Origin of the sequence: Chenggangzhangella methanolivorans, from assembly GCF_019797865.1 — a bacterium.
GTDB lineage: Bacteria > Pseudomonadota > Alphaproteobacteria > Rhizobiales > Methylopilaceae > Methylopila > Methylopila methanolivorans.
In genome coordinates this window covers 3,953,352-4,852,463 of sequence record NZ_CP081869.1, presented here as the reverse complement: position 1 = coordinate 4,852,463, position 899,112 = coordinate 3,953,352, and the positions used below count along the sequence as shown (strand labels likewise).

Sequence of the window (899,112 nt, the reverse complement as noted above, 5' to 3'; positions counted from 1 at the left end):
CGGCCGAAGGCTATCGCGATTTCGTCGCGACCACCACGCGGCTGAACAGGATCGGGGCGGAGTTCGCCAAGGACCCCGCCGTCCACGCCATGACCGACGTCACGGGGTTCGGCGTGCTCGGCCACGGGCTCGAAGTCGCGAGCGGCGCCGGCGTGTCGGTGGTCGTCGAGGCCGCCGCGCTGCCGCTGCTGCCGCTCGCCGAAAAACTCTCGCAGGACGGCTACGTCACCGGCGCCTCGCACCGCAACTGGCAGAGCTATGGCGAGGCGGTCTCCCTGCCGGACGGATTCCCGGACTGGCGCCGGCATCTTCTCACCGACCCACAGACATCCGGCGGCCTGCTGGTGAGCTGCGCGCCGAGAAGGCCGCAGAACTCGTCGCCCTCGCTCGCGGCGCGGGATTCGCGGACGCGGCGGTCATCGGGCGCGTCGAGGCCGGCGCGCCGCAGGTCCGCGTCGAGGGCTGAACGTCCTCGCTCAGGTGCCGCAAAAGGTGCGGTAGGGCCCGAAGTCGCCGGGCGGCGGGGAGGCGTAGGGGCTGTCATCGGCCGCGCGGTCGAAGGGTTTTTCGAGCGCCGCATGGAGGCGCTCGAAAGGAGCCATGTCGCCCTCCTCCACAGCCGCGGCGATAACCTCCTCGACCCGGTGGTTGCGCGGAATGATCGCCGGGTTCGCGGCGTCCATGGCCGCGCGACGGTCCGCGGGATCGCCGCCGTCCGTCGCAAGCCGCGCGCGATAGCGCTCGCCCCAGGCGGCGAATCCGGTCGGGTTCTCGAACAGCACGCCCATCGCGTCGGGCCGCGAGCCGTCGGCGTAGGCGCCGAGGCGGCGGAACGTCAGAGTGTTGTCCGCGCGGTTCTCGGCCATCAGCGCCAGCAGCTCCCCGATGAGGCGCACGTCGTCGTCCTGGCTCGTCGTCAGGCCGAGCTTGCGGCGATAGCCCTCGATGCTCGCCGCCTCGAAGGCCGGCGCAAAGCGCGACAGCGCGGCTTCGGCCGCCGCCACGGCTTTATCCTCCTCCTCAGACATCAGCGGGATCAGGCATTCGGCGAGGCGCGTCAGGTTCCAGAGCCCGATGCCGGGCTGCGCCCCATAGGCGTAGCGGCCGCGCTCGTCGATCGAGGAGAACACGGCTCCCGGATCGTAGCCGTCGATGAAGGCGCACGGGCCGTAGTCGATGGTCTCTCCGGCGACCGAGCAGTTGTCGGTGTTCATCACGCCATGGACGAAGCCGATGTGCAGCCATTGCGCGATGAGCGCGGCCTGACGCGCGATCACCGCTTCGAGCAGCGCCACGGCCTTGTCATCGCGCTGCTCGAGCTGCGGATAGTGCCGCGCGACCACATGGTCGAGCAGGCTCTTCAACGCCTCGTGGTTCCGGCGCGCGGCGAAGAACTGGAAGGTGCCGACGCGGATGTGGCTCGCTGCGACGCGGGTCAGCACGGCGCCCGGAAGCGCGGTCTGGCGATAGACGCGCTCGCCTGTCGTCACCGCCGCGAGCGCGCGGGTGGTGGGCACGCCGAGCGCCGCCATCGCCTCGCTGACGAGATATTCGCGCAAGACAGGCCCGAGCGCCGCGCGGCCGTCGCCGCGGCGGGAGAACGGCGTGATCCCCGCCCCCTTCAGCTGGATGTCCCGGCGGCGTCCGGCCCTGTCGACCACCTCGCCGAGCAGGATCGCCCGGCCGTCGCCGAGCTGCGGCACGAACTGGCCGAACTGGTGGCCGGCGTAAGCGGTCGCGATCGGGTCCGCGCCCGGAAGAATCGCGTTGCCCGCGAGCGCCGCCGCGCCCTCGGCCGTGTCGAGCGCGTCGGCGTCGAGGCCGAGCTCCGCGGCGAGCTTCCGGTTTAGCGCCACGAGCTTCGGCGCCTCGACCGGCGTCGGGGGCGTGCGCGCGAAGAAGGCTTCGGGCAAGCGGGCGTAGCTGTTGTCGAACGGGATGCTGAGGGTCACGGGGACCTTTTGCTTCGTGGGGCCATGGGGCTTCGATCCCATATGGGGCCGCCTGCCCCGTCGCGTCACCCCGTCAGTAGTTCGCGGCGTCGTCGGGCGCATGGCCGCGGCGATAGACCAGCATGGTGCGCTCGAAGCTCATCACTTCGACGCCGTCCTGGTTGAGGCCGCGGGTCGAGACTGTGACGATCCCCTGCCCCGGCCGGCTCTTGGACTCGCGCTTCGAGATGACCGTGCTCTCGGCGTAGAGCGTGTCGCCGGCGAACACCGGGGCGGTCGCCCTCACCTTGTCCCAGCCGAGATTTGCGACGACGCGGGCGCTCACCGTCCGTACGCTCATGCCGGTGAGGAGCGACAGCGTGAAGGTCGAGTCGACCAAGAGCTTCTTCCATTCGGTCTTGTCGGCGTAGGCCGCGTCGAAATGGACCTGCTGCGTATTCATCGTGAGCAGCGTGAACCAGACATTGTCGACGTCGAGCACGGTGCGGCCGGGGCGGTGCTCGTAGGTGTCTCCGGGCTCGAAATCCTCCCAGTGGAGGCCCGAGATCTCCCGGAAGCGGCGTTCGCCGACGATCTTGTAGGCGGGCAGGATGTCAGTCATGGCGGCGGTCCTCGAAATTTTGGCGAGCGCTGCGGTTTCTTTCCCCCTCCCCCTTGCGGGGAGGGGTTAGGGGTGGGGGTGGTTCCGGATGAAGCGCTGAGGGTGACATGGCTCTACGCCCAAGTGGGCGCTCGATCCTGAACCACCCCCACCCTCACCCTCCCCGCAAGGGGGAGGGATACTGAGAGGGCTCGCCCCTCATGAAGGAATGCGTCCGACCTCAGTCCGCGAACTCCCCCGCGGCCTTGATGATCGGGGCCCAGCGGTCGAGCTCGGAAAAATACTTCGCCTTGAGGTTCTCCGGCGTCGCCTCCTCGTCCGTCACCGGCGCGGTGCCGAGATCTGCGAAGCGCTGCTTCACCTCCGGATCGTGCAGCGCGGCCTTCAGCGCCGCCGAGAGCTTGTCGATCGTCGGCTTCGGCGTGCCCGCCGGGACGTACATGCCGTGCCAGACGCCGACCTCGAAGCCGTTGAGGCCCTGCTCAGCCGCGGTCGGCACGTCCGGCAGCACGGCGATGCGCTCCCTGGTGGCGGTCGCATACGCCTTGACCTTGTGGTTTTTCACCGGGCCGGTCGCGCCGGTGGTCTGGTCGCAGAGCAGGTCGACCTGCCCGCCCATCGTGTCGGTCATGGCCGGGCCGGTGCCCTTGTAAGGAACGGTCGTCAGCTTGATGCCGGTGAGCTGCATGAAATACATGCCGCAGACATGGCTCACTGCGCCGGGGCCGGCGTTGGCGAGCGTCACCTTGTCCTTGTTGTCCTTGAGATAAGCGAGCAGCGCCTTGAAGTCGGCCGGCGGGAAATCCGGGCGGCTGACGAGCAGCATCGGCACCGTGGTCACCTGCCCGACGAAGTCGAAGGCGGTCTTCGGGTCGTAGGCGAGCTTGCGGTAGAGCGTGGCGCTCGTGGTGATGCCCATGTGATGCAGCAACACGGTCTGGCCGTCGGGCGTGGAACGCGCCAGTCGCCCGGAGGCGAGCGTGCCGCCGGCGCCGGTGGCGTTCTCGACCAGCACCGGCTTGCCGAGCTCCCTCTCCATCACCTTGGCGACGAGGCGGGCCACGACGTCGGTCGGCCCGCCGGCCGCGAACGGCACCAGCAGCGTCACGGGACCGCTCGGGAACTCCGCCCTCGCCGGCCCCATGGCGAGCGCGAGGCCGAACACAGCTGCGGCCGCGGCCTTTCCAAATCTCATGCTGTCCTCCCGGTGCGGCCTTCGTGCGGGCCTTGAAGCGGCCTCCCTGCGGTATCGCGGGACGCTCGTCGCCCGAGACTAGCGAGCGCCGGAGCCTTCGAGAAATGTTATGTTCCGAAACCAGCTTTCGAATTCGTCGAAGGCACGGAAGGCGCTTTGCATGGACGTCCAGCAGCTCAAAACGCTGATCCACGTGGCCGAGCTCGGGAGTCTCTCGAAGGCCGCCGACCGGCTGCACATCGCCCAGCCCGCGCTCAGCCGCCAGATCCGGATGCTCGAGGAGGAGATCGGCCAGCCGCTGTTCGAGCGCCATGGACGCGGCATGCTGATCACCGAGATCGGCCGCGACGTGCTCGCCCACGCGACCAGGGTGATGGCCGAGCTCGACCAGATCCGCGCGGTGGCGTCGGAAGGGCGGCAGTCGTTCCGCGGAATGGTCGCGATCGGCATGACGTCCACCATCGCGGAGATCGCCACCGTGTCGCTCGCGGCGAAGATCCGGACCGAGCATCCGAACCTGCAGATGCGCTTTTCCTCTGCGTTTTCCGGCCATGTGATCGACTGGCTGCAGCGCGGCGAGATCGACATCGGCCTCACTTACGACCCGCAGCCGATGCGCTCGCTGCGGGTGCGGCCGCTGCTGACCGAGAGCCTGCTGCTGGTCGGCTCGGCCTCCGACCGCCTCAGCCGCGACGAGGCCCTGCCCTTCGCGCGCCTCGCCGACCGGCCGCTGGTGCTGCCGAGCCCGCGCCACGGCCTCCGCGCCATCATGGAGGACTGCGCCCGGCGGGCCGACATCCAGCTCATCGCCAGCGTCGAGGCCGACACCTATGGAGGCATGATCGCGCTGGTGCGCGCGGGGTTTGGCCCCACCATCCTGCCGCTCGCGCCGATCTTCGCGCAGGTGGAGCGCGGCGAGCTGACGGCGGCGCCGCTGGTCGATCCGACGCCGACGCGGCGGGTGGTGATCGCCTATCCGGCCGACCGCCCGGTCAGCCCCGCGGCGCGCTTCGTGGGCGACGCCTTCGCCGAAATGGCCGCGGAGTTGGTGGGGCGTGGGGTGTGGCTTGGGCACAAACTCGCCGCCTGAACCACAGCGGTCATGCCCGGTGCGCGTTCAGCGAGTTCGTTGCGGGCATCCACGACTTTCTGGGATCGTCGAGCGCTACGCCGAAGTCGTGGATACCCGCGCGAAGGCGCGAGCATGACGGCGGAGATGGAGTGCGTGCTTCGAGACGCCCGCTGACGCGGGCTCCTCAGCATGAGGGAGGTTTGGGCTTTCAGGAGCCTCAACGGTCCTCATGCTGAGGAGCGGCCCTCAGGCCGCGTCTCGAAGCACGCAGCTCCTCTCCTCAGCCAAAACCTCAAAACGACCGCGGCATCCCCAGAATGTGCTCGGCCACATGCGCCAGGATCAGGTTCGTGGAGATCGGCGCCACCTGGTAGAGCCGCGTCTCGCGGAACTTGCGCTCGACGTCGTACTCCGCCGCGAAGCCGAAGCCGCCGTGGAACTGGAGGCAGGCGTTGGCCGCCTCCCAGGAGGCCTTGGCGGCCAGATACTTCGCCATGTTGGCCTGCGCGCCGCAGGGCTCGCCGGCGTCGTAAAGCCGGCAGGCCTCGAAGCGCATGAGATTGGCCGCCTCGACCTCGATGAAGCTTTCGGCGATCGGGAACTGCACGCCCTGGTTCTGGGCGATCGGCCGGCCGAACACGGTGCGCTCCTTGGTGTAGGCCGAGACCTTGTCGATGAACCAGTAGCCGTCGCCGATGCACTCCGCCGCGATCAAGGTGCGCTCGGCGTTGAGGCCTGTGAGGATGTATTTGAACCCCTGCCCCTCCTCGCCGATCAGGTTTTCGGCCGGGATCTCGAGATCGTCGAAGAACAGTTCATTCGTCTCGTGATTGACCATGTTGGCGATGGGCCGCACCGTCATGCCGGTCTTCACCGCCTCATGGAGGTCGACGAGGAAGATCGACATGCCTTCGGACTTCTTCTTCACCTCCGAGAGCGGCGTGGTGCGCGCGAGCAGGATCATGAGGTCGGAGTGCTGGACCCGCGAGATCCAGACCTTCTGGCCGTTGATGACGTAGCGGTCGCCCTTCCTCACCGCCGTGGTCTTGATCTTGGTGGTGTCGGTGCCGGCCGTCGGCTCGGTCACGCCCATGGACTGAAGGCGCAGCTCCCCGGCGGCGATCCTCGGCAGGTACGTCTGGCGCTGCGCCTCCGAGCCGTGCCGGATCAGCGTGTTCATGTTGTACATCTGGCCGTGGCAGGCGCCGGAATTGCCGCCCGAGCGGTTGATCTCCTCCATGATCACCGAGGCCTCGGTGAGCCCAAGGCCCGAGCCGCCATACGCTTCGGGGATCAGCGCCGCCATCCAGCCGGCCTTGGTCAGCGCGTCGACGAACTCTTCCGGATAGCCGCGCGCCTCATCGACCTTGCGGTGATACTCGGCCGGAAAATCGGCGCAGAGCGCGCGCACCGCCTCGCGGATCTCGACATGCTGGTCGCCATAGGTGGTCTGCATCGGGGCTTCCTCCGGCGCTGTCGTTTGTTTGGGCGCACGCTAGGAAGACGGCCGCGATACATCGAATAGCAAATCGTTCGATGCGATATGCCGGATCGGTATATGTCTCGCGCGACCTATGCGCGGATACTCGCGCCGCCCCGAACCGCGGACAGAAGGACAGCCATGACCCGCCCGCTTGAAGGACTTCTCGTGGTCGCGCTCGAACAGGCGGTCGCCGCGCCGATGTGCACCATGCGGCTCGCCGACGCCGGGGCCCGCGTCATCAAGCTCGAGCGGCTCGACGGCGACACCGCCCGCCACTACGACCGCAGCGTGAAGGGGATCAGCGCCTATTTCGCCTGGCTGAACCGCGGCAAGGAAAGCGCGGCGCTCGACCTGAAGTCCGGGGAGGATCTCGCCCTCGCCCATGCGCTGGTCGCGAAGGCCGACGTCTTCGTCCAGAACCTCGCGCCCGGCGCGAGCGTCCGTCTCGGGCTCGGGGCCAAGGAGCTGACGGAGAAATATCCGAGGCTGATCGCGGTCGACATCGTGGGCTACCGGCAGTCGACCGAGGCGCGCTCCTTGCGCGCCTACGACATGTTGGTGCAGGCCGAGAGCGGCGTTTGCAGCGTCACCGGAACGCCGGACGAGGCGGTCAAGGTCGGCGTCTCGATCGCCGACATCGGCACCGGCATGAACGCCCATGCGGCCGTGATGCAGGCGCTTTACGAGCGCGAGCGGACGGGACGCGGCAAGGCGATCGAGATCGCGATGTTCGACTCGATGGCCGAGTGGATGGCGGTGCCGTTCCTGCACTATGAGCATCAGGGCAGGGTGACGCCGCGCACGGGCCTGAGCCATGCGTCGATCTTCCCCTATCACGTCGCCAGCTGCCGGGACGGCGGAGTGGTGATCGTCGTCCAGAGCCCGCCCGAATGGCGCCGCTTCTGCGACAAGGTGCTGGAGCGCCCCGAGGTCGCGACCGACCCGCGCTTCGCCGACAATCCGGGCCGCGTCGAGAATCGCGAGCCGCTGATCGCGCTCATCGACGAGGTGTTCGGCCGGTTCACCCGCGCCGAGATGATCGCAAGGCTCGAGGCCAACCAGCTCGCCTGGGCCAAAGTGTCGGACGTCGCCGACATGGCGGGCCACCCCGCGCTCACCCGCATGACCGCGACGCTGCCGTCGGGCGAGACCTTCGACCTGCCCACCTCCCCGCTCACCGCCGCCACCGCCTGCGCCGCCCCGCCGGCGCTCGGAGAGCACACCGCGGCGATCCGCGCCGAGGCGCTCGAGTCCGCCGCGTGAGCGCGCGGCCGGTCGCCGACACGCTGACCGTGATTTTCGAGGCGCTCGGCGAGGTTTCGGGCCGCAGCGTGCTCGACGCCGGATGCGGACACGGACGGCTCGCCGCAGCCCTGCTCGGGCGCGGCGCCGGCGTGGCGGCGGTCGATCCGGACGCCGCCGCGGTCTCCGCCGCGCGAACCGCCGCGCCGGCGGCCCGCGTCGAGCAGGCGAGCGCCGAGGCTTTGCCGTTCCCCGATGCAAGCTTCGACGGCGTCGTCATGCTGAACAGCCTCCACCACGTGCCGGTCGCGTCCCAGGCGGGCGCGCTGGCCGAGATGGGGCGGGTGGCCAAGCCCGGCGCGCCGGTCGTGATCGTGGAGCCGCTCGCCGAAGGCTCGTTCTTCGCCGCCATGCGGCCGGTGGAGGACGAGACGGAAGCGCGCGCCGAAGCCCAGGCAGCGATCGCGACGGCCTGCGCCGAGGGCGGGCCGCTCCGACTGATGGAAACGCTGGAATATGAGCGTCTCAACGCCTTTCCGGACGTCGAGGCGTTCCTCAGAGCGCTCGTGTCCGCAGATCCCGCCCGCGAAATCGCGCTTGCGGGCGCCCGGGCCGACGTCGAGAGGCTCGTCGCCGAGCATGGCGAGCCCGTCGCGAACGGCTTTGCGCTGCGCCAGCCGCACCGAATGCATCAGTTGGTGAAGCGGAGCTGAGAACCACTTCTGCTTTGCGGATCCCAAACGCTTTGCAGACCCCGGACCTCCTCATGCTGAGGCGCGCCGCAGGCGGGTCTCGAAGCACGCAGTTCGCCTCCGCCATGCCTCCGACCCTTGACCTCCCGCTTTCGGACGCAAAACCCATCGGCGATGAAAGCCCTTCCTTTCGGCCCCCTCCTCCCCGTCTGCCGCATCGGCCAGGGCACCTGGCGGCTCGACGACGACGCCCGCCCCGGGGCGCTTGCGGCGCTGAGAGCCGGCCTCGACGCCGGCATGACCCATGTCGACACGGCCGAGATGTATGGCGAGGCTGAACCGCTGGTCGCCGAGGCCGTCGCGGGGCGACGCGACCAAATCTTTCTGGTCTCGAAAGTTTTGCCGTCGAACGCCTCTAAGGCCGGCACGCTCGCGGCCTGCGAGCGCAGCCTGAAGCGCCTGAAGACAGACCGCCTCGACTGCTACCTGCTGCATTGGCGCGGCTCGGCGCCGCTCGCCGAGACCATCGAGGCGTTCGAGCGCCTCGTGTCCGACGGCAAGATCCTCTCGTGGGGCGTCAGCAATTTCGACGTCCGCGACCTCGACGAGGCGCTCGCGATCGCAGGCGCGGGACGGATCGCCTGCAATCAGGTGCTCTACCATCTCGAGGAGCGCGCCATCGAGCACGCCGTCATCCCGTGGTGTGAGCGGAACGGCGTCGCGGTCGTCGGCTACAGCCCGTTCGGCAGCGGCGATTTCCCCTCGCCATCCTCCCCTTCCGGCAAGGCGCTTGCCGCGGTCGCGGCCGATGTCGACGCCAGCCCGCGCGCGGTCGCCCTCGCCTTTCTGGCGCGGCGTCCGTCCGTGTTTCCGATCCCGAAGGCGGGCTCCGCCGCGCATGCGCTCGACAATGCGACGGCGGGCGACCTCGTTCTGTCCGAGGCCCAGATCGTAGCGCTCGACGCCGCGTTCCCGCGCGGTCCGAAGCCGCGCCACTTGCCGATGATCTGAGGCCGAGGACCGCCCGATGAAGAGCTTCATGAACGGCCGCGACGCCGTCGTCACCGACGCGATCGACGGGTTCCTGGCTGGCGCCGGCGGCCTGAAGCTCGCCCGTCTCGACGCCTATCCGGACATCAAGGTGGTGCTGCGTTCGGACTGGGACCGCGCCCGCGTCGCGCTGGTCTCGGGCGGCGGCTCCGGCCACGAGCCGGCCCATGCCGGCTTCGTCGGCGAAGGCCTGTTGACCGCGGCCGTCTGCGGCGAGGTATTCGCATCGCCGAGCGTCGACGCCGTTCTGTCCGCCATCCTTGCGGTCACGGGCGAGCCCGGCTGCCTGCTGATCGTGAAGAACTACACCGGCGACCGGCTGAACTTCGGCCTTGCGGCCGAACGCGCCCGCGTCCTCGGCCTTGCCGTCGAGATGGTGGTCGTCGGCGACGACGTCGCGATACCCGACGCCGCCCAGCCGCGCGGGATCGCCGGCACGCTGCTCGTGCACAAGCTGGCGGGCGCCGCCGCCGCCTCCGGCGCCTCGCTCTCCGAGGTGAAGGCCCGCGCCGAGGACGCCGCCGCGAACCTGCGCTCGCTCGGTCTGTCGCTGACGACCTGCGCGGTCCCGGGCGCCGAGCGCGAGGAGCGCATCCCCGCCGACAAGGCGGAGCTTGGCCTCGGCATCCACGGCGAGCCCGGGCGCGAGACGATCGCGTTCGAGGAGGCCGACCGGCTGGTCGCGCGCGTCGCGGAGCAGATCGAGGCGCGCCTCTCCGCGGAAGACCGCATCGCCCTCATGGTGAACTCGCTCGGCGGCGTCTCGCCGCTCGAAATGGCGATCGTGATGGGCGCGGTCGCGCGCGCGCCGATCGCCGGGCGGATCGATCTCGTGGTCGGTCCCGAGCCGCTGATGACCTCGCTCGACATGCGAGGGTTTTCGCTCACCGCGCTGACCCTCGACGAAGCGCGCCGCACGGCCCTATCGGCTCCGGCGACCAGCGCCGCGTGGCGTCCCGCCAGGCCGTTCGAGGCGACGCGGCTCGTCGATGCGCCCGCGATCGACGACGGGCCGGACTCAGCGCCCTCGGACGATCCGGTCGTCCGGAAGGCGCTGACGGTCGGGACCGCGCGGCTGAAGGAGATCGCGGACGAGATCGACGCGCTCGACGCCAAGGTCGGAGACGGCGACGCCGGCGGCACGTTCGCGGCGGCGGCCTCAGCCGTCGAATCGCGGATCGACCGGCTGCCGATGGCCGACGGTTCCGCGTTGCTCGGCGCGATCGGCCACATGCTGTCGCGCGTCGCCGGCGGCAGCAGCGGCGTGCTGCTCGCGACGTTCTTCACCGCGGCGGGCGCCGCCTTCAAGAACGATCCGTCATGGGCCGGCGCGTTCCGCGAGGGCCTTGCGCGCATGACGCGCTATGGCGGCGCGACGGTCGGCGACCGCACGATGATCGACGCGCTCGACCCGGCGATCGAGGCCTTCGCGCGGACGGGCTCGCTCCGCGACGCGGCCGTCGCCGCGCGGAAGGGCGCCGACTCGACCAAGGCCATGGCGACCGCCAAGGCCGGACGGTCGGCCTATGTGCCGTCCGCAGCATTGTCGGGCGTGCCCGATCCGGGGGCGGAGGCGGTGGCCCGGCTCATCGAACGCCTTGCGGAAGCCTTCGCCGACTGACGCCTCACCTGCGCCAACGACAGGTCCAGCGGGCGAGGTACCAACCCGGCTCGATCCGGAGGCTGTCGTCCTCGACGACGGCGCACCCGTTGAAGGCCGACGCCTGTCGATGATGAAAAATCCGGCAGGCGCTGGGCTCCGCCTGCAGACAGATCGCAACCACGAGTTCCGCCATTCCCATTTTCACTCTCCATTGATGCTGCGACTTTCGTCGCATGGAGAGCGAAGCAAGCGCGGCGCCGGGAGACGTGCGACAGGCGCATGGCCGCTTAACGAAAACGGCCCATCTTTAAGCGCAGCTTATTCCGCCGCGGCGTTGTCGGGCTGAGCTTTCGGCTGCGGCTCCGGCGCGTGCCTCTCGACGGTCTTCCCGAGCGCCGCAAGGTCCGGCGGCTGGATGATGCCCATCGACATGATGAGCTTGAACGCCTCGTCCGACGTCACGCCGATCTCGATCACCTTCGAGGCTTCGATCATCACCAGGTAGCCGGTCGTGGGGTTGGGCGTGCAGGGCACGAAAAGACAAACGTGGTCCGGCCCCGGCAGACCTGCGGCGAGCGCGCCCTTGGCCTGCTCCGTGATGAAGCAGATCGACCACAGCCCCGGTCCCGGCCATTCGATGAGGCCGACGCGGCGGAAGCTCGTCCCGTCCTGCTTGAACACGGTCTCGAAGATCTGCTTCACGCCCTTGTACAGCGAGCGCACGATCGGCATCCGGTCCAGCACGTTTTCGCCCGACTGCACGACCGTTCGGCCGACGAGATTGGCGGTCAGGAAGCCGAGGATGGTGAGGCCGATCATCGCGGCCAGCACGCCGACGCCCGGCACCGCCACGGGCAGGTAGCTGTTCGGGTTCCAGGCCGGCGGAATGAGCGGCTTCACCCAATTGTCGATCAGGTTGATGAGCCAGAGCGTCAGCCAGATGGTGATGGCGACGGGCCCGCCACCACGAGGCCGGTGAGGAAATAATTGCGCAGCCGCGCAAGCCCCCGGGGTTTTGGGGGCGGGACCGGTTCGCCCAGCGGGCCCAGCGGGCTGGAGCCGATCGGACCTGCGGAGGTCTGCGTCATGCGATCCTCGAAACGTGGCCCGCCAAAGCGGCGCCGCGACGCACAATAGCGCATAATTATGGAGCGTCGCGCCGCCGATGCGATAGAACGCCGTCGGATCATGACCCCCGCGCCCCTGCGAGACTCCCGGCCTCACTCCGAAGCGGCGGCCACTAAGCAGGCGCCCAGGAGGTCGGCGCGCCTGCTGTGGATCGCCGCGGGCGTCGTGCTGACGGGCGTCGGCGTCGTGGGCGTGATTCTGCCGGTGATGCCCGGCACCGTGTTCCTCATTCTCGCCGCCGCATGTTTCGCGCGCGGGTCGCCCCGCCTCGAAGCCTTGCTGCTGAACCATCCGAAGCTCGGGCCCTCGGTGATCGCCTGGCGGCGCGACGGCGCGATCCCGGTCAAGGCCAAGGCGATGGCGTTCGCCGGCATGGCGCTGTCGATCGCGCTCGTGTCTGTCTCCGGCGCGCCGCCGATCGCGGTCTGGGCGACCATCGCCTTCGTGGCGGCCGGCGCGCTCTATGTCGGCACGCGGCCGTCGCGGCCCAAAACGCTTGAGGACTGACGCATGGCTCGCCCATCTCTTGAGACGCCCGCCGACGGCCTCGCAGACCGGCTCGACGCGCTCGAGGCGCGCTACGCCCATCAGGAGCTGACGATCGAGCAGCTCAACGAGACCGTCGCAGAGCAATGGGCGGTCATCGACCGGCTGAAGCGGGAGATCTCCCATCTGGCCGAGCGGCTGGAGGACGCCGCAGCGGGCGTCGCGCCCGTCGATCGCCCGCCGCCGCATTACTGACCGCGCAAACTTCTTCGCGCGCCGCGGGCTCGCCGGGCCGAGGGCGCTTGACGGATCGCCGCCCGGAACGGCCTCTATGCCAGCGGCGGCGCCGGGCTCGGGAATCGAGGTCGGCGACCGCCGGCGGGTCGACGATCGGAAAGCCGGGCGCGGCTCTCACGCCGTTTGGAGAACAGCTTGCGTTATTTCGTGACGGGCACCGCCGGCTTCATCGGCTTTCATGTCGCCGAACGGCTGCTCGCCGCGGGTCACGAGGTCGTCGGCGTCGACGGCATGACGCCCTATTACGACGTCACGCTGAAACAGCGCCGCAGCGAGCTTTTGGCTCGCTCGCACGCCTTCACGGCCCATGAGATCATGCTGGAGGACATGCCGGCGCTCACGGCCGCCTATGAGGCGGCCAAGCCCGACGTGGTGATCCATCTCGCGGCGCAGGCCGGCGTGCGCTACAGCCTCGAGAACCCCCGCGCCTATATCGACGCGAACGTGGTCGGCACCTTCAACATCCTCGAGCTCGCCCGGGCGCATCGGCCGCGCCACCTGCTGTTCGCCTCGACGAGTTCGGTCTATGGCGCGAACCCAAAAATGCCGTTCCATGAGACCGACCGCGCCGACTGCCCGCTGACGCTCTACGCGGCGACCAAGAAGGCCACCGAGGCGATGGCGCACGCCTACGCCCATCTGTGGGCGATCCCGAGCACGGCGCTGCGGTTCTTCACCGTCTACGGCCCCTGGGGCCGGCCCGACATGGCGCTGTTCAAGTTCACCAAGGGCGTGCTCGCCGGCGAACCGATCGACATCTACAACAACGGCGAGATGCTCCGCGACTTCACCTATGTGGACGACATCGCCGAGGCGATCATCCGTCTGGCCGACGTCGCGCCGTCCGAACCGGGAGACGGCGCGGCGACCGACGACCCCGACGCCTTCACCGCCTCGGCTCCGTTCAGGGTGGTGAACATCGGCAACGGCGATCCGGTGCGGCTGCTCGATTTCGTGGAGGCGATCGAGGCCTCGACCGGCCGCAAGGCGATCCGCAATCTGATGCCGATGCAGCCGGGCGACGTCCCCGCCACCTATGCGAGCGCCGACCTGCTGTTCCGGCTGACGGGCTTTCGTCCCGAGACCCCGGTCGCGGTCGGGGTCGAGCGCTTCGTGCGCTGGTACGCGGACTATTACGGGCCTCCGGCCGGCGAAAGCGCTTGATGACGACGAACGGCGGCAAGCGGCCTGGATCGGAGCCCAGTTAAATAAGCCGGCTCAAGACACCAGGAGAAAGCTTACGACGCCGCCGACGCAGTCGGACGCGTTCAGATCGCTCGCGAACGCAGACTTTTATGGCAACCTTGACGGAAAGCCCGCCCGATCTTCTCTACCTCAAGTAGGACCGGAATTTTGTCTCTTTTCCTGAGCTTTTCTTCTTGGACAGCGCGGAGACGCCGCATGGCGAAGCGCCACACTTTGTCTTTCAGCGCTTCTCAGGCGTGAAAACTGCTGTTAAGAGACTAACCGCGTTGCGTAGGGCGGTCGCGATGCGTCATCGGGAGGCCTGAAGCCAGATGAAGTTCGGTGGTTGGCTTAAGTTTGATCAGCGCGGCTTCTTGAGCGGTTGGTTGCGCGATCGTAGCGATCCCGACCGACGACATGCAGTTACCATCCAGATCGACGACACGACTTTTTCGGTCATGTCGGACAAACTTGATCGAACGATCAAGGGCGACGAAGTCCAGGATGGCAGCTACACGTTCCGAATGGAGATCCCCCAAGCGTTTCGCGATGGGCAGACCCACACATTCTCGGCTCGAGCCGAAGCCGGCGAATTCGCGCTGAAGCAGCGCGTCGAAACCTTCGTCATCGAAGAAGGCGTCGGCGCTCCACAGATCCATGTCGCCTCGATCCATGAAAAAACGCTGATCGGCCGGACGAGCGTCTTCGACGACAAGAACGTCACCCTCGAAATCTGGAACGAGCAGGGGCGCGTCGCGGATTTCTACTGCACGCAACCGGGCGGCGAGGCGGACGGCGCATTCCGGATCACGCTCGACGACGAGGTGTTCGAAATCGTCGAGCGCGGCGGATGTTCGCTGGTCGCCATCGGCATGCCCGAGGGCGGATATCCCGGGTTCGAAATCCTGCCCGAGATGCTGACCAGCGCGTTCCCGCTGGTCGAGCCGACCGAAACCAATCCGCAGTGGTCCGCAAGCGCAGCGACGATCTACGACATCGTGTTCGTCCTCAACATCAACTCGAAGGGCTGGATCCTCGAAAAGATCTGCCGAGTGATTGCGGAGAACACCGGGCTTTCCTATCGCATCGTCTTCACGGAGCGGAACAGCTCGTTCACCAACTGGCTGCCCAACGCGCCGCGATACTTCTTCGGCCACTACAAACTTTATCTCATGGCCAGAGATCAGGATCCGGAATTCTTCGCCGACAAGCAGTGCTTCGTCTGGTTCACGCATCCGGTGTTCGACAGCGTGAAGCGCGACGGCTTCGTCGCGAAGATGAACATGGCGACCAAGATCGTGACCGCCAACCTGTTCCATCGCCGCGCGCTCGAATTCATGGGCGTCGAGAGCGAGCGGATCGCGACCGTTCTGGGGGGCGCCGACCCCGACGTCTTCACGACGGCGCCGCGCACCGGCCGGACCGTCGGCGTGGTGGGAGCCTACTACGAGCGCAAGAACCCGGCCCTGCTGCTCGAACTCGTGCGGGCGATGCCGGGAACCAATTTTCTGTTGATCGGACCGGCGCGCGAGGACATCGAGAACCAGAACCTGATCTGGGAGGCGTGGCCGCGGTTCGACGAACTCCTGTCGTTGCCGAACTTCGATTACGTGACGCCGCCGTATCATGCCTATGGCGAATACTATCACAAGTTCGACGTCTACTTGTCGCTCTCGAGCCTCGAGGGCGGTCCGATCCCGCTGATCGAGGCGATGTTCTGCAACCGCATGCCGGTGATCACGCGCACGGGGTTCGCGGAGGACATCGTCGAACATCGGCGCAACGGGTATCTGATCGACATCGAACCCAGCCTCGTCGACGTGGTGAAGGCCGTCGAATGGGCCCAGGATCATACGACGGAGGACGTCTCCACGACGGTTCGAAACTACTCCTGGAAGCAGTTCGGCCTCGAGTTCCGGCGGCTGCTGTCCTCGTCCGTCCCGAACGGCGAGACGGTCGACTTCGGAGGAGAAACGAAAGGCGTCGTCGTCCGGGAGGGTTGGCGCGTGGTCCCGGACTCCGGCCTCGTGCTCGAAAGCCGGCGCGGCGGCGTCACGATCTACGCTGAGGCCCCGTTCTCCCAGATCGACATCGCGTTCGACATCAATCCGAGCTTCGCGGCGTCCATCGAGGGCTTGCGGATCTTCGCAAACGACGAGATCTCCGAAGTTCAGATTTCGTCCGCGGCCCGGAAGTCCGCGACCATCTCGTTCGGGTCGACCGACGAGGGCTTGAATGAAATCAATCTGGACATCGAAGCGATCGCTCAGGACTGGCGCCCGAATTGCGTGTTGTTCCGATCGGTCACCGTTTCTTGAAGCCGCCGTCAGAACGAGCTGAGGTCGACGTGATGCTGCAGGCCAGCCCGGTCAGTTACTCGAACTATATTTCGGCCGGAAAATACGTCGTGACCGCGAAGATCGACGATCCGGTCGTGCGGACGGCGCGCGCGCGTCTGATCTGGGCCGCCAACACGGCCTCCGCCACCGCCGAGCTCGGCGTCAGCACCCTGATGGCGGGAACTCCCGAGGGGCTGCCCTACCGCGTGAGCACGCTCGGCGCGTCCTTCGCGGTGAAGCGGCTCCTGCAGGAGACCTATTCGGTCAAGCCGAACTACGACCTGTTCTTTCTCCGTCACAAGGAGCTGAGCAAGAACGAGGACTCCGCCTATCCGCTTCCCACCGACTTTCTGATGCACGTGCTGCCGCAGGCCGCGATCGTCCACACGCGGGATCCGGCGGTGATGTTGAGCTGCTCGAAGCGCAGGATCAATTTCGTCTACGAGCACCATCACGAAGACTATCAGCGCGGCTTCTCGAAATACGACGCCGTCGACTTCAAGGCGCCGTTCTGCCGCGCGGTCGTGGCGATCACCTCGGCGGTCGCCGACGAGCTCGCGTCGCTCGGCGTGCCCGAGCACAAGATCATCGTCCTCGACAGCGGGGTCAGCTCCGCCTCGTTCATCCGGCGCGACGCCGCGGCGGCGATGTGGCGGCGGCGGCTGCTGAGGTTCGCCGACCAGAAGCTCGTCGTCTACGCCGGCGGCATGCAGGAGGAGCGCGGCATCGCCCACATGTTCGACGCCGCCCTTCAGATGCCCGACGTGGTGTTCGTGATGTGCGGCGGGCACGAGCAGAACCTGAAGCAGTGGCGCGCCCGGATGCGGGACGACGGCCTCTCGAACGTCAAGATCCTCGGTTACATCCCGCACGACGTCGTCTGCGAACTGCAGCAGGCGGCCGACGCCGTCGTCCTGACGCGCAGCAGCGGGCTTCGCACTGCGATCACGTCCCCGCTCAAGTTCTACGAGTACCTCTCGTCCGGGGCTCCGATCGTCGCCGCGAAGGTCGAGTCCATCACGGATCGGGACGCCGACAAGCTGACCGTCCACTGGTACGATCAGGAAAATCCGGAGACGTTCTCGTCCACCTTGCGGGCTGCGCTCGACGCAGGCTCCCGCTCGAAAGGTCCGATCGAGGCCAATGTCGACTATGCGAGTCGGTTCACATGGCTCCAGCGGCAGAAGCGGCTGTTCGAGTTCATGGGCGAGATCCCGGTGTCGGTCACGATATGACGTTCTCCGCGCGACGCGGCCGTGGCGGGGCCTGCGGCGCGGAGGCGACCTTAGGTCGCTGTCCTCGCTGAGGCCGCGCCTAGCAGAGTCCCGAGAACTCGCGTTTGATCGCAACGGCTGGCGACGATCCATGATCGGGCGCGGCCGCCCCACCGACGGCTGCTGCGGCGCGTGATCCCCTCGCCCGCCGCAGTCTCAAGCGTCTCGTCGCCCGATGGGCGTCAGAACTACCGCCATTAAGGATTGGTCATGCGCGTCGCCGTGGTTGGTGCTGGATATGTCGGCCTCGTTTCGGGGGCCTGCTTCGCTGATTTCGGACATGACGTCTGCTGCATCGATCTCGACCAGTCGAAGATCGACGCCCTGATGGCCGGCCGGATCCCGATCTTCGAGCCGGGCCTTCAGGAGATCGTCGCCAACAACGTCCGCCTCGGGCGGCTGACCTTCGCCACCGAGATCGCGCCGGCCGTGCGCGCGGCCGACGCCGTGTTCATCGCCGTGGGCACGCCCTCGCGCCGCGGCGACGGCTTCGCCGACCTCACTTATGTGCGCGACGCGGCGCGCGATATCGCCGGGGCGATCGAGGGCTATACGGTGGTCGTGACCAAGTCGACGGTCCCGGTCGGCACCGGCGACGAGGTCGAGCGGATCATCCGCGACCTTCGGCCCGACGCGGAGTTTTCGGTCGTGTCGAACCCGGAGTTCCTGCGCGAGGGCGCCGCGATCTCCGACTTCAAGCGGCCCGACCGCATCATCGTCGGCCGCGAGGACGAGCGAGCCGAGGCGGTCATGCGCGAGATCTACCGCCCGCTCTACCTCAACCAGGCCCCGCTGCTGTTCACCTCGCGCCGCACGGCAGAGCTGACCAAATACGCGGCCAACGCGTTCCTGGCGGTCAAGATCACCTTCATCAACGAGATCGCGGACCTGTGCGAGCAGGTCGGCGCGAACGTGCAGGAGATCGCCCGCGGCATCGGCCTGGACAACCGCATCGGCTCGAAGTTCCTGCACGCCGGTCCGGGCTATGGCGGGTCGTGCTTCCCCAAGGACACGCTCGCGCTCACCAAGACCGCGCAGGACAACGGCATCTCCCTGCGCATCGTCGAGGCCGCATCGCAGGTCAATGAGCAGCGCAAGCGCACCATCGCCCGCAAGGTCATCAAGGCCTGCGGCGGGTCGGTTCGCGGCATGACGATCGCGCTGCTCGGCCTCACCTTCAAGCCGAACACCGACGACATGCGCGACGCGCCGTCGCTCTCCATCATCGCCGCGCTTCAGGACGCCGGCGCGAAGGTGCGCGCCTACGATCCGGAAGGAACCGATCAGGCCCGTCCCCTCGTCGACGACGTCCACTTCGCGCAGGACCCTTACGACTGCGCGGAGGGCGCGGACGCGCTCGTGATCGTGACCGAGTGGGACGCCTTCCGCGCGCTCGATCTCGAGCGCCTGAAGCAGACCATGCGGACGCCGGTTCTCGTCGACCTCCGCAACATCTACGACGGCGCCGAGGTCGCCCAGCAGGGCTTCGCTTATGAAAGCATCCGGCCCGTCGCTCCGACCGGCGCGTGACCAGATAGGACCGGCGACCGGTCAGCCAGGACCTACCGGCTGACCGGCGCCTCGGGAAGCGCTGGGCGGACCGCGCCGCCGTGGCGCGGTCCGCCCAGCAGAACCGCCCTGCTTCAGATCGTCTGGTTGTAGGCCCCGACTTCGGGATGGGTTCTCAACAGCGCGTCGAGGGCGACGAAGATGTCGCGCATGCGCTGCTCCGAGACCGGGCTCTCGACCACGACGACGAGCTCCGGCTTGTTCGACGAGGCGCGCACCAGGCCCCAGGTGCCGTCCTGCAGCGTGACTCGCACGCCGTTGGTCGTCACCACGTCCCGGATCCCCTCGCCCGCCAGCCGCTCGCCGCCGCTCGCCATCGCCTCGATCGCGGAGGTGACCGCCGCCACGACGCCGTATTTCGCCTCGTCGGCGCAGTGCGGCGACATGGTCGGCGAGCTCCAGGTTTTGGGAAGGGCGCGGCGGAGATCCGACAGCCGCTTGCCCGGATTGCGGTCCAGCATGTCGCAGACCGCGAAGGCCGCGACCAGCCCGTCGTCGTAGCCGAGCCCGATCGGTCGGTTGAAGAAGAAATGGCCGGACTTCTCGAAACCGACCAGCGCGCCGAGTTCGTTGACCCGCCGCTTGATGTAGGAGTGACCGGTCTTCCAGTAATCCGTGCGCGCGCCGTTCGCCACGAGCACGGGATCGGTCATGTAGAGGCCGGTCGACTTCACGTCGACGACGAACTGCGCGTCCGCATGGATCGACGAGAGGTCGCGGGCCAGCATCACCCCGACCTTGTCGGCGAAGATCTCCTCGCCCTCGTCGTCGACGACGCCGCAACGGTCGCCGTCGCCGTCGAAGCCCAGCGCGACGTCGGCGCCGTGCTCGAGAACGGCGTCCCGCATGGCGTGAAGCATCTTGAGGTCTTCGGGATTCGGATTGTAGCGCGGGAACGTATGGTCGAGCTCGGCGTCGAGCGGAACCACCTCACAGCCGAGGGCCTCGAGCGCGCGCGGCGCGAAGGCGCCGGCGGTCCCGTTTCCGCACGCCGCGACCACCTTGATGCGGCGCGACAGCTTCGGACGGTCGAGCAGCGAGGCGAGATAGCGCTCGGGGAAATTCGCGACGAACTCGTAAGCGCCGCCGCCGCGAAGATCGAAGGCGCCCGCCAGGGTGATCTCCTTCAGTCGCGACATCTCCTTCGGGCCGAACGTCATAGGCCGTTCGCATCCCATCTTTACGCCGGTCCAGCCGTTTTCGTTGTGCGACGCGGTGACCATCGCGACGCACGCGCAGTCGAGCTCGAACTGGGCGAAATAGGCCATCGGCGAGACCGCGAGGCCGATGTCGCGCACGCGCACGCCCGCCGCCATCAGACCCTGGACGAGCGCGATCTTGATCGAGGCCGAATAGGAGCGGAAATCATGACCCGTCACGAGATCCGGCGCGACGCCGAGCTCGTGGATCAGCGTCCCGAGCCCCATGCCGAGCGCCTGCGCGCCCATCAGGTTGAGCTCTTCTCCGAAGAGCCAGCGGGCGTCGTATTCTCGAAACCCCGCCGGCTTCACCAGCGGCGTCGTCTCATAGGCGTAGGTGTTTGAGACGAGGCGCGGCAGAGGACTTGGGAAGGTCATGGATGAGTCCGAAGGATGCGCCAGCAGCGCAGACTGAAAAGCGTCACTCAATCACCACTAAAACTCGACCACGTCAATGATTTTATAAAATCTAATGCCCTTTTAATTTATAAACCTAGCGCATACCGGCAAATCGCCAGAGCTGAGGCGATCATGTAAGCTGATTAATACTCGTTAACAGGCCAAGAACCGACTTTACAGCAAGGTTTCATTCCAACCGTCGCGACAGGTCGCAACGGACCCGGTGCGAGACGAAGACATGGTCCAACCGAGCAAGATGATCTTGTGCAGTGCAGAATCTGTCGCCGCCAATCAAATTCAACAAAATTTATCGATAAAAGTTCTCTACAGAATGTTGCGATCGCGTGACATCCGCCCGTAAGCTACCGACGTAATAGATCAAAGCTACTGTCGCAGACTTCTTCAACCTTCAATTCGAAACTGCACGAAGGGTAGCATGATGGGTATGCTAACACTCTTTCGAATCGTGGAAATCTTTGGTGGTATCGTGCGATAACGGAATTCACGTTTAGATTCCGGCTTTCGTTCGCAACCTAATGCGGATGACGACGAGGCGTGGCGTCACGCTTCGCTTTACGAAGAGCGTCGACCCGAAGCGCTCCCGAACGATGAAAGACATGCGCGATGGACCAGGGGCCGGAAAAGTCGGTTTTGCTGTTTGGAGCCTACAAGAACGGCAACATCGGCGATCAATTTCAGGCGTCCTCGGTCGCGTCCCACATTCGTGCGGTCCGGTCCGATCTCGGCGTCGACGCGACGTCGAACAGCCGGGCGGAGCGCGACTACGAGTTTGAGTTCGGCCAGAGGATCGAGCCGGCTTCGGCGATCGGGCGATCCCGAAGTCGTCAATCGCTATTCGGCTCTCGTGATCGGCGGAGGCGGCCTCCTGGCGTCCGTCCACCGTCCGATGGACAGCCAGAGCTGGGTCGAGAGCGTCAAGATCCCGATCATCCTGCTGAGCCTCGGCGTCTCCGAAGACGCGCTGGAAAAATGCCGCCCGCTGGTGGAGCGGGCCGAAGTGGTCTCCGGACGCGACGATTTTTCGTGCGAGATGATCTCGCGCATCCGCAGCGACGTCCGATACCTGAACGATCCGATCCTCACCGATCCGCGCCTGGACGCCGCGCCGGCGCCGACGCGGCCGGGCCGGCTGACCGTCATTCCGCGCAAGCAGACCGACCGCTACCGTCAGGTCTACACGCTCTTGGAGGCGGAGCTGGCGCCCGACGACCTCGTGGTCAGCATGTTCCCGGCGACCGACGAAGCGTCAGGCGTCTTCGACACCTTCCCCGCCTCGCCGACAGCCAGGCTGACGACGATGTCTGAGCTGTGCGAGCAGATCGACGGGTCTGGCGTCGTCGTCAGCTCCCGCTATCACGGGTGCATCATCGCGCTGAAACGCGGGCGCCGTGCATCGGCACGGTGAACTCCACGTCCGATCGGGCGTCCAAGATCGGCGAGTTGTTCAAGCAGATCGGGCACGAGCATTTGCTCGTGAGCTTCACCCAGACGCCCAGGAATCGGGCCGCGATCATGGAGGCGGCGGCGGAGTTCGACGCCGCGGCGGTCGGCGCGCGTATCGCGGAGATGCGCGACAGCTTCAGGACGTCGCTCAAGGAGATCCTGGACTCGGTCGTCTGAGGAGAGGATCGGTCCCGACGGACATAAGAAAACCCCGGCCGCGCGAGGCGGCCGGGGTTCTTTTTTTGCATGGCTGAAGAGCTCGCCCGGCCTCAGCGGCCGATCTTCTTGCCCTTGGAGTTCTTGACCGCGATCACCGCCGGACGGGCGTAAGGCTTGTCGTCGGGCCAGCGGCTGATCGTGTTCGGGAAGCCGCCGCCCTCGCCCGGATGCTGGATCGCGGCGAAGAGCGTCTTGAAGTCGTCCGAGAATTCCGGACCGCAGACCTCGCAGCCCTTCGGGCCGGAGAGGAACTGGCGCAGATAGCCGCGGTCCGGACCCTGGGTCGGGACGACGTGGAGCGCGTCGTTCGGATTGCCGATGTCGGCGTTCGAAGGCTGGCCGTCCGTCGCGATCCAGAGATTGCCCTCGCCGTCGAAGGCGATGTTGTCGGGCGAGCCGACCTTGCCAAGCGCGGCCGGATCAGCGTAGCCGGCGAAGAACGTCGCCTTGGAGTCGAGGCCCGGCTTCAGCTGCTTCTGCTTGGTCTTGAGGTCGATCTCGGGATTGCCGCAGAGCAGGAAGATGCGCCACTCGAAGGGTAGAGGCGTGGTCGCCCTCGGCCTCGTCGACCTCGATGATGTGGCCGCTCGGGTTGGGAACGCGCGGGTTGGCCTTGACCTCGCCGGCGTCCTCGCGAAGCGTGGTGCGGGCCGAGTTGTTGGTCATGGTCAGGTAGACGCGGCCCGTGACCGGGTTCGGCTGGCAGTCTTCCGGACGGTCCATCGCGGTCGCGCCGACGGCGTCGGCCGCAAGGCGCGTCTTCACCAGGATCTCGCCGTCGTTCTTGAACTGGCCGGCGAGCACCGGGTTGTTCATGGACAGCTCGAGCCATTCGCCCGTGCCGTCGTCATGGAACTTGGCGACGTAGAGGACGCCCTCGTCGAGCAGATCGAAGTTCGCCTTGCGGTTCGTCTCGTCGAATTTGCCCTTCGAGACGAACTTGTAGACGTAGTCGAACTGCTGGTCGTCGCCGGTGTAGACGACGACGCGGCCGTCCTTGGCGAGGATGCAGGTCGCGGCTTCATGCTTGGCGCGGCCGAGCGAGGTGCGCTTCTTCGGAACGAAGGTCGGGTCGTAGGGGTCGATCTCGACCACCCAGCCGAAGCGGTTGGCTTCGTTGGGCTCCTTCACGGTGTCGAAGCGGTCGTAGAACTTCTCCCACTGGCGGCCCGTCGCGCCGGTCGAGACGCCGTAGCGGGCGTGGAGAGCCTTGAGCTCCTCGTTTTCGACGAGGGCGGCGTTGGCGAAGTACTGGTTGAAGTTCTCTTCGCAGGTGAGCCCACGTGCCCCAGGGGGTCTTGCCGCCCGAGCAGTTGTTCAGCATGCCGTAGACGGTCTTGCCCTTGGGGTCGGCGCTAGTGCGCATCAGCTTGTGGCCGGCCGCCGGCCCCGTGATCTTCATCTCGGTCTCGGCGGTGATGCGGCGGTTGTACTTCTCGCTCTTCACGACCGACCAGCGGCCGCCCGACTTCTTGATCTCGATCACCGAGCCGCCATGCGCGGCCATCTCGACGTCGGCCTGGAATTTCTTCACGCCCGGCGCGTAGTCGCGGAACATGTCCGTGCCGGTGGTGTATTCGTGGTTGACCGCGAGCAGCCCGCTCTTGTCGTCCTCGAGCGGGAAGTAGCCGACGAAGTCGCAGTTGAAGCCGAACTGCTGCGCCTGGAACTCGGCCGACTGCTTTCCGGCGGCGAACTCCGGCCCGCCTTCGAACAGCGGGTCGCCCCAGCTGATCAGCACCTGGCTCTCATAGCCTTCCGGCACGACGATCGCGTCGGCCTGGGTCGGCTGGATGGGGGTGAAGGAGAGCTTGTCGGCCTTCTTGCCGGCCGCGGCCTCGATCGCGTCTTCGGCGGTCTCGGCCGCCTGCGCCTCGTTCGAGAGGCCCGGCAGCTTGGCGGTCATCAGCACCGGCACGGTGGCGGCGGCGCCGAGCAGGAAGGATCGGCGCTCGATGTTGCGCGCGATGATTTCGCCGAAGTGCTCGTTCTTCGGACGCTCGCCGGCGGCGGCGTGCAGGCCCGGACGGTCGATGCCGGTCGCCTCTTCGTCGAGGATCGGCTCCTCAGCGCGCGGCGCGTTGTGGTCGGTCATTTAGGCAGTCCCCGATGACTTTGGAATTGGAACGGCTCCAATTGCATCGGGGGCCATGTCAGTCGGACGACAACCTGATCACGCTTTCGTAATCGGCGCTCGCGGCGACCCGTCCTCTTGCAGCGCAGCGCGGTCGGCTGCACAAGAACGCCGCCATGATCCACGTGAACGACCTCACCGCCCGCATCGCCGGCCGGACCCTCATCGACGGCGCGACCGTCGCCGTGCCGGAAGGCGCGCGCGTCGGCATCGTGGGCCGGAACGGCACCGGCAAGACGACGCTGTTCAAGCTGATCGCCGGCGACATGCAGCCCGACGACGGCGCGATCACCTATCCGAAATCCGCGCGCCTCGGCCGCGTGGCGCAGGAGGCGCCTTCCGGACCCGAAGCACTCATCGACGTGGTGCTGGCCGCCGACAAGGAGCGCGCGGCGCTGCTCGCCGAGCAGGACACCGCGACCGACCCGCACCGCATCTCCGACATCGTCACCCGCCTCATCGACATCGACGCCTATGAGGCGCCCTCGCGCGCGGCCAAGATCCTGTCCGGCCTCGGCTTCGACGAGGCGGCGCAGCAGCGGCCCTGCTCGGACTTCTCCGGCGGCTGGCGGATGCGCGTCGCGCTCGCCGCGGTTCTGTTCTCCGAGCCCGATCTTCTCCTGCTCGACGAGCCCACCAACCATCTCGACCTCGAAGGCACGCTCTGGCTGCAGGATTATCTCGCCAAATATCCGCGCACCGTCCTCGTCATCAGCCATGACCGCGACCTGCTGAAAGCCTCGGTCGACCACATCCTGCATTTCGAGAACGGCAAGCTGAACCTCTGGAAGGGCGACTACGACCGCTTCGACGCCGCCCGCCGCGAGAAGCTGCTGCTCGACCAGAAGGCCGCCAAGGCCCAGTCGGAAGAGCGGGCGCGGCTCGAGGCCTTCATCGCACGCTTCAAGGCCAAGGCCTCCAAGGCCACGCAGGCCCAGTCGCGCGTCAAGCGCCTCGCCAAGATGCAGCCGATCAACGCGATCGTGGAGCGCTCGGTGGTGCCGTTCCGCATCCCCGAGCCCGAGAAGGAGCTCGCCCCGCCGCTGCTCGCGCTCGACGGCGTCTCGGCCGGCTATGGCGATCTGACGATCCTCAAGAAGCTTGATCTCCGCATCGACCCGGACGACCGCATCGCGTTGCTCGGCTCGAACGGCAACGGCAAGTCAACCTTCGCCAAGCTGCTCGCCGATCGACTGAAGCCGCAGGGCGGGCGGCTGTCGAAGTCCGAGCGGATGCAGGTCGGCTTCTTCGCCCAGCATCAGGTCGAGGACCTCAATCTCGACGGCTCGGCCTACGACCACATCCGCCAGCGGATGCCGGGCGCGAGCGACGCGCAGGTTCGGTCCAAGGTGGCGCAGATCGGGTTCTCGGGCCTCAAGGCCGACACCAAGGTCGAGAAGATGTCGGGCGGCGAGAAGGCGCGGCTCGCCTTCGGACTGGCGGTGTTCCACGGCCCGCACCTGCTGATCCTCGACGAGCCCACGAACCATCTCGACATCGACAGCCGCGAGAGCCTCGCGCAGGCGCTGAACGAGTTTTCGGGCGCGGTCATCCTGATCAGCCATGACCGCCACCTGCTCGACGCCACCGCCGACCGGCTGTGGCTCGTGGCCGACGGCGGCGTGCGCGCCTTCGAGGGCGATCTCGACGACTATCGCAAATACATCCTCTCCGCCGACGGCTCCGGCCGCGCCTCGAAGAACGCCGGCGGCGGCACGGGCAAGTCGTCCGAGCCGGCGCGAAGCGGGTCGACGTCGGTGCGCTCAAGAAGAAGATCGCCTCGCTCGAGGAGCTGATGGGCCAGTGCCAGGCCGAGATCGCCAAGATCGACGGCGAGCTCGAGGCGGCCGGCGGCTTCCCGAACGAGCCCAAAAAGGCCGCGACCCTCGGCAGGCGGCGCGACGAGTTCACCAAGGCGCTCGCCGAGGCCGAGGAGACCTGGCTCGGCGCGAGCGCCGAGCTTGAGGAGGCCGCCGCCGCGTGACGACGCGGCCGCTCTTCTGGAAGCGGCTTTCCGAGCCGCGGCCGGGGCTCGGCCTTCTCGTCTTCGCGTTCTCCCTGTCGGTCGCCGGCCTCTTCGCGATTCTTGACGGCGGCTTCGGCGATCGCAGCTGGGCGCTGGTCGCGGGCGTCGCCTTCGGGGTCGCGCTCCAGCGCGGAGAATTGTCGCTGGTGCGCGCCTGGCGCGACCTCCTCCAGCTGAAGGACGCCGGCCAGCTCCTCGGCTTTCTCGCCGCGCTCGCCATGGCCGCCACGCTGACGCTCGGGACGCTCGGCGCGCTGGGGCTCGAGGCGCCCGAACACGCCCGGATCGGACCCGTTCACTGGCTGCTGCCGGTCGCGGGCTTCCTTTTCGGCGTCGCGTCGGTGATCGCGCGCGGCGGCGTGATGGTGCACATGCGCCGCCTCGCCGAAGGCTCGCTGATCGCCCTCCCCGCCATGCTCGCGACCTTCGCGGGCTTCACCGCCGGCGTCGCGCTGTGGCCGTGGACCTGGGATCTCGCGGTCTCGGGCGCGCCGGGGTTCTGGCTGCCTGAAGTCACCGGATATTTCGGCGCCCTCGCCTTCCAGATCGCCGCGATCGTCCTGATGGCCGCCGCGCTGTGGCGGTTTCGGCCGAAGGGCGAAACCGCCGGTTCCTTTCGCGATCGCCTCCTCGTCTCGCCATGGCCTGCATGGGCCGCGGGGGCGCTGCTCGGCGCGCTGGTCGCGGTCAGCTATGCGGCCGGCGAGCCGCTCGGCCTGATCGCCGAATGCGCGACGCTCGCGCGCGTCCTCGCCACCGCGATCGGCCTCGCGCCCGCCGAGCTTCCCGGCCTCAGCGAGGGCGTCGGCGGGATCGCGGTTCCGCTCGAGGCCTTCGGACTCAACCAGCATGTGGTGATCCTCGCCGGCTTCATCGCCGGGGCGTTCGCCGCCGCGCTGTCCTCGGGGCGCTTCGCGATCGCCGGCTTCACGCTTCGCGAGGGCGCCGCGATGCTCGTCGGCGGCTTCCTGCTCGGGCTCTCGGCCATGACGGCGCTCGGCGCGATCACCGGCGAGGCGATCGCGGGCGTCGCTATCGGCGCGGCCTCCGGCTGGATCTTTCTCGCCACGGCGTCGCTCGGAATCGTCGTCGGGCTGACGTTCGAACCACGGATCGAAATGACCGCGCCCTGAGCACCAGACACGCCCGGAGAGCCGACAATGGCGAAGAACTGGAAGCCACTCGACGAGGCGCGCAGGAAAGCGTGGCCGCACGGCCGGATGGGCGGCGGCCTACTCGCGCTGACGATCGTCGCCGGATGGATCGCCATCCCGTTCGTGCTCGGCGTTCTCGCGCTTCTCGCCTGGGTCGGCGTCAGCGGGCTCGAACCGCTCGCCGACGCGCTCTTCTCGCCGTCGGAGTCGATGAGGATCGCGTCGCTGATCTTCCTGATCCCGAGCCTCACCTTCTCGATCCTGTGCGTGGTTTTCTTCGTGATGACGCTCGCCCGCGCCCGCGCGACGCCGGCCGTGACGGTGGCGGGCTTCGGGATCCAGTTTCTGGTCGGGCTCGTGTCCCCAATCGCAGGTCAGGCGGCGATGTTCGCGAAGAACGGGATGGATCTTTCCGGGCTCTGGGTGCTGATTCCGTCCTACGCGCCCGGATGGTTCATCGCGCTGTTCATGACCTTCGGCCTGTGGAGCTATCTTCTCGGCGGCGTGCGGCCGAACGCCTATTATCGCAACCGCGTCGCGGTCCCGTCCGCGCCGCCAGCCGCTCAGGCCGCAGAGGCGGCCTGACGACACGCTGAGGATCCGAGGTCATGCGCGCAGCCTTCGCCGCCTCCACCCTCATCTTCGCCGCCGCCGTCGTCCCGGCGATCGCCTGGGACGACCCGCCGCCGGCCGCGATCCCGACGCTGCCTGCGGCCGCGTCGTCGGTCGAGGGCTTCGCGCCGCAGGGCTGGACGGTCGAGGCCAAGGCGGCAGGCGACCTCGACGGCGACGGCAAGCCGGACGCCGCCTTCGTGCTGCACGGCGCGGACCCGAAGCTCGTCATCGACAACAAGGACGGGATCGGCGGCGACGAGATCGACACCAATCCGCGCATCCTCGGCGTCGCGCTCGCGACCGACGGCGGCTACCGCCTCGCCGTCCAGAACGCGACGCTCATACCCAGGCGAGACCAGCCCAACATCGACGACGCCTTTTCGGCCGACGGCGGCCTCTCGATCGCGCGCGGGGCGGTGAAGGTCGCGATCTCCCTGTTCGCCAACGCCGGCGGCTGGGGCATGTCGAACATCTCCTACACGTTCCGCCTGAAGGGCGGGACGCTCGAACTGGTCGGCTACGACCGCGACGACACCCAGCGGAACTCGGGCGAGGTCGAGGTCGTCAGCATCAACTATCTGTCGGGCAAGATGAGCGACGCCAAGGGGCGCATCGACCAGGACGCGAAGGACTACAAGACAGTCTGGCGGCGCGCGCCGGCCAAGATCGGCCCCGCCATCGAGGCGATCGGCGACGGCGTCGAGTTCGACCCGACGAAGTGACGCCCGCCGCCTATTTCGACGCCGCCTCGTAGAGCGCCTTCACGTCGCGCATGAGCGCGGCGCGGGAGGCGTCGCGGGTGTAGAACATGTGGCCGCCCGGATAGACCTTCAGCGCCGCGCGGGTCGGGTCGCCGAAGGCGGGCAGCTGATCGAGCGCCATCTTCGATTCCATGTAGGGCGTCACGAGATCCGTCGCGCCGTGCGTCACCAGCACGCGCAGCTTCGGGTCGGAGGCGAGCGCCTCGCGCAGCGCCGTCATGGACTCGGGCGCGTCGACGCCCGACCCCCATTTCCAGGAGCGGTTGACGTCGGCGGCGATCAGCTCGTAGCGGCGATCCACCCGGTAGCCCATCTCGCGGAAATAGAAGTCGACCGCCGCGCGGGTCAGCGGCGCCCGGGCGCCGTCGAGGATCGGGTCGTCGAACGAGCCGCGCTGCGAGAACGGATCGGGGTCGAAGGCCGTGACATTGGCGTCGTAGAGCGAGCCCTGAAGGTCTCCGCCCCTGTGGAGCTCGCGCGCGAAGCTGCGCATCGAGAGCCGCCCGCCCTGCCTGCGCACCTGCTCGCGGTCGATCCCGGTGAGGTCGGAGACCCGCGCGACCAGCCGCTCTACCGCCTCCTTGTCGCGCGGGCCCTTCATCAGGTCCGCCATGAACGCGCCTGTCGCATAGGCCTCGACGTCGGCGAGACGCTCGCGCGAAATCTCCCGGTCGCCGTCCCGCTCGCGCTTGGCGGCCGCGTACGAGGGCAGCACGTTGACGTAAGGCAGCGGCGAGGTCGGCTCGCCCTGCCGGATCCGGAAATCGAGCACCGGCGAGATGGCGACGAGGCCGCGCACGCCGACGCCGTCGCGGCCCTGGAGTTCGCGGGCGATGCGGGGAATGCGGAAACCGCCATAGCTTTCGCCTGCGAGGAACACGGGCGACATTAGCCGGTTCTTGGCTGCGAGGTGTTTGGCGACGATCCGCGACAGCGTCTCGGCGTCCCCGTCGACCGACCAGAACCGCTCGCTCGAGCCGCCGCCGGCGGTTCGGCTGTAGCCCGTCCCGACCGGATCGACGAAGACGAGGTCTGTGAAAGCGAGCCAGGTCTCGGCGTTGTCGATCAGCGCCGGCGGGTCGGAGGGCGTGTTCCCGGCGTTGCCGAAGGGCAGCCGCTTCGGGCCGAGCCCGCCGAAATTGAGCCAGGCCGAAGAGGCGCCGGGGCCGCCGTTGAACGCGTAGGTGATGGGCCGCGTCGCGGCGTCGGTGCGATCGAGCGTGTAGGTCGTCACCACGATCTCGGCGACCTTCTCGCCCTTGGGATCGTGCAGCGGCACCTGCTCGACGCCGACTCTGTAAGCGAGCGTGTCGTCGGCCGTCGCGACGGTGGCCTTGGCGGAAACGTCCGCCGGCAGCGCGGCCGGATTGCCGCCCTTCGGCGGCGCGCCCTCCTGCGCGATCGCAGACGAGGCCAGCACGGCGAGGACGAGGGCGGAACGACAGGCGGCGCGGTACGACATGCGCGCGTAACTAGGCGGCGGCCGCGCGGCTGCGAGGGCGCCCACACGCAGATGGGAACGCGGCTTCAGGCCGCTCGGGCGGTCGCCGCCTGCGCCTCGGCGAGCGCCGCCTTCAGCGCGGGAAGGTCTGCGGCCCCGCGCTGGCCGGGGCCTCGCGCCTCATATTCGGCGAGGCCGCGCGCCACCATGTCGAGGAAGGCGTCGCGGCGCATGCGCGTCACGGGATGCGCCAGCGCGAAATCGTCCGGATCGACCTCGGCGAGCACGACGGCGTCGGGCCGGTCGCGCTCCCCGCGCGGCGTTCCCCAGGAGATCGTCCAGCCGGGCTCGCCGCCGAGGCCCGACGTCGTGGTCGCGGGGTCGAGCATGTCGCGGAGGTCGCGCAGCCGGTGGCTCATCAGAACCGCGTTGAAGGCGAGCTTCATCGCGGCGTCCTGATCGGCCTGCGGCGCGAAGCCGCCGAAGACGGCCGCGTGGTAGCTGGCGTCGAGCGTCATGGCCATGGTTATGGGGCGCCGCTCCGCCTTATGGAACCGGATGGACGTTGCCGACATAGGCCGCGCCGGTCGTCGGGTCGGTGTTGATGTGGACGTTGAAGTTCACGCCGTCCTGCGTGACGGGGAACGGCCCCTGCTCGCCGTCGAGATGTCTCGCCCAGCCCTGCTCGCCCGCGCCCTGCGCCATGTCGAGCATCGTCTGGTCGTCATAGACCTTGGGGTCGTAGGTGGTCTTCGATCGCGTGATCGTCTCGCCGGGGTTGTTCGGATCCGGCACCTTCCATTCGACCTCGTTGACGCCCTTCGTCCCGGTCGGGCGAACGGTGGGCTGGAAGTTCTTCGCCGTGACCTCGGCGATCGCGACGTCCTGGTTGTGGGTTCCGTTGAGCCGCGTGCCCTTGAAGCCGTCCGGTCCCCTCAGATGCTGCGGCAGGTCGCTGCGATAGGAGATGCCGTTGAGATCCGGTCCGTTCGGTCCGCCGCCAGGCGCCCCCGGGCCGTTCGGCCCGCCCGGCCCTCCGCCTCCGCCCGCCGGCGGCGGCGCGGCCCTGCCGCCGTCGACCGCCCGCTCGGTCGTTCTCGTGGCGTCCGCGACGTGATCGACGGTCCTCGCGCCGTCGGAGACATGATCGGCGACCTCGACCCCGCGCTTCACCCATTTGGCGCCGGTCGCGAGGTTTCCGGCGAACGGGATGGCGGCGGCGCCCGATAGCGCGGCGTTGGCGAAGTCGCCCTCGGCCGCATACCAGCCGGCGTTTGCGAGGTCGGCCGCCTCGCCGACCACCGGAACCATGCCGGCCACGTCGAGGACCGTATGCCCGATGTCGGAGATCGAGGCCCTTCGCGCCGTGTCGACGGCGCTCTCGAACGCCCGCGCGCCGCCTTCGGCGACGTCGCCGATGCCGGACGCGACGTTCTTCACCGCATCGATCGGATTGAAGTTGAAGCCCATCTGGCTCGTCCCCCGTCCTTCGCGCCTCAGCCGAGCCCGTCGGCAATCGATGATGATCAAATGACAACAATGGGCGACCGCGGTCAACGCTTGCGCGCGCTCGCGACGGGATCACAATGGCCGAGGCCGAAGGCCGACACGGGAGGGCGCATCCGATGACGCGGTTCCAGGCTCTGTTTGCGCTCGGCCTCGCGCTGGCGAGCGCTCCCGCCGCCGCCGATCCTCGGTACGGGTCGATGGAGGGCGCGGCCCTCGGCGTCGGCGCGAGCCTCAACGGCGCGATCCCGTTCCCCGCCGACAACGCCTGGAATCGCGACGTCTCCGGAGACCCCGTCGATCCGAACTCCGACCGCATCATCGCCTCGATCGGCCTTGATCGCGGGCTCCATCCCGATTTCGGCCGCGGAACCTACGCCGGCGCGATCATCGGCATTCCTTATGTGGTCGTCTCGGGCGACCGGCCGAAGGTCAGGATCAAATACAAGGCCTACGGCGACGAGAGCGACAAAGGCCCCTTCCCCATTCCGCCCAAAGCGCGGATCGAGGGTTGGAAACCGAACGGCAAGCCGTTCGGCGGCGACCGCCATGTGATCGTGATCGACCGCGACAACGACCGGCTCTACGAGCTCTACCGCGCGTTCAAGCGCGACGACGGCGGCTGGAACGCCGACTCCGGCGCCGTCTTCCACCTCGACTCCAACGACGTCCGGCCAACCGCCAAGCCCGGATGGACCAGCGCCGACGCCGCGGGACTGCCGATCTTTCCCGGCCTCGTGCGCTACGACGAGGCCCCGGCCGGCGCGATCCGTCACGCGTTGCGCTTCACCGTCTCACGCTCGCGCCGCGCCTATGCGCCGCCCGCCACCCACTGGGCGTCGTCCGACACGGACCCGGACCTCGCCCCATGGGCATGCGGGTGCGGCTGAAGGCGTCCTACGCCGTCCCAGACGGCTTCAGCCGGGAGACGAAAGCGATCCTGAAGGCGCTCAGGACCTACGGGATGTTCGTCGCCGACAACGGCAGCGACTGGTTCCTGTCCGGCTCGCCCGACGATCGCTGGAAGAGCGGACGGCTTCTGGACGAGCTTCGTCAGGTCGCCGGACGCAACTTCGAGGTGGTGCGGATGGACGGGCTGGTGACGCCATAACAGGCGCGCCGCTCAGGCCTCGCGCTTCCAGCGGCCGTCGTCGGTCTGCTTCCAGTAGGTGACGGCGTGACCCTGCGCCTTCAGGGTCTTCCACTGCGCGCGGGCGGCGTCGAGCGCCTCGCCGTCATGGCCGTCGAACATCACGAGCGCGCGCTCGTAGCCCGACAGGTCCGGCGGCGCGGCGCCGTCGACCAGCACGCGCACCGCAGCCTTGTTGGGGTTCTGGTCCGTGACGGTCAGCCAGATCGGCTCGTCAGCGCCGTCCGGGCCGGCGCCGTGCGGCAGGAAGCTTTCGTCCGAGACCGTCCAGAGCGCGTCGTCGAGCGCCGAAACACGTTCTGGCGCAGAGGCCTGCACCACGACGTTCCAGTTCCGCTCGAGGCACTTTTCGAGCAGGGACGGCAGCGCCTTGTCGAGCGGCTGCCGGGTGAGGTGATAGAACAGGACTTCGGTCATCGTGGACCGACCATGCGCCATCGGCGCGTCCGCGTCAGCAACAGTTGAGCCGCCGCGCTTGTGATATTTTGTGATAAAATCACAAGCGCGATGTCAGGAGGATCTCGATGGCCACGATGACGCTCTCGATGCCCGACGCGATGAAGGAATGGATCGAGGCCGAGACGGCCAAAGGCGACTACGCCAGCACCAGCGACTTCATGCGCGACCTCGTCCGCCGCGAGCGCGAGCGGCGGGAGCCGCGCATGACGCTGGAGGAGCTGCAGCAGAGACTCGCCGAGGCGAGCGCTTCGGGGCCGGGCGATCGGACCATCGAGGAGATCATCGCGGAAGGCGACCGCATTCTGAAGCAGCGCGGAACCTACCGTGACTGATTGGACTCTGGCCCCGCAAGCCGAGCGTGATCTTCGGGATCTTTACGTTTACGGGGCCGAGGCCTTCGGCCGAACCGCCGCGCTGACCTATGTGGATCAGCTCTTGGCGTGTTGCGCGACGCTCGCGGAACAACCACGGATGGGTCGCGCCGCCGACGCAGCCCGCCGCGGCGCGCGCCGGTTCGAGCATGGCCGTCACGTGATCTATTATGAGGAGCGCCCGCCCGGTGTTCTCATCCTGGCCATCATCCACGAACGCAGCATCCGCGGAACCGGTCCCTGAACGTCCCGGACCGGCGACGCACGGCCGCCGGTCCGGAACAGCGCTTCACTTCTCGTAGGCGTCCGCAACCATACGGTCGAGCAGGCGCACGCCCCAGCCCGAGCCCCAGCTGCGGTTGATGTCGCTCGCGGGCGACCCCATGCCGGTGCCGGCGATGTCGAGATGGGCCCAGGGCGTCCCGTTGGTGTGGCGCTTCAGGAACTGCGCCGCGGTGATCGATCCGCCGTGGCGCCCGCCGGTCTGCTTCATGTCGGCGAACTTCGAGTCGATCAGCTTGTCGTATTCCGGGCCGAGCGGCATGCGCCACACCGGCTCGCCCACCGCCTTGCCGGCCTTGAAGATGTTTTCGGCGAGCTCGTCGTCGCTCGAGAACAGGCCGGCGTTGTCGACGCCGAGCGCGACCAGGATCGCGCCGGTGAGCGTCGCGAGATCGACCATGAACTTCGGCTTGTAGATCTCCTGCACGTGCCACAGCACGTCGGCGAGCACGAGGCGGCCTTCGGCGTCGGTGTTGATCACCTCGATGGTCTGGCCCGACAGCGAGGTGAGGATGTCGCCCGGGCGATAGGCCTTTCCGTCCGGCATGTTCTCCACGCAGCCGATCGCGCCGATGACGTTGGCCTTGGCCTTGCGTGAGGCGAGCGCGTGCATGAGGCCGACCACGCAGGCCGCGCCCGCCATGTCGCCCTTCATGTCCTCCATGCTGGCGCCCGGCTTGATCGAGATGCCGCCGGTGTCGAAGATCACGCCCTTGCCGATGAAGGCGATCGGCTGCTCGTCCTTGTCCTTGGCGCCCATCCACTTCATGACGACGACGCGGCTCTCCTGCTGGGAGCCCTGGCCGACGGCGAGCAGCGCGCCGAAGCCCGCTTTCTTGAGGTCCTTCTCGCCCATCACCTCGACCGCGACGCCGAGCTTGGAGAGCTCTCCGGCGCGCATGGCGAATTCGGTCGGCGTCAGGACGTTCGGCGGCTCGTTGACGAGGGTACGGGCGATCTCGACGCCCTCGGCGAGACCCTCCTTCGACTTCCAGGCCTTCTTGGCCGCGCTCTCGTCCGCGACCGCGATCGTGACCTTCGCGAGCTGCCCGGCGTCGTCGTCCTTCTTCTTGGTCTTGTAGGTGTCGAACGAATAGCTGCGGAGCCTCAAGCCCAGAGCGAGGTCTGCGGCGGCGTCCGCGTCCGCCGCCTGACCGCTCGCGGCCTCCAGAAGCACGACGACGTTTTCGGCCGAGGCCGGCAGCTTGCCGCGGATCTGGCCGCCGAGCTTCACCCAGTCGGTCGGCTCCTTGCCGTCGCCGATGCCGACGACGATCAGCCGGTCGACGCCGGGCAGCGCGGGCGCCAGCAGCTCGAACGACGCTCCGGCCTTGGCCTTGAAGCGGTCGCTGGCGGCGGCGCGCAGCAGCGTGTCGTGGACCGGCTCGGTCCAGGCCGCGGTCGCGGAGCCGAAGGCGAGATCGGGTCCGGTCAGCGCCACCACCACCCCGCTCGCGGACGCGGTCAGCTTCTGGAAGGCGATCTTCAGCGGCGCGGGCTGGGCCGCCGCCGGCTCCTGGGACTTCGACATCGGTTGCAAGATCCTCGCAGGTTGCGGCCGGGCGCGGCGTGTTCGCGGCTTGCGGGCCGCGCCGGGAAATGGGCGTGCGGTGTCTCATCTATACGACAGGCCGCTCATCTTCCAGCGCAAGGGCGCGCCCGAAGCCTCGCCGCCGCTTGCAACAGGCGACGGCCGCGTCTCATGTGGCGCAGAGCGCGTCGCCGGTCGGACTGCAACCCGAGTCGAGACGCCGCGACGGGGACGAATCGGGCGGCGGATGACGGCAGGCTGGGCGGCGATCAGGGGAGGCAAGCGCGTTTCAGCAGCGCCGGTCCGCATGGTCACGCCTCGTAAACGCGCCTCTGAGACACTCTTCCCCCGGACCCGCGATCGGGCCCCTGTTGCCGCGATGCGTCGGCGCGCCGGTTTCGCGCCGGCCGCGGCGGAGCGCGATGCGAAGGAAAGGTCTCGAACTGCAAGCTCCGATGCGTTTTTTCAACGTTCGCCGCGTTGCGGCGACGGAAACCCGCCACGCGTTTTTGGCGATGGCGCAGCCGCGGGCTTCGTGCTTTATCTCTGCCCGGTTGCCGCCGATGGTTCGGGGGCGACGGGTGCTCTGCGCGCTCGTGAATGGGCGCCGTCCGTCGCTGCCTTCGGCAGGCTCGTAAGCGTGAGGTTTCGGTGGGATCGGGAAGGCGGTTGACGCTCGGTTTGCGCCCCGTCCGGCTGATCCGGCCGGTCGCGCTCGGCGTCGCCGCGGCGCTGATGGCGACGGCTGCGCCCGTGAGCGCGGCCGAGGTCGGCATTCCCGTCATCGACCAGCTGCTGCCGACCCGCCCGAAGTCCTTCAGCGGGCCGCACGCTCCCAATCCGCTTGCGCCGGGACCTGGCCTCAAGGGCAAGGCGGCCAAGCAGAACGACCCCAACGCCAAGATGCTGATGGAGGCCAAGCAGCTCGTCTACGATTACGACCGTGAGGTCGTGACGGCGGTGGGCGGCGTCGACATCTATTACGACGGCCGCGCGCTGCAGGCCGACAAGGTGATCTACGACCAGAAGGCGAACCGCGTGAAGGCGGTCGGCCGGGTCAAGATGACCGAGCGCACCGGCGACGTCGTCTACGCCGAGTCGATGGACGTCACGGACAACTTCAAGGACGGCTTCGTCGAGCCGCTCCGCCTCGAGACCGTGGACCGCACCCATTTCGCCGCCGCCAAGGGCCGGCGCGAGAACGGCAACGTCATGGTGTTCGACCGCGGCGTCTACACGGCCTGCGAGCCCTGCCGCGAGAACCCGTCCAAGCCGCCGCTGTGGCAGATCAAGTCCAAGCGCATCATCTGGCGCCAGGACGAGAAGACGATCTATTACGAGGACGCCACCTTCGAGCTGTTCGGCCTGCCGATCGCCTGGCTGCCGTTCTTCTCGAGCCCCGACCCGACCGTGAAGCGCCGCACCGGCGTGCTCGCGCCGACCGCGCGCTATTCCGGCGACGTCGGCGTCGCGGTCGAGACGCCCTATTACTGGATCCTGTCGCCGACCTCGGACCTCACCCTCGCGCCGGTCTTCAGCTCGAAGCAGGGCGTGATGCTGAAGGGCGAGTACCGCGAACAGCTGATGGACGGCGCCTATTCGATCCGCGGCGCCGGCATCCACCAGCTGAAGACCAGCGAATTCGCCGACAAGGTGCCGCTGACGAAGCCCGACGGCTCGCCCGCGCCCGACGGCGGCCTCACGGTCGGCCCCGGCGACAAGAAGGACCGCTGGGCGGTCTCGACCAAGGGCGACTTCTGGATCAACGACAAGTGGTCCTGGGGCTGGGACATCAACGCCGTTTCGGACAAGTGGGTCCGCGGCGACTACAACCTCTGGGGCTCGCGCTACGACGCGACCTCGACGGTCTATCTCGCCGGCCAGGGCGACCGCAGCTGGTTCGAGATGCGCGCCTACTCGTTCTACGGCATGACGCGCTACGACCAGCAGGACAAGCTGCCCTGGGTCGGCCCGGTCATCGACTACAACTACGTGTTCGAGGACCCGGTCGCGGGCGGCGAGCTGGCGTTCAACCTGAACGCCACCAGCGTCTATCGCGAGGACGCCGACTTCGCGCGCTACCGCATGCGTCCGCGTCAGGACAACGCGCTCGTGGGCGCGGCCGGCACCTACAGCCGCATCTCCGGCGACATGCATTGGCGCCGCCAGTTCATCGACCCGATCGGCCAGGTCTGGACGCCCTTCGCCTTCATGCGCGGCGACCTGATCTACACCGATCCGAAGACCGACCCGCGCATGGGCCCGTTCCTCGACGCCCGGCAGGACGCGCTGTTCCGCGGCATGGCGGGCGTCGGCCTCGAATACCGCTTCCCGTTCATCGCCGAGAGCGCCAATGGCGCGCATCAGATCGAGCCGGTCGCCCAGATCATCCTGCGGCCGAACGAGGGCCAGATCGGCAAGCTGCCGAACGAAGACGCGCAGAGCCTGATCTACGACGACAGCACGCTGTTCTCGTGGAACAAGTTCTCGGGCTACGACCGCATTGAGGGCGGCAGCCGCGCGAATGTCGGCGCGCGCTACACCTTCACGTCCGACACGGGCGCCACCTTCTCGGCGATCGTCGGCCAGTCCTATCACCTGTGGGGCCGCAACTCGTACGACGCCATCGACGCGACACGGACCGGCCTCGACTCGGGCCTCGACACCGACCGCTCGGACTACGTCGCGGGCGCGACCTTCGCGCCCAACCAGCACCTCTCGTTCGGCAGCCACTTCCGCTTCGACGAGGACAATTTCAAGCTGCGCTCGGCCGAGATCGCCGCCCGCGCCAACTTCGACCGGTTCCAGGCCAACGTGATCTACGGCCGCTACGATCAGCAGCCGCTGCAGGGCTATGATTCGATCCGCGAGGGCGTGCTGACCGGCGGGCGCGTGTATGTGACGCCGGACGTCTATGTCGAAGGCGGCGCGCGCTACAATTTCGACTTCAAGGTGTTCGACCGCACCGAGGTCGGCTTCGGCATCGACGACATCATGCAGTGCCTCGCGCTCGGCTTCACCTACATCCGCGAAGTCGACAACTCGAGCGACTCGATCAAGCTCAACGACGTCGATCACAAGTTCTTGCTGCGGGTCGACCTGCGCACGCTCGGCAGCGCGAGCGCCTCGACGCAGAACCGCAGCACCCGCGACAACTACGATCAGAGCGGCTTCTGATCCGAAGGATCCATCTCCGCAAAAAGGCGGCTTCGGCTCAAATCGGCCCCGTTCTCCCGTGATCGTGGCGGCGCGCATGTTGACGGGGCGCGGCTGAGGCCGGAAAAACGGCGCGTCTCGTCTTCCGCGCCGCCCGAGCGCCGTTCATACAAGGGTCGCGATGTCATCGAAGTTGCGTGTTGCGGGGCGGTCCCGCGCCCTCTCCCTTCTCGCGCCGGCGGCTGCGGCTTTCGTCGTCGCCTTCTCGGCCCCCGCCTCGGCGCAGTCGATCGCCGTCGTGGTGAACGGCCAGCCGATCCTGTCGAGCGAGGTCGCGGCGCGCAACGCGCTCGCGAAGCTCGGCGGCGGCAAGCCCGAGAAGAGCGCGGTCGACGAACTCATCGACGAGAAGCTGAAGCTCGCCGAGGTTAAGCGCTACAACATGGTGGCGAGCGACTCCCAGGTCGACCAGGCCTACGCCTCGATCGCCTCCCGCACCAAGCTCTCGGTCGACCAGTTCACCAAGGCCATCGGCCAGCGCGGAGTCACCGCTCAGACGCTGAAGGACCGGCTGAAGGCCGAGATCAGTTGGGCGCAGTTCATCCGCCGCAAATACGCCGCCCAATACGCCAACCGCGACGTGACGGCGGCGCTCAGCAGCCGCGGCGCGACGGCGAGCAACAAGTCCACGCAGTACACGCTGCGCCAGATCATCTTCGTGGTGCCCAAGGGCGCGAGCGACGCGCAGACCAACCAGCGCCGCAGCGAGGCCGTCGGCGCGCGCGGCCGCTTCCCCGGCTGCGACGGCGCCGTCCAGTTCGCCGGCCAGCTGCGCGACGTCGCCGTCAAGGATCCGGTGATCCGGTCGAGCGGCCAGCTCGGCAAGGAGATGACCGACATCCTCGACAAGACCAAGCTCGGCGCGCTCACCGATCCGCAGCGCGGCGACCAGGGCTGGGAGATGATCGCGGTCTGCGAGAAGAAGGACATCGCCGACGATTCGTCGCTGCGCGCGCAGGTGATGGAGGAGGTCGGCGCGAAGGAGGCGCAGGCCCAGGCCGACAAGTACCTCGCCCAGCTTCGGACCCGCGCGGTCATCGAGCGTCGCTGACGCCATGAGCCGCGAGGGAGCCCTGACTCGCCCCCTCGCGCTCTCGATGGGCGAGCCGGCCGGCGTCGGCCCCGAACTCGCCCTCGCGCTCTGGCGCGACCGCGACCGCCTCTCTACGCCGCCCTTCACCGTCCTCGGCTGCCCCGCGACCTTCGCGGCCCGCGCCAGGCTCGTCGGCATCGACGCGCCGATCGCCGAGGTCGAGCCCGAAGGCGCGCCGGCGGTCTTCGCCGACCGCTTTCCCGTCACGCCCGTCGGACGCTGCGTCGCCGAGCCAGGCAAGCCGAATTCGGCCGACGCGAAGACGGTGATCGAGGCGATCCGCCTCGGCGTCGAACTTGTCCATGGCGGGCGCTGCTCGGCGCTCGTGACGCTGCCGATCGCCAAGGCGCCGCTGGTCGAGGCCGGCTTTCCGCATCCCGGCCACACCGAATATCTCGGCGCGCTTTCCGAAACGCTCTGGGGCCGGCCGTTCCGGGCTGTGATGCTGCTCTGGGCCGAAGAAATCGCGGTCGTGCCGGTGACGGTCCATATGCCGCTTCGCGAGGCCTGCGAGCGCCTCACCGAAGATGACATCGTCGCGACCGGCGAGATCGTGGCGCGCGACCTCTGCCGGCGCTTCCGCATCGAGCGGCCGCGGCGCCTCGCGGTCGCCGGCCTCAATCCTCACGCCGGAGAAAACGGCGTGCTGGGCCATGAGGACGACGCCATCGTCGCGCCGGCGGTCGAGCGGCTGAAGGCCGAAGGCATCATCGCCACCGGCCCTCATCCCGCCGACACCATGTTCCACGCCGCCGCGCGCGCCCGCTACGACGCCGCGCTCGCGATGTATCACGACCAGGCGCTGATCCCGGTGAAGACGCTCGCCTTCGACAGGGCGGTGAACGTGACGCTCGGCCTGCCCTTCGTGCGCACCTCGCCTGACCACGGCACGGCGTTCGACATCGCCGGCACGGGCGCGGGCGACCCGTCGAGCCTCCTCGCCGCGCTGAGGCTCGCGGCGCGCATGGCGCGGGAGCCCGCCCTCGCGTGAGCCAGATCGACGACCTGCCGCCCCTGCGCGACGTCATCCAGCGCCACGGGCTCGCGCCGAAGAAGTCGCTCGGCCAGAATTTTCTATTGGACCTCAACCTCACGAGCCGCATCGCGCGCACTGGCGGACGGCTCGAGGGCGTGACGGTGATCGAGGTCGGCCCCGGCCCCGGGGGGCTGACGCGGGCGCTTCTCGCCGAGGGCGCGGCCAAGGTGGTGGCGATCGAAAAGGATTCGCGCGCGATCGCCGCGCTGACCGAGATCGCCGAGCGCTATCCGGGCCGGCTCGAGATCGTCGAGGCCGACGCGCTCGAAGTCGACATGGCCGCGCTTGCGGGCGAGGGCCCCTCGCGGGTCATCGCGAACCTGCCCTACAACGTCGCGACGCCGCTGCTCACCGGCTGGGTCGCGACCGAGAGCTGGCCGCCGTTCTGGGACGGGCTGACGCTGATGTTTCAGCGCGAGGTCGCCGAGCGGATCGTGGCTGAGCCCGGCGACGAGGCCTATGGGCGGCTCGGCGTACTGTGCGGATGGCGCTGCGAGGCGAGAATCGCCTTCGACGTGCGCCGCGAGGCCTTTACGCCCCCGCCCAATGTCACGTCCTCGATCGTTCGCCTGACCCCGCGCGAAAATCCCCTGCCCTGCCCGGTGCGCGATCTCGAGGCCGTCACGCAGGCCGCGTTCGGCCAGCGCCGGAAGATGCTGCGGCAGAGCCTGAAAAGCCTCGGCGACGCGACCGCGCTGCTGGAGGCCGCGGGGCTGGAGCCCACGCGGCGCGCCGAGGAGATTCCGGTGGAAGGCTTCGTGGCGCTCGCCCGCGCGCGGCGGGCGGCGCTCTAAACCGCGACTTCACCGGTCGGAGACGTATCCGAGTAGGTAGTTCTCCGAATAGCGGCAACATCCGCGCTGGGCGACCGTCCATGCCTTCAGGCGGAGGTCGACATGCGCAAGCGATCGGTTTTTTGGCCCACTGTGGCGGCCATTCTCACGGCCTGCGCGCCGGCGGCGGCGGAAACGCTGGTTTTCAAGTCTGGCAGCTGCCCCCCGGGCGACGGCAGCTGCGTCTACAGCTTCGGCCCCAGCGAAACCATGCCGCTCTACATTCAGAATGTGGTGGTCAAAGCGCCGAGGAGCGGCGTCGCGACCGTCCTGCTGAACGGTTCGATGCAGTGCGCTTATCCCAGCTACACGCAGGGCGATGTCGGCGTCATCGACCTGACCGCGGTCGTCTCAAAGGGTAAGAGCGCGCCGCCTGTCGGCGGTGGAGGATCGGTGCGGCTCGCGATGCGGGTCCCTCCGATCGTCGGGACCCCGGGGCCGGCGCTGAGCTATGCGGTGAATCTCGCTTCGACACGCGTGTTCGAGGTCGAAAAGGGCAAGACCGAATTTCGCTACTGGTTCAATAAGAACCGAATGGACCCGGACACCACCTGTTCGATCTTCGACATCACGATGACGGCGACCTTCAGCGATTGAGGCGATCGGCCTGAGAGCCGGACGGCTTCCGACCGAACCGCCGCCTCGCCCCCGCGCGAGACGCAGCGAGCTCAAGCGATCGTGTCACGCTCTGGAATGGTCGCGGTCCACGTCGAAGTCGTGGATACACGCACGAAGGCGCGGGCATGACCAAGCGGGACGGATCAGCGCAAGTTAGGAAACGCTTTAGCGCCGGATGTCCCGGCGGCGCGAGACGACGCGGACGGGCTTGAGCTCCTGCTGGCGCGCGTCCATCGCCGACAGCACGGCGTACATGGCCGCGCCGAATCCGAGCAGCATCAGGGGCGCGACATAAAGCAGGTAGGTCTCAGCCGTCATGTGCGATGGCTCCAAGCAAGCGTCTTGCGAAGAAATGTAGTGCCGCACCGCTGAAAAGCCAAATCCCCGCGCTCAAGATAAGGCGACCGCCCGACACATGCGCCCCGTTCGGCGCGAGACCGACCAGGATCGAGGCCGCAGGGATCACAATCCCGGCCAGCACGCAGCCCGAGGCGAGCGTGTTGAAGAAGGTCGCGGAGAGCTTGATCCGCTCGACATGGACGAGCCTCAGATCCTCTTCCCGCGCGTCGTCGGCGCCGTCGCCGGCCGCGCTCACAGCAGAGTCTGGCCGAGCGTCTCGACGAGGCCCTTGGCGAAGACGCCGATCGCAGGCCGGCGCAGGCGCTTCAAGCGCTCGGCGTCGAGAATGGCGCGAATCTCCTTGAAGCAGCGGTCGAGGTCGTCGTTGACGACCACGTAGTCGTACTCCTCCCAATGCGCGATCTCGACCGCGGCGTTGCGCAGGCGCCGGGCGATGACCTCGGGCGTGTCCTCTGCGCGGCGCTCCAGGCGCGCCCGCAGCTCCTCGGCGGAGGGCGGCAGCACGAACACCGTGGCGACGTCGGCCGCCATCTTCTCGCGGACCTGCTCGGTGCCCTGCCAGTCGATGTCGAACAGCACGTCGCGGCCGGTGGCGAGCGCGGTCTCGATCGGCTCGCGCGGCGTGCCGTAGCAGTTGCCGTGGACCTCGGCCCATTCCAGCAGGTCGCCGGCGTCGCGCATCTCGTCGAAGCGCTTGCGGGTGATGAAATGGTAGTGCCGGCCGTTGATCTCGCTGCCGCGCTTCTCCCGCGTCGTGACCGAGATCGACAGCTCGACCAGCGGATCCGACTCGATGAGGTTCCGGGTCAGCGTCGACTTTCCCGCGCCCGAGGGCGAGGAGAGAATCAGCATCACGCCCCGTCGGGCGAAGGCGGGGGTGGTCGCGGGATCCGCCATGCCGGTCACTCCACGTTCTGCACTTGCTCGCGGAACTGCTCGACCACGGCCTTCAGCTCCAGTCCGATCGCGGTGAGGCCGCGGTCGTTCGACTTGGCGCAGAGCGTGTTCGATTCGCGGCCGAACTCCTGCGCCAGAAAATCGAGCCGCCGTCCCACCGCCCCGCCCTCGGCGATGAGCGCCCGGGCCGCCTCGACATGGGCGGCGAGCCGGTCGATCTCCTCGCGCACGTCGGCGCGGGTCGCAAGCAGCGCCGCCTCCTGGTGCAGCCGGTCTGGATCGAGCCCGACGCCGGTCCCGACGAGCGCCTCGACCTGTTCGGCGAGCCGTTTGCGCACCGCCTCCGGCGTGCGGGCGGGACAGGCGTCGGCCCTGGCGGTCAGATCCTCGATGGCGGCGAGGCGTTCGGCGAGCACCGCCTCGAGCGCCGCGCCCTCGCGCGCGCGGGCGGCGGCCAGATCCTCGAGCGCGCCTGAGAAATCAGCGATCACGGCGCCGGCGACCGCGGCGCGCTCGTCGGCCGTCTCCTCCGCCTCGACGAACTCCACCACGCCGCGCTGCGCAAGGATCGCGTCGACGCTCGGGCTGCCGGCTCCCGGCACGCGGGCCGCGATGGCCTCGGCGGCCGCCAGAACGGCCGCGAGCGCCGCCTCGTTGACCCGCACCTCGGTCTCGCTCTGCGGGCGCTCCAGCGTCAGCGTCGCCTGCACCGAGCCGCGCTTCAGCCGCGCCTGCGCGGCGGCGCGCGCCGCCTGCTCCACCTCGTCGCAATGCGGCGGAACCCGCAGGCGCACGTCCAGCCCCTTGGCGTTGACGCTGCGCAACTCCCAGACCCAGCGCGCCCGGCCAAGCGCGCCGGACGCGCGGGCGAATCCCGTCATGCTCGCTAGCGGCATACTGCTCATCCCCGACCAGGCGCCCGGCGGCCCCCGCCGTCGCCCGCATGTCTCGATATCGACGCTGACCGCGTCCCTACCTTCGCGGCCGCCGCGTCAGCGCTCACCGCTGCTGACGGCGCGGATCGGCGGGCTTGGGACGCTGCGCGGCCGGCGTCGAGGTCGCGGCCGCCGCCGAGCCCGCGGCGCCCGTCCCGGAGGCGTCGGCCTCGTCGTTGGAGGCCTCCGGCGTCTGCTCGTCGGGATCGAGGCGGTCTGCGGGCACGCCCCTCTGCTTCTCGATCTTGCGCCAGTTCGCGACGTTTCGGTTGTGCTCGGCGAGCGTCTTGCCGAAGGCGTGGCCGCCGGAGCCGTCGGCGACGAAATAGAGGTCGCTGGTCTTGGCCGGCCGCGCCGCGGCTTCGAGCGAGTCGCGGCCGGGATTGGCGATCGGCCCCGCGGGCAGGCCGCGCACCACATAGGTGTTGTACGGGGTCTTGGACTGGATGTCGGCGCGCGTCAGCGAGCGGCCGAGCGTGCCTCGCCCGCCGACGAGCCCGTAGACGATCGTCGGATCGGACTGGAGGCGCATGCCCTTGGCGAGGCGGTTCGCGAACACGGCGGCGACCTGCGGCCGCTCTTCGGGAACGCCGGTCTCCTTCTCGATCAGCGACGCCATGATCACGAGCTCGTCCGGGCTCTTGAGCTTCGTCGCCGGATCGCGGCCCTTCCAGATCTCCTCGACCACGGCCTCGCGATGCTGGCGCATGCGCGCGACCATCTGCTCGCGGGAGGCGCCGCGGGTGAACTTGTAGGTCTCGGGGAGCAGCGAGCCCTCCGGCGGGACTTCCTTGACGTCGCCGGTGAGCAGCGGCTGGTCGCGCAGACGCTGGACGATCTGCAGGCTGGTGAGGCCCTCGGGCGCCGTGAAGGCGTGCTCGATCGACTTGCCCGAGACGATGATCTCCATCACCTCGCGCATGCTGGCGCCCGGCGGGAAGGCGTATTCGCCGAAGCGCATCCTGTCCTTGGCGCCATAGGCCGCGACGCCCGCCTTGAAGACGTTGGCGTCCGAGATCACGCCGGCGCGCTCGAGACTGTCGGCGATCTCGCCGACGCCCTGGTTCCGGTTGATCATGACGGTGGCGTCCTGGGCGAGCGGCCCGCGCTCGTCGAACGAGGCCTTGCCCCAGTAGACGACGCCGCCGATCGCCAGAACGCCGAGCGTGGCGAGCGTGAACAGCCCGCTCATGTAGCCGACGAGGGCGCTGTCGCGGCGGCGCTTGCGCGGGCGGCCCGCAGGCTTTTCCTGAAGCGCGGCCTCGTGCGGCGCGTTCGCCGAAGAGCCTTCAGCTTCGACAGCCTGCTGGTTCGGCTCCGTCGTCAACCGCTGGGCGCTCCCTTGAGAATCGTCGGCAAGCGCCGAAGCCGGCGCCTGCGCGAAGGTCCGCGCACTCTAACCGCGAATGTGGCGAAAGGCGCGTCGGTTCACGGTCCGGAGCGCAGCGGCGCCGGACCTCGCGTTCACGACGCCGTCAGGCTGCGTGCCGCTTGAAGACGAGCGACGCGTTGGTGCCGCCGAAGCCGAAGGAGTTCGACAGCGCGACGTCGATCTGCATCTGCTTGGCCTTGAGCGGCACGAGGTCGAGAGCGGTCTCGACCGACGGGTCCTCGAGGTTCAGCGTCGGCGGAGCGACGTTGTCGCGCATCGCGAGCAGCGAGAAGATCGTCTCGACCGCGCCGGCGGCGCCGAGCAGATGCCCGATCGCGGACTTGGTCGACGACATCGTGATCTTGGCCGCCGCGTTGCCGACGAGGCGCGTCACGGCTCCGAGCTCGATCTCGTCGCCGAGCGGCGTCGAGGTGCCATGGGCGTTGATGTAGTCGATCTCGCTCGGCTGTAGCCCGGCGCGCTTCAACGCCATCTGCATGCAGCGGAACGCCCCGTCGCCGTCCATGGACGGGGCGGTGATGTGATAGGCGTCGCCCGACAGGCCGTAGCCGACGACCTCGCCGTAGATCTTCGCGCCGCGCGCCACTGCGTGATCGTATTCCTCGAGCACCACCACGCCCGCGCCCTCGCCCATCACGAAGCCGTCGCGCTGCTTGTCGTAAGGGCGCGAGGCCCGGGTGGGCTCGTCGTTGAAGTTCGTGGAGAGGGCCCGGCAGGCCACGAAGCCCGCGACGCCGAGGCGGCTGATCGGGCTTTCGGTGCCGCCGGCCACCATCACGTCGGCGTCGCCGAGCGCGATGAGCCGCGCCGCGTCGCCGATGGCGTGGGCGCCGGTCGAGCAGGCGGTGACGACGGCGTGGTTGGGACCTTTGAGCCCGTGCCGGATCGACACATGGCCGGAAGCCAGATTGATGAGCGGCCGGGGATGAAGAACGGCGAGATGCGTCGCGGGCCCTTCTCCGCGAGCACGATCGCCGCGTCCTCGATGCCCTTGAGCCCGCCGATGCCCGAGCCGATCAGAACGCCGGTCGCCCAGCGCTCCTCGTCGGTCTGGGGCTTCCAGCCGGAATCGGCGAGGGCCTCGTCGGCCGCCGCCACCGCATAGGTGATGAAATCATCGACCTTGCGCTGCTCCTTCGGCTCCATGACGGCGTCGGGATTGAACGTTCCGTTCGATCCGTCGCCGCGCGGGACCAGGCCCGCGACTCGCGCGGGCAGGTCGTCGACCGGGAACAGGTCAATGTTCCGGAGCCCGCTTTCGCCGGCCACGAGCCGACTCCAGACGGTCTCCACGCCGGAGCCGAGCGGACAGACGATTCCGAGGCCGGTGACGACGACCCGCCTCATGAAGTCGTCCCTGACATCATCAAGTCCATCAGCGCCATGCGTAGTTATGCCAGCGACAGGCCCTCAGGCCTGGGCGGCGTTCTTCTCGAGAAACTTGGTGGCGTCGCCGACCGTCAGAATGGTCTCGGCGGCGTCGTCCGGGATCTCGCAGCCGAACTCTTCCTCGAACGCCATCACGAGCTCGACGGTGTCGAGGCTGTCGGCGCCGAGATCGTCGATGAAGCTCGCGTTTTCGGTGACCTTCTCGGCGTCGACGCCGAGGTGCTCGACCACGATCTTCTTCACCCGTTCGGCAATGTCGCTCATCGTTGTCTTTCCCTGATCCTAAGGTGTTCGGAAGATCGCCCCGTCAAACCGGTCCGGCCGACGAGACGTCCGGGATCCGCGATTCCTCCGAGCGGCTATTTGGAGGCGGACGGCGTCCCGGGCAAACGTTTTTCGACGAAGCCGCCGCGACCCTTTGGACGGCGACCTTGCCGAGGACCGCCGCTCCTTCGAGACGGCGGGTTCGTAACATGTAAAAACGCCTGCGCCAGACGAAGAGCGCAGGCGCGGACAAGTCCTCAGATCATAGCCATTCCGCCGTTCACGTGAAGCGTCTGCCCCGTGACGTAAGAGCTTTCGCCGCTTGCGAGATAGACAGCCGCCGCGGCGATGTCCGCGCCTTGGCCGAAACGCGCGGACGGGATTCGGCTGAGCGAAAGTTCGCGCTGCTTCTCGTTCAGCTCGTCCGTCATCGGCTCTCGATGAAGCCCGGCGCGATGCAGTTCACGGTGACGTTGCGGCTGGCGACTTCATAGGCGAGCGATTTCGACATGCCGATGAGCCCGGCTTTCGAGGCCGCATAGTTGCCCTGCCCCGGATTGCCGGTGACGCCGACCACCGAGGTCACGCCGATGAGGCGTCCATAGCGGCGCTTCATCATGCCGCGCAGGGCGGCCCGGTAGAGCCGGAAGCCGGCCGCGAGATTGACCTCGAGGACGTCCGCCCACTCCTCGTCCTTCATCCGGACGAAGATGTTGTCGCGCGTGATTCCGGCGTTGTGGACGAGGATGTCGAGCCCGCCCATCGCCGCCTCCGCCGCGCCGGGGAGCGCGTCGACGGCGGCGGCGTCCTTGAGGTTGGCCGGCGTGACGTGGACGCGTTCGCCCAGATCGCCGGCGAGCGACTCGAGCGCTTCGGCGCGCGTGCCGGAGATCGCCACGGTCGCGCCCTGCGCATGAAGCGCCCGGGCGATCGCGCCGCCGATGCCGCCGGTCGCGCCGGTGACGAGGGCGTAGCGCCCCGTGAGGTCGAACATCTGTCTCGCCTTCCCTTGGAGAGCTTGCGTCAGGCCGCGTCGAACGCGGCTTCGCCCTTGAGGCGCGCGACGTCGTCGGGCGTGCCGACGGATTCGGCCGAAGCCTCCGGCGCGATGCGCTTCACGAGGCCGGCCAGAACCTTGCCGGCGCCGATCTCGACGAAGCGGGTCACGCCGGCCCCGGCCATGAAGACCACCGATTCGCGCCAGCGCACCGCGCCGGTCACCTGCTCGACGAGCCGGGCGCGGATCGCCTCGGGGTCGGTCAGCGGGCCGGCGGTCACGTTGGCGACCAGCGGAGCCTTCGGCGCGGCGATCTTCACGCCCGCGAGCGCCTCGCGCATCACGTCGGCGGCGGGCTGCATCATGGCGCAGTGGAACGGCGCGGAGACCGGCAGGAGCATGGCGCGCTTGGCGCCCTTGCCCTTGGCGATCGCGATCGCGCGCTCGACCGCGGCCTTGGCGCCGGAGACCACGACCTGGCCCGGAGCGTTGTCGTTGGCGGCGGCGACCACCTCGCCCTCCGCCGCCTCGTCCGCCACCTGGCGCGCCGCCTCGAGGTCGAGCCCGAGCAGCGCCGCCATGGCGCCCTCGCCGACCGGCACGGCCTTCTGCATGGCGTCGCCGCGCGTCCTGAGAAGCTTGGCGGCGTCGCCGATGGTGAGCGAGCCCGCCGCCGCCAGCGCCGAATACTCGCCGAGCGAATGGCCGGCGACGAAGGCCGCGTGGCGGCCGACCTCGAGCCCCGCCTCCGCCTGCAGCACCCGCAGCGCGGCGAGGCTCACCGCCATCAGCGCCGGCTGGGCGTTGGCGGTCAGGACGAGCCTGTCGTCCGGCCCCTCGAAGATGGTGGTCGAGAGGCTCTCGCCGAGCGCGGCGTCCACCTCCTCGAAGACGGCGCGGGCGACCGCGAAATTGTCGGACAGCGCCCGGCCCATGCCGACCTGCTGGCTGCCCTGTCCCGGAAAGATGAGCGCGATGGTCACGGCGTTACGCCTCCCTCGACGCGGCGCGGAGGCCGCTTGTCGTGGTTTTGTTGGCCCGGCGATCCGGGCGGGGGCTGCAAAGCAGGCGAGCGCGGGCGATGTCAAGCGCCGCGCCCCGGCCAGCGCCCGCCGGCCTCCCGCCGATCCGCCCCCCAAGGAGGTTTAGTCGACCACCTCGTCGCACCACACCTTGAAGCTTTTCAGCTGGTTCGGGCCGAAGGCGTTGGTGAGCGCGACGTCCGAGGCGTCGCGGCCGCGGCCCATGACGATGCGCCCGATTCGCGGGTGGTTGTGACGCGCGTCGAAAGTGTGCCAGCGCCCGCCGAGATAAACCTCCATCCAGGCGGAGAAATCCATCGGCGCCGGGTCCACGGGGACGCCGATGTCGCCCAGATAGCCGGTGGCGTAGCGGGCAGGAATGTTCATGCAGCGGCACAAGGTTATGGCGAGATGCGCGAAATCCCGGCAGACGCCCTGCCGCTCCTGATACGCCTCGAAGGCCGATTTGGTGGCGCGGGCGTGCTCGTAGCCGAACGCGATTCTGCCGTGGACGAAGTCCACGATGGCCTGGACCCGCCCCCAGCCCAGCGGCCCCTCGCCGAACAACTTCCAGGCGTCGTCCACCAGCCGGTCGGTCTCGCAATAGCGGCTTCCGAGCAGGAAGATCAGCACGTCGTCGGGCAGGTCCTCGATGGCGTGCTGGATCGCCCCTGGCGTCGCGACGTCCGGCTCTCCGCTGTCGGCGACGATCGCGTCTGCGGTGAGCAGGAAATCTCCCGCCGGGGCGGTCATTCTGCTGCAGAGATTGCCGAAATCGTCGGAATAGACCGAGATCGGCACGTAGGGCTCGCATGTGATGGTGTCTGGCGTCAGCAGGTCCCGATCCCGGCTCGGATGCACGTTCAGCATCGCGAGCATCGGCGTCGGATGGGGAAACGTCTGGACGATCTCGAAGCCTATGCGGATCTTCATCGCGCGAGACCCGAGGGCGGCGACGGAAGCGGCTTCATGGGCATGGCGGGCCTTTGTCGGCGACGACCCGGCTGGGCGGCGCTTGCTTCAAGAAACGCGCCGCCGCCGTGATGGTTGCCGGACGGCGCGGGCTCGATCCGCTCCTGCAAGTCCTGCGCCTATATAACCGCCCGAACCCAGGAGACGACGAGATGCCCCAATCCGACGACCGCCGCGCTCGGGGAAACGAGACGCTCGACCAGATCCACGGGCCGCTCGGCCGGGAGGTGGCCGCCCGGCTCGCCAAGGTGGCGCCGGACTTCGCCGACCATCTCGTCGACTACGCCTTCGGCGACGTCTATTCGCGCCCGGGCCTCGATCTCCGCGCGCGCCAGATCGCGACCATCGCCGCGCTCGCGGCGCTCGGAAACGCGGAGCAGCAGCTCAAATGGCACATCCGGGGCGGACTGAACGTCGGCCTGAGCCGTGACGAGATCGTCGAGATTCTGATGCAGATGGCGATCTATGGCGGCTTCCCGGCGGCCGTTCGGGCGCTGACGGCGGCGGGCGAGGTGTTCGACGAGATCGAGACCGCGGCCGCCGAGGAGAGCCTTCAGGACGACGCCTGAACGCCGCCTCGTTCCGGTCGCTTCACTCGCAACGCGCGAGCCTGTTGACCCAACAGGTGACGTCGAAGAACCGGTCGAAGCTTTCGCCGAGCGTGTCGTAAGGCGTCGCGAAACCGCTCGGATCGGTCGCGACAAGATCGTCGGTCGTCACGAACCACCAGCCGCCGTTTTGCCCCGTCGGTTTCTGAAATCGAATCTCGCGCGCGACTCGGCAGAGCCGCGTCCGGTCGCTGGGGGCCGCGAGCGACCCGCTCGTGTGAACGAGACAGGCGAACCGCTTCGCCTTCTGCTTGCGCAGCGCCTTGGGCAAGACGACGTCGCTGAAGTTCGCGCCGACGTCTTCGAAGACCACGAGAACGTCGAACAGGTCGCGGTAGCGCTTGTGCGGAGCGCGGCCGGGATTGCCGATCAGCAGCGCGTCCTCGCCGAAGGTCTCGCGCGCCCGGGCGAGGAGCTGATCGTAATACGCCTTCTTCTCGCCCGCGTCGTCGTTCGGCACCTGGTCGAAAAAGAAGCCGCGGATCTTGGGATAAAACCGCTTCCACGCCGCTATGTCGTCGAGGACGTCGGCGACCGGCCGCTCGATCCCGGCAGGATCGAGACGCGACAGATAGCCGACCAGCGTCGCGCCGGCCGCGTCCATGCGATCGACGACGGCGACATAGTTCGGATCCGCGGCGCGGAAGCTGCCGTTCGACGGATTCACGATCGTCACGAAATCGATCCCGGCGGCCGCGCTGCGCCGGGCGTATCCCTCGAGCCGCGTCCACGACTCCGCGCCGTAATCAGTCGTCGGGTAGAAATAAGCGGGCACGATCACGCCAAGCGAGCGCGCCTGCGTCACCGACGGGCATACCTCCTCGGCGCGGACCTGCCCCGCCGCAGCGACGCCGATCAGCGCCGCAGCGATCAGACCTCGAAACCACCCCAGCAGAGCCGCTCCCGGAGCCGAACGCCACAACTCGAGATGGTATGGACACGCTATGGTCGGGGCAACGTATCCTTGGTCGTGGGTCAAATCCGCCAAGCGCCTCGGTCGCGATTCCGTCGCTGGCCGCGGTTGGCGGACCCGGTCAGACCGGCTCCGGACTGCTGGCTCGGCGGCGCTCCGACAGCCTCCGCCCAAGCCCGCGGCCGATCTGCTGCGAGGGCAGCTCGACGCAGATCCGGAAGAGAAGAGCGACCGGCGGAAGGCTCGCGAGCCCAAACACGATCGCAGGCCCCACTCCGATGACGCCGCCCAGAATCAGCACGGCCCCGTAAAGCCACGGCAGATGGACAAGATAGAGGCTGTAGGAGATGCGTCCGAAAAACAGCGGAGCGGCGCGGTTGAGCGCCGAACGCGCGGGGACCGCGCGGGCGGCGAGCGCCACGAGCGTCGCCGCGCCGACCGCGACCAGCGCGTCGTTCGGAAACCACATCAGGCCCCAGGCGAGCGCGAAAACGCAAAGCGCGCCTCGAGGCCCGAGCCGTTCGATCCCGAGCTCCGACCGCCTGAGAGATTCGGACGTCGCGGCGCCCAGCAAAAACATCGGCAGGCAGTAGACCGTGCCGAGCAGGCTCAGTCCGATGTCGCCGAACGCCTGGTAGTTGCGCTCCGCCAGGCTCTCCTGGGCTGACGCCGACAGGGCGACGTCGGCGAGGATCGCCAGGCCCACGCCGACGGCGAGCGTCGCCCCGCGGGCCCGCACGATGAGAATCGACAGAACGGGAAGCAGAAGCGCCACCCGCAGTTCGTATACCAGCGACCACGACACCGAGTTGAGCGCGAGGTGGCGCTCGATCCCGTCGAGCGTCAGGTGCCGGCGAGCGCCGCAAGGCCGTATCCGTCCTCGGGCCAGCCGCGCATCGGCGCGGGCAGGAGTTGGGCCGGAAGCGTGGCGAAGACAGACGCCGCGGCCGCGACCGCGGCCGCCAGCAGGCCGGCCGCCGCGAAAGGCGGCCAGATCCGGCAGAATCGCTTGAGCGCGAAGGCGCCTATGTCGACGCGCCCCGTCGCCCGGCGTTCCGCCGAAAGCGCTCCGTGGAGCACGAAGCCGCTCAACACGAAGAACAGGATGACGGCCGGCCGCCCGGTCGCGAGCGGATAGAGCGGCGAGCAGAACAGCGCCCACATCGCTTCGCGGGACGGCGGATGAAGCGCGAGCGCGTGATAGGCGACGACGCAGACCGCCGCGACGCCCCGCAGCGCGTCGAGCTCCCCTCGCCGTTCCGGCCGAATGTTCAGGGCCTCGCTCATGGTCCGGCAGTAAACCGCCGCCCCGCTTAAGCCCGACTGAACGAAAAGGGCCCCCGCGGTCGCCCGCGGAGGCCCGAAACGACGTGGAAGCCGAGAGCTTACCAGCCGAACTTGTAGGCGACGCCGACCATCACGCGATGCTCGTCCTGGCTCGCCTTGCCGAAGTTGTACTTGTCGCTGCCGTAGTCGGTGTAGCGATATTCGGCGCGGGTCGAGACGTTGTCGGTGACCGCGTATTCGGCGCCGGCGCCGACGGTCCAGCCGAAGTTGGTCTTGCTGTCCTTGGCGCCGCCGACGCGAACGCGGGTGTCGGCGTAGGCCACGCCGCCCGCGCCGTAGACGAGGAAGCGGTCGAAGGCGTAGCCGACGCGAGCGCGGGTCGCGCCGTTCCAGCGCTGGTCGAACTTCACGCGGCCGGCCTTGTCGTCAGCGTCGGACCAGTTGAAGTCGGTCTCGATGCCGACCACGACCGGCGAGCCGTCCATCTGGTAGTTGTAGCCGAGGTAGCCGCCGATGGTGAAGCCTTCCGGCTTGATCCGGCCGACGTTGCTGTCGCCCCAGATGTAGCCGGCCTGAACGCCGAGATAGGGGCCGGTCCAGGTGAAGGACGGCACCGGAGCGGCGACCGCCGGAGCCGGCTCGTAAGCCGGGAGGTCGGCGGCCAGAGCGGGAACCGCGGAGAGGGTCACGACCGCGAGGGCGGCCGCCGAAACGTAACGATACATGCGATGCAACCTTTTATGCGTACCTAACTAGCGGATGACGGTATCGACCCGGAATGTGGCGTCGAATGGTGATCACGTGGCCATTTCGTGACCGCGGCGCCGCCGTCCTGCAGCGCAGCATTTTGGCAACACTCGCCTTTCCCGCCGCACGTCCCTTGCGCGTGCGCCCCTGTTCCTCTATAGGCCGCGCCTTCGCCGTCGTTCGGCTGGGGGCTGAACGGAGGGATCGGGCTCGCCCGATCAGGATTTTCGGAAGCTTGCTCCCGAGACTCCGGCCTCCCGTGTCTCCGCCTTCGAGAATTCGTTCGGGCCTTCGCGGGCTCGGAGGGCTTCGCGCCGAACGGCACGTTTGGAACCGATAGAAGGCCATATCTCATGCCGCTCTACGAACACGTCTTCCTGGCGCGCCAGGACGTGACGTCGCAGCAGGTCGAGGACATGACCGCCCAGTACAAGACCCTCCTGGAAAGCCAGGGCGGTTCGGTCGCGAAGATCGAGCACTGGGGCGTCAAGCCGCTCGCCTACCGCATCAACAAGAACCGCAAGGCGCATTACACGCTCCTCAACATCGACGCGCCGGCCCCGGCCCTCGCCGAGATGGAGCGCCAGATGGGCATCTCCGAGGACGTCCTCCGCTTCATGACCATCAAGGTCGAGGAGCTCGAGGACGGTCCGTCCGCGATGCTTCAGCGCCGTGACCGCGACGATCGCGACGACCGTCCGCGCGGCGGCGGCCGCGGCTTCGGCGGCGGCGACCGCGGCGATCGCGGCCCGCGCCGCGACCGCGAAGACCGTCCCCGTCGTGACGAGGAGGCCAACTGATGGCTGCCGCAGCTTCCGGCGGCCAGCGCCGCCCGTTCTTCCGCCGTCGCAAGACCTGCCCGTTCTCCGGCGCCAACGCCCCGAAGATCGACTTCAAGGACGTGCGTCTCCTGCAGCGCTACATCTCCGAGCGCGGCAAGATCGTGCCGTCGCGCATCACGGCGGTCTCCGCCAAGAAGCAGCGCGAGCTGGCTAAGGCCATCAAGCGCGCCCGCTTCCTCGGCCTGCTTCCTTACGTGATCAAGTGAGTTCCGCGGCCTGAGGGCCGCCGGACGAAGGCGTCGTCCCGGACGGCCGAAAGGCCGCTCCGGGATCGTTTTCAGAAGTGCACGCATCCCGTGGACCAGCCTGGGATGACGACGTTGTTTCTGGCGCACGCGCCGAAACTGGTTCCCTTTCGCCGGCCTCGGCCGGCGTCGCTGGGCGGATCACCCGCCCTAACCGCGGCCGAACAATCGGCCTCGGGACAGCAGGACGGACGATGCAAGCTGGCGTTTTCCCTATCGGCCTTGGCGCCGGCGCGGTTTCGGCGCTGCTCTATGCGGCCGCCGCCTCCGGGTCGCCGCTCGCGCTCGTCCTGCTCTACGTCGCGCCCCTCCCGGTCCTGCTCGCCGGCATCGGCTGGCGCCATCACGCCGGCATCGTCGGCGCGACCTTCGGCGCGCTCGCCCTGACGCTGCTGGTCGGTCCGAAGACCGGCGTCTATTTCGCGATCGCGGTCGGGTTCCCGGCCTGGTGGCTGGCCTATCTCGCGCTGCTCGCGCGCGACGGAGCCGACGGCGCCCCGGCCGAATGGTATCCGGTCGGCCGTCTCGTCGCCTGGTGCGCGGCGATCGGCGCGCTCCTCGTCGCCGCCACCATTCCGCTCGTCGCGACCTCCCTCGAGGAGTATCGGGCGGCGCTGCGCGACGTGTTCTCGAAGGCGCTTCAGGCCGCAGGCCCCACGCCGCAGCTTCCCGGCGGACAGGATCCGAAGGCGCTGATCGACTTCATGGCGCTGCTCGCTCCTGGCCTCGCCGCCACCTTCTGGACGCTCTCGTCGCTGTTCAATCTCTGGCTCGCCGGGCGCATCGTGCGCGCCTCCGGCAAACTCGTGCGGCCGTGGCCGGACATCGCGCGCTTCGAACTCCCGCGCGGCGCGAGCCTCGCGCTGCTCGGCGGCTTCGCGGGATCGTTCCTGCCGGGCCTTCCGAGCCTCGTGGCCGAGCTCGTCAGCGCGACGTTCCTCATGGCCTTCATGCTGCTCGGCCTCGCCGTGATGCACGTGACCACCCGCGCGCTTCCCGCCCGCGGGCTGCTGCTGTTCGCCCTCTACGCTCTGCTCGTGTTCATGCCCTGGATCGCGATCTTCCTCGCGGGCCTCGGCCTCGCCGAACAGTTCCTCGGAATCCGGAGGCGCTTCGGCCCTCCCCCCGGCGGCCCGCCCACGGCCGTCGCCAACCTGCCCTGATCAAAACCCAAACGAACGGAGACTGACCCATGCAAGTGATCCTGCTCGAACGCATCGCCAAGCTCGGCCAGATGGGCGACGAAGTCCGCGTCAAGGACGGCTACGCCCGCAACTTCCTGCTGCCGAAGCAGAAGGCGCTTCGCGCCAATGAGGCGAACCGCAAGAAGTTCGAGGGCCAGCGCGCCCAGCTCGAGGCCCGCAACCTCGAGCTCAAGACCGAGGCCGAGCGCGTCGGCGAGACCATCGAGGGCAAGGTCCTCGTGCTCGTCCGCCAGGCCGGCGAGACCGGCCAGCTCTACGGCTCGGTGTCGCCCCGCGACGTCGCCGAGGCGCTGACCAAGGACGGCGCGAGCATCAACCGCAACCAGGTCGTGCTGCACACGCCGATCAAGACCATCGGCCTGCACGTGCTGCCGATCCAGCTCCACCCGGAGGTCGAGGTCTCGATCACCGTCAACGTCGCGCGCTCCGAGGCCGAGGCCGAGCGCCAGGCGCAAGGCGAGGATCTCACCCAGCGCGAGGAAGGCCCGGCCTTCGAGACCTTCTCCGAGGACGACGAGGACGACGACCGCCGCGGCCGCCGTCGCGACCGCGACGACCAGCCGGAGGCCTTCGAAGAGACCGAGGAGCAGGAGGGCTGAGGCCCTTCGCCGATCCGATCTCGCTTCAGCGGCCGCCCCCTCCCGGGGCGGCCGTTTCGTTTCGCAGGCGCGTCATCACCGCCTGTTGACCCAGCGCGCTGTTGAGGCCGCGAACCTCTCGCGATTTAGCTGCGCGCCCCGGGGGCCGAGATCGCCCCCTTCGGAGGCGCTCCCCATGGGTCTGATCGAACGCCGTCGCGTCCTCGCCGTCGCAGGCGCCGCCACGCTCGCATCCTTGCCGGGGACCCGCGCCTTTGCGCAGGCGGACAAGACCGCGGCCGAAAAGGCGCTCGCAGAAAGCGGGCCCTTGCCCGAGAACGTCTTCGGCTCGGCGAGCGCGCCCGTCACGGTCGTCGAATACGCCTCGCTCACCTGCCACCGCTGCCGCGATTTTCACATTCAGACCTGGCCGCAGGTGAAGGCCAAATATGTCGACACCGGACGGATCCAGTTCGTGTTCCGCGAATTTCCGCTGAATGCGCTCGACACCGGCGGTTTCATGCTCGCGCGCTGCGCGGGCGAGAAGCGGTGGAGCCAGATCGTCGACTGCTCTACCGCGCCGACGACGCGTGGGCGCATGCGCCCGACCCGCTCGAGGGCCTTCGAGGCGTCATGAAGCAGGTCGGCATGGGCCGGGAGGCGGTCGACGCGTGTCTCGGCGACCAGAAGATGCTGGACGGGATCAACGCCGTCGCGCGCCGCGGGACGATCGCAGGCGTAACCGGCACGCCGACCTTCTTCGTCAACGGCCGCAAGGCCTCCGGCATGATGACGATCGAGCAGTTTTCGGCGCTGATCGAGCCGCATCTCGCCGGGAAGTAGGGCGCGCGCTCAAACCGCCGCAGGCGTCTCCCGGACTTGAGCCGGGCGCCGTGGACGCTACGTCGGTCAGACGCCGCAGCCCTGGGAGCTCCATTCACCGAAGCGTCACGGTCATGGGTTCGGGTTTCAAAAGCCGGGACGCGGTGGCGGAGGTTCCTGCGGCTTCGCGGTCAAGCGATTCCGCCGCCAAAAAAGTTCTCGCCGAGTCGCCTGTGGGAATCGGGACCAACCCCTCCCCGCGCTGGTCCGCCCAACTGACGCCAAGCCGTCCGTGTTAACGTCTCGCTAACCCCGACGCCGCGAAGTCCCGTCCCATGGCCCTTGTCGAATCCCTCCGCCGTCTGCCCGAACCGGACGCCCAGTACCGGCAGGCGCCTCACAACGTCGAGGCCGAACAGGCGCTGCTCGGCGCGGTGCTGGTCAACAACGACGCCTTCTGGCGCGTCTCGGACTTCCTGACGCCCGAGCATTTCTACGAAGGGCTGCACGGGCGGATCTTCGAAATCGCCGCCTCGCTGGTGCGCGCCGGCAAGGCCGCGACGCCGGTCACGATCAAGACCTTCCTGCCGACCGACCTCGACCTCGGCGGCATGACCGTGCCGCAATATCTCGCGCGCCTTGCGGCCGAAGCCACGACGGTGCTCAACGCCGAGGACTATGGCCGCACGATCTATGATCTGGCGCTCCGCCGGTCGCTGATCGGCATCGGCGAGGACGTCGTGAACGTCGCCTATGACGCGCCGGTCGACGCCACGCCCCGCGACCAGATCGAGGACGCCGAACGCAAGCTGTTCGCGCTCGCCGAGACCGGCGCCTATGGCGGCGGGTTCCAGAACTTCTCCACCGCGCTGAAAAACGCGGTGGACATGGCGGCCGCCGCCTACAAGCGCGACGGCGGCCTCTCGGGCATCTCCACCGGGCTCGACGATCTCGACCGCCTGATGGGCGGGCTGCAGTCCTCGGACCTGATCGTGCTCGCCGGACGTCCCGGCATGGGCAAGACCTCGCTCGCCACCAACATCGCGTACAACATCGCCAAGGCCTATCGCGGCGAGGTGCAGCCGGACGGGCGCACCAAGACGGTGAACGGCGGGGTCGTGGGCTTCTTCTCGCTCGAAATGTCGGCCGAACAGCTCGCCACCCGTATTCTGGCCGAGCAGGCGGAGATCTCGTCCTCGTCGATCCGCCGCGGCTCGATCACCGAGGCTGAGTTCTTCAAGCTGACCGAGGCGGTCGTCGAGATGCAGCGCTCGCCGCTCTTCATCGACGAGACCGGCGGCATCTCGATCGCCCAGCTCGCCGCCCGCGCAAGACGGCTCAAGCGATCCAAGGGCCTCGACCTTCTCGTTGTGGACTATCTCCAGCTGCTCTCCGGCTCGTCCAAGAAGGGCGACAACCGCGTCCAGGAGATGACCGAGATCACCACCGGCATGAAGGCGCTGGCCAAGGAGCTCGCGGTGCCGATCATCGCGCTCTCCCAGCTCTCGCGTCAGGTGGAAAGCCGTGAGGACAAGCGCCCGCAGCTCTCGGACCTGCGCGAATCGGGCTCGATCGAGCAGGACGCCGACGTGGTGATCTTCGTGTTCCGCGAGGAGTACTACGTGAAGAACAAGAAGCCCCGCGAGGGCACGCCCGAGTTCGACCAGTGGATGACCGAGATGGAGAACGTCTCGGGCAAGGCCGAGGTGATCGTCGGCAAACAGCGCCACGGGCCGACCGGAACGGTGGAGCTCTCCTTCGAGGCGCAGTACACCCGCTTCGGCAATCTCGCCCAGTCGAGCAACCTGCCGGAGATGCATTGACGACCGATTTTCCGGGCGGCCGGCTGACGATCGATCTCGGGGCGCTGGCGGACAACTGGCGGACGCTGCGCTCGATCTCTCCGCAGAGCGAATGCGCCGCCGTGGTGAAGGCCGACGCATATGGGATCGGCTTGCGGCGCGCCGCGCCGGCGCTCGCCGACGCGGGCGCCGGGACCTTCTTCGTCGCCCAGCTTTCCGAGGCCGTCACCGCGCGCGCCGCGGCCCCCGGATCCGCGGTGTACGTCCTCAACGGCCTGCCGCCGGGCGCCGCGGCGGCTTATGCCGCGGCGGGCGCGCGTCCAGTGCTCGGATCGCGGGAGGAGATCGGAGAATGGGCGGCCTTCGTCGCCTCGACCGACGCCGATCCTTCCGCCGCGATCCATGTCGACACCGGCATGAACCGGCTCGGCCTCAGCCCCGACGAGTTCCGCGCGATGCGGGCGGCCGGCGGCCCGGGTTTCGCGCCCGCGCTCCTGATGAGCCACCTCGCCTGCGCGGACGAGCCGGAACGGCCTGAGACCGCGCGGCAGCGGAAACTGTTCGCCGAGCTTCGCGCTCTGGCTCCGGAAACGCCCGCAAGTCTCGCCAACTCCGCCGGAACCCTGCGGCCGGAGACAAGCGAAGGCGACCTCGCCTTCGACCTCCGCCGTCCCGGGGTCTCGCTCTATGGCGCGAACCCGATCGCGGGTTTCGCCTCCCCGCTCAAGCCTGTCGTGCGGCTCGAAGCCCGCATCATACAGGTGCGCGACGTCGCGGCGGGCGAAACGGTGGGCTATGGCGGCGTGGAGCGCATGCGCCGTCCCTCGCGCGTCGCCGTCTTGTCGCTCGGCTACGCCGACGGGATCCTTCGGGCAGGCGGCGGCGCGGACGGCGTTCCGGGCGCGGCTGCGTTCGTCGGCGAGACGCCCTGCCCCTATGTCGGCCGCATCTCCATGGACCTCATCGCGATCGACGTCACCGACACGCCGCATGCCCAGCGCGGCGACTGGGCGGAAATTCTCGGCGACCATGTCGGCGTCGACGACCTCGGCCGCGCCTGCGGCACGATCGGCTACGAGATCCTGACGAGCCTCGGGCGGCGCTACGAGCGGACTTACGTCTGATGGCCCGCGGCAAGTCCAGCTTCGTCTGTCAGGCCTGCGGCGCGATCTCGTCGCGCTGGCAGGGCAAGTGCGAGGCCTGCGGGGCCTGGAACGCGATCGTCGAGGAGGCGGCCTCCGCCCCCCTGCCCGGCTCCGCGGCGCGGGCGCTGGGGCGCGGGCGCGTGGTCGCGCTCGAGACTTTTGAAGGCGAGGCCGACGAGGCGCCGCGCATCCGCTCAGGCATCGACGAACTCGACCGCGTCACCGGCGGCGGCTTCGTGTTCGGCTCGGTGCTGCTGCTCGGCGGCGAGCCCGGCATCGGCAAGTCGACGCTGCTCGTGCAGGCGAGCGCGGCGCTCGCCCGCGCTGGACACCGCGTCGTCTACGTCTCTGGTGAGGAGGCGTCCGCGCAGGTGCGGTTGCGCGCCCAGCGCCTCGGCCTCGCCGACGCCCCGGTCGCGCTCGCGGCCGAGACGTCGGTCGAGGACATTCTCACGACGCTCAAGGACGGAGCGCCGCCGAAGCTCCTCGTGATCGACTCGATCCAGACGCTCTGGACCAATCAGGTCGAGTCCGCCCCCGGAACCGTCACCCAGGTCCGCGCCTCGGCGCAGGCGCTGATCCGCTACGCCAAGACCACGGGCGCCTGCGTCATCCTCGTCGGGCATGTGACCAAGGACGGGCAGATCGCCGGCCCCCGCGTCGTGGAGCACATGGTCGACGCGGTGCTGTCCTTCGAAGGCGATTCGGGCCGCGACTTCCGCATCCTGCGCGCCCAGAAGAACCGCTTCGGGCCGACCGACGAGATCGGCGTGTTCGCCATGACGGGCCTCGGGCTCGAAGAGGTGCGCAACCCCTCGGCGCTCTTCCTCGGCGACCGCGAGCCCGACGCGCCGGGCACATCGGTGCTCGCGGGCCTCGAAGGCTCCCGCCCGATCCTCGTCGAGATCCAGGCGCTGGTGGTGCCCTCCACCCTCGGCACGCCCCGGCGCGCGGTGGTCGGCTGGGAAGGCTCGCGCCTCGCGATGGTGCTCGCCGTTCTCGAGGCGCGCTGCGGGGTGCGCCTTGGCAGCCACGACGTCCATCTCGCCGTCGCAGGCGGCCTGCGCGTGCAGGAGCCGGCCGCGGACCTTGCGGTGGCGGCCGCCCTCGTCTCCTCGCTCCTCAACGCGCCGCTGCCTGTCGACGCCGTGTTCTTCGGCGAGATCGGCCTCACGGGCGCGGTGCGGGCCGTCGCGCATCCCGGGCCGCGGCTCAGAGAGGCGGCGCGCCTCGGCTTCAAGCGCGCGGCGCTCCCTGCTCCGGCCGAGGAGGCGGCCAAGGACGCCGGCCTCGTCGCTTTGCCGGTCGCGACTCTGGACGCGCTGGTGGCCCGCCTTGCGGCGCGCGCAGGGAGCGATCCGCGACAAGGCGCGTGACGAAGGTTGTCACGCGGGTTATAGAGACCGCGCCCGAGGGGGGCGCCGCCTCGAGGCGCGGCCCGACGATCACGAGCCAGGGTTCCGGCGCGTCAATGACCATCACGCTTCTCGACGTCATCCTGCTCGCCGTGATGGCCATCTCGGCGCTGCTCGCCATGGTGCGCGGCTTCACGCGGGAAGTGCTGTCGATCGCGTCCTGGGTCGCGGCGGCGGCCGCCACCTTCTATTTCTTCGAGCCCGCCCGCACGATCGCGCGCGAGCACATCAAGTTCAATCCGCCGCAGCTCGTCGACGTGATCGCCGCCGGCTCGATCTTCATCGTCGTGCTCCTGGTGGTCTCGTTCATCACCATGAAGATCTCCGACGTGATCCTCGACAGCCGCGTCGGCCCGGTCGACCGCATCCTCGGCTTCGGCTTCGGGGCCGCGCGCGGGCTGCTGCTGGTGGTCGTGGCCTTCCTGTTCTTCACCTGGCTGGTGCCCGAAAAGGGCCAGCCCGAGTGGTTCCGGACCGCCCAGTCCAAGGTCATTCTGCAGGATGCCGGGGACAAGCTTCTCGCCATGTTGCCGGAAGACCCCGAAAGCACCATCTTGCAGAAGCTTAAGCGGCGCGACGGCGCCGGCGAGGCCGCTGGCCCCGCGGCCCCAGGCGGCCCGGACTCTCCTCCGGCGCCCGACGAGGCGCCGGACGCTAACCCTGCGGACAGACAGGGGATCGACAAACTCCTCGAGCGGGACGACAAGCCCCGGCAGTAACGGCCTCCGTCCGAATCCGGGCGGAGTTCACCAGTTTCCGACTTTGCGGGAGTTGGACGAGATGATCGATTCCGACGACGACGCCCTCACCACCCTCGACCTCGACGCAGATCGCCTGCACGAGGAGTGCGGGGTGTTCGGCGTTTACGGACACCCGGACGCCGCGGCGCTCACCGCGCTCGGCCTCCACGCGCTCCAGCACCGCGGCCAGGAGGCTGCGGGCATCGTCTCCCGCGACAAGCATCGCTTCCACGCCGAGCGCCGGCTCGGGCTCGTCGGCGACCACTTCTCCGACGCCCGCGTCATCGCGCGCCTGCCCGGACGATCCGCGATCGGGCACAATCGTTATTCGACGACCGGCGAGACGATCCTCCGCAACGTTCAGCCGCTGTTCGCCGAGCTCGACGCCGGCGGCATGGCTGTCGCGCACAACGGCAACCTCACCAACGCGCTGACGCTGCGCCGAGAGCTCGTCCGCGCCGGCGCGATCTGCCAGTCGACCTCGGACACCGAGGTGATCCTCCACCTCGTGGCGCAGTCGCGCCGTCCGCGCATCATCGACCGTTTCGTCAACGCGCTGCGCGAGATCGAGGGCGCATATGCGCTCGTCGCCCTGACGCCGAAAAAGCTGATCGGCGCCCGCGACCCGCTCGGCATCCGCCCTCTGATCCTGGGCGAGCTCGACGGCTGCCACATCCTCACCTCCGAGACCTGCGCGCTCGACATCATCGGCGCGAAATACGTTCGCGACATCGAAAACGGCGAGGTGGTGATCATCTCGGAGGACGGCATCCAGTCGCTGAAGCCGTTCCCGCCGCAGCGGATGCGGCCCTGCATCTTCGAGTTCGTGTATTTCGCACGGCCCGACTCGGTCGTTCAGGGCCAGTCGGTCTACGAGGTTCGCAAGAACATGGGCGTCGAACTCGCCCGCGAAAGCGCGCCCGAAGCCGACGTCATCGTGCCGATCCCGGATTCGGGCGTGCCGGCGGCCATCGGCTTCAGCCGCGAGAGCGGCATCCCGTTCGAGCTCGGCATCATCCGCAACCACTATGTCGGCCGCACCTTCATTCAGCCGACCCAGGGCGTGCGCGAGCTCGGCGTGCGCATGAAGCATTCGGCGAACCGCAGCCAGATCGCGGGCAAGCGCATCGTGCTCGTCGACGACAGCCTGGTGCGCGGGACGACCTCGCTCAAGATCGTCAAGATGATGCGCGACGCCGGCGCGAAAGAGGTGCACTTCCGCCTCGCCTGCCCGCCGATCACCCATTCGGACTTTTACGGCATCGACACGCCCGAGCGCGAAAAGCTGCTCGCCGCGACCCACACGCTCGAGGAAATGCGCCAGTTCATCGGCGCCGACAGCCTCGCCTTCCTCTCGGTCGACGGGCTCTACCGCGCGATGGGCTATGAGGGCCGCGACAAGAACTTGCCCGAGTTCACCGACCACTGCTTCACGGGCGACTATCCGACCCCGCTCACCGATCTCGCGGGCGAGACGCCGCGCCAGCTCTCGCTGATCGCCGAAGCGAGCTGATCACGTTTTTGAACGCGACGTCTGTCACTCCCCTCTCCCCTTGTAGGGGAGGGTAAGGGTGAGGGGTGACGGCGGCGCCTTTTCCAGATATGGCGCCGCCGTCACCCCTCACCCGACCGCCGCCTCGGGCGCCGGTCACCTTCTCCCGCAAAAGGAGAAGGGAAGAACAGCCGAGCGCCTCTTGACCACTCCCCCCTCCCTCACCGGCCGGATCGCGGTCGTCACCGGCGCCACGCGCGGGATCGGCTATGCGACGGCGCTCGCGCTCGCGAGCGCCGGCGCTCATGTGGTCGCGATCGGCCGGACGCAAGGAGGGCTCGAGGATCTCGACGACGACATCCGCAAGGCCGGCGGCTCGGCGACGCTCGTCCCGCTCGACCTGACCGACTTCGGCGCGATCGATCGTCTGGGGGCCGCGCTCCATGAGCGCCACGGCAAGCTCGACATCCTGGTGGGCAACGCCGGGCTGCTGGGCGGGATCTCGCCGCTCGGCCATATCGAGCCGAAGGACTGGGACAAGACGCTCGCGGTCAACCTCACGGCCAACTGGCGGCTGATCCGCTCGCTCGACCCGCTGCTGCGGGCCTCCGACGCCGGCCGGGCGGTCTTTCTGACCTCCGGAGCCTCCCACAAGGCGCGCGCCTATTGGGGCCTCTACGCCGCCACGAAGGCGGGCCTCGAGGCGCTCGTCCGCGCCTATGCGGCCGAAACGATGAACCACACGCCCGTGCGCGTGACGCTCGTCAATCCGGGGCCGCTCGCCACCGCCATGCGCAAGAAGGCGATGCCGGGCGAGGACCAGTCGACCCTGAAGACGCCGGCCGACATCGCGCCGAAAATCGTCGCGCTCTGCGGTCCGGACTGGACCGAGACCGGACGGTTCTATGATTTCCCGTCCGATCGCATGATGGATTTCCGCGCGCCGGACTGAGCGCGCGGCGTACCGGCCCGGGGGGGTCACTTCACCTTGTATTTGAAGATCTTGAGGACGTCGTAGGTGAAGTTGAAGTTCCCGCCGAAGTCCCGGCCGAACTGCTTCACCCTCAGCCGGAAGCCCTGATAGGGCCCCTCGGCCGCGAACCACTCGATCTCCGTGCGCGTCGAGACGACCTGGGACGAGCCCTTGGGCGTGACGACCGACTTTTCCGTCAGCTTGCAGGCCTTGTAGCTTCCGAACGGCGTGCGGACGGTTTCGACGCCGTCGAACGTCAGCGTCCGCTTCGAGACGCCCGTCTGCGACCTTCCGCCCTGAGTGACGGTGACGTCGGAGGTCTGAGCATAAGTCGCGTCGGACTTCAGGTCTCCGGGAAACCTCTCGCCGGGGTCATAGCTAAGGGTCTGCGACCCGCTCTTCCCCCCATACCGGGTGAGATCGCTTTTCGTCGCGACGTAATATTCGAAGCCCGTCTCCGAACCGATCTGGAGCTTGATCTCGACGGCGTCGACCCCTGCGAACCTCTTCGCTTTCCCCGCCTCCCAAACGAACCGCCTCTCACCGGCGCCGTCGCCGGAACGCCGCACCTGATAGTCGATGAACGCGCTCGTCTTGTAGACGCCGTCGTTCAGGCAGGACCCGAAGGTCTTCACCGCCGCGCTCTCGACCTCGCCCGCAAAGGCCGTCGTGGCGCACAGACACGCTGCGCCGAACGCGCCCAGAATTGCGATGCTCTTCACTGTCTCCGACCCCTACAGTCGACGCGCGGCCCCCGCCGGCGCAAAGCTTCGTCATTTCACGTCGAATTCTCGGATCTTGACGACCTCGTAGGTCGTCGCCGGTTTTCCGGACACGGACTTGAGCCCGAACCCTCGATAAGGTCCCTCGGCTGCGACCCAGCTCGTTTCGACGGACGCGTCGGCCGCGGACACGTCGGTGATCTTGGAGGACGACTTCGTCTCGAATTTGCAGGCGGCGAACTTTCCGAGCGGGGTCTTGATCGTTTCGATCCCAAGGAAGGTGATCGCGCTCTTCCACTTGCTGCCGGCCGTGCTGCCGTTTCCAAAGAAGGTCTTGTAAGTGACCGTCTGCTTGAACGTCTCTCCTTCTTCAAGGTTCGTCGGAGTCTTGGAAGGAGGCGTAACCACCGTCCGGCTACTCCCGTTCGCGTATCCGTAGAACACGAGCGCAGACTTCGTGACCCTCACATATGTGTTCGAGACGAATTTCCCGAACTCGTCTTCAAAGGTGTTCTTGATGAGCGTGGTCGCGACGCCTTCGAAGTCTTCGACGCCTTTCACTTCGACGCGCTCGCGCTGCTCGCTCTTGCGCCCGAGCGCAGAAATGGTGGAGTCGAAGTCGAGAAACGCGCCCTTCTTATAGAGCCCGGGATTGAAGCACGCCGCGGAGTCCGCGGCCTGCGCCTGACCAACGGTCGCCGCTCCGATCGCGACGGCGCCCGCGACGATCGATCGTCAATGCCCTGCCATGACGTGCCCCCCCAGCGCGCGACGGAAGCCGCCCGCGCGAGCCGCCGGGCGACTGCTACCCAAGATAGCGTCGAGAGCTTCCGCCAGCGCGTGGCGGGCGGCAACAAGAGAAGACGCCGTCCCGCATGCGACGGCAAGAAAATCAGAAGGTGAGCGAGCGAATGTCACGTCGGCGCACAGAGCCGGCCCGTTGCCACGCGTTCACCAGCAGGGCGTCACTTCAGCTTGAAGGTCCACACTTTGGTGACCTCGAGCGCCTGATTGATCGAGAAGCCGGCCGAATAGGTCGCGGAGATCTTGCTGCGCAGCGTGAGGCCGCGATACGGGCCCTCGGCCGCGATCCAGTCGGTCCGGTTCGTGAGATAGGTTCCGACCGCGTTCTTCGCCGTCGCGCGGATCGACATCACGCAGGCCTTGTAGCGGCCGACCGCGAATTTCTTCTCTTCAAACCCGTTGAATGTGTACTTCTCGTTCGTCTTGGTGACCTCTTCACGCCCATCGCCGTAGACGTTGCGGTTCTGGAAGGTCTGCTTGAAGGATTTGCCTTTCTTCAGATTGATCGGAAGGCGCTGGGCGGGCTCGACGAACTGCGTCACGCCCTCGCTTTCGAGGCCGTAGGTCACCAGATAGTTCTTGGCTTTGGCCGCGTAGGTGCGGTTGACGCCTGCGGGCTTGCCCGCGTCGTCGAAGAACTTAGCCCTGGTCTCGACAGCCTCGTTCCCGTTGAACGTCTTCACGCCGCCAACTTCGATCGAGATGCGCCTCGGCGGCGTCGCGCCGTCGCCCGACACCTTCATGTCGTAGTCCATCCTGGACCCCTTTTTCAGGATCCCCTCGTCGAAGCAGACGTCGGAGCGCTCGGCGGCGGCCGCGCCTGCGGTCCCCGGCAAGAGGGCCGCTTCAAAAACCAGCGCCCCGACGGCTCCCGCGATGAGACACTTCGACGTCATCGACCTGAACGGACCTTTCACGGGACACGCTTCAGCTGTCGCAGGCCTCGCCCCCGACCGGCGCGACCGTGCGACTCTCCGCGGCTGCGCCTCGGATTTGGTCGCTCGATCATCGCTTGCCGAAGCGAGCCGGTCGACGGCCCGCCGCGTGCATGGCGCGTCAGCTTTTCGCGTAAGGGTTTTCTGCCGAGCGGAAGCTCAGACGGATGGGGGCGCCTGGAAGGTCGAAGGCTTCCCTCAGCCCGTTGATGAGGTAGCGCGTGTAGGAGGTCGGCAGTTCGCTCGTGCGCGTGCCGAACAGCACGAAGCTCGGCGGCCGCGCCTTCGCCTGGGTCATGTAGCGCAGCTTGATGCGCTTGCCCGAGACCGCGGGCGGCGGATGGCGCTGCAGCGTCTCCTCGAGCCAGCGATTGAGCGCGGCGGGGGATGCGGCGGTTCCAGACCTCGTGGGCCTTCACGACTGAGGCCACAGCTTGTCGACGCCTTCGCCGGTCTCGCCCGACAGCGGCGCGAGCTCCGCCCTTGATCTGCGGCAGCAGGCGGTCGAGCCGCTCGCGCGCATGCTCGAAGCCCACCTTGCGGTCGTCGATCAGATCCCATTTGTTGAGACCGATGACGAGCGCCCTGCCCTCGCGCTCGACGAGGTCTGCGATCGACAGATCCTGCTTCTCGAACGGCACGGTGGCGTCGAGGAGAAGCACCACCTCGGCGAACTTCATCGCCCGGATGGAGTCGGCGACCGACAGCTTTTCGAGCTTGTCGACCACCTTGGCCTTGCGGCGCATGCCGGCGGTGTCGACGAGGCGGACCTTGCGGCCCCGCCACTCCCAGTCGACCGAGACCGAGTCGCGGGTGATGCCGGCCTCGGGGCCGGTCAGCATGCGGTCGGAGCCGACGAGGCGGTTGACCAGCGTCGACTTGCCGGCGTTCGGCCGGCCGACGATCGCGATCCGGAGCGCGCGCGTCGTCGCCCTCGGCCTCCTCCTCGTCCTCGACGGGTTCGGGAAAAAACGGCTGGAGGGCGTCGTAAAGGTCGCCCAATCCCTCGCCATGCTCGGACGAGATCGGCAGCGGATCGCCGAGACCGAGCCGATAGGCGTCGTAGGCGCCGTCGAGGCCCTTTCGGCCCTCCGCCTTGTTGGCGAGCAAGATGATCGGGCGGGTGGAGCGCCTCACCACCTCGGCGAAGCGCTCGTCGTCGGCGGTCACGCCGGCGCGGCCGTCGATCATGAACAGCACGACGTCGGCCTCGGCGATCGCGGCCTCGGTCTGCTCGCGCATGCGGGCCTCGAGCGAGCCGCCGACGGCGTTCTCGAGGCCGGCGGTGTCGACGATGCGGAACACGAGGTCGCCGAGCCGCCCCTCGCCTTCGCGACGGTCGCGGGTGACGCCCGGCCGGTCGGTCGACCAGCGCCAGGCGTTTGCCCACGAGGCGGTTGAACAGCGTCGACTTGCCGACGTTCGGCCGGCCGACGATCGCGATCTGGACTTGTGGTTCGCTCACGGGCTCAAGGCCTCCCGGCGACGTCGCCGCCGGGGCCGAAATGGCCTCGGGCGATCGATCAGGCGAGGTTGGCGACGCCCGGCGCCGGCAGCGCCGAGAGCGGCTGCGGCACGGAGTCGGGCGGCGGCGGGGCGACGCGCGGGACAGGGCGGCGATCGCCTGCAGCGGCGTCTCCTTCTCGTTGAAGGGGTTCATGTTGGAAAGCGTGTCGCAGCCCGCAAGCGAGCCCACGACGGCGAGCGCAAGCGCGGCTCGGGCGCTGTGGCGAGGCGGCTGGTCACGGCTTGGCGAACTCCGGTCGATGCGGCGCGCAAGCGCCGAAACACTCAGTTGACGGCTTGGAAGCGTCCTTGCCGGCCGCTTCCGGCGCCGGCAGGACGGCGAGCATCAGGTCCGCGCTGGCGGCTCGCGCCGGGCGCCTCGGGATCGGCCACCACGGCCTCGAACTGTCGGCGGGCGTCGGCCCATGTCGCCGGCCTTGTAGGCCGCAAGGCCCATCGCCTCGCGGCGAGCGTCGACCAGGCGCCGTTGGTCGCGGCGAGCGGCTCGGCCAGCGCCTTGACGTCGTCGCGCGAGCCGGCGTCGACGGCCAAAGGCGCCGCGAACCCGCGCCGCGTCGCGCAGCTGGCCATCGGCCGCGGCGTCGTTCGCGATCGCCTGATAAAGCTTCAGCGCGCCGGCCTTGTCGTCCTTCGCGGCCTCGTCGGCCTCGCGGAGCTTGGCGATGGCGCTGTAGCCGGCGGGGCCATCGGCCGCGATCGCCGCGAAGGCGGCGCGCGCCTCGGCGGTCTTGCCGTCCTTGGCGAGGGCTGCGGCCGCCTCGTAGCGGTCGCCTGCGGTCTCAGCCTGCTGATTCTCGTAGTATTGCCAGCCGCGCCAGCCGCCGACGCCCGCCACGACGACGACCATCACCACGACGATCGCGGTTCCGTAGCGGTCCCAGAACGCCTTGAGGCGGTCGCGTCGGAGGTCTTCTTGGACCTCTTGGAAGATGTCGGCCATTGAACTCGGTCGTCAGAACAGCAGTCAAACCCCGGAGCCGGACGGTCCCGCGGCGCGCGGCACCATATCGACGCGGCCCCGGAGCCGCAATGCTCTGAGAGACTAGATCGCGAAGGCCGGCCTGCCGATCAACAGCGGGTGCAGGAACGTGCCGAACAGCAGGTAGATCGCCGTGCCGATGACGAGCGCGATGACGTCGTTTCTGCCACGAGGCCGGCCGCGGCGGCGCGCCCGTCGCCCGCTCCTGCCGCTTCAGCCCGATGCGCGCGACGACGCCCCAGGCCAGGAACGAGCCGAACAGCAGCATGCTGGCGAGATCGCCGTTGGCGATGAGATGGGCGGTCGCCCAGAGCTTCACCGCGGCGAGCATGGGATGCTTGGCCCGGGCGCGGATATGGCCCGGCAAGCGATAGGCCGCGAGCAGCACGAAGACCGGCCACATCAGCAGAATGACGACGTGCCGCGTCCAGGCCGGGGCGACCAGATCTCGATGTAAGGCGCAGCCTGCCAGCCGATGACGATCAGGACGAGACCCGCGAGCGAGACGAGCGAATAGGCGGCCTTGTAGCCGCCCTCCCCGAAGCGCGCGATCAACCCGGCGCGGACGCCGCGCGCGCGGGTTACGAGATGCGCGCCAAGAAACAGCGCCAGTCCGAGAATGAGGAGAGCCATGAGGCGGATCCGCTGCCTGGCCGATGTTGGAACGGCTCGAAACTAGCCGAGCGGCTCTCCCGACGCCATCGCCTGCGCTCACGAGACACGTGATTCGACACCTCGCCACATATGCGGCACAACTGTGGCGCGGCCGTGCGGGAGCGGACCGCATGGGGCTCCAGCAATGAAAAGCGTCGCGTTCGCATTGGCTTGCCTGCTCGGGCTCGCCCTGTCGCCGTCGCTCGCGCAGGCGAGCGTGGTGGCCAAGATCAGCCTGTCGGCCCAGCGCGCCGACATCATGGTCGACGGCTCGACGGCCTATTCCTGGCCGGTCTCGACCGCCCGCCGCGGCTACGTCACGCCGACCGGGATCTTCCGCCCGTACCGCACTGAAAAGATGTGGCATTCGCGGAAATACGACATGTCGCCGATGCCGCATTCGGTGTTCTTCCGCGGCGGCTACGCCATCCACGGCACCGGCTATGTGCGCTCGCTCGGACGGCCTGCGAGTCATGGCTGCGTGCGCCTCGCGCCGGGCAACGCCGCCACATTCTACAATCTCGTGAGGAAGCGCGGCATGCAGAACGCGCGGATCATCATCACGCAGTGACCAAACAGGCGAAGGCGACGACCCGACCGATCCCCTCTCGCCTTGCGGGAGAGGGTCGGGATGAACCTCCGCGTCATCCCCGAATGGCGCCGCCCGCTCTCTTCATCCGCCCGACGCTTCGCGCCGGACACCTTCTCCCATGAGCGGAGAAGGGAGAAGCGCCCTCCCTCCCGCTTGACCTTCGGGCCCGCCGGGGGTCTTTGGCCGCGCGATGGCGTATGCGGTCAAAGAACTCTTCAAGACGCTGCAGGGCGAAGGCGCGCAGACCGGGCGCGCGGCCGTTTTCTGCCGTTTCGCGGGCTGCAATCTGTGGTCGGGCCGCGAGCAGGATCGCGAGACCGCGGTCTGCCGCTTCTGCGACACGGACTTTGTCGGAACCGACGGTCCGGGCGGGGCAAAATTTACGACGGCCGACGATCTCGCGGCGGCGATCGAGCGGACCTGGGGCGGCGCGCCGGGCCGCGCCTACGTGGTCTTCACCGGCGGCGAGCCGCTGCTCCAGCTCGACGATGCGCTGATTAAGGCGGTCCACGCGAAAAACTTCGAGATCGCGATCGAGACCAACGGCACGCAGGAGCCGCCCGCGGGCGTCGACTGGATCTGCGTCAGCCCCAAGGCAGGAGCCGAGCTGAGGCTCGCTCGCGGCGACGAGATCAAGCTCGTCTATCCGCAGGACGGCCTGGCCCAGAAATCTTCGCGGGGCTCGACTTCCGGCACTTCTTCCTGCAGCCGATGGACGGCGCGGCGCGCGAGCAGAACACCGCCGCGGCCGCCGCCTATTGCCTCGACAATCCGCCCTGGCGGCTCAGCCTCCAGACCCACAAGCTCATCGGCCTGCCCTGATAGACGCCCGTGCATGAACTTTCCAAACAGTTCCGCTTCGAGGCGGCCCACACGCTCACCCGTTCGATCGACGTGGAGCCGAGCCGCCGCATCCACGGCCATTCCTATCGGGCCGAGGTGAGCTTGCGCGGCCGTCCCGATCCGGAAACCGGAATGCTGGTCGATCTCGGCCTGTTTTCCCGCGCGCTCGCGGAAGCGCGGGACGGGCTCGACCACCGCTTCCTCGACGAGGTCGCGGATCTCGGCCCCGCGACGCTGGAGAACCTCTCTGTCTGGATCTGGCGCAAGGTCGAGGGCGTCTGTCCGGGCTCCACAAGGTCACGGTCTATCGCGACAGCGAGGGCGACGCCTGCAGCTACTTCGGCCCGGGAGCGAAATCCGCGTGAGCGCGCAGGAAAGCGCCCTCGTTCTCTTTTCCGGCGGGCAGGACTCGACCACCTGCCTCGCCTGGGCGCTCGACCGCTTCTCCCGCGTCGAGACGCTTGGCTTCGACTACGGCCAGCGCCACCGGGTGGAGCTCGAGCGCCGGGAGACGCTCCGCGAGGGGCTCTGCGAACTGAAGCCCGAATGGCGCGACCGTCTGGGCGAGGACCACACGATCGACCTTTCGGTTCTGGGCGAGATCTCCGACACCGCGCTCACCCCGCGACGCCGAGATCGCGATGACGGAGGCCGGGCTGCCCAACACCTTCGTGCCCGGCCGCAACATCGTCTTTCTGACCTTCGCCGCCGCGCTCGCCTATCGCCGCGGCCTGACGCGCCTCGTCGGCGGCATGTGCGAGACCGACTATTCGGGCTATCCGGACTGCCGCGACGAAACCATCCAGACGCTGGCGAAGGCGCTCACCCTCGGCATGGACCGGGCGGTCGAGATCGACACGCCGCTGATGCGGATCGACAAGGCCGAGACCTGGGCGCTCGCCGAGCGACTTGGCGGCGGGCCGCTCGTCGAACTGATCGTCGAAGACACCCACACCTGCTATCTCGGCGACCGCGGCGAGCGCCACGCCTGGGGTTTTGGATGCGGCGAGTGTCCCGCTTGCGAGCTTCGCGCGCGCGGCTTCGAGCGCTACGCGGCGACGCGAGCGGGCTGAGCGGCCTCAGCCCCACCCGCTTTCCGCAGCCACACGCGCCGCATAGGTCCGGAAATCCGTCCCCTTGCGGCCGAGCGCCTGCTCGACGCCGTCGGCCGTCATGGCGTTGCGGCCGTCCAGAACCGTGCCGAACAGATAGACGACGAGGTCGATCATCTCGGCCGGCACGTCGTGGGCGCGCATCTCGGCCGCATAGGCGTCCAACGGAACCTCCACGTAATCGAGCGCCACGCCCCGCGCTTCGGCGATGGCGGCGGCCGCCTCGCGGAAGGTGAGCGCGCGCGGGCCCGTCAGCTCGTAGAGCATTCCCACGTGCCCCTTTCGGTCAGCGAAGCGAAGGCGACGTCTGCGATGTCGTCGCAATCGACGAAGGGTTCAGGAACCGCGCCCGCCGGCAGCACGAGCGCCCCGGCGGCGACGCCCTCGCCCATGAAGCTTTCGGAGAAATTCTGGGCGAACCAGCTGCAGCGCAGGATCGTCCAATCGGCCCCCGAGCCGATCAAAACCTGCTCCGCCGCCTGCGCCTCCTCCTCGCCGCGGCCCGAGAGCAGCACGATGCGGCGCACCCCCGCCGAAAGGGCCGCGTTCGTGAAGGCGCGGATCTTCTCCACCGCGCCGGGCGCGGCGAGGTCGGGATAGTAGGCGACATAAGCCGCCCGGTCCCCTCGAGCGCCGCCGCCCAGCCGGCCTCATGCTCCCAGTCGAAGCCCGGCGCCGCGCCGCGCGAGCCCTGCCGCACGGGCAGACCCGCCCGCTCCAACCGTTCGACCACGCGCCTGCCGGTCTTTCCCGTCGCGCCCACCACCAGCGTCGGCTTGGCCTCACGCGCCTTGAACTCGATCCCGGTCATCACCTTCTCCCTAATATGAGTATCTCTCATATTTTGAGAATGTGACGAGTACTCATATTATGTGTCAAGCAAAATGTGAGTAACCCTCATGTCTGATGTCGAAACCGGCCCGAGCCTGCGCCGCGCGCCCAGCCAGAAGCGGGCGCTGGAGCGCGTCGAAAAGCTGCTGGACGCCGCCAGAGGGCTGATTTCGGAGAAGGGCAGCGACGCCATGCGCATGGCGGAGGTCGCCGAGCGCGCAGGCGTTTCGATCGGCTCGCTCTACCAGTATTTTCCGGACAAGACGGCGATCATCCGCGTGCTGGCGGAGCGCATCAGCGCGGAGGGGCGCGCCTGCATCGCGGGAGCTTTCAGGCGTCTCGACCACGGACGAGCTGCGCGAGGCGTTCCGGCGGCTGGTCGAGATCTATTACGGCCTGTTCCTCGCCGAGCCCGTCATGCGCGACGTCTGGTCTGCGACGCAGGCCGACAAGGCGCTGCGCGCCTTCGAGCAAGAGAACAGCCGGGCTGACGGAGCGCTGGTCGCCGCAGCGATGGCGCGCGTGCGGCCAGACGCCGATCGCGAGGCGCTTGAACGCTCCGCCTTCCTCGTGATGCAGCTCGGGGAAGCGGCGATGCGGATCGCGATCTCGGTTCCGCGCGAGGAAGGCGACGCGCTGGTCGAGACCTATGTGCGCATGGCGTTGAAGGAGATCGCCCCTTGAGCCTCGACAGCGTCCGAGCCTTCCTCTCGAGCATGCGCCCGACCTCATGGTCGTCGAGCATGAAGTGAGCACCGCCACTGTGCCGGAAGCCGCGACGGCGCACGACTGCGCGCCGGGGCAGATCGCCAAAACGCTGTCGTTGCGGGTCGGAGATCGCGTCATGCTGTTCGTGACGCGGGGCGACGCGCGGCTCCACAATCGCAAGGCCAGGGAAGCGCTTGGCGGCAAGCCGCGGATGCTTGGCGTGGATGAGGTCGCGCAGCTGACGGGCCATCCGGTCGGCGGCGTGTCGCCCTTCGGGCTCGCAGCGCCGCTTCCGGTCTATTGCGACGTGTCGCTGAAGGATTTCGACGTCGTCATACCCGCAGCGGGCTCGCCGCGGAGCTCCGTGCGGGTCTCGCCGCACCGCATGGCGGAGCTGGTCGGCGCGGAATGGATCGACGTCTGCGATATTCCCGGCTGATCTCGGTCAGCCGAACGCCTTGGCGTAAAGGTCCGGCTTGAAGCCGACCATCAGTTTTTGCCGCCCGTCTCGAGCACCGGCCGCTTGATCATCGAGGGCTGGGCCTGCATCAGCGCAAGCGCCCTGCCCTCGTCGATCCCGGCCTTCTCGTCGTCGGGCAGCTTCTTGAAGGTGGTTCCGGCGCGGTTGAGCAGCGTCTCCCAGCCCACCTCGCCGGCCCAGCGCTTCAGCGTCGCGGCGTCGATCCCGGCGACCTTGTAGTCGTGGAAGGAATACGCGACGCCGTGCTCGTCGAGCCAGGCGCGCGCCTTCTTCATCGTGTCGCAGTTCTTGATGCCGTGGATCGTGACGCTCGCCATGAAGCCGGGTCTAGACGGCCGGCTGGCCTCTGACCAGACGCAAAATCACCACCGCGACGGCGACGATCAGCAGCAGATGGATGAGCCACGAGGCGACGTGGAACACCACGAAGCCGAGCGCCCAGGCGATGACGAGAAACAGTGCGATGGCCCAGAGCATGAGAACCTCCCAGTCATGGGCCGATACGCAATTGCGGCCCGTGCTCTCAAACGCGTGAACCGGAACGAACGTTCCGGCTCAGCCTCGGCCGGACGGGCGATTTGAAGCGGTGTGCGCGAGGATCTGCGCGGCGATCACGTCGAGGTCGTCGCCATGGAGCTCATGGCCCGCGTCCGGCAGGACATGAAGTCGGGCGCCCGGAATCCGCCGCCCGATCGCCTCTCCGTTGGCGAGCGGCAGCACCGGGTCATGGGCCCCGTGGATGACGAGCGTCGGCGCGGCGATCTCCCGGAGATCCCAATGGTCGAAGTCGCCGCCGACGGTCGCATGATTGAACGCCGACCTGAGATTTCGGGACCGCGCGAATTCGCGCGCGATGCGCTCGTCCGTGACGGCGCGGTCGACGCCGCGCGCCGGCGAGGAACTCAGTTCCGCGATGCGTCCCAGAAAGGCGCCGACGGCGCTTTCGTCCCTCCAGTCGACGTCGTCCAGCGTCGCGAAATGAGCAAGGAACGCCTCGCTCATCGACGGCCCGGGCGCATCTTCGCCGCCGAGCGGCTCGGCGGCGATCAATGTGAGGCTGGACACCCTGTCCGGATCGCGCAGCGCGACCAGCTGCGAAACGAAGGCGCCGAGCGACATCCCGACGAGATGCGCGCGCGTCAGCCCATAGGCGTCAAGGATGGCCAGGACGTCGTCTGCGAGATCCTCGACGGCGTAGGCCGCGGGTCCCGGCGGGTTCGTCGTGCTCGCGCCGGTGTCGCGGTGATCGAAGCGGATGACGCGGCGTCCCCCTTCGGCGAGCGCCTCGCAGAAGCGATCGGGCCACCACATCATCGACGCGGCGGCGCCCATGACGAGCAGGACCGGCGGGGCGTCCGGATCGCCGAAGGCCTGCGTGCACAGCTCCACGGGACCGTTTCGTGCGATCAGGACGGCGGCGGTCATTCAGCGTCTCCTGCGTGGGCGTCGACGGACGCCGGACATCCCACGAGGGATCCAGCGCGACAACCCGAGCCAAAACACTTAAGCGCACACTTGACTATCGACCCCGGCGCTGTAACTTAAGCTCGTGCTTAAGCATCAAGACGTCGACGCCCTGCTTCGCGCGCTGGCCGACCCGACGCGTCGGGCGATCGTCGAGCGATTGGGCCGCTCTCCCGCTCCGGCGGGCGAGCTCGCCAAGCCTTTCGACATGTCGCTCGCCGCGATCATGCAGCATCTGCAGGTGCTGGAGGCTTCAGGGGTCATTGCGAGCGAGAAGGTCGGACGCGTCCGCATCTGCCGGCTGGAGCCCGGCGGCATGGACGCGCTCGCCCTCTGGCTCGAAGAGCGTCGCCATCCGGCCGAGCGAAAGCTCGACCGGCTGGCCGCTTTCCTCACCGAAACCGACGCCACGGGAGACGACGGCGATGACTGACGCAAGCACAGAACTGAAGCCCGCGGTGCACAGCACCTTTCGGATCGAGCGCCTTTACAAGGCGGGCCCTGCGCGTGTGTTCCGCGCCTTCGCCGACACGGACGCCAAGCGCCGCTGGCTCGTCGAGGGCGAAGGGTTCGAGGTGTTCGAGCACGCGGCGGACTTCCGCATCGGGGGCCGAGAATTCTCCCGCTTCCGGTTCGGACAGTCGCCCGAGATCACCAACGAGACGATCTATCAGGACATCGTTCCCGACGCCCGCATCGTGTTCTGCTACCGCATGACGCTCGGCGGCGCGCCGATGTCGGCTTCGCTCACCACCATCGAGCTGACGGCCGCGGGCCAAAGCACCCTGCTCGTCCATACCGAGCAGGGCGCCTATCTCGATGGCTCCGACGACGGCGCCGGCCGCGAAGAAGGCACGCGCCTGCTCCTCGAGGCCCTGGCCAAAGAAGTCGAGGGCTGAGACGCCGAACGCGACGGCGACGCGGCCGCTCAAGACGCGTCGCCGTCGCCGATGAGATCGGAGAGTTCGTAGAACGGGCGGATCTCGATCTCGCTCGGGCCCGGCATCGGATTGGGGCAGCGCTTCACCCAGGCGACCGCCTCGTCCATGTCGGCGACGTTCCAGATCCAGAAGCCGGCGACCAGCTCCTTGGTCTCGGCGAACGGCCCGTCGATCACCATCCGGCCGGCGCCGTCGAAGGCGACGCGCTTTCCTTCCGAAGACGGCTTCAGGCCGTCGCCCGTCACCAGGACGCCGGCGGCCTCAAGCTCGTCGTTGAACCGGCCCATCGCCTCCATCATCGCCATGGTCTCGGGCGTCTGGAAGAAGCCCTTCTCGCTGTCGGCGGTCGCCTTCACCAGAACCATCACGCGCATCGTCCCGTCTCCATCTCCTGCATGGCGGCAAAAAACGCCGCCTGTCGTCGAGAAGACGAACCGGGAGCGCGGGATCCGACATCGGTCCATGGATTTTTCGCGATCAGGACGAATACGCGGTGGACCGCGAGACGCCGTCCCATGCGGCCATCTCTGCGCGGAGCTGCTCCAGCTTGCCCGCCACGAGCGCGAGAGCGTCTTCGCCGAGGAACAGCCGCGTCGGCGGGTTCTCGGCCTCCACCAGCCTGAGCAGCGCCTGCGCGGCCTTTTCCGGATCGCCCGGCTGATTTCCGCTCTTGGCCTGCCGCGCGGCGCGGAGCGGATCCATGACGGCGTCGTAGTCGGCGAGACTGCGCGGCGCGCGGTCCATCGAGCGGCCGGCCCAATCGGTGCGGAACTGGCCCGGAGCGAGCGCCGTAACGTGGATCCCGAAGCCCGCCACCTCCTTGCCGAGCGACTCGGAGACGCCTTCGAGGGCGAACTTGCTGCCGCAGTAGTAGGCGACGCCCGGAACGCCCACGAAACCGCCCATGGAGGTGACGTTGACGATGTGGCCGCGCCTGCGCGCGCGCATGCCGGGCAGCACGGCCTTGATCATCGCCACCGGCCCGAAGACGTTGGCGGCGAACTGGCGCTGGAGATCCTCGAGCGAGGATTCCTCCAGAGCGCCCTCCTGTCCGTAGCCGGCGTTGTTGACCAGCACGTCCACCGGTCCCGCGACGCGCTCGGCTTCCGAGACTTTTTCCGGAACGGCGGCGTAGTCCGTCACGTCGAGCTGAAGCGCGAACGCGCCGTCGGCCGCGCCGAACGCTTTGGCGTCCTCCGCGCGGCGCACCGTTCCGATGACGCGATGGCCCGCCGCGAGCGCGCCGGCCGCAAATGCGCGGCCGAGCCCGGAGCTGACCCCGGTGATGAGAAAGGTTTTGGAGCCTGCGGTCTGTCGTTCGGTCATGAGACTTCGCCTGGGTGATTGAAACCAACTTATATCATGATATAAAAAATGGATGTCAGACGACAACCCCCTCCGCCCGCCGAAGCTTCCGACGAGAGAACGCGTGCTGGACGCAGCCGAGCGGCTGCTGGCGCAAGGCGACGCGTCGTTTTCGATGCGGGAGCTGGCGCAGGAAGCCGGGGTGAGCTTCGCGACGCCGTTCAATCAGTTCGGGTCCAAGGGCGCGATCATGCTCGCGCTCTCGGAGCGCCGGATCGCAGCGATGCGGCTGCGGCTTTCAGAGACGGCGTCGCCTGACGCGGCCGCAGCGCGCGTCCTTGCGGCGGTCGAAATCGCGACGGCCGTGATGCTGGAGCGGCCGGCCGTGAACCGCGCCGTCATGGGCGCGATCGGCGCGCCCGCGGAGACGCCCGGCGACGTGTTCTCCCAGTCCGCTTTGCTGTGGAGGGAGGCGCTCGGGTCCGGCGAGGGCCTCGCCCCGGATATGCGCGCCACGGCGCTCAAGACCCTGCCGGTTCTGCTCGCCGTCGCGTTCCGCGGCGCGCTGTCGTTTTGGACCGTGGGCGAGACGTCGAACGACGCGCTGGAGCCGCGGGCTCGGGCCGCCGCCGCGGGCGCGCTGCTGGGCTTTGTGCACGAAGACGATCGCGCCAAGATGATCCTGCGGATCGAGGCCGACCTGATCTGAGCGCGCAAGGAGCGCGGCGCCCTGATGAGCCCATCGGTGAAGCGAGCGCTCAAGCTGACGGGAGCTCTCGCGGCCGGCTCCGCCGTTCTCTGGTTCGCCATGGAGCTGTGGGTGACCCGCTCGGCCACCATCCTCGTGGTCTCGAAACAGACGCACGGCTCCCCCGACCTTGTCTTGCGGGGCGTGGTCGACGCGGACGGCATGGCCTTCGGAGTCGGCATCGACACCATCGCGAACGAGGACCGCGACGCGCTCTGGGAGAAGCTGCGGCCGGGCTGCCGATACCGCGTCCGTTTCGTCGACCAGGGCCGCTATCCTTCCGGCCGAAGGCGGAAAATGAGCGGCTCCGTCATCGCCGCCGCGACGCCGCTCAACTGCCCCGGCCTGCCGAATGAGCCGGACCGGCCGGCCCTCTCCGGCGCCGAGCTTCTTGAGCGGCTGACGTCGCCGCAGACGTCTCCAGAGCGCTGAAGCGCGCGTTCAGTCGCGCCCGAGATAGTCGAGCTTGCCGATCGGGACGCCCTTGTGGCGGAGAATGTCGTAGGCGGTCGTGACGTGGAAGAAGAAGTTCGGCAGCAAGAAGCCGAGCGCGTAGTCGACGCCCCGGAAACGCCGCTCGCTCGACGGCGTCTTCAGCACGACCTCTGCGTCTTCCTTGCCTTCGAAGGCGGCGCGCGGCGCAGCTTCAAGGAAAGCGCGCGTCTTCGCGATGCGGGCGAAGAGATCGGCGAAGTCGGTTTCGGCGTCCTCGAACGGGACGTTCTCGACCCGCCGAGCCGAACCGCGGCGAACTTGGCGGTGTCGCTCGCCCGCTGGATCTGTCCGACGAGCGGATACATGTCCGGCGCGAGCCGAGCCTCCAGCAAGGCCGAGGGCGCAATCCCCTGCTCGCTTGCGAAGGCCTCGCCCTTCCCGAGCACCGCCTCGAGATTGCCCAAGCCCCGCAAAAGCACAGGGACAGTTATGTCGTAGAGCGATGTCGTCATGACCAAGTCTCCGGCGGCGCGTCCCAGTAGCAAGATAGAGAGCCTCGCTCGACCTCGCTCGCACGGGGCGGCTTGCGCCGGCGCCCGCACGTTTCAGCCACGCCGGACGTCCGGAAAGCCTGGGCGGATGGGCTCGATCGCTCGAGCTTTCATGCGACGCCCGTCGCGAGCTCCCGCATAGGTTGATTGAGGCGACATCTGGACACGTAACAGACCCAGGTATAGATACTTTGGTATGAGCCGCTTGTAGGTGGCTGTAATGATTATAGAAATCTGACCGACGACTTCGTTTACGAGCGCGCGTCGGCCATCGAAAGCCTTCGCGGAGCTCCATGACTGAAAACGAAACCTCGCGCGCCAAGGCGGCGTCGAAGCCGCTCGCCATCACGCGCCGTCGCCTCCTCGGCACAGCGCTCGGCGCCGGCGCGGCGTTCTTCGCCTACCGATGGCTGACCGAAGAGCAGCATCGCGCCGAAACCGCCGACCGCAGCGTGGACGTGCTTCTCATCGGCGGCGGCATCATGAGCGCGACGCTCGGCGTGATGCTCGCCGAGCTCGAGCCGACCTGGCGGATCGAAACCTTCGAACGGCTGTCGAACGTCGCCGACGAGAGCTCGAACGGCTGGAACAACGCCGGCACCGGCCACTCGGCGCTCTGCGAGTTGAACTACACGCCCGAGGACGACAAGGGGAACGTGCAGATCGCCCGCGCGATCGACATCAACGAGCAGTTCCAGATCTCGCGCCAGTTCTGGGCGCATCAGGCGCGGACCGGCGTTCTGGAGAACCCGCGAAGCTTCATCAATTCGACGCCGCACATGAACCTGTGCTGGGGCGAGGAGAATGTCGAGTTCATCACAAAGCGCGTCGAGGCGCTCAAGGCCAGCCCGCTGTTCGCCGGCATGGAGATCACCACCGATCCCGCCAAGATCGCCGAATGGATCCCGCTCGCGATGGAGGGCCGGGAGGACACCTCGAACCTCGTCGCGACGCGCTCGCCGCTCGGCACCGACGTCAATCTCGGCGAGATCACGCGGCAGTTCTTCGCGCGCCTTTCCAAGAACCCGACATTCACGCTGAAAACCGGCGTTGAGGTGCGCTCGATCACCCGCAATCCGAGCGGAACCTGGCGGGTGTCGGCCTTCGGCACGGAGGACGGCTCCAAGATCGAGACGGTCGACGCGCGCTTCGTGTTCATCGGCGCCGGCGGCGCCGCGCTCCCGCTTCTGCAGCTTTCGGGCATCGAGGAGGCCAAGGCCTATGCGGGCTTCCCCGTGGGCGGCTCGTTCCTCGTGACCGAGAACCAGGAGGTCGCCGCCAGGCATCTCGCCAAGGTCTACGGCAAGGCCGACGTCGGATCGCCGCCCATGTCGGTGCCCCATCTCGACACCCGCGTGCTCGACGGCAAGCGCGTGCTGCTGTTCGGCCCGTTCGCCACCTGGTCGAGCAAGTTCCTCAAGAACGGCTCCTATTTCGACCTGCCGGACTCGGTGACGATCGAGAACCTGTCGTCGATGCTGCAGGTGAGCTGGAACGAGATCGCGCTCGTCAATTATCTCGCCGGCCAGCTGGTGCAGTCCCACGACGCCCAGCTCACCGAACTTCGCCGCTACTATCCGGAGGCCAAGGACGAAGACTGGCGCCTGTGGCAGGCCGGCCAGCGCGTCCAGATCATCTACAACGACCCGAAGAAGGGCGGCGTCCTGAAACTCGGCACCGAGGTGGTGATGGCCAAGGACCGCTCGATCGCCGCGCTGCTCGGCGCCTCGCCCGGCGGCTCCACCTCGCCCGCGATCATGCTCGGCCTGCTGGAGAAGGCTTTCCCCGACCAGGTGAAGGGCGCATGGAGCGGAAAGCTGCGGACGATCGTTCCGAGCTACGGCAAGAAGCTCAACGGCGATCCCGTCCTGATCGCCTCGGTCTGGAAGGAGACCGCGGACGCCCTGCAGCTGTCGATCCCCTCGCCCGATCTCACGGGCGTGGCCGGCGGCGTCGCGGCGCCGAGCGGAGCGCCGATGCCGGTCGACAACGAGGTGAAGCTCTAAGGAGCCTCAAGGTCGCGGCGCCCGTCCGGACAGGGCGGGCGCCGAACCGGTCCGCGCGCGCGCGGCGCCGTCGGCCTTTGGTCATCGCGCTGGCCCCCGCCCGTCGCAGACCACATCCGTTATGAACGCATGACTGGCGTAAGTATTTCTGCACACCTCACCGGTTTGGCTCGTCAGAACATATACCCGTTGCGGCTCGACGATACTGAATAACACCAATAGCATCCCCTGCGTCGCGCCAACTCAAGAATATACAACTTACGGTTTAAAGTGTAATCTGTACTAATATTTCTAGATTTAATCTTTTCTAAGAGCCTATTCGTCATCTACGCAGAGTTCAGCGGCAACAGCCTCGAACTCCTATTGCGTATCCCGCCTCGCGGACGACTTGCCTCGCTGGAGGCGCGGGTCGGACGCGGTTGGCTTGAGTGAGCAGGCAGAATGTCGTCGTGGTGGAGGTTAGGCCGGGACAACCGCGGATCGATTCCGGTTCTGTTCGCCTTGACCCTCGTGCCGCTGATAGGCCTCGCCGGAGGCGCCATCGACTACAGCAAGGCGATCGCCGACCGGGCCCGACTGAACAACGCGCTCGACGCGGCCGTCATCGTCGGAGCGAAACAGGCGCAGTCGGACGACGCGAAGAATCTGACCAACAAGGCCATCCGCGCCAACGCCAAGGCTGCGGCGACCGACTACTTCAACACGGCTCCGAATCTCCCCGTCGGGGCGAAGCCGACCTTTACGGTCAAGCTGAACAACCGCACGGTCACGGTCGAAGGCAGCTACACGTCGACGACGCCCGCGTCTCTTCTGAAGATCATCGGGTTCGACAAGTTCGCGATCGGCGGCACGGCGGCCTCGGCGATCGACCTGTCGCCCATGGTCGACATCCATCTGCTGATCGACGTCTCCGGCTCGATGGCGCTCGGCGCCACCACGGCCGACATCAACAAGCTGACCTCCAACCTCGGCTGCGCCTTCGCCTGTCATGACGGCGTCAAGGTGAAGAACACCCAGCTCGATGCGTTCGAATGGGCGCTCGCGAACGGCGTGACTCTCCGCATCAACGAGATCAACGCCGGCATTCTCGACTTCATCGCCTGGCTGAAGACGCAGACGTCCTCGACGAAGCGCATCAGGATCGCGGTCCACAGCTTCAGCACCACGCTCGAGACGATCGTTCCGATCACGGCCACGCTCAACGCCGCGGCCACCAATCTGCCGAAGGCCCCTGACGCCTCCGGCGAATTCGACGGCGCGACGCATTTCAACGAGATCATGGCCCAGTTCTCCGACGAGGTCGGCGCATCCGGCGACGGCGCTCAAGACGCTCGAAAGCTCGTCATCATCGCAACTGACGGCGTGCAGGATCCCAATCGGACGTGGTCTTGGAACATCCCGCTCCGCAAGAAGGTGGTCCCGTTCTCGCCGGACGACTGCCGCAAGATCGACCCGAGCGTCTCGATCGGCGTGCTCTACGCGCCTTATCTGAAGATGCCCTGGGACTGGGGCTACAACGCCACCCTCGGAAGCCCGAGCCTGATCGGCGGCCCCGGCACGCGATGGGACGACATCGTTCCCCAGTTGAAGGCCTGCACGACCTCCGCCGACCTGTTCGTGGACCTGTCGACCACGGCTTCGGTGGGCGCGGCGTTCACCAGCATCTTCCAGCGGTTCACGCAGGTGAGGCTGACGAAGTGATCGGGCGTCTCCGGCCGACGGTGGCGCTGCGATCATTCGCGCGATCCCGGGACGGAAGCTACGCCGTCGAATTCGCGATCATCAGCAGCCTGCTGGTGGTCTTGGTGATCGGCCTCGTCCAGTTCGCCATGATCTTTCTGGCCCGCAACAGCCTCGAGGCCTCGCTCCAGACGGCCTCGCGCTCGGTTCTCACCGGCTCGTTCCAGACCGACAACGCCGACGCCAAGGACGCGGCGACGATCCTCGCCAATCTTCGCTCGTCGATGTGCGGCTCAGGCGCCAAGGCGTCGGTCCTCTCGCTGAGCTGCGCGAACATGAAAGTCGACGTCTCGGTCGTCAGCGCGTTCGCGGGCGCGCAAAGCGGCTCGGCGCTCGACGCCTCGGGCGGCTGGGCGAAGAATTTCGGCACGTCCTACGCCTGCCCCGGCCCCAGAAGCATCGCGGTCATCCGGGCGGCGCTGAAATATCCGCTGTTCGTCCGGGCGCTGTCCTTCGGGCTCTCGAGCTTTTCGGACGGGGCCGCCCTCATCCAGTCGAGCGTCGTGTTCCGCGTCGAACAGTACCAGTCGGGCGCGTCATGCTGAGGCGCGCCTCGGCCCGATCAAGGCGGTCGTTCGCCCGGGAAGACGGCGGCGTCGCGGCGATCGAATTCGCTTTGTTCGCGCCGCTTCTGATCGCGCTGTTTCTCGGCTGCGTCGAATTCGTCAACGCGATCGACCATCGCCGCAAGGTCAATCAGGTCGCGCGCACGATCGCCGATCTCACGGCGCAGGGCGACGTCCAGAACCCGATGTCGGCCTCTCTCCTGCGCGACATCTTCGCTTCCGCCGTCCCGATCATGGCTCCCTACGCGTCCGCGCTGGAGGAGGTCCGGGTCTTGGCCGTCGGCGTCTATGCGGGAAAGCTCGGACTTCCCTATGTCTGCTCGAGCTGGACGACTGGCTCCAAACCCCGTTCGGTCGGTTTCGCCGCGGACATCGACGTCCCGGACAACTTCAAGCGGTTCGGGGCGAGATACGTCGTCGCCGAGATCAGGACGCCCTACCGGCCGGTGCTGGGAAGCCTGACGTCGAAGTTCGTCAAGGGCCTGAACCTCGACTTCACATGGTCCGAGGTCGCCTCGTGGCCCGTGCGCGGCGGCGGCGCCTACACGATCCTGACCGACGCTGAGGTCGTGCTGCCGAACGGGAAACCGTGCCCGTGACGGTCGTCCGGATCGTCGGCGACGCTCGGCGTCACGTCTGAACGAGCGCCCGCGCGGGCGTCACTCCCACTCGATCGTCCCGGGGGGCTTGGAGGTCACGTCGTAGACCACGCGGTTGACGCCCCTCACCTCGTTGATGATCCGGGTCGCCGCGCGGCCGAGGAAATTCATGTCGAAGGGGTAGAAGTCGGCGGTCATGCCGTCGACCGAGGTCACGGCGCGCAAGGCCAGCACATATTCGTAGGTGCGGCCGTCGCCCATGACGCCCACGGTCTTCACCGGCAGCAGAACCGCGAAGGCCTGCCAGATCTCGTCATAGAGCCCCGCCTTGCGGATCTCGTCGAGATAGATCGCGTCGGCCTGGCGCAGGATCTCGAGCTTCTCGCGGGTGATGTCGCCCGGGCAGCGGATCGCCAGACCCGGCCCCGGGAAGGGATGGCGGCCGACGAAGCTCTCGGGCAGGCCGAGCTCACGGCCGAGCGCCCTCACCTCGTCCTTGAAGAGCTCGCGCAAGGGCTCCACGAGCTTCATGTTCATGCGTTCGGGCAGCCCGCCGACGTTGTGGTGCGACTTGATCGTGACCGAGGGGCCGCCCGAGAACGAGACGCTCTCGATGACGTCGGGGTAGAGCGTTCCCTGCGCGAGGAAGTCCGCGCCGCCGATCTTGCGGGCCTCGTCCTCGAACACGTCGATGAACAGGCGCCCGATGGTCTTGCGCTTGACCTCTGGATCCTCGACGCCCGAGAGCGCGTTGAGGAACATGTCGCTCGCGTCCACATGGACGAGCGGGATGTTGTAGTGGCCGCGGAACAGGCCGACGACCTCCTCGGCCTCGGCCTTGCGCATCAGCCCCTGGTCGACGAACACGCAGGTGAGCTGGTCGCCGATCGCCTCATGCAGCAGCACCGCGGCGACGGACGAGTCCACGCCGCCCGACAGGCCGCAGATCACCCGGCCCTTGCCGACCTGTTTGCGGATCTTCTCGATCGCCTCGTCGCGATAGGCGGCCATCGACCAGTCGCCCGAGCAGCCGCAGATGTCGCGCACGAAGTTCTGCAGCAGCTTGCCGCCCTGGGGCGTGTGAACGACCTCGGGGTGGAACATCAGGCCGTAATAGTGCCTCGACTCGTCGGCGATCGCGGCGAAGGGCGCGTTCTCCGAGACGCCGACGATGCGGAAGCCCGGCGGCATGCGGACGATGCGGTCGCCGTGGCTCATCCAGACGATGTTCTTGCTCTTGTCTTCCCAGACGCCGGTGAAGAGCCGCGAGGGCGCCACGACGTTGAGGTCGGCGCGGCCGAACTCGCGGTGATGGCCGCTCTCGACCGAGCCGCCGAGCTGTTCGGCCATGGTCATCTGGCCGTAGCAGATGCCGAGCACCGGAATGCCGGCGTCAAAGACCGCCTGCGGGGCCCGCGGGGTGCCGATGTCCGCCACCGACGCCGGACCGCCCGAAAGGATGACGCCCTTGGCCCCGAAGGTCGCGAAGGTCTCCTCCGCGAGATTGAACGGCGTGATCTCGCAATAGACGCCGGCCTCGCGCACCCGTCGCGCGATCAGCTGCGTGACCTGCGAGCCGAAGTCGATGATGAGGATGCGGTCGTGATTTTGGGCGGCGCTCATGCGCAGTCAGTACGCCGAACCCTTGGGCCGCCGCAACGGCGCCTGCGCAGAGCTAACCGTCGTTTTTTGCCGCGGACTCGTGTCAGAGCCGTCCGCCGCCCGGCGACGCCGGCTCTCCGGGCGCGGCGTTCGGCGTCGCGGGCGGGCTCGTCGGCGACGCGGCCGGGCTGCAGACCGACGGCGCCTCGGCGGCGAAGCGCGCCGAAAGCTTGCCGCAGCCCCAGTTCTTGAACGCGGGCGGCAGGACCTCCGCCACCGTGGTCCCGATCCGGTCGTTCGGGTTCGGACCCCAGTTCGCGTACCAGATCCAGTACCCGGCGACGAGCACGACCAGAACGCCGATCAGCTCCAGAAACCCTCTGATGGTGCGCATGAATTCCCTCGGCTCGCCCGTCCTGTGGGAGATGTCGCCGAGGGCGGCCGCGTCAAGAGCGCGTGAGGATCGCGACGAAGAAGCCGTCGGTGCCGGAACGCCGCGGGGTGAAGAGGAACGCCGCGCCGTCCTCCGTCGCATGGGCCGCAAGCGACGGCGCGCCGACAGCCGCGGCGGCCTCCGCCGCCGGCCTCGGCGCGAAATCGGGCCGCCGCTCGCGGAAGGCCGCGACCCGCGCGCCGTTCTCATGCGGCAGCAGCGAACAGGTGACGTAGACGAGCCGCCCGCCGGGGCGCACCAGAAGCGCGGCGGCGTCGAGGGCGGCGTCCTGCTCGATCATGCGCTGCTCGAGCGCGCCTGGGCGCATGCGCCACTTGGCGTCCGGATTGCGCCGCCAGGTGCCCGTCCCCGTGCAGGGCGCGTCGACGAGCACGAGATCGGCCCGCTCGTCGAGATCGGCCAGCACGTCCTTCGCCCCGCGGGGCGAGCGGATCTGGAGATTGCGCAGCCCCGCGCGCTCGGCCCGCTCGTGCATCGGCGCCAGCCGGCGGATGTCGCTGTCATGGGCGTAGAGCTGGCCGCGATTGTCCATCTGCGCGCCGAGCGCCAGGGTCTTTCCGCCGGCGCCGGCGCAGAAATCCACCACCTGCTCGCCGACGCCCGCGCCCGCCAGCAGCGCGGCGAGCTGCGAGCCTTCGTCCTGCACTTCGACGAGGCCCTTGAGGAAGGCGGGCTCGGCCTGCACGGGCGGGCCGCGGCCGTCGGAGGTGAGCGCGACCCGGAGCCCGAAGGGGGAGAGCGGCGTGGCTTCGGCGTTGAGGTGAGCCAACGCCGCCAACGCCTTGTCACGGTCGCCTTTCAGCACGTTGACCCGAAGATCGAGCGGCGCGCGCTGCGCGAGCGCGGCTCCCTCGGCCGCGCGATCGTCGCCGAACGCCTCGGCGAGCCCCGCGTCGAGCCACTCCGGATAGTCGCCGGCGACATGGGCCGGCGCGCCGTCGAGCGAGCAGCCGGCGATCGCCGCGCGCTCGGCCTCGTCGGGAGCCGCCGGAGCGTGGCGGTCGCCCGAAAAGCTCGCGGCGAGCCCGTCGGCCGTGACCCCGCGCACGAAGGCGAGCGTCCCGAGCGCAAGCGCCCGCGGGGCGTCGGAGCCCATCCGCCAGGCGATCGAGGCGCGCTGGCGAAGCGCGTCATAAGTCAGGCTCGCGATGCGCGCGCGGTCGCCGGAGCCCGCGAAACGATGCGCCGCGCCCCAGTCCTTGAGCGCCTTGGCGGCGGGAGAGCGTCGCTCCTCGATCTCGGTCAAAACCTCGATCGCGGCTTGCGCATGGGCGGCGGGGGTCATCGGCGGGGCTCCGGAGCGAGCCCCGCGAGGTGCACGAGGGCCGCGCCGATTGCAAGCCCCGACGGCGCGACGGCGATTATTGGATGACGTTGGCGGAGGTGAAGTTCTCGAGCTTGTACTTCTTCAACCGGACGGTCGCGCTCGCGCCCTTCGGATCGGTCTGGTCGACGAGGGTGATCACCACGTCCTTTCCGACCTGCTTGGCCGCCGCCACGACGTCCTCGCGGCCGTTGTAATGAAACGCGGAGGCGTCGACGCGGTCGATCGACTGGAAGTCGAGGATCGTGTCCTTGCCGCCCTTCGGCGCGAAGATGAAGACGTCCGCGCCCGGCCCGCCCGTGATCGTGTCGTTCCCGCCGCCGGGCGCGATCTGGTCGGCGCCCGCGCCGGCGACGATGACGTCGTCGTCCTCGCCCCCGTCGATCAGGTCGTCGCCGTCGCCGCCCTTCACCTCGTCGGAGCCTTCGCGCGCGAGCAGCGTGGCGGCCGCAGCCTTTGCGGCCAGCTTGTCGCCTTCGGCGTTCCGACGGCCAGCGCGGCGATCCGGTCGCCCCAGATGCCGCCATTGGCTGCGAACAGCTTCAGGAAGTCGCCATTGGGCAGGACCGCGTGTTCGGTGTTGTTGTTGGGGATGGCGATCTCGCTCGGACCGTCGATCCCGAAGCGTTCCGTCACGAGATCCTCGGACAGCGGCTTGCCGGCGGGGTCGAAGAACCGCATCCGCTGCGTGGCGAAGCCGCCGACCACCTGGACGTTGTGCCAGCCGATCCCGAAGCCCTTGTCGAACGCCACGATCTCAGGCTCCGCCTGATCGCCGGACACGTCGCGGTGGACGACGAAGTCCTTTCCGACCGCCTTACCCTTGCTGTCGAAGACGCGGGCGTAGACGTCGAACCGCAACTGCTGGCCGGCGTCGTAGGCCACCCAGGTCACCACATATCCGCCATTGGATATGGGCTGGGCCTTCACGGTGAAGCGCGCGAAAGCGAAGAAGTCGAGCGCGGGCATCGTCGTGCTGTTGATCTGGAACTGCTTTCCGGGCTTGCCCGCGCCGTCGAACGGCACGCCCTTGAGCTGGCTGTCCGAGGCGCGGAAGATCGCGACGCCGCCCGAGCCGTTTGCCACCACGGTCTGCTCGTAGCTCGCGGCGCCGAACGGTCCGGAGACGTCGTCCTCCACCACGCGCGACGCGCCGACGGGCTTCATCGCGCCGTCGAGCTTGATCAGCGTGGTGTCCTCGCCGCCGGTCGCGAAACTGCGGGTGACGACCGCGACCTTGCCGTTCTTCAGCAGCGCGAGATCGTGGATGTAGCTCGCGGCGCCAGACGCAAGCACGGGAGTGATCGCCCCGATCTTGCCGGTCGCCACATCGTAGACCGCGCCCTTCAGCGAGGGGCTGAAGGAGGCGTTCGGCCCCTTCCAGACGACGCCCACCTTGCCGCGGCCGAGGTCGACCAGCGTCGGCAGACCTTCGACGAAGCCCGGACCGTCAAGCTGCAGCGGTTGGCCGACCGCCGAACCGTCGTCCTTGAAACGCTGGATCAGGATGGTGGCGGAGGTTCCCGAAGACCGGTTCCACGCGACCACAAGCCCGCTCGAGGTTCCGACCGCGCTGATCTTGCTGTCGGAGGTTCCGGCCGCCGGCGCCGTCAGGGCCTTGGGCGTGGTCGGAAAGTCCGCCGCCGCCGCGCCCCCTGCGCAGCACAGCGCCAGCATCGCAGCCGTTCCGACGGTCGACAGCAGGAAAGTGGTCGCAGCCTTGGGCACTCGCATATCCGTTCCCCCGATTTACGGGGGCGGACAATGCTGAAGAGATTTTCGAGCGGCAAGCATCGAGGCCGCCGAAAATCCTCTCCTAAGGGTTCTTACTTACCCGAGATCAGACGTCCGAAATATTGTCGGACGACAACAAATATCTACTAACGCGTTGCAGCGCCTGAGTCCGGCCTTGGACAGACGGGATCCGCACGACGTCTTAGAGCCCGATGAACACTTTGAGAGCGAACCAGATCCAGAGCGCCATAAGCGCGATGGCGCCTGCGAGAAACAGGCTGAACCGGCGGCGGACCCGATTCGTCCCGACGTGCTCGAAAGCGTGCAGGTAGCGAAGCGCGACGAACACCCAGCACAAGCCGACGAAAACGAGATCCGCGGTTTTCGTGACCAGCGCGAGCGTGACCACGGCGTAGAACAGCGGCGGCAGCTCGAGCTGGTTGTGAAAGCAATCCGAGACCTTCGCGGCCTTTTCGGGCCAGGCGAAGCCGCGGGGCGAGCCGCGGCCGACCTTCACATCGCCGGCGCGCGCCGCCGCGATGCGCGCGCGCCCCATGGCGACCAGCAGCACGAAGGTCAGCAGAACCTGCGCGAAGAGCGGAGCGAGGACCGCCTGGACGGTCATCGCCGCGCCTCAGGCCACGCTCGGATAATTCGGGCTCTCGCGCGTGATGGTCACGTCGTGGACGTGGCTTTCGCGCAGCGACGCGCCCGAGATGCGGACGAACTGCGCGCGGCTGTGAAGCTCGGAGATGGTCGGCGCGCCCACATAGCCCATGGCGGCGCGCAGGCCGCCGGCGAGCTGGTGGAGGACCGCCGCGACCGGGCCCTTGTAGGGCACCTGCCCCTCGATGCCTTCCGGCACAAGCTTCAGGCGGTCGTTGACCTCGGCCTGGAAGTAGCGGTCGGCGGACCCCTGCGCCATCGCGCCCACCGACCCCATGCCGCGATACGACTTATAGGAGCGGCCCTGGTAGAGGTAGACCTCGCCGGGGCTCTCGTCGGTGCCGGCGAGCAGCGAGCCCACCATGGCGGCGTCCGCGCCGGCGGCGATGGCTTTCGCAAGGTCGCCCGAGAACTTGATGCCGCCGTCGGCGATGACCGGCACGTCCTCGCGCCTGGCGACGTCGACCGCCTCCATGATGGCGGTGAGCTGCGGCACGCCGACGCCCGCGACGATGCGGGTGGTGCAGATCGAGCCCGGGCCGATGCCGACCTTCACGGCGTCCGCGCCGGAATCGATCAGCGCGCGGGTGGCGTCGCCGGTCGCGACGTTGCCGGCGACGATCTGGACCTCGTTCGAGAGCCGCTTGATGCGGGCGACGACGTCGAGCACGTGCTGGGAATGGCCATGGGCGGTGTCGACCACGACGAGGTCGCAGCCGGCGTCGATCAGCGCCTCGGCGCGTCCGAAACCCTTGTCGCCGACGGTGGTGGCGGCGGCGACGCGAAGGCGGCCCTGAGCGTCCTTGTTGGCGTTCGGATTGGCGACCGCCTTCTCGATGTCCTTCACCGTGATCAGGCCGACGCAGTGGTAGTCGCCGTCCACCACCAGCAGCTTCTCGATGCGGTGGGTGTGGAGCAGGCGCTTGGCCTCCTCCTGGGTCACGCCCTCATGCACCGTCACGAGGTTCTCATGCGTCATGAGCTCGGAGATCGGCTGGCGCGGATTGGTGGCGAAGCGCACATCGCGGTTGGTCAGGATGCCCACGAGCTTGCCCGGACGGCCGTTCGCCGTGCGCTCGGTCACGGGAATTCCCGAGATGTTGTTGCGCTTCATCAGGTCGAAGGCTTCGGCGAGCGTGGCGTCCGGCGCGATGGTGACCGGGTTCACCACCATGCCGCTCTCGAACTTCTTCACCTGCCGCACTTCCGCGGCCTGCTGCTCGGGATCGAGGTTGCGGTGGATCACCCCGATGCCGCCGGCCTGCGCCATGGCGATGGCGAGGCGGGCTTCCGTCACCGTGTCCATCGCGGACGAAATGATCGGGATGTTGAGCGAGATCGTGCGCGTGACCCGCGAGCGCAGATCCGCCTCGCCGGGCATCACTTCCGACAGACCAGGCCTAAGCAGCACGTCGTCGAAGGTGAGAGCTTCCCTGGCGAAGACCTCTTCGAAGCGAGACATGGCCGACCTCCTCGGATGGGTGCGCGCGCACGAGATGTGCGTGATGCGCCCGGCGCCGCCCGTCGGCGTCCGGCCCCTGATGCGCGAAAAGCGCCGCTGGGGGAAGTTGGCGCGGACCTTTAGCACGGCGATGACGCGGCGCAAATGACGCGATGGCGCAGGGGGCGGACGGAGCAGCGCCGTCCTTGCGCCATTCAACCGTCAGGCATGCGCGGCGGCGGGTCGTTGGCGCCGCGCGCAACCCTATATCGCGCTCAGTCCGATGCCCACCTTCCCCAACACACGCGTGCCTGCGCGCATCCTCGTTCCCCTGATCGTCGCCTGCGCGCTGTTCATGGAGAACCTCGACTCGACCGTGCTCGCGACCTCGCTGCCGGAGATCGCGCGCGAGCTCGGGGAAAACCCGATCGATCTCAAGCTCGCGCTGACCTCCTACCTGCTCAGCCTCGCGATCTTCATTCCCGTGTCCGGCTGGCTTGCGGACCGGCTCGGCGCGCGGCTCGTCTTCCGCGCCGCCATCGCCGTGTTCGCGCTCGGGTCGGCGCTTGCGGGCTTCTCCTCCTCGATGCCCGAGATCATCGCGGCCCGCATCGTCCAGGGCATGGGCGGCGCCATGATGGTGCCGGTCGGACGCCTCGTGATCCTTCGCACCGTGCCGAAGTCGGAGCTCGTCGGCTCGCTCGCCTGGCTCACCATCCCGGCGCTGATCGGCCCGGTGCTCGGCCCCCCGGTCGGCGGCTTCATCACCACCTATTTCTCCTGGCGCTGGATCTTTTGGATCAACCTGCCGATCGCAGCGCTTGGCCTCGTGCTCGCGACGCTGTTCATCCCGGACGTGCGCGCCGAGGAACGGACCCCCTTCGACACGAAAGGCTTTCTGCTGTCCGGCTTCGGCCTCGCCACGGTGGTGTCGGGCTCGACCGCGCTCGGCCTCGACGCCCTGCCCCATTGGGCGGCCGTCGCGATGCTTGGCGTGGGGGCCGGCGCGATCTGGCTCTACGTGCGCCACGCGGAGACGGCGGAGCACCCGATCCTCGACCTGAAACTGTTCCGCATCCCGACGTTCCGAGCCGCGATCGTCGGCGGTTCGCTGTTCCGCGTCGGCATCGGGGCCGCGCCCTTCCTGCTGCCGCTGATGCTCCAGCTCGGCTTCGGCATGACGCCGTTCCAGTCCGGCATGCTGACCTTCGCCTCGGCGCTCGGCGCGCTGGTGATGAAGTTTCACCGCCAAGCCCATCCTCAAGCGCTTCGGCTTCCGCGCCGTCATGGTGTCGAACGCGCTCGTCGCCGCATCGATGATCTCGGTCCCGGCGCTGTTCACCCCGGCGACGCCCGCGTTCCTGATGCTGGTCGCGCTGCTGGTGGGCGGCTTCTTCCGTTCGCTCCAGTTCACCGCCGTGAACGCGCTCGGCTACGCCGACGTCGACCAGGCGCGGATGAGCGGCGCCACGAGCCTCGCAAGCGTCGCCCAGCAATTGTCGCTGTCGGTCGGCGTCAGCGTGGCGGCGCTCGCGCTCGAATCGATTCTCGCCGCGCGCGGCGGCGCGACGCTTCAGGCGGGCGACTTCCCGATCGCCTTCGCGATCATCGGACTGATTTCGGCGGCGTCGGTGTTCATCTTCGCCCGCATGGCCCCGGACGCCGGCGAGGAGGTTTCGGGCCATGTGGGTCCGCGCCCCGACCCGGTGACGGCGGCGCGCGAGCGCGGCTGAAGCGGAGTGCGCGCTTCGAGACGCCTCAGTCCTTCGCCTTCTTCCGGGTCCCGTCGGCCCTGTAGGTCACGACCTCCCAGGCGTTCGGCGTCGTCATGAGGGTCTTCAGCAGCCCGAAATTCGCATCGTGGCCCGGACGGATGGCGATGATCCGCCCCACGATCGGGAGCCCCGCGAGGGGCGAGGTCGCCAACCACGTCGAGCGCGCGGTGGCGCACCGGCTCGTCGGGAAAGCGCAGGCCGCCGATCGCGCTCTTGCCGACCAGCGCCGCGATGGTGTTCTGGCTCGCCCCGCGCAGCATCGGCTCGCGGCGGAACAGCCCGGCGATCCTGCCGACGATCGCCCAGCGCATGCGCCCGAACGAGCGCGAGACCGCGAGCTCCCGGTCGAAGGTCTCGGCGTCGATCCGCCCTTCCCACCGCATCTGCCCGAAGTTCGACAGGGTGATGCCCGAGCGCAGCTCGAAGGCGGGCGCGGGTTCTGCGGTCTGCTTCTTGTCCGCAGCCTGGTGGCGCACGCGCTTGACGACCCGCAGATAGCGGCGATCCCGCGCCTGCTCGACGCGGCCTGCGTCCCGGATGCGCGCGCACCACGGCTCGGCGCTGCCGTCGAAGATCGGCAGCTCCTCGCCCTCGATCTCGATCAGCGCATTGTCGATCTGATGGGCCGACAGCGCGGCGAGCAGGTGCTCGACGGTGCGAACCAGCGGTCCGTCGCCAAGCTGGAGCGCGGTGCAGAGCGGCCGCGAGCGCCGGTTGGTCCAGACCGCCGGCACGTCATGAGCCACGCCATTCAGGACGCGGCGGAAGACGCGGCCATGGCCCTCCGGCGCCGGCAGCACGCGCACTTCGAGACGCGGCCCGTGTGGAGGCCGATCCCTTCGCCCTCGAAGACCGCTCGAAGCGTCGCCTCCTTCAGGGGCCCGGGCGGAGGCGGCGGCTCGTCGCTCATGCCCGCCTCACGCCATCGCGAAGCGCGAGACGAACAGGCCGCGGAACCTCGGCGCGCTCCGATGCCTTCCCCATGGCGGGCGCGTCGCGTCCGGCCGCTTCACGACACGGGAAGATCGACATGACACGCACCATCGCCGCCGCGCTCCTCGTCGCCGCCCTGAGCCCGGCGGCCGCGCTCGCCGCAGATGCCTACGAGATCATGGGCAAGGACGGCAAGGCGATCGGCAGCCTCTCGCTCACCGAAGCGCCGTCCGGCGTGCTGATGGAGCTCGAGCTCCAGCCCAGCTCGATGGAGCCCGGCAAGCACGGCCTCCACTTCCACGAGACCGCCGACTGCTCCGACGTCGGCCAGTACAAGAAATCCGGCAGCCACGCCGGCCACGCCGAAGGCAAGCACGGCCTGCTTAACCCGAACGGCCCGGAGCCCGGCGACCTGCCGAACCTCGTCGTCGGCGCCGACGGCTCGGCCAAGGTCGAGCTCTTCACCGGCCTCATCAAGCTCGACGGGTTGAAGGACGCCAACGGCAGCGCGCTGATCATCCACGCCAAGGCCGACGACCACAAATCGCAGCCGATCGGCGGCGCCGGCGACCGCGTCGCCTGCGCGGCGATCAAGTGAGGCCTAGCCCTCGCGGATGAGCCGCGCCTCCTCCTCGCCCGCCTTGCAGCGGCGGGCGAGCGCCTGGCCGGACGCAGGATCGTCCAGCAGGCGCGTGAACTCCGCGTCCGAAATCTCGTAATGCGAGGGGCAGATCGAGTCGCCGTCGATCACGTCGACTGAGATGTAGCGCTTGCCCGTGACGCGCTCGATGCCGAGCGCGTAGTTCTCCTCCTCGGAGATCATCAGGTCGTCGAACTGGTAGGCCGCGCCCATGGCTGAACGTTCCGGTGACGAGGGCATTCTAGCGCGTCCAACGCGGGACGAAACTGCGCGCTTCGAGACGCCCGCTTTGCGGGCGCTTTGGCATGAGGAGCGTCGTGCATGTTCTAACAGCCCTCATGCTGAGGAGCTTGGCGTCCAGCCAAGCGTCTCGAAGCACGCAGTCCGCCTCAGCTCTCAGACCCGGAGCCCCGAAATCCCGTCGCCAGCACATAAAGCTCGGCGGAGTCCGCGCGGCTCGCGGGCGGCTTCACATGCTCGACCTTGGCGAAGTCGCGCTTGAGCGCGGCGAGCAGCTCGCCCTCGGTGCCGCCCTGGAACACCTTGGCCAGGAACGCTCCGCCCGGCGCCAGCACTTCGCTCGCAAACAGCGCCGCGGCCTCGACGAGGCCGATGATGCGCAGATGGTCGGTCTTGCGATGGCCGGTGGTGTTGGCGGCCATGTCCGACAGCACGAGGTCGGCCTGCCCGCCAAGCTTCTCCTTCAGGATGTCCGGCGCATTGTCGTCGAGAAAGTCGAGCTGCATGAAGTCGACGCCGGGGATCGGCTCGATCTCGAGAAGGTCGATCGCGATCACCTTGCCGCGCCCTTCCGTCGAACCGACGCGGTCTGCGGCGATCTGGCTCCAGCCGCCGGGGGCCGCGCCAAGGTCGACGACCCGCTGGTTGGGCTTCAACAGCCGCTTCTTGCCGTCGATCTCCAGCAGCTTGTAGGCCGCGCGCGAGCGGAACCCGTCGCGCTTGGCCGCCTGCACGTAGGGATCGTTGAGCTGGCGGTTGAGCCACTGGGTCGAGGCGTGGCTGCGCTTCTTGGCGGTGCGCACCCGCACCTCCAGTCCGCGCGACGCTCCGCCGCCCGCGCCCGGCCGCGCGCTTCCCGTTCCGGCGCCCTTGCCGCCGCCTTTTCCGCCCTGCCCGCTCACCCGCGCCGCCCGCGCCTGCGCGGCCCGCGGCGGCGCCAGACGCCGTCGGCGCGCATCAGCTCGACCAAAATTCCCTCGCGCAGGCCGCGATCGGCGACCCGCAGCCGCGCGACCGGAAAGGCGCGCCGGATCGCCTCGAGGATGGCGCAGCCGGCGAGCACGAGATCGGCGCGGTCCGGCCCGATGCAGGGGTTCTGGCAGCGCTGGTCGTAGGACATCTCGCGGAGGCTCTCGACGACGCGGGTGACGTCGGCGGTGGCCATCCACTGGCCGTCGACGAGACGCCGCTCGTAGCGCGGCAGGCCGAGATGGACGCCGGCGATCGTCGTCACCGTGCCCGACGTGCCGAGGAAATGGATGTCGCTGAGCGAGGCCGCGAGCGTCTCGCGCTCCGGGAAGGCGTCGAGCATCCGCTCGACCTCCGCCACCATGTTCTCGAAGACTTGCGTGGTGACCTTCACGCCGCCGTGCCGTTCGGCCAGCGTCACGACGCCGACCGGGAGCGAGGCCCAGGAGCGCATCGAGAGCGCGCCCGACCCGCCGCCGCGCTTGCGCTCGAGCCAGACCACTTCCGAAGATCCGCCGCCGATGTCGAACAGGATGACGCCGCCGGCCGACGGATCGGCGAGCGAGGCGCAGCCGGCCGCCGCGAGCCGCGCCTCGGTCGCGCGGTCGATGATCTCGAGCTCGAGCCCTGTCTCCTCGCGCACGCGCTCGAGGAAGGCTTCGCCGTTGTCGGCCTGCCGGCACGCCTCCGTGGCGATCAGCCGGGCGCGCGAGACGCTGCGCGCCGCCATCTTGTCGCGGCAGATGGCGAGCGCCGACACCGCGCGGCCGATGGCGTCGTCGGACAGGCGTCCCGAATGCGCGAGCCCCTCGCCGAGCCGCACGATGCGCGAGAACGAATCGACCACGCGAAACCCGCGCTCGCGATCGGGCCGCGCGACCAGCAGGCGGCAATTGTTGGTGCCGAGGTCGAGCGCGGCGTAGGTGCGCGCAGGAGCCCTCTGATCCGGCTCGGCCCCCGCCGCGGATCGCCCCGGCGGGGGCGGCGCGGCCGCTGGGCCTGCGTCGCGAAGCGACGCGGTGGTTTCAGTCACGTGCGACCGTTCCTTCGACCGCCGCTCGGAACGCGCGCGCTAAGGGCGCAGATTCGGGGCGGTCCATGTGCTGTCTTCCCCATGACTGTAGCAGCGGCCGTCCCTGCCGCAAGCACGCGATGGCGGAGGCTTTGAGGCCGCGCGCCCGGAACGCCCTGAGATTTCCACCGAAAACCTACACGGAGGCGTGATCGTGCGGGGCGCTTGGGATACCATCGGGCCTTCGACAGCGCGCGCGGGGAGACGCCGCGCTGCCGGCGTTGAAAAAAGCGCGCCCATCCGAAGCGCGCAGGAGACACAAGCCCATGGTCTGGCAACAGGTCTACGACCCATTCGGGAATGCGGTGATATCGACGCTCGTCGCCGCCATTCCCATCGTCGTGCTGCTCGGCGGCATCGGCGTCCTGCACATGAAAGCGCACACGGCCGCCATCGCCGGCCTGATCGCGGCGCTCGCCATCGCGATCTTCGCCCACGCATGCCGGTCGACAAAGCGGGCATGACCGCGCTCTACGGCGCCGCCTTCGGCCTGCTGCCGATCGGCTGGATCATCCTCAACATCATCTTTCTCTACCAGCTGACGCAGGAGAAAGGCCTTTTCGTCGTCCTGCAGGACTCGATCGCCGGCATCACCGACGACCGCCGCCTGCAGCTGCTGCTGATCGCCTTCTGCTTCGGCGCCTTCTTCGAGGGCGCGGCGGGCTTCGGCACGCCGGTGGCGGTGACGGGCGCAATCCTCATCGGCCTCGGCTTCTCGCCGCTCGCGGCTTCCGGCCTGTCGCTCATCGCCAACACGGCCCCGGTCGCCTTCGGCGCGCTCGGCACGCCGGTGATCGCGCTGCAGTCGGTGACCGGACTTCCGCTCGAGGATCTCTCGGCGATGATCGGCCGCCAGCTGCCGTTCTTCTCGGTCATCGTGCCGTTCTGGCTTGTGGCCGCCTTCGCGGGCTTCCGCGGCATGTGGCAGGTGTGGCCGGCGATCCTCGTCGCGGGCGTCAGCTTCGCGGTGCCGCAGTTCCTGGTCTCGAACTATCACGGCCCCTGGCTCGTCGACGTCGTGGCCGCGGTGGTCTCGATCGGCGCGCTGACCTTCTTCCTGAAGTCCTGGAAGCCGCGCGAGGTCTGGGTCTCGGCCGACGGCTCGGCTCCGACCTCGGGCGCGGGCGCCGGCGGCGGCCATGTGGGCAAGACCCACGACCGCGCGCTCGTGATCCGCGCCTGGATCCCGTGGCTGATCCTCTCGGTGGTCGTGTTCCTCTGGGGCATCCAGAGCGTGAAGGCTCTGCTCGACAGCATCTCGCTGGTGCAGTTCGAGGTCGCCCATGTCCACAAGCTGATCGAGCGCGTGCCGCCGGTCGTCGCCAAGGCCTCGGCCGAGGGCGCGATCTACAAGCTCAACTGGCTGTCGGCCACCGGCTCCCGGCATCCTGCTGTCGGCGATCATCGCGGGCTTCGTGATGGGCTTCTCGCCGCTCCAGATGCTGAAGGTCTACTGGAAGACGCTGGTGCTGGTGCGCTACTCGCTCATCACCATCGCGGCGATGCTCGCGCTCGGCTTCGTCACCCGCTACTCGGGCGTCGACGCCACTCTGGGCCTGGCCTTCGCCAAGACCGGCTGGCTCTACCCGTTCTTCGGCGCGATGCTCGGCTGGCTGGGCGTGGCGCTGACGGGCTCCGACACCTCGTCCAACGTGCTGTTCGGCTCGCTCCAGAAGATCTCGGCCGAGCAGCTCGGCGTCTCCTCGACGCTGATGGCGGCCGCGAACTCCTCGGGCGGCGTGATGGGCAAGATGATCGACGCCCAGTCGATCGTCGTCGCCTCCACGGCGACGCGCTGGTACGGGCACGAGGGCGACATCCTGCGCTACGTGTTCTTCCACTCGATCGCGCTGGCGAGCCTCATGGGGCTTCTGGTGATGGCGCAGGCCTATATGTGGCCCTTCACCGAGATGGTGATCCATCCGCCCGCCGTGACGGCGCCCGCCGGCCACTAAGGGCCGCCGGAACGCCCCGAAAGACCGCGACGCCGCCTGGACCCCTCCGGGCGGCGTTTGCGTTTGTCCACGCAACTGTGAATTTGCGACGCCTGCCCTGCGCCGTCGCCCTTGCCCATCGCCCGCGAACCCGCTAGACGATGCGCCGCGACGCGAAGAACGCTTCGGCGGCCTTCGCCGGCGACTATCGCCGACCGCGCCCCTGCTGGGGGATAGTTTAACGGTAGAACCGCGGACTCTGACTCCGCTAGTCCTGGTTCGAATCCAGGTCCCCCAGCCACTTCCTTCCTAATCAACACCACTAAAAATCGTTCATAAATGAGGGATTTTGGCCTAGCGGCTAAAGATCCCGCAGGGCCGAGCCGTGCGCTCCTCGACCCCGGAAACCCCTCGACCCCACAGAGTGGCCTTGTTAGAGGCTTGTTAGAGACCCCGATCTCTAACGAGGCCGAAATGACCGAAAGCGCCGTGGTCACGCTCTCCCCCGCCTTGGTGAAGGAAGCCTTGGCCCTCGCGGCCTCGGGCTACGAGACGGGCGTGTGGATTCGGACCGACACCGGACGCACCGGACTGCAGGTCCGTGTCGAGGGCCGGAACGCCGTCTACATTCTGCGCTGCTCCAACAAGGGCAAGTCGCTCACTCGCACCCTCGGCCCCGTCCTCGCCGACCAGTCGAAGCTCCCTCCCGAGCAGCGCACGCCGGGCCTGCGCAATGTCTCGGAAGCGCGGCTCATGGCCCGCGAGGTCCGCGAGCGGTTCGTCGCCGGGCTGGACGTGAGCGACGCCTGGATCTCGGCGCGTCGGCTCGGTCAGGACGCGGCGACCGCCGACCGCACCGCGGCGACCGTCGAGCATGTCGCCGCCGGCTCGTGGACATACGAAGACCTCGTCGAGCGCTACGTCGCCCTCAAGACCCGCGAGCGCGTGACGAAGTCGGGCGAGGTCCGGCCACCCAAGAAGAAGTCCGAGTCCGACGTGCGCCGCTACATGACGTATCCGTCGACTGCTCATCTGCGCGGCCGCCTCGTGCGTGACCTGACCGTCGCCGACCTCGAGCGCGCTCGAGACGAGGCTTGGGCGACGGGAGCGACCGGGCCGCAGCGAAAGATCGTGGTCTACGTGCGCGGGGCTCTCACGTGGGCCATGAGGAAGCATGCCGCGGCATCAGGCCTGCATGGGGTCGCGCCGTGGTGGCTTGCGGTCGAGCATCTCGACGCTCCCACCAAAGCGCAGCGTGCGTCGGTGACCCGCTCAAAGGGTCCGCGACCTCTCGGCGCCCGCGACGCGGCCCGGCTGCTGTTCGTTGCCGAGAAACACAGGGTTGTCCCGGGCCGCGAGCAGTCGCACCCGACCGATGAGGTCGTGCTGGCCGCGCTGTGGTGGCTGGTCCTCGGCGTTCAGTGGAGCCATGCGTCGGCTGGTGTGGAGCGGGAGCATGTCTACCCGCCGGAGCCTGAGAGCCTGACGACGTGGTGGAACGTGGAGTTCGACCCGCTACTGACCAAGTCCGGGCGCTGGCACACGTTGAGCATCAGCCAGCGCGTCTACGACAAGACGATCGGCCGAGCGCTTGCCGCGCCCGACAGGCGGAAGGGTTCGCGCTACGTGTTCCCATCGACCACCAGCAAGGACCGCGGGCGGGACAGCCACACCGACCGTCCCCTCGGCGACAGCGCGCTCAACATCCTCATTGATCGCTTGCGGGGCAAGCGGGCTCTCGTCCGCGGTGGGATCAAGCTCCCCCCGTCGGGGATCGACCTGCTCGAGGGCATGCCCCCCGTCAGCCCGCACAAGCTGCGTTCGGCGCTCACGACCGAGCTTGCCGACCTCGCGCTTCCCGCGGGCGGAGCCACAGCGGTCCTCGATCACAAGGTCCCGGGCGACAAGGCCGACGAGGCGCATGTCGAGTCCGAGGTGACGAGGCGGCACTACAACAAGTCCGCGAAGGCTCGATTGAAGTATCTCACGCTAGAGGCGTGGGCCGACCGGGTGTTCGAGGAATACGAGGCGCTGCGCGCTGCCCAAGCCGAAAAGGATGCGATCGTTCAGGCGGGCATTAGGCGCCGGATGCTCCGCGACGGCCTGATCCAGAAAGGGACCGCGAAGGTCATGGCGGAGTCCAAGCCCATCCCCGTCGTCGAGTTGCCGGGTGATGTGACCATCGACATGCCTGTCGGCTGGCAAGAGGAGCAAGACCGCCATCGCGAGCAGCAGGAGGCCGAAGAGGCCCGCCGCGCCGAGGAAGAGAACGCGCGCGCCGCGGCGGAGCGAAAGCCGCTGTCGGAAGGGCTGAAGGCGTTACTGAAGACGCGGCCCGACGACCTGTCGGAGGACTAGGCGGCCCGCCACTCGTCCGATTCTTTGCAGGGGACGCACACCCGCTGCCCGGGGCCGGCCGACCACATGCCCCTGCCGCACATCAGGCACGGCCTCCGGCGCCCGGACGCCAAGGATTCACTCGCCGACGATCTCCCGCGAGTCCTCTGGGGCAGTCCCCGGGCCGTGGCGGCTCTCGCCACGCTGCTCTCCGTGCGGTCCATCTCCAAGCCGATCTCGACGGCGCTCGCGCCGTCGCCCCAGCGCCTGATCAGCGCCTCGATCTCCTCCGCCGTCTACGGCCGCCTGCTGGTCATCATCGTCTCCCCCGCCGAGGGGAGCATTGGTCCAAGACCTCGCCGGCGCGAGGCCGCCGGGCGGGATTCTGGCGATGACGCGCGCGACCGCGTCGCCCAGCGCAATGAACGTCGGCGGCAGCGGCCTCATTCGTCGTCCGCCTGGCTGCCCGACCACGGCGGCAGCCCACGGGCCGTGACCGCGTCGAAGAACTCGCCCAGCTCCATCCCGAGCGCATAGCGAGCGGTGCGGTCGCCGACCTCGCCCGCGGCGTATCGAGCCACGACCTCGTCGACTGGCGGGACGCGTGGGGCGGCCCGAAGCTCTGCCGCGACGTGGTCGTAGCGGCGAGCGAGGTCCTCGAGCGCGGGATCCCCTGCTGACCTCAGGTCAGCGGCCCAGCCGTCCACGTGGTGGAGGTCCTCGTGCCAGGGCCAGTAGTGCGGCGACCTCTTGAGCGCGTGCCCCTTCGGAAGCGCGAACGACGACTCCCAGTTGAGCTCCCTGAGATCGTCGATGACGTGCAGCATGTCGCGCTCGATGCCCGACATCATCCGACCTCGACCACGAGCGCCGGATCGAACTCCGCATTCTCCCTGCCGAAGCCCCGGGGGTTGGCAATGATCCGAGTGTCTCCGACGACGTAGTCGACGCTCGCGTGCATGTGGCCGTGGATCCAGAGGTCCGGCCTACCGGCCTCGATGAGGTCCGTCAGGTCGGAGGCGTAGGTCTCCGACGACACCGCGCCAGCGAAAGGCGCCGAGACGCTCCGCGGGTGCGGCGCGTGATGGGTGACGACGACCGTCGGGCCGTCGAAGGGAACAGCCAGCTCGCCCTCTAGGAAGGTCCTCGAGCGCTGGTGCCGCCGCCGCAGGACTTCGGCCTTCAGGCCGTGCCGGGCGTCGGCGCTGGTCCCGTCGGCCCAGCGCATGGCCCACGCCACGCTCTCGTCTCGCTCGCGCCCGGCTGCGGGTGCGTAGAGCGAGTAGTCGGTCCACAGGGTGCAGCCGAGGATTCGGACCCCGGCGACGACGCGGACCTCGTCCTCGAGCAGGTGGACAGGGCGGCCTCGGGCGGCGCGGAGACCGCCGAGCAGCGCCCAGTCGGTGCGATCACCCCACAGCTCGTGGTTCCCCATGACGTAGACGACGGGCATGTGCCTGCCGATGTGACGGGACAGCCAGCGAACTGCCGAGCGCGGCCGGCTGGCCACGTCCCCGGCGACGACGCACACGTCGGCGGCCGGAATCTCGGGGATGTCGTGCGGCTCGAGGGAGTAATGCTCGAGGTGCAGATCGGAGAGGACCCAGAGCCGCGCCATCAGCCCGTCCAGCCGTCATGATCGTCGCAGCGGGTCGCATACCAGCCGCCGGAGTTGCGCAGGCTCCCCGGCCGGCCGCACACGTCGCACGTCCGCTCCGAGGCTTCTTCGGCCCAGTCGACGATCTCGTCCACGCGCGGTCCGCCCGCGTGGTAGGCCCTCAAGGTCCCAAATTTCTCTTTGACCTGGCTGAACATCGTCCACTCCCGGTCCTCGGGAGCCAACAGCATGATCCGCTTGCACATTTCGCGGAGCAGGAACCGCCATCCCCCGAGGCATTCAAACCCGAAACCCGGGGCGAAAAGCTCAGGGAAGTCGGCCACCATCCGCTGGTGCCAGTCGTGGGAAAGCGCCAGCGAGCGCGCCACCTTCCTGTCGTCGGTTGTCATCACGGTCGCCTCCATCAGTTCGGGTTCGTCGTCGCGCGGCGGGCCGCAAGCAGCGCTTCGACGAAGCGGCGCAAGGTCCGCACGCTGCCGCTGTCGCCCCACGCCGCGGCGAGGGCCGAAAGCTCTTCGCCATCGAGGGGCGGAAGGAAGCGCTCGTCCTCGCCGCGCTCGTGCGCGATGTCCCTGAGGACCGACGCGGTCAGCACCGGGAGATGCTCGGCGGCCGGCCGGGGCAGCCGCAGGATCCTCAAGCGGTTCCTCAGCGGAGCCGGGATGCCGTCGAGGGTGTTGGCGGTGCAGATCCAGCTCACGCCGGAGAGGTCGACTTCCGCGTCGAGATACTGGTCCCTCCACGCCCGCGCCGTCAGCGGCTCGAGCAGGCTCAGCAGGCTGTCGTGCAGGGACCCGGCCGAGGACCTGCCTGCTTTCTCGATCTCGTCGACGACGAGCGCCGGGTTCGGAACGCGGTGCGCCGCGATCGTCGCGAGGGGCAGCGAGGGATAGGCGCTATACCAGCGCCGCGGGGACCCGGTGACCGCCTGGTCGTTGCACGTCCCCGCGTCGAGGGTGGCGACGGGCAGGTGCAGACGCTCGGCCACCCGGCGCGCCAGACGCGACTTGCCGCCTCCGGGGTCGCCCACGATGACGGCCGGCCGGATGCGGATGACCCGATCCTCCGCGAGGCCGTCCAGCAGGGCGTCGACGACCTCAACGGCGTGCGGGAACTCCTCGAGCAGGGAGGCGCGGACGTGGTCGAGGGCGTGGCCCCGGCGCGGCGCGAGATGCGCCCGAGGACCTGCTTGATGGAGGTCGGAAGGTCCTTCTTGACCAGCTCCGACACGGCGGTCTCGGCGACCACCACGACCGACCTCTCGGCCATCCGCTTGCGGATCTTGTCGACGGCGGAGGGTCCTGAAGGGCCTCGAGTTCGGACATGAGACCCTCGCCGAGGACGGGCTCCGGCTTCGAAGCGGCCTCGGCCTTCGCCTCGCGGGCCTCCTTCCGCGCAACGTCGTTGACGCCCTCCGCGTAGCCATCGGCCCACTGCTGCTGCCCGAGGCCGTGAAAGACGTTGACCGCGAAGCTCGTGGCCCGACGCTCGACCTCGGCTCGCCGATCGGTGAGGTCCTGGGGGACCTCGCGACCGATGACGGGATCGACTAGGCTCCCCCATGCGATCGCCCGGGAGGAGGCGTTGAAGAGGCGGATCTCGACCCGCTCGCGCTCGCTAAGCGCCGCCCCCTCGAGCGGGCGCTTCAACATGTCAACCAGCAGCCGCTCCAGTCCGCGCGCGATCCCGGCCCAGCCGGCCGCGACCTCGAGGACGGCGAGACGTTCGCCCGCGGCGGCGCAGGCGACGGCGAGGTTCCAGCGGTGACGGTGGGGCAGCCCGGCGATCGCGGCCTCGGCCCGCAGGCCCGGCATCGCAGCGAGGTCCGGCGGCTCGGCCTCGAAGATCGCGCTCTTGAGACCCTTGAGCGCCGGGATCACGTCGCCGCCGAGGTCGGAGGACCCCACCCACGAGTTCGGGTGCTTGAGCGAGGCGCCCGCGACGCCGCGGTTCCCCTCGCGGTAGGCGTTCTCGTCCACGCAGAAGTCGTGCAGGGCCTCGAGCGGATGGCGCTCGGCGGCGCGCTCGGCGAGGTCCTTCGGCAGTTCCGTAAGCGGCTCGGTCATGGGGTCCCCCTCGGCTCGGCGGTTCACGCCGGGCGCGGGGACCCGGCGGTCAGTCAGCGATGGTCGCTATGGCGGTCACGGGCGCGTCTCCGGGGACAGCGGCAACGGCGCCGGGCGCAAGAGCCGAACGAGGGTCCCGTTGGTGCAACGCGCCCAAGCGGGTCGCCCGGGCGCGCCCTCGCTCCAGCAGTCGACTTCCACGACGGTCACCAGGCCGAGGTCGCACAGCCCCACGATCGTCGGCGGGCCGCCCGCGGCCGCGAGCGACCACAGGTCGAGGCTGGGGGCGTCGGCCGGGACCTTGGGACGGTCGTCGTCCTCGGCGCGCGCGTCGGCGACGGCCATGGCCGCCTTGAGGGCGGCGAAGCCGGGAAGGCCCTTGTGGGCCGGATTCGGTCGTTCGGTGGGATATGCCATGTCGTCCCTCGATGCCCGCGGCCGCGTCAGCACGGCTCGCGTTTAAGCGCTTAAAATCAGCGGCTCTGGCTTATCGAGATAAGGGTCATGGCGGGTTGTCTCCGACGGGCGGCCGCAACGTAGCCGGCGGCCCGGTGGGGCGTCAATCGGGGGATTCTCGTGTCGGCCGGCGGGGTTAACGCCGGGCTCTCACGCGTCGAGGACCATCTCCGTCTCCTCGCCCGGGGCGTGGCTCACCGTCGTGGGCTTCGGCAAACGGACCGGACCGAAGGCCTTGCAAGGGCGAGCCTTGGTCTCGTGGACCGACTTCACCACCGCCCACGAGATCGAAGAGAACTTCTTGAGGTCGCCCTCGAAGTAGGCCTCGCTCCACTTCGTCAGCGTGGCCTTGGCCTTCTCCGACAGGCCGATGACCTTCATTCCCCAGCCGCGGCCCTCGACGATCCGGCGCGGGTCCTCCGCCATGGCGTCGTCGATGGCGTAGCTGAGCGGCCGACGGAGGCGGACGAAGGCCTTGCGCAGCGCCTCCGCGTCTCTCTCTGGAAGCTCCCGGAGGGCGAGCGAGAACACGGACTGCTCGGGATCGATGAGGTCGGGGACCATGTCCGGCGTGCAGTGCTTCGAAGCCACGTATTCCAGCATCGCGGAAGAGTGGGTACGGCGACGGTGGATCGCCTTGGCCTCCGGTGAGTCGTCGCTCTCGGCGGTCGCTGCGGCCGGCCGCACAGACATCAACTCCACCGAGGCCACGCCGGGATGCGCCCTCAACTCGGTCACCGCGGCCTTCGGTAGGGACTTCGTCGACAGGTCGTAGTGCAGGTCCTCGCCCTCGCCCGGCACGACGACGGTGACATGGACCGGGCGGCCTTCGGACCACGGCCAGGCGATGACGCGCTGCGCTGCCGCCGCGACATGCTCGTTGTCGTCGCCCTTCCGAGCCAGACGGATCGTGACGGCCTCGGCGATCTCCCATTCCCGGTCGAGCCTGACGATCGCCTCGCGGACGGCCTCTTCCCGGGCGACGCGGTTGGCCTGGGCGCCGTCGAGGTGCCTGCCCGTGTGCGCCGCGCCGCCGGCCCAGATCTCGAACGCCGCGTCCAGGCCGTCCTCCTCGATCGCGTCGAGCAGCTCCTGCCCGGCGAGGTCGGCCGGGGTCGCCTCCGGCAGGTCCTCGCGGAAGACGCCGAGGCGGGCCTCGTCGAGCGCGGCCCGCCAGCCGTGCGCGAGGTCGGCCGGCCGAACGTCGAGCGCCTTGGCGACGCGCAGGACCCAGCCGTCTTCCGGGATGAGGTCGCCGACGTGCGCCGGGTCGGCCCCGCCGAGGGCGTCGAGCGCGCGGGCGTTCTCGAAGATCGTGACCTGCTGCTCGTCGGCCCGGCGCTCGCGCTCGAAAGTCTCGAAGACGATGGCCGTGACCTTGCCGCGGGCGGCGGTCTCCTCGCGAAGCGTCACGCCGAAGCGGCGAACGTGCTGGTTGATCTCCGCGACCGACTTGTCGAGGACGCGCAGCTTGAAGGGGCCGTAGCCCTTGTAGTTCCATCCGAGGTCCTCGGCGAGGCGTTCCGGCGCGATGGACCAGGGGCGGCGCTTGTCCGCAGAGAACCCGGCGCGGCGGGCGAGCCGGGCGTAGAGCCGGGCGGTGAACTTGGACTTGAAGCGCGGCAGGGCCGCCAGCGAGGTAGGTCACCAACTCGGACTCGAAGAGGCGGCGGAGCTGAGACGGGAACGAGTAGACGACCTCCCGGCCGGCCGCGCCTTCGCGGGAAGACGGCAGGACCAGCGGGAGGACGCCCCACTCGCGGTAGGCGCGGCGGCGCACGTCGAATCGGACGCGAACCTCGAGCAGCCGCTCGAGCGTCGCCTCGATGTCGCGCCAGTCGTTCACGCCGAGGTAGGTCTGCAGGACGCGGCCGGACAGCACGTATTCGTCGTCGGCGAAGCGGCGCTCCCGGGCGACCGCCATCATGGCTTCGAACGCGGCGTGGTCGCGGGCCGTCAGGTCGCCGCCCTCGATCCTCATCCGCTCGACCATCACCGACGGCGACGGCGACGCGGGGTCCTGGCGGGCCAACTCGGCCGGGTCGGAGAGAGCCGCGGCGAGGTCGTCCGCACGGACCTCGGGCAGGTAGCGCCCGCCCGTCAGAGCCATCTCGAAGCCACGCTGCATGCTATCCCCCGGTCACCGATTACGTCCTCCCCGAGGACGTAATCGGATGGTGTGCGGCCGGCGGGAACGGATCAATTACGCCGACCCGTAAAAATGTGATCGGTCGCCGGAAAGGCTGGCCCTCTAGGGATTGGCGCGACCGATTACATTTTCACGGACCGATGCGATCGCGCGCCGCCGTGGATCCGTAATCGGTCGCCGACACAGGCCGTTGACCGACCGAGCGCGGTTGCCGGGCCGTCAACCGATGCCGTCCCGCCCTCGCATGGGCCTGGCGCGTCTCCATGGGCGGGCGCTGTCCGTGAAAGTGTAATCGGTCAGAGGCCTGATTCCGGCTCTTCCGGCTAAGAGACTCAAGGCCCCGTCAACAGAACTGAACTGTGGGTATTCTATCTAAGTAAGAAACTGGCGCACGCGACGCCTACGCGCGCCCGCGAGGGGCCGGGAGCGCGTCGGTGACCGAGCCTCCGGCTGCGCGGTCTCCGGTCGCCTCCGGCGCGATGGATCCTGGCTCCGCCCCATGCCGCGGCTGAGGTCCTGCGACGGCCCCGGGACAGGGAAGGGAAGGAAGAGCCGTGGGGGGATTTTTTTGGGTAAGGCCAGCGTCCCCGCATCGCGAGACAGTCCTGCCCGACCAGAGCCAGTCCTGACGATCGACCCCGACTGACCGAACAGGCGCCTCCGGCGCAAGGATTCGACAGAACCTGCAACGACTCGGAGAGACCGTGCGCCGGAGGCGGACAGGATCCGCCCCCGCCGTCCGCCGCCGACCCCGCGCCGCCGGCCCCGTCCCCTGAACCCGCTTCACGGCGTGCCGCTCGTTTCAGTTTTAAGCGCTTAAAACTTGCACCGTTCTCGCCAACGCCTCAGGCTCGTCTCAGCGGGCCGGCGGGGGCTGGCCGTGACTGGGGGATCCAAGATGACCGAGACCGACATGAAGGCGCTCGACCCCGCCGCGCTTTACTCGGCCTACCTCGAGCGCGCTCGGGAGCGCGGCGAGTATCACGCCCTGACCGACGAGCAGCGGGCCGCATATCACGACCGCAAGGCGCGGGAGTCCGGGAGCGCCGGAAGGCCTCCAAGGCGGCCGGCTCTCCGGAGCTGGTCACCTCCGAGATCATGGCGGCGCTGGCCAACGCCTCGGCTCGAATCCTGGCCGAGGGCGGCCCGGGGGCGGACATCGTTCGCGAGGTCGTCGCCGCACACTTCCCCGGCCGCGCCGCGGCGGCCTCTCATGTCGAGGCGCTGGCCCGGCTCGGCAAGCTGCGTCGTCGGCGACGCAAGACGACCTGACGCAAGTTGCGGAAAAGCGTTGCGGCCGCCGGGATCACTCGGCGGCCGTCGTCGCTTGCGAGGCCCGGCCGCATCCTCGCTCGTGTCTGGAGTGACAGGGGCAAGACCATGAGATCTGAGGGGAGGACGAGGAAGCGGACCGCGCCGAAGCCCGCCGGCCGAGGTCAAGGACGCCGAAGGACCCCGGCCATTCGGAGCGCCAGCGGGCCTACAGGGCGGCGCTCGAGGCGCTGTCCGAGCCGGAGGCCGACGACGTTGACAACGCGCTGCTGGCGGTCGTGCGCCGCCGGCTGGCGAAGATCGTCGAGGCCATGAAGGCCGAGGCCAAGGCGAACGCCGAGGCCGGCCGCGACAAGCGCCAGATGTCGGCGTCTACGGAACGCGACGTGACCTGGTCGAACCGCCTGATTCAGGACGTGGCCGACGAACTGGTGGTCCGCGGCTACGGCGAGGAGCCGTCGAAACGCCGGGCCGAGAACCGTCTGTTGGCGGGTGTTCGGAAGCCTCGCAGGAGGCCGTCTACAAGGGTCGTTTCCCCGCCGGCGTGAGGTCGCGTCGGGAGGCCGTGCCACGGTCTCCCGAGACCGCAAGAGCCTCTCGGCTCCCCCGACGACGATCGCGTCACGGGGTGACGTTCTACGTCCAGCGAATTCCCCCCGTTACTTCCTCGCTTCGCGACAGAGATCTTGAAATTTGAATCGAAGTTATTGGAAACTCTCAGTTTTTCACTGGAGTGACAGCCTCCGTCGCAAGACATTCTTGGCCGAGCGGTCTAATACAACACGCGTTTTTCTATGCATTCGTTAGACCGCTCGACCCCGGGGCGGCCGCTGCAGATCGATTATCGGCGCTGCATTTCGATTACCGGACCCCTCCCGGCTGCGGATCGATTACGGCGCGGCCGTTGCCCCAGCCCCCGCCGGCGCCGACCTTGCCCTTGGGGACGTTCGCCTTCCTGCGCCGCGCCACGGCAAATCTCAGGCCCCGTCCTCGCGGGGGCCCTTTTTGTCGGCGACCCTGGACTGGAGCGCGAGCCTCAGCCGCCGGGCTTCCTCGACCGCCGCCGCCCACGCTCCGCTATCCGGCCCCGCGGCCCCGTCGAGGTCGTCGGACCAAGGGTCGGCGGCGTAGGGACCCCAGCCGTGCGCCGGGTGTTTTGGGACGTCTGCCATGCCCGGCACCGTAGCCGGCCGCGCGCCGGCCGTCGCCCCGCGCTTGGTGCTTTCCTCCGGCCGGCGAACCCTTGGTCTCAGGACAACCGGGGGGCTCAGCCGCCCCGGCAGGTGTCGTCGACCGACGACAAGATGACGATCTACCTGCTGGCGAACGGGACGCTCCGCATCGTCGAGGGCAAGTGGCAGCACCGAACATCGACGCACGCCTCGTTCGACGCGTGGGCGGCGCTCTACGCGCAGCTTGCCGGGACAGTCGAGTGGTGGGATTTCGCCGAGGCCGCCGCCGCGGTGCGCGCGCACCTCGATGTCCTCCGCGTCCGAAAGACCCGGCCGGCTCCGCCGCAGTGCCCCCGGTGACCTACCCCAAGCGCGAGCCGCTGCCGGAAGGCGCCAGCCTCGCCGAGCGCTGGGCCTGGTGCGACGCGCACCGCGGCGACCCCGACTACGTCATCTGACCTCGGCCGGCCGCTTTCCTGTCCCCAGGGCGGCCGCCACCGAATCCTTAGGTCACGAACTCGTGATCTTAAGGACTCGTAAGGCTCCAGCGTCAGTTCGCGCTTGTCAACAATAGTTGCCGCGCCCAAATCCTTGTGACGAATCCTTACACACAAGGATCCGAAAGGACCTGTAAACTGATTTGTCGCCCCTCTCGACTTCAAGGATACAAATCTCGCGCCGGCCGGCGCTTGATTCATACTATCCAAAACCGGATAGTTCTCTTTCCGGCGCGTCGGGGGATGCGTCGGCCAACCAGGGAGAACTACCGTGACCATCCAGAACGCCGTCGCCGCCGACATCCGCCCGATCGCCAAGATACTCCTCGCCCATCCGGCCTCCGCCCGCGCGTCGGTGGTCCTGCGCGACCGCGAAGTCCGCGACGCCCGCGCCATCGAGATCCTCGTCAACGGCCAGATCGTCGACCGCGTGTTCGAGGTCGACGGCGATTTCTTCCGGGCCACCACGGACGCACAGGGATGGCAGTGGACCGCCCGCTGCAGCGCCAAGCTCCGCCGCCGCAACCTCGGGCAGGCGCAGTCGCGGTCCCTGCGCTCGCTGTCGCGGATGGGCATCGAAACCCGCCGCACGCCCCTCGCGGCCTTCGGCGGCGCGGACGAGATCGCTTGGCGTCTCGAGCAGAGCTTCGCCGCAGACGAGGTCGCCTGAGACCTGAGGCGGGGCTTCTGCCCCGCCCCTCCTCCGGCCGCCTCGAGGGACGGCCAGACGAGGGGCGCAGCCACTCGAGACCCGGCGGGGGCCGGGCATCCACCAACCAGGGAGAACTACCGATGCCGTCCGCAGCCACGCACACCGTCGACTTCCTCAGCTACAAGAGCTTCGGCCATGCCGACTACACCTTAGTGTTCGCGGAGACCAGCCTCGGCATGGCTTTGGACGCCGTCGGCGATGACGCCGCGAACAGCGTCATCGCGCCTGAGCTGGCGCCGGCGAGTGAACCCGTGGGCCTCGGCGGACCAGAATTCGTAGCCACCCCGCTTCCGGGTCGCGCCGGAGACCTCGTAGGAGCCCGAGAGGCCCTCAAGCGTCCATGAGACGTGAGCCGTGGACCTGCGCACCGCCGAGGCCGCAATACAGCAGGTCGTCGCCCTCGACCTCGCCCCCGCAGCCGAAGTCTTGAAGAAGGCCGGCTACGTGCGGGTCGCCGCCGCCGAGCAGCAGGTGGCCGTCACTGACGCCATCGAGCGCGGCATCCACTACAGCGAGGCCAGTGGCAACGTTATGCAGGGCGACGAGGCGCAGGAGCTGCTGACCCGCAAGAAGACGCTCCGCTACTGGTCCTTGCTTGAGGGCGTCGTGCCGACCCCAGAGGAGGTCGTCGAGCAAGCCGTCCACACGGCCTCCTACGAGGAAACTATCGTCGTCGGCGAGGCGGGCATGTGGGTCCGCGTCGAGGACGCGGAATGGTTCCTCGCTGCGCTCTGGCCCGCGCTTCACGACTGCATCGGCAAGCACGCGAAGCAGTGGGCGATCGACAAGGCCAACCGGACCGTTCTGTCCACGCGAGGCGCGGATAGCAGCCTCTGGGCCGTGGCGTTCAAGGCGGCTCATAGCGAGTTCACAGCCTCGACGCCCGTTCTCGAAGCCGCGTCCGAGCGTGCCGCGGTCGTGGTGAGGAAAGCGGTCGCCGAACGCCGGAAGGCCATGAGGCTCGACCAAGAGGACAGCACGGGCGACTTCGAGAAGATCTTTCTCGGCGGGGCCGCGTGATGGCCGTCGATCTCACCGACCCGAAGGAGCGTTTTGGCTCGCTCCGACGGGCCATCGGCCAGCCGCTCGAGGTCATCGCCGTCGAGACCAACGTCCCGCTCGGCACCCTCAAGTGGTTCGCCAAGCGCAAGGACGGCGGCATGCCCTCCGAGGCCTGCCTGTCCGCGATGGCCGCGCTGCTCGGCCGGCTGAACCAGCAGCGCCTCGCGCTGTCTTTGACCGAGGCGGCCCGCAAGGCCTCCTAAGAACACAGCAGCCCGTCGGGGACGGGCGCCACCAACCAGGAAGAACGACGTGAGTAACTTCGATTCCGCGATCTCGATCGCGGCGACCCTCGACCTCGCCGAGGTCGAGGCGATGATCGAAATGTCCGGCGCCAGCCGCAGGGAGGCCTGGGACCTCGCCGCGGCACGGGTCAGCGTCGAACCCGACCACCGTGCCGACGTTATCGCGGCGCTCCAGCTCCGGAAGCTGCGCCTCGTCGCCGACCAGAGGCCGACGAGATGCGGCGGGAGTGGGAGCTGTGAGCGCGGTCGCATACATCCTGCCGGAGCCGGACTGCGAGCCCGGCTTCACCCTCACCGCCGACCAGTTCGGCGAACTCCTGAGGATCCGCTATCTCGAGGGTCGGCTCACGCTGCGCGACAGGGCCGAGGACGTGGTCCGCAAGATCCGCGAGGACGGGTTCACCGTCACCGACGAGGTCGCGGCCGGAGCCGAGCGGACCTTCGTCTGGGCCGTGCGGAGCGTCATCGAGCCCGTGGGTATCGTGTACGCCGTCCAAACCAGCTCGGGGGTCGTGGCCGGCTGCACAGACGTCCCCAGCTCCGACATGGACGACGAGCGTTCGAAAACGCACGTCGCCAGCATGCTGTCGTGGCCGCTCAAGAAGCTCGGGAGCCTAAGGCGGGCGCGGCCGGCCGACCGCGACTGGGGCCTGCACTTCAGGCTCTGGCGCTTCTCTCCCGGCGAGGGCGACCGAGCGCTGCTCGAGCGCTTCGGCGTCGACCAAGGCCTCTGGCTGTTCGTCCCAAAGAAGACCCGCAGCCGGAGGCGAGTTTGACCCGCGAGGCCCACGACTACCCGGCTTCGGTTCGTCGGGCGGTCCGAGCGCTGCGGCGCTGGGACGGCGAGAGCGTCGCCGACCTCAAGCGGCTGCTGCTCGAGACCGTCGCCGCGGCCCGCGCCGCCGGCCTCCAGGGCTACGGCCTCCGGGCACGCTGCCCGCACGACGTGCGCTGGGCGCTCGGGCAAGCGCAGGACAACCGGAGGATCTCGGCAGGCTGCTCCGGGGTATGGAACGCCAACGACTGCCGCCCGGCGACCGTCGAGTCGAGGACGCGCGCGGCGGCGCCCTTACGCTGCGCGGCGACCGCATCGTCTTCTGGCGCATGGTCGACGAAGACCCGTCTACGGCCCGAGCAGATCAAGGTCTTGTCGCTCGCGTCATGAGCCCGGTGATGTTGTCCGCCTTCGCGAAGTGCGCGGCCGTCATGCTTGGGGGCGGCCTCGTCTCCGAGCCGGCCGATGCCGACAGGCTGCGCGACGCTGTCCTCGCCGTCGACCTGCCGGAGGGGCTATGCGCGGTGGTCCTCGCGGGCGACTGGTGGCGTGTGCAAGTGACGGGCCGCGGCGTGTCCGTTGCCTCGGAATGGACGGGCTGGGAGGCAGCGGCCGCATACGTCGACCGCCTCGGCCGCGACCTCGAAGCGGGGTCACATCACCCCACCCTCGCCATCGACGGGCGTCAGTGGGCTTCCTAGCGAGCCCGCTGGCGGGCGTAACGGTCTCGGGTGGCGGGCAAGCCCCTCCCCTGACGTCGGCCCGTTGCTTAAAGCTGGTCAGCAAGCAGCATTTGCCGACACGCTCGATCAGTCCCTAGCCAGCGCTTGAGCCACGGCGAGGATCTCGCTCGGTAGATGGGCGCGATCTCGAGCCCAGAACCTCCGCAGCAACGCCTCGGGCACGAACTCGTCGTACTTCGCCGCCCGGAGGTTCTCGACGAACTCGGCTAGGTCCCCGGCCGGGATCGGCGGCATTCCTGCCAGATTGGCGACCACGGCCCGGACCTCCTCGACGGTGGCGTTCGCCACGGTGATCCCAAGGTCGTTCACCTCCACCTCGAGGCCGGCCGACTGCAGCGCGATCGAGAAGACCGTGCAGAACTCGGTCCCGCGCCAGAGCAGCACGTGCACGTCACGCCCGGAGGCTACGAAGCGGGTCTCGGCGAGCCCGTGCTCGTCGAAGGCCTCGCGGCCCTCGGTCAGCATCGCCTTGGCTGCCGGATCGAGGAAGGCGGGCACGTCGCCGGATCGGTAGACCTCGAACATCTCTGCAAGCAGGCGGTCGTGCAGCGGCTCGTTCGCCTTGCCGTCGAACTTCGGGACCTTGGCCGAGCGGTGGATCTCGACCTCGAGGACGTTGCTGCGGTCGTCGACCGCGGTGACCCGCCATCGCTGGCCCGCGAAGGCGACAAGGCTACCGACGCCGACCGCGTTCGCGATCGGGATCGTGCCGAGCGTCCGTCCGCCGGCGACCAGCCGCCATTCCTCATCGCTTGGAAAGATCGCGTAGAAGTCGCGTCCGGTCGTGAGCTGCTCGCCCTTCTCCCCGAGCATGATCGTCCCGTCGGGCGACTGCTCGAGCAGCTTGGCTTCCGGCGAGGCCATGGAGCGCAGCAGCTCGACGAAGTCCGCCTTGCCGAAGCTGGACAGCGGGCCGGCCCCGCAGACGGCGGCGTAGAGGTCGGGCGCCCTCGCGCCGCCGCGCTCGGCGATGATCGACAGCACCTGGTGCAGCACGACGGTCGCGACGGCGGGATCGGTCGTCGGCGGCTCGACGAAGCGGGCGAGCAACAGCCGGACCGCGGCGACGGACATCGCTACGTCGACGCGAAGCCGCTCGAGCGGGTCGGAATCGGCCGTCACGACAAGCTCGCGGACATAGATGCGCAGAACGGCGGCCGCGCCCTTTCGCCGACCGCTTCGACCCAGCCGCTGGCGGAGCGAGGCGAGCGAGCGCGGCGCGCCGACCTGCGCGACCGACTTCACCGAGCCGATGTCGATGCCGAGCTCCAGCGTGGTCGTGGCGACGCCCGTGGTCGGCAGGTCGCCCTTCTTCAGGCGCGCCTCGAGTTCCTCGCGCAGCCCCTTCGCCAGGCTGCCGTGGTGAGGGAAAAACTCGTTTGGGACGCCCGCGGCCTCGCAGCGGCGGCGCAGGCGGTCGGCGACAGCTTCGACGCGGCGCCGCGAGCCGCCGAACACCAGGTTGTTGGCGCCGCGCAGCGTCGCGAACATGTGGTCGGCGATGCGGTCGAGCGCGATCGGCTCGGCTTCCCCTTCGTCCGCTTCCATGTCGTCGGGGTCGTCTACCTCCGGGCGCTCGAGATAGCCGCGGACTTGCAGAAGCAGCTCCGGGGCGCCGCCGGAGGACTCGACCATCACCACGCTCTCGGGGCGCTCCGGGGCGAGCCACGCTGCGGCCACCATCGGGTCGCCGATCGTCGCCGAGAGGCCGATCCGGCGCGCGCGCTTTTTCGACAACGCGTCGATCCGGCGGAGCAGGCTCGAGAGGTGGAGGCCGCGGGGTCCCTTCAGGAACGCGTGGAGCTCGTCGATGACGATGAAGTCGAGCGCCCCGAGCAGCTTCCGGGCCTCGGCCGGCCGTCGCACGAACAGAGCCTCGATGGACTCGGGCGTGATCAGCGCGACGCCTCGCGGGTTGCGCCGGGCGCGGTCCTTGGCCGATTGGGGCGCGTCGCCGTGCCAGCGCACGACGTCGACCTCGAGGCGCTCGCAGAGCTGGTCGAGCCTGCCGAACTGGTCGTTGATCAGCGCCTTGAGCGGGCTGACGTAGAGCACCGAGAGGCCAGGCTCCTCGCGGTTGGCGACCGCCGTGAGCACGGGCAGGAAGGCGGCCTCAGTCTTGCCCGCGGCGGTCGCGGCCGAGACCAGCACGTCGCCGTCGCCGCCGAGCACGGCGCCGATGGTGCGGTCCTGGACGTCGCGCAGCTCCTCCCACTTCTGCTCCCAGATCCAGCGTCGGATCTCGGGATGAAGGCGGTCGAAGCTCGCGACGGTCTCAGAGGCGGAGGGAGGCGAGCTCGTCGTCACCTGCGCTCGATCCCTCGCCATCGGGCCCCTCGGTCGGCGCCTCGACGTCGGAGAACACCTCCACGCCGCCCAGCAGCCCCTTCCAGTCGGTCCCCGGGTTCTGCTCGAGCACCGCGAGAAACTGCACGAAGGCCTTGATCGTGTTGCGGGGCGTTCGGAAGTAGGCCTCGCCGATCCTCTGGTTGCAGTGGGTCATGAAGGCCGGGAAGGCCTCCTCGGGAACGAGGTAGGCCGACTGGTCGCCGCCCGCGAACACCGCCCGGATGTTCGACAGCAGGATCAGCAGGTCCTCGGGGGTCAGGCTCTGGAGCCGCAGCACGGGGCCGGAGAGGTCGACCAGACCCTTCGTGGCGAAGGCGTTCTCGGCGAGCCGAGACTGGAGGGCCTGGTAGCTGTAGAGGCCGCGCCGTGTGTCCATGAGGAACTCGGGCGTTCCGCCGAGCACGAAGCCGAGACCCGAGACGTTGCCCTGCAGCACGTCGTTCAGCATGCGCAGGATCTGTTCGTAGTTCTGGTTCCGCGCCTGGGCGCTCTGGAGCTTGTAGAGGTTCACCATCTCGTCGAACACGACGAGCATCCCGGCGTAGCCGGCGAGCCGAACGAAGGCGGCCAGGAGCTTCAGGCTGTCGTAGACGTCGCCGTCGTCGATGATGTTGCGGACGTTCAGCGCCTGGCGCGCCTCGGTCTTGGTCGAGTACTCGCCGCGGAGCCACCGCAGCGCCGCCGCCTTCAGGGCCTCGTCGCCCTCCTCGCTGCCGCGCCAATACGCCTTGAGGACCGCGGCGTAATCGTAGCCGCCGACGTGCTCCTGCAACTGCGCCAGTCGGTCGTCGATCGCCTTCTCGACAGGTACGCCGCGCGCCTCGCCATCCTTCACGCACTCGGTGACGAAGCGCTCGACGACGCTGGCAAGCGCTCCGCCCTCGGGCTTCGTGCGGGTCGCCATGTTGCGGACGGCCTCGGAGTAAAGGCCGCGGGCCTGGCCCGAGGTCGCGTGCACGCGACGGTCCGGGGCGAGGTCGGCGTGGAGCGTCACGCACTTCCGCTCGAGCGCGATCAGCCGAATGAGGTTCAGGAAGAACGTCTTGCCCGCGCCGTACTCGCCGATCACGAACCGCATCGCCGATCCGCCGTCCGCGATGCGGTCGATGTCGCGGACCAGCGCCCCGACCTCGGCGGCGCGCCCGACCTGGATGTGCCGAAGTCCGGTCCGCGGAACCACGCCCGCGGCGAGGGCCTGCAGGATGGTGTCGCGGTCGCGTGCCTTGATGGTCTGCGTCATGCCGCCTTTTCCAGTTGCTCGAGCTGGGAGCGCAGGTGCCCTGCGACGGTCACGTCATCGTCGCCCTCGATGACAGGCTCATCGAAGGTCTCGAAGCCCCATTCGTTGATCGTCTCGATCGCGCCGTCGGGCAACAGCCGAAGGGCGCGTGCGCGCTCGTCGAAGTCTCCCCGCGCGATGCTGCCGGCCGACAGGATCGCCGCGAGCAGCTCGCCGTGGGCCGCGTCGAGACCCTTGAACGCGGCCGGCCCGCTCGTTGGGGATGCGACGGGAACAGGTGGCGGAGGAGTGTCCTCGACGAAGATGTCTGCGAGCAGGCTCGACACCGCCGACGTCTCGGCCTTGATGCGCTCCAGCCGGGCGGCGTCGATCTCGACCACGTTGGACTTCGGGGCCGCGGGCGCGGGGCGCTCCGGTATCGGCACTCCGCGGGACGGTTCCGCCTTCGACACGGCGACGGGCGCATCCACCTCGACCCCGCCCCGATGCAGCGAGGCGTAGACGTCGTCGACCGGGAATCCGAGCGTCTTGTAGAGCTTCTCGAGGAACTTGACCTCGGTCGGCGAGGCGTGGCCGTCGGCGAGCACCGCCGCGACCGCGGACTTGGCCGCCTGCCGCTTCTCTGCGTCCGGCAGCTTGGCAAGACGGCCGAGCGCCGACTGCTGGCGAGGCCCGTCCTTCAGCAGGATCGAGGCGTGCGCGAGGAGCCTCGCCCGCTCGATCTCGGAAAGGCCCGTCGCGTTCCTGAGGTCCGTCCTGATGGCCGTGAACTCGGCCTCGGCGACCTCTCCGTCCGCATGGGCCGCCATGGCCGAGATCTCGAGCATCGTGCGTGCGGCCTTGTAGGCCCCCGCCTCACCGTCGACGGGGGCGCCACCCGCGGCCTTGAACAGAAGGACCCGCCCTCCCGTGGCCGGCCCGCCCGGCCCGTACCTGCGGTCGGGCTCGTGGCCGACGTCGATGCGGTCGAGGAAGGCTCCGACCTGGTTCGCCATCGCCGTGTTCACCTTGGCGCCCGCGGGAAGCTCGATGCCGAGCGTCTCGAGGAGCAGCTCCGTCCTGACCGTCGCGAGCGACCTACCCTCGAACAGGGCCTCGATGGTCTGGCGCGCCTCCGCGACCTGTCCACCGACCGACGCGAACAGCTCCTTCGGCAGGAGGTGGGCGGCCTCGACGGTGCCGCGGCCCTCCGGGTTCTTGCCCAGGAAACGGCTGTAGGCGCCGAGCTCGTCGGTGCAGCCGTCGAGGATCTGGTGGAGGTTCGCCAGCGGAGCCGACAGCGCGGCCACGTCCGGAAGCTCCCGTCCTCCCAGCCGCACGTCGACGTCGATCTCGAAGTTCCCGCTGGCCGGGCGGTACTGCATCTTCAGCCGCGATTTGGGCGCCCGGACCTTCAGCCCATTCGGGTAGCGCTCGGCGAACCGAAGTCTCCAGAGCGGCACCAGCTCGTCGAAGCAGCGCGTCGCCGGGGTCCGCAGTCCGGTTTCGGGGGAGCCGAGGAGCCAGACGAGGGCGTCGTCGGCCCCGAACGCGGCGCCGCCGTCGAGCAGGCGGCCGAGGTAGATCCTCGCCGCCATCGGCATCTCGTAGCCGACGCGCATGTCCGGCGAGAGCGCCGGTCGGACGTCGTGCTGCGTGGACATCACCTCGAGGGTGTCGAGGAGCCTGTTGGCGTAGCCGTGGAAGGACCCGTTGCCTCCGTAGATCGACACGAGGCGGCGGACCTCCTCGGCGATCGCGGGGAAGTCCTCGCGGACGCGCTCCACGAACAGCCTCCGCTCGAGGCCGTAGAAGAACAGGAAGACGTAGCCGATGCCGACTTCCGGATCCTTCCGGCCGCCAGCGAGCCACTCGAGATAGGCCCGGCGCGCCTGCGGCTGGATCTGGGAATAGGACGGCCAGTAGTACATCGAGTGGCCGGCCCGGTCGGGCGATCCCGGCGAGACCTTCAGCGACGGGTCGATAAGACTGTTGTCGACGCCTCCGCCCCTTGGAGCCTCGAGCACCTTGCCGAAGTAGACCATGCCGCCCGCGTAGCGGAACCCGGCGACCTCGATGGTCTCGCCGGGAGCGATCCACCGTCCCCGGGAGGGCGTGGCGACGGAGCGCTCGGGTTGGGCCGATCGCTCCCAGGCAGGCTTCGGCGAAGGGTTAGGAGGGGCAGGACGCTCCTCCCGTTTTGGAGGTTCCGACCGAAGGCCCCGGAACTGCGCGGCGGTCCTGTCCGGTCTTGGCTGCCGCTTGAGCGTGTAGACTGGATCCTGGTTCTTCCGTGACATTCCGCCGACGTCGCGCGGCTGGCCTCGCTCATATTCCGGCAGGCCGACGGGACGGCCGGGGTTCGACTTCTTCATCGCCTTCCAAACGATGAACGCCGCGATGGCGAGGGCAATCAAAAACCAGGTCACGCGAGGCCGCCGAACCCATGGGTTGAATGCGGCGACAATGACACGCGGATGCGGCGCCCCGCTACCCGCTGTTCACGCGCGGGAAGACGTCAACGGGACAACGTGCTGCAAGCCGGATCCCACAGTGCAAGAAGCCTGCTCCCGCCGAGCGAGCCAGACCACGGGCTCGTCTCAGACTCGGAGGGTGAAGCTGTCCAGATTACCGGATCGATCACCTCGAAAGCTCGTTCGGCCGCCTCAGCCGTCCCGGCACCCTGAAGATGACAAGGTGGCGCGCCTCGGTGTCGCCCTCCGGGACGAGACTGTCGTACCAGAGGCAGCTCTCCAGCCCTGGCGGCGGCCCAGTCCGATCGACGAGCTCAAGAATTCCGAGCATGCCAAGCTTCACGTTTGTGCCCTGGTAGCTCGCCGCCTGCCCGACGTACTTCCTGGCCTCCTCCGGCGTGACGAGATCCTCGTGCCGCTTGAGCTCGACCAAGAACCGCCAGCCGCCGTGACCTACGTACACGTCGCATCGACCCTTCGCGATGCCCTCGATCTCCGTGAGCACCGTGGCTTCGGGCATGTTTCCCTTGAGCCAATCGCGAAGGTCCTTTTGGAGGTCGCCCTCGACGGCGTTTTTCTCGAACAGATAGGCTCCGCGCGGTCCTAACTCTCGCTTGGCCGCGTCCTGTCGGTCCATGCAGAAGAGGATCACCTGCAGGAGGAGGCGGTCAAACGTGACTCGTATCCTGCCCTCGTAATGCGTGGCGCCTTCGAGCCTTGAGCGGATGTCGTTGAAGAGCCGCTGCACGACCGGGTTGGCGATCTCCAAGTCGACCAGGAGCTTGCTGTCGACGAGGTCCGTCACCCGCTCAATGAAGCGTTCCGTTGCTCCGATTTCCTCGAGGGCGCCACGGAGCTTCTCGAAGGCGCCCTCTCCGAATTTTCCCGGCGGGTTTGGCTCCGCCGCGATCTCCTCGATCCGCCTCCGCAGGGCGACGGCGGCATTACGGTCCGCGCCCACGAAAGCCTCGTCACCCAGGCGATCGTCGAGATGGGCGAGCAGCCCCCGCTCTCGCACGAAGCTCGCCTCGATACGCGGCCTGAGCACGGCGCCGAACCCGGCCGCGCCCGGGATGGTGCGGTCCGCGTCGTAGACCTTGAGAAGGCCGTCGAGCACGGCGCAGGCGCGTAGCCAGCTCGGTCGGCCGAGGTCGCAGGCGATGCGCGGGACGCTGTCGACCAGCTCGAGCCACTGAACGTCCCGGTCCCACCGCGGGGCCAGCCAATCGGGAAGTCGGCCCGCCGACAGCAGGAACGCACGATCGGCTGCGGCTTCCCCGACGGCTTTCACCGCGGCGTCCAGGTCGGCTTCCCCGGCGCCTTGCGCGAAGCCCCGGACCACGCCGATGACAGCGGCGTAGAGGTGGGCGTCGGATCGGTCCGCGTCGATGCGCCCGGCCTCCGCGAACAGGACCTGCGCGGTCTCGAGGCCGCCCATCACCTCGTGCTGGTCGTCGCCGTCGAGGGCGACCGAGAGCAGGGCGTTGGCGTACTCGAACGTCGCCTCGCCGCTGGCCTCGGGGTTTCTGCGCAGGCGATCGAGCACGGGCAGCAGGTCGTTCTCCCGCCAGGCGTGGAATGCGGTGCCCACGATCTTCGCGGCATGCTCGGCGAACAGGCCGTTCTCGTCGGTCTCGATGTCGACGAGGATCGAGACGAGGCGGTGCCGCTGGACGACCTCGGCCAGAGCCAGACGGAGCCATGTCTCGAGGGCGTAGGCGGCGACGAGGCCGTTCCGCTCGTCGCCGCGGATCTCCGACCTCTTTTCGAGCGCCCTTCCGATGCGTGGAGCGAGCCGGGTCCGGACGGGCGCCGAGGCGATCAGGGCGTGCGACGCGGCCCGGAGCGTGACGGCGAAGCCGGCATTCTGGAACCCCTTGATGACGAGGTCGTCGGTGAAGGACTCGTCGCCGGGAGCGGCGTCGACGGCCCATCCGACCATGACGTCCACGTGCGGCGAGGCGAGGAGCGCGCCGAGGTCAGCCTCGACCGCGGCGCGCCCGCCAACGGCGCCGAGCGTCACAGGCGCCCCGCGCTCCAGCAGGTCGTCTATGGCTATGACGGTCGACATGCAGGCTTCCCATCTCCTTCACCAAAGGTACTCGCCCTTGGCCGCGACGCGACAGTTCGCGGGAGCGAGCAGCGTGAGGACCTCGCTCGCCTTCGCGCTCGACACGAACACCTGAAGGCTTACCTCCTCCGCGACGGAACGGAGCTCCTTCAGGAGCGCTTCGAGGTTGCTGTCGTCCGTCTCCTCCGCTCCGGGGGAGTCGACGACCAGCAGCCCCGGATGGCGCCCGACCCCAAGTACCTTGCCCACCCTCAAGAGTGCGACGGCGGTGGCAATTCTCAACCGGAGCCGCTCGCCCTTGGTCACCTCGCCGAACGGCATCGAGGCCCCGCCCTTTCGGAGCTGCATGCGGGCCTGAGCATCGATCTCGACCGCTTCCAGCGTCACGACGCCGAAGCGCTGCGCCAGCTTGAGGACTTCGGCGTTCAGCGTGGTCAGAAGCTCATTCGCCGCAGCGTCCATGGCGCTCTTGGCGAGGTCATGCGCCGCCGCCACGACCGGGCGGTCGGGCGCGGCTTCCGGCTCCTCCGCGCTTTCGGAATGCGCCTCGAGCTTCCCCTCGAGCCCGGCAATCTCAAGCTCGATGTCGCGGCGCTTTCGCAGGTCGCTCGACGCGGGAGCCGCGGCGAGGGCGTCGCGCGCGGCAGCCATCCCATCCCGGGCAATCTTCACATGACCTTTCAGCTCGCGGACGGAAGCTGCGGCGCGATCGAACGCGGCCTTCGTCGCCGCGGCGCGTTCGTCGGCCTCCGCAAGGCGCTCGTTGACGTCTTCCATCTTCTCGGCCGGGATCGATTCGGTGCAGACGGAACAACTGAAGTCGGTCTGCTCCCGCTTGATCCTGTCCTTCGTGACCACCGCTTCGCAGCGAGGGCAGCAGGTCGGTTGAAGGCCATTGAAGAAGCTCGAGGCGACGAACGTCTCGCGGATGTCGCGGGCCTCGCGCTCGTCGGCATCCTTCGCGGCCCGAAGCTTCCTTTCCTCATCCTCGGCGTCTGCGAGCCTTCGCTCGATCTCGTTGTACGCGTTGGTCGCCTCAACGACCGCTTCGGCGAGTCCGTCGACCAGCCGTGCGAAATCGGCGTTGTCAGAGAGCTTCGACAATCGTTCACGGGCGTCCGAAAGGTCTTTCTCAACCTGCTCGACCGCCTTTGCGCTGAGCTCGGAAGCCGTTTTCTGGACCGCTCTTGCCCGGGCGTCCTCGGTGCCGAGGTCCTTCAGCGCCGTCGACGTCTGCATGACCGTGGAGGCCCATGGCAGGCCCACGTAGATCTGAAGGATTCGCGCGGGCAGTCCGCCGAAGTCCGTGTCGCCGAGCAGGCGCGTGTGCGCGCCCCATAGGTAAAGCCCGCCGGCTAGCGCCTTCCAGCCGTGCTCGGCCACCTGCGCCGCCTCGTCCTTCCCTAGCTGGTACGGGATCGGATCGAGATCCAGCGCCTCCATCATGAAGTCCGACATCGTCGCCGCGAAGGCAGCGTGGGTCTCGAAGCCGTCCTTCGCGTCTTCGCTTCCGTCCGGGCGGAGGCGCACCAGCCTGCCCTTCGGCACGCCCTTCGTCACGGCGAAGTCGATGGCGAACGGCTGGTCGTCGAGCGCGAAGTCGACCCTGACGTGCTCAAGCCATTTCCTCACGTCGCCTTGCAGGCTCTTCACCTCGCCGCGCAGCGACCAGAGGATGATCTCGAGGACGGTCGACTTCCCGACGAGGTTCGTGCCGTCGCTCGCGACCGCCCAGACCCCATCGCCGAGCCCGTCCCACGAGAAGTCGATGCGGCCGCTGGCCTTGCCCTTCTTCTCTCCGGAAAACCTGACTGCCGTGATCCTGAGCTTGCGCGCGGGCCTGGCCCCGAGGCGGGTGCGAATGTTCCTCTTCCTGAGGATGGTCTCGACCCGCGACGTCTCGACGCCCGCCTTCTCGGCGACCTGCTCGTGCCAACGATCGCTCATCCGTCCGCCTTCTCCGCCAGCGCTTCCAGGCGCTCGCGCACACGAGGGGCGATCGACGGGATCATCCCCTTGAGCGGCGTCGCCGCGTATTCGTCCTGCAGGTACTGGCGACCCTTCAGGGCTGCGCCCCCGGCTCCGCCGGCGACCCGCGACGCGACGGCCGCGCGGTCCCGATACCAAGCCAGTTCAGGCGCCGCGGCGGCCAGGTCGTCCATCGCCGCGCGGCCCGACTTGGTCAGCAGGTACCATGTCTCTGTCACGTGTCCCGGCTGGCCGTGACGGTGCTGCCTCACGAGGTCGCGCGACCGCAGGATCGAGAGCGGGTTGTGGAGTGGCTCGAAGGCGCCGAAGTGGTACCGGATCATCGGCACGCGCCGAAGGTCCGGCTCGCGATCGTCGAAGATCCGGCGCGCCAGCTCGAGTTCGTCCTTCGAACCCGTTTTCTCGAACCCGTTCAGCAGCTCGTTGGCCAGGTAGTCCGGGTAGCGGATCCAGAAGTCGAGCGCCTGCAGGCGCGACTGGGCCCTGAGGACACCCACGACGTCCGCCCCGACCTTGTCGTCGGCGGGAGGCTGGGCAGCCGCGCAGATGGCCGCGAGCAGCCTCACGGCCGATTGCTGGTCGGTGTGGGATTCGACAGGGGGCGGCATCACGAGTCCTGAACGCTGGTCCGGCCTCGCTTCGCCTCCGGATACCTCGCGCGAAAATATGCACGCGGGATTCGTTGGCGCAACCCGGGGTTAGCCACGATTGCCGGAGCCTCAAGGCCGCCCGGGCTGCCAGCATTCAACACCAACCTAGCAGCTTACGCTGGGTTGTGGACGTGGACGGGGTCACGAGATCCCGATGCCGTAGACCGTGGGCTGCCTCACTGTCGTTCCCGCACGGAACACCCTGACCCAGATGAGGATCTCCAAACGGTTGCCGTGAGGGCGACTGTTCAGAAGTTCGGCTCCCAAGTCTCGCCGCGGGCCTCGATGCGATCGGCCTCCCGTCGCAGCCGGTCCGCGCGCTCATGGTCCTCGTTCCACTCGGCTTCCGCAGCTTCCTTCCGAAGCTGCTTCACGACTTCGGCGGCGAGTTCGACCCTAGGACCCGTCATCGCACCGTAGCCCGCCTGACACGACCGCGGGCGTAGCCATTCGACACGCGAGACGACAGCCGGGCTACCTCCTCCTCGAGGGCGGCGTTGGCGATCAGAAGCGCCCGCACCGCGGCCCATGCGTCGCCATCGCACGCCTCGACCGCCTCGTCGGTGGCGCGCTCTAGCGCGAGTGCCGCCTCGTCCGGTCCCATCGGCTTCGCGGCCTCCGCCATGGCAATCTCTCCTTTGTTGACAGCACGGAGAGTGCCCGAGTCGCCTTGACGGGTCGAGCAAATGTTCTCTCTATGTTCACGTCATGGAGACCGCGCACAAACGCAGGCGCCCGAGCCTCGACACCATTGCGCGGCGTCTCGAGGCTGCCTTCAGGGCGGACCGAACCGTGACGCTCAAGCCCGAGACGGCGCTGGTTGTGGCAGCCGCGGTCAGGGCCTTCGCGACCCAGCCCACTCGGGACGACATCGTGAAGCTTGTCTGTGACCGCAAGGAGCCGTGCGAGAGCTTCTGCTATCCGTGCGTCAGCCTGGCGAACAGGATCTCGATGCTCTTCGGCGGCGAGCAGAGGTAGCTCGCCGCTCCTAGGGCCCGAAGCGCGCTGACTCGATGGATCGGAAGAAACGCAGGATCGCGGAAATCGAGTCGAAGAGGAACCTAGCCTCGCGAGGATCGAGCAGCTCGTTGTCGTGCGCCAGCGTCTTGTTGTTGCGAACCGAGTTGAACCGGTCGAATACCGTGATCGAGCTCTTCACGATCTGCTTGGTCATCTCCTGGAGCGGGTGCCTACGCTCCAGCTCCTTCACGTACTTGCCCACCCGGCTGTTGAGCGGCTCCTCGGCGTTCCAAGCCACACCGTTCTGATCGAGCAGGTGCGTGAACTTCTTCATGCAGTAGGTGTGCAGCCTGTCCAAGGCGACCTGGGGCTTGTCCGCGCTGATGTCGCGACTGATTCCCTCGATCAACTCGTCCAGCGTGAGGTCGGGCTTGAAACGGTCAAGCGCATCCATCAGCGGCAGGTCGGATCCGCGCTCGAGCCTGTCCGCGAGATCGAGCACGGCTGCCTTGAGGCGTTCGTGGTCAGGTTTCTGGGCGTACACGGGGAGCGTCTCGCGATGGGCCCACAGGGCGCGCAGGCAGCGGGCCACGACCCTTTCGTCCTCGACCTCGAGAAAGGCGCGCAGACGCTTCGCCTTGGACTGGCCGTTGAACGCGTATCTCTCGTCGTAAAGATCAACGCCGACCTCGTCCTGGAAGAACTCGGCGATGGTGCGGTCCGAGAAATGCAGAACGTAGCCGCCGCCCATGTCGAAGGCGTCCTCGACCGCACGGCGATCCCCGTAGCGTAGCTTCACCATTCCGAACCCCAAGCGGCAGCTTGCCTTAATAGACGGCCGGGCCGGCCACAGGACAACGGTCGCTTCAAGGCAGCGGTAGGAACGCGTCAAACGCGTGAATGCAATGAAAGAATTTCAATGGTGGGGAGGCGCAAGAGCACAGAGGCGTAGCGCTCGTTGTCATCACGGCAGCGCGATCTCTAGCTTCCCGCTAGAACGCCACCCGATCCGCGGAGCCCTGGCTGGTCGACGCGCTTTGCTGGCGTTCCTTCCGCATGCTGGGTGCTCCGCTCCCGCTTTTCGGTGCGGAGCAGAGCAGGTCGATCAGGTCCGGAACCGCACGTGGCGGGAGGACGGTCTGACCTCTGGCTCACGAACGTAAGGCTGGCCTGCGCCAGACAGCAGACATCGCATCGTCGCCGAGAAGCGGACTAAATTTACGCCTCCCGACGAAGCACTAAAGCGCGACGCCTCCGTGGAACCGCATTATGGCCCGAGGCTCGCCGTCGCCGAAAGCCATCACGTCGTAGGATTCTCGATCACGGCCCTCGACCTCCATGCCGGGCGACCCGATCGGCATCCCGGGCACGGCGAGGCCGCGAACCTTCGGGCGCTCGGCGAGCAGCCTGCCGATCGCCGCCGCGGGCACGTGCCCCTCGAGCACGTAGCCGTCGATCTCGGCCGTGTGGCAGGACCTCAGGCCCGGGGGCACGCCGAGCTTCGCCTTGACGGCGTTGATGGCCGCGGTCTCAACGACCCGCGTCTCGTAGCCGGCCGCGCGGACGTGATCGACCCAGGCGCCGCAGCAGCCGCAGCTTGGATCCTTGTGGACGGTCATCGCCGGAGCGGCGCGGACCCCGCCCGGGAGAAGCAGCGCGGCACCGGCCGCCGCCAGCGTGAACGTCCTGCGGTCCATCGTCATAGCCTTCGCCCTCCTTCTCTTCCCAGCCACCTTCGCACACGTCCGGCTCACGTCCACTTGTCGACAGGCCTCGTCGACGCAAACCGTCGCGATCCCTCCTTCAAACGACAATGGCCCGACGTCTGCCTGGAGCTGCCGACGGCAGCGGCTCCTCCGTCGTCTCCGCGTGGCGACGGCGGACACGCTTCGGCTTCTGCGGTTCAAGTCTGGGAGCTGAGGCGCCGTAGACGGACTTCAGCTTCGGGGAGGTCGGGCCGGGGGTTCGGAGACCGGGCCTGCCCTGGCGGGGTCGTCACCGGGAAAGACGGCGGACAGCACCAAGATCCGATGTGACCTGGTCATGACCGCCATCGGCGCGGCGGGGGCGCATTTCGTCATGCAGGTCGCGAGCAGCGGACAGCTCTTCTGGCAGTCCGGCATGACCGGCGCGTCATCCGGGGAGCAAGGCATGCCGTCCGCCATGGTCTCCATCGAGTCCATGGCGACAGGCGTCGCGGCCATGACCGCCGCGGCGTTCGCCGCGACCGGGATCGCGCCGACGCCGAGCATCAGCACGAAGATCAGAACATGCCGCACGCGGGCGCCGAGGTTCATGCAAGCGACCATGCGCCTAAACACAGCGCTCGTGAAGACGTCAGTCGGTCGGTCTTCGCAAGCATCGGTCACTGCTTCGCCTGATCCAGCATGCGGTCGTAGAGGTCGTGACGGATCTCATGCTGGGCCAGGATCCCCTGCACCAAGGGCTTCGCCGTCGCCTTGCACCAGGCGGCCAAGCGCTCCGATTGCTCGTCCGCCGGCCCGTCTCCCATGACGTGGATGAAGCCGATCGAGACCGCCCGCGACGCGTTCGCGGCGCGGATCACCACGATCCCCGACTCCGTCTGCGAAAGGCGATCGAGCACCTCACGCTGGACGTGGTCGGCGAATCCGACGCCGTCGAGGTCTCGGATCCTGGTGTCCTCGGCGAACCACCTGTCCTGCTGCGAACAGACGAGGGTGAGGTTCTTCGCGAGGAACGCCGTCGACAGCACGTTCGCCAGCATGTCCGTGTCAACCGAGGGGGGACTTTGGCCCTCAGGGGCGGCGACCGCCATCGAAGCGCTGAGCGCGAGGCAGATGAGGATCACGCGCATCGTCGTCCTCCCGGCAACGGCGGCGACCGAGGCCTCCGCCCGCCGCCGGACCTTCACTTCGCCTTGTCGGACTTGGCCGCCCACGCCTCGAACTCGGCGATCTCGCGCTCCTGGTCCGCGATGATCTTCTTCGCCCATGACTTCGCCTGCTCGTCCTTGCCGGACTGCAGCTCGATACGGCTCATGGCGACGGCGCCGCGGTGATGGGCGATCATCCCGCAGATGAAGGCGAGGTCCGGGTCCTTGATCCCGTGGGTCGCGCGCATGGCCTTGCCCATGTCCTGCATGGCCTTCATCGAGGCCATCCGGGCCTCGCCCATGTCGGACATCGAATGGGCCGCCATGTCGCCCATCTCCATCGCCTTGCCCGTTGCGCCCTGTCCGGGGGAGGCGTCCTGGCAAGCCTTGGGAAGGCTCTCTGTGCCCGACGGCGGTGACTTGGCTTCCTGCGCGATGGCCGTCGAGACGGTCAGGGCAAGCGCGGCCGCAAGTGCGATCCGGTTCATTTTGAGTTTCCTCGTTCAATGGGAGCTGAGCGGCCACGTCCCGCGGCCGCCCAGCGGGACGTCACTTCTTCTGGATCTTGGTGAGGGTGATCTGTCCGTTCACCCGGTCGGCCTCGAACAGCACCTTGTCCCCGGGCTTCACGCCCTTGAGCATGGCGGGGTCGGCGGCTTTGAAGACCATCGACATCGGCTCGTCCATGCCGAGGTTCTTGATCGGGCCATGGTCGAGCGTGATCTTGCCCGCGCTCTCGTCGACCTTCTTGACGGTGCCGTCTGCGGCCGACGCTGCGGTGGAGATGATGGCGACCGCGAGGGCCCCGAGGAGCGTTGCTGTCTTCTTCATGTTCGTATGCCTCCGTAGGGTCACTTGACGGCGACCGTGCCGTCCATCCCGGCCTCGCGATGGCCGGGGATCAGGCAGGCGAAGTTGAACTCGCCCGACTTCGAGAACTTCCAGGTGATCTCGTCGGACTTGCCCGGCGCCACGCGGCGGCCGTTCGGCTCGTCGTGCTCCATGTCCGGGTTCTTCCGCATCGCGACCGCGTGCCGGTCGTTCTCGACGCGCGTCGCAAGCATGAACTCGTGGTCGATCTGGCCCTCGTTCCTGAGGACGAATCGGACCTGCTCGCCCATTTTCGCGGCGATCGAGATCGGCTCGAACAGCATCTTGCCGTCGTCGGTCTCCTTCATGACCACATCGATAGTGCGTGAGGGCTTCTTGGGGTCGCCGGGCTCGCCGAAGGCCGTGGCCTCGCCATGCGAATGGCCGGGGTCCGCGGACGCCGCGGCCGGAGCGAGCGCCGCGACGAGCACGGCAAGCGTAAGGAACTTCTTCATCTCATTGGTCCTGTTGGGCGTCGGGTTCAGTGGTTCGCGTGCCCGCCGGAGCCTGCCTTCGGCTTCACGACGTTCATCTGCATGTCGCCGGGCTTGGCGGCCGCGGGCGCAGCCTTGCGCGCCGCGGGCGCCTCGCCCTTCCATTCGAAGGCGACCTGTCCCTCCGGGTGCTTGAACCAGCCGGGATCGCTGTAGTCGCCGGACGCGATTCCCTCGCGGACCTTCACGACCGAGAACATCCCGCCCATCTCGATCGGGCCGAACTGGCCGAAGCCCGTCATCATGGGCAGCGTGTTGTCGGGGAGCGGCATCTCCATCTCGCCCATGTCGGCCATGCCCGCCTGACCCATCGGCATGTAGCCGGGGACCAGCTTTTTGATGGTCTTGGCCACGTCCTTCTTGTTCACGCCGATGAAGTTTTGGACCTCGTGGCCCATGGCGTTCATGGTGTGGTGCGACTTGTGGCAGTGGATCGCCCAGTCGCCGGGAGCGTCCGCGACGAAGTCGAAGGCGCGCATCTGCCCGACCGCGCAGTCGATCGTGACCTCGGGCCAGGCGGCAGCTTCCGGCACCCAGCCGCCGTCCGTGCACGACACCTTGAAGTCGTAGCCGTGCATGTGGATCGGGTGGTTGGTCATGGTGAGGTTGCCGAACCGCACCCGCACCCTGTCGCCCTTGGCGGCCACCAGATGGTCGATCCCCGGGAACACGCGCGTGTTCCAGGTCCAGAGATTGAAGTCGGTCATCTCCGCGACGCGGGGCACGTAGGTTCCCGGGTCGATGTCGTAGGCCGACATCAGGAAGACGAAGTCGCGGTCGACCCGCCGGAACGCCGGATCCTTCGGGTGCACGACGAAGAAGCCCATCATGCCCATGGCCATCTGAACCATCTCGTCGGCGTGCGGGTGGTACATGAAGGTCCCGCTCTTACGGAGCTGGAACTCGTAGACGAAGGTCTGTCCGGGCTTGATGTGCGGCTGGGTCAGTCCGCCGACGCCGTCCATCCCCGAGGGCAGGAGCATGCCGTGCCAGTGCACGGTCGTGTGCTCCGGCAGCTTGTTGGTGACAAAGATGCGGACCTTGTCGCCCTCGACCGCCTCGATGGTCGGGCCGGGCGACTGGCCGTTGTAGCCCCAGAGGTGGGCCACCATGCCGGGGGCGAGCTCGCGGATCACGGGCTCGGCGACGAGGTGGAACTCCTTCCAGTTGCCGTTCATGCGCCAGGGCGCGGTCCAGCCGTTGAGCGTGACGACGGGGTTGTAGTCGGGGCCGGTCGTCGGAACGAGCGGCGGCCGCATGGTCGCGTCCTTCATGGTTGCGGCCTCGGGTATCGATGCGGCCTGGACGCGGCCGGACACCGCGGACGCCGCGACCAACGACGTCGCCCCGGCGGCGGACGCGGACAGGAACGATCTGCGCGAGACGGTCATGGGTGCCTCCGGTTTCATTGGGGGGACGCCGCCGAGGCGGATGTGGCCGAAGCGAGCTTCGGCTCGGGAGCCGACTCGGCCGGGGAGCCGCCGCCGATCAGGGCGGCTTGGAAGTCGACGTCGGCGATGAAGAAGTCGCGCTTGGCCCGGATCGCCGCGACGTTCGACGCGACGTTCTCGCGGGCGTTGGTCAGGAGCTCAAAGGCGTCGACCAGCATGCCGTTGTACTGGAGCTGCGATTCCTCGGTGATGACCTTGCGCAGCGGCAGCACGCGGCTCTGGTAGGCGCGCGCGATCTCGTGGCGGCCGCGATAGGTCGCGTAGGCCTCTCGGGCTTCCGAGCGGGCGTTTACCGCCTTCTCGAGCAGCCGGTTCACCGCGCCCATGTAGGTTTCACGGGCCTTCGCCAAACGCGCCTTGCCGAAGTCGAAGATCGGGATTTGGACGGCGAGCTCGAATCCCTTCGGGTTCGCCTTCTCGCCCTCGGCCGACTTCGCGTGGTTCGCGAGCCCTGTGACCTCGAGCATGGAGATCGCACGGGTCTGCTCGGTGAGGCCGTAAGATTGCGCAAGCGCGTCGAGCTCGAGGCGGTCGCCGATGATGTCGACCCGGCGCCGGATCGCCGTCGCCTCTACATCGCCTTGGGTCTTGAGCCGCGGGAACGACGGCAGCCGCGCGGGCAGCCTGTAGTCGAGATCACGCCCCCACAGGCCGAGCTGGCGGGTCAACGCCTCGCGCTCCTTGGCGGCCTCCAGACGCGCCTCGGCAAGCTCGGTCGCGACCTCGGCGTAAAGCGCGCCGGACCGAGCTTGGTTGAGCTTGGTGGCGGCTCCCGTTTCACCGAGCTTCTTGGTGAGTTCGGCTGCGGCGCCCGCCGAACCCCGCGCCGTCTCGAGGAAAGCGGTGGTCTCCCGGGCTGCGACCGCGCGGAAGAACGCCCGGCGCGCCTCGGCGGCCGTCCGGAAGGTCGCCGCGATCGCCTTGTACTGGGCCGCGCGGAACTCGCTCTCGGCGATCTTCGTGCGGCGCGGCAGCGTCAGGAGCTGGAGCAAATCGGCGATAAGACGCCGCTCGACGTCGAGGTCGCCGGAGCCGGCGACCCGCTCGATCGAGATCGTGGGCGATGGCGGCAGGCTGGCTTCGACGAACTCCGCCTCGGACACGCCAAGCGCGTTGTACTCGGCTTGGAGACCGCGGTTGTTGAGCAGCGCGATCTGGACGGCGGCGTCGGCGGTCAGCGGCCTCGCGAGCAGGCGGTCGACGCGCGCCTTCACCGCTCCGGCGTCCGACGCCGTGACGATCTTCGCCGTGTCCTTGCCGAGGTCGAGCGAAACCCGTGAGACGACCGGGATCATGCCGTCCGCCGAGACCGACGCGCAAGCGCCGAGCGAGGCCGACAGCGCGACGACCGCAGCCGCCCTCGGGAGGCGTGAAAGGAGCGCCGCCATCACATGCCCTCCGCAGGCTTCGGCGCGACGCCCTTGTTCTGGTCAAGCCAAGGCTTCGGCTCGACCGGGCGGTAGTCCGCCGTGCCCGCCGTGACGGAGCTGTATCGGACGGTCGGAACCGACGCGGACGGATTGCTTGGGTCGTCACGCCCCGCGATGGGCGATGGCAATTGCGTTGAGCAACCGCCCAAGAATAGAGCGGCGGCGGCCGAGACGAGCGGCTTCATGAAAAACCCCGGAATCTGAACGAGCAAGCGCAAGGGCGCCGTGGCGCCGGCGAGGCGCGTGGTCGGTCAGATGTCTCGGAGTGTGTCGACGGAGCCCTGGATAAGGGCGTGCGTCAGGCGTTTGAGACCATCAGCCGACCAGCGCGGCGGACGTTCTCGGGGGGCGCTTGATGTGGACGGTCGGCCCGGACAGGGCGGCCTTCGCCGGAACCGCGGGTAGGACGGTCACCTTGAGAGTCACGGCCTGGAGCGGCTCCATCTCGGTCGAGATGGCGGCATGGCAGGTGTTGCTGCAGCAGGTGGTCTTGCCCGAGCCGGACTGACCCATGTGACCTGTGCAGTCGGAGGAGGTTGCCTCCATGCCCTGATCGGGCGTCGAAGCGACGACGTCCGAGGTCGCGGCATAGTCTTCGGCCTGCTGGGTGGCCGCGGCGGGCGCGCCGTGGGCCTCGCTGGGCGTAGCCCAGCTCATCGCCACGAACAGCGCGAGCGCGAGGCCGGCGGCGATCCTGAGCAGCGAGCGGACGGTCATCCGCGCACCCTCCCGAGGACGTCGACGAGCTCCGCCACCTTCTGGCGCTGCTCGTCCTTGTTCCCCGACTGGATCGCATTCTCGACGCAGTGGCCGACATGGTCCTTGAGGATCTCCTCCTCGACCCGCTTCAAGGCGGCCCGGACGGCGGAAATCTGGGTGACCACGTCGATGCAGTAGCGGTCCTCCTCGAGCATGCGCGCGATGCCCCGGACCGACCTTCGATCCGGTTGAGTCGCTTCCCGCAAGAGGCCTTGGTGCAGCACTGCATGATTGACCATGTACCCTATTGGGGTATATCACGCAACTGCTGAACGATACCCTTGGTGGGTATATCGGAAAGCGACGGGAGGTGACCATGGACCCGCACGGACACGCGCACGGCGCGATGCCGAAGGCTTCGTGCTGTGGCGGGCACGGCCACGGACGCGACGTCAGGGGCTCGATGGCGATCGACCCCGTCTGCGGCATGACAGTTCGATCCGCGACAGCCAAGCATCGGCTCGAGCTTGGGCCCAAGACCGAGTTCTTCTGCTCGGCCGGCTGCAAGGCGAAGTTCGAGGCGGATCGGAAAGGTACCCGTCGCCGTCCTCCGCCGAACCGGAGCCGATGCCCGAGGGCACGGTCTACACCTGCCCGATGCATCCCGAGATCCGGCAGGAGGGTCCGGGCTCGTGCCCGATCTGCGGCATGGCGCTCGAGCCCGACCTCGTCACGGCGGAGGCCCCAGCCCAACCACGAACTCGCCGACATGACGCGGCGCTTCTGGATCGGGCTGGCGCTCGCCGTTTCCGGTCTTCCTGCTGGAGATGGGCTCGCACCTCGTCCCGCGATCCATCACCTTGTTCCGATGTCGGTCTCGGTCTGGATTCAGTTCGCGCTCGCGACGCCAGTCGTGCTTTGGGCCGGGTGGCCGTTCTTTCAGCGCGGATGGGCGTCCATCGTGTCGCGAAACCTCAACATGTTCACGTTGATCGCAATGGGGAACGGGGGTCGCTTACGCCTACAGCGTCGTGGCGACGCTCGCTCCGGGCGTCTTCCCTCCGGCCTTCCGCGGCCCGGATGGGACGGTCGCGGTCTACTTCGAGGCGGCCGCCGTGATCACGGTTCTGGTGCTGCTCGGCCAGGTGCTGGAGCTGCGCGCCCGCGACCCAGACATCCGGCGCGATCCGCGCGCTGATCAACCTCACGCCAAAGACCGCAAGGCGGCTCAAGACGGACGGATCGGATGAGGAGGTCGCGGTCGAGGAGATCGCGTGGGCGACCGCATCCGCGTCCGCCCGGGCGAAAAAGTCCCCGTCGACGGCGAGGTCGGGACGGACGCTCCGTCGTCGACGAGGCGCTGGTCACGGGCGAGTCGATGCCGATCGCGAAAGCCGTCGGCGACGCGGTTACGGGCGGAACGCTGAACCAGTCTGGAGCCCTGACCGTCCGGGCCGTAAAAATCGGACGCGACACCATGCTGGCGCGCATCGTCCAGATGGTCGCCCAGGCCGCAGCGCTCGCGCGCGCCGATCCAACGTCTTGCCGACACCGTGTCGGGATGGTTCGTGCCCGCCGTCATCCTGATCGCCGCGGTCGCTTTCGTCGCCTGGGCCGCGTTCGGGCCGGAGCCGTCCTACGCCTATGGGCTGGTGGCGGCCGTCGCGGTGCTGATCATCGCCTGCCCTTGCGCGCTCGGCCTCGCGACCCCGATGTCGATCATGGTCGGCGTCGGCAAGGGCGCGGGCCTCGGGATCCTGGTCCGAAACGCCGAGGCGCTGGAACGGCTGGAGAAGGTCGACACCCTGGTGGTCGACAAGACGGGCACGCTCACCGAAGGCAAGCCATCGGTCACGGCGGTCGTGGCTGCCGAAGGATTCGCGGAGGACGACCTCCTGAGGTTGGCGGCGGCGGTCGAGCGCGCCTCCGAGCATCCGCTTGGGGCCGCCGTGGTCGCGGCCGCCGAGGCCCGCAGCTTCGCCATCCCGGGGGTCGATGACTTCGACGCCCCGAGCGGCAAAGGCGTGTCCGGCAACGTTGGTGGGCGGCTGGTGGTGATCGGAAACGCCGACTTCCTGAAGGCTCGCGGCGTCGAGGTGTCCTCGTTGACCGCCCGGGCCGACCAGCTTCGGCGTGACGGAGCGACCGCCATCTATGTCGGGGTGGACGGGAAGCCCGCGGGCGTGCTCGCGATCGCCGACCCGATCAAGCCGACGACCGCCGAGGCGATCCGCGCCCTGAAGGCCGAGGGGCTGCGAGTCGTCATGCTGACGGGCGACAACCGCACCACCGCTGAGGCTGTGGCGCGCACCCTTGGCATCGACGAGGTCGAGGCCGACGTGCTGCCGCAGGCCAAGCACGAGGTCGTAGAGCGGCTGAAGCGCGAGGGCCGGGTCGTCGCCATGGCCGGCGACGGCGTGAACGACGCTCCCGCCCTTGCGGCCGCCGACGTCGGCATCGCCATGGGGGGCGGGCACGGACGTCGCCATCGAGAGCGCGGGGGTGACGCTGGTGCACGGCGACCTCAACGGCATCGTGCGGGCTCGGCGGCTGTCGGAGGCGACGATGTCAAACATCCGGCAGAACCTGGTGCTCGCCTTCGTCTACAACGCCGCCGGGGTCCCTATCGCCGCGGGCGTGCTCTACCCCGCTTTCGGGCTGCTGCTCTCGCCCGTCGTGGCGGCCGCAGCCATGGCGCTGTCGTCGGTCAGCGTAATCGGCAACGCGTTGAGGCTGAGGACGAAGCCGCTCTGATTGTCGTCCTGTGGCTCCGGACGTTCCGGCGATGCCGGCTGATCCGTTCTCTCCAAATGTGGAACTGTAAGGAGAACCATATCGACAGTCGTCGATTTATTGATATAGAGGTCTCCTGATGCAGGAGGAGACATGTCCGCGCCCGCTCATTCCATCGAACGCGACCATGAGGCCTCGGCCCTCGACGCCCTGTCGGCGCTCGGACAGTCGACGCGGCTCCGCATCTTTCGGCATCTCGTCACGACGGCTCCCGATCCACAGCCCGCGGGCGGGATCGCAGACGCGCTCGGATGCCTTCAGAACACGCTCTCGACCCATCTCGCGATCCTCGTGCGGGCCGGGCTGATCACCGGGGTCCGTGACGGGCGGTCGATCCTCTACGCTGCGAACTTCGACGGCATGCGCGGCCTCGTGAACTACCTGCTCGAGGACTGCTGCAAGGGCCATCCCGACGTCTGCGCGCCCGTCTTCGAGCAGCTTGAGAAGGGCTGCTGCGGCCCGGCCGCGAGGGCCTGACCATGTCCCTGTTCGAACGCTACCTGACCGTCTGGGTCTTCCTCTGCATCGTCGTCGGCGTCGCGCTCGGCTACGCGGCGCCCGGCTTCTTTCGGGCGATCGGCGCGCTCGAGGTCGCGAGCGTGAACCTGCCCGTCGCCGTGCTGATCTGGCTGATGATCGTCCCCATGCTGGTGAAGGTCGACTTCGCGGCGCTCCGCGAGGTCGGCTCGCACTGGCGGGGCATCTCGGTGACGCTGTTCATCAACTGGGCGGTGAAGCCGTTCTCGATGGCGCTGCTCGGGTGGCTGTTCGTCGGCTGGCTGTTCCGGCCCTACCTGCCCGCAGACCAGATCGACAGCTACGTCGCGGGGCTGATCCTTCTGGCCGCGGCTCCTTGCACCGCAATGGTGTTCGTATGGTCGAACCTCACCAAGGGCGAACCGCTGTTCACGCTGAGCCAGGTCGCGGTCAACGACGCGATCATGATCGTGGCCTTCGCGCCGCTTGTCGGCCTGCTGCTCGGCCTGTCGTCGATCACCGTGCCGTGGAGCACGCTGGTCCTGTCGGTCGGGCTCTACATCGTCGTGCCGGTAATCGCGGCGCAGGTTCTGCGGCGACAGGTTCTGGCCTCCGGCGGACAGGCGGCGCTCGACCGCGTCCTCGCCGGCATCCAGCCGCTCTCGCTCGCCGCCCTGCTCGCGACGTTGATCCTGCTCTTCGCCTTCCAAGGCGAGCAGATCGTCGCCCAGCCGATGGTCATCGCGCTGCTCGCGGTCCCGATCCTGATCCAGGTCTACTTCAACTCCGGCCTCGCCTACCTGCTGAACCGCGCGACCGGGGAGGCCCATTGCGTGGCCGGCCCCTCGGCTCTGATCGGGGCGTCGAACTTCTTCGAGCTCGCGGTCGCCGCGGCGATCAGCCTGTTCGGCTTCAAGTCCGGGGCGGCGCTCGCCACCGTGGTCGGCGTGCTGATCGAGGTCCCCGTGATGCTGTCGGTGGTCTGGATCGTGAACCGCACAAAGCCCTGGTACGAGGCCCGCGGCGTTCGCGCGGCCGCCCCCGAACCCCGTTCCTGAGGAGGCCGTCATGACCGAGGCCGTCACCATCTGGCACAACCCCGACTGCGGCACGTCCCGCAACACGCTGGCGATGATCCGGGCCGCGGGCGTCGAGCCGACTGTCGTCGAGTACCTGAAGGCGCCGCCGACGCGCGAGGAGCTGGCGAAGGCGTTCGCCGCCGCCGGGCTGACCCCGCGTGAGGCCGCCAGGGAGAAGGGAACGCCCTTCGCGGAGTTCGGCCTCGGCGATCCGTCCGTCACCGGCGACGCGATCCTCGACGCCATGCTGGCGCACCCGATCCTGGTCAACCGCCCGTTCGTGTTCACCGAGCGCGGCGTTCGGCTTTGCCGCCCCTCCGAGATCGTGCTGGAGATCCTGCCAGCGCCGCTCGCTGGCCACTTCACCAAAGAGGACGGCGAGGTCGTGAAGGCCGGGATGGCGGTGAAGGAGTGAGGACTGTCGAAGGCGTTCCAGTGTCCGTCGGCTCGGTTCGGGAGGTCTTTGGGGCGTTCCTGAAGCTCGGCCTCACCTCATTTGGCGGGCCGATTGCGCATCTCGGCTACTTCCGCGACGAGTTCGTGGGCAAGCGTAGATGGATCGACGACGCCAGCTACGCCGACCTCGTGGCCCTCTGCCAGTTCCTGCCGGGACCAGCCTCGAGCCAGGTGGGATTCGCGCTGGGCTTGATGCGGGCCGGACCAATGGGCGCGATGGCGGCCTGGTCGGCGTTCACGCTTCCCTCGGCCGCCATCATGATCGCGATCGCTTACGGGGCAGACCTGTTCTCGGGGCCGCATGGTTCCTCGCTCGCACATGGTCTCAAGCTCGTCGCGGTGGCGATCGTTGCGCATGCTGTCCTCGGCATGGCGCGCGCGCTGTTGCCCGACCGCGCGACGGGGACCATCGCGGTCGTGGCGATCGCCGCGGTAGTGCTGGGCGGGCCTCATGGCCAGTTGGCCGCGATCGCGCTGGGAACGGTAGTGGGATTCGCGGCGTTCGGCCGCGCCGACGCCGCGCCACAGCGGACAGGGATCGCCGCTCGCCTGAGCCGCGCGACCGCCATTGCGTGCCTGCTCGCCTTCTTCGCGCTCCTTCTGGGGCTACCGCTCCTGAGGGCCATGACCGGATCCCAGTCGGTCGCACTCGCCGACGCGTTCTACCGCTCAGGCGCCCTTGTCTTCGGGGGCGGCCATGTCGTGCTGCCGCTCCTGCAGGCCGAGGTCGTCTCGACGGGTTGGATCGATGCCGGGCGGTTTCTGACGGGCTACGGCGCGGCCCAGGCCATGCCCGGTCCGCTGTTCACCTTCGCGGCCTTCATCGGCGCCGCGGTCGGGCCGGAACCGAACGGCGTGGCCGGGGCGGCCATCGCCTTGGTGTCGGTGTTCCTCCCGGGCATCCTCGTCCTGCTCGCGGCGTTGCCGTTCTGGAACTCGATCCGCGCCAAGCCTTCGGCTCGCGCCGCGTTGCGTGGGGCCAACGCCGCGGTGGTCGGCGTCCTCGCCGCGGCGCTCTACGATCCGATCTGGACCTCGGCGGTGCTGTCGCCTCGTGACTTCCTCGTGGCGGCCGCGGGGTTCGCCGCGCTTACGGCCTGGAACGCTCCGCCCTGGACAGTGGTGGCAGGCGTCTGCATGGCCGCAATGGCGTTTGGCGCAACATGAACGTCGAGCGGCCCGGCCACTCCCCAAGCGACCGGACCATGCTTTCGTCGTCCGAACGCAGAGGGGCGGGTATGCGTCCGGCGCCATTTCCGGGCGGGGGCCGACATCAGCACGGCAGACGCTACATGGCCCAGTCTGAATTTATTCTAATAAGAAAGTTCATCTCGCATTCATGGGAAAGGAGCGGTTTCCGATGACAGACTTGCCGAACGTCGACGAAAGCTCTTTTCGCCCTGTCGATCTGTCCAGGCTCCACGGTCCGCGCTCGACCCATCCTCCGCGGGTTCTGCTGCTGTACGGCTCCTTGCGGGCCGTCTCGTACAGCCGCCTGCTGACGCTGGAGGCGGAGCGCCTGCTCAAGCGGCTCGGCTGCGAGACGCGTGTCTATGACCCTGCAGACCTCCCGCTGCCGGACGGCGGCCCGGTGGACCATCCGAAGGTTCAGGAGCTGCGCGAGCTGTCGCTCTGGTCCGAGGCGCAGGTCTGGACGAGCCCTGAGCGGCACGGCGCAATGACGGGCGTGATGAAGTCGCTGATCGACTGGATCCCGCTTTCGGTCGGCTCGGTCCGCCCGACCCAGGGGCGCACGCTCGCGGTGATGCAGGTCTCGGGCGGCTCGCAGTCGTTCAACGCCGTGAACCAGATGCGCGTGCTCGGCCGCTGGATGCGGATGGTCACCATCCCGAACCAGTCGTCGGTGGCGAAGGCCTTCCAGGAGTTCGGCGAGGACGGCCGGATGAAGCCATCGGCCTACTACGACCGCGTGGTCGACCTGATGGAGGAGCTGGTGAAGTTCACGTTCCTCACCCGCGACGTCTCCGACCACCTCACCGACCGCTACAGCGAGCGGAAGGAGAGCGCAGCGACGCTGGAGGCCAGGGTCGACCTCAAACGGGCCGTCTGAGGCGTGGAGACGACGTCGGCGCCGCCGGGCGGGAGGCTCGCGGTCCCGCTGTCGGGATCGCCCAGATCGTCTCCTGGGGGTCGAGCTTCTACCTGCTCGCGGTGCTCGCGACGCCGATCTCCGCCGACACCGGATGGCCGCTCGCCTGGGTGGTCGGCGGCGGATCGATCGGGCTGCTCTGCTCAGGCATCGCCGCGCCGTTCGTCGGCCGCATGATCGACGGCTTCGGCGGTCGGCAGACCATGGCGGCCGGCTCGCTGCTGATGGGCGCGGCCTCGCCGCGGTCGGGTCGTCGACCGGGATCGCGACCTACTTGCTCGGCTGGGCGGTGATCGGCTTCGGAATGGGTGCCGGGCTTTACGACGCGGCCTTCTCGACGCTCGGCAGGATTTTCGGGGCGTCGGCGCGGCGCGCGATTACCCACCTCACCCTGTTCGGGGGCTTCGCCAGCACGGTCTGCTGGCCGCTGTCGGCGCTCGCGGTCGAGCACATCGGCTGGCGTGGCGCCTGCTTCGCCTACGCCGCCGTCCAGGCGCTCGTCATGGCGCCGACGCTGTTCCTCCTGCTGCCGCGCGAGGCGCGCAAGGCCCCGAGCGCTCTCGACCGTGCCGGTGCCGGCACGACGACCTCGCGTGAGCGACGGACCTTCTGGCTGCTGGCCGTAATCCTGATGGCGAACGGCGCGGTCCAGACGACGGTGTCGGTGCACCTGCTGACGATCCTGCAGGCCCAGGGCATGCAGCTCGTCGCAGCGGTAGCGGTCGGCGCGCTGATCGGTCCGTCGCAGGTGGGCGCCCGCGTAATTGAGATGCTGGTCGGAGACCGTCTCGACCCGACCGCAACCCTCGCATGGGCCGGGGCGCTGGTGGCCGTCGGAGTGTTGTTGCTCGCGCTCGGCGCGGGCCCCGCGGCAGTCGCCGTGGTGCTTTACGCTGCCGGAAACGGCGTGTGGTCGATCGCCCGCGGCACGGTCCCGCTCGCGCTGTTCGGTGCCGAGCGCTACGCGGTCGTCATAGGGCGGCTCGCGGCGCCAAACCTGATGGTGCAAGCAGCCGCGCCGTTCGCGGCTGGGCTCGTGATTGCGCAAGTTGGGACGGAAACGACGATGGCAGCGCTGGCGACGGTGGCTGCAACGAACCTCGTCGCGACGATCATACTCGTGTGGCGAAGTTAGGCGGAGCGTTGAGCCCCAGCGTCAGCGTCGTTTGATCGCCGCGAAGCGGACCTCACCGACGTCTGTGATGGGTCAGAGGCTGTCTTACCTAGGTCGAGCAGAGTGCAGGGCTGCCTGGCGCAAGAGCGCCTCAACACGGTCGGAAGTGTACGCCAACTCGGCAAGCAGCAAATCAACGAGCGCTCTTGGTTCGTCGATCGGTTCGAACCCTCTCGCGTCGATCCACGTCAACTGCCCGGCTGGCGCCAGCCTCTGCACAGTACGCTCCAAGAGAGGGAGATCGGCATGCCGTGCGATCGGAACCTCGATCACAGTTGCTCGGCAGAAGCGTCGGACGAAAGCGGTTCTCAGGCCTTTAGATAGCTTCGCGTCCGGTCGGGAATCCCGAGCCGCCCGCCACATTCGGCCCGTGTTGTAAGCGTGAGAGAACTTGTGGCTGCGACTTTCCGATCCTGCGACATGGCGCTGGTAGATCCGGCCGTAGAAGCCACTTTGGTCGTTCATAGTGATCCCGACGTACCGCATCACTCCCTCGTGGTCGTAGAGGGCGTACATGCCGTGCGTCCGAGGCAACGCCGCCAGGGGCGTCGGTTCCTGGGTTGCCAAAGATTGATAGAGCGCTTCGGGATCGATGTTCACTGCTGCCTTTCCGGCTTATCGAGCGGTTGGAGGGAGCGTCTGCTGGCGCGCTCCCGTCTCGGCGACTTAACGGACGCCTCCTTCAGCCCCTGCATTCCCACTCGCGCGACGACATAGACGCCCTTGTTGATCACGCCGCCACGCGGCGAGACCAAGTCGCCCCTGAGGTAGCTGCCCGTGTCGCTCCTGACGGAGCTGCCCGTCACGCGAAGGCTCCATGACAGGCCGACGTAAGCCTCGCCCTTCCAGTCGGGATGGAGGTCGTTCGGGTTGGGCGAGCGAAGGATCCGCGCTGAGTTGTCGACGGGGGTGCAGGACCGCGCGGCCACAGTGCGAGGGCCGTGCTTGCGAAGCAGTTCATCCGCAGCGCGCTGGTGACGCTTGAGCTCCCCAGTTTCCGGGCCGATCCCGAGTAGGTCGCGCTGGAAGCCGTCGAGGCACTCAGCCGGCCCCGTGATCAGCGGCTTGCCGTCGTAGCCGACCGGGCAGTTCCGCCTGCTTCGCCCGGCTGCCTCAGCTCCGGACGGGAACGACACGCAGACGACCAGCGCAAGCGCGCAGAGCATGTCGACGCGGACCAAGGTCATGATGGCCGGCCTCACAGCGAGAACGCCGAGGCGGCGTACCATCCCCTGTGGAATTTCTGGTGGTCCTCCATCTGCTTGCCCAGGACCCCGAGCATGCCGCCCGTCCACGTCCCGAACGCGGGAGCCGTCGGGCGTCCTCAGGTACTCCTGCATCGTGCGCACGGCGTAGACGGGGTTCTGGTAGGCGTACTCGCGACCGATCGTGTTGAAGTAGTCGCCGTCCATCACGTAGCGGGCGCCGCCGCGCCACGCGAGCACCACCTTGCCGTACTTCCGGTCCTTGAGCGCCTCGGCCGCGGTGAACAGCGCGCGGTCGACGTCCGCCATGCTCACCGAAGTCGGCAGGCCCCAGAGGTCGACCACCAGCGTCCCGGGATCGACGCCCCAGCGGTGGTAGGCCCGCATCGAGATCCCGGCGTTGCGGGAGTCCTTGGACAGGGCAGACGATACGGGCAGGTCGGCCATCGCCCAGTTGGCGCCGGCCATGAGCATGACGACGGCGACCGCGCCTAGCAGGAGGTTCCAGGCGCGCATCAGTACTTGAACTCGGTGCCCGCGTTCCGGCGGGCGGAGGACTGCTCCATCTGGATGCAGCCCTGCAGGGTCGAGTAGCTGCCGTGCCCGCCGAAGCTCGCGACCTCGTCACAGTGCTTGCGCATGCTCGCGGAGAGGTCGGGGAAGGTTCTCTTGAGCTGGTCGTAGGCTGACTGTTCCATCTGCATGCAGCCGTCCATCGTGCTCTCGGAGAAGGCCCCGCCGAAAGCCGCGACCTCGCGGCAGTGCGCCTTCACGTCGTAGCGCGGGAGCGACTGGGCAGTGACCGCATGAGACTGGAGCGACGCGAGCAAGGCGCCCGCGAGCAGAACGGTCTTCTTCATGCTGGTTCCCCGGGCCGACAGGCGGCTCGGCTGCAATGATACATTGCAAGAGTATCGCGCTACAACGCGTCGTTTCTGGCAATCCACCGACGCGGTTATCGGCTGGTGACCGCCGCCCGGAGTCGCTATCGCCTCCCGCATCCAGAAGCTAGGTACGATACTCGTCTTAGCCGCCCCTACTGTTCATCCTCTCTCGCTGATCCTTATGGATCCTTATCGGCAGTTCGTGGACGGGCATGATCTGGTGGAAGCCTTCCATGAGGTTTGCGGCTATCTTGTCCACAATCCCGGTCAGCCGCATCACGTCCCCCATGGACTCCGTGACGTGCTCGCCTAGCCGGACCGATGTGTCGCCGCTGTCCTCGAGATACTTCGCGTCGATGATGCCGTCGTTATGCTCATGGACGTGTCGGCGGTGGAACATCAGGCGGGCGTGCGCCTGGTCTCCACCGTCGACCTTTCTGAAAATTTCGATGCCGAAGTGACGCTTCAGGTCTTCGGAGACCAACGCGAGCTGGGAAAAGTTCGCGTCCTTCCAGCGAGAGCGACGCACGTGGACCATCCTTACGTGAAGTAGGAGCTGCTGCGCGATTCGCCTTCCCAAACTGTCGAACTTCGAGACCAGATCTTTCAGCCCGGAGATCGGCGACCCGCCCTCCGACAGCCGCTTGCGGATGCCCGTAATGTCCGCGCGAAGCATGGCCATGTCGTTGCGCGTGCCGCACGTCGAGCAATAGCCGAAACGACCAAGGATGTTGTTCGTCATCCCGCACTCGTCGCACTTGAACTTCGACTGCTGCTCGGTCTCCACGAAGAATTCGGGGGGCGCGGGCGTCTGTCCATCGTCTGAAGAGTAATACTGCTCCAACAGGTCCTTGACGTAGACGCTGTATTTTCCTGACTTCCGCTGGTTCGTCACCTGAGCATGGACCGCGCACACCGCTTCGACGTAAGCCTCCTGGGCCTCGCTCAGGCATCCCATGCCTCGGAGTGCTTCCCGCAGTAGGGACACACGGCGGCGGCGACGAGTCCGGGGGCTTCAGTTCGCCAATACCAGGTGCAGTGAGGGCAGCGCCTCGCCCACATCGAGAGCTGGTCGCTCCCCAGCACCACGGTCATCGCGCTGGGATGCGGCCGCACGTTGTCGGCCCTGCCGAAGTGGTAGGAGCCGACGGGGATTCCGGGAGGGATCGCCCAGATGCCGAACATGGAAAAGGGGGTCGGAGCCGAATGCGTCGCTCCGCTTGATACGAAGACCTGTTCGCCCTCGACATGCACGTCGAAGGTTACCGAGAAGTCGGTGAACGGAAGGCTCCGATGCTTCTCGTCCACCGAACTTCTCCGGGGTGGTGATGCTGCCCGTTGCGGCTATACACATTTCGCGAAATGTGGACAGCGGCGCGGCGTTGTAGGGGGATTGCGATCTACCTACAACGGTTCTCAAGCTGCCCTGCGCCGGGAGCCCCGTTTGGGCATCTTCGCGACGTAGGCGGCCCACACCGCATCGAGGTCCAAGCCGCCGTCGATTGCCTCCCGAACCCGTCGGACCGCCTTGTCGGAGAAGCGCCGGGGCTTCTGCTTGTCCGACAGGACGAATTCCCGGGAGCAGTCATCGTCGGCATCGAGCGCGAGGTGGGCCCGGACTGCGAAGCTCCGGTTCGGGGTCAGCCGCACCCGTCGCGCGAGCTGCGTCGCCGTGTAGGGATAGCGGTTCAACATATCGACCTCGCGGATCGCGCCGGCCTCGGACGGGTCGTCACCCGCGGCGATGCGGACGGGCGCGCCCTCCTTTTTCATGAAGCGCACCTTCACCGTCGGCCCCTCGCCGGACTTGTTCATCTGGACGGTCGCCAGCCTCGGGAAGACGACGCCGATGTTTTTGCCCTCCCGCACGGCTTTCTCGACCCGGTCCACGTCACGCTTCGTGACGCTCCCCCTCCTTCACGAGGCCCTCCATCGAGAGCAGCGCACGGATGCGCCCGCGGGCCTCGTCCCTGCGGCGGTTGCCGGGCTTCAGGAGCTTGCCGATTAGCCTGTATTCACGGTCGATCAGGAAATCGAAGTCGTTCACGGGCAGGGTCGAAACCGGAAGGACTCGGCCGGGGATGTGCGTTCAGGTCGTCGTCCAGCGTGCGCTTCAGGTAGGCGTCGAACGCGGTGATCAGGGCCCTAGTGTGGAGGTAGAGTAGCTCCTCCTCGACGACGACGAACCAATGTTGCGCCTCGTCCCGTAAGGCGTCGACGGCCCTCATGACCCCTGCCTCGCTCTCGGTGAGCTCGTGCTGCGCTACGCACAAGTTCAGGCATCGTTTAAAGCCGATCGACGTGCTGCTCTTCTTGTCGAACACCTGATATTGGGCCTGCCGGAGGACCGCCTTCAGCAGCATTTCGGTAGCGTGTTGCAGGTGCAGCAGCACGGAGTCCACGCGACCGGAGTCGTCGTAGGAATTGAAGGTCGCCATCGCCGTCCGCAACGAGCAGATGGCTTTCATCTTCAGGATCTTCGCGTCGCGCCGTAAGGCCATCCCAGCACCGCCCGATTCATTCGGGCTGCATTGTAGTTGTACGCGGCCGCGGATGCGCGCGACCGCGACCGCTCTCCCCAGCTTCACCCGCTCCGCGATTTCCGCCAGCCGGCATTGGCTGGCTCGACCTGAGGACGGCCCTCGGTCGGAGCTTCGGCAAGATCATCGCGGGCTATATCGGGGACCGCCGCAAGCGCGAAGGGGACGCCTCATGACCGCCGCTCTCGCCTTGCGCAGAGACTGGCGAATCCTTGCAACCCTCACCGCGGTCGCGGCCCTCGGGGCCGGCTGGCTCTAGGTTGGTCACCTCCAGTTGCAGATCGCCGACCACACCGCGCTCGTGACCGAGGCCCACGCGCATGTCGCCGCCCTCGAGCGACGCGGCTGCTGCCTGCTCCACCGGGTCTGCTGCAGCGCTCGAGACGGCGTTCATTGAGCAGGCGGCCAACGAGGCCGCGTAGAAGGTCACTGACTATGAGACGTAACTACGAACACGTCCGGCTCAGGATTGCGCTTTGAGCGGGGCTGATGTTGAGCGGCTGGGCCGCATCGACTGTGCCAGCCCGGCTGCTCCCAACATCTCGCGCGGCGGGAGACCTCGTGCGCCCAGTGCCGCAGCCGACCCTGCGCGTGGGCGACGGCGCGTTCGCTGCCTTCGCGAGGTCCCGCGCCGCCCTCAGGAAGGCCAATGGCCAGATCGTCAGCGCGTGCTGCTGCTAGGAGGGCGTGCGGCGGTCCTACGACCCCGCCACGGCCTCCGCGGCGTGCGCGTCCTTGACCGTCGATTGAATCCTTACCAGTGGCGCGGCCACGTCACGCCGCCGGCCGGCCGAGCGTAAACCTCCGAGGGTCAAAGGGCTGCTCGGGCTCCGGGCGTTCGCCGACCTCGAAGCACTCCCGATCCTCTTCCCAGCGCGCAAGCCGCCGCACATCCTCGGACCTTCGGGAGCCGCGCCATGCCTCTACAAGAGCTGCCTCGATCCGTCGGCCGAGCCACCGGAAGACCGGAACCTGCATCGAGTTCCCGACCAGCTTGCTCCTGCTGCTCTCGGAAGTGCGTGTGCGCCTGCCGTTGCGGTGGACGATCGGAACGTCGGTCCAGCCGTCAGGCAGGCCGTGGAGACGCTCCTCCTCCTTCGCCAGCGTCTTCCGGCAGATCATCGCTCCGTCGCCCCGGCGGTACAGAACGAAATTTTCCTGTCCCCCTGCCGTCTTCTTCGCCATGAGGGTGGGCATCAGGTTCAGCCCCACGTCTGCGAGTCGGAGATCCCGTAGACGTCGCCGTCGACGAGTTCCCTCAGCGGCATCGGGAGTGCCGCGCAGATTATGCTTCCGTGTCGGCGGGATCGGGACCAAGGAATGCTATCAGCGCGCTCGGCAGCGGTTTTCCCCGGCTTCGGCTCCGTCGGTAGACCCTGGCGACCGCCACTGGCGACATCTCGCGCTCCGGCAAGGATCCGATAAGGGTCAACGTCGGGTCGAGAACTTGACCTCGACGAAATCTCGCGCGGCGGACTCGGGCCGCGCGGCCGAAAAAGCGGCCGTCGAGTATCCGCCACGCGAGATTTCGTCGAGGTCCATGCACCCAACCGAAGTCTGTCCACCCGGACCCTGTTGGAGGCTGTAGAGGACCCCCGTGGCCGGAGAGCGCGCCCAGGAGGGCTCCAAATCCTCTTCCACCTTCAGTCGAGAGCGCGCCTTCGACGTTCTCCCAGACGCAGACGGCAGGGTCGGTGGCATCGATTATCTCCGTGTATCTCAGGGCAAGCATGCCCCTTGGGTCCTGAAGTCCAGAGCGGTCGCCCGCAAACGAGAAGCTCTGGCAAGGCGATCCACCGATGACGACATCGACGGAGCCGGCCGCGACCGCGCGGAAGTCGAAGTCGATGGCGGTGACGTCGCCCAAGTTCGGCACGTGGGGCAGCCTCTCTTCGAGGACGGCGCAGGCGGTCGCATCGACTTCGGAGACGAAGCGGGTCGACCAGCCGAGCGGGTGCCAAGCGACCGCCGCAGTCTCAAGTCCGCTGAACAGACTGCCGTAGTCGAGCACGCGAATCCTCCCCCGAGTCCTTGCCCGCGCAGCCCTACCCGAAGACCCCCAAAGGGCCCGTGCATGAGGTCCGTAAAATTTGAGGCAGTGCCAATCCAAACACGGAAGCCGACATCGTGGATGGATTGGCACATTCGGCGATTCTCCCACGTGGGAGCGTCTCCGTGGTGAGATCGCCGAATTCACGGGCCCAGCCGACACTGTTCGTCCAGCCCATGCGGCGGCGCGGCGCTCAAACGATCAGACAGCCCCGGAGGACAGCGCCTCCCAATCGGTGACCACTCCCGGCCGACCCGCCGGACAGCCACATGGTCACCCCCGGTGTGTTGGCCATCCCCCAACGGCTTCAGAAAGGATGTGCTGACGGCGCGCTCGGCGCGAAACCTGGATCCATTCCGGCCGGCGGCGCAGATCTCGGGGGTCAACTGGGGGAGACATCATGCTTCGCGCCATCCTGAACGCCATCAAGAACGCTGCGCTCGTGGGCCTTGAGTCCCTCTATGGTTTCGTCGTTTGGGCTGTGAACCTCCCCGTCAGATTCTTCGCCGACGTAGCGGGTATCGGTCAGGGCGTGCCACCGCTCCCGGCTGCCCCCCGCGGCGAAGACGCTGACGCTGCCGTCGACCGCGTGACCGAAGCGCTCGACCGCATCGGGCGCGGGCGCATCACCGCTGCTTCGATGGCGGCGACGCTGGATCCCGAGCTTCCGGCCGGCCGGGCCGTCCACGCCTACGCGGCCGCTGACACCTTTGTCCGCGACGGCATCGACCTCTCGAGCCTTTCGCCCGCCCAGGTGGGTTGGCTGGTCACCCGCACCGAGGCCGAGCTTTTCAACCTCGCAGTTGCCGGGCCGGAAACTTGCGAGCTCCACCTCGCGGGCGAACGCTCGGGCCTGACGGTTCCATTCGTAGATGACAAGGATCGTCAGTTCGCCGACGCCCCGGCTCGCGACGAGGACGAGATTCCGGAGGACATCCCGTTCGCGGAGCGCCTCCGCCGCTTTAAGGCCGACAGCAGCGCGACGCCGCGCTGGGCGTGAGCCCTCGGCAACCACGCTGCTTGAACGCGGGCTCCTCGGGGGTCCGCGCGCGATGCCCCTCCCTCGTCGACCTGACCGAGGTCGTAGCGGCTCACGCCTCGACTGTATAACAGCGCGTCCACGCCTCCTGGCCCGCCGCGAGCTACCGCCCTCCGGCCTGATCAGGCATTGTGCGCCCTTGTCGGAGGGGCGCATGAAGCTGTTCAAGAGGAGGTCGACAAAGGCCGAGCCGCCGTGGTCCGAGCGTGTCGTCAAATCGATCCGCGGAGACAAGCAGGAGGGCTGGCTGCGCGTCGAGGTCGTGGGCTACATCCGGAATCTGACGGCGAGGGACAACGGCGACCCCGAAGACGGCATCGAGTTCTTCGGTCGGGTCGGGTGGGCGATGACCATCAACGACAAGTCTCCCCCGGGGGCCATCGTCAAATTCAGGCAGACCGACAGCATGATCGAGGGCCGCGGGGCCATCTACGGTGGCTACAAGAGCAACCCCGACAGCTACACACGGCCTCTGGTCAATATATCCATCGTTGGCGACGAGATGGCCGAACGGGCCTTGAAGGAAATGTGCGACCTCGCGGCGGTGACGGGCATTAAGCACGTGCCGCTGACGCTGAAGTGGACCATCCCCGAGAGATACGCGACGAGCAACGACGCAATGAACCTCCAGATGGCGGTCGAGCGCTACTCGTTCGGGCAAAACCTGTTGCTGTTCAACAAGTCGTTCTCGCAGGACGCGGACATGGAGGAGGCGTTTTTCACGCCGCGGCGCTGACGCTCCGAGATCGCCTCCCCAGTCCCGGCACCTCGTGGATCGCGTCCCCGAACCGCTCGACCAGTTCGCCCCACTCCTCGTCGGTCACGAGGCCCTCCGGCGGCTGAGCGCGCCAAGTGCCGCGTCACGCTGCGCGACCGCGCGGCGGAGACGGGCAACCTCGGCCTCGAGTCGTCGTTGCGGTTGAGAGCCTTGCCGTAGGCCGCGATGGTGCGCTCCGCGATGTCCGCGAGGTGGACGGCCGAGCCGCGGGCCGCATCAAGCTCCGACTGCCACGCGCCGTAGGCCTGCTTCGACAGGCGGTCATTGGCCTGCGCGACTATATTCTGCACCGCCGATGCCATGCCCTGGCCCAGCACCATGCCCGTGACGGCACCGAGGCCGATGGCCTGACCGCTGACCTTCGACGGGTTCGTGAAAGCGACTGACATGGGAGCCTCCGAGCTGGGTGAGGTCGGCAACATAGTCTGGTCGCCGAGCTCCCGGAGCCCCGAACCCAGGGACAGCGTTTATGAAGGCTCATGCGGCGGTTCTCCATCTCTCCGTCCATCCTCTCCAGAACCGCCGCATCGATCTCAGACGCGACAGCCTCGAAGGGGCGACCGAAGCGTTCCTCGAATGCGGCATTGGCCGAGGCCTTGAACGCCTCAACATCACCGCGGGACCGCTTGATACCGTTTCGAAGAGCTAGCCGGACATTGGCCAGCGCGAGGTCATAGTCCCTCTCCGTCCGATCCCGGCCCTCCACGAACCAGAGGTAGTTGCCGAGGGCGACCAAGATCGACTGCTGAAAAGCGAATGGAGGCCGCCCGGTGTCGAAGCCCCGGAACACTTCCGGCATGCCGCTGTAGGAATACGAAAACCGGGCCTGGTCGCACAGATAGTAGAGGACGAAGCGCTCCGAAGATGCCGCTTCCTCGGTGGTTGGCACTGGTCCCTTGGGAACCACAAGCCTCGCTTGCCACAAACGATAGCCGAGATACAGCACGCCAGCGACGATGAGATATTCCAAGACGACGACGCCCCCGTTGTTGCGGCAACCGTAGCCACGCGGTGGGCGCGCCGCCATCCAAAACGAACTCCGGTCGGAGCCTTGTGAGGAAACGGAGACCCGGGACAGGATGCGGGCGATGAGCGAGGATCCCTACGCCAGCCGCCGAACTCCAAGCGGTCGCATCGCGGTCATGAACCGGGCCGAGCGCTTCGACCTCGACGGCCAGCCGCGTGCTCCGATCAACGACCGCTTGGTGGCGAACAACCTTCGGAAGTCCGGCCACACCGTTGAGCAGGTCGTACACGTCGTCGGCTACCTGCCTGACCTCACACTCGACTACGGCGTCCCGCACCCCGGCCGGATCACGTTCGACGCTTGGGGCTACCGCCTCAGTGACACGCACCGCCCCGGGCTGGTAACCGCATCGTCCATCGGCCGGCGCCAAAGCGGCGCCAAAGCAAAGGCCCGGAGTTGGCGCTCCGGGCCTTGTTGTCTCTACGAACGAGACGTCTCAGCGGCGATAGGCTTCGCGGCCGCGAGGCATCGGACGCGAACTGCGGCCCATGAACCGTTTTCGCCAGCCAACCCATCAAGATCGTTTTGAGGATGCTCTTGAGCATGAGGGGCTCCTGCGTGCGTGGGGTCACAAATGCAACAGCGCGATGACGCCCTTGGTTCCTGCACGGAGTGGTGAAGCCGCGTGGAAGCCTGTTCGTTTCCGCCTGCGGGCATAAGGTCTGGAGTTCGTCGGACTTGCCAAGAGGTTGAAGGTTGACTGCTGGCCAAAGCGGAGCGCGGGCCGGACACTCAACGCGCTGCTGACCACAGGTTTGGATCCCACCGTCAGACGACCATCCACAGATTACGCTGATGGAGCCCCCTTGTTAGCAGCTTGTTAGAAACCGACCGCACCCGCTCTCCCCGACAAGCGGACGGCCAGCAAGATCGCTGATAAACGCAAGGTTTTCGCGAGGCAATCTGAATCGGACATGCGGACTCTGACTCCGCTAGTCCTGGTTCGAATCCAGGTCCCCCAGCCAATCCTCCCTTCCTTCGCACGCCGATCCGATCCGCCCCCAAGCGGCTCGCCTTTCTGCGCGCCGCTTGCGCGCTAGATGGCGGCCGAGCGCGCGGGAGCGGCCCGCGCCAGACGGGAGACCCGAGGATGAAGCACGGCGCGCGCAACGACATTCCCGCCGAGGTCGTCGAGATCAAGAAAGGCGGCGTGATGGCGCAAGTGACCGTGAACCTCGCGGGCACGGACTACCGCATGACGTCGGTGATGACGCTCGATTCGCTCGCCGAGCTCGGGATCTCGGAAGGCTCGACCGTCCATGTGGTGGCGAAGGCCGTGAACGTCCTGCTGGTCAAGCCGTAGCGCCCGGTCGCAGACCGAAGCGTCAGGCCGGCTCGCTCTCGGACGACGCCTCTCGCCGGGTCGCGCCGCCCCGCGCGGCCTCGACCACGCGCAAGAGCTCCGCGGCGTCGTAGGGCTTCGACAGGATGTTGGCCCCCGCCTCGTCGCGCACCGCTGTCGCGTCGCCGGTCGCATAGACCACGGCGGCCTCGGGGCGCAGCGCGCGCGCCTCGGCGGCGAGCGCCGCCCCGGAGGCGCCGGGCAGGTTGAGGTCGGTCACCAGCACGTCGACCGGCGCGGTGCGAAGCGCCGCCATCGCCTCCTCGGCGCTGCGGGCCTCGACCACGAGGTAGCCGGCCTGCTGCAGCATCTCGGCGGTGTTCATCAGGATCAGCGCATCGTCCTCGACGAGCAGGACGGTCGGCGCGGAGGCGTCGACAGGCGGTTTCGCAGCGGGCTCCGACGAAGGGGATTTGACGTCGGGCTGCGGCGCCGGAGCGATGGCGCGCTGGCGGCGGTTCGCCAGCACATGCCGGAACTTTCCGCGCCAGCGCCTCGCGCGTGTAGGGCTTGGACAGGAGCTCCACGCCCGCGTCGAGCTTTCCGCCATGGACGATCGAATTCTCGGTGTAGCCCGAGGTGAACAGCACCGCGAGATCCGGCAGCCGCGCGCGCGCCTTGCGGGCGAGCTCCGGGCTCTTCAGCGCGCCCGGCATCACGACGTCGGTGAACAGCAGGTCGATCGGAACGCCGCTTTCGATGACGTGGAGGGCGCTCGTGGCGTCCACGGCCCGCAACACGCGGTAGCCGAGATCCGACACCATCGCGATCACCGTCTCGCGCACCTCGGGATCGTCCTCGACGACCAGAACGGTCTCGGTGCCGCCCTGGAGCGGGCCGGCGGCGGGCGCGACCTCGACGTCCTCGTCCTCCACCGCGCGCGGAAGATAGAGGCGGATGGTCGTGCCATGGCCGGGCTCGGAATAGATCTTCACATGGCCGCCGGACTGCTTGACGAAGCCGTAGACCATCGAGAGGCCGAGGCCTGAACCCTTGCCTTCCGCCTTGGTGGAGAAGAACGGCTCGAACACCTTCTCGACGAGCTCCGGCGTCATGCCGCAGCCCGTGTCGGTGACGGCGAGCATCACGTACTGGCCCGGCGTCACCTCGTCATGGTCGCGCGCATAGGCGTCGTCGAGATGGGCGTTGGCGAGCTCGATCGTGAGCCTGCCGCGGCCCTCCATGGCGTCGCGGGCGTTGATCGCCATGTTGAGCAGCGCGGTCTCGACCTGCACCGGGTCGATGAAGGTGTTCCACAGCGCGCCCGAGAAGATCGTCTCGATCTCCACCGCCTCGCCGATCGCGCGGCGCAGCATGTCGTCGAGGCCCTGCACCAGGCGGCTGACATTGACGACCTTCGGCTCGAGCGCCTGGCGACGGCCGAAGGCGAGAAGCTGGGCGGCGAGCTTGGCGCCGCGCGAGACGCCGGCCATGGCGTTCGCGACGCGCCGCTCCGCGCGCTCGTTGCCGACGATGTCCCTGGCGAGCAGCTGGAGGTTTCCCGAGACGACCTGCAGCAGATTGTTGAAATCGTGCGCGACGCCGCCCGTCAGCTTGCCGATGGTCTCCATCTTCTGGGACTGGGCGAGCTTGGTCTCGGCGCGCCGGCGCTCCTCGACCTCGGCCGCGACGCGGGCCTCGAGCCCCTCGTTCAGGCGGCGGAGCTGCTCCTCGGCGCGCTCGCGATGCGCGATCTGGCGCGCAAGCGCCTCGGAATGCTCGCGCAGCGCCCTCTCGGCCGCGCGCTGATGGGTGATGTCGGTGTGGACCCCGACCCACTCGGCGATCTCGCCGTTCGCCTCGATGATCGGAAGCGCGCGGATCGCGAAGCTCCGCCACTCGCCGTCGGCGCGGCGCACCCTGTGCTCGTGGACGAACATGCCCTTGGCGGCGAGCGCCGCCTCCCAGGCCGACACCGTTCCGGCCGCGTCTTCAGGGTGGACGGCGTCGGCCCAGCCATAGCCCTGATACGCCTCGTAGGATTGCCCCGTCAGAGCCGCCCAGCCGGGCTGCTCGCCCGCCATCCGGCCGGAGGCGTCGTTGGTCCACAAGATCCCGTGGACCGCGTCCATCGCGGTGCGGAACCGCCTGTGGCTTTCGACGAGCTTGCGGTCGATCGCGACGCGGACGCTGTTGTCGACGACCGTGCACATCACGCCGCCGATCGAGCCGTCGGCCTCGTAGACGGGCGTGTAGAACAGGTCGAAGACGAAGGTGTCTTCGCGCCCGCCGCGCAGGAGCGTCATCGGCTGGTCGCGGAACGACATCAGCTCGCCGCGGAAGCCCGCCTCGAGCATTCGGCTGTTCCAGTCCCAGATCTCCGGCCAGATCTCGGGCGCCGAGCCGCCGAGCGCGCGGGGATGGTTGGAGCCGGCGATCTCGCTGTAGGCGTCGTTGTAGATCATCGTGTGGGACGGCCCCCACATCAGCACTTTGGCGACCGGCGAATTGACGATGTTGGCGACGGTCGCGCGAAGCTCGAGCGACCAGCCGTCGATCGGCCCGAGCGGCGTCCGGCTCCAGTCGCGCGAGCGGATCAGCGCGCCGCAGTCGCCGCCGGCGTAAGGCCATCCGTCCATGGGTCGGGGCGACGGCCCTTCGGCGCCCTCATGGAACGCCTGGAGCGCCGCGCGGACGACGTCGCTGACGTCGGCATAGCCGCCGGAGGCGAGGCGTCGAGAAATCAGGGCCTCGAGCTCGGGCGTCAGCGAGACGTTCAGGGGCTGGCGGCTGCTCATGAATCTTGGTGCGCCAGACGCCCGCCCGGTGTCAACGCGCCTCGTCGGCACGGCGGCGGTTTGGTCTTTGCGCGTTGCCGATCAGCCGCTTCGGCGTGACGCTGCGGCATCAAGACCGCGTGCGGCCCCCTCCCCTCCGATCAAGCCGGCGCCCATGTCAGGCGAGCGCGGCGGAGGCCGCGCAAACTCATGGAATCCGACCCGCCAGTGTCCGTGCTCCGCCTGCTCGCAATCGCCTTCGTGCTGCTGTTCCTCGCCCCGCTCGCCGTCTCGGCGGCGCTCTACGCGCTCGACGGCGAGGCCGCCGGCTGGCGCACGGCGGACCGCTCCAGCGCGGGCCTGCTGAAACCGGCGTCCGAGCAGCAGGAGGCGGTCGTGCGCGTCTTCGCGGCCCGGACCGTGCGCTGGAAGGGCATCTTCGCGACCCATTGCTGGATCGTGGTGAAGCCGAAGGGCGCGTCGAGCTACACCCGCTACGACTACACGGCCTGGGGAGAGCCCATCCGCGTCAACGGCTTCGTGGCGGACGGGCGCTGGTTCGGCAGGGTTCCGGACGTCGTGTTCGCCGCCGACGGCGAGCGCGCCGAACGCGCGATCCCGCAGATCCGGGCGGCGATCGAGAGCTACAAGTTCCGCGAACAGAGCGACTACCGCGCCTGGCCGGGGCCGAACTCCAACACCTTCGTGGCCGCGGTGATGGCGGCGGCGCCCGAGCTCGACGCCAAGCTTCCGACGACCGCGGTCGGGAAAGACTATCCCTATGGCGGCGACTGGGTCGCGCTCACGCCGTCGAAGACCGGCGTCCGCTTCACGCTCGGCGGCTATGGCGGGCTCACCGTCGGCTGGCGTGAGGGTCTGGAGCTCAATGTCCTCGGCGCCGTATTCGGCGTCGAGCTGCGCCGCCCTGCGCTCAACCTGCCGGGTCTCGGCCGGTTCGGGGTCTGACGCGAAGAAGCGGAGCGCCCGACAGGACGCCCCGCCTCGGGGACAGAGATCATCCGGCTCGCGTCAGTCGCAGACCTTAACCGGCTTGAAGTAGCGGTTGCCGTAGGCGTCGTAGCGCTTCTGGCGCTCGATCCAGCAGTCGCGGGCATAACCGTAGGCCGGGCGGCTGTTCGAGGCGATGAGGGCGCCGAGCAGCAGGCCGCCGCCGAGAGCGGCCGCGCCGTAGCCGTAGCCGTGATGGCGGTGATGTCCGTGCCAGCCGCCGGCCTGGGCCGCGGGGGCGGCGGCGAGCGCGAGGGTGGAGACGGCGACGAGGGCGGCGACGGTCTTGGCGACCTTGGACGAGAAGGCGGTCATGGCGGCGGTCCTTTCGGGATCCTTGTTGAAGCCGCCCATCGCGGCCCCGATGACCATTGGTCGTGGCGGCCGCCGGAGAGGTTCATGACCTCGGAAAGATTTTTTCGATTTTCTCCGCGCAAAGAAAAAGCGGCCCGGAGGCCGCTTTTCCAGTCCAGCCGAAAGGCGTCTGCGATCAGTCGCAGACCTTGACCTTGCGGATCACGATCTTGCCCGAGGCCGTCTCGAAACGGCGCTTCTCGTACCAGCACTCGCGGTCGGCGTTCGCCGCGGCGGTCGCGGCCAGAACGCCCAGCACGCCGATGCCGACGGCCGCAGCCGCGGCCCCGCCGCCGCCGTGATGATGATGGCCGCGCCAGTTGCGACGGCCGGCCTCGGCCGAGGTCGGAACCAGCATGGCGAGGCCCATGGCGCCGGCGAGCGCGATGGCGACCGCTTTGCGCGGCTTGTCGATGGTCATGACGTCCCCCGATAGAAACCCAGGATCCCCCCGACGGGGATCTCGCTGACGTGATCTAGCAAGATGTCGCGAGAAGGCTCAAGTCGCCAAGCCGGCGAACCTCGTCGTTCGGCGAACGAAATCTGAACCGGGTGAGCCGAAAGTGGCCGTTCTCGCTTAAGATTTCGCAAGAGGACTGCTTTTCCGCCGCAAGCCCGTAAGCAATTCTACGGAGGAGCGCTCACGAGATCGTGTGCGTCTGCGGAGACCCGCGCGTCTCTTCGTCAGTCGCAGACTCGGACGCGGCGCAGATGGATGTCGCCGTACTCGTCCTCGACTTCCTGGCGCTCGGTCCAGCAGCGCGGCTCCCGCGCCTCGTCTTCGTAGCCGACCTCGCGGTCCTGCGCGTTGGCGGCCGCGGCCCCGATCGCGAGGCCCATGACGCCGGCCGCGACGCCGACGCCGACCGCCGTGCGCGTCCTCCTGCCGGCTTCGGCCGCGCTCGGGGCGGCGACGGCCGCGATGGTGAGCGCGACAAGCGACGCGCGGACGGCCCGGCCGCCGATGAGATTGGAAAACATCGCAGAGCTCCCGTGAAGCGAAAGCGGCCCGAAGACCTTTCGCCATGAGAAAAAGACCTGTCGCCATGAGAACACTTCGGCGGTGAACGGCGCCGGTCTCGCGCCGTTCATCGCCGGTTCACCCCGCCCGACGCGTCGACGTCCCGATCCGCCGCTTGAATTTCCCTGCCGTCCCGGCCATCTGAGCCGCCGAAAAGACGCTGAGGGACAACGCCCCAATGACCGAGACGACCGCCGCCCCGCAGTCGCGCGCCTTCGAGGCCGACGTCGCGAAGCTCCTGCACATGATGGTGCATTCGGTCTATTCCGACCGCGACGTCTTCCTGCGCGAGCTGATCTCGAACGCCGCCGACGCCTGCGAGAAGCTGCGCTTCGAGGCGATCCAGAACCCGGCTCTGCTGGGCGAGGATCCAAAACCCCGCATCCTGATCACCGCCGACAAGGACGCCGGCCGCCTCGTGATCGAGGACAACGGCGTCGGCATGAGCGCCGAGGAGATGATCGAGGCGCTCGGCACCATCGCGCGGTCGGGCACCAAGGCCTTCATGGAGCGCATCGAAGCGGCCCAAGGCTCCAAGGACGGCGCGCAGCTCATCGGCCAGTTCGGCGTCGGCTTCTACTCCGCCTTCATGGTCGCGGACCGGGTCGATGTCGCCTCGCGCCGGGCGGGGGCCGAGGAGGCCTCGCTCTGGTCGTCGGACGGCAAGGGCGAATACACGATCGCGGCCCTCGATCTCGCCGAGGCGCCGGCGCGCGGCACCCGCGTGACGCTGCATCTCACAGAAGAGGCCAAGTCCTACGCCGACAAGTGGACGCTGGAGCGCATCGTGAAAGCGCAGTCCGGCCATGTCCCGGTGCCGATCGCGCTCGTCGAGAAGCCGGGCGACGAGCCGCAGCAGATCGCCGACGGCGCCGCGCTCTGGACGCGCCCGAAGGCCGAGGTGACCAAGGAGGAGTACGCCGACTTCTACCGCAGCGTCGCGGGCCAGTTCGACGAGCCCGCGGTGACGATCCATTACCGGGCGGAAGGCCGCCACGAATACACCGCGCTCGCCTTCGTGCCCTCGACCGCGCCCTTCGACCTGTTCGACGCCGAGCGGCGCGGCCGCATGAAGCTCTATGTGCGACGCGTCTTCATCACCGACGACGCCGAGCTGCTGCCGCGCTACCTGCGCTTCACGCGCGGCCTCGTGGATTCCCACGACCTGCCGCTCAACGTCTCGCGCGAGATGATCCAGCAGAGCCCGGTGCTCGCCGCGATCCGCAAAGGCCTGACGAACCGCGTGCTCGGCGACCTCGAAAAGCTCGCCCAGAACGAGGCCGAGACCTTCGCGACGGTCTGGGAGGCGTTCGGCCCCGTGATCAAGGAAGGGCTCTACGAGGACTTCGAGCGTCAGGAGCAGCTCCTGAAGCTCTCGCGCTTCCGCTCGACCGCCTCGGGCGACGGCTGGCGTTCGCTCAAGGACTATGTCGAGGGCCTCAAGGAGAACCAGACCGCGATCTACTATCTCGCGGGCGGCAATCTCGACCAGCTCAAGGCCTCTCCGCATCTCGAGGGCTTCCGCGCCCGCGGGATCGAGGTGCTGCTGCTGTCCGACCCCGTCGACAGCTTCTGGGTGACCAATGCGCAAGGCTTCGAAGGAAAGCCGTTCAAGTCCGCGAGCCAGGGCGCGGCCGACCTCTCGGCCTTCCCGAAGTCCGAGAGCGAGACCGCCGAGACGCCGGAAGCGAGCGAAGCCGTCGCGGGCTGATCGCCTACGCCAAGGAGACGCTCGGCGACACGGTCTCGGACGTGCGCGCCTCCGACCGCCTGACCTCGAGCGCCGTCTGCCTCGTCGCGCCCGACCACGGCCTCGACCGTCAGCTCGAAAAGATCCTTGCGGCGTCGGGCCAGGGATCGGCCTCCAAGCCCGTGCTCGAGATCAACCCGACCCACGCGCTGGTGACGGCGCTTGCGGCCAAGGGCGAGGCCGAAGCGGGGCTGCGCGAGGACGCCGTGCATCTCCTCTTCGACGAGGCCAAGATCCTGGACGGCGAACGGCCCGCCGATCCGCGCGCGTTCTCGGAACGGCTCGCCCGCGTGCTCGGCCGCGCGCTCGGCTGAAGAGGCGCTTGTCCCGGCCTTTGAGCCGGGACCCAGAACCGACGCGGCATCGGGTCATAGGCGGCTCGGTCGAGTTTTTCCTCGAACGTCTCGGCTTTGGGTCCCGGCTCAAGGCCGGGACAAGAGGGCGGCGCGCTCTATCATGAGTCCGCGATGAGCCTCCTCCGCGTCCCCTCCCCGCATCCCGCATGACGCTTCCCCAAGCGCTCTCCTTCGGGATCATCGCGCTGATGATGGCGGCCTTCGTCTGGGGCCGCGTCCGCTACGACCTCGTCGCGTGCGGAGCGCTACTCGCGGCCGTCGTCGTCGGGGTCGTGAAGCCCGCAGACGCGTTTTCCGGCTTCGCCGACGACATCGTCGTCATCGTCGCCTCCGCGCTCGTGGTCAGCGGCGCGATCGCGCGGTCGGGCGTCATGGAGGCCGCGATCCAGCGCTTCGCGCCGAACCTGTCGGAGCCGCGCCTCCAGCTGCTCACGCTCGTGCTCATCGTCACCGTGCTGTCGGCCTTCGTGAAGAACGTCGGCGCGCTCGCGATCATGATGCCGATCGCGATCCAGATGGCGCGGCGCTCCTCGGTGTCGCCCTCTCTCTTCCTGATGCCGATGTCGTTCGGTTCGCTGCTCGGCGGGCTGATGACGCAGGTCGGCACATCGCCCAACGTCATCGTCAGTCGCGTGCGCGGCGAGATGACGGGCCAGCCCTTCACGATGTTCGACTTCACGCCTGTCGGCGCGGCGCTCGCGCTCGTCGGCGTCGTGTTCCTCGTCTTCTGCTATCGCCTGCTGCCCGAACGCCAGAGCGGCGAGGCCGATCTCGAAGAGGCGATCGAGATCAAGAACTACACAACCGAGGCGCGTCACGAAGGACAGCCCCTTCGTGGACAAGACCGTGAAGGAGCTCGAGGCGCTGGCCGAGGGCGAGGCCATGGTGACGGCGATCGTCGGCGCCTCGGGCCGGCGGCGCACCCCCTTCCCGGCCGCGACGCTCGCGGTCTCCGACGTGCTGATGCTGGAAGGAGACCCGCAGGCGCTCGACCGCATCGTGAGCCAAGGCAAGCTCAGGCTCACCAGCGACAAGGGCGACAGCGACGCCAAGATCGAGCTCGGCGCCGTCGAGGCGATCGTAGGGCCGAACTCCGGCCTGGCCGGCATGACGGCGCAGCGGCTTTCGCTCGCCCGCCGCACCGGCATGACGCTGCTCGCGGTCTCGCGCCGCGGCAAGCGGTTCAGGGAGCGGCTGCACGAAATCACCATCGCGGAAGGCGACGTCAGCCTGCTGCAGGGCGACCGCAACCGCCTGCCGGAGCTGCTGCGCGACTGGGACTGCCTGCCGCTCGCCGAGCGCGCGCTCAATCTCGGCGTCACCCGCCAGCGCCTCGCGCCCGTCGCGATCCTCGCCGCGGCGATGATCGCCACCGCCACGGGTCTCGCGCCGGTGCCGGTCGCGTTCTTCTCCGCAGCCGTCCTGATGGCGCTCTCCGGCGCGCTGCCGGCGCGCGACGTCTACCACCAGCTCGACGCGCCGATCCTCGTGATGCTGGCCGCGCTCATCCCGGTCGCCGACAGCGTGCAGCAGACCGGCGGCGCCGACCTCATCGCCCATGGCCTGTCGCAGCTCGCCCAGCAGCTGCCGCCCTGGGCGCGCTCGCGCTCATCATGGCGGCCGCGATCGCGGTGACGCCCTTCCTCAACAACGCCGCGACCGTGCTCGTCATGGCCCCGATCGCCGCGAGCTTCGCCGCCTCGCTGAATTACAAGCCCGACGCCTTCCTGATGGCGGTCGCGATCGGGGCGGGCTGCGACTTCCTCACCCCGATCGGCCACCAGTGCAACACGCTGGTGATGGGCCCGGGCGGCTATCGCTACGGCGACTACGCCCGCCTCGGCGCGCCGCTTTCGATTATCGTACTGCTTGTCGCGACCCCGCTTCTGCTGTTGGTTTGGCCGCTGACGTGAGCCTACACACCCCGGAGACCCGCCGGTGACCGAAGCCCCTCTCCTCATGGAACGCCGCGGCGGCGTCGCGCTGATGACGCTGAACCGGCCGGACCGGATCAACGCCTTCACGCCCGAGCTGCTCGACGCCATCGGAGCCGCGCTCGACGAGGCCGTGGCCGACGCGAAGGTCCGCGCCGTCGTGTTCACAGGCGCCGGCCGCGGCTTCTGCTCGGGCCAGAACCTCGTCGCCTTCGCGAGCCTTCCGCCGGAAGAGCGCGACGTCGGCCGGATGCTCGAGCGCCATTACGAGCCGGTGATCGCCAAGATCCGCGCCTGTCCGCTGCCGATCGTCGCCGCGGTCAACGGGGTCGCGGCGGGGGCCGGCGCCAACTTCGCGCTGCTCGCCGACATCGTGGTGGCGGGGCGCTCGGCGGCCTTCGTCGAGGCGTTCGGCAAGATCGGCCTGATCCCGGACGTCGGCGGCGCCTGGACGCTGCCGCGCCTGGTCGGGACCGCGCGCGCCAAGGCGCTCTGCCTGCTCGGCGAGCCGCTGCCGGCCGAAACAGCGCGCGACTGGGGACTGATCTGGGCGGTTTTCGACGACGATCGGCTGGTCGAGGACGCGGTCGCGCTCGCCCAAAAGCTCGCGGCGGGCTCGGCGAGCGCGATCGCGCTGACCAAGCGCGCCTTCGCGGCCTCGGCCGAAAACACGTTTGAGGAACAGATCGCGCTGGAGCGTCGCCTTCAGGCGCAGGCCGGCGCGAGCCCCGATTGCGCCGAGGGCGTCGCGGCCTTCCGGGAGAAGCGCGCCCCCGTCTGGAGCGAGCGCTGACGGCGCCGCCGGAGGAACCCCAAGCGGTCCCCCGGCGCGCGTCTCAGTCCAACGTCAGTCGATGACGTAGAGCGCCAGGTCGTCGATCCGCACCGAAGTCACGGATCCAAGCGGCCGAGCGATGACTTTGACCGTGTGGTTTCCGACCGGCATCACCGCGCCGCCCGCCGTGGACGCGCTCACCCAGTAGGACCCGGTGTTCGTTCCCGGCGCGCAGAACGAATTGTCGCCGCTCGTCGGCGGCAGGGGCACGAAGGTCGACGTGCCTTCGTATCGAACGGCGATGTCGATATCGACATAGCTGTTGTTGCTGCCCGTCACGAGGCACTCGGCCGAGAAGTTGATGACGACCCAATTCTCCTTCTTGACCTTGAAGTTGGTCGAGAACGCGCCGTTCTGCTCGTTGATCGTCAGGTCCCGCGCGGTGGTGAACGTCTGGGCCACTGTGTTCGCGACGAACTTCAGGATGTCGGCCTGCGCAGGAACGACTGTGGCGAGCGCCAAACCAGAAACACAGACTACTGATAACAACCTCATGCTACCCTCCCGATCTTTGGTCGAATTAGAGTATTCACTTGATCATTAACTCAGACATGCTTTAACTATTCTCCTAGATCCGACTACCGTCAAGCTTTCATCATATATTGACTTGGTCACCGATGCTGACCTTCTGCACATGCATCTGATTGAGCGAGCGCTTTTCAGACGCGGCCAGCTCTGGCCGGCGGCCATGTTACGGACGTCATTGCGCCGCTCGACGTCGATCGTTCGCAGCACGTCGACAGGCGCCGCCTTGCTCCCGCCCGCTCCGGAGGCCTAAACGGTTCGGCCCGTCCGTCCCACGAGTGGAGCCGCCGTCATGCGCGCCGAGGATCCCCGCCCCGTCCGTCTGTCCGAGTATCGCCCCTCGGACTTCCTGATCGACGAGGTCCATCTCGACTTCCGCCTCGAGCCGTCGGCGACGCGCGTCACGGCGACGCTCAAGATGCGCCCGAACCCGCTCGGCGACGCCGGGGCGGCGCTCAAGCTCGACGGCGACGAGCTGAAGCTGGTGTCGGCGTCGATCGACGGAATGGCTCGGCGAAGGCGACCTCGACGTCTCGCCGGAGCGGCTCGTGATCGCCAATCCGCCCCGCGGGGCGTTCGAGCTCGAGATCGTCACCGAGATCGATCCTGCGGCCAACACCAAGCTGATGGGGCTCTACCGCTCCAACGCTTCCTATACGACGCAGTGCGAGGCCGAGGGCTTCCGGCGCATCACCTACTTCCCGACCGCCCGGACGTGCTCGCGGTCTACACCACCCGCGTCGAGGGCCCGAAGGACGAGTGCCCCGTCCTGCTCTCGAACGGCGACCTCGTGGAGACGGGCGAGGCCGGCGAGGGCCGCCATTACGCGGTCTGGCATGACCCCTGGAAGAAGCCCTCCTACCTGTTCGCGCTCGTCGCGGGCGACCTCGGCGTGGTCGAGGATTCTTTCGTCACCATGGGCGGACGCGACGTCGCGCTGAAGGTGTTTGTCGAGCACGGCCGCGAGGATCAGGCGCTTCACGCCATGGAGGCGATCAAGGCCTCGATGAAATGGGACGAGGAGGCGTTCGGCCGCGAATACGACCTCGACGTCTTCATGGTCGTGGCCGTCTCGCACTTCAACATGGGCGCGATGGAGAACAAGGGTCTCAACGTCTTCAACGACAAATACGTGCTCGCCTCGCCCGAGACCGCCACCGACGGCGACTACGCCAACATCGAGGCGATCATCGCGCACGAATACTTCCACAACTGGACGGGCGACCGCATCACCTGCCGCGACTGGTTCCAGCTGTGCCTGAAGGAAGGGCTGACGGTCTTCCGCGACCAGGAGTTCACCTCCGACCGCCGCTCGCGGCCGGTGAAGCGCATCCAGGACGTCCGCAACCTGCGCGCGCTGCAGTTCGCCGAGGACGCCGGACCGCTCAGCCATCCGGTGCGGCCGCAAATCTACCACGAGATCAACAACTTCTACACGCCGACCGTCTACGAGAAGGGCGCGGAGGTCATCCGCATGCTCAAGACCTGGATCGGCGACGAGCATTTCAGGTCCGGCATGGACCTCTATTTCGAGCGCCATGACGGCGAGGCCTGCACCATCGAGCAGTTCGTCGCCTGCTTCGGCGAGGTCTCGGGCCGCGACATGAGCGCGTGGATGCGCTGGTACGACCAGGCGGGCACGCCCGAAGTCGCCGCCACCTCGGCCTATGACGCCACCGCCAGAACGCTGACGCTGGAGCTGTCGCAAAAGACGCGCCCCACCCCGGGCCAGCCCACGAAGCTTCCCGTGGTGCTGCCGGTGACGATCGGCCTCGTCGGGCAGGACGGGCGCGACCTGCCGCTCAAGGTCGGCGGCAGGGAGGCCGGGCCTGTCTTCACCTTCGAGACCGACAGCAAAGCCATCGTGTTCGAAGATCTCGCGGAGCGGCCCGCGCTCTCGTTGTTCAGGAACTTCTCCGCGCCCGTCAAACTTTCAAGCGACATCTCGAACGACGACCTGCTGTTCCTCGCCGGCCACGACTCCGATCCGTTCAACCGCTGGCAATCGCTGCAGACTGTGGCGCTGCGTCACCTGGTGGAGGCGACGGCGGCGGCGCGGGACGGTCGCGCGCTCACTCCCGATCCCCGGATCGTCGAGGCCGTCGGCCGCGCATTCGATCCGCACGAGACCGACTACGCCTATGCGGCGCAGGTCGCGAGCCTTCCGAGCGAGGGCGACGTCGCGCGCGAGATCGGCGAGAACGTCGATCCGGACGCGATCCACGCCGCGCGCCTCGGCCTGAAGCGCGCGCTCCACGACGGGCTCTCGGGCGCGCTCGCCGGGGCGATCGAACGGCTCGCCGAGACCGGCCCCTACGCGCCCGACCCGGTCTCCGCCGGCCGTCGCGCGCTCAAGGTCGCGGCGCTCGATCTCCTGGCCGCCGACGGCGCGCGCGCAGGCGTCGAGGCCGCCCGCAATCTGTACTCTTCCGCCGGCAACATGACCGACCGCGTGATGGCCATGCAGGTGCTGTCGCTCTCCGCGACCCCCGAACGCGACGAGACGCTGGCCGAGTTCGCCGCGACCTACGGGACCAACCCGCTGCTCGTCGACAAGTGGTTCCTGATCCAGGCGTCCGCGCCGCTTCCCGACACGCTGTCGCGGGTCGAGGCGCTGATGGCCTCGCCCGCCTTCGACATCAAGAACCCGAACCGCGTGCGCTCGCTCATCGGCGCCTTTGGAGCCGGCAACCCGACCCAGTTCAACCGCGCCGACGGACGAGGCTACGACTTCGTCGCGGGCGTGGCCGCCGAGCTCAACTCGACCAACCCGCAGGTCGCCGCGCGGCTCCTCGGCGCGTTCCGCACCTGGCGCGCGCTCGAGCCCGAACGCCGGGCCAAGGCGGAGGCCGCGTTGCGCCGCCTCGCAGAGCTGCCGAGGCTCTCGCCGGACGTCGCCGACATCGTGCGCCGGGCGCTCGCCGCGGCCTGATACGGGTTCTTCCGTACAAGGCCGCCAAGTGATTCATCCGACTCGTCTTTTTGGCGACACCACGAGAAGTAATTAACGGACGTTTAATTCCCGCTGGACAGAGACCCTGCGTATTGATTCTAATACTGAAGTCGATTCGACGAGCGGGGTTCGCGAATCGACTTAAGGTCTCTTTCGGGTCGGAAGGAACTGCGATGGCGCGCGCCACCGTGGCGGGACTATTCGTGCGTCGTCGCGAAATGCGAGACCAGACGACGGCGTGGTTCGCCCCCGCCCATCGCCGCATCCTCGCCGCCGAGCCCGTGCTGAGGCGCCTCGTCCCGGCGCTCATCGTGCTGTTCCTCATCACCCTCGCAGGCGTCGTCGCGATCCAGACGATAGACGCCCGCAACCAGACGCTCGAGGCCGCGGCCGACGATCTCGGCGCGCTCGCGGCGATCGCGGCCTACGAGGCCCCCCGCGTCAGCAAGCATCAGGACGCCCGCGACTTCGGCGAGGCGCTCGTCGCCGCCCTGCCACGCAACGCCGCCGAACGCGGCCGCAAGCTCTACCTCGCCGACGAGACCGGCCGCGTCGTCGCGGTCGCCGGCGCCCCCGAAGGCCAGCCGCCCGCCGACCTCGTCACCCTGCTCGGACCCGCGCAGCCGCTCACCACCTTCGGCGAGCGCGCCGGCGTCATGAAGCTCACCCTGCCCGACGGCGCGGCGGCGCTCGCCACCGTGCGGAACCTGACCGGCCGGCCCGGCCAGATCGCCGTGGTGCAGGGCGTCGACGACGCGCTGGCGGCCTGGCGGGCGCAGACGCGCTCGACCGTCACGGTCTACGCCTCCACCGGCTTCGTGCTGGCTCTGCTCGGCTTCGCGTTCCACTGGCAATCGAGCCGCACGCGCCGCGTCGACGACGTCTACGAGCGCGTTCAGGTCCGCAACGAAACGGCGCTCTCGCGCGGCCATTGCGGCCTGTTCGACTGGGACGTGGCGCGCGGGCGCATCTTCTGGTCGCGCTCGCTGTTCGAGATGCTGGGTTATCCGCCACGCGACGAGCTGGTGTCGTTCGGCGAGTTCAACGCCATCGCCCACGCCGACGACATCGACCTCTACGGCCTCGCCGACGAGATCGTCTGCGGGCGCGCCGTCAACATCGACCGCGTGTTCCGCGCCCGCAACGCCGACGGCGAATGGAAGTGGCTGCGCGCCCGCGCCGAGGTGGTTCGCGACCGTCAGGACGACGGGCTGCGCCTCATCGGCATCTGCGTCGACGTCACCGAGCACCGCACGCTCGCCGAACGCACCGCGACCGCCGACATGCGCCTGCGCGACGCCATCGAGACCATCTCCGAGGCCTTCGTGCTGTGGGACGCCGGCAACCGGCTCGTGACCTGCAATTCGAAGTTCCAGCAGCTCTACGAGCTCGGCGACGAGTCCGTGACGCCCGGCGCGGCGCGGGCCGACATCATCGCGGCGGGCCGCCAGCCGGTCATCGTCAACTCCGTGCGCCCCGACGGGCGCGTCGAGGACGGCGCCCGGTCGTTCGAGGCCCAGATCGAGGACGGCCGCTGGCTGCGCATCAACGAGCGCCGCACCAAGGACGGCGGCTTCGTGTCGGTCGGCACCGACATCACCTCGCTGAAGCGTCAGGAAGAACGCCTGATGGACAGCGAGAAGGCCCTGATGGCCAATGTCGCGGACCTGCGGAAGTCGCGCCAGACGCTCGAGGTCCAGGCCCAGCAGCTCGCCGACCTCGCCGAGAAATACGCCGAGCAGAAGAGCGAGGCCGAGCTCGCCTCGAAGGCGAAGTCCGACTTCCTCGCCAACATCTCCCACGAGCTCCGCACGCCGCTGAACGCGATCCTGGGCTTCTCCGAGATCATGGTGTCGGGCCTGTTCGGCCCGCTCGGCTCTGAGAAATACGCCGAATACGCCGGCGACATTCGCGAGAGCGGCCAGTATCTGCTCGACGTCATCTCCGACATTCTCGACATGTCGAAGATCGAGGCCGGCCGCTTCATGATCGCCCGCGAGACGGTCGACATCGACAAGGTGGTGATGGACGCCATGCGCGTCATCACGCCGAAGGCCGAGGAGAAGTCGATCGCGCTGCGCGCCGAGGCCGCCTGCGGCGTGACCGTGGAGGTCGACCGTCGCGCGCTGAAGCAGATCCTGCTGAACCTTCTCTCCAACGCCGTGAAGTTCACGCCGGCGGGCGGGCGCGTGACGATCCGCACCCGCTCGGTCGGCGACGCCATGAACCTCTATATCGAGGACACCGGGATCGGCATCTCGAAGGACGCCATCGAGAAGCTTGGACGACCCTTCGAGCAGGTCGAGAACCAGTTCTCGAAGAGCCACAAGGGGTCGGGCCTCGGCCTCGCCATCGCGCGCTCGCTCGCAGAACTGCATGGCGGATCGATGCGCATCCGCTCGACCGTCGGGGTCGGCACCGTGGTGCTGATCCGCCTTCCGGCGCGGGCCGACGTCACGCTCGGCGCGGAAGAGAAGATCGCGTAAGGCGGCCTCAGCTCTCCTGCGGAAAATCGGCGGCCCAATCCATGCCTGCGCGATGGACGCGCAAGATGGTGACGCGGTCGGGCTCCACGCGAAACAGCACCGTCGCCTGCCGTCGAAACCCCACCGCCCGAATGTGACGGTCGCCATAGATGCGAAGCCGTCTGCCGCGCTCAGGCGCCGTCGCCAGGTTGAGGCAGAAGCGCTCGATCTTGCTTATGAAGCTCGACGCGTTCTGGCGTGATCCTGCATCCGCGATCCATCTATGGATGCTGTAGAGATCGCTGGCTGCTTCTGGCGAGATCTCGACTCGCCGCGGCGTCATGCGTCTTGATCGAACCGCGCGGCGTGACGCGCACGAAGCTCGGCGAAGACGTCTTCGGCAGGAATCGCGCGGGACGGATCGGCTTCGAGCGCTTCGATCACCGGCGTCACTTCGCGCGCCAGCCACTCTGCGAGCTCGCCCTCGCGCGTCCGCAATGCGTCGAGACCGGCGCGAATGACCTCGCCCTCGTTCTGGTAAACGCCGGAAGCGACAAGGCCGTCGACGAACGCGGCCTGATCTTCCGACAGCGCGACCGTGCGAGGATCGTCCATCACTTGCTCCTCAGTCCAGCTGGAACAGTATGGGTCTTCGGGGACGACGCCGCCACCGTCAATCAACCGAGCGCCTTCGTCACCCGCTCGAACGCCTTCCTCGCCGCCTTCTGCTCGTCGACGAGCCGGGCCGTCAGCGTCTTGAAGTCCGGCGCCGCGCCGACGCGCGCCAGGAACTGCTTCAGGCCCTCGCCCGCCTCGTCGGGATCGAACGGCCCCTCGAGCGCGAGCCGCAGCGCCTGGGTGAGGTCGAGCTGGAGCCGCGCGGCGCTTTTCAACGCGTCCCAGTCGGCTTCCTCGAGCACCTTCTGCTCGCGCGAGCGATCGAGCGCCGGCGCGGTCACGGTGTAGAGGACGCCGGGCTTGTCGTGCGCATAAGCGAGCTGCAGCGCCTGCGCCACGAATTCGATGTCCACCAGCCCGCCCGGCGCATGCTTCAGGTTCCAGGGGCCGCCGCCGCCCTTCTCCTTGTCGAGCAGCGCGCGCATCGCGCGCACGTCCTTGGAGACCTGCTTGCGGTCGCGCTTGATGGTCAGCGCCTTGCCGATCGCCCGGCCGACCGTGCGGCGGAAGGCGAGCGGCCCGGCCACCACGCGGGCGCGCGAGAGCGCCATGTGCTCCCAGGTCTCCGCCTCGTCCTTCTGGTAGCTCTCGAACGCCTTCAGGCGCGTCGCCAGCGGGCCGGCGCGGCCAGAGGGGCGCAGCCGGAAGTCGACCTCGTAGAGCACGCCCTCGGCGGTCGGCGCGGACAGGGCCGCGACCAGCCGCTGGGTGAGCCGGGCGAAGAACTGCGCGGGCGCGATCGGGCGGTCGCCGCCGGTCTCGAGCGCGCCGTCCGGATGCTCGTAGAGAAGGATCAGGTCGAGATCGGAGGCGGCCGTCATCTCCTCGCCGCCGAGCTTGCCGAGCGCCACCACCGCGGCGGCCCCGCCCTTCACCCTCCCGTGGACGCGGGCGAGCTCGGCCTCCACGCGGTCGAACAGGGCGCCGACCAGGACGTCGGCGACGCGCGCATAGGCGAAGCCGGCCTGATCGGCCGCGACTGTGCCGGACGCCACGCGCAGGCCGATGAGCGTGTTGAGCTCCTGGCCCACGATGCGGGCGCGGTCGAGCATGTCCTCATAGGAAATCGCCTCGCCGAGCGCCTGCTCCACCCTCGTGGCGACCTCCTCGCGGCTCGGCAGGTGGCCGAAGAAGGCCGGGTCGAGCAGCGCGTCGAGCACCCGCGGGCGTCGGGCGAGCGTTTCGGCGAGGCGCGGCGCGGCGCCCAGCACGACGGCGAGAAGGTTCAGGATCTCGGGATGGGCGCGCATCAGCGCGAGCAGCGCCACGCCGCCGGTCGTGCGTTCCAGCACCTTGTCGAGGCCGTTGATCGCCGCGTCCGGCCGGCCGGACCGCCCGAACGTCTCGAGCAGCGTCGGGGTGAGCTCCGTCAGGAGCTCGCGCGCACGGCCGCTGTGCATCGAGGGGTAGCGGCCATGATGCCAGCCGCGCACGGTAGCTGCGACCGAGGCCGGCTCGGCGTAGCCGAGGCCCGCGATCGTCTTCAGCGTGTCGGGATCGTCCTCCTTGCCGGTGAAGACGAGGCTGCCGATCTCGGAGGCGAGCCCCGGCGCATCCTCGAACAAGCGCGCATAGTGCCGCTGCACCGTCTTCAGCCGCCGCGTCAGCGCCTTGGCGAAGGCGTCGCGACTTTCATAGCCGGCGAAATGAGCGAAGCGCAGCAGGGCCTCGTCTGCGTCCGGAAGCGTATGGGTCTGGGCGTCCTCCACCATCTGGAGGCGATGCTCGAGCCCGCGCAGGAACCAGTAGGCCTCGGTCAGCTCGTCGCGGGCCTTGGCGTCGATCCATCCGGCGTCGGCGAGATCCGCGAGGGTCTCCACAGTGGCGCGCGATCTTAAGGCCGGATTTCGGCCGCCGGCCACAAGCTGCTGGGTCTGCACGAAGAACTCGATCTCGCGAATGCCCCCGCGGCCGAGCTTGAGATTGTGGCCCTCGACCGCGATCGCGCCGTGGCCCTTGTGGGCGTGGATCTGGCGCTTCATCGCGTGGATGTCGGCGATGGCCGCATGGTCGAGCGAGCGCCGCCAGACGAAGGGGCGGAGCTCGGCGAGAAACGCCTCGCCCGCCGCCGCGTCGCCCGCCACCACGCGCGCCTTGATCATGGCCGCGCGCTCCCAGTTCTGGCCGACGCTCTCGTAATAGGACAGCGCGGCGTCCCGCGAGATCGCGACGGGAGTGGAGCCCGGATCCGGCCGCAGTCTAAGGTCGACGCGCGCCACATAGCCGTCGGCGGTGCGCTCCTGCAGGAGCTTGGCCATGGTCTGGGCGACGCGCACGAAGAGGGTGGTGGGCTCCTCGCCCTCCGCCGCCTGGATCACCTCGGCGTCGTAGAACACGATGAGGTCGACGTCGGAGGAATAATTGAGCTCCGCCGCGCCGAGCTTGCCCATGCCGAGCACGAACAGGCCCGAGCCCGTCTCGGGATTTTCCGGATCGCGCAACCTCAGCCGCCCGGCCTCATGCGCGTCGGCGAGCGCCGATCGGGTCGCCGCGCGGATCGCGGCTTCCGCGACTTGCGAGATCGCCGCCACCACGCGGGCCGCCTCCCACACGCCGCCGATCCGCGAGCGCGATCAGAAGCGCCGCCTCGGCGCGGCCCCGGCGCAACATGGCCCCGAGCTCGGAACGGTCCTCGGCCGCCGCCGCCTCGGCCATGCCGGCGACGATCTCGTCGAGCCGCTCCTCGGGCGGGCGCGAAAGCAGATGGGCGGCGCGCGCGGGATCGCGGTTGATCAGCCCCCAGAGGAACGGCGAGCCGTCCGCGACGCCCTCGAGCAGGGCCCGCACGGGCTCAAGCGCGACAAGGGGCGCGAGCTCCCCGCCCTCGTCCTCGTCGAGCAGCCCATCCAGCCTTTCGCGCGCGTCTCGGCGATGCTCGACCACCGGGGCCGCGACCAACCGCGAGGCGAGCGCATCCTCGTCCAGCCGGGCCTGGGTCTTTTTTCGCGCCGACGATCTCGCCGCCATCGTTCGCTCCTCCCTGGCCGGAAGGGTTGTGCGATGGATGTGGCGCGCGCAAGACGGCGTTCGGAGGGGTTCAACTGGAAGCGAACCGCGACATGAGTCGCCTCCCTTCCCTGGGACAGGGGAGGGTAAGGGCGGGGTGGGCTTCAGGATTGAGCTTTACGCTCCAAGTCCCTACCCGACCCTTCGCTACCGCTCAGGGCCACCCTCCCCGCCGCCGCGGCGCAGGGAGATCAGCGGCCTCTTCGGCTCACGCAGCCAATTGGAAACCGTCAAATCCCAGCGTCGTAGAACACCTGGTCCATCGACTGGGCGGGCTCCGCGCAGGGGCTCGCGCCGACGATGCGCGCGGGGATGCCCGCTACGGTGACGTTCGGCGGCACGTCGCGCAGCACCACGGAGTTCGCGGCGACGCGCGAGCAATGGCCGATCTCGATGTTGCCGAGGATCGACGCGCCCGCGCCGATCAGCACGCCGTTGCGGATCTTCGGATGGCGGTCCTGGTCGGACTTGCCGGTGCCGCCGAGCGTCACGCCATGGAGCAGCGAGACGTTGTCGCCGACGACCGCGGTCTCGCCGATCACGACGCCGGTGGCGTGGTCGAAGAACACGCCCTTGCCGAATGGCGCGGCCGGATGGACGTCGACCTGGAACACGTTGGAGGCGCGGCTCTGGATGTAGAGCGCGAAGTCGCGCCGGCCCTGCTTCCAGAGCCAATGGGCGAGGCGATGGGCCTGGATGGCGTGAAAGCCCTTGAAGTGCAGCAGCGGCTCGATCGCCCGGTGCGCGGCGGCGTCGCGTTCGACGACCGCGTTGAGATCGGCGCGGATCGCCTGCCCGATCTCGGGATCGCTCTCGGTCGCCTCCTCGAAGGCCTGCCAGATCAAGGCGCGCGGCACGTCGACGTGGTCGAGCCGCGCGGCGAAACGCGAACCGACGGCGCGCTCGAGCCGATCGTGGTTCAGCACCGTGGAGGTGATGAAGCCGCCGAGCTCCGGCTCGCGCCGGATGACGTCCTCGGCCTCGGCGCGGATGCGCGCCCAGACCGGGTCCAGCGTCTTCAGGTTCTGATTGTCGATGCGCGCAAGCTTCGCCATGGCGCCCGCTCTTTCATTCGAGAGGATGGCCTCCAGAGAGGACGGGAGACCCATAGCATATGCCGCTCGCTTCCCCAGAGAGAAGATCAAGCCGGCCTGAAGGGAGGATTAAGGTCGCGCCGCGAGGAACGACAAGACCCCGTCCTTGTAAACCTTGTCGCCCACTGCGCGATTGTGGTCGCGCCGCGGGATCGGCAAGGCCTCGGCGTTGGGGATAAGCGCCACAAGCGCGTCGAGATCGCCCGACACTTCGTCCTCGGTCCCCACCGCGACGAGCGTCGGAACGGCGATCTTCTGGAGCATCTTCTCGTCGACCAGCGAGCGCTGCATGCGCATGCAGGCCGAGAGCGCCTTGCGGTCCGAGCCCGTCGCCTCGGCGAAGCGGCGGAACATCTTGGCCATCGGGTTCACGACGTCGTCGACCGAGGGCGCGATGAGACCCTCGGCGATCGCGTCGGCGTTGGGCGCGCCGCGCAGGAGCCCCTCGCCCATGCCGCCGAGGATCGCCGAGCGCAGGCGCTCGCCGTTGTTGATCGCCATCAGCGCGGTGATGCGCGCGCCCATCGAGTAGCCCATGACGTCCGCGCGCCCGATCTCGAGATGGTCGAGCAGCGCGAGCGCGTCGCCGGCCATGAGATCCGCGCCGTAGAACGCCGGATCATAGAGCTTTTCGCTCGCGCCGTGACCGCGGTTGTCGATCGCGATGACTCGGCGGCCGTCCTTCTTCAGCGCGTCGAACCAGCCGGGACCGACCCAGTTGACGTCGATCGAGGAGGCGAAGCCGTGGATCAGCAGGATCGGGTCGCCGGCGCCTTCGTCGCGGAACGCGATCTCGATTCCGTCATGGTGGAAACTCGGCATGGGCGCTCCCTCGAAGTCGCGAAGGTCTATAGCGAGGGCGAGGCGGCTGCGGAAGGTTTGGCATGCAAGGCAGGGCTGCGGAGACGAACGGCGTGCTTCGAGACGCGGCCTCCCGGCCGCTCCTCAGCATGAGGACCGATTGAGCTCTGGAAACCGCCAGCCTCCCTCATGCTGAGGAGCCGTCGAAGACGGCGTCTCGAAGCACGCAGTTCGTCTCCGCTTGCCGCCCTCCCCCAGTTTTCGTAAGCCTCGCGGAACGCATCGAAGGAGCCGCCATGGCCGATCACGCGATCCCGCATTTCGCCAACGACGCGGGCGTTTCCGTCATCCACATCGGGGCGCACGAGTTCATGTGCGTGGGCGCGAACCCGCCCTTCGACCACCCGCATGTCTTCCTCGACATGGGCGGCGACCACGAGATCGTCTGCCCCTACTGCTCGACGCTCTACAAGTTCGACGGCAAGCTGCACGCCGACCAGTCCGAGCCGGCCGGCTGCCTGATGCGCCCGCCCGCCGAGGCCTGAGGCCGATGCAAGGCCCCGCGCTGATCGCAGGCGGGGGAATCGCAGGGTTGACGCTCGCGCTTGCGCTCGCGCGCCGGGGCGTGACGTCAAGACTGTTCGAACGCGCGCCCGTCCTTGAAGAGGCCGGCGCCGGCGTTCAGCTTTCGCCCAACGCCGGCCGCGTGCTGGAGGGGCTTGGCCTAGGAGCGGCGCTCGACGCGGTCGCGACGCGGCCCGAGGGTGTCTCGATCTGCGACGCCCTCACAGGAAGCCGGCTGAAGCGCGTGACGCTCGGAGCGAGCGCCGAACGCCGCTGGGGAGCGCCTTACCGAGTCGTCCACCGCGCGGACCTCAGCGGCGCTCGCCGAAGCCGTCGCGGCCGCGGGCATGACCGAGATCTTGCTCGGGACCGAGATCCGCGCCGTCGAGGAGACGGCGAGCGGCGTCGCGATCGAGACCGTGACGGACAAGGGCTCGGAACCGGTCGAAGGCGCATGGCTCGCGGGTTGCGACGGGCTGCGCTCCGTCGTGCGCCGCGCGGTAAAACTGCCGACTGCGGTCGCAGGCGCCGGCCTCAAGGCCTGGCGCGCCGTGCTGCCCGCGAGCGCCGTCCCGAGCGCCTTCGACATGCGCGAGGTGACCGTGTGGCTCGGGCCCAAGGCGCATCTCGTTCTCTATCCGGTGCGCAAGGGTCGCGAGGCCAATGTCGTGATCATCGGCGACGACCGCGTGGCCGGCCCCGCAGACGTCGCCGAGCGCTGGGCGGCGCCCGCCCGCGAGCTGATCGCCGCGACCCCGACCTGGACGCCCTGGACGCTGCACGACCGCTCGCCCGACGCGCGCCTGAAGCGCGGCCGCATCGCGCTGCTCGGCGACGCCGCCCACGCCGCCCTGCCCTCGCTCGCGCAGGGCGCGGCCTTCGCGATCGAGGACGCCGTCGTTCTGGCGCGCCTGGTCGCCGAAGGCGGGCCGGCCCCGTTCGACGCCTATCAGGAGGCGCGCTCATGCGGGTGGCGAAACTCCAGATGAATTCCCGCCGCCAGATCCGCATCGACCATCTGTCGGGCGCTGCTGCGGCGGCGAGGAACGCGGCGCTCAGGCTCGCGCCCGAAGCCGCGCTCATCCGCGGGCTCGACTGGATCTATGGCTGGCGGGACGTCCCCTTGTCCCGGACTTGATCCGGGACCCAGAACCGACGCCAATTGGTGTCAGTTGCGGGACGCTTTCAATAGGTCCTGAACCGTCTCGGTTCTGGGTCCCGGATCAAGTCCGGGACAAGAGAAAGGCGTCATCCCGGCCGCAGCGAAGCAAGGAGTCGGGATCGTGTTCAGAATGGAGCTCTTTCCGGAGAACGATCCCGGATCGGCCCTCGGCCGTCCGGGATGACGCTCCAGCCCGTCAGCCGTGAAGCTTCTTGGCGATCTCGGCCACGTGCTTGCCCTGGAAGCGGGCGCCCGCGAGTTCGTTCTCGCTCGGCTGGCGGGAGCCGTCGCCCTTGGCGAGCGTGCTCGCGCCATAGGGCGAGCCGCCGGTGATCTCGTCCATGTTCATCTGGCCGGCGAAGGCGTAAGGCAGGCCCACCACCACCATGCCGTGATGCATCAGCGTCGGGATGAAGCCGAGGATCGTCGACTCCTGGCCGCCGTGCTGGGTCGCGGTCGAGGTGAAGACCGAGCCGACCTTGCCCACCAGCTTGCCGGCGAACCAAAGGCCGCCGGTCTGGTCGATGAAGGAGCGCATCTGCGAGGCGACCGTGCCGAAGCGGGTCGGCGCGCCGAAGATGATGGCGTCATAGTCGGGAAGTTCGTCCACGGTCGCGACCGGCGCGGCCTGGTCGAGCTTGAAATGGGCGTTGCGCGCGATCTCCTCGGATACGGTCTCCGGCACGCGCTTCACCACGACCTCGGCGCCCGCCTCCCTGACGCCTTCGGCGACGGCGTTCGCCATCGTCTCGATATGTCCGTAGGTCGAGTAGTAGAGCACCAGCACCTTGGCCATCGCATGCCTCCTGAAGCGTGAGGCCGGACGGCCCCGTGTTGCGCTGCGGCGAACCTGTGCGCATGTCCGCCGCGCGGCAAGTCGATGGCCGAGATCGTTCGATTGCGAAAATGCATGACCGTGATCGATCACAGCTGCAGCATCGCACTCGGCTGGCGATGACGCGGACGGTCGAAGGGGCGCCCGACGAGCTTCGAGGCGGCCTCGGGCGTCGCGACTTGACGGCGCGCCGCGGAGGCCGTCGTGGATATCGGGTCTTCGGCCGGGCGTCGCGTCAGGCGAACGGCGTCGCAGGGAGCCAGGGGCATGGAGACCTTCGAGTGGATCATCGCGCTGCTGTTCGGCGCGGCGCTGCTGTCGACCCTCGCGCGGCGGCTCAATGCGCCCTACCCGACGTTCCTGGCGATCGGCGGCGCGGCGCTCGCTTTCGTCCCGAACTCGCCCGAATGGACGCTCGACCCGCATCTGGCGCTCACATTGTTCGTCGCGCCGGTGCTGGTCGACGCCGCCTATGACGCCTCGCTGCGCGACCTCCGGGACAATTGGGCGCCGGTCGCAGGCCTCGTCATCGCCGCAGTCGTGGCGACCACGGCCGCCGTCGCGGTTCTGGTGAAGCTCATCCTTCCCGACATGCCCTGGCCGGTCGCGATCGCGCTCGGGGCCGTGGTCGCGCCGCCCGACGCTGCGGCCGCGAGCGCCATCATCCGGCAGATCGGGCTGCCCCATCGCATCGTGAAGATCCTCGAGGGCGAGAGCCTGCTGAACGACGCCAGCGCGCTGCTGATCTACCGGCTCGCGATTCTCGCGGCGGCCCAGGGCGACCTCACCGTCACCACGTTCGCGCCGATCTTCGCCCTGACCGTCTTCGGCAGCGTCGTGGCCGGATACGCCTTTGCGCGGCTCACGAGCCCTTGGCCGGACCGGCGACGCGCCGACCGCGATCATCATCCAGTTCGCCACGACGTTCGGGATCTGGATCCTGGCCGAGGCGGTCGGCCTGTCGGGCATCCTCACGCTGGTGGTCTACGCCATGACGGTCGCGCGCCTGCCGCGCTCGCCGCTGCCCGCGCGGATGCGCGTGCCCGTCTTCGCGGTCTGGGAGACCGCGGTGTTCGTGCTGAACGCCTTCGCCTTCGTGTTGATCGGCCTGCAGCTGCGGCCGATCTGGGAGCGCCTCGGCGATCTCGCCTACGACTATGCGCTGGTCGCCTTCGCGGTCCTCGTCGTGGTGATCTTCGCGCGCTTCGTCTGGGTGATGGCCTTCAACAAGGCGCTGCGCGTCAGGATCGACCGGCGCGGTTTCAATCCTCCCCGGCCGATGGCGCGCCCGACGCGCGCGGGCGCGGTGGTGATCTCCTGGGCCGGAATGCGCGGCATCGTCACGCTCGCGGCCGCCTTCGCGGTGCCGGAGACGCTCCAGGACGGATCGCCCTTCCCCTATCGCGACCTCATCCTGCTCACCGCCTTCGTGGTGACGCTCGGCACGCTCACGCTGCAGGGGCTGACGCTCAAGCCGTTGATCGTGAAGCTCGGCCTGTCGGACGACGATCCCGTTGGCCGGGAAACCAGGCTCGCGCGCGCGGAAGCCTATCGCGCGGCGCTTGCGGCGATCGAGGGCGACGACAGCCTCGCGGCGAAGCTCCTGCGCAAGGAGTACGGCGCGGCGATCGAGCTCAACGCCGGCTCCGAGCGCACCGAACTCGCCGACGCCCAGAACCATGCGCTCCGCCGCAAGGCGCTGAACGCCGCCCGCGAAAAAACGATCGAGCTCCGCCGCGCCTCAGTCATCGGCGACGACGCCTTCCACCTGATCGAGGAGGAGCTCGACTGGGCGGAGCTCGCCACGGGACGGTGATCAGGCCGGACGCATGTCTCATGCGGCGCCTGCGCATTTGACAGCGGCCTGCCGCGCCCCATGATTTCGCATCCGCAAAAAGTCCTATCCCGCGGATGTTTCCAAAGGAGCGCGCCCGCCGATGTCGAGCCGCATCGTCGCCGTCGAACCGTTCGATCTCGTGGTCTTCGGGGGGACGGGCGACCTCGCTCACCGCAAGCTCTTTCCATCGCTCTATCTGCGCGACCGGGACGGCCAGATCACCGATCCGAGCCGGATCATCGGCGTGTCGCGCTCGAAGCTCGACCGGAAGGCGTTCCGGGCCGAGGTGAAGACCGCGCTCGAGACCTTCGTGTCCGCGGACCTGCTCGAGAAGAAGAAGGTCTCGAAGTTCCTCGACCGGATCGACTTCGTGATGGTGGACGCCACCGGCGACGACGGCTGGGACGACCTCAAGAAGCTCATCGCCGACGGCCTCGACCGCGTGCGCGCCTTCTATCTCGCGACCTCGCCGAACCTCTTCGACGCCATCACCCACGGCCTCGCCAAGCACGAGTTGCTGACGCCCAAAACGCGCGTGGTGCTCGAGAAGCCGCTCGGCCGCGACCTCGCCTCGGCGGTCGAGATCAATTCGGCGGTCGCCGACGTGCTGCCCGAGAGCCAGATCTACCGGATCGACCACTATCTCGGGAAAGAGACCGTCCAGAACCTGATGGCGCTGCGCTTCGCCAACGTCTTGTTCGAGCCGGTGTGGGACTCCGCCCATGTCGACCACGTCCAGATCACGGTCGCGGAGAAAGTCGGCGTCGAGGGCCGCGGCGGCTATTACGACACGTCGGGCGCGCTGCGCGACATGATCCAGAACCACATGCTGCAGCTCCTCTGCCTCGTGGCCATGGAGCCGCCTTCGGCCATGGAGGCCGACGCGCTGCGCGACGAAAAGCTGAAGGTTCTTCGCGCGCTCAAGCCCATCGACGAGACCAACGTCCGTCAGTTCACGGTGCGCGGCCAGTACCGGGCGGGCGCGATCGACGGCAAGTCGGTGCCCGGCTACATCGACGAGCTTCCCGACCAGTCGTCGAGCCCGACCGAGACCTTCGTGGCGCTGAAGGCCGAGGTCGCGACATGGCGCTGGGCGGGCGTGCCGTTCTATCTGCGCACCGGCAAGCGCCTGCCCTCCCGCGTCTCCGAGATCGTCATCCAGTTCCGCGACGTGCCGCTGTCGATCTTCGGGGCGGCCGGCGGCTTCCTCGCGCCGAACCGCCTCGTCATCCGCCTTCAGCCGGACGAGGGCGTGAAGCTCTACCTGATGATCAAGGATCCGGGCCCCGGCGGAATGCGGTTCCGCGAGGTGCCGCTGAACCTCTCCTTCGCCGACACATTCAAGGGCCCGAACCCGGACGCCTATGAGCGCCTGCTGATGGACGTCATCCGCGGCAGCCAGGCGCTGTTCATGCGCCGCGACGAGGTCGAGGCGGCGTGGACCTGGGCCGACCCGATCCTCGAGGCGTGGTCGAGGCTCGGCCGCGTGCCCGACCCCTACACCGCCGGCACCTGGGGTCCCTCCACCGCGGTGGCGCTGATAGAGCGCGACGGCCGGACCTGGCATGAGGACGTCTCTTGAGCGCGCTCGCCGTCAATCTCCGAACGTTCCCCGACCGCGAGACGCTCGCGCAGGCGCTCGCCGACGAGGTCGCGGAGGCGCTTCGCGGCGCGATCGCCGACGGCGGCGGCGCGACGCTCGCGGTCTCGGGCGGCTCGACCCCGAAACTCTTCTTCCATGCGCTCTCGAAGGCCGAGCTCGACTGGGAGTCGGTGACGGTCACGCTCGTCGACGAGCGCTGGGTTCCGGATACGGAGGAGCGATCGAACGCGCGGCTCGTTCAGGAGCACCTGCTGCTCAACGAGGCGGCCCGCGCCGTTTTCGCGCCGCTCTACAACGGCGCTTCGGCGCCGGAAGGCGCGCTGCCGGAGGTCCAGGAGGCGATCTCGGGGCTCTCCGGCCCGCTCACCGTCGCGATCCTCGGCATGGGCGACGACGGCCACACCGCCTCGTTCTTCCCCAGCGGCGACCGGCTCGAAGATGCGATCGACCCCACGGGCAAGGCGCTTGTGATGTCGATGCGGGCGACCGCCGCCATCGAACCGCGCATCACTCTGACGCTTCCCGTGCTGCTCGCCGCCAAAAAGCTCGTGCTGCATGTCGAGGGCGAGAAGAAAAAGGACGTGCTCGACGAGGCGCTGTCGTCCGACGACGCGGCTAAGATGCCGATCCGGGCCGTGATCGCGAACGCCCGCGAGCCGCTCGAGACTGTGTGGGCGCCATGACGAAGGCTGCGGGCTGATGTCGCGCGAAGGCGGCTGCCTCTGCGGAGGCGTGACCTACCGGATCTCCGGCGACCTCAAGGCCCCGCTCGCCTGCCACTGCTCGCAATGCGCCCGCACGAGCGGCAATTACGCGGCGATGGCTGCCTGCCGGACCGACGAGCTGACGATCGCGGACGACGGGACGCTCTCCTGGTTCCAGTCCTCGCCGGAGGTCCGGCGCGGTTTCCGCGCGCGCTGCGGCGGCAACCTGTTCTGGCGGCAGGACCCAGGCGATGAGACCTATGTCACGGTCGGCACGCTGACGCCGCCGACTGGCCTGCGTCTTGCTGAGCACATATTCGTCGCGTCACGTTCCGACTTCTACGACATCGCCGACGGCCTTCCGCAAAAGCCGCAGTGGTGACCGACGACTGGCCGTCCTGACGGCCAGCTTTCCAGGAAAGGGCTTCATCATGAGCCTCGACGCCCGCATCGCAAACGTGACGAACGCGATCGTCGAGCGGTCGCGGAGCGGCCGCGCGCGCTATCTCGACGGCATCGCCAAGGCGGCCGCCGACGGCCCTTATCGCGCCGCGCTCTCCTGCGGCAACCTCGCCCACGGCTTCGCGGGCTGCGGCGGCCACGACAAGGCGCTGCTCAAGGGCCAGGCGGTCCCGAACATCGGCATCATCACCGCCTATAACGACATGCTCTCGGCTCATCAGCCCTATGAGGGTTATCCGGAGATCATCCGGCAGGCGGCGCGCGAGGCGGGCGCGGTGGCGCAGGTCGCGGGCGGCGTGCCGGCGATGTGCGACGGCGTCACGCAAGGCCGGCTCGGCATGGAGCTCAGCCTGTTCTCGCGCGACGTGATCGCGATGGCGGCGGCGATCGGGCTCAGCCACGACATGTTCGACGCCGCGCTTTACCTCGGCATCTGCGACAAGATCGTGCCCGGCCTCGTGATCGGCGCGCTAGCCTTCGGCCATCTGCCGGCGGTGTTCGTGCCGGCCGGCCCGATGCCGTCGGGCATCTCCAACGACGAGAAAGCGCGGGTGCGCGGCCTCTACGCCGAAGGCAAGGTCGGGCGCGCCGAGCTGCTGGAGTCCGAAAGCGCGAGCTACCATTCGCCCGGCACCTGCACGTTCTACGGCACCGCGAACTCCAACCAGATGCTGATGGAGATCATGGGCCTGCACCTGCCCGGCTCCAGCTTCGTGCCGCCCAACACGCCCCTGCGCGAGGCGCTCACGCGCGCGGCCGTCAGCCAGGCGCTCGCGATCACACGCTCGAGCAACGGCTACGCGCCGATCGGCCATGTGCTCGACGAGAAGGCCTTCGTGAACGGGATCGTGGGCCTCAACGCCACGGGCGGATCGACCAACCACGCCATCCATCTCGTCGCGATGGCTAAGGCGGCTGGAATCACCATCACCTGGGACGACTTCGATCAGCTCTCGGCCGCCACCCCCCTGCTCTGCCGCATCTATCCGAACGGCTCGGCGGACGTGAACCACTTCCACGCCGCCGGCGGGATGGCGTTCCTGATCCGCGAACTGCGCGGCCGCGGGCTGCTGCACGACGACGTGCTGACTGTGATGGGCTCCGGTCTCTCGGAGTACGAGAAGGAGCCGACGCTGGTCGGCGACGAGATCGTCTGGAGGCCGATCGAGGAGGCGTCCGGCGACGAAAGCGTGCTGCGGCCGATCGCGAGGCCCTTCCAGGAAGACGGCGGCCTCAGGCTGCTGGACGGCAATTTGGGCCGCGCGGTCATCAAGGTGTCGGCGGTCGACCGCGAGCGCTGGGTGATCGAGGCGCCGGCGCGGGTGTTCTCCAACCAGGACGACCTCGAGGCCGCCTTCCGCGCCGGAGAGCTGAACCGCGACGTGGTGGTGGTGGTGCGTTTCCAGGGCCCGAAAGCGAACGGCATGCCGGAGCTTCACCGGCTGACCCCCTCGCTCGCGGTGGTGCAGAAGCGCGGCCACAAGGTCGCGCTCGTCACCGACGGGCGCATGTCGGGCGCCTCCGGAAAGGTGCCGGCCGCGATCCATGTGACGCCCGAGGCCTGCGACGGCGGCCCGATCGGCCGCATACAGGACGGCGACGTCGTGCGCGTCGACGCCGAGGCCGGGACGCTTCAGGTGATGGTCGCGCCCGAGGAGCTCGCCTCGCGCGAACAGGCCGTGGAGGAGACCGAGCCGCAGTTCGGCATGGGCCGGAACCTCTTCGCAGGCTTCCGCGCGCTGGTCGGCTCCGCCGAGCACGGCGCGAGCGCGATCTGATCGTTCAACCGACCGAAGAGAGCGACGCGATCGCGTCGTTCCCCGGCTTGTCCGTAGACCCCGCCCCGGCTCACAGACCGCCGCGCCGCGGAGATCTGGATGCCCCGGACAAGCCGGGGCATGACGAAGCGCACTAAGATCCTATTTTGCCCGACGCCTGCTTTTCCGGAGACGTGAGCGATGCCCTCTCGCCGCGACGAGATCTTTGAGAGCCTCAGCGCGCATTGGCGCGAGATCGCCGATACGCCGGCCCGAAAGCTGTTCGCCGACGATCCGGAGCGGTTTCAGACGTTCTCGGTGACGCTCGACGACCTGCTGTTCGACTACTCGAAGACCCGCGTCACCAAGGAGACCGTCGCGCTGCTCTCGGAGCTCGCCCGCGCCTGCGGGGTGGAGGCGAGGCGCGACGCCATGTTCGCGGGCGAGAAGATCAACTCGACCGAAGAGCGCGCCGTCCTCCACACGGCGCTCCGCGCGCCTGCGGGCGCAAAGATCCTCGTCGACGGCAAGGACGTCATGCCGGAGGTTCTGGCCGAACGGGAGAAGGCGGCGGAGTTCGCGGAGGCCGTCCGCTCGGGCGAATTGAAAGGCGCGACCGGCGAACGCTTCACCGACGTCGTCAACATCGGCATCGGCGGCTCGGACCTTGGGCCGGCCATGGCCGCGATCGCGCTGAGCCCCTACGCGCAAAAGGGCCTCAAGGGGCACTTCGTCTCGAACGTCGACGGCGCGCACATCCACGACGTGCTCGCCGGCCTCGACCCGGCCCGCACGCTCGTTCTGGTGGCCTCAAAGACCTTCACGACGATGGAGACCATGGCGAACGCCCGCGCGGCCCGGAGCTGGCTGGTCGACGCGCTCGGCGAGGACGCCGTCGCGGCCCATTTCGCCGCCATCTCGACCAACGCCGAAGCCGTCGCCGCCTTCGGCATGGACAACCGCCGCATGTTCCAGTTCTGGGACTGGGTCGGCGGGCGCTATTCGCTCTGGTCGGTGATCGGGCTCTCGGTCGAGATCCTGATCGGCGCGGAAAACTTCCAGGCCTTCCTCGACGGCGCGCATGAGATCGACGCGCATTTTCGCGAGGCGCCGATCGACAGGAACATTCCCGTGCTGATGGGCCTCATCGGCGTGTGGCACCGCAACGTCTGCGGCTACGCCACCCACGCCGTGCCCTTACGACCAGCGCCTCGCGCGCTTCCCGGCCTATCTCCAGCAGCTCGACATGGAGTCGAACGGCAAGTCGGTGACGCTCGCCGGCGAGCCCGTGACGCTCGCGACCGGCCCGATGGTCTGGGGCGAGCCCGGCACTAACGGTCAGCACGCCTTCTACCAGCTGATGCATCAGGGCACGAACGTGATTCCGGCCGACATCCTCATGGCCGCGACGCCGCATGAGACGGTCGGCGACCAGCACGCGATGCTGCTCGCCAACGCCCTCGCCCAGGGCGAAGCCTTCATGCGCGGGCGCACCACGGCTGAGGCGGCCGAGATCCTGACCAAGGCCGGCAAATCCGCCGACGACGCCGCGACGCTCGCGCCCCACAAGACCTTTCCGGGCTCGCGCCCGACCTGCGCCATCGCCTATCGCATCCTCGATCCGAGGACGCTGGGGCGTCTCATCGCGCTCTACGAGCACAAGGTGTTCGTGCAAGGGACGATCTGGGCGATCAACTCATTCGACCAGTGGGGCGTCGAGCTCGGCAAGGAGCTCGCCAACCGCCTGATCCCGGTGGTGAAGGGCGAGGCCGGCGCGGACGGCCTCGACGGCTCGACCAAGGGGCTTGTGGAGCATCTGGCGAAGCTCCGGGCCGCCGAGTGAGTTCCGACCGCGCGGTCGAGCTCGCTTCGGGCCGCCTCGCCTTCCGGGCTGTCGAGGGCACGGGCATGCCCGTCCTCCTGCTCCACGGCAACTCGTCGTCCTCCGGAGCCTACGGGCGGCTCATCCCGCTGCTCGCCCAAGCGGGCCTCCCGGTCATCGCGCCGGACTTTCCGGGACATGGCGCGTCCGACGACGCGACCGAACCTGAGCGGACCTACAGCTTTCCGGGCTACGCCGCGGCGATCTGCGGGCTGCTCGACGCGATCGGGATCGAACGAGCGATCGCGATCGGCTGGTCTCTCGGGGGCCATGTCGCCATGGAGCTGCTCGCGACTGAGCCCCGCATCGCCGCGGCGCTCGTCACCGGCGCGCCGCCGATCCGACCATCGCTTGAGGCGCTCCAGAGCGCGTTCGCGGCCACGCCCGTCATGGGTCTGGCGGGCAAGGAGCAGTTTTCCGAGGCCGACGCCCGCGCCTATGCGGCCGCGATGCTCGACGGCGAAGAGCACCTTACGCCTCAGTCGGTCGAGACGGCGATTCGGACAGACGGCCGCGCCCGGCGGCTGATGATCGAAAACGGCGTCGCCGGACAGGGCGCGGACGAGACCGCCCTGCTCCGCTCCGGCCCGACGCGGCTCGCCATCGTCCAGGGCGACGCCGACGTGTTCCTGTCGATGGACTATCTCAAAGCCTTACCGGCCGACCACCTGTGGCGCGGCGCCATCCAGTGGCTAGGAGGGCTCGGGCACGCCCCGCACTGGAGTGCGCCCGAGCGTTTCGCGGCCCTCGCGCTCGCCTTCATCGACGAGATGCGGGCGGATTGAGCTTCAGCGCAAAGCGCCATCCTCGGCTTGAAGGGCGCGCGAACCCCAAGCCGTCGTCCCGGGCTTGTCCTGGGACCCAAGAACACAGACGCCGAAACATTCGCCTCGGCGGCGTTCATGGATCCCGGCGCTACGGCCGGGATGACGGCCGCCTAACCCGCGGCCCCCTCTGAGAGCGTGACCGTCAAGCCACCAGCCCGACCTCCTCGCCGGCCGTCAGCACGTCCGCGACCGCGGCCGCGATCCGGCCGAGGCCGTCGGCGAGCGTCGCCGGATCGATGGTGAGCGCCGGAAAGAGCTTCAGCACCTCGTCGTTCGGGCCCGCGGTCTCGATCATGACGCCGAGTTCGAAGGCCCGCCGCGCGACGGCGTCCGCCATGCCGGGCTCGGCGAAGGCGACGCCCGACATCATGCCGAGCCCGCGCGCCGAGAGGCCCCGTCCGGGCCAGCGCGCGAGCAGGCGCCGGGTCCAGTCCGCGATCTCCTCCGCGCGGCGCGCCGCGGCGTCCTCCACCAGCCCCTCCTCCCAGAGCGCGAGCGCCTCGGTCGCGGCCACAAAGGCGAGCGCGTTGCCGCGAAAGGTGCCGTTGTGCTCGCCCGGAGCCCAGAGATCGATGCCGGGACGGACAAGCGCGATCGCCATCGGCAGGCCGATTCCGCTGAGATTTGGCGAGACACACGATGTCCGGCTCGATCCCCGCCCGCTCGAAGCTGAAGAAGCGACCCGTGCGACCGCAACCCGCCTGCACGTCGTCGACGATCAGCAGCGCGCCGAGCCGCTTCGCGACCTCCGCCAGGGCGCGCAGCCAGCGCGTCGAGGCGACGTTGAGCCCGCCCTCGCCCTGAACCGTCTCGACGATGAAGGCCGCAGGCGGCTCGAGGCCGCCGGAGGGGTCCGCGACCTGTCGCTCGTAGCGCAGCAGATCTTCGGCGCTCGCGCCCTGATAGCCTTCGAACGGCAGCCGATGGACGCCATGCAGCAGCGCCCGGCTCGCCGCCCGCACGCCCCGTCCGCCGCTCATCGCAAGCGCGCCGAGCGTCACGCCGTGGAACGCGTTCGAGAACGCGACCACGGTCGTACGCCCGGTGACCTTGCGCGCGAGCTTCAGCGCCGCCTCGACCGCGTTGGTCCCCGTGGGCCCGGTGAACTGGATGCGGTGGTCGAGCCCGCGCGGCGCCAGCACGACGCGCTCGAAGGCGCGCATGAAATCGCGTGCGGGCGCGTACGAGGTCGAGCGCGGGCGAGCAGGCCGTCGCCCTCGAGATGATCCGCCACCGCCCGCTTCAGCCGCGGATGATTGTGCCCGTAGTTGAGCGCGCCGCAGGCCGAAAGGAAATCGATGATCCTGCGGCCGTCCTCGGCGACGATTTCGCTGCCGCGCGCGCTGGCGAAGCTCGCGGGAAAGCGAGGCCCGTAATAACGGACGCTCGACTCCAGTTCTTGGTCCGCCCTCACGCCGCGGACCTCTCGGCCATGTCTTCGTCGCCGAACAGATTCAGCACCCGGCCCGTCACGCCGAGCTTTTCGAGATGGGCCGTCGGCCGGATGAAGCGCGTCGGAACGAGGAACGCCCTCGACCTCGCCCTCGACCTCCGCCGCCGCGCCAAGCCAGCGGATGCCTTCCTGCGGGATGTAGTGCTCGACGAGATGGGCTCGCGCGACGCCGACCATCGCCGAAATCCCGTTGAGTTCGAAGAACTCCGCGACTCCGCAGAGCAGCTCCGGGAGAATGACGCGGCGCTCGCGCGGGATCGCGGCCTTGTCGACGCAGACGCGGGTGATCTCCCAGATCTTCGGCGAGACCGGCGGCGCGCCCTCCGCCACCATCTCGGGCCAGAACGTCTGCATCATGTAGGGGCGCGTCGTCGGCAGCAGCCGGATGAGCCCGCGGGCCTCGCCGCCGCCGTCGCGCCAGACGAGATAGACGGCGGCCGGCGTGTCGAACCGGTCGTACTCCATGCCGTCGAAAGTGGCGTGCGGCAGCGCCCTGCGCTCCACGAACACCCTGTGTCGCAAACGGGCCTGCGCGGCGAGCCCATCCTTCGCCAGATGCGCGGCGCGCCAGGAAAACGCTTCGATCATTCCATCACCTCATGGTTGTGAGGAGATGGTTAATGCAACTTTAAGATTTGCGCACAACTGGGAGCACGCCTAGGTGGCGGGCGCCCCGCGCCCGTTGGGAAACGATCCCGAAATCGCGGCGAAGCTTGACTTTCTCGGGGTTCGCCCGCACATCTTACGCATCGCTTGCGAGCGACCACCCGCGCTGCGGCCGCGTGACGCCTGACCTTCAGGACCTGCCGAGCGCCTACGAACCATCATCGACAGCCCAGATCACGCGGGGCGCGTCTTAACGCACCCGCTGTAGCCGCGCGCCCGCATGGACGCTTGCGCGGCCCTATGGCTGTATCCGGAAGACCTGAAACTTGACCAATTTCACCGATCTCGGCCTCTCGGCGCCCGTCCTCAAGGCGCTCTCCGAGCATGGCTACGAGACCCCCACTCCCATCCAGGCACAGGCGATCCCCGCCGTGCTCGCCGGCCGCGACCTGATGGGCATCGCCCAGACCGGCACCGGCAAGACGGCGGCCTTCGCGCTGCCGATCATCGAGCGCATGCTCAAGAACCCGCGCCAGCCCGTGCGCCGCGGCTGCCGCGCGCTGGTGCTGTCGCCGACCCGCGAGCTCGCGAGCCAGATCGCGGAGAGCTTCAAGGCGTACTCGGCGCATCTCAACTTCACGATCGCGGTCGTGTTCGGCGGCGTCGCCGCCGGCCCGCAGGTCCGCAAGCTCGCCAACGGCGTCGACATCCTCGTCGCGACCCGGGGCGCCTGCTCGACCATGTCGACGGCAAGATGCTGCGCCTCGACCAGGTCGAGCATTTCGTGCTCGACGAGGCCGACCAGATGCTCGACCTCGGCTTCATCCATTCGATCCGCCGTGTCGTGCCGATGCTGCCGCATCGCCGCCAGACCCTGTTCTTCTCGGCCACCATGCCGAAGACGATCAAGGACCTCGCCGACACCATGCTGACCGACCCGGCCATGGTGGCGGTGACGCCTGTGGCCAAGACCGCCGACCGCGTCGAGCAGTCGGTCGTGTTCGTCGAGCAGGCCGGCAAGCGCGTCGTGCTGGCCGAGATCCTCAAGGGCCCGGACATGGACCGCGCGCTCGTCTTCACCCGCACCAAGCACGGCGCCGACAAGGTCGTGCGCCAGCTCGAGCAGGACGGCGTCAACGCCGCCGCGATCCACGGCAACAAGAGCCAGCCGCAGCGCGAGCGCGCGCTCGGCTCGTTCCGCACCGGCCACATCAAGGTGCTGGTCGCGACCGACATCGCGGCGCGCGGCATCGACGTCGACGGCGTCAGCCACGTCGTGAACCACGACGTGCCGAACGTGCCGGAATCCTATGTCCACCGCATCGGCCGCACGGCCCGCGCGGGCGCGGCCGGCATCGCGGTGTCGCTGGTGGCGAACGATGAGCGCGCCTATCTCCGCGACATCGAGCGCCTCATCAAGCAGTCGATCCCGGCGACCGACCGCCGCTCCGAGGCCGGCAAGGCCGAGCCGGAGGGCGCAGGCGCGGCCTCGACCAAGAGCCAGCAGAACCGCGGCGGCAATCGCGGCGGCGGGCGCCCTCAGGGCCACGGCGGCGGCGAGCAGCGCCAGGGCGGCCGTCCGCAGCGCCACGGCGGCGGCGAACGCCGTCACGGCGGCCAGCCCCAGGGCGAGCAGGCCCAGGGCGAACGCCGGTCCCACGGCCATGGCGGCCGCCCGCAGCCGCAGGGCGGCGAGCGCCCCGCCGCGCGCGGCGACGGCGAGCTGAAGACCGCCTCCTTCATGCAGAAGCCCCGCCGCGGCGGCCGGCCGGGCGGAAACCGCCCGCGCCCGCAGGGGCAGCGTCGCGAAGGCGGCGAGCGCAGCTGAACCTGAGATCCGGATCAGGCGCGGCGGGGAGTTTCCCACGCCGCGCCGTCCGTCTCAGTCGATCAGCACCTTCACGCGGTCGCGGATCTGCACGCCTTGCAGATATGCGAAGGCCTGCGTGAACAGCATCTTCTGGTAGACGACGATCTGCCCGAAGCAGAGCGCCTTGTCCTTGAGGCCGCATTTCTCGGCGACGTCGCCGATCTCGTCGGTGACCGGATCGACGAGCGCGTTGAAGACGCGATTTCCGGCTTTGCGTTTCCTGAACGCCGCCGCGTCATACACGTAGCCGACCAGCTGACCGTTGTTCGCGTAGCCGAAGCTCATGGCCTCGTCGATCACCAGCACTTTGCCGGCGAGCCGGTCCTTCATGAGCATGTAGCGGCTCGCCGACATTCGAAACCGCGCGTCCACGAGGCGACCGCCGTCCGCCAAGTAAGGCTTCTGCGCTTCGATCGCGAGAACCGGCGCGTCCGCCGCCCCGAGCGCGCGGGCCGCAGGCGCCAGCACGCCGTTGAACGTCGTCATGACCCCCGACAGCAGCTCCTGGCCCGCGATCCTGGCCTGACAGTCGGTCTTGTCCTTCGGCCATGACGCCGACGGCTGCGCCGCCATGCGCGCCCGCCAGAAAGGAGTGACGGCGCCGTCGAAGAGATGGCCGCAGAACGCAGAAAGAGACAAGGCGCTCTCCGTCGCCTTGTCCGCGGCTTTCCCGAGTTCGGTCAATTGGCCTCTCGCCGCCGCGCCATTATGGAGCGCAGGTCGACGCCGCGCTACAGCCGACGCGGGTGATCAATCGCTGAAATCAAGGGCTTAGCGCCCGCCGCGGCGCGCCATGAAGGCGAGACGCTCGAACAGCTGGACGTCCTGCTCGTTCTTGAGCAACGCCCCGTGCATCGGTGGGATCGCCTTGCGGGAATCGCGCTCGCGCAGCGTCTCGGGCGAGATGTCCTCGACCAGCAGCAGCTTCAGCCAGTCGAGCAGTTCGCTGGTCGAGGGCTTCTTGCGGACGCCCGGAACCTCGCGAACCTCGTAGAACAGTTGCAGCGCCTCCTCGAGCAGGCGCTTCTTCAGTCCCGGGAAATGCGCCTCGACGATGCGCGCCATCGTGTCCGGGTCGGGGAAGCGGATGAAGTGGAAGAAGCACCGGCGCAGAAAGGCGTCCGGCAGCTCCTTCTCGTTGTTCGAGGTGATGATGACGACCGGACGCTCCCGCGCGCGGATCGTCTCGCCGGTCTCGTGCACGAAGAACTCCATCCGGTCGAGCTCGCGCAGGAGATCGTTGGGAAACTCGATGTCGGCCTTGTCGATCTCGTCGATCAGCAGCACCGGGCGCTGCGGCGCTTCGAACGCGGTCCAGAGCGGGCCCTTGCGGATATAATTTGAGATGTCCGACACGCGCGGATCGCCGAGCTGGCCGTCCCGGAGCCGCGCCACGGCGTCGTATTCGTAAAGCCCGTGAACCGCTTTGGTGGTCGACTTCACGTGCCATTCGAGCAGCGGCGCGCCCATGGAGGCCGCGACCTCGGCCGCAAGCGCCGTCTTGCCGGTTCCCGGCTCTCCCTTGACCAGCAAAGGCTTTTCGAGCGTCGACGCGGCGTCGACCGCGATCTTGAGGTCGTCGGTCGCGATGTAGCCGCTCGTTCCCTGAAACCGCATCCTGTCCCTTTCGGCTCGCCGTCCGATCTCGTCTATCGCGCGGGCGGCCCGATCGCCAAGCGGCGCGCCGCTTGCTCGCCGCGCGTCTTCCGATAGCCTGCCCGATCCGTCGAGCCTCCGAGCGTTCCATGTCCGATCAGCCCGCCCCCGTCACCGCCGCCATCGTCGTGATCGGGGATGAAATCCTCTCGGGCCGCACGCGGGACACCAACTCCAACCACATCGCTCTGGCGCTCGGCGCGATCGGCGTCGACCTCATGGAGGTGCGCGTGGTCTCGGACGACCAGCCCGCGATCGTCGAGGCGGTGAACGCGCTCCGGGCGCGCAACACCTACGTGTTCACCACCGGCGGAATCGGCCCGACGCATGACGACAAGACCGCCGACGCGATCGGAGCGGCGTTCGGCGTCGCCGTCGACCACGACCCGCGCGCCGTCGCGATGCTGCGCGAGCGATTCCCGAACCCGGCCGATCTCAACGAAGGCCGCCTGCGAATGGCCCGCATTCCCTTCGGCGCCGACCTCATCGCCAACAGCGTCTCGAAGGCGCCGGGCTTCCGGCTCGAGAACGTCTTCGTCATGGCGGGCGTGCCCTCGATCATGCGGGCGATGCTCGACGTGGTGATCCCTGAGCTCAAGACCGGCGTCCCCGTCGCGAGCGCGACGTTGCGCGCCGACGCCAAGGAAGGCGACATCGCGATGGCGCTGGGCGAGGTCCAGAAGGCCCATCCCTCTGTCTCGATCGGCAGCTATCCGTTCACCGACGGAGACCGCTTCAACACCAATCTCGTGTTGCGATCGCGAGACGAGCGGGCGCTGGCGAACGCCAAGGCCGCGGTCGAAGCCATGCTGTCAGATATGCGCTCCGGCGCCGCCGCCGGCTGAGCCGCGGAACGACTCCTTACAATTTTACGAATCTACGGTTGTGGAGACATGCGATGCACGCATGGCTCATCTTAGACTTTAGCACATTGTGCGCTGCGGCATCGGGATTACCTTCAGTCACACGAGGCGACCGCCTCACAACTGATTGGAGACTGAAAGTGGCACGCAATCTGTCCCTCGCCATCGGCCGGCCCGCTTCGCCGTCCCTTGGCGTCCGCGAGATGGTCGGCGGGGTCCTCGAGACCATCGCCCTGATCGCCGCCGCGGGCCGGGTCGGCGCGGCCGTCGAGGCGCGCCAGTCGCCCTCGCAGGACGACCTCAAGACGACCGGTCTGGAGAGTCTCAACGCTCTCCGCGGCCCCTTCCGGTTCTGACGACCGGCCCGGCGGCTCCGCTTTCGAGCCGCCGCTCCGGCTGAGGCCGGGCGCGCTCGGCTGACCTCGCCGGACAATTTATCCGCCGCGCCGCCCCCGCGCGGCATACTGGAAAAGGCGCGTCCCAAGGGCGCGCCTTTTCTTTTTGTGCGCCGCACAATGGAAAGGCCCCGGCGCGCGAGTCGTGGTCAGGCGCCGCCGGAAAAATCGACCGCGCCCGGCACCGGACGCTTGGTCGCATTTATATGTCTATCGATTTTGTAGAATTTAGCGCCCATCGGAACCGCTGGTCGGGTCCGTCGCCTGTCTTCGTTCAATCACCGGCGCGAGGCACTCCATGATTGCGACCGGGCGCGCCGTTCTGCGCGCCGCTTTGCTCGGCATTGTCGCCTGTGCGACGACGCCGTCTATCGCCGCCGAAACGCGGCTGTTCGTGATCGCGGGACAGTCGAACGCCGTAGCGGCCGGCGGCGTCCTCGACATGGCTCCCGACCTCGACGCCGGCGCGACCCTACCCAATGTCAAAATCTGGAAGAACGACGCCGCCGAACCGTCGTTCGTCATCATGAGACTTGGGCAGAACACCGTCCAATATCCGGCGCTGCAGCACCAGCACGTCAATTTCGGACCGGAATGGGGAATGGCCGAGCGCTACGTCGAGACCTTCGAGGGCGACGGCGCCAGGTTCTTCAAATTCGCCCGCGGCAAGACCAGCCTCCTGAACCCGGATCATTGGTCTCCCGACGGCCCGTCGACCAATCTCTACGGCCAGATGCGCGCCCATCTCCGGACCATCGCGGCCGAAGGCCATGTCGCGAGTTGTTTCGTGTGGGTACAGGGCGAAGCCGACCGCGCGAAGGACGGGGATCTCTACGAAGCCGCCTTCCGCCGCCTGATCGCGGGCGTCGAGACTGCGCTCGGACAAACCGAGATGACGATCGTTTGGCCGCGCCTGTCGCAGAGGCGCGACAATACGGAGACCGCGCGCGTCGCGACCGAGAACTTCCGCGCGATGCAGACCCGCATCGCTGGCGATCCGGCGCTCCGCGTGCGTCTCGTCGACGTCGACGATCTTGCGAAGCGCGACAACGTGCATTTCGACGCGACGAGCGTGCGCACGCTCGGGCGTCGCGTGATGAAGCGCTGTCTGGAATGAGCGTGCCAGTGCGCGGGCCTGCGCCGTCTTGCGGCGCGCCGCGTTTTCGGCGATGCCCGGTGCTGCGCGGACGTGGCGAAACCGGTAGACGCACGAGACTTAAAATCTTTGTCGGCATCTAGAAAATCAACGTTTTCGCCGTCTCACCGACTTCGGTTTCGGGCTGGTTTTGGGAAAAGTCTCACGCTCGCCGCCGCGCTCCTCGCCTCCCCCGCTTTCGCCGCCGACCTCTATGTCGTCGACGGCGACACGATCTATCTCGGCCGCGAGAAAATCCGCGTGACGTCCGAGACCGGGCCGATCGACGCGCCCGAGATTCACGCAGACGGCTTCGCTCCGGCCAAATGCGCGCGCGAGATCGAGCGCGCCAAGGCGGCGCGCCGGCGGGTCGTGGAGTTGATGGCGTCGGGAGATTGGTCGATCGACCGGCTCGGCGGCCGCGACAGCCACAACCGCTCGCTCGCGGTCGTCTATGTCGAGGGCGAGGATCTCGCGGCGATCCTCGTGCGCGAGGGCCACGCGCGGCCATGGCCGCGGCCGTTCAAGAAGAACAAGCCGGATTGGTGCGCGCCTTAGCCGGCCGGGTCTGCCCGTCTTGACCGATCCCGATGCCTCAGCCACGATTCGTTGGCGGCGGGGCGACGAGAAGGGAAGAAAATGCCAATAACCGTAGAATGCCAACGCTTAAGCGTGAGCCGCCATACCCTCGCCGGCTTCGCGTTCGAGGAGGCGGCTCTGCCCGGGACCTTCGAGCTTCCGGATTATATCTCAACTGAGCGCGGAGATCGGTGGATCTGGCGCGGAGACGCTTTTTACGTCGACTTCGTCGGTCCATCGATCGCCGGCCATCAGCGTGTCAGATTCTCCGAAAAAGTGCCGTCCGGGTTCGGTCCGCTGGACTACTAGCGCTCTGGGGAGCGGAAAGCACGGGAGGCAATGATGTGCCGACCTGAAGTTCTTGTTATACGATGTTATCGCACTGAATATGGTGACTGCGACGTCCTGGATGTCGTCGCTACTCCCGAATCTCTCCATCTAGCGAAAGAAAATGCGAAAGCGCGGTTGCTTTCTTTTGCTCAAGACAGGAGCAGGGTTAACAGAAAAAATAAACCGCATACGGCAGATTTGGTTGGCGAAGACGAGCGTATTGTTGCAAGATTTCAAGCACGCTTCTCCTCATCTGAACAAATTGCGGTTGTGGAGGTGACCGATGCCGATCGGACCTAAAGGCGAGAAGCGCCCCACCAACGTGATCGGCAACGCCATCAAGATCATTCGGATCGCCACTGGCGAGGAAGACGAGACGGTTCTCTATCCCCGACGCGACCGGCTGTGGGAACGACGCTAACGACCGACAGCCCGGTCTCCAGCGATTAGATTTTGACGCGGTGAGCGCTATCGGCCCGTCCCGGCCATCGACGGCGTGACCGACAGTTGGCGCTCCAGGAGGCCGCTTCCAACGAGCCTCTATAAGCTGCCGGGAGGCCGCGTCGATCACCTTCTAGAATCCCCCGCTACCCCGTAAACGACGGCCCATGGAAACGCCCCAGCCTACCCCGCCCGCTGAAACGGCCGTTCACGTCGATCATCGCTGCGAGCATCCAGGCTGCACCGCATGGGGCTCGTTCGGACGGCCGGGCCAGACCGGACAGACCGTCTGGAAATGTCGGGCGCACGATCCCGTCTATGGGGTCCTGGAAGTCGCCGCGTCCCAAATCAGGACGACAAGTTACTGACCAATCGATCATTTTAAGCAAATTTTGTTGACAAACCGGCGCCCGGATACCGGCCGTCATCACGGATGGAACGCTCCTCGACCCGCAATAAAGCGGGCAGGAGAAAGTTATGGAAGAAGAAGCCCGAAGGTGGTCGCTTGCTGTCGTGGATGGCGAGATCGTGCTCGAAATCTACGATCCCGGCCTGGTTCAGGTGAAGATCCTGCTGAAGCCCGACGAGGCGAGCGCAATGGGCGCGTCGCTCGTCTACATGAGCCAGCCTGACTAGTCTGCGCGCCCGGCCGCGACCCGGTCGGGCGATGCATCCGGCAGGCATCCCGGGCTATGCCGCTTGTTCGACGCCGTCCTTCTTCACACCTCGAGCCACGATCACCAGCGCATCATTTGCCAGCGGCCGCTGAAGCGCCCTCGCCTCCTCCCAGGGCGCTCGCATCCAGAGGTCGATCTCCTCCTCAGTGGTCAGGATGACCGGCATCGCCTTCGGGTGGATCGGCGCGACAACCGCGTTCGGTTCGGTCGTCAGGAACCCATAGAGCTCCATTTCAGCTTCCCAGCCGTTCTTGATCTTCCTGACGCTAGACCAGGTCGTCCAAAGCCCGGCGAAGACGCAGAGGGGCCGCTCCTCCGACAGGGCGAACCAGACGTCGCCGCCGGCGTCGCGGTTGAACTCGCTGAAGCTCGTCATGGCACGACGCAGCGGTGCTCGACGCCGAGCGCATCCAGTGCTTCGACGCGACGTTGCGGATGTTCGTGGTCCCGCTGTCCGGCTCCATTTTCAGCAGCTCGTCGAAGTCGACATCCTTGCCCTTGGCCCGGAGCTTGTCGGCGCGCTTCGACGCGGCGTCGAACAACGCCTTCTGGCTCGACGGCATGCCCCAGCGCGCGAGCGCGAGCTCGCGACCATCGGCGCCGTTCCGAACGATCGGAGCGGCGTAGTCCGGAAAGATGCCCGGCATCGGCGGCAGGTTGCCGGTTCGGTCGACCATCGCGCGGGTGAGCTCGCGGATTGCGGCCTGACCCTTGGTGAGCGAGTAGAGGTTGCACATGCGCCCTACTCTGCCCTGCCGCCGATTGGCTGTCTCGCTACTTCCACCGGCGCGTCCGGCCCTTCGGAAGCCCCTCTCGGAGCTTCGCATATTCGGCGTTAACGGCTGCTGCGTCGTGCGGCGCTCGCGTGAGCTCTGGGTAGGCCTTGATCAAGCTAGAGCCCTGCCGAAGAATAATCTGCTCGCCTTCGTCCAGCTCGACCTCTCGGATGGCGACCTCGAAGGCCCCTCGAGCAATCTCCGTATGAACCGCAGCAGCGAGCCGGCGCCTGATGCTGCCGTTCGCGCCGAAATGGTCGACGGTCGCCTTGAGCCCCGCATTGCGATCCATCGACGGTGCGGCCGCGACCTGTACCGCGAGCCCTCCCCCCGCCGGCGGGTCGAACATCACGGTGACCTTCAGCGAGCCGCAGGCCGGACACATCATGCGTTCGCCGAGGCGCGCCAGCGGGAAGTTGCGGCCGCGCGTCCAAACCAGAGACGGCAGGTCGAGTTCCTTCGCCTCCTGGCATTCGCGGATCGACTTCAGGCCTGCACGGTTGCCGAACGCGCAGCGCACGCGGACGCGCCAGCCAGATCGCAGAGCGTCGCCGAGGGTCTCGATCGTCACCGCACCGGCCGGGCCGGCTGCCGCCCTCGCTCAAAGCCGAGCGAGACGCGCGACCTTAAGGCGACGAGGGCCACTTCACGCTCGCCGATCTCGACGAGCAGTGCCCGCACCGCCTGGCGCTCGCCGCCGGCCCTGAGAATCGCCTCGTCGACGGCCGCCTCGTCGGCCGCTAGTCTCTCATCTTCGAAGGGGTTCTCGGCCGCTTCACCCATGTTCGCCGCTCCGTTTGAGCCCCATCGATTCCATGAGAACGAAAATGGAACAAGCGGGAAATCGGGGCGCCTCGCCGCCGCCTTACGAGCCGAAGGACTGGCTGCTGCGCGGAGCCGAGAAGATCGACGCAGCGCTCTCCCGCCCAGCCTGGCGCGCAGTTCTTGGCGCAGCTGTGATCGCGCTCTGCGCGCTCTACTGGCTCGCTCCGGTCGCGCTGCTGGCCTCATGGCTGAGGTAAGCGCCATGGAACCGGGCGAGCTCGTTGCCCCTCGAACATCTGGAGCCCGGCGATGAGACCGTTCGGCATTACGCCGGAAAGGTGCGCGAGATGCTCACCGGCGCGCGGCCGGTGCCGTTTCTCGTGTCGGCCCGGTCGACCCTCATGGTCGCATTGATCGAGCGGCACGAGATGACGCTTTAGGCAAAAATTCTGTTAGAGCCGGCGTGAGATAGCGATTTTCTGCAACTCTTACGCTATTCAGCGTGCGGTATTCCTGTCGGGGCAATCGCATGCGCATTCGCAGTCTCATGAGCGTTCGGAATTTGATGTCAGCGCTCGCTGTCGCCGTGCTTGGCGCAGCCGCCATCCCCCAACCAGTAGCGGCGAAGAAGAGCGTTGCCCTCACCGCCTTTATTGCGCAATCGCCGAAGAGCGGTTGGGGCGTCTACGTCAGCGACGGCACGTCGGCCGGCACCAGTGAGCTGATCGCTGGCTCTAAGGAAATGCTGAGGCTTAGCGCCTATCCGGTCGGTGACAAATCTCTTTTGCTTGTGACAAACGACGCTCTCCGCGTCAGCGATCAAACAGGCCTTTACGTTCTGACGCGATCCGGAAAACTTCAGAAGCTGAATCATCCTCTTATTGAAAATCTTACAGAAGCAAGGGCTTTCGCGCCGGTACGCGGACGTCTTTACGTCGTGAACAACGGAAAGCTTATTTCGACCGACGGGACGCAAAAGGGCACGCGAGAAATTTCGGCTGCGCCATTTTACAGTGTTACGAGTGTCTTCGAGTTCAACGGCCGCACGTCTTTCATCAGCAGCCTGATGAACACGACGGAAGCCTTTCAAATCATCGACGAGGCCACGGCGTCGTCGAGCGTTTTGTTCTTAATGCCGCGACAGGGCGGCAGGGGCTCCTACTCCGAACCGCCGACGCTTTTTGGCGACAAGCTCATTCTTACCCGGCGCACAGACGCGTCAGGTTACGAGCCTTGGGTGTCGGACGGCACCGCTGAAGGGACAGATCCTCAAAGATATTGGCTTTCGTGAAGAAGGCGGCAACCCCGGTGGCTACGTGGTGTTTGGCGATAAGGTCGGCTTTCGGGCCACAAGAGGCCAGGTTGCTCAGCTTTGGATCTCCGACGGCGCATCAAACGGAACTCGACAGCTGATTGATGCCTCTGGCGCGCTCGTCAATGTTCAAGGGGCATTGGCCGCCTATGGCGGTCGCCTCTATTCCGCCGAGACTTTGTCCACTATTCCGACATCTGGTCGACGGACGGCACCCCGAGCGGGACCCAGGCCTTGGTCGCCCCGTCTACCCGGTTGACCTATCACTACATTCCCGGCAACCCAGATCTTGCGATCGTCGGCGACCGCCTGATTTTTCAGAGCGAAACCGCCCCTTATGACGAGCGCGGCAAGAAATACGTCAAGGTCACGCTGAACGCCACCAATCTGAAGAATGGTAAGACAACGACGGCCTCGTTCGATCTTAAGGACGGTTGTTTTGATAATTACCAGGGCGCTCCGACCTATATCGGTATCTACGCATCCGAGATGCTCCCAATCGGCGACGGCCTCATTCTTCGGATGAGCGACCGTTGGGGCCAGTACAAGACGGCCGAGCCCTGCGAGGTCTCAGGCTCCATCATTCCGAACTATGAGCCTTGGTTCTTCACGCCCAAGGACCAGACGCTAACGCAGCTTTTAGACATTGCCCCAGGCGCCACCAGGGGATCATTTCCGAACAGCTTTCAGCGCATTCGCTGAGACCCACCAAAGACCGTGACAAGCACAACCCGGCGGCGTGCGCTTCGCCGCCGGCGCGCGAGCCTGAAACGCAAAGCGCCCCGACCGGCCGAGGCCGAGGCGGAGCGCTTTGCGGTCGTCTTCTATTCTGAAATTTCCTTCGCCGCCTTCTTCATCAGGCGGGTGACGAGCTTACAGGCCAGCTTCCGTCCGTCTTTCGAAAGCGTTTGTATTGCGCTCGGGTGGCGGCGATGATGTCTGCGTCGGCTTCGCTTGGCTTGTCGAAGTTGAGGCCGACAGAGAGCGCTACCACCCGAATGACGTCCGTATAGATCTTATCGGGATCGCATTGATCCGCGATCGCGAGCGCCCGCACGGCGCTGTCATGAGGGATGTCGATGTTGGTGGTGGTCGCTTGCGCGTGGATAAGGCCGGCCGCGACGACGAGCTTTGCTACGATCATGAGATGCCCCTACGGTTGCAGAGGTAAATTCATCTCACTCGCACTGGTGACGTCGAGTTCGTGAAACTACGGACAGGAGCGCGCAGCCCCTGCGATTGAACGCAGCGCGATATCGCCGGCAGCGCCTCGGCGGCAACCATCAGCTTGAAAGTCAGTGGTAAGCGTTTGATACTTGGGCCGTCCGTTCAACGGTCGGCCCACTTCATTTCATCTTGGAGGCATTTTCAGCAAGGACGTGCATCGCACACTTCGGCCCGGTCGCTTGGGGATGCGCTCAAGGTCGAACGCGCTTGTGCTTAACGGTCATGATCTAGGTTTGCGATCCCGTACGCGCCTACACCGGATTATGCTTCGTACAACCGATTAATTCTCGTTAGGCGGGCGGCGGAGCATCTAGTGGTTTCCAAAGCGATAGTTATAAACGGCGCTAAAACGTCCGAATTACAGATGCAAGAATATCCGGGTACGATGTGGGAATACACGCACGAGACGCCGGCGTATCAATCAGTAATGCAACATTTGATAACGTTTATAAGCCGTTCGATATTCGAACTTCTGATGAGGTGAATATTGAAGGCACGCGAATAAATCAGGATCCGAACGCCCTAGTGGAAGGGGCGGCTTCAAGTCGCACTCAAGTTTGGTTGGACTGGCCGCAAGGGACCCCGAGTCCAGGCCCAATGTCCGATGCGGATCAATTTTCCCCTCTCGTAATTACGACGTTTCAAGTCCCCGGTTCTGGAACCGAGATAACGAGGAAACCTGCCAAAACCCGCGGTGTAGGTATCCGCACGCAAAAGTGGCTGACGGCCTCTATGATACTTCACTCGAAATTGTCAGAGAGCTATCTAGGGAAACGACAACAAGAGCCAATCTGCGTGAGATTAATGCGGAAAGCTTGGCCTTTTTAAGGGGCGAAACAACTCCGCAGAGTTACATAGAAAATGTATCTAAGACAAACTCCAAAATTGGCAGCTTGCTTCGTAATGGCTTCAAGATAGCGCTGACTTCGCTTACCGCCTTAGCCTCAGTCGCCCGCAATCGGGTCGTATAAACTTGATCTCGAAATGGCGGAAATTCAGCGACGGCAAGACCAATTTACGATGCAGCAAGCCCAACAAAATCCCAACCAAAAATCAGAAAACTATTAGAAGATATTCTCAAAGGCTTGAGCAAAGCCGCTTTGAGAGTGAATTTGTCAAAAAGTCCAAAGTACATAGAGATAAAAACGCAGACGGTAATCCACAAGAAGTTGGTGGCGACAAAAAAGCGACTGTTAAAAACAAGGCTGAACGCAAGCCTAAGGCGAGAGACATTCGACGCAAAGAAGCGAAGAAGCGCCGCCAAGCTCTTAACCCGGTTCCACGGTAAAACAGCCACCGACCTATCGAACTCGCTATTTTTGAGCAGGGCCCGCTCGTTGTAGAGCACGAGCACGCTTTCGCCGATAGGCTGCGTTGCGACCCCGGCTGGTTCACAGCACTCTAAGAGCCCCTTGCTCCAATCGGTTCCAAACCAGATTGGCGGCGCCCTTGAACTCCCGGCTGCTCCGCATGGGGCTCGTTCGGACGCCCGGGCCAGGCGACCGGACAGACGGTCTGGAAATGCCGGGCGCATGATCCGGTCTATGGCGGGCTGGTCGCGGGGTAGCTGGCGAGCCTGCCTCGAGGCGCTATCCTCGCGCCATGCCGACGCGCTTTGTCTGGACCCGCACCTGGCCGAACGACAAGAACCGGGTCGAGGACGGCCACGTCCCGGCGCGCCTTCTCGACACCGAATGCGACGTCCTTCGCGTATTCCAGATTATCGGCGGCCCGCAGAACGGGCTCTGGTACTGGGTGAGCGCGCGGCTTAAGCCAGCCGGCGATGACGGCAAGCGCTGGCCGTCGAACCACGATGGGTTCTGCGCGACCAAGGAAGAGGCCCAGGCCGCCGCTGAGCATGCCTATTTGGATTGGCCGGGAAGCGAGGGGTAAGGTCCGGGGGGTCTTTCGGGATGCCCGGCGCCCTTCCCCGAAGCGTCGGGCTACTCGCAGTTGGAACTCTTCCGCTGCTCGTGCGTCTAGCTAATGCGGTGGCGCGGCCCAGTGAACACCGCTTAGTGGAGAACCCGGCGCGAAGCCCCAAAGCGCCGGGTTTTCTTTTGCCTGGCTGCACCGAATTAGAAGAGCTGCCATCGCATCATGCGTTTGTCGCCATGCCACAAGCTCACGGTGAAGCGTAACGAGCCTGCCTCGCGCGTCAGTCGTATCGAAGCCTCGGTAATCAAGCCTGTAAATCGTCTCCATTAGCGATGACATTGCGTCGAGCGTTATCGCGATCTTCTCGACCAGAAACTCAAGATGATCGACTGAACCGGACGCCATGAAAACGCTCCCGAATGCCGCTTCAGTTGCACGTAGTGCGAGTTACCTGACAGGCAATTGACGGCCTTAGGTTCGTGGTAAATGTTTTGTTCAGTTACATTGCGCGCAAAAGGTCTAGAACATTTCGGAATGTTCACGGACGTGCGATCCGATTGTGGATCTGCTTTTTGCGACCTATGTGCTTCGAAAAAGGGACAAGGCGGCTCATCGCAAATGCTCAGCGACCCGGATTTGAACCGCGCTTCGGGGTGAGGGGCTCGCTCTTAGGATGAACGGAGCCCGGGAAGCCGGGAAGCCTCTCCAAGTCTGATTTGGGGCGAAAGGGCCGCTCGGACCCCGATCCCTCGCCTCCAGCCAGTTGATGATGCGCTGGGACTGCTCGCGCAGCACCTTGATGTCGCCCGACATGTCGGCCTGTGCCGACTTCGCGTCGTCGAACCGCTTGTTGTAGATGTCGAATGCTCGGTCCATCCTGGCGTTGATGGCCGACTGGCCCTCCTCGAGCCGCGCAATGCGGTACTCGCTGCCGCCGCCCTTCGACTTCAGCTCGCCGATGTCGTCTTTCATGATCTGGAGCTGCCCGGCGATCCCCTCGCGATATTTGACCCGATCTTCCTTGTACTGAAAGTTCTGCGCCTCGAGCGCCGCCACGCGGTTCTTCAGGTCGTTACGCTCGCTCTCGCTCGCCCGCTTCGCCTCGTCGAAATCGCTGCGGAGCTTTTCGACCTTGGCGACCTTCGCCGTAACGTCCCAGACCCAAAAGCCGCCGGCAGACACAAGGCTCAGCAGCACGAGCGCCGTCGCCGGGGTGATGTTCCAGTCCTTGAACAGCGAGTAGCGCTGGCCGTTGCCATTGCCGTTTGCGGGCGTCTTGTCCGTCGACATGCGAAGCTTTGCAAGCTTCGCCGCGATGTCGTCGGTGAGCTTGTCGACGCCCTCGGGCGTGGTCAGGCGATCGGGCATGCGCGTGCGCCCTCAGTGGACCGCGGCCTTGGCCGCCCTGTCAGCCGTCACGACAGCAGCCTTCGCCTCTGGCGCTCGCGCGACCAGCTTTTCGACCAGCGTCGCGTCGGACTGACCGAGCTTGACGATCTCACGCGCGCCGTTCTCCTTCACGTAGTCGAGCGCCTGCTTGACCACGTCGCCGGGGGCCGGGTTCACCGGCAGCGGGACGCCGCTCGCCAGCTTGCGCGCGAAGGCGGCTTTCAGCCCGTTGTCCATCCCGCGATAGAGCGCGGCGAAGAGCTCGCGGCGCTGGATCGCCTTGAAGGCCGCGGCGCCCCACGCGCCCGCCGCCGTGACGGTGACGCCGGCCGCGCCGAGGATGGCGGCCGACAGGATCGGGATGAGCTGCGGGCGGGCGTCGGCCCAGACGTCGCCGACAAGGCGCGTGGCTTCGTTCGAAAGCGCAGCGCAGCCGGCGAGTGAGATGGCGGCGAGGCAGCACAGGGCCGTCCGCGTGAGCAGGTTCATGATCATCACCATGATGGATTGGATGTCCGGCGACCGGCCGAGCGCGGTTCGTTTGTCAGACGAATGGAGATCAGCCGCGGAACGCAGCTCATTGAGAGCGGTTAAGCCCAGAACCGAAGGAGATTGCGATGCAGAACGACAATGACCGCCCGTCAACCGAAACGGCTGCAACGCCAAAGCCGCCTGCAGGCGAGAACATGAAGGATCTCGTTACGCCGGGTGACGACTCCAAGAAGGAAGCCGACGCCGATGCTATCCCAAGCGGCGCCGACACGATCGAAGGCGACGTGGCGCGCCCAGAAGATGCTGAGGAGGCTCAGTCGCCGACCTAAAATAGGTCGTCGACGGCAAATCATGCCGCAAAGACGAATGTGCTCACAGCGTCGGAACGTTAGAGCGCAATTAGCGCTGTGATCGTGCAACAGCGAGGGTGCACGCATGGCGTTCGGTAGCGGAAATAAGCATTGCGCGCGGGATGGACGATGATCGCGGCGCTGTTGATCGGCGTTGCGATCGTCTACGTCGGCTTCAAGCTCAGCGGCCTTTAACTTCAACCGTTACGCCTCATTCGTGCTGGTCGGGCCGCCGCCCTTGACGACGACGGTCTGCGGGACTGGCAGCGCTACGGTCGACGGCCAGCGGATGGCGAGCAGCCGCTTTTTCTCGATCCACGTCTCAGTGACCGCGTTCGACTGATTGCCGCCAAGCACGCGATAGCGTGTCTTGTCCTCGCCGACGTAGAAGCCGACATGGCCAGCGTTCGGGCCGCGCTCGAACACCAGCACCGCGCCAGGCGACGGTTTGCTCAGCCCCCGACCGAACACCGCCCAGCCGCGAGCCCAGAGCGGGTTCGTCGGCAGCTTTTCGTCGGGCAGCACGGCGGCGAACTGGCCGAACACGAAGGCGCCGCACCACGGAATGTCGTCGTTCACGAACCAGTCGGCGGCCGCCTTGCCCCATTCGAGGATCTTCGGGTTCGAGGCCGCGCCGACGATCTCGCGCAAACCCATCCAGCGCCGCGCCTCGACCAGCCAGACGGGATCGACCTGACCCTGTTCGAGGATCGGCGGCACGGCCTTGCCGGGGCCGCCCTGAACCGCCGCTGCGTTGAGCGCGGCGGTCGTCGCCTGACCGACGATGCCGTCGACATGAAGACCATGGGCCGTCTGGAAGCGCTTGACCGCCGCCATGGTCTGGCGGCCCCAGATCCCGTCGAGCGCGCCGGGATCGAAGCCGAGCGCCTTCAACCGCTGCTGGATAGCCAGCACGTTCATAGGGGTTCTCCGAGCATGAAAAAGCCCGCAGCGTGAGCGGGCGGGAACGATCATTGGGGTTGGGCATTTATCGGCGGTCGGCGACTTGCACCTCGTCGCCGAACTCCAAGTCCATGACTGCCGGCGCGCGAATGCGCCGGCCCTTTTTGAGATCAGGATGTCAGCATCGAGACGAAACGGTCGCGCGGCGCGCGCAATGCGCGGCAGCGTGAATGCGACCTTCGCCGATCACGAATGGAAGGTGATCGACTTGTGGATCGCTACGTGTGCTCCGGGATTATCTCGGCCTGATGCGATCCGGAATCTCGCGTTGAGAGCAGCCCGCGAGGTAGAGCGGCCGCGAATGGCGGCTGTTCCAGTCGTCGATCGGCACGCAGAGAAGCCTCATCTCCCGAAGGCGAACGCCGACTGATCAGCCGATCGCTACGAGCGCACCAGTGTAAAATGTCTAGTGCGATATGCGGACTGGACGGGTGACTGCAGACATCGGTCGAATACTGCGTTTCGCGTGAGTCGGCAGTCATGATCCAAAGCACAGTCTATGTGGTGCTCATCTGGCGCATGGACGCAGGCGGCCGACTGAAGGCCCGGCGCCCCTGCGGATTCGCCACGGCGCAGCAAGCCGTCGCACGGGCGCGATCGGCTGTTCGACGCGGAAATGTGGCCGTAGCGTCAAAGCGCACGATCGATACTGAAACTGATGAGATCGTGGAGCACTTAGAGATCTTTCGAGGAGGACGTCTCCTCGAAAACTTCGTGGCGATCTGACGCTCGCCCGGCAGCTCAGCCGATCGCTGCGAGCGCGGCCTTCAGCGCGTCCTTCACGGCCGGGCGCGGGTCTCCGAACTGGTCGGGGTCGCCGATGTAGATCGTGATGGTGTTGCCCTCGTCCGTCGGCGCCTTAGTCGGGTCGCCGCCGTTGTCGTTGACGAGCGTCATGGTGAGCCGGCCGCTCTGGCGCGTGGTGGAGTTGTGCTGAAACTTCACGGGGTCGTCTCCTTCGTTGCGGCCACGGCCGCGGGGTCAGATCATCGGGGCGGCTTCTGCCGCCTCGAGCTCGGCGAGCGTCATGGCGCTCATGGCGGCGGCCTTCGCCTCGAGGCGGCGGCGCTCGATCATCGGGCTCACCTGCAGCCAGGCGTCGCGCATCCAGACGATGACGGTCGCCACCTGGTGCTTGGTCTCGGCGGTGACGCCGACCTCGGCGACGACGTGTGGAATGAGGTCTTCGGCGATCGTGTCGTCAGCCAAGAAGGCTTCGGCCTCGCGCAGCTTCTGCTCGTAGACGAGCATCTGACCGGCGCCCGGTGTGATGAAGGCGAGGCGCGCGACCTCAGCGGCCGCATCGATCCGCGCGCAGGCCTCCGCCCGGCGGGCGTCGGTGAGTTTGCGAGCCGAGAACGCGGTCACGACGCCACGACCTCGAAGGCGAGGGGCCGCCACGGGAACGGCGGGCGAAGCTCGATCGCGTAGGCGCCGGGCTCCTCGGACGTGAACGCGAAGGCGTCGTCGTCGATCACGCCGAACTCTTGCCCGTCGATCACGACGAGCGAGCCTGTCGGCGCGAAGCAGATCGCCTCGTCGACGCCGTCGGCCGCGACCGCGAGGGTCGCCGGCGGCTCGATCTCGGGTCGGGGCGCGAGCGTGAGCTCGTCCATGTAATGCGTCGCCGCCGAGAACGGCTGGTCGGAGGCGTAGCGCCGCAGGCCTTCGGCGCTCACCTGCGCCTCGAGCTGCTCGGCCGAGCATTCGCCCCAGGACAGGAACTCGCCCTTGGCGTCGTGGAAGCCGAAATAGATCGTCATTTCTTCACGTTCCCGACCACGATGTTGCTCTCGACGACGGTGAAGGAGGGCGTCGTGTCTCGCCGAAGCGAGATCGTGTAGGTGAGCGTCGCCGCCGGGCCGGGGTTGTGAAGGAACGAGAAGCCCCAAGCGGCGGCCTTGTCGAAGACGGGCAGCGTCCACGACTTCACAACCGCCGTCGCCACGCCGGGCGCCGAAGCCCGGATCTCGACCGAGCACTGGCCGGTGACGGTCCCGCTCGCGAGCGCCGAGAGGCTGATCATGCCCGAGACCTGAACGCGCGCCGTGCCGCCCGGATAGACGACGCCGGCGGCCGAACGGTCGACCCATGTCGTCTGCGCGAGCGCGTTCGCGCCGGTCGTCGCCTGGGCGTAGTCGCTGATCGCGTTGTCTTCGATCATGCGGGTAAGCACGCCGCGGTTGATGATTGTCTCGTCGCCCGGCCGCTTGAAGATCGCGTCGAAGACGTAGACGAGGCCGCTGTCGGTCCCGCCGTTCGCCGCCGCATCGCGCCGGAACTGGACGACGGCGGACACCGCGCCGGCCGGGGCCGTGACTGTGTCGGATCCGCCCGCATCGGCCGACGGCAGGACGCTGACGCCCTCGGTCGCAGCGCTCCAGATCCCGATCGTGTTGGCGCCGACGCCCGCGCCGTTGACGTCGTACCAGTAGACCATCATCCGAGCGGTGCCGGTGCCGGCCGCGTTGTCATAGCGGGCCGACCAGCTCCACTTGTATTTCTTACCGGCCTTCACGGGGAACGGCGTCGCATTGACGTAGCCGAGCAGCGTGTCGCCCGCGGGCGCAGCGACCGCGCCGCCGAAGGCCAGAGCCCGGCCGCCGTCCGCCTGCAGCGGGAGAGATGCGGCGACCGGCACGTTCGAGCCGCCCGCCGCCCACATCGCGCCAGAGGGCGCGACCGATCGGAAATAGTTGTCGGGGATGAGGTTGGCGAAGTCCTCGAGGATGATCTGCTTGCCGACGCGGAGCGTGTTCAGCTCGACCTTGTCGCCTGAAAGGCTTTCGACGAAGGCGCTCTTGATCCACGCGGCGCCGTTGAAGAGCGCTAGGCCGCTGACGATCAGGTCGTTGATGTTCGCCTTGGCGGCCGTGATTGTGTTGTCGGCGATCGAGACGCCGGTCAGCTGCTCGCGGACCTCAATCGCGTCGAAGAAGAGCTCGACCGCGCCCATGTTGGTCCAGCGATAGAACGAGAGGCTCGCCCATTGCGCGCCCGTCGGGGCCGTCCATGTCGTCGAGACATCAGTCCAGACGTCGCCGGCGAGCGCCTTCGATCCGTTCCACCCGTCGAGATCGTCCGACCCGCTCCGGGCGTCGACGCCCGTGACGCCGCTGCCGATCAACAGGCTCTCGTTGGTCGGACGGCTGTTGAGGTAGGACATGCGCACGAAGACGCCGTTCGCCACGCCGGACGAGGCCTGGAGGGCTGCACGAACCGAATAGACCTTGCCCGCCTGGACCGGGAAGGCGCGACAGCCGTAGGCCGTTGCTCCGGCCGAGCCAGTAATGCGAAACGAGGCCGACCCGCCGCGCCCAGCCGGGCCCGTGGTCGTCAGAACCCGGTTGTTGCCTTCAACGCGCCCCCATCCGTTCGTGGACCCGCTGTCGGCGCTTGGGTTCGCCACAAGGTTCGCGCCGAACTGCGCGCCGACGGCAAAGCGGTCGGCGGTCAGCGTCCCGACCGCGATCTGCGCGGCGACCAGCTGCCCGAGGATCAGCGTCGCGTCGTTCGTCGCCGTCCAGCCCGTACCGGCAGCATTCTGCTGATAGATCCTGTTTTCCGCGATCGCCCAGATGAATTTCGGCGTCCGCGCGCCGATCGCCGGCAGCGCCGCGGCGTTCGCCACGATGCCGGGGAACGTGAAGCCGCTCGCGGCTGACGTGTCGTCGATGACGCCCGTCAAATCGCTGTTCTGGACGCCCGTGGCGGTCGACTGACCGAGGTAGGTCCACGCCGAGACCCCGTCCGAGGTGTCCCGCCGGCGGGCCCAGAAGTGGCGGGCTTGGCCGTTGGCGAGCGCCGTGAGGTCGACGCGGGTGGTCGTGACGCCGAAGACGGTCGGCGTGCTCGCAGCCGTAGGCGCCGGCGTCTGCGTCGCCTGGTCTAAGAGCTCGAAGCTGTCGAAGTCGTCGTCGGTCGACTTCGCGAGCGTGACCTTGGCGCCCTTGAACGCGGCCTCGACCGAACCGCTTGGGGCCGCCGGCACGCCGCCCTTGCCGACGACCGTGTGGGTCGCGGTCGCCGACTTCGAGGACTCTGTCTGGACCTTGTTGCGGGCCCAGACGCGCGCCTGAACCTGATCGCCCGGCGAGGCTCTGAACTTGACCTTGAGGTCGGCGCTCTTGGTGCGCTGCGACGTCCATTCGCCCGACGCGCCGATCCGCCACTCGACCTCGTAGTCGGCCGCGCCTGCGCTCGCCGCGAAGGCGATCGTCACCTGTGAGCGCAGGCCACCCTTGGCCTTCTGCGCGAAGACCGAGGTGATGGTCGGCGCGGCAGGCGTCGCGAGCGCCGTGTCGTCGAGGTCGACATCCTTGATCTTCGTGCCGGCGGTCGCGGCCCCGAGCGAAACCCAGGCCGAGATGTATCCCGAGGTGTCGACCGAGCGGATCCAAAAGCTCCGGACGTCGCCCGTTTCGAAGCCGGTGAGATCGACGCGTGGCTTTCGGATGAAGGTCTCGGTCGCCACGGTCGCCAGCGTCGGCGCCGGGCTCGACGCCGCCTGGTAGAACAGCTCGAAATAGTCGAAGTCGTCGGCCGCCGGCTTGTCGCCCTTGAGCCTGAACCCTTTCAGTGTCCCGACTGCGTTCCAGCCACTCGGCGTGTCGGTGTTGCTCGACTTCGCGGCGGCCGTGTGCGTGGTCGTCGCCGACGGCGGGCTCTCGTTTCCGAGCCGGTTGCGCGAGATCAGCTGCGCCTGGACGACGTCGCCGGGCTGGCATCGGAAGAAGAAGGTTCGGTCCGCGCTCTTCGTGCGGGTCGAGCGCCAGGAGCCCGCATTGACCCGGTAGGAGAGCTCGTAGTCCGAGAACTTGTCGTTCGCCTTGTCGGTCCACGAGATCTGCACCAGCGTCCGGAGAGCGCCGCGCCCCTTCTGCTGGAAGCCCGACGTGATAACCGGCGCGTTCGGCTGGAGCGGCTTCTCGACGTCGTCGACGTCGTTGTCTTTGATCTTGGTCGCGACGGTCGCGGAGCCGAGCGACACCCACGTTGAGGCGAAGCCGCTCGTGTCGACGGTGCGGACCCAAAACGACCGTACGTCGCCGGTGTCGAACCCACTGAGGTCGAGCCGCGGTTTCCGGATCTCGGTCTCGGTCGCAACCGTGGCGGCGGTCGGCGCCGGCGTCGAGGCCGCCTGGTAGTAGACCTCGAAGAAGTCGTGGTCCTCGACCGTGACGCGGTCGCCCTTGAGGCGAAAGCCCTTCAGGACGCCGACGGCCGCCCAGCCGGTCGGGAGCGTCGTGTTCGCGCTCTTCGCCGCCGCGGTGTGGCTCGTGATCGTCGACTTGACGCTCTCGTTGCCGAGACGACTGCGCGCCATGATGCGCGCCTGGACCGCGTCCGCCGGCGCGCAGCGGAAGCGGAGCGTCCGCTCGTCGCTCTTGGTGCGCTTCGACTCCCAGGCGCCGCCGTTGATGCGCCAGAAGACCTCGTAATCCGAGAACTTGTCGCCCGGCTTGTCGACCCAGGAGACGGTGACGAGCGAGCGGAGCGCCCGCCGGCCCTTCTGCTGGAACGTCGAGGAGATCGTCGGCGGGTCGGGCTGCAGCGGAGCCGTGACGTCGTCTATGTCGTCGTCGGCGACCTTCTTGTCAGCTCGCGCCGAGCCAAAATAGAACCAGTTGGTCGGGTTGCCCGAGGTGTCGACGGCTCGAACCCAGAAGAACCGCAGATCGTTCGTGTTGAAGCCCGTCAGATCGACGCGAGGCTTGCGGATTTCCGTGACGGTCGCGGGCGTCGCGCCGACCGGCGCCGGGGTTGCGGCGTCCTGATAGAAGACCTCGAAGAAGTCGTGGTCGTCCGCGGTCGGCTTGTTGCCCGTGATCCGGAAACCGCGAAACGTGCCGACGACATCCCAGCCGCTCGGCGCGGAGGCGTTGGACGACTTCGACGCGGCGACATGGGTCGCGGTCGCAGAAGGCGCAGAGGCGTTGCAGAGCCGGTTGCGCGAGAGGATATAGGCTTCGACCGTGTCGCCCGGCTTGCAGCGGAAGCGCACGCGGCGGTCGCTGCTCGCCGTGCGCTTCGACTCCCATTGCCCCGCGTTCAGCCGCCAGAACACCTCGTAATCGACGAAGCGATCGTTCGGCTTGTCGATCCACGACACCGACACGAGCGTGCGAAGCGCGCCGCGGGCCTTCTGGTCGAAGCTCGAGGTGATGGTCGGCGCGTTCGGGGTGAGCGGCCGGGTGTCGTCGTCGAGATCGTCGTCGGAAAGACGGGCCTTCGGCGTCGTGACCGCGATCCAGTCGGACCACAGCGCTTCGCGCCGCCCCGTGCTCGGGTCGAACTTCGCGCGGACCTCGTAGGCCTGCTCTGAGACGAGCACCTGCGGGTGGATCTTGACGTCGCCGTCGAGGTCCTTGGTGTAGCCGTCGGCGATCCTGTCGTTCTGGCCCGGTATCCGCAGCTCCCAGAGGAGCCCGTCCATGTCCTCGACGAGGTTGCCGGCCGCGTAGGTGAGCCGGATCGCCGGCCGCTTCTTGCCGCCCTGCGTCACCGTCGCGGGCGATGCGACGAGGTTGGTGACGACCTTCTTGGGCGGGAGCTTGGGGACGAGCGGCCCGTCGACGAGCTTCGGATACTCGTTCCGCGCGGGCGGGTCGTAGTCCGAGAAGTTGCACTCGGTCACGTCGACCATGACGTTGCCGTTCGGCAAGCGCCGGCGACGGTCGACCGAGAAACGCTTGGCCGCATAGCCGTTGCGGTCCGACGACCACGAGATGACGTCGGCAGGTTCGAGCACCTGCGCGCGAGGCCCGAGCGTGAACGAATGCTGGCGCGTGTTGCGGTGGACCTTCAGCGCCTCGCGCTTCAGCCGGAACACCTGGCCCCTGTAGGGGACCATCGGCAGCTGCACGTCCTTCAGCAGCCGCCGCCCGCCGTCCTCCGCCTCATAGGCGGGCGTGGTCAGCGGGTTGCTGTCCTTCATGGCCCAGCCTTCCCGACGGTTCGGGAAGCGCGCCACGATGCCGTTGACGGTGTCGGCCAGCCCGAAGAACGGCGTGAAGGACTGCTCGGACGTGACGAGGATGTCCTCGTCGGTGATCGAGAACACCGGGTCGCCGGGCTTGCCGACGTGGAGCTTGTAGAGACCGCCCATCTCGGCCATCCGGCCGGTGCACGCGCTCATCAGATCCTTGATGGTGTCGGCGACCGGGTTCTCGAGCAGAACCTCGGCGCCCGAGCGATAGCGCGGCTCCGTCTCGGCTCCGGTGTCGGCCGCGTCGTCCTTGTCGTTCGAGTTGGAGACCGGCACGAGCTCGGCGCATTTCTGGATCTGGGCGATCCAGTGCTCAGCCGGCAACCGGCGCGCCGTCATCTTCTGCATGCCGTAGAAGTGCGACCCGTTCCACTTCAGGCCGCGCATGATGTTGTAGATCTGGACGGCGCTCAGCGTGTCGCCGGTGACGCCGCCCCAGGTCGACTGATTGTCGAAGCGCTGCGAGCCCGACCCGCCGACCGAGCCGTCATTCGCCGGGTTGTAGAGTTTGAGGCCCTGACACTCGAAGCCGAGCTGCGGAAAGCTCGAGAAGACGCTCGACTTCCAGCGGCTGATGACGACGACGTAGGCGCAGCCCTTGCCGATGTGCTTGTTGGTCCACCGCCGCGGGCCGGGCGCGCCGAACCAGTTGACCATCTTCGGGTCGGCGGTCGTCTGGGTGCCGTCGTAAAAGCGGACCCACATGCACTGCGTCGCGACCGTGCCGTCGTCGCGGATGTTGCCCATGTCCTTGACCGGCGCGCCGAAGGGCCAGCTGGTGTCGTTCCACTGGATGTCGTGCCAGTCCTCGGAAACGTAGATCCGGTCGAGCGAGCGGATCGGCAGGTCGCTGAGCTGAATGACCTGCGCGAGATAGAGATTGTCCTGATCGCCGTCGGTGCCGAAGGTCCCGGCATAGACCAGAGAGCCGGACGTGAACGACGTTCCGAGCAGGAAGGACCGCCCGACGCTGTCGCCGTCGGTCTGGATCTTTCCCTGGATGCCGGTTTGCGGCTTTTCGGGATCGGGCGCGAGCGCCTGGCGCAGCAGCTGCGAGCCGAGGCTCAAGCCCACCGCCAGCGCGACCTGCCCGATGGCGGTGGCGAAGGAGCCGGCCGTCAGCGCCGCGCCGAGAACGCTGAAAACCGCCATCAGCCGAACATCCGGACGTAGTGGGTTTCAGCGGGCCTGAAGCCGAGGCGCTCGAACAGGCGTCCGATCCGCGGGGTCTTCACCTGCGCAGCGAACACCGCCATGCGGACCTGACGGCGGCCGCACTCGGCCTCGAAGGCGCGCAGGATCTCGCGGAACGCCGACGTCTTGCGGATCTCGGGCTCAAGCCAGAGGCCCCAGACCATCGCGACCTTGCCGGTGAAGAACATGTGGTCGTTGAAGCTCGCGCCGAACATGCCGAGCGCCACGCCGTCGCGCTCGACCACGAGACAGAGCGTGTCGGGCGAGGCGATGAACTGGCGCAGGAAGGCGCGCGTCTTCTCGGTTTCGAAGCGCCATTCGACGCCCGACGCCTTGTGGAAATGGCGCGACATCAGGATCGCGGGCCCGAGGTCCGAGAGGGCGGCGGGGCGAACGATCATCGGCGGCCCCGGAACGGGTTCGGCTCGAAGTTGATGTCCTTGCCGTGGTGGCGGCCGCCTTCCTTGCCCCAGAAGATCTCCCATTTCCCGGCGACGTTTGCGTACTGGTAGAAGTCGTCGTCGGGGTCGCGGTTCTTCTTCTGGTCGGCGTCGGAGCGCTTGGCCGGTTCTTCGCGCGACATCTCCTGCGCGTCGCTCACGCAGGAGATCACCGCCGCGCCCTCGTCGTTTTCCGTCGGCGTGCGGATCTCGACATTGTCGATCAGGCCGTAGAAGTCGACCTCGGCGGCCTCGACGATCTGGCGGTTCTCGACCGAGAACAGCGCGCTCCAGACCGTGATGGGCCTGAACTTCACGTCGTAGGTGCGCAGCAGCTGGATCGCCGGCGAGTTCGGATCGAGGTGGATGCTGAGCTCCTCGACCGAGAGGTCGCAGGTCGCCGGGATCGCGCCGTATTCCGCGAGCCCGCCGGCGCCGATGCAGGCGAGCTGGACGGTCGCGCCCGTCAGCGGGTCGAGCACGGGCAGCGTCACGTCATGGTCGTCGGACCAGAAGGCGAGCGTCTCGACCGCGCCGGACGTGCGGTTGCGCGCCTCGACGCGAATGACGTCGCGCATGACGAGGGCGCCGCTCGCGAGCACCGCGAGACGGTCCGCCGAATACTGAAGCATCAGGGCTGGCCTACGAACTGCGTCGCGGAGAACGAATGGTTGCCGGACATCTTGGTCGCGAGCTGCGACTGCAAGGAGCCGGGGTCCATCCGGAAGAGCGCCGTCGCCTTGACGAGGTCGACATTGGCGTCGACCGCCGCGCCGGGCCGGATGAAGGGCATGACGTCGAAAAACGGGGTCGTGCCGTTGCTGTCGGCGACCACATCCTCGAGCGCCTGATGGAGCGCTCGCCTGCCGCCGCCGTAATTGAAGGCGAGGTAATCGCCGACGCTGACCTTGTAGCCCGAGATCGTGTTTTTGAGCCGGAGCGACTTGTTGTTGGCGTCGAGCGTGTGGATCTTGGCGACACCGCTGAAGCCTGCATAAGTCGGCAGGTACGAGATGCTATCGACGTAGAGGTAACGACAAGATGCCGATGCAGTGAGCGCGACGATAACTTGGGCAAGCGCTGCGTTCGGAGGCGTGGTCACGCGCCGAACCTTCTGCACATAATCTGGCGTGGCGGCTGTGGCTGAGTTGCCACTCTGGCTAATGTATGTCCGGAAACGTCGTAGAAGTTGACCGCGAGACGAATACCTGTCGTCGTCTCGACATTGCTTTTTATGTAGACTGAAAAATCGTAGGGTTCGTTAGCGGTGACGTTGACGTAGAACCCGGCATCATTCTGAACCCGGCGATCTGAACCGCCGCTCGCCAGCAGCTTGTCGAGCTGCACGCACTTGGATCCGCCGCGGCCGTCATTGGTGATCTGGCAATCGGCGGACACCACCCAACCGGTGAGCCCGTCCTCAAATTCAGGATTATAGATCGGGTTCGCGAGGTCGAAGCCGGATGGATAGGCGCCGGGAAACGGCCGCCGGACGTCATGTGCGTAGAACAGGTTCCCGACGCTCGCGAGGTGGTTCAGGATCGCCTGTTGGCGCACGACGTCACCGAAGTTGCGCTCGGACGTCGTGAAGGCGAGCTTCCAGAGCGGCCAGCCGAGCTCGGTCGTGATCGACTGGCCGTTCGGCGTGCGCGAGACCTCGTCGCGCCGCATGAGGTCAAAGGCGAACGGCGGCTGAAGCCCGATCTGCGAGAGCAGATCCGACCGGACGTTGGTGAGCGCCATGGGCGTTTACGTCCCCGAGACCCGGCGGGTCTTGTTGCGGCGCTGCGCGCGCTCGACCTTCGCCGTGAAGTCCGGCCCATCGCTGAACTGGCGGATCCCGCGCGCGGTGGTCTTCTTCGAGACCTCTTCGACCCGGGCATCGAACTCGCCCGAGGGATCGACCATCACGCGGACGACCATCTCCTGACGGCCGCCGCCGCCACGATCATTCGCGGCCGCAGGCGCGCCGCGGCGGGCGACCTCGCTGAGCCCCGCCATCGCGCGCGTCGCGCGGCGGTCCATCGCGCCGGTAAGGACGCGCTCGCTGCGCTCGAGCACGGCCGGGAACTCGTTCGAGCCGAAGCCGGTGTGATAGCGGGGCGCTCCGCGGAAAGCCGAGGCGGGATAGGCCCGGCCATAGAACGCGTCCGCGTGGGTGCCGCCCGAATGCAGGATGCCGGGGATGAGCAGACCGCCCAGCAGACCGCCCCCGCCGCCGCCGCCGAAGAGGCCGCCGAGGCTCGACCCGATCGAACCGAGGCCGGTCAAGATCGAACCGAACCCTTGCTGAAGCCCGCCGGCGAAGCCCGTCGAGGCCTGGCCGACCTGCGCGCTCGACGTCGTCAGGTTCGAGGCCGCCCGCAAGGCCGCCGCCGCCCGAGGTGAGGCTCGACTGCGTCTGGCCGATCGACTGCGTCAGCTGGCCGAGGTTGCCGCCGAGCGTGCTGACCTGCGGCGTCGCCTGGCCGACGCTCGCGCCGAACTGCTGGACGTTCTGGTTGGCGGCGTTGACGGCGCCGGGATCGATGCTCTGGGTCGGTGCCGGCGAGTTGTAGGCGTTGCGGAGCCAGCTCGGAGCGGTCGCGCCGCGGCCGCCCGCGCCCCAGACGCCGGGCGAGCCGTAGCCGACATGCATCGATCCCGGCTGCATGTAGCCCGGCCCGGCGCCGAAGCCGGTAACGCCGTTCGCGCGCGCCTGGCTGACGATGTCCTGAAAGATCGGCTGATCCTGCGGGTTCGCCCAGTCGAGCCGACGGCCGTTCTGTGAGAAGAAGACGTCGGCCGCCATGCCATGATCGTGGCGCGTCGACCCGACGCGCGGGAGGCCGGACCCGATCCCCGGCTGCCCGCCGGAAAAAACCTCCATCTGGATCCCGCGATCCTGCAGGAACGAGAAGGCGTTGACGAGCTTCGGGTCGAGCGGCTGGCTGCGCGTCGCGCCCTGGTTGGCGTAGGTGAGCCAGTCCATCGCGCCGAAAGCGCTGGACACGCGCGAGTTGGGCGTGATCGACGTCGCCATCGGGCCGGCCGTCAGGCCGGTGTAACGCGAGATGTAGTTGTTGTTGGCCGCAAGGCCGGCGAACGACGGGACGCCGCCGATCCCGAACGGCAGGCCGCCAGCGCCCGGAAGGCCGGGGATCGACCCCACCATCTGCACGAACAGCGCCCGAGCCGCCGACGAGCCGTCCGGCTTGCCCGCGAAGAGGCTTCCGATCGTCGTCGTGCTGCCGCCGAACATACTGCTGACCGACGACATCAGCATGTTGTCGAGCTGCTCGCCGGCGCGGTCGAGCATCAGGTTCTTGGTGCGGTCGAGGAAGCTCTGCGCGAGCCCGCCGAAGTCGCCGCTCGCGAGCGCTTCGATCGCCTCGCGGCCGATGCCGCGGTAGGCCTGCTGGACCTGCCCAAGCGTCTCGTTCAGCCGGATCTGGTCGGCGATCGCCTTGTTGGTCGCGCCGCTGATTTCGCCGTACTGGTCGAGCAGTCCCGCGCCGTTCATCCGGGCGTAGACCGCGCGCTCAGTCTCGGTGCGCTGAAGCTGCTGCGTCTCGAAGGTGAGCTCGCGGACAAGCTGCGTCTGCGCCGCATAGGTCTCGGTCGCGCGGATGCGGTCCGCCATCGCGCGCGCTTCGGGCGTCGCGATCTCGCCGGCGGTCAACATGCCGGCCCGATCGAGCTGGTCATAGACCGAACGCTCGCTGCGCGTCATGCCGGCGCGGCGGGCCTCGTTCGCGAGGTCGTAGGCGAGCTTGGTCTCGCGGATAATCTGCTGGAGACCCGACCAGACGTCGGCCTCGCGGCGGATACGCTCAAGCTCCGCCGCACCGATCTCGAACGAGCCGGTCTGGTCGTAGGCGCGGCGGCGCGCTTCGGCGACCGCGTCGAGCGTGAAGCGCAGATTGTCGCTCGCCGCGGCGCTCGCGCCGATCGAGGCGAGTTCAAGCTCGGCGCCGGCGGTTCGCTGGCGCGCGGCCTCGTTCCGACCCGCCGTAAAGTCGGCCTGCTCGCGGGCCGCCTGCGCATAGACAAGGCGGCTGGCGTCCGCCGCAGCGGCGTCGGCGCGGTGCGCCTGCGTCACGTCGCCGATCGCCTCCGCATAAGCGCGATCGGCCGCAAGCGCCGCACGCTGGGCCGTCGTCCGCGCCGTGATGGCGCGAAGATCGAAGGCCATCGCCGTCTGAGCGAGGTCGTCGGCGTTCTGTCGGTCGAGCGCTCGAGAGAAGTCAAGATCGCGCTGGCGATCCTGAAAGTTAAAGAAGTCGCGCTCGTCGACCGCGTCTTGTCCCCGCGTCGCGTCGAGCGCGGAGGGAAGGCGACGCGCCGTCGCTTCGAGGTCCTTGACGACGCCGAGCAGCGCCTCAGCGTCCTGCTTTTCGTCCTCGAACCGGCTCTGGTTTCGGCGGTCGGAGATCGCGGCCACGAACCCGAGAACATCGGGCGTTCCCTGCCGGAAGCTTTCGCGAAGCGTCTCGATTTCGGCGCGAAACCGACCGAACCGACCGTCGACCGAGAACACAGGCTGGTCGTTGAAACCCGTACCGAAGCCCATCGGGTCGAGGGCTGGCTGCTGGTCGGAGCCGGAACCCATCGCGCGCAGCGCGGCCGCGGTCTGCTCCTCGATCTGGGCCCGGAGCTTCGACAGATTGATCTGCGCGAGCGCGTCGAGAACGTTCGGGGCGCGGTCCGCGAGTTCGTCGAGCTTCGCGCCTGTGACGCCATAGAGATCGTTGACCTCGCGGATCGTGTCCGCATGGCGCTTGAAGCTGTCGTCGAGAGACTCGACGGCGCGGCCGCCGCTGAGGCTCCAAGCGGCGATCCCGGCCGTCGCGGCGACCATACCGACGCCGATCATGTTAACGGGCGTCAGCAGGCCAAGCGCCGCCGATCCGATCTCTTTCAGGCCACCGACAACCCCGCCCGGCGCATCCTGCAGGATCTGGAAGACTTGGCCACCCTGCGTCGCCAGGATTTGGAAAGCTCCCGAGCCCGACAGCGCCATCGTGGCCGCATCATTGATCTGATAGGAGAGGTTTCCCCACTGAAACGCCTGCCCGCCGGCCGCCTTGCCCATCCGATCAATGCGCTGCGCGGTCTCGTTAAAGCGGCCCTGCGCCATGGCGGTCGCGCCGTCGAGTTCGCGCGTGGTGATGACGCCCGCAGCTGCGAGCCCACGATACTCCGCGATCTCGGCGTTCAGGCGCGCTTGTGCGACCGAGAGGGGATCTAGCTGCGCGCGGAGCGCCGAAGCCGCTGCTTCCATGCGCTCAGTCTCTGCGAGCGCGTCCTCGAATACGCCGGCGGATGCGCGGGCGGACGGCGCAACGCGGCCGATCCCAAAGCTGTCCGCATATGACGCTTGGGCTGTCGCGGCAGCCTGCGCGCGTCGAGCCGCCTCGATCTCGGCCTCGCGCTGCGCGAGCTCGTCGAGCGCGCCGAAGGTTGCGCCGGCGCTCGTGGCCGAGGGGGCACCGATGCCGATCGATCTGTCGAAGCTGTCGCGGAAGGCGCGGCCTGCCTGTTCGGCGCGCATGCGAGCGATGTCGTCGAGCCGCGCGAACTCGGCCTCGAACGCCGAAGCGCTTTCACGGGCGGAGGCGCGCATGCTGTCCGGCAAGACGCCAAGGCTCGCGTTCAGGGCGCTCTGGTCGACGGCCGGCAGGTTGACGACGCCCGCGCTCTCGATCCCGCGCTTCATGCGCTCGACCGCGGCCCCATAGGCGTCGAGGCTGATGACGCCCTGGCCGAGCGCCCGGTCGGCGACACTGATGTCGCGCGTCAGCTGGCGATAGACCCGGGCGACGGGGTCCGTGCGCGCCTCCAGCCGGTCCCAGGCCTGGCTGGCGCTCAGCGAGCGGCGAGCGGACGTCTCTGTCGCGCCGCCGGCGGCGGCGGCTGCCGAGGCGACCTCGCCATAGCCGCGCTTGACGCGGTCCATGGCCGCGCCAAGGGTATCGAGGCCCTCCGGCCGACCGCGAACGGTCACCGTCCGGATGACGTTAATGTTGGCCATGGAGCGCCCGAATGTTTTTGGTCTGGATGGGTATTCTTGCCACTGGAGCCGGCTGGCTGTTCTTGGCCGCCGGCGTGACGGTTCGCGTCGGCTCTTACGGCGATTTCGGCGGCGTTCGCGAAGTCGCAAACGTCCATGCGATTGCCATGGCCAACAACGTTATTCTTGGCGGTTACGCCATGATCATCGGCGGCATCATCCAGAACGGGATTGATAATCTGAAGAGTTATCTTCGGGACAGCGCGTCATTGGGGATGACGCACGCCCCTAATCCCTATTCTTTGCCGGCCGATCCCTACCAGCCGAAGCGTAACCGGGAGAGGGTGCGCGAGATCGTCGTCGACGGCATTCCGGCGACGCTCTTTCGGACAATTCGGTCGACGTGCTGTCCTCGAACGGCGTCACGCATTATCGCGACGCCGACGACCTCAAGCGCGCCTATTCCGGTTCGAGCCCTGACGAGCCTCAGCTCGCCTCGACCTGACGGAGATCCGACCAGACCCTGTCCATCCGGCCGATCAGATCCTTCAGCCTATCGAAGGCGTCGCCCGAGACGTTGTAGCGCCGCGCCCAAGCGTCGATCGCCCCGAACGGGATCGCGCCCGCGCCGCCCATGCCGACGGCCCGGTCATTCGTCAGGTCGAAGAACGCCTCGAGGTAGAACAGCAGGGCGTCCGGCAGCCGCGGCTCTGCGATGAGAGCCGCGGGCATCGGATGGCGCACCGCCTCGTCGGGCGGCAGCTGGGCGCGCTCTTCCTCCCAGCTTTCAAGCAGCCAGCCGGCCCGGCTGCCCCAGGTCAGTCGCCAGCGGAGCGCTTCTTCGAGTTTCCCGCGGCTTCCTCGAGGTCGAGCTTGCCAGCGTCCCTCACCGAATTGGCGGCGGTCACGACGAGAAGGCGGAAGTCGCTGTCAGGCTCGCCGATCAGCTCCGCGGCGCGCTCGGACGAATAGGTGATCGGGCCTTCGTCATCCTCGAGGTTACGCCAGCCCGTCAGGATGGTCTCGACGAGCAGGATGTCTTCGTGGCGCTTCTGGATATCGGGGAGAAGCACGCCGCGCGGGCGGTTCTCGGCGGGCTCGGCCTCGTAAAGCGCGAGGCGGCGACGGGCATAGTCGCTGTTGCCAAAGGCGCGGACCTGCAGCGCGAGATCGCCGGCGCCGGGCAGGCCGTCGACCCATGCGCCCTTCTCAGCCTTCTTGCCGCTGCTGCGGATGGCGGACAGTTTCAAGCGTCGTCTCCTTCGGACGCCTCGCCGGGTTTGGCGGGCTTGGGTTCGGGGGTGTCGTTGGCCGGCGGCTTGGCGTCCGCAGGCTTGTCCTCGGCCGGCGGTTTCGCGCGGGTCGCCGAAGGCTTCTTCGCCGGCGCCTTCGCGGCATTGGGCCACCTGGCTTGACCGTTGCCGACGATGATGTCCGCGAACTCGTTCGGGACGCTGACGGGCTCGGGCGAAGGCGTGAAGACGCGCTCCGTCTGACCGTCCGGATAGCCGGTGAAGGCCGCGACGATGATGACGTCCTTGGGCATGGAGGTCTCCAGATTTGAGGGGGCAGGCGCGGTCGAAGCTGCGTCAGGTGACCGCGCGGGCGACCGACAGCGTCGCGCTCGTCGACGAGTCGAAGACGCCGGTGAACGGCATGCGCGCCATGATGTCGTCGGTGTTGCCGCCGGCGACGATCTCGCCGTCTCCGATCTGCGCCTGACCGACGTCGAATTTGTACTTCTTGTTCGCCGCGCTTCCTAGGATCAGCGAGACGAGGCCGGCGGTGTGCTGCAGGCTGGCGTTGTAAATCGCCTGGTCGGAGAAATAGACCTCCGCCTCGCCTGTGACCTTGACCTGCCCAAGGCCGAAGCCGTCCGAGTAGAGCGAGCCAATGTAGGGCTGGTCGCGCAGGCCGTTGGCGATGGAGAGCTTGAACGAGCGGATCTTGCCGCCGGCCGGAAGGCCGGGGAAGGTGATGGCGCCGACGCTCGCGCCCGCCGACATGATCGGTTCGGTCGAGGCCGAGCCATAGGTCGCTCCGGTGACGATCGCGGCCGCGAGCGTCTCACGCACGCCCATCAGCTGCAGAGTGCCGGTGATCTTCTGCTTGGCCGTCACCTCGAGGTCGAGCTGCGACGCCATCACGTTGGTGAAGCGCGAGAACGAATTTGTCCCGATGCGCCGGGTCTCCTCGACCGTGTAGGAGTTCACGACCCGCCCGTTGCGGAGCTGGTTTGTGCTCCACGTCCCGCACATCACGCTTTCGAGCCAGTCGTCGAGCAGACCGTAGGAAAGCTCGAACGGATAGGGGCCCGAAACAGCCTGACCGGTCTGGATAAGCGCCGCGAGGTTGCCGTCCTCGCGGATTTCCTCGCTCTCCGCCGTCTCCTTGTTGGTGCGGAGACCGCCGGCGCGCGTGGCGCGCAGGATCTTGAAGACGGGGGTCGCCGGCGTCACGCCGGGCGTCACCTCCTTAATGTAGGCGGTGCGGGTGCTGGAATGGTCGGCCATCGGGGTCTCCACGGCTGAAAACCGGCGCGGGCCGGCGAAACCTGTCTGACGCGCAGGCGTAACGGTCCGGCCTGACCCCGAAGGTCAGCCGAACGAAGAGAGGCCCGCGACTATGTCGAGAGCCTCTCTGTCGAGATGTTTGGAGGTCGATCCTCAGAGATCGCGATGGTCTGCCAGCAACTACCGCTTCGACCAGTTCGGCTGAGCAAAAGAGCCTATCGACCTATCCGAATTGGTCAAACCGATACGGGAGGGCGACGGTCAGCTGGAAATAAGCGCCGTTGTCGTTCCGATCGTCGATCGGGCCGCCGGCCGGGGCGAGGAACTCCAGATGGCCGTCAGTGTGGCCGCGAAAGAGCGCGATGATCTCATCCGACCAGTCGAGCGCCTGGTCGCGGCCCGATCCCGACGGCACGCTGATGACGACGCGCGCGCCGCCCTCGTCGCGGTAGAGGTTTTCGCCCGGTGCCCCGACGCTGATCGGCTCGGCGTTCGTGACCGGATACTGGACGAGAAGGAAGGCGCTCCCGTCGGCCGGCGCGCCGTCCTGAACGTTCTGGCCGACGACCGGCAGGCCGATGGCGGCGAGGCGGGTTTCGATCGCCTCGGCGACGACTTTCGCGACCATGTCCGAGCTCCGGGGGAAGCGATCGATCGACCCGCCATGGCACCGAAACCATACCTCTCCAGAATGCGAGGAGGTACGTAGAAACCCGGATGCGAGACGATCTTGCGTTGTGCGACATCCGCCTGAGTTCGACTCCAGCGGATCATGAAATTATGCGTCTCGTCCTCGTCGCCCTGGCCTGCGTCAGCCTCGCCGCCTGCGCCAAGTCCCCCGAAAGCATCGCCCCGGCCTATGTCAGCGAGGTCGGCTATCAGAGCTACACATGCGTCCAGCTGGGCGAAGAAGGCTCGCGCCTGAGCACCGCGCTGGCGCATGCGTCGGCTCAGCAGGAGAAGGCCCGCGCCAACGATACAGTCGGCGTGATCCTCATCGGCCTGCCGGTTTCGTCGATGTCCGGCGACAACATCGCCCCCGAGATCGCCCGTCTTAAGGGTGAGCAGGAGGCGGTCCGCAAGGCCGGGATGAAGAAGAACTGCGGCGCCGCTGCGCCGGCTCGTAAGGCGAAGGTGAGCTAAGGTCCGGGCCCCTTATCGCCCCGTGGTGATGACGATCGCGGGCTGGCGCGTCAGCCAGTCCGTGCGCTGAGCGCCGGGCCGGTTACGAGACGACGCCCTCGACTGAAGGTTCGTGCGCGCCGCCCATTCGCCGACCGCGCCAGCCGGGACGGAGCGGAAGCCGAAGCGGATGCGCGCGACGTTGCCGAAGCGGGCCGCCGCCATCGCGGCAAGCACCTCGAAGACGCCGTCGGGGGCCTGCGAGGACAGCCCGCGCTCGATCTTCCGGGCGTAGGGCTGCAGGTTCAGAAAGACGTATTCCGAAGCCTGGGGCGCAGGCGCGCCTTCGGACACCTCGACGCCATCGGCGAAGAAGGCGAAGGACCGCGAGAACTTGCCGGTGAGCACCGGGGCATGCGTGACGAGCTGATCGGCGATCCAAGCGAACAGCTCCTCGAGGAGCGTGAACTCGTAGGCGATGACGCCCTGCGGCGAGACGCTGTCCTCGATCGCGCCGCGGCGGCCGTCCACAAAGGTGTCGTGCGGCGGCGTGCGGCCGCCCATGGCGCGGGCGTTGACGTCCTGCGCGGCTCGAAGCTCGCCCCGGGCGACGTCGGCGAGCGCTGACGATCGCGCCTGCGGCGACAGATCTTCGGCGAGGATCGCGTCGATGTCCCGGTCGATCGGATCGAGGCGGCTGCGCAGGCTCATCAGCAGATGACCCGCACGGTCACGGCAACGCCGGCGGCGGCCGTCTGGAACGGCCCGGCGCTCAGCAAGAGCGTGCCGCGCGAGACCTTGGCCAGCACCGTCGCGCCGCCGAGGCTCTGCGCCGTGATCGAGCCGCCGATCTGCGCGTCTCCCGACCACGTCTCGAGGACCTGAACGTCCGGAGGGGCCGCGCAAGCCGTCCAGCTGAAGACGGCGACGCCGGCAGCGTTCGTGGTCGCCGTGTAGCGCTCGACGCGCTTCGGCGCGCCGGCAGCGCCCGCAGGTCCTGCCGGGCCCACGTCACCCTTCGGTCCGGACGAACCTGCATCGCCTTTCGCGCCCACTGCGCCAGCCGGACCAAGCAGTCCGCGCTCGCCCTGCGGACCAACGGGTCCGACGGGGCCTGAAACGCCAGCCGGGCCGGCCGGCCCGGTCTCGCCGACGCCTTGGGCACCGCGCGGACCAGCTGGGCCCACGGGACCAGTCGGACCAGAGGGGCCAACGTCACCACGCGGCCCTTGAGGGCCTGCGGGGCCAGCACCGGGCGGCGCGACGCTGATGACGCCGTCGGCGCACTCGACATTCGCGCCGCAGCGCAGCGCGCCGTAGCCCCACTGCGAGCCGTGCTGCATGGCGCCGGGCGTCGCGGGCGCTGACGGCGGGCCGGCGTCCTGCGCGGCCGCCGACGCGGCGACGAGAAGGGCGGCGAGGACTACAGCGCGGCGGATCATCCGCGCACCGCCCGGAAAGTCGCGCCGGCAGGGCCGTAGATCGTCACGGCCGAGGTGGTGGGCGGGATGCGCCAAGCGCCGGGCGCAGTGCCGGCCGCCGCCGCCGGATAAACCGGCATCGCGCCGTTGCCGAGCGTCGCGCCTGTCGCGCCCGTGATGTCGACCCAGATCGGCTCGTCGCCCGGGTCGCTCGTGTTGACGATATAGCCGCCGCGAAGCGCCTGGCCGGCGGCGAAGAGCTGCTGGTAGGTGTTTGCCGAGCTCACAGTATTCGTCGAGGCTGCGATCCACGTCGGCACGGCCGGGGCGCTGGTGATCGGCGCGGACGGAGTGCCACAAGGAGTTGCGAGGCGGCCTGCCCCCATCGCGCAGTTGAGGACAGAGCCCGACATGTTCGATCCGTCGGGCTGCTTCCACGGCGTGTATGACTGCGCCGTCGCTGCAGACGTGAGCGCGATCGCCGACAGGACGATCAAGATTGATCATCGCTGAACCCCTGCTTCTCAGGTGGAAGGCGGACTAGAGGCCGGTCGCCGCGACCTCGTAGGCGATCAGGACGCCGGCGACCCGCCGCGTGCTGTCGTCGGCGGTCTGCACGACCCAAGCGCGACCACGGACAACGATCCTGTCGTTCCTCAGCACGGCCACTGCGCCCGCGGCTGGAGCCGGCCAGTTTCCCGCCGCGACCGCGGCCTCGACGTCTTCGGCGAGCAAGATGATCTTGCGGCCGCCCTGGTTGAGGCCGCTGGCGATCTCCTCGGCGTCGAAGCCCATCACGCGGGCGCGAAGGCCCTCAGCCACTTTCAGGCCTCCGGGCACTTCGCGGCGCAGTGAGACGATTTCGCCGTGGGCCTTCAGCTGCCGGCGGTAAGCTGCACGCGCGGCGGCCGGCTTCATCGGATCCTCACGGTCCTATAGGGCTTCAGCAGGGCCTCGGCTTCCGGCGACGCGAGAGAGCTTTTCGTCCCGGGAACCCAGTAGGAGACCGAGCTCACGCCGTCGACGTCCTCGCTCTTGATCAGCTGGTCGCGGCTTGAAGCCGAGAAGATCGCGCCGACCAGGCGGATGGCCGCGAGCTCGACGTCCGCTGGCAAGTCCTGTGCTCCCGCGACCGGCTCATCGCCGGGGAGCACGAAGCCGGCGTCGTATTCGACGACCAACATCGAGCCGCGCCACGCGAAGCGTGAGCCGCTGGCGCTCAGCCGATAAAGCGAAACGCCGTCGAGCTCGTACTCCAGAGCGTCGACGGTTCCGCCGTTCAGCGCGACCGACCGGACGGCGAAGGCGGGAGCGCGCTCGAGCCGCATCACGTGATCGATTGCGCAGCCACGGATCGTCTCGCGCACCGTCTCAATCGCGAAGGCTCGGCGGCAGAACCGTTCAGCCACTGCGGTCGCCTGGTCGATCAGGCGCTCGACCTTTGTGTCGTCGGCGTCGCCCTCGGTCAGGCCGAGGTCGTTGCGAACGTGCTCGACCGTCGTCAGCCTTCGCAAGGCCGCGGGAGTGACGACGGTCAGCATGGGTCTGCCTTACTTGTCGGCGTCCGGGATCTTGGCGATGTCGCCCGACCCCTGCTCCGCCATCGCCTTCGCGACGGCCTCGCTCTCGCTCAGCGTCGGGTCGTTGAAGTCGATCCGGTTCTGGTCGAGCGTGGTGTCCTTCCGCGGGTTGTCGTCCACGGCCGGGTGCGACGGGTCGAAGTCGGTAACCTGTCGCGGCGCGCCCGAGGTCGAGAAGTCGGTTGCGGCGGGGATGTTCGCCGGCGCCTTGCCGGCGTCGTCCTTCTCGCCCGGCTTCGCCGTCGAGATTTTCGTCTGGGCCATCTCGGCCTCCATGGCGTGAGGGGCTGGCGGCGGGCCCAAGGGTCCGCCGCGGTTGTCTCGTCTGTTGGCTGGCCGCTAGTTCAGGCCGCGACCTTCAGCGCCCGCATGGGCTCGGGGTTGAACACGCCGCCGCCGACGCGCTTCGTCGTGTAGAAGTGGACGAAGGGCTTGTTGGTGAACGGGTCGCGCAGCACGAAGATGCCGATACGGTCGATCACCAGGTAGGTCTGGGCCATGTCGCCGTAGAGGGCGACGATGTTGTTCGCCGCCACGCCCGGCATGCCGGGGACCTCGACGATCGGCGCTCCGTTCAGCGTCGACGGCTCGCCAGCGACATAGGACGGCTGCCAGAGGTAGTTGCCCTGCCCGTCCTTGAGTTTGCGCGTCGCGCCGACCGAGAGACGGTTGATGTAGAGCTTGGCGTCCGCGGCGAACTCCGACGGCAGCGAGTACATCAGGTCGATGAAGCCGTCGCCGGTGAGAGCGGCCGCCTGACCCGAGTTGGTGACCTCGATCGCGCCCCAGGGGTGACGGGCGGCATTCGCGGCGCCGGTCACATAGGTCAGGATCCCGTGCGGCTTGTTGATGCCGTCGCCGGACAGGAAGGCGATGCCCTCCTGACGGGCGAACTCGACCTCGACCTCGTCGGAGAGCCACTGCTCGAGGTCGATCGCCGCGTCCTGCAGCAGCTGCATCGAGATTGCGGGGTTCGCGTAGAGCTCGCCCGGAGTGAATTCCAGCGCGCCGAGCTGCGGCGTGGTGGTGGCGGGACGCGAAGCGGTTTCGCCGACCCAGCCGGAACCGACGGCTCGGTCGTTGAAATACTTCTTGAAGCCGGCTCCGGTGATGGACACGACACGCGCGAACTCGCGGATCTTGGAGATCCGCTTGAGCTTGCTCGTGATCGTGCGGTCCCACTCGATCGGAGCGAGGTAGCCGCCCTCGGCGTCCGAGCTCTTGGTGAGCGCGGCGCTGACCTCGCCCTTGCGCATGTGCGCCTTGAAGGCGGAGACCGCCTCGGGAGAGGTGGGCGGCAGATCGCCGATGATCGAACCCGGCCCCGCCTTTTCGGCCGCGATCTTCAGCGCGAGGTCGTCGCACGCCTTCTGAAGGTCGGAGATCACCGCGTTGATGCGGTCGACCTTCTCGTTGATCACGACGTCGTCGACCTTCGCCTTCAGGCTCTTGTCGTGCTCCGACTTGAACTCCTCGAAGGCGACCTGCAGCTCGGCGATCACCTTCTTCGGATCGGACATGTCCGCCCGAACGATGGCGTGCGCCAGAGCACGAGGCGCCGCGGCGACCGAAGACAGGAGCAGAGGCGACGCCGCGTGCATCCTCGCCGCGCGGGCGAGAGCGCCCGAGGCGTCGGCGCGCACGAGGCCGCCGGCGATAGCGCGCGGCATCTGGAGGCCGGCGGAGGCCGGCAGGGCCAGCATCGCCATGTACGGCGACGCGGTGTGGACGGCGGCGTGAGCGTCAGGCGAGAGCGCGACGACACACGCGACCGCGATCGCGACGCCGAGCGCCGCGAGCCAGGAGGTTCGCATGGGGGTGTCCCTTCAGGACTTCAGGATGTCTCGAAGACCGGCGAGAGCGCCGATCAGGCTGAGGTCGTCGACAGCGCCTGGCGTGTCGTCTTCAGGGGCAGCGCCTGGCGTGCCCTTGATGCGGTTGATGCGGTCTCGCGCGTCAGAGCGCGTAAGCCCCGCGGAGACGAGCTGGAGCTCCATGGCGCGCAGATCGTTGGTCTGCTTCGCCTTCTCCTTGGCGTCGTCGTCCTTCGTCAGCTTGTCGGCCGGCAACAGCGCGTCGGCGAAACCTCGCTCGATCGCGACCGAACCAGACATGTACGTTTCGTCGTCCATCCACTTCGCGACCACAGCCGCGTCCGACCCGGAACGGGCCACGTAGACGTCGGCCATCGCCTTGTCGAAGGGTTCGAGGAACGCGGCTGTCTCGGCCATGTCGTGCCGGTTGCCGATCGCGACGACCCAGCAGTTGTGGATCATCAGGAACGATGCGGCGCCGATCTCGAGCCTGTCGGCCGCCATAGCGATGATTGAGGCGGCCGAAGCCGCCATCCCCATGACCTTTACGGTGATCTGCTGCGGGTGCTCGCGCAGCACGTTGTAGATCGCAATCCCCTCGAACATGTCGCCGCCGGGCGAATTGATCTGGACCTCGACCGGACGGTCGCCGATGGCGCGGAGCTGCGCGGTTACACGCTTGGCGGTGATGCCGCCGCCGCCCCAAAAGTCCTCGCCGATCACGTCGAACATGGTGATGACGTTGTCGTCGGCTTCGACTGCCCGGACGCCCGCCGCCTCGACGGTCCATTTGTCGAGCACGGGCTGAGGCGTCAAAGCGGCGACGTCGCGCCTGGCAGGCTCAGGCAGCGCGCCAGGGCGTTCTCGCGCCATGATCTTGCCCACCACGCCGCGCGGACGCTTCGCTTCGCCGGGCTTGCGCGCCGCGTCACCGCGTTCAACCGCCTCGGGCTTCGAGTCCTGAGCTTCTGGATTGATCGCAGGCGGCCGCGTGCGGTCCGCCTCGGCCGGGGCTTCCCGGTCGCGGTCGTCAGCCATTCCGGCCTCCTCAGTTGTCGTTCAGGGGCGGGCCGCCGTTGTGGCCCATCATTGCGTTCTCCGGCCGCTCGCGGACCGGAAGATCGAAGACGTCGCGCACCTCGTCCCAGTGCATCCACGGCTGATGCCCGCCGGCGCCGAGCGCTTTCGCGAAGAACTCACCCTGCTGCTGCATTGACCCGCGCAGCAGTCCGCCCGGATTGAACTTCGGCGAGAACAGATCCTTGTCCTCGTCGACGAGAAGCGTCCGGCTGATCGCCTGCTGCCAGGCCTCGAACCATGGATTGAGGCCGTAGCGGACGAAGAACTGGCCGAGCACGTCGATGCCCGAGCCCCAGGACGTGTCGTCCATCATCAGAAGCGGCCGGGGCGTCCCGAAGATTCGGGCGATTTCTTCAACCTGGCGGCCGCGGGTCTCGTTCGACTGCGCGTCCTTGGCGCTCGGCGCCATGGACTTCGGCTCGACGCCTTCCTCGAAGATCGGCGACCGGCCCGCGTTGTCCGCGCCCGAGTAGTAGCTGTCCCAGTCCGACCGAAGTCGATCGAACGCCTCGTCGCTCAGCCCCTCTGGAGCCGCGAGATAGATGTTCGAGAACGAGCCGTTCTTGAAAAGCCGGCCTACGGCAAGATCCGCCGAAATCGCGAGCGCGATCGCATCCGCGGCCTGCTTGACGAGCGAGACGCCGTTGATGCCGTCATCGGTCATCCCGCGGATGTGCAGGATCTCCGAGGCATCGTAATCGCGGGCGCCGCGATCGCTCGGCGTGTGTCGATAGATGACCGACCAGTCCTTCTGCTGGACCGGCTTCATGTGCTTCGGGTTGACCGGGATCAGCCGCAGGATCTTGCGCTTGTCCGTCGGCGATCGGACCACGATCGCGTAGCCGTTGCCTTCGGTGAGCGCCCAGCGCTGCAGCAGCGTGCGGAAATCGAAGGCCGACTGGTAATTGTTCGGCTCCCGGTGCAGCAGCTTGAACAGCGGGTGCGCTTTCGCCTTCTTCTTTGTGCTCTCCTCCATCAGGTGCAGAGGGAGCATGCCGACCGAGTAGGCGATCAGGCTGACCGACCGGAAGACCGCGGGTACTTTCATCGCCTTTTCAGTCGTGACCGAGACGCCCGATGGCGTCATCGTCCCGAGGCTCAAGAACTCCCGAAGGCGCTCGTCGTCGAGCGATATGAACTGGCCTGCATCCGCGCGCGGGCCGGCACGGCGGGGCCGGCTGGCCGGCGCTGAAGCTCGGCCAAGGAAGACGTCCAAAATGCCCACGCGGTCGGCCTCAAAGCATCCTGAGGCCACGACGCTCGTAGACGGACCCGATCTTGATCGGCTCTGGGTTGAGCGACATGGGCGGACGGCATCGAACAAAGCCATGGCGACGTCGATCTTGGCGTCGCCAGCGTTCACTTTCGTGGCGCGGATCATGGTCGCCAACGGCTCAATCTTCACGTTCTCGACGCACCATCGGAACAGTCCAGAACCACAGTGAAGTAGCTTTCCGCTCGCAAGCTTTCGCTCAGCGGTCTTGATGGCGTTCATCATGTCCGCACCCTGACGAATGCCGCCGAGAAGCTTGTTCTCCTGCGTGACCTCAATTTCAGCAAGCGCATCGACGAGCTCGCCAATACCTGCCGGATCGACGCCGACCTGGGCGAGGATCCCGGCGTCTTTCACGCGCTGAATGATCTCCACCGCGAAGGGAACGTCGTCGACCTCGTCGCTAAGGATCAATAGTTCCTTGGCGCTCTCAAAATCACGAAGCGTCGAAGCGATCGACTTGCGGCGCTCAAGGACGATCTCGTGACAGGTGGCGAACGACCAGGCCAGCCAGTTCTTTGTTTCACGCTCGCGCCCGAGAACGCAGATGCCGTAAAGGTCGTCGCGGCCTCCGCCGTCAATTCCGACCGTCGCCACCTCACAGCGTTCGAGCAGAGTTTCAAGCGTGATCGAAGGGTCTGCGCGCTTTAGCCAGAACTCTGCTCCGACCCAGCCGTCGGTGCGAAGCCCGAGCCCGATCTCAACGTTAAAATGCTGCGAGGCGAGCAAAGCGAGCGCTGAAGCGCCTTCGCGTTCGGCTTTCGTCAGTTCGTCTGTAAGAAAGGCTTCGTCGACCGAGCGCCCGAGGTTCGGGTTGACCATCGACCAGGTCGCTGGATCCTTCCAACCGTTCTCGACCGTGAGATCTCGAGGAAGCTCATAGAGGATTGGAAGGAGCGGCAGCTTCAACTTGCCGTCGCGCACGTCCCGAGCGTTGGCAAGCTCCGACTTGAACACGCCGGCGGGCGGCTCCTTCGACTGGGTCGTGATCTGGATCATGAACCCTTCCGAGCGCGCCGCCAGCGCGCCACGGATCTCCACGAAGACATCAGCGGCCTTCGGCTTCTTGGCGAAGACGTGCGTCTCGTCGACGAGGATGAACGTCGCCTTCGATCCCGTGATGACGTCGGTGTCCGCGGCCTTGATAATGAGCGCGGCGCCGGTGACCCGGTGCGTGATCGTCCGTTGATGCGTCTGAGGATGGAACAGCTTTCGCAGTTCGGTATCGAGCCGGATGATCCCCGCCGCCTGTTTGTAGGCGATGTCGGCGATCTTCTTGGTCGGCGCGATCAGCAGCAGTTCGGCTTCCGGCCGCCGGTTCATGATGGCGGCGGTCACCATCAAGGCGGCGGCGATCGAGCTCTTCCCGTTCTTCTTCGGGATCAGCAGGAAGAACTCGCGGATCATCCGCCGACGGATGCTGGGGTCGTATGAGCCGAACACGGCTCGAACGATGTCCAACACCCAAGCGTCGCAGAGTTCGCCGTAGGTCGGCGTGCCCTCGACGTCGGGCACCCGCAGTCGACAGAAGATGCGCAGCGCCCGGTCCGCTTCCGAGACGATCAACGGAAGCGAAGGAACGAGAGAGTCGCGCTCGCGGATCCGCCTTTCCCAATCAGGGCAAGACGTGTCCCAAGCCGTTGCCGTCATGTCAGTTGAGCTTCAATCCGCCAGGATGAAGGTCGTCGCCCCAGTCCGTTCCGACGCCGGCAGTGGTCGCCGCCTCGGCGGCGGCCTCCTTCTTGCCGATCTGCGTCTGCCGCGGCTGCGGCGGTTCCGCGCCGTCGAAGTACCGCGCGGCCTCGGTCACGTCCGCCTGGTCGAACTGGCGGAGGATCAGGTTCATCGCCGAGACGTTGCCCGCGCGCACCTGTTCCATCATTCGGAACAGAACCTCCGCACGGATCTGAGCCCGGCCATTGTGGAGCTCAGACTTGTAGGCCTTTCGCAGCGTCGGCTCTGAAATTCCGATCGCCTCAGCGATCTCCCCGTTCCGCTTGTTCACGGCCGACATGACTTGGACAACCATCCGACTCTGCTCGGTCGGCTTGTGCTTCGGACGACCGCGGCGCTCGCCAGCCTGCTCGATCGGATTGCCGAAGATGTCCCGATCTACTACTGACCCGCTCATCTGGTCGTCCCGAAAAATAATCGCTCTTCAGCCCTAATCTTAAGTCCGAGATCGTTCAATTCTGAGCATATTGAGTTGACCCAAAGGACCTACTCGCTCCCAAATTTCGGCGACCCCGAAAAAAATCTGCGAATGCGACCCGATGCGGTGCCGGCCCCTGTCGCCCCCAGACTTCACCCCCCCACCCCCACAATGGATCCTTTGTGCAGCGCGGGAAGTTTCGGAGGGACAGCGGAGGGCGGATACGATGTACGGCACCTGGTGGAAGAACAGCATGAGCGTCGCCATGCTTGCGTTTGAGGCCCAAGGCGTCATCGCTCAGCGAATGATGCTGGTCGGTCTCGGGGGCCCAAAGGTTCAGGCCGAAATGAACCGTATGGTGAGCGAGAAGCTGTTGGCTGCGGCGCACGCCGGCTTCCAGATCGCGACCGGGGCGAGCCAGGAAGCGGTGATCAGCGGCTATCGCCGTAAGGTGCGCGCGAACGCGCGGCGCCTGTCCAAGCCTTAAATCTTGCGGCTCTCGCCTTCGCCGTCTTGAGGCTGTGATCCGAGCCGCAGAGGCATTGTCCGTTTTTCGGGTCGAGCGGCTCGCCGCCGTCCCGGCGCTCTCGGATGTGGTCAGCGAACATCCGATGCGCGGGAGCAGCCTTGCCGCAGCGCCGGCCGTCGTGGATCGCCTCACAGCGATAGCCGGCGCGCCGCTTCACCTCTTCCGCCCACGCACGATGCTCGGGCGTCTGCAGTTCGGCCTCCGCGATTTTCGCAGGAGGCCTTACCCGCCGCGTGTCGATCGTGGCGATTCTTGGCTTCGCGACGCTGATCCGAGACGCCACGCGTACCCCTCGCCTGTCGCGCTCCGCGCAAAGAAAAACCCGCCTCGGGTCTCCCGGGCGGGTCTTCGGTTCGTCCATCTACTGGAACGCTTCGGAAGGTGGCCAAATTTATGTCGCGCGTCAAGAGCCTCTCGCGCGCCTTTTTCGACGCCCGCTCACGGGCTCCGGCTCCGGGCTCCGAATCGCGCGCAAAACCCTCGGGACCGCCGCCTCGCCCGTCTCCCATGGCCGCAGCGGCGCGCCGCTCTCGCACAGCTCCACGCTGTCGAGCCCGCCGCCCTCACGCACCGTCTCAAGAACCATGTCCAAGCCAGCTCGCCACAACTCATATTCTCCCCGCGCCGCCACCAGCCCTGCAGGGTCCGGATCGAGCCGCCATTTCTGATAGGCGCCCGGAAACGGCCGCCGGCGCTTCTCGTCCCAGCCGTCGGCCTCCACCTCCCACGCCGCCGCGCTCGGCACCGGCGAGGCGACCGCCACGCTCATGCGCCGGAACCAGAGCGCCCGGCCCTTCGGCCCGCTCACGAGCCGCGCCGCTGGCTTTTCGCCCCGCCAGTCCGGCGCGCCGCCGAGCGAGGCCCGCACCGCGACGAGCCGCGAGAGCCGCGTGCGCGGGACGAGCCGGACCTCGCCGGTCTCGGCGTCGGTCTCCTCCGCGCAGATCGCCGCGAGCCCCCGCCGCACGGCCTCGCGGCCGAGCTCGCCAAGGCCGTCGAGCCCGTCGCCGGTCCCGCCGAAGTCGCCGAGCGGATCCCAGCCGGCCGGCAGCGCCACCTCGAACGCGTCGAGCCGCTCCACCGCCTCCCCGATCCGCACGGCGTCGGGGTGGGGCGCGTCCCACGCCCTCATGTCGATCACGCAGCCGAACCCGTTCACCGGCGGCTGCGCGTCGACGCTCGCGAGCAGCGCCCCGAAGGCCGAGACCGCCCCCCAGCTGGAGGCGAGCGCCGCCTCGCCCCCGCCGATCGTGTGCGCCTTCGGCAGTTCCTGCCGATAGGCCCAGCCAAGCGCCTGCTCGATCGTCATCCGCTTCTTGGTCATCGCCGTCCCCGCTCACCCTGCCCGCGGTCTCGCCGCCGTCACGCCACCAGTTCGTCTTCGCCCTCGTCCGGCGGGTCGTGGTCCGGCAGGAACACGAACATCGCCTTGCCGCTGAGAAGCACGCCGAAATCGGCCCCTCGCTCCCGGAACCAGGCGAACCAGCGCCCCGCCCGCTCGCTGTCGCTCGGCGTCGGCCGCAGGGTGTCGGCCAGCGTCTCTGCCGCCTCGCGCGCTTCGGGGTTCGCCGGCCGCCAGCCCACGCGGCTCTGCGCCAGCGTGATGGTCTTGCGAAGCTCGAAGCCCGTCACGCCGGCCTTGGCGCGCATCAGCTGCCCGGCCCACCAGATCTTGGTCAGCGGGTCGAACACGGCCGCCGTCGCGCCGGGCCGCGCCGCGCCTCCCCCGGCCGCCTGCGCCTTCGCGGCCTCGACCGCCGGCTCCCAGCGCCGCCGCCGCAGGAAGGTCTCGCCGCTGATCGTGATCTTGCGGCGGTCGGCCTTCAGCGCGGCGAGAAACACCGGCGCGCCCGCCACCGCCGCGGCCCGGCTCTCGGCGTCGAGCGCCCGCATCGCCGCCTCGACCGACATCGCGTCGTCGGTCGGCGTCGTCGGCCAGATCGGCCGGAACGCGGCGAGCCGCGCCTCCACGTCCCGCTCGTCGGCCTCGGCCGCCTCGCGCCGCGCTTCGGCGTCGCCCTCGTCCTCTCGCCCAGCCCCTTGCCTGTCCTGCCGCCAGCCCGCGCTCTCTCTCCCATTCGTTTTTTTAGGGGACGTTCTTATGCCCGCCCGCCCATGGAACGGGCGGGCCCCCGCCCGCTCATAGGGCGGCGGGCCCGCCTCACCGGTGAGGCGGGGGGGTCGGCGTCCTCCACGTCGAGCACGACGCGATAGGCGTTGACCGAGGTCGCGCCGTCGTCGCGCAGCTGCGCCAGCCGCTCGATCCAGCCGAACTCCTCCAGCCGGTCGAGCGCGCGCTGCACCGTCGCGCGGCCGCATCCGAGCTGCTCGGCCATGGTGGCCTGGCTGCGATAACACCAGCCGCTGTTGTCGCTGTGCGTGCCGAGCAGCCCCAGCACCTTGAGATCATAACGGCCGTCCAGCCTCGGGTCGCAGATCGCGCCCGCCGGAATCACCGAATAACGCGGCCCGCTCATGCTCGTCCCCTGCGTCTGAAATCGTCCGGCGCGATCAGCACCGCCGGCAGTCCCGCGGCCTCGGCGTAGGCCGCCGCCGCGCGGCGCGCGCCCTCCCCGTCCACGAGGCCGAGCAGCTCGGCGACGCTTTCGGGCGTCATCCTGGTGAGGCCGAGCAGCCAATAGGCGCCGGCGTCGACGAAGCCTTGCGTGCCGGGCCGCGCGATCGCGCGCGCCACGACGGCCGTGACGTCGGAGGGCGCGTAAGGCCCGCCGCCCGCGGCCAGCACGGCGAAGTCCGGCAGCGCCGCTTCCGCGCCCGCGCGGGCCTCGGCCGGCGGCGCGATCGGCTTCGGCCGCCCCGCCGCCATGCGGGCGCGCGCAGCCTTGCGACGCGCCGCCATCTCGGCATGGGTCGTCGGCCCGTCGAGCGAATAGCCGGCGTAAGCTGGCGCGCTCATGCCGCGGCCCTCCGCTCGACGAAACACAACCGCCCGGCGATAGTCCGCCGATGAGCGACGTTCTGTTCTGGATTCTCTTGGTGGTGTCGGCCGTCAGCGGCGTGATCGCGCTCGTCCGGTCCGTCAGCAACCTCGCCAAGGGTTTCGAGGTGAGCGGCTCGCTCGGCGCTCTGGCCACGCTTGCGGCAGGCGGCGCGGCTGTGGTCGCTGCGATCTATGCAATCGAGCCAGCGCAGAAGTCGCTCGACCAACTCATTCGGCAAAACGCCAACGCTGCGCTCGACCGCGTCGACAAGCAGATCGCCGAATTGCAGGAAGAGATCAGCTTCGCGGCCGGACATGGCCCAATTGGTCAGTCCTACGAAGCGGCGGCCAATGCCCTGAGACGACGCGAATACTCCAATGGAGAGTATTTGCAGCTTTCGACTGATATCGAAATGCTCCGCGAATCCATACGAAAATTTCGCTTCCGTAAGCCGACTGAAGGCACTGTCTGGAATCTCCTCGAAGCAATAGATTTCGTAGCGCTTCCATCTCTCGTTGAGGCGTTGAAAACTGCTGAGTACGCCGACAGATTTGCAAAGGAACTTGATGAAGGGGCCAAACCTGACGATCCTCGCGTCAAACCGGCCATTCAAAGTCGGGAAGATGCGCGTCGTGCCCTTTTCGAGGCGATGAACATCTACAACCGTGACCGCGGCCTCTGGATTGCAGCTGTCGGCAGACGCCTCGTAAGTTTGTTTAAGCGTCGCGACGAGCTCTCGGCGCAGGTGATCGGCGAAGTCGACGACGCGCGTTAACGCGGCTGAGCGGCGGATCGCGCTCATGCCGCGCCCCCGAACATGTCGCTTTGCCCGATCGTCACGCGGTCGAGCATCAGCAGGCGCGTGTCTCCCTCGCGCGTCGGCCCGTCCCAGACGTACCAGGCGTGCAGCGCCGGCTGCGCGCCCTGCCCGGTGAAGTCGAGCCGCCAGCGCATCAGGTAGACGCGCGCGGGCGGCCGCCGCGACCAGGTCGGGCCGAGCCCGCCCGCGCCGCACCAGTTCAGCGGCATCAGCAGCGCCATGTAGTCGACGCCGAGCCCGTCGAGCGCATGGGCGATCCAGCGCGCCTTGCCGTGGCCCCACGAGCTTTCGTGAAACGGCGGATTGGTGACGATCGCGCCCGCCGGCGGCGCGGCGAAGTCGAAGAACGAGCGCACGGTCGCGCCGCAGCCGCGGTCGACGAGGTCGCTCGCCACCACGTCGAGGCCGAAAGCCGCGAACACGCGCAGCATCGCGCCGTCGCCCGCCGCCGGCTCCCAGATTGTCCGGCCACGCAACCGGTCGATCTCGGCCGCGCAAAAGGCTTCCGTGGCCTCGGCCGGCGTCGGCTCGAACCCGTCCTTTTTGCGCGGGCGCTCCGCCACCTTGGCATAGGCACCGGTCTCTTCGTCGCGCACTGCGACGGGCTTCGCCGTCTTGCCGGTCGCGCGGAACAGCCCGCGGGCGGAGGGGGCCTTCATTCCGCGGCCTCGAGCGATGGCGCGCAGATCAGCCCGCATTCGACGTCAAACTCGAGATCATCGTCGTCGCCCAGCAAGCCGGGCATAAAGGGCTGCGTCGTAACCTCACGCTCTAGATCGGCGTAGCTGTATTCGGTGACGAAGCGGCGGCCGGTCGCCGTCGCCTTAGCCGATCTGGCGGAGATCGAAGCCTCGCGGGCTTTCCACCAGTCCGCCATTCCGGGATTGTCGCGGATCAAGCGCTTCAAGGCGCCACGCGACTTCAGCATGCAGAGGTCGCAGTTGCCTTCGTAATCGCGCAGCCCAAGGTCAAAACCCTGCGGCAACGGCATCAAGGGCGCCAGCGGGTCGGTGTTCTCGCCAAGCCAGAACGGCATGACGTCCGCTCGCTTGGTGTGACGCGCCCGCGCCATCGGCATCAACGTCGTCCAGCGCTCCTTTCGGCGCTCATTGGCGACGTGCTGCTTGATGATCCGGTGGCCTTCGTCGTAGCGAAGCCCGATCACGTTCGCCCACCGCTCCCAACCGAGCGACATGGCGAAGTGCTTCATCGGACGAACCTTGAGCTCCGACGTGCAAAACCGCGTGACCGCGTTCGGCAGATAGCCCTTGGCTGCGATCAGAGCTTCGAAAGGCTCGCCGTTGCGGCTCGCGCTGTTGAAGCTAACCTTCTCGAACCCTGCTGGCCGATACTCCAGCCAGTGAATTCGAACGCTCCAACGAACGCCGCATTCATGGACAAAACGCAGCGTTTCGGCCCGCTCCCTGCCGGTGTTCGCGAACGCCACGACAACGTCTTCCGGCAGCTGCCCGTCATGCGCGCGCAAGATCTCGTGCAGCATGAAGGCCGACGTGCGCCCACCGCTGAAGCTGATGAGCGCCGGCCCCTTAATCCGGTAGGCGGGATGAGGCGCGCTCACTTGCCGTACCCCGCCGGCCAGACATAGGGCTTGCCCTTCGGCGCCGCCGTCGCGGGCTTCGCCGAACGGCTCTTAGACGACGCGCGCTTGGCCTTCGGCGCGGCCTCGACCTTCACCCCGCCAAGCCGCGCCAGCGCCTCGGCCGCGCGCGCGACGAGGTCCTGCGCCAGCCGGTCGACCGCAAGGTCGCGCTCGCGCCTCGCGTGATCGCGGTCGGCGATCGCCTCGCTCGCGCTCCGCCGCGCCGCCGCGAGCTCGGCCTCGAGCCGCGTCACCTCGCCCAGAACCTCGCTCTCGCGCCCGGGCGTGGACGCCGCCGCGGCGAGCCGGGTCTTGAGGTCGGAGATCGTCGCCTCGAGCGCCGCCACGCGCCGCTCGTGCCGGGCCTGCGCGTTGCGCTTGATCAGCGCCTCGGAGGTTTCGGCCTCGCTCGCCTGCCGGCGCAGCGCCAGAACCTCGCCGTTGAGCCGCGCGGTCTCGGTCTCGGCCGCCACCAGCGCCGCCTTGCTCTGGCCGAGCGCGGCTTCGAGATCGGCGATCCGCCTGCCCTGCGCCGGGTCGACCTTCGGGGCGCTTTTCAGCGCGAGCGCCGCCTCGAGCCGCGTGATTGTGGCCGAGAGATCGCGCAAGCGCTCCGCCGCCTTCGCCTCGGCCGTGGCAAGCCGCGCAGCCGGAACCATCTCGCCGCCGGCCGCCATCCGCGCCGCGCGGTCCTTGGCGCGAGCCTGCGTCTCCGAAAGCGATCCCGGCGCCGCCAGCCGGTCATAGGGCGTGCCGCTGAGTCGCGTCATGCGCACCGCCTGTGCACAAAGCGAGCGCCGCTCTCGACGGAACGCCGTCGCGGTCTCAGGCTTTGGCAATGGGCCCGAAAACCGCTTTCTGTTTCCTGACCGTCGGCTTCGCGCTGACCTTCGTGCTGCTCTATGTGTGCGTCGCCCACATCCTCGCGAATGACGAGTTCGCCGGCGAGGCGCTCGGCGCGATCGCGACTTTGCTCGGCGTCTACGCCGCTCTTGGCGCCGCGTGGTTCTCCCTGTCGGGCATCAAGGGCCAACTGTCGGAGATGCGCAGGCAGTCGGCCGCCACAGCTCTGCAGGCTCTTCAGCCGGTTTACAGACGTCGACTTGCTGAGGCGAAGGCGATTGCAGACGTAAAGCCAATATTTGACGAGATGCGCCAAGTTTTCGCAACAGGAATAACCGGCAGACTGCTGGCGGAAAGAGGCGCAAATTACGCAGATCGGCTCGACGACATTCGGAGCCGGCTTGCGGACGTGGCGCTCGAAGAGCCGCACGGCATTGGACTCAACATCACGCGCGTGGCTGCTGAAAAAGCAATCATGCAAGTGTCTCAATTTATTCGAGATGGCCTCGAAATTGTTGAAGACGAAGGCGAGTTCACGACCATTGTGACAAGAGCTAGCGCTGATAAGGTCAAATTTACCTTCGAAGCTGCATTCCAATATGTTGAAACGCACAAAATCGCTGCGCTTGATGATCTCGATGAGATTGTCATTCGCACTGATGCGCTCACGAAAATTGCAATTAAGGCGTAGATTTAAGATCGCGCTCAAAACGGCCCCCTCGAACAGCGGCCCGAGAGCCTGCGCCTGCGCGCGGCGGCGCTTCGGCCGGGCGCGCGCCACCAGCGCCCGCGCCCGGTCCTCGAACTCCCGCTTGAGCCGGGCCATCTCGGTCCGCAGGCTCGCGCGCCTGGCGTCCGCGGTTGCCGCCCGCGCCTCGGCTTCCGCCGCGCGCGCAGCCTCGAAATCCGCCCGCGCCCGCTCGAACACGAGTTCGGCGCGAAGGTCGCCGGGCCGCCGTTCATGGACCTTGCGGGCCTCGCCGAGCGCCCGCGCCGCCGCGTCGAGCGCCGCGCTCACGAGTCGACCTCTTCGATGTCGAAGCAGTCGGCCGGGTCGGGCTCGGCTTCGGCTGGTCGACGTTGCGCGCTGGACCGCGAAACCGTAGACCGCGACCCACGGTTCGCGTCCCAGGCGCCCGCGCCGTTGATGACGTTCCAAAGCTCGCGATAGCCCTCGCGGTAGGAGCCTTTGCGTTCCGGCTCGAACGCGCTCGCCAGCTTGGAGCTGCTGGCGTACTGGCCGCAGCCCTCCGCGATCGCGTCGTCTTCGCTGATGTCCTGCAGCCGCTCGACGCGGACGTCCGTCACCTCGAGCGTGAGCCGGCTCGCCCATCGCGGCATGTGGATCGCGGCGCGGTCCTTGATCCCCAGCCGCTCCTGCGTCGCCGCGTAGCGGATCCCGCACCACAGCGGAATGCGCTCGGGATTGAGGTCGCGCGGCCGGCAGCCGTCATAGATCGAGCCGATCGCCCAGGTCTCGCGCACCCAGAGCAGGTCGCCGGGCTGGACCTTGGGATAGATCCGCGCCCATGAGCCTTCCTCTTCGCCGGCCCACGGCGCTTTCAGATACGGGCCGGGATGACCGGAAGGCGACGGGCCGCCGTCCACCCACGCGCGATGCCGGTTGAGATCGTCGAAAGCCCGTCCGAATGGCCAGCTGCCGCCGTTCCACAGCGTGTTCGCGCGGCTGAGCGCCCGCCGCGTCTGCGTCTTGGTCCCGTCGAGCAGCGCGCGGACCATCGGGCCCTTGAATAGGATCGAGTGGACGCTCATCGCCGCCCCCAGATCGCCGCTACCAGCGTCGCTGCATTTTTTGAAAGATCAGCGATATCAACGTGTTTCACCGAATGTCTCCCGTGAAACAATCCGGCCCCGCAGCCGCTGCGGTCCGCACATGGCTGGTGACGGCGACGTTCGCGGCCGCGACCTCGTAGGGGTCGGCGCCCACGCGCGCGGTCGCGTCATGCGGGTGAAGGTCGAGAAAGCCGCAGAGCCGGAAGAACGCGTCGGTCGAGACCGCCCGCCCCTGCTCGGCGCGCACGAAGGTGGCGGGCGAGAGATGGACGCGGGCCGCCGCGTCCCGGATCGCGATGCGGTCGACCTCGCGCTTGATCACGAGGCCGACGGCGAGATGCCACCAGGCCACGGGCCCGGCGACCGCGCGCGGCGGCCGGGCGAGCTCGCGGAGCGGCGCGAGGCTGACGGGGTCGACCTTCAGCACGGCGCAGAGCGCGAGATGCGGGTCGGCCGAGAGCGCCCGCCGAGCGATCGCGCGGGCGAGGTGGCGCACGCCGATGCCGTCGACGAGGCACACCGCCCGCGCCGCCGCGTCGTTGGGCGCCAGCCTCTCGGTCAGCGCGCCGAGCTTGGCGCGCTGACCGGCGGAAAAGCCCTCGGCCGCCGACATGGTCAGAGACCCGTCGCGGCTTCCGGCAGGCCCTCGAAGGCCGGCAGACCGGTGTCCTTCGAAACCCGCTCAAGGTCGTGCTGCACGCGCTCGCGCAGCCAGTATTCCCAGCGATAGAGATGGAACGACCACTTGATCGCGCCCTCGAGACGGTACCGCAGCCGCGCCGGGATGCGCACCGGATCGCCGTCGAGGAACGCCGGCACCGACACCATGAAGATGCCCGGCACCACCACGGGCTTGCCGGTGCGGTCGTTGTGCTCCTCGACGAAGTTGAGCTCGGTCTCGCCGGTCTGGAGGCGGACCTTGTTTTTGACCTGGTAGCTCGCCGTCACCTCGAGCTCGCGCGAGAGCGTCAGGATCTCGTTCGGATTGCCGAAGGTCGCCTTGAAGATCCGCTCATATTCGGACTTCTCGCCGTCCTCCGGAGAGGCGAGCTCGGCGGCGTGCTCCTCAAGGAACGCCGCGAACGCCGCCTGCTCCATCGGCTTGCCGTTCTGCCCGTGCCAGGCCCGGAACTCCTCCGAGATCGGGAAGGCGTATTCGACGCGATGGCGGCCGTGTCGCGGCGCGCCGTCGACGTCGTGATAGTCGAGCACGGCGAGAAGCTTCGGGTTCGGCCAGCGCGTCTCGGCGAAGATCGCCGAGCCTTCGTCCTTGTGGCGGTTCACGAGGTCGACGAAGGACTGGGCGGTCAGGATCCGCGCCGTTCCCTCGCGGGCCCGCGGCGCCTGCCGATAGGCCTCGATCACATGGTCGATCGCCGAGGCCGTGTGCAGCTTCGGGTCGTAGAGCACCGGAACCTCGGCCGGCAGGCCGGGGCCAAGCCCGTCGGTTTTCACGCCGATGATCTGCGCATCGACCGCCGCCTGGGCGAGATGCGCGATGTCCTTCACGGCCGACGAGGTCGGCAGGTCGTTCGAAGAATGCTGCGCCATCGGGCGCTCCTTTCAGGCTGGCGGGGGAGAGAAGCGGCGGCCGGCCGAAACCGGCGGCAAGCGTCAGGCGCGCTCGTGCGCGGGCTCGTGGCGTGAGGCGCCGACCTCGCGCGGCTCGAGCATGTCCATCTGGTTCGGGTGCTGCGTGGTGATCTCGCCTTCCCAGAGGAAGAACGGCGTCCCGCGGAAAGCTTTGTCGTCGGGAAGCTTCACGACGATCTTCGGGACGACGTTGATCATCTCTTTCTGCACCGCGATCTCGACGGTGAGCGTGATCGTCGCCTTGCCCTTGCCTTCCGGCGCGACCTGCAGCGCCTCGATCGACTTGGCGAGCGCCTCGTCGCAGGCCTGCTCGAAGCGGTTGCGCTCGATCAGCCCGAGCAGCTGGAAGAACTTGCGGATCGTCTTGGCCATCTGCGTCAGGCTCCGGCGGTCTGGCGGGCGAGCGCCCGCGCGTTCTGGCGGGCCAAGGCCCGCGCTTGGGGAAGGGCGGCGAGCACGCCGAGCGGCGGCAGGCCGAGGCGGCGAGCGAGGACGAGCGCTGCGCCGTCGCAGGCGCGCGCCTCGCCGCGCAGCAGGGGCGCGAGCTCGGACGGCTGGACGGGAGAGAAGCCGGGAGCGCCCAACCCCTGCCCCGCCGCAGCCTCCGGCGCGGGCGCCTGCGCGCCGTTCAGAGGCGCAAGAGCCGCAGGGGCGACGGCGGCGAGGCTGGCGATCCCCATCCCCGTCCTCGCCGCCGTCTCCGGCGAACGCTCCAGCGCGCCGTTCGAATTTCTGGTCGTCATCGCGCCGCCTCCTCGGCCGCGCGGTCCTCGGCCTCCCGCGTCTCGGCGATCGACTTCGCTTCGGCGTCGTACCGGTCGGCGCGCTCCCGCAAGGCGCGGCCGCGCGCGAGCGCCTCGCGCACGATGCGGCGGCCGCGCTCGCGCAGGCGGTGCGCGCGCCAGAACAGCCAGATCTCTCGAAGGCCGCGGCGGGGGCTCACGCGAGCTCGTCCCGAAGCGCGACAAGCGCCGCGATCTCGTCGTCGAGGCCGCTGCGCTGCTGTTCGCGCGCGAGCGCCTCAAGTCCGTCGGGCGCGTGCGGCCCGAAGGTCGCCACCAGCAGCGCCGAGCCGTAGGCCTCGGACAGGTGGATGAAGTTGTCGAGCGAGGGCGCGCTCTCGCGCTCCAGCATCCGCTCGATCGTCTTCACGGCGATCCGTCCGCGCGTGTCGGCGTGGACGTTCTGCGCCGTGCGCGCCGGGTGAAGCGCGCGCAGGAACGCGCAGACCCGCTCGCCCGCCGACAGATGTTGGACGTTCGCCCACGAAAGTCGGCGAAATCCCAATGCATGTTGCATGTCGATCTCCGATGCTTTGCGCATCGGAGCCCTCGCGACGGCCCCCCGGGCCCGCGTCGGAGAGGAGGAACGCATGCTGGAGACAAGCGCGGTCATGGGCGGCAACCCGGAGCGCGCGGAAGTAAGATCGGTTGAGAAAAGCCCGGCGCATTCGCGCGCCGGCAGTCGAGGAAACGCCTGCCGCCGTCCAGGGAGAACGAGAGACGGCCGAGAGGCTCGAGGACGCGCGCGGCGAGCGCGCGAATGGGGTGCGGCCGACCCGGCAGGCGAAAACCGGACCGGCCGCGCGCGCGGAAATACGCCCGCGCGTCCGAGGCGGCGTCGGGGGACGCGCCGCCGCGAAGAATTGGTTTTGGACCGCCGCGCTCATGGCGTCGCCTGCCGAACGGCCGCGACGCGGCGGGCAAGCTCGTTCAGCTGATGCCGCTCGGTCACGCCGAGGCTGTTAAGTCCCTGACGCTCCAGCTTGGCGAGCGCGTCGGCCGCCTTCACCATCACGAGGACGTCGTCGACCCCCGCCACGGCGCCGGCGCCGCTCCGGCGCAGGACGTCGCCGCGCTTCAGCGGCGCGGCTGCGCGGGCGTAGTGGCGGGCGCGGTCCAGCATCGCGGCGAAGTCCGCGAGCGAGAACATCCGCGGGCTCAGGCCCGCGCGGTCATAGAGCACGACATTGAGATCAGCCCCGGGAGCAGCTTCTTGATCCTCGCCCGCGACCGCGCCGCCGCCGACTGGCGCTTCTTCGCCCGCCTCGCCGTCCGGCTCTGCCTGGCGCTCGCCGCGACGCTCATCGCCGCCGGCCGCGCGCGGGAGCTCCGCGAGGTCCTGCGCATCCACGGCCGCGTCGAGGCCGAGCGCCTCCAGACGGACGAGGTCCGCGGCGCGGCCAAGGATCTTCTTGGCGATCTCGTCGACATCGCCGAGCGGCCCGGCGACGCCGAGGCCGTCCTGGCTCGCCACAAGGCGCGTCACGCACAAGGCCGCGGCTGAGGCCGCATGACCGGCCTCGACCAGCGCGACGTTGGAGAGATGGGCGAGATAGGCCTCGAGCGTGATGGCGTAGGCCCGGCCGTCGATCGAGACCGGGATCTCGCGGGTCCCGATCGCGGCCGCGATCGCGTCGATCAATTCGGCGCGCTCATGCGGCGCGTCGCGGCGGGAGTTGGCGTTGCGGATCACGGCTGCGGCTCCCGCGGCCAGGCCACGACGAGCGCCACGGCGCAACAGCCGAGCGTCACGAGCGCCAGAGCGAGGCAGACATCCGCGACGCTCATCCGACCGGCTCCGGTTCGGGCGCTAGGGTCGCGTCCTCCGGCTTCGCCGCTTCGAGCCGCGCCCGATGAAACCCCTCCGGCGTGACCTTGCCGCCGCTCGCGGCGCGGGCCCGCTCCTTCAGCGCGGCCGGAGCCTCGGCGAGGCCGAGCGCGTAACGGCGCGCCTGCGTCGCGGTCGCGACGCAGAGGCGCTCGGCGAGCTGCTCATAGGTCAGCCCTTCCGAAATCCGCCACTGCTCGAGCGTGAGGTCCATGCGCGAAGCTCCTTCGCGCAAAACATGTCCAATTTCGACATAACCTGTCAAGCGTCATGTCGGGATCAGCAATGGCCGACGATGTCGAATTCCGACATATCATTGCTATGAAAGCGAAAACCCCTGGCGGGTCCGCCCCGATCCTCATGCCGAAGAAGCGCGGTCGCGCCGCCAAGCCTCGCGCCGCCGATCACGGCGACCTGCCGAACCGCATTCGCGAGTTGCGCGAGGCCGAGGGACTGTCGATGGCGCAACTCGGCGCGCGCATGGCGACGTCGAGGCCTCGACCATCAACAAGCTCGAAAAGGGCGACACGCTCGTCAACACGCGCTGGATGAAGCGGCTGGCCGACGCGCTCCGGGTCGACCCGATCGAGATCCTGTTCGCGCAGCCGAAGATGCGCCGCGTCAAGGTCGTGGGCGCGGTCCAGGCCGGCGTGTTCGTCGAGGCGATCCACTGGCCCCACCCCGACGACGTCTATGAGGTCGCTGTCCCGGACGCGCCGGAACTCGCCGACATCCGCCTCGAGGGCTACGAGATCCGCGGCCCGTCGATGAACAAGGTATATCCGGAAGGATCGGTCGTGGTCGTCGCCTCGATCTTCTCGAGCCGCGAGCAGCTGGTCTCGGGCGCGCGCTACGTCGTCGAGCGCATCCGGCCCGACGGCGAGCGCGAGGGCACCTGCAAGCTGTTCGAGATCGACGCCGCCGGCCGGCGCTGGCTCATCCCGGAGTCCTTCGACCGCTCGTTCCAGCCGATCCCGCTCGACGACGACGCCTTCGAGAACGGCGAGCTCGTCCAGGCGATAGGCCGCGTGATGTGGTCGGTGAAGCGGGAGACGCCCGACTACCAGGCGAATTTCGGCGCGGCCCGCCCGTAGACCTTTTTGTAGATCGTCGCGGCCTTCGCCACGGCGGCTTGCTTTTCGGTCCGGCTGAGCTTGGCGGCGCAGTTCACGTCGAGATTGAGCGTGTCGGACTGGTCGACCTCGCTCGCGCCGCTCTGCACGATGACGATGCGCCAGGCGCAGCCGGTGAGCCGATCGACCCGGATCGAGTCGTCGCAGCCCGTCAGCAGGCAGAACGCGACGTTGCGCTGCCCCTGATAGTCCCCCTTCCAGGCGCGCGCGATGTCGCCGGCAACGTCTCGCGGGTCTGCTCGCAGGAGCGATACGCGTCGGGCTGGGGACATTCCGAGGCCGGCGCCACCATCTCGGGCGTCTGCGCGACCGCCGGCGCAAGGGCGACCGCGAGCAGGAGCGCGGCGAGAAGCGCGCGCCTCATGCCGCCACCCCGTAAAGCGCTTCGATCGCGCGCCGCTCCTCGAACGAGAGCCGGTCGTCGGCCGCCACGAGATCCTCGATCGCAGGCCCAAGCAGCCGCAGGACCGCGGGGTCGGCGGCGAGCCGATCATAAGCGTGGGCCGCATGGCCGGCCGAGGGCCGCAGCGCGGTCAGCGCCACCCCGATGCGCGCGAAATCGGCGTCGCCCAGCATGACGCCGTCCAGCTCGGCGACACGGTCTACAAAGCGCAGCATGGACTCGATCTCGTCATGCACCACCCCGTCGGACGCGGCGATCGCGGCCAGCACCGCGAGCCCGTCCTTGGCCCTTCGCAAGGTGGCCCGCATCGGATCGTCTTTCCGCGAAAGGCCGAAGCCTTCGAAGAAGGTGACGGCGTCGGCGATGATCTCGCCGGTCCCAAGATCGATCAGCTCGACCATGCGGTCGGCGCGGAACAGCCGCGGCTCAAACCGCAGCGTGCAGAACGCGCTGACATAGCAGACCTCGCGATCGAACCAGCCGCGGCTGAAGCGGACGATCCGCTTCGTCACCTCGGATTCGCCCTCATAGATCAGCGCGCAGGCGAGCGGGCTGAGCCTGACCGCGGACGCCGGAGCGCCGCGCAGCATCATCGAAACAGGATCACCGATCCCTGCATTGCTGAAGAAGCCCGGCGGCGGCCCAAGATTTTCACCGCACCGCGCCGCCAGCCAGTCCCGCGCCTCGTCGTGATCCATCGCTCGCCCCGAAGACTTCGCGCGTCGCTAACCCCCGAGCCGCCCGCGCGCACGCGAGAGTGGCACAGCCATACCCGCCGGCCATGGCTGATTCGGACAGACTGAGCCGCCAAGCGCGATCCACCCCGCGACGATATGTCGAATTTAGACATTTTCTCTCTTGACGATTATGTCTGATATCGACATGCTTTCTCCATCAACCGCTGATGGAGCCGCCGATGTCTCTTTGCCTGTCGCCCGCGCCGCGCGCCAAGGAAGTCCGCGCGCCCGGCTCCCGCGCCGTCACCCTCGCCGACATGGTCGAGGCCGCCCGCAAAACGATCTTCCGGCGCGGCGAGCTGCACGAGTCCGACCTCGAGCTCGCCGGCTTCACCAAGGCCGAGATCGCCGAGCACCGCGAGACCGTGCTGGCGCGCCTGCGCCGCGAGGCCCGGAGGCTCGACGCGTGAGCGCGGCGCTTTTCCCCTCGGGCGTCGAGGCCTATGGGGCGCTCGCCCGCCTCCTCGACGTCGCCATCACCGACACCGGCCAGGGCCGCCGCTGCGCGAACTTCGTTCTGGCCTGGTGGAACGCCGGCCAGAACGGCGGCTTCGACCTCTCCGACCTCTGGAACGTCGACGACCGCCTCACCTCCGACATGACGACGGTGTTCGCCTATGTCGCCCGTACGCCCGGCGGGACCTATCCGGTCGATTACCGCGACGAGATCGAGCGCGTGATCGCGCTGCACCGGCCCGCCGCGGAGGCCGCGTGATGGCCGACACGCTGGAGCGACTGCGCCGCATCGCCGTCGACGAGCAGGGCGTCGACGCCGCCGCCTTCACGCTCGAAGCCGAGTTCGAAAGCTTCGGCCTCGACAGCCTCGACATGGTCGAGCTGCTGATCTCGATCGAGGGAGTTCGGGATCGAGGTCCCGGACGCGCAGTTCGAGGGCTGGCGCACCGTCGGCGCCGCGGTCGGCGGGATCGACGAGCTGACAGCCACAACCCGCGGAGCCGCCGCATGAGCGCCGCGGCCCTGCGTTCCGCCTCGCCCCGCCGCCCGGCATTTCGCCTCGCCGATCTCGAACCGAAGGTTCTGGGCGTCGCGCTCGAGGGCCTGCTGGACGCCCGCCGCGACCGGCCTCGCGCGCTCCGCGCCGTCATGGTGCTGGACCAGGTCGCGCGCCTGCCCTCGCCGGGCCTGGCGAAAACCGCGGCGCGCGCCGCCGACGAGATCCGCCGCGCCGTCGGCCACCTGCCGCCGGCCGCCCCGGCCGTCGCCCCTCGCCCGTGCTTTCCCCGCCCGCTCTCGCCCGCCCGCGCGCTGCAACAGGCCGTCGAGCGCGCGTTTTCCGGAGGTTCCGCGCATGCCCTCTGAGCGTTTCGTCTGCCGATCCTGCGACGGCCTCGGCGCCCGCCTCGTCCGCGAAGCCGGCGAAGTCACCTTTGCGCCCTGCGCCTGCCAGGCGCCCCGCGAGGCGCACGAGCCCGCCGCCCGGCCGCGGCTCGCGGCCTCCGCTCCGCATCCCTCCGTCTTTGCGCTTCGCCGCCCGGCGCCGCGCCTCACCCTCGTCAAGGGCTTTTGAGCCATGCTGCAGACCCTCGCCCGCCCCATCGTCGCCAAGCCCTCGAGCCTGGCGCCCGACCCCATCGACGTCCGCGTCGGCGCGCGCATCCGCCTCGGCCGCCGGCTCGCCGGCTTCAGCCAGACCAAGCTTGGCGAGGCCGTCGGCGTCTCGTTCCAGCAGATGCAGAAATACGAGAAGGGCGTGAACCGCGTCGCGGCATCGCGCATGGAGAAGATCGCCGCGGCGCTCGGCCGCCCGATCGCCTGGTTCTACGCAGAGGGCTCGGATTACGACGCCGCGGAGAACGACGAGGAGGCGCTCGCCTCGCTCGCCGAGCGCGACGTCGAGTTCCTGCGCGATCTCTCCCGCCTGGGCGACCGCCACTTTTTCATTGTCAAGCAGATGGCCGCCGCCCTCGCCTCTCAAGGCGCCGCCGGCCAGGAGCGCGCGGCGTGAGCTCGGCGGTCAACTCGCCCTCGCATTACCGCCGCGGCGGCTTCGAGCTCGCGCAGGTGATCGACGCCTTCGAGCTCGACCGCTGGGAGACGCAGGCCGCGCAATATCTCTTCCGCGCCAAGCACAAGGACGGCGGCGCCCATGAGGCGCAGGACCTCGCCAAGACGATCGCCTTCCTGATCCACGCGCTGACGCTGAAGTCGCCCGCGACGCTCGAGCGGTTCGAGGCCTTCGGGTTCCGGCTCACGCGCGGCGGCGAGGCGGATGTCGATTTTCAGCCCGCCAGAATTCCGCCGCTCACGCGCTCGACAGCGCTGTCCCTGGTGTCGCTGGAAGACACGCTTGAGGCGTTTCTTGGCGAGAGCCGCGAGGTCGTGCTGGAAGGGCTCACCGCCGCGCTCGCTCTGCAGGGGCGGCTGCGGCCGTCGCTCAAGGGCAGCGTCGGCGACCAGACCGCCGGACTTCCGGAAGACGATCCAGCCGTCTCGGCGATCTGCAACGCCGCCGAAGCGATCGCGCACGAGCGCGTGATCGTCGCCGCGCGAGGTCGAGCGTCATGAGCGCCGCCGCACAGCTTTACGAGGCCGGCTCGCGCGGGCCCGAACTCTTCATGCCGTGGGCCGACGGCGGAAAATGGGACCTGCTCGCGCCCGATCCCGCGACGCTGCGCTGGCGCGACCTCGCGCTGCGGCTCGCCCGCATGCCGCGCTTCGGCGGCGAGACCGACTGGTCGCTCGCCGAGCACATGATGCTGGCCGCCCGTCTCGCGCCGCCGGAGGCCCGCGGCCACGCGCTGCTGCACGACGCCCACGAAGGGATCTTGGGCGACTGGGTCACGCCCGTGAAGTCGGCGCTGAAGCGGCTCGGCGGGCCGCCGGTGCGCGTCGCCCTCGGCGAACTTGAGCGCCGCTCGGCCGCCGCCGTCCACGCCGCCGCGGGCCTGCCCTTCCCGCCGCCCGACGCGGTCGCCCGCGCGGTCGACGAGGCCGACCGCCGCGCGCTGTCGACCGAGCGCCGCGACCTGTTCTCGCCCGCCTACTGCGCCGGCTGGGGCGAGAATCTGCCCGACCCTGCCCCGCTCCGCGACGGCCGCCTGAAGCCCAAGCGTGCGCCCGAGGCGATCGCCGAGGCCTGGCTCACGGCGCTGGTGATCCACGCAGGCTTGAGCCCGGAGACAGCCCGATGACGCTCGAACATCAGCAGAAGCTCGCCCGCCGCAATCCGTGCTTCGCGCCGGAGGACTGCGCCAACACGGCGTTCGGCTGGCGGCTGCCTGCGCCCTTCGACGACGCCAGCGTCATGCTGACGCTCAACGTCGGCATGGAGTGAGCGGTGTTCTTCGGCGGCGCGCCCCTCTGGCACGCGAGCGTGGTCCTCTGGGACCGGCTCACCCGCCGCCCGAAGCCGGTGTCCAGTTGGACCCAAGCCGACCGCTCCCGCGCCGAGACCGTCGCGAGCAACGTCCTTGCGGGCGTCGGGATCCCCGATCGCACGCGATCCGAAACCTTCGACTTCGAGCTCGGCCTGCATGTGCGGCGGGAGACCACCGGCCAGGAACGGGACTCCGTCTTTAAGACGCCGCGCGGCCGCCGCGCCGCATGGGCCCACGAGAGAGGCTGAACATGCCCAATCGCAAATGGATGCCGAGCCACCTGCAGGACGAACAGGTGCCACCGCCGCGCGACAGTCCGTCCGACTGGATCATCGGTCCCGCCGGCGACTGCTGGCTGATCGCCGGTGACGAGAGCGCAGACGCCGAGGGCCGCGAAACTCACGCCGCGCGATCGCCCCGGGCGAGACGCTCGACTTCGACTGGAACGAGGCGGGCGAGGACTTCGAGGCGCTCATTCGCGCCGACGGAACCTTCGAGTTGCCCGCCGGCGGCGAGCCGCCCGAGGCGACGCATTACTGGATCCCCTACGACTCCGACACGATGGCTTTCAGCTGGAAGGACTTCGTCGCGGCGCAGGCCCAGGTCGCGAGCGCCGACGGCGACCTCGTGGAGGTCGAGGCCTACAGCTGGTCGGAAGCCCCGGTCCCGCACCGCCTCGTGGTCGAGAACGGCGCGGCGCGGTTCGAGCCGGTCGAGGCGGAGGCCGCCGCCCATGTCTGACGCGCCGACCGCCGACCCGCGCATGTCGCTTACCCTGAAGGACCGCACGCTTTACGGGTCGAACCCGGACCGCGAGGCCGAGCTCGCCCGCCGCGCGCTGCGCGCCGCCGAGGCCGACTATCTCGGCTGGCCCGCGCCGGCCGCCGCCCCCGGCCCGATCACCGACGACCAATGGGCCGACGAGATCGCCGCCGGCGTCGCGGCGGGCCTGAAAGCCCGCGCCGGAGGGCGGCGATGATGGCCGAGAGCGCGTGGTTCTACTTTGGCTGCGTCGACGTGATCGGCCACGGGTCGCACGACGAGAAGCTGCGCCGCGTCTATGACCGCCGGTTTGACAGGTACGACGCCCAGCTTTGCCCTGAGAGCCGCGCGGGATACGTCGCGCGCGTCACCCGACTGCCTGCCATTGGGTTCACCGCGCTCGCCTTCTGGGATTACACGGTGGACGCCCGCGGAGGCTCGAACAGCGCGTTCTTCGCGCCGACGCTGACGATCGAACCATTCGAGATGCTCGAAGAGGCTCGCAAGCGGTTCCCTTCGATCTTTCTGCGCTGCCCGCCGATCTCGCTGGAGCCGCGCCCATGACCCCGATCCAGCGCGATCTCGCCCGCCATGCGCTCGGCCTGCCGAACGCGCGGTGCCGCTCCTACCGAAACCACTTCGGCGGCCCGCGCGGCGAGGACCTCGAGGCGTGGTCCGCGCTTGTCGCCGACGGCCTCGCCCGGCGCTTCGGGGGATCGTCTCTCACCGGAGGCGACGACTGCTACGTGCTCACCCGCAAGGGAGCGCTGCAGGCGCTCGTGAAGAACGAGCAGCTCGACCCCGAGGACTTCCCGTCGCCCGAGATGGTCGCCGCTCTGCGCCGCCTCTCCGAAACCGGCACGGCGACCCACTGGATCGCCAAGGCCTGCAGCCTCGACACGGCCGCCGCGCGCCGCTTCTTGAAGCGCCTCGCAAAGGAGGGCTTCGTCGAAGGGATCGTCGGATCGAACGACTGGGCCGTGCGCACTTGGCGCATCACCCCGCGCGGCCAGTGCGCTCTCCGGACCTTCGACAAGCGCGCCGCAGTGGCGGAGTTCGGCCAGCCATGACGAACCTTCCCGCCCTCACCGTCTGGCAGCCTTGGGCGTCGCTGATCGCGATCGGCGCGAAGCCCTATGAATTCCGCGGCTGGCGCGCGCCCCGCGCCTATCAGGGCCGCCGCATCGCGATCCACGCCGCCGCCCGGCCGGTGAGGATCGCCGAGGTCGTCGAGATGATCGAGGACCTCACCTCGGACCGGGCCTGGACGACGTGCCTCGACGCCAAGCTCGCGCTGCCGGTCCTCGAGCGCGTTTATCGCGACCCAAAGATCCTGCCTCTCTCGGCGGTCGTGTGCACCGCCATGCTCGGCGTCCCGCGCCACGGCGACGACATCGCCGCCGAATTCGGCGGCCCGGTGAACGACAGCGATCGCCACGATCACGCCCACTGGGGCTGGCCGCTCACCGACGTCTTCGTGCTGGAGCCCCCGGCCCCGGCCCGCGGCGCCCAGGGGTTCTGGACATGGACCGACGTGAGGCTGGCGTGAGCGCCGCGGCCGTCGCGCTCGTCGAACTGTCCTGCAGCGTCCGGCACGTGTCGGACGCGACGGTCGTGATCGAGCATGACGGCCGCATCACATCTCTGCCGCGCCGCGCCGTTGAGGAGATCGGCCCGCGCTTCGTCCTGATCCCGCAGGCGATCGCTGCGTCCGTCTCCGAATCCGCCGTCGAGCCGCTCGACGAGGCGGCGCTCGCCCGCCGCTTCGGCCGCTCGCGCGACTGGGTCTATCGAAACATCGCCCGGCTCGTCGCCGAAGAGGAATTTCCGCCGCCGCTCTCCCGCTTCGGCCACCGCCGTTATGCGCGGGAGGCGGTCGACGCCTGGTTCATGGGCGAACGGCCGAAGCCCCGGTCGGCCACGCCCGAGCCACGGCCCGAGCCGCGGCCCCAGGCGCCCCCCGCCCCGGCGCTCGCCCTCGACGAGGCCGACGCGCAGGAGTGGCGGCGCGCGCTCGCGGCCGAGTATGGCGCTTGACCCTCGCCGTCGGCGGTCGTGAGATGCCGGCCTCCGCCGCCCGAGCGCCCGACGTGCCGAAGCTCAAGCTGAAAGTTCCCTACCTCGTCTGGCGCGACGGCCGGCCCCGATGGGTTCCGGGCCCGGCCTTGCGCGCCAAGGGCGCGAAGGGCGCAGACCTCAAGAGCGCCGAGGGCGCGTGGCTCGGGCTCGAGGCGGCGATCGAGGCGGCGCGCAAGCTGAACGCCGAGATGGCCGACGCCAGGCCGTTGACCCCAAAGCCCGCGGCGCGCGGCGCGAGCGTCGTCGACCTCGTCGAGGACTACATGCGGTCCGACGACTTTTCGCGCCTCGCCGCCACCACGCAGGACACCGCCCGTTCGAAGCTGCGCGCGATCAAGTTCCGCCCGGCCCGCCACGGCGAGCCCGAGACCCGCGAGCTCTTCGGGCTGTCGCCCGCGCGCGCCATCGGCAAGCCGGAGGCCAAGGCCTTCTTCGAACATTGCCGGAAGACCCGCGGCCTCGTCTCGGCCCGCCACATCATCATGCTGGTCTCGGCCGCATGGAAATGGGGCTCGACCTCGACCACGTGGCGGCTGACGGGAGAGAACCCGTGCCACAAGCTCAACCTTCCGACAGCCGACGCGCGCATCCGGGTCGCGATCGAGGCGGAGATCCGCGCGCTCGACGGCGCCGCCGAGGCGCTCGGCCTCTGGTCGGTGGTCGACGCCGTCTACCTCGCGCTCTTCAGCGGCCAGCGCCAGACCGACGTGCTGCTGCTCGCCGACCCGTTCGGGTCGAACCGATCGGCGGCGGACCGCGCCGCCGCCGGCGAGCCGATCCGCCTGCGCCAGAAGAAGACCGGCGCGGTGGTGGCTGTGTTCTGCGCGCCGCCGCTGGTCGCCCGCCTCGCCCAGATGGAGGAGCGCCGGCGCGCGCGGGCCGTCGTGCGCGACGAGCTGCTGGTCGACGAGCGCAGCGGGGCGCCCTTCGTCAGCCGCAGCCAGTTCGACAAGCGCTGGCGCGAGGTCCGCGATCTCGCGATCGCGGGCGACGCCGCGCGCGGCCTCGAGCCCTGCCCAAGCCTCAACACCCTCACCTTTCGCGACCTGCGCGACACGGCTGTGACCTGGCTTTTCCGCGCCGGCGCGAACTACCCCGAGATCGGCTCGATCACCGGCCATTCGCCGGCGACGATCATCACCATCCTCAAGCACTACCTGCTGATCGACGAGACCGACGCCAGGCGCGCGAACGACAAGCTGACGGCCTGGCTGGCGGCGCAAGGAATGAGGCTGTAGAACGCCGCCCGAACGGAAGTCTCACGTGAGACTTTTTCGAGGTCTCACGTTCCACCCCCGTTCCGCCTCGACCCCGAGGCCAAAGCGTTGATTATTGAACGATTTCCCCTGCATGCGGACGTGGCGAAACCGGTAGACGCACGAGACTTAAAATCTTGCGCCGCAAGGCGTGCGGGTTCGAGTCCCGCCGTCCGCACCAATCCTGACCAGCGACCCGGCCCAAACGAGATCGGCCGCTTCCGCCGCGCGCCCGGATGGGAGACGCGGCGAAGGCGGCCGACCAAATGGCGGCCTTCGGACATGGGGTCCTCCGGCCTGTTCCGCTTCGCGAGAGGGGCGGGTATCGCGAGGCGGCCTGACACGCCAGATAGGCGCCGCCTCTCGCCCGGCAATTGATCGGCCGATAACGCGTGGTTACAAACCGTTGCCGACGGGCTGCGCGACCAAGCGCCGGTCGTCGTCACGCGCGCTCCGCCGCGTCGCACAGTCGTGAGCAGGATTTGCGCCGCCGCAGCCCTATCTCCAACTTCGTCTTCGCCAGAACAGCCGCCTTCAAGCGCCGGAGCCAGAGTTGCGACTGAACCGCGTCATCCTGCTTCTCTGCAGCGTCTTCGGGGCCGTCTTCGCCGCCGCCTCGCCCGCCGCGGCGCAGGGGCTCGGCTTGGTCGAGCGCCACATGTCCTCGCCGACCCCGGCGCTCGACCATCCGCTGGTCTTCAGCGTCTACCGTCCGGCGCTCGCGCCGACCGACGGAACGCGCTGGCCGGTGGTCTATCTGCTCGAGGGTCGGCCCGGACTGTCGGACTGGATCGATCAGGGCTCGGTCTATGAGGTGATCGATCGGGCGATCGCCGAGGGCGCCATTCCGCCGACGCTTGTCGTCATGGCCGCCGCCCCCTTCAGCTGGTACGCCGACAATCCGCAGGGCCAAGGCCTCGTCGCGACCGCGCTGACGCGCGACCTCGTCGCCGCCGTCGACGCGCGCTATCCGACCGCCGCCTGCCGGGAGGGACGCGCGATCGGCGGGCTGTCCATGGGCGGCTACGGCGCCGTGCTCTACGGGCTCACGCGTGCGGACCTCTATGTCGGCGCCATGAGCTTCGCCGGCGCCATCGCGCCTCCGATCGGAGCGGACGAGACCGAGCGCCTCGCCCGCTCGGACGTGTTCTACGACGGCGCGTTCGGACGGCCGCTGGATCGCGCGCGCTTCAACGACATGACGCTGTTCGCCAAGCTGCGCGAGGCCTCGCGCGCCCATGGTCCGAAGGCGGCGCTTTTTCTTGCGGCCGGCGACGCCGATCGCGGCGGACTGCTGCTCTCGACGACCCGGCTCCACGTCGAGGCCAAGCGCGCCGGCTTCGACTCGACCCTGCGCATCGGCGCAGGCCTTCACGACTGGCCGACCTGGCGAAACCAGCTCGCCGAAGGGCTCGCCTGGCTCGGGCCGCGGCTCGACCCGTCCTGCGGAAAGGAGATCGCGCGCGCGGCTCCGCTTCCGGGCGGCGGCGAGCCTCCAAGCCACGGAACGCCGTGACAAAATTTCGCTTTGTGCAGCGCAAATGACGGGTCTAGATTTTCCGTGAGAGCAGTTCTCGACCAAGCTCCAGAGCGCGCACGATGCCGTTCTCCGTTCGCCGCCTCATCCCGCCAATCGCAGCCCTTGCGGCCGCGCTCTTCTGGCTGACGGACGCCCACGCAGGGGGCCTCGTCACGCGTGAGGCGATCGCGCCAAGCAAGGCGCTCGGCAAACCGATCCGCTTCTCGCTCTACAGGCCCGCCGAAGCCCCGCCGCCGGGCGCGCGCTGGCCGGTGCTCTACCTTCTGCACGGCGGCGGCCCAGGCGAGGCCGACTGGCTCGACGCCGGCCGCCTCGCCGACACGATGGACCGCGCGATCGCCGCGGGCGACATGCCGCCGACCGTCGTGGTCATGCCTCAGGCCGGCGACAGCTGGTACGTGGACAATCCGGACTCAGGAGGCGCGGGGCTGATGGAGACCGCGCTCACCCGCGACCTCGTGCGCGCGATCGACAAGGCGCTGCCGACCGCCGCGTGCCGGCAGGGGCGCGCGGTCGCAGGCCTTTCCACCGGCGGCTACGGCGCCCTGCTCTACGCCCTCGACAAACCGAAACAGTATGGCGCGGCCATCAGCCTGTCGGGCTCGATCTCGCCGCCCATCGGCCCGCAGATGAAGGACCGCATCCGCCGCGCCGCGCGCCTTTATGACGGGGCGTTCGGAAAGCCCTTCGTCGCGGCGCGGTTCAACAAGCTCAACCTGTTTCCGCGCGCCGTGCGGCTCGGGATCGGGGGGGCGCCCTCGCCCGCCTTCTACCTCAACGCCGGCGACCGCGACCCTGGCGGCATCGTCCAGGGCACGACCGAACTCCATCTCGCGCTGCTCCGGCGCAACGCGGACTCGACGCTCAGGATCGTGGACGGGCGGCACGAATGGGCGCTGTGGCGCCGTGAGCTCGGGCCGGCGCTCAAATGGCTCGGCGTCCGGCTCGATCCGACCTGCGGCGCGGTCGTCGCGAAGGCGGTCGCGGGCGTCGACGACGGCGAACCGACCGCCTCGACGCACTAACCGTCCGGCCGGCGCCTGCCGCGCGGCTTGGGTCCTACCGAGAAGCGGACGTCAAACCGCCCCGGTCCGGTCAGATCGCGATGCCGGGGCGCGCAGATCGACGTTCTGGCCGTGCTCAGAGCTCGAGCGTCTTCTCGAACACGGTGAGGCCGGTCAGGCAGTCCTCCATCGCCCGGCGGGCGCGGGGACGCGGGCAGTCGAGCGCCTTGGCGATGGTCTCGAGCCGATGGTTCGGCACGTCCTTTACCCGGCTCTGCGCGAAGCGCATGGCGCAGACCGTCGTCGGAGGCGCGCTCAGCCCCTCGCGCTCGGCCTCGGCGACCAGGAAGGCGTGGTCGAAGCCGATGTTGTAGGCCACGAGCGGATCGTCGCCGACGAAGGCGAAGAAGTCGGCGAGCGCGGCTTTGGCGTCGGGCGCGTCCGCGAAGGCGGCGTCGTCGAGGCCGGTCATGGCGCGCACGAAGGCCGGGATCGCGCGGTCAGGCTTCACCAGCGTCTGGAAGCTGTCGAGTTCTCCGCTCGCGCGGTCGAAGCGGAGCGCCGCGATCTCGATGATGCGGTCGCGCTTGGGCGTCAGTCCCGTCGTCTCGAGATCGAAGAAGACGTAAGGGGTTTCGCCGGCGGCGATGGCTTCGAGAGGCGTCGACATGGAGGTTCTTGGGGCCTTGGACTCGGAACATAAGGCGCGAGAGGGCGGCTACGCCCAATTTTCTACGCAATCACGCGCGCGGCGGCCAGCGCTCTTCCGCTAAAAACCGCCGCATGGCATAGGCTCGCGGCCATGTCCCACAACTCTTTCGGCCATCTGTTCCGTTTCACGACCTTCGGCGAGAGCCATGGACCCGCGATCGGGGCCGTGGTCGACGGCTGCCCGCCGCGACTCAGCTTCACCCGAGACGACGTGCAGGCCGCGCTCGACCGCCGCCGCCCGGGGCAGTCTCGTTTCACCACCCAGCGCAAGGAGCCGACCAGGTCGAGATCCTGTCGGGCGTGATCGAGGGCGCGGAAGGCGTGCTGACGACGACCGGCACGCCCATCGGCCTGCTGATCCGCAACGTCGACCAGCGCTCCAAGGACTACTCCAACATCGCCTCGAGCTACCGGCCGGGCCACGCCGACTACGCCTATGACGCCAAATACGGGATCCGCGACCACCGCGGCGGCGGCCGCTCCTCCGCGCGCGAGACCGCCTGCCGGGTCGCGGCCGGAGCGATCGCGCGGCTGGTGATCCCCGGGGTGAGGATCCGCGGAGCGCTGGTCGCCATGGGCCAGATCGAGATCGACCGCAGCCGCTGGGACTGGGCGGAAGTCGACCAGAACCCCTTCTTCTGCCCCGACCCGATCGCCGCCAAGGAGATGGAGGGCTACCTCGACGGGGTCCGCAAATCCGGCTCCTCGGTCGGCGCGGTGATCGAGGTGACGGCCGAGAACGTCCCCGCGGGGCTTGGCGCGCCGATCTACGGCAAGCTCGACGCCGACCTCGCCTCGGCGATGATGAGCATCAACGCGGTCAAGGGCGTCGAGATCGGCGAAGGCTTCGGAGCCGCGAGGCTTTCGGGCGAGGACAACGCCGACGAGATGCGCGCGGGCGAGAACGGGCGGCCGTCGTTCCTGTCGAACCATGCGGGCGGCGTGCTCGGCGGGATCTCGACCGGCCAGCCGGTCGTGGTGCGCTTCGCCGTAAAGCCCACCTCGTCGATCCTTACGCCGCGCCGTTCGATCGACGCCGACGGCCAGGAGGTCGACGTCTCGACCCGCGGCCGCCACGACCCGTGCGTCGGCATCCGCGCGGTTCCGGTGGGCGAGGCCATGATGGCGCTCGTGCTCGCCGACCATGCGCTGAGGCATCGCGGCCAGATCGGCTGACAGATCAGTCGGTTGACGCCGACGAAAGTCTCAGGCGCGCGGTTCGGCGGCGCGCAATCCAGATTGCGCGGCCGCTCGTATCTGCAACCACGATGTCGCCCTTGGGCGACGGACAACTTGAGACATGATGTCCACCGCCGGCGCGGATGCAGTCACGCGCCGGCGGTCTTTTTTTGTCGAGCCGATCGCGTGCTTCGAGACGATTGGCTGTCGCCAAGCTCCTCGGCATGAGGGAGGTTTCTGCCTCTCAACGGTCCTCATGCTGAGGAGCCGTCCGCAGGGCGGCGTCTCGAAGCACGCAGTCGCTCTCAGGCCCGCGGCTGACCCTCGAACAGATTGCCGGCGACCTCGCGCACCGTTGGCGCGCGGCGGGCGACGAAGGGCAGCGGGCGGCACACCGCCATGGCGGCGAGCCCGACGCGGGCGGTGAGCAGGCCGTTCAGCACGCCCTCGCCGAGCCGCGCCGAGAGCTTCGCCGCAAGGCCGTGGCCGAGCACCTGCTCCAGCAGGCCGTCGCCCACCCCCATGCCGCCGGTGACGGCGAGATGGGCGCCGACATGCTTTGCGAGCTTGAGGAAGCCGAGCGTTCCCGGCCTGCCGCCATAGATCGTCCCGATCCTGCGGATGAGCCGCATCGACTCCACCAGCACGAAGCCGAGATCGACGATCGCGCGCGGCGAGACGGCGGTGACGACCGAGACGCGTTTGGCGGCCGTGGCGATCGCGCGGGTCGCCTCGCGGTCCAGTTCGGCCAGCATTTCGCGCTCGACGATCTTGAGGCGGTCCGAGCCGTCCACGATCTCGCCGTCATGGGTCGCGACGGCGGCGCGGGCGCGGGCGGTCTCGGGCCGCTCGGCGTAGAGCGCCACCACCTCGGCCGCGACCTTCCGCGCCTTGCGGTCGTCGTCCGTCGCGTGCGCCTCGTCGGCGGACGCCCGCAGCGTCTCGATCTTGCCGAGCCGCATCAGCCCGGCGATCTCGCGGATGACCACGCCGAGCCCGGCGAGCGCCGCAAGCCCGGCGAGGCCGAGCGCCAGCCAGCCGAGCCAGTCTGCGCGCGCGAAGGTGTCCTCCACCACGCGCGTCGCCCAGAGGCCGACCGCAAGGCTGAGCAAGCCGCCGAGCGCGCTCCAGAACACGCCGCCGAGCGTGAGGCCGCGACGACGCGGCTTCACGGGCGCGGCCGCCGGTTCGGGCTGCTCGAAGACGTCGGGCTCGGGCGTCACCACCACGCCGCGCGCGGCGGAAACCTCCTCGCCCTTCGCTCCGAGCACGACCGCGGGATCGTTCAGGCGAAAGGTCGTCGGACGGCGGGGGGCTTCGGTCATCGGATCAAGATCTGCATCGAGGAACTGCGTGCTTCGCGACGCGCGCCAGAAGCGCGCTGCTCGGCATGAGGACCGCCGAGGCCGGCCCGGAGCCGAGAACCTCCCTCATGCCGAGGAGGCCCGCAGAGCCGTCTCGAAACACGAAGCCTGGTTTCCACCGCTCTCACGCCAGCGCGTCTCCGATCAGGAATTCGAGCGACCGGTCGAGCCGGATGTGCGGAAGTTGGGGAGCGCGGTCGGTCGTGACCAGCTTCGGAGGCCGGAACTTCACGAAACGAAGATCGCCGCCGTCTTCGCTCGCGGCGAGACCCTGATAGCCGCCGGAACGCAGCGCGACTTCAGGATCGGCCGGGAGGTCGCCCGGAAACACCGCGATCTCCTCCTCGCCGTCGAAGATCTGCCCGTTGGAGCGCTCGCCCTTCTCGGGCACGCCGACGATGACCGGAAGCTCCTGCCGACCCTGCCGCGCGGTCGCCTCGCGGGTGGCGCGCACGGCCGCAAGCGCCACCACGTCGACCGCCGCGCCGCCGAATTCGGCGCGCTCGATCGCCCGGCTGACGAGGCGGCGCAGGATCGCCTCCAGCCGGTCATGGCTGGTGTGGTGGAGGTGGTCGGCCTTGGTGGCGGCGAACAGCAGCCGGTCGACTTTCGGGCGGAACAGGCTCGACAGCCACGAATTGCGGCCATGGCGAAACGCCGAGAGCACGTCGGCGAGCGCGTTCTCGAGGTCCGCCACCGCCTCCGGGCCGGCGTTCAGCGCCGCGAGCGCGTCGACCAGCACCACCTGCCGGTCGAGCCGGGAGAAGTGGTCGCGGAAGAACGGCTTCACGACATGGGAGCGATAGGCCTCGTAGCGGCGCTCCATCATGGCCCAGAGCGAGCCCGAGGGCGCGCCCCCCTCCTCCGGCAGCGCCAGCGGCGCGAAGGTGAGCGCGGGGCTGCCCTCGAGATCGCCCGGCATCAGGAAGCGGCCGGGCGGCAGCGTCGAGAGGGCCACGCGGTCGTTGCGGCCGGCCTTCAGATAGGCGGCGAACAGCGCCGCGGCGGCGCGCGCGCGTCCTCGCTCTCGGGCTTCAGCGGATCCAGCGTGTCGAGATGGGTGCGCCAGTTCCGGGCGATCGGCGCGCGGGTCGGCCCGTCGCTCGAGGCGAGGGTGCGCTCGCTCCATTCGCGGAAATCCTGGCCGAGCAGCGCGAGGTCGAGCAGCCACTCCCCCGGATAGTCGACGATGTCGAGGGTGAGCCTGCGGCGGGTGCGCGAACCGGTCAGGAAGCCGTGCGCCTCGAAGTCCACCACGACGCGCAGTTCCGAAATGCGCCGCGTCGAGTCCGGCCAGCCGCGTTCGGCGCCGGTCAGCGCGCGAAAATGCTGCTCGACCTCGAAGCGCGGCACCGCGTCGTCGGGCTGCGGCGCGAGCCGCGCGCCGGCGATGCGGCCTTCCGCATAGGCGCGGAACGCAGGCAGCCGAGCGCCGTTCACGAGCGCCTGCACGAGCGCGGTGAGGAACACCGTCTTGCCGGCGCGCGACAGCCCCGTCACTCCGAGCCGGATGGTGGGATCGAGCGCGCCCGAGACCGCCTCGCCAAGGCTGCGCGCGACGATTCGGGCCTCGTCGAACAAGCCGCCGAAGCTGATGCCCGATGGGCTCATTCGTCCGCGATCCCGAGCGCCTTGGGCGTGACGAAGCGGTCGAGCCGGCCCGAGCCGGGCTCGACCGAGGCCCAATCGTCGAGGGGAAAATCCAGCACCGCGATCGCGGCCGTGGGGAACTTAGCCGAGAGCGCGCGCCGCGCCTCCGGGTCGCCTTTCGACGCAAGTAGTTCCACGAACTGTTCGAGACCCGGATTGTGGCCAACGATCATCAACGTCTGGATGCCGGCAGGCGCGCCCTTCACGACCTGAAGCAGCGCGCCGGGGGATGCGTGGTAGATGTCCGCGTCGAAGGTCGCTTTCGGAGACGGCGAGAACGCCCCTTTGGCGATGTCCCAAGTGGCGCGCGCGCGCCGGGCGGTCGAGCACAGCACCAAATCAGGCCGAAATCCCCTCCCCGCGAGCCATGCGCCCATGGGTCCGGCGGCGCGCCGTCCGCGCTCTGCGAGCGAGCGGTCGTGGTCCTCCTGCCCCTCCTGCGACCAGTCTGACTTGGCGTGGCGGAACAGGATGAGGCGACGCATGGGACTCCCGTCAGGTGTGGCCGGCGCGCAACCCCGTCGCGCCTCGGCGGAGGTGGGGGCGCGTTCAGGCTTTCTCAACCCTGTCCGTTCACGCGCCGGTAACGCTGTTGGCGACTTCTTCATTGTGCAGCGCAATGAACGCCTGATGAACGCGTCGTTCGGGTGGAGTTCAACGCGGCCAAGGCATTCTTGGGCCAAGCTGCCCCAGTGGCTCAAAAGCCACGGCGGGTCTACGAAAAGAAATGTAGCGATTGGTGAACCTGTTCCGCCCAGATTTAGACAACTGAGGCGCAGTATTTGGAGACACAGCCCGCCGCGTACCCCTGACGGGCTTCGGAGCGTGACCACAATGTCGAGCATGATGAGACAATTCGAACAACGAGCTGACACCGCCTTCGCGACTGCGATCGACGTCGGACACCTGAACCGCCAGACCATGGGCGACCGCAGCCTCGAGCGCGAAGTGCTGGAGCTGTTCCGCCGCCAGGCCCGCATCCTCCTCTTCCGTTTCGACGCGCTGACCAACCCGGCCGAGCGCGCGGACGTGGCCCATACGCTCAAGGGCTCGGCCCGCGGCGTCGGCGCCAATCGCGTCGCCTTCGCGGCCGACGAGCTGGAGCGCGCGGCGATGGCCGGCGAGCCGACCGGCAAGGCGCTGGCCGAACTCGCCGAGTCGGTGGCCGAGGTGACCTCGGCGATCGAGCTGCGTTACGGCCTCGACCGCTGAGCCTCACGGCTCCAGACCGCCTCGACGACCTGACGCGCCGCAGCTTGCTGGCGCGTCGTTCGGAAAGACTCTAAAGAGCCAGCTCGGACCGGCGGTGAGCGCCGCCGGCCGCCGCGGTCCCAAAGGGCCGCGACGAGGCTTCGAGCGGGGCGACCGATGGCGAGCATCACCTTCATCGATCAGGACGGCGGCAAGCGCACCGTCGAGGCCGAGCCCGGCTCGACCGTGATGGAGGCCGCCATCCGCAACGACGTCCCCGGCATCGAGGCCGAGTGCGGCGGGGCCTGCTCCTGCGCGACCTGCCACGTCTATGTGGACGAGGCCTGGACCGAGGCCGTCGGCGGACCTGAGCCGATGGAGGAGGACATGCTCGACTTCGCCTACGACGTGCGCCCGACGAGCCGCCTCTCCTGCCAGATCAAGGTCACTCCTGCGCTCGACGGGCTAGTGGTCACGACCCCCGAACGCCAGGGCTGACCGAGCGTCGACCTCCGTCGCCCTGTCGCTTTTGCTCCCGATGACCTAGATCGGCGTCCTGAAGGGGCGCGATCGCGCGCCCGCCATTCTCGCGCCGGGGCGCCATGACCGAGACCATCAAGACCGACGTCGTCATCGTCGGGGCCGGGCCCGTCGGGCTCTTCGCGGTGTTCGAGCTCGGCCTGCTCGACATCCGCGCCCATGTGGTCGACATCCTCGACCGCCCCGGCGGGCAATGCGCCGAGCTCTATCCGGAAAAGCCGATCTACGACATTCCCGGCCTGCCCGTGGTCACGGGTCAGGAGCTCACCAACAATCTCCTCGAGCAGATCAAGCCGTTCCAGCCGACGTTCCATTTCTCCGAAATGATCGCGGGGCTGGAGCCGCTGCCCGACGAGCGCTTCCTGCTCACCACCGACGCCGGGACGCGCTTCGACGCCAAGGTGGTGGTGATCGCCGCCGGCGGCGGTTCGTTCCAGCCCAAGAAGCCGCCGATCGACGGCGTCGAGGCGTTCGAGGCGAAGTCGGTCCATTACGCCGTGCGCAAGATGGACGTGTTCCGCGGCAAGCGCGTGCTGATCGTGGCGGCGGCGACTCGGCGCTCGACTGGACGCTGAACCTCGCCCCCGTCGCCCAGCGGGTCACCCTGCTCCACCGCCGCGACGCCTTCCGCGCCGCCCCCGACAGCGTCAACAAGATGCGCAAGCTCGTCGATGAGGGCGTCGTCGACCTCGCGCTTGGCCAAGTGACGGAGCTCCTCGGCGACGACGGCGTGCTCGAAGCCGCCCGCGTCAAACTCAACGACGGCTCGATCCACGAGATCGCGAGCGACGCCATGCTGCCCTTCTTCGGGCTGACCATGAAGCTCGGGCCGATCGCCGATTGGGGCCTCAATCTCGACGAGAACCTTGTGCCGGTCGACACCGAAAAGTTCGAGACGACCACGCCCGGGATTTTCGCCATCGGGGACATCAACGCCTATCCGGGCAAGCTGAAGCTCATTCTCTCGGGCTTCCACGAGGGCGCGCTGATGGCGCAGGCGGCCGCGCGCCGCATCAATCCGGACCGCCGGATCGTGTTCCAGTACACCACCTCCTCGACGAGCCTGCAGAAGAAGCTCGGGGTGGCGTGACGGCCGGGGCCGCGCTCCCGCCCCGAAAGGTCTCGCGCGGCTCGCTCGCGATCGCCTCCGTCTCGACGGTCGTCGAGTGGTACGACTTCACGCTCTACCTCTATCTCGCGCCGACGCTCGCCAGGGTGTTCTTCGGGACGGGCGAAGGCGCGCTCGCCGAGACGCTCGCGGGCTTCGCCGCCGCCTATCTGCTGCGGCCGCTCGGCGCGCTCGTCTTCGGCCAGATCGGCGACCGTTTCGGCCGCCGGCGCGCCATGCTGCTCTCGGTCGCGCTGATGACCGCCTCCATGCTCGCCACCGCGGCGCTCCCGACCGACGCGCAGGCCGGCGCCGCCGCCGGCTGGGCGCTGCTTGCGCTGCGCTGCGTCTCGAGCTTCGCGGTCGGCGGCGAATATGTCGGCGTGGTGGCCTATCTGCTCGAGGGCGCGAAGGCGGAGCGGCGCGGCCTCGTCACCTCCTCGGCCTCGGCCACGAGCGAGATCGGCGCCCTGCTCGCCGTCGGCGTCGCGGCGCTCGTCGTCGGTTCGCTTTCGGGACCCGACCTCGACGCCTGGGGCTGGCGCATTCCCTTCCTCGTCGGCGCGGCGCTTGCGGGCGGCGTCTGGATCGCGCGCTCGGCCATGGAGGAATCGCCCGAATTCGAGCGGCAGCGCGCGACCGACGCCACTCCCGCCAGGCCCTTGCGCGACATGCTGACCACGCACAGGAGCGCCGTCGCGCGGGGCTTCGCGATCTCGGCGCTCGGCTCGATCACCTACTACGTCGGCATCACCTACGTGCCGTCCTTCCTCGCCTCCGCGGGGGTCCGCACCGAAGGCGAAGCCCTGTCGCTCTCCACGGCGGCGGCCGTCGCGGTGATCCTCGCGACGCCGGTCGCAGGGGCTTTGTCGGACCGCTTCGGCCGGAAGCCCGTGCTGGTCGCGGTCGCGCTCTTGAGCGCCGCCCTGCCCGTCGCGATGTTCGCGCTTGTCGCGAACGGCTCCGCGGCCGCCGCCCTCGCCGGCGCGGTCACACTCGCGGCGATCGCCGGAGGGGTGAGCGCGGTCGGCGCCGTCGCGACCGCCGAACTGCTGCCCGGCGAGGGCCGGCTCACGGGCCTCGCGCTCGGCGCGACCGGCGCGACGGCGATCTTCGGAGGGCTCGCGCCCTATCTCGCCCATCGGCTGGTCGAGGCGACCGGCTGGCCCGGGACGCCCGGCTTGATGATCGCGGCGGTCGCGGCGCTCGTGCTTCCCGTGCTGGTCCTCATGCCCGAGACGGCCCCCGCGAAGGCGCCGGGCTGAAAATCGGGAAGACGCCGGCCATCGCCGCCGCGCAGCCCTGACGCGCGCGGTTGCATTGGCGCATCGGCGAAAAAACCTGTATGGGAGCCGCAATCCCTGATCCGAGCCGATCCCATTCGCGCCGCGTCGCGTGCGCCGGTTCGCTCATGTCCCGAAGGCGAACCGTGAACATCCTCCCCGAAACGTCGCCGCTGATGCGCGTTGACCGAGCGCGGCTATGCGCAGCTGACCCCCGTGCAGAGCGCCGTGCTGGAGCCCGAGGCCGCAGGCCGCGACCTCCTCGTCTCGGCCCAGACCGGGTCCGGCAAGACCGTCGCCTACGGCCTCACGCTGGGCGAGACCCTGCTCCAGGGCGCTGAGACGCTCGGTCAGGCCGCGAGGCCGCTCGCGCTCGTGGTCGCGCCGACGCGCGAGCTCGCGATGCAGGTCGAGCGCGAATTCGTCTGGCTCTACGCCGCGGCGGGCGCGCGCATCGCGGCTTGCGTCGGCGGCATGGATCCCCGCTCGGAGCGCCGTCGTCTGGAGCACGGCGCGCACATCGTCGTCGGCACGCCCGGGCGCCTGCGCGACCACATCACCCGCGGCGCGCTCGATTTGTCGGCGCTCAAGGCTGTCGTGCTCGACGAGGCCGACGAGATGCTCGACCTCGGCTTCCGCGAGGATCTCGAATTCATCCTCGAGGCCGCGCCGGCCGAACGCCGCACCCTGCTGTTCTCCGCGACGCTTCCCGACGCCATCGTCTCGATCGCGCGCCGCTTCCAGCGCGACGCGTTCCGGATCGCGACCGTCGGCGAGGCGCGCGCCCATGCCGACATCGAGCACCGCGCGATCCGCGTCGCCCCGCGCGAGAGCCACGCCGCGGTCGTCAACGTGCTGCGCCAGCAGGACGCCGCCGCCGCGATCGTGTTCTGCACCACCCGCGAGAGCGTGCGCCGGCTGCACCAGCATCTCGCCAAGCGCGGCTTCTCCGCGGTCCTGCTCTCCGGCGAGCTCGGCCAGGGCGAGCGCAACCGCGCGCTGGAGGAGATCCGCGACGGCCGCGCCCGGGTGTGCGTGGCGACCGACGTCGCCGCCCGCGGCATCGACCTCGCCAATGTCGAGCTCGTGGTCCACGCCGACCTGCCGCATGACGCCGAGACCTTCCAGCATCGCAGCGGCCGCACCGGCCGCGCGGGCCGCAAGGGCGTCAGCGTTCTGATCGCCCCGGCCTCGCGCCGCCGCAAGGCCGAGCTGCTGTTCAGCGACATCGGCGTCACGCCGATCTGGAGCGCCCCGCCGTCCGCCGCCGAGATCCGCGCCATGGACGAGGAGCGGCTCGCCGCCGACCTTGCGGGCTCGGCGCCTGCGAGCGACGACGAACTCGCCCGCGCCCGCGCGCTGCTGGAGCGCGGCGGCGCCGAGGCGGTCGCGGTCGCGCTGCTGCGGCTTCAGCGCGCGCAGTTGCCGGAGCCCGAGCGGGTCGAGGACGTCGGCGATTGGGCGGCGCCGCGCCAGCGCGCTCGGCCGGAGGGCGGCGCGCGCCCGGACGGCGGGACCCGGCCGGACGGCGGCGCCCGTCTCCATCGCCGCGAGGAGTTCGGCGACGCCGTTTGGTTCCGCCTCGGGGTCGGCCGCAAGCAGAACGCTGACCCGAAGTGGCTGTTGCCGATGCTGTGCCGCCGCGGCGGCGTGACCCGCGACGAGATCGGCGCGATCCGGATCTTCGACCGCGAGACCAAGGTGGGAATCGCCGCCGAGGCCGCCGAACGCTTCGCCGCCGCCGCGCTCGGCACCGAGAAGGGCGACGTCGTGATCTCGCGCCGACGACGCCGCGCCGGAGGCTCCGCCGCGTCCGAGCCGAAGCTGGGCGCCGAGCACCGACGTCATCGCAAACGCTCCGCGAGCTCCCCAAGGCCCGCGCAAGGACGCAGGCGACCACCGCGCCGGCGAGCGTCCGGGCAAGCACAAGCCGAAGTTCCGCGGCGGCGACCGGCCGCATGGGGACCGGCCCCATGGGGATCGGCCGGGGACGGCCGACCATGGCGTGGGCAAATCCTTCGCCAAGCCCCATCGCGCGCGGCCGACGCTTGGCGCGCCCGTGAAATCGGGACATCCGGCCAAGAAGCGCGCCGGCGGAAAGTGACGTGAGCGGCCGGCGCGCGCTTTGCCGCGCCAGCTCTTTCACCTGATCCCGAGCGCCGCGGCGGCGCGCGCGGCGACGCGGCGGACGACGGGCGGCAGGCCGTCGAGCGAGCGGCGAAGCGCTGGCCGCAGCGTCCCGTGCCAGGGGCCGGCGTAAAGCCGCCCCTTCCAGCTCATCGGCGCGACGAAGTCCCGGACCGCGACCGCGCCGGTCGACCATTCGCGCTTGTAGCGGTCGGCCGGAGCGAGCAGGTCGTAGGTCTCGAGCCCTTCGGCCTTGGCCCAGCCGAGCGCGTCCTCCATCACGACCTTGCCGGGGCTTGCGCCCGCGAAGTCGTGGACGACCGCGCCGAGATAGGCGTGGAAGCGTCGGCCGCGCACCAGCCCGACCTCATAGGCCGCGGGCGCTCCGCCGACCGACAGCCGCGCGACCACGAGCGACGCGCCCTCCACCGGGTCGCGCCCGGCCTCCTGCAGCAGCGCCAGCGCCGCGGGATCCTCGATGACGCGGCTGAAATGCCCGTTGCGCGCCAGCCAATCGCCCTTCACCCGGAACGCCTCGGCGAGCGGGCCGACCGCCGCCTCGCCGCGGAAGACCTCGAAGGCGAGGTCGCCGCGCTCGGCGAGCCGGCGCCGCGAGCGCGCGCGTTCGCGCCTGTGCTTGGCGCCCGCCACCTCGAGCAGCAGGGTCGAGACGTCCGCGGCGCGGGTGAGGTCTGCGTAAGGCGCTTCCGCGCGCACGGCGTCGGCGCGGGTCATGGCCGCAAGCGCAGGGGTGAGCGGAGACTCAGCCCTCACCCGCCGGAAATCGAAGAGATGGACGCCTTCGGCCTCGGCGATCGCGCGCAGCGCGAGGCCCACCAGCCGGCGCGGCGCGTCGGCGGCGAGCAGCGCGTCGGAATATTGCGTGACGGGATCGCCGAGCGCCGTGCCGATCGTGACGCCCGCGCGCCGCAGTAGGACGACGGCGACCGCGGCGGCCGGACGGCCGAGCCAATGCGCGACCGCGACCACCACCTTCTCGCCGCGCGCCTCGTGGAAGCGGGCGGCCGCGAGCGCGTAGCCGAAGCCGAGGAAGGCCGCCGTATCGCCTGCGCGTCCCGAGATCTCGCGCCAGTCCGCCTCGAGCCCGCCGAGGCCGGCCGCGCCGCGCGCGATCGCGACGCCGTCGCTGTCGCCCTGCTCGGCCGCGTGGACGCGCGTTCCGATCCGGGGTTCGGGCAGATCGATCGAGGCGAAGGCCATCGGCGCTCCGGCGGCGGAGGAAGGTTCGGCCGGACGGTCGGACCCCGTGCGGATCCGATGCGTCTCGGGCAGAGCCGCCGGATCCGCTCCATCATAGCGCCTGTCGCCTTCCCGTCGCCCCAATCCTTGATCTTTCGTTAACGCGCGAGCTGGCGCATCGCGGCCTCTAACCCCTCGAGAGTGAGCGGATGCATCCGCCCGCCCACGAGATCGCGCACCATTCCGACCGACGCGGTCCAGTCCCATTGCGCCTCGGGCAGAGGATTGATCCAGGCGAGCTTCGGAAACCGGTCGACGAGACGCGTGATCCAGACCTGCCCGGCCTCCTCGTTCATATGCTCGACCGAGCCGCCCGGGACCATGATCTCGTAGGGACTCATCGAAGCGTCGCCGACGATCACCACGCGCCAGTCCGGAGACAGGCCGCGCAGCACGTCGAAGGTCGGCGTCAGCTCGGCGCGTCGGCGGCGGTTGTCCTTCCACAGATGCTCATAGACGCAGTTGTGAAAATAAAAGTGCTCGAGCCGCCGAAACTCGACCCGCGCGGCGGAGAACAGCTCCTCGCAGACCCGGACGTGCCAATCCATCGAGCCGCCGACGTCGAGCAGCAGCAGCACCTTGGCGCCGTTGCGCCGCTCGGGCCGCATGTGGACGTCGAGCCAGCCCTGCCGGGCCGTGCCCTCGACGGTGGCGTCGAGGTCGAGCTCGTCCGGCGCGCCCGAGCGTGCGAATCGGCGAAGCCGGCGGAGCGCGATCTTGATCGCGCGCGTGCCGATCTCGGCGGTGTCGTCGAGATCCTTGAACTCGCGCTTGTCCCAGACCTTCACGGCGCGGAAATTTCGGTTTCCGTCCTGCCCGATGCGGATCCCCTCGGGATTGTAGCCATAGGCCCCGAAGGGCGAGGTCCCGCCCGTGCCGATCCACTTGTTTCCGCCTTCGTGCCGGCCCTTCTGCTCCTCGAGCCGATGCTTCAGCGTCTCCATCAGCTTGTCGAGCCCGCCCATGGCCTCGATGGCGTCGCGTTCGGCCTGGCTGAGGCTCCGCCCGAGGCCGCGCGCGAGCCATTCGGGCGGGATGTCGGCGGAGGACAGCGCGTCCTCGAGCCGCTCCACGCCCCTGAACACTTCGCCGAAGGCGCGGTCGAACCGATCGAAGAATCGCTCGTCCTTTACGAGGCATGTGCGGGCGAGCGCATGCAGCCCGTCGATGTCGGCGGCGCCCAGCCCGCGGCCGAGGGCGTCGAGGAAAGCGAGATGCTCGCGCAGCGAAACCGGCACGCCGGCGCTCCGCAGCGCGTCGAAAAACCTCAAGAACATGCGCGGCTCCGGGGCGCGAGGCTCCATATGGTTAACAAGACGTTAACGATGTTTGCCAAATGCCGGATTCCACTGTTCTCTAGAGTTAAGATCGCCGGTAGCATTCTCGGCGCAGGAGTATGCCCCGTCGGGCGAAGCGGCGCACGTCGGGGCAAGGAAGGGCTTAGGCCAAGACAAATTTCGTCAATGATCGTCGTATCTTGAGAGAGCTCCTCAAGGCGTTGCGCGATCTTTGGCGGTCTTGGCCCGGCCAGAGTTAGTGTGTGTGGCGTGCGGCGCGAGGCGACGATCATGGCGAATGCGACCCCGGCGAAAGATCCGGCCGAAGCGGCTCTGTCCGCGATCGAGGAGGCGCTGAACCTCGTCGCCCCGGACGCGAAGGCGACGGTGGAGGCCCCGAAAGCCGAGGAGCGCGCCGCTCCGGCGGTCGAGGCCAAACCCGCCGACGCCCCGCGGGCCGAGGCCGCAAAGCCGGCCGAACCCGCCAGGACGACCGCGGCCGAGCGCCGCGCCGCGCTCGAGCGCGGCCGCCGCGCCCCCGCCAATGACGACGCCCGCTCCTTCGCCCATCTCGTCTATGCGCTGCAGCGCAAGCCCTCGCGCGCGCCGTTCTTCGCCGCCACGCTGGTTTCGCTCGCCTGGGCGGCGCTCGCCGCGATCTACGCCGCGACCGTGATCGGCCTTGGAACGAGCGAGCTCGATTTCGCCGACCGCGGCGTGCAGGCCCACCTCGCGGTGACCATCCTCGCGACGCTCGCGCCGATCGTCGTCTTCTTCATGATCGCGATGATGTCCTGGCGCGCGCAGGAGATGCGCCTCGTCGCCCGCTCCATGACCGAGGTCGCGCTGCGCCTCGCCGAACCCGACACGGCGTCGTCGGAGGCCGTCTCCTCGCTCGGCCAGGCGGTCCGCCGCGAAGTCGCCGCCATGGGCGACGGCATCGAGCGCGCGGTCAGCCGCGCCGGCGACCTCGAACAGCTCGTACGCGGCGAGGTCTCGTCGCTCGAGCGCTCGTTCCACGAGAACGAGGTCCGGGTCCGCACCCTCATCGAGGAGATCCAGGCCCAGCGCGAGGCGATCGACGGCAACGCCGAGAAGCTGCGCGAGACGATCGCAGGCGCCCACGACCTGCTGGCTGCGCGCGACCTCAACGCCGCCGCGGGCCTCCTGTCCGACAACATCACGAGCTCCGGCCAGCGCGTCACCGGCGACCTCAGCGCCAAGACCGACGAGATCACGACCGCGATCCTGCGCGCGGGCGACGACATGCTCTCATCGATCGCGGGACGCGGCTCGGAGATGATCGAGCGGCTCGCGGCCAGCGGCTCCGAGATCGCGCGCGATCTCGACGAGGTCGGCCGCTCGCTCTCCACGACGATCGCCGAGCGCTCCGACGCCGCCCGCGTCGCGCTCGTCTCCTCCAGCGAGACGCTGGTGCGCTCGATCGACGACCGCTCGATGCTGGTGGTCGACCGCCTGACCGCCGCGAGCGCCGAGTTCGACGGCCGCGTCGAGCGCTTCTCGTCCGAGACCGCGAGCGCGATCGAGCTGCGCGGCAATTCCGTCGTCAGCGAGATCGAGCGCGCAGGCGCCGCGATCGCCGACCAGCTGGCCGAGCGCGGCGACGCCATCGTCGACCAGCTCGACCGCACGGGCCTTGGCGTCGGCGACCGCTTCGCCGGCCGCGCCGAAGAGCTCAACGCCGCGCTCGCCGCCGCCGGCGCCGCGTTCCACGAGCGCATCTCCGAACGCTCCGACGAGGTTCTGACCGCCCTCGACTCGCGCTCCCGCGACATCTCCGACGCCCTCGCGGGCGTGGGCGCCGAGTTCCACGAGCGCATGACCTCGAGTTCCGGCGACCTGATCGAGCGCCTCGACACGCGCTCGCGCGACATGACCGAAGCTTTGTCGACCGCCGGCGCCGATTTCGAGGCCCAGCTGTCGGCCCGTTCGGGCGAAGTCCTCGCGGCGCTGGGCTCCCGTTCGCGCGAAATGTCCGACGCCCTCGCCGGCGCCGGCGCCGCGTTCGACGAGCGCATGACCGTCAGCTCCGGCGAGCTGATCGATCGTCTCGACGCCCGCTCGCGCGACATGTCCATGGCGCTCTCGACCGCCGGCGCCGATTTCGACGCCCAGCTGTCGAACCGCTCGGGCGAAGTCCTCTCGGCGCTTAGCGCCCGCTCGCGCGAAATGTCGGACGCGCTGGCCGACGCCGGCGCCTCCTTCCACGAGGCCGTCGAGTTCCAGTCGCGCGGCGTGATCGACCAGCTCGGCGAACGCTCGCGCAACCTGATCGAAACGCTGAACGCGACCGCCGAGTCTGTCACCGCATCCTTCGCCGAGCGCGGCGAGCGCTCGATCGAGGCGCTGGCGACGACCGCCCAGCGGCTGTCCGACGACTTCGCGGCCCGCGGCGCAAGCTTCACGAGCGACCTCGACCGCACCGGCTCGGACGTCTCCCAGCGCTTCGCCGACAGGTCGGACGTGGTTCTGCGCGACCTCTCCGAGCGCGTCGCCGACGCGACCGCCGCTCTCGGCTCGCTCGCGGTCGAGGTGCGCGAGGCGCTCGCCCAGCGCGCCGCCGACGTCACCGAGGCGCTCAAGGCTGCGAGCGATCGCGTGGTCGACGACCTCACCCAGCGCGGCTCCGAGATCACCGGCCGTCTCGACGAGACCGGCTCGCGCCTGACCGACGAGATCGGCGTCCGCGGCTCCGACCTCGCCGACCGGCTCGCCGAGGCGAGCGCCCAGATGCACGAGGCGATCGTCGTCCATGGCGGCGAGCTCGAGCGCCGCTACGCCGACGGCGGCGAGCGCATGGCGACGCTGCTCGAGGCCCAGGGCCTCGACGTCGCGGCCCGCATCACCCGCGCGAGCGACCGTGTCTACGAGGCGGTGGTCGACCGCAGCGCCGCGATCGAGAGCGACTTCGGCGCCGCCGGCGCCCGCATCGTCTCGGCGATCGACGGCCGCGCGGCCGAGGTGCGCGACTCGATCGAGGCGGTCGGCGTGACGATCGCCGACGTGCTTTCCGAGCGCAGCCAGATCCTGCTCAACAATCTCGGCGACAGCGCCGAGCGCATCCACGAGATCGTGGTCACCCGCGGCGGCGAGCTCGAAAGCCGCCTCGCCGCGACGGGCGACAAGCTCGGCGAGACGATCGACGCGCGCGCCGTGGCGGCCGAGGCGGCGTTCGACGCCGCGACCGGCCGGATCGGCTCCAGCGTCGAGGACCGCCTGCGCGCCTTCGAGGAGCGTCTCTCGACGACCGGCGCCTCCGTCGCCGACATCATCGCCGACCGCGGCGGCCGCCTGACCATCACGCTCGGCGACACGGCCGAGCGCATCCACGACACGATCGTCACCAAGGGCGCCGATCTCCAGGCGCGGATGGCGGCGAGCGAACAGCGCCTCGTCGCTTCGATCGGCGACCGCTCCGACGCCGCCGAGGCCGCGTTCCGCGAGGCCGACGAACGCGCCGCCCGCGGCTTCGCCGAGCGCATCGCCGCGTTCGAAACCCGCTACGACGCCGCAGGCCAGACGCTGGGCGACCGCCTCGCGGGCGAAATCTCCAACGCCGAGCGCATGCTCGCCGACGCCGCCTCCCATGTCGCGACGAGGCTCGAGGACGGCGCGTCCTCGGCCCGCGCGACGCTTGAAGGCTCGGTCGAAGGCTTCGGCGGCCAGCTCGACCAGCGCGTCTCCGCGATCCGCGAGCAGCTCGATCGCGTGGCGACCGAGATCGGCGTGCTGATCGGCCAGCGCGGCGAGAAGGTCGGCGAGGCGCTCGCCATCGCGGCCCGCGAGCTCTCCGACGCCATTTCGGCGCGCGGCGGCGAGGTCGGGGCAAGCTTCGCGACCCAGATCGCCGCGCTTGACGAGATCGTCACCCAGCGCGGCGGCGCGCTCGCCGATCGGCTCGGCGTCGAAGGCCGGACGGTCGCCAAGCGGATGGACCAGCGCATCGCCGAGATGGACGGCAAGTTCGGCGAGTTCGACGGCGTCCTCGCCGGCCGCCTGTCGGGCTTCGACGAGCGCCTCGCCGCCTTCGACCAGTTCACCCAGGACCATGTCGCCGGCCTCGAGGCCAACGTCCAGCGCGCCGGCCGCGACATCGAAAGCCGGATCTCGGCCTTCAGCGACGTCAGCCGCGTCCATCTCGAGACCCTCGACGCCCAGGCCGCCAAGGCCGGCCGCGACCTCGCGAGCCGCATCGCGGCCTTCAGCGACGCCAGCCGCGCGCATTTCGAGACCCTCGAAGCCCACGCCGACAAGGCCGGCCAGGAGATCGAGACCCGCATCGGCTCTCGGCGAGGCGAACCGCGCCCACATCGAGAGCCTGGAGGCGCAGGCCGCCCAGGCCGGGCGCGACATCGAGACCCGCGTCGTCGCCTTCGGCGAGGCCAATCGCGCCCATGTCGAGATGATCGAGACGCAGGCGGCCAAGACCGGCCGCGAGATCGAAAGCCGGCTCGCCGCCTTCGGCGAGGCGGCCCGCGTCCAGCTCGACGGGCTCGACGCCCACGTCACGCGCGCCGGCGGCGAAATCGGCGCCCGCATCGCGGCCTTCGAGGACGCCTCTCGCGCCAGGGCGAAGCGCTCGACGCCCGCCTCCTGCGCACCGCGACCGAGATCGACCAGCGCGTCACGGCCTTCGACGGCAAGATCACCGAGCTTGACGGCCGTCTCGGCCAGATGGACGGGGCGATGGCCGACCGCGTGTCGGCGATCGACGCCAAGGTCGCGCTTGTCGACGAGACGATCGGCCAGCAGATCGGCCGGATCGACGCCAAGGTCGGCACGCTCGACCGCGTGATCGGCGAGCGGCTCGGCTCGTTCGACTCCCGCGTCGCGGCGCTCGACGCCGCGCTCGGCGAGCGGCTCGAGAGCTTCTCGGGCCGCGTCTCGGCGCTCGACGAATCGATCGGCAGCCGCGTCGGCGCGCTGAACGAGCGCGCAGGCGCCATGGGCGACGCCATCGCCGAGAGCTTCCAGAACCTCGACGAACGCGCCCAAAAGCTCACCCGCTCGGTCTCGCTCCATGTCGCGAGCTTCGACTCCAAGGCGTCCGAGCTCGAGCGCACCCTCGCCGAGCGCGCCGACGCCTTCGGCGAACGCGCCTCGGACCTCGACGGTCAGCTCGGGTGCGCTTCCAGGCCTTCGACCAGCAGATGTCGGCCCGCATGGGCGACCTCGCGCTGTCGCTCGAGAGCCGCATGACGCGCATCGACGACGGCCTGTCGTCGCGCACCCGCACGCTCAACGAGACGCTCGCGCAGCGCACGCTCGAACTCGCCCGCACGCTCGGCGAGGGCTCGAACGGCGTCGCGGCCCTGCTCTCGCAGCGCGCCGCCGAGTTCGCCGCGACGCTCTCGGCGCGCACCGACGATCTCGTCGCCTCGTTCGACGGCAAGGCGGAAGCGGTCAATCGCGCCCTCGGAGCCAAGGCGATCGAGGTCGGCGACACGCTCGACACCCGCATCGCGCGCTTCGAGATGACCGTGCTCGGCCGCCTCGACAGCGTCAGCACGGCGCTCGACGAGCGCGGCGCGGGGCGTCGCGGGCGAGCTCGCCGGCCGCGTCGACGAGGTCACCCGCGCGCTCGGCGAAGCATCGACCCGCGTCGAAGGCGGCCTCTCCCGCCTCGCCGAGGGCGTCGCGGCCGAGATCACCCGCCGCATCGGCGAGCTGTCCACGGCGCTCGACCAGAGCGGCTCGGGCCTGCTCGAACGCATCCAGACCCATGGCGGCGCGGTGACGCGCGAGCTGTCGGTCGTGGGCGAAGGCGTGGTGGGCCGTCTCGACGAGCGCGCCGCCACCCCTGATCGAGACGCTCGGCGTGCGCGGCGACGCGCTGCGCGAGACCGTCGAGGCGCTGAACAGCGACCTCATCGCGACCTTTGAGACCCGCGGCGCCTCGGCGATCGCCAATCTCAACCAGGTCGCCGACCGCCTGCGCCTCACCGCCCAGCGCCTCGGCGAGACGATGGGGGTCGAGACCACCAAGGCCGTCGAGCTGCTCGACGGGTCGTCCTCCAAGCTGCAGGACGCCGTCACCGAGGCGACCTCGACGCTCGCCCGCACGATCACGCGCGAAAGCAAGCGCGCGGTGTCCGAGCTCACCGAGACGCAGACGGCGCTCACCGGCGAGCTCGCCGAAACGCTCGCCCGTCTCGGCGAGGCCAACACCAGCCTGCAGTCCCTGCTCGACAACGCCGGCCGCAAGCTCGGCGCGGTCGAGACCGACCTTGCGAGCCGCGTGAACGCCTTCGAAGAGATCATGGCGGACATCGCCGAGACCACCACCCGCACGGGCGACCGCGTCGGCGGTCAGGTGGCCTCGCTCCGCGACGTCTCGGTCGGGGTGCTCGAGCGCGTCAGCGACGTCGCCCGCCAGCTCGAAAGCCAGACCGGCGCGATCACCCGCGTGATCGAGACGCTCGACGGCGCGCAGGGCCAGCTCGCCGGCCAGCTCGAGGAGCGCCGCGGCGCGCTCGACACGCTGTCCTCTTCGCTCGGCGAGAAGGCCAAGGAGCTCGGCACGGTGCTCGAGGGCTTCTCGACCACGATCGACGCCTCGCTCGCGCTCCGAAAAGCGCGCCCGTCAGGTGGCCGAAGGGCTGGCGGCGCAGGTCGGCGCCACCACCCAGTCGATCGCCGGCGAGTTCGAGAAGGTCCGCACCTTCTCGGAAGGCGAGCGGCAGAAGACCGCCGTCGCGTTCAAGGCGGCCAATGACGAGGCCGCGCGCGAGCTCGGCCGCATGCTCACCGACACCACCACGCGCTTCGGCGAGGTGTCGCGCGAGATGCGGACCATGACGGTCTCGATCCAGTCCGAGCTCGACAAGACCCGCGAGCAGCTGCGCCGCGGCGTGCTCGAAATGCCGAAGGAAGCCGAGGAGAACGCCGCCGAGCTGCGGCGCGTGGTGGCCGATCAGATCAAGGCGCTGAACGCGCTCGGCGAGATCGCCGCGCGCCACGGCGCTTCGTTCGACGTCGCCGAGCGCCCGGCCCGCGCGGCCGCTGCGGCGGCCGTCCCGGCGGCCCGCCCGGCCCCTGCGCCCGCCGCGCGTCCCGCGCCGCAGCCGCAGGCTCAGGCGGCCCCCGCCCCTGCCCAGCCTGCTCAGGCCCCGGCTCCGGCCGCTCCGAAGCCGCAAGCGCAGGCCGCAGCGCCTGCGCCCGCCCCTGCGCAGAAGCAGGCGGCCCCGGCCCGGCGAAAGCCCAGGCTCCGGCTGCTCCCGCGAAAGCCGCCCCACGCATGCCGCGCGGCGACGACAACGCCAGCTGGATCTCGGGCCTGCTCGCCCGCGCGTCCCAGGACGACGACGGCGAAGGCGAGGCGCAGCTGAAGCCGCAGTCGCAGACCCTGGAGGCGCTCGACAGCCTGTCGGTCGACATCGCCCGCATGATCGACCACCAGGCGGTGGCCGAGCTCTGGGACCGCTACCGCCGCGGCGAGCGGGGCGTCTTCACCCGCCGGCTCTACACGCTGCAGGGCCAGCAGACATACGAGGACATAAAGCGCAAATACGCCGCGGAGCCTGAGTTCCGCACGACGGTCGACCGTTACGTCGCCGAGTTCGAGAAGCTGCTCGAGGAGGTCGCGCCCAAGGGCTCCGACGACGCCCTCGCGCAGACCTACCTCACCTCGGAGACGGGCAAGGTCTACACCATGCTGGCCCACGCCGCGGGCAAGTTCGAGCAGCGCTGAAACCAACAGCTCGATTGAAAACAAGGCCCGCCGGACAGACCGTCCGGCGGGCTTTTCTTTTGCGCGCGGCGGCGCGAGCGAATGGAGCTGGACCAAGGAGCTGCGTGCTTCGAGACGCCCGCGAAAGGCGGGCTCCTCGAGCCATGAGGGGCAGGGCTGGACGCCAGAGACCAGAGCAGTCCTCATGGCTCGAGGATGGACGGCGTCTTAAAGCGCGCAGTCCGCCCGTGCAGCGTCATGCCCGCGTCTTCGCGGGGATCCACGACTTCGGCGTCGAGCTCGACGATCCCAGAAAGTCGTGGAGGCCCGGCCGCCGCCGGGCATGACGGCGGCGCTCACAGATAGGCGATCATCCGCCCGAGCCCTGCGACCGTGAACCAGATCACGATCGAGGCCGCGGCCTGGGCCCTCCCCCGCGCGGCGGGCGCTGAGTCCCAGCCGACGAGGCGGTCGCCATAGGCCCGGCGGAACGCGAGCGCGTTCAGGAGGCCGAGCGCCACGAGCGCGAGCTTGGCGATCATCGTCGGGCTGGTCGAAAGCGCCTTGGCGTCGGCGAGGAACAGCAGCGGGCCGGACGCGATCGCGAGGATCGCGCCGGCGACCGCGAAGGGCGTCACGAACTGCGAAAGCCCCTCGAGACCGACGAGCCGTCGGCCGACGCCCAGCACCCGAAGGTCGAACAGCAGGATCGGCCCGACCAGCAGCGTCAGCCCGAGCAGGTGGACGAGATTCGCGACCGGATAGGCGACGGCCGACTGCCGCATGAGGACGCCGGCCCAAGTCGCCTCGAGCGCCGCCGCCCATTCGGGCGCCTGGGCGGCCTGCTCCATCTCAGCGTCCCTGCCGATGGCGCGATGATGTCAGGACGAACCGCCACGTCATGCCCGCGTCTTCGCGGATATCCACGACTTCGGCGTCGAGCTCGACGATCCCGGAAAGTCGTGATGGCCCGGCTGTCGCCGGGCATGACGGCGTGAGCGAATGAGATCGCATCGCGCTCTAGCGCAGCTCGACCGTCTTGCCGCCGGCCGTGATGCGCTCGACCCGCATCTCGTTCTTGGTGCGGTTGGACGGGTAGCCCTCGACCTTCACCGTCTTGCCGACCGCGATGTCCTCCTCCTTGAGGCCGCGCGCGCTCATCCGCGAGGGCGGCGCGAGCACCGCCTCCCAGCGCTGGCCGCCATGCTGGAGGAACACCGAACCATGCGGGTTCGAATAGGACGACTCCACCACCGGCCCCTCGATGACGAAGGCCTTGGACGAATCGTAGGCCGACCAGCCGTGATGGGCGAGAGCCGGCGTCGCGATCACGGCGGAGAAGGCCGCGAGCTTCAGGGACGAGCGCATGGAAGACCTCCGTCGCGCGAATGGCGTCGGAGGGTGAGGTCGGTCGCCGGTCGCCCACGGCAACCCGCCGGCGATGACGCCTGCGTGAGAGGGCTCAGGAGGTCCGGCGCGTCCGCCAGCGAGATCGGTCAGAACCTCCGAAAGCGCCTGGTCGAGCGCCTGGCTCGCGGACGCGCCGGAAATCGCGCCGACCGGGCGCGCGGCCTGGAACACCGCCGCGGAGACGATGCGCCCCGTCTTGTCGTTGATGAACTTGGCCGAGATCTCGACACGCGCCTGCCCCGTCGCGGCGTCGATCTCGAAGGCGCGGATCTCGGTCACGAGCTGGTAGTCGACCGTGAGGCGGTCGCCGGGCCGGCCGACCGAGGTCATGCGGCCGGAGTTCTCGTAGGCTTCGATCATCTTGGACTGCACGAGCTTCGGCAGCCGGTCGGACCACTGCGCGTCGGGCAGGAACGTGACCTCGCCGGCGTTCGGCTTCACCACGATGCGCTGGCCGTCGATGGTCGCGACCGCGACGGGCTCGGCGACCACCAGGTTTCCGCGAACGCCGCCGGCGGCCGCGACCCGCGCCGGGGCGTTGAGGTCGAAGGTCTGGGGGGGCTTGGAGGACGAGCAGGCCGCGAGCGAAAGCGCCGCGCCGAGCACGGCCGCGAACCGGAGCGAAGACGTGATCATCGGCCGCGATACTCCGGAACGCCGCCCTTGGTCCCGAACAGGAACTGTTGCGGATTGCGCCTGATGTCCCCAAGGACGGAATCGAGATTGTTAAGGGTCCGCCGGCCGTCGGCGATGAAGCCCTGAAGGTCGCGCTGGCCCGAGCTCGAGAGCTTCGAGATGCCGGAGGCGATCTCGGCGGTGCGGCCGTCGAGCTTGAGCGCGAGTTCGCGGATCGCCTGGCTGGTCTTCTGGAAGTCGGCGATCGCGCCCTGCGCCTCGCCCGAGCCGACGAGTTTCTTGGCGTCGTCGAGCAGCGAGTCGAGCTTGTCGGCGGTGCCGGTGAGGCGGCCCGAAATGCCCCTGGCGTCCGCCATGATCTGGTCGACCGTCTGGCTGTTGCGGCCGAGCGCCTCGGCGAAGCGGTTGATGTTGTCGACCGTGGAGCGGACCTTGTCGCCGTCGACGGCCGAGACCGCCCGGTCGATGCTCGCGATGGTGCGGTTGATGGTCGGGCCGTCGATCGAGGTCATCAGGCCCGAGAAGCCGTCGACCGCACGGTTGATCTTCTCCGGGTCGATCGCCTGGATGGTGCGGTTGGCGCTGCGCGAGGCCTCCTCGATCGAGGCGATGGTGGAGTTCACCTTCGCCGGATCGACCGACTGAAGCACCTGGTTGAAGCGCTCGACGGCGGCGTTGACGGTCCTCGGCTCCACCGCCGCGACGATGCCCTGAACGCGGCTCAGCACCTCGTCGACCTTCTGGCCGGAGCCGCGGAGCTGCTCGGCGAGGCCGGCGACCTGCGCCATCGCCTTCTCGACGTCCGGCCCCGCCTTGCGCAGCGAGTCCGTGAACGCGACCGCATTGGTCATGGTCTGGTCGACCTTGTTGACGTCGACGGCGCGCACGAGGTTCTGCACGTCGGTGACGAGCGGCACCAGATTGTCGGCGAGGTTGCCGATCTGGCGCGCCGCCACGCCCGTGTTCTGCATGAAGCTCTTGAGGTCGTCGGAATTGGCCGCGAGCGCCGCGGTGAACTGCTCGACGTTCTGCAGCGAGCGCTCGATCGAGCCGCGCGAATTGCCGACCAGCCCCTGGATGTCGCCGAAGGTGGTCTGCGCCTGCTGCAGCACGTTGCGCGCGCCTTCCAGGATGTCCTGGAAGGCGGAAGCCTCCGCGACGAGGATCGGGGCGTTGTTGGGGTCGCCCGACTCGGTCGTCACCAGCGGGAAGCTTTCCGCCGTCTGCGAGCCGCCGGTGAGCTGGATGACGGCGCCGCCGGTCAGACCCGTCATTTCGAGGCGGGCGCGGGTGTCGGTGCGGATCGGGGTGTTCTTGAACACCTCGACGCGCGCCACGACCTTGGCCGGGTCCTGCGGATCGAAGTTCAGATTGGTGACGTCGCCGACCCGGATGCCGTTGAACAGCACGCCGGAGCCGGGCGTCAGCCCCGAAACCGCGCCCTCGAACTGCACGCGGTAGATCGCGCGCTCGCGGCTTTGGCCTGCGGCGGCGAACCACCAGACGAAGCCGAAGGCGCAGGCGACCACGAGCAGCGTGAAGGCTCCGACGACGACGTGGTTGGCGCGGGTTTCCATGGTCTTCTACTCTCCCACGCTCACGCCGCCGCGCCGATGCCGGCCGCGCGGGCCCGCTCGCCGCGGAAGTAGTCCTTCATCCACGGATCGTCGTTCTTCACCATCTCGGACATCGGCCCGACGGCGAGCAGCTTGCCGCCCTTGAGCGCCGCGATGCGGTCGCAGGCGGTGTTGAGGCTGTCGAGATCGTGCGTCACCATGTAGACGGTCAAGCCGAGCGTGTCCTTCAGCGTCATGATCAGGCGGTCGAAGGCGTTGGCGCCGATCGGGTCCAGGCCCGCGGTCGGCTCGTCGAGGAACACGATGTCGGGATCGAGCGACAGCGCTCTCGCGAGCGCCGCGCGCTTGATCATGCCGCCTGAAAGCTCGGAGGGGAAGCGGTCGGCCGCCTCCGGCTTCAGCCCCACGAGCTCGATCTTCAGCCGCGCGACGTCCTCGATCATCTTCGCGCCGAGGTCGGTGTGCTCGCGCAGGGGCATCGCGACGTTCTGGAGGACGGTGAGCGAGGAGAACAGCGCGCCCTGCTGGAACAGCACGCCCCAGCGCCGCTCGACCGAGAGCCGCTCCTTGGGCGTCGCCGCGTCCATGTCGACCCCGAACACCTCGACGGTCCCGGCCTTCTTCGGCAGCAGGCCGATGACGGCGCGCAGCGTCACCGACTTGCCCGCGCCCGAGGGGCCGACGACGCCGAGAATCTCGCCCTTGCGGACGTCGAGGTCGAAGCCGTCGATGACGTTGCGGTCGCCGAAGCCGACCACGAGGTCCTTCACCTTGATCACGAGCTCGGGCTCGTTTGCCGCGGCGGACGCCTCTTTGGGATCCATCATCGTCAGATCCCCATGCCGGCGAAGAACATGGCGAAGACGCCGTCGAGAACGATGACGACGAAGATCGCCTTCACGACCGAGGCCGTGGTGCGGGAGCCGAGCGATTCCGCCGAGCCCTCGACCTTCATGCCCTCGGTGCAGGCGATGAGGCCGATCACGATCGCCATGAACGGCGCCTTGATGAGCCCGACCATGAAGGTCTGCAGCGTCAGCGCGTCCTTGAGGCGCTGCAGGAAGGTGACCGGGGTGATGTCGCCATAGACCCAGGCCACCAGCCCGCCCCCGAGGAGCGCGGCCATCGAGGCGATGAAGGACAGCATCGGCAGCGCGATGACGAGCGCGACGAGGCGCGGAAGCGCCAGGATCTCGATCGAATCGAGCCCCATGGTCTTCAGCGCGTCGATCTCCTCGCGCATCTTCATCGAGCCGATCTCGGCGGTGAAGGCCGAGCCCGAGCGGCCCGCGATCATGATCGCGGTCAGCAGCACGCCGAGTTCGCGCAGCACCAGAATGCCGAGCAGGTCGACCACGAACAAAGTCGCGCCGAAGTTCTTGAGCTGGAAGATCGACTGCTGCGCGACGATTGCGCCGACCAGGAACGAGATCAGCGCGATGATCGGAACCGCGCCGACGCCGACCCGGTCGAGGTGGTGGATCGTCGAGGTGAAGCGGAATCGCCAGGGCGTGAGCGCGAGCCGGCCCGAGACCGCGACCACGGCGCCGAGGAAGCCAAGGCCGCGCGACACGTCGTCGCCGATCTCGCAGACGCTGCGGCCGATCCCCTCCACGAAGGCGACCGGCCAGATCGGCTTCTTGAGCGCGACCGGCGGCTCCTTGCCGTGCTCGCGCAGCGCCGTCATCAGGCGCTCGTGCTGCGGGCGGGCGTCGAAGAAATCCGACGAGGCTCCGGCGGCCTCGGCCGCGCCCCTCAGGCGTTCGAGCAGCAGGGCCCCGACGGTGTCGAGGCGTTCGATCTCGCCCATGTCGATCGCGACGCGCCGGCCCGACACGCCCGACAGGTCGAGTCGATCGATTCGGGTCTCCAGACCGTCGCCGGTCTGCGCCGTCCAGGGCCCGAGCGGCGTCAGCACGAGGCCTTCGTCGAAGGCCTCGACCTTCAGGTCGGCGACGTCTGTCTCAATGGCCACGCGGGATGAGGTCCGTGAACTCCGGTGCGAGCGAGCGGCTTGTCGGGGCAGATCGCGTCCTAATATTCAGTGCTTTAGAGGCCTGTCGAGGCGAAGCGGCATCGGAGACGCGCATTGGAGATCACGAAGCCCTACCTGTTGTTTCTGGGCGACGCCCCGGACCAGCTCGCGGCCAAGACGGCGTCGGGCGTTGTCGACTGGCGGCGCGACTGGTGCGTGGGCCAGATGCGGATGGAGGGTTGCGGGGCCGATGTCGGCCTCGAGGATCTCGACGTCGCCGGAGCGGTCGCGGCGGGAGCAAAGACCTTTGTGATCGGCGTCGTCAACGCCGGCGGCATGCTGCCCGACCATTGGGTCGACGTGATCGTCGAGGCGCTCGACTCGGGAATGGACGTCGCGAGCGGCCTCCACATGCGGCTCGGCGACATCCCGCGGGTGGCCGAGGCCGCGAAGGCCAACGGCCGGAGCCTGTTCGACGTCCGCCATTCGAGCGAGCGCTTCGCGACCGGCAAGGGCGCCAGGCGGCCGGGCAAGCGCATCCTCACGGTCGGCACAGATTGTTCGGTCGGCAAGAAATACGCAGCCCTCGCTCTCGAGGCCGAGATGCAGGCCCGCGGGCTCGACGCCGAATTCCGCGCGACGGGCCAGACCGGCGTGCTGATCGCCGGCCGGGGCGTGGCGATCGACGCGGTGGTGGCGGACTTCATCGCCGGCGCCGCCGAATGGCTGACGCCGGCGGCCGCCGAGGACCACTGGGACGTGGTGGAGGGCCAGGGCTCGTTGTTCCACCCCTCCTTCGCCGGCGTGACGCTCGGCCTGCTGCACGGCAGCCAGCCCGACGCCTTCGTGGTTTGCCACGAGCCGACCCGAACCAACATGCGCGGGGTCGCGACGCCCCTGCCCTCGATCGCGCAGGTGATCGAGGCGACGGTCTCGGCCGGGCGGCTCACCAATCCGGACATCCGCTGCGTCGGGATCGCGATCAACAGCTCCGCGCTCTCCGAAGACGAGGCCCGCGCGGTGATCGACAAGGCGGCGGCCGACCATGGCCTCCCGGCGACGGACCCGGTGCGCTTTGGCGCCGGGCCGATCGTGGACCGGCTGATCGCGGAGTTCGGCTGAGGTTTTGGAGCGGGCGGTCCGAACGACCACAGCCGTCATCCCGGCTTCATGCCGGGATCCAGAACCGAGACGGCGCGTGAGGTCGGCGACGTCGGCGCGTCTGGATCCCGGCTCTTCGGCCGGGATGACCGCCAACGTTCGGGGCGCCTTACCCTTACTCGTCGCTTCGTCAGCGTCCGCGCTCGAACGCGACGAGCGAGCGGAACACGCGGTCGAAATCGATCCCGATATGGTCGGCGCCTTCGAGGATCTCGAGGCGCTTCGGCTCGTTCGCGGCCGCAAGGAGCCGCCGCGCCTGCTCGGGCGCGATGAGCGTGTCCCGGTCGCCGTGAAGCATCAGGATCGGGGCCGAGACCTTGCGGATGTCAGCGAGCGAATCGAACCGCCCCCCAGCGAGAAGCCGCACCGGCAGGAACCAGTAGATCTCAGCCGCGACGTCGGTCACCGACGTGAAGGGCGAGATCAGCACAAGCGACCTGACGGAGTTGCGCGCCGCAAGATCCACCGCGACCCCGGAGCCGAGCGAGCGGCCCATCACCGTCACGCGCTCGGACGGAACGCGCTGCGTGAGGAAGGCGAGCGCGGCGTCGGCGTCCTTGTAGAGACCGGCCTCGGAGGGGGAGCCGGCGGAGCCGCCATAGCCGCGATAATTGACCCCGAGCACCGTGTAGCCGGCCTCCGCCAGAGCCCGGAAGAAGCCGGCATAAGGCGGCAGCGCGTCGGCGTTGCCGTAGAAATAGAGGATCGCCTTGTCGTTTTTCGCGGCCTCGTGCAGCCAGCCGACGAGATCGACGCCGTCGTCCGTGCGGAACGTCACGCGCTGGAAGTCGTCGAGCCCGAAGGCGGCCGGCGGCCCCATCTCGCCGCGCGGATGGAAGGTCAGGCGGTCCTGCGCCAGCACCATGAAGAGGCAGACGGCCGCGTAGATCGCGCCCAGTCCGATCAGGATCTTCCAGACGAGGGCGATGGCGAGACCTCCGGGTCGGACGGGTGGCGGCGACCATCGCCTCGCGGCGCGGAATTTTCCAGACCCGGAAGACGCCGCGATCGGGGTTCAGTCGCGCGGCCGCAGCCGGTAAGGCTTTCAGGCCGGGACGCGCCTGTCCCGAACCGAAGCGGACCCGGATCGCCATGCCCGTCGCCCTCTCCTGCCGCATCGAACGCTGGCCCGTCGCCGGAGCCTTCACGATCGCCCGCGGCGCCGTCACCGAAATCGTGACGGTGGTGGCGGAGCTTGCCGACGGCGCCCATCGCGGCCGCGGCGAGTGTCGGCCCTATCCGCGCTACGGCGAGACGCCGGAGGGCGTGAAGGCCGAGATCGACGCGCTCGCGGGCGAGATCGCCGCCGGGCTCGATCGCCCGGGCCTGCAGGCGCGACTTCACGCCGGCGCGGCGCGCAACGCGCTCGACTGCGCATTCTGGGATCTCGAGGCCAAGCGCGCCGGGACGAGCGTCGCGGCGCTCGCCGGCCTGCCGGAGCCGAAGCCGCTTGTCACCGCCTACACGCTCTCGCTCGGCGCTCCCGAAGCCATGGCGGAGGCCGCCGCCAAGGCGGCGTCGCGGCCGCTGCTCAAGGTGAAGCTCGGCGGAAGCGATGGCCGCGACCCCGAGCGGATCGCGGCGGTGCGAGCCGCCGCGCCCTCGGCCGAACTCATCGTCGACGCCAACGAAGGCTGGACGGGAGAAGCGCTCGCAACGAACCTTTCGGCCTGCGCAGCCGCGCGCGTGACGCTGGTCGAGCAGCCGCTTCCGGCCGACGACGACGAGATCCTCGCCCGGGTCGAACGCCCGATCGCGGTCTGCGCCGACGAGAGCGCGCATGACCGCGCGAGCCTCGCGCGCCTGATCGGGCGCTACGACGCCGTCAACCTCAAGCTCGACAAGACGGGCGGCCTCACCGAGGCGCTCGCCTTCGCGAAGGAGGCGCAGGACGCCGGTCTTTCGCTGATGGTCGGCTGCATGCTGGCCTCCTCGCTCGCCATGGCGCCCGCGGTCCTCGTCGCGCAGACAGCGAGCGTGGTCGACCTCGACGGCCCGCTTTTGCTCGCGCGCGATCGGGAGCACGGCCTCGTCTATGACGGCAGCCTGATGAGCCCGCCGGACCCAAAGCTCTGGGGATGACGGCCGCGCGCAGCCCGCAAGGCTTTTGCCGCGGCGGGGATGGGCCTTAGATGGGCGAGCGCCTTGCGGATGATTCCGCGGCCTGAGGTTCGTCCCATGTCTTCGCCGCCGGCGCTGTCTCTGGAGGACTACGACGAGATCGCCTCCGCGGTGATGGAGACCGAGCGCGGGCGCTGGTTCCTCGCCGAGTTCGCCCGCCGCAACCGCGCCGCCGACACGGCCGCGGTGCTGGAGGCGCTGGCGGCGGTCGAAGCGCGGCTCTCGGGCCGGACGGCGTCCGCCCCCGAAGCCGAGGAGGCCGCCCGCCGGGTCGCCTCCGCGCTCGAGACCGCCACGCAGGTCCGCGCATCGCTGAAAAACACCGATGCCGACGCAGTGGAGGGCCTGCGGGCCGTCGAAGACGACCTGACGAAGGCGCTGCGCGCGCTCGGCGCGCCGCAGGCGGCCGCGCTCGTCGCCCTCGCCGCGCCCGGGGTCGCCGAACCCGCGAAGACCGTCGAGCCTCCCGCCGAGCCTCGCATCGACCGCCCGGCCGAGCGACCGGCGCCGGCCGCGCCGCCCCGGGCCGCGAGCGCCTGGCGCGAACCGCCGCCTCCGGTCCGTCCCCGGCCCCTGCTCGATCGGCTTTCGGCCGCCGAAAAGGCGATCCTGTTCGCCTGAACCCTGCGCCTCAGGCCGATCGGCGGCGCGCGCGCAGCTCCATGGCGCTCGCGACGTTCTCCACGAAGACGCGGGCGGCGTCCGCCCAGCCGTGATGGAGCGCGAAGGCGCGCGCCTTGTCCTTCGGCAGGTCGAGGGCTGCGAGCGCGGCCGCGCGCAGATCCTCGTCGAGCGCGCCGACGCCGGAGCCCGCCAGGATGTCGACCGGCCCGGTGACGGGGAACGCGGCCACGGGCAGGCCGCTCGCCAGCGCCTCCAGGATCACGATGCCGAAGGTGTCGGTGCGGCTCGGGAACACGAAGACGTCGCAGGACGAATAGGCCTCGGCGAGCGCCTCGCCCTCGAGCGAGCCGGTGAAGTGCGCGTCCGGAAACGCCGCCTCGAGGTCGCGCCGGGCCGGCCCGTCGCCGACCACGACCTTCGATCCCGGCAGGTCGAGCGCGAGGAACCCCTCGATGTTCTTCTCGGTCGCGACGCGGCCAACATAGAGGAAGATCGGCCGCGGCAGCTTCAGCACGTCGACGCCCGGACGCGGCCGGAAGCGGTCGGCGTCGACGCCCCGCCCCCAGAACATCAGGCGCTGGAAGCCGCGCGCCGACAGTTCGTCGGAGAGCGAGCGCGTCGCCACCATCATGCCGTCGCCGGCGTTGTGGAACCGCCGCAGCCAGGCGTAGGTCCAGCGCTCCGGCACCGGCGCGCGCCGCCGCAGATATTCGGGAAAGCGCGTGTGGTAGCTCGTGGTGAAGCCGATCCCCGCCTTGAGGCAGGCGCGCCGCGCCGCGATGCCGAGCGGCCCCTCGGTCGAGATGTGGACGTTGTCGGGCCGCGCCTCGGCGATCATCCGCGACACCACCGAGGTGCGCGCGAGCGACAGGCGGATCTCCGGATAGGTCGGCATCGGCACGGTGCGGAAGCGCTGCGGGGTCAGCAGGTCGATCTGCGCCCCATAGGCCGGGGCGTGCTCCACGAGGTGCTCGATCGTGCGCACGACGCCGTTCACCTGCGGACGCCAGGCGTCGGTCACAACCAGCACCCGCATGGGATTTCTTCTGCTCCGGTCATCTGCGCGCCGGGATCCCCGGCGCGGGGCCGTCAGGCCGCGGCGTGGACGCCCTCGGCGCGCTTGGCCTCGAAATCGACGATCGGGGAGATCTGTCGCTCGCCCCAGCGGATGAGCTCCAGCCGCCCGTCGTCATGTTCGGCGATCGCGGTGCAACTTTCCACCCAGTCGCCGCAGTTCACATAGGCCACGCCGTTCATGTCGTGCATGGCGGCGTGGTGGATGTGGCCGCAGATCACGCCGTCGACCTCGTGCTTCTTGGCCTCCTGCGAGAGCGAGGCCTCGAACTGGCCGATGAAGTTCACGGCGTTCTTCACCTTGAGCTTCGCCCAGGCCGACAGCGACCAGTAGCTGAGGCCGAGCTTGCGCCGCACATAGCTCACATAGGTGTTGACGACGAGCGCGGTCTCGTAGGCCCAATCGCCGAGGAAGGCCAGCCAGCGCGCATGACGCACCACCATGTCGAAGATGTCGCCGTGGATGACGAGGTAGCGCTTGCCGTCGGCGGTCTCGTGGATCGCGGTCTCGGCCACTTCGACGCCGCCGAAATGCGTGCCGTAGTAGTTGCGCAGGAACTCGTCGTGGTTTCCGGGCACATAGACGATGCGCGCGCCCTTGCGGCCCTTGCGCAGCAGCTTCTGCACGACGTCGTTGTGGGCCTGCGGCCAGTACCCAGCCGTCCTTCAGCCGCCATCCGTCGATGATGTCGCCGACGAGATAGATCGTGTCGGCGTCGTTCTCTCAGGAAATCCAGCACATCTCGGCCTGGCACCCTTGGTGCCGAGATGGACGTCCGAGATGAACAGCGTGCGGTAGCGACGCGTCTCTGGCTCGTTCGTCAACAGCGCTCCCTCCGATCGCCCCCGTCAGCTCGCGGATAGTTGAGATTCGTCTCGCCCATATGACGCACCGCGTCATGGATCCCTGTGGACATGGGGCGTTGACGCTCTCGGGGCCAGCGCAAGCGCCTCGCTCTCTTGAAGCGCGGTCGCGCCGTCGCCAAATGGCAACAGACCCCGGGCTTTTCCCCCGACGCCCGCGGGCCTCGAAGGAGACCCAGACCCCAATGACCCAGAACCCTCCGATCGACGAAGGCTCGGCCATCCCGGGCGTGCCGCACCGCTGGACGGCGCTGACGATCGCGCTGACCGCGATCGGGTTCGTCGTGTTTTGGCCGCTTGGCCTCGCGATGCTCGTCTATGTGCTTTGGGGCGAGCGCATCCTCGCCGAGGCGCGCAGCGAAAGCGGGATCGCGGCCAAGGTGAAACGGGCGACCGAAGACCTCGGCCGAACCTTCCGCGAGGAGTTCCGTCCCCGCGGCGCGGCCGACGCCGCCGGCGGCGCGAGCCGCGGCTCCTGCGGCTTCGGCGCGTTCAAGCGCACCGGCAACGCCCAGTTCGACGCCTGGCGCGACGCCGAGCTTCGCCGCCTCGACGAGGAGCGCCGCAAGCTCGACGAGACGACGGCCGCCTTCGAGGCGCATCTGCGCGCCGAGCGCGGCGCCCATGACGACAGCCGCCAGCGGGAGGAGTTCGACCGCTTCATGTCCGGCCGCCATCAGGGCTGACGCGGAGCCGAACCGCGCTTAAGACCGGGCCGGTCCTTTTCGAGGGACCGGCCTTTTTTCGTGATCGACTGGGAAGGACTTGACCATGGACCTCGGCATCGCCGGCCGCACCGCGATCGTCTGCGCCTCCTCCAAGGGGCTCGGACGCGGCTGCGCCGAGGCGCTTGCGGCGGAAGGCGCCCGCGTCGTCATCAACGGCCGCGACGCCGCGCGGCTCGAAACGGTCGCCGAGGAGATCCGCCGCATGACTGGCGCCGAGGTGATCGCGGTCGCAGGCGACGTCGCGACGGCCGCGGGCCAGGACGCGCTTCTCGCCGCGGCTCCCTCCCCCGACATCCTCGTCAACAACAACGCCGGCCCGCCCCGCAAGGATTTTCGCGAGCTCTCGCGGGACGCCATGCTCGCCGGCGTGGTCGCCAACATGGTGACGCCCATCGAGCTCATTCAGCGTGTGATCGACGGCATGGCCGAACGCGGCTTCGGCCGCATCGTCAACATCACCTCGGCCTCGGTGAAGGCCCCGATCGTCGGGCTCGATCTCTCGAGCGGCGCGCGTGCGGGGCTGACCGCCTTCCTCGCCGGCGTCGCCCGCACGGTCGCGGACAAGAACGTGACCATCAACAACGTGCTGCCGGGCATGTTCGACACCGACCGGCTGCGCGGCGGCTTTCCGGCCGAGGCCAAGCTCAAGGGCGTCACGCCGGAGGAGGTCGCAAACGCGCGAATGGCGGGCGTTCCGGCCAAGCGCTTCGGCACGCCGGAGGAGTTCGGCCAGCTCTGCGCCTTCCTGTGCTCGGCGCAGGCCGGCTATCTCACCGGCCAGAACTTCCTGATCGACGGCGGCAATTTTCCGGGCGCGTTCTGACGCCGCGACAAGACCGAGCTCGCGCGTCGGCGTCATGCCCGGCGGAGCCGGGCGTCCACGACTTCCCAGGATCGTCAGGCGCCACGCCAAGTCGTGGATACCCGCGTGAAGACGCAGGCATAACGGCCTCGCCGCCTCGCCCCGAAACGAAAAGGTGCCGGCCTCCCCCAAGGCCGACCCCTTCGAACCGCGCGCGGCGCGGCGAGGCGTTCTTTCGAACGCCTCAGTGCGTGATTGCGCCTCAGTACTTGGTGACGAGCGCCGCCGGGGCTTCGCCGCCGAACTTGTAGCGGACCGCCGCCGAGACGATGTGCACGTCGGACTTCGCCTTGCCCTGGAGCCCCGGGGCACCCACGAGCGGGTCCGGCGCGATGTCGATCTTCGACTTGCCCGGCACGAACACGTAGGAGTAGCCAAGGTCGAAGGACAGCTTTTCGCTGTAATTGTAGCTGCCGCCGGCCGAGAGCCACCAGCGATTGTCGTCGGGCAGGCGCACGTCGCGGTTCTTGGTGCTGATCGGCGACCACTCGTAGCCGACGCCGCCGCGCACCGTCAGGTCCGGCGAATAGGCGTATTCGAGGCCGCCAGAGACGAAGTAGCCGTCGTCATAGTTGAACGGCAGAGTCTGGATCGTGCCGAGGCCGCCGGTCTTCACGTTGACGGTCTTGAGGCGGCTCCAGTTGGTCCATTCGAAGCCGCCGAGGGCGGTGAGCTCGTTTGTCAGCTTCTGGCGGATGCCGAAGGTCACGACTTCGGGCAGCTTCACCTTGGCCTTGACGTCGAAGTCCGCCGGCAGCGGCGGGTTCGGGCCGTAGAGCTTGCCGTCGAGCGTGTGCGAGACCGAGGAGCGGAAGCCGACGCCGATGCTGGTGCCTTCATCGGCTCGATGGTCATGCCGGCCGTGAAGCCGACGCCGATGTCGTCGCCCTTGAGCGTCGCGGAGCCCGCGCCCGGAAGCACGGCGTCACCGGGAACGCCGTTGCCCACGGCGCGCTTCAGGCGGATGTCGAACCACTGGATCTGGACGCCGCCGGCGATCGACAACCAGTCGGTCAGCTGGACGCCGACCGTCGGGGTCGCGTTGATCGAGCGGACGCGCGAGTTGCGCGCATAGATCTGGCCGCCCCAGTTGCTCTTCGGATCGGTGGCGAGGCCGAACGGCGTGTTGATCGAGAGGCCGAGCACCACCGTGTCGGACACGCGATAGGCGCTGTAGCCCGAGGTCAGCGCCGCGACCTTGCCGATGTTGCCGCTGTCGCCGAAGGCCCCGAGCGCGCTCGTGACGTCGATGGTGGAGTCCGGGACGATCACCGAAACGTGCTGCTCGCCCTGGAAATGCTCGACCTGGTTGATGACGGCCGGGTTCCAGAACATGCCGGAGATGGAGTCGCCGCCGCCGGCCGCCATGCCGGCGAACGACATGCCCTGCCCGACCGCGCTCTGCTCGCGCGGCGCGAAGGCGCCGGCGAAGGCCGTCGAGGAGGCGCACAGGGCGCAGAGCGCGACCGCGCCTGACGACAGAATGACGCGACGCTTCAGATTCACCGACATTGTGGTTTCCCGACCCCCGGCTCGGCGTCCCCGTCCCCCGACGCGCCATGCCTTGTTTGACGGCTCCGATTCGACGAAGCCTTGAGCCGAGGGTGCATGGGCGCCGCGGCCGCCGCAACAATGTCGACGCATTTCGTCGCAGTTTCGCCCAAAGCGTGGCGCTCGCGCACCAGTGGCGGGAGGCTCTAGATCGTTAGCCGCGCTCGTCAAAGGCGGCGCGCCGTCATATCGCTACGTCGCTGCCGCTCGGCCTCGACGCCAGGCGCGACAAGAAACGCAAAGGGATGACGATCATGAAGCTGGTGCGGTTCGGAGAGGCGGGCGCGGAGCGTCCCGGGTTGATCGACGCCGAGGGCAAGGTGCGCGCGACCTCAGCGGCGTCATTCCCGACGTCGCGGGCGCGGCGCTGACCTCGGCCGGTCTGAAGCGCATCCGCGACCACGACCCGGCCTCGCTGCCGCTCGCGCCCGAGGGCGCGCGGCTCGGCGCCTGCGTCGGGGGCGTACGCAACTTCATCGGCGTCGGCCTGAACTTCGCCGACCACGCGGCCGAGACCGGCCTGCGCGTGCCGCGCGAGCCCATCCTGTTCAACAAGGCTCCGAACTGCATCGTCGGGCCGGAAGACGACGTCATCCTCCCCAAGACCCACGAGAAGGTCGACTGGGAGGTCGAGATCGCCTTCGTGATCGGCGACCGGGCCCAGAACGTCGCCGAGGAGGACGCGCTCTCACACATCGCGGGCGTGTGCGTCTGCAACGACGTCACCGAGCGCCACTTCCAGACCGAACGCTCCGGTCAGTGGACCAAGGGCAAGGGCTGCCCGACCTTCGGCCCGCTCGGGCCGTGGCTCGTCACGCTCGACGAGGCCGGCGACCTCGACAATCTCGACATGTGGCTCGATCTCAACGGCCGCCGGATGCAGAACGGCTCGACCTCGACCATGATCTTCCGGATCCGTATCTGCTCAGCTACATCTCGAGCTTCATGACGCTCGATCCGGGCGACGTCGTCACCACCGGCACCCCGCCCGGCGTCGGCATGGCGATGGACCCTCCGGTGTTCCTGAAGCCCGGCGACGTGATGCGGCTCGGGGTCCAGGGCCTCGGCGAACAGTCGCAGACCGTGGTCGGCTACCGGCCCGACGACGGCCGCGCCTCGGCCTATCGGACAGGGTTCGACATCGCGCGCTGACCACAACCCTTGGTTTGTCGTTCAATCGTCACGCCGCCGGTCCATAGGCTCGCAACCCTCGCCCACCCTGCTTCCGACGCAGGCGGCGTCTGACAGGAGCGTCGCATGGCCCGTATCAAGATCGGCGAGAACCAGACCCGCACCGAGCGCCTGGACATGGAGGCCGACGACGCGCTGCGCGTGCGCGGCGTGTTCTCCGTATCCGACGAGGACGAGACGGTCCGGTTCGAACAGCCGACCGACGGCGCGACGATCGTGAACTACGGCGTCATGGAGAACCTCGCCGAGGAAGGCCGGGTGATCGTGTTCGACGAGGAGGTGGGCGACAGCCTCACCGCCGAGATCGTGAACTATGGCGAGATGTCCTCTGAGGACGACGCCGTGAAGATCGACAGCGGCGACCTCGTCTCCGGCGAGCTCGCGATCCGCAACGGCGAGGACGGGCTGATCCGGTCCGACATCGGCCAGGGCCTCGACCTCGCCGACGCCAGCGGCGACTTCCGCAGCCTCGTCCACAACCTCGGCGTCATCTCCTCGGGCGAGAACGACGGCGTGAAGATCGGCGGCGTCGGCCGCGTCGTGAACGAGGGTCGGATCTCCGGCGGCGACGACAAGGGCTATTCGGACGGCGCCGACGGCGTGTCGTTCGAGGACGACGCCAAGGGCGTGGTCGTCAACTCCGGCCGGATCGAGGGCGACCGTCACGGCGTCGACGCCGGCGAAGGCTCCATCATCAAGGTGACCAACAAGGCCGGCGGCGTCATCGTCGGCCACAACGGCTCCGGCGTCGGCTCGGACGGCTCCGGAACCGTGGTCAATTACGGCACGATCATCGGCGCGTTCTCCGACTCCGAAGGCTCCGACACGCATGGCAGCGAGGTCGGCGAGGAGGACGGCGGCGGGCCGGACGGGATCAATGACGGCGACGGCGACGGCGTCGACATCGATTTCGACGCCCACATCTTCAACTACGGCGTGATCAAGGGCACGGGCTCGGGCGGAACCGGCTCCGACGGCCTGCCCAACACCTCCGAGGGCATCGCGGCCGGCGGCGGCGAGATCTACAATTTCGACGGCGCGAAGATCACCGGCGCGGACGTCGGCATCCTGATCGACGACAGCTCGCAGGGCGGCGGCACCTTCGAGACGCGCATCGAGAACGACGGCCTGATCAAGGGCGGCACGGGCTTGGCGATCAAGATCGTGGGCGAACAGGACGACGTGATCGTCAACAGCGGCAAGATCGTCGGCGGCGACGGCGTCGCGATCGATCTCGGCGGCGGCGACGACCGGCTCAAGGTCCTCGACGGCTCGAAGATCGTCGGGACGCCGAGGGCGGCGACGGCGGCGACCGGCTCGACTACAGCGATTTTTCGAAGGGCGTGACGGTCAATCTCGACACCGGCAAGGCGACCGGGACCGGCGGCGTCGAGGGCTTCGAGACCGTGCGCGGCTCCGAGCATGACGACCGGCTCGTCGGCGACTCCGGCGCGAACAAGCTCGTGGGCGGCGCCGGCGACGACGTGCTGGTCAGCCGCGGCGGCGCCGACACGCTGATCGGCGGCGACGGCGACGACACGTTCCGCTTCCGCGACGGCGAAGGCGGCGACATCGTCATCATCGAGGACTTCACGGCCGGCCAGGACAAGATCGCGCTCGGCTCGAAGTTCGGCCTAGAGCAGGGCGACCTTTCCGAAAGCGCCTTCACGATCGGCACGGAGGCCAAGGACTCCTCCGACCGCCTGATCTACGACGCCAAGACCGGCAAGCTGTTCTTCGACGCCGACGGCGCGGGCGGCGAGGACGCGGTGCTGATCGCCAAGCTCAAGCCCGGCCTCGACTTCGACTACGACGACGTCGTCATCTCCTGACGCCGCCCCTGCGGCGGCCGGCTCAGTCGGCCGCCGCCAGCTCCGCGAGCCAGGCGCGCATCGCCGCCGGATCGGGCGCCGCATAGGCCGCGACCGATGGCCGGGCGACCTCGCCCACCAGGATCGCGGCGCCGCCGAGCGCGGCGGCCGCCTCGAAGGCGAACTCGTCCGTGAGGTCGTCGCCGCAGACGAGCGGCGTCCGGCCCGCGAAGGGCGGCTGCTCCATCAGCGCGCGCAACGCCGCGCCCTTGTCGATGCCGCGCGGACGCACCTCCACCACCATCTTGCCGGGCTGCAGCTCATGCTCGGGGCGAGCTTTTCGACGAGGTCGCCGACATGGTCGCGCACCTCGCCCTCGCGCTCGGGGCTGGCGCGGAAATGCACCGCGGCCGAAGCCCCCTTGTCTTCGAGCGTGAGGCCCGGGCGCTGGTCGACGAAAGCGCCGAGAGCCGCCGTGAGGCGCTGCGGAAGATCCCCGGCTCCCGCCGCCGCCCTGCCCCCGCCCCGGCGACGCAGCTCCGCGCCATGGAGCGCGGCCGCGGGCAGGCGCAGCGGCGCAAGGATGCGGTCGACGTCGGCGAGTTCGCGGCCCGTGATCACCGCGAGCGCCCCGCCGAGCCGCTCGGACAATACGGCGATGGCCGCGCGCGTCTCGGCCGGCAGCGACACCGCGCCCGGGGTCGCGGCGAGGTCGAGAACCGTGCCGTCGAGATCGAGGAACAGCGCGAGGCCATCGGGATATCCCGTCGGACGCGCGGGCGGCGAAGCGCGGACGGGCGTCTCGCTCGTCGCTGCGGATAGACGAGCCATGGCGACGCTCCCTCGCTACGAATGCTCTTTTGTTTGAGCGCGAGATAGGGGCGGGCCGCCCCCGCGGCAAGGCCGGAAGGCCCTCGTTCCGCAAGCGAAAACGAAAGGGCCCGGCGTCGCCGCCGGGCCCTTCGCGCGAAACGTGCGTCGCGGCGAAGATCAGCCGCGGCTCTGCATCTGCGCCATGAAGCTGTCGAACGGCAGCTCGGCCACGCGGAACCACATCACCTCCTCGTTGCGGAAGGCGGTCTGGCTCTCGTGGATCTTCTTGAAGTGCTCGTTCTTGGCGTAGAGCTCGGCGTAGATGTCCTGGCTCGCCTTGTAGGCCGCCTCCATGATGTCGCGGGAATACGGCCGCAGCTTCACCCCCGACGCCACGATCTCGCGCAGCGCCTTGGGGTTCTGGTTGTCGTATTTCGCGAGCATCGTCTCGTTGGCGATCGCGGCCGCGCCCTTGGCGATGTTCTTGTAGATCGGCGGCAGCTCCTCCCACTTCACCTTGTTGATGAAGAGGTGGATGCAGGGGCCGCCTCCCACCAGCCGGGATACATGTAGTTCTTCGCGACCTGGTTGAAGCCGAGCTTCAGGTCGTCATAGGGACCGATCCATTCGGCGGCGTCGATCACGCCCTTCTCGAGCGAGGGGTAGATGTCGCCGGCCACGATCTGCTGCGGCACCGCGCCGAGCCGCGCCATCGTCTGCCCCGCGAGGCCCGCGATGCGCATCTTCACGCCCTTGAGGTCGTCGAGCTTGGTGACCTCCTTGCGGAACCAGCCGCCCATCTGCGCGCCGGTGTTGCCGCAGGGCAGGTTGACGATGTTGTGGAGCGCATAGAACTCGTCGAGCAGTTCGCGCCCGCCGGAGCGCAGCCAGGCGTTCATCTGGCGCGCGTTCGGGCCGAACGGCACCGCGGTGCCGAGCGCGAAGGTCGGGTCCTTGCCGACATAGTAATACGAGCAGGTGTGGCAGGCCTCGACCGTGCCGTTGGTGACCGCGTTCGCGGCCTCGAGCCCGGGCACCAGCTCGCCCGCGGCGAACACCTGCGCGGTGAAATTGCCGTCGGTCATGTCGGAGATCGCCTTGGCGAAGGTCTCGCCGCCGCCGTAGATCGTGTCGAGCGACTTCGGGAAGCTCGAGGCGATGCGCCATTTCACCTTCGGCATCGACTGCGCGATCGCCGGGGCCGCGAGCCCGGCCGCGCCCGCGGCGCCGACAGCCGCGCTCGTCAGAAACTTGCGTCGTTCCATGGTGGTCTTCCCTCTTGGACACGGCTTGCGCCGGCGCGGACTTATGTCCGTTGTCGCCGCAGCGTTTTTCGCCGCGGCCTGTCTTGCGAGGGCATCGTAACCGGGGACCTGCGACCGGCAAGCACAACTCTTAGGCAGAGAAATCGAGCCGGGACACGCCTGCGGCGGGAGCCCTAAGGACCGCGCCACACACGAAAACGCCCGCGGACAAGCCGCGGGCGTGATCTCAATCAGCGTTCAGACGCCACGGTCAGCCGTCGTCATGCCCGGCGGAGCCGGGTATCCACGACTTGCTGGGAGCGTAGAGCGCTACGCCCAAGTCGTGGATGCCCGCGAATGCGGGCATGACGGCGTGTTTCCGACGCGAATCTCAGCCGCGGCTCTGCATCTGCGCCATGAACGAGTCGAACGGCAGCTCCGCCACGCGGAACCACAGGATCTCCTCGTTGCGGAACGCCTGCTGGTTCTCGTGGATCTTCTTGAAGGCCTCGTTCTTGGTGTAGAGGTCCGCGTAGATCTCCTGGCTCGCCTTGTAGGCCGCCTCCATCACGTCGCGCGGGAACGGCTTCAGCTTGACGCCCGAGGCCACGATCTCGCGCAGAGCCTTCGGGTTCTGGGCGTCGTACTTGGCGATCATCTGCTCGTTGGCGATCGAGGCCGCGCCCTTCACCATCGCCTTGTAGGCCGGCGACAGCTCGTTCCACTTGTTGTTGTTGATGAAGAGGTGGACCGCGAGGCTCCCCTCCCACCAGCCCGGATACATGTAGTTCTTGGCGATCTGGTAGAAGCCAAGCTTGTGGTCGTCATACGGCCCGATCCATTCGGCCGCGTCGATCACGCCCTTTTCGAGCGAGGGATAGATGTCGCCGCCGGCGATCTGCTGCGGCACGACGCCGAGCTTGGCCATGGTCTGGCCGGCGAGGCCCGCGATGCGCATCTTGACGCCCTTGAGGTCGTCGAGATTGTTGATCTCCTTGCGCCACCAGCCGCCCATCTGGGCCCGTGCCGCCGCAGGGCAGGCCGACGAAGTTATGCTTGGCGTAGAACTCGTCCATGAGTTCGTTGCCGCCGGTGCGCTGCCAGGCGTTGAGGTGGCGGCTGTTCAGGCCGAACGGCACCACGGAGCCGAGCGCGAAGGTCGGGTCCTTGCCGACGTAGTAGTACGAGCAGGTGTGGCAGGCCTCGACCGTGCCGTTGGTGACCGCGTTGGCGGCTTCCAGGCCCGGCACGATTTCGCCCGCGGCGAAGACCTGCGCGACGAAGTTGCCGTCGGACATCTCGCCCAGCGCCTTCGAGAACACCTCGGCGCCGCCGTAGATGGTGTCGAGCGACTTCGGGAAGCTCGAGGTGATGCGCCAGCGGATCTTGGGCTGGGACTGCGCGATCGCGGGGGCCGCGAGCGCGGTCGCGCCGGCGGCGCCGACTGCGGCGGTCGTGAGGAATTTGCGGCGTTCCATGAACTTGTCTCCCTGAGCGACGCCTTTGCCGGCGCGCTTCGCCGCTCTGACGACCTGCCGAATGGTCAAGTCCCCGCAAGGTGATGTTGCGGAAGGCGGCAAGGCGAAGAGGTAGAAGACTCCTGTCCCGCGAGCAAGCGCCGGATGCGACCGTCGCGGGTTCGTGTCAGACGAAATTCGCCCGGGACGCCAGATGGTTGTCCCAACGCAGGCGGCTCGCCCGGCGGGCCGTGATCGCGACGCCGCTCTCATGCGCTGCGATGCGCAGCGCCTCGCCGAGCCCGGTCGCGGCGACGAAGCCGCCGGTCGTCCCGTCGGCCGCCACCGCGCAGCAGTCCGGCGCGGGCACGAGGCCCAGACACTCGTCGGTCTCCAGGTCGAACACGCCGACGACGCCGCCGACCGGCCCGGAGGCCGCGAGATAGCGGCCCGAGGCGTCGAGCGAGAGCTGTCCCACATAGCCGCCGAAGCGCGCCGCGAGCCCGTAGTCGACCTCGAGGAAGCGCAGTCTTTCGCCCTCGACGCGCGCCACGAGCGGCAGGTCGCGCGCGCCTTTCGCCGTGTCCTGCGCGCCGACGATGACGCCGCCGCCGGGCGTCGCGACGAGATGGCGGAGCGAGAGCGTCTCCATGCCGTCCTCGAGCGCCGCGACGCTCTCCGCTGCGCCGGTCCCGGCATGGAGCAGCGCGACGTTGGAGCGGGCGGTCGTGCGACCGAGCGCGGCGACGCCGGGCTCGGACTTCGGCTCCTTCGCGCCGTTCGCGACCGCCACGAGGCCGCCGGCGCCGATCAGCTCATGCGGACCGACCCCGGCCGAGGCGAATTCGGCGCGCGGTTGGTAGCCGCCCGCGACGTCGCGCAGGACCACGACGCCCTCGCCCGTCTCGAAATCGATCTCGGCGGTCATGAACGTCACGCCGTCGCGCGAATAGTCGCCGTGGCCGGAAAAGCGGCGCCCCTCGGTGGCGTCGAACGACGCCCGGAGGGTTTCGCCCGCCCCGTCGAGCACGAAGGCGACGTCCTGCGGGCGTCGGCCGACCGCCACCGCCTCGCGCCCGTCCGGCCGCGGGGTGAGCGCATGGACTCGCAAGGCGAGCCCGGCGCCGGCGCGTTCGGAGAGTTCGCCGTCGAGAGCTGCCGCATGGAAGGCGCCGTCCGGGCCGATGGCGGAGCCGAGAACCGCCGGGGCGTCGGCTCTGGCGAGTCGCGACAGTCCGACAAGGGTCGCGGCGCCGAGCGTCGCAAGCGCCTGGCGGCGCGTCAGGGAGAGATGCGCGTGGCCGAAGCCGACTGCGTGCTTCGAGACGGCGCTGCGCGCCTCCTCAGCATGAGGGAGGTTTGGACGTCTCAGAGCCTTCCCGGCCTCAGTTCCATCACCGCCCCTCTCACCTTCCTCATGCTGAGGAGCCGTCCGCAAGGACGGCGTCTCGAAGCACGCAGTTCCTTTCCGCTCCACCGCCTCAATCCCCGTCGAGCGCGTTGAAGCCGAGCGGCACGCCGAGCGCGGGCGCGAGCTTCTGGACGACGTCGGTCTGCGCGGCCTTGAAGCTCGCGACCGCGGCCTCGATCGCCTTGCGGCGCTTCGGCTCGGTCGCCGCCTCGCCGAGGTCGTCCGGCAGCTTCGCGGCCGAAGCCTGGGCCGCCGCGAACGCCTTGGCGTCGGCAGCCGCGAGATCGACGGGCGCAGCGGCGGCGAAGACCCTGGCGAGGTCCGCGACGCTCGCCATCGTCACCCGGATCGCGCGCGCCGAGCGGCCCGAGCGCCAGCCCTCCGCGGCCTTGGCGCGCGCGGCGTCCGCGCTCGATCCCAGAACCGGCAGCAGCTTGACGTCGTTCACCCGCTGCACGCCGCCGGCGAGATCCGTCATCAGCCGGGCGGCGGCTTGCGCCGGATCGGCGAAGCTCAGCGGGTCGCCCTCCCCGCGCTTCAGCCGCGCGAGCGGGCCGGTCTCGGCCTTCCATTCGGTCACGACGTCGGCCGCGATCCCGGACAGGTTTTTGGCGATCGCGACGCCGACCCGGCAACGCGCCGCGGCCTCGCCCTCGGCCGGCTCGTAGAGCACGCGCTCGAGCGCAGGAAACCCCTGCGCCGCGACGCTCACCCCGCGCACCGTCTCGGGCGAGAGGTCGCCGTCCCTGGCCTTGGCGGTGAGTTCGGCGAGCGCCTTCGCCACCGTGTTGCGGCGGTCCGGCCCGAAGAACACCCGGTCGGGCCGCAGCGAGGTGGCGATCGGCCCGGTGGTGACGAACTCGACCGCCGCCCAGCCGTCGGCCGCCGTCTGATAGGCCTCGCGCAGCGCGCCAAGATCGGGCGCGAAGTCGCCGTCCGCGCAGGCCTTCGTCCAGGCGTCAGTCTGCGCGGCCGTCGCTTTGGCGAAAGCCTCGTAGCGCGGCACGATCACGGTCTCGATCGCCTTCACGGCGAGCGGTCCGGGCTCGGGCGTCTTGGCGAGAGCCGGTCCGGCGGGCGCGAGCAGCGCAAGCGTTGCGGCGAGACTGCGCGCCATCATCCGGCTCTCCATCGTCAAAGCCCGCTCACATAGGCGACGAGCGCGTCGCGCTCGCCTTTGGGCAGCGCGTCGAAGCGGCTTCGCGCGCCGGAAGCCTCGCCGCCATGCCAGCGCACGGCTTCCGCGACGTCGCCCGCCCGCGCGTCATGCATCAGCCCGGATCCTTGCGCCAGCGCGCGCGACAGGCCCCAGAGCGGCGCGGTGCGCCACTCCCGGCTCGTCGCCGCGCCCTCGCCGGCGCCGTCGTCGAGATCCTCGCCCATGTCGTGGAGCAGGAGATCGGTGAAGGCCCGCGCCTCGCCGCCGCCGTCGAGCGCAAGGCTCGGCGCATGGCAGGCGGCGCATCCCACGGCGGCGAACGTCTTGGCGCCTCGTCGTCGCCGGCGCGGGCGGCGCAGGGCGGCGCTCGAGAAAGGCGACGAGCCCCGCCATCAGCGCCGGCGCGACTTCGGGCTCGCCGTCCTGCGAGCCCTGCGGCGCGAAGCGGCAGGCGGTCTGCGCGTCCGTGCAGTCGCCAGCGGGATCGGGGCGGAGGTCGCTCGAGAGCCCGAGATCGAGCGCGAAGGCGGCGGCGGCCTGCGCATGGAGCGTCGGCTCCGAGGCCTTCCAGCCGAAGCGGCCGATTTCGCCCGAGGCGAGCCGCGCCACGCGGCCGGAGACGCCGTCGCCGTTGCGGTCGTCGGGATCCTCGCGCTTGAGGATCTCGGCCTCGCTCACCCTCGCCAGCAGCCCGATCCCGGCGAGCGACGGCGCGACGCGGGGCGAGGCGTGGGTTTCCGCAGAGAGCGCGCCGTAGCCGAGATCCTCGACGCTCCAGCGCGGCCGCGGCGGCATGCCGTGCGCCGCCGGATCGAAGCGGACCGCCGCCCGCCCCTCGCCGGCCGCGCCCGAAAGCCCCGCCGGCTGCAGCTGCGCGCCATAGGTCGGGTCGGGCGTTCCGGATGCGTCGCCGAAGCGGATCACGAGGCCCGGATGCCCTGCCGGATCGTCGCGGCCGAGCCGGAAGGTCGTCCGTCCGCCGCTCCCTGCATGGCACGAGGCGCAGGAGCGCGCGGCGTAGAGCGGGCCGAGCCCGTCGGCGCTTTTGGTCGAGGCGGGTGCCTGGACCCAGAGCCGGTCGAACGTCGCCTTGCCGATCGCGACGTCGAGGTCGCGGGCGGCCGCGGGGGCGGCGCACGTCATGGAAGCGATAAGGACGAGGATCGCCGCGCTGCTCCCCTCCCCCTTGCGGGGAGGGGTCGGGGGTCGCTCAGTATGAGGTGGAGCGACAGACGCAGCCTTAAGCGCGACGGCGGCGCTCGATCCTGAACCACCCCCACCCTCACCCTCCCCGCAAGCAGGAGGGAACAGAGAGGTCGCGCTTCGGCCCCGCTCCATCACGCGACCTTCACATAGCCCATCATGCCCGTCTCCTGATGCTCGATCAGGTGGCAGTGGACCATCCAATCGCCGGGCCGGTCGGCGACGAACGCGATGGTGATGCGGTCCTTCGGCGTCAGCAGAACCGTGTCGGCGAAATGCTCGGGCGTGTCCGCGCGCGTCGATTTCAGCACCTTGAACGTGAAGCCGTGCAGATGGATCGGGTGCACGTGCGGCGTCTCGTTGGTGAGCTCGGCGACGTAAGTCCGCCCTTCCCGCAGGGTGAAGAGCGGCGGCGGCACGCGGGAATGGTCGCCCGCAGGCCAGCTTTCGCGGTTGATGCTCCAGTTCACCGTCTCGGACGCGCAGAGGCTGTCGAGCAGCGCCTGGTCGAGCGCGTCGCCGCCCTCCGCCGCCGCCGCGAGCTTCGACTTGCCGCCCGTGGCGGTGGCGAAGGCGAAGGAGAGTCTTCCGGCGCCCTTCAGCTTCGGCTCGGGGATCGCGCCGCGCGACAGCGGCGCCGGGTCGAACGCGCGCGCGGACCTGCCCTCGCCTTCGCCCGCAAAGGTCGCCAGCGTCACGGGCTTGGCCGAGAAATAGTCGACGAGCCTCCCGGTCGCGCCCGGGGCGGGCGCGCGGACCACCACGTCGATCCGCATCGCGGGGCCGAGCCGCCAGTCGGTCAGCGGGAACGGCGCGACGGGCGCGCCGTCGATCGCGACGACCGCGGCCTCCATGCCTTCGAACGACAGGTCGCCGACCCGGGTGGAGTCGAGATTGAGCAGGCGCAGCCGGCAGTCGCCGCCGGCCGGCAGCTTGATCGTGGGCGCCTGCTCGCCGTTGACGCTCCGCACCGTGCCGAAGGTGCCGGCGCGCAGCATGCCGCGGGTCGTCGTGAAGGGCAGCCAGTCGCCGCTCGGCTCGTCGAGCCGCCAGTCCTTCAGCACCAGCACGAGGTCGGCGTCGTAAGGCCTGGTCTCGTCGCCATCGACGATCATCACGCCCGCAAGTCCCCGGCCGAGCTGGGAGACGGTGTCGCAATGGGGGTGGAACCAGAAGGTGCCGGCGTCCGGCGGCGTGAAGCGATAGGCGTGGCGCTCGCCGGGCTTCACCGGCGGCTGGGTGAGATAGGGCACGCCGTCCTGGTCGTTCGGGATCCGCAGCCCGTGCCAGTGGATGGAGGTGTGCTCGGGCAGGCGGTTCTCGAAGTCGACGGCGAGCGTCTCGCCCTGTCTCAGGCGAACGAGGCGAAACAGCTCGTCCCCATAGGTCCAGAGGCGGCTTTCGGGGCCGCCCCGCCCGAGCAGTCTTGCGGGACGTTCGGCGGCGACGAGCGAGACGGGCTTTTCGCCGGTGACGGGCTTGAGGGTCCGGGGCGGCAGCGGTTTGGGAGCCGGTCCCTTGGCGAAGCCCCGCGGCGAAAGCAGCGCGGCGCCCGCGACCGCAAGGCCGCCGCCGAGAAGAGTTCTGCGGGAAACGCCAAGACGCGACATCACAACCAGCCGCCACCACCTTGTCCCGGCCTTGAGCCGGGACCCAGAGCCGACACCATTTCACTCAAGTCCGCGTCCGCCTCTTCGAGAAGAGGTATCGGTTCTGGGTCCCGGCTCAAGGCCGGGACACAAGCGCGGCGTTTTTGGCGCCATGACCTGAAAACGGCCCCGGATCGCAGGCGCATGGCCCGCGATCCGGGACGACGGTTTCCGACGCGCTTACTGCGTGACCTTCTCCGGCGCGTCGAGGCTGTCGGAGCCCTCGACGGTGATCTTCACGCCGAGCTTGGCCACCACCGCCTCGACGCCGCGGGTCTGGGCCACGAGCGCGTCGATCACGTCCTGCACCGCCTTGTTGCCCTCGGCGTTGCCCTCGCCGATCATCTGGTCGTAGGCCATGCCGCTGTCGGCCTTGTCCTTCATGGCCTGCGCCTTGGAGAGCGTCTCGGAGAACAGGTCGGTGAGCTTCTCGGCCTGCTCGGGCGCCTTGGCCTCGGCGTAGGCCTTGATCGAGGGGCCCTCGACCACCGTTCCGACGAGGCGCTTGTAGCGGCCCCGCCAGATCTCCGACATGCCGACGATGTTGTAGTAGTGCGAGTTGTGCGTGTTGTCCGAGAAGCAGTCGTGCTCCTCTTCCGGATCATGCAGGATGAGGCCGAGCTTCATCCGCTCGCCGCCGAGCTCGCCATAGGAGAGGCTGCCGAGGCCGGTGAAGATCGGGGCGAGCGCCGACGGCCCCTTCTTCTTCATGAGCGCCGTCCGGGCCTTGCCCTTGGCCTCCCAGGCCTTCTCCATGTTTGCGAGATCGTCGACCAGCATGCCGGTGACGACGCGCAGATAGTCGGCGCGGCGGTCGCAATTGCCGTGGGTGCAGGCCGCCCCTTGCGCATAGTCGGTGGCCGGACGATTGCCGGCGCCGGGGCCCGTGCCGTTCAGGTCCTGCCCCCAGAGCAGGAACTCGACGGCGTGGTAGCCGATCGCGACATTGGCCTCGACCTCGCCCACTTCCTGAAGCGAGTTCAGGAGCTTGGCGGTGATCTTCGTGGCGTCGACCGTCTTGCGGCCGACCTTGAGCTTGGGGTTCGCGATGACGTTCGCGGCGTAATAGGGGTTCTCGTCGGAGCTGTCGCCGTATTTGGGGTCGACATAGTCGATCAGGCCCTCGTCGAGCGGCCAGGCGTTCACCCGGCCCTCGAGATCGTCCATCGCCTTGTTGCCGAAGCGGTAGGCCTCCGTCTGCTGATAGGCGGGGCGGGCGTCGATCCAGGCCTTGCGGGCGTCGGCGAGCGTGGCGTCGGTCGGATCCTTCAGCAGCGCGTCGACCTTGGCCTGCAGTGCCTTCGCGCCGATCACCGCGTCGCCATACATTGCCTGCGCGACGTCGGCGTAGGTCTTCAGCACGTCCTTGGGCGCAGGCGCCTTGGCCTCCTCCTCGGCGAAGGCGGGCGCGGCGAGCATCGCGCACAGGCCGGCCGCGCCGAGCGCGGCGATCCATCTGGCGGTCATGATCTTCTTGTCTCCTCCGGCGCCCGCGCGACGCCGCGCGGGACACGTCAGGCCGGACGGAACGCTTCGATCACGATCCTGTCAATTCACGCCTAAGAGCCTTTGACCGAACGGCTTTTTCGCCCTCGTCATCAAGTTAGAATAATTCGAGACTGGACGGGTCAGCGCTCGATGACGATCGCGCGCGCGACGCGGCCCGGCGCGCCTTCGGTCAGGCGCTTCCAGAGCAGCTCCGCAATGCCCCCATAGGCCTTGGCGTGCGCGCCCTCCGGATCCTGCGCCACGATCGGCGAGCCGGCGTCGGACTGCGCGCGGATCTCGACCGCGAGCGGGATCTCGCCGAGGAACGGCGTTCCCATCGCCTGCGCCTCCGCCCGCGCGCCGCCATGGCCGAAGAGATCGGCGCGATGGCCGCATTCCGGGCAGCAATAGTAGCTCATGTTCTCGACGAGCCCGAGGATCGGCACGTCGACCTTGCGGAACATCGCCACGCCGCGGCGGGCGTCGGCGAGCGCGAGGTCCTGCGGGGTCGAGACGATGACGGCGCCGGAGAGCTTCACGCGCTGCGCCATGGTGAGCTGCGCGTCGCCGGTGCCGGGCGGCATGTCCACGACCAGAATGTCGAGCTCGCCCCAGGCGACTTCGGTCAGCATCTGGGTCAACGCCGACATCACCATGGGCCCACGCCAGATCATCGCCGTGCCGGCGTCCACCAGGAAGCCGATCGACATGATCTTGAGGCCATGGGCCTCGAGCGGCTTCATCTGCTTGCCCTCGATCTCGGGCTTGGAGTGCAGGCCGAAGAGCGTCGGGACCGACGGGCCGTAGACGTCGGCGTCCATCAGGCCGACGCGCAGGCCCTGCTTCTTGAGCGCGAGCGCGAGGTTGGCGGCCGTGGTCGACTTGCCGACGCCGCCCTTGCCGGAGGCGACCGCGACGATGTGGCGGACGCCCGGGACGCCGGCGCCGCTGTGGCCCTGCGGACGCTGCGGGGTTCCGGCCCCCGGCGCGGCCTCGCGGGCGCCGCGGGCGGCCATCGGCGAGGCGGCGGGCCGCGGAGCAGGCGCGGAGCCCGGCTCGCGCTCGGCGGTGAGCGCCACCAGCACGTCGGAGACTCCGGGCACCGCCTTCACGGCGGCTTCGGCCGCGCGGCGGATCGGTTCGATCGCGCCGGCCTTCTCGGGCGTCGTCTCGATCGAGAAGATGACGCGCGAGCCCAGCACCGAAATCTTCGACAGCGAGGGGGAGTCGGCGAGGCTCGCCGCGCCGTCCGGAGCGGGAACAGCGCCGAGGGCGCGCCTGACGTCGTCTTCGGTTGGCATGCCAAAACTCCCTGTCGTCTCGGAACGCCCTATGGACCTTGGCCGCCCCTCGGGTCAAATGCGTTCGTGACGCTTCAAACCCAAGCCCCCCATTCGAATATCCGCGCGATCGCCGGCCTCGTCGTGATGGGCGGACGCGCGACCCGCATGGGCGGCGGAGACAAGGCCCTGATCGAGGTCGCCGGACGCGCGGCGATCGACCGGCTGCTCGACCGGTTCGCCTCGCAGGCGGAGCCGCTCGCGCTGTCGGCGAACGGCGATCCGGCGCGCTTCGCCCGCCTCCGCCTGCCGGTGCTCGCCGACCGGCCGGGCGATCCCGAGGGACCGCTCGCCGGCGTCCTCGCCGGCCTCGCCTGGGCCGCGGCGCTGCCGGGCGTTACGCATCTCGCGACCGTTCCGGGCGACGCCCCCTGCCCGCCCGCCGACCTCGTCGCACGCCTTGCCGCGGCGGCCGGCGACGGCGCCGCCGTCGCCCACGGGCCGCACGGCGTCGAGCCGCTCGACGCGCTCTGGCCTGTCTCGGCGCTCGGGCGGCTCGAGGCGCTCGCGCGCGAGGGCCTGCGTTCGCCCAAGCGCGCGCTCGAGGCGCTCGGCGCCGCCGCGGTCAGTTTCGACGGCCCGCTCGATTTTCTCGATCTCGACGAGCCCGCGGACGTCGCGCGCGCCGAACGGCTGCTGTCGGGGCGCTGAAGCCCCGGGGCGTTAGCAAAGCGACAAGACACGCGGGGACATCATCGCCGCCGCCGCGCTTCGCGGATCCCGAGCATGCGACCCGCGCCCTTGATCCTCGCCGCCCGCCTCTCCGCCCTTGCTCTCGCGCTCTTGGCCGCGCTCGCCCCCGCGTCGGGCGAGGCGACGGAGTGGCGGCGCATCCGCGTCGGGTCGGAGGGCGGCCATCCGCCGTTCAACTATCTCGACTCCATGGGCCAGCTTCAGGGCTTCGAGATCGACCTCGCAAAGGCGATCTGCGAGCGGCTGAGCGCCGAATGCGAGTTCGTGGTGCAGGACTTCGCCGGGCTGCTGCCGGCGCTGGTCGCCGGGCGCTACGACGTGGTGTTCTCCTCGCTCTCGATCACCGAGCAGCGTCGGCGCTTCGCGCTGTTCTCCAACAAATACTACGACACCCGCGCGATGTTCGTGGCCAACCGCGCCAAGCCCATCGCCGCCACCGATCCCAAGTCCATGAAGGGCCTCAAGATCGGCGCGAAGCTCGCGAGCACCAACGCGCGGCTGATCCAGGAGCTCTACGTGCCCGAAGGCGCCGAGGTCCGGCTCTACGTCACCCATGACGAGGCCCGGCTCGACCTCTCGCGCGGCCGTCTCGACGTCATCATTGGCGACAAGACCGCCCTGCTCGACTGGCTGGAGAAATCCCCGGTCGCGCAGTGCTGCCAGGTTGTGGGCGACGACATCGTCATGCCGCCCTTCCTCGGAGCCGGCATCGGAGCCGCGATGCGCAAGGAGGACGTCGAGCTCAAGGCGCTCATCGACGATGCGATCCTCCGGCTGCGCAGCGACGGCGGCTATCAGGCCATCGCCCGCAAGTACTTCTCCTTCGACCCCTATTGAGGTCGCTTGCGGAGGCGGAACGTCGCGTTGCCGTCCGGGCCGCGCGGTGAAATCATCCTCCCACGCCGCGAGCGGCGCGGCGGGCGATGGGGCGAGCGTGATGGCCGCAACCGGCGGGCTTCTCCCGAAGCGACATGCGCGCCGCCGGCTCGTTTCCGCGGCGCTCGTGATCGTCTTCGCGCTCGTCGGACAAGCCGAGGCGAGTGAGTGGAAGAAGGTGCGGATCGCGACCGAGGGCGCCTATCCGCCGTTCAACTTCATCGCCTCCGACGGCTCGCTCCAGGGTTTCGAGATCGATCTCGCCAAGGCGATCTGCGCAGTCCAGAACCTCGACTGCAGCTTCGTCGCGCAGGACTGGGAAGGCCTGATCCCGGGCCTGCTCGCCTCGAAGTTCGACGCGGTCTTCGCCTCGATGTCGATCACGCAGGAGCGGCTCAAGGTCGTGGCGTTTTCGCAGAAATACTATTCCTCGCCCGCGATGTTCGCGGTCGACAGCCTCAACGCCGGGATGGACGTCTCGCCGAACGCCATGGCGGGCAAGGTCGTGGGCGCGCAGGCCGCGACGGTGAGCGCCCGTTATCTCGAGGCGGTCTATGGGCCGGCGGGCGCCGAGGTGAAGCTCTATTCGGCGCAGGACGAGGCCAATCTCGATCTCGTCTCCGGGCGCCTCGACGCCATGCTCTGCGACAAGCTCGTGCTGCTGCCCTGGCTCGAGACGACCGACGAGGGCAAATGTTGCCGCGCGACCGGCGGCGACATTTCGGATCCGGAATATTTCGGCGACGGCGTGGGGGCCGCGATCCGCAAGGGCGACGTCGCGCTCAAGGGCCTGATCGACGACGGGGTGGCGAAGCTGCGCGCCAATGGCGACTACGCCCGCATCAACGCCCGCTACTTCCCCTTCAGCCTCTATTGAGCCCGGCCCGCGTGACGCCGCCCTCTCCCCTGGCCGCGCTTTCCTTCGGACCGGGCGGCTGGGGCGACGAGCTGCTCGCGGGCGTCGGCGTCACGGTCGGGCTCGCGCTGACCTCGCTCGTGATCGGGCTCGCGATCGGCCTCGGCGTCGCGGCCCTGAAGAACGCCCGCGGCGCGGCCCCGCGCGCGCTCGGCGAGGCCTACACCACCGTGTTCCGCGGGCTTCCCGAACTGCTGACGCTGTTTCTCGTCTATTACGGCGCGCCGCGGCTCGCCGGAGCCGCGCTTGGCCTCGCCGAAAGCCTCCTCGGCCTCGAGCCGTCGGGCCAGACGCCGGCCGTCAGCGCCTTCTGGGCCGGGACGACGGCGCTCGCGCTCGTCTTCGGGGCCTATGCGAGCGAGACGTTCTCCGGCGCGATCCGCGGCGTGCCGGACGGACAGCGGGAGGCCGCGGAGGCCCTCGGCTTCAGCCGCGCGCAGGGCTTCCGGCTCGTGATCCTGCCGCAGGTCTGGCGGCTCGCGCTGCCCGGCCTCAGCGCGAACTGGCTGACGCTGCTGAAGGACACCTCGCTCGTGTCGGTGATCGCGCTGCCGGACCTGATGCGGCAGAGCTATCTCGCCTCGCTCTCCACCAAGCAGCCGTTCCTGTTCTACCTGACCGCCTGCCTGATCTACCTCGCGCTCGCAGGTCTGTCCGCGCTCGTCGTCGCCCGGATCGAGGCGAGGACGTCGCGCGGCCTCGCGACGGCGGGCCGGTGAGCGCGATGGAGACGGCTCTCGCCGCAGCCTCCTGGATCGGCCTCGACGCCGACCTGCTCGGCCGCTACGGGCCGAACCTCCTGCAGGGGCTCGGCGTCACGCTGTCACTTGTGGCGATCGCCGTGCCGATCGGCTTCATGCTGGCCTGGCCGCTCGCGATCGCGCGCCTCGACGGCCCGGCGCCGGCGCGTGCGGCCGTCGCCGCCTTCACCGGCTTTTTCCGCGGCACGCCCGTGCTCTGCCAGCTGTTCCTCATCTATTACGGCACGGGCCAGTTCCGACACGCGCTGACCGATGTCGGGATCTGGTGGATCTTCCGCGAGGCGTTCTGGTGCGCGGCGGTGACGCTCACGCTCAACACCGCCGCCTATCAGGCCGAGATCATCCGCGGCGCGCTGAAATCGGTTCCGGCCGGTCAGGTCGAGGCGGCGCAGGCGCTCGGCCTCACGCGCCTCCAGACCTACCGGCTCGTGCTCGGTCCGCAGGCGCTCGTCCTCGCGCTGCGGCCGCTCGGCAACGAGCTCGTGCTGATGATCAAGGCGAGCTCGATCGCGAGCGTCATCACGGTGGTCGACCTCATGAGCGCCGCCAAGCGCGCCCTTCTCGGCCTCGCTCGACTTCGAGGTCTATGTCTGGGCCGCGACGCTCTATCTGATCGTCGTGGAGATCGTCCGGCGCGTCTGGAACGCGATGGAGCGGCGCCTGACGCGGCGCGCGGCCGCGTGAGGCCTCAGGACTCCGCCACGATCATCACGACGCAGAGCAGCGTCAGCGCGCAGCCCGCGACGAGCGTCGCCTCGCCGACGCCGTAGAGCCAGTCCATGTGGCGCCTTCCGATGTCGGCCGCGACCGGGGTCAGCCACACGCCGATGATCGACAGCAGGATGCCGATCCCGGCCCCCATCACGTAGAGCTTCGGCCGGTCGATCTCGACGAGCCGTTCGAGGCGCTCGCGCAGGTCCATGCGACCTCTCCATCACATCAGGCGACGACGGCTTCAAAAGCGTCGTCAGTCCGGATCGTCGTCCTTCTCGATCGCGTTGCGTTCGGATTCGGGCAAGTCCGGCAGCGCCTCGATGATGGCGCTCTGGATCAACTGCTGGAAAGCCACCGCCTTGTCGCGGGAGGCGGCGAACGCGGCCTCGATGCGGGCCTTGTCGAGCGGCTGCTGCTTGATCGCCTTGCGGGTCTCACGCCGGGCGAGCCGCATCTCGTCGAACGCGGTCGAAAGCTCGGGGCGCTTGGCCTCGAGCTTGGCCCGCACCTTCGCGGCGACCGGCGCAGGGTAGCGGCCGGCCACGTAGTCGATCGTGCTTTCCACCGTGCGGGGCGGCTTGCCGTGCCGGGCGCTGCGGTAGTCGGCGAAGCCCGCGCCGAGGAAATAGCCCGCCCCGATCAGGTTGACGGCGAGCGAGACCGCAAGAAGCGCATAGACGAGGCCATGCGGCCGCCTGCGCATGCTCACAGGTCGCCGTCCGTCAGCGTCAGCGAGAAGGCCGAGCCGAAGTCGAAGTCGCCGCCGTCGTCGGCCTGGGCGGGCTGCCCGATCGACCCGAGCGCGACGCCGATGGCGAGCGCCGCGACGCAGAAGCCGAGGCCGGCGAAGCCGAAGCGGCGCGGCGAGGCGAACAGCCAGCCGAGCTTGTCGCTGCGGCGCGACGCGACCTCCGCCACGATGCGGAACGCGAGGCCGTTCGGCATGTCGGCGGCGGCCGCCTCCCCCACCAGCGCATGCATCCGGCGCGCCTCGTCATGCAGCCTGCGGGCCTCCTCGGAACGCAGCGTGAGCGCGCGCGCGGCCGCGCCTTCCGCGGCCGGCCAGCGGGAAAAATCCGGACCCAGCGCGTCGAGCCGCTCGGCGAAGAGATCCATCCGCCTCTCGTCAGTCACGTCTCACATCTCCTCACGCGTCGCGAGCCGGGCGCGGAGCGTCCGGCGCGCCCGCACCAGCATCGATTCCACCGCCTTCTCGCTCGTCTCGAGGACGGTCGCGATCTCGGCGTTCGAACGCTCCCCGTCGGCCGAGAGCAGCAACGCCGCGCGCTGCCGTTCGGGAAGCGTCAAAATGTCGGCCCGCACCTTCTCCACCGCGTCGCGGTCGGCAAGCGAGCGCTCCGGGCCCGGCTCGTCGGAGGGCGGGTCGAAGGCGTCGGCGAAGGGCAGCCAGTTTTCTTATGCGTTGCCTGCGGGCGCGGTCGACGCAGAGATTGACCACAATCCGGTGAAGCCAGGTCGAGAACAGCGCGCCGCCGGGCTGCCAGCGCGCAGCCGAGCGCCACACCCGCCAGAACGCCTCCTGCACCACGTCCTCGGCCTCGGCGGACGAGCCGGTGAACCGGTGGGCGAGCGCCTGCGCGCGCGGGGCGTGCCGCGCGACGAGACGCGAGAACGCGCGCTGATCGCCGGCCGCGACCCGCGCCATCAGCTCGTCGTCCTCGCTCGCCTCGGCCCGCTCGGGCCGCGCGGCCTCACCCGAGGCCACGCGCCGTCCGTCGAACACGAGCACGGTCGCGCTTGAAGCCGTCATCAGCCGGCACCTCCGCCCCCCCACCTCGTCGGTCACATCTCGTCCCGGTTCCGTTTCCGCTTGCCGCCCTTCATCTTTCGATTCGCCATGTAGTCGTCGAACTCGGCCCGTGTCACGCGCTCGTCGCGATTGGCGTCGGCGCGGCGGAACCAGATGGGCGTCTTCGCGAGATACTCCTCTCGCGTCACGCGCCCGTCGCGGTCGGCGTCGGCCTTCTGGAACCGCTTCTCGATCCGGTCGCCGCCGCCGCGCTGGCGCCCGCCGCCCTTGTTTCCGCGCTTCTCGGTGAGCGCCTTGACCTCGTCGAGGTCGACGACGCCGTCATTGTTGCGGTCGGCGCGCTCGAAGCCGCGCTCGAGCCGCCGCTCGACCTCGCGCCGGTCGACCGCGCCGTCATTGTTGCGGTCGAGCTTCTCGAAGCGCTTGACCATGCGCTCGGCGCGCTGCTCGCGCGAGGCGCCGGCGTCCTGCGCCGCCGCAGGCGCGATCGCCGCGAGGCCGGAGGCCAGAAAAATCGCCACGGCGCTCGCCGCTGCGAAATGTCGGATCATGTGAACCGCTCCTGTGGGGGCGCGTCGCCCCTTTCGCCGCCTCTCACGCATCCCGGGGGAAAACCCTGCGCGGCGCTTCCCGGATCGGCTCACGCCGGCCGGTCGAGGATCGCGCGCGTCATCGCCTTGAGCCGCGGGATCGCCTCGGCCTCGAACCACGGATTGCGCTTCAGCCAGGCGTTGTTGCGCCACGACGGATGGGGCAGCGGAAACACCGCGGTCCGCCCCGGGAGGGCGACGATCCGCCGCCAGTCCGCCACCGCCTCGGTCAGGCTCGCGCCCGCCTCGCGGCGCCCGAGATGCCAGACCTGCGCCGGCCGCCCGACCGCGACGACGAGCTCGAGATTTTCGAGATGCGCGAACACCTCGCTTCGCCAGGCCGGGGCGCATTCGCGACGCGGCGGCAGGTCCGCGCCGGCCTCGCTGAGGCCCGGGAAGCAGAAGCCCATCGGCACGATCGCGACGCGGTCCTCGTCGTAGAACTCCGCCTCGTCGACGCCGAGCCAGGACCGGAGCCTGACGCCCGAAGGATCGGTGAACGGCACGCCGCTCGCGTGGACGCGCGTGCCCGGCGCCTGCCCGCAGATCGCGATCCGGGCCGAAGGGCGCCCGCGCAGCACCGGCCTCGGCTCGTGCGGAAGCGGCCGGCCGAGCGGCGCGTCGCGACAGATCCGGCACGCCCGGACCCGCGCAAGCAGGGCGTCGAACGCCGCCGGCGACCCGGAGGAAATCGAACGACTCACGATCGATACCTGCAAAATCGATCCATCGGGTCAGCGGGTCTTAAAGGTTTGGGCGCCATGGTTCGGGCCTGAGCGGAACGACAGACAGGCCCTTGCCACGTGGACATGTTCGAACTCCCGGCGGAGCGGACGACCGACCGCCGGACGAGCGAGACGTCCGAGCGAAGGCGGCTTGTGGGCCAGAAGGTTCGGGCCGCGCGCGAAACCCTGACGTCGAGCTCCGGACCGCGGCCTGAATTCGGCTTCGAGCTCGCACGAATCTACGCCCAGAATCGCATTTCGGCCGTGCCCGTGGCGCTCACCGTCGCGGCGGTGATCGCGGGCGTGTCGATGACGTGGCTCGTGCCGCCGATCGCGCTCGCCTGGCTCGTCTTCGCGCTCGCCGGACAGGTGCTGGTGGCCGCGCTCGCGCGGCGCTTCGTCGCGAGCGAGGTCGAGGCCACCCATCTCAAGCTCTGGATCACGCGCTTCGCCGGCGCGGAGGCGCTGAACGGCATCGCCTGGGCGTCGATCGTCATTCTTCTGGCGGGCGCCGGCGACACCGGCGACGCGGCCGAGATCGTCTCGCTGTTCGTGATGCTGGTCGGCGTCGCGGTCGCGACGATGCTCGCCTCCACCGTTCCGATCGCCGCCTGCGCGGCGACGCTGCCGATCGCCGCGATCGTGATCGGCACCTACGTGCTGAAAGGCGGCGCGGCCGCCACTGCGGTCGCGGCGCTGAGCGCCGGCGCCGAGATCTATTTCCTGCTCCTCGCCCAGCGCCTTCACGCCACGGCGCTCGAGACGCTCGAGTTCCGCGCCGAGAAGGACGCGCTGATCGGCGAGCTGGAGCAGGCCAAGTCCAACTCCGACGAGGCCCGCCGGCGCGCCGAGGAGGCCAACCTCGCCAAGTCCCGGTTCCTCGCCACCATGAGCCACGAGCTCAGAACCCCGCTCAACGCCATCCTCGGCTTCTCGGAGGTGATGAAGACCGAGGTGTTCGGGCCGCACGCGACCCCGACCTACAAGGAATACGCCGACGACATCCACCAGTCGGGCCAGCACCTGCTCAATCTCATCAACGAGATCCTCGATCTCTCGCGCATCGAGGCGGGGCGCTACGAGCTCAATGAGGAGAGCGTGCGGCTCGCCTACATCGTCGAGGACTGCCACCACCTGCTGAAGCTGCGCGCCAAGAAGCGCGGCATCCAGATCCGCGAGATCGCCGAGCCCGACCTGCCGCCCGTCTGGGCCGACGAGCGCGCCATGCGTCAGGTGGTGCTGAACCTCTTGTCGAACGCCATCAAGTTCACGCCCCAGGGCGGCGAGATCCGCCTGAAGCTCGGCTGGACGACGTCGGGCGGCCAGTACGTCTCGGTCTCCGACACCGGACCGGGAATCCCCGAGGACGAGATCCCGACCGTGCTCGCCTCGTTCGGCCAGGGCAGCCTCGCGATCAAGACCGCCGAGCAGGGCGCGGGCCTCGGCCTGCCGATCGTCAAGGGGCTGATCGACCTTCACGGCGGCGGCTTCTCGCTGAAGTCGAGGCTGCGCGAAGGCACCGAGGTCATCGTCACCCTTCCGGCCTCGCGCGTCATGAGCGCGCTTGCGCCCGTGCCCGACAAGGGCCAGCCGGCGCGCGACCGCGCCGAGGCGCCGGCCGCCGCGCTCCTGCGCCGCGCAGGCTGACCGCAGGCCGGAGCTCCGCGGCCGCGCGACGCCTCACGCGAGGTCCGGCAACCTTTCGATATCCCCGGCGAGCCGCTCGGCGACCGAGAGCTCGAGGCCGCCGTCGGCGAGGCGTTCGGCGATCAGGCGCTTCTCGAGCGCCGCCGCGGCCTTGCCGAGATCGGCGAGGCCGAGCGTCGGCGCGCCGCCTGCGAGATTGTGGAGCCCGAGCCTCAGATCGTCCGCGGCCTTGTCGGCCACGGACCTGTCGGCGCTCGCGGCGCCGCGGGCGAGCGCCGACAGCGCCTCCGCCCGCTGGCCGAGCCCTGATGCGAACCGGGCGCGCACTTCGGCGATCCGTTCGCTGGTGCGGCGCTTCACGCCGTCGGTGTCGTCATCCATCTCGCTTCACGCCGCGTCCGCCTGTCCGGGGTTCGGCCGGGAGAGCGGACGTTCAGTAGTCCCATTCGATCGCGACGCCCGCGGAGGTGTTGCCGGCGGCGCCGGCCATCCCCTGGGCCTTGATGTTCTTCGTGATGTCGATGTCGACCGTCACGCCGGTGGTCTCGGCGACGTGCCTTGCGTCACGCCGAGATAGATGTTGTCGGAAATGTACTTTCCGATGCCGAGGCCGAAGAGCCCTCCGCCGGAGCCGCCGCCGAGATCGAGGTTGTCGACCCCGAGACCCTTGCGCAGACTGTCGAGCGGCCCCGCGCCGCCGCCGCCGACGCCCGAATACTGGGCGACCGCCTGGGCGAGCGTGATGGCCTGGCTCGGGGACAATTCGCCCGAAGACTTGTCGAAAAGGAGGCGCGACAGAACCTCGTCCTGCGGCACCGCCGGATTTGAGGTGAACTCGATCTTGGGCGAGGACGCGTTTCCGGAGATCAGCACCTGCGCGGTGATGCCCTTGGCGGGCGTCTCGGCGAGGAAATCGAGCGTCGGGTCGAGATCGCCCGCAAAGCCCACCTGCCCGCGCGTGAAGTTCAGCCGCTTGCCGATGACCGTGATGGAGCTGCGGCCCTGACGCAGCTGGAACGCGCCGACCGGAACGGGCGCCGCCGAGGTGCCGGTGATCTTGATCTGGCCGCCGGCCTCCGCCGTCATGCCCATGCCGCGGATGAAGATGCGGTTTTCGGCCTGAACGTCGATGTCGAGCGTCGCGAGGAAGGCGTCGTCCTTGGAGCCGCCCTTGCCTCCGCCGGTGTTGAGCGCCGCGAGCTGGCGGGTGACTGCGGCCGGCGCGTTGCGGTGGCGCACGCCCGGCAGCGGCGTGTACTGGGCCGGGATGCGGTCCGGGATCTGGATCTCGACCGAGCGGGTGCGGATCGTCCCGTTGATCACCGGCCGGCGCGCGAGCGGGCCCTCAAGCTTGAGGTTGGCGTCCGTGATCGCGGTGACGATGTCGGTGCCCACCACCTCGGCGTTGTTGGCCTGGAAGTTGATCTCGCCCGGGAAGCCCGCCGCCGGGTCGACCGCGACGCGGCCCGAGCCCGAGATCGTGCCGCCGTTGCGCGTCGTGGCCCGCAGGCTCGCGACGTTGATGTTGGTCCCGTTCGCCACCACCGAGGCCGAGAGGCCGCGCAGCTGCAGGCCCGCGGCGCGGTTGGAGTAGGAGGCGTTCTGGAGCGCGCCCGAGCCGTTGATGCGCGGCGCCGAGGTCGGCCCGCCCACCTTGACGTCGAAGGTCGCGGTCCCGTCGATGCGGTCGCCCGAGACTGAGAGCGTGTCGTTGAGGAAGCCGAGCGGCGCGCGGCCGCCGACCTGGAGGTCGAGGTCGCCCGCGCCGAGCGGCGCCGAGCCGTTGGCCGTGACGCGCAGGCCGCTCGCGGCCGTCACCACCGTGTTGGTGAACACCCGCTGGCCGTCGAGCCGGCCTTTGGCGTCGATCGAGGCCGCAGGCACGCCCGCGCCGCGTGTCGCCTGGGTGGAGAGCCCCGTGACCCTCAGCGCATAGGTTCCGGCCGGCGCGGACGCCGTGCCCGCGACCTTGGCCTCGCCCTGAAGCGTGCCGTTCGCGCCGAGGCCCGGCGAAAAGCCGTTGGCGAGCGAGAGCGGCACGTTGCGGATCGCGATCGCGACGTCGAGCGGGCCTGTCGCCGACAGCGGCGCGGAGCCGTTCGCCGTGATGCGGACGCCCCCGCCGCCGGTGACGGCGGTGTCGGTCGTCACGCGGCCCGAGGCGAGCGCGCCCTTCGACGTGATCTGGAGCGCCGGCACGCCCTTGGCGGCCGCCGCCGTGAGGCCCGTGACGCGCAGGTCGTAGTCGCCCGTCGGCGCGGCGATGGGCCCTGCGACCTTCGCGCCGCCCGCGAGCTTTCCGCCGAGGCCGAGGCCCGGCGAGAAGCCGTTCGCGATCGAGAGCGGGAGTTCGGCGATGTCGACCGCCATGTCGAGGTCGCCCTGCCCGATCGGGGCCGCGCCCTTGGCGGTCAGGCGGATGCCGCCTCCGCCCGTCACCGCCGTGTCGGTGGTGACGCGCTGACCCTCGAGCGTGCCCCTTGACGTGATCTGGAGCGCCGGAACGCCCTTGGCCTGCGCCGACGTCAGGTTCTCGACCGAGAGGTCGTAAGTTCCTTGCGGCGCGGAGACTTGGCCCGCGACCCTGACGTCGCCCCGGAGCCGGCCGCCAAGGCCGAGCGACGGCGAGAACGCGTTGGCGAGCGCGAGCGGAACCTCGCGGATCGCGACGCTCATGTCGACGTCGCCGGTCCCGAGCGGGGCCGAGCCCTTGGCCGTGACGCTCACCCCGCCGCCGCCCGTGATCGCGGTGTCGGTCGTCACCCGGTCGCCCTCGAGCGCGCCCTTGGTGACGATCTCGAGCGGCGCGACGCCCTTGGCTTGCGCGGCGGTGAGGCCCGAGACGGCGAGATCATAGGTTCCGCGCGGCGCGGCGATCGGGCCCGAGACGTTGGCCGAGCCCCGCAGCGCGCCCGCAAGGCCGAGCTGGGGCTGGAACGCGTTGGCGAGCGCGAGCGGCAGTTCGCCGATCGCCACCGCCATGTCGAGGTCGCCGTCCCCGATCGGGGCCGAGCCCTTTGCCGAGGCCTGGACGCCGCCGCCGCCGGTGATCTGCGTGTCGGTGGTGACGCGGTTTCCTTCGAGCGCGCCTTTGGTCGCGATCTGGAGCGCCGGAACGCCCTTGGCCTGCGCCGAGACCAGATCCGCGATCGTGAGATCGTAGGCCCCGCGCGGGGCGGACACCGGGCCGAGCACGCGCGCGTCGCCGCGCAGCACGCCGGCGAGGCCGAGCTCGGGCCTGAAGCCGTTGGCGAGCGCGAGCGGCAGCTCGCGGATCGCCACCGCCATATCGAGATCGCCGTCGCCGATCGGTGCCGAGCCCTTGGCCGTGAGGCTGATCCCGCCCGCGCCGGTGATCGCGGCGTCGGTCGAGACGCGCTCGCCCGTCAGGTCGCCCCGTGCGGCGATCTGGAGCGGCGGCACGCCCTTGGCCTGCGCGGCGGTGAGGTCCTTCACCGTGAGATCGTAGGTCCCGATCGGGGCCGAGACCGGGCCCGTCAGGCGCGCATTTCCCATCGCCTGCCCGCCGAGGCCGAGCGTCGGCGCGAAGGCGTTGGCGAGCGCGAGCGGGAACGCCTTGAGGCCGACCGTCATGTCGAGGTCGCCCTGCCCGATCGGGGCGGAGCCGCGGGCCGAGGCCTCGATCCCGCCGCCGCCCGTCACCAGCGCGTCGGTCACGACGCGCTTCGGGTCGAAGTCGCCGCGGGCGTAGACGTTGAGCGCGGGCACGCCCTTGGCGCGCGCGGAGGTGAGATCCTTGACCGTGAGGTCATAGGTCCCGGCCGGCGCCTTGGCGGAGCCGCCGATCTTGGCGGTCCCCATCAGGGCGCCGCCCAGTCCGGAGTTCGGCAGGAAGCCGTCGGCGATCTTCAGCGGCAGCTCGCGGATCGCGACGTCCATGTCGATCGGGCCGTCGCCGAGCGGGGCGGACCCTTGAGCCGAGAGATCGATGCCGCCGCCCGTGACGGTGGTGACAGTCGTCGCCCGCTCGCCTTCGAGCGCGCCGCGGGTCTGGATCTCGAGCGCCGGGACGCCCTTGGCGGGCGCGGCCACGAGGTTCGAGACCTTGAGGTCGTAGGTCCCGCGCGGCGCGTCCACCGGGCCGCTGACCGTAGGTCGCCGCGCAGCACGCCGCCGAGGCCGAGATCCGGCGCGAAGGCGTTGGCGAGGCTGAGCGGCAACTCGGCGACATTGACCGCCATGTCGACGTCGCCCTTGCCGAGCGGCGCGAAGCCCCTGGCGGTCGCGCGCACGCCGCCTGCGCCGGCGATCGTGGCGTCGGTGGTGACGCGCGCGCCCTGAAGCTCGCCGGAGGCGTCGACCGAGATCGGCGCGACGCCGCGGGCGCGCACGGAGGTGAAGTCCACGACCTTGGCCCGATAGGTCCCGTTCGGCGCCGTCACCGGTCCGGCGACGCGCGCGTCGGCCTCGAGCCGCCCGCCGAAGCCGAGCTCGGGCTGGAAAGCGTTGGCGAGCGCGAGCGGCAGCGAGCGCACGCGCACGTTCATGTCGAGCTCGCCCTCGCCGATCGGCGCGGAGCCGGTCACGTCGGCCTCGAGCCCGCCTGCGCCCGAGACCTTCGTGTCGGTCGTCACCCGCTGGCCTTCGAGCCGGCCGCGGGTGGCGATCGACAGCGCCGGGACCTTGGCGTTGCGGAGCTTGGCGATCGAGAGGCCGGCGACGTTGAAGTCGTAGTCGACGACCGGCGCGGCGGCCGCGCCCGTGAGCCTGGCGGTTCCCTGCGCCATGCCGGCCATGTCGAGGCCGGGCGTGAAGGCGTTGCCAAGCGCGAGCGGCAGGTCGCGCAGCAGCATGTTGAGATCGAGCGTCTCGCCGGCCGTGCCGGAGACGTCGAGCACGCCCCCCTCGCCGGCCCGCAGCGAAAAGGCGTCGATCGCCACGGCCCCGGCGCCGACGCGCACCGTCGCGGGCTCGTTGAGCGCCGCGGTCTTGCCACCGCCTGCGAGATCAAGGCGCGAGAGATCGATGCGGGTCTCGTTCGGCGCATAGGCGACGCGCGCCGCGGCCTTCGCCGACGAGCCCCTGGCGGCCATGTCGAGCGCGACGTCCATGCCGTTCGGAGCGCCGCGGGCGACGACCGACAGCGTGTCGATCGCCTGGCCGCTCGCCACGATCCCGGAGCCCGAAACCGTCCCGTCGACCGTCACCTTGCCGGCCGGGTCGAGGATCGCGGCGTCGACCTTCAGCGCGCCGAGCTTCGCGCCGGGCGCGGCGACGTTCTGGCCGTCGAGCTTCACGACGAGGCGCTGCGCGCCGTTCTGCTCGGAGAGCGCGACGTCGCCCTTGAGCGCGCCGGCGAGTTCGGTGAGCGCGAGCGCGCCGATCTCGGAGAGGTCCGGCGAATCGATCGCGACCGAGCCCGTGGCGATCCCGCCCGGAAGCGCGGTGACCGCGCCCTTCACCGTCGTCGAGGCGACGGCGATGTCGAGGTTCTCGATGCGGCGCGCGCCCGAGGGCTCGGTGACGAGGCGGGCGCCGCCCGCGATGGGCTTGCGGTCGAGGCTGCCGGAGAGCGCCAGGGACCCCGTCACGTCGCCGGTGAGCTTGCCGGCGTCGACCCGGACCTCGAGCTTTTCGAGCGCGCGGCCCAGCACCTTGCCGTCCGGCACCGCGATCAGCGCCTTGAGGCCGAGATCGTCGAGGCGGCCGGTGAGGTCGGCGGTCGCGGTCGCGCGGCCGCTCGCATTGGCGTCGACCAGCGCGAGGTCGTCGATCTCGGCGCGGATCTTGGCGTCGGCGTTCGCGTCGGTGACCGAGCCGTCGGCGGTGACGAGCACGTGGTCGCCGCGCGCGTCGAGGCCGCGGAACGTCAGCGAACCGTCCTGTCCGCGCGAGACCCCGCCGCGCAGCCGCAGCGAGCCGCCGGTCAGCGCGTCGACCTGGGGCACGCCGGTCTTGAGGCCCGAGCCCGTCCCGTCCACCGAAACCTCGAGCTTCGACATGTCGAAGGCGACGTCGAGGTCGGACGACAGGTTCAGCGCGCCCGCGAGGTCGCGGCCGGCGAGGCCCGAAAGGGTCGAGAGGTCGCCGGCGTTCACCGTCGCGCGCCCCGTGACCGCGTCGGGCGAGGCCTTGCCGACATAGGTCGCGCGCACGTCCGCCAGCCACAGCTCGGCGCGCTCGACGTCGGTGACGCCCTTCGGCGTCGTGACGGCGGCGGCCGAGAGGCGAAGCTCGCGGCCGAGGCTGAAGAGGCGATCGTCGGCGAACTTCACGCCGTCGGCCTGCGCCTCCACGGTCGCGGCGATCTTGGTGGCTTCGTCGGCGAACGGCCCGTTGGGCGTCGCGGTCACGACGACCCGCGCCGTCTCGGCCGCGCCCTGGGGCGCCGCCAGCGCCCCGCCGTCGAGCGTGGCGTTCACGGTCGGATGGTCGAGCGGGCCCTTGGCGGTTCCGAGCACGGTGAGCGAGGACCAGCGCACGCCCGGCAGCAGGCTGGCGAAGCGGGCGGCGTCGCCGGCGCGAAGATCATAGGATAGGTCGACGGTCTCCTTGTCGAGATCGACCCGTCCGCGCGCCCCGAGGCGAACGGCCGGAATGTCGACAACCGTCTCGGAGATCTCGATCGGCCCCTCGTCCGGCACGAAGGCGCCGGCGGTGATGCGGCTCTGGCCGCGCACGAGCGCGCGATCTCGGGCTGACCATGCGGCCGACGTCGCCCGCGAGCTCCAGGCTCACGCGACGGCCCTTGCCCTCGCGGCGAAGCTCGCCCGCGCCGTCGATGCGGCCCTGGGTTCGGCGGTGACCACCGGGTGCGGAGCGCGTCGAGCGCGCCCTCCATGCCGATGTCGATCGGCGGCAGGCCCGGAATCTCGGCCATGCGGGCGATCAGCCCGCCGGCGGGCTCGGAGCGCGCAGCGAGATCTCGACGCCCTGCGTCGCGGGGATGAAGCGCGCCTTGCCGGAAAACTGGCCCTTGGTCCCGTCGGTGCGGCGCACGTCGAACTCGGCCGAGACGCCTTCCTTCGGCTTGCGCACCATCGCCGAGGCGGTGGCCGCGAGCCGCGCGGGCACGCCCATCACGGGCTGGGCGAGGTCGAGGTCGGCGAGCGAGAAGCGGTCGAGATGGATCTCGATCGGCAGCTCCGGGAACAGCGGCGCGTTCGGGTCCGGCGGCGGGAGGTTCTCCTCCTTCTCCGGATAGTCGGGCTCGCGCGCGACCGCGACGCGGCCAAGGTCGACGAGATCGATCTTGAGCTTGCCGGAGTAGAGCGAGAGCGGCGACCAGACCACGCGCGCCCGATCGACGGTCAGCCACTCGCCCTTGCGGTCGCCGAGCCGGACGTCCTTCAGCGTCAGGTCGTAGGGGAACGAGCCCTCGATGTCGCCGATCGCGATCTTGGTGTCGTCGGAGCTGGCGTAGGTCGAGGCGACCGAGGCGATCGTCGACAGGCCGTGCGCGGTCGTGACGTAGGCGAGCGCAGCCGCCAGCACCACCACCGGGATCAGAAGCAGGATCGCGAGAACGATCAGGGCGCGCTTCAGAACAGCCATCAGTGTGCGATCTTAACCCCTTGGTCTCGCATCAGAACGACTGCCCGATGCTGACGTAGAACGCGACCCGCGGATCGGCCTTGGTGCGGCCCACCACCGGCATCGCCACGTCGAAGCGGATCGGGCCGATCGCGGTGTAGTAGCGAAGCCCGAGGCCGGCGCCGATGCGGACGTCTTCCTTGAAGTCCGGGATCGCCTTGTCGAAGGCGGCGCCCGCGTCGACGAAAGGCACGACGCCGATCGTGTCCGTGACCTTGATGCGGGCTTCGAGCGAGGATTCGAGCAGGCTGCGGCCGCCGAGCGGCTGATCGTCCTTGAGCACGCAAGGCAGCGACTTGTTCGGGCGCGGGAGGATCTTCTCGCAGCGCGGGCTCGCGCTCTGATAGGCGAAGCCGCGGATCGAGCCGCCGCCGCCCGCGAAGAAGCGCCGATAGGCCGGAACGTCCTCGGTCGTGCTCGGCCCGATGATCGAGCCCGCGCCGATCTTGCCCGCGAGGATGTACTTGCCGTCCTCGTCGAACGACCAGTAGGCCGACACCTGGCCCTTGAAGATGTTGAGCGACTTCTGCTCGCCCTTGGCGTTGTAATAGGGCGCGGCCTGCAGCGTGACGCGCATGCCGCTCTTGGGGTCGAGCTTGTCGTCGGTGTTGTCGAAGGTCCCGACGATCGGCAGGCCGACGAGCAGAAAGCGCTTCTCGCCGAAGGTGTCGCGCACCTTCGAATAGTCGCCCTCGACGCCGATCTGCAGCGCGAGCTCGTCGGTGAGCTGGCGGCGGATCGCCACCACGCCGTTCACGCCGTCGCGCCAATAGGCGTCCGGCCGCTCGCGCTGGGCGATGACGTCGATCAGCAAGTCGTCATAGCCGGTGATGATCCCCGGCTTCTCGAAATGGACACCGAGCTTGTACTCGTATTCGGAGGGCGGGTTCGAGATCAGCTGGCCGACGCCGGCGTCGATGCGCAGCTTCTCGGCCCCGCCGAACAGGTTGCGGTGGCCCCAATAGGCGTTGACGCCCGCGCCGTCGACCGAGTCCCACTTGGCTGCCGCGCCGACGTAGCGGAACTTCTTTTCCTCGACCTCGATCGCGATCGGCACGCGGCCCGAGGCGTCCGGCTTGTCGGCCTCGCGCACGCGGATCGAGGAGAACACGTCGAGCTTGGCGAGATCGTCCTTGAGGCGCTTGATCTTCTTGGGGTCGTAGCGGTCGCCGGGCTGGAACGGCACTCGGCCGAGCGCGACGTTCGGATCGACCTCGCGCGTGCCCGAGATGGTGACGTCGCCGAAGGGCGAGCGCGGGCCGGCCGCGACGTTGATGGTGACGTCGACCTGCTTGCGGGCGTGGTCGGCGACCACCTCGCGGCCCTTGGTGGCGGCGAACGGATAGCCCTCGTCGCGAAGCTGGTCGACGATCCGCGATTCGGCCCCGAACACCGCGGTCGAGGGGGCCGGCAGGCCGGGCTCGAGGCCGGTCCTGCGCAGGGTCACGGGGGTGTCCATGGCGCCTCGGTCGAGAGGCTGGAGACGGACGGAGCCGAAGGTGAAGACCGGGCCGGGATTGATGCGGATGACGGCCGGTACGGGCTTGGCGGAGCGCTGCGCCGCGTCGGCTGCGCTCTGCGAGGAGACCGAGACCCCCGCGACGGTCACGCCGACCGTCGCCCCGTAGCGCCCCGTCGCCATCAGCGCGGCGGCGATGCGCTCGATGTCGGCCTTGCCGCGGCCGACGAGGCCCGGCGGCCCCGGCGGAGCTTCCTTCTCGAGAGTCTTCAGCGTCGAGGTGTCGGTCGCGATCTTCTCGACCTCGGCGTCGCCGCCGTCGACCTGGATCTGGAGCGTGTAGGGAACGCCCGGCACCGCGGTCGCGGCGGCAGGCGGAGGACCGTCGGGCGCAGGCTGGGCATGGGCGACCGCGACCATCGCGCACGCCGCCGACACGGCGAAGAGCCGCGGAAAAACTCCGCACGTCAGGCTCTTCAACGCCACTCTTCACCCCCGAAGTCCCACCCGGCTACCGTCTTAACCGGGATAGCGACCCATTGTAACGCCTTATATGCGGCGCCGCGACACCTCAGGTCCGCTCAGCGAGCAAACGGCGACAGGCCGCCAGCTCCTCGAGCGCGCCCCGGAGCCGCCCGATCTGCTCCGCGCTCAGAGCAGGCCGCGCCTCGACGACCGGCGCCAGGTGCGGCTGGACGACGCGAGCGCCGGCCGCAGCGACGGGAGCGTCCTCGAATTCCTCGTCGTCATACGCGAGAAGGTCGTCGGTCGGATCGGCCGGATCGGGCGTTTCTTCGATCGCGGCCCTGCGGCCCGACGCCCAGATCTCGGGGCCCGGCCCCGAGGGCGCGGACCCGGCCGGGGCGAAGGAGGGACCGGCGCGCTGGCCGGCTTCCTGCGTGTTCTTGCGCCCGCCCGTCTCGCGCAGGATCCGCTGCACGCCACGGATGGTGTAGCCCTGCCCGTAAAGGAGCTGCTTGACGCCGCGCAGAAGGTCGACGTCGCCCGGCCGGTAGTAGCGCCGGCCGCCGCCGCGCTTGATCGGGCGGATCTGCGGAAAGCGCGTCTCCCAGAATCGCAGCACGTGCTGGGGAAGGCCGAGCTCCTCGGCCACCTCGCTGATCGTGCGGAACGCGTCCGGGCCCTTGGCCGCGACGTCGCGATCGTCTTCCGGAAGATCCGTCACGCCGCCCCGTTCTCCGCCGGCGGCTCGCCCTCGCCGCCATTGATCCTGTGCTTGAGGATGTTGGAGGGCTTGAACACCATCACGCGCCGCGGCGGGATGGGAACCTCCTGCCCGCTCTTGGGGTTGCGCCCCACCCTCTGGCCCTTGTCGCGCACGACGAAGGACCCGAATGACGAGAGCTTCACCGTCTCGCCGCGCTCCAGACAGTCGCCGATCTCGCCGAGAACCATCTCGACCAGCGCGGCGGACTCCGTCCGCGACAGCCCCACCTTCTGGTAGACCGCCTCGCAAAGATCCGCCCGCGTAACGGTGCGCCCCGCCATGCCGAATTCCCCCCAAGCGCCGCGTCTTTCGCGCGGTCTTCGTGCCTGCGCCAATACCGACGCTCGCGAGGCTATGTGCCTGATCCCGCGCGGTCAATCATGCCTTATGAGGTCTTTTTATAAATCTGATCGCCTGATCACCAGCGCAGGAGCGCCGATCCCCAGGTGAAGCCGCCGCCCATCGCCTCGAGCAGGACGAGGTCGCCCTCCTTCACGCGGCCGTCCTTGCGCGCCTCGGCGATCGCAAGCGGAATCGAGGCCGCCGAGGTGTTGCCGTGCCGGTCGACCGTCACCACGACCTTCTCGGGCGCGATGCCGAGCTTGCTCGCGCTCGCGTCGATGATGCGGCGATTGGCCTGGTGGGGAATGAACCAGTCGATCGACTGCGCGCTCTCGCCGGTCGCCGCGAAGGCGTCCTCGATCACGTCGGTGATCATGCCGACCGCGTGGCGGAACACCTCGCGGCCCTCCATGCGCACATGGCCCACCGTGCCGGTCGAGGACGGGCCGCCGTCGACGAACAGCTTGCTCTTGTGGCGCCCGTCGGAGCGCAGATGGGTGGTGAGCACGCCGCGGTCGCTCGCCTCGCCCGGCTGCTCGACGCCTTCGAGCACGATCGCCCCCGCGCCGTCGCCGAACAGCACGCAGGTGGTGCGGTCGGTCCAGTCGAGCAGGCGCGAGAAGGTCTCGGCGCCGATGACGAGCGCGCGCTTGTGCTGGCCCGCGATCAGGAACTTGTCGGCGACCGCGACCGCGTAGACGAAGCCGGAGCACACCGCCTGCAGGTCGAAGGCGAAGCCGGTGGTGATGCCGAGGCCCGCCTGGACGCTCGCGGCGGTCGCCGGGAAGGTGTTGTCCGGCGTCGAGGTCGCGACGACGATCAGGTCGATCTCGTTCGGATCGACCTTGGCGTCGGCGAGCGCTTCCTTCGCCGCGGCGATGGCGAGGTCGGAGGTCATCTCGCCCGCCGCCGCGACATGGCGCTGGCGGATGCCGGTGCGCTGGACGATCCAGTCGTCGGAGGTGTCGACGGACTTCGCAAGGTCCTCGTTGGTGAGGATCTCGGCCGGGAGATAGGAGCCGCAGCCCCGGACGACGGACCGGATGCGGCTCACGACGCCGCTCCTGCGAGCGCGGGCTCGCTCGGCGCATCGGGCGCCGCCGCGCCGTCCTGCGCGAAGCCCTCGCGGATCTTCTCCTCGAGGTCGTAGCGGGCCATGTCGTAGCCGAGTTCGACCGCGGACGCGAAGCCCTCCGCGTCGGTGCCGCCATGGCTTTTGATGACGACGCCGTCGAGGCCGAGGAACACGCCGCCGTTCACCTTGCGGGGGTCCATCTTCTCGCGCAGCGTGTCGAAGGCGTGCTTGGCGAGCACGTATCCGACCTTGGACAGGAACGTGCGGGTGATGGCGGAGCGCAGATATTCGCCGATCTGCTTGGCGGTGCCTTCGGCGGTCTTGAGCGCGATGTTGCCCGAGAAGCCTTCGGTCACCACCACGTCGACCGTGCCCTTGCCGATGTCGTCGCCCTCGATGAAGCCGCGGAAGTCGAGCGCCGGGAAATGGCCCTCGCGCAGCAGCCGCGCGGCCTCCTTGACCTCCTCGACGCCCTTCACCTCCTCGACGCCGACATTGAGCAGGCCGACGGTTGGGCGTTCGATGTCGAACAGGATGCGGGCCATGGCCGCGCCCATCACCGCGAAGTCGACGAGCTGGCGGGCGTCGGCGCCGATGGTCGCGCCGACGTCGAGCACGATCGATTCGCCGCGGGTGGTCGGCCAGATGGCGGCGATCGCCGGCCGATCGACGTTCGGCATCATGCGCACGCAGAGCCGCGACATCGCCATCAGCGCGCCAGTGTTGCCGGCCGAAATGGCGGCGTCGGCCTTGCGGGTCTTGGCGGCCTCAAGCGCGAGCCACATCGACGACTTGTAGCGGCCCTTGCGCAGCGCGACCGAGGGCTTGTCGTCCATCGCCACGGTGACGGTGGTGTGGAGAATCTCCGAGACCGGCTTCAGCGTCGGGTCGGCGTCGACCAGCGGGCGGATCTGCGCCTCGTCGCCGACGAACAGGAAGCGCAGGTCAGGCTTGCGCGACAGCGCGATGGACGCGCCCGGAACGACGACCGACGGGCCGTGATCTCCGCCCATGGCGTCGAGTGCGATGCGAACCGTGTCTGTCATTCGTCCTGCGGCCGGGATGGCGCGATGCGCGGGTCTGCGGCGCCGATGCGGCCCCGCTTCTGGCGGCGGTTCGGGCGCGGCGGGACCATAACGTCTGCGGCCCGCGTGGCAACCCTCGCCCTCACTTGTCTTGAGCTCCGTCCTTCAGGGCCTTGAGCGCCGCGAAGGGCGACTCCGCCTCCGCCCCGTGCGCGGCGGCGTCGAAGGCCACGCCCGGCTTGCGGGGATGCGGGTCAAGCCCGAGCGTGAAGAATTCGCACGCGACCGCGCCGAGATCGACCTCGCCATTGACGATCTGGTCCGGCGGATCGGCGTCCTCGCCCTCGTGCAGCGCCGGCGCGCCCTCGGGCGAGAAGCGCACGTCCACGTCCTCGCGGATCGTCTCGACGAAGGGTTCGAGGCTCACGACGCAGGTCCGCTCGGCCTGCGCCTCGACCCGTCCCGTGACCCTCAGCCCGTCGCGCCCGACCGGCCGGGCCTCGAGCCGCGCCGTGAAGCGCCCGACCGACGGCAGGTCGTTCGCCGCGGCGAGCGATTCGCGCTCGGCCGCGTCGGCGATGATCTCGACCGTCAGCCCCTCGGGCGGAACCGTGGCCACCGAGAGCGGCCGGCTTATGGGGCTTGGCGTCACTTTCGCGTCTCCCTCACCTCGGGATAAGCCGGACCGGCGGCTTCGAGTTCCGCGACCGACTGCGCGGCGAGCGCCGCGTCGGCCTCGAACGCCCAGACCGCGAGCCGCGGGGGCCCGCGCGTCGGCCGGAGCGCCGCCGTAGACGATGCGCCCGAGCGCCGCCGCGAGCGCGTCCGGGTCGCGCGCGTCGAGCGCCGCGTCATAGGTCCGCGCCCGTCGTAGAACGCGCGCGCCATCGCCTTCATGCGCTTGGGCACCGTGACGTCGCCGACGCCGATCTCGCGGACGTTCGCCTCGAGCGCTGCGATCATCGCGTCGAAGATCTCCTGCGACAGCGGCCGCGCTCGCGGGTCGGGATCGCGGCCGAGCCGCGTCACGAGGGCTGCGTGCAGCACGAGCGTCTCGAAGCGTCCCGGCAGCGTGTCGGGCGCGCCGAGGTCGCGGTAAAGCGCGGGGCGCCGCGCCGCCGCGGCGATCGCCGCATAGACCGTCTCGCCCGCGGACGGGTCTTCGGGCGAGCGTTTCCTGAAGAGGCCGAAGATCATGTGATCGAGAGCAATCGGTGGCTTCGGCGCGTCGCCTGTTGAAACGGAACGGCCTGCGGGTTACGCCAAGGCCGGCGAAGGAACAAGCCTCGCGGGGAGAGGCCCCGTCGCCGCGGTATGGGCTGGGCGGCCCGGACCGCGCAAGAGTGGCGTTTCGGGAGGACGTTCGAGCATGTTTTCCAAGGGTTTTTCGACCGTCCGCGCGGCGGCGCTCGCGGTAGCGGCCGCCGGCGTCCTGACGCTCGGCGGCTGCGCGCGAGGAGCAGACCAAGGGCTATGTGATGGCCCCGAACGCGCTCCAGCAGGTGCCGGTCGGCTCCAGCCAGGAGCAGGTTCTGGTCGTGCTCGGCACGCCGTCCACGACCGCGACGCTCAAGGGCGAGGTCTATTACTACATCACCCAGCGCTCGAAGCGCGCGGTCGCCTTCCTGAACCCGACGATCACCGACCAGACGGTGGTGGCGGTCTATTTCAACAAGGACCGCCGGGTCGAGAAGGTGGCGCATTTCGGCGTGCAGGACGGCCGCATCATCGACTTCGTGGGCGAGACCACGCCGACCGCGGGCCAGGAGCGCAACTTCCTCGAGCACGTCTTCAAGGGACTGCTCTCGAACGAGGATTGATCCGCATGGCCCCCGCGCCGCGCCGCCTGAGCCTGCCGGCGGCGGCCGCGGCCGCCGCCTTGTCGCTCGCGCTCCCCACGCCTGCGGCGGCGGGGCCCGGCGACATGCAGTACGTCACGATCGTCGACCATTCCCCGCAGGGCTTCGTAAGAGCGCTGCGGGCCGGCGAGGATTTCGTGAAGGGCGGGCGCGGCCGGCGCTTCCGCATCATCCTTGCGGCCGCGGGCGTGATCGTGGCGATCCCCAGCACCTCGATCGCGCAGCTCGAATATATGAAGAAGCGGCGGCCCGCGGGTCTCGAGATCATCGCCTGCAAGGAGACGATCGACGCGCTCGCCAAGGCCAACAAGCGCCGCCTGCCGACCCTGCCGGGCATCTCGGTGAAGCCCTGCAAGTCGCTCAAGAATCAGATGACGCTCGCCGGCTGGCAGAACGCTCCCGGCATCTGAGGACAAGCCGCGGCATGCCGCTCAACCTCCAGAAGCTCTGCGTCGGCTGCGATTCGCCCGAGGAGCTGCGCGGCTGGATCGACGAGCGCATGGCCGAGCGCCGCCGCCGCGGCGCGCCCGAAGAACAGATCCACACCACCCGCATGGCCCCGAAGCGCCGCGACGAGCTGCTCGACGGCGGCTCGCTCTACTGGGTGATCAAGGGCGTGATTCTGGTCCGCCAGCCGCTGCTCGACCTGCGCGCCGTGACGGGCGCGGACGGGATCGAGCGCTGCGAGCTGGTGCTCAAGCCCGAACTGATCCCGGTGCGCCCCACGCCGCGCCGCGCGTTCCAGGGCTGGCGCTACCTGCCGTCCGGCGAAGCGCCGGCGGATCTCGCGGACGACGAGCGCAAGGCGCCGGGACTGCCCGCGCACCTCGTCGCAGAACTCAGGACGCTCGGGCTGCTGTAGCGCCGGTGCTCTCGGTGTCGAACGCAGACTTCAGCTTCGCGAAAACAGATCCGTCAGCTCGCCGGACAGAACACGATCAGACGAAATTTCACGTTTGTGGCCACAGTCGAGGTTCCTGACATCCGATGCGTGCCGACGAAAACTGCGTTGGGGTTGCCAAATCTTTCCTGAGTAAAAGCAAAATATCCGGGCCCGTTTGAAATCGACACCGAATAATAACAGTGCGAGACGTCTCGATCGAAACCGATCTCATAATTGCCGGTGATGCCCCCGATCAGAAAAGAGCTCGCGCCCGCCGTTCCGCGGTCGAGCGAGCCGTCCACATTGACGACCGCCCCCATCATGACGTCCGGGCCGGCCGGGCCTTGAGGACCGACCGGGCCCTGCGGGCCCGCTGCCCGCCGTCCGTCGGCTCCCTGAGGCCCCTTGAGGGGCGGCGGGCCCTTGAGGTCCCGCCGCTCCCTGGGGTCCGGCGGGACCGGCTGCGCCGTCCGAGCCCGGCTCGCCCTTGGCACCTTTCGGGCCCTTGGAACCTTCGTCGCCCTTCGCGGCGAGGAGGTCCCACTTCGCGGAGTTCGACGGCCGCGCCCTTGCTCTTCTCGACTGCGATGAAGCTCGAGCCCTTGTAGAAAACCGTGTCGCCGACCTTGTAGCTGCGGTCGACCTTCCAGTCGCCGAGCCAGCGGAGGCCGCTCGCGGCGAGCTCGATGCGCATCTCCTGCGGCGCGCAGGCGTCTTCCGGACCGACGATCAACCGGAGCGCACCTGAAGCCTGGCCGGTCTGGGTCACGCACCCGACGGCAGGCGCCGTCGCGGGCTCGTCGTCCGCCACGGCCGGAGCGATCATGAACGACACGGCGCACGCCGCCGTCACGGACCAGACCAAGCTGCGCATCGCCAAGCCCGCGGAAGCAATGCCGCCGATTAGATCGGCGGCCCGATACCACCGATATCCGTAGAACTACGTATCCGAGCAAAAAGCGTCCGTTGCGCCACTACGGGGCGACTCGCGCCCGGCGGACCGCCGCCGGGGCCTGGGGCCGGCTTCCGACCAACCAGTGTTCAGGGTCGCCTCCGCGTGGTACTCCCACGGCGCGACTTTGACACGGTCTCGGGAGACGCCGGCGGTGACCAGTTTCGGCCTCATCGACGCGGCGGCGATCCTCTATTTCCTTGTCGTCTGGTTCGGCCACTACGCCTTTTCGGAACGTTCGGCCAAGAGCCTCAACTCCGTGATGGCAGAGCGCCGGCGCGACTGGATGCGGCGGATGGCGGGGCGCGAGGCGCGCATGCCCGACACCATGACGATGACGGGCCTGCAGAACGGCTCGGCGTTCTTCGCCTCGACATCGCTGATCGCGATCGGCGGCGCCTTTGCGGCGCTCGGCGCGAGCGCGAACGCCATCGAGGTGTTCTCCGCGCTCCCCCTCGGCATCACGACGACGCGCGAGGCCTACGACATCAAGGTTCTGGGCGTCGCGGCGGTGCTCACCTACGCGTTCTTCAAGTTCGTCTGGTCCTACCGGCTGTTCAACTACGGCTCGATCCTGGTCGCCGCCGCGCCTCCGCGCGAGGAGCTCGGCACGCCGCAGATGGAGATCGCGATCGAGCGCGCGGCGCGGATGAACATCGAGGCCGGAAAGCACTTCAACCGCGGCCTGCGCTCGCTCTTCTTCGCGCTGGCGCTGATCGGCTGGTTCGTGAGCCCCTGGGTGCTGATCGCCACCACGACGCTCGTGACCATCATCCTGCACCGCCGCCAGTTCTCGTCGGAGCCGCTGAAGGCGGCCGGCTGGGACGGGTAAGGCGGCCGTTCGCCGCGTCATGCCCGGCGGAGCCGCGCATCTACGACTTTCCGAGAAGATCGAGCGCCGCGACGAAGTCGTGGATACCCGCGCGAAGGCGCGGGCATGACGGCGACCACCCTTGAGATCGTCAGGCTTCGACTAAGGCGCGGCGGCCCCCGCCTTCAGCAGCTTGTAGGTGAGGCTGTCGGTGAGCGCCTCGAAGGACGCGTCGACGACGTTGGGCGAGACGCCGACCGTGGTCCAGACCTCGCCGTCGCCGTCCGTCGACTCGATCAGCACGCGGGTGATGGCGTCGGTGCCGCCGTTGAGGATGCGGACCTTGTAATCGGTGAGTTTCAAATCCGCGATGTAGGGCTGGTAGCGGCCAAGATCCTTGCGCAGCGCGAGATCGAGCGCGTTGACCGGGCCGATGCCCTCGGCCGCCGTGATCAGCGGCTCGCCGTCGACCGTGACCTTCACCACCGCTTCCGAAACCGCGATCTGGCCGCCATGCCCGTCGCGGCGGCGCGCGACCATCACGCGAAAGCTCTCGACCGTGAAGAAGTCCGGCACGCGGCCCAGAGCGCGCTTGGCCAGCAGCGCGAAGGAGGCCTCGGCGCCCTCATAGGCGTAGCCTTGCGACTCCCGCTCCTTCACCCGCGCCAGAAGCGCGTCGAGCCGCGGGTCGGCCTTGTCGACATCGACGCCGACGCGGGCGAGTTCGGAAAGGAGGTTCGACTTGCCGCCCTGGTCCGACACCAGCAGGCGCCGGTGGTTGCCGACGGCGTCCGGCGCCACGTGCTCGTAGGTCGCCGGGTTCTTCAGGATCGCGGAGGCGTGGATCCCGGCTTTGGTCGCGAAGGCGTTGGCGCCGACATAAGGCGCGTAGCGGTTCGAGGGGCGGTTCACGAGCTCGTCGAAGGCGCGGGAGAGCTGCGACAGCCCCGCCAGCGCCTCGTCCGGCACGCCGACGTCGAAGGCGCGGTTGAACTCGCTCTTCAGCTTCAGGTTCGGGATCAGCGTCGTGAGGTTGGCGTTGCCGCAGCGCTCGCCGAGGCCGTTCAGCGTGCCCTGGATCTGGCGCGCGCCGGCGCGCACCGCCGACAGGGAATTGGCGACCGCGAGCCCCATGTCGTCATGGGCGTGGATCCCCAGACGCCCCGCCGGAACCACGGTCCCGGCCGCGCGCGCACGATCTCGGCGACCTCTTCGGGCGTCGTGCCCCCGTTGGTGTCGCAGAGCACCACCCAGCGGGCGCCGGCTTCGGCCGCGGTCCTGGCGCAGGCGAGCGCGTAGTCGGGATTGGCCTTGTAGCCGTCGAAGAAGTGCTCGCAGTCCACCATGGTCTCGCGGGCCCGCGACCGAGGCCTCGACCGTCTCGCGGATCGTCTCGAGGTTCTCCTCGAGCGTGATCCGGAGCGCCTCGCGGACGTGAAAGTCCCAGGTCTTGGCCACGAAGCAGCAGGCGCCGGCCTTGGCCTGCAGCACGCCCTGAAGGCCCGGATCGTTGGCCGCCGAGCGCCCTGCGCGCTTGGTCATTCCGAAGGCCACGAAGGTCGCCTTTTCGGTGCGGGGTGCCGAGAAGAACTCGGTGTCGGTCGGGTTCGCGCCTGGATAGCCGCCCTCGACATAGTCGACGCCGAGGTCGTCCAGCAGCCGCGCGACCGCGATCTTGTCGTCGAGCGTGAAGTCCACGCCCGCGGTCTGCGCGCCGTCGCGAAGCGTGGTGTCGAACAGATAGACCCGCTCGCGGGTCATCTCGCCGCCTCCCAGACCGTGCCGCCGGCGCCGTCCTTCAGCACGACGCCCTGCGCCAGAACTCGTCGCGGATGCGGTCGGCCTCGGCGAAGTTCTTCTCGCGCCGCGCCGCGAGGCGGGCGTCGATCAGGCGCTCGATCTCGGCCTCGGAGATCGCGAGCTCCGGCGCGTTGGCGGCGCGCCAGTCGGCGAAGACCTCCGGGCGGAAGCCCAGAAACTTCAGCGTGCCGGCGAGCGCCTTGCGGCCGCCTTCGGACTTCAGCCGGTGGATCTCGGCGATCATCTTGGGCGTGTTGAGGTCGTCGGCCAGCGCCTCGACGACGCCCGGCGCCGGACGCGCGTCGGCCTCGCTCGCCGCCGCCTCGAACCAGCCCGCCAGCGTCCGTTCGGCCTCCTGAAGGCTCTTCAGCGTCCAGTTGATCGGCTGGCGGTAATGCGCCGAATACATCGCGAGCCGCGCGACGTCGCCCGGCCAGTCGTTCAGGATCTCGCGGATCGTGACGAAGTTGCCGGCGGACTTCGCCATCTTCTCGCCCTCGACCTGCAGGAAGCCGTTGTGCATCCACACATTGGCCATGCGGTCGTGGCCGAAGCAGCAGGTCGACTGCGCGATCTCGTTCTCATGGTGCGGGAAGATCAGGTCGATGCCGCCGCCATGGATGTCGAACACTTCGCCGAGCAGCGCCGCCGACATCGCCGAACATTCGAGGTGCCAGCCGGGACGGCCCTGCCCCCAAGGGCTCTCCCACGCCGGCTCGCCCTCCTTCGAGGGTTTCCACAGCACGAAGTCCATCGGGCCCTTCTTGTAGGACGCGACCTCGACGCGGGCGCCGGCCTCCATCTCGTCGAGCGAACGGCGGGCGAGCTTGCCGTAGGCCGGCATCGAGGCGACGTCGAACAGCACATGGCCGTCGGCCGCATAGGCGTGGCCGCCGGCGATCAGGCGCTCCACCACCTTGATCATATCGAGTTCGTCCGCGCCACGGCAGATGTAGTCGGTGGCGCGCGGCTCGTGGGTGGGCGAGAGGCACCCCAAGTCCGCGACGTCCTGGTGGAAACCGGCGGCGGTCGCCTCGGTCAGTTCGCGGATCGTGATCCCTCGCTCGGCGGCGCGCGCGTTGATCTTGTCGTCGACGTCCGTGATGTTGCGGACGTAAGTCACCGCGTCCTCGCCATAGGTCTGGCGGAGCAGGCGGAACAGCAGGTCGAAGATGATGACGGGCCGGGCGTTGCCGATATGAGCGCGGTCATAGACCGTCGGCCCGCAGACATACATCCGGACGTCCGTGGGATCGATCGGCGCGAAGTCTTCCTTCGCGCGCGTCAGCGAATTGTAGAGCTTGAGCGTGGTCACGCCCCGTCCTCCTCGTCGGCCGGGGTGTCGCGCTTCTCTTAAACGTTCAAGAAAAACCGCCGCGGCCAGCCTTCAGCTCAGCCGCAGATAATGACGATCCGGCAGGTCGCGCGTCGGGCGGTGTTCATGGCGGCGGACAATGCTCGCGGGCCCCGGGCGCGTCAAGCGCGTCCAATTCCAATCCGCCACGACGAAGTTCATCGGCTGCCGGACCGGCCTGACGCGGGGCCGAGCAGATTCGCGACATGGAGGACGTCGACTTTCCCGCGCCCGAATGAAGCGCCGCGGCCCCGCCGCCGCTGGAAAGCGGGCGCGCAAGCCGTTGAAATCATGGCGACAAGGCGGCGGCATAGACCATAGGCGGAGGCCGGCATGACCACCCCAAGTCTAAGAGCTTCTTGAGATTTAGCGGCCTTGCATTACCAAGATTTAAGGCGGCGGCGGCTGGCGGCGGGACTGCCGCCGGGCTATCTTCCCGACGTGCCGCAGGGTGATTTATTGCGCTGCAGCATAGTCTAGGAACCCTTGAGGAGGCAACAATGGCCCTTTGGACCGCTCCGATCGTCGAAGAGACCCCGGTTGGTCTCGAAGTCACCTCGTACAGCCCGGCCGAGCTCTGAGCTATACGTCGTGATTGAACTTCAGCAGATCTGCGGATCGTAAGGCCCACGCCATGTCGTTCCGCATGATCGTGCTTGGTTCGGCCGCCGGCGGCGGCTTTCCCCAGTGGAATTGCCGCTGTCCGGTGTGCGCCCTCGCCTGGGACGGCGACCCCCGCGTCAAGGCGCGGACGCAGTCGTCGATCGCGGTCGAGACCGGCGACGGGCGCTGGACGCTGTTCAACGCCTCGCCCGACCTGCGCTCCCAGATCCTGGCCACCCGCGCCATCCAGCCGACCGGACTGCGCGAGACGCCGATCGCCGCCGTCGCGCTCACCAATGGCGACGTCGACCATGTCGACGGGCTGATCACGCTGCGCGAACGCTCGCCGCTCACCGTCTACGCCACGTCCCAGATCTCCAAGGTGCTCGACGCCAACCCGATCTTCGGCGTGCTAGCAAAGGACGTTGTCTCGCGGGAAGTGGTCGAGCTCAACAATCCCTTCCGCATCCACGACACCGAGATCGAGTTCTTCGGCGTCCCCGGAAAAGTGCCGCTCTATCTGGAGACGAAAGATCTCAAGATCGGCGACACCTCCGGCGACACGATCGGCGTGGCGATGGAGAAGGCCGGAAAGCGGCTCGTCTACATCCCGGGCTGCGCAGTAGTGGACGACGACGTCCGCGCCCGCGCTTCAGGAGCCGACCTGCTGCTGTTCGACGGCACGGTGTTCGAGGACGACGAGATGGAGAAGGCCGGCGTCGGCGTGAAGACGGGCCGGCGGATGGGACACGTGCCGATGTCGGGTCCGGGCGGCTCGCTGGAGGCGTTCCAGGGTGTAAACGTCGGCCGGAAAGTCTACATTCACATCAACAACACCAACCCGGTGCTGATCTCCGGTTCGGCCGAGCGCCGCGCCGTCGAGGCCAAGGGCTGGGACGTGTCGGAAGACGGGCTCGAGATCGCGATCGGCGAGCCCTCGGCGAACCGCGGATCAACCGCGGCCTGAAGCGACGCGACGTTCGCGGGAGACGAACCCATGGCCGGTTCTTCGGCTGAACTGCTGACCCCTGAAGATCTCGAGGCGCGGCTGCGCCAGGTCGGCGAAACGCGCTACCACCACCTCCACCCGTTCCAGCTTCGCCTGCAGTCGGGCGAGTGCACGCGCGGCGAGGTCGAGGCCTGGGCGCTCAACCGCTACCTCTACCAGGCCTGCATCCCGCAGAAGGACAGCCACATCCTCGCCCGGATGGAGGACGCCTCGATGCGCCGCGAATGGCGCCAGCGCATCATCGACCATGACGGCGAGCGCGAGGGCGAAGGCGGCATCGCCAAGTGGCTGAAGCTCACCGACGATCTCGGTCTCGACCGCGGCGACGTGATGTCGGGGCGGCTCGCGCTGCCCGCCACGAAGTTCGCGGTGAACGCCTATCTGTCCTTCGTGAAGGACCGCTCGCTCTTGGAGGCGATCGCCTCCTCGCTCACCGAGCTGTTCTCGCCGATGGTGATCAAGACGCGCGTCGCCGGCATGCTCTCGAATTACGACTACGTCACCCAAGAGACGCTCGCCTATTTCACCGCGCGTCCCGTCCAGGCCAAGCGCGACAGCGACTTCGCGCTCGCCTATGTGCTCGAGCACGCCAAGACGCCGGAGCAGCAGCAGGCCGCGATCGGCGCTCTCGAATTCAAGTGCTCGATGCTCTGGACCATGCTCGACGCGCTCGAGCACGCCTATGTCTACGCCAAGCCCTGGCCGGACGCCTTCGCTCCGGACGGAGCCGCGGAGATGCGCCGGGCGGCCGCGGAATGAGCGACGTCCCGAGCGAAGCGACGCCGAAACTGCCGCGCGGGGTGAGGCTTCGCCGCGACGAGGTGCGTCAGGAATGGCTGCTGCTCGCGCCCGAGCGCGTGCTGAAGCCCGACGCGATCGCGGTCGTGGTGCTGGAGCTTTGCGACGGCGCGCGCACGGTCGGGACCATCGTGGACGAGCTCGCGCAGAAATACGCCGCGCCGCGCGAGCAGATCGAGACGGACGTGAAGAAGATGCTCCGGGACCTCGCCGACAAGCGGGTGCTGGATCTGGCGTGAAGTTGAGATGAAGCCGATTGCGTGCTTCGAGACGCCTGCTGGCGCAGGCTCCTCAGCATGAGGGATGGTGAGAAGGCCAAAACTCAACATCCCTCATGCTGAGGAGCGGTCCGAGGGATCGCGTCTCGAAGCACGCAGTTCGTTGATGCAAGGCGCTCTGGAAGGAAGGAGGCAAAACATGAACGACATGACCCTTCCGAACCCCTCGGAGGCCGCCCGCGTGGCCCCGCCGGCGCCTCTCGGCATGCTGGCCGAGCTCACCCATCGCTGCCCCCTCTCCTGCCCCTACTGCTCGAACCCCGTGGAGCTCGACAAGCGTTCCGGCGAGCTCGACACCGAAACCTGGAAACGCGTGTTTTCGGAAGCCGCCGCCATGGGCGTGCTGCATCTCCACCTTTCCGGCGGCGAGCCGACGGCGCGCAAGGACATCGTGGAGCTGACGGCGCACGCGGTGAAGGTCGGGCTCTACACCAACCTCATCACGTCGGGCATCGGCGTGCAGCGCGAAAAGCTCGAGGAGCTGGCGAACGCCGGCCTCGATCACGTGCAGCTCTCGATCCAGGACGCCGAAGCCGAGAACGCCGACAAGATCGCGGGGCTTTCAGGCGCGCATGACAAGAAGCGGATCTTCGCCGGCTGGGTGCTCGAGCTCGGCATGCCGCTGACGATCAACGCCGTGATCCACCGCGGCAATGTCGAGAACATCGAGGCGCTGGTGAACATGGCGCTCGATTTCGGCGCCCGGCGCGTCGAGATCGCGCATTCGCAATATTACGGCTGGGCGCTCGAAAACCGCAAAATGCTGATGCCGACCCGCGAGCAGGTGATGAAGGCGGCCGAAACCGTCGAGCGCCTGCGCGCGGAGCTTCAGGGCAAGCTGGTGATCGACGCCGTGGTGCCGGACTATTACGCGCGGCGCCCAAAACCCTGCGTCGGCGGCTGGGGCAAGCAGTCGCTCAACGTCACGCCGCAGGGCAAGGTGCTGCCCTGCCACGCGGCCGAGACGATCCCGCATCTCGAATTCGACTACGTGACCGAGAAAAGCCTGTCGGAGATCTGGACCAACGGGTCGGCCTTCGAGGCCTATCGCGGCACGGACTGGATGAAGGAGCCCTGCACCAGCTGCCCGCGCAAGGAGATCGACTTCGGCGGCTGCCGCTGCCAGGCGCTCGCCATCACGGGCGATCCGCGCAACGCCGATCCCGCCTGCTCGCTGTCGCCGTTCCACGCCAAGATCACGTCGCTCGCGATCAAGGACGCGGCGGACGACGGGCGCGACTACATCTATCGCCGCTTCGGCGCGACGCCGGGAAACGCGGCGCGCGTGCAGATCACGCGCAACGGCGCGCCGGTCTGAGCCAGGCTTTGGATGCCCGCGAAGACGCGGGCATGACGGGGCTTCGCCTCACCGGATCTCGATCCCCCAGCCCGGCTGCAGCCCGTCCATGGGGCGATCAGGCGGCGCATGCGTGGCGAGGTGACTTTCTTGTCCCGGACTTGATCCGGGACCAGAACCGAAACGTTTCAAGTCCTTCCGCAGCGCCTCGGCTGCCCATCGACCGCAGTCGGTTCTGGGTCCCGGATCAAGTCCGGGACAAGAGGGCGGCGCGTCTTGACCGCCGCTGGGCATGACGCTGGCCAAGCGGAACCGGGCCCGCCAGGCCCCGGCCCGAGAACGCGTCAGCGCAGGTTGCTGTTGATCTTGGTGAAGGACGAGTTGAGGCTCGTGCCGATGCCGCGCACCACCGTGATGATGGCGATCGAGATCCCGACGGCGATCAGGCCATACTCGATGGCGGTCGCGCCGGACTGGTCATGCATGAACCGGCGAACGGCTTTCATCGCGGGCGCCCTTTTCTCTCAGCGGTTTGACCTGGTCTGGATACCCGGCCGGGGCTTTAGGAACCGTTGCGTCGAGCGCAGAAAGATTGCGCGCAGTTCACAGAGTCGAGAGCGTTCGCGGCCGCCGCCTTCTCACTTCCGTCCATTCGCGCGGCCCTGTGCGAGGCGGTCGAGGCTTGCTAGAACCCTTGCGGGGTGCGCGTGCGCCGGCATGCGAGAATCGCCTGAAGGAACGAGCATGAAGTCTGCCATCCTGACGATCGCCGCTGGCCGCGGGGTTGCTCGCGGCCGCGCCGGCGGACGCCCAGCAGGGATCGGAGGACTGCCTGCGTCTCGAGGCGCAGCTCGCCGGGCTCGATCGGTCCGGCCCCAAGCGCGCCGATCCGCGCCAGCTCGAGCAGTCGGTCGCGCGCCAGCAGAACGAGCTCGACCGCACCAACGCCTACGCCCGCGGCATCGGCTGCGGAAAGAAGTTCCTGTTCTTCGGCGACCCGCCCGCCGAATGCGGCCCGCTCGGCCAGCGCATCAAGCAGATGGAGGTCAATCTCGACCGGCTGCAGGCGCAGGCGGCTCAGGCGTCCCAGGGCGGCGGCATGGATCCGCGCCGCCGGGAGCTTCTGTTCGCGCTCGCCCGCGGCCAGTGCGGGCCGCAGTACCGGCTGGTCGAGCGCCGCGTCGCGCCGACCCAGCAGCAGGAGAAGCGCGGCTTCCTCGACATGCTGTTCGGCGGCGGCGGCCGCCAGTCGGAGGACGCCGTCGGCGGCGAGACCGTGCTCGAGCCCGAGATGGAGCCCGGCGCGACGCCGCATGTCTCGACCTTCCGCACCGTCTGCGTGCGCGCCTGCGACGGCTTCTTCTTCCCGATCTCCTACCAGACCACCAAGAACGCGTTTAACCGCGACGAGGCGATCTGCCACGCGACCTGCCCCGGGGCGGAGGCCAAGCTGTTCGCCTACCCCAATCCCGGCGGCAAGATGGAGATGGCGTTCGACGTCGACGGCCAGCCCTACACGAAGCTCGAAAACGCCTTCCGTTATCGCAAGGAGTTCGTCGCCGGCTGCTCGTGCAAGCCGGAGGGCATGAACTGGGCCGAGGCGCTGCAGGGCGTCGACGACAAGACGGTGAAGAAGGGCGACATCGTCATCGACGAGAAGACCGCGAACGACATGAACCGCGCCAAGAGCCCGGAGGAGGCCCAGGCCGCCGCCCAGGCGCTCGCGCGCCAGCGGCCCAAGGCGCCGGCGCAGCCCACGGTTCCCGCGCCCACGCTCGACGGCGGCACCGCGACCCCGGACCCGACCCAGACCGGCGCGAGCCCGCGCCGCGAAGCGCCGACCGACGACGTGATCATCCTGCGCCGCGATCCGGTCGACCGAGGCCAGGTCGAGCGTCGCCCCGTCCAGCGCCGGCCGCTCGACCAGGAATTCGAGTCGCCGCCGAACAACTGACCGGCTTGGCCGGGCGAGGCCCAGGCGAAGCGCGCTACGCCCCTGCCCGCGCGATCAGAGCTCCCGCCCTTGACGAGACGACCGCGCTTGCGCTTTGTCGGGCGCTTCGGAGCGTTGCGATGACCGCCGTCACCCTGATCGACAACTACGACAGCTTCACCTGGAACGTCGTCCACGCCATCGGCGCGCTCGGCGCGCAGGTGACAGTGCGCCGCAACGACAAGACCTCGGTCGCCGAAGTGCTGGCCGACGGCCCGGACGCGATCGTGATCTCGCCCGGCCCCTGCACGCCGCGCGAGGCGGGGATTTCCTGCGAGCTCATCCGCGCCGCCGCCGGCCAGACGCCGATCTTCGGCGTGTGCCTCGGCCATCAGGCGATCGGCGAAGTGTTCGGCGGAGTCGTGGAGCGCGCCCCGACCCCTGTGCACGGCAAGCTCGCGACCATCCGCCATCAGGGCCGCGGCTCGTTCCGGGGCATCAACGGCCCCTTGAGCGCCACGCGCTATCATTCGCTCGTCGTGCGGCGCGAGGGACTGCCCGACGCGCTCGAGGTCACGGCCGAGACCGAGGACGGGCTGATCATGGGCCTGTCGCATCGCGCATGGCCGATCTTCGGGGTGCAGTTCCATCCCGAGAGCATCGCCTCCGAGCATGGCGCGACCATCTTCGGCAACTTCCTCGCCGACGCCGCCGAGTGGAACGTCGAGCGCCGGCGGCTCGCCGCCGCGCGCGCGGGCTGACGGCGGCTCCGATGGACGCCTTCAAGCCTGTCATCGCCCGGATCGCGGAAGGCCGCGCTCGATCGCGCAGCCGCAGAAGCCGCGTTCGGCCAGATCATGTCGGGCGAGACCACGCCCGCGCAGATCGGCGCCTTTTCTGATGGGGCTTCGCCTGCGCGGCGAGACGGTGGACGAGATCGCGGGCGCGGTCGCGGCCATGCGGGCGCGCATGACGCCGGTCGCGGCGCCGGCCGAGGCCGTCGACGTCGTCGGGACCGGGGGCGACGGCGCCGGCTCGGTCAACGTCTCCACCTGCGCGGCCTTCGTGGTCGCGGGCTGCGGCGTGCCGGTCGCCAAGCACGGCAACCGGGCGCTCTCCTCCAAGTCAGGCTCGGCCGACGTGCTGAAGGCGCTCGGCGTCGACGTCGACCTCAGCCCCGAGCGCATCGCCGCCTGTATCTCGGAGGCCGGCGTCGGCTTCATGTTCGCGCCCAACCATCACTCGGCGATGCGCCATGTCGGCCCGGCGCGGACCGAGCTCGGCATGCGCACCATCTTCAACCTGCTCGGGCCGCTTTCGAACCCGGCCGGCGTCAAGCGGCAGATGGTGGGCGTGTTCGCCGCCAAATGGGTCGAGCCGATCGCCGAAGCGCTCTCCACGCTCGGCTCGGAGGCCGCCTGGGTGGTGCACGGCTCCGACGGGCTCGACGAGATCACGACCTCGGGCGAGACCTCGGTCGCCCAGCTGAAGGACGGCCGCGTCACGACCTTTTCGATCTCGCCCGAGGACGCTGGGCTCCCCCATCATCCGGCCGAAGCGCTGAAGGGCGGCGACGCCGCGCAAAACCGCCGCGCTGCGCCGTGTTTTGGATGGCCAGTCAGGGGCTTATCGCGACATTTCGATCCTCAACGCCTCCGCCGCGCTGATCGTGGCGGGCCGCGCCAAGAGTTTCTTGGAGGGCGCGGAGCTCGCCGCCGCCTCGATCGACAGCGGCGCCGCCGCCTCGCGCCTCGACGCCCTGATCCGCGTCTCGAACCCGGAGACGGCCGAATGACCGCAGACGTGCTGGAGCGCATCGGCGCCTACAAGCTCAAGGAGATCGAGGCCGCGAAAGCCGCCCGCCCCCTCGCCGAGGTGAGGCGCGCGGCGGAGGCCGCCTCCCCGCCGCGCGGCTTCGTCAAGGCGATCCGCGCCGCCCATGCGGACGGGCGCACCGCGCTCATCGCCGAGATCAAGAAAGCAAGCCCGTCCAAGGGCTTGATCCGCGCCGACTTCGACCCGCCGGCGCTCGCGCGCGCCTATGCGGCCGGCGGCGCCGCCTGCCTTTCGGTGCTGACCGACGGCCCCTCGTTCCAGGGCGCGCCCGAGTTCCTGGGCCAAGCCCGCGACGCCGTCCCGCTGCCCGCCATCCGCAAGGATTTCCTCTACGATCCCTACCAGGTGGCCGAGAGCCGGGCGCTCGGCGCCGACTGCATCCTCGTCATCATGGCGGCCGTGACCGACGCGCAGGCCCGCGACCTCGTCGCCGCCGCCGGCGACTTCGGCATGGACGTGCTGGTCGAGGTCCATGACGGCCAAGAGCTCGACCGGGCGCTGCCGCTCGGCACGGCCCTCGTGGGCGTCAACAACCGCAACCTGCGCACCTTCGACGTGCGCCTCGAAACGACCGAGGAGCTCTCGGCCCGCGTTCCGGCCGACCGGATCCTCGTCGGCGAGAGCGGGATCTTCACCTCCGCGGACGCCGCGCGCCTGGCCGCCGTCGGCTGCCGCACGCTGCTCGTCGGCGAGAGCCTCATGCGCCAGCCCGACGTCGCCGCCGCGACCGGTCGCTGCTCGCGGCCTGAAGGCTTCCGCCGGACAAGGAGGTCTTGCCATGACGAACGAGACCTCGCCAGAGCTGGACCAGGCCTCGCACCGCGTCTTCGGCCGCGCGCTCAACGCCCTCGACGACGCCGAGAAGCGCGTCCTCAAGCTCGCCCGCGGCCGCAAGCTCATCGCGCGGCCTCCCTCGCCCGACGACGACGCCGACAGCTTCGGAGACCGGCTCGCCGACGGCGTGGCGCAGTTCGGCGGATCCTGGACCTTCATCGTCATCTTCGGCGTCATTCTGGCGATCTGGGCGGTCGCCAACGTCTGGCTGCTGACGCGTCCGTTCGACGCCTACCCCTTCATTTTCCTCAACCTGATGCTGTCGATGCTGGCCGCGATCCAGGCGCCCATCATCATGATGAGCCAGAACCGCCAGTCGGCGAAGGACCGGCGGCAGGCCGAACTCGATTACGAGGTGAACCTGAAGGCCGAGATCGAGATCATGGCGCTGCACGACAAGCTCGACGCGCTGAGGAACGACCATCTCGTCGCGCTGGTCGCCAAGCAGGAGGAGCAGATCGCCCTGCTCACGCGCCTGCTCGAGCAGCGCCCGTTGCGTTGAGGCGCGCGACCCGCCATCACTCGCCGCTCCGAACGAAAACCGCCGCGCCAAGCGCCGCCGCCCGCGCCACGCCAGCCAGCGACCACGACCATGACGCCGGAAGACCCGCCCCCGCCGCCGCTCGACGCCACGTTCCGCAACGGCACGATCACGGCGTTCGGCGTCACGGTTTCCTTTTCTCTCGGCTTCCTGTCGCAATGGGCGTCGAGCCCGGGCGTCTGGCACAGCTACGACACGCCGCCCGCCCTCATGATCTTCGTCGGCGTCGCGCTGCAGATCCGCGCGCTGGCGCTCCTGCTGCCGATCGAGGGGCTCCGAAAGAAGATCTACGACAAGGCGACCAAGATCTATCTCGTCGGGCTGATCCTGACGGGCCTCGGCGTCTGCGCGGCGGTCTCGTTCGACGCCCTCGCCCCCCTGTTCTCGGGAGCCTGACGATGACCGACGTTTCCCCGCGTCTCACCCATCTGTCCGCCTCCGGCGAGGCCAACATGGTGGACGTCGGCGGCAAGCCCGCCACGACCCGCGAGGCGACGGCGGAGGGCCGCGTCGTCATGGCGCCCGAGACCCTGCGTCTCGTCGTCGAGGGCGAGGCCAAGAAGGGCGACGTGCTCGGCGTCGCCCGCATCGCCGGCATCATGGCGGCCAAGCGGACCCACGAGCTCATTCCGCTCTGCCATCCGCTGGCGCTCTCCAAGGTCTCGGTGGAGCTGACGCCCGACGACAGTCTGCCGGGCGTGCGCGTCTCCGCGACCGCCCGCGTCTCCGGCCCGACCGGCGTCGAGATGGAGGCGCTGACGGCGGTGACCGTCGCGTGCCTCACCGTCTACGACATGACCAAGGCGGTCGATCGCGGCATGCGGATCGAGGGCGTGCGGCTGCTGTCGAAGTCCGGCGGCCGCTCCGGCGACTTCCACGCCGGGGAGCCGGCGTGAGCGGCCTGCTTCCCGTCCCCGAGGCGCGCGCGCGCATCCTCGCGGGCCTCGCGCCGCTGCCGGCCGAGCGCGTCGTGCTCGCCGAGGCGCTTGGGCGCACGCTCGCCGCTCCGCTCCATGCGCTCCGCGACCAGCCGCCCTGCGACTGTTCGGCGATGGACGGCTACGCGGTCCGCGCCGCGGACGCAGCCGGGGGCGCGCGGCTGCGCGTCGTCGGCGAGTCGGCGGCCGGAAAGAGCTTCGGCGGCTTGATCGGTCCCGGCGAGGCGGCGCGCATCTTCACCGGCGCGCCCGTGCCGCAGGGCGCCGACGCGATCCTCATCCAGGAGGACGCCGACCGCGACGGCGACGTGATCACCGCGCGAGAGGCGGCCCAAGCCGGGCGCCACATCCGGCGGGCGGGGCTCGACTTCTCGAAGGGCGAGGCGCTGCTCGAGGCCGGCCGGCGCCTCGGCGCGCGCGACCTCGCGCTCGCGGCGGCGCTCGGCCATCCCGCGGTGGAGGCCGCGCGACGCCCGCGCGTCGCGATCCTCGCCACCGGCGACGAGCTCGTCGCGCCGGGCGACCCTGTCGGCCCGGACCAGATCGTCGCCTCGAACGCCTTCGCGATCTCAGCGATCGTGACCGCCGAGGGCGGCGTTCCGCTCGACCTCGGCATCGCGCCCGACCGGCCGCAGGCGATCCGCGCCGCGATCGCCCGCGCCTTCGCCGAAGAGGCCGACATTCTCGTCACGCTCGGCGGCGCCTCGGTCGGCGACCACGACCTCGTCCAGCCCGCGCTCGAGGCCGAGGGCGTGACGCTCGACTTCTGGAAGATCGCGATGCGGCCAGGCAAGCCCATGATGGCGGGCCGCCGCGGCGCGACGCTCGCGCTCGGCCTGCCGGGCAACCCGGTCTCGTCGATCGTCTGTTCGCTGCTGTTCCTCGCGCCCGCGCTCAGGCGGCTGTCGGGGCGCGCGGACCTCGATCCGGCTTTGCTGCCCGCCAGGCTCGGCCGCGACATGCCCGAGAACGACCAGCGCGAGGACTATATGCGCGCCGCGCTCGAAATCGGGCTTGACGGCGTTCCCGTCGCGACCGCGTTTCCGCGGCAGGATTCGTCGATGCTGCGCCGACTCTCGGACGCCGAATGCCTGCTGGTCCGCCCCGCGCACGCCCCGGCCGCGAAGGCCGGCGACGCATGCCGGATCCTCGCGCTGCCGCATCCTTACTAAGGCTCGCCGCAAGCGGCCGACCGAAGCGTCTACTTCCCGACGGGCGTCAAGACTTCCTTGCCGAGCTTCTGAGTGGACGTCTCTGCGAATTTGCCGATCAGTTTGCCCGATCCATCCGGCTCATAGATGCTGAACCCGACATAGCCGCCGCCGGACTTGGGAGCAAATCCGCAACTCAAGCGATCTTCCTCGGCAAAGCACATCGAAAGCTCTATGAAATCCCCGTACTTTGACTCAGATCGATAGATACTACCATCGACCTTGACGATCGTGACGTTCGCCTTAACGACGTCGCCGTTCGGCAGCGTGATCTTGCTCTTGTATTTTCCAGAATAGTCACGCGCGGCCGCCTCGCCCGCCATGGACCAAGACGCCGCAACACCGCACGCTACCGCGAAGGCCAGTCGACGCATCGTCGTCTCCTGATGTCGGTTGCTTAGAGATCGCGACGCGCGACCGCACTCCGACAAGTTTAGACGCCGGCAACCGTGGCGGGCATCCGCAAGACTACCTATCGCCGCGGGCGCCCGGCTTGTCGGAGATCGGTCCTACGCCCTCTCTGGTCGTGCTGCGCGGCGAGGCGCATCGGCGGCGCGTCGCTCGTTCGTCTGTCCGACACGCGGACGGAAACGGGATGTTAACGCTTGCGGAACATGTCTAGAACAGTTACGGTCGTGTTCATGATTTGTTTTGGCCTCGCGCGGAGCCGTCGATGCTGACCCGCAAGCAATATGATCTCCTGCGCTTCATTCACGAGCGGCTGAAGGAGACCGGCGTTCCCCCTCGTTCGAGGAGATGAAGGATGCGCTGGGGCTTCAGTCGAAGTCCGGCATCCACCGTCTCATCATGGCGCTGGAGGAGCGCGGCTTCATCCGCCGCCTGCCGAACCGGGCCAGGGCTCTCGAGGTGGTGAAGCTGCCGGAAGCCGCCGCTCCCGCCGTCACGCGGCCGACCGGCCGGTTCTCTCCGAACGTCATCGAGGGCAGCCTCGGCCGCCGTCCGCAGCCAGCGAACGAGGATGAGGATCCCCGCTCGGTCTCCGTCCCCGTCATGGGGCGCATCGCCGCCGGCGTGCCGATCGAGGCGATCCAGTCGCGCAGCCACACGATCTCGGTGTCGCCCGACATGTTGGGCGGCGGCGAGCATTTCGCGCTCGAAGTGCGCGGCGACTCGATGATCGAGGCCGGGATCCTCGACGGCGACCTGGTGCTGATCAAGAAGCAGACCACCGCCGACACCGGCGACATCGTCGTCGCGCTGGTCGACGACGAAGAGGCGACGCTGAAGCGTCTAAGGAAGCGCGGCGCCTCGATCGCTCTCGAGGCCGCCAACCCGGCCTACGAGACCCGCATCTTCGGCCCCGACCGCGTCGCGATCCAGGGCCGGCTCGTGGGGCTGATCCGCCGGTATTGAAGGCTTCGCCTTTCGACGCGACGGCGTCTCTCCTTATCCCGCTGTGGGAGAAGGTAGGCGACGCGAAGCGCTGGCCGCTTGAGGGGCGCGGGCGGCGCCTTTTTGTAAAGTTCGGAGGCTCCCCCTAACCCTCTCCCGCAAGGGAAGGGGGACGGATATGTCGGCGGCATCGAGCGGCCGCAGACGCTAGGGCTCTTCGCCGTCGCCTGTCATATCGTCCGGTTCCGTGGGATCGACGATCTTGTGATCCTGCGGCGGTCCGGCCGCCTTCGGCTGCGTGGCGAAGCTCAGCCGCAGCGCCTCCGCCGGCGGCGGATCGCGAAGCATAGGGCCCGTCCACGGACGCCGTCCGGCCGGATCGCGCGCCGCCTTGGCCGAGAACGCCACGCCTTGCCGCGTCAGCTCCAGCGCGCCGGTCGCGGCGAGCGTCCGCCGGTCGACGACCGCCGCGGTTTCGCTGCAGGCCTTCGGCGCGACGAGCGGCGTGACGACGAGCGTCGCAATCCGGCACTCCTCGGCGAAGGCCCGCGCGTCGGTCACGAGCGCGACCTCTCCACCGCCGGAAAGCGGCGCGACGCAGCCTTGCGAGTCGCAGCGCCCGCCGTCGGGACTCGGGCCCCCCGGCGCCTCGCCGTCAGCCCCGCGCCAGACCCTCGCCGAGAAGCTCGACGCCCGGCCTCCGAGGATCGCCAGGCGCCCGTCGGGCCCGCGCGCGGCGATCTGCCGTCCGGAGGCGTCGATCACGACGTCGGGCCGCGCCGGAAACGCCGCCAGCGCGAGCGCGAGGCCGATCGCGGGCGCGCCGAGATAGCGCAGCGCCGTTCGCCACAGGCAGAGCCAGGCGATCCCGACCGCGAACAGGATGAGCGCCGTTTCCCCGAAGGCGAACACGAAGCGTTCGGAGCCAGGCCACGAGGCGACGGTCTCGGCGATCGCCAATACGCCGCGCAGGCCAAAGCCCATGGCCTGCCACCAAGGTCCGTCGAGCCCGAGCGGCGCGAAGGCGAGGCCGCCGACGACGCTCGGCATCACGATGATCCCGAGCAGCGGGGTGGCGAGCGCGTTGCCGACCAGCGAATAGGGGGTGGTGCGGTGGAAGTGATAGGCGGCGAAGGGCGCGGTCGCGAGACCCGCGACGATCGTCGTCATCACGGCGACGGCCGCGGCGGCGGCGAACCAGCGCAGCGCCTTGCCCGCAAGGGTTTCGGGCGGCGGCGGCTTCGCCTTGCCCTTGCGCGCCTCGAACCAGGCGAGGAGGCCCGCGACCGCCGCGAACGACATCTGGAAGCTCGGCCCGAGCAGCGCGTCGGGCGTCAGCGCCATCACGGCGAGGCCGCGAGCGCGAAGTTTCGCAGCGACAGCGCCGGGCGGCCGACCAGCACCGCGACGAACGCCACCGCGATCATGACGTAGGAGCGCTGCGTCGCGACCTCCGCGCCCGAGAGCGCCAGGTAAAAGGTCGCCCCGGCGAGCGCGAGCGCCGCTGCGACGCCCTTCACCGGCCATCGCAGCGCAAGGCCCGGAATGAGCGCCAGCGCCGCGCGCACGAGAGCGAACAGCGTCCCGGCGATCAGCGCCATGTGAAGACCGGAGATCGACAGGATGTGGCTGAGGCCCGCGGCGCGCAGCGCGTCCTCGGTCGGCTGCGGGATCGGCCCCTGAACGCCGGTGACGAGCGCGGCCGCCACCGTTCCTTCAGGACCGCCCACTGCGGCGGTGATGCGCTTCGTCAGCCGTTCGCGCAATCGTTGAAGGGCCGCGTCCCAGCCTTGCGTTTCGGCAGGGCCCCAGGCCTTCACGTTCTTCGGCGCGAAGGCGCTCGCGCCGATCCCGTTGAAGAAGGCGACGCGCGCGAAGTCGTAGCCGCCGGGCCGCACCGGCCCCTCGGGCGGCCGCCAGAAAGCTTCGAGCGAGACGCGGTCTCCGGCCGTGAAGGCGGGCTCGGGCCCAAGCGTGAAGCGCACGCGGCGCGGCAGGTCCTCGTCCTCGAGCGGGCCGAAGCGTTCGACCTCGAGCGTCACCCGCCGCCTGGCGTTCTCGCGCGGCTCGATCAGCGCGACGCGGCCGACGACTTCCGCGGACATCGGGCGCGCCAGAACCGGCGCGTCGGCGCGGATCGTCGCGAGCTTTCCGGCCAAAAACCCCGCCGCTACGGCCGCAAGCCCGACAGCCAGGCCAAGGATAAGGAAGCGCTTTCGCGCCGCGACCACAAGGCCGGCGGAGATCCCGAAAGCGAGCGCCGCGGCCCAGAGCTCCGGCTCATGCGCGGCGGCGAAATAGACCGCGCAGCCGACGCCGAAAGCGACCGGCAGCCAGAGCGCGGGACGGCCGGCTTCCGCCTCCTCGGCGAGGCGGTCGAGCAGCCAGCCCTGCGCGGCGCGCCAAAGGCCCGGCAGCGCGCCGGCGCGCGTGCGGGTCCCGGGCAGCGCGATCGCGCGCGCCCTGCCCCGAACTCCGTCCGACTCACGCCCGCTCGGCGCGATGGCCATGGCCGTCTTTTCCCCGGTCCGCCGCCTGTGTTAGGAGGGCCGCAACGCGCGGCTCCATGAGCCTCGCACGCAACCTTTCCGAGAGCCAGACCGTCCGCCCGTGACCGAACCCGTCGTCACCCGCTTCGCGCCGTCGCCCACCGGCTTCCTCCACATTGGGGGGGCGCGCACCGCCTTGTTCAACTGGCTCTTCGCCAGAAGCCTCGGCGGCAAGATGCTGCTCCGGATCGAGGACACCGACCGCGCGCGCTCCACGCAAGGCGCGATCGACGCGATCCTCGACGGACTGAAATGGATCGGCCTCGACTGGGACGGCGAGCCGGTGTTCCAGTTCGCCCGCGCCGAGCGCCACCGGGAAGCCGTGGAGCAGATGCTCGCCGACGGCCGCGCCTATCGCTGCTACGCCTCGGCAGAAGCTCGAGGAGATGCGCTCGACCCGCTCAAGCCGAGGGCCGCGCGCCCCGCTATGACGGCCGCTGGCGCGATCGCCCGGCTTCTGACGCGCCGGAAGGCCGCGCGCCCGCCATTCGCCTGAAGGCCCCGACCGAGGGGGAGACAGTGGTGGACGACCTCGTGCAGGGCCGCGTCGTGATCCCCAACAAGGACCTCGACGACCTCGTCCTGCTGCGCTCGGACGGAACGCCCACCTACATGCTCGCCGTGGTCGTGGACGACCACGACATGGGCGTCACCCACGTCATCCGCGGCGTCGACCATCTGACCAACGCCGCCCGCCAGACGCAGATCTACCAGGCGCTCGGCTGGGACGTGCCGAAAATGGCCCACATCCCGCTGATCCACGGGCCGGACGGCGCGAAGCTGTCGAAGCGCCACGGCGCGCTGGGCGTCGAGGCCTATCGCGAGATGGGCTTCCTGCCAGCGGCGCTGCGCAACTATCTGGCGCGGCTCGGCTGGAGCCACGGCGACGACGAGATCTTCTCGACCGAACAGGCGGTCGAATGGTTCGACATCGGCTCGGTCGGCCGCTCCGCCGCGCGTTTCGACCAGGTCAAGCTGTCGAACCTCAACGGCCACTACATGCGCGAGACGCCGGACGCCGATCTCCTGGCGGCGTTCCGGACGGCCCTGCCCTTCCTGCCGGGCGGCGAGGCGGCGGCGGCCAAGCTCGACGCCACCGGCCGGTGGGACGCCTTCGCGCTCGCGCTGCCGGGGCTGAAGGAGCGCGCCAAGACGCTGGTCGAGCTGCTCGACGGCGCGCGCTTCCTAACCGACGAGCGCCCGCTCGCCATGGAGCCCGCCGCCGAACAGCTGCTTACGCCGGAGGCGCGCAGCCTGCTGGCCGCGACCCATCAGGGACTGGCGGCCCTTCCCGAATGGTCCGCCGCCGACGCCGAGGCCGTGGTGCGACGCGTCGCCGAGCACGCGGGCGTGAAACTCGGCGCGGTCGCCCAGCCGCTGCGCGCGGCGCTCACGGGACGCAAGACGTCGCCCGGCATTTTCGACGTGCTTGCGGCGCTCGGACGCGAAGAAAGCCTTGGGCGAATTGAGGATCAGGCCCGGCAGATTCAGAAGGTCTGAAACCGATCAAAAAAACTCGCCAAAGGCGCTCCGCGCCCTAGTTTGCGCTGCAACAATAGTCGTATAGGCTCGCAGCCGCCATGAGACCCGGCGGCCTCCGAGCGAGGCCTGAAAGCGCCGGTCAGAGCGGCGTGAGACCTCACTGTTTCAGCTAAGGGGTATGGCGCATGTCACCGACGGCCAGCACGGTCAAATTCAAGGAAGCCGAGATCAGTTCCGACGCTCCGGGCACGCTCTCGGTGGGCGGCGCCAGCATGGATCTGCCGATCCGCCACGGCTCGATCGGGCCGTCCGTGCTCGATGTCCAGACGCTCTACAAGAACACCGGGATGTTCACCTACGATCCCGGCTTCACCTCGACGGCGAGCTGCGAGTCGAAGATCACCTACATCGACGGCGACGAGGGCGTGCTGCTCTATCGCGGCTACCCGATCGACCAGCTGGCCGAGAACGGCGACTTCCTCGAAACCTGCTACCTGCTGCTCCATGGCGAGCTGCCGACCTCGGCCCAGAAGGCCGACTTCGACCGCCAGGTCACGCGCCACACCATGGTGCATGAGCAGATGTCGCGGTTCTATTCGGGCTTCCGCCGCGACGCCCACCCGATGGCCGTGATGTGCGGCGTCGTCGGCGCGCTCTCGGCCTTCTATCACGACTCGACCGACATCAACGATCCCGAGCAGCGCGAGATCGCGGCGATCCGCATGATCGCCAAGACGCCGACGCTCGCCGCCATGGCGTTCAAGTATTCGGTCGGCCAGCCCTTCGTCTATCCGCAGAACGCGCTCGATTTCTCGGCCAACTTCCTGAACATGTGCTTCGCGGTGCCGTGCGAAGAGTACAAGGTGAACCCGGTTCTGGCGCGCGCCATGGACCGCATCTTCATCCTGCATGCCGACCACGAGCAGAACGCCTCCACCTCGACGGTGCGTCTCGCAGGCTCGTCGGGCGCCAATCCCTTCGCCTGCATCGCGGCCGGCATCGCCTGCCTCTGGGGCCCGGCGCATGGCGGCGCGAACGAGGCCGCGCTCAAGATGCTGGGCGAGATCGGCAAGCCCGAGAACGTTTCGAAATACGTGGCCAAGGCCAAGGACAAGAACGACCCGTTCCGCCTGATGGGCTTCGGGCACCGCGTCTACAAGAACTACGATCCGCGCGCCAAGATCATGCAGAAGACCTGCCATGAGGTTCTGGGCGAACTCGGCATCAAGGACGACCCGCTGCTCGACGTCGCGATGGAGCTCGAGCAGATCGCGCTCAAGGATGAGTATTTCGTCGAGCGCAAGCTCTACCCGAACATCGATTTCTACTCGGGCATCACGCTGAAGGCGATGGGCATCCCGGTGTCGATGTTCACCGTGCTGTTCGCCGTCGCCCGCACCGTTGGCTGGATCGCGCAGTGGAAGGAGATGTTCGAGGATCCGTCCCAGCGCATCGGCCGCCCGCGCCAGCTCTACACCGGCGCGCCGTTGCGCGACTACATGCCGATCTCCCAGCGCCGCTGAGCGCAGGGGTTCCGACGCAAGTTTGGTTCGGCCCCGGCCTCCGGTCGGGGCCGAACTGCGTTTGGACCCGCCAACGCGACGATCGCAGGCGCAACGTCGCCGTCATGCCCGGCGGCAGCGGGGCATCCACGCCTTCTAGGATCGGAGAGCTCTCCGCCGAAGTCGTGGATACCAGCGCAAGAACGGGCATGACGGCGATGGTTCGCGCGCGAAATTCGGCCGGCTACGGCCCGAGCCAGGCCATCCCCGCGATGAGCGCGGCGGCGCTGACGCCAACGCCAAGCGCCATCGACCGCCGCCCAGCGGCGTAAGCCGCGACGCCGCAGCCGACCGCGGCGAGCCTCAGCCACAGCGGGGCCTGCCCGAAGGCGCCCGTCGGCGAGAGCACCAGCTTCGCCACCAGCCCCGCCACCAGCGCTGTCGCCACCATCCGCACCCAGGCGAACAGCGCGCTGTCCTCGCGCAGTCGCGCCGACAGAACGACGCCGAGCGAGCGCCAGACCTCGTTCGCGGCGAAGGCGGCCAGAAGCGCCAGCAGCATGAACCAGTCGTCGTGCTGGATCACGACGGCGTCCTTCGCCGGGCGATCGCGCGGTCTATCAAAAAGGCCGCGGTGCCGCCCGCGAGGCCGGTCAGCAACAGGTCGAGACTCGGGGACATCTGCGCGACGACCGGCGCCGTCACGAGGCCGATGACGATCGCCGTCTTCTCGCCGACGCCCCCTCGCGCCGCGCTCCAGCGACAGCAGGAAGTAGATCGGCGTCAGGCCGAGCAATCCGATGGCGAGCGCCGGCGGCAGCAGGCCGGCGGCCTGATGGCCCGCGATCGTGGCGAGCGTGCTGCCGAGCGCAAGTCCGCTCGCCAAGCCGAGGAAGAAGGGCATGCGCCCCGAGCGCGGCATCATCTGCGTGCGCCGGCCGCCCTCGAACCACGCCGTGACGGCGACGAAATGCGCCGCGAGCAGGCGCGTGCCGAGCCGCGTCTCCGTCGTGCGCAAGGCGGGAAGGATCGCGATGACCATCGGCAGGAGGCGCACGGCCGAGATCGTGACCGCAAGCGCGGAGGCGGCGAGGCCCGCCCCGTTGGCGAGCGAGCCGGCCAGCACCAGCTGTCCGGGCCCGGCCCAGATCAGCAAGGTCGAAAGGCCCGCGATCCACCACGACCAGCCGAAGTCGTGCGTCATCGCGCCGAAGCCGAAATAGCTGCAGAACAGCACGAGGCCCGGGACGCTCAGCGCCGACCGGGCCCCGTTCCAGAACCAGTACGAGGCGCCGGGATCGTCCGGCGCCTCGATGTTCGAACCGTCTTCGGCCAAAGGCTCAGCTCCGCGGCGCGGAGCGGAGCCGGCCGCCCGCCTCAGCCGTCACTGCGCACGAGCGGCGGCGTCTTGGTGACGGTGCGGCGCGGGCCGTCGCCGGACTTGCGCTTGGGCGAGGCCTTGCGGGCCGGCTCGGCCTTCTCGGCATCGCTCTTGTCCGCGCCCTTGGCGTCGCGCTCGATCTTCTCGGGCTTCGGCGTCACGGGGCCTTCCGGGAACTCGAAGCCGAGCTCCGACTTGCCGTCCTCGCCGTCCTTCACGATCACCTGGACCGCGCCGCCGCCCTTGAGATGCCCGAACAGCACCTCTTCGGCGAGCGGCGTCTTGATGGTCTGCTGGATGAGCCGCGCGAGCGGCCGCGCGCCCATCATCGGGTCGTAGCCGCGCTCGGCGAGCCAGTCGCGCGCCTCGTCCGAGAGCTCGATCGTGACGTTGCGGTCGGCGAGCTGCGCCTCGAGCTGAAGCACGAACTTCTCGACCACCTGGCGCACCACCTCGATGGGCAGGTTGCCGAAGGCGATGATCGAGTCGAGGCGGTTGCGGAACTCCGGCGCGAACAAGCGGTTGATCGCCTCGGTGTCCTCGCCCTGACGCTTGCCGCGCCCGAAGCCGATCGCCTCCTTGGCGAGATCGGCCGCGCCCGCATTCGTCGTCATGATCAGGATCACGTTGCGGAAGTCGACCTGCTTGCCGTTGTGGTCGGTCAGCTTCCCGTGGTCCATCACCTGCAGCAGGATGTTGAACAGGTCCGGGTGAGCCTTCTCGATCTCGTCGAGCAGGAGCACGCAATGCGGGTTCTGGTCGACGCCGTCGGTCAGCAGGCCGCCCTGGTCGAAGCCCACATAGCCGGGAGGCGCGCCGATGAGGCGGCTCACGGTGTGGCGCTCCATGTATTCGGACATGTCGAAGCGCAGCAGCTTCACGCCGAGGATCGACGACAGCTGCTTGGCGACCTCGGTCTTGCCGACGCCCGTCGGCCCCGAGAACAGGTAGCAGCCGATCGGCTTCTCCGGGTCGCGAAGTCCGGCGCGCGCGAGCTTGATCGTGGAGGACAGCGCGTCGATCGCCGCTTCCTGGCCGTAGACCACCGTCTTGAGGTTCGCGGTGAGCGAGCGCAGCACCTCGGCGTCGTCCTTGGAGACCGACTTCGGCGGGATGCGCGCCATCGTGGCGATCGTGGTCTCGATCTCCTTCACGCCGATGGTCTTCCGGCGCTTGTTCTCCGGCAGGATCATCTGGCTCGCGCCGGTCTCGTCGATCACGTCGATGGCTTTGTCCGGCAGCTTCCGGTCGCCGATGTAGCGATGCGACAGCTCGACCGCGGCCTTGATCGCCTCGTTGGTGTAGCGGACCTGGTGGAAGCTCTCGTAATAGGGCTTGAGGCCCTTGAGGATCTCCACCGCATCCTCGACCGAAGGCTCCGCCACGTCGATCTTCTGGAAGCGCCGGACGAGCGCCCGGTCCTTCTCAAAGTGCTGGCGATATTCCTTGTAGGTGGTCGAGCCGATGCAGCGCAGCTGGCCGGAGGCGAGCGCGGGCTTCAGGAGGTTCGAGGCGTCCATGGCCCCGCCCGAGGTCGCGCCCGCGCCGATCACCGTGTGGATCTCGTCGATGAACAGTATGGCTCCGGGCGTCGCCTCGAGCTCCTTCACGACCTGCTTCAGCCGCTCCTCGAAGTCGCCGCGATAACGGGTGCCGGCGAGCAGCGATCCCATGTCGAGCGAGAACACGGTCGCGTCGAGCAGCACCTCGGGCACCTCGTCGCGCACGATGCGCAGCGCGAGCCCTTCGGCGATCGCGGTCTTGCCGACGCCCGGGTCGCCGACGAACAGCGGATTGTTCTTGGTGCGGCGGCACAGGATCTGGATCGTGCGCGTGATCTCGGCGTCGCGGCCGATCAGCGGATCGATCTTGCCGTCCCTCGCCTTCTTGTTGAGGTTGACGCAATAAGCCTCGAGCGCGTCGGCCTTCTTTTTCGCGCCGGCCGGCTCGTCGGCGGTCGACCCCGCCTCGTCCTCGACGCCGCGCGAGGGCCGGCTCTCCGAGAGGCCGGGGCGCTTGGCGATGCCGTGGCTGATGTAGTTGACCGCGTCGTAGCGCGTCATGTCCTGCTCCTGCAGGAAGAACGCGGCGTGGCTTTCGCGCTCGGCGAAGATCGCCACGAGCACGTTGGCGCCCGTCACCTCCTCGCGGCCCGAGGACGTCACGTGGATCACCGCGCGCTGGATGACGCGCTGGAAGCCGGCGGTGGGTTTGGAGTCTTCCTGCGTGTCCCCGACGAGGTTGTCGAGTTCGCTGTCGACATACTCGATGAGGTTTCGGCGCAGGATCTCGAGATCGACGTTGCAGGCCCGCATGACGGCGGCGGCGTCCTGGTCGTCGACGAGCGACAGGAGCAGATGCTCGAGCGTCGCGTATTCGTGGCGGCGCTCATTGGCGAAAGCCAGAGCGCGATGCAGGGACTGCTCGAGACTGCGCGAAAATGACGGCAACTGGATTACCTCACTTCTTCTCCATGACGCATTGCAGCGGGTGCTGGTGCTTTCGGGCGAAATCCATCACCTGCGTCACTTTGGTTTCGGCGACTTCGTAAGTGTAGACGCCGCACTCTCCTGCGCCGTGATTGTGGACGTGGAGCATGATCCGCGTCGCAGCTTCACGGTCTTTGGAAAAGAACTGTTCGAGCACGTGGACGACGAACTCCATCGGCGTGTAGTCGTCGTTCAGGATCAGGACGCGATAGAGGCTCGGCCGCTTGACCTTGGGCCGCGTCTTGGTGACGACCGCCGCTCCCGGCCCGTCGTCGTCGCGACGGGGACCGGCAGCCCTCGGACCCGCCGCCGAAGCCGCGCCCGCTCTGCGGATCCGCTGGCCGTCGTCGGGATGTGTCGGTCGTTCATGCATCGATCGGTCGCGCCGTCCATTCGTGCTGGCGGCCCGCGTCTCGCCTCCCGCCGCGGCGCCGCATCGCATCGGTTCATGCGATCCTAGCACGCCGAAGCGCAGGCGCCAGAGCGGCGGGCCGTTCTCCTCAGCACACAGGTATGGGCTCGCCCGTCCGATAAAAAGGCCGCCCGGCGCGCGTCGAACCGGCGGCGGCGCACGCCCCGATTTGCGCGGCGCGGCCGGCGGACGACATCTGCGTGACGATCCCGCCGCGCCGACCGCTGGCGCCCGTATCGGCTTCGCCGGCTTCGGGGAGATCCGAACGATGACAATGTCGTCACGAACGGCCGCACGGTCGTCGGGGCGCGCCGACTGGACCGACGCGCAGCCGCAGCCGGGGGCGCAAAAAGAAAGCCCGGCCTGACGACCGGGCTTCAAATCTCTTGGTTCAGCCGCGGAGCGAACCGCGGCGAAACGTCACTTCGCCTTCGAGAGCGCCGTCTCGACCGGTTTGTAGCTCTCTTTCGCGATGTCCGCGTAGAGCTCGCCGAGCTTGGTCATGCGGGCGAGATAGGTCTCGTAGCTCGTCTTGACGAAGGCGGACTGAACTTCGATCGCCTTGTCGAGGGTCTTCGCGCCGGCCAGCTTCTCGACCAGGGCGGAATTGTCTTCGAAGCTCTTCTTCGAATAGTCCGCGACTTCGACGGCGATGGCCTGGAAACCCTTGCTCACCGAGCCGAAGCTCTTCAGCGCGAGATCCATGTTCTCGCGGCCGTACTTCTGGAAATCTTCAAAAGTCGTCGTCGTCATAGTTGTCTCCTCCTTCGACGAATGTCTGATCCGTCGCGCTCCATTCGTGGCCGCTGCGACAAACCCACCACTTTCGATCCAAACGGGATCCGCTTTGCGTCCCGTCAGGCGAGATATATGCAGTGCAACATTCGTGTCAAGGAAGTTTTTTGCAACGCACAACGCCGCGCTTAACCGGAGCGTAACCGCAAATTCCTACCGTCGTTGACAGCGCCATCGGGTTCGGCCCGCGCGGCGCTGCTGATCGGCGCCGCGGGGGCGGCGCCTCTCGGAAAAAGCATCGCGCCGGGGGACGGCGACGACGGAAATGGCGGAAGAAATGTCTCGTAGCGTAACCAAGTTCGGCGCCCGACTCGCGACCGGCCTCGCCATCACCGGCCTCGCGGGAGCGGCGCTCCTCACAACCTTCGACCATGCCGAGGCGCGCTCGAAGAAGCGTGCGCCGCGCATCGTCCACGCCGCGGCCGGCGCGACCTTCACGGGCGCGTCGAACTACGCGGCGCTCGTGGTCGACGCCAAGACCGGCCGCACGCTCTACGAGAAGAACGCCGACGCGATCCGCTTCCCGGCTTCCGTCACCAAGGTGATGACGCTCTATCTCGTGTTCGAGGATCTCGAGCGCGGCCGCGTCCGCCTCGACACCCGCATGACGATGTCGTCGGAATGCGCCTCCCGCGCGCCCTCCAAGCTCGGCCTGCGCCCCGGCCAGACGATCGACGTCGAGGACGGCATCAAGGCGCTCGTCACCAAATCCGCCAACGACGTCGCCTGCGCGTTCGGCGACAACCTGGAAGGTTCCGAGAGCGCCTTCGCCGAGCGGATGACCCGCAAGGCCCGCGCCATCGGCATGTCGAGCTCGGTGTTCCGCAACGCCTCGGGCCTGCCGAACGGCAGCCATGTCACCACCGCCCGCGACCTCGTCACGCTCGGCCGCGCGATCCAGGATCGGTTCCCGCGCTATTACGGCTATTTCGGCACCCGCGTGTTCAACTTCGCGGGCCGCTCGATCGGCAACCACAACAAGCTGCTCGGCCGCGTCGAGGGCGTGGACGGCATCAAGACCGGCTACACCAACGCTTCCGGCTTCAACCTGCTGAGCTCGGTGAAGAGCAACGGCCGGTCGATCGTCGCGGTGGTGATGGGCGGCCGCTCGGGCCCCTCGCGCGACAACCACATGCGCGAGCTCATCGCCCTCAACCTGCCGAAGGCGCAGCCCGGCGCGCGCACCGCGCCGCTCGTCGCCGACGCCAGCGCCCGCGAGCCCGCCGCCGTGCGCGGCGCGCGTCCCGCCGTCATGGCGAGCGTGCCGACGCCGATCGCCTCTCCGCTGCCCGGCGCCCAGCGCGTCGCGTCGCTCGAGACCGTTCCGACCCCGCCGCCTGCTCCGGTTCCGGCGCCGATCGCCTCTGGCGCGACGCCGAAGCCCGAGGCGCGGATCGTCGAGGCCCGCGTTCGCACCGTCTCGGCCGAATCCGAGCCGGTCGAGGCCGCCTCGCTCGCTCCGGCCCCGCAGCCGATGCGCTGGGTCGTGGGCGCGACCCCGACCACGACGGGCAGCGTCGCGGCCGAAGCAGAGCCGCGCACCCAGCTCGCCTCCGCGGCCGGTCCGGTTTCGGCGCGCTCGCCCCGTTCCGGCGCTCGCGACGTCGTCGAGGCGTCGGCCCCCGTGGTCGAGCAGCAGCCGGTCCGCAAGGGTTGGATGATCCAGATCGGCGCGACCACCGAGCCCTCGCAGGCCCAGGCGCTGCTGTCGGACGCCAAGACGAAGGGCGGCCGCGCGCTGAACGCCGCCGAGCCCTTCACCGAAACCTTCACGAAGGGCGCGACGACCTATTACCGCGCGCGCTTCGCCGGGCTCAACGAGCAGTCGGCCGACGCCGCCTGCAAGGCCCTGAAGCGCAGCTCCGTCAGCTGCTTCGCGATCAAAAACTGAGCATAGGAGGCGCGATCAGCCATGGCGCCGCTTCGCGAGAACGTCCTTGGCGGCGTTGACCCGCGCCGCGAGCTCCGTCGACCCCCCTTGGTCGGGATGGAGTTTCTTCATCAGCGCCCGATGCGCACGAGCGATCTCTTCCGAGGTCGCTCCAGGCTGCAGGCCAAGGATCTGATACGCCTGCTGCTCGGTCACTACGCCCGATCGCATGTCGGGCCCGACCTCTCCGGCCCCCGGGTCCGCGTGAGCCTGGAAGTCCGGTCGCCGTCCGGCCGGCCCGCCGCGACGCTGACCTTCGGAGACGCGTGACCGGCTCCGGCGCTTGGGGACGAAAAACGCCCCGAGCGCCCCGAGGGCCATCAGCGGCAGCCCGAACAGCGCCTTTCCGAACAGGCAGAGCGCAAGGCCCGCGACCCAGGTGAGCACCGAGGCTGTGCGGATCTGCTTGCGGGCCCGCTCGGGATCGGCCTCGACCAGGATCTGGCTGACGGCGAGAAACGTCGCCACCGCCATCGCGCCGAACACGATCCAGATCATTCCAATCCTCTACGCCGCCGACGCGCCGGCCGCGTGCAAACTGGCACGGCGAGCCGGGGCTTGACCACGGCGAAGCGCGCATGGCTTGTCGCGCCGCAGACCGACGCAAGGGCGGGCAAGGACACGGCGGAAGGACACCATGAAGCCGGAAGTCGTCTCGACCGTCACGGAGTTGCGGGCGCGCGTCGCCGGATGGCGGGCCGCTGGAGAGCGCGTGGCGCTGGTCCCCACCATGGGCGCGCTGCATGCTGGTCATCTCGCGCTTGTGACCGCGGCGGCGGCCGAAGCCGCGCGCGTGGTGGTCACGATCTTCGTCAATCCGACTCAGTTCGCGCCGCACGAGGACCTCGCGACCTATCCGCGCGATCTCGACAAGGACCTCGCCGCGCTCGCCGGCGGCCCAGCCGACCTCGTCTTCGCGCCGGACGCAGCGCAGATGTATCCCGCAGGCGCCGCGACCACCGTCGCCGTCGGCGGCCCGTCCGAAGGCCTCGAGAGCGTCGCGCGGCCGCATTTCTTCGGCGGGGTCGCGACCGTCGTGACCAAGTTTGCTGATCCAGGCCGGCGCCGACGTCGCCTGCTTCGGCGAGAAGGATTTCCACAGCTCGCCGTCGTGCGGCGTCTGGCGCGCGACCTCTGCATCGCGACCGAGATCCGCGGCGTGCCGACGGTGCGCGAGGCCGACGGCCTCGCGATGTCGTCGCGCAACGTCTATCTGGACGCCGACGCCCGCGCCAAGGCGCCGGCCATCCACCGGGCGATGCGCGCCGCCTCGGCCGCGATCGCGGACGGAGCGGCGGTCGAGACTGCGCTCGCCGACGCGCGCGCGGCGATCGAGGCCGAGGGCATGACGATCGATTATCTGGAGCTGCGCGACGAGGAGACGCTCGCCCCGTTGCCGGGCCGGCGCCGGCGAGCCGGCGGGGCCGCCTTCTCGCCGCCGTGCGCCTCTCAGGCGTTCGTCTCATCGACAATATATCGGTGGGCCGATGACGCTTTTGTGCTGACGCTCAGCAACCGAAGACATAAGTTGTGCGTTGGCCGGTTGGCTCAATCTATCGAAAGATCGTGGGCATGACGTCCACCACCGCCTCCCCCCGATTCGCGCCGATGACCTCGGCGTCGCGCGCAAAGGCGGCGCCGCGCCCCCGGCGTTCGATCGCCGTCGGCGCCCGCGAAGCGCTGACGATGTGGCGGCGCAAGCAGGCGGTGTTCGTCGACCTGCGCGACTGGGAGATTCTCGACCAGACCGGGTGGATCGAAGGCTCGCTGCACTGCCCGCCCGGCGAGTTCGCCAACATCGTCTCGCCGACGAGCCCGTTGCACGCGCGGCTGTTCGAGCCGGGCAAGGTCTTCATCTTCTATGGCGGGCCCGACTTTCCTCCGCTCGCCTCCGCCAAGCGCGCGCGCGAGCGGTCTTGAGTCGGCGCTCGCGCTGCGCGGCGGGCTGACGTCCTGGCGGGCGGCCGGCGGGCGCGTCGCGGGCCATCCCAACAGCCCCTTCCCCGCGCTCAAGGCCTCGTTCGGGCTTGCGGCCAAATACGCCAGGCGCCGGGCCCGGTCGTGGTGGCGGCGCATGGAACGCCGCCGCGCCGCGCGCCACGGCGTCGAAAAAGCCTGACCGGCGAAGCGCGCGAGCCTCCTTCGTCGCCCCGGACTTGATCCGGGGGCTAAGAAACGTCGCGGCGCCCGAACACTGCCGCGCCTGCGGAGCCTCTTCCTGACATCGAAGCGCGTCTGGGTCCCGGATCAAATCCGGGACAAGAACCGCTCCTGAAACGAAACGGGCCGGCTCACTGGCCGGCCCGTTCCCGAACGTGGTCGGCCGGTCAGCCGGCCGAATGCCAGCACCGCGAGCAGCAGCAGCGCCACGATGTTGGTGATCTTGATCATCGGGTTCACGGCGGGTCCGGCCGTGTCCTTGTACGGATCGCCCACCGTGTCGCCCGTCACGGCGGCCTTGTGGGCGTCCGAGCCCTTGCCGCCGTGATGGCCGTCCTCGATGTACTTTTTGGCGTTGTCCCATGCGCCGCCGCCCGACGTCATCGACAGCGCGACGAAAAGGCCGGTGACGATCACGCCGAGCAGCATCGCGCCGACGGCCGAGAAGGCCTCGTTCTTGCCGGCGACCAGCAGCACGACGATGTAGGCCACCACCGGCGACAGCACCGGCAGGAGCGAGGGCACGATCATCTCCTTGATCGCGGCCCGGGTCAGGATGTCGACGGCGCGCCCGTAGTCCGGCCGGTCCTTGCCCTGCATGATGCCGGGCTTTTCGCGGAACTGGCGGCGGACCTCCTCGACGATCGCGCCGGCGCAACGGCCGACCGCCGTCATGCCCATCGCGCCGAACAGGAACGGCAGCATTCCGCCGAACAGCAGGCCGACGACGACGTAGGGGTTCGTCAGCGAGAAATCGAGCTTCACATTCGCGAAGTACGGATACTGCTGAGGGTTGGCGATGAAGTGGTTGAGGTCGGAGGTGTAGGCCGCAAACAGCACCAGCGCGCCGAGGCCGGCCGAGCCGATCGCGTAGCCCTTGGTAACGGCCTTGGTGGTGTTGCCGACCGCGTCGAGCGCGTCGGTCGAGGTGCGGACCTCCGGGGGAAGCTCGGACATCTCCGCGATGCCGCCGGCGTTGTCGGTGACCGGGCCGAAGGCGTCGAGCGCCACCACGAAGCCCGCGAGCGCCAGCATCGCGGTCACGGCGATCGCGATGCCGAAGAGGCCCGCGAGCGAGAAGGTCACGATGATGCCCGCGATGATGACGAGGGCGGGGAGCGCGGTGGCTTCGAGCGAGATGGCGAGGCCCTGGATCACGTTCGTGCCGTGGCCGGTGACGGAGGCCGCCGCGATCGACTTCACCGGTCGGAAGTTGGTGCCGGTGTAATATTCGGTGATGACGATGATCACGCCCGTGATCACGAGGCCGACGACCGCGCAGAGATAGAGATCCCAGCCGTCGAACGTGACCCCGGTCGTGGTGGTGTATTCGGTCCGAAGCCGACGGTCGCGGCGGTCGCGAGCGCGATGCCGACGAGCGAGAGCGCGGCCGCGACGCCGAAGCCGCGATAGAGCGCCCCATGATCGAGTTGTTGGCGGGCAGCTTCACGAAGAAGGTGCCGGCGATCGACGTCACGATGCAGATCGCGCAGATCGCGAGCGGATAGAGGATGAGGCTCGGCAGCGCCGCATGGCCGGCGAAGAAGATCGAGGCCAGCACCATGGTGGCGACGACGGTGACCGCGTAGGTCTCGAAGAGGTCGGCGGCCATGCCGGCGCAGTCGCCGACATTGTCGCCGACGTTGTCGGCGATCGTCGCGGGGTTGCGTGGGTCGTCCTCGGGAATGCCGGCCTCGACCTTGCCCACGAGGTCGCCGCCGACGTCGGCGCCCTTGGTGAAGATGCCGCCGCCAAGACGCGCGAAGATCGAGATGAGCGAGGCACCGAAGCCGAGCGCGACCAGGGCGTCGATCACGATGCGATCGCCCGGCTGGTGACCGATGATCCCGACGAGGACGCCGTAGTAGATCGCGACGCCGAGCAGCGCGAGGCCGGCGACGAGCATGCCGGTGACGGCGCCTGACTTGAACGCGATCTCGAGACCCGCGCCGAGCGACTTCGAGGCCGCCTGCGCCGTGCGCACGTTCGCGCGCACCGAGACGTTCATGCCGATGAAGCCGGCGGCCGCCGAGAGCACCGCGCCGATCAGGAAGCCGACCGCGACGGTGAAGGACAGGAAGAAGGCGACGGCGATGAAGATGACGACGCCGACAATCGCGATGGTGGTGTATTGGCGCTTGAGATAGGCCTGCGCGCCTTCGGCGATCGCCCCTGCGATCTCCTGCATGCGGGGCGACCCCGCGTCGGCCTCGAGCAGCGACTTCGTCGCCCATACGCCGTGACGACGGACAATAGTCCTAAGATGATGATGAGCGTCAGCGCCATCGCGTTCGGTTCCTCGACACGTTTCCAACCGACGGCGCGGGCCGATCCTTCGGCGAAGACGCCCGCGGATCTTGTTTTGTTTCGGGGAAGTCAGGCCCGCCCGTTCTGCGGCCGCGAGGCTGACAGAGAAGTTACGCCTTCGCAACGAGATAGGATGCGTCTCCGGCCAATTCGTACGAATGGCGGAGGCGGGAGGCGCAAACGAAAACGGGCCCCGCGAAAGCGAGGCCCGTTCAGACTTATTCTTCGAAGAGGCCGATCAGCGAGCCGCGCTCGACCCTTCGTCGATCTTGTTCGCCGCATAGGCGATCGCCTTCTGGTAGACGCTCGCCTTGTTCCACTCCGAGAGCGGCCCGTACTGGTCGAAGCCGGCGCCGCGGCGCCAGCCATGGGCGCGCAGATAGTTGGCGATCGAGGCGACCGTGTCGGCCGAGGAGCGGACCATGTCGCGGCGGCCGTCTCCGTCGCCGTCGACCGCGAATTGAGATACGAGGTCGGCAGGAACTGCGCCTGCCCGATCTCGCCATGCTCGGCGCCGCGCATCTCCGCCATGGTGAGGTCGCCGCGGTCGACGAGCTGCATCGCGCCGAGCAGCTCGGCCTGGAACATCTCGGTGCGGCGGCAGTCATAAGCGAGCGTGGCGAGGCCGTTGAACACGTTCTTGCGGCCCTGGATCGCGCCGAACGCGGTCTCCATGCCCCAGATCGCGAGGATCACCGGAGCCTCGACGCCGTATTTCTGCTCCACGCGGTCGAACAAAGCGCGGTTGCTCGCCCAGCGCTTCTTCGCCTGGCTGATGAGGGAGGCCGGCGCGCGCTTGGCGATGAACTGCTCGAGTCAGCTTGAAGGGCCGCTGGGTGCGGTCATAGGCGATGAGCCCGCGGTCGTAGGACACGCCCGTGAGCGCGGCGGTGGCGACGCGCTGCGAGATCCCGCGCGAGATCGCCTCCTGCTGGAAGCTCTGCACCCACTCGTTGAAGCCTTCGCCGTTGCTGCCGCACTGGGCGGCGTTCGCGGCGGAGGACAGAGCCCCGGCCCCGATGACGGCGGCGGCGAGAACAGTCTTGATGCGTCGCATGGGGGCGGCCCTAGAATCTGGCGTTGTCCGGTCTTCCGGAATTGGCGTGCCTCACTTGGGCCGGTCAAATGTGGCCAAGATTCGGGCTGCGGCGCATCATGAGGCTGAGGGTGCGGGCTTTCAATCGCGGCTTGCGGCCGATGGCCGGCCCGTGTCGCCCTTGCGCAACAAATATCGCCTCAGAAATGGGCGTAGCCGGGCCTGTCGAGGGCGAGCGGCGGTCCCTTCGATTCGACCTCCACCCCCTCGCCTTCCACGAGCGCGCCGACGTCGGTGACCGCCACCCCACAGTCCGCCGCCTCCGCCTCGAAGGCGTCGACGTCGTCAGGATCGATCGCGATCAACAGTTCGTAGTCGTCGCCGCCGGTGAGCGCGGTCGAGAGCGTGGTCGGGTCGACGAGCGCGGCGCGGCCGGCCGCCGGCGACAGCGGGATGCGCGCCGCCTCGACGAGCGCTCCGCATTGCGAGGCCCCGGCGAGCTTGGCGAGGTCGCCGACGAGCCCGTCGGAGAGATCCATGGAGGCCGCCGCGTAAGCCGCCACCACGCTCGACAGGGCAAGCCGCGGCTCCGGGATCAGATAGCGGTCGAGCAGCCACTCGCGTTCGGCCCGGCGCAGGTCCCATTTGAGCGCGAGCCGCGGATCCTGCCGCAGCGCGAGGCCGAGCGCCGCGTCGCCGATCGTGCCGGTGACGTAGAGCCGTTGGCCCGGCGCGCCGCCGTGCCGGCGCGGCACCCGCCCCTCCTGAGCGTGGCCGAGCGCGGTGATCGAGACCATCAGGGGGCCGGTGGTGCGCACCGTGTCGCCGCCGAGCAGCGAGACCGAAAAACTCCTCCTGGTCGCGCTGAGCCCCTCGACGAAGCCTTCGAGCCAGTCGACCTCCCAGTCGTCGGGAAGCGCCAGCGTCACCAGATAGCCGGCCGGCCGCGCGCCCTTGGCGGCGAGGTCCGAGAGGTTCACGCGCAGCGCCTTGCGGGCGATCGCGTCCGGCGGGTCGTCGGGGAAGAAGTGGACGCCCGCCACCACGGCGTCGACGGTCACGACCATCTCGGCGCCGTCGGCCGGCGGGATCGTGGCGGCGTCGTCGGAGAGCATGGCGGCGCCGGGCGCCGTCGCGAGCGGCCGGAAGAAACGGGCGATCAGCTCCTGCTCGCCGGGCCGCCTCACGCGAGCGCAGGCCTGCCGTAGACGCGGTCGGCGCGCTGCTCGAAGGCCTCGGCGTAGCGGCGGAACACGCGCTCGAACACCGAGCCGACGAGCATCGCGAGCGAGCGGCTCTTCAGCTCCCATTCGATGAAGAACTCGACGTCGCAGCCGCCGGCCTCGCGCGGCTTGAAGGTCCAGCGGTTCTCGAGATGGCTGAACGGCCCGTCGAGATATTCGACCAGGATCTTCTTGGCCTCGCGGTCGAGCGTCACGCGGCTGGTGAAGGTCTCGCGGAAGATCTTGTAGGCGATGGTCATGTCGGCGACGAGCACGGGCCGCGCGTCGCGCTCCTCGCGCGCCTTCACCCTCAGCGCCTCGCAGAGCGGCAGGAACAGCGGTATTTTTCGACGTCCGCCACGAGGTCGAACATTTCGTCCGGCGAATGCGGCACGCGGCGGGTGGTGCGGAAGGCGGGCATCTGGGCTCGCGGTCGTTGCGGGTCTTGGAAAGTATAGGAAACGACGCGGGAAGCGTCATCCCAGGCGGGGACTGGGTACGACGTTGTGGAACTCCCTCCCCTGGGACAGGGGAGGGTAAGGGAGGGGTGGACTTCCGGACGGAGCTCTACGATCCAAGTCCCCACCCGACCTCGGCTCCGCCTCGGCCCCCCTCCCCGCTGCCGCGGGGCAGGGAGGACCTGCGCTTGATCCTGAACACAATCCCGGATCGGCCTTTCGGCCGTCCGGGATGACGCGCGCCGGTTTACGGGATCAGCACCACCGAGCCGGTGGTGCCGCGGCCTTCGAGCGCCTTGTGCGCCTCGGCGACGTCGGCGAGCGCGAAGGTGCGGCTGACGTCCACCGTCACCACGCCCTTCGCGATGACGTCGAACAGGTCGGCGGTGGTCGCCTCGAGCTCGGGCCTCGTGGCGATGTGGTTGAACAGGCTGGCGCGTGTCGCGAACAGCGAGCCCATCTTGCCGAGCAGTGCGATCGGGAACTCAGGGACCGGACCGGACGACTGGCCAAAGCTCGCCCAGAGACCGCGCGGCTTGATGCAGTCGAGCGAGCCTGGAAACGCGTCCTTGCCGACCGAGTCGTAGACGACGTCGCACTTCTGGCCGCCCGTGATCTCCTTCACGCGCTCGACGAAGTCTTCCGTCTTGTAGTCGATGACGTGCGCGCAGCCCTTGGTCTTGGCGAGCGCGACCTTTTCCGGGCCGCCAGCGGTCCCGATCACCGTGGCGCCGAGATGGGCGGCCCACTGGCAGGCGATCTGGCCGACGCCGCCGGCCGCCGCATGGAACAGGATCACGTGCTCCGGCCCGACCTTGAAGGTGCGGCGGAGCAGATACTGCGCGGTCATGCCCTTGAGCATGGAGGCGGCGGCGATCTCGTCGCTGACGCCGGCGGGAATTTTCACCAGATGCTCCGCGGCGATGACGCGCTCGGTCGAATAAGCGCCGAGCGGCCCCTTTGCGTAGGCGACGCGGTCGCCCTCCTTCAGGTCGGAGACGCCCTCGCCCACCGCCGTCACGACGCCTGCCGCCTCAAGCCCGAGGCCGAAGGGCTTCTGCGGGGCCACGTAAGCGCCGGTGCGGTAGTAGACGTCGATGAAGTTCACGCCGACGGCGGTGTGCTTCACCGCGACTTCGCCCTTGGCCGGGGCCGGAACCTCGACCTCCTCGAAGCGCATCGCCTCCGGGCCGCCGGGGGCCTCGACGCGGATCGCCTTCGCCATGTGATGCTCCTTGAGTGTGATGTCTCGGCCGTCTTCTGGACGCAGCTCATTCCCGGCTTGTGTCCGGGCGTCCACGACCTGGAGGAGGCGAGGTCAAAGAAAAGGGCGGAACCGCGCCCGACATCACGGGCGCGGACGCAAACCTACTTCTTGTCGCCCGGGCCGAAGCTGCGGAAGGTCACGTCCGGCGCGCTCGTGTTGTGTTTGGAGAGCTCGATCCGGTCGAACGTCACCTCGGTCGCGTTCGCGGCCTTGAAGTCCATCACCGGCTCGTTGAACAGGCCGGCGTCGGTCTTCCAGTTGGTGCGCGCGGTGTCGGCGTTGGTCGGCGTCACGAACATCGAGCGGATCGCCGCGAAGGGCAGCTGGCCGTCGCCCTCGGGCAGCCCGTCGACCTTCAGCTCCAGCGAGATCTTGTCCCGGTCCGAGCGCACGATCTTGAGCTCGCCCACCCCGCCCTTGGCGAAGGTCATGCGGAAGGCGCGCGCCTTCGGGTCGATCTTGAGTTTTGCGATGTCGACGATCGGCCGGTGTGGTGCTCGATCGGGCCGACGAGGAACGACGTGCCGTAGGCGGCTTCCGGGAAGGCTTCGGTCGGGATCGGCTTGGCGCGCCAATAGCCGTCGAACGGGTAGACGACCAGAAACTCCTGGAAATCGCCGTTCACCTTCTCGAACCACTGCACGAGATGGAGGTCGGCCTCGTCGATGTCGCCGACGATCACCTCGGCGCCGCGCGCCCGCCAGCTCTCGGCGTAGGTGTGCCCGACGATGCGGATCTGGTCGTCTTCGTAGAGGGTGAGCTTCTTCGGCTCGAACTTGTGCTTCGGATCGTCCTTCATCGCCTCGCAATTGGCGAAGTCGGGGCCGGTGGAATCGGTCTTCATGTCAGGCAGGTAGACCGGCGGGGTGACGTCGATGGCGAAGCGCCCGACCTTCGGGTTGGTGAAGGTGTAGTAGACGTTGTCGAACTCGGCGCAGAGCGTTGGTTCGCTTTTGTTTTCGACCCAGGCCTGGGCGGCTGGATCAGCCGCGAGCGCCGGCGCGCCCAGTGAAGCCAGAAGGGATGCTGCGGCGAGAAATCTGATCGGGATCACGTGTCGTCCGTTCGGGTCGGTTCATCGTCACCGGCCGCCGCTGACGCGGAGGTTCGCGCCCGTCACATAGCGCGCCTCGTCGGAAAGTAGCCACACGATCGCGTCGGCGACCTCTTCGGCCGTTCCCGCGCGGCCCAGGGGCACGCTCGGCAGCCGCTCGGCGAGGCGGCGGCGGTTTTCCTCGCCGTCATGGATCTCGGTGTCGATAAGGCCGGGCGAGACCGCGTTCACCCGAACGCCCTCGCGGCCGAGCTCGCGGGCGAGGCCCGTGGTCATGCTGTCGACCGCGCCTTTCGACGCCGCGTACCAGACATATTCGCCGGGCGATCCGAGGATTGCGGCGACCGAGGAAAGCGCGACGATCGAGCCGCCATGCCCGCCGCGCGAGACCGACATGCGCCGCGCGGCCTCGCGGGCGACCAGCAGCGCGCCGGTGACGTTGAGCGAGACCACGCGCGCGATCATGTCCGGGTCGGCGTCGGCGAGCGCGCTGCGCGGATCGCCGGTCACGCCGGCGTTGATGACCACGCCGCCCACGGGCCCGAGCAGGGCCTCGGCGGCCTCGAACATCGCCTCGATATCCTTCGGCGAGGAGGCGTCCGCCTTGATGGCGGCGGCCCTGCGGCCCTCCGCCTCAACGGCCGCCGCCACCTCGTCTGCGGCCGCGCGGGAGCGCGAATAATTCACCGCCACGTCCCATCCGGCGGCCGCCGCGCGCCTGGCGGTCGCGGCTCCGATGCCGCGCCCTGCGCCTGTGACGACCAGGACCTTCGCTGCCCCGGTCATTTGAACGCTCCGATCAATGCGTGGTCCGCTCGGCGGGCTTGGCGGGCACGCCCTCGACGCCGAGCGCGCCCTTCTTCTTCGCCTGCCGGCTCTTCGCCATCACGTTGAAGATCTCCACCATCAGCGAGAACGCCATCGCGGCGTAGATATAGGCCTTCGGGACATGGAAGCCGAACCCGTCGGCGACAAGCACCATGCCGATCAGCAGCAAGAACGAGAGCGCCAGCACCTTGGTGGTCGGATGCTTGGCCACGAAAGCCGAGATCGGGCCGGAGGAGACGTACATCACCGCGACCGCGATCACGACCGCGGCGATCATGACCTCGATGTCCTCGGCCATGCCGATCGCCGTGATGATCGAGTCGATCGAGAACACGAGGTCGATGACGATGATCTGCGCGATGATGACCATGAAGGCCTTCTGGACCGCGCCGCCTTCCTGGCCGTGCTCCTCGCCCTCGATCGAGTTGTGAAGCTCGAGCGTCGCCTTCACGAGCAGAAAGCCGCCGCCCGCGATCAGGATGATGTCGCGCCACGAGAGGCCCTTGCCGAAGATCTCGATGACCGGATCCTTCAGCGCGATCAGCCAGGAGAGCATGAACAGCAGGGCGATGCGGAACACGAGCGCGAGCGCGAGGCCGAGCTTTCGGGCCTTCTCCGCCTGCTCGGGCGGAAGCTTGGCGACCAGAACCGAGATGAACACGACGTTGTCGATGCCAAGGACGATCTCCATGGCGGTGAGCGTCAGCAGCGCGGCCCAGGCTTCGGGGCTCTGAAGGAGTTCGAGCATCGTCGTTGTCGCCTCATGGGGGCGGCGCGAGGGCCGGCCTTTCGCGGTTGCGAGATAGCCTGAGGTCTCCCGATTGCAACGATATGAAGGGGTTGAGCGAACACAAGCCTGTCAGCAGACAGCCAGTTGACAGTTTTTCGCCCCCAGGCGCGTCACAGGCGTTTCGCCCAAGGCTGGTAACTCCCTCGTCATCGAGGGCGAGGCCGCGACGCCCGCCCCGTGATGGGGGAGCCCGAACATGAATTGGTCACCGAAAAGCGTCACGCGTCTGTCGATCCTCGCCGCAGCCGGCGTGCTGGCCGGTCCGGCCTTCGCCGAACCGGCGGAGAAACCCGCCAAAGCCCCGAAGGTCGTGCTGATCTCGCTCGACGGCGCGCGTCGGACTTCATCCAGAAATATCTGAAGTCGGGCGTCCTGCCGGCCGACGGCGGCATCGCCCGCCTCGTCGCCGCGGGCGCGGTGGCCGAGCGCAACGTCACCGCCAACCCCTCGCTCACCGCCGTGTCGCACATCGCGATCGCGACCGGCTCGACCGCCGTCCCACAACGACGTCCCGGCCAACAGCTTCCATCGGTCGCGGCTCCCATCGGGACGTCGATCAGTGGCTTCGGCGCGCCGATCGGCGGATACGAGATCAGCCCGACGGGGCCCGCCGGAGAGCCCACCGCCGAGCCGCTCTGGGTGAAACTGCGCAAGGCCGGAAAGTCCGTCGTGGCCGCGACATGGCCGGGCGCCGACGGCGCGACGGTGTCGATCAACGGACAGGTGGCGCAGGCCGCCGAGCCGACCCGCGTCGTCGACTACACGGTGCCGTTCGGAGCCTTCGCCGGGATCTCGACCGCCGGTTTCTCGCTCGGCGCCGCGGCGTTCTCGGCCGACAAGGAGGTCGCCGAGGCCGTGAAGGCGGCGGGCAAGACCTCCTACAGCAAGGTGCTGGCGACCGACGTCGTCGATACGTTCTCCTGCGCCTCCGAGCTGCCTGCGACCTGCACCACGTCGACCCCCGCGCTCGACGTCGGCTACCGGATCCGCGTCGCCGCGCTCGACTCGACGGACGACGGCGTGACGAACTACGACACGCTGGTGTTCTTCGACGCCAATGCGGGCGTGATCTCCGACGACGCCAAGGCCCCGAGCACCGGCTCGGCCTTCGCCAGGGCCGGCGGCGCTTCCGCGAAATTCTACCTCGAAGGCTCGGGCGCGAAGGCCGGCCTTTCCTTCTTCGCGGCCTCCGTCGCGCCCGATCTCGCGAACGTCCGCTTCATCCGCTACTCGGCCTATTACATCCCGCGCAACGCTCCGGCGCTCGCGGCGGTCGACGACATCAACCACAAGGTCGGCTTCTGGGCCCCGCAGCCGGACTTCCGCATCCCCGAACGCCTCAGCGCCGGCCTCGACGCCTTCTCCGACGCCGAACTCGAGGCCGCCTATCAGGATCAGGTCACCACCTTCGTGGCCTATCAGGGCGAGGTCGCGACCCGCGCCATCAAAAAGAACCCGGGCGCGGATCTGGCGATGATCTATTTCGAGGAGCCCGACGGCTCGAAGCACCAGTTCCTGCTCACCGACAGGCGTCAGGCGAGCGATCCCCGCGATCCGAACACGATCGGCAAGGGCCAGGACCAGGAAAAGGTGAAGCGCTACGCCGACTACGTCGCGGCCGCCTACCAGCGCGCCGACGAGGCGGTCGCCAAGATCCTCGATCTGACGGGTCCCGAAAACCAACGTGCTGCTAGTCTCCGACCACGGCTTCGCGCCGTTCCACACCGCCGCCAACCTGACCAACATCCTCAGGAACGCGAAGGTCGACGTCTCGAAGCTCGCGATCCGCACCTCGGGCCCGGCGGCGAACGTCTACGTGAACCTCAAGGGCCGCGAGAACGGCGGGACGGTCTCGAAGAAGGAGTACCGCGCTCTGGTCGATCAGGTGGCCGACGTCCTGCGCAAGGCGCGCGACCCCAACGGCCGCTTCAACGGCGACCTGAAGAAGGGCCGGTTGTTCTCGAACGTCCGCGTTCGTCCGGACGATTGCGGCGAGCCCGGCTTCTGCGTCGACAAGCACATCGGCCAGGACTTCGGCGACGTCTTCGCCCAGCTCGACGTCGGCTACAACTTCGACGGACAGCAGACCCCGCCGGTCAAGCGCAAGGGCGACAAGGCGGCGGACGCGGCGACGGTCGAGCTTTCGACGCCGAACTTCTACGGCGCGCACGGCCATGACGCCGACCTCCCGGAGATGGCCGCGACCTTCATCGCCGCCGGCCCCGGCATCCGTTCGGGCTCGGTCGAGGCGGTGCGCAACATCGACGTCGCGCCGACCGTGATGCGCCTGCTCGGCGTGACGCCGGCCGCAACGGTGGACGGCAAGGCGCTGAACAAGGTCCTTAAATAAGCGGGCCGGCGGCGGCCGTTCCTTTGGCGCGGCCGCCGTCGCGACGCTATATGCTCGGTGCGATGACAGACGCGGAACCGAGCATGACGACGAAGGCCTGTGACGTCGCGGTGGTGGGCGGCGGACCGGCTGGCCTGCTCGCCGCGCTGCTCGCCGCGCGGAGCGGCGCGGTCACGGTTCTGGTCGCGCCCCCTCCCCCCGCCGACACGCGCACCACGGCGCTGATCGGAGGATCGGTCGAGATCCTCAAGGCGGCGCGCGTCTGGGACGCGCTCGCAAGCGAGGCCGCGCCGCTGAAATCGCTCCGGATCGCGGACGCCGGGCGACGGCTCTTCCGCGCGCCGGAAGCGCTGTTCCACGCCGAGGAGCTCGGCCTTGAGGCTTTCGGCTGGAACGTCGCCAACGCCCGCCTCACCGCGCTCCTGACGGAAGCGCTCCGGGCCGAGCCGAACGCCGAAATCGTCCCGCAGGCCGCGGCCGCGAGCCGTCCGGGCGAGGACGCGGTCGAGATCGAGGCCGCGGACGGGACGCCCATCACGGCGAGGCTCGCGATCGCCGCCGATGGCCGCCGCTCGCTCATGCGCGAGGCCGCAGGCGTGACGCTCAAGAGCCGCAGGGCCCCGCAGGAGGCGCTGGCGTTTTCGGTCTCCCACACGCGCGAGCACGACTTCGTCTCGACGGAGCTTCACTACGAGGAAGGCCCGTTCACGCTCGTGCCTCTTCCGGGCAAGCGATCGAGCCTCGTCTGGGCCTGCCAGCCCGAGCGCGCCGAGCGGCTCGCCGGCCTCTCGCCCGAGGAGCTCGGCCGTGCGGCGACCGAAGCCGCCGGACGGCTGCTCGGCCCGATGACCGTCGAGGGCCGCGTCGGGCGCTTCCCCATCGAGATCGGATCCGCGCTACGACTCGCGGCGAACCGCACGCTGCTCGTCGGCGAGGCCGCCCATGTTCTGCCGCCGATCGGCGCGCAGGGGCTGAACCTCGGCTTTCGCGACGCCGCCGCGGCCGGAAAGGTGGTCGCGCGCTCGATCGCGGAAGGGCGCGATCCGGGCGGCGACGCGAGCCTTCGCGCCTATGCGCGGGCGCGCTCGGCCGACGTCTGGAGCCGCACGGCCGCGACCGACCTTCTGAACCGCTCGCTGCTCACGGAGTTCGCCCCGCTCCACGCGGCCCGCGGGCTCGGGCTCGCGGCGATCTCGCGCGTCGGCCCGCTCCGCCGCTTCGTGATGCGCGAGGGGCTTCTGGGCGGCCCGCAGTTCTGACCGCCGGCTCCGTCACCGCGCGGCGGCGCGCGCCCTGGCGGCCCGGCGCTTGACCCGGGCGATCGCCGACAGCTGATCCTTCAGTTCGTCGATCGCGTCCTGGTCCTCCTCGCTGAGGCCCGAGAGATCGACCCGTTTCATGATCACCGCGAGCGCGTCGCCGATCTGGCCGAGCTGCCGGCCGTAGGAGCCGACCCGGTCGAGGATCTCGCGCTCCGTGTCCGGGTTCGAGGACTGGCCGACATAGACCGTGACCTGACCGAGCCCGAGGCCGGTGAACTGCGGGGCCCAGGTCCAGGGCAGGATGCTCTGCGACAGGCTGGAAGGCGCAAGGTTGGCCGGCATGTAGGCCGGCAGGCGCGCGTCTTTCATGGCTCGTCTCCGCGTGAGGAAGCCAAACCTTAGGCTGCGCGCAGAGAGACCGGCAATCGCCTCCGCCGCGTTGCGACCAAAGACGTCTTGCGCCGCAGCATCCTGGCCGCAGATGGTGCGGCCGAATTCGACGTCCCCCGGAAGAAGGCCAAGCGCGATGATCGTCCCGAGCGCCTATTACCGTCCCCTCGCGCTCGGCGCGCCGGCTCCGTTCCGCGAACCTCCGGTCCGCGTCGAGCGGATGATCCACTTCGTGCCGCCGCATGTGGAGAAGATCCGCGCCCGCGTCGGGGATCTGGCCAAGCAGGTCGACGTCGTGCTCGGCAATCTCGAGGACGCGGTCCCGGCCGACGCCAAGGAGGCGGCGCGCTCCGGCTTCATCGAGATGGCCAAGGCCAACGACTTCGGCGCCGCCGGCCTCTGGATCCGCATGAACGCGCTCGACAGCCCGTGGGCGCTCGACGACGTCATCGAGATCGTCTCGGCGGTCGGCCACAAGCTCGACGTCATCATGCTGCCGAAGGTCGAGGGTTCGTGGGACGTCCACTATCTCGACCGCCTGCTCGCGCAGCTCGAGGCCCGCAACAAGATCGAACGGCCGATCATGATCCACGCGATCCTCGAGACCGCGCAGGGCGTCATGAACGTCGAGGAGATCGCCGCCGCCTCGCCCCGCATGCACGGAATGAGCCTCGGTCCGGCGGATCTTGCGGCGTCGCGGCGCATGAAGACCACGCGCGTCGGCGGCGGCCATCCGGGCTACGGCGTGCTCGTCGACAAGGGCGCCGAGGGCGAGGCACGCGCGTTCTACCAGCAGGATCTCTGGCACTACACGATCGCCAAGATGGTCGACGCCTGCGCGGCGAACGGCATCAAGCCGTTCTACGGGCCCTTCGGCGACTTCTCCGATGGCCCGGCCTGCGAGGCGCAGTTCCGCAACGCCTTCCTGATGGGCTGCGTGGGCGCCTGGACGCTGCACCCCTCCCAAGTCGAGATCGCCAAGACCGTGTTCTCGCCGGACGTCGAGGAAGTCCGTTTCGCCAAGCGCATCGTCGAAGCGATGCCGGACGGCACCGGCGCGGTGATGCTCGACGGCAAGATGCAGGACGACGCCACCTGGAAGCAGGCCAAGGTCATCGTCGACCTCGCAAAGCAGATCGCCGAGCGCGAGCCTGAGCTCGCAGAACGCTACGGTTTCTGACGTCGAGAACCGCAGGGCGGGACCGACGGCGACGTGACAGACGGCTCGCAGCGGCGTTGACGCGCCGCCGCGGGTCAGATCATGTCCGCCGTTCCCGCAACCGGGGTTTTCAGACGTCCATGGCTCCCGAGCAGCGCCTCGCCAAATTCAGGATCGGCGAGGTCGTCCATCACCGCGTCTACCCGTTTCGGGGCGTGATCTACGACGTGGATCCGACGTTCTCGAACACGGAGGAATGGTGGGAGGCGATCCCCGAGGAGGTGCGCCCGGTCAAGGACCAGCCCTTCTACCACCTGTTCGCCGAGAACTCGGAAACCGAGTACGTGGCCTATGTGTCGGAGCAGAACCTCGTGGCCGACACCACCGGAGAACCGGTGCGGCACCCGCAGGTGGGCGAGATGTTCGAGCGGCTCGACGACGGCACCTACCGCTTCCGCGGCGATCTTGGGCACTGACGGCGGCTACCGCGATCGACTGATTGGCTCTTGCGCCTGACGCCGTCACATCGGGCCTGACCCGAGCTCAATAAACGTCGCCGGCCGCCGAGAAATCCTGAATTTCAAGGCGTTTCAATCCAGGCTCTAGGCAGAGATGACGGTCGGCGGCGCGTCGGGCGGCGACGTTCAGCCTCCTTCCACGTCTGCCTTCGCGCATACGAAAAACGCCCGGCCTTGCGGCCGGGCGTCTTCAAAAGCGATCGGGCGAGACGCCTTACTGCGTCTTCACGGTGCCCTGGCCGCCCGGCATCGCCGGCGCGTTGCCAGGCGCCTGGGCGCTGCCCGGAGCCTGGAGCTTGTCGCGGGCTTCCTGCGCCTTCTTGGCGAGGCCGTCGTTCAGCTCCTTGCGCTCCTCGGCGAAGGCCTTCTGGTCCATGGCCGGACCGTCATACGCCTTCTGGAAGCCGTCGAGGCTCACCGGGAAGTTGATCGTCTTGGCCTGCTGGTTCATGGCCTGGACGACGAGGTTCTTACCCTTCTGCATGTTCTTGAAGAAGGCGTCGTTGATCTCGACTTCGGCGTAGCAGGCGTTCGGGAAGCAGATCGAGTACTTGCCGTTGGCGGGCGAGTTCTGGTCGACCGCGACGCGCACGCCCGGCTGGATCAGCAGCCCGGGGGGAACCGCGGCCAGGAAGAACTTCTTCGGCTCGCCCGAGATCTGGCGGACCGCGATCGAGGCGACGTTCTGGCCGGTGTCGGTGCGCACGTCCCGGGAGGTGAGGCACACCTCCTTCTTGGCCTTCTCGTCGGTGTTGCAGATCTTAACCCAGCTCGGCTGCGGCGGCTCCGGCGGGGTCATCGACATCGGGCCGGGACCGGCCGCCGGGGCGCCGCCCGCCGGAGCAGCGGGCTTAGCGTCCTGCGCGAAGCCATGGCTGGCCGGCACGCAGAAGGCGGCGGAGATCATGGCGATGCGCGCAAACTTCCCCAATGTCATTCGACGTTCCTTCCTATCGTCGGGACGACTTACGGGCCGCGGCCGTCGCGCGCCGGCTCTTGGGGCCTACCGCGCGTCCGAGGAGCCGGGCGCTCCGAAAGAGAGACCGGCTGTCTGTCGTCGAATTGCGGCAACACAGTGACGTTAGAGCCCATGAGCGCCTTGGGAAGCCGTCGCCGCCCGGCTGGCGCCTCATATGGCTGTGATAGCTCGGCCTCCGGCGTTGCGAATCGCGTCCGTCGCCGGGTCACGTGGATCGATGACCATGCTCCGACCCCATGGCCCGAATCTCTCCCGCCGCGCTGTCCTGAGGGCCGCGCCGACGCTTGCGGCCGCGCTCGCGGTGCCCCGTCTTGGCCGCGCCGCCGAGACGCCGCCGGCCGACCGCCACGGCGTCGCGATGCACGGCGAGCCCGCGCTGCCGCCGGGCTTCGAGCATCTGCCCTATGTGCGCCCCGACGCGCCGAAGGGCGGGCGGCTGACCTATGGCTGGCTCGGCGGCTTCGAGACGCTCAACCCCTACGCCTACAAGGGATCGCAGGCGCAAGGGCTGCGCGGCTACGTCTATGAGAGCCTGCTCGCCCGCAACTACGACGAGCCGTTCTCGCTCTACGGGCTGATCGCCCAGACCATCGAGACGCCCGACGACCGCAGCTACGTGGTCTTCACGATCGACCCGCGCGCGCGTTTCTCAGACGGCGAGGACATCACCGCCGAAGACGTGCTCTTCACCTTCGAGCTGCTGCGCGAGCGCGGTCATCCGACGTTCCGCTCGAACTACCGACGCGTGAAGTCCGCGAGCGCCGAAAACCCGCGCCGCGTCCGCTTCGAGCTGTCGGGCGACGACCGCGAGCTGCCGCTGATTCTCGGCCTCATGCCGGTGCTGCCGGCGCACGCCACCGACGCCAAGGCGTTCGAGGAGACGACCTTCCGGCCGCTCACCGGCAGCGGCCCCTATGTGGTCAGCAACGTCGACCCCGGCCGCTCGGTCAGCTTCCGCCGCGACACGAACTACTGGGGCGCGGACCTGCCCGTGAACCGCGGCCTGAACAATTTCGACGAGATCCGCTACGACTACTATCGCGACGCGAACTCGATGTTCGAAGCCTTCAAGAAAGGTTTGATCGACGTCCGCGAGGAGCGCGACCCGCTGCGCTGGGCCACCGGATACGACTTCCCGGCCGTGCGCCGCGGCGACGTGCTGAAGGAAGACTTCGACTCCGGCGTGCCGGCCGGCATGAACGCCTTCGTGTTCAATTGCCGCAAGGCCGCCTTCGCAGACAAGCGTGTGCGCGAGGCGCTCGGGCTGCTGTTCGACTACGCCTGGATCGACCGCAACATGTTCGGCGGCGCGACCGCGCGCACCCGAAGCTATTTCGAGGGCTCCGAACTCGCCTCGACGGGCCTGCCGGCCGACGATCGCGAGCGCGAGCTCCTGAAGCCGTTCCCCGGGGTCGTCCGCGCCGACATCCTAGAGGGCGAGTGGGCCCCCTCCGACGGCGACGGCTCGGGCCGCGACCGCGACCAGCTCCGGGACGCGCTCGCAAGGCTCGAGGAGGCCGGCTGGAAGGTGCAGCGCGGCGAGCTGCGCGAGACCTCTTCGGGCGAGCAGATGCGCTTCGAGATCCTCGTCTCCAACAAGGAACAGGAGCGGCTCTCGCTCGCCTTCGCGCGCGGGCTCGACCGCGTGGGCGTGCGCGCCACGGTCCGCCTCGTCGACAGCATCCAGGCGTTCCGCCGGATGCAGACCTACGACTTCGATATGGTGATCTACAACTGGTACGCCTCGCTCTCGCCCGGCATGGAGCAGCGCAAGTTCTGGGGATCGTCGGCCGCCGACACGCCCGGCGAGCGCAACTACATGGGCGCCAAGGAGCCGGCGATCGACGCCATGATCGACGCGCTGATCGCGGCGCGCGACCGGGAGGAGTTCGTCTCCTGCGTGCGCGCGCTCGACCGCGTTTTGCTGTCGGGTTTTTACGTCGTGCCGCTGTTCCATCTCGAGAAGACGTGGATCGCGCGGTGGAAAACGCTCGATCGGCCCGAGCGCGCCTCACTTTTCGGGCCCATGCTTGAGACTTGGTGGCGCGCGCCCGCCGGCTGACGGTCGCGCCCGCGTTTCGAGACAAGACCCATGCGCCTCGCCCCCTTCGCCGCAAGCCTGCCGAACCCGGCCGCGGGCGACCGCACGCTCGACGAGATCCTGGCCGCGAACGCCGCCCGCGCGCCGGGCGGCTTCGCGCTGCTGGCGCGCGGCCTGCCGTTCTCGGGCGACTGGACCGGGGTCGACAGCGCCGTATCCGGCCTCGCCGCGACCTTCGCCGAGTGGGCGCTCGGCGAAGACGCCGTGGTCGGCGTGCAGCTCGGCTCGACGCCCGAGGCGGCGCTCGCATGCCTCGCGCTCTGGCGCGCCGGCCTCACGCCCGCGATGCTGCCGCTCGCCTGGCGGCGCCGCGAGATCACGGCCGCGCTCGCCTCGATCGGCGCGACCGCGCTGATCGCGCCGGTCGAAGGCGGCGGCGCGCCGCTCGCCCAGTTCGCGTGCGAGATCGCTGCGGGCCTCGAGACGATCCGCTTCGTCGGCTGCTTCGGCGGCCCCGCGCCCGACGGCGCCACGCCGCTCGACCACGCCTTCGACCGGGACGGGGCGCGCCATGTCCGGCCCGACCGGCCGGAGGACGCCGCCGACCACATCGCGGTCGTCACCTTCGAGGCCGGCGGCGCGCCGGTCGCGCGCAGCCACAACGATCTCGCGGCGGCAGCGCTCGGCCCCATCCTCGCGATGCGCCTGACGGCCGGCTCGAGCCTGGTCTCCACGCTCGACCTCGCGGGTCTCGCGGGCGTCGCGACCGGGCTCGTGCCCTGGCTGCTCTCAGGCGCCGGCGCGGCGTTCCATCCCGTCTCGACCGCGGCGGCGCTCAAGGACGTCGTGCGGGCCGCCGACGCGACCCACATCGCCTTGCCTGGCCGCGTCGCCGGCGAGGCCTTCGCCGACAGCGGCCTCGACGAGGCGGGGCTCGTCGCCGTCGCGGTCTGGCGCGCGCCGGACGGGCGCGGCGCCGCCGCCGACATTCCCGGCGCGTCAGTGATCGTCGACGCGGTCGCGTTCGGCGAACTCGGCATGTTCGCCACGGTGCGGCCCACGCGCACGCGCCATGCGCCCGTGCCGCTCGGCCCCGCGCGGCCGGCCGAGCGCGTCGCGCCGCTGATCGAGTTCAAGATCGGCGACGACGGGCGCCTCGCGCTGCGCGGCCCCGCCTGCCCGCAGGCGCCCTGCCCTTCGCAACCCGCCGCGCCCGACCTCGCCTTCGACCCGCAGGGCTTCGTCGAGACCGGGCTTGCGGCCGTCGCCGATCCCGCCGCCGGGCACGTCGCGTTCGGCGGGCGTCGACGCGGCGTCGCGCAGATCGGGGGCGTGGCGCTCGCCATGCCCGACGTCGAGTCCGCCTATCGGCGCGCCGGCGAAGGGCCTGCCGACGCTTGTCGACGACCCGCTGTTCGGCGCGCGCCTCACCCCTCGCCGGGACTGCGACGGACAACGCCGCGGCGGCCGCCGAAACGCTCGACGCGGCCGGCTTCGGGCCCGCCGTCGCGCCGGTCGAACGGGCGGCCGAACCGGCGCGAAAGACCGCCTGACGACGTCAGGGGTTTCGCGAAGGCGCGCCAGAGGCCATATCGGCGGCTGTTCTTACAGTCTGAGCCGAGCCTTTCGCGATGTCCGCACCCCTTACGATCGACGTTTTCGCAGATCCCGTCTGCCCCTGGTGCTGGATCGGCAAGCGGCGGCTCGAGGCGGCGCTCGCCGCCCGGCCGGACGTCGAGGCGGTGGTGCGCTGGCTGCCGTTCCAGCTCGACCCGACGATCCCGGCCGAGGGCCTCGACCGGGCCGAGTATCTCGAGAACAAGTTTGGCGACGACGAGAAGGTGCGCGCCATGCACGAGCAGCTCGCCGCGGTCGGCCGCGACGAGGGGCTGGCGCTCCTCTTCGCCGACATCGAGCGCGCGCCCAACACCCTCGACGCCCACCGGGCGATCCGCTTCGCGGCAGAGGAAGGGCTCGTCGCCCAGGGCGCGCTGATCGAGCAGCTGTTCGAGGCCTATTTCACCGAAGGCGACGACATCTCGGACCACGCCGTCATCGAGCGCGCGGCCGAGGAGGCCGGCCTCGACGCCGACACGCTGCGCGAACGGCTCGAGAGCGACGAGGACGTCGAGCTCGTCCGCGAGGAGATCCAGCGGGCGCGCGCGATCGGCGTCGAGGGCGTGCCCTGCTTCATCTTCGAGAACAAGCTGGTGGTCATGGGCGCGCATCCGCCCGAGGTGCTCGTCGAGGCGATGGACCGCGCCCTCGGCGACGAGGACGAAACCGAGGAATAAGAAAGGGCGCGCCTCCGCCAGGAGGCGCGCCCTCTCGTCAGGCTCGGCGGCGCCGCTTACTTGGCGAGCTTGCCGAACTTCCAGACCGGCGAAGAGGCCTGGACGAACAGCGAGACCTCGCCGCCATCCGGCAGCTTCGCGAAGTCCTTGGCCGGCACCGAGATCGTCATCGTCTTGCCGTCGACCGAGATGTCGCCGCCCTCGACGGTCTCGCCGCCGACCGTGAGGGTCGGAAGCGCGCCCGTGAAGGGGAAGGGCCGCTTCGTGCTCAGCACGATCTCGACCGCGCCGTCGCCCGAGCCGCCCGACGAACGGGCCGAGGACGGGCCGGACGCGCGGACGATGCGGATGCGGTTTGAGTCCGCGCCCGCGGTGGTGCGGGGCGCAGCCGAGGCGGTGAGGATCGCTTCAGGCGTTTCGGCTTCGGCCATGGCCGGCTCCTGGTCCACGTCGCCGGTCGCGGCCGGCAGCGTGGACTTCGAGATCGTGCCGATGTTCACGACGCCCGAGCGCTTCTTCTCGAAGGTGAAGCGGACGCCCGCCACCGCGCCGAGATCCACGCCCTCGAAGTCCTCGAGCGGGAGCTCGACCGTATAGAGCGTCTCGTGGAGATACTGCGTCCCGTAGGCCGGGCCGACCGGACGGCTGAGACGCGTGCGGCCCACCATCGCGAGCTCGTTGGAGAGCGTGCCGTCGGCCGCCACCAGCGCGACGGTGAAGTCCATCTCGCCCTTCTTGGACTGCTTCTTGTTGCAGATGTTGGCGAAGCAGCCGAGCGAGGCGCGGAACGCCAGCGTCTTGTAGCTCGTCAGGTTCTGGCCTTTTCCGGCGAAGTTGAGCTGGAAGAAGCGCTCGGACGGCGAGCTTTCGTCCCAGGTCACGCGGGCGACGCGGGTGCCGAGCTGGTGCTCGTAGCTCGCCTGCTGGTTCGTCACGGTGACGCCCGTCACAGTGGTCGGAACGCCGGAGTCGCTGAGGCCGCTCTCCTGCGAGAAGCGCTCCAGCATTTCGGTCTTTTCGTTGTTGGGGCCCGGCAGATAGCCGCGATTGTACTTGGTGATGTCGGAAAGCGTCGCAGGCAGCGTGGTCGCCGGGTCGAAGATCGCGGCGAGAGCGGGGTCGGCGTTCTTGCCGACCGTGGCGCGGAAGAACGGCACCATCGTGTGGAACGCGGTGGCCTTCTGGTCCTTCGAGAAGCCGGCGGCCGGGAACAGGTTCTTGACGCCGAGGCAGCCGGGAGAATCGGAGGTCTGCCATTCGGTGTTGTAGGCGTTGTGGTTGGCGCCCTTCACCTCGAACGTCCCGTGGAACGCCTGCGTCGTGTCGAACGGCGCGGCGCGGTCGAAGGTGCGGTCGAAGACCTTCATGCCCTGGAGATTGTAGACGTCGCCGTCGCAGCTCGGCAGCAGGATCATGCTGTTGACGCCGTTGGCGTCGAGCACCCGGCTGGTCTGGCCGTCGACGGGGCCGATCTCGAAGATCGACTTGATGTTCATCGGGCCGATGAGGCCGGGGAACGGGCTCGTGGCGTCGCGGAACTGCTGGAGCGCGGCGCGCGCGCCCTCGCCGCCGCGGCTGTGGCCCATGATGCCGACTTCGGAGAAGTCCATCGTGCCGAGCGGCTTGAAGCCGAGGGTCTTGGGCGGCGCGATGTCGCCGCGGCCGGAGTTCCAGTCCGACAGAAGCGCGAGATGGCGCAGGATCAGCCGGCCGCGCATCAGGTTGAGGCCGCGGTCCTCGGTGAGGCCCGTGCCCGCGGTGACGCCGCGATTGGCGTTGATCGAGACGACCACATAGCCCCAGGAGGCGAGCTCTTCGGCGAGATAGGCGTAGCCGAGATGGTTCGGCGTGATGACGTAGTTCTCGGGGCAGACGCCCGTGCGGGTGTAGTCCGACCGGTTGTCGACGCGCACGCGGCGAACGGGATCATAGGTGCCGCAGGTGCCGTGGTTGCCGTGGAGAAACACGAGGATCGGGAACGGCTTTCCCTTGAGGGTCTTGGGCCTGTAGACCTCCGCCCAGAGGTCGACCTTGCGGTCGGTCGCCACCAGCGGCTCGTCTCGGCCGGGCAGCATGTAGGATCCGGTTCGGACCTCATAGGGTCCCTCGACGGCCTGCGCGTCATTGACGACAGTCCCCAACGCCGCCACGGCCGCAAGCGCCGCGCAGCGCAGTAAACGCCCCACATTCATTGGTTTTCTGCTCCGATAGGTCGCGATCGTCTGATCACGAGCCCGCGAAGCTAGGTTTCGACTTTCGTCGCGGCCAAGCTCAAATAATCAGCCGACAATCAGCCGGCGCGCTCGAAAGCGGGCGCCGGCTCGCCTGATGTCAAACCTGCCACATGGCCCATCGCCACAATGCGCTCGAATATGTGGCGGTCGGCCACAATCGTGCATGGCGCGCCCATCCCTTGATCACGACGCCTTTTTGGGCGCCGCGGGAAGTTGCTCACGTTCAAGCTCGAAATGGCGAATTCGCACGTTCGGTCTGATCACTCGGCCGGCGGCGCGTCGGGTCACCTCGCGAGACGCCCGAATCTCCAGGTCGGCGAGCTCGCCTGAATGTCGAGCGAAACGTCCGCGCCGTCCGGGAGCGCGGCGAATTCGCCGTCCGTCAGGCCGAACACGATGGTCCCGCCGTCGGCGGAGATCTCGCCGCCGCTCAGCGTGCGGTCGCCGACCTTGAGCCGCGGGAGCGCGCCCGTCACCGGGAAGAAGCGCTTCGAGCTCAACACGATGTCGACGCCGCCTGAGCGCGCCTGCGAGCCGTCCGCGGGCGCGCCAGCGGGGCGGCGCACGATCTTCATCGCATTGCCGTCCCCGCCGGGCGTGGCGGCCGGGATCCGGATCTCGTCGGAAGCCGCGACGATCAGCTCGGGCGCGTCGGCGGCGTCCGACGAGCGCGCCGCGCCGGCGGGCGCCGCCTTGAATTTCGAGACGGTCAGGGCCGAGAGGTACAGCTTCCCCCTCTGGCCGGGCTCGAAGATGAAGCGCACGCCGGTGACCTTGGCGGTCTTTGAGAGACCGAACGCCTTGAGCGGAATCTCCGCCGTGTAGAGCGTGGAGTGCAGCTCCTCGAAGCCCTTCGGGCCGACCGGACGACGGAGCTTGACCCGATCCGCGACGCTGAGCGCCTTGGACAGCGTCCCGCCCTCGGTCACGAGCGCCACCGCGAAGTCCAGCTGGCTCCCCGCCGAGTCGCGCGCGCAGATGCCGTCGAAGCAGGTCAGCGAGACGCGGAACGCGAAGGTCTTGAACGCCGACAGGTCGAGCCCGTCGGCCGACAGGTTGGTCTGGAAATAGCGATCGCCCGAAACGCCCTGGGTGAGGTCGACGAAGGCCGCGCGCACCGACGGATCATGCTCGAAGCTCGCCGGCCCGTGGACCGCGGAAACGCCCACGGTCTCGGTCGGAAGGCGGGAGTCGCTCACGCCGGTCCGCCTGTTGAAGCTCTCGAGAACCCGGGTCTGGCTGTCGATCGGGCCGGGCAGATAGCCGCGGTCATAGGCCGTGATCGACTTTAGGCTTTTGGGCAGCGTCACGTTCGGATCGAACAGCGCCGCGCGGTCGGCGTCCGCGTCGGGGCCGACCGTCGCGCGAAAGAACGGGACCAGCGTGCCGAGCGCGGTCGCCTCCTGCCGCGCCGAACGGCCGACGGCTTCAAACAGCCGCTTGGAGCCATGGCAGCCGCGCGAATCCGTGGTCAGCCATTCGGTGTTGTAGGCGTTGTGGTTGGCGCCCCAGACCGCGATCGTGCCGTGGATGGCGTTCTTCCGGTCGTCGTCCGCCTTGCGGGTGACGGCGCGGTCGAACACCTTCATGCCCTGAAGGTTGTAGACGTCGCCGTCGCAGGCCGGCAGCAGGATCATGCTGTTGACGCCCTTGGCGTCGAGCACGCGGTCGGTCTGCCCGTCCACCGGGCCGATCTCGAAGATCGACCGGATCTTCAGGTCGCCGATGAGCGCGGGGAACGGGCTGCCCTCGTCGCCGAACTGGACGAGCGCCGCGCGCACGCCTTCGCCGCCGCGGCTGTGGCCCATCAGGCCGACCTGCCGGAAGTCGAGCGCGCCGCGCGGGTCGAAGCCGAGCGACTTCGGAGGCGAGAGGTCGCCGGTTCCGCGGCTCCAGGCCGACAGCAGCGCGAGATGGCGCAGGACCAGCCTGCCTCGCATGAGGTTGAGGCCGAAGTCGCCCGGCGCCGGGTCGCCTGCCGTCACGCCGCGATTGGCGTTGATCGAGACCACGACATAGCCCCAGGAGGCGAGCTCCTCGGCGAGATAGCCGTAGCCGAGATGGTTCGGGGTGACGACGTAGCCCTTCGGGCATTCGCCGGTGTCGGTGTAGTCGCTCCGGTCGTCGACGCGCACGCCGAGGTCCTTGTCGAACCGTCCGCAGGTCGAGTGGTTGCCGTGGAGGAAGACCACGAGCGGCGCCGGCTTCGCGCCGAGCCGCGCCGGCCGGTAGACCTCGGCCCAGAGATCGACCTTGCGGTCGTTCGTCACCAGCGGCTCGTCGCGGGCGAGGAACTTGTAGCTGCCGGTCGCGACCTCGTTGGGTCCCGTGGCCGCCTGCGCGCAGGTGGCGGCCACAAGCGAGATCGCCGCCGCGAGAAGCGTCGACGGGTGGAAGCTCAATCCAAACGCCATGTCTCGAAATCCCCGCGGATTTCCGAGCCGACCTCCCCCTGCGAGAGCCGGCGCGCGAAACCCGGCGCGCAGGCTACGATGAAACCACTGCCTCGTCCTTAACGACCAGCAGACGCGCCTTAAGCAGCCTTTCGCGGCGCTTCGGCGATCTTCACGAGGTCGCGGAGCAGCTTGGCCGAGCCCTTCAGGCGCGCGTTCACGCTCGCCCATTCGCGCTTGAACACGACCTTCATGTCCGGCCGCACCTTCGCGTTCGGCCCCTCCTCGCGCGCGATGTGCATCACGAGGCCGTCCGGATTGGCGAAGGAGTTCTCGCGGAAGCTCAGCACCACGCCCTTCGGGCCGGCGTCGATCTTCTCGACGTTGGCGCGGCGGCACAGCGCCTTGATGGCCGCGATCTCGAGCAGCTGCTTGACCTCCGAAGGCGCGGGGCCGAAGCGATCGGTGAGCTCGGCCGCGAAGGCCTCCAGCGTCTCGTCGTCGTCGATGTCGGCGAGGCGGCGGTAAAGCGAGAGGCGCACCGCGAGGTCGCCGACATACTCCTCCGGGATCATCACCGGCGAGCCGAGCGTGATCTGCGGCGACCAGCGGTCGTCGAACACCTGTTCGCCGCCCTCCTTCAGCGCCTCGACGGCGTCGGCGAGCATCTGCTGGTAGAGCTCGTAGCCCACTTCCCGGATGTGGCCCGACTGCTCCTCGCCCAGCAGGTTGCCCGCGCCGCGGATGTCGAGGTCGTGGCTCGCCAGCTGGAAGCCGGCCCCGAGCCCTTCGAGCGACTGCAGCACCTTGAGGCGGCGCTCGGCGTTGACCGTCATGGTCTTGTTGGCCGGGACCGTGAAGAGCGCATAGGCGCGCGTCTTGGCGCGACCGACGCGGCCGCGCAGCTGGTAGAGCGCGGCCAGGCCGAACATGTCCGCGCGCCAGACCACCAGCGTGTTGGCGTTGGGGATGTCGAGGCCGGACTCCACGATCGCGGTCGAGAGCAGCACGTCGAACTGGCCCTCGTAGAAGTCGGTCATGACCTTCTCGAGCTCGGTCGCGGGCATCTGGCCATGCGCGACCCCGACCTTCACCTCCGGGACCTCGGAGGCGAGGAAGGTTCGGGCGTCCGCGATGTCCTCGATGCGCGGGCAGACGAAGAACGACTGGCCGGAGCGGTAGCGCTCACGCAGCAGCGCCTCGCGCACGATCAGCGGATCGAACGGCGCGACGAAGCTGCGGACCGCGAGGCGGTCGACCGGGGGCGTCGCGATCATCGACAGCTCGCGCACGCCCGTCATGGCGAGCTGCAGCGTGCGCGGGATCGGGGTCGCGCTGAGCGTCAGCACATGGACCTCGGAGCGCAGGGTCTTCATCCGCTCCTTGTGCGCCACGCCGAAATGCTGCTCCTCGTCGACGATGACGAGGCCGAGATCCTTGAACTCGATGGTCTTGCCCAAAAGCGCGTGCGTGCCGACCACGATGTCGATGTCGCCGGAGGCGAGCCCCTTCTTGGTCTCGTTCAGCTCCTTCTGCGTGACGAAGCGCGAGGCGTGCGCGACCTTCAGCGGCAAGCCGCGGAAGCGCTCGGCGAAGGTGCGGAAATGCTGGCGCGACAGCAGCGTCGTCGGCACCACCACGGCGACCTGCCGGCCGGTCATCGCCACCACGAAGGCCGCGCGCAGCGCCACCTCGGTCTTGCCGAAGCCGACGTCGCCGCAGACGAGGCGATCCATCGGGCGCCCGGCCGCCAGATCGTCGAACACGGCGTCGATCGCGGCCTGCTGGTCCTCGGTCTCGTCATAGGGGAAGCGCGCCGCGAACTCGTCGTAAAGGCCTTCCGGCGGCGTGGCACGCGGCGCCTCCTTGGTCATGCGCGCGGCCGCGATCTTGATGAGCTCGCCCGCCATCTCGCGGATGCGGTTCTTGAGCTTGGCCTTGCGGCCCTGCCAGCCGACGCCGCCGAGCTTGTCGAGCTGGGCCTCGGTGTCCTCCGAGCCGTAGCGCGACAAGAGCTCGATGTTCTCCACGGGGAGAAACAGCTTGTCGGAATTGGCGTAATGCAGCTCGACGCAGTCATGCGGCGCGCCTGCGGCTTCGATGGTCTTCAGGCCCACGAAGCGCCCGATGCCGTGGTCGACATGGACCACGAGGTCGCCCGGCGCGAGGCCCGCGGCCTCGGTCAGATAGTCCTGCGCGCGCTTCTTCTTTTTCGGCCCGCGCGCGAGGCGGTCGCCGAGAACGTCCTGCTCGGCCACCACCGCGACGTCGTCGGTCTCGAACCCCTGCTCGATCCCGAGAACGCCGAGGGCGACCGCGTCCGGCGGCAGCGCCATCGCGTCGCGCCAGCTGCCGACGGGCCGGGTGGCGGCGAGGCCGTGATCGCCGAGCACCGTGCCGAGGCGCTCGCGCGCGCCGTCGGTCCAGGCGGCGACGACGACGCGCTTCCTGTCGTCTTTCAGCGCCTTGATATGCGCCACCACCGCGTCGAACACGTTGGCGCTCTCGTCGGCGCGCTCCGCCGCGAAGCTGCGGCCCCCACGGGCGCCGGCGTCGAACACGCGCCCGAAGCGGTCCTCGGGCAGCGAGAACGGCGTCAGCCGGATCGGCGCGGTTTCGTCGAGCCGCTCCTTCCATTCCTTCGGCGCAAGATAAAGAGCGTCCGCGGGAAGCGGCTTGTAGGTCGCGCCGGACTTGTCGTGCTTCAACGCCTCGGCGCGGGCCTCGTGATAATCGGCGATCTGGGCGAGGCGTTCGCCGGCCGCGTCGTCGAGCAGCGGATCGAGAACCACGCGCGCCTGCGGCAGGTGATCGAAGATGGTCGCGAGCCGCTCGTGGAACAGCGGCATCCAATGCTCCATGCCCGGATAGCGCCTGCCCTCGCTCACCGCCGCATAAAGCTGATCGTCGCGCCCCGCCACGCCGAAGGTCGCCGTATAGGCCTGCCGGAACCGGCGGATGGTCTCCGAGGTCAGTTGCACCTCGGACATCGGCACGAGATCGAGCGCGCGCAGCTGCCCGGTGGAGCGCTGGGTCTCCGGATCGAAGGGGCGGATGGATTCGAGCGTGTCGCCGAAGAAGTCGAGCCGGATCGGCTCGGCGTGGCCGGCCGGAAAAAGGTCCACGATGCCGCCCCGGATGGCGTATTCGCCGTAGTCGCGGACTGTGGAGGCGCGCATGAAACCGTTGGTCTCGAGCCAGTCGGCGAGCGTCTTCAGGTCGACGACGTTGCCGGGCGCGGCCGAGAAGCTCTGCCGCGCGACCGCGTCGGGCGCCGCGACGCGCTGCACGGCTGCGCCGACCGTCGTCAGCACCACGCGCGGCTTCTCGCCGCCGCGCGAGCCGGCGAGGCGCGCGAGCGTCGTGGTGCGGGCGGCGACGATCGCGGCGTTGGGCGAGACGCGATCGTAGGGCTGGCAGTCCCAGTTCGGAAAGGTCAGCCGCTCGACGTCCGGGGCCATGAAGGCGAGCGCCCGCTCGAGCGCCGCCATCCGCGAGGCGTCGCGCGAGACATGCAGCACGCCCTGCGCGTCGTGGGCCTTGGCCGAGAGCGCGCGGGCGAGGTCCGCCACCACGAGGGCGTCGAAGCCGTCGGGAACGTTTCCGACGGTGGCGGGCCGAAGTTCGAGAAGGGCTGGGAGCTTCAGGGTCATCTGGTCGTCAATGTCATGCGCCGAAAGCGCGTACGCCTTGTCCCAGCCTTGAGCCGGGACCCATAAACGTTGCCGCGTCCGAAGAAAACGGCGCGATCGGACTTGGCTTCAGCCGCATCGGTTCTGGGTCCCGGCTCACGGCCGGGACAAGAGCGGCGGCGCTACCCGATGTGTTCCGTCGTCGGGAACGCCTCGTGAAAGGCCTTGAGACGCCGGAACACTTCCGTGTCGTAACTCTCCGGAAGTGCTTCCTTATTTGCGATCCAGGCGAACAGGTCGCGGTCCTGGACCTCGATCAGAGCCTCGAACTGCGAAAACTCTTCCGGAGTGAAGCGATCGATCTCGGCGTCGGCGAACCGGCCCATCAGAAGGTCCATTTCGCGCGTGCCGCGCCGCCAAGAACGGTAGAGGGCGCGGCGACGGTCGGCGTCGAGGCCTTCGCCGGTACGTGTGGTGCCTGTCATCTTGAGCGCCGATATGGGGATCGGACCCGCCTCCTAGCAACCGGAGGCGGGCCTGTCAGCCCTACTGTCCGCCGGGAGCCGCAAACTTCACCACGTCGGCATGGCCGCGCAGGCGCTTGAGCGAGGGCTCGAGCTCGTCCGGCGTCGTGGCGCCGGCGACGCGGATCACGAACACGCCGCCGGGCTTCGGTCCGCCGACGATCTCCGCGCCGGCCTCCCGCAGCGCCGCCTCGACGGCGGCCGCGGTCGCGGACGGCTGGAACGAGACCAGCGCCGTCGGGCCCGCGGCGGCTTGCGAGGCCGAGCCGTCGGAGGCGGTCTGATAGGTCGAGCCGCTCTCCTCCACCCCTCCGAGAAACGATCCGCCGATGATGCCGGCCTGCGCGAAGATCACGAGCGCCGCCGCGGCCGCGCCCCAGGCGAGCGTCTGCGGCGAGAGCGCGGCGATCCGCGCCGAAAACCAGCGCATCGCGCCGGCGGCCTTCGGGGCGCGCGACGCCTGATGGGCGTCGATCGACGCGAACAGTTTTTCGCGCGCGGCGTTGGAGGGGACAGGCAGCGCCTCGTTGAGCGCGATGGTCTCGTCGCGCTCCTCCAGCGCGAACTCTCCAGCCGCCGCCCGAGCTCAGGCTCGTCGGCGATCAGGCGTTCGAGCGCCGCCATGTCGGCCGCGTCGAGGACGGTCGATCGCGGCCCAGGGAGCGAGCAGGTCGACCTCATGGGCGGGTCCGCGGCCGGTCTTGTCGGCGCCGGTTCTCTCCGCGCTCATGGCCAGCCCCTTTCGAGGCCGGCGGCGGCCATCAGTTCGGCGAGGCGCTTGCGGGCGTAGAACATGCGGGTCTTCACGGTCGCGGCGGGCACGCCGAGGATCTGGCTCGCCTCCTCGACGCTTCGCTCGTGATAATAGACGAGGTCGACCACTTCGCGATGCTCGGCCGAAAGCTGGCCGAGGCAGCGCCGCAGCGCTTCGGCCTTGCTGGCCTTCTGCGCCACGACCTCGGGCGTGTCGGCCTCGTCCTCGACCGCCTCGGCGATCTCGGATTCGAGCTCGCGCTCGCCCGGCCTCCTCATGGACGACAGCGCCTTGAACCGCGCGATCGAGAGGATCCAGGTCGAGACGCTCGACCTCCCCTCGAAGCGCGAGGCCTGCCGCCAGACGTCGAAAAACGCGTCGCTCATCAGATCCTCCGCCCGTGACTGGTCGCGGACGAGCCGGATGAGGAAGCGCAGCACGCGCGTGGAATGGCGCCCGTACAGCGTCCGCATCGCGGCCCTGTCGCCGCCCGCGATGCGCTGGATGAGGACGTCGTCCGAGACCTCCGTCACGGCGCGCGCCGCGGTTCGGAAGTGTGTCGCGCGGAGAGCGCGAAAGGTTCGACGCGACGCGGATTTTCCATGCGCGTCGAGGTCACGGACGCTCCGCAAGCTCGGCTGCGGCCGCCGTCTGGCCGGAGGCCGCCGGCGCTTCGGCGACGGCGTCCGCGCCAGGCTCGCCAAGCGCGTCGAGCGCGCCCCGCGCGTCCGCAAGGCCTGCGCCGAACTCGGCGTCAGGCCCCGGCGCGCCGAGATCGCGCGCCGACCCCACGAGCGCGGCCCGGGCCTGCCAGGCGGCAAGGCCGGGCTTGGCCTCGACCATGAGGGCGACGAGGCCGGCGACTTCCGCGGACGCCATCGAGGTTCCGCTGAGATAGCCGTAGCCGCCGCCGGGCGCCGCGACCAGCACGTCGACGCCCGGCGCCGCCACGCTGAGATGCGGTCCGCGGTTGGCGACCGGAAGCAGGTCGTTGCGGGCGTCGACCGCCGTGACCGCGATCACGTTCGGATCGGCCGCGGGATAAAGCGGCGGCGACGACGGGCCGGCGTTGCCGGCGGCCGCGACATAGATCGCCCCCTTGGCAGCGCCGGCCGCGATGAATTCGGAGATCTTGGCGTCCCTTGGTCCCGCGAAGCTCATGTTCACCACCTTGACGCCCCGGCCGGCGGCCCAGTCGAGCCCGCGCAGGATGTGCATGGTCGTGCCCTGGGCGCCGGACTTCGCCGCCTGCTCGGGCGCGAAGGCGCGGACCGCATAGATGCCGGCGCGCGGCGCCGGGCTCATGAGCGCGCCCCGGCCCGCCGCGAGCGCCGCGACCGCCGTGCCGTGGGAATGGGGCCGCGCCTGGCCGCCGATCGGATCGAAGGTCTCGACCACCGCGCCTCTCAGCGCCGGATGGTTCGGATCGATCGCGGAGTCGATCACCGCGATGCCGACGCCTTCGCCGGTCGCCTCGCGATGGGCGTCCTCGAGCCGCATCATGGCGACCGAGTATTGGGTGGAGATCAGAGCCGAATTCGCCTGCTGGCTGAGCTGGTAGATGTGGTTGGGCTGCGCGCTCGCGACGGCCGGCTCGCGCTCGAGACCTGAGATCGCCGCGTCGACCGGGCGGCCATTGCGGATGCGATATCTGACGACGGTGGTTCCCGTCAGCGCGAACCGCTCGATCGACAGCCGCTCCAGCCCCTGGCGCCGGCCGATCGCGACGATCTCCGGATCGGGCGTGCCGACGCGGATCTCGCACAGCACCTCGTCCGGCGCCCTCGTCGCGCCGTTGGCCGCAAGCGCCGCGGCGGACCCGGCCGGAACGAGCGGAGCCGCGCCCGAGGGAGGAGCCGGCGGGCGGTTGCGGTCGGCGGACCTCGGGGCGCGGTCCTTCGGCGGCGTCTGGCGCGCGACCTTGGGCTCGGGCTTTTTGGGCTCCACCTTCCGCTTCGGCGACGGCCCGAGATCCTCGGGCGTCGCGCGCACGACCTTCGGCCGTTCGGGCCTTGGCTTCTCCGTCTTCGGGCGCTCAGGCCGCCTGCGGGGACGCTCTACCTCTTCCTCGACGATCTCCTCGCGCTCGGCCGCTTTGGCGCGCGCATGTTCGATGAGGAGCCCGGCCCCGATGCCGATGATCGCGCCCGCGATCCCTGCGCCGACCCCGCCTCCTCCGCCGCCGCGATGCTTTCCGGGCCGCGCCACGCGGTCGTAGCCCTTGTCGCCGCGCGACTGGGCGAGCGCGGGAAGCGGCGCCACGGCGAGCGCGATCGCGAGCGCGGAAACCAAGGACGCCGCGGCTGCGCGGCTGGAGCGCGACGGACGGCGGGCGCTGCCGGACGATGTCATGAGCCTATCCCCACGGCGGCGCTTACCACCGCTGATCATCAGATCAATTTCAACAAGCGACCCTGCGGCGATCTTGGCCACAGCGCCCGCGGGGCGTCAACGCAAGCTTTGGCCGTCGTTCGACTTGGCGGTTGCTCGCGCTGGCGTCCCAACCTCCTTGGTCGCATCGCGACGCCGAAAGGTTCGAGCCGCCCAAGCGCTTAGACGAATGGACGGATACGCAGTCACGGCCTCGAAAAATTCTTGCGACGCGGCGTGAACCTCCGGCCCGGCCCCTCCGACCAAACCGTCGCAAGGGCCGCGATGGCGCGGCCCCCTGAACAGCCGAAGGGGACGAACGACGATCGGAGCCGCGGGAGAGACGAGACGCCGAAGCCCCAAAAGGCCGGCCTCGCCCGCACCCCTTCACCGTCCGGCGCCCGCCATGGAGGACATCATGAAGCCGATCATCCGTTCGTCGTTCGCAGGCGCCGCCCTCGCGCTCGGCCTTTCCGCCGCGCCTTTCGCCCTGACGGGCGCGGTCCTCATCGCCCCCGCGGTCGCCGAGGCCAGGAGCGCCCCGACCATCACGGAGATGAAGCAGACGCTCGCCGACTACGGCCAGTTCATCGCCCACGACAAGCACGGCGAGGTCTGGAAGCCGACCGTCACGCCGAAGGGCTGGCATCCCTATCCAGCCTGCGACTGGGTCTACACCAAGCAGTTCGGCTGGTACTTCTCCGACAAGACCGTGTGGGGCGCGATCGTCCACCACTACGGCCGCTGGTTCCACGACGAAACGGAAGGCTGGCTGTGGCAGCCGGGCGCCGAGTTCAGCCCCGGCTGGGTGGTGTGGCGCACGAGCGACGAGTGGGTCGGCTGGGCCCCCACCCCGCCGGACGCCGAGCTGACGCCCGCCAAAATGGAGGCGTTCGACGACGACAAGCTCTGGACTTTCATGGACGCCAAGAAGTTCGGCTCGACCTGCGAACCCGGCGCGACCGTCGTGAACTACGGCGACGTCTGGAAGTCCACGACCTACGTCACCGACATCCGCTTCGTCGACGGCGTCTCGGTATTCGTGCTGCCGAGCTGGATCGTCGGCCCGTCTGTCAACATCGACATCGACGTGTTCGCGCCGTGGTCGCCGACCTTCATCGGCTCCTGGGTGTGGAACTGGACGAGCGTCTTCAACGACGTCGACATCGACGTGACCATCAACCAGTGCAAGCCGAAGGATCCCAAGAACCCTAACGACCCGAAAAACCCGAACGGCGACCAGCCGAAGGACGTCGACCAGCCCGGCCCGGACAATCCGAAGCCGTTCCGACCGAGCCTCAAGGACAACGGTCCGCCCCCGGCGCCTGGCCTCAGCCGCCGTCCGCGCATGCAGGACATCGACGTCCCGCAGCGTGGGCCGCGCCGGCCCGACCGTCAGGTCCGAACCTTCGAGCCTCAGCCCGACGACGTCGTGATCCGCGGCCGCCGTCCCGGCCGACAGGGCACGGACGGACCCGGCCTGAACGACCGCGACGTCGAGCAGGCCGAGCCCGGCCGCGGCCGCAAGCCGAACCGCGAGGTCGGCGAGCGTCGCCCGCCCGCCAAGGTCTTCCCGGACAGCCGCTTCCCGCAGCGCGATTTCGGCGGACGCCAGCCCGAGCGGCTGGTCGGGCGGGACCGGACGCCGAACCTCGAGCGGATGGTCATGCCCCGTCGTTCGGGCGGAGACGGCCAGGGGCTTCGCGGACGGGCTTTCGGCCAGTCAGATATGGGCCAGCAGCAGGGCGGCGGGCGCTCCTTCCGCGGAGAGCGGTTCTAAGCCGACCGGACTCCAGTCGAGTTTTCAACAGACTGACGGCGGGCCGCATTAAGCGGCTCGCCTGATTTTTTTGCACGCCTACGCGGTTCCACCTATGGCGAGACCGTCATAATTCGTTAACCTTGGCGGCGTGGGGTGGGGTTCTGCGGATATGAGCGGACACATGTCGACGTGGTCGTCATTGAGCGCAGTCGCGGCGGCGACGGATCGCACGCGAAGCGTGCTGGCCTACGGCGCGCTCGCCCTTGGGGTCGCAGGGACCGCCTCGATCGTGCCGCTCGTGATCTGGGCGCTCGCGCTTCGCGGGTTCCATTGACGGTCGGGCCGCACGCCCTCTTTTTCCAGTCCGCCGCGCCCTGCGGCGCTTTTTTCACCACCCCTCGACGTGCCTTTAGGCGCCGCACAGAAAATCGGCGGCCTCGCTTGACGTCGCGGTCCGTTTGGTGCGGCATTGCGTCCAAGACGACGGGACGCTGCGGCAGTCCGCGGCGGGGGGCCCTCGTCCCGACCGATCGCAAAGGACTGAGAAGCATATGAAAAAAATCCTCGCCGCATCCGTTGCTGTGTTCGCCCTCGGCTCCGTCGCCCCCGCTTCCGCGGATGTCCTTGCGGACATCAAATCGCGCGGCACGCTGATCGTCGGCGTCAAGGCCGACTACAAGCCGTTCGGCTTCCGCGATCCTTCGGGCCAGATCGTCGGCATCGAGCCCGACCTCGCCGCCGACCTCGCCAAGCGCCTCGGCGTGAAGCTCGAGCTCGTGCCGGTCGTGGCGTCGAACCGCATCGAGTTCGTCAACCAGGGCAAGATCGACCTCGTCATGGCGACGATGTCGGACAAGCCGGAGCGCCGGAAGTCGGTGCTCGCCATCGACCCGCAGTACTATTCCGACGCGGTCAACGTGCTGATGACCCAGAAGGCCAAGTACACCAAGTGGGAAGACCTGAAGGGCAAGACGCTCTGCGCGACCTCGGGCTCGTTCTACAACAAGGAAGTCGAGTCGAAGTACGGCGTCACCATCAAGGCGTTCGACGGCTCGGAGAAGCCGCTGTTCGCGCTGAAGCAGGGCGAGTGCATCGGCTACCTCTACGACCAGACCTTCGTGCAGGGCAAACTGCTCGATGACGAGTGGAAGTCCGGCTACTACAAGCCGCTCCCCGGCATCCTCGAGACGCCCTGGATCATGGGCGCCAAGACCGGCGAAGAGGCGTTCGGCAAGTTCCTCTCCGACACGACCAAGGACTGGTTCAAGCAGGGCACGGTCATCGAGCTCGAGAAGAAGTGGGGCATCGAGTCGACCGACTACTCCAAGCGCATGCACGAGCAGGCCAAGGGCAGCTGAGTTCGGCGAGCGGGCCGGCCGGAGCGATCCGGCCGGCCCCGCCTCTTTCGGCGCCGCCGCAGGCGCCGTTCCTATCCACAAGATTGGGCGCAATCGAACGGGGGCCGGGCAGGCAGATGAGTTCGTATCAATCGTCAGGACAGGCGGCCCGCGGCCGCGGGGGGCGCGCGCATGGCGTGTGACGTCGCTTCCGTCGACGCCATCCAGTCGGTCGGCTGCTGGATCCTCGACAACACTGGCGTCAACCTCACCATCCTGCACGACGAGTTCGACCGGAACCGGTTCATCTCCGGCATCGGCATGACGATCTATCTCAGCGTCGTCAGCCTGTTCTTCAGCCTCATCATCGGCGTCGTGGGCGCCTGGGCGCAGGGCTCGGACTTCCGGGTGGTCCGCTGGCTGATCAACGGCTTCATCGTGTTGTTCCGCAACACGCCGCCGCTGGTGCAGATCTTCTTCTTCTACTTCGGCATCTCGAACCTGCTGCCCTACATCGAGGACGCCGACGGCATGCGCGCGCCGCTGCTGACGAACGTGCAGTGGGCGATCTTCTCGCTGTCGCTGTTCGCCGGCGCGTTCAACATCGAGATCTTCCGATCCGGCATCGAGGCCGTGCCGAACTCCACCAAGGAGGCGGCCGCCGCGCTCGGCTACACGCGGCTCGGCACCTACATCCACATCGTGCTGCCGCTTGCGATCCGGGTCTGTCTGCCGGCGCTCAACAACAACCTCGTGAACCTGCTCAAGACCACCTCGCTCGCCTATGCGATCGCGGTGCCGGAGCTGCTCTACGCCTCGAAGAACATCTGGACCGACGCGCAGAACGTGCCGACCATGATGGTGGTGCTGCTGCTCACCTATGTGGCGCTCGTCGGCGTGCTGGTGTGGGCGATGAACGCCTGGGAGCGCTCGATGGCGGTTCCCGGCTACGGCCAGGGAGGCGGCCGATGAGCAGCCCGATGTTCGCTCGCGACGTCCCCTTCTCGGCCGCGCCCGCCTATGACCGGCCGGCGTCCGAAAAGCCCATGGCGGTCCTGCTCGAGCCGAAGCCCCGCGCTCCGCTCGAGTTCCCGAAGCTTCCGGCGCTGCCGAGGCTTCCGAAGCTCTCGACGACGCACTGATGATCGCCTTCGCGATCCTGATGGTGGCGCAGGTCGCGAACGGCCAGGCGCCGGCCGGCGACGCGCCCGCCGCGCCCGTCTCGGAGGCCACCACCACGGCCCCCGCGACGCCGCTGACGGTCGTGCTCAAATGGGCCCCGCTGCTGCTCAAGGGCTTCATCTTCAACATCGTCATCTCGGTCGCTTCGATGGCGCTCGGGACTATCACCGGCCTCCTGCTCGGCCTCGGCCAGATCAGCCAGAGAAAGTGGGTCGCGAAGCTCAGCTGGTTCTTCACGCAGTTCTTCCGCAACTCGCCCTGGCTGGTGCTGCTGTTCTTCGCGATGTTCATGATCCCGTTCCAGATCACGATCGGAAGCGTCACCATCCCGCTGCCCGACTGGTTCAAGGCGATCATCGGCTTCTCGCTGCCGGTCATGGCGAATGTCTCCGAGCTCCTGCGCGGCGCCATCCGTTCGCTGCCGAGCGGCCAGTGGGAGGCGGCGGAGAGCCTCGCCTTCACCCGCACCCAGACGATCTGGAAGATCATCCTGCCGCAGTGCGTGAAGCGCATGCTGCCGCCGTGGATGAACCTCTACTCGCTCATCACCATGGCGACGGTGCTGGCCTCGATCGTCGGCGTCGGCGAGATGCTGACGCTCACCGCCCAGGTCCACGCGGCCGAAGGCGGCCGGCCGGAGCTGTTCGCGCCCCTCTACGGCTTCGCGGGCCTCTGCTTCTTCGCCTATTGCTGGCCGATCTCGAAACTCACGCAGCGGCTTGAGCGCCGCTTCAACGTCAAGACGTAAGGAGTCCCGCTCATGGCCGCGCCGCAAGCCACCTCCGCCCCCGCCTGGACCCCCGACCAGCCCATCATCCGGGTCAAGGACGTGCACAAATCCTTCGGCTCCTTCCAGGTGCTGAAGGGCATGTCCATGGACGTGAAGAAGGGCGAGGCGATCTGCATCATCGGGCCCTCGGGCTCGGGCAAATCGACCCTCATCCGCTGCATGAACGCGCTCGTCGACATCACGGAGGGCTCGATCACCGTCGAGAACCAGGAGGTCAACGACCCCAACCTCGACAAGCTGAAGCTGCGCCGCAAGGTCGGCATGGTGTTCCAGCAATACAACCTGTTCCCGCACAAGACCGCGCTGCAGAACGTCATGATGGCCCCCATCAACGTGCTGAAGCAGGACAAGAAGGAAGTCGAGGAGCGCGCCCACGCTCTGCTCAAGAAGGTCCGCCTGACGGGCAAGGAGAACAACTATCCGGGCGAGCTCTCCGGCGGCCAGCAGCAGCGCGTCGCCATCGCCCGCTCGCTCGCGATGCGGCCCGACATCATGCTGTTCGACGAGGTGACCGCCGCGCTCGACCCGGAGACGGTGAAGGAGGTGCTCGTCACCATCCGCGAGCTCGCGGAAGAGGGCATGACCTGCCTTCTGGTGACCCACGAGATGAAGTTCGCGCGCGACGTCGCCGACCACATCTACTTCACCGACAAGGGGGTGATCGTCGAGCACGCCCCGCCGGAGGAGTTCTTCGACAACCCGAAGGACGAGCGCACACGGACGTTCCTCGGGCAGATTCTGTAATCGAAACGCGCGCGCCTTCTGAAACTAAGGCGCGACGCCTGCCGATCTCCTCTCCCCTTGTGGGAGAGGCTTGAGGGCGAGGGGTGAACCTCCGCGGCGTCGCATCGCGCGCCGCCGCCCCCTTCATCCGACCAGCGTTTCGTGCTGGCCGCCGTCTCCCGCAAGGGGAGAGGGGAGAACTCGACGCCGCAGCCGCCACAGCGTTAAGTGGTCGCGCGATGACCGACCTCGCCGCCGCCTCCCCCTCCGCCGGAACGCCCGCTCCGATCGCGCTCGTCGCGCTGACCGGCCGGCTCGTCTGGTCTTACGGGCCGCAGCTCGCCGTCGTCGCGACGCTTGGGCTCATCGCCCGCGAACTGCTGATCGAGGCGTCGGTCGCGCTCGGTTTCCTCAACCGGCTCGCGGGGCTGACCGCCCTCACCCTTGTGGTGCTGGCGCATCTCGTGATGGTGGTGGCGCTCTACGAGACGGCGCGCCCCGGCCTGCCCTCGCTCGAAGCCGCCCGGACGAGCGGCGCGGAGCCCCTCCCCGATGCGCAGCCGCGACGGCGGCGCGGCGAGACCGCCCGGCGCTACGCCTCCGCGGTGACGCTCACCCTTGCGCCGTTCTTCGCCATCTACGCCGCCTGGGGGTTCCTGGCCGACGCCGTCCGCGACTACTCCAAGCACGCGCTGGCGCTGACGCCCTTCGGCGAGAGCGGAAACATTCTGGACGTCTCCGGCGGCGCGTGGCTTGCGGCCTCGGTCGCGCTCGCCTGGGCCATAAGGCGTTTCGCCAAGCACATGCGGGCGAAGACAGGCACGGCCGCCTGGGACTGGCTGATCGTCACCTGCGAGGCGCTCTGGGCCTTCATCGGCCTGTTCGTCATCTCGAACTGGAAGAACGAGATCCTCGCCGCGCTCGCGATCGTCCCCGAGACGATCGGAGCCCTCATCGGCGTGGCGAAGGCCGCCGGCGTCCCGCCGCCGATCGAGCAGACGCCGCCTGCGCTCGGCGACGCGCTCGCCGGCGTGTTCTTCTATGCGCTCTATCCGCTCGTCCAGCTCACCATCGCGGCGCTGATCTATGGCTACGACGTCCATGGCGTGGACGAGCCGGCGGCAGGCCGCGGCGCGCAGGCGCTGGCGCGCTGGCGGTCGTCGCCCAAGGCCGCACGCGATTTCGTGGGTCATTTCGTCGACGGGCTGCTGAAGCGCTACCGCGCCATCGCGAACGGCGTGCGGCTCACGCTCACGAGCGGCGTCGCGCTGATCGCGACCGCCGTCGTGCTGTTCCGCCTCATCGACTGGCTCTCCGCCTGGGCATGGAGCGGCGCGGCGCTCGTCATCGGCCCGCACGAGCTTCGTGAATGGCAAGCGCTGTCGAACGGGATTTCGCTGCTGTTCGGGACGCCCTCGGCGCCTGGCGACGGGGTTCTGGTCACCCCGCTAAAGATCTGCCTGCTGGCCGCGACGATCGAGATCGCCTTCTCGCGCGGCGCGAGGTTTCGGAAGCGGGGGTGAGCGCGCCGCCCGTCTTCCTTCCCTCCTTGCAGGAGAAGGCGGCCTCGGCCAAGCCGAGGACGGATGGGGGGTGCGGGCGGCGCCCTTCACGGACAAGGCGGCGGTTCAGCCCTCACCCTACCCTCTCCGCACGGGGAGAGGGACGCCCCTCATCGCCGCTCCGCCGCGCCTTCGAAGCGCAACGCCTCGGGCCGCGCGGAGCCGACAGAGAAGGACGGCTTGAGGCTCGCAAGCGCATCGCGCGGGACCAGAAACGCCTCTTGCACCAAGAGCCTCGTTCCCGCGGGCTTCGGCGCGAGCGCGGCGCCGGAACAGCCCTTGGTCTCCTGCGCGTCCGGAACGATCGCCTTCTCGACGTCGCGCGTCAGCGTCAGGAACAGCGGCTTCCAGCGCCGCCCCCTGTCGTCCAACACCGTCAGCGCGCAGGCGAGCCATTCGAGCTCGCCGACGTCGCGCTCGGCGACCGCCTCCAGCCGCACCAACGCGAGGGCGCGGTCCGGCGGCATCTTGAGCCGGGGGTCGCCGCGCTCGCCGGTCACGATCTTGAACGCGTCCAGCCGGAAGCGCGCGCCGGCGTAGGGCGCGGCGGCGCCCGCCGGCACGGCGACGGGCGAGAGCTCCCCGGCCCACAGGAGATCCTTCACGTCGCGCCAGCTCGCGATCGCGAAGGCGGCCGGCAGCAGCACGGCGAGCGCCAGAAGGCTCCAGAGCCGCGGGCGCCCCCGCGGAGCCTCAACCGTGGAGGTCGCCATCGTCGAGATCCAGTTCGTCCTCGATCCGCATGGCCCCCTCGCCCGTCGCCGCGAACGAGAGCTGCGTGTCGAGCCGAGGGTCCGAAGTCAGCGACAGCTTCAGCCGCGCGCCGGCCGCCTCGTCGGCCGGGATCTCGAACACGATCAGCCCGCGCCGCGAGAGCCCCGGCTGCAGCGGCTTGCCGATGACGAGAGCTTTCGCCTTGTCCACCCGCACATCCGCCGAATAGCTGCGCCCGCTCGGGCCGGCCCAGATCGCGCCCATCACCGTCGCGGTCTCGGTCGTGGCCCAGAGTTCCGCCGGAACCACCACCCAGACGCCCTCGGTGTCCCGCACCACGGATTTCGCGATCATCTTCGCCCGCACGCGTCTGGCGAAGCGCGGCGCGCCTATCCTGGCGCCGAACGCCCTGCCCTCGGCGCGCTCGCCGATCATCGCCGACTGCTCGATCGGTCCGGTGAGCGTCGCATAGCCCGGCGTCGTGAAGCGCATCGCCGCGAGCGCGGCGGCGGCGACCGCCACGACGGCGAGGCTCTTGAGCGCCCCCCGCAGCGTCATGGCCGTCCCCCGGCCCCGAGCGGCAGCGTCGCGGTCGCGACCTCGCGCGCGTTGCTCCAGATCGGCGCGCCGTAGAGGTTGTCGCGCGGCTTGAAGGTGAGGCCCGTCAGCGTCACCGCGAGGTTTTCCGGCGTCGTGGCGCCTGCAGGCCAGACCCACACCGCCGAGACGCGCTCGACGAGCCGCGGCTGGAGAGCCCGCAGCGTCTCCCGGTCGCGCGCGAGATAGAAGGTGGGACGCGGCTCGAGTCCCGCGGGCGCGTTGTTCAGGCGGATCACGTCCGAATAGAGGTTCGAGCTCTCGGCCGTGCGGTTCTCGAGCGACATGTCGACCACGAGCGCCTGCCCGCCGCCGCGAACCGGACGGCCGTCCGGCGTCTCGGACGACAGCCGCGCGCCGATGAGCCGCACGGTCCACCGCCCGGCCTCGACCGGCTGGCCGAGCTCGATCGTCGGAACGTCGGGCTGCTGGCGCTTGTCCCAGATGGCGAGCCCGAGCGAGAGGCCGGCCGCGGCGAGCCCGCCGACGCCCGCCAGCAGCTTCGCCCGAACCCTCTGGGCGCGGCTCGGCTCCGGAGGGGGCGTCACGCCCTCCCCGCCCGGCGCGGACGAGGTCACAGCGTGCGCTTGGCCGCGCGTTCGCGTGCCTGCGCCACGGCTTCCTTGAACTCGGCGTAGTCCAGCGAGGCCGCCACTTTCAGCGGGCCGATGAGGTAGACCGGCGTGCCCTGGAACAGCATGCCGCGCGCCTGCGCGTCGTTGCGCTTCAGCAGCGCGACGATCTCCTTGTCCTTCGCCGCCGCGTCGGTCTTGAGCCGCGCCATGTCGACGCCTGCGGCCGCCACCGCCGCCTCCATCCGGTCGGTGGAGACCGAGCCGCCCTTCAGCGTCATCAGCGCCTTGTGGGCGGCCTCATAGCGGCCCTGATACTTGGCGGCGAGCGCGAGCTTAGCCCCGAAGACCGAGCTTTCGGCGAGGATCGGCCAGTCCTTGTAGACCAGCCGGATCTTGCCGTCGTCCTTCACCAGCTTCTCAAGCGCCGACGCGGACTTTTTGCAGAAACCGCAATTGTAATCGACATAGGCCACGATCGTGACGTCGCCGTCCGCCGATCCGCCGACCGGCGCCGCGGGATCGGCCGTGATCATCTCGCGGGAGACGTCGGAGGGGCCCGCGATCGCCTGCGGCCCCGCAAGCGCGAAGGTCAGCGCCAGCGCCGCCGCGCGTCCGAATCGCCAAGGTCCCATCGCGCGGTTCTCCTTCCGGCTTGCGCGCCCATGATAGCGGGCTCGCCCGGCCGGCGCGACAGCCGCCCGCGCTTACTCGACCTTGAGAACCTGCGAGACGTTGCGCGGCCGCGCGAAGGAGACGTTCTCATGCGTGGCCTGGGCGAGGCCCGCGAGGCCGAACAGCGGCCTGTAGGGCGTCGAGGTCTCGACCATCAGGATCGACTCGCCAATCCCCGCAAGCGGCGTCGAGACCAGCGCGCTGTCGATCAGCGTGCGCTTGGCGTAGGGCGCGGTGGCGTAGGACCAGTTGACCACGAACAGCGGCCCGATCTTGGTTGCGCTCGTCACCCGGAACCCGATGGTGCGCGCGTTCGAGGTCGCGATGCGTTCGGCGAGCGTCTTGACCAGCGCGAGATAGCTGTCGCTGACGCTGTTTTGCCGCGCGATGATGTCGGCCGCCACATAGGTCGCGCGCTTGCTGCGGTAGTCCTCGCGGCCCATGACGAAATAGGTCGCGGCGCCGAGCACCACGACGATCAGGATCGGCACCACGACGCTGAACTCGATCGCGGCCACGCCGTTCTCGTCGGCTGCGAACCGCCGGCCGATCGCGCGCCGCATGCGCCCTATGAGGCTCGCCCGGCTCATGGCTCGTTCATGAATCCGCTGGTCGCGACCACGTCAAAGCCGCCGGAGGCGTTGCGCGGCAGGCCGAGGCCGGTTCCGAGAAACGGCATCAGCGGATCGACGTTGAGGCACGCGCGCGCCAGCACCATCTCGGAGCGCGCGCCGCTGTTGTAGGTGACCGTCGGCTTCGGCGCGGTCCGCGACACGCAGGTCACCCCCGTGCTCGGGAAGCTCGACGCCGCCTTGATCACCGTCATCTCGACGGTGAGCCGGGCCGCGCAGCCGGTCGAAAACAGCAGCATCCCGCCGCAGACCGCGTCCTTGAACTGGTCCTGCACGACAGCCGACACGCCGCCCTGCACGCGCACGGTCCTCACCGCCTTGTCGACCGAGCGGTCGAGCAGCATCGACTGCAGCATCAGCCCGCCGACGTCGAAGGTGCCGAGCACCAGCGCCAGGAACAGCGGCCCGACCATGCCGAATTCGATCGCGGCGACGCCGTCGCGTCCGCGGGCGAAGCGGCGCGCCGTCGGGAGAAGAGCGAAGCGGGCCGCCATGTCAGTTGGTCAGCCGCAGCGGCGAGATGCTGCGGGCGACGTCCTGGAAGATGCGGCTGATGTCGCTCGTCTTGGCCTCGTAGAACTTGTCGGGGCTCGACGCGCAGGCCTTGAGCTTGGAGAGGAAGTTCGGGTCTGACCCGTTCACCTCGAAGCCGATGGTGTAGACCACCACGCCATGGGCCTTGGCGGCGGCGCAGGCCGCGCTCATGTTCGACAGGTTCGTCGAGGCCGAGAGGATCTGCTTGTTGGAGTCCGGGCTCTTCGTGACCGGCTGCTCGTTGACGTATTCGCCGGACTTCGGCCGGAACTGACCGACGACCTCGCCGTCGGTCATGAGCACGATCACCTTCAGCGTCTTGTCCGAATAGGCGGCCGGCCGGTTCGCGAATTGCGCAGGGGCCAGCGAGACGCCCGCGAGCTTGGCCTTGAGCAGGATGGAGCGGAAGCCGGGGTCCAGCAGATGGAGCCCCCACTTCATCGCGATGTGCGTCGCCGTGCCGTCGAACATATGGTACTCGTCGATCTTCGCCTGAAGCGCGGCGGCGTCGTTCGACACGTATGAGATCGAGGTCTCTTCGGTCGGGCAGTTCCACGGGTCGAAGCCCGTGTTGGTGCCCACCACCCAGGTGCTGAACTGCGGAACCTGATCCTGGGTCGGGAAGTCCGGAATGGATTCCGTGTAGGTCGGCTCGAGCACCGAGAAGCACGACGACTTGTCATGCTTGCGCGCGGACGCGCCCGCAAAGGCGTTGTAAGCCGCATGGCCGACGTTCACCTGACCGGCGAACGGGATCAGGTTGATGGACGTGTAGTCCTTGGTCTTGGGCGTCAGAAGCTGGGCGATGAAGTTCTTGGCCGCCGGGCGCATGGCGTTGATGCGGGCGCCGCGCATCGATCCCGAGAGATCGAGCACGAACGAAATCTCGATGTCCTTGAACGCCTCTTCGGCCGCGCCCGCGGCCTTCACCGACATGGTGGGGATGCGCGCGACACCGAGAAAGCTGGTCTTGATGTCGAGCGCGACCGAGCCGGTCACGGCGCGGGAGGAGACCGTCTTGGTCTCGCTGACGGTCAGCCGGTAGTCCTTGAAGCCGGCCGCGTCGAGATAGGAGCGGACCGTCGGCTCGGCGGCGTTTGGCTGCAGCAGCGCGGAGGCCGCGATCAAACCGGAGTCGAGGGCGTCCTGAAGCCTAACCCGCTGACGCTCGTGCATCATGAGGTCGACCCCGCCGCCAGCGATGAGAATCAACGGCAGACTTAGCAACGCCGTCATGACGGACACATTGCCGGATTCGGTCGCGCGGAAGCGGCGGAAACGGAACATTGCGGTGGGCCGAGAAGCGAGGAGACGCCGCAATCAGATATGTCAGACAGTGACTAATATTCACTTACCTCCTTACGGTTGCGCGCGCGCACGCATCCGCTGAAGCCCCGGAAGGCTTTCAACCGAAGATCTGGGAGCCGCTCCAGCCGACGCCGGAACCGCCGATCGTCCGCTCGTCGCCCCTGCGAGGACGACCGCGGCGGGCGTCGCGCAAACGTCGCAATCCGCCTGCGCGGACGCCGGAGCCCGGCAAAATCTGCCGCCCTTTAACGCCTCGTTAACCACGCCGGCGCGACTGTCGGGTCAACGCTTCCTTAACCACCCGAGTCGCCCCGGAAACGCCGCCTGTGTCGCCAGCCGCCCTCCAGATCGTCCCGAAAGTCGCCGAGGCCGAAGCCGAGGCGCCCGCCAAGCGCAAGCCCGTCCGGTTCCGCGGGCGCTCCTTCATGGCGCTCGTGCTCTCGCCCGAGCAGCCGGTCGTCGAATGGCTGGCCGAACTCGACGAACTGACCGCGCGCTCGCCGGGCTTTTTCGGCGGCCGTCCCGTCATTCTGGACGTCTCGGCCCTCAAGCTGTCGCCCCGCACGCTCGCGGCGTTTCTCGGCGACCTCGAACAGCGCGGCGTGAAGCTGATCGGCGTCGAAGGCTGCGACCCGAAGTTCCTCGACGGCCCCAACGCCAAGCTCGCGATGCCGATCGGCGGCCGCGCGGCCGGCGAGATCGCCGCTCCCGAGGCGCAGGCCGCGAACGCGACCTCGCTCGTGATCGACCATACGGTGCGGTCCGGCCAGGCGGTGTCGTTCCAGGGCGACGTGACGATCTGCGGGTCGGTGGCGTCCGGAGCCGAAATCGTGGCCGGCGGCTCGATCCACGTCTATGGCGCGCTGCGCGGCCGGGCGATCGCCGGCTCGGCCGGCAACCCGAAGGCGCGCATCTTCTGCAGCCGCCTCGACGCCGAGCTGCTCGCGATCGACGGCGTCTACATGACGACCGACGAGCTGGATCCCGCGCTGCGCGGCAAGCCCGCCCGCGCCTTCATCGAACATGAGACGCTGAAGGTTTCGGCGCTCGACTGACTTCGTGACGATGCTTCTTTCAAGGAGACACTTAAATGGCTGAGGTTCTGGTCGTCACGTCGGGCAAGGGGGGCGTGGGCAAGACCACGTCGACGGCCGCCCTCGGAGCGGCGCTTGCGCAGACCGGGCAGAGCGTGTGCGTGGTCGACTTCGACGTCGGCCTGCGCAACCTCGACCTGGTCATGGGCGCCGAGCGTCGGGTGGTCTACGACCTCATCAACGTCGTCCAGGGCGACGCCAACCTCAACCAGGCGCTGATCCGCGACAAGCGCATCGACACGCTCTCGCTGCTGCCGGCGAGCCAGACGCGCGACAAGGACGCGCTGACCGCCGAAGGCGTCGAGCGCGTGATCAACGAGCTCAAGGGCCGCTTCGACTGGATCATCTGCGACAGCCCCGCCGGCATCGAGCGCGGCGCCTATTTCGCGATGCGCCACGCCGATCTCGCGGTGATCGTGACGAACCCGGAAGTCTCCTCGGTGCGCGACAGCGACCGCATCATCGGCCTGCTGGACAGCAAGACCGAAAAGGCCGAGCGCGGCGAGACGATGGAGAAGCTCCTGCTTCTCACCCGCTACGATCCCGTGCGCGCCGAGCGCGGCGACATGCTGAAGGTCGACGACGTCCTCGAGATCCTCTCGATCGGCCTGCTCGGCATCATCCCGGAGAGCCCGGAAGTGCTGAAGGCCTCGAACCTTGGGTCGCCGGTCACGCTCGCGAACCCGATCTCGGCGCCGGCCCGCGCCTACGCCGACGCCGCGCGGCGTCTTCGCGGCGAGACCATCCAGATGACCGTGCCGAGCGACCGCAAGGGTTTCTTCGGCAACCTCTTCGGCCGGAGGGCCGCGGCATGAGCGTTCTGAGGTTCTTCACGCGTCGCTCCTCCGCGCCTGCGGCTCGGGAGCGCCTCCAGCTGCTCCTGGCCCATGAGCGCGCAGTGTTCGGCCGCACGGACCTCGTCGCCCTGCTGCAGGACGAGATCCTCGCCGTCATCGCCAAGCATGTCGCGATCGATCCGGAGAAGGTCCGGGTGAAGCTTGACAGGCAGGACACGCTGGCCACGCTCGAGGTCGACATCGAGATCCGCACCCCCGCCGCCGGAGCGCTCAAGCTCGCGGGATGACGCCCGCGTTCTGACAGCTTCCAGACAGATATCGGCCGCGCCTTTTCTAGGGCGCGGCCGTATTTTTTTGGCGCGCCAAAGCATGCGCTTCCTTGTCGAAGACGAACCGCATATGGTCGCGCCGCAACAAGGAGACCGCCTGCGCCCGATGACCCGAGCCTCGAAGACCGCCAAATCCGCATCCGGATCCATCGACGCCGTTCCCGCAAAGCCGAAGCAGCCGAGAGCCAAGACGCCCGTCGCAGCGGCTGTCGCCGAGACCGCCATCGAGGCGACGGCGAAGGCGGCCGCGAAATCGGCGGCCAAGACCGCTTCGAAGAAAACAGAGAAGGTCTCCGCGAAAAAGGACGACGTCGCCAAAGCCGCCAAGAAGGACAAGGCCGGCAAAGCGCCGAAGGTCGCCAAGTCCTCCAAGCGCAGCGAGCTCGGCCCCGACTTCATCTGCGTTGGCCTGCAGAAGGGCGGCACGCAGTGGCTCTACGACCAGTTGCAGAACCACGACGACTTCTGGATGCCTCCCTACAAGGAGATCCACTATTTCGATCGCCGGTTCCCGGACAACAACATCGGCCGCGCGGCTCGGAACTACGCCGAGTCGCCCGAACGCGTGACGGCCAAGCGCGACAAGCGCGGCGACGCGCCGATCGACGAGCGCGGGGCCGCCTTCTACGCCAAGGTGCTTGAGCACGACGCGCGCCAGGGCGACATCGGCGCCTATGGCCGCCTGTTCGCCATGAAGGGCGAGAAGGTCACGGGCGACGTGACGCCGGCCTATTGCTCGCTCGACGAGAAGACGATCCGCAAGCTCGCGGCGGAATTTCCGCACATGCGCATCTGCCTGATGCTGCGCGAGCCGGTCTCGCGCCTCTGGTCGCAGTGGCGCATGCACAACGCCAGCAAGCGCCGGCCGCATCGCGCCGAGAAGCGGCTCAAGACCTTCAAGAAGTTCATCGTCGAGCCTGAGGTTCTGGCCCGCTCGTTCCCGAGCGAGATCGCGAAGCGCTGGCAGGCCGCCTTCGGCGACCGGTTCCGCTACTTCTTCCTCGACGACGTCGCGTCGCGGCCGACGAGGTGCGCGCCGAGATCATCTCGTTCCTCGGCGGCGACCCGGAGAGTCCTCGAACTTCAATCCGGATTTCAATCGCAAGGCGAAGTCGCGGCCGTCGAAGCGCTCGAAGAAGGTCCAGAAGCTGATGCAGGAGCTGTTCGAGACCGAGCGCGCGAAATGCCCAAGGCGTTCGGCGGCGCGGCCGAGAAATGGCCCGACCTGCCCTACTGATCGGCCAGTGCGCGCCCCGGTCGAAATCCGTTGGATCTCGACCGGGCGGAAACAGCCGGACTTCGGCGCCAGGACACGTCAAAACAGTTTTTCATCACGCGCTGACCATGCCATAGCTGCCTAGGGCTTCGGATCGTTTCCCTAGGATTATCTGCGCGTGGACACTCTTGACCTGACCGCGTGCGATCGCGAGCCGATCCATGCGCCGGGAGCCATTCAGCCCCATGGCCTGCTGCTCGTCGCCGATCCTTCGAGCCTCAAGCTTCTCGGCGTCGCCGGCGACGTCGAGAGCAAGCTCGGCCTGTCCGACTGGTCCGGCCAGCCTCTTCAGGACGTGATCGGGTCCGATTTCGCGCTCCGCGCCAAGTCCGCGCCGGCGAACCGGCCGGCGATCTATCTCGGCAAGTTCCGCACGAGCGACGGCGAGGCCTTCGACGCCAGCGCCCATCGCGCCGAATGCGGCGTGATCGTCGAGCTCGAACCCGCAGAGCACGGCTCGCGGCCGGGCGGCGTGCTGCTCGGAGAGATCGAGGCGACGGCCGCCGCGCTCGAACGCGCCGCGAGCATCGACGAGCTCTGCGCGATCGCCGCCAAGGAGTTCCGGCGCATCACCGGCTACGACCGGATCATGATCTATCGCTTCCTCGACGACGATTCCGGCCAGGTGCTGGGCGAGGATCGCGATCCGTCGATGCGCGCCTTCATGCACCACCGCTTTCCCGCGACCGACATCCCCAAGCAGGCCCGCGCCCTCTACCTGCGCAATCTCGTCCGCGTCATTCCCGACGTCGGCTACGCGCCTGCGCCGCTGCGCTTCGCCGACGGGCCGCTCCGGAGGTCGACATTTCGGACGCGGCGCTGCGCAGCGTCTCGCCCATCCATGTGCAGTATCTGAAGAACATGGGCGTCGGCGCGTCCGCCTCGGTCTCGATCGTCAAGGACGGCGTGCTGTGGGGGCTCGCGGCCTGCCACAACTCGACGCCGAAGCCGATCGGCTTCGACCAGCGCGCGGCGGCCCGCGCCGTCGCCGGAGCGTTCGGCCGCCAGATCCGCGTCAAGGACGACACCGACGCCTTCCGCGAGCGCGTGAGGCTGCGCAGCTATCAGGACGACCTCGTCGCGCTGCTGTCGCGCGAGGGCACGCTCGAAGAGGCGATCTCGAACCATGTGGACGAGATCCGCCGGCGCTCGGCGGCGACGGCGTCGCGATCTTGCGCGGGCGCGATCTGCTGACGAGCGGCCGCTGCCCGGCCGAACGCGAGATCCGGGCGCTCGCCCAATGGTCGCTCAGCCGCGGCGCCGAGCAGGTGTTCTCGACCGACCGACTGGTCGAGATCTATCCCACCGCCGCGACCTTCGAGGGCGTCGGCGCCGGGCTGCTCGCCGTGACGCTGTCGGTCAGCGACCCTTGGGTGGTGCTGTGGTTCCGCGCCGAGGAGATCGAAGTCGTCGAATGGGCGGGCAATCCGCACAAGGAGGACCCGTCCGATCCGCAGGCGATCCTCACCCCCCGCTCCTCCTTCGAGGTGTGGCGGGAGACCGTGCGCGGGCGGTCGCGGCGCTGGACGCCGGCCGAAGTCGAGGCCGCGGGCCGGCTTCGTTCGGCCGTCATCGAGGTCTGGCAGAGCCGCGGGCTGATGGAGATCAACCGCCGCCTCGCCGCCCATCGAGGAGAAGGACCTTCTCATCCAGCAGAAGGAGTTCCTGATCGGCGAGGTGAACCACCGCGTCCAGAACAGCCTTCAGCTGGTCTCGAGCTTCCTCGCCTTGCAGGGGCGCTCGTCCAACCAGCCCGGGCTCGCGCCCGCGCTCGAGGAGGCCCGCCGCCGCCTGACCGCCGTCGCGCTGGTGCATCGCCGGCTCTACCGCTCCGACCAGGTCGAGACCGTCGACGTCTCGCGCTACGTCGACGAGCTCGTGGCCGACGTCGTGTCGTCGCTCGGCGAAAACTGGCGCGACAAGCTCACCCTCGATCTCGCGCCCATCCTGCTGGCGACCGACCGCGCCATCAGCCTCGGCCTCGTGCTCACCGAACTCATGATCAACGCCACCAAATACGCCTATGGCGGCGAAGCCGGTCCGCTTCTGGTGACGGTGATGGAGGATCGCGCCAGCTTCCGCCTCGTCGTCGCCGACAAGGGCGTCGGCGCGCCGGACCTCACCCGTCGCGGATTCGGCTCGCGGATGATGGACGCGCTCGTCAAGCAGATCGGCGGCGAGATGATCCGCGAGGACAACCGCCCCGGCCTCAAGGTCACGCTGACCGCCCCGCTCGTCGCGCCGAAGGGCGGCTGATCCGGCAGGCGAGCACGCCGGAGCCACACTACTACCTATGGCTAGGACATAGTGCTGCATTGCAGCTCCTCTTTCTGCCCCCTAGGCTCTCGTTCAATTGTTCTGAAGACCACCGCCGCCCTTCGCCGGGCCGAGACGGGCGACAGCGGGAGGACGTCATGGCGATCATGAAGAAGAACAAGGTGGTCACCGCCGAGAGGCGCTGGCGCTCGTCAATGACGGCGACGTCGTCACCACCACTGGCTTCGTCCAGAGCTGCATCCCCGAGGCTGCACGCCGCGCTCGAGAAGCGCTACGTCGAGACCGGCTCCCCGAAGAAACCTGACGCTCGTGATGACCGCCGGCGCCGGCGACTCCAAGGGCCTCGGCACGGGCGGCTGCACCATGAGGGGCTGCTGAGCCCGTCATCGCCGCCAATTTCGGGCGCATGCCGAAGGTCGCCGAGGCCGCCAAGCAGACAGGATCCGCGGCTACAACCTGCCCCAGGGCGTCATCAGCCAGCTCTACCGCGCCTGCGCGGCCGGCAGCCGGGCCTGTTCTCCAAGGTCGGCCTCCACACCTATGTGGATCCGCGCCACGGCGGCGGCCGCGTCAACCAGCTCACCTCCGAGGACATCGTGAAGGTGGTCGAAGTCGATGGCGAGGAGTGGCTGTTCTACAAGGCGACCAAGATCGACGTCGCGTTCATCCGCGGCACCTCGGCCGACCCCTCGGGCAACATCTCGATGGAGAACGAGGCGCTCACCCTCGACAGCCTCGCCCAGGCGATGGCCGCGCGAAACAATGGCGGCGTCGTGATCGCGCAGGTCGAGCGCATCGTCGACGACGGCTTCCTGCTGCCCAAGGACGTGCGCGTCCCCGGCATCCTGGTCGACTGCGTGGTGGTGGCCGACAGCGAGCACCACCGCATGAACTACGGCGTGCAGTATTCCGCCGCGCTCGCCGGCCAGATCCGCGTGCCGGTGACCGGCATCGCCCGCATGAAGCTCGACGCGCGGAAGATCATCGCGCGCCGCGCCGCCTTCGAGCTGCCGCCGAACGGCGTCGTGAACCTCGGCGTCGGCGCGCCGGAGGGCATTTCCTCGGTCGCCAACGAAGAGAAGGTCACGCCCTACATCACGCTGACCACCGAGGCCGGCGCAGTCGGCGGCGTGCTGGCGTCGGGCTCGAGCTTCGGCGCGGCCACTAACGCCGATTGCATCATCGACCAGAACCAGATGTTCGACTTCTACGACGGCGGCGGCCTCGACATGACCTGCCTCGGCATGGCCGAGTGCGACGAGGCCGGCAACGTCAACACCTCCGCGTTCGGCGGCAAGCTGAACGGCTGCGGCGGCTTCATCAACATCAGCCAGAACGCCCGCTCGGTCGTCTTCGCCGGCACCTTCACGGTCGGCGGCCTCGACGTGAAGGTCGAGAAGGGCGAGCTGAAGATCGTCCAGGAAGGCAGGTCGAAGAAGTTCATCCGGCAGGTCGAACAGAACACCTTCTCGGGGCCCTTCGCGCAGGAGCGCGCGCAGCCGGTGATCTACGTCACCGAGCGCTGCGTGTTCCAGCTCACCAAGGAAGGCCTCGAGCTCATCGAGGTCGCGCCGGGCGTCGACATCGAGCGGGACATCCTGCCCCACATGGAGTTCCGGCCGATCATCAAGCAGCCGGTCCTCATGGACACCCGCATCTTCCGCGACGAGCCGATGGAGCTGGTCAAGGACCTCCTGAACCTCAATCTCTGCGAGCGCGTGAGCTACGACGCGCCGCGCAACATCCTGTTCCTCAACCTCGAAGGCTTCGTGGTCCGCACGAAGGCTGACATCGACGACCTGCGCGAAGCGATCATCGAGGGCTGCAAGGAGGCGGGCAAGCGCGTGAACTCGGTGGTGAACCACGACGGGTTCAAGATCTCGGAAGCGCTCTATGACGACTACGCCGAGATGATCGAGTACTTGATGGAGCACTATTACGCGACAACCACGCGCTACGCGACCAACGGGTTCCTGCGCCTGAAGATGCAGGAGGCGCTGAAGAAGCGAGGCCTCGCGCCGCACGTGTTCGAGCGCCGAGAGGACGCGCACGCCTTCGCGACCAAGGCCGCGCAGATCAACGCCGCCTTCGGCGAGGACCCGGAGGATTCGGTCGCGAGCGCCGCCTGACGGCGCTCCGACCGGCGGCCGATCATTCGGCCGCCTGGATGGCCGGCGCGGCGCCCTCCAGCCGGGCCGCGATCGTCGAGACCACGTGCTCGGCGTCGTCGCCGACGGCGCCGAAGCGGCCAGAGCCCCAAGTGTTGAGCCAGGGCAGGCCGATGAAGGAGACGCCGCGGCACTCCGTGATCCCGCGCCGATGCGCCGGGCGGCCCGCGCCGTTGAACACCGGCGCGTCGAGCCAGCGGAAGTTCGGCGTGAAGCCGATGCACCAGACGATCGCCGAAATTCCGGAGCCGTCGAGCGGCAGCGCGGTCCGTTCGGCGTCCGGCCGCCAGACCGGCTCGTAGACGCTCGGCGGCGGCGCCTCGACGCCGGCCTGCGCGATGTGCTTATCGATCGCGGCGTTGATGCCGTTGTAGGTGCGGTCGGCGAAGTCGAGGCTCTCGGCGAGGTTGGGGCGGAAGCGCAGCTCGCCGTCGCGGAAGTCGTCGAGCACGCCGTAGAGCTCCATGCCCTCGCGCGCGAAGCGGCGGAGGTCGATGTCGCGCCCGCCGTCGCGGCCGGTGACGTAGTGGTTGGTGTTGTCGCGCACGCCCTCGCGAAGCGGGTGGCTGTCGACGGTCATCTCGTAATAGCCCATGTCGGCGAGCCAGGTGACGACGTCGCGGCCGCGATAGAACCTCGCGCAGCGCGGCGCGGGGCCGACGGCGAGATGCACCTTGCGTCCGGCGAGATGCAGGTCTTCGGCGATCTGCGCGCCCGACTGCCCGGAGCCGACGACCAGCACCGCCCCCTCGGGCAGCGCCTCGGGCCGCCGATACTGTTCGGAGTGCATCTGCACGATCATCTCCGGCAGGCGTTCGGCCATGCGCGGGATGATCGGGTCGCTGTAGCCGCCGGTCGCGACCACGATCTCGTCGCAGGTGACGTCGCCCTCGGAGGTCTTGACCTCGAAGACGCCGTCGCCGCGGCGGAACGCGCGCTCGACCGAGACGCCCTCGCGGATCGGCGGCGCGACCTTGGCGACGAAGCCCTTCACATAGGCGACGATCTCGTCCTTCTTCATGAAGCCGTCGGGATCGGGCCCGTCATAGGGGTGGCCGGGAAGCCGGCACTGCCAGTTGGGAGTGACGAGGCAGAACGTGTCCCAGCGGGTCGTCTCCCAGACATGGGCCGCGGTGCGCCGCTCGAACACCAGATGCTCGATCCCGCGGCTCTTCAGCCAGTAGCTGGTCGAAAGCCCGGCCTGCCCGCCGCCGACGACGACGACCGGGACATGCGGAACGCTCGTCATGGATCCGTTCATGGGCGCGCTCATGGGTCCGTCCTTTCGCGTCAATCTTCGAAGCCGAGCACGGCGACCCGCGCTCCGGCGTCGGCGTAGAACCGCTCGGCGGTCGTCTCGATGCGGTCGCGCTGGGCCAGCGCGAGGCCGCAGGGCCGCCCGTAGATCGCCCGCACCCGCTCGCTCGCGATGTTGAGCGCCGTGCGGCTCCGCGCGGCGAAGTCGGCGACCGGATAGCTTTCGCCGACCACGAGATGCTCCTTCACGACGAGCGAGGGCGAATAGCAGCGCTCCTCGGCCCCGTCCGGCCAGCGGATGTGGAAGCGCATCTCAGGCATAGGCGTGCTCCGCAAGACGCGCGTAGACCGGCAGATGAGCCTTGGCCACGCGCTCCCAGCCATGGCGGGCGGCGGCTTCCAGTCCCTTGCGGGACAGCTGTTCGGACAGGCCGCCAAGCGCGGCCATCAACGCGTTGGCGATCGACCCCTCGCTCAGCGGGTCGCACCAGGCGACGTCGCTCGCGCTCAGATATTCGGTGAAGGGTTCGATCGACGAAACGACCACGGGCGTCCCGCTCGCCATCGCCTCGAGCGCGACGAGGCCGAAGCCTTCGCTGACCGACGGGAAGGCGAGCACGTCGGCGAGACGATAGAGCGCCGGCATGTCGGCGTCCGGCAGCGGCCCGGCGACCACGACCGCGTCCGACGGCAGGCGGCTCTCGGCGAGGGTCTCGCGGAACCTCGCCCGATAGGCCCCGTGGTCGAGCAACGACGCGCCGCCCGCGACGACGAGCTGGGCGCCCGGGACCAGCCGGCGCAGCTGCACGAAGGCGGCGAGCAGCCGCACCGTGTTCTTGCGCTCCTCCACGCCGCCGACCGCAAGGATCACGGGCCCGCCGCCCAGACCGAGCCGGGTGGCGAGCGCCCGCTCGCCGCCGCTCGGCTCGGGCGAGTAGCGCGCGAGATCGACGCCGTTGCCCACCACAGTGGCCTCGACGCCCTCGCGCGCCAGCAGCTCGCGTCGCCACAGCCGGCTCACCGCGAAATGCGCGTCCGCCCGCATGATGGCGCGGCGCTGCCAGGCGATGAGGCGCGGATCGCGAAAGGCGTCGACGTGATGGACGGTGCGCGCGAAGCGGCGGATCGCGCCGGCTTCTTTGAGGCTCGCCAGCGCGTTGCCCGAAAGGCCGTCCTGCGCATGGAAGATGTCGAAGCGCGCGATGCGGGCGGCGTCGAAATGGGCCGCATAGTCGCCGATGCGCGCCTCGACCAACGCGCTCGTTCCGCCCTCCGGCGCGGGGACCGCGGCGAAGGCCTGCGTCTCGACGGAGGCGCTGCGGAAGAAGCCGATCGCGGCCGGGTCCGGCGCGTGGACCACGAGCTCATGCCCAAGGCCCGCCAGCGCCTCCGCGAGCGCGAGAGCATGCGCCACCCCGCCGCGCGGATTGACCGAGTGGCAGCAGATCGCGATGCGCAGGCTCCCCGTCCGCGTCATCGCGAGGGCCCCGACGCCCGGGACGTCATACCGCCACCCTCTCGCGGCAGCCGATCAGCGGGCGCGCCGCGAAATCCCAGATCGTCTCGCGCGAGGCTCCCGAGCGCACCGAGACGAGCGAGCCCGCCTCGATCGCGCCGATGTCGGCGGCCGCGATCCCGCGCCGCGCGAAGCGGGCCGTGACGGCGCCGACGTCCTGTGGCGCGACCGCGAGGAGATAGCCGAAGCTCGGAAAGCTCTGGAGCCAGCGGTCGAGCGCGACGCCGTCGGGCCGCGGGATCTCGTCGAGGTCGATCTCGATCGAAACGCCAGACGCCTCGGCCAGCATCGCGGCGGTGCCCACGACCCCGCCCTGGCTGATGTCCTTGGCGGCGCGCGAGAGCCCCGCCTCGGCGATCTGGGGCAGGATCTCGAGATCGCCGCGCAGCCTCTCCGCCGGCGCGTCGATCGCCGCCTCCCAGTTGAGGAAGGGCGCGCGGTAGCGGCCGCGCAGGTCGATCGCCGCGACGAGCCGATCGCCGGGCGCCGCGTCGAAGCTGGAGAGCAGGCGGTTGGCGCGGCCAAGGATCGCGACCGAGAGCTGGCCGCGGTCGCAGTCCAGATTGGTGTGGCCGCCGACCACCGGCACGCCGAAGCGGTCCGACGCCTCCCGCAGCCCGTCGAGCACGGGCGCGGCGCCCGCCTCCCCTTGCGCCCAGACCGCGTCCACGACCGCGATCGGCCGCCCGCCCATGGCGGCGACGTCGGAGCAGTTCACCATCACGCCGCACCAGCCGGCGAACCACGGGTCCTCGGCCACGAAGCGGTTCATGAAGCCCTCGACCGCAAACAGCAGCCAGCCGTCGCCGCTCGGGATCGCGGCGCAATCGTCGCCGACCTGAACGGCGTCGGCGCCCGAGACGCCGAGGCGGCGGGCCGCGAGCGCGATGTCGGCCTTGGACTTCAGCCCCTGCGAGGCCCGAAGCCCCTCGGCGATCCCGGCGAAGGCGGATGCGGAGAGCATCAGGCGGCCTCCGCCCGACGGAACGCCCGGAAGCCCGTCTCGGGCGTCGCGAAGGCGGGGTAATGCGCGAGATCGGCGCGCATCAGGAAGTGCGGGCGCCCGTGAAGGTCGATGGGTTCGACCACGTCCCAGTGCAGGCGCTGGAACAGCATGGCGTTCGCGGCCTGGACATGGGCCAGAAACGTCGTGCAGCCGCGCGCATGCGCCGACGACACCGCGAGCCGGATGAGGCCAGGCCCGAGCGCCCCGATGCGCCGGTAGGGTTTGGCCACCGCAAGCCGCGAGCCCCACCAGAGGCCCGGCGTCTCCTCGTGGATGCGCACCGTGCCGACCACAGCCTCGAAGGCGAGCGTGTGAGAGGACAGGCCGACGATCGTGGTGGCGGCCTCGTCGATCGCGTCGCGGTCGTCGGTCTCGAAGATCTTCTGCTCGCGGCAGAACACCTCCCGGCGCAGCGCCGCCGCCTCGCGCCGCTCCCAGGCTTCGGTCACGTATTTGAGCTGGAACTCGCTCGAGACGAACGGCGCGAAGGGCTCGAAGATCATGCGCAGGCCCTCCGCTCGAAGGCCGAAAGCGCCGAGCAGGCGCCGCATTTGGCGCAGCCGGCCTTCACGTCCGCCGACTTCAGTCCGGCCTCGACCAGCATCCGCGACAGCGGCGCGAGGATCGAGGCCATGAAGGCGGCCGGGGGCGTCGGGTGGCTCTCGAGCGGCGTGCCGGAGATCGGCGTGAAGGGCACGACGAAGGGGTAGACGCCGAGCCCCACGAGCCGTTCGCAGACGCCGAGCACGTCCTCGCGGCTGTCGCCGAGGCCGGCGAGAATATAGGTCGAGACCTGGCCCCGCCCGAACACCGGGACGGCGGCGGCGAAGGCCTGGAAATAGCGCTCGACCGAGACGCTCGCCTTGCCCGGCATCACGCGGTGGCGGACCTCCTCGGTCACCGCCTCGAGATGCATGCCGAGGGCGTCCGCGCCGGCCTCACGCATGCGGCCGTACCAGGCGTCGTCCTCCGGCGGCTCGCACTGGACCTGGATCGGCAGGTTCACGCGCGCCTTCACGCCTGCCGCGCTCTCCGTCAGCACCGCCGCGCCGCGGTCGAGGCCCTTCGGCGTGCCGGTCGTCATCACCATGTGGCGGACGCCGTCGAGCCGCACCGCGGCTTCCGCCACCTCGGCGAGTTGCGCCGGCGTCTTGTGCGCGATGGTGCGGCCGGCCGCGAGCGACTGGCCGATGGCGCAGAACTGGCAGGTCTTCGTGCGCGACTGGTAGCGGATGCAGGTCTGCAGCACCGTGGTCGCCAGCACGTCGCGGCCGTGAAGCGTGGCGATGTGGCTGTAGGGCACGCCGTCCGCGGTCGTGAGGTCGTAAACTTCGGCGCGCCGGGAACGAGACGTCGCCCACGAATTCGCCCTCGCGCGTCACCCGCGAGCGGCCGAAGGCGTCCGGACGCTCGATGACGTAAGGGCTGTCGAAGGCCGGCGCGGTGTGCACCGGCGCCATGAAGGTCACGCCGTCGACGGTCACGGCCTTGTGGTCGGAGGGGCCTGCGCCGCCGCGGCGGCTGTCGGCGCCCTCCCTAGGCGCCTCGAGCCTGACCCCGAAGGACTGCAACTCGGCGATCAGGCGCTCGGTCGGCATCGAGGCCGTTGGCTTCGCCATCGGTTTCATCGGGGCGCGCTCCCGTAGCTCTCAGCGGGGGAAAAGGCCGAGCGCAGAACGGACTGCGGCCGGTCGTCATGAACGAGGTTGAGGAGCTCGGGGGGCGTAGTGGCCGATCGAGTCCATCATGCGCTTGCGCTTGAGGCAGAGCGCCATGTCGAGATCGGCGAGGAGGATCCCCTCGCCTTCGGTCAGCGGCTTTGCGAGATGCGCGCCCTCGGGCGACACGATCGCGGTCATGCAGCCGCCGGTGAGCGCCTTGCGCATCGCTTCGTTGGGCTCGATCGCGGCGCGCTGCTCGTCGGTGAGCCAGCCCGTGGCGTTGACCACGAAACAGGCGCTCTCGGCCGCGTGGTGGCGGATCGCCGCCTCGATCTGGTCGGAGAAGATCTGCCCCACCATCGATCCGGGAACTGGGCCGCGTGGATCTCCTCGTGCTGCGCCATCAGGGCGAAGCGGGCGAGCGGGTTGTAGTGCTCCCAGCAGGCGAGCGCGCCGACGCGGCCGACCTTGGTGTCGACGACCTTGAGGCCGGCGCCGTCGCCCTGCCCCCAGATCATGCGCTCATGATAGGTCGGCGTGATCTTACGGCGCTTGAGCTTCAGCGAACCGTCGGCGTCGAAGATGAGCTGCGCGTTGTAGAGCGAGCCGTGGTCGCGCTCGTTGACGCCGAGCACCACCACGACGCCGCGTCGCCGCGCGGTCGCCGAGATCGCGTCGACCACCGGGCCCGGAACGGTCACAGCATGCTCGTAAAGCCGCAGATGCTCGCCGCCGATCGCGACCGGCGGGCGGGTGAACGAGAAGTACGGGTACCAGGGCAGAAACGTCTCGGGGAAGACGACGAACTCCGCGCCCTTGTCGGCCGCCTCGCCGAGCGCGTTGAGAGCGCGGGCGAGCGTCCCCTCGCCGCTGTCGAGATCCGGCGAGATCTGGACCGCGGCCGCCTTCACGATGCGCTTTTCGGCCATGCCGGCCTCCGTTCTCTCACGTCATCCCGGCCCCGTCGAAGCGGAGAGCCGAGATCGCTCTCCGCGTCTGGCGCCATCGCCTCTTTTTCGAGGACGATCCCGGATCGTCGGCCTGCGCCGCCGTCCGGGATGACGCGCGTCCTCCGCGCCCGCTCAGCTCACAGCGTCCAGGTGTTGAGGATGAAGGCGTTGTCCTTGCGGTGGAGCAGGATCAGGTCGAGCACGTCGAGCGGGCTGATCGGGATCACGCCCTCGATCAGCGACGGCTCGCCGTGGCCGTAAAGCGCCTGCAGCGCAAAGCGGCAGGCGTAGACCTTGCCGCCGTCGGCGATGATCTTCTTGATGCGGTTGTTGAAGTTGAGATGGCCCGGAAACGCCTCGGCGCCGAGCGTCGGAAAGCCGCGCTGAACCGCGAGCGTCACGCCCGGACCATAGAGCAGGACGGAGGTCTCGAAGCCCTTCGACATCAGCCGCGAGGCCTGGAGAAGGTTCACGAGGCCGATCGAGCCCTCGAACGCCACCGTGTGGAAGGTGACGAGCGCCTTTTCGCCGGGAGCGGCTTTGACGTCCTCGAACTTCTTGTCCTCGTAGTCGACGAGGAAGTCGCCGTCCTTGTGAAACGGCATCGTCACTTCGGGCATTGCGCGCTCCTTGGCTGGTCGGCGTGTCCACCGACGGTAGCGACCCTTACGCAACCCCCATGCCAGATTGACTGCCCTTCAAAATCCAACAATATGCATTCAATTATACATTCAATGTCATTGCGCACGTCGCCGGAAGCGATGACGTTTTAGGCTGAGCACGCCTGCATATTGAGCAGCGCCGGGCTTTCGGCCGCGCCGCTCCGGCGTGACGAAGCGCACAGTCCTCCATGCAAGAAGGGTGACAGGACCGCCGCGCAACATTATGCAGTCAATTCAGCCGGCGCAGGAGCGCGCCGCATCGGGGCGGACAACGCATGCGCGAATGGACGGCGGATCTCAGCGCAAGCGACAAGCCGCGCTATCTCGCGATCGCCGACCAGATCGAGGCCGACGTCGCGCTCGGCAAGCTCGCGGCCGGCGACCGGCTGCCGCCCCAGCGCGCGCTCGCCCGGCGCCTCGAGGTCGACTTCACGACGGTCGCGCGCGGCTATGTGGAGGCCCAGCGGCGCGGCCTCGTCGAGTCGCGGGTCGGCAGCGGCACCTTCGTCTGCGCGCGGGCCCAGACCCCGGCCTCGCCTGCGCGCCGCGGCCTCGTCGACCTCTCCATGAACCTGCCGCCCGAGCCCGAGGACGAGGCCCTTCTCGCCCTCATGCGGCAGGGCTTTTCGGAGATCGCCTCCGATCTCGTCACGCTGCTGCGCTATCAGGGCTTCGGCGGCGCGCAGCCGGACAAGGACGCGGCCTCCTCATGGCTCGGACGCCGCGCCCTCGTGCCGACGCAGGACCGGGTCTTCGTCACCCCCGGCGCGCATCCGGCTTTGCTCGCGATCCTCACCGTTCTCGCGCGGCCGGGCGACGTGGTGCTCTGCGAGGCGCTCACCTATCCGGGCGTGCGGGCGATCTCGGCGCAGCTCGGGCTGAAGCTTATCGGGCTCGAGATGGACGACGACGGCGTGACGCCGGAGGCGTTTTCGCAGGCTTGCGAGCGCCTGAAGCCTAGGGCGCTCTACCTCAATCCGACGCTCCAGAACCCCACCACCCTCACCATCTCGGAGGAGCGGCGCCGCGTGCTCGCCGAGATCGCGCGCGGCTACGAGGTGCCGATCGTCGAGGACGACGCCTACGGCTTCGTGCCGACCGCGCGCATCTCGCCCTTCGCGGCGATCGCGCCGGACATCACCTGGCATGTGGCGGGGCTGGCGAAATGCATCGGCGCGGGGTTGCGCACCGCCTATGTGGTGGCGCCCTCGGCGCGCGCCGCATGGCCGTTCGCGGCGGCGCTGAGAGCCTCGAGCGTCATGGCGTCGCCGCTCACGGTCGCGCTCGCGACGCGCTGGATCGAGGACGGCACGGCCGACACGCTGCTGCGCTTCATCCGCTCCGAGACAGCGGCGCGCCAGAAGCTCGCGGCCGAAATCCTCCCGAAAGACATGTTCCGCGCCGACCCGCTGAGCTTCAACCTCTGGCTCTCGCTTCCCGCGCCCTGGACCCGCTCGGCCTTCATGGCCCACATGCGGCAGAGCGGACTCGGGGTCGTTGCGAGCGACGCCTTCGTGGCCGCCGGCGCGCCGCCGGAGGCCGCGCGGGTGTGCCTCGGCGGGCCGATCTCCCGCAGCGAGCTCGCGCGCGCGCTCGAATTCATGGCGCATGCGCTCGAGGAAGCGCCCGAGGTGGCGCTCACAGCGCTCTGAAGGGCCGCCCGGCCGCGCCGGGCAGGTCGGACGGCCGGTTCTCAGGCCTTCGGCGTATAGAGGCTGCACCAGCCTTCGGGGCTGATCTTGCCCTCGACGCCCTGGCACCCTTCCGGCGGCTGGAACATCGCGCAGCCCGAGCATTTGTCGCCGGCCGGGGCCTTGGCGACATATTGCACGTCCGCCTGAGATTGCTTGGTCTGCGCCCGCGCCGGTCCCGTGGCGGCGCACGCCGCGCCCACCGCGATCGCGGCCGCGCCGCCGAGCGCCATGCGGCGCGAAATGACGACGCGACGCCCTTCATCGACGATTTTCGTCATGGTCTCCTCCCAGTCGGGCCGGTCTTTCGCCGGGCCCGAACAGGAAGCTGAAACTCACGGTCTCGTTTTCAATCTTTTATAATTCTAAAGAGCTAGAGCAACCCATGAGGGAGCTTTGAGCGACCTGCGCCTAAGCGCTTCGGTTGTCTCTTAAAAATCACTTAGAAAAAAGTTCGGCGATTACGCCGTTGTGGGTCCCCTCGCCCTTCGCCAAAGTTCGCCGACCGTCGCGCTCACGAACGACGGAATCGGGGGCGGCATGCGGGTGTGTTGGCGGTCAGCGGCGGGCGTCGCGGCGTTGTCGGTCGCGGTTGGGCTCGCATCGCCCGCGGCGGCCGGGGAGGACGAGGCGGAGCCCTCGATCCTCGACCATGTCCCGGCGCTATCCGTCCTGAAGAACGCGCGCGACGCGCTGGCCGACAAGGGCTTCCGGCTCTCGGGCTTCTACTTCGCCGACCCGCGCGCGATCCTCGACGGCGGCATGCGCGAGGACGCGACCTATAGCGGGCTGCTGAACCTCGCTCTCGAGCTCGACGGCGAGAAGGTCTTCGGCGTCGAGGGCGGCCGGCTCCACGCCAGCATGCTCCAGATCCACGGCAAGGATCTCTCCGACGAGTATGTCGGCAACCTCATGTCGGTGAACGACATCGGCGCGCGACCGACCACGCGGCTGTTCGAACTCTGGTGGGACCAGGAGATCGACGACCGGCTGTCGCTGCGGTTTGGCCAGATGGCGGCCGACGAGGAGTTTCATCAAAAGCGAATACTCCGAGGACATGTTCATCGGCGCGACGCTCGGCTGGGCCGCGCCGCCGTCGGAGAACCTGCCGCAGGGCGGTCCGGCCTATCCGTTCGCCTCGCTCGGGGTCCAGGCGACCTGGAAGGCGAGCGAGAACCTGACCCTCGTCGGCGCGATCTACAACGGGACGCCCGCGCGCCCCGACGCCGCCGATCCGGAAAAAGCCAATCGCCACGGCCTCAATTTCCGGCTGAAGGATCCGCCGCTCGTCATCCTCGAGTCGCGCCTCGCCTTCGACGGGCTGAACGGCCTGCCGGGCGTGCTGAAGCTCGGCGGCTATGGCCATTTCGGCCGCTTCGACGACCTGAAATACGGAACCGACGGGCTGGTGCTCGGCTCGCCGGGCTCGAACGACGATCCGCGTCGCCACCGCGGGAACGTCAATTTCTACGCCATCGTCGACCAGCAGGTCTGGCGCGCGCCCGGAGACGATCCGCAGGCCGGGATCGGCGTCTTCGCCCGCGTCATCGCCGGACGCCCGGACCGCAACGCGATCAGCTTCTATGTCGACGGCGGGATCGTCGCGAGCGGGCTCGTGCCCGGCAGGCCCGACGACAAGTTCGGGATCGCGGCCGCCTACGCCGACTTCTCGCCGCGCCTCGCCGACGTCGACCGCGCGGAGAACGCCGCGAGCGGGCTCGCTGGCGCCGTCCGCCGCTTCGAGGGGATCATCGAGGCGACCTACAAGGCGCAGCTGCTGCCGGGCTTCACCGTTCAGCCGACGCTGCAATATGTGGTTCGCCCGGGCAGCGGCCCGCCCGAAGACGGCGGCAAGCGCATCCCCAATGCGACCGTGTTCGGCGTCACCACCGTCGTGACGTTCTGAAGCGACGAGCGCCTCGTCACATGAAGAGCTTTTGGCCCTCGAGTCCCCTGTAGAGGCCAGCGACCTGCTCGGCGTAGCCGTTGTAGAGCAGGGTCGGGCGCCGTTCCGAGGTGCCGAGCACGCGCTCCTGCGCCTGGCTCCATCGCGGATGCGAGACCTCCGGGTTCACATTTGCCCAGAACCCGTATTCGCGCGGGCCTGCGGCCTCCCACAGCGTCTTCGGGCGCTTGTCGGTGAACTCGAAGCTCACGATCGATTTCACCGACTTGAAGCCGTATTTCCACGGCACGGCGAGGCGGATCGGCGCGCCCATCTGCTTGGCGAGCGGCTTGCCGTAGGCGCCGGTGGCCAGGAACGCGAGCTCGTTGGTCGCCTCCTCGATGGTGAGGCCTTCGGTATAGGGCCAGTCGTAGAGCGGGCTCGCCTGATAGGGCGCGACGTCGCTGTCGAGGAAGGTCTTCATCGTCACGTATTTCGCCGAGCCGAGCGGCTTGGCCCAGGCGACGAAGTCCTTCATCGGGATCCCGGTCCAGGGCAGCGCCATCGACCAGGCCTCGACGCAGCGGTGGGCGATAGAGCCGCTCCTCGAGCGGCAGCGCCTTCAGCAGGTCGTCGATCCCGACCTCGCGCGGGGTCTCGACCATGCCGGCGATCTTGACCGTCCAGGGCCGCGTCTTCAGCGCGCCGGCGTTCTGCGCGGGGTCGCCCTTGTCGGTCCCGAACTCGTAGAAATTGTTGTAGCCGAGATTGAAGCGCTCGGGCGTCACGTCGCGGTCGAGCTTGTAGAGCTCGTTGCGCTTGGCCGGATAGAGGCCGGCCGAGGGGTCGGGCGCGTCGGGCTTGGGAGGCTCCTTGGCCTTGAAGATGTCGAAGATGCCGGCCTTGGCGGCGTCGGGCGCGAGCGTCAGGCCCGCGGCGCCCGCGGCCGCCCCGCCATGAACAGGCGCCGGTTCAGCGCGACGCGCTCGGGCGTCGCATGGCTTTCGGGAATGGCCCAGGACGGAACGCGCCGGATCAGCATGCCGATCTCCTCGTTAAGGTCGTCATGGGCGTTACGCAAAGCGGCGGCCGAAGGTTACGCCCCGGCCGCCGCAAAAGTCTCACGATCCTGCGAGGAGCGTCAGATCGGATTGAGCGTGAGCGACGAATAGCCCGCCGCGACCGACAACCCGGTCTGGCCCTCGACGCTGAGCGGCTGGAGCGAGACGGTGATGTCCGAGCCGCCGATCAGCACGTTGGCGCCGCCGCCGATGAGCGCCGAAACGCTCGCCGAGGCGCCGCGATACTTGCCCGCGAGGTCGCCCGGGCCGAGATCCTTGGAATGGGGCCACCACCGCCCAGGCGAGCACGCTCAGGCCGGTCTTGCCGACGTCCACGCCGATCTTGTTCATGTGGCCCATGTAGAGATCGACGGCGTTGCGGCCGACATTCGGCCGGTACTCGCAGGAGACGTCGCGGCGCGAGCCCACGATGTAGCCGATCCCGCCCGGGATCTCGCAGCGCAGCGTGCCGACCTGATAGCCCGAGACCGGCTCGTAGCTGCGGCCGACCTTCTTGATCGTAACGAAGGGATGGGCGTCGTCGGCCGCGACCGCGGGCAGGACGAAGGCCGCGACGGAGAGCGCCGCCGCCGCGAGCGCCGAACGGATCAGGAGGGTCATCTCAGTCTCCAGACTGAAGGCTCTGAAAGCGCGCTTCCGGCGGAAGCGTCGGGGGAAAAGCCCCCGCCGGGCGCGCTTTGGTTCCACGCGGCGTCGGCGCCGGCCCTGCGGCGATGCGTCGACGCCACATGATGGCTGATCATTAACGGCGGCCGTCTGTCCGAGTTGCGGCGAAATTCGGCGAAAACGATTTCATCCCGTTTCAGCGCAGCGATCCGCAGAACCGCTGGATGCGGCGGCAGGCCTCCTCGAGCGTGGCGTCGGCGGTCGCGTAGGAGATGCGGAAGTTCGGGCCGAGGCCGAAGGCCGAGCCCTGCACCACCGCGACGCCCTCGGCCTCGAGCAACTCGGTCACGAAATCCTTGTCGGTCTCAATCTTGTTCCCCGACGGCGCGGTCTTGCCGATCGTCCCCTCGCAGGACGGATAGACGTAGAAAGCGCCTTCCGGCTTCGGGCATTTGAGGCCGCTCGCCTGGTTGAGCATCGACACGACGAGGTCGCGCCGCCGCTCGAACGCCTGGCGGAAGCCCGGCAGGAAGTCCTGCGGGCCGTTGAGCGCCTCGAGCGCGGCGAACTGCGCGATCGTGCAGGCTCCGGAGGTCTGCTGACCCTGAACCATGTCCATGGCCTTGATGAGCTGCTCCGGCCCCGCCGCGTAGCCGATGCGCCAGCCCGTCATGCAATAGGCCTTGGAGACGCCGTTCATGGTGAGCGTGCGCTCGTAGAGCGAGGGCTCGACCTGCGCGGGCGTGGTGAACTCGAAGCCGCCGAAGACGAGATGCTCGTACATGTCGTCGGTCAGCACCCAGACATGCGGATGGCGGACCAGCACGTCGGTCAGCGCCTTGAGCTCGTCGCGCGAATAGGCGGCGCCCGACGGGTTCGAGGGCGAGTTGAACAGGAACCACTTGGTCTTCGGCGTGATCGCGGCCTCGAGCGCCTCGGGGCGCACCTTGAAGCCGTCCTCGATCCTGGTGTCGACGAAGACCGGCGTTCCGCCGTTCAGCGCCACCATTTCGGGGTAGCTCACCCAGTAGGGAGCCGGGATCACGACCTCGTCTCCGGGGTTAAGCGTCGCCACGAAGGCGTTGTAGAGAATCTGCTTTCCGCCGGTGCCCACGATCGTCTGGCTCGCCTTGTAGTCGAGCCCGTTCTCGCGCTTGAACTTCTGGGCGATGGCTTCGCGCAGGGGGGCGATGCCGGAGACCGGCGGATACTTGGTCTCGCCGCGCCGGATGGCGTCGATCGCCGCGTCCTTGATGTTCTGCGGCGTGTCGAAGTCCGGCTCGCCGGCTCCGAGGCCGATCACGTCGCGGCCCGCGGCTTTCAGCTCGCGCGCCTTCTGGCTCACCGCGATGGTGGCGGACGGCTTTACGCGCGACAGCGCGTCGGCGAGGAAGGCCATGACAGGGCTCCAAAACTCGTGATGCTGCGACGGCGCGGTTTCTAGGCTCGGTCGCACGTACGCGCAAGGCGCGCCGGGGCTTCCACGCGCCGTTCGCCGACGGCGATAGGCGATGGATGTCGAAAGGCGGATCCGAAACACGATGGCGCTCGGATGAGCCGCCGCGTCATGCCCGCGCCTTCGCGCGGGTATCCACGACTTCGGCGTAGCGCTTCACGTTCCTAGAAAGTCGTGGATACCCGGCTCCGCCGGGCATGACGGCGAGAGCCGGGGCGTTCACGTCACGATTCAGCAGCGGTCGCGGGCGACCAAGCCCACTGCGACGATCGGCTGACGGCGCTTCGGACGCCGTCCGTAATGGTTCGGCCGCTCAGTCGGTCGACTTGCAGGCTCCCGAGCCCGGCGTCTTGCCGCCGCAGCGCTCGTAATAGAGCGCGTAGAGGATGTTCTCCGCGGTCCGCGTCGCGAAGGCCGAGCCGGCCTCCTCCAGCGAGGAGTGCGAGTTCACGAGGATCACCACGGCGAGCGAGCGCTTCGGCATCAGCGCGATCGTGCTCGAGAAGCCCGGCAGGCCGCCGACCTTCGACACCACGCTCGGAACCCGGTTGGCGTCGTCGCGCGGCGCGACCACCCATGCGAGCGCCGACCGCGGCACGCCGGCCGGGCATGTCGAGAGCGCGGGAGCGTAGATCGTTTCCCCGCAGGCCTGCGGGCGCTGGGCGATGCGGAAGCCTTCGAGCAGCGCCTCGGGCGCGGGGTCGCGTGGGCGCCCCATGGCGGCGGCGGCGAACTTCGCCATGTCCTTGATCGACGATTTCAGGCCGCCGGCCGGCGCCCAGGCGGTCACCACGTTCATGTAGGGCTCGCCCGGCGCGATCGTCACCGTCAGCGGATCTACATAGCCCGCGCCCGGCGCGTCGAGCGAGACGTAGACCACCTGTCCGTTGGCCACATAGGCGGTCGCCTGAGCGTCCGCGCCGCCGGCGCTGCGGCCGCCGGTGATGGTGACCGTCGGAGCCCGCTGATAGCCTGCTCCCGCCGCCTTCACCCGGACGCCGATCGCCTTGCCGTTCGCCACGACGAGCTCGGCGTCGGCCATGGTCGTCGAGCCGCCGTTCGAAAAGGTCACCAGCGCGGGCGCGACATAGCCCTGCCCGCCGCCGGTGATAGTGACCGACCGGACCTCGCCCTTGGGGTTGATCGCAGCGGTCGCGGTCGCGCCGGTCCCGCCGCCGCCCGAGACGACGACCTGCGGCGGCGCCGAATAGTTGGCCCCGGCCTCCGTCATCTGGAAGTCTGTCACGGCGCCGCCCGAGACGAGGGCCCGCGCCGTCGCCTGGGCGTAGCCGGAGACCCGCCTCGACTGCTCGGCCTCGGGCACGATGAGGAAGGTGTTGCGCATCGCGAGCGGCTGGAGGATCTCGGCGTTCACCGCGTCGTACCAGCCGAACACGTTGGCGTTGGAAATCGGCTGGCCGGCCGGGCCGCCCATCAGCAGGCCGAGCAGTCCCACGCTGATGTTGGAATAGAGATACGGCGCGGGAAGGCGCTTGGCCGCCTCGTAGGGCCACTTCGAGAAATCCATCGGGACGGCGGTCTGGAGATAACTGGCCAGTTCGGCCGCCGTGTAGGCCGAATAGCTCGGCCGGTCGGACGGCATGCAGCCCTGAGCGTCGCCGTTGATGCAGACCGGAGGCTGGTTGGAGAGCCCGGCGGTGAAGGCGCCGAGATCCTTGAGCCTGATCCGGCCCGCCTTCGGCTGGAGCGGCCCGGTCTGAGCCGAGAAGTCCGCAAGCTGCTGGTTGAGCTCGAGCGCGCCAGAGGCGACCCGCTGGCCGAGCAGATTGGTGGTGAAGACCTTGGTCATGGAGGCGAGGTCGAACAGCATGTTCGGCCCGAACGGGACCGCCGGAGCGTCCCCGACGGCGATCGTGGCCTCGCCGAATGTGAAGAACTTCGGAGCCTTGTCGCCCTCGATCACCGCGACCGCGACGCCGGGCGCCTGCCCCGACGTGACGAGCCGTTCGGCGTTCATCCGCACGATGTCGCGGACCGAGCCGGCCTGGGCCGCGCCGGCGCCGCCCAGGCCGAGCGCCGCCGCAAGGCAGAGCGCGCGCATTCCGACCGAAGACATGCCCGAAACCGCCATGACGACCGCCCCCCGCATCGGCGCCCAACGCCGGCGCCCGGTCATGAGGTACCCCGCAAGTCTTAACGGCCATTTTCGACCGTCGCGGAAAGCCGGGCCGAACTGGAACAACCTTCGGTCAGGAGGCCGCCCGCCGCGGAGTCTGTCATCCGGGCAGCTGATCCTTTCCTTCGCCGACCCTTGCGCCGTTGGCCGCCTCCTCGAGCTGGAGCAGCAGCGCGGTGTGGTCGTAGCCGCCGCCTCCCATGGCGTCGCGCACGAAGGCGAAGCGGTCGCGGGCGTTCTGGGTGAGCGGCAGGGTGACGCCGGAGTCGAGCGCCTCGGCGAGCGCGGTGTCGAGATCCTTGATGTGGGTTCGCACCTTGCCGCCGGGCAGAAAATTGCGCTCCAGCATGCGGCGTCCGTGCTCGTCGAGGATGCGGCTTTCGGCAAAGCCCCCGCGGATCGCGTCGCGCACCGCCGCGGGATCGGCCCCGCCGGCGGCCGCCAGCAGCAGCGCCTCCGCCACCGCGCCGATGGTGACGCCAACGATTACCTGATTGGCGAGCTTCGAAAGCTGCCCCGCGCCCGAGGGCCCGACCCGGGTCGCGCGTCCCATCGGCGCAAACGCCGGAAGGGCCTCGGCGAAGTCGGTCTCGTCGCAGCCCGCCATGATGGCGAGCGAGCCCGCCGCCGCGCCGCTGACGCCGCCCGACACCGGGGCGTCGATGTGGCGCCTGCCGTGGGCGGCGAGCCGCTGGGCGTGGTCGCGCGCGGTCGCAGGCGAGATCGAGCTCATGTCGATCACGAGCGCGCCGGGCGCGAGCGACTCGGCGACGCGGGCCGCGCCGAACAGCGTGTCGGTGACCGCCGGGCCGTCGGTCAGCATGGTGATGACGATGGCGGCGTCCGCCACCGCCTCCGCCGCGCCGTCCGCCACCACCGCGCCCTCCCCGCCAAGCGGCTCGGCCTTGGCGCGGCTGCGGTTCCAGACCGTGACCGGATAGCCTGCGCCGATGAGCCGCCGGGCCATCTGCGACCCCATCAGGCCGGTTCCGAGAAAGGCGACGCGCGGCAAGGAACTCATGGGACGGCTCCATGGCTGGAGATGCAAGGGCGTCGGTTTTGGCGCGCGCGATGTGATCGGGCAAGCAGGCGATTTCCGCGCCGTCCGTGCTAAGCGTCCCGGCGCCTTTCAGGAGACCCGCGCCCGATGACGTTCCGCCGCCTCATCCTCCTCGCCGCCGCCGCCTTCGCCGCCGCGCCAGCCATGGCCGAGCCGGCGCGCGATCCGGAGATTGAGGCGCTGATCGGAAAGATGACCCTGGAGGAGAAGGCTGGGCAGCTGAACATGGTCTCGTTCGTGCCCATGCACGAGACCAAGTTCGACCCGATCACCAAGGGATTGAAGGACGGGACGGTCGGTTCGCTGTTCAACGTCCACGGCTTCGAGACCGCCCGCGAGCTACAGAAGCGCGCTCTAGACAGCCGCCTCAAGATCCCGCTGATCCTCGCGCTCGACGTCGTCCACGGCTACCGCGTGATCTTTCCGACCCCGCTCGCCCAGGCCGCGAGCTTCGACATTGAGGCGATCCGCCGCTCCGAGGACATCGCCTCCCGCGAGGCCGCGGCCGACGGCGTGAATCTCTTGCTGACTCCGATGCTTGACGTCTCCCGCGACGCTCGCTGGGGCCGCGTGGTGGAGGGCCCCGGCGAGAGCTCCTACCTCGCCTCAAGGATCGCCGAGGCCCGCGTGAAGGGCGTCGACGGAGACGGCGGCCACAGCTTCGCCAAGTCCTGCGTCAAGCATTTCGGGGCCAACGGCGCCGTCGAGGGCGGACGCGACTACACCGCCCAGGACATCTCCGAGCGGGGCTTGCGCGAAACCTATCTGCCGCCGTTCCGCGCGGCGGCGGACGCCGGAACCCAGTGCATGATGTCGGCCTTCAACGCCCCCGACGGCGCGCCGACGGTGATCAACCGCCGCCTGCTCACCGACGTCCTCCGGGGCGAATGGGGCTTCAAAGGCGTCGTCACCAGCGACTTCAAGGCGATCCACGAAACCGTCACGCATGGCGTGGCGGAGGACGATCGGTCGGCGGCGAAACTCGCCTTCACGGCGGGCGCCGATCTCGACATGGAGTCGCGGGCCTTCGTCGAGCATCTCCCGCTGCTCGTGCGGGAAAGCGAGATCGAGCCGGCGGCGCTCGACGAGGCGGTCCGACGCGTGCTGACGCTCAAGAAGTCGCTCGGACTGTTCAAGGATCCGATGCGTGGGCTCACCGCCGCGCCCCAGGCTGCGCTGAAGCCCGAGCACCTGGCGGCCTCGCAGGATCTCGCCGAAAAATCCTTCGTTCTGCTGAAGAACAAGGACCGCGCCTTGCCCTTCGCGCCGGACGTCAACGACGTCGCGCTGATCGGACCGCTTGGCGACGCCCCCGCCGACACGCTCGGCCCCTGGGCGGGCCGCGGAGAGCCGTCCGAAACCGTCACGCTGCGCATGGGCCTCGAAAAACGCCTCGGCGAGGGCAAGGTGACGTTCACGCCGGGCGGCACGGCCGCGGCGTCGCGCGAAGAAGAGATCGAGGCCGCGGTCGAGACGGCGCGCCGCGCCGACGTCGTCGTGCTGGCGCTCGGCGAGAAATTCGACCAGTCGGGCGAAGGGGCGAGCCGCGCCGAACTCGGACTGCCGGGCGACCAGATGGCGCTCGCCTCCGCGGTGCTCGCGCTCGGCAAGCCGACCGTCGTCGTGGTGTTCGCCGGCCGCCCTTTGGCGCTGACCGAGCTCGCCGAGAAAGCGCCGGCGGTCCTCTACGCCTGGCAGCCCGGCACCATGGGGGGCGCGGCGCTTGCGGCAGTCCTCATGGGCGACGTCTCGCCGAGCGGTCGCCTTCCGATGACCATGCCCCGCGCGCTCGGCCAGGTTCCGATCCACCACGATCAGCGCATCACCGGACGCCCCTACGATCCGACCGACCCCTACACCTCCGGCTATCGCGACCAGAGCCCCGAGCCGCTCTATCCGTTTGGCCATGGCCTCGCCTATACGGACTTCGCTTATGGCGCGCCGACGATCGCCCGCCCGACGCTTCGCCGCGGCGAAGACCAGACGGTCACGGTGCGCGTCACCAATGTCGGCAAGCGACCGGGGGTCGCGGTGCCGCAGCTCTATGTCCGTCCGCTGAGCGCTCGGGTGGCCCGGCCCGCCAGGGAACTGCGCGGCTTCGCCCGCGTCGAGCTCGCGCCTGGCGAGACGCGCGAAGTGGCGCTTAAGCTCAAGCCCGAGGATTTGGCTACTGGACGTCCGGCGCCGGTTTCGAGATCGCTGCCGGCGGCGTGGAGGTCATGACGGGCCCGGACGCCGAGGACACCAAGTCGGCGCGGTTCGAGTATCGGCCGTAAAGCGCCCTCTTTCTTGTCCCGGACTTGATCCGGGACCCAGAACCGACGTCGTTTAGAAGCAGAGTTCCACGGCGTCGCGCTTGTGGTTGCGAGCGGTATCGGTTCTGGGTCCCGGATCAAAGTCCGGGACACGGTGGGCGGCGGTTCTCGAAAAGCGTTCAGTTCAGCCGGAACTCCGCCCTCACCGGCTTGAAGTCCGCCGGGCCGATCAGCGCTTTGTGGCCGACGCGCACCGAATGCAGCACGCCCTCGATCTCGCGCCGCCACCAGTCGAGGAAGCCGCGCAGCACCGGATATTCGGGGCAGCGGTCGTAGTCCTGCCAGACGTAAGACTGCAGCAGGCCCGGATGATCCGGCATCCGGTAAAGGATCTCGGCCGTGGTGAGGCCGAAGCCGTCGATCTGCTTCTGAAAGTCCGATCTCGCGCATCCGCTCATGGAAAACCTCCATCGCTCGATGGGCGCGGTTGCCTTCGCGCCGCATTTGGATTAGGGACGCCTCCGTCGCTCCATGACAATCCCGCAACGTTAAAAATCCTTGTAGAACAGATATTTGGCAGCGCTCCGCGATGAGTGCTGACAGGGCCGCGCGGACGTCTCGATCCTCCTCTCGCGAGAGCTAGAATCTCTTTGTCGCCCGAGGCCGCGAGACGGCCGCACAAAACAGGCGACACGGGAGAGACCTCGATGCGCCTTGTGATCGCGCTGAGCCTCGCGGCCCTCTCGGCCGCGCCGGCCTCCGCCACCTGCTTCCGGGAATGTCTCGGGGGAAAGATCCAGAGCCAGTCCGACGACCAGCAGATCCGCGACGCCGCCAAGGAATGCCGGCAAACCTGCGAGGGCGCCGTGCGCGACAGGCTGCAGAGCGAGGGCAAGCTCGCTGCCCTCACTGACTGCAAGGCCGAGCCGCTCAGCAAGGAGGACCTGAAGAAGCTGCGCGCCGAGACGCCAAGCTATTACGTCCAGTCCAACACCTTCGTCTGGGACTTCAAGAATCCCTTCGCCGACAGGGCTTTGACGAAGGTGGAGGTGACGGCGCAGAACATGGACCTGAACCCGATCGAGTTCACGGGCGCGGGGCTTGTGCCGCCAGCGGGCGAAGGCGTTTTCGTGATCCCGGCGTTCTTCGACGGTTATCCTGCGGTGCGTTTCGCCGCCAAAGTGGAGAAGGTCTGGGCGTGTCCGATGAAATGAGCCGCCTGTTCACGATCGGCTATGAGGGCGCAACGCCCGCGGCGCTGAACGACGCGCTGGTGACGGCAGGCGTCGACGTGCTGGTGGACATCCGCGCGGTGGCGAACTCCCGGCGTCCCGGTTTCTCGAAGCGCGCGCTGTCCGCGGGCGTCGACGAGCGCGGCCTCGGCTACCTGCACCTGCGCGCGCTGGGCACCCCGGCGGAGGGCCGAGCGGCGGCGCGGGCGGCCGGCATGCGGAGATGAAAAAGATCTTCGCCGAACAGTTGGAGACCGACGCCGCGCAGGAGGATCTGGCGGGGCTTATCCAGCTTGTGCGTGACGGCCGAAAGCTCTGCCTGCTGTGCTTCGAGCGCGAACCCGAGCATTGCCACCGCATGATGGTGGCCGAACGCGTCGAAGCGGCGCTGACCGGCGTGACGCTCGAACACCTGCACCCATTGCCGGCGAGTTTCGAGCGGCCATAGCTCCCTTGTCCCGGACTTGATCCGGGACCCAGAACCGAGACGTTTCTCAACAAGGCTCCGCCGCCTCCGTGCTGCATTCTGAGCGTCTGTCGGTTCTGGGTCCCGGATCGAGTCCGGGACGAGAGCGGTTCACCCCTCATAGGTGGCGGGCAGGCTCTCCAGAAACCTCCTCGCGTCGGCCCGGATCTCCTCCACCCGCGTTTTCTCGAACCGCGCGAGATTCCGATACGGCATCGCGAGCCGGTTGTTGCCCGAGAGCTTCTTCTCGTTGCGAATGAGAAAATCCCAGTAGAGATAGTTGAACGGACACGCTTTCTCGCCCGCCTTCGCCTTCACGTCGTAGGCGCAGTCGCCGCAATAGTCCGACATGCGGTCGATATAGGCGCCCGAGGCCGCATAGGGCTTTGAGCCCAGCAGCCCGCCGTCGGCGAACAGCACCATGCCATGGACGTTGGGAAGCTCCACCCATTCGTAAGCATCGGCGTAGACGAGCAGATACCAATCCTGCACCTCCCGCGGTGAAACGCCGGCCAACAGCGCGAAGTTACCGAGCACCATCAGCCGCTGGATGTGGTGCGCGTAGGCGTGGTCGCGCGTGTCCGCCACGCAATTGGCGAGACAGTTCATGTCGGTCTCGGCGGTCCAATAGAGATCCGGAAGCTTGCGCTTGGCGCCCAGATGATTGGTCTCGCGATACTCCGGCATCTTTAGCCAATAGATCCCGCGGACATATTCGCGCCAGCCGATGATCTGGCGGATGAAGCCTTCGACAGCGTTGAGCGGCGCCTTGCCGGCCCGATATGCGGTCTCGGCCGCCTCGCAGACCTCGAGCGGGGTCAGCAGGCCCGCGTTGATGTAGGGCGAGACCAGCCCGTGAAAGAGGAACGGGCCGCCGGCCTTCATGGCGTCCTGATAGTCGCCGAAATTTTCGAGCGCGGAGGCGATGAACTCCTTCAGCGCTTTCAACGCGTCGTCGCGCGTGACCGCCCAGCCGAAGTCTTCGAGCGTCCCGAAATTCTTCGGGAAACGCTTTTCGACCAGCGCGATGACCTCGCGCGTTTTGGCGTCCGCCGGAAAGCGCAGCCGCTTCGGGATTTTCTGGCTCTTCGGCAGCTTCTTCCGGTTCTCGACGTCGAAATTCCATTGGCCGCCTTCGGGCTTGTCGCCGTCCATCAGGAGGCCGGCAGCGCGGCGCATCTCGCGGTAGAAAAACTCCATCCTGAGCGCCTTGCGGCCATCGGCCCAACGCTCGAAGTTAGCGTGCGAGCACACGAAGCGGTCGTCCTCGCGGATGACGACGTCGCAATCGAGCTCCTCGCGCCAGTCGTCGAACATTTCGCGCACCCGCCACTCGCCGGGCTCGGTGAGCGTGACCCGGGACGGCTTGTGGCGCTTCACCGCGCGCTTCAGCTCCCCGCCGAGCGAGCCGGTGTTTTCGGCGTCGTCGAGCCTGACATAGTCGACCTCGATCCCCTCGCCCTGAAGCTCCTCAGCGAAGGCCCGCATGGCGGCGAACAGGAAAACGAGCTTCTGCTTGTGATGCGGGACATAAGTCGCCTCCTCCATGACCTCCGCCATCAGAACGACGTCGGTCTCGGGATCGAGATCCTTCAGCGAGGCGATCCCGCGCGTGAGTTGGTCGCCAAGCAGCAAGCGGAGAGTTTTGGGCATCAGCGGCCGGGTGTAGGGAGGAGCATGGCGGTGTTACGCAGGGCGGAGCGCGGCGGTTCCCGGAAGAGCTGCGCAAGCCGACTGCGTGCTTCGAGACGCCGCCTTCGCCGGCTCCTCAGCATGAGGAAGGGTTGGGATATGGCTTGCGCCAAATGTCCTCATGCTGAGGAGCCTGGCGCAAGCCAGGCGTCTCGAAGCACGCAGTCGGCCCGTCCGAGCGAACCGGATAGCAATGCCAAAACGCACCCAAAATCCGACCTGCCGACCAAGACCTGCCCTGTCTGCGGCCGGCCCTTCGCGTGGCGCAAGAAATGGGAGCGGGTGTGGGACGAGGTCCTTTACTGCTCCGAGCGCTGCCGGCGCGCGAAGACAGCAGGCGAACCGAAGACTGCCACATCTTCGCCGAATATTACCAAACAGCCATATATTAAAGATTAGACATCCGGGAACGACGACTTCTCCGCTCCGTTGTTTGGGAGAGCCCACCGAGGCTTTCCCATTCCGGGGCGGCGCTGTTCCGCAGACTTCGGCGAGCCTTTCTCAGGAGTGACGTCCATGACGTCGTTTCGCGCCCTCGTTCCCGCCGCCCTTTGCGCCGTCGCTCTCGTCGGCGCGACGCTCCCGCCAGCGCCGAGCCGTTCCACGGCGGCGGCTGGGGCGGCCATGGCTGGGATCACCATGGCGGCTGGGACCATCATGACGGCCATTGGGCGTCGGCCGCACGCTCGCTTTCGGCGGTCTCGGCCTTGCGGCGGGCGCCGCGATCGCCAGCGCGGCCTATCGTCCGGCTGTCGTCTATCCGGCCTGCGGCCAGACGGTCACGAGCCACTATAACGCCCGTGGCGAGCTCGTGAAGGTCGTGCGTCCGGCCTGCTGATCCGCTTTTCCCCAGCGCAGTCCCTAGAGGCTTCCCGGCTTCCCCCGGGGAGCCTCTTTTTTATCGGATCGCCTGCAGGGCCTTGAGCATCTCGGGGGTGTCGACGTCGATCAGCGCGCCGTCGTCTTCGGCCTCGACCTCGCGCACGGCCTCGGGATGAAGCTCGAGCAGATGACGGCCGCCGACGTCGCCCTCGACGCGGGCGAGGTCGGGGAAGAACCGCCTCCCCCACAGCACCGGATTGCCGCGCCGGCCGCCGCGGGCGGGCGTCACGATATGCGCGCCGGTCTCCGGCTCGAACGCTTCCGCGATGCGCCGGACGAGCGGCGCCGTCACGCCCGGCATGTCGCCGAGCAGAACGACGACGCCGTCAACGTCGCGGCTGAGCGCCGCGAGCCCTGCGCGCAGCGAGGTCGAGAGGCCCTCGGCGTAATCGGGATTCGACGCAAAGCGCACCGGAAGCCCTGAAAGCGCGGCCTCAAGCGCCGATCCCTGATGGCCGGTCACCACCACGACTTCCGAGAGCCCCGCGCCAAGCGCGGCGGCGGCGGCGTGGCGCACCATCGGGCGGCCGAGCAGCGGCTCCAGCAGCTTGTTCGGCCCGCCCATGCGGGTCGAACGGCCGGCCGCGAGCACCAACCCTGCGATCTTCGGCTTTGGCGTCACGCGCGGGGTCTCCGCGGCTGCGCGCGGCTGCGGACGGGAGACGATCTCCATCAGGAGGCCGCCGACGCCCATCGAGGCGATCTCCTTGGCGCCCACGGGGGCGCGGGCGAGCAGCCGGTTCAGCACCCAGTCGAACCCGTTTTCCTTGGGGCTGCGGGCGCAGCCGGGCGCGCCCAGCACGGTCGCGCGGCCAATTCGGCCGAGCAGCAGCAGGTTGCCGGGATCGACCGGCATGCCGAGCCGCTCCACCACGCCGCCCGCCGCCTCGATCGCGCCCGGCACCACGTCGCGCCGGTCGGTGACCGCGGAGGCCCCGAAAATCACGATGAGCTCGGCCTTGTCGGGCTCGATCTCTTTCAACGCCGCGGTCAAGGCCGCCTCGTTGTGGCGCACCCTCCGCTCGGCGATGAGTTTTGCGGACGACGGCTGCAGCCGCCGCTCGAAGGTGGTGATGGTCTTGTCCACCACCTTGGCGTCGAGGCCCGGCAGGATGGTGGAGATCGCCGCCACGCGCCGCACCGAATAGGGCGCGACCGAGACCAGCGGCGCGCGCGAGCGGGCGAGCGCCTCGGCCCTGGCGACGATCTCCTCCGACAGCGCGAACGGAATGATCTTCACCGTCGCCACCATGGCGTCGGCGGCGACCGCGGCGTGTTCGCTGAGCGTCGCGAAGGTCACGGCTTCATCGAGCTCGTTCAGCGCGTCGACGGCCGCGCGGTCGACGATCAGCACGCCGGCTTTTTCGGCGAAGAGATTGCAGCGGCCGGTGAAGGGCGCTTCGCACCGCACCTCGGGGCCGAGCAGCGCGCGATGCGCCGGGCGGCCTCGTCCTCCGGAACATCGTCTGCGGCGAGCTCCGCCACCACGATCTCCGAGACGCCTGCCTTGGCGAGCGCCGCGACATCCTCCTCGGTCACGCGCGCGCCCTTGCGCAGAACGTGGCCGCCGGACTTCAGCGCATGGGCCGCGACCGCGCCGACCGCGCGTTCGATGGCGACGGGGCCGAACTTCATGGGGCCTCCGGCAGGCGCATGGCCTGGGTGATTTCGGCGAGGATCGACAAAGCGATCTCGGCGGGCGACGAGGCGCCGATCGGAAGTCCGATGGGCGCGCGGATGCGGTTGATCTTCTCGCGCGCGACGCCCAACGCCGCAAGCCGCTCGACGCGCTTGGCGTGCGTCTTACGCGACCCGAGCGCCCCGACATAAAAGCAATTGGCTTTCAGCGCCTCGACGAGGCCCGGATCGTCGATCTTCGGATCATGGGTGAGCGCCGCAAACGCGGTGAAGGCGTCGAGGCCGACCGCCGGCAGCGCGCGGTCGGGCCAGTCGGCCACAAGGTCGACGCCGCTGAAGCGGGCCTCGGTCGCAAAGGCCGTGCGGGGATCGACCACCGTCACATGATGGCCGAGCGCGGCGGCCAGCGGCGCGAGCGCTTGGCTCACATGGACCGCGCCCACCACGACGATTCGGGTGGGCGGCCGGTGGACGTTGAGGAACACCGGACCCTCGGGGCTGTCGACGAGCCGGCTCGTTCCAGCCCGGATTGCGATTTCGATCGCCGCTTCGAGCGGGTCTCCGCGGAATCGAGGATCAGCCGCTGGGCGCCGCCGTCGAGCGCGGTCGCGACCACCGCGGCTCGGCGCTCCGCGCGGGCGGCGTTGAGGGCGGCGAGAAGCTCGAGCCTCATGCTTCTCGACCAGCACCCGGATTCGCCCGCCGCAGGAGAGTCCAACCTCCCAGGCCGTCTCGTCCGCGACGCCGAACTCGAGAATCCTCGAAGAGCCGGAGGCGATGACCTCCACCGCCTCGGCCACCACCGCGCCCTCGACGCAGCCTCCCGAAACCGACCCTTCGAACGCTCCGTCGGCGTCGATCGCGAGATGGCTGCCGACCGGCCGAGGGGCCGAGCCCCAGGTCTCCACCACGGTCGCAAGCGCGACCGCACGGCCCTCCCTGGCCCAGGCTTCGGCGACAATGAGCGGGTCTCGGATCGGATCTGTCATGGGACTTCGAAGTTCCGGCTTCACGCCAGATAGCCACGACCGCCCGCGGCCGCAATCGAGCGCGCCTATTTCGGCTGCGGCGGCGGGATCAGCGCGAGATCCGACATCAGACGCTTCATGCGCTCGGAAGCCTCTTCCGTGGAGCGCTGCTGTCCAGTCATCGCGGCGGCGAAGATCACGCTTCTCTGCGCGCGGTCGACCCAGCCGACCGACCAGGCGACGCCGTCGCACGCCCCGCTCTTCCAGGAGATGGTCGCATCGCCGATTCGTTCCGTCGCCAGCACCTCGGCGGCGCGCGCCTGGCTTTCGGCTGAGGTCGGCAGCTCGCCGCGCTTGAGGCGGGCCAGAAAGTCGACCTGTTCGATCGGGCTGAGCGACAGACCCTGCCCGTCGGCGTCGCGGTCGATGCGCTCGAGCGGGCGGCCGTTCGCCTCGACGTCGCCATAGCGCATCGCAGCGAGCGCCCGCGTAAAGGCTTCGGGCCCGATGCGGCGCGCCACCTCTTCGAACACCCAGCCCACCTGTTTGCGCGACGCGTCGCGCAGATTGACGCCCTCGGGCGGATCGCCTTCCTGCGGGGGATTGCGCTTGACCGGGGCGTTGGCGTCCGGCGTCACGCCGCGGTCGAGCGCGATCACGGTCGCTGGAACCTCGAGCGTGGCGCAGGGCGGCAACCGTCGGGCGCAGGTCTGCGGATCGGAGACCGCGGCGCCCGCGCCCGGCGCGACGTCGCGCAGGACCACGCAGGCTTCCGATCCTGAAAAAGCGCGTTCGAACGCGGAGGCGAGATCCACAGGTCCTTCCGCGCGCACGCCGAAGGGCGCCGCGAGCGTCGCGCTCAGCGCCAATGCGCCCAGTCGAACGCCCTTCGACATCAGATCAGAAACCCTCCGAACCATGCGCGGCGCGACCGCTGGCGCGCCAAAACCGATAAATTTTCGAACGCGCGCTCATTTCAAGCCCCCGATGGCGCTTGCATTCCGCCCCTAGTACCCCCTTCGACGCCGATCGGGAAAGGTTGCGCCGCGCGACCCTTCGTCATTCCCTCACGAATGCCGCCCTGCGCACTCGACGCGTTGTCGGACGCCAACGGCCTTGCTAAGACTGCCTAACGAACGCGCGCGCCCATCGTTCGGGCGCCCTCCCCCGACACAGGAGACGCCGCCGGCCGATGGAGTATTTCGCCCAGCACTCGTCAACGGCGTCACCCTCGGCTCGATCTACGGGCTCATCGCCATCGGCTACACGATGGTCTACGGCATCGTCGGCATGATCAATTTCGCCCATGGCGACGTGTTCATGATCGGGGCGTTCCTCTCCCTCATCGTCTTCCTGGCGCTGACCTCCATCGGCATCACCTTCGTGCCGCTGGCGCTGCTGCTGGTGCTGTTCGTGGCGATGGCGCTGACCGCGCTCTACGGCTGGACGGTGGAACGGGTCGCCTACCGACCTTTGCGCGGCTCGTTCCGGCTCGCGCCGCTGATCTCGGCGATCGGCATGTCGATCTTCCTGCAAAACTACGCGCAGGTGACCCAGGGAGCCCGCTTCAAGCCGCTGCCGCCCGTCGTCACCGGCGGCCACAAGTTCGGCGCGGTCGACGGCTTCGGGGTCAACATCTCGAACGTCCAGATCATCATCGTGCTGCTCACCGTCGCGCTGATGGTCGCGTTCACGCTGATCGTCTCGCGCACCAATCTCGGCCGCGCCCAGCGCGCCTGCGAGCAGGACCGCAAGATGGCCGCGCTGCTGGGCGTAGACGTCGACCGGACGATCTCGCTGACCTTCGTGATGGGCGCCGCGCTCGCGAGCGTCGCAGGGCTGATGTACCTGCTCTATTACGGCGTGGTGGACTTCTACATCGGCTTCGTGGCGGGCGTGAAAGCCTTCACGGCGGCGGTGCTCGGCGGCATCGGCTCGCTGCCTGGCGCCATGATCGGCGGCCTGCTGATCGGCCTCATCGAGACCTTCTGGTCGGCCTATTTCTCGGTCGAGTACAAGGACGTCGCGGCCTTCTCCATCCTGATCATCGTGCTGATCTTCTTGCCCTCCGGCCTGCTTGGGCGCCCGGAAGTCGAGAAGGTCTGAGGCGCGGATGACGACCGCCGCAGCCCCCTCGCCGTTTCCCGAAGCTCTCAAGAACGCCTTCGTCACGGCGCTGATCGCGCTCGGGCTCGCCGCGCCGATGATGGGCCTCGTCACCGTGCAGGTCGGCGGCGACCTCGGGCTCGAGCCGCACTGCCCGCGCGTCGCGATCGCGGTGGCGCTGGTCTTCGTCGGCCGCTTGATCCTCAACCTCACGATCTGGCGACCCGGCCGGGTGAAAAAGGTCACGGCGATCTCGCCGAAGACCGAGCGGCTGCTCTCGAAGACAGCCCGCTACCTCGCCCCCGCGGCGGTCGCCTTCGCGATCATCCTGCCGTTCCTGCCGGGCGTCGGCCGCGGCCAGATCGACCTCGGCATCCTGGTGCTCACCTATGTGATGCTCGGCTGGGGCCTCAACATCGTGGTGGGGCTCGCAGGCCTGCTCGACCTCGGTTACGTGGCCTTCTATGCCGTCGGCGCCTATTCCTACGCGCTGCTCGCGCAGAATTTCGGCTTCTCGTTCTGGCTCTGTCTGCCGCTCGCCGGCATTCTGGCGGCGCTCTGGGGCGTGATGCTGGGCTTCCCGGTCCTGCGGCTCCGCGGCGATTATCTTGCGATCGTGACGCTCGCCTTCGGCGAGATCATCCGCCTCGTCCTGCTGAACTGGCAGTGGTTCACCGGCGGGCCGAACGGCATCGGCGGGATCCCGAAGCCGAGCTTCTTCGGCATCGACTTCAAGACCGGCCCCGACGGTTTCGCAGCGACGTTCGGCCTGACGTTCTCGCCGCTTCATCGCATCATCTTCATGTACTACCTCATCCTCGCGCTCGCGCTGATCACCAACTACTTCGTCATCCGCCTTCGGCGTCTTCCCATCGGCCGCGCCTGGGAGGCGCTGCGCGAGGACGAGATCGCCTGCCGCTCGCTCGGCGTGAACACGGTCAACACCAAGCTGACGGCGTTTGCGCTCGGCGCGATGTTCGCGGGCTTCGCCGGCTCGTTCTTCGCCACCCGGCAGGGCTTCATCAGCCCCGAAAGCTTCGTCTTCATGGAGAGCGCGCTGATCCTCGCGATCGTGGTGCTCGGCGGAATGGGCTCGCAGTTCGGCGTCGCGGTCGCGGCCCTCCTGATGATCGGCGGCTTCGAGTGGTTCCGCGAGTTCCAGGACTATCGCCTGATCATATTCGGCCTCGTGATGGTGCTGATCATGGTGTGGCGCCCGCGAGGACTGGTGTCGTCCCGCAGCCCGTCGGTTTTCCTGAAGGAGAAGAAGGCGATCTCCGGCTCCCTCGTGCAGGAGGGCCACGGATGACGACGCCCCCCGCGGACGCGCCGAAGCTCCCCGACGACACGCTGCTGCGCGTCGAGCACCTCACCATGCGGTTCGGCGGCCTGACCGCCGTCGACGACGTCTCGTTCGACGTGAAGCGCGGCGACATCACCGCGCTGATCGGCCCGAACGGGGCCGGCAAGACCACGGTGTTCAACTGTGTGACGGGCTTCTACAAGCCGACGGTCGGACGCCTGACGCTGAACGGCGCGGGCGGGCGTGGCTGGCTGCTGGAGCGCCTGCGCGACCACCAGATCTCGCGGCTCGCCGGCGTCGCGCGCACGTTTCAGAACATCCGGCTGTTCGGGGGCATGACGGCGCTCGAGAACCTGCTCGTCGCACAGCACGCGCCGCTGATGAAGGCGTCGGGCATGACGGTGCTGGGCGTGCTCGGGCTCGGCGGCTTCAACAAGGCTGAAGCCGCCGCCATCGAGAAAGCCAAGGCCTGGCTGGAGCGTATCGGCCTCATCGACCGCGCCGACGACCCGGCCGCGGACCTGCCCTACGGCGATCAAAGACGCCTCGAGATCGCCCGCGCCATGTGCACAGACCCGGTGCTGCTCTGCCTCGACGAGCCGGCCGCCGGCCTCAACCCGCGCGAGAGCGGGGACCTCAACGCCCTGCTGCGCTCGATCCGCAAGGAAGACGGCGTCGCGGTGCTGCTGATCGAGCACGACATGAGCGTCGTCATGGAGATCTCCGACCACGTCGTCGTGCTCGACTACGGCAAGAAGATCTCGGACGGAACGCCTCAGGCCGTGCGCGAGGATCCGAAGGTGATCGCCGCCTATCTGGGCGTCGAGGACGAGGAGGTCGAGGCGGTGGAGCGTGAGATCGAGGGGGCGCAGGCGTGACCGCGCTCCTCTCCCTCGAAGGCGTCACCGCCTATTACGGGTCGATCGCGGCGCTCAAGGGCGTCGACGTCGAGGTGAGCGAAGGCGAGATCGTCACGCTGATCGGCGCGAACGGCGCCGGGAAGTCGACTCTGATGATGACGATCTTCGGCAGCCCCCAGGCCCGCGACGGCCGCATCGTCTATGACGGCCGCGACATCACCCGCACGCCGATGCACGAGATCGCGCGGCTGAAGATCGCCCAGTCGCCGGAAGGCCGACGCATCTTCCCGCGCATGAGCGTGCTCGAAAACCTCAAGATGGGCGCGGCGGTCACGCAGTTCGCCCATTATGACGAGGATCTCGAGCGCATGTTCGCGATCTTCCCGCGCCTGAAGGAGCGCGCGGCCCAGCGCGGCGGCACGCTCTCGGGCGGCGAGCAGCAGATGCTCGCCATCGCCCGCGCGCTGATGAGCCGCCCTCGCCTGCTGATGCTCGACGAGCCCTCGCTCGGCCTCGCGCCGCTCGTCGCCAAGCAGATCTTTTCGGTGGTCAAGGAATTGAACGAGAAGGACGGGCTCACCGTCTTTCTCGTCGAGCAAAACGCCTATCACGCGCTCAAGCTCGCCCATCGCGGCTATGTGATGGTCAACGGCAAGATCACCATGTCGGGCGGCGGCCGGGAGCTGTTGGAGAAGCCCGAGGTCCGCGCGGCCTATCTGGAGGGCGGACGGTGAGAGCGGAGACCGACTGCATGCTTCGAGACGCGCCTTCGGCGCTCCTCGGCATGAGGATCGTCGGAGCAGCGAAGACCTCCCTCATGCTGAGGAGCCGGCCCCTGGCCGGCGTCTCGAAGCACGCAGTTCGCGTCATCCCCTCGGAGCCTCGCGCATGGGCCTGATCTGGGAGATCTCCCTCGCCGAGTTCGTGTTCGTCACGCTCATCCTCGGGGGCGGCGCGGCGTGGATGGCGGGGCGCGCGATCGCGGGGGCCTGGGAGCCGATGTGGAAGACGGCGCTCTGGATGATCCCGCTCGCCGCCGCCGTGCGCTTCATCCACTTCGCGCTGTTCTCAGGCTCGCTGCTGACCCTCCACTTCTATCTCGTCGACCTCGTCATTCTGATCGCGCTCGGGCTCGCCGGGCATCGCTCGACGCTCGCGACCCGGATGGTCCGGCAATATGGCTGGATGCTGGAGCGCGCGGGCCCGTTCGGCTGGCGCGAGAAGCGCGACGGGGCGTGACAGATCCGCTTCGACGCGCCAACAATGGGCATGGCGCGAAAGACGTCACTCTCTTTTCCCCACGTCGGCCCTAAAGGACCAATCGGCATGAAGAGACATCTCGCAACGATCGCAGGGGCCAGCCTCGCCCTCGTCCTCTCGACTCCGGCCTTCGCCGACATCACGGTCGGCGTCGCAGGGCCGATGACGGGCGAGAACGCGGTCTTCGGCCAGCAGATCCGCAACGGCGTCGAGCAGGCGGTCGAGGACATCAACGCCGCGGGCGGCGTCAACGGCGAGAAGCTGGTCGTGAAGGTCGGCGACGACGCCTGCGACCCGAAGCAGGCGGTCAACGTCGCGAACCAGATCGCCGGCGACGGCGCCAAGGTGGTGATCGGCCACTATTGCTCGGGCTCGTCGATCCCGGCGTCCGCGGTCTACGCCGAGGAAGGCGTGATCCAGATCTCTCCGGCCTCAACCAACCCGGCCTACACCGACAAGCGCCCCGGCCCGACCACCTATCGCGTCTGCGGCCGCGACGACCAGCAGGGCGGCATCGCGGGCAAGGCGATCCTCGAGAAGTACAAGGGCAAAAAGGTCGCGGTCGTGGATGACCGCTCGTCCTACGGCAAGGGTCTCGCGGACGAGACCCGCAAGGTCTACGAGGCCGGCGGCGGCAAGCCCGTGCTCGTCGAGTCGATCGCCGCGGGCGAAAAGGATTATTCGGCGCTCGTCTCGAAGCTGAAGCAGGCCGGCGCGGAAGTCGTGTATTTCGGCGGCTACTATCAGCAGGCCGGCCTCATCGTTCGCCAGATGCGCGACCAGGGCGTGAACGCGATCCTGATGGGCGGCGACGCTTTGCAGTCGAGCGAGTTCCTGGGCATCACGGGCAAGGGCGGCGAAGGCACGATGTTCACCTTCCCGCCGGACCAGCGCAAGCTCTCCGAAGCCGCCGAAGTGGTGAAGAAGCTGAAGGCCAAGAAGTTCGAACCGGAAGGCTTACGCTCTATTCCTACGCCGCTCTCCAGATCTGGGCCGCGGCCGCGAACGCCGCGAAGTCGACGGAAGCGGAAGCCGTGACCGCCGAGATGAACAAGCAGGAGTTCAAAACCGTCGCCGGCCCGATCAAGTTCGACGACAAGGGCGACCCGACGGTGGCGGGCTTCGTGTTCTACGAGTTCAAGAACGGCACCTACGAGCAGATGTGACGAGTCGATCGTCCTGAGCTGAACGAGCCCGCCGGGCGACCGGCGGGCTTTTTGCTGCGCAGCCGATGAGCCTGCCGACCATGAACCGAACGACGACGTTCACGCTCGCCGAGCGCGACCTTCGCCGCGCGCTGCGCCTCCATATGCTGGCGATGCTGCGCCAGCCGCGGAAGCTCTTCGCTCTCGTTGCGATCTGGCTGGTCGCCACGGCGGCGATCGCGGGCGCCTATCACCTTGGCGGAACGCCCTGGCCCGAACTGCGCGACAGCCTGCCGAAGCTTGCGGCTCTCGCGGCGGTCGGGCTGCTTGTCCTCGACGTCGCAGTTCCGCTCTTGCTTGGCGCGCGGGTGATCAGCAAGCGCTTCCAGCAGGACAAGCTGCTCGTCCAGCCGATCACGGCGAGCTGGGACGAGGAGGCCTACGAGGCCGTCCAGCCGAGCATGCGCAACCGCATCGCCTGGCGCGACTACGCGATGCTGCGCGAGGACCGCCACGCCTTCGTGTTCTTCCTGTCAGATTACCAATACCAGGTGCTGCCCAAGCGTGCGCTGAGCGATGAGCAGGTCGCGGACATCCGCGGATCGTGTCGGCCGTCTAGCGACGCAAACGCCGCCTATTTGTCCCGGACTTGATCCGGGACAAAGAACCACAGCATCTTGAGAGCTCACGGACCCGGGGCGTTTCTGGGCCCCGGATCAAGTCCGGGGCAAGCGCGGCGCTACCCCAGCGTCGCGAGCCCCGGAAACGTCTCCAGCAACCAGAACGAGGCCGTCGCGGTCCAGCCGGTGAGGAACGCGATCCCGGTCAGCACGAGCAGGCCGCCCATCACCTTCTCGACCGTGCCGAGATGGGTCTTGAAGCGCTTCAGGAACGCCACGAACGGTCTCATGGCGAGGGCCGCAATCAGGAACGGCAGGCCGAGGCCCGCGGCGTAGACCGCCAGCAGACCGGCGCCGCTCGCCACCGTCTCCTCGGACGCCGCGACCGCAAGCACTGCGGCGAGCACCGGGCCGATGCAGGGCGTCCAGCCGAACGCGAAGGCGAGGCCCATCACATATGCGCCCCACAGCCCGACGGGCTTTCGACGTCGACCCGGGCCTCCCTCATCAGCAGCGGAATTCGGAAGGCGCCGAGGAAGTGCAGGCCCATCACGATGATGGCGAGTCCCGCGATCGTCGCGAGCAGCGGGGCGTTCTTCAGCAGCAGCCCGACCGCCGAGGCCGTCGCGCCGAGCGCCACGAACACGGTGGCGAAACCCGCGACGAACAGCGCGGCGGCGGCGAGCGTGCGCCCGGTGACGGCGCGCGGCGCGGTTTCGGCGGTCAGCTTGTCCAGCGTCGTGCCGGCGAGGAAGCAGAGATAAGGCGGCACCAACGGCAGCACGCAGGGGCTCAGGAAGCTGAGCGCGCCCGCGCCGAAGACCGCCGGAAGGGTGACGTTCGAGATCATGACGAGGCTCTACAGCGCGCGCGGCTTCCGCGAAAGCTCGGGCGAGCGAACGTGATGACGCGCCGTCGATCAGTCGCGGAGGAGCATCTGCGGTCGCAGCCCCGGAAGATACGCCCTCCCCTTGTGGCGCGATCGGGCTCCGCGCTAGAAGGCCCGCGACCCATTCCGTTCCGCGCTGATCCGCGCAAAGCCCCGCGAGCCCCGCCCCCATGGCCAACCGCGAATTCATCTATCACATGAGCGGCGTCTCCAAGGCCTTCGGCCCCAAGAAGACGCTCGATAACATTCACCTCTCCTTCTACCCGGACGCCAAGATCGGCATCTTGGGCGTCAACGGCTCGGGCAAGTCGACCCTGCTCAAGATCATGGCGGGCATCGACAAGGAGTTCACCGGCGAAGCGTGGGCCGCCAAGGGCGCCAGGATCGGCTACCTCGAGCAGGAGCCGCAGCTCAATCCGGAAAAGGACGTCCGCGGGAACGTCATGGAGGGCGTGGCGGAGAAGACCGCGATCCTCGAGCGGTACAACGAACTCGCGATGAACTACTCCGACGAGACCGCCGATGAGATGACGGAGCTTCAGGACCGCATCGAGTCGCTCGGGTTGTGGGACCTGGACAGCAAGGTCGAGCAGGCCATGAACGCGCTCGGCTGCCCGCCCGACGACTGGACGGTCGACAAGCTCTCGGGCGGCGAGAAGCGCCGCGTCGCGCTCTGCCAGCTGCTGCTCTCCGAGCCAGATCTGCTGCTGCTCGACGAGCCCACCAACCATCTCGACGCCGAGACGGTGAACTGGCTCGAAAACCACCTGCGCAACTTCCCCGGCGCGATCCTGATCGTGACCCATGACCGCTACTTCCTCGACAACGTCACGGGTTGGATCCTCGAGATCGACCGCGGCCGCGGCATCCCCTACGAGGGCAACTACTCCTCCTGGCTGGTGCAGAAGCAGAAGCGCATGATCCAGGAAGGCCGCGTGGAGGAATCCCTGCAGCGGACGCTCAAGCGCGAGCAGGAGTGGATGGGCAACAGCCCGAAGGCCCGCCAGGCCAAGAACAAGGCCCGCATCCAGCGCTACGACGAGCTCGTCAAGCGCGCCTCCGAGCAGGGCCCGACGACCGCGCAGATCGTCATCCCGATCGCCGAGCGCCTCGGCTCCAACGTCGTGGACTTCGAGAACCTCAACAAGGGGTTCGGCGACAAGCTGCTGATCGAGGACCTCACCTTCAAGCTGCCGCCCGGCGGGATCGTCGGCGTCATCGGCCCGAACGGCGCCGGCAAGACCACGCTGTTCCGCATGATCACCGGCCAGGACAAGCCGGACGGCGGCAGCCTCAAGGTCGGCGAGACGGTGCAACTCGGTTACGTCGACCAGAGCCGCGACGCGCTCGACGCCAACAAGAACGTCTGGGAGGAGATCTCCGGCGGCACCGAGGTGATCCATCTCGGCAAGCGCGAGGTGAACAGCCGAGCCTATGTCGGCGCGTTCAACTTCAAGGGCGCGGCGCAGCAGAAGAAGGTCGGTGACCTCTCGGGCGGCGAGCGCAACCGCGTGCATCTCGCCAAGATGCTGAAGTCGGGCGCGAACGTCCTGCTGCTCGACGAGCCGACCAACGACCTCGACGTCGAGACGCTGCGTGCGCTCGAAGAGGCGCTCGAGGATTACGCGGGCTGCGCCGTGATCATCAGCCATGACCGCATGTTCCTCGACCGCGTCGCCACCCACATGCTGGCCTTCGAGGGCGACAGCCACGTCGAATGGTTCGAAGGCAACTTCCAGGACTACGAGGAGGACAAGAAGCGCCGCCTCGGCCCGACGCCGTCGAGCCGAAGCGGATCAAGTACCGCCAGTTCACGCGATGAGGCGAAGCGCCTAGTCTGGCGCTTCAGACAACGAGGGGCGGCGACCGCATGAGCCTCAAGGAAGATTGGTCCGCCGCCACCTATCTGCGCTTCGAGGACGAGCGCACCCGGCCGTCCGCCGACCTTCTCGCGCGAGTGCCCGTCGAGGCGCCTGCCCGCGTCGTCGATCTCGGCTGCGGGCCGGGAAACTCGACCGAGCTTCTGGTCCGCCGCTTCCCGAACGCCGAGGTCATGGGCCTCGACTCCTCTCCCGACATGCTGGCCGCCGCGCGCAAGCGGTTGCCGGACGTCGCGTTCGTCGAGGCGGATCTCGCCACGTGGTCGCCCGAACGCGCCCCCGACGTCGTCTTCGCCAACGCCGTGCTGCAATGGCTGCCGGACCACGAGGCGCTGTTCCCGCGTTTGATGCGCAGCGTCGCGCCGGGCGGGGCGCTCGCGGTCCAGATGCCCGACAATCTCGCCGAGCCGAGCCACGCCGTCATGCGCGAGGTGGCGCGCGACGGGCGCTGGGCGGAGCGGCTGGCGGGCGCGGCGGCCTCGCGAACGCAGATCCTTGCAGGAGAGGCCTATTTCGACTTGCTCGCGCCGTTCTGCAGCTCGGTCGACATCTGGCGCACGACCTATCTGCATCCGCTCGACGGGACCAAGGCCATCGGCGAGTGGCTGAAGGCCACGGGCCTGCGTCCCTTCCTCGATCCGCTCGACGCGGACGAGCGAAAGGATTTTCTCGCGCTTTACACCGAGCGTCTCGGCGCCTTCTATCCGGAGCGCGCCACCGGCAAGGCGCTGCTGCGCTTCCCGCGGCTGTTCGTGGCGGCGACGCGGCGCTAGGTTTCAGCCATGATGACGCGACCTGCTCGATCATGTGGTGATCCACCCGGCGAAGCGCCTGACGGCGAAGCTCATCGGGACGCTCTCGACGCTTAGGACGGACGACTTCGAAACCGAGCCGGTCGAGCAGCTGAACCTCGCTCTTGAGGGCATTTCGGGCGATCGCCACGCCGGCTTTACACGCGAGGCGGCGCCCGCGAGCCTTGGTATCGCCGCGGCGCAAAGATGCGCTCAGGCCGACAGATCTCGATCGTCTCGCCCGAAGAGCTCTGGGAGATCGGCTATGCGCTCGGCCTGCCGCCGCTCGAAGCCGGCTGGATCGGCGCGAATCTCGTGGTCGAAGGCGTCGCGCGCCTGTCTTTCCTGCCGGCCGGCACGCGCATGTTCTTCCCTTCCGGCGCCTCCGTCGTCGTCGAGGGCCAGAACGCGCCTTGCCGGCACGCGGGCCGGGCAGTCGCCCGCCACACTGAGCGGCCGAGCGACGAGATCAGTTTTCCCAAGGCCGCCAAGCGCCTGCGTGGGCTGGTGGCCTCGGTCGAGCACGCGGGTCCCGTCTTGCCCGGCGACGCGGTTACGATCCATCTGCCGGAGCAGTGGATTTACTGATCGCGCGAGTTCGCCGTTGCCCGGCGCGGCGGGATCATATAAAGACATGTTTATGTCTTTCTCGAACGCGCCCATCGCTCCGGTCGGCCTCGAGGCGGCGCTCTCGGTCCTTAGGGCCGCAGGCGAGCCGACGCGGCTGCGCGTGCTCGCTCTGCTGGCCGCCGGCGAACTGACGGTCTCCGACCTCACTGAGATCCTCGGCCAGAGCCAGCCGCGCATCTCGCGCCACCTCAAGCTGCTGGTCGAGGCGGGGCTCGTCGAGCGCCACCGCGAGGGCGCCTGGGCGTTCTTCGGCCTCGCAGGCCAGTCGGAAGCGGGCCTCGCCATCCGCGTAGCGCTCGGACGGCTCGACCCCAACGATCCGGCGATCTCGCGCGACCGCGAGCGTCTTGCGGAGGTGCGCGCCTCCCACCAGAGCGTCGCCGACGGCTATTTCAGCGCCAACGCCACCCGCTGGGACAGCCTGCGCGGCCTTCACGTCTCTGAAGCCGCAGTCGAGGCCGCGATACTGGAGGCCGTGGGCGACGCCCGCATCGAAACGGCGCTTGACCTCGGCACCGGCACCGGCCGCATGCTGGAGCTCATCAGCCCGCGTGTCGGCCGCGCCATCGGCGTCGACAGCAACCGCGACATGCTCGCCCTTGCCCGCGCGACGCTCTCGCGCGCCGGCGTCTCCAACGCGCAGGTCCGGCAGGGCGACATCTTCGCGCCGCCGACCCCCATCGGCGCCTTCGACCTCGTGATCGTCCACCAAGTTCTGCACTTCCTCGACGACGCCGGCCGCGCGGTGCGCGAGGCCGCGCGCGCGCTGCGCCCCGGCGGGCGGCTGATCGTCGTCGATTTCGCGCCCCACGCCATCGAGGCGCTCCGCGAGGACCACGCGCACCGCCGCCTTGGCTTTGCGTCCGAGACCATGGAGGCGTGGTTCCGCGCCGCGGGCCTCGAGCCGCTCGCCCGGCGCGACCTGCCGCCGCCCGACGGCGCGGCCGACAAGCTCACCGTCTCGCTCTGGACCCGCGCGCGACCCGCGCATCGTGTCCGATCCCCTGCCCTCCTCGAACCTCGAGGTCGCCTGATGCCGAACGATCGTCTTTCCCGCGCCACCCGCCGGCCGATCCGCGTCTCTTTCGAGTTCTTCCCGCCCAAGACGCCCGAGATGGAGAAGTCGCTGTGGAGCGCCGTCGAGCGCCTCGCGCCGCTCGGCCCCACCTTCATGTCCGTGACCTACGGCGCGGGCGGTTCCACCCGCGAGCGCACCCATTCGACCGTCGCGCGCATGGTGCAGGAGACCGACGTCCCGCCGGCCGCGCATCTCACCTGCGTCTCAGCCTCCAAGGCCGAGGTCGACGCGGTCGTGGACAGCTATCGCGAGGCGGGCGTGCGCCACATCGTGGCGCTGCGCGGCGACCCCGCGGGCGGCGTCGGCACGACGTTCGAGGCGCACCCGGACGGCTACCAGTCGACCGCCGATCTCGTGGCCGGCATCCGCAGGCGCGCGCCGGAGATCGAGCTCTCGGTCTCGGCCTATCCCGAGATGCATCCCGAAAGCCCGAGCCGCGAGGCGGACTTCGACACGCTGAAGGCCAAGGTGGACGCCGGCGCGAACCGGGCCATCACCCAGTTCTTCTTCGACAACGGCCATTACCTCCGCTACGTCGACGAGGCGCGCAAGCGCGGCATCCACGTTCCGATCGTGCCGGGCATCGTGGCCGTCTCGAACTTCAAGCAGACGTCCAGCTTCGCGCAGAAGGCGGGCGCGAGCGTGCCCGGCTGGTTCGCCGAACGCTTCGAGGGGCTTGAGAACGACGTCCAGACCCGCCAACTGATCGCTGCGGCGGTCGCGGCCGAGCAGGTGCTCGACCTCGTCGACCACGGCGTGAAAGACTTTCACTTCTACACGATGAACAAGGCCGACCTCGTCTACGCCGTCTGCCATCTGCTGGGCCTCAGGCCCACCGCGAAAGCGGAAAGCAGCGCGGCGGCGTGACCGGCCCAGCCATCGGAGCCAAAACCATGACCGACGTCGAAACCACGATCCGCAAGCTCGCCTCGGAGCGCATCCTCGTGCTCGACGGGGCCATGGGCACGATGATCCAGCGCGAAAAGTTCTCCGAGGAGGATTTTCGCGCGGAGCGCTTCAAGGACTGGAAGCGGGATCTGAAAGGCAACAACGACCTTCTGATCCTCACCCAGCCCGACAAGATCCGCGACATCCACCTGCAGTATTTCCGCGCCGGCGCCGACATCGTCGAGACCAACACGTTCTCCTCGACCACGATCGCCCAGGCCGACTACGGCATGGAGGAGCTCGCCTACGAGCTCAACGTCGAGGGCGCGCGACTCGCGCGCGAGGCCGGAGACATCGCGGCGAAGGAAGACGGCCGTCCGCGCTTCGTCGCCGGCACGCTCGGGCCGACCAACCGAACCGCCTCGATCTCGCCGGACGTCAACAATCCGGGCTTCCGCGCCGTCACCTTCGACGAGCTCGCGACCGCCTATGGCGAGGCCGCTCGCGGGTTGCTGGACGGCGGCTCCGACATGCTGCTGGTCGAGACCATCTTCGACACGCTGAACGCCAAGGCAGCGATCTTCGCGATCGAGGAGCTGTTCGCCGAACGCGGGATCCGCGTGCCGATCATGATTTCGGGCACCATCACCGATCTGTCGGGCCGCACGCTCTCCGGCCAGACGCCGACGGCGTTCTGGAACGCGCTGAACCATGCGCGCCCGGTCTCCTTCGGGCTCAACTGCGCGCTCGGCGCCAAGGAAATGCGCGCCCACATCGCGGAGCTTTCGCGCGTGGCCGACACCCTGATCTGCGCCTATCCGAACGCAGGGCTCCCGAACGAATTCGGCCTCTATGACGAGAGCCCGGAGGCGATGGGCGAGCTGGTGGGCGAGTTCGCCTCATCGGGTCTCGTCAACATCGTCGGCGGCTGCTGCGGCACGACGCCGGACCACATCGCGGCGATCGCCGAGGCGGTGAAGGGCAAGGCTCCGCGAAAGCTCCCCGAGATCGCGCCGAAGATGCGGCTGTCGGGCCTCGAGCCCTTCGAGCTGACCGCCGCCTGAAGCCATTCGTTAACTGTAAATTCCCCGCCTAAGCGCAGGATTTTTCATGACTTCCGCCGCCTCTCGCTTCGTCAATGTCGGCGAGCGCACAAACGTCACGGGCTCCGCAAAGTTCAGGAAGCTCATCACCGCGGGCGACTACGCCGCGGCGCTCGACGTGGCGCGCGAGCAGGTGGAGAACGGGGCGCAGATCCTCGACGTCAACATGGACGAGGGCCTTCTCGACTCCGAGAAGGCCATGGTCGAGTTCCTGAACCTCATCGCCTCCGAGCCCGACATCGCGCGGGTGCCGGTGATGATCGACTCGTCCAAATGGTCGGTGATCGAGGCGGGCCTCAAATGCGTCCAGGGCAAGCCGATCGTGAACTCGATCTCGCTCAAGGAAGGCGAGGAGCAGTTCGTCCATTACGCCCGCAAGGTCCGGGCCTATGGCGCGGCTGTGGTCGTCATGGCCTTCGACGAAACCGGGCAGGCCGACACCTTCGCGCGCAAGACCGAGATTTGCGCGCGCGCTTACAAGATCCTCATCGAGCAGGTCGGCTTCCCGCCGGAAGACATCGTGTTCGACCCGAACGTGTTCGCGGTCGCGACCGGCATCGAGGAGCACTCGAATTACGGCGTCGACTTCATCGAGGCGACGAAGTGGATCCGCGAGAACCTGCCGCACGCCCACATCTCCGGCGGCGTCTCGAACCTGTCGTTCGCGTTCCGAGGCAACGAGCCGGTGCGCGCCGCGATGCACTCCGTGTTCCTCTATCACGCCATCGCCGTCGGCATGGACATGGGCATCGTCAACGCCGGCGCACTGCCGGTCTATGACGACATCGATCCGGAGCTGCGCGACCTCGCCGAGGACGTTGTGCTCAACCGCCGTCCGGACGCGACCGACCGACTGCTGGCGGCCGCCGACAAGTTCAAGGGCGGCAAGCAGGAAGCCCGTGTCGTCGACACCAAATGGCGCGACCAGCCGGTCGCCAAGCGCCTCGAGCATGCGCTGGTGCACGGCATCACCGAGTTCATCGAGTCTGACACCGAGGAAGCGCGGGCCGCCGCCGAGCGCCCGCTGCACGTCATCGAAGGCCCGCTGATGGACGGCATGAACGTCGTCGGCGATCTGTTCGGCTCGGGAAAGATGTTCCTGCCGCAAGTGGTGAAGTCGGCCCGCGTCATGAAGCAGGCGGTCGCCTACCTCATGCCGTTCATGGAGGAGGAGAAGCGCCTCAACGGCGGCGCCCAGCGCTCAAACGCCGGCAAGATCCTGATGGCGACCGTCAAGGGCGACGTACACGACATCGGCAAGAACATCGTCGGCGTCGTTCTCCAGTGCAACAACTACGAGGTCATCGACCTCGGCGTCATGGTGCCGGTGCAGAAGATCATCGCCGCGGCCCGTGAACACGACGTCGACGTCATCGGCCTGTCGGGCCTGATCACGCCCTCGCTCGACGAGATGGTGACGGTGGCGTCCGAGCTCGAGCGCGAGGGCTTCGCCGTTCCGCTTCTGATCGGCGGCGCGACGACGTCCAAGATCCATACCGCGGTGAAGATCCACCCGGCCTACGAGCGTGGGCAGGCGGTCTACGTTCTCGACGCCAGCCGTGCGGTCGGCGTGGTGTCGCAGCTGCTCTCGAAGGAAGGCGGCGCGCCTGCTTACGTGGCCGACATCCAGGCCGACTACGCCCGCCTCGCCGAGCAGCACGCCCGGGCGCAGGAGGACAAGGCCCGCGCGCCGATCGCGGCCGCGCGCGCCAACCGGCTGCAGATCGACGTCTCGAAAGTCGCGCCGCGGCCGAGCTTCCTCGGGACCAAGGTGCTGACCGAGATCCCGCTCGGCGAGCTAGCCAAGTTCATCGACTGGACGCCGTTCTTCCAGACCTGGGAGCTGAAGGGCCGCTACCCGGAGATCCTGAAGGACGAGAAATACGGCGAGGCCGCGCGCAACCTGTTCGAGGACGCGCAGGCGATGCTCCGCCAGATGACGGACGAGAAATGGGTCGAGGCCCGCGCCGTCATCGGCTTCTGGCCGGCGGCGGCGCGCGGCGACGACATCGTGCTGTTCAAGGACGAGGGGCGGAGCGAGGAACTCGCGGTCCTGCACACCCTCCGCCAGCAGATGGCGCGCGGCAAGGACCGCCCGAACCTCGCGCTCTCCGACTTCGTCGCGCCGGAAGACGCCGGCGCGCCCGACTATGTGGGGGGCTTTGCGGTCACCGCCGGCATCGGCGAGGAGGCGATGAGCCAGCGCTTCGCCCGCGCCAACGACGACTACGGCGGGATCCTCGCCAAGGCGCTCGCCGACCGTCTCGCGGAGGCGGGAGCGGAGTGGCTGCACGCGCAGGTGCGGCGCGAACACTGGGGCTACTCAGCCGACGAAACGCTCACCAACGAACAGCTGATCTCGGAGGACTATCAGGGCATCCGCCCCGCCCCTGGCTACCCCGCGCAGCCCGACCACACCGAGAAGGGCGTCCTGTTCGATCTCCTCGGCGCGCCGGAGAAGATCGGCCTGACGCTGACCGAGAGCTACGCGATGTGGCCGGGCTCGGCGGTCTCGGGGCTCTACTTCAGCCACCCCGAGAGTCGCTATTTCGGCCTCGGAAAAATCGATCGCGACCAGGTGACGGACTACGCCGCCCGCAAGGGCTACGCGCTCGCCGACATGGAGAAATGGCTCGCGCCGGTTCTGAACTACGATCCGAACCGCGCCCAGAAGATCGCAGCGGAATAAAGCGCGGCGTCATCTCGCCGCCGTCGGCGCGGCCGGCGCAGATCAGATGCGTGGCGGCTTCTCAGTTCGTCCGGTGCATCGCCTGGGTGCGCCGGTAGAGCGCGTGCGGCCGCCCCGCATGCTCGAACGGCTTGTCATAATCGAAGCCGAGACGGTCGAGCACCGCGATCGAGTGGTCGTTCTGGGGCGTCGTGAAACCGACGATCTCGCCGAGGCCGAGATTGTCGAAGCCAAGTTGCAGCGCGACTTCGCCGACGCGCGTCGCGTGGCCCTTGCAGCGCAGCCGCGGCGTCAATGCGTAAGCGAGCTCGACCGTGCGTTCGCCGTCGGCCTCGCAGCGCCGCAGGCCGGCCCAGCCGGCGAAACCGCCGTCGCGCAGATCGCGCAAGAACCACAGCCCGTAGCCCGCGTCGCGCCAATGCGCCCGCGTGCGCGAGATGAAACTGCGCGCCGCCTCGGGGGGCCGCACGCCGCCGAGCGTATTCATCACCTCGGGATCGGCGAAAGCTTCGCTGAGCGCCGCTTCGTAGCCGTCATGGGCGACATCGGCGAGAAGTCCGCCAATTTCGATGATCGTCGGGTAGCGCGGGCTGAGCATGGAGGCCGCCTTTTTCTCGTTCGCGCAATCCGATCACACGCGAGACAAGACGATCGGTCTGATCTGGTCATCAGACTCGCACAATGTGACGATGTAAAGACAGCAATATTGACGGATTCAACTTAGCGGAAAGACTTCGTTTCCAACGCAACCTATGCCGCGCAGTCGAAGGGCCGTAGAGAGTCCGGAAGGCCGAGCGTCGCCTGAGGTGAACAGCGCCCGCGCCGGCTCTCCCTGCTTCGGCGACAAAGATCCCACGAGCGCAAGCACCCGCCGTGCGATCGCGGGCGCCGGATCGATCCACGCCACCGGCCAGGGCGCGACGGCCGCGAATCGTTTCGTCAGCAGGGGGAAATGCGTGCAGGCGAGCGCCACGGCGTCGGTGCGACGGCCCTCGCGCTCGACGAAGCAGGGCGCGATTTCGGCTGCGATGTCCGCGTCCGACGCCGGCTCGCCGCGAAGTTCCCCTTCGGCGTAACCGGCGAGCTTGGGCGAGCCCACCAGCGTCACCTCCGCGCCTTTGGCGAAGGCGTCGACCATGGCGCGGGTGTGCTCGCGCCTGACCGTTCCGGGCGTCGCCAGCACCGAGACGAGGCCGGACGTCGAGGCTGCGACCGCCGGCTTCACGGCCGGCACGGTGCCGACGAAAGTCAGCTGGAATCTCGCCCGAAGGCTCGGCAATGCGAGCGTCGAGGCGGTGTTGCAGGCGACGACCACGAGGTCCGGGCCTCTCGCGCGACAAGGCGCTCCATCACCGCCACGACACGATCGACGAGCCGCTGGTCATCGAGCGCGCCATAGGGAAAGGCCGCGTCGTCGGCGGCGTAGACGAAACTCGCGGAGGGAAGCGCCTTGGCGAGTTCCGAAAAGACGGTCAGCCCGCCGAGCCCGGAGTCGAACACGAGAATGCGGGGCGCTCGATCGAGCGGCGGAAGCGCCGCCGCGCCGAGCCCCGCGAAAAGATCGACGCCCATCTCCAGCCTGCTCACCCGCGCAAGAATCCTCCGAGCGATTGAACCGCCGGATGGTTACCGAATCGTGGCGAAACGGTCGCGCCACGAGGGCTGGGCGCCCGGAATTTCGAGCGCCGTGGCTTCGAAGACGCCGCGCGCGACCGCGCGCGCCAGCGTCATCGAGGCGACATGGCCGAGCGTCGAGAGCGCGGTGACCCGGTCGCCCGCGAGCGGATGGAGCCCGGTGGCGACGGCGAACACCGTGTCTCCGTCGAGCGGCGTGTGGCAGGGCACCAAGGCGCGCGCGAGCCCATCCTGCGCCATCACCGCAAGCATGCGGGCCTCCGCCTTGGTGAGCGCGGCGTCGGTCGCGACGATCGCGATCGTCGTGTTGGCTCCCGCGAGGGGCTTTCCGTCGGCGAACCAGGCGGACGACGGCGTCTCCGACGGAGAGCCGAGGCCGCCGAACTCGCCCTCCATTTCGAACGGAGCGGCCCAGAAATGCGGCCCGTCTCCCACTGTCGCGGAGCCGAGGGCGTTGACGGCCGCGAGCGCCCCGACCGTCAGCCCGGTCGAGCCGAGCGCGGTGGACGCCATGCCGAGGCCGCCCTTCAGCGAGCCTGTGCGCGCGCCGAGGCCTGCCCCGACCGAGCCGAGCGCGGCGTCGCGCCCTGCGGAGATCGCGGCGGTGTAGCCGAGGTCGCGATAGGGCGAGAAACGGCCCCACGCCTTGTCGCCCCCATTCGTTAGATCGAACAGGATCGCGCCTGACACGATGGGCACTCTGGCGGGGCCGACCGCAAAACCCCTGCCCTGCTCGGCGAGCGCCGCCACCACGCCGGCCGCCGCGTCGAGGCCAAGGCGGAGCCGCCCGAAAGACACACCGCGTCGATGCGTTCGACGGTGCGTTCCGGCGACAGGAGGTCGGTCTCGCGCGTGCCGGGTCCGCCGCCGCGCACGTCGACCGAGGCGACCGCAGGCTCGGCGAAGATGATCGCGGTCGATCCGGAGGCGAGCGCGGCGTCGCCGGCATGGCCGACCAGAACGCCGTGGACGTCGGTCAGAGCGTTGCGGGGTCCGGGCCGGAGGTCGTCGCGCATGTCTCGATCATAGGGCGCGCCCGCGCGGCGGCATACGCCGTTTGCCGACCAGAAGCCGACGTCCAGAACCGAGCCCTTAGGCCCGGAACACGGGCTGAGGTTCGATCATGCGCCGATCGGCGCGCGCCAGCGGACGCGGTAGAAGATGTGGCTGCCGATCCGGTCTTCCTTGATCATGTCGCGGATCCAGTTCGGGCGCACATAGGTCGCGTGATAGTGGGTCGAATCGCCGACCTCGGGCAGCCAGGCGCCGTTGCGCGTCACGTCGCGCGCGATTGCGGTCGCGATGTTCCAGGCGAATTTGTTGGTCACCCGATCGGGGATGCGATCGCACGCGAAGGAGAACTGGCAGGCGTTTCCGGCGGTGCGCGTTCTGGTAGACGACGCCGCAGACGTCGGCCGGGTAGTAGCCGGAGCGCGTTCGGTTCATCACCACCTGGGCGACTGCGTACTGGCCTTCCTTCGATTCGCCGCGCGCCTCGAAATAGATCGCCTCGGCGAGACATTGCTCGGCTTTGGCGAGTTGCGCCTCGGGCATGAGGACGCGATGCGACAGCCGGGTTTCGATCGTGCCGTCGCCGTCCATGTCGCCGCGGATCGCCACCGTCTCGCCTTCCGGCGCGGCGGACTTCGCCGATGGCGTCAGCGCGACGCGCGAAGCGCGCGCGGCCGGCTCGGCGAGCATGCGCGTGACGGGAAGCGCCGCGACCGCGAGCGGCGCGTCGCTTGCGGGCGTCGTGGTGGTTGGCGTGCGCCCGCCGTTCATCGCCGCGACGGAAGGCGTGGTGCCGTCGTGTCGCGCGCCCGCCTCTCTCGGCGTCATCGGGACGGCCGTGAGGCCGGCGTCGGCGGAGAGCGGTTCGTCCGGGGTCTCGTCGCGCAACTTGCCGGCGCTCGGCGTCGAGCCGACGGGAGCCGCCTTGGGCGAGGTCGCGACGACGAGCGGCGCGCGACGGGCGAGCAGCGCGGTGTCCACGTGTGGAAGCATCGTCAGGCCGGTGAGATCGAGCGCGAAAGCCTGCGACAGGCTCGGCAGCGCGTCGAACGGACCGGGCCCGTCGACCTCCGCGCGGCGCACCGCCGGCTCGGCCGGCCGTATGGGAGCGATCAGGGCGCGGTCGGTCTTGAGCGTGCGGTCGACGAACGGCGCCGGCCCCTCGCCCTTGGGACGGCTCTCAGGCTCAGCCTCCGGCAGATCCAGAACCATGAGCGCGTCGCCGCCGTCGAAGAGCGCGGTCGGCGCCATCGGGCCGCGGCCGGCTCCGAAAAGATCGGCGGTCTCGAGCGAGACCAGATCGACGGGCCGCCGCGGCACGGCCGCAAGGTAGCGGCCGCCGGCGGCGTCCGCGAGATCCGCTGCGCCCGGCAGAAGGCTGGTGGCGTCCTGGCGAGCGATCGAAGTGGTCGAGAACGGGGTGATGGCGGCCGCGAGCATCAGGCCGAACAGGCGGACCTTCGAGGTTCCGCGGCGCGCTTTGCGTCGCCTCGCCGCCGTCCCATGTCCCCGCATGACGCCACGCACCCCAACGCGGTCGCCGAGCGCCCGCGCCGCAAGAGCGGCGCCAGTCGGCGGGACCGAACCGACACAGACTTATGGTTGTCGGTCCTTAACCTTTCGGGGGAGTTAACGGGCGATCAACGGACCGCGATCGGACGGCTAGCGCGCCGTCAGCCTGTCGCCGAGAACACGAGCGATTTCAGCCTCTCGCGCGAAGGGGCCGCCCGTGAGATCCGAAAGCACGCCTTCGCGGCTCTTACGCCCTCCGTGCCGAAGCGCCCTTTGAGAGCCGCCGTCAGGCGAGCCTCCGCCTGCTCCTTGCGGCGACGCGCCAGCCGTCCCTCCGCGCGCAGAAACTCGGAGTGCCGCTTCAAATGCGACACCAGCTCGTCCAGCCCTTCGCCCGTCTGCGACGAGACAAGGGCGACCGGCGCCTCCCAACCGGGATCCTGCGCGCCGCCGCCGAGCGAAAGCGCGCCCTCGAGGTCGTCGCGCGCGCGCCGGCCGGCGCGCCGATGTCGGACTTCGTGACCGCCACCACGTCCGGAAGCTCCATCACGCCCGCCTTGATGAACTGCAGCGCGTCGCCCGAGGCCGGCTGGACGGCGAGCAGGATGGTGTCGCCGACAATCGCGACGTCGGCCTCCGACTGGCCGACCCCGACCGTTTCGACGATCACCCGGTCGTAGAGCGCCCGCATCAGCACCGTCGCCCCGAAGGCGAGGTCCGAGAGGCCGCCGAGGCGATCCCGCGCGGCGAATGAACGGATGAAGACGCCACGGTCTTCAGGGTCGGTCGGGATGCGCGCGCGGTCGCCGAGAATGGCGCCGCCCGAGCGCATCGAGGACGGATCGACCGCCACAACGCCGACCGTCTCTCCCCGGTCCCGGAACGCCTTCACCAGCGCGCCGGTGAGCGTCGACTTGCCGACGCCGGGCGGGCCGGTGAGGCCGAGCACCTCGCCCCTCGGATTGGCGTCCGCCTCGTCGAGCAGCCGCGCCGCCTCCTCCTCACGCGCGACGCGCTCGAGCCGGGCGAGAGCGCGCGCGAGGCCCGCCTTGCCGGCGCCGCGCAACGTCTCGAGGTCGGTCAGGGTTTTGAGGCTCACGTCGGCGTCCGGCAGGCGGAGGAGGGTCGCGCCCTCCTCTGCCACGTCCGTCGCCGCGGCGCGAACTCGCCTTTCGTCAGGGCAGCTTCTGGCCGCCGGGCTGGCCCGCCGGGCCTCCTTCGGCTGCGGCTTCAGCTTGTCGCACTGATCGCCCAGCATCACGTCGGCCTTCTGGAGCGCGATGTTGAACTTCATGTTCTTCTGAGGCGAGAACATGCCGCGGGCGGTCTTGGCCTTGTCCACGTCGCCCATCATGAAGTCGTAGAACACCTGACGCTCGGCGGCGTCGGAGAGATGGGTGGCGGCGACCGCGATCACGCAGGAGCACAGCTCCTTGGGCGCGTTCGGCTCGCAACGGCCGCGATAGGCGTCGTCGATCTGCTTGAGCTGGGCGGGATCGGACGGCGCGGACGGCTCGTCGCCGCCGGGTCCCTGCGCGAAGGCGGGGCCTGCGGCGAGAAGCATGGCCGCGGCCAGAAGGCTGGAGATACGCATAGAATAATCCTCCGGACGTCGCGCCGTCTGCCGGGCGCTTGTCGTCTTACGAACGCCTTACGTTTGGCACGGGCGGTCCGGATGAGTCACCCCGCCGCGCCGATCCGCCGCGGCGTCAGGCGAGACCGAGCACCGCAAACTGGCCATCCGGGTCGGTCCAGGTCTGCGCGAGACGCCAGCCCGCGGAGGCCGCCAACGCCTCAAACTCCGCGAGTTCGTATTTGCGGCTGTCCTCGGTGTGGATGGTCTCGCCCTCGGCGAAGCGGATCTTCTGACCATCCACCTCGACGTCCTGTTCGCTGAGGCTGACGAGATGCATCTCAATCGCGGACTTTCTCGCGTTCCAGCGCGCCTCATGGGCGAAGCGGGTTAGGTCGAAATCGCCGCCGAGCTCGCGGTTGATACGCTCCAGAAGGTTGAGATTGAACGCCGCGGTGACGCCCGCCGCATCGTCGTAAGCGCGGATCAATGTGCCGATGTCCTTGCGCAGGTCGACGCCGATCACCATCCGACCGCCTGGACCCACATGGGCGCGGGCGCGCGCCAAAAACTCGACCGCGTCCGGCTTTGCGAGGTTTCCGATGGTCGAGCCCGGGAAGAAGGCGACGCGCGGCGGCAGCTTCGGCAGATCTGCCGGAAGGTCGAAATCCGCGGTGAAATCAGCCACCACGGGGCGGATCTCGATGTAGGGGAACCGCTGTTCGATGCGGTTGGCGGCGTCGACGAGAAAGTCGCCCGCGATGTCGACCGGCACATAGAGCGCCGGATTATCCAGCGCGCCGAGCAGGATCTCGGTCTTCACGCCCGCGCCGGCGCCGTATTCGATCAGCACCGCTCGCGAGCCGCAGAAGTCGGCGATGTCCGCCGCGTTGTCCCGGAGAATGCCGGTCTCGGTGCGGGTCGGATAATATTCCGGGAGCCGCGTGATCTCTTCAAAGAGTTCGGAGCCGCGGTCGTCGTAAAGCCAGCGGCTCGGCAGCGTCTTTCGCGGAGCCGAAAGCCCCGCGGCGACGTCGGAGCGGAAGGCCTCGCGCTGGGCGGCGCGGAAATCGACACGCTCGAGCATTAGGCGTCCTCCGCCAGGCGCAGGCCAGAGAATTGCCAGCGTTTGTCGGGCTGGAAGAAGTTTCGGTAGGTGGGCCTCACATGCCCCGTCGGCGTCGCGCAGGAGCCGCCGCGCAGCACGAACTGGCCGCACATGAACTTGCCATTGTACTCGCCCACCGCGCCTTCCGCCGCGCGGAAGCCCGGATAGGGCGTGAACGGGCTTTGGGTCCACTCCCAGACGTCGCCGAACATTTGGCGGAGGCCGGTTCCGGCCTTCGCAGGCGCCGGCCGCAGTCGGCCGGCGCCGCCGTCGGCGAAAACGCCGTCCATATCTATGGTTAATGAAGCGTGTTCCCACTCCGCTTCAGTCGGCAGGCGCTTGCCCGCCCAACTGGCGAACGCGTCAGCCTCAAAGTAGCTGACGTGAGCGACCGGCGCGTTCGGGTCGATCGGCTGGAAACCGCGGAGCGTCATCGAGCCCCACTCCCCATCGCGCTCCTCCCAATAGAGCGGCGCGGCCCAACGGTGCTCGAGGATCTGCGCCCAGCCGTCGGAGAGCCAGAGCAGCGGGTCGCGATAGCCGCCGTCGGCCATGAACTCGAGCCACTCCGCATTGGTGACGCAGCGATCGGCGAGCCGGAACGGGCGGATCAGCGTCTGATGGCGCGGCCCCTCGCAGTCATAAGCGAAGCCTTCGCCGCCATGGCCGATCTCGATGATCCCACCGTCGAACGGAACATAGGCTGTCTCGCGCGGCGTCTCCACGACGGGAAGCGGCGCCGGATCGCGATAGGCCGGCTTCAGCGGGTTCTGGGCGAACAGGTGTAGGATGTCGGTGAGGAGCAGCTCCTGATGCTGCTGCTCGTGATGAAGGCCGAGCTCGATGAGGTCCGCGAGCGGACGCTGTAGCCCGGAATCGATCAGCTGCTCCATAGCGGCGTCGACATGAGCGCGATAGGCCAGGATTTCGTCGAGCGAGGGCCGCGTGATCATGCCCCGTCGCGGGCGCGGCTGCCGATCGCCGACGCTCTCGTAGTAGGAGTTGAACAGGAAGTTGTAGGTCTCGTCGAAGACCCGGTATTCCGGGACGTTGGGCTTCAACGCCATGGTCTCGAAGAACCACGTCGTATGTGCGAGATGCCATTTGGCGGGGCTCGCGTCCGGCATGGACTGCACGGTGGCGTCTGCGTCGGAGAGCGGCGCGGCGAGCGCCTCGCTCTCGGCGCGAACGCGGGCGTAGAGCCCAAGCGCGTCGACGTGCGGTGCGACGGCTTTGCGAAGCGGATGTGCGGCCATGAGGGGAGAGCGCTCCTTCTCGCCTGTTCGGCTGAGATACGTCCCGGGCGGCGGCCACGTTACGCGCTCAACTCGATGAGCTTGGGAGGCGGCCGAAAAGGCCGCCGTCTGGCGCACAACCGGGGGCGCGACGGTTCGTTCCGTCGCCGATGGCGCAGGGGCGCAACGCGGCGATGCCGTTGGTGCAAGAAATACAGGTGATCCAGACGGAAGAGATCGAAAAATCGGCTGTCCCGGCCTCACGCGCTCCTCATCCTGAGGAGGCCCGAAAGGCCATCTCGAAGGACGCAGTTCCGCTCGTGGACGGCATGCCCTGCACAGGCCAACTGCGTGCTTCGAGACGCCTGCTTACGCAGGCTCCTCAGCATAAGGACCGCTAAGGAGGGGAAGAGGAAGAGGGCGGCGCTCGTCACCGAGCGCCGCCGCAGAGTGGGTCAGCCCTTGGCCCGCGCCTTCAGCGTCGCCTGCGCGGCGGCGAGGCGCGCGATCGGCACGCGGAAGGGCGAGCAGGACACGTAGTCGAGCCCGACCTCCTCGCAGAACTCGATCGAGGCAGGGTCGCCGCCATGCTCGCCGCAGATGCCGAGCTTGATCTTCGGGCGCACCGTATGGGCGCGCTCGATCGCGATCGAGACCAGCTCGCCGACGCCGTCGCGGTCGATCGTGACGAAGGGGTCGTAGGGCAGCAGCTTCTTGTCGACGTAATGCGACAGGAACGGCGCCGCGTCGTCGCGGCTGATGCCGAGGCCCGTCTGGGTCAGGTCGTTGGTGCCGAAGGAGAAGAACTCGGCGGTCTCGGCGATCTCGGCGGCGCGCAGCGCCGCGCGCGGCAGCTCGATCATGGTGCCGACCTGGTAGACGAGCGTCTCGCCGCTTTCCTCCTGCACCGCCTTCGCCATGGCGTCGATGCGCGCTTTCACGAAGTCGAAGTCGGCGCGGCCGACGACGAGCGGCACCATCACTTCGCAGACGACTTTCTCGCCGGTCGACTTGCCGGCCTCGACCGCCGCCTCGAAGATGGCGCGGGCCTGCATCTCGGCGATCTCCGGGAAAGCGATCGCCAGACGACAGCCGCGGAAGCCGAGCATCGGATTGAACTCGGACAGCTCCTGCGCCCGACCTTTCAGCTTCGCGGGCTCGGCGCCCATCGCCTCGGCGACTTCGGCGATGTCCTTGTCGGTGTGCGGCAGGAACTCGTGCAGCGGCGGGTCCAGAAGTCGGATCGTGACCGGCAGCCCCTTCATGATCTCGAACAGCTCGCGGAAATCGTCGCGCTGGAACGGCAGGAGCTTGGCGAGCGCCTTGCGGCGGCCGGCTTCGTCGTCGGCCAAAATCATCTCGCGCACAGCGACGATGCGGGCCTCGTCGAAGAACATGTGCTCGGTGCGGGAGAGACCGATGCCTTCCCGCCGAAGCTGAGGGCTGCGCGCGCGTCGGCGGGCGTCTCGGCGTTGGCGCGGATCTTCATGCGGCGGATCTCGTCGGCCCAGGCGATCAGTTCGCCGAAGTCGCCCGAGAGCTCAGGCTCGATCATCGCGACCGAGCCCTCGAGAACCTGGCCGGTGGAGCCGTCGATCGTGATGACGTCGCCGGCCCGGTAGGTCTTGCCGCCGACGGTGAGCGTGCCGGCCTTTTCGTCGATGCGCAGCGAGCCTGCGCCCGAAACGCAGGGCTTGCCCATGCCGCGCGCGACCACGGCCGCATGGCTGGTCATGCCGCCGCGCGTCGTCAGAACGCCCGCCGCCGCATGCATGCCCGAGATGTCCTCCGGCGAAGTCTCGACGCGAACGAGGATAACCTGCTTGCGGACCTTGTCCTCGTCGGGCTTGCCGGCGATCTCTTCGGCGGCCTCCGACGAGAACACGATCTCGCCGCGGGCGGCTCCCGGCGAAGCAGGGAGACCGGTCGCGATGATCTTGCGCTCCGCCTTCGGGTCGATGGTCGGGTGCAAGAGCTGGTCGAGCGAGGCCGGATCGATGCGCGCGACCGCCTCCTCCTTGGTCAGCACGCCTTCCTTCACGAGGGTCGACCGCGATCTTGATCGCGGCCTTGCGGTGCGCTTGCCGTTGCGGGCCTGCAGCATCCACAGCTTGCCGCGCTCGACCGTGAATTCGAGGTCCTGCATGTCGCGGTAATGCGCCTCGAGCTTGTCGGCGGTCGCGACGAATTCGGCGAACACCTCCGGCATCTTGGCTTCGAGCGAAGGCGCCTCGACCTTGCCGGCCTTGCGCGCGGCTTCGGTGATCGGTTGCGGCGTGCGGATGCCCGCCACCACGTCCTCGCCTTGCGCGTTCACCAGGAACTCGCCGTAGAGCAGCTTGGCGCCGGTGGACGGATCGCGCGTGAAGGCGACGCCGGTCGCGGAGAGGTCTCGCCCATGTTGCCGAACACCATGGCCTGGACATTGACCGCCGTGCCCCAGTCCTCGGGGATGCGGTTGAGCTTGCGGTAGGTCACCGCGCGATTGTTCATCCAGGAGGAGAACACCGCGCCGATGGCGCCCCAGAGCTGGGCGAGCGGATCCTCGGGAAAGGCTCGCCGAGCTCCTCCTCGACCTTCTTCTTGTAGACCTTGACCAGACCCGCGAGGTCGTCGGCGTCGAGGTCGGTGTCCTCATGGACGCCCTTTTGGTCCTTCAGGCTCTCAAGCTGCTCCTCGAAGACATCGTGGTCGAGGCCGAGCACGACGTCGGAATACATCTGAATGAAGCGGCGATAGCTGTCATAGGCGAAGCGTCGGTCGCCGGCGTTGTCGGCGATGGCCTGCGCCGTGCGGTCGTTGAGGCCGAGATTGAGGATCGTGTCCATCATGCCCGGCATCGAGGCGCGCGAGCCGGAGCGCACCGAAACGAGCAGCGGGTTCTCGGCGTCGCCGAACTTGCGGCCGGTGAGCTTCTCGACATGGGCGAGACCGTTCGTGACCTGCGCCTCGAGCTCTGGCGGCAGCTTGCGGCCATTCGCGAAGTAATAGGTGCAGGCCTCGGTGGTGATGGTGAAGCCGGGAGGAACGGGCAGGCCGATATTCGCCATCTCGGCGAGGTTCGCGCCCTTGCCGCCCAGAAGCTCGCGCATCTCGGCGCTCCCTTCCGCCTTGCCGCCGCCGAAGGTCAGCACCCACTTGGTCATCGAGCCGGTCTCCTGAAGTCTCGGCCCGCCTGCGCGTCTGGCGCGCAGCGGACGGCTCGTCACGTGGCACGCTCTGCCGCAACGCACAAGCGCCCGGCAGCGGAGCAGGCGCCTTGGCGACGTGTGGACACGCGGACATGCGCGCATGTTAGAAGGCGGCCTGAGTCCTTTCGGCGGAGAACGACCAGCCGGTGACCGAGCCCGCGGATATCGTCACGACCTCAATTCTCGGAGCGTCGATCCCGAGATCCGGCCACCACCACCTCTCGCGGCTGCTGAAGGGCTATTTCGGCGCGCAGCTGAAATATTGCTCGACCTACGACATCGCCGACTGCTGCCGCGCCGCGCCGTGCGTGAAGACGGAAGGCCGGAAATTCGTCTATCAGAAGAGCCACGACTTCGCGTTCCGCCTGCCGACTGACGTGGCTGGCGCGCTCTATCTGGTGCAGCATCGCTCGCCGGTGGCCAACGCCATTTCCGGCGCCGAACTCCGCCGCAAGCGATCCGGGATGCGCCCAGCCCGGGACGGGATTTCGGCCAGGGCAAGGTTCTACGACTTCCTCGCCCACCGCCTCGCCTACTACAAGCGCTTCCACGACAAGTGGATCGTAAAGCCGCCGGAACGCTCGGTCCTCATCGCCCACGAGGCGCTTGAGAGCGATCCGGCGCACGAACTTCGCAGGATCGTTTCGGCGGCCGGCGTTCTGCTCGACGAGGCGCGGATCGAGGCGACGGCGAACGAGCTGAAGGATCGCGGCAGCCGTCGCTCGACTTACGCGCCGCGCGTGGTCGAGGACAGCGACTTCTTCGACCGCAGCGCGCTCGGAGCCTATGAGGCCGCCGTCATCGACCAGTGCCCAGCCTTCGGCTACGCGCCGACGCTCGGGGGAGGCTACCGCACGCATCCGGTCTGGATCCTGGCGCGCCTCCGCCATGGTTTCGGCCAGCCTTTCCCGCGCGGGCTCGGGGACGAGTTCGAATAGCGCGCGGACCGCGGCTGCACTCCCAAGCTTGAACCGACGACCGCCGGTCCGCCCCCAACCGGGACCGTCGATCCGTCACGCTCCAGTCCCGGCCCCTGCGACGTCTCGAAGCATCCCGCATCGCAAAATCGCTTTTGCGAACCACTTGCAAAAATCTCAGTTGCGAACGAAACTCAGAAGCGATCCAAAACAATTGGGGTTCGATGGCCCGCCCGCTCATGTCCGACGTCGCAGCTTCTCCCTCGTCTCCTTTCTCCGGCTGGCGCGGCCGACCCGGCGAAGCCTCGCTCGCCGAGGTGAACCTCCGTGCGCGTCGGGGGCCGCTCGAACCTGCGACGGTTTCTCTCATTCTTCGGGCCCGGCTATCTGGTCGCGGTCGGCTACATGGACCCGGGCAACTGGGCGACCTCCCTCGCGGGCGGCTCGCAGTTCGGCTACGCGCTGATGGCGGTGGTCGCCCTGTCGAGCCTGATGGCGATCCTGCTGCAGGCGCTCTGCGCGCGGCTGGGGATCGCGACGGGCCGCGACCTCGCCCAGGCCTGCCGCGACGCCTTTCCGAAGCCGATCGCCTTCTGCCTCTGGGTGCTGGCCGAGGCCGCGATCTGCGCCACTGACCTCGCCGAGGTGATCGGCACCGCGATCGGCCTCAACCTGCTGTTCGGCATCCCGCTCGAGATCGGCGTGGTCATCACGGCGCTCGACGTCTTCCTCGTGCTGATGCTTCAGCGCGTCGGCTTCCGCTGGATCGAGGCCTTCGTAATCGGCCTCTTATTGGTGATCGCCGCCTGTTTCGCGGTCCAGCTCGCGATGGCCGATCCCGATCTCGGCGCGATCATCAAGGGCCTCGCGCCCACAACTGAACTCGTGAGCAATCCCGCGATGCTCTACATCGCGCTCGGCATCGTCGGCGCGACTGTGATGCCGCACAATCTCTACCTGCATTCGTCTGTTGTGCAGACCCGCGCCTATGGCCGCGACGACGCCGGCAAGCGCGAGGCGATCAAATGGGCGGTGACCGACTCCACCATCGCGCTCGGCTTCGCGTTCCTGATCAACGCCTCGATCCTGATCCTCGCGGCCGCCGCCTTCCACGCCAACGGCAAGACCGAGGTGGCGGAGCTCGGCGAGGCCCATACCCTGCTCGGGCCGCTCCTCGGCGGCGCGATCGCGGCCACAGCCTTCGGCGTCGCGCTGCTGTGCTGCGGCCTGAACTCCACCGTGACCGCGACGCTCGCCGGGCAAGTGGTTATGGAGGGCTTTCTTCGCATCCGCCTCGCGCCATGGCTTCGGCGGCTGATCACCCGCGCGATCGCCATCGTGCCGGCGATCTTCGTCACGCTCTGGTACGGCGAGAGCGGCACGCGAAGCTGCTCGTCCTGAGCCAGGTGGTTCTGAGCCTTCAGCTTCCCTTCGCGGTGATCCCGCTGGTCTGGTTCACCGCCAGCCGCTCCAAGATGGGCGACTTCGTCGCCCCGCGCTGGATGTCGGCGCTCGCCGCGCTGGTCGCGCTCACGATCGTGGTGCTGAACGTCAAGCTGGTGGTGGATTTCGTCAGCGGCGCGTAAGGCCTCCGCGCTTGTCCCGGACTTGATCCGGGACCGAGAACCGACACGCCCGGAATCAAGAACCTCGACGGCGGCGCCTCTTCCTGAAAGGCCATCGGTTCTGGGTCCCGGATCAAGTCCGGGACAAGGGCGCTTTCGTTTCAGCCGCGCCGCGTCGGGGCCGCGCCCGGCGGGATCTCGGAGCCGGCTGGCTTCGGAGCCGCCGGCTTGCGCCTCGCCACCACGACCGGCGCCCTCGTCGCTTTTCGTCTGGACTTCGTCGAGCTTCACGAACCGCGCGCCCGACGCCGCGAGCGCCCGGACGCCGTCGGCGACGCCCTGCCCCGCCGGCCGCCCCGGCTGGTTGATGTGCGCGATGACGACGTCGCCGGACCGCGCCGCCGCCATCCGCCGCGCCACGGACGCCGCAGGAAGCGACGCGCCCATGTCGGCGTTGAGCGAATAGCCTGCGACCTTCATGCCGAGGCTTTGCGAAAGCTCCATCGCGTCGCGGCTGTAGCGGGCGGTGGCGCCGCGATACCAGCTCGGCCGCTTCCCCGTCGCAGTCTCGATCGCCTTCGCGCCGCCCTCGATCTCGGTCCGCACGCCCTCGATCGTCGCGGCGGTCCGGATGCCGAACATCGTCGCGGCGTCGGTCACGGCCGGGACGTGGTCCTTGCCGTGGTTCTCGATCTCGAACAGGTCCGGCCGCGCCTTGATCTCGGCGAGCGCCGCGGCGTTCTTTTTCAGCCAGCGTTCGGTGACGAAGATCGTTGCCCTGGCGTTCGCCGCGATCAGCGCGTCCATCACCCGCCTGTCGAAGCCCCCGGCGCAGGCGTCGAACGTCAGGGCGACGGTCCGCGGGCCGGCCTCCGCCGCGAAGCTCAACCGGGGCTCGAAGTCGCCAGCCGCGGCGGGCGCGGAAGCGAGCGCCAGAAATCCAAGGGCGATCAGCGCTGCGTGCTTCACTGGCGTTCGTCCATAAGTGGGTGCGCGACCGTGAGACGCGCCCGCATTCCGGCCAAAGCATGACATGCGGAACTTGGTGCGCTTGGCGACGCAGGCCGCGGGCTAGCCTGCCGCAGCCATCGACGCCGCACGACGCTTTGCGGCGAGGAGACGCGTTTCGTGGTGAACGCCAGGTTAATTCTCGGTTCCGTGCTGGCGCTCGCGATCTTCGCCTGCGGCGCGGTCGCGGCCGACCGGAGCGAGGATTTTCTGGGCGATCGGCCGGCCGAAAACCGAGCACGGCTACCGCCTCGCGCCGGTGTCCGCCTTCCCGGTGCCGACGCCCGCCGACCAGCTTCCGATCGGGAAGCTTCGCGCCCCGGAGGGCTTCAAGGTCGAGGTGTGGGCGAGCGACGTGCTCGACGCCCGCATGATGCGCGAGGGCGCGCGGGGCACGCTGTTCGTCTCGTCGCTGTTCGTCGCCAACAAGGTCTACGCTGTCGTCGACAAGGGCGGCCGCCGAGAGGTGAAGACGGTCCTCGACGACACGCCGCTCGCCAACGGCGTCGAGTTCCGCGACGGCGCGCTCTATGTCGCGACGCCGCGGCGCATCCTCAAATTCGACGACATCGAGAACCGGCTGGATGACCCGGGCGAGCCCAAAGTGGTGTATGACCGCTTCGCCGTCTCCCCGCAGAACGGCTGGAAATCGCTTCGCTTCGGCCCCGACGGCAAGCTCTATGTGCCGGTCGGCGCGCCCTGCAACATCTGCGCGCCCGGCGACCGCTACGCCCGTATCTTCCGGATGAACCCGGACGGCACCGGGCTTGAGACGGTCGCGACCGGGATCCGCAACTCCGTCGGCCTCGACTTCGATCCGCGCACCGGCGATCTCTGGTTCACCGACAACCAGCGGGACTGGATTTCCGACGACATGCCGCTCGACGAGCTCAATCACGTCACCCGGCCCGGCGAGAACTTCGGCTTCCCTATTGCCACTCGGGGCTGATGGCGGATCCCGAATTCGCCGGCGCGCGGCAATGTTCGGAATTCGCAAGGCCGGCGGCGCTGCTCGGCGCGCACGCCCGCCCCGCTCGGCATGCGTTTTTACACGGGCGCGTCGTTTCCCGAGAAGTATCGCGGCGCGATCTTCATCGCCCGGCACGGTCCCTGGAACCGCGCCCGCAAGAACGCCGACGTCGCGGTCGCCTTCCTGAACGATCGCCGCGAGGTCATCACGGTCGAGCCGTTCCTGACCGGCTTCGTGCAGGATGACGACTATGTCGGCCGTCCGGTCGACGTCCATGTGATGCGGGACGGCTCGCTGCTGGTCTCCGACGACCACAACGGCGCGATCTACCGCGTCTCCTACGTCGGCGGCTGATCCCGGAACTTCCGGCCCGCCGTGCGGACCACGATGGTCGGCGTCGCGTCGGGAGCGCCCGCCACGCAATAGCGGTCGCGGCCGCCGTGCTTGGCCTCGTAGAGCGCCTGGTCGGCGAGTTTCATCGTCTCCTCGAGCGAGCGCCCGAAGCGGTGCGTCGCGCAGCCGACGCTGATGGTCAGCCGAAGCTCATGGTCGGCGACGACCGCGCCCGCCTCGCGCATCGCGGCGCACACCGCGGCGGCGGCGGAGGCGCCTCTCGCCTCGTCCGCCCCGACCAGGAACACGCCGAACTCTTCGCCGCCGAGGCGTCCGATCAGCGCGTCGGGACCGAGCGCCGTGCGGAGCGCGCTCGCGACCGCCTTCAGCGCCTCGTCGCCGATGTCATGGCCGTAGGTGTGGTTGATCGATTTGAAGCGGTCCGCGTCCGCCATCAGGAAGACGCCGCCGACCGCCAGCCGTTCCCGGATCTGGCCAAGAAGATAGGCGCGGCTGAGCACGCCGGTGAGCGGGTCGTAGCGCACGTAGTCGTCGACGCGCTCGATCGTCATCGTCAGCAGGCGCAGCATTGAGAGCGCGAACAACGAGATCGGCGGAGCGATCAGAAGCGGAATGGCGGCCGCGATCGCGAGCGTTCCCCAGAAAGCGCTCGACGGCAGACGCGGCATCATCGCCATCGGCACCGCAAGCGAAAGCACCGGGGCCCCGACCGCGATGAGCGTGATCAGTCCCGTCCAGAGCAGAACGTGGCGGCCGGATTTGACGCGCAGATAGGGAAGCAGACGGTCCATCGTGGCCGCATCACATCACAAAGACCTTAAGAGTCTCAGACCATAGGCCCCGCCGCTGCATGGCGGTAGCCAGATGCGCATCCAGACATTCAACCGTATGGTTGACATACTCGGCATGGCATGACATTAAACCATATGGTTGAAAAACAGCTCGACGCCGTGTTCCGCGCCCTCGCCGACCCGACCCGCCGCGGCATGCTGGCGGCGCTCGCCTTGAGCGAGCGAAGCGTCGGAGAGCTCGCCGCGCCTCATGCGATGTCGTTCGCCGCCGCCGCCAAGCACGTGAAGGTCCTGGAGCAGGCCGGGCTGCTGGCGCGGGAGATCCGCGGGCGCACGCATGTCTGCCGTCTCGCCCCCGAGGCGCTCGCCGAGGCGGAGGCCTTTCTCGCCCCATACCGCCGTTTCTGGGCCGGCAAACTCGACGCGCTCGAGGCGGCGCTGGTCGCCGACGTTGAAACCAACACGACTGGAGACGACACATGACCGCCGCCACGCTCGACGAAACCCGCTTCGGCTCCATCACCGGAGCGCGCGAGATCACCTTCCATCGCATCCTGCCGGGCCCGATCGAGAGGGTCTGGGCGTTCCTGGTCGAGGGCGAGAAGCGCAAGCTCTGGCTTGGCGCAGGCGAGATCGAGCCTCGGGTCGGCGGCGACGTCACGATCATCTTCGACAACGGCTCGCTGACGCCGGCCGGCGAGACGATCCCGGAGCGCTTCCAGAAACACGCCGTCGAGATCGAAAGCCACGGGCGCGTTCTCCGTTGGGAGCCGCCGCATGGGCTGACGTTCAGCTGGTGGGGCGATCCCGGCGACAGCTCCGAAGTCGCGATTGACCTCGCCGAGGCGGCGGATGGAAAAGTCCGCCTCACCCTCGTCCATCGCCTGCTGAAGGACCGCGACGAGGCGCGCAGCGTCTCCGGCGGCTGGCACGCGCATCTCGACGTTCTGGAGGCGGTGCTCGAGAACCGCTCGCATGAGCGGTTCTGGAGCGTCATCGAGGAGGTCGAGCCGGTCTATGACGGCCGGCTCCCCTCCGCCTGAGCCGTCACTCGGCTTCGAAGTTCAGCGCGACGCCGTTGATGCAATAGCGCAGGCCCGTCGGCGGCGGGCCGTCCGGAAACACATGACCGAGGTGGCTGCCGCAGCGCGAGCAGTGCACCTCGGTGCGCCGCATCCCGTAGCTCCTGTCCTCGGTCGTCTCGACCGAACCGTCGACCGGGGAGGAATAGCTCGGCCAGCCTGTGCCGCTCTCGAACTTGTCGCCGGAGCGGAACAGGGCCTGGCCGCAGCCGGCGCAGCAGAACGCGCCCTGGCGCTTTTCCGAGAGCATGACCGCGCAGGTGCCGGCGCGCTCGGTGCCGTGCCGGCGCATGACGTCGTACTGTTCGGGGGTGAGCAGCTCGCGCCATTCGGCCTCGGTGCGGGTCACCTCATAGGCGGCGTCGGTCGTGCTCATCGGCTTCTCCCTCTACTTCAACCCGAATATGGGGCGGCTGAACCGAAGCGGCAGGGGTCAGGCCGGCAGAGCGGCGCGGGCGGGCCCGAGCTGGGCCGAGGCGGCTTTGGCCGCGCGGCAGAGCTCCACCGCGTCGCCGAGCGACAGCGCCACGGCGTCGGCCCGGGCGGAGGCGCGCTCCTTGTCGATCGCGCGGCGCGCCGCTTCGGCGCTCCAATCGGTCGATTCCGAGCGCCAGCGCGCGACCACGACCTGCGCCTCTTCGCCGGCCCGCTTGATGCGGCGCACGCCGAGCCGCAGCTGAGCGTCGCCGGGATCGAGCGCCACGAGGCACCACACGGGCGGCGCCGCGCCGGCCGTCTGGGGATCGTCTCCCTCGACGAGCCGCGCCGACACCCCGTTCTTGCACAGGATCTGCGCCACGATGACGGCGGCCGCCTGATCGACCGGCGTGCGGGCCCCGACGCAGAGCACCGCATCGGGATCGATCGGCTTCGGCGCCTCGACCGGCGCCGCCGCGCCGAAGCGGCCTCGGCAACGCCCAGCCGGCGCGCTTTCGCTGGCCTCGGAGGCCTCGACGGCTTCGATCGCCTCCACGGCTTCTGGGTCGGTCGCGGTCTTGTCGCTCGTCGGGTCGGCGTCGTCGTAGCGCGCCAGATCGTCGGCGAGCTCGCTCACCGAGTTCCGGAGCGCGGCGAGCCGTTCGGGCTTCAGGATGCCCCTCGGCGTCGCGCTGGGCGAGCAGAAGGCCTGGCATCGCGACCTCCTCGTAATAGGCCAGAGACTTCTCCCGCAGGAACTCCTCGGCTTTCTCCGAGGTCTCCGCCGGATCGCCGGCGAGCATACGCTGATAGAACAGCTGCGCGGGGGTGAGCGCCGGACGGTCTCCGAGAAGGGTCGCGAGAAAGCCGAGGCTCTCGACATGCCGTCCCAGCACCACGAGACAGACGGTGAGCGGCGTCGCGAGCACGAGGCCGATCGGCCCCCACAGCGCCGTCCAGAACGTCGCCGCCACCACCACGGCGACCGGCGACAGCCCGGCGGAGCGGCCGTAGACCAGCGGCTCGATCACATGGCCGACCACCGGCTCCACAACCGCAAACAGCGCCGCGGTCGCGATCAGCATCGTCCAGCCCGGATCGACCGCGGCGGCGAGCGCCATCGGGAACACCGCGGCGATGACCGCGCCGACGTAGGGCACGAACCGCAGCACGCCGGCGACGATGCCCACAGCGCGGGGCTCGGCACGCCGATCGCCCACAGGCCGACGCCGATCACGAAGCCGAAGGCCGAGTTCAGTCCGAGCTGGGTGAGGAACAGCCGCGACAGCCGCCGCGCCGCGTCGTCGATGGCGGCGGTGGTGCGCGGGATGTCGCGCGCCCCGGCGAGGCCATCAGGCGGTTCCGCAGATCCTCCCGCTCGAGCAGGATGAAGATCACGAAGATGACGATGATGCCGAGCGTCGCCATCGGATGGATGAGCGGCGTCACGATGTCCTGCAGGTTCCGTATCGAGCTCTGCGGCGGAGTGACGATCTCGACCGGCGTGGGAGGCGCAGGCTCGTCGGCCTTGGCGCCGTCACGCTCGGGCTTGGCGCCGGGGCGCAGCGTCACGCCGCCGGCCGGCGCGTCGAACTCCTTGCCGAGATTCTGCAGCATGTCTGCGGCCCGCTCGAGCGTGCCGGAGCCGAAGGTCCAGCCGCGCATCGACTGGACCTTCTCGCGCATCGTCGATTGATACTTGGGCAGGTCGCCGGCGAGTTGCCCCATCTGGCCTGCGATGATCGCGCCGAGGCCGACGATCACGCTGAAAGCGAGCGCGACCGCGAACACCACGGCGGCCGAACGCGGGACGCGGGTCCGCTTGGCGAGACTGACGATCGGGGAGAGCACGAAGGACAGAAGCAGCGCGAGCGCGATCGGGATCAGCAGATCCGCGCCGACATAGAGCGCGGTCACCACGCCCATGACGACGATCGTCCAGGGCCGCTCCGCGGACCACGCCGCTTTCCGGCAGTTCGCCGCTTGGCGCGGCCGTCCCCCTGCTCACCGGATCATCGCTCGCACAGGCGCGCGGCGGGCCGCGCGCGTCAATCGCCCGGAGAGCCTAACGTCCTGGACGCCAGCGGTTCCGCCGCGTCCTAATCTTCTTCGTTCTTGGAGTCGCCGACCTCAGGCGCGGACCGCTTCGGCACGAAGCGCTCGAGCTCCGCGACCGCGCCCTGGTCGGCCTGGCCTCGGTTCGTCTTGTCGAGCAGGTTGGTCCACTCCCACGGATCGACGCGGTGGTCGTAGAGCTCCCGGGAACCGTCGCCGTAGACGATGAGCCGGTAGGTCTTGTCGCGCACGGCGAAGTGCCGGTGCGCGTTCGCGCCGCCGCCCTCCTTGAGGTCGAGCGACCAGGTCGACAGCACGTGGTCGCGCGGCTCTCCGCCCTTGCCGCGCAGATATTTCGCGAACGACACGCCGTCGAGATGCTTGGGCGCCTCGCCCACGGCCAGCTGGGCGAGCGTCGGATAGAGGTCGATGCTGGAGATCAGCGTGTCGGACAGGCCCGCCTTCAGGCCCGGACCGCCGATCAGCATCGGCACGCGGGTGGCGCGCTCCCACAGGGTGAACTTGCGCCAGGCGAGCTTCTCGCCGAGCTGCCAGCCGTGGTCGGACCAGACGCAGATGATCGTGTCGGCGGCGTTCGGCCCCTTCTTAAGCCCGTCGAGCACGAGGCCGACGGCGTGGTCGGCGAGCGAGATCGCGGCGAGATAGGCCTGGATCGCGGACTTCCAGCCCTTGCCCGCGATGATGCGGCGGTGATCCTTCACGTGCTGTTCGATCATCGCCCGTCCGGCGTCGGAGAGATCGCGCACGTCTTTGTTGCCCCGGATGCCGGTGTGCTCGACGTCGAGCGCGCCCAGCGGATAGTCGAGCTTGTTCTCAGGATAGCGGTCGAACCACTCCTGCGGCACGACCCAGGGCATGTGCGGCTTGCGCAGCCCGAAGGCGGCGAAGAACGGCTTGCCGTGGCGTTTCGACAAGACGTTGTCGACGAGCCACTCGGCGCGGCCGACGTCCTCGGTCTTCTCGGTCTTGCCCTCGGGCCCCCATTCGAGGATCTCCTTGCCGCTCTGGATCAGCTCGGTCAGCGGCTCGAACTCGGTCCAGGCGTCGGGATCGTTGCCGCGCGGCTCGTCGCCGTTGTGCCGCCAGCCGCCGTGGAACAGCTTTCCGGTGCCGATCGTCTTGTAGCCGGCGTCGCGGAAGAACCGCACGATCGAGGGCTTGTCGGCGAGATCGCTCTGCCACCAGTCGCCGCTGTCGTTGGTGTAGACGCCGCTCTTGTGGGGCTCGACGCCGAACAGGATCGAGGCGCGGCCGGGCTTGCAGGCGGGCGCCGGCGTATAGGCCCGGGTGAAGCCGGTCGCGATCTTGGCGAGGCGGTCGAGGTTCGGGGTCCTAACGCCCGGATAGCCGCCGAGGAACCCGGTCCAGTCGTTCAGGTCGTCGATCGCCACGAACAGCACGTTCGGGCGCTTGCCGCCGCCCCCGCCCTTGGCGGGCGCCGCCAGATCGCCGCCGACGGCGGCCTGCGCCGGTCCGGCCAGAGCCCCACCCCCGAAAGCGACGGCCGCGCCGGCCGCCAGAATCTCACGTCTCGAAACGTCTCGCGCCATGTCCGATTCAATCCCCGCAATCGCTGGACGACGGACTTGGCCTCAATAAATCGACTCTGTCTATATAATTTATCGATTGATGACGGGAAGGTGATGAGAAATCTCAAAATTACGCTTGTTTCCATGGACTTATAACGACATCCGGACAAGCGGCATCGGCGCATTGCGGCCCCTCCGAAACCGCATGGCTTGAGGTCACCCGATCACTTTCGACCTTCTGGGCCACTTCGCCGCTCTCCCGACAGAAGGCCGACAGGATCGCCCCCGGACCCGCGAAAAGGCGCCGCCAAGGCGCCGGACCGGACTCCCGACGGGCCGTCGAACGACCCTGCGAACGGGCGCCTGCGCGACGCTTTCGGGCCGCGCCGCCGCCGCTCCGTCGCCCTCCCCCGCGACGCGCAGACGCCGCGGGTCGCGCCGCCGCGCCAAAACCCTCCGGGGCCCGGATGGGCGGCGAAGCAACGGCGGGTCGCGGGGTCAGAGAGCGCAGTTTTCGAAACGAAACCGTCGGTCAGGATACGGAAGGGCGCGGGACGCCGGGCCACCGTACATGCCGTAGTTCTGGGCTGACCGGTCGCCCGGCGCCCCGCGCACGGCGTCTTAGCGCTCGCGGCGGTCGACTCTCGAACGGTCGCGACGCTCCCGGATCCTTCTGGCCCCCGGCTCGTCGAGCACGGGGCCGTCAGGTCCTCGGACAGCCCCGCGGCGTTCCGGGATCTCGCGATCCCGAAGGCCGGAGAGGGCCGCCGCCGCCCGCCCTTACGCCTGCGCTAGGCGCACCGGTCATCGTGCCGGCTGGTCTCGACATCAGGCCGTCCCGCCTCGTCTCCAGCCGGATCGGCCGGGGATCGCGCGCGACGACGGACGCCGCCGTCAATGCGCCCCGGGAGCCGGGAGATCCGGTCCTCCCAGCCCGCGGGCGCCGCCCCCTTCCCCGCACGCCCGGCCGGTCCAGACACGCCTTCCGTGTGGGAAAAGGCCGAAAGAGGAGAGCATGGGACGAGGCGGATGCCAAGGAATTTTATCCTAAGCACACCATCCGGGTCTAATGCCGCGGGCCAAGCGCGCGACCGCCGAAAGGCCGAAGCACCCGAAAAGTCCGGTCAAGCTGCGCGGTTCGTTACACGCCTGCGCCAGTCGCTGGCCGGCGGAATCCGCAGTGCGGGCGCGGATGGCGGACGGCGCCTATCACGGGCTCATGGCGCGGGGCTTAGGCGAGCTCGGCGATCGCGTCTGCGCTCACGCCGCAAACTCTTCGAAGTCTTCGAAGGCGTCGGGTGACGTTCTCCACGAAGGTTTCGGCCGCCGCGCCCTCGGCTAGGATGATCTCGTGGCCTTCGGGTCTCGCTGTGGAAGACGGCCAGCCCCGCTCGAATCTCCATTTGGCTAAGCCGCAAGATGGGCAGGCGAACCTCCGCGCTCCCATTCGCGAGCGAGCGCGACACGTCACATATGTCTTCATGGAAAGGCGCTTCGACAGACAGATCCGCCGCATCCACCCTAAGGTTTCAGCGGGCGCGGCAGGCGCAATTCCAACTCAGACCGCAGCGGTCACAAGCGCTCCCGCGGCAAAACTTCAGCCGCACGCTTGCTCGATCAATCCAGCAATTGGCGCTCCAGCGCGCGCTCAAAGAGCTGCGCGCGAGCAGACCGACGCTCTGCTTAGCCTCTCACCCCACCGCCTGCTTCTTCGCCGCCGCCTTGCGGGGCGCGGCCTTCTTGGCGGCGGGGGCCTTGGCGGGAGCGGCCTTGGCCTGCGCAGCTTCTTCGGCGTCGCGGGCGAGGCGAAGGGCCTTGAGGCGAGCGGTCTTGGCGTCCCGCTCGTTCCGTTCCTTGGTCACGATGTCCTGAAACGCCTTGTTCGTCTGGGCTTCACGCGACGTGGCGGCTGTTCTCGAGACCATGGCTCTCTCCCCTGCGAGCGGGAGCTCCATTGGCTCTCAGCCGCCGGCGCCCGATACGCAATGCCGACGATGCTGAGGATATGGGGCGCGCGGGCGGATTTTCAATCCGGCACGGCGCGGGTCCGGCCCGCCTCGCGCCGCCCTTCCCTCTCCGTTCCCGCCGCCTAACTCCCCGCGCCTCGCCCGCCATGGAGGCGCTTTCATGAACTACGAGAAATTCGGCCGCACGGGCCTCGACGTCTCGAAGATCTGCCTCGGCTGCATGACCTATGGGGACGCCGGCCGCGGCGCGCATCCGTGGACGCTCGACGAGGAGACGAGCCGCCCGCTCATCCGGCAGGCGCTCGAGGCCGGGATCACTTTTCTCGACACCGCCAACGTTTATTCGCTGGGCTCGAGCGAGGAGATCGTGGGGCGGGCGATCCGCGACTTCGCCAAACGCGACGAGATCGTGCTGGCGACGAAAGTGTGCCAGCGCATGCGGCCGGGCCCAAACGGCGCGGGGCTGTCGCGCAAGGCTATTCTTTCAGAGCTCGACGCCAGCCTGAAGCGGCTCGGGACCGACTATGTCGACCTCTATCAAATTCACAGATTCGACTACGGCACGCCGATCGAGGAGACGCTGGAGGCGCTGAACGACTGCGTGCGGGCCGGCAAGATCCGCTATATCGGCGCCTCGTCGATGAGCGCCTGGCGGTTCGTGAACGCCGTGCATGTCTCGCGCAGCCATGGCTGGGCCGAATTCGTCTCGATGCAGAACCACCTCAACCTGATCTATCGCGAGGAGGAGCGGGAGATGATCCCCTTCTGCCGCGAAGAGGGGATCGCCGTGATCCCGTGGTCGCCGCTCGCCCGCGGGCGGCTGACGCGCGACTGGGACGAGGGAAGCGCGCGCGCCGACACCGACGAGTTCGGCAAGACGCTCTACGTGCCCTCCGACCGAGAGGTGGCGGAGGCGGTGGGCCGCGTGGCGGCCGCCCGCGGGGTTTCGCGGGCGCAGGTGGCGCTCGCCTGGGTGATCCAGAAGCCGGGGATCACCGCGCCGATCATCGGGGCGTCGCGGCCGGGCCATATCGAGGACGCGGTGGCGGCGCTGTCGCTGAAGCTGACCGAGGACGAGATCGCGACGCTCGAGGCGCCCTATCAGCCGCATGCGGTGGCGGGCTACGCGTGAGCGGACCGCTTCGAAGGGCGTGACCGACGCCGTCGCCGCAGGCGGCTAAATAAAGCGATCGTGCTTTGACGCGCGACGGATTTGGCGTCGGCGGTCGCAAAAGTCGAATTTCGCGCGTGCTATGGCGCGTCCGTGTTCCGAACGAGCGGCGCCGCCCGATGGCCGGCATCCAAGGGGGTCTTGCATGTCCGTCGGTCTGATCGCGTTGCTCGACGACGTCGCGGCGCTCGCCAAGGTCGCCGCCGCCTCGCTGGACGACGTGGCGGGCCAGGCGGCGAAGGCCGGCGCCAAGGCCGCAGGCGTCGTGATCGACGACGCCGCCGTGACGCCGCGCTACGTGGTGGGCTTCGCGGCCGACCGCGAGCTGCCGATCGTCGGGCGCATCGCGCTCGGGTCGCTGCGCAACAAGCTGCTGATCCTGCTCCCGGCGGCGCTCGCGCTCAGCCTGCTGGCGCCGTTCCTCATCACCCCGCTGCTGATGCTCGGCGGCGCGTTCCTCTGCTACGAGGGCGCGGAGAAGATCTACGAAAAGCTGTTTCCCCACGCCGCCCACGCGCACGAGGCCGCGATCGCCGACCCGGCCGACGCCAAGGCGCTCGAAGACGCCAAGATCGCGGGCGCGATCAAGACCGACTTCATCCTGTCCGCCGAGATCATGGCCATCACGCTCGCGGCCGTGCCGGACGGCGGGTTCTGGACCAAGGCCGCGGTGCTGGCGGTGGTGGGCCTCGGCATCACGGTCGCGGTCTACGGCGTGGTGGCGCTGATCGTGAAGGCCGACGACGCCGGCGTCGCGATGGCGAAGTCGCAGGCCGGATCCCTGGTGCGCGCGCTCGGCCGCGGGCTCGTGGTCGGCATGCCGGTTTTCCTGAAGGTTCTGGCGATCGTTGGCACCGCCGCGATGGTGTGGGTCGGCGGCGGCATCGTGGTGCACGGGCTCGAGGAATACGGGCTCGGCGCGATCGCTCACGCGATCCACGATTGGGCCGTGGCCGCGGGCCATGCGGTTCCCGCCGCCGCGGGCTTCGCGGAATGGGCCGTGGGCGCGGCCGCCGCGGGCGCGATCGGGCTGGCGATCGGCTTCGCCATCATCCCGCTGGTCGGCTATGCGCTCGCGCCGGCTTGGGACGCGCTCCGCGGCCTCTGGGCGAAACCCGCCTGATTTTCGCGCCGGCGCCGTCGCACGTCCGGACCGACGCGCTATATTCGGCCCATGCCGAAATCGTCCCGAAAGTCCGGATTCGCCGAAGCCCCGCAGGCCGCCTTCGAGGGCGCGCCGCTCGAAGACGTCACGGCCGACGCAGCCCTGCTGAAGGCGCTCGGCCGGGGCCCCGACGCCGCCGCCAAGGCCGCGGCCGCCAAGCCCAAAGGCAAGCGTCGGCAGATCCAGGACCACGAGCCGGCGCCCGATCCCCAGAAGGCGCCGCGCGGCTTCGGGGCGGTGAACGAGACCGACGTCGGCGCGCTGCCGGCCGATTTCGATCCGTCCAAGGGCGTATCTGCCACCGTTGCGGCGCTCGAGCAGCTGATCCAGCACGGCCGGCCCGAGCTTCAGGGCAAGCCTTGGGTGCCGCATCGGCCGGAGCGGCCCGCCAAGCTCGAAAGCGGGCAGACGTTTCACCTGAAGAGCGAGTACGAGCCCAAGGGCGACCAGCCGACCGCGATCTCAGAACTCGTCGACGGCATCCGCCGGCAGGAGCGCGACCAGGTGCTGCTCGGCGTCACCGGCTCGGGCAAGACCTACACGATGGCGCAGGTCATCCAGGAGACCCAGCGTCCCGCGCTGATTCTCGCGCCCAACAAGACGCTGGCGGCGCAGCTCTACGGCGAGTTCAAGTCGTTCTTCCCCGACAACGCGGTGGAGTACTTCGTTTCCTACTACGATTATTATCAGCCGGAAGCCTACGTCGCGCGATCCGACACCTATATCGAGAAGGAAAGCTCGATCAACGAGCAGATCGACCGCATGCGGCACTCCGCGACGCGGTCTCTGCTCGAACGCGACGACGTCATCATCGTGGCGTCGGTGTCCTGCATCTACGGCATCGGCTCGGTCGAGACCTACACCTCGATGACCTTCGTGCTGCAGGTCGGCGAGCAGATCGCGCAGCGCCAGCTGATGGCCGACCTCGTGGCGCTCCAGTACAAGCGCGCCGACGTGAATTTCGTGCGCGGCACCTTCCGGGTTCGCGGCGACACGATCGAGATCTTCCCGGCCCATTACGAGGACAGGGCGTGGCGCGTCGGCCTGTTCGGCGACGATATCGAGACGATCCAGGAGTTCGACCCGCTGACGGGCCAGAAGTACCAGGACCTCAAGGCCGTCAAGATCTACGCCAATTCGCATCACGTCACGCCACGGCCGACGCTCAACCAGGCCATCAAGGGCATCAAGGACGAGCTGAAGAACCGCCTCGTCGAGCTCACCAAGATGGGCCGGCTGCTGGAGGCCCAGCGGCTCGAGCAGCGCACCCAGTTCGACCTCGAGATGATGGAGGCGACGGGCTCCTGCGCGGGCATCGAGAACTATTCGCGCTGGCTGTCTGGCCGCAAACCCGGCGAGCCGCCGCCCACTTTGTTCGAATATCTGCCCGACAACGCGCTCGTCTTCACCGACGAGAGCCACGTCACCATCCCGCAGATCGGCGGCATGTATCGGGGCGACTTCCGGCGCAAGGCGACGCTCGCCGAATACGGCTTCCGGCTGCCGTCCTGCATGGACAACCGGCCGATGCGGTTCGAGGAATGGGACGCGATGCGGCCCCAGACCGTGCACGTCTCGGCGACGCCAGGCTCCTGGGAGATGGAGCAGACCGGCGGCGTCTTCGTCGAGCAGGTCATCCGCCCCACGGGCCTCATCGATCCGATGATCGAGCAGCGCCCCGCCCGCAGCCAGGTCGATGATCTGCTGGGAGAAGTGCGCGAGACCGCGGCCAAGGGCTATCGCTCGCTCGTCACGGTGCTCACCAAGCGCATGGCCGAGGACCTCACCGAATACATGCACGAGCAGGGCATAAGGGTCCGCTACATGCACTCCGACATCGACACGCTGGAACGCATCGAGATCATCCGCGACCTGCGGCTCGGCGCCTATGACGTGCTGGTCGGCATCAACCTGCTGCGCGAGGGCCTCGACAATCCCCGAATGCGGGCTGGTGGCGATCCTCGACGCCGACAAGGAGGGCTTCCTCCGGTCGGAGACCTCGCTGGTCCAGACCATCGGCCGCGCGGCGCGAAACGTCGACGGCAAGGTCATCCTCTACGCCGACAAGGAGACCGGCTCGATGGCGCGCGCCATCGCGGGAGACCGACCGCAGGCGCGAAAAGCAGCTCGCCTACAACGAAGAGCACGGCATCACGCCCGAAAGCGTGCGCCGCGAGATCGGCGACATCCTGAACTCGGTCTACGAGCGCGACCGCGTCACCGTGGACAAGGGTTCTCCGAGGACACGCCGGGCGCCGGCCACAACATGAAGGCGACGCTGGCCGACCTCGAGACCCGCATGCGCAAGGCCGCGGCCGACCTCGAATTCGAGACCGCCGCGCGGCTGCGCGACGAGATCAAGCGCCTGCAGCAGACCGAACTCGCGCTCGCCGACGACCCGATGGCGCGGCAATACGCGGTGGAGGACCGCGCCGGCTCTTATGGCGGGGACCGCAAATACGGGCGCTCGGCCAACACGCCGCCCAAGTCTTCGACAAGCCAGTCCAGGGTGGCCAAGCCGAGCCTCGACGACATGGGCCCCGGCACCGACCGCGTGACCCCGCTCCACGACGACGACGCCCCGCGGCGCGAGAAGCCCGACATGATGACGAAGAACTTTCGGCCGGGCGGAAGGCGACAGGGGCCGAAGCGGCGGTGACGGCGCAGGCCCGGCTTCGCACGCTGACGCGCGACGGCGTCTCTCTCGCCTTCGCCGAGACGCCGGGCGACGGACCGCCGGTCCTGCTCGTCCACGGCTGGTGCTGCGACCAGTCCTATCTCGCGCCGCAGGCCGACCATTTCGCGGCGCTCGGCCGGCGCGTGGTCGCGGTCGACCTGCGCGGCCACGGGGCGAGCGACAAGCCCGTCCAGCCCTATCCGATGGAGGCGTTCTCAGACGACCTCGCCTGGCTGTGCGGAGAATTGGGGCTGGAGCGATCCCTCGTCGTCGGCCACAGCATGGGCGGCATCGTGGGCTTCGACCTTTCGGCGCGCCGGCCGGACCTCGTCGAGGCGCTCGTCATGATCGACGCCGCAGTGGCACTGCCGGCCGCGGCCCGCGTCGCGATCCCGGCCTTTCTGGAAAAACTGCGCGGCCCGGACGGCGCCGCGGCGCTGCGCGCTTATGTGGGCGCGGCGCTCTTCATCCCGACCGACGACCCGGACCGGCGCGACCGCATTCTCGACGCCATGGCGGCCGCGCCCCGGCATGTGATGGTCGCGGCCTTCGAGGGCCTGCGCGACTACGACCCCGCCACCGCCACGGCGCGCCTGCGCACGCCCGCGCTCTACGTCGCGGCCGACGAGCCGACCCCGCGGACCGATCTTGCGCGGCTGCGCGAACTCGCGCCCGACATGCTCTACGGCCAGACCGTCGGTTCGGGCCATTTCTGCCAGCTCGAGGTCCCCGATCAGGTCGACGCCATGATCGAGCGTTTTCTTCGCGTCGCCGTTCCGCGCTAGGACGTCCGCCGAAACCGACGCATGGGGCGACAGATGACGAGCACGACGTTCCGACCGCGAGGCCTCGCTTTCGCGGTGGTCGCGCTGCTGCTCGCGCCTTTCGCCGCGCTCGCCGACGACGCCGCGGTCAAGGCCGCGTGCGACAAGGCCGCAAAAGCTCGGGCTGCCGAAGCCGGCTCCGCCGGACCGTCGCCGAAGGGATGCGACGCGCTCGACCTCTATGACGGCGTCGGCGCGGCCCCCGCCTACGGTCCGGCCGCGCCTGCGCGCTGAACGCGACCGGCGAGCCCGACATCGCCTTCCCGCCGGCCGCGATCCTCTCGATGATCTACGCCAACGGCGACGGCGCGCCCCGCAACGACGACCTCGCGATCGCCTACGCCTGCGCGGCCGGCGGCGCGCCGGCCGAGATCTCCGGCCGCGTCGAGCATCTTCTGGAGCGCAAACGCCAGGGCGCCGCGGTCCCCGACCGGTTCGACTTCTGCGACGACATCACCTCGGGGATGATGATGGGCTTCTGCTCCTCGCGCGCCGCGAAGAAGGACGCGGTCGGCCGAGACGCGGAGCTGACGCGCCTCGCCGCCCGGCTGACGCCGCCGGCGAGCGCCGCCTACGCCAGACTGCGCAAGGCCTTCACGGCCTATCGCGACGCCGTCGGGGAGAACGAGGTGGACCTCTCGGGCACCGCCCGCGGCGCCATGGTGACGGGCGCGAAGGAGGACGAGGACGAGGCGTTTCTCGCGACGCTCCGCGCCGCGCTCGGGACCGGCCCGCTCGACGTCAAGACCGCGCTGTCGACCGCCGACGGCGCGCTCAACGCCGCCTACAGGACGGCGCAGGCCGAGCCGGACGAAAGCCGCTGGGGCACGGTGACCAAGGCCGGCATCAAGACCACGCAGCGCGCCTGGCTCGCCTATCGCGACGCCTTCACGGCGTTTGCGGCCGCCGCCGGCTCCAAGACGTCCTCGGACCGGCTTGCGGCCGCGCTCACGACCCGGCGCACCGAGAACCTCCGCTCGTTCGCGGAGAACTGACGCCCTCGCCGCAGCGTTGAGCGGCGATTGAAATCCATATATCCGATCGACTGACTTCTCTTTGATCGGAGCCGCTGATGTCCGCCGAACCCGTGCGCCGCAAGGTCACGCTCAACGCGCTGCGCCGGAAGAAGGCCGCGGGCGAGCGCATCACCTCGATCGGGTCTACGACGCCGATGGCCGCGATCGCCGACCGCGTCGGCTTCGACCTGCTGGTGGTCGGCAACGCCGGGCCGATGTCGCTGCTCGCCCATCCCGATCCCACGACGGTGACGTTCGAGGAGCAGCTCTTCCTCACCCGGGCGGTGAGAGCCGCGTGGCGCGCTTCGGTCTCGTGGTCGGGCACCTGCCGTTCGGCAGCTACCACGCTTCGCCGGCTCAAGCTGTCGAAAGCGCCGTGCGCTTCGTGCGCGAGGGCGGGGCCAACGTGGTGAAATGCGAGGGCGACCGGCGCATCGCTCCGCATGTGGCCGCGATCGTGGCGGCGGGCGTGCCGGTCATGGGCCATGTCGGCATGCAGGCCTCGCGCCGAGTCGAGCAGAGCGGCTTCGGGATCAAGGGCCGCTCGGCCGAGGAGGCGGCCGCGATCCTCGACGGCGCCCGCGCCTTCGAGGAGGCCGGCTGCTTCGCCTTCATCGCCGAGCAGATTCCGACCGAGCTCGCGGCGCGCCTGACCGCCGAACTCTCCGCCCCCGTGGTCACGCTCGGCGGCGGCCGGGTCAATGACGGCGTCTATCACATCAGCGGCGACCTCGTGGGTTACTCCGCCTTCCCGATCCCGAAACCGCGGCGCCTACGCCAATGTCGGCGCGATCATCGAGGACGCGCTGACGCCTATCGCGACGACTGCGTGGCCGGCGCCTATCCGGCGGCCGAGAGCGACGTCCATATGCCGCCCGAGGAGCTGGCGCGGTTCGAGCGTCTCGCGGGCGAGAAGAAGAGCCGGGAACGAGCCGAGCGACCCTGCAACCTGATCGCGCCCACGCCCGCGCAGAACACGTATTGATTGTTATTTTAACATACCTCTATCTTCGGTTGCAGAAGGTTGGGGGATCGGCATGACCGGCAGGAGTCTCGCGTTCATCTGCATTCTCGCGCTCGGCGTCGCGCCGGCCGTGGTCATCGCCTCCCAATTCGCAGAAGTGCCCGGCGGGCATGCGCTCGGCCTTGGCGGCGCGGCCGCCAAGGCGATCTCCGCCGCCGCTCCCGCCATCGTCTCGGACGCCGCATTGGCCGGCGTATCGACCCCGGTCGCGCTTGCGGCGGCGCTCGCCTTTCTCGCGCCCTCCAAGGACAAGAAGACGCTGTTCAACGCCTCGATCGCGATCTGCCTCGTGGGATGGGCGTCCTATCTCTGGATGGACGCGGTGCTCTCGCAGGACGTCGCGCGCGACGCGCTGATCGCCGTGCTCGACCAGGGGGAAGCGGCCAAGACTCAGACCGCGGTCGCCCATGTCGCGAATTTCGCGGTCGCGGGCCGCATCGCCTATCTGGCGCTCGCCGCGGGCCCTGCTCGGGATCAAGCTGCGGGACGGCGTCGCCGCGACCGCCGTCGCCGCCGCCCTTCTGCTCGGCGCGTCCGGCGGGGCGCAGGCGGGAACGCTGAAGATTTCCGGGGACTCATCGGCGTTCGAGTGGTCGGCACGCGCGAAGACCCTTTCGCCGATCCGGTGTGGCTCGCGGCGTCCGACGGCGTCTACGCCTTCGCCTACGACCGGTCCCTGTTCACGTCGGGCGCCTATGTCGAGCGGATCGTGGTGATAGGCTGGAGGCCGAAGGCGATCGACGTCCCGGCCTCGAACGTCGACGCCTTCAGCGTCGAGGTTCCGCTGGTGCTGCGCAAATGGCGCGCCGACGAGACCCGCAGCGTCGAGGCCAACCCCTTCACCGGCGTCGGCGAGGCGCGTTGCGCGCCTATGAGCGGATGCGCGAGCCGATGCGGCGCTGGACGCGGTTCCTCGCCTCGCTTCAGCAAGCGGCGCACTACGCCACTCTGGTCTCGCCCGAAGCGCCGATGACGCGGCGCGCGCTGAACACGGCCGTCTCGGCGCTCACCGATCTCTCGAAATCCGGCTGGGTGCTGCCGCCGGAGGATCTGCGCGCGCGTCTCGCCGAGTCCTTCACGTTCAGCGACCCGAAGAAATACGCCGAGCTTTCGACCGCGCTCGACCATGTTGAGAGCGTGTTGTGGACGGACCTCAACTCGATCGAGACGTCTCTGACCGGCGAGAGCTGCCACGATGTCGAGAAGACGTTCGACTATCTCAACCTGAGAAGGAAGAGCAACGAACGCGCCTATGCGATCCAGGTCGGGGCCGCGAAAGACCTGATCGACATCAAGCGCGCGGCGGCGCTGAAGGCTTGCGCCGCCGCGGGCGGACCGCCCGTCTCAGCCGACGGCCAGTGACGCGCGGTCCGGTCTCCCATGAGCGCCGAACACTTCATCGCCCGCTGGTCCGGCCGCGAGGGCGGGGCGGAGCGGGCCAACTACCAGATGTTCCTGGCCGAGCTCTGCGACGTGCTGGGGTCGCGCGGCCGGACGTGGCCGGGGCCTCGGCCGCGCGCAACGACTACGCGTTTCGAGCGCGCCGTCCGCCCGCGCGAGACCGACGCGGGCGGGCCCAAGCGCATCGATCTCTACAAGCGCGGCTGCTTCATCCTCGAGGCCAAGCAGTCGCGGCTCAAGGGCGCGGGCAAGGCCCCCCGCCGGGCGGCGGGGCCGCCGGCGCGGGACGGATGGCCGCCGCGGCCGAGCACTACGTGTTCCTGCTCGACGCCGACCACCCGGCCCCGCCCTTCCTGATCCTGTGCGACGTCGGCCACTGCCTCGAGCTCTACGCCGACTTCACCGGCACGGGCCGCGCCTACCGCCATTTTCCGGACCGCCGCGGCTTTCGGGTCTATCTCGACGAGCTCGGCGACGCGCCGACCGTGAAAACCTCGCGAGGATCTGGAACGACCCGCACTCGCTCGATCCGGCGCGCGAGGCCGCCAAGGTCACGCGCGCGATCGCGGCGCGGCTCGCGGAGGTCTCCAAGGCGCTCGAGGCCGACCACGGCCGAAGAGGTGGCGCATTTCCTCATGCGCTGCATCTTCACGATGTTCGCCGACGACGTCGGGCTGCTGCCGAAGGACAGCTTCAAGACGCTGCTGGAGGATTGCCTCGCGTCGCCGAAGAGCTTCGCGCCGCTCGTCGAGGAGCTCTGGCGCAAGATGGACGAGCCGGACGCGTCGAAGCGCTTCTCGACGTCGCTTCGCGCCCACGTCCCCTACTTCAACGGCAACTTCTTCCATGAGGCGCGGGTGTTCGCTCTCGGGGCGGCCGAGATCGCCGAGCTGATCGCCGCCGCCAGGGCCGACTGGCGCGAGGTCGATCCGGCGATCTTCGGGACGCTGCTCGAGCAGGCGCTCGACAAGGCCGAACGCCGCCGGCTTGGGGCGCATTACACGCCGCGCGCCTATGTGCAGCGCCTCGTCGAGGCGACCGTGATGGAGCCGCTGCGCGCCGACTGGCAGGCCGCGCTCACCCGCGCCGAGGCCGCGACCGAGGCCAGAAATCCCAAGCGCGCGGTGGCGGCCGTGCGGGCGTTCCACAAGACGCTCTGCGCGACGCGCGTGCTCGACCCGGCCTGCGGCACCGGCAATTTTCTCTACGTGGCGCTCGAACTGATGAAGGCGCTCGAGGGCGAGGTGCTGGAGACGCTTTCTTTCACGGCTCGGCGAGACCGAGACGCTCGGGCTCGAGCGCGAGACCGTCGACCCGCACCAGTTTCTGGGGCTCGAGCTCAATCCGCGCGCCGCCGCCATCGCCGAGCTCGTGGTCTGGATCGGCTATCTGCAGCAGCACTACCGGACCCGCACCGGCCATCCCGGCGAGCCGATCCTGAAGGCCTTCGCCAACGTGAATTTCGGGACCGGGCGCCCTTACGACGCGGTGCTGACCTGGGACGGATTTCCGAACCCGCGCGTGGAGCGGCGGGACGGGAAGAGCGTGGAGACTTTTCCGAACGCCCGGCGGCCGGACTGGCCGGACGCGGAGTTCATCGTGGGGAACCCGCCGTTTATCGGCGGCAAGGATCTGCGGTCCCGCATGCGGCCCGGCTACGCCGAAGCCCTCTGGCGCGCCCATCCCCAGATCAACGAGAGCGCCGACTTCGTGATGTATTGGTGGGATCGGGCCTCTGAGGAATTGGCGACCGAAGACTCGACGCTGCGCCGTGTGGGCTTGGTGACGACGAATTCGATCAGCCAGCTGTTTCAGCGCCGCGTCATGGAACGCTCGCTCGACGCCGTTCTGCAGGTTTCGCTCATCTTCGCCGTACCTGATCACCCATGGACGAAGGCGGCCGACGGTTCGGCGGCCGTGCGGATCGCCATGACCGTCGTCGAGGCTGGATCACGCGCCGGCGTTCTAGCCACTGTCATCGCCGAAACCGGCCTCGACACCGATGAACCCGTCATCGCGTTTGCGATCCGTGAGGGCCGGATAAACTCCGATCTCACGATCGGCGTCGATGTGACGAAGGCCGTCCCGCTGCGCGCCAACGACAGGATTTGTTCGCCGGGCGTGAAACTGCATGGATCAGGGTTCTTGGTGACTCGACAGGACGCGAAGCGCCTCGGCCTCGGCAGGACCGCCGGATTGACTGAGCACATCCGACCATTCCGCAACGGACGTGATCTCGCCCATTCTCCCCGTGACCTCTTCGCGATCGACCTCTTCGGCCTGGAAAGCGAAGACGTAAGACAGCGCTTTCCAGCCGTCTTTCAGCACCTTGTCGAAACCGTAAAGCCCGAGCGAGACGTCAATCGCCGCGATGTTTATCGCTTGAGATGGTGGCTGTTCGGAGAGCCGCGACGGGAGCTTCGCCCAGCGCTGGCCACGCTCAATCGGTACATCGTCACGATCGAGACGTCGAAACACCGAAGCTTCCAGTTTCTCCCCGAGGACGTGCTGGCGGACAACATGCTTGTGGTGATCGCCTCCGCCGACGCCTTCCACCTCGCCGTCCTTTCGTCGCGCCCGCATCTCGTCTGGGCGCTGGCGGCGGGCGGGTGGCTCGGGGTCGGCAACGATCCGCGCTACTCCAAATCCCGCTGCTTCGATCCGTTCCCCTTCCCCGAACCCTCGCCTGCCCTGCGCGCGAAGATCGCCTCGCTCGGCGAGGAGCTCGACGCGCTGCGCAAGGCGGTGATGGAGGAGCATCCGGACCTCACCGTCACCGGCCTCTACAACGTCCTCGAAAAGCTGCGCGCCGGCGCCGAGCTTTCGGATAAGGACGAAGACGCCAAGCGCCGCGGGCTCGTGCTCGTCATCAAGGAGCTGCATGAGGAGATCGACCGGACGACGCTCGACGCCTATGGCTGGCCGAGAAGCCTCGGCGACGAGGCGATCCTCGAGCGGCTGGTCGCGCTCAACGCCGAGCGGGCGCGCGAGGAGCAGTCGGGCGAGGTGCGCTGGCTGCGGCCGGAGTTCCAGGCGCCGCGCTTCGGCGGGGAGGCTGCGAGGCGCGCGCCCCGCGGACGCCGGCGCAGGCGCCGGCCGCGGAGGTTCCGGCCGCGGCGCGCCCCGTCTTCCCGCGCGACCCTTACGAGCATCCGCTCGCGGTGGAAGCCGCGCTGGCTGCGGCGGGACGGCCGCTCGCGCCCGACGACCTCGCGCGCGCCTTCGAAGGCCGGGCGAAGGGCCGGCGCGACAGCGTCGGGCAGGCGCTCTCGACGCTTGCGCTTTACGGCCGGGTCGCGGCGCTCGCCGACGGCCGCTTCGCGGCGCTGAGGGTCCAATGACGCCGCGCGCGCCGAACGTCTTCCTGAACCGCCCTTCCCCGCCCCTCGCGCCCGGATCGAAACCATGACGCGCCGCCCGATCGCCGCATGTCTCGCCGCCGCCTCTGCGCTCTGCGCCGCGACTGCGCTCGCCAGAGCCGAACCGCTGACGCCGCTGAACGAGCGGCCTCAGGCGCTCGAAGGCTCGTTCTTCTCCGGCGACAAGCAGAAGAAGCTGCGCCGTTCGGCGAGCGGGATCGCCTGCGCGGACGCACGAAGTTGCGTCGTCGTCTTCGACGAGGGGATCGAGGCGCGGCGGGCGGAGCTTTCGCCGAAAACATATGCGGCCGGCGCTCCGGTCGCGCTTGTTCCGGACGGCGAGGAGGCGGACGCGGAGGGCGCGGCCTTCGCCGACCGCCGCTTCTACGTGACCGGCTCGCACGCCGTGAAGCGCGATCCGATCCACAAATGCGCCGGGAACCCGACCGCCCGCTTCGTGGCGCGGATCGAGCCGGACGGGCGGGCGACGCCGGGCGTCATTCAGCCGGCGATCGACGCTGCGCCGGAGCTCAGGGCGGCCGACAGGCAGTGCCTGACCGACGGCATGGGGCTCGACATCGAGGGGCTGGCGGCCTCGGGCGGCCATTTGTGGTTCGGCTTCCGCGGGCCGAAGGCGCCGGACGGGGCCTATGTGCTGCGGGTCGACGCCGACGCCGTCTTTTCTCAGGGCGACCAGAAGCCCGCGCTGCTCACCGCCCATGTCGGCGCCGGCCGCACGATCCGGGACATGCAGGCCGTCGGCGATCGGCTGCTGCTGCTCGCCGGCCCTCCCCGGGGCGTCGACGATCCCGTCGGCTACGCGCTCGTGCTGTTCGATCCGGCGACGCCGGGCGAGACGGGATCGCGCACGCTCGGGACGCTCGACTTCTCAGGCGTGAAGCGCCGCAAGCTCGAGGGCTGCAACGACGAGAAGAGCCTCGCCGACGTGAAGCCCGAAGGCCTCATGGTCGAGGACGTCGACGCCAATCCCTGGAGGGTCGCGATCCTGTCCGACGGCCTGTGCGACGGCGGCCCGCTCTGGTTCGAGGTCGCGCGCTGAGCAGGCTCCGCGCGCCTATTTCGAGCAGGCGCCGTTCACCGGCGGCTTGCCGTCGTCGCAGCGGCCGATCATGCCCGTGCCTTCGGGCGAGGTTCCTTCGAGCCGCTGCTCCTTGGTGACGTCGGGCGGCGTCGTGGCGGGCTTGTCGCCCGGGCCCTTGGACGTTCCCATCTCGGTGTTGTCCTGCCCCATGCCGCTGCCGTCGCCGCGGCCCGGGGCTCCGGTTCCGCGGTCGCCTTCGGCGGCGGCCGCAAGGCCGAGCGTCGCGGCGAGCGCAAGCGCTCCAAGCGTCGGAGCGGCGATCCTTCTGGCGATGGTCATCGGGCGCCTCCCAGCGTCGTGTCTGTGAGATCCGAACACGCGCGGCCCGCGCATCGTTCCCCGCGCGACCGCGACGCGGCCTCTGCTATAAGGGCGGCGGGAGCCCCGACGGCGGGCTCGCGGGGGCCCGAAACACCATGATCCGCAGCCTTTTCGCGGCCGTCGCCGCGACGGCGATCTTCGCTTCGTCGGCGTCGGCCGAGACCGACGCCATTTCCTGCGCCGGGCCCGTGAAGGCCTACAGCACGCCGGCCTCGCTCATGAAGGAGCTCGGCAAGGGCGTCGCCGCGACCGCGCAGGTCGACGGCTCCGAGGGCGAGACGATGGAGGCCGTGGTCATCCGCGCGAGCGACCCTGCGCGCCGGATCGAGGTGGTATGGAGCGCCGACGACCAAAAGTCCGGCGCGCAGGCGATCGTGCGCGGCGACAGCCGCGTCTCGGTCGCGGGGCTCTCGCTCGGACAGGACCTCGCCGCGGCTGAGGCGGCGAACGGCAAGGCGTTTTCGCTGTCGGGCTTCGGCTGGGACATGGGCGGCAACGTCACCGACTGGAAGGGCGGACGGCTCGCCAAGCTTGCGGGCGGATGCTTCCTCTCGGTCCAGTTCGGCTACGCCGAGGACGCGCCCGAAAAGGCGATCGACAGAGTGAGCGGCGACAGGACGTTCTCCTCCGCCGACACGGCGATGCGGGCGGTGCGGCCTGTCATCCAGTCGCTCACCCTCGGCTGGCCGGCCAAGGAGTGAGGTCGATCGCATGATCCGCGTCACCGACACGCTCTCGATCGACGAGGAGGAGCTGGAATTCACCTTCGTGCGCGCCTCCGGCCCGGGCGGGCAGAACGTCAACAAGGTGTCGACCGCGCGCAGCTGCGCTTCGACGCGCGTCGTTCGCCCTCGCTGCCCAACGACGTCGCCATCCGCCTGATGCGGCTTGCGGGATCGAAGCTCACCAAGGACGGCGTGATCGTGATCACCGCCCAGTCGCGGCGCACGCAGGGCGACAACCGCGACGAGGCGCTGGAGCGGCTGGTCGAGATGGTCGCGGAAGCCGCCCAGAAGCCGAAGCCTCGGGTGGCGACGCGCGTCTCCAAGGGCCAGAAGGCCAAGCGCGTCGACGCCAAGACCAAGCGCGGGACGATCAAGTCGCTTCGAAAAACGATCGTGCGCGATTGAACCTTCGGCGACCTTGCGGCGTTACTGACACACCAGCCATGCGATCCGGCGAAATCCCGCTGAATCCCGTTGCATTTTCAGGCCGCTGGGACTATCTCACCGATCATCCGAAACAATCAAAGGCCCGCATTCTTCATATGATGAAGGAAGACACCTTCCGTACCCGCCAGGACAACGCCCGCGACGCCAAGCAGAAGCTGCTGGAGCGCTTCCGTACGATCGCCAACGATCCCGGACTGGAGCAGCGTCGCGCCGAGCGCGCCGCGGTGACGGCGGCCCGCGAGGAGCGCGCCGCGGCCAAGGCCGCCGAGCAGCGTCGCATCGCCGAGGCGAAGGCCGCCGAGGAGGCGCGCATCGCCGCCGAGAAGGCCGCGGAGGAGAAGCGCATCGCCGACGAGAAGGCGGCCGAAGAGGCCCGTCTCGAGGCCGAGCGTCTCGCCGCCCGCCCGAAGATCATCGCGGCTTCGAAATACGCCCTCGCGGCGAGCGCCATCGCCGGCATGAACATGCCGCGCGACCGCAACCAGCAGCGCAAAGCCTCCTAAGGCTCTTTCGCTTCTCTCGAGAATTTGAAAAGCCCGTCGGCGGATTTCGCCGGCGGGCTTTTCGTGTTTTCGCTCTGCCGTCATCCCCTGGCTTGTCCGGGGGACCCACGGTTGATCATCGAGCGCCGCTCGGCGGAGCCGTGGACGCCCCGGACAAGCCGGGGCGTCACGAAGCGCCTTGTTAGGCCGCCTTGCGGTTCACGCCGCCTTCGGCGAGGCCGTTGAGCTTGCTGTCAGCGGCCTTCTCCTCCTTCAGCGTCTTCTCCAGCACCGCGGCGCAATCGGCGCGGCCGAGCTGCTTGGCCCATGCGATCAGCGTGCCGTAGCGCGTCATCTCGTAGTGCTCGACGGCCTGCGCCGAGGCGATGAGGGCTGCGTCCAGAACCTGCTTGTCGTCGATGTCGCCCGCGACCTCGTTGGCTTCCTGGATGATGCCGTTGATCGCCGGGCACTTGGCTGACTTCTTCTCCGCGCCGTGCATCTCGAACACCTGCTCGACCCGGCGCACATGCTCCTCGGTCTCCTTGAGGTGATGCTGGAACGCGCTCTTGAGCTCGGGCGCGGTCGCCTTCTCGATCATCTTCGGGAGCGCCGAGAGAATCTGCTGTTCGGCGTAGTAGACGTCCTGCAGCTGATGCACGAAAAGATCGTCGAACGTCTTGATGTCTTTGGTGAAAAGACCCATGGCGTAAAGCCTCCTGATGTGTGGCGAGGCCGTCGTCGATGCGCGGCCCCTTGCTGAATCCAACAGAACCGGCGCCGCTTCGTTCCGCGTCCGCGGGCGATTTTCGGCGTCGCCTGCGCCCCATCGCCGACGCAATGTTCAGGGATCACCGCAGGCGGGCGCGTCGAGCCGCGGGCGCCCCGTCTGGACCCGACGACGCGGCGAGGATCGCGACCCAATGAAGCTCTTCGCCGCCGCCCTTCTCGCCGCCGCCGCGCTCGCCTCTCCGGCTCTCGCCGAGCCGCAGCCCAAGCCCCGGAGCGTCACGGCCACCGGAGAAGGATCGATCTCGGCCGCGCCGGACCTCGCGATCGTCTCGTCGGGCGTCGTGACGTCCGCGCCGGGCGCGGCGGACGCGCTCAAGGCCAACGCCGAGGCGATGACCAAGGTGTTCGCCGCCGCCAAGAAGGCCGGGATCGAGGACCGTGACGTCGCGACCTCCGGACTCTCGGTGCAGCCGCAATACGATTATGGCGACGGCCAGCGGCCGCGCGCGCCCAAGCTCACCGGCTACGAGGCGCGCAACATGGTGACGATCCGCGTGCGCCAGATCGACAAGGCGGGCGGCCTCGTCGACGCGCTGGTGGCCGCGGGTTCGAACCAGATCGAGGGCTTCAGCTTCGAAATCTCGGACCGCGACGAGAAGCTCGACGCCGCGCGCGGCGAGGCGGTCAAGGACGCGCGGCGCAAGGCCGAGCTTTATGCGGCGGCCGCCGGCGCGAAGCTCGGCCAGGCGCTCTCGATCGAGGAGGCCGGCGACGTCGGCGAGCCGGCGCGCCCCTTCGCGATGCGCGCCAAGGCCATGGACGCCGCTCCGACCCCGATCGCCAAGGGCGAGCAGGAGCTGACCGCCCGCGTCACGGTGCGCTGGAAGCTTGAGGACTGAGGCGCGCGAGTTCGGCCGCGCGCAATTTTCCGGTCATTACGCGTTAAGCCTGTGGTGAAATACTCGCGCCCGGAGAAGGAGCACGTCAGGCGGCTCCCGGGAAACGAGCGAGACACCACCCATGACTTTCGGATTCGGGCGCGCAGCGACGTCGGTCGTCAAAGCGGCTGAGGCGGGCCCGGCCGCGGAGGCCGTGGCGCTCGACCAGATGCGTCTCGTCGCGGCGCTCGACGCCATGAAGCGCGGCGCGGAGCCGGCCGAATGGCCGGAGGGCGACGCGGGCGCGGCGCTGAGGGCCTTCGCCGACGCGGTCTCCCGGCGCGGCCGCGACGATCTCGGCGCGCTCGTCTCCTTCGCGCGCGACGCCTCGGCGACCGGGCTCGGCGTCGGCTGGGTGACCCACGACGTGCGCCAGGTCGCCGAAAGCACCTCGACCATCGCCGGCGCGGTGGAGGAGCTCGCGAACTCGATCTCGGAGCTGTTCTCGATGAGCAGCTCCGGCGCGGCCGACGCCACCTCCGCCCGCGAGGAGACGGGCCTCTGCCTTCAGGAAATGGGCGCGGCCTCCTCGTCGATGGACGCGATCCGCGACCGGGTCGGCGCGATCGCGGCGCGCATCGGCGTGCTCGAGGACGCGGTGCGCCAGATCGCCGACATGGCGGGCGCGATCGAGGCGATCTCCAGCCAGACCAATCTTCTGGCGCTCAACGCCACGATCGAGGCCGCGCGCGCCGGCGACGCCGGCCGGGGATTTGCGGTGGTGGCCAACGAGGTGAAGTCGCTGTCGGGCCAGACCGCCAAGGCCACCGAACAGATCCGCGCCCGCATCGCGACGCTGATGGAGGAGACCGACGCCATCAAGCGCGCGACCGGCGAGAGCGCGAGCGCCGTCGCCGACGGCGAGGCGACCATCCGCGCGACCGGCGACAAGGTGGAGGCGGTCGGCCGCCACGTCTCGCTGATCACGTCGAACATGCATGCGCTGTCGGACGTGCTCGGCCAGCAGCGCGCGGCCACCAATGAGATCTCTGAGAATGTCGGGCGCATCGCCTCGACCGCGTCCAAGACCCGCGGCGAGATCGACGCCGTACTCGGCAAGCTCGTGGCCGCGGAAGAGACCGCGATCGCCGGCGTCGACGGCGCCGCCGGCCGCGGCCTTCGGGGCTTCGAATGCCTGCGCTTCGCCGCCGAAGCCGGCCAGCTTCACCGCCGCCTCGGCGCGATCCTCATCGGCGCGGGGTCGGCCGAGCTCGACGCCGGCGTCTTCGGGGCGCGCCTCGACGCGCTGCCGGCGGACGAGCGGCCCGAGGACGCGATCCGCGCCCGCGACGTCGTGCGCCGCGAGGCGGCGGCGATGCTCGCTCATGTGCGCGCGCAGGACTGGAGCGCCGCCTCGGACTGCTTCACCCGCGCCGAGGCCGCGCTCGAGGAGGCCGTGAAGGCGGCCGAGCGCGCCGCCCGCCGCTAGAGGCGCGGCGCGCTCGACGGCGTCACTTCTCGAACGCGCCCACCACCGTGACCGTGACCTCGTCGGAGACGACGGGGACGAAGGCGCTGAGGCCGAACTCGCTGCGCTTCAGCTTGGTGGAGCCCGAGAAGCCGACCGTCTCGGCCTTGCTCATCGGATTGATCCCGGCGCCGTGAAACGCGACCGCGAGCGTGACCGGCCGCGTCACGCCATGGACCGTGAGGTCGCCCGTGACCTTGGCCTTCTGGCCCGAGACCTCGACCGAGGTCGAGCGGAAGGTCGCGGTCGGGAATTTCTGGGCGTCGAGCAGCTCGGCGCTCTTCAGATGCGCGTCGAACTTCTCCGACGTGACCGCCAGGCCGGAGATCGGGAATTCGATCTCGAGCTTGGCGTCTGCCGGGTTCTTCGGATCGAGGCTCAGCTGGCCCTTGGGCTGGCCGAACATGCCGAACAGGGTCGAGAAGCCCATATGGTCCACCGACCAGGCGACCTGGGTGTGGTTCGGATCGACCTTGTAGGTCCCGCCCGAGACGAGCGCGACGTCGGCCTTGCCGGGCATTTCCTGCGCGAGCGCGGGCGCGGCCGAAAGCGCAAGCGATGCGGCCAAGAGTGCGGACGAGAACAGCTTCATGTGGGGGCTTCCTTCTGGAGATCGCCGCCCTTCTGATCGATCGGCCCGGCAAGATGAAGGCGCAGGATTTCACGCCTTCGTTTGCGCCGGCGCCGCGAAACGACGTCAGCGCGCCTCGCGGCTGTGGCGGACGCGCAGGATCACGACGGTCTCGCGCTCGCGATCGACGCGATAGGCGCCGCGGCCGAAGGGAACGGTAAGGCGGCGGGAGGCGCGCCCGTGAATCGTCGGAGCGAGCGCGGGGAACGCCAGCAGATCGTTCGCGGCGGCCCGGATCCGGCGCAGGGCCTCGACGGACGCGCGTGGATCCTCCTGCGCCAGAAACACCTCGAGCCGGTCCAGATCCAGCTCCGCGACCTTGAGCATTCGCAGCTTCAACCGCGCGACGCCCCCGACGTCTGGCGGAGACGAGCCTCTGCTCGATCGATCAGGCGGTCAAAGACCTCCTCCGCCGAAACGTCGTCTCGGTCGCGCTCCCAGTCGGCGACGCGCTCGTCGAGTTCGGCCAGTTCTTCCCGCGACAGCGCGACGGTTCCGGCGTCAACCGCAGAAACGTCCGACAGGAACTCAGCGAGCGTGACCCCGCGCTCGGCCGCGCGCTGCTCCAGCGCGACGGCCACGTCTTCGTCCACTTCGATGGAGCGTCGGCGGCCTTCCATCGGGTCAGCCTAGCCGAGCTTCAGTTGTCGAGGAAGCTCCTGAGCTTCCGCGAGCGGCTCGGGTGCTTGAGCTTGCGCAGCGCCTTCGCCTCGATCTGGCGGATGCGCTCGCGGGTCACCGAGAACTGCTGGCCGACCTCTTCGAGCGTGTGGTCGGTGTTCATGCCGATGCCGAAGCGCATGCGCAGCACGCGCTCCTCGCGCGGGGTGAGCGAGGCAAGCACCCGCGTCGTGGTCTCGCGCAGGTTCGACTGGATCGCGGCGTCGATCGGCAGGATCGCGTTCTTGTCCTCGATGAAGTCGCCGAGGTGAGAATCCTCCTCGTCGCCGATCGGGGTCTCAAGCGAGATCGGCTCCTTGGCGATCTTGAGGACCTTGCGGACCTTCTCGAGCGGCATCGCGAGCTTTTCGGCGAGCTCTTCGGGCGTCGGCTCGCGGCCGATCTCGTGCAGCATCTGCCGGCTGGTGCGGACGATCTTGTTGATCGTCTCGATCATGTGCACCGGGATGCGGATCGTACGCGCCTGGTCGGCGATCGAGCGGGTGATCGCCTGCCGGATCCACCAGGTGGCGTAGGTCGAGAACTTGTAGCCGCGGCGGTACTCGAACTTGTCGACCGCCTTCATCAGGCCGATGTTGCCCTCCTGGATCAGGTCCAGGAACTGCAGGCCGCGGTTGGTGTACTTCTTGGCGATCGAGATCACGAGGCGAAGGTTGGCCTCGACCATCTCCTTCTTGGCTTGCCGGGCTTCGCGCTCGCCCTTCTGCACCATCTGGACGATGCGGCGGAACTCCTGGATCTCCAGGCCCGTCTCGGTCGCGAGATTGTGGATGTCGCCGCGGATGTCCTTGATCAGGTCCTTCTCGGAGCCGACGAAACCCTTCCAGCCCTTGGTGCCGAGGCCCGCCACGCGGCGGATCCAGTTCGGATCGAGCTCGTAGCCCTGGTACTGCTTCAGGAAGTCGACGCGATCGACGCCGTAAGAGTCGGCGAGCCGCAGCAGCCGGCCCTCGAGCGCGACGAGCCGCTTGTTGATGTCGTAGAGCTGCTCCACCAGCGCGTCGATGCGGTTCTGGTTGAGCGACAGCGACTTCACGTTGACGACGATGTCGTCCTTGAGCTTCTTGTACTTGCGGTCCTGGGCCGGCGAGAGCGTCTTGTTCTGGAGACGGTTCTCGACGTTCTGGTCCTGCAGGCGGCGAAGCTTCTTGTAGTCGTCGGCGATGGCGTCGAAGGTCTCGAGCACCTTCGGCTTCAGCTCGGTCTCCATGGCGGAGAGCGAGACGTTGTTCTCCATGTCGTCGTCGTCGAGATCGCCCTCGGGCGCGTTCTCGCTCTCCGACTCGCCCTCCTCGCCGCCTTCGGACTCCTCGCCCTCGGCGGCGGGCTGGCCGGCGTTGTTCTTCGCGTCAGGGCCGGCGTAGGTCGCCTCGAGGTCGATGATCTCGCGCAGCAGGATCTTGGCGTCGTTCAGTTCGTCGCGCCAGATGATGATGGCCTGGAAGGTCAGCGGGCTTTCGCAGAGGCCCGCGATCATCGCCTCGCGGCCGGCCTCGATGCGCTTGGCGATCGCAATCTCGCCCTCGCGCGAGAGCAGCTCGACCGAGCCCATCTCGCGCAGATACATGCGCACCGGATCGTCGGTGCGGTCGGTCGGCTCGGACTTCTGCGTGACCGTGACGGCCTGCTGGCGCGGAGCCTCGACGATTTCGCCGCCGCTCTCCTCGGCGTCGTCGTCGCCCTCCTCGCGCTCCTTGTCCTCGGCGTCCTCGGACTCGATCACGTTGATGCCCATCTCGTTGAGCATCGACATGATGTCTTCGATCTGGTCCGCCGTGTTCTGGTCGGAGGGAAGAACCTCGTTCAGCTCGTCGTTGGTGACATAGCCGCGCTTCTTCGCGGCCTTGATCATCCGGCGGACGGCCTGGTCGTTCATGTCGAGCAGAGGACCGGCCTCGGTCTCCGGGGCTCCGGTCTCGGCCTCGTCCTTCGCTTGCAGCTTCGTCGCCATTCGTTATCGTCTCCGGGCCGGAGCGCGCGTCCGACCCCCGTGCCTAAATCACACCATGCGGGCGGATCGCCGCTCGTCCGGCGCCGCCCCATCCAATCCAGTCAGCTACCGCGGATTCGCGTTACGCCCGCGTTAACCATGCGGCCGATTTGCGGCGGCCAGCCCAAACACCGTGCTTACGGCCGACCGTTTTGGTTCGACGGTCCCGCTCGACAACCCTCACATCGGCCGGACGGCTCGGCCCGAAGCGCCGCCGAACCCTTCGATCGAAGCCTCGGCCCCCTCGGCCGTCGCCAACTGGCGCTGGATTTCGACGATTCGGAGAAAGTTTCCGTCCGTGAAATCCCGACCAAAATCAAGCTCGGCCTCGCGGAGCTCCGTATTTAGCGCCCGCACCTTGATGTGCAAGGCGGAAGCGTGCCTCCAAGCCACGGAGACGTCGGCCGGATCGGCCTCCTCGCCCACCCACCAGTCGCGCGCCAGATTGAAGCGCGGCCTCGGCGCGCTCCAGCGCGCCGCGTTCGCCGCCGTCGAAGATCGCGGCGCGCACCGCGTCGCGGTCGGACGCGCCGCTGACATAGGCCTCGAGCGCGGCCCGGCGCAGGCGGTCGAGCTCGCGCGCGCCGAACTCCAGCTCGGCGAAGGCCTCGGCGAGTTCGTCGAGCAGAACCGGGTGGTTGACGATGGCGACGACGAGCGCGACTTCGCGGCGGAGCAGCTTGCCGGCGCCGGACGACACCATCGGGCTCTGAAGCAGCGTCGCGGTGGGGGCGAGCGGCGGAGCCTCGGAGCCGCCGCGCCAATCGCCGCGACGGCCGCCGCCGTTTCGCGGCGCAGGCCGCCCCGCCCCGCGCCGCGCCTGCGGGCGGTCGGGCCGGCCGAAGCGGGAGAGCCGCCCGTCGATCGCGATCTGGTAGTGGCGCTTCACGGTCTCGTCGCGGATCGAGCCGAGCGCGTCGCGCAGGCGCCGTTCGAAGGCCGCGGCTCGCTCGGGCGTGTCGGTCGGGCCGGATTCGAATTCGCGCGACCACAGCATGTCGACGAGCGGGACCGCGGCCGCGAACGCCGCCTCGACCGCGCCGCGGCCCTCTTTCCGCACGAGGTCGTCCGGATCCTGCCCCTCGGGCAGGAAGGCGAAGCGCAGCGACCGGCCGGGCTGGAGCAGCGGCAGCGCGGTCTCGATGGCGCGGAAGCCGGCGCGGCGGCCCGCCTTGTCGCCGTCGAAGCAGAGGATCGGCTCCGGGGCCATGCGCCAGAGCAGCTCGAGCTGTTCGGGCGTCAGCGCCGTGCCGTTCTGGGCCACGACGTTGGTTACGCCTGCCGCCGTCAGCGCGATGACGTCGACATAGCCCTCGACAGCCACCACGGTTCCGGCCGTGTGCGCGGCCGCGCGGGCGCGGTGGTGGTTGTAGAGCGTCGCGCCCTTGTGGAAGAGCGGCGTCTCGGGAGAGTTCAGGTACTTCGCCGGCACGTCGGCCTGCATCGCCCGGCCGCCGAAAGCGATGACGCGGCCGCGCACGTCCTCGATCGGGAACATTACGCGGTCGCGGAACCGGTCGAACGGCTCGCGCACGTCCTCGCCGGAGATCAGCAGCCCGGCCTCCACCATGTCGGCGACCGAGACGCCCTGCCCCGCAAGATGCTTCCTGAGCGCGGTGCGATCGTTCGGCGCGTAGCCCATGCGGAACTGCGCCTGCGTGGCGGGTCCAAGCGCCCTGCCCGCCAGATAGCCGCGCGCCGAGGCGCCGATCCGGTCCTGAAGCTGCGCCTCGAAGAACTTCGCCGCCATCTCCATGACGTCGATCAGTGAGGCGCGCGCCTCGGCGCGGCGCATCTCTTCCGGATTGTCCTTCGGCATCGGCACGCCCGCCATCTCGGCGATGCGCTCGACCGCCTCGGGGAACGTGACCCCTTCGGTCTCCATCAGGAACTTGAACACGTCGCCGTGCTTGCCCGACGAGAAGCAGTGATAAAACCCCTTCTGGTCGTTGACCGTGAAGGACGGCGTCTTCTCCTTGTTGAAGGGCGAGAGGCCGGCATATTCGCGCCCCTGCCGCTTCAGCTTCACGCGCCGGCCCACGACTTCCGAGACGGAAGCCGCTGGCGCAGGTCGTCGAGGAAGGAGGGCGTGAATCGCATGTGCGGGCGCGAAAATCCGGACGGAGAGGCGGTCGATCGGATTTTATATAAGATCGAACGAGCCGGCGGGAGTGGCCGAGACGTCACGTCGAGAGCCGGCCTGGGCCCGGCACCCGCTATTCACAGGCCCTCAGGCGATCGCCGAGAGCCCCGCCCTCAGCACGTGCGGATCGGCGAGCTTCGCCTCGACCGCCTTGTGCGTCCGCTCCCAGATCGGGGTGGCGGCGTCGAGCAGGCTGAGCCCCTCTTGCGTCAGCGACAGGCGCCGGCCTCGGCGGTCTTTCGGATCGACCTCGCTCCTCACCAGCCGGCGCCGCTCAAGCGGCTTCAGGTTCGCGGTGAGCGTCGTGCGGTCCATCGCCAGAACGTTCGCCACCGAGCCGATGGTCGGCGGATGCTCGCGGTTGAGCGAGGTCAGCAGCGAGAACTGCCCGCTGGTGATCCCGACGGGCTTCAGCGCCTCGTCGAACAGGCGCGACAGCGAACGCGCGGCCCGTTGGGACGCGAGACACAGGCAGTTGTCGCGGATGAACAGCGTCGTCTCGTGAGAGGCGGCGAGCTCGGCCATGGGCGCCCCGCCCTGCCGGCCCGCGCCCTCCATCTCCCCGGTCGCTTCTGACGGACGCGTGATCATGAGGATTTCTAGCCCGTTTGACTCCCGCAATATAGGTTGATATCAACATATAAGTCAAGAACACGACGAGGAGGACTGGCCATGCCGCTCGACCCGACGGCCGCCATCGAGATCACCGCGTTCAACTGGGTTCCGGATTTCGCCAAGGGCAACGTGCGCGACCTCCGGGTGCGCTGGGCGCTCGAGGAGGCCGGGCTCGCCTACCGGGCCCGCCTGTTCGACGCCAAGGACGCCCGGCCCGAAGGCTCTGCGAGAGCAGCCCTTCGGACAGGTGCCGGCCTATGAATGCGGCGACGTGCGGATGTTCGAGTCGGTCGCGATCGCGCTCGAGATCGCCGAGGGCTCCGAAGCGCTGATGCCGCGCGACCCCATGGGCCGCCCCGGGCCTCGCGATCAACAGCGTCGAGATCGCGATCAACGCGCTGATCGACGTCGACGTGTTCCACGCCGGCGAGGACTGGGCGAAGGCGCGCCGCCCGCAGGCCGAGCAGGAGGTTCGCCGCCGGCTGACGCTGCTGTCCGGCTGGCTCGGCGACAAGGACCATCTCGAGGACCGTTTCACCGTCGGCGACCTTCTGATGGCCTCGGTGCTTCGCGCGCTCCGTCACACGGACCTCGTAGCCGAGCACGAAAACCTCAAAGCCTATCTCGCGCTGCGAGGCGCGGCCGGCCTTCGCCCGCGCGCTCGCCGACCACATGGCCGCCTTCGAGCGGCCGCGCGAGGCGGCCTGAGCGCCGCCCGCCCCCTATCAGACCCGAACGAAGGAATTTTGAGATGTCCTATGTCGAAGGTTTCGTGCTCGCCGTCCCGACCGCCAAGAAGGACGAATATCTGCGCCACGCGGCCAACGCCGCGCCGCTGTTCAAGGAGTTCGGCGCCCTGCGTCACGTCGAGGCCTGGGGCGACGAGGTGCCGGACGGCGCGGTCACCGACTTCAAGGGTGCGGTGCAGGCCAAGGACGACGAGGTCGTGGTGTTTTCGTGGTTCGAATATCCCGACCGCGCGACCCGCGACTCCGCGAACGAAAAGATCATGTCGGACCCCGCGCATGGACGCGATGGGCCAGGAGATGCCGTTCGACGGCAAGCGCATGATCTACGCCGGCTTCGCGCCGATCCTCGACGCCGGAAAGAAGGGCGCGATGGGCTACATGAACGGCATGGTGGTCCCGGTTCCCTCCTCCAACAAGGAGACCTACAGGGCCTTCGCCGAGACGGCCGCCGAAGTGTTCCTCGAGGCCGGCGCGAGCCGCGTCGTGGACGCCTGGGGCGACGACGTGCCGGCGGGCGAGGTCACCGACTACGCCCGCCGTGAAGGCGCAGGACGACGAGACCGTCGTGTTCTCCTGGGTCGAATGGCCCTCCAAGGCCGAACACGACGCCGGCTGGGCGAAGATCATGGCCGACCCCCGCATGCAGCCGGGCGGCGCGCCCCGGCCGTTCGACGGTCGACGCATGATCTATGGCGGCTTTTCGCCGATCCTCGACGCGTGAGGCTCAAGGCTCCGCTGTCTTGCGATTGACATGCGGCCCCTCTCCTTCTAGAGAACCGCCGACCGCGCGGGGGGTTAACAGCCCCGCGCGGCTCGTTTTACGCACCCGCGATCCGGCGTTCTCGCGACGACCGGATGTCGTCTCCCGACAGGGAGAAGCAGGAGGGCGCGTTCCTCGAAACTCAAAATGGAGGACGCGATGTCGAAGCGACACGCCTCGAAGTACAAAATCGATCGCCGCATGGGCGAGAACATCTGGGGTCGTCCGAAGTCCCCGGTGAACCGCCGCGAATACGGCCCCGGCCAGCACGGCCAGCGCCGCAAGGGCAAGCTCTCCGACTTCGGCGTGCAGCTGCGCGCCAAGCAGAGCTCAAGGGCTACTACGGCTCTATCTCGGAGAAGCAGTTCCGCCGCGTCTACGCCGAGGCGACCCGCATGAAGGGCACACGCGAACCTGATCGGCCTGCTCGAGCGCCGTCTCGACGCCGTCGTCTACCGCGCGAAGTTCGTGCCGACCGTGTTCGCCGCGCGCCAGTTCGTGAACCACGGTCACGTCACGGTGAACGGCCGCCGCGTCAACATCCCGTCCTACCTCGTCAAGGTCGACGACGTGGTCGAGGTGAAGGCCGCGTCGAAGCAGCTCGCCATTGTGATCGAGGCCGCGGCCTCGGGCGAGCGCGACGTGCCGGACTTCCTCGAGGTCGACCACAACAAGATGACCGCCAAGTACGTCCGCGTGCCGGCGCTCACCGAGGTGCCCTACCCGGTGCACATGGAGCCGAACCTCGTGGTCGAGTTCTACTCGCGCTGAGTTCGGACTGATCAGAATTTCGGGAAGGCCGCCTCCGGGCGGCCTTTTTCGTTTATGGTCGCGACCGCGCCGCTCTTCGATCGAGGAGGGAAAACCGCGATGACGCGCCTGATCTACAAGATCGTCGAGCACGACGGCGGATGGGCCTACCGCCTGGGCGAGGTGTTCTCCGAAACCTTCGCGACCCGCGAGGACGCCCACGACGCGGCCGTCCAGGCCGCGCAGGAGCAGCGCCTCAAGGGCGAGGACGAGGACATCGAGTGGGAGGACGCCGCCGGCCAATGGCACGGCGAGCATTCCGACGGCCGCGACCGGCCCGAGACCGGCGTCGAGGACTGAGCCCCTAGAGACCCGTCGGCGCGGACGCGTCCTCCGCCGCGAACGCCAGCGCGCCGCCGACCGCATGGACCCAGCGCGTCGCGGGGCCGCGGTTGTCGAAGAGGGTCCATTCCGGGTCGCCCTCGGCCGTCATGAACGAGACCACGTCGCGCCCGCCCGACAGCGCGAGCCTCACCTCCGGCAGCCGCCCGTAGAGCGCCACGCTCTCGACCCTGCGGCCGACGCAGCCGTAGAGCGCCTCCTCGATCACGGGCGCGTCGCTGAAGCTGCCGCCGAGGATTTTGGTTTCGCCCTCGATCCGCCAGCTCCATTCCAGCATCAGCGTGAAGGCGCCGGTCCGGCGCTCGTCCGAGCGGTCGGCCGAGAGGTTGGGCCCCTCGCCGAATTCGAGGAAAATCGCCGTCCCCGCCCCGCGCCAGACGGAGCTGACGGACAGGCCGTGAAGCGGGGCCGTGAAGCGCTCGAAATCGGTCATCGCCCTGCGCGCGCGCTCACGCCGCGGCGATCGGCCGGCCGAGCCGCACCATCAGGACTTCGGGCGGCACGCCGAAGCGGATCGGCAGCCCCGACATGCCGATGCCGCCCGACACGATGAGATGGCGGCCGTCCTCGACGATGTGGCCGTAGCGGTAGCGGTCGCCGTAGCCTGAAGGGATCCAGGGCGCGGGCAGGCCCGGAATGTAGACCTGGCCGCCATGGGTGTGGCCCGACAGCGTGAGCGACACCCGCGGCGGCATCTCGGCGAAGATGTCGGGCTCGTGCGCGAGCATCAGCACCGGATCGTCGGTGCGGATCTGCGCGAGCGTCCCGGGAAGGTCGTCGCGGCCGTGGAACGAGCCGCGCCCGAGCCGGTAGGCGATCTGGTCGCCGAGCCCTGCGATCCAGAACCGGCGCGCGCCGTGCTCGAGCAGCTCCGCCTCGTTCTCGAGCACGCGGATATGCGCGTCGTCGAGCGCGCGGCGGATCTCGCGCGAATTGTTCCACCAGTCGTGATTGCCGAGCACGGTCCAGAGCCCGAGCGGCGCGGCAAGATCGGCGTAGGCCGCGGCCCACTCGCGCGGGGGCACGCGCCGCTTGACGAAGCGGTGTGTCGCCTCGTGATCGCCGAGATGGACGATCATGTCCGGCTTCAGCCCGTTCGCGATCTCGACGATGCGCTTGACGCGCGACATCGGCGTGTAAGGCTCGTTGACATGGACGTCGGAGATCACCGCGACGTTGAGCAGCAGGTCGTCGGGCCAGCCGGGGGGCGTGAGCTCGTAGGTCGTGACGCCGAGCATCATCGTCGGCTCGACCACGCCCGCATAGGCGCCGCCCGTCGCTGAGGCGACGAAGCCTGCGGCGCCGGCGGCGAGGAACGTGCGGCGAGTGATGATCGTCATGTCGAGGCGGTCGTTCCAGGAAGGCGTGACGGGCCCGAGATGGCCCCGGCGGCCGCCGACGTCGAGCCCCAGGCCTCGAACGTGGTTAGGCCTTTGCTCCCTGCGCCTCGATCGCGTCGAGGTGATGGCGCGCGCTCTTTTCCGAGAAGCAGCAGAACACCACGCGCTTGACCGAGGGCGAGCCATCGAGCCCGTTCAGCGTCGCTTCGATCGCGATCTCGGCCGCGCGGTCCGGCGGAAAGCCGTAGACGCCGGTCGCGATCGAGGAGAAGGCGATGGACGACAGGCCCGCCTCGCCCGCGAGCTTGAGCGAGCTCGCGTAGCAGCCTGCGAGCTCGGCCTCCTCCTTGCCGTGGCCGCCGTGCCAGATCGGCCCCACCGCGTGGATGACGTGCTTGGCCGGCAGCTTGTAGCCGGCCGTCATCTTGGCGCCGCCCGTCTCGCAGCCGCCGAGCGACTCGCATTCGGCGCGCAGCTCCTTGCCGGCCGCGCGGTGGATCGCGCCGTCGACTCCGCCGCCGCCGAGCAACGAGCGGTTGGCCGCGTTGACGATCGCGTCGACCTCGAGCTCGGTGATGTCGGCGATCAGAACCTCGACCGCCCGGCCGCCGAACTCGAACGCGACGCTGGTGTCGCCGCGGGCGGTCACGCGGTCTGCTTCGTCTCGACGCCCGCGCCCTTCAGGTGGGTCTGCAGCTCGCCTGGAACATCTCGCGGACGATGTCGCAGCCGCCGATGAACTCGCCCTTGACGTAGAGCTGCGGGATCGTCGGCCAGTTGGAGAATTCCTTGATCCCCTGGCGCATCTCGTCGGAGGCGAGCACGTTCACGCCCTTATAGGGCACGCCGAGATAATCGAGGATCTGCACGACCTGGCCGGAGAAGCCGCACTGCGGGAACTGCGGCGTGCCCTTCATGAACAGCACGACGTCGTTGGTCTCGATCGTGGAGGCGATGTCGTCCCTGGCGCTCATTTCGTTTTCTCCTCGGAGCCGCTCAACCGGCGTCCGTCTGTGCGACCGGCCCGGCGCTGGTCTGAAGCGCGAGCGCGTGGAGCGCGCCGCCCATCTGACCTTTGAGCGCCTGATAGACGATCTGGTGTTGCTGGACGCGGCTCTTGCCGCGGAAGCTTTCCGACACGACCGTGGCGGCGTAGTGGTCGCCGTCCCCTGCAAGGTCGCGAATGCTCACCTGCGCGTCGGGAAGGGCGGCGCGGATCAGTTCCTCGATCTCGCGGGCGTCCATCGGCATCGCAGATCTCTCCTTGGCCTACTCGGCCGCCGCGGCGTCGACCGCGGCCCGGCCATGAAGCGCGGGAACCATTCCTCGTGGGCCTCGCGCATCTCATCCAACAGGATGGGGGCTTCGTCGCCCGGAATCAATCGGTCGCCGCCGGTCGTGCCGATCCGCGCGGCCGTAATGCCGGAGCCGGCTGCGGCGTCGATCACGGTGGCGGCGTTCGCCTCCGAGACCGTCACGACGTAGCGCGCCTGATCCTCGCCGAACCACCAGCCATGGGCCGGAACGCCCTGCGGCGCGCCGTGGAGCCGCGCGCCGATCTTGCCGGCGAGCGCCATCTCGGCGAGCGCGAGCAGCAGGCCGCCGTCCGAGACGTCGTGCACGCCCGTCGCGACGCCTGCGACGATCATCGAACGCACGAAGTCGCCGTTGCGCTTTTCCGCCGCAAGGTCGACCGGAGGCGGCGCGCCCTCTTCGCGGCCCGCGACCAGCCACAGCCAGCAGGAGCGGCCGAGCCAGCCCTTGGCGTCGCCGATCACGATGATCGCCTCGTTCTCGCGCTTGAACGCGATCGTCGCGCTTTTCGCGACGTCGTCCACGAGGCCGACCGCGCCGATGGTCGGCGTCGGCAGGATCGCGCGCCCCTGCGTCTCGTTGTAAAGCGAGACGTTCCCCGACACGACCGGGAAATCGAGCGCCTTACAGGCCTCGCCGATGCCTCTCACGCAGCCGACGAACTGGCCCATGATCTCGGGCTTCTCGGGATTACCGAAGTTGAGATTGTCCGTCACGGCCAAGGGCTTGGCGCCGACCGCTGTAAGATTGCGCCAGGCTTCGGCGACCGCCTGCTTGCCGCCTTCGAACGGGTCCGCCTCGCAATATCGCGGCGTCACGTCGGCGGTGACCGCAAGACCCTTCGGGCCGCCCTCGACGCGCACAACTGCGGCGTCGCCGCCGGGCTTCTGCACGGTTTCGCCAAGAATGATGTGGTCGTACTGCTCCCAGACCCAGCGGCGCGAGGAGAGTTCAGGCGAGCCCATCAGCGTGAGCAAAGCGGCGCGGGTGTCCTCCGGCGTCTCGACGCTCGCGGCCGAAATCTGCTGCTGCTTCGCGCTTTCGACCCAGGGACGCTCATATTCGGGCGCCTGGTCGCCGAGCTCCTTGATCGGCAGGTCGGCCTTGAGCTCGCCGTTCAGGTAGACCTTGAAGCGCAGATCATCCGTCGTGTGACCGACGACCGCGAAGTCGAGTCCCCACTTGGTGAAAATCGCCCGGGCCACATCCTCCTTCGCGGGATCCAGCACCATGAGCATGCGCTCCTGGCTTTCCGAGAGCATCATCTCGTAGGCCGTCATACCGGTCTCACGCACCGGCACGTTCTCGAGATCGAGCCGGATGCCGAGGTCGCCCTTGGCGCCCATCTCGACCGCCGAGCAGGTCAGCCCCGCCGCGCCCATGTCCTGAATGGCGACGACCGAGCCCGACGCCATCAGCTCGAGGCAGGCCTCAAGCAGCAGCTTTTCGGCGAAGGGGTCGCCGACCTGCACGGTCGGACGCTTCTCTTCCGACGCGTCGTCGAATTCGGCCGAGGCCATGGTCGCGCCGTGGATGCCGTCGCGGCCGGTCTTCGATCCGAGATAGACGACCGGCAGCCCCACGCCCGTGGCCTTGGCGTAGAAGATCGCGTCCGCCTTCGCGAGACCGACCGCCATGGCGTTGACCAGGATGTTGCCGTCGTAGCGGGAGTGGAAACCTACGAGCCCACCGACCGTCGGCACGCCGAAGGAATTGCCGTAGCCGCCGACGCCCGCGACGACGCCCGACACCAGATGCCGGGTGCGCGGATGGTCGGGCGATCCGAAGCGCAGGGCGTTGAGCGCCGCCACCGGACGCGCGCCCATGGTGAAGACGTCGCGCAGGATGCCGCCGACGCCGGTCGCCGCGCCCTGATAGGGCTCGATGAAGCTCGGGTGGTTGTGGCTCTCCATCTTGAAGACCACGGCGTCGCCGTCGCCGATGTCCACCACGCCCGCGTTCTCGCCGGGTCCCTGGATCACAAGCGGGCCCGTGGTCGGCAGCGTCTTCAGCCAGACCTTCGAGGATTTGTAGGAGCAGTGCTCGTTCCACATCGCCGAGAAGATCCCGAGCTCGGTGAAGCTCGGCTCGCGACCGATAAGAGCGAGGATCCGCTCGTATTCGTCGGGCTTGAGGCCATGGCTCGCGACGAGTTCGGGCGTGATTGCGGGTTCGGCTGAGGACATCGGACTCGTGCGTTTCGGCGGCGCCGGGCTTTGCTACGCCATAGGCGCGCGCGATGCTAGGGCGCAGGACGCCGCGAGCGGCGCCGAGATCCCCCTCCCGCGGCAAAACCGAAAACAGGACGGCGTTCGACGCCTGAAGCCGCGGTTTCCGGCCGAGCGCCTTAACCGCGCGTTCAATTCCCAGCGGGTAGCCTCGTCCGCAGGTCACTGCTGACGAAGTCATGACGTCCCTGGTCTCCATCGCCCTCAACTTCGGCCTCGCGGTCGTCGCGTTGTCGGCCGCCGCGCTTGCGCCGAAGCAAGGCGCGCTTGTCGCGATCGTGGTTCCGCCCTTCGCGGAAGCCGGCGCGGCGGCGCGCGTCGCGACGCTGGCGGGAGGCGAATTGATGGCACCGGGGCGCGCGGACTGGATCGTGGTGGCGCGGTCGGACGACCCGAATTTCATCTGGAAGGCCTATGGCGCAGGCGCCCTCGCGGTCGTCGACGCCGCAGGCGCGGCCCGCTGCGGGTCCTGACGACGCCCGAGAAGGGACTGCATGAGCGACCTGAACCACATGCGGCTGCTGTTCGGGAGGGCCTTCATGGCCTTCCTGTGGCTCAACGTCGCCCTCGTGTCGGCAACCGCCTATGCGGCGTCGAACGGCGTCCTCGTGCCGGTCGCCGCGGTCGCGATGACGGCGAGCGCCACGCTCGCCTGGCGCACGAACCCGACCGGGGTCGAGACCCGCGTGATCACCGGCGTCGCGGCCGCCGGGCTCGTCGCGCTGCTGATCTTCGTTCGCCGGGCATCCGCTCCAGAGCGACATGCACATGTACTTCTTCGCGATGCTCGCGGCGACCGCATGTTGGTGCGACTGGCGCCCGCTCGTCGCCTTCGCGGCGGTGACGGTGTTCCACCACCTCATCCTGAACTATATGAACGTCGCGGCCGTGTTCCCGTCCGACCAGCCGGACATCTGGCGCGTCGCGCTGCATTCGGCGATCGTCTTCGTCCAGACCGCGATCCTTGCGGTGGTCTGCATCCAGGCCGAACGGCTGTTCGCGCGTAACGCCGAGGCGCTTGAGAGCGCGCAGTCCGCCGAAGCCCGCGCCGAAGCGCTACTCGGCGAGCGGACGATATCGGCGAAATCCGACGAGAAGCGCCGCAAGTCGCTTGAAGGCCTGCTCGACATGTTCGGCGCGGAGGTGTCGCAGCTGCTGTCGGCGCTTCGCAGCCGCTCGACCGACCTCGACAGCCGTTCGACCGACCTCGCCCGGCTGACCTCCGACGCCTCGACGAGCGCCGCCGAGGCGGCCCGCCGGGCGGAGAACGCCTCCTTCGACGTCGAGGCGGTGGCGGGCGCGACGAGCGAGATCGCGACCTCGACCGACGAGATGAGCCGGCAGATCGCCGCGACCTCGCAGCTGATCGGCTCGGCTCGGAGCTCCGCGCTCAAGACCTCGCAGGCGATCGAGATGCTGGCCGGCGAGGCCCGCAGCATCGCGGAGGTCGTGGACATCATCCGCGGCATCGCCGACCAGACCAACCTGCTCGCGCTCAACGCCACCATCGAGGCGGCGCGGGCGGGCGAGGCCGGGCGCGGCTTCTCGGTGGTGGCGACCGAGGTCAAGAGCCTTGCCGACCAGTCGAGCCGCGCGACCGAGGACGTCACCCGCCGCATCGACGCGGTTTCGCGCGAGATCTGCGCGGCGGTGGACGCCATCGACAGTTTCTCCTCGCGTTTCAACGAGATGAGCACGCTCGGCGAGGCGGTCGCGGCGGCGGCCGAACAGCAACAGGCCGCCACGCGGGAGATCTCGCGCAGCGCCTCGAGCGTGGCGACCGGCACCCGCGCGGTGTCCGAGATCTCGCGCGGCTCCGAAGGCGTCGCGCAGCAGACCAGCGTCGCGGCGGATCGCATCAGGACCGACGCCGCCGACGTGCTGCGCGCGACGACCGAGCTCGAGCAGCGCATCCGCGGCTTCATCCGCGACGTCGCGGCCTAACTGGCGGCCCGACGTCAGGGCCTGAGACGAAACACCGTGCCGGAGCCGGTGGCGTTCCCGCCGTCGCGGGTCGAGCCGTAGAAGTCGCCGGTCGCGCCGTCGAGGATCAGGCCGTCGAAGGGCACGCCACCTTCGCCGCCGGAGCCGGTGAAGGCGCGCACGATCTTCTCGCTCCACGCCCCGTCAGGCTTCCTGGGCGGGGTCAGATTGAAGATCACGCCGACCGACGGGTTCGGCCCGCCGCCGGGCGTCGCGCCCCAGAGCGCGCCTGCGCCGTCGGCCACAAGGCCGGCGCGCGGAGAGGCGCCGTCGCTCTGGCCGCCCGTGAAGCTGTGGATCGTCTCCTTCCTCCAGCCCTTCGCGGCGCGCAGGGCGAGGCGGAACACCGTCCCGCATCCGCCGAAGCAGGTTCCGCCGCCGCCAGCGACGTCGCGCCGTAAAGCGCGCCGTCCCGGTCGAAGGCGAGCGGACCGGTCGGCTGCTCGCCGTCGGGGCCGCCCGTGAAGCGGTGGAGAAGCTTGGCCTTCCACAGGCCGGAGGCCGACGAGCGCGCCAACCGATAGACCGTCCCCCTGTCGCCCGAGACGGCGCCGCCGACGCGCGTCGTTCCGTAGAGCATGCCGTCCGGGCCGAACACGACGCCGGCGTCCGGGAACCGGCCGTCGTCCTTTCCGCCCGCGAAGCTGTGAAGGATCTTCTTCTTCCAGCCGCTCTTGGCCTTTCTCAGCGAGAACGCCGTGCCCCTGTCATAGGCGCCGCCGGCCGCGGTCGTCCCGTAGAGCGCGCCGTCATCGTCCATCACGAGCCGCGACGAGCTTCGCACCCCGTCGGCCACTCGCTTGAACCGGTAGATGACGTCATAGGCGAAGCTTCCGTCGCCCTTGGGCGCGAGCTCGTAGACCACGCCGCAGCCGCCCGAGCACTCGCCGCCGCCGCCCGCCGAGGTCACGCCGTAGAGCGCGCCGGAGGGGCCCATCGCCAGCCCCGCGATCGGATCCGCGCCGTCGCGGCCGCCCCGGAACTCATGCAGAGCCTTGTATTTCCATGGCTTGCCCGCCTCTTGCGGCGTCAGCCGGTAGACCACGCCGTCATCGCTCGCCCCGCCGTCGATGGTCACGCCGTAGAGCGCGCCGTCCGGCCCGAGGATCGGCGCCGCCCAGGGATGCTCGCCGGTGACGCCGTCCGTGAAGGCGAAGAGGGTGGTGAGTTCGGGCGCGGCCGAAGCGGCGCCCGCGAAACCCAAAATGGCCGTTGTCAACGCCGCCGCGAGCGCCCCCGAGAGCGCCGAGAGCCGGCCGACGCGACGCCTGATCGCCGCCATGCCGAAAATCCTCCGCGTGATCGTCGCGCTTCGGCGACGCCGGCGGCCGCGGCTGTCGAATCGAGGACGCGGCCGGATGCGATGCGGACGCAACCGTCCCGACGCGAAGCATCGGGACGCCCGGAAGGGTAGCGCCGGGCCGGCCGGCGCGGCCATCCGTAAAGTCACCTATGAGGGTAGCGGGCGGGCGTTCGGGCGGACAAAAATTTCAGCGGCCCGCGCGCTCGATCAGCGCCATGGCGCCGGCGGGATTGCGGACCTTCGCGCCCGAGATCAGGAAGCAGTAGACGTCGCGCGGCTTCGCTACAGGCGTGTCGCCCTTCAGCGTCGGCAGGTCGCCCGGAACGCCGCCCGCCGCATAGGTTTTTAGCCGCGACGCCCAGGCGTCGAGCTCATCCTCGGGATAGCCGGTCTCGACGTCGTCGCGGCTGCGCTCGAGACGCAGATAGACGAAGTCGGCCGTGACGTCGGCGATGGTCGGATGGTCCGGATCGTCGAGGGTGACCGGCGCGACCTGCGCCTCGGCCTCGCGCAGCAACTCGACGAAGGCGGGGTCGGCGAAGCTCTCGTGGCCGGCCTCGATGACGTGGCGCAGTTTTACGCCGTCATGGCTCGCCGGCAGCAGCTTGAGGAAAGCCGCGATGTCGTCCCTGTCAAAGCGCTTGGTGGCGGGCAGTTGCCACAGGATGGGGCCGAGCTTCTCGCCCATGGCGGTCGGTCCGGTGTCCCAGAATTTCTGAACCGACTCCGCGCCCTCGGCGAGCACGCGGCGGCTGGTGCAGAAGCGCGAGGCCTTGAGCGGAAACTGGAAGCCGTCCGGCGCGGCGTCGGCCCACTTCCGAAACGTCTCGGGTTTCTGGCCGCGATAGAAGGTGCCGTTGACCTCGATCGCGGTCAGGCGCTCGGCCATGTAGGCGAGTTCGTCGTCCTTCTTCAGTTTCGCGGGATAGAACGCCCCGCGCCACGGCTCGAACGTCCAGCCGCCGACCCCGATGCGGATGCGGCCGGGCGCGGCCGACATCACGCCGCCTTCGCGAGCGCCGTGAAGAGCGCCAGACCGTCCACGCCGCCGACCGCCGCGTCCACGAGGTTCTCGGGATGCGGCATCATTCCGAGCACGTTGAGGTTTTCGGAGTAGATCCCCGCGATGTCGTTGATTGAGCCGTTGGCGTTGGCGTTGCCGCCGACGTTTCCGGCCGCGTCGCAGTAGCGGAACGCGACCCGCCCCTCGCCCTCGAGCCGCTCGATGGTCTCGGCGTCGGCGAAGTAGTTGCCCTCGCCATGGGCGCAGCAGACCTCGATGACCTGGCCTTCCGAATACTGGCTCGTGAAGGCGGTGTCGGCGCGCCCGACCTTGAGGTGCTGCGACTTGCAGATGAAGCGCAGGCCCTTGTTGCGGGTGAGGATGCCGGGCAGCAGGCCGCTCTCGACCAGGATCTGAAAGCCGTTGCAGATGCCGAGCACGAGGCCGCCGCGGCCGGCGTGGGCGCGCACCGCGTCCATGGCCGGCGCGCGCGCCGCGATCGCGCCGCAGCGCAGATAGTCGCCATACGAGAAGCCGCCGGGCAGCACCACGAGGTCGGTGCCCTCGGGCAACGCGCTTTCGGCGTGCCCACACCATCGCGGGGGCCTGGCCCGTGGCGCGCTGCAGCGCCTTGGCGACGTCGCGCTCGCGATTGGATCCGGGGAAGACGACGACGGCGGCTTTCATGAACGGCTTTTCCTTACGGCGCGGCTCGAACGTCAGAGCGTCCGCAACGTCGCGATGAGGCTTTCGAACTTAGGCTTGTTTTCGTCCCATTTCGCCGTCGGCGAAACGCAATTGAAGGCGACGAGGTGCTTTTCGGCGTTGGTGAGGAACAGGCCGAAGCGCAGCGAGCCCGGCTCGCCCTCGGCCTTGAGGTCCGCCCAGCGGCCGGGATGGGGCCCGAAGGTCTTCTCGCTGAAGGGTGACGTAGTCGGCCGCCATCTCCTTCGGGGAGTTCCTGATCACGCCCGCGCCGAACTCTTCGGCGGCCGCCTGCGAGACCGGCTGGCCGGCCTTGGCGTCTTGCGCGCCGCGCACCTGGATCAGGCAGAACACGCGCTCGGAGCCGCAGGCCTTGTCGGTGCAGCGCACGCCGATGGCGCGGACTGGAAGCGCTCCCAGGTGGTCCCGTCGGGCTGAAGGCGGAAGGAGCCGTCAGGCCCGATGATCTCGGTGGTCGGTCCGGGCATTTCGGCGGCGGCGGGCTCCGACGGCTGTTGCTGGCCGCCCGGCGCCGACAGGCGCGGACCGCCTTCCGGAGACTGCGCGGCGGCCGGCGCGGCGAGCGCGAGCGCCAGAGCCGCGGCGAGCGAAAGACTGCGGGTCACGGGTTCGATCCTCCCTCGGATCTTGTTCTTTTTCTGGAGAGTCCGCCGCCCCGTTTTCGGGGTCAGCCCGCGATCTCGTAGCGGTAGCTTTCGATCACGGTGTTAGCGAGCAGCTTCTCGCACATCGCCTTGAGGGTCTCTTCGGCCTCGGCCGGATCCGACGTCTTGAGCTCGACGTCGAACAGCTTGCCCTGGCGAACGCTCTCCACGCCCTCGAGGCCGAGCGAGCCGAGCGCGCCTTCGATCGCCTTGCCCTGGGGGTCGAGAACGCCGGTCTTCAGCGTGACGGTGACGCGCGCCTTCATGGGTGTCATGGGCTCCGGTGTCGGGAATTGCGGGCCCTTCGTTTAGGCGCTCGCGCGGCCGAACGCCAGCCGGAAGGGCGGCCCGTCAGCGCGCGGCCGACAGCGCGGCGCCGATCGCCGCGACCGCGCGGGCGCGGACCGCGCCGGCCTTCGGAGCGTCCATCGACGAGGCCACGACGCTGATCGTGCCGGGCTGCCGCTTGTCGAACAGGGTCGCCATCATCAGCACGAGGCCGCTCGGGCATTCGCCGCGCATCTCGAAGCGCGAGGCCTGCTCGCCGTCCCTGGCGGCGGCGAAGTCGGAGAACTCGCAGGCCTTGTTGGCGGGGTTGTTCTTGAAGCCCTTTTCGTAGCCCGCGAGCGTGCCTTCCGGATCGGCGATCACCGCGTCGCGCGCGGAGTCGGGAGCCGGACGGAGCGCGATCGCGATCTCGCCGGAGGGCGGACAGGCGGGCGAGCCGCAGACGTAGCGCACGAGGTCAGGCGCGGCGCTCTTGACCGTCCAGTCGCCGCCGAAGGGATTCGGAAGCTTCGACAGGTCGAGCGCCGCGGCGGGCGCGGAAAACGCGACGGCCGCCCCTAGGGCGGCCGCGAAGACCATTGGGGTCATGGGATGACCATTCGGGTCATGAGATGACCTTACGTGTCATGGGATCCTCCGGCGCATGACGCCGCGGTCCGGAAAGGCCGCGGCGCATGCGTGTTTCGGGTCACTCCTTGGAGGTCACCAGCACCGGCCCGCGCCCGTTCGGAACCTCCGATTCGGGCAGGATGCCGAGCCGGCGCGCGACCTCGGAATAGGCCTCGACCAGCCCGCCCATGTCGCGGCGGAAGCGGTCCTTGTCGAGCTTGTCGTTCGACTTGATGTCCCAGAGGCGGCACGAATCCGGGGAGATCTCGTCGGCGACGACGATGCGGACCGTGTCGTTCTCCCAGAGGCGGCCGGTCTCCATCTTGAAGTCGACGAGACGGATGCCGACGCCCAGGAACAGGCCGGACAGGAAGTCGTTGACGCGGATCGCCAGCGCCATGATGTCGTCGATCTCCTGCGGGCTCGCCCAGCCGAAGGCCGTGACGTGCTCTTCGGAGACCATCGGATCGTTCAGCGCGTCGTTCTTGTAATAGAACTCGATGATCGAGCGCGGCAGCTGGGTGCCTTCCTCGAGCCCGAGCTTGGTCGCGAGCGACCCCGCTGCGACGTTGCGCACCACGACCTCGAGCGGGATGATCTCGACTTCGCGGATCAGCTGCTCGCGCATGTTGAGCCGACGGATGAAGTGCGTCGGCACGCCGATGTCGTTGAGATGCTGGAAGATGTACTCGGAGATGCGGTTGTTCAGCACCCCCTTGCCGTCGATGATCTCGTGCTTCTTGGCGTTGAAGGCGGTCGCGTCGTCCTTGAAGTGCTGAATCAGCGTGCCGGGCTCGGGACCTTCGTAAAGGACCTTCGCCTTGCCTTCGTAGATGCGGCGGCGGCGGTTCATCGGCGTATACCGTGGCTTGAGGAAATCCATGTCACCTGCCGGGTGTGTCGGGCCTGACCGGAGGGTCGTGTCTCATCCGGCGCGCGCGGAAAAGGGTGTGGTCGTCGCGAGAAGCGGCGTCCGCGCGAGCGCGGAACATAGGCGATCGGGCCGCGCCGCACAATGAGCGCGGGCTTGCGCCCTCCCCGGCATAGAGTCGCGCGGCGGGCGGGTCCGCCCGAGACTCTGTCGGCGGGCCGCCGCCGGCGCTAGACTCTTCTTCTGGCCCGCGCCGACGGCGCGCCGCGGCCTGCTTTGCGGAGACCCGTCCATGCCCCGGATTCGCCTCGGACTTCTCGCCGTTTTCTGCTGCGCGAGCCCTGCCCTCGCGACGCCGCCCTGCCCCGGCGTGACGGTCGCGCACGGCGCCGCGACGCCGGCCGAGGCGGCCGCCGTCGGCCGCCAGATCTCGAGCGGGGCGCTGCCGATCGACAGCAAGCTGTCGGTCGGCGCCTGGAGCGTTTTCCACGTCAAACCGAAGAGCGCCGACGCGCTGTGGCTGTTCTTCAAGGGCGATCCGGCGAAAACGCAGCGAATCTACCTCTCGCCCGGCCTTGGACGCCCGGACGAGTATCAGGACATCCGGCAGGAGGTGGAGCAGAACGCGGCCGGCATTCCGCCGGCGCTGTCGTCCTGCTTCGCCCATCTCGTCACCGGCGGCTGACGCGCCGCGAGACGGATTGCCCGGCGAGGACGCACGGCGATAGGGTCCGGCGATGTTCGCCCGCTCGCTCCTCGCCTTATCGCTGACGCTCGCCGTCGCCTCGCCCGCCCCGGCCGAGCCCGAAAAGCCGCCTCTCCCGCAGAACCGCCAGGAGTGGGCGGTCGCGGCCCGACTGACCTTCGCGGGCGCCCGGCCGTTGCCGGACAGCGTCAAGGGCGTCGCGGGCTCGCTGCGGACGGTGGTGCGCATCGAGATCCGGCGCGACGGCTCGATCGCGGACGTCAGGATCGAGAAGTCCTCCGGCTTCGGGCCGGCGGACGAGGCCGCGCTCAAGATGGCGCGCGACGCCGGATCGCTGCCCCCGCTGCCGGCCGACATCCCCGGCGAGACCCATGCGGCGACGCTGCCGTCATCATGACGCTCGCGCCGACCGACGAGGCCGACCGGCGGCTCTACGTCCACACCGATCTCGGCCTCAGGATCGAGACGCCGCCGCCCTTCCTGCTCGACCCGCTTCCCAACAATCCCCGCCTCACGGCGGGCGTCCAGGTGACGGCGGCCGGCGCCCCTCCCCCTTACGCCGCGCCGAACGAGCCGCTCTGCCTCGTCGGATTCAAGAACGCCGACGACCCGTCGCGGACGCAGGAGGGGCTGAACGAGGATGCGAGCGTCGACCGCGCGCTCGCCGTCCAGACCCGCGCCGCGGAGGCCAACAGCCTCGCGGTCGATCGCACGTCCGTCACCGACTATCGGGGCTCGAAGCTGATCGAGCTGTTCCAGACGCCGAGGGCCGGCGCCCCCGGCTGGAGCGACTCGGAGTTCTACGTCGCGATGTTCGAGCGGCCGAGCGGGGCCTACGCCATCACCTGCGTGGCGGCGAAGGGCAGGATGGCCGAGGCCCTCCCGACGTTCCAGACGATCCGCGACGGCGCGGGGATGATCGAGGCGGCGAGCGCGCCTCCGCGATGACGCCCAACCGATTGGAAAGGCGCGGCGGCGGATAAGTCCGCGCCCGCGCCTTACCAATCGGCGCCGCTGCGCTAACTCCACGCGTTCATCGGATTGAACGAGCGGCATCCTCCGCGCTTATCCGTCTCGAAAATGCTCAGCCGCTTGAAACGGATCCTGGTCGTCGAAGACGAACCGCTCATCGCCATGGAGGTCGAGAGCATTCTCGAGGACGGCGGCCACGTGGTGGTGGGGGTCGCGCGCGACGCCGACGCCGCCTTCGCGATGGCGGAGCGCGAAAAGCCGGACGCGGCGACGATGGACATCGATCTCGCCCGGAAGACAAGCGGGCTGGACGCCGCCGAAAGGCTCTACCGGCGGCTCGGCGTGCGCAGCGTCTTCGTCAGCTCGAGGATCGACGCCCGCGTGATCGCGGCGGCCGCAGATTTCGAACCGCTGGGCTTCGTCAGCAAGCCGCCGTGGAAGACCGAACTCCTTGCGGCCTTGCGCAAACTAGAGTGATGGCGCGGGTTCGTCGTCCGGCTTGCCCGCCAGGCTGTAGCGGAAGCCGCCCTCGGCGTAGTCCAGCTTCGCGGACCCGTTGAAATAGGCCGGCACGACGCGCTTCAGGAGGCGCGTGCCGAAGCCCTGCCGAACCGGCTGCGCGGCGGGCGGCCCGCCTTCCTCGGCCCATTCGAAGCGGAAGCCTCCGCCTTCGGAGGCCCATGACAGGCGAACCGAGCCGGCGTCCGTCGACAGCGATCCGTATTTCGCGGCGTTCGTGGCGAGCTCGTGGACCCCGAGGGCGAGCCCGAGCCCCTGCTGAGAGCCCACAAGCTGCTTTTGGCCCGACACGATGATCCGCGAGACGGCTTCCTGGTGAGGCGTGAGCGCCGCGGCGACGACGGCCGAAACCTCGACGTCGTCCGACGACGACTCCATCAGCACGTCCTGCGCTAGCGACAGCGCCTTGATGCGGGCGCCGACGGTCTCCTTGGCCTCCTGCAACGACTCGGCGTGGTTCAGCGTCTGGTTCACGATCGACTGGATCATGGCGTAGGCGTTCTTCAGCCGATGCGAGAGCTCGCGCTGGACCACGATGCGGAGCCGCGCCGCCTCCCGCTGCTGTCCGATCTCCACATTCGCGTCGCCGAGCGCCTCGGTCAGGGCGTCCGTCTCGGCGCGCTGGCGCCGTCCGGCCTCGACCTGCGCGGTGGTGTCGGTGGTGACGTTGAGGACGCCCGCGACCTCGCCGGCGTCGTCGTAGACCGGGCTGTAGAAGAACGTCCAGGTGGTCGGCTGGGACACGCCGAAACGCATCATGTCGAGCGGCATGTCGTTCACGGACGCGCCCCGGCCTGCGAGCGCCTCGCTGATGAGCGGCTCGACGTCCGTCCACACGTCCGCCCAGAGAACCTCGATCGGCGCGCCGATCGCGTCTTTCGCGCGGTCGGCGAGGATCGGCAGGAACGCCTCGTTGTGGAACTGGAGAAGGTCCGGCCCCCACCACACGCACATCGGCTGGCGCGACGAGATCACCGTCCTCAGGATCGTCCGCAAAGCGATCGGCCAGGCCTCGACCGGTCCGAGCGACGTCGCGGACCAATCCTTTGCGAGGATCTCGTCCCAGATCGCGCCCTGTTCGTAGGCATCGCCTACGGAGCTGCGCCACGGTCCCGGAAACTGTGATTTCACCGCCGACCCGTCGCGGACTGGAGCCCATCGTCAGACCGAGATATTTCGGCGTCGAGACCGCTGTCAATCCGGTACCTTATTACGGTCACGGTCCCTACATCAGCAGCAGAAGCGACCGTCCCGCGACGTCGATGGCGTCGCCGCCGCCCGGCTGCGGGCGCGGATCGGCCTCCGGCTGGTCGGTGTCGACCATGACGGTCCAGTCGCCGCCGCCGTCTTTTTCCGGAACGACGAACGGCACCACGCCGTCATGGGCGTTGAAGATCAGGATCGCCTGTTCGTCCGCGGTCTTGAGCCTCAGGCCGATGCAGTCGGCGTTGGAGTCGGCCCAGTGCTCCGGCTTCTGCTCGCCGCCGCCGGGATTGAGCCACGAGATCTCCATGCCGTCGCGGAAGCTCGAGCGGCGCAGGATCGGGTGATCGGCGCGGATCTTGGCGAGCTTCTGGGTGAAGGCCAGCAGCGCCTTGTTGTTGTCGTTGAGATCCCAGTTGACCCAGGAGATCTCGCTGTCCTGGCAGTAGCCGTTGTTGTTGCCGCCCTGCGTGCGGCCGAACTCGTCGCCCGCCAGGATCATGGGCGTGCCGTGGCTGAACAGGAGCGTGGCGAGGAAGTTGCGCTTCTGGCGCTCGCGGGTCGCCACGATCCCCTCGTCGTCGGTCTCGCCCTCGACGCCGTAATTGTACGAGCGGTTGTGCGAGTGGCCGTCCTTGTTGTCCTCGCCGTTCGCCTCGTTGTGCTTGTCGTTGTAGGTGACGGTGTCGTGCAGCGTGAAGCCGTCATGGGCGGTGACGAAGTTGACGCCGGCCCACGGCCGCCGCCCGTTGCGGTCGTAGACGTCGCCCGAACCCGTGATCCGCGCCGCGAAGCCCGAGAGCGTGTCGGAGCTCTTCTTCCAGTAGTCGCGCACGTCGTCTCGGTACTTGTCGTTCCATTCCGCCCAGCCGGGGGGGAAGCCGCCGACCTGGTAGCCGCCGGGCCCGATGTCCCACGGCTCGCCGACGAGCTTCACCTGGCGCAGCGTCGGATCCTGGTTCACGGCGTCGAAGAAGCCGCCGCGCGGATCGAAGCCGTCGGGCTCGCGGCCAAGGATCGTGCCGAGATCGAAGCGGAAGCCGTCGACATGGCATTCCTCGACCCAGTAGCGCAGCGAATCCGTCACCATCTGCAGCACGCGCGGATGGCTGGTGTTCACGGTGTTCCCGGTGCCGGTGTCGTTGATGTAGTAGCGCGGCTCGTTCGGCATCGTTCGGTAGTAGCTGAGGTTGTCGATGCCCTTGAACGAGAGCGTCGGCCCGAGCTCGTTGCCCTCCGCCGTGTGGTTGTAGACCACGTCGAGGATGACCTCGATGCCGGCGTTGTGGAATGAGCGCACCATGTGCTTGAAGCTCGCGATCCGCGCCCTGCCGGACTTGCCGTTGCCGCCGGCGTAGCGCGCCATCGGCGCGAAGAAGCCGATGGTGTTGTAGCCCCAGAAATTCTTGAGGCCCTTGCCCTCAAGATGCTGGTCGTCGAGGAAGGCGTGGATCGGCAGCAGTTCGACCGAAGTGACGCCGAGCGCTTTGATGTGGTCGATGACCGCCTTCTGGCTCAAGCCGTCGAAGGTGCCGCGCACGTCCTCGGGCACGCCGGGATGCAGCATCGTGAAGCCGCGGACATGGGTTTCGTAGAACACGGTCTTGTCCCACGACACGTCGGGCTTGCGGTCGCCCTGCCAGTCGAAGGCGGTGTCGGCGACCTCGCATTTCGGCGTAAACGGCGCCGAATCCCGCTCGTCGAAGCTGAGATCCTTCTCCTTGGCGTCGAGCCGGTAGCCGAAATGGCTGTCGTCCCACGTGATCTCGCCCGCGAGCGATTTGGCGTAAGGGTCGAGCAGCAGCTTGTTGGGATTGAAGCGGTGCCTTCCTCTGGCGCGTAGCGGCCGTGGACGCGGTAGCCGTAGCGCTGGCCGGGGAGGATTCCGGGCAGGTAGCCGTGCCAGATCTCGTCGGAGAATTCGGGGAGCGTGACGCGCTCGACCTCGTTGTCCTTCTCGTCGAAGAGGCAGAGCTCGACGCGCTCCGCATGAGCCGAGAACAGCGCGAAATTGGTGCCTTCGCCGTCGAAGGTCGCGCCGAGCCTGTTCGGCCGCCCGGCCTCCGCCCGGCGGTCGGTCTTGATGTCGCTCATGCGGTCGCTAGCCCTTTCCCCGAGGCGGCAAGCCCCGACTTCGTGTCCCGTCACCGCGATGAGAACGGCGCGCAAGCGCGCGCGTTCCCGGTGATCGTCGGATCACAAAGAAACTAGGACAGGGCCCGCCGACGTCAGCCCTTCGGCTTGGGTTTCGCGGCCTTTCCGGGCTTGTCCGCCTCGGCTTTGTCCTTGACGGGCTTCGCGGCCTTGGCGGCGGCCGGCTTGGCCGGCTCTTTCGCCGCAGCCTTCGGCGCCTCCTCGGTCGCGACCTTCGCCTTTTTCGGCTTGGCGGGCGCAATGTCGACCGCCGCGCCCTTGGTCGGTCGCGGCTTCGGCGCGTCGTTGGCGACGACGGTCTTCGTCACGACGCCGCTCGCGCCGGCGCCCTTGACCACCGGCTTCACGCCCTTCGGCTTCTTCGCCTTCGACGGGACCGGCTCGCCTTCGCTCGCGATGCGCTTTTCGGCCTCGTACCAGTGCTCGTCGCCGCGGCCCTCCGGCCGTCCGGCCTCGTTCCAGATGCGGTACGCCTCGTCCTGAACACGCCTGTCTCGATCGCCCATCGCCCTCTCCTTCACCCGCTTCAGGGGTTGTCGGCTTAAACGGCCGACCGATGTGTGGGTTTCCGCTGCGGCGCGGCGCCCTGACCCGCCGCCTTGCTTGAGTGACGCTCAGACTACTGATTCGTTTCGGAGATTCGAATGTCCTATGCCTCAATCGACGCCGTCGACGCCGCAAAGCGCCCGCGGATCGCGATCGAGGCGGTGAGGCCGAGCGTCGACGGCGGCCGTTTTCCGGTCAAGACGATCGCCGGCCGCCCGATCACGGTCGAGGCCGACATCTTCGCAGACGGCCATGAAGTGCTGCGCGCCGAGATCCTCTGGCGCGGGCCGAACGGCGGCGACTGGAAGCGCGCGGCCATGGCCGAGGTCGTCAACGACCGCTGGACCGGGACCTTCACGCCCGACGAGATCGGTCGTCAGGAATTTCTCGTCGAGGCCTGGTGGGACGACTTCGGCACCTTCCGCCGCGATCTCACGAAAAAGCGCGACGCCGGCTTCGACGTGGCGCTCGAGACCGACGAGGGCATCGAGATGCTCGAGGAGTTTTCGGCGAAGGCCGAGCCCAAGCTAGCCCGGGCGCTTGCGGACGCCGCGCTGAGGACGCGCCCGCTCGACGTCGCCGGGCGCGTCGCCGAGCTGCTGTCGTCCGATGCCGCGCAGGCCGCAAAGGCCGGCGACCCGCGCCACCACGCGGCGCGCACCGAGCCGTTCCCGCTCGAAGTCGAGCGCACCAAGGCCGAGTTCGCGAGCTGGTACGAGCTGTTTCCGCGCTCCGAAAGCGGCGACCCGGCACGCCACGGCACGTTCCGCGACGTGATTAAGCGCCTGCCCATGATCCGCGACATGGGCTTCGACGTCCTCTACTTCCCGCCCATCAGCCCGATCGGGTCGTCGAACCGCAAGGGTCCGAACAACACCCTCACCCCCGGCCCGAACGACCCCGGATCGCCTTACGCGATCGGCTCGGAGGCCGGCGGCCATGACGCGCTCCATCCGGAGCTCGGCTCGCTCGAGGATTTCAAGGCGCTCGTCGACGCTGCGGCCGAACACGGGCTCGAGCTCGCGATCGACTTCGCGATCCAATGCTCGCCCGACCATCCGTGGCTGAAGGAGCATCCGGGCTGGTTCAAGTGGCGCCCTGACGGCTCGATGAAATACGCCGAGAACCCGCCGAAGAAGTACCAGGACATCGTCAATGTCGACTTCTACGGCCCGGACGCGGTTCCGGGCCTTTGGGCGGCGCTGCGCGACGTCGTGCTGTTCTGGGCCGAGCAGGGCGTGAAGATCTACCGGGTCGACAACCCGCACACCAAGCCGTTCCCGTTCTGGGAGTGGATGATCGCCGAGGTGAAGGCCAAGCACCCGGACGCCATGTTCCTGTCGGAGGCCTTCACCCGCCCAAAGGTGATGTATCGGCTCGCAAAGGTCGGTTACGGCCAGTCCTACACCTACTTCACTTGGCGCAACCACAAGAAGGAGCTCGAGGACTACCTGATCGAGCTCACCACCACCGCGCCCAAGGACTTCTTTCGGCCGAACTTCTTCGTCAACACGCCGGACATCAACCCGTTCTTCCTGCAGACCTCGGGCCGGCCGGGCTTCCTGATCCGCGCGGCGCTCGCGACGACGCTCTCGGGTCTCTGGGGCATGTATAACGGCTTCGAGATCTGCGAGAGCGCTCCCCTGCCCGGCAAGGAAGAATATCTCGACAGCGAGAAGTACGAGATCCGCATCCGGAACTGGAACCAACCGGGCAACATCATCCAGGAGATCACGCGGCTCAACCGGATCCGCAAGGAGAACCCGGCGCTGCAGACCCATCTGGGCGTGAAGTTCTACAACTGCTTCGACGACAACATCATCTATTACGGCAAGGCGCGCACCGCCCCCGACGGAACGCCGATCGACATGGTGCTGTGCTTCGTCGCGCTCGATCCCCATTCCGAGCGCACGGCCGGATACGAGGTCCCGCTCTGGGAGTTCGGGCTGCCGGACACCGGGACCGTTGAGGTCGAGGATCTGATGCGCGGCAACAGCTTCACGCTGACCGGCAAGAGCCACTCGATCTACATCAACCCCCACGAGCTGCCGTTCCACGTCTGGCGGCTTAAGCCCGCGGGAGCCGTGGCATGAACGTCCAGCACTCAGCCCAGACCAAGCCGACCGGCACGCTCGTCTCCAAGGACGGCGTCGATCCGCTGTGGTTCAAGGACGCCATCATCTACCAGCTGCACGTGAAGTCCTTCATGGACTCCAACGGCGACGGCATCGGCGACTTTCCGGGCTTGATCTCCAAGCTCGACTACATCGCCGATCTCGGCGTCAACGTGATCTGGCTGCTGCCGTTCTACCCGAGCCCGCGGCTCGACGACGGCTACGACATCAAGGAATACACTGGCGTCTCGCCCGACTACGGCACGCTGCAGGACGTCAAGCGCTTCATCCATGAGGCCCACAAGCGCGGCCTGAAGGTGATCTCCGAGCTCGTCATCAACCACACCTCGGACCAGCATCCGTGGTTCCAGCGCGCGCGGACCGCCAAGCCCCGGCTCGGCGCACCGGAACTTCTACGTCTGGTCCGACAATGACGAGCTCTATTCGGGCACGCGCATCATCTTCCTCGACACCGAGCGCTCGAACTGGACCTGGGATCCGGTGGCCGGCGCTTATTTCTGGCACCGGTTCTACAGCCACCAGCCGGACCTGAACTTCGACAACCCGCAGGTGCTCAAAGCCGTCTTCAAGGTGATGAAGTTCTGGCTGGACCTCGGGATCGACGGGCTTCGGCTCGACGCCGTGCCCTATCTCATCGAGCGCGACGGCACCTCGAACGAGAACCTCCCCGAGACCCACGACATCCTGAAAAAGATCAGGGCCGAGCTCGACGCCACCTATCCGGACAGGTTCCTCATCGCCGAGGCCAACATGTGGCCGGAGGACACCAAGGAATATTTCGGCGACGGCGACGAATGCCACATGGCGTTCCACTTCCCGCTGATGCCGCGCATGTACATGGCGATCGCGCGCGAGGACCGCTTCCCGATCACCGACATCATGCGGCAGACGCCGGCGATCCCGGAAAACTGCCAATGGGCGATCTTCCTTCGGAACCACGACGAGCTGACGCTCGAAATGGTCACGGACAAGGAGCGCGACTATCTCTGGAACACCTATGCGTCCGATCGCCGGGCGCGCATCAATCTCGGCATCCGCCGGCGCCTCGCGCCGCTGATGGAGCGCGACCGGCGCCGCATCGAGCTGATGAACTCGCTGCTGCTCTCGATGCCCGGAACGCCCGTCATCTATTACGGCGACGAGATCGGGATGGGGGATAACATCCATCTCGGCGACCGCGACGGCGTCCGCACGCCGATGCAGTGGTCCATCGACCGAAACGGCGGGTTTTCGCGGGCGGACTTCGCCTCGATCGTGCTGCCGCCGATCATGGACCCGCTCTACGGCTACTTCGCCGTCAACGTCGAGGCGCAGGCGCGCGACCCGCATTCGCTGCTGAACTGGACGCGCCGCATGCTCGCGACGCGCCGCCAGCACATCGCCTTCGGCCGCGGGACGCTGCGCTTCCTCTATCCGTCGAACCGCCGGGTGCTCGCTTATCTGCGAGAGCATGAGGGCGAGACGATCCTCTGCGTCGCCAATATGGGCCGCAGCCCGCAGGCGGTGGAACTCGAGCTTTCCGAGTTCGAGGGCCGCGTGCCGGTCGAGATGACGGCCGGCTCGGTGTTCCCGCCGATCGGCCAGCTGACCTATCTGCTCACCCTGCCGCCTTACGGCTTCTACTGGTTCATCCTCGCCAAGGAAGCCGAGGCGCCGAGCTGGCATACGCCCGCGCCCGAGCCGATGGCCGACTTCGAGACGCTCGTCCTGCGCGCCGGCGTCGACGACGCCATGCAGGTGGAGGCGCGCAAGACGCTCGAGACCGCGGTGCTGCCGAACTACCTGGCGCGCCGCAGGTGGTTCTCCGGGAAACACCAGAAGCAGATCATCCCGCGCATCAAGGGCATGTCGCGCCTGCCCGGCGACGGCGAGCCGATCGGCCTCATCGAGATCGAGGTCACGGGCGGCGCCGAGCCGTCGCGCTGGCTGCTGCCGATCGCGGTCGTGTCCGAGGACGACCCGCTGCCGGCGCTCGCCGGGCGGCTGGCTTTGGCGCGCGTGCGTCGCGGCCGCGAGGTGCAGCTCCTCACCGACGCCTTCGCGCTGCCGGCCTTCGCCCATGCGATGGCGCGCTCGCTGAAGCAGTCCGCGCGGCTGCCGAGCGGCGACGGCGAGATCGTGTTCGAGCAGGCGGAAGGCGCGAACGTGCCGGAGCTTCCGGCCGACGCCGAGATCAACTGGCTCTCGGCCGAGCAGTCGAACTCCTCGCTCATCGCCGGCGACCTGATGATGATCAAGGTTCTGCGCAAGATCGCGCCGGGCGCGCATCCGGAAGCCGAGATGGGCCGCTATCTCACCGAGAACGGGTTCGCGGCTTCCGCGCCCTTCCTCGGCGAGATGGTGCGGGTCGCGACCGACGGCACGCGATCGACGCTCGCGATCGTGCAGGGCTTCGTCCAGAACGAGGGCGACGCCTGGACCTGGACGCTCGACCACCTCACCCGCCAGCTCGACGAATTCGGCTCGACGGGCGGCGGCGAGATGACCGAGGTCGAGCGCTTCAGCGAGTTCACGGACTTCGCCGGCAATCTCGGCACGCGCCTCGCCGAGCTTCATGCGACGCTCGCCAAACCGAGCGCAGACCCGTGGTTCGCGCCGGCGCCGGCCGCGACCGGCGACGTCGAGGGCTGGAAGGCCCGCGCCACCGGGCTGCTCGAAGGCGCGATCAACGCCCTGCGCGCCAAGGCCGACTGGGTCGACCCGGCGCAGGCGACGCGCGCAGGCTCGATCATCGCCCGCCGCGACGCGCTGGAGACCGCGATCGGACAGCTGGCGGAAGCCGGCGGCGGCACGCCGATGACGCGCATCCACGGCGATCTCCATCTCGGCCAGATCCTGGTCGCGAGCGGCGACGTCGTGTTTATCGACTTCGAGGGCGAACCCGCCCGGCCGCTCGAGGAGCGCCGCGGCAAGGCCTCGCCGCTGCGCGACGTCGCGGGCGTGCTGCGCTCCTTCGATTATGCGGCCGCGATGGTCGGCCGGAACGAGCAGGCCTCGGCGCATGTCGCGGGCCCGCGGCGCGACGAGTTCCTGGAGCGCTTCCGCGTCGACGCCGCCCAGGCCTTCCTCGACGCCTACCGGGCGCGCGCGGAAGCCGAGGGGCTTTCGGTGTCGAGCGAACTGCTCGACATGTTCCTGATCGAGAAGGCGGCCTACGAGATCGCCTATGAGGCGGCGAACCGTCCGGCATGGATCGACGTTCCGCTTGGGGGCCTGCACGCCCTTGCGGCCCGACTCGCTCCAGAAGAGGGAGGCCAATCATGACCGCCGCCAGAGCCATGGCCATGCGCCCAGGCCCGGAAGGACATATGAAACTCGACCGCTCCGCCCTCGACGCCCTCGCTCACGGCGCCCACGCCGACCCGTTCGGCGCGCTTGGCCGCCGGGACGACGGCGACGGCCCCTATATCCGCGCGCTTCTGCCCGGCGCGCTTTCGGTCGAGGCGATCGACGCCAAGACCGGGGCGTCGATCGGCAAGCTCAAGCAGATCGAGGACACCGGCGTGTTCGAAGGCGCGGTGCGGGGCGTGGACCCCTATCGCCTGAAGATCGACTGGCCGGGCCAGCAACAGGAAACCGAGGACCCCTACTCCTTCGGCCTGCTGCTCGGCGACATGGACCTGCATCTCCTCGGCGAGAGCCGCCATTTCGAGCTCGCCTTCGCGCTCGGCGCCAACGCGATGGAGATCGAAGGCGTCAAGGGCGTGCGCTTCGCCGTCTGGGCCCCGAACGCCAAGCGCGTCGCGGTGGTCGGCGACTTCAACGCCTGGGACAAGCGCCGCAACCCGATGCGGCTGCGCCACCCCTCGGGCGTCTGGGAGCTCTTCATCCCGCGCATCGGCCCGGGCGAGCGCTACAAGTTCGCGCTGCGCGGGCCCGACGGCGGCGAGCTTCCCGACAAGGCCGATCCGGTGGCGAAGTCGGCCGAGCCTGCGCCCGGCACGGCCTCGATCGTGGCCGATCCGAAGGCTTACGAATGGACCGACGGCGACTGGATGGCCTCGCGCGAGCGACGGCAGGAGCCCGACAAGCCGCTGTCCTTCTATGAGGTCCATCTCGGCTCGTGGATGAAGGACGGCCGCGCGGTCGACTGGAACTTCGCGATCGAGAAGCTGATCCCCTACGTGTCCCAGCTCGGCTTCACGCATGTCGAGCTGCTGCCCGTGGCCGAGCACCCGTTCGGCGGCTCGTGGGGCTACCAGCCGCTCGGCCTGTTCGCGCCGACCGGCCGCTACGGCGCGCCGGAGGACTTCGCGAAGTTCGTGGACGCCGCGCACGCCGCCGGGATCGGCGTGGTGGTGGACTGGGTGCCGGCGCATTTCCCGACCGACGCCCACGGCCTCTACCGCTTCGACGGCACGCCGCTCTACGAGCACGCCGACCCGCGCGAAGGGTTCCACATCGACTGGAACACCGCGATCTACAATTTCGGGCGCCGCGAGGTGCAGAACTTCCTGATCGCGAGCGGCCTGCACTGGCTCGAGCAGTTCCATGTCGACGGCCTGCGCGTCGACGCCGTGGCCTCGATGCTCTACCGCGACTACTCCCGCAAGGAGGGCGAGTGGGTGCCGAACCATCTCGGCGGCCGCGAGAACCTCGAGGCGATCGGCTTCCTGCAGCACTTCAACGCCGTGATGCGCGAGCGCGTGCCGGGCGCCATCACCATCGCGGAGGAATCGACCGCCTGGCCCGGCGTCACCCGCACCACCACCGAGGGCGGCCTCGGCTTCCACTACAAGTGGAACATGGGCTGGATGCACGACACGCTGAACTACATGGAGCAGAACCCGATCTACCGCTCCTACAACCATGACGGCATCACGTTCGGGCTGGTCTACGCCTTCTCCGAAAAGTTCGTGCTGCCGCTGAGCCACGACGAGGTGGTGCACGGCAAGGGCTCGCTGATCGGCAAGATGCCGGGCGACGCCTGGCAGAAATTCGCCAATCTGCGCTCGCTTTACGGGCTGATGTGGACCCACCCCGGCAAGAAGCTCCTGTTCATGGGCGGCGAGATCGCCCAATGGAGCGAGTGGAACCACGACGCGCAGGTCGACTGGCCGGCGCTCGACGACCCGCACCACGCCGGCGTCCAGCGCCTGATCCGCGACCTCAACGCGATCTACGCCAAGGAGCCGGCGCTCCATGCGCGCGACCACCTCGACTCAGGCTTCCGCTGGGTGATCGGCGACGACCGGACGAACTCCGTCTTCGCCTTCCGCCGCGAGGGGGAGGACGGCGCTCCGCCGGTTCTCGTGGTCGCCAACATGACGCCCGTGCCGCGGCACGGATATCGCATCGGCGTGCCGAAGGCGGGCTGTGGAGCGAGATCATCAACACGGACGCAGGCCTCTATGGCGGCTCGAACGTCGGCAATGGCGGCGGGCTCGAGGCGCAAGCCGTCGAGAGCCACGGCGAGGCGCAATCGCTCGACCTCTCGCTGCCGCCGCTGTCGGTGATCGCGCTGCGCGCGGGGTAGGCTCGGGAACTGGGGGAATGAACACGGTGCGGGGTCAAATGCGCTCGGGGGAGCACGCCGGACTGAGTGATGAAGCCTTGAGCACGGCGCGACGCCTCCGCCCCCCTCTCCCGTGCGGGAGAGGATAAGGGTGAGGGGAAGTCGGCGCGCCCGTTCTTTTTGACTTTCCCTCATTCGACCTCGGCTTCGCCTCGGCCACCTTCTCCCGCAAGCAGGAGAAGGGAAGAGCCATGAGCATCCTCGAAGAGGGCCTGCCCTACCCGCTCGGCGCGACCTGGGACGGGCTCGGCGTGAACTTCGCCGTCTTCTCCGCGCACGCCGAGCAGATCGACCTCTGCCTGTTCGATCCTTCGGGCCGGCGCGAGATCGCGCGGATGGCGCTGCCCGAGCAGACCGACGAGGTGTTTCACGGCTATCTGCCGAACGCCCGCGCGGGGCTGCTCTACGGCTTCCGGGCTCACGGCCCCTACAACCCGCAGCACGGCCACCGCTTCAATCCGAACAAGCTGCTGCTCGACCCCTACGCCAAGCAGCTCGCGGGCGAAGTGCGCTGGTCCGACGCGCTCTACGGCTACCGCCTGCACTCCCCGCGCGCCGACCTCTCGTTCGACCGGCGCGACTCCGCGCCCGGCATGCCGAAGGCGGTGGTGATCGACGGCAGCTTCAACTGGGGCGACGACCGGCCGCCGAACGTGCCCTGGGGCGAGACCGTCATCTACGAGGCGCATCTGCGCGGCCTCACCATGCTGCGGCCCGACGTGCTGCACCACGAGCGCGGCACGTTCGCGGCGCTCGCCAGCCCCCCGATGATCGAGCACTACAAGCGGCTCGGGATCACCGCGGTCGAGCTTCTGCCGATCCACGCCTTCGTGCAGGACCGGCGGCTGGTCGAGATGGGGCTGAAGAACTTCTGGGGCTACAACAGCCTGGCGTTCTTCGCGCCCGAACCGCGCTACCTCTCCGACGGCTCTCTGAACGAGATGAAGGTCGCGATCCGCCGGCTCCATGCGGCCGGGATCGAGGTCGTTCTCGACGTCGTCTACAACCACACGGCCGAGGGCTCGGAGGAAGGCGCGACGCTGTCGTTCCGCGGCCTCGACAACCTGTCCTACTACCGACAGGAGACCCATGACTGGCGCCGCTGCGTCAACGACACCGGCTGCGGCAACACCGTCAATCTCTCTCATCCGCGCGTGCTGCAGCTCGTGATGGATTCACTTCGCTACTGGGTCGAGCACTATCACGTCGACGGCTTCCGCTTCGATCTCGGCACGGTGCTCGGCCGCGAGACCCACGGGTTCGACCCCGGCTCCGGCTTCTTCGACGCCGTGCGCCAGGACCCGGCGCTCTCGCGCGTCAAACTGATCTCGGAGCCGTGGGACATCGGGCCGGGCGGCTACCAGCTCGGCAATCATCCGCCAGGCTTCGCCGAGTGGAACGACAAGTTCCGGGACTCGACCCGCCGGTTCTGGCGCGGCGACGGCGGGCAGCGGCCGGAGTTCGCGGCGCGGATCGCGGGCTCGTCGGACCTCTTCGACAAGCGCTCGCGAAAGCCCTGGGCCTCGGTCAACTTCGTGTCCAGCCACGACGGCTACACGCTGGCCGACACGACGTCCTACGAGCGTCGCCACAACGAGGCGAACGGCGAGGACAACCGCGACGGCCACGGCGAGAACTACTCGTCCAACTGGGGCGTCGAGGGACCGTCGAGCGATCCGGAGATCCGCGCGACCCGCGCCCGCGTCGCCCGCGCGATGCTCGCCACGGTGCTGTTCGCGCAAGGCACGCCGATGCTGCTCGCCGGCGACGAGTTCGGCCGCACCCAGAACGGCAACAACAACGCCTATGCGCAGGACAACGAGACCTCCTGGGTCGACTGGCGCAAGGCGGCGACGCCCGAGGGCGAGGCGCTCGTCGACTTCATCGGCCGGCTGATCGAGCTCAGGCGCGCCCACAAGGTCCTGCACTGCAATCGCTTCCTGCACGGGCTCGACCAGCCCGCGCCCGGCGTGCTCGACATCGCCTGGTTCGACGAGAACGGCGCGCCGGTTTCTCCCGACGCCTGGAACGACCATCGCGAACGCACGTTGACGCTGCGGCGCGCAAAACCCCGAGCCGACGGCGCCGTTCCCCTCGTGACGCTGATGATGAACCCGACGCCGGAAGACCGCGCCTTCGCCCTGCCGCCCCCGAAGCTGCCGACCACGATCCTGTGCGACACGGCGGCGCCCGAGGCGCCGGAGCGCTTGGCCGAGGGAGACCGCGTCACGGTCGCGGGTCGCAGCGCCGTGCTGCTGATGTCGCTCCATCCGCCCGTGCGCCGCGGGCGTCCGCCGAAGCTCGAAGCCATATCCGGAGACGACCAAGCTTGAGCGACGCCTTCGTCCGCCCCCTGCCCCTCGGCGCGACCTACAAGGCGGGCGGCACGACGTTTCGCTTGTGGGCGCCGGCCCTCGACGACGTCGAGCTCGAGATCCGGGACGACGACCCGCGCAAGATGGAGCGCGACGAGGAAGGCTGGTTCGCGCTCACCGTGGACGTCCCCGCCGGCGCGCGGTACCGCTACCGCCTGCCCGACGGGCTCGCCGTCCCGGACCCGGCGTCGCGCTTCCAGGACGGCGACGTCCATGGCTGGAGCGTGCTGGTCGATCCGCTCGGCTATCGCTGGCTCGCGGGCGACTGGGCCGGACGGCCATGGCGCGAGGCGGTGCTCTACGAGCTCCATGTCGGCTGCTTCGGCGGCTTCCGCGGCGTCGCCGCCGCTCTGCCGCGGTTGAAGGACATCGGATCACGGCGATCCAGCTGATGCCGATCTGGGATTTTCCGGGCGCGCGCAACTGGGGCTACGACGGCGTGCTGCCTTACGCGCCGGACGCCGCCTACGGGACGCCGGAGGAGCTCAAGGGCCTCATCGACCGCGCCCACGAGCTCGGCCTGATGATGTTCCTCGACGTCGTCTACAACCACTTCGGGCCGGACGGGAACTACATTGGGGCCTATGCCCCGCCAGCCTTCCGCGAAGATCTTCACACCCCCTGGGGCGGCGCGATCGACTTCCGCCTCCCGGAGGTCCGCTCCTTCTTCACCGAGAACGTCCTCTACTGGCTGATCGAGTACCGCTTCGACGGCCTGCGCTTCGACGCGGTGCACGCGATCTGCGAGCAGGACTGGATCGACGAGATGGCGGCCGCCGTCCGCTCCAGCCACGAGCTGCGCGACCGCCGCATCCATCTCGTTCTGGAGAACGAGAACAATCAGCAGAGCCATCTCGCCGGCGACGTCGACGCCCAGTGGAACGACGACTTCCACCACGTCTTCCACGTGCTGCTGACGGGCGAGCGCGAGGGCTATTATGACGATTTCGCAACGGATACGGCCGGAAAGCTGGCGCGCTGCCTGAAGGACGGCTTCGTCTATCAGGGCGAGCTGATGGCCCATATCGGCCATCCGCGCGGCACCCCGTCCGGACATCTGCCGCCCAAGGCCTTCGTGTCGTTCCTGCAGAACCACGACCAGGTCGGCAACCGCGCTTTCGGCGACCGCCTGACGACGCTCGCGCCCCCGGGCGGCGTCGAGGCCGCGACCGCCGCCTTCCTGCTCTGCCCGCAGATCCCGATGATTTTCATGGGCGAGGAGGTCGCGAGCGAGACCCCGTTCCTGTTCTTCACCGACTTCCAGGACGAGCTCGCCGACGCCGTGCGCGAGGGACGGCGCAAGGAGTTCTCCAAGTTCGCGGCCTTTGCGGGCGAGGAGATCCCCGACCCCAACGCCAAGTCGACCTTCGAGGCCTCGATCCCACAGCCCCATCCGACGCTCGCGGGCGAGCGCGCCGCTCTGTTCAAGCGTCTTCTCGCGATCCGCGCCGCCGAGATTTCGTCGCGCGAGGCGACCGCCGACGCCGAGGCGGAAGCGATCGGCCCCAAGGCGGTGCGCGCGACATGGCGCTTCGAGGACGGGGCGCGGCTGACGCTCGCGGTCAATCTCGCCGACAGCCCGCTGGACGTCGCCCCGATCGAGGGCCCCCTGCTCTACGAGAGCGCGCCCGGCGTCGCCGACGCCGCCCGGGCGGGACGGCTCGAGGGCTTTGCGGTCGTCGCGTTGATGGAGAAGGCATGACCACGGACGATCTCGTCCGCCGCCTCGCGACCCGCGCAGGTTTCGCCGTTCACTGGACCGATCAGGCCGGCAAGGCGCAGGAGGTCTCGCCCGAAACGCTGAAGCGTCTGCTCGCCGCGCTCGGCGTCTCCTGCGAGACCGAGGCGCAGGCCCGGGACGCGCTCGCGTCGCTCGACGCCGCCGACCGCGCCCGCCCGCCCCTCGTCACCGCGCGCGTCGGGGAGCCGTTCGACATTCCTGAAGCGACGGCCGTGCAGGCGCGGCTGACGCGCGAAGACGGCGAGATCTTCGAGTTCATGCTGCAGGACGCCGGCGACGACCGCGCCCGCGCGCGCCCGATCCTCGAGCCCGGCTACCACCAGCTGGAGTTCGGCGACGAAGCGATCGTCGTCGCGGTCTCGCCCGGCCGCGGACGTTCGATCGTTGACGCCGGCCAGGGCCGGCGCATGTGGGGGCTCGCCTCGCAGGTCTACGGCCTCACCCGCAAGGGCGACGGCGGGATCGGCGATCTCGGCGGGGTCGCGGCGCTCGCAGAAGCCGCCGCCGCGGCCGGCGCCGACGCGCTCGCGCTGTCGCCGCTCCACGCGGGCTTCTCGGCCGACCCGCACCACTTCGGCCCCTATTCCCCGTCGAGCCGGCTGTTCCTCAATCCGCTGCACGCCGATCCCGACTTCCTGTTCGGCGAGGAGCGCGTGCGCGAGGCCGCCAAGGCCGCGGGCGTGGCGGCCGGCCGGGCCAAGCTCGAAAAGGCGGCGCTCGTCGACTGGCCGGGCTCGGCGGCCGTGAAGCTCGCGACGCTCCGGACGCTCCATGACAGCTTCCGCGCCGTCGAGCTCGGCGCGGACACCACGAGCCATCTCGCGCTCGACTATGCGGCTTACCTTCGCGAGGGCGGCGCTCTGCTGATCGAGCACGCCCGCTTCGAGGCGCTGCACGCGGCGCGCTTCGGCGCGGATCCTGGCCAGTGGGACTGGCGGCGATGGCCCGAAGGCCTCAAGGATCCGAACGGCCCCGAGGTCGAGGCCTTCGCGCGCGAGCATGCCGGCGAGGTCGATTTCCACCTCTTCCTGCAATGGATCTCGGACCGCTCTTTCGCCGCGGCCCAAAGCGTGGCGCACAAGGCCGGCATGGCGATCGGCCTCGTCTCGGACCTCGCGGTCGGCATGGACGCAGGCGGCAGCCACGCCTGGAGCCGGCAGCAGGACGTGCTGGTCGGCCTCTCGGTCGGCTCGCCGCCCGACCTGTTCAACCCGAACGGCCAAGCCTGGGGCCTCGCCACCTTCTCGCCGATCGCGCTGAAGGCCCAAGGCTTCGCGCCCTTCCTCGCGACGCTGCGCGCCTGCATGAAGAACGCCGGCGGCGTCCGCATCGACCACGCCATGGGGTTCGCCCGTCTCTGGATGGTCCCGGAGGGCGAGAGCTCGAAGCACGGGGCGTATCTCTCGTTCCCCGTCGACGACATGCTGCGGCTCACCGCGCTCGAGTCGCTGCGCAACGACTGCGTGGTCGTGGGCGAGGACCTCGGCACCGTGCCGGAGGGGTTCCGCGACAAGCTGGCCGCGGCCGGCGTCGCCGGCATGAAGGTGCTGCAGTTCGAGCGCGACGACGCGCACGGCTTCTTTCCGCCGGACTATTACCCGCAGGACGCGCTCGCCATGACGACGACGCACGACCTGCCCACCATGGCTGGCTGGTGGTCGGGCGCGGACATCGCGCTCAAGGCCTCGATCGGCGGCCAGCAGTTCGGCGAGACGTCAGAGAACGACACGGCGACCCGCGAGGGCGAGCGCGGCGAGCTCTGGCGCGCCTTCGAGCAGGCGGGCGTCGCGCGGGGGCCGCGGCCGGCTCCCGACGAGACCGATCCCGCCGTCGCCGCCTCGATCCGGTTCCTGGCCGCCACCCCTTCGAAGCTCGTGCTGCTGCCGCTCGAGGACGCGCTCGGCCAGGTCGAGCAGCCGAACCTGCCCGGGACGCTCGACGAACATCCGAACTGGCGCAGGCGCCTGGCCAAGCCCGCGACGGAGATGCTCGCGGAGCCGAAGGCCGCCGAGCGGCTGAAGAGCCTGAACAGGAGACGAGAGGGGTGAGCCGCGTGGAGCGAGCGCAGCCCTTCTCCCCTCCCCCTTGCGGGGAGGGACCGGGGATGGGGGCGGCTCCGAATGAGGCTCAGAGGGCGACGTCGCTCTCCGCAGAACCGAGGCGCTCGATCCTGAACCACCCCCACCCTCACCTTCCCCGCAAGGCGGAGGGAGTTGAGACGTCGCGCCACGTCCTAGACGAGCGCCAGAAACCATCGACCCGCGTCGCGATCCAACGGAGCCCCGCCCCATGACCAACGCTCCGGCCGTCGCCGCCCCTCCCCGCGCCACCATGCGCTTCCAGTTCCACAAGGACTTCCCGTTCGAGCGCGCCATCGCGCTCGTGCCCTATCTGCGCAGGCTCGGGATCAGCCACCTCTATTCCTCGCCGATCCTGACCGCCCGCGCGGGCTCCAACCATGGCTACGACGTGGTCGACCCGACCAGGGTGAACCCCGAGCTCGGCGGCGAGGACGGCTTTCGCAAGCTGGTGGCGGCGCTGCGCGCCGAAGGCCTTGGAATGGTGGTCGACATCGTCCCCAACCACATGGCGGTCGGCAAGGACGACAACGCCTGGTGGCTCGACGTGCTGACCTATGGCCGCGGCTCGCGCTTCGGGCATTTCTTCGACATCGACTGGGAGCCGGCCGACCCGGCGTTGCGCGACAAGATCCTGCTGCCCACCCTCGGCGTGCCCTACGGCGAGGCGCTGCGCTCGGGCGACCTCAAGCTCGCGCGCGACGGCAAGCGCGGCGGGATCACGCTGCGCTACGCCGACCACATGTTCCCGATCCGCCCCGAAGACCGCTACGACATCGAGACCGCTGGCGGCATCGAGGCCTACGACGCGACGACCGAGGACGGCCGCGCCCGTCTCCACGCGCTGCTCGAAAAGCAGAACTGGCGGCTCGCCCACTGGATGGTGGCGGGCGACGAGATCAACTGGCGGCGCTTCTTCGACGTCAACGAACTCGCAGGGCTTCGCGTCGCCGATCCCGCAGTGTTCGAGGCGACCCATGAGAAGCTACTCGACCTTTACGCCGAGGGGCTGATCGACGGGTTCCGCGTCGACCATATCGACGGGCTCGCCGACCCCGGCGGCTATGCGCGGAACCTGCGCGACCATCTCGACGAGCGGCAGGCGGAGCGGCCGGGAGAGCTTTCCGAGCAACGCGCCTATCTGGTGATCGAGAAGATTCTCGGCCCCGGCGAAGAGCTCGCGCGCGACTGGAAGGTCGACGGCGCGAGCGGCTACGACTTCATGGACGACGTCAGCGCGCTGCTGCACGACGCTGATGGTGAAGAGAAACTTAACGTCTTTTGGGCCGAGATCAGCGGCCGGCCCGCCGACTTCCATGTCGAGGAGGAGACGGCGCGGCGCGAGATCCTCGACCGCTCCTTCTCGGCCCAGCTCGACCAGGCGACCGACGCGCTGCACCGGGTGGCGCGGCTCGACTACGAGACCCGCGACACGCCGCGCGCCGCGATCCGCCGGGCGCTCGTCGAGCTGCTCGCGCATTTCCCGGCCTACCGCACCTACGCCAACGCGATCGAGGGACGCACGGAGGCCGACAAGCCGATCTTCGCGAAGGCGCTCGAAAAGGCGCGCCTGACCATCATGCCGGCCGACGCGCCGGTGCTGGACCAGCTCGACGGATGGCTCGGCGGCAAGAAGGCGCCGGACGATCAGCGCATCCTGCTCGACAAGGCGATCCGCCGGTTCCAGCAGCTCTCGGCGCCGGTCGCCGCCAAGGCGGTGGAGGACACGGGCTTCTAACCGCTACGGCCGGCTGCTTTCGCGCACCGACGTCGGCTTCGACGTCGCGACGTTTTTCGATGGACGTCGCCGAGTTCCACCGAAAGGCGGCGGCCCGCGGCGAGGCGTTCCCGACGCGATGCTCACCGGCGCGACCCACGACCACAAGCGCGGCGAGGACGTGCGCGCGCGGCTCGCGGTGTTGAGCGAGATCCCGGACGAGTGGACCTCCGCGGCCCGCCGCTGGCGCGAGGCCTCGGCCGAGCTGCGGAGCGCGGACGGGCCGTCGGCCGCAGACGAGCAGATCCTCTGCCAGACGCTCGTCGGAGCCTGGCCTCATTGGCTCTCGCCCGACGACGCAACGGGCTGTGAGGCCTTCGCCGACCGCGTCGCGGGCTGGCAGGAGAAGGCGCTCAGAGAAGCCCAGACCGACTGGAGCGCGCCGAACGAGGCCTATGAGACCGCGGCGCGCGACCTGCTCATGAAGCTGATGACGACGCCCGGCCTGAAGCTGCGCGCCGAGATTGCGGCCTTCGCGCAGCGCATCGGCCCAGCAGGCGCGGCCAACGGGCTTACGCAGACGCTGCTCAAGCTCACCATCCCGGGCGTGCCCGACACCTATCAGGGCGTCGAGTTCTGGGACCTGTCGCTGGTCGATCCCGACAACCGCCGCCCGGTCGATTTCGCGGCCCGCGAAGCCGCGCTCGGAAAGGCGGAGACGCCGCTCGAGGCCGCCGCCCATTGGCGGGACGGCGCGGTCAAGCAGGCGCTGATCGCCGCGACTCTCGCCGAGCGCGCGCGCTCGCCGCGGCTCTTCTCAGAAGGCTCCTACGAGCCGCTCGAGATCGAGGGTCCGGACGCCGACCATGTCGTCGCCTTCGCCCGCACGCTTGCGGCGACACGGCCGTCGCCGTCGCGTTCCGGCAGGCCTGCGGGCGCCTGGACGCCTCCGACGGCCTGCGGATGGCCGAAAAAGTGTTGCAGAAGAACGTCATAAACATGCCTGCGACATTGCGCGACAGGCAGGCGACAGACCATGTCACCGGACGGTCAACGAGGCTGAAGGCCGAGACGCTCTTGGGCGATCTGCTTCTTCTGCCCGTCGCTTTTCTGACGTCTTCGTCCTGAGGCGTAAGTCGTTCTGCGTATATTCAATTGCGCACAATTCAGCCCATTCATTGGAGGTGGTCGCAGGGGGCGGCCGATGACACCTCCGGCGAGGGGGCCCGGCGAATGGACGACATCAAGCTGTCTTTGTCCGCTCAGGACACCGAACTGTTGCCCAGGCGCTCGACGTCTACGCCACGACGTTGATGTGCACGCCTCTCGGGCTCGGGCTCGATCTTCTGGTGCAGGTTCGCGCGCTGCGGTCGCGCCTCGCCGACACGGCGAGCCGGCACGTCGCGACCATGGACGCGCTGGACGATCCCGACACCAACGTCGTGATGTTCGCCGCACGGGCGTGACGCCCGGATGCTGCGGGCGTGAAACCCAAAGGCCCTCGTCCCGGGCTTGACCCGGGACCCAGAGCCGAGACGCGTTTCCAGATCATCTGACGATCGCGCTCCGTTCTGCTGACGCATCGGTTCTGGGTCCCGGATCGAGTCCGGGACAAGAACCCCATCCCCCTTCCCCATCCATGCGACGCCCCCGCCACGGCCTTCGCCGGTCCTGCGCGCGCTCGCGCCGAGACGCCGGGGTTGCCCTCCCCCGCCCCCGCGTCATCTACTGCGTTGCAGCATTCGACATATCGGCCCGGCTCTTGCTAGGTCGACGGTCGACCGACTCATGCGACGGGGGACCTGGCTCATGAACGACACCGCATCCACCACGGCGGCCGATCTGGAGCGTCCTGTCCGCGGCGGCTCCGACGCCCGGAACCGGGCGCCGCCGCCAAGAAACTCGGCAAGGAGATCCTGGCCGAGCTGACCTATTCGGTCGGCCGCACGCCCGACACCGCAAGCGACCGCGACTGGTTCGTGGCGACCGCGCTCGCGGTGCGCGACCGGATCGTCGACCGCTGGGTCGCCGAGCACAACGCCGCGACCCCGCAGAAGCGCGTCTACTATCTCTCGCTCGAGTTCCTGATCGGCCGCCTGCTGTTCGACGCGATGAACAATCTCGGCCTGATCGAGGACGCCCGCGAGGCGCTTGCAGGCCTCGGCGTTGACATCGACAAGGTGCGGGCCGCCGAGCCCGACGCGGCGCTCGGCAATGGCGGCCTCGGGCGCCTCGCCGCCTGCTTCATGGACTCGATGGCCTCGATCGGCGTGCCGGCCTTCGGCTACGGCATCCGCTACGATCACGGCCTGTTCCGCCAGGGCATGCGCGACGGCTGGCAGCAGGAATATCCGGAAGACTGGCTGTCGTTCGGCAATCCGTGGGAGTTCGCCCATCCCGAGGTCGACTATCCGATCGGCTTCGGCGGCTATGTCGAGCAGGTGATGGAGGGCGGCGAGCCGCGCTTCGTGTGGCGCCCGGCCGAAACCGTCGAGGCGGTGGCGATCGACACGCCCGTGGTCGGCTGGCGCGGCAAGCACGTGAACACGCTGCGCCTCTGGTCGGCCCGCGCGCCTGACCCGATCTCGCTCGACGCCTTCAACCGCGGCGACTATGTGGGCGCGCTCGCCGACCGCGTGCGCATCGAGTCGATCTCGAAGATCCTCTATCCGTCGGACGAGACGCCGGCCGGCCAGGAGCTGCGGCTGCGGCAAGAGTACTTCTTCGCCTCCGCCTCGCTGCAGGACCTGATCCGCCGCCATCTCGGCGAGCGCGGCGACATCAAGAGCCTCGCCAGCCACGTCTCGATCCAGCTCAACGACACCCATCCGGCGATCGCCGTGCCGGAGCTGATGCGCATCCTGCTCGACGTCCACGGCCTCTCATGGGACGAGGCTTGGAAGATCACGGGCGCGACCTTCTCCTACACCAACCACACGCTGCTGCCCGAGGCGCTCGAGAGCTGGCCGGTGCCGCTGCTGGAGCGGCTGCTGCCGCGCCACATGCAGATCATCTACCTCATCAACGCGCTCGAGCTCGAGGCCGCGCGGGCCAAGCGCCCGGGACGACGCGCTGCTCACCACCATCTCGCTGATCGACGAAGGCAAACGGGCGCCGCGTGCGCATGGGGTGGCTCGCCTTCATCGGCTCGCACAAGGTCAACGGCGTCTCGGCGCTGCACACCGACCTGATGAAGCAGACCGTGTTCCGCGACCTGCACGCGCTGCATCCCGGCCGCATCGTCAACAAGACCAACGGGATCACGTTCCGCCGCTGGCTCAGCCAGGCGAACCCGCTGCTGACCGACGTCATCATCGACGCGATCGGGCCGGAGATGCTCGACGACCCGACGCAGCTCGACAAGCTCGCCGCGCTCGCCGACGACACGGGGCTCCATGACAGGCTGATGGCCGCGCGCCGCGAGAACAAGATCGCGCTCGCCAAGATCATCATGGAGCGCAACGAGGTGAAGGTCGATCCGGACGCGCTGTTCGACGTCCAGATCAAGCGCATCCACGAATACAAGCGCCAGCTGCTCAACATCCTGGAGACGGTCGCGGTCTACAACGCGATGCGCGCCCAGCCGATGCGCGCCTGGCTGCCGCGCGTGAAGATCTTCGCCGGCAAGGCGGCGGCGAGCTATCACACCGCCAAACTCATCATCAAGCTCGCCAACGACGTGGCGCGGACGGTCAACACCGATCCGACGCTGCGCGGCATGCTGAAGGTCGTGTTCCTCCCGAACTACAATGTCAGCCTCGCCGAGCGCATCATCCCGGCGGCCGACCTCTCCGAGCAGATCTCGACTGCGGGCCTCGAGGCGTCGGGCACCGGCAACATGAAGCTCGCGCTGAACGGCGCGCTGACGATCGGCACGCTCGACGGCGCCAATGTCGAGATCAAGGAGCATGTCGGCGACGACAACATCTTCATCTTCGGCCTGACCGCCCAGGAGGTGGAGCAGAAGAAGCGCGCCGGCTACGACGCCCGCGAGGCGGTTGCGGCTTCGGCCACGCTGCGGGAAGTGCTGGACTCGGTCGCCGGGGGCACCTTCTCGCCCGACGATCCCGGCCGCTATCGCGGGCTCGTGGACGGGCTTCTCAACCACGACACCTTCCTGGTGACGGCCGATTTCGACGCCTATTTCGCTTCCCAGCGCGCGGTCTACAAGAAATGGCGCGACCGGCCGGTCTGGATGCGCTCGAGCGTCATCAACACGGCGAAAGTGGGCTGGTTCTCGTCGGATCGGACCATACGTGAATACGCTGAAGAGATCTGGAACGTGACGCCCTCGGCCTGACGCGGCCGGGCGTCCCGCCCGCCCCCGCGAAGTCGTGTCGAGGAGAGTGTTTTTATGCCGCCTGCATCCCCGCTCGGACCGCCTTACGCCCGTACGGCCATGGCGTTCGTTCTCGCGCGGGGGCAGAGGCTCCCGTCTGATGGAGCTGACGGACCGCCGGGCGAAGCCGGCGGTCTATTTCGGCGGCAAGACGCGCATCATCGACTTCGCGCTGTCGAACGCGCTGAATTCCGGCATCCGCCGCATCGGGGTGGCGACCCAGTACAAGGCCCACAGCCTGATCCGGCACCTGACTCGCGGCTGGAACTTCTTCCGCGCCGAGCGCAACGAAAGCTTCGACGTGCTGCCCGCGAGCCAGCGCGTCTCGGAAGACGCCTGGTATCTCGGCACGGCGGATGCGGTCTACCAGAACATCGACATCGTCGAGGACTACGCGCCGCGCCACATCATCATCCTGGCGGGCGACCACATCTACAATGGACTACGAGCAGATGCTCGCCCAGCACGTCGAGAGCGGGGCCGATGTCACTGTCGGCTGCCTCGAGGTCAAGCGCGAGGAGGCCTCCGGCTTCGGCGTGATGCACATCGACGAGACCGACCGCATCGTCGACTTCCTCGAAAAGCCCAAGGATCCGCCGGCGATGCCGGGCAAGCCCGACATGGCGCTCGCCTCGATGGGCATCTACGTGTTCGACACCCCGTTCCTGTTCGACCTGCTGCGCGAGGACGCCGCCGATCCAAACTCGTCCCACGACTTCGGCAAGGACCTCATCCCGGCGATCGTGAAGGGCGGCAAGGCGGTCGCCCACCATTTCTCGAAGTCCTGCGTGCGCTCCCTGTCCGAAGACGAGCCCTACTGGCGCGACGTCGGGACGGTGGACGCCTATTTCGAGGCCAACATCGACCTCACCGACTTCGTCCCGTCGCTCGACCTCTACGACAAGGACTGGCCGATCTGGACCTTCGCCGAGATCACCCCGCCGGCGAAGTTCATCCATGACCGCGACGACCGGCGCGGACGCGCGATCTCGTCGCTGGTCTCGGGCGGCTGCATCGTGTCGGGCTCGGGGGTGAAGGAGTCTCTGCTCTTCACCGGCGTGCGGGTGAACTCCTACGCCGACGTCGACCGGGCCGTGATCCTGCCAGACGCCGTCATCGGCCGCTCGGCGCGGCTCAAGAACGTGGTGATCGACCGCGGGGTGAAGATCCCCGAGGGGCTCGTGGTCGGCGAGGATCCGGAGTTCGACGCCAGCCGCTTCCGCCGCACCGAAAAGGGCGTGTGCCTCATCACCCAAGCGATGATCGACGGGATGTGAGCGCTTTTCACAATCTTGGATTGCTATAGCCTCTCGCGGGATGACGCGGGGGGTTTTAATGAGAGGCGAGTATTCGCGTTTGTTGCGCGCGCAAGGCTACAGTGAGGGAACTATCACGGCTCAGCTTCACCGGGTGTCCCGCGTCGAAACGCATCACGGCGATCTTGACGACTTTTACGAGCGCGACCGCTGTCGATCGCTGATTCAAACGCTGACGTACTCTGTAGACGACAGCCGTCACGGCCGCCCCAATCCGTCCAAAATCCCGTTTGTCGGCGATGTTCGAAACAATCTCGCGTCCTACAAGAGCTCTGTGCTCTGGTACGTACGGTTTCGAGACACGGAGAGGAGCGGCCCGACAGCAACGTCCATCGAACTCGGCTCTCAAGACGTGCGCGTAGCGCCTCGCGGCCGCGAAAAGCCCGATCCAAAACGAACTCGACAATTGGCAGCGCGAACGCTTGCTGATTTCGATCTGGACGGCCGCTCCGCTTTCGAGGCGTTGATCGAACTCTCACGCTATGGATCGGTCGCTCAGGCTGTCGCGTCGCTGACTTTGTTCAGCCATCCGGTGACGGTTCACCAAGCCGACGGCAAAGCAATTTTTCGATCCATCCGAGATCAACGCCGCGTTGGCGAGCGCGCTGAAATCGACGGCTGTCCCGTTCTTCTCGATGACAACAAGAGCCCGACAGACGCGTTCTTGTGGGCCAACGGCCTTTCGCGGCGCGGGCGCGACGTCCAGTTCAACCACGTCTATGCGGCAAGTCGAGATCCAGACAGCTATACGTCACTCGCCAACATCTGCATGACGCCCGCCTTCATCGCGAAGTTGACCGACACCAGCGCCGCCGTGCGCGCTCTGCTCCGGTTCCGAAGCTTTCAGCTCTACGGTTGGACTCCGAAGGATATCGAGCCGCCGGCCCGGCCCGACGAATACGAAAGCCTCGAATGGGCCGCGCCTCTCCCCGCCGTGCCGGACCTTCGCGCGACGATCGAGCGGGCGATGGCGACGAAGCCGAAAGACCGAACGGTAAAGGCGGCAAGCGAGCTCGGCTGGCTCTTCGGAGCGCCAGATAGCCCGCAGCAAAGGCCCGTCCCATGAACCTCGCCGCCAAGCTGCTCCGCCGCGCCGAGGAGGGCCGGCCGGTCCGGGTCGGCCTCATCGGGGCCGGCAAGTTCGGCGCGATGTTTCTCGCGCAGGCCCGCGCGACCCCGGGGCTGCACGTCATGGGGATCGCGGATCTCTCGCCCGACCGCGCCCGCGCGGCGCTCGTGGCGACGGGCTGGGACGCCGACGCAGCGATCGTCGGCTCGTTCGACGCCGCGCTTTCCGGCGGCGGCGTCGCCATTGTGGAGGACGCCGAGGCCCTGATCCGCGCGAGCGGCCTCGAGGTCGTGATCGACGCCACCGGCAGCCCGTCGGCGGGCGTGCGGCACGCGCTGCTCGCCGCCGAGCACGGCCGGCACATCGTGATGGTCAATGTCGAGGCGGACGTGCTGGCCGGCCCGCTGCTCGCCAAAAAGTTCGAGCAGGCGGGACTGGTCTATTCGATGGCCTATGGCGACCAGCCGGCGCTCGTCTGCGAGATGGTCGACTGGGCGCGCGCCTGCGGCTTCGAGGTCGTGGCGGCGGGAAAGGGCACGAAGTACCTGCCGAGCTATCACGCCTCGACGCCCGACACCGTGTGGGACCATTACGGGCTCTCGCCCGAGGAGGCGAAGGCGGCGGGCATGAACCCGCAAATGTTCAACTCCTTCCTCGACGGCACCAAATCCGCGATCGAAATGGCCGCGATCGCGAACGGCACAGGGCTCAAGGCCCCGAAGGGCGGCCTCGCCTTCCCGCCCGCAGGCGTCGGAGAGCTCGCGAGCGTGCTGCGGCCGCGGGCGGACGGCGGCGTTCTGGACGGGTCCGGCATGGTCGAGGTCGTGTCGAGCCTCAACCGCGACGGGTCGCAGACGCCGAACGACCTGCGCTGGGGCGTCTATGTGACGTTCGAGCCGAAGGATCCCGGCGGCGACTACGCCCGCCGCTGCTTTCGCGAATACGGCGTGTCGACCGATCCGACGGGGCGCGTCGCGGCGCTCTGGCGGCCCTCGCATCTCATCGGGCTGGAGCTCGGGGTGAGCGTCGCCTCGGCCGCGCTCCGCGGCGAGCCGACAGGCGCGCCGACGGGATTTCGCGCCGATGTCGGCGCCTGCGCCAAGACCGCGCTCGATGCGGGCGCGACGCTCGACGGCGAGGGCGGCCGCACCGTCTGGGGCCGCCTGATGCCGGCGGAGGACTCGCTGCGCCTCGGCGCGCTGCCGATCGGCCTCGCGCACGGGGTGACGCTCACGCGGCCGATCGCCAAGGGCGAGATCGTGACCTGGAGCGACGTCGAGATCGCCGACAGCGAGGCGGTGCGCGTCCGGCGCGAGATGGAGGCGGCGTTTCGGCCTGATCCCACTAGCCAAAAAGCCTAAGCTTGCGCGGGGATTAGACCGGGCGGCCGGCTTGCGCGGCGGCAGTCGGCGGACCAAGGTTCGCTCGTCGAAGCAGAGTTCGCGCGTCCATGTCCCTCAACGTCCTCGCTGTCGCCTCCGAGATCTACCCGCTCATCAAGACCGGCGGCCTCGCCGACGTCGCAGGCGCGCTGCCGGCGGCGTTGAAGCCGCACGGCGTCGAGACCACGACGCTGCTGCCGGGCTATCGGCAGGTGATGCAGAAACTCGGCGCGGCCGAGCCGGTGGCGGAGTTCGGTGACCTGTTCGGCGGCCGCGCTCGGCTGCTCGCCGGCGAGCACGCAGGCCTCGACCTGCTGGTGATCGACGCCCCCCATCTCTACGACCGCGCAGGCGGCCCCTATTCCGGCCCGGACGGAACCGACTGGCCCGACAACGCCTATCGGTTCGCGGCGCTCGGGCGCGTCGCCGCCGAGGTCGCGCGGGGGGCGGCGGGCCATCCGATCCCTCAAGTCGTGCATATGCACGATTGGCAGGCGGGCCTTGCGGCCGCTTACCTCACCTACGCCCCCGGCCCGCGGCCCAAGATGGTCGCGACCATCCACAACATCGCCTTTCAGGGCTGGTTTCCGCCGACCCTGCGCGGCGCGCTCGGCCTGCCCGACCATGCGATGGACATGGACGGGGTCGAATATTACGGCGGCGTCGGCTTCCTCAAATCCGCGCTCTATTTCGCCGACCGCATCACCACCGTGTCGCCGACATACGCCAGCGAGATCCTCGAACCGGACGGCGGCATCGGGCTCGACGGCCTGTTGTCGGCGCGCGCCGCGGATGTCTCCGGCGTGCTGAACGGCGTCGACACGGAGGTCTGGAATCCCGCGACGGATCCTCGGCTCCCCGCGCGCTATTCGGCCGCCGACCTGTCCGGCCGGCGCGACACGCGGCGCGCGCTCGCCGAGCGCTTCGGGCTCGACCCGCACGGGACGCGGCTCATCTTCGGCGTCGTCAGCCGGCTGTCGAGCCAGAAGGGGCTCGATCTCCTCGCCGAGGCCGTGCCCACCATCCTCGAGCTCGGCGCCGACCTTGCGCTGATCGGCTCCGGCGAAGGTTGGCTCGAGGAGCGCTTCTCGGCGCTCAGCCAGCGGCATCCGGGACGCGTCGGCTGCTTCATCGGCTATGACGAGGATCTCGCCCATCTCATGCAGGCCGGCGCCGACGCGATCCTCGTGCCCTCGCGGTTCGAGCCCTGCGGCCTCACCCAGCTCTGCGCGCTGCGATACGGCGCGGTCCCGGTGGTCGCGCGCGTCGGCGGCCTCGCCGATACGGTGATCGACGCCAACCCCGCGGCGCTCGGCCCGGGCGTCGCCACCGGCGTCCAGTTCTCGCCGGTCTGCCAGTCGGCGCTCGAGACCGCGCTCCGCCGCACGGCGGCGCTCTGGGCCGACAAGGCGGCGTGGGCGAGGATCCAGCAGAACGGCATGGCGGCCGACGTCTCGTGGAACGCGAGCGCCGGAGCCTATGCGGCGCTCTATCGGGAACTGGTCGGGAACATCTAGAGCTTCGGCAGCGCCACCACCGGCCCACTGGTCACGGTGAAGGTCGCGAGATCCACTTCCAGGAAGCGTGTCTCGTCGTACTTGCGGACGAAGCAGCGGAGCTTGGGCGCGTCGGCCTTCACCAGCATGCTGCCGTAGTTCGTCTCGTCCGCACGATCGAACTCATCGACGCCCTCGGCCAGCGTGATCATGCTCCCGCCGTCCGGCCGCACCATCACGACGCGCTTTGCGTCGTCGTCGGTCAACAACTTGTCTCCGTTGCTGTCCGCCGGCACGTAGACGTAGAGGTGGGCGACAGGATCGTCCTTCTCGCTGAAGCGCACTGCGTGCCGCCGCAGGACCAGCCCGCTGTCCGTCGGAAACACCCGCTTGATCTCACCGGTCTGCGTGTTGAAGAATACAACGTTGAGCGCGATCTGATCTTCGCCGCCCTTAAAGCCGGAGGACAATGCTGGTCGCTTGCGCGAAGACGAAGCGCGAAGCAGCGGCGCCTCGAAGACGGAGGGTCCCGAAGGCTGGAAGCCTCCGACCTTCAGTTCGCGAGCAGGTTCGCGCGCCGGAGCGTCTTTCTCACCAGCCGACGAGATCTCGACGACATTGCGTGCGCGAGGGCCGACCAGCTCAACGACCCAGTAGACCACTGCCAGGAGGCTCAGCAGCGCCAGCCCAAAAATCACCAAGGCGTTCATGCGCCAGATGAAACGAAAGAACGCGTTGCTATCGGTCATCGTTGACGGTCGCCTTCATTGCGCAATCCGCTCCACGCGGGTGGTAGCCTGACCATGGGACAAATTTCCGCCCGCACCAACGGCCCTCGGCGCAAGGCGCTCACCTTGCCGCTCCGCTCCCCCGAAAGCGGCATTGGCCGGACGCCAGCGAGCCTCTATCGATCGTCACGACAAATCGACCGATAGAGCCGAGCCCCATGACGTCGCCCTATGACGACCTTCCCAAGACGCCCGCGAACCATCAGCCGCTGACGCCGATCGGGTTTCTGGCGCGCTCCGCGATGGTGTTTCCCGAACGCGTCGCGATCATTCATGGGCCGCTCAAGCGCACCTACGCCGAGTTCTGGGACCGCGCCCGGCGGCTTGCGGCGGCGCTCGCCAAGCGCGGGATCAGGCGCGGCGACACGGTCTCGGTGCTGCTCTCCAACACGCCCGAAATGCTCGAATGCCATTACGGCGTGCCGATGACCGGGCGGTGCTCAACACGCTCAACACACGGCTCGACGCCGAGATCCTGGCCTTCACTCTCGACCATGCCGAGACCAAGGTTCTGATCGTCGACCGCGAGTTCTCGAAAGCGATGACGGCGGCGCTCGCGAACGCCAGGGTGAAGCCGCTGCTGATCGACGTGAACGATCCCGAATACCATGGCGCCGGCGAGCCGATCTCCGACTTCGACTATGAGGCGCTGCTGGCCGAAGCCGAACCCGGCGAGGCGCCCCAGTGGGCCGGCGACGAGTGGGACGCGATCTCGCTGAACTACACCTCCGGCACGACCGGGGACCCGAAGGGCGTCGTCTACCACCACCGCGGCGCGCATCTGCTCGCCACCGGCAACGTCGTGACCGGGAACATGGGCAAGCACCCGGTCTATCTCTGGACGCTGCCGATGTTCCACTGCAATGGCTGGTGCTTCACCTGGTCGGTCAGCGTGACGGCCGGCACGCATGTCTGCCTGCGGCAGGTGCGCGCGAAAGCGATGTATGACGCCATCGCCGACCACGGCGTGACCCATCTTTGCGGCGCGCCGATCGTGATGGCGACGCTGATCAACGCGCCGGAGGACGAGAAGCGCCCCCTGCCCCGTCAGGTGGCGTTCTTCACCGCGGCCGCCCCGCCCCCGGAAGCCGTGCTCGCCGGCATGAAGGACGACGGGCTTCGAGGTGACGCATCTCTACGGGCTCACCGGACCTATGGGCCCCCGGTCGTCAACGATGGCACGAGGACTGGTCGGAGCTCGACCCTGCCCGGACAGGCCAAGCGCAAGGCCCGGCAGGGCGTGCGCTATGCGGCGCTCGAGGATTTTCCGCGTCATCGACCCTGAGACAATGGAGCCGGTTCCCGACGACGGCGAGACCATCGGCGAGCTCATGTTCCGCGGCAACGTCGTGATGAAGGGCTATCTCAAGAACCCCAAGGCCACGGAAGCGGCGTTCCGCGGCGGATGGTTCCATTCGGGCGATCTGGGCGTCCGGCATCGGGACAAATAGTGCAGATCAAGGACCGCTCGAAGGACATCATCATCTCGGGCGGCGAAAACATCTCGTCGATCGAGGTCGAGGACGCGCTCTACAAGCACCCGGCGGTGGCGGCGGTCGCGGTGGTGGCCAAGCCCGACGAGAAGTGGGGCGAGACGCCCTGCGCCTTCGTGGAGCTGAAGCCGGGGAAGTCCGCCACCGCGGAAGAACTGATCGCCTGGTCGGCGGAGCGCCTCGCCCGCTTCAAGCTGCCGAAGACGATCGTGTTCGACGAGCTGCCCAAGACCTCGACGGGAAAAGTGCAGAAATTCGTGCTGCGGGAGCGCGCGCGGGAGGGTGAAACGGATCCTCCTGCGCAAAGCGGAGGAGGAACCGGAGGCGGCGGCTCCGGACCGGGCGTCATCCGGGCTCTGCGCTGCGCTCCGGTCGGGTTGACGCCTCTCGACAAGACGAAACCCGCGGCCCTCTCGGACCACGGGTTCGCCAGGCTTGGCGCTCGCGTCGCCGGCAGACCCCGGGTCGAGCCCGGGGGACGGCTTCCGCCCTTACTCGGCCGGCGCGATCGTGGTCGCGGGGATCGGGGACGTCGCGGCTTCCGCCGACTCGTCCTTGTCCATCGCGATCTGCTTCATGATGAAGATCACCGTGAAGGCCACGACGATCAGCGTGAACAGCCACTCGAAGCCGGCGAAGGGATACATCGCCGCAAGCTCCGGGAGGTTGGCGACGGACGTGATGCCAGTGCTCATGAGTTGTCTCCTTATGTCGCGATGATCAGATCTTGGCCTCGGCGCGCTGGATGGCCTCGAACTCGGCCTCCAGACCCGAATGCGCCGGGTAGGTCGTGGCGACGTGCTTGCCGTCGAGGCCGAGCAGCTCCTTCTCGGGCGACACGCGCAGCATGCCGAGCGAGGACAGGACCTTGCCGAGCGCCCAGCCCGGCGCGAAGCCGAAGCCGAGGGCGAAGACGAGCGAGCCGATCAGGTTGCCGATCGGTGACGATCGGCAGGCCTTCCGCGTTGACGCCGAACCAGCCGGCGCCGTCCGCGAGCGTCACCGCGACGCCGGCCGACGGCATGATCGCCGGATAGCCCCAGAGCGCGAAGCCCGCGACCACGCCGCCGAACAGGCCGCAATAGCCGTGGACCGCGACCGCGCCAACGGCGTCGTCGATCTTGTATTTCTTCTCGACCCAGTAGTGCAGCTTGTAGGCCATGATCGTGCCGGCGACCGCGATCACCAGCGCGATGACCGGGTGGTAGAAGTCGTTGCCGGCCGAGGCCGAGATCAGGCCCGTGAGGCCGCCCGAATATGTCCAGAACGGGTTGCCCTTCGAGACGATGTAGGCCGTGACCATGCCGCCGAAGAGGGCGAGCGAGAAGTTCATCACGACGCCCGAGAGCGTGATCGGCACGCCATAGATGTTGGTGGCGGTGAAGTAAGGCGTGGCGCCTTCGGCCGCGACGTTCACGATCGGCACGTGGCAGGCGGCGTAGAAGCCCCAGAAGCCGATGAAGATCATGAACAGGCCGATCGTCACCAGCCACGGATTGTGCGGCGGGATCTCGCGCGGCGTGCCGTCGGCGGCGAACTTGCCGATGCGCGGGCCGAGATGCATGAGCACGCCGAGCGTCGCGAAGCCCGCGACCGAGTGCAGGATCGCCGAGCAATACTGGTCGTGGAAGCCGAGATACTGGGCCATCCAGCCGTTGCCGGCCCAGGCCCAGGCCGCCGGGATGACCCAGGCGATCGCGCCGACATAGATGGCGATGATGAAGAAGGCCGAGGTCTTGGTGCGCTCGATGAGCGAGCCCGAGACGATCGAGGCCGCGGTCATGCCGAACAGCGCGAAGGCCGCCCAGAACACGCCCGAGATGCGGTCGGTGAGGTTCGGCGCGATCTTCTGCGACCACGGCTCGAAGCCCGTCTCGAAGCTGAGCGACAGGCTGTTCACCGGCCAGCCCTGGAACGCGATGTAGATCCACATGCCGAACAGGAAGAAGCACAGCCCGACGAGCGGAATGGCCATCGTGTTCTTCAGCAGAGTGTGCTGCACATTCTTGGTGCGGGCGGCGCCCACCTCATACATGCAGAAGCCGACGTGGATGAAGAACATCAACACGACGGTCAGAAAGAAGTAAAACTCCGTGAAGATTGTTGTGAGAGCTGTGAGGTGCTCTGTCATGCGCCGTCTTCCCCGTGATCCCCGTGACGGACCAACCCGGCGATCGACGCGAGGCGGCCCAAGGCGTGCGAGGCAAACCGGGCGCCAACGAAGCGAATTTGTTTCGCGAGAGGAAAGCTACACGCCCGGCAAGATCTTCGAAGAAGCGCGCGGCCGCTTGCTGCGCTTGACTTTCACGTCCGCCCGCCTCCGGCCTCACATTTTCGTGACGCTCCTTGCGCTTCGGCGGCGCCCAGCGGCGTGCGTCGGACCTGACGGAAACGTGGCGCAAAAGTGATCATCGCTTCGGCGCCTGCAGATCACGCCGCCGTCATGTGGCGCAGCGGACACGAGGCGCGCGCAAACGCCGGGGCGCGGGCCCATGCTCTTCACTTGCCCGCAAGACTTCAGTGTATTCATGGATCGGGGAAGTGGGCGGCCGCGAGGCTGCGTGGCGCGTGCGGGCGACCGCCGCGTGTTGGGCGAGCGTCAGATGACCAGAGTACGTTTCGGGTTCACGCGAAGCGCCGCGGCGCTTGGCGTCGTGGCCGCGTCGATCGCCCTTGCGGGCTGCGGCGCGACGACGGGCGGCGGCGGCTCCCGCGAGGCCGCCATCGCCTTCGCGATGTCGAAGAACTATCCGACGGCCCTGCCGGTGCAGTTCCGCAAGACCGAGATCCCGGATCCGACCGGCGAGGCGCCCGGCACCATCGTGATCGAGACCGGCCAGCGCTATCTCTATCTCGTGCAGCCGAACGGCACGGCGCTGCGCTACGGCGTGGGCGTCGGCAAGGAAGGCTTCGGCTGGTCGGGCGAGGCCACGGTCCAGAACAAGCAGGAATGGCCCGACTGGGTCCCGCCCCCCGAGATGCTGGAGCGCCGCCCGGACCTTCCGCTGCGGATGTCCGGCGGCCCGGAGAACCCGCTCGGCGCCCGCGCGATGTATCTGTGGAAGGACGGCAAGGACACGCTGTTCCGCATCCACGGCACCAACGAGCCGCTGACCATCGGCAAGGCGATGTCGTCGGGCTGCATCCGCATGATCAATTTCGACGTCGAGGATCTGTATTCGCGGGTTCCGCTCGGCACGAAGGTCGTGGTGCGCTGACCCATTGCTTGTCCCGGACCTGATTCGGGATCCAGAGACGAAATCGCTTCAAGAAGACGCGACGGCCGCCGGGAGTTCCCATCCGGCGGCCGTCGTCGGTTCTGGGTCCCGGATCACGTCCGGGACAAGAAGGGCGGCGCCCTCATCTCGAAGCGGCCGCCTCGATCTCCGAGACGTCGACGAGCGTCCGGCCGCGGTTCGTGCGGTCGACGAAGACCGGCACGTCGCTCTTGAGCCAGGGCGACGGGTCGAAGTCGAGGTTGCGGCTCAGCGCGACGCGGCGCTCTCCGGTAATCCCGTCGCTCCACTCGGCCTCTACGCGCCAGGCCGCCTGACGGTTGAACTGCACGCTCGGGTTCCGCGCCACGCCCAGAACCCGCCCGACGTGACGGTCGCCGGTCTCCCTGAGCCGCGCGTCGCGCCGCCGCGACAGGCCGCGGGCGATCAGAAGGCCGAGCCCGATGGCCAGGAACACGCCGCCGAGCCCGCCGAAGATCAGCGGCCCGAACCATCGCTCCATGAAGCTGTCGATGCGCGCGCTGTCGGGGACCGCCGGATCGTAGCGCACCACGACGCTCTCGCCGACGTCGAAGGCCGGCGGGCTGGAGCGCACGCGGCTGCGGATGTCGACCTGCCGACCGTCGGCGGTCTCGAAGCGCACGACCGCGCGATAGCCGCCGTCGCCGTCCGAGTCGCGGCTGTAGTCGTTGGCCACGACCCGGCCGGAGGCTTCCCTCAGCCCCTCGTAGGCCCGGTTCTGATAGATCCCGAGCCCGGCGCCGACGACGGTGAAGAGCCCGCCGACGAGCGCGAAGATCAGGCCCACATAAAACAGCGTCCGCATCGTCCTTCGCTCCTTGCGCTTACGCCGCGATCCCTTCGCCGGGCCCGCCCGACTGCCGCTCGAACAGGCGTCGATAGGCGCCGTCCTCGCGCTCGAGCAGCGCCTCGTGCGTTCCCTGCTCGACGATCCGCCCCCGGTCGAACACGAAGATGCGGTCCATCGCGCGCACCGTGGATAGCCGATGCGCGATGACGATCGTGGTGCGGCCGTCCATCAGGCGCTCGATCGCCTGCTGGATCAGGCTTTCGGACTCCGAATCGAGGCTCGAGGTGGCCTCGTCCATGATCAGCACCGGCGCGTCGGCCAGGAACGCCCGGGCGATCGCGACGCGCTGCCGCTCGCCGCCCGACAGCTTCACGCCGCGCTCGCCCACCAGCGTCCCGTAGCCCTTCGGCAGGCGCGAGATGAACTCGTGGGCGTTGGCGAGCTTGGCCGCCGCCTCGATCTCGGCCTGGCCCGCGCCGGGCCGCGCATAGGCGATGTTCTCGCCGAGCGTGCGGTGGAACAGGATCGGCTCCTGCGGCACGATCGCGACCTGGGCGCGCAGGCTCGACTGGGTGGCGCGGGCGACGTCCTGGCCGTCAATCGTCACCTTGCCCTCGTTGGCGTCGTAGAGCCGCTGCACGAGCTTCACGAAAGTCGTCTTGCCCGAGCCCGAGCGGCCCACCAACCCGACGCGCTCGCCGGCCCGGATCTCGACGTCGAGTCCGCGGAACAGCGGCTCGACGTGGCCGGCGTAGTGGAACGTGACGTTTTCGAAGGCGATGCGCCCCTGCCCGACCGAGATCGGCCGCGCGTCCGGACGGTCGCCGACGCCGATCCGCTCGTCGTGCAGCGCCACGAGCTCCTCGAGATCGTTCACCGCCCTCTGCACGTCCGCGACATGCATGCCGACGTCGCGGAGATAGCCGTAGATCACAAAGAACATCGAGAGCACGAAGGCGGCGTCGCCCGCGCTCGCCTCGCCGCGCCACCAGAGCCAGATGGCCACGCCGAGGATCGCGGCGCGCAAGGCGGCGAGCGCCGCGTTCTGAAACGTGTTGTTCCAGACCGAGCGCATCCAGGTGCGGGTCGTGCGCCGCCCCCACTTGCCGATCAGCCAGCCGAGCCGCGCCTCCTCGCGCGCCTCCGCCCCAAAGGCCTTCACCACCGCGTTGCAGGTGACGGCGTCGGCGAGCGCGCCGCCGAGCCGCGTGTCCCAGGCGTTCGACAGCTGGGCCGCCGGCGCGACCCAGAGCAGCGAGGCCGCGACCGTCACGCCCACATAGAGCAGCGAGCCGACGAGCGTGACGAGGCCATGGCCGGCCAGTACGCGCCCAGGATCGCGGTCGCGCCGACAAGGACGACGAGCGAAGGCGCGAGCGCCACCAGCAGGATGTCGTTGAACTGGTCGATGGACCAGATCCCGCGCGTGATCTTGCGCACGGTCGAGCCCGCGAAGTTGTTGGCGTGCCAGTCGGTCGAGAAGCGCTGCACGCGCGCGAAGGCCTCGGCCGCGACCTCGCGCATCAGGCGCTGGGTCATGTGCACGATCGCCTCGAAGGCGACGTGGCGGAACAGCGCGATCGCAAAGCCCAGCGCGACGATCAGCCAAAGCGCGTCGAGCGCGGCCTGGAGCGCCGCCGCGCGGTCGGCCGAGGCGAGCGCGTCGACGAGACGGCCGGCGAAGACCGGGATCGCGAGGTCGGCGGCGGTCGCGGCCGCGATCGCGCCGCCGACGAGCGCCAGGCGTTTCGGCTGGCGGCGCCAGTGCGAGAAGACGAAGCCGAGCACCCGCAGGAACGGGCTCGCTCCGGAGGTCCGAAGAGATCGGGTCATGAAACGGCGCGGCCCCGCGCTTGAGCGGCGGCCGCCTCCCAGATTGGGGGCGCGCGAAGCGTCAGGCGCGCGGCGTCGATGGCGGCCGCACGCCAGCGTTCGATCAAACGCCCGAAACTGTCGAAATCGGTGGAGAGACGTCGTCGGCTGCGGCGCGGCCCGGTGGACCGCGCGGTCCGCGGACCTATCGGCCGGCGAGGCGCATGCGTCCGGAGGCGACGGCGATGACGGTCGTGGTCATGCGTTCTCCCTCCAAGGATCGAGGCGCCGGAAGCGGCGGGCGGATACGGGTTTATACGTAGCCGATTCGCGTCGCAAGCGAGCTCGGCTCACGCTCGCGAGAGCAATATCGCCCAAACGAAAACGCCGCCGATCGAGGAGACCGGCGGCGCGAAGTTCACGTAAACTGTGTAACGCGTGATGCTAGTGGAGCGTGGGCTCCGGAGACTTGAGGCGCACCATTTCGTCCTTGATGCGAAGCTTCTTACGCTTGAGGGACGAAACCTTAACTTCATCGGAGTTCGGATGCATCATCTCCACCTCGATCTCTTTCTCGATGGCGCGATGCTTCTTTTCGAGCTCGGCGATGTGCGACTCGATAGACATCAAGCACGTCTCCCTGTTTCAGATAGACGAGCGGAATCATGTCACGGTCCCGTCACGCTGTCGATGCACATCGGCCTACCGATTCTTCACAGCGACGTGGGAGGCTTACCGTCCGGTTTACGCCCGTGGGCGCGCCCCGGCTTGCCGCCCGGTGGGCCGCGGGCGATAGTCGGCGTGGCGTGACAGTTGTGCGTTGAACGGCGGGGCGCGAATGGCGGTGCGGGACGACGAGGCGCGGGCCGAGGAAGCGGCGGCCCGGGAGGAGCTCGCCCGGCTGCGCGAAGAGCATCGCGACCTCGACAACGCGATCGAGGCGCTCGAGAAGCTCGGCGCCGGGGACAGGCTTCAGATCCAGCGCTTCAAGAAGCGCAAGCTGAGCCTCAAGGACCGCATCATCTTTCTCGAAGACAGGCTGACGCCCGACATCATCGCCTGAGGGCAAGGAGCGTGACGGGCTTTCGCGACCACGACGACGTTCGATGTCCTCCGCAACAGCGGATCGGCGCGATGACGTCGCTCGTCCAGACATGATCTAAATCAACTAAAAAGATCGTTCCTCCTGCGTCGCGTCGGAAAGCAATCAGCGGCAAAATCGAGCTTGCGTCGACTGCATATTAATGACTATCTAACCAAATACTACTTAAGGTATTCATGGAGGCGAAATGCCGTCGAGCAGATTGTCGTCGATCGCGCTTGCCGCTTCGATCGCGCTCGTAGTCTCCCTGCCCGCCTCGGCCCGCCCCGGCGAAGGAACCGGCACGGCTGAATTTTGGGGCCATTTCTCGAGCGCCGGAAAGCAGATCGGGGGAACGTCCGGAATCGTTTCGTCCGTGAGAAAGGAAAAGGGCGTGTTCGAGATCGAGTTCTACCGGCAGATCGACAAATGCGGGTGGTTTGGCTCGATCCACGGCCGCTCGGCAGGATCGGTCGGCGTAGAACTCGGCAAGTCGACTCCGCCGTCCGATCCGCGTGTGCTCGAAGTCCGCACTTTCGACGCGAAAGGCGCGCTCGCCAAACGTGACTTCAGCCTTCTCGTGAAGTGCCAGGATTGATCGACATGACGACCTTCGCGAAGAGAAGCTTGGTCGCCGCGCTGGTCGTCGTTTCGACGGCCGCCGGCTTCACGCAGGCGATGGCCCAGTTCGGCGTCGCCACGATGTCGGCGCGCGTTTTCAAGGACGGCCAACTCGACGGCGGAGAAGGGGTGGTCGCAACGCGAAGGGAGGGGCCCGGCCTCTACTTCGTCATTTTCGGCCGCAGCATCTACGACTGCACATTTTCCGCGACCCAGGGCAGCAGGTTCGGAGCGCCTGACGAGCCCGGATCGATATCGGTCTACAATGGCGGCGAGGTCGACTCCATCTTAGTCAGGACCTACAACCTGAGCGGCCAGCTCTCGGATCGCCCCTTCAACGTGCTGGTCTATTGCGGGCGGTGACGCAGATCTCCGCTGCGCCGACGGCTTAGCCCGGCGACCAAAGTCGGACAAAGCCGTCGACCGCCAGAGGCGCCCCTGTTCTTTCGGCGGGCCTCGAAGGCGGATCGCCGTTCTGCGCGACGGCGAAAAGGTCGGCGCGTCCGGACGGCGCGCTTGCCTCGCGCGTCTGCGGCGCCTATCGTCCGCCGCCTCAAAAACCCTCTCTTTCCGGAGCATGACCAATGGCCGCGGAGGCCCGCGCCGAACAGACGCCCGTCGCCATCGTGATGGGCAGCCAGTCCGACTGGGCGACGATGCGCCATGCGGCCGAGACGCTCGCCGCGCTCGGCGTCGGCCATGAGGCGCGCATCGTCTCGGCGCATCGCACGCCCGACCGGCTGGTCGCCTTCGCCAAGAGCGCCAAGGCCGACGGCTTCAAGGTGGTGATCGCAGGCGCGGGCGGCGCCGCGCATCTGCCGGGCATGGTGGCGGCCATGACGCCGCTGCCGGTGTTTGGCGTGCCCGTTCAATCCCATACGCTGTCGGGCCTCGACAGCCTGCTGTCGATCGTCCAGATGCCCGGCGGCGTTCCGGTCGGCACGCTTGCGATCGGCAAGGCCGGCGCGATCAACGCCGCGCTGATCGCGGCCTCGGTGCTCGCGCTCTCCGATGAGCCGCTGGCTGAGCGGCTCGACGCATGGCGCGCGACGCAGACCGGCGGCGTCGCCGAGACGCCGGTTTCGGAGGGCTAAGGTCATGGCGGTCGCCCTTCCCCTCACCCCCGGCTGCCGCATCGGGGTTCTCGGCGGCGGCCAGCTCGGCCGCATGATCGCGCTCGCCGCGGCCCCGCTTGGCCTCAAGACCCACGTGTTCGCGCCCGACCCCAACTCGCCCGCCTTCGACGTCGCGGCCGAGCGCACGGTCGCGGCGTACGACGACGAGGCCGCGCTCGCGCTGTTCGCCGACTCGGTCGATGTCGTCACTTACGAGTTCGAGAACGTGCCGGCCGAGACCGCGAAGCTCGTCGCGGCCCACAAGGCGCTGTTCCCGAACGAACGGGCGCTTGCGACCACGCAGGACCGGCTCGTCGAAAAGACCTTCCTGCGCGACCTCGGCCTGCCGACGCCGAACTTCGCCGCCGTCGACGACCGCGCCTCGATGGCGGCCGCGCTCGGGGCCGTGGGGCGTCCCGCGGTGCTGAAGACGCGGCGCTTCGGCTATGACGGCAAGGGCCAGGTGCTGGTGCGCGAGGGTCTCGGCATCGACCAGGCGGTCGCCATGATGGGCGGCCAGCCGGCGATCCTCGAAGCCTTCGTTCCGTTCCGCGCCGAGGTCTCGGTGATCGCGGCGCGCGGGCGCGGCGGCGACTTCGCGGCCTACGACATCGTCGAGAACCGCCACGAGAACCACATCCTGCGCTCGAGCCACGTGCCCGCGGCGATCAAGCCCGAGACCGCCGCCTCCGCCATTGCGATCGCGAAGAAGATCGTGGAGGCGCTCGACTATGTGGGCGTCATCGGCGTCGAGCTGTTCCTCGTCGACGGACCGGCGGGCGAGCGCGTGGTGGTGAACGAGATCGCCCCGCGGGTGCACAATTCCGGGCACTGGACCATCGAGGGCGCGGCTACGAGCCAGTTCGAGCAGCATGTCCGCGCGATCGCCGGCTGGCCGCTCGGCTCGACCCGCACGCGCGGCGAGGTGGTGATGACGAACCTGCTCGGCGCCGAGGCCAATCGCTGGCGCGAGCTGCTCGCCGAGCCCGGCGCCGCCCTGCACCTCTACGGCAAGGGCGAGCCGGCGCCGGGCCGCAAGATGGGGCACGTCACGCGGGTGAAGTGACGGCTCTTCTCCCTCCCTCGCAGGCAAGTCGGATGTTTCCGACTTGCCCACTCTGAATGGCCGACTCCGCAACGGCGGAGTTGGCTCGGGAGGGCGGCGCGCCGCGAAGCGGCGTGGCGGGAGGGATGGCCTCCGGTCTAGGGCGCCGGTAGATGACGGCCGCGGCAGCCCGATTTGTCCAGCCCTCTCCTGAACCGCGCCCCAGCCTGCCCTCCCCTGTCCCAGGGACGGGAGAACGCCCAACCTTTGGGCCTCAACACTGTCCTGGAAGACGTCCTCCCGCATGGACAAGCGCCCCGCCCTTTGCTAGACACGACTCAACGATGACGCCGCGCGCGATCCGCGTGGACGTCGTCTTTTTGTTTTTTTGACGCGGTGAAGGCCGCGATATCGAAACCAGACTGAGGCGACACGTGCAGGTTCTCGTCCGCGACAACAATGTCGATCAGGCCCTGAAGGCCCTCAAGAAGAAGATGCAGCGCGAAGGCATCTTCCGTGAAATGAAGCTCCGCGGCCACTACGAGAAGCCCTCCGAGAAGCGCGCCCGCGAGAAGGCCGAGGCCGTCCGCCGCGCCCGCAAGCTCGCCCGCAAGCGCGCCCAGCGCGAAGGCCTGCTGCCGCAGAAGAAGAAGTGAGTCGGCCGCCGCGGGCTTCCGCGGCGCGACGAGCTTTGGAAAAAAAGCGCCCGTTCGGCGACGCCGACGGGCGTTTTGGCGTTTCAGGCGCAGGAGCGGCCCGCTTTGCCGCGGGCTAACGCAATGTCGCCGCAATCCGCCTGTGTCTGTGGCGGATTCCAAACCGCACAGCGAACAGGTGAGTGAGGCCATGATCGGTCGTCCCGGCTCCGTCCGCCTCCGGAACGCAAGCCTGCTGCTCGCGGCCTCGCTCGCGCTCGCCGGCTGCGAGACCATGGGCGGCGGCGGTTCGGCCCGCGACGTCGACCCCGACGTCTACGCGGCCCGCTCGACCGACCTCAATTCGCTCTCCCAGGTGGTCGCCAGCAACCCGAACGACCCGCAGGCGCTCAACATGCGCGGCTCGGCCTATGCGCGGCTCGGCCAGTACGACAACGCGATCGGCGACTTCAACCGCGCGCTCCAGATCGACGGCAACTTCGCCAAGGCCTACGCCAACCGTGCGCTGGCCTATCGCTCCAAGGGCGACACCGGGCAAGCCCTCGCCGACTACAACCGCGCCATCGACGCCGAACCGAGCTATTCGGCCGCCTATGTGGGCCGCGGCAACATCTACCGCTCGACGGGGCGCACCGACATGGCGCTCGCCGACTTCGAGAAGGCGGTGCAGCTCGACCCGAACAACGCGCAGGCCTGGCACAATCGCGGCCTCGTGCACCAGGCGCAGGGCCGGCAGGAAGAAGCGATCGACGACTTCACCAAGGCGACCGCGATCTCGGTGACGCAGGCCGAGCCCTATATCGGGCGCGGCATGAGCTATCTCGCGCTCGCCGACTACGCGGCCGCGATCGACGACTTCAACACCGCCCGCACGCTCGCGCCGAAGAACATCGACGCGTGGCTCGGCCGAGCGACCGCCTTCGAGAAGCGCAACGAGCTCGGCAACGCGCGAGCGTCCTACGCGCAGGCGCTGAACCTCAATCCAAGCGACAAGCGCGCGCTCGAAGGCTTCAGCCGCGTCGGCGGCCAGCGCGGCACGAGCTACACCCGAAACTGACGGCGCGACGCCGTCAGTCCACCACGGTCAGGTTCAGCGCATAGTCGTCGAAGCCGGGATCGTAGAGCAGCTTCCACGCCATCTTGCGGCCGGAGGCCGCGACGAGCCGCGCCAGCGCCGCGCGCGCCGGTTCGTCGGCCGCGCCGAAACCGACTTTCAGGCGCGACAGCAGGCCGGTCGGAACCGTGCCGATAAGCACCCGTCGTCCCTCGGCCGCCGCCACCGCCTCGCGCAGATCGCCGAGCAGCTCCATGCCCGTGCGGGGCTTCGCCTTCAGGCTGATCCTTCGGTCGAGCGCGGGCGTGAGGGCGCATCGCGCCCGAGGCGTCGACGGCGGCCCGCGGCGCGACCCGGATCATGCCGTCCTCGATGACGTCGAAGGCGGCGACCGGCCGGCCCGCCTCGTAGCGGACGACGGCCGCCCGCAAGGCGGCCGCGGCCTGGTCGGGCGAGGACGGCATCGGCGTCGTCAGCACGTCGCCCCGGGGCGCCAAGAACGCGTCGCCCTCCGCAGCCTCGACCATCGAGGCCATCGCGCGCCGGTCGCGGAAGGGCGCGTCCTCGTAGGAGATCGCGCGTCCCGAGACGCGCTCGATCTCCATCGCGGCGGCCGCGACCGGCCGGGGATCGTCGATCACGGCCATGGCCCCGGGCCCGGCGGGCGGCAGGTCCGGGAACCGGATCTTGCTGCAGGCGAGCCGCGCCTTCTTCGCGACTACCTTGTACTCGCGCGTCTTCGACAGCCCGGCGCGGAGCGACGTCATCGTCCGGTTATCGAACGAGCCTCCGAGCACGTTCATCTTCCCGTAGTTCTCCCAGTCGGGATGGGTGTCGACGACCATGAACTGCATCTGCTGGCGGAATCTCGTCCCGCAAGGGGCCCGCCGCTTCTCGCGATAATAGTCGATCGCGTCCGTGTTCCAGCCGACGCCGTCCGGTCCCCACTCGCCCGTGTCTTCGTCGACGGTCCACTCGCCGCCGCTGATCTCGTAGAACGGCAGGATCGTGGACCCGGCGCACCAGCACGTGTCGTTGGTCTTCTTCTCCGGCCTCGGACTGGTCTCCTTGACGCTCGTGCCCGACCATTTGAGGTCTTTGTCAGCGGCGGCCGCGAGCTTCTGCTGCCACAGTCCGAGGCCGTCCTCGAACCAGCGGGTGAACTCGCTGGCCTCGCTGGTGGGCTTCACGAGCTTGACCTTCAACTCGAAAGTCTCGGTGACCGGCGAAATCTGCGGCGGGACGTACATCGCCGCGATCCGGTCGCGCAGATAAAGGTTCGAATGCAGGATCCACGTGTAGCAGAGCGAGGCGAAGTTGTAGGTGCGGCCGGCGCAGGCGCCGCTCGCGAGCGGGCGGTTCTGGAGGACGCCGGTCGACATCATTCCGCAGCCGGCGCCGAGATCGCACGGCTGCTTGTCGATCGGCAGCCACTCTCCGGCTCCGTGCGGCTTGCAGGTCTTCGGATCGTACTCCGTATGCGCGGCGACGAAGGTCTCGACGTAGCGCTTGATGGAGCCGCTGGCGGGCCGCCCCGGGGTCTGGCTGGCGCATGCGGCCTTGGCCGCGGCGACCTCGCCGGGCGAGAGGTCCGGCTCCCCGATCGCCGCGTCTTGAGCGGACGCGGCGCGGGGCGCGCACGCCAGGAGCATCGTGGCGAACGCCACCGCAATGAGCCTGAACATGCCGCCTCCCGCCATGGCCAGGGACGCTAGCAAAGCGTCGGGCGGCGCAACACTACGGGCGACTACGGATGTCCGACCCGCCGCGCCCGGCCGGCTGTCCGGATTCGTCCGCAAATGTCGGGGGAGCGCCCGAGATCACCTCGACGCAGACGTCCATGCCCGCGATCAGGTAATGGGTGAGGCTTTCGCCGACGCCCAGCGACTGCGCCGTCACCCCTGCGCCAAGCTGAGCGAGAAACGGGCTCTCGCGGATGCTGTAGAGCGTGCCGACTGCGACGTTCTCCTCGCTGCGGCGGCCCCAATAGTCGAGCAGCTCGCCGTCGTCCAGCACCCTGAAGACCGTGGGATTCTCGAACCAGACGGTCGTTTCCCGATGGTCTTCGAGCGTCACCCGCAACCGCCAGTCGGTCGCGTGCCCGTAGGCGACGTCCACGACCGTCCACAGGCGCGAATTGGGACGCGGCGCGCCGAGCGTCCGGTCCAGAAGCGTGAAGCCCCGGGCGAAGGCTGCGCGCTCCCCTGATGCGGATCCCGTCATGCCGCGGATATGGGACAGAAGGATCCGTCGCGACAGGCGGAAACGGCCTCCTCCCTCGCGCAGCGCGAGGGAGGAGGCCCGGACCGTCAGCTTTTGGCGTCGACGTAGAGCTTGCCGCCGGTCTCCAGAAACTCCTTCGACTTCGCCTCCATGCCGTCTCGCGCCGCGAGAGTCTCGGCTTCGAGCGCCTTGGCCGCGTTGTCGCCCATCGCGCGGGCTTCTGCGCGAAGCTCCTGCGTGATCTGCATCGAGCAGAACTTCGGCCCGCACATCGAACAGAAATGCGCGACCTTGTGGGCGTCCTTCGGCAGCGTCTCGTCGTGGAAGGCGCGGGCCGTGTCGGGGTCGAGCGAGAGGTTGAACTGGTCCTCCCAGCGGAAGTCGAAGCGCGCCTTGGAGAGCGCGTCGTCCCGCACCTTCGCGGCCGGGTGCCCCTTGGCGAGGTCGGCCGCGTGGGCCGCGATCCGGTAGGTGATGACGCCGGTCTTGACGTCGTCGCGGTTGGGCAGCCCCAGATGCTCCTTCGGCGTCACGTAGCAGAGCATCGCGGTGCCGAACCAGCCGATCATCGCGGCGCCGATGCCGGAGGTGATGTGGTCGTAGCCCGGCGCGATGTCGGTCGTGAGCGGCCCGAGCGTGTAGAACGGGGCCTCGCCGCATTCGCGCAGCTGCTTGTCCATGTTCTCCTTGATCTTGTGCATCGGCACGTGGCCGGGGCCCTCGATCATCACCTGGCAGCCTTTGTCCCAGGCGATCTTGGTGAGCTCGCCCAGCGTCTCGAGCTCGGCGAACTGCGCCGCGTCGTTGGCGTCGGCGATGGAGCCCGGGCGCAGGCCGTCGCCGAGCGAGAACGAGACGTCATAGGCGCGGCAGATGTCGCAGATCTCGTCGAAGCGTTCGTAGAGGAAGCTCTCGCGATGCCCCGCGAGGCACCAGCGCGCCATGATGGAGCCGCCGCGGCTGACGATGCCCGTCATGCGGTTCGCGGTCAGCGGCACGTGGCGCAGGCGGACGCCCGCGTGGATGGTGAAGTAGTCGACGCCCTGCTCGGCCTGTTCGATGAGGGTATCTTTAAAGACCTCCCAATCGAGCTTGAGCGGGTCGCCGTCGACCTTTTCGAGCGCCTGGTAGATCGGCACGGTGCCGATCGGCACCGGCGAGTTGCGGATGATCCACGAGCGGATGTTGTGGATGTTGCGGCCCGTCGACAGGTCCATGACCGTGTCCGCGCCCCAGCGGGTCGCCCAGACCAGTTTCTCGACCTCTTCGGCCGCGCCCGAGGTCACGGCCGAATTGCCGATATTGGCGTTGACCTTGACCAGGAAGTTCCGGCCGATCGCCATCGGCTCGAGTTCCGGGTGGTTGACGTTGGCCGGGATAATGGCGCGGCCGCGGGCGATCTCGTCGCGCACGAATTCGGGCGTCACGAACTCCGGGACGCTCGCGCCGAAGCTTTCGCCGTCAGCATGGCGGATGTTGGCGCCGTCGAGCGCGGCCTCGCGGGCGAGGTTCTCGCGGTGGGCCACATAGGCCATCTCGGGCGTGATGACGCCCGCCTGGGCGAACTCGTATTGGGTGACCATCTGGCCGGGCCGCGCGCGGCGGATCTCGCGGATCGCCGGGCACGCCGCCACCAGCTTGTCGGCGCCGACATTGCCGTTGTCCTCGGGCTTGACCGCCCGGCCGGGAATGGTTTCGAGGCCGAGCTTGGCGATCCACGGCTCGCGGACGAGCGGCAGCCCCTTCTTCAGGTCGATGGGCGCGTCGGTCTCGGTGTAGGGGCCGGACGGATCGTAGACGCGGACCGGCGGTTCGTTGGCGTCGGTCAGCCGGATTTCGCGGAAGGGCACGCGCATCTCGGGATGCGAAGCCGGCGCGGCGTAGACCTTTCGCGAGCCCTCGATCGGGCCTGTGGTGACGCTGTCGGGCGCGGCGCGCGCGTCTTTCGGCGGAACATGGACGTTCATTGCGGGATCTCCTCCTCGAATGCTTCTCGTTTCGGAGATCCGGGGGAGTTCGACGCAAAGTCTGGGGCGAATGGTCGATCGGCCGTGATGGCCTCGCCGCTCGCAGGTTCCCGTCCCTTCGCCGGCATGACCCGGATCAGGTTCTAAGGGATCGGCGTGTCGCCATCTCAGCCCCGCATCGCAGCGGGACGCCCCTCGGACCGAGACGGAGGTTAGGAGGGTTCAAAGCGGTTGTCGATACGTCAACCAGCAGGCGCCTATGGTCCGGCGCGGCCGCGGGGACGGCCGACTCATCCGGAGATGCGGGCCGTGGCTCCCCTTCTGATCGCGTTTGCGACCTTCCTCTGCCTGACGGGCGCGTCGTTCGGCTGCATGCTGGTCTATTCGCGGCTGCCCGAGCGGCTGCAGCGCGACGACACCCACAACGTCATCAAGCTGGTGGCCACCATCTTCGTCACCATGACGTCGATGGCGATCGGCCTGCTGATCAATTCGTCGAAGACGACCTTCGACGCCATCGACCACAACGTCCATTCCTTCGCGACCGAGATCATCATCCTCGACCGCTCGCTGCGCGCGCATGGCCCCGACACCGCCGAGGCCCGCGCCAAGCTCGCAAGCTATGTCGAGCGCGCGGTCGCGGGCACATGGCCCAGGGACGCCGTCGGCCGCGACGTGACGGTCGAGGACGAGGCCGCCGAAGCCCAGCTCGACGAGGTCGGCGCGGCTATGCGCAAGATCGAGGCGGACGAGCCCGAGGACCTCCAGCTCAAGGCCGAGTGGCGCCAACGCTTCCAGAAGATCACCGAGCTGCGCTGGACGCTGATCCAGCACTGGGAAGGCACCATGCCGCCGCAGCTCATCGTGGTGCTGGTGGGGTGGGTGTCGCTGATCTTCGCGAGCTTCGCGTATCGCGCGCCCCCAAACGTCGTGGTGGCCGTGTGGATGACCGCCGGCGCGGCGCTGATCTCGGCGGCGCTCTACCTCATCCTCGACATGGACGCGCCGTTCTCCGGCTGGATCCGCGTCTCGCCGGCTGCGCTCGAAACCGCGCTCGAGCATATGAGGCGGTGAAGGCTCAGGCCCTGAACGGCCGCAGCTCGGTCTTCACAAGCCGTTCGCCGTCCTCGGCGAGCGTGTAGGCGAGGCGTTCGGCGGTGCCGATGTTCACCTCCTCGATCGCCTGCGGATCCACGCCGTCGAGCCGCATCAGCATCGAGCGCAGCGCGTTGCCGTGGCCGACCACCAGCACGCGGCCCCCGCCCCTCACCGCCGGCGCGATCTCGCGCTCGTAGAACGGCCAGACCCGCGCGGCGGTCATGGCGAGGCTTTCGCCGCCCTCCGGCACGGCGTCGTAGGATTTGCGCCAGATCCGCACCTGCTCTGCGCCGAAGCGGGCGCGCGCCTGGGTCTTGTTGAGACCGGCGAGCGCGCCGTAGTCGCGCTCGTTGAGGGCTGCGTCCTCGCGCACGGCGAGATCGGCCTGGCCGAGCTCCTCGAGCGCGAGCGCCATGGTCTGGCGGGCGCGGGTCAGGACGCTCGTGAAGGCGTGGGTGAAGCTCAGGCCGAGCTCGCGCAACGCCCGGCCCGCCGCGCGCGCCTCCTCGACGCCGCGCGGGGTCAGGGACGGGTCGCGCAGGCCGGAGAACAGGTCGCGCTCGTTGTCCTGGCTCTGACCGTGGCGGACGAGGACGAGGAGACGCTGCGGCTCGGCTGTCATGCGGGCGAACTCGAAACTCTGCGCGGGCCGGCGGCCCGAGATGAAAAAGGCCGGACCTCGCGGTCCGGCCTTTCGAAACGTCGATCGGCGCGGCGCCCGTGACGGCGCCGCGCCGGTCAGGTCACTTGATCAGGAGCCAGAGGCCGACCACGGCCACGCCCGCGACGACGGTGGGAAGGATCGTGCCCTTCTCGCTGAGGCCGCCGATCACGCCGGTGACGAGCGCCGCGACGACGCCGAGACCGCACAGGCCCCAGTGGCCGGTGACGCCGCCGATGCCGAGCGAGATCACGATCAGGATGACGGCCGCGGTGGCGACCTTCGAGAGCTTCATGACGAGCGAGTAGGTGCCTTCGTGCTCGGCGTAGTCATTGCCGGTCGCGGTGGCGTATTCGGTCGGAGCGTGCTCGGCCATGCAGGCTTTCCTCGGCGTTCTTGTTGCTTGCTTCAAATCGCGTTTAGCCGAAACGGCGGGCGTGGGCAATCGGCCAAACGCCGCGGATTCGGACGGAAAATCAGCTGATCGGGCGACGGTCCAGGACACATGGTCCAGCGTCGCGCCCGAGCGCCGCGGCGGCTTATCCGACGCTCAGGCGATGACAACAGCGTGAACCGCCTGGGCCGGACCGGAAAGGCCGCAAGCGGCCGGTCGCGCGCCAATCCATTGCGCGATCGACGACTTTGACGCCGGCGTCAGTTTCCGACCGCCTGTCGTCGCTCGTACGGCTCCGCGGACCGCGGCCAAGCTCCAGTTGAAAACGGTTCTAAACGCGCAGAGCGTGGGCGACAGGCGTGGCCATCAGGGTCCGGCCTCCGGGAGATCCCCCCATGACGCCGTCCTTTCGCCTCGCGCTTGCGCTCGCAGGCCCCCTCGCCCTCGCCGCTCCCGCCCTCGCGCAGGCGCCTGACGTCAACGCCATCGTCAACGCGCAGGAAGCGGTGGCGGGCAAGCACAAAGCGCGCATCAGCGGCGCCAAGGGCCAGTGCGTGGCCGGAACCTTCAAGCCGTCCGCCGACGGCAAGGCCATGTCGAAGTCGGCGATGTTCGCCAAGGCCGAACTGCCGGTCGTCGCCCGGTTCTCGATGGGCGGCGGCAATCCCGCCATCCCGGACTTCACCAAGGGCGTCACGCGCGGCTTCGCGCTCCGCATCGATCCGGAGGGGGACGCCTCGGAATTCGTGTTCATCTCGGCTCCGGTGTTCGGGGCCAAGAACCCGGACCAGATGCTGGCCGGCTTCAAGGCGCGCGCGCCCGGGCCGGACGGCAAGCCCGACCAGGAGAAGATCAAGGCCTTCACGGCTGCGAACCCCGAAGCCGCCAACCAGTCGAAATGGCTCGCCGGAAAGCCGATCCCTGCGAGCTGGGCCACGGTTCCCTATTGGGGCGCGCACGCCTTCACGCTCACGGACGCCTCGGGCAAGGCGACCGTCGCGAAGCTGAAATTCACGCCCAAGGCCGAGGCCCCCGGACTCACGGACGACGAGGCCAAGGCCAAGGGCAAGGATTTCTATGTCGCCGAGCTGACCGAGCGGCTCGCCAAGGGCCCGGTCGTGTTCGACCTCGTGGCGATCCCGACGAAGGACGGCGACCCGATGAACGACGTCACCGCGATGTGGCCCGACGAGGAGAGCCGCCCCGCCACGACGCTTGGAACCGTCGAGATCGCCAAAATCGAGCAGGCCTCGGCCTGCGACGGACAGACGTTCGACCCGACGATCCTGGCCGAAGGCGTCGAGGGGCCGAAGGACGACCCGATGTTCGCCATCCGCTCCCCGGCCTACGCGATCTCGGTGGTGCGGCGGGCGCAGTGACGCCAGGCGAGTTCGCCCAACCGTCCCGTCCCTGATCAGGGACGGGACGGAGACGGATCGTCGCCGCCGAGACCGACCGCCTCGAGCGCCGCCCGCTGGCGCGCCGCCACGCCCTCGACCGAGAAGCCCGCCATCGCGTCGCGGAACAGCTGCGAGAAGTTCAGCTCGGCGGCGAGATGCAGGAAGACGCCGCCGAGCCCGATCGCCGCGCGGTCCATGAAGACGAACTCGCGCGGCACGGTGATCGGACCCTTCTTCTTCAGCTCCTGCGCGACCTGGAACGCTTGCTTTCGCCCATACTCGCCGGGCGAGACGCCGTCCGCGATCGTGCGCACGCGGTCGTCGAGCAGCGGGCCGTAGATGAAGCGCGCCCAGATGTTCAGCACGTCGATCAGCTCGCGCTTGAGGCCCTTGAAGCCCCAGGTCTCGTAGGCGTGGACGACCCGCGCGTCGTCCCCGTCGCGCAGCCCCTCATAGAGATCCACGACCCCGCCGACGAAGCTCGCCGGAAACACGCGGATGCAGCCATAGTCCAGCAGGTTGATGCCCTGCGGCTCTCCGTCTTCGAGATAAGCCGCGTAGTTGCCGAGATGCGGGTCGCCATGGATCACGCCATGAGTCGAGAACGGCCGCCACCACGCTTTGAACATCGCCACGGCGAGGCGGTTGCGGATCTCGAGAGAGGCCTCCTTGAACTCGAGCAGCTTGCGGCCTTCGAGCCAGTCGAGCGTCAGCAGGCGTCCGGTCGAGAGCGCGCGATGGACGCCCGGCACCCGCACCTCGGGCGTGTCGGCGAGGATGCGGGCGTAGAGCGCGGCGTGCTTGGCCTCGCGACGATAGTCCAGCTCCTCGCGGATGCGCGCGCCGATCTCCTGAACGATCTGGCTCGTGTCGATCGACTTGTCGAACCGCCCCCTCAGGTCGAACAGCAGGCGGAGCTGGCCGAGATCGGCCTCCACCGCCGAGGCCATGTCGGGATATTGCAGCTTCACCGCGAGCGCCTGTCCGTCGACCGTCGTCGCGCGGTGAACCTGCCCGAGCGAGGCGGCGGCGGCGGGCTCCTTCTCGAACGACCCGAATTTTTCCAGCCAGTCCGGACCGAGCTCCGCCGCCATCCGGCGGCGCACGAAACCATAGCCCATGGGCGGGGCGTCGGACTGGAGCTGGGAGAGTTCGGCGGCGTATTCGGGCGGCAGCGCGTCGGGGATGGTGGCGAGCAGCTGCGCCACCTTCATGATCGGGCCCTTCAGCCCCCCGAGCGCCGCGCGAAGATCGGCCGCGCGCTGGTCGCGTCCTTCGGCGCGGCCGCGGAACTGCGCGGTGGCGATCCGCGCCGCGACGCCTCCGACATTGGCCCCGACCCGGGCGTAGCGGCCCATGCGGGCCGTAAGACGGTTTCGTTCGATGTCGCGCTCGCTCATGGTCGGCATACGTCGTGCGCAAGCGTCTGGTTGACCAGAGCGGCAGGACGCTGCAGGCCTTTCGTCACGCGCACGTTCCGGAGAGGCCCTCGATGCGGCTCGCGCTCCTTGCTCTGCTCGCCCTGAACGCCGGCTATGTGGACGCCGCCGGCTTCCTCGCGCTGCATGGGCTGTTCACCACCCACGTCACCGGCAACTTCGTGACGCTTGGCGCCTCCTTCGCGTTCGGCACGACCGGCGTGCTGGCCAAGCTTCTGGCGCTGCCGACCTTCTGCGTCGTGATCCTGCTCGCCCGCACCCTCGGCCTCGCGATCGACCGTAAGGGCTGGCCGGCGCTCAGGCTGATGTTCCTGCTGCAGGCGGCGCTGCTCGGCGTCGGGGCCTGGCTGTTCCTGAAGCTCGGCCCCTTCCCGGACGGCGACGCCGCGCCCGCGGTCGCGACCGGCCTCGTGATCGTCGCCGCCATGGCGATCCAGAACGCGCTCCACCGCACCCGGCTGACGGCGCTGCCGCCCTCGACGGTGCTGACCGGCTCCACCACCCAGATGATGATCGACATCGCCGACTTCACCCGCGGCCTGCCGGCGGACAAGCGCGCCCCGACGCGCAAGCGCATCGGCCTGACGGCGACGTCGATCGGGGCCTTCGCCGTGGGGTGCGGCGCGGCGGCCTTCGCCTACACCTACATCCACGAATACTGCTTCGCGGCGGCGCCGGTGGTGGCGCTCGTCGCCTTCGCGACGACCTGGGCGAAAGACCAAGTCTGACCCGAATGTGTGGACCGGCTGCTGTTCGCAACTGAGGCGTGCTGGTGCGGAAGTCGCTGATATGTATCCGGCCTGTTTGATCGGCTCGCGGGCCGTGGCCTTGATGGGAATACGCACGCGCATTTGGGTCTCATTAGCGGACAGGTCGCCAAGCGCACCGGACAGGTCGGGTCATCAGACTCCGAGCGCGTTGATCGATCCGTTCCATGCAGTTCTCGGTCGCGAACTTAACGAGGCTACGGCTTCAGATCGCCGTAGCCTCAACAGGGTGAGCGTCGAACGCCCTGTCATGACGTAGAACGCTCCAGGCGATGCGGGCGAGCTTGTTGGCCAGCGCCGTCGCCAGCTTGTTGCGGTGAAGGCGCGTCGCCGCTTCCTTCAGCCACGATCCGAAGCTGAACCGCTCCCAGTTCTGCGGCCGCATGAGGATGACGTTCGCAGCCTGGATGAACAGCGTTCTCAGATAGCGGCTGCCGCGTTTCGAGATGCGCCCGAGGATCGACCTCCCGCCAGTGCTGTACTGCCGCGGCACAAGGCCGAGCCAGGCGCCGAAATCGCGTCCGCGTTCGAAGGCTTCGCCCGTTCCGATCGCGGCGACCACGCCGGTGGAGATGAGCGGCCCGACACCCGGCACGCTCATCAACCGACGGCAGTTCTCTTCGGTCTGGCTGATCTGCTCGATCTCACGGGTGATGGTCTCGATGCGTTCGTCCAACCAGAGCCAGTCCTCATAAAGCCCAACGATCAGGTCGTGCATGCGCGGCGAGATCTCGCTCTCCCTGTTCCTCAAGATCTCGAACAGCGAGTTGCGCAGCGAGCGCGAACCTGTCCTGACCGCGATGCCCTGTTCGATCAGGAAGCGCGGATCTGGTTGATGGTCGCGGTGCGGCGGGACACCAGCCGCGAGCGCACTCGATGACAGGATTGGAGATCGAGCTGATCCTGCGTCTTCTCCCGAACCAGGTTTAGGTTCGGCCGCAATGCCGCCTCAGCAATCGCCTCTGCGTCGTTGTAGTCATTCTTCTGGCCCTTCACGAAGGGCTTCACGTAGATCGCCGGAATGATCCGAGGCTCATGGCCGAGCTCACGCAGCGTCCGGCTGACAAAGTGCGCGCTCAGACAGGCCTCCATTCCGACGATGCAGGGCGGAAGCGCCCTGAACGTCTCGACGAGGGCAAGCCGTCGGATCTTCTTCCGGAACGCGATCTTCCCGTCGGGGCCAAAACCCACGACGTGAAAGACGTCCTTGCCGATATCGATTCCGACGGATGTCAGCGCGGGCGTTGTGGTTTCGCGGGTCGTTTGCATGGGCTGCTTCTCCAGGTCTTCGCGGGCAACAGCCTTGAAGGCTAACCCGCCGAGGGAAGCAGCCGGTCCATCCCATTAGCGGACGTAGCGTGGGCCGCATATTGGCCAGCTGAAGCGACGCGTCAGCGATTGCCGCTCTTCGAAGAGCCGGCGCGAGCGCCCGCCGCTTTCATTTTGCGTCCAGCGCGGACCATTGGGGCGTCGACGGGACCGAATAGAGGCCGTCGGCGCTTGGTCGTTTTGGCCCCGGACAGAGCCGCCGCGAGCAGCGCCCGCGCCGCCTCTTCGCGCGACATCGGGTCGAGGTGAGCCGCGATCCAGCCGTCGAGCTTGGCGAGAAGCTCGGAATCAGCCGGTATCGTGAGGGTGGCGACGCTGGAGGTCGCCGGGAACTCGGTGTTCTGGGTCATTGAGATAGCCTATCAGCGCCGCACGTCGGAATAGCGGCGGATTGGAACGAGGCCGCGCCGAAACGTCGGCTCAGAGGTGGGACGGTCAAGCTTCGCCCCTAGCCAAGGTGATCGTCAGCTCATGCGCGCGCGCGTCTAGCGGGATCCGCGCGCCTTCTGCGGTCGGATCGAGAGGGCTGCCGTCGAGCGTATGCCGCGGGGCATCGTCATCGCCAGCCGCACGCCGCCCGACCCGGATCCGGCAGACCGTATCCTCGACCGTAAGCGTCGCCTCGAAGCCTGGCCATGACGGCGGGATCACGGGCGCGACGCGCAGTTGCGCGCCTTCGCGGGTGACGCCCAGAATGCCTTCCAGTCCCGCGCGATACATCCAGGCGGCGGATCCCGTGTACCAGGTCCAGCCGCCGCGTCCGACATGGGGGGAGACCGAATAGACGTCGGCCGCCACCACATAGGGCTCGACCTTGTAGCGCTCAGCCGCGGCGCCATCGAGCGCGTGGTTGATCGGGTTCAGCATGGCGAACAGGTCGTGCGCCTTCTTCCCGTCGCCGAGCCTTGCGAAAGCCAGGATCGACCACATCGCGGCGTGCGAATACTGCCCGCCGTTCTCGCGCAGGCCCGCCGGATAGCCTTTGATGTAGCCGGGATCGTGCGGGGTCGAGACGAAGGGCGGCGAGAACAGGACCGCGATTCCATCGTCGCGCCGGATCAGGCGCTCGTCGACCGAGGCCATGGCGCGGGCGGCGCGCTCCGGGTTTGCGGCGCCGGACAGCACCGCCCAGGACTGCGCGATCTGGTCGATGCGGCACTCGTCGCTGTCTTTTGAGCCGAGCCACGTCCCGTCGTCGAAGGTCGCGCGGCGATACCATGCGCCGTCCCAGGCCTCGCGCTCGATCGCCGCGCGAACGCTTTCGGCATGCGCCCGCCAGCGCGAGGCGCGGCCGGGATAGCGCGCATCGGCGAGCGGCGCGAACAGCGAGACGGTGCGGATAAACAGCCAGCCGAGCCAGACGCTTTCGCCCTGGCCGCCCTCGCCGACGCGGTTCATGCCGTCGTTCCAGTCGCCCGCGCCCATCAGCGGCAGACCGTGCGGGCCGGTGAGTTCCACGCACTGGTCGAGCCCGCGGGCGCAGTGCTCGAACAGAGAGGCGCGCTCGGCCGACACCATCGGCTGGAAGAAGGCGTCGTGCTCGCCGGGCTTCAGCAACGGGCCGTCGAGGAAGCCGGTCTCCTCGTCGAGAACCGCGGCGTCGCCTGAGGTCGAGACGTAGGTCGCGCTGGCATATGCGAGCCACACCCGGTCGTCGGAGATGCGCGTGCGCACGCCCTGGCCGGAATGCGGCAGCCACCAATGCTGGACATCGCCTTCAGGGAACTGGCGGCTCGCGGCGCGCAGCAGATGGGAGCGGGTCTCGGCGGGGTCGATCAGCGACAGCGCCATGCCGTCCTGCATCTGGTCGCGGAACCCGTAGGCGCCGCTCGCCTGGTAAAAGCCCGAGCGCGCCCAGATGCGGCAGCCGAGCGCCTGATAGAGCAGCCAGCCGTTGAGCATGATGTCCATCGCCCGGTCGGGCGTACGGACCTGAACGGCGCCGAGGCGCGTCTTCCAGCCGTCCGAGACCTCCTCCAGCATGGCGTCGATGTCAGCCTCGCGGGTCCGCAGCACGAGCGCGCGGGCCTCGTCCTCGGAGCGGCACTGGCCCAGGAGCCAGACGATCTCGACGCTTTCGCCGACGCCGAGCGACACCTTCGTCGCGAGCGCTGCGCACGGATCGAGGCCCGCGCCCGCCGCGCCCGACAGCGGCGCGTCCTGGAACAGAGCGGCCGGCGCTTCCGGGCCGCCGTTGCGGCCGAGGAATTCGGCGCGGTCGGCCGTCCAACTGGTTTGGCGGCCGAGGAGATCGGCGAACGCCACGCGGCCGGGGAAGGCCGAGCCACGGGTTGCGGGCGAACAGCGCGCCGGTGTCGGCGTCCATCCCCGTCACGACGAACGGCGCGGAGGCGCCGCGCGCGGTCCCCAAAACCCATTCGGCGAAGGCCGTGACGGAGAGCTTGCGGGGGCGGCCCGATGTGTTGCGCAGCGTCAGCCGCGAGATCTTGACCGGGTCGGCAACGGCCACGAACTGCGTCAGCTCCAGCGCGACGCCGTTCGCCTCGTGCTCGAAGCGGCTCGAGCCGAAGCGGTGGCGCGCGACGTAGAGCCCGCCGTCGCAGATCGGCTGTGCGGTGGGGGTCCAGACATCGCCGGTCTCCTCGTCGCGAATGTAGATCGCCTCGCCGGACGGATCCATGACGGGGTCGTTCGACCATGGCGTCAGCTGATTCTCGCGGCTGTTCTCCGACCATGTCGAGCCGGCGCCGCCGGCCGAGACCTGGAAGCCGAAAGCTGGATTGGCGATGACGTTGATCCACGGCGCGGGCGTCGTCGCGCCGCCGTCGAGCGCGACGACATATTCGCGGCCGTCGTCGCCGAAGCCGCCGAGCCCATTGAAGAATTCGAGCCCCGCCGTCGCCGCGGCGCGCTGCGCCTCGGCGCTCTTCGCCTTTCGCGTCATGCGCCGCGCAGGCGTCGCGAGGGGCGCGAGCGCGGAGAGGCGCGCCATCTGGGCCGCGATCGGGCCGCGGCGGGCGACGAGCACGACGCGCGCGACCGACAGCAGCAGGTTGCGGGCTTCGGTTGAAAGCAGGTCGGCGCGCAGCGTGTAGACCGCGCCTTGCGCCGGCGCGTCGCCGAGACGCGGCCGCGACTGGCCCGAGCGGACCGCGGTGTCGATCGCGACCTGCAGGTCCTGCAGGTAGGACGAGGCATGCTCGTTGACGATGACGAGATCGACCGAGATCCGCTTCATCCGCAAATATTCGTGGGCGCGCAGAAGCTGGCGGACCTGGTCCATGTCCTCGACGTCGTCGATCCGCAGGAGCACGATGGGCAGGTCGCCGGAAATCGAATACGGCCACAGGCCCGACTGCGGACCCGCGCCGCGGACGATCACGTCGGAGGCCGCCCGGAAGCGCGCGTCCGGATAGAGCAGCGGGGCGGCAAGCCGCTGGAAGTCGGCGGCCTCTTCGGCGGTCACGTCGAGATGGCGAAGCTGCACCTGCGCCTGCGTCCAGGCCAGCGTCTTCGCGCGGTCGAAGGCGTTGCGGTCGTGATGGGCGTCGACGAGGTCGAGGAGGTCTTCGCGAGAGGTCGCGACCACGGTCCAGAACGCGACGCGCACGCGGCCGCCGGCCGGGACCGTCACGCGGCGGCGGATCGAAAACACCGGGTCAAGCACCGTCCCGACGGTGTTCGACAGCGGCCGGGCCGCATTGCCTGCGAAAGCCGCAGGGGGCGCCAGACTGCGCCCGAGGAATTTCGCGCGATCGGTCTCGTATTCCGGAGCGGCGGTCTCGCCGCCCTCGACCACCGCGAAATGCGCCGCGCAAGGCGCGGCCTCGCCGTTTGCGCGCGGGCGGCGAGTGGCGACCAGCGCGCCGAACTCGGGCAGGTGCTCGGTCACGACGAAGAGCTTGGCGAAGGCAGGATGCGCGGCGTCGGCGGCGGGCGGCGCGAGCACGATCTCGGAATAGGACGTCAGCTCGATCTCGAAGGCGGTTCTGCCGGCGTTGGTCAGTGACGCGCCGGACCTCGGCGTCGACCTCGCCCGAGACGATGACCTCCATGGTGGTGGCCAGCGGTCCGTCGCGGCGGATGAAGCTCGCCTGATCCTCGCCGAACACGACCTCCTGGTGGTCCGCCGGCGCGCCGATCGGCTGGGCCGCGGCCGACCAGGTCCGTCCGCTCGCGACGTCGCGCAGCGTGACGAAGGACCCGAGATCGTCGCGGGTGGCGTCGCCGCGCCAGCGGGTGACCGCGAGGTCGCGCCAGCGGCTGTAGCCGGCGCCTTCCGCCGTCAGCATGACGGCGTAGCGGCCGTTCGACAGCACATGGGTGACCGGCCCGCCGCCCGTCGACGGCGTGACGCGCCGCATGACCGAGGCTTCTGTGAGCTCGCCGGCGGACGCCTTGACCTCTTCGGCGCGCGCCCGCAGCACCGCGACGTCGCGCGGCATGCGCTCCTGCATGAGGAGATCGCAGGCCTGGATGATCGGCTCGCGGTGGAAGCGCGCCCGCATCTTTCCGTCCTGCAGGACGTTCGAAAGCGCCACGATGGTCATGCCCTGATGATGGGCCATGAAGTTGCGGACGATGGCGACGCTCTCGCCTTCCGGCAGACGCGAGCGTGTGAAGTCGAGCGCCTCGTAGAAACCCGTAGCGGCCGCGCCCGCCCATATCCGCCATATGCGCGAAATTCGCCAAGGCGCCCTGCGGGTCCACCATGGCGGCGAGCGCGGTCGCGTAAGGAGCGAACACCGCGTTTTCGGCGAGGCCGCGCTTCAGCCCGAGGCCCGGCACGCCGAAGTTGGAATACTGGTAGGTGGATTCGAGGTCGCGGGCGTTGTAGGCGGACTCCGAGACGCCCCATGGAACGCCGAGCGACTTTCCGTAGTCCTGCTGGCGGCGAACCATCAGGCGGTTGGTCTGCTCCAGCAGGCTGCCGGCCGGCGCGCGCATGACGAGCGACGGCATCATATTTCGAACATCGAGCCCGACCAGGAGATCAGCGCCGAGGCGCCGCCGATCGGGTCGCGGTCCGGCCGAGACGGAACCAGTGCCTTGTCGGGCGTCGCCTTTGGCGATGGCGAACAGGCTCGCGAGCCGGGCTTCCGAGGCGAGCAGGTCGTAGCAGCTCGGATCGAGCCGGTTGTCGGGCAGCGAGTAGCCGATCGAGAACAGTTTGCGCTCAGGATCAAGCAGGAACGCGAAGTCCATCGCAAGGGCGGTCGCGCGCGCCTCCGCGCCGATGGCGCGCGCCCGCTCGGCGAGCGCAAAACTGGGGCGTTCGGCTTCGTCGCGCGCGTGCTCCGCGACGCCCTGCGCGAACGCCCTGATCCAGAACTGGAAGTCCGAGCCGCCCTCCGACGCGACCGGCGGCAGCACGTCGCGCGCGACCTTGAGGGTCTTTTCGGCCAGCCGCGCGAGCACCGGCGCGAGCGTTGCAATCGCGACGCCGCCATTCAGCTGGCCGTCGATCTCGTCGAGGATCGCTGTGATCTGGCGGGCATGATCGTCTTCGCGCGACACGAGCACGGCCAGCGCGCTTCGGGCGAGCGCCAGATTGTCGCCGAGCCCCTGCCTTATGGGCGGCGCCACAGGCTCAGCGGCCCATTCCTCGCAGGCGTTGGCGAGCGCTATGAGGTGGCCCGCAAGATTGCCGCTGTCGACGGTCGACACATAGGCCGGGATGAGGGGCTCGCCGCTTTCCGTGCCGTACCAGTTTTAGAAAATGCCCGCGATGGCGCTGCAACTTTCGAAGCGACGCGAAGGTCGCCTCCAGCCGTTCGACGGTCTCGGCCGTTCCGGCCCAGCCGAAGTCGCGCGCCGCGACCGCCGACAGCAGGTAGAGCCCGATATTGGTCGGCGAGGTGCGCCGCGCGATGACCGGTCGAGGGTCTTCCTGAAAGTTGTCCGGCGGCAGCATGGTGTCGGCCGGCGTCACGAAGGTCTCGAAAGAACCGCCACGTCCTGCGGGCGATCAGGCGCAGCTCGTGCGCGTCGGCGGGAGAGACGGCGAGATCGGACGCCGCGCTCGGCGAGCGGCTCGCCCAAAGCGCGATCGCAGGCGCAAGGCCCCATGCGATGGCGAATGGGACGATCAACGCCCAAGCCGCGGGAGCGATCGCCAGAGAGAGAGCAGCAAGCCCGAGCCCGAGGCCCGTGCCTCCCGCCATCATGCTGTAGAAGCCGCCGAGCGTCAGCCGCGGCGACGCGCTCGACTGGGCGGCGGTCGTCCATTCGAGCAGCCGGCGCCGGGTCCGGAACACCCGGTCGAGCGTGCGCGCGATGGCGTCGATCCCTCGCCATGCCTGGTCGGGCAGGAAGGCGAGCGACAAAACGATCTGCGTCGCGGCGAGCCTGAGATCGCCGAGCAGCGCGCGGTTGTGCGCCCCAAGATGGATTCCCGAGCGCCGCGGCACCACGCAGAAGAACAGGTGCAGCGCGCCCGGAATGGCGATGGCGAGAACCGTGAACAGCACGCCCAATGCGGCGGCAGGAGCCGGCGCCAGCCAACTGGCCGCAAGCGTCGCCATCGCGGCGGGCGCGACGAGGGAGCGACGGAGGTTGTCGAGCATCTTGCCGCGCCCGACGGCAGGCAGGCCGGCGCGGCCCTGTCCTACGCCGAGCACCCAAGGCAGCAACTGCCAATCGCCGCGCGTCCAGCGGTGCTGGCGGCGCGCCGCCACGTCGTAGCGGGACGGGAAATCCTCGATGACCTCGACGTCGGAGGCCAGACCCGCTCGCGCGAATATCCCCTCGAACAGGTCGTGGCTCAACATGGCGTTGTCGGGCGTCCGACCGGCGAGCGCGGCCTCGAAGGCGTCGACGTCGTAAATACCCTTGCCGGTGTACGAGCCCTCGCCGAACAAGTCCTGATAGACGTCCGAGACCGCGGCGGCGTACGGATCGACGCCGCCCGGCGCCGAGAACGCCCGCTGGTAGGCCGAACCCTCCCGGCCGATGGGCAGGGAGGGCGTCACCCGCGGCTGGAGGATTCCATATCCGCCGACCACGCGCCGCCCGGCCGCGTCGAAACTCGGCCAGTTCAGCGGATGGGCCATCTTGCCGATGAGCCGGCTCGCCGCGTCGCGCGGCAGGCGCGTGTCGGCGTCGAGCGTGATGACGTAGCGGACGCCCTCGGGGACCCGCGGCGAAAGTCCGTCGAGCGACGTGAACGTCGTGTCGGTCGCGCCGCGCAGCAGCCGATTCAGCTCGTGCAGCTTGCCGCGCTTGCGCTCCCATCCCATCCACACGCCATCGACGGCGTTGAACACGCGGCGGCGATGCAGCAGCAGGAAGCGGTCGCCGCTCGGGCCGGGGCCGTGCGTCGCGTTCAGGCGCGCGATCGACCCCTGCGCCATGGCGAGAAGCGCGGAGTCGCCGTCGAGCGTCTCGCGGTCGGCGTCGACGCCGTCGATCACCAGCGCGACGAGATATCACCGCCGGCGCCGGCGAGATGATGCACTTCGAGCCGCGCGATCTGCTCGGCGAGATCGGCCTCGCCGGTGAGCAGCGTCGGCATCGCGACGAGCGTCCTGAGCTCCGACGGCACGCCTGTCGATAGGTCGAGCCCCGGAAGCGCGTTGGCGCCGAAGCTCCAGCCGATCACGCGGTTGACGAGCGCTGTGGCGACTTCGGTGGCCGGGATGACGCCGAGCAGCGCGATCATCCACGGCCAGACCGATCCGCCGCCCGCCGCGGTCAGCGCGCAGACGACGCCGCCGAGGAGCGCGGCCGTGAGCGCCAGGATCGCCCCGACGTAACCGCCGATGCCGAGTCTGATGCTAAGCCGGTTGAACCACAGCCGCGGCGACGGGCGGAACCCGATCGCGCGTTCGAGCGCGGGCCGGCCTTCGGCGATCAGATGATAACCCGGATCGCGGACGCGCTCCGCCCCGGCCGCAGACGCAGCCGTACCGGGCCGCGACGCCGCGAGCGCCGCATCGGCGACCTCGAGTTCGCTTGCCGACGAACCGCGGGCAAGCTGCTCGACCGCGCTGCGGTAGAGGTTGCGGGTGGGGAAATCCATCGCCGCGAAGTCGCTGGCGTCCCGAAGCCTCTCGTCCACGAGGCTGACGCTTTCGAACAGCTCCGCCCAGTCGATGTCCGAGATCAGGCGCATGCTGGTGATGACGTTGCGGATCGTGACGTTCGAGGCGCCCTGTCGCATCTGCGCGTGCCGAACGGACTCCTCGAGGGAGCCTTGCAGCGCCAAGCGCTGCTCGAGCCATTCGAGCGCAGGGTTGGTGCGTGGGTCCTGGTCGCGCAGACGCTTGGCGAGCTGCGCTGCGAACAGTTCGGAGACCGGACCTTCGGGTCGCGTGGCGATGTCGGCGTCGAGCGCGGACCGCGCTCCGCCCGATGCGAGAAGCCGGTTGGCGAGCGCCTCGGCGTCGGCGCGGGCCGCGCGCGCTACGCTGATCTGGTCGGCGAGCCGTCGCAGGTTTTCGATCAGCACGATGCGGATCGTGATCGCCACCGCCCAGAGCTCGCCGATCGTCAGCGGCTGGACCCTCTGATAGGCCGCGACGAACCGTTTCAGGATCTCCGGATCGAAATGGCTGTCGGTGTGGGCGACATAGGCCCATGCGATGCCGAACACGCGCGGGTAGCCCTTGAACGGACCCGCGGAGAGCTTCGGCAGCTGCCGATAGTATCCCGACGGCAGATCCCTCCCTGATCTCGCGGATCTGGTCTTCGACGAGATGGTAGTTGTCGAGCAGCCATTCGGCCGCCGGCGTCACGCCGCGCCCGCTCTCTAGCTCGGCTGCGCTCGCCTTGTAGGCGGCGAGCAGCGTGATGGCGTTCTCGCCCAGGCGCACGCGAAGCGACCGCACGAAAGGCGGCCGTTCGGCGATGGGCTGGGCGGCCGCGAGCGATTCGGCGTGCTGCTCGAGCCGCTCGGCTCCGAAGAGCTCCTCGCGGACCGGCGAGGCGTCGTCCCACGGGGCCGCCGAGCCTCTGCGAGCCAGGATGTTGCGCGCGATCTCAAGCATGTTCGCCCTTCCAGCCACGACCTGTCGGCAGGGCGATCTGTTTCATGCGCGGGCGAAACGAAGCCGCGCCGAAGCTCAATGATCGAGCGCCTTCAGCGTGAACGGCCGGTGGAACGTCACCGTGGATTCCTGAGTCCGGCGCGACATGTCGGTCGCCGTCAGGATTTCTTGGACTTCGGCGCGCCGGCCGGTGAGGCGCCGATCTTCAGAGCCGTGGTCGGGGCGGGTTCCGCCGCCTTGATCTTCTTCGGCTTCTTGGCTTCCTTGTTGCCGCGCTTCTGTGCCTTGGCCATTCGCCGTACTCCGGTTGGGCCCGTCGGGGCCGAAAGCCAAAAGAAGACCCCGCCGCCTCGAAAGGCGACAGGGTCGAAAGCGCTCTCAAGCGCCTCTTCGGATCTGATGCTGCAGCGCTGCCGCCAGCGAGGTTCGCCAGTACATCCGTGGTCGACCTCGCTCGTCAGGGCGCTTCGCCGCGCCGCCCGGAGCGACCGGTGCGGCCGGCGTTGTGATCAGGTCTGAATTTGCAGCCGGTCGGCCGTCATCTTGCCGCTCTTGCGATCGGAGACGAGCTCGTAAGCCACCTTCTGGCCCTCCTGAAGATCGGAGATGCCGGCGCGCTCCATGGCGCTGATGTGCACGAACGCGTCAGCGCCGCCGTCGTCAGGCGCGATGAAGCCGAAGCCCTTCTGGGCGTTGAACCATTTGACTGTTCCCGAAGACATGGGAGTTCCTTCTCGAAAATAAATGCGCGCGCCCGCGAGGGCGGCGCGGCCTACAGTGCTGTTTGATGAAAATAAAATCTGGCGCACGAAATATTTTTATTTCGGAGCGCCAAATATTACGTCGCTTGAACAACGATACTGAAATGATGTCCGCTTCGTCATTTGCAATGACGCGTCGGTCTTATTTTTCTAGGATCGTGTCCGGGTCGCGATAGTTCGAGGAACGCTTTTGGACGTTATGGTCAAACCGGTTTTCGGCCGGAAGGAATGGCTGCTGACCGATCTGCTCGGCCGCCCGATGGGAATGATCCGCACCACCGACAGCGGACACGTCCATATCGAGCCCGACGGCAAGGCGACCGCGACCATGACCGGCATGCGATGCGGCCCGTTCGCCTCGCTCGACGAGGCGCTGGCGATGATCGAGACCCACACCAGAGGCGTCTGCCGCCGCGAGCCCGGCGAGGCTCAGGCCGCTGCAGGTGAACCCGCCGCGACGGTCGAGACCTCGACGGACATGTCCGAAAACGCGTCCGCGGACCCGAGATAGCTGCCCGAAAGCGGCATGATCTGCCTGATGTCGCGGGCGACCGCGACAGGGATCAGATTGGCGCTTCCGACACTTCGGTTGGTCGGGTCGAAGGTGATCCAGCCTGCGCCCGGCACATAAACCTCCGCCCAGGCGTGGGTCGAGCCAAGCCCGTTCGAGCCGACCAGCCCCTCGCCCGGATCGTGGAGATAACCCGAGACGACCCGCGCTCCGAAGCCGAGGCTGCGCGCGGTCTCGGCGAACAGGGTCGCGAAGTCGCGGCACGAGCCGAGGCGGCGATCGAGCGTCTCGAGCGGCGACTGGACGCCTTCGTCCTCGCGGATCTCATACGCGACCTCGGCCGCCACGCCGGCGTTAACGTCCTTCAGCAGCGACAGCGTATCGGTCGGCTCGCCGTACACGAACCCGCGCGCCCAGCCGCGCAGCCGTCCCGCCGGATCGAGATACTGGTTGAGCGTCAGCGATCCCAGATCGGTCCGCTCGTCGTCGGAATAGGGAAACGGATACTGGATCGCGGACGCCGCGACGTCGAAGACCGGCCAGGCCGGCGCATCGAGCTCGATCTTCGCGACGCTCTCTATCGTCAGGAGATCGGTAGCGTCCGCAAAACTCGCGATCGCCACGGCATTGCCAAACACGTCGTAGCTCCAGGACAGCGAGGCCGCGGGCGTGATCGAGACGTCTATCGACAGCAGCCTGAGTTCGCGGCTCTCGCGCGGGCGAGCCACCATCCTGTGCGGATTGAGCCGCACAGGGCTGCGGTAGCGATACGTGGTCCGGTGCCGGATCGTGATCTCGTCCAAGGGGTCTCCTGGCTGCCGCGCCGAAGCGGTGCGATTTGAGCGCGGCGGGAAGTTTTTCGCACTGCAGCGTCCGCGGCCTGCGATCTTTGCTAGGGTGAGCCCGGTCCGATCCCGCGCAATCGGTCGAACCGTTCGTCGGCGCTCCTCCAATGAAAGAGCGCGATGCTGATCCGCTACGGCTACGAGATCACGCTGAACTGCCAGTCGCCGACGCCGGTCGTCTGTCTCCTGTCGGTCCATGACGAGCGCAGCGCCGACATTCGCGATCCCGAGAAGGTGTTCACGACGCCGATCACGCCCACAACGACCTATCGCGACCTGTTCGGCAACCAGTGCCGACGCCTCGTGGTTCCGGCCGGCGACTTCAAGCTCTGGGGCGACGCTACGATCTGGGACAGCGGGCTGCCGGAAGAGCCGGCTCCCGGGGCGTGCGAACACCCCGTCGCGGACCTGCCCGACGACACGCTGCTCTACCTGATGGGCAGTCGCTACTGCGAGACCGACCGGCTCAGCCAGGCGGCCTGGGACCTGTTCGGGACCGTCGAACCGGGATGGGGCCGCGTGCAGGCGGTGTGCGATTTCGTCAACGGCCACATCGCCTTCGACTACATGCAGGCGCGCTTGACCCGCACAGCATTCGACGCCTTCAACGAGCGCATCGGCGTCTGTCGCGACTACGCCCATCTTGCGGTCGCGTTCTGCCGCTGCCTGAACATCCCCGCGCGCTACGTGAACGGGCATCTCGGCGACATCGGCGTGCCCGTCGTCGATCCCATGGATTTCAGCGCCTGGATCGAGGTCTATCTCGGGGGCGCCTGGCGCACCTTCGACCCGCGCAACAACATCCCGCGCATCGGCCGCATCGTGGTCGCGCGCGGCCGGGACGCAGCGGACGTGCCGCTGATCAACTCCTTCGGCCCGCATACGCTGAAGGCGTTCAGGGTATGGACCTATGAGGTCGACGAGGCCCCGCAGGGTCAGCAGGGCGCCTAGCAAGACGCGTGACGGCGATCGCGTCGTCGCGTCAGTCTTCGAACTCCGCGGGCGTGCGCCCGGCCCGGAACAGCACCAGCGGGTTTTCGTCCGCCTGCTCGGTGTCGACGTCGTAGCCCTGGCTGAGCGCGACGACGCCGGCGAATTTGCCCTCCGCGCGCTCGGCGCGGCCCTTGGCCTCCGCGGCGGTCTTGAACTTCATCGGCGTCTCGGCCCGCAGCTTGCCGCGTTTGTCGGCGCTCCAGGTCAGCACGATGTGAATCATCTCTGTCGCCATGAACCGAGATAGCAGTGATCGCAGACGCCTGTCTCGTCACCGCCGGATCATCAGGCAAATTTCTGGAGCAGGTCGAGCGACGGGTCAGCCATTGTTCGCGTCCCTCACGGTCCGGCTCACGAGCCGCGAGAGATCCTCCGCCGCATACGGCTTCTGCAGCAGTTCGAACCCAAGACGCCCCTGATCGACCAGCACGTCGCTGTAGCCGCTCGTCAGAAGCACGGGCAGGCCGGGGTAGAGCCGGTTGATCTCCTGGCCGAGTTCGACCCCGCCCATGCCCGGCATCACGATGTCGGAGAACACGAGGTCGAACCGGCGCGGCTCCCGCCGCAGCAGGTCGAGCGCCTCGCGGGCGTTGTTGGCCCAGACGGTGTTGTAGCCGAGGTCCTGGAGCATCTGGGTCGAGAACGCCCCGACGTCGTTGTTGTCCTCGACCACCAGCACCCATTGGCCCTGGCCTGCGCCCGCGATCTCGCTTTCGGCCCGCACGCGCGCGGCGGGCTCTTCCTCGCCGGAGGCGTGCGGCAGCAGGATCGTGAAGGTCGCGCCCTGTCCCAGAGCGCTCCGCACCGTCAGGTCGCCGCCGCTCTGCTTGGCGAAGCCGTAGGCCTGCGACAGCCCGAGACCGGTGCCCTTGCCGACCTCCTTGGTGGTGAAGAATGGCTCGAAGATCTGCTTGAGCTGCTCGGGCGCGACGCCGACGCCGGTGTCCTCGATCTCGATCCGGACCATGCCGGGCGAGACGCGCGCGGCTAGCGGCCCCTTCTCGTCGGACGACACGCGGATCGTGAGGACGCCTTCGCCCGCCATGGCGTCGCGCGCGTTGACCGCGAGGTTGACGACCGCGGTCTCGAACTGGCTGACGTCGGCCTCGACGAGGCAGGGCGACCGGTCGTCGACCTCGACCACGACGCCGACGCGCGCGCCCACGATGGTGCGCAGCATGTCGGCGACCGAATGGACCTGGAGGTTGACGTCGAAGATTTCCGGCTTGAGCGCCTGGCGGCGCGCGAAGGACAGCAGCTGCCCTGTAAGTTTCGCCGCGCGGTCGACCGTGTCGGCGATCGCGTCGATGTAACGTCGCCTGCGCTCCGGCGGCAGGTCGTCGCGGCGCAGGAAGTCCACCGACGAGCGCACGATCGTGAGCAGGTTGTTGAAGTCGTGCGCGACGCCGCCGGTCAGCTGCCCGACGGCCTCCATCTTCTGCGACTGGCGCAGCGCGTCCTCGGCCTGTCCGCGGCGCGCGACCTCGTCGGCGACCCGCGACTCGAGCGTCTGGTTGAGCCGCTCCAACTCCTCGGCGGCCCGCCGCCGCTCGGTGATGTCGAGCGAGACGCCGGTCATACGCAGCGGCGCGCCGTCCTCGCCGTAGACCGGGCGGCCTCGGATCTGCACCCATCGGATCTCGCCGCTCGGCCAGACGACGCGGTATTCGATGTCGTAGTCGACGCGTTCGGAGAGTGACCGCTCAACGGCCTCCTCCATCCGGGCGCGGTCGTCCGGCAGCACCGATCGCCTCAGATCCTCGTAGTCGAACGGATCGTCAGGGCCGCGGCCAAAATTCGCCCGGCAGGTCTCGCTCGCCTGGAGCGCGCCGGTACGCACGTCGAGCTCCCACGCGCCGAGCCGGCCGGCCTTGAGCGTGAAGCGCAGGCGCGCCTCGCTGTCGCGTAGCGCCGCCTCCGTAAGGCGGCTCTCGGTGCGGTCCCTCAGGATCTTGAGGTAGCCGATGTGCTCTTCGCCGACGAGCAGCGGCATCATCAGGCCGTTCGCCCAGAACCGCGAGCCGTCGCGCCTCAGGTGCCAGCGCTCGTCTTCGGCGCGGCCGTCGCGCGCAGCCTTCGACATCTCGAGCTCGGGCACGCCGGCGGCGCGATCTTCCGGCGTCCAGATCAACGGCGCGGGCGCGCCGAGGATCTCGTGTTCGGACCAGCCGAAGATCTTCTGCGCGCCGGCGTTCCAGGTCGTCACCCGCTCGTCGAGATCGGTGGCGATGATGGCGAAGTCGGTCGCGCTCTGCAGGATCAGCCGCGAGAAGCCTTCGCCTTCGCGCCGGGCGAGCGTGGCCTTGGCCTCGCCGAGCTGCGCGGCCTGGCGGCGTTCCTGGCTGAGGTCGGTGACGACCGCCCCGATCAGGCCCTCGCCGTCGCCCTCGATCGCTGCGAACGACACGGTGACGGGCACGTCCGTGCCGTTCGCGGTCCTGAGCGCAGCCTCGACGCGGCCCGGCCGGTCGAACAGCGCATGGAACAGTCCGGGCGAGGACAGGAACGAGCCGAGCGTGTGGCCGACAACCGTCTCGGGCGCGAGGCCCAGCATCCCAGCGAACGCCCTGTTGGCGTATAGGATGAGGCCTTCGCGATTGAGCGTCAGCGCGCCTTCCTGCATCTGCTCGATCAGCAGGCGGTAGGGCCGATCGGCGTTTTCGAGCGTGTAGACCAGCGGTTCGCCGCTGGCGCCCCCGACCACGACCGCGTCGACCTCGCCCGAGCGGATCGCCTCGATGGTCTCGAGCGCCTCCCGCAGTCGGGCCTCGAGCTCTGCGGATCGTGCCTGGAAGTCTTCGGTCTGTGCGGACATGAGCGACGAGGGGATCAAACCGGCCTTAGGGCTTGTCGGATGGGGCGCCGCCGAAGGACGCGAACGGATCTTGCGCCGTCCCGTCGTTCTTTACGATGTCCAGGCTGTAGCGGACGCGGTCGTGATCGGTGAGATCGCCGATGACGCGACGCACGGGCGTCGGCAGGAGCTTGAGCAGGGTCGGGGCCGCGATGACCTGATTTTCCTTTGCGGCCTCCGGGTGCAGATAGACGTCCACCACCTCGAGCTCGTAACGGCCGGGGAGCTCGGCCTCGCAGATCGCGCGGAGGTTTTCGATTGCGCGGACCGATCGCGGGGTGGAGCCTGTCACGAACAGCCGGAGCACATAGCGTTCGCCGGACTGCGCGGCGTCGGTCACGGGTTGAGCTTCTTGATCTCGAGACCGAACAGAACCTTGTCGACGTCGGCGAGCTTGCCGATGATGCGCTTGAGCGGCGGCGGCAGGTGTCGCACCAGCGTCGGCAGCGCGACGATCTGGTCCTGCGCGGCGCGCTTGGGATCCTGCGACAGATCGATGATTTCGACGGTGTGGCGGCCGGGCAGATGCTCGTCGCACAGGCGCCGCAGGTTCGCGATCGCCTCCATCGAATTGGCCGTGCGGCCCGCCACGTAGAGGCGCAGGTTGTAGTGGCCGTCCGGGATGTCGCCGTCGTCCGCCATCGTCATTCCGCGGCCCCCCGGGCGATCGACAGGGCGGCGCGATCGGCTTCGCGGTCCTGCTCGCGTTGCTCGGCCTCGTCGGCCAGCCGCTGAATCTCGGCGGCCTCGGCGTCGAGCGCAGCGCGCGTCTCAGCCATCTGGCGCTCGGCCGAGTCGCGCTTGACCTGATGCTTTCTCAGCCGCTTCTCGACCTGCTGGCGGCGCGCGGTGTGGTCGGCGCGCTCCTGGGCTTCCTGGGTCAGGCGCGCGGTGCCGGTCAGAACGCCCGCCGAGCCGATATAGGGCTCGATCAGGCGCACGCCCTGCGAGGTCAGCACATATTCGCGGATCTGGTTGGAATGGCTCATGCCGCGCGACTTCAGCACGAACAGGCCGCGGTTTCGTTCGCCGTTTGATTCGAGATCGTGCAGGCCGATCCAGGTGTCCATCAGCGACGACAGCCCGTGGTCGGTCGCATCGTCGCGCCCGGGCGAGGTGAGATTGGTGAAAAGCGCCGTGATGCCCCAAGCTTTCAGCAGGTCCACCATCCTGAGCAGCATCGAGTGAACTTCGGTCGATGGCCCGCGGAACGCTGAGATCGGATCGACCACCACCACGCTCGGCTTGAACGACTCGATCGCCCGATACATCAGCGTCAGGTGCATCTCGAGCCCGTAGAGGCTCGGCCGGGCCGAGGAGAGCTTCAGCACCCCGGATTCGACATGGGGCGCGAGGTCGACGCCGACCGAGCGCACGTTGCGGATGATCTGGCTCGGCGACTCCTCGAGGCCGAACAGCATGCAGCGCTCGCCGCGGGCGCTGGCGGCGGCCGCGAAATGGGCCCCGAAGATCGTCTTGCCGGTTCCCGATCCGCCGGTGACGAGCACGCTCGCGCCGCGATAGAACCCGCCTGCGCCAAGCATCGCGTCGAGCCCGGCGATGCCGCTGGAGACCGTGTCGAGGGTCGTGTCGTGGGCAAGGCCCGCCGTCGTGACCGGCAGGACAGAGATGCCCTCGCTGTCGATCAGGAAGGGGTATTCATTGGTGCCGTGCGCGGAGCCGCGATACTTGACGATCCGGAGCGAGCGCGTCGTGATCTGGTCCGCGACGCGGTTGTCGAGCAAGATCACGCAGTCGGAGACGTATTCCTCGAGCCCGCGGCGCGTGAGCGCGCCGTCGCCGCGCTCGGCCGTGATCACGGCCGTAACGCCGCGCTCCTTCAGCCAGGCGAACAGACGCCTGAGTTCCGATCGAAGCAGCGACTCGTCGTCGAGGCCCGCGAACAGCGCCTCCAGCGTGTCGAGCACGACGCGCTTGGCCCCGACCTCGTCGATCGCATAGGCCAGCCGCACGAACAGGCCTTCGAGGTCGTATTCGCCGCTTTCGGCGATCTCGCTGCGCTCGACGCGGACGTAGTCGATCGCGAGCTTCTTGGCCGCGACCAGCCCGGCGACGTCATAGCCGAGCGAGGCGACATTGGCGGCGATGTCGCGGTCGGTCTCCTCGAAGCTCATCAGCACGCCCGGCTCGTCGAACAGGGTCGCGCCGTTGACGAGGAAGGTCGCGCCGAACAGTGACTTGCCGCAGCCGGCCGCGCCGCAGATGAGCGTCGGCCGCCCGGCCGGAAGCCCGCCGAACGTGACAGCGTCGAGACCAGCTATTCCAGTGCGAGCCTTGGGGAGCGCTCCGGCGGGCGCGTGATCGAGGTTCTGGGCCGTCACGCTACGCTCGCCTATCGGGATACTTACGGGAGCCCACTCAGATGCGTCGGCGGAGCGTCTGTCAATCTGATCACGCAGAGCGCGAGCATCTGAAAAGACACCTAAACCCTCAAGACGTCTGTCCATCGGACAGTGGCTCTCATGTCGGCTGCCTGCGCAGAACCCGATGGCCGCTTCTGGCGCTCTCGGGTCGATCAGACGTCGACTATATGGGTGTCGGCGATGGTCTCAGCGAAGCCATAGCCGAACAGACCTACTGGCGTCTGGAAGCCAGGTTGAACCTCTCCGCCCAGGACGCGGCGCGCGGCTTCAACCGCCGCCATGGGCGTGAACGTGTAGCCGTTGACCGTGTCTAGGATGGAGCGAGCCACGGTCCCGTCTGCCCCGGTCGCCTCGACCGCGGCCTGGTAGCGATTGGCCTCGCGCTGTTCGGCCGTCGGGCCATCCGGAATGGTCGCCACATCGCCCGTGGGGAAAGCGTCCCCAGAGACGTGCACGAAGGTCTCGATGTTCGGGATCCCGGTCGCTCGCCAGATCGTCACGAGGTCGGGCAGCGTCACCGGGAAGCACGCCTTTGGTCCCGCGCCGAAATCGAAGTCGCGCAGTTCCTCCGGGCTTCGACCCGCCAGCGCGCCATCCACGCGTTCAAGACACTCCGAAGTCAGGTTCTCCGTCGCGCTGATCGCCGAGCCCCGAGACATCGAGCCCGAAACGTGGAGCGCGACCCGCAGTCGGACCGGCGCCGCGACACGGGTCGCCGCATGACCCGCAAGGCTCCCGAGCATTGCGACGCTGCCGCCGCTTCCAGGCAACAGCATCACGTCCGCTTTGCTCGCGGCCCCATCGAGCTCTTCGGCGAGCCGGTAGCTGTCCAGCTCCGCGGCGACGTCGAGGTAGTGGGTCCCCGACCGGATCGCGGCGTTCATCAACGGCGCAGCGGTGCGCATGAAAGGCCCCGCGCAGTTGAGAAGCACATCCACGTCCGACAGAGCTTCGTCGATTGCGCAAGCGTCGCCGACGCCGAACGTCCGATGTTCGGCGTCGAGTTCCGAAGCGAGCTTTGCGAGCCTTGTTTCGTCGCGTCCGCCTAGGACGAAGTCGAGACCGGCCGCCCTTGCTCGCTCGGCGGCCATGCGCCCGGTGTAGCCGGTGGCGCCGTAGATCATCAGCTTGGTCATGGTCAGCGCTGCCAGCTCTTGTGGACGAACTCGAGACTGTAGCCATCGGGGTCGAGGACGTTCGCCGCATAGTAGCGGGGTCGTAGTGCCGTGGCCCGGGCGCGCCGTTGTCGGTCGCGCCGGCGGCGATCGCTGCGGCGTAGGCGGCGTCGACCTCGGCGTGGCTCTTCGCCACGAAGCCGACATGCGCCGCGCGGCCGTCGACGGCGCCCTCGCGCAGCCAGAGAAACATTCGCCCCTCGGAGCCGAACCCCTTGAGGTCCGGATGTCCGGGCGGCCCGTCTTCGCCGTCGTAGTCGAGACGGTCGTGGACGCCGAGGGGAGCAAGCGCTGCGGCATAGAACGCGGTCGACCGGTCGAGGTCGCTCACGGACAGGAAGACATGGTCGAGCATGGCGCTTCTCCTCAGATCACGTAGCCGCCTGCAACCTCGATCGACTGGGCGTTTTCCAGCGGTTCTCGTCGGAGAGCAGGCTCGCGATCACGCCGCCGACCTCGTCCGGCTCGCCGACGCGGCCAAGCGCCGTCTGGGAGGCGAGCATGGCTTCGAGCTCGTCGTTCAGGCCGCCGGCCAGCTCTGTCCGGATGGCCCCGGGGGCGACCGAGTTTCGCCCGGATGCCGCGGTGGCCGAACTCCTTCGCCATGTATCGGGTCAGAACCTCGAGCCCGCCCTTGAAGCTCGCATAGGGGGCGACGCCCGCGGTCGCCACGCGCGTCGTCGCGCTCGTGACGTTCACGATCTGGCCGCCGTCGTTGATCAGCGGCAGCAGGGTCTGGGTGAGGAAGAACGGTCCCTTGAGGTGCACGTTGAACAGGCCGTCGAACTCGGCCTCCGTGACCGATCCGATCGGGTTGAAGACTCCGTAGCCGCCGTTGTTGACCAGTCCGTCGAAGCCGTCCCGGCCCCATGTCGACCGCAGCGCCGAACCGACGGCTTCGCGGAACGCCGGGAAGGACGGGACGTCCGTGACGTCGAGCTTGAGGGCGACGGCCTTGCCGCCATCCGCCGTGATGGCGGCCGCCACCTGTTCCGCCGCAACGGCGTTGCTGTTGTAGGTGAGGATCACGCCCATGCCGCGCCGGGCGCACTGCCGTGCGACGCCTGCTCCGATGCCGCGGCTTCCGCCCGTGACGATGATGATTTTCATGTGTCTCTCCAGCGCTTGTCGCCGAAGCGGAGGGTAGGTCTCAGGGTCGGGTCCGCGCTCCCTCAATCCTCCTCCGATATTGCCTATTCCTGCTTTCCCATTGCCTCCACGGTGCCGCACGTGAGAGAGCTCGACCTATGGACGCTCAACTCGCGGAACTGCGGAAGCTGGCCTCGAGGGCGCAGAACAGGCGCACCGAGACAGGCGTCCCGCGTGTCGCCATGGTCCAGGCGAGGTCCCCGAGCACCAGCTCGCGGCCGTCTATGATCCAATGGTCAACCTGATCCTCACGGGACATAAGACCATGACGGTCGGGGACACGACGTTCCGGTACGATCCGGCGACCTACTTCGTCATGTCGGTGGACCTTCCCGCGGTCGGGTCGGTCCATCCCTCCGAGTCGGGCGATCCCTACCTCGCCGTCAGCCTGACGCTGGAGCCCGCAGTCGTGGCGGCTCTGCTTTCAGATCTGCCTAAACCTGCCGACGGCGGGCTCTACGGTTCTGGGTTTTCGGTCGCGCCCGTGACGCCCGACCTGCTCGACGCCTGGGTCCGGATGCTGCGGCTCATGAATCGTCCGGGCGAGGTGGCGGCGCTCGCGCCCGCCTATGAGCGCGAGCTGCTGTTCCGCGTCCTGCAGGGTCCGCTGGGCTGGATGCTGCGCGACATGGCCGCTCCCGGAACGGCGCTCTCGCGCATCGGGATCGCGATCCATTGGATCCGCCAGAACTTCACGAAACAGCTACGGGTTGAGGCCCTGGCCGAAATGGCGGCCCTGAGCGTCTCGGCGTTTCACCGGCACTTCAAGGCCATCACGGCGTTGAGCCCGCTGCAGTACCAGAAACGCATCCGCCTGCTGCACGCCCGATCGCTGTTGGTCGCCGGCGAGGGCAACGCCACGTCCGTCGCCTTCGGGGTGGGCTACGAGAGCGCGACCCAGTTCAGCCGCGAGTACGCCCGGCTGTTCGGGCTGCCGCCATCAAAGGACGCCGCGGCGATCGCAAGGCGGGCGCGGATGGAGCGATCGACGGCTTGAAGGAGTCGCCACGTTCGACCGCTGTCGCGATCGTCTGCTTTTCAGCAGACAGGCAACGTCCACGAACGGCGCATCGCGGCTGTGCATCGATCGAGACAGAAGAGCCCTCACACGCTCCCGACCGTCTTCAGCCGCGCGCGCGGATGCACTTCGTTCTGCGACATCACCGGCGTCTGGCTGCGGAAGCGCTCGATGATGGAGCGCACGAAGGGGCGCGCCGAGGCGGAGGTGAGCAGCACCGGGCTCTCGCCGATCTTGGCCGCCTCCTCGAAGGCGTCGCGCACGGCGGCGACGAATTCGTGGAGCTTGGAGGGCGCCATCGCGAGGTTCTTCTCCTCGCCCGTCCCGATCGTGGCCTCGGCGAAGGCCTGCTCCCAGGCCGGCGAGAGCGCGACCAGCGGAAGGTAGCCGTTGTAGGTCTGGTATTGCGCGCAGAGCTGGCGGGAGAGCCGCGAGCGGACATGCTCGACGATCTGGGCCGGCGCGCGGGTGTAGGCCACCGCCTCGGCGATGCCTTCGAGGATGCCCGAGAGGTCGCGGATCGAGACGCGCTCGGTGAGCAGCTGCAGCACGCGCTGGACGCCCGTGGTCGAGATCTGGCTCGGCACGATCTCCTCGACGAGCTTCTGCTGCTCCTTGGGCAGTTCCTTCAGAAGCTTCGTGACCTCGGCGTAGGTCAGGAGATCGGGCATGTTGCCCTTCACGATTTCCGACAGATGCGTCGAGAGCACGGTGGTGGCGTCCACCACCGTGTAGCCGCGGATGTTGGCCTCCTCGCGCAGATTCGCGTCGACCCAGGTGGCCGGCAGCCCGAAGGTCGGCTCGACCGTGTGGACGCCCGGAAGCGTGACCTGCTGGCCGGTCGGGTCCATCACCATGAACTGGGCCGGGTAGACGTTGCCCGTGCCGCTGTCGACTTCCTTGACCTTCACCACATAGCCGTTCGGCGGCAGCTGCAGATTGTCGACGAGGCGCACCTGCGGCATCAGGAAGCCCATCTCGCCGGCGATCGTCTTGCGCAGCGCCTTGATCTGCTCGGTGAGCTTGTCGGTGCCGCTGGAGGCGTCGACGAGCGGCAGCAGCGCGTAGCCGAGCTCGATCTTGACCTCGTCCATCTTGAGCGCGGCCGTGACCGGCTCCTCCTGGGGCCCGGCCGCCGCGCCGCCGGCTGCGTCGCCGACCGCCTTGGCGATGCGCGCCGCGTCCGCCGCCTTGTGGCCCTGCTCGGCCCGATAGGCGAGATAGCCGGCGCCGACCGCAAGGCCCATGAAGGGGATGAACGGGATGCCGGGCAGGAACGCCATCACGCCCATGACCGCGGCCGCAAGGCCGAGCGCCTTCGGATAGCCCGAGAGCTGGCGGACGAGCGCGCGGTCGGCCGAGCCCGAAACGCCCGCCTTCGAGACCAGCAGGCCCGCGGCGGTCGAGACGATCAGCGCCGGAATCTGGGAGACGAGGCCGTCGCCGATCGACAGCAGCGTGTAGGAATGCGCGGCGTTCGCGAACGTCATGCCGTTCTGCGCGATGCCGACGATCATGCCGCCGATGATGGTGGTGAAGAGGATCAGCAGGCCCGCGATCGCGTCGCCGCGCACGAACTTCGAGGCGCCGTCCATGGCGCCGAAGAAGGTCGATTCGTCCTCGAGCTCCTTGCGGCGCGTCTTGGCGGTGGTCTCGTCGATGAGGCCGGCGGAGAGATCGGCGTCGATCGCCATCTGCTTGCCGGGCATGGCGTCGAGGGTGAAGCGGGCCGCGACTTCCGCGATGCGGCCCGAACCCTTGGTGATGACGACGAAGTTCACGATCAGAAGGATCGCGAACACGATCACGCCGATCACGAAATTGCCGCCCATCACGAAGTTGCCGAAGGCTTCGATGACGTGGCCGGCGGCGTCCGTGCCCTCATGGCCGTGGCCGAGGATCAGGCGCGTCGAGGCGAGGTTGAGCGACAGCCGCAGCATGGTGGCGACGAGCAGGACCGTCGGGAAAGCCGAGAATTCGAGCGGCTTCTCGATGAAGAGCGCCGTCATCAGGATGAGGACGGAGAGGATGATCGAGACCGCGAGCAGCACGTCGAGCAGCAGCGCCGGCAGCGGGACGATGAGCACGCACAGGATGACGAGGACGCCAAGCGCGAGGCTCAGGTCGCCCCGCCGGAGCATCTGCCAGATGCCGAGCGCCCAGGCCGGCATCGCGAAGCCCGCGCCGCCCCCCGACGGCGCGCCCGCGCCCGGAACCACGGGCTGAGCCGGACCTGCCACCGTCACGTCGGACATGCGATACCCCACCGCGCAACGCCAAATCGCGCTCGGCAGAAATTGCCGGGCGCATGGTTAGCGGGGAGTTAACGGATCCGGTAACGAAGTCGCGGCCATCGACCTGACGGCGCAGGAAACGACGCCGTCAGGCCCGGAGGAGCCGGGCATCCACGACGTCCGGAGACCGTAGCGCCCGACGCCGAAGTCGTGGATACCCGCGCGAAGGCGCGGGCATGACGGGCGGCGGTCGTCGGCGCCTTGGCGCCCAGCCTTAGCGCCCAGCCTCGGCGCATATCGGAGGAAGCATCGCATGGCCCGTCTGGAGATCGCCGTGGCCGGGGCCGGGATCGGCGGCCTCGCGGCGGCGCTGTTTCTGGCGCGCGCAGGCCATCGCGTCGTCGTCGTCGAGCGTTTCGGCTCGCCGCGTCCGGTCGGGTCCGGCCTGATCGTGCAGCCGACCGGCTTTTCGGCGCTCGAGGCGCTCGGTCTCGGCGAGGCGGTCGCCGCCCATGGCCGTCCGATCCGCCGGCTGTTCGGCGAGGCCAGCGGCCGGACCGTGCTCGACGTGCGCTATCGCGCGCTCGGCCGCGAAGGGCTCGGCGTCCACCGCTCGGCGCTGTTCGGCGCGCTGCTGGACGCCGCCCAGCGGCAGGACGGCGTCACCTTCGAGACCGGTTTCGAGATCGACCGTCTGGAACGCGGCGCGGACGGCCGGCCGAGCCTTGTGGCGAAATCCGGCCGCGTTCTCGGGCCCTTCGACGCGGCGATCGACGCGGCCGGCTCGCGCTCGCCGCTCTCGGCGGGTTTTTCGGACCGTCGCCGCGCGCTCGCCTATGGCGCGCTCTGGAGCGACGTCGCTTGGCCCGGCGCGCCCTTCGACGAGACCGCGCTCGAACAGCGCTACGAGGCCGCCAGGCGCATGGTCGGGCTGCTGCCGATCGGCCGGCGGTTTGGCGAGGACGCGCCGCTGGCCGCCTTCTTCTGGAGCCTGAAGCCGGCGGCCTACGGGCAGTGGCGCGCGCGCGGCCTCGAAGCGTGGAAAGATGAGGTCGCGACGCTTTGGCCGGCGGCCGCGACGGCGATCGCGAACATCCAGCATCCCGACGAGCTGATTCTTGCGACCTACGGCCACCACACGCTCGCGCGGCCGTTCGGCGAGCGCTTCGCGGTGATCGGCGACGCGGCCCACTCGACGAGCCCGCAGCTCGGCCAGGGCGCAAATATGGCGCTGCTCGACGCCGAGGCGCTCGGACGCGCCTTCGCCGAGGCCCGCGACCCGACCGAGGCCGCGGCCGCCTATGCGGCGGCCCGGCGCGGGCATGTGCGGCTCTATCAGGCGTTCAGCCGGCTGTTCACGCCGGTCTACCAGTCCGACAGCCGGCTCCTGCCGCTGCTGCGCGACCGGCTCGCCGCCCCGCTGTCGCGATTGCCCGTGGTCGATCGGCTGCTCGCGCGGCTCGTCGCCGGCGAGGTCGGGCGCGGGTGACGATCAGTTCCCGCCGATCAGGCCGCCCGCGAGTCCGACGCTGATCGCGATAATCACCGTGTTGAAGATGAACGACACCACGCTGTGAACCAGCGTCAGCCTGCGCATCTCGCCGGACCGCGTGTCGACGTCCGAGGTCTGGAACGTCATGCCGATCGTGAACGAGTAGTAGGCGAAGTCGGAGAAGCGCGGCCGTTCTCCCGGGAAGTCGAGGCCGGGCGACTTCGGCCCGCCCGAGAAGCAGCGGTGCGCGTAATGGGCGGCGAACACCGTGTGGACGAGCGTCCAGGAGCAGAGGATCGTGAGCGCCGCAAGCGCCGCGGCGCCCTGCGAGGCCATGTCGAACACCGCCACACCGCTCGCGGCCGCCGCCGCGGTGAGCAGGAGCGTGATCGCCCAGCGGCCTTCGTCCTCCTGGCCCGACCACGCCACCATCTCGTCGGCCGAGGCCGGAAGCAGGGTCGCCCAGACATGCGCCGTATAGGAGATCGCGGCGGCGTCCCATCCCAACGCGAGCGCGTTCGGGGTTCCGGTCGCAAGCCGCGCGGCCACGCCCGCGGCCGTCCCGATCGCCGCGCAGATCACAAAGCGGAGAGCATGGCCTCGCAAGCCGTTCTTCATTTGGCTCCCGACGCCCCTGTCGAATACCACTTTGGGTGGCGAGACGGTCCGTGGGGGGCAGGCCGCCGACGGAGCGCGTCTCGATGGGTCCCGGCCGCCGACCGACGGCTTATCTCCATATCGGCCCGCATAAGACGGGCTCAACCTCGATCCAGCATTTCTGCCGAACGAACTACGAGCGCCTCGTCGAGCTGGGGCTCTACTTCCCGCTGCTCATCGGCGAGCATGGCAGGCCGGCCCGCAATCATCAGGACCTCGGGACGCGCCCGGAGATCCGCCGCAACGGCGACCTGAAGCCGGGCGCGATGCTCTGGAGCGAGATCGACGACATCGCCTGCAAGGCGGGCATGGACGTGCTGCTGTCGAGCGAGATGTTCTGCAACTCGTTCACGGTGCGCGAGATGTTCCCGCGCATCCTGACCTTCTTCGAGAAGCGCGGCTATCGCGTGGTGGTGATCGCCTATGTGCGCGACCAGCCGGCCTGGCTGAACTCCAAATACGTGCAGAGCCAGAAGCGGATGTCGCGCCTCATCTCCTTCGAGGCGTTCTGCGCCGAAGCGGCGGAGAGCGGCGGCGCGGATCCCGAGCGCTACCTCAGGCGGTTCGTCGACGAGCCGCGCTGCGAGCTCCAGGTCGTCTCCTTCGAGCAGGCGGCGAAGGCCGGGCTTGAACGCGACTTCATCCGACGCTGCGGGATTTCGGACGACGCCACGCTCGAGGACGTGCAGCTGCGCAATCCCAACGCCGGGGCGAAGTCCGTCTACGCCGCGCAAGAGATCATGCGGCGGGCGGGACCCAAGCTCATGAGCCTTAACGGGTTCGGTCCCGTCTACGCCGACTTCAAGCAGCGCTGCCAGCGCCTAGGCTACGACAGGACGCCCTATGTGGCGCTTGATCAGACGGCCTACGAGCGCATCCGCTCGCAATACGCCCCGACCAACGAACGCTTCGCGCGGGCCCGGTTCGGCCGAAGCTGGGCGGAGCTCTATCCGCCTAGGACCTACGCGCGCTCGATGTTCGAGCCCGCCAAAGCCTCAAAGCCCGAGCTCGACGAGCTCGAAGACCTGATCATGACCGCCGTCGACCGGCTGGCCCTTCTCGCCGACGCCAAAAAGGCGAAACGTCTGCGAAAAGCCGCGCTGGCGGACTAAGTCCTGTCCTCGCGCCGGCGGTTTTCGGTCGCGGAGCGTTTGGCGCGCGGGCGGCGAGATCCAATATCAGCCTCAAGCCCTCCCCGCTCGTCCGGAGAACCTCGTTGCGCGTCCTGCTTATCGTCGCCCTGCTCGTCCTCGCGCCGGTCGGCGCCTTCCTGCACTACGTGCTGCCGCGCCACGACGTGGTCCGGATCGTCAACACCGAGGTCCGCAGGGTCGACGCCAGCGGCAAGCCGGTGGGCGGCGGCGAGAACGTCGGGGCGAGCCGCGACGTGTTCTACATCTTCGCCGAAGACGTCGACGACAAAAGCCCGCGGGTCTACCGCAACGAGGACACCGGCTGGGGCTTTCCGCCCTACCTCAAGTTCAACTCCGCCGACGAGCAGGCGATCGCCTCCTCGATCGCGCAGGAGCGCGGCGTCGCGCTCGTCACGAAATACGGCTGGCGCGTCCACCTGTTCTCGTGGTTCCCGAACGCCACCAACGTCCGCCGCTGGGATCCCGCCGACGGCGTGACGCCCTATTTCAACATCGCGTTCTTCACAGGCCTCGGCGCGCTTTTCCTTTACGCTTTCATCCGCTTGCGCCGACGCGGCGTTTAATCTCGCGACGCGGCGTGATAATCTCGGCCGTCAGGGCCTGTTAGCCCCGGCGCGGCGCCCGCCAGGCGCCGCGGTTCTCGTCGAGATAATCTGCAAATGGCCGGCGTCGCGTTGCTTTCCGTTCAGGCGCTGGTCTATTTCGGCGTGATGTCCGCGCTGTTGCGCGCCCGCAAGACTTACGGCGTCGGCCTGTTCGTCTGCGCGCTCGGGGTGATGCACTTCCTCGAGACCTATCTGGCGGCGGTGTTCTTCATCGAGCTGCCGTTCGGCCTGCTGTCGCCGGGCTCCACGGTGCTGTTCTCCGGCAAGCTGATGATGTTCCTGCTGCTCTACATCCGCGAGGACGCGGAGACGGTGCGGCAGCCGATCTACGGCCTGCTGATCGGCAACATGCTGCTCGTCGTGCTCGCGCTGATCCTGCGGTTTCATTCCGACGTCGTGCAGATGCCGGGCTATGCGCCGGACCTCAAGTTCCTCGACCAGATCGGCACATTGATGGTCTGGGGCACGCTGCTCCTGTTCGTCGACTGCATCCTCTTGATCCTCATCTACGAACGGCTGTCGCGCGTGTTCGCGCGCAACGTCGTGGCGAGCGCCTTCATCGGGTCGGCGATCGTGCTCAGCTTCGACCAGCTCGCCTTCTTCCCCGTGCTGCACTGGGTCACGGGCACGCCCTTCGAGGCGCTGACCGGGGGCTGGGTGGCCAAGGTCGGGGCCGCGGCGCTCTACAGCCTGCTGATGGGCTTCTACCTCGTCGTGCTGGAGCCGGCCGCCGAGCCCCGACGGCCGCGCCCGATCCGGGACGTGTTCCAGGCGCTCACCTATCGCAGCCGCTACGAGGATCTGCTCGAGCGCGCCCACACCGACGAGCTCACCGGCGTAAAGAACCGCGCCGCGTTCGAGCAGCTGCGCCGGGACTGGCTGGAGCGGCCGGCGATCGACGCGCGCCCGGTCGCGGTCGCGATGGCGGACGTCGACCGTTTCAAGGAGATCAACGACGAGGGCGGCCACGACGCCGGCGACGCGGTGCTGCGCGCGCTCGGCCGGGCGCTCGAGGCGCATTTGCGCGACGGCGACCTCGTGTTCCGCTACGGCGGCGAGGAGTTCGCGCTTCTGCTGCGCGGCGTCGGACGCCAGGAGGCCGTCGACGTCGCCGAACGGCTGCGCCTCGCTGTCGCCGAGGACGTCGCCAAGGCCTGCGGCCGTCAGGTGACGATGAGCGTCGGCGTCGCGACGTCGAACTTCGGCGGCGGCGACCTCCGCGACCTGGTCGCCAAGGCCGACAAGCGCCTCTACGAAGCCAAGCGCCTCGGCCGCGACCGCGTGGTGGGCGAGACGGGTTAGATCAGATCTGAGGGCTCAGGCGCGCATCGCGGCCGCGGGCGCGAACGGGTCGTCGGAATCGTCGCTGACGACCTCGTCACGGGCGAACGTCATCTCGACGGCGCCGTGCCCCTTCGTGATGCTCCGAAGCGTGTTGGCGTAGCCGAACAGGTTGGGCAGCGGGACGACCGCCGTCACAATAGCCTCGTCGGCCTGTCGTTCGCCTCGGATCTCCTTGCCTCTTCGCGAGCGCAGATCCGCCATGACCGCGCCGACCGCCGGCGACGGGGCGACCACACGAACGCTCATGCAGGGTTCGAGAAGAACGGCGCCCGCCTTCGTGAGCGCTTCGCGTAGCCCATGGAGCGCCGCAAGGCGAAACGCATTCGCAGACGAGTCCGTCGCGTGCCAAGCGCCGTCGCGCAGGGTGGCGAGAACGCCAGCCACCGGAAAACCGGCCACGACTCCCGCGGCGAAAACTTCTGCGACAGCGCTTTCGACCGCGGCGACATGGTCCGGCGGCAGCGCGCCCTCGGACGCCTCGCTGACGAAGCAGCGGTCACCTCGTGTCGGCTCTAGAGATAGGACGACGCGGGCGAACGCGCCCTGCCCCCTTTTCGTGACGTCGACTGACGCGGGACGGAGAATAGTCTCGCGATAGGCGACGGCTGGAGCGCCGAAATGCACAGGGATTCCGGACGTCTCTCTCAGGTCGCGGACCAAGCGGTCCAGCGTCAGTTCATCCGGACCAGAGATCAGCGCTGCATAGCCGGTCTCGGCGTAGTTCACCACGATGCCTGGCGCTTCGGCCAAAGCCGCGAGCAGCCTTGCATAGTCGCGCGCGTCCACCGGCTCGATAGCGAGGTCGACGAGCGCGCGGGGATCGCGGCGCGGCATCTCGGTCATAGCTCAGTCCGGCTCACATGCCGCCGCGCCCCATGGCCCGGCAGGAAGGCGGACGGCAGCCTGCCCTCACCGCCGCGTCGGGTCGAGCTCCGGCACGGGGTAGCGCAGATCCTCGCTCGGGCGCAGCGACGCCCAGAGGCCCCAGCGGCTGCGCGCCGCCTCATGTCCCCCACCGGAGCGGGTCGCCAGATAGGCGCTCGCCTCGGCGATCGCCTTGGCGTAGTCGATCGCCGCCCCCGAGGCGTCGGTCATCGAACTCTCCCCTTCAGGCCGCCGCCACGCCCGCCTGCGGCGGCGGCACGGCGAAGCCCTCGTCGTCGTACTGGTTGAGCTTGTTCCTCAGCGTCCGGATCGAGATGCCGAGGATGTTGGCCGCATGCGTGCGGTTGCCGCGGGTGTGGCCGAGCGTGTCGAAGATCAGGTCGCGCTCGACGTCGGCGAGCGTGCGGCCGACGAAGGAGCGCGTCACCTCTTCTGCGGTCGCGGCCGCGCGGGCCGCGGGGCTGCGGGCGGCCTGAGGTTCGAGCGGCGCGCCGTCGGGCGTGCGGATCGCCTCGACGCCGATCTCGGGGCCGGCCGCGAGCAGCACGGCGCGGTGGATCGTGTTCTCGAGCTCGCGGACGTTGCCGGGAAAACGCGAGCGGGCGAGCTCGCCGCGGGCCTCCGCCGAGAGCGGGCGCACCGGGAAGCCGTTGATGCGGGCGTATTTGTTGGCGAAGTGGGCGGCGAGCGCGAGCACGTCGGCGGGCCGCTCGCGCAGCGGCGGGATCTTCAGGTTCACGACGTTGAGGCGATAGAGCAGGTCCTCGCGGAACGTGCCCTTCCTCACCTCGTCCGCGAGGTTGCGGTTCGAGGTCGCGATCACGCGGATGTCGACCGAAACCGGCTTTCCGCCGCCGACGCGGTCGATCACCCGCTCCTGCAGCGCGCGCAGCAGCTTGGCCTGAAGGCGCACGTCCATCTCGGAGATTTCGTCGAGCAGCAGCGTGCCGCCGCTCGCTTCCTCGAACTTGCCGATGCGCCGCGCCGTCGCGCCCGTGAACGCGCCCTTCTCATGGCCGAAGAGCTCGCTTTCGAGCAACTGCTCGGGGATCGCGGCGCAGTTCACCGACACGAACGGCGCGTTGGCGCGCGGGCTCTTCGTATGGACGTGGCGGGCCAGCATCTCCTTGCCCGAGCCGCTTTCGCCGGTGATGAGCACGGACGCCGAGGAGCCGGCGATCTGGGTCGACAGCTGCACCAGCGACACCATCGAGGGATCGCGGAACACCATGTCGCGGCCGTCGTCGGCGACAGCGGCGAGCACCGCGGCGATGAGCTCCGGGTCGGGCGGAAGCGGGATGTATTCTTTCGCGCCGGCGCGGATCGCCTCGACTGCGGCGCGGGCGTCGTTGTCGACGCCGCAGGCGACCACCGGAATGTGGAAGCGCTCGGCCTCGAGCGCGCCCACGAGATCGCGCACGGGGAGCGCGACGTCGATCATGATGAGGTCGGCGCCGCGGCCGGCGCGGAGCGTCCGCAGGGCCTGCTCGACGGTCTCGGCATGGACGACGGCGGCGCCGCGGTCCATGGCGATGCGGGTGGCGACGGTGAGCTGGCCCTTCAGATGGCCGACGATGGTGAGGCGCATTTTCTCGCTCCCCCTCTCGGTTAGGCCCTGTCGGGCTTGATGATTTCGGTCATGGTGACGCCGAGCCGCTCCTCGACGAGGACGACCTCGCCGCGCGCGACCAGCCGGTCGTTGACGTAGATGTCGATCGCCTCGCCGATCTTGCGGTCGAGCTCGATGATCGCGCCGGGCCGCAGCCGCATCAGCTGCTGCACCTCGAGCCGCGCGCGGCCGAGCACCGCCGAGACCGCGACAGGCACGTCGAACACCGCCTCGAGGTCGGAGGCCGCGCGCGGCTCGGTCGAGGGATCGCCGGGGCGGCGGCCGTCGACGAGGTCGAGGTCGTCGCCGCCCGAGCCAAGATCCGGCAGCGGGACGCTTTTGTCGGCGCTCATCGGTCGTCTCCTTCAGGCCCGTCCAATCCCTCGGGCCCAGACTCGTCCGGCGCCCCAAATCTCTGCTCGACCGCCCGGTCGATGGCGCGGGCGACCGCCGCGGCGTCGCGGATCACGCCGCCGTCCGCCCATTCGAGCCGTGCGTCGCCCTCGGCGACCTCGGGATCGCCAAGCACGATCAGGCGGCCCGCGAAGCCGCGCTGCTGGGCGGCTTCCGTCAAAGAGGCGCGCACGCCCTCGACGAAGTCGGGCGCGACGCGGGCGACGAGATGCGGGGCCTGGCGGATCTCAGCGAAGCAGGCCGCCGCCGCCTCGATCTCGGCGAGCGGGAACTGCGCGACCGCCGCGCCCGCGAGCTTGCGGGCGAAGGCGAGCGCCAGCACCGCGGCCTCGCGTTCGACGGTCAGGGCGCGCGCGTCGGCGTCGGCGAGCGCGACGGCGAGCTGCGCGCCGAGCGTCTCGATCGCGGCGTTGAGGCGGGCGGCGTCGGCCTCGCGCGCGGCGCGCCGGCCGTCGGCCTCGCCGCGGCGATAGCCCGAGGCCTCGGCCTCGGCGAGCGCGGCCTCATGGTCGGAGAGCGCGACGGTGGCGACTTGCGCCTTGATGACCTTCGGCGCGCCGAAGTCGGTGTCGAACAGGAAGCGTTGCGGCTGGCTCATGCGGCCCTCCGACGGCGCGCGGGCGCGAACGAAGCGTCAGTAGACAAGTTCGTCCTCCCCCTTGCTCTTGACGATCGAGATCTGGCCGGAGGCCGCGAGGTCCTTGGCGAGATTGACGAGGATCGACTGCGCCTCGTCGACGTCGCGCAGGCGCACCGGGCCCATGGCCTCGATGTCGTCGAGCAGCATCTTGGAGGCGCGGCTCGACATGTTGCCCATGAAGAAGTCGCGCATGGTCTGGCTCGCGCCTTTGAGCGCGACCGCGAGCTTGTCGCGCGGGGCGTCGCGCAGCAGCGTCTGGACGCCGGCCGAGTCGAGCTTGCCGAGGTCGTCGAAGGTGAACATCAGCTGCTTGATGCGGTCGGCGCTCTCCTTGGCCGCCTCTTCGAGCTTCGACAGGAAGCGCGCCTCGGTCTGACGGTCGAAGGAGTTGAAGATCTCCGCCATCTGCTCATGCGGATCCTGCTTCGACGACTGGGACAGACCCGACATGAACTCCGAACGCAGGGTCTGCTCGATCCGCTCGAGGATGTCCTTCTGCACCGACTCCATCGCGAGCATGCGGCGCACGACGTCGAGCGCGAAGTCGTCGGGGAAGATCGCGAGCACGCGCGCGGCCTGCTCGGCGCGCAGGCGCGACAGCACCACCGCGACGGTCTGCGGATATTCGTTCTTGAGATAGCTCGCGAGCACCTGCTCCTGCACGTTGGAGAGCTTCTCCCACATGGTGCGGCCGGCCGGCCCCCGGATCTCCTCCATGATCTGGTTGACGCGCTCCTTGGGCAGAAGCTGCGTGAGCAGACGCTCGGTCGAGTCGACGTTGCCGACAAGCCCGCTCGTGCTCGACATCGAGCCGACGAAGTTGACCAGCAGGTCCTCGACCACGCCCGGATCGACCGGGCCGAGCGTCGACATCGCGGCCGAAAGCTCGCGCACTTCGAGCTCGTCGAGCTGGGCCCACAGCGGCGCGCCATGGGTCTCGCCGAGCGCCAGCATGATGGCGGCGGCGCGCTCCATGCCGGTCAGCGTCCGGTTGCTCGGCGTGGCGGGAAGCGGCGCCATCGGTTACGCGGGCTCCTGCATCATGCGGCGGATGAGATTGGCGCTCGAGGCGGGATCGCCGCGCACCATCTCGCCGATCTTCTCGATCGACTCGGCCTTGCTGCGGCCCGCGGCCTCGGCGGCGGCCAGACGCCGGCTCACGCCGTCGTCGCCGACGAAGCCGAGCTGCGCCGCGCCGCCCTGGCCGGCGTCGATCTGGCCCGGAGCGCCCGGCTGCGCCGCCCCGCCAGCGGCGGCGACCGCCGCGCCCGGGACGCCGGCGGCCTGCGCCACCGGGAGAGACGCCGAGGCGCCTTCGCCGAGCGTCTTCCTGACGAGCGGGCGAACCACCACGAGCAGGACGAGGAGCGTCAGCAGAGCGAGGACGCCGAGCTCGACGGCGCGCATGATGTCGGCGCGGGTGAAGTCGAACCAGCTCTCGGCGCCGGCGTCGCCTGCGCTCTGGCCCGGAATGTCGGCGAAGCGCAGGTTGACGATCTCGACCGTGTCGCCGCGCCCCTGGTCGAAGCCGACGCCCGCGCGCACCAGCGCGCCGATTCGGTCGAGCTCCTCCTCGGCGCGGGGCGCGTAGGACACGTCGCCGTTCGGGGCGCGGATGTAGACGCCGTCGACCAGCACCGCCACCGAGAGGCGCTTCACGCGGCCGCCGTCCTGGGTCTCGGTGGGTGGTGCGCGAGATTTCGTAGTTCACCACCTCCTCGTTCTTGTTGGAGGCTTCCTTGCCGGCCTGGGCGGCGGCGTTCTGGGCGGCCGCGTTCGGGATCTGGTTGGCGGCGGTGACCTGCTGGTCGGCCGGCTGGGTCGACTGCTGGCTCTCCTCGCGGGTCTGGGTCGAGCGCGCGACCTTGCTCTCGGGATCGAAGGTGTCGGAGGTCTGGGTCGACTTGGTGCGGTCGATCTCGGCGCGCACTTCGACCCGGGCGCGATCGGCCCCGACCACGCGGCCGACGATCGCCTCGACGCGGTCGCGCAGGCGCTTCTCGAGCGCGGCGCCGCGCTCGTCGGCGGTCGCGTCAGCCGCGTCCTCGCCCTCCGCGCCGTCGGCGAGCAGGCGTCCGCCCTCGTCGACGAGCGAGACCTTCTCGGGCTTGAGGCCCTGCACCGCGGAGGCGACGAGATGCCGGATGGCGCGCACCTCGCCCTGGCCGAGGTCGCCGCGGGCGCGGATCACGATCGAGGCGGAGGGCTGGGGCGCGTCGCGGGTGAAGAGCGGGCGCTCGGGAATGACGAGATGCACGCGCGCCGAAGCCACGCGGTCGAGCGCCTTGATGGAGCGGGCGATCTCGCCTTCGAGCGCGCGCAGGTGGTTGACGTTCTGCACGAAGCTCGTGGCCGAGAAGCCGTCGCCCTTGTCGAAGATCTCCCAGCCGACGCCGCCGCCGGCCGGCAGGCTGCTCGGCCAGACGCATGCGAAGCTTGGCGACGTCGTCCTTGGGCACGAGGATGCCGGCGCCGTCGCCCTTCAGCTCGTAGGGAACGTTTTGGCTCTCGAGCTCCTTCACGACCGCGGCCGCGTCCTGCGGCGACAGGTCGGTGAAGAGCGGCACCATCGTGGGCGCGGTGAAGCGGATGATGACGAACGCGAAGAAGCCGATGAGCGCGAGCGTGACGACGCCCATCGCCGCGACGCGGCCGGCGCCGAAGGACTTGAGGAACTGACCCAGAGCGTTCACCGGCAAACCCCCGAAGCGGCGCCGGACCGAACCATCGGCGCCACCCGGCAAGAATTGCCCGGCGCATGGTAAACGGGTCGTTAACCGGCCCGTCGACGGGGCCCTAAAACGACCGCGCCGGCCACGAGGGCCGGCGCGAAACATCGTTAATACGACTTGCGATGACTTTAGGCGCGATACTGCTGGATGCGCGTCGTCCGAAGTCCGGCAAGTCCGTGGCGGTCGATCGAAGCCTGCCAAGACAGGAACTCCTCGACGGTCAGCGTGTAGCGCTGGCACGCCTCTTCCAGGCTGAGAAGCCCGCCGCGCACGGCGGCCACGACCTCAGCCTTGCGCCGTATGACCCAGCGCTTCGTGTCGCAGGGCGGCAAATCCGCAATCGTCAGCGGACTGCCGTCGGGGCCGATCACGTATTTGGTTCGTCCGCGAGGCATTTCGCTCATAGATACTCTCACACGCGACTGACCCGTTCGTGCAGACATTAGGCTCCGTCATTTAACATTTGACTAAGCGAACGCGGGGATTTCGAGGCTTTTTCAAAGGTTAAAGACCAGTAATTCAAATACTAACGAATTCTTTTCCTTAACGATTTGTCTAACCTTGGTCGATCGGCAAAATTTTCCCGCGCCCGGCAAAAACGCCCCCACGGGCCAGCGCGCATAACGTTGATATCATTGGCCTTTTTCGGACGGAGCGCTGGCACGGCGCTTGCTGATCTGCATGTGAAACCGTTCATTCGCATGGACCAGATGACCGTCGCAGCCGCCCTCGTCTTCCCGACCTCGCCTGTCGCCGCGCCCGTCGCGCAGCCGGCCGCAGCCGTCGGGTCGGACGGAAATTCGCGCAGTTCGTTTCGGAAACCTCGGGCGCGGCCGATCAGCAGGCCGCGGGTCTCACGGCCGAACGCAAGCGCAAGGCCGCGGCGGAGGCCTCCGCCGCCTTGGCGCAGCCGGTCGCCGCCCTGCTCGCCCCCTCCCCCGCGGCGCCGGCGATCGCCGCGACGCAGGCCGACGCCGCCCCGGCCGGCTCGGCGCCGATCGCAGCGACGGGCGCGACGCCGGCCTCCGGATCCGCGGCGCCTTCCGGCCCCGCGCAGGCGCTCGCCTTCGCGTCCGTCCCGACGACGGCCTCAGGATTGAAGGATCAGGCCGGGCTCGCGGCGATCGCCGCGGGGCTCGCCGGCCAGGCCCCGGCCGTCGAAGACGCTGGATCGACGCCCGCCCAGCAACCGGCCTCCCAGCCGGCGGCGCCCGCATTGGCGGAAGGCGTCATGTCGATTTCGGCCAAGACCGGGCTCGCCGCCGACGCGCCCGCGACGAGCCAGCCCGGGCGGCGGATGCGGCGGCGTCCGCCACGGCCTCCTCTGAAATCCTCTCGGCGCGCCGCGCGGCGGCGAGGGCCAAGGCCGCCGACCAGGGCGCCGGCGGATCGGTTTCGTCGGTCTCGAAGGCCGACGCGGCCACGATCCAGCAGGCCGCCGCCGGCGGCCAGAAGCTCGACGCCCCCGCCCCTCTCGCCGCGCCCGCGCCGGCGATCGCGGACGGCGACGCCAAGCCCGCGGACAATGCGACGGCCGCAACGGCGACGACGGGCGCGGCGACGGCCGGCGCCAAGTCCGAAGCCAAGTCGGACGCCTCGAAGGCGACGATCACCAAGCCCGACGCCGGCAAGGCGGCGGCCCCGGGTTCAAAGGAACAGGGCGCCGCCGACGAGATGGTCGCGGACGACGCTGCGGCGACCGCGCCCGCCTCGCGCGCCGAAAGCGCGCCGGGGGCCGAACGCGCGTCCGCGCCCGCGGCTCAGGCGCAGACGACGGCGACCTCGTCGGCCACGTCTTCGGCCCAGGCCCAGCCGACCTCGGCGCTCGCCTCCGCCGCCGCGGCCCAGGTCGCGACCGAGATCGCGAGCCACGCCGGCTCCCGGCGCACCCGCTTCGAGGTCCGGCTCGATCCGGGCGAGCTCGGCCGCATCGACGTGCGGCTCGACATCGGACATGACGGCCGCGTCGCGACCCGCCTCATCGTCGAGAAGGCCGAGACGCTCGACATGCTCAAGCAGGACGCGCGCGAGCTCACGCGCCAGCTCGAGCAGGCCGGTTTCCAGCTCGGCCAGGGCGGGCTCGCCTTCCAGCTCAAGGACGGCCGCCAGACCTTCGTGCGCGACGACGCGGACGAGCGCCGCTCCGACGGCGCGGTCGCCGAAGACATCGAGGAGGCCGCGCCTGCGCTCGCGGCCTACGCCCGCTCGCCGCTGTCAGCGGCCGGCGTCGACAGGACAGTGTGAGGACATCGCGATGGCGATCGACGGCATCACCACCAACACCACGACGACCGGCTACACGTCGGGCTCCAGCTCGACGTCGGGCCTCGCCAACAACTTCACCACCTTCCTGTCGCTGCTGACGACGCAGCTCCGGAACCAGAACCCGCTCGATCCGCTCGACACCAACCAGTTCACCCAGCAGCTGGTGCAGTTCGCGGGCGTCGAGCAGCAGCTCAAGACAAACGACACGCTGGCGGCGCTGCTGGTCTCGAGCCAGACCGCGACGGCGAGCTCCGCGCTCAGCCTCGTCGGCCGCACCATCACGGCCGACGGCGACACCGCGAAGCTCGAGGACAACAAGGCGGTCTGGAGCGTCAACTCGCCGAAGGACGCTGTCACCGGCACGGTGACGGTTCGCAACTCCTCCGGCGCGATCGTCTACACCGGCGACATCTCGCTGAAGGAAGGCGACCAGAACTTCGAGTGGGACGGCAAGAAGACCGACGGCACCAAGGCGCCGGAAGGCCTCTACACCCTGTCGATCGACGCCAAGGACACCGACGGCAACGCCGTCACCGTCACCTCCGAGGTGACCGGCGTGGTGGACGGCGTCGACCTGTCGACCGGCCAGGCCATTCTGCTGATCGGCGACCTGCGCATTCCGCTCGGCGCGCTGAAGGCCGTCAAGGCGACGACGACGAGCTAAGGACGCCGTAGTCGATCGTCAGACGATCATGATTCATCTGATCGATGATTACGCTTTACTGAAAGCGACAATTCGGATTGACTTCCTTTTTATCAAGGGGAAGCAATCATGATCATGCGTTCAATTTGCGCGGCGGCAGCTTTCGTCTTCGCGATCGGTTGCTGGAGCGCTACCGGCGTGGGGCCTGCGGCCGCGCAGTCTGGCCCCCAGGCGCGAGCGTTCGGCCTCGTGATCGGCGAGAGGTTTTCGTTTAGGCAAGGCTTCAAGTCGCTGCGGAAAGCCGGCACGGGACTTTACTGCCTCAAGCTGGGCGCGAAGCTGATGCCGTTCAGGGAGCTGATCACCCCCTCGGTCACGGTCGAATACGGCAACTCGTCGGGCAAGAACCTGTCGGCCTACTATGACGTGTCGGGCTGCGACGACGGAGAGATCGCCGTCAGAACCTTCCAGTTCACCGCCGGCGGCAATAACGAGCCGTCGGACAGCGTCGCCTTCGTGATCTTCATTCCCTGACCGCAGACATGATCTGATCAAGGACACGGGCCGAAAGAGCCGGCGCACGCTTCCAAGGCGGCGCGGGCGCGGCTACAAGCTGAGCCCATGACTGCTCAGCTCATGACGGCACAGCCTCTGACCGGCGCGCTCGACCTCGTTCCCGACGTCGACCTCGAGCTGCCCGGCGACCGCGCCTCGACGCGGGTCGTCGTCGCCATGTCGGGCGGCGTCGACTCCTCCGTCGTGGCCGGCCTGCTCGCGCGCGCGGGCTATGACGTCGTGGGCGTGACGCTTCAGCTCTACGACCCATGGCGCGGCGATCGCGCGCAAGGGCGCCTGCTGCGCCGGCCGCGACATCCATGACGCGCGCGTGGTCGCGGGCCGGCTCGGCATCCCGCATTACGTGCTCGACTACGAGCGGCGGTTCCGCGAGGCGGTGATCGAGCCCTTCGCGGAGGCTTACGCGAAGGGCGAGACGCCGATCCCCTGCGTCGCCTGTAACCAGACGGTCAAGTTCCTCGACCTGCTCGACATGGCCAGGGATCTCGGCGCCGCGGCGCTCGCGACCGGCCACTACGTCGCCTCCCGCGCGCTGCCGGACGGCCGCCGCGGCCTGTTCCGCGCCGACGACAGCCGCGACCAGAGCTATTTCCTCTACGGCACGACCCGAGCAGCTCGCGATGCTGCGCTTCCCGCTCGGGCGTCTGGAGAAGTCGGCGGTGCGCGACGTCGCGCGCGCGCTCGGCCTTCTCGTCGCCGACAAGCCCGACAGCCAGGACATCTGCTTCGTGCCGACCGGCGGCTACGCCGACGTGATCGAGCGGCTGAAGCCCGGCGCGGCCGAGCCCGGCCCGATCGTCGACCTTTCGGGCGCCGAGATCGGCCGTCACGAAGGCGTCGTGCGCTACACCGTAGGACAGCGAAAAGGGCTCGGGATCGCGGCCGGCGAACCGCTCTACGTCGTCAGGATCGACGCCGCCGCCAGGACGCTGGTGGTCGGCCCCCGCAAGGCGCTCGGCGTGCGCAAGGTTCTGCTGCGCGACCTCAACTGGCTGGGCGACGAGGCGCTGGAGGCGATCGGCCCCGAGGGCGCGCCGCTGCTCGCCAAGGTTCGCTCGACCCGCGCGCCCGCGCCCGCGCGGCTGCGTCCGCTCGGGGCCCACGAGGCCGAGGTCGAGCTCATCGACGGCGAGACCGGCGTCGCGCCGGGTCAGGCCTGCGCGCTTTACGACGAGGCCGGCGAGCGCGTGCTCGGCGGCGGCATCATTCGGGCGGCGGCCGGCGTTCAGCGCGCGGCGGCGTAAGCGAGGGCGGGCGTTGAGCGTTCAGTACGATCTGGAAGGCCAGAAGCGCGCCTATGAGAAATGGGCGCCGATCTACGACCGCGTCTACGTCAAGCTGCTGGCCGACGCCCATCGCAAGACCGCGACCGCGGCGGCCGCCTGCGGGCCCGACATTCTCGAGGTCGGCGTCGGCACCGGCCTCGTGCTGCGGCACTATCCCTCGACCGTTCGCGTCGTCGGCGTCGACCTCTCGGTCCACATGCTGGCGAAGGCGCTCGAGAAGGTGCGCGAGGAGAAGCTCTCCCACGTGCGCGCGATCGTCGCCATGGACGCCTGCCGGCTCGGCCTGCCGGACGCCGTGTTCGACGCGGTGGCGGTGCCCTTCGTCATCACGCTGGTGCCGGACCCGGAGGCTGCGCTCGACGAGATGCGCCGCGTGCTGAAGCCCGGGGGCGAGATCGTCGTGACGTCGAAAATGGGCGCCGACCAGGGGTTCGTGGCCAAGGTCGAGGGCGCGGTCGCCCCGCTCGTCGCCAAGATGGGCTGGTCGTCGGACTTCAAGGTCTCGCGCCTGCGCCGCTGGGCGGACAAGGCCGGCGACATGAGCGTGATCGACGTGCAGCCGACGTTCCCGGTCGGGTTCTTCAAGATCGTCCGGATCAAGAAGGCGGGCTGAGCGCGAAGGTCGGGGGTCGGGGTCGAACGGATCTACTGGAGCCAAGCGCCCTTGCCCCGGACGTGATCCGGGACCCAGAACCGACGCCGCCAGTCAACTGAACTCCGAACCCTCGCCGCCTTTCCCGGAACCCGCATCGGTTCTGGGTCCCGGATCACGTCCGGGACAAGGGGGCGGCGCGACGGCCGGCCGTCAGCGGCAATCGAAGTCCTTCTTCCGCTTCTTGTCGGTCAGCGACACGAACAGCTTGAACGAATAGACGCCCCAGGCCTCGTTCTCCCAGTAGGCGCGCTCGGGCGTCTCCTTGTCGATGATCAGGACCTGCTTCGGCTGGCCCGAGATCTTGACCTCGATCCTGTCGGGCCACCCCATCTCGGTCCGCGGGGTCAAAACCTCGAAGCCCGGCCCCTTGCCGCAGGTGAACGCGTCGCCCGCTTTGGCCGCGCCGGGCGCGACGGCGAGCGCAATTGCGAGAGCGGTCGCCCACAAAGCCTTCATCGCCATCCCCCCGGTCGGCGCCATCGATGGCCGATCAGATCGCGTTTTTCCCTGGAGGTCGAGCGCTCCGCCAGGGCCGCGGCCGGGTCGGAACGAAAAAAAGCCCTCCCCGATCGCTCGGGGAGGGCCAAGTCGCCTCGACGGTCCGGAGGGAGGAGACGGACGGCGAGGCGCAGTTCAGCTCAGATTACGAGCCGGCGCGCTCGGGAGCGGCGAGCCAGCGGACGGTCGCGGCGGTGGCGCGGCCGGCCTGGAGGTCGGCGGCGTTGAAGCTCACCGGCTGGCCGGCGGTCGCGTAGTGCATGGCGCCGACGGTGCCGGGGCTCTGGGTCGCGGCGGCGTCGGCCTTGGTGGCCGCGATGGCGACCAGCGGGCGGTCGACCGTCGAAGCGAGGGCGACCTCGCCGGCGAAGGCCGAGACCGGGCTCAGAACGACGGCCGCGGCGGCGGCGTAGGCCGCGAACGCGGCGGCGGCTGAGATGGCGACGATACGGTTGGACATCGTAAGTACCCCAAGTGATTGCGGCGGGAAGACCCCGTCGCGTCTTGAGGGTGAATGTGCTTATCCCTTCGTCATGAATCAAACCGATTGGATGCATAGTGGCTATCGACCACGTTAATCTAAACCGGCTCGACCTCAATCTCCTGGTCGCCTTCGACGCGCTGGCGAGCGAGGGCACCGTGACCCGAGCCGCGGTGAAGGTCGGGCTCGGGCAGTCGGCGATGAGCCATGCGCTCGGACGGCTGCGCATCGCGTTCGACGACGAGCTGTTCGTGCGCACCCCGACCGGAATGCGGCCGACGCCCAAGGGCGCGTCGCTGATCGAGCCGGTGCGCGCCGCGCTCGCCCGCATCGAGGCCATCATGGCGCCGCCGCAGGCCTTCGACCCGGCGACAGCCGAGCGCGAATTCACGGTCGGCCTGCCGGACTCGACCGAGGTGCTGCTGGTGCCGCGGCTCCTCGCTCATCTGCGCGCGGTCGCTCCCGGCGTGCGGCTGCTGATCCGCAGCGTCGACCGCATCCGGATCCTGCAAGACCTCGACGCCGGCCGCGTCGACCTCGGCATCGGCCTGTTCGAGGAGGGCGCGACGCATCACAAGCGGCGCCTGCTGCACAAGGACAACTACCTCTGCGTCTTCAACGCGGCGCTGGTCGGCGTCGAGCCGCCGATCTCGCTCGAGGACTATGTCCGCCTGCCCCACGTGCTGACGAGCCTCGTCGAGAGCGCCCATGGCGTCGTCGACGTGGCGCTCGCCAAGCTCGGCCTCACGCGCCAGATCGCCCTCACCTCGCCGCGCTTCACCGCCGTGCCCTTCGTGGTGCGCGAGGCGCCGGTGATCGCCACCATGCATTCGCGCGTCGCGCGGTTCTTCGCGGGCTCGATGGGTCTGGCCGTCAGCCCCGCGCCGGTGGAGCTGCCGGACTTCGCGATCTCGATGATCTGGCACACGTCCTTCGACGACGATCCGGCCAACCGCTGGCTGCGCGAAACGATTCGGGAGCTGCGCCGCAACGAGCCGGAGCCGGACGCGGGTTTTCTTCACGATCGCGCATGAAGGACTGAAAGCCGATTGTGGCGACGCAGTCTTGGGCCGCGACTCGCTCTCCAAGGAAATGCGTCCCAAATCGGGCGAGTCACGTTCTGGCCTTATTTGCAAGCGATCAAGCTCGCTTGCGCGGCGGCGTGGGGACGCGGACTTGAAGGCAACGACGATCGGGTTCGCCCTCGCGGCGGCCGGATGCATGGCGGTCGCGGGCGGCGGAGACGCGCGCGCGGTCGAGGGCCCGGCCGAATACGACGCCGTCATCGCCAAGCACTCGGCGGCGACCGGCGTCCCCGAGACGCTGATCCGCCGCGTCATCGTGCGCGAGAGCAAATACAATCCGCGCGCGATGAACCGCGGCCATTACGGCATGATGCAGATCAAGCCCGCGACCGCGAAGGCCATGGGCTATCGCGGCTCGGCCGCCGGCCTGCTCGACGCCGACGTCAACCTCACCTACGGCGTGCGCTACCTCGCCGGCGCCTACAAGGTGGCGGCTGGCGACCACGACCGCGCGGTCCGCTACTACGCCAGCGGCTATTATTACGACGCCAAGCGCAAGGGCATGCTGGCCCAGATCGGCATGGGCCGGAACGGGGCGCTCTCGGCGCCGCCGGCCGCGCCCGTCGCCCTCGCCTCCGCAGCCCCGACGGCGACGCCGCCCGGCGCGCGCGTCGCGACGATGGTTCCCGAGCCCCGCCCCGGCCGTGGCTCAGCAGGCCCCGGTGCCGCAGCCGCGCGGCGCGACGCCGCCGGCTGTGCTCGCGGCCGCGACGCCCACGGTCACTCCCATGCCGACGCCGCGCGGGCCCGTCGCCGCCGCCCCGCAGATCCAGACCGCGTCGGCCCAGCCGGTCGCGCCGCTTCCGCCGGTCCGGCCGGCCGATCCGCGCGTCGCGGCGCCCGCCGCGCTCAGCTTGCGGCCGCGGCTCCCGTCGCCCCGGCCCGCAACGCCGACCCCCAGACCACGGGATCGATCGCCGTCGCGGCCCCTGCGCGCCCAGCGGTTCCCACGCCCCCGATCCGCGCGGTCGCTTCCGTCGCCCCGGCGCAGCAGCCGGCCGGCGCGAAAGCGCGCGTGATCTCGCCGGTCGCCGCTCCCGTGCTCGCCTCCGCCGGCCCCGCGCCCGCGACGGCCCGGCCGGCCCCCGCCCCGCTCGCCTATTCGTCCGAGCCCGCGGCCAAGACCCCGTTCCCGCCGCGCCGCTGAAAGACCCCGGCTTCGGCTGACGTCTCGTCCGCCGCCCAGTCGGGCAGCGGCGGGCCGAGGCGTCGACGATCTCGAAATGATCGGCGTCGCGGTGGGTGGGGTTCAGCAGGAAATTGTAAGCGCCCGGCCGCGCGACCGAGGGCGCCTTCAGCAGCGGCGCCGAGGCGGACGCCAGCCACGCGTCCCCCGCCCGCTGGCAGGCGGTGAAGCCCGGGCCGAAATCATCCCGCCAGTCCTCCGGCAGGTGCGAGGCGTCGAGCGCATCGACCCGCGCCCAGCGCGGCGCGACGATCTTCAGCAGGCAGACGGCGTCGGGCAGCAGCTCGGGCGAGCCGACATGCCTCAGGATCTCGGCATAGGCGGTCGCGGGCGCGTCGGAGCACCACATCACCGCGCGCGGACGGCTGTGCCAGCGGCCCGAGGCGATAAGCCCGCCGCGACCGCTGAGGTCCTGGTGGTTGGAGATGCGCCAGACGGTCAACAGGCCTGTGTCAGGCTGCGATCCCATGGTCGATCCGGATCAGCGTGCTCTCGACGAAACGGGCCCCCGATTCGCTTCCAACATAACTGATCGGACTCACTCCAGCGAGTTGTCCATGCGGCGCACGCAACCAGAGGAAGGCCTTTTCGGACGAGACGAACACCTTCTGGGCGAGGCCGACGATGCGCGCGAGGCGCGCGGCGCGCTCGCTGGCGTCAAGAGTGAGAGCGCGTTCGCCCGCGACCGCAAGGCGCACGTCGGGACGTCCGACGATCTCGTCGATCTCGCGCGCGTCGACGCCGGCGAGGCGCATCGCCTCCACCATGTCCTCGTCGAGCGAAAAGCCGCGCGGGTTTTCCCGGATCCGCGCCTCGACGGCGGCCTCGATGTCTTCGAACGGATTGGGGCGGCGGTTCATCACAGACGTGTCGGTTCGCGGACTCCGCGGGAGCCCGACGCTAGAAACACATCCTTAAGCAATGGTTAACGCGTGCGCCGCCGGGCGGTGCGCAACCTGCCGGTCGGCAGTTTCCGGTGGGCGGCCCCGCCGCTCAGTAGGCCCGGGCTTCGCCGCGGCGGATGGTGAGCGCGATGCGGTCCATCTCGGCCTGCTCGCGGGCGCCTTCGGCGACGCGCTCGCGGGAGGCGTCGCGCTCCTCGAGCAGTTCGACCTTCTTGAGCTCCTCGAAGGCCTCGGCCAACGCGTCCTGCGCGTCGGTGAGCTGCCCGACGAGCTCGTCGGCGGAGCGCTTGAGGTTGTCGCGACGCGTCATCGCGGCCTTGGCGTAGGTCGGGTAGGCGTAATGCCCGACGTCGTGGATCCCGGCCTTCTCCTGCTCGTGCAGGATCTCGCGGTCGAGGTCGGAGGCCATGCGCTCGAACTCGGCGATCATGGTCTCGATCTGAGCGACCTGGCGACGTTTTTCGTCGACCTGGAACCGCTTCAGGCGGATGAGGGTGTCTCTGGACTTCATGTCGGACATCTAAGCACAGCCCGGTTAGCGCTCCGTGTCCGAAACGCCTAGAATGGTACGCAACTGAGCGTAACAGTCGCCGAGACCCGTTGCTTCTTCCTTACCCTGCTTGAGAAAGGCTTCGAGCGGGCCGTTCAGATCGATGGATTCGTCGACTTCCGGGCTTGAGCCGGGCCGATAGGCGCCGAGCCGGATCAGCTCCTCCATGTCCGAATAGGTCGCCATCGTGCGCCGCGCGCGCGCGACCACCGGACGCTCGGTTTCGGGCGTCGACTTCGGCATGGTGCGCGACACCGATTTGAGCACGTTGATGGCCGGATAGCGCCCGCGCTCGGCGATCGAGCGCTCCATCACGATGTGGCCGTCGAGAATGCCGCGCACGGCGTCGGCGACCGGCTCGTTGTGGTCGTCGCCGTCGACCAGCACGGTAAAGAGGCCGGTCGCGGTCCCCTCCCCGGTTCCCGGCCCCGCGCGCTCGAGCAGGCGAGGCAGCTCCGCGAACACCGTCGGCGTGTAGCCCTTGGCGGTCGGCGGCTCGCCGATCGACAGGCCGATCTCGCGCTGGGCCATGGCGAAGCGCGTGACGGAATCCATCATGCAGAGCACGTCCTGGCCCTGGTCGCGGAAATATTCGGCGAGCGCGAGCGTGAGATAGGCGGCCTGGCGGCGCTTGAGCGCCGGCTCGTCGGAGGTCGCGACCACGACGACCGAGCGCTTGAGGCCGGCCTCGCCGAGGTCGTCCTGCAGGAACTCCTGCACCTCGCGGCCGCGTTCGCCCACGAGCCCGATGACCGCGACGTCGCACTGGGTGTTGCGCGCAAGCATCGCCAGCAGGACGGACTTGCCGACGCCCGAGCCCGCGAACACGCCCATGCGCTGGCCGCGGCAGCAGGTGAGGAAGGTGTTGATGGCCCGCACGCCGAGATCGAGCGGCGCGCCGACGCGCTTGCGGGCATGGGCGGGCGGCGGCGAGGCGCGATAGGGATAGACGGTCGGCCCCTGGTCGATCGGGCCGAGCCCGTCGATCGGGGTCCCCATGGCGTCGACCACGCGGCCGAGCCAGCGCGGCGAAGGCCGGACCCCGGGTTCGGTCGAGCCGACGATCGCCCGGCAGCCGCGGCGCACGCCCTCGAGCGGCGCGAACGGCATCACGAGCGCGCGCTCGCCTTCGAAGCCCAGCACCTCGCAGGGCGTCTCGCGCCCGTCCTGGCCCTCGATGACCACGCGGCCGCCGATCGCCATGGCGCCGAGTGGCCCGGCGATCTCGACGAGAAGACCGCGCACGCCGACGACGCGCCCATAGACCTCGCGGTCGGGCGCGCTCTCGAGGTTTTTGAGGAGACCGCCGAGGGCGGTCATGGCCGTCATCGAGGGAACTCCGTCGAATCATGAACGTTCGGCGTCACACAGTAACCCTTCGTTTACCGAGGCGCCGAATTATGGGCTCGAACCTTAACGCCTCGAAAACCGTGACGTGCACCGAAACGTTGAGTCGATAGAGTCAGTTAGCCCTGTTCGTTAAGAAACGACATGAGCTTGGCGAAATCGGAAAATCGTTTTGAAACAGCCAGTTACGAATAATTTGGGCGGGAATCAGTTCAGGCTTGCGGCGCAGAATCACACTCTGTTAACCTTTTGTCGTTAAGCTTGAATCGGAACGGAAACGATCGGTTCACCGTGACCCCCGAGGCAGTTCGGGCGTTGGTCACGCGGGGCTCGGTGGAGGATTCGCATGCGCGTTCTTCTTATTGAAGACGACAGGTCGACGGCGCAGAGCATCGAATTGATGCTCAAGTCAGAGAGCTTCAACGTCTACACCACCGAGCTCGGCGAAGAAGGCATCGATCTCGGGAAGCTGTACGACTACGACATCATCCTTCTCGACCTGAACCTGCCCGACATGTCGGGCTACGAGGTTCTCCGGGCGCTCCGGGTCGCGAAGATCAAGACCCCGATCCTGATCCTCTCCGGCCTCGCCGGCATCGAGGACAAGGTCCGCGGTCTGGGCGTCGGCGCCGACGACTACATGACCAAGCCCTTCCACAAGGACGAGCTGGTCGCCCGCATCCACGCCATCGTGCGCCGCTCGAAGGGCCACGCCCAGTCGGTGATCTCGACCGGGGACCTCATCGTCAACCTCGACACCAAGACGGTCGAAGTCGGCGGCGCCCGCGTGCACCTCACGGGCAAGGAATACCAGATGCTCGAGCTTCTGAGCCTGCGCAAAGGCTCGACGCTCACCAAGGAGATGTTCCTCAACCATCTCTACGGCGGCATGGACGAGCCCGAGCTGAAGATCATCGACGTCTTCATCTGCAAGCTCCGCAAGAAGCTCGCCAACGCCACCAACGGCAAGAACTACATCGAGACGGTCTGGGGCCGCGGCTACGTGCTGCGCGAGCCGACCGAGGACATGCGCGCCGCCGGCTGATCTTCTCGCCCGCGCTGGCTTAACCGACAAAGCCCCTCGCCTCGCGGCGGGGGGCTTTTTCGTCGAGAGCGCTCCGGCATCGGTCGCCCAAGGCCCAATGACGACAGGTCGATCGCCGCGTCATGCCCGAGCTTGAAGCGCTTTATCGCGCGGCGACGAGACTGAGCGCAGGCGCGGCGGAGGCGGCGCCCTCGCCCTTCACCAGCAGGCCGCCGCGGCTCGGATGCGCGCGGAACCGGCGGGTGATCGCCTCCGGCGCCTCGGCGGAGCCGACCATGAGGTAGCCGTCCGGCGCCATGGAGGCCGCGATCCGGTTCAGCACGTCGGCCTTGGTCTCGGCGTCGAAATAGATCAGCACGTTGCGGCAGAACACGACGTCGAAGCGCCCGAGCGCTGAGAAGTCGCGCAGCAGGTTCAGCGTGCGGAAATGCACCATCTGGCGCAGCGCGGCGTCGATGCGCCAGCGCTCGCCTTCCTGGGCGAAATGCTTCAGCAGCAGCTTGATCGGCAGCCCGCGCTGCACCTCGAACTGCGAGAACAGGCCCTCCTTGGCGCGCTCCACCACCTCGCCCGCAAGGTCGGTCGCGACGATCTCGACGCGCCAGCCGGCGAGCTGGGCCTTGCGCTCGGCGAGCAGCATGGCCAGCGAATAGGGCTCCTGACCCGACGAACAGGCCGCCGACCAGATCCGCAGCGTCTTTTCGCGGGCGCGCGCGGCCATCAGATGCGGCAGCATGACGTCGGTGAACAGCGTGAAGGGCGCGCCGTCGCGGAAGAAGAAGGTCTCGTTGGTGGTCATCGCCTCGACGACCCTGGCCGCGAGGTCGAGGTCGGCGCCGCGGGCGAGCGCGGCCGCAAGGTCGGAAAGGCTCGCAAGCCCGCGCTGGTGCGCGACCGGCCCGAGCCGGGCCTCGACGAGGTAGCGCTTGTCCTCGCCGATCACGAGGCCGGAGCGATCCTTCAGGAACTTGGCCAGAAACGCGAACTGCGCAGGTGTCACGAACGCCCCCGTTCCATCATGCGGACGACCCGCGGGCCGATTTCCTTGAGCGGCAGCACCGCCGCGCAGGCGCCGGTGGCCGCGGTCGCGCCCGGCATTCCCCAGACGACGCTCGTCGCCTCGTCCTGCGCGATGACGCGTCCGCCCGCAGCGGCGGCGGCCGCCGCCGCCGTCGCGCCGTCGCTGCCCATGCCAGTGAGAACTACCGCGACCAGCCCCGCGCCATAGGCCTTCGAGGCCGAGCGGAACATCGGATCGACCGACGGCTTGCAGAAATTGACCGGCGGGCCGTCCTCGAGCTTGGCGATGACGCCCGAGCCGCCGCGCAGCACCGAAAGATGGCGCCCGCCCGGCGCGACATAGACGCGGCCCGGCAGGATCGGCTCGCGATCCTCGGCCTCTTTCGCCTCGACGCCCGCCCCGCGCGACAGATGTTCGGCGAGCGCGGCGGTGAAGCCCGCCGGCATGTGCTGGGTGACGATCACGGGCGCGTCCGGGAAGGTGCCGCTCATCGCGCGAAGCATCTCCATCAGCGCCTGAGGTCCGCCGGTCGAGGAGCCGATCGCGACGCACTCCACGCGCTGACGCCCCTCGGCCGCAGGCGATGCGGCGGGCCGGGAGGCGGCGACGGGCGGCGCGGCTTGGGCTGCGACGCGCGGGGCCGGCGCAAGGCCGCGGCGCCGGCGCGCGAAATCGCCGAGCGCCTGCATCCGCGCCAGGAATTCGCGCCGATATTCGCCGGCCTGCATGGCCTCGCTCGTCGGCTTGGCGAGCACGTCGGTCGCGCCGAGCGCGAGGCAGCGCAGCGAAAGCTCCGCGCCGCGCGTCGTGTAGCTCGAGTTCATCAGCACCGCGAGGCCGGGCCGCGCCTTGAGCAGCAGGGGCAGCGCCTCGACGCCGTCCATGCCCGGCATCTCGACGTCGAGCAGCACCACGTCGGGCCGCACGGAGGCGATCCGGTCGAGCGCCTCCTGGCCCGAGCGGCAGCTCGCCGCCACCTCGAAGCCCGGCTGCGCCTCGAGCCAGCGCGCGGCGAGAGCGCGGGCGACCACGGAGTCGTCCACGATCATCACCCGCACCGTCTCGACCGGCCGCGCGGCGACTGCCTCGATCATATGCGTCCGTCCCGCGGCGCCGGTCCGCTCAGAGCAGGCCGACTTCGGCGAACTTCGAGGTGATGATCTCGCTGTCGAACGGCTTCATCACATACTCGTCCGCCCCGGCGCGCAGCGCCCGGGTGATGTGCGAGACGTCGTTCTCGGTGGTGCAGAACACGACCTTGGGCGCGTCGCCGCCCGGCAGCGAGCGGAGCTCGGCCAGGAAGTCGAAGCCGTCCATGATCGGCATGTTCCAGTCGAGCAGGATGCCGTCCGGCATCGCCTGCTTGCAGAGCGCGAGCGCGCTCTGGCCGTTCTCGGCCTCGGAGATCCTCATCTCGCAGCCCTCGAGGATGCGGCGGGCGACCTTGCGGATGACGCTCGAGTCGTCGACGACGAGGCAGTGTTTCATGGCTTCGGCTCCGTGGGTTCGGGGCGGCGGCGACGCGCCGGGATCGGGGTCAGGCGGCGACCGGCTCGGCGCTTGCGGCGAGCGCGCGGTCGACGTCGAGGATGAGGAGAAGGCGGTCGTCGAGGCGGAAGACGCCTTCGACGAGGCTCGCCCAGCGGCGATCGAGCGTTGCGGGGGCCGGTTCGAGGCCCGCGACGTCGAGATCGACGACGTCGCCCGGCCGGTCGACCAGCAGCGCGAAGGCCTCGCCGCGATGGTCGACGCCGATCGCCATGTTCTTCGAACCCGCCGGCGCCGGCGCCATGCCGAGGCGGCTGCGCATGTCGATGGCGGTGACGATGCGGCCGCGCAGGTTCAGCACGCCCGCGATCTCGCGCGCGCTGAGCGGCACGCGCGTCAGCCGCTCCGGCGCGAAAACCTCGCGCACGCGGCCGATCGCGATCCCGAACAGCTGCTCGCCGATCTCGACGGTGACGAAGGAGCGGCGCTCGCCGCCCTGCGCGTCGGTCATGCCGCGCTCCTGTAGCCGGGCGCGAGCTGGGTCAGCGCGGAGATGAGGCCCGGACGGTCGAACTTCGCCACATAGTCGCTGAAGCCCGCCTCCTGGGCGCGGGCGACGACGCTCGGCCCGGTGAGCGAAGAGAGCGCTAGCATCGGCGTTTCGGCGGCGAGCGGCTCGCCGCGGAGTTCGCCGGCGAGCGCGTAGCCGTCCATCTCGGGCATCTCGATGTCCGAGACCACGACGTCGTAGCGCCGCCCGAGCCGGATGAGGCCGAGCGCGGCCGCGCCGCCCTCGACGGCGGTGACGCGATAGCCGGCAGCGGTGAGCACGGGGGTGAGCATGTTGCGGAAGAACGCGCTGTCGTCGACGAGCAGCACGGAGGGCCGGTCCTGTTCGGCGGACGGCCGGTCCTTGCGCTTCAGCCAGTCGTCGAAGGCGAGCGTCAGGAAGTGCGCGACGTCCAGGATCTCGGTCGCGCGGCCGGCGACGGTCGCAGCGCCCAGCGCGCCGGGGATGTCGGAGGCGACGGAGATCTCCATGCGGTCCTCGACGATGTCGAGGATCTCGTCGACGATGAGGCCGACGGAGCGGCCGTCGTCGACGAAGACCAGCAGCGGCTGGTCGCCCGCAGTCCGCGCGACGACGTCGTGGGAGGCCGGCACCAGCGGCATCAGCGCGCCGCGATACTGCACCATCATCCGGCCGTTCGCCGTTTCGATGGTCGCGGCGTCGATGATCTCGAGGCGGGTCACGAGCGCGAGCGGCACGGCCTTGGGCGCCTGTCCGCCGGCGCGGAACGTCAGCAGCGCGATCTTGTCGTCGGCCTCCATCGCTTCGACGGTCTCGGCCGCGCGCGCGGCCGAGACTTCGCGCGCCGGCCCGAGCGCCTGCGCGACGCCGTTCGGATCGAGGATCAGGATCACGGAGCCGTCGCCGAGGATGGTGGCGCCGGCGAACAGCGGGATCTCCTTCAGCCGCGAGGCCATCGGCTTCACGACGATCTCCTCGGTGTGGAGCACGTCGTCGACCACGACGCCGAAGACGTCCTCGCCGGCCTGCGCCACGACGATAAAGTTCTCGCCGCCGGCCGGCTCCGCGCCGGTCGCCTGGCCGGGCGCCTGACCGAGCACCTCCGCGAGGCGCACGAGCGGCAGCAGGCGGTCGCGCAGGCGCAGCAGCGGAGCGTCGCCGATGCGCTCGATGCGGTGTTCGCCGCCGCCGCCGACATGGACGAGCTCGCGCACCGCAAGCTGCGGGATCGCGAACACCTCGCCGCCGACGCCGACCGTCAGCGCCGGGATGATGGCGAGGGTGAGCGGGATGCGGATGACGACGGTCGCGCCCTGGCCCGCGACCGAGCGCAGGTCGATCGAGCCGCCGATCTGCTCGATGTTGGAGCGCACCACGTCCATGCCGACGCCTCGGCCGGAGACGCTGGTGACGGCCTCGGCGGTGGAGAAGCCCGGCGCGAAGATGAAGCGCAGCACTTGCGCCTCGGTCATCTTCTCGATCTCGGCCTCGCTCGCGAGGCCGTTGGCGAGCGCCTTCTTCTTGATCCGCGCGACGTCGAGGCCGCGGCCGTCGTCGCCGATCTCGACCACGACGTAGCCGCCCTGGTGGAAGGCCTCGAGCCGGATGGTCCCGGTCTCGGGCTTGCCGGCCATGACGCGCTCGGCGGGCGTCTCGAGCCCGTGATCCGCGCAGTTGCGGACCATGTGGGTCAGCGGATCCTTGATGAGGTCGAGCACCTGGCGGTCGAGCTCGGCGTCGGCGCCGGCGGTGACGAGCTCGATCTTCTTGCCGAGATCGGCCGCGAGGTCGCGCACCAGCCGCGGCAGCGCGCGCCAGGCGGCGCCGATCGGCTGCATGCGGGTCTTCATGACCCCTTCCTGCAGCTCGGCTGTGACGTGGGTCAGCCGCTGGAGCGGCAAGGTGAGCTCGTCGTCGGCCGCGCCCGCGCCCGAACGGCGACGCACATGGGTCATCAGCTGGTTGCGCGTCAGCACCAGCTCCGAAACCATCGTCATCAGGCGGTCGAGCGTGTCGACGCCGACGCGGATCGTCTGGCCGGCGACCGAGCCGTCGCGAACCTCCTCGGACGCCGCGGGTTTGGCTTCGGCCGGCTTCATCTCGACGGGCTTCGGCGCGGCGGCGGCGGCCGGCTCGGGATCGTTGGCCGGCGTGAGATCCGGGCCTTCGGCTTCAAGGAACGCGCGCTCGAGCTCCTCGAGCGACACCTCGCCCGGCTTCAGCGGGCGGCCGGGGCCGGGTTCGGCCTTGGGAGCCGCGACGGCGTTGGCGGCGGCGACGTCAAGCTCGCAGATGAGGTCCTGATCGTCGCCGAGCGGCTCGGCGCCGCTGCGCTCAAGCTCGGCCAGAATGTCCTTGATGCGGTCGATCGCGCCGAGAATCAGCGTCACGGCGTCGGGCGTGGCGAGCGCGCCGGAGCGGAACTTGCCCATCAGCGTCTCGGCCGCGTGAGCGAGCGCCTCAAGCCTCGGCAGGCCGAGGAAGCCGCAGGTGCCCTTCACGGTGTGGACGAGGCGGAAGATGTTGCCGAGGATCTTCTCGTTCTCGGGCTCCTGTTCGAAGCGCACGAGCTCAACGTCGACGAGGTCGAGATTCTCGGCCGTCTCCGTCAGGAAGTCCTTTAGCAAGTCGTCCACAGGCCCGGCCCCCGCGCCGGGCTGCACAAGCCCGACGTCCGCAAGACCATGGTGGCCGAAAATGCATAACGCTTGGTTGCGCCCTCACGCGGGCGCGATCGTGCGTTCTTTGTCTCAGGCGGCCGCGGGACGGGCCCGGGTGACGATCTTCTCGCCCTCGATCTCGGCCTCGATCGTGACCGTCATGTTGGCGGCGCGCGCGACCAGCCCCGCATAGAACGGCTGGATCACATGGGCGTCGACGCGATCCTCCGGGGCCCTGCCGGCCAGAAGGTCGAGCACGTTGGCGGGAACGCGCGCGCTCACGCCGGTAGTGACGATGGCGAAGGAGGTCGCCTCGCCCTCGCCTTCCGACGTGACCTTGATCTCGCCGCCGCGCGGGATCGTGGTGGTGGCGACGAGCACGAGGTTCAGCAGCAGCTTGACGATGTTCTTCGGCAGGAGCTGGCGCTTGGCCTCCCAGACGAGGCTGGTCTTCTGGTCGACGACGAAGCCGCGCGCGACCTGCTCGGCGTCGCCGAGGTCGAGCTGGGCGGCGGCCGACCCGGCCGCGCCGAAGGCGATGCGGCAGAACTGCAGGCGCGCGGAGGCCTGCTCGGCGCTCTTCTTGATGAGGTCGAAGGCGAAGCCGCGCATGCCCTCGTCCTTCTCGTCCTCGAGAATCTCGAGGCCGTTGACGATCGCGCCCACGGGGCTGATGACGTCGTGGCACACCCGGCTCGCGACCAGCGCGGCGAGATCGAGCCCGTCGAGCGTGATCACCGCGCCCGTCGAGGCGTCTTCGGAGGTTGACATCGCGGCTCCCGGCACGGCTTTGAGTAGCGGAGGCGCGCAGGCATTGAGACTCAGGGCCGTGCGCGGCTGCCCCGCCTGATACACGTTGCTTAACGCGCCCTCAAGGCGGCTCGCCGCCAACGACCTGTCCCAGCTGGAGCCTGAGATGCACGACCCTTCCGACGACGCGCGCCTGCTCGACGAACTCGCGATCCTCTGCGTCGAGGCCGGCCGCGCGATCCTCGACGTCTACGAGGGTCCGGCGATCGCGGCCCGCGCCAAGGACGACCGCAGCCCCGTGACCGACGCCGACGAGCGCGCCGAGGCGATCCTGATCTCCGGCCTTGCGCGCATCTTCCCCTACATGCCGGTGATCGCCGAGGAATCGGCGTCCCGCGACGGCGTCCCGACGGAGGCGCCCGAGACCTTCCTGCTGGTCGACCCGCTCGACGGCACCCGCGAGTTCCTCGCCAAGAACGGCGAGTTCACGGTCAATGTCGGGCTCGTGGACCAGGGCCGGCCGGTGCTCGGCTGCGTGTTCGCGCCGGCGCTCGGGGCGATCTGGATCGGCTCGGCGGCGCTCGGCGCCAAGGTCGCGCGCTGCGGCGTGCGGGAGGATCCGGACGCCGGCGCCTGGACGCCGATCTCGGTCCGCAGCACGCCCGAGAGCGGCCCCTGCGCGGTGGCGAGCCGCAGCCATTCGGACGCGACCACGGAAGAGTTTTTGGCCAAGCTCGCGGTGGCGGACCGCCGCTCCGCAGGCTCTTCGCTGAAGTTCTGCCTGGTGGCCGAGGGCGAGGCCGACGTCTATCCGCGCTTCGGCCCGACCATGGAATGGGACACCGCCGCCGGCCACGCCGTGCTCGCGGCCGCCGGCGGCGCCGTGCTGAACCCGGACGGCTCCGAGTTCCGCTACGGCAAGTCCGAGACCGGCTTCAAGAACGGCGCCTTCGTCGCCTGGGGCGCGCGGGCTTAAGGCTTTTCGAGCCGGGCGAATCTCCGCCGGCGGAGCGCGGTGGAGATTTACCGTCGGCTCGGCGGCGTTTATCCTGGGATCGCCGCGGCGCATGCGAGCGTCGCGACGTTCCCGGGGACCACATGATGATGTCGATCGCGACCGCCGCGGCAACGCTGGGGCTGCTGTTCTGCGTCGCGACCGACTATCGGCACGATCGCGAGCTTTGGGTCTCGGACGGGACCAAGGCCGGCACGAAGATGGTCGTCGACCTCACCCCCGGGGTCTCGGGCACAAACTTCGGCGACGGGTTGTTCCCGGTCCCCGGAGGGGTGGTGTTCGGCGCCAAGACCGCTCTCGATCAAGAAACTTCCGCTCTCTATTTCTCCGACGGAACCGAAGGCGGCACGCGCCGGATCAGGACCGGCGTGGCGCGCATCCTCGGCCGCTACGGCGCGCTCGTCTATTTCGCCTCCGCCGAGACCGGCACGCTCTGGACCACCGACGGCACGGCGCAGGGCACGGTCGAGATCGGCGCGCCGGAACTGCCCTATCGGCTCGACACGATTCTGGTCGCCGCGTTCAAGGGCAAGACGCTCTTCGTCGCGCCTCCGGGCGACGGTTCCTGGACCGGGACGAACTTCGCGACCTTCCTCCACGATCCGGCCACCAACGTCACGACGCGGCTGCCCGTGACCGTCGACGGCGGCGAGGAGCCGCGACTCTCCGTCGTCGGCGACCGCTTCGTCTATGTCCGGAACACGCGCAAGCACGGCCAGGAACTGTGGGTCTCGGACGGAACGAGCGAGGCGAAACGCCCGCTCAAGGGCATTCTGAAGGGGTCTGCGGGCGCGCTCGATCCCGAATGGTCGCCGACGCGGTTCTGGCCGAGGTCGGAAGGCGCGCGCGCCTATTTCCTCGCCAGGAGCGCCGAATACGGCGCGGAGCTCTGGAGCACGGACGGCACCGAAGAGGGGACCGTCATGGTCCGAGATATCGAGCCGGGGCCGGCGGACTCGCAGATCTATTTCACGACGCGCCACACCGAGAACAACACGCTCACGACGGTCGGCGACACGCTGCTGGTCGAGAAGATCACGGGCGCGTCGAAGAACCAGCTCTTCGTCACCGACGGGACGCCGGAGGGCACGCGCAAGCTCGCCTTCAAGGACGACAAGGGCCGGCTCATCCGGCCGACCTTCGGCGCGGCGGACATGAAGGGGCCGCCCCAGGCCGTGCTGTTCGAGGGCGCGGCGAAAGGCTCGTCGAAGTCGGCGCTCTATGTCGGCGACGTCTCGACCGGCGCGGCGCGCCTGCTGAAAGACATCAACCGCGACGCCGACTGCTATGGCGGGCGGCAGGATTATGTCCGCGAGCAGGTCTCGCGAGGCGACCGCACGTTCTTCAGCGCGGTCGACAAGGTGACGCTCGACCTGCTCAGCTGCCTGCGAGCCGAGTTCAACTCGGAGCTCTGGTCGACCGACGGCACGCCCGCCGGAACCCGCAAGGTGCGGGAGATCTATCCCGGCGAAGGCGGCTCCGTCGGCGACAGCTACCGCCACATGGGCTCCGACCCCGCCTACCTGACCGTCGGCGGCGCGCCCGTCAGTCGGTGAGTTCGGCCTCGAGCTTGGGCCACGACTTCTGAGCGCTCGCGAGGTCGCGAAACCGTCTCGGGTCTGGGCGGTGCTGAACAGATAGAGCCGCTTGCCCTCGATGCGGAAGATGAGCGGATGGCCCGCGACGGCGACGCCGGTCGCGACCGCCGACGGATCGTAGCCGCCAAAGCGGGGAGCGTAGGTCTCGGGCGAGGACAGGAACACGGCGCGGTTCGCCTCGTTGGCGAAGCGCCAGGCGGCGCGCCGTTCCACTCGGCCTCGACGTCGCGGCGGCCGCGCACGGCCTTGCCGTCGGTGAAATAGGCCACCGGATCGAAGCCGTAGAGCGCGACGCCCGTCGAGGGATCGGCCACGATCTTCTCGTTGAGGCCGGGCGTCGCTTCGGCGAGACCGCCAAGGCACGCCAGCCCGACGCCGAGCGCGAGCGCCCCGGCGAGCTTTGCGATGGTCATCTGATCGTCCCCGACCGCTGTTTTTGGCGCGGTTCGTCCTGTCTTCCTCCTTCTAACCCGGCGCCGTTCACCTTCCGGTAAAGCCGATCGCTCAAATTGTTTCGAATCGGCGCGAACCCCGCTCCCCCTTGGGATTCGCGCGTCTGACCGAAAGGACGACGCGATGAAGTGGAACGCCCTCGTCGCGGGCCTCGCGTTCGGAGCCGCCATGCTGACGGCCGCCGCCGACGCCCATGCGCAATATTCCGGCCCCCGGGCCGCCAACGCGAACTACGCCGAAGACGGCGGCTACGGTTCGCCCCGCCAGACCTATTCGGCCGGCGACATCGTCGACCGCGGACACAAGTTCTTCGGCTCGACCACCCGCGGCCTCGGCGGGATCGTCGAGAAGGCCGTCTCCACCTGGGGCGAGCCCGACGCCTACATCCTCGGCGAGGAAGGCTCCGGCGCCTTCGTGGGCGGCCTGCGCTATGGCGAGGGCAAGCTCTTCACGCAAGGCGGCGGCGACCAGGGCGACCGCCACGTCTACTGGCAGGGCCCCTCGCTCGGCTTCGACTTCGGCGGCGACGGCGCGCGGACCATGATCCTGGTCTACAACCTGACCTCGCCCGACATGCTGTACTCGCGCTTCGCCGGCATCAACGGCTCGGCCTATCTGGTCGGCGGCTTCGGCATGACGGCGCTCAAGGACTACAACGTCGTGCTGGTGCCGATCCGCACCGGCCTCGGCGCGCGGCTCGGCGTCAATGTCGGTTACCTCAAGTTCACGCCGCAATCGACCTGGAACCCGTTCTAAGCTCCGAACGCGTTCCGACCACACGGTCCGAGAAGGGCCGCGCAAGGGTCGCGCGGTCCTTAGAGTTTTCTGGTTTCCGGGCACGTTTCCTTGGCGTCGCGGAGCGGCTGTGCCATGGTGCCGGTCGAAACCGGGGCCGCGGGCGGCGCGCCTTTCGCGGTCCCCACGTCGGGCGCGGGTCAAGACGCGCCAAGCGAGCCTGAATGGTCGAGCCGATCCTCTACGCTTCCTTCGGCGCGCTCCTCGCCACGCTTCTCGGGCTTCTGTTCCTGCCCTTCTTCTGGGGCCGGGCCGTGCGCCTGACGACCCGCCGCCTGCTTCACCGCCTCCCGTATCCGCCGACGAGATCGTCGCCGCGCAGGACCGCCTGCGCGCAGAATTTGCGATGACGATGCGCGAGACCGAGCGAAAGGCCGAGCGCGCGACCGCCGAGGCGACCCGCGACCGGGTCGAGAGCGCCCGCGCCCGCGCCACGGAGCTCGGCCACCTCGCCGACATCTCGGAGCTTCGGAGCCAGGTCGCCGCGCTTGAAAGCGAAGGCGCGAAGGCGCGCGACGAGCGCGACCGCCAGGGCGCGGACGCGGCGTCCGCCCATTCCGCGCTGGAGGAGGCGCGCGCGGCCGCGCTCCAGGCCGCCAAGGATCTGCAGGCCGCCCGTCAGGACGCTTCCGCCTCGCGGGCCGCGACGGAGCAGGCGCGCATCGAGGCCGCCGAGCGCGAAGCCGAGATCGCGGCGCTGCGCGCCAAACTCGTGATGCTGGGCGCCGACAGGCGCGCGCCCTCCGCGTCAGCCTCGCCGCGCATGCCCCATGTCGACCAGACGCTGGAGAGCGCGGAGACGGCCGACCGGCCGGACGCCGAGGCGCTCGCGGCTCTCCGCCGACGCCTCGACGAGGTCGCGGACCAGATCGCAGCCGCGACCAAGGCGCCGGCCGAACCTGCTCCGCAGTCCGAGCCCACCGTCCCTCCGACCAAGCCGGAGCAGCGCCGCTTCGTGCCCCAGCTCGCCGCCGGGCAGACTGTGGGCGGCTAGAGGCCCGTCCTCCCGATCGAGGTCAGGCCCCAAGCCCCTCAGAACCGCAGCGCGCGGGCCTGCGTCACGTGCTCGAGCGCCTCGACCTTGGCCACCACCTCGGCCGGAATGTCGCCGTCGATCTGGACGAGCGCGATCGCCTCGCCGCCCTGCGCCGCGCGGCCGAGATTGAAGGTCGCGATGTTGACGCCCGCCGCGCCGAGCGTCTGGCCGAGCGCGCCGACGTAACCGGGCTTGTCGTCGTTGGTGACGTAGAGCATGGAGGGCGCGAAAGCGGCTTCGATCTCGATGCCCTTGATGTCGATGATGCGCGGCTTGCCGTCCGCGAACACCGTGCCGGCGACGTGCCGGGTGAAGCTGTCGGTCTCGACGGTCAGGCGAATGACGCTCTCATAGGTCTCGGCCTCCTCGCGCCGCACCTCCTCGATCGCGACGCCGCGCTCGCGCGCGATGACCGGGGCCGACACCATGTTGACGTCGGCGAGCAGCGGACGGAGCAGGCCGGTGATGGCGGCCGAGGTCAGCGCCTTGGCGTTCATCGAGGCGACCTCGCCCTCATATTCGATGCGCACCGACTTCAGCCCCGCGTCGGTCAGCTGGCCCGCAAAGGAGCCGAGCCGCTCGGCCAGCGCCACGAAGGGCTTGAGGCGCGGCGCTTCTTCGGCCGTGATCGACGGCGCGTTGATCGCGTTCGAAACCGCGCCGCGGATGAGATATTCGGACATCTGCTCGGCGACCTGCAGGGCGACGTTCTCCTGCGCCTCGGAGGTCGCGGCGCCGAGATGGGGGGTGCAGACCACCGCCGGGTGGCCGAACAGCGGATTGGCCTCGGCCGGCTCCTCGGTGAAGACGTCGAAGCCCGCGCCCGCGACATGGCCCGAGTCGAGCGCGGCGCGCAGCGACCTCGTCCACGAGGCCGCCGCGCGCGCAGTTCACGATGCGCACGCCCTTCTTCATCTTCGCGATCGCGGCCGCGTCCACGATGTTGCGGGTCTTGTCCGTCATCGGCACGTGCAGCGAGATGAAGTCGGCGCGCGCGAACAGCTCGTCGAGCTCGACCTTCTCGACGCCGAGCTCGATCGCGCGCTCGGCGGAGAGGAACGGATCATAGGCCGCGACGTGCATCTTGAGGCCGATGGCCCGGTCGGCCACGATCGAGCCGATGTTGCCGCAGCCGATGAGGCCGAGCGTCTTGGCCGTGATCTCGACGCCCATGAAGCGGTTCTTCTCCCACTTGCCGGCCTGCGTGGAGGCGCGGCCGCGGGATCTCGCGCGCCACCGCGAACATCAGCGCGATGGCGTGCTCGGCGGTGGTGATGGAGTTGCCAAAGGGCGTGTTCATCACGATCACGCCGCGGGCGGTGGCGGCCGGAACGTCGACATTGTCGACGCCGATGCCGGCGCGGCCGATGACCTTGAGAGACGCGTGGCGCGCTCGAGGATCTTCGGCGTCACCTTGGTGGCGGAGCGGATCGCGAGCCCGTCATAGTCGCCGATGGCGGTCGCGAGCGCCTCCTTGTCCTTGCCGAGGTCCGGCCGGAAGTCGACCTCCACGCCGCGGCGCTTGAAGATGTCGACGGCGGCGGTCGAAAGCTTGTCGGAGACGAGAACGCGGGGCGCCATGGCTGGGCTCTTTCATGAACTGAGCTGGGGGAACCCGCGCCATGCCGGGCGCCCGGGCCTTGGGCGGCCCGGCGCATGACGCGGAAGATCAGGGCCGCCGATAGATCGGCTGGTTGTCTTTCTCGAAGTACCCGTCGAGCGGGGAGCCCGGCACGGGCACGAAGTCGATGACGTCCGAGGGCTTGGCGACCTCGTCCAGGACTTCGCCGACATGGTCGAGCACCACGTCGAGATCGCCGTCGCAGTCGATGCCGATGACGAGGCGCTTCAGGCCGTCGGCGTCGGGAAACAGCGACTGGGCGAGATAGGCGGCGCGCACCTCGCGCAGCCCGGAAAACAGCTTCGTCAGCGGCTTGACCAGATGGGTCGGCACGGGCGAAGGCCGGCCGACGACCTGCGGCAGCGCCTCCTCCTCGTCGAAACCGCCGTCGGCCGCGAAATCGTCGCTCTCGGCGGCCTTTTCGAAGTCGCCCGCGAGCATCGCGGCGACGTCCTCCTCCATGATCTCGCGACCGTAGTCGGAGCCGGGATTGAGCACGAAGTTCGCGCCGTCGATCTGCTCGAGGATCTGCCGGAAGGTCTGGCGGACCTTCATCATCTTCTCGAAGCCGAACATCGCCTCGACGCGGCTGTCGGCGGTGAAGATCGGCACGAAGGCGACGTCGTCGGACATCACCTCCGGCACCTCGTAGCCGCCGCCCTTCTTGTCGCGGGACTCGACGAGGGCGAGCGTCAGCTCGGCGTCGATCAGCTTCTCGAAGAAGGGCGCGCGCGCCGACGCGCGTCTTCCGCGGCGCTGACGAGGGCGCGTTCGATGTCGTTCTCGGGCTTGAACATGGGTTCGTCCGGGGTCTGATGGGCGTGTCGATGCGACTGGAGGCGGGACATGCGCCCCGCCGCCAGGTTTTCAACGCGTCGCGCCTCAGGCCGCCTGCGCCAGTCCCTGCCGGGCCTCGGCGTAGGCCCAGTCGAGCCATTCGGTGAGCGCGAGGATGTCGGAGGTCTCGACTGTCGCGCCGCACCAGATGCGAAGGCCGGCCGGCGCGTCGCGATAGGAGCCGAAGTCGTAGGCGACGCCGAGGCCCTCGAGGCGATCGACGATGCCCTTGGCGAAGGCCGCCTGCTCCTTGGCCGGGAGAGCGACGATCGCCGGATCCACGACCTTGAGGCAGACGCCCGTGTTGGTGTGGGTCTTCGGATCCTCGGCCAGGAAATCGAGCCAGTCGGTGCGGCGCACATAGTCGCCGAGCGCGGTGGCGTTGCGGGTGGCGCGGGCGATGAGGCCTTTCAGGCCGCCGACCGACTTGCCCCACTTCAGCGCGTCGAGATAGTCCTCGACCGCGAGCATCGAGGGCGTGTTGATGGTCTCGCCCTGGAACAGACCCTCGTCGATCTTGCCGCCCTTGGTCATGCGGAAGAGCTTCGGGATCGGCCAGGTCGGCACGTAACTCTCGAGCCGCTCGACGGCGCGCGGGCCCATGATGAGGATGCCGTGCGCGGCCTCGCCGCCCATGATCTTCTGCCAGGAGAAGGTCACGACATCGAGCTTGTCGTAGTCGAGCTCCATCGCGAAGGCGGCCGAGGTCGCGTCGCAGATGGTCAGGCCAGCGCGGTCGGCCGGGATCCAGTTCGCGTCGGGGACGCGCACGCCCGCGGTGGTGCCGTTCCAGGTGAACACGACGTCGTTCTCGAAGTCGACGGCCGACAGGTCGGGCAGCTTGCCGAAGTCGGCGACGGTCGCCTTGGTGCCCGGCACCTTGAGCTGCTTGACGGCGTCGGTGACCCACACCGCGCCGAAGCTTTCCCAAGCCAGCACCTCGACGCCGCGCGGGCCGAGCAGCGACCACATCGCCATCTCGACGGCGCCGGTGTCCGAGCCCGGCACGATCGCGATGCGATGGCTGGCCGGCACCTCGAGCACCTCGCGGGTGAGGTCGATGGCTTCCTGGAGCTTGGATTTGCCGAGCTTGGACCGGTGGGAGCGACCGAGGGACGCGTCCTTGAGGGCTTCGAGCGACCAGCCGGGGCGCTTCGAGCAGGGTCCGGAAGAGAAATTGGGGTTTGCCGGCCGCACGGCCGGGCGAGCAGTCGTCGTCATGTCCATCCATCCTTTCAGATGGTCGCCCCTCGGTGGGGAGGGGTGGCCCGTCGACGCGGATACTTCCCCGACGCCCGCTTCGTCAAGCGCGAACTTGGGCAAGGCCCCAAAAAGCAAAACGGCGGACCACGAAAGCCCGCCGTTCTCTTGAAACTCGCATGTAACGCGGAAGATCAGTCGAGCATGTAGCGGAAGCCGACGCGGACTTCGTGCGCCTGCACGTCGTCGATCCGCACCTTGCCGCCGTTCTTTCCGGGACCGTCTTGGTCCGGGCCTCGCCGAGGTCGACGAAGCGGTAGTTGGCGTCGAACAGCAGGTTGTCGGTGATCTGGTAGGAGGCGCCGGCCTGGAGGTTCCAGGCGAAGTTCCACTGGGCGTCGCCGCCGTAGCTGTCGGGCTTGCAGCCCGGGCAATTGGCGATCGGCTTGGTGTCGTAGCCGCCCTTGACGTCGAGGCGCGCGACGCCGATGCCGCCGCCGACGTAAGGCGTGAAGCCGTGAATGGTGATCAGGTCGACATAGCCGTTCCAGAACAGGGTCCAGGCGTCGATCTTGGTGACGTCGCGGCTGCCGCACTGCACCGCGCCGCAGGCGCCGGTGTTGGAGTAGAGCGTGCCGGTGAACTTGGCCCGGGTCTCGTAGTCGACCGTGACGTCGGAGCGGAAGTGCTCGTTGAACTTGTAGCCGACGCCGCCGCCGATCACGGCCGCGTCGCCGAGCTTCTCGCCCTTGAAATTCGGGTTGCCCGGATAGTTGCGGCCGGTGAAGCGCGCGTCCGGGTTGTTGTAGTTCTTGTATCCGACGTCGCCGCGGATGTACCACGCCGAGGCGAACTCAACCGGAGCGGCGGGCTCGAGCAGCGGCGGCTCCGGAAGATCGGCCGCGTGACCCGCGACCGGCGCGAGCGCGACAGCGAGCGCGCCTGCGAGCGCGTAGGTCGTGAGCTTGGCCATAATTGCCAGATCCTTGCTTGTGTCGCCGCCCCTCCCCCCAGGGCGAATGCGGCGCGCAGTCATGTGACGACTGGCAATCTGGCAGCTAATCCTTAAAGGACGTTTAACCTTAACTCTTAACCGTGCTCTCTCGACTTTCGGCTGATCTTCGTCAGACGCGAACACGCGCTCCCGCAAAGCGGGCGCGCGTCTCGATAAGGCTGAGAATAAGGGCTTCGGGCCGTCAGGCCGCGACCTTGGAGATGACGTCCACGACGTCGTCGACGACGTGCCGCACGAGATCGCCGTCGTCGCCTTCCGCCATCACGCGGATCACGGGCTCGGTGCCCGAGGGGCGGATGACCAGGCGCCCCGCGCCGAGCGCTCGGTGGCGCTGGCGATCGCGGCCCGCACCGTTTCGTCGTCGAGCGGCCGGCCGGCCTTGTAGCGGACGTTCTTGAGCACCTGCGGCAGCGGCTCGAAGCGGTGGCAGACCTCCGAGACCGGACGCCCGGCCTTCTGGACCACCGCGAGCAACTGAAGCGCCGCCACCAGCCCGTCGCCCGTGGTGGCGAAATCCGACAGCACGATGTGGCCCGAGGGCTCGCCGCCGAGATTGTAGCCCTGCGCGCGCATGCGCTCGACGACGTAGCGGTCGCCGACGGGCGTGCGCTCGAGGGTGAGGCCGATCGAGCTGAGATACCGCTCGAAGCCGAGATTGGCCATGACCGTCGACACCAGGCCGGGAGCGGAGAGCCGCCCGTCCTCCGCCCAGGAGGCCGCGACCACGGCCATCAGCTGGTCGCCGTCCACCACCTGGCCCTTCTCGTCCACGATGATGACGCGGTCGGCGTCGCCGTCGAGCGCGACGCCGATGTCGGCGCGGGTCTCGCGCACCTTGGCGATCAGCGCGTTCGGCGCGGTGGGAGCCGCAGTCCTTGTTGATGTTGAGGCCGTTCGGCTCGACGCCGATCCGCACGACCTCGGCGCCGAGCTCCCAGAGCGCTTCCGGCGCCACCTTGTAGCCAGCGCCATTGGCGCAATCGATCACCACCCGCACGCCCTCGAGCGAGAGGTTGCGCGCGACCGTGCGCTTGGCGAATTCGATGTAGCGGGCCTGCGCGTCGTCGATGCGCTTGGCGCGGCCGATGTCGTCGGAGAGGGCGAAGCGCGGGGAGAGATCGGAGTCGATCAGGCGCTCGATCTCGAGCTCGACCTCGTCGGAAAGCTTGAAGCCGTCGGGCGCGAACAGCTTGATGCCGTTGTCGTCGTAAGGGTTGTGAGAGGCCGAGATCATCACGCCGAGATCGGCGCGCATGGAGCGGGTGATGTGGGCGACCGCCGGCGTCGGCATCGGACCGACCAGCAGCACGTCGACGCCGACCGAGGTGAAGCCCGCCTGCAGCGCGCTCTCGATCATGTAGCCCGACAGCCGCGTGTCCTTGCCGATGACGACGCGGTGGCGATGGTCGCCGCGGCGGAACGCCAGCCCCGCCGCCATGCCGACCTTCATCGCGAGATCGGGGGTGATCGGGAACCGGTTCGCGCGGCCGCGGATGCCGTCGGTGCCGAAATATTTGCGCGTCATCTGGGCCGCTCTCCACGTGGCGTCCGCCGCTTCCTGGGAAGCCGCGGAGGCGTCAGTGCGTCGATGCTAGCACGGCGAGGTTCAGAAATGGTGAGCGTGGCCGCGGCGCATCACTTTGGCGTTTCGCGCCTCCGATGAGCGCGCCGACGAGGTGGGACGATCACAGGACGTCGGCGGAGAGACAAACAAAAAAGGCCGGGCGCTGGGGCCCGGCCTTTTCTTCAGATGGCGCTCGCCGCTTACGCGCTCGGCTGCGGCTCCAGCCCGGCGTCGGGGCGCGGCGCGGCTTGCCGGCGGTCGGCACCGCGGAGCCGCGCGGGCTCGGCGGCTCGTCGGTCGCGTCGCGCACCGGCGGATTGCCGGCGAGGATGTCCTTGATCTCCTGGCCCGTCAGCGTCTCGTATTCGAGAAGCGCCTTGGCGACCTTGTCCATCTCGTCCTTCTTCTCGGTGATGATCCGGCGCGCGGTCTCGTAGCCTTCGTCGACGAAGCGTTTGATCTCGTTGTCGATCTTCAGCATCGTCGTGCCCGAGACGTTCTGCTGGCGCGCGACCGACATGCCGAGGAACACCTCGTCCTGGTTCTCGCCATAGGCCACGGTGCCGAGCTCCTTGGAGAAGCCCCAGCGCGTCACCATCCCGCGGCGATGTTGGTCGCCATCTGGATGTCGGACTGCGCGCCGGCCGTCACCTTGTCCTCGCCGAAGAAGATCTCTTCCGCCACGCGCCCGCCCATCGCCATTGCGAGGCGCGAGGTCAGCTGCTCGTAGCTGATCGAGATCTGGTCCTTCTCCGGCAGGTACTGGACCATGCCGAGCGCGCGGCCGCGCGGGATGATGGTCGCCTTGTGGATCGGGTCGTTGGCGGGCGTGAAGAGCGCCACCACCGCGTGTCCGGCCTCGTGATAGGCCGTCACCTTCTTCTCCTCGTCGGTCATCACCATGCGGCGCTCGGCGCCCATCATGATCTTGTCCTTGGCGCTGTCGAACTCGGCCGAGGTCACCATGCGCTTGGAGCGACGCGCCGCGAGCAGCGCCGCCTCATTGACGAGGTTCATCAGATCCGCGCCCGAAAAGCCCGGCGTGCCGCGCGCGACCGTCTTGAGGTCGACGTCCGGCGCCAGCGGCACCTTGCGGACGTGGACCTTCAGGATCTTCTCGCGGCCGACGATGTCGGGGTTGGCGACCACGACCTGGCGGTCGAAGCGGCCCGGACGCAGCAGCGCGGGGTCGAGGACGTCGGGACGGTTGGTGGCGGCGATCAGGATGATGCCCTCGTTCGCCTCGAAGCCGTCCATCTCAACGAGCAGCTGGTTCAGCGTCTGCTCGCGCTCGTCGTTGCCGCCGCCGAGGCCCGCGCCGCGATGGCGGCCGACCGCGTCGATCTCGTCGATGAAGATGATGCAGGGCGCGTTCTTCTTGGCCTGCTCGAACATGTCGCGCACGCGGCTCGCGCCGACGCCCACGAACATCTCGACGAAGTCCGAACCCGAGATCGTGAAGAACGGCACGTTGGCTTCGCCCGCCACCGCGCGAGCGATGAGGGTCTTACCCGTTCCGGGAGGGCCGACGAGCAGCACGCCGCGCGGAATCCGGCCGCCGAGCCGCTGGAACTTCTGGGGATCGCGCAGGAACTCGACGATCTCCTGGAGGTCGTCCTTGGCCTCGTCGACGCCGGCGACGTCCTCGAAGGTCACGCGGCCATGGGCCTCGGTGAGGAGCTTGGCCTTCGACTTGCCGAAGCCCATCGCCTTGCCGGCCCCGCCCTGCATCTGGCGCGACAGGAAGATCCACGCCGATGAGCGCGATGAAGGGCAGCCACTGCAGCAGCAGCGCGACGATCCACGGCATGTTCTCGCCGGGCGGGCGGGCGGTGATGGCCACGCCCTTGTTGTAGAGGCGCTGGACGAGCGAAGGGTCGCTCGGGGAGTAGGTCTGGAACTGCGCGCCGTCGGTGTAGGAGCCGGAGATGTTCGGCCCCTCGATCGTCACCGCCCGCACCCGGCCGTTGTCGACCTCGGTGAGGAGCTGGGAGAACGAGATGTCGTTCGTCTGCGCGCGCTGTCCCGGGTTCTGGAACAGCGTGAAGAGCGCAAGCAGCAACAGAACGATGATCACCCAGAGGGCGAAGTTCCGGAAATTCGGGTTCATCCACGCGCCTTTCGCGACGTCGGCCGCCGGGGGAGAAAGGAGCGGCGCGCGTCGCTCGCGAATGTAGGCGCGCGGAGGGCCGCTGCCAAGACGAGGCCGCGTTGTCGAATGCGCGAAGAATCAACATGGTTTCGCGCCCGCGCAGCCTTGCTTCGCCACAATTGCCCGCTCTAGTCGCGTCGAGGGCGGCGGCCGCCGGGACACGCCGTCGACGGCGAGGGTTCGAGGATCTCCATGACGACGTTCGACAGTCGCGAGCAGGCGTTCGAGGCCATGTACGTGCATGACGAGGAGACGCGGTTCTACGCGCTCGCTCGACGCAACCGACTGCTCGGCCTCTGGGCCGCCGAAAAGCTCGGCAAGACCGGCGAGGCCGCGGAAGCCTACGCCAAGACCGTGGTGATGTCGGACTTCGAGGAGGAAGGCGACCACGACGTCTTCCGCAAGATCCGCAAGGATTTCGACGTCGCAGGCGTCGACCAGTCCGACCACCAGATCCGCCGCCGCATGGACGAGCTCCTCGCGGTCGCGGCCGAGCAGCTCGCCGGCGAGAAGTGACGGCCCAACGCCAGACGCCGCGCCCGGGAGCGCTGCCGGCCGCGAGCCTCGGGCCCGGCGGGCGGCACTTCACCGGCTGGATGTTCACCGCCTACCCGATGATCGTCGAGACGGTGGCGCGCGCCGGCTTCGATTCGGTGACTCTCGACGCCCAGCACGGCTTCGCGACCTTCGAGACCATCGCCGAGGGGGTAGCGGCCGCCGCGCTTGCGGGCAAGCCCGCGATGGTGCGCCTGCCGCTCGGCGGCTTCGCGCTCGGCGCCCGGGCGCTCGACGTCGGGGCCGCGGGACTGGTCGCGCCGATGATCGACACGGCGGCGGACGCCCGCGCCTTCGTGGACGCGGTCAAGTATCCGCCGGTCGGCCGGCGCAGCTGGGGCCCGGTGCGCGCCATGGGGCTCACCGGCCTCTCCCGCGACGCTTATCTTGCGACCGCCAACGACTTGACGCTCGCCCTCGCCATGATCGAGACCGAGACCGCGCTTAGAAACGTCGAGGAGATCCTCGCCGTCGACGGGCTCGACGGCCTTCTGATCGGACCGAATGATCTCAGCGTATCCCTGTCGGCCGGCGCGGCCGTCGATCCCGCTCATCCGGGCGTGGTTGCGGCGCTCGCGAAGATCTCGGCGGCGGCCAAGCGGGTCGGAAAGCCCGTGGCGATCTTCGCCAACACCTCGGCGTTCGCGTCGGACTATGTGCGCCGCGGTTTTCCGATGATCGCGCTCGGACCCGACCTCGCCTTCCTGTCGGCGGGCGCGGAACGCGCGCTGTCGGACGTGTTCGACGCGCCCGCGACCGGCGAAGGCCCGGGCGGATGACGGGCGGGCGCGACATTCGAAGATGTGATCGGCGCCATCTTCGCGCCGCGCAGGCTTCGTAAGGCGCGCTCGTGTAACGCAGCGAACAGACGGGCGACGCCGCGCGTTTGAAGCTTTGAACGACTGTCGCAGCCGCCCGACAAGCCGGCGCGACGAGACCAACAGGGAGTTACGACGCCCATGACCTTCAAGCTCAAGGCGCTGCTCGCCTCCGGCGCGCTGCTCCTGTCCTCGGGCGCGGCGCTCGCGGCGTCCGCGACAGCCTCCACCAACGTCAACGTCCGCTCGGGCCCGGGCCAAAACTATCAGGTGATCGACGTCCTGCCCGAGGGCGAGACCGTCAACCTCATCGGCTGCGACGACGCCTGGTGCGAGATCAGCATGGGGCGCGACGGCACCGGCTTCGCGCTCGCCGACCTGCTCGACTTCAACGGCCGCGCGCCGGCGATGAGCTACGGCGAAGAGCCCTTCGTTATCGAGCAGGACGACCCGGTCGTGGTTCGCGGGCTCGTCATCGGCGGCTATTGGGACAACCGGCCATACTACATCCGCGACGGCTACTATTACTGGGGCGGCCGCTGGTACGGCGCGCGTCCGGGCCTGCGCGGCTGGCGCGAGCGTTCGTGGCGGCGCTGGGAGGAGCGACGCTCCTGGGGCGGCCGCGACCGGCGCTGGGCCGATCGCCGCCCCGGCGACACCCGCAACGGCTTCACCAACCGTCCGCCCCGCGCCGACGACCGGCGCGACCGCCCGGGCCGACCGAACGACGAGGCCGGTCGCGGCGGCGGCCGTGACCGCGGCGACGGGCGCGGCGGCGGACGCGACGATCGCTGGGGCGGCGGAGAGCGCGCTGGCGACGGGCGCACGAGCCGCGCCGAACGGGTCGAGGCGCGGCCCGAGCCGCGCGACCGCGGCGACCGCATGGGCCTTGACCGGGCCGGCGGCGGCGGCCGGGGCGACGGCGCCGGCCGTGGCGGCGGCGGCGGTCGCGGAGATGGCGGCGGTCGTGGAGACGGCGGCGGCGGTGGACGCGGCGAGGGCCGCGGGCGCGACTGAGCCTGGAAAGCGCGAGATCTGGATTGCGGGATGGGCGGCCGAGAGGCCGCCCGTTTCGCTTCCGGCCCGGCGCCGACCTGCGGCGCATGTCGGGAGAATCTCATGCTTGTAAGTTGATAGATTTAATGACTTTAATCCGCCCGGCGACGGATCGCCCTGGGGTGGACAGGCATGGCCGAGAACATTGGACGACGGACTTTCTGAAGGCGTCCGCAGCGCTTGCGGCCGGCGCAGCCGCAGGCTTCAGCTGCGTCGAGATCGCGAGCGCGGCTCCCATCGTCGCGCCGACCGTCGACAAGCTCACGCTGCGGGTGCTGATCGACTCGGCCCATGACCAGTTCCTGAAGCCGAGCACGGTCCAGGGCGTGCTGCACCAGCCGCCCGGCAACGGCCGCGGGCAGGACTATCGCAAGGTGCTGCACAACCAGTGGGGCCTGTCGCTGTTCGCCGAGACGCAGCGCGCCGACGAGACCCGCGCCATCCTGCTCGACTTCGGCTACAGCCCGGACGCGCTTCTCAACAACATCGAGATCCTGAAGGTCGATCCGAGAAAAGCGAACGCGCTCATCGTCAGCCACGGCCACCACGACCACTACGGCGGGCTCACCGGCTTTCTCGATCGCTACCGGAAGGAGCTCGCGCCGGACGTGAAGCTCTACGCCGGCGGCGAGGACAATTTCTGCCACCGCGTCAGCCCGAGCGGCGTCCAGGGCCAGTTCACCGACTTCGGCCAGCTCGACCGCCGCGAGCTCGCGGCGCGCCAGATCACGACGGTGCTGTGCGAGACCCCGACGGTGGTCGCCGACCACGCCTTCACCACCGGCCAGATCAAGCGCTCGTCGATCGAGCGCGTGCTGCCGAACACCTTCGTGGAGCGGGGGATCAAGGACGGGCTCGGCTGCGACCCCAGCCACTATTCTCCGGCCGAGCTTCAGGGGAAGATCATCCCCGACGAGCACGTCCACGAGCAGGCCACTTGCTTCAACGTCAAGGACAAGGGGCTGGTCGTCATCAGCTCCTGCGGCCATGTCGGCATCGTGAATTCGGTGCGGCAGGCGCAGGAGGTGTCCGGCGTGCAGAAGGTCCACGCGATCGTCGGCGGCTTCCATCTCGGCCCGGCGCCGAAGGACTACCTCGTCCAAGTCGTCGCCGAGATCAAAAAGCTCGAGCCCGACGTCGTCATCCCGATGCATTGCAGCGGCCTGAATTTCGCGCTCGAGGCGCAGGCGCAGATGCCCGCCAACGTCATCGTTCCCACGACCGGCAGCAGGCTGACGTTCGGTGCGTAACGCCGCCCTCGCCGCGGCTCTGGCGGCCGCGCTCGTCTGCCATCAGGCCGCGCGCGCCCAGGACGGCGGGGCGCCGCGCCGCTCCGCCGCGGAGCTGATGGACGTGCTGATGTGGAGCCGCGAGCCGATCGGCGGCCCGTTCGCGCTCGTCGACCAGAGCGGGCGCGCCCGGACCGACGCCGACTATCGCGGCAAGCACCTGCTGGTCTATTTCGGCTTCACCACCTGCCCCGACATCTGCCCGACCGACCTCTACCAGATCTCCCGGGCGCTCGAGCTGCTCGGAGACGACGCCGAGAAGGTGCAGCCGCTCTTCATCACGCTCGATCCCGAGCGCGACGGCCTTTCGCGCCTTGCGGAGTACGTCGCGGCCTATCATCCGCGCCTCGTCGGCCTCACGGGCGAGCCCGACGCGATCCGCAAGACCGCGGACGCCTACAGGTTGTTCTACGAGAAGGTCGCGTCGCCCGGCGGCGGCTACACCGTCGACCACTCGGCCTTCATCTATCTGATGGACCCGTCAGGCCGGTATCTCGGCTTCTTCCCGCCCGGCACGACGGCGGAACGGATGCTGACGATCCTGAAACCGCATCTGGCCCGCTGAAGCCTTCATACGGACGCAATCGCGCGACCGCGCCGCGCCCTGAACTCGTCGCCGCCAACCAACGCCAGATACAGCTCCTGCAGAGACTTCGTCCCGAAGCTATCCAGAGCGTCGTTCTGCTCCCTCGCCGTCGGCTTGCGGGCCAAAACGAGCCGGTAGGCGGCGACGACATCCCGGTCGGAAGGCGCACGCTTCCTCACCCATTCGGGATACCGGTCCAGGAAACTTCGCGCCAAGGTCTCGTCATCGATCTCCCGAACCGACCGGAGAAGGGTCAGGCCGATTTGCGCCGCCCAAGCGTGATCAGGGTGCAATCCATTCAGAAACGGCGAGCCCAAATCGTTGACTCGAACAAACTTGTCGTGGGCGCTGATTGGCGCCCGCAGCGCCTCGCCGAAATCTTTGCGCGCATGAGAATGATACCAGCGGTTCACGCCGTCGAAGGTCGCGAACGCGTAGTCCTGATCGAGCAGAGCCGCCTCCCAGGCGGGAGGCTCAAAGCCAGCTTCAATCACGATCACCATCGGCCTGACGAATGAAAGGCCAGCCCCTGCGAGAACGTCGGCCTCAGCGCCCTCGACGTCGATCTTGAGCAGCTCGTATTCTTGGCGGCCCGGGAAATGTTCCTCCAGACATCGAGCGAGCGTCGTCATCGGCACCGTGAACTCGACGACCCCGACCGCTCTGGCCTTCATCGCCGCGCCAAGCTCCGCGACGATGGTCGACGTGCCGCCGCGCCCGAGCGACTGGAAGAACCTCGCCTGTCCTTCCGAGCGGCCGGCTGCGGCGCGGATGGTTATGTCGCGCGGCCGAAGCGCCTCGTTCTCCTCAGCGCGTTCCGGGATCGGCTCCAGATTGATGCCGCGCCATCCCCTGCGATAAAGAGCGTAGGTCACCGAATGCCGTGTCGGCTCCGAAGCCCCGACATCGACGTAGACGCCGGCCGCCGTGGACCCGAAGCACCGCTCGGCGAGAACGTCCTCAGCATTTTGGGCGAAGCTTTCGAACGTCATGGATGATCGCGCCCCCGCGCCGAGCCCCAACTTTTACGCCATTGCCCGGACAGGAAAGAGGCCGTCAGGCCTCTCAGCTCTCGCCGAACACCCGGGCGAACACCGCGTCGACCGCCTTGAAGTGATAGCCGAGGTCGAACGCCTCTTCGAGCTCGGCGTCCGAGAGCAGCGCGCTCACCTCCGCGTCGGCCTTGAGCAGGGTCAGGAAGTCGCCCTCCCCGCGCCAGACCGGCATGGCGTTGCGCTGGACGAGCCGATAGCTGTCCTCGCGGCTCGCGCCCTTCTGGGTCAGCGCCAGCAGCACGCGCTGGGAATGCACGAGGCCGCCGAGCCGGTCGAGATTGGACTGCATGCGCTCGGGATAGATCAGGAGCTTCTCGACCACGCCCGCGAGGCGATTGAGCGCGAAGTCGAGCGTGACGGTCGCGTCCGGGCCGATCATGCGCTCGACCGAGGAGTGCGAGATGTCGCGCTCGTGCCAGAGCGCGACGTTCTCCATCGCGGGAAGCGCGTAGGATCGCACCATGCGCGCAAGGCCGGTGACGTTCTCGGTCAGGACCGGGTTGCGCTTGTGCGGCATCGCCGACGAGCCCTTCTGGCCTTCCGAGAAGAACTCTTCGGCCTCGAGCACCTCCGTGCGCTGCAGGTGGCGGATCTCGATGGCGAGCCGCTCGCAGGACGAGGCGACGACGCCGAGCGTCGCGAAGAACATGGCGTGGCGGTCGCGCGGGATGACCTGCGTGGAGACAGGCTCGACCGTCAGTCCGAGCTTCTCGGCCACGTGCGCCTCGACCGCCATGTCGATGTTGGCGAAGGTGCCGACCGCGCCCGAGATCGCGCAGGTGGCGATCTCCTTGCGGGCCGCCACGAGCCGCTCGCGGGCGCGCTCGAACTCGACATAGTAGCCGGCGAGCTTCAGCCCGAAGGTGGTGGGCTCGGCGTGGATGCCGTGGCTGCGGCCGATTGTGGGCGTGAACTTGTGCTCGAGCGCGCGGGTTTTGAGCGCCGCCAGCATCCGGTCGACGTCGGCGATCAGGATGTCGGAGGCGCGGGCGAGCTGCACCGAGAGGCAGGTGTCGAGCACGTCGGACGACGTCATGCCCTGGTGCACGAAGCGCGAGTCCGGCCCGACGAATTCCGCGAGATGGGTGAGGAACGCGATGACGTCGTGCTTGGTCACGCGCTCGATCTCGTCGATGCGCTCGACGTCGAACGTGGCCGCCCCGCCCTTCTCCCAGATCGTCTTCGCCGCGTCCTTCGGGATCACGCCGAGCTCGGCGAGCGCGTCGCAGGCGTACGCCTCGATCTCGAACCAGATGCGGAAGCGCGTCTCCGGCGACCAGATCTCGGTCATCTCGGGGCGCGAATAGCGGGGGATCATTGCAGGCTCCGGCGCGGGGATTGGTCTCGCGGCGGGTCTCTAGCACGGATCAGGCGGACGGCCAGAACCCCTCCTAGAACATCCCGTTCGAATTGGCCGAGGTCTCGGGCAGGACCTGGAGCACGTCCCAGTGCTCGACGATCTTGCCCTGCCCGTCGAGCCGGAAGATGTCCATCGCCGCATAGTCGTGGTCGCCCGGCCAGCGCTGCAGGCAGTGCAGCACGACGAGATCGCCTTCGGCGACCGCGCGCTTCACCTCCATGCGCTTGCCCGGCCACTCGCGCGCCATGCGCTCGAAATAGTCGATGAAGCCGGCTTTGCCGGTCGCGACATGCGGATTGTGCTGGATGTAGTCGTCGCCCGCATAGGTCTCGATCGCCTCCCGGGGGCGGCAATCGTTGAACATCAGCTCATAGAAGGCGATGACGTTCGCCTTGTTGCGGCCGAGCCTGTCCATGCGCTCCCCCAAGCGGCGACGCGGACCTCAGACGGCCACGCTCCATTCGAAATGCTGAGAATGGCCGGGCGGCAGAAGCACGACGCCGCGCTTGCGGGCGAACTCGCCGTCCCAGTCGGCCTGGCTCGCCATGCCGCGCCACGGCTCGACGCACAGGAACGGCGCGCCCTTCGGCGCCGACCAGACGCCGAGGTCGCGATAGCCCCGCCACGAGACGGTCAGCGCGCGAAGCTCCTCGCCGTCGGGCCCGAGCGCGACATAGCGCACCGACCGGCTCGCGACGTCCGGCATCACCAGCGCGTCGCGCGCGAACAGCGCCTCGTCGAGCGGCAGCGTGACGCCGTCGAACGGCAGGTCGCTCTCCTCGCCTAGTAGGCCGCCGTCGACCACCGAGCGGCGAACGCCGGTCTCGCGCGCTTCGAATTCGAGGATGTGCGCGCTCTTCTCCACGCCTTCGACCAGAGGCCAGCGAAAGCCGGGATGGGCGCCGATCGAGAACGGCAGGTCGACGTCGCCCGGATTGGACACCGTGTGCGCGACGGTGAGCCGCGAGCCCTCCGCGGAGATCGTCGCATCGAGCCGGAACGCGAAAGGAAAGATCGCCCGGCTCTCCGCGTCGTCGGTCAGCGCAAGGACGGCGCGCGCCTCGCTCCGCTCGACCCACTCGAACCGGCGGTCGCGCGCGAAACCATGCTGAGTGACACGGTAGCTTTCGCCGCCGTGCCTCAACGCGTCGCCCTTCAGCCGCCCGACCACGGGAAACAGCGCCGGCGCATGCCGCGGCCATTCAGGCCCGGCCTGCCACAGCAGCTCCTCGCCCGCCTTGTCGGTCACGCTGACGAGCTCCGCGCCGTGCTCGGACACGCGCGCGGAAACGCCGGTCGAACCGACGCGCCAGGTCTCGCTCAACTCCACGACCCCGCGGCGACGATCATCGGCGCTCTGCAGGCGCGGCCTGCCGAAATCGCCGGTCTCGGTCGCGTCAAGCCGCTCGAGCAGCTTGCCCATGTCCCTGCGCAGATTTCGGATTTCGTCGTCGCCCATGCCGAGCCGGCAGACGATGGTCTCCCGCACGCCGAGCGCCTCGTCGCGCATCGCCGAGCCGCGATCCGTCAGGCTGATCTCGACCTCGCGTTCGTCGGCGCGATTGCGCGAGCGACGCACAAGCCCGGCGCTCTCAAGGCGCTTGAGCACCGGGGTCAGCGTGCCGGAGTCGAGCCGCAGCCGCTGGCCGAGCTCCGAAACGCTCTGACGGTCGATCTCCCAGAGCGCGAGCATGGTGAGGTATTGCGGATAAGTGAGGCCCAACGGCCCGAGCGCGACCCGGTAGGCGCGATTCATCGCATGCGCCGCGGCGTAGAGCCCGAAGCAGAGTTGGTTTTCGAGCCTCAGCGTATCGTATTTGTCAGGGCTGGATGGATGGGCAGTGGGGGTATCATGGGGCATGGAAGCCTATCCGTACATACCGAGCGCGGACCCGCCACGGTTATTCATGAAGGAACTCCGCGCTCCTTGTCTCAAAACGGTACGATCGGAGAGCGGCTTTGAAGTACCGCAACGATAACCGATCGATAATCCTTCCCATCACACAAGTATGACACGAGTCGAACCGTATTACACCATGTCAGTCGAAGATCGCCGGTTACGCTGGAACGCAGAGGCGGAACAGAGACTTAGGCGGCCCGAACACGGCTCCCAGTCCCGACTTCCGTATACGCTTTCGAGCGCCGTTGGGTTCCAAAGACCGCACGCGCCGCGGTCGATGGCTACTGGCGTGCACATCCATTGCGTGCAGATCGGCTCGCCCGCGCGCTCGCCGCCAAGAGCGAGACGCCCGTGGGCTGGCGCTGGAGCGCGCCCCGAGATCAAGGCCGGATTTCGCCTGCCGCCGCAGCCGTTTCGCGCCGAGGGCGCTGCGCCCGGGCGCTGCGTCGTCTGTGGCCAGCCGGTGTTCCGCCTGGGATGGCACGAAGATCTGTGGGGCGCGGGCGCGCCGAACGCGCGCGCCGCGTGGCATTCGGCCTGCGTCGCCGCGTGGCGGTTCTGGCTCGCCCCGCAGGGCGCCCGCAAGATCGTGGCGCGGGTCCAGCGCCACCGCTGCGCGCTGACCGACAAGCGCCTCCTGAAGGGCGCGGAGATCGACCACCGCACGCCGCTGCACGAGGTCTGGCGCGATCTGCGCGACCGCCCTTACGCAGAGCTCCTGTCCTATTGGGGCCTCGGCAACCTCCAGGTCGTCAACGCTCCGGCGCACGCGGCCAAATCCGCCGCCGAGGCCGCCGCCCGGGCCTCGCTGCGAGCCGCGGCGCGGCTGTCGGACGCCGCCTGAGGCCGCGCCTACGACAAAATTTCCGGCCGCCTGTCGGCGCGCGCTAGGCTCGCTCGTCCTCAGATCACGAACCGGGTCACGCGACGATGCTCTACGCTGTTCTTTGCTACCACTCCGAAGCGACGGTCACCTCCTGGTCCAAGGAAGAGGACGAGGCGGTCATGGAGAAGCTCCAGGGCGTGAAGCGCCAGCTTGCGGCCGAGGGCAAGCTCGGACCGAACGCCCGCCTGCTGCCCACCACCGCCGCCACCACGCTGCGCAAGTCCGTGGAGCCTCCGCTCGTGATCGACGGCCCGTTCGCCGAGACCAAGGAGCAGCTTCTCGGCTTCTACATCCTCGACGTCGCCTCGCTCGAGGAGGCGCTCGACGCCGCTCGCGCGCTCGGCAAGGTCAATCCCGGCGGCTCCTACGAGATCCGGCCAGTCGGCTACTACGACCCCGCGACCCTCGAACCCGCGCGAGATCCCGTGCCATGACCGACATCGCCTGGATCGACAAGGCGCTCGCCGCCGCGCGGCCGCAGGCGGTCGCGGCGCTCCTTCGCTACTTCCGCGACCTCGACGTCGCCGAGGAGGCGTTCCAGGAGGCGAGCCTGCGCGCGCTGAAGACCTGGCCGACAAGGGCCCGCCGCGCGATCCGGCCGCCTGGCTGATCTTCGTCGGGCGCAACGTCGCGCTCGACGGCAAGCGCCGGCTTTCCCGCCAGACGGCGCTTCCCGACGAGGACGCGATCTCCGATCTCGACGACGCCGAAGCCGACATGGCCGACCGGCTCGACCAGTCCGACTATCGCGACGACATCCTGCGGCTCCTGTTCGTGTGCTGCCACAAGGACCTGCCCGCCACCCAGCAGATCGCGCTCGCGCTCCGGATCGTGTCGGGCCTCAGCGTGCGCCAGATCGCCCGCGCGTTCCTTGTCGGCGAGAGCGCCATGGAGCAGCGCATCACGCGCGCCAAGGCCAAGGTCGCGACGGCCGGCGTGCCGTTCGAGACGCCGGGCGCGGCCGAGCGCGCAGAGCGCCTCGGGGTCGTGGCCGCGATGGTCTATCTCGTGTTCAACGAAGGCTATTCGGCCTCCTCCGACGAGGTCGAGGCGCGCGCCGCGCTGTGCGACGAGGCGATCAGGCTGGCGCGCCTGCTGCTGCGCCTCTTTCCCGCCGAGCCTGAGATCATGGGGCTTGCGGCCCTCATGTTGCTGCAGCACGCCCGCGCCGCCGCGCGCCATTCGCCCGAGGGCGAGATTATCCTGCTCGAGGACCAGAACCGGGGCGTGTGGGACCGGCCGATGATCGCCGAGGGCCTCGCGCTGGTCGACAAGGCTCTGCGCCACCGCCGGCCGGGCGCCTACCAGATCCAGGCCGCGATCGCCGCGATCCACACCCGCGCCAAGACCTTCGCGCAGACCGACTGGCGCGAGATCGACGCCCTCTATGCGGCGCTCGAGCGCCTGCAGCCTCGCCGGTCGTGACGCTGAACCGCGCGGTCGCGCTGTCGAAGGTTTCGGGACCGGAGGCCGCGCTCGACCTCATCGCTCCGCTCGGCGAGCGGCTGTCGGGCTATTTCTACTTCCACGGCGTGACCGGGGCGCTGCTGCTGGAGCTTGGCCGCAAGGCCGAGGCCCGGGTCGCCTTCGACAGGGCGATCGCGCTCGCCAACAGCGCGGCCGAGGCCGCGCACATCAGATCCCAGCTCGACCGTCTTGCGGAGCCGCAGGGCTCCGCCGCAGCCAGCGGCTAGGTCCGGGCGCGCTGAAGGCGCGCCCGGAGGTCGTCTCGATCAACGCTGACGGAAGGGCCGGAGCGCCCGGGGCGTGTAGTAGCACCGGCGACCGACATACTTGCCGCACCAGGCGCCGCGGCGATGGACGCGCGACATTGTCCGGCTGCGGAAGACGCCGCGGCGGCGAACGTAGCGGCGCTTGTGCCAGCGGCGATGGCGCACCTCCTGAAGCTGGCCGAGCTTCAGGCTCGTCATCGCTTCGCCGCGAACCTCGGCGCGCAGTTCCTCGAGCGAGCGCGGGCTCGGCCCGGCGCCTTCCGCGCGCGCCGGGACCGTCTCGGTGATCCCCGCGAGCGCGAACGCGCCGGCCAGTGCGTAGAGCAGCGTCTTCTTCATGGCATGTCCTCCGGTTTCTCCCGCCCCGCGCCCAAGGGGCCCGCTTCGAGGCGGAAGCCGGGTCGCGCCATGCGCTCCAGCCCGTCACGATCATGCGGTGAACGATGATCTAGGGCCGCGACGCGCGTCGTCACCTCTTGGCGTTGCGCGCGTCCTTTAATTCGTCGATCAGCGTCGAGGCCTCGGCCTTGGTGAGGTCGTCGCGATAGGCGGCGGCGCCGGTCTCCTCGGAGAGAGTCTTGAGATAGGACGCTGCGCGCCGGTCATCGGATCATCGCCCGACACCCAATCGGAGGGATCCTTCTCCGCGTTGCTTTCGGGATCGGGCGCGGTCTTCGGATTGGGGTCGACCCCGCTGCACGGGCGTGTCCGGCGTCGGGGCGTTCGGGTCGGCCGCGCGACGCTCGTCGGTGCGGCTCGAGGGGGTGCTCTTGTCCAGCATGTCTGCCTCCGTTCGATGTTCGTTCCCTATGAAGCGAACGTCCGCGGCGGCCCGTCGTTCCGGCTGTCGAGCCGACAAAAAACCCCGGCGCTGTCTCAGCGCCGGGGCGGATGGACGTCGGATCGGGCTCGCGCCTTACGGGCAGGCGCGCCGGACGCCGTCATAGGTCACGTAGGTGCCCGACGCCCAGTCGTAGGACCGGTAGCGGTTGGCGCACCACTGCTTGCTCCGCGAGCGGGGAGCCGAGCGCGCCGCGTCGGCCGCGATCGCCCCGAGCGCGAAGCCCGCGACGCCGGCCGCGACCGCGCCGCCATAGCCGCGCCGGCCGCGATAGTAGCGCCGGCCGCCGTAATGGCGCCGGTAGCCGTAGCCGCGGCCCCGCCAGTTCCGGCCGCCTCGGAAGCTGCGCCCGCGATAGCTTCTGCCGCCGCGGAAGCTGCGCCCGCCCCGCCAGCTGCGGCCCGCTCTCCGGCCCTTGCGGACCTCCATCAGGTTGCCGGCCTGCATTTCGGCGAGCGCGTTGGCGCGGATCTCGTCGATCGAGCGAGGCGCGGCGCGACCGTCCGCGGCGTGGGCGCGCGGCGTCGTCTCGGCGTATCCCGCGACGCCGATGACGCCGGCGATCGCGATGGCGAAGAACTTTCTCATGAAATGCGCTGCTCCTGCATGCCGGCCGCCGGTCGGCGGCTGACTTTATCGTCCTCACAAGGCCAACAGCCGGAGGGGCTTTTGCGTTGCGTCAAAGCGGCGTGACCACGGCGTGATCGAGGCCGGACGCAAAACGGCCGGGCCGGCTGGCGAGCCGGTCCGGCCTCTGGTTGCGGCGTGGTGATTTACGGGCGGATGCCGATCACGAGGCCCGGACGGTAGCGCCGGCCGCCATAGTAACGGCGCGGGCCGTAATAGCGCCGGCCGGCATATCGGCGTCCGCCGTAATAGCGGCGCCGCGCCAGCTGCGGCCGCCGCGCCACTTGCCGCCGCCGCGCCAGGCGCGACCCGCCCTGCGGTCTCGCACCTGCTGGAGGTCGCCGGCGTACATCGCCGTCATCGCGTTCTCGCGCACCTGCTCAAGCGAGCGCGGCGCCGCATTGGTTTCTGCGGCCGCCGCAGGCTGCACGGTCTCGGCCGCTCCCGCGACGCCGAATGCGGCCGCGACTGCGACGATCGTGAACTTCCTCATGGGGCGATCCTTTCTTTTCTCGGTTTCGCCGTTCGCTTCGCAAACCCGCGGGACGCCGGTTTGGTTGCGCCGGCGGGCAAATAGGGCGGCCGAAACGGAAAGAGCCCCGGCGCGGGGGCGCCGGGGCTCTTCGAACCAGATCGGTCTACCGATCAGTAGATGCCGAAATAGATGCCGGGACGATAACGCCGGCCGTAATAGCGGCGCGGGCCGTAATAGTAGCGCCGGCCGTAGTAGCGCCGACCGCCGTAATAGCGCCGACCGCCGTAGAACCGGCGTCCGCCGTAATAGCGGCGACCGCCCCAGTGGCGTCCGCCGCCGCGCCAGCGCCGGCCGACCGTCTGGACGTCGCCTTGGCGAGGCTCGTCATCGCCTCGGACCGAACCTGCTCGCGGATCTGCTCCAGCGAACGCGGAGCCTTGCTCTCGGATGCGAAAGCCTGCGGAATGGTCTCGGCCACTCCCGTCACGCCGATGGCGCCGGCGATTGCGTAGACGAACATTCTCTTCATAGGTTTCTCCGGTTTCTCTCTTGCGTCCTCGGCTTCCGGCGGAGTTTCCGCCGAGCGGGCCGAAAGACGCGTTCAAGGCGCCGCCCCACCTCGCTATAGACCGCTTTAACGGCGGCCTCGGCCCCACCCTTCGTTCCGGCCCCAAGCCATCTGGTAACGAGTTCGTGATCGACAAGACCGCCCCGCGGGAGAAAGGCGAGACGTTCGATGAAGACCTGCCTCGCAGCGTTCGCTCTCTGCCTGTCGGCCGCTTCGACCGCCGCCGCGGCCGAAGGCGTGTTCGAATCCTGGAAGACGGCCTGCGCCGCGCAGGCCGCCCCCGGCGATTGCCGCGCCTCGACTGAAGCGGCGGCCTCCGGCGCGACGTCCGTGCGCCTCTCCGTGGTGCGCGAGCCCGCCAAGGACGCGCCCGCGCGGCTCGTCGTCGTGCTGGTCGGAGCCGAGCGGCCGGCGCCGCGGCCGCGCATCGCCGTCATTATCGACGGGGGCCCGCCGCTGCGCTTCGCCTCGGGCTCGGACCTGTCGAGCGGCCCCGGCCCTGCGGCGGACACGACCGAGCTTCGCCTCTCCGACGCCGCGACCCGGCGGCTGCTACCGTTCCTGCGGCGTGGCAAGGTGCTTCATGTCACGGTGTCGGGCGAAGGCGGCGAGCAGGTTTCCGCGGCGCTCCCCCTGCCGGGCTTTGCGGCCGCGGCCGCCGAGCTCGACGCCCGCCAGGGCCGCGTCGCCCGGCAGGACGCGCTCGCCGGTCTGATCGGCGCCGCGGCGCCGGGCGCGCTGTCAGGCCGGCGGCGCGACGTCGGGCGCGACGAGATCCCCGAGACGCTGCGCAAGATCATGGTGGGGCGCGACTGCCCGGTCTGGGACCAGACCGAGACGACGCCCTCGTTCCTCGCCGAACAGTCGTTTGCGGCCGATCTCGGGACCGGGCGCACCCTGTGGGCGATCGTCTGCGCCTCGGGCTCCTACAATGTCGACTACGTGCTGTTCGTCGAGGATCCATCGAAGGCCGCCGACCGGTTCGACCCGCTGCTGTTCGCCGCCTTCGTGGAGTCGATCGGCTGGACCGGCACCGACACCCTCGCCAACGTCGCCTACGACCCCGAACGGCGCGAGCTGAAGGCCTTCGACAAGGGCCGCAGCGCGGCCGATTGCGGGCAGGTCGGGCTCTGGGAATGGGTCGGAGCGGCCTTCCGCATGATCGAGTACCGCGCCAAGGAAGAATGCGACGGCGCCGGAAAGCCCGAGAGCTTCCCGATCGTCTTCAGGGGCGAGAGGTAGGGCGGAACGCAGCCTTCAGCGTTAGCAGGAAAGGGCGTCAGAGTTCCCGGCCCAAAAACGGTCGAGCTTGTCCCACCAGCGTTTGCTCTCCGGGCCGAGCCAAGCCTCCACGGCCGAACCTCCGCGGTCGTCGCCTCCCAGCAGGTTCTGCAGGGACTCGAGCATGCCGATCGTCGCGGCTTCACGAACGTAGGCGTCTCCATCGGCATGCCAGGGCTCGACGACAGCGAAGATCGCGTCGAGGTTCTCAGTCCGCTGCGCGTTCAAACATTCCACGACATGCCGGGCCAATTCGGCCAGGGCGAGATAGAGCGGCGGCTCCGCTTCATCGGACCATTCCGCCGTGAACGCTACCCATCGAGGACGGAAAGACGGGTCCGCCGAGAAGATCGGATCGAACATCTCGTCGCGAGTGATCCGAGAAGCCGCCACGTCCTACCCTTGGTCCGCTGCTTTCGCAATCATCTTTCGGCCCGTCATCAAGGTCTACGGGAATGAGCGCGAGCCTCGCCATCAGCCTGCCGCGCCCCCGCGCGTCTCGAGGCTCGCGAAGCCTTCCGGGCCCTCCCCGGCCTCGAACGGGGTCGCGATTTCGACGAAGTCGTCCGGGTAGAAGCCGTTGAAGCGCGTGCGAAGCGCGAGACTGTAGGCGCCGATATGGCCGATCTCGATCCAGTCGCCGGTGTCGACGCTGTCGGGCAGCCAGAACGGCCGGCTGAGAATGTCCACGGAATCGCAGGTCGCGCCCATGACGCGGAACGGCGCAAGCTTCTCGCCCGAGGTTTTCTGCGCGCGGCGGCGCGCGGGGTCCGGGATGAGACGGGCCGGCAGGGTGATGCGGCCGGTCCAGCTGTCCGATAGCGAGCTCCAGACGCCGTCATTGATGTAGAGCCGCTGGCCCTTCTTCAGCAGCACCCGGACGATGACCGACAGGCAGCGCGCCACGATCACCCGGCCGGGCTCGGCGACGAGCGGCAGGTCGCCGAGGCCCCAGGCGTCGATTTCGCCTTCGATGTCCTTCACGAGCTTGCCGACTTCCGGGGCCGGCGGCGCCGGTCGCTTCGGATCCTCGCCGTAGCGCGCCGGAAAGCCGCCGCCGATGTCGAGCCCGGCGAGCTCCACGCCGGCGCGGCCCCGCACCCAGGCGGCGGTGCCGAGCGCGCGCTCATAGGTTCCGAGATCCTCGACCTGGCTGCCGACATGGAAGGTGAGCCCGGCGCGGAACCCCACCCGGTCGATCCGCTCCAGCAACTCGACGGCGTGAGACGGCGCGGCTCCGAACTTCTTCGACAGCTCGTAGGCCGCATGCCCCTTGGTGGCGAGGCGGACAAAGAGGGTGACGTCCTCCGGATCGAGATCCTGCGCGCGCACGATCCGAAGGATCTTCGCGACCTCGTCCTCGTGATCGAGCGCAAGCGTGCGGATGCCGTAGGTCTCGAGCGCGAGGCGGATGTCGGACTGCGCCTTCACCGGATGCATGTAGAGCTGGAGCGCGTCAGGCGAGGCGCCGCGCGCGGCCTCGAACTCCGCGGGGCTTGCCACGTCGAAGGCGGTGACGCCCGCGGCCGCCAGCCGCTCCAGCACGAAGGGCTCGCCGTTGGTCTTGACCGCATAGGCGGTGGTTCCACGGAACGCCGACAGGAACGCCCTGGCGTCCTCCTCCAGCACGAGAGGGCGGAACCCGTAGACCGGCCGGTCCGGCCGGAGCGCCAAAGCCGCCTCGCGGGCGGTCTCGAAACGTCGCATGCCGATGGCCGGCCTCCCTGCTTCGCGTCGGGGCGCGGACGCTAGCATCCTGCGTGCGGCGATCCCAAGACAGGGTCGAGGACAGCGTCGGAGATCGGCGCGCCGCCGGTCGCACGGGCGTGGCGCGCCGACACACCTGACGAAAAAGCGACTCCGCTTAACCACCGCGCCCTGCGCTGCTTGATTTGGCCCGGACGGCGACAGATTGTCCGTCGACGCGCGGGGGTCGGCGGCCGACTCGCGACGGGCAGTCCGAGGACGGATGAGATGAAACGGATCGTGATCCTTGCGGCGGCGCTCGCCGCGGCCGTTCTCGGCGTCGGCGCGGCCTCGGCCGCCGACTATTCGCCCCGCGGCTCGGTCGTGACCTATCGCCATGACCCGGCGTTCGAGCGCGGCTATTCGGGCCTGCTGCCGGGCTGCGACGACCCGGCGGTGCTGAAGTCGGTGACGAGCGCCTTCGCGCATCGCGAGAAGGCCTACTGGAATTCCGGCCTCGAGCTCGTCGAGTTCCGCCGCCCGCGCGAGGTCGGCTATCGCAGCTGGGGCCTGTCCTTCGTTCCGCGCCGTTTCTGCGTCGCGCACAGCTTCACCAATGACGGCCGCAAGCGCCTCGTCTCCTACAACATCGCCGAGCAGCAGGGCTTCGCGAGCCTGTCCTGGGGCGTCGAATGGTGCGTGAGCGGGCTCGACCGGTCGCTCGCCTATGCGCCGGGCTGCAAGATGGCCCGCCCGTGAGGTCTTTCGGGCTCGCGCTCGCGGCCGCGCTTGCGCTCGCGGGCCCGGCCGGGCGCAGTCCCGCGGCGGCCACCAGGCCGGCGAGTTCGATTTCTACGTGCTGTCGCTGTCGTGGTCTCCGACCTACTGCGCCCAGTCCGACCGTCCGGACCCGACCCAATGCGGCCTGTCAAAGCGCTTCGCCTTCGTGGTGCACGGGCTCTGGCCGCAATATGAGCGCGGCTTCCCGAGCGACTGCCGGGTGACGGGCCGCTTCCCGACCCGCGCGCAGGTCGACGACATGCTCGACGTCATGCCGAGCCCGGGGCTCGTGCGGCACGAGTGGCGCAAGCACGGAACCTGTTCGGGGCTCGACCCGCGAGCCTATTTCGACACGGTCCGGGCCGCGGCCGCCAAGGTGAAGACGCCGGCCGACTTCATGAGCGCCGACCGCGAGCGCGACGTCTCGCCCGCCGACGTCGAACGCGCCTTCATCGACGCCAATCCCGGCATGAAGCCGTCGGGGATCGCGGTCCAGTGCCGCGACGGCGACATGCAGGAGGTCAGGGTCTGCCTGACCAAGGACCTCGCCTTTCGCCCCTGCGCCGACGTCGACCGCCGCCTGCCGCGCCTCGCGCGTCTCGGTGCCGGCCTCAGGAGCCCGCTGATGGACCACGACGCGACCGCCGCCATGCGGCTGCACCGCCCCGACGTCATCGAGATCTGGGAGGAGAGCGTTCCTCCGGCCGAGCGCGTCGTCGAAGGCTCTCCGACCTTCCGCACCGCCGTCCACTACGAGGCGCCGGACGGACGCCTGATCACCGGCGTCTGGGAGGCGACGGAAGGCTCCTGGAAGATCGCCTATGACGAATGGGAATGGTGCCGACTTCGCTCCGGCCGCTGCGTCGTGATCCCGGACGACGGCGAGCCCGTGCCGCTCGGCCCCGGCGACGCGCTGGTGCTGGAGCCGGGCTTCACCGGCGTCTGGAGCGTGCTCGAGCCCTGCTCGAAGGACTTCGTCGTGATGCTGCCGCCGCCGGCAGAGGACGAGCCGGACGCGGCGTGAACTATCGCCACGCCTTCCATGCGGGCAACTTCGCCGACGTGCTGAAGCACGTCGTGCTGGCCAAGATCGTCGCGCATCTCAATCTGAAGGACGCTCCCTGGAGCTATCTCGACACCCATGCGGGCGTCGGGATCTACGACCTTTCGGGCGAGGAGGCCGAGCGCACCGGCGAATGGCGCAACGGCGTCGGGCGCCTGCGCGACAAGAGGCTCGGCGAGGCGGCCGAGACGCTGCTCGCGCCGTGGCGGGCGGTGCTCGCCGAGCTTGGCCCGACCCTCTATCCCGGCTCGCCCGAGATCGTCCTGCGCCTCGCGCGCGCCGGCGACCGGCTGCGGCTCTGCGAGAAGCATCCAAAGGACGTCGCCGCGCTCGTCGACGTCGTCGGGCGCGACCGGCGCGCGAAGGTCACCGAGATCGACGGCTGGACGGCGCTCGGCGCCTGGCTGCCGCCGCGCGAGCGCCGCGGCCTCGTGCTGGTCGACCCGCCCTTCGAGGAGACGGGCGAACATGGCCGCATGGCCGAGGCCTTCCTGAAGGCGCACCGCATCTGGCCGACCGGAACCTATGCGCTGTGGCGCCCAATCAAGGATCAGCGCGCCGACGCCGCCTTCCTCAAGCCGCTCGCCGAGGCCGGCGTGCCGAAGCTTCTGGACGTCCGCCTGCTGGTCCGCGCCGCCCGCGACCCCAAAACGCTCGCAGGTTCCGGACTTGTGATCGCCAACCCGCCATGGACGCTCGCGGACGAATTGACGGCTGGGCTCCCTGAGATTGCGCGGGCGCTCGCGCAAGCTGAAGGCGCCGAGGCGCAGATTGAGGCGCTCAGCGTTTAGGAATGAGGCGTTTGAGCGGCAAAAGCGCCATTTTTTCGCCTTGCCATCTCGCGGGCGATATCGTTACCAAGTAGCGTTCGGTCGAGTTTTTGGCTCGCCGGGCCAGACGGCGCGCGGGGGCGGCGCCGGCCGGAGGAGAGAAAGCTTGCTCCGGCAGACTGCTTGGGGAACTTCGATGGCGCAGAGCGGTACGGTTAAATTCTTCAACACTGAAAAGGGTTACGGCTTTATCAAGCCGGACGATGGCGGGACGGACATCTTCGTTCATGTCTCCGCAGTGACCCGTTCGGGCCTCGCGACGCTGTCGGAAGGCCAGCAGGTCTCGTTCGACGTCGAGCCAGACCGCAAGGGCAAGGGCCCCAAGGCCGTCAACATCACGGTGGGCTGACCGGCCGGGGGCGGCCCAAGGCCGCCCTGGCCATTCGTGCGAGAAGCCGACGTCTCGTCCGCGCCCCATCGGGCCGATGAGCGTCGCCTTTTGCGCGTCGGCCTTCCAGCCGCGCCGCAGCTTCAGAAAGTCATGGCGTCCGGGACGCGTCTCGGGCATGAGGGCGGCGCGCGACGCGCCTCGCCGGCGCGCGGCTTCTTCGGTCCATGACGGAGGTTTCGGCCATGCTCGTTCTGCGGTCTTCTCCGCCCTCGCCCTTCGGCCGCAAGGTCAAGATCGCCGCGGCGGCGCTCGGACTGTCGGACCGGATCGAGATCGTGGCGACCGACACGATGAACCCGGACGACCCGATCCGCGCCCTCAATCCGCTCGGCAAGATCCCGGCGCTCGTGCTCGAGGACGGCCTCGTCCTCTTCGACAGCCGGGTGATCCTTGAATATCTCGACCATCTCGCAGGCGGCGGACGACTGATCCCGGCCGAGCCTGCGGCCCGCTTCGCCGCGCTTCGACTGCAGGCGCTCGCCGACGGGCTGATGGACGCCGCCCTGCTCCAGATCTACGAGGCGCGGCTTCGCGAGCCCGACAAGCGCTCCGAGCGCTGGCTGGAGTCGCAGTCCGGCAAGGTGACGCGGGCGCTCGCGGCGATCGAGGCGGCTCCGCCCGCCGTCGAGACCACGGTCGGCGCGATCGCGACCGCCTGCGCGCTCGGCTATCTCGACCTGCGCTTCGAGGGCGGTTGGCGAGCGACCCATCCCGGGCTCGTCGCCTGGCTCGACGCCTTCCGGGCGGCGGTTCCCGCTTACGACAAGACCGCGCCGCACTGAAGAACAGGGAGCGGAGCGGCCTCGCGCCGTCCCGCTCCCGTCACGTCATTTCACTCCGGAATGCGGAGCTTCTGGCCCGGATAGATCTTGTCCGGATGCGTCAGCATCGGCTTGTTGGCCTCGAAGATCTCCGGATAGCGGTTGGCCTTGCCGAGTTGCGACTGGGCGATGGCCGACAGCGTGTCGCCCTTCTTCACCGTGTAGAACTTCGGCTCCTTGGCGCCGCCGGCGACCGTGAGGTTCTCCTCGACCTTCGAGACGCCGAGCGTGTTGCCGGCCGCCACGATGATCTTCTCGCGGATCTCCTGAGAGGGTGCCGCGCCCTCGATCTTCACGGTGTCGCCGTCGACCGTGACCTTCACGTCGTCGCCGTCGAGACCGTGCTTGGCCAGCTCTTCCTTGATCTTGTCGGCGGGCGCGGCCTTGGCCTCGCTCGCGCCGAAGAGCTTCTCGCCCACGTCCTTGATGAAGTCGAAAACGCCCATGGATCCTGCCCCCGTTTGGTGTCTGGCGCGAGGTAGTCTAGGGCGAGGCGGGACTCGGGGTAGAGGACCTTCGGCGCGTCAGAAGCGATAGTTGAGGCCGAACCGCGCGAGCCCGCCCGACGGGCCGATCGAGGCGCCGCCCGGAACGTCGAAGCCGTCCCGGTCGAGATCGACGTAGAGATATTCGGCGCGCGCCGACAGCGCCCCGGTGATCGCGACCTCGACGCCGCCGCCGACCGTCCAGCCGAGCTGGGTCCGGCGGTCGCGCTCGCCGCCGCGCGCGAACTCCGCCGAGGCGAAGGCGACGCCCGCCGTCCCGAACGCGACGAAGCGGTCGAAGGCGTAGCCGACCCGCGCCCGGATCGCGCCGAAGGCCTCGACCTCATAGCGGCCGCCGAGCCTGCGCCCGTCGAGGCCGCCGAAGGAGACTTCGCCCTCGGCCCCGATCACGAGATTGTCGAACTGAGCCGCATAGCCGCCCGCGACGCCGCCGAGCGCGCCCGATCCGCCGAGGTCTCCCGCGCCGACGATCACGCCGACCCAGGGCCCGGTCCAGCGGTCTGCGGCCGCCTCGGACAGGTCCGCGGCCGCAGCCGGCGAGACAAGCGCGAGACAAAGGCCAAGAGACCTGAAGCCAAGAGATCTGAGCGCGGAAGCCGTCATGAACCGTCCGGATGGCGGGCGCGACCGGCCCGTCTGATCCGCCAAGCCTCGCCCGCAAGGCGCGACCATCGGGTTAACGGATCGTTTCGCGGACGATTAAGAGTCGACGGAGTCAACAGAGCGTTAACGACCCTCAGGACGCGAAAAGGCCCCGCGCGGTTTTCCGCGCGAGGCCCTTCCGATCACGAGACCTTGCTCCCTTTAAGGAAGCCAGGCCGATCTCACCAGCCGCCGAACTTGTAGGCGACGCCCGCGGTGACGCGGTTCTCGGTGAGGTTCGACTTCATCGAGCCGCCGCCGGCCTTGAACTTGTCCGTGCCGTAGTCGTTGTAGCGATACTCGGCGCGGGCCGTGACGTTGTCGGCGATCATCGTCTCGACGCCGCCGCCGACCGTGTAGCCGACCGCGGTCTTGCTGTCGGAGGACGGGCCGACCTTGGTCTTGACTTCGCCGTAGGCGACGCCGGCCGCGCCATAGACCATCACGCGGTCCATGCCATAGCCGATCTTGGCGCGGGTCGCGCCCGACCACTTGAGCTCGTTGCGCACGCGGCCATTGCGGTCAGAGCCGGTGTTGTAGTTCAGGTCGGTGTCGACGCCGGCGACGACCGGCGAACCCTCGAACTGGTAATCATAGCCGGCGTAGCCGCCAACCACCGCGCCGTCCGGCTGGGTGTTGGGGCGGCCGTTCTTGTTGTCGGAGCGCTTCCAGCCGTAGCCGGCCTGGGCGCCGACATAGCCGCCGGTCCAGGTGGAGGCGGGAGCGGGCGCGGCGTAGGCCGGCGCGGGCTCGTAGGCCGGGAGGTCCGCGGCGAAGGCCGGGGCGGCGAAGACGACGGCGGCGGCCGCCAGGGACACGATACGCAACATGACGAAACCTCAGCACTCATCCGGACGGGGGAGGTCCGGAACGCGACGGAACAAACGAAACGCGGCGCCGGACAGGGGCGATGCACAAAGCCCCCCGGCGACCTCGTCAATTTACCGGCCAAACATTAGCGAGGCGTAAAGCTTGACCCGCCCTAAACAAAAACCCCGCGACTTTCGTCGCGGGGTTCTCGATTTTGAGGCTGCGGCGGCCGCTGCGGCCGCCCGCCGGATCAGAACGGCGAGTCGAACTTGACCGCGAGGCCGCCCATCACGCGATGCTCGGTGGCCGAGGACTTGAGCGACGAGTTCGGCAGACGGAACGTGTCCTTGCCGTAGTCGGTGTAGCGATACTCGCCGCGCACGAAGACGTTGTCGGTGACCGCGACGTCGACGCCGCCGCCGACGGTCCAGCCGGTCGCGGTCTTGCTGTCCTTGCCGCCGGGCGAACGCTTGACCTCACGATCGGCGTAGGCGAGGCCGGCCGCGCCGTAGACCAGCACGCGATCCCAGGCGTAGCCGACGCGGGCGCGGGTCGCGCCGTTCCAGTCGGAGTTGGTGCGGGTGGTGCCGCCGCGGGCGGCCTTGCGGCCGTCCTGATCGCTCCAGTTGAAGTCGGTCTCGACGCCGACGACGACCGGCGAGGCGTCGAACTGGTAGTTGTAGCCGAGGAAGCCGCCGAGCATCCAGCCGTTCGACTTCTGGTTCACGGCGCGCTGCCAGCCGTGGCCGACCTGGGCGCCGATATAGGGGCCCGACCAGCTGAAGGACGGCACCGGAGCGACGACCGCGGGGGCCGGCTCGTAGGCAGGAAGATCCGCCGCCTGAGCGGCCGGAACGGCGAGAGCGAGAGCGGCGGCCGAGGCTACCCCGAGAGCGATGTGACGGATCATTGTCTCAAGTCCTAAGTTTGTTTGGTTGCCCCAAATTAACGCCGGAGCAGTCGAGCGGATAGCCTGCCATCGCCACAAAACAGAGTCCGTGGCTATCGGGTGACAGTGACTTCCGTTCCTTAACCCCGATTTAACCGCGCAGACCTTTTCGCGGCCCCGATAATGGGCTCATCGCCCACCTTTCGTCTCTCAAATGGCCAGAAAGTGACACAATCTCGTCTTGCAAAGATTGTCACCAACCGGTCGAAAACTTGTATCCGAGTCCAAGAAGAACCCGGTTGTCGGTCGCCTCTGACTTGATGCGGGTGCCGGCAACGCTGAACGTGTCGGCGCCATAATCGGAGTAGCGATACTCGACGCGCGCCGTGACGTTGTCGGTGAGCGCGGCCTCGACGCCGCCGCCGATGGTCCAGCCGACCGCGACGGTGTCGTCCGAGCCGCCCGCGGCCCCGCGGGCGCTGAGCTCTCGGTCGGCGAAGGCGACGCCGGCCGCGCCATAGACGAGGAAGCGGTCGAAGGCGTAGCCGAGCCGGCCGCGCACGGCGCCGGTCCACTTCATCTCCTCGCGCAGCCGCGCGTTGGGGAGACCCGTGAAGGCGCTCGTCACGCGGCTGTCCCGCGCGTCGGAATAGTTGATGTCGGCTTCTGCGCCGAGGACAAGCGGCGAGCCGTCGAACTGGTGGTTGTAGCCGGCGTAGCCGCCGATCGTGAAACCTTCGGGCCGGGTCGTGGGCGAGACGCCGCCGCCGCGGGCGTCGGCCTTGAACCAGTCGTAGCCGCCCTGGACGCCGACATAGGCGCCCGACCAAGAGAACGACGGAACGGCGACGGGGGCGACCGGCTCCAACGACGGCATGTCGGCGGCCTGCGCCGCCCCCGCCGTCATGAGCGCCGCGGCGCCCGAGAGCCAAATCTTGCGAAACATCCAGTTCGACTCCGACGTCGCGACTTTTAAAGCGCGACACAGACCCCCGAAGGTCGATCGGCTCATCAACGTTGATCCCATCGTTTGGTTCCACGCGCAGGCCGCCGGACCCCTGCGAAAAAGAGCAACGGTCTGAGACGGATAGACTCCCGATTGTGGCGCGCCCGCGTCGACGCCATGGCCTCTCGCGGACGTGACCGGCCGGCCGACGTTGATTCTTCTGGAAATTTGCGTCCCGCGGCGCGCGTCTCGCGTATAAGCCCGGCCATGCGCAGGACAGGTCGGACGTCGATGAAGCGACAGAGCAACGGGGCGGCGGCGCGCCCCGGAACGTTTTCGTGAGCGGCGCGGCTCTCGTCACCGGCGCCGGCAGGCGCATCGGCGCCGCGATCGCGCGACGGCTTGCGGCGGCGGGCTACGCCGTCGCGCTGCACTGCCGATCCTCGCGCGGCGACGCAGGCGCGCTGGCCGAAGAGATCCGCGCGGCCGGCGGACGCGCCGAGACCTTCGCCGAGGACCTGTGCGATCCCGCGGCTCCCGCGCGGCTCGTCTCGGCGGCTGTCGCGGCGCTTGGTCCTCTGTCGGCGCTCGTCAATTGCGCGTCGTCCTTCGAGGAGGACGCGGTCGGGTCGCTCGACGCGGATCTGTGGGACCGGCAGATGGCGCTGAACTTGCGCGCGCCGGTGTTCCTCGCCGAAGCCTTCGCGGCGCAGGCGCCCGAGGGCCTCGATCCGTGCGTGGTCAACATCGTCGACCAGCGCGTGCTGAAGCTCACGCCGCGCGCGATCTCCTACACGCTGTCGAAATCCGCGCTCCTGACCGCGACCACCACGCTCGCCCAGGCGCTCGCGCCGAAGGTACGGGTCGTCGCGGTCGGGCCGGGGCCGACCCTGCCGAACCCGCGCCAGTCGCAGGACCAGTTCGCCGCGCAGGCCGCCGCGACCCGATGGGCCGCGGCCCGAGCCCGGAGGACATCGCCGACGCGGCGCTGTATCTCCTCGGCGCGCGCAGCGTCACCGGGGCCATGATCCCGGTGGACGCCGGCCAGCATCTCGCCTGGCGCACAGCCGACGCCATCGACTGAACAAGCCGGCGACGATAGTGCGTGCTTCGAGACGCCTGCTTCGCAGGCTCCTCAGCATGACGAGGAAGTCGGCTCCTCAGCGGTCCTCATGCTGAGGAGCTTGGCGCAAGCCGAACGTCTCGAAGCGCGCAGTTCCCTTTCCGCCCTCGCGGCGCGGCCTCGCCACGACTAGATTCGTTTCAATGACCGAACAGGACCGCCCTCCCCTCGAGCCCGACGACGACATCGTCGAGGAGCGCGAGATCGAGACCGCCGAGGCCGAGCTCGACGCCGCGCCCGAGAGCCTCAAGCGCGGCGCGGAGGTCATCAAGGCGCAGCTCCGCCACCTGCCGAACGGGCCGGGCGTCTACCGGATGTTCGACGGCAAGGGCGAGGTTCTCTACGTCGGCAAGGCGCGCTCGCTGAAGAAGCGCGTCGCCAACTACGCGCGCGGCGTCGGGCACAACACCCGCATCTCGCGGATGATCGCCGAGACCTGCTCGATGGAGTTCGTCTCCACCGAGACCGAGACCGAGGCGCTGCTGCTCGAGGCCAACCTCATCAAGCGGCTGCGGCCCCGCTACAACGTGCTGATGCGGGACGACAAGTCGTTCCCCTACATCCTGATCGCGATGGACCACGCGGCGCCGCAGATCGCCAAGCACCGCGGCGCGCGCAACCGCAAGGGCGACTACTTCGGGCCCTTCGCGTCCGCCGGGGCGGTCGGGCGCACGATCGACGCGCTGGAGCGCGCGTTCCTGCTCCGTTCCTGCGCCGACAGCTATTACGAGCGCCGGACGCGCCCGTGCCTGCTCCACCAGATAAAGCGCTGCTCGGCCCCCTGCACCGGCGAGATCTCGATCGATGACTACGGATTGCTGGTCGACGAGGCGCGCGACTTCCTCACCGGCAAGTCCGACCGGGTGAAGCGCGAGCTGAACGAGGCGATGGCGAGCGCTTCCAAAGCGCTCGATTTCGAGCGCGCCGCCGTCTATCGCGACCGCATCGCGGCGCTCGCGGCCATCCAGTCGAGCCAGGGCGTGAACCCGCGCGACGTCGAGGAGGCCGACGTCTTCGCCATCCACGCCGAGGGCGGGCAGACCTGCATCGAGGCGTTCTTCTTCCGCGCCTACCAGAACTGGGGCGCGCGCGCCTACTTCCCGAAGGCCGACCGCAGCATGGAGCCGCGCGAGGTGCTGGGCTCGTTTCTCGCGCAGTTCTACGACGCCGAGGAGGCGCCGCGCCTCGTGCTGCTTTCCGAGGACGTCGAGGACCGCGCGCTGCTTTCGGAGGCGCTGACCATCAAGACCGGCCGCAAGGTCGAGGTCGCGGTCCCCATGCGCGGCGAGAAGCGCGAGCTAGTGGTCCGCGCCCACGACAACGCCCGCGAGGCGCTCGGCCGCCGGCTCGCCGAGACCTCGACCCAGACGCGGCTGCTGGCGGGGGTGGCCGAGGCCTTCGGACTGCCCTCGCCGCCCGCCCGCATCGAGGTCTACGACAACAGCCACATTATGGGGACGGCGGCGGTCGGCGGAATGATCGTGGCCGGGCCGGAGGGGTTCTCGAAGAACCACTATCGCAAGTTCAACATCCGCCCCGAGGAGCTTTCCGCCGGCGACGACACCGCGATGATGCGGCAGGTGCTGCGACGCCGGTTCCAGCGGCTGCAGAAGGAATCGCCCAAAGACGAGAACGGCAAGGCGCCCGACAACGCCCCGCCCTGGCCCGACCTCGTGCTGATCGACGGCGGACAGGGGCAGCTCACCGCCGCGCGCGAGACGCTGGCCGAGCTCGGGCTCGACGCCCAGGTGCCGCTTGTCGGGGTAGCGAAAGGCGTCGACCGCGAGGCCGGGCGCGAGACCTTCTTCATGGCCGGCAAGACGCCGTTCCGCCTGCCGCCGAAGGACCCGGTCCTCTACTATCTGCAACGCCTGCGCGACGAGGCCCACCGCTTCGCCATCGGCTTCCACCGCGCCAAGCGCTCGAAGGAGTTCGTGGCGAACCCGCTCGACGAGATCGAGGGCATCGGCCCGTCGCGCAAACGCGCTCTGCTCGCCCATTTCGGAACCGCCAAGGCGGTGGCGCGGGCCGGGCTGTCGGACCTCGAAAAGGCGCCCGGGGTCAGCAAGACGGTGGCGAAGGCGGTCTACGACCATTTTCACGACGGCAAAGGCTAAGAGCGCCTCGCTTTGCTCGACCACGCCACGAGGCTCAGCTATCACGGGCCCTCTCGTGAGTTGGGCTCACCGATGCCGGCGCATAATTTTCCCGAGCTCGCCGCTTTCGTCGCAATCGCCCGGCGCCGCAGTTTTCGCCGGGCCGCGGTCGAGCTCGGCGTCTCGCCCTCGGCCGTAAGCCACTCGCTGCGGCAGCTCGAGGACCGGCTCTCACTCAAGCTCGTCAACCGGACGACGCGCAGCGTCGCGCTGACCGAGGCCGGCCAGCGGCTGTTCGAAAGCCTCGGCCCCGCCTTCGACGGCATCGACGCGGCGATCGAGGACCTCAACCAGTTCCGCGACGCCCCCCGCGGGACGCTGCGCATCAACGCGCCGCGTCAGGCCATGCGGCTCGCGGTCGGCGAGGTGATCGCCGACTTCGTCCGCCTCCATCCCGGCATGCGGATCGAGGTCGCCGGCAGCGACCAGCTCGACGACGTGGTGGCGGCCGGATTCGACGCCGGCGTGCGGCACGGGGAGCTGATCGCCGAAGACATGATCGCGACGCCGATCGGCCCGTGGCTCGGCTACGCCGCCTACGCCGCGCCCGGCTATCTCGCGGAAAATCCGCCGCCGCTCCATCCGGCGGACCTCAAGGGCCACTCCTGCGTCGCCTATCGCTTCCCGAGCGGAAAGCCGTTCCTGTGGCGGTTCCGGCGCGACGGCGCGCCGATCGAGGTCGAGCCGGCCGCGACGCTCACCTTCGACGACATGGACCTCGTGCTCGACGCCACGCTCGCGGGCGCGGGCGTCGGCTACATGTTCGAGGCGCAGGGCCGCGCCCATGTCGCGGCCGGCCGGCTCGTCGAGATCCTGCCCGACTGGCGCACCGGCCCGATCCGCTTCTTCCTCTATTATCCCGGCCGCGCGAACCTCTCCTTCGGCATGCGCGCCTTCATCGACTTCGTGAAGCGGCGCAGCCGCGCGATTGATGAGCCCGCCTCACCTCCCCAAGCAGTTTTGAACGCATAGTCGCGCAATCGCCGCCAGCTTACCTCACGTCGCACCGCAACTGACGACCGACACGAGGAGCCCAGCCATGAGCCGCGTCATCCGCTTCCACGAAATCGGCGAGCCCGAGGTTCTCAAGATCGAGGACGTAGAGGTTCCGGACCCGAAGGCCGGCGAGATCCGGATCGAGACCAAGGCGCTCGGCCTCAACCGCGCCGAGGTGATGTTCCGCACCGGGACCTATGTGAGCGACCCGGTCTTTCCGGCGCTCAACGGCTACGAGGCGTCGGGGGTCGTCGAGAAGCTCGGCCCCGGCGTCGAGGGGTTCGCGATCGGCGACAAGGTCAGCGTCGTGCCCTGCTTCACGCTGGGCGAATTCGGCCTCCACGGCGAACTCGTCAACGCGCCGGCCTTCGGCGTGGTGAAGCACCCGGAGAACCTCAGCTGGGAAGAGGCCGCCGCCACCTGGATGATGTTCGTCACCGCCTATGGCGCGCTCGTGGACATCGCGGACGTCAAGGCCGGCGACGTCGTGCTGATCCGCGCCGCCTCCTCGAGCGTCGGCCTCGCGGCGATCCAGATCGCCAACATGCTGGGCGCGGTCCCGGTGGCGCTGACGCGCGGCGGCGCCAAGCGCGACGCCCTCATCGCCGCCGGCGCGAAGCACGTCATCGCCACCGAAGAGCAGGACCTCGTCGCCGAGGTCGCGACGATCACCGGCGGCAAGGGCGCGCGGGTCGCGTTCGATCCGGTGGGCGGGCCGGAGGTCGCCAAGATCCTCGACAGCCTCTCGACCTTCGGGATCTTCTTCCAGTACGGCGCGCTCGACGTCCGCGACGTGCCGGTCTCGGTGATGGCGCTGCTCGGCAAGATGCTGACGATCCGCGGCTACCAGCTTCACGAGGTGACGCAGAACCCCGAGCGTCTCGAAAAGGCCAAGGCCTTCGTGGTCGAGGGACTGGCGTCGGGCGCGCTGAAGCCTGCGATCGCCAGGAGCTTCCGTTTCGACGACATCGTCGAGGCCTACCGCTTCATGGAGTCGAACCAGCAGGTCGGCAAGATCGTGGTGACGATGTAGCGCCGCCGCGATCGGGGCGCGGTCCGGCGCGGCGCCGGATCACGCCCCGGTCGCCCCGGACGCGTGTCTCCGGTTGACGCGGCGCCCGCCCGCATGGTGACGTCGAGCGGAATTGATCGTCGCCGGCCCGAAGACTGCGCAGTCCCGACATGAGCACCGAAAGCCACTTCGAACCGGCCCCCGCGCGCAGGGCAAGCCGCGTGGCCAATCCCTCGCGCGACCACGCGCTGAGCCTTCCGAACCTCCTGACCTATGGCCGCATCGCCATCGTGCCGATGGTCTGCGCCTGTCTCTTCGTCGGCGGCGACACCGCCCGGTGGCTCGCGCTCGCGCTCTTCACCGTCGCGGCCGTGACCGACTTCCTCGACGGTTATCTCGCCCGCATCTGGGGCCAGTCCTCCCCGCTCGGGCGGATGCTCGATCCGATCGCCGACAAGCTGCTGGTCTCGGCCTGCCTGCTGATGCTCTGCGCCATCAACACCATCACGGGCTGGTCGCTCTGGGCCGCGTGGTGATCCTGTGCCGCGAGGTGCTGGTCTCGGGCCTTCGCGAGTTCCTCGCGGAGCTGCGCGTCTCGGTGCCGGTGACCAAGCTCGCCAAGTGGAAGACGACCGCGCAGCTCGTTTCGCTCGGCTTCTTGCTCGCAGGCCCCGCCGGCGACCAGGTGCTGCCGCACAACACCGAGATCGGCCTCGCTTTGCTGTGGTTCTCGGCGATCCTTACGCTTTACACCGGCTATGACTATTTCCGGGCGGGACTGCGGTTCGTGCTCGAGGATCCGGCCGAATGAAACTGATGTATTTCGCCTGGGTGCGCGAGCGCGTCGGGCGCGCCGACGAGGAGGCGGAGCTTCCCGCAGGCGTCGGCACGGTGGCCGAACTCATCGACTGGCTGCGCGCGCGCGGCCCCAACTACGCCCACGCCTTCGAGGCCGGCCCCTCGATCCGCGCAGCGATCGACCGCCGCCACGTGAAGGCCGACGCGTCGCTCGCCGGCGCCCGCGAGATCGCGTTCTTCCCGCCGATGACGGGCGGCTGAGCCGGCGATGGTCGTCCGCCTTCAGGAAGAGCCCTTCGACCTCGGCGACGAGGCCGCGCGCCTGACGCTCGGCCGCGCCGACGTCGGAGCTGTCGTGACGTTTCGGGACTTTGCCGCGACCGGGCCGACTCGGGCGCCCGGCTGGTGGCGCTGACGCTCGAGCATTATCCGGGCATGACCGAAGAAGAGCTCGGCCGCATCGAGCAGGAGGCGCGCCAGCGCTTCGGCCTTGCGGATTCGCTCGTTCTCCACCGCTACGGCCGCATCCTGCCGGGCGAGCCGATCGTGCTGGTGGCGACCGTCGCGTCCCACCGCCGCGCGGCCTTCGAGGCGGCGGAGTTCCTGATGGACTATCTCAAGACCTCGGCGCCCTTCTGGAAGCGCGAGGAGACCGCCGAGGGCGCCGCGTGGGTCGCGGCCAAGGGCTCGGACGACGACGCCGCGGCGCGCTGGACGGCGGGCTGAGAGGCCGCGCCTCTCCCGGGACAAGCCCTTGCTTAACCTTCGTTAACGCGCATGGTTAAGCGGCGTTAACCATAACGAAAAATGAACGTCGCCTGGGGCCTCGGGCCGCCCTACGATCGCTTTATGAGTAGAGCCCCATCGTTCCGCGCGAGCACCGCCCTGATCGTCACGGGTTTCGCCGTGATCGCGGGCGTGATCGCGTTCGGGCTCGGCCACGACCTCTGGCGTCCGATCCCCGGAATGGCTCCGCAGGTCTCCTGGCTGATGCCGGAGACGACGCCGGTGCGGCTAGCGGCGCTCAAGGGCGCCGGCATGCCCGAAACGGCCGCGCTCTACGCCTCATCGTCGCGCTGTGCTGGGGGCTCATCGGCGCGCTGGTCGCCGGCGGTTTCGCCTGGGGCGTCATGAACAAGGGCGCGACGGTGCTCGGCGTCGACAAGGGCTCGGCTATCTCACCGCGCTCGCCTTCCTCTACGGCGTCTCGACCGGGCTCGAGGTCCTGCTCCATCTCGTCAAGATCACGCCGCGCGGGGGCTGCACGCCATTCCGGGCCTCTGGTTCTGCGCCATGATCCCAAGCGCCGCGATTCTGTCGCGGATCGGCGCGCTCATCGCCCACGACGCCGGCGCGCTGATCGCGATCGCGCTTGCGGGCGAGCCGCGCCGCCTCGCCGAGCTCGTCGCCTCCGCCGAAGAGGTCCGCGGCGCAAAAAGCCTCGAGGCCCGCCTCGCCCGTCGCCTGGCGGCGCGCCGTCCGGAAGTCTGAGCCTCAGGCCGTCGCGAGCTGCGGCGTTCGCCCCGCGGCCGGCGTCTGGATCGGCCGCAGGAAGATCCGCGTGATTTCCGGATGCGCGGCCTCGATCGCGGCGGTGAGTTCGCGCACGGCCACCTCGGCCGCCGCCCCGTCGAGATCGTCGCGCAAGTCGAGCGAGGCCGCGAGCAGCACCTCGGTCGGTCCAAGATGCATGGTCAGCGCCTCCTGCACCGAGACGACCCGAGCGTCCGCTCCCAGGATGCGCCGAACGTCGGCCCGCACCTCCGGCGAGGCGCTTTCGCCGGTGATCAGGCTCAGCGTCTCCCGCGCGAGGAAGATCGCGACCAGCACGAGCAGCACGCCGATGGCGATCGACGCGAGCGCGTCGAAGGCCGGCGCCTCAAGAAGATAGGCGAGCCCGACGCCGACGAGCGCGATCACGAGGCCGACCAGCGCGGCGGCGTCCTCGCACAGCACCGCGAAAACATTGGGATCCTTGCTTCGGCGGATCGCCGCGAACGTCGTGCCCTTGGCGTCGACCGCGCGAAGCTCCTTGAGCGCGACGCTGAACGAATAGGCCTCGAGCGCGATCGAGACGCCGAGCACGGCGAAATTGATCCACGGATCGTGCATCTCTTCGGGGGCCCAGAGCTTGCGCCAACCCTGGTGGATCGAGACGGCGCCGCCGAGCGCGAAGATCAGCAGCGCCACCACGAAAGCCCAGAAATAGACCTCCATGCCGTGGCCGAAGGGATGGTCGACGTCGGCCGGTCGCGCCGCCCGCTTCAGCCCGAGCAGCAACAGGCCCTGGTTCGCGGTGTCGACCAGGGAGTGGACCGCCTCCGAAAGCATCGCGCTCGAACCGGTCCAGGCGGCCGCTGCGAACTTCGCGACGGCGATGCCGAGATTGGCCGCAAGAGCCGCATAGATCACCGCCTTCGAGCCCTTGGCCGCCATTCGTCGTCTCCGGTGGGATGAGCGATCGGCCAAGGCCGCGCATGAGGGAGACATAGCGCTCGATCACGCGATCGCGAGCCCTGCGTGAGCCGACGCGCCTCTGGACGCGCCGCGCCTGCGCGCCAAACCCTGTGTCCCTTTCACGGCCGCCGGAGACCCCACGCATGCCCCTGCCCGTCCTGAAGGTTCCGTCGAAGCGCGAGGCCGAGCGCTACGCCACCGGCCTCGGCTTCGCCCAGCTCGCGCTCGCGGCCTTCGAGCTCGCGCGACCCGGGGCGCTCGCGAAGTCGGTGGGCCTGCGGGAGAACCACACCTTCCTGAAGGGTTTCGGCGCGCGCGAGATGGCGACCGGCGCCGGGCTGTTCGGCTGGCGGCGCGGGCGCGGCCGGTCGATGTGGATCTGGGCGCGGGTCGCGGGCGACGCCATGGACCTCTGGACGCTCGCGCCCGCGCTTACGCGAGCGAACCCGAAGCGCAACGCCGCGATCGCCGCCGTCGCGATCGTCGGCGCGGTGACGATCATCGACATTCTCTGCGCCAGGGCGCTGGACGAGAGGTAGCGCCGTTGTCCCGGGCTTGAGCCGGGACCCAGAACCGAGGCGGCTGCAGCTAAGAGCGGCGAACATCCCGAAAACTGGGACACGCCGTCGGTTCTGGGTCCCGGGTCAAGCCCGGGACAAGAGCGTCAGAGGCGCGCCTTGAAGGTGTCGCAGCGGCGCATGTCGCCGCTCTGCAGGCCGGTCTTGAACCACTGGGTGCGCTGCGCCGACGAGCCGTGGGTGAAGCTGTCCGGCACCACCTCGCCGCCCGAGCGCCGCTGCAGCTTGTCGTCGCCGATCTCGCTCGCGGCCTTCAGCGCGCCCTCGACGTCGCCCTGTTCGAGAATGTTGAACTTGGCGTCGGCGCGCGCGGCCCAGACGCCCGCGAGGCAATCGGCCTGAAGCTCGATCCGGACCGAGATCGCGTTCGACTCCTCCTCCGAACGCGCCCGCTCGCGCGCCCCTTGCGCGCTGTCCATCACGCCGATGAGGTTCTGCACGTGGTGGCCGATCTCATGCGCGATGACATAGGCGCGCGCGAAGTCGCCGGGCGCGCGGAACTTCTGGGTGAGCTCGTCGAAGAACTCGGTGTCGAGATAGACTCGGCGGTCGCCCGGACAGTAAAACGGTCCCATGGCCGAGACCGCCCGCCCGCAGGCCGAGCGCGTCTGGCCGCTGAAGAGCGTGAGCCGCGGCGCCTCGTAGCGCTTGCCCTGCTCGCGGAAGATCTCGGTCCAGACGTCCTCGGTCTGGGCGAGCACCGCGCGCACGAACTCGCCCTGGCGCTGCTCGGCCTGGCTGAGCTCGCGCCGCTGCCCCTGCGGCCGGTCCTGCTGCTCGTAGCCGCCGCCCCCGCCGCCCTGGACCGCGTCGATGCCGGCGAGGATCAGTCGCGGATCGACGCCGAGCGCCCAGGAGACGAGGCCGACGACGATGAGGCCGCCGATGCCGAGGCCGCCTCCGCCGCCGGGGAAGCGGAAGCCGCCGCCGCCGCCCTCGCCGCGCACGTCGTCGACATTGTCGCTCCGGCGAAAATCGTCCCAGCGCATCGCGCATCCCCTGACAAGGCGGTTCGGCCCCTTGTCACGAGCAGATAGCGCGCCCGTGAGGGTTCGGAAACGCGCAGCGCGCGGCGGGCGTCCAAAATCCCATTGCCGTGCGACGCGCGGCGCTCCAGCTTCAGGCGATGCGGCGCGGCCGCAGAAGATTCGCACCCGAGGGCTTACTCGCCATGACGCCGACCGCCGGACTCCGGACCGCGCTCGCAGCAGCGCTCCTGATGGCCGCGCCGGGCCTCGCGTCCGCCGACATCTCGTCCGTGCCGAAGCGCGCGCCCGGCCTCTGGGAGACGATGACCATCACGGACGCCGGGCGCACCGGCGCGAAAGAGTGCATCGACGCCGCGACCGACCGGCTGGTGCTGCAGCTGACCTCGGTGCTGACGTGCAAGAACAACGACTTCAAGCGCACCGCCGACGGCTATGCGGCCGGCGCGGTGTGCTCGTCGGGCGGTCTCTCGGTCGACAACAAGGTGACCGTCACCGGCGACTTCGAGACTTACGCGCGCGCCCAGGCCCTCACCACCATGCGCAGCGACGGCGGCGACGCGGGCCTCAACCGCACGTTTTCGACCGCGATCGAGACCGCCGCCTCGGCGATTGCGAGCCCGGCCAGATCCCCGGCGACCTCATCCTGCCGAACGGCAAGACGGTGCACGTCAACCCTTCGCGGCGCTAGGAACCAGAGCGCAGTCGTCAACGCGCCGCGCCGTCGGCCCCTCCCCGCAAGGGCGAGGGGGACGCCCTGCTCACCGCGCCCCGTCGCGGGCCTCTTCGGCGTAGAGCCGGCGCGTCGCCTCGTCGGAAGCGGCGCGCTCCTCGTCGGTGAGCTCGCGCTCGCGCACCATGGACAGCGCGAGCCCGCCGCCGAGCATGATCACGCCGGCCACTGCGCTGAGAATCCAGAAAATTTCGCCTCCGCCGTCCATCATGGATCGAACTCCGCTTGAGCGTTTACGCGCGGCGGACGAATCGAGCGCGCCGGCCGCTGAAGCCGAGCTATTGATCGGATGTGACCCGCGAAGGGCGCCAAGACGGCGGGAAGGCCGCTATAAGGCGGCCGGAACGCGGGGCCGCCGATCGGCTCCAAGGCACGCTAAGGAAGGATCAGACGCATGAGTCTTATGGTCGCGCTCACCACGCTCGGGGGCCTCGCGCTCGCCATGGCGGTGACGCCCGCCGCGGCGGTCGAGACGAAGGCCGGCCCGGGCGGCCTCAAATATCAGGACACGGTCGTCGGCTCGGGCGCCGAGGCCAAGGCCGGCCAGCAGGTCGAGGTGCACTACACCGGCTATCTCGACGACGGCGGCAAAAAGGGGACGAAGTTCGACAGCTCCGTCGACCGCGGCGACCCGTTCTCGTTCCGCCTCGGCGCCGGCATGGTGATCCAGGGCTGGGACAAGGGTTTTGAGGGCATGAAGGTCGGCGGCAAGCGCACGCTGATCATCCCGCCGGAGATGGGCTACGGCGCGCGCGGCGCCGGCGGCGTCATCCCGCCGAACGCCACGCTGATCTTCGACGTCGAGCTGCTCGGCGTGAAGTGAGTTCTGGCCCGCCGGCCGCGCGTCGCGGCCGGCGGGCGCGCTTTCAGGACTTGTCGAACGCGTCGAGCGTGCGGGCCGAATAGACCAGCGCCGCGCCCGCGTTGAGCGCGATCGCGACGCCGAGCGCCTCGACGAGCTCCTCCTTGCTCGCCCCGGCCTTGCGGGCGGCCTCGGAATGGACCGCGATGCAGCCGTCGCAGCGCGTGGGTCACCGCCACCGCGAGCGCGATCAGCTCCCGGGTCTTGGCGTCCAGAACCTTTCCGGCGGTCGCCGCCGCCGCCAGCGTGTCGTGCCCCTTCATCACGTCGGGACTGAGCTTCGCCAGCTCGCCGAGCCGGCCGCCGAGGGCGTCGCGATAACCGTTCCAGTCAAACATACGTATCCTCCCAAATTCACCAACCTACTAGTAGGGTGCACGATGGGCGGATCAAGGACGCGGCGGCCGGAGCGAGCGGATCGAGGCGGGCGTGAAGGAGATGCTCCGGGACCTCGCCGGCGTGCGGGCGTGGGATCAGGCGTCAGCTTGGGATGACGCCGAGTGCGTGCTTCGAGACGCCTGCTGACGCAGGCTCCTCAGCATGAGGGAGGTTTAGAAGACGCCAATCTCCCACGCCCCCTCATGCTGAGGAGTCGACCGGAGGTCGGCGTCTCGAAGCACGCAGTTCGGCAAAGCAAAGCGCTCTCGAAGGAAGGAGGCCGGCGTGAACGACATGCCCCTTCCGAACCCTTCGGACGCCGCCCGCGCGCCGCCGCCGGCGTCCCCCGGCTTGCCGGCCGAACTCACTCATCGCCGCCCCCTCGCCTGGACGCGCGTTGACGGGGCCCTGCTGCGCCGGATACTTCGCCGATGTCCCTGAAGACCCGAGACCGATTGCTGATCGAGGCCGAGAGGCTGGTGCGCCGCCTCGGCTACGCCGGCTTCAGCTACGCCGATCTCGCGGCCGAGGTCGGGATCACCAAGGCGAGCATCCATCACCACTTTCCGTCCAAGGAGGCGATGGGGCTGGCGCTCGTGGCGGCCTATGACGAGCGCTACGACGCCGCGATGGCCAAGATCCTTGAGGCTCACGCCGACGCGCCCGCGCGCATCGACGCCTATGCGGCGCTCTATCTGAAGGGGCTGGAGGACGACCTTGGCTGCCTCTGCGCCGCGCTCGCGGTCGAGGTCGCGGCGCTGCCTGCGGCCTTCCGGACGGCGCTTTCGGCGTTCTTCGCCAAGCATGTCGAGTGGCTGGCGGCGGTCATCGCCGAGGGACAGGCGGCGGGAGACTTGCGTCCGGGCGTCGGCAGCCAAGCGCTCGCCCGCCAGATCATCGCGACGCTCGAAGGCGCGCTGCTGATGGAGCGGGTGTTCGGCCGGGCCGGCGGGTTCCGCGACACGCTCGCGGCGCTGCGGGCGAGCGTGGCGGCCTGAAGGGGCGGCGCGCCAAGTTCAGTTCGTCATGCCCCGGCTTGTCCGGGGCATCCACGTCTCCACGCCACGACGCCCTACGACATGGCGTGGATCCCCCGGACAAGCCGGGGGATGACGAGCGGGGTGACGGTCGCGCCAACTCGGCGCAGCCGCCTCGGCCCAATCTCAGACCTTACCGTCGAGACCCATCTGGTAGTACTTGTGCGTGATCTTGTCCTGGTTCTCGAGCAGCCAGTCGATGGTCGGCTCCGACGCCATGGCCTTGCGGATCGCCTCGCACATGCTCTTGCGGTGGATGTCGAACAGCACCTTGTGGTCGAGGTCCTTCACGTCGACGATCGTGGGCGCGAGCCAGACCGAGCAGATCACGCCGAGGTCGTTGGCCTTTTCCTTCGGGATGTAGCCGGCGCGGACCGCGTCCAGCACGCCGTTGGCGATCGCGAACTGCACCGTGCCCATAAGGATGTTGGTGTAGCGCGAATTGTCGACCGTGACCTTGGAGACGCACAGCGTCACCGGGCGCACCATGATGTCGGTGTTCAGAAGCGCGAACACGCGGGTGTGGCCCTGGACCTGGTCGCCGGTCAGCGTGGCGATCGCGGTCCCGACCGGCCCGTCGAGCTCGCCGATCACGACCTCGGGCTCGGCCGCGGTTCCGGGAGGGCCGCCGGCGACGAGCGCCTCGCCGGCGCGCAGGACGATGCGGTTGCTCATGGGTGCTTTCCTTCGCTTATCGAATGGAGATCAGGCGCAAGACGCGCTCAGTCGAAGCCAATCGGGCAGATCGACTTCAACCGCGTAGAAGTCATCGACATAGACGAGCCCCTGACCTTCCAGCGCCCTGATGACGGCCATGACGGCCTCCGCGCCGAAGAGCGGGCCGAGCAAGACGAGGTCGGCGGTCTCGGTGGGGGCGTCGCGAAAGCCGAGGTCCGCGAGAACAGGCTGAAGATGGACCGACTTGTCCGCGATCGCCTGCTTTCTGATCACGATCGCCGGCGGAGCGATCGGCGCCGACCGCGACGCATCGTCGGCCATGGTCGCGCCTCCGGTCACCAGGCGAGCTGCGGCATGACGGCCACCGGGCGGTAGCCGTGCTCGGCGAAGAGGGCGTCGAGCTTTTCGGGGGTCGGGCGCGCCGCGGCCAAGCTCCTCGCCATGGATGCCGTCGGCGACGAACACGCAGTCGATCCCGGCGTCGGTCGCGCCCGTGAGGTCGGTGCGCACCGCGTCGCCGATGGCGATGACGCGCTCGCGCGGCACGGGTCGGCCGAGCACGTCGGAGCCGAGCCGCATCGCCGCCTCGTAGATCGGCGCGTAGGGCTTTCCGGCCCACAGCGTCTCGCCGCCCATGGCCTCGTAGCGGTCGGCGATCGCGCCCGCGCACCAGAGGCGCTGCTCGCCCACCATCACGACGAGGTCGGGGTTGGCGCAGATCAGCGCGAGGCCGCGCGCCTTCATGACGGCGAGGCGCTCGTCATAGTCTTCGGGAACTTCGGTCTGATCGTCCACGAGGCCGGTGACGACCGCGATCGGCGCGTCCTCGAGCGGAACCCGCGCGATGCGCTCGTCGCCCAGCAGCGGCAGGTCGCGTTCCGGCCCGATGTGGTGGACGCGCGAAAATCCGCGGTCGGCGATCATGCGCTTGGCGACGTCGCCCGAGGTCACGATCGCGTCCCAGGCGGAGCGCGGCACGCCCTTCTCGTCGAGGCTCGTCACCACCCATTCGGACGGGCGCGGCGCGTTGGAGACCAGCACCACGGCCCCGCCTGCCTCGCGGAAGCGCGTGAGCGCGTCGGCGGCGGAGAGATGGGCGTTGAGCCCGTCATGCAGCACGCCCAGACGTCGCACAGCGCCAGCTCGTAGCCGGGCGCGAGCGCTGAGAAGCCGGGGAACGGCGAGGCTGAGACGTTGGACATCGCGCCTCGGCTAAGCGCGGCGCCGGTCGCCGTCAAGGCGCAGTCTCATGCGCCCCGCGCGCCACGGCGACGCATGACGGGTTTCTCGGGGATCAAATAATCCACCTCACAGTGAATGAGACCTCTGCGCGTCGGTCTCGATCGCCGGTTTCGTCGAAGACGGATCCCGCATTCCGAATGCACTTTAATCGGTCCGCACACACCCTCTTAATACCACCCATGGAAGCATGTCGCCGCCGCGAGCTCCCGCGGAACGCTTCTCCACAGGGTCCTACATGCGCAAGTCGATCGCCGCCGCCTGCCTGGTTTTCGCCGCCACCTCCGCCCACGCCCAGACGCCGACCGGCGAATGGGAGTACGGCCAGCTCCATCTCTCGCTCGACCGGTCCCAGGCGGCCGGCGCCAGATGCTTCTTCCCGAAGTTCGACGCCGAACCCTCGGATATCGACATCGGCTATTCGCGCATCCGCGGCGACGGCGCGAAGACGGGGGCGATCGTGCTTCCGGAGATCGGCGTCTCGGGCGACGGCGCGCTGCTGCGGATCGCAGGCGGCACCGCGATCAAGCTGAAATCGGCCAAGAACGGATCGCTCGAATTCGCCGGCGAAGGCATCGGCTATTCGAAGGGCGTCCAGGTGGTCCCGAACGTCACCTTCACGGTCGCCAACTTCCGCACGACCGAGAAGAAGGGCCGGCTGCTCGTCGAGTTCGACCTCAAGGCCGACGCGAGCTTCGGCGGCTGCGGGTTCAAGGCGAACGGCAAATACGTAAAGTGAGCGGACGGCGCCGGGGTTCCGCGGCCGCCGCGGGCCCCGCGCGCTTCAGCGCCCGGAGAACTCCCGGCGCACGTGCTCTTCGGCGACCTGCGCCATCGGCATCATCAGCTTCACGGCCTCGGTCTTTCGCCCGGCGCGCATCAGCAGCACGACCGTCTCCGCGCCGCCGCAGGCGGGATCCCCGCAGGCGATCTCGCTCACGGTGACGGCGTCGTCCTCGTCGAGGCCGACGATCTCGCGCACGAGCGCCGCCACGCGCCGGGAGGCGTCGGCGCGCGCGGGGTCTTCCGGATTGCGTCGGAACAGGAACGCCATGGCGCCCATGTCTTACGCCCGGGCCGCTCGTGCGCTCAAGCCGCCTCGCGCCGCCAATGCGGGAACGGGTCGGGCAGTCGCGCAAGCGCGGCCCAGTCCACGTCCTGCGCCCGCTCCGGCCCGACCAGCGCCGCCTCGAGCGCGGTCCGCATCGCTGCTTCCTCGAGACCGATCCCGATAAAGACCAGTTCCTGACGGCGGTCGCCCCAGCCCTCCTCCCAGCGCGCATTCAGCCAGCCGCGCCATTCGGAGCTTTCAGGCCATGCGTGGCGGGGCGTCGCGGCCCACCAGGTCCCGGCTCCCTCGGTGCGGCAGACGGCGCCGGCGAGCGACATCTCGCCCGCGAAATCCGGCCGGGTGGCGAGCCAGAAGTGGCCCTTCGCGCGCACGAGCCCCGGCCAGGCTTCTGCGAGAAAGGCCGCGAACCGCTCCGGATGGAACGGCCGCCGGGCGGCGAACGTGAAGCTCCTCACGCCGTACTCCTCGGTTTCGGGCGTGTGGTCGGCGAAACCGAACAGCTCCTTCAGCCAGGTCGGTCGCCGCCGCGCGGCGTCGAAGTCGAACCGTCCGGTGCCGATCACGTCGGCGAGCTTCACGCGGCCAAAATCGGTCTCGACCAGCGCCGCCTCATCGTTGAGCGAGCGGATCACGCCGCGCACGTTCCGCAGCGTCTCGGCGTCGACCGCCGAGGCCTTGTTCAGCACGATCACGTCTGCGAACTCGATCTGGTCGACGAGCAGGTCGACGAGCGTGCGCGCGTCGCCCTCCCCCGCGGTCTCGCCGCGGGCCGCCAGAAAGTCGCGGCTCGAGAAATCCCGCAGCAGGTTCGAGGCGTCCACCACAGTCGTCATGGTGTCGAGCCGGGCGACGTCGGAGAGCGAAAAGCCGTCCTCGTCGCGGAAGTCGAAGGTGGCGGCGACCGGCAGAGGCTCCGACACCCCAGTCGACTCGATGACGAGATGGTCGAAGCGCCCGCTCATCGCCAGCCGCCGCACCTCGCGTAAAAGATCGTCGCGCAGCGTGCAGCATATGCAGCCGTTGGTCATCTCAACCAGCGTTTCGTCGGCGCGCAGCACGCCGCCGTCGCGCACGAGATCGGCGTCGACGTTCACCTCCGACATGTCGTTGACGATCACCGCGACCTTGAGGCCCTGCCGGTTCGACAGGACGTGGTTCAGCAGCGTGGTCTTGCCAGCGCCGAGGAAGCCGGACAGCACGGTGACGGGAAGGCGGCGGTCGGACATCGAAGCCTCGAATGTTAATGTTATAACATCACATTTTTAGCCTCTGGATCGGTCGCGGCGCAAGCGGCGGAAACCGCGTTCGGCGAAAACAGTCGCGCGGCGGCGCCGCGCCTGCTAGACGCGCGGCGTTCATCCTCTTCGCCGCAACAGCCGAACTCCTCCCGATGCCGCGCGCCGCGACCCTTCCGAAAGACTTCGTCGACCGCCTCGAGGCCGCAGGCTTCGCGCGCGTCGAACCCGCGGTGCTGCAGCCGGCGGAGCCGTTCCTCGACGTGATGGGCGAGGAGCTTCGCCAGCGCGTCTTCCTCACGAGCGGCGCCGAGGGCCAGGAACTCTGCCTGCGGCCCGACTTCACCATCCCGACCGCTCTGGCGCACATCGCGCAGGGCGAGGCGTCGGGCGCGGGCGCCTATTTCTACGAAGGCGAGGTGTTCCGGCAGGGCTCGAACGGCGGCGAGGCCCGGCAGGCGGGCGTCGAAAGCTTCGGACGCGCCGACGCCGTCGAGGCCGAGACCGAGGTGCTGAAGCTCGCGCTCGAGGCCTGCGCGGCGCTCGGCGCCCCCTCCCCGACCATCCGGCTCGGAGACCGCGCCATCCTCGACTCCGCGGTCGATTCGCTCGACGCTCCGGTCGGCTATCGCCGCCGTCTCAAGCGCGCGCTCGCCCATGGCGGAACGATCGACGACCGCGCGCCGACGCCCGGCCAGGCCGGGCATGCCGGCCTCTACGCCGCGCTCGCGGCCGCCGGGCCCGAGGCCGGCAAGGCGGTGATCGAGGATCTCCTCTCGCTCGCCGGCATCGCGGCGGTGGGCGGGCGCACGCCGGGCGAGATCGCGGAGCGGTTCCTCGAGCGCGCGGAAGCCCAGGCCGTGACGCTCGGCGGCGCGGACCGGACGCGGCTCACGAGCCTCCTCGCGGTCGACGCGGCGGCGCCTGCCGCGCTCGCCACACTCGACTTCGTCGCCGAGGGCGGCGCGCCGAAGGTGCGCAGCGCCGTCGACGCGCTGCGCGCGCGGCTCGACGCCTTCCGCGCCGCCGGGCTGCCGGTCGACGACATGCGGTTCTCGGCGCGCTTTGGCCGCGGGCTCGACTATTACACCGGCCTCGTGTTCGAGCTGGCCGACCCCGCCACCGGCGCGGCGCTCGCGGGCGGCGGGCGGTACGACGGGCTGCTTTCGGCGCTCGGCGCGCGCGAGCCTTCGCCCGGCGTCGGCTTCGCGCTCTGGCTCGACCGGTTCGGGGAGGCCCGGCCATGAGCGGGAAGCTCATTCTCGGCGTGCCCTCGAAGGGCGCCTTCAGGAGAACGTCGCGTCCTTCTTCGGGCGCGCGGGCCTCACCTTCGTGCAGCCCGGCGGCGCGCGCGACTATCGCGGCGCGATCGCGGACCTCGCCGACGTCGAGGTCGCCTATCTCTCGGCGTCGGAGATCGCCGGCCAGCTCGCGAGCGGCGCGATCCATCTCGGCGTCACGGGCGAAGACCTGATCCGCGAGAACATTTCCGACGCGGACACGCGCGTAAAACTGCTGCAGCCGCTTGGCTTCGGTTACGCCGACGTCGTCGTGGCGGTTCCGCAGGCCTGGATCGACGTCGCCACCATGGCCGACCTCGACGACGTCGCCGACGACATGCGGCGGCGCCACGGCAAGCGCCTGCGCGCGACGAAATACGTGAACCTCACCCGCGGCTTCTTCGCCTGGAAGGCGCCGGCCGACGGGCGGCCCGGACGCGGCGTCTCCAACTACCGGATCGTGGAGAGCGCCGGCGCGACCGAGGGCGCGCCCGCCGCCGGCGCGGCCGACGTCGTGGTGGACATCACCACCACGGGCGCGACGCTGAAGGCCAACGCCCTGAAGGTTCTCGACGACGGCGTGATGCTGAAGAGCCAGGCGCAGCTCGTCGCGAGCCTCGCCGCGCCGTGGAGCGCGTCCGCGCGCGCGGCCGGCCGCACGATCATGACCCGGATCGCAGCGGAGACCCGCGCCCGCGCCGTGCGCGAGATCCGCGCCCAGATGTCGACCCGGATGGAGCGCCAGATCGTGGACCTCGCCGCCCGCTTCGACGCCCGCGCCCCGTTCGGCCCGCCGGTCGAGGGCGCGCCGCTGGTGCTTCATGCGCCCAAGAAGGCGGTGTTCGCGGTGATCGAGGCGCTGCGCTCGGCCGGCGCCGGGACCGTGACGGTCGCGACGCTCGAGGACGTGTTCGAGCCGGAGCCGCCGCTGGTCGCGACATTCGAGGCGGCGATCGGAAAGGCTTGAGGCGTCGCCGCCGGCCGTCGCTAGAGCGGGGTGCGTTTTCGCCGAAATGGGCGAACCGCCGCCTGCCGCCTGTCCGTGATGGGGCGCAGAAAAAGAAAAAGGCGGAACCGCCTCGGGGGGTAGCGGTTCCGCCTTCGTGAGGCTGACCAGTCGGGGGATCCGGTCGCCTGTCCAAAAGCTCGTCTTGGCGAGCTTTCGAGCACAGAACGCAGAGCCCCGAACCCGGTTCCGGACTTCTGAAAAAAAATTCGAACCGTTATCGGGTGGGCGGAACGGCCGCCCCCAGGCGCCCTTCCAGAAAGGCGATCGTGCGGTCCCAGGCGAGCGCCGCCGCGCGTCGTTCGTAGCGCGCGGGATTGGCGTCGTTGTTGAAGGCGTGGTCGACGCCTTCGTAGAACTCGACCTCGAACTCCTTCTCGTTCGCTTTCAGCGCGTCCTCGAAGGCCGGGACGTCGACATTGATGCGCTCGTCGAGCCCGGCGTAGTGCAGCAGCAGCGGCGCGCGCACCTTGGCTGCCTGGTCGGGAGGAAGCGCCTTGCCGTAATAGGCGACCGACGCCTTGAGGTCGGGCGAGGCGACCGCGAGCCGGTTCGCCATGCCGCCGCCCCAGCAGAAGCCGACCGCGCCGACCGAGCCGTTCGACTCCGGGTGGTCCTTCAGGAAGGTCACGGCGGCGACGAGCTCCGCGGTCGCCTTCTCGAGATCGAGCGCGCCGATCATCTCGCGCGCCTTGTCCTCGTCGGCCGGCGTGCCGCCGGCGGGCGACAGCAGGTCGACGCCGAAAGCGAGGAAGCCCGAGACGCCGAGCCGGCGCGTCACGTCCTCGATGTGCGGGTTGAGGCCGCGGTTCTCGTGGATCACCAAGACCGCCGGGCGCTTGTCGCCGCTTTTGGGCCGGGCGAGCAGGCCCGAGATCTTGCCGTCGGCGGCGTCGTAGGAGACGCGGTCGATCGCGAGCCGCCGGTCGTCCGGCGCGACGATCGCGGCGCGGGCGTAGTCGTTGGAGAGGCTCGAGAGCAGCGCCGAGGCGCCTGCGGCGGTGCCTGCGAGCAGAGCGAGCCGGTCGAGAAACTCGCGGCGGCTCATCTCGCCATGGGTGAAGCGGTCATAGAGCGCGATCGCGCACCGGTCGGGCCGCGAAGCCTCGGGACGATCGGTCATGTCGGCTTGATGCCCCGCTGTCGCAGCCCGCGGAGGATCCCGCTCCCGCCACCCTATACAGCCCCGCGGCCCGCGGCTAAGGCTTGCGGTCAGGGGATCACGTCATCGTAACCCGAAGGCTCAGCGCGGAGTGACCGAGCGGGCGATCGCCTCGAACTCGCCGCGCCGCGCGGCGAAGCCGGCCTTGTCACCGACGCAGACGATCGTGGTGCGGCCCTTCGGCGTGTCCATCACGACGAGATAGGAGCGCACCTCCGGCGGCTTCTCCTCGCCCTCGACGGGCTTGAAGTCGGCCACCACCTCGGCGCCCATCAGGCCCTGATGCTCGAACGGCTCCACGGCCGCGACCTCGTAGCGCAGCGCGAGCGTGGCGCGGACGAGGTCGGTCCATTCCTTCTTGCGGGTGAAGGCGTTGATGTCGTCCTGGCTGAGCGCGGGGGAGCCGGCGGTCGGCGGCGTCGGCTGGAACGCGATCTTGCAGCCGGTGTCCTCCTCGCCCTGCTTCTGCACGGCGTAGACCACGGCGTAGCGCGGATCGCCCTCGGCCTTGCGGACCGCATATCCGGCCGGCGGCTCGACCGAGAGGCCCGTCGCCTCGTCCCGCGCCGGCTCGGCTGCGGCGGGCGCTGCGGCTGCGATCGCCAGTCCCGCCAGCGCCGCGAAGGAGAGCCGCCTGCGGCCCATTCTGGAACTCATAGTCCGAAGACTCCGATACGCATCCCCGATCCGGCGCTTCTTCTAGACCATCGACGGTCCGCGGCGCGCGTCGTCCGGTCACGATAGCCTGAGCGGGATCGAAACCGGAGGAAATGCATCATTTAAGCTAAACGACGGCGGCTTTGCGGTCGCGGCGCCGCAGGGCGCCGTCCCCTCGGCGCGTGTGAAGACGGTAAGACCTTGCGGCTTTCGCCGGAGGGTCGTTCCGGCGCGGCCCCCGCGGCCGGACGCATCGGACGGCGGTCGCATGACGTTTCTGGCACGCTTCGTTCTCGTCGCGGCGCTCCTCGCCCCCGTGGCGGCGTATGGCGCGCCGCCGCCGCCTCCTCCGCCGCCTTCCGAGGCCGACATCGACGCGGCGCGCTTCGAGGACTGGCGCGCCCGCATGGACGCTCAAGCCGCCGAGGACGATCGGCTGGCCAAGGCGCTCGAGACCGCCGAAGGCCGCTCCCGCGCCGCGCGCAAGGCGCGGGCGGAAGCGCTGAAGCAAAAGGCCGAGACCGAGAAGGCCCGCCGCAACGCGCCGCCCGACGCGTTTCTCATCCGCGTCCAGATCCTGCTCGACCGCGCCCACGCCTCGCCCGGCGTCATCGACGGGCGCGACGGCGACAATCTGAAGAAGGCCGTGCGCGCCTTCCGCATCATGCGCGCGATGCCGATCGAGGGCGGGATCGACGAGCCGTTCTGGCGCGCGCTCTCCGTGGACCAGGGCAAGGCCACCAGGGTCTACGAGCTCACCCGGGAGGACGTCGGGGGCCGCTATGTCGGAAAGCCGCTGCCGAAGGACTACGCCAAGCTCGCGAAGATGAAGGAGATCGGCTTCCGCGACGCGGCCGAGATGCTGGCCGAGCGCTTCCACATGGACGAGCGCTTCCTGAAGGCGATGAACCCGGGCGCCGACTTCGGCGCGGCCGGCGCGCGTCTGCTGGTCGCCGAGACCGGCGCGCCGACGGGCCGCGCGGCGCGGATCGTGGTGGACAAGAAGGAGGGGGAGCTCCGCGCCTATGACGATACGGGCAAGATCCTGATCGCCGCTCCCGCCACCATCGGCTCGCCCGACACGCCCTCGCCGTCGGGCGCGATGAAGGTGACGAAGGCGTTCCCGAATCCGCACTACATCTACGACCCGAAGAAGAACTTCCAGCAGGGCAAGAACCGCCGCCGCCTCGTGCTGCCGCCGGGGCCGAATGGGCCGGTGGGCTCGATGTGGATCGACCTCACCAAGCCGACCTACGGCATCCACGGCACGCCGGAGCCCTCCGAGATCAGCAAGACCTCGAGCCACGGCTGCGTGCGCCTCACCAATTGGGACGCGGCCGAGCTCGGCGCGATCATCGCGCCGAACAAGACGACCGTGACGTTCGAGTAGCCTCGCCCGCCCCCGGCCCGTCCGCGAGCCAGGCGACGAGCGCCGCGGCGTAGGGCGTCAGCGCGCCGCGCCGCGTCGCCACCACGAGCGCGCGGGCGGCCCAGGGGTCGGACAACGGCACGACGCGGATCGCCATGGACCGCCGCGCGCGCCGCGCCGTGATCGCCGGCACGATGCCGACGCCGACGCCCTGTTCGGCCATCCGGCACACCGCCACGAAGCCGCGCACCCGGATGCGCAGCGACATGGTCGCGCCGAGCCGCCGCGCCTGCCCGGCGAGATAGTCCTGAAGCGCGGCGCCCGCGCCGAGCCCGACATGCTCGTAGGCGAGCGTCTCGGAGAAGGCGACGCGTCTCAGGCCGCCAAGCGGATGGTCGCGCGCCGCCACCATGGCGAGCTGATCGCGGCGGAACGTGCGGGTGTCGAGCTCGCCCCAATCGACCTGGTCGGACGCGACCCCGACCTCGGCGCGCCCCGCCGCCACCGCCTCGAACACCTCGCGGCTCAGACGCTCCTCGAGATCGACGTCGACATGCGGGTGGGCGGCGAGGAACGCGGCGAGCGGCTCGGGCAGATGCTCGGCGATCGCCGTGGTGTTGGCGACCATGCGCACATGGCCCCTCAGCCCCGATCCGAAACGCGCGAGCTCGGCCCCAAGCCGCTCGTGGCGCTCGAGAATCTCGCGGGCGTGGTGCAGCAGCGCGCGGCCGGCGGGCGTGAGCGCGACGCCGCGGTGCAGCCGCTCGACGAGCGCGGCGCCGGCGTAGGTCTCCATCGCCCTCACCCGTTCGCTCGCCGAGGCGAGCGCGAGATTGGCGCGCAACGCCCCCGCGGTGATGCTGCCGGTCTCGGCGACATGGACGAAGAGGCGAAGGTCCGGCAGGTCGAAGCGCATGGGCGGCTCCTCGATTGGCTTCGGAGTTTCCGAAGGCTGACGCCGCGAGGTCCAGATTGCGCCCGGCGCCGCGGCGGGATCAAGCTCGCCCCATGCCAGAGCTCACAATGTCCCTCGCCCTCTTCATGTTCCTGACCTTCGTGCTCGCGGGCGTGGTGAAGGGCGTGACCGGCATGGGCCTGCCCACCGTCGCCATGGGGCTGCTCGCGACCGTCGCCGCCCCCGGCGAAGCCGCGGCGCTGATGCTCGTCCCTTCGCTCGTGACGAATGTCTGGCAGCTGTCGGCCGGCCCCGATCCGGCCGGCGCGATGCAGCGCTTCTGGCCGATGATGGCGGCGGTGGCGATCGCGACGGTTATCACCGCCGGAACGCTCTCGGGCGACAACGCCCGCTACGCGGTCGTCGGCCTCGGCGCGATCCTGACGCTCTACGCCGCCTTCGGCCTCTCGGGAAAGCGCCTGTCGCTCGGAGCCTCGGCCGAACGCTGGGCCGGACCTCCGGTCGGCTTCGTCACCGGCGTGGTCACGGGCGCGACCGGGGTTTCGGTGATGCCCTCCGCGCCGTTCCTGCAGGCGCTCGGGCTCGACAAGGACGACCTCGTCCAGGCGCTCGGCCTGTCGTTCACGGTGTCGACCACCGCGCTTGCGGTCGGGCTCATGGCGCACGGCGCGCTCGACGCCCATATGGCGCTCGGCTCCGTCGCGGCGCTCGCACCGGCCGGGCTCGGAATGTGGCTCGGGCAGAGGCTTCGGGCGGTCATCTCGCCCACGACGTTCCGCACCGTCTTCTTCGTCGGGATGCTGGCGCTCGGCCTCTACCTCATGGCCGAACAGGCGGCCTGACGACGGCGGGCGCGTTCATCGCCTCGTGTTTTAGAATTTTTCAAAACAGGGGTTGCGCTCGCCCGGCGGTTGCGCCATAAGCCGCGGCCTTCGCGAGGCCTTGTGTCCGGGTTTTATGGCCCGGCTGGCGCGGACCGCCTTGCGGCCCCGTGTTCCGCCAGACGAAGTCGGCTTTGTAGCTCAGAGGGAGAGCGTCGGAAGGACGGCAAGGCGACCGCCTCGCACAATCCGCACAACACCCTCGTCTACTCCATGGAGCCGTTCTCGAAGTTCCAGGCCCCGATGGACGAGACCGCGGCGGCCTACAACGCGATCCTCCCCGAGGGCTTCCCCGTGACTCTGAAGACGGTCTCGATCGTCGAGCTGCAGTTTTCCGGCAACGTCGTGAAGGAGCTCTACCGGATCAGCCTCGAGGACGGCTCGGTCACCGACGTCGCGACGGGCAAGACCGCCGCGGCGAACTGATCTTCGCGAAATCCGCCTCCTGAGCGCGCGAAAGGCCCCGGCGCAAAATGCGTCCGGGGCCTTTCTTCGTTCACGCCACGAGCGCGAGATAGGCGCTGATCGTGACCACCGACAGAACCGTCGAGACCAGCACGACGCTCGACGTCAGGTTCGCCTCCCGCCCGTAGAACTCGGCGAGCATGAACGGCCCGGTGCCGGTGGGCAGCGCCGCGAGCAGCACGGCCGTGTGGGTGAGCGGCGCCGGCAGGCCGAACACCATCGTGGCCAGGACCCAGGTGACCGCGGGCTGGCCCAGCAGCTTGAGGGCGACGATCGCCGCGACCGCCCGGTCGTCGCGCTGCGTCGGCTCGCGCTTGGCGGCGAGGAACAGCCCGAGCGCCACCAGCGCGCAGGGCGACGCCGCCCCGCCGAGCAGCTTCAGGAACGTGTCGGCGGGCCCCGGAAGAATGAGGCCGAAAACGGGGAAGACCGCGGCGAGCGCCGGCGCGACGAGGAGCGGGTTCTTGGCCAGCGACCCGCTGACCTTCACGATCAGCCGTCCGCGGTTGCGCTCCGTCTGCAGGCCGACCTCGATCATCACGATCGCGACCGCGAACACCCCGCAGACGGTGATGAGGCTCGCGACCAGCGTCGGCGCGAGCGCCTCCCGCCCGATCGCGACGAGAACGAGCGGAAAGCCGATGTAGCCGACATTGGCGTAGGCCGCGTTCAGCCCGTCGATGGCCGCATCCGCCAGATGCCGCGGGCGGCGCAGGCGAAGCGCGACCGTGAGGCAGAAGATGACCGCGACGCCGAGCCCGAAGGCCGCCGCGAAACCCGGCCGCCAGATGTCTTCCGGACGGGCGTGGGCCACGATGTCGAACAGCAGCGCCGGCAGCGCGAGATAGACCACGAAGCGGTTGAGTTCGCGCGTCGCCCCGGGACCGAGCACGTCCAGCCGCCGCGCGAGCCAGCCGGCGAAGATCAGCACGAAAATCGGGACGACGATCGAAAGGGTCGAGAGCAAGGCGGCTGCCGGAAGCGTGAGGAGGCGTCTGCGACCTCTACCAAGCCCTTTGGGTATGATCTAATACCATTCCAAGGCGCATCCATACCTTATCGGCATCATGATCGACATCCGGCAGATGCGCTATTTCGTGGCCCTGGCCGAGACGCTGCATTTCGGGCGCGCCGCGGAGCGGTTGCGCATGAGCCAGCCGCCGCTCAGCCGGCAGATCGCCTCGCTCGAAGCCGAGCTTGGCGTGCGGCTGCTGGAGCGCCATTCCCGGCAGGCCTCGCTCACCTTCGCCGGACAGCGCTTTCTCGAGGACTGCCGGACCACGATCGCGGCCTTCGACCAGGCCTGCGAGAACGCGCGGATGGCGGATCGAGGCGAGCTTGGCGAGCTCTCGATCGGCTTCATGATGTCCTCGGCCTACACGGTCCTGCCCGCGCTCGCGCGGCGCTTCACCGCCAAGCATCCGAGGGTCGCGCTAAGACTCCGCGAGCTCCTGCCGCCTGATCTCGAGGAGGCCGTGAAGAGCGGGCGCTTCGACGCCGGCATCATGTTCGACGTGGGCGGCGTCGGCGGGCTGGAGGCGCGCGTCATCCATCGCGAGGCGCTCTGCCTGGCCGCGCCGTCCGACCATCCGCTCGCGCTGAAGGTCGAGATCGCGCCGGAGGATCTCGGCGGCGTCCCGCTCATCATCGCCCCGGCGGAGACGACGCCGTCGCTGCGCGAGGCCATCACCGGCTTCTGCCGGCGCGGCGGCTTCGAGCCGACGGCGCGCCTCGAGGCTCAGCTTCAGCAGACGATCGTGAGCCTCGTGTCGGAAGGCCTCGGCGTCGCCGTGACGCCGTCGTCGATGCGGAAGCTCGGCGTCGCCAACGTCGTCTATCGCGACCTCGTCGACGCGCCGCAGATCGAGCATGTGGTCGCCTGGCGCCCGGCGAACCTCAATCCGGCGCTGAGGCTGTTCCTCGCCGAGGCCGGCGCCGGCTAGCGCGGCGCGTCTTCGTCAGTAGAAGCTCACGAAAATGTTATCGGCGACGGCTTCATAAGAAGTTCTTGGGACCGCATTCCTCGACAGCCGATCGACAGGCGGGAGCGGCTGTCATCCAGCCGTCAATCCGAGCTGGAGAGGGCGGTCCGCGGCCCTGTATTTTCAACGAAAACAAGAAGAAATCAGCGATTTACTCGCCAATGACCGCCGTCATCGGACCGTCATGGGCGCTAAATAGCCTAATTTTAGGTAAAGCGCCAATTAATCGCGCGAACACCTGCCGTAGACAGACGCCTCACCGCCTCCGCGCCGGTCGTTCGACCAGCGCGGCGGTTGCGCGCGGCTGCACGGCTTCAAACAGCCTGGAGAGCGTCGAATGCAACAAGTCGACATATTTACGCAAATCATCGTGCCGGTCATCGGCGGCCTGGGCATCTTTATGCTCGGCCTGGAATTCATGTCGAACGGCATCCAGTCGCTCGCCGTCAACAAGATGCGGGCGATGCTCGCCAAGTTCGCCGGCACCCCCGCCAAGGGCGTCGTGGCCGGCACGCTCATCACCGGCGTCATCCAGTCCTCGACCGCCATGACCGTCATGGTCGTCGGCCTCGTCAACGCCGGCGTCGTCGGCCTCCGCCCCGCGATCTCGGTGATCATGGGCGCCAACATCGGCACGACGCTCGGCAACGGCCTAATCGCGCTGCCGCTCGGGCCGCTCGGACTGCTGTTCGCGGGCCTCTTCGCGCTGCTCTACATCTTCGCCAAGACCGACAAGGTGAAGAACATCGCGCTCGCCTGCATCGGCTTCTCGCTGATCTTCTACGGCCTCAACCTGATGACCGGCGGCCTCAAGCCGCTGCGCTCCATGCCCGAGGTGATGTCGATCATCTCGTCGCTGAAGGCCGACTCCTACGTCAACCTGCTCTATTGCGTGCTGATCGCCGCCGGCGTCACCGCGATGATCCACTCGTCCTCGGCCACGATCGGCATCGTGATGGGCCTCGGCGCCGCCGGCATCATCGACTGGAAGACCGCCGTCGCCTTCTCGCTCGGTGCCGACCTCGGCACCACCATCACCTCGTGGATGGCCTCGCTCAACCTGTCGAAGAACGCCAAGCGAGCAGCCTACGCCCACATATCCTTCAACCTGATCGGCGTGATGGTGACCATCCCGCTGTTCTTCGTCTCGATGGACGTGCTGACCTACGTCATGCAGTGGTTCGGCGGCGATCCGGGCGCGCCCGTCATGGTCAAGGGCAAGGAGACCTACCCGCTCGTCCCCGTCGCGATCGGCCTCTACTCGACCTTCTTCAACATCTTCAACGTCGTCCTGCTCTACCCCTTCGTGGGCGTGTTCGAACGCGTGCTGATGAAGGTCGGCGCCTCCTCGCTCGACGACGTCGAGGACTACTCGACGCCGAAGCACCTGACCGCCGAGGCGGCCAACGCTCCCTCGACCGCCGTCGCCGCGATCCTGGCCGAGAACGCCCGCTACCTCGAAGGCGCGCTCAAGTTCATCGACATCGCCCGCGGCAAGGAAGGCGCCCCGGAGAAGGTCGAGGTCCATTACAACCAGCTCGACCTGCTCAACCGCGACATCCGCGCCTACACCTCGGGTCAGTTCAAGGCGGAGATGCCCTATGAGCGGGCCGATCTCGTCGCGAGCCTGATCGAGGAAGAGGACTACACCGCAAGCCTCGGCGAGGCGCTCTACCAGATCGCCCGCCGCGTCGAGCGCCAGCCCTTCGGCGAGAAGGGCCGCCCGCTCGTCGACCGCCTGCTGGACCAGGTGAGCGACGCCATGCGCATTGTCGCCGACCCCGCGAGCGCCCGCCGCGACAACCTCTCGGCGGAAGCGGCGCCCCGCGTCGCCCAGCTCGGCGAGCTCCGCGCCGAAGCGCTTCGCCTCAACGGCTCGCTGCCGTGGGTCGAGCGCGGCGCGATCCTCGCGCTGCTCGGCAGCGCGAGCGCGCCTACTTCCTGATCGAACGCATCGACGCCGAGCGCCGCTCGGTCTCGCGCGCCGTCCCGGCGGAAGCCGCGGCGGCCCGTGAAGTCGGCGGCTTCGGCGCCGCGCCGGTCCCGGCCTGACGACGCCAGGCGCGCCGGTCCGCAAGGGCCGGCGCGCCTCCCGTTCGATCTGGAGAAAACCCATGAGCCTCCGAACTCTTCGGCTCGCCAGCCGCGCGGCGCTCGCCGCGATGGCCGCAGCCCTCTTCGTCGCCACGCCGACCCACGCCCAGACCGTCACCGGCTCGGGCTCCACGCTGGTCCAGCCGCTCCTCAACCGCTGGAACCAGGACAATCTGCGCTCTCAGTGGACCGCCGAGTCCCAGCCCTCCGGCGGGCTCGACTACGAGGCCTCCGGCTCGATGGCCGGCGTCATGCGCATCAAGGACCGCGCGGTCGACTTCGGCGCGAGCGAAGTTCCGCTCTCGCCCGAAGAGGCGAAACAGTACGGCGTCGCGCAGTTCCCGATCGTGGTCGGCGGCGTCGCCGCGGCCGTCAATCTTCCGGGCGTCAGCCAAGGCGCGCTGAAGCTTTCGGGCGAACTCATCGCCGACATCTATCTCGGCAAGGTCAAGACCTGGTCGGATCCCGCCATCAAGGCGCTCAACCCCGACCTCGCGCTGCCCGCCGACGAAATCCGTCCGGTGCGCCGCTCCGACGGTTCGGGCACGACCTTCGCCTTCACGAGCTATCTCGCGAAGATCAGCGAAGGCTGGAAGACGGTCGGCGCCGGCCAGACGGTCGAGTGGCCGGTGGGCCGTCCGGCCCGCGGCAACGGCGGCGTCGCGGAGATGATCTCCCGCACGCCGAACTCGATCGGCTATCTCGACCTCGCCACCGCCCGGAAGGCCGGCCTCACGGTCGCGTCGTTGAAGAACGCCGCCGGCGCCTTCGTGGCGCCGAGCGCCGAGGGCTTCCAGGCCGCCGCCGCGAACGCCCCGTGGAACGCCGCGAACGACTTCGGCGTCTCGCTGGTCGACGCGCCGGGCGCGGCCGCCTACCCGATCGTGGTGACGACCTTCGCGCTCGTGCCGGACGCCAGGCCCGTCGCGACCGGGACCGCCGCGGCGCTCGCCTTCTTCAACTGGGGCTTCGAACGCGGCGACTCCGTCGCTGCCGAGCTCGGCTACGTGCCGCTGCCGCCCGAAACGGTGGAGAAGATCCGCGGCTACTGGCGCGACAAGCTCGGCGCCGAGCCGACGCTCGAGCCCCAGGCCGGCTGAAGGCCGCGAACCGGACGACGATCGAAGGCCCCGGCGCGAAAGCCTGCGTCCGGGGCCTTCCCCATTTCGGCCGAACAACCGCCCGGATCGGCGGCGTCAATCGACGCCGAAGCCTCGGGGGTTTTCGGGATGACCTTGGACCGACGCGCCTTTCTGGCCGCGCTGCCGTGCCTCGCCGCCGCCTCGCGCGCGCTCGCAGATCCCGGCCGGGACGACTGGCGGGCCCGTCTCCTCGCCGCGGCCGAAGCGCAGGTCGGCGTCACCACCATCTACGATCCGGCCTATGTCCGCCTCGCCTTCCCGGGCGGCGACGTGCCCCCGGAGCGGGGCGTCTGCACCGACGTCGTGATCCGGGCCTATCGCTCCGCCTTCGGCACGGACCTGCAGGCGCTCGTCAACGGCGACATGCGCGCCGCCTTCGCGTCCTATCCCAGGCTCTGGGGCATGAGCCGGCCCGACCGCAACATCGACCACCGGCGGGTGCCGAACCTCGAGACGTTCTTCCGCCGCCGCGGCGCCGAAAAGCCCGCGACGCAGGCCGGGACGGACTATCGCCCGGGCGATCTCGTCACCCAGCGGCTGCCCGGAAACCTGCCCCACATCGCGATCGTCACCGCGCGCCGAAGCGAAGGCGGGCGCCCGCTCGTCGTGCACAACATCGGCGGCGGAGCGAAGATCGAGGACACGCTGTTCGCCTATCCGATCGTCGGCCGGTTCAGCTTCGCGCCGACGGCGTGAGGGGCGAACGGTCTGACGTCATTCCGCGAACTGATAGCTCTCCGGAACCCAGCGGTAGCCCGTCCCCTCGCGCGTGACGAAGCCGAGCGAGGGAAACGACGTGTGATAGCCGAGCACGGGCAGCCGCTCGGCCGCGGCCATGTCGTAGATCTTCGCGCGCGTCGCCCGGCCCTGCTCCTTGTCCATGTCGAAGAACGCGCTCCATTCGGGATGGGCGAGCGAGGCGACCTCGTGATGCGCGCAGTCGCCCCAAACCAGCAGCCGCCGCCCCCCGCTCTCGACATGGAAGGCGAGATGCCCGGGCGTGTGGCCGTAGGCGCCGAGCGCCGAGACGCCGGCGACGACCTCCTGGCCCGGCTTCACCACATCCAGCCGGTCGCCGAGCGCCTCGATCGTCCTGGCGAAGAGCTTTGCGGACTTCAGCTCGTTCGAGCCTTCCGGCGCGGAGAGCCGCGCGGGTTCTTCCAGAAGGCGCGCTCGATCTCGCCGATCGCGACGCGTGCGTTCGGGAAGGCCGGCGCGCCGCCGTCGAGAAGGCCGCCGATGTGGTCGACATGGGCGTGGGTCAGCGCCACGAGATCGATGTCGCCGGGAGAATAGCCGGCGCCCGCCAGCGCCTCGACCAGGCGGCCGCCGGCCGGCCGCGGGACGAAGCCGTCCGCGCCGTTGCCGGCGTCGATCAGCGTGCGGGTCCGCCCGTCGTCGATCAGCACGGGACTGAAGCCCGGCCGGAAACGCGCGGGCGGCAGAAGGCTGTCGCGCATCAGCCGCTCGACCTCTTCCTTTGGCCGGTCCTCGCCCACGATCGGCCAGGGCCCGTCGATCATCACGCTCGCGTCGGACAGGACGACGAGGTCGAGCGTCCCGAGCCGCAGGCGGCGGAACAGCGGCGTCTCGGGCCGCGCCGGCGCGGCCTCGGCCGGCCCCGAGGCTTGGCGCAGGATCGCGGGTGCGGCGAGCGCGGCGCCGGCCGCCGTCAGAACCCTCCGTCTGGACAGGATGACTTGGGTCCGGGCCATGGCTAGCGTCCCCGCGGCGCCTCTTGGTCGGGCGCCCGATTAGGAGACGCTAGCCTCCATGGGCGCTGCGCGCTTGTACGAACCGGCTGCCGGCCCCGGCCCGCTGTGGCGGGTCGACGCCGCCCGAACCCTGTTCGTCGGCCCGCTCGACTACAACGCCCCGCACCAGCACGGCGCGCCGGTGTTCCTGTCGAGCCTCGGCGGCCCGTTCGGCGTCCGGATCGCGGACGGACCGTGGCGCGCCTGCGAGGCCGCGATGGTCCCGGCCGGGGTCGTCCACGAATTGCGGGTCGGGATGGATCCGATCGCCGTGCTCTATGTCGAGCCGAGCGTCGCGGGGGCGGACGCCTTCCGTCCGCTGATGCGCGACGTCGAGGAGACGGGCGCCGCGCTCGTCGGCGCTCGAACGTGATCTCGCTGGTCCGGCGCCTGCACGAGGACCGCGACAGCGCGGCCTGGGCCGGCGAGGCGCTCGACGACGTTCTGGACTTCGGCGGGCGACGCGCGCGGCGGAGCATCGATCCGCGGGTCGCGGCGGCGATCGGGCTGCTCGAGGCCAACGATCGCCTGTCATTGGCCGACGCCGCCCTTGCGGTCTCGCTGTCTCCGTCGCGCCTTCAGCATCTCTTCGCCGAAGAGGCCGGCGTGCCGTTCCGCCGCTACCGCGCCTGGACGCGCATGCGCCGCGCGATCGGCGCGGTGATCGGCGGCGCGAACCTCACCGAGGCGGCCCATGCGGCCGGCTTTTCCGACCAGCCCCATTTCGCGCACGACTTCCGCCGCACCTTCGGCGCGCCCGCGTCCTTCAGCCTGACGGGCGTGAGGCGGTAAAGAAAAAGGCCCCGGATCGCTCCGTGGCCTTCGTCATTCGCTCGGGAAAGAATTCATCAGAAGTCCATGCCGCCTGTGAAGTCGGGCTTGCCCGACTTCACCACTCTTGGTGATGGGCGGCTTTTATGGACGTCCTCAGAAGTCCATGCCGCCCATGCCGCCGCCCGGCATCGCGGGGGCGCCGGCGTCCTTCTTCGGAAGCTCGGCCACCATCGCCTCGGTGGTGATGAGCAGCGCCGCGACCGAAGCCGCGTCCTGAAGGGCGGTGCGCACGACCTTGGTCGGGTCGACGATGCCGGCCTCGATCATGTCGACGTACTCTTCGGTCTGGGCGTTGAAGCCCGAGGTCGCCTTGTCGGTCTCGAGCAGCTTGCCCACGACGATCGAACCTTCGACGCCGGCGTTGGTCGCGATCTGACGGATCGGAGCCTCGAGCGCCTTCAGCACGATGTTGAAGCCGGCCTGGATGTCCGAGTTCTCGTTCTTGATGTCGCGGATCGACGCCTTGGCGCGCAGCAGAGCCACGCCGCCGCCCGGGACGATGCCTTCTTCCACGGCCGCGCGGGTCGCGTTGAGGGCGTCGTCGATGCGGTCCTTCTTCTCCTTGACCTCGATCTCGGTCGCGCCGCCGACGCGGATCACCGCGACGCCGCCCGCGAGCTTGGCGAGACGCTCCTGGAGCTTCTCACGGTCGTAGTCCGAGGTGGTCTCCTCGATCTGGGCCTTGATCTGGCCGACGCGGGCCTCGATGGCCGACTTCTCGCCGGGCGCCGTCGACGATCGTGGTCTTCTTTTCGAGCGTCACCTTCTTGGCGCGGCCGAGCATGTCGAGGGTCACGTTCTCGAGCTTGATGCCGAGGTCCTCGGAGATCACCTGGCCGTTGGTCAGGATCGCGATGTCCTCGAGCATCGCCTTGCGGCGGTCGCCGAAGCCCGGAGCCTTCACGGCCGCGACCTTGAGGCCGCCGCGGAGCTTATTGACGACGAGCGTGGCGAGCGCCTCGCCCTCGATGTCCTCGGCGATGATGACGAGCGGCTTGCCCGACTGCACGACGGCTTCGAGAACCGGCAGGATCGCCTGGAGGCCCGAGAGCTTTCTTCTCGTGGATGAGGATGTAGGGATCCTCGAGGTCCGCGATCATCTTCTCGGCGTTGGTGATGAAGTACGGCGAGAGGTAGCCGCGGTCGAACTGCATGCCCTCGACGACTTCGAGCTCGGTCTCGAGGCTCTTGGCCTCCTCGACCGTGATGACGCCCTCGTTGCCGACCTTCTGCATGGCGTGGGCGATCATGTCGCCGACTTCCTTGTCGCCGTTGGCCGAGATCGTGCCAACCTGGGCGACTTCGGCCGAGGTCGCGATCTTCTTCGACGAGGCCTTGAGGTGCTCGATGACCTTGGAGACGGCGAGATCGACGCCGCGCTTCAGATCCATCGGGTTCATGCCCGCGGCGACGGACTTGGCGCCCTCACGGACGATCGCCTGGGCCAGAACGGTGGCGGTGGTGGTGCCGTCGCCGGCCAGATCGTTGGTCTTCGAGGCCACTTCGCGCACCATCTGCGCGCCCATGTTCTGGAACTTGTCCTCGAGCTCGATTTCCTTCGCGACGGTCACGCCGTCTTTGGTGATGCGCGGAGCGCCGAAGGACTTCTCGATCACGACGTTGCGGCCCTTCGGGCCGAGCGTGACCTTCACCGCATTGGCGAGGATGTCGACGCCCTGAAGCATCTTCTCGCGGCGTCGGCGGAAAACCGTACCTCTTTCGCAGCCATGTTCTCAGTTCCTTGAAACGGGGTTCAGAAGAAACCGGCTGGCTGCGGATCGTTCCGCGCCTCGCCGGCTGGAATTCACGATCCGGAAATCAGGCGATCACGCCCATGATGTCCGACTCCTTCATGATCAGCAGCTCTTCGCCGTCGATCTTGACTTCGGTGCCGGACCACTTGCCGAACAGGATCTTGTCGCCGGCCTTGACGTCGAGCTCGACGAGCTTGCCGGCGTCACGGGCACCCGGGCCCACGGCGACGACTTCGCCTTCCTGCGGCTTTTCCTTGGCGGTGTCGGGGATGATGATGCCGCCCTTCGACTTCTCTTCGGCGGTGAGGCGGCGGACGACCACGCGGTCGTGCAGCGGACGGAAGTTCATGGGGATTATCCTCTTGAAGCGGCGTCTGCTTCTGAAAACTCAAGGCTCGTGACGGCCGGGCCGCCGGCGCTGTTAGCACTCCCGAAGAGAGAGTGCCAGCGCGTCGGCGAGATACGAACGGAGGCGGTCAGAGTCAAGGCCGCGAGAGGCGCGCGGGCCGAGGATTTTTGCGGAGCGCGCCGCGCGGTTAATGCGGCGCGCTCCCCCGTCCACTATCGGCCGCCCCGATGACGGCGGCGCGACAGACCCTTACGCCTCCGGCACCGGGGCGTCGGTCGAGATGATCTTGGCCTCGCGCAGCTCGCGCCAGATTTCGGGCGCGAGCGTCATACGCATCGAGCCGGCGTTCTCGGCCGCCTGCGCGGCGTCGCGCGCGCCCGGGATGATGGCCGAGACCACCGGATGGGCGGCCGCGAAATGCAGCGCCACGGTGCGCATGTCGGTTGCGTGGCGGGCCGCGATCTCCATGATCCTGGCGCGCTTCTCGAGCGCCCCAGCCGGGATCTTGCCGGCGTAGTCGTAGCGCGCCTTGCCGGCGAGGAAGCCGGCGTTCAAGGGCGCGCCCACCACCACCGAGGCGCCGCGCTTTTCGGCGAGCGGCATCAGGCGCTTCAGCGCGTCCTCGTGCTTGATCAGCGAATACTGCGTCGCCGACAGGATGATGTCGGGATCTGCGGCCTCGAACGCCGCGAGCGCCGGCTCCAGCGTGTTCACCCCCAGCCCCAGGCCTTGATCAACCCCTGCTCGCGCATGCGGGTGAGTTCGGGCATCGCGCCCTTCTTGGCTTCCTCGAGCTTGGCCGCGTAGTCGCCGAGATCCTTGTTGTCGGGCGAGAGGTCGTGGATGAACACGATGTCGAGCGAGGCGATCCCGAGGCGCTGCAGGCTGTCCTCGATCGAGCGGCGGGTTCCTTCCGCCGTGTAGTCGTAGACGTGCTTGAAGGGCGGCACCTCGGCCCAATTGCCGACCTTGGAGCCCGCGACCGACTGGTCAGGCTTCAGCAGCCGGCCGACCTTGGTCGAGATCACGTAGTCCTCGCGCGGCTTGTCCTGCAGGAAGGCGCCGAAGCGACGCTCGCTCAGTCCCAGGCCGTACCAGGGCGAGGTGTCGTAGTAGCGGACGCCGTTCGCCCAGGCGCTCTCGAGCGCGGCGGCCTTTTCGGGGCCGGTGGGGAAGAAGTTGCCGCAGACCTGCGTGCCGCCCATGCCGACCCGCATCGGCGGGCGATAGCGGCCGCCCGGCTTGTTCATGGGGAGCGGCCGCAGGTTCTGCGCCGCCGCCGGAGCGGCCGCCACGGCCGCTAGCGCTGCGCCCGCGGCGACGCCTGCTGCGGCGCCGGCGATAAAGGTTCGGCGGGTGGTCATGGGAGAGCCTCCGTGGCGATGGGAGCCGCCGTGGGGGTCGGCGGCGGTCGACCGGTAAGGCTAGAGCGCTGATCTCTCGACCAAAGTCGTAGTCGGTTCACGAATTCGCGCATTTGCGGACGTGAAGCCTGCGCGCTCCTCTGCGACGCCCGGAACACTTGATTTACGAACGACCACCGGCGATCTTCACAAAATGCCGACCCGCGATGAAATTCTCGACATTCACAACATGTGCGCCTGCTCGCACACGCGGATGGCCGCCCGCGCGGTGACGCGCTTCTACGACGAGGCGCTGCGCCCGTCCGGGCTGAAAGGCACGCAGTTCGTGCTGCTGGCCGCGATCGAGGCCGGCGAGGCCATCTCGATCACGGATCTCGCCGACCTCATCGACATCGAGCGGACCACGCTGGTGCGCAACCTCCAGCTCCTTCGCAAGGAGGGGCTGGTCTCGCCGCTCAAGGGCATGAACGGGCGCCGCAAGCCGGCGCTCACCCCGAAGGGCCAGGAGGCGCTCGACGCCGCGCTGCCGCTGTGGCGCTCGGCCCAGGGCGAGATCGAGGGACGGCTCGGCTTCGGCTCGTGGCAGGTCACCCGCCGGCGGCTGGGCGATCTTCGGAAGGCTGTGAGCTGATCTCGGACGCGACCTCGCGAGAGTAGTGCGCGTCGAGCGCGCGCTCGTCGTCGCCGCGCCGCCTCACGCCCGGATCGCGCACGAACCCCTGACGTTCAAGGCAGGCGACGCCGTCGGCGAGACGCTCGTCGACCCAGGCGTCGAGCCGCGCCGCGCCGGAAGCCGCCGCGAAGGCGTCGGCGCCGACCACAAGCGCCGCGGCGAGCCCCTGCCCTCTGGCCGAGGTCTCGAGGCACAGGAGCCGAAGCTCGAACTCTCCCGGCCGGGCGGCGGGCGCGACGCCGAGCGAGCCCGCGACGTCGCCGTCGCGCGTCACCAGCCAGAGCCGGCCGCCCGCGTCGGCGAAGGCCGAGGCCGGCTGCGCCAGCATCTTGTTTTCGGCTTGCGAAAGGGTCGCGCCATAGGCGGCCCATTCGCGCGCGAGCAGCGCCGCGAGGGCCTCGCCGTCGTCGTCGGTCGCTTCGCGGATCAGGAATTCGGGCGTCACGGTCGGCCTCCGGCCATCGCTCGGCCCCGGGACGCATATGTGTCGGCCGCGTTCCAAAGGAAGCCGGACGGACGGATCGCGACGGTGTGATAGGCCGCGCGATCCCCTCAAAACCCCGATGCAATTTGGCGACAGGAGCCTGCGAAAGCGTAACGGCGCTCGATTTGCGCTCTCGCACGCCCAAGTCCGGACAGATCATACGCGCAAGCACTTGCGCGAGGCCCGCCGCGGCGCATCATGCGGGCGGGCATGGGAGTGTCGGCGCGCGCTTTGGCCGCGCCTTTTGTCGAGGAGCCGAAAGTCTTGAACATCGTCCGCGCTTTCGCAGCCGCCTGCGCCTGCGGAGCCCTCGCTCTCGCCGTATTGGCGGCCTCGCCGGCGCCGGTCTCCGCCGACCCGGTGGTGATCCCCGCGCCCGACTACGTCCCGCGCGAGACCCAGCCGCGCCGCGTCCAGTCCTATGGCGACAGCTACGCCTACGATCGCCCGTCGCGCGCTCCGAACGGCGCGTCTATTACGGCCGCCGCTACGCCGAAGACATCTTCGAGGAGGACGAGGGCCGCTATTACGAGCGCCGCGTCCGCCGCATCCCGAGCGCGCGCGAGCGCGCCGCCGAGCAGGCCTATGGCGACGACTACGTCGCGCCGCGCCGCTATTCGGGCCGCGACACGCGCGTGCGCCGCTACTACGAGGACGGCGACTACTCCTACGAGTCGGTCGAGCCGAGCTACGAGCGCTCTCCGCGCCGCCTCGCCGGCCCGCCGTCTTCGATGGGCGCGGCCGAAGGCCGGCGCGCCATGGACCCGGCGTTTGCGCGCACGACCGTGCGCTATGACGGGCCGGAGCCGGCGAACTCGATCGTGATCAACACCAAGACGCGGTACCTCTACCTCGTGCAGGGCGACGGCACCGCGATCCGCTACGGCGTCGGCGTCGGCAAGGAAGGCTTCACCTGGAAGGGCGTCGAGACCATCTCGGCCAAGCGCGAATGGCCCGACTGGTACCCGCCGGCCGAGATGCGCCAGCGCCGCCCAGAACTGCCGGTGATGATGGGGGGCGGCCCCGAAAATCCGCTGGGCGCCCGCGCGCTCTATCTCGGCAAGACGCTCTATCGCATCCACGGCTCCAACGAGCCCTGGACCATCGGGCGCGCGGTTTCGTCGGGCTGCATCCGCATGACCAATGACGACGTCACCGACCTTTACGGCCGCGTCGGCGTCGGCACGACCGTCAAGGTGATGTGACGCGACCGGCTGGCGATCGCGGATCGCGACGCCTGCCGGCCCCCTCCACCATGGGCTTCGCCCATGGTCCCCCTCCCCCGCGCCGAAGCGCAGGGGAGGATCCGCGCGCGCGGTTCGACGCTTCCTTGATCCTCCTCCGCGCAGCAGAGGAGGGGGACCATCGCGCCAGCGATGGTGGAGGAGGCGAACGCTACGGTCTTCATGCAGGCCGCCCCACGATTCGCCGGCTGCATGAAACAAATTGCCCTAAGCCCTAACGATCATTAAGACTTTTCAGTTTTTCGGGTCACGAAGCCGTCACCATGAAACCAGTAGGCTCCGCCCGCGTTTACGCGCTGGGTCGCGTATCGCCGGAGTGTTCTGATGGCGCCGTTCAACGTTCTCATTCTTGAAGACGACGCCATTCTGGCGCTCGATCTCGCCACCATCGTGTGCTGCTGGACCGACGCCAACGTCACCTCCTGCCGGTCGATCGAGCAGGCCAAGCGCGCGCTCGGCGGCGCCTTCGACCTCGCGCTGCTCGACATCGATCTCGAGGACGGCAAGTCCTACGAGATCGCGACGTCGCTGAAGGAGCGGAACTTGCCTTTCGCCTTCGTGTCGGGCGCGGCGACCGACGAGACGCCCGAGCATCTGCGCGACGTCGCCTTCATCTCCAAGCCCTACAGCCAGCGGGCGATCGAGAAGCTGATCTCGTCGGCCTCGGGCGGCCGCCGCCACCCGTAAGGCCGCGGGCTTCGCTCACCCCTCGTCCGGCCGCCGGCGCTCTCGCGCGGCGACCGGAAACCGGTCGAGAAAATTCGACGCCTCCACGTCGTCCGACGAGGTCTCGTCATCTGCGGCCGCGAAAGCCCGCAGGGCTTCCTCGAACCTGTCGTCGGGAGCAAGGACGCGGTCCCGCGCGTCGAGCGGATGTCCGTCGCGATCAAATGTCATCGTCGAGCTCCTTCGATGACCGGCGCAGCCAGAGCGCCCTGCCCCCAGAAGTCGGACAAACGGCCCAACGGCCGATCGGTTGCATGGACGACGTCAGATCCAGCGATCGTCGCCGCCGCTGTCCCCGTCGAAATCGTCGTCGTCGCCGTCAGGCTGCGGATGGTCGTCGTTCGCCTTGTCGGTTCCGCCGAACCAGCCGGAAAACTGGTCGCTGATCTGATCCATAGTGGATCCGCCAGCCGCGCCGTCGTCCGCCGCGCCGCCGCCCGCGGCGCGCGCCGCCTGATCCGCCGCGCCGGCCTGCGCCTCCTCGCCGCCGAAGAGCGAACGCACGCCCTGGAAAATCAACGCGCCGGCGGCCACGCCCGCGGCCGTCTGCAGCGCGCCCGACAGGAATCCGCCTCCACCGCGCGAAACCTCCGCCTGCGGAGGCTGCGGCGCGCTCGGCTGCGGGTAGCCCTGCGGCCCTGAACTCTGGGGCGGCGCCCCGTAGGCGAGCCCCGAACCGCCATAGCTCGGACGCGCGCCCGGCGTCGCGCGCGGGGCGTCGTCGTCGCGACGGTCGTAGCCGTCCCGCCGCTCATAATCTTGGCGCTCATAGTCCCGGTGGCCGTAGCCGTCGCGCTCGTCGTCCTCGTCGGGCCGTCCCATCGCCTCCCGGGCGCGCGGGCCCCAGGGCGACGGCGCGGACGATCCGCGCCGGTCGTACTCCGCGCGATCCGCGGCCTCCGTCCGAGCTTGCGCGAGCTCGCGCTCCAGCGTCTCGATGCGCGCCTGCGCCGCCTTAAGCGCCTCGTCCTGCACCACCACGGTCTGGGCCATGGCGTAGGGGCGCGTGCGGCTGACGCGAGACCTCGTCGGAGATATAGGCCTCGGCCTCCGGGTCGCGGCTCGCGCCTTCGGTGCGCTTGATGCGGGCGAACAGGCTCGCGATGAGATCGCGTTCGGCTTGGTTCATGGGATCGGGCCTCCGGGGCCTCGCAAGATCGACGCGGGACAGGCTCGCGCCGAGTTGTGTCCGCATCTTGGCCGAACGCCGGCCGCCCGCATGAACTCGCAGTAAGGTTTCCGGCCTTACTCCGCCGCCGCGAGCCTCCGCTCCGTCACGCGGCCCTGCAGCGCCTCGGGCAGCGGCCCGCCGGTCGCCCAGTCGAGCAGCTCCGCGGTGTGGACGCAGGGCGCGCCGAGCGCGGGCCGAAGCTGGGTGAGGCAGCCGATGTTGCCCGCCGCCACGATCTCGGGCTCGGTCCTGGCGATGTTGGCGGCCTTGCGGTCGCGCAGGCGCGTGGCGATCTCGGGCTGGAGGATGTTGTAGGTGCCGGCCGAGCCGCAGCAGAGGTGCCCCTCGGCCGGCTCCTTCACGCGGAAGCCCGCCGCCTTCAGCAGCGCCTTCGGCTCGTCGCGGATCGCCTGTCCGTGCTGCATCGAACAGGCCGAGTGATAGGTGACCGCCTGTCCGGTCTCGCGGGCGGGCGTCACCCCGAGACGGATGGCGACCTCGGAAAAATCCTTGGCGAGCGCGGAGATCCGCGCGGCCTTCTCGGCGTAGGCCGGATCCTCGCGCAGCATGAAGCCGTAGTCCTTGATGGTCGTGCCGCAGCCCGACGTCGTGATCACCACCGCGTCGAGCCCGCCGGCCTCGATCTCGCGCGTCCAGACGTCGACGTTGCGGCGGGCGCTCGCGAGCGAGTCGTGCTCGCGGCCCATGTGATGGACGAGCGCGCCGCAGCAGCCTTCGCCTTCCGCCTGCACCACCTCGACGCCATGTCGCGTCAGGAAGCGGATCGCGGCGTCATTGATCGCGGGCTCCAGCACCCCCTGGGCGCAGCCCTGGAGAATGGCGACGCGCATCTTGCGCTCGCCCGCCGCCGGGAACACGCGCTGGTTCGCGGTCGCGGAGCGCGCCGCGGGCTTTGCGGGCGCAAGCCGCAGCATCGCGCCAAGCCGCGCCAGCCGGCACGGAAGAGAAAAGCGGCGCGAGCGGCTTGGCGAACCAGGCGGCCGCAAGCGCCAGCCGGAAGCGCCCCGGATGGGGCAGCACGAAGGCGAGCGTCGCGCGCATCAGCCGGTCGGCGAGCGGGCGCCGGTAGGTCTGCTCGATATGGGCGCGCGCATGGTCGACGAGGTGCATGTAGTGCACGTCGGAGGGACAGGTCGTCATGCAGGAGAGGCACGACAGGCAGCGGTCGACATGCTTGACGATCTCGGGCGTGGCGTCCTTGCCGCCCTCCAGCATGTCCTTGATCTGGTAGATGCGGCCCCGCGGGCTGTCGAGCTCGTCGCCGAGCAGGACATAGGTCGGGCAGGTCGCGGTGCAGAAGCCGCAATGCACGCAGGTGCGCAGGATCTTTTCAGACGACGCAAGCTGCGGATCGGCCGCGAGACGTTCGGGAGCGAAGGCGGTCTGCATGGGCGGCTACTCTGAGATCACCGGGGAGCGGCGAGATACTGCGCGGAAAACCGCACGAGCCTGCGGTTCTGCATCGCGACGGTGACGCGGAACTCGGCTTGGCCGCGGCCCGTCGAAATCAAGCGGCGCGAGACGAACTCCTCGCCGCCGAGCGTGCGGAAGGTGTGAAAACTGCGCTCGGTCTTGTTGAGCAGGTCGAAGCCCTCGTTCTCGAGCGTCACGGCGGTCGAGTTGAACGAGAGCCGATCGGGAAATGGCAGGATAGCCGCGCGGTCACGTCCGCGCGTTGGGCGAGCGTCTCCGAGATCACCGCCGCAAGCGTCGCCTCGATCGGCGGACAGTCCTGCGCCGCGGCCGGCGCCGACAGCGCGAGGAGCGCGCCGCCCGCCAGAAGCCGCCTCCAGACCCTCATTCCGATCGTCCCGTTCGACCCGCCGCCTCATCGGACCGCCGCCTGCCAGTCGCGGACGGCGTCGAGCGGCCACAGGATCATCAGCACGTTGAGGGTCAGGTTGTCCCGGATGACGTAAAGCGCCAACAGCTCCATGAAGATCGCGGCCAGAACGACGGTCCAGACCGGAGCGAGCCGCGCGACGAAGAAGCCGAGCGCCATGAAGGCGATGTCGGCCATCGAGTTCAGCACGCTGTCGCCGGCATAGGCGTCGGACGCGGTGGTCTCGCGGTAGCGGTCGATGATGAAGGCGCTGTTCTCGAGGAGCTCCCAGCCGCCCTCCACCAAGATGGCGGCGAACAGCGCCGCCCCGAAGCCGAGCGCCCTGCCCCGCAGCCGCCCCACGAGATGGGCGGCTCCGTAGAACAGGAAGCCGTGGATCACGTGCGAGAGCGAGTACCAGTCCGAGACATGCTGGGACGTGCCGTCGTCGTTCGCCGCGCCGTGCCAGAGCTCGACCGTCCCGCACGGGCAGATCGCGCTGCGTCCCATGGCGAGGAGCGCGGCGAAGGCGCCCATGGCGACGAGGCAGGCGAGCGTCCAGAGCGCCGACGTCGCCGCAGCCGGCTTGCGACCCGCGATCCCGGCTTCAGCTGCGAGCATGCATGCGCCCCGGATTGAGCACGCCGGCGGGATCGAACGCCGCCGTCACCTCGCGCGCGAGCCGCGCGAAGGCGGGAGCTCGGGCTCGAACACGTCGACCGACGCGCGCACATCTTCGGCCCTTAACAGCGTCGCGTGGCCGCGCGCAGCCTTGACCGCGGGACGCAGGATCGCCGCGCCGGCGTCGTCGGAGGGCTCGACCGCGATCCAGACCAGTCCTCCGCTCCAGTCATAGAAATGCGCCGCGACCAGCGGGCCGAGCGACGCCACGAAAGCGGCGGCGCGCGACGGCGCGACCGAGACGCGCCACACCGCGCGCGACGGATCGCCGAGCAGCGGCGCGGCGGCGCGGATCTCGCCCCAGAGCGCCCGAGACGGCTCCCGATCGAGATGCGCGGCGGAGCCATAAGGCTTCAGCAGCTTTTCGAGTTCGCCGAGCCGATAGCGGAGCTGGCTCTCGAAGTTTTCGAGCCGGACGACCGTGCGCGCCGGACCGCCGTCGACGGACGGCAGATGCGCCGTTCCGCTCGGCTCGAAGGGCGAGCCCATGGCGGCCGAGAGCGCCGCGACTGCGCGGGCGTCGTCGAGGCCCTCGATCACGAGCGAGCCCTCGGTCTCGGGGATCGGCGAGGTCTTGAACGTCGCCTCGGTGACGACGCCGAGCGTCCCGTGGGATCCGCAGGCGAGCTTCACGAGGTCGTAGCCCGTGACGTTCTTCATCACGCGCCCGCCCGAGCGGATCACCTCGCCGCGGCCGGTCGCGAGCCGCACCCCGATCAGCGCGTCGCGCGCCGCGCCGGCGATGACGCGGCGCGGGCCGGAAGCGTTGGTGGCCACGAGCCCGCCGATCGTCGGCTCGGCGCCGTTTCCGCCATAGAGCGGGCGATGGTCAAAGGGCTCAAAGGCCAGCCGCTGCCCGGCCTGGCCAAGCGCGGCCTCGACTTCCGCAACGGGCGTTCCGGCGAGCGCCGAGACCACGAGCTCGGCGGGTTCGAGCAGGGTGACGCCCGTCAGCTTCTCGGTCGTCACAGTTCGCGCCGCCTGAACGGGCCGCCCGAGCCCCGAGCGGGTGCCGGCGCCGCGGATCGCGATCGGGGTCTTGGACGACATCGCCTCATGGATCGCGGACGCGATCCCGGCTTCGTCGGCTGGCGCGACGAGATCGCTCACGCCGCCTTCCTCGTCGCGGCGCTGAACGACAGCGGGAATACCTTTGCGGGGTTCAGCAGCCAGTTGGGGTCGAAGGCCGATTTCACGCGCATCTGCTGATAGAGCTCGGTCTCGTTGAACTGGGTCGACATCAGCTCGCGCTTCTCGATGCCGACGCCGTGCTCGCCGGTGAGGCACCCGCCCACCTCGACGCAGGCGACGAGAATGTCCTCGCCGGCCTTCTCGGCCTTCGCGAGCGCGAGGCCGGGTCGTTCATGTCGTAGAGCACCAGCGGGTGCAGGTTGCCGTCGCCGGCGTGGAAGATGTTGGCCACTTTCAGCCCTGCGCCGTCGCAGATCTCGGTGATGCGGGCCAGAACCTCCGGCAGGCGCCCGGTCGGGATGGTGCCGTCCATGCAGATGTAGTCCGAGATGCGGCCCATCGCGCCGAAGGCGGACTTGCGGCCCTTCCAGATCGCGGCGGCCTCGGCCGCGGTCGTCGCCTGCTTGGCCGAAGTCGCGCCGTTGGCCTTCGCGATCTCGCCGATGCGGGCGAGCTGCTCGTCGATCTCGTCCGGCGATCCCTCGACCTCGACGATCAGCAGCGCCCCGGCGTCCATCGGATAGCCGGCGTGGGCGAAGTCCTCGCAGATGTCGATCGCGATCTTGTCCATGAATTCGATCGCGACCGGCACGATGCCGGCGGCCAGAACCGCCGCGGTCGCAGCGCCTGCGGCCTCGCTCGAGGGGAAGCCGAACAGGATCGGGCGCGCGCCCTCCGCCATCGGCAGGATGCGCACGACGGCTTCGGTCACCATGCCGAACTGGCCCTCCGAGCCGCAGATGAGCCCGAGCAGATCAAGGCCCGGCGCATCCATCGCGTCGCCTCCGATCTCGACGATCTCGCCCTTCATGGTCACGAAGGTCGCGCCCATGAGGTTGTTGGTGGTGACGCCGTATTTCAGGCAATGCGCGCCGCCGGAATTCATCGCGACGTTGCCCGCGATGGTGCAGGCGAGCTGCGACGAGGGGTCGGGGCGTAGAAGAAGCCCTCATGGGCGATCGCGCCCGAGACGCCGAGATTGGTGATGCCGGTCTCGACCCGCATGGTGCGGTCGCCGAGATTGACGTCGATCACGCGCTTCATCTTGGAGACGCCGACCACCACCGCGTCCTCCTGCGGCAGCGCGCCGCCGGCGAGCGAGGTGCCGGCGCCTCGCGGGATCACGGGCACGCCCTGTTGGTCGAGAAACTTCAGCACCTCGGCGACCTGTTGCGTGGTCGAGGGCAGCACGACGGCGAGCGGCATGCGGCGATAGGCGGTGAGCGCGTCCGTCTCGAAGGCGCGCCGCTCGTCCTCCGATTCGATCACCCCCTCGCCCGGCACGATCGCGCGCAGGCCCGCGACGATCTCGTCGCGCCGCGCGAGGATCCGCGGGTCGGGATCGGGCATGGCGATGCCGGTCATGGACGTCTCCCTCAGTTCCCCGGCTTCTCTTGCAGCCGTCTCGCCAGCCGCAGGTCCGGTCATCTTCGCCGCTTCTGATATATCAGTTGCACGGCAGGCGATAGTCGCGCTCGACGCATGGGCGCCTGCGCCTGACGCGCGGCCCCGGGCCGGACGACGACGAAGCCATCTGCCTCGTCAGACTGACATTTGCCCGCGTGTCTGGAGCGGTTTCAAGTGGCCGCAGCGCAGGAACGCACAACAGGGCTCCCGAAACCGGCGCGCTGAACTCTTGCCCCACGCTCACGTTGTGTCCACTGACGCGGCGGACGTCGCCGCGCAAAGACATCCGTGACAGTCCCGTCGCGCCGCCGATCGAGAGCCGACCCGGCTTATCGGCGCGCGGAACGGAGGATGATCTCCATCGTGACGACTGACTTCATCCATCGGACCGAGGCCGAAGGCGCCCTCGCCGTCACGGCCATCGCAGGCGTCCTGTTCGGCGGCGAGAAAGCGCCGGACGAAAAGCCGAAAAACGACGAGAAATCCGGCGAGGCCGACAAGACCGGCGATAAAGACGAGGCCCTCGACGAGGAGCTCGACGAAAGCTTCCCGGCGAGCGATCCGCCCGCCAGCACCCAGCCCTGAGGGCGCGGCCCGAAGGCCTGCGCTCGCGGCGCAGGCCCTAGGTCCGGCCGGCGATTGCTCTAAGTTGAGCGCGCCGAACCGGAACCCGCCATGACCGTCCGCAATCTCGACGCCGTCTTCTCGCCGCGCTCCGTGGCGCTTGCGGGCGGCAGCCCGCGCGAGGGCAGCGTCGGCCGTGTGTTTCTCGGCAATCTCCGCGCCTCCGGCTTCAAGGGCCCGATCGGGCTGGTGAACCCCGATCACGCTTCGATCGACGGGGTCGAGGCCGCGCGCGCCTTCGCAGATCTCGAAACGCCGCCGGATCTCGTGGTCGTCACGGCCCCGGCTCCCGCGGTGCCCGAGATCGTCGAGGCGGCGGGCGCGGCCGGCGCGCGCGCAGCGGTCGTCGTCACGCTCGCCCCCGGGGCCGGCGCAGCCTCGTTCCGGGAGGCCGCGGCGGGGGCTGCGCGCAAACGCGGCATGCGGCTCGTCGGGCCGGGCTGCCTCGGCGTCCAGAGCCCGCACGCCCGCCTCAACGCCAGCTCCGCGCCCGCCGCGCGCGCAGGCGAACTCGCGCTGCTCTCCCAGTCGAACGGCGTCATGACCTCGATCATCGAGTGGGCCAACGCCCGCACGATCGGGTTTTCGGGCGTGGTGTCGTTCGGCGACATGGCCGACGTCGACGTCGACGACCTTCTGGACCACTTCGCCACCGACCGGCGCACGCGCGCGATCCTGCTCTATCTCGACGAGATCTCGGACGCGCCCCGCTTCATGTCGGCCGCGCGCGCCGCGGCCCGCATCAAGCCCGTGGTGCTGGTGAAGGCTGCCCCGCGCGAGACCGTGGCGCGAGGCTTGGGCGTGCAGGCGAGCCTCGTGGACGCGGACGCCGTCGCCGACGCCGCCTTCCGACGCTCGGGGCTGCTGCGGGTCGCAGACCTCTCCGAACTCTTCGAGGCGGCTGCGACGCTCGCCCATGTCGCGCCGCTCACCGGAAAGCGGGTCGCGATCGTCTCCAACAGCGACGGGCTCGGGCGGCTCGCGCTGTCGCGGCTGCTGGCGCGCGGCGGGACGGCGGCGAAGTTCGGCGAGGCCACGGCCAGAACGCTCGGGGAGACGCTGCCGCGCGACGGCTCGGCCGAAAACCCGATCGACCTCTGCGGCGACGCCGGGCCCGACCGCTATGGCGCGGCGCTCGACGCGGCGCTCGCCGACGAGAGCGTCGACGCCGCCCTCGTCGTTCATGCGCCGAGCGCGATCTCGCCCGCCGCCCCGTGCGCCGAGGCCGTGACGCAGGCCGCGGCGCGCGCGCGAAAGCGCCGCTATCCGCCCAAGCCCGTCTTCGCCGCGTTCCTTGGAGCCGATCCCGCGCCGCGCCGCATTCTGGAGGCCGCGCACGTCCCGTTCTTCCGCACGCCCGAGGCCGCGGCCCAGGGCCTGATGCACCTCGTCGCCCATGTGGAGGCGCAGGCCGCGCTGCTGGCCGCCCCGCCCTCGACGCCGACGAGCTTCGCGCCGGACGTCGCGCGCGCCCGCGTTGCGGTCGAGGCCGCGCTTTCGAAGGGCCGCGACTGGCTTTCGCCCACCGACGTCGCCGAAGCGCTCGGCGCCTATGACGCGCCGTCGCTGCCGCAGGCCTTCGTCGCGACGCCGGCCGACGCCGCCGCGGTGGCGCAGGCGCTTATGGGGCCGCGCGGGGCTGTGCTCAAGATCGTCTCGCCCGACATTCCGCGACGCGCGCTTGTGGGCGGCGTCCGCATCGGGCTCGAAAGCCCGACGGCGGTCGAGGAGACGGCCCGCGCCATGCTCGCGCGCGTTGCCGAGCGCATGCCGCAGGCGCGGATCGACGGCTTCGTGGTCCAGCCGAACGTCAAGCCCGACGACGGCCAGGAGCTCTATCTCGGCGTCGCCGACGACCCGGTCTTCGGGCCGGTGGTGGCGTTCGGCGCCGGCGGCGGCGACGCGGTGCTGCGCCACGACGTTTCGGTCGAGCTGCCGCCGCTCCATCTCGGCCTCGCCAACGATCTGATCGACCGCACCGTGGCCGGGCGCCTGCTCGGCGGCTATGACGGCCGACCGGCGGCCGACCGCGAGGCCGTGGCGCTGACGCTGCTCAAGATCGCCCAGCTCGCGGTCGACCTGCCCGAAATCCGCGAGATTTCGATCAATCCGCTGGTCGCGACGCCCGCGGCGTGATCGCGTTCGACGCCCGCATCCGCGTCGCTCCGGAGCCGCGCGCCCGCGCCGGCGGACCGCATCCGCGGCTTGCGATCCGCCCCTATCCGAAGGCGCTCGAAAGCGAGCTCAGCCTGCGCGACGGCTCGACCGTGACGCTGCGCCCGATCCGGCCGGACGACGAGCCCGTCGTCGCGGCCTTCTTCCGCGGCGTGGCGGCGGAGGACCTGCGACAGCGCTTCTTCACGCCGGTGAAGGAGGTCCCGCGCGCCTTCATCGCCCGCCTCACCCAGATCGACTACGCCCGAAACCAGGTCCTGCTCGCGATCGACCACTGGGGCGACGCCGTCGGCGTCGTGCAGCTCCATGCCGACCCTGACGTCGAGACCGGCGAATACGCCATCCTGCTGCGCTCCGACCAGAAGGGCCGCGGCCTCGGGCGGCTGCTGATGCAGGCGATGATCCGGGCGGCGGCGAGCGAAGGCCTGAAGTCCGTGACCGGCGAGGTGCTGACAGAAAACAGCGCGATGCTGGCGATCTGCCGCGACCTGGGCTTCGACATTCGTCCGGATCCGGACGATCTCAGCCTCAGGCGCGTGAGGCTCGTGTTGCCGGCCGGCTGACCTGTCCGCTCAGCGCGTCGCCGCGCGCGGAACGAGACGCGGGCTCGAGGGCTGCGGGCGCCCCTGATCGGAGGCGGCGGGCCGTACCGGGCGCGGCGTTCCGAACAATTCGCCCTGCGCGAGCCGAACCTCCATGTCGAGCAGCTCCGGCACTGTGCGCTCTTCCTCGACATGGGTCGCGATCAGCTCGACGCCGTTGCGCACCAGAAGATTGGCGAGATCCGCCGGATGGATCGCGAGCCCGGAGGCCGCCCCGGGGTCCAGCAGCCGCTCGGCCCGGATCTTGACGAAGCGCACGCCGCGGCGGGCGAGCGAGCGCGGATCGAGACGCAGATCCTCGACCTTGTCGATCGAGAGCCTCACGCCCTGTGAAATCAACGCCTCGACGGAGCCGCGCTCGCGCTCCGACAGCGCCTCGAACACCGCCTGGGGCGTCTCGAACACCAGAAGACGGCGCAACTCCTGCTGCGCTTCCAGCAGCGCCGAGATCGCCCCGAAGGCGGCCGGATCGGCCAGCGTGTCGCGCGCGACGTTGAGGAACAGTAGCCCGCCGCCCCGCGCCGAGACGCGCAGCGCGACCGAAGCGCAGCGTTCGAGAATGCGCCGGTCGAGCTGCGGCAACTTTCCTTCCGCGCTGGCCGTGTCGACGAACTGCGCGGCCGCCAGCACGCCGTCGTCCTCCACGAGGCGCGAAAACGCCTCGTAATGGGCGGTGCGCCGGCTCGGCAGCGTCACGATCGGCTGGAGGTAGGGCTCGATCCGGTCCTCGGCCAAGGCGCGTTCGAGGCGGCTTTCGAGCGGGGCCTGAAGGGGCGCCTCGGCGCCGTCGTCGGCGCCCGGATCGAACGGTTCCGGCGCCTGCATCTTCGCGGGCTGGGCGGGGATCTGCGGCCGCGCCGACGCGCGACGCGGCTGCGGCGCAGGCGTTTCGGCCCGGTAGGCCGGCGGCGGAGGAGCCGGCGGCTCGGGCGCGCGGGCGGGAGGCGGCTCGGGCGCCTCGACCTTCGGCGCCGACAGCCGCTTGATCGTGAGGTCGTGGGCCGCGACCTCCTTGGCCACGGTGGTGACGAGCGAGCCGAGCGCGGCGATCTCCTCGACGAGCGGCTTCGTGGCCGCGCGGGCCCGATCGCCCATCGCGCTCTCCAGCCGCTCGAACCGGGTCTCGATCGACTCCAGCCGGTCGTGCAGGTCGCTGGTGAAGCGGTCGAGCTCGTCGAGGCGGCTGTCCTCGCGCGGCTGGACGCGCAGGAAGGCGAGATGGATCACCGCCATGCCGGCGAGCGCCGCAAGCCCCGCGGCGAAGGACTCGCCGAAGCCGAGCCCGAGCCCAAAGCTCGCGATGACCGAGACGCATCCCGCCGTCACCGCCATGGCGGCGGCGACGAAGATGACGGCGGGTTTCGACATGCGTCGCAGGTCCGGCGGAAAAGAATTCGTTGAAAGATCATCGCCGATTCGCAGACGCCGACCTAATGCGCAAGCCCGGAAGCTGAGCTTTTCCATAACGATGTCGTCGCAAGAGAGAGGCGCAGAGCCGCCGCGACGGCGACCGGCCGCGTTTCGGCCCCCGCCCTGGCCGCGCGAACCGGCCGCTCGATCATCTTTCGTTTACCCTGTTCGACGACCTTCGTGGCGAACCGGCGTAGGATCTAACCCGGCCATTTCAGGCCCCGCCGCCCGACCGAGGATCCATGGCCCGACCGCTGACGAGGGACGCCGCAGGCCTTGCGCCGCTCGCCCGCACGCGCGTCGCGGTGGTGGACGGCGACCTCGCCTCGACCCGCGTCGCGACTTCGGGCGTGGCCACCGCCGGCGGCGGCGAAGTGGTGGCGGCGCTCGCCCACGCCGACGCTGCGTCTCCGGGCGCTCTGCGCGGCGCGGCGCTCGCGGTGGTGGACCTGCCCGAGCGCGGCTCGCTCGAAACCATCGACCATCTCCGGCCTCTCCTCTGCGCCCTCGTGCTCGCTCGAAACCATCGACCATCTCGCCGGCTCGGTCGCGCTCGCCGTCGAGGCGATGCGGCGCGGCGCGGTCGACTTTGTCCTGAAGCCCTATACGCCCGACGCCCTCGCCCGGCGGCTCGCGCCGCGTTTCGCGGAGATCGCCGAGCGCGCGGCAGACGATGAGGCGACGCCCGAGAAACCCGGCGGCGGCTTCGACTTCGACTCGTTCGTGGGCTCGTCGCCCGCCATGCGCGCGCTCTACGCCGAGATCGAGCGCATCGCGCCCTCGCGCGCGCCCGTCTTCGTCATGGGCGAGAGCGGCTCGGGCAAGGAGCTCTGCGCCGAGGCGATCCACGCCCGCTCGGGCCGCGCGCAAAAACCGTTCGTGGCGCTGAACTGTGGCGCGATCCCGCGCGAACTCATGGAGTCGGAAGTCTTCGGCCATGTCCGCGGCGCCTTCACGGGCGCAAGCGAGGACCGGGCCGGCGCGGTGGAGGCGGCCCAGGGCGGCACCCTCTTCCTCGACGAGATCGGCGAGATGGAGCTGTCGCTCCAAGCCAAGCTCCTGCGCGTGCTGCAGACCGGCGAGTTCCGCCGGGTCGGCGAGGCGCGCGCCCGCGTCGCGGACCTGCGCATCGTCTGCGCGACCCATCGCGATCCCCAGGCCGAGGTGCTGGCCGGCCGCTTCCGGCAAGACCTTTATTACCGTCTGCACGTCCTGCCGATCCGCCTGCCGGCGCTGCGCGAGCGCGGATCGGACGTCGAGGCGCTGGCGCAGGCCTTCCTCACGCGCTTCGCCGCCGAGGAGGGCCGCGCGTTCCGCCGTTTCTCCGACGAGGCCATGCGCCGGATGCGCGCCCATGACTGGCCGGGCAACGTGCGCGAACTCCAGAACGTCGTGCGCCGCGCCGTGGTGCTCGGCGAGGGCGAGGAGGTGACGCCCGACATGCTGCCCGTCGAGGTCGGCGCCCTCAACGCGGTCCGCTCGTTCGCGCAGCCTGCCGTCGGCGAGGCGGACATCGAGCCGTTCTGGATCTCCGAACGGCGCATCATCGAACAGGCGCTCGTCACCTTCGGCGGCAACACGGCGCGCGCCGCAGCCGCGCTCGAGCTCAGTCCCTCGACCATCTATCGCAAGCGCGAGCGCTGGGCGGAGCTCGATGGAGCAGCCTGAAGGTTCGATCACGCCGACGCGAGTGGATTCTTTCGTTCACAAGCATTAGCAATCGCCCCTGCTTCAAAGAACAGTGGGGGAAATAATCAAATGATAAGATTTACTTTGGCGGCCGCGTTGTTGGCGGCCTCGATCCTCGGGCCGCAGGCGGCGTCGGCCCAGACGGTCAAGCAGCCCGTGGTCGTGGACGACAATGGCAAGGCGCTCGGGCCGCTCGTCGGCGTGAACTCCGTGCTGCTGTCCTATCAGTCGGTCACGTTCCTCGCGCCCTTCACCCGCTTCGGCTTCAAGATCGACGAAGACAAGAACTTCTCTGGCCTCAGCCAGGACACGACGATCTACTACTTCTCGAACGACTGCAGCGGCGACGAATATCTGAAAGCTGGCCCGGTTCCGGCCGTCGCGGCCCTGAAGTCGAACCGCTTCCTGTTCCCGGACGCCGCCTACACCCACAACATGTCCCAGTCGCGCCGCAAGGGCCCGAACGCCGCCTGCAAGACGGAGACGGAGTTCGGAGACTTCGGTCTGCTCCAGTCGAAGTCCGTCGCGAGCTTCGGCTTCAAGCCGCCGTTCCGCGTCGAACTGCGATAGGCGGCCCCAGGCCCCGCCTTGACGTCGCGGCGCCGATGACGGAAGCGTCCCGTCCTTGCCGAGGCAGGACGGACGGAAAATGGCCGACACTTTCGATCTCGCGGTGGTGGGCGCAGGCGTCATGGGCCTCGCCCATGCGCTCGCCGCCGCCCGCGCCGGCCGCCGCGTCGTCGTGATCGATCGCGACGCGCGCGCAAACGGCGCTTCGGCGCGCATGTCCGGCCTCGTCACCGTCGCGGGCCATGCGCCGGGGCAGATGTGGCGGCGAGCCAAGCGCTCGCGCGAGGTCTGGGCCGAGGTCTGCGCGCAGGCGAGCGTGCGGATCGAGCATGAGGGCCTCGCGATCGTGGCGCGCCGGCCGGAGGCCGCGACCACGCTCGAGGCCTTCGCGGCGACCGAGGGCGGCGCCGGCTCGTCCTTCTACCTGCCCGACGACGCCCACGCGCTGTTCCCGCAGTTCAAGGGCGACATCGCCGGCGTGTTCTGGAGCCCGGACGAGCTGCGCGTCGAACCCCGCAGCGCCATGGCGAAGATCGCGTCCTGGCTCGAGGAGGCGCATGGCGTCGCGTTCCGGTGGGAGACCGCCGTCATCGGCGTCGAGGACGGCGAAGTCTCGACGTCGCGTGGGCCGATCTCGGCGGAGGCCGCCGTGGTGTGCGCGGGCGACGACTTCCGTTCGCTCTTCGCCGAGCGCCTCTCCGCCGCGGGACTGACGCGGGTGAAGTCGCAGATGCTGCGCGTCCGGCTCGAGGACGGCTACGAGCTGCCGGGGGCGGTCGCGAGCGACCTCGCGATCCTGCGCCTTCCCGGTTTCGAGGAGCTCGACGGCGTCGCGGCGCTGCGGGCGCGGCTCGAGGCGGAGCAGCCCGAATGCCTGGCGAACGGCGTCGTGTGCCTCGTCTCCCAGTCGGCCGACGGGTCGCTCGTGGTGTCAGGCAGCCGGCAGGCCGACCCGACGCCGGACCCATTCCAGTCCCAGGCGATCGACGACCTGATCCTCGGCGAGTTCGAGGCGGTTCTGGGCAAGCGCCCGAAGCAGGTGACCTCGCGCTGGATCGGCACCTACGCGTTCTCGAGCGAGCGGCCGGTGATCGTGGACGCGCCGTCCGAGCGCGTGCGGGTCGTGGTGGCGGCCTCGGCGGCGGGCGCGAGCTCGGCCTTCGCGGTCGCGGAGGAGACGATCGCCGGGCTGTTCGGCAAAGGCTGACGGCGGCGCAGTCCCTGGAACGGCGCAAAGAAAGCCGCGCAAGATATTGGCTCGGCGGCCGTTCTGCTTTTTCGCCGCCAAGGGCGAAAACTTCTTCTTGTCAGATCCCGCAACCGACCCTTTACTGATGTCGCCAAGGTGATCCTGTGGCGCACGCAGTTCACAGAGGCGTGATATTGCGTCTGCGAACATGAAATGCGGCTTTCCTCTGCGTCGATACATAATTTTACACGCCAGACTTGAATAAGACCGAGCATTTACCGCCTCTGGCGCGTATGAAAGGAACCTACACCAGAGATCAGCCGGAAAACCTGAACGCTTTCTGACTCCGCATGGGCGACGGTTCGATCAGAACGCCGCGCCTTCAATAAAAAACAACAGGGAGGAAGTGGATATGCGTCACAGCACCAAGTTGATCGCCGCCGCGATCGCAGCCGCCGCGTTGACCCTCTTATCGGGCGGGCAGGCGGTTCAGGCCCAAGGCCCCATCGATCCGGAAACCTGGGTCTACGGTCCGCGGTTCGACGACACGACCGGCGGCCTGATCTGGAACCCAGCCAAGAAGCAACTGCTCAAAGGCAAGCCCGTCATCGGCCCGACCGTCAGCACGACGAACCAGGAGACGATGAACGAGACCTACTGCTCCATAGCGAGCCAGAGCGACGCCGACTTCACTTGGACCGAGATGCAGCATTCCGGCGTCGACTGGGGCGACGCGTGGCGGATGTGGGCCTATGCGGGCTCGGATCAATGCCCGGGCCGGAAGGCCGTGCCCGGAGCCCGCGTCGCCTATACCGACGAGCGGGAGATCCAGCATGCGCTCGACGGCGGCGCCATGGTTCTGGTCGTGCCGACGGTCGACACGGTCGAAGAAGCCCGGGAAGTCGTGCAGTGGACGTATTTTCCGCCGATGGGGAAGCGCAGCAACGGCGGCAGCCAGACCGCGGCGGCTCGCTCCGTGGCTCCCCGCCGGCGTCAGCTACCGAAACACGTTCAACAACAACATCGTGCTGATCGTGATGATCGAGACCATCGAGGGCGTGAAGAACGCGGCCGCGATCGCGAGGGTGCCGGGGGTTCACGCCGTCTATGCGGCCTCGGGCGACATCGGCAACTTCTCCGGCTACATCGAGGGAGACAGGCCGTACGAGCGGCTGATCTCGCACATCGCCAAGCACACGCTGGCGGCGGGCAAGCGCCTGTGCGGTCCCTACAGCTGGAAGGACACCCGGTCGGGCTACACCTGCTTCCTGCGATGACCACACGCGCGTGAACGCAGGAAGCGGCGACGCGCGTCGAACGACAGGGACTGCGGCCGGCGGTTCGGCCGGCCGCAGTCCATTGGCCTGAGCGATGCGTTTAGGATGAACCTTCCACGACGGGCGGCGCGACGGCCTTCAGCCCGCCAGCACCTTCGCGGCCGGGAACACGACCTCGGCGAGCGTCCCCTGCCCCGGCTCGCTGGTGAGCGTGAAGGCCGCGTCGTTGGCCTCGGCGAGCGCCTTGGCGAGCGGCAGCGCCAGCCCCTTGGCCTCACCGCCGCTTCCGAGTGGGCGGAACGGCTCGAGCGCGGCCGCGACCTCCTGCTTCGACATGCCGGCGCCGGCGTCCCGCACGCGGATCGCCGCCTGTCCGAGATCGGTCATCGCCGTCGCGACGATGACCTGCCCGCCGGGCCGGCTAAGCTTCACGGCGTTGGCGGTGAGCGTCGTCATGATCTGCCGGACCGAGCGGCGGTCCGCCATCACCGGCGGCAGGCCGCGCGCCTGCGAGACGCGGATGATGACGTGGTCGCGGCTCGCCTGCGGCTGGAGCAGCGTCGCCGCCTGGGCCGCGACCTCGTTGAGGTCGACCGGAGACGGCTCGAGCTTGATCCCGCCGGACTCGATGCGGGCGATGTCGACGAGGTCGTTGACGAGGCCGACGAGATGGCCGCCCGAGACGTGGATGTCGCGCAGATAGTCCTTGTAGCGCGGGCTTCCGACGGGGCCGAAGCGCTCCTCCATCATCACCTCGGCGAAGCCGATGATGGCGTTGAGCGGCGTGCGGATCTCGTGGCTGACCTTGGTGAGGAACTCGCTCTTCTGCGCGCTCGCCCGCTCTGCCTGGCGCTTGGCCGCGAGGAGCTCCTCTTCCGCCTTCTTCCAGGGAGTGACGTCGCGCAGGACCGCGCAAAAGCGGTCGCTCTCATGCGCGCCGATCCGCCCGATCGTCATGTAGAGCGGGATCGCGCCGCCCTGCCGCACGAGGCCCAGCACCTCGCGGCCGTCGTTCATGACGGCGGCCACGCCGTTGGCGCGCATGCGGTCGAGATAGTCGAACGCCGCCTTGCGGCTTTCCGGCGCGAGCGAGAGCGTGAAGAGGCTTCCGATCACCTCCTGCGCCTCGAAGCCGAACAACGCCTCGGCGCTGCGGTTCGCGCTCAGGATCCGACCCGCGCCGTCGAGCGTCAGCACGCCGTCGGTCGCGGTGTCGAGGATCGCCGCGGTCTCCTTCTCGCGCTCGATCGCCTCGCGGGCCGCCGCGCTCGCGCCCTCGGCGCGCTTGAGCGAGACGAGCGTGGCGGGCTCGCCCTCCCAGAAGATCGCGGAGAGCCGCGCCTCCGCCTCGACCTCCGCCCCGTCGCTCGCGACCAGCCGCAGCGCCGCCGGGGCCGCGTCGTCCTCGCGCGGCAGCGGTTCGGCGAAGAGCGTGCCGGCGTCGCGCTCGGCGAGGCTCGTCAGGTCCGGATGGCCGAGCAGTTCGAGCGCGTGGCGGTTGGCGTAGACCACCGCGCCGCGCTTCAGGGCGAGCGCGCCGGCCGGCAGGCGGTCGAGCAGGCGCAGCAGCTCGTCGGCCCGCGCGCCGACCGCAAGACGGGCCTCGACGTCGTTGATGGTCCAGGGCGCCTGCTCCCCGTCGTCGCCATAGGGAGACGAGGAGGTGCGCACGCCGACGTCGCGCAGGCGCCGGGCGATCTCGTCGAAGGCGCTCTCCTCGCTGGTCGTCAGCAGCGGCGGCGCGGTCTCGCGCAGCGTGACGACGTTGCGCCCGAGCAGCCGGGCGACCGGCGGCGGATCGGAGACCACCGCCTCATCCGAAATGGGGGGCTCTTCGGCGACGGCGACGTCTTCGGCGACGGCCGACTCGTCCGGACCCTGAGGCTCGGCCGGACCGGCGGCGCTCTCCAGATCGTCGAGAACGGCGAGTTCGGCGTCCTGCGACGCCATACCGGCCTCGATGGCCTCGACCGAAGCGCCTTCCGAAAATCCGGGAGACACTGCGGCCTCCTCGTCCGGCGAGACGACGGGCTCCTGGGGCTCCGCGACCGGCGCCGATGCGGCGCGGCCGAGGCCCCGGAAGCCGACGAGCGCGCGGTCGCGGTCATACATCGGCAGCGCCGAGAGGCTGAGCGGCAGACGGCGGCCGTCCTCGAGCGGCCAGGCGATCGAAACGTCGCTCCAGCCCTCTCCGGCCTCCCGCGACCGCTCGACCGCGCCGTCGGGATCGAGCGCCAGCGCGCGGGCGGTCTCGCGCCACAGCCGCCCGACGGCCGCGGAGGCCGACGGGCCGACCGCATCCGCAAGGTCCGGCGACAGGAAGCCCAGCCGTCCGTCCGCGTCGATCTCGAACACGAAGCGCACGCCAGCGAGGTCCTCGTCCGCCGGCGCTTGGAAGGCCGCCGGAGCTTCGACTTCAGCAGCCGCAGTGAGGGGCTCGGGCTCGGGCTCGGCGTTGGATTCGTTGGGCTCTGGCGCGTCGTCCACGGGAGGGGCGTCGACAGCCCGGACTTCGACTTCCGCCCGCCCAACCGACGCGTCGGGCGCCGTCACGGCGGGCTCGTCGCCGGCGTCCGGATCGTCGAGCTCGAATTCGACCGTCGGGTCGATCTCGCTCAGCGCCTCGACGACGAGCACCGTCCGCCCCTCGTCGAGAACCGCCGGCCGCGTCCGCACGACGAGCGGCGCCGCCCGGCCGAGCGCGCCGAAGCGCAGCCGCGCCATGGTGGCGGCGCCGGAGGCGGCAAGCCGAACGAGCGTCGCGGCCGAGGCGCTCTCGAGGCCGCCGGCGTCGATGAGCCTGCGGGCGAGCGGGCCGGCCCACACCACGGCGCCGTCGGCGTCGATCACGAAAGCGGGACGGCCCGCGCTCTCCTGCGCGAGCGTGCCGGCTTCGGTCGTCATGGCGTCTGGAGGCGTGCCGGTCGACATCGCGATCCTTGAAATTCCCGCAAAACCACGCGGGCGTCCGAGATCGGTTAATGAAAGCTTAATTATCGGCCGGGCGGCCTTGCGTCCACGGATGCGGCGCGTTCGTCCCCCGCCATCGCGCGGCAGAGTTAACGCGGGACCGGGCCGCAGGACGCGACCCTGGGCTGCATGCGCCGAAAGCAGGTTTGCGCAGGCCCGGCCCCGCTGTTAACCAAGGCTCACGACCTCGGCTCCGCGCTCCTCGGTCGCGCGTTTCGGCTCGAACGGTCGGGATTTTAGAGGGGTGTCGACGATGGCCAGCAGGGGTTCTGCGGACGGCGGATACGAAATTCCGAACGAGATGCGCGATTTCGCGGACAAGAGCGTCGAACAGGCCCGCAAGGCGTTCGACGGCTTCCTCGACGCGGCCTACAAAGCCTCCAACACCATGGAGACTCAGGCGAACACCGCGCAGACCAACGTCCGCGCCGTCGCCGGCGCCGCGGTCAGTTTCGCCGAGCAGAACATGGCGGCGAGCTTCGCCTATGCGCAGAAGCTGGTGCGCGCCACCACGATCGACGAAGTGCTCAAGATTCAGTCGGAATTCGCCCGGGCGCAAATCGACACCCTCACCAAGCAGATGAAGGAGATGGGGGCCGTGGCGGGTCGCAGGCCTGACACGAAATGATGCTTTGATGTTCGCCATGGGGTTGATCCAAGTGCAGCGCAACATTATGTTGCACTGCACACAAGGTTGAGACGCGGCGTTCCGATGGGTTTGGCGTTCGGATCCGCTGTGCAAGGCAGGCCCGTGCGTGTCCGGCGGAACGCGGCGCCTGCCTTAATGTCCAAAAGTCCGCCGCCCGACCCATAGAGGTGAGACCCATGGCCACGACCGCCCCCAAGACCGCCGCCGCCAAGTCCGACGAAGCCGTCGAAGAGACCCTCGCGACCGCGTCCAAGATCGCCGCCGACGTGCCTGCGCCCGTCCGCGAGCTCGCCGAAAAGTCCGTCCAGCAGGCCAAGGACGGCTACGCGCGCTGGAAGGCCGCCGCCGAAGAGACCTCGGACGCCTTCGAGGACGCCCTTGCGACCTCGTCGAAGGGCTACAAGGAGTTTTCGCGCAAGTCGGTCGAGCTGACCCGCTCGAACGTCAACGCGCATTTCGACTTCCTGCAGGCCCTGATCGGCGCGAAGTCGGTCAGCCAGGCGATCGAGCTGCAGACGTCGTTCGCGCGTCAGCAGTTCGAGGTCCTGTCGGGCCAGGCCAAGGAGCTGTCGTCGCTCGCCCAGAAGGCGGCCACGGACGGCACAAAGCCCTTCCAGGATCTCGCCTCCAAGACCGCGCGCTTCGCCCAGTCGCAGTGACGGGCCCCGAGCGGCCGCGCTAAGCGGCCGTCAAGCCAAGCTTTTCGACGCCCGAGCCGCCACAACGCGGCCCGGGCGTCGTCGTGTTCGCAGGCTGGATTTTTCCGGCGGTCAAAAACCGATCCGAGGCGCTTGCTTCGCGGCGCCCCTTCACATAGGTTCCGCCGCGCTTCCCGTGGGCCTTGCGCCCGCGCAGACGCTCCCACGCCGCCATAGCTCAGTTGGTTAGAGCGCTAGATTGTGGATCTAGAGGTCCCCCGTTCAAGCCGGGGTGGCGGTACCAATCTTCCTTTGGGAACCCCCGAAGAAACTCCATTTCATCGAGCCCCCGCGAGGCTCACGGCCGGGTTTCCCGCGTCGGCGCGAGCGCCGAAGACGCGCCGGGAGCGTCCGCTCCCGACACATGCGCGCGCCTGCCGGTCGTTGGAACGGCCGGGATGACGCCCTCGCGCCGACGCCGGCGCCATCCCCACGATCTCCGGCGGAAGCGCCGCGAAACCCGGCCTGTGCGCCTCCGGCCTCTTGCGCTTGCGGTCGACGACCGCTCAAATCGCGAGAGGATTCGCGCGTCCGCCGGGTGAGAAGCGGGGAGCATCACCACCCCGGCGAGCAACCCCTCCCCTCAGTCTCTCGGGTGTCAGCGATGGCGACGTCATTTTCCCGGCGCGGTTTCATCGGCGCCGGACTCGCAGCGGGCGCGACGGTCTCCGCAGCTCCGAACGCAGCTCTCGCGCAGTTCGTGATCGGCTCCGGCGATGGCGGCCTTTTGGCGCTCGCTCGCGACATGCAGGGCCGGCTTCTGCTGCCCGACGATTATGCGTACCGCTACAGCGCCCGGTCCAACAATGCGCGCTACGACCACGTGCTGCCGCGCGCCATCGCGCTGTGCGCCTCAGATAGCGACGTCGTGCGGTGCCTGCGCTGGGCGCGCGACAATCGCGAGGTGTTCGCGGTCCGCTCGGGCGGCCACTCCTATGCGGGCTACTCCACGACGCCGGGCTTGCTGATCGACATGCGCGCGCTGCGCCGGGTCAGCGTCAATCTCGGCGACCAGACCCTCACCGTGCAGGGCGGCGCCACCAATCAGGACGTGGCGGACGTCGCGAGCGCCTATCCGTTCGCGATTCCCTCGGGCCGCTGCCCGACCGTCGGCGTCACCGGCCTGACGCTCGGCGGCGGCTGGGGCTTCGCCAGCACCCATGCGGGCCTGACCTGCGACAGACTGCTGTCGACCACCTCGTCCCGGCGAATCTGGAGCCTCTCACCGCAAGCGCCGAGACCAATCCCGACCTGTTCTGGGCGCTGCGCGGTTCCGGCGGCGGGAACTTCGGGATCAACACGAGCCTGACCTATCGCCTGGTGCCGGTCGGGAACGTGACGGTCTTCAACATCGTCTGGCCGGCGCAGAAGCAGGTCGAGATGATGCTCGCGCTGCAGGATCTGCAGCTCAAGAACGCGCGCGACATCTCCACGCAGCAAAGTCGCGGCCGGACGGGCGGGGCCGTTCCCCGGGCTCGATCAGCTCGCCGCGCAGACGCTCGGCCTGTTCTACGGAGAGGAAAGCGCCTTCCGCGAGCTGATCCAGCCGCTGTTTCGCCAGCGCGCGCCGGCGCGCGCCTACATCAAGCAGATGAGCTACTGGGAGGCGCGCGACTATCTGGTGACCGACGACCCGGAAGGGTTCTTCGACGTCCGCTCGAGCATGGTGCGGGAGCAACTGGCCGCCGACGCCCTGGAGGCGTCGTTGTCCTGGATGACGAAATGGCCCGGCGGCTCGATCGCGCAATCGAACATGGGCATTCTGTTCGCGATCGGCGGCGCGGTCGGCGACAAAAAGCCTGACGAGACCGCCTATGCGCACCGCGGCTCCAACTTCATCTTCGAGATGGAGCGGGCATGGTCGCCGCTCGATCCGCCGGATCTGGTGGAGAAGCAGGCCCGCTGGCTCGACGACTATTTCGCCGACATGCAGCGCTTCGTGCTTCCGCGGTCCTATGTGAACTTCCCCGACCGGACGCTGAAGGACTGGCGGCAGGCCTATTACGGCGACAACCTTGCGAGGCTGAGCACGGTGAAGCGTCACTACGACCCCGAAAATCTGTTCCGGTTCGAGCAGAGCATCCCGCTGTCGCCGGCGTAAGGCCCGGCGGGCGAAGTCGGGGCCGCGTCGCGAGGCGAAGCGTCTTCGGCTTGGCCCTTCGAGGCGCGGCCTGCGGCGGCCGCGCCTGTGCTCAGGGCGTCAGAGGCGGCCTGCGCCGCCCGACGTTTGCGTCACTTGCCGCCCGACAGCAGCCGCTCGACCTGCGCCCGCTCGGCGGGGCTCAGCTCCGGCTTGCCGTTCGAGACGGCGCGCGAGGCCTGCCCGATCGGGGTCGCAGAGGCCTGGACCGGCGAGCGGTAGCCGCGCAGCGTCGTGACGCCGCCTTTCGCTCCCACATAAGCGAAGTCGTTGATGTTGTCGTACGGGTCGCCCGACGAGATCAGGCTGCCCGGATTGAGCGTCAGCGTGGCGGCGGGCGTCTTCGTCTTCGAGGCGTCGTAGACGAGGATCTCGCTGCCGCGTCCGAAATAGATCCGGTCGTTGTCCGGCACATACTGCGCCGCCCAGAAATAGCCCGGCGCGCCGGCGCTGAAGTCGTTGATCACCTTGAAGTTCTCGAAGTTCGTCGTGCTGACGAGCTGCCCGTCATCGTGAAGTTGGCGTCATAGGCGCCGAGCAGGACATAGGCGGTCGAGCCCTTGAAGCTGATGTCGCGGATATCGTAGGGGCGATCCTTGGAGGGCTTCAGCACGTTCTTGACCTTGGCGGTCGAGAGGTCCGCGGCGTCGCCGCGATCCTCTGGAGGCGCGAGGCCTTGCTGTAGCTGCCGCCGCCCTGCGAGCCGCCGATGCCGGCGACGTAGAGGTCCGAGCCGTTCGCCGCGATCGCGAAGGCGTTCTTCACGAGGCCGGCGTTGTAATCGCCCTCCTTCAGCGTGATCGACTTGCCGCCCTTGACGGTGAAGCGCGCCAGCAGGCTGTCGGCGTAGTTCGAGAACGAGCCGTCGGGGAAGGCGAACAGCACGTAGAGCGTGTCGTTCACGACGACGATCGCCTGGCCGCGGGCGGCGAAGCCCTCCGGGGTGAGGCGCGCGGGAAGCGAATAGGTGACGCCCGTCTCGGCGAAGGTTCCCTTCGCGATCTCGACCACGCGGGCGTTGTCGTAGTCGAGCGCGTAGAGATATTTGCCGAGGCGGACGAGCCCGGACATGTTGCGCACGTTCGACCAGGTCGGGCTCGCGCTCGGCAGCGGGTTCGTGGCGGGCGCGGCGTTGTAGATGTATGTGGGCGGGATCGCGCCCGGCGCCGAGACGCGGTCGGTCACCGCGATGCGGAACTTGCCGTCGGCCGGAACCACGCCCTCGACGATCGGATCGCCGCCGAGGCCGGTGCGCAGATTGCGGATGACGGTGACGGCGCTTCCGTCGTCGCGGATGCGGCCGGCCATGCCCTGCGGGCCGCCATTGTAGGTGTAGACCGTGTAGGCGGCGTAGCCGTGGCGTCCTGGGCGCTTGCGGACGGCGCGGCGGCGAGGCAGAGCGCCGCGAGCCCGCTTGCGACGAGGGCCTTGAGCGGTCCGCCCTCCGTCCGGCGAGAGGCGTGAAGCGAGACTTCAGTCATGTTTATGCTCTCCATGTGAAAAATCGTTCGCCGTCAGAACGTCATCGTCGCGGTCGCGTAGACCGTGCGGCCTTGCTGCGGGTAATAGACGTTCGGTCGCAGATCCCAGTACTTTGGCTCTGACGTCGTCGGGTCCTGATGCAGCAGAAGTCCCGAAAACCTCTGCTTCGGACCGCGATTGAAGATGTCGGTGACGCCGCCAGAGATCTTGAGGCCGTTCTCGAACCGATAGTGCGATCCGAGATCGATCGTGGTGAGCGGCTCCTCATAGGCCTGCTTCTCCCGCGCGAACTGCGCGTGGTAGACGCGGCCCACGTAACGAAGCTCGGCGAAGGTCGTGAGCGCGCCCTCGAGGAAGTGGACGTTGAGGCGGGCGTTGGCGCTAAAGTCCGGATTGCGCAGGACGCGGAGCTTGCCGTCGACGACGCGCGCGTCGGTCCCGCCGAAGAAATAATAGGTGCCCTTGACGTAGCGGCCGTCCTGCAGCGTGCCGGCGAGATGAAGGTCGGCCCGGTCGCCGAAGGCGAGGTTCCCCTCGAACTCCAGGCCCCGCGTCAATGTCGTGCCAGAGTTGACGTATCTCGCGCCGGCGGGCGTCTGGTAGAATGTGATGGCGTTCTCCGGCGCTGGAAATAGGTGAGGCGGAAACCGCCCTTCCAGTCGCCGCAGAGCGCGCCGGTCCAGCCGAACCCCGAGTCGAAATTCGTCCCGTGCTCGCGCTTGAGCTGGCGGGCCTTCTTCGTGCTGTCGAGGTCGGGCGAGACGTAAACGCCGTCTCCGTAGATCTCGTAGAAGCTCGGGTAGCGGTTGTACGTGCCCGTGTTCGCGAACACCTCCCAGCCGTCGAACAGGCGCTTCTTGGCGCTGAGGCTCCAGCTCGGCTTCCAGCCGTAGTCGCCGGAGGCGCCGCCGAGCGGCGACAGGCGGCTGCCGAGGACCGGACCGTCGAGCTTTTCGAGGCGGCCGACGGGCGTGACCTCGAGGTCGCCGAGCGGACGGACCGTGATCGTGTCCTGCGCCTGGATCGTGCTGCGCCGGCGGGGAAAGCGGGTCAGCAGATCGCTGCCCTCGCGGTCGCTCGCATCGGCGTAGAGCGTCTCCCAGAGCTGCTCGGCCCGCACTTCCAGCCGGTGGCCGAGCGCCCAGTCCTTGCCGAGTTCGTAGGCCGCGTCGCCCGAGATCCCGTAGCGGCGCGTGCGGTAGTCCGACCAGATCGCGCCGACGCCCTGGAACCCGACCATGTCGAGGTTCCGGTAGCGTTTCGACTGGTCCATGAAGGTGCCGGTCGCGCCGACGGTGAGGTCGCCGAACGTGTCGCGCCAGCCGAAGGCGCCGTTGTGTTCGCTGACGCGCTGACGGCGGCGCTCGCTGTCGACGCCCGTGATCGGCGGATCCTTGACGTCCTCCCACCGAAGCGCGCCGAGATCGACCGCCGTCGGCATGAAGCGCTCCATGGCGTTGTAGGACCACTTCGCGAAGACGGTCTCGTTCTGCCACTTCAGGAGGCCGTTGGCCTTCTCGTAGTCGTTGTTGAGGCGGGTGCGGTCGGTCGGGCGCTGCGAGTTCGGATTGCGCTGCGCATAGGTGGTGCCGTCCGAATAGACGATCCGGTCCAGCGACTGACGGCGTATTTCGTGTAGTCGAAATCGCCCGTGCTCTTCTCGCCGTCGACGCCGATGAGCAGCGTGCCGCCGGCAAGCGGGGCGGTGACGCTGCCGAAGCCTGCCGCCGCCGAAGGAGCGCCCGCCCGCCGAGGCGCTCGAGCGCGCCTGGTCCGGCCGCTTCGTCACGATGTTGATCGCGCCGCCGAGCGGAGCTCCGGAAAACCGGGCCGGCGTCGTGCCGCGATAGACCTCGACCCGTTCGACGTTCGACATCGGGATCGTGGAGATGTCGGTCGCGGCCTCGCTCGCCGTGTTGTACGGCACGCCGTCGATGTAGATGTTCACCTGGCTGGGCGAGGAGCCGCGGATGCTGGCGGTGGTGTACTGGCCGGTGCCCGCCACCCGGCGCGCATAGACGCCGGGGATCTGGTCCAGCAGGTCGGGCAGAGACTTGTGCTCGCCCTTCACGTCGTCGGGATAGACGACCGAGACCTCGCCCGGCGACTGGACGTCCTTCAGCTTCGGCTCGTCGCCCACGACCGTGATGGTCTCGAGCTGCGTCGCCTCTTCGGCGTCCTCCGCGCTCTGGGCGAACGCCGGCGCGACCAGTCCGAGGGCGGCCGACAAGGCGCCCGCCGCACGCAAGGTCATGCCGAAGTTCATCGCGTCGTCCCCGCGCCTTGCGACTCGAGCGGGGGACTCCGTGGATCACGGTCGGCGCGTTTCGGGCGGATCGGCGCATGGGCCCGCCAGAACGAACCGATGCGGCCCCCGCCGCACCGTTGTCGCTCAGACGGACGAAGCCGCGCCCCGGCCATCCCCTGGGCCGCGGCAAGCGATCGGACGCCGGCAGGTCTCCTGGCTCGCGGGTCACGGCCCGACGCGCTGGCCTTCCCGGATCGGCTCCGACTCGCGGATCCCTTCCAGTGGCCGGAAGCTCAGGGCCTCGCCCCGCTTCCAACGCGCATCGAACTCGCCGCTTACAGTTGCAGGGACAGCCTCGGAATTGAGCGACACGTCGCTCTCACCGAGTTCCCAATTAAGCTTCTTTCGAAGCGCCGACGTGATCGAAGCCTTCGGCGCGAGCCGAAGACAGAGGCGACGCTAGCTGTCCGCGATCGTCTTCGCAATCGGACTTACGGCGTTCGCGCAGCCGTGATCGAACCGTCCATCGGATCTCGCGCTTTGCGGCCCGAGCCGCTACCAGTCGCGCTTCGACACGCCGGACGGCGGTGCGGGAGGGCGCATGCCCAAGACGATCAAGATCATCGGCATCGGCGCGGGCGACCCCGACCATCTCACCATCCAGGCCGTGAAGGCGCTGAGCCAGGTCGACGTCGTCTTCCTGATGGACAAGGGCCCGGCCAAGGAGAAGCTCAACGCGCTGCGGAAGAAGATCTGCGCGCGGCACATGGGCGAGCGCGCCTATCGCTTCGTGGACGCGGCCAACCCCGAGCGGGAGCGCGAGGGCGACTATCTCGCGGCCGTCGCCGATCTCAACGCGCGCAAACAGGCGGTGTTCGAGCGTCTCATCGCAGCGGAGCTCAGGGACGGCGAATGCGGGCCTTCCTCGTCTGGGGCGACCCTTCGCTTTACGACAGCACGATCCGGCTCGTCGAAGCGATCGCGGCGTCGGGACGCCATGATCTCGACTGGGACGTGATCCCCGGGATCACCAGCGTCCAGGCGCTGACCGCACGGCACCGCACGACGCTGAACGCGATCGGCCGCGCGGTCACGATCACGCCCGGGCGACGTCTGGCCGAGCGGTTTCCGGACGGGGTCGACAGCGTGGTGGTGATGCTCGACGCCGAAAACGCCTTCAGGCGGCTCCGCGAAGACGACGTCGACATCTACTGGGGCGCCTATGTCGGCACGCCGGACGAGATCCTGATCGCGGGAAAACTCGACGACGTCGCCGGCGAGATCGAGCGCGTCAGGGCCGAGGCCCGCGCGGCTCACGGCTGGATCATGGACAGCTATCTGTTGCGCCGTCCGACGGTTGCGGACAAAACGTCCGACTGACCCGTCCGCAGGACGTCGACCGCCGTGCGGGCGCGCTTCGCATCTCGCGCGAATGGCGTCGTCGAAACCGTGTCGGCGGTCAGCTCGCCGCGGCGGCCCGCTTCTTCACCGGCTCCGCAGTCCGCGGCGCGACCCGGGCTCGCAGGCTCAGCTCGACATGAACTTCGCGGGTCGGGAACGGTTCGGCGTCGTTGTGCGCGACAGCCGCGTCCGCCGGGAAAGCGGACTGCTCGCGGCCGCGATAGGCGACCGGGCTCTTGCTGGCCATTTCATCCTCCCTGGCGGCCGACTGGGCCGCCAACGCCCGAGGATTGACGATCAGCGTTAACGCGTTGTCAACGCGAGGCGGGCGTCGACGGCCGCGTGGCTCCGCTTCTGTTGCGGAAGCGTCACGCGGCCGTCAAGAGCGGAGAGCTCAGACGCGTCGGTTGAACAGCGACCCGATCACGGCGCCCAATCCGCCGGACGGCGGGGTGGAGCCGGACGAAGACGAGGAGCCCGTCGACGAGCTCGAGCCGGTCTGCGTCGTCGGCGTCGTGGACGGGGACGACGGCGCAGGCGAGGTCTGCGCCGGAGCCGCAGGCGTCGGAGCGGGCGCGGCCGGGGCCGGCTGCGCGGCGACGGGCTCCGTCGGAGCCGGGGCCGGTTCCGGGCTCGCAGCCACAGGCGCCGGGGCGACGGCGACCGGGGCCGCCGCGGGCTCGCTCGGCGCAGGCGCGGGCTGAGGCGTCGGGATCGTCACCGCGACGATGGGAGCCGGCGTTTCGTCCGCGGGCTCGACGACCGGTTCGGCGGGGACCGTCGCCACAGGCGCAGGCGTCGCCGGGCTCGGCTCGGCCTGGCTGGGCGCCGGCTGGCTGGAAACGGGCTGGAGGATCGCCGGGGCGGGCGCGGGCGTCGTCGGCTGGATCGTCGGCTGCGCGACGACGGCGACGGGCTGGACCGCAGCGGTCTGCTGGGCCGGGCTCGAGGCCGCCGGGACGGCCGCGGCTGCGCTCGCCTCCGGCTGGACGGCCGCCGCGGCGCTCGTACGCGTGGTCTCGACATAGCCGACATTCGCCAGCATTTCGTCGACGGACTTCACCTTCTCGCCGCCGCCGTCGGCCGCCGCCGCGGGTTCGGCGGCCGCCGCCACCGCCGCCGCCTTCGCCGAAGCGATCAGCTTGGAGACACGGTCGATACCGACCGTCGGGGTCTGGAGCGCGCCGAACAAGGCGGAGGTGCGCTGCGCGGCCGCAGCGGCGCGGTCGGAGGCGTCGTCCCGGCTCTCCGTCTTCGACGTGCGGACCGTGTCCGCGTTCGACGACCGCGTGGAAGAGGTGCGCGAGGAATAAGGATCGGACTGCGAGGAAATCGGACTGATCGACATGGCGTCCCCCACACGGCCTCCGAATGGAGACCGCAACGCCGCAGATCTGGCACGAGACCCCTCACGGCCTCGCTTCAAAATTCAATAGAATTTTAGGGACTTGTCGTTTTCTGGCGCGACTCGGCCGCTTACCAGTCGACGCCGAACGAATAGGACAGGCCCGCGCCCGCCGTGAACGCGTCCTTGGTGCCGAGCTTCTTGGCCACCGGGCTGTCTGCGGCTTCGCCGACGAGGCGGTTGTAGGCGCCGAACGCGGTCACGCTCCACGCGTCGCTCACGTCATAGGTGACGGCCCCGGCCGCGCCCACGGACTTCACGCCGCCCTTGGCCTTATACGGCGTGATCCGGCCGTTGGCCGCGGCTTCGCTCGCCGAGACGCCGAAATACTCGTTCATGAAGTCGCTGTCGCCGATCTCCATGCGCGGTCCGAGCGACACCGTGAAGGCGCCGAACTTCTGGATGTAGTCGGCCGAGACGTTGCCGACGAAGCCCTCATGGCCCCACGCCGTGGCGAAGCTCGCCGCGGATGCGGAACACGTCGACCGGATAGACCTCGACGAACGCGCCGGGCTCGATCGCCCAGTCGATGTCCTTCATACCGAAGAACTTCTTTACGTCGCTCGAATCGCGCTCGCCGCGGATGCGGGCCACGGGGCCCATCTGGAACCACGGCGTGTCGATCACCGCGAAGCCGAAGCCGTCGTCCGGCGCGCCAAACTTCCAGGGCTGGCCGGGACGGCGGATGCTGAGGCCGGGATAGCCGGACAGGCCGTATTTCGCCGCGCCCTCGAACTCGGGCTGAACGACGGCGGTGCCCTTGAGGGTCACGATCCAGCCTTCGTTCACGGCGGCGGCGGCCACAGGCGCGTCGATGGCCGGCATGTCGGCCGCAAACGCCGACGCCGAACCGAGCGCGGCGAGCGAGACGACCGTGGCGACGACGCGGAAAACCATGGAACTCTGCGACCCTGTCCTGACTTTTCGCGGCTGAAGCCCGCCGGAAAATCGAGAGCCATTTGCCCCGTTTTCGCACTGCAACGCAATGGCGTGACAGGCGATCCCGGCAAGGCGTGGCCATCGTGCCACGCCTGGTCTCGTCACCCCCGATACCGCCTGCGCCATGGTGCGGCATCACTTCCCCTCGCGGCCCGCCCCATTTCGATCGCGCGCGCTATAAGGGCCTCGTGAGCACGTCGTCTTCCGCAATGCCGCGCGGCCAAACCGCGCGAATGTTCCGCTTATGAAGCTCTACGACCTCGCCATCATCGGCGGCGGCGTCAACGGCTGCGGGATCGCGCGCGACGCCGCCGGCCGCGGCCTCGCCGTGCATCTGTGCGAGAAGGGCGACCTCGGCTCCGGCACGTCGTCCGCCTCGACCAAGCTCGCCCATGGCGGCCTGAGATATCTCGAGACCATGGAGTTCCGCCTCGTGCGCGAGGCGCTCGCCGAGCGCGAGGCGCTGCTGCGGATCGCGCCCCACATCGTGCGGCCGATGCGATTCGTGCTGCCGCATCGGCCCGGACTGCGGGCCTGGCCGATCATCCGGCTGGGGCTGTTCGTCTATGACAGCCTCGGCGGCCGGCGGACGCTTTCGGGCTCGCGGTCGATCGACCTCGCCAGGGACGACGCAGGCGCGTCGCTGCGCTCGCCCGACGGCCGCGCCTTCGAATATTCCGACTGCTGGGTCGACGACGCGCGGCTCGTGGTGCTGAACGCGATGGACGCGGCCGAACGCGGCGCGACGATCGCGACGCGCACCGCCTGCGTCGCGGCGGAGCGGACAGGCGGCGTCTGGCGCGTCACGCTCGACGGCCCGCAGGGGCGCTCGACGATCCGCGCCCGCGGCCTCGTCAACGCGGCCGGCCCCTGGGTTCCGGCCGTCGCGCAAGGGTCGCTCCGCGCCAACGCCGCCGCCGACGTCCGGCTCGTGCGCGGCAGCCACATCGTCACGCCGCGCCTGTTCGAGCACGACCGCGCCTATCTGCTCCAGCAACGCGACGGGCGCGTCGTGTTCGCGATTCCCTATGAGGACGATTTCACCCTGATCGGCACCACCGACGTCGATCACGACGGCGCGCCCGATCACGTCGAGCCGAGCGAGGCCGAGATCGAATATCTGTGCGAGGCGGCGAGCGACGTCTTTCGCGCAGGGGTCCGGCGCGAGGACGTCGTCTGGGCGTTTTCGGGCGTGCGCGCGCTCCACGCCGGCGGCGACGGCGCCGCGCAGAAGGCGAGCCGCGACTACGCGCTCGAACTCGAAGCCGGCGAGGGCCGCCCTCCCCTGCTCACGATCTATGGCGGCAAGCTCACCACCTATCGCCGCCTCGCCGAGGCCGCGCTCGACAAGCTCGCGCCGGCGATGTCGATCCCGCCCGGCCGATGGACCGGCCGGTCGCCGCTGCCGGGCGGCGGCGTGCCGGCGGCCGAGCCGCTCGCCGACCGCCTGGCCGCCCATCACCCTTATCTCTCCGAAGCCCTCGCGAGCCGCCTCGCCCGCACCTATGGGTCGCGGGCCTGGGACATTCTCGACGGCGCGACGAGCGCGCGGGCGCTCGGCTATGTGTTCGGCGCCGATCTCTCCGAGCGCGAGGTCCGCTACCTCGTCGCGCGCGAATGGGCCGAGACCGCCGAGGACGTGCTGTGGCGGCGCACCAAGCTCGGCCTGCGCTTCAGCGCCGAGGAGCGCGAGACGCTCGCCCGGTTCATGCCCGGAGGGGACGTGTGACGACGGCTCGGGCGGCGGCCTTGCCCTAAGGTTTCGGTTGCGGGCCAGGCCTTCGACGGGAAAGCTCCGGCGCCATGGCGGACCATATCGTCGCGATCGACCAGGGCACGACCTCGACGCGGGCGATCGTGTTCGACGCCAGACTGCGCCCTGTCGCGACCGCAAGCCGCGAATTCCGCCAGATCTTCCCGAAGCCCGGATGGGTGGAGCACGACCCGGAAGACCTCTGGGCGACGACCGTCGCGACCGTCTCCGAGGCCATGGCGCGCGCGGGCCTCACGGCTGCCGACGTCGCAGGGATCGGGATCGCCAACCAGCGCGAGACGACCGTGCTGTGGGACCGGCGCACCGGCAAGGCGGCCGCCAACGCCATCGTGTGGCAGGACCGGCGCACGGCCGCGATCTGCGCGACGATGCGCGAGGCGGGCGACGAACCCGAGGTCACAGCGCGCACCGGCCTCGTGCTCGACCCCTACTTTTCCGCCACGAAGCTCGGCTGGCTGCTGGACGAGACGGACGGCGCCCGCGAGCGGGCGCAGGCGGGCGACCTCGCCTTCGGCACAGTCGACGCCTTCCTGATCTGGCGGCTCACTGGCGGGGCGGTCCACGCGACCGACGCCACCAACGCCTGCCGCACCCTGCTCTACGAAGTGACCGAGGGCCGCTTCGACGAGCGCCTGTGCGAACGGTTCGGCGTGCCGGCCGCACTACTGCCGGAGATCCGCGACTCCTCCGGCTCGTTCGGCGAGACGCTTCCGGGCCTTTTCGGCGGCCCGATCAGAATCCTGGGCGTCGCCGGCGACCAGCAGGCCGCCACCGCCGGCCAGGCCTGTTTCGAGCCCGGAATGGCGAAGGTCACCTACGGCACCGGCGCCTTCGCGCTGCTCCACACCGGCGACGCTCCGGTGTTCTCGGACAACAAGCTGCTGACGACCGTCGCGCTGCAGCTCGGCGGGCGGAGGACCTTCGCGCTCGAAGGCGCGATCTTCGTCGCCGGCGCGGCCGTGCAGTGGCTGCGCGACGGGCTGAAGCTCGTGCGCGAGGCGAGCGAGACCGAGGCGCTGGCGAAGGCGGCCGATCCCGAACAGGACGTCTATCTCGTGCCGGCCTTCGTCGGCCTCGGCGCGCCGCATTGGGACCCGGAGGCGCGCGCCGCGCTGATCGGACTGACGCGCGGGACCGGACAGGCCGAAATCGCCCGCGCGACGCTCGAAAGCGTCGGCTACCAGACCGCCGATCTCATGGACGCGATGCGGGCGGACTGGCCGCGCGGCGAGGTCGGCCGCGCGCTGCGCGTCGACGGCGGCATGGTCGCGAGCGACTGGACCATGCAGTTCCTCGCCGACATCCTCGACGTCGAGGTCGACAGGCCGGAAATCCGCGAGACCACGGCGCTCGGCGCCGCCTATCTCGCGGGGCTTGCGGCGGGAGTTTGTCCGGAGCCTGCGGAGTTCGCGAAAGCCTGGCGGCTCGAACGGCGGTTCTCGCCCGCGATGGACGCCGAGACGCGCCGCCGCAAGCTCGCGGGATGGGCGGACGCAGTCGGGCGCGTGAAGAGCCGGTGAGGCCTCAGCCGGCCGCGCCCGAATAGGGGCGATAGCGGCGGCGGTGATAGGACAGCCCGTCGGTCGGCCCCTTGGCGAAGCGGACCGCCTCGAGCTGCACCACCATGGCGGCGTGGGTGCCCACCACGATCTCGGAGACGATGCGCCCGTCGAACACCGCGAGCGCATGTGCGAGCGTCGGCGCGCCGGTGATGAGCGGCGCCCATTCGCCATGGGCGAAGCGGTCGTCGCCCGCGCCGCCCGACGAGCGCGAGAACGCCCGGGCGATGTCCTCCTGGTCGGCCGAGAGCGCGTTCACGGCCACGATGCCGTTCTGGCTCGCGATGCGGTGGCTGCGGCTCGACAGGTTGAGGCAGACGACGAGCGTCGGCGGCTGGTCGGTGAGGCTGACCACCGAGGTCGCGGTGGCGCCGTGGCGTCCCGCCGGCCCATCGGTCGTCACGACATGGACGGTGGCGGCGATGCGCGACATCGCTTCCCGGAAGCGTTCGGCCTCCGGCGAGGGTTCGGTCACGGCGATTTTCGTCTTCATCGATCCGCCTTCAACGTGACGTCGCGACTTTGCGCGCCCAACATGGCATGAGCGCGGTTGTGGCCCAGTTAATCCGGCCGCGGAATCACCGCCATCGCGAACCGAAGACGACCCCGCCATGCAGACCTTCTTCGTCCAGATCAAATGCGAACTCGGCCGCACCTACGAGGTCGCGGAAATGCTCGCCGATCAAGAGCTGCATTCGGAGATCTATTCGACCGCGGGCGACTACGACCTGATCGTGAAGTACCATGTCGAGGACGGCGTCGACGTCGGCCACTTCATCGGCGAGAACGTCCACGCGATCGACGGCGTCCGCGACACCTACACGCTCGTGACCTACAAGGCGTTCTGAGGCTTTCGCGCTCTCTCCGCAGACTGAATCCGGGCTCGGAACCGAACCGCGTGCTTCGAGACGCAGCCCGGTCGGGCCGCTCCTCAGCATGAGGAGCGTCGGCGCGGCGCCCCTCATCCCGGCCGAAGAGCCGGGATCCAGAACCGAGCCGGTCCGCCCAGATTTCGAAAGCGCGTCGGTTCTGGGTCCCGGATCAAGTCCGGGACAAGAAAGGCGGCTCGCCTCACGCCTGCCGGGCGAGGATCGCCTTCACTTCCTCGACGAGCCGGTCCTCCGCCACCGTCACCTGCGCGGGGCGGCTCTCGGTCCATTCGGCGCGGTCGGCGATCGCCTTGGCGGCGGCGGCGCCTGCGACGAGGTCCTTCAGCGTCACCTCGCCCTTCTCGCGCTCGTCCGAGCCCTGGATGACGACGCAGGGGGAGCGGCGCCGGTCGGCGTATTTCATCTGCGCCTTCATGCCCGAGCCGCCGAGATAGACCTCGGCCGTGATCCCGGCGTCGCGCAGGCGCTTGGCCTGGGCCATCGAGTCGCCGATGCGGTCCCGGTCCATGACGAGCACCACGACCGGGCCGTCCGCCCGGGTCTCCTCCTCGCCCTTCAGCGCCGAGAGCGCGGCGAGCAGGCGCGAGACGCCGATGGAGAAGCCCGTGGCGGGAACGTTCTCGGCCATGAAGCGGCCGACCAGCCCGTCATAACGCCCACCGCCGCCCACAGAACCGAACTGGATCGGGCGGTCCTCGTCGTCGTGGACGGTGAAGGTAAGCTCGGCCTCGTAGACCGGGCCGGTGTAGTATTCGAGGCCGCGCACCACCGCCGGATCGACCGAGACGCGGCCTGAGTAGCCCGCCGCATCGACGAGCTTGGCGATCGTCGCCAGTTCTTCGGCGCCTTCGCGGCCGGTCGCGGTCTCGGCGAAGGCTTCCGCGAGCGCCGCGGCCGTCTCCTCGTTCGAGCCGCGCTTTGCCTCGAGGATCGACAGCACGCGGCTCGCCGCCGCCTCATCGAGCCCCGCGCCCTTAGTGAAATCCCCGCTCTCGTCCTTGCGGCCGGCGCCCAGCAGCGCCCGCACCCCGTCCGGCCCCAGCCGGTCGAGCTTGTCGATCGCGCGCAGCACCGTCAGCCGGCGACCCGCGTTCTCCTCGCCGCCGAGGCCGATCGCCTCCATGACGCCGTCGAGGATCTTGCGGTTGTTGACCTTGATGACGTAGTCGCCGCGCTTGACGCCCACGGCCTCCAGCGTGTCGGCCATCATCATGCACATCTCGGCGTCCGCCGTGACGTTCGGCGCGCCCACGATGTCGGCGTCAAACTGCAGGAACTGGCGGAAGCGGCCCGGGCCCGGCTTCTCGTTGCGGAACACCGGCCCGAAGCGATAGCTGCGATAGGGCTTCGGCAACCGCTGAAAGTTCTCCGCCACGAAGCGCGCGAGCGGCGCGGTGAGGTCGTAGCGAAGCGACATCCACTGCTGGTCGTCGTCCTGAAGCGAAAACACGCCGGCGTTCGGACGGTCCTGGTCCGGCAGGAACTTGCCGAGCGCGTCGGTGTATTCAAACACCGGCGTCTCCAGCCCCTCGAAGCCCCAGAGCTCATAGGTCGCGCGGATCGCCTCGGCCATCTCGCGCACGGCTTTCAGCTCGGCCGCGCCGCGGTCGGCGAATCCGCGCGGCGAACGCGGCGCGATAAGGTCTGAGCGAGAAGCCATCGAAAACGTCCGGATTCTGGAAAGCCGCCGGGGCCACGACGGCCCCTGCCCGGCTGCTCCTAGAGAAAATCAGCTTCGCGCGAAAGCCTGAGGTCCGAAGGAGGATGGGGAAGCGCACGGTTGCGGGGCGTTGCAAAAACACCCACCTACCGTGGGGAAGTTGTGGGACGACGCCCCCGACATTGACGCGGGACGCCTCCGCCGGTATCAATAAAATGCAGTTGGATCAGTAGTTTATAGCTATTCTAATCTGCATTCGAGAGACGTCAGACACCACCGTTGGACGCCCAATGATCGTCTGCTCCTGTAACGTACTGAGCGACGCCCAGATTCGGACGACGATCGGCGACGTCGAGGCCAAGCCTCAGACGCCCGGTCAGGTCTATCGCTGCCTCGGCTGCAGCCCGCAATGCGGGCGCTGCGCGCGCACGATCCGGGCCATGCTCGCCGACATCAAGGGTCTGCAGCCGCGCACCGACGAGGCTTCGGCTTGCGGAACGTGCCCTGCCGCCTGCCCCGCCGTGACGCATGGCGTCGGCGAGGTGCTGGACTTCGTCGACGACGTCGTCGAGGTCGCGACGATCGACCGCCGCCGCGCGGGCTGACCGCGGCGTTTTCCGACTGTCATCCGCGTTCCTGCCCCTATAACGCTTCCAAGGAATGCGTTTCGGGGTTGGCTTGCTCGTGGCCGCCACCTAGTTTAGAAGCATTCTAGGTTTTGGGACGGCGGCGGCGACGCCGCGAGGGAGCTTGCCATGAAGGGCGACGCGAAAGTCATCGAATATCTCAACCGCGGCCTCCGCTCCGAGATGACCGCGATCAACCAGTACTGGCTGCATTACCGCCTGCTGGACGACTGGGGCTATCTCGAGCTCGCCAAGAAGTGGCGCAAAGAGTCGATCGAGGAGATGGAGCACGCGGACAAGTTCGTAACGCGCATCATCTTCCTCGAGGGCTTCCCGAACATGCAGGTGCTCGACCCGCTGCGGATCGGCCAGAGCGTCAAGGAAATCCTCGAATGCGACCTCGCGGCCGAGCTCGAGGCCCGCGCGCTTTATCGCGAGGCGGCGCTCTATTGCCAGGACATCGGCGACCTGCCGTCGAAGAATCTCTTCGAGGAGCTGATGACCGACGAGGAAGGCCACATCGACTTCCTCGAGACGCAGCTCAACCTCGTGGCCCAGCTCGGCGAGCAGCTCTACGCCCAGAAGCATGTCGGCCACGTCGGCGGCGAAGACTGAGTTTTCCTGAGCCTTCGGGCTTTGCGGAATGACGAACGGCCGGAGGGTGACCTCCGGCCGTTTTTGTTTGGGAGCGCTGGACCCTCAGCCGTCATGCCCGCGTCTTCGCGGGCATGACGGCGGAGAGGGCGACGTCTGGGCTCACCCCAACGGAAAGGCCTGACCCATCACCGCCTGCGCGAACACCGCGACGGTGATCGCCGCGATCGCGACGCCCGCGGCGATGACCAACCGCCGCGATCCGAGCGCCCCGAACGCGCCCGTCGTCAAGGCGGCGACGACGGGCAGAAGCTGCTCGCCATGCATGCCGAAGAAATGCGCGACCCGGAGGTCGCCGCCCGCCCGGTTCCAGCCGAACAGGGGCGTCGCGCCGCCGACCGCGCCGACATTGTGCCCTGCCCCATATTGCTGGCTCATATACAAGCCGGACAGCGCCCCGAGCACGACCGTGAGCGCGATCCCCGCCACGACCGCGAGCCTGAGCGTCGGGTCGAGCCCGCGAACAGGACGCCGCCAGATCTCGAGCGCGAGCGGGATCTTGGTCAGGAGCATCGTCAGCGCGGCCGCGCCCATCGCCCCATAGAGCCAGAAATGCGCGGCGTCGGCGCGGTTGAAATGCGACCGTTCGCCGAGCCCCGCCTGAAGCGTGATGTAGCCGAGCTCGAACACGCCCGCGGCGATGACGATCCGCACGCTCCAGCGCAACGCCGGAGCGTCTCGACGGTCGGGCCGGACATAGCCAAAGAACCAGGCGGAGGTGAGCAGGAACACGCCCGTCGACAGGAAGAACTTCGCGGGCTTGGTCCAGACCGAGACGCCGTCGAGCGTCCGTCCGTCGAACAGCTGAAGCGCCGAGGCGACGGCGAACAGCGCGAGGAACGCAAACCCCGCCGCGGCGAGCGCCGGCTGGCGCTCCCGAAGCTCCGCGATCGGCGAGGCGCTGCGGATCGCGGCGGCGTCGAACGTGGCGGCGGCGCTCATGACAGGCTCTCCTGCAGGCGCCCGCCCTGGCCGATGCGGATGATGACATAGGTCAGCAGCCCCACCGGACCGAACAGGAACGTCAAGGCGAGGGTCGGCGGAACCAGGATCGCGGGCGTTCCGGCGCGCGCGGCGTCGCGGGCGATCAGCGTGCCGACGATGAGGTCGAAGGCGAGGTAGTGGATCCAGCCGGCGGTCAGCGCATGGTCGTTCTGGAACAGAGCCCGCACCTCGTCGATCGACCCGAAGCCGCCCGACGCGCCGCCGGCCAGACCCGCGATCAGCGAACCGAGATAGGCGACGGCGAAGAGCGCCGGAACCGCGATCCCGGTCGAGATCCAGACCGTGGGCCGGATGCGGGCCAAGAAGGCCGAAAGGCCGAGCGCGAGCCAGCCGACAAGCGCGATGGAGTTGGAGGCTGCGAAGACGTCGTCAGGGGTGAGCATGGCTTGCCATCCATTATCTTTACATCGTACAGATGACCATGAGCGATAATCTTTACACTGTCAAGACTCCGGCGGTGACCTCGCAGAAGCGTGAGGGCTACCATCATGGCGACCTCCGCGCGGCGCTGGTGCGCGCGGCCGAAGAGGTGATCGCCGAGCGTGGCGTGGACGGGTTTTCGCTGCGCGAGGCGGCGCGCCGGGCCGGCGTGTCCGCCGCCGCGCCCCAGCACCATTTCGGCGACGCCCGAGGTCTGCTCACCGCCGTGGCGCGGCTCGGCTTCGAGGGACTTTGCGAGGCGCTCGTCGCCGCGAACGCCGCACATCCCATGCCCGCGGGAGACGAGGCCGCCCGTCGCGCCCGTCTCGACGCCCAGGCGCGCGCCTATGTGGCGTTCGCCATCGCCGAGCCCGCGCGGTTCGACGTGATGTGGCGGAAAGCGCGGATCGACACCTCAGACGAGGCCTATCACGCCGCCGCCCGCCGGGCCTTCGTGCTGCTCGACGAGGCCATTCGCGGCGAGGCGGCGGAACAGTGCGAGGGCCCGCGCGACCCGCGGACGATCGCGGCGTGGGCGGCCGTCCACGGCTTCGCGAGGCTCGCGCTCGACGGAGCGTTTGGGCCCGACCCGCAAGGCGCCGCCGACGCGATGCTCGGCGCGGTGATCGGGCGGCTTGATCTTTAGAACGGCCAGCGCGCGCGGAGTTCGTCCTCCGTCCCGTCGAAGGCGTCGCGATCGCAGGGGCCGATCCCGTCGACCTCGCGCGGCTCGGCGCCCGAAGCGCCGTCCGTGTGCTGCCAGAGCGTCCAGCGCGCCCACAGCGCCGGCACGCCCCGCGGCGCATCGCTGAAGCGCGCGTACCAGAGCCGACAGCGCGCCAGCGGCGACGCCTCGACGCCCGCAAGCGTCTCGCGCAGGTGGCGGCCGCCATAGACCACCGGAGGCCGCCCGATCCGCGCCTCGACCAGCGCCACGAACTCTTCGGCCTGCGCGAGGCTCATGTCGGCGCCGGCCGTGCTCTCCTCCCAGTCGAGGCAGACGAGTTCGTCGGGCTGAGGATCGGCGTAGGCGAGATAGTTCTCGACCTGCGCCGCCACCTCGACGCCGCTCGAATAGTGATAGGAGCCCCACAGCAGGCCCGCGGCCCGCGCGGCCTCGCGCCGCTCGCGGAACCTCGGGTCACGGAACGTCGCGCCCTCGGTGGCCTTGTGGATCACGGCGACGATCCCAGCCCTGCGCACGGCGGTCCAGTCGGCCACATGGTTGTGGTGCGAGAGGTCGATCACGCCGTCGAACATGGTCGCTCCGATGGTGCGCGCTTCGAGACGGCCCGTCGGGCCTCCTCAGCATGAGGCAGGTTTGCGGAACTCAACGATCCTCATGCTCGAGGAGCCCGCGTCAGCGGGCGTCTCGAAGCGCGCGAATTCCGTTCCGCATGCCCGGATGACGTCCCGCCCCGCCGTCGCTATATCAGGCGCGACCCTTTCCGCCTCGCCGCTCCAACGCGCGCAATCCCCCCGGAGGCCCCATGCTCGACGCCGCCAAAGACGACAAGACGCCCGTCACCGTGCTCACCGGCTATCTCGGCGCCGGCAAGACGACGCTCCTCAACCGCATCCTCTCGGAGCCGCACGGCAAGAAATACGCCGTCATCGTCAACGAGTTCGGCGAGATCGGCATCGACAACGACCTCGTCGTGGGCGCCGACGAGGAAGTGTTCGAGATGAACAACGGCTGCATCTGCTGCACCGTGCGCGGCGACCTTATCCGCATCCTCGAAGGCCTGATGCGCCGCAAGGGCCAGTTCGACGCGATCATCGTCGAGACCACCGGCCTCGCCGACCCCGCGCCGGTCGCTCAGACCTTCTTCATCGACGAAGAGGTGGGCCGCAAGGCGCGCCTCGACGCCGTGGTGACGGTCGCCGACGCCAAATGGCTGACCGAGCGGCTCAAGGACGCGCCCGAGGCCAAGAACCAGATCGCCTTCGCGGACGTGATCCTGCTCAACAAGACCGATCTCGTCTCCGAGCACGACCTCGAAGAGGTCGAGGCCCGCATCCGCGGCCTCAACCCCTACGCGCGCGTCATCCGGACGCAAAAGTGCGACGTCGCGCTCGACGCGGTGCTCGACAAGGGTGCGTTCGACCTCGACCGAATTCTCGCGATCGAGCCTGCCTTCCTCGAGGCCGACGATCATCACCATCATCACGGGCACGACCATGGCCACCACCATCACGGCCATGACCACGGGCACGAGCATCACGAGCACGGGCCCGACTGCGGCTGCGGGCACGACCACCATCATGATCACGGCCACGACCATCATGCGCACGAAAAGCCGGGCTTCGAGCACAAGGACCACGGCCATGGCGAGCACTCGCATGGCGGCCTGAAGACCTATCACGACGAGACCATGCAGTCGGTCGCGCTCGAAATCCCCGGCGACGTCGATCCCAACAAGTTCATGCCCTGGGTGAACGAACTCGCCCAGACCGACGGCGCGAATTTCCTGCGCTGGAAGGGGATCCTCGCGTTCAAGGACGAGCCCCGCCGCTTCGTGTTTCAGGGCGTCCACATGATCCTCGACGGCGACCTCCAGCGCGAGTGGAAGACGGACGAGAGGCGGCGATCGAAGATGGTCTTCATCGGCAAGGAGCTCGACGAGGCCAAGCTCCGCAAGGGCTTCGAGGCCTGCGCGGCGTAAGGGGCCGCTGTCTCCCAACGAACTGCGTGCTTCGAGACGCCGGCCCTTTCGGGCCGGCTCCTCAGCATGAGGACCGTTGGAGTTTCCTGAACCAGAAACCTCCCTCATGCTGAGGAGCCTTGGCGTCAGCCAAGGCGTCTCGAAGCACGCACTCGGCTAGATCCTCGCTCCCATGTCCCTCCCCCACGACGCCGGCTATCCCTCGCTCACCGAGCGCCTGACCCCGATCGAGGCCGGCGCTTACGTCATCTCGGCGAGCTTCATCGGGACGGCGGCCGTGTTCGCGCTCGCCGACGGCGCGGTGCTGTTCGTCACCGAAGAGGGCGAACTTCGCGTGCCCGCCCATCAGGGCTCGGTCAACGTCGCGGCGACGGGGAAGAACGTGCTCGTCACCGGCGGCGACGACGGCAAGGTGCTCCGATTCACCGGAAACGACACGCCGGAGCCGCTCGGCGCCGCGAAAGGCTGGATCGACGCGCTCGCGATCGGCGCCGACGGCGCGGTGGCGTGGTCGTCCGGCAAGACCGTCTTCGCCCGCGACGGCAAGGGCGAGGTCAAGACCTTCGAGGCCCCCTCCTCCGCGCGCGGCCTCGCCTTCGCGCCGAAGGGCTACCAGCTCGCCGTCTCGCGCTACAACGGCGTCTCGCTCTGGTTTCCGCGCGTCACGGGCGCGCCCAAGGAGCTGACCTGGAAAGGCAGCCACATCGACGCGATGTTCTCGCCCGACGGGCGCTTCGTCGTCACCACCATGCAGGAGAATGCGCTGCATGGCTGGATCGTCGCGACCGGCGGCCACATGCGCATGTCCGGATACCCTGGGAAGGTGCGCTCGACCGCCTGGACCGCCGACGGCAAGTGGCTCGCGACCGCGGGAGCGGACGCCGCGATCCTCTGGCCGTTCCAGGCCAAGGACGGCCCGATGGGCAAAGCCCCCAAGGAGCTCGGCATCCGCCCCGCGCGCGTCTCCCGCGTCGCCGCGCATCCGAAAGCCGGCGTCGTCGCGCTCGGCTATGAGGACGGCGCGGCGCTGATCGTGCGGATCTCCGACGGAGCCGAGATCCTCGCCCGAAATCCGGGCGACGGCGGCGCGGTCACGGCGCTCGGCTGGGACGGCCGGGGAGACCGCCTCGCCTTCGGGACGGAAGACGGCGCGGCCGGCGTGGTGGCGCTTCCCGAGGAGTGAGCGGCGCCCGTCTGTCCCGGCCTCGAGCCGGGACCCGAAACCGCTTCGGTTTCAAAGATAGACGTCACGGCCGAAGCGCCTTTTTGCCTGAAGGGCGTCGGCTCTGGGTCCCGGATCATGTCCGAATAGGATCCGCAAAGTCAGGCATGCCACAGCTTGCATGAGGCGCATGGCGCCCATGCCGCGCCGGATTTGAACTAGACAGGCCCGCGCCCGGCTGCGATCACGCAGACATAGACTTTCGTCTAAGTCTAATTCTCGTCTCGCACCCATTCCCGGCGCATCCAGCGTCCAGCCCCTCGCGCGCTCTCCCGATCCGTGCCCGGTCCTCCGGGCGCGGCGACGATGGCGCGCGGCCGATGGAGACCTTCCGATGAGCGCCAATCCGGACCGCATCTCGACCGATCGCCGGAACTTCATCCGTTTTCTCGCCGCGAGCCCGCTGATGACGCCGGCCGGCGTGAGCGCGATCGTCGGCGGACTGACCGCGGCCTCGGGAGCGGCGTTCGCCCAGAGCTACGACGTGCTGCGCGCGCCGGCCTCGAAGGTCGGCGACGTCATCGCCTCGCCTGACCAGGCGCTTGAAGTGATGGACTTCGAGCCGGCGGCCAAGCAGGCCTGCCCCCGGCCCATTACGGCTATCTGGCGTCGGGCGTCGACGACGACGCCACGCTGTTCGCCAATCACGACGCCTTCTCGAAGCTGCGCATCCGGGTGCGGCGGCTGATCGACGTCCGCAAGATCGACACCAGCGTCACGATCTTCGGCCAGACCTGGAACAGCCCGATCGCGCTCGCTCCGGTCTCGAGCCAGGGCGCGTTCCACCCCGAGGCCGAGTCCGCGGTCGCCCGCGCCGCCAAGGTCCAGGGCCACGGCATGATCCTGTCCACCGTCGGCTCGACCTCGATCGAGGACGTGACCGCCGAGCGCGGCGCGCCGGTCTGGTACATGCTCTATCCGACCGACGACTGAGCGGTGACCGAGGCCATGGTGAAGCGCGCCGAGGCCGCCGGCGCGCCGGCGATCGTGCTGACCGTCGACCGTCAGGGCGGACGCAACACCGAGACGCTGTTTCGAGATGCGCCGCGACGACACCCGCGACTGCAAGGCCTGCCATGCCGGCGGCTTCAAGAACGAGGTGAGCCGCAAGCCGATGTTCGACGGCCTCGACGTCTCGAAGGTCACGAACCTCTACGGCACCGGCATGACCTGGGACTATGTCGATCGCCTGCGCAAGATCGTGAAGGGCAAGCTGGTGCTGAAGGGCGTCATGACGCGCGAGGACGCGGCGGAAGCGCTGAACCATGGCGTCGACGGCCTCATCGTGTCGAACCCATGGCGGCCGCGCCGAGGAGAGCCTGATGGCGACCATCGACGCCCTGCCGGAGGTCGTCGCGGCCGTCGACGGCAAGATCCCGGTTCTGGTCGACGGCGGCTTCCGCCGCGGCACCGACGTGCTCAAGGCGCTGGCGCTCGGCGCGACGGCGGTGTGCATCGGCCGGCCCTATTGCTGGGGCCTCGCGGCCTTCGGCGAGCCGGGCGTCGCGGCCGTGCTCAAGATCATGCAGCGCGAATTCGAGACCATCATGCGCCAGGTCGGCGCGACCAAGATCGCCGACATCGGCCCGGACAACGTCGTCCGGGCGTGAGAACTGGCCAACGCCACCTCGCCGCATGCCGGCGGGGCGGCGGCCTACTGGCTCGCCCAGACGATCCGGGCGATCCACGCCACCTGCGAGGCCGCGAAAACGCGGTCGGGATGCTCGGGATTGAGCGAACGGAGCTCCACCTGCTTGGCGGTGCGGCGCGCCAGCTCCTTGGCCAGCACCTCGCCCTCGGTGGTCTTCACCACCACGCGGTCGCCTCGCCGGATCGGCGCGCCCGGCGCGACCATCACGACGTCGCCGTCGCGATAGACCGGCGCCATCGAGTCGCCGGCGATCTCGAGCGCATAGGCGTTTCGTGCTCGTTGTCCGGAAACGCGATCTCGTCCCAGCCCTGGCCGACCGGAAAGCCGCCATCGTCGAAATAGCCGCCCTCGCCCGCCTGAGCCATTCCGATCAGCGGAACCGTGCGTCGCCGTCCGGACGGACCATTCCCGGTGAGGATCTCCATGAAGCCGTCGAGCGGCGTCGAGGTCGCGTCGAGCGCCTTTGCGATCGACTCGGTCGAAGGCCAGCGCGGCCGGCCGTCGCCCGCGATCCGCTTCGAGCGATTGAACGTCGTCGGATCGAGCCCGGACTTGCGGGCGAGACCCGAGGCCGAGAGCCCGTTCTTTGCGGCGAGCGCGTCGATCGCCGCCCATATCTGGCCATGGCCAAGCATGCGCCTGTCGCCTCCTCGCGGCCGCCTTTGGTTCAAAGTACGGCAACGATACCTAGAACTAGGAATTACTACCTTTAACCGTCGATGTCCAGCGGACATCGCACGCGCTCTTGCCTCACGCCTCCCTGTGGTCCTAAACCTCGCGGCCGCCAGTCCGTCCAACGTCCGATGACGGACTGCGTTCCGCAACCGCCAACCGATGCGAGGTCGCGATGACCGATGCGACCATCTACAAGATCGCGCCCGCGGCGCTCTGGGAGGCGGCGGCGCGCGCCGGGACCTTCGACGGCGCGCCGGTCGATCTCGCCGACGGCTACATCCACTTCTCGACCGCAGACCAGCTCGGCGAAACGGCCGCCAAGCATTTCGCGGATCAAAACGACCTCGTGCTGATCGCCGTCGCGACCGCCCCGCTCGGCGACGCGCTGAAATGGGAGCCCTCGCGCGGCGGCGCGCTGTTTCCCCATCTCTACGCGCCGCTGCCGACCTCCGCCGCGATCTGGGTCCGCGCGCTGCCGCTCGGCGAGGACGGCCGGCACATTTTCCCGAGCGAGGCGGCGCCTGCCGGAGCGCCGGCGTGATCGGCGCGCTGTGGCCGCTCGTCCGGCCCGCCTTCCATGCGCTCGATCCCGAGCGCGCCCATGAGGCGACCCTCGCGGCGCTGGAGCTCTTGCCGCGCGGCCGCCCGCCGGCCGTGGATCCGCGGCTTGCGGTCGAGGCCTTTGGGCTGCATTTTCCGAACCCCGTCGGCCTCGCGGCCGGCTTCGACAAGGACGCGCGCGTGCCCGACGCGATGCTCGGCCTCGGCTTCGGCTTCGTCGAGATCGGCTCGGTGACGCCGCGCCCGCAGGCCGGCAACCCGAAGCCGCGGCTGTTCCGCCTCGCCGAGGACCGCGCGGTGGTCAACCGCATGGGCTTCAACAACGCCGGGGCGAGCGAGGCGGAGTCCCGCCTCGCCCGCCGCGCCGGACGCCCCGGGATCGTGGGCGTGAACGTCGGCGCCAACAAGGATTCGGAGGACCGCGCCGCCGACTACGCGCTCGGGATTTCGGCCTTCGCGCGCCACGCCTCGTTCTTCGTCGTCAACATCTCCTCGCCCAACACGCCGGGCCTGCGCGACCTGCAGGCGAAGGCCGCGCTCGACGACCTCGCGGCCCGCGCGATCGAAACGCGGGACAAGGCCGCGGCGCAAGGCCTGCCGCGACGGCCTGTGCTGCTCAAGATCGCGCCGGATCTCGACCTGCTCGGCCTCGACGACGTGGTGGAGGTGGCGCGCGCGCGCGGCTTCGACGGGCTCATCGTCTCCAACACCACGCTCGCCCGCCCGGCGACGCTGAAAGGGGCGGCGGCCAAGGAGGCCGGCGGCCTTTCGGGCGCGCCGCTGATGCGCCGCTCGACTTGGATGCTGGCGCAGGCCCATCTGCGGATGGAAGGCGCGATGCCGCTCGTCGGCGTAGGCGGGGTCGCGTCGGGGGCCGACGCGCTCGCCAAGATCCGCGCCGGCGCGACGCTGGTCGAGCTCTACAGCGGGCTCGTGTTCGAGGGTCCGGACCTCGTCCGCCGCATCCTCGCCGAACTGAGCGCAACGCTCGGCCGCGAGGGCGTCGGCTCGCTCGCGGCTCTCGTCGGCCGCGACGCTCAAGCGGTCGCGGCGGAGGGGCCCGGCGACTGACGGCTCGTCAGCGCCGCCCGCCGACGTTGAGCACCCGCATGACGATCCAGATCGGGATGACGACCGCCGCGCCGATCAGGAAGTAGCGGCCGATCAGCCGCAGCACGTCGGCGGAGTTGCGGATGAGATTCTCGATCTCGTCGGCGACCCAGCGGAACAGCTCGAAGGCGTTGAGATCGAGCTGGTCGAGGATCAGGCCGACGATCACGCACAGCAGCGCCAGCCGGATCAGCACGCCGAGCGGCGAGCCGCCGAAGATCCGCGTCATCGTTCCGGAGCCGTAGCGGGTTCCCGCCTCGCCGTCCCTGCGAAACACCAAGGTGAGTTCCTTCCCTCTCGCGCCCGCCTATCGAGATAGCGGTTCGCGAGCGTCATGCAAGCGCGGGTCTCCCTGCGCCCTCCCCGCTACTTGTAGTCGACGTCGTACTCGCACCCGCTGACGCATTTGCAGGTGCTGCTTTCGTCCTTCGTCGACTCGGCCGGCCAGAGCACCTGACGACCTTTTTCGCGACGTTGACGGAGAGGCGTTCGACGACGCCTCCCTCCGCGTTCACGATCACCGCCTCGGTGTTGAAGAAGGGATACGGCCAATTCCAGACCGTCTCGTTGTCGCGCTCCCTGCCGGCAGTGAACCACTCTCCGTTCGAGGCGCCGTCAATCACCCTCGTCCCGGATCATCCCGACCCCCTTAATCTTCAGTTTGTTTTTTCTTTCCACTAAAGCTTGGTCCATAGAACGTAAAAATCTTTGACGATTGGCATCCGGACGTTCTGAATTTGTAAAATGTGTTATTCGCTATGTTTCGATCATACTTCTCTTCGTCGATGCACGCCGCAGCGATTTCCGGCCTGTTCGTCGTCCAGTTGAAGTAGTCGAACTTCGGAACCGCCGGCACGAAGGTGTCGAACCTCCGCAGTGAGGCGGCGGCGGCGTCGACGCGCGGCACGTAGCCCACTCCCTCGGCTCCCACGCCGGGAGCGCGCTTCCCGAGCGCGATCGGAATCTTCGGAGCCGCAAGCAGCCCGATGGTCCCGGCCTGCAGCCCCAAGACATGCGCCGCCGACAGTTGCGGCGCGGCGAGCGACGTTCCCCGGCGCCGCTCCATGGCGTATCGCCCCTGTCCCACGGACGCCGCCATCACCGCAGGCCTTCGCTGACCGCGTAGCGATCCGCCCGATTGGTGATCGGTTCTCGCCCAGCGTATAATCCATCGCGACTTCTCCGACCCGCTCCGCGTAGGTGGCGCAGGCCGGCAATCGGATTTCGCGTCGTCGTCGTCGAAGGAGCCGCCGTTGCCCGCCGCCGCGACCGTCGCCACTCTGCGAGATCGCCTCATATTGTAGATTCGTCGGCCCCATACCGAAGCGGAAGCCGCTGCATTCCATGCCGAGGCTGATGTTGAGCGCGCCGATCCGGTACTTCAGCGCTTTTCTTCTCGGCGTCATGACCTCCGCGTTCACGCGCTCGATCGCGGCCAGGACGTCGTCGAAATAGATGGCGTAGAGATTGCCGTCCTTGTCCGGTTTCGCGAGCTTTCTCAACGTATTGATCGAGATGATCTTCACGTCGCGCGCAAAGCCGCGATACTCGCTCGCCGTGTCCGAGCCGACAATGACCGACGCCACCATCGTGCCGTGCTCGCAGCCTGCGAACGCGCAGGTCTGGGATCCGGCCGCGAGGCTGCGCGCGCCCGAACTTCACGCCGGCGGGACACGAACTCGTCATGCCGAGTTTCTTGTCCGTGCGAGAGAAGCAGAAACCGTCGACGACCGCCCGCTTCATCGCCCTCACCGTCAGGTCGACGCCCCCGTCGATCATCACGATGGAATAGCCAGCGCCCGTCAGACCAGCCTTCGCCAGCTTGTCCACGCCGAGAAGCTTCTGCGCGGCGACCAGCACCTGGTCCTTGTTCACGCCAGAGGGCGGAGGCGGCGCGACGGCCGGCCGGACCGCGAACGTTCCGCGCGGCACGATCGCCACGAACGACACGTCCGGATCGCGGAGAAGGCCTTCGACTTCGCCGGCCGAGACTGTCGCAGACAGCAGTCCGCCGCTCCTGAACGTCAAGAGACCGTAGTCGTCCTCGGCCTTGACCGCTCCGCCAAAGTGGCGCGCCAGCACGCGCGCCTTCTGGGCGGCGACGGCTGAGCGCCCGCTTGGCGGCCGGCCCCGTCCCCGCCCGGCGCGTCGTCCTTCATGTGGATGAAGACGCGGTGATAGGGCTCGGCGCCCGATGCGATGGCGCGCGCGTCCCTGACGGAGATCCGCCCGCCGTCGGCGCTCCGGCGCAACGTCTCGGCCATCGGGGGTCCGACGTCGGCCAGCGCCGCACAGGTTGAGGCGAACAGGAAGACGACGACCCAAACAAACTTCACGCCATCTCCCCGAGAATTCAACAGAACGCAGCCATGCCGAGCGCTGTTGTTTCTCGATCAAGAAACGACGGTCAATATTCCTGCCGGTAAACTCTACTTGTGTAGGTAATCTTACGTAGACGCCGCCCTTCGTCGCCTCTGAGGCGAACCGCCTCGGTCACGCCGCCTTCGCCAGCTCCCCGTCGAGCGCCCGGCGGATGAGCGCGCGGGTCTCCTCGACGCCGTAGAGCGCCGCGAAGGAGCCGAAGCGCGGGCCCTTCTCCTGGCCGATCAGCGTGCGGTAGAGCGCCGCGAACCACTCCTGGCTCACCCCCGGCCGCTCGGGCGTCGCGCCCTTGGCGTTGAAGTCCTGGTAGCGCGGCACGGCCCGGGCGACGTCGTAGAGCGCGGTCTGGACGTCTTCGGGGCTCGCGCCCGCCGGCAGTTCGCCCAGCGCCTTCTCGAGGCTCGAGAGCGCCTCGCGCTCCACCTCGTCGGGCGCCGAGAAGCGCTTGGTCGGCTTCACGTGGTCCTCGTAGTAGCGGATCGCGTAGCCGACGAGCTCGTCGAGCTTGGGGTGCGTCTGGGGCGTCACGCCCTGCGCGTAGCGGCCGATGAAGCCCCACAACACGTCGCGGTTTTCGGCGTTCGAGGCCGAGACGAGGTTGAGCAGCAGCCCGAAGCTCACCGGCAGGCCTTCGGCCGGCGGGTTCCCGGAATGGATGTGCCACACAGGATTGCCGAGCCGCGGCTTCCACTCCTGCCGCTCGTAGCCGCCGAGGAACTGGAAATACTCGTCGACTGCGCGCGGGATGACGTCGAAATGCAGCTTCTTGGCCTCTCGCGGCCGCTGGTACATGTAGAGCGCGAGGCTTTCGGGCTGGCGTAGGTCAGCCACTCGTCGATCGTCAGGCCGTTGCCCTTCGACTTCGAGATCTTCTGGCCCTGCTCGTCCAGGAACAGCTCGTAGACGAAGTGCTCCGGCGCGACGCCGCCCAGGATCTCGCAGATCCTGTCGTAGAGCGGCGCGTTGGTCTGATGGTCCTTGCCGAACATCTCGAAATTGACGCCGAGCGCCGCCCAGCGCGCCGAAGTCCGGCTTCCACTGCAGCTTCACCTTGCCGCCGGTGACGGGAACCGTCTTGTCCTGCCCGTCCTCATCCGTGAACGTGATGGTCCCGTTCTTGGCGTCGACCGCCTTCATCGGCACGTAGAGCACGCGCCCCGACACCGGCGAGATCGGCAGGAAGGGCGAATAGGTCGCCTGCCGCTCTTCGCCGAGCGTGGGCAGCATCACCTTCATGATGGCGTCGTACTTCTCGACCGCGCGCAGCAGCACGGCGTCGAGCTTGCCGGAGCGGTAGTAATCGGTCGCGCTTGCGAACTCGTAGTCGAACCCAAAGGTGTCGAGGAAGCGCCGCAGCATCGCGTTGTTGTGGTGGCCGAAGCTCTCGTAGTTCCCGCCGAAGGGGTTCGGCACCGAGGTCAGCGGCATTTGAAGATACGGCGCGAGCGCCGCAGGATCCGGCACGTTGTCCGGGACCTTCCGCATGCCGTCCATGTCGTCCGAGAAGCAGAGCAGCCGCGTCGGGATCTTGTCTTCGGTCAGCACCCGGAAGGCGTGCCGCACCATGGTGGTGCGCGCCACCTCGCCGAAGGTGCCGATATGCGGCAGGCCCGACGGCCCGTAGCCGGTCTCGAACAGGACCGGCCCGTCCTTCGGCCGCTTCTTCAGCCGCGCGACGATCTTTTTCGCCTCCTCGAACGGCCAGGCGTTCGCGGCGAGAGCGACGTCGAGGGGCGGAAGGTCAGAGGCCATTTTTGGAACCGGTCCGAATGCGTCGTGAGGAGCGATCCTACTACTGCATGCGGCGGAAGAGTGGAAACCGGGTTCTGGTTCGAACCCCGTTCCAGCCGAACTGCGGGTTTCGAGACGCGGCCTGAAGGCCGCTCCTCCGCATGAGGAAGGTCGAGGGCGTTTTAGGAACGATCCTCATGCTGAGGAGGCGGCTTCAGCCGCCGTCTCGAAGCCCGCAGTTCCTCGGGGAGCGAAACCGCCTCACCAGATCCCGACGGGAAATGCTTGAGGTAGATCTCGGCGTAGGTCCCGTTCTCGTCGAGCCGCCGCAGCGCGTAATCGATGGCCTGCCGCAGCGTCTCGTCGGCGGGCGAGACGAGCGCGCCGACGCCCTCGCCGAAATAGCGCGCGTCGACATAGGGGCCGCCGACGAAGCGGCAGCAGTCTTCCGAGCCCGTGCCGTTCAGCCAGAAGGCGAGCGAGACGGCGTCGCCGAAGGCGAGATCTGCCTCGCCGGCCTTCACCGCGGCGCGGGCGGCGTCGGCGCGGTCATAGGGCTTGGGCGTCGCGTCCGGGAAATAGGCCTTTAGGAACGCCTCGTGGGCCGAGCCCTTCACGACCGCGACGGTTCGGCCCTTCAGCGCCTCGGGTGTGGCGTCCGGAACCGCCTTGTCGCTGCGCGCGACGAAGCGCGCCGGCGTCTGGTGCACCCGGTCCGTCATCAGGAAGCGCTGGCGAAGCTGCGGGGTCGGGCGCGCCATGGCGAGGATGACGTCGGCCTGCCGCTTCTCGATCGTGTCCATCAGCGCGTCCCAGCGCCAGGCCTGGAGCGTGCAGGCGATCTTCAGCTCCTCGCAGATCGCGCGCGCGAGATCGACCGCGAAGCCCGTCGGCTGCCCCTCGGCGTCGATGTAGTGGAACGGCGGATAGTCGTCGCCCGTCGCCCATTTGAACACGCGGTTGCGCGGCAGGTCGGGCTTCTCGATGCGGGATTTCGGATCCGAATAACGCGGGATCGCGACGCCGCCCTGGTCCGACTGGGCGGACGCCGGGGCGGCGAGCGCGGCGGCGACCAGGACGGCGCCCGAAAGCGCCGAAAACATTCGCGCGAGGCGTCCGCTCTTTGGTTGCATTCGACTCGACTCCTCGCCCGCGCCGATCGTACTCTCGTACCCGCTTGGGTCGAGCCTGCCGCCCTCCGGCGGCGCGTCGGGGGACGCACAGCCTTGATACACGAGTCCGCGCGCGCTTTCGCGCATCCGATCGCGCTCGGCGGCGCGACCGTCCGACGGCCGCGCCCTGCGCGCCGAGCCGGCGGCGTACGCGCGCGAAACCGACGGCCTCCCTGCTCTCAGGCCCGCGGGCCCCGGCCTCCCGTCCGATCTCGCGGCGCTGGAGCGCGCCGGCCTGCCGCCGGGACCGGTCCATGCGGCGCTCGTCGAGGCGCGTCGGATCGGCGCCGAACCGTTCGACGTCCTGCTGGCGTCCGGCGCGTTCGACGAGACCTTCTTGATCGAAACTTTCGCCCGCGCGCTCGGGCTCGACGTCGCGGGCCCGGAAGACGCCGCCGCCGGCCCGATCGACGCCGACACTTTCGAGCTCGCCTGTGCGAGCGGCTATCTGGCGTCCCTCACCGCCGACGGACGACCGCGCTTCGTGATCGCGGCTCGCGGCCCCGCGATCCGCCGGCTCGCCGCCTCGCGCCGCGGACGGCCGCGCACGCGTTCGTTCGCGATCGCGGGCCCGCGCGCCTTTCTCGATCTTGCATCGGCGCGCGCCGGCGGCGGGCTGTCCGCACGGGCGGCCGAAGGCCCGGCCGCGACGGTGCCGGAGCTCAGCGTCGTGGGCGGCATGCCGCGGGTCGGCCGCGGCGCGCAGGCCGGCGTCTTGCTGATCGCCGCGCTCGTCGTCGCCGCGGCGATCTTCGCGCCCGGCGTCTGGGCGACGCTTCTGCTGCTCGGCGGCCTCGTCTTCGCGACCTCCAACGGCTTTCGCCTGATGCTCGCGCTTACGCCGCCGGCCGAGGCGCCCCGCCGACTGTGGAGCGACGACGCGTCCCTTCCCGTCTACACCGTCATGGCGGCGCTTCACCGGGAGGCGGCGGTCGTTCCCTCGCTCCTCGACGCGATCGAGCGGCTCGACTATCCGGCCTTAGGTAGCAACGGCACCACAACCCCTAGAGCCTCAACGGCAGCGACCCGCTAAACTCGGGCCATGTCCGAACCCAACGTCGTCCTCACCCTTCGCCGCAAGCGCGACGAGATCGAAACGGCGATCGTCACGTACACGCGCAGGCTGGAGGAGGCGCGCCGCGACCTCCAGCACGTCGCCGCCACGCTCCAGCTATTCGAGGCTGCGGCGGCTCCAGACGGCGTGCGGGTTTATCAGGACGTCCACCGGCTGTTCCGCAAGGGCGAGATGACGGGGATCTGCAAGGCTGCGCTGGCTGAGCGCGGGCCGATGGACACGCGCGAGCTTGCTTACGCGGTCATGAAGGCTAAGGGCTTTGCGGCCGATGAGGAGCTACGCAAGGCGATCACTTATCGGATCGTGCAGGCCTTGCGGATGCAGGAGAAGAGGGGCAGCGTAAGCGGGCGCGGCAGAAGAAAGGGATTACGAGTATGGGCGTTCGTCTGACAATTGAGAGCGACGGAAATCAGCTTTTTGAGATCAGTGGCAGCAACGCGCTCGCCCCCATGAACGAAGGCGAGCGCGCGATTGTTTTTGGCGTCCTTATGGACGCTTTATCGATCCTTGCCGGAATTACGCCGCCAAAGTCATCTTGCGCCACGGAAGCTGTGACGGATGGATATTCCGAAGCCATCGAACAATGTCAGACGGGCCATAGCTCTGGAACCGTCGTTCGCTTAGCAAGGCGACACGGCACCCAAGTTCGTCCTGCCACGCCATGATTACGCGATCGCGATTGTGGATGTCCGCCATTGCGGACTCCGTCACGAGCACGATTGCAAAGACCTGCCCTTGCTCTCTCGTGAGTGCGACATTCCAACTAGACATAAAGACCTCGTTATATGAGGCCGGCCTCGGGTTGACATGAATCGAGATCGGAGCAAATGATCCGATCGTGATCATATCGCCGCCTTGGCCGGGCGGTTCTGACCAAAGCCCAGTGCGTGAACCCATCACGTGCTGGGCTTATTCTTTGGCGACTCGCCGCAGAACGACTCAGGATTCCACATCTTTACGATGTGTCAATCTTCTGTTCTCTCTTCTCCCCGATTTGTTCTCCGTGCGTTACGCTGACCGCTGCCAGTAACCCTTCCACGAGCGGCTAACGCCGTGCGCGAGGCCAAGGCCAAGTGAGCGAAACGCCAGCGCGCCATTGTCCATGCGGCGATGATCTTCCTTCCAAGCCGCCTCATGGGCGTACTGGCTGAGGTAGCGCGGCGACACGCCGTGATGCTGACCAGTCACCATGCGACGCAGGCGTGAGAAGTAGCTTTCCGCCTGATTGGTGCAGCCGATCCCGTCGCTGTAGGCCTGCGAGTGGTTGATGCGGAAGGTCTTCCAGCCAGCGTGCAACGCGTCCCAATGCGCCGCCTCGTCAGCGTGGATGACCGCGAGGCGGTCAACGACGCGCTTGGCGATCTCGACGCCTTCGCCTTCAGCGCGGCAGACGAACGGGAGGGTGCGGCCACCGCGCTCGCGCAGGACGACCACAACGCGGCGCGTGCCGGTCTGGTGCTTCGCGAGGCGACGGTCGACGCGATCCTCAAAATGGTTCGCCGGACGGATATGGCCGCCGAAGTAAGCGCCATCCATCTCCACCACGTCGTCGAGCGTCTCGCCTTCGACTTCGGCCGCCATCGCCTCACGCAGCTTGTGGCAAAGGACGAAGGCCGTCTTCTGCTGGCAGTCAAGGTCGCGCGACATCTGAAGCGAGCTGATGCCCTTCACGGCGTTGGTGAAGATGCAGATCGCGGCCAGAAGGTCGACGAACGCCATCTTGCGGCTGGCGAAGATCGTGCCGCTGGTGACGCTGAACTGATGGTGGCAGGCCACGCACTTGAACTTGCGGCGGGTCGGGATGCCGTAGCTCTCGACACAGCCGCAGCGCGGGCAAACGGGCTCGCCGTTCGTGGCGGCCCAACGGATCGCCTTGAACGTCTCGTAAGCCTTGGCCTCGCCCGCCTGGTAGATCGTGCGGAGGGAGAGGGTGCGGGCCTGAGCCGATAAGAGAAAGTGCTGAGCCATTGCCGTCGTTTCCGATGCTTATGCATCGTATATGATGGCAAATGAGTATCGTTGTCAATGTCGATTGCATCTCATATGATGGCATACGTAACGCACGGGATGCATCATGACCGATAACGCAGAATGGGAAGCTCGCGCCAAGGGGCTCTTGAAAGCGGAGCTTAAGCGTCGGGGGGTCTCTTACGCCCAGCTCGTTGAAAAGCTGGCAGCGATCGGCGTCAGCGAGACAGAGCCAAACATTCGCAACAAGCTCGCGCGAGGGAAGTTTACAGCGGTGTTCATGATTCAATGCCTTGAAGCAATTGGCGTTTCCAGAATTGAGCTATCTAACTGAATTATATTGACTTTTCCAATCTGATCATTATCTTTGTGAGTGTCGCCAGCAGGCTTGGTCATGACCGTTTCGGCACTCTCCGCAGCTCGCACTCTCGGTGAGCTTAGGGATTGGACTCTGTCCAATCTCGAAATCCAGAAGATCCTTTACCTTGCTCACATGTATCATCTGGGCCGGACCGGGCAGCCGTTGATCAACGAAGCCTTCGAGGCGTGGGATTACGGACCGGTAGTGCCGGAGGTTTATGGTCGAGCCAAAGGCACTGGCAGCGCGCCAATCCGTCCAAGCGCCTTCAGCTGGTATGTCCCTGTAATGCCTGGGACTACCGAATTTAATATTCTGAAAGACGCGGCGGATGGCTTAAAAGGCGTGAGGCCGGCCATCTCGTTGACCTTACCCATCGGAAGGTGGCGCTTGGGCTGATAATTACCGGAATGGCGTTCGAGGCATAAAGATCCCGAACCATGACATTTACCGAGAATACTGGAACTTCGCCGCTCCAAACGACCCCGGAGCGCCCGCCACTCGGCCTTGGGGATGACAGTCGAGAAGACGATGACCCCCGCGATGACGTAATAGCATCTCTGCAATCCGATAAGGAAAATCTTCAAAAGACGCTAAACGAATACAAGTTCTTGTCAGTTGTTCTGTGTACAATTATATTCGACACGTATTTTTTAACATCAGCCAACAATTGGGGAACGCCCGTTGTGATCGGGCTTTTGCAACTTGTGGGACTTGTTGTCCTCGCTGAAAAATGCAGCGTCAATCCGATCAATCAACTGATCGAAAAACTTGCCACAGTTTGGAAGACGCCAGTTAAATAGCCTGCGCGCCGAAAAGCTTGCGGCATTCGGAATCCACGAGACGAAACGGAACATCGCCAATAAGATCCGCTGCGGCGGATTCACGGCGGTGTTGCTTTTTCTATGGCTGGAAGCGATTGGCGCGTCTTCTCTCCGGTTGGGTACGGATTAGCGATAGCTATAATACCAATCGGGTTTGTGCTGTTTGCTTTAGCTTACGGCGAGTACCCACAACGCGCAGCCCAAAACGCCGAAACCAGAGAGCAGTACAACAAGTCCGGCAATGACGCCTTGTTGCTTGCGCTCAGGGATCTTCCAAGCCCCTATACTAATGAGGATCGCTGCGAGAATAGCGAGAGCGATAACGGCCCAGATCTTTGCGCGCAGTGGGTAGCCGCTAATGCCGCTAGAGAGTCCTATAGACTGAGTTTTAAAACATTTATCGCCACCATAGCCGGTGTAATTGCTGCTTTTGGGGCTCTTATTGCAACTGTCTGGGCTGCGTGGGCCGCTACTGAAGCGGCGAGAACGGCTAGAGACGTCAGTATCAAACAGTTTGCTTCTTACCCACACTTGAAAAAGGGTACTGTAAAAGTTTTGAACGGAACTGCATTTTGTAAGACAACCATTATTAATAATGGGCTGTCTCCAATTAGTGTTTTTCGGCTTGAAGTTTTTTTACGTTGCCCACTTTACAGACGAAGAATACCAGTACGACAGTTGGAATGCTGAACTTTACGCTTTTATTGGACCTAATGATGATCTCACGCACCGCATTCAGATCACTATAAATCCTGAAGATGCTTTGATATCTATGGCGGGACGGCACATTGCTGTTGATTATACGTTTCATTACGAAACGTTGTCCGGTGAACGAAGAAACGTCTTCGTACCCCTTATGACCACCTGTCCCGAAGAGGGCGCTAAAGGAGTAATGGCTCTCCGCTTCCGGCGTGCAGATTCTCAATCCGGAAAATACGACGATCGCCCACTTAGCGAGCAAATAGTTCAGCACGGATAGTCTCCTACCCGGCCTTCGGCTCTCACGCGTTGGTGCGTTTGATACCTAAGGCCGCGACTATCCGCCGGCGAAACTCGACGTGAAGATCCTCGTCGAGGAAGGCGACGCCGAAACGCTGGCGGCGCTCGCGGGCCGGCCGCCGCGGGCCGGGACCGAAGTGCTCGTCGTGCCGCCCGGCGAACCCCGCACCAAGCCGAGGGCGCTCAACGCCGGCCTTTTGTGCGCGCGCGGCGAATTCGTCACCGTCTACGACGCCGAGGATCGGCCTGATCCCGCCCAGCTGCGCGTCGCGGTCCACGCCTTCCGGCGATCAGGGCCGGAACTCGGCTGCGTGCAGGCCAAGCTCGCGATCGACAACATCGGCGACGGCTGGCTCGCCCGCCATTTCGCGATCGAATATGCGGCGCTGTTCTATGTGGTGCTGCCTGCGCTCGCCACGCTTCGGCTGCCGATCCCGCTCGGCGGCACGTCGAACCATTTTCGCGGCATCCGGTAGCAAACGCACCTCGCGATCCGTTCTCAGTTCCGCTTACCTGAGGCACTCTCAGGTCATGAAATCAGCGACCTCTGACGGCTACGACCACACCATTTCCGGACTGCTGAGGAAGCGCGCCGAGCTCTTCAACGAGGCTGAGCGCATCCGCGATCGGATGGCCGAGATCCGGAACGACATTGACGCCCTGGATCGGACGTTGGCTTCGTTTGGCTACAAGGGCGATCTGGACGCCGCCATGCCCCGTCAGAAGCGCCAGGTCATGTTCGGGACCGGCGAGCTGACCCGCGCCTTGATGCGGGAGATCGCGGACGCAGATAGGCCGATGACGTCCCGGGAGCTTGCTCAGAGCGTGATCGCATTACGAGGCGACGATGCCAGAGACAGGAAGCTCCTGTCGGAGGTCACGCGGCGCGCATCGAAGGCGCTTCGAAAGCAGCGTGACGATGGGCGCGTGCGATCGGCGGCCGATGGAAACGGCAACCTGCTTTGGTCACGACGTGTCTGGCCGGGGCACCTTCCCGGAAACTCGACTGCTCTGGATCTCAGAAAGATCCAAACAGATTGACCCTCTGCATAAACGCGGTCGCTTCGGGCGGCCGCCTTCGAGGCTGATAATTCCGAGTTTTACAAGTGGCACCAAAGATCTTGATACATTGGACTGAGATCTTCCTAATATTCTTGCCAACTCAGCAATGCTCTCAGGCGCATCGCCATTGATTGTCGCGATAATATCTATGTTTCTCGATGTAAGGGCTTTTAAGACAAGCTCCGCTTCAGATAACTGGCGCATTCGCTTTATCGTTCAGACGGTGAACGACATTGTCGATCCGGTCGGGCGTCATGGCGCTCCACCCTGCAAGGTGGAAACGAGTCACGGCCGACCTCCAAGTGAGGAATAGGGCCGGATCAGTTGCCGCAAGCTCCGTGGGAGCGTCAGACGTCGCAAGGCGGGAAATTTCGCGGAGCAACTCCCAATCTCGACTGTGGGCGACAGAAGCCGTGTTTCCACGAAGTAGCGCGTCTAGCGCAGAAACATACAGTTCCCGAGGAGATCTGCTCATTTGCAATCTCGACCAGTGGTTAGTTCGACGAACACCAGATTTTCAGCAGCTGCTTCGCGGTGTGATGCCTTGGGAAGTTGCTTGATCGCCAACTCGATGTCACTGAGATCAAGACCCCTCTGCTTAACCCACCAAACAACGTCCTGAACATCAGTTGGGCTCGACCTGACAAGCTTCGCTGCAGCCAACAATTCAGGACTTGGCATTATCACAGTAAGATTGCCATATCTCCCAATGATTTCCGTTTCAAATTCCTTAGGAAGCTGAACTACACCAGGACGAATTATTTGAATGTATATTTTTTCTGGGTCGATTTCTTCTGATTTTGGATCATAAAGAACGCCAATTTTGCGACAGACCTCATTCAACTCTGTCGCATCAAAGCTCGAACCGGCAAACCACACGTCAATATCCGGGGTTTGCCGTTCATTTTGACCTGTGGCGATCCCGGGAGTGCTCCCGATCACGCAAAGCGTTGTTGGCTTTTTGAGTTCTGCGCCGATCTTCGCAAAGAGGCCCTCAATGGTCGAAGCTTCGATCGGCATGCTCTCTCCTCAATGCTGCTTTAATATATCCCTGTATGATATAAAATTCAACAGAGCCGCAGGACCTATGAGGCGTTACTGCCTACTGATTTTTGATGTTTTTGCTTTCTGCCAGTAGCCCTTCCAGATCGCTGACGGTTCATGGCCGATCGCCGCCAGCGCCATCAGCAGAAACTGCGTCCCGTTGTCGATCCGTCTGGCGTCTTCGCGCCAAGCCATCTCCTTGGCGTAGGCCTCCAGGTAGGGCCCGGCGATGTGGTGATGCATGCCGATCTCTGCGCGCCGGATCCGCGAGAAAAAGCTTTCCGCATTGTTCGTGCAGGCGCCCTCGTCGCTGTAGGCGTATTTGTGGTTGATCCGCTTCACGTTGAGGCCTGCGTAATGGAGCGGGTTCCACGAGTTTGCCTCGTCGGCGTGGACCGTGCTGCCCGGCCGGATGCGCCGTTCGAGCGTCGTGACCGACTGGGCCTCGTGCTTGACAACGAACGGCAGCGTGCGGCCGCCGCGCTCTCGCATGATCACGACCACCCGGCGCTTGCCGTTCTGGTTCTTCGCCAGTCGGCGATCGCGCCGGTTCTCCCAATAGTTCGCAGGCTTGATGTACCCGCCAAAATAGGCCCCATCGACCTCGACGGTGCCGGAGGCCTCGCGCTCGTCCATGCCCTTACCGAGCGCCTCTCGGATTTTGTGGGCGAGGACGAAGGCCGTCTTGTACTGGCAGTTGAGCTCTCGTGAGAGCTGGAGCGCTGAGTGGCCCTTTACGCCGTTCACGAAGATCGCGATGGCGAACAGGATGTCGCGAACGTGCAGCTTCCTTGAGTGGAAGATCGTGCCGCTCGTCGCGCTGAACTGCGCCGCGCAGCCCTTGCAGGTGAAGATCTTACGCTTGCCCTTATGGCGATAGACCGTCAGACAGCCGCACTTCGGGCAGACGGGCTCGCCTTGGGTGTCGCACCAGCGCACGCCCTCGAAGAGCTTGAGCGCGTCTTCATCCGACAGGCGGGCGATGTCGAGCAGCGAGAGCTGGCGCGCGTCGGCCGACTCCCAGAAAGTGCTGCCCCTTCCGCGTATCGCCCGCTTCTCGATCCACGCCCGTTTGACCAACGATTATCGTTGGCGTTACACTTGAACGTTGAGTCTCGGAACGTCAACGCTAATCGTTGACGTTCCCTATAAAAGTTGACTGACATGCCTGACGTGATCTCCATGGAGCAGTGCCGCGCGGCGCGCGCGCTGCTTGATTGGACCCAGGAAGAGCTGGCGAACGCGGCCAACCTTTCGCTGTCGACCGTGCGTGACTTCGAGAAGGGCCGGCGAACGCCAATCTCGAACAAACATGCTGATGCTAAAGCAGGTTTTCGAGGATGAAGGCCTCGTCTTCACCTACCACGAGGAGGAGATTCCGCTCGGCGTCGAGTTCCATTACACGCGCCTGAGGATCTGAGCTCGCCAAGCAAGCGCGCGCCAGCCTTGACGCATGGCGCCAACGGCGCGAACCTGCGCTCGAATCCGGTTCGAATCGGAGCAGACGACGGGATTCGGACCCGCATCTTGTCGGGGGGCAACCGACAGGTTTTGGCCTGTTAAACTACGTCTGCATCTGGGAACGGCGTCGGCGGCCACCGACGCCGTTTTCTTTTTACGGGCCGCCCGGAGGGTGGTGCCCGTTAATCTTTCGGCGGCCGGCGGCCGTGATCGACCACCGGCACTTCGCCGCGGTCACGAAGCCATCCTTCCTCAGGTTCGACTTCGCCTTGATCGCGGCAGATCTCGTGAGCCCTTGCTCGGTGACCAGCTCGTCCAGCTCACTGGTCGGGACCGGCGACCGGCTGTCTCTCAATCGATGGAGGATGATGTCTGACGCCGAGCGGCGCGGCCTCTCCTCGACGATGTGCTCTTCGACCTCGATCGCCGGGATGGCCTCACCGTCGGCGAGCTTGGCAACGATCTCGAGACGGCTCAGCCGCTGACAGATTTCGGACTGACGGACGATCTCCGATCGGAACGATTTCTGGATCATAGAGACGGCCTGTTCCAGAACCGCGAACGTCTGCTCGTGGGAGCGATCCAGTTCGGATCTGAGATCGGCTATCTGGCTTTTCAGATCGGTCACGTCGACCTCCTGATTCGCTTCCGGCCAAGGATAGGCACTTCCGAAAAGCGATGTCCACGAGGTTTCGCGTCCGATTTCGAGTAGAGGCCAAGGTTCAAGGATTATAAGTCCCGAACCCTCAAATGGCTTTATGGCTGTTCCTCAAAGCGTCAATAACCGTTCATTCCCTTGGGTCTTGTGTGGGCGCATTGCAAGCGAGCCTGCTCCAGAACGCGCTTCAGACTTTCTTTCTAAACTATCGTGTCTGCGCTCTTTCAACTGGCTGTCGGAGCAGGCTGCAGGTCAAGAGAATGAGGGGCCGATGGCCTCATGCGTTTGCTGCCAGATGCCGCATTTTCGCGTCGAGGCCCTGCGCGCGCTCGGCGGCTGGGACGCGAGCAACGTGACGGAGGACGCCGACCTCGGCCTGCGTCTGGCGGCCTCGGGCCTGCGCACGGAGACCATCCCTTCCGTGACCTGGGAGGAGGCCCCGATCAGCCTCGGGGTCTGGCTGAAGCAGCGAACGCGCTGGATGAAGGGCTACATGGTCACGGCGCTGGTGCACGGCCGCAGCCCGGGACGGCTGCTCCTTCACGCAGGCCCATTCGGCTTCGCCGCCGCCCAGCTCGCCGTGTCGGGCGTCGCGCTCTCCGCCCTCGCCTTCCCGATCGTGCTCGCCGCGTTCTTGTGGAGCGGATTGACCGGCGGCCTGTTCGCCGCGCCGACCGGCGTCGCGGACGCGGCGCTGACCGCGTTCCACTTCGCCAACCTGATCCTGGGCTTTGCGGGCGCGCTCGCCTGCGGCTGGATGGGAGTCGACCGCCGACTGCCGGGGCGGCTCGCGCTCTCGCTCGTCACGTTGCCGATCTACTGGCTGCTCGTCGGGCTCGCGGCCTGGCGCGCTTTGTTCCAGATCCTCGCCGGCCAGACGCACAGCTGGGAGAAGACCCCGCACGGCCTGTCGCGCCGCCGCGCGACCCCGCTTCAGCCGTAGCGGCGAATCTCGGCCGCGATCTCCTCGGGGCTGCGCTTGACGTTGAGCGGCGCGACGAAGGCCCCGTTGCGATCCATCAGATAGACGATCGCGGTGTGGTCCATCGTGTAGTCGCCGTCCTTGGTCGGCGCCTTCTTGGCGTAGGCGCGATATTCCTTGGTCATCGCCTGCACGGCCTCGAGCGTGCCGGTGAGGCCCGGATCTGCGGCGAGAAGCTCGACAGATAGCGCTTGAGCGCATCCGGCGTGTCGCGCTCGGGGTCGACGGTGACGAACAGCGCCTGCGCCTTGGCGGCGTCCGGCCCCATCGCGGCGAACGCCTGGCTGATCTCGTAGAGCGCCGTGGGGCAGATGTCGGGACAGCGCGTGAAGCCGAAGAAGACCAGCGTCGCCTTGCCCTTCAGGTCGGCTTCCGTGACCGCCCTGCCATCCTGGTCGACGAGGCGGAACGGCCCGCCGACCGACGAGGCCTGCGTCGCCGTCTGCCCGCCGCCCGAGGCGCTTATGTGGAGGACGGCGGCCGCAAGGCCCGCCGCGCCGACGAGAAACGCCACGGTTCCGGCGATGAAGGCCGTGCGGGGGGACATGGGGGACGCTCCGTTACAGACAGGCCAGCATGGCGGAAAACCCCGCCTCGACGAACACGCGCGCGCCTTCCGAGGCCCACAGGACCACGCCCGCGACGAGCGCGAACGCGCCTCCGGCGAACGCCGCCCAGCCGCCCGCCGCCCAGAGCCGCGCCGCCGGCGGGCGTGCGGCCGCGGACGGTTCGATCCGGTCAGCGCCGTGGCCTGCAAGGCCCATAGAGCCGGCTCCCTGGCGGCGGGTGATGACGGGCGTTTCCTACTCCCTCGGCGCGCCGGCGTCGACGGTTCCGACGATCACGAGGAAGCGTGCGCCTTGCGCTTCGGCGCGCGCGGCCCGGCCTATGTTCGCCGCCGCCGCGGGCGTAGTTCAATGGTAGAACGGCAGCTTCCCAAGCTGCATACGAGGGTTCGATTCCCTTCGCCCGCTCCAGATTTTCCTTTACATTCTCTTGGCTTTCAGACGACATCGCCTCGGCTGTTTTCGTCGTCAGCTCTGCCGTTACCAGCTTTTACCAGCCTTCGCCGGGCGTTTCGCCTGTTTCCTGATCGCGTAGGCGACCGACATCGCCAATCCCTCATTGGCGGCCTGCGGCTTGAGGGAAAGGCAGTTTCGGCCGGCGCCGGCCGGGCTCGCGGGCGCTTCCATTGATCCCTGATCAATCGGAGCCCGTTTGAGGGACTGGATGTCGCAATGCCTCATTGCAGCTTCCGCCAGTCGTCGAGGCTCTGGCCGAGCCTGTAGAAGCGGTTGCGGGTCTGGGCCCATCCGGCCTCGGGCTCGAGGCGGCGCAGCCGGCTGGTGCGCACGAAGCGCCCGTCGGGGAACAGCGGGTGACCGGTGACGACGCCGACGAGGCACGGGACCCCGAGCGAACGATCGAGCAGCCAGCGATCGAGCAGCGGCTCGCTTGCGAGCGCCTCCTGGCACGCCTGACGCAGGCGCCGCATCGTCTCGTCCATCGGATCGGGGGTCATCAGCGACCGCCCTCCGGAAGGGCTGGACCCTGGAGCGCATCGGGCTGCTCGCCGGCGCCGTCGCTGTCCTGCCCGCCTTCCGTGACGCGCTCGACGATTCTGCCCCAGACCGCCGCGGCGCGACTGGCGGGATCCGCCGCGATCGCATCGTCGACCTCTGTTTGCGTGATGACCCGGTTTGCGACGAGCGTGCGCGCAAGGCACTGGATCGCGCCTCGATGGAGCGCCACCAGACGGCGCGCCTCCCCCATCAGACGCTGCAGGTCGGCCTCGACCTTGCCCGCGAGGCTGCGATCGAACCTGAGCGCCACGACGGCGTCCTCGATCGAACCGACAGAGCTTAGACGCCCCTGCAGGCCGTAGGCGGCATGAGTGGCGGCGACCAGGCCGGTCGCCGTGTGCAGGTCGCCGATCGCCCCGCCTTCTGCGGCACCGTTCAGAAGTTCGTCGCCGGCGCGGCCGGCGAGACCGCACACGATATGGGATTCGATCTGGGCTTTGGTGGTCGGGGCGTCGTCCTCGGTGAAGGAGGCCTTGCCGGCCACGGCGCCCTGCCTGACCAGCGTGACGGAGCGGACCTTGAAGCCAAGGATCCGGCCGACCACGGCGTGGGACGCCTCGTGAAGCGCGATCGCCAGCTCTTTTTCGGGCGAACGGTCGGGCGACGGCGTCGCCTGCTCCACGAGGTCGGCCAAAATCAGGTCGCGCGCATTGGAGCGCGCGCGCTCGCGCGCCGCGCGGACCCAGGATTCGACCACCGCGCCGGTCGCGCCGCGCGCCAGGGCGGCTCTGGCGACGCCCGACAGGTCCGCGTCGGGCAGCGCGCTATTGAGGTGCTGCCGAAGGATCTCGGCAAAGTCCTGCTCGGTGGTCGGCCCGGAGAGCTCGAGATGGTTGTCGAAGCGACCCGGCCGCACCAGCGCCTCGTCGAGATGACGATAATGATTGGTCGCCCCGATCAGCACGACGCCGCGGCTCGTCGCGCGGAGCCGGTCGATCGAGAGCAGCACCATGGTGATGATCGGGGTCCACCATTCGCGGTCGCGGGCTTCCAGATGCATGCGGTCGGGAAGCGCGTCGAGCTCGTCGATCAGGGCGATGCAGGGCGCGGCGGACGCAGCGCGCTCGAAGAATTGGCGAGCCTGCCCGATGACTGTCCCCAAATGCGCGCGCTCGCCGCTGAACCAGTCGCCGATGCTGGTCTGGACGAGCGGCAGGCCGACGGATTTAGAGAGCGAGCGCGCGAGCATGGTCTTTCCGGTTCCGGGCCTGCCATGCAGCAGAAGCGACGGCAGCTCGGCGCCGGAAAGCTTTCCGTCGCGCACGCGGCGGATGTCTTCGGCGATCGCGAGCAGACGAGACTTCGCCTCGCCATAACCTGCAAGATCCTCCAGGACCGGCGTGCGGTCGGCCGCGACCGGCGCGCTCAGGCTCATGGCGATCCTGCGCCAGCGCGCCACGACCTCTCTCGGGTCGAGCCGGGGCGCAGGGCCACGAAAATCTCCGGGCCGTCGAGCCCGGCGAAGTCGGCTGGGCGGACGACGGCGCGCTTGCCATAGAGCCTGGTCAAAGCGCGCCGCAGCGCACGCGCGGTCGGCCGGACCGAAATCCGTATGTCGGCGCCGGCGACGAGCTCAGGCGGCAGGCGCATGGGATCGCCGAGCACGAGGAAGGTCGGCCCGTGCACGATCGTGGAGCTGCGGCCCTTGGCCGGCGTCGAGACCATGTCGATCGGGATGCGGACGTCGGCGTTTTCGAAACGGCCTCTCAGCGCAGTCGCGATCGGGCTCAACCAACCTGAACCAGGGACGTCCAGCGCGAAGATCCTCGGTTCGCCGCGCCTGACCGCGACGAGCACGGATCTGGGGAGCGCGGCGTGCAGGATTTCGGTCGCGACGACGCCGACCGGATCGAACGGTTCCGGGGCGTCGGCCAGCGCGTCTTCCTCAAGCTCGGCTTTTGACTTTTCTCGCATCGGGATCCGTCTCGGCGATCCGCTCTCGCATCACGCGCAGCAAAAGGATCGACGCCGGGTCCCCGGCCGAGGCGCTGAGCCACAGCGCGCACAGAATGAGGTCGCGGCGCACGTCCACGAGCTCTCGTGTCCAGATCCGGCCAAGCGTGAGCGCGATGGCGGCGCTGGCGTCCCCGCCGGCCGCGGCCGGCCAGCGGGGGTCGTCGTGAAGGGCGATGCGCTCGAGGGCGCGCCCAAGCGCCTGCCGACGCCCCTCGTCGGACGAGGAGATGGCGAAACGCCAGTCCTGATAGGCGCGCGGATGGCGGCGTGGCGCCCGCTTGCGGCGGAAACACCCCCGGATCACCTGCGCGCCGCGACGTCGCGGCGCCGGCTCCGTCATCTGTCTGGCGACGCGGTCTCGACGAGCGACATCAGGCTACGCCTGCGGCGGTCTTGGCGACCGTCGTTCCGACCACGGGTTCGGGGCGCCGCCGCGGGCCAGATCCGCTCCGCGCGGATCCGCAGCGCCGCGGACGCGGCGCCCCGTTGCCGACAGCAGACGCGTCAGGCCGCGGCGGTCCTGCCCGACGGGTCCCTCGATCGCGCCCGTCAGATCGAAGGGGATCCGGCCCAGGACCGCGTGCTTGGGCACGATGACCGTGCGGCGGCCCTGGACGCGGCGCGCCCGGGAGAGCCTGTCGATCTGCTCGCGGACGTCGGGCCTGGCCTCATTGAAGTAACAACCGGGAGCGCAGAGGAGCGTGGCGGCGCGCAGCCCGAGCCTGACCTTCAGCGCAATGAGGCCGACGATGTCGCAGCCGAGTTCGTGATTGAGCTTTTCGGCGTCGGAGTCGCGAGCGAAGCCTTCGGCTCCGATATCGCGCGCCATCCGCCTGAGCCTCCGGCTCAGCACCTTGCTTTCGTGAATGAGCCGCTTTTCCTGGGCGGACCCGGTACGCACAACACGCATGACATTCCCCAACTATCGAATGATCGACGGCGACCTCGGATGCTGGTCGCCCGGGCGGTCTGGACTCTGAGAGTCGCCGACCTGTCATCTCCGTGCTGCCGTGTTGGACCCTGCAGCTTATGGAAGTTTATAGACTACATCTGGGCGACTTGTCAATCGGCTTCACAAGATCTCATCCTCCCTCTTTCGCCGCTTTGCTGACGCCCTATCAGACCGCCTCAGACGGCATCCTGCATCGGAACCTCACGGCGACATGGTTCTTCGTTCTCTTGAACGTCTAATCTATGTGCCGTATGCAGCACGCGCCTTCGCGCGCGCGAGCGCAGGCCAATGATATTTCCTGAAAACGCGAAATTTGTTCCTCAATACTGCCTGAGAAACATGGATTGCAGGCTGGATTGAGGAAGCGGCTGCGCCGATGCTTTCAGGATTTAGCCTGATCAGGCGACGGCGGCGCAGGCTGGCGCGGCTGAAGCAGCAGCTCGACCGGATCGACGCCCAGCGCATGCGCCAGACGCTCGACCATGTCGAGCGTGACGTTGCGGCCCAGGGCCTCGAGCCGGTTCATGTAGACGCGATGTAGGTCGGCCTCGAAGGCGAGCTTCTCCTGGCTCCAGCCAAGGCGTTGGCGGCGCCTTTTAACATTCTCGGCGAAAGTCGCGCGCAACGCGCCGGCGGCGAAGGGCTCCACAACGGCACTGGAAGAGGTCCGAAGGATGCTGACGACAGTCTAAATGTTACATTCGTGACCGGCATTGGCGAACGAGAGGACGAGGCGCAAGACGTCTGGCGATCGACGTCACGGAGGCGAAGCCTCTCCGCGCCTTCCGGGCGTGATCAATCGGCCGGAGCCAGACCATCCCGGCTCGCGCCCCTGGCGACGACGACGAGCCTGTCGTCGGGCAGCGGCCGCTGAAGCGTTTTCGCCTCGTCCCATGGCGCCGTCAGCCAGATCTCGATCTCATCCGGTTCCGTCAGGATCACAGGCATGGCCTTGGGATGAACCGGCGCGACGACGGCGTTGGGCTCTGTCGTCAGGAACCCGAAGACCTCGACGCCATCTTCCCAACCGGTCTTGATCTTGCGAACGCCCGCCCACGTCGTCCAAAGGCCCGCGAAGACGGCGAGCGGACGGCCCTCGTCGATCGCGAACCAGGTCGGCGAGAACTTGCCGTCCGGTCCACGCTCATATTCGCTGAAGCTCGTGAAGGGCACGACGCATCGGCTCTCAACGCCAAGCCACGGTTTCCAATGCGCGCTCGAGACATTGCGGATGTTTGTCGTGCCGCCGTCAGGCTCCATCCGAAGCAGTTCGGCGAAGTCGACGGCCTTGCCCTTCTTCTGCAGCGCGGCGGCGCGCTTTTTGGCTGCTTCGAAGAGCGCCTTCTTCGATGAGGGCATGCCCCACCGAACCAGAGCGATCTCGCGCTCGCCGCCGTTGTTTCTCACGATGGGCGCCGGATAGTCCGGGAAGATCCCGGGCATCGGAGGCATGTTGCCGGTGCGGTCGACCATCGAGCGCGTCAGCTCACGGATCGCGGCCTGTCCCTTGGTGAGCGAGTAAAGATTGCACATGCCCGTACATTGCGGCCTGACGCGCGGATGGGCTAGCCCGCCGGGAACAGTCGTGCCCCAGATGCTTCAGCAATGAACCGCCACGGAGGTCGCGGGTGAGAACCGCAGCGACATTACTTCTGATGCTCGCTCCTTGCGTCGTGGCCCTTGCGGCCGACGACGTTCAGTTGCTGCGACAGCTCGGCTATGTCGCCGGCCAGGCCGTCGCCTGCGACATCGAGGAGCCCGACATTGCGGCGCAGGTCGCGACCGCAATGGCGGACGCCATGGGTCTGACCGACGAGGCCAGTCACACGGTGATGATCGATCAGGCGCTTCGCGCCGCGGCCGGTCCATGCGCGGCGCCGGCCGGTCGACTCGAAGAGGTCAGGACCAACTGGAAAGCCATGCGCCGACGGGCCGGGCTCGACCGATGATAAGCGTCCTCTGAGGCGATCCTACCGGAAGTCCCGTGTCTTCACCTTGATCGTGTCGAGGTGGAGGTCTCGGACATAGATGTCCCGCGGCGTGAACCCTTGTGACCGCGATCCGCGCGGATCCGGCGTCGAGCCATGATGGACTTCATCGCCTCTGCCGTGCGGCAATGGAAACGCCCCGTCTCGTTCGCCGACGCTCGCAAGCTCCGCTGACAGGTTCGTCAAACGCTGGGCGACCAGATGGACGACCTCGCCCTCGCGCTGAACCCGGCCGTAAACCGCGATCATTCCGGCGCTCAGGATCGTGCGGCGGTTCTTCTCGAACACATTCGGCCAGACCACGAGATTGGCGACCCCGCTCTCGTCCTCGAGCGTGATGAACATCACGCCCTTGGCGCTGCCAGGCCGCTGGCGGACCAGCACGACGCCGGCGATCTCCAGCCAGCGCCGGTCGCGCGCCTCCATGGCTTCGAGACACGTCACCATCCGCCTCCGCGTCAGCTCCTGGCGCAGGAACGCCACGGGATGGGCGCGTAGCGACAGGCTGACATGGCGGTAGTCCTCAACGACCTCGCCGCCGGCCGTCATCGGCCGAAGGGCGACGGCCGGTTCCGCAACTTCCGGCACAAATTCATCTTCGCGCGCCGAAGCGGCGGCGAACAAAGGAAGCGGTTCGTCGCGCAGACCCCGGATCGCCCAAAGGGCTTCGCGGCGCGCAAGGCCGAAGGCCGGACGGAAGCCGTCGGCTTCGGCAATCTGAGTCAGCGCCATCACCGGCACGCCAGCGCGACGCCAGAGATCGTCCATCGACACTAACGGCCTGTCGCCGCGCGCGGCGACGATCGCGGCCGCATGGGCGTTCGACAATCCCTTGGTCATGCGTAAGCCGAGCCGAACCGCAAACCTGGTCTCGTCGTTCGTCGGCTCGAGCGTGCAGTCCCATCTCGAGGAGTTGGCGCAGACCGGCCGGATCTCGACGCCATGGTCGCGCGCGTCCCGGACGATCTGGGCGGGCGCATAGAACCCCATTGGCTGGCTGTTCAGCAGGGCGGCGCAGAACACGTCCGGGTGCCAGCATTTGAGCCACGCCGAGGCGTAGGCGATGAGCGCGAAGGACGCCGCGTGGCTCTCGGGAAAACCGTATGAGCCGAAGCCTTCGAGCTGCTTGAACGTCCGCTCGGCAAATTCGGCCTCGTAGCCGTTCGCCACCATGCCGTCGACGAGCTTCTGCCTGAACTTCGACACGCCGCCGGAAAATTTGAAGGTCGCCATCGATTTGCGAAGCAAATCGGCTTCCCCCGGCGTGAAGCCCGCGCACTCGATCGCGACCCGCATCGCCTGCTCCTGGAACAGCGGGACGCCGAGCGTTTTGCCCAAAACCTTCTCGAGCTCGGGCTTTGGGAAGTGGACCGGCTCGAGGCCCTCACGCCGCCTCAGGTATGGGTGGACCATGTCGCCCTGGATCGGCCCAGGGCGGACGATCGCGACCTGGACCACGAGGTCATAGTAGGTGCGCGGCTTGAGGCGCGGCAGCATCGACATTTGCGCGCGGCTCTCGATCTGAAAGGTACCGAGCGTGTCGGCCTTGCGGATCATCGCGTAGGTGCGCGGATCCTCCGCCGGAATGGTCGCGAGGTCGTAGGTCGCGCCCTTGTGCTGGCTGAGGAGATCCAGCCCCTTCTTCATGCAGGTCAGCATGCCGAGCGCGAGCACGTCGACCTTCATGAACTTCAGCGCGTCGATATCGTCCTTGTCCCACTCGATGACCTGCCGATCGGCCATGGCGGCCGGCTCGATCGGCACGAGGTCGTCGAGGCGGTCATGGGTCAGCACGAAGCCGCCCGGATGCTGGCTGAGGTGCCGCGGCGCGCCCATGAGCTGGCGTGCGAGGTCAAGCGTCAGACGCAGCCGGCGGTCCGCGAGGTTGAGGTTCAGCTCCTCGACATGGCGTTGCTCGACGCCCTGATCCGACCAGGACCAGAGCTGTCCCGACAACGTGCCGATCAGGTCCTCGGGCAGTCCGAGCGCCTTGCCGACATCGCGGAGCGCGCCCTTGGCGCGATAGCGGATGACCGTCGAGCACAGCGCCGCGTGGTCGCGGCCGTAGGTCTCGAACACCCACTGCATGACGATCTCGCGCCGTTCGTGCTCGAAGTCGACGTCAATGTCCGGCGGCTCGCGGCGCTCCTCCGAGACGAAGCGCTCAAAGAGGAGGTCATTTCGGCCCGGGTCGATCGAGGTGATCCCGAGCACGAAGCAGACCGCGGAGTTCGCCGCCGAGCCGCGGCCCTGGCAGAGGATGTCCCTCGACCGGGCGAAGCGGACGATCGAATTGACGGTCAAAAAATACGGCGCGTAGTTGAGCTTCTCGATCAGCGTAAGCTCGTGCTCAAGCGCTGCGCGGACGCTCTCCGGCAGGCCTTCGGGATAGCGCTCGGCCGCTCCCGCCCAAGTGAGCTCCGCCAGGGTCTCCTGCGGCGTCAGCGTCGGGTCGTCGCGTTCCTCGGGATACTGGTAAGCGAGCTCGTCCAGGCTGAAGCGGCAGCGGTCGACGATCTGCAGCGTGCGGGCGAGAGCCTCCGGATAGCGGCTGAACAGCCGGTGCATCTCTTCCGGAGGCTTCACGTAGCGATCGGCGTGACGCTCGCGCCGCTCACCGAGCGCGTCAATCGTCACGGTGTGCCGGATGCAGGTGACGACGTCCTGCAGCATGCGCCGCGACGGCTCGTGGAACAGGACGTCGTTGGTGACCACGGTCGCCACGCGCATCCGGGTCGCAAGGTTCGACAGCTCGTGCAGCCGAAGCTGGTCGTTCGGACGGCGGAGCAGGGTTAGCGCGAGATAGGAGCGGTCGCCGAAGGCGTCGCGCAGCCGGCGAAGGCGAAAGGCGCACTCCTCGTCTGCGAGGTCTGGAACAAGGACAGCGAGCAGCCCCTCGCTATAGGCGACGAGGTCCTGCCACTCGAGCCGGCACCTCGCCTTGCCGCCGCGTTTTCTTACCCACGGACAGGAGCCTGCAGAGCCGGGAATAGGCCGCCCGGTCGGTCGGATAGACCAGCACCGACATGCCGTCGACGAGATCGAGCCGGCAACCGACGACGAGCCGCACGCCCGTGACCTTGGCCGCCTCATGGGCGCGGACGATCCCTGCGAGCGAGTTTCGGTCGACGACCGCGAGCTCTTCGATCCCGCAGACTGCGGCCTGAGCAAACAGCTCCTCGCAGGACGACGCCCCGCGAAGAAACGAGAAGTGCGAGGTGACCTGGAGCTCGGCATATCGCGGGCCGCTCATCCGAACACGCCGTGAAGAAACCAGCGGTGCGATCCGGTCGCCGCGTCCTCGCCATCGCCGGCCCGGTAGAGCCAGTAGCGCTCGCCAGCGTCGTCCTCGACCCGAAAATAATCCCGGACGGCGACGAGCTCGGCGTCGCGCTTCCACCACTCGCCGAAAACCCGTTCTGGTCCATCGGCGCGCCGCACACGCCGGCGCACGCCGCGCCAGGTGAAGGAGACCGGCGGATGATCAGGAAGCAGCGCGACGGTTTCCACGGGTTCGGGATGGGCGAGCAACCGGGATGGCCGCGGCCAGTGTCCGGGCCAATCTGCGCCGCTGTCCGCCGCCATGGCGGGCACCCGGCAGACCGATCGCTCGGGCACGTCACTGGCGACCGGAGCGAACCGGTAGATCGCGCGCTCGCCGACGCGGTTCATCAGCGTGTCGACAAGATCGGAAACGTCGGCGACCGTCTCCTCAATCAGTGAGCTCACCACCTGCTGGCGCTTAAGCGGCTCCGCCACGGTGGCGGCAAGCGTCATCAGCTCGATGCCAAAGCCCGGCGCGATGGTCTCGATCTTGTCGCAGAGCAGCCGCGTCAGCCGCTTTGCGTCGCATACAGGCATGGCCATTCCCACGCGCACAGCCTGGGCGTCGTTATCCACACGACGGCAGATGAGATCGAGGCGGCGGGCGCCGAGCCCGTGCTCCTCCAGTCGCTCGCAGAGCTCGTTCACGAGCTTGCCGACGTAGCGCGCGATGGTCTCTGCGGCGCCGATCGGTTCAGCGAAGGCGCGCCGGACCTCGATCAGGCCGCGCGGCCGGATCGGTTCGATCGGCTCGGCGGCGTCTCCGAGCGCCTGATCGATGCGGCGGCCAAGCTCCGGGCCGAAACGAAGCGCGAGCGGCGCGCGCGGTTGCGCGAGCAGATCGCCAATGCTCTGGAAGCCGAGCGTCCGCAGCGCGGTCGCAGTGGATGGCTGGATTCTCAGGGCTTCGAGCGGGAGTTCGGCGAATGCCGCGGAGCCATGCCGCGCGCGCGCGATCGCGATCGGCCGCTCGACATGGCGCGCGATCGCATGCGCGGCGCCCCATGTATCGGCGACGGCGGCGCGCGCGTGCGCGCCAGCGATCGCAAGGCGCCCGACCAGCGTCTCGAGCATCGCCGCCTCGCCGCCATGGAGGTGATCGGCGCCGGTCGTGTCGATCACAAGGCCGTTCGGCGGATCGGGCGCCACGATCGGCGCAAACCGCAGCGCCCAGATCGCGAGCCGCTCGAGCGCCTCGGCGTCCGCCGCAGGATCTGCGTCCTGAACGATCAGGTCCCGGACCAGCGCCTGCGCCTTGGTGGCGGCCATGCCGACGCGCAGGCCGGCGCCGTAAGCTGCGGCGTCGACAGCAGCGACTGCCCGCCTGCTCCCCTCGCGGCCGATAAGGACAAGCGGCGCCTCAGCTGACGGCGCCGCGGCGCTGGCCTTGCGCCGAACCCTGTCGGTGGACCAGCTCGGTAGGAAGAGCGAGACGACCCGTGCCATCGCACGCCTCCAGTTCGAAATCAGCGCTTTCGCCCGCCCGGGCCCGGATCAGTTCGACAAGCCAGCGATGGCGCCCAACGCCTGGGACCGGCGGCAGCGGCGCCGAGGGCACGACCGAGATCCGCCACCTGGTCGCCGCGGTCGGCTGCCCGAAATCCATCGCTTCCGCCTGCCGCCGCCAACGGCGCAGCGATGCCGATCGAGCCTGTGCCTTCGGCTGCAAGCTGCAATCGCCGCGACGCGGTCATGGCGAGCCGGGCGAGCTCCCCGATCACGGCTCCCAGGCCGCCATGGCGAAGCCCCTCCTCATGCAGGCCAGAACAGTCTTGTCGTCGCCGGCCTCGACATAGATCACCCGGTCCGCGATGAGCCCCGCCTGCGCGATCGCCGGCGCGAACAGGTCTGGCCGCGTGACGCACCAGAGGACCTTGCCCCTCGTGCGAGCCGCGATTCCTGCGCTAAACAGCGCTGCCGCTGCGCCATCGATGGCGCCATTGCCGCCGCCGGCGACCTCATGGAGTGCACCAAACGCGAGGCCTCCTCCAGGAAGACGAGAATCGACCTCAGCGATCCCGAACGGGAGCGCCGATCTCGCGCGCTTCGAACGGCCTTCGATCCGTTCGATCTGCGCGCGGAGAGCGTCGATTGCAGGCTGCGGCTGCACGCGGTCGTTTTCCTCCGAAGTCGAGCGGCATCATTGTTCGCTCTTTGTTCTAATTCCGTTACGTTGGAGTCAAGATGCCGTGGACTGAAGAGCCCACCGCGGGCCTCAATCCGATGGCGGACGCGCTAGCTCGCTGGCTTCCGAAATCCAGGGACATTGAACGTCCGAAAGGATCCATGAGCCGCGCAAAACGCATTCAGGCGGAGCTCGAAAAAATTGAGACCGCTGCCGACGAGGCGCCGCGCTGCGCGCTCTGCCAGCGACTGGTCCCGCCGACAGCGCGACAGTCCGAGCACCACCTGGTCCCGAAATCGCGCGGCGGCACGTTTGGGCCGAAGGTCCTGCTCCACCAAATCTGCCACAACGTCATCCACGCGCTGTTTTCCGAGAAGGAGCTCGAGCGTCGGCTGTCGGATATCGAAGCGCTCCGGGCAGAGCCCGAGATCGCGGCGTTCATCGTCTGGGTGCGCACGAAGCCGGACGATTTTCATGCCCCCACACGACGGGCGAAGGCGCGCCGCTAGCTCGCACCTGCGGAACGGCATGGTCCAGCGGGCGATCCCGCATGCATATTTGCCAATCTCGGCTCGCGCAGCGCCGCCGTCGACCATCTACATCGTTCAATTCAGGTCGCGCTCGAAGCGCTGCGATTTCGCGCGACCAGCACCGACTTTCATTGGACGAGATCCGCATGACCGCACTGTTCACGCCGTTCGACCTGAAGAGAGCGTCACGCTCCGCAATCGCATCGCGGTGCCGCCGATGTGCCAGTACAGCGCCTTCGACGGTTTCGTCAGCGACTGGCATCTCGCCCATTACGCCGGCCTCGCGCGCGGCGGCGCCGGTCTCGTCATCGTCGAGGCGACGGCTGTCTCGCCGGAAGGCCGCATCACTCCGGGCTGCACCGGAATCTGGAGCGACGAGCACGCCGAAGGCCTCGCGCGCATCGCCGCCGCCATCCAGGCCGCCGGGGCAGTGCCCGGCATCCAAATCGCCCATGCGGGCCGCAAGGCCAGCGCGAACCGTCCTTGGGAAGGCGACGACCACATTCCGGACAGCGATCCTCGCGCATGGGAGACCATCGCCCCGTCGGCGGTCGCCTATGGCGCGAACTTGCCCAAGGTTCCGCGCGAGATGACGATCGAGGACATCGCCCGCGTCCGGGATGATTTCGCGAGGGCTGCGGCACGAGCCCGGGACGCAGGCTTTGAATGGCTCGAGCTTCACTTCGCCCATGGCTATCTCGCCCAAAGCTTCTTCTCGGTGCACTCGAACCATCGGACCGACAGCTATGGCGGGGACGCCCACGGCCGCGGACGCTTCCATCTGGAGACGCTCGCGGCGGTCCGCGCCGAGTGGCCGGAGCGCCTGCCGCTGACCGCCCGCTTCGGCGTGATCGAATACGACGGCCGCGATGAGGAAACCCTGACGGAGTCGATCGCGCTGACGAAGCGTATGCGCGACGGCGGCCTCGACATGTTGAGCGTCAGCATCGGGTTCTCGACGCCGGCCGCCTCGATCCCGTGGGGGCCGGCTTTCCTCGCCCCGGTCGCCGAGCGCGTTCGGCGCGAGGCCGGACTTCCGGTCTCGTCAGCATGGGGGTTCGACGATCCGCAAGTTGCAGATCGGATGTTGTCCGAGAGCAAGCTCGACCTGGTCATGATCGGCCGGGCGCATCTCGCCGACCCTCACTACCCGTACACGGCGGCGCAGAAGCTCGGAAAGGAGCGCCCGACTTGGGTGCTGCCCGCGCCTTACGCTCATTGGCTGGAGCGCTATCGGCCTTCGGCTGCGTGACATGACTCTGGCTGGCCCCGGCCGCTTCACCGGGACCAGTCCGCGCCGTACGCGTCGGTGACGATGCAGTCAGGCGTCGCTCGCTAGTCGGCGGTCCGCGCCATTCGCACTCGTAGTGAACGCAGCCGATTTGCGCCAATAACGGGCATCCGCCGACGTCTGCGAAGCGGACACTTAGGTGAGTGATCACAGCGCCTGCCGGAACGCCGACGGCGTGGCGCCAGTCGCCTTCTGGTAGCTGGACGCGAAGGCCGAAGGCGTGTGGCAGCCGACTGCAGGCGCGACGTGGCTCACGGGTAAATCGGGGCTGGAGAGCAGATCACGCGCGTGTATCAAAAAGTCAGATCTGCTATCTGATCTGTTGAAGAACTAGATTTCACCACAGATACTATTGCATTAATCAAGGGCGCGGGGTTGCTGATATTCAGCCATACCATGGCAAGTTCATGCGTCGCGGTTTCGGACGTTAAAACGATGGTGCGACTGGCCGTCGCAACACACGCATCCTCGATACAACTGAGCGGCAGGATGGTCGCCGTATCTCCAATTGCGACGCTCTGAAAAATTTCTGCAATCGTCTCCGATTGGATGACAGGTTCTGGATTAAATCCAGCTTCCTGAAATTGAGCGTCGATCGCCCGACGCTCGTAAGTCTGTCGCGAAAGTAGCGACAGAGGCAACTGAGCGACCTCCGACCACGTCGCGCAATCTCTCGTCGCCAGTTGAAAGTTGTTTGGAATCAGCGCCGCCATCTTCTGTCGACTTAGAACGTGATGGCCGAAACGTCTATTTTCTTCGTCAAGGAACGTGATTCCTGCGTCTAGTTGAAAGTCCTGAAGATCCGAAGGGAGACGTTCGTGGCGAACATGGATGACTTCGAACTGGACGGTCGGATGAATGACGCGAAAATTCTTGACGATCCTCGCGACGGTCGCCGCGGCGCTTGGCGCGACGCCGATGCGCAGCCGGCCCGACAGCCCGCTGCGCATTGTCGCCATCTCGTCGAGCATCGCCCGCTTGTCGGCGAGGATGCGCCGGCACCATTCCACAAGCCTTTCGCCCTCCGGCGTAAATCCGTCGAAGCGCTGGTGGCGCTGGACGATCGGCGTGCCGATCTCGGCTTCGAGCGTCTTCAGCGCGCTGGACAAGCCGGGCTGTGTGACGCCGCAAAGCGCCGCGGCCCGGCCGAAGTGCCGTTCCTGTGCAAGTGCGACCACATACTCCATGTGGCGGAGCAGCATTCGGCGTTTCCTCCACCGCGTTCAGTCGCGGCTTGTTTTCATCAGTTTCCCGCCGGCGCATCGGGAAGAAGCGTTCTAGACGAAGACGGTTTCTCCTTTCATCCTCGAGACGTCACCGGCGGCGCCCGCCGATGACAGGCCTTTTGCGCAGGCTACGGTATTCGACATCAAGGCGGCGACCGTCATGGGTCCAACGCCGCCGGGAACCGGCGTGATCGCTCCCGCGACGTGCAAAGCCGCCGCGAAATCGACATCGCCGACGATCCTGCCTGCGTCGCCAGACGCCATCCGGTTGATGCCGACGTCGATGACGATGGCGCCGGGCTTGATCCAGTCGCCCTTGATCAGGTGCGGATGTCCGACGGCCACCACCAGGATGTCGGCTTCGCGGCAGTGACCCGGGACGTCGCGCGACTCCTTGTGGGTCACGGTGACGGAACAGTCCTCGTTGAGGAAGACCTGCGCCGCGGGCCTGCCGACGATCCGGGAATGCCCGACCACGACCACGTCCAGCCCCGTCAGGTCGGATCGAACGGATTTGACGAGCCGAAGACATCCGAGCGGCGTGCAAGGGACGATCGTCGGCCTGCCGACCGCAAGCGAACCGGCGTTGGCGGGATGAAAGCCGTCGACATCCTTCTCCCGGATGATGCGGCTCAGCACGCAGTCGGTCGATATGTGCGGAGGCAGCGGAAGCTGGACGAGGATGCCGTGAACAGCCGGATCTTCGTTCAGGGCGTCGATGATCTCCATAAGTTCGGCCTGCGTGGTTGAAGCCGACAGCGCATGCTTCACCGACCGGATCCCGACCGCCGCGGCCAGTTGGGTCTTGCTGCGGACGTAGATCTCGCTTGCGGGATCATCGCCGACAAGGACTACCGCAAGGCAGGGTGTGACGGCGGTCTGCCGCTTCAGTTCCGCAACGCCGAACCCGACTTCGGCGAGCAGTTTGTCGGCTTCCACGCGGCCGTCGATGATCTGGGCTGTCATCGCGGCGTCAGTCCGGAAACACCACGGTCCGGGGACCGTTGATCATCACGCGGTCGTCGATGTGATAGCGAACGGCCCGGGCGAGCACCCGGCGCTCGATATCGCGACCCTTGCGGACCAGCGCATCGGGAGTGTCGCCGTGAGAGACGCGTTCGACGTCCTGCTCGATGATCGGCCCCTCGTCGAGTTCGCCCGTGACGTAATGGGCGGTCGCGCCGATGAGCTTCACGCCGCGGGCATGCGCCTGATGATACGGCCTTGCGCCCTTGAAGCCCGGCAGGAACGAATGGTGGATGTTTATGCAGCGGCCCGCGAGCCGTTCTGTGGCTTCGTCTGACAGCACCTGCATGTAGCGCGCGAGAACAATCAAGTCCGCCTCGGTTTCATCGATGACCTCGAACAGGCGCTTCTCCTGCTCCTTCTTCGTGTCCTTGGTGATCGGGAGGTAGTGGAACGGCGCGCCGTCGAAATCGAGACGGGCAAAGGTTTCCCGCGGATAGTTCGCGACGACGCCTGCGATCTGCATATTCATTTCGCCGACATACTGGCGGTAGAGCAGGTCGGCGAGGCAGTGATCGAAGCGGGACACCAGGACAAGGACGCGCTGCGGCCGCTTGTCGAACCGCAGGGAGCTCGTCATCTGGAAGTGCTTTTCCGTGGCGCCGAGCCGGGCCTCGAGATCTGCCCGGGCGCCCGAGCCGTCGAAGGCCACGCGCATGAAGAACTGGCCGGTCTCGTGATCGTCGTATTGCGCGGCCTCCCGGATGTTAAAGCCCGCTTCAAACAGCATATTGCTGACGGTGGCGACGATCCCGCGCCTGTTCGGGCAGGCAAGCTTCAAGACATTCGGCGCCATTTCTCCGTAGCTGAGATCGGAGAGGTGGATATTTTCGGCTGCGCTGGCGGTCACGTCTTGAGAATGGATAGCCGTTGCAGAGCTGTTCGGCGCATCGTTGAGCATGTAAATCCCCAAATGACTTTCGATAACTGCAGCCTAGGCTCCGATCGATTGCGTGCGGAAGCCGTCTGGCGCGCATCGGGGTAGACCGCAGGCGCATGCCCCTCACACGGCGGTCTCCCGCAGCGGCTGGAAGTCATCGCGTGCTTCCGACATGAGAAACTTAGTCAGCGCCTCGATCCGGCGGGACTTTCGAACCTCCTCTGGGTAGACGAGGAAGGCCTCGACGACGGGCTTGCGCGTGTCCTCTAGGACTTCGACCAGATCGAGAAGATCCTCCTGGAGGTAAGCGGGCAGCAGGCCCAGCCCCAGGCCGCCCTTCACCGCCCTGAGGATCGCGTACACGCTGCTCGCCCGCATCACGGCGGGCCTCGGCTGGTCGGCCGGAATGCCGACCTTCACCAGCCAGTCCAGATCGTGGACGTGAGCCGGCAGGTAGTCGCCATAGGCGATCAGGTCGTGCTCATCGAGATCGGCGACCGTTTGGGGGACGCCCTTTCTCGCGACGTATTCGCGCGACGCGTAGACCCGAAAAGGCAGAGCCATGAGGTGTCGCTGGATGAGGTTCGGCTGCGTCTGATTGAAGAAGCGGATGGCGATGTCCGCCTGACGCGTCGACAGATCGAGCTCGATATTGTCCGACAGCAGGAGCGTCGGGCTGATGTCCGGAAATTCTCGGCGGAACTTCGCCATCTTTGACGTCAACCAGGACGACCCGAAAACCACCGCTGTCGCGATCCGCAAGGGCCCGCAGGCCGCGCCGCGAAAATCGTCGATGCGCGCAAGCCCCATGGCGAGGCGCTCGAACATCGACGTGACGGTGGCGTGAAAGATCTCGCCGACTTCGGTGAGCGCCAGACCCTGCGCGCCGCGGTGAAACAGCGAGATCTTCAGCGAAGCTTCGAGACCCGCGATCTGCCGGCTCACCGCTGATTGGCTGAGGCCCAGTAGCGTTCCGGCCCGCGTGAAGCTGCCGGCTTCGACGGCGACCCGGAAAACCCGCAGCCGGTTCCAATCAAACTCGCCGAAATCGGCGAGAAGAGCATACCTGGCAGAGTAGTTCATTTCGGCCCCTCCCGGGTATGCCTATGAAATCGCCACAAGATTTTTCACTGATAACTGCGAATTATGATCCGATTAGTTACAGTAATAACATGTGTATTATCCCGTCACGCTTGCTGTTATTAATTTCATCCGTCTAATGTCAGTCCTGCACCAAAAATGTCAAGCACTACGATAATGATGAAGGTGCTGATTTTACATAGGGAGTTCTGATATGGATCCTGTGAAGCGCAAGAAAGTTACGATCAAATCGGTTCACGACAAGAAGAAGGCCGGTCAAAAGATCACGTCGATTGGCGTATACGATGCGCCTATGGCTGCGATCGCCGATCGCGTCGGGTTCGATTTTCTGGTGGTCGGAAATGCCGGACCGATGGCGCTGCTCGGCCATCCCGATCCGACGACGGTGAAGTTCGAGGAGCAGCTCGCGCTGACGCGTGCGGTCAGCCGCGTGACCAAGTACGGCTTCGTCGTCGGCCATATGCCCTACATGAGCTATCACGCGTCCAAAGAGCAGGCGATCGCCAGCGCGACCCGGCTCGTCGCGGAAGGCGGCGCCGATTGCGTCAAGTGCGAAGGCAATCGCTACACGGCCGAGTACATCGCCGAGATCGTTCGCGCCGGCATCCCGGTCATGGGTCACATCGGCATGCAGGCGTCCGCCGCACCGAGCAGAGCGGCTTCGGCGTAAAGGGCCGCACGGCCGATGACGCGATGAAGATCATCGACGATGCTCGCGTTCATCGACGCCGGCGTCTTCGCATTCATCGTCGAGCAGGTGCCGACCGATGTCGCCGCCTATCTGTCGCAGACGTTCGAGGCCCCAATGATCACGCTGGGCGGCGGCACGGTGAACGACGGCGTCTATCACATCAGCGGCGACCTGGTCGGGTACAGCGCGTTCCCGATCCCGAAGAACCGCGGCGCGTTCGCCGACGTCCGTCCGATCATCGAAACCGCGCTCACCGAATATCGCGACGCGGTCGTGGCGGGCTCTTATCCGCTCGAGGAGAACACATTCCGCATGACGCCCGAAGAGAACGAGAAGTTTCTCAAGCGCGCCGGAACAAACAATGGAGGCTTCGCCAGCCAGGCTGCCGAATAAGAAGCTCCAAGAACTCGAGAAAATAAAAAACGAGGAAACGCAATGGCGATGAAGCTCAACAGAAAACTGTGGGCGGTCACCGTCGTGGGGGCGCTCATCGGCGCCGACCCGGCCACGGCCACCGAATACAATACGTCATCGTATGACGCAGTCGCCCAGCAGGCGAAGCGCGCATCCGGCGACCCGGTCTCCATCAGCACCAACCTGTTTGTAGGCTGGACCGGCGCCTGGGACACGATCCTGATGAAGCAACTGAACCTCTGGCAGAAATGGCTGCCGGGGGGAGCAAGGTGGAGTGGAAGCGCAATCTGCAGGGGCCGCCGGTCATCACCGACCTGCTCGCCAACAAGCAGCAGATCGGCTACCTCGGCGACAATCCTGCGGTGCTCTCGACGACCAAATCCGCCATCGCGCCGGTCTACCTGGTCGGCATGAATGCGGTGTCGCCAAGCCGGATGTGCGGAGTGCTCCTAGTCCGCAAGGGCGCGCCTCATTTCGCCACGACCGACGAGGCCGTCAAATGGCTCGACGGTAAGACGGTCGGGGTTCCGAAGGAAGCTGCGCCGACCGTCTGGCCCAGGGCGTGACGAAGAAGGCGGGCGTCAAGCCCGTCCCTGGCAGCAGATGCAGGCCGAAGTGATCGTCACCAGCCTGCAGGCCGGCCGCATCGACGCGGCGGCCGTCTACGAACCGCACGCGACCAAGGCCGTGTTCGACGGCTACGCCGACTTCGCGGCCCTCCTCGGCGGATCTCGGCGAGAGCGACGCCAACGCCATCCTGATGCGCGGCGACTTCATCGACAAGAACCGGGCCGTCGCGGTCGCCTGGCTCAAGGCGAACATCGAGGCCCTCTATTATCTCCGCGACAAGCCGAAGGAGGCCATCGAAGCCCTCAAGGCCGAGCTGCCGGACTACACGCGTGAAGAGCTGTGGCACTCGATCTACGGCAATCCGCCGGAGAAGTTGAAGCCGGCCCCGTGGCGTTCAAGGCGATGATGACGGTCACCTCGCAGGAGAGGGAGCTGGTCGGCCGCATTTATGAGTTCCTGAAAAGCCTGAAGGTCGTCCAGGCGCCCTCGCTCTCCGACAACGCCATCAGGACGGACCTCGTCGAGCAAGCGTTCAAGGAGCTCAATCTCGATCCGACGAAAGGGCTGTTTGAACTCACCGCCAAGGCGGCGGAAGACTGTCCCTACAAGGGCGACCAACTCGTGTCGGGCGGCTGACTGGCAGCGCCGACGATCGGCCCGGGCGTCACAGACATGACGTCCGGGCCATCCCGCCAGCACACGAGAGAGACACGTCATGGCAACAACTCAGATTGCGGCGCACCGAACGCATGATGCGACGGTCGCGCCGGGCTTGGACGACTACGACGCGCGCTTGAGGCGATCGGCCGATTGGCCCATCGCACGCGGCGCCCCGCTGCTCCGACTGCGCCGCGCGGCGGTCAGCAAGCCGGTTCGCAGGACCGTCGTCGGGTTCGTGGTCTTCTTCGTCCTCTGGTATCTCGCGACCGCAGTATTTCAGCTGCCGCGGTTCAACTTCATCCCCAATCCTCTCTATCTCTTCGAGCAGTGGACCAGCCGTGAGCAATACGGCATTTCGCTGTTCACCCCGGACTACTATGAGCACATCGTTACCAGCGTCCTGCGGGTCTACGTCGCTTTCTTTCTGTCGATCGCGCTCGGCGCGCCGCTCGGCATCCTGATCGGATGAGCAAGCTCGGCCGGAACCTGTTGTTTCCGCTCGTTGAGCTCCTACGGCCCATCCCCCCTCTGGCGTGGGTTCCCATCGCGGTCCTGATCTTCGCAGGCACAGAGACGCCCGTCATCTTCGTGACGATGCTCGCAAGCTTCTTTGCGACCGTCCTGAATACATACCTTGGCGTGCGCTCGATCGACGAAAATTACTTCCGCGCAGCTAGTTGCCTCGGCTACTCCAAGCGCGCGGTTCTGTTCAGGGTCGTCGTGCCGGGCGCGCTGCCGTTCATCTTCACCGGCATGCAGATCGCCATGGGGCGTCGCCTGGTTTTCGCTTGTTGGCGGCGAACTCATCGCTGGACGCGCCGGCCTCGGCTACATGATCTTCGACGGCTACACCCAGGTGGCCATTCCCAACATCTTCATTGGCATGATCACGCTCGGCGTCCTCGGCTGTCGAGCGCGATGATCCGGGCCGTCGGCCAGTTCCTTATGCGCTGGCAGCAGAAATCCAGAGGTGAGGCATGAGCGCTCAAGCCGACTCCGCCGCCATCACGCCCGCCGCAGGCCGTCCGCCACAAGGCAAAGAGCATGTCCATCAACTCCACGCTTCTCCAGCAAGCCGTCGGGATTCTGCTCTTCTTCGCCGTCTGGCAGATGGTGCGGACGCTTGGATATCTTGTCCTGCTTCCGAGCCCGGCAGAGGTCGCCGTCGCCATTCCCTCGTTCATCCAGCAGGAAGGCTACTGGATGAGCTGGGTGAGCAGCGCGCGCCGCGTGTTCCTCGGCTTCGGGATCGCCGCCGCTCTCGCCGTGCCGCTCGGAATCTGGATGGGCACATCCACGCGCGCCCGACAGTCGGTGTTCCCCATCCTCGAAATCGTCCGGCCGATCCCGCCGGTCGCCTGGCTGCCGCTGGCGATTCTTTTCTGGCCGTCGTCCGAGATGACGATGGTCTATCTGACCTTCATCGGTGCCTTCTTTCCGATCTTCATCAACGTCCTCGCGGGCATCGACAATGTCGACATTCGCTACATCCAAGCGGCGCGATCGCTCGGCGCCTCGCGCGGCGCCATGTTCTGGAAGATCCTCGTGCCGGCCACCCTGCCGTCGCTGTTCACGGGACTGACAATCGCAATCGCGATCACCTGGGAAGTCGTCATCGCAGCGGAGATGGCTTCCGGGAGCGACGGCCTCGGCTATCTGACCTGGAACTCGTACATGAGCCAGTCGATGGTCGGCATCATCATCGGGATGATCAGCATCGGCGTCGCAGGCCTGCTGTCGAGCGTGGCGATGAACCTGATCGGGCGCACCGCAGCGCCTTGGACCCGGCGTTGAGGGGGAGCGCACCGATGACCACTCGTGAAAACCGACTCAGCGTTCTCCGGCTCAACTCTTTCATGAGCCAGGCGCCCCGACCCATGCTCGACGAGATCTCGTTCTACGCTCGCGAGGAGACCTTCGCCGCCCACGATTTCATTTTCGCCAAGGGCGACCAGGCGGCGGATTTCTACATCCTGATCGACGGGCGTGTCGGCCATCCGGAAGTCCGGCTCAACGATCATAACCTGTCCATCACGCAAGAGACCGCGACGCCCGGACAGCTGTTCGGTTACGCCGCGGCCGTCCAGGGCGCGGCCCGCGTGATCTCCGCGCGTTGCGAGACCGAAACCAAGGTCCTCGCCATCGATGGCGGCCGCTTCCAGGAGAGCTGCCGACGGAACGGAGCGTCGGGCGAGGCGCTGATCCGCGAGCTCGCCAGGATCTATGCGAGCTACGAGTTCAGGACCACAGGGCAGTCGGGCTGGATCTCGATCCGCAACGCCTCGAAGGTCTATTCTCCGGGCCCGAACGCAGTCGTCGCTCTGGACAACTGCTCGATCGAAATCCGCCCCGGCGAGTTCTGCGCCATCGTGGGTCCGTCCGGCTGCGGAAAGTCGACCCTCCTCAACGCGATCGCCGGCTTCGACGAACTTTCCGACGGCGTCGTCTATCTCGACGGCGAATGGATCAACCGACCGGGATCGGCTCCCAAGCCCGGACCGGACCGCATCGTGGTCTTCCAGAACGGAGCGCTGTTTCCGTGGGCCACGATCCGGGAGAATCTCATCCGGGGGCCGCTGCTGCGCGGCCAGGAAAACGAGGCGAGCGTCACGAAGCGCGCCGAAGCTCTGCTCGCCCGCGTCGGCCTGTCGGACGTAATGGATCTTTATCCCGGGATGATCTCTTCGGGCATGTGCCGGCGAGTGGAGATTATCCGCGCGATCCTCACAATCCGAGGGTCATCCTGCTCGACGAACCGTTCCGCGTCCTCGACGCGCTGGCCAAGACCGTCACGCAGAACGCTCTTCTCGAGCTCTACGACATGTCGAAGAAGACCGTGCTCTTCATCACCCACGATCTCGAGGAGGCGATCTATCTCGCCGACCGCGTTCTGGTGATGTCCTCCCGTCCTGGGCGGATCAAGCAGACCATTTTCGTCGACCTTCCTCGCCCGCGCGACATCAAGATGCTCGGCACCCCCGAGTTCCTGCGCCGGAAGGAAGAGGCGATCGAGGCCGTGCACGAGGAGGCCGTCAAAGCCTTCACGGCCGGCGAACGTGAATTCGCGTGAGGGAGGCGACAGTGGCTCGAAGCGGAACGTCAATCAGCGCCGAACTCGACGGCGTCGGCAAGGTCTACTCCCGCCGGCGAGGCCGAGGTGGTGCTGCGCGACTGCTCCTTCACGTTGGAGCCCAACAAGCTGACCGTCCTGATCGGACCGTCGGGTGCCGGAAAGAGCACCATCGTCAAAATGCTCGCCGGACATGAGAAGCCGAGTCTCGGGTCCGTGAAGGTCAATGGAGCGGAGGTTCGCGGGCCCGGTCCTGACCGCATGCTCGTGTTCCAGGAGACTGCGCTTTTTCCCTGGATGTCTCTGACAGAGAACGTCGCGTTCGGGCCCCTGCAGGCCGGACAACCGGCGAACGAGGCGCGGAGCGAGGCGAACGCGCTGCTGAAGAAGGTCGGACTGGGTGGCTTCGAGGATCGATATCCGAACCAGCTCTCGGGCGGCATGCAGAGGCGCGCCGAGGTCGCGCGCTCCCTCATCAACAAGCCCGACCTGCTGCTTCTGGACGAACCTTTCCGCGGCCTGGACCACATGTCTCGTGGACTGATGCAGGAATACTTCGGTCAACTGTTCGAAGAGCATCGCACCACGACACTGTTCGTCACCTCCGAAGTCGACGAGGCGATCTTCCTCGCCGACCAGATCATCGTGCTCAGCTACAAGCCGACCTGCGTGAAGGAGATCATCGACGTGCCGATCGCGCGTCCGCGTGACGTGCATCTCTTCACATCGGCCGAATACGGCGTGCTGAAGGAGCGCGTTCTCGATTTGCTCTACGAGGAGGCCGTGAAGGGCTTCGCCGTGGGAGCGATCGGGGCCAAGGACATGGAACGCGCCGGGGCTGTCGGAGTCTAGTTATGGATGACAAAGTCATCACGGCGGGTGGTCCTTCCGCACCCCAGCTGGGTGCGGGTGGATCGTCGAACGCACTGCGAAGCGCGCTGAGGGACCGTCGGTTTTTCTGGTCGCTTGAGTATATCCCCTCGAGCCAGAAAGTCCTGAGGGACGATTTCACCAAGCTCGACGAATTGGCCTCTGCGGTCAGCCTTATGCCAACCCTGACCGGCTTTTCAGTCACCGACCGGGTGATTTCCGATCACGACCCGGATCCGCTTGCGGCCGCGGGCCACCTTCTGGCGAAGACCGGCAAGCAGCCGCTTGTGCATTTTTCCGGCAAGGGCCGAGAGACGCATCATCTCGACGACACGCTGCGCCGGATGCAGGGGAACGGCCTTGAGAACATCCTGATGCTGACAGGCGACCGTCTGCATGAGGAGCCTGTGGGCTCTCGCCCCCGTTATCTCGAGTCCGTTCCCGGCATTGCGATGGCGAAAGCCTTCAACCCCAACATCTTCGTCGCGGGGGCGCTCAACCCGTTCAAATACCGCGAAGAAGACGGGATGGCTCAGTACCTAAAGCTGGGCAAGAAAATCAACGCCGGATGCGATATGATCATTACCCAGGTCGGGTATATCATCAAGCATGAAGAGGCGATGTACTGGATCGAGGGAAGAAAATACAACACGCCGATCGTCGCCAATCTAATGCCAATGACGGCGGCGAGAGCTCGATATATTCGCGCCAATCAGCTTGCCGGCGTGACCGTCACGGATTCATTCCTGGCGTTGCTGGAGGCCGACGAAGCCCTGACCTCAGACAGGGGCGTGGCGAGATCGATGAGGCGTCTTGCGCTCCAGATCCTGGGCGTGCGCTACCTCGGCTATGCAGGGGTCCAGCTTACCGGATCCATTCGCTCGCCAAGGTCAAGGAGCTTCAGGCAATCGTCCGCGAATGCGCCGAGATTTGCCCAGACCGGATCACCTGGCGACGAGCCTGGGAGGAGGCGTGCACGCTTCCTAGCAGCGACCGCGCGTCTCTCGCCCCTCGGGACACCCCTTGGTATCTGCTTAAAGGTACGACCCAGTTCGCGTCCGGGAAGGCGCGAGCGAAGTACCACGTGATGAAGTTCGTCCACGACTGGGCGTTCGAGCGAGGACCCGTGTCACGACTGTTCGGGACCGCGGTCCGCGCGATCGGTCGGCGGACGCCTGTAGGCAAGTTCACAGAGCGCGTCGAGCGCGCGATTAAGAACCCGATTTTCGGCTGTGAAACCTGCGGCATGTGTCGGCTTGCCGCCACTCAGTATGTGTGCCCTGAGACATGCCCGAAGGGCCTGGCGAACGGTCCGTGCGGAGGCACTGCGAAGAACCTCTGTGAATTCCGCGATCGCGAATGCATTCACAGCGCGAAGTACCCGCATCGCGAAGTCCGCGGGGCGTCTCGACGAACTCGAACGCCTGATCATCCCCGCCGTGCCTGCCGAGTTGCGCCACACCTCGTCCTGGCCGCCGCATTTCAGGGGTCAGGGCCCGGCCATCAAGGTCGCCCGGGACGGAAGGCTGTTCCCGCTTAACGCCCGAAGCGCCGTCGACGACGGCGATCAATCGACTGGTTCAAACCCGGCGCTCACATCCTAGCGCCTCAACGCATCTGATCGACGATGTCTGGCACTGACATGCACCCTGCCGCTCCATGCGCTGGAGCGGCGACGACCCGTTGCGCCCGAACGCCTGCCCATACGCTGGGGAGGTCGGCATGACGATCACGTCCGGATGGTGGCGTCGGGTAACGCTACGCACAATGCAGGCGGATCTCGTCGCCGGGCTGCTGGGCGCGCTGCTCGTGCTGCCACAGGGCATCGCGTTCGCGACGCTTGCTGGCCTGCCCCCCCAGTACGGGCTTTACAGCGCGATCGTGCCGACGATCGTCGCCGCCGTGTTCGGGTCGAGCTCTCATGTCGTGTCCGGCCCGACCAACGCGAATTCCCTCGCGATGTTCGCCGCCGTCAGCCCGCTCGCCATGGCCGGCAGCCCGGACTACATCGCGCTCGCCCTTGCGGTGACGATCATGGTCGGGATCATCCAGTTCGCCGTGGGCGCCCTTAAGCTCGGCAGCCTGACAGATTTCCTTTCGCCGGCCGTTCTGCTCGGCTTCACGAGCGGAGCGGCGGCGTTGATCGCGTGTTACGCGCTGCCCGATATGCTCGGCCTGCCGTCGGCCAGCGGTCACGGGCCAGGAGCTGCGCTTGTCGGCGTCGTAGAGAACTGGCGCTCGATCAACTGGTCGGCGACGAGCGTAGGCTTGGCCACCCTTGTCGTCGCTGTCGGACTGCGCGCGATCTCACGGAAAATCCCCTTCATGCTGATCGGGCTGCTCGTGGGCTGGGCATTGTCGGAGGCGCTGAACCTCCGCATCGGCGGAGAAGCGGTTTCGGTGATCGGCGCCATACCGACGGCGATCCGTCCTTCGCCATCCCCGAGCCGCCCTTCCAGGACTTGACCCGCCTTGCATCAGTCGCCGCGGCGCTTGCGGTCATCGCGCTCGGGCAGTCGGTGTCGATCGCAAAGGCGGTCGCTGCGCGTTCCGGAGAACGCATAGACGTCAATCGCGAGTTCGTTGGCCAAGGCCTATCGAACATGTTCGGAGGCCTGTCTTCCTCTTACCTGTCTTGCGGTTCGCTCAACCGCTCCCTTCCTAACTTCGAGGCAGGCGCTCAGACGCCGGCCGCCGCGATCTTCGCAGCGGCCGCGCTGATGGGCCTTGTCGCAGTCGCCGCCCCCCTTGCGGCAACTTCCGACAGCCGCCATCGCCGGACTCCTGATCTACACGGCGTGGAGCCTCCTCGACTTTTCTCGCTTCGTCGAACTCGCCCGTCTCAACCGGGTCGACTTCGCGATCGCCGCGACGACATTCTGCGCCATGGCGGTTCTGCCGTTCCACATCGCCATCATGCTCGGCGCAGGCATGTCTCTCGCGGCTTATTTGCAGCGAACCTCACGGCCCCACTTCCGAATCCTGACGCCGGACCCATCAGACGCCTCGCGGCGCTTTACGCCGCTCGATGAATTCGAACAGGCGCCCGCCGAATGTCCGCAGCTCAAGATGTTGAGGATCGAGGGCGCCACCTATTACGGCGCGACACAATTCGTCGGCGACAAGTTACACCAACTTAGGCTGCGGTCGCCCGATCAGAAGCATCTACTGGTGATGGCGAGAAGCATGAACTTCGTCGACCTGGCGGGCGCAGAACTGTGGAGGCAGGAAGCCGCCCGCCGGCGCGCCATCGGGGGCGATATCTACTTTCACCGTCCGAGAGCGCCAGTGCTCGAGCTTTGGACCAGGACCGGCTTTCTAAAGTGGATGGGCGCCGACCACATCTTTTACTCGAAGACACAGGCCATCTCCAAAATCTACCAGCGCCTCGACCCGAAGATCTGCGAGACCTGCAAGATCCGCGCGTTCATGGAATGCGGCTCGGCGCATTTGTCCCAAGAGGTGGCGGCGAACGCTGGCTCGTGAAACGCGTGTCAGGGTCGACGCCCGAGCAACGGCGAGAGGCTAACATCCATGATCGCTAGAGTTTCCTCCAGCGCCTCGACAGGGACCGCCAGAACCGGCCGACGCACCGCCAGCCCGCGCAGTGTGTCCGTGATCTTCGGAGAAGAAGCCGCGAAACCGTCTTGCCGCAGCGACGCGTTCCTCACGCGCTTCCTGAGCATGCACCCTAGGGAGATCGAGCTCTCTCTGGGGAGGATGCAGCGCTTGCTCGCCGATCTTGGTCATCCCGAAAGGCGCCTCCCCCCCACCGTGCAGGTGGCCGGGACCAACGGAAAGGGTTCGACGACAGCGTTTCTGAGAGCGATCCTGGAAGCCCGAGGATTGGCCGTTCACGCCTACACCTCTCCCCATCTGCTTCGGTTTCACGAGCGCATCCGGCTTGGAGGCAAAGGCGGCGGCGAGTTCGTCAGCGAGCGCCAGCTCGCGAAAACCTTTGAAGAAGTCGAGCGCATCAATGACGGGCGACCGATAACCTTTTTCGAGATCACGACCGCGGCCGCTCTACTCCTCTTTTCGAGGTTCCCGCCGACGTGCTCCTGCTTGAGGTCGGACTTGGCGGGCGATGCGACGCGACGAACGTCATTCCGTCCGCGAAGGCGAGCGTCATCACCTCGGTCAGCCTCGATCATCGGGAGTTTCTCGGGAACGATGTCGGCTCGATCGCAAGCGAGAAGGCCGGCATTCTGAAAGCCGGAACGCCCGCTTTCATCGCCCATCAGCAACCGGACGCGCTAACCACGATCGAACGGGCGGCCGCCCAGGTCGGCACCAGGCTTCACGTCGCTGGTCGGGACTGGCTCGCCTACGAGGCGCGCGACGCGTTCATATTTGAAGACAGGACAGGACGGCTAACCTTGCCGCTTCCCAGCCTGATCGGCGCGCATCAGATCGAAAACGCCGGCTGCGCCATAGCGGTCGCCAGGGCATGCGCGGACTGGGCTCTTGAGGTTCGGCACATAGAAGCCGGACTGCTGCGCGCGAAATGGCCGGCGCGGATGCAATCGCTTCAGAACGGACGAATCGCAGAGATCGCTCCGATGGACGCCGAAATCTGGCTCGATGGCGGACACAACCCCGACGGAGGCCGAGCGATCGCATTGACGCTCGACCAACTCCAGCAAGCCTCCCGCCGTCCGCTCGTACTCATCTCTGGCATGATGCGGACCAAAGACTCCGACGGATTTCTCGAAGCGTTCGCCCGCCATGCACCCGCGGTTATCGCCGTTCCAGTGAGGGCGGTCGCCAGCCAGCGCGCAAGTGAAGTCGTGCTTTCCGCTCGCAGGGCAGGCTACGTCGCTGAAGCGACGGGATCGATCGCGGACGCACTGCATTTGATTGCAAAACGTAGTTGGCTGGACCGGCCAAGAATTCTAATCACCGGGTCGCTTCACCTTGCTGGCGAGGCGTTGGCGCTCGATGGAAGCGACGTTTCTTAATTGGTCGCCGCCTCATCGCGCTGATGCGCTCTGGAATAATGGCCGAAGCTTCGTTTTCGTGTCTCCGGGGCTGCCGACAGCGGACTTCCTGAACGTCGGCTAATGGGATGGACCGGCTGCTTCCCTCGGCGGGTTAGCCTTCAAGGCTGTTGCCCGCGAAGACCTGGAGAAGCAGCCCATGCAAACGACCCGCGAAACCACAACGCCCGCGCTGACATCCGTCGGAATCGATATCGGCAAGGACGTCTTTCACGTCGTGGGTTTTGGCCCCGACGGGAAGATCGCGTTCCGGAAGAAGATCCGACGGCTTGCCCTCGTCGAGACGTTCAGGGCGCTTCCGCCCTGCATCGTCGGAATGGAGGCCTGTCTGAGCGCGCACTTTGTCAGCCGGACGCTGCGTGAGCTCGGCCATGAGCCTCGGATCATTCCGGCGATCTACGTGAAGCCCTTCGTGAAGGGCCAGAAGAATGACTACAACGACGCAGAGGCGATTGCTGAGGCGGCATTGCGGCCGAACCTAAACCTGGTTCGGGAGAAGACGCAGGATCAGCTCGATCTCCAATCCTGTCATCGAGTGCGCTCGCGGCTGGTGTCCCGCCGCACCGCGACCATCAACCAGATCCGCGCCTTCCTGATCGAACAGGGCATCGCGGTCAGGACAGGTTCGCGCTCGCTGCGCAACTCGCTGTTCGAGATCTTGAGGAACAGGGAGAGCGAGATCTCGCCGCGCATGCACGACCTGATCGTTTGGGCTTTATGAGGACTGGCTCTGGTTGGACGAACGCATCGAGACCATCACCCGTGAGATCGAGCAGATCAGCCAGACCGAAGAGAACTGCCGTCGGTTGATGAGCGTGCCGGGTGTCGGGCCGCTCATCTCCACCGGCGTGGTCGCCGCGATCGGAACGGGCGAAGCCTTCGAACGCGGACGCGATTTCGGCGCCTGGCTCGGCCTTGTGCCGCGGCAGTACAGCACTGGCGGGAGGTCGATCCTCGGGCGCATCTCGAAACGCGGCAGCCGCTATCTGAGAACGCTGTTCATCCAGGCTGCGAACGTCATCCTCATGCGGCCGCAGAACTGGGAGCGGTTCAGCTTCGGATCGTGGCTGAAGGAAGCGGCGACGCGCCTTCACCGCAACAAGCTGGCGACGGCGCTGGCCAACAAGCTCGCCCGCATCGCCTGGAGCGTTCTACGTCATGACAGGGCGTTCGACGCTCACCCTGTTGAGGCTACGGCGATCTGAAGCCGTACCTCGTTAAGTTCGCGACCGAGAACTGCATGGAACGGATCGATCAACGCGCTCGGAGTCTGATGACCCTTAGGGTCGCTTGGCGACCTGTCCGCTAATGAGACCAAATGCGCGTGCGTATTCCCATCAAGGCCACGGCCCGCGAGCCGATCAAACAGGCCGGATACATATCAGCGACTTCCGCACCAGCACGCCTCAGTTGCGAACAGCAGCCGGTCCATACATATGGGTCAGGTCGGAACAGTTTCTTCGAGCCGACAAGCGCCGGATGGACCTTGGCTCGTTGCCGCTGAGCGGACGCTTCTACGTCACACCGCATGCCGCTTGGCAAAAATCGGAGATTGACTAAGTTGACCAAGTTGACACGATTTCGCAATCACCCGATCTGATATGGGTGAGGAGAACCGCTTTGGTCGCTAACAGAAAACCTACCCGGATAAGGCTTCGCGAGGATGATCGCGTTCACCAGTACCGCGTTCCGCTCGACCGCATCCGCTCGCTCGCAGCCGATCTTTCTGACGGCGATGAACTCACTGTCTTGTCAAAGAACGTCGTATCAGGCCTTCAGGTGCGTTCGTACAAGCGCGTCTGGCTCGAAGACCGTGACGAGGCCTCGGCGCTCGTTCCAGAGCCCGCGGTGAGCGGCCGGGACGAATCGGCGTCGGCTTCTCCTTTCGAGCCCGGTGCGCGAGCGCGCGCAATTCTTCGTGGCCTCGATCACGCGTTGAACGACCTAGCGGAATCAGGCGGCGCCTTCAGCCTCGCCGAAGTCCAGAAGGTGCTCGGCGGCTTAAGCCGCCAGTCGGTTGACAAGAAGGTCAAAGAAGGCGGCCTGCTCGCGGTTCCCGGCCCTGGCAACCGACGCCGATATCCAACCGTCCAATTCGACGCGAACGGTGAGGTGGTTGGAGGGCTGAAAGAGGTTCAGGCCGCGCTGCCGACCCGTAACGCATGGGCTATCCTGAATTTTTTGATCAATCCTCAGGACGGGCTCGGCGGAGAAACCCCGATCTCGGCGTTGCAGGCCGGTAAGGTCGACTCCGTCGTGGCGGCTGCGCGACGCGTTGGCCAACAGGGCGCGTGAGCCGAAGACCCACTCCGCGCCCCAACCCGCCGGCGGACCTCGCGCGACGGTCTCCGCTGCTGATCACGCTTCCGGCTGGCGCACGGGTCTCCAGGTTCTTCACGGCTGGATACGACCCGATCTATTTCGACACCGGCCTTGATGGCCGTCTCAATGCGCCGGACGGGTCCTATGGCGTCTTGTACGCCGCCGAAACGGCATCGGGCGCATTCGCGGAAACGTTCTTGCGCCAGCCTGGGCGCCGCCTAATTCCGCCGGACCTTCTAACGAGCAAGGCGTATGCGGAGCTCGAGTTCACCCGCCCTACGACGTTCGTTCAACTTCAAGGACCGGGACTGGCGGTGCTCGGCGCAACCGCCGAGGTGACGCACGCGGGAGAGAATTACGATCTGTCCCAGGCGTGGTCGGCAAAGCTGCAGGCGCATCCCGTCAACGCTGACGGCATCGCATACAGGTCTCGGCATGACGACGGGCAGACATGCTTCGCCGTCTTTGATCGCGCACTTCCTGCCGTCCGTGAGGCGAGCAGGATCGTGTATCTCGACACAGACTGGTTCTGGGAAGTTGCCGATCCCTACGAGGTCGGCCTCGCGCCTGCCTGATCGAGATAGACCACAGAGCGCCGACTAGCGCTCGAGCAGCCGGCTTGCGCGTTCGATGCGAGCCTTCAACCCGTCCTGAAAACCCGGATCCCGCCGCAGCGTCTCGATGTGATTCGAAATCGCGGCCCTGATGACATCCGACACCGGCAAATCCTTGACGGTGGCGACGGTCTCGAGAGCTTCCGCTTGCTCGGCGGACAAGCGGATCGTCATGGCTTTCGCGGGCTTCATAGCTGAAAACTGAGGACTTTTGCGGTGGTTGTCAAGAGGTCTGGTATCGTGGTATCACGGTGTCAGTTAACGGAGGTTTCATATGCCTAGCAACGATCCTCATTCGGGATCCGGCGGAAAGCCGGACCCCAAGCCCGATCCCAAGCCGAAGTTCCAGATCAAGATCGACCGCACCGTGTATGAGGTTCGAGAGGAAACCCTCTCTGCCGAGAGGCTCCGGACCTTGCCCGATCCGGACATCGGACCTGACCGCGACCTCTTTCAGGTCGTTCCCGGCGGGTCGGATCTCAAGATTACGGCGGACGCCATCGTGACCATGGCGCATGGTCTGCGGTTCTTCACCGCGCCGGCCCAGATCAATCCTGGTTAAGCGGAGGCACCACGATGTTGCCGAAGAACGACGCCGAATTTTTGGCGGAGCGCTTTCCTGCTCACCAGGTCCAGATGGAAGGCGGCGCCCTCTGCGTCGTAATCCCGAACTTCCCGATGCCGGGCGGTTTGAATGTTTCGGCGGCGGATCTCCTGCTTCGGCTTATGCCGGGATATCCCGACCTCGCTCCGGACATGTGGTGGTTCGATCCCATGTCAGCCGGAGCAACGGTTCGATCATCGCCGCGACCGAGGCGCGTGAACACCATCTCGGCCGCCTGTGGCAGAGATGGAGCCGCCATCTCGACCCCGGACAGTGGCGCGCTGGGATCGACTGCGTCGAGAGTTACCTCGCGATCGTCAGGCGGGAGTTGGCCGCGGCCGCACGGTTGGCGGCCGTGTCATGATGGCGACCCTCGTCGTCCGCAACGAGCTTGCAGGCGAACTCGCTCGTGTTGCGGGAGAGCCGCTCGAGACAGCTGGAGTGCTTCTCGCTCGCGTTGTGGAGCAGTCCGGCGAGATCCGGCTGCTCGGCCAGCGCGTCATTTGGGCTCCGGATACCGCATATGTCGATCGGCAGTCCGATGGCATGGGACTGACGTCCGAAGGGTACATTCCAGCGTTGGGCGCGGCCGACGCGGAGGGGCTGTTGCCGATCTGGCTACATACTCATCCCGGCGAGGCTGCGGCCCCTACGCCCAGTCGCCGCGACGCGGTCGTGGATCGCCTGATCGGCGACCTTTTCCGCACTCGCGCCGACGTGGCTTGGTATGCCTCCATGATCGTCTCGCCGCGACCGGGGGGCTACAGTTTCACCGGCCGACTTGATCCTGAGTACGGCGCCGATCGCGATTTCGCGGTGTTGGGAGGTCGGCGACGGCTGGAAGTTCACCCAGGCCTTCGATGCGCCCGAAGCTGCTGTCCCGCCTATTTTCGATCGAAGCGTCCGCGCCTTCGGGGCTGACATACAGGCGACGCTCGGCGCGCTGACAGTCGGCGTCGTGGGAGTTGGCGGGACCGGCTCGGCCGTTTGCGAGCAATTGGTCCGTCTCGGCGTTCGCCGTCTGGCGCTGTTCGACAACGACGTGCTCAGCGACAGCAACGTGACACGGGTCTACGGCTCGACGCCAGCCGATGTCGGCCGCCCAAAGGTCGACGTCGCGAGAGACCATCTGCTTCGGATCGCGCCGGAGCTGGTCTGCTCCATCCGGCAGGCGATGATCACCAATCAACGGGTCGCGCGCGAGCTTGCGGCCTGTGACGTCGTATTCGGCTGTACGGACGACAATGCGGGCCGCTTGGTGCTGTCGAGGCTTTCGACTTACCTGATGACGCCGGTCATCGACGTGGGCGTGCTGATCAGCTCCGACGCCGACGGCATGCTGACCGGCATCGATGGTCGCATTACGCTGCTGGTGCCGGGATCGGCCTGCCTGATCTGTCGCGACCGCATCGACCTTCGCCGAGCCGCGGCCGAGCAGATGACTCCAGAGGAGCGTCAACGTCTTGCCGGCGAAGGGTACGCGCCGGCTTTGGGGGGCGTCGAGCCGGCTGTCGTTACATTCACGACAGCCGTGGCGTCGGCGGCGGTGACCGAGTTGCTCGAGCGCCTCATCGGGTTCGGCCCCGATCCCCGACCAAGCGAAATACTGTTGCGGTGGCACGACCGCGAAATCTCAGTCAACGCCGCCGCGCCCCGCCCGGGTCACTACTGCAATCCTTCATCTGGCAAAGTTGGGTTCGGCTCGGCTGATCCCTTCCTCGAACATGTCTGGCCCGACGCATGAGCATCCGGTGGTGGGACTGGCTCCCGTTTCAGCCGTGGCGGCAGGTCGACGTGGTCGAGGCGGCTGATGAGGTCCCCGAAACGATGCCGGCACGCGGGGTCGTGCTTGTCGGCCGTGCCGACGCGCCGAAGTGGGCGGTCTTTGATTGTCCCTGCGGTCGCCAACACCGCATCATGCTCAATCTCGACGACTCTCGAAAACCCTTCTGGCGCGTTGCGGTTGCGGAGCGCTGGCACTACACCATCGTACCGAGCGTCGACGCCCAGACGCGGGGGCGGCGCTGTCACTATCATGTGCGCAACGGCCGGACGGCGTGGGCGGCGGATAGCGATCGATGACGTCACCCAGAAAGCCAACTTCAAGTCGTGACGGGGGGCGACGGACCAGAACTGCGTCCCAGAGCAAGAAAGCGCGTTCAAAAGGCAAGACCTCGCCGAGCAGTCCGTCGCTTAAGGCGCCTCCGGAATCATCGGAAAGGCCGGAAGCTGGATCGAAAACCGCCCGGCGTGACAAGACACCGACGCAACGCGCCGCCTCGAAGCCGGATCCGCAAACAGACCCTGAAGTGGTCGAGACCGCGCCTGCGCCGCGACACTATGTGAAGACGCCGTTGTTCGAAGCCTTTGAGGCGGCGCGATATCATCGCAGGGCGCAGATCGAGGCGATTGAAGGGGAGACCGGCCGACGGTTGCTCTGCTACATCAGCGGCGACAAGCGGGAGATCGAGCGCGACGACATTCTTGGTCTCGTCGACCTGCTGCACAACATCGTTCAAGGCCAAAGCATCGATCTGATGCTGCACACCTCGGGCGGCGACATCGACGCCGCGGACAAGTTCATCCATTTCATTTTTGACAGCATCGGGCCGACGGGAAATCTTCGGGTGATTATTCCTGACTACGCAAAAAGCGCTGGGACCCTCATCGCACTTGGGGCCAACGAACTGCTCATGAGCGACAGCTCAGAGCTCGGACAAATCGACCCGCAGGTGATGCTGAAGAGTCAGACGGGCGCACTGATGCCAATGTCGGTCACCGCCTATCTGGCGGCGTTTTATGAGTATTCCGACAAGCTTGCCAAGGATCGGGCCGATGTCGTCTCGTTAGAAATGTTACGACAGTTCGACCCCTTCGTCGTTCGTAAATTCCAGGGGCAAGAAAGCCGGGCGCGCACGATCGCCCAAAAGCTGCTCCTCCGGAACAACAATACAAACGCCACCAAAGTCGCCGACGAGCTTCTGACCGAAAAGAAATGGAAGTCGCACGGCGAACGCATCAGCGTGGAGGAGGCTAGAGACTATCTCAATCTCCCCGTCACGTATGTCCCGCGGACAGCCCCCCTCTGGGACAAGGTATGGCGTCTCTATTGTCTGCAGCGGCTCGTCGTCCGGACCGACAAGAAGCTGTTCGAGTCAGTGTTCGTCTCTCAGACGTTTGAGCCCTAGCCGCGAGTTGGCCAGTCGATCAGCGCTGCAGCCCCCTAAACGTCATCGTCGCTTGCGGAGAATGAGCCAATGAGAATCTTCGATCAGATCGCTGGCTGCCAAGCGAATTATGGACGTTGTGAACGTCGTCAAAGGGTCATCCGCGGTCAAAGGCGTGCAGTCGCCGTGCGCCAAGATAAGTCGTTCGAGACGGAATTTCATATTTCTAGTAAATTAGACGAAGAACAAAATCATAATAGAGCATAATCTGGTATCACGGCATGGCATCCCTTGGGGCACACGTCTGCGCGAAAACCGCCATTAGAGGAGTTCCGTAGTGCCAGGCGTCTTCGACAACCGGTGTGCAGGCGATCTGGAAGGTTCGATCCGCGAACCGAGCTGTCTCGACAGCTTCGTGCCGAACCGCCGCCAATGGTTCCTGAGGAATAGAGCGGGCATACTGCTCCACTGCATCGACAAAGCGGGTTGCCACAGCGGCCACCGAGTCATGTTCATCAGGCCGCGGCGAGAGGCAAATAGGGCGCGACTGGGCGGTCATTAGACGCGCCTCGCGCATTTCGGAACGGGCGATTGCGTCCCGTGGTTCTCGGAAGAGCACTGAAGTCACGTCGATGCAGCGAGCGCCCCGGCCGTCGGAGAGCACGCACGCGCGCTGCACGGTGCCGTGCAGCAAACCGGTATCGGGATGGCGCCTTATCGATGGCGAGACATAAGGCTGAATCAGCGTCAGAGCCTCGGGCAAGTCGCCGGCCAGCGAGGCGGCTGCCAACGCTTTAAGGCCACGCTTAAGTGAGGCGGCATCCCCCTCGATCCCGGCCATACGAGCATAGTCAACTAAGCCGTTCGCTCCGCATAGGGCGACGCCAAATCCGCGTCGGCCTTGGGCCGGCTTCACTACCCACAGCCCAGAATTGTTCGCGCTGGTCCGCTGAGTATTTTCAACCCACTCGCCGGCGTCGCGCAGGAACCCGAACGCTGCTGTCGATGCGGAATAGGAGGCTCCGTGATCGACGAGGCTGGCTTCGTCAGCGGCCGCAAGGAAGAGCTTGTTCGTCGCGAGCAGTTGGAGCGCGAGCGGATTGACAAGCCGCGAAGCGGCAGGAAACGCAAATGCGCGCCAGTCCCAAGTATAGGGCCAGACGACTGCCGTTCCGGGGCTCCAGTCGTTCATCGTCTGGGATTTTGGGCCATGAGCAACGAGAGTGCGTCGCTCGGGCACCCAGTCAAAAATGAGCGTTTCGTACAAAATGCCGATGCGCCGCGCGAGCTTCGCCACACGCTCTTCAGCGTCTAGCGCGAACGTTCGGCCGACGGGCATATAGGCATCGCGCGCGCGCCCGATGCCAGCTGACGATCTGTCGACGCGTAGAATCGTTTCAAGCGAGATCTGCTCGCGCAGTACCGGGGACCGGCGCAGAACGGGTGCGAGCACCCGTCCTGCGCCGGCCTCGGCAAGTGCCGAGAGGACTTCTACTTCGATGCGAGAATCACCGAACTTGGCCTCGGCTGCGGAAAGCCCGCTGCGGCTCCCATTGAAGTCGACGACAATCGGAGACACTCGTCCCGACCCTACGGACGGGATGATGACATCCAGAGCGTAAACGCGCGGAGCCGCGAATGAGTTAAGCTCGCCCACGCCTGAACTGTTGATGCTGGAGCAGATCGCTCCTACTCGCACGCTACGCGAAGCTTCGAGCGCGGCGAAACCTGCAGATCGCCGAGCTCAACGACCGTTAGGTCGATTTCCCCGGACAGGAGCTTATCGAGGCGCTCTTCTAGCTTCTGGACCTTCTCGTCCAGCGTTTCTTTGCCGGTCGCTTCATTTGGCGTGTTTGACGTGCCCATTTGCTCTCCCTCCACCAGGTTGGCTTTTAGGCCGCGGCAACCTGGTAAAGCCGCGGTTCTCGCAAAAGAGTGTCTCGGACGGTCGGAACGCCGACGATAGCGGCTCGGCGAGCGCTAGACGCGTCGACGCGAGACGACAAGCGCTTTGCGTCGCCCGAAGCGCGCCAACGCTCGTAAGCGAGAAACTCGCTTCCAGCCTCGGTAACAGCGTCTACTGCTTCCGCAAATGCATCCTTGACCTGTTCCGCCGGTAAGCTTCTCGCTACGCCGACGCGATCCGTAAAGCCGAGAAGGACAGGCTTCATGCAGCGGGCCGAACAGATCTCGAGGATCGTTAAAGGAAACGCTTCGATCAGATCCGACCCGTAGCGGGCCAAAGCGTTTGCGGGTGCCCGCCCTGTCGCCGCGGCTGCCGCAAAGTAGGTTGAAAACACTGACGGGTGCCGGGCGATCAAGCCCCAAACTTCGTCACAATCGTCGCCGACGGTCGCCCGCAACGTGTCAGCGTAGGGTGCCTCGAAATTAGTATGCAATGCATATCCTGCTTCGCGGGCGAGGGGCGTTCCAGGTACGATACGCACCAGATGAGGCGGACGCTTCCCGGATCGACTGCGGAGGCACGAGCGGCTTGAGCCAGCGACAACTCTAGATCGTGCATAGTATCGCGAAGGAGATCGATGAGGAAATAGAACGTCGGGGCGATGCCTGCCTCCACATTCCATAGCGCGAGCTCGGCGATGTCGGGATAGCGGACCGCTCGCTTCGACAGGCGAGCTAGCGCCTCTGGGCTCCCCGTATCGACTCCATAAAGCAAGCCGACGCAGCCCGAACGTCCCAGGCAGGAGAGCAGCGCGGGGTTGACTAGGTCCGCGCGGGTCATCGCCGTCCAAGCAAAATCCGATCCGACATCGCCTAGCGCGGAGAGGAGCGGTTCGAGCTGCCGGGCGCTGCGCGTAAAGGTGTCATCGACAAGATGCACTGTGTTGAAGCCCGCCTGCCGCCAAGCCGCGATCTCTGCCATCACGGTTGCAACTGGCTTTCGGGCGCTACCGCGCCCGAACACGGCAGGGATGGAGCAGTACGAGCAGTCGAACGGGCAGCCACGCCCAGTCTCGACTAGACCCGCTGGGTGTGGGCTCAACGCCCAGTAGCGCGACAACTCCGGAAGCTTGTGGAGCGCGGGCGGCAGTAGGAAGCTGTCATCCCCAAGAATTTCTCGTTCGGCCGATCGGCCCAACACGTCGTCGACCGATAGGCAAGCACGGATCTCGTCCTGCGCGAGACCGGCATGGTGGCCGCCGAATGATCTTCGCGCGGGGAGCGGCACGCTTGAGTCGGGTCGCGATCGCAGCTGCTATCGGAAGGTTGAAGCATTGGACAGAGAAGGCATAGATATCGTAACTGCTTGCTAGAAGACGTTCCGTCGCGGCGGCTAGGAGATCTGGCCCAACTGGAAGCGCGCCCTCCCCAAGCTCTAGGGCAAGGTCGAGCACATCGACCTGTGATCCCCAACGACGCCTCTCGAGGGCAGCCGCGACCTGCGCTAGACCAAGCGGCGGTGCTAAGTAAGTTGCGGCGCCGATGCTCGTTGGCGGGTTTACTAGCGCAATCCGGCCACTCCACATCACGCGACCTCGATACAAAGGTCGACCAGCGCCGCCGATCCGTCTCGGGCCTCGGTTACGAGCACGCCAAGGCGCACGAGGTGATCCAGTGAGGCGAGAAGGCGATCACGGGACTTGGCCGAAAGAGCGCCCCAGATTTGTTCGTCTAAAGTCGCATGGACGAGAGCCTGCTCGTCTCCCTAACGGCAGGACGTGAAGCCGGTCGGGCGTGGCAAAAATGAGCGCGGCCTGCGCTGGCGAGAACCCCTCGATGGTTTCGCGCGACTCGAACAATCGCGCGCCGTCTGCGAGCTGGAGTCGCGCGGGCTTCACCGTAGTGCCCGCACCCGATTGAATGGGCGGTCCTTCGCTAACGAGGCGGAGGACTTTTTCGAACCGATACGCCTCTCCGAGAGGACCGTCACTCTGCAGCTCTTCGCGTCCAAAATCCTCGATGAACCGCTCGAACGCATTCCAGATGTCATGATCGCGCTGGCCGGCCAAATTGCCGGCGCGACACACTGTCAGCCAACCGTCTCGCCATGCTCGAAACAGGCCGAGATGAGTGAGCCCGGCAAGCTCCGCGAGGCGGCCAAAGCTTCGCTGATAAATCTCGAGAAGCTTGCAATAAGTCAGTGAAATGTCGATGCAAAGGTCTAAGTCACCATGGTCGGGAACAACGGCTTGGAAGGATTGAAAAATGTCGGGATGCTCTTGGATCAGCATCTCATCTTCGGCGAGGCGCTGGCCTGACAGGAACTCAATGCCTTGAGAAAAAGCAGTCGGAGCGTTCGACCCGTGGTACGCAAAACGGTGCTCGACGCGAGCGGCCAAGGCCGTGCCCGGGAGAGGGCTCATCAACTGAATAAAGGCGTTAACGGAACCTAAGCGGACGAAGGCGTGGGCAAGCGCCATAGTCGCGTCGAGGTCTCCCAATGTCTCCTCGGGCGTACCAACCACCATGGACAGCGAGGGAAAAATGCCTGCCTCGACAGTCCACCCCACGCGTTCCACGATAGCCTTAGGATGAGAGACCTTCGCGCGCTTATTCATCCTAGCTAGCGTCTCGGGGGAGCCTGACTCGACTCCATAGAGGAGCATGCGGCAGCCTGCGCGTGCCATCTTTTCGAGCAGTGGCCGATCTACTTGATCGAGCCGACAGCGACATTGCCAGGTAATGCCGAGATCGACTTCAATCAGCGCATCGCAAAGGCTTTCGACGAAGTCGCGCCGGGCGGTGAATAGGTCGTGGACGAAATATGCTTCGTAAGGTCCGTATTTTTGCCTGTAGTCGGCTAGCTCGGCCACAAGCGAGGGGACGCCACGATACCGGACTTTTGTTCCGTTCAGCAGCGTCGTCTGACAGAATTCGCAGGAGAATGCACAGCCGCGCCCGCTGTCGACCAAGATCGTAGGTTGTCGACTATGGAAGAAATATTCGGAAAGGGGGGCAACAAGGTGAAGCGCAGGTTGGAGCAGCTCGTCCAACTCTCTGATCCGCCTTGCCGGAACCGCGCTGGAGCTGATGTTCTCGGTCCGTCTGGCGAAAAGTCCCGGAATCCAAGCGGTGTCCAAGCCGTCTTGCAAGGCCGCAATCAGCGCGGGCAGAGACAGCCAGCCTCGCCGGCTAGCACAAAGTCTATCTCTGGAAATGATCGCAGATAACGGTCAGCAATGAACGAAACGTCGTGACCTCCGAAGATCACGGGAATGTCTTGGCGTTCCTTCTTGATTAGGCGAGCAATATTTACCGCCCCGGGGCTCGTGGTGCATTGAGTGCTAAAACTGAGTGCAGAACGAACAGGAGAAGTGCGGAGAATGCGTTCGGAGCACGTGTCGGTAAAGGGTGCAGTCTGCTTGAAGTGCTCCAGATTTGAGTTCGAATATCTGGTCGTGGATCTCGACGACATGCCCCTCTTTCTCGAGGTAGCTTGCCAAGTAAAGAAGGCCTAGGGGTGGGGCCAGATAGTAGGCCGAGCGATCTCGTTTGTCATCGAATGGAGGGTAGACGAGAGCGACGCGCCACCCTCTGCGCGGGTCACACGTAGCAACTGCTTCACGACTAGAAGCGCCGCTCTCGAGCATCCCCGCCTCCAGGTCCTCGCTCTTCCACTCAACTTTGGCTTGCATTCTTGACATCGTCAATAGGGATCGGCGTCAGTTCAAGCAGTCGACCGGTCGACCGGTCCTGCATCCGCGACGACGCGCGCGGCCGGTTCTTCAACGTGGTCGACCTAGTCAACAAGCTCGAGGCAGAAGGCCGTTCAGGCCGCCAGGGCCGCATGGCCGACTACCTCGGCCGCCTTGACTTCGTGGTCCTAGACGAGCTCGGCTACCTGCCGTTCGCGCAGTCCGGCGGCCAGCTCTTGTTCCATCTGATCAGCCGCCTCTACGAGCAGACCTCGATCATCATCACCACCAACCTCGCCTTCGGCGAATGGCCGAGCGTGTTCGGCGACGCCAAGATGACTACAGCGCTGCTCGACCGGCTCACCCACCACAGCGACATCGTCGAGACCGGCAACGAGAGCTGGCGCTTCAAGACCCGCGCCTGAGCTCCGTCCCCGAACCCAGCCCACTGGACGTCGATCTCGCCGGCGCTGCGCAACCCCGACCAGCTCCGCGCCGGCGGGGATCGACACCGCTCACCAAGCTCCAAGGGGGGCAACATTGGACGCCGAGAAGGGGTCAAAGTTCAGCGCCGATTGACAGTTGAGCGCCAAGCTCGGCAGACTTGGCAAGCTTGCCAGCGAGCAGCGACGGCGCGCCGGAATCGACCACTTCAGGATCGGCGCCGCTTCGCCATTGGCTCCAGCGGCTAGCGGTCGCCTGCGGGTCGGTGTCGACGATCAGCGTCACGAATTCGGCGGAAGCCGCTGAGGCCAGGTTCACAGCGAGGTCGTTTTTCCGGCGCCGCCCTTCTGGCTAACGATTGCGATCGTGTGCATTTGGACCTCCTAACCCGTCCACGTGTGGACCCTCGGGCGGAGGCATTTGACGCCGCTGCTGCGGCTAAGATCGATGGGGAGGTCTACCCCCCAAATCGCCGCCTCGGTTCGGGGTATGGGCAGGTACGCGCAAAACGCGTGCTGACGGCTCGTCAATCGAAGAACGCTGTTGTCAGGGCTGTATCGCACAGGTCAATTAACGTCAGGGTTGCAAGGCTCGGGGAGGAGCGAATGACCGATTGGATGTATCAGGCGCCTGGTGGCCTGAAGGACTTCCGCAATCCTTGGAACTGGCATTCCAACATGGTTGGCCAGGCTCAGGACATCATTTCGATCCTTCTGCAAACGGCCGTGCCGGATCCCTCGAGCCTGAGCGAAGCCGAACTTGCCGCCGCGATTGCCTCGCTGGCCTATGTCGATCCGAGCGCCACGGCTGTTCCGGCGGGTGCCGAGACTATCCCCGTGCAGGCTTGGAATGGCTTCCCGCGCGCCGTTAGCGCCGCGTGCCTTGGGACGAATATCCGCCAAAAGATGGGGACGCCGACGGCATCTATCGGGCTGTCGAACACTTGGGTGACGAAGATCACCGGGCCGGCGTTTTCGTTGACCGGCACGGCCATGTGCTGCACCTGCCGGTGCGAGACCGGCAAGATGAGTACCTTGAGTGGGCCGCTCGATGGACGCCCGATCAAAAGATGACGAAGATCGCTTTTGTCGCCGAGGGCTACGACTACTTCCAAGAGCTATTTCCGCTCAGACGAAGTCCGCGTCGTCGAAATCTACAGAGAGTTCACCGAAACGCCCTCGATCAGCGCCGATGACCTGCGCGCGAGGGATGGCGTGTACCGTCGCTACACGGGCAATCAGTTTGCGCCCTGGAGCCCCGCGGCCTCAGGGGAAACGGAGACAGTCGCGGAGCCGGGCGGGCTCAATCCACGCAATCGTTTCAACATCAATCCCGGCATCGTCCACCTATCCCACCGCGCCAATTCCCTTGGGGCTGAGGTGAATCTGGCGGGGGTATCCGGGATCGCCCGCAAGAAGGTCGACGGCACAACTCTGGACGGTGCCGATCCTGAGAAATTGCTTTGCTGTAATGCTGGCGGGAACCCGAACCGCAACAGCGATCCCCTGATCTCGGCCCAAGCCTATGCGCAGGTGCTGGCGGGATATCGCTACACGCTCGCCAATCCCGTCGGCCTCTATATCGCGGGCGTGGCGGATGGCTTGCTGCTGCCCGACAACAAGACGCCGGTGCCGAAGGAGTGGTGGCGCGAGGTCAGGGGCGAAGGATTCGGTACAACAGCGCCTCGCACTTTGAGGCTTGAGCTTGAGATTCCATCGACCGAGAAATTGACCATCAGCGACCTCCTGATCGGCGGAGATCCCGTGAAGTATCCGGGACAGATCGCCGAACTTTTGTCCGTCCACCTGTTTGTCACCCGGTGGAAGCGCGCCGATGCATCAATTGGACCGGTGGTCGGGTGCGAGAAAACCTGTTGCCAAAAACACGGCACTGAACAAAAGGCCCTCACCAACGGCGAGTGTCCCGAGGGATACGATTCACTCTATACGGATCTCCTCCCGGATCCCGCCGAACCGGCTCCTGTCGCGGCGCCGGTCCCCAAGGCCGCGCTTCTTTCGCTTGCGATGAGTGCGCCATTTCGGGTGCGGGTTCACAAGCGATGAACGCTAGGGCGCTCGAGCTGGGCGAGATCCAAGGGAACGTCATTGCCGGGTTTAATACCGACATCCAAGTCCTGATCGCTTTGACGAATCCGACGCCTGCCTCTTTCGAGGCGGCGGCCAGGTGGATTTCGCAACGGGCCGACGACGTCACTGTTGTTAGCGAAGTGCGCGCAGGGAGATCGGCGATCCAGGCCTCCGGATCCAAAGTGACTTGGCTCGGGCTCGCGGTTGGAGGTCGGCTCCTCCAGTGGATGCAGGTCACCATTAACGACAATGCTTTCAAAGGCGGGATGGTGAAGCGGGCCCCGTCGATCCTGAACGACGCGACCGACCCACAGGCTTGGAAAGTTGGTAGCCCGAGCGCGCCTGTCGACGTGTTTCTGATCGTGGCCTCCAACGACGAAAGCGCCGCTGTGCAAGCGCTCAGGCTGCCGGTCTCGAGGTGAGCTACCGGGAGACGCTTCGTCGCCTAGATGACCATGAGCACTTTGGCTTTCGCGATGGGATCTCTCAGCCCGGAGTGATCGGTTATGACACGATAGGCGAGATTCAACCGGGATCGGTTGTCTTCGGCTACCCCCAGGCGCCTGGCGGCCCGCCCTTTCTCCCAGTCAACGACCCGCGTGGCGTGACCGACAATGGATCGTTGCTCGTCTTCCGTCGACTGCAGCAGAATGTCGGCGCCTTTCGCAAGTTCTGCTCCGACCAGGCCGCTGTGCTCGCCCAAGCCTGGCCGGGCATATCACCTTCAATCGTCGGGGCGTATTTGGTCGGCCGGTGGCCATCCGGTGTCCCGGTGGCGGGGCAGGCGGCGGACCCAGGCACTCAAACCCCCGACAACACTTTCGATTTTCTCGCTGACCAAGCCGGCTCAGTCTGTCCGCTTGGCGCGCACATCCGAAAGGTGAACCCGCGCAAGGGGCCTAAGGATGTGCTGCAGATCCCGAGAATCTTGCGGCGTGGCGTCCCCTTCGGACGCCCGTTCGACGAAGCGCCTGGCGATCCGGAGCGTGGGCTGGCGTTCCTCGCCTACCAGTCGTCAATCCGAGAGAAGTTCGAGTTCCTCACTCAGCAATGGATGAATAGCGACCTCAACCCAGGGCGCGGAAGTGATCTGCTTGTCGGTCGCGGAGTTGGGGTCAGGACGATGGCAGTGTCGGGTCCTCATGGCGATGTTACTTTCACTGCCCCAGTCGACCCTTGGATAACGCCCACAGGGGGCGCCTATCTGTTCGCGCCCGCACGATCGGCCCTAAGGAAGTTTGCCGATCCAGCTCCGAAGTTAGGGTTGTGGAAGGTCAGGCAGTTGCTCTCCGCGGCATTAGACGCCGTCATGTTGCGCTAGGGCAGAGACTTCAGGCCAAAGGGGCGCAAGCCGGGCCGAACGAAGATCCAATTGGGGAGCGGGGTGCTCGCCATGATCGGGGCGGTGAATGGGGACGCGGCGTAAGGCATTTCGTCTAAAGGCAAGACGAAGCGCTGAGGACTCTACGAAGACAAGGTTGCAGAACTACCGTCGGCGGAAGGCGAAGCGCATCGTCGTCTATGTCGAAGATGTCGAGCCGCAGTCGAAGAAGATGCCTGGCGATCATCGAGATGAATTTCAGAGGCAGATCCTCGACCACCTGAAGAGCGTCGGCCAGCCCACCTATGCTCGATCAATCGCTTTGAATATCGACCTCCTGACCACCTCGAGGACAGCGCCCCAGGCACACACAATCGCCAAGAACCTCCTCGACCTCTTGGCTGCTCGCTGTTCAACGGTGCCGGGAACGGTTGATAGCGTCCTCTACAAGGATGACTCCCAGATTCAGGCGCTGGCCGTAGCCTGTCGGCACGGGGAGAGCCGGCCCAGCATTCGGATCGAGGCGCGCTCACTGACAGCCATGCTCAACGACTTGGAACTGGCGCTGGAGGTGGTCCGCGAGGCCGAAATGGCTGACCCGATGATCGAGTATCAACGCGACGAGAATTCCCGCTCTATTGAGGACTTCCGCGAGCTTGTCCGTGACGAAGTTCGCTCACGCGAGCGGCTCGGTGACGAGCTTTACGACGCAATGCTCAAGATGACGCGCTGGTCAGCACAGCGCGCGCTCTTGTCGGTGAGCGAAATTGATCTCCCGGTGCTCTGTTGGCTCTATGGGCGGCCGAAAGGGCCGTTCCAGCCTGTCCCTAGTGGGACGTGGGCAGACCTTATCCAAAACTCGGGCGTCCGCCTGATGGTCGGCGAGCTCCCGGTCGCAAGCGGATCCTCGGAAGCTTTCAAACAGAGAATCGCCGCTGCTATCGCGGAATTCAAAGCCCGATGGGGCCGGCTGATAGACCCATTGGTCGTCGCCGTCGGACTGCAGGTCATCGTGAGGCCTAGCCCCTCCACGCCAACAGGTGTTCTGCACGACCTCGACAACATCGTACGCGACTACCTCCTTCCGCAGATCGTTCCGTCGTTCGGCACGGTTTCGGATCATCGATGGACCATTGACCTCGATGACCTCGCAAAGCGAGATCCGAAGCTCGCGAGCCATTGGACTGATGGCGGGATGCCGCCGAAGGGCACGAAAGCGGGCGTCACCCGGTATGAAGTCTGGAGGCTTCCCCCCGATCCGAACGGTGCGCCTGGCTTCGTTAGCGTGGCGCTGGTTGCGGATATGGACGCTGTTTCCGGCCTTTTCGAGAAATGCGATCGATCGCTTGAACAGTGGGCGGAGAAAGTCGAAGAGGCCGCGCGAGAGCGAAGTCGGCCTTGGAATCGTTGAGAACGACGTGCCATCGTGGCGGCAGGCTAAGCCGCCGCTTTGAGGACCTTTTTTGCCAGGAGCTTGGTCACCCACAGGTTCCACTTTTTCATGCCGTCCCGCTTTTCCGGCATGTAAATCCGGCGATCGTAACTCTTGGAGCTGAAGTCTTGAAGCGTGTGGTTCCGCAGCCGGTCGCGAATTTCCTTTGATACTCCGGCCTTGCCTGCGAGCGTCTTTCAGGTGCGCCGCAAATCGCGGTTGGTGACGATCGGGATCACCCCAAGATCCCGCTGTCGCCACATGAAGCTGTAAAGCGTGCCGGCCGTAACGGGCTTCGACGGGTCCATGGCTGACGGAAAGCGTAGGATTCTTTTAGTCGGTAGCGGCATTGATATCACCGTGCAGTTCAGCGAGACCGACAAGCGAACTGTGCCGATTTCTTGGAGGACCTTGCAGCCCGCGCATAACTCCGTGGACCTTTCCAGCTCAAATGGCGCGGTAACCATCGCTGCAGGAGCACGCAACTTTGCGCGATATTACCGATCCCGGCGTGTTCCGGTTTCCAAGCCATTTCGCACGCATGAGACCTGCATGATCGCTATCGTTCGACCAGAAGGAGCCACGTTCTGTGTCTTGATCAAGCTGATCAACGTCTTCAAGGACGACATCATGGCTCAATGGGAGGTTCGCAACTGCGCTTAGCCGCTTCAAGACCAGCGGGGGCCCAGATTGGGACGTGGATGGAAACGGACTTTTCGAACTTCGGCTATGGGTCATGCAACGATATTTGGCTGTTTGCTGGACAACGCCCTCGGACTTCCCCTGAAAGCAAAGCCGGTTGTCGCTCCGTCTGTAAGCACGCTTCTATCGCCCGGTAGCTTAGGCAAGCGGCGGTCAGCTACATCCGGCTCCCGGCCCGCAAACGGCGTCCTCGAGCGAGCCAAGATGCGATCGCAACATCTCGACGAACGCTTTGACGCGGCGGGGCACCTGGCGACGGGATGGATAGACGGCCCACATGGTGCTGTCCCGGTCCTCCGCGTCCTCGAGACGGATGCGGATCAACTCACCCGACCCGAGTTGATCGACCACGTCCCAGTAGATGACCTGGATGATGCCGAGATCGGCCATGCAAGCCGAGATCACCGCGTCGAGATCAATCGGATCGCGAAGCATGCCTCGCGAGCATGCTTGTCAAACTCGAACGCGGTCCTCGAAGAAGCCGACGATCCAGGGGGCGTCGGATGCTTCCCAGGTCGGGGGTTGTCCGCCCGCCAGAGCCGCCCGCGACAACAGCTGGTTCGAGGCCACGCAGGTTATTTCGCTGACCATGATGCAACCCGGGCAAGCCCCGCCGCGAGAATCGCAGAGCGAGCCGGACCCGCAGCGCAGCAGCCGGGGATCGATCGCATGTCTCAGGAAGTCCTCTGAATGGTTGCGCCACATCGCGGAGATATTGCCGAGATCGGGCGTCATGCCTTTGCGGTAGAGAACAAAAGCCAGGTCGGCTGGAAACAGATGTTCGCCGAGACCGTCGGCGTCGAGACCGGACAGATCCGCCAGCGAGTGCATCAGCTGGTGGGAAAGGCTGTGCAGCAGCAGGTAGACATATGAGCCAAGGCTGCGAGGCGTTCCCCCGCGCTCGCGATCCTTGTAATGATCGAGAAACGGCCCGAAGTCCCGATAGGTCTCGATAAGACGCTGGCCGATGCGCACCCCGGCGGGGGGCGTGTCCGGCACCTGGTTCAGCTCGAGCCAGCGACGAACCCGTTCTTCGTCCAGCTTGAAATAGAGCGCTTCATTGCGTTGCTGGGTGACGTAGATGGGGTGCGTTCGCGTCCCCAAACCCGGTAGCGCATCGAACGCCTTTAACCGCACCGGCATCGCCACCGAGCGTCCCTGAGACTCGCGATTGTAGATCGGCCCGGCCGACACGCGCGAATAGCCAAAGCTGAACTCGCAAATCGGCAGGCCACGTATGAGCACCATCCGCTCGACACCCATCGTGTCGAGAAGCGGGCGGATCGTCGCGCGATAGCGCGCAAGCGCGTTGTCGTCGCCCGCCACGTCCGAAAGACGCGCGTCCGGCGTCATGACGTCGACGGCTTCGAAAACAGGAAGTCGAGACGAGATGTGCTCCTCGACGAAAGCTTCGTGCTGCAACGACAGGCGGATCGGATCGTAGCGCCGCGCCCAGGTCTCTCGCTCCAGCGACGCCCGGATCAGTTCGGGGCTTTGCGCCTGCCCCCGCTCCACAATCCCACGCTCGTACCAGGTCTCACGCAGCGCTGCGATATCGCGACCCCAGCGCGCGACCGCATCCGACGCTCCTCTCTCCCGCGCGCGCTGCTGTATCTCCCGAAGATCCTGGTGTTCGCTCCATTGCTCCGAGAGCCCGGCGGCGCGCAGCGCCTGCTCGATCTGCACGTCGCTCGGCTCGGAGAACGGAATGCCATAGATGCGGGCGATGACACGGACGAGGTCGGCGCGGCGATCCTCTGTCAGGAGATCGACCACGTCGCCGTTGCGAAACTCGATAAACGCGCCACGCTGTGGATAGAAGGCCGAGTTCGCCCGGTAGGAGACCGGGAGCATGTTCACTTCGATAAACTCGTACTGACGCCCGCCGGCCTGGCGATCGGCTTCGAGGGCTTCGAACGTGTCGGGGTCCTGCCTCTTCAGTTCCCGGGTCGCGCCGCAATCGTTGCAGGCGAAGCGCCATTCGGAAAATACCGGCGCCCTGTTCCGAAGCGAGAAGTTCCGGGCCCCACAGCCACAGACTTCGATCCGCTGGACCTGGCCGCTCGCGGCGTCGAAGCGAACGCCGCCTGGACTGAGCGGCTCGAGGCCGCCCGACCAGTGGACGTAGACGACGTCGACCTGAGTCCATCGTCCGTCATGGTCGCCGCATCGCCGCGGCAGAGGGCGGTCATCGAGCTCCTCGACGCAGGTGAACTCCCGGATGCGACCGCACACTCCGCATTGAAACACGAGCGGATATGGGACGTAGCCGACAACGCTTGGATCGGTGAGCTCGAAACCACGAGGGTCGACTTCCACGCGGTCGGTGCGAACGTTGAAGAAAGCTGGATCGAGGACCAAGGCCGGCCTGACTTCGCCGGCTGGTCGCACCGAGAGCGCCCGGGTCTGCCAATTCTCGGCGAACTCACGGATTCCATCGAATATCTGGCGTTGCGTCGTTGGCTCAAGCATGACCGGGCGGCGCATGGGAACGGACCGACAGATGCCCTTGCCGCCTTCCCAGGTCAGGAGGACGCCCGGAGCATAGGAGGTCGCCAACTGGGTGCGCGAGCGGGTCATCTTGGGAGGCTCGGCGTCCGGGTTCGCCTGAGCCTCGAACCCGGCGCGCATCCCGGCAGGACGACGGTTCCGCCAGCCGTCTTCACGCAGCGGCGGTCGACCAGTAGGCGAGCGGCTCACGGGTTGTCTCCATCTCGTTCGCCGTCTGTTTCCGCCCCGGCACCGCGTTGACTGCGGATCGACCGCATGACCCGGGCCAGAGCGCCCAGATCAACCCTCGTGCTCCTCGTCCGCGCTACCGGATCGTGGGTCGAGCCCACGATCAGCCCGACCTCGTCGACGTCGCGCAGAGAGGTCATCGGCTTTCGCAGGACGGCCGTCTGGTCGTTCCAGTAGTCGCGGAGCCGCCCCTCGGTCGCCTGGGCCTGCATGGCGCGCGAGAACTGGTCGGCGGACTGGTCGACGAGGATCCGATAAGGCTCAGCGTAGACCGGGCTTCCGACATGGTCGCGGCCCCGACCGTCAAAGCCGGTCGACCGCCGGATGAAGCCGCCGAGTTCGTCCAGAAAGGCGATCGGGTCGCGCCTTGCGTCAGACCTCAGACGCTGCACGAAATCGTACTGCCGCGCCGCGTCCTTGACGTTGTCTGGCTGGCGGACGAACTCCAGCGCTTCCTTCGTCATCGCCCAGGTCTGGATGAACGAGGCGAACACCCGCCGGATCGCATTCTCCGCCCAGCGCTCCACGGCGGGCGGCGCGATCATGCGCTCGAGGAAGCGATGGAAGATGTCGTGGGTTTCGACCACATAGCGGTCCCGCCGGCTTTGCGGCGTCGGCAGGAGGAAGACGAAGCCCACATGCGTTCGTCCCACACGGCTCGAGGCCTGGATGTATTCGGCGATGTCGGACGGCAGGCCTGCGAAGAACATGCTGTTGAAGCGGTCGACGTCGACGCCGTGACTGATTGCGGACGTCGCCACGATGTTTCGCACGAGGTCGTCGAGGGCGGATACGCTCGCCCTTCGAAGCTCCGCTCCGCATCGCCCATTACGGTCTGGATGTCCTTCATGTCGACACCGCCGGATATGAGACGACTGTCGAAGCGCTCCAGCGAAATTCCGGCCGCTCGATGTCCGAGGCGGACTGCGGCGTCCAGGGCGTCCATGATCTGGTCGCCGCCCTTCTTGTTCGTCACGTAGGCCAGCGCGATCCGGTGAAGATCGATGACGGCGAGCACGTCCTCGCTTCGCTCCTGGCTGAGGCACCGGTCGATCGCAGCGCGTCGCCAGTCGCCGGCGCGGCCGGGGCTGATCGCTGACCGGATCCGCTCGACAGCCGCATGACGCGTTTCATCCGCAGCGAGTTCCGCCCAAAGACCGCTGATCAAGGTATGGAAGACACCCAGCACCTGTACCGACGTGACGGTGTGCGTGGCGTCGTTGGTCATCAGCGAGACGTAAAGCCTCATCCAGGGTGAGGTCGCCTCAGGCGCCTCCCAGGACCGTAGTTCCTGAGCTACCCGCAGACGGTCCGGGTTGGCTCCGGGAGGCGGAGTAGGCTCTGCGAAGAACGAGTGGTAGATGTCCGGGCCGGGATACGGGAACCGTAGCGCCCGCCGTTGATAGAGCACCTCGATCTGGCGATCCGGATCGGAGATCGTGGCGGTCGCCGCGATCACCTTAGGCATACGGGCTGGTCCCAGGCCGCTCTCGGCCCAGCCGCGCGAGAGCCCCAGCTCCACGCCCGCCGCCGTGGCGATCTGCTGGAAAACGTGCTCCAGCAACGTGTCGAAAAGCCCACTGAAGGTGCCGAGGCTTTCCTCCAGGAGATGGGCTTCGTCCTGGATGATGAGCGAGGGAAAGGGGTCGACGAAAACCCGCCGCCCGTTTCGGTAGGAGGGAAAAACCGGCTCGTATCCACCTCGATCCGGGCCGTCCCTGAGGTTTCCGTCCTGCGCGGATTATGGAGATGTCCGGTTGGCCCTATCCAGCGGGCAAGGCCGAACATGCCCAGGACCTTGGCGATTGTGTCGGTGTGCTGTCCCAGCATGGCGAGCTTGTCGATCGTGCCGAGAAGGACCGAGGGCGCGCGCGCATAGATCGTGTCGTCTGTCAGCAGGAACGGGAGCGGCGTCAGGCGGCCATGAGCGCGGTTCCAGATGCAGGTGCGGTCAAAACAGATGATCGCAAGGCGCTCGGCCGTCGGCCCCTCGGCCTCGAAGCGCCGAAGCCCAGTCGATGACCCGCAGCAGGGGCAGTTCGGGACCTTGTCGTAGGCCGTCCGGAGATCGCGATAGCGCTGACCTCGTTCGCGCAGACGGTCTGTTTCGTTAGCGCCTTCTTCGAGGCGGGCGTCGTCCGGATGCTCGGCGTCATCGGCGAGCGGCACATCTGCGGGGATGGCCGAGTATCGATTGGGCGTGTTCGACGCGCCCACCCAGAAGCGATTTCGAACGGCCAGCTCCCGATATTCTCCCTGCGACGGATGAGTTCGGCGTTCACCAGCAAACGAAGGAGACGTTGCGCCTGCTGGAGCGTCAGCAGCCGCAACGGATAGCGGATCAGAACTGAAACGCCGCGGCTTTTGCCACGCAGTCGATCGAGAAACAGCCCGAACAGCAGTGTTCCATAGAACGCCTCCGACTTACCGCCGCCCGTCGGGAAATAGAGGAGGCTGACGGTGTCCTCATCGAGCCGGGCGTCGTGGTAGCTGCGGTATTCCGGCATGCGGGAAGCAAGCGTGGGAATATGGGCGAGCACGAACGCCAGCTGAAACAGGCGCCACCCCCTGGTCGGATCGGAACCATCGCGCTCGAGGAAGGCGCGGTTCATCAACAGCCAGCCTTCATAGGGCGCGGCGCGTAAGCGAAGCTCGGCAGCCTCGGCTCCCGCAGGCGCGCTCGCCAGCCTCTGCGAGGCTTCCTGCGCCTCGATTAGGAGTTCGACTCCGCGCCTGGTAAATCCGGCCTCAGCGAGCTGACCTGCTTCGTCGACCGCCAACCGTTCGGACTCGATGTCTGCGTCCTCGGCCGAGAGCCCTTCCCTGACCTGACTGCTCAGGCTGCTGACGTGTCCCGTACCCAGGCGACATAGGCCGCCGGCAGCGCAAGCAGGTCGCCGACGCAAAAACGCCGGTCGGCCAGTCGCGCGAATTCGGTCGGCACGTCCGCCCCACGCGGACGGATGCGCGGCTGGACGAACGCGGAGCCCATGTCGTCGAGAGCGAGATGCTCTCCACCTCGCTCCGGGCCTCGACGCCGCAATTCAGTCCGATCGCGGGATACTGGAGGAAGTGGCGAAACCGATACGACGGCTCGACCCGATCGAGCTGAAGCGGAACATGGGCCGACCGGGGAAGGGTGACTTCGAGCGAGCAGCCGAACAAGCATGGCATCGCTTCAGGGCTTGGCGAATGGGCGGCTCCTGCGCCCGATTGTCGAGAGTGAGCCTGTAGGAAGCGACGCTCGGGTCGAGGAAGTCCCGTTGCCGTTCTGCGGTGAAGGTCAGCTGCGTCAGATCAGGTGCGACGTCGGCTGGATTGATGTTCTGGCCGCGTACAGCGGCGAGAAAAGCGCCATAGGTCGCTTCGCTCTGCGCGTCGCCAGGACGGATGGCGACGTTGCGCCAGGTGCTTCTGCCTCCCTCTTCAGACCCGAGCCAGGCAGCAACGCTGGCGGCGGCCGCCAACCGCAGTTGCTCACCATAGGCTTCGACGCTCGCCGTGAAGGCCGCATCGTCAACGGCCAGCGGCATCGTCCCTTCCGGCAGCGCCAAGGGAACGCGGATCCATTTTCCGGGGAGAGGCGCTGGATCGATGTGCTCATAGGGAATGAGCCGCTGCGAACGCAGTAGAGCCGCTATCTGCGGGCGCGGCTCGGCGTCCTGTTCCGGTGGCGCAGCTTCAACGTCCGGGCCGTCTTGCGCCGGAACGGTCGCCTCGGCCTCCAGATCGCCTCGGACAAGCTCGATGCGATGGCGTCTGTAGGCCTCGATCCGCACCTGCTCTTGAATGGCCGCGCGTCGCCCGCGGATCCCCGCCCGGTCGGTCTCGCTCAGGTCACGCCAGGCAGGGCTTTGGAGCCCCTGCGCTGCAAACAGCTCCTGTCGACGCGTGCGGATGGTCTGGTCGATGTCGGCCTGTATCGCCGCCCTCAGCCGAAAATCGATCTCAAGGCCGTTACGCGGATCCTGCAGCTCCTGCCAGCTCGGAAGCGCCCTGACATAGACAGATGCGCGAGGCCTGACCGTCAGGTTTCCCTCGACGCCGGATCGCACAGTGAAGTCCAGCCCGATCGCCGCGATCCTGATGTCGGAGGTCTCGTCCTGCGGATTATCGCCGTCGTTGAAACGCGGCAGCAGCTGACCTGACACGATCGCGCGGCGCGGAGAGCGACCGAATATGACCCTGCCCTCGGCGTCGGCTCCCGAGACGCGGTCGACGACGAGGTTCGCCAGGGCGTCGCAGACCGCTTCCTTGACCTCCGGGTCGATCGCCCGCAGCTGCGCGGCGGAATAGCCGTCGCTCATCCTCGAAACTCCCGGCGATCGGTGACTCTGGCGACGAAGTGTTCGGCGGCGGAGCGCACAGCCTTGATGCCGGATAGCCGCTCGGGATGGGCGGCGTCGACGCCGTGAGGATCCACGAGGATGTTGCGGTAGGCGTCGTAGAGCGCCACTCCGACGCGCTGCCGTACCGAACGTTGCGCGATGACGGCCCAGGCCCAGAACCTGCGCGCGACGCCTTCGGACACGCCCAAAGCCGCCATGAAACGCAGGAATGTCTCGAGATCCCGCGGCGCGCGGGGCGTCACGTCGTGCAACGCCTTGCTGGTCTCGTCGTCCAGCGTGACCCAGTAGCGGATGTTGGCGAGCTCGACACGCGGCCCTCCCATCCTGTCCGCGAGAACGCGCTGCTTGGCGGCGCTGGTCGCGCCTTCCAGTCCGGCGAACCTCTCACGCACGAGGCTGTGGTAGGTCAGGATCTCTTCTGCCGCGACAGCCGAAATGTTGAGAAGCGGCCGCATCTTCTCGACGAACGCCTGCCCCATCACGCAGATCTCATCGCCGACGTCGACATTGGACGCCTCGATCTCGCCGTAGCTGACGAGCGAATGGCTCGGCAATTTCGAGACAAGTCGAGTTCGACGGCGAGCGATCAACCTGAGATCGTTCGAGAGCGTGAACTCCACGAGATCCCGCAGGGAGCGGGACGGTCCGGCGAGGTCCACGACCGAGCCTATGGGGACCTCGATGTCCTCGGGCGGCGTCTCGAGATTATCGAGCCTGATTGGAGCCCCCCCAGCTGTGAAGAGGTTTCGAGCGTTTTCTGGGCGAGGCGTCTCAGCCTCGGTTGAAAGGGCTCGAACTCTTCGTATTGCGCCAGTCGCTGCGCGTCCCGGCTGACGGCGCGCATGGTGTCCAGATCCAGCAGGACAAGCATTTCCTTTGGAAGCCAGGGCTTCGTCATCCAACCCAGCAACTGAGCCCGCGTGGGTCCGACCAGGATCATCCTGTAGAACTGGTTGCGCTCCCCGTCCGGCAGGCTGGCGATGTCGAGCGCGCCTGGAACATCGGTGAAGTGGATCATCCCGCTTTCGATGCGTGGTTCGAGTTCCGGGATGCGCGAGACGAGATCGTCGTAAGCGACCTCCGCGATCAGGTCGCTCCGGAAGACAAACAGGCATTTCGAACTCGATCCGAGAAACCGCCGCGCCGCCGTTTCGACCAGCGACGACATTGGCGTCGTCCGCTCGACTTTTTCCTGGAGCGCGCGAGCGCCGGATATCGAAGCGTTGAGGTCTTCGAACGCGAGTTGCGACAAGGGGCTTCCCGGCTCGCTCAGTTCGGCGACCTGCGTCGTGATCCGGTAGGCCGCCACCTGCTCGGCCGCCACCGCTGACCCCATCTCCTCGCGTACGTACTCGCTGAAGGCGCCGAGCGACGCTGGCAGCGACGCCGCCCTGCGAAGCCTGCCGATCACCTGGCGCGCGGTCTCGGCTCCACGCAGATCATTGGCTTCGGTCGCCTTCGCCGCCAAAGCTCGAAGCCGCTCGACCTCGTTGACGAGGTCGCCGCCATAGCCTTCGACAAAGACGCGCTCGCATCCCCTCCATTGAGCCGGCGGCGTAGTCCCCGAAGCTGCGATGGCGCTGTGCGCAGCGAACACCACCTCCGACGGACAGGGGTCGCGCCTGACCCTGGGGCGCGACTTCGTTTCGATCGCGAGGGCGTCGAAGCGGACCGCGTCGAATGACCAGGGATCGTCGGTAAGAGCCAGGACCCCGATGCCGCGATATGCCGTCTCGATCCTGGTGGTGAGGTCTTTGACCCTCTGACGCCAGTTCAGGCCGAGCCTCATACGGCCAAGCCGGGTCAGGTCGAGAAGCAGCACGTCGAGCGGAAGGGTCGAGGCGGTCGCTCGCACGCCAGCCGCGTCGTCGGCCCGCAGCGAGAAACAGAAGTAGGGCGCGGCCTTGGGATCGTCGGCCAGACCGGTCCGGGTGTGATCGCCCAAGTCCGTCTTGGTGCGGACGTTCCAGAGCAGATGACCGTGGTTAGGAACAGGTCCCTGGAGCGGGCCGCTTGCGACCACTTCGTCGAGGCTGGGGTGGCGGAATTCGTCGTAGACCTTGCCGTCTCGCGCTCTGCCCGTGAGCGTCTTCACGCGCGACAGCGTCTGATGATAGTCCACCCAAGCCCCCTCGCCGGTCTGCCGAATGGCCCTGACGTGATGTTGGGTGTGACAGCGTTCGATCGTCGTCTTGTCGGCGTAGACGTCCTTGAGCGGTCGGTGGATCGTGTTCGCTGCAGGATAGAGCAGCGCCCGCATGCCGATCGGAGTGGACAGCGCCCGAAATCGCCTTCCGTCGTGGACGACCTCGATCGGAGTCGAAGCCAGGCTGTCGGCCAGACATGTCAGGACCGCGCCGGCCGCCAGCGAAAACTCCGCAGCAGGCCAGAACATCACGGTGCGACGGCCGCCTTCGCTCGCCGCTCTGGCGATGAGCGAAACGAGCTTGCGATAGGCGACCGCGACTTCCAGCGGCTGCTGCGCTCCGACCTGATGCAGCGGGAGCCGGCCAAGCGCGTCGAGATAGAGATCGACATCCCTGCTCGGGCGCGGCGGCAGCATCACTGCGGCCGTTCGCTTGGCGGCGGTCTCCGCCATCTGCCGGGCGAGCTGGCTTTTCAGGTCGGCCGACGCCTGCTGGCGGTCGCGGCGCTCCTGCAGCCCGACGCGCTTGTCGCGCCTGCGGTCATCCCAATCACGCGACATGGCGATCCGCGGTTTGAGGGATTGATCCCTCGTAGGCCAGGACTGCTGCTCGTTCCGGATCGGCATGCAGCTTCTTCGCCGCAAGCAGACGATCTGGCGAAGGCAGATCCAGCATCCTCAGCAGTTGCACCGAGATGGCCGACGTTCCGGACAGGGCGCGGTAGCGCGCGTCGGCCGCAGCGGTGTTGAGGAGTTCGCAGACGAGGGCCACGTCGCTCTGTCGCTCGCCGATCAGAACGATGGTGTGGTTTTCCGAAACGAAGCCGCCCCATCGCGCATAGACGGCCGGATCGACCACCGCCGCCACAAGACGCCGAGGCTGCTTGTTGTTGGTCGTTCGCTGGAGCACGGCCGCCGGCTGACGAACGATCGACGGCGAATGCGCCGAAAACGATACGAAGTTCGTTCCCTTGCCGGTCTTGCCCAATGGCTGACAGAGGCTGCCCGGCTTTACGTTCTTGGCCCAAATCAGCGGATAAGCGTCCGCCTCACCCGACTCCCGGAGTCGTTCGCCCTCGCGATTCCAGACGAAGTAGCCCGCCCTCGCCATAACGCCGTAGTCGGCGATGGTCGCCCCGCCCCGCGGCATCAGGTTCAGGGTCGGGCATGGCCAGGGATCTTCGCGATCCTGGGGAAGCGCGTAGGCGCCGATATCGGTGACGCCGGCCGAGGCGCTGATGGCGCAGAACCGCGTGTCGGATTGTTGGAGATCGCCGGCCTTCTGCAGCAGCAATACGCTGACGTCCTGAGCCACATCGGCGAAGACCTCGTCGCGAGGGCCGACATCGGCGACGCACAGCACCTGCGCCTCATCTCGCAGAAAGCCGCGAAGCTTCGTGTAGAGGGGGCCGGTTCGAAAGCTCGACGGAATGACCAGCGCCGTCAGCGATCCGGGCTTTGCGGCCCGCAGGCACAATTCTACAAACAGGGCGTATTTGTTGATGTTGCCGCTGTGGGCGACCTTCTTCCAATGTTCGCCAAGCAGCGCAGCCGGCCTGACGCGGCCGTAAGGCGGGTTGGCGATCACCAGGTCGAATTTGGGTTCCCAGTCGCGGCGCAATGCGTCGCCGACCGAAACGTCGATCGAGGCGCGCGCTCCAAGGCCGAGACGTTCAGCAATCAGCGCGCGCGAAATTTCGGCCAGGCCTGGGTCGATCTCCACGCCAGAAAGCCGCGTCATGACATCGTTCGGATCGGAGCCGTAGGACGTCATTCGCGCCGCGACCGTCGACAAAAACGCCGCGCCGCCGGCGGCTGGATCGAGGACCGCCCCAGACTTCAGGTCGAAACCGTATTCCACGGCCAGGTTGAGAACCGCCGACGCAAGATAGGGCGGAGTGAAATAGGCCGCCTGCTCGCGTCGTAGCTCCGCCGGGAGCAGGAGCGTGTAGAAAACACCCGCCCAGTAGTGGCGCTCGTCGATCGCCAGCGTCGAGAGAGTGCGGGCAAGCCCCGAAAACTCGTCGGTCCCTGCCCGAGCCCGAAGGAGATCGCGAACGAGAGCCACCCGCGCCGCGTCGGTTCTGCAAGAAGGCTCTACCTCCTTTGCAGCCCGTCTCGCATGCGCAAGGATCGCCCGTCCACCGTCTCGCCAGGTCACCATTCTGATCACGCTCTGCAAAATCATCGCCCGGCGCCGAACGCTACGCAACTACCCCGAGCGTCATTTTCCGGGGGCAATCCGTTCACGTCGTAGAGCGAAGCCTAGCCAGAACCCCGGCAAGGCACGAGGACGCTGAGGGTCAGGATCGATCCGCGGGAGCGTCGCCGAGTTGCAGCGTCTCGGAGTCGGCGAACTCCTTGCTGGAACCGAAACGGAAAAGCGACAGTCGCTACGGTAGGATGCCAGAGTTGGGAGCTCCCAACAGTTGGAGCTCCCAACTGCGAAGGCGCGCGATAGGACCGGGTCGATGGCAGCAGATCCCCGAGCACACGCTTCGAAGGCACCGGCGCGCTCGCCAAAGCCTGCAAAGCTGCCGACGCCGCCAATGGCGGAGGTGATCGAACTCGCTCCCGAAGTCATCGATCCCTCATTCGTGTCGGATAGGCTGACGCTCGATCAGGATCTCGACTTCGTCGAGTTCATTCGACAGAACGGCCAGCAGGCTCCGATCCTCGTTCGGCCCCATCCAGAGCACTCGGGACGATTTCAGGCGGTCTACGGCCACCGTCGGCTAGCTGCGGCGTCGGCGCTCGGGACGAAGGTCAGTGCGATCGTGCGAACCCTGTCCGACGTCGAACTGGTCGTCGCTCAAGGTCAGGAGAACGCCGCCCGCAAGGATCTGTCTTTCATCGAGCGCGCCCTGTTCGCGATGCGGCTCGAACAACGAGGGTTCGATCGACAGACGATCATGAGCGCCCTGATCGTCGACAAAGCCGACCTCTCCCGACTGATTTCGATCGCCTCGCGGGCGCCGAGAGAGCTGCTTGAAGCGATCGGGCCCGCTCCGAAAGCCGGTCGTCAACGTTGGGAGGCGCTCATCGCCTGCCTCGAAGCGCCTGACGGTCTCAAGAAAGCTCGCTCTTTCGCCAAGTCGAAAATGTTCCAGACGCTCTACAGCGACGAGCGATTTTCAGAGCTCCTCGAACGCCTTCAGCCAGTTCGACTAGGCGTGGCTGGAGCGACCGACATTGTGGTGGACGACGACCCCATCGGATCGATCAAAGCAACGAAGAGCGCCACGACATTTCGGTTCGAGACTGCGGCTGCCCCGGAATTCGCCGCCTATCTCGCGGACCAGCTCGGCGACATCTATCGGAACTGGAAAAAGACGCATTCAGCCTGACCGTCGCGTTCTCTATTGGAAACGGGACAAGGTCCTTGATTAAGCCAAGGTTCATCCCGGAACGTCTCGGCTGACGACGGCATGCTTAGGGGGCTCTGTGGGACTGGAGCGATGGGACGCCTGCCGGGCGAAATGGGTACTCTACCAAACGCAGGAGCGACACAGCGAAGACTGCGCTCGCTTCCCATATGAAGCCCTGCCACGGCGCATCTTCCTCGATACGAACGTCGTCAACCTGCTCGTTCGCTACAGCGATCAGGTGTTCGAGCAAGCGCCGATCGATGACACGCTCGACACGACCAAGCGCCACGATGTCGAAGCCTTAATGCACGTATTCCAGACCGGGGCTCGCGCAGACTGGAGCATTCTGGCATCACGGAAGGTGCTGGATGAGATCGTGAAGACCCCTGATGAGGAGTTCAAGGCGGATCTGACCGATTACGCGATCGAACTCGTCAGCCCTCTCAATGACGGCTTCGCGGACCGCCTCGGTCGATCTCTCGTCGAAACACGGCTACTGTCGGCTTTTCCAGGCGAGCATGATCGCGAACTCATCGGAAACGCGATTGGCTTCAATTGCGATGTCTTCTGCACATGCGACCAGCGGACGATCATCCGGAAGCGCCATCTTGCGAACAACCTTCCGATCCGGTTTCTGACGCCCATCGAGTGGTGGTGGCACGTGAAGCCATGGGCAGGCCTATGGCTTTGATCGCATCCCAGTATCCAACCCGCCGCACAGAGTGCGGCCTTCTGGTAGCGTGTGAAGGTAGGTCAGATGGCGCCGTGGGAGCCGTTCGGAAGCAGCTTCAAGGCCGAGGACGACCTTAACTGGCCGGTGCTCTCGCAGGTCTACCACACCACCCATCGTCTCTCCGCTACAAGGATCATCGAGGACGGCAGGGTCAAACGGGGCCTGGTTTATGATGAGAGCGAACTGAATAAAACGCGCACCACCGTGTCTTGGGTGTCTCCCAATCATTGGCGCGATGGCTACCGGTATGGTTCCGTGCGTTTCGGTTTCAATTGGAGCCTGTTCGCTGACCAGTCGCATTTTTATTGGGTCGAGTGCATCGAATATAGTCCGCCAGCGTGTCGCTTCTTGATCACCGAACGTGACCTTTCGAGTGAGCTGCCTGCTCTCACCAGATATGATCCGATGTCGCATCTCGGACCGTTGCTGTTCGACGGCGTCGATTGGCGCCGAAACCGCGCCATCGCGCTCGAGCTCATGATCGACGACGACATAGCGCTCAGCCACTGCACGGGGATTGATTTGGTCACGCACCATCCTCAACAATGCAACGAAAGGAACCCGAACTGCCCGGAAAGACGAAATGGTGAGCACGATACAGGCGCGCGCCTTGTCGCGGCTTTGCTCGGCCGCGAGCTAACAAACGCAAATCACTGCCTGAAATCCGACGAGCCAGAAAGCATTGGTCTAACGGTCCAGGGAGCACTCGGTTTGCTCTCGCTGAAGCTCCGGCCGAAGGACGGTGAAAAAGGAGTGATCTCCGACATCGATCACGCTCAGGCGATCGTCACCGCCGCTTTCAATCAATATGGCTCCGATCATATCGAGTCGGCCAACGCTATGCCGGACGCTTCAAGACGGAGCGCTATTCGACGAGGCGATGAAGCGCATCGTGAGGCGCCACTTTCACCTTCCTCATTTCAATTTCTGAAAGGGCATGGACGAGATCGAGGCCTCCGGCACGATCGAGGTCGACGGTGCCTATTTCGGCGGCCACGTGAAGCCCGCGAGCGCCTGCTGGGAGAACCGGCGCGACCGCCGGCTGGCGAAGAACCAGAACGGCGAACGACGGTGGTCGTCATCATGCGCGAGCGTGGCGGCCGCACCCTGCCGTTCGTGGTCGAGCGCGAGGCGCAGTCCGTCTGGACGCTTGAGCGCCGGATCAAGCCCGGCAGCACGGTCCACGCCGACGAGGCGTTCCGTAACGCCTCCGACCCTTTCTGCAATCCCTGTTTCAATGATCTGTTCCCACAACGCTCAGGCCCAAAGCTATCGGCTGGCGAACCTCTAATTCCTGATCGGTTTGTGGTGTCGACGATCTCGGATGACCCTCGTCGTACGACGAGGGTCATCCGAGATCGTCGACGCCCATCAAGCCAGACCCCCTCTTGAATCAACGGTTAGACGGGACTATCTTGCCTGGCTGCGGCGAGCCAAAACGCTTGCCGCTGTGATTTTCGCTGGGAGTCAGGCCCTGGACAGCATTCTGTCGAATGAGGGATTGGCCTATTCCACGCGGGCTGCAAAGCGCGCCTATCGCGATGGTGTAATTCCTCAAAAACTTGGTGCTTGAGCAACGTTGGGTCGAACTGGCGGAGCGTTCGTGCGACCAAATCGAGGCCCAGCCGTTCGGCAAGCGTGGCGGCAAGACGAAGGATCTCGCCGAGGTTCTCGAGGTCAGCCCAGCCTATCTGCGCAGGGCGATCTCGGCTCATAAATTTGCGGCCACAGATCCCTTTCCCAAGGTTGTGGTGTCCACCTTGCCCCTCCCGGTCGTCGAGGAGCTTCGGACGTGGCGTGAGTTCAACCGTGGACGCGCGACCGCGGCGGCTCGCTTGTTCGCACGCGGCAAGATGACGGTCGAGAAGCTGATCGAACGGTCTCGCGCCGCCCGCGCCGGGCGTACGAAGCCGTCGCTGGCCCATCGGACGACACGGCCGTTCAGAATGGCGGTGCGGGACCACATCCTGCGCGAGATGCCTCAATTCGAGGAGCTCGAGCGCTTCAGCGAGCTGACCGGCGCCCACATCACGCTGCAAAGCCGGGACGGGCTGCAGCGGCTGGCTATCGTGGCGACCGGCCCGTTCTCCGACATCGATATCGAACTCGCCAAGTGCCGGGACGCGCTCCTGACGGCGCTTGGGCTGCTGTTCTCGCACGATATAGTCTCGCTGGCCTGCTCGTCCAAGGAGGCGGAGAGGCATGCTCGCGCCATGCTCAAGTCGATGCCGTTGGCGAGAGAGATGGAAGCGCTCGGCCGGCCTCTCGAGAAGCGACTGAGCATTTGGGCGTACGACGCCAAAAAGCACGGCGGGCCGTTCGACCAGCGCTCGGCGGCGGAGCAGGCACGAAGCATGCTCGGCCGTAAAGCGCCTGCCGCGCGAGCCAAGTCAGCGCACGGGTCCGCCAACCGATCGCCGCAGCCCGATGGCGCGTGTCAGGCGAAAGCGACAGAGCGGTCGGCACGAAAAAGGGCGGGATGATCATCCCGCCCTTCTCATATGTCGACCTCGACTGACGTGTTGCGTCAGTCGTCGTCGCCCGCGGCGGCGAGAGCCCAGACGTCGCGCTCGTCGACCTCGGAATCGCCGTCGCACGGCTCGGGCGTCTGCATTCCCGGAGCGTCGCAAACGAAGGGCGCAACATCGCCCTGATCGTTTGAGAACGCGTGCGAGCCGTCGTGAGACCGCCATTCGGGGGCGTCCCATTCGGGGAGCCAGGTCATGATCGGCAGCTTGTGGCGGTCGGGCATGAGCTCTCCCTCGATGCGGGGAAGGCCTGCGATGTCGAGTGCGAGCAGCGCATCGCGCAGCTGTTCGACCCCGCCCGACGCAGCAAGCCTCTCGAAGCCGCCACGCAGCTGGTGGATGCCGCCGCTGCGGCTGCGACGACCCTCGGCTTCGACGAGGTCGTCAAGGGCGGTGGCGGCAAGCCCGGTCAGCGCGCATGCCAGGACCCCGCGTATGAAGTTGATCCGGGTCTCCACCGGCCAGCTCTTCGGCAAGGTCGTCAGGACCGGGGCCGCCTCGACGAGCCGCAGGTAGTCCTGACGGCTGAGGCTGAGCCAGCCGGCTTCGAGAGCGGCGCGCACACGGGTCAGGAACTCATCCCCGGAATCGCGCAGGATCCGCCGGTAGATACGGCGATACTCAACCACCGTCTCCTGGGGCGCCGCCCCCATCAAGTCGGCGCCGCCGTCGGGCGCGAGCTCGATGCGCAGGTCGTAGGCCCCGTTCTCGCGATCGAACGAAACCCTGACCCCGACGAGCACCGAGCGCAGCGCATGCGCCAGCTCGAACGCGGCCTGCGAGCTGAGGCTCGAGCCTTCCTCGCGGAAGCGCGTGAAACGCTCGGCGAGCGTCTCGCGGTTCTCGTCGGCGGCGAGCAAGGCCTTCTCGCGGAGCCTGAGCTGATTGATGAGGTCGCGGATCTCCGTGACCTTCTCCTCGAGCTCGATGCGCTTGCGGATGCGGCGATCTTCGCTCGCTCCGATCATCCAGCCGTCTTCGAACGACGCGTCGGCCTTCGCCTCGGCGGACTGAAGCTGCAGCGACAACGAGATCTTCTCCTTGCCGAGGGCGCGGCGCTCCCTTTCGCGACGGGCGGCGCGCTCGGCGTCGAACAGTTCGCTCGCCTCGTCGGTCAGCAGCCTGCGTTCGATGCAGTCCAGCACCGCGCCACGCACGATACCTTCCTCGAGCCCGTGGCCCGCTATGAACAGCCCGTCCCCACCCCTGCACTCCAGGCTGCGGCGATAAGCCGGGCCGCTCTGGCGGGTCTTGGCATACATATGGCGGTCACACGCGTCGCATGTCACGCGACGGTCCAGGAAATGAGCGGTGTACTGGACGCGCGGGGCGTTTTTGACCTTGCGCTCCCTGGCGCGTTGGCTCAGGCGCCAGGCGACGGCGGCGAACTGCTTGGCCGAAATGATCGCCAGCTGTTCGAACTCGACGACAAGCGTGGGACGAGCGCCGGCGGTGGTACGGTAGCCTTTCCGGCCGAACAGGTAGACGCCCGAGAAGATCGGGTTGCACAACATTTTGCGGATCGTCGTCGATCGCCAGGGATGACCCTTGCGGGTGCGCAAGCCCTGCTGGTTCATAACGATCGCGATATAGTGGTGGCTGACGCCGGTTTCGGCCATATCGAACATTTTGCGGATATGGCCGGCCTCCTCCTCGTTGATCTGCCAGAGGCCCTTCTCGGCGCCGGGATCATAGCCATAGCCGAGATAGGGAATGCGGCGGCCATGATTGATGGACACGCGCAACCCGGCGGACAGGCGGGAAACCGTCCTAAGGCGATCCTCGGCGGCGATGGCGCCGTAGAGATTGGCCGTCGTGCCATCGGCGATATGACCTTTAGACACGGTCCAGAGCTGCCCGCCGAGGTCGTTGACCTTGTCGAACAGGTTCGGGAAGATCGAATGCTTGCGGGCGAAGCGATCGCAATCCTCGCCGATCAGGACGTCAGCGTGCTTGTCGGCGAGCATGACGAGCCCCTCATCGAGACCCGGACGCTTCTCGAGCGTCCCGCTGGTGGCGATGTCTGAAACGATCGCCACCACGGTCATGCCATGCGCGGCCGCGTATTGGCGGATGAGCTCAGCCTGACGCACCAGCGAGTTCGGCGACTGGCCGCGAGTCGAGTATCGCAGGTAACCGACGGCGCGTTTGAACTGCCTCTTCTTCTCTTCCTCCGTGAGCGCCGTCACCACGAGGTCTGACCACGGCTTTTCGACGCTCTCGAGCAGGGCGATCATCTCGCCGTCGCCGGACGCGCCCGTGTCGGTCTCGGGGCCCTTCGTGGGCTTGTTGCGGCCGACGCGGCTCTTCGCCCCCTTGGCGCGATCGAGCTTCGACTTGGGGGCGGAGCCCTCCTCGCCCGCCGGCTCTTCGCTCGAGGGCGACCAGGTCGAAACCGGATTGATCGACACGGAGGTGACGGCCTCGTTGAGCTTCACCGCTTTGGGCGACGCGGCTTTGCCGCGCTTGGCCTCCGGGGCCGGCGCGGGCACGACCTCGGCCGTGACGACCGGCGCAGCCGCCGCCTTGGGCGATGCGGCCTTGCCGCGCTTGGCCTTCGGGGCCGGCGCGGGCACGACCTCGGTCGGGATGACCGGCGCGGCCGCCGCCGTGGACGACACGGCCTTGCCGCGCTTCGCCTTCGGGGCCGCCACGGCCTCGACCTCGGCCGGGATGACCGGCGCAGCCGCCGCCTTGGGCGACGCGGCCTTGGCGCGCTTGGCCTTCTGGGCCGGCGCGGGCACGACCTCTTCCGTGACGACCGGCGCGGCCGCCGCCTTGGGCGATACGGCCTTGCCGCGCTTGGCCTTCGGGGCCGGCGACGCGGACACGGCCTCGGCCGGGGCGGCCTTACGCGCGGCGCGGCCGATCTTGGCGGTCGCGCCCTTGGCGCGGGCGATCCTGGAGGTCTCGGCCTCGGTGGTGATGGTGGTCTTGCTGTTGGACATTCTGGGCCTCATGGCTGGTTGAAAAGGACACGTCGGCGTTGCGCCGATCGCGAGCGCTCTCACCCGCAGCGGGCGAGCAGATGCTGAAGGATCGCGGGCGATCAGCTGCCGGCTGCGCCGGCGCTGCTCGCGTTCGAACTCGTATGAAGGGCGACGCGGCGGCTCGGGGCCGGAGCGTCTCGAAAGCGCGCTAGAAGTCGCGCACGGGCACGCAGCGCATCATGAGACGCGGCGGCGAAAAGGACTTGATGGCGATCGGCACGACGTCATCGCGCATTGCGACGTTCTCGAACAATCGGTCCTCGGACGGTTGAGGTGCGAAGAGCGCCGGGATCCCCGGCGGCCGATGTGAAGAAACGCACACGACGATTGGCGGACCGGCGTCTTGCGCCGGTCCGCTGAAGTCAGTTTCGACGCGCAGCGCCTCAGAAAGCGCTGCGCCGGACAGTCAGATTACGAGGCCAGGTGCTCCAGCACGAGCTCCTCGTACGGCTCGACGGGGTCCCCGCAGACGGCGCAGCGGCAGGCGCTGCAGAGCTCCGGGCCGATCTCGCCGCCGATGAGGCTGACCAGCCTGGTCAGCTCCATGCGCGGGGCCGTGGCGCCGACGGGGTGGGCGCCCTGCGCGCGGGCGTCGTCCTTGTCGGGCGAGGCCTGAACGGGCTTGGGCGCGAACGGCACGACGTTGTGGTTGTTGGCCAAGGTCACCTCTTTCCGGTTGGCGGGTCGAAGCATCGGCAGAGGCTGCGCGTGCACATCCCCAGCCTGACCAACCCACATGTAGCACATGGGTGGAAATTGCACAACACCTAATTTCCGAGTTTTCCGAGCGCTACGACAATCCTCCTTAACCCGTTTGGAATCTCGGCATTATTGCCCTTTTTGTCCGCGTTGTGCAGATCTCTATCGATCATTTTTTTCAATACGATCCTGCTTTGGTCCACGGATGCGGGCCTGGCGGCAGGCTGTTTGCGGTTGGACAACTGGTTCGCTCCTGAAGAGCGACGGCGCCGGTTTCGGCGCCCGGGCGCGCGACGGGTTCGTCGCGCGGATCAGCTGGGCTTACGCGATCGCGCGCCCGATTTCCTGAACGCGGTCGGCTTCTGCGACGAGCGCCTCATCGAGCGCTGCGGTCCACAGCTCGACGCCCTTCGTCTTGAGCTCAATGCGTTGGCTCGTGAAGTAGTGCCGGGACGTGGTCCTCGCCATCTGCTCCTCGGCGCTCTCCTCCACGAACTGTTTGTGGTTATCGCCCTGCGCATGCGCCAGGACGGCCGACGCCGCCCCGCCGAGGCCCCGCTCAGACAGAAAGTTCGTGAACCCCCTTCGAGCGTCGTGCGGGGTAAAATCGGTCTGCTCGTCGGGGTGCGACTTCAATTCTCGCAAGTAGGTTTCCAGCAGGTCGATCGGCTTGCGCTTGCGCGGTGGGCGCGGCTTTGGCCCAGGCTTGCCCTCATAATACGTCTTGGGCGCCGGTCGGCGGTCGTCCGCATCGCCTCGAAGCTGCCTGAACAGTCCGTTGAGCCCTGCGGCGGCTCGTGGGCCGGCGCCGCGGTGCCCGGGGAAGACGAACTGGCTCTTGGACTGCGGATCGACTTCAGCCCACATATGCTCGATCGCCCGGACCATGGACGGCGCCACAGGGACGGCGTGCGCGAGCGTCTTTCCTTTGAGGCCCTTCATCTGAGCCCCGGGAAAATGCGCAATGCGCCAGTCGGCTCGGCCTGGATAGGCGAGCAGATTTTCTCGACGCAGTTTTGCCGCCGCGCCGGTCCGTTGCGCTGTGCTGAAAACGAACAGCAGCAGCGTCTGCAAGGTGAGCGAGGCCACGACGACGCCATCTTCGCGCGCCGCATGCTGCTTTACGATCAGGAGCGTCCGGGCGAGTTCGACGGGCTCCGGCGCGCGGCGGCGAGGATTGTTTTCGGCCTCGACGGTCACGGCGCGCCAGATCGGATCGCGACCGAGCAATCCGCACACATCCGCTTCGTTGGCCAGCCCATGATCGAACATGCCGACCATGTAGCGAACAAGGACAACGGCGCGACTTCCCCCTTTTTCCCCAGTGGGGACGAGAGCCCGCCTTATGGCGAACAGATCCGCGTGACCGACGTCGCACACCTTCTTGTTGCGGATCGGGTCGAACACCGGATCGTCGAAAAGCCGAGGAAATCTCGTCGCCCATCGCCCGTCCTTGAAAACGTTCTTGACCTTGTAGTCGACGAAACTCTTGCTGAGCTCCGCGACGGTCCAGATCGCATCGGACGAGATCGCGCCGCTTTTGCCGGAGGAGACCCGGAGCGCTTCGATGTGGGCCGCGTCGTGGCCGTCGCCGGCCTCGAACCTTTCGGTGTAGACGCGGACATAGGCGTTATGGTCCCGCCCGCTGCGCAGCGCTTGCCTGCATTCGTGCGCCAGGTGTCGGGCGACGTGGCCCGGAGTGATCCCGACCTCACCGAGCTTGGGCGTAGCGGTCTCCGTGCGCAGCCGGTAGGTTCCGCCACGGGTCGAGAAGCGGATCGAGAAACCGCCGGCCTCGCGCCATTCGAGGCCTGGCGTCTGCAGCCCTTGGCGGACCAGGTCTTCGGCCTTTACGATTTTCGCCGGGGTCAGAGCGAAGGGCGTCTTCCGCGGTTTGCGCGACATGGCGTTACCAGCCCGTGACCAGTTTCGCGCTTCCTCTTTTGAGGATTTGCGATGGAGTGAAATGAGGAGCTGGCGCCCCCGCAGCCGACAGTGGCCTGAAACGTTTAAGGAATTGGAGGTTTGAGATCCTTCTGGGAATAAAGGCGAAGGGAAGTTCCCAAGCTGCATACGAGGGTTCGATTCCCTTCGCCCGCTCCAAAAAACCCCTCAAAAATCTTGGCCGGCCCCCATCGAGTGGTCCGGTTGGAATGTTAGTTCATGAGCGGCCTGACGCGACGGTTGGCGTGGCCGGCGGAGCTGGTCGGGGTTGCGCAGCCGGCCATAGCGCGACCTCCGGCGCAGGCGGCCTGTAGCCAAGCGACGAGTGCGGGCGGACAGCGTTGTAATGCCGCCGCCAACCTTCGATCACGGCCTTGGCCTCGGCGAGCGAGTAGAAGATCTCGCCGTTGAGAAGCTCGTCCCGCAGCCGGGCGTTGAAGCTCTCGCAGTAGCCATTCTCCCAAGGACTGCCTGGCTCGATGAAGGCGGTTCGAGAGCCGACGGCCGCGATCCATTCACGGACGGCCTTGGCCGCGAACTCTGGACCGTTGTCCGACCTGATGTGGACCGGCGCGCCGCGCAGGATGAACAGGTCCGACAGAACGTCGATCACGTCGGTCGACCGGAGCCTCCGCCCGATCCGGATCGCCAGGCATTCGCGTGTGAACTGGCTGCGCCGACCTTCGGTTCGTCGATCACGTTGAGCATCCTGAACTTACGGCCGTCATGCGTGCGATCCTCGACGAAGTCGTAGGACCAGACGTGGTTCGGCCGTTCAGGCCGCAGCCGGACACATGAGCCGTCGTTGAGCCAGAGCCGCCCGCGCCTGGGCTGCTTCACCGGAACCTTCAGCCCCTCCCGTCTCCAGATCCGTTCGACGCGCTTCAGGTTCACGCTCCAGCCGGCGGAGCGCAGCAGAGCCGCGATCCGCCTGTAGCCGTAACGGCCATACTGGACAGCCAGCGCCACGATATCGGCGGTCAGCGCCGCTTCGTTGTCAGGCCGGGTCGGGATCTTCCGCTGCGTCGATCGGTGCTGGCCGAGCACGAGGCAGGCACGGCGCTCCGTCACGCCGAGCTTGCTCACCACACGGTCCACGCAGTCCCGGCGACGGGCGGGGCTGATCAGTTTCCCCTGGCCGCCTCCGCCAGGATCATCTTGTCGAGCGTCAGGTCCGACACCGCTCGTCGAAGCCGGGCATTCTCCGCCTCGAGCTCCTTCAGGCGTTTCACTTGATCGCCCTTCAGCCCGCCATACTCGGTGCGCCAGCGATAGAACGTCACTTCGGTCACGCCGATCGAACGGATCGCTTCCGCCACCGGTCGACCTTGCGCGGTCAGAACCTCCACCTGCCGCAGCTTCGCGACGATCTCTTCAGGCGCGTGCCTCTTCCTCGGCATCAAGCAGTCCTCCAAATGGCCAAAAGCCATACCTCAGGGAGGACCACTTCTCAGGGGGCAGACCACTTTGCATCCGCGAATGAAAGCCCGCGGGCGAGCGCATGGCGAGATACGGAAAATACCTAAGATGTAACTGTCAGCCCCGATGAGTGGGCACAACGGATCTTCTCAACGACGAGGTCTTCTGCTCGCTCGCCGAAGCCAAGGCCGTAAGCGAGAGCTGGCGACGCCACTACAACGCGGTCCGTCCGCACTCGGCGCTAGGCTACACGCCACCCGCACCCGAGGTCGCGCTATGGCCGGCTGCGCAACCCTGACCAACTCCGCCGGCCACAACAACCGTCGCGTCATCGACGCTTATGAACTACTAATGTAACCGGACCAGTCCATGGGGGCCGGCCAGAGCTGTCGGACGTAATCGAAATCAGAAGGAGAGACCGATGCCTGTTGACGTGAAGTATCGCACCACCGCGACCGCGACCGGGGGGCGCGACGGATCTGCCCGTACCGACGACGGTTCCTTCGAGGTCAAGCTCTCCACCCCGAAGGAGCTCGGCGGCGCCGGCGGCGACGGGGCGAACCCCGAGCAGCTTTTCGCGGCCGGCTACTCGGCTTGCTTCATCGGAGCGATGAAGGCCGTCGCGCCCTCGCTCGCTCTGAAGGTCCCTGCCGACGCGACCGTGAGAGCGACGGTGGGGATTGGACCGCGCTCGGAAGGCGGCTTCGGCATCACCGCCGAACTCCTCGTGAAGCTGCCTGGCTTGGACGAGGCCGACGCGCACAAGCTTGTCGACGAAGCTCACAAGGTCTGCCCGTATTCGAACGCCACGCGCGGCAACGTCGACGTCGGGTTGAAGCTTGGCTGACTCAGCGGAATCTCTCGGGCGGCGCCTCCAACGGGCAGGCTCGGGACGGCGGATCGCCGTAACAGGCGTGATGTGAGGTGACCCGGCCCAACGACCAAAACGCATCCGTCTCGAGTCGCAATAACTAAGAACCTTAGGAGGAAATGCTCATGAAGAAGCTGCTTCTGCTCGCCCTTCCCGCGCTCGTTGGATGACCGCCGTCGAGGTGATCGAGTCTATCGAGATCAAGGCCGCGCCGGAGAAAGTCTGGGCGGCGAGCGCCAAGGACTTCTGCGGCATCGGCCAGTTCCATCCGGCGGTTGAGAAGTGCGCGCTGTCGAACGAGGGCAAGACACGCACACTGTCGTTGAAAGGAGGCGGCACGATCGTCGAGAACCAGACGGCCGTGAAGGAGGGCAGCAGCTACTCCTACGTGATCGTTGAGAGCCCGCTTCCTGTCGCGGACTACAAGTCGACGTTCTCGATCAAGGGCAGCGGCGAGAGCTCGACGGTGACCTGGACCTGATCGTTCATGCCCAAGGGTAACGACGAAGCGACCGCCAAAAGGCCCGCCCCAATACACGGCCGGCGCTTGAACGAGCGATCACGCAAAATTGTTGCCCCGCGCCCAATGCTTCTTGAAACGCGTGTCTTGGCGCTGCGCTGGCTGGCGCCGACGGTCCCGCGCTGCCGCCGCGTCGTCGTCCTGCGACGAGCCTCGGTCCAGTGAACCCACCCACGATCTCGTGGCGCGAAGGGGCGCGGCGCTCTGTCGGCCATAACCGGACTGTCCACACGACCGGTTTGGGTCAGCCGCGCTCATAGACGCGCAGTCGTTCGGCGCCAACAGCAGACACTAGCGTACGTTCCAGAAGCGGACGTTCGCTTAAACCGGCCGTTTCGGGCGCTATAAGGCACGGACAGCCTGAATCGAACGCCTCAGATCGACGCGTTTGGCAAGATCGCCTACTCGTCTGGATCGCGTTCGCTCAACCTGACCGAGCTGAAGGACGCCGAGCGGGTCTCGGTCAACTCGGCTCGATCGGGATGGGGTCATTCGAAGCGAATTTGCTGCGGCGCGATCGCGGCAAAGATCGCGTCCTAAGGGTTGGCTACGGTCGAAATCGAGTATCGTGGCCGGATGCTGTCGGGGACCTACGGCATCCGACGTTGAAGGGCGTCGCATTCCTTGCCGTCACCAGTCGTGTTGTCGAGGTGACGAACGGGGGCTTCGACGCAGGGATCCGATACGGCGGCGCAATGCCGGAGGGCATGATCAATCAGCAGCTTTCGTCCGACATCTGTGGGTCGCGGCCGCCAATCCCGGCTACCTGAACATTTCGGCAAGCCCAGCTATCCCGACGAGCTAACGGACCATCGCTGCCTGTATTAGAGGCTGGGCGACGACACGATCTACCGATAGGAGTTCGAGCGCTGCGAGAAAAAGCCCATGCACCCGCGGCTGCGCAGTCGGCTTAAGCCAAGCCGGACGCTGTTGAGGAAACCGTCAGGTGTCGAGCAGTTTCTTGGCCGCCTGTATCGCCTCCATGCACATGGCCTCTTCGCCGCGCTGGTCGTGGGCGGTCGCCTTGAGAATCTGTTCCGACGCGCTTTTCGTTCCGCCTCCGGCGGCGCCGATCGGCGCGGCCTCCGACGTCTTAGGCTGCTCGCCCGCGCCCTTGTCGGCACCAACGCTTGCGGTGCCTTCGGTCTTTGCAGATCCGGTGTCGGTCGGGGTCGATTGATTGCCCGGCTTGTTCTTGGCGTCCGTCATCGCCGCGCTCTGCTGCAGCGCCTTGATCTGATCGGTGCACTCGCCTGCGATCGCCACAGTCGAAATGCACGTTAAAGCCACGGCCGTGGCGATGAGATTATTGACATAATACACTGAATATCTCCGCTATTTATTGCTATGTCTGTTTTTATCTATCAGAGATGGCCATTCAATTTGAAAATACAACGTTCTCTGTATTTTTTATTTTGAAGATCGGGAACATCTGCGCCGAAGGTCCGTTGGCCTGACGAGACCGGCGGCCGGTGCCGGACATCCAAACCGCGTCTTATTTCGCCCGTCGCAGACACTGTCTGCCGCGGTCGGTCCGACGCGTGCGCCGGCGAACCTTCATTCGTTCAAATTGAAAGACGTTCAATGTTTATGAGAATCGATAAGCTTCAGGCCAATCTGCCGAAGCCCAAGAAGGCTGATCCAAATGCGGCGGCCGCACTGCAGGAACTGCTCGGCGGGAAATTCGGCGAGATGTCGACGCTAAACAACTACATGTTCCAGAGCTTCAACTTCCGCAACAAGTCGAAGGTCAAGCCGTTCTATAGCTTGGTCTCCAGCATCACGGCCGAGGAGCTCGGCCATGTCGAGCTTGTCGCGAATGGCATCACGATGCTGGCCAACGGGCCGACGCCGGACGAGGACCACAAGGGCGACATCTCGTCCGCGCCGTTCAAGGACATGACCGACATCAGGTCGGCCGCCTCCTTCCTGCATGCCGGCGGCGGCGCGTTGCCGGTCGATTCCAACGGACTGCCGTGGAACGGAACGTTCGTGTTCTCGACCGGCAATCTGGTGCTCGACCTGCTTCACAATTTCTTCCTCGAATGTGGCGCGCGGATGCACAAACTGCGCGTCTACGAGACGCTGTCGGATCCGACCGGGCGTGAAGTCTGCGGCTATCTGCTGGTGCGCGGCTCGGTCCATGCACATTCCTACGCGCTCGCGCTGAAGAAGCTCACCGGTGTCGAGATGGAGAAGATGCTGCCGACCCCGAACATCGACCTATCGAAGATTCCGGAGTCGCAGAAGTATCTCGACGAAGGCAGCCATCGCCGCCTCTATACCTGGGGCGAGGAGACCTATCGCGACATGGCCGCGATCTGGGGCGGCGGCGAGCAGGCGCTTCCGGGCGACCCGCCTGGCGATCTCGAGGTCGTCTCCGGTCATCCGGACGGCGCCAAGATCGACGAACTCGTGGGCGCCTCCGCCGCGTTCACGACCGACTACGCGCCCGAAGAGATCTTCGACATCGCTGCGAAGCTCCACGCCAAGATGTGACGACACGGGGCGGCCGACAGCGATGCCGGCCGCCTTCGCGCGTCTAGACCCCATGAAAGCCCTCAAAGATGATTATGAAACGCAACTCGCCGCCCGTCGGCGCCACCACCCAGGTCACGTCGGAGGTCGACGCCAAGGGCGGGACCGATCGCCCGAGACGCATGCCGATCGTGCTGGGAGCGAGCATTCTCGCCGCTCTCGTCGGCATGGGCGTGGCGTGGGGCTTCATTGTGTGAGCGATCCTACCGAAGAAGGCGCGCACGCTAGCAGGCGTACAACGTGACGCCGAAACCGTCCGCGTTCCTGTTCGATCTCGACGGCACGCTGGTGGACAGCGTGTATCAGCACGTATTGGCCTGGAAGGATGCGCTGGACGCCGAAGGCATCGAGCTTTCTGTCTGGCGCATTCACCGCAAGATCGGGATGAGCGGCGGCCTGTTCGCCAACCAGCTGCTTCGCGAGATCGGGGTCGAGATTAGCCCTGAGCGCATCGCTCGGCTCGGCGAATCTCACGCCGAGGCCTATCGGCGTTACGGCGACGGCGTCCGCCCGCTGCCGGACGCCAAGGCGCTGCTGGACTGGCTGTCGCAGAACGATGTCGACTGGGCGATCGCGACAAGCGGTCGGATGGCGACGGCCGCCGTAAACCTTGCGGCGCTGGGCGTAGATCCCGATCGAAACGTCGTCGTGACCAGGGACCAGGTCCAGCACGCCAAGCCCAATCCGGATCTGTTCATTGCCGCCGCCGAGCGGCTCGGCGTTCCGATCGAAACGTCGATCGTGATTGGCGACAGCATCTGGGACATGCTGGCGGCTATGCGCTGCCGCGCCCTCGGCGTCGGCCTCTTGAGCGGAGGCTACGGCCTCGAGGAGCTGCGGAACGCCGGCGCTTTCCGCGTCTACGACGATCCCGCGGACCTGTTGAAGCATGTCGACGAGGTTGGCGGACGCCGCTGAACCAGGGACGGGCGCGCCATGGTTCTGACAGGCGGCGCATAAAGGAACGGGCGGGGTCCCACACAGAGGATCCCGCCCGTCGTCTTGCCCAGACATCGCCAGACGACCGTCCGGGCGGATGCGTCAGACGCGCGGGCGCGTCGTCGTTGTGGTCGCGGCTGTCGGAACCATGCGGCGGACGGCGCCCATCGCTCCGCCGAACCAGGCCGCGATAGCGCCGAGCAGCAGGGCGACAAAGCCGAGCAGCGCACCGCGCGAGACGACCTTGGTGGCCGTCACCGCGGCGTTGGTCGCCTGCTGCTTGGCCTGAGCGACCGTCTGCCGGTATTTCGCCTCATAGTCGCCGATCTCCACGCGCGCCCGGTCGACCGGGATGTTGCGGGCCTTGGACAAAGCCTCAGCCGCGCGACCTCGGGCCTCCTCGGCCTTGGCCGGATCGCCCATCACGACCGCCTGCATGGCAGTGACGGCGCCGGACTGGAGCGCCTGCGGATCGCTGCCGCTGTTTTCACGCACCGAACGATCGAGGTCAGCCATCGGGTTCATGGTCGCGAGGGAGGGGCCCGCGGCCTGCATCGCGGTCGAAGCCGCTCCGCCGACGCCGCCAATGGTGCTTGTCACGCCGTTGAACGCTCCGCCCATAAGCGCGCCGACCGACGTCGTCAGGAGGTACAGCACGACCATTGTCGCGACCGCCCAACTCACGAGCCCGTGATAGGAGCCGGTGTTTCTGCCGGTCCGACCCGAAAGCCGGCTCGAGACGTAGCCGCCGGCGAACGCGCCGATGACGCCCGCGACGACGTACCAGAGGCCGCCGGCGATCGAAGCCGAACTCGCCGCGGGATTGTCGCCCGTGCCGGGATCGATCACGGCGGCGCCGATGCCAACGCCGAGCAGGTTGAGGAGGAACTGGACGGTGAGCGCCATAACGACGCCTGCGAATACCGCGCCCCATGAAATGTTGCTGCGCGCGAAAGTCCGATCGGCCGCATCCGCTCTGTCGCCGGCGGCATAGGTTCTCTGGCCGGTGGCTCCCGCCATTGGAATGTCTGTCATATTGCTCTCCTTCGAGAGTTCGACGGCCACGAAGGCGACCGGTCAGTCAGGCGTCGAGGTCGACATTCCTGCAGTTTCACCGCCCGGCCGTCGTGCGAGCCACAGCGAGGGCAATTTCTGATCGGAGGCGCGCCCTCAGGCGCCATGCAGCCTGACGGCGTTGGCGCGCACGACGGTCCGGTAGTCGTCGATCACTGCCTCGATCGAGTCGCCCGCCATGAGCGCCGAACCGCACCGCATGGCGGCCTCGGCCTTCTCCGACATCATGAGCATCGCCTCTTCGGTCGCCGCCGAGCCGCCCCACATCGCCTTGACTGTGCGCAGCCCGATGACCTCCAGGCATTCGCCCGTCAGCGCGGACATCTTGAAGAAAGCGCCGAAAGGGCCGGTTTCGTGAAGATCGGTGGCGTCGGTCATCGGTCGGTCCTCGGAACGGGTCCAGTGTCGGGCGTCACCGCGGCCGAATGATCGTCGGCCTCGCGCGTCGCGTCGCCGTCTTCGCCCTCCGGACGGGCGCTGTGAACGCCGTCGTTGCGCGAATCAGCCTGCGAAGGAGCCATCGCGCCCTTCGCGTCGTCCTTGATCCGGGCCTTGCGGTCGTCGGCGTCGATCATCTCGGCATCCTTCTCTCGGGCGCGCCTCCTTATTCGGAGACGTCGCCGTTGGAACTGACATGAAAGCTCTTGTCGCCGTCGGCGGTCGCGACGGTGATCTCGTACTCGATCGTCGTCCCGGACTGTTCGGCGGCCGCGCCGATCGCACGCCGTTCAGGCGCGCGGCTCTCGATGATCGAGACCGCGTCGCGCAAGCTGAGCTTCGCGGCCCCGCCCGCGTCCGGCGTCAGACTCGTCATCAGGCTGGCGACCTTCTGATCGGTCACCCCGATGAAGGAGCCGTTGTTGGCGTCGATGTGGTAGTGCGCCAGCATACCGTCGCGCCGGAGCACCACTACGTCGTGCGAGCCGCCGCCAATCGCGAAAGGCGTGAAGACGGCCGAGATCGCCCGTGCGCGGCCGGCGTTCTCCGCAAGTTCGACGCTCTGGACCAACCCGACCCGCGAGGACTTCGCGCCGTCAAGCGCCCCTTGCGAGTGGGAGTTGCGGTCCGGCCCGGGAGTGACGAGATCCCTAGCCATCGTCGGCGGGCTCGTCAGAACAAGGCTGGCCGCGCATGCGGCCAAGAGCGTCGCTCGCATGTTACCGGGACTTTCCCTGACTAGCGTCCGATCCGGGCGCCGCGCCGACCGCGCCCGGCGCGCTGCTCGCGCCAGGAGCGTTGTCGTCGCGCGCCTTGGGCATCGCCGCCGTGCCCTTACCTTCCTGCTGCTGCTTGACGTCCTGGGGCGAGGTCGCGAGCGGCGACGCCTCGTTGGACATCGCGCCGGTGGCGCCGGGCGAGGACTGCTTGGGATCGGTGGTCTTCTGGCTGCCGGACGGGGCCGGACCGTCGGAGGTCGACGGAGCGGTCTGAGCGATAGCGGCAGCGGCCGTCATGGCGACGACAAGCGCCGCGCCGAGAATCATTTTCATCTAGGCATCCAAACGCGACCGGGACGCAGCTCCGGGTCGGAGCGATCAACCTGCGCGATGGAACTAAAATTAAATATTGGCTCGAAAGTTCCTGGCGCCCGGCTGCAATTCGTCGACCAAATTTCCCGATGAAATCCAAATGCAGATTGTATTATACCGGTATAACGATCTGGGATAATTTCGTTCGATTGCACGATTTATTTCAGCTGAAATGATTTTTGTAGGGATCGAACGGGGGTTCGAACGGTTGCGTCCATGATCGAGCCACGCACGGCTTCATGGAGACAGCGCATGACCGGCAATGAAATGGTCCCCAGTCTCATGTTTATGACGTTCGGCGCAGCGATCCTGTTCGGCGTCGTGTCGCTGGTCTGGTTTCTGCGCAAGCGCAGCAATCGCGACGCCTACAAGCGTGCGACCGGTATCGACGAAGACGCCGGCAAGCGGTAACGACGGTGCCGATCGACGCGCCAGAACGCTCGATCGTCAGTCGCGACAGCCCGCGGCTGGACCTGCTCGTTTTTGAAATTCAGTCGAAGATCCCAAAGGCGGACATCGAATGGATGTCGCGGATCGTCGATCGCGCGTTCGAAGAACATGAGCAGATCGACATGCTGCTGCTCATGACGAACTACGAAGGCTCCGAGCTCAGCGCGATGTTGGACGGCGAGGCGCTGAGCGTGCAGTCGCGCTCCGTCGCCCGCGTGAGGCGCTACGCCGTTGTCGGCGCCCCATCCTGGGCGCGCACGATGATCGAAATCTTCGGGTCGCTTTCGCCTGTCGACGCCAAGACCTTCGAACTCGCCAACGAAGCCGCGGCCTGGGCTTGGGTGGATCAGCGGCCCTAGGCCCGACCTAAGACCGCCTTCCATCCCCCCAATCGAGGACCATCGATGACCGACCGCAACAATCTGATCGAACAGCGCGCTTACGATCTCTGGGTCGAGGCCGGAATGCCCGACGGGCAGGCGGAAGCGCATTGGGCTCAGGCCGAACGCGAAATAGGAGCCGCCGACGACAGCGGCTCGGTCCAGCCGGCGCTCGGCACGATCAACGGCGACGACTGATCGCCGACCTGCCGCGCGTCGCAGAGCGCGCGGGCCATGGCGCGACCCCGCGCCTTTGATTTCGCTTCGTTGGCTCAAGACCGGCGACGGCCTGGAGACGTCTTGATGAAAGCTCTGACCTGGCACGGCAAAGGCGACATCCGCTGCGACAGCGTGCCGGACCCCACCATCGTCGACGCCACCGACGCCATCATCAAGGTGACGGCCTGCGCCATCTGCGGCTCGGACCTGCACATCTATGACGGGGTGATCCCGAGCATGGAGAGCGGCGATATTGTCGGCCACGAGTCGATGGGAGAGGTCGTGGAGGTCGGAGCCGCCACGAAGAACCTGAAGGTCGGCGACCGTGTCGTAGTGCCGTTCACGATCTCCTGCGGCGAGTGCTTCTTCTGCAAGCGCGGCTTCTTTTCAGGCTGCGAGCGCTCGAACCCAAACAAGAAGACGGCGGCCAAGCTCTGGGGCTCCTCGCCCGCGGGCTTATTCGGCTATTCCCATCTGCTCGGCGGCTACGCCGGCGGACAGGCGGAATATCTGCGCGTGCCCTACGCCGACGTCGGGCCGATCAAGGTGCCGGATCATCTCTCCGACGAGCAGGTGCTGTTCCTCTCCGACATCTTCCCGACCGGCTACATGGCGGCGGACTTCTGCGACATTAGCCAAGGCGACACGATCGCGATCTGGGGCTGCGGACCGGTCGGCCAGATGGCGATCCGCTCCGCCTTCATTCTCGGCGCCGAGCGCGTCATCGCGGTCGACACGGTGCCGGAGCGGCTTGCGCTGGCTAAGGCCGCCGGCGCGATCACGCTCGATTTCCACGACGAGGACATCTACGAGCGCATCATGGACCTGACCGATGGTCGCGGCGCCGACGCCTCGATCGACGCGGTGGGCACCGAAGCCGACGTGACGGCGAGCGCCGACAGCATCGTGGACCGCGTCAAGGCCGCGCTGTTTATGGGCACCGACCGTCCGCACGTGCTGCGCCAGGCGATCCACTGCACGCGCAACTTCGGAATCGTCTCGATCGTCGGCGTCTATGGCGGTTTCCTCGACAAGGTGCCGATGGGTTCGGCGATCAACCGCGGCTTGACGTTCCGCATGGCTCAGACGCCGGTCCAGAAATACCTTCCGCTCCTGCTCGAGCGGATCGAGAAGGGCGAGCTCGACCCGTCTTTCGTGATCACCCATCGCGGCGGTCTCGAAGACGGACCGGACCTCTACAAGACGTTCCGGGACAAGCACGACGGCTGCATAAAAGTGGTGTTGAGACCATGAGCGACATGATCATGGGCAACAAGACCGCAGGCGGCCGGCGACCGCTCGCCGTCGTCACCGGCGCGTCGAGCGGCATCGGGCTCGAGCTCGCCAGAGAGTGCGTCGACGGTGGCTTCGACCTGGTGGTCGCGTCCGACGACGGCGAGATCGATGCCGCAGCCGGCTTCTTTCGCGAGCGCGGGGCCGACGTCACGGCGATTACTGCCGACCTCTCGACGGCGGACGGCGTCGAAGCGCTGATCTCGGCGATCGACGGCCGTCCTGTCGACGCCCTGCTGGCAAACGCCGGCCGAGCGCTCGGCAAGGCGTTCCTGGATCAGGACTTCGACCGCGTCCGTGGGCTGGTCGACACCAACGTTACCGGCACGCTCCATCTGATCCACCGTGTCGGACAGGGCATGCGCTCTCGCCGTTCCGGCCGCATCCTGATCACAGGGTCAATCGGCGGCTATGTTCCGGGGCCGTTCGACGCGGTCTATGACGCCACCAAGGCGTTCCTGAACAACTTCTCGTTCGCGCTCCGACACGAGCTGAAGGACGAGAACGTCACCGTCACGGTCCTCATGCCGGGACCGACCGAAACTGCGATCTTCGAGCGCGGAGATCTCGGCGACACCAAGGCCGGCGTTATGAAGAAGGACGACGCGGCCGAGGTCGCGGCGACCGGATTCAAGGCCATGATGGCAGGCGACGGCGACGTTGCGAGCGGCCTGAAAGCCAAGTTGATTTCGGCGGCCGCCAACGTGGTTCCGTCGTCGGTGCTCGCCGCGGCTCACGCAAAGGGCGCCAAACCCTGGTCCGGCCGATGACGCTGGCCCGTAGCCACTGAATTGGAGCCAAGATGACCGAGACCGCCACCCTTCTGCTGATGCCCGACGGCGACCGCCCGGAGGTGGCGGACTTCGCGGCAGGCGACGTGTTCTCGACCTTCGAGGCAGCGATCCGCGCCGCCCATCAGGGCGCAGGGCCCAAGGAGGCAATGGTCCCCTGGGTGCTGTTCGGCGGCAAGGTCATGGAGCCGGATCATGTCATGGGGGTCAACACGCCCCCGGCCCCTCTCGAACGGCTGAAAGAAACACAGGTTGGCGACAGGCTGGACGAAGCCCTCGAGGACACGTTTCCCGCCAGCGACCCACCGGCGCGCAGCGAGCCTTGAACAAGCTTGCCGGACCGCCGCACGAGGCCACTGAGCAGGCTTGGCATCTCACGAGGAACGAACGCTTCACGTGTTCGTTGACTGAGTCAACAGTTCCTGAGGTTATTATGTCTTTTAATGCGTCAATTAAAACTGATGATTTTCGTACATTTATTGAAAAGAGCGAATTTCCTTGTGTCGGAGCCAAGTCAGCGCTGCGCCGAGATCAAACGAAGTTCTGGTCGGGTGTGGACTTGCGCGATGGGTCGGGCGATCGAGACCTTCTCAAAAACCTGTACGAGTTCATAGACTGGTACAAACAGGACGACGCGATGTTCGCCACGTTCGTCGCCATATTCGACGGCCCGCTTGGCCTGACGGAGGAGGCGTTCGAGCAGGCGTTGTGGGACCGCCTCGAGGCCTTGCATCATCTTGATGCGGAGAGCCATCGCTGGGACAAGACAGTCTCGAAAGACCCGGAGTCGTCGCTGTTCGGCTTCAGCCTAAAATCGGCGGCCTGCTTCGTCGTAGGCCTGCATGACGGCGCCAGCCGCGCCGCGCGCCGTTTCGAACGCCCGACACTCGTCTTCAATCTGCACGAGCAGTTCGAGAAGCTTCGTGCGGAAGGCAAATACGAGCCGCTTCAGACGGCTATCCGCAAGCGCGACACGGAGCTGGACGGGTCGATCAATCCGATGCTTGCGGACCACGGCGAGGACAGCGAAGCCAAGCAGTACAGCGGCCGGGAAGTCGGGGAAAACTGGCGCTGCCCATTCCAGCCTACCGAACGCGAAGAAGCTGCGTGACCCAATGCATTGCGCCGCGATCCGGCGTCGCGTTCGAGCTGTCACAGGGGCAGGTTTTAGAGGTGATCGATCCGCAGGGCGAGCAGGTGGCCGACCTGGTCGCATTCTCGCGAGACGACCTCAACGAGGCTATCTCGTCCGGTCGTTCGATCGATTACGCCTCAAAAATCTTCCTGACCACCGGCGATTCTATCTACTCAAACCGCAGCCGCGTGATGATGACGATCGTCGCCGACACGGTCGGCCGCCACGACTTCCTGCTAACACCCTGCAGCGCCGACACCTTCCGCATCATCTACGGCCACGACCATCCCCACCGCGGGTGTCATGGAAACCTGACCGCGGCGCTCGAGCCCTGGGGCATCGGCCCGGACCAAATTCCGGTCGCCTTCAACGTCTTCATGCATGTCGAAGTGAACGGTCAAACGGGTGAACTGAGAGTTCTGCCGCCCAAGAGCAACGCCGGCGATCATGCCCGGTTTCGCGCTGAAATGGACCTTGTGATCGGGTTGACCGCCTGCTCGGCCGAGCAGTCCAACAACCACAGCTTCAAGCCGATCCATTACCGGGTGCTCAACGCCCACGAGGTTCCGTGAGCCTGCAATCCTTCGACCTCGTGCTTGTGATCGGGATTCTCGCCACGTTGTGCTCGACCGCAAGCTTCGCGCCGCAGGCGTGGAAGATCATCAAGACTGGCGACACCAAGTCTCTGTCGACCCCGATGTACGCCGTGACCGTTTGCGGTTTCGCGCTGTGGCTCGCCTACGGACTTGCCCGCACAGAGTGGCCGCTGATCGTGACGAACGCGACATGCCTTGGCCTATCAGCCTTCATTTTGGTGATGAAAATCCTTCCTAGCGCGATCACGCGTCGGGTGTCGCAGACCCTGAATCCCAAGTCGTGAAGCCGCCCCGTGGGCCACGAACGCACGCTGGGCAGTGCCCGACAGCAGGGAAGCGGCACTACCTCTGACCTGACCAACTTAGCCGCGATCCGCGGCTTCCCAACGACCTTGGCGCTGGTCGATCTTGCTTCAGGCACGGTTCTATCTGCTGTCGCTGCCACTATCAGGTTTTCTGCAACACGCGATCTCTCCGGTTGACGTCGGAAAGCAGTCGCTTGCGGCGACCGCTAATGGGATGGACCGGCTGCTTCCCTCGGCGGGTTAGCCTTCAAGGCTGTTGCCCGCGAAGACCTGGAGAAGCAGCCCATGCAAACGACCCGCGAAACCACAACGCCCGCGCTGACATCCGTCGGAATCGATATCGGCAAGGACGTCTTTCACGTCGTGGGTTTTGGCCCCGACGGGAAGATCGCGTTCCGGAAGAAGATCCGACGGCTTGCCCTCGTCGAGACGTTCAGGGCGCTTCCGCCCTGCATCGTCGGAATGGAGGCCTGTCTGAGCGCGCACTTTGTCAGCCGGACGCTGCGTGAGCTCGGCCATGAGCCTCGGATCATTCCGGCGATCTACGTGAAGCCCTTCGTGAAGGGCCAGAAGAATGACTACAACGACGCAGAGGCGATTGCTGAGGCGGCATTGCGGCCGAACCTAAACCTGGTTCGGGAGAAGACGCAGGATCAGCTCGATCTCCAATCCTGTCATCGAGTGCGCTCGCGGCTGGTGTCCCGCCGCACCGCGACCATCAACCAGATCCGCGCCTTCCTGATCGAACAGGGCATCGCGGTCAGGACAGGTTCGCGCTCGCTGCGCAACTCGCTGTTCGAGATCTTGAGGAACAGGGAGAGCGAGATCTCGCCGCGCATGCACGACCTGATCGTTGGGCTTTATGAGGACTGGCTCTGGTTGGACGAACGCATCGAGACCATCACCCGTGAGATCGAGCAGATCAGCCAGACCGAAGAGAACTGCCGTCGGTTGATGAGCGTGCCGGGTGTCGGGCCGCTCATCTCCACCGGCGTGGTCGCCGCGATCGGAACGGGCGAAGCCTTCGAACGCGGACGCGATTTCGGCGCCTGGCTCGGCCTTGTGCCGCGGCAGTACAGCACTGGCGGGAGGTCGATCCTCGGGCGCATCTCGAAACGCGGCAGCCGCTATCTGAGAACGCTGTTCATCCAGGCTGCGAACGTCATCCTCATGCGGCCGCAGAACTGGGAGCGGTTCAGCTTCGGATCGTGGCTGAAGGAAGCGGCGACGCGCCTTCACCGCAACAAGCTGGCGACGGCGCTGGCCAACAAGCTCGCCCGCATCGCCTGGAGCGTTCTACGTCATGACAGGGCGTTCGACGCTCACCCTGTTGAGGCTACGGCGATCTGAAGCCGTAGCCTCGTTAAGTTCGCGACCGAGAACTGCATGGAACGGATCGATCAACGCGCTCGGAGTCTGATGACCCTTAGGGTCGCTTGGCGACCTGTCCGCTAATGAGACCAAATGCGCGTGCGTATTCCCATCAAGGCCACGGCCCGCGAGCCGATCAAACAGGCCGGATACATATCAGCGACTTCCGCACCAGCACGCCTCAGTTGCGAACAGCAGCCGGTCCATACATATGGGTCATCCGCGCTCAGAGGCGCACAGCCGCGGAGCGCCAATAACGGAAGTTCCCACACTCTCGGAAAGCCGACGCTCCGCGCTATCGATTTGCACCGAGCGTCGCGCCTTTATCTCGACGCCGGCAGGTCGATCATTGACAGGTTGTTCTTCCCGTCGACCTTCGTGTTGACCGACAGCCCCGGCGTCGCCCAGGCCATGTCCATGTTGACCACGATGAGCTGATTTCCGCGGATGATAACCTCGGCCGGCTGGTCGAGGCGTCCGTCCTCGCCCGTGACGTCACCGTTCTTCTGCAGCGTCGTGACCTTGCCTGACATGTCGACGGCGTGGATGGCGTTGCCGAGGAAGTCGGCGCTGTAGATCACGCGGCGCTTTTCGTCGAACACAAGGCCGTCCGAGGACGTCATCTCCGGGCTTTCGGCGAAGGCTTTCACGTCCGTCGCCTTGTTCGCGCCGTCGAGCGCCAGCTTGTAGATGCGGCCCTCCTCGATCACCGAGACGTAGAGCGCCCCCTGATCGTCGCCCGTTACGCCGTCCGCGCCGAAGCCCATGTGGTTGTCGGACGAGAAAGCGTGGACGAGCCGCGGATCGGGGTTCTTGGCGTCATAGGGCGCGATGCTGATCGGGCCCTTGTTCATCTCGGCAAGGGTGAGCGCATAGACTCCGCTCGTCAGCGGCCCGCCTTCGCGGCCCTTGCCCCTCGCGGCCATCTTGCTGTCCGTCACGAACAGCGTGTCGCCGCGCCAGTAGAGACCGTTGGAGGCTCCGAAGCCTTCGGCCACGACGGTCGATCCGACCGCCTTGCCGTCGCGGACGTCGATGCGGAGGATGCGCGAGATGTTCTCGCCGTAAAACACCTGCATGTCGGTGACATAGAGGTTGCCGTCCGGCCCGAAAGCGTTGTCCATCGGGCCGACGCGGCCGGTCTTCGGGTGCAGATCGGCGGGCTTGAACTCGTACCAGCGGGTCAGGCGATCATTCTTGCCGATCGCCGCCATGAAGGGCGGCGAGGCCTTGGCGATCGCCTTGGTCTCGAGCAGGTGGTCGTTGTTGAAGTTCGGGACCGACAGGATCAGCGTCCCGTCCGGGGCCATGCCGAGACCGTCCGGGGTGTTGATCTCGGACCCAAGGTCGAGGAAGGGTTTCGCGACGCGCATGTCCTCGGCGAGCGACGGGACCGTCAGGGCGACCGCGGTCGCGGCGGCGAGCGTTAGGGTACGAAGCGGGGTCATGAAAAGTCTCCTTGCCCGGCGCGAAGGCACAGTCGGGCTTGGTCCTCGGCGCCTGTGCGCGCGGAGCTGTTTCGGTTGAGGCCGCAAGACGCGGCCGATGTCGCAATGAGAGGCCCGGAAGGGTCGTCCCGGGCCGGTCAGGCCGTCAGGCCGGAAGCGTGGCGTCGCGCTCGATGAGGCCCGCGGATTTGAGCTCCTGCCAGAACTCGGTCGGGATCTTGGCCTGCATCGAGTTGTAGTCGGCGAGGATCTGCTGGTCGGAACTCGCGCCCACCACCAGCGAGACCGCCACGTCGGGCACTGCCGAGAACTGCAACGCGGCCGACCTCAGGTCCACGCCATGCCGGTCGGCGACGGAGCGGAGCTTCTCGCGCTTCTCGATATGGGCCGGCGCGATGCGGTGGTTCTGCGGCCCGTAATTGTAGCGCGGGCTGCCCGACACGAAGCCGGCGTTGAGCGCCGAGCCGATCACCAACGAAACCTTCTTCTCGCGCACAGCCGGGAACAGCTCCCTGACCGCGTTCGAATGGTCGATCAGCGAATATTGCGAGGCGCAGAGGCACACGTCCGGATCGGCGACCTCCATAACCTTGAGGATCGGCTCCGGACGGTTCACGCCGACGCCCCAGGCCTTGATGATCCCCTCTTCGCGCATGCGCGACAGCGCCGGGAACGCGCCCTTGCGGGCGGTCTCGAACTGCTCCTCCCAGCCGTTTGGAAAGTAGGGAAAGTCCGGCGAGACGTCGTGCACGAAGGCGACGTCGAGGCTGTCGACGCCCATGCGCTGCAGCGTGTCCTCGATCGAGCGGCGGACGCCGTCGGCGGTGTAGTCGTAGGAGACGTCGTTGGGCGAACCCGACAGCGGGAAGATGTCGGCGTGGCGGTTGGTCTTCGACGCCCGGAACAGCTTTCCGACCTTGGACGAGAGCACGTAGTCCTCGCGCCGCTGGTTGTGCAGGAACTGCCCGAAGCGACGTTCAGCGAGCCCGAAACCGTACCATGGCGCCACGTCGAAGTAGCGGACCCCGGCGTCCCACGCGGCCTGAAGCGTCGCTTCCGCCTCTCGGTCGGTGATCTTGTTGAACTCGTTGCCGAGCGGCACGCCGCCGAGCCCGAAGGCGAACTGCGGCTTGAAGATCTCTTTGGCTCGGTTGGTCGGGGCCATGGCGGGGCCTCCCTTAATGTCGGTTGCAGCTTGGGCGAACGACGGCGCGGCGAACGCGCCCGCCATCGCGGCGGCGGTCATCTTCAGAAAATCCCTGCGGTCGCTCGGGCCGGGCTGGCTTTGGCCGGGCATGGGCTTCTCCTCGGTTCCAGTTGAGCCGCGGCGTCGGCTCGCGGCATGGGCGAAACGTGGCGCGGGCCATCGTTGATTGGAACCCAGGTATCAATGAGTTATGCTCAACGACGCGATGAGCGTCGGAGGCGCGTCGATGGTTTCGCTGTCCCGATCCGATCTCGCTGACCTCAACGTCTTCCTGACGATCCTGCGGCACGGCGGCTTCCGGCCGGCTGCGATCGAGCTCGGCGTCACGGCGTCGGCGCTCAGCCATGTGATGCGCAAGCTCGAGGATCGGCTGGAGGTCCGGCTGCTCAACCGCACCAGCCGCTCGGTCGCGCCGACGCAGGCGGGCGCCGAGCTCGCGGCCCGGCTCTCCGAAAGCTTCGGGCAGATCAGCGAGGCGCTCGCAGGCCTCGAGGCCTATCGCGGGGCCGCCATCGGAACCCTAAGGCTCAACATGCCGCGCGACGCGGCGCGGCTCGTCGTGGGCCCCGTGCTGGCGGAATTCGCGGAGAAGCACCCGCAGATCCACCTCGACATCATTGTCGACGACCGCCCGGTCGACATCGTCGCCGCCGGCTTCGACGCAGGCGTGCGCTACGGCACGAGCGTGCCGATGGACATGGTCGCGGTCGCGCTGACGAAGGAGCTGCGCTGGGTCGTGGCTGGCTCGCCCGTCTATTTCGACAACCACGGCCGGCCGGAGCGGCCGGAAGATCTCCGCCGCCATTCCTGCATTCGGATGCGGGTCGGCGACGACACGATATTCCCGTGGGAGCTCGGCGACGGCGACGCCTTGGTCAGGATCGACGTTGGCGGGCCCGTCACTGCCAACGAAACCGAAGCGAGCGTAGCGGCCGCGCTCGACGGCGTCGGGCTCTGCTACTGCCTCGAACGGCGGATTGAGGACGAGGCCCGTGAGGGACGGCTCGAGGTCGTGCTGGCGAACTGGACGTCCACGGGTCCGCCCTTCGCCATGTATTATCCAAGCCGCCGGCAGTCGCCGCCGGGGCTACGGCAGCTTGTGGGGCTGATCCGCGCTCGCCAGGGGCTATAGCGCGCCAAACTGGGTCACTCGAAGCGTTTACGCTGGTGGCACGGCCATGTGAGGTGAAAGAATTGCACGGACGTCCTGTTTTGGCGGCGTCCCGAACATCCGGCGGTACTCGCGGCTGAACTGAGTCGCGCTTTCGTAGCCGACCTTGTGGGCCGCGACGCCAGCGTCGGCATGTTCGGCCAGCATCAGCCGGCGCGCCTCGTGAAGACGTAAAAGCTTCTGGTATTGCAGCGGGCTCATAGCGGTCAGCGCCCGAAAATGGTGGTGAAGCGTCGACTCGCCCATGCCGACCGCATCGGCCAGGTCATCGATGCGAAGCGGCGCCGTGTAGTTCTCCCTGATCCAGCGGATGGCCGCGGCGACGCGGTTGGTCTGGGTGCCGAGGCGGACCGCTTGCCGGAGGCGGCCGCCGACCGGGCTCGTCAGCACGCGGTAGAGGATCTCCCGCTGCACCGAACCGGCAAGGATGGGAACGTCCCCCGGCGCGTCGAGCAACTCCGCCAAGCGCAAGGTTGCCGCCACCAGGGCCGGCGTCACCGGTCCGACCGCGAGGCCGGCGCCAGCGACCGAGGCCCCGGAGACGTGCAGGTCAACCTCGGTGATCAGGCCCCGCGCCATCTCCAGGTCAATGTCGAGCTTCAGCGAGAGGTAGGGATTCTCGGCGCTGGCGCCGATGACCTGCACGACGGTCGGCAGGCCGACGGCGGTGAGCAGGAAGCGCCCTTCGTCATAGACGTAGGTTTCCTGGCCGAGCACAACTCGCTTCGCCCCGCGCGCGATGAACGCGAAGGACGGCTCGTACAGGTAGGAGCCTGGCTCCATCGCCGCGGTCTTCCCGTGGATGGACAGTCCCGGGACGACGGTGTCGCGCGACATCTCCCCACCGAGGTGCCGCCGCACGATGGCGGCGATCCTGGTCCGGGCCGCCTCCGTTCCGTCCTCCCCGGTCGTCTCCGGCACCATCGCGAGCCCTCCCGCCCCACGGTCCTCAGGCTATCAGCTTCTCAAGCGTGATGGGCAGGTCCCGGACACGCCGGCCCGTGGCGTGGAACACCGCGTTGCCGATGGCCGCGGCGACGCCCACGATCCCGAGTTCGCCCACCGCCTTGCCGCCCAGCGCGGTGGCCGTCAGGTCCGGCACCCCGACCGACAGGGTCGTGATCTCGGGCACGTCGGCGTTTACCGCGACCAGGTAGTCCGCGAGGCTCGCGTTGACGATGCGGCCGGTGCGCGGGTCGGTCGACCCTTCCTCCAGCAGCGCCTGCCCCAAGCCCATGATCATGCCGCCCATCCACTGGCTGCGGGCGAGGCGCGGGTTGTAGACCCGGCCGCTGTCGAACGCGCCGACCATGCGCCGCACCCGCACCGTGCCGAAATCCTCGTCGACCCGGACCTCGACGAACTGCGCGCTCCAGGCATGAGCGGAGACGCCGCCGTCCGTCGGCGCGATCATGCGCTGGAAGGTCTGGTTGGTCAGCCGCCGGTCGTCCTCGGTCGCTCCCGGCTTGAACGTGTCGGCGCGCGCGACCAGCGGACCGTCGCCGAGCGCCCTGATCAGGTCGCCGACGAAGATGCCCTTCGAGGCGTTCCTCGCGGGCCGCACGTGCCCGTCGGACAGCACCAAATCGTTCGCGCGGGCCCCCGAGAGCGGCGAGCGGGGATCGTTGGCGGCGAGGTCCAGCAGCCGCTCTCGCGCAGCGCGTGCCGCCTTGTCGACGGCAGCGACGAGGAGGTTCGCGAGCTGCGACCCGCCGGCGAGCGGGGCGAGCGGAAGGTCCGTGTCACCGAGCACGACCCTCACTCGTCCGGCGGGCATCGTCAGGACCTCGGCCGCGGCCTGCGCCAGGATCGTGTAGGTGCCGGTACCCATGTCGATGCCGGCGCTGCGCACCTCCACCGAGCCGTCATCCTTTACGACGACCTCCGCGTCGCCGGCGCTGCGCCGGACCGGGTAGGTCCCCGAGGCCATGCCCCATCCGATGAGCTCACGCCCCTCGCGCATCGAGCGGGGCTCATGGGAGCGCTGCGACCACCCGAAGACCTCCGCGCCGGCGGCGTAGGCTTCCCTCAGCCTGCGGGTCGTCCAGGGAAGCTTCGCCTGCTGGTCGAACTCGGCGTAGTTCCGGAGTCGGAGTTCGAGCGGATCCATGCCAAGCGCGTGGGCGAGCTCGTCCATCGCCGTCTCGATGGCGAACGCGCTCGGGTTCTCCCCGGGCGCCCTGAACCAGCCCGGGTTCACGGTGTTCACCGGCGCTAGGCTGTGCCGGGAGGCGAGGTTCGGCACGGCGTACATGATTGGGGTCACGGCGTTGCAGGGCTCGACGTGCACGTCGTCGATGGCCGTCTCGTTCCAGCCATCGTGAACGACGGAGACCAGCCGGCCGTTGCGGTCAGCCCCGAGCGAGAGGCGCTGGTGCGTGCGCGGGCGTCCGCCGTAGCCGGTGAAGGTCTGCGGCCGCGTCAGGGCGAGCTTGACGGACGACCGATCTCGCGGGCCGCGGCGCAGGCGAGTGCCACGTGCGGGTGCGGCGAGACCTTGCAGCCGAAGGCGCCGCCTACGAAGGGCGAGACGACCCTGACCTTCTCGACGCCGACGCGCATCCAGTCGGCGATGATGCTGCGGGCACCGGCCACCCACTGGCTCGGCTCCCAGACCGTCAGGCTATCGCCCTCCCAGGCCGCGATGCAGGCGTGGGGCTCGATGGGCAGGTTGTACTCGCGGGGGGTGGTATAGACGCCCTCGACCCTGACGGGGGCGGCGTCGAGCGCGGCCTGTGCGTCGCCCAGGCGACCGACAGCTTGTCCAGGGGCGTCCTTCCGGCTCCGGCCGCCTCCGGATCGACGACCGCCTTGCTCTCCTGGTACTCGACACGGACGAGCGCGGCCGCCTCGGTCGCCTGCTCGAAGGTCTCCGCGACCACGAGGGCGACATGCTGCCCATTCCAGCGGACGAGGTCGTCCTGGAGGGGGAGGAAGTTCTCGGTCGCAGCGCCTCCCTTGGAGAAGACCTCGGCCTTCGCGATCCTGGGCGCGGCGCCGACGGTGTACACCGCGAGCACCCCTGGCACGGCGCGCGCCGCCCCTGTTTCCGTCCCGACCACCCGACCCGCCGGCACCGTCGACTGGACGATCACGGCGTGGGCCAGCCGCTCCATGCGATGCTCGACCGCGTAGGTCGCGCGACCGCTCACCTTCAAGAAACCGTCGGCCCGCGGCGGCGCCGCGCCGAGGCCGGCGAGGGCGGCCCTCGCCGGTCGCTTGCCCAAGCCGCGGGCGGGAAGCGCCGCGGCGGCCGCGCCGGCGGTCACGGTGCCGAGGAGCGCGCGGCGGCTGATGCCGTGCCGGAGGAGGTCGTTCATGCCCGGGTCTCCGCTTCGATCAGCGCGCGGGCGACGACCCGCGGCGCCAAGACGGCCTTGTAGGCGTTATGTCGGAGGGGTTGCGCACCTTCGACGGCGAGGGCCGCCGCCCGGCGGACCGTTGCCTCGTCGAAGGTCCGGCCCCGCAGGGCCGCCTCGACGTTGCGGGCGCGCCAGGCCGCGTGGCGACCCCGCCAAGGGCGACCCTGGCGTCGCGAATCGTGCGGCCGTCCGGTTCGAGATCGAGCCCGACCGCCGCGCTCGCCGCGGCGAATTCATAGGAGGCGCGATCCCGGACCTTCAGGTAGCGCGACCGCCGCAGGGCCGGGGTGACCGGGATCTCGACCGAGACCACCACCTCAGCCGGCGCGAGGTCGTTCTCCAGGTCGGGGCGGTCGCCGGGGAGGCGGATGAAGTCCTCGACCCGGACGGACCTGGGCCGCGGACCCTCGATGCGGAGGGACGCGTCGAAGGCGACCAGCGCCACCGCGAGGTCGCCGGGGTAGGTCGCGATGCAGGCATCGCTCGTGCCGAGGATCGCGTGGTTGCGGTGGATGCCCTCATGGCAGCGCAACCCGACCCGGGCGACCGCTTGTTGCATCGGGCGTTGCCGCCGACGTCGCGGAAGTAGGTGCAGCGCGTCCGCTGGAGGACGTTGCCCGCGACGGTCGCCATGTTGCGGATCTGGGGCGAGGCGGCCTGCCATAGGCTCTCGGACAGCGCCGGCGCCGCTTCCCGTATACCGGGGTGGTCGGCGACGCGACTCATGCGCGCGAGGCCGCCGATGCGGACCGCGTCGTTCGCGACCTCTATCCCGTCGAGGCCGTCGAGCCGGCCGATGTCGACGAGCGTGGACGGTCGCTCCACCCCGCATTTCATCAGGTCGAGGAGCGTGGTGCCCCCGGCGAGCAGCCGCGCATCAGGCTCGCCGCCGCGCCGTCGGGCCTCGGACAGGTCGCAGGCGCGGAGATAGTCGAACGCCCTCATCGCGCCGCCTCCGTCCCGGGACGTCCGGCGCAGGCCCGGACCGCGGCGACGATGTTCGGGTAGGCCCCGCAGCGGCAGATGTTGCCACTCATGAACTCGCGGATCTCGTCGTCCGTGCCGGCATGGCCCTCGCGGATGCAGGCGACGCCGGACAGAATCTGGCCCGGCGTGCAGTAGCCGCACTGGAAGGCGTCGTGTTCGATGAAGGCCGCCTGCATCGGATGAATGCCGCCGTCGTCGCCGGCGAGCCCCTCGATGGAGGTGACCTCGCTGCCCTCGGCCTGCACGGCGAGCGTGAGGCAGGCGAGCACGCGCCGGCCGTCGACGAGCAGGGTGCAGGCCCCGCACTGTCCCTGGTCGCAGCCCTTCTTCGTTCCCGTCAGGCCTGCGTGCTCGCGCAGCGCGTCGAGCAGCGTCACCCGCGGGTCGATCTCGAACGTCATGTCCCTGCCGTTGACCTGCAGCGTCGTCGCGCGTGTCGGCATCGGCTGACCTCCGTCGTTTCACGCCGCGAACGGGATTGTCCGGGCTTGCCTTGAGATGGAACGGCGCCTTCCGGGCCCCTAGCCCGATCCGCCGGATCTTGCCTGATCCTGTCGGGCGTACGGAATGGCGACCCGCCCGCCGGAGCCGCTTGCCCGTCCGACCGTGGCCACGATTAGCCCGTTCCATTCCGCGCCCGCAGGATCGGGCACGGGCGCCGCGGCCGCCGAGCTTCGACCAAGGGCGGGCACGAACCATCCAGGGGGACAGGGTGCGCGCCAGTCGCCCCCGGGGAGTGCAAGCGGGTGACCACCGACGAGCCTTGTCCGGGCCCGCGAACGCCGGGCGTCCGAGGGCCCGCATCGGAGGGGGCGTGACCCGCTACTGGGCGGAGTAGCCTCCGTCGACCATCAGCATGTGGCCGACGACGAAAGAGGCGGCGTCCGAGCAGAGCCACAGCACGGCCGCCGCGACCTCCTCCGCGCGGCCCATCCGGCCGACCGGATGCGCGGCGCGGATCGGGTCCATCACTGATTCCGTGCCAGCGAGCTCGACGAAGCGGCGGATCATCGGGGTGTCGATGGTGCCCGGACCGACCGCGTTGATGCGGATGCCCTGCCGGGCGTAGTCAAGGGCCGCCCCGCGGGTCAGGCCAAGAATGGCGTGCTTGGAGCCGGTGTAGGTCGTCAGGCCGGCGATGCCGACGACGGACGACATCGAGCCCATGTTGACGATGGTGCCGCCGCCCTGGCGGAGCATCTGCTCGATCTCCGCCCGCATGGACAGCCAGACGCCGCGAACGCTCACGTCGAACACTCGGTCGTAGGTCTCCGATGGCTGCTCGGCGAGCGGCTGCGAGTTCTGGGTCAGGCCGGCGTTGTTGAAGGCGTAGTCGAGGCGTTCGTAGGCCCCGACGACGCGCGCGACCATGGCCGCGACGTCCGCCTCCTTGCTCACGTCCGTCGGGACGAAGGTCGCCTCGCCGCCGCGGTCCCGGATCAGCCGGACCGTCTCCTCGCCGGCCTCCGCGCGAATGTCGCCGACGACCACGCGGGCGCCCTGCTCGGCGAAAGCGAGCGCGGTCGCCCGGCCGATGCCCGATCCCGCCCCGGTGACCAGGGCGACCTTGTCCTTGAATTCGTCATAGCGCGGCATCGCTCGCTCCCGGGATGCTTGAGGTGTCCGAAAAAGGGTTTCGCGTCGTCTCAGGCGGCCTTGGCGGCGGCCTCCGGACGGTACGGTGGGTAATCGACGTAGCCCTTGGCGCCGCCGGTGTAGAAGGTCGCCGGTCCGCCTTCGTCAGCGGCCAGTCGTTGCGCAGCCGCGCCACGAGATCCGGATTGGCGATGAAGGGCTGCCCGAACCCGGCAAGGTCGATCAGGCCGTCGGCGAGGAATTTGGTGGCGCGCGCCTTGGTCAGGCCGCCGTCGAGCATTAGCGCCACCCCCGGGGCGTCCCGCCGCCACCGTCCGAGCAACCCGTGGATCGCCTCGCTCGTGGGCTTCTGGCCCTCGGGCGTGTTGAAGAAGCCCGTCTGGTCCATGACGTGGATGTAGGCAATGCGGCGGCGACCGAGCTCGCGCCCGAGCTCGGCGAAGGTGTCCTCGGTTTCGTCGAAGGGCGGGACCGAATTGATCGTACCGTAGGGCGTGAGGCGAATGCCGACGCGGCCGGGCCCGACCGCGTCGGCCACCGCGTCGACGACCTCCAGCGTGAAGCGCAGGCGCCCTTCGAGGGTCGCGGCCGAATACCGGTCGGTGCGGTCGTTGATGAGCGGGTTCAGGAACTGGTCGAACAGGTAGCCGTTTGCGGCGTGCAGCTCGACGCCGTCGAAACCAGCCTCCATGGCGTTGCGCGCGGCCCTGGCGAAATCAGTGACCACGCGCCCAACCTCGTCCGTCCCGAGCGCGCGCGGCTTCGACACCGCGACGAAGTCAGGCTCGCCCCGCTCGTTGCGCCCGAAGGCCATCGAGCCCTCGGCGGTGCGGCCGGTGGCGCTGACGGGCGCGCGGCCGCCTTCCTGGATGGAGGTGTGCGAGATCCGCCCGACGTGCCAGACCTGCAGGAACATACGGCCGCCCGCGGCGTGGACCGAGTCCGTGACGAGGCGCCAGCCCTCGACCTGGGCGCGGGTGAAGATGCCGGGGTTATGGAGGTAGCCCTGGCCCTCGTTCGAGATCGGCGAGCCCTCGGCGACAATGAGGCCGGCCGTTGCCCGTTGCGTGTAGTAGAGCGCCACCTGCTCGGTGGCGGCGTCCTCCGGCCCGCGCGAGCGGGTGAGCGGCGGCATGACGATGCGGTTCGGAAGCCGGAGCCCCGCGAGGTCGAAGGGGGTGAACAGGTCGGTCATGGGTCCTGACTCGATGACGGTGACCCATTGACTAACTCCGTTCGCGGCGGCGATAAATATTCTTTAATTCACAACACTGCGGAACGGAATTCGCTCATGGCCGTAACCGTGGAGAGCCTCAGCGCGATGCAGGCCTTCGTGCACGCGGCGGAGAAGCGGAGCTTCAAACTCGCTGGCCAACAGGTTGGCCTAACCGCCTCCGCCATCGGCAAGGCGATCCAGCGTCTCGAAGAGCAACTCGCGGTCCGGCTGTTCCACCGGTCGACCCGGTCGGTCACCTTGACCGAGGAGGGCGTGCTGTTCCTCGACCGTTGCCGCCGCATCCTGGCCGAGCTCGAAGCGGCGCAGGCGGAACTCACGCATGCCCGTGCCACCCCAAGGGGCAGGCTAAAGGTCAGCCTGCCCATGGCCTCGGGGCTGCTGTTGCCGGTGGTGGCGGACTTCGCCGAGACACATCCCGGGATCGAGCTCGACATCGACATCGGGGACCGCTTCGTCGACGTGATCGAGGAAGGATTCGACGTGGTCGTGCGCTCGGGGGAGCCAAAGGACAGCCGGTTGCTGCACCGCAGGCTCGGACGCTTCGAATGGCGCCTGGTCGCGTCGCGGGCCTACCTCGACGCCCGCGGCACACCGGCGACCCTGCAGGATCTCGCCGGCCACCGCTGCCTTCGCCAGCGTTACGTGGAGACGGGGAAGCTGGTGCCCTGGCCGGCCGAGGCCGGCCCGGAAGGCCTGTCCCTCCCGACGACGGTCGCGGCCAACGCGCAGGACCCTCTCGTGTTTCTGGCCGAGAAGGGCCATGGAATCGCGTTCCTTCCCGAGCCGGTCGTGCGCCGGCAGTTGGCCGCCGGCACGCTCGTTGGGATCCTGCCGGACGCCACCGAGACCGGCACGCTGGGCCTCCTTTGGCCGGCCAGCCGCTACCCGTTGCCGAAGGTCCGGGTGTTCGTCGACTTCCTCGCGGGTCGGTTCGCCGAGGCTTTCACCGAATCGAGGGGCCGGCCATCGGAATCGCCAAGACGGTGACTGGGATGCCTCAAGCTTGACTAGGCCTACGCGCGAGGTCTTTGCAAAGTCGCTGCCGCTTCGCCCCTAACCAGAAGGGAAATGGTACGATCGCTTGCACAGCCGTGCCGATCGCTTGGACTTTACTTCGGTATGGGCACCGACGAAAAGCAACAGCATTCGGCGCTGCCAAGAACTCCGGCTATCATCTGGCCGGCCCCCATCGAGTGGTCCGGTTGGAATGTTAGTTCATGAGCGGCGCTGACGCGACGGTTGGTGTGGCCGGCGGAGCTGGTCGGGGTTGCGCAGCCGGCCATAGCGCGACCTCTGGCGCGGGCGGCCTGTAGCCGAGCGCCGAGTGTGGGCGGATGGCGTTGTAGTGCCGCCGCCAGGTTTCGATCACGGCCTTGGCCTCGGCGAGTGAGGAGAAGATCTCGCCGTTGAGAAGCTCGTCGCGGAGCCGAGCGTTGAAGCTCTCGCAGTAGCCGTTCTCCCAAGGGCTGCCGGGCTCGATGAAGGCAGTCCTCGAGCCGACGGCGACGATCCACTCGCGGACGGCCTTGGCCGCGAACTCCGGGCCGTTGTCCGACCGGATGTGGCCCGGCGCGCCGCGGAGAATGAACAGGTCTGACAGGACGTCGATGACGTCGGTCGACCTGAGCCTCCGCCCGATCCGGATCGCCAGGCATTCGCGCGTGAACTGGCTGCGCCGACCTTCGGTTCGTCGATCACGTTGAGCATCCTGAACTTGCGGCCGTCATGCGTCCGATCCTCGACGAAGTCGTAGGACCAGACGTGGTTTGGCCGCTCGGGCCGCAGCCGCACGCATGAGCCGTCGTTGAGCCACAGCCGCCCGCGCTTGGGTTGCTTCGTCGGAACCTTCAGCCCCTCACGTCGCCAGATCCGCTCGACCCGCTTCAGGTTCACGACCCAGCCGGCGGAGCGCAGCAGAGCCGCGATCCGCCTGTAGCCGTAACGGCCATACTGGACAGCCAGCGCGACGATGTCGGCGGTCAGCGCCGCCTCGTCGTCGGGCCGCGTTGGGACCTTCCGCTGTGTCGATCGGTGCTGGCCGAGCACAAGGCAAGCACGGCGCTCCGTCACGCCGAGCTTGCTCACCACACGATCGACGCAGTCGCGGCGACGGGCGGGGCTGATCAGTTTCCCCGAGCTGCCTCCGCCAGGATCATCTTGTCCAGCGTCAGGTCCGACACCGCTCGACGAAGCCGGGCGTTCTCGGCCTCCAGCTCCTTCAGGCGCTTCACTTGATCGCCCTTCAGCCCGCCATACTCGGTGCGCCAGCGATAGAACGTGACTTCGGTCACCCCGATCGACCGGATCGCTTCCGCGACCGGCCGACCTTGCGCGGTCAGAACCTCGACCTGCCGCAGCTTCGCGACGATCTCTTCAGGTGCGTGCCTTCCTCGGCATCGTTCAGTCCTCCACATGGCCAAAAGCCATACATCAGGGAGGACCACTTCTCAGGGGGCAGACCAATCGCGCAGCCGTTGACGATCCAGGGGTCGGGGCGCGGCTCCACGTTCTGGATCACGGTCTGGCCGGTCGCGGCTCCGGCGCCTGCGGCGAGAAGCGCCGTCGCGGCGAGCGTCCGCAGAACCCGGCGCGGAGCGCGCGAGGCGGTCTTGATGGACATCTCGGTCTCTTTTTCCAAAGCGATGCGCGGAGAAAGGACCGGCGGCGCCGGCATCGGGGTCAGTGGGGCGCCGCCGGCCAGAGCGGGCGGCCCGGGGGGAGATCCCGGACCGCCCGGCAGCCTTACTTCTGCGCGGTGCGCTCAGGCACTTCGAACACCCAGAACGAGCCGCCCTGGCTGACGAGCTTGGTCTGGTCGGCCATGTCGCCGCCCCACAGCGGCACCGCACCGCCGTAGCCCGAGGCGATCGCCACATACTGCTTGCCGTCGAGCTCGAACGTCACCGGGACCGAGACCACGCCGGAGCCGGTCTGGAACTTCCAGAGCTCCTTGCCGGTCTTGGCGTCGGCGGCCTTGAAGTAGCCGTCCGAGGTGCCGAAGAACACCAGCCCGCCCTTGGTGGTCATCGTGCCGGACCAGAGCGGCATGGGCTCGAGATGCTCCCAGACGATCTTGCCGGTCTTCGGGTCGAGCGCCGCAGCGCGCCGACATGGGTGTCGAACTTGCGCTGGATGCGGAAGCCCTGGCCGAGATAGGCCGCGCCCTTCTTGTAGGTGACGTTCTCGGTCCAGTAGTCTTCCTGCCAGTCGTTCGACGGGATGTAGAACAGGCCGGTGTCGGCGCTGTAGGACATCGGGTTCCAGTTCTTGCCGCCGAGGAAGTTCGGCGTGACCTTGATGGGCTTGCCCTTGGCCTCGCCCTTCTCGGGCGCCGGGGGCCGCTGCCCCTCGACCTCGATCGGACGACCGGTCTTCTCGTCGAAGCCCTTCGCCCAGGTGATGTCGCGGACGAACGGATAGGCGGCGATGAAGCCTTCCGCCTGCTTCGAGATCTTGCCGTCGCGAGCCGAGAGCTTGTCGGTGTCGGTCAGGAAGAAGAAGCCGTTGCGGTCGGCGTGCGCGCCGGCGCGGACCGTTTTCCCGTCCTTCTCGAGATCGAACAGGATGATCTCATTGTTGCCCGAATAGTCCCAGGCGTCGTTCGGGGTGTGCTGGTAGAAGCCGACCGGCTCGCCGGTCGAAGGCTCGATATAGGCCTGACCCGAGGTGTAGAGGCTGTCGTAGTTCTGCCAGTCGCCCTTCGGGCCGGTGCGGTAGTGGTGGTTCCACGGCGCCGGGTTGCCGGTGCCGACGATGATGGTGTTGGTCTTCTCGTCATAGATCGGGCTCTGCCACGGGGCGCCGCCGCCATGGCTCCAGGCCTCGGCCTTGCCGGTCTTGGTCTCCTTGCTGTCGGGCCAGGACGGCGCCTTGGGATCGCCCGTCGGGGTCGACTCCTTGCCGTTGAGGCGCCCGACATGGCCCTCGACGAAGGGACGCTTCCAGATCTCCTCGCCGGTCTCCGGGTCGCGGGCGTAGAGCGCGCCGAACTCGTCGCCGGAATTGCCGTGGACGAGCAGCACCTTTCCGGTCTTGGCGTCCTTGATGATGACGGGCGCGCCGGTGAAGGCGTAGCCAGCCTGATGGTCGTCAAACTTCTTCGACCAGACGACCTTGCCAGTCTTGCGGTCGAGCGCGACCATCGAGGCGTCGAGCGTGCCGAAATAGATCTTGTCGCCGTAGATCGCCGAGCCGCGGCTCACCACGTCGCAGCAGGGTCGGATGTCGTCGGGCAGGCGGTGCGAGTAGGACCAGATCTTCTTGCCGGTCTTAGCGTCGAGCGCGAAGATGCGGCTGTAGGACGCCGTGATGTAGATCACGCCGTCGCGCACCAGCGCCTGGCCTTCCTGGCCGCGCTGCTTCTCGTCGCCGAACGAGAAGGTCCATTTGGGCTTCATCGTGCCGACATTGTCGGCGTTGATCTGGTCGAGCGTCGAGTAGCGCTGGGCCTTGACGCCGAGGCCGTACATCAGAACGTCGTCATTGGTCTTCTGGTCGTTGAGGATGTCCTCCCAGGTGACCGGACGCTGGTCCGGCAGTTCCGCAAGCGCGGGCGCGACGCCCGCCAGCAGGAGCGCCGACGCGCCCGCCATCAGCAGCCCCCGGGGGCCCGCTCTTCCGAATGTGCTCATTCGTTCCTCCCCGCGGTCTGGTCCGTTTCGCCGACCGCTTGGGAGCAAGCCTAGAAGCAAACATTCGACCATTCATGAGAGTTATTTCAAGAACGGATCGTCCTTAGGCGCCATGAGCAAAATATAAGATTGCTTTATTTCATATATTTTTATCATAAGCAGCGAGTCACGATCTTCATTCAACTATAGTCTGCGCAAGGCGATCTTCCCACGCCGCCCGACCCTCAGCCGCGGGCCTGGCGCGCGTCCCGGATCATCTGTTCGAAGAAGTCGTGCCGCTGGTCGTGAGCGTCGACGACGCCCCTGACCAGCGGCTTCGCGGTCTGCTCGCAGAGCGCCTTCAGACGGCCCGCCTGCTCCTCGGCCGAACCGCCTGAGAGCGGCCGGATCATGCCGAGGCCGACCGCCCGCGCCGCGCCGGCCGCGCTCGCGACGATCGGCGCCGCCTCCTCGCGCGTCATGACGGCGAGGATGTGGTCCTTGACGTGGGCGATGACCTGATGGGCGTCGCCGTCCCTACCTCCTGTCTCCCGCGCGAAGTCGGGATCGAGCTTCTCGCAGACCGCCGCGAGGTTCTGCGCGAGGAAGACGGGCGAGAGAATGTTGCGCATGACGTCCCCATCGAGCGCGCGCGCCGGGGACGAGGTCCCCAGCGCGAGAGCCCCGAGGAGCAGCGCGGCCGCGCCCCTCATGCCGCGCCCTCCGGAACGGCGTCCGGCGCAGGCGCCGGATCAGGCCTCCGCCGGCGCGTGAACAGCGCGTAGAGCGCCGGCAGGACGAGCAGCGTCAGGATCGTGGACGACACGATCCCGCCGATCACCACCGTTGCGAGCGGCCGCTGCACCTCCGCGCCGGGACCGGTCGCGATCGCCATCGGCACGAAGCCGAGCGAGGCCACCATCGCGGTCATGAGCACCGGACGAAGCCTCGTCAGCGCCCCTTCCTTCACCGCCTCGACCAGATCCTTACCCTGCTCGCGCAGCTTCTGGATGAAGGCGATGATCACGAGCCCGTTGAGCACCGCGACGCCCGAGAGCGCGATGAAGCCGATGCCGGCCGAGATCGACAGCGGAATGTCGCGGATCAGAAGCGCCGCCACGCCGCCGGTGAGCGCGAGCGGAACGCCCGAGAACACCAGCGCGGCGTCCTTGAAGGATCCCAGGCTCATGAACAGCAGCACGAAGATCAGCCCGAGCGCGATCGGGGTGACGATCGTGAGCCGCTGGGTCGCGGAGACGAGCTGCTCGAACTGCCCGCCCCAGCCGATCCAGTAGCCGGAGGGCAGCTTGACCTGCTCTGCGATCGCCTTCTGGGCGTCGCCCACGAAGGAGCCGAGGTCGCGGTCGCGGACATTCGCCGAGACCACGATGCGGCGCTTGCCGTTCTCGCGGCTGATCTGGTTCGGCCCCGGCGCGACCTCAAGCGAGGCGAGGCTCGACAGCGGCACGTAGCGGGTGCGGACCGCAGGCGCCCCGAGAACCGCAGGACTGGCCTGCGGCTCGGCGCCGTCCGGGGTCGGCAGCGGCACGGGGATGGTCTTCAGCGCCTCGATGTCGGTGCGCAGCTTTTCGGGCAGCCGCACCACGATGTCGAAGCGGCGGTCGCCGTCGAAGATCTGGCCGGCTTCCTTGCCGCCGACCGCGATCTCGACGATCTCCTGCACGTCGCCGACGCTGACCCCGTAGCGGGAGAGCGCCGCCCGGTTGAGCTTCACGGTCAGGATCGGAAGGCCGGTGACCTGCTCGGTCTTCACGTCCGCGGCTCCAGGGACCTGTGCGAGCGCGGTCTGCACCTCGCCCGCGACCTTCAGCAGCGTATCGAGGTCGTCGCCGAAGATCTTCACCCCGACGTCGGAGCGCACGCCAGAGATCAGCTCGTTGAAGCGGAGCTGGATCGGCTGCGAGAGCTCGTAGTTCGACCCCGGGATTTCTTCCGCGGCCTTCTCCACGTCCAGCATCAGTTCGGCCTTGGTCTTGGCCGGATTGGGCCATTCCGACCGGGGCTTCAGCATCACGTAGCCGTCCGAGATCGAGGGCGGCATGGCGTCGGTCGCGACCTCGGCGACGCCCGTGCGGGCGAACACCTCCTTCACTTCGGGAAGCTGCAAGAGGCGCTTCTCCAAAGCCGTCTGCATCTCCAGCGACTGGGTGAGGCTCGTGCCCGGCACGCGCAGCGCCTGCACGGCCGCGTCGCCCTCGTCGAGGCTCGGGATGAACTCGCCGCCCATCCGCGACGCCGCGACGCCGGTGACGACGACGAGCGCGGCGGCCGCCGGGGCCACGATCCAGCGGAGCCGGATCATGAGCCCGAGAAGCGGCGCGTAGGTCACGCGGGCGCCGCGCATGAACCAGTTCTCCTTCTCCTTGACGCGCCCCGTCACGAAGATCGCGATCGCGGCCGGAACGAACGTCATGGAGAAGATCGAGGCCCCGAGCAGCGCCATCAGCACCGTCACGGCCATCGGCGTGAACATCTTGCCTTCCACGCCTGTCAGCGTGAGCACCGGCAGGTAGACCACCGCGATGATCATGGTGCCGAAGAGGCTCGGCCGGATGACCTCGCTCGCGCCGGCGAGAATGGTCTCGAACCGCTCCTGCATGCTGAGCAGCCGCCCGCGGCGTTCCTGCTCGTGGGCGAGCAGGCGCAGGCAATTCTCGACGATGATGACCGCGCCGTCGATGATGATGCCGAAGTCGATGGCGCCGAGGCTCATCAGGTTCGCCGAGACCTTGTTCTCGACCATGCCCGTCACGGTGAAGAGCATCGCGAGCGGGATCACGAGCGCCGTCACGATCGCCGCGCGGATGTTGCCGAGCAGCAGGAACAGCACCGCGATGACGAACAGCGCGCCCTCGACGAGGTTCTTCTCCACCGTCGCGATGGTGGCCTCGACCAGCGTCGAGCGGTCGTAGACGGGACGCGCCTCGACGCCCTCGGGCAGCGATTTCTGCACCTCGCCGAGCTTGTTCGCGACGCGCTCGGCGACGGTGCGGCTGTTCTCGCCGATCAGCAGCATCGCGGTGCCGAGCACGACCTCATGGCCGTTGAGCGTCGCCGCGCCGTTGCGCAGCTCCCGCCCGTCGCGGACTTCCGCCACGTCCGACACCCGCACCGGAACGCCCGCATGCGCGTTGATGACGATGCCGCCGACATCCTCGGCCGAGAGCGCCTGTCCGGGCGTGCGGACGAGATACTGCTCGCCGTTCCGCTCGATATAGCCTGCGCCGACATTGGCGTTGTTGGTCGCGAGCGCCGTCATCACGTCGCGGAAGGTGAGCCCATAGGCCATCAGCCGCGCGGGGTTCGGCAGCACATGCAATTGCCGCTCGTAGCCGCCAATCGTGTTGACCTCGACGACGCCCGGCACGGTGCGGAGCTGCGGCGTGATGATCCAGTCCTGGATCGTGCGCAGGTCCGTCGGGGAGTAGTCGGTCCCGTCCGGCTTCTTCGCGCCGGCCTTGGCGTCCACCACGTAGTTGTAGATCTCGCCGAGCCCGGTCGAGATCGGGCCCATGGCGGTCTCGGTCCCGGGCGGCAGCTGGTCTTTCGCCTGCTGCAGCCGCTCGTTCACGAGCTGGCGGGCGAAATAGATGTCGGTCCCGTCCTTGAACACGACGGTGACCTGGGAGAGGCCGTAGCGCGAGAGCGAGCGGGTGTAGTCGAGGTCCGGCAGCCCGCCCATGCTGGTTTCGAGCGGAAAGGTGATGCGCTGCTCGACCTCGAGCGGCGAGAATCCGGGCGCTGTGGAGTTGACCTGCACCTGGACGTTGGTGATGTCCGGCACCGCGTCGATCGGCAGGCGCAGGAAGTTCCATGCGCCAACCCCCGCGACGGCGAGGCAGGCGAAGACCACCAGCCACCGCTGCGCGATGGAAAAGGCGAGGATGCGCTCGATCATGGCCGGGCGCTCCAGTTCGAGAGAGCGCGCTCTTCCCCCCTCCCCCGCGCCAACTCCGTACTGGCGGAGTTGGCCATCCTGACTGCGCAAGTCGGAAGCATCCGACTTGCGATAGGGAGGGGTCGGGGGTGGTTCAGGATCGAGCGAAGACGGCGCTGGCGCTCGACGCGCAACGTGGCGCGGCGTTCGGAGCCACCCCCACCCTTACCCTCCCCACAAGGGGGAGGGGCCGGCAGCGTTGCGTCTCGGAAAAGGCCCTCAATGCTCATGGCTCGCGCTCCCCTTGGCGAGCTCGGCCTTGACCACGAAGCTGTTCTTCGAGGCGTAGGCCTCGCCGGCCTTGAGGCCCGTGACGACCTCGACCACGCGCCCGTCGCGGCGTCCGAGCGTCACGTCGCGCGCCGCAAAACGGTCGCCCTCGCGCACAAACACGACGTCGCGGCCCTCGAGCGACTGAACCGCGTCGAGCGACACCGCCAATGGAACCGGCTGCTCGGCGGTCGCCACCGCGCCGGTCGCGAACAGGCCCGGTCGGAAGCGGCCGTCATTGGCGATGACGGCGCGCGCCACCGCGCTCTGCGTGTCGGCGGCCCCGATCGGCGAGAGGTAGGAGATCTTCGCCGCGATCGGATCGGCGCCGTCCTCGGGATCGATCAGCACCGTCTCGCCGACCTTCACCTTGGCGAGGTCGCGGCGATAGACCGAGAAATCGACCCAGAGCGTCGAAAGGTCCGTCACCACGAAGGCCGGCTTCTGTTCGGAGACATATTCGCCGAGCGAGGCCTGCCGCTCGGTGATCACGCCCGCCATCGGGGCCTTGAGCTCGTAGGTGGTGAGGCTCTGGTTGCTCTCGATCACCGCGAGCGGCTCGCCCTTCTTCACCTCGTCGCCGAGGCGCTTGGAAAGCGTCCGCACGATCCCCGGAAAGCGCGGGGTGACTTGCACCACCGCCTCCTGGTTCGCCTGCACGATCCCGTTGAGCTGAAGCTCCTCGCGCAGCGTCGCGCCTGCGGCTTCTCGAAGCCCGATGCCGGCCGCCTTCGCCTGGGCCTCGCCGAGCTCGACCACGCCCTCCGGCAGCTCCGCGCCATGGCCGTGCCCGTCGTCTTGCTTTTCGGCGCCGTGCCCATGGCCGTCGTCCTTGGCGTCGACCGCCGCGACCTTCACTCCTGCGCCAGTCTCCGCCTTGGGCTCGGGCTTAGGCTTATCGTGGCCGTGGTCGTCCTCGGCGCCATGGCCGTGGCCGTCGTCTTTGGCTGGCCCATGGCCATGCCCGTTATCCTTGGCGTGGTCGTCCTTTCCATGGGCGTGACCATCACCCTCCTTGTGATCGTCCGCCGCCGCGACCTGAGCCGGCGCGCCGGCGTCGGCCTTGGGCTTCGGCTTATCGTGGCCGTGGCCGTCGTCTTCGCCATGCCCATGGCCGTCGTCCTTGCCGGACCCATGGCCATGCCCGTCATCCTTGGCGTGGCCGTCGTCTTTTTCATGCGCGTGACCGTCGCCTTGCCTGTGGCCGTCCGCGGCTGCGACCGTTTTCGGTCCTTCGGCGTGCGCGTGGCCGTCGCCGCCCATCAGGCCGGAGTAGAGCGCGAGCGCTCGCGTTCCGACCTCTGAGGGCCCGACCTGGGCCGCGTAGAGCCCGCCGGCCCCGATGAGGCCGCCGACGATCAGGACGGCGGCGTCGCGTGCGAGGGAGCGGCTCATGAGCGGTCTCCCATCAGGGCGTTGGTCTGCTCGGAGACGCGGCGCGCATAGCAGGGCGGCTTGGTCTTCTGGCCCTTGTGGTTGCGGCCGGCCCATTTGTGGCCATGGCCGAGATGGGCGTGGTCGGCATGGGCGTCCGGATGGCCGTCGCCGGCGAAGTGGCGAAGCCTCGTGTCGCGGGCGTCGCAGGTCGGCGGGGTGCGGCCGTCATAGACGAAGGCCCCGCCGGTTCCCGGCACGGGGACGACGCGGGCCGTGGCGTGGCCGGCGAAGGCGGCCGAAGCCGAGGCGAGCAGGATCGCGCCTGCGGCGCAGGCGGTCTTGAACATGGTCATTTGTCTCTCCGGGACAGAACGAGGGCGTATCCCGTCAGGCCTTCGAGACTGGCGAGGGTTGCGTGGAAGGAGACGAGCGCGTCGATCTCCTTGAGGGAGGCGTCCGAGAGCGCGGCCCGGGCCTCCAGCAGTTCGAGCAGCGAGTAGCGGCCTTCCGCATAGCCCGCGCGGACCTCGTCATAGGCCTCGCGGGCGACAGGCAGCACGTTGGCGCGGGTGAGGCGGGCCTCGTCGTAGGAGCCGCGCAGCGCCTCATAGGCCGCGCCCACCATCACGGTGAGCGAGCGCTGCGCGGTCGCCCGCTCAGCCTCGGCCTTGGCGAGCGTCTCGCCCGCCTCGACCACGCCGCCCTGGTTCCGGTCGAACACGGTGAGCGGCACGCTGAGCGAGGCCATCACGGCGTTGGACTTGTCCTCGCGATAGTGCCGCCAGCCGACGCCCGCGGTGACGTCGGGAACCGCCCTCGCCTCCGCCGCCGCGAGCAGCGCGCGGCGTTGCGCCTTCAAGGCCGTGAAGCGCGTGAGCTGCGGCGTCTGGAGCGCGCGCGACATCAGGCTTTCGAAGGACGGCGGGACACCGATGCGCGTGAGGTCGCCGCCGACGGAGCCGAAGGACGCGGCCTTGTCGCCGATGAGCGTCGACAGCTCGCGCCGCGCCGCGTGGAACGAGGCCTTGGCTTTCGCGAGCTCGACCCGCGTCGTCTCGGTCGCGACCCGGCCGCGGGCGATCTCGGCGCGCGACGAGGCCCCGGCCTCGACCCGGCGTTCGAGCAGAGGCGTCAGCCGGTCGAGATCGTCGACCTGGGACTCGAGCTCGGCGACGCGGGCCTGCGCGCCGAGCGTTCTCGCGAAGGCTTCCGCCGTTTCGGCGAGCACCTGCAGCCGGGTCGCGGCCCGGTCCCAGCGCGCAAGGTCCGTTTCGGCGGCGGCGGCCGCCATCCGGGCCTGCCGCTTGCCGCCCAGCTCGAACAGCTGGCTGATCTGCAGCGTGGTTTCGGCCGCACCGAGATTGCGTCGGGCATTGGAGCCGAACGCGCCGTCGATCTCGGCCGAAAGCTCGGGGTTGGGAAACAGCCCCGCCTGGATGTTGCGGCCGCCCGACGCGCCGATCTCGCGATCGGCGGCGGCGAGCGCCGGACTGGCGGCGACGGCGCGCGAGAGCGCCTGCGACAGGGTTAGCGTCCGCGCAGACTTGTTTGGAGGTTGATTGGCGGCATGCGTCGCCGGCGCCGGAAGCAGCGCGATCGCCGCCCCCAGCGCAAGCGCGCGGGTTCTGAGAAACATGACCTGACCTGATGAGAAGACGAGCGGAGGCGCGCGCTAGGACGCGCGCCGGCTAGGGCGTCGTCAGGTCAGGCTCGGGGAGGAGGAAGGTCGATCAGGGGCTCGCGGCCGTGCTCGGACGGCGCCGAGAACCAGTTCAGCCGTTCGCCGAAGGCGACGAGGGCGGCCGCGCCGTGCGGCGTCGGCTGGGGCATCGCCGCGCAGCCGTGGCAGCCGTGATCGATGCGATCGCCCGAGGCGTCGACGTCGCCGGCGTGCTGGTCGCCGGCCTCGCCGGTGATCGCGAGCGCGATCGCCGAACCGGGGCCAACATGGGCCGCATGGCCCTTCTCGACCGCGCCGGCGTAGCCGAAGAACGTCAGGCACAAAGCGATCGTCAGCCGGGCGAAGAGTCGCCCGAGCAACGAGGATTTCGCTTCAGACCGATCGATCATGCCGCAATGCATCAGGGAGTTCGGGACGCGAAGTCAAGTCGGAACGGACGCCTCGCCGCAAGCCGCCATCCTCCGGTCGAGAGAGTGAACGGTCCGTTAAATCCGGGACGAGGCGGGGGCCTCCTCCTCCCCGCGCAGATAGGGCCGGGCCGCCGCCACCACGGGCGCGCAGGACGGCGCGGCCTTGACGATCACGTCCTCGGCCTTCAGCCGCTCGAGCCAGACGTCGAGCGCGAGCGAAAACCCATGCGCGGGGCTGTCGCCCACCTGCTTCACGAGTGCGGGAACGCCGTTCCGGACGCAGGTCTCGACCTGCGCGATGACCTCGACCGGCGCCTTGGCTCTGCGCAGGGCCGCCTCGACCTCCGCCGTCGCCGGATCGACGACGAACGTCTGGAGGAGGCTGGAGAGAAGCGCGCTGAGCATGAGGGGTCTGTCCGTGCGAGAGGAGCCGGGAGCGGCCGCGTCTCGCATAGCCCGGCGAAGTGACGGAAATATCGCCGGATTTCGTGTGGAGGGCGCCGCCCGGCATCACGGTTGCGTCAGGCCGGCCGTCGTCCCTTGCCTTGCGGCCCGCCGCGGCCCATGTCGACGCAGTCAGATTGGTCCGGGCCCCTCTGGCGTGCTTTCCCCAAGCGGAGGCGCGTGATGTCGGACTGCCCACCCACCCTTTGAGGGCGGTGGCGCAGCGTCCGCGTCGGCGCTCGTCGTCGTCCTTGCGACCAGAGGACCTCGACGGCGCATGATCCCGGAATTTCTGTTCGTTGAATTCGTCGGCAAGCCGGCCTGGCTGTGGCTGAGCTTCCTCGCGCTCGTGGGCGTTCTGCTCGCCTTCGACCTCGGCGTGCTGAACCGCAAGGGCAAGGAGCTCGGCGTCGCCGAAAGCCTGAAGCTCTCCGCCTTCTACATCGCGGTCGCGGTCGCGTTCGGCGGCTGGGTCTGGTCCTCGATGGGGCCGGAAGCCGGCATGAATTACTTCACCGGCTACGCCATCGAGAAGGCGCTCTCGATCGACAACGTCTTCGTCATCGCGCTGATCTTCGGCTATTTCTCGATCCCGCCGAAGTACCAGTACCGCGCGCTGGTCTGGGGCATTCTGGCGGTGCTCGTGCTCCGCGGCCTGATGATCGGCGTCGGCGCCAAGCTCGTCCAGGACTACGGCTGGATCATGCTGGTGTTCGGCGCCTTCCTCGCCGTCACGGGCGTGAAGATGCTGTTCGCGGGCGACGAGGAGACCGACCTCTCGCAGAACAAGGCGGTGGCCTGGCTGTCCAAGCGCATGCGCGTGACGCCCGAGCTCCACGGCGAGCGCTTCTTCGTGCGCCAGCCGCATCCGACCACGGGCAAGCTCGTGCTCTGGACCACTCCGCTGTTCCTCGCGCTCGTGGTGATCAACATCGCGGACCTGGTCTTCGCGGTGGACTCGGTGCCGGCGATCTTCGCCATCACCACCGACACCTACATCGTGTTCACCGCCAACATCATGGCGGTGCTCGGCCTGCGCGCGCTCTACTTCGCGCTCGCCGCGATGGCGCAGCGCTTCGCCTATCTCAAATACGCGCTCGCGCTCGTGCTGGTGTTCATCGGCGCCAAGATCTTCTGGGCGCATTTCTTCGGCAAGGTCGACCCGGCGATCTCGCTCGGCGTCACGCTCACGCTCATCGCCGGCGGCGTCGCGGTGTCGCTCTGGCGCACCCGCGGCGACGACAAAAAGGCCGAGCTGCCGGCCGAGTGAGCGAAGCCGCGAGACCGGCGAGGCGCCCCGAGCGACGCCTCGCCTCGCAGTGAAAATTCTTCGTACGAACAGTCGAATAAAATATTTACCGCATGGGGCGGTTCTGAATAGATTCATCCCATGCTTCGATCTTCGAAATATCTGACGGTTTCTTTATTATTTATTCTGGCGGCAGGGGCTGGTCTCGCCCTGTATCTGCGCGGCGACAACCCGAAACCCGTCGCCGAACAGCCGCCGCCACGGCCGACCGTCCTCACGCTGCAGTGCCAGTTCTACGTCTTCGTCGAGAGCCGGCCGTTCGTCGCCTTCCTGCTGGAGAAGGCGCCGGACGATCCCGCGCTCTACCGCCAGCTCTATGTCGCCAAGGCCGACGGCGACCGGACCGACTACAACGCGCTGGTGGACAAGCGGCCGGAGTGGCGGCTCGGCGGCGCCGGCGACCCGACGCTCCTCGAAGCCCAGGTGACCGTCCCGGATCCCGGCCCCGCGGGCGTCGCCGAGCAGGAGATCGCGATCGAACTCCGCGAGTTCGACGCCGCCCGGTCGGACGGCGTCTGGCGCGAGGCGAGTCTGAAAAGCGTCTACTACCAGAACCTGCCGGGCAAATGCCGGCAGGCCGCCACGCCCTTTCCGGGCCAGCCCGGCTCGGGCCAGCCCGCGTCGGGTCAGCGCGCCGCCGGCTGAGCGTCGGCAGCCGGCGCGTCGAGCGCGGCCACGATCTTCTCCACGGAATCGTCGCGCAGCTTCACCGCGCCGGCCTCGGACTTCGTCAGGATCTGCACCGACATCATGCCGAGCCGCTGCGAGTCGAAGATCGTGGTCATGGCCGCGGTCGCGCCCTCGGGGCAGAAGCCGAGGCCCTCATACTGCACGCGGTGATCGCTGAGCCGCCGGACGTCGAAGGACTTGAACGCGCAACCGGTCGCCTTCAGCGACTCCTCGGTGCCGTATTTGAAGCTCTGCAGCGCCTTGTCGGGCTCGGCCACCACCAGCTTCACATAGTCGGGCGAGGGCTTGGCTTGGCCGACGCCGACCACGCCGCGGCCGCCGCAGGCGTCGCTCTCGCACACGAAGGTGACGCCCTCCTCGCCGGTCTGCTTCTTGACCCAGCCGGGCCCGATCTCGGCCACCACCTTGGTCACGTCGATCTGCGGCAGGTCGAGCGCCTGCTGCGCATGGGCCGCGCCGGCGAACGGCAGGGCAAGGCCTGCGAGAACGAGACGTTTCATGAGACGCATTGGGGATTCTCCCGTTGGTTTTGTTTAAGTCCGGCCGCTTCCGACGGCCGGTTGGGCGAAACTCATTCGGCGACGACCACCAGGTTCCGTGGGCCGCCTTCCGCCGACATGGTCCTGGCGACCTTGATGGTCTCGAGATCGACGAGCGAGACGGTGTCGTCCATCCAGTTGGCGACCGCGGCGGTCTTGCCGTCGGGCGTCAGCGACACGCCCTCCGGATAGGCCCCGGTCTTCACCCGGCCCGCGACCTCGAGGGTCGTGGCGTCCACCACCGCGAGCGCGCCGTCATGCTGCAGCGTGACCGCGATCCGCCCGCCGTCGGGCGTCACGGCGACGCCGTAGGGCATCTTGCCGACGGCGACGCGCTTCAGCTCCGCGCCCTGCGCGACGTCGACCACCGAAAGGTCTCCGCTCTGGACGTTGGCGACGTAGAGGCGCGCGCCGTCTGGCGACAGAGCGAGCGCGAACGGAGCCTTGCCGACCTTGACGGTCTTGAGCTCCGACTTGCCCGTGAGATCGACCACCGCGACCGCGTCGTCCTCGCGCAGGGCGACGAATGCCCGCTCGCCCGCCTTGTCGAGCACGACGCCTGCGGGCGACTTGCCGACCTTGGTCTCGCCGGTCGGCGCTCCCGTCAGCGCGTCGAGCTTGATCAGCACGCCGCGGGTCCAGTCGGTGAGGTAGACGAACTCGTCGGTCGCCGCCGCCCCGAAGGGCTGGCCCTTCACCGGGAAACGGGCGGTGATGCGCCGCGTGAGCGCATCCACCACGGTGACGCGGCCATGGTCGGGATCGGTGACGTAGAGCGTGCGCCCGTCGGGCCCGGCCGCGACGCCCGCCGGCAGGTCGCCGACGTCCACATAGGTCGCGGTCCCGCCGGCGACCGGCAGCAGGCGCACCACGCCTCCGGTCTGCCCGACGACCGCGATCACGGCCTCCTCGGCGACAGCCGCGGAGGAGGCTGCGACCGCCGCCGCGCAGAAGAGCGCGCGGAGCCTCACCCCTGCCCCTCCGCCTTCTTCTTCAGGCCCTCGAGACCCGCCTTGAAGAAGTCCGACAGCGCCTTGACGGCCGAGGCGTCGTCCTTGCCCTCCGGCGGCTCGTTGGAGGTGTCGAGCCGGTAGCCGCGGCCCTGCCAGGTGACTTCGGACCCGCCGCCCGCGGCCTTGACCACGATCGTCGCCGAATAGGAGCTCACCGGAAAGGCGTCGACGCCCTCGTTGGAGAGCCGGTAGCCGAGCGTCATGGAGGCGTCGTCGCTCTCGTCCTGCCCCTCCTCCAGCACGGCTCCGCCCTTCACCGTGAGGGTGCGGTCGGTCCCCTTGGCCTCGACCTTCTCGACGTCCGGGTGCCAGGCCTTGATCCCGCCGAAGTCCTTGACCAGCGCCCAGACCTTGGCGGGCTCGGCCTTGATCTCGACCTTCTCCTCGACTTTCTGCGGCGTCGGGCCGTGGGCGAAGGCGGTTGCGGGCGCGGCGAGCGCGAAGGCGGCGGCGAGGATGATGGAACGCATCAGGCGACTCCTTGGCTGGCGGCGCTTTCGCGCCGAAGGCTTGGGCTGACGGCGCCGTCGCGCCGGGAACTTGGGCTCGCGGCGCTTGCGCGCCGGAGGCGGGGGAAAAGCGCGCGACCGCGAAGGCTCGCGGCGAGCGGCGCTCCGTAGAGAGCCGCCAGCGCCAGAAGCGCGGCGAACGCCGGGAGGGAGGACAGGTCGACCGGAACCTCGATCGGGCGGGGTTTCGCGTTCGCCTCGATGGCCTCCGCGAGCGCCTCCGGATCGCCGAGGCGCGCATAGCCGAGGCCGGTTGCGGCCCCGATCTGGCGCAAGTGATCCTCCTTCACGGAGGTCAGGTGCTCGTCGCCCTCGGGCATCTCGCCGAAGGGCGCGTTGCGGGCGTTGTAGCCGGCCGGAAGCTCCTGGCCCTCGGCGTATTCCGGCGGCGGCCCGAGCCGGGAGGCCTGCGGCACGTCCGACATCGAGAAGAAGCCGGACTCGCGTCCGAAGTCGTCATATTTCGGGATCGGGACCGGCTGGGTTCCGCCGACGCCGACGAGAAGCCCCCTCACCTTGTCCTTCTCGATCTCGAAACGCTGCTCCATGTCGGTGCGCGGCGGCGGCGCCTCATGGCCGTCGGTCAGGAAGATCAGGTCCGCGCCGATGGGCTTCGTCATGTCGATGGCGCGCTGGAGGCCGTCTGAGATGCGGCTGTCGCCCTCCCAGGCCATGCGCCAGTCGAGCCCGCGGATCGCGCCCTCGATCGCCGCGAAATCGCGGCAGACGTCCATGGGCTCGAACAGCAGGAAGACGCGCCGCTCGCTGAACACGCCGAGGCCGAAGCGCGAGCCGCAGGGCAGCCGGCCGATCGCCGCCGGCAGGCGCTGCCTGACCGCGTCGAGCCGGCTCTGCGGAGCTCCCTGGCCGCCATAGTCGCGCGCGTTCATCGAGCCGGTGATGTCGACGAAGCCGACGACGTCATAGGTCGCGCGCTCGGCGCGGATCTCCGGCTGCAGCGCCGCGATTGCGCTCATCACGAGCGCCCCGCCGATCGCGAGCGTGCGCCAGTCCGGCCGCCTCACGGCAGCCCCCGCGGGCGGCCGGGGAGATCCGTCCAGAGCTTCTTCGGCTGGGCCTTGGTCTCCTCCTCCAGCCCCTCGAATTCGGGGAAGTCGCGCACGAGCCGCATGACGACGTCGAGGTTGTAGCGGGCGTCCCAGAGGCCCGGATCGGCGCGCAGCGACGCGCGGAACGCGTCCTTGGCGAGGCGCACCTCCGGGATCGCCTTGTCGATCTGGCTGGCCTCCACCGCGCCGACGGCCCGGCGCGCGCGGGCGTTGCCGACGTCGTAGTAGAAGCGCGCCGTGACGTGCCGGTCGCCCTGCCCGACGATGCGCCCGACGAGCGACTGGGCCTCGTCGATCCGGTCGCGAACGAGCAGAAAATGGGCGCGGGCGAAGACGAGTTCGGCGCTCGCGTCGTCGGGCGGGGCGACGTCGCGTTTCGACGCGAGCGCGATGAAGACGGCGCGTTCGGCGCGCTCGCCCTGGAGCGTCCAGATGGCGGCGGAAAGCCACGCCGCCGCCGCGCAAACCGCTACCATGGGCGCCAGGCTTTTCAACGCGCCAAGCCTCATGACGCGCTCCTCAGGTCGCGGCCGGCGGCCGGTTCGTCGAGGCGGCGCTCGAGCAGCTTCGCCCCAAGAAGGAGAGCGCTCGCAAGCGCCGCGACCCAGTAGCAGAGCCAGTCGAGGTCCTGCCGCGGGACGGTCTCGAAATAGGTCGTGGGCCGCTGTTCGAGCTGGTCGATCTCCTTGATGGCCGCCGAAACCTCCGCCGCCCCGCGCGCCTCGAAGGCGCGGTAGGGCAGACCGAGCGATTTGAAGAAGATGTCGAGGTGACGCTCGGGATAGGTCTGCGGGACGTCGGGCTCGCCGGGCGGCGGTTTGTCGTAGATCCCCTTGGACCCTTGTGTGCGCAGAAACAGCCAGTAGAGCCGCACCGGATCGCGGGCGGCGGCGTCGCGCAGCGCGTCCTGGACCCGCCGGTCGATCACCGCCGCCCCGTCCGAAACCAGCACCAAAGCCCTGGAGCTCTCGGACGACGCGTCGTCGAACATCGAGAAGGCGAGCGCCAATCCGCGGCCGACGTCGGTGTGGGCGAGGCCCGGCCGGTCGATCGCGGCGATGGCGGCCCGCACCGCCTCGTGGCGGTCGGTCATCGGGACGATGGGCATCGGCGAGGTCGAGAACGCCGCCACCGCCACGCGATCGGCGGGGCGGCGGGCGGCGAAGTCGGTGAGGAGGCGCCGGGCGGCGACGGATTTCGACTCCTCCTTGCCGTCCGGAGAGCGGTTGGCGAAGGTCGAATCCATGCTGGAGGAGCGGTCGAGCAGCAGCACGATGTTGGCGCCTGTCCCCCGGCGCTCGACCACCTGGTCGCGCCGGTGAAGCCCCGCGAGGCCAAGAACCAGAGCGATGAGCGCCAGCGCGCCGAGGACCGACAGCCCGACGCCGATCGCCGCCGACAGCGGGTCGGGCGGCACGACGTCGTCGGAGGGCGCCGGCGACAGCCGCAGCGGCGAGGCCAGGAACGGCAGAGCCCCCAAGGCGAGCAGGAGGAGCGGCCAGAGGTGGTCGAAGCCAAGCGCGCTCACGTGGCGCGTTCCGCGGCGGCGAGCGAGCGCGACAGCGCCACGAGTTCGCTCGCCGGCATGTCGGCGCCCGGCCTGCCGCGCCCGAAGAAGGCGATCCGCGAGGCGTCGAAAAATCTTCTGATTCCAGCATCTTGCTGCTGAAACGACGGGCGGTCGGCGAGGAAGGCCGCGAGGTCTTCGCCCAGGAGCCGCCTGCCCGCCGCCGCGTCGAAGGCGCGGTGGAGGGCGAGCGCGGCGGAGCGCCACCCCTCCTCGCCGCCTCTCGCCGCCCGCGCCACGCTTCGGACGGCGGCCGCGAAGGGCCGCGCCGGGCGCTTGTGGAAGGGCGGCCAGGCGCGCGCGAAGGCGAGCCAGGCGAGCGCGAGCAGCGCGGCGACGCCGGCCGCCGCGACCTTGATCTCAGCCGAACGCAGCGAGGGAAGGCGCGGCGCGGCGTCGGGCCTGAGGCCATAGGCCGAGCCGCCGCCCGCGGTCGCCGCGATCGGGCGCAGCGGCGAGGTGATGAAGCTCCAGCTCGCGCCGTCCGCTTCGACGCGCTTGCCGGCGTCGTCGACCACGACCAGCTTCATGGGCGGCGTGGTCTGCTCGATCGCCTCGAGCGGGGCGTAGAAGGTCTGGTATTCGGCCGAGATCTCGTAGCGCGTCGCGCCGTTCGGACCCTTGCGCTCGGTCGACGAGACCGAACGCAGATCGAGCCAGTAGGTCACCGGCCCCGGCTTCGGCAGCGCCGAGGGATCGAGCCTGAACGGCGGCGCGACGTCGACCCGGGTCTTCAGCGTGAAGACGTCGCCGAGCAGCACGCCGAAGGGTTGGGGCGCGGTCATCGATCGGTCAAGAATCTGGGCGGCGGCGGGGGCCGGAAGCGCGAAAGCGACCGCAAGCGCCGCAGCGGCGACGACGCTGCGCGCTTCGAAATGCCCTGCTGCGGCGGCCTCCCCAGCATGAGGATCGGCGAAGTCTCCGAAATGAGGACAAGGCTTCTTTGCGATCATGCTCCTCACGCCGGGGAGCGGGCCGCAGGGGCGCGTCTCGAAGCGCGCAGCTCTTTCGCCGAACCGCATCACACGCCCCCCGACAGGAGGTGGTCGGCGAAGGCGTCGGGATCGAACCGGTCGACGAGGTCGAAGGCCGGCCGGCCGTGGCGCCGGAACAGCCGGTCGAGCGAGGCGCGGCGCTCGCGGGCGTGGGCGAGCCAGGCCTCGCGCAGCGAACGGCGCATCAGCACCGTGCGGCGGCGTCCGGTCTCCAGATCGCGCGTCTCCACGAGGCCGAAGCGCGGCAGCCGCGTCTCGATCGCGCTCGAGCGGACGACGATCGGCGCGACGTCGTGGCGCCAGAGCCGGCCGAGCAGTTCCTCGATATCCGGCTCCGGCAGCAAGAAGTCCGAGACCACGAAGACGAGCGAACGGCGCTGGGGAAGCTCGTCGAGCATGTCGAGAAGGCCGGCGACGCCCCTGCCCTCGCCGGCGTCCTGCGCGACCTTCCGCCAGATCTCGTCCGGCAGTCCGGCCCGGCGGGTCGCGCGCAGCGCAAGGTCTGCGCGCGGGCGAGGACCGGCCGCGATCATGCCGAAGCGGTCCTGGCTGCGCAGCGCCGCATGGGCGACCGCAGCGCAGAAATCCGCGACCGGGTCCTCGTTCTCGGCTCGGCCGAACGCCATCGAGCCAGAGAGATCCAACGCCACGAAGACGTCGATGCGGGCGCGGTTCTCGAAGCGGCGGACCTTTACGCCGCCGAACGGATCGGTGATCGAGGCGCGCACGTCGATGCGGCGCGCGTCGGGCGCGTCGAGCAGGGAGCCATGGCGAAGGAACGCGCCGTTGAGCCCGGCGCCGAGCGCCCGGTGGATCCCCGGCGCGACCCCGCGCGCCCGGCCGAACAGACGGTAAGGCAGATCGGCGCGTTCGCCGCCGCCGGCCGTCCGCGTCACGGGGCCGGCACCTTGTCGAACGTCTGGCCGCAGAGCGCCCGCACGATGCGCTCGCGGCGGGGCTCGTAGATCGGATCGAGGAAGATGCGGTGCGCCATCACCGGCGCGAACACGGCGCGCACGTCCTCGGGCAGCACCATGTCGCGCCCCTCGAGCCAGGCGCGCACGCGCGCAGCCCGAACGAGCGCGCCGACGCCGCGCGGAGAGCCGCCGGCGAGGATCAGGCGGTCCATGTCGACGCCGTCGATCACGATCCCGGCGCGCGCCGGGGCGCGCAGCGCGTCCCAGAGGGCGAGCACGTAATGCTCGAGCGTCAGGCTCGTGGAGACCGACGTCTGGATGGCGCGGCCCGCTTCGTTCAGGCCGCGATGGTCGAGCACCGCCCTCTTCAGCCCGCCGATGAGACGGTCGACGTCGTGAAAGCGCGGATCGAAGACGAGCTCGCGCCTGATGTCGGCGTCGTGCGGGGTCTCGACCCCGATCTCCATCAGGAAGCGGTCGCGGGCGGCGGCCGGCAGTTCGAACGTCTCTTCCTTCTCGACGCGGTTGCGGTCGGCGAAGACGACGAGATGGGGAAAGCTCCAGTCCTTGCCGAAGGCCGTCACGCTTCGCTCGGCCATCAGGCGCAGCAGAAGCGAGTGCACCTGCGGACGAGCGCGGTTGATCTCGTTGAAGAAGAAGACCGCGAGGTCTTCGCCATGGCGAAGCGCCGGGCCCGGATCGACGCGCGGCTTGCCGGCGTCATCGATATAGGCGGCGTAGAGCATGTCGGTCGGCATCAGGTCGACCGTGCCCTCGATCCGTTCGAACGGCCCGCCGAGAGCATGCGCCACCGCGCGCAGGATCGTGGTCTTGCCGACGCCGACGTCGCCTTCGAGCAGCACATGGCCGCGGGCGAACAGCGCGATGGTGAGCAGACGCACCACATGCGGCTGACCGATCACCGCGCGCGAGACCTCGGCCTCGAAAGCGAGCGCCTTGGCGCGCCAGTCGTCGAGCGAAATGTCCGGGGCGCCGTCGCCGGCGGACCGACGCTCGGCGATCGAGGTGGGGGTCATTGGACCTCGCCCTTTTTCTTCTTGGAAAAGGCGGCCGCCGCGCCGTCCCGCCAGCTTGTGGCGAGGGCTCGGACGACGGCGGCCGTCAGGTGCGCGTCGCCATCCCTTGGGGCGGTCGGAAGACACCCGCCCCGGCGACGAGAGGGCGCGGTCCGCATGGTTTCGCGGACCGCCTGGGATCAGGATGCGACCCGCCGACATGTTTTTCGGACGGGACGCTCATCTCAATTCGAGATCTTCGAGACGTCGTAGACGAACTTGCCGGTCTTGGCGAAGTTCTCGGCGCGCTTGGCGTTACGCTCTTCCATCTGCTTGATCGACTCCGACTGCTTGGCGACCTGCTTGGGGTCATGCTTCGGGTCGTACTTCGAGCCGGTGATCTTCGACTTCTCCGGATAGCCGGGCTTGGGCTCCCAGCAGACGCCGGGCTCCTTGCAGTTGGTGCCGTCATAGGCGAGCGCGGGAGCGGACGCGAAAGCGGCCGTGAGAGCGGCTGCGGCCACGAGGCCGGCGATGCGAGACGTGGTGGTCATGAGTGCGTTTCCTCGTTCTTTCAGACTTCTGGTCGTCCTGCAGTCGTCTGGACGCGGACGTGAGCCGCGCCAGTCCCGCGCCGGCCCCCCGGCGCAGATCCTCAGCCGCCCATCTTGCATTCGGCGGGCGCGTCGGCGCCGGGCTTGGGAGCCGGCTTGCCGTCGTATTTCGCGAGCGTCTTGCGCGCTCCCTCGTCCAGCCATTCGGCCTTGTCCGGAGAGCCGACGTAGAGATGGCGGACCCAGGCCATCACGAGCAGCATCTCGTCGACGTTGACCGAGTTGTACATCGGACCCATCTGGCCGCTCGCGCCGCCGAAGACTGTCTCGAACATGCCCTTGTCGGTCGTGTTCTGCGGATAGGTCCAGTAGTCGTCGTTGAGGCCGGGGCCGATCTTGCCTTCCGCGAGATGTCCGTGGCAGCCCGAGCAGGCCCCGCTGAACAGCTCCTCGCCTTTGGCCAGGCAATCGGGCTTGCCGAGATAGGGGTTCTTGCCGGTCTGCATGAACTCCTTGAACGCGGCGACGTCCTTGCCGTCGGCGGGCGCGTCGTCGAGGTTCAGCGGCTCGCCCGTGACGGTGTTGTTGAGCGAAATGTCCGCCTGCGCCGCAGGGGCGCCGAGCGCGAACAGCAGACAGACGGCTGCTGCGGAAAGAGAGAGACGATCAAGCATAAGAACTCACATCGATAGCTGTGTGGGATGCTGCGCCGACGCCGTTTCAGGCGTTGGGCGGCAGCACGGGCACGCCTTCATCGCTCAGAGCTCGGTCGATCTCGGGCTTGGCCTTGGCGATCGCGGCGTCGAGTTCTGCGCGAAGCTTCTCGTCGTCCTTCCGGACGCCGATCGACTGATCGAAATGCAGCGGGATCTTCAGCCCGTCGGAACGGGCGAAGTCGTCTTCGATCATGGTCATCTTGAGCGGGGTCGAGGCGCCCTTGACGTAGCGGGCGACGTCGGGCGCGAAGGCGATCGCGGCGTCGGCGTCGCCGTTGACGACCTCGCTGACGAGCTTGCCGGCCTCGACCTGGGTGTATTTGTTCCGCTTGTCCTGGAAGTTCACGAGCGACAGGCCGTAGGACACGTTGTCCTCGTATTTGCCGGCCTCCTTGAGGATCAGTTCCGCGGGCGTGGAGAAGCGGACCGCGAAGCGGGTCGCGTCGGTCTTCTCCAGACCCTTCCAGTTCGAGCCGAGCTCCGGGCCGCCTTCGGACTTGGTCACGTAGACATAGCCGGTGCGGTAGATCGGCTTGGTGGCGAGCACGCGCTCGTCGTCGCTGTCGACGCCGAACACGACGTCGCAGAGATTCTTGTCGAGGCCGTCGCGCACCAGATAGATCGCGGCGCGGTCGAACCAGACGAACTCGATCTCGCGGCCCATGGCCTTGGCCACGACGTTCGCGATCCTGTTCTCGAGCCCGTCGCCCTTTTCGGTGGAGTACGGCGCCTCGATCTTGGAGGCGCAGACCTTGAGCGGCTCGGCGGCGGAGGCGCTCTGGGAGGCTGCGAACGGAGCGGCGAGGAGCGCGGCTCCAGTCAGCGCGCGCCGCGCGGTCGAAATGCGGATCATCGGACGTCGTCTCCCTGTGCGCCGTCTGCGGCTTCTCGTCCGGCGTCCGCCGGCGGGCCGTCCTTGTTCGGGCGCGAACCCTTGAATTGCTGATGCTTTGGGGAAGCGGCTCCCGCCGGGCCGGAGCGCGGTCCGGCGGGAGCTCATGCTGGTTTGAGGTCAGGCGGTCAGAGCGTCAGCCGCCCTGCTTGCCCGTCCACTCGCCGACATTGACGTCGTCGTAGGGGTTCTTGCCATTGAGCGAGAAGACCTGCACGCCGCCGCCCATCTGGGTGTAGTTGGCGAGGTTCTTGAACGCGCCCACCGCGCCGAGACCGGCCGTCGGATCGTTCAGGTCGAACACCAGGCCCACGCCCGGCCAGCCGCCCACGCCGTAGTAGATCGCGACGTACTGCACGCCCTTGTGGGTGTAGGTCATCGGGTGACCGATCACGCCGGACGGCAGGCGGTACTTCCAGAGCAGATCGCCGGTGCGGGTGTCGCGAGCCTTGATGAAGCCATCGAGCGTTCCGTAGAACACGATGTTGCCGGCGGTCGCGAGCGTGCCGCCCCACACCGAGAACCGCTCCATCTTCTCCCAGTCGTACTTGTTGTTGATCGCGTCATACGACTTGATCTGACCGAGACCCTCGTAGTTCTGGCGGTCGCCCTTCGGGCCAGGGTACATCCACAGGGTCGCGCCGACGAAGAACTGACCGGCGCGGTACGGGAGCATGAAGGGCTCCCAGTCCATGCAGATGTGGTTGATGCCCATGTAGAAGCGCTGCTTCTCGGGATCGTACGAGTCGTGGCCCTGATTGTGGTAGCCCATCGCCGACGGGCAGATTTCCGTCGCCTTGTGGTCCATGCGGGTCGCGAACTCCGGATCGCGGACCGGGACGCCGGTCTTGAGGTCGACCTGCTTCACCCAGTTGACGGTGTCGTCGAGCTTGTCGGCCGAGATGAGCGTGCCGTCCTCGCGGTCGAGCGTGTAGACGATGCCGTTGCGGTCCGGGTGGGTCAGGAGCTTGCGCAGCTTGCCGGTCTTGTCCTTCTGCTCCGAGAGCATCATGACGTTGACGCCGGCGTAGTCCCATTCGTCATGCGGCGTCTTCTGGTAGCCGAATTTGGCCTCGCCGGTGTCGATGTCGCGACCCCAGATGGTCATCGTCCACTTGTTGTCGCCCGGACGCATGGTCTCGTTCCACGGGGCCGGGTTGCCCGAGCCGTAGTAGAAGAGGTTGGTGTCCGGGTCATAGGCGTACCAGCCCCAGTTGGTGCCGCCGCCGATCTTCCAGGCGTCGCCTTCCCAGGTCTTGTTCGTGCCGAGGCCGAACTGGCCGTAATGCGGGTTCTTCGAGTTGAAGTCCTTGGCGAGCTTGACCTCGTCGTCCGGGCCGGTGGCGTAGGCGCGCCACTTCTGGGCGCCGGTCTTCACGTCGTAGGCGGTGACGTAGCCGCGCACGCCGAGCTCTGCGCCCGAGGAGCCGACCAGCACCGTGTCCTTGATGACGTAGGGCGCGATCGTAAGGGTGGAGCCGACCTTGATGTCGGAGTTCTCCATCTTCCAGACCTCGGCGCCGGTGTCGGCGTCGAGCGCCACGATGTGGCCGTCGAGCTGGGTCTTCAGGATGCGCGCGCCGGTCTTGCCGTCGCCCGGCCAGTAGGCGAGGCCGCGGTTGACGACGTCGCAGCACGCGACCGCGCGGGCGGTCGGAGCCTGCTTGGGCTTGTGCTGCCAAAGGATCTTGCCCGGCTCGTTGAGGTCGAGCGCGAAGGTCGGGTTCGGGAACGCCCCGTGCACGTACATCTTGTCGCCGATGACGAGCGGCGTGCCCTCATGGCCGTGAAGCACGCCGGTGGAAAACGCCCAGGCCGGACGAAGACCCTTGACGTTCTCGGCGTTGATCTGCGTCGCCTTGGAGTAGTTCTGAGCTTTGTAGGTCTTGCCGGTCATCGGCCAGTTTTCTTCGCTGTTCGACAGCTCGACGAGCTTGTCGTTCGCGAAGGCGGGGAGAATGCTTCCCGCCACGCCGATCGCCGCAGCGGCCGTCAGCGTGAACGCCGAGACGGACGTTCGAAGTTTTGTCATCTGAAACCCCTTGCGTTTCCCAGTCTTCTTCTGCGGCGCCGGTCCGTCAGGGCGGACTGTAGGGCGCTCTGCGACGCGCGGACCCGAGGCGATCAGGTCGCGAAGTTTTTCTTTACGCCGTGCGGGCTTATTGCGTTTCGCAGTGCCTCAACTGTTCACAATCGACCGGATGCTGTCTTGATCCAAAGTGGAAAAAGCAGTCGGGAACTTTTGGCATGGCGGGCGCCGGGAGCCGGCAGTAAGGTGAGGACCAATGTCATTCTAAGAAAAAGATAACAAACACAGAATGCTAACAAGCTGGCGGGGATGCAGGGGTCAAGGTCGGCGCGCTTGCCGGAGCGCGCGTTTGCTGCAAGGTGAGAGACATGAAGTTCGCCCCATCATAAATATAAAGTCGCAGAAAATGCCGGTCAGCAATCAAACGACACAATATTCGCTTATTAATAGGCTGTGGCCGGTGGTTTTCGCGGCCGCGCTTCTGGGCGCCTGCGACGAGCCAGCGCCCACGCCGGACAGGCAGGCGTCGTCCGCGCCGAAGACCGAAGCCTTCTCGATCGCGGGCCGGAGATGGCTCGACATCAAGGACGACGTCTCGCCCGCGGTCTGGCTCGCAAGCCGCGAAGCCGGACGCGACGTCGCCCCGGGCGATCCGGCCGCCGCCTCGTTCCGCGCCCTCCTGCAGGAAGCGGACGCGCGGTTCTCCGAAGGCCCGCGGATGATCGCCAACCGCGCCGTTCAGGTGGAGGCGATGCTGGCGGAGCGCGGGGTCACGGAAACCGCGCGCGACGTGATCGACGGCCTCGTCGCCATCGGCCAGCTCGGCGAACGGGCCGGGTTCGGCGAGACCTGCCAGCACTACGTCAACGCCCGCGCCGCAAGCGGTTCGCGCGTGGCGGCTCTGGACGCCCTGCGCCGCCAGCCGCTGCCGCAGGCGACCGGGGCCGACGAGCGGTGACCGCGGTGACGGCGGGCGACCTGCGCCATCCGTTCGAGCGAGCGCTCGCGCGCACCGGGCTCGTCGCGGGCGTCTCGCTCAGGACGCGGATCCTCGTGCTGCTCGCCGGCGTCAACCTCGCCTGCGCGGGCGCGGCCGCGGTCGTCACCGTGCTGAACGCGCGCGAGGCCACCCGCACCGAGATCTCCTCCTCGCTCGACACCGCGAGCCGGCTCGTTCGCGAGACGGTCACGCGCCTCGAGCGCGACGTCGGCCGGCTGCGCACCATCGCCGATCTCCAGACCATGCTGCCGGCGGTCCGCCACGCGCAGATCGTCGTGAAGGACGGAGAGGGCCGCCAGATCGCCTCGCGCGATCTCCACGCGCTGCGTGACGGGTCGGACGGCGACGACCTGCCGGGCTGGTTTTCGCGGCTCATCGAGCCCGCGCCCTCTTCGGTCTCGATCCCCGTGCTGATCCGGGGCGAAGCCGCGGGATCTGCGGTCGTCTACGGCGACGCCTCCGACGAGATCGCCGAAGTGTGGGACGACCTGTTCTCGCTCGCGGTCCTGTTCGTCGTCCTGAACGGCCTTGCGCTCGGCGTGTTCGCGGTGCTGCTCGGGCGGGTGCTCGCGCCGCTGGCCAAGCTCGCGGACGGCATGACGGATTTGCGGGTCGGCCGGCTCGACCGCCGGCTGGAGACGCCCAAGAGCCGCGAGCTCGCCTCGATCGTCGAGCGCTTCAACGCGCTCGGCCAGACGTTGGCGGCCGAGCGCGCCACCAACGGTCGCATGTCCTGGCGGATGGTGACGCTGCAGGACGACGAGCGTCGCCAGATCGCCAAGGAGCTTCACGACGAGCTCGGACCTTGCCTGTTCGGGCTGCGTTCGAACCTCTCCTCGCTCGAGCGCGAGCTCGCCGCCAACGCCCCGCAGCCGAGCCCCGCGGCGATGGAGCGCCTCGCTTCCATGACCGACCTCGCCGAGCGTCTGTCGGACATGAACCGGCGGCTGCTCGTTCGGCTTCGGCCGATGGCGCTGGGCGCCTCCCCTCACCGACGTCGTGGCGGGCCTGATCGCCGATTTCACCCGCCATCACCCGGAACGTCGATTCGAGCTTGTGGCCCGCAGGCTCGCCCGCAGTTACGGGGAGGCCGTCGATCTCACCGTCTATCGCGCGGTGCAGGAAGGCGTGACCAACGCCATCCGCCACGCCGCCTGCGCGCGCGTCGCGGTGACGATCGAGCAGGGAAAGGACTTCACCGGCGCCGACGTCGTGCTCGTCCGGGTGGTCGACGACGGCGGCGGCGTCACCGAGCCCGCGCCCGCAGGCTTTGGCCTCATCGGACTCGGCGAACGCCTGCGCGCGCTCGGCGGCAGCTTTCATCTCCACAACGTCTCGGAAGGCGCCGCGCTCGACGTCGTGGTGCCGCTCACGCACTCCTCCGCCCGGCGGCTCGCGGCTGCGCCCCAGTAAGGACCGA

At 68.4% G+C, this 899,112-nt stretch carries 841 protein-coding genes, 5 tRNA genes, 135 pseudogenes and 2 riboswitches (1 of these 983 cut by a window edge); of the genes and pseudogenes, 467 read left to right on the top strand and 514 right to left on the bottom strand.

Features of this window, described 5'->3' with window-relative positions; translation table 11 throughout:
• A pseudogene (gene selD, locus K6K41_RS25485) lies at positions 1-466 on the top strand (selenide, water dikinase SelD) (it extends 604 nt beyond the left edge of the window).
• A 10-nt stretch (positions 467-476) separates the two neighbouring features.
• Here the strand turns inward: selD and K6K41_RS25480 are convergent.
• The 3 genes from K6K41_RS25480 to K6K41_RS25470 all read right to left on the bottom strand — a co-directional run bounded on the left by K6K41_RS25480 (position 477) and on the right by K6K41_RS25470 (position 3,748).
• On the bottom strand, positions 477-1,952 hold the full coding sequence (locus K6K41_RS25480; RefSeq protein ID WP_261402838.1) for a protein adenylyltransferase SelO: 1,476 nt from the start codon (positions 1,950-1,952) through the stop codon (positions 477-479).
• 73 nt (positions 1,953-2,025) lie between these two features.
• Positions 2,026-2,553, bottom strand: a complete 528-nt coding sequence (gene ripB / locus K6K41_RS25475) for a (R)-specific enoyl-CoA hydratase RipB/Ich (RefSeq protein WP_261402837.1) — start codon at positions 2,551-2,553, stop codon at positions 2,026-2,028.
• A gap of 220 nt (positions 2,554-2,773) precedes the next feature.
• Positions 2,774-3,748, bottom strand: coding sequence for a tripartite tricarboxylate transporter substrate-binding protein (locus tag K6K41_RS25470; RefSeq protein WP_261402836.1), 975 nt, complete (start codon positions 3,746-3,748; stop codon positions 2,774-2,776).
• A gap of 160 nt (positions 3,749-3,908) precedes the next feature.
• Here K6K41_RS25470 and K6K41_RS25465 point away from each other — a divergent pair, with 160 nt between their 5' ends.
• Positions 3,909-4,838: a LysR family transcriptional regulator gene (locus K6K41_RS25465; protein WP_261402835.1), complete on the top strand. Its 930-nt coding sequence runs from the start codon at positions 3,909-3,911 to the stop codon at positions 4,836-4,838.
• 274 nt (positions 4,839-5,112) lie between these two features.
• On the opposite strand, the gene K6K41_RS25460 is transcribed toward K6K41_RS25465, so the two are convergent.
• Complete coding sequence (locus tag K6K41_RS25460) at positions 5,113-6,276, bottom strand: acyl-CoA dehydrogenase family protein (RefSeq protein ID WP_261402834.1); 1,164 nt, start codon at positions 6,274-6,276, stop codon at positions 5,113-5,115.
• A 165-nt stretch (positions 6,277-6,441) separates the two neighbouring features.
• Here K6K41_RS25460 and K6K41_RS25455 point away from each other — a divergent pair, with 165 nt between their 5' ends.
• From K6K41_RS25455 to K6K41_RS25440, 4 genes are all read left to right on the top strand, one after another.
• Positions 6,442-7,566 carry a CaiB/BaiF CoA transferase family protein gene (locus tag K6K41_RS25455; protein ID WP_261402833.1) on the top strand — a complete coding sequence of 375 codons (1,125 nt, stop codon included), beginning with the start codon at positions 6,442-6,444 and terminating at the stop codon, positions 7,564-7,566.
• On the top strand, positions 7,563-8,258 hold the full coding sequence (locus K6K41_RS25450) for a class I SAM-dependent methyltransferase (RefSeq protein ID WP_261402832.1): 696 nt from the start codon (positions 7,563-7,565) through the stop codon (positions 8,256-8,258). The genes K6K41_RS25455 and K6K41_RS25450 overlap by 4 nt, the downstream gene beginning before the upstream one ends.
• Positions 8,259-8,411: 153 nt before the next feature.
• Positions 8,412-9,248: an aldo/keto reductase gene (locus K6K41_RS25445; RefSeq protein WP_261402831.1), complete on the top strand. Its 837-nt coding sequence runs from the start codon at positions 8,412-8,414 to the stop codon at positions 9,246-9,248.
• Between the two features lie 16 nt (positions 9,249-9,264).
• Complete coding sequence (locus K6K41_RS25440; RefSeq protein ID WP_261402830.1) at positions 9,265-10,908, top strand: dihydroxyacetone kinase subunit DhaK; 1,644 nt, start codon at positions 9,265-9,267, stop codon at positions 10,906-10,908.
• A gap of 300 nt (positions 10,909-11,208) precedes the next feature.
• Here the strand turns inward: K6K41_RS25440 and K6K41_RS25435 are convergent, their stop codons facing one another.
• Together K6K41_RS25435 and K6K41_RS25430 are read right to left on the bottom strand one after the other, a co-directional pair.
• Positions 11,209-11,790 carry a DUF502 domain-containing protein gene (locus tag K6K41_RS25435; protein WP_261402829.1) on the bottom strand — a complete coding sequence of 194 codons (582 nt, stop codon included), beginning with the start codon at positions 11,788-11,790 and terminating at the stop codon, positions 11,209-11,211.
• Positions 11,791-11,822: 32 nt separating this feature from the next.
• Entirely contained in the window at positions 11,823-11,978 is a 156-nt protein-coding gene (locus K6K41_RS25430; protein WP_261402828.1) for a hypothetical protein, read from the bottom strand.
• A 100-nt stretch (positions 11,979-12,078) separates the two neighbouring features.
• Between K6K41_RS25430 and K6K41_RS25425 the strand changes: the two genes are divergently transcribed.
• From K6K41_RS25425 to K6K41_RS25400, 6 genes are all read left to right on the top strand, one after another.
• The gene (locus K6K41_RS25425) at positions 12,079-12,525 is read left to right on the top strand and encodes a YbaN family protein (RefSeq protein WP_261402827.1); all 447 of its coding nucleotides are present in this window, start codon (positions 12,079-12,081) and stop codon (positions 12,523-12,525) included.
• 3 nt (positions 12,526-12,528) lie between these two features.
• A complete protein-coding gene (locus tag K6K41_RS25420; protein ID WP_261402826.1) occupies positions 12,529-12,759 on the top strand; it encodes a SlyX family protein in 231 nt (76 codons plus the stop codon).
• Positions 12,760-12,936: 177 nt separating this feature from the next.
• Positions 12,937-13,965, top strand: coding sequence for an NAD-dependent epimerase (locus tag K6K41_RS25415; protein ID WP_261402825.1), 1,029 nt, complete (start codon positions 12,937-12,939; stop codon positions 13,963-13,965).
• Positions 13,966-14,444: 479 nt separating this feature from the next.
• Positions 14,445-16,304, top strand: a complete 1,860-nt coding sequence (locus K6K41_RS25410) for a glycosyltransferase family 4 protein (RefSeq protein ID WP_261402824.1) — start codon at positions 14,445-14,447, stop codon at positions 16,302-16,304.
• 32 nt (positions 16,305-16,336) lie between these two features.
• On the top strand, positions 16,337-17,560 hold the full coding sequence (locus K6K41_RS25405) for a glycosyltransferase (protein ID WP_261402823.1): 1,224 nt from the start codon (positions 16,337-16,339) through the stop codon (positions 17,558-17,560).
• A 249-nt stretch (positions 17,561-17,809) separates the two neighbouring features.
• Positions 17,810-19,129 carry a UDP-glucose dehydrogenase family protein gene (locus K6K41_RS25400; protein WP_261402822.1) on the top strand — a complete coding sequence of 440 codons (1,320 nt, stop codon included), beginning with the start codon at positions 17,810-17,812 and terminating at the stop codon, positions 19,127-19,129.
• A 113-nt stretch (positions 19,130-19,242) separates the two neighbouring features.
• On the opposite strand, the gene K6K41_RS25395 is transcribed toward K6K41_RS25400, so the two are convergent.
• Positions 19,243-20,745 carry a phosphomannomutase/phosphoglucomutase gene (locus K6K41_RS25395; protein ID WP_261402821.1) on the bottom strand — a complete coding sequence of 501 codons (1,503 nt, stop codon included), beginning with the start codon at positions 20,743-20,745 and terminating at the stop codon, positions 19,243-19,245.
• 745 nt (positions 20,746-21,490) lie between these two features.
• Between K6K41_RS25395 and K6K41_RS25390 the strand changes: the two genes are divergently transcribed.
• Positions 21,491-22,192, top strand: coding sequence for a polysaccharide pyruvyl transferase family protein (locus K6K41_RS25390; RefSeq protein ID WP_261402820.1), 702 nt, complete (start codon positions 21,491-21,493; stop codon positions 22,190-22,192).
• Positions 22,189-22,407, top strand: a complete 219-nt coding sequence (locus tag K6K41_RS25385; RefSeq protein WP_261402819.1) for a hypothetical protein — start codon at positions 22,189-22,191, stop codon at positions 22,405-22,407. The genes K6K41_RS25390 and K6K41_RS25385 overlap by 4 nt, the downstream gene beginning before the upstream one ends.
• Before the next feature lie 92 nt (positions 22,408-22,499).
• Here the strand turns inward: K6K41_RS25385 and K6K41_RS25380 are convergent.
• Both K6K41_RS25380 and K6K41_RS25375 read right to left on the bottom strand, forming a co-directional pair.
• A pseudogene (locus K6K41_RS25380) lies at positions 22,500-23,667 on the bottom strand (PhoX family protein); the annotation flags it as partial.
• Positions 23,668-23,788: 121 nt separating this feature from the next.
• Positions 23,789-24,355, bottom strand: a pseudogene (locus tag K6K41_RS25375) (PhoX family protein); the annotation flags it as partial.
• Between the two features lie 344 nt (positions 24,356-24,699).
• Here K6K41_RS25375 and K6K41_RS25370 point away from each other — a divergent pair.
• From K6K41_RS25370 to K6K41_RS25355, 5 genes are read left to right on the top strand one after another with little or no spacing between them, the layout of a single operon-like run.
• Positions 24,700-26,379: an ABC-F family ATP-binding cassette domain-containing protein gene (locus K6K41_RS25370; RefSeq protein ID WP_428978553.1), complete on the top strand. Its 1,680-nt coding sequence runs from the start codon at positions 24,700-24,702 to the stop codon at positions 26,377-26,379.
• Positions 26,379-26,567, top strand: a complete 189-nt coding sequence (locus K6K41_RS30845) for a hypothetical protein (protein WP_428978552.1) — start codon at positions 26,379-26,381, stop codon at positions 26,565-26,567. Before K6K41_RS25370 ends, K6K41_RS30845 begins: the two co-directional genes overlap by 1 nt.
• The gene (locus tag K6K41_RS25365; protein WP_261402818.1) at positions 26,564-27,742 is read left to right on the top strand and encodes a YeeE/YedE thiosulfate transporter family protein; all 1,179 of its coding nucleotides are present in this window, start codon (positions 26,564-26,566) and stop codon (positions 27,740-27,742) included. The genes K6K41_RS30845 and K6K41_RS25365 overlap by 4 nt, the downstream gene beginning before the upstream one ends.
• 27 nt (positions 27,743-27,769) lie before the next feature.
• Positions 27,770-28,348 carry a hypothetical protein gene (locus K6K41_RS25360; protein WP_261402817.1) on the top strand — a complete coding sequence of 193 codons (579 nt, stop codon included), beginning with the start codon at positions 27,770-27,772 and terminating at the stop codon, positions 28,346-28,348.
• Between the two features lie 23 nt (positions 28,349-28,371).
• On the top strand, positions 28,372-29,100 hold the full coding sequence (locus K6K41_RS25355) for a hypothetical protein (RefSeq protein WP_261402816.1): 729 nt from the start codon (positions 28,372-28,374) through the stop codon (positions 29,098-29,100).
• Between the two features lie 10 nt (positions 29,101-29,110).
• On the opposite strand, the gene K6K41_RS25350 is transcribed toward K6K41_RS25355, so the two are convergent.
• From K6K41_RS25350 to K6K41_RS25340, 3 genes are all read right to left on the bottom strand, one after another.
• Entirely contained in the window at positions 29,111-30,601 is a 1,491-nt protein-coding gene (locus K6K41_RS25350; RefSeq protein WP_261402815.1) for a S10 family peptidase, read from the bottom strand.
• 65 nt (positions 30,602-30,666) lie between these two features.
• Positions 30,667-31,104, bottom strand: coding sequence for a hypothetical protein (locus K6K41_RS25345; RefSeq protein ID WP_261402814.1), 438 nt, complete (start codon positions 31,102-31,104; stop codon positions 30,667-30,669).
• A 22-nt stretch (positions 31,105-31,126) separates the two neighbouring features.
• Positions 31,127-32,137, bottom strand: coding sequence for a hypothetical protein (locus tag K6K41_RS25340; protein ID WP_261402813.1), 1,011 nt, complete (start codon positions 32,135-32,137; stop codon positions 31,127-31,129).
• Between the two features lie 68 nt (positions 32,138-32,205).
• Here K6K41_RS25340 and K6K41_RS25335 point away from each other — a divergent pair, with 68 nt between their 5' ends.
• Positions 32,206-32,976: a hypothetical protein gene (locus K6K41_RS25335; protein WP_261402812.1), complete on the top strand. Its 771-nt coding sequence runs from the start codon at positions 32,206-32,208 to the stop codon at positions 32,974-32,976.
• Entirely contained in the window at positions 32,955-33,197 is a 243-nt protein-coding gene (locus K6K41_RS25330; RefSeq protein WP_261402811.1) for a hypothetical protein, read from the top strand. The genes K6K41_RS25335 and K6K41_RS25330 overlap by 22 nt, the downstream gene beginning before the upstream one ends.
• A 12-nt stretch (positions 33,198-33,209) precedes the next feature.
• Here K6K41_RS25330 and K6K41_RS25325 read toward each other — a convergent pair whose 3' ends face one another.
• Positions 33,210-33,653, bottom strand: coding sequence for a DNA polymerase III subunit chi (locus tag K6K41_RS25325; protein WP_261402810.1), 444 nt, complete (start codon positions 33,651-33,653; stop codon positions 33,210-33,212).
• Between the two features lie 107 nt (positions 33,654-33,760).
• On the opposite strand from K6K41_RS25325, the gene K6K41_RS25320 reads away from it, so the two are divergent.
• On the top strand, positions 33,761-34,027 hold the full coding sequence (locus K6K41_RS25320; RefSeq protein ID WP_261402809.1) for a ribbon-helix-helix domain-containing protein: 267 nt from the start codon (positions 33,761-33,763) through the stop codon (positions 34,025-34,027).
• On the top strand, positions 34,020-34,310 hold the full coding sequence (locus K6K41_RS25315; RefSeq protein WP_261402808.1) for a type II toxin-antitoxin system RelE/ParE family toxin: 291 nt from the start codon (positions 34,020-34,022) through the stop codon (positions 34,308-34,310). The genes K6K41_RS25320 and K6K41_RS25315 overlap by 8 nt, the downstream gene beginning before the upstream one ends.
• A 45-nt stretch (positions 34,311-34,355) precedes the next feature.
• Here K6K41_RS25315 and K6K41_RS25310 read toward each other — a convergent pair whose 3' ends face one another.
• On the bottom strand, positions 34,356-35,879 hold the full coding sequence (locus K6K41_RS25310; protein ID WP_261402807.1) for a leucyl aminopeptidase: 1,524 nt from the start codon (positions 35,877-35,879) through the stop codon (positions 34,356-34,358).
• 669 nt (positions 35,880-36,548) lie between these two features.
• On the opposite strand from K6K41_RS25310, the gene K6K41_RS25305 reads away from it, so the two are divergent.
• The 5 genes from K6K41_RS25305 (at position 36,549) to K6K41_RS25285 (ending at position 42,654) form a co-directional block, all read left to right on the top strand.
• Entirely contained in the window at positions 36,549-39,056 is a 2,508-nt protein-coding gene (locus K6K41_RS25305; RefSeq protein ID WP_261402806.1) for an LPS-assembly protein LptD, read from the top strand.
• Between the two features lie 160 nt (positions 39,057-39,216).
• Entirely contained in the window at positions 39,217-40,146 is a 930-nt protein-coding gene (locus K6K41_RS25300; RefSeq protein WP_261402805.1) for a peptidylprolyl isomerase, read from the top strand.
• Positions 40,147-40,150: 4 nt separating this feature from the next.
• Complete coding sequence (pdxA, locus tag K6K41_RS25295; protein WP_261402804.1) at positions 40,151-41,179, top strand: 4-hydroxythreonine-4-phosphate dehydrogenase PdxA; 1,029 nt, start codon at positions 40,151-40,153, stop codon at positions 41,177-41,179.
• The gene (rsmA, locus tag K6K41_RS25290) at positions 41,176-42,018 is read left to right on the top strand and encodes a 16S rRNA (adenine(1518)-N(6)/adenine(1519)-N(6))-dimethyltransferase RsmA (RefSeq protein WP_261402803.1); all 843 of its coding nucleotides are present in this window, start codon (positions 41,176-41,178) and stop codon (positions 42,016-42,018) included. The genes pdxA and rsmA overlap by 4 nt, the downstream gene beginning before the upstream one ends.
• 102 nt (positions 42,019-42,120) lie before the next feature.
• Positions 42,121-42,654 carry a hypothetical protein gene (locus K6K41_RS25285; protein WP_261402802.1) on the top strand — a complete coding sequence of 178 codons (534 nt, stop codon included), beginning with the start codon at positions 42,121-42,123 and terminating at the stop codon, positions 42,652-42,654.
• A gap of 186 nt (positions 42,655-42,840) precedes the next feature.
• On the opposite strand, the gene K6K41_RS25280 is transcribed toward K6K41_RS25285, so the two are convergent.
• The 10 genes and pseudogenes from K6K41_RS25280 to K6K41_RS25235 form a co-directional block, all read right to left on the bottom strand.
• Positions 42,841-42,993 (bottom strand): hypothetical protein, encoded by a 153-nt coding sequence (locus tag K6K41_RS25280; RefSeq protein WP_261402801.1) that lies wholly within the window; start codon positions 42,991-42,993, stop codon positions 42,841-42,843.
• Complete coding sequence (locus K6K41_RS25275; protein WP_261402800.1) at positions 42,983-43,270, bottom strand: hypothetical protein; 288 nt, start codon at positions 43,268-43,270, stop codon at positions 42,983-42,985. Before K6K41_RS25275 ends, K6K41_RS25280 begins: the two co-directional genes overlap by 11 nt.
• Complete coding sequence (gmk, locus tag K6K41_RS25270) at positions 43,267-43,932, bottom strand: guanylate kinase (protein ID WP_261402799.1); 666 nt, start codon at positions 43,930-43,932, stop codon at positions 43,267-43,269. The genes K6K41_RS25275 and gmk overlap by 4 nt, the downstream gene beginning before the upstream one ends.
• Before the next feature lie 5 nt (positions 43,933-43,937).
• Positions 43,938-44,828, bottom strand: a complete 891-nt coding sequence (locus tag K6K41_RS25265) for a YicC/YloC family endoribonuclease (RefSeq protein ID WP_261402798.1) — start codon at positions 44,826-44,828, stop codon at positions 43,938-43,940.
• Between the two features lie 103 nt (positions 44,829-44,931).
• Positions 44,932-46,194, bottom strand: a complete 1,263-nt coding sequence (mltG, locus tag K6K41_RS25260; RefSeq protein WP_261402797.1) for an endolytic transglycosylase MltG — start codon at positions 46,192-46,194, stop codon at positions 44,932-44,934.
• A 148-nt stretch (positions 46,195-46,342) separates the two neighbouring features.
• Positions 46,343-47,607: pseudogene (gene fabF / locus K6K41_RS25255) on the bottom strand (beta-ketoacyl-ACP synthase II).
• 63 nt (positions 47,608-47,670) lie between these two features.
• The gene (locus K6K41_RS25250) at positions 47,671-47,913 is read right to left on the bottom strand and encodes an acyl carrier protein (RefSeq protein WP_261402796.1); all 243 of its coding nucleotides are present in this window, start codon (positions 47,911-47,913) and stop codon (positions 47,671-47,673) included.
• A 257-nt stretch (positions 47,914-48,170) separates the two neighbouring features.
• Positions 48,171-48,907 (bottom strand): annotated as a pseudogene (gene fabG, locus K6K41_RS25245) (3-oxoacyl-[acyl-carrier-protein] reductase).
• Between the two features lie 29 nt (positions 48,908-48,936).
• Positions 48,937-49,893, bottom strand: coding sequence for an ACP S-malonyltransferase (gene fabD, locus K6K41_RS25240; protein WP_261402795.1), 957 nt, complete (start codon positions 49,891-49,893; stop codon positions 48,937-48,939).
• 162 nt (positions 49,894-50,055) lie between these two features.
• On the bottom strand, positions 50,056-50,865 hold the full coding sequence (locus K6K41_RS25235; protein ID WP_261402794.1) for a transglutaminase-like domain-containing protein: 810 nt from the start codon (positions 50,863-50,865) through the stop codon (positions 50,056-50,058).
• A gap of 191 nt (positions 50,866-51,056) precedes the next feature.
• On the opposite strand from K6K41_RS25235, the gene K6K41_RS25230 reads away from it, so the two are divergent.
• The gene (locus K6K41_RS25230; protein ID WP_261402793.1) at positions 51,057-51,473 is read left to right on the top strand and encodes a carboxymuconolactone decarboxylase family protein; all 417 of its coding nucleotides are present in this window, start codon (positions 51,057-51,059) and stop codon (positions 51,471-51,473) included.
• Positions 51,474-51,495: 22 nt separating this feature from the next.
• Here the strand turns inward: K6K41_RS25230 and K6K41_RS25225 are convergent, their stop codons facing one another.
• The 4 genes from K6K41_RS25225 to K6K41_RS25210 all read right to left on the bottom strand — a co-directional run bounded on the left by K6K41_RS25225 (position 51,496) and on the right by K6K41_RS25210 (position 54,437).
• A complete protein-coding gene (locus K6K41_RS25225) occupies positions 51,496-52,500 on the bottom strand; it encodes a spherulation-specific family 4 protein (RefSeq protein ID WP_261402792.1) in 1,005 nt (334 codons plus the stop codon).
• Between the two features lie 46 nt (positions 52,501-52,546).
• On the bottom strand, positions 52,547-53,230 hold the full coding sequence (locus tag K6K41_RS25220) for an acyltransferase family protein (protein ID WP_261402791.1): 684 nt from the start codon (positions 53,228-53,230) through the stop codon (positions 52,547-52,549).
• Between the two features lie 38 nt (positions 53,231-53,268).
• Positions 53,269-53,712: an acyltransferase family protein gene (locus K6K41_RS25215; RefSeq protein ID WP_261402790.1), complete on the bottom strand. Its 444-nt coding sequence runs from the start codon at positions 53,710-53,712 to the stop codon at positions 53,269-53,271.
• A 98-nt stretch (positions 53,713-53,810) separates the two neighbouring features.
• The gene (locus K6K41_RS25210) at positions 53,811-54,437 is read right to left on the bottom strand and encodes an outer membrane protein (protein ID WP_261402789.1); all 627 of its coding nucleotides are present in this window, start codon (positions 54,435-54,437) and stop codon (positions 53,811-53,813) included.
• Between the two features lie 375 nt (positions 54,438-54,812).
• Between K6K41_RS25210 and rpsF the strand changes: the two genes are divergently transcribed.
• From rpsF to K6K41_RS25150, 11 genes and pseudogenes are all read left to right on the top strand, one after another.
• Positions 54,813-55,259 (top strand): 30S ribosomal protein S6, encoded by a 447-nt coding sequence (gene rpsF, locus K6K41_RS25205; protein WP_261402788.1) that lies wholly within the window; start codon positions 54,813-54,815, stop codon positions 55,257-55,259.
• Complete coding sequence (rpsR, locus tag K6K41_RS25200; protein ID WP_261402787.1) at positions 55,259-55,507, top strand: 30S ribosomal protein S18; 249 nt, start codon at positions 55,259-55,261, stop codon at positions 55,505-55,507. Before rpsF ends, rpsR begins: the two co-directional genes overlap by 1 nt.
• A gap of 233 nt (positions 55,508-55,740) precedes the next feature.
• Positions 55,741-56,709 (top strand): YybS family protein, encoded by a 969-nt coding sequence (locus K6K41_RS25195; RefSeq protein WP_261402786.1) that lies wholly within the window; start codon positions 55,741-55,743, stop codon positions 56,707-56,709.
• 29 nt (positions 56,710-56,738) lie between these two features.
• Positions 56,739-57,350, top strand: coding sequence for a 50S ribosomal protein L9 (gene rplI, locus K6K41_RS25190; protein WP_261402785.1), 612 nt, complete (start codon positions 56,739-56,741; stop codon positions 57,348-57,350).
• 175 nt (positions 57,351-57,525) lie between these two features.
• Positions 57,526-58,172: pseudogene (locus K6K41_RS25185) on the top strand (thioredoxin domain-containing protein).
• Between the two features lie 314 nt (positions 58,173-58,486).
• The gene (locus K6K41_RS25175; protein WP_261402782.1) at positions 58,487-59,974 is read left to right on the top strand and encodes a replicative DNA helicase; all 1,488 of its coding nucleotides are present in this window, start codon (positions 58,487-58,489) and stop codon (positions 59,972-59,974) included.
• Positions 59,971-61,077, top strand: coding sequence for an alanine racemase (gene alr, locus K6K41_RS25170; RefSeq protein ID WP_261402781.1), 1,107 nt, complete (start codon positions 59,971-59,973; stop codon positions 61,075-61,077). The genes K6K41_RS25175 and alr overlap by 4 nt, the downstream gene beginning before the upstream one ends.
• Complete coding sequence (radA, locus tag K6K41_RS25165; RefSeq protein ID WP_261402780.1) at positions 61,077-62,474, top strand: DNA repair protein RadA; 1,398 nt, start codon at positions 61,077-61,079, stop codon at positions 62,472-62,474. The genes alr and radA overlap by 1 nt, the downstream gene beginning before the upstream one ends.
• Before the next feature lie 95 nt (positions 62,475-62,569).
• Positions 62,570-63,232, top strand: coding sequence for a CvpA family protein (locus tag K6K41_RS25160; RefSeq protein ID WP_378147860.1), 663 nt, complete (start codon positions 62,570-62,572; stop codon positions 63,230-63,232).
• Positions 63,233-63,293: 61 nt separating this feature from the next.
• On the top strand, positions 63,294-64,766 hold the full coding sequence (gene purF / locus K6K41_RS25155; RefSeq protein ID WP_261402778.1) for an amidophosphoribosyltransferase: 1,473 nt from the start codon (positions 63,294-63,296) through the stop codon (positions 64,764-64,766).
• A 181-nt stretch (positions 64,767-64,947) separates the two neighbouring features.
• The gene (locus tag K6K41_RS25150; protein WP_261402777.1) at positions 64,948-65,697 is read left to right on the top strand and encodes an SDR family NAD(P)-dependent oxidoreductase; all 750 of its coding nucleotides are present in this window, start codon (positions 64,948-64,950) and stop codon (positions 65,695-65,697) included.
• 26 nt (positions 65,698-65,723) lie between these two features.
• Here the strand turns inward: K6K41_RS25150 and K6K41_RS25145 are convergent, their stop codons facing one another.
• The 6 genes and pseudogenes from K6K41_RS25145 to K6K41_RS25120 all read right to left on the bottom strand — a co-directional run bounded on the left by K6K41_RS25145 (position 65,724) and on the right by K6K41_RS25120 (position 71,318).
• Positions 65,724-66,440, bottom strand: coding sequence for a hypothetical protein (locus K6K41_RS25145; protein WP_261402776.1), 717 nt, complete (start codon positions 66,438-66,440; stop codon positions 65,724-65,726).
• Positions 66,441-66,491: 51 nt separating this feature from the next.
• On the bottom strand, positions 66,492-67,001 hold the full coding sequence (locus tag K6K41_RS25140) for a hypothetical protein (RefSeq protein WP_261402775.1): 510 nt from the start codon (positions 66,999-67,001) through the stop codon (positions 66,492-66,494).
• Between the two features lie 404 nt (positions 67,002-67,405).
• Entirely contained in the window at positions 67,406-68,080 is a 675-nt protein-coding gene (locus K6K41_RS25135; RefSeq protein ID WP_261402774.1) for a hypothetical protein, read from the bottom strand.
• A gap of 220 nt (positions 68,081-68,300) precedes the next feature.
• Positions 68,301-69,644, bottom strand: a pseudogene (gene der, locus K6K41_RS25130) (ribosome biogenesis GTPase Der).
• A 387-nt stretch (positions 69,645-70,031) separates the two neighbouring features.
• Positions 70,032-70,646 (bottom strand): tetratricopeptide repeat protein, encoded by a 615-nt coding sequence (locus tag K6K41_RS25125; RefSeq protein ID WP_261402773.1) that lies wholly within the window; start codon positions 70,644-70,646, stop codon positions 70,032-70,034.
• A 102-nt stretch (positions 70,647-70,748) separates the two neighbouring features.
• Positions 70,749-71,318: pseudogene (locus K6K41_RS25120) on the bottom strand (NnrU family protein).
• A gap of 166 nt (positions 71,319-71,484) precedes the next feature.
• Between K6K41_RS25120 and K6K41_RS25115 the strand changes: the two are divergent.
• The 4 genes and pseudogenes from K6K41_RS25115 to queC all read left to right on the top strand — a co-directional run bounded on the left by K6K41_RS25115 (position 71,485) and on the right by queC (position 73,847).
• Positions 71,485-71,910 (top strand): L,D-transpeptidase, encoded by a 426-nt coding sequence (locus K6K41_RS25115; protein WP_261402772.1) that lies wholly within the window; start codon positions 71,485-71,487, stop codon positions 71,908-71,910.
• 211 nt (positions 71,911-72,121) lie between these two features.
• Positions 72,122-72,753 (top strand): annotated as a pseudogene (queE, locus tag K6K41_RS25110) (7-carboxy-7-deazaguanine synthase).
• Positions 72,754-72,762: 9 nt separating this feature from the next.
• Positions 72,763-73,139 (top strand): annotated as a pseudogene (locus K6K41_RS30840) (6-pyruvoyl trahydropterin synthase family protein).
• A pseudogene (gene queC / locus K6K41_RS25100) lies at positions 73,130-73,847 on the top strand (7-cyano-7-deazaguanine synthase QueC). Before K6K41_RS30840 ends, queC begins: the two co-directional pseudogenes overlap by 10 nt.
• A gap of 6 nt (positions 73,848-73,853) precedes the next feature.
• Here queC and K6K41_RS29800 read toward each other — a convergent pair.
• Entirely contained in the window at positions 73,854-74,153 is a 300-nt protein-coding gene (locus K6K41_RS29800; RefSeq protein WP_315855086.1) for a Rossmann-fold NAD(P)-binding domain-containing protein, read from the bottom strand.
• A complete protein-coding gene (locus K6K41_RS29795) occupies positions 74,138-74,458 on the bottom strand; it encodes an SDR family oxidoreductase (protein WP_315855085.1) in 321 nt (106 codons plus the stop codon). The genes K6K41_RS29800 and K6K41_RS29795 overlap by 16 nt, the downstream gene beginning before the upstream one ends.
• 327 nt (positions 74,459-74,785) lie before the next feature.
• Here K6K41_RS29795 and K6K41_RS25090 point away from each other — a divergent pair.
• Positions 74,786-75,401, top strand: a pseudogene (locus K6K41_RS25090) (TetR/AcrR family transcriptional regulator).
• Positions 75,398-75,864: pseudogene (locus K6K41_RS25085) on the top strand (YbaK/EbsC family protein). The pseudogenes K6K41_RS25090 and K6K41_RS25085 overlap by 4 nt, the downstream one beginning before the upstream one ends.
• A 6-nt stretch (positions 75,865-75,870) precedes the next feature.
• On the opposite strand, the pseudogene K6K41_RS25080 reads toward K6K41_RS25085, so the two are convergent.
• The 3 genes and pseudogenes from K6K41_RS25080 to K6K41_RS25070 all read right to left on the bottom strand — a co-directional run bounded on the left by K6K41_RS25080 (position 75,871) and on the right by K6K41_RS25070 (position 77,331).
• A pseudogene (locus tag K6K41_RS25080) lies at positions 75,871-76,223 on the bottom strand (ArsC family reductase).
• 10 nt (positions 76,224-76,233) lie between these two features.
• The gene (locus K6K41_RS25075; RefSeq protein ID WP_261402771.1) at positions 76,234-76,383 is read right to left on the bottom strand and encodes a lmo0937 family membrane protein; all 150 of its coding nucleotides are present in this window, start codon (positions 76,381-76,383) and stop codon (positions 76,234-76,236) included.
• A 78-nt stretch (positions 76,384-76,461) separates the two neighbouring features.
• Entirely contained in the window at positions 76,462-77,331 is an 870-nt protein-coding gene (locus tag K6K41_RS25070; protein WP_261402770.1) for an alpha/beta fold hydrolase, read from the bottom strand.
• Between the two features lie 124 nt (positions 77,332-77,455).
• Between K6K41_RS25070 and K6K41_RS25065 the strand changes: the two genes are divergently transcribed.
• Both K6K41_RS25065 and K6K41_RS25060 read left to right on the top strand, forming a co-directional pair.
• Complete coding sequence (locus K6K41_RS25065; RefSeq protein WP_261402769.1) at positions 77,456-77,803, top strand: ArsR/SmtB family transcription factor; 348 nt, start codon at positions 77,456-77,458, stop codon at positions 77,801-77,803.
• Positions 77,796-78,269, top strand: coding sequence for an SRPBCC family protein (locus tag K6K41_RS25060; RefSeq protein ID WP_261402768.1), 474 nt, complete (start codon positions 77,796-77,798; stop codon positions 78,267-78,269). The genes K6K41_RS25065 and K6K41_RS25060 overlap by 8 nt, the downstream gene beginning before the upstream one ends.
• Before the next feature lie 29 nt (positions 78,270-78,298).
• On the opposite strand, the gene K6K41_RS25055 is transcribed toward K6K41_RS25060, so the two are convergent.
• Both K6K41_RS25055 and K6K41_RS25050 read right to left on the bottom strand, forming a co-directional pair.
• Entirely contained in the window at positions 78,299-78,685 is a 387-nt protein-coding gene (locus tag K6K41_RS25055; RefSeq protein ID WP_261402767.1) for a YciI family protein, read from the bottom strand.
• Positions 78,686-78,788: 103 nt separating this feature from the next.
• The gene (locus tag K6K41_RS25050; protein WP_261402766.1) at positions 78,789-79,637 is read right to left on the bottom strand and encodes an oxidoreductase; all 849 of its coding nucleotides are present in this window, start codon (positions 79,635-79,637) and stop codon (positions 78,789-78,791) included.
• Positions 79,638-79,740: 103 nt separating this feature from the next.
• Here K6K41_RS25050 and K6K41_RS25045 point away from each other — a divergent pair, with 103 nt between their 5' ends.
• Both K6K41_RS25045 and K6K41_RS25040 read left to right on the top strand, forming a co-directional pair.
• Complete coding sequence (locus tag K6K41_RS25045; protein ID WP_261402765.1) at positions 79,741-80,325, top strand: TetR/AcrR family transcriptional regulator; 585 nt, start codon at positions 79,741-79,743, stop codon at positions 80,323-80,325.
• 24 nt (positions 80,326-80,349) lie between these two features.
• Positions 80,350-80,796 carry a hypothetical protein gene (locus K6K41_RS25040; protein ID WP_261402764.1) on the top strand — a complete coding sequence of 149 codons (447 nt, stop codon included), beginning with the start codon at positions 80,350-80,352 and terminating at the stop codon, positions 80,794-80,796.
• A gap of 9 nt (positions 80,797-80,805) precedes the next feature.
• On the opposite strand, the pseudogene K6K41_RS25035 reads toward K6K41_RS25040, so the two are convergent.
• Positions 80,806-81,311 (bottom strand): annotated as a pseudogene (locus K6K41_RS25035) (DUF1993 domain-containing protein).
• Positions 81,312-81,643: 332 nt separating this feature from the next.
• Here K6K41_RS25035 and mqo point away from each other — a divergent pair.
• The 4 genes from mqo to K6K41_RS25015 all read left to right on the top strand — a co-directional run bounded on the left by mqo (position 81,644) and on the right by K6K41_RS25015 (position 86,261).
• Entirely contained in the window at positions 81,644-83,356 is a 1,713-nt protein-coding gene (gene mqo, locus K6K41_RS25030) for a malate dehydrogenase (quinone) (protein WP_261402763.1), read from the top strand.
• A 510-nt stretch (positions 83,357-83,866) separates the two neighbouring features.
• Positions 83,867-85,057 (top strand): pilus assembly protein, encoded by a 1,191-nt coding sequence (locus K6K41_RS25025; protein ID WP_261402762.1) that lies wholly within the window; start codon positions 83,867-83,869, stop codon positions 85,055-85,057.
• Complete coding sequence (locus K6K41_RS25020) at positions 85,054-85,641, top strand: TadE/TadG family type IV pilus assembly protein (protein WP_261402761.1); 588 nt, start codon at positions 85,054-85,056, stop codon at positions 85,639-85,641. The genes K6K41_RS25025 and K6K41_RS25020 overlap by 4 nt, the downstream gene beginning before the upstream one ends.
• A complete protein-coding gene (locus K6K41_RS25015) occupies positions 85,635-86,261 on the top strand; it encodes a TadE/TadG family type IV pilus assembly protein (RefSeq protein WP_261402760.1) in 627 nt (208 codons plus the stop codon). The genes K6K41_RS25020 and K6K41_RS25015 overlap by 7 nt, the downstream gene beginning before the upstream one ends.
• A 60-nt stretch (positions 86,262-86,321) precedes the next feature.
• Here the strand turns inward: K6K41_RS25015 and guaA are convergent, their stop codons facing one another.
• The 7 genes from guaA to guaB all read right to left on the bottom strand — a co-directional run bounded on the left by guaA (position 86,322) and on the right by guaB (position 93,503).
• Positions 86,322-87,884 (bottom strand): glutamine-hydrolyzing GMP synthase, encoded by a 1,563-nt coding sequence (guaA, locus tag K6K41_RS25010; RefSeq protein WP_261402759.1) that lies wholly within the window; start codon positions 87,882-87,884, stop codon positions 86,322-86,324.
• An 82-nt stretch (positions 87,885-87,966) separates the two neighbouring features.
• Entirely contained in the window at positions 87,967-88,257 is a 291-nt protein-coding gene (locus tag K6K41_RS25005; protein WP_261402758.1) for a hypothetical protein, read from the bottom strand.
• A 52-nt stretch (positions 88,258-88,309) separates the two neighbouring features.
• Complete coding sequence (locus tag K6K41_RS25000) at positions 88,310-89,602, bottom strand: RsmB/NOP family class I SAM-dependent RNA methyltransferase (RefSeq protein ID WP_261402757.1); 1,293 nt, start codon at positions 89,600-89,602, stop codon at positions 88,310-88,312.
• A 76-nt stretch (positions 89,603-89,678) separates the two neighbouring features.
• The gene (locus tag K6K41_RS24995) at positions 89,679-90,053 is read right to left on the bottom strand and encodes a calcium-binding protein (RefSeq protein ID WP_261402756.1); all 375 of its coding nucleotides are present in this window, start codon (positions 90,051-90,053) and stop codon (positions 89,679-89,681) included.
• Complete coding sequence (locus K6K41_RS24990; RefSeq protein ID WP_261402755.1) at positions 90,050-91,369, bottom strand: hypothetical protein; 1,320 nt, start codon at positions 91,367-91,369, stop codon at positions 90,050-90,052. The genes K6K41_RS24995 and K6K41_RS24990 overlap by 4 nt, the downstream gene beginning before the upstream one ends.
• Before the next feature lie 208 nt (positions 91,370-91,577).
• Positions 91,578-92,000, bottom strand: coding sequence for an MAPEG family protein (locus K6K41_RS24985; RefSeq protein ID WP_261402754.1), 423 nt, complete (start codon positions 91,998-92,000; stop codon positions 91,578-91,580).
• A gap of 9 nt (positions 92,001-92,009) precedes the next feature.
• The gene (guaB, locus tag K6K41_RS24980; protein WP_261402753.1) at positions 92,010-93,503 is read right to left on the bottom strand and encodes an IMP dehydrogenase; all 1,494 of its coding nucleotides are present in this window, start codon (positions 93,501-93,503) and stop codon (positions 92,010-92,012) included.
• Here guaB and K6K41_RS24975 point away from each other — a divergent pair.
• Both K6K41_RS24975 and K6K41_RS24970 read left to right on the top strand, forming a co-directional pair.
• Positions 93,502-93,651, top strand: coding sequence for a hypothetical protein (locus tag K6K41_RS24975; RefSeq protein WP_261402752.1), 150 nt, complete (start codon positions 93,502-93,504; stop codon positions 93,649-93,651). The genes guaB and K6K41_RS24975 overlap by 2 nt on opposite strands.
• Positions 93,652-93,765: 114 nt before the next feature.
• A pseudogene (locus K6K41_RS24970) lies at positions 93,766-95,215 on the top strand (MFS transporter).
• Positions 95,216-95,427: 212 nt separating this feature from the next.
• On the opposite strand, the pseudogene K6K41_RS30835 reads toward K6K41_RS24970, so the two are convergent.
• Positions 95,428-96,057: pseudogene (locus K6K41_RS30835) on the bottom strand (UDP-3-O-acyl-N-acetylglucosamine deacetylase); the annotation flags it as partial.
• Positions 96,058-96,287: 230 nt separating this feature from the next.
• On the opposite strand from K6K41_RS30835, the gene K6K41_RS24960 reads away from it, so the two are divergent.
• On the top strand, positions 96,288-96,788 hold the full coding sequence (locus tag K6K41_RS24960) for a superoxide dismutase family protein (protein WP_261402751.1): 501 nt from the start codon (positions 96,288-96,290) through the stop codon (positions 96,786-96,788).
• Between the two features lie 3 nt (positions 96,789-96,791).
• On the opposite strand, the gene K6K41_RS24955 is transcribed toward K6K41_RS24960, so the two are convergent.
• The 3 genes from K6K41_RS24955 to K6K41_RS24945 form a co-directional block, all read right to left on the bottom strand.
• Positions 96,792-97,043: a hypothetical protein gene (locus K6K41_RS24955; protein ID WP_261402750.1), complete on the bottom strand. Its 252-nt coding sequence runs from the start codon at positions 97,041-97,043 to the stop codon at positions 96,792-96,794.
• Between the two features lie 176 nt (positions 97,044-97,219).
• Positions 97,220-97,972: an RlmE family RNA methyltransferase gene (locus K6K41_RS24950; RefSeq protein ID WP_378147818.1), complete on the bottom strand. Its 753-nt coding sequence runs from the start codon at positions 97,970-97,972 to the stop codon at positions 97,220-97,222.
• Entirely contained in the window at positions 97,969-99,072 is a 1,104-nt protein-coding gene (locus tag K6K41_RS24945; protein WP_261402749.1) for a Ppx/GppA phosphatase family protein, read from the bottom strand. Before K6K41_RS24945 ends, K6K41_RS24950 begins: the two co-directional genes overlap by 4 nt.
• 305 nt (positions 99,073-99,377) lie before the next feature.
• Between K6K41_RS24945 and K6K41_RS24940 the strand changes: the two are divergent.
• From K6K41_RS24940 to K6K41_RS24930, 3 genes and pseudogenes are all read left to right on the top strand, one after another.
• A pseudogene (locus tag K6K41_RS24940) lies at positions 99,378-101,066 on the top strand (L-lactate permease).
• Positions 101,067-101,272: 206 nt separating this feature from the next.
• Positions 101,273-101,346: transfer RNA gene (locus K6K41_RS24935), tRNA-Gln, on the top strand.
• Between the two features lie 173 nt (positions 101,347-101,519).
• Complete coding sequence (locus K6K41_RS24930; protein WP_261402748.1) at positions 101,520-103,403, top strand: site-specific integrase; 1,884 nt, start codon at positions 101,520-101,522, stop codon at positions 103,401-103,403.
• Between the two features lie 422 nt (positions 103,404-103,825).
• Here the strand turns inward: K6K41_RS24930 and K6K41_RS24925 are convergent, their stop codons facing one another.
• From K6K41_RS24925 to K6K41_RS24895, 7 genes are all read right to left on the bottom strand, one after another.
• Positions 103,826-104,230: a hypothetical protein gene (locus tag K6K41_RS24925; RefSeq protein ID WP_261402747.1), complete on the bottom strand. Its 405-nt coding sequence runs from the start codon at positions 104,228-104,230 to the stop codon at positions 103,826-103,828.
• Complete coding sequence (locus tag K6K41_RS24920; protein WP_261402746.1) at positions 104,230-105,000, bottom strand: metallophosphoesterase; 771 nt, start codon at positions 104,998-105,000, stop codon at positions 104,230-104,232. The genes K6K41_RS24925 and K6K41_RS24920 overlap by 1 nt, the downstream gene beginning before the upstream one ends.
• Positions 105,000-105,404, bottom strand: a complete 405-nt coding sequence (locus tag K6K41_RS24915) for a hypothetical protein (protein ID WP_261402745.1) — start codon at positions 105,402-105,404, stop codon at positions 105,000-105,002. The genes K6K41_RS24920 and K6K41_RS24915 overlap by 1 nt, the downstream gene beginning before the upstream one ends.
• Positions 105,404-106,030: an AAA family ATPase gene (locus K6K41_RS24910; protein WP_261402744.1), complete on the bottom strand. Its 627-nt coding sequence runs from the start codon at positions 106,028-106,030 to the stop codon at positions 105,404-105,406. The genes K6K41_RS24915 and K6K41_RS24910 overlap by 1 nt, the downstream gene beginning before the upstream one ends.
• Positions 106,031-106,097: 67 nt before the next feature.
• Positions 106,098-107,066 carry a hypothetical protein gene (locus K6K41_RS24905; protein ID WP_261402743.1) on the bottom strand — a complete coding sequence of 323 codons (969 nt, stop codon included), beginning with the start codon at positions 107,064-107,066 and terminating at the stop codon, positions 106,098-106,100.
• A gap of 75 nt (positions 107,067-107,141) precedes the next feature.
• The gene (locus K6K41_RS24900; protein ID WP_261402742.1) at positions 107,142-107,483 is read right to left on the bottom strand and encodes a hypothetical protein; all 342 of its coding nucleotides are present in this window, start codon (positions 107,481-107,483) and stop codon (positions 107,142-107,144) included.
• Between the two features lie 189 nt (positions 107,484-107,672).
• Positions 107,673-108,935, bottom strand: coding sequence for a hypothetical protein (locus tag K6K41_RS24895; RefSeq protein ID WP_261402741.1), 1,263 nt, complete (start codon positions 108,933-108,935; stop codon positions 107,673-107,675).
• 193 nt (positions 108,936-109,128) lie between these two features.
• On the opposite strand from K6K41_RS24895, the gene K6K41_RS24890 reads away from it, so the two are divergent.
• The 3 genes from K6K41_RS24890 to K6K41_RS24880 all read left to right on the top strand — a co-directional run bounded on the left by K6K41_RS24890 (position 109,129) and on the right by K6K41_RS24880 (position 111,491).
• Positions 109,129-109,692 (top strand): hypothetical protein, encoded by a 564-nt coding sequence (locus K6K41_RS24890; RefSeq protein ID WP_261402740.1) that lies wholly within the window; start codon positions 109,129-109,131, stop codon positions 109,690-109,692.
• Positions 109,693-110,769: 1,077 nt separating this feature from the next.
• Positions 110,770-110,943, top strand: a complete 174-nt coding sequence (locus K6K41_RS24885) for a hypothetical protein (RefSeq protein WP_261402739.1) — start codon at positions 110,770-110,772, stop codon at positions 110,941-110,943.
• A gap of 311 nt (positions 110,944-111,254) precedes the next feature.
• Positions 111,255-111,491: a hypothetical protein gene (locus tag K6K41_RS24880; RefSeq protein WP_261402738.1), complete on the top strand. Its 237-nt coding sequence runs from the start codon at positions 111,255-111,257 to the stop codon at positions 111,489-111,491.
• Positions 111,492-111,920: 429 nt separating this feature from the next.
• Here K6K41_RS24880 and K6K41_RS24875 read toward each other — a convergent pair whose 3' ends face one another.
• On the bottom strand, positions 111,921-112,124 hold the full coding sequence (locus tag K6K41_RS24875; protein ID WP_261402737.1) for a hypothetical protein: 204 nt from the start codon (positions 112,122-112,124) through the stop codon (positions 111,921-111,923).
• Positions 112,125-112,226: 102 nt separating this feature from the next.
• On the opposite strand from K6K41_RS24875, the gene K6K41_RS24870 reads away from it, so the two are divergent.
• The 8 genes from K6K41_RS24870 to K6K41_RS24835 all read left to right on the top strand — a co-directional run bounded on the left by K6K41_RS24870 (position 112,227) and on the right by K6K41_RS24835 (position 116,107).
• Positions 112,227-112,475 carry a hypothetical protein gene (locus K6K41_RS24870; RefSeq protein WP_261402736.1) on the top strand — a complete coding sequence of 83 codons (249 nt, stop codon included), beginning with the start codon at positions 112,227-112,229 and terminating at the stop codon, positions 112,473-112,475.
• A gap of 408 nt (positions 112,476-112,883) precedes the next feature.
• Positions 112,884-113,282 (top strand): hypothetical protein, encoded by a 399-nt coding sequence (locus K6K41_RS24865; RefSeq protein WP_261402735.1) that lies wholly within the window; start codon positions 112,884-112,886, stop codon positions 113,280-113,282.
• A 122-nt stretch (positions 113,283-113,404) separates the two neighbouring features.
• Positions 113,405-113,668, top strand: coding sequence for a hypothetical protein (locus K6K41_RS24860; RefSeq protein ID WP_261402734.1), 264 nt, complete (start codon positions 113,405-113,407; stop codon positions 113,666-113,668).
• Positions 113,669-113,678: 10 nt separating this feature from the next.
• Complete coding sequence (locus K6K41_RS24855) at positions 113,679-114,344, top strand: hypothetical protein (protein WP_261402733.1); 666 nt, start codon at positions 113,679-113,681, stop codon at positions 114,342-114,344.
• A complete protein-coding gene (locus K6K41_RS24850; RefSeq protein WP_261402732.1) occupies positions 114,344-114,589 on the top strand; it encodes a hypothetical protein in 246 nt (81 codons plus the stop codon). Before K6K41_RS24855 ends, K6K41_RS24850 begins: the two co-directional genes overlap by 1 nt.
• A 278-nt stretch (positions 114,590-114,867) precedes the next feature.
• Entirely contained in the window at positions 114,868-115,407 is a 540-nt protein-coding gene (locus K6K41_RS24845) for a hypothetical protein (protein WP_261402731.1), read from the top strand.
• A complete protein-coding gene (locus tag K6K41_RS24840; RefSeq protein ID WP_261402730.1) occupies positions 115,404-115,796 on the top strand; it encodes a hypothetical protein in 393 nt (130 codons plus the stop codon). Before K6K41_RS24845 ends, K6K41_RS24840 begins: the two co-directional genes overlap by 4 nt.
• Positions 115,793-116,107 carry a hypothetical protein gene (locus K6K41_RS24835; protein ID WP_261402729.1) on the top strand — a complete coding sequence of 105 codons (315 nt, stop codon included), beginning with the start codon at positions 115,793-115,795 and terminating at the stop codon, positions 116,105-116,107. The genes K6K41_RS24840 and K6K41_RS24835 overlap by 4 nt, the downstream gene beginning before the upstream one ends.
• 108 nt (positions 116,108-116,215) lie before the next feature.
• On the opposite strand, the gene K6K41_RS24830 is transcribed toward K6K41_RS24835, so the two are convergent.
• From K6K41_RS24830 to K6K41_RS24795, 8 genes are all read right to left on the bottom strand, one after another.
• On the bottom strand, positions 116,216-118,456 hold the full coding sequence (locus tag K6K41_RS24830; protein ID WP_261402728.1) for a DEAD/DEAH box helicase: 2,241 nt from the start codon (positions 118,454-118,456) through the stop codon (positions 116,216-116,218).
• Positions 118,425-119,738 carry an ATP-binding protein gene (locus tag K6K41_RS24825; RefSeq protein WP_261402727.1) on the bottom strand — a complete coding sequence of 438 codons (1,314 nt, stop codon included), beginning with the start codon at positions 119,736-119,738 and terminating at the stop codon, positions 118,425-118,427. Before K6K41_RS24825 ends, K6K41_RS24830 begins: the two co-directional genes overlap by 32 nt.
• On the bottom strand, positions 119,735-122,146 hold the full coding sequence (locus K6K41_RS24820) for a tellurite resistance TerB family protein (protein ID WP_261402726.1): 2,412 nt from the start codon (positions 122,144-122,146) through the stop codon (positions 119,735-119,737). Before K6K41_RS24820 ends, K6K41_RS24825 begins: the two co-directional genes overlap by 4 nt.
• A gap of 211 nt (positions 122,147-122,357) precedes the next feature.
• On the bottom strand, positions 122,358-124,262 hold the full coding sequence (locus tag K6K41_RS24815; protein WP_261402725.1) for a hypothetical protein: 1,905 nt from the start codon (positions 124,260-124,262) through the stop codon (positions 122,358-122,360).
• 18 nt (positions 124,263-124,280) lie between these two features.
• Positions 124,281-126,209 (bottom strand): hypothetical protein, encoded by a 1,929-nt coding sequence (locus K6K41_RS24810; protein WP_261402724.1) that lies wholly within the window; start codon positions 126,207-126,209, stop codon positions 124,281-124,283.
• Entirely contained in the window at positions 126,206-126,859 is a 654-nt protein-coding gene (locus tag K6K41_RS24805; protein WP_261402723.1) for a hypothetical protein, read from the bottom strand. The genes K6K41_RS24810 and K6K41_RS24805 overlap by 4 nt, the downstream gene beginning before the upstream one ends.
• 290 nt (positions 126,860-127,149) lie before the next feature.
• On the bottom strand, positions 127,150-127,311 hold the full coding sequence (locus K6K41_RS24800; RefSeq protein ID WP_261402722.1) for a hypothetical protein: 162 nt from the start codon (positions 127,309-127,311) through the stop codon (positions 127,150-127,152).
• Positions 127,308-127,526, bottom strand: a complete 219-nt coding sequence (locus K6K41_RS24795; protein ID WP_261402721.1) for a hypothetical protein — start codon at positions 127,524-127,526, stop codon at positions 127,308-127,310. The genes K6K41_RS24800 and K6K41_RS24795 overlap by 4 nt, the downstream gene beginning before the upstream one ends.
• Before the next feature lie 83 nt (positions 127,527-127,609).
• On the opposite strand from K6K41_RS24795, the gene K6K41_RS24790 reads away from it, so the two are divergent.
• Positions 127,610-127,879: a hypothetical protein gene (locus K6K41_RS24790; RefSeq protein WP_261402720.1), complete on the top strand. Its 270-nt coding sequence runs from the start codon at positions 127,610-127,612 to the stop codon at positions 127,877-127,879.
• A gap of 10 nt (positions 127,880-127,889) precedes the next feature.
• Here K6K41_RS24790 and K6K41_RS24785 read toward each other — a convergent pair whose 3' ends face one another.
• From K6K41_RS24785 to K6K41_RS24730, 12 genes and pseudogenes are all read right to left on the bottom strand, one after another.
• Positions 127,890-128,663 carry an abortive infection family protein gene (locus K6K41_RS24785; RefSeq protein ID WP_261402719.1) on the bottom strand — a complete coding sequence of 258 codons (774 nt, stop codon included), beginning with the start codon at positions 128,661-128,663 and terminating at the stop codon, positions 127,890-127,892.
• A gap of 436 nt (positions 128,664-129,099) precedes the next feature.
• Complete coding sequence (locus K6K41_RS24780) at positions 129,100-129,564, bottom strand: DUF411 domain-containing protein (protein WP_261402718.1); 465 nt, start codon at positions 129,562-129,564, stop codon at positions 129,100-129,102.
• 234 nt (positions 129,565-129,798) lie between these two features.
• Positions 129,799-130,158, bottom strand: coding sequence for a hypothetical protein (locus K6K41_RS24775; protein ID WP_261402717.1), 360 nt, complete (start codon positions 130,156-130,158; stop codon positions 129,799-129,801).
• A 68-nt stretch (positions 130,159-130,226) separates the two neighbouring features.
• Positions 130,227-130,658 carry a hypothetical protein gene (locus K6K41_RS24770; protein ID WP_261402716.1) on the bottom strand — a complete coding sequence of 144 codons (432 nt, stop codon included), beginning with the start codon at positions 130,656-130,658 and terminating at the stop codon, positions 130,227-130,229.
• A 92-nt stretch (positions 130,659-130,750) separates the two neighbouring features.
• A complete protein-coding gene (locus K6K41_RS24765; RefSeq protein ID WP_261402715.1) occupies positions 130,751-131,203 on the bottom strand; it encodes a DUF305 domain-containing protein in 453 nt (150 codons plus the stop codon).
• A gap of 61 nt (positions 131,204-131,264) precedes the next feature.
• Positions 131,265-131,546: a copper-binding protein gene (locus K6K41_RS24760; RefSeq protein WP_261402714.1), complete on the bottom strand. Its 282-nt coding sequence runs from the start codon at positions 131,544-131,546 to the stop codon at positions 131,265-131,267.
• A gap of 20 nt (positions 131,547-131,566) precedes the next feature.
• Positions 131,567-132,040 carry a cupredoxin domain-containing protein gene (locus K6K41_RS24755; protein ID WP_261402713.1) on the bottom strand — a complete coding sequence of 158 codons (474 nt, stop codon included), beginning with the start codon at positions 132,038-132,040 and terminating at the stop codon, positions 131,567-131,569.
• A gap of 26 nt (positions 132,041-132,066) precedes the next feature.
• On the bottom strand, positions 132,067-133,470 hold the full coding sequence (locus K6K41_RS24750; RefSeq protein ID WP_261402712.1) for a multicopper oxidase family protein: 1,404 nt from the start codon (positions 133,468-133,470) through the stop codon (positions 132,067-132,069).
• A gap of 14 nt (positions 133,471-133,484) precedes the next feature.
• Complete coding sequence (locus K6K41_RS24745) at positions 133,485-134,918, bottom strand: TolC family protein (protein WP_261402711.1); 1,434 nt, start codon at positions 134,916-134,918, stop codon at positions 133,485-133,487.
• On the bottom strand, positions 134,918-135,145 hold the full coding sequence (locus tag K6K41_RS24740; RefSeq protein ID WP_261402710.1) for a hypothetical protein: 228 nt from the start codon (positions 135,143-135,145) through the stop codon (positions 134,918-134,920). Before K6K41_RS24740 ends, K6K41_RS24745 begins: the two co-directional genes overlap by 1 nt.
• 130 nt (positions 135,146-135,275) lie before the next feature.
• Entirely contained in the window at positions 135,276-135,677 is a 402-nt protein-coding gene (locus K6K41_RS24735; protein WP_261402709.1) for a hypothetical protein, read from the bottom strand.
• A pseudogene (locus tag K6K41_RS24730) lies at positions 135,674-135,948 on the bottom strand (metal-sensitive transcriptional regulator). Before K6K41_RS24730 ends, K6K41_RS24735 begins: the two are co-directional and overlap by 4 nt.
• Positions 135,949-136,035: 87 nt before the next feature.
• On the opposite strand from K6K41_RS24730, the pseudogene K6K41_RS24725 reads away from it, so the two are divergent.
• The 8 genes and pseudogenes from K6K41_RS24725 to K6K41_RS24690 all read left to right on the top strand — a co-directional run bounded on the left by K6K41_RS24725 (position 136,036) and on the right by K6K41_RS24690 (position 143,709).
• Positions 136,036-138,413: pseudogene (locus K6K41_RS24725) on the top strand (heavy metal translocating P-type ATPase).
• A 132-nt stretch (positions 138,414-138,545) separates the two neighbouring features.
• Positions 138,546-138,929: an ArsR/SmtB family transcription factor gene (locus tag K6K41_RS24720; protein WP_261402708.1), complete on the top strand. Its 384-nt coding sequence runs from the start codon at positions 138,546-138,548 to the stop codon at positions 138,927-138,929.
• 2 nt (positions 138,930-138,931) lie between these two features.
• The gene (gene arsB, locus K6K41_RS24715) at positions 138,932-139,987 is read left to right on the top strand and encodes an ACR3 family arsenite efflux transporter (RefSeq protein WP_261402707.1); all 1,056 of its coding nucleotides are present in this window, start codon (positions 138,932-138,934) and stop codon (positions 139,985-139,987) included.
• Between the two features lie 10 nt (positions 139,988-139,997).
• Positions 139,998-140,423 carry an arsenate reductase (glutaredoxin) gene (arsC, locus tag K6K41_RS24710; RefSeq protein WP_261402706.1) on the top strand — a complete coding sequence of 142 codons (426 nt, stop codon included), beginning with the start codon at positions 139,998-140,000 and terminating at the stop codon, positions 140,421-140,423.
• Between the two features lie 20 nt (positions 140,424-140,443).
• A complete protein-coding gene (chrA, locus tag K6K41_RS24705) occupies positions 140,444-141,631 on the top strand; it encodes a chromate efflux transporter (RefSeq protein ID WP_261402705.1) in 1,188 nt (395 codons plus the stop codon).
• Between the two features lie 193 nt (positions 141,632-141,824).
• Entirely contained in the window at positions 141,825-142,535 is a 711-nt protein-coding gene (gene arsH, locus K6K41_RS24700) for an arsenical resistance protein ArsH (protein WP_261402704.1), read from the top strand.
• A gap of 101 nt (positions 142,536-142,636) precedes the next feature.
• Positions 142,637-142,867 carry a hypothetical protein gene (locus tag K6K41_RS24695; RefSeq protein WP_261402703.1) on the top strand — a complete coding sequence of 77 codons (231 nt, stop codon included), beginning with the start codon at positions 142,637-142,639 and terminating at the stop codon, positions 142,865-142,867.
• Positions 142,849-143,709 (top strand): MFS transporter, encoded by an 861-nt coding sequence (locus tag K6K41_RS24690; RefSeq protein WP_261402702.1) that lies wholly within the window; start codon positions 142,849-142,851, stop codon positions 143,707-143,709. The genes K6K41_RS24695 and K6K41_RS24690 overlap by 19 nt, the downstream gene beginning before the upstream one ends.
• Before the next feature lie 84 nt (positions 143,710-143,793).
• Here the strand turns inward: K6K41_RS24690 and K6K41_RS24685 are convergent, their stop codons facing one another.
• From K6K41_RS24685 to K6K41_RS24640, 10 genes are all read right to left on the bottom strand, one after another.
• Positions 143,794-144,348 carry a hypothetical protein gene (locus tag K6K41_RS24685; RefSeq protein ID WP_261402701.1) on the bottom strand — a complete coding sequence of 185 codons (555 nt, stop codon included), beginning with the start codon at positions 144,346-144,348 and terminating at the stop codon, positions 143,794-143,796.
• Positions 144,345-145,469 carry a hypothetical protein gene (locus tag K6K41_RS24680; RefSeq protein WP_261402700.1) on the bottom strand — a complete coding sequence of 375 codons (1,125 nt, stop codon included), beginning with the start codon at positions 145,467-145,469 and terminating at the stop codon, positions 144,345-144,347. Before K6K41_RS24680 ends, K6K41_RS24685 begins: the two co-directional genes overlap by 4 nt.
• Positions 145,469-145,813: a hypothetical protein gene (locus tag K6K41_RS24675; RefSeq protein WP_261402699.1), complete on the bottom strand. Its 345-nt coding sequence runs from the start codon at positions 145,811-145,813 to the stop codon at positions 145,469-145,471. Before K6K41_RS24675 ends, K6K41_RS24680 begins: the two co-directional genes overlap by 1 nt.
• 166 nt (positions 145,814-145,979) lie before the next feature.
• Complete coding sequence (locus K6K41_RS24670) at positions 145,980-146,795, bottom strand: hypothetical protein (protein WP_261402698.1); 816 nt, start codon at positions 146,793-146,795, stop codon at positions 145,980-145,982.
• Entirely contained in the window at positions 146,783-147,145 is a 363-nt protein-coding gene (locus tag K6K41_RS24665; protein ID WP_261402697.1) for a hypothetical protein, read from the bottom strand. Before K6K41_RS24665 ends, K6K41_RS24670 begins: the two co-directional genes overlap by 13 nt.
• Before the next feature lie 108 nt (positions 147,146-147,253).
• Entirely contained in the window at positions 147,254-147,727 is a 474-nt protein-coding gene (locus tag K6K41_RS24660) for a hypothetical protein (RefSeq protein WP_261402696.1), read from the bottom strand.
• A gap of 1 nt (position 147,728) precedes the next feature.
• Entirely contained in the window at positions 147,729-147,884 is a 156-nt protein-coding gene (locus K6K41_RS24655; RefSeq protein ID WP_261402695.1) for a hypothetical protein, read from the bottom strand.
• The gene (locus K6K41_RS24650) at positions 147,853-148,425 is read right to left on the bottom strand and encodes a hypothetical protein (RefSeq protein ID WP_261402694.1); all 573 of its coding nucleotides are present in this window, start codon (positions 148,423-148,425) and stop codon (positions 147,853-147,855) included. Before K6K41_RS24650 ends, K6K41_RS24655 begins: the two co-directional genes overlap by 32 nt.
• A 726-nt stretch (positions 148,426-149,151) precedes the next feature.
• Positions 149,152-149,562: a hypothetical protein gene (locus tag K6K41_RS24645; RefSeq protein ID WP_261402693.1), complete on the bottom strand. Its 411-nt coding sequence runs from the start codon at positions 149,560-149,562 to the stop codon at positions 149,152-149,154.
• A 100-nt stretch (positions 149,563-149,662) separates the two neighbouring features.
• Positions 149,663-150,388 (bottom strand): DNA cytosine methyltransferase, encoded by a 726-nt coding sequence (locus K6K41_RS24640; protein ID WP_261402692.1) that lies wholly within the window; start codon positions 150,386-150,388, stop codon positions 149,663-149,665.
• Positions 150,389-150,827: 439 nt separating this feature from the next.
• Between K6K41_RS24640 and K6K41_RS24635 the strand changes: the two genes are divergently transcribed.
• The 4 genes from K6K41_RS24635 (at position 150,828) to K6K41_RS24620 (ending at position 154,574) form a co-directional block, all read left to right on the top strand.
• Positions 150,828-151,427 (top strand): hypothetical protein, encoded by a 600-nt coding sequence (locus K6K41_RS24635; protein ID WP_261402691.1) that lies wholly within the window; start codon positions 150,828-150,830, stop codon positions 151,425-151,427.
• Positions 151,428-151,620: 193 nt separating this feature from the next.
• Positions 151,621-152,202, top strand: coding sequence for a hypothetical protein (locus tag K6K41_RS24630; RefSeq protein ID WP_261402690.1), 582 nt, complete (start codon positions 151,621-151,623; stop codon positions 152,200-152,202).
• A 1,130-nt stretch (positions 152,203-153,332) separates the two neighbouring features.
• Entirely contained in the window at positions 153,333-153,800 is a 468-nt protein-coding gene (locus tag K6K41_RS24625; RefSeq protein WP_261402689.1) for a hypothetical protein, read from the top strand.
• 561 nt (positions 153,801-154,361) lie between these two features.
• Complete coding sequence (locus K6K41_RS24620; RefSeq protein ID WP_261402688.1) at positions 154,362-154,574, top strand: TOBE domain-containing protein; 213 nt, start codon at positions 154,362-154,364, stop codon at positions 154,572-154,574.
• Positions 154,575-154,596: 22 nt separating this feature from the next.
• Here K6K41_RS24620 and K6K41_RS24615 read toward each other — a convergent pair.
• A pseudogene (locus K6K41_RS24615) lies at positions 154,597-157,192 on the bottom strand (hybrid sensor histidine kinase/response regulator).
• 348 nt (positions 157,193-157,540) lie between these two features.
• Here K6K41_RS24615 and K6K41_RS24610 point away from each other — a divergent pair.
• Entirely contained in the window at positions 157,541-158,296 is a 756-nt protein-coding gene (locus K6K41_RS24610) for a DUF3750 domain-containing protein (RefSeq protein ID WP_261402687.1), read from the top strand.
• A gap of 63 nt (positions 158,297-158,359) precedes the next feature.
• On the opposite strand, the gene K6K41_RS24605 is transcribed toward K6K41_RS24610, so the two are convergent.
• The 3 genes from K6K41_RS24605 to K6K41_RS24595 all read right to left on the bottom strand — a co-directional run bounded on the left by K6K41_RS24605 (position 158,360) and on the right by K6K41_RS24595 (position 159,673).
• The gene (locus tag K6K41_RS24605) at positions 158,360-158,710 is read right to left on the bottom strand and encodes a hypothetical protein (RefSeq protein WP_261402686.1); all 351 of its coding nucleotides are present in this window, start codon (positions 158,708-158,710) and stop codon (positions 158,360-158,362) included.
• Positions 158,711-158,828: 118 nt separating this feature from the next.
• A complete protein-coding gene (locus K6K41_RS24600) occupies positions 158,829-159,113 on the bottom strand; it encodes a hypothetical protein (protein ID WP_261402685.1) in 285 nt (94 codons plus the stop codon).
• A gap of 263 nt (positions 159,114-159,376) precedes the next feature.
• Positions 159,377-159,673, bottom strand: a complete 297-nt coding sequence (locus K6K41_RS24595; RefSeq protein WP_261402684.1) for a hypothetical protein — start codon at positions 159,671-159,673, stop codon at positions 159,377-159,379.
• 218 nt (positions 159,674-159,891) lie between these two features.
• On the opposite strand from K6K41_RS24595, the pseudogene htpG reads away from it, so the two are divergent.
• From htpG to K6K41_RS24580, 5 genes and pseudogenes are all read left to right on the top strand, one after another.
• Positions 159,892-161,777 (top strand): annotated as a pseudogene (gene htpG / locus K6K41_RS24590) (molecular chaperone HtpG).
• Positions 161,778-161,965: 188 nt separating this feature from the next.
• Positions 161,966-162,760: pseudogene (locus K6K41_RS30830) on the top strand (SLC13 family permease); the annotation flags it as partial.
• Positions 162,654-163,454, top strand: coding sequence for a TrkA C-terminal domain-containing protein (locus K6K41_RS30825; protein WP_428978551.1), 801 nt, complete (start codon positions 162,654-162,656; stop codon positions 163,452-163,454). The pseudogene K6K41_RS30830 and the gene K6K41_RS30825, both read left to right, overlap by 107 nt.
• Entirely contained in the window at positions 163,433-163,732 is a 300-nt protein-coding gene (locus K6K41_RS30820) for an SLC13 family permease (protein WP_428978615.1), read from the top strand. The genes K6K41_RS30825 and K6K41_RS30820 overlap by 22 nt, the downstream gene beginning before the upstream one ends.
• Before the next feature lie 46 nt (positions 163,733-163,778).
• The gene (locus K6K41_RS24580; RefSeq protein ID WP_378148809.1) at positions 163,779-164,546 is read left to right on the top strand and encodes an enoyl-CoA hydratase-related protein; all 768 of its coding nucleotides are present in this window, start codon (positions 163,779-163,781) and stop codon (positions 164,544-164,546) included.
• 54 nt (positions 164,547-164,600) lie between these two features.
• Here K6K41_RS24580 and K6K41_RS24575 read toward each other — a convergent pair whose 3' ends face one another.
• The gene (locus K6K41_RS24575; RefSeq protein WP_261402682.1) at positions 164,601-164,990 is read right to left on the bottom strand and encodes a hypothetical protein; all 390 of its coding nucleotides are present in this window, start codon (positions 164,988-164,990) and stop codon (positions 164,601-164,603) included.
• Between the two features lie 415 nt (positions 164,991-165,405).
• Here K6K41_RS24575 and pepN point away from each other — a divergent pair.
• Positions 165,406-168,045 (top strand): annotated as a pseudogene (gene pepN, locus K6K41_RS24570) (aminopeptidase N).
• A 194-nt stretch (positions 168,046-168,239) separates the two neighbouring features.
• On the top strand, positions 168,240-170,552 hold the full coding sequence (locus K6K41_RS24565; RefSeq protein WP_261402681.1) for a PAS domain-containing sensor histidine kinase: 2,313 nt from the start codon (positions 168,240-168,242) through the stop codon (positions 170,550-170,552).
• Positions 170,553-170,559: 7 nt separating this feature from the next.
• Here K6K41_RS24565 and K6K41_RS24560 read toward each other — a convergent pair whose 3' ends face one another.
• The 6 genes from K6K41_RS24560 to K6K41_RS24535 all read right to left on the bottom strand — a co-directional run bounded on the left by K6K41_RS24560 (position 170,560) and on the right by K6K41_RS24535 (position 176,131).
• On the bottom strand, positions 170,560-170,874 hold the full coding sequence (locus K6K41_RS24560; protein ID WP_261402680.1) for a type II toxin-antitoxin system RelE/ParE family toxin: 315 nt from the start codon (positions 170,872-170,874) through the stop codon (positions 170,560-170,562).
• A complete protein-coding gene (locus K6K41_RS24555; protein WP_261402679.1) occupies positions 170,871-171,146 on the bottom strand; it encodes a ribbon-helix-helix domain-containing protein in 276 nt (91 codons plus the stop codon). The genes K6K41_RS24560 and K6K41_RS24555 overlap by 4 nt, the downstream gene beginning before the upstream one ends.
• A gap of 62 nt (positions 171,147-171,208) precedes the next feature.
• Positions 171,209-173,743, bottom strand: coding sequence for a bifunctional [glutamine synthetase] adenylyltransferase/[glutamine synthetase]-adenylyl-L-tyrosine phosphorylase (locus tag K6K41_RS24550; RefSeq protein WP_261402678.1), 2,535 nt, complete (start codon positions 173,741-173,743; stop codon positions 171,209-171,211).
• Positions 173,667-174,176 (bottom strand): hypothetical protein, encoded by a 510-nt coding sequence (locus K6K41_RS24545; protein ID WP_261402677.1) that lies wholly within the window; start codon positions 174,174-174,176, stop codon positions 173,667-173,669. Before K6K41_RS24545 ends, K6K41_RS24550 begins: the two co-directional genes overlap by 77 nt.
• A gap of 269 nt (positions 174,177-174,445) precedes the next feature.
• Positions 174,446-175,270 (bottom strand): serine O-acetyltransferase, encoded by an 825-nt coding sequence (cysE, locus tag K6K41_RS24540; protein WP_261402676.1) that lies wholly within the window; start codon positions 175,268-175,270, stop codon positions 174,446-174,448.
• Between the two features lie 108 nt (positions 175,271-175,378).
• Complete coding sequence (locus K6K41_RS24535) at positions 175,379-176,131, bottom strand: alpha/beta fold hydrolase (protein WP_261402675.1); 753 nt, start codon at positions 176,129-176,131, stop codon at positions 175,379-175,381.
• Between the two features lie 275 nt (positions 176,132-176,406).
• Here K6K41_RS24535 and K6K41_RS24530 point away from each other — a divergent pair, with 275 nt between their 5' ends.
• The 4 genes and pseudogenes from K6K41_RS24530 (at position 176,407) to K6K41_RS24515 (ending at position 177,812) form a co-directional block, all read left to right on the top strand.
• Entirely contained in the window at positions 176,407-176,655 is a 249-nt protein-coding gene (locus K6K41_RS24530) for a zinc-finger domain-containing protein (RefSeq protein ID WP_261402674.1), read from the top strand.
• A gap of 5 nt (positions 176,656-176,660) precedes the next feature.
• Positions 176,661-176,840: pseudogene (locus tag K6K41_RS24525) on the top strand (NAD(P)-binding protein); the annotation flags it as partial.
• 175 nt (positions 176,841-177,015) lie between these two features.
• Positions 177,016-177,663, top strand: a pseudogene (locus K6K41_RS24520) (FAD-dependent monooxygenase); the annotation flags it as partial.
• A complete protein-coding gene (locus K6K41_RS24515) occupies positions 177,639-177,812 on the top strand; it encodes a hypothetical protein (protein ID WP_261405901.1) in 174 nt (57 codons plus the stop codon). The pseudogene K6K41_RS24520 and the gene K6K41_RS24515, both read left to right, overlap by 25 nt.
• A 220-nt stretch (positions 177,813-178,032) precedes the next feature.
• On the opposite strand, the gene wrbA is transcribed toward K6K41_RS24515, so the two are convergent.
• Together wrbA and K6K41_RS24505 are read right to left on the bottom strand one after the other, a co-directional pair.
• The gene (gene wrbA / locus K6K41_RS24510; protein ID WP_261402673.1) at positions 178,033-178,632 is read right to left on the bottom strand and encodes an NAD(P)H:quinone oxidoreductase; all 600 of its coding nucleotides are present in this window, start codon (positions 178,630-178,632) and stop codon (positions 178,033-178,035) included.
• Positions 178,633-178,760: 128 nt separating this feature from the next.
• Positions 178,761-178,940: a hypothetical protein gene (locus K6K41_RS24505; protein ID WP_261402672.1), complete on the bottom strand. Its 180-nt coding sequence runs from the start codon at positions 178,938-178,940 to the stop codon at positions 178,761-178,763.
• Between K6K41_RS24505 and K6K41_RS24500 the strand changes: the two are divergent.
• The 7 genes and pseudogenes from K6K41_RS24500 (at position 178,939) to K6K41_RS24470 (ending at position 187,701) form a co-directional block, all read left to right on the top strand.
• Positions 178,939-180,487, top strand: a pseudogene (locus K6K41_RS24500) (Na+/H+ antiporter). The gene K6K41_RS24505 and the pseudogene K6K41_RS24500 overlap by 2 nt on opposite strands.
• Positions 180,488-180,608: 121 nt before the next feature.
• Entirely contained in the window at positions 180,609-182,090 is a 1,482-nt protein-coding gene (zwf, locus tag K6K41_RS24495) for a glucose-6-phosphate dehydrogenase (RefSeq protein ID WP_261402671.1), read from the top strand.
• Positions 182,087-182,794 (top strand): 6-phosphogluconolactonase, encoded by a 708-nt coding sequence (gene pgl / locus K6K41_RS24490; protein WP_261402670.1) that lies wholly within the window; start codon positions 182,087-182,089, stop codon positions 182,792-182,794. The genes zwf and pgl overlap by 4 nt, the downstream gene beginning before the upstream one ends.
• Positions 182,795-182,810: 16 nt before the next feature.
• Positions 182,811-183,197 (top strand): GFA family protein, encoded by a 387-nt coding sequence (locus K6K41_RS24485; protein WP_261402669.1) that lies wholly within the window; start codon positions 182,811-182,813, stop codon positions 183,195-183,197.
• A gap of 49 nt (positions 183,198-183,246) precedes the next feature.
• On the top strand, positions 183,247-185,055 hold the full coding sequence (edd, locus tag K6K41_RS24480; RefSeq protein ID WP_261402668.1) for a phosphogluconate dehydratase: 1,809 nt from the start codon (positions 183,247-183,249) through the stop codon (positions 185,053-185,055).
• 180 nt (positions 185,056-185,235) lie between these two features.
• Positions 185,236-186,877, top strand: a pseudogene (gene pgi / locus K6K41_RS24475) (glucose-6-phosphate isomerase).
• A complete protein-coding gene (locus K6K41_RS24470; RefSeq protein ID WP_261402667.1) occupies positions 186,874-187,701 on the top strand; it encodes an alpha/beta fold hydrolase in 828 nt (275 codons plus the stop codon). The pseudogene pgi and the gene K6K41_RS24470 overlap by 4 nt, the downstream one beginning before the upstream one ends.
• Before the next feature lie 184 nt (positions 187,702-187,885).
• Here the strand turns inward: K6K41_RS24470 and K6K41_RS24465 are convergent, their stop codons facing one another.
• From K6K41_RS24465 to K6K41_RS24455, 3 genes and pseudogenes are all read right to left on the bottom strand, one after another.
• Entirely contained in the window at positions 187,886-188,344 is a 459-nt protein-coding gene (locus K6K41_RS24465) for an aminotransferase class III-fold pyridoxal phosphate-dependent enzyme (RefSeq protein ID WP_261402666.1), read from the bottom strand.
• 76 nt (positions 188,345-188,420) lie between these two features.
• Positions 188,421-188,906: pseudogene (locus K6K41_RS30815) on the bottom strand (aminotransferase class III-fold pyridoxal phosphate-dependent enzyme); the annotation flags it as partial.
• Complete coding sequence (locus K6K41_RS24455; protein ID WP_261402664.1) at positions 188,807-189,784, bottom strand: acyl-homoserine-lactone synthase; 978 nt, start codon at positions 189,782-189,784, stop codon at positions 188,807-188,809. The gene K6K41_RS24455 and the pseudogene K6K41_RS30815, both read right to left, overlap by 100 nt.
• 470 nt (positions 189,785-190,254) lie before the next feature.
• On the opposite strand from K6K41_RS24455, the pseudogene K6K41_RS30810 reads away from it, so the two are divergent.
• Both K6K41_RS30810 and K6K41_RS24450 read left to right on the top strand, forming a co-directional pair.
• Positions 190,255-190,658, top strand: a pseudogene (locus tag K6K41_RS30810) (DEAD/DEAH box helicase); the annotation flags it as partial.
• Positions 190,653-191,630 carry a DEAD/DEAH box helicase gene (locus tag K6K41_RS24450; protein ID WP_428978614.1) on the top strand — a complete coding sequence of 326 codons (978 nt, stop codon included), beginning with the start codon at positions 190,653-190,655 and terminating at the stop codon, positions 191,628-191,630. The pseudogene K6K41_RS30810 and the gene K6K41_RS24450, both read left to right, overlap by 6 nt.
• 54 nt (positions 191,631-191,684) lie before the next feature.
• On the opposite strand, the gene K6K41_RS24445 is transcribed toward K6K41_RS24450, so the two are convergent.
• Both K6K41_RS24445 and K6K41_RS24440 read right to left on the bottom strand, forming a co-directional pair.
• Entirely contained in the window at positions 191,685-192,356 is a 672-nt protein-coding gene (locus tag K6K41_RS24445) for a hypothetical protein (protein ID WP_261402663.1), read from the bottom strand.
• 87 nt (positions 192,357-192,443) lie between these two features.
• On the bottom strand, positions 192,444-193,289 hold the full coding sequence (locus K6K41_RS24440; RefSeq protein ID WP_261402662.1) for an AAA family ATPase: 846 nt from the start codon (positions 193,287-193,289) through the stop codon (positions 192,444-192,446).
• A 128-nt stretch (positions 193,290-193,417) separates the two neighbouring features.
• On the opposite strand from K6K41_RS24440, the gene K6K41_RS24435 reads away from it, so the two are divergent.
• From K6K41_RS24435 to K6K41_RS24410, 6 genes are all read left to right on the top strand, one after another.
• Positions 193,418-194,173, top strand: coding sequence for a competence/damage-inducible protein A (locus tag K6K41_RS24435; RefSeq protein ID WP_261402661.1), 756 nt, complete (start codon positions 193,418-193,420; stop codon positions 194,171-194,173).
• A gap of 158 nt (positions 194,174-194,331) precedes the next feature.
• A complete protein-coding gene (locus tag K6K41_RS24430) occupies positions 194,332-194,547 on the top strand; it encodes a hypothetical protein (protein WP_261402660.1) in 216 nt (71 codons plus the stop codon).
• A 337-nt stretch (positions 194,548-194,884) separates the two neighbouring features.
• Complete coding sequence (locus tag K6K41_RS24425; protein WP_261402659.1) at positions 194,885-195,703, top strand: sialate O-acetylesterase; 819 nt, start codon at positions 194,885-194,887, stop codon at positions 195,701-195,703.
• A 108-nt stretch (positions 195,704-195,811) separates the two neighbouring features.
• Positions 195,812-196,279 carry a thermonuclease family protein gene (locus K6K41_RS24420; protein ID WP_261402658.1) on the top strand — a complete coding sequence of 156 codons (468 nt, stop codon included), beginning with the start codon at positions 195,812-195,814 and terminating at the stop codon, positions 196,277-196,279.
• 634 nt (positions 196,280-196,913) lie between these two features.
• Complete coding sequence (locus K6K41_RS24415; protein WP_261402657.1) at positions 196,914-197,051, top strand: hypothetical protein; 138 nt, start codon at positions 196,914-196,916, stop codon at positions 197,049-197,051.
• A gap of 497 nt (positions 197,052-197,548) precedes the next feature.
• Positions 197,549-197,707, top strand: coding sequence for a hypothetical protein (locus tag K6K41_RS24410; protein WP_261402656.1), 159 nt, complete (start codon positions 197,549-197,551; stop codon positions 197,705-197,707).
• A gap of 54 nt (positions 197,708-197,761) precedes the next feature.
• Here the strand turns inward: K6K41_RS24410 and K6K41_RS24405 are convergent.
• The 3 genes and pseudogenes from K6K41_RS24405 to K6K41_RS24395 all read right to left on the bottom strand — a co-directional run bounded on the left by K6K41_RS24405 (position 197,762) and on the right by K6K41_RS24395 (position 199,307).
• Positions 197,762-198,485 (bottom strand): annotated as a pseudogene (locus K6K41_RS24405) (SOS response-associated peptidase).
• 37 nt (positions 198,486-198,522) lie between these two features.
• Entirely contained in the window at positions 198,523-199,095 is a 573-nt protein-coding gene (locus K6K41_RS24400) for a hypothetical protein (protein ID WP_261402655.1), read from the bottom strand.
• On the bottom strand, positions 199,092-199,307 hold the full coding sequence (locus K6K41_RS24395; protein WP_261402654.1) for a hypothetical protein: 216 nt from the start codon (positions 199,305-199,307) through the stop codon (positions 199,092-199,094). The genes K6K41_RS24400 and K6K41_RS24395 overlap by 4 nt, the downstream gene beginning before the upstream one ends.
• Before the next feature lie 44 nt (positions 199,308-199,351).
• Here K6K41_RS24395 and K6K41_RS24390 point away from each other — a divergent pair, with 44 nt between their 5' ends.
• The 4 genes from K6K41_RS24390 to K6K41_RS24375 all read left to right on the top strand — a co-directional run bounded on the left by K6K41_RS24390 (position 199,352) and on the right by K6K41_RS24375 (position 201,303).
• Positions 199,352-199,546, top strand: coding sequence for a hypothetical protein (locus K6K41_RS24390; protein ID WP_261402653.1), 195 nt, complete (start codon positions 199,352-199,354; stop codon positions 199,544-199,546).
• Positions 199,547-199,570: 24 nt separating this feature from the next.
• On the top strand, positions 199,571-199,729 hold the full coding sequence (locus tag K6K41_RS24385) for a hypothetical protein (protein WP_261402652.1): 159 nt from the start codon (positions 199,571-199,573) through the stop codon (positions 199,727-199,729).
• An 89-nt stretch (positions 199,730-199,818) separates the two neighbouring features.
• Positions 199,819-200,580 (top strand): hypothetical protein, encoded by a 762-nt coding sequence (locus K6K41_RS24380; RefSeq protein ID WP_261402651.1) that lies wholly within the window; start codon positions 199,819-199,821, stop codon positions 200,578-200,580.
• Between the two features lie 276 nt (positions 200,581-200,856).
• Complete coding sequence (locus K6K41_RS24375; RefSeq protein ID WP_261402650.1) at positions 200,857-201,303, top strand: hypothetical protein; 447 nt, start codon at positions 200,857-200,859, stop codon at positions 201,301-201,303.
• Between the two features lie 154 nt (positions 201,304-201,457).
• Here K6K41_RS24375 and K6K41_RS24370 read toward each other — a convergent pair whose 3' ends face one another.
• Positions 201,458-201,745, bottom strand: a complete 288-nt coding sequence (locus K6K41_RS24370) for a hypothetical protein (protein ID WP_261402649.1) — start codon at positions 201,743-201,745, stop codon at positions 201,458-201,460.
• Between the two features lie 1,098 nt (positions 201,746-202,843).
• Complete coding sequence (locus tag K6K41_RS24365) at positions 202,844-203,182, bottom strand: hypothetical protein (RefSeq protein WP_261402648.1); 339 nt, start codon at positions 203,180-203,182, stop codon at positions 202,844-202,846.
• A 248-nt stretch (positions 203,183-203,430) separates the two neighbouring features.
• Between K6K41_RS24365 and K6K41_RS24360 the strand changes: the two genes are divergently transcribed.
• Positions 203,431-203,721: a hypothetical protein gene (locus K6K41_RS24360; RefSeq protein WP_261402647.1), complete on the top strand. Its 291-nt coding sequence runs from the start codon at positions 203,431-203,433 to the stop codon at positions 203,719-203,721.
• Between the two features lie 594 nt (positions 203,722-204,315).
• Here the strand turns inward: K6K41_RS24360 and K6K41_RS24355 are convergent.
• Positions 204,316-205,074 carry a hypothetical protein gene (locus K6K41_RS24355; protein WP_261402646.1) on the bottom strand — a complete coding sequence of 253 codons (759 nt, stop codon included), beginning with the start codon at positions 205,072-205,074 and terminating at the stop codon, positions 204,316-204,318.
• 12 nt (positions 205,075-205,086) lie between these two features.
• Positions 205,087-205,584, bottom strand: coding sequence for a hypothetical protein (locus K6K41_RS24350; RefSeq protein ID WP_261402645.1), 498 nt, complete (start codon positions 205,582-205,584; stop codon positions 205,087-205,089).
• Positions 205,585-205,712: 128 nt separating this feature from the next.
• Here K6K41_RS24350 and K6K41_RS24345 point away from each other — a divergent pair, with 128 nt between their 5' ends.
• Positions 205,713-205,916 (top strand): hypothetical protein, encoded by a 204-nt coding sequence (locus tag K6K41_RS24345; protein ID WP_261402644.1) that lies wholly within the window; start codon positions 205,713-205,715, stop codon positions 205,914-205,916.
• Positions 205,917-206,141: 225 nt separating this feature from the next.
• Here K6K41_RS24345 and K6K41_RS24340 read toward each other — a convergent pair whose 3' ends face one another.
• Positions 206,142-206,858 carry an NlpC/P60 family protein gene (locus tag K6K41_RS24340; RefSeq protein WP_261402643.1) on the bottom strand — a complete coding sequence of 239 codons (717 nt, stop codon included), beginning with the start codon at positions 206,856-206,858 and terminating at the stop codon, positions 206,142-206,144.
• A 522-nt stretch (positions 206,859-207,380) separates the two neighbouring features.
• Here K6K41_RS24340 and K6K41_RS24335 point away from each other — a divergent pair.
• Positions 207,381-207,626 (top strand): hypothetical protein, encoded by a 246-nt coding sequence (locus K6K41_RS24335; RefSeq protein WP_261402642.1) that lies wholly within the window; start codon positions 207,381-207,383, stop codon positions 207,624-207,626.
• Positions 207,627-207,641: 15 nt separating this feature from the next.
• Here K6K41_RS24335 and K6K41_RS24330 read toward each other — a convergent pair whose 3' ends face one another.
• From K6K41_RS24330 to K6K41_RS24260, 15 genes are all read right to left on the bottom strand, one after another.
• Entirely contained in the window at positions 207,642-207,845 is a 204-nt protein-coding gene (locus K6K41_RS24330) for a hypothetical protein (protein ID WP_261402641.1), read from the bottom strand.
• A 36-nt stretch (positions 207,846-207,881) separates the two neighbouring features.
• Entirely contained in the window at positions 207,882-208,268 is a 387-nt protein-coding gene (locus K6K41_RS24325) for a hypothetical protein (RefSeq protein WP_261402640.1), read from the bottom strand.
• Entirely contained in the window at positions 208,265-208,663 is a 399-nt protein-coding gene (locus tag K6K41_RS24320) for a hypothetical protein (RefSeq protein WP_261402639.1), read from the bottom strand. Before K6K41_RS24320 ends, K6K41_RS24325 begins: the two co-directional genes overlap by 4 nt.
• Entirely contained in the window at positions 208,660-215,040 is a 6,381-nt protein-coding gene (locus tag K6K41_RS24315; protein WP_261402638.1) for a phage tail protein, read from the bottom strand. Before K6K41_RS24315 ends, K6K41_RS24320 begins: the two co-directional genes overlap by 4 nt.
• The gene (locus K6K41_RS24310; protein WP_261402637.1) at positions 215,040-215,483 is read right to left on the bottom strand and encodes a GNAT family N-acetyltransferase; all 444 of its coding nucleotides are present in this window, start codon (positions 215,481-215,483) and stop codon (positions 215,040-215,042) included. The genes K6K41_RS24315 and K6K41_RS24310 overlap by 1 nt, the downstream gene beginning before the upstream one ends.
• A complete protein-coding gene (locus K6K41_RS24305; protein WP_261402636.1) occupies positions 215,480-216,154 on the bottom strand; it encodes a hypothetical protein in 675 nt (224 codons plus the stop codon). The genes K6K41_RS24310 and K6K41_RS24305 overlap by 4 nt, the downstream gene beginning before the upstream one ends.
• Positions 216,154-216,624, bottom strand: a complete 471-nt coding sequence (locus K6K41_RS24300) for a hypothetical protein (protein WP_261402635.1) — start codon at positions 216,622-216,624, stop codon at positions 216,154-216,156. The genes K6K41_RS24305 and K6K41_RS24300 overlap by 1 nt, the downstream gene beginning before the upstream one ends.
• On the bottom strand, positions 216,621-217,265 hold the full coding sequence (locus tag K6K41_RS24295; RefSeq protein ID WP_261402634.1) for a carbohydrate binding domain-containing protein: 645 nt from the start codon (positions 217,263-217,265) through the stop codon (positions 216,621-216,623). The genes K6K41_RS24300 and K6K41_RS24295 overlap by 4 nt, the downstream gene beginning before the upstream one ends.
• Positions 217,266-217,271: 6 nt before the next feature.
• Positions 217,272-217,523: a hypothetical protein gene (locus tag K6K41_RS24290; protein ID WP_261402633.1), complete on the bottom strand. Its 252-nt coding sequence runs from the start codon at positions 217,521-217,523 to the stop codon at positions 217,272-217,274.
• On the bottom strand, positions 217,471-221,535 hold the full coding sequence (locus K6K41_RS24285; RefSeq protein ID WP_261402632.1) for a phage tail length tape measure family protein: 4,065 nt from the start codon (positions 221,533-221,535) through the stop codon (positions 217,471-217,473). The genes K6K41_RS24290 and K6K41_RS24285 overlap by 53 nt, the downstream gene beginning before the upstream one ends.
• Positions 221,536-222,000: 465 nt before the next feature.
• Positions 222,001-222,246, bottom strand: a complete 246-nt coding sequence (locus K6K41_RS24280) for a phage tail assembly chaperone (protein WP_261402631.1) — start codon at positions 222,244-222,246, stop codon at positions 222,001-222,003.
• A gap of 86 nt (positions 222,247-222,332) precedes the next feature.
• The gene (locus K6K41_RS24275) at positions 222,333-222,764 is read right to left on the bottom strand and encodes a hypothetical protein (RefSeq protein ID WP_261402630.1); all 432 of its coding nucleotides are present in this window, start codon (positions 222,762-222,764) and stop codon (positions 222,333-222,335) included.
• Positions 222,761-223,060: a hypothetical protein gene (locus tag K6K41_RS24270; protein ID WP_261402629.1), complete on the bottom strand. Its 300-nt coding sequence runs from the start codon at positions 223,058-223,060 to the stop codon at positions 222,761-222,763. The genes K6K41_RS24275 and K6K41_RS24270 overlap by 4 nt, the downstream gene beginning before the upstream one ends.
• Before the next feature lie 43 nt (positions 223,061-223,103).
• The gene (locus K6K41_RS24265; RefSeq protein WP_261402628.1) at positions 223,104-224,027 is read right to left on the bottom strand and encodes a phage tail tube protein; all 924 of its coding nucleotides are present in this window, start codon (positions 224,025-224,027) and stop codon (positions 223,104-223,106) included.
• Positions 224,028-224,250: 223 nt separating this feature from the next.
• Complete coding sequence (locus tag K6K41_RS24260) at positions 224,251-224,655, bottom strand: phage tail terminator-like protein (protein WP_261402627.1); 405 nt, start codon at positions 224,653-224,655, stop codon at positions 224,251-224,253.
• Between the two features lie 152 nt (positions 224,656-224,807).
• On the opposite strand from K6K41_RS24260, the gene K6K41_RS24255 reads away from it, so the two are divergent.
• Complete coding sequence (locus K6K41_RS24255; RefSeq protein WP_261402626.1) at positions 224,808-225,170, top strand: hypothetical protein; 363 nt, start codon at positions 224,808-224,810, stop codon at positions 225,168-225,170.
• Between the two features lie 12 nt (positions 225,171-225,182).
• Here the strand turns inward: K6K41_RS24255 and K6K41_RS24250 are convergent, their stop codons facing one another.
• From K6K41_RS24250 to K6K41_RS24240, 3 genes are all read right to left on the bottom strand, one after another.
• Entirely contained in the window at positions 225,183-225,860 is a 678-nt protein-coding gene (locus tag K6K41_RS24250) for a hypothetical protein (protein ID WP_261402625.1), read from the bottom strand.
• Positions 225,860-226,159 (bottom strand): hypothetical protein, encoded by a 300-nt coding sequence (locus K6K41_RS24245; RefSeq protein WP_261402624.1) that lies wholly within the window; start codon positions 226,157-226,159, stop codon positions 225,860-225,862. The genes K6K41_RS24250 and K6K41_RS24245 overlap by 1 nt, the downstream gene beginning before the upstream one ends.
• 428 nt (positions 226,160-226,587) lie before the next feature.
• Positions 226,588-226,857: a hypothetical protein gene (locus K6K41_RS24240; RefSeq protein WP_261402623.1), complete on the bottom strand. Its 270-nt coding sequence runs from the start codon at positions 226,855-226,857 to the stop codon at positions 226,588-226,590.
• Here K6K41_RS24240 and K6K41_RS24235 point away from each other — a divergent pair.
• Positions 226,841-227,083, top strand: a complete 243-nt coding sequence (locus K6K41_RS24235; RefSeq protein ID WP_261402622.1) for a hypothetical protein — start codon at positions 226,841-226,843, stop codon at positions 227,081-227,083. The two genes, K6K41_RS24240 and K6K41_RS24235, sit on opposite strands and share 17 nt — an antisense overlap.
• Before the next feature lie 27 nt (positions 227,084-227,110).
• On the opposite strand, the gene K6K41_RS24230 is transcribed toward K6K41_RS24235, so the two are convergent.
• The 7 genes from K6K41_RS24230 to K6K41_RS24200 all read right to left on the bottom strand — a co-directional run bounded on the left by K6K41_RS24230 (position 227,111) and on the right by K6K41_RS24200 (position 234,448).
• Positions 227,111-227,392, bottom strand: coding sequence for a hypothetical protein (locus tag K6K41_RS24230; protein ID WP_261402621.1), 282 nt, complete (start codon positions 227,390-227,392; stop codon positions 227,111-227,113).
• 92 nt (positions 227,393-227,484) lie between these two features.
• Positions 227,485-228,111 (bottom strand): hypothetical protein, encoded by a 627-nt coding sequence (locus K6K41_RS24225; protein ID WP_261402620.1) that lies wholly within the window; start codon positions 228,109-228,111, stop codon positions 227,485-227,487.
• A gap of 9 nt (positions 228,112-228,120) precedes the next feature.
• Positions 228,121-228,414 carry a hypothetical protein gene (locus tag K6K41_RS24220; RefSeq protein WP_261402619.1) on the bottom strand — a complete coding sequence of 98 codons (294 nt, stop codon included), beginning with the start codon at positions 228,412-228,414 and terminating at the stop codon, positions 228,121-228,123.
• 80 nt (positions 228,415-228,494) lie between these two features.
• Positions 228,495-229,964: a phage major capsid protein gene (locus tag K6K41_RS24215; RefSeq protein ID WP_261402618.1), complete on the bottom strand. Its 1,470-nt coding sequence runs from the start codon at positions 229,962-229,964 to the stop codon at positions 228,495-228,497.
• 12 nt (positions 229,965-229,976) lie between these two features.
• Complete coding sequence (locus K6K41_RS24210; protein ID WP_261402617.1) at positions 229,977-231,002, bottom strand: head maturation protease, ClpP-related; 1,026 nt, start codon at positions 231,000-231,002, stop codon at positions 229,977-229,979.
• Between the two features lie 10 nt (positions 231,003-231,012).
• The gene (locus K6K41_RS24205) at positions 231,013-233,883 is read right to left on the bottom strand and encodes a phage portal protein (RefSeq protein WP_261402616.1); all 2,871 of its coding nucleotides are present in this window, start codon (positions 233,881-233,883) and stop codon (positions 231,013-231,015) included.
• Between the two features lie 85 nt (positions 233,884-233,968).
• Positions 233,969-234,448 carry a hypothetical protein gene (locus K6K41_RS24200; protein WP_261402615.1) on the bottom strand — a complete coding sequence of 160 codons (480 nt, stop codon included), beginning with the start codon at positions 234,446-234,448 and terminating at the stop codon, positions 233,969-233,971.
• A gap of 247 nt (positions 234,449-234,695) precedes the next feature.
• Here K6K41_RS24200 and K6K41_RS24195 point away from each other — a divergent pair, with 247 nt between their 5' ends.
• Positions 234,696-234,956: a hypothetical protein gene (locus K6K41_RS24195; protein ID WP_261402614.1), complete on the top strand. Its 261-nt coding sequence runs from the start codon at positions 234,696-234,698 to the stop codon at positions 234,954-234,956.
• Here the strand turns inward: K6K41_RS24195 and K6K41_RS24190 are convergent.
• The 5 genes from K6K41_RS24190 to K6K41_RS24170 all read right to left on the bottom strand — a co-directional run bounded on the left by K6K41_RS24190 (position 234,901) and on the right by K6K41_RS24170 (position 237,915).
• The gene (locus K6K41_RS24190) at positions 234,901-235,077 is read right to left on the bottom strand and encodes an HNH endonuclease signature motif containing protein (RefSeq protein ID WP_261405832.1); all 177 of its coding nucleotides are present in this window, start codon (positions 235,075-235,077) and stop codon (positions 234,901-234,903) included. The genes K6K41_RS24195 and K6K41_RS24190 overlap by 56 nt on opposite strands.
• A gap of 324 nt (positions 235,078-235,401) precedes the next feature.
• Positions 235,402-236,322 (bottom strand): hypothetical protein, encoded by a 921-nt coding sequence (locus K6K41_RS24185; protein WP_261402613.1) that lies wholly within the window; start codon positions 236,320-236,322, stop codon positions 235,402-235,404.
• Between the two features lie 38 nt (positions 236,323-236,360).
• Positions 236,361-236,969, bottom strand: a complete 609-nt coding sequence (locus K6K41_RS24180) for a hypothetical protein (RefSeq protein WP_261402612.1) — start codon at positions 236,967-236,969, stop codon at positions 236,361-236,363.
• Between the two features lie 128 nt (positions 236,970-237,097).
• Positions 237,098-237,475: a helix-turn-helix domain-containing protein gene (locus tag K6K41_RS24175; RefSeq protein ID WP_261402611.1), complete on the bottom strand. Its 378-nt coding sequence runs from the start codon at positions 237,473-237,475 to the stop codon at positions 237,098-237,100.
• Positions 237,472-237,915 carry a hypothetical protein gene (locus tag K6K41_RS24170; protein WP_261402610.1) on the bottom strand — a complete coding sequence of 148 codons (444 nt, stop codon included), beginning with the start codon at positions 237,913-237,915 and terminating at the stop codon, positions 237,472-237,474. Before K6K41_RS24170 ends, K6K41_RS24175 begins: the two co-directional genes overlap by 4 nt.
• Before the next feature lie 50 nt (positions 237,916-237,965).
• Between K6K41_RS24170 and K6K41_RS24165 the strand changes: the two genes are divergently transcribed.
• Complete coding sequence (locus tag K6K41_RS24165; protein ID WP_261402609.1) at positions 237,966-238,715, top strand: hypothetical protein; 750 nt, start codon at positions 237,966-237,968, stop codon at positions 238,713-238,715.
• A 23-nt stretch (positions 238,716-238,738) separates the two neighbouring features.
• Here K6K41_RS24165 and K6K41_RS24160 read toward each other — a convergent pair whose 3' ends face one another.
• From K6K41_RS24160 to K6K41_RS24100, 13 genes are all read right to left on the bottom strand, one after another.
• Positions 238,739-239,419 (bottom strand): hypothetical protein, encoded by a 681-nt coding sequence (locus K6K41_RS24160; protein WP_261402608.1) that lies wholly within the window; start codon positions 239,417-239,419, stop codon positions 238,739-238,741.
• Entirely contained in the window at positions 239,416-240,339 is a 924-nt protein-coding gene (locus K6K41_RS24155) for a phosphoadenosine phosphosulfate reductase domain-containing protein (RefSeq protein ID WP_261402607.1), read from the bottom strand. The genes K6K41_RS24160 and K6K41_RS24155 overlap by 4 nt, the downstream gene beginning before the upstream one ends.
• The gene (locus K6K41_RS24150; protein WP_261402606.1) at positions 240,336-241,130 is read right to left on the bottom strand and encodes a hypothetical protein; all 795 of its coding nucleotides are present in this window, start codon (positions 241,128-241,130) and stop codon (positions 240,336-240,338) included. The genes K6K41_RS24155 and K6K41_RS24150 overlap by 4 nt, the downstream gene beginning before the upstream one ends.
• Positions 241,127-242,221, bottom strand: a complete 1,095-nt coding sequence (locus tag K6K41_RS24145; RefSeq protein WP_261402605.1) for a hypothetical protein — start codon at positions 242,219-242,221, stop codon at positions 241,127-241,129. Before K6K41_RS24145 ends, K6K41_RS24150 begins: the two co-directional genes overlap by 4 nt.
• Positions 242,218-242,976, bottom strand: a complete 759-nt coding sequence (locus K6K41_RS24140) for an ASCH domain-containing protein (RefSeq protein WP_261402604.1) — start codon at positions 242,974-242,976, stop codon at positions 242,218-242,220. The genes K6K41_RS24145 and K6K41_RS24140 overlap by 4 nt, the downstream gene beginning before the upstream one ends.
• 67 nt (positions 242,977-243,043) lie before the next feature.
• The gene (locus K6K41_RS24135) at positions 243,044-243,610 is read right to left on the bottom strand and encodes a hypothetical protein (protein ID WP_261402603.1); all 567 of its coding nucleotides are present in this window, start codon (positions 243,608-243,610) and stop codon (positions 243,044-243,046) included.
• A gap of 2 nt (positions 243,611-243,612) precedes the next feature.
• Positions 243,613-244,548, bottom strand: coding sequence for a YfdQ family protein (locus tag K6K41_RS24130; protein WP_261402602.1), 936 nt, complete (start codon positions 244,546-244,548; stop codon positions 243,613-243,615).
• A 63-nt stretch (positions 244,549-244,611) separates the two neighbouring features.
• The gene (locus tag K6K41_RS24125; RefSeq protein WP_261402601.1) at positions 244,612-244,962 is read right to left on the bottom strand and encodes a hypothetical protein; all 351 of its coding nucleotides are present in this window, start codon (positions 244,960-244,962) and stop codon (positions 244,612-244,614) included.
• 5 nt (positions 244,963-244,967) lie between these two features.
• Positions 244,968-245,333: a hypothetical protein gene (locus K6K41_RS24120; protein WP_261402600.1), complete on the bottom strand. Its 366-nt coding sequence runs from the start codon at positions 245,331-245,333 to the stop codon at positions 244,968-244,970.
• Complete coding sequence (locus K6K41_RS24115; protein ID WP_261402599.1) at positions 245,330-245,533, bottom strand: hypothetical protein; 204 nt, start codon at positions 245,531-245,533, stop codon at positions 245,330-245,332. The genes K6K41_RS24120 and K6K41_RS24115 overlap by 4 nt, the downstream gene beginning before the upstream one ends.
• Positions 245,530-245,889 (bottom strand): hypothetical protein, encoded by a 360-nt coding sequence (locus K6K41_RS24110; protein WP_261402598.1) that lies wholly within the window; start codon positions 245,887-245,889, stop codon positions 245,530-245,532. Before K6K41_RS24110 ends, K6K41_RS24115 begins: the two co-directional genes overlap by 4 nt.
• 366 nt (positions 245,890-246,255) lie before the next feature.
• On the bottom strand, positions 246,256-247,065 hold the full coding sequence (locus K6K41_RS24105) for a hypothetical protein (protein WP_261402597.1): 810 nt from the start codon (positions 247,063-247,065) through the stop codon (positions 246,256-246,258).
• 91 nt (positions 247,066-247,156) lie between these two features.
• Entirely contained in the window at positions 247,157-247,414 is a 258-nt protein-coding gene (locus K6K41_RS24100) for a hypothetical protein (protein WP_261402596.1), read from the bottom strand.
• Between the two features lie 334 nt (positions 247,415-247,748).
• Here K6K41_RS24100 and K6K41_RS24095 point away from each other — a divergent pair, with 334 nt between their 5' ends.
• A complete protein-coding gene (locus K6K41_RS24095; protein ID WP_261402595.1) occupies positions 247,749-248,294 on the top strand; it encodes a LexA family protein in 546 nt (181 codons plus the stop codon).
• Here the strand turns inward: K6K41_RS24095 and K6K41_RS24090 are convergent.
• Entirely contained in the window at positions 248,261-248,605 is a 345-nt protein-coding gene (locus K6K41_RS24090; RefSeq protein ID WP_261402594.1) for a hypothetical protein, read from the bottom strand. The genes K6K41_RS24095 and K6K41_RS24090 overlap by 34 nt on opposite strands.
• 88 nt (positions 248,606-248,693) lie before the next feature.
• The gene (locus K6K41_RS24085; protein WP_261402593.1) at positions 248,694-249,434 is read right to left on the bottom strand and encodes a hypothetical protein; all 741 of its coding nucleotides are present in this window, start codon (positions 249,432-249,434) and stop codon (positions 248,694-248,696) included.
• Positions 249,435-249,652: 218 nt separating this feature from the next.
• On the opposite strand from K6K41_RS24085, the gene K6K41_RS24080 reads away from it, so the two are divergent.
• From K6K41_RS24080 to K6K41_RS23990, 19 genes are all read left to right on the top strand, one after another.
• Entirely contained in the window at positions 249,653-249,883 is a 231-nt protein-coding gene (locus tag K6K41_RS24080) for a hypothetical protein (RefSeq protein ID WP_261402592.1), read from the top strand.
• Entirely contained in the window at positions 249,880-250,188 is a 309-nt protein-coding gene (locus tag K6K41_RS24075) for a DUF7673 family protein (RefSeq protein WP_261402591.1), read from the top strand. The genes K6K41_RS24080 and K6K41_RS24075 overlap by 4 nt, the downstream gene beginning before the upstream one ends.
• The gene (locus K6K41_RS24070; RefSeq protein WP_261402590.1) at positions 250,188-250,793 is read left to right on the top strand and encodes a phosphopantetheine-binding protein; all 606 of its coding nucleotides are present in this window, start codon (positions 250,188-250,190) and stop codon (positions 250,791-250,793) included. The genes K6K41_RS24075 and K6K41_RS24070 overlap by 1 nt, the downstream gene beginning before the upstream one ends.
• Entirely contained in the window at positions 250,783-251,001 is a 219-nt protein-coding gene (locus K6K41_RS24065; RefSeq protein WP_261402589.1) for a hypothetical protein, read from the top strand. Before K6K41_RS24070 ends, K6K41_RS24065 begins: the two co-directional genes overlap by 11 nt.
• A 3-nt stretch (positions 251,002-251,004) precedes the next feature.
• Entirely contained in the window at positions 251,005-251,439 is a 435-nt protein-coding gene (locus K6K41_RS24060) for a helix-turn-helix domain-containing protein (protein WP_261402588.1), read from the top strand.
• On the top strand, positions 251,436-251,999 hold the full coding sequence (locus tag K6K41_RS24055; RefSeq protein WP_261402587.1) for a DUF3310 domain-containing protein: 564 nt from the start codon (positions 251,436-251,438) through the stop codon (positions 251,997-251,999). Before K6K41_RS24060 ends, K6K41_RS24055 begins: the two co-directional genes overlap by 4 nt.
• Positions 251,996-252,625: an HD domain-containing protein gene (locus K6K41_RS24050; protein WP_261402586.1), complete on the top strand. Its 630-nt coding sequence runs from the start codon at positions 251,996-251,998 to the stop codon at positions 252,623-252,625. The genes K6K41_RS24055 and K6K41_RS24050 overlap by 4 nt, the downstream gene beginning before the upstream one ends.
• Positions 252,622-252,768 (top strand): hypothetical protein, encoded by a 147-nt coding sequence (locus K6K41_RS24045; protein ID WP_261402585.1) that lies wholly within the window; start codon positions 252,622-252,624, stop codon positions 252,766-252,768. The genes K6K41_RS24050 and K6K41_RS24045 overlap by 4 nt, the downstream gene beginning before the upstream one ends.
• A 3-nt stretch (positions 252,769-252,771) precedes the next feature.
• The gene (locus tag K6K41_RS24040; RefSeq protein ID WP_261402584.1) at positions 252,772-253,059 is read left to right on the top strand and encodes a hypothetical protein; all 288 of its coding nucleotides are present in this window, start codon (positions 252,772-252,774) and stop codon (positions 253,057-253,059) included.
• A 250-nt stretch (positions 253,060-253,309) separates the two neighbouring features.
• Complete coding sequence (locus tag K6K41_RS24035) at positions 253,310-253,552, top strand: hypothetical protein (protein ID WP_261402583.1); 243 nt, start codon at positions 253,310-253,312, stop codon at positions 253,550-253,552.
• On the top strand, positions 253,545-253,790 hold the full coding sequence (locus K6K41_RS24030; RefSeq protein ID WP_261402582.1) for a hypothetical protein: 246 nt from the start codon (positions 253,545-253,547) through the stop codon (positions 253,788-253,790). The genes K6K41_RS24035 and K6K41_RS24030 overlap by 8 nt, the downstream gene beginning before the upstream one ends.
• On the top strand, positions 253,787-254,137 hold the full coding sequence (locus K6K41_RS24025; protein ID WP_261402581.1) for a hypothetical protein: 351 nt from the start codon (positions 253,787-253,789) through the stop codon (positions 254,135-254,137). Before K6K41_RS24030 ends, K6K41_RS24025 begins: the two co-directional genes overlap by 4 nt.
• Positions 254,134-254,643: a helix-turn-helix domain-containing protein gene (locus tag K6K41_RS24020; RefSeq protein ID WP_261402580.1), complete on the top strand. Its 510-nt coding sequence runs from the start codon at positions 254,134-254,136 to the stop codon at positions 254,641-254,643. The genes K6K41_RS24025 and K6K41_RS24020 overlap by 4 nt, the downstream gene beginning before the upstream one ends.
• Positions 254,640-255,122, top strand: coding sequence for an ASCH domain-containing protein (locus tag K6K41_RS24015; RefSeq protein WP_261402579.1), 483 nt, complete (start codon positions 254,640-254,642; stop codon positions 255,120-255,122). The genes K6K41_RS24020 and K6K41_RS24015 overlap by 4 nt, the downstream gene beginning before the upstream one ends.
• Complete coding sequence (locus K6K41_RS24010) at positions 255,119-255,610, top strand: helix-turn-helix transcriptional regulator (protein WP_261402578.1); 492 nt, start codon at positions 255,119-255,121, stop codon at positions 255,608-255,610. Before K6K41_RS24015 ends, K6K41_RS24010 begins: the two co-directional genes overlap by 4 nt.
• Positions 255,607-256,890: a site-specific integrase gene (locus K6K41_RS24005; protein WP_261402577.1), complete on the top strand. Its 1,284-nt coding sequence runs from the start codon at positions 255,607-255,609 to the stop codon at positions 256,888-256,890. The genes K6K41_RS24010 and K6K41_RS24005 overlap by 4 nt, the downstream gene beginning before the upstream one ends.
• A gap of 114 nt (positions 256,891-257,004) precedes the next feature.
• Positions 257,005-257,089, top strand: a tRNA-Leu gene (locus tag K6K41_RS24000).
• A gap of 372 nt (positions 257,090-257,461) precedes the next feature.
• Positions 257,462-258,424 (top strand): alpha/beta hydrolase, encoded by a 963-nt coding sequence (locus K6K41_RS23995; RefSeq protein WP_261402576.1) that lies wholly within the window; start codon positions 257,462-257,464, stop codon positions 258,422-258,424.
• 83 nt (positions 258,425-258,507) lie between these two features.
• Positions 258,508-259,473 (top strand): alpha/beta hydrolase, encoded by a 966-nt coding sequence (locus K6K41_RS23990; protein ID WP_261402575.1) that lies wholly within the window; start codon positions 258,508-258,510, stop codon positions 259,471-259,473.
• 115 nt (positions 259,474-259,588) lie between these two features.
• On the opposite strand, the gene K6K41_RS23985 is transcribed toward K6K41_RS23990, so the two are convergent.
• Positions 259,589-260,122, bottom strand: a complete 534-nt coding sequence (locus K6K41_RS23985) for a 3'-5' exonuclease (RefSeq protein WP_261402574.1) — start codon at positions 260,120-260,122, stop codon at positions 259,589-259,591.
• A 132-nt stretch (positions 260,123-260,254) separates the two neighbouring features.
• Here K6K41_RS23985 and aroC point away from each other — a divergent pair.
• Positions 260,255-261,339: pseudogene (gene aroC / locus K6K41_RS23980) on the top strand (chorismate synthase).
• 308 nt (positions 261,340-261,647) lie between these two features.
• Here aroC and K6K41_RS23975 read toward each other — a convergent pair.
• The 3 genes and pseudogenes from K6K41_RS23975 to K6K41_RS23965 form a co-directional block, all read right to left on the bottom strand.
• Positions 261,648-262,667, bottom strand: coding sequence for a YcjF family protein (locus K6K41_RS23975; protein ID WP_261402573.1), 1,020 nt, complete (start codon positions 262,665-262,667; stop codon positions 261,648-261,650).
• 163 nt (positions 262,668-262,830) lie between these two features.
• A pseudogene (locus K6K41_RS23970) lies at positions 262,831-264,317 on the bottom strand (YcjX family GTP-binding protein).
• Positions 264,314-264,841: a SixA phosphatase family protein gene (locus K6K41_RS23965; protein WP_261402572.1), complete on the bottom strand. Its 528-nt coding sequence runs from the start codon at positions 264,839-264,841 to the stop codon at positions 264,314-264,316. The pseudogene K6K41_RS23970 and the gene K6K41_RS23965 overlap by 4 nt, the downstream one beginning before the upstream one ends.
• A 436-nt stretch (positions 264,842-265,277) precedes the next feature.
• On the opposite strand from K6K41_RS23965, the gene K6K41_RS23960 reads away from it, so the two are divergent.
• From K6K41_RS23960 to K6K41_RS23940, 5 genes and pseudogenes are all read left to right on the top strand, one after another.
• A complete protein-coding gene (locus K6K41_RS23960) occupies positions 265,278-265,568 on the top strand; it encodes an Hpt domain-containing protein (protein ID WP_261402571.1) in 291 nt (96 codons plus the stop codon).
• A 156-nt stretch (positions 265,569-265,724) separates the two neighbouring features.
• Positions 265,725-266,045, top strand: coding sequence for a 2Fe-2S iron-sulfur cluster-binding protein (locus K6K41_RS23955; protein ID WP_261402570.1), 321 nt, complete (start codon positions 265,725-265,727; stop codon positions 266,043-266,045).
• A gap of 104 nt (positions 266,046-266,149) precedes the next feature.
• Positions 266,150-267,177, top strand: a pseudogene (locus K6K41_RS23950) (NAD(P)/FAD-dependent oxidoreductase).
• Positions 267,174-268,460 (top strand): MFS transporter, encoded by a 1,287-nt coding sequence (locus tag K6K41_RS23945; RefSeq protein ID WP_261402569.1) that lies wholly within the window; start codon positions 267,174-267,176, stop codon positions 268,458-268,460. Before K6K41_RS23950 ends, K6K41_RS23945 begins: the two are co-directional and overlap by 4 nt.
• 201 nt (positions 268,461-268,661) lie before the next feature.
• Positions 268,662-270,587 carry a DEAD/DEAH box helicase gene (locus tag K6K41_RS23940; protein WP_261402568.1) on the top strand — a complete coding sequence of 642 codons (1,926 nt, stop codon included), beginning with the start codon at positions 268,662-268,664 and terminating at the stop codon, positions 270,585-270,587.
• 33 nt (positions 270,588-270,620) lie between these two features.
• On the opposite strand, the gene K6K41_RS23935 is transcribed toward K6K41_RS23940, so the two are convergent.
• Positions 270,621-271,826: a GNAT family N-acetyltransferase gene (locus K6K41_RS23935; RefSeq protein ID WP_261402567.1), complete on the bottom strand. Its 1,206-nt coding sequence runs from the start codon at positions 271,824-271,826 to the stop codon at positions 270,621-270,623.
• Between the two features lie 137 nt (positions 271,827-271,963).
• Positions 271,964-273,142: a vWA domain-containing protein gene (locus tag K6K41_RS23930; protein ID WP_261402566.1), complete on the bottom strand. Its 1,179-nt coding sequence runs from the start codon at positions 273,140-273,142 to the stop codon at positions 271,964-271,966.
• A gap of 291 nt (positions 273,143-273,433) precedes the next feature.
• Between K6K41_RS23930 and K6K41_RS23925 the strand changes: the two genes are divergently transcribed.
• The 4 genes from K6K41_RS23925 to K6K41_RS23910 all read left to right on the top strand — a co-directional run bounded on the left by K6K41_RS23925 (position 273,434) and on the right by K6K41_RS23910 (position 280,853).
• Positions 273,434-278,362, top strand: a complete 4,929-nt coding sequence (locus K6K41_RS23925) for an apolipoprotein A-IV repeat region-like domain-containing protein (protein ID WP_261402565.1) — start codon at positions 273,434-273,436, stop codon at positions 278,360-278,362.
• Positions 278,287-278,967 carry an apolipoprotein A1/A4/E family protein gene (locus K6K41_RS23920; protein WP_261402564.1) on the top strand — a complete coding sequence of 227 codons (681 nt, stop codon included), beginning with the start codon at positions 278,287-278,289 and terminating at the stop codon, positions 278,965-278,967. Before K6K41_RS23925 ends, K6K41_RS23920 begins: the two co-directional genes overlap by 76 nt.
• 14 nt (positions 278,968-278,981) lie before the next feature.
• Entirely contained in the window at positions 278,982-279,878 is an 897-nt protein-coding gene (locus K6K41_RS23915) for a hypothetical protein (protein WP_261402563.1), read from the top strand.
• Between the two features lie 522 nt (positions 279,879-280,400).
• Complete coding sequence (locus K6K41_RS23910; protein WP_261402562.1) at positions 280,401-280,853, top strand: hypothetical protein; 453 nt, start codon at positions 280,401-280,403, stop codon at positions 280,851-280,853.
• A gap of 335 nt (positions 280,854-281,188) precedes the next feature.
• Here the strand turns inward: K6K41_RS23910 and K6K41_RS23905 are convergent, their stop codons facing one another.
• The 5 genes from K6K41_RS23905 to K6K41_RS23885 form a co-directional block, all read right to left on the bottom strand.
• Positions 281,189-281,683 carry a DUF6644 family protein gene (locus K6K41_RS23905; protein WP_261402561.1) on the bottom strand — a complete coding sequence of 165 codons (495 nt, stop codon included), beginning with the start codon at positions 281,681-281,683 and terminating at the stop codon, positions 281,189-281,191.
• A 169-nt stretch (positions 281,684-281,852) separates the two neighbouring features.
• The gene (locus K6K41_RS23900) at positions 281,853-282,878 is read right to left on the bottom strand and encodes an ABC-type transport auxiliary lipoprotein family protein (RefSeq protein WP_261402560.1); all 1,026 of its coding nucleotides are present in this window, start codon (positions 282,876-282,878) and stop codon (positions 281,853-281,855) included.
• Positions 282,875-284,455 carry an MlaD family protein gene (locus tag K6K41_RS23895; RefSeq protein WP_261402559.1) on the bottom strand — a complete coding sequence of 527 codons (1,581 nt, stop codon included), beginning with the start codon at positions 284,453-284,455 and terminating at the stop codon, positions 282,875-282,877. The genes K6K41_RS23900 and K6K41_RS23895 overlap by 4 nt, the downstream gene beginning before the upstream one ends.
• A gap of 20 nt (positions 284,456-284,475) precedes the next feature.
• Positions 284,476-285,282, bottom strand: coding sequence for an ABC transporter ATP-binding protein (locus tag K6K41_RS23890; protein ID WP_261402558.1), 807 nt, complete (start codon positions 285,280-285,282; stop codon positions 284,476-284,478).
• 2 nt (positions 285,283-285,284) lie between these two features.
• Positions 285,285-286,430: an MlaE family ABC transporter permease gene (locus K6K41_RS23885; protein ID WP_261402557.1), complete on the bottom strand. Its 1,146-nt coding sequence runs from the start codon at positions 286,428-286,430 to the stop codon at positions 285,285-285,287.
• Between the two features lie 114 nt (positions 286,431-286,544).
• Here K6K41_RS23885 and dgcN point away from each other — a divergent pair, with 114 nt between their 5' ends.
• Entirely contained in the window at positions 286,545-287,552 is a 1,008-nt protein-coding gene (gene dgcN, locus K6K41_RS23880; protein ID WP_261402556.1) for an N-acetyltransferase DgcN, read from the top strand.
• A 169-nt stretch (positions 287,553-287,721) separates the two neighbouring features.
• Here dgcN and K6K41_RS23875 read toward each other — a convergent pair whose 3' ends face one another.
• Positions 287,722-288,456, bottom strand: coding sequence for an alpha/beta hydrolase (locus K6K41_RS23875; RefSeq protein WP_261402555.1), 735 nt, complete (start codon positions 288,454-288,456; stop codon positions 287,722-287,724).
• Positions 288,457-288,683: 227 nt separating this feature from the next.
• Between K6K41_RS23875 and dgcA the strand changes: the two genes are divergently transcribed.
• Together dgcA and K6K41_RS23865 are read left to right on the top strand one after the other, a co-directional pair.
• On the top strand, positions 288,684-289,673 hold the full coding sequence (gene dgcA, locus K6K41_RS23870) for an N-acetyl-D-Glu racemase DgcA (RefSeq protein WP_261402554.1): 990 nt from the start codon (positions 288,684-288,686) through the stop codon (positions 289,671-289,673).
• 96 nt (positions 289,674-289,769) lie between these two features.
• Positions 289,770-290,333 carry a hypothetical protein gene (locus K6K41_RS23865; protein WP_261402553.1) on the top strand — a complete coding sequence of 188 codons (564 nt, stop codon included), beginning with the start codon at positions 289,770-289,772 and terminating at the stop codon, positions 290,331-290,333.
• 10 nt (positions 290,334-290,343) lie between these two features.
• Here K6K41_RS23865 and K6K41_RS23860 read toward each other — a convergent pair whose 3' ends face one another.
• Entirely contained in the window at positions 290,344-291,372 is a 1,029-nt protein-coding gene (locus K6K41_RS23860) for a glycosyltransferase family 4 protein (RefSeq protein ID WP_261402552.1), read from the bottom strand.
• 53 nt (positions 291,373-291,425) lie between these two features.
• A pseudogene (locus K6K41_RS23855) lies at positions 291,426-292,235 on the bottom strand (UDP-2,3-diacylglucosamine diphosphatase).
• A gap of 224 nt (positions 292,236-292,459) precedes the next feature.
• Here K6K41_RS23855 and K6K41_RS23850 point away from each other — a divergent pair.
• Positions 292,460-292,960, top strand: a complete 501-nt coding sequence (locus tag K6K41_RS23850; RefSeq protein WP_261402551.1) for a DUF2852 domain-containing protein — start codon at positions 292,460-292,462, stop codon at positions 292,958-292,960.
• Positions 292,961-293,045: 85 nt separating this feature from the next.
• A complete protein-coding gene (locus K6K41_RS23845; protein ID WP_261402550.1) occupies positions 293,046-293,825 on the top strand; it encodes an SDR family oxidoreductase in 780 nt (259 codons plus the stop codon).
• Between the two features lie 241 nt (positions 293,826-294,066).
• Here the strand turns inward: K6K41_RS23845 and K6K41_RS23840 are convergent.
• Positions 294,067-295,376 (bottom strand): annotated as a pseudogene (locus tag K6K41_RS23840) (OmpP1/FadL family transporter).
• Between the two features lie 293 nt (positions 295,377-295,669).
• Here K6K41_RS23840 and K6K41_RS23835 point away from each other — a divergent pair.
• The 3 genes and pseudogenes from K6K41_RS23835 (at position 295,670) to K6K41_RS23825 (ending at position 298,438) form a co-directional block, all read left to right on the top strand.
• Positions 295,670-296,567: pseudogene (locus tag K6K41_RS23835) on the top strand (fumarylacetoacetate hydrolase family protein).
• 105 nt (positions 296,568-296,672) lie between these two features.
• Positions 296,673-297,953, top strand: a complete 1,281-nt coding sequence (locus K6K41_RS23830) for a hypothetical protein (RefSeq protein ID WP_261402549.1) — start codon at positions 296,673-296,675, stop codon at positions 297,951-297,953.
• Positions 297,950-298,438, top strand: a complete 489-nt coding sequence (locus tag K6K41_RS23825; RefSeq protein WP_261402548.1) for a calcium-binding protein — start codon at positions 297,950-297,952, stop codon at positions 298,436-298,438. Before K6K41_RS23830 ends, K6K41_RS23825 begins: the two co-directional genes overlap by 4 nt.
• Positions 298,439-298,460: 22 nt before the next feature.
• On the opposite strand, the gene K6K41_RS23820 is transcribed toward K6K41_RS23825, so the two are convergent.
• The 10 genes and pseudogenes from K6K41_RS23820 to K6K41_RS23770 form a co-directional block, all read right to left on the bottom strand.
• Positions 298,461-298,715 (bottom strand): trehalose-phosphatase, encoded by a 255-nt coding sequence (locus K6K41_RS23820; protein WP_261402547.1) that lies wholly within the window; start codon positions 298,713-298,715, stop codon positions 298,461-298,463.
• Positions 298,664-299,248, bottom strand: a complete 585-nt coding sequence (locus tag K6K41_RS23815) for a trehalose-phosphatase (RefSeq protein ID WP_261402546.1) — start codon at positions 299,246-299,248, stop codon at positions 298,664-298,666. The genes K6K41_RS23820 and K6K41_RS23815 overlap by 52 nt, the downstream gene beginning before the upstream one ends.
• 159 nt (positions 299,249-299,407) lie before the next feature.
• Positions 299,408-300,495, bottom strand: a pseudogene (locus K6K41_RS23810) (TRAP transporter substrate-binding protein).
• A gap of 370 nt (positions 300,496-300,865) precedes the next feature.
• Positions 300,866-301,952 (bottom strand): annotated as a pseudogene (locus tag K6K41_RS23805) (TRAP transporter substrate-binding protein).
• A 166-nt stretch (positions 301,953-302,118) separates the two neighbouring features.
• Positions 302,119-303,369 carry a DUF1513 domain-containing protein gene (locus K6K41_RS23800; RefSeq protein WP_261402545.1) on the bottom strand — a complete coding sequence of 417 codons (1,251 nt, stop codon included), beginning with the start codon at positions 303,367-303,369 and terminating at the stop codon, positions 302,119-302,121.
• A 43-nt stretch (positions 303,370-303,412) separates the two neighbouring features.
• Positions 303,413-304,462, bottom strand: coding sequence for an imelysin family protein (locus K6K41_RS23795; protein ID WP_261402544.1), 1,050 nt, complete (start codon positions 304,460-304,462; stop codon positions 303,413-303,415).
• A 14-nt stretch (positions 304,463-304,476) separates the two neighbouring features.
• A pseudogene (locus K6K41_RS30805) lies at positions 304,477-305,296 on the bottom strand (di-heme oxidoredictase family protein).
• Positions 305,297-305,838: 542 nt separating this feature from the next.
• The gene (locus K6K41_RS23780; protein WP_261402542.1) at positions 305,839-307,314 is read right to left on the bottom strand and encodes a multicopper oxidase family protein; all 1,476 of its coding nucleotides are present in this window, start codon (positions 307,312-307,314) and stop codon (positions 305,839-305,841) included.
• Positions 307,315-307,533: 219 nt separating this feature from the next.
• A complete protein-coding gene (locus tag K6K41_RS23775; protein WP_261402541.1) occupies positions 307,534-308,820 on the bottom strand; it encodes an imelysin family protein in 1,287 nt (428 codons plus the stop codon).
• Between the two features lie 161 nt (positions 308,821-308,981).
• Positions 308,982-310,142: an Mrp/NBP35 family ATP-binding protein gene (locus tag K6K41_RS23770; RefSeq protein ID WP_261402540.1), complete on the bottom strand. Its 1,161-nt coding sequence runs from the start codon at positions 310,140-310,142 to the stop codon at positions 308,982-308,984.
• A gap of 126 nt (positions 310,143-310,268) precedes the next feature.
• On the opposite strand from K6K41_RS23770, the gene K6K41_RS23765 reads away from it, so the two are divergent.
• The 5 genes from K6K41_RS23765 to K6K41_RS23745 all read left to right on the top strand — a co-directional run bounded on the left by K6K41_RS23765 (position 310,269) and on the right by K6K41_RS23745 (position 314,197).
• The gene (locus K6K41_RS23765) at positions 310,269-310,832 is read left to right on the top strand and encodes an NTP transferase domain-containing protein (protein WP_261402539.1); all 564 of its coding nucleotides are present in this window, start codon (positions 310,269-310,271) and stop codon (positions 310,830-310,832) included.
• Between the two features lie 75 nt (positions 310,833-310,907).
• Complete coding sequence (locus tag K6K41_RS23760; RefSeq protein WP_261402538.1) at positions 310,908-311,711, top strand: transporter substrate-binding domain-containing protein; 804 nt, start codon at positions 310,908-310,910, stop codon at positions 311,709-311,711.
• A gap of 100 nt (positions 311,712-311,811) precedes the next feature.
• The gene (locus K6K41_RS23755) at positions 311,812-312,627 is read left to right on the top strand and encodes a transporter substrate-binding domain-containing protein (protein ID WP_261402537.1); all 816 of its coding nucleotides are present in this window, start codon (positions 311,812-311,814) and stop codon (positions 312,625-312,627) included.
• An 11-nt stretch (positions 312,628-312,638) separates the two neighbouring features.
• Positions 312,639-313,385: an ABC transporter permease gene (locus tag K6K41_RS23750; protein ID WP_261402536.1), complete on the top strand. Its 747-nt coding sequence runs from the start codon at positions 312,639-312,641 to the stop codon at positions 313,383-313,385.
• Between the two features lie 5 nt (positions 313,386-313,390).
• Positions 313,391-314,197: an ABC transporter permease gene (locus K6K41_RS23745; protein WP_315855084.1), complete on the top strand. Its 807-nt coding sequence runs from the start codon at positions 313,391-313,393 to the stop codon at positions 314,195-314,197.
• Here K6K41_RS23745 and K6K41_RS23740 read toward each other — a convergent pair.
• The 7 genes and pseudogenes from K6K41_RS23740 to K6K41_RS23710 all read right to left on the bottom strand — a co-directional run bounded on the left by K6K41_RS23740 (position 314,116) and on the right by K6K41_RS23710 (position 317,206).
• Positions 314,116-314,349: a hypothetical protein gene (locus K6K41_RS23740; RefSeq protein WP_261402535.1), complete on the bottom strand. Its 234-nt coding sequence runs from the start codon at positions 314,347-314,349 to the stop codon at positions 314,116-314,118. The two genes, K6K41_RS23745 and K6K41_RS23740, sit on opposite strands and share 82 nt — an antisense overlap.
• A 45-nt stretch (positions 314,350-314,394) precedes the next feature.
• Positions 314,395-314,844 (bottom strand): periplasmic heavy metal sensor, encoded by a 450-nt coding sequence (locus K6K41_RS23735; protein WP_261405831.1) that lies wholly within the window; start codon positions 314,842-314,844, stop codon positions 314,395-314,397.
• Between the two features lie 2 nt (positions 314,845-314,846).
• Complete coding sequence (locus K6K41_RS23730) at positions 314,847-315,275, bottom strand: hypothetical protein (protein ID WP_261402534.1); 429 nt, start codon at positions 315,273-315,275, stop codon at positions 314,847-314,849.
• Positions 315,276-315,278: 3 nt separating this feature from the next.
• Positions 315,279-315,464, bottom strand: coding sequence for a sigma factor-like helix-turn-helix DNA-binding protein (locus K6K41_RS23725; RefSeq protein WP_261402533.1), 186 nt, complete (start codon positions 315,462-315,464; stop codon positions 315,279-315,281).
• A 148-nt stretch (positions 315,465-315,612) separates the two neighbouring features.
• Positions 315,613-315,807: pseudogene (locus K6K41_RS23720) on the bottom strand (sigma factor); the annotation flags it as partial.
• Between the two features lie 137 nt (positions 315,808-315,944).
• A complete protein-coding gene (locus K6K41_RS23715; protein ID WP_261402532.1) occupies positions 315,945-316,463 on the bottom strand; it encodes an EF-hand domain-containing protein in 519 nt (172 codons plus the stop codon).
• An 89-nt stretch (positions 316,464-316,552) separates the two neighbouring features.
• Positions 316,553-317,206 (bottom strand): uracil-DNA glycosylase family protein, encoded by a 654-nt coding sequence (locus tag K6K41_RS23710; protein ID WP_261402531.1) that lies wholly within the window; start codon positions 317,204-317,206, stop codon positions 316,553-316,555.
• Between the two features lie 105 nt (positions 317,207-317,311).
• On the opposite strand from K6K41_RS23710, the gene K6K41_RS23705 reads away from it, so the two are divergent.
• Positions 317,312-318,874, top strand: a complete 1,563-nt coding sequence (locus K6K41_RS23705; RefSeq protein WP_261405830.1) for a sensor histidine kinase — start codon at positions 317,312-317,314, stop codon at positions 318,872-318,874.
• A gap of 33 nt (positions 318,875-318,907) precedes the next feature.
• Here K6K41_RS23705 and K6K41_RS23700 read toward each other — a convergent pair whose 3' ends face one another.
• The 11 genes from K6K41_RS23700 to K6K41_RS23650 form a co-directional block, all read right to left on the bottom strand.
• Complete coding sequence (locus K6K41_RS23700; RefSeq protein ID WP_261402530.1) at positions 318,908-319,255, bottom strand: Hpt domain-containing protein; 348 nt, start codon at positions 319,253-319,255, stop codon at positions 318,908-318,910.
• Between the two features lie 150 nt (positions 319,256-319,405).
• Positions 319,406-321,244: a translocation/assembly module TamB domain-containing protein gene (locus K6K41_RS23695; RefSeq protein ID WP_261405829.1), complete on the bottom strand. Its 1,839-nt coding sequence runs from the start codon at positions 321,242-321,244 to the stop codon at positions 319,406-319,408.
• A gap of 1,499 nt (positions 321,245-322,743) precedes the next feature.
• A complete protein-coding gene (locus K6K41_RS23690; protein ID WP_261402529.1) occupies positions 322,744-325,515 on the bottom strand; it encodes a translocation/assembly module TamB domain-containing protein in 2,772 nt (923 codons plus the stop codon).
• Between the two features lie 208 nt (positions 325,516-325,723).
• Positions 325,724-326,389, bottom strand: a complete 666-nt coding sequence (locus K6K41_RS23685) for a hypothetical protein (protein ID WP_261402528.1) — start codon at positions 326,387-326,389, stop codon at positions 325,724-325,726.
• A gap of 31 nt (positions 326,390-326,420) precedes the next feature.
• On the bottom strand, positions 326,421-328,325 hold the full coding sequence (locus K6K41_RS23680; protein WP_261402527.1) for an autotransporter assembly complex protein TamA: 1,905 nt from the start codon (positions 328,323-328,325) through the stop codon (positions 326,421-326,423).
• Positions 328,326-328,458: 133 nt separating this feature from the next.
• Positions 328,459-329,073 carry a MerR family transcriptional regulator gene (locus K6K41_RS23675; protein WP_261402526.1) on the bottom strand — a complete coding sequence of 205 codons (615 nt, stop codon included), beginning with the start codon at positions 329,071-329,073 and terminating at the stop codon, positions 328,459-328,461.
• The gene (locus K6K41_RS23670; protein ID WP_261402525.1) at positions 329,070-329,396 is read right to left on the bottom strand and encodes an integration host factor subunit alpha; all 327 of its coding nucleotides are present in this window, start codon (positions 329,394-329,396) and stop codon (positions 329,070-329,072) included. The genes K6K41_RS23675 and K6K41_RS23670 overlap by 4 nt, the downstream gene beginning before the upstream one ends.
• 137 nt (positions 329,397-329,533) lie before the next feature.
• Complete coding sequence (locus tag K6K41_RS23665; RefSeq protein ID WP_261402524.1) at positions 329,534-330,511, bottom strand: beta-ketoacyl-ACP synthase III; 978 nt, start codon at positions 330,509-330,511, stop codon at positions 329,534-329,536.
• Positions 330,508-331,578, bottom strand: coding sequence for a phosphate acyltransferase PlsX (plsX, locus tag K6K41_RS23660; RefSeq protein ID WP_261402523.1), 1,071 nt, complete (start codon positions 331,576-331,578; stop codon positions 330,508-330,510). The genes K6K41_RS23665 and plsX overlap by 4 nt, the downstream gene beginning before the upstream one ends.
• 121 nt (positions 331,579-331,699) lie before the next feature.
• Positions 331,700-332,209: a YceD family protein gene (locus tag K6K41_RS23655; protein ID WP_261402522.1), complete on the bottom strand. Its 510-nt coding sequence runs from the start codon at positions 332,207-332,209 to the stop codon at positions 331,700-331,702.
• Entirely contained in the window at positions 332,206-332,754 is a 549-nt protein-coding gene (locus tag K6K41_RS23650; protein ID WP_261402521.1) for a ubiquinol-cytochrome C chaperone family protein, read from the bottom strand. The genes K6K41_RS23655 and K6K41_RS23650 overlap by 4 nt, the downstream gene beginning before the upstream one ends.
• A gap of 281 nt (positions 332,755-333,035) precedes the next feature.
• Between K6K41_RS23650 and K6K41_RS23645 the strand changes: the two genes are divergently transcribed.
• From K6K41_RS23645 to K6K41_RS23635, 3 genes are read left to right on the top strand one after another with little or no spacing between them, the layout of a single operon-like run.
• Complete coding sequence (locus K6K41_RS23645) at positions 333,036-333,377, top strand: outer membrane protein assembly factor BamE (protein ID WP_261402520.1); 342 nt, start codon at positions 333,036-333,038, stop codon at positions 333,375-333,377.
• Between the two features lie 5 nt (positions 333,378-333,382).
• Positions 333,383-333,826 (top strand): hypothetical protein, encoded by a 444-nt coding sequence (locus tag K6K41_RS23640; RefSeq protein ID WP_261402519.1) that lies wholly within the window; start codon positions 333,383-333,385, stop codon positions 333,824-333,826.
• A gap of 14 nt (positions 333,827-333,840) precedes the next feature.
• On the top strand, positions 333,841-334,278 hold the full coding sequence (locus K6K41_RS23635) for a DUF1489 family protein (protein WP_261402518.1): 438 nt from the start codon (positions 333,841-333,843) through the stop codon (positions 334,276-334,278).
• 53 nt (positions 334,279-334,331) lie between these two features.
• Here K6K41_RS23635 and K6K41_RS23630 read toward each other — a convergent pair whose 3' ends face one another.
• Both K6K41_RS23630 and K6K41_RS23625 read right to left on the bottom strand, forming a co-directional pair.
• Positions 334,332-334,622: a hypothetical protein gene (locus K6K41_RS23630; RefSeq protein WP_261402517.1), complete on the bottom strand. Its 291-nt coding sequence runs from the start codon at positions 334,620-334,622 to the stop codon at positions 334,332-334,334.
• On the bottom strand, positions 334,619-335,134 hold the full coding sequence (locus K6K41_RS23625) for a hypothetical protein (RefSeq protein ID WP_261402516.1): 516 nt from the start codon (positions 335,132-335,134) through the stop codon (positions 334,619-334,621). The genes K6K41_RS23630 and K6K41_RS23625 overlap by 4 nt, the downstream gene beginning before the upstream one ends.
• Positions 335,135-335,405: 271 nt before the next feature.
• Between K6K41_RS23625 and K6K41_RS23620 the strand changes: the two genes are divergently transcribed.
• On the top strand, positions 335,406-336,083 hold the full coding sequence (locus tag K6K41_RS23620; RefSeq protein WP_261402515.1) for a DUF599 domain-containing protein: 678 nt from the start codon (positions 335,406-335,408) through the stop codon (positions 336,081-336,083).
• Positions 336,084-336,224: 141 nt separating this feature from the next.
• Here K6K41_RS23620 and cimA read toward each other — a convergent pair.
• Together cimA and cysS are read right to left on the bottom strand one after the other, a co-directional pair.
• A pseudogene (gene cimA / locus K6K41_RS23615) lies at positions 336,225-337,823 on the bottom strand (citramalate synthase).
• A pseudogene (gene cysS / locus K6K41_RS23610) lies at positions 337,820-339,177 on the bottom strand (cysteine--tRNA ligase). Before cysS ends, cimA begins: the two co-directional pseudogenes overlap by 4 nt.
• Positions 339,178-339,716: 539 nt before the next feature.
• Here cysS and pqqA point away from each other — a divergent pair.
• From pqqA to pqqE, 5 genes are all read left to right on the top strand, one after another.
• Entirely contained in the window at positions 339,717-339,797 is an 81-nt protein-coding gene (gene pqqA, locus K6K41_RS30800; protein WP_128779492.1) for a pyrroloquinoline quinone precursor peptide PqqA, read from the top strand.
• Between the two features lie 53 nt (positions 339,798-339,850).
• The gene (gene pqqB, locus K6K41_RS23605) at positions 339,851-340,786 is read left to right on the top strand and encodes a pyrroloquinoline quinone biosynthesis protein PqqB (RefSeq protein ID WP_261402514.1); all 936 of its coding nucleotides are present in this window, start codon (positions 339,851-339,853) and stop codon (positions 340,784-340,786) included.
• 30 nt (positions 340,787-340,816) lie between these two features.
• Positions 340,817-341,587: a pyrroloquinoline-quinone synthase PqqC gene (pqqC, locus tag K6K41_RS23600; protein ID WP_261402513.1), complete on the top strand. Its 771-nt coding sequence runs from the start codon at positions 340,817-340,819 to the stop codon at positions 341,585-341,587.
• Positions 341,584-341,865 carry a pyrroloquinoline quinone biosynthesis peptide chaperone PqqD gene (gene pqqD / locus K6K41_RS23595; RefSeq protein WP_261402512.1) on the top strand — a complete coding sequence of 94 codons (282 nt, stop codon included), beginning with the start codon at positions 341,584-341,586 and terminating at the stop codon, positions 341,863-341,865. Before pqqC ends, pqqD begins: the two co-directional genes overlap by 4 nt.
• A 187-nt stretch (positions 341,866-342,052) precedes the next feature.
• The gene (gene pqqE, locus K6K41_RS23590; protein WP_261405828.1) at positions 342,053-343,222 is read left to right on the top strand and encodes a pyrroloquinoline quinone biosynthesis protein PqqE; all 1,170 of its coding nucleotides are present in this window, start codon (positions 342,053-342,055) and stop codon (positions 343,220-343,222) included.
• Between the two features lie 323 nt (positions 343,223-343,545).
• On the opposite strand, the gene K6K41_RS23585 is transcribed toward pqqE, so the two are convergent.
• Positions 343,546-343,707 carry a Flp family type IVb pilin gene (locus K6K41_RS23585; protein WP_261402511.1) on the bottom strand — a complete coding sequence of 54 codons (162 nt, stop codon included), beginning with the start codon at positions 343,705-343,707 and terminating at the stop codon, positions 343,546-343,548.
• 278 nt (positions 343,708-343,985) lie between these two features.
• On the opposite strand from K6K41_RS23585, the gene K6K41_RS23580 reads away from it, so the two are divergent.
• From K6K41_RS23580 to K6K41_RS23545, 8 genes and pseudogenes are all read left to right on the top strand, one after another.
• A complete protein-coding gene (locus K6K41_RS23580) occupies positions 343,986-345,155 on the top strand; it encodes a DUF2865 domain-containing protein (protein ID WP_261402510.1) in 1,170 nt (389 codons plus the stop codon).
• Between the two features lie 119 nt (positions 345,156-345,274).
• Positions 345,275-345,895, top strand: a complete 621-nt coding sequence (locus tag K6K41_RS23575) for an anthranilate synthase component II (protein WP_261402509.1) — start codon at positions 345,275-345,277, stop codon at positions 345,893-345,895.
• An 11-nt stretch (positions 345,896-345,906) separates the two neighbouring features.
• Positions 345,907-346,929: pseudogene (gene trpD, locus K6K41_RS23570) on the top strand (anthranilate phosphoribosyltransferase).
• Positions 346,926-347,699 (top strand): annotated as a pseudogene (trpC, locus tag K6K41_RS23565) (indole-3-glycerol phosphate synthase TrpC); the annotation flags it as partial. The pseudogenes trpD and trpC, both read left to right, overlap by 4 nt.
• A 49-nt stretch (positions 347,700-347,748) precedes the next feature.
• Positions 347,749-348,306 carry a DUF1003 domain-containing protein gene (locus tag K6K41_RS23560; RefSeq protein ID WP_261402508.1) on the top strand — a complete coding sequence of 186 codons (558 nt, stop codon included), beginning with the start codon at positions 347,749-347,751 and terminating at the stop codon, positions 348,304-348,306.
• A gap of 90 nt (positions 348,307-348,396) precedes the next feature.
• The gene (locus K6K41_RS23555; protein WP_261402507.1) at positions 348,397-348,741 is read left to right on the top strand and encodes a hypothetical protein; all 345 of its coding nucleotides are present in this window, start codon (positions 348,397-348,399) and stop codon (positions 348,739-348,741) included.
• A 2-nt stretch (positions 348,742-348,743) separates the two neighbouring features.
• On the top strand, positions 348,744-349,241 hold the full coding sequence (moaC, locus tag K6K41_RS23550; RefSeq protein ID WP_261405827.1) for a cyclic pyranopterin monophosphate synthase MoaC: 498 nt from the start codon (positions 348,744-348,746) through the stop codon (positions 349,239-349,241).
• A complete protein-coding gene (locus K6K41_RS23545) occupies positions 349,238-350,455 on the top strand; it encodes a molybdopterin molybdotransferase MoeA (RefSeq protein ID WP_261402506.1) in 1,218 nt (405 codons plus the stop codon). Before moaC ends, K6K41_RS23545 begins: the two co-directional genes overlap by 4 nt.
• A gap of 29 nt (positions 350,456-350,484) precedes the next feature.
• Here K6K41_RS23545 and K6K41_RS23540 read toward each other — a convergent pair whose 3' ends face one another.
• A complete protein-coding gene (locus K6K41_RS23540) occupies positions 350,485-350,868 on the bottom strand; it encodes a hypothetical protein (RefSeq protein ID WP_261402505.1) in 384 nt (127 codons plus the stop codon).
• A gap of 299 nt (positions 350,869-351,167) precedes the next feature.
• On the opposite strand from K6K41_RS23540, the pseudogene lexA reads away from it, so the two are divergent.
• Positions 351,168-351,868: pseudogene (gene lexA / locus K6K41_RS23535) on the top strand (transcriptional repressor LexA).
• Between the two features lie 186 nt (positions 351,869-352,054).
• On the opposite strand, the pseudogene K6K41_RS23530 reads toward lexA, so the two are convergent.
• Positions 352,055-354,357, bottom strand: a pseudogene (locus tag K6K41_RS23530) (ComEC/Rec2 family competence protein).
• 100 nt (positions 354,358-354,457) lie between these two features.
• Here K6K41_RS23530 and gltX point away from each other — a divergent pair.
• Positions 354,458-355,896: pseudogene (gene gltX / locus K6K41_RS23525) on the top strand (glutamate--tRNA ligase).
• A 254-nt stretch (positions 355,897-356,150) separates the two neighbouring features.
• A complete protein-coding gene (gene gltA / locus K6K41_RS23520) occupies positions 356,151-357,401 on the top strand; it encodes a citrate synthase (RefSeq protein ID WP_261405826.1) in 1,251 nt (416 codons plus the stop codon).
• A gap of 223 nt (positions 357,402-357,624) precedes the next feature.
• On the opposite strand, the gene K6K41_RS23515 is transcribed toward gltA, so the two are convergent.
• The 4 genes from K6K41_RS23515 to K6K41_RS23500 all read right to left on the bottom strand — a co-directional run bounded on the left by K6K41_RS23515 (position 357,625) and on the right by K6K41_RS23500 (position 362,415).
• Positions 357,625-358,716, bottom strand: coding sequence for an AzlC family ABC transporter permease (locus K6K41_RS23515; protein ID WP_261402504.1), 1,092 nt, complete (start codon positions 358,714-358,716; stop codon positions 357,625-357,627).
• Between the two features lie 41 nt (positions 358,717-358,757).
• Complete coding sequence (clpA, locus tag K6K41_RS23510) at positions 358,758-361,211, bottom strand: ATP-dependent Clp protease ATP-binding subunit ClpA (protein ID WP_261402503.1); 2,454 nt, start codon at positions 361,209-361,211, stop codon at positions 358,758-358,760.
• Between the two features lie 10 nt (positions 361,212-361,221).
• Complete coding sequence (clpS, locus tag K6K41_RS23505) at positions 361,222-361,623, bottom strand: ATP-dependent Clp protease adapter ClpS (protein ID WP_261402502.1); 402 nt, start codon at positions 361,621-361,623, stop codon at positions 361,222-361,224.
• Between the two features lie 459 nt (positions 361,624-362,082).
• Positions 362,083-362,415: a phasin family protein gene (locus K6K41_RS23500; protein ID WP_261402501.1), complete on the bottom strand. Its 333-nt coding sequence runs from the start codon at positions 362,413-362,415 to the stop codon at positions 362,083-362,085.
• A gap of 319 nt (positions 362,416-362,734) precedes the next feature.
• Here K6K41_RS23500 and K6K41_RS23495 point away from each other — a divergent pair, with 319 nt between their 5' ends.
• Complete coding sequence (locus K6K41_RS23495; protein WP_261402500.1) at positions 362,735-364,348, top strand: SPOR domain-containing protein; 1,614 nt, start codon at positions 362,735-362,737, stop codon at positions 364,346-364,348.
• 15 nt (positions 364,349-364,363) lie between these two features.
• On the opposite strand, the gene K6K41_RS30795 is transcribed toward K6K41_RS23495, so the two are convergent.
• Positions 364,364-364,885 carry a DnaJ domain-containing protein gene (locus tag K6K41_RS30795; protein ID WP_378147544.1) on the bottom strand — a complete coding sequence of 174 codons (522 nt, stop codon included), beginning with the start codon at positions 364,883-364,885 and terminating at the stop codon, positions 364,364-364,366.
• Positions 364,886-365,024: 139 nt separating this feature from the next.
• Here K6K41_RS30795 and panC point away from each other — a divergent pair, with 139 nt between their 5' ends.
• Together panC and K6K41_RS23480 are read left to right on the top strand one after the other, a co-directional pair.
• On the top strand, positions 365,025-365,963 hold the full coding sequence (panC, locus tag K6K41_RS23485) for a pantoate--beta-alanine ligase (protein ID WP_261402499.1): 939 nt from the start codon (positions 365,025-365,027) through the stop codon (positions 365,961-365,963).
• Positions 365,960-366,307 (top strand): rhodanese-like domain-containing protein, encoded by a 348-nt coding sequence (locus K6K41_RS23480; protein WP_261402498.1) that lies wholly within the window; start codon positions 365,960-365,962, stop codon positions 366,305-366,307. The genes panC and K6K41_RS23480 overlap by 4 nt, the downstream gene beginning before the upstream one ends.
• 420 nt (positions 366,308-366,727) lie before the next feature.
• Here the strand turns inward: K6K41_RS23480 and K6K41_RS23475 are convergent.
• The 10 genes and pseudogenes from K6K41_RS23475 to K6K41_RS29785 form a co-directional block, all read right to left on the bottom strand.
• Positions 366,728-368,833: pseudogene (locus tag K6K41_RS23475) on the bottom strand (sodium-translocating pyrophosphatase); the annotation flags it as partial.
• 259 nt (positions 368,834-369,092) lie between these two features.
• Positions 369,093-369,911, bottom strand: a pseudogene (locus tag K6K41_RS23470) (lytic murein transglycosylase).
• Positions 369,912-370,090: 179 nt separating this feature from the next.
• Positions 370,091-371,077, bottom strand: a complete 987-nt coding sequence (gene thiL, locus K6K41_RS23465) for a thiamine-phosphate kinase (protein ID WP_261402497.1) — start codon at positions 371,075-371,077, stop codon at positions 370,091-370,093.
• Positions 371,074-371,534 (bottom strand): annotated as a pseudogene (locus K6K41_RS23460) (type II toxin-antitoxin system RatA family toxin). Before K6K41_RS23460 ends, thiL begins: the two are co-directional and overlap by 4 nt.
• Positions 371,535-371,818: 284 nt before the next feature.
• Positions 371,819-372,796: a quinone oxidoreductase family protein gene (locus tag K6K41_RS23455; protein WP_261402496.1), complete on the bottom strand. Its 978-nt coding sequence runs from the start codon at positions 372,794-372,796 to the stop codon at positions 371,819-371,821.
• A 143-nt stretch (positions 372,797-372,939) separates the two neighbouring features.
• The gene (locus K6K41_RS23450; protein ID WP_261402495.1) at positions 372,940-373,269 is read right to left on the bottom strand and encodes a hypothetical protein; all 330 of its coding nucleotides are present in this window, start codon (positions 373,267-373,269) and stop codon (positions 372,940-372,942) included.
• Positions 373,266-373,892 (bottom strand): hypothetical protein, encoded by a 627-nt coding sequence (locus K6K41_RS23445; RefSeq protein ID WP_261402494.1) that lies wholly within the window; start codon positions 373,890-373,892, stop codon positions 373,266-373,268. The genes K6K41_RS23450 and K6K41_RS23445 overlap by 4 nt, the downstream gene beginning before the upstream one ends.
• Positions 373,893-373,919: 27 nt before the next feature.
• Complete coding sequence (locus K6K41_RS23440; RefSeq protein ID WP_261402493.1) at positions 373,920-374,678, bottom strand: SDR family oxidoreductase; 759 nt, start codon at positions 374,676-374,678, stop codon at positions 373,920-373,922.
• A gap of 13 nt (positions 374,679-374,691) precedes the next feature.
• A complete protein-coding gene (locus tag K6K41_RS23435; protein WP_261402492.1) occupies positions 374,692-375,468 on the bottom strand; it encodes a TerC family protein in 777 nt (258 codons plus the stop codon).
• 111 nt (positions 375,469-375,579) lie between these two features.
• Positions 375,580-377,193, bottom strand: coding sequence for a hypothetical protein (locus tag K6K41_RS29785; protein ID WP_315855083.1), 1,614 nt, complete (start codon positions 377,191-377,193; stop codon positions 375,580-375,582).
• A 1-nt stretch (position 377,194) separates the two neighbouring features.
• Here K6K41_RS29785 and K6K41_RS23425 point away from each other — a divergent pair.
• The 3 genes and pseudogenes from K6K41_RS23425 to K6K41_RS23415 form a co-directional block, all read left to right on the top strand.
• Positions 377,195-377,623, top strand: a pseudogene (locus K6K41_RS23425) (alkaline phosphatase family protein); the annotation flags it as partial.
• Positions 377,624-377,704: 81 nt separating this feature from the next.
• The gene (locus K6K41_RS23420) at positions 377,705-377,860 is read left to right on the top strand and encodes a hypothetical protein (RefSeq protein WP_261405900.1); all 156 of its coding nucleotides are present in this window, start codon (positions 377,705-377,707) and stop codon (positions 377,858-377,860) included.
• An 83-nt stretch (positions 377,861-377,943) separates the two neighbouring features.
• Complete coding sequence (locus K6K41_RS23415; protein ID WP_261402491.1) at positions 377,944-379,119, top strand: UbiH/UbiF family hydroxylase; 1,176 nt, start codon at positions 377,944-377,946, stop codon at positions 379,117-379,119.
• Between the two features lie 12 nt (positions 379,120-379,131).
• Here K6K41_RS23415 and K6K41_RS23410 read toward each other — a convergent pair whose 3' ends face one another.
• Positions 379,132-379,491 (bottom strand): hypothetical protein, encoded by a 360-nt coding sequence (locus K6K41_RS23410; protein WP_261402490.1) that lies wholly within the window; start codon positions 379,489-379,491, stop codon positions 379,132-379,134.
• Positions 379,492-379,648: 157 nt separating this feature from the next.
• Here K6K41_RS23410 and K6K41_RS23405 point away from each other — a divergent pair, with 157 nt between their 5' ends.
• Positions 379,649-380,692, top strand: a complete 1,044-nt coding sequence (locus tag K6K41_RS23405; protein WP_261402489.1) for an HpcH/HpaI aldolase/citrate lyase family protein — start codon at positions 379,649-379,651, stop codon at positions 380,690-380,692.
• Positions 380,693-380,811: 119 nt separating this feature from the next.
• Positions 380,812-381,147, top strand: a complete 336-nt coding sequence (hspQ, locus tag K6K41_RS23400) for a heat shock protein HspQ (protein ID WP_261402488.1) — start codon at positions 380,812-380,814, stop codon at positions 381,145-381,147.
• 256 nt (positions 381,148-381,403) lie between these two features.
• Here the strand turns inward: hspQ and K6K41_RS23395 are convergent, their stop codons facing one another.
• Positions 381,404-382,096, bottom strand: a complete 693-nt coding sequence (locus K6K41_RS23395; protein WP_261402487.1) for an invasion associated locus B family protein — start codon at positions 382,094-382,096, stop codon at positions 381,404-381,406.
• A 289-nt stretch (positions 382,097-382,385) separates the two neighbouring features.
• Between K6K41_RS23395 and K6K41_RS23390 the strand changes: the two genes are divergently transcribed.
• The 3 genes and pseudogenes from K6K41_RS23390 to K6K41_RS23380 all read left to right on the top strand — a co-directional run bounded on the left by K6K41_RS23390 (position 382,386) and on the right by K6K41_RS23380 (position 386,503).
• Positions 382,386-384,230: an extracellular solute-binding protein gene (locus tag K6K41_RS23390; protein ID WP_378147519.1), complete on the top strand. Its 1,845-nt coding sequence runs from the start codon at positions 382,386-382,388 to the stop codon at positions 384,228-384,230.
• A 30-nt stretch (positions 384,231-384,260) separates the two neighbouring features.
• Positions 384,261-385,049 (top strand): annotated as a pseudogene (locus K6K41_RS23385) (AMP-binding protein); the annotation flags it as partial.
• Positions 385,050-385,840: 791 nt separating this feature from the next.
• A complete protein-coding gene (locus tag K6K41_RS23380) occupies positions 385,841-386,503 on the top strand; it encodes a DsbA family oxidoreductase (protein WP_261402485.1) in 663 nt (220 codons plus the stop codon).
• A 56-nt stretch (positions 386,504-386,559) separates the two neighbouring features.
• Here K6K41_RS23380 and K6K41_RS23375 read toward each other — a convergent pair whose 3' ends face one another.
• From K6K41_RS23375 to K6K41_RS23340, 8 genes are all read right to left on the bottom strand, one after another.
• Positions 386,560-388,653 carry an alpha/beta hydrolase gene (locus K6K41_RS23375; RefSeq protein WP_261402484.1) on the bottom strand — a complete coding sequence of 698 codons (2,094 nt, stop codon included), beginning with the start codon at positions 388,651-388,653 and terminating at the stop codon, positions 386,560-386,562.
• 368 nt (positions 388,654-389,021) lie between these two features.
• Complete coding sequence (locus K6K41_RS23370) at positions 389,022-391,151, bottom strand: alpha/beta hydrolase (protein WP_261402483.1); 2,130 nt, start codon at positions 391,149-391,151, stop codon at positions 389,022-389,024.
• Between the two features lie 119 nt (positions 391,152-391,270).
• Positions 391,271-394,783 carry a transcription-repair coupling factor gene (gene mfd, locus K6K41_RS23365; RefSeq protein ID WP_261402482.1) on the bottom strand — a complete coding sequence of 1,171 codons (3,513 nt, stop codon included), beginning with the start codon at positions 394,781-394,783 and terminating at the stop codon, positions 391,271-391,273.
• Between the two features lie 161 nt (positions 394,784-394,944).
• Entirely contained in the window at positions 394,945-395,247 is a 303-nt protein-coding gene (locus K6K41_RS23360) for an FAD assembly factor SdhE (RefSeq protein WP_261402481.1), read from the bottom strand.
• Positions 395,248-395,308: 61 nt separating this feature from the next.
• On the bottom strand, positions 395,309-395,716 hold the full coding sequence (locus K6K41_RS23355; protein ID WP_261402480.1) for a hypothetical protein: 408 nt from the start codon (positions 395,714-395,716) through the stop codon (positions 395,309-395,311).
• Between the two features lie 156 nt (positions 395,717-395,872).
• On the bottom strand, positions 395,873-396,016 hold the full coding sequence (locus K6K41_RS23350; RefSeq protein ID WP_261402479.1) for a hypothetical protein: 144 nt from the start codon (positions 396,014-396,016) through the stop codon (positions 395,873-395,875).
• Entirely contained in the window at positions 396,013-396,513 is a 501-nt protein-coding gene (locus K6K41_RS23345; RefSeq protein ID WP_261405825.1) for a sigma-70 family RNA polymerase sigma factor, read from the bottom strand. The genes K6K41_RS23350 and K6K41_RS23345 overlap by 4 nt, the downstream gene beginning before the upstream one ends.
• A 142-nt stretch (positions 396,514-396,655) precedes the next feature.
• A complete protein-coding gene (locus K6K41_RS23340; RefSeq protein ID WP_261402478.1) occupies positions 396,656-398,332 on the bottom strand; it encodes a S8 family serine peptidase in 1,677 nt (558 codons plus the stop codon).
• Positions 398,333-398,828: 496 nt separating this feature from the next.
• On the opposite strand from K6K41_RS23340, the gene K6K41_RS23335 reads away from it, so the two are divergent.
• The 7 genes from K6K41_RS23335 (at position 398,829) to K6K41_RS23305 (ending at position 405,727) form a co-directional block, all read left to right on the top strand.
• On the top strand, positions 398,829-400,190 hold the full coding sequence (locus K6K41_RS23335; protein WP_261402477.1) for a DUF6600 domain-containing protein: 1,362 nt from the start codon (positions 398,829-398,831) through the stop codon (positions 400,188-400,190).
• A gap of 533 nt (positions 400,191-400,723) precedes the next feature.
• Positions 400,724-401,530, top strand: coding sequence for a transporter substrate-binding domain-containing protein (locus K6K41_RS23330; protein WP_261402476.1), 807 nt, complete (start codon positions 400,724-400,726; stop codon positions 401,528-401,530).
• 171 nt (positions 401,531-401,701) lie between these two features.
• The gene (locus tag K6K41_RS23325) at positions 401,702-402,481 is read left to right on the top strand and encodes an amino acid ABC transporter permease (protein ID WP_261402475.1); all 780 of its coding nucleotides are present in this window, start codon (positions 401,702-401,704) and stop codon (positions 402,479-402,481) included.
• Positions 402,478-402,651, top strand: coding sequence for a hypothetical protein (locus K6K41_RS23320; RefSeq protein WP_261402474.1), 174 nt, complete (start codon positions 402,478-402,480; stop codon positions 402,649-402,651). The genes K6K41_RS23325 and K6K41_RS23320 overlap by 4 nt, the downstream gene beginning before the upstream one ends.
• The gene (locus tag K6K41_RS23315) at positions 402,651-403,439 is read left to right on the top strand and encodes an amino acid ABC transporter permease (protein WP_261402473.1); all 789 of its coding nucleotides are present in this window, start codon (positions 402,651-402,653) and stop codon (positions 403,437-403,439) included. Before K6K41_RS23320 ends, K6K41_RS23315 begins: the two co-directional genes overlap by 1 nt.
• A 12-nt stretch (positions 403,440-403,451) precedes the next feature.
• Positions 403,452-404,225 (top strand): amino acid ABC transporter ATP-binding protein, encoded by a 774-nt coding sequence (locus K6K41_RS23310; RefSeq protein ID WP_315855082.1) that lies wholly within the window; start codon positions 403,452-403,454, stop codon positions 404,223-404,225.
• A gap of 218 nt (positions 404,226-404,443) precedes the next feature.
• Positions 404,444-405,727 (top strand): hypothetical protein, encoded by a 1,284-nt coding sequence (locus K6K41_RS23305; RefSeq protein ID WP_261402472.1) that lies wholly within the window; start codon positions 404,444-404,446, stop codon positions 405,725-405,727.
• 149 nt (positions 405,728-405,876) lie between these two features.
• Here K6K41_RS23305 and K6K41_RS23300 read toward each other — a convergent pair whose 3' ends face one another.
• The 7 genes from K6K41_RS23300 to K6K41_RS23270 form a co-directional block, all read right to left on the bottom strand.
• The gene (locus K6K41_RS23300) at positions 405,877-406,479 is read right to left on the bottom strand and encodes a hypothetical protein (RefSeq protein ID WP_261402471.1); all 603 of its coding nucleotides are present in this window, start codon (positions 406,477-406,479) and stop codon (positions 405,877-405,879) included.
• Positions 406,460-407,038 carry a hypothetical protein gene (locus tag K6K41_RS23295; protein WP_261402470.1) on the bottom strand — a complete coding sequence of 193 codons (579 nt, stop codon included), beginning with the start codon at positions 407,036-407,038 and terminating at the stop codon, positions 406,460-406,462. Before K6K41_RS23295 ends, K6K41_RS23300 begins: the two co-directional genes overlap by 20 nt.
• Positions 407,035-407,655 carry a hypothetical protein gene (locus K6K41_RS23290; RefSeq protein ID WP_261402469.1) on the bottom strand — a complete coding sequence of 207 codons (621 nt, stop codon included), beginning with the start codon at positions 407,653-407,655 and terminating at the stop codon, positions 407,035-407,037. Before K6K41_RS23290 ends, K6K41_RS23295 begins: the two co-directional genes overlap by 4 nt.
• Complete coding sequence (locus tag K6K41_RS23285) at positions 407,652-408,284, bottom strand: DsbA family protein (protein ID WP_261402468.1); 633 nt, start codon at positions 408,282-408,284, stop codon at positions 407,652-407,654. Before K6K41_RS23285 ends, K6K41_RS23290 begins: the two co-directional genes overlap by 4 nt.
• Positions 408,285-408,356: 72 nt before the next feature.
• Positions 408,357-408,887 (bottom strand): hypothetical protein, encoded by a 531-nt coding sequence (locus K6K41_RS23280; protein ID WP_261402467.1) that lies wholly within the window; start codon positions 408,885-408,887, stop codon positions 408,357-408,359.
• Positions 408,888-408,910: 23 nt separating this feature from the next.
• A complete protein-coding gene (locus tag K6K41_RS23275) occupies positions 408,911-409,450 on the bottom strand; it encodes a TadE/TadG family type IV pilus assembly protein (protein WP_261402466.1) in 540 nt (179 codons plus the stop codon).
• 1 nt (position 409,451) lies between these two features.
• A complete protein-coding gene (locus tag K6K41_RS23270; protein WP_261402465.1) occupies positions 409,452-410,777 on the bottom strand; it encodes a TadE/TadG family type IV pilus assembly protein in 1,326 nt (441 codons plus the stop codon).
• Between the two features lie 347 nt (positions 410,778-411,124).
• Between K6K41_RS23270 and minC the strand changes: the two genes are divergently transcribed.
• The 9 genes and pseudogenes from minC to K6K41_RS23225 all read left to right on the top strand — a co-directional run bounded on the left by minC (position 411,125) and on the right by K6K41_RS23225 (position 418,700).
• Positions 411,125-411,853: a septum site-determining protein MinC gene (gene minC, locus K6K41_RS23265; RefSeq protein ID WP_261402464.1), complete on the top strand. Its 729-nt coding sequence runs from the start codon at positions 411,125-411,127 to the stop codon at positions 411,851-411,853.
• Between the two features lie 35 nt (positions 411,854-411,888).
• Entirely contained in the window at positions 411,889-412,707 is an 819-nt protein-coding gene (minD, locus tag K6K41_RS23260; protein ID WP_261402463.1) for a septum site-determining protein MinD, read from the top strand.
• On the top strand, positions 412,704-412,976 hold the full coding sequence (gene minE, locus K6K41_RS23255) for a cell division topological specificity factor MinE (RefSeq protein WP_261402462.1): 273 nt from the start codon (positions 412,704-412,706) through the stop codon (positions 412,974-412,976). The genes minD and minE overlap by 4 nt, the downstream gene beginning before the upstream one ends.
• Before the next feature lie 148 nt (positions 412,977-413,124).
• The gene (locus K6K41_RS23250) at positions 413,125-414,255 is read left to right on the top strand and encodes a sulfotransferase (RefSeq protein WP_261402461.1); all 1,131 of its coding nucleotides are present in this window, start codon (positions 413,125-413,127) and stop codon (positions 414,253-414,255) included.
• Positions 414,256-414,412: 157 nt separating this feature from the next.
• Positions 414,413-415,150: a phytochrome family protein gene (locus K6K41_RS23245; RefSeq protein ID WP_261402460.1), complete on the top strand. Its 738-nt coding sequence runs from the start codon at positions 414,413-414,415 to the stop codon at positions 415,148-415,150.
• Positions 415,099-415,488: a GAF domain-containing protein gene (locus tag K6K41_RS23240; RefSeq protein WP_261405823.1), complete on the top strand. Its 390-nt coding sequence runs from the start codon at positions 415,099-415,101 to the stop codon at positions 415,486-415,488. The genes K6K41_RS23245 and K6K41_RS23240 overlap by 52 nt, the downstream gene beginning before the upstream one ends.
• Positions 415,467-415,823 (top strand): annotated as a pseudogene (locus K6K41_RS23235) (GAF domain-containing protein); the annotation flags it as partial. The gene K6K41_RS23240 and the pseudogene K6K41_RS23235, both read left to right, overlap by 22 nt.
• Positions 415,824-415,971: 148 nt before the next feature.
• Positions 415,972-416,550 carry a sensor histidine kinase gene (locus K6K41_RS23230; protein ID WP_261405822.1) on the top strand — a complete coding sequence of 193 codons (579 nt, stop codon included), beginning with the start codon at positions 415,972-415,974 and terminating at the stop codon, positions 416,548-416,550.
• Positions 416,551-416,717: 167 nt separating this feature from the next.
• A pseudogene (locus K6K41_RS23225) lies at positions 416,718-418,700 on the top strand (acyl CoA:acetate/3-ketoacid CoA transferase).
• A gap of 22 nt (positions 418,701-418,722) precedes the next feature.
• Here the strand turns inward: K6K41_RS23225 and K6K41_RS23220 are convergent.
• The 8 genes and pseudogenes from K6K41_RS23220 to K6K41_RS23185 all read right to left on the bottom strand — a co-directional run bounded on the left by K6K41_RS23220 (position 418,723) and on the right by K6K41_RS23185 (position 425,749).
• Positions 418,723-419,988, bottom strand: a complete 1,266-nt coding sequence (locus K6K41_RS23220; RefSeq protein ID WP_261405821.1) for an MSMEG_0569 family flavin-dependent oxidoreductase — start codon at positions 419,986-419,988, stop codon at positions 418,723-418,725.
• A 41-nt stretch (positions 419,989-420,029) separates the two neighbouring features.
• Complete coding sequence (locus K6K41_RS23215) at positions 420,030-420,317, bottom strand: MSMEG_0570 family nitrogen starvation response protein (RefSeq protein WP_261402459.1); 288 nt, start codon at positions 420,315-420,317, stop codon at positions 420,030-420,032.
• Complete coding sequence (locus K6K41_RS23210; RefSeq protein ID WP_261402458.1) at positions 420,310-421,473, bottom strand: MSMEG_0565 family glycosyltransferase; 1,164 nt, start codon at positions 421,471-421,473, stop codon at positions 420,310-420,312. Before K6K41_RS23210 ends, K6K41_RS23215 begins: the two co-directional genes overlap by 8 nt.
• A gap of 25 nt (positions 421,474-421,498) precedes the next feature.
• Complete coding sequence (locus tag K6K41_RS23205; RefSeq protein ID WP_261402457.1) at positions 421,499-422,476, bottom strand: sll0787 family AIR synthase-like protein; 978 nt, start codon at positions 422,474-422,476, stop codon at positions 421,499-421,501.
• Positions 422,476-423,021: an MSMEG_0567/Sll0786 family nitrogen starvation N-acetyltransferase gene (locus K6K41_RS23200; protein ID WP_261402456.1), complete on the bottom strand. Its 546-nt coding sequence runs from the start codon at positions 423,019-423,021 to the stop codon at positions 422,476-422,478. The genes K6K41_RS23205 and K6K41_RS23200 overlap by 1 nt, the downstream gene beginning before the upstream one ends.
• Positions 423,018-424,146, bottom strand: a pseudogene (locus K6K41_RS23195) (MSMEG_0568 family radical SAM protein). The gene K6K41_RS23200 and the pseudogene K6K41_RS23195 overlap by 4 nt, the downstream one beginning before the upstream one ends.
• Positions 424,055-425,108, bottom strand: a pseudogene (locus K6K41_RS23190) (Nit6803 family nitrilase). The pseudogenes K6K41_RS23195 and K6K41_RS23190 overlap by 92 nt, the downstream one beginning before the upstream one ends.
• A 158-nt stretch (positions 425,109-425,266) precedes the next feature.
• Positions 425,267-425,749 (bottom strand): MSMEG_0572/Sll0783 family nitrogen starvation response protein, encoded by a 483-nt coding sequence (locus K6K41_RS23185; RefSeq protein WP_261402455.1) that lies wholly within the window; start codon positions 425,747-425,749, stop codon positions 425,267-425,269.
• Between the two features lie 317 nt (positions 425,750-426,066).
• Between K6K41_RS23185 and K6K41_RS23180 the strand changes: the two genes are divergently transcribed.
• Entirely contained in the window at positions 426,067-427,443 is a 1,377-nt protein-coding gene (locus K6K41_RS23180; protein ID WP_261402454.1) for an aminotransferase-like domain-containing protein, read from the top strand.
• A 41-nt stretch (positions 427,444-427,484) separates the two neighbouring features.
• Here the strand turns inward: K6K41_RS23180 and K6K41_RS23175 are convergent, their stop codons facing one another.
• Positions 427,485-427,763: a high-potential iron-sulfur protein gene (locus K6K41_RS23175; protein ID WP_261402453.1), complete on the bottom strand. Its 279-nt coding sequence runs from the start codon at positions 427,761-427,763 to the stop codon at positions 427,485-427,487.
• Between the two features lie 259 nt (positions 427,764-428,022).
• Between K6K41_RS23175 and K6K41_RS30790 the strand changes: the two are divergent.
• Positions 428,023-428,457, top strand: a pseudogene (locus tag K6K41_RS30790) (carbohydrate porin); the annotation flags it as partial.
• Between the two features lie 82 nt (positions 428,458-428,539).
• Entirely contained in the window at positions 428,540-429,388 is an 849-nt protein-coding gene (locus K6K41_RS23165) for a carbohydrate porin (RefSeq protein WP_261402451.1), read from the top strand.
• Positions 429,389-429,404: 16 nt separating this feature from the next.
• Here K6K41_RS23165 and msrP read toward each other — a convergent pair.
• The 5 genes and pseudogenes from msrP to K6K41_RS23135 all read right to left on the bottom strand — a co-directional run bounded on the left by msrP (position 429,405) and on the right by K6K41_RS23135 (position 435,669).
• Positions 429,405-430,409: pseudogene (gene msrP, locus K6K41_RS23160) on the bottom strand (protein-methionine-sulfoxide reductase catalytic subunit MsrP).
• Between the two features lie 79 nt (positions 430,410-430,488).
• Positions 430,489-431,049 (bottom strand): DUF992 domain-containing protein, encoded by a 561-nt coding sequence (locus tag K6K41_RS30785; protein ID WP_428978550.1) that lies wholly within the window; start codon positions 431,047-431,049, stop codon positions 430,489-430,491.
• A gap of 202 nt (positions 431,050-431,251) precedes the next feature.
• Entirely contained in the window at positions 431,252-432,454 is a 1,203-nt protein-coding gene (locus tag K6K41_RS23145) for a pyridoxal phosphate-dependent aminotransferase (RefSeq protein ID WP_261402450.1), read from the bottom strand.
• Between the two features lie 370 nt (positions 432,455-432,824).
• The gene (locus K6K41_RS23140) at positions 432,825-434,588 is read right to left on the bottom strand and encodes a serine hydrolase domain-containing protein (RefSeq protein WP_261402449.1); all 1,764 of its coding nucleotides are present in this window, start codon (positions 434,586-434,588) and stop codon (positions 432,825-432,827) included.
• A gap of 160 nt (positions 434,589-434,748) precedes the next feature.
• The gene (locus K6K41_RS23135) at positions 434,749-435,669 is read right to left on the bottom strand and encodes an NAD(P)-dependent oxidoreductase (protein WP_261402448.1); all 921 of its coding nucleotides are present in this window, start codon (positions 435,667-435,669) and stop codon (positions 434,749-434,751) included.
• Between the two features lie 126 nt (positions 435,670-435,795).
• Here K6K41_RS23135 and K6K41_RS23130 point away from each other — a divergent pair, with 126 nt between their 5' ends.
• Positions 435,796-437,931, top strand: a complete 2,136-nt coding sequence (locus K6K41_RS23130; protein WP_261402447.1) for a glycoside hydrolase family 3 N-terminal domain-containing protein — start codon at positions 435,796-435,798, stop codon at positions 437,929-437,931.
• Positions 437,932-438,142: 211 nt separating this feature from the next.
• Here K6K41_RS23130 and K6K41_RS23125 read toward each other — a convergent pair whose 3' ends face one another.
• The gene (locus K6K41_RS23125) at positions 438,143-438,421 is read right to left on the bottom strand and encodes an usg protein (protein WP_261402446.1); all 279 of its coding nucleotides are present in this window, start codon (positions 438,419-438,421) and stop codon (positions 438,143-438,145) included.
• A 249-nt stretch (positions 438,422-438,670) separates the two neighbouring features.
• On the opposite strand from K6K41_RS23125, the gene K6K41_RS23120 reads away from it, so the two are divergent.
• Both K6K41_RS23120 and K6K41_RS23115 read left to right on the top strand, forming a co-directional pair.
• Positions 438,671-439,177, top strand: coding sequence for a hypothetical protein (locus tag K6K41_RS23120; RefSeq protein ID WP_261402445.1), 507 nt, complete (start codon positions 438,671-438,673; stop codon positions 439,175-439,177).
• A pseudogene (locus tag K6K41_RS23115) lies at positions 439,174-439,643 on the top strand (DUF488 domain-containing protein). Before K6K41_RS23120 ends, K6K41_RS23115 begins: the two are co-directional and overlap by 4 nt.
• A 129-nt stretch (positions 439,644-439,772) precedes the next feature.
• Here the strand turns inward: K6K41_RS23115 and K6K41_RS23110 are convergent.
• A complete protein-coding gene (locus tag K6K41_RS23110) occupies positions 439,773-441,314 on the bottom strand; it encodes a cryptochrome/photolyase family protein (protein WP_261402444.1) in 1,542 nt (513 codons plus the stop codon).
• A gap of 258 nt (positions 441,315-441,572) precedes the next feature.
• Here K6K41_RS23110 and K6K41_RS23105 point away from each other — a divergent pair, with 258 nt between their 5' ends.
• Both K6K41_RS23105 and K6K41_RS23100 read left to right on the top strand, forming a co-directional pair.
• Entirely contained in the window at positions 441,573-441,752 is a 180-nt protein-coding gene (locus K6K41_RS23105; RefSeq protein WP_261405820.1) for a DUF2256 domain-containing protein, read from the top strand.
• A 268-nt stretch (positions 441,753-442,020) separates the two neighbouring features.
• Entirely contained in the window at positions 442,021-442,191 is a 171-nt protein-coding gene (locus K6K41_RS23100; protein WP_261402443.1) for a hypothetical protein, read from the top strand.
• Positions 442,192-442,251: 60 nt separating this feature from the next.
• Here K6K41_RS23100 and K6K41_RS23095 read toward each other — a convergent pair.
• The 3 genes and pseudogenes from K6K41_RS23095 to K6K41_RS23080 all read right to left on the bottom strand — a co-directional run bounded on the left by K6K41_RS23095 (position 442,252) and on the right by K6K41_RS23080 (position 445,737).
• A pseudogene (locus tag K6K41_RS23095) lies at positions 442,252-443,870 on the bottom strand (NTP transferase domain-containing protein).
• Positions 443,867-444,862 carry an XdhC family protein gene (locus K6K41_RS23090; protein WP_315855081.1) on the bottom strand — a complete coding sequence of 332 codons (996 nt, stop codon included), beginning with the start codon at positions 444,860-444,862 and terminating at the stop codon, positions 443,867-443,869. The pseudogene K6K41_RS23095 and the gene K6K41_RS23090 overlap by 4 nt, the downstream one beginning before the upstream one ends.
• Positions 444,863-444,927: 65 nt before the next feature.
• Positions 444,928-445,737, bottom strand: coding sequence for a penicillin-binding transpeptidase domain-containing protein (locus tag K6K41_RS23080; RefSeq protein ID WP_261402442.1), 810 nt, complete (start codon positions 445,735-445,737; stop codon positions 444,928-444,930).
• 296 nt (positions 445,738-446,033) lie between these two features.
• Here K6K41_RS23080 and K6K41_RS23075 point away from each other — a divergent pair.
• From K6K41_RS23075 to K6K41_RS23045, 8 genes and pseudogenes are all read left to right on the top strand, one after another.
• Positions 446,034-446,947, top strand: a pseudogene (locus tag K6K41_RS23075) (ABC transporter permease subunit).
• A 7-nt stretch (positions 446,948-446,954) separates the two neighbouring features.
• A complete protein-coding gene (gene livM, locus K6K41_RS23070; RefSeq protein WP_261402441.1) occupies positions 446,955-448,256 on the top strand; it encodes a high-affinity branched-chain amino acid ABC transporter permease LivM in 1,302 nt (433 codons plus the stop codon).
• Positions 448,253-449,128 (top strand): ABC transporter ATP-binding protein, encoded by an 876-nt coding sequence (locus K6K41_RS23065; protein WP_261402440.1) that lies wholly within the window; start codon positions 448,253-448,255, stop codon positions 449,126-449,128. Before livM ends, K6K41_RS23065 begins: the two co-directional genes overlap by 4 nt.
• A complete protein-coding gene (locus tag K6K41_RS23060; protein ID WP_261402439.1) occupies positions 449,125-449,844 on the top strand; it encodes an ABC transporter ATP-binding protein in 720 nt (239 codons plus the stop codon). The genes K6K41_RS23065 and K6K41_RS23060 overlap by 4 nt, the downstream gene beginning before the upstream one ends.
• A gap of 154 nt (positions 449,845-449,998) precedes the next feature.
• Positions 449,999-450,349 carry a DUF6867 family protein gene (locus K6K41_RS23055; RefSeq protein WP_261402438.1) on the top strand — a complete coding sequence of 117 codons (351 nt, stop codon included), beginning with the start codon at positions 449,999-450,001 and terminating at the stop codon, positions 450,347-450,349.
• Positions 450,350-450,436: 87 nt separating this feature from the next.
• Complete coding sequence (locus K6K41_RS23050; protein ID WP_428978549.1) at positions 450,437-451,408, top strand: branched-chain amino acid ABC transporter substrate-binding protein; 972 nt, start codon at positions 450,437-450,439, stop codon at positions 451,406-451,408.
• Complete coding sequence (locus tag K6K41_RS30780; protein ID WP_428978548.1) at positions 451,405-451,536, top strand: hypothetical protein; 132 nt, start codon at positions 451,405-451,407, stop codon at positions 451,534-451,536. Before K6K41_RS23050 ends, K6K41_RS30780 begins: the two co-directional genes overlap by 4 nt.
• A 65-nt stretch (positions 451,537-451,601) precedes the next feature.
• Positions 451,602-452,168, top strand: a complete 567-nt coding sequence (locus tag K6K41_RS23045) for a YcxB family protein (RefSeq protein ID WP_261402437.1) — start codon at positions 451,602-451,604, stop codon at positions 452,166-452,168.
• Between the two features lie 86 nt (positions 452,169-452,254).
• On the opposite strand, the pseudogene K6K41_RS23040 reads toward K6K41_RS23045, so the two are convergent.
• Positions 452,255-452,985: pseudogene (locus K6K41_RS23040) on the bottom strand (cytochrome c biogenesis CcdA family protein).
• Positions 452,986-453,194: 209 nt separating this feature from the next.
• On the opposite strand from K6K41_RS23040, the pseudogene ettA reads away from it, so the two are divergent.
• The 6 genes and pseudogenes from ettA (at position 453,195) to metH (ending at position 462,083) form a co-directional block, all read left to right on the top strand.
• Positions 453,195-454,846 (top strand): annotated as a pseudogene (gene ettA / locus K6K41_RS23035) (energy-dependent translational throttle protein EttA).
• A gap of 48 nt (positions 454,847-454,894) precedes the next feature.
• Complete coding sequence (gene tam / locus K6K41_RS23030; RefSeq protein WP_261402436.1) at positions 454,895-455,677, top strand: trans-aconitate 2-methyltransferase; 783 nt, start codon at positions 454,895-454,897, stop codon at positions 455,675-455,677.
• Between the two features lie 225 nt (positions 455,678-455,902).
• On the top strand, positions 455,903-456,283 hold the full coding sequence (locus K6K41_RS23025; protein WP_261402435.1) for an MOSC domain-containing protein: 381 nt from the start codon (positions 455,903-455,905) through the stop codon (positions 456,281-456,283).
• Between the two features lie 46 nt (positions 456,284-456,329).
• A pseudogene (locus K6K41_RS23020) lies at positions 456,330-457,175 on the top strand (ArsR/SmtB family transcription factor); the annotation flags it as partial.
• A 183-nt stretch (positions 457,176-457,358) separates the two neighbouring features.
• On the top strand, positions 457,359-458,270 hold the full coding sequence (metF, locus tag K6K41_RS23015) for a methylenetetrahydrofolate reductase [NAD(P)H] (RefSeq protein ID WP_261405819.1): 912 nt from the start codon (positions 457,359-457,361) through the stop codon (positions 458,268-458,270).
• Between the two features lie 26 nt (positions 458,271-458,296).
• Positions 458,297-462,083, top strand: a pseudogene (metH, locus tag K6K41_RS23010) (methionine synthase).
• A gap of 61 nt (positions 462,084-462,144) precedes the next feature.
• Here the strand turns inward: metH and K6K41_RS23005 are convergent.
• The 8 genes and pseudogenes from K6K41_RS23005 to ppdK all read right to left on the bottom strand — a co-directional run bounded on the left by K6K41_RS23005 (position 462,145) and on the right by ppdK (position 473,303).
• Positions 462,145-462,681, bottom strand: a complete 537-nt coding sequence (locus tag K6K41_RS23005; RefSeq protein ID WP_261402434.1) for a GNAT family N-acetyltransferase — start codon at positions 462,679-462,681, stop codon at positions 462,145-462,147.
• A 117-nt stretch (positions 462,682-462,798) separates the two neighbouring features.
• A pseudogene (murI, locus tag K6K41_RS23000) lies at positions 462,799-463,655 on the bottom strand (glutamate racemase).
• A gap of 54 nt (positions 463,656-463,709) precedes the next feature.
• Positions 463,710-464,734 (bottom strand): annotated as a pseudogene (locus K6K41_RS22995) (P1 family peptidase).
• 76 nt (positions 464,735-464,810) lie between these two features.
• Positions 464,811-466,244 carry a cell wall hydrolase gene (locus K6K41_RS30775; protein WP_428978547.1) on the bottom strand — a complete coding sequence of 478 codons (1,434 nt, stop codon included), beginning with the start codon at positions 466,242-466,244 and terminating at the stop codon, positions 464,811-464,813.
• 158 nt (positions 466,245-466,402) lie between these two features.
• Positions 466,403-467,499: pseudogene (locus K6K41_RS22985) on the bottom strand (ArgK/MeaB family GTPase).
• A gap of 451 nt (positions 467,500-467,950) precedes the next feature.
• Positions 467,951-468,901: an L-histidine N(alpha)-methyltransferase gene (gene egtD, locus K6K41_RS22980; RefSeq protein WP_261402433.1), complete on the bottom strand. Its 951-nt coding sequence runs from the start codon at positions 468,899-468,901 to the stop codon at positions 467,951-467,953.
• Complete coding sequence (gene egtB, locus K6K41_RS22975; protein ID WP_261402432.1) at positions 468,901-470,178, bottom strand: ergothioneine biosynthesis protein EgtB; 1,278 nt, start codon at positions 470,176-470,178, stop codon at positions 468,901-468,903. The genes egtD and egtB overlap by 1 nt, the downstream gene beginning before the upstream one ends.
• A 434-nt stretch (positions 470,179-470,612) precedes the next feature.
• Positions 470,613-473,303 (bottom strand): annotated as a pseudogene (gene ppdK, locus K6K41_RS22970) (pyruvate, phosphate dikinase).
• Positions 473,304-473,494: 191 nt separating this feature from the next.
• On the opposite strand from ppdK, the gene K6K41_RS22965 reads away from it, so the two are divergent.
• A complete protein-coding gene (locus tag K6K41_RS22965) occupies positions 473,495-474,286 on the top strand; it encodes a sulfotransferase (RefSeq protein WP_261402431.1) in 792 nt (263 codons plus the stop codon).
• A 218-nt stretch (positions 474,287-474,504) separates the two neighbouring features.
• A pseudogene (locus K6K41_RS22960) lies at positions 474,505-475,851 on the top strand (Nramp family divalent metal transporter).
• Positions 475,852-476,361: 510 nt separating this feature from the next.
• Here the strand turns inward: K6K41_RS22960 and K6K41_RS22955 are convergent.
• Positions 476,362-476,865 (bottom strand): annotated as a pseudogene (locus K6K41_RS22955) (polysaccharide deacetylase family protein); the annotation flags it as partial.
• Between the two features lie 232 nt (positions 476,866-477,097).
• Here K6K41_RS22955 and K6K41_RS22950 point away from each other — a divergent pair.
• Together K6K41_RS22950 and K6K41_RS22945 are read left to right on the top strand one after the other, a co-directional pair.
• Complete coding sequence (locus K6K41_RS22950) at positions 477,098-477,787, top strand: PQQ-dependent sugar dehydrogenase (RefSeq protein WP_261402430.1); 690 nt, start codon at positions 477,098-477,100, stop codon at positions 477,785-477,787.
• Positions 477,788-477,877: 90 nt separating this feature from the next.
• Positions 477,878-478,162: a PQQ-dependent sugar dehydrogenase family protein gene (locus tag K6K41_RS22945; RefSeq protein WP_261402429.1), complete on the top strand. Its 285-nt coding sequence runs from the start codon at positions 477,878-477,880 to the stop codon at positions 478,160-478,162.
• On the opposite strand, the gene K6K41_RS22940 is transcribed toward K6K41_RS22945, so the two are convergent.
• On the bottom strand, positions 478,147-478,953 hold the full coding sequence (locus tag K6K41_RS22940; RefSeq protein ID WP_261402428.1) for a GGDEF domain-containing protein: 807 nt from the start codon (positions 478,951-478,953) through the stop codon (positions 478,147-478,149). The two genes, K6K41_RS22945 and K6K41_RS22940, sit on opposite strands and share 16 nt — an antisense overlap.
• A gap of 159 nt (positions 478,954-479,112) precedes the next feature.
• Between K6K41_RS22940 and K6K41_RS22935 the strand changes: the two genes are divergently transcribed.
• Together K6K41_RS22935 and K6K41_RS22930 are read left to right on the top strand one after the other, a co-directional pair.
• Positions 479,113-479,436, top strand: a complete 324-nt coding sequence (locus tag K6K41_RS22935; RefSeq protein ID WP_315855080.1) for an ArsR/SmtB family transcription factor — start codon at positions 479,113-479,115, stop codon at positions 479,434-479,436.
• On the top strand, positions 479,433-479,996 hold the full coding sequence (locus tag K6K41_RS22930) for an SRPBCC family protein (protein ID WP_261402426.1): 564 nt from the start codon (positions 479,433-479,435) through the stop codon (positions 479,994-479,996). Before K6K41_RS22935 ends, K6K41_RS22930 begins: the two co-directional genes overlap by 4 nt.
• A 4-nt stretch (positions 479,997-480,000) precedes the next feature.
• On the opposite strand, the gene msrB is transcribed toward K6K41_RS22930, so the two are convergent.
• The 6 genes and pseudogenes from msrB to K6K41_RS22900 form a co-directional block, all read right to left on the bottom strand.
• A complete protein-coding gene (gene msrB / locus K6K41_RS22925) occupies positions 480,001-480,411 on the bottom strand; it encodes a peptide-methionine (R)-S-oxide reductase MsrB (RefSeq protein WP_261402425.1) in 411 nt (136 codons plus the stop codon).
• Between the two features lie 57 nt (positions 480,412-480,468).
• Positions 480,469-481,089 carry a hypothetical protein gene (locus K6K41_RS22920; protein WP_261405899.1) on the bottom strand — a complete coding sequence of 207 codons (621 nt, stop codon included), beginning with the start codon at positions 481,087-481,089 and terminating at the stop codon, positions 480,469-480,471.
• Positions 481,090-481,405: 316 nt separating this feature from the next.
• A pseudogene (locus K6K41_RS22915) lies at positions 481,406-481,582 on the bottom strand (hypothetical protein); the annotation flags it as partial.
• 124 nt (positions 481,583-481,706) lie between these two features.
• Positions 481,707-482,378 carry an AI-2E family transporter gene (locus K6K41_RS22910; RefSeq protein WP_261402424.1) on the bottom strand — a complete coding sequence of 224 codons (672 nt, stop codon included), beginning with the start codon at positions 482,376-482,378 and terminating at the stop codon, positions 481,707-481,709.
• A gap of 173 nt (positions 482,379-482,551) precedes the next feature.
• Entirely contained in the window at positions 482,552-484,078 is a 1,527-nt protein-coding gene (locus tag K6K41_RS22905) for a sulfatase (RefSeq protein WP_261402423.1), read from the bottom strand.
• 1,670 nt (positions 484,079-485,748) lie between these two features.
• A complete protein-coding gene (locus K6K41_RS22900; RefSeq protein ID WP_261402422.1) occupies positions 485,749-485,982 on the bottom strand; it encodes a hypothetical protein in 234 nt (77 codons plus the stop codon).
• 202 nt (positions 485,983-486,184) lie between these two features.
• On the opposite strand from K6K41_RS22900, the gene K6K41_RS22895 reads away from it, so the two are divergent.
• From K6K41_RS22895 to K6K41_RS22830, 14 genes and pseudogenes are all read left to right on the top strand, one after another.
• A complete protein-coding gene (locus tag K6K41_RS22895; RefSeq protein ID WP_261402421.1) occupies positions 486,185-487,156 on the top strand; it encodes an aldo/keto reductase in 972 nt (323 codons plus the stop codon).
• Positions 487,157-487,340: 184 nt separating this feature from the next.
• Entirely contained in the window at positions 487,341-488,318 is a 978-nt protein-coding gene (locus K6K41_RS22890) for a DUF808 domain-containing protein (RefSeq protein WP_261402420.1), read from the top strand.
• Between the two features lie 51 nt (positions 488,319-488,369).
• Positions 488,370-491,110 (top strand): annotated as a pseudogene (gene uvrB / locus K6K41_RS22885) (excinuclease ABC subunit UvrB); the annotation flags it as partial.
• Positions 491,043-491,822, top strand: a complete 780-nt coding sequence (locus K6K41_RS22880; RefSeq protein ID WP_428978613.1) for an alpha/beta fold hydrolase — start codon at positions 491,043-491,045, stop codon at positions 491,820-491,822. The pseudogene uvrB and the gene K6K41_RS22880, both read left to right, overlap by 68 nt.
• 33 nt (positions 491,823-491,855) lie before the next feature.
• On the top strand, positions 491,856-492,095 hold the full coding sequence (locus K6K41_RS22875) for a hypothetical protein (RefSeq protein ID WP_261402418.1): 240 nt from the start codon (positions 491,856-491,858) through the stop codon (positions 492,093-492,095).
• A gap of 50 nt (positions 492,096-492,145) precedes the next feature.
• On the top strand, positions 492,146-492,856 hold the full coding sequence (locus tag K6K41_RS22870) for a lysozyme inhibitor LprI family protein (protein WP_261402417.1): 711 nt from the start codon (positions 492,146-492,148) through the stop codon (positions 492,854-492,856).
• A 77-nt stretch (positions 492,857-492,933) separates the two neighbouring features.
• Positions 492,934-493,290 carry a 3-methyl-2-oxobutanoate hydroxymethyltransferase gene (locus K6K41_RS22865; RefSeq protein ID WP_261402416.1) on the top strand — a complete coding sequence of 119 codons (357 nt, stop codon included), beginning with the start codon at positions 492,934-492,936 and terminating at the stop codon, positions 493,288-493,290.
• A complete protein-coding gene (locus tag K6K41_RS22860) occupies positions 493,173-493,862 on the top strand; it encodes a 3-methyl-2-oxobutanoate hydroxymethyltransferase (RefSeq protein ID WP_315855079.1) in 690 nt (229 codons plus the stop codon). Before K6K41_RS22865 ends, K6K41_RS22860 begins: the two co-directional genes overlap by 118 nt.
• 52 nt (positions 493,863-493,914) lie before the next feature.
• On the top strand, positions 493,915-494,874 hold the full coding sequence (locus K6K41_RS22855) for a hypothetical protein (protein WP_261402415.1): 960 nt from the start codon (positions 493,915-493,917) through the stop codon (positions 494,872-494,874).
• Positions 494,871-495,263, top strand: coding sequence for a hypothetical protein (locus K6K41_RS22850; RefSeq protein ID WP_261402414.1), 393 nt, complete (start codon positions 494,871-494,873; stop codon positions 495,261-495,263). The genes K6K41_RS22855 and K6K41_RS22850 overlap by 4 nt, the downstream gene beginning before the upstream one ends.
• Positions 495,264-495,281: 18 nt before the next feature.
• Positions 495,282-495,659 carry a type IIL restriction-modification enzyme MmeI gene (locus K6K41_RS22845; protein ID WP_261402413.1) on the top strand — a complete coding sequence of 126 codons (378 nt, stop codon included), beginning with the start codon at positions 495,282-495,284 and terminating at the stop codon, positions 495,657-495,659.
• Positions 495,593-496,504, top strand: a pseudogene (locus tag K6K41_RS29780) (type IIL restriction-modification enzyme MmeI); the annotation flags it as partial. The gene K6K41_RS22845 and the pseudogene K6K41_RS29780, both read left to right, overlap by 67 nt.
• 124 nt (positions 496,505-496,628) lie before the next feature.
• A complete protein-coding gene (locus K6K41_RS22835) occupies positions 496,629-498,632 on the top strand; it encodes a class I SAM-dependent DNA methyltransferase (protein WP_315855245.1) in 2,004 nt (667 codons plus the stop codon).
• A 75-nt stretch (positions 498,633-498,707) separates the two neighbouring features.
• A complete protein-coding gene (locus K6K41_RS22830; RefSeq protein WP_261402410.1) occupies positions 498,708-499,721 on the top strand; it encodes a DUF3616 domain-containing protein in 1,014 nt (337 codons plus the stop codon).
• A gap of 15 nt (positions 499,722-499,736) precedes the next feature.
• On the opposite strand, the gene K6K41_RS22825 is transcribed toward K6K41_RS22830, so the two are convergent.
• The gene (locus K6K41_RS22825) at positions 499,737-500,042 is read right to left on the bottom strand and encodes a hypothetical protein (protein ID WP_261402409.1); all 306 of its coding nucleotides are present in this window, start codon (positions 500,040-500,042) and stop codon (positions 499,737-499,739) included.
• 137 nt (positions 500,043-500,179) lie between these two features.
• Between K6K41_RS22825 and K6K41_RS22820 the strand changes: the two genes are divergently transcribed.
• From K6K41_RS22820 to K6K41_RS22810, 3 genes and pseudogenes are all read left to right on the top strand, one after another.
• Entirely contained in the window at positions 500,180-500,785 is a 606-nt protein-coding gene (locus tag K6K41_RS22820) for a hypothetical protein (protein WP_261402408.1), read from the top strand.
• Positions 500,786-500,795: 10 nt separating this feature from the next.
• Positions 500,796-501,214, top strand: a pseudogene (arfB, locus tag K6K41_RS22815) (alternative ribosome rescue aminoacyl-tRNA hydrolase ArfB).
• 140 nt (positions 501,215-501,354) lie between these two features.
• A complete protein-coding gene (locus K6K41_RS22810; RefSeq protein ID WP_261402407.1) occupies positions 501,355-501,759 on the top strand; it encodes a DUF6481 family protein in 405 nt (134 codons plus the stop codon).
• 181 nt (positions 501,760-501,940) lie between these two features.
• Here K6K41_RS22810 and K6K41_RS22805 read toward each other — a convergent pair whose 3' ends face one another.
• On the bottom strand, positions 501,941-502,444 hold the full coding sequence (locus K6K41_RS22805) for a YciE/YciF ferroxidase family protein (protein ID WP_261402406.1): 504 nt from the start codon (positions 502,442-502,444) through the stop codon (positions 501,941-501,943).
• Positions 502,445-502,661: 217 nt separating this feature from the next.
• Here K6K41_RS22805 and K6K41_RS22800 point away from each other — a divergent pair, with 217 nt between their 5' ends.
• The gene (locus K6K41_RS22800; RefSeq protein WP_261402405.1) at positions 502,662-503,369 is read left to right on the top strand and encodes an SIMPL domain-containing protein; all 708 of its coding nucleotides are present in this window, start codon (positions 502,662-502,664) and stop codon (positions 503,367-503,369) included.
• 121 nt (positions 503,370-503,490) lie between these two features.
• Positions 503,491-504,837 (top strand): methyl-accepting chemotaxis protein, encoded by a 1,347-nt coding sequence (locus K6K41_RS22795; RefSeq protein WP_261402404.1) that lies wholly within the window; start codon positions 503,491-503,493, stop codon positions 504,835-504,837.
• Positions 504,838-504,859: 22 nt separating this feature from the next.
• Here K6K41_RS22795 and K6K41_RS22790 read toward each other — a convergent pair whose 3' ends face one another.
• The 6 genes and pseudogenes from K6K41_RS22790 to K6K41_RS22765 form a co-directional block, all read right to left on the bottom strand.
• Positions 504,860-505,468, bottom strand: coding sequence for a YceI family protein (locus K6K41_RS22790; protein WP_261402403.1), 609 nt, complete (start codon positions 505,466-505,468; stop codon positions 504,860-504,862).
• A 105-nt stretch (positions 505,469-505,573) separates the two neighbouring features.
• On the bottom strand, positions 505,574-505,834 hold the full coding sequence (locus tag K6K41_RS22785; RefSeq protein WP_261402402.1) for a type II toxin-antitoxin system RelE/ParE family toxin: 261 nt from the start codon (positions 505,832-505,834) through the stop codon (positions 505,574-505,576).
• Between the two features lie 8 nt (positions 505,835-505,842).
• Positions 505,843-506,088 (bottom strand): hypothetical protein, encoded by a 246-nt coding sequence (locus K6K41_RS22780; RefSeq protein WP_261402401.1) that lies wholly within the window; start codon positions 506,086-506,088, stop codon positions 505,843-505,845.
• Positions 506,089-506,147: 59 nt separating this feature from the next.
• Positions 506,148-508,139, bottom strand: coding sequence for an RNA polymerase sigma factor RpoD (gene rpoD, locus K6K41_RS22775; protein ID WP_261402400.1), 1,992 nt, complete (start codon positions 508,137-508,139; stop codon positions 506,148-506,150).
• 219 nt (positions 508,140-508,358) lie between these two features.
• Positions 508,359-510,278: pseudogene (gene dnaG, locus K6K41_RS22770) on the bottom strand (DNA primase).
• A 130-nt stretch (positions 510,279-510,408) separates the two neighbouring features.
• A complete protein-coding gene (locus tag K6K41_RS22765) occupies positions 510,409-510,846 on the bottom strand; it encodes a MarR family winged helix-turn-helix transcriptional regulator (protein ID WP_261405816.1) in 438 nt (145 codons plus the stop codon).
• A gap of 147 nt (positions 510,847-510,993) precedes the next feature.
• Here K6K41_RS22765 and K6K41_RS22760 point away from each other — a divergent pair, with 147 nt between their 5' ends.
• The 5 genes and pseudogenes from K6K41_RS22760 (at position 510,994) to K6K41_RS22735 (ending at position 513,555) form a co-directional block, all read left to right on the top strand.
• Positions 510,994-511,197: a thioredoxin domain-containing protein gene (locus K6K41_RS22760; RefSeq protein ID WP_261402399.1), complete on the top strand. Its 204-nt coding sequence runs from the start codon at positions 510,994-510,996 to the stop codon at positions 511,195-511,197.
• 16 nt (positions 511,198-511,213) lie between these two features.
• Positions 511,214-511,900, top strand: a pseudogene (locus tag K6K41_RS29775) (DUF1428 domain-containing protein); the annotation flags it as partial.
• Between the two features lie 61 nt (positions 511,901-511,961).
• Positions 511,962-512,406 (top strand): annotated as a pseudogene (locus tag K6K41_RS29770) (DUF1428 domain-containing protein).
• Positions 512,407-512,604: 198 nt separating this feature from the next.
• Positions 512,605-513,216, top strand: a pseudogene (gene rpsD / locus K6K41_RS22740) (30S ribosomal protein S4).
• 99 nt (positions 513,217-513,315) lie between these two features.
• On the top strand, positions 513,316-513,555 hold the full coding sequence (locus K6K41_RS22735; protein WP_261402397.1) for a DUF2188 domain-containing protein: 240 nt from the start codon (positions 513,316-513,318) through the stop codon (positions 513,553-513,555).
• 4 nt (positions 513,556-513,559) lie between these two features.
• Here K6K41_RS22735 and K6K41_RS22730 read toward each other — a convergent pair whose 3' ends face one another.
• The 6 genes from K6K41_RS22730 to purL form a co-directional block, all read right to left on the bottom strand.
• Positions 513,560-514,030: a hypothetical protein gene (locus tag K6K41_RS22730; protein ID WP_261402396.1), complete on the bottom strand. Its 471-nt coding sequence runs from the start codon at positions 514,028-514,030 to the stop codon at positions 513,560-513,562.
• A 16-nt stretch (positions 514,031-514,046) separates the two neighbouring features.
• Entirely contained in the window at positions 514,047-514,937 is an 891-nt protein-coding gene (locus K6K41_RS22725) for a metallophosphoesterase (protein WP_261402395.1), read from the bottom strand.
• A gap of 85 nt (positions 514,938-515,022) precedes the next feature.
• On the bottom strand, positions 515,023-515,586 hold the full coding sequence (locus K6K41_RS22720; protein ID WP_261402394.1) for an O-acetyl-ADP-ribose deacetylase: 564 nt from the start codon (positions 515,584-515,586) through the stop codon (positions 515,023-515,025).
• A 31-nt stretch (positions 515,587-515,617) separates the two neighbouring features.
• Positions 515,618-515,911, bottom strand: a complete 294-nt coding sequence (gene grxD, locus K6K41_RS22715; protein WP_428978546.1) for a Grx4 family monothiol glutaredoxin — start codon at positions 515,909-515,911, stop codon at positions 515,618-515,620.
• A gap of 22 nt (positions 515,912-515,933) precedes the next feature.
• Entirely contained in the window at positions 515,934-516,188 is a 255-nt protein-coding gene (locus K6K41_RS22710; protein WP_261402393.1) for a BolA family protein, read from the bottom strand.
• Complete coding sequence (gene purL / locus K6K41_RS22705; RefSeq protein ID WP_261402392.1) at positions 516,155-518,437, bottom strand: phosphoribosylformylglycinamidine synthase subunit PurL; 2,283 nt, start codon at positions 518,435-518,437, stop codon at positions 516,155-516,157. The genes K6K41_RS22710 and purL overlap by 34 nt, the downstream gene beginning before the upstream one ends.
• 221 nt (positions 518,438-518,658) lie before the next feature.
• Here purL and K6K41_RS22700 point away from each other — a divergent pair, with 221 nt between their 5' ends.
• Both K6K41_RS22700 and K6K41_RS22695 read left to right on the top strand, forming a co-directional pair.
• On the top strand, positions 518,659-518,952 hold the full coding sequence (locus K6K41_RS22700; protein WP_261402391.1) for a hypothetical protein: 294 nt from the start codon (positions 518,659-518,661) through the stop codon (positions 518,950-518,952).
• A 289-nt stretch (positions 518,953-519,241) separates the two neighbouring features.
• Entirely contained in the window at positions 519,242-520,423 is a 1,182-nt protein-coding gene (locus K6K41_RS22695) for a methyl-accepting chemotaxis protein (protein WP_261402390.1), read from the top strand.
• Positions 520,424-520,437: 14 nt separating this feature from the next.
• On the opposite strand, the gene K6K41_RS22690 is transcribed toward K6K41_RS22695, so the two are convergent.
• From K6K41_RS22690 to purC, 9 genes and pseudogenes are all read right to left on the bottom strand, one after another.
• Positions 520,438-520,707, bottom strand: coding sequence for a choice-of-anchor tandem repeat GloVer-containing protein (locus K6K41_RS22690; protein ID WP_428978545.1), 270 nt, complete (start codon positions 520,705-520,707; stop codon positions 520,438-520,440).
• The gene (locus tag K6K41_RS22685; protein ID WP_261402388.1) at positions 520,638-521,744 is read right to left on the bottom strand and encodes a choice-of-anchor tandem repeat GloVer-containing protein; all 1,107 of its coding nucleotides are present in this window, start codon (positions 521,742-521,744) and stop codon (positions 520,638-520,640) included. Before K6K41_RS22685 ends, K6K41_RS22690 begins: the two co-directional genes overlap by 70 nt.
• A gap of 208 nt (positions 521,745-521,952) precedes the next feature.
• The gene (locus tag K6K41_RS22680) at positions 521,953-522,765 is read right to left on the bottom strand and encodes a DUF72 domain-containing protein (protein WP_261402387.1); all 813 of its coding nucleotides are present in this window, start codon (positions 522,763-522,765) and stop codon (positions 521,953-521,955) included.
• Positions 522,765-523,455: pseudogene (gene purQ / locus K6K41_RS22675) on the bottom strand (phosphoribosylformylglycinamidine synthase subunit PurQ). Before purQ ends, K6K41_RS22680 begins: the two are co-directional and overlap by 1 nt.
• A 69-nt stretch (positions 523,456-523,524) precedes the next feature.
• Positions 523,525-523,863, bottom strand: coding sequence for a hypothetical protein (locus K6K41_RS22670; RefSeq protein ID WP_261402386.1), 339 nt, complete (start codon positions 523,861-523,863; stop codon positions 523,525-523,527).
• Positions 523,815-524,099, bottom strand: a complete 285-nt coding sequence (locus K6K41_RS22665) for a hypothetical protein (protein ID WP_261402385.1) — start codon at positions 524,097-524,099, stop codon at positions 523,815-523,817. Before K6K41_RS22665 ends, K6K41_RS22670 begins: the two co-directional genes overlap by 49 nt.
• 62 nt (positions 524,100-524,161) lie before the next feature.
• The gene (purS, locus tag K6K41_RS22660) at positions 524,162-524,404 is read right to left on the bottom strand and encodes a phosphoribosylformylglycinamidine synthase subunit PurS (RefSeq protein ID WP_261402384.1); all 243 of its coding nucleotides are present in this window, start codon (positions 524,402-524,404) and stop codon (positions 524,162-524,164) included.
• 85 nt (positions 524,405-524,489) lie between these two features.
• Complete coding sequence (locus K6K41_RS22655; RefSeq protein WP_261402383.1) at positions 524,490-525,014, bottom strand: hypothetical protein; 525 nt, start codon at positions 525,012-525,014, stop codon at positions 524,490-524,492.
• A gap of 100 nt (positions 525,015-525,114) precedes the next feature.
• Positions 525,115-525,918, bottom strand: coding sequence for a phosphoribosylaminoimidazolesuccinocarboxamide synthase (gene purC / locus K6K41_RS22650; protein ID WP_261402382.1), 804 nt, complete (start codon positions 525,916-525,918; stop codon positions 525,115-525,117).
• A gap of 280 nt (positions 525,919-526,198) precedes the next feature.
• Between purC and K6K41_RS22645 the strand changes: the two genes are divergently transcribed.
• The 4 genes from K6K41_RS22645 (at position 526,199) to K6K41_RS22630 (ending at position 528,061) form a co-directional block, all read left to right on the top strand.
• Entirely contained in the window at positions 526,199-526,591 is a 393-nt protein-coding gene (locus K6K41_RS22645; protein WP_261402381.1) for a hypothetical protein, read from the top strand.
• A 52-nt stretch (positions 526,592-526,643) separates the two neighbouring features.
• Positions 526,644-527,009 carry a TonB C-terminal domain-containing protein gene (locus K6K41_RS22640; protein ID WP_261402380.1) on the top strand — a complete coding sequence of 122 codons (366 nt, stop codon included), beginning with the start codon at positions 526,644-526,646 and terminating at the stop codon, positions 527,007-527,009.
• Positions 527,006-527,560, top strand: a complete 555-nt coding sequence (locus tag K6K41_RS22635; protein ID WP_261402379.1) for a hypothetical protein — start codon at positions 527,006-527,008, stop codon at positions 527,558-527,560. Before K6K41_RS22640 ends, K6K41_RS22635 begins: the two co-directional genes overlap by 4 nt.
• 144 nt (positions 527,561-527,704) lie before the next feature.
• A complete protein-coding gene (locus K6K41_RS22630) occupies positions 527,705-528,061 on the top strand; it encodes a response regulator (protein ID WP_261402378.1) in 357 nt (118 codons plus the stop codon).
• On the opposite strand, the gene K6K41_RS22625 is transcribed toward K6K41_RS22630, so the two are convergent.
• From K6K41_RS22625 to K6K41_RS22615, 3 genes and pseudogenes are all read right to left on the bottom strand, one after another.
• Entirely contained in the window at positions 528,053-529,234 is a 1,182-nt protein-coding gene (locus K6K41_RS22625; RefSeq protein WP_261402377.1) for a sensor histidine kinase, read from the bottom strand. The genes K6K41_RS22630 and K6K41_RS22625 overlap by 9 nt on opposite strands.
• A gap of 94 nt (positions 529,235-529,328) precedes the next feature.
• A pseudogene (glgX, locus tag K6K41_RS22620) lies at positions 529,329-531,400 on the bottom strand (glycogen debranching protein GlgX).
• A gap of 134 nt (positions 531,401-531,534) precedes the next feature.
• The gene (locus K6K41_RS22615) at positions 531,535-531,966 is read right to left on the bottom strand and encodes a DUF2934 domain-containing protein (protein ID WP_261402376.1); all 432 of its coding nucleotides are present in this window, start codon (positions 531,964-531,966) and stop codon (positions 531,535-531,537) included.
• Between the two features lie 138 nt (positions 531,967-532,104).
• Here K6K41_RS22615 and K6K41_RS22610 point away from each other — a divergent pair, with 138 nt between their 5' ends.
• The 16 genes and pseudogenes from K6K41_RS22610 to glgA all read left to right on the top strand — a co-directional run bounded on the left by K6K41_RS22610 (position 532,105) and on the right by glgA (position 557,190).
• Complete coding sequence (locus K6K41_RS22610) at positions 532,105-534,099, top strand: alpha-1,4-glucan--maltose-1-phosphate maltosyltransferase (RefSeq protein ID WP_261402375.1); 1,995 nt, start codon at positions 532,105-532,107, stop codon at positions 534,097-534,099.
• Positions 534,096-537,405, top strand: a pseudogene (gene treS / locus K6K41_RS22605) (maltose alpha-D-glucosyltransferase). Before K6K41_RS22610 ends, treS begins: the two are co-directional and overlap by 4 nt.
• A gap of 44 nt (positions 537,406-537,449) precedes the next feature.
• A pseudogene (gene glgB / locus K6K41_RS22600) lies at positions 537,450-539,617 on the top strand (1,4-alpha-glucan branching protein GlgB).
• Positions 539,618-539,847: 230 nt separating this feature from the next.
• Positions 539,848-541,989 carry a glycogen debranching protein GlgX gene (gene glgX / locus K6K41_RS22595; RefSeq protein ID WP_261402374.1) on the top strand — a complete coding sequence of 714 codons (2,142 nt, stop codon included), beginning with the start codon at positions 539,848-539,850 and terminating at the stop codon, positions 541,987-541,989.
• On the top strand, positions 541,986-542,423 hold the full coding sequence (locus K6K41_RS22590; RefSeq protein WP_261402373.1) for an alpha-amylase family protein: 438 nt from the start codon (positions 541,986-541,988) through the stop codon (positions 542,421-542,423). The genes glgX (K6K41_RS22595) and K6K41_RS22590 overlap by 4 nt, the downstream gene beginning before the upstream one ends.
• Positions 542,423-543,733, top strand: coding sequence for an alpha-amylase family glycosyl hydrolase (locus K6K41_RS22585; protein ID WP_261402372.1), 1,311 nt, complete (start codon positions 542,423-542,425; stop codon positions 543,731-543,733). The genes K6K41_RS22590 and K6K41_RS22585 overlap by 1 nt, the downstream gene beginning before the upstream one ends.
• The gene (malQ, locus tag K6K41_RS22580; protein WP_261402371.1) at positions 543,730-545,820 is read left to right on the top strand and encodes a 4-alpha-glucanotransferase; all 2,091 of its coding nucleotides are present in this window, start codon (positions 543,730-543,732) and stop codon (positions 545,818-545,820) included. The genes K6K41_RS22585 and malQ overlap by 4 nt, the downstream gene beginning before the upstream one ends.
• A gap of 241 nt (positions 545,821-546,061) precedes the next feature.
• Positions 546,062-547,588: a malto-oligosyltrehalose synthase gene (treY, locus tag K6K41_RS22575; protein ID WP_261402370.1), complete on the top strand. Its 1,527-nt coding sequence runs from the start codon at positions 546,062-546,064 to the stop codon at positions 547,586-547,588.
• Between the two features lie 118 nt (positions 547,589-547,706).
• Positions 547,707-548,564 carry a malto-oligosyltrehalose synthase gene (locus K6K41_RS22570; protein WP_261402369.1) on the top strand — a complete coding sequence of 286 codons (858 nt, stop codon included), beginning with the start codon at positions 547,707-547,709 and terminating at the stop codon, positions 548,562-548,564.
• A 316-nt stretch (positions 548,565-548,880) separates the two neighbouring features.
• The gene (locus K6K41_RS22565; protein ID WP_261402368.1) at positions 548,881-549,033 is read left to right on the top strand and encodes a hypothetical protein; all 153 of its coding nucleotides are present in this window, start codon (positions 548,881-548,883) and stop codon (positions 549,031-549,033) included.
• Positions 549,034-549,546: 513 nt separating this feature from the next.
• Positions 549,547-550,758, top strand: a complete 1,212-nt coding sequence (locus K6K41_RS30770; protein ID WP_428978544.1) for a glycogen/starch/alpha-glucan phosphorylase — start codon at positions 549,547-549,549, stop codon at positions 550,756-550,758.
• Complete coding sequence (gene glgP, locus K6K41_RS30765; RefSeq protein ID WP_428978543.1) at positions 550,692-551,867, top strand: glycogen/starch/alpha-glucan family phosphorylase; 1,176 nt, start codon at positions 550,692-550,694, stop codon at positions 551,865-551,867. Before K6K41_RS30770 ends, glgP begins: the two co-directional genes overlap by 67 nt.
• A 54-nt stretch (positions 551,868-551,921) precedes the next feature.
• Positions 551,922-553,183, top strand: a pseudogene (gene glgC, locus K6K41_RS22555) (glucose-1-phosphate adenylyltransferase).
• A 133-nt stretch (positions 553,184-553,316) separates the two neighbouring features.
• Positions 553,317-554,288, top strand: a complete 972-nt coding sequence (locus tag K6K41_RS22550) for a hypothetical protein (RefSeq protein WP_261402367.1) — start codon at positions 553,317-553,319, stop codon at positions 554,286-554,288.
• The gene (locus K6K41_RS22545) at positions 554,285-555,652 is read left to right on the top strand and encodes an NAD(P)H-dependent oxidoreductase (RefSeq protein WP_261402366.1); all 1,368 of its coding nucleotides are present in this window, start codon (positions 554,285-554,287) and stop codon (positions 555,650-555,652) included. Before K6K41_RS22550 ends, K6K41_RS22545 begins: the two co-directional genes overlap by 4 nt.
• 89 nt (positions 555,653-555,741) lie before the next feature.
• On the top strand, positions 555,742-557,190 hold the full coding sequence (gene glgA, locus K6K41_RS22540) for a glycogen synthase GlgA (protein ID WP_261402365.1): 1,449 nt from the start codon (positions 555,742-555,744) through the stop codon (positions 557,188-557,190).
• Here the strand turns inward: glgA and K6K41_RS22535 are convergent.
• Positions 557,187-557,918, bottom strand: coding sequence for a hypothetical protein (locus tag K6K41_RS22535; protein WP_261402364.1), 732 nt, complete (start codon positions 557,916-557,918; stop codon positions 557,187-557,189). The genes glgA and K6K41_RS22535 overlap by 4 nt on opposite strands.
• Before the next feature lie 197 nt (positions 557,919-558,115).
• Between K6K41_RS22535 and K6K41_RS22530 the strand changes: the two are divergent.
• From K6K41_RS22530 to K6K41_RS22520, 3 genes and pseudogenes are all read left to right on the top strand, one after another.
• Positions 558,116-559,242 (top strand): annotated as a pseudogene (locus K6K41_RS22530) (AMP-binding protein).
• Positions 559,133-559,408 (top strand): AMP-binding protein, encoded by a 276-nt coding sequence (locus tag K6K41_RS22525; RefSeq protein WP_261402363.1) that lies wholly within the window; start codon positions 559,133-559,135, stop codon positions 559,406-559,408. Before K6K41_RS22530 ends, K6K41_RS22525 begins: the two are co-directional and overlap by 110 nt.
• Positions 559,363-559,635: pseudogene (locus K6K41_RS22520) on the top strand (AMP-binding enzyme); the annotation flags it as partial. The gene K6K41_RS22525 and the pseudogene K6K41_RS22520, both read left to right, overlap by 46 nt.
• A 306-nt stretch (positions 559,636-559,941) precedes the next feature.
• On the opposite strand, the gene K6K41_RS22515 reads toward K6K41_RS22520, so the two are convergent.
• Together K6K41_RS22515 and K6K41_RS22510 are read right to left on the bottom strand one after the other, a co-directional pair.
• Positions 559,942-560,145, bottom strand: coding sequence for a hypothetical protein (locus K6K41_RS22515; RefSeq protein WP_261402362.1), 204 nt, complete (start codon positions 560,143-560,145; stop codon positions 559,942-559,944).
• Between the two features lie 11 nt (positions 560,146-560,156).
• The gene (locus K6K41_RS22510) at positions 560,157-561,581 is read right to left on the bottom strand and encodes an ammonium transporter (protein WP_261402361.1); all 1,425 of its coding nucleotides are present in this window, start codon (positions 561,579-561,581) and stop codon (positions 560,157-560,159) included.
• A gap of 472 nt (positions 561,582-562,053) precedes the next feature.
• On the opposite strand from K6K41_RS22510, the gene K6K41_RS22505 reads away from it, so the two are divergent.
• Positions 562,054-562,668, top strand: a complete 615-nt coding sequence (locus K6K41_RS22505; protein WP_261402360.1) for a L,D-transpeptidase — start codon at positions 562,054-562,056, stop codon at positions 562,666-562,668.
• A gap of 142 nt (positions 562,669-562,810) precedes the next feature.
• Here K6K41_RS22505 and K6K41_RS22500 read toward each other — a convergent pair whose 3' ends face one another.
• The 3 genes and pseudogenes from K6K41_RS22500 to K6K41_RS22490 form a co-directional block, all read right to left on the bottom strand.
• Positions 562,811-563,512 (bottom strand): DUF3592 domain-containing protein, encoded by a 702-nt coding sequence (locus K6K41_RS22500; protein WP_261402359.1) that lies wholly within the window; start codon positions 563,510-563,512, stop codon positions 562,811-562,813.
• 19 nt (positions 563,513-563,531) lie between these two features.
• Positions 563,532-565,330: pseudogene (locus K6K41_RS22495) on the bottom strand (ABC transporter ATP-binding protein).
• Positions 565,331-565,753: 423 nt separating this feature from the next.
• Positions 565,754-565,936: a YdcH family protein gene (locus tag K6K41_RS22490; RefSeq protein ID WP_261402358.1), complete on the bottom strand. Its 183-nt coding sequence runs from the start codon at positions 565,934-565,936 to the stop codon at positions 565,754-565,756.
• Positions 565,937-566,147: 211 nt separating this feature from the next.
• Here K6K41_RS22490 and K6K41_RS22485 point away from each other — a divergent pair, with 211 nt between their 5' ends.
• From K6K41_RS22485 to K6K41_RS22455, 7 genes are all read left to right on the top strand, one after another.
• A complete protein-coding gene (locus K6K41_RS22485; protein ID WP_261402357.1) occupies positions 566,148-566,372 on the top strand; it encodes a YdcH family protein in 225 nt (74 codons plus the stop codon).
• Between the two features lie 241 nt (positions 566,373-566,613).
• Positions 566,614-566,988, top strand: a complete 375-nt coding sequence (locus K6K41_RS22480; RefSeq protein ID WP_261402356.1) for a hypothetical protein — start codon at positions 566,614-566,616, stop codon at positions 566,986-566,988.
• A 5-nt stretch (positions 566,989-566,993) separates the two neighbouring features.
• A complete protein-coding gene (locus K6K41_RS22475; protein WP_261402355.1) occupies positions 566,994-567,374 on the top strand; it encodes a hypothetical protein in 381 nt (126 codons plus the stop codon).
• A 221-nt stretch (positions 567,375-567,595) separates the two neighbouring features.
• Positions 567,596-568,105: a 5-(carboxyamino)imidazole ribonucleotide mutase gene (gene purE / locus K6K41_RS22470; protein ID WP_261402354.1), complete on the top strand. Its 510-nt coding sequence runs from the start codon at positions 567,596-567,598 to the stop codon at positions 568,103-568,105.
• A 4-nt stretch (positions 568,106-568,109) separates the two neighbouring features.
• Positions 568,110-569,192, top strand: coding sequence for a 5-(carboxyamino)imidazole ribonucleotide synthase (locus tag K6K41_RS22465; protein WP_261402353.1), 1,083 nt, complete (start codon positions 568,110-568,112; stop codon positions 569,190-569,192).
• A 413-nt stretch (positions 569,193-569,605) separates the two neighbouring features.
• The gene (gene rpsU / locus K6K41_RS22460) at positions 569,606-569,827 is read left to right on the top strand and encodes a 30S ribosomal protein S21 (protein WP_128775521.1); all 222 of its coding nucleotides are present in this window, start codon (positions 569,606-569,608) and stop codon (positions 569,825-569,827) included.
• A 190-nt stretch (positions 569,828-570,017) separates the two neighbouring features.
• Positions 570,018-570,884 (top strand): tetratricopeptide repeat protein, encoded by an 867-nt coding sequence (locus K6K41_RS22455; protein WP_261402352.1) that lies wholly within the window; start codon positions 570,018-570,020, stop codon positions 570,882-570,884.
• Here K6K41_RS22455 and K6K41_RS22450 read toward each other — a convergent pair.
• The 3 genes from K6K41_RS22450 to thiC all read right to left on the bottom strand — a co-directional run bounded on the left by K6K41_RS22450 (position 570,869) and on the right by thiC (position 575,071).
• The gene (locus K6K41_RS22450; RefSeq protein WP_261402351.1) at positions 570,869-572,566 is read right to left on the bottom strand and encodes a hypothetical protein; all 1,698 of its coding nucleotides are present in this window, start codon (positions 572,564-572,566) and stop codon (positions 570,869-570,871) included. The two genes, K6K41_RS22455 and K6K41_RS22450, sit on opposite strands and share 16 nt — an antisense overlap.
• Positions 572,567-572,618: 52 nt before the next feature.
• Positions 572,619-573,104 (bottom strand): hypothetical protein, encoded by a 486-nt coding sequence (locus tag K6K41_RS22445; protein ID WP_261402350.1) that lies wholly within the window; start codon positions 573,102-573,104, stop codon positions 572,619-572,621.
• Positions 573,105-573,190: 86 nt separating this feature from the next.
• The gene (thiC, locus tag K6K41_RS22440) at positions 573,191-575,071 is read right to left on the bottom strand and encodes a phosphomethylpyrimidine synthase ThiC (RefSeq protein WP_261402349.1); all 1,881 of its coding nucleotides are present in this window, start codon (positions 575,069-575,071) and stop codon (positions 573,191-573,193) included.
• Between the two features lie 96 nt (positions 575,072-575,167).
• A riboswitch (TPP riboswitch) is annotated at positions 575,168-575,277 on the bottom strand.
• Positions 575,278-575,380: 103 nt separating this feature from the next.
• Between thiC and K6K41_RS22435 the strand changes: the two genes are divergently transcribed.
• Positions 575,381-576,145 carry a bestrophin-like domain gene (locus K6K41_RS22435; RefSeq protein WP_261402348.1) on the top strand — a complete coding sequence of 255 codons (765 nt, stop codon included), beginning with the start codon at positions 575,381-575,383 and terminating at the stop codon, positions 576,143-576,145.
• A 4-nt stretch (positions 576,146-576,149) separates the two neighbouring features.
• Here K6K41_RS22435 and K6K41_RS22430 read toward each other — a convergent pair whose 3' ends face one another.
• Entirely contained in the window at positions 576,150-576,791 is a 642-nt protein-coding gene (locus K6K41_RS22430; protein ID WP_261402347.1) for a 2,3-bisphosphoglycerate-dependent phosphoglycerate mutase, read from the bottom strand.
• Between the two features lie 121 nt (positions 576,792-576,912).
• Complete coding sequence (locus K6K41_RS22425; protein ID WP_261402346.1) at positions 576,913-577,206, bottom strand: aa3-type cytochrome c oxidase subunit IV; 294 nt, start codon at positions 577,204-577,206, stop codon at positions 576,913-576,915.
• 413 nt (positions 577,207-577,619) lie between these two features.
• Here K6K41_RS22425 and K6K41_RS22420 point away from each other — a divergent pair, with 413 nt between their 5' ends.
• The gene (locus tag K6K41_RS22420; RefSeq protein WP_261402345.1) at positions 577,620-578,603 is read left to right on the top strand and encodes a catalase family peroxidase; all 984 of its coding nucleotides are present in this window, start codon (positions 577,620-577,622) and stop codon (positions 578,601-578,603) included.
• Between the two features lie 35 nt (positions 578,604-578,638).
• Here K6K41_RS22420 and K6K41_RS22415 read toward each other — a convergent pair whose 3' ends face one another.
• Positions 578,639-580,024 (bottom strand): ABC1 kinase family protein, encoded by a 1,386-nt coding sequence (locus K6K41_RS22415; protein WP_261402344.1) that lies wholly within the window; start codon positions 580,022-580,024, stop codon positions 578,639-578,641.
• Between the two features lie 92 nt (positions 580,025-580,116).
• Between K6K41_RS22415 and K6K41_RS22410 the strand changes: the two genes are divergently transcribed.
• The gene (locus K6K41_RS22410; RefSeq protein WP_261402343.1) at positions 580,117-580,791 is read left to right on the top strand and encodes a YoaK family protein; all 675 of its coding nucleotides are present in this window, start codon (positions 580,117-580,119) and stop codon (positions 580,789-580,791) included.
• Between the two features lie 244 nt (positions 580,792-581,035).
• Here the strand turns inward: K6K41_RS22410 and K6K41_RS22405 are convergent.
• The 5 genes and pseudogenes from K6K41_RS22405 to K6K41_RS22385 form a co-directional block, all read right to left on the bottom strand.
• Positions 581,036-582,099 (bottom strand): annotated as a pseudogene (locus K6K41_RS22405) (IS110 family RNA-guided transposase).
• A gap of 122 nt (positions 582,100-582,221) precedes the next feature.
• Positions 582,222-582,509: a hypothetical protein gene (locus K6K41_RS22400; protein ID WP_261402342.1), complete on the bottom strand. Its 288-nt coding sequence runs from the start codon at positions 582,507-582,509 to the stop codon at positions 582,222-582,224.
• Between the two features lie 85 nt (positions 582,510-582,594).
• A pseudogene (locus tag K6K41_RS30760) lies at positions 582,595-591,107 on the bottom strand (glycoside hydrolase family 94 protein).
• Between the two features lie 158 nt (positions 591,108-591,265).
• Positions 591,266-591,400 carry a hypothetical protein gene (locus K6K41_RS22390; protein ID WP_261402341.1) on the bottom strand — a complete coding sequence of 45 codons (135 nt, stop codon included), beginning with the start codon at positions 591,398-591,400 and terminating at the stop codon, positions 591,266-591,268.
• Between the two features lie 216 nt (positions 591,401-591,616).
• Positions 591,617-591,829: a cold-shock protein gene (locus K6K41_RS22385; protein WP_261402340.1), complete on the bottom strand. Its 213-nt coding sequence runs from the start codon at positions 591,827-591,829 to the stop codon at positions 591,617-591,619.
• Positions 591,830-592,067: 238 nt separating this feature from the next.
• Between K6K41_RS22385 and K6K41_RS22380 the strand changes: the two genes are divergently transcribed.
• On the top strand, positions 592,068-592,379 hold the full coding sequence (locus K6K41_RS22380; protein WP_261402339.1) for a hypothetical protein: 312 nt from the start codon (positions 592,068-592,070) through the stop codon (positions 592,377-592,379).
• Here K6K41_RS22380 and K6K41_RS22375 read toward each other — a convergent pair.
• Positions 592,298-593,182: a transglutaminase family protein gene (locus K6K41_RS22375; RefSeq protein WP_261402338.1), complete on the bottom strand. Its 885-nt coding sequence runs from the start codon at positions 593,180-593,182 to the stop codon at positions 592,298-592,300. The two genes, K6K41_RS22380 and K6K41_RS22375, sit on opposite strands and share 82 nt — an antisense overlap.
• A gap of 162 nt (positions 593,183-593,344) precedes the next feature.
• On the opposite strand from K6K41_RS22375, the gene K6K41_RS22370 reads away from it, so the two are divergent.
• Positions 593,345-594,175 carry a transglutaminase-like domain-containing protein gene (locus K6K41_RS22370; protein WP_261402337.1) on the top strand — a complete coding sequence of 277 codons (831 nt, stop codon included), beginning with the start codon at positions 593,345-593,347 and terminating at the stop codon, positions 594,173-594,175.
• 31 nt (positions 594,176-594,206) lie between these two features.
• Here the strand turns inward: K6K41_RS22370 and K6K41_RS22365 are convergent, their stop codons facing one another.
• From K6K41_RS22365 to K6K41_RS22330, 8 genes and pseudogenes are all read right to left on the bottom strand, one after another.
• Complete coding sequence (locus tag K6K41_RS22365; RefSeq protein WP_261402336.1) at positions 594,207-594,440, bottom strand: hypothetical protein; 234 nt, start codon at positions 594,438-594,440, stop codon at positions 594,207-594,209.
• Positions 594,441-594,536: 96 nt separating this feature from the next.
• Positions 594,537-597,032, bottom strand: coding sequence for a PAS domain-containing hybrid sensor histidine kinase/response regulator (locus K6K41_RS22360; RefSeq protein ID WP_261402335.1), 2,496 nt, complete (start codon positions 597,030-597,032; stop codon positions 594,537-594,539).
• A gap of 25 nt (positions 597,033-597,057) precedes the next feature.
• The gene (locus K6K41_RS22355; RefSeq protein ID WP_261402334.1) at positions 597,058-597,411 is read right to left on the bottom strand and encodes a circadian clock KaiB family protein; all 354 of its coding nucleotides are present in this window, start codon (positions 597,409-597,411) and stop codon (positions 597,058-597,060) included.
• Positions 597,408-597,713 carry a circadian clock KaiB family protein gene (locus K6K41_RS22350; RefSeq protein ID WP_261402333.1) on the bottom strand — a complete coding sequence of 102 codons (306 nt, stop codon included), beginning with the start codon at positions 597,711-597,713 and terminating at the stop codon, positions 597,408-597,410. The genes K6K41_RS22355 and K6K41_RS22350 overlap by 4 nt, the downstream gene beginning before the upstream one ends.
• 2 nt (positions 597,714-597,715) lie before the next feature.
• Positions 597,716-599,413, bottom strand: coding sequence for a circadian clock protein KaiC (kaiC, locus tag K6K41_RS22345; RefSeq protein WP_261402332.1), 1,698 nt, complete (start codon positions 599,411-599,413; stop codon positions 597,716-597,718).
• Between the two features lie 194 nt (positions 599,414-599,607).
• On the bottom strand, positions 599,608-600,591 hold the full coding sequence (locus K6K41_RS22340) for a saccharopine dehydrogenase family protein (protein WP_261402331.1): 984 nt from the start codon (positions 600,589-600,591) through the stop codon (positions 599,608-599,610).
• 142 nt (positions 600,592-600,733) lie between these two features.
• Positions 600,734-600,985: pseudogene (locus K6K41_RS30755) on the bottom strand (VOC family protein); the annotation flags it as partial.
• A gap of 11 nt (positions 600,986-600,996) precedes the next feature.
• Positions 600,997-601,740 (bottom strand): annotated as a pseudogene (locus K6K41_RS22330) (SDR family NAD(P)-dependent oxidoreductase).
• Between the two features lie 137 nt (positions 601,741-601,877).
• Between K6K41_RS22330 and K6K41_RS22325 the strand changes: the two are divergent.
• Positions 601,878-602,776: pseudogene (locus K6K41_RS22325) on the top strand (AraC family transcriptional regulator).
• Positions 602,777-602,883: 107 nt separating this feature from the next.
• Here the strand turns inward: K6K41_RS22325 and flhA are convergent.
• Positions 602,884-605,052 carry a flagellar biosynthesis protein FlhA gene (gene flhA / locus K6K41_RS22320; protein WP_428978542.1) on the bottom strand — a complete coding sequence of 723 codons (2,169 nt, stop codon included), beginning with the start codon at positions 605,050-605,052 and terminating at the stop codon, positions 602,884-602,886.
• A 292-nt stretch (positions 605,053-605,344) separates the two neighbouring features.
• On the opposite strand from flhA, the gene K6K41_RS22315 reads away from it, so the two are divergent.
• Complete coding sequence (locus K6K41_RS22315; protein ID WP_261402330.1) at positions 605,345-606,520, top strand: FAD-dependent oxidoreductase; 1,176 nt, start codon at positions 605,345-605,347, stop codon at positions 606,518-606,520.
• A gap of 3 nt (positions 606,521-606,523) precedes the next feature.
• Here K6K41_RS22315 and K6K41_RS22310 read toward each other — a convergent pair whose 3' ends face one another.
• Positions 606,524-607,141: a DUF1345 domain-containing protein gene (locus tag K6K41_RS22310; RefSeq protein WP_261402329.1), complete on the bottom strand. Its 618-nt coding sequence runs from the start codon at positions 607,139-607,141 to the stop codon at positions 606,524-606,526.
• Positions 607,142-607,224: 83 nt separating this feature from the next.
• On the opposite strand from K6K41_RS22310, the gene K6K41_RS22305 reads away from it, so the two are divergent.
• The 3 genes from K6K41_RS22305 to K6K41_RS22295 all read left to right on the top strand — a co-directional run bounded on the left by K6K41_RS22305 (position 607,225) and on the right by K6K41_RS22295 (position 610,241).
• Positions 607,225-608,292: a hypothetical protein gene (locus tag K6K41_RS22305; protein WP_261402328.1), complete on the top strand. Its 1,068-nt coding sequence runs from the start codon at positions 607,225-607,227 to the stop codon at positions 608,290-608,292.
• 104 nt (positions 608,293-608,396) lie between these two features.
• A complete protein-coding gene (locus K6K41_RS22300; RefSeq protein ID WP_261402327.1) occupies positions 608,397-608,897 on the top strand; it encodes a DUF1523 family protein in 501 nt (166 codons plus the stop codon).
• 96 nt (positions 608,898-608,993) lie between these two features.
• Entirely contained in the window at positions 608,994-610,241 is a 1,248-nt protein-coding gene (locus K6K41_RS22295) for a GGDEF domain-containing protein (RefSeq protein ID WP_261402326.1), read from the top strand.
• Between the two features lie 15 nt (positions 610,242-610,256).
• Here K6K41_RS22295 and K6K41_RS22290 read toward each other — a convergent pair whose 3' ends face one another.
• The 9 genes and pseudogenes from K6K41_RS22290 to K6K41_RS22250 all read right to left on the bottom strand — a co-directional run bounded on the left by K6K41_RS22290 (position 610,257) and on the right by K6K41_RS22250 (position 617,811).
• A complete protein-coding gene (locus tag K6K41_RS22290) occupies positions 610,257-611,126 on the bottom strand; it encodes a translation factor GTPase family protein (RefSeq protein WP_261402325.1) in 870 nt (289 codons plus the stop codon).
• Between the two features lie 66 nt (positions 611,127-611,192).
• The gene (locus K6K41_RS22285; RefSeq protein ID WP_261402324.1) at positions 611,193-611,378 is read right to left on the bottom strand and encodes a hypothetical protein; all 186 of its coding nucleotides are present in this window, start codon (positions 611,376-611,378) and stop codon (positions 611,193-611,195) included.
• 13 nt (positions 611,379-611,391) lie between these two features.
• Positions 611,392-612,756 (bottom strand): sigma-54-dependent transcriptional regulator FlbD, encoded by a 1,365-nt coding sequence (gene flbD, locus K6K41_RS22280; protein ID WP_261402323.1) that lies wholly within the window; start codon positions 612,754-612,756, stop codon positions 611,392-611,394.
• Positions 612,757-612,776: 20 nt separating this feature from the next.
• Positions 612,777-613,130, bottom strand: a complete 354-nt coding sequence (gene fliN / locus K6K41_RS22275; protein WP_261402322.1) for a flagellar motor switch protein FliN — start codon at positions 613,128-613,130, stop codon at positions 612,777-612,779.
• Complete coding sequence (locus tag K6K41_RS22270; protein WP_261402321.1) at positions 613,127-613,789, bottom strand: FliH/SctL family protein; 663 nt, start codon at positions 613,787-613,789, stop codon at positions 613,127-613,129. Before K6K41_RS22270 ends, fliN begins: the two co-directional genes overlap by 4 nt.
• A gap of 36 nt (positions 613,790-613,825) precedes the next feature.
• Positions 613,826-614,851 (bottom strand): flagellar motor switch protein FliG, encoded by a 1,026-nt coding sequence (gene fliG, locus K6K41_RS22265; protein WP_261402320.1) that lies wholly within the window; start codon positions 614,849-614,851, stop codon positions 613,826-613,828.
• Between the two features lie 3 nt (positions 614,852-614,854).
• Positions 614,855-616,524, bottom strand: a pseudogene (gene fliF, locus K6K41_RS22260) (flagellar basal-body MS-ring/collar protein FliF).
• 167 nt (positions 616,525-616,691) lie between these two features.
• Positions 616,692-616,967: a CtrA inhibitor SciP gene (gene sciP / locus K6K41_RS22255; RefSeq protein ID WP_261402319.1), complete on the bottom strand. Its 276-nt coding sequence runs from the start codon at positions 616,965-616,967 to the stop codon at positions 616,692-616,694.
• A gap of 700 nt (positions 616,968-617,667) precedes the next feature.
• Complete coding sequence (locus K6K41_RS22250; RefSeq protein WP_261402318.1) at positions 617,668-617,811, bottom strand: hypothetical protein; 144 nt, start codon at positions 617,809-617,811, stop codon at positions 617,668-617,670.
• 426 nt (positions 617,812-618,237) lie between these two features.
• Between K6K41_RS22250 and K6K41_RS22245 the strand changes: the two genes are divergently transcribed.
• The 5 genes and pseudogenes from K6K41_RS22245 to K6K41_RS22225 all read left to right on the top strand — a co-directional run bounded on the left by K6K41_RS22245 (position 618,238) and on the right by K6K41_RS22225 (position 621,946).
• Positions 618,238-618,807, top strand: a complete 570-nt coding sequence (locus K6K41_RS22245) for a flagellar hook-length control protein FliK (protein ID WP_261402317.1) — start codon at positions 618,238-618,240, stop codon at positions 618,805-618,807.
• Positions 618,808-618,817: 10 nt separating this feature from the next.
• The gene (locus K6K41_RS22240) at positions 618,818-619,492 is read left to right on the top strand and encodes a flagellar hook assembly protein FlgD (RefSeq protein ID WP_261402316.1); all 675 of its coding nucleotides are present in this window, start codon (positions 618,818-618,820) and stop codon (positions 619,490-619,492) included.
• 114 nt (positions 619,493-619,606) lie between these two features.
• Positions 619,607-620,005 carry a hypothetical protein gene (locus K6K41_RS22235; RefSeq protein WP_261402315.1) on the top strand — a complete coding sequence of 133 codons (399 nt, stop codon included), beginning with the start codon at positions 619,607-619,609 and terminating at the stop codon, positions 620,003-620,005.
• A 198-nt stretch (positions 620,006-620,203) separates the two neighbouring features.
• Positions 620,204-621,291: pseudogene (gene mnmA / locus K6K41_RS22230) on the top strand (tRNA 2-thiouridine(34) synthase MnmA).
• A 13-nt stretch (positions 621,292-621,304) separates the two neighbouring features.
• A complete protein-coding gene (locus K6K41_RS22225; protein WP_261402314.1) occupies positions 621,305-621,946 on the top strand; it encodes a class I SAM-dependent methyltransferase in 642 nt (213 codons plus the stop codon).
• Positions 621,947-622,138: 192 nt separating this feature from the next.
• Here the strand turns inward: K6K41_RS22225 and K6K41_RS22220 are convergent, their stop codons facing one another.
• Positions 622,139-622,444, bottom strand: coding sequence for a hypothetical protein (locus tag K6K41_RS22220; RefSeq protein ID WP_261402313.1), 306 nt, complete (start codon positions 622,442-622,444; stop codon positions 622,139-622,141).
• A 187-nt stretch (positions 622,445-622,631) separates the two neighbouring features.
• On the bottom strand, positions 622,632-622,946 hold the full coding sequence (locus K6K41_RS22215; protein ID WP_261402312.1) for a hypothetical protein: 315 nt from the start codon (positions 622,944-622,946) through the stop codon (positions 622,632-622,634).
• 98 nt (positions 622,947-623,044) lie between these two features.
• Between K6K41_RS22215 and K6K41_RS22210 the strand changes: the two genes are divergently transcribed.
• Entirely contained in the window at positions 623,045-624,001 is a 957-nt protein-coding gene (locus tag K6K41_RS22210) for a LysR family transcriptional regulator (RefSeq protein ID WP_261402311.1), read from the top strand.
• Between the two features lie 142 nt (positions 624,002-624,143).
• On the top strand, positions 624,144-625,199 hold the full coding sequence (locus K6K41_RS22205) for a lytic transglycosylase domain-containing protein (protein WP_261402310.1): 1,056 nt from the start codon (positions 624,144-624,146) through the stop codon (positions 625,197-625,199).
• A 124-nt stretch (positions 625,200-625,323) separates the two neighbouring features.
• On the opposite strand, the pseudogene K6K41_RS30750 reads toward K6K41_RS22205, so the two are convergent.
• The 4 genes and pseudogenes from K6K41_RS30750 to fliI form a co-directional block, all read right to left on the bottom strand.
• Positions 625,324-625,707: pseudogene (locus K6K41_RS30750) on the bottom strand (RES family NAD+ phosphorylase); the annotation flags it as partial.
• Positions 625,691-626,098, bottom strand: coding sequence for an antitoxin Xre/MbcA/ParS toxin-binding domain-containing protein (locus K6K41_RS22200; RefSeq protein ID WP_261402309.1), 408 nt, complete (start codon positions 626,096-626,098; stop codon positions 625,691-625,693). The pseudogene K6K41_RS30750 and the gene K6K41_RS22200, both read right to left, overlap by 17 nt.
• A gap of 133 nt (positions 626,099-626,231) precedes the next feature.
• A complete protein-coding gene (gene fliJ / locus K6K41_RS22195) occupies positions 626,232-626,654 on the bottom strand; it encodes a flagellar export protein FliJ (RefSeq protein ID WP_261402308.1) in 423 nt (140 codons plus the stop codon).
• A gap of 24 nt (positions 626,655-626,678) precedes the next feature.
• Positions 626,679-628,013, bottom strand: a complete 1,335-nt coding sequence (gene fliI, locus K6K41_RS22190; protein WP_261405814.1) for a flagellar protein export ATPase FliI — start codon at positions 628,011-628,013, stop codon at positions 626,679-626,681.
• Between the two features lie 373 nt (positions 628,014-628,386).
• Here fliI and ctrA point away from each other — a divergent pair, with 373 nt between their 5' ends.
• Positions 628,387-629,085: a response regulator transcription factor CtrA gene (gene ctrA, locus K6K41_RS22185; RefSeq protein WP_261402307.1), complete on the top strand. Its 699-nt coding sequence runs from the start codon at positions 628,387-628,389 to the stop codon at positions 629,083-629,085.
• 142 nt (positions 629,086-629,227) lie between these two features.
• Here the strand turns inward: ctrA and K6K41_RS22180 are convergent, their stop codons facing one another.
• From K6K41_RS22180 to chpT, 6 genes are all read right to left on the bottom strand, one after another.
• Positions 629,228-630,085 (bottom strand): CheR family methyltransferase, encoded by an 858-nt coding sequence (locus tag K6K41_RS22180; RefSeq protein WP_261402306.1) that lies wholly within the window; start codon positions 630,083-630,085, stop codon positions 629,228-629,230.
• A complete protein-coding gene (locus tag K6K41_RS22175) occupies positions 630,082-631,200 on the bottom strand; it encodes a protein-glutamate methylesterase/protein-glutamine glutaminase (RefSeq protein ID WP_261402305.1) in 1,119 nt (372 codons plus the stop codon). The genes K6K41_RS22180 and K6K41_RS22175 overlap by 4 nt, the downstream gene beginning before the upstream one ends.
• Positions 631,201-631,228: 28 nt before the next feature.
• Complete coding sequence (locus K6K41_RS22170) at positions 631,229-631,594, bottom strand: response regulator (RefSeq protein ID WP_261402304.1); 366 nt, start codon at positions 631,592-631,594, stop codon at positions 631,229-631,231.
• A gap of 49 nt (positions 631,595-631,643) precedes the next feature.
• Positions 631,644-632,105 carry a chemotaxis protein CheW gene (locus tag K6K41_RS22165; protein ID WP_261402303.1) on the bottom strand — a complete coding sequence of 154 codons (462 nt, stop codon included), beginning with the start codon at positions 632,103-632,105 and terminating at the stop codon, positions 631,644-631,646.
• A complete protein-coding gene (locus K6K41_RS22160; RefSeq protein ID WP_261402302.1) occupies positions 632,102-634,762 on the bottom strand; it encodes a hybrid sensor histidine kinase/response regulator in 2,661 nt (886 codons plus the stop codon). Before K6K41_RS22160 ends, K6K41_RS22165 begins: the two co-directional genes overlap by 4 nt.
• A 114-nt stretch (positions 634,763-634,876) precedes the next feature.
• The gene (gene chpT / locus K6K41_RS22155) at positions 634,877-635,557 is read right to left on the bottom strand and encodes a histidine phosphotransferase ChpT (protein WP_261402301.1); all 681 of its coding nucleotides are present in this window, start codon (positions 635,555-635,557) and stop codon (positions 634,877-634,879) included.
• Between the two features lie 145 nt (positions 635,558-635,702).
• On the opposite strand from chpT, the gene cysQ reads away from it, so the two are divergent.
• Together cysQ and K6K41_RS22145 are read left to right on the top strand one after the other, a co-directional pair.
• The gene (gene cysQ, locus K6K41_RS22150; protein WP_261402300.1) at positions 635,703-636,512 is read left to right on the top strand and encodes a 3'(2'),5'-bisphosphate nucleotidase CysQ; all 810 of its coding nucleotides are present in this window, start codon (positions 635,703-635,705) and stop codon (positions 636,510-636,512) included.
• Between the two features lie 128 nt (positions 636,513-636,640).
• Entirely contained in the window at positions 636,641-638,107 is a 1,467-nt protein-coding gene (locus K6K41_RS22145; protein ID WP_261402299.1) for a hypothetical protein, read from the top strand.
• On the opposite strand, the gene K6K41_RS22140 is transcribed toward K6K41_RS22145, so the two are convergent.
• The gene (locus K6K41_RS22140; RefSeq protein ID WP_261402298.1) at positions 638,071-638,562 is read right to left on the bottom strand and encodes a hypothetical protein; all 492 of its coding nucleotides are present in this window, start codon (positions 638,560-638,562) and stop codon (positions 638,071-638,073) included. The two genes, K6K41_RS22145 and K6K41_RS22140, sit on opposite strands and share 37 nt — an antisense overlap.
• A 163-nt stretch (positions 638,563-638,725) precedes the next feature.
• Here K6K41_RS22140 and K6K41_RS22135 point away from each other — a divergent pair, with 163 nt between their 5' ends.
• The 3 genes from K6K41_RS22135 (at position 638,726) to K6K41_RS22125 (ending at position 640,391) form a co-directional block, all read left to right on the top strand.
• A complete protein-coding gene (locus tag K6K41_RS22135; protein ID WP_261402297.1) occupies positions 638,726-639,358 on the top strand; it encodes a DUF1134 domain-containing protein in 633 nt (210 codons plus the stop codon).
• Positions 639,359-639,561: 203 nt separating this feature from the next.
• Entirely contained in the window at positions 639,562-639,747 is a 186-nt protein-coding gene (locus K6K41_RS22130) for a hypothetical protein (protein WP_261402296.1), read from the top strand.
• Positions 639,744-640,391 (top strand): hypothetical protein, encoded by a 648-nt coding sequence (locus K6K41_RS22125; protein ID WP_261402295.1) that lies wholly within the window; start codon positions 639,744-639,746, stop codon positions 640,389-640,391. The genes K6K41_RS22130 and K6K41_RS22125 overlap by 4 nt, the downstream gene beginning before the upstream one ends.
• A gap of 38 nt (positions 640,392-640,429) precedes the next feature.
• Here the strand turns inward: K6K41_RS22125 and K6K41_RS30745 are convergent, their stop codons facing one another.
• From K6K41_RS30745 to ftsH, 9 genes and pseudogenes are all read right to left on the bottom strand, one after another.
• Positions 640,430-641,191, bottom strand: a complete 762-nt coding sequence (locus K6K41_RS30745; RefSeq protein WP_428978612.1) for an ACT domain-containing protein — start codon at positions 641,189-641,191, stop codon at positions 640,430-640,432.
• Positions 641,192-641,227: 36 nt separating this feature from the next.
• Positions 641,228-641,606: pseudogene (locus K6K41_RS30740) on the bottom strand (NAD(P)-dependent oxidoreductase); the annotation flags it as partial.
• A complete protein-coding gene (locus K6K41_RS30735; RefSeq protein WP_428978611.1) occupies positions 641,497-641,787 on the bottom strand; it encodes a hypothetical protein in 291 nt (96 codons plus the stop codon). The pseudogene K6K41_RS30740 and the gene K6K41_RS30735, both read right to left, overlap by 110 nt.
• Positions 641,739-642,014, bottom strand: a complete 276-nt coding sequence (locus K6K41_RS30730; RefSeq protein WP_428978541.1) for a Rossmann-fold NAD(P)-binding domain-containing protein — start codon at positions 642,012-642,014, stop codon at positions 641,739-641,741. Before K6K41_RS30730 ends, K6K41_RS30735 begins: the two co-directional genes overlap by 49 nt.
• A gap of 88 nt (positions 642,015-642,102) precedes the next feature.
• Positions 642,103-642,750 carry an enhanced serine sensitivity protein SseB C-terminal domain-containing protein gene (locus K6K41_RS22115; RefSeq protein WP_261405813.1) on the bottom strand — a complete coding sequence of 216 codons (648 nt, stop codon included), beginning with the start codon at positions 642,748-642,750 and terminating at the stop codon, positions 642,103-642,105.
• A 186-nt stretch (positions 642,751-642,936) separates the two neighbouring features.
• Positions 642,937-644,112, bottom strand: coding sequence for a phosphoserine transaminase (locus tag K6K41_RS22110; RefSeq protein WP_261402294.1), 1,176 nt, complete (start codon positions 644,110-644,112; stop codon positions 642,937-642,939).
• Between the two features lie 82 nt (positions 644,113-644,194).
• Complete coding sequence (locus K6K41_RS22105; RefSeq protein ID WP_261402293.1) at positions 644,195-645,064, bottom strand: outer membrane protein; 870 nt, start codon at positions 645,062-645,064, stop codon at positions 644,195-644,197.
• 223 nt (positions 645,065-645,287) lie between these two features.
• A pseudogene (glmM, locus tag K6K41_RS22100) lies at positions 645,288-646,631 on the bottom strand (phosphoglucosamine mutase).
• A gap of 239 nt (positions 646,632-646,870) precedes the next feature.
• A pseudogene (gene ftsH, locus K6K41_RS22095) lies at positions 646,871-648,780 on the bottom strand (ATP-dependent zinc metalloprotease FtsH).
• Between the two features lie 234 nt (positions 648,781-649,014).
• Here ftsH and K6K41_RS22090 point away from each other — a divergent pair.
• The 5 genes from K6K41_RS22090 (at position 649,015) to K6K41_RS22070 (ending at position 653,105) form a co-directional block, all read left to right on the top strand.
• Positions 649,015-649,338, top strand: coding sequence for a DUF1476 domain-containing protein (locus tag K6K41_RS22090; RefSeq protein ID WP_261402292.1), 324 nt, complete (start codon positions 649,015-649,017; stop codon positions 649,336-649,338).
• Positions 649,335-650,156, top strand: a complete 822-nt coding sequence (locus K6K41_RS22085; protein WP_261402291.1) for an HpcH/HpaI aldolase family protein — start codon at positions 649,335-649,337, stop codon at positions 650,154-650,156. The genes K6K41_RS22090 and K6K41_RS22085 overlap by 4 nt, the downstream gene beginning before the upstream one ends.
• A gap of 180 nt (positions 650,157-650,336) precedes the next feature.
• Positions 650,337-651,212, top strand: a complete 876-nt coding sequence (locus tag K6K41_RS22080) for an SH3 domain-containing protein (RefSeq protein ID WP_261402290.1) — start codon at positions 650,337-650,339, stop codon at positions 651,210-651,212.
• 161 nt (positions 651,213-651,373) lie between these two features.
• The gene (locus K6K41_RS22075; protein ID WP_261402289.1) at positions 651,374-652,501 is read left to right on the top strand and encodes an MBL fold metallo-hydrolase; all 1,128 of its coding nucleotides are present in this window, start codon (positions 651,374-651,376) and stop codon (positions 652,499-652,501) included.
• Positions 652,494-653,105, top strand: coding sequence for an SCO family protein (locus tag K6K41_RS22070; RefSeq protein ID WP_378149174.1), 612 nt, complete (start codon positions 652,494-652,496; stop codon positions 653,103-653,105). Before K6K41_RS22075 ends, K6K41_RS22070 begins: the two co-directional genes overlap by 8 nt.
• Before the next feature lie 5 nt (positions 653,106-653,110).
• Here K6K41_RS22070 and K6K41_RS22065 read toward each other — a convergent pair whose 3' ends face one another.
• The 5 genes and pseudogenes from K6K41_RS22065 to K6K41_RS22045 all read right to left on the bottom strand — a co-directional run.
• Positions 653,111-654,118 carry an FkbM family methyltransferase gene (locus K6K41_RS22065; RefSeq protein WP_261402288.1) on the bottom strand — a complete coding sequence of 336 codons (1,008 nt, stop codon included), beginning with the start codon at positions 654,116-654,118 and terminating at the stop codon, positions 653,111-653,113.
• A 73-nt stretch (positions 654,119-654,191) separates the two neighbouring features.
• Entirely contained in the window at positions 654,192-655,499 is a 1,308-nt protein-coding gene (purB, locus tag K6K41_RS22060; RefSeq protein ID WP_261402287.1) for an adenylosuccinate lyase, read from the bottom strand.
• A gap of 73 nt (positions 655,500-655,572) precedes the next feature.
• Positions 655,573-655,956 carry a nuclear transport factor 2 family protein gene (locus K6K41_RS22055; protein ID WP_261402286.1) on the bottom strand — a complete coding sequence of 128 codons (384 nt, stop codon included), beginning with the start codon at positions 655,954-655,956 and terminating at the stop codon, positions 655,573-655,575.
• A gap of 27 nt (positions 655,957-655,983) precedes the next feature.
• Positions 655,984-656,955 (bottom strand): aldose 1-epimerase family protein, encoded by a 972-nt coding sequence (locus K6K41_RS22050; RefSeq protein ID WP_487308379.1) that lies wholly within the window; start codon positions 656,953-656,955, stop codon positions 655,984-655,986.
• A pseudogene (locus tag K6K41_RS22045) lies at positions 656,935-657,402 on the bottom strand (MarR family winged helix-turn-helix transcriptional regulator); the annotation flags it as partial. The pseudogene K6K41_RS22045 and the gene K6K41_RS22050, both read right to left, overlap by 21 nt.
• A 328-nt stretch (positions 657,403-657,730) precedes the next feature.
• Here K6K41_RS22045 and K6K41_RS22040 point away from each other — a divergent pair.
• The 3 genes and pseudogenes from K6K41_RS22040 (at position 657,731) to K6K41_RS22030 (ending at position 660,021) form a co-directional block, all read left to right on the top strand.
• Positions 657,731-658,285 carry a hypothetical protein gene (locus tag K6K41_RS22040; RefSeq protein ID WP_261402285.1) on the top strand — a complete coding sequence of 185 codons (555 nt, stop codon included), beginning with the start codon at positions 657,731-657,733 and terminating at the stop codon, positions 658,283-658,285.
• An 86-nt stretch (positions 658,286-658,371) separates the two neighbouring features.
• A complete protein-coding gene (locus K6K41_RS22035) occupies positions 658,372-658,761 on the top strand; it encodes a YciI family protein (RefSeq protein WP_261402284.1) in 390 nt (129 codons plus the stop codon).
• Positions 658,758-660,021 (top strand): annotated as a pseudogene (locus K6K41_RS22030) (RNA polymerase sigma factor). Before K6K41_RS22035 ends, K6K41_RS22030 begins: the two are co-directional and overlap by 4 nt.
• Positions 660,022-660,060: 39 nt before the next feature.
• Here K6K41_RS22030 and K6K41_RS22025 read toward each other — a convergent pair.
• The 5 genes and pseudogenes from K6K41_RS22025 to K6K41_RS22005 form a co-directional block, all read right to left on the bottom strand.
• Complete coding sequence (locus tag K6K41_RS22025; protein ID WP_261402283.1) at positions 660,061-660,399, bottom strand: hypothetical protein; 339 nt, start codon at positions 660,397-660,399, stop codon at positions 660,061-660,063.
• Positions 660,400-660,529: 130 nt separating this feature from the next.
• Positions 660,530-660,684: pseudogene (locus K6K41_RS22020) on the bottom strand (DUF3072 domain-containing protein).
• A 292-nt stretch (positions 660,685-660,976) separates the two neighbouring features.
• The gene (locus tag K6K41_RS22015; protein WP_261402282.1) at positions 660,977-661,489 is read right to left on the bottom strand and encodes a BA14K family protein; all 513 of its coding nucleotides are present in this window, start codon (positions 661,487-661,489) and stop codon (positions 660,977-660,979) included.
• Positions 661,490-661,691: 202 nt separating this feature from the next.
• A complete protein-coding gene (locus K6K41_RS22010) occupies positions 661,692-662,021 on the bottom strand; it encodes a hypothetical protein (RefSeq protein ID WP_261402281.1) in 330 nt (109 codons plus the stop codon).
• 145 nt (positions 662,022-662,166) lie between these two features.
• Positions 662,167-662,523, bottom strand: a complete 357-nt coding sequence (locus tag K6K41_RS22005) for a hypothetical protein (RefSeq protein WP_261402280.1) — start codon at positions 662,521-662,523, stop codon at positions 662,167-662,169.
• Between the two features lie 216 nt (positions 662,524-662,739).
• Between K6K41_RS22005 and K6K41_RS22000 the strand changes: the two genes are divergently transcribed.
• Positions 662,740-663,813 (top strand): DUF1176 domain-containing protein, encoded by a 1,074-nt coding sequence (locus tag K6K41_RS22000; protein ID WP_261402279.1) that lies wholly within the window; start codon positions 662,740-662,742, stop codon positions 663,811-663,813.
• 21 nt (positions 663,814-663,834) lie between these two features.
• On the opposite strand, the gene K6K41_RS21995 is transcribed toward K6K41_RS22000, so the two are convergent.
• Both K6K41_RS21995 and K6K41_RS21990 read right to left on the bottom strand, forming a co-directional pair.
• Positions 663,835-664,215: a DUF7674 family protein gene (locus tag K6K41_RS21995; RefSeq protein WP_261402278.1), complete on the bottom strand. Its 381-nt coding sequence runs from the start codon at positions 664,213-664,215 to the stop codon at positions 663,835-663,837.
• A gap of 111 nt (positions 664,216-664,326) precedes the next feature.
• Entirely contained in the window at positions 664,327-665,559 is a 1,233-nt protein-coding gene (locus tag K6K41_RS21990) for a type III PLP-dependent enzyme domain-containing protein (protein ID WP_261402277.1), read from the bottom strand.
• Positions 665,560-665,826: 267 nt separating this feature from the next.
• Here K6K41_RS21990 and K6K41_RS21985 point away from each other — a divergent pair, with 267 nt between their 5' ends.
• The 3 genes from K6K41_RS21985 to K6K41_RS21975 all read left to right on the top strand — a co-directional run bounded on the left by K6K41_RS21985 (position 665,827) and on the right by K6K41_RS21975 (position 668,172).
• The gene (locus tag K6K41_RS21985; protein ID WP_261402276.1) at positions 665,827-666,297 is read left to right on the top strand and encodes a hypothetical protein; all 471 of its coding nucleotides are present in this window, start codon (positions 665,827-665,829) and stop codon (positions 666,295-666,297) included.
• 97 nt (positions 666,298-666,394) lie between these two features.
• Positions 666,395-667,342, top strand: coding sequence for a ribonuclease T2 family protein (locus K6K41_RS21980; RefSeq protein WP_261402275.1), 948 nt, complete (start codon positions 666,395-666,397; stop codon positions 667,340-667,342).
• The gene (locus K6K41_RS21975) at positions 667,339-668,172 is read left to right on the top strand and encodes a 23S rRNA (adenine(2030)-N(6))-methyltransferase RlmJ (protein ID WP_261402274.1); all 834 of its coding nucleotides are present in this window, start codon (positions 667,339-667,341) and stop codon (positions 668,170-668,172) included. Before K6K41_RS21980 ends, K6K41_RS21975 begins: the two co-directional genes overlap by 4 nt.
• Here the strand turns inward: K6K41_RS21975 and K6K41_RS21970 are convergent.
• Positions 668,162-668,440 carry a hypothetical protein gene (locus tag K6K41_RS21970; RefSeq protein WP_261405898.1) on the bottom strand — a complete coding sequence of 93 codons (279 nt, stop codon included), beginning with the start codon at positions 668,438-668,440 and terminating at the stop codon, positions 668,162-668,164. The genes K6K41_RS21975 and K6K41_RS21970 overlap by 11 nt on opposite strands.
• Between K6K41_RS21970 and K6K41_RS21965 the strand changes: the two genes are divergently transcribed.
• On the top strand, positions 668,348-668,560 hold the full coding sequence (locus tag K6K41_RS21965; protein WP_261402273.1) for a cold-shock protein: 213 nt from the start codon (positions 668,348-668,350) through the stop codon (positions 668,558-668,560). The two genes, K6K41_RS21970 and K6K41_RS21965, sit on opposite strands and share 93 nt — an antisense overlap.
• Positions 668,561-668,784: 224 nt before the next feature.
• Entirely contained in the window at positions 668,785-669,384 is a 600-nt protein-coding gene (locus tag K6K41_RS21960) for a glutathione S-transferase N-terminal domain-containing protein (RefSeq protein WP_261402272.1), read from the top strand.
• A gap of 50 nt (positions 669,385-669,434) precedes the next feature.
• Here K6K41_RS21960 and lysM read toward each other — a convergent pair whose 3' ends face one another.
• From lysM to K6K41_RS21935, 5 genes are all read right to left on the bottom strand, one after another.
• A complete protein-coding gene (lysM, locus tag K6K41_RS21955) occupies positions 669,435-669,869 on the bottom strand; it encodes a peptidoglycan-binding protein LysM (RefSeq protein ID WP_261402271.1) in 435 nt (144 codons plus the stop codon).
• Positions 669,870-669,947: 78 nt separating this feature from the next.
• A complete protein-coding gene (locus K6K41_RS21950) occupies positions 669,948-670,532 on the bottom strand; it encodes an outer membrane protein (protein ID WP_261402270.1) in 585 nt (194 codons plus the stop codon).
• 221 nt (positions 670,533-670,753) lie between these two features.
• Positions 670,754-671,401, bottom strand: a complete 648-nt coding sequence (locus tag K6K41_RS21945) for an outer membrane protein (RefSeq protein WP_261402269.1) — start codon at positions 671,399-671,401, stop codon at positions 670,754-670,756.
• A gap of 230 nt (positions 671,402-671,631) precedes the next feature.
• The gene (locus tag K6K41_RS21940) at positions 671,632-672,291 is read right to left on the bottom strand and encodes an outer membrane protein (RefSeq protein WP_261402268.1); all 660 of its coding nucleotides are present in this window, start codon (positions 672,289-672,291) and stop codon (positions 671,632-671,634) included.
• A 232-nt stretch (positions 672,292-672,523) separates the two neighbouring features.
• The gene (locus tag K6K41_RS21935; RefSeq protein WP_261402267.1) at positions 672,524-673,216 is read right to left on the bottom strand and encodes an outer membrane protein; all 693 of its coding nucleotides are present in this window, start codon (positions 673,214-673,216) and stop codon (positions 672,524-672,526) included.
• A gap of 338 nt (positions 673,217-673,554) precedes the next feature.
• On the opposite strand from K6K41_RS21935, the pseudogene K6K41_RS21930 reads away from it, so the two are divergent.
• The 9 genes and pseudogenes from K6K41_RS21930 (at position 673,555) to K6K41_RS21890 (ending at position 680,792) form a co-directional block, all read left to right on the top strand.
• Positions 673,555-674,300 (top strand): annotated as a pseudogene (locus K6K41_RS21930) (SDR family oxidoreductase).
• Between the two features lie 182 nt (positions 674,301-674,482).
• The gene (gene uvrC / locus K6K41_RS21925) at positions 674,483-676,456 is read left to right on the top strand and encodes an excinuclease ABC subunit UvrC (RefSeq protein ID WP_261402266.1); all 1,974 of its coding nucleotides are present in this window, start codon (positions 674,483-674,485) and stop codon (positions 676,454-676,456) included.
• 72 nt (positions 676,457-676,528) lie between these two features.
• The gene (locus tag K6K41_RS21920; protein WP_261402265.1) at positions 676,529-677,467 is read left to right on the top strand and encodes a LysR family transcriptional regulator; all 939 of its coding nucleotides are present in this window, start codon (positions 676,529-676,531) and stop codon (positions 677,465-677,467) included.
• 67 nt (positions 677,468-677,534) lie between these two features.
• A complete protein-coding gene (locus tag K6K41_RS21915) occupies positions 677,535-678,524 on the top strand; it encodes a zinc-dependent alcohol dehydrogenase family protein (RefSeq protein WP_261402264.1) in 990 nt (329 codons plus the stop codon).
• A gap of 149 nt (positions 678,525-678,673) precedes the next feature.
• Positions 678,674-679,314: pseudogene (pgsA, locus tag K6K41_RS21910) on the top strand (CDP-diacylglycerol--glycerol-3-phosphate 3-phosphatidyltransferase).
• A complete protein-coding gene (gene moaD / locus K6K41_RS21905; protein WP_261402263.1) occupies positions 679,311-679,562 on the top strand; it encodes a molybdopterin converting factor subunit 1 in 252 nt (83 codons plus the stop codon). Before pgsA ends, moaD begins: the two are co-directional and overlap by 4 nt.
• Positions 679,563-679,569: 7 nt before the next feature.
• Positions 679,570-680,027 (top strand): annotated as a pseudogene (locus K6K41_RS21900) (molybdenum cofactor biosynthesis protein MoaE).
• Between the two features lie 123 nt (positions 680,028-680,150).
• Positions 680,151-680,435 (top strand): hypothetical protein, encoded by a 285-nt coding sequence (locus K6K41_RS21895; protein WP_261402262.1) that lies wholly within the window; start codon positions 680,151-680,153, stop codon positions 680,433-680,435.
• Positions 680,436-680,594: 159 nt separating this feature from the next.
• Positions 680,595-680,792 (top strand): hypothetical protein, encoded by a 198-nt coding sequence (locus K6K41_RS21890; protein ID WP_261402261.1) that lies wholly within the window; start codon positions 680,595-680,597, stop codon positions 680,790-680,792.
• 3 nt (positions 680,793-680,795) lie between these two features.
• On the opposite strand, the gene K6K41_RS21885 is transcribed toward K6K41_RS21890, so the two are convergent.
• The gene (locus tag K6K41_RS21885; RefSeq protein ID WP_261402260.1) at positions 680,796-681,737 is read right to left on the bottom strand and encodes a cation diffusion facilitator family transporter; all 942 of its coding nucleotides are present in this window, start codon (positions 681,735-681,737) and stop codon (positions 680,796-680,798) included.
• A 164-nt stretch (positions 681,738-681,901) separates the two neighbouring features.
• Here K6K41_RS21885 and K6K41_RS21880 point away from each other — a divergent pair, with 164 nt between their 5' ends.
• Positions 681,902-682,297: a hypothetical protein gene (locus K6K41_RS21880; RefSeq protein ID WP_261402259.1), complete on the top strand. Its 396-nt coding sequence runs from the start codon at positions 681,902-681,904 to the stop codon at positions 682,295-682,297.
• A gap of 125 nt (positions 682,298-682,422) precedes the next feature.
• On the opposite strand, the gene ypfJ is transcribed toward K6K41_RS21880, so the two are convergent.
• Entirely contained in the window at positions 682,423-683,325 is a 903-nt protein-coding gene (gene ypfJ, locus K6K41_RS21875; RefSeq protein ID WP_261402258.1) for a KPN_02809 family neutral zinc metallopeptidase, read from the bottom strand.
• A gap of 182 nt (positions 683,326-683,507) precedes the next feature.
• On the opposite strand from ypfJ, the gene K6K41_RS21870 reads away from it, so the two are divergent.
• Positions 683,508-684,284, top strand: coding sequence for a DUF3617 domain-containing protein (locus K6K41_RS21870; protein WP_261402257.1), 777 nt, complete (start codon positions 683,508-683,510; stop codon positions 684,282-684,284).
• Between the two features lie 165 nt (positions 684,285-684,449).
• Positions 684,450-684,878, top strand: coding sequence for an FKBP-type peptidyl-prolyl cis-trans isomerase (locus K6K41_RS21865; RefSeq protein WP_378149217.1), 429 nt, complete (start codon positions 684,450-684,452; stop codon positions 684,876-684,878).
• A 43-nt stretch (positions 684,879-684,921) separates the two neighbouring features.
• Here K6K41_RS21865 and K6K41_RS21860 read toward each other — a convergent pair.
• Positions 684,922-685,255: pseudogene (locus tag K6K41_RS21860) on the bottom strand (carboxymuconolactone decarboxylase family protein).
• Between the two features lie 471 nt (positions 685,256-685,726).
• On the opposite strand from K6K41_RS21860, the gene K6K41_RS21855 reads away from it, so the two are divergent.
• Positions 685,727-686,293 (top strand): TetR/AcrR family transcriptional regulator, encoded by a 567-nt coding sequence (locus K6K41_RS21855; protein WP_261402256.1) that lies wholly within the window; start codon positions 685,727-685,729, stop codon positions 686,291-686,293.
• Positions 686,294-686,458: 165 nt separating this feature from the next.
• Here K6K41_RS21855 and K6K41_RS21850 read toward each other — a convergent pair whose 3' ends face one another.
• Positions 686,459-687,007, bottom strand: a complete 549-nt coding sequence (locus tag K6K41_RS21850) for a formaldehyde-activating enzyme (RefSeq protein WP_261402255.1) — start codon at positions 687,005-687,007, stop codon at positions 686,459-686,461.
• A 30-nt stretch (positions 687,008-687,037) separates the two neighbouring features.
• The gene (locus K6K41_RS21845; RefSeq protein ID WP_261402254.1) at positions 687,038-688,144 is read right to left on the bottom strand and encodes a TIGR01459 family HAD-type hydrolase; all 1,107 of its coding nucleotides are present in this window, start codon (positions 688,142-688,144) and stop codon (positions 687,038-687,040) included.
• 343 nt (positions 688,145-688,487) lie between these two features.
• On the opposite strand from K6K41_RS21845, the gene K6K41_RS21840 reads away from it, so the two are divergent.
• Positions 688,488-688,988: a hypothetical protein gene (locus K6K41_RS21840; RefSeq protein WP_261402253.1), complete on the top strand. Its 501-nt coding sequence runs from the start codon at positions 688,488-688,490 to the stop codon at positions 688,986-688,988.
• A 45-nt stretch (positions 688,989-689,033) separates the two neighbouring features.
• Here the strand turns inward: K6K41_RS21840 and K6K41_RS21835 are convergent, their stop codons facing one another.
• On the bottom strand, positions 689,034-689,312 hold the full coding sequence (locus tag K6K41_RS21835) for a hypothetical protein (RefSeq protein ID WP_378149227.1): 279 nt from the start codon (positions 689,310-689,312) through the stop codon (positions 689,034-689,036).
• A gap of 26 nt (positions 689,313-689,338) precedes the next feature.
• The gene (locus tag K6K41_RS21830; RefSeq protein WP_261402252.1) at positions 689,339-690,547 is read right to left on the bottom strand and encodes a GTP-binding protein; all 1,209 of its coding nucleotides are present in this window, start codon (positions 690,545-690,547) and stop codon (positions 689,339-689,341) included.
• 164 nt (positions 690,548-690,711) lie between these two features.
• Between K6K41_RS21830 and K6K41_RS21825 the strand changes: the two genes are divergently transcribed.
• Positions 690,712-691,803 (top strand): ATP phosphoribosyltransferase regulatory subunit, encoded by a 1,092-nt coding sequence (locus K6K41_RS21825; RefSeq protein WP_261402251.1) that lies wholly within the window; start codon positions 690,712-690,714, stop codon positions 691,801-691,803.
• Positions 691,800-692,803: pseudogene (gene hisG / locus K6K41_RS21820) on the top strand (ATP phosphoribosyltransferase). Before K6K41_RS21825 ends, hisG begins: the two are co-directional and overlap by 4 nt.
• Positions 692,804-693,059: 256 nt before the next feature.
• On the opposite strand, the gene K6K41_RS21815 reads toward hisG, so the two are convergent.
• Both K6K41_RS21815 and K6K41_RS21810 read right to left on the bottom strand, forming a co-directional pair.
• Entirely contained in the window at positions 693,060-693,965 is a 906-nt protein-coding gene (locus tag K6K41_RS21815) for a dienelactone hydrolase family protein (RefSeq protein WP_261402250.1), read from the bottom strand.
• Between the two features lie 120 nt (positions 693,966-694,085).
• Positions 694,086-694,661 (bottom strand): hypothetical protein, encoded by a 576-nt coding sequence (locus K6K41_RS21810; protein WP_261402249.1) that lies wholly within the window; start codon positions 694,659-694,661, stop codon positions 694,086-694,088.
• 268 nt (positions 694,662-694,929) lie between these two features.
• Between K6K41_RS21810 and K6K41_RS21805 the strand changes: the two genes are divergently transcribed.
• Positions 694,930-696,051, top strand: a complete 1,122-nt coding sequence (locus K6K41_RS21805; RefSeq protein WP_261402248.1) for a L,D-transpeptidase family protein — start codon at positions 694,930-694,932, stop codon at positions 696,049-696,051.
• Here K6K41_RS21805 and K6K41_RS21800 read toward each other — a convergent pair.
• On the bottom strand, positions 696,014-696,946 hold the full coding sequence (locus K6K41_RS21800) for a LysR family transcriptional regulator (protein ID WP_261402247.1): 933 nt from the start codon (positions 696,944-696,946) through the stop codon (positions 696,014-696,016). The two genes, K6K41_RS21805 and K6K41_RS21800, sit on opposite strands and share 38 nt — an antisense overlap.
• A 107-nt stretch (positions 696,947-697,053) precedes the next feature.
• Here K6K41_RS21800 and K6K41_RS21795 point away from each other — a divergent pair, with 107 nt between their 5' ends.
• Both K6K41_RS21795 and K6K41_RS21790 read left to right on the top strand, forming a co-directional pair.
• Positions 697,054-697,788 (top strand): sulfite exporter TauE/SafE family protein, encoded by a 735-nt coding sequence (locus K6K41_RS21795; RefSeq protein WP_261402246.1) that lies wholly within the window; start codon positions 697,054-697,056, stop codon positions 697,786-697,788.
• Between the two features lie 252 nt (positions 697,789-698,040).
• Complete coding sequence (locus K6K41_RS21790) at positions 698,041-698,253, top strand: hypothetical protein (RefSeq protein ID WP_261402245.1); 213 nt, start codon at positions 698,041-698,043, stop codon at positions 698,251-698,253.
• A 70-nt stretch (positions 698,254-698,323) separates the two neighbouring features.
• Here K6K41_RS21790 and K6K41_RS21785 read toward each other — a convergent pair whose 3' ends face one another.
• Positions 698,324-699,259: an AEC family transporter gene (locus K6K41_RS21785; RefSeq protein WP_261402244.1), complete on the bottom strand. Its 936-nt coding sequence runs from the start codon at positions 699,257-699,259 to the stop codon at positions 698,324-698,326.
• 100 nt (positions 699,260-699,359) lie between these two features.
• Between K6K41_RS21785 and K6K41_RS21780 the strand changes: the two genes are divergently transcribed.
• The 4 genes from K6K41_RS21780 to K6K41_RS21765 all read left to right on the top strand — a co-directional run bounded on the left by K6K41_RS21780 (position 699,360) and on the right by K6K41_RS21765 (position 704,206).
• Positions 699,360-700,235, top strand: coding sequence for a LysR family transcriptional regulator (locus tag K6K41_RS21780; protein WP_261402243.1), 876 nt, complete (start codon positions 699,360-699,362; stop codon positions 700,233-700,235).
• 376 nt (positions 700,236-700,611) lie between these two features.
• Positions 700,612-702,219: a Na/Pi cotransporter family protein gene (locus K6K41_RS21775; protein WP_261402242.1), complete on the top strand. Its 1,608-nt coding sequence runs from the start codon at positions 700,612-700,614 to the stop codon at positions 702,217-702,219.
• Positions 702,220-702,388: 169 nt separating this feature from the next.
• The gene (pstS, locus tag K6K41_RS21770; RefSeq protein ID WP_261402241.1) at positions 702,389-703,468 is read left to right on the top strand and encodes a phosphate ABC transporter substrate-binding protein PstS; all 1,080 of its coding nucleotides are present in this window, start codon (positions 702,389-702,391) and stop codon (positions 703,466-703,468) included.
• Positions 703,469-703,597: 129 nt separating this feature from the next.
• A complete protein-coding gene (locus K6K41_RS21765; RefSeq protein WP_261402240.1) occupies positions 703,598-704,206 on the top strand; it encodes a DUF1287 domain-containing protein in 609 nt (202 codons plus the stop codon).
• A gap of 18 nt (positions 704,207-704,224) precedes the next feature.
• On the opposite strand, the pseudogene K6K41_RS21760 reads toward K6K41_RS21765, so the two are convergent.
• Positions 704,225-705,225, bottom strand: a pseudogene (locus K6K41_RS21760) (MBL fold metallo-hydrolase).
• Between the two features lie 58 nt (positions 705,226-705,283).
• Here K6K41_RS21760 and K6K41_RS29740 point away from each other — a divergent pair.
• Positions 705,284-705,637, top strand: a complete 354-nt coding sequence (locus tag K6K41_RS29740; protein ID WP_315855074.1) for a hypothetical protein — start codon at positions 705,284-705,286, stop codon at positions 705,635-705,637.
• Positions 705,634-706,056: a helix-turn-helix transcriptional regulator gene (locus tag K6K41_RS29735; protein WP_315855073.1), complete on the top strand. Its 423-nt coding sequence runs from the start codon at positions 705,634-705,636 to the stop codon at positions 706,054-706,056. Before K6K41_RS29740 ends, K6K41_RS29735 begins: the two co-directional genes overlap by 4 nt.
• Positions 706,057-706,191: 135 nt before the next feature.
• Here K6K41_RS29735 and groL read toward each other — a convergent pair.
• The 4 genes and pseudogenes from groL to K6K41_RS21735 all read right to left on the bottom strand — a co-directional run bounded on the left by groL (position 706,192) and on the right by K6K41_RS21735 (position 709,565).
• Positions 706,192-707,827: pseudogene (gene groL / locus K6K41_RS21750) on the bottom strand (chaperonin GroEL).
• An 89-nt stretch (positions 707,828-707,916) separates the two neighbouring features.
• Positions 707,917-708,201, bottom strand: a complete 285-nt coding sequence (locus K6K41_RS21745) for a co-chaperone GroES (protein ID WP_261402239.1) — start codon at positions 708,199-708,201, stop codon at positions 707,917-707,919.
• A 249-nt stretch (positions 708,202-708,450) separates the two neighbouring features.
• Positions 708,451-708,915 carry an aldo/keto reductase gene (locus K6K41_RS21740; protein ID WP_261402238.1) on the bottom strand — a complete coding sequence of 155 codons (465 nt, stop codon included), beginning with the start codon at positions 708,913-708,915 and terminating at the stop codon, positions 708,451-708,453.
• Entirely contained in the window at positions 708,912-709,565 is a 654-nt protein-coding gene (locus tag K6K41_RS21735) for an aldo/keto reductase (RefSeq protein ID WP_261402237.1), read from the bottom strand. The genes K6K41_RS21740 and K6K41_RS21735 overlap by 4 nt, the downstream gene beginning before the upstream one ends.
• A gap of 193 nt (positions 709,566-709,758) precedes the next feature.
• Between K6K41_RS21735 and K6K41_RS21730 the strand changes: the two genes are divergently transcribed.
• Positions 709,759-710,196: a MarR family winged helix-turn-helix transcriptional regulator gene (locus tag K6K41_RS21730; RefSeq protein WP_261402236.1), complete on the top strand. Its 438-nt coding sequence runs from the start codon at positions 709,759-709,761 to the stop codon at positions 710,194-710,196.
• Here the strand turns inward: K6K41_RS21730 and K6K41_RS21725 are convergent.
• A complete protein-coding gene (locus tag K6K41_RS21725) occupies positions 710,153-710,683 on the bottom strand; it encodes a GNAT family N-acetyltransferase (RefSeq protein ID WP_261402235.1) in 531 nt (176 codons plus the stop codon). The two genes, K6K41_RS21730 and K6K41_RS21725, sit on opposite strands and share 44 nt — an antisense overlap.
• Before the next feature lie 164 nt (positions 710,684-710,847).
• On the opposite strand from K6K41_RS21725, the gene K6K41_RS21720 reads away from it, so the two are divergent.
• Both K6K41_RS21720 and K6K41_RS21715 read left to right on the top strand, forming a co-directional pair.
• Positions 710,848-711,927 carry a L,D-transpeptidase gene (locus K6K41_RS21720; protein ID WP_428978540.1) on the top strand — a complete coding sequence of 360 codons (1,080 nt, stop codon included), beginning with the start codon at positions 710,848-710,850 and terminating at the stop codon, positions 711,925-711,927.
• Between the two features lie 363 nt (positions 711,928-712,290).
• Positions 712,291-712,653, top strand: coding sequence for a response regulator (locus K6K41_RS21715; protein ID WP_261402234.1), 363 nt, complete (start codon positions 712,291-712,293; stop codon positions 712,651-712,653).
• Positions 712,654-712,668: 15 nt separating this feature from the next.
• Here the strand turns inward: K6K41_RS21715 and K6K41_RS21710 are convergent, their stop codons facing one another.
• From K6K41_RS21710 to K6K41_RS21670, 9 genes and pseudogenes are all read right to left on the bottom strand, one after another.
• Positions 712,669-712,863 carry a hypothetical protein gene (locus K6K41_RS21710; RefSeq protein WP_261402233.1) on the bottom strand — a complete coding sequence of 65 codons (195 nt, stop codon included), beginning with the start codon at positions 712,861-712,863 and terminating at the stop codon, positions 712,669-712,671.
• Between the two features lie 93 nt (positions 712,864-712,956).
• A complete protein-coding gene (locus tag K6K41_RS21705) occupies positions 712,957-713,685 on the bottom strand; it encodes a DUF2076 domain-containing protein (RefSeq protein WP_261402232.1) in 729 nt (242 codons plus the stop codon).
• Entirely contained in the window at positions 713,648-713,821 is a 174-nt protein-coding gene (locus K6K41_RS21700; protein ID WP_261402231.1) for a DUF2076 domain-containing protein, read from the bottom strand. Before K6K41_RS21700 ends, K6K41_RS21705 begins: the two co-directional genes overlap by 38 nt.
• A gap of 116 nt (positions 713,822-713,937) precedes the next feature.
• Positions 713,938-715,273: pseudogene (gene glcF, locus K6K41_RS21695) on the bottom strand (glycolate oxidase subunit GlcF).
• 17 nt (positions 715,274-715,290) lie between these two features.
• The gene (locus K6K41_RS21690; protein WP_261402230.1) at positions 715,291-715,494 is read right to left on the bottom strand and encodes a hypothetical protein; all 204 of its coding nucleotides are present in this window, start codon (positions 715,492-715,494) and stop codon (positions 715,291-715,293) included.
• Positions 715,491-715,685 (bottom strand): hypothetical protein, encoded by a 195-nt coding sequence (locus K6K41_RS21685; protein WP_261402229.1) that lies wholly within the window; start codon positions 715,683-715,685, stop codon positions 715,491-715,493. Before K6K41_RS21685 ends, K6K41_RS21690 begins: the two co-directional genes overlap by 4 nt.
• 27 nt (positions 715,686-715,712) lie before the next feature.
• Positions 715,713-716,327: a DUF2585 family protein gene (locus tag K6K41_RS21680; protein WP_261402228.1), complete on the bottom strand. Its 615-nt coding sequence runs from the start codon at positions 716,325-716,327 to the stop codon at positions 715,713-715,715.
• Positions 716,314-717,437 (bottom strand): annotated as a pseudogene (locus K6K41_RS21675) (FAD-binding protein). Before K6K41_RS21675 ends, K6K41_RS21680 begins: the two are co-directional and overlap by 14 nt.
• A 56-nt stretch (positions 717,438-717,493) precedes the next feature.
• Positions 717,494-718,943: pseudogene (locus K6K41_RS21670) on the bottom strand (FAD-linked oxidase C-terminal domain-containing protein).
• Positions 718,944-719,336: 393 nt separating this feature from the next.
• On the opposite strand from K6K41_RS21670, the gene K6K41_RS21665 reads away from it, so the two are divergent.
• The 3 genes from K6K41_RS21665 to K6K41_RS21655 all read left to right on the top strand — a co-directional run bounded on the left by K6K41_RS21665 (position 719,337) and on the right by K6K41_RS21655 (position 722,347).
• A complete protein-coding gene (locus tag K6K41_RS21665) occupies positions 719,337-719,570 on the top strand; it encodes a hypothetical protein (protein ID WP_261402227.1) in 234 nt (77 codons plus the stop codon).
• A 90-nt stretch (positions 719,571-719,660) separates the two neighbouring features.
• The gene (locus K6K41_RS21660) at positions 719,661-721,745 is read left to right on the top strand and encodes an acetate--CoA ligase family protein (RefSeq protein WP_261402226.1); all 2,085 of its coding nucleotides are present in this window, start codon (positions 719,661-719,663) and stop codon (positions 721,743-721,745) included.
• Positions 721,742-722,347: a GNAT family N-acetyltransferase gene (locus K6K41_RS21655; RefSeq protein ID WP_261402225.1), complete on the top strand. Its 606-nt coding sequence runs from the start codon at positions 721,742-721,744 to the stop codon at positions 722,345-722,347. The genes K6K41_RS21660 and K6K41_RS21655 overlap by 4 nt, the downstream gene beginning before the upstream one ends.
• Before the next feature lie 9 nt (positions 722,348-722,356).
• Here K6K41_RS21655 and K6K41_RS21650 read toward each other — a convergent pair whose 3' ends face one another.
• A complete protein-coding gene (locus K6K41_RS21650) occupies positions 722,357-723,754 on the bottom strand; it encodes an EAL domain-containing protein (protein WP_261402224.1) in 1,398 nt (465 codons plus the stop codon).
• A 284-nt stretch (positions 723,755-724,038) separates the two neighbouring features.
• On the opposite strand from K6K41_RS21650, the gene K6K41_RS21645 reads away from it, so the two are divergent.
• The 5 genes from K6K41_RS21645 (at position 724,039) to K6K41_RS21625 (ending at position 728,535) form a co-directional block, all read left to right on the top strand.
• Complete coding sequence (locus K6K41_RS21645) at positions 724,039-724,473, top strand: hypothetical protein (protein WP_261402223.1); 435 nt, start codon at positions 724,039-724,041, stop codon at positions 724,471-724,473.
• Entirely contained in the window at positions 724,364-725,464 is a 1,101-nt protein-coding gene (locus tag K6K41_RS21640; protein WP_261402222.1) for a sigma-54 interaction domain-containing protein, read from the top strand. The genes K6K41_RS21645 and K6K41_RS21640 overlap by 110 nt, the downstream gene beginning before the upstream one ends.
• A gap of 120 nt (positions 725,465-725,584) precedes the next feature.
• Positions 725,585-726,055 (top strand): hypothetical protein, encoded by a 471-nt coding sequence (locus K6K41_RS21635; protein WP_261402221.1) that lies wholly within the window; start codon positions 725,585-725,587, stop codon positions 726,053-726,055.
• A 79-nt stretch (positions 726,056-726,134) separates the two neighbouring features.
• Entirely contained in the window at positions 726,135-727,262 is a 1,128-nt protein-coding gene (locus K6K41_RS21630) for a TIGR03364 family FAD-dependent oxidoreductase (RefSeq protein WP_261402220.1), read from the top strand.
• 394 nt (positions 727,263-727,656) lie between these two features.
• Positions 727,657-728,535, top strand: a complete 879-nt coding sequence (locus K6K41_RS21625) for an aldolase/citrate lyase family protein (RefSeq protein WP_261402219.1) — start codon at positions 727,657-727,659, stop codon at positions 728,533-728,535.
• A 124-nt stretch (positions 728,536-728,659) separates the two neighbouring features.
• Here the strand turns inward: K6K41_RS21625 and K6K41_RS21620 are convergent, their stop codons facing one another.
• Entirely contained in the window at positions 728,660-731,452 is a 2,793-nt protein-coding gene (locus K6K41_RS21620; protein WP_261402218.1) for a sensor histidine kinase, read from the bottom strand.
• A gap of 340 nt (positions 731,453-731,792) precedes the next feature.
• Here K6K41_RS21620 and K6K41_RS21615 point away from each other — a divergent pair, with 340 nt between their 5' ends.
• The 5 genes from K6K41_RS21615 to K6K41_RS21595 all read left to right on the top strand — a co-directional run bounded on the left by K6K41_RS21615 (position 731,793) and on the right by K6K41_RS21595 (position 734,939).
• Positions 731,793-732,119 (top strand): phasin family protein, encoded by a 327-nt coding sequence (locus K6K41_RS21615; RefSeq protein ID WP_261402217.1) that lies wholly within the window; start codon positions 731,793-731,795, stop codon positions 732,117-732,119.
• Positions 732,120-732,316: 197 nt separating this feature from the next.
• A complete protein-coding gene (locus tag K6K41_RS21610) occupies positions 732,317-732,799 on the top strand; it encodes a phasin (protein WP_261402216.1) in 483 nt (160 codons plus the stop codon).
• Positions 732,800-733,005: 206 nt separating this feature from the next.
• A tRNA-His gene (locus K6K41_RS21605) sits at positions 733,006-733,082 on the top strand.
• A 360-nt stretch (positions 733,083-733,442) separates the two neighbouring features.
• Positions 733,443-734,147, top strand: a complete 705-nt coding sequence (locus tag K6K41_RS21600) for an FAD-binding oxidoreductase (RefSeq protein WP_261402215.1) — start codon at positions 733,443-733,445, stop codon at positions 734,145-734,147.
• Positions 734,148-734,429: 282 nt separating this feature from the next.
• Complete coding sequence (locus tag K6K41_RS21595) at positions 734,430-734,939, top strand: FAD-binding oxidoreductase (RefSeq protein ID WP_261402214.1); 510 nt, start codon at positions 734,430-734,432, stop codon at positions 734,937-734,939.
• A gap of 131 nt (positions 734,940-735,070) precedes the next feature.
• On the opposite strand, the gene K6K41_RS21590 is transcribed toward K6K41_RS21595, so the two are convergent.
• From K6K41_RS21590 to K6K41_RS21570, 5 genes are all read right to left on the bottom strand, one after another.
• A complete protein-coding gene (locus K6K41_RS21590) occupies positions 735,071-735,445 on the bottom strand; it encodes a hypothetical protein (protein WP_261402213.1) in 375 nt (124 codons plus the stop codon).
• Positions 735,442-735,591: a hypothetical protein gene (locus tag K6K41_RS21585; protein WP_261402212.1), complete on the bottom strand. Its 150-nt coding sequence runs from the start codon at positions 735,589-735,591 to the stop codon at positions 735,442-735,444. Before K6K41_RS21585 ends, K6K41_RS21590 begins: the two co-directional genes overlap by 4 nt.
• Positions 735,585-736,286: a hypothetical protein gene (locus tag K6K41_RS21580; protein ID WP_261402211.1), complete on the bottom strand. Its 702-nt coding sequence runs from the start codon at positions 736,284-736,286 to the stop codon at positions 735,585-735,587. Before K6K41_RS21580 ends, K6K41_RS21585 begins: the two co-directional genes overlap by 7 nt.
• Positions 736,287-736,492: 206 nt before the next feature.
• Positions 736,493-737,017 (bottom strand): TonB-dependent receptor, encoded by a 525-nt coding sequence (locus tag K6K41_RS21575; protein ID WP_261402210.1) that lies wholly within the window; start codon positions 737,015-737,017, stop codon positions 736,493-736,495.
• The gene (locus tag K6K41_RS21570; protein ID WP_261402209.1) at positions 737,014-738,726 is read right to left on the bottom strand and encodes a TonB-dependent receptor plug domain-containing protein; all 1,713 of its coding nucleotides are present in this window, start codon (positions 738,724-738,726) and stop codon (positions 737,014-737,016) included. Before K6K41_RS21570 ends, K6K41_RS21575 begins: the two co-directional genes overlap by 4 nt.
• Before the next feature lie 168 nt (positions 738,727-738,894).
• Positions 738,895-739,141: riboswitch (cobalamin riboswitch) on the bottom strand.
• A gap of 168 nt (positions 739,142-739,309) precedes the next feature.
• Here K6K41_RS21570 and cobF point away from each other — a divergent pair.
• Positions 739,310-740,088 (top strand): annotated as a pseudogene (gene cobF, locus K6K41_RS21565) (precorrin-6A synthase (deacetylating)).
• Positions 740,089-740,167: 79 nt separating this feature from the next.
• On the opposite strand, the gene K6K41_RS21560 reads toward cobF, so the two are convergent.
• The 4 genes from K6K41_RS21560 to K6K41_RS21545 all read right to left on the bottom strand — a co-directional run bounded on the left by K6K41_RS21560 (position 740,168) and on the right by K6K41_RS21545 (position 742,411).
• The gene (locus K6K41_RS21560) at positions 740,168-740,356 is read right to left on the bottom strand and encodes a hypothetical protein (RefSeq protein ID WP_261402208.1); all 189 of its coding nucleotides are present in this window, start codon (positions 740,354-740,356) and stop codon (positions 740,168-740,170) included.
• 147 nt (positions 740,357-740,503) lie between these two features.
• Complete coding sequence (locus K6K41_RS21555) at positions 740,504-741,457, bottom strand: hypothetical protein (protein WP_261402207.1); 954 nt, start codon at positions 741,455-741,457, stop codon at positions 740,504-740,506.
• A 128-nt stretch (positions 741,458-741,585) separates the two neighbouring features.
• Positions 741,586-741,918, bottom strand: coding sequence for a MipA/OmpV family protein (locus K6K41_RS21550; protein ID WP_261405807.1), 333 nt, complete (start codon positions 741,916-741,918; stop codon positions 741,586-741,588).
• A gap of 31 nt (positions 741,919-741,949) precedes the next feature.
• The gene (locus K6K41_RS21545) at positions 741,950-742,411 is read right to left on the bottom strand and encodes a MipA/OmpV family protein (RefSeq protein WP_261402206.1); all 462 of its coding nucleotides are present in this window, start codon (positions 742,409-742,411) and stop codon (positions 741,950-741,952) included.
• A gap of 286 nt (positions 742,412-742,697) precedes the next feature.
• Between K6K41_RS21545 and glpD the strand changes: the two genes are divergently transcribed.
• The gene (gene glpD / locus K6K41_RS21540; protein ID WP_261402205.1) at positions 742,698-744,182 is read left to right on the top strand and encodes a glycerol-3-phosphate dehydrogenase; all 1,485 of its coding nucleotides are present in this window, start codon (positions 742,698-742,700) and stop codon (positions 744,180-744,182) included.
• A gap of 74 nt (positions 744,183-744,256) precedes the next feature.
• Positions 744,257-745,747 (top strand): glycerol kinase GlpK, encoded by a 1,491-nt coding sequence (gene glpK / locus K6K41_RS21535; protein WP_261402204.1) that lies wholly within the window; start codon positions 744,257-744,259, stop codon positions 745,745-745,747.
• 4 nt (positions 745,748-745,751) lie between these two features.
• Here glpK and K6K41_RS21530 read toward each other — a convergent pair whose 3' ends face one another.
• Positions 745,752-746,279, bottom strand: a complete 528-nt coding sequence (locus K6K41_RS21530; protein WP_261402203.1) for a flavin reductase — start codon at positions 746,277-746,279, stop codon at positions 745,752-745,754.
• 118 nt (positions 746,280-746,397) lie between these two features.
• Here K6K41_RS21530 and K6K41_RS21525 point away from each other — a divergent pair, with 118 nt between their 5' ends.
• Positions 746,398-746,634 (top strand): Lrp/AsnC family transcriptional regulator, encoded by a 237-nt coding sequence (locus K6K41_RS21525; protein WP_261402202.1) that lies wholly within the window; start codon positions 746,398-746,400, stop codon positions 746,632-746,634.
• A 223-nt stretch (positions 746,635-746,857) separates the two neighbouring features.
• Here K6K41_RS21525 and hisS read toward each other — a convergent pair whose 3' ends face one another.
• Positions 746,858-748,336, bottom strand: a complete 1,479-nt coding sequence (gene hisS / locus K6K41_RS21520; RefSeq protein WP_261402201.1) for a histidine--tRNA ligase — start codon at positions 748,334-748,336, stop codon at positions 746,858-746,860.
• Positions 748,337-748,626: 290 nt separating this feature from the next.
• Between hisS and K6K41_RS21515 the strand changes: the two genes are divergently transcribed.
• Together K6K41_RS21515 and bfr are read left to right on the top strand one after the other, a co-directional pair.
• Positions 748,627-748,941, top strand: coding sequence for a (2Fe-2S)-binding protein (locus K6K41_RS21515; RefSeq protein ID WP_261402200.1), 315 nt, complete (start codon positions 748,627-748,629; stop codon positions 748,939-748,941).
• A gap of 150 nt (positions 748,942-749,091) precedes the next feature.
• Positions 749,092-749,577: a bacterioferritin gene (gene bfr, locus K6K41_RS21510; RefSeq protein WP_261402199.1), complete on the top strand. Its 486-nt coding sequence runs from the start codon at positions 749,092-749,094 to the stop codon at positions 749,575-749,577.
• Between the two features lie 141 nt (positions 749,578-749,718).
• Here the strand turns inward: bfr and K6K41_RS21505 are convergent, their stop codons facing one another.
• Both K6K41_RS21505 and K6K41_RS21500 read right to left on the bottom strand, forming a co-directional pair.
• Entirely contained in the window at positions 749,719-750,558 is an 840-nt protein-coding gene (locus K6K41_RS21505) for a hypothetical protein (RefSeq protein ID WP_261402198.1), read from the bottom strand.
• Positions 750,555-751,004 carry an ABA4-like family protein gene (locus K6K41_RS21500; protein WP_261402197.1) on the bottom strand — a complete coding sequence of 150 codons (450 nt, stop codon included), beginning with the start codon at positions 751,002-751,004 and terminating at the stop codon, positions 750,555-750,557. The genes K6K41_RS21505 and K6K41_RS21500 overlap by 4 nt, the downstream gene beginning before the upstream one ends.
• A gap of 38 nt (positions 751,005-751,042) precedes the next feature.
• On the opposite strand from K6K41_RS21500, the gene K6K41_RS21495 reads away from it, so the two are divergent.
• Complete coding sequence (locus K6K41_RS21495; RefSeq protein ID WP_261402196.1) at positions 751,043-751,687, top strand: TetR/AcrR family transcriptional regulator; 645 nt, start codon at positions 751,043-751,045, stop codon at positions 751,685-751,687.
• On the opposite strand, the gene K6K41_RS21490 is transcribed toward K6K41_RS21495, so the two are convergent.
• The gene (locus tag K6K41_RS21490; protein ID WP_261402195.1) at positions 751,684-752,301 is read right to left on the bottom strand and encodes a glycoside hydrolase family 25 protein; all 618 of its coding nucleotides are present in this window, start codon (positions 752,299-752,301) and stop codon (positions 751,684-751,686) included. The two genes, K6K41_RS21495 and K6K41_RS21490, sit on opposite strands and share 4 nt — an antisense overlap.
• 230 nt (positions 752,302-752,531) lie before the next feature.
• On the opposite strand from K6K41_RS21490, the gene K6K41_RS21485 reads away from it, so the two are divergent.
• The 6 genes and pseudogenes from K6K41_RS21485 to K6K41_RS29715 all read left to right on the top strand — a co-directional run bounded on the left by K6K41_RS21485 (position 752,532) and on the right by K6K41_RS29715 (position 756,539).
• Positions 752,532-753,707 carry a CobW family GTP-binding protein gene (locus K6K41_RS21485; protein ID WP_261402194.1) on the top strand — a complete coding sequence of 392 codons (1,176 nt, stop codon included), beginning with the start codon at positions 752,532-752,534 and terminating at the stop codon, positions 753,705-753,707.
• A gap of 172 nt (positions 753,708-753,879) precedes the next feature.
• Positions 753,880-754,890 (top strand): WD40 repeat domain-containing protein, encoded by a 1,011-nt coding sequence (locus K6K41_RS21480; RefSeq protein WP_261402193.1) that lies wholly within the window; start codon positions 753,880-753,882, stop codon positions 754,888-754,890.
• A gap of 373 nt (positions 754,891-755,263) precedes the next feature.
• A complete protein-coding gene (locus K6K41_RS29730; RefSeq protein WP_315855072.1) occupies positions 755,264-755,617 on the top strand; it encodes a hypothetical protein in 354 nt (117 codons plus the stop codon).
• On the top strand, positions 755,509-755,862 hold the full coding sequence (locus K6K41_RS29725; protein WP_315855242.1) for an alpha-hydroxy-acid oxidizing protein: 354 nt from the start codon (positions 755,509-755,511) through the stop codon (positions 755,860-755,862). Before K6K41_RS29730 ends, K6K41_RS29725 begins: the two co-directional genes overlap by 109 nt.
• A 106-nt stretch (positions 755,863-755,968) precedes the next feature.
• Positions 755,969-756,163: pseudogene (locus K6K41_RS29720) on the top strand (alpha-hydroxy-acid oxidizing protein); the annotation flags it as partial.
• A gap of 88 nt (positions 756,164-756,251) precedes the next feature.
• Complete coding sequence (locus K6K41_RS29715; RefSeq protein ID WP_315855071.1) at positions 756,252-756,539, top strand: alpha-hydroxy acid oxidase; 288 nt, start codon at positions 756,252-756,254, stop codon at positions 756,537-756,539.
• Between the two features lie 44 nt (positions 756,540-756,583).
• Here the strand turns inward: K6K41_RS29715 and K6K41_RS21470 are convergent.
• Positions 756,584-757,215: pseudogene (locus K6K41_RS21470) on the bottom strand (S24 family peptidase).
• A 212-nt stretch (positions 757,216-757,427) separates the two neighbouring features.
• Between K6K41_RS21470 and K6K41_RS21465 the strand changes: the two are divergent.
• Both K6K41_RS21465 and K6K41_RS21460 read left to right on the top strand, forming a co-directional pair.
• Positions 757,428-757,796 (top strand): DUF952 domain-containing protein, encoded by a 369-nt coding sequence (locus K6K41_RS21465; protein ID WP_261402192.1) that lies wholly within the window; start codon positions 757,428-757,430, stop codon positions 757,794-757,796.
• Positions 757,793-758,887 (top strand): quinone-dependent dihydroorotate dehydrogenase, encoded by a 1,095-nt coding sequence (locus K6K41_RS21460; RefSeq protein ID WP_261402191.1) that lies wholly within the window; start codon positions 757,793-757,795, stop codon positions 758,885-758,887. The genes K6K41_RS21465 and K6K41_RS21460 overlap by 4 nt, the downstream gene beginning before the upstream one ends.
• Before the next feature lie 7 nt (positions 758,888-758,894).
• Here the strand turns inward: K6K41_RS21460 and K6K41_RS21455 are convergent, their stop codons facing one another.
• The 6 genes and pseudogenes from K6K41_RS21455 to K6K41_RS21430 form a co-directional block, all read right to left on the bottom strand.
• Entirely contained in the window at positions 758,895-759,203 is a 309-nt protein-coding gene (locus K6K41_RS21455) for a DUF6460 domain-containing protein (protein WP_261405806.1), read from the bottom strand.
• A gap of 372 nt (positions 759,204-759,575) precedes the next feature.
• Positions 759,576-760,025 carry a hypothetical protein gene (locus K6K41_RS21450; RefSeq protein WP_261402190.1) on the bottom strand — a complete coding sequence of 150 codons (450 nt, stop codon included), beginning with the start codon at positions 760,023-760,025 and terminating at the stop codon, positions 759,576-759,578.
• A gap of 194 nt (positions 760,026-760,219) precedes the next feature.
• Positions 760,220-760,867 (bottom strand): hypothetical protein, encoded by a 648-nt coding sequence (locus K6K41_RS21445; RefSeq protein ID WP_261402189.1) that lies wholly within the window; start codon positions 760,865-760,867, stop codon positions 760,220-760,222.
• A gap of 83 nt (positions 760,868-760,950) precedes the next feature.
• Positions 760,951-761,262, bottom strand: coding sequence for a hypothetical protein (locus tag K6K41_RS21440; RefSeq protein WP_261402188.1), 312 nt, complete (start codon positions 761,260-761,262; stop codon positions 760,951-760,953).
• A gap of 157 nt (positions 761,263-761,419) precedes the next feature.
• A pseudogene (locus K6K41_RS21435) lies at positions 761,420-763,060 on the bottom strand (lysine--tRNA ligase).
• 161 nt (positions 763,061-763,221) lie between these two features.
• A complete protein-coding gene (locus K6K41_RS21430; protein WP_261402187.1) occupies positions 763,222-764,142 on the bottom strand; it encodes a transporter substrate-binding domain-containing protein in 921 nt (306 codons plus the stop codon).
• A 406-nt stretch (positions 764,143-764,548) separates the two neighbouring features.
• On the opposite strand from K6K41_RS21430, the gene K6K41_RS21425 reads away from it, so the two are divergent.
• The 3 genes from K6K41_RS21425 to K6K41_RS21415 are packed head-to-tail and all read left to right on the top strand — an operon-like array spanning position 764,549 to position 765,951.
• On the top strand, positions 764,549-765,244 hold the full coding sequence (locus K6K41_RS21425) for a hypothetical protein (protein WP_261402186.1): 696 nt from the start codon (positions 764,549-764,551) through the stop codon (positions 765,242-765,244).
• Between the two features lie 9 nt (positions 765,245-765,253).
• Entirely contained in the window at positions 765,254-765,676 is a 423-nt protein-coding gene (locus K6K41_RS21420) for a hypothetical protein (RefSeq protein ID WP_261402185.1), read from the top strand.
• Positions 765,661-765,951 carry a hypothetical protein gene (locus tag K6K41_RS21415; RefSeq protein WP_261402184.1) on the top strand — a complete coding sequence of 97 codons (291 nt, stop codon included), beginning with the start codon at positions 765,661-765,663 and terminating at the stop codon, positions 765,949-765,951. The genes K6K41_RS21420 and K6K41_RS21415 overlap by 16 nt, the downstream gene beginning before the upstream one ends.
• Before the next feature lie 343 nt (positions 765,952-766,294).
• On the opposite strand, the gene K6K41_RS21410 is transcribed toward K6K41_RS21415, so the two are convergent.
• A complete protein-coding gene (locus tag K6K41_RS21410) occupies positions 766,295-767,254 on the bottom strand; it encodes an IS1595 family transposase (RefSeq protein ID WP_261402183.1) in 960 nt (319 codons plus the stop codon).
• Between the two features lie 106 nt (positions 767,255-767,360).
• On the opposite strand from K6K41_RS21410, the gene K6K41_RS21405 reads away from it, so the two are divergent.
• The 4 genes from K6K41_RS21405 to K6K41_RS30725 are packed head-to-tail and all read left to right on the top strand — an operon-like array spanning position 767,361 to position 768,566.
• Positions 767,361-767,588 carry a DUF6471 domain-containing protein gene (locus K6K41_RS21405; protein WP_261402182.1) on the top strand — a complete coding sequence of 76 codons (228 nt, stop codon included), beginning with the start codon at positions 767,361-767,363 and terminating at the stop codon, positions 767,586-767,588.
• Between the two features lie 60 nt (positions 767,589-767,648).
• Entirely contained in the window at positions 767,649-768,011 is a 363-nt protein-coding gene (locus tag K6K41_RS21400; RefSeq protein WP_261402181.1) for a Panacea domain-containing protein, read from the top strand.
• 41 nt (positions 768,012-768,052) lie between these two features.
• Positions 768,053-768,415 (top strand): hypothetical protein, encoded by a 363-nt coding sequence (locus tag K6K41_RS21395; RefSeq protein WP_261402180.1) that lies wholly within the window; start codon positions 768,053-768,055, stop codon positions 768,413-768,415.
• A complete protein-coding gene (locus K6K41_RS30725) occupies positions 768,384-768,566 on the top strand; it encodes a DUF6471 domain-containing protein (RefSeq protein ID WP_378149310.1) in 183 nt (60 codons plus the stop codon). Before K6K41_RS21395 ends, K6K41_RS30725 begins: the two co-directional genes overlap by 32 nt.
• A gap of 480 nt (positions 768,567-769,046) precedes the next feature.
• Here K6K41_RS30725 and K6K41_RS21390 read toward each other — a convergent pair whose 3' ends face one another.
• Positions 769,047-769,409, bottom strand: coding sequence for a hypothetical protein (locus tag K6K41_RS21390; RefSeq protein ID WP_261402179.1), 363 nt, complete (start codon positions 769,407-769,409; stop codon positions 769,047-769,049).
• An 85-nt stretch (positions 769,410-769,494) separates the two neighbouring features.
• Here K6K41_RS21390 and K6K41_RS21385 point away from each other — a divergent pair, with 85 nt between their 5' ends.
• On the top strand, positions 769,495-769,911 hold the full coding sequence (locus tag K6K41_RS21385) for a glycosyltransferase (RefSeq protein WP_261402178.1): 417 nt from the start codon (positions 769,495-769,497) through the stop codon (positions 769,909-769,911).
• A 55-nt stretch (positions 769,912-769,966) separates the two neighbouring features.
• Positions 769,967-770,476: a hypothetical protein gene (locus K6K41_RS21380; protein WP_261402177.1), complete on the top strand. Its 510-nt coding sequence runs from the start codon at positions 769,967-769,969 to the stop codon at positions 770,474-770,476.
• On the opposite strand, the gene K6K41_RS30720 is transcribed toward K6K41_RS21380, so the two are convergent.
• The 3 genes from K6K41_RS30720 to K6K41_RS21370 all read right to left on the bottom strand — a co-directional run bounded on the left by K6K41_RS30720 (position 770,402) and on the right by K6K41_RS21370 (position 772,588).
• Positions 770,402-770,701 carry an HVO_A0114 family putative DNA-binding protein gene (locus tag K6K41_RS30720; RefSeq protein ID WP_378149312.1) on the bottom strand — a complete coding sequence of 100 codons (300 nt, stop codon included), beginning with the start codon at positions 770,699-770,701 and terminating at the stop codon, positions 770,402-770,404. The two genes, K6K41_RS21380 and K6K41_RS30720, sit on opposite strands and share 75 nt — an antisense overlap.
• A 267-nt stretch (positions 770,702-770,968) precedes the next feature.
• The gene (locus tag K6K41_RS21375; RefSeq protein ID WP_261402176.1) at positions 770,969-771,517 is read right to left on the bottom strand and encodes a DUF6036 family nucleotidyltransferase; all 549 of its coding nucleotides are present in this window, start codon (positions 771,515-771,517) and stop codon (positions 770,969-770,971) included.
• A 75-nt stretch (positions 771,518-771,592) separates the two neighbouring features.
• The gene (locus K6K41_RS21370; protein ID WP_261405805.1) at positions 771,593-772,588 is read right to left on the bottom strand and encodes an IS1595 family transposase; all 996 of its coding nucleotides are present in this window, start codon (positions 772,586-772,588) and stop codon (positions 771,593-771,595) included.
• A gap of 117 nt (positions 772,589-772,705) precedes the next feature.
• Between K6K41_RS21370 and K6K41_RS29710 the strand changes: the two genes are divergently transcribed.
• Positions 772,706-772,885: a helix-turn-helix domain-containing protein gene (locus tag K6K41_RS29710; protein WP_315855070.1), complete on the top strand. Its 180-nt coding sequence runs from the start codon at positions 772,706-772,708 to the stop codon at positions 772,883-772,885.
• Positions 772,886-773,040: 155 nt separating this feature from the next.
• Here K6K41_RS29710 and K6K41_RS21360 read toward each other — a convergent pair.
• Both K6K41_RS21360 and K6K41_RS21355 read right to left on the bottom strand, forming a co-directional pair.
• Positions 773,041-773,115: transfer RNA gene (locus K6K41_RS21360), tRNA-Gly, on the bottom strand.
• 41 nt (positions 773,116-773,156) lie between these two features.
• Entirely contained in the window at positions 773,157-773,630 is a 474-nt protein-coding gene (locus tag K6K41_RS21355) for a hypothetical protein (protein ID WP_261402175.1), read from the bottom strand.
• 130 nt (positions 773,631-773,760) lie between these two features.
• Here K6K41_RS21355 and K6K41_RS21350 point away from each other — a divergent pair, with 130 nt between their 5' ends.
• Positions 773,761-774,603, top strand: coding sequence for a glycosyltransferase family 2 protein (locus K6K41_RS21350; protein WP_261402174.1), 843 nt, complete (start codon positions 773,761-773,763; stop codon positions 774,601-774,603).
• Here K6K41_RS21350 and K6K41_RS21345 read toward each other — a convergent pair.
• Positions 774,594-775,189 (bottom strand): annotated as a pseudogene (locus K6K41_RS21345) (SCO family protein). The gene K6K41_RS21350 and the pseudogene K6K41_RS21345 overlap by 10 nt on opposite strands.
• A 13-nt stretch (positions 775,190-775,202) precedes the next feature.
• On the bottom strand, positions 775,203-775,406 hold the full coding sequence (locus K6K41_RS21340; RefSeq protein ID WP_261402173.1) for a hypothetical protein: 204 nt from the start codon (positions 775,404-775,406) through the stop codon (positions 775,203-775,205).
• 139 nt (positions 775,407-775,545) lie between these two features.
• On the opposite strand from K6K41_RS21340, the gene K6K41_RS21335 reads away from it, so the two are divergent.
• Positions 775,546-775,619 (top strand) — tRNA-Gly (locus K6K41_RS21335).
• Positions 775,620-775,885: 266 nt separating this feature from the next.
• Here K6K41_RS21335 and K6K41_RS21330 read toward each other — a convergent pair.
• The 7 genes from K6K41_RS21330 to K6K41_RS21300 all read right to left on the bottom strand — a co-directional run bounded on the left by K6K41_RS21330 (position 775,886) and on the right by K6K41_RS21300 (position 780,666).
• A complete protein-coding gene (locus K6K41_RS21330) occupies positions 775,886-776,164 on the bottom strand; it encodes a DUF6634 family protein (protein WP_261402172.1) in 279 nt (92 codons plus the stop codon).
• Positions 776,164-777,624, bottom strand: coding sequence for an AAA family ATPase (locus tag K6K41_RS21325; RefSeq protein WP_261402171.1), 1,461 nt, complete (start codon positions 777,622-777,624; stop codon positions 776,164-776,166). The genes K6K41_RS21330 and K6K41_RS21325 overlap by 1 nt, the downstream gene beginning before the upstream one ends.
• The gene (locus K6K41_RS21320; RefSeq protein ID WP_261402170.1) at positions 777,597-778,139 is read right to left on the bottom strand and encodes a hypothetical protein; all 543 of its coding nucleotides are present in this window, start codon (positions 778,137-778,139) and stop codon (positions 777,597-777,599) included. Before K6K41_RS21320 ends, K6K41_RS21325 begins: the two co-directional genes overlap by 28 nt.
• Complete coding sequence (locus K6K41_RS21315; protein WP_261402169.1) at positions 778,111-778,521, bottom strand: hypothetical protein; 411 nt, start codon at positions 778,519-778,521, stop codon at positions 778,111-778,113. The genes K6K41_RS21320 and K6K41_RS21315 overlap by 29 nt, the downstream gene beginning before the upstream one ends.
• 36 nt (positions 778,522-778,557) lie before the next feature.
• Positions 778,558-779,010: a hypothetical protein gene (locus K6K41_RS21310; protein WP_261402168.1), complete on the bottom strand. Its 453-nt coding sequence runs from the start codon at positions 779,008-779,010 to the stop codon at positions 778,558-778,560.
• Between the two features lie 505 nt (positions 779,011-779,515).
• Positions 779,516-779,782, bottom strand: coding sequence for a helix-turn-helix domain-containing protein (locus K6K41_RS21305; protein WP_261402167.1), 267 nt, complete (start codon positions 779,780-779,782; stop codon positions 779,516-779,518).
• 146 nt (positions 779,783-779,928) lie between these two features.
• Positions 779,929-780,666, bottom strand: a complete 738-nt coding sequence (locus K6K41_RS21300; protein WP_261402166.1) for an SOS response-associated peptidase — start codon at positions 780,664-780,666, stop codon at positions 779,929-779,931.
• Between the two features lie 95 nt (positions 780,667-780,761).
• Between K6K41_RS21300 and K6K41_RS21295 the strand changes: the two genes are divergently transcribed.
• Positions 780,762-781,082 (top strand): hypothetical protein, encoded by a 321-nt coding sequence (locus K6K41_RS21295; RefSeq protein ID WP_261402165.1) that lies wholly within the window; start codon positions 780,762-780,764, stop codon positions 781,080-781,082.
• A 21-nt stretch (positions 781,083-781,103) separates the two neighbouring features.
• Here K6K41_RS21295 and K6K41_RS21290 read toward each other — a convergent pair.
• The 3 genes and pseudogenes from K6K41_RS21290 to K6K41_RS21280 form a co-directional block, all read right to left on the bottom strand.
• Positions 781,104-784,374 (bottom strand): annotated as a pseudogene (locus K6K41_RS21290) (error-prone DNA polymerase).
• Positions 784,371-785,891 (bottom strand): Y-family DNA polymerase, encoded by a 1,521-nt coding sequence (locus K6K41_RS21285; RefSeq protein ID WP_261402164.1) that lies wholly within the window; start codon positions 785,889-785,891, stop codon positions 784,371-784,373. The pseudogene K6K41_RS21290 and the gene K6K41_RS21285 overlap by 4 nt, the downstream one beginning before the upstream one ends.
• A pseudogene (locus K6K41_RS21280) lies at positions 785,806-786,555 on the bottom strand (ImuA family protein). Before K6K41_RS21280 ends, K6K41_RS21285 begins: the two are co-directional and overlap by 86 nt.
• Before the next feature lie 176 nt (positions 786,556-786,731).
• Here K6K41_RS21280 and K6K41_RS21275 point away from each other — a divergent pair.
• Together K6K41_RS21275 and K6K41_RS21270 are read left to right on the top strand one after the other, a co-directional pair.
• Positions 786,732-787,079, top strand: a complete 348-nt coding sequence (locus K6K41_RS21275) for a restriction endonuclease (RefSeq protein WP_261402163.1) — start codon at positions 786,732-786,734, stop codon at positions 787,077-787,079.
• A 238-nt stretch (positions 787,080-787,317) separates the two neighbouring features.
• Positions 787,318-788,352 (top strand): oxidoreductase, encoded by a 1,035-nt coding sequence (locus K6K41_RS21270; RefSeq protein ID WP_315855069.1) that lies wholly within the window; start codon positions 787,318-787,320, stop codon positions 788,350-788,352.
• Positions 788,353-788,538: 186 nt separating this feature from the next.
• On the opposite strand, the gene K6K41_RS21265 is transcribed toward K6K41_RS21270, so the two are convergent.
• The 5 genes from K6K41_RS21265 to K6K41_RS21245 form a co-directional block, all read right to left on the bottom strand.
• Positions 788,539-788,646, bottom strand: coding sequence for a helix-turn-helix transcriptional regulator (locus K6K41_RS21265; protein ID WP_261402162.1), 108 nt, complete (start codon positions 788,644-788,646; stop codon positions 788,539-788,541).
• Positions 788,647-788,684: 38 nt separating this feature from the next.
• Positions 788,685-789,593 carry a LysR family transcriptional regulator gene (locus K6K41_RS21260; protein WP_261402161.1) on the bottom strand — a complete coding sequence of 303 codons (909 nt, stop codon included), beginning with the start codon at positions 789,591-789,593 and terminating at the stop codon, positions 788,685-788,687.
• 75 nt (positions 789,594-789,668) lie between these two features.
• Positions 789,669-790,583, bottom strand: coding sequence for a bifunctional 5,10-methylenetetrahydrofolate dehydrogenase/5,10-methenyltetrahydrofolate cyclohydrolase (locus tag K6K41_RS21255; RefSeq protein WP_261402160.1), 915 nt, complete (start codon positions 790,581-790,583; stop codon positions 789,669-789,671).
• 7 nt (positions 790,584-790,590) lie between these two features.
• Positions 790,591-791,439 carry a formyltetrahydrofolate deformylase gene (gene purU, locus K6K41_RS21250; RefSeq protein WP_261405804.1) on the bottom strand — a complete coding sequence of 283 codons (849 nt, stop codon included), beginning with the start codon at positions 791,437-791,439 and terminating at the stop codon, positions 790,591-790,593.
• A 207-nt stretch (positions 791,440-791,646) separates the two neighbouring features.
• Positions 791,647-792,606 (bottom strand): LysR family transcriptional regulator, encoded by a 960-nt coding sequence (locus K6K41_RS21245; RefSeq protein ID WP_261402159.1) that lies wholly within the window; start codon positions 792,604-792,606, stop codon positions 791,647-791,649.
• A 211-nt stretch (positions 792,607-792,817) separates the two neighbouring features.
• Between K6K41_RS21245 and K6K41_RS21240 the strand changes: the two are divergent.
• From K6K41_RS21240 to K6K41_RS21155, 18 genes and pseudogenes are all read left to right on the top strand, one after another.
• Positions 792,818-793,708 (top strand): annotated as a pseudogene (locus K6K41_RS21240) (3-methyl-2-oxobutanoate hydroxymethyltransferase).
• A 269-nt stretch (positions 793,709-793,977) separates the two neighbouring features.
• The gene (locus K6K41_RS21235; protein ID WP_261402158.1) at positions 793,978-794,295 is read left to right on the top strand and encodes an aliphatic sulfonate ABC transporter substrate-binding protein; all 318 of its coding nucleotides are present in this window, start codon (positions 793,978-793,980) and stop codon (positions 794,293-794,295) included.
• Positions 794,296-794,489: 194 nt separating this feature from the next.
• Entirely contained in the window at positions 794,490-794,705 is a 216-nt protein-coding gene (locus tag K6K41_RS21230) for a hypothetical protein (RefSeq protein WP_261402157.1), read from the top strand.
• Entirely contained in the window at positions 794,687-794,935 is a 249-nt protein-coding gene (locus K6K41_RS21225; RefSeq protein ID WP_261402156.1) for a hypothetical protein, read from the top strand. The genes K6K41_RS21230 and K6K41_RS21225 overlap by 19 nt, the downstream gene beginning before the upstream one ends.
• 136 nt (positions 794,936-795,071) lie before the next feature.
• On the top strand, positions 795,072-795,428 hold the full coding sequence (locus tag K6K41_RS21220; protein ID WP_261402155.1) for a hypothetical protein: 357 nt from the start codon (positions 795,072-795,074) through the stop codon (positions 795,426-795,428).
• Entirely contained in the window at positions 795,425-795,940 is a 516-nt protein-coding gene (locus K6K41_RS21215; protein ID WP_261402154.1) for an ABC transporter permease, read from the top strand. The genes K6K41_RS21220 and K6K41_RS21215 overlap by 4 nt, the downstream gene beginning before the upstream one ends.
• A gap of 249 nt (positions 795,941-796,189) precedes the next feature.
• Positions 796,190-796,753: an ABC transporter permease gene (locus K6K41_RS21210; RefSeq protein ID WP_261402153.1), complete on the top strand. Its 564-nt coding sequence runs from the start codon at positions 796,190-796,192 to the stop codon at positions 796,751-796,753.
• 62 nt (positions 796,754-796,815) lie between these two features.
• Entirely contained in the window at positions 796,816-797,856 is a 1,041-nt protein-coding gene (locus K6K41_RS21205) for an ATP-binding cassette domain-containing protein (protein WP_261402152.1), read from the top strand.
• Positions 797,781-798,029 (top strand): hypothetical protein, encoded by a 249-nt coding sequence (locus K6K41_RS21200; protein WP_261402151.1) that lies wholly within the window; start codon positions 797,781-797,783, stop codon positions 798,027-798,029. Before K6K41_RS21205 ends, K6K41_RS21200 begins: the two co-directional genes overlap by 76 nt.
• A gap of 87 nt (positions 798,030-798,116) precedes the next feature.
• Positions 798,117-798,881 carry an ABC transporter ATP-binding protein gene (locus K6K41_RS21195; protein ID WP_261402150.1) on the top strand — a complete coding sequence of 255 codons (765 nt, stop codon included), beginning with the start codon at positions 798,117-798,119 and terminating at the stop codon, positions 798,879-798,881.
• Between the two features lie 2 nt (positions 798,882-798,883).
• On the top strand, positions 798,884-799,987 hold the full coding sequence (locus K6K41_RS21190; RefSeq protein WP_261402149.1) for a methylenetetrahydrofolate reductase: 1,104 nt from the start codon (positions 798,884-798,886) through the stop codon (positions 799,985-799,987).
• Positions 799,987-800,439 (top strand): methylenetetrahydrofolate reductase C-terminal domain-containing protein, encoded by a 453-nt coding sequence (locus K6K41_RS30715; RefSeq protein ID WP_428978539.1) that lies wholly within the window; start codon positions 799,987-799,989, stop codon positions 800,437-800,439. Before K6K41_RS21190 ends, K6K41_RS30715 begins: the two co-directional genes overlap by 1 nt.
• A gap of 119 nt (positions 800,440-800,558) precedes the next feature.
• A pseudogene (locus tag K6K41_RS21180) lies at positions 800,559-801,595 on the top strand (SulP family inorganic anion transporter); the annotation flags it as partial.
• A gap of 31 nt (positions 801,596-801,626) precedes the next feature.
• The gene (locus K6K41_RS21175) at positions 801,627-802,385 is read left to right on the top strand and encodes a SulP family inorganic anion transporter (protein WP_261402146.1); all 759 of its coding nucleotides are present in this window, start codon (positions 801,627-801,629) and stop codon (positions 802,383-802,385) included.
• Between the two features lie 198 nt (positions 802,386-802,583).
• Positions 802,584-803,860, top strand: a pseudogene (locus K6K41_RS21170) (bifunctional folylpolyglutamate synthase/dihydrofolate synthase).
• Between the two features lie 178 nt (positions 803,861-804,038).
• A pseudogene (locus K6K41_RS21165) lies at positions 804,039-805,104 on the top strand (IS110 family RNA-guided transposase).
• 415 nt (positions 805,105-805,519) lie between these two features.
• Positions 805,520-806,194, top strand: coding sequence for a hypothetical protein (locus tag K6K41_RS21160; RefSeq protein ID WP_261402145.1), 675 nt, complete (start codon positions 805,520-805,522; stop codon positions 806,192-806,194).
• Complete coding sequence (locus tag K6K41_RS21155) at positions 806,191-806,796, top strand: RES family NAD+ phosphorylase (RefSeq protein ID WP_261402144.1); 606 nt, start codon at positions 806,191-806,193, stop codon at positions 806,794-806,796. The genes K6K41_RS21160 and K6K41_RS21155 overlap by 4 nt, the downstream gene beginning before the upstream one ends.
• A 24-nt stretch (positions 806,797-806,820) precedes the next feature.
• Here K6K41_RS21155 and K6K41_RS21150 read toward each other — a convergent pair whose 3' ends face one another.
• Positions 806,821-807,009 carry a DUF6290 family protein gene (locus tag K6K41_RS21150; RefSeq protein ID WP_261402143.1) on the bottom strand — a complete coding sequence of 63 codons (189 nt, stop codon included), beginning with the start codon at positions 807,007-807,009 and terminating at the stop codon, positions 806,821-806,823.
• A 100-nt stretch (positions 807,010-807,109) separates the two neighbouring features.
• Between K6K41_RS21150 and K6K41_RS21145 the strand changes: the two genes are divergently transcribed.
• The 5 genes and pseudogenes from K6K41_RS21145 to K6K41_RS21130 all read left to right on the top strand — a co-directional run bounded on the left by K6K41_RS21145 (position 807,110) and on the right by K6K41_RS21130 (position 810,627).
• Positions 807,110-807,397, top strand: coding sequence for a hypothetical protein (locus K6K41_RS21145; protein WP_261402142.1), 288 nt, complete (start codon positions 807,110-807,112; stop codon positions 807,395-807,397).
• A 14-nt stretch (positions 807,398-807,411) separates the two neighbouring features.
• A pseudogene (locus tag K6K41_RS30710) lies at positions 807,412-807,803 on the top strand (E2/UBC family protein).
• Positions 807,804-808,220: 417 nt separating this feature from the next.
• Positions 808,221-809,183, top strand: coding sequence for a HesA/MoeB/ThiF family protein (locus tag K6K41_RS21140; protein ID WP_261402141.1), 963 nt, complete (start codon positions 808,221-808,223; stop codon positions 809,181-809,183).
• Positions 809,180-809,521: a ubiquitination-like system serine protease family protein gene (locus tag K6K41_RS21135; RefSeq protein ID WP_261402140.1), complete on the top strand. Its 342-nt coding sequence runs from the start codon at positions 809,180-809,182 to the stop codon at positions 809,519-809,521. Before K6K41_RS21140 ends, K6K41_RS21135 begins: the two co-directional genes overlap by 4 nt.
• A gap of 227 nt (positions 809,522-809,748) precedes the next feature.
• Positions 809,749-810,627, top strand: coding sequence for an SDH family Clp fold serine proteinase (locus tag K6K41_RS21130; protein WP_261402139.1), 879 nt, complete (start codon positions 809,749-809,751; stop codon positions 810,625-810,627).
• 253 nt (positions 810,628-810,880) lie between these two features.
• Here K6K41_RS21130 and K6K41_RS21125 read toward each other — a convergent pair whose 3' ends face one another.
• The 4 genes from K6K41_RS21125 to K6K41_RS21110 all read right to left on the bottom strand — a co-directional run bounded on the left by K6K41_RS21125 (position 810,881) and on the right by K6K41_RS21110 (position 815,564).
• Positions 810,881-812,263, bottom strand: coding sequence for a hypothetical protein (locus K6K41_RS21125; protein ID WP_261402138.1), 1,383 nt, complete (start codon positions 812,261-812,263; stop codon positions 810,881-810,883).
• A gap of 32 nt (positions 812,264-812,295) precedes the next feature.
• Positions 812,296-812,472, bottom strand: a complete 177-nt coding sequence (locus K6K41_RS21120) for a hypothetical protein (RefSeq protein WP_261402137.1) — start codon at positions 812,470-812,472, stop codon at positions 812,296-812,298.
• A gap of 451 nt (positions 812,473-812,923) precedes the next feature.
• Complete coding sequence (locus K6K41_RS21115; protein WP_261402136.1) at positions 812,924-813,535, bottom strand: radical SAM protein; 612 nt, start codon at positions 813,533-813,535, stop codon at positions 812,924-812,926.
• Positions 813,536-814,202: 667 nt separating this feature from the next.
• On the bottom strand, positions 814,203-815,564 hold the full coding sequence (locus K6K41_RS21110) for a B12-binding domain-containing radical SAM protein (RefSeq protein WP_261402135.1): 1,362 nt from the start codon (positions 815,562-815,564) through the stop codon (positions 814,203-814,205).
• Between the two features lie 695 nt (positions 815,565-816,259).
• Here K6K41_RS21110 and K6K41_RS21105 point away from each other — a divergent pair.
• Positions 816,260-816,631: pseudogene (locus tag K6K41_RS21105) on the top strand (ATP-binding protein); the annotation flags it as partial.
• Positions 816,632-816,764: 133 nt separating this feature from the next.
• Here K6K41_RS21105 and K6K41_RS21100 read toward each other — a convergent pair.
• Positions 816,765-816,935, bottom strand: coding sequence for a hypothetical protein (locus K6K41_RS21100; protein WP_261402134.1), 171 nt, complete (start codon positions 816,933-816,935; stop codon positions 816,765-816,767).
• A gap of 320 nt (positions 816,936-817,255) precedes the next feature.
• On the opposite strand from K6K41_RS21100, the gene K6K41_RS21095 reads away from it, so the two are divergent.
• The 6 genes from K6K41_RS21095 (at position 817,256) to K6K41_RS21075 (ending at position 821,469) form a co-directional block, all read left to right on the top strand.
• Positions 817,256-817,723, top strand: a complete 468-nt coding sequence (locus tag K6K41_RS21095; protein WP_261402133.1) for a phage tail protein — start codon at positions 817,256-817,258, stop codon at positions 817,721-817,723.
• Positions 817,645-817,845, top strand: coding sequence for a hypothetical protein (locus K6K41_RS31050; RefSeq protein WP_487308378.1), 201 nt, complete (start codon positions 817,645-817,647; stop codon positions 817,843-817,845). Before K6K41_RS21095 ends, K6K41_RS31050 begins: the two co-directional genes overlap by 79 nt.
• Positions 817,802-818,713, top strand: a complete 912-nt coding sequence (locus K6K41_RS21090; RefSeq protein WP_487308377.1) for a hypothetical protein — start codon at positions 817,802-817,804, stop codon at positions 818,711-818,713. Before K6K41_RS31050 ends, K6K41_RS21090 begins: the two co-directional genes overlap by 44 nt.
• Positions 818,710-819,159: a hypothetical protein gene (locus K6K41_RS21085; protein ID WP_261402131.1), complete on the top strand. Its 450-nt coding sequence runs from the start codon at positions 818,710-818,712 to the stop codon at positions 819,157-819,159. The genes K6K41_RS21090 and K6K41_RS21085 overlap by 4 nt, the downstream gene beginning before the upstream one ends.
• On the top strand, positions 819,156-820,058 hold the full coding sequence (locus K6K41_RS21080) for a Dyp-type peroxidase (protein WP_261402130.1): 903 nt from the start codon (positions 819,156-819,158) through the stop codon (positions 820,056-820,058). Before K6K41_RS21085 ends, K6K41_RS21080 begins: the two co-directional genes overlap by 4 nt.
• A gap of 157 nt (positions 820,059-820,215) precedes the next feature.
• A complete protein-coding gene (locus K6K41_RS21075; RefSeq protein WP_261402129.1) occupies positions 820,216-821,469 on the top strand; it encodes a hypothetical protein in 1,254 nt (417 codons plus the stop codon).
• A 26-nt stretch (positions 821,470-821,495) separates the two neighbouring features.
• On the opposite strand, the pseudogene K6K41_RS21070 reads toward K6K41_RS21075, so the two are convergent.
• Positions 821,496-821,810, bottom strand: a pseudogene (locus K6K41_RS21070) (site-specific integrase); the annotation flags it as partial.
• Here K6K41_RS21070 and K6K41_RS21065 point away from each other — a divergent pair.
• Entirely contained in the window at positions 821,797-822,153 is a 357-nt protein-coding gene (locus K6K41_RS21065) for a hypothetical protein (RefSeq protein ID WP_261405897.1), read from the top strand. The pseudogene K6K41_RS21070 and the gene K6K41_RS21065 overlap by 14 nt on opposite strands.
• A gap of 192 nt (positions 822,154-822,345) precedes the next feature.
• Here the strand turns inward: K6K41_RS21065 and K6K41_RS21060 are convergent, their stop codons facing one another.
• The 4 genes and pseudogenes from K6K41_RS21060 to K6K41_RS21045 all read right to left on the bottom strand — a co-directional run.
• Positions 822,346-822,627: a LysR substrate-binding domain-containing protein gene (locus K6K41_RS21060; RefSeq protein ID WP_261402128.1), complete on the bottom strand. Its 282-nt coding sequence runs from the start codon at positions 822,625-822,627 to the stop codon at positions 822,346-822,348.
• A gap of 18 nt (positions 822,628-822,645) precedes the next feature.
• A complete protein-coding gene (locus K6K41_RS21055) occupies positions 822,646-824,892 on the bottom strand; it encodes a hypothetical protein (RefSeq protein WP_261402127.1) in 2,247 nt (748 codons plus the stop codon).
• Complete coding sequence (locus tag K6K41_RS21050) at positions 824,889-825,518, bottom strand: hypothetical protein (protein WP_261405896.1); 630 nt, start codon at positions 825,516-825,518, stop codon at positions 824,889-824,891. Before K6K41_RS21050 ends, K6K41_RS21055 begins: the two co-directional genes overlap by 4 nt.
• Before the next feature lie 114 nt (positions 825,519-825,632).
• Positions 825,633-825,692: pseudogene (locus K6K41_RS21045) on the bottom strand (hypothetical protein); the annotation flags it as partial.
• A 149-nt stretch (positions 825,693-825,841) separates the two neighbouring features.
• On the opposite strand from K6K41_RS21045, the gene K6K41_RS21040 reads away from it, so the two are divergent.
• Positions 825,842-826,030 carry a hypothetical protein gene (locus tag K6K41_RS21040; RefSeq protein WP_261402126.1) on the top strand — a complete coding sequence of 63 codons (189 nt, stop codon included), beginning with the start codon at positions 825,842-825,844 and terminating at the stop codon, positions 826,028-826,030.
• 814 nt (positions 826,031-826,844) lie between these two features.
• Here K6K41_RS21040 and K6K41_RS21035 read toward each other — a convergent pair.
• The 6 genes from K6K41_RS21035 to K6K41_RS21010 form a co-directional block, all read right to left on the bottom strand.
• Complete coding sequence (locus K6K41_RS21035; protein WP_261402125.1) at positions 826,845-827,711, bottom strand: DEAD/DEAH box helicase family protein; 867 nt, start codon at positions 827,709-827,711, stop codon at positions 826,845-826,847.
• A 56-nt stretch (positions 827,712-827,767) separates the two neighbouring features.
• Positions 827,768-827,923, bottom strand: coding sequence for a hypothetical protein (locus K6K41_RS21030; RefSeq protein ID WP_261402124.1), 156 nt, complete (start codon positions 827,921-827,923; stop codon positions 827,768-827,770).
• Between the two features lie 52 nt (positions 827,924-827,975).
• A complete protein-coding gene (locus K6K41_RS21025) occupies positions 827,976-829,238 on the bottom strand; it encodes a hypothetical protein (protein WP_261402123.1) in 1,263 nt (420 codons plus the stop codon).
• Positions 829,235-829,939, bottom strand: a complete 705-nt coding sequence (locus tag K6K41_RS21020) for a hypothetical protein (protein WP_261402122.1) — start codon at positions 829,937-829,939, stop codon at positions 829,235-829,237. Before K6K41_RS21020 ends, K6K41_RS21025 begins: the two co-directional genes overlap by 4 nt.
• Before the next feature lie 8 nt (positions 829,940-829,947).
• Positions 829,948-831,540 (bottom strand): hypothetical protein, encoded by a 1,593-nt coding sequence (locus K6K41_RS21015; protein ID WP_261402121.1) that lies wholly within the window; start codon positions 831,538-831,540, stop codon positions 829,948-829,950.
• A 436-nt stretch (positions 831,541-831,976) separates the two neighbouring features.
• Positions 831,977-833,494, bottom strand: a complete 1,518-nt coding sequence (locus K6K41_RS21010; RefSeq protein ID WP_261402120.1) for an HsdM family class I SAM-dependent methyltransferase — start codon at positions 833,492-833,494, stop codon at positions 831,977-831,979.
• A 481-nt stretch (positions 833,495-833,975) separates the two neighbouring features.
• Here K6K41_RS21010 and repB point away from each other — a divergent pair, with 481 nt between their 5' ends.
• The 4 genes and pseudogenes from repB (at position 833,976) to K6K41_RS20990 (ending at position 838,010) form a co-directional block, all read left to right on the top strand.
• A complete protein-coding gene (gene repB, locus K6K41_RS21005) occupies positions 833,976-834,773 on the top strand; it encodes a plasmid partitioning protein RepB (protein WP_261402119.1) in 798 nt (265 codons plus the stop codon).
• Positions 834,774-834,870: 97 nt separating this feature from the next.
• A complete protein-coding gene (locus K6K41_RS21000; protein WP_261402118.1) occupies positions 834,871-835,485 on the top strand; it encodes a hypothetical protein in 615 nt (204 codons plus the stop codon).
• A 994-nt stretch (positions 835,486-836,479) separates the two neighbouring features.
• A pseudogene (locus tag K6K41_RS20995) lies at positions 836,480-836,724 on the top strand (transposase); the annotation flags it as partial.
• Positions 836,725-837,089: 365 nt separating this feature from the next.
• Entirely contained in the window at positions 837,090-838,010 is a 921-nt protein-coding gene (locus K6K41_RS20990) for a hypothetical protein (RefSeq protein ID WP_261402117.1), read from the top strand.
• A gap of 44 nt (positions 838,011-838,054) precedes the next feature.
• Here the strand turns inward: K6K41_RS20990 and K6K41_RS20985 are convergent, their stop codons facing one another.
• Positions 838,055-840,493 carry a recombinase family protein gene (locus tag K6K41_RS20985; protein ID WP_261402116.1) on the bottom strand — a complete coding sequence of 813 codons (2,439 nt, stop codon included), beginning with the start codon at positions 840,491-840,493 and terminating at the stop codon, positions 838,055-838,057.
• Here K6K41_RS20985 and K6K41_RS20980 point away from each other — a divergent pair.
• The gene (locus K6K41_RS20980) at positions 840,483-841,025 is read left to right on the top strand and encodes a hypothetical protein (protein ID WP_261402115.1); all 543 of its coding nucleotides are present in this window, start codon (positions 840,483-840,485) and stop codon (positions 841,023-841,025) included. The two genes, K6K41_RS20985 and K6K41_RS20980, sit on opposite strands and share 11 nt — an antisense overlap.
• Before the next feature lie 431 nt (positions 841,026-841,456).
• Here K6K41_RS20980 and K6K41_RS20975 read toward each other — a convergent pair whose 3' ends face one another.
• The 3 genes and pseudogenes from K6K41_RS20975 to K6K41_RS20965 all read right to left on the bottom strand — a co-directional run bounded on the left by K6K41_RS20975 (position 841,457) and on the right by K6K41_RS20965 (position 845,088).
• The gene (locus tag K6K41_RS20975) at positions 841,457-841,738 is read right to left on the bottom strand and encodes a hypothetical protein (protein ID WP_261402114.1); all 282 of its coding nucleotides are present in this window, start codon (positions 841,736-841,738) and stop codon (positions 841,457-841,459) included.
• A 327-nt stretch (positions 841,739-842,065) separates the two neighbouring features.
• Positions 842,066-843,817, bottom strand: a complete 1,752-nt coding sequence (locus K6K41_RS20970; protein WP_261402113.1) for a hypothetical protein — start codon at positions 843,815-843,817, stop codon at positions 842,066-842,068.
• An 88-nt stretch (positions 843,818-843,905) separates the two neighbouring features.
• Positions 843,906-845,088, bottom strand: a pseudogene (locus tag K6K41_RS20965) (IS3 family transposase).
• 161 nt (positions 845,089-845,249) lie between these two features.
• Here K6K41_RS20965 and K6K41_RS20960 point away from each other — a divergent pair.
• The 3 genes and pseudogenes from K6K41_RS20960 to K6K41_RS20950 all read left to right on the top strand — a co-directional run.
• Positions 845,250-845,405 (top strand): annotated as a pseudogene (locus K6K41_RS20960) (integrase core domain-containing protein); the annotation flags it as partial.
• A gap of 123 nt (positions 845,406-845,528) precedes the next feature.
• A complete protein-coding gene (locus K6K41_RS20955; RefSeq protein ID WP_261402112.1) occupies positions 845,529-845,954 on the top strand; it encodes an organic hydroperoxide resistance protein in 426 nt (141 codons plus the stop codon).
• 190 nt (positions 845,955-846,144) lie between these two features.
• The gene (locus K6K41_RS20950) at positions 846,145-846,459 is read left to right on the top strand and encodes an SRPBCC family protein (protein ID WP_261402111.1); all 315 of its coding nucleotides are present in this window, start codon (positions 846,145-846,147) and stop codon (positions 846,457-846,459) included.
• Positions 846,460-847,440: 981 nt separating this feature from the next.
• Here the strand turns inward: K6K41_RS20950 and K6K41_RS20945 are convergent.
• A complete protein-coding gene (locus K6K41_RS20945; protein WP_261402110.1) occupies positions 847,441-847,764 on the bottom strand; it encodes a hypothetical protein in 324 nt (107 codons plus the stop codon).
• A gap of 318 nt (positions 847,765-848,082) precedes the next feature.
• Here K6K41_RS20945 and K6K41_RS20940 point away from each other — a divergent pair, with 318 nt between their 5' ends.
• The 3 genes from K6K41_RS20940 to K6K41_RS20930 all read left to right on the top strand — a co-directional run bounded on the left by K6K41_RS20940 (position 848,083) and on the right by K6K41_RS20930 (position 849,954).
• On the top strand, positions 848,083-848,997 hold the full coding sequence (locus K6K41_RS20940; protein WP_261402109.1) for a manganese catalase family protein: 915 nt from the start codon (positions 848,083-848,085) through the stop codon (positions 848,995-848,997).
• A gap of 74 nt (positions 848,998-849,071) precedes the next feature.
• Complete coding sequence (locus K6K41_RS20935) at positions 849,072-849,233, top strand: hypothetical protein (RefSeq protein ID WP_261402108.1); 162 nt, start codon at positions 849,072-849,074, stop codon at positions 849,231-849,233.
• A 43-nt stretch (positions 849,234-849,276) separates the two neighbouring features.
• A complete protein-coding gene (locus K6K41_RS20930; RefSeq protein ID WP_261402107.1) occupies positions 849,277-849,954 on the top strand; it encodes an HAD family hydrolase in 678 nt (225 codons plus the stop codon).
• A gap of 123 nt (positions 849,955-850,077) precedes the next feature.
• Here K6K41_RS20930 and K6K41_RS20925 read toward each other — a convergent pair whose 3' ends face one another.
• From K6K41_RS20925 to K6K41_RS20905, 5 genes are all read right to left on the bottom strand, one after another.
• Positions 850,078-851,010, bottom strand: coding sequence for a PhnA-like protein (locus K6K41_RS20925; protein WP_378150361.1), 933 nt, complete (start codon positions 851,008-851,010; stop codon positions 850,078-850,080).
• Positions 851,011-851,145: 135 nt separating this feature from the next.
• Complete coding sequence (locus K6K41_RS20920; protein WP_261402106.1) at positions 851,146-851,427, bottom strand: hypothetical protein; 282 nt, start codon at positions 851,425-851,427, stop codon at positions 851,146-851,148.
• Positions 851,424-851,624: a hypothetical protein gene (locus K6K41_RS20915; protein ID WP_261402105.1), complete on the bottom strand. Its 201-nt coding sequence runs from the start codon at positions 851,622-851,624 to the stop codon at positions 851,424-851,426. Before K6K41_RS20915 ends, K6K41_RS20920 begins: the two co-directional genes overlap by 4 nt.
• Positions 851,625-851,653: 29 nt before the next feature.
• Positions 851,654-852,145: a hypothetical protein gene (locus K6K41_RS20910; protein ID WP_261402104.1), complete on the bottom strand. Its 492-nt coding sequence runs from the start codon at positions 852,143-852,145 to the stop codon at positions 851,654-851,656.
• Positions 852,146-852,206: 61 nt separating this feature from the next.
• A complete protein-coding gene (locus K6K41_RS20905) occupies positions 852,207-852,539 on the bottom strand; it encodes a hypothetical protein (protein ID WP_261402103.1) in 333 nt (110 codons plus the stop codon).
• Positions 852,540-852,830: 291 nt separating this feature from the next.
• Here K6K41_RS20905 and K6K41_RS20900 point away from each other — a divergent pair, with 291 nt between their 5' ends.
• The 11 genes from K6K41_RS20900 (at position 852,831) to K6K41_RS20855 (ending at position 859,097) form a co-directional block, all read left to right on the top strand.
• Complete coding sequence (locus K6K41_RS20900; RefSeq protein WP_261402102.1) at positions 852,831-852,989, top strand: hypothetical protein; 159 nt, start codon at positions 852,831-852,833, stop codon at positions 852,987-852,989.
• A gap of 5 nt (positions 852,990-852,994) precedes the next feature.
• The gene (locus K6K41_RS20895) at positions 852,995-853,387 is read left to right on the top strand and encodes a SpoIIAA family protein (protein ID WP_261402101.1); all 393 of its coding nucleotides are present in this window, start codon (positions 852,995-852,997) and stop codon (positions 853,385-853,387) included.
• Positions 853,388-853,432: 45 nt separating this feature from the next.
• Positions 853,433-853,606, top strand: a complete 174-nt coding sequence (locus tag K6K41_RS20890) for a DUF2934 domain-containing protein (protein WP_261402100.1) — start codon at positions 853,433-853,435, stop codon at positions 853,604-853,606.
• 105 nt (positions 853,607-853,711) lie between these two features.
• Positions 853,712-854,881: a zinc-dependent alcohol dehydrogenase gene (locus K6K41_RS20885; RefSeq protein WP_261402099.1), complete on the top strand. Its 1,170-nt coding sequence runs from the start codon at positions 853,712-853,714 to the stop codon at positions 854,879-854,881.
• Positions 854,882-854,892: 11 nt separating this feature from the next.
• Positions 854,893-855,690: an SDR family NAD(P)-dependent oxidoreductase gene (locus K6K41_RS20880; RefSeq protein ID WP_261405802.1), complete on the top strand. Its 798-nt coding sequence runs from the start codon at positions 854,893-854,895 to the stop codon at positions 855,688-855,690.
• A gap of 32 nt (positions 855,691-855,722) precedes the next feature.
• Positions 855,723-856,037: a hypothetical protein gene (locus tag K6K41_RS20875; RefSeq protein ID WP_261402098.1), complete on the top strand. Its 315-nt coding sequence runs from the start codon at positions 855,723-855,725 to the stop codon at positions 856,035-856,037.
• Entirely contained in the window at positions 856,034-856,822 is a 789-nt protein-coding gene (gene gntA / locus K6K41_RS20870; protein ID WP_261402097.1) for a guanitoxin biosynthesis heme-dependent pre-guanitoxin N-hydroxylase GntA, read from the top strand. Before K6K41_RS20875 ends, gntA begins: the two co-directional genes overlap by 4 nt.
• A complete protein-coding gene (locus tag K6K41_RS20865; RefSeq protein ID WP_261402096.1) occupies positions 856,819-857,418 on the top strand; it encodes an urea carboxylase-associated family protein in 600 nt (199 codons plus the stop codon). Before gntA ends, K6K41_RS20865 begins: the two co-directional genes overlap by 4 nt.
• On the top strand, positions 857,415-857,726 hold the full coding sequence (locus K6K41_RS20860) for a SemiSWEET family sugar transporter (protein ID WP_261402095.1): 312 nt from the start codon (positions 857,415-857,417) through the stop codon (positions 857,724-857,726). Before K6K41_RS20865 ends, K6K41_RS20860 begins: the two co-directional genes overlap by 4 nt.
• Before the next feature lie 9 nt (positions 857,727-857,735).
• Positions 857,736-857,924, top strand: a complete 189-nt coding sequence (locus K6K41_RS30705) for a DUF2177 family protein (protein ID WP_378150352.1) — start codon at positions 857,736-857,738, stop codon at positions 857,922-857,924.
• 108 nt (positions 857,925-858,032) lie between these two features.
• Positions 858,033-859,097: an IS110 family RNA-guided transposase gene (locus tag K6K41_RS20855; RefSeq protein ID WP_261401868.1), complete on the top strand. Its 1,065-nt coding sequence runs from the start codon at positions 858,033-858,035 to the stop codon at positions 859,095-859,097.
• A 344-nt stretch (positions 859,098-859,441) separates the two neighbouring features.
• On the opposite strand, the gene K6K41_RS20850 is transcribed toward K6K41_RS20855, so the two are convergent.
• Positions 859,442-860,566 carry a hypothetical protein gene (locus K6K41_RS20850; RefSeq protein ID WP_261402094.1) on the bottom strand — a complete coding sequence of 375 codons (1,125 nt, stop codon included), beginning with the start codon at positions 860,564-860,566 and terminating at the stop codon, positions 859,442-859,444.
• A 145-nt stretch (positions 860,567-860,711) separates the two neighbouring features.
• Positions 860,712-861,863, bottom strand: a complete 1,152-nt coding sequence (locus K6K41_RS20845; protein WP_261402093.1) for an aldo/keto reductase — start codon at positions 861,861-861,863, stop codon at positions 860,712-860,714.
• Positions 861,864-861,999: 136 nt separating this feature from the next.
• Here K6K41_RS20845 and K6K41_RS20840 point away from each other — a divergent pair, with 136 nt between their 5' ends.
• Positions 862,000-862,905, top strand: a complete 906-nt coding sequence (locus tag K6K41_RS20840) for a LysR family transcriptional regulator (protein ID WP_261402092.1) — start codon at positions 862,000-862,002, stop codon at positions 862,903-862,905.
• Positions 862,906-862,932: 27 nt separating this feature from the next.
• Here K6K41_RS20840 and K6K41_RS20835 read toward each other — a convergent pair whose 3' ends face one another.
• The 6 genes and pseudogenes from K6K41_RS20835 to K6K41_RS20805 all read right to left on the bottom strand — a co-directional run bounded on the left by K6K41_RS20835 (position 862,933) and on the right by K6K41_RS20805 (position 870,084).
• Positions 862,933-863,868, bottom strand: a complete 936-nt coding sequence (locus K6K41_RS20835; protein WP_261402091.1) for an AraC family transcriptional regulator — start codon at positions 863,866-863,868, stop codon at positions 862,933-862,935.
• A 25-nt stretch (positions 863,869-863,893) separates the two neighbouring features.
• Positions 863,894-866,264, bottom strand: a pseudogene (locus K6K41_RS30700) (xanthine dehydrogenase family protein molybdopterin-binding subunit).
• A pseudogene (locus K6K41_RS20820) lies at positions 866,261-867,251 on the bottom strand (FAD binding domain-containing protein). The pseudogenes K6K41_RS30700 and K6K41_RS20820 overlap by 4 nt, the downstream one beginning before the upstream one ends.
• The gene (locus K6K41_RS20815) at positions 867,248-867,736 is read right to left on the bottom strand and encodes a (2Fe-2S)-binding protein (protein WP_261402090.1); all 489 of its coding nucleotides are present in this window, start codon (positions 867,734-867,736) and stop codon (positions 867,248-867,250) included. The pseudogene K6K41_RS20820 and the gene K6K41_RS20815 overlap by 4 nt, the downstream one beginning before the upstream one ends.
• A 379-nt stretch (positions 867,737-868,115) precedes the next feature.
• Entirely contained in the window at positions 868,116-868,889 is a 774-nt protein-coding gene (locus K6K41_RS20810) for an SDR family oxidoreductase (protein ID WP_261402089.1), read from the bottom strand.
• Positions 868,876-870,084, bottom strand: a complete 1,209-nt coding sequence (locus K6K41_RS20805; protein ID WP_261402088.1) for an alkene reductase — start codon at positions 870,082-870,084, stop codon at positions 868,876-868,878. The genes K6K41_RS20810 and K6K41_RS20805 overlap by 14 nt, the downstream gene beginning before the upstream one ends.
• Positions 870,085-870,180: 96 nt before the next feature.
• Between K6K41_RS20805 and K6K41_RS20800 the strand changes: the two genes are divergently transcribed.
• Entirely contained in the window at positions 870,181-871,113 is a 933-nt protein-coding gene (locus K6K41_RS20800; protein ID WP_261402087.1) for a LysR family transcriptional regulator, read from the top strand.
• 223 nt (positions 871,114-871,336) lie between these two features.
• On the opposite strand, the pseudogene K6K41_RS20795 reads toward K6K41_RS20800, so the two are convergent.
• The 10 genes and pseudogenes from K6K41_RS20795 to K6K41_RS20750 all read right to left on the bottom strand — a co-directional run bounded on the left by K6K41_RS20795 (position 871,337) and on the right by K6K41_RS20750 (position 882,837).
• Positions 871,337-872,540, bottom strand: a pseudogene (locus K6K41_RS20795) (IS3 family transposase).
• Positions 872,462-872,746: a hypothetical protein gene (locus tag K6K41_RS20790; protein ID WP_261402086.1), complete on the bottom strand. Its 285-nt coding sequence runs from the start codon at positions 872,744-872,746 to the stop codon at positions 872,462-872,464. Before K6K41_RS20790 ends, K6K41_RS20795 begins: the two are co-directional and overlap by 79 nt.
• A 122-nt stretch (positions 872,747-872,868) precedes the next feature.
• Positions 872,869-874,718, bottom strand: a pseudogene (locus K6K41_RS20785) (methanol/ethanol family PQQ-dependent dehydrogenase).
• A gap of 263 nt (positions 874,719-874,981) precedes the next feature.
• Positions 874,982-875,449 carry a hypothetical protein gene (locus K6K41_RS20780; protein ID WP_261402085.1) on the bottom strand — a complete coding sequence of 156 codons (468 nt, stop codon included), beginning with the start codon at positions 875,447-875,449 and terminating at the stop codon, positions 874,982-874,984.
• Positions 875,446-878,655 carry an efflux RND transporter permease subunit gene (locus K6K41_RS20775; RefSeq protein WP_261402084.1) on the bottom strand — a complete coding sequence of 1,070 codons (3,210 nt, stop codon included), beginning with the start codon at positions 878,653-878,655 and terminating at the stop codon, positions 875,446-875,448. The genes K6K41_RS20780 and K6K41_RS20775 overlap by 4 nt, the downstream gene beginning before the upstream one ends.
• Before the next feature lie 258 nt (positions 878,656-878,913).
• Positions 878,914-879,822: a divalent metal ion exporter adaptor subunit IhpB gene (gene ihpB / locus K6K41_RS30695; protein ID WP_378148901.1), complete on the bottom strand. Its 909-nt coding sequence runs from the start codon at positions 879,820-879,822 to the stop codon at positions 878,914-878,916.
• A gap of 533 nt (positions 879,823-880,355) precedes the next feature.
• A complete protein-coding gene (locus tag K6K41_RS20765) occupies positions 880,356-880,694 on the bottom strand; it encodes a hypothetical protein (protein ID WP_261402082.1) in 339 nt (112 codons plus the stop codon).
• A complete protein-coding gene (locus tag K6K41_RS20760; RefSeq protein ID WP_261402081.1) occupies positions 880,691-881,977 on the bottom strand; it encodes a TolC family protein in 1,287 nt (428 codons plus the stop codon). Before K6K41_RS20760 ends, K6K41_RS20765 begins: the two co-directional genes overlap by 4 nt.
• A gap of 68 nt (positions 881,978-882,045) precedes the next feature.
• On the bottom strand, positions 882,046-882,411 hold the full coding sequence (locus tag K6K41_RS20755) for a hypothetical protein (RefSeq protein ID WP_261402080.1): 366 nt from the start codon (positions 882,409-882,411) through the stop codon (positions 882,046-882,048).
• 96 nt (positions 882,412-882,507) lie between these two features.
• Entirely contained in the window at positions 882,508-882,837 is a 330-nt protein-coding gene (locus tag K6K41_RS20750) for a hypothetical protein (RefSeq protein ID WP_261402079.1), read from the bottom strand.
• 316 nt (positions 882,838-883,153) lie between these two features.
• On the opposite strand from K6K41_RS20750, the gene K6K41_RS20745 reads away from it, so the two are divergent.
• Complete coding sequence (locus tag K6K41_RS20745; protein WP_261402078.1) at positions 883,154-884,146, top strand: TerC family protein; 993 nt, start codon at positions 883,154-883,156, stop codon at positions 884,144-884,146.
• A gap of 120 nt (positions 884,147-884,266) precedes the next feature.
• A complete protein-coding gene (locus K6K41_RS20740) occupies positions 884,267-884,830 on the top strand; it encodes a hypothetical protein (RefSeq protein WP_261402077.1) in 564 nt (187 codons plus the stop codon).
• On the opposite strand, the gene K6K41_RS20735 is transcribed toward K6K41_RS20740, so the two are convergent.
• The 13 genes from K6K41_RS20735 to K6K41_RS20675 all read right to left on the bottom strand — a co-directional run bounded on the left by K6K41_RS20735 (position 884,812) and on the right by K6K41_RS20675 (position 896,695).
• On the bottom strand, positions 884,812-885,384 hold the full coding sequence (locus K6K41_RS20735; protein ID WP_261402076.1) for a hypothetical protein: 573 nt from the start codon (positions 885,382-885,384) through the stop codon (positions 884,812-884,814). The genes K6K41_RS20740 and K6K41_RS20735 overlap by 19 nt on opposite strands.
• Positions 885,385-885,446: 62 nt before the next feature.
• Positions 885,447-886,385, bottom strand: coding sequence for a YncE family protein (locus K6K41_RS20730; protein WP_261402075.1), 939 nt, complete (start codon positions 886,383-886,385; stop codon positions 885,447-885,449).
• On the bottom strand, positions 886,382-886,897 hold the full coding sequence (locus K6K41_RS20725; RefSeq protein WP_261402074.1) for an SRPBCC family protein: 516 nt from the start codon (positions 886,895-886,897) through the stop codon (positions 886,382-886,384). Before K6K41_RS20725 ends, K6K41_RS20730 begins: the two co-directional genes overlap by 4 nt.
• Complete coding sequence (locus K6K41_RS20720) at positions 886,897-887,961, bottom strand: vWA domain-containing protein (RefSeq protein WP_261402073.1); 1,065 nt, start codon at positions 887,959-887,961, stop codon at positions 886,897-886,899. Before K6K41_RS20720 ends, K6K41_RS20725 begins: the two co-directional genes overlap by 1 nt.
• Positions 887,958-888,482, bottom strand: coding sequence for a hypothetical protein (locus K6K41_RS20715; protein WP_261402072.1), 525 nt, complete (start codon positions 888,480-888,482; stop codon positions 887,958-887,960). Before K6K41_RS20715 ends, K6K41_RS20720 begins: the two co-directional genes overlap by 4 nt.
• 29 nt (positions 888,483-888,511) lie before the next feature.
• Positions 888,512-889,534 carry a vWA domain-containing protein gene (locus K6K41_RS20710; RefSeq protein ID WP_261402071.1) on the bottom strand — a complete coding sequence of 341 codons (1,023 nt, stop codon included), beginning with the start codon at positions 889,532-889,534 and terminating at the stop codon, positions 888,512-888,514.
• Positions 889,531-890,595 (bottom strand): hypothetical protein, encoded by a 1,065-nt coding sequence (locus tag K6K41_RS20705; RefSeq protein ID WP_261402070.1) that lies wholly within the window; start codon positions 890,593-890,595, stop codon positions 889,531-889,533. Before K6K41_RS20705 ends, K6K41_RS20710 begins: the two co-directional genes overlap by 4 nt.
• Positions 890,595-891,464: a DUF58 domain-containing protein gene (locus K6K41_RS20700; protein ID WP_261402069.1), complete on the bottom strand. Its 870-nt coding sequence runs from the start codon at positions 891,462-891,464 to the stop codon at positions 890,595-890,597. Before K6K41_RS20700 ends, K6K41_RS20705 begins: the two co-directional genes overlap by 1 nt.
• The gene (locus K6K41_RS20695) at positions 891,461-892,522 is read right to left on the bottom strand and encodes an AAA family ATPase (protein WP_261402068.1); all 1,062 of its coding nucleotides are present in this window, start codon (positions 892,520-892,522) and stop codon (positions 891,461-891,463) included. The genes K6K41_RS20700 and K6K41_RS20695 overlap by 4 nt, the downstream gene beginning before the upstream one ends.
• Positions 892,523-892,746: 224 nt before the next feature.
• Complete coding sequence (locus K6K41_RS20690; RefSeq protein WP_261402067.1) at positions 892,747-893,055, bottom strand: methanol dehydrogenase [cytochrome c] subunit; 309 nt, start codon at positions 893,053-893,055, stop codon at positions 892,747-892,749.
• A 101-nt stretch (positions 893,056-893,156) separates the two neighbouring features.
• Entirely contained in the window at positions 893,157-893,729 is a 573-nt protein-coding gene (gene moxG / locus K6K41_RS20685; protein ID WP_261402066.1) for a cytochrome c(L), periplasmic, read from the bottom strand.
• A 46-nt stretch (positions 893,730-893,775) separates the two neighbouring features.
• On the bottom strand, positions 893,776-894,624 hold the full coding sequence (gene moxJ, locus K6K41_RS20680; RefSeq protein WP_261402065.1) for a methanol oxidation system protein MoxJ: 849 nt from the start codon (positions 894,622-894,624) through the stop codon (positions 893,776-893,778).
• Between the two features lie 175 nt (positions 894,625-894,799).
• Positions 894,800-896,695 (bottom strand): methanol/ethanol family PQQ-dependent dehydrogenase, encoded by a 1,896-nt coding sequence (locus K6K41_RS20675; RefSeq protein WP_261402064.1) that lies wholly within the window; start codon positions 896,693-896,695, stop codon positions 894,800-894,802.
• A 346-nt stretch (positions 896,696-897,041) separates the two neighbouring features.
• On the opposite strand from K6K41_RS20675, the gene K6K41_RS20670 reads away from it, so the two are divergent.
• From K6K41_RS20670 to K6K41_RS20660, 3 genes and pseudogenes are all read left to right on the top strand, one after another.
• Positions 897,042-897,650: a hypothetical protein gene (locus K6K41_RS20670; protein ID WP_261402063.1), complete on the top strand. Its 609-nt coding sequence runs from the start codon at positions 897,042-897,044 to the stop codon at positions 897,648-897,650.
• Positions 897,651-897,934: 284 nt separating this feature from the next.
• Positions 897,935-898,609, top strand: a pseudogene (locus K6K41_RS29685) (histidine kinase); the annotation flags it as partial.
• Between the two features lie 82 nt (positions 898,610-898,691).
• Positions 898,692-899,105: an ATP-binding protein gene (locus K6K41_RS20660; protein ID WP_261402062.1), complete on the top strand. Its 414-nt coding sequence runs from the start codon at positions 898,692-898,694 to the stop codon at positions 899,103-899,105.
• Positions 899,106-899,112 lie beyond the last annotated feature (7 nt).

Coding starts and splice junctions, on each gene's coding strand:
- ripB (WP_261402837.1), bottom strand. CDS start 2,553: ATGACTGACATCCTGCCCGCCTACAAGATCGTCGGCGAACGCCGCTTC.
- K6K41_RS25470 (WP_261402836.1), bottom strand. CDS start 3,748: ATGAGATTTGGAAAGGCCGCGGCCGCAGCTGTGTTCGGCCTCGCGCTC.
- K6K41_RS25465 (WP_261402835.1), top strand. CDS start 3,909: ATGGACGTCCAGCAGCTCAAAACGCTGATCCACGTGGCCGAGCTCGGG.
- K6K41_RS25460 (WP_261402834.1), bottom strand. CDS start 6,276: ATGCAGACCACCTATGGCGACCAGCATGTCGAGATCCGCGAGGCGGTG.
- K6K41_RS25455 (WP_261402833.1), top strand. CDS start 6,442: ATGACCCGCCCGCTTGAAGGACTTCTCGTGGTCGCGCTCGAACAGGCG.
- K6K41_RS25445 (WP_261402831.1), top strand. CDS start 8,412: ATGAAAGCCCTTCCTTTCGGCCCCCTCCTCCCCGTCTGCCGCATCGGC.
- K6K41_RS25440 (WP_261402830.1), top strand. CDS start 9,265: ATGAAGAGCTTCATGAACGGCCGCGACGCCGTCGTCACCGACGCGATC.
- K6K41_RS25430 (WP_261402828.1), bottom strand. CDS start 11,978: ATGACGCAGACCTCCGCAGGTCCGATCGGCTCCAGCCCGCTGGGCCCG.
- K6K41_RS25425 (WP_261402827.1), top strand. CDS start 12,079: ATGACCCCCGCGCCCCTGCGAGACTCCCGGCCTCACTCCGAAGCGGCG.
- K6K41_RS25420 (WP_261402826.1), top strand. CDS start 12,529: ATGGCTCGCCCATCTCTTGAGACGCCCGCCGACGGCCTCGCAGACCGG.
- K6K41_RS25410 (WP_261402824.1), top strand. CDS start 14,445: ATGTCGGACAAACTTGATCGAACGATCAAGGGCGACGAAGTCCAGGAT.
- K6K41_RS25405 (WP_261402823.1), top strand. CDS start 16,337: ATGCTGCAGGCCAGCCCGGTCAGTTACTCGAACTATATTTCGGCCGGA.
- K6K41_RS25400 (WP_261402822.1), top strand. CDS start 17,810: ATGCGCGTCGCCGTGGTTGGTGCTGGATATGTCGGCCTCGTTTCGGGG.
- K6K41_RS25395 (WP_261402821.1), bottom strand. CDS start 20,745: ATGACCTTCCCAAGTCCTCTGCCGCGCCTCGTCTCAAACACCTACGCC.
- K6K41_RS25370 (WP_428978553.1), top strand. CDS start 24,700: ATGATCCACGTGAACGACCTCACCGCCCGCATCGCCGGCCGGACCCTC.
- K6K41_RS30845 (WP_428978552.1), top strand. CDS start 26,379: ATGGGCCAGTGCCAGGCCGAGATCGCCAAGATCGACGGCGAGCTCGAG.
- K6K41_RS25360 (WP_261402817.1), top strand. CDS start 27,770: ATGGCGAAGAACTGGAAGCCACTCGACGAGGCGCGCAGGAAAGCGTGG.
- K6K41_RS25355 (WP_261402816.1), top strand. CDS start 28,372: ATGCGCGCAGCCTTCGCCGCCTCCACCCTCATCTTCGCCGCCGCCGTC.
- K6K41_RS25350 (WP_261402815.1), bottom strand. CDS start 30,601: ATGTCGTACCGCGCCGCCTGTCGTTCCGCCCTCGTCCTCGCCGTGCTG.
- K6K41_RS25345 (WP_261402814.1), bottom strand. CDS start 31,104: ATGGCCATGACGCTCGACGCCAGCTACCACGCGGCCGTCTTCGGCGGC.
- K6K41_RS25335 (WP_261402812.1), top strand. CDS start 32,206: ATGACGCGGTTCCAGGCTCTGTTTGCGCTCGGCCTCGCGCTGGCGAGC.
- K6K41_RS25330 (WP_261402811.1), top strand. CDS start 32,955: ATGGGCATGCGGGTGCGGCTGAAGGCGTCCTACGCCGTCCCAGACGGC.
- K6K41_RS25325 (WP_261402810.1), bottom strand. CDS start 33,653: ATGACCGAAGTCCTGTTCTATCACCTCACCCGGCAGCCGCTCGACAAG.
- K6K41_RS25320 (WP_261402809.1), top strand. CDS start 33,761: ATGGCCACGATGACGCTCTCGATGCCCGACGCGATGAAGGAATGGATC.
- K6K41_RS25310 (WP_261402807.1), bottom strand. CDS start 35,879: ATGTCGAAGTCCCAGGAGCCGGCGGCGGCCCAGCCCGCGCCGCTGAAG.
- K6K41_RS25300 (WP_261402805.1), top strand. CDS start 39,217: ATGTCATCGAAGTTGCGTGTTGCGGGGCGGTCCCGCGCCCTCTCCCTT.
- pdxA (WP_261402804.1), top strand. CDS start 40,151: ATGAGCCGCGAGGGAGCCCTGACTCGCCCCCTCGCGCTCTCGATGGGC.
- K6K41_RS25285 (WP_261402802.1), top strand. CDS start 42,121: ATGCGCAAGCGATCGGTTTTTTGGCCCACTGTGGCGGCCATTCTCACG.
- K6K41_RS25280 (WP_261402801.1), bottom strand. CDS start 42,993: ATGACGGCTGAGACCTACCTGCTTTATGTCGCGCCCCTGATGCTGCTC.
- gmk (WP_261402799.1), bottom strand. CDS start 43,932: ATGGCGGATCCCGCGACCACCCCCGCCTTCGCCCGACGGGGCGTGATG.
- K6K41_RS25265 (WP_261402798.1), bottom strand. CDS start 44,828: ATGCCGCTAGCGAGCATGACGGGATTCGCCCGCGCGTCCGGCGCGCTT.
- K6K41_RS25250 (WP_261402796.1), bottom strand. CDS start 47,913: ATGAGCGACATTGCCGAACGGGTGAAGAAGATCGTGGTCGAGCACCTC.
- K6K41_RS25235 (WP_261402794.1), bottom strand. CDS start 50,865: ATGAAGATCCGCATAGGCTTCGAGATCGTCCAGACGTTTCCCCATCCG.
- K6K41_RS25230 (WP_261402793.1), top strand. CDS start 51,057: ATGCCCCAATCCGACGACCGCCGCGCTCGGGGAAACGAGACGCTCGAC.
- K6K41_RS25215 (WP_261402790.1), bottom strand. CDS start 53,712: ATGAGCGAGGCCCTGAACATTCGGCCGGAACGGCGAGGGGAGCTCGAC.
- K6K41_RS25210 (WP_261402789.1), bottom strand. CDS start 54,437: ATGTATCGTTACGTTTCGGCGGCCGCCCTCGCGGTCGTGACCCTCTCC.
- rpsF (WP_261402788.1), top strand. CDS start 54,813: ATGCCGCTCTACGAACACGTCTTCCTGGCGCGCCAGGACGTGACGTCG.
- rpsR (WP_261402787.1), top strand. CDS start 55,259: ATGGCTGCCGCAGCTTCCGGCGGCCAGCGCCGCCCGTTCTTCCGCCGT.
- K6K41_RS25195 (WP_261402786.1), top strand. CDS start 55,741: ATGCAAGCTGGCGTTTTCCCTATCGGCCTTGGCGCCGGCGCGGTTTCG.
- rplI (WP_261402785.1), top strand. CDS start 56,739: ATGCAAGTGATCCTGCTCGAACGCATCGCCAAGCTCGGCCAGATGGGC.
- K6K41_RS25175 (WP_261402782.1), top strand. CDS start 58,487: ATGGCCCTTGTCGAATCCCTCCGCCGTCTGCCCGAACCGGACGCCCAG.
- radA (WP_261402780.1), top strand. CDS start 61,077: ATGGCCCGCGGCAAGTCCAGCTTCGTCTGTCAGGCCTGCGGCGCGATC.
- K6K41_RS25160 (WP_378147860.1), top strand. CDS start 62,570: ATGACCATCACGCTTCTCGACGTCATCCTGCTCGCCGTGATGGCCATC.
- purF (WP_261402778.1), top strand. CDS start 63,294: ATGATCGATTCCGACGACGACGCCCTCACCACCCTCGACCTCGACGCA.
- K6K41_RS25125 (WP_261402773.1), bottom strand. CDS start 70,646: ATGGCCGACATCTTCCAAGAGGTCCAAGAAGACCTCCGACGCGACCGC.
- K6K41_RS25115 (WP_261402772.1), top strand. CDS start 71,485: ATGAAAAGCGTCGCGTTCGCATTGGCTTGCCTGCTCGGGCTCGCCCTG.
- K6K41_RS29800 (WP_315855086.1), bottom strand. CDS start 74,153: ATGCTCTACGAGCTGACGGGCCCGCGCGCGCTCACCTTCCGCGAGGCG.
- K6K41_RS25075 (WP_261402771.1), bottom strand. CDS start 76,383: ATGCTCTGGGCCATCGCACTGTTTCTCGTCATCGCCTGGGCGCTCGGC.
- K6K41_RS25070 (WP_261402770.1), bottom strand. CDS start 77,331: ATGACCGCCGCCGTCCTGATCGCACGAAACGGTCCCGTGGAGCTGTGC.
- K6K41_RS25060 (WP_261402768.1), top strand. CDS start 77,796: ATGACTGACGCAAGCACAGAACTGAAGCCCGCGGTGCACAGCACCTTT.
- K6K41_RS25055 (WP_261402767.1), bottom strand. CDS start 78,685: ATGCGCGTGATGGTTCTGGTGAAGGCGACCGCCGACAGCGAGAAGGGC.
- K6K41_RS25050 (WP_261402766.1), bottom strand. CDS start 79,637: ATGACCGAACGACAGACCGCAGGCTCCAAAACCTTTCTCATCACCGGG.
- K6K41_RS25040 (WP_261402764.1), top strand. CDS start 80,350: ATGAGCCCATCGGTGAAGCGAGCGCTCAAGCTGACGGGAGCTCTCGCG.
- mqo (WP_261402763.1), top strand. CDS start 81,644: ATGACTGAAAACGAAACCTCGCGCGCCAAGGCGGCGTCGAAGCCGCTC.
- K6K41_RS25015 (WP_261402760.1), top strand. CDS start 85,635: ATGCTGAGGCGCGCCTCGGCCCGATCAAGGCGGTCGTTCGCCCGGGAA.
- guaA (WP_261402759.1), bottom strand. CDS start 87,884: ATGAGCGCCGCCCAAAATCACGACCGCATCCTCATCATCGACTTCGGC.
- K6K41_RS25005 (WP_261402758.1), bottom strand. CDS start 88,257: ATGCGCACCATCAGAGGGTTTCTGGAGCTGATCGGCGTTCTGGTCGTG.
- K6K41_RS25000 (WP_261402757.1), bottom strand. CDS start 89,602: ATGACCCCCGCCGCCCATGCGCAAGCCGCGATCGAGGTTTTGACCGAG.
- K6K41_RS24985 (WP_261402754.1), bottom strand. CDS start 92,000: ATGACCGTCCAGGCGGTCCTCGCTCCGCTCTTCGCGCAGGTTCTGCTG.
- K6K41_RS24975 (WP_261402752.1), top strand. CDS start 93,502: ATGGCCGACCTCCTCGGATGGGTGCGCGCGCACGAGATGTGCGTGATG.
- guaB (WP_261402753.1), bottom strand. CDS start 93,503: ATGTCTCGCTTCGAAGAGGTCTTCGCCAGGGAAGCTCTCACCTTCGAC.
- K6K41_RS24960 (WP_261402751.1), top strand. CDS start 96,288: ATGACACGCACCATCGCCGCCGCGCTCCTCGTCGCCGCCCTGAGCCCG.
- K6K41_RS24955 (WP_261402750.1), bottom strand. CDS start 97,043: ATGGGCGCGGCCTACCAGTTCGACGACCTGATGATCTCCGAGGAGGAG.
- K6K41_RS24930 (WP_261402748.1), top strand. CDS start 101,520: ATGACCGAAAGCGCCGTGGTCACGCTCTCCCCCGCCTTGGTGAAGGAA.
- K6K41_RS24925 (WP_261402747.1), bottom strand. CDS start 104,230: ATGTCGGGCATCGAGCGCGACATGCTGCACGTCATCGACGATCTCAGG.
- K6K41_RS24920 (WP_261402746.1), bottom strand. CDS start 105,000: ATGGCGCGGCTCTGGGTCCTCTCCGATCTGCACCTCGAGCATTACTCC.
- K6K41_RS24915 (WP_261402745.1), bottom strand. CDS start 105,404: ATGGAGGCGACCGTGATGACAACCGACGACAGGAAGGTGGCGCGCTCG.
- K6K41_RS24905 (WP_261402743.1), bottom strand. CDS start 107,066: ATGACCGAGCCGCTTACGGAACTGCCGAAGGACCTCGCCGAGCGCGCC.
- K6K41_RS24900 (WP_261402742.1), bottom strand. CDS start 107,483: ATGGCATATCCCACCGAACGACCGAATCCGGCCCACAAGGGCCTTCCC.
- K6K41_RS24885 (WP_261402739.1), top strand. CDS start 110,770: ATGGCGGCGCTGGCCAACGCCTCGGCTCGAATCCTGGCCGAGGGCGGC.
- K6K41_RS24880 (WP_261402738.1), top strand. CDS start 111,255: ATGAAGGCCGAGGCCAAGGCGAACGCCGAGGCCGGCCGCGACAAGCGC.
- K6K41_RS24860 (WP_261402734.1), top strand. CDS start 113,405: ATGCCGTCCGCAGCCACGCACACCGTCGACTTCCTCAGCTACAAGAGC.
- K6K41_RS24850 (WP_261402732.1), top strand. CDS start 114,344: ATGGCCGTCGATCTCACCGACCCGAAGGAGCGTTTTGGCTCGCTCCGA.
- K6K41_RS24835 (WP_261402729.1), top strand. CDS start 115,793: ATGAGCCCGGTGATGTTGTCCGCCTTCGCGAAGTGCGCGGCCGTCATG.
- K6K41_RS24825 (WP_261402727.1), bottom strand. CDS start 119,738: ATGACGCAGACCATCAAGGCACGCGACCGCGACACCATCCTGCAGGCC.
- K6K41_RS24815 (WP_261402725.1), bottom strand. CDS start 124,262: ATGTCGACCGTCATAGCCATAGACGACCTGCTGGAGCGCGGGGCGCCT.
- K6K41_RS24810 (WP_261402724.1), bottom strand. CDS start 126,209: ATGAGCGATCGTTGGCACGAGCAGGTCGCCGAGAAGGCGGGCGTCGAG.
- K6K41_RS24805 (WP_261402723.1), bottom strand. CDS start 126,859: ATGCCGCCCCCTGTCGAATCCCACACCGACCAGCAATCGGCCGTGAGG.
- K6K41_RS24800 (WP_261402722.1), bottom strand. CDS start 127,311: ATGACGGGTCCTAGGGTCGAACTCGCCGCCGAAGTCGTGAAGCAGCTT.
- K6K41_RS24795 (WP_261402721.1), bottom strand. CDS start 127,526: ATGGCGGAGGCCGCGAAGCCGATGGGACCGGACGAGGCGGCACTCGCG.
- K6K41_RS24790 (WP_261402720.1), top strand. CDS start 127,610: ATGGAGACCGCGCACAAACGCAGGCGCCCGAGCCTCGACACCATTGCG.
- K6K41_RS24785 (WP_261402719.1), bottom strand. CDS start 128,663: ATGGTGAAGCTACGCTACGGGGATCGCCGTGCGGTCGAGGACGCCTTC.
- K6K41_RS24780 (WP_261402718.1), bottom strand. CDS start 129,564: ATGACGATGGACCGCAGGACGTTCACGCTGGCGGCGGCCGGTGCCGCG.
- K6K41_RS24775 (WP_261402717.1), bottom strand. CDS start 130,158: ATGAACCTCGGCGCCCGCGTGCGGCATGTTCTGATCTTCGTGCTGATG.
- K6K41_RS24770 (WP_261402716.1), bottom strand. CDS start 130,658: ATGGCGGTCGCCGCCCCTGAGGGCCAAAGTCCCCCCTCGGTTGACACG.
- K6K41_RS24765 (WP_261402715.1), bottom strand. CDS start 131,203: ATGAACCGGATCGCACTTGCGGCCGCGCTTGCCCTGACCGTCTCGACG.
- K6K41_RS24760 (WP_261402714.1), bottom strand. CDS start 131,546: ATGAAGAAGACAGCAACGCTCCTCGGGGCCCTCGCGGTCGCCATCATC.
- K6K41_RS24755 (WP_261402713.1), bottom strand. CDS start 132,040: ATGAAGAAGTTCCTTACGCTTGCCGTGCTCGTCGCGGCGCTCGCTCCG.
- K6K41_RS24750 (WP_261402712.1), bottom strand. CDS start 133,470: ATGACCGTCTCGCGCAGATCGTTCCTGTCCGCGTCCGCCGCCGGGGCG.
- K6K41_RS24745 (WP_261402711.1), bottom strand. CDS start 134,918: ATGGCGGCGCTCCTTTCACGCCTCCCGAGGGCGGCTGCGGTCGTCGCG.
- K6K41_RS24740 (WP_261402710.1), bottom strand. CDS start 135,145: ATGAAGCCGCTCGTCTCGGCCGCCGCCGCTCTATTCTTGGGCGGTTGC.
- K6K41_RS24735 (WP_261402709.1), bottom strand. CDS start 135,677: ATGACCGTCCGCTCGCTGCTCAGGATCGCCGCCGGCCTCGCGCTCGCG.
- K6K41_RS24720 (WP_261402708.1), top strand. CDS start 138,546: ATGTCCGCGCCCGCTCATTCCATCGAACGCGACCATGAGGCCTCGGCC.
- arsB (WP_261402707.1), top strand. CDS start 138,932: ATGTCCCTGTTCGAACGCTACCTGACCGTCTGGGTCTTCCTCTGCATC.
- arsC (WP_261402706.1), top strand. CDS start 139,998: ATGACCGAGGCCGTCACCATCTGGCACAACCCCGACTGCGGCACGTCC.
- arsH (WP_261402704.1), top strand. CDS start 141,825: ATGACAGACTTGCCGAACGTCGACGAAAGCTCTTTTCGCCCTGTCGAT.
- K6K41_RS24680 (WP_261402700.1), bottom strand. CDS start 145,469: ATGCGCGCCTGGAACCTCCTGCTAGGCGCGGTCGCCGTCGTCATGCTC.
- K6K41_RS24675 (WP_261402699.1), bottom strand. CDS start 145,813: ATGAAGAAGACCGTTCTGCTCGCGGGCGCCTTGCTCGCGTCGCTCCAG.
- K6K41_RS24670 (WP_261402698.1), bottom strand. CDS start 146,795: ATGGGATGCCTGAGCGAGGCCCAGGAGGCTTACGTCGAAGCGGTGTGC.
- K6K41_RS24645 (WP_261402693.1), bottom strand. CDS start 149,562: ATGGCGAAGAAGACGGCAGGGGGACAGGAAAATTTCGTTCTGTACCGC.
- K6K41_RS24635 (WP_261402691.1), top strand. CDS start 150,828: ATGCTTCGCGCCATCCTGAACGCCATCAAGAACGCTGCGCTCGTGGGC.
- K6K41_RS24630 (WP_261402690.1), top strand. CDS start 151,621: ATGAAGCTGTTCAAGAGGAGGTCGACAAAGGCCGAGCCGCCGTGGTCC.
- K6K41_RS24625 (WP_261402689.1), top strand. CDS start 153,333: ATGAGCGAGGATCCCTACGCCAGCCGCCGAACTCCAAGCGGTCGCATC.
- K6K41_RS24620 (WP_261402688.1), top strand. CDS start 154,362: ATGAAGCACGGCGCGCGCAACGACATTCCCGCCGAGGTCGTCGAGATC.
- K6K41_RS24610 (WP_261402687.1), top strand. CDS start 157,541: ATGGAATCCGACCCGCCAGTGTCCGTGCTCCGCCTGCTCGCAATCGCC.
- K6K41_RS24605 (WP_261402686.1), bottom strand. CDS start 158,710: ATGGTCATCGGGGCCGCGATGGGCGGCTTCAACAAGGATCCCGAAAGG.
- K6K41_RS24600 (WP_261402685.1), bottom strand. CDS start 159,113: ATGACCATCGACAAGCCGCGCAAAGCGGTCGCCATCGCGCTCGCCGGC.
- K6K41_RS24595 (WP_261402684.1), bottom strand. CDS start 159,673: ATGTTTTCCAATCTCATCGGCGGCCGGGCCGTCCGCGCGTCGCTTGTC.
- K6K41_RS30820 (WP_428978615.1), top strand. CDS start 163,433: ATGGCGGCCGCGATCGCGGTGACGCCCTTCCTCAACAACGCCGCGACC.
- K6K41_RS24580 (WP_378148809.1), top strand. CDS start 163,779: ATGGAACGCCGCGGCGGCGTCGCGCTGATGACGCTGAACCGGCCGGAC.
- K6K41_RS24565 (WP_261402681.1), top strand. CDS start 168,240: ATGGCGCGCGCCACCGTGGCGGGACTATTCGTGCGTCGTCGCGAAATG.
- K6K41_RS24560 (WP_261402680.1), bottom strand. CDS start 170,874: ATGACGCCGCGGCGAGTCGAGATCTCGCCAGAAGCAGCCAGCGATCTC.
- K6K41_RS24555 (WP_261402679.1), bottom strand. CDS start 171,146: ATGGACGATCCTCGCACGGTCGCGCTGTCGGAAGATCAGGCCGCGTTC.
- K6K41_RS24545 (WP_261402677.1), bottom strand. CDS start 174,176: ATGGCGGCGAGATCGTCGGCGCGAAAAAAGACCCAGGCCCGGCTGGAC.
- cysE (WP_261402676.1), bottom strand. CDS start 175,270: ATGGCGAAGCTTGCGCGCATCGACAATCAGAACCTGAAGACGCTGGAC.
- K6K41_RS24535 (WP_261402675.1), bottom strand. CDS start 176,131: ATGCCGAGTTTCCACCATGACGGAATCGAGATCGCGTTCCGCGACGAA.
- K6K41_RS24530 (WP_261402674.1), top strand. CDS start 176,407: ATGGCCGATCACGCGATCCCGCATTTCGCCAACGACGCGGGCGTTTCC.
- K6K41_RS24515 (WP_261405901.1), top strand. CDS start 177,639: ATGCGGGTGGCGAAACTCCAGATGAATTCCCGCCGCCAGATCCGCATC.
- wrbA (WP_261402673.1), bottom strand. CDS start 178,632: ATGGCCAAGGTGCTGGTGCTCTACTACTCGACCTACGGACATATCGAG.
- K6K41_RS24505 (WP_261402672.1), bottom strand. CDS start 178,940: ATGCCCCTGGCTCCCTGCGACGCCGTTCGCCTGACGCGACGCCCGGCC.
- zwf (WP_261402671.1), top strand. CDS start 180,609: ATGTCGAGCCGCATCGTCGCCGTCGAACCGTTCGATCTCGTGGTCTTC.
- K6K41_RS24485 (WP_261402669.1), top strand. CDS start 182,811: ATGTCGCGCGAAGGCGGCTGCCTCTGCGGAGGCGTGACCTACCGGATC.
- edd (WP_261402668.1), top strand. CDS start 183,247: ATGAGCCTCGACGCCCGCATCGCAAACGTGACGAACGCGATCGTCGAG.
- K6K41_RS24465 (WP_261402666.1), bottom strand. CDS start 188,344: ATGGCGATCGCGCTTGTCCGTCCCGGCATCGATCTCTGGGCTCCGGGC.
- K6K41_RS24455 (WP_261402664.1), bottom strand. CDS start 189,784: ATGATCGAAGCGTTTTCCTGGCGCGCCGCGCATCTGGCGAAGGATGGG.
- K6K41_RS24450 (WP_428978614.1), top strand. CDS start 190,653: ATGCTGCCGCATCGCCGCCAGACCCTGTTCTTCTCGGCCACCATGCCG.
- K6K41_RS24440 (WP_261402662.1), bottom strand. CDS start 193,289: ATGCGGTTTCAGGGAACGAGCGGCTACATCGCGACCGACGACCTCAAG.
- K6K41_RS24435 (WP_261402661.1), top strand. CDS start 193,418: ATGTCCGATCAGCCCGCCCCCGTCACCGCCGCCATCGTCGTGATCGGG.
- K6K41_RS24425 (WP_261402659.1), top strand. CDS start 194,885: ATGATTGCGACCGGGCGCGCCGTTCTGCGCGCCGCTTTGCTCGGCATT.
- K6K41_RS24415 (WP_261402657.1), top strand. CDS start 196,914: ATGCCGATCGGACCTAAAGGCGAGAAGCGCCCCACCAACGTGATCGGC.
- K6K41_RS24410 (WP_261402656.1), top strand. CDS start 197,549: ATGGAAGAAGAAGCCCGAAGGTGGTCGCTTGCTGTCGTGGATGGCGAG.
- K6K41_RS24395 (WP_261402654.1), bottom strand. CDS start 199,307: ATGGGTGAAGCGGCCGAGAACCCCTTCGAAGATGAGAGACTAGCGGCC.
- K6K41_RS24390 (WP_261402653.1), top strand. CDS start 199,352: ATGGAACAAGCGGGAAATCGGGGCGCCTCGCCGCCGCCTTACGAGCCG.
- K6K41_RS24380 (WP_261402651.1), top strand. CDS start 199,819: ATGCGCATTCGCAGTCTCATGAGCGTTCGGAATTTGATGTCAGCGCTC.
- K6K41_RS24370 (WP_261402649.1), bottom strand. CDS start 201,745: ATGATCGTAGCAAAGCTCGTCGTCGCGGCCGGCCTTATCCACGCGCAA.
- K6K41_RS24360 (WP_261402647.1), top strand. CDS start 203,431: ATGCCGACGCGCTTTGTCTGGACCCGCACCTGGCCGAACGACAAGAAC.
- K6K41_RS24355 (WP_261402646.1), bottom strand. CDS start 205,074: ATGCCCGATCGCCTGACCACGCCCGAGGGCGTCGACAAGCTCACCGAC.
- K6K41_RS24350 (WP_261402645.1), bottom strand. CDS start 205,584: ATGAACCTGCTCACGCGGACGGCCCTGTGCTGCCTCGCCGCCATCTCA.
- K6K41_RS24345 (WP_261402644.1), top strand. CDS start 205,713: ATGCAGAACGACAATGACCGCCCGTCAACCGAAACGGCTGCAACGCCA.
- K6K41_RS24340 (WP_261402643.1), bottom strand. CDS start 206,858: ATGAACGTGCTGGCTATCCAGCAGCGGTTGAAGGCGCTCGGCTTCGAT.
- K6K41_RS24335 (WP_261402642.1), top strand. CDS start 207,381: ATGATCCAAAGCACAGTCTATGTGGTGCTCATCTGGCGCATGGACGCA.
- K6K41_RS24320 (WP_261402639.1), bottom strand. CDS start 208,663: ATGACGATCTATTTCGGCTTCCACGACGCCAAGGGCGAGTTCCTGTCC.
- K6K41_RS24315 (WP_261402638.1), bottom strand. CDS start 215,040: ATGGCGGTTTTCAGCGTTCTCGGCGCGGCGCTGACGGCCGGCTCCTTC.
- K6K41_RS24310 (WP_261402637.1), bottom strand. CDS start 215,483: ATGATCGTTCGCCCCGCCGCCCTCTCGGACCTCGGGCCCGCGATCCTG.
- K6K41_RS24305 (WP_261402636.1), bottom strand. CDS start 216,154: ATGCTTCAGTATTCGGCGGACCGTCTCGCGGTGCTCGCGAGCGGCGCC.
- K6K41_RS24295 (WP_261402634.1), bottom strand. CDS start 217,265: ATGGCGCTCACCAACGTCCGGTCGGATCTGCTCTCGCAGATCGGGCTT.
- K6K41_RS24290 (WP_261402633.1), bottom strand. CDS start 217,523: ATGGCGGGGCTCAGCGAGGTCGCCCGCCGCGGCGCGCCTGCGGCCGCG.
- K6K41_RS24285 (WP_261402632.1), bottom strand. CDS start 221,535: ATGGCCAACATTAACGTCATCCGGACGGTGACCGTTCGCGGTCGGCCG.
- K6K41_RS24280 (WP_261402631.1), bottom strand. CDS start 222,246: ATGCCCGCGGCTCTCATCGCAGAGCCGCGGCTGCCGGACGCCCTGCTG.
- K6K41_RS24270 (WP_261402629.1), bottom strand. CDS start 223,060: ATGCCCAAGGACGTCATCATCGTCGCGGCCTTCACCGGCTATCCGGAC.
- K6K41_RS24265 (WP_261402628.1), bottom strand. CDS start 224,027: ATGGCCGACCATTCCAGCACCCGCACCGCCTACATTAAGGAGGTGACG.
- K6K41_RS24260 (WP_261402627.1), bottom strand. CDS start 224,655: ATGGTCGCGAAAGTCGTCGCCGAGGCGATCGAAACCCGCCTCGCCGCC.
- K6K41_RS24255 (WP_261402626.1), top strand. CDS start 224,808: ATGCGTCTCGTCCTCGTCGCCCTGGCCTGCGTCAGCCTCGCCGCCTGC.
- K6K41_RS24250 (WP_261402625.1), bottom strand. CDS start 225,860: ATGAGCCTGCGCAGCCGCCTCGATCCGATCGACCGGGACATCGACGCG.
- K6K41_RS24225 (WP_261402620.1), bottom strand. CDS start 228,111: ATGCTGACCGTCGTCACTCCCGCGGCCTTGCGAAGGCTGACGACGGTC.
- K6K41_RS24220 (WP_261402619.1), bottom strand. CDS start 228,414: ATGGCCCAGACGAAAATCTCGACGGCGAAGCCGGGCGAGAAGGACGAC.
- K6K41_RS24215 (WP_261402618.1), bottom strand. CDS start 229,964: ATGCGAACCTCCTGGCTCGCGGCGCTCGGCGTCGCGATCGCGGTCGCG.
- K6K41_RS24210 (WP_261402617.1), bottom strand. CDS start 231,002: ATGGCTGACGACCGCGACCGGGAAGCCCCGGCCGAGGCGGACCGCACG.
- K6K41_RS24200 (WP_261402615.1), bottom strand. CDS start 234,448: ATGAGCGGGTCAGTAGTAGATCGGGACATCTTCGGCAATCCGATCGAG.
- K6K41_RS24195 (WP_261402614.1), top strand. CDS start 234,696: ATGTACGGCACCTGGTGGAAGAACAGCATGAGCGTCGCCATGCTTGCG.
- K6K41_RS24190 (WP_261405832.1), bottom strand. CDS start 235,077: ATGTTCGCTGACCACATCCGAGAGCGCCGGGACGGCGGCGAGCCGCTC.
- K6K41_RS24185 (WP_261402613.1), bottom strand. CDS start 236,322: ATGACCAAGAAGCGGATGACGATCGAGCAGGCGCTTGGCTGGGCCTAT.
- K6K41_RS24175 (WP_261402611.1), bottom strand. CDS start 237,475: ATGAGCGGGCCGCGTTATTCGGTGATTCCGGCGGGCGCGATCTGCGAC.
- K6K41_RS24170 (WP_261402610.1), bottom strand. CDS start 237,915: ATGAGCGCGCCAGCTTACGCCGGCTATTCGCTCGACGGGCCGACGACC.
- K6K41_RS24165 (WP_261402609.1), top strand. CDS start 237,966: ATGAGCGACGTTCTGTTCTGGATTCTCTTGGTGGTGTCGGCCGTCAGC.
- K6K41_RS24160 (WP_261402608.1), bottom strand. CDS start 239,419: ATGAAGGCCCCCTCCGCCCGCGGGCTGTTCCGCGCGACCGGCAAGACG.
- K6K41_RS24150 (WP_261402606.1), bottom strand. CDS start 241,130: ATGACGCGACTCAGCGGCACGCCCTATGACCGGCTGGCGGCGCCGGGA.
- K6K41_RS24140 (WP_261402604.1), bottom strand. CDS start 242,976: ATGAGCGTCCACTCGATCCTATTCAAGGGCCCGATGGTCCGCGCGCTG.
- K6K41_RS24135 (WP_261402603.1), bottom strand. CDS start 243,610: ATGTCGGCGGCCGAGGGCTTTTCCGCCGGTCAGCGCGCCAAGCTCGGC.
- K6K41_RS24130 (WP_261402602.1), bottom strand. CDS start 244,548: ATGGCGCAGCATTCTTCGAACGACCTGCCGACCTCGTCGGCCGTGAAG.
- K6K41_RS24125 (WP_261402601.1), bottom strand. CDS start 244,962: ATGGCCAAGACGATCCGCAAGTTCTTCCAGCTGCTCGGGCTGATCGAG.
- K6K41_RS24120 (WP_261402600.1), bottom strand. CDS start 245,333: ATGACGACCAGAAATTCGAACGGCGCGCTGGAGCGTTCGCCGGAGACG.
- K6K41_RS24110 (WP_261402598.1), bottom strand. CDS start 245,889: ATGCAACATGCATTGGGATTTCGCCGACTTTCGTGGGCGAACGTCCAA.
- K6K41_RS24100 (WP_261402596.1), bottom strand. CDS start 247,414: ATGGACCTCACGCTCGAGCAGTGGCGGATTTCGGAAGGGCTGACCTAT.
- K6K41_RS24095 (WP_261402595.1), top strand. CDS start 247,749: ATGAAGCGGCTGGCCGACGCGCTCCGGGTCGACCCGATCGAGATCCTG.
- K6K41_RS24090 (WP_261402594.1), bottom strand. CDS start 248,605: ATGTCCCCAGCCCGACGCGTATCGCTCCTGCGAGCAGACCCGCGAGAC.
- K6K41_RS24085 (WP_261402593.1), bottom strand. CDS start 249,434: ATGGATCACGACGAGGCGCGGGACTGGCTGGCGGCGCGGTGCGGTGAA.
- K6K41_RS24080 (WP_261402592.1), top strand. CDS start 249,653: ATGTCTCTTTGCCTGTCGCCCGCGCCGCGCGCCAAGGAAGTCCGCGCG.
- K6K41_RS24070 (WP_261402590.1), top strand. CDS start 250,188: ATGGCCGACACGCTGGAGCGACTGCGCCGCATCGCCGTCGACGAGCAG.
- K6K41_RS24065 (WP_261402589.1), top strand. CDS start 250,783: ATGCCCTCTGAGCGTTTCGTCTGCCGATCCTGCGACGGCCTCGGCGCC.
- K6K41_RS24060 (WP_261402588.1), top strand. CDS start 251,005: ATGCTGCAGACCCTCGCCCGCCCCATCGTCGCCAAGCCCTCGAGCCTG.
- K6K41_RS24050 (WP_261402586.1), top strand. CDS start 251,996: ATGAGCGCCGCCGCACAGCTTTACGAGGCCGGCTCGCGCGGGCCCGAA.
- K6K41_RS24045 (WP_261402585.1), top strand. CDS start 252,622: ATGACGCTCGAACATCAGCAGAAGCTCGCCCGCCGCAATCCGTGCTTC.
- K6K41_RS24030 (WP_261402582.1), top strand. CDS start 253,545: ATGTCTGACGCGCCGACCGCCGACCCGCGCATGTCGCTTACCCTGAAG.
- K6K41_RS24025 (WP_261402581.1), top strand. CDS start 253,787: ATGATGGCCGAGAGCGCGTGGTTCTACTTTGGCTGCGTCGACGTGATC.
- K6K41_RS24020 (WP_261402580.1), top strand. CDS start 254,134: ATGACCCCGATCCAGCGCGATCTCGCCCGCCATGCGCTCGGCCTGCCG.
- K6K41_RS24015 (WP_261402579.1), top strand. CDS start 254,640: ATGACGAACCTTCCCGCCCTCACCGTCTGGCAGCCTTGGGCGTCGCTG.
- K6K41_RS23990 (WP_261402575.1), top strand. CDS start 258,508: ATGCCGTTCTCCGTTCGCCGCCTCATCCCGCCAATCGCAGCCCTTGCG.
- K6K41_RS23985 (WP_261402574.1), bottom strand. CDS start 260,122: ATGTCGACGCCTCTCGAAGCCATCGCCGCCGGCGAAACCCCTTACGTC.
- K6K41_RS23975 (WP_261402573.1), bottom strand. CDS start 262,667: ATGACCGAAGCCCCCCGCCGTCCGACGACCTTTCGCCTGAACGATCCC.
- K6K41_RS23965 (WP_261402572.1), bottom strand. CDS start 264,841: ATGCGTCGCCTCATCCTGTTCCGCCACGCCAAGTCAGACTGGTCGCAG.
- K6K41_RS23960 (WP_261402571.1), top strand. CDS start 265,278: ATGGGCGACCGCAGCCTCGAGCGCGAAGTGCTGGAGCTGTTCCGCCGC.
- K6K41_RS23955 (WP_261402570.1), top strand. CDS start 265,725: ATGGCGAGCATCACCTTCATCGATCAGGACGGCGGCAAGCGCACCGTC.
- K6K41_RS23935 (WP_261402567.1), bottom strand. CDS start 271,826: ATGGCCTTCGCCTCGATCGATCTGCCCGAACCCCGGATCGGAACGCGC.
- K6K41_RS23930 (WP_261402566.1), bottom strand. CDS start 273,142: ATGTTCTTGAGGTTTTTCGACGCGCTGCGGAGCGCCGGCGTGCCGGTT.
- K6K41_RS23925 (WP_261402565.1), top strand. CDS start 273,434: ATGGCGAATGCGACCCCGGCGAAAGATCCGGCCGAAGCGGCTCTGTCC.
- K6K41_RS23910 (WP_261402562.1), top strand. CDS start 280,401: ATGCCGCGCGGCGACGACAACGCCAGCTGGATCTCGGGCCTGCTCGCC.
- K6K41_RS23905 (WP_261402561.1), bottom strand. CDS start 281,683: ATGGAGCAGGCCGCCCAGGCGCCCGAATGGGCGGCGGCGCTCGAGGCG.
- K6K41_RS23900 (WP_261402560.1), bottom strand. CDS start 282,878: ATGATCACGTCTTCGCTCCGGTTCGCGGCCGTGCTCGGCGCGGCGCTT.
- K6K41_RS23895 (WP_261402559.1), bottom strand. CDS start 284,455: ATGGAAACCCGCGCCAACCACGTCGTCGTCGGAGCCTTCACGCTGCTC.
- K6K41_RS23890 (WP_261402558.1), bottom strand. CDS start 285,282: ATGATGGATCCCAAAGAGGCGTCCGCCGCGGCAAACGAGCCCGAGCTC.
- K6K41_RS23875 (WP_261402555.1), bottom strand. CDS start 288,456: ATGGTGCTGGCGCAGGACCGCCTGACCTTCCATCCGCGCGGCGAGATG.
- dgcA (WP_261402554.1), top strand. CDS start 288,684: ATGCCCGTCGCCCTCTCCTGCCGCATCGAACGCTGGCCCGTCGCCGGA.
- K6K41_RS23865 (WP_261402553.1), top strand. CDS start 289,770: ATGTCTTCGCCGCCGGCGCTGTCTCTGGAGGACTACGACGAGATCGCC.
- K6K41_RS23860 (WP_261402552.1), bottom strand. CDS start 291,372: ATGCGGGTGCTGGTTGTGACCGACGCCTGGCGTCCGCAGGTGAACGGC.
- K6K41_RS23850 (WP_261402551.1), top strand. CDS start 292,460: ATGACCCAGAACCCTCCGATCGACGAAGGCTCGGCCATCCCGGGCGTG.
- K6K41_RS23845 (WP_261402550.1), top strand. CDS start 293,046: ATGGACCTCGGCATCGCCGGCCGCACCGCGATCGTCTGCGCCTCCTCC.
- K6K41_RS23830 (WP_261402549.1), top strand. CDS start 296,673: ATGGCCCGTATCAAGATCGGCGAGAACCAGACCCGCACCGAGCGCCTG.
- K6K41_RS23815 (WP_261402546.1), bottom strand. CDS start 299,248: ATGGCTCGTCTATCCGCAGCGACGAGCGAGACGCCCGTCCGCGCTTCG.
- K6K41_RS23795 (WP_261402544.1), bottom strand. CDS start 304,462: ATGATGGCGCGCAGTCTCGCCGCAACGCTTGCGCTGCTCGCGCCCGCC.
- K6K41_RS23780 (WP_261402542.1), bottom strand. CDS start 307,314: ATGTCGCGTCTTGGCGTTTCCCGCAGAACTCTTCTCGGCGGCGGCCTT.
- K6K41_RS23775 (WP_261402541.1), bottom strand. CDS start 308,820: ATGACCGCCAGATGGATCGCCGCGCTCGGCGCGGCCGGCCTGTGCGCG.
- K6K41_RS23770 (WP_261402540.1), bottom strand. CDS start 310,142: ATGCCAACCGAAGACGACGTCAGGCGCGCCCTCGGCGCTGTTCCCGCT.
- K6K41_RS23765 (WP_261402539.1), top strand. CDS start 310,269: ATGGGCGGACGCGCGACCCGCATGGGCGGCGGAGACAAGGCCCTGATC.
- K6K41_RS23760 (WP_261402538.1), top strand. CDS start 310,908: ATGCGACCCGCGCCCTTGATCCTCGCCGCCCGCCTCTCCGCCCTTGCT.
- K6K41_RS23755 (WP_261402537.1), top strand. CDS start 311,812: ATGGCCGCAACCGGCGGGCTTCTCCCGAAGCGACATGCGCGCCGCCGG.
- K6K41_RS23745 (WP_315855084.1), top strand. CDS start 313,391: ATGGAGACGGCTCTCGCCGCAGCCTCCTGGATCGGCCTCGACGCCGAC.
- K6K41_RS23740 (WP_261402535.1), bottom strand. CDS start 314,349: ATGGACCTGCGCGAGCGCCTCGAACGGCTCGTCGAGATCGACCGGCCG.
- K6K41_RS23735 (WP_261405831.1), bottom strand. CDS start 314,844: ATGCGCAGGCGGCCGCATGGCCTCGTCTATGCGCTTCTTGCGGTCTCG.
- K6K41_RS23715 (WP_261402532.1), bottom strand. CDS start 316,463: ATGATCCGACATTTCGCAGCGGCGAGCGCCGTGGCGATTTTTCTGGCC.
- K6K41_RS23705 (WP_261405830.1), top strand. CDS start 317,312: ATGTTCGAACTCCCGGCGGAGCGGACGACCGACCGCCGGACGAGCGAG.
- K6K41_RS23700 (WP_261402530.1), bottom strand. CDS start 319,255: ATGGATGACGACACCGACGGCGTGAAGCGCCGCACCAGCGAACGGATC.
- K6K41_RS23695 (WP_261405829.1), bottom strand. CDS start 321,244: ATGGCGGTCGACATCGCCGAACTCCCGCTCTCGATCGCGAACGGCTTC.
- K6K41_RS23685 (WP_261402528.1), bottom strand. CDS start 326,389: ATGGCTGTTCTGAAGCGCGCCCTGATCGTTCTCGCGATCCTGCTTCTG.
- K6K41_RS23670 (WP_261402525.1), bottom strand. CDS start 329,396: ATGGCGGGGCGCACCGTTACGCGGGCGGATCTTTGCGAGGCGGTCTAC.
- plsX (WP_261402523.1), bottom strand. CDS start 331,578: ATGACAGACACGGTTCGCATCGCACTCGACGCCATGGGCGGAGATCAC.
- K6K41_RS23650 (WP_261402521.1), bottom strand. CDS start 332,754: ATGATCTTCGGCCTCTTCAGGAAACGCTCGCCCGAAGACCCGTCCGCG.
- K6K41_RS23645 (WP_261402520.1), top strand. CDS start 333,036: ATGGCCCCGAACGCGCTCCAGCAGGTGCCGGTCGGCTCCAGCCAGGAG.
- K6K41_RS23640 (WP_261402519.1), top strand. CDS start 333,383: ATGGCCCCCGCGCCGCGCCGCCTGAGCCTGCCGGCGGCGGCCGCGGCC.
- K6K41_RS23635 (WP_261402518.1), top strand. CDS start 333,841: ATGCCGCTCAACCTCCAGAAGCTCTGCGTCGGCTGCGATTCGCCCGAG.
- K6K41_RS23630 (WP_261402517.1), bottom strand. CDS start 334,622: ATGATGGGGGCGGTCGTCAATGTGGACGGCTCGCTCGACCGCGGAACG.
- pqqA (WP_128779492.1), top strand. CDS start 339,717: ATGGCCCTTTGGACCGCTCCGATCGTCGAAGAGACCCCGGTTGGTCTC.
- pqqB (WP_261402514.1), top strand. CDS start 339,851: ATGTCGTTCCGCATGATCGTGCTTGGTTCGGCCGCCGGCGGCGGCTTT.
- pqqC (WP_261402513.1), top strand. CDS start 340,817: ATGGCCGGTTCTTCGGCTGAACTGCTGACCCCTGAAGATCTCGAGGCG.
- pqqD (WP_261402512.1), top strand. CDS start 341,584: ATGAGCGACGTCCCGAGCGAAGCGACGCCGAAACTGCCGCGCGGGGTG.
- pqqE (WP_261405828.1), top strand. CDS start 342,053: ATGACCCTTCCGAACCCCTCGGAGGCCGCCCGCGTGGCCCCGCCGGCG.
- K6K41_RS23585 (WP_261402511.1), bottom strand. CDS start 343,707: ATGAAAGCCGTTCGCCGGTTCATGCATGACCAGTCCGGCGCGACCGCC.
- K6K41_RS23575 (WP_261402509.1), top strand. CDS start 345,275: ATGACCGCCGTCACCCTGATCGACAACTACGACAGCTTCACCTGGAAC.
- K6K41_RS23560 (WP_261402508.1), top strand. CDS start 347,749: ATGACGAACGAGACCTCGCCAGAGCTGGACCAGGCCTCGCACCGCGTC.
- K6K41_RS23555 (WP_261402507.1), top strand. CDS start 348,397: ATGACGCCGGAAGACCCGCCCCCGCCGCCGCTCGACGCCACGTTCCGC.
- moaC (WP_261405827.1), top strand. CDS start 348,744: ATGACCGACGTTTCCCCGCGTCTCACCCATCTGTCCGCCTCCGGCGAG.
- K6K41_RS23540 (WP_261402505.1), bottom strand. CDS start 350,868: ATGCGTCGACTGGCCTTCGCGGTAGCGTGCGGTGTTGCGGCGTCTTGG.
- gltA (WP_261405826.1), top strand. CDS start 356,151: ATGGATCTGCCGATCCGCCACGGCTCGATCGGGCCGTCCGTGCTCGAT.
- clpS (WP_261402502.1), bottom strand. CDS start 361,623: ATGCATGAACGACCGACACATCCCGACGACGGCCAGCGGATCCGCAGA.
- K6K41_RS23500 (WP_261402501.1), bottom strand. CDS start 362,415: ATGACGACGACGACTTTTGAAGATTTCCAGAAGTACGGCCGCGAGAAC.
- K6K41_RS23495 (WP_261402500.1), top strand. CDS start 362,735: ATGTCTCGTAGCGTAACCAAGTTCGGCGCCCGACTCGCGACCGGCCTC.
- K6K41_RS30795 (WP_378147544.1), bottom strand. CDS start 364,885: ATGATCTGGATCGTGTTCGGCGCGATGGCGGTGGCGACGTTTCTCGCC.
- panC (WP_261402499.1), top strand. CDS start 365,025: ATGAAGCCGGAAGTCGTCTCGACCGTCACGGAGTTGCGGGCGCGCGTC.
- K6K41_RS23480 (WP_261402498.1), top strand. CDS start 365,960: ATGACGTCCACCACCGCCTCCCCCCGATTCGCGCCGATGACCTCGGCG.
- K6K41_RS23455 (WP_261402496.1), bottom strand. CDS start 372,796: ATGGCGAAGGCGATCCGCGTCGAGGCCCCCGGCGGCCCGGAGGCGATG.
- K6K41_RS23450 (WP_261402495.1), bottom strand. CDS start 373,269: ATGACCTTCGCCAAGGGCGGGGTGGGCGAGCTCAAGATCGTGCGCTCG.
- K6K41_RS23440 (WP_261402493.1), bottom strand. CDS start 374,678: ATGACCGGGGCAGCGAAGGTCCTGGTCGTCACAGGCGCAGGGCGCGGC.
- K6K41_RS23435 (WP_261402492.1), bottom strand. CDS start 375,468: ATGCTCGAACTCCTTCAGAGCCCCGAAGCCTGGGCCGCGCTGCTGACG.
- K6K41_RS23420 (WP_261405900.1), top strand. CDS start 377,705: ATGGCCGCGACCTTCATCGCCGCCGGCCCCGGCATCCGTTCGGGCTCG.
- K6K41_RS23415 (WP_261402491.1), top strand. CDS start 377,944: ATGACGACGAAGGCCTGTGACGTCGCGGTGGTGGGCGGCGGACCGGCT.
- K6K41_RS23410 (WP_261402490.1), bottom strand. CDS start 379,491: ATGAAAGACGCGCGCCTGCCGGCCTACATGCCGGCCAACCTTGCGCCT.
- K6K41_RS23405 (WP_261402489.1), top strand. CDS start 379,649: ATGATCGTCCCGAGCGCCTATTACCGTCCCCTCGCGCTCGGCGCGCCG.
- hspQ (WP_261402488.1), top strand. CDS start 380,812: ATGGCTCCCGAGCAGCGCCTCGCCAAATTCAGGATCGGCGAGGTCGTC.
- K6K41_RS23395 (WP_261402487.1), bottom strand. CDS start 382,096: ATGATCTCCGCCGCCTTCTGCGTGCCGGCCAGCCATGGCTTCGCGCAG.
- K6K41_RS23390 (WP_378147519.1), top strand. CDS start 382,386: ATGACCATGCTCCGACCCCATGGCCCGAATCTCTCCCGCCGCGCTGTC.
- K6K41_RS23380 (WP_261402485.1), top strand. CDS start 385,841: ATGTCCGCACCCCTTACGATCGACGTTTTCGCAGATCCCGTCTGCCCC.
- K6K41_RS23370 (WP_261402483.1), bottom strand. CDS start 391,151: ATGGCGTTTGGATTGAGCTTCCACCCGTCGACGCTTCTCGCGGCGGCG.
- mfd (WP_261402482.1), bottom strand. CDS start 394,783: ATGACCCTGAAGCTCCCAGCCCTTCTCGAACTTCGGCCCGCCACCGTC.
- K6K41_RS23360 (WP_261402481.1), bottom strand. CDS start 395,247: ATGACAGGCACCACACGTACCGGCGAAGGCCTCGACGCCGACCGTCGC.
- K6K41_RS23355 (WP_261402480.1), bottom strand. CDS start 395,716: ATGCGCTGGTTTTCGGCGCGGATCGCCGCGCTCTCGCCGCAGACGCTC.
- K6K41_RS23350 (WP_261402479.1), bottom strand. CDS start 396,016: ATGAGCGCGGAGAGAACCGGCGCCGACAAGACCGGCCGCGGACCCGCC.
- K6K41_RS23345 (WP_261405825.1), bottom strand. CDS start 396,513: ATGCGGACGCTGTACGGGCGCCATTCCACGCGCGTGCTGCGCTTCCTC.
- K6K41_RS23335 (WP_261402477.1), top strand. CDS start 398,829: ATGAAGCCGATCATCCGTTCGTCGTTCGCAGGCGCCGCCCTCGCGCTC.
- K6K41_RS23330 (WP_261402476.1), top strand. CDS start 400,724: ATGAAAAAAATCCTCGCCGCATCCGTTGCTGTGTTCGCCCTCGGCTCC.
- K6K41_RS23325 (WP_261402475.1), top strand. CDS start 401,702: ATGGCGTGTGACGTCGCTTCCGTCGACGCCATCCAGTCGGTCGGCTGC.
- K6K41_RS23320 (WP_261402474.1), top strand. CDS start 402,478: ATGAGCAGCCCGATGTTCGCTCGCGACGTCCCCTTCTCGGCCGCGCCC.
- K6K41_RS23315 (WP_261402473.1), top strand. CDS start 402,651: ATGATCGCCTTCGCGATCCTGATGGTGGCGCAGGTCGCGAACGGCCAG.
- K6K41_RS23310 (WP_315855082.1), top strand. CDS start 403,452: ATGGCCGCGCCGCAAGCCACCTCCGCCCCCGCCTGGACCCCCGACCAG.
- K6K41_RS23305 (WP_261402472.1), top strand. CDS start 404,444: ATGACCGACCTCGCCGCCGCCTCCCCCTCCGCCGGAACGCCCGCTCCG.
- K6K41_RS23300 (WP_261402471.1), bottom strand. CDS start 406,479: ATGGCGACCTCCACGGTTGAGGCTCCGCGGGGGCGCCCGCGGCTCTGG.
- K6K41_RS23295 (WP_261402470.1), bottom strand. CDS start 407,038: ATGACGCTGCGGGGGGCGCTCAAGAGCCTCGCCGTCGTGGCGGTCGCC.
- K6K41_RS23285 (WP_261402468.1), bottom strand. CDS start 408,284: ATGGGACCTTGGCGATTCGGACGCGCGGCGGCGCTGGCGCTGACCTTC.
- K6K41_RS23280 (WP_261402467.1), bottom strand. CDS start 408,887: ATGCGGCGCGCGATCGGCCGGCGGTTCGCAGCCGACGAGAACGGCGTG.
- K6K41_RS23275 (WP_261402466.1), bottom strand. CDS start 409,450: ATGGCGGCCCGCTTCGCTCTTCTCCCGACGGCGCGCCGCTTCGCCCGC.
- K6K41_RS23270 (WP_261402465.1), bottom strand. CDS start 410,777: ATGTTCCGTTTCCGCCGCTTCCGCGCGACCGAATCCGGCAATGTGTCC.
- minD (WP_261402463.1), top strand. CDS start 411,889: ATGGCTGAGGTTCTGGTCGTCACGTCGGGCAAGGGGGGCGTGGGCAAG.
- minE (WP_261402462.1), top strand. CDS start 412,704: ATGAGCGTTCTGAGGTTCTTCACGCGTCGCTCCTCCGCGCCTGCGGCT.
- K6K41_RS23250 (WP_261402461.1), top strand. CDS start 413,125: ATGACCCGAGCCTCGAAGACCGCCAAATCCGCATCCGGATCCATCGAC.
- K6K41_RS23220 (WP_261405821.1), bottom strand. CDS start 419,988: ATGACGAGCGTTCCGCATGTCCCGGTCGTCGTCGTCGGCGGCGGGCAG.
- K6K41_RS23215 (WP_261402459.1), bottom strand. CDS start 420,317: ATGCCTGAGATGCGCTTCCACATCCGCTGGCCGGACGGGGCCGAGGAG.
- K6K41_RS23210 (WP_261402458.1), bottom strand. CDS start 421,473: ATGACGCGGACGGGGAGCCTGCGCATCGCGATCTGCTGCCACTCGGTC.
- K6K41_RS23205 (WP_261402457.1), bottom strand. CDS start 422,476: ATGCTCTCCGCATCCGCCTTCGCCGGGATCGCCGAGGGGCTTCGGGCC.
- K6K41_RS23200 (WP_261402456.1), bottom strand. CDS start 423,021: ATGATCTTCGAGCCCTTCGCGCCGTTCGTCTCGAGCGAGTTCCAGCTC.
- K6K41_RS23185 (WP_261402455.1), bottom strand. CDS start 425,749: ATGCCCGAAGTGACGATGCCGTTTCACAAGGACGGCGACTTCCTCGTC.
- K6K41_RS23180 (WP_261402454.1), top strand. CDS start 426,067: ATGCGCGAATGGACGGCGGATCTCAGCGCAAGCGACAAGCCGCGCTAT.
- K6K41_RS23175 (WP_261402453.1), bottom strand. CDS start 427,763: ATGACGAAAATCGTCGATGAAGGGCGTCGCGTCGTCATTTCGCGCCGC.
- K6K41_RS23165 (WP_261402451.1), top strand. CDS start 428,540: ATGTTCATCGGCGCGACGCTCGGCTGGGCCGCGCCGCCGTCGGAGAAC.
- K6K41_RS30785 (WP_428978550.1), bottom strand. CDS start 431,049: ATGACCCTCCTGATCCGTTCGGCGCTCGCGGCGGCGGCGCTCTCCGTC.
- K6K41_RS23145 (WP_261402450.1), bottom strand. CDS start 432,454: ATGGCCTTCCTCGCCGACGCGCTGTCGCGCGTAAAGCCGTCCGCCACC.
- K6K41_RS23140 (WP_261402449.1), bottom strand. CDS start 434,588: ATGTCTTCGGTCGGAATGCGCGCGCTCTGCCTTGCGGCGGCGCTCGGC.
- K6K41_RS23135 (WP_261402448.1), bottom strand. CDS start 435,669: ATGAGTTCCTTGCCGCGCGTCGCCTTTCTCGGAACCGGCCTGATGGGG.
- K6K41_RS23130 (WP_261402447.1), top strand. CDS start 435,796: ATGACGTTCCGCCGCCTCATCCTCCTCGCCGCCGCCGCCTTCGCCGCC.
- K6K41_RS23125 (WP_261402446.1), bottom strand. CDS start 438,421: ATGAGCGGATGCGCGAGATCGGACTTTCAGAAGCAGATCGACGGCTTC.
- K6K41_RS23120 (WP_261402445.1), top strand. CDS start 438,671: ATGCGCCTTGTGATCGCGCTGAGCCTCGCGGCCCTCTCGGCCGCGCCG.
- K6K41_RS23110 (WP_261402444.1), bottom strand. CDS start 441,314: ATGCCCAAAACTCTCCGCTTGCTGCTTGGCGACCAACTCACGCGCGGG.
- K6K41_RS23090 (WP_315855081.1), bottom strand. CDS start 444,862: ATGACAGATCCGATCCGAGACCCGCTCATTGTCGCCGAAGCCTGGGCC.
- K6K41_RS23080 (WP_261402442.1), bottom strand. CDS start 445,737: ATGTCGAAGGGCGTTCGACTGGGCGCATTGGCGCTGAGCGCGACGCTC.
- livM (WP_261402441.1), top strand. CDS start 446,955: ATGACGACCGCCGCAGCCCCCTCGCCGTTTCCCGAAGCTCTCAAGAAC.
- K6K41_RS23065 (WP_261402440.1), top strand. CDS start 448,253: ATGACGACGCCCCCCGCGGACGCGCCGAAGCTCCCCGACGACACGCTG.
- K6K41_RS23055 (WP_261402438.1), top strand. CDS start 449,999: ATGGGCCTGATCTGGGAGATCTCCCTCGCCGAGTTCGTGTTCGTCACG.
- K6K41_RS23050 (WP_428978549.1), top strand. CDS start 450,437: ATGAAGAGACATCTCGCAACGATCGCAGGGGCCAGCCTCGCCCTCGTC.
- K6K41_RS23045 (WP_261402437.1), top strand. CDS start 451,602: ATGAGCCTGCCGACCATGAACCGAACGACGACGTTCACGCTCGCCGAG.
- tam (WP_261402436.1), top strand. CDS start 454,895: ATGAGCCTCAAGGAAGATTGGTCCGCCGCCACCTATCTGCGCTTCGAG.
- K6K41_RS23025 (WP_261402435.1), top strand. CDS start 455,903: ATGCGCTCAGGCCGACAGATCTCGATCGTCTCGCCCGAAGAGCTCTGG.
- metF (WP_261405819.1), top strand. CDS start 457,359: ATGCCGAACGATCGTCTTTCCCGCGCCACCCGCCGGCCGATCCGCGTC.
- K6K41_RS23005 (WP_261402434.1), bottom strand. CDS start 462,681: ATGCTCAGCCCGCGCTACCCGACGATCATCGAAATTGGCGGACTTCTC.
- K6K41_RS30775 (WP_428978547.1), bottom strand. CDS start 466,244: ATGCGGGGACATGGGACGGCGGCGAGGCGACGCAAAGCGCGCCGCGGA.
- egtD (WP_261402433.1), bottom strand. CDS start 468,901: ATGCTCGAGCGTGTCGATTTCCGCGCCGCCCAGCGCGAGGCCTTCCGC.
- egtB (WP_261402432.1), bottom strand. CDS start 470,178: ATGGCCGCACATCCGCTTCGCAAAGCCGTCGCACCGCACGTCGACGCG.
- K6K41_RS22945 (WP_261402429.1), top strand. CDS start 477,878: ATGCGTTTTTACACGGGCGCGTCGTTTCCCGAGAAGTATCGCGGCGCG.
- K6K41_RS22940 (WP_261402428.1), bottom strand. CDS start 478,953: ATGGACCGTCTGCTTCCCTATCTGCGCGTCAAATCCGGCCGCCACGTT.
- K6K41_RS22930 (WP_261402426.1), top strand. CDS start 479,433: ATGACCGCCGCCACGCTCGACGAAACCCGCTTCGGCTCCATCACCGGA.
- msrB (WP_261402425.1), bottom strand. CDS start 480,411: ATGAGCACGACCGACGCCGCCTATGAGGTGACCCGCACCGAGGCCGAA.
- K6K41_RS22910 (WP_261402424.1), bottom strand. CDS start 482,378: ATGGGCGTGGTGACCGCGCTCTATGTCGGCGCGGATCTGCTGATCCCG.
- K6K41_RS22905 (WP_261402423.1), bottom strand. CDS start 484,078: ATGGCGCGAGACGTTTCGAGACGTGAGATTCTGGCGGCCGGCGCGGCC.
- K6K41_RS22900 (WP_261402422.1), bottom strand. CDS start 485,982: ATGGTCTCGAGAACAGCCGCCACGTCGCGTGAAGCCCAGACGAACAAG.
- K6K41_RS22895 (WP_261402421.1), top strand. CDS start 486,185: ATGAACTACGAGAAATTCGGCCGCACGGGCCTCGACGTCTCGAAGATC.
- K6K41_RS22890 (WP_261402420.1), top strand. CDS start 487,341: ATGTCCGTCGGTCTGATCGCGTTGCTCGACGACGTCGCGGCGCTCGCC.
- K6K41_RS22875 (WP_261402418.1), top strand. CDS start 491,856: ATGACGAGCACGACGTTCCGACCGCGAGGCCTCGCTTTCGCGGTGGTC.
- K6K41_RS22870 (WP_261402417.1), top strand. CDS start 492,146: ATGATCTACGCCAACGGCGACGGCGCGCCCCGCAACGACGACCTCGCG.
- K6K41_RS22865 (WP_261402416.1), top strand. CDS start 492,934: ATGTCCGCCGAACCCGTGCGCCGCAAGGTCACGCTCAACGCGCTGCGC.
- K6K41_RS22855 (WP_261402415.1), top strand. CDS start 493,915: ATGACCGGCAGGAGTCTCGCGTTCATCTGCATTCTCGCGCTCGGCGTC.
- K6K41_RS22850 (WP_261402414.1), top strand. CDS start 494,871: ATGACGCGGCGCGCGCTGAACACGGCCGTCTCGGCGCTCACCGATCTC.
- K6K41_RS22845 (WP_261402413.1), top strand. CDS start 495,282: ATGAGCGCCGAACACTTCATCGCCCGCTGGTCCGGCCGCGAGGGCGGG.
- K6K41_RS22830 (WP_261402410.1), top strand. CDS start 498,708: ATGACGCGCCGCCCGATCGCCGCATGTCTCGCCGCCGCCTCTGCGCTC.
- K6K41_RS22825 (WP_261402409.1), bottom strand. CDS start 500,042: ATGACCATCGCCAGAAGGATCGCCGCTCCGACGCTTGGAGCGCTTGCG.
- K6K41_RS22820 (WP_261402408.1), top strand. CDS start 500,180: ATGATCCGCAGCCTTTTCGCGGCCGTCGCCGCGACGGCGATCTTCGCT.
- K6K41_RS22810 (WP_261402407.1), top strand. CDS start 501,355: ATGAAGGAAGACACCTTCCGTACCCGCCAGGACAACGCCCGCGACGCC.
- K6K41_RS22805 (WP_261402406.1), bottom strand. CDS start 502,444: ATGGGTCTTTTCACCAAAGACATCAAGACGTTCGACGATCTTTTCGTG.
- K6K41_RS22800 (WP_261402405.1), top strand. CDS start 502,662: ATGAAGCTCTTCGCCGCCGCCCTTCTCGCCGCCGCCGCGCTCGCCTCT.
- K6K41_RS22795 (WP_261402404.1), top strand. CDS start 503,491: ATGACTTTCGGATTCGGGCGCGCAGCGACGTCGGTCGTCAAAGCGGCT.
- K6K41_RS22790 (WP_261402403.1), bottom strand. CDS start 505,468: ATGAAGCTGTTCTCGTCCGCACTCTTGGCCGCATCGCTTGCGCTTTCG.
- K6K41_RS22785 (WP_261402402.1), bottom strand. CDS start 505,834: ATGCTCAAGGTCGCGGAGCTGGATCTGGACCGGCTCGAGGTGTTTCTG.
- rpoD (WP_261402400.1), bottom strand. CDS start 508,139: ATGGCGACGAAGCTGCAAGCGAAGGACGAGGCCGAGACCGGAGCCCCG.
- K6K41_RS22765 (WP_261405816.1), bottom strand. CDS start 510,846: ATGGCCGAGCTCGCCGCCTCTCACGAGACGACGCTGTTCATCCGCGAC.
- K6K41_RS22760 (WP_261402399.1), top strand. CDS start 510,994: ATGCCGCTCGACCCGACGGCCGCCATCGAGATCACCGCGTTCAACTGG.
- K6K41_RS22735 (WP_261402397.1), top strand. CDS start 513,316: ATGACGCGCCTGATCTACAAGATCGTCGAGCACGACGGCGGATGGGCC.
- K6K41_RS22730 (WP_261402396.1), bottom strand. CDS start 514,030: ATGACCGATTTCGAGCGCTTCACGGCCCCGCTTCACGGCCTGTCCGTC.
- K6K41_RS22725 (WP_261402395.1), bottom strand. CDS start 514,937: ATGACGATCATCACTCGCCGCACGTTCCTCGCCGCCGGCGCCGCAGGC.
- grxD (WP_428978546.1), bottom strand. CDS start 515,911: ATGAGCGCCAGGGACGACATCGCCTCCACGATCGAGACCAACGACGTC.
- K6K41_RS22710 (WP_261402393.1), bottom strand. CDS start 516,188: ATGCCGATGGACGCCCGCGAGATCGAGGAACTGATCCGCGCCGCCCTT.
- purL (WP_261402392.1), bottom strand. CDS start 518,437: ATGTCCTCAGCCGAACCCGCAATCACGCCCGAACTCGTCGCGAGCCAT.
- K6K41_RS22700 (WP_261402391.1), top strand. CDS start 518,659: ATGACGTCCCTGGTCTCCATCGCCCTCAACTTCGGCCTCGCGGTCGTC.
- K6K41_RS22695 (WP_261402390.1), top strand. CDS start 519,242: ATGCACATGTACTTCTTCGCGATGCTCGCGGCGACCGCATGTTGGTGC.
- K6K41_RS22685 (WP_261402388.1), bottom strand. CDS start 521,744: ATGGCGGCGATCAGGCGTCGCGTCGGCCGGCTCTCGGCGCTCTCGGGG.
- K6K41_RS22680 (WP_261402387.1), bottom strand. CDS start 522,765: ATGTCGGCCGCGCCCGGCCGCATCCGCATCGGGGTCGGCGGCTGGACG.
- purS (WP_261402384.1), bottom strand. CDS start 524,404: ATGAAGGCGCGCGTCACCGTCACGCTGAAGACCGGCGTTCTCGACCCC.
- K6K41_RS22655 (WP_261402383.1), bottom strand. CDS start 525,014: ATGACCCCAATGGTCTTCGCGGCCGCCCTAGGGGCGGCCGTCGCGTTT.
- purC (WP_261402382.1), bottom strand. CDS start 525,918: ATGGATTTCCTCAAGCCACGGTATACGCCGATGAACCGCCGCCGCCGC.
- K6K41_RS22645 (WP_261402381.1), top strand. CDS start 526,199: ATGCCCCGGATTCGCCTCGGACTTCTCGCCGTTTTCTGCTGCGCGAGC.
- K6K41_RS22640 (WP_261402380.1), top strand. CDS start 526,644: ATGTTCGCCCGCTCGCTCCTCGCCTTATCGCTGACGCTCGCCGTCGCC.
- K6K41_RS22635 (WP_261402379.1), top strand. CDS start 527,006: ATGACGCTCGCGCCGACCGACGAGGCCGACCGGCGGCTCTACGTCCAC.
- K6K41_RS22615 (WP_261402376.1), bottom strand. CDS start 531,966: ATGGGCGATCGAGACAGGCGTGTTCAGGACGAGGCGTACCGCATCTGG.
- K6K41_RS22610 (WP_261402375.1), top strand. CDS start 532,105: ATGTCCTATGCCTCAATCGACGCCGTCGACGCCGCAAAGCGCCCGCGG.
- glgX (WP_261402374.1), top strand. CDS start 539,848: ATGAGCATCCTCGAAGAGGGCCTGCCCTACCCGCTCGGCGCGACCTGG.
- K6K41_RS22585 (WP_261402372.1), top strand. CDS start 542,423: ATGCCGATCTGGGATTTTCCGGGCGCGCGCAACTGGGGCTACGACGGC.
- malQ (WP_261402371.1), top strand. CDS start 543,730: ATGACCACGGACGATCTCGTCCGCCGCCTCGCGACCCGCGCAGGTTTC.
- treY (WP_261402370.1), top strand. CDS start 546,062: ATGACCAACGCTCCGGCCGTCGCCGCCCCTCCCCGCGCCACCATGCGC.
- K6K41_RS22570 (WP_261402369.1), top strand. CDS start 547,707: ATGCTCACCGGCGCGACCCACGACCACAAGCGCGGCGAGGACGTGCGC.
- K6K41_RS22565 (WP_261402368.1), top strand. CDS start 548,881: ATGTGCACGCCTCTCGGGCTCGGGCTCGATCTTCTGGTGCAGGTTCGC.
- glgP (WP_428978543.1), top strand. CDS start 550,692: ATGGGGTGGCTCGCCTTCATCGGCTCGCACAAGGTCAACGGCGTCTCG.
- K6K41_RS22545 (WP_261402366.1), top strand. CDS start 554,285: ATGAACCTCGCCGCCAAGCTGCTCCGCCGCGCCGAGGAGGGCCGGCCG.
- glgA (WP_261402365.1), top strand. CDS start 555,742: ATGTCCCTCAACGTCCTCGCTGTCGCCTCCGAGATCTACCCGCTCATC.
- K6K41_RS22535 (WP_261402364.1), bottom strand. CDS start 557,918: ATGACCGATAGCAACGCGTTCTTTCGTTTCATCTGGCGCATGAACGCC.
- K6K41_RS22525 (WP_261402363.1), top strand. CDS start 559,133: ATGGCACGAGGACTGGTCGGAGCTCGACCCTGCCCGGACAGGCCAAGC.
- K6K41_RS22515 (WP_261402362.1), bottom strand. CDS start 560,145: ATGAGCACTGGCATCACGTCCGTCGCCAACCTCCCGGAGCTTGCGGCG.
- K6K41_RS22510 (WP_261402361.1), bottom strand. CDS start 561,581: ATGACAGAGCACCTCACAGCTCTCACAACAATCTTCACGGAGTTTTAC.
- K6K41_RS22505 (WP_261402360.1), top strand. CDS start 562,054: ATGACCAGAGTACGTTTCGGGTTCACGCGAAGCGCCGCGGCGCTTGGC.
- K6K41_RS22500 (WP_261402359.1), bottom strand. CDS start 563,512: ATGCGGACGCTGTTTTATGTGGGCCTGATCTTCGCGCTCGTCGGCGGG.
- K6K41_RS22490 (WP_261402358.1), bottom strand. CDS start 565,936: ATGTCTATCGAGTCGCACATCGCCGAGCTCGAAAAGAAGCATCGCGCC.
- K6K41_RS22485 (WP_261402357.1), top strand. CDS start 566,148: ATGGCGGTGCGGGACGACGAGGCGCGGGCCGAGGAAGCGGCGGCCCGG.
- K6K41_RS22475 (WP_261402355.1), top strand. CDS start 566,994: ATGACGACCTTCGCGAAGAGAAGCTTGGTCGCCGCGCTGGTCGTCGTT.
- purE (WP_261402354.1), top strand. CDS start 567,596: ATGGCCGCGGAGGCCCGCGCCGAACAGACGCCCGTCGCCATCGTGATG.
- K6K41_RS22465 (WP_261402353.1), top strand. CDS start 568,110: ATGGCGGTCGCCCTTCCCCTCACCCCCGGCTGCCGCATCGGGGTTCTC.
- K6K41_RS22455 (WP_261402352.1), top strand. CDS start 570,018: ATGATCGGTCGTCCCGGCTCCGTCCGCCTCCGGAACGCAAGCCTGCTG.
- K6K41_RS22450 (WP_261402351.1), bottom strand. CDS start 572,566: ATGTTCAGGCTCATTGCGGTGGCGTTCGCCACGATGCTCCTGGCGTGC.
- K6K41_RS22445 (WP_261402350.1), bottom strand. CDS start 573,104: ATGACGGGATCCGCATCAGGGGAGCGCGCAGCCTTCGCCCGGGGCTTC.
- thiC (WP_261402349.1), bottom strand. CDS start 575,071: ATGAACGTCCATGTTCCGCCGAAAGACGCGCGCGCCGCGCCCGACAGC.
- K6K41_RS22430 (WP_261402347.1), bottom strand. CDS start 576,791: ATGACAGCCGAGCCGCAGCGTCTCCTCGTCCTCGTCCGCCACGGTCAG.
- K6K41_RS22425 (WP_261402346.1), bottom strand. CDS start 577,206: ATGGCCGAGCACGCTCCGACCGAATACGCCACCGCGACCGGCAATGAC.
- K6K41_RS22420 (WP_261402345.1), top strand. CDS start 577,620: ATGACGCCGTCCTTTCGCCTCGCGCTTGCGCTCGCAGGCCCCCTCGCC.
- K6K41_RS22415 (WP_261402344.1), bottom strand. CDS start 580,024: ATGAGCGAGCGCGACATCGAACGAAACCGTCTTACGGCCCGCATGGGC.
- K6K41_RS22410 (WP_261402343.1), top strand. CDS start 580,117: ATGCGGCTCGCGCTCCTTGCTCTGCTCGCCCTGAACGCCGGCTATGTG.
- K6K41_RS22400 (WP_261402342.1), bottom strand. CDS start 582,509: ATGACCCAGAACACCGAGTTCCCGGCGACCTCCAGCGTCGCCACCCTC.
- K6K41_RS22390 (WP_261402341.1), bottom strand. CDS start 591,400: ATGGCCAAGGCACAGAAGCGCGGCAACAAGGAAGCCAAGAAGCCGAAG.
- K6K41_RS22385 (WP_261402340.1), bottom strand. CDS start 591,829: ATGTCTTCGGGAACAGTCAAATGGTTCAACGCCCAGAAGGGCTTCGGC.
- K6K41_RS22380 (WP_261402339.1), top strand. CDS start 592,068: ATGGTCAAACCGGTTTTCGGCCGGAAGGAATGGCTGCTGACCGATCTG.
- K6K41_RS22370 (WP_261402337.1), top strand. CDS start 593,345: ATGCTGATCCGCTACGGCTACGAGATCACGCTGAACTGCCAGTCGCCG.
- K6K41_RS22365 (WP_261402336.1), bottom strand. CDS start 594,440: ATGATTCACATCGTGCTGACCTGGAGCGCCGACAAACGCGGCAAGCTG.
- K6K41_RS22360 (WP_261402335.1), bottom strand. CDS start 597,032: ATGTCCGCACAGACCGAAGACTTCCAGGCACGATCCGCAGAGCTCGAG.
- K6K41_RS22350 (WP_261402333.1), bottom strand. CDS start 597,713: ATGGCGGACGACGGCGACATCCCGGACGGCCACTACAACCTGCGCCTC.
- K6K41_RS22340 (WP_261402331.1), bottom strand. CDS start 600,591: ATGACCAAGCTGATGATCTACGGCGCCACCGGCTACACCGGGCGCATG.
- flhA (WP_428978542.1), bottom strand. CDS start 605,052: ATGTCCGACGTGACGGTGGCAGGTCCGGCTCAGCCCGTGGTTCCGGGC.
- K6K41_RS22315 (WP_261402330.1), top strand. CDS start 605,345: ATGGCCCGTCTGGAGATCGCCGTGGCCGGGGCCGGGATCGGCGGCCTC.
- K6K41_RS22310 (WP_261402329.1), bottom strand. CDS start 607,141: ATGAAGAACGGCTTGCGAGGCCATGCTCTCCGCTTTGTGATCTGCGCG.
- K6K41_RS22305 (WP_261402328.1), top strand. CDS start 607,225: ATGGGTCCCGGCCGCCGACCGACGGCTTATCTCCATATCGGCCCGCAT.
- K6K41_RS22295 (WP_261402326.1), top strand. CDS start 608,994: ATGGCCGGCGTCGCGTTGCTTTCCGTTCAGGCGCTGGTCTATTTCGGC.
- K6K41_RS22290 (WP_261402325.1), bottom strand. CDS start 611,126: ATGACCGAGATGCCGCGCCGCGATCCCCGCGCGCTCGTCGACCTCGCT.
- K6K41_RS22285 (WP_261402324.1), bottom strand. CDS start 611,378: ATGACCGACGCCTCGGGGGCGGCGATCGACTACGCCAAGGCGATCGCC.
- flbD (WP_261402323.1), bottom strand. CDS start 612,756: ATGCGCCTCACCATCGTCGGCCATCTGAAGGGCCAGCTCACCGTCGCC.
- fliN (WP_261402322.1), bottom strand. CDS start 613,130: ATGAGCGCCGACAAAAGCGTCCCGCTGCCGGATCTTGGCTCGGGCGGC.
- K6K41_RS22270 (WP_261402321.1), bottom strand. CDS start 613,789: ATGAGCCAGCCGCAACGCTTCCTGTTCGACACCGACTTCGGCGCGCCG.
- fliG (WP_261402320.1), bottom strand. CDS start 614,851: ATGGCGCCGCTTCCCGCCACGCCGAGCAACCGGACGCTGACCGGCATG.
- sciP (WP_261402319.1), bottom strand. CDS start 616,967: ATGAGCGAAATGCCTCGCGGACGAACCAAATACGTGATCGGCCCCGAC.
- K6K41_RS22245 (WP_261402317.1), top strand. CDS start 618,238: ATGGTCGCGGACGACGCTGCGGCGACCGCGCCCGCCTCGCGCGCCGAA.
- K6K41_RS22240 (WP_261402316.1), top strand. CDS start 618,818: ATGGCGATCGACGGCATCACCACCAACACCACGACGACCGGCTACACG.
- K6K41_RS22235 (WP_261402315.1), top strand. CDS start 619,607: ATGCGTTCAATTTGCGCGGCGGCAGCTTTCGTCTTCGCGATCGGTTGC.
- K6K41_RS22220 (WP_261402313.1), bottom strand. CDS start 622,444: ATGAAGGCTTTGTGGGCGACCGCTCTCGCAATTGCGCTCGCCGTCGCG.
- K6K41_RS22215 (WP_261402312.1), bottom strand. CDS start 622,946: ATGTCCAACCGTATCGTCGCCATCTCAGCCGCCGCCGCGTTCGCGGCC.
- K6K41_RS22200 (WP_261402309.1), bottom strand. CDS start 626,098: ATGAACCGCCGCCCCAATCCGTTCGAAGACATCGAGGCCGCCGTCGAG.
- fliJ (WP_261402308.1), bottom strand. CDS start 626,654: ATGAAGTCCAGAGACACCCTCATCCGCCTGAAGCGGTTCCAGGTCGAC.
- fliI (WP_261405814.1), bottom strand. CDS start 628,013: ATGACCGCCCTCGGCGGTCTCCTCAAAAACCTCGAGAGCGCGCCCGAC.
- ctrA (WP_261402307.1), top strand. CDS start 628,387: ATGCGCGTTCTTCTTATTGAAGACGACAGGTCGACGGCGCAGAGCATC.
- K6K41_RS22175 (WP_261402305.1), bottom strand. CDS start 631,200: ATGATCGAGGCAGTCGCCGCGCGGCCGGTCGAGACGGTGCGGGTGATG.
- K6K41_RS22170 (WP_261402304.1), bottom strand. CDS start 631,594: ATGAAACACTGCCTCGTCGTCGACGACTCGAGCGTCATCCGCAAGGTC.
- K6K41_RS22165 (WP_261402303.1), bottom strand. CDS start 632,105: ATGACCGACGCGCAGGGCGGCGAGCGCCGCTCCTTCGTCACCGTCGAG.
- chpT (WP_261402301.1), bottom strand. CDS start 635,557: ATGTCAACCTCCGAAGACGCCTCGACGGGCGCGGTGATCACGCTCGAC.
- cysQ (WP_261402300.1), top strand. CDS start 635,703: ATGCACGACCCTTCCGACGACGCGCGCCTGCTCGACGAACTCGCGATC.
- K6K41_RS22145 (WP_261402299.1), top strand. CDS start 636,641: ATGTCGATCGCGACCGCCGCGGCAACGCTGGGGCTGCTGTTCTGCGTC.
- K6K41_RS22140 (WP_261402298.1), bottom strand. CDS start 638,562: ATGACCATCGCAAAGCTCGCCGGGGCGCTCGCGCTCGGCGTCGGGCTG.
- K6K41_RS22135 (WP_261402297.1), top strand. CDS start 638,726: ATGAAGTGGAACGCCCTCGTCGCGGGCCTCGCGTTCGGAGCCGCCATG.
- K6K41_RS22130 (WP_261402296.1), top strand. CDS start 639,562: ATGGTCGAGCCGATCCTCTACGCTTCCTTCGGCGCGCTCCTCGCCACG.
- K6K41_RS22125 (WP_261402295.1), top strand. CDS start 639,744: ATGACGATGCGCGAGACCGAGCGAAAGGCCGAGCGCGCGACCGCCGAG.
- K6K41_RS30730 (WP_428978541.1), bottom strand. CDS start 642,014: ATGGCGCCCCGCGTTCTCGTCTCCGACAAGCTTTCGACCGCCGCCGTC.
- K6K41_RS22110 (WP_261402294.1), bottom strand. CDS start 644,112: ATGACGACGACTGCTCGCCCGGCCGTGCGGCCGGCAAACCCCAATTTC.
- K6K41_RS22105 (WP_261402293.1), bottom strand. CDS start 645,064: ATGGCCAAGCTCACGACCTACGCGCTCGCAGGCGCGCTCGCTGTCGCG.
- K6K41_RS22090 (WP_261402292.1), top strand. CDS start 649,015: ATGACGACGTTCGACAGTCGCGAGCAGGCGTTCGAGGCCATGTACGTG.
- K6K41_RS22080 (WP_261402290.1), top strand. CDS start 650,337: ATGACCTTCAAGCTCAAGGCGCTGCTCGCCTCCGGCGCGCTGCTCCTG.
- K6K41_RS22065 (WP_261402288.1), bottom strand. CDS start 654,118: ATGACGTTCGAAAGCTTCGCCCAAAATGCTGAGGACGTTCTCGCCGAG.
- purB (WP_261402287.1), bottom strand. CDS start 655,499: ATGATCCCCCGCTATTCGCGCCCCGAGATGACCGAGATCTGGTCGCCG.
- K6K41_RS22055 (WP_261402286.1), bottom strand. CDS start 655,956: ATGGACAGGCTCGGCCGCAACAAGGCGAACGTCATCGCCTTCTATGAG.
- K6K41_RS22035 (WP_261402284.1), top strand. CDS start 658,372: ATGCTCTACGCTGTTCTTTGCTACCACTCCGAAGCGACGGTCACCTCC.
- K6K41_RS22025 (WP_261402283.1), bottom strand. CDS start 660,399: ATGAAGAAGACGCTGCTCTACGCACTGGCCGGCGCGTTCGCGCTCGCG.
- K6K41_RS22015 (WP_261402282.1), bottom strand. CDS start 661,489: ATGAGAAAGTTCTTCGCCATCGCGATCGCCGGCGTCATCGGCGTCGCG.
- K6K41_RS22010 (WP_261402281.1), bottom strand. CDS start 662,021: ATGAGGAAGTTCACGATCGTCGCAGTCGCGGCCGCATTCGGCGTCGCG.
- K6K41_RS22005 (WP_261402280.1), bottom strand. CDS start 662,523: ATGTTCGTCTACGCAATCGCCGGCGCCATCGGCGTGACGGGAGTGGCC.
- K6K41_RS22000 (WP_261402279.1), top strand. CDS start 662,740: ATGAAGACCTGCCTCGCAGCGTTCGCTCTCTGCCTGTCGGCCGCTTCG.
- K6K41_RS21995 (WP_261402278.1), bottom strand. CDS start 664,215: ATGTTCGATCCGATCTTCTCGGCGGACCCGTCTTTCCGTCCTCGATGG.
- K6K41_RS21990 (WP_261402277.1), bottom strand. CDS start 665,559: ATGCGACGTTTCGAGACCGCCCGCGAGGCGGCTTTGGCGCTCCGGCCG.
- K6K41_RS21985 (WP_261402276.1), top strand. CDS start 665,827: ATGAAACGGATCGTGATCCTTGCGGCGGCGCTCGCCGCGGCCGTTCTC.
- K6K41_RS21965 (WP_261402273.1), top strand. CDS start 668,348: ATGGCGCAGAGCGGTACGGTTAAATTCTTCAACACTGAAAAGGGTTAC.
- K6K41_RS21970 (WP_261405898.1), bottom strand. CDS start 668,440: ATGAACGAAGATGTCCGTCCCGCCATCGTCCGGCTTGATAAAGCCGTA.
- K6K41_RS21960 (WP_261402272.1), top strand. CDS start 668,785: ATGCTCGTTCTGCGGTCTTCTCCGCCCTCGCCCTTCGGCCGCAAGGTC.
- lysM (WP_261402271.1), bottom strand. CDS start 669,869: ATGGGCGTTTTCGACTTCATCAAGGACGTGGGCGAGAAGCTCTTCGGC.
- K6K41_RS21950 (WP_261402270.1), bottom strand. CDS start 670,532: ATGACGGCTTCCGCGCTCAGATCTCTTGGCTTCAGGTCTCTTGGCCTT.
- K6K41_RS21945 (WP_261402269.1), bottom strand. CDS start 671,401: ATGTTGCGTATCGTGTCCCTGGCGGCCGCCGCCGTCGTCTTCGCCGCC.
- K6K41_RS21940 (WP_261402268.1), bottom strand. CDS start 672,291: ATGATCCGTCACATCGCTCTCGGGGTAGCCTCGGCCGCCGCTCTCGCT.
- K6K41_RS21935 (WP_261402267.1), bottom strand. CDS start 673,216: ATGTTTCGCAAGATTTGGCTCTCGGGCGCCGCGGCGCTCATGACGGCG.
- uvrC (WP_261402266.1), top strand. CDS start 674,483: ATGACCGAACAGGACCGCCCTCCCCTCGAGCCCGACGACGACATCGTC.
- K6K41_RS21920 (WP_261402265.1), top strand. CDS start 676,529: ATGCCGGCGCATAATTTTCCCGAGCTCGCCGCTTTCGTCGCAATCGCC.
- K6K41_RS21915 (WP_261402264.1), top strand. CDS start 677,535: ATGAGCCGCGTCATCCGCTTCCACGAAATCGGCGAGCCCGAGGTTCTC.
- moaD (WP_261402263.1), top strand. CDS start 679,311: ATGAAACTGATGTATTTCGCCTGGGTGCGCGAGCGCGTCGGGCGCGCC.
- K6K41_RS21895 (WP_261402262.1), top strand. CDS start 680,151: ATGAGTAGAGCCCCATCGTTCCGCGCGAGCACCGCCCTGATCGTCACG.
- K6K41_RS21890 (WP_261402261.1), top strand. CDS start 680,595: ATGATCCCAAGCGCCGCGATTCTGTCGCGGATCGGCGCGCTCATCGCC.
- K6K41_RS21885 (WP_261402260.1), bottom strand. CDS start 681,737: ATGGCGGCCAAGGGCTCGAAGGCGGTGATCTATGCGGCTCTTGCGGCC.
- K6K41_RS21880 (WP_261402259.1), top strand. CDS start 681,902: ATGCCCCTGCCCGTCCTGAAGGTTCCGTCGAAGCGCGAGGCCGAGCGC.
- ypfJ (WP_261402258.1), bottom strand. CDS start 683,325: ATGCGCTGGGACGATTTTCGCCGGAGCGACAATGTCGACGACGTGCGC.
- K6K41_RS21870 (WP_261402257.1), top strand. CDS start 683,508: ATGACGCCGACCGCCGGACTCCGGACCGCGCTCGCAGCAGCGCTCCTG.
- K6K41_RS21865 (WP_378149217.1), top strand. CDS start 684,450: ATGAGTCTTATGGTCGCGCTCACCACGCTCGGGGGCCTCGCGCTCGCC.
- K6K41_RS21855 (WP_261402256.1), top strand. CDS start 685,727: ATGTCCCTGAAGACCCGAGACCGATTGCTGATCGAGGCCGAGAGGCTG.
- K6K41_RS21850 (WP_261402255.1), bottom strand. CDS start 687,007: ATGAGCAACCGCATCGTCCTGCGCGCCGGCGAGGCGCTCGTCGCCGGC.
- K6K41_RS21840 (WP_261402253.1), top strand. CDS start 688,488: ATGCGCAAGTCGATCGCCGCCGCCTGCCTGGTTTTCGCCGCCACCTCC.
- K6K41_RS21835 (WP_378149227.1), bottom strand. CDS start 689,312: ATGGGCGCCATGGCGTTCCTGTTCCGACGCAATCCGGAAGACCCCGCG.
- K6K41_RS21830 (WP_261402252.1), bottom strand. CDS start 690,547: ATGTCCGACCGCCGCCTTCCCGTCACCGTGCTGTCCGGCTTCCTCGGC.
- K6K41_RS21825 (WP_261402251.1), top strand. CDS start 690,712: ATGCCGCGCGCCGCGACCCTTCCGAAAGACTTCGTCGACCGCCTCGAG.
- K6K41_RS21815 (WP_261402250.1), bottom strand. CDS start 693,965: ATGACCGATCGTCCCGAGGCTTCGCGGCCCGACCGGTGCGCGATCGCG.
- K6K41_RS21810 (WP_261402249.1), bottom strand. CDS start 694,661: ATGAGTTCCAGAATGGGCCGCAGGCGGCTCTCCTTCGCGGCGCTGGCG.
- K6K41_RS21805 (WP_261402248.1), top strand. CDS start 694,930: ATGACGTTTCTGGCACGCTTCGTTCTCGTCGCGGCGCTCCTCGCCCCC.
- K6K41_RS21800 (WP_261402247.1), bottom strand. CDS start 696,946: ATGCGCTTCGACCTGCCGGACCTTCGCCTCTTCGTCCATGTCGCCGAG.
- K6K41_RS21795 (WP_261402246.1), top strand. CDS start 697,054: ATGTCCCTCGCCCTCTTCATGTTCCTGACCTTCGTGCTCGCGGGCGTG.
- K6K41_RS21790 (WP_261402245.1), top strand. CDS start 698,041: ATGGAGCCGTTCTCGAAGTTCCAGGCCCCGATGGACGAGACCGCGGCG.
- K6K41_RS21780 (WP_261402243.1), top strand. CDS start 699,360: ATGATCGACATCCGGCAGATGCGCTATTTCGTGGCCCTGGCCGAGACG.
- K6K41_RS21775 (WP_261402242.1), top strand. CDS start 700,612: ATGCAACAAGTCGACATATTTACGCAAATCATCGTGCCGGTCATCGGC.
- pstS (WP_261402241.1), top strand. CDS start 702,389: ATGAGCCTCCGAACTCTTCGGCTCGCCAGCCGCGCGGCGCTCGCCGCG.
- K6K41_RS21765 (WP_261402240.1), top strand. CDS start 703,598: ATGACCTTGGACCGACGCGCCTTTCTGGCCGCGCTGCCGTGCCTCGCC.
- K6K41_RS29740 (WP_315855074.1), top strand. CDS start 705,284: ATGGGCGCTGCGCGCTTGTACGAACCGGCTGCCGGCCCCGGCCCGCTG.
- K6K41_RS21745 (WP_261402239.1), bottom strand. CDS start 708,201: ATGAACTTCCGTCCGCTGCACGACCGCGTGGTCGTCCGCCGCCTCACC.
- K6K41_RS21735 (WP_261402237.1), bottom strand. CDS start 709,565: ATGACCACCCGCCGAACCTTTATCGCCGGCGCCGCAGCAGGCGTCGCC.
- K6K41_RS21730 (WP_261402236.1), top strand. CDS start 709,759: ATGCCGACCCGCGATGAAATTCTCGACATTCACAACATGTGCGCCTGC.
- K6K41_RS21715 (WP_261402234.1), top strand. CDS start 712,291: ATGGCGCCGTTCAACGTTCTCATTCTTGAAGACGACGCCATTCTGGCG.
- K6K41_RS21710 (WP_261402233.1), bottom strand. CDS start 712,863: ATGACATTTGATCGCGACGGACATCCGCTCGACGCGCGGGACCGCGTC.
- K6K41_RS21705 (WP_261402232.1), bottom strand. CDS start 713,685: ATGGCCCAGACCGTGGTGGTGCAGGACGAGGCGCTTAAGGCGGCGCAG.
- K6K41_RS21700 (WP_261402231.1), bottom strand. CDS start 713,821: ATGAACCAAGCCGAACGCGATCTCATCGCGAGCCTGTTCGCCCGCATC.
- K6K41_RS21685 (WP_261402229.1), bottom strand. CDS start 715,685: ATGAGGGTCTGGAGGCGGCTTCTGGCGGGCGGCGCGCTCCTCGCGCTG.
- K6K41_RS21680 (WP_261402228.1), bottom strand. CDS start 716,327: ATGCTCGCAGCTGAAGCCGGGATCGCGGGTCGCAAGCCGGCTGCGGCG.
- K6K41_RS21665 (WP_261402227.1), top strand. CDS start 719,337: ATGATCTCCATCGTGACGACTGACTTCATCCATCGGACCGAGGCCGAA.
- K6K41_RS21660 (WP_261402226.1), top strand. CDS start 719,661: ATGACCGTCCGCAATCTCGACGCCGTCTTCTCGCCGCGCTCCGTGGCG.
- K6K41_RS21650 (WP_261402224.1), bottom strand. CDS start 723,754: ATGTCGAAACCCGCCGTCATCTTCGTCGCCGCCGCCATGGCGGTGACG.
- K6K41_RS21645 (WP_261402223.1), top strand. CDS start 724,039: ATGGCCCGACCGCTGACGAGGGACGCCGCAGGCCTTGCGCCGCTCGCC.
- K6K41_RS21640 (WP_261402222.1), top strand. CDS start 724,364: ATGCGGCGCGGCGCGGTCGACTTTGTCCTGAAGCCCTATACGCCCGAC.
- K6K41_RS21630 (WP_261402220.1), top strand. CDS start 726,135: ATGGCCGACACTTTCGATCTCGCGGTGGTGGGCGCAGGCGTCATGGGC.
- K6K41_RS21625 (WP_261402219.1), top strand. CDS start 727,657: ATGCGTCACAGCACCAAGTTGATCGCCGCCGCGATCGCAGCCGCCGCG.
- K6K41_RS21620 (WP_261402218.1), bottom strand. CDS start 731,452: ATGTCGACCGGCACGCCTCCAGACGCCATGACGACCGAAGCCGGCACG.
- K6K41_RS21615 (WP_261402217.1), top strand. CDS start 731,793: ATGCGCGATTTCGCGGACAAGAGCGTCGAACAGGCCCGCAAGGCGTTC.
- K6K41_RS21610 (WP_261402216.1), top strand. CDS start 732,317: ATGGCCACGACCGCCCCCAAGACCGCCGCCGCCAAGTCCGACGAAGCC.
- K6K41_RS21600 (WP_261402215.1), top strand. CDS start 733,443: ATGGCGACGTCATTTTCCCGGCGCGGTTTCATCGGCGCCGGACTCGCA.
- K6K41_RS21595 (WP_261402214.1), top strand. CDS start 734,430: ATGAGCTACTGGGAGGCGCGCGACTATCTGGTGACCGACGACCCGGAA.
- K6K41_RS21580 (WP_261402211.1), bottom strand. CDS start 736,286: ATGGCCGGCCGCATCCGCGACGACGGAAGCGCCGTCACCGTCATCCGC.
- K6K41_RS21570 (WP_261402209.1), bottom strand. CDS start 738,726: ATGAACTTCGGCATGACCTTGCGTGCGGCGGGCGCCTTGTCGGCCGCC.
- K6K41_RS21560 (WP_261402208.1), bottom strand. CDS start 740,356: ATGGCCAGCAAGAGCCCGGTCGCCTATCGCGGCCGCGAGCAGTCCGCT.
- K6K41_RS21555 (WP_261402207.1), bottom strand. CDS start 741,457: ATGTCGATCAGTCCGATTTCCTCGCAGTCCGATCCTTATTCCTCGCGC.
- K6K41_RS21545 (WP_261402206.1), bottom strand. CDS start 742,411: ATGGTTTTCCGCGTCGTCGCCACGGTCGTCTCGCTCGCCGCGCTCGGT.
- glpD (WP_261402205.1), top strand. CDS start 742,698: ATGAAGCTCTACGACCTCGCCATCATCGGCGGCGGCGTCAACGGCTGC.
- glpK (WP_261402204.1), top strand. CDS start 744,257: ATGGCGGACCATATCGTCGCGATCGACCAGGGCACGACCTCGACGCGG.
- K6K41_RS21530 (WP_261402203.1), bottom strand. CDS start 746,279: ATGAAGACGAAAATCGCCGTGACCGAACCCTCGCCGGAGGCCGAACGC.
- K6K41_RS21525 (WP_261402202.1), top strand. CDS start 746,398: ATGCAGACCTTCTTCGTCCAGATCAAATGCGAACTCGGCCGCACCTAC.
- hisS (WP_261402201.1), bottom strand. CDS start 748,336: ATGGCTTCTCGCTCAGACCTTATCGCGCCGCGTTCGCCGCGCGGATTC.
- K6K41_RS21515 (WP_261402200.1), top strand. CDS start 748,627: ATGATCGTCTGCTCCTGTAACGTACTGAGCGACGCCCAGATTCGGACG.
- bfr (WP_261402199.1), top strand. CDS start 749,092: ATGAAGGGCGACGCGAAAGTCATCGAATATCTCAACCGCGGCCTCCGC.
- K6K41_RS21505 (WP_261402198.1), bottom strand. CDS start 750,558: ATGAGCGCCGCCGCCACGTTCGACGCCGCCGCGATCCGCAGCGCCTCG.
- K6K41_RS21500 (WP_261402197.1), bottom strand. CDS start 751,004: ATGCTCACCCCTGACGACGTCTTCGCAGCCTCCAACTCCATCGCGCTT.
- K6K41_RS21495 (WP_261402196.1), top strand. CDS start 751,043: ATGAGCGATAATCTTTACACTGTCAAGACTCCGGCGGTGACCTCGCAG.
- K6K41_RS21490 (WP_261402195.1), bottom strand. CDS start 752,301: ATGTTCGACGGCGTGATCGACCTCTCGCACCACAACCATGTGGCCGAC.
- K6K41_RS21485 (WP_261402194.1), top strand. CDS start 752,532: ATGCTCGACGCCGCCAAAGACGACAAGACGCCCGTCACCGTGCTCACC.
- K6K41_RS21480 (WP_261402193.1), top strand. CDS start 753,880: ATGTCCCTCCCCCACGACGCCGGCTATCCCTCGCTCACCGAGCGCCTG.
- K6K41_RS29730 (WP_315855072.1), top strand. CDS start 755,264: ATGAGCGCCAATCCGGACCGCATCTCGACCGATCGCCGGAACTTCATC.
- K6K41_RS29715 (WP_315855071.1), top strand. CDS start 756,252: ATGGCGACCATCGACGCCCTGCCGGAGGTCGTCGCGGCCGTCGACGGC.
- K6K41_RS21465 (WP_261402192.1), top strand. CDS start 757,428: ATGACCGATGCGACCATCTACAAGATCGCGCCCGCGGCGCTCTGGGAG.
- K6K41_RS21450 (WP_261402190.1), bottom strand. CDS start 760,025: ATGGCGGCGTCCGTGGGACAGGGGCGATACGCCATGGAGCGGCGCCGG.
- K6K41_RS21430 (WP_261402187.1), bottom strand. CDS start 764,142: ATGTTTTCGGCGCTTTCGGGCGCCGTCCTGGTCGCCGCCGCGCTCGCC.
- K6K41_RS21420 (WP_261402185.1), top strand. CDS start 765,254: ATGTCCGAACCCAACGTCGTCCTCACCCTTCGCCGCAAGCGCGACGAG.
- K6K41_RS21415 (WP_261402184.1), top strand. CDS start 765,661: ATGGGCGTTCGTCTGACAATTGAGAGCGACGGAAATCAGCTTTTTGAG.
- K6K41_RS21410 (WP_261402183.1), bottom strand. CDS start 767,254: ATGGCTCAGCACTTTCTCTTATCGGCTCAGGCCCGCACCCTCTCCCTC.
- K6K41_RS21405 (WP_261402182.1), top strand. CDS start 767,361: ATGACCGATAACGCAGAATGGGAAGCTCGCGCCAAGGGGCTCTTGAAA.
- K6K41_RS21400 (WP_261402181.1), top strand. CDS start 767,649: ATGACCGTTTCGGCACTCTCCGCAGCTCGCACTCTCGGTGAGCTTAGG.
- K6K41_RS21395 (WP_261402180.1), top strand. CDS start 768,053: ATGACATTTACCGAGAATACTGGAACTTCGCCGCTCCAAACGACCCCG.
- K6K41_RS21380 (WP_261402177.1), top strand. CDS start 769,967: ATGAAATCAGCGACCTCTGACGGCTACGACCACACCATTTCCGGACTG.
- K6K41_RS30720 (WP_378149312.1), bottom strand. CDS start 770,701: ATGCGCCAGTTATCTGAAGCGGAGCTTGTCTTAAAAGCCCTTACATCG.
- K6K41_RS21375 (WP_261402176.1), bottom strand. CDS start 771,517: ATGCCGATCGAAGCTTCGACCATTGAGGGCCTCTTTGCGAAGATCGGC.
- K6K41_RS29710 (WP_315855070.1), top strand. CDS start 772,706: ATGCCTGACGTGATCTCCATGGAGCAGTGCCGCGCGGCGCGCGCGCTG.
- K6K41_RS21350 (WP_261402174.1), top strand. CDS start 773,761: ATGGCTGTTCCTCAAAGCGTCAATAACCGTTCATTCCCTTGGGTCTTG.
- K6K41_RS21340 (WP_261402173.1), bottom strand. CDS start 775,406: ATGGGCCTTGCAGGCCACGGCGCTGACCGGATCGAACCGTCCGCGGCC.
- K6K41_RS21330 (WP_261402172.1), bottom strand. CDS start 776,164: ATGACCCCCGATCCGATGGACGAGACGATGCGGCGCCTGCGTCAGGCG.
- K6K41_RS21320 (WP_261402170.1), bottom strand. CDS start 778,139: ATGCGAGAAAAGTCAAAAGCCGAGCTTGAGGAAGACGCGCTGGCCGAC.
- K6K41_RS21315 (WP_261402169.1), bottom strand. CDS start 778,521: ATGACGGAGCCGGCGCCGCGACGTCGCGGCGCGCAGGTGATCCGGGGG.
- K6K41_RS21310 (WP_261402168.1), bottom strand. CDS start 779,010: ATGGCGCGCGATATCGGAGCCGAAGGCTTCGCTCGCGACTCCGACGCC.
- K6K41_RS21300 (WP_261402166.1), bottom strand. CDS start 780,666: ATGTGCAATCTTTACTCGCTCACCAAGGGACAGGCCGCGATCCGTGAG.
- K6K41_RS21285 (WP_261402164.1), bottom strand. CDS start 785,891: ATGGCACGGGTCGTCTCGCTCTTCCTACCGAGCTGGTCCACCGACAGG.
- K6K41_RS21275 (WP_261402163.1), top strand. CDS start 786,732: ATGAGCCGCGCAAAACGCATTCAGGCGGAGCTCGAAAAAATTGAGACC.
- K6K41_RS21270 (WP_315855069.1), top strand. CDS start 787,318: ATGTGCCAGTACAGCGCCTTCGACGGTTTCGTCAGCGACTGGCATCTC.
- K6K41_RS21260 (WP_261402161.1), bottom strand. CDS start 789,593: ATGCTGCTCCGCCACATGGAGTATGTGGTCGCACTTGCACAGGAACGG.
- K6K41_RS21255 (WP_261402160.1), bottom strand. CDS start 790,583: ATGACAGCCCAGATCATCGACGGCCGCGTGGAAGCCGACAAACTGCTC.
- purU (WP_261405804.1), bottom strand. CDS start 791,439: ATGGCGCCGAATGTCTTGAAGCTTGCCTGCCCGAACAGGCGCGGGATC.
- K6K41_RS21245 (WP_261402159.1), bottom strand. CDS start 792,606: ATGAACTACTCTGCCAGGTATGCTCTTCTCGCCGATTTCGGCGAGTTT.
- K6K41_RS21235 (WP_261402158.1), top strand. CDS start 793,978: ATGGCTGCCGGGGGGAGCAAGGTGGAGTGGAAGCGCAATCTGCAGGGG.
- K6K41_RS21230 (WP_261402157.1), top strand. CDS start 794,490: ATGCGCGGCGACTTCATCGACAAGAACCGGGCCGTCGCGGTCGCCTGG.
- K6K41_RS21215 (WP_261402154.1), top strand. CDS start 795,425: ATGAGCAAGCTCGGCCGGAACCTGTTGTTTCCGCTCGTTGAGCTCCTA.
- K6K41_RS21205 (WP_261402152.1), top strand. CDS start 796,816: ATGAGCCAGGCGCCCCGACCCATGCTCGACGAGATCTCGTTCTACGCT.
- K6K41_RS21200 (WP_261402151.1), top strand. CDS start 797,781: ATGTCGAAGAAGACCGTGCTCTTCATCACCCACGATCTCGAGGAGGCG.
- K6K41_RS21190 (WP_261402149.1), top strand. CDS start 798,884: ATGGATGACAAAGTCATCACGGCGGGTGGTCCTTCCGCACCCCAGCTG.
- K6K41_RS30715 (WP_428978539.1), top strand. CDS start 799,987: ATGAAGTTCGTCCACGACTGGGCGTTCGAGCGAGGACCCGTGTCACGA.
- K6K41_RS21150 (WP_261402143.1), bottom strand. CDS start 807,009: ATGACGATCCGCTTGTCCGCCGAGCAAGCGGAAGCTCTCGAGACCGTC.
- K6K41_RS21145 (WP_261402142.1), top strand. CDS start 807,110: ATGCCTAGCAACGATCCTCATTCGGGATCCGGCGGAAAGCCGGACCCC.
- K6K41_RS21135 (WP_261402140.1), top strand. CDS start 809,180: ATGAGCATCCGGTGGTGGGACTGGCTCCCGTTTCAGCCGTGGCGGCAG.
- K6K41_RS21120 (WP_261402137.1), bottom strand. CDS start 812,472: ATGGGCACGTCAAACACGCCAAATGAAGCGACCGGCAAAGAAACGCTG.
- K6K41_RS21095 (WP_261402133.1), top strand. CDS start 817,256: ATGACCGATTGGATGTATCAGGCGCCTGGTGGCCTGAAGGACTTCCGC.
- K6K41_RS21085 (WP_261402131.1), top strand. CDS start 818,710: ATGAACGCTAGGGCGCTCGAGCTGGGCGAGATCCAAGGGAACGTCATT.
- K6K41_RS21065 (WP_261405897.1), top strand. CDS start 821,797: ATGGCTGACGGAAAGCGTAGGATTCTTTTAGTCGGTAGCGGCATTGAT.
- K6K41_RS21060 (WP_261402128.1), bottom strand. CDS start 822,627: ATGCTTCGCGATCCGATTGATCTCGACGCGGTGATCTCGGCTTGCATG.
- K6K41_RS21040 (WP_261402126.1), top strand. CDS start 825,842: ATGTCCGAGGCGGACTGCGGCGTCCAGGGCGTCCATGATCTGGTCGCC.
- K6K41_RS21030 (WP_261402124.1), bottom strand. CDS start 827,923: ATGGGCTCCGCGTTCGTCCAGCCGCGCATCCGTCCGCGTGGGGCGGAC.
- K6K41_RS21025 (WP_261402123.1), bottom strand. CDS start 829,238: ATGAGCGACGGCTATTCCGCCGCGCAGCTGCGGGCGATCGACCCGGAG.
- K6K41_RS21015 (WP_261402121.1), bottom strand. CDS start 831,540: ATGCGGGCGCTGCTCTATCCTGCAGCGAACACGATCCACCGACCGCTC.
- repB (WP_261402119.1), top strand. CDS start 833,976: ATGGCGGAGGTGATCGAACTCGCTCCCGAAGTCATCGATCCCTCATTC.
- K6K41_RS20975 (WP_261402114.1), bottom strand. CDS start 841,738: ATGCTTCGACCCGCCAACCGGAAAGAGGTGACCTTGGCCAACAACCAC.
- K6K41_RS20970 (WP_261402113.1), bottom strand. CDS start 843,817: ATGCAGCTTGGGAACTTCCCTTCGCCTTTATTCCCAGAAGGATCTCAA.
- K6K41_RS20955 (WP_261402112.1), top strand. CDS start 845,529: ATGCCTGTTGACGTGAAGTATCGCACCACCGCGACCGCGACCGGGGGG.
- K6K41_RS20950 (WP_261402111.1), top strand. CDS start 846,145: ATGACCGCCGTCGAGGTGATCGAGTCTATCGAGATCAAGGCCGCGCCG.
- K6K41_RS20940 (WP_261402109.1), top strand. CDS start 848,083: ATGTTTATGAGAATCGATAAGCTTCAGGCCAATCTGCCGAAGCCCAAG.
- K6K41_RS20935 (WP_261402108.1), top strand. CDS start 849,072: ATGAAACGCAACTCGCCGCCCGTCGGCGCCACCACCCAGGTCACGTCG.
- K6K41_RS20925 (WP_378150361.1), bottom strand. CDS start 851,010: ATGACAGACATTCCAATGGCGGGAGCCACCGGCCAGAGAACCTATGCC.
- K6K41_RS20920 (WP_261402106.1), bottom strand. CDS start 851,427: ATGACCGACGCCACCGATCTTCACGAAACCGGCCCTTTCGGCGCTTTC.
- K6K41_RS20915 (WP_261402105.1), bottom strand. CDS start 851,624: ATGATCGACGCCGACGACCGCAAGGCCCGGATCAAGGACGACGCGAAG.
- K6K41_RS20910 (WP_261402104.1), bottom strand. CDS start 852,145: ATGGCTAGGGATCTCGTCACTCCCGGGCCGGACCGCAACTCCCACTCG.
- K6K41_RS20905 (WP_261402103.1), bottom strand. CDS start 852,539: ATGAAAATGATTCTCGGCGCGGCGCTTGTCGTCGCCATGACGGCCGCT.
- K6K41_RS20900 (WP_261402102.1), top strand. CDS start 852,831: ATGACCGGCAATGAAATGGTCCCCAGTCTCATGTTTATGACGTTCGGC.
- K6K41_RS20890 (WP_261402100.1), top strand. CDS start 853,433: ATGACCGACCGCAACAATCTGATCGAACAGCGCGCTTACGATCTCTGG.
- K6K41_RS20885 (WP_261402099.1), top strand. CDS start 853,712: ATGAAAGCTCTGACCTGGCACGGCAAAGGCGACATCCGCTGCGACAGC.
- K6K41_RS20880 (WP_261405802.1), top strand. CDS start 854,893: ATGGGCAACAAGACCGCAGGCGGCCGGCGACCGCTCGCCGTCGTCACC.
- K6K41_RS20875 (WP_261402098.1), top strand. CDS start 855,723: ATGACCGAGACCGCCACCCTTCTGCTGATGCCCGACGGCGACCGCCCG.
- K6K41_RS20855 (WP_261401868.1), top strand. CDS start 858,033: ATGCAAACGACCCGCGAAACCACAACGCCCGCGCTGACATCCGTCGGA.
- K6K41_RS20850 (WP_261402094.1), bottom strand. CDS start 860,566: ATGACCCCGCTTCGTACCCTAACGCTCGCCGCCGCGACCGCGGTCGCC.
- K6K41_RS20845 (WP_261402093.1), bottom strand. CDS start 861,863: ATGCCCGGCCAAAGCCAGCCCGGCCCGAGCGACCGCAGGGATTTTCTG.
- K6K41_RS20840 (WP_261402092.1), top strand. CDS start 862,000: ATGGTTTCGCTGTCCCGATCCGATCTCGCTGACCTCAACGTCTTCCTG.
- K6K41_RS20835 (WP_261402091.1), bottom strand. CDS start 863,868: ATGGTGCCGGAGACGACCGGGGAGGACGGAACGGAGGCGGCCCGGACC.
- K6K41_RS20815 (WP_261402090.1), bottom strand. CDS start 867,736: ATGCCGACACGCGCGACGACGCTGCAGGTCAACGGCAGGGACATGACG.
- K6K41_RS20810 (WP_261402089.1), bottom strand. CDS start 868,889: ATGCCGCGCTATGACGAATTCAAGGACAAGGTCGCCCTGGTCACCGGG.
- K6K41_RS20805 (WP_261402088.1), bottom strand. CDS start 870,084: ATGACCGACCTGTTCACCCCCTTCGACCTCGCGGGGCTCCGGCTTCCG.
- K6K41_RS20800 (WP_261402087.1), top strand. CDS start 870,181: ATGGCCGTAACCGTGGAGAGCCTCAGCGCGATGCAGGCCTTCGTGCAC.
- K6K41_RS20790 (WP_261402086.1), bottom strand. CDS start 872,746: ATGTCCATCAAGACCGCCTCGCGCGCTCCGCGCCGGGTTCTGCGGACG.
- K6K41_RS20780 (WP_261402085.1), bottom strand. CDS start 875,449: ATGAGGGGCGCGGCCGCGCTGCTCCTCGGGGCTCTCGCGCTGGGGACC.
- K6K41_RS20775 (WP_261402084.1), bottom strand. CDS start 878,655: ATGATCGAGCGCATCCTCGCCTTTTCCATCGCGCAGCGGTGGCTGGTG.
- K6K41_RS20765 (WP_261402082.1), bottom strand. CDS start 880,694: ATGACCATGTTCAAGACCGCCTGCGCCGCAGGCGCGATCCTGCTCGCC.
- K6K41_RS20760 (WP_261402081.1), bottom strand. CDS start 881,977: ATGTTTCTCAGAACCCGCGCGCTTGCGCTGGGGGCGGCGATCGCGCTG.
- K6K41_RS20755 (WP_261402080.1), bottom strand. CDS start 882,411: ATGATCGATCGGTCTGAAGCGAAATCCTCGTTGCTCGGGCGACTCTTC.
- K6K41_RS20750 (WP_261402079.1), bottom strand. CDS start 882,837: ATGCTCAGCGCGCTTCTCTCCAGCCTCCTCCAGACGTTCGTCGTCGAT.
- K6K41_RS20745 (WP_261402078.1), top strand. CDS start 883,154: ATGATCCCGGAATTTCTGTTCGTTGAATTCGTCGGCAAGCCGGCCTGG.
- K6K41_RS20740 (WP_261402077.1), top strand. CDS start 884,267: ATGCTTCGATCTTCGAAATATCTGACGGTTTCTTTATTATTTATTCTG.
- K6K41_RS20735 (WP_261402076.1), bottom strand. CDS start 885,384: ATGCGTCTCATGAAACGTCTCGTTCTCGCAGGCCTTGCCCTGCCGTTC.
- K6K41_RS20725 (WP_261402074.1), bottom strand. CDS start 886,897: ATGCGTTCCATCATCCTCGCCGCCGCCTTCGCGCTCGCCGCGCCCGCA.
- K6K41_RS20715 (WP_261402072.1), bottom strand. CDS start 888,482: ATGGTAGCGGTTTGCGCGGCGGCGGCGTGGCTTTCCGCCGCCATCTGG.
- K6K41_RS20705 (WP_261402070.1), bottom strand. CDS start 890,595: ATGCGGTTCGGCGAAAGAGCTGCGCGCTTCGAGACGCGCCCCTGCGGC.
- K6K41_RS20695 (WP_261402068.1), bottom strand. CDS start 892,522: ATGACCCCCACCTCGATCGCCGAGCGTCGGTCCGCCGGCGACGGCGCC.
- K6K41_RS20690 (WP_261402067.1), bottom strand. CDS start 893,055: ATGACCACCACGTCTCGCATCGCCGGCCTCGTGGCCGCAGCCGCTCTC.
- moxG (WP_261402066.1), bottom strand. CDS start 893,729: ATGCTTGATCGTCTCTCTCTTTCCGCAGCAGCCGTCTGTCTGCTGTTC.
- moxJ (WP_261402065.1), bottom strand. CDS start 894,624: ATGATCCGCATTTCGACCGCGCGGCGCGCGCTGACTGGAGCCGCGCTC.
- K6K41_RS20675 (WP_261402064.1), bottom strand. CDS start 896,695: ATGACAAAACTTCGAACGTCCGTCTCGGCGTTCACGCTGACGGCCGCT.